The following is a 918766-nucleotide window of genomic DNA, read 5'->3' as shown; positions in this document are numbered from 1 at the left end:
ACGCCGAAGATCCGCTGCCCAGGGCCCCACGGCGCCCGTGAGCCATTCACTGAGCCATAGGAAGCAAGGAGAAATGCGATGACCCGATCCAGCGAAGGCTGTATTCGCCACCTTGAAGGAAGCAGCGCATGAGGCCCATTCATTGGCTCAGCCTGGCAGCGATCGCCCTGCTGAGCGGTTGCGCCAGCCCCTCTGCGCCTGCCGAACGCTTCATGCTGCCAGGCACCACCGCTACGGGCGTCGCCGCTGGCAATGTAGAGCAGGTGCTGGTCGTACAGCCGCCAAGGCTGGCGCACTACCTCGACGTCGACGGCATCGTGCTGCAGCTCGATGACATCACGCTGCATGCCGCCCGCCAGCACCTGTGGGCCGAGCCGCTGGGGCGTCAGCTCGAGCGCGGCCTGCGCGCACGCCTGGCCGAGCGTCTGCCCGAGACGCGCATCCTGCGCGACGACGGCGGCGCGGGGCAGCGCGGCGCCCTGCGCTTGCGCCTCGACGTGGATACCTTCCAGGGCCGCTACGACGGTGTAGCGGAGGCCGGCGGCCAATGGCAGATGCTCGATGACCAGGGCCAGGTGCTGGCAATGCAGCGCTTCCAGGTGCTGACCGAGCTAAGCGATGACGGCTACCCCGCGCTGGTGCGCGCGTTGGGCCGCAGCTGGGACGGCGTCGCCGACGACATCGCCACGGCGCTGCGGCGCCTGCCCCGCTGAGGCGGGCGCCGCGGCAAAAAGCTGCAGCGCGAACAATAAGCTGGCATAATATCCAGACGCGGCGACTCGTGGTCCCTCCTGCCGCGCCCCTGAACCGATTTTTTCACGCCTTGGCCCGGGACTGGTCATGGACTTTCCATGACAGGGCGAGGGCGTATCTGCGGAGACCGCATGACCTTTTCCGACCTCGGCCTGCGTGCCGAACTGCTCCGTGCCGTTGAGGCACAGGGCTATACCGTTCCGACCCCCATCCAGCGCCAGGCCATTCCCGCCGTTCTCAAGGGCGGCGACCTTCTGGCCAGCGCCCAGACCGGCACCGGCAAGACCGCCGGCTTCACCCTGCCGATGCTGCAGCGCCTAGCCGATGGCCCCCGCCCCGGCCCGCGCCAGGTACGCGCCCTGGTGCTCACGCCCACTCGTGAACTTGCCGCCCAGGTCGGCGAGAGCGTCGCCGACTACGGTCGCCACCTGACCCTGCGCAGCCACGTCATCTTCGGCGGCGTTGGCCAGCAGCCCCAGGTCGACGCCATCCGTCCCGGCCTGGATGTCCTCATCGCCACGCCGGGGCGCCTGCTCGACCTGCATCAGCAGCGCCATGTCGACCTTTCCAAGGTCGAGATTCTGGTGCTCGACGAAGCCGATCGCATGCTCGACATGGGCTTCATCCACGACATCCGCAAGGTGCTACGGGTGCTGCCCGAGAAGCGCCAGAACCTGCTGTTCTCGGCGACCTTCTCCGACGAGATCCAGGCCCTGGCCGACCGCCTGCTGGATGCCCCGGAAAAGATCGAGGTGGCCCGCCGCAACACCACGGCCGAGACCGTCGACCAGTCGGTCTACCGGGTCGACCGGGAAAAGAAGCGCGAGCTGCTGGCCCATCTGATCAGCGAACACCGCTGGCACCAGGTGCTGGTCTTCACCCGCACCAAGCACGGCGCCAACCGCCTGGCCGAACAGCTCTCGAAGCAAGACATCCCGTCCATGGCCATCCATGGCAACAAGAGCCAGTCGGCCCGTACCCGAGCCCTGGGCGCCTTCAAGTCGGGCGAGCTTCAGGTGCTGGTGGCGACCGACATCGCGGCTCGCGGCCTGGATATCAGCGAACTGCCCTACGTGGTGAACTTCGAGCTACCCAACGTGGCCGAGGACTACGTGCACCGCATCGGCCGCACCGGCCGCGCCGGCAGCGAAGGTCAGGCGATCTCGCTGGTCTGCATCGACGAGCACGGGCTGCTGAAAGGCATCGAGCGGCTGATCAAGCGCGACCTGGACAAGCGCATCGAACCGGGCTTCGAGCCCGACCCGAACGCCAAGCCCGAACCGATCGAGAACGGACGCAACTCCCGCGGGCGCCGCAACGGCAACGGCGCCACTGCCGGCCAGGGCGCACGCCAGGGCCGCAGCGAGCGCAGTACCAACGACGGGGATGCCCGTGCCCCTCGCCGTCGGCGCAGTCGCGGACGCAGCCAGCGCGCTTGACCATGGCGCTTGGTTGCGGCACGCCGATATGGGAAGGTAGGCGGCTTATCGGTAAACGCTGAAGAAGGTGTCCGCCATGCAGGTGCTCGGATATGTCTCAGCCAAGGAGGGCGATTCATGTTGAGGTGGCTAACCGGAAAGCACCCCATTCCGGTCTGGGTGATCAAGCAGATTGATCGCGATCTGCTTCACCTGTGCGGCCAGGGCAGCGTGCTTCCCGAGACCAGACGCAGCGACGTAGTGGCCAGCCTTCACGAAGACCGCTACCAGGGTGCCGTGACGCTGGGCGGCAGCGGCCCGGTGCTCAATGCCCGGCTGTTCGCCGCCCTGGTGCCGGTGGAGTCCCTAGCCCTGGAAACCCACGGCGAGGCCATGTGGCGCGGCAGCCGCTGGCTGGTATCCCAGGTACCCCAGCGCTGCTGGGCCTATGAGGGACGGCTGGTGGCCAAGCCGCCGCCCCCAGGATCTCCGCACCGCTGGTCAGCGTGGAGGATGTCTCCGAGATCCGCCGCCAGGCCCAGGTTGCGGATGCCCGTGGCAACATCGCCTTTGCTCTACATGACGACGGGGAGCCCTCCTGCTGGCGCCACGCGAGCCCACCGCGTCCCCAACCCGCCCATTCCCAGCCAAGCATGGAGATTGGCGCAATCATGACTGACGTGCGGCCCGACTCGCGGCGTATCCTGCTGTTCTTTTTCCTGATGGTGCTGGTCGGCCTCAATCTGCGCCCCGCGCTCTCCTCCATGGCGCCCCTGCTGCTGCGCATCCAGCAGGACACGGGGCTTACGCCGCTGGCGATCGGTGCACTGACGACCCTACCGGTGCTGTGCCTGGGCATCTTCGCTCCCCTCGCGCCTTGGCTGGCCAAGCGGCTCGGGGCGGAGAACACCCTGTCGCTGGCCCTCATCGCGCTTATTCTCGGCCTGCTGCTGCGCGGCGCCCTTCCGTGCTCGCCCTGTTCGGCGGCATGGTGCTGGTGGGCGGCGCCATCGGCGTGGCCGGCACCCTGCTTCCCGCCCTGGTGAAGCGCGAACTGCCGGCCGGCGCCGACCTCATGACCGGCGTCTACACCATGGCACTGTGCCTCGGCGGCGCGCTGGGTGCCGGCCTGAGCATCCCCTTGGCCAACCTGCTGGGGTCCTGGCACCTCAGCCTGATGAGCTGGGCGCTGCTGGCGGCCATGGCGCTGCTGGCCTGGCGGCTCTTGATGCCGCGCACGCCGCAAGCCACCACGGCCGCCAGCAGCGCCGGTTCCATACGCGGCCTGCTGTCGCAGCCGCTGGCCTGGCAGGTCACACTGCTGATGGGCACGCAATCCTCGCTGGCCTACATCGTTTTCGGCTGGCTGCCTGCGCTGCTTCAGAAGCGCGGCTTCGGGGAGTCGGAAGCGGGCTGGTTGATGGGCGCCTCGGTCATGGTGCAGCTGATCTCAGCGCTGGGCGCTCCCTGGCTCGCCCGGCTGAGCCGCGACCAGCGACCGGCTCTGCTGCTGGTACTGGGCTGCATCGCCGCCGGCCTGTGGCTGCTACTGCAGGGGCCGCTGGGCTGGCGCTGGGTCGGCGTTGTGTTGCTCGGGCTCGGCCAGGGGGCAGCTTCAGCCTGGCCCTCAGCCTGATCGTGCTGCGCACGGCCAATTCGCGACTCGCCGGCAAGCTGTCGGGCCTGGCCCAGGGCGGCGGCTATACGCTTGCCGCCATGGGCCCGCTGGCCGTGGGTGTGCTGCTGCAACTCAACGCCGACCTCGGCGTGATCACCGCCGTACTGCTCGCGGTGGTTGCCGCCGCGGCGCTGCTGGCACTGTTTGCCGGCCGCAACCGCAGGCTCGACATCGACGACCAGGGGCGGCTGGTGACGCGCTAGGGGACCGACACCACGGACGCTTGGAGCGCTTGGAGCGCTTGGAGCGCTTGGAGCGCTTGGAGCGCCACAGCCTGGCATGAGCTTCAGCCTGTCATCCACGCAGCGTTGATATAGGTCAACACCGACGGCCCGGCGCACCGTGCTAGGCTCAACACAAGCCTGGCTAGCGCGAAAATGGTCAGGCTCGAGCCTGGCCATCGGCAGATTTCGCCACGCCGCCACCGCCTTTCGGCACGACAACGCAGGGTCACCATGAGCGACACGCCAGTGCGGGTGTTCCAGGCCCGAGGCCTCAAGCGCTTTTATCGAATGGGCGACGTCACCATCCAGGCGCTGCGCGGCATCGACCTGGACCTGCATGCCGGAGAGCTGGTCGTGATGCTCGGTGCCTCGGGCTCGGGCAAGTCGACGCTGCTCAATATCCTGGGGGACTCGACGTAGCCAGCGAAGGCAGCCTGCATTACCGGGAGCAGGCATTGACCCACGCCAGCCAGCGCCAGCTGACCGAATTTCGCCGCCACCATGTTGGCTTCGTCTTCCAGTTCTACAACCTCATCTCCAGCCTCACGGCACGCGAGAACGTCGCCATCGTCACCGATATCAGCCGCGATCCGCTGCCGCCCGAGGAAGCCCTTGCCATGGTGGGCCTCGAGCAGCGCCTCGACCACTTCCCCTCGCAGCTCTCCGGCGGGGAGCAGCAGCGGGTGGCTATAGCCCGTGCCATCGCCAAACGCCCGGCGGTCCTGCTCTGCGACGAACCCACCGGCGCCCTCGATTCGCGCACCGGCATCCGCGTGCTCGAAGTGCTCGAAGCGATCAACCGCACCACCGGCACCACCTTGGCGATCATCACCCACAACGAGGTGATCGGCGACATGGCCGACCGGGTCATTCGCTTGCGCGATGGCAAGATCGACGCCATGCATGCCAATGCCTTGCGCCGCCCGCCGGCCACGCTGCGCTGGTGAGCCAATGGCGACCCTGCACCGCAAGCTGCTGCGCGACCTGCTGCGCCTGAAGGGCCAGGCCCTCGCCATCGCTGCGGTGATCGCCAGCGGGGTGATGACCCTGGTGCTCTCGGCGACGACCCTGGAGTCGCTGACCCGCGCCCAGGAACGCTTCTACGCCGAGTACCACTATGCCGACCTGTTCGTCGACGTGAAGCGGGCGCCGCTGCGGCTGGTGGAGGAGCTGGCAACCCTGGAGGAGTCAGCCGCGTGCTGCCCCGTGTGCGTGCACCGCTGCGCCTGAACGTGCCCGGCTTCGACGAGCCGATACGCGGCCTGGCCCTGTCGATCCCGGATGGGCGTCAGCCGCTGCTCAACCGGCTGCACCTGCTGGCCGGCAGCCTGCCGGAAGCCGGGCGTGCCGACCAGGCGGTGGTAAGCGACGCTTTTGCCCGCGCTCACCGCCTGCAGCCGGACGATACGGTCGTCGCGATCATCAATGGGCGCTACGCGCGCCTGCAGATCAGCGGCATCGCGCGCAGCCCGGAAGTGATCTACCAGGCAGCACCTACCGATCTGCTGCCCGACTACCTGCGCTACGCCACGCTGTGGCTGAACGAACGCGCCTTGGCCCAGGCCTTCGGCATGGACGGCGCCTTCAACCAACTGCTGGTCAGCGTTCAGCCCGGGGCCGATGTGGCCAGCGTCAGCGACCGGCTCGACGGGCTGCTGGACCGCTACGGCACGACCGGCACCCAGACCCGCCATGATCAACAGTCGCATCGCTTCCTCGAGGAAGAGCTCAGCCAGCAGCGTGCCCAGGCCACCATCCTGCCCGCGATCTTCCTGACCGTGTCGGCATTTCTGCTGCATGTGGTGATGGGACGCATCATTCTCACCCAGCGCGAACCGCTGGCCATGCTCAAGGCTTTCGGCTATCGCAACCGCGAACTGGCGCTCCACTACGGGCTGCTGGCGGGCCTGATCACAGCGTTGGGGTGGGCGCTGGGCGTGGTCCTCGGTGCCTGGGCGGCCAGCGGGCTCGCCGGGCTCTACGCCGACTATTTCCGCTTCCCCGCCATGCCTTTTCGCGTGCCCCCTGGGCGCTGGCGCTCTCCTTTCTCGTCGCCGGCCTGGCCGCCCTGGCAGGCACCTGGCAAGCGGTGTGGCGCGCCGTACGAGAGCCGCCGGCCGAGGCAATGCGCCCACCTACCCCCAGCACTTCCAGCGCACCTGGCTCGAGCGCTCGCGGGCCGGCGCGCTGCTCAGCAACGAGGCGCGCATCGTGCTGCGCCACCTGCTGCGCCACCCGGGCAAAGCTCTGCTCTCGACCCTCGGCATCGCCCTGTCCGCCGGCCTGCTGCTGATGGGGGCCTACCAGCTAAGCGCGGTGGAACGCATGCTCGACCTGCAGTATGGCAAGGTGCTGCGCATGGACATGGAGCTCACCTTCAGCGACCCCACCGCCAGCCGTGCCGTAGGGGAACTGCATCACCTGCCGGGCGTCCTCGCCGTGGAGCCGTGGCGACGGGTCGCCGTGACCCTGCGCCACGAGCACCGTCACTACCGTACAGCGCTGCTCGGGCTACCGGCCGAGCCTGCGCTACGCCAGGTACTTGACCGCCAGGGCCGCCCCCAGCCGCTGCCGCACGACGGCCTGATGCTGACGCGCTTTCTCGCCGAACAGCTCGGCCTTGAGCTCGGCGATACCATCGAGGTAGAGGTGATGGAGGGGCGCCGCCAGCGTCTCAGCCTTCCGCTTGCGGCCATGGTGGATGAACCCATCGGGGTCGGCGCCTACCTGCCGCTGCCACGTCTCAATGCGCTGCTGGGCGAAGGGCCGACGCTCAGCGGGGCCTGGCTGCTGGTCGACAGCCGCGAGCGTGACGCTCTCAACGACGCCCTGCAGGCGATGCCGCGAGTGGCCGCCATCGGCGTACTGGCCGATGCCGAGCGCGGCATTCGCGAGTACATGGACGAGACCGTGCTCACCTTTGCCATGATCTTCGTTGCGCTGGCCGGCTCCATCGCCTTCGGCGTGGTATACAACAATGCGCGAATCGCCTTTGCCGAACGCGCGCGCGAACTGGCCACGCTGCGAGTGCTGGGCTACACCCGCGGGGAGGTGTCGCGCATCCTGCTCGGTGAAATCGCCTTGCTCACCCTGGCCGCCATTCCGCTTGGCTGGCTTATCGGTGCAGGCTTTGCCCTGCTGCTCAACCAGGCCTTCAGCAACGACCTGTTTCGCATTCCCCTGGTCCTGACCCCTACGCGTTCGGCTTTGCCGCCCTCGGCGTCATCGCCGCCTCGGGCATCGTAGCGCTACTGGTGGTACGGCGCCTGGGGCGGCTCGACATGCTTGGCGCCTTGAAAGCCGTCGAATAACGAGGAGTGCACCCCATGAATCGCTGGATTCCCCGCCTCGGTCTCACCCTCGTGACGATAAGCCTGGTCGCGCTGCTTGCCTGGGCACTATGGCCTACGGCCGTGCCCGTCACCACGGCTACCGTCGCCGCGGGGCGCTTTACCGAATCGGTAAGAGAAGAGGGCCGCACCCGGCTGCGCGACACCTGGAATGTCTCGGCACCGATCGCCGGCTTCCTGCAGCGCGTCACGCTCGAGGTCGGTGACCCCGTGGAAGCCGACGAGACCCTGTTTCGACTGGAACCAAGTCCGGTTCCGGCGCTGGATGCGCGCACCCGCCAACAGGCAGAGGACAGCCTTCAGGCGGCCCAGGCACGGTTGCGCACCGCCGAGGCCAACCTGGACACCGTGCGGGCCGACCGCCGCTTTGCCGAAGCGGAGTTCCGCCGCTACCAACAGCTGCATTCGCGCAACCTGGTCTCGACGGCCGAACTCGAGCAGCGGCGTAACCAGCGCGACCGCCTGGTGGCGCTTGAAAACGCTGCCTCGTCGGGCGTCGAAGTGGCGCGCTTCGAAGCGGAGAGCGCACGCGCCCTGCTCGACGTCGCCAGCGGCCAGCGGATCGCCCCCGGCGATATTCCGGAGCTCGAGGTCCGGGCCCTGTCTCGGGCATCGTACTGTCCCGCTATCGCTGCTGCGAAGGCAGCGTCGCCGCCGGCGAACCCATCCTCGAGCTTGGCCGCCCCAGCGACCTCGAAATCCAGGTGGACCTGCTCTCCATGGACGCCGTACGCCTGCGGCCCGGCATGCCGGTGCGGCTCACCGGCTGGGGCGGCGACGCCCTGGACGGCCAGGTGCGCCGAGTCGAACCGGCCGGATTCACGCGTATTTCGGCGCTCGGGGTCGACGAGCAAAGAGTTCCGGTCATCGTCGACTTCGAAGCGGACTTCACCCCGCAGGCGCATGGGCTTGGCAGCGGCTTTCGCATCGAGGCAGAGTTCGTGCTGTGGGAAGCCGACGGTATTCTCCAGGTACCCACCAGCGCCTTGTTCCGCCACCAAGGAGAATGGCATGTCTTCGCCATCGATCAAGGGCGCGCCTGGCGCCGCGCCGTGGTAATCGGTCGCCGCCAGGGACTGGTCACCCAGGTGTTATCAGGCCTCGAGCCCGGCGAGCTGATCGTCAACCACCCTGGCGAGCGGGTCGACGACGGGGTGCGCGTCGCCCGTCAGGATTGAACGCAAGCGGGATGAGCCGAGGCGCCAGCACGGGTATCATGGCCGCCTCCCACTCCTTCAGGCACGAGGAAAGCCCCATGGCACCGCCCAGCACTCCCGGTCGCACTCTTCTGGTTCTCTACGCCGGCGGTACGCTGGGCATGCTTCCAAGCGCCCAGGGGCTTGTCCCCGGCAGCGACATCGAGGCCAGGCTGCGGCGAGCGCTGGCGACCCTGCCACCTTCACGCCAGGCGGCGCTGCCCGACTTCACCGTGCACGAGATGCCGCACCCCATCGACTCCAGCGCCGCCACGCCGTTGGACTGGCGCCGCCTCGGCGACGTCGTCGCTAAGGCGGTGGGAGACTATGCCGGCGTGGTGGTTTTGCACGGCACCGATACCCTGGCATGGACGGCGGCGAGCCTGGCCTACCAGTTACAGGGGCTCGACCGCCCCGTCGTAGTCACCGGCGCCATGCAGCCGCTTGAAGCCGAGGGCAGCGACGCCCGCGACAACGTGGAACTGGCGCTGCGGTTCGCCGGGCAGCCCCGGTTGCAGGAGGTGGCCGTGGCCTTTGCCGGTCGGCTGATGCGCGGCGTGCGCACCCGCAAGCTGCACAGCCAGGCCCCCGACGCCTTTGCGAGTCCCAACTACCCGCTGCTGGGCGAACGCGTCGGCGAAGATGCGGTGCTCTACCCCGGCCGCGGCCTGGAAGCGCAGCAGCGCGGTGCACCCCGCTTCGAACAGCCGGACTACGCCCCGCTTGCCCAGGGCGGCGTAGTGCGCATTGCCCTATGGCCAGGCATCCAAGCGTGGCAGCTGGCCGCCTGGCTGGGAGAAGCGCGGGTACAGGGCGCCCTACTGGAAGTGTGGGGAGGGGGCAATATAGCGCCCGACGAAGCGCTGCTCGGCGTGCTGGCGCAGGCCACGGGCGAAGGCAAGCTGCTTGCCGCCGTCAGCCAGTGCCCGGTCGGCGGTATTGCGCCAGGCCATTATGCCGCCGGCCAAGGCCTGCGACAGGCCGGGGTAATGTCGGCCGACGACATGACGCCCGAGGCGGCCATGACCAAGCTGATCCATCTGCTTGCCCAGCCCCTGCCCACGGAAGAGCGGCGCCGACGCTTCCTCACGCCCCTGGTGGGCGAGCGTTGAAACTAACGTTTGACGCCTCGCCCCCGAGCGTGGCGCAATGCCCTTCGTCAAGGTCTACGTTAATGGCATGCCGACTTGCAAGGAGCGATCACATGGAACAACCCGTGCATCGATTCAGCGAACTCTTCGAGCAGCTGGGCCTCCCCTCCGACGCAGCATCCATCCAGGCCTTTATTGAGCAACATGCCCCCTGCCGGATACGCTGGCGATCTACCAGGCCTCGTTTTGGAACCGGGCCCAGGCCGACTTCCTGCATGCCGCTCTCGAGGAAGACGCCGACTGGGCAGAGGTCGTCGATCACCTCGACGCCTCCTTGAGAAAACGCTAGCCAATCAGTCACTCGCGCGGTTTCGTTCTGATAGGATAGGGCGCGGGGATAGGATAGCGTGCGGGGGTAGCTCGTAAACCACATGGACAGAAACCATCATGTCGTTCGATAGGACGTCGTCCGCTCCAGCGGCCCAACAGGGAAATGTGCCCACCGACCTGCCCCCTGCCGGAAGGCCTGCGCGAGCGGCTGTTGCACTGCCGCAGCCTGCCCAGCCTGCCCGCCGCCGCGCTCAGGGTGATCATGATCGCCCGCTCTCCAGAACCCTGCCTGACCGACTTCGCCAAGGCGATCGAACAGGACCCTGCGCTGACGCTGCGTCTGATCGGCCTGGCCAACAGCGCGCTCTATGCCAGGGGTGGAAGCCCGGTGGCCACCAGCCGCGATGCCGTGTCGCGAATCGGGCTCGATGCCACCCTAGCTACTGCCATGAGCTTCGGTCTGCCCCGCACCCATTCGGGGCCGCTGGAGTACGACTACTTCTGCCAGCGCGCCATCATTGCCGCCACGGCCGCCCAGCAGCTGGCCCAATCGCTCTGCCCCGGCGACGCCGGTTCGCTGTTCACCGCCGCGCTGCTGCAGGATATCGGCATCCTCGCCTTCGAAGCGATTGATGGCGACAGCTATGCCGAACACATCCCCGGGCTGCGCGACCACGCAGCTCTGCGCGACGCCGAACAGCTGCGCTATGGCTGCGACCACAGCGTGGTGGGCGCCTGGCTTGCGGCCAGTTGGGGTGTGCCTCTTTCCCTGGCCGTTGCCATCCACGAAAGCCACGGCCCACTGCGAGACGGCGACCCCAGGCGCCTGTGCCTACGCCTTTCAGGACTGATCGCCGACTTCTGGCTCTCTCACGAAGCTGCCGGCCGGCTGAGCAAGCTCATGCGTCGCCTGGCCGCCCTGGAAACACTCGATATCGCCATGCTGGTCTCGGTGGTGCAGGCGCTGGAGCAGCGCCTGCCCACCATGGCTCGGCTGTTTGAGATCACCGCGCCCCCGAGCGCGACAGCACGCTGCTGCTGGCGGAAGCCAAGGAGCTGCTGTTCCAGCAGAACCTTAACCTCAGCACGCGCCTTGCCGAACAGCAGCAGGAGCTGGAGACGCTGCAGGCCCGCCATGCCGAAATGGACGAGCAGCAGCGCCTCGATCACCTGACCCGGCTGGCCAACCGCGCCTGGCTCGAGCAGGAGCTGACGCGTCAGTTCGACTGCGCCAGGCGGTGCGCGCACCCGCTGTCGCTGATGTTCATCGACCTCGACCACTTCAAGCGCATCAATGATCGCTACGGCCACCGCTTCGGCGATGAAGTCCTGGTACGCTTCGCCACGGCCCTGGCGTCCATGGTGCGGGAGCATGACCTCGCCGGTCGCTATGGCGGAGAAGAGTTCCTCATCATCATGCCCAACACCCGGCACGGCCAGGCGACCGCACTGGCCAATCGCATTCGCCACTACCTGGCCACCCAGCCGCTGGCCAAACCGGAAGGCGAGCCGCTGTGCGTGACCGCCTCCATCGGCATCGCCTCGCTGGACGAAGGGCGTGGCTTCCTCGACGCCAAGGCCATGATCGACGCTGCCGACCAGGCCATGTATGGCATCAAGCACAGCGGGCGCAACGGCGTGGGTCACCATGCGGGTTCCGCCCCGCCACTGTCGGACACGCCGGCCCCCGGCACGTCTCCCTAGTGCTACTTAGATACGACGGGACAGACACGACGGGCGGCCACTGGCCGCCCGCATTTCATAAGCATATGGTCATCGAAACGTTTCGCTAGCCCCGCAGGTCTCGCATCAGCAGGGCAAACTCGATGCGCTCAGGCGCAATGGCCTCGCCGGGCACCGGAATGCGCACTACGTGGCCCGAGCCGGGCGCGACCTGCACGGCCTCGCCCTGCTTGTTCTCGATATGTTCGAGGGTGAAGCGCCGGTTGCCACCGGGCAGCATCAACTCCACGCCGTCACCTACCTCGAAGCGATTCTTGACCTCGACTTCCAGCACACCTCGTCCCGAATCGTAGCCGATCACCTCGCCGACGAACTGCTGGTGCACGCCCACTGAATTGCCACGCTCGTAGTTCTGATACTCGTCGTGGACGTGGCGACGGTAGAAGCCCTCGGTGTAGCCACGGTTCGCCAGGTTGTCGAGCTCGTCCATCAAGCGCATGTCGAAGGGGCGCCCGGCCACGGCGTCGTCGATGGCGCGGCGGTAGACCTGTGCGGTGCGTGCCACGTAGTAGTGCGACTTGGTGCGACCCTCTATCTTCAGCGAGGTCACGCCCATCTCGGTGAGCCGGGGCACATGCTGCACGGCGCGCAGGTCCTTCGAGTTCATGATGTAGGTGCCATGCTCGTCTTCAAACACCGGCATCAGCTCGCCGGGGCGAGTGGCATCCTCGATCAGCGCAGAGAGCTCGTCCTGCCCTTCCACGCCGCCGGCCGTCGCGGTGCTGTAGTTCGCGCTGCCGCTGCCCGATGCAATCAGGCCGCCCTGGCCCGGCGTCCACACGCCGCTTCCCGCATGAGCCGCCGCGGAGTTGGCCGGCACCAGGTCGCCGGTCTCGTCCTGGGCTGCGGCCACGGTGTTGTACTGCCAGCGGCAGGCGTTGGTGCAGGTGCCCTGGTTAGGGTCGCGGTGGTTGAAGTAGCCGGAAAGCAGGCAGCGGCCCGAGTAGGCGATGCACAGCGCACCGTGCACGAAGGTTTCGATCTCGAGATCGGGGCATTCGGCGCGAATCTCGGCAATCTCCTCAAGCGACAGCTCCCGCGACAGGATGATGCGGCTGATCCCCTGCGCCTGCCAGAATCTGGCCGCCGCCCAGTTGACCACGTTGGACTGCACCGACAGGTGGATCACCTGCTCGGGCCAGCGCTCGCGCACCATCATGATCAGCCCCGGGTCGGACATGATCAGCGCATCCGGCCCGGCCTCGATCACCGGGTCCATGTCGCGCAGGTAGGTCTTGAGCTTGCTGTTGTGCGGCGCGATGTTTGACGCCACGTAGAACTGCTTGCCCTGCTCGTGGGCATAGGCGATGCCGCGATGCAAATTGTCGATCTTGAAGTCGTTGTTGCGCACACGCAGGAGTAGCGCGGCTGGCCGGCATAGACGGCGTCGGCACCATAGGCAAAGGCATAGCGCATGTTCTTGAACGTCCCCGCCGGGGAGAGCAATTCGGGAGCTTTCATGGGTCACCGTTGTCAGGACGATGGCACGCTCGGCACTTCTGGGGTGGCGTATGCGCTCGGCAACGTCAGGAAGCGCCCTGGTGCAGGCAAGAGGGGCGAAAAGTCTAGCAACTACGGCAGAGCCTGGCCAGCCTTCGCCCCAGCCGGTAGACTGGCCGCGCCGGACCGGATCCCGGTGCCTCGCCCAGGCGAGACCTGACAAATTCTCCGCGACAGAGCCCCAGCATGAGCCAACCGCACTCCCCCGCCACCGTGGTGATCTACTCCGGCGGCATGGACTCCTATACCGTGCTTCACCGCGCCCTGCGCGAAGGACTCGCGGTGTCCGCCCTTTCCTTCGATTATGGCCAGCGCCACGCCCGCGAACTGGAGGTAGCCAAACGCGTTTGTCGCAGGCTCGGCGTCGCCCATCAGGTTATCGACATCCGCGCCATTCACGGCCTGGTCGACGGCTCAGCGCTGACCGACCCCAGCCGCGAGCTGCCCGACGGCGAATACGGCGAGGAGAACCTCACCGCCACCGTGGTGCCCAACCGCAACATGATCCTGCTCTCGCTGGCCATCGCCAAGGCGGTGAACATCGGGGCGTGCCGCGTCGACTACGGCGCCCACGGCGGCGATCACGTGCTCTACCCCGACTGCCGGCCCGCCTTCGTCGAGGCGATGAATGCCGTGGCGGCCATCGCCAATTTCGAACGCGTCGAGATCCACGCTCCCTACCTGCGTTCGACCAAGGCCGAGATCCTGGCCGACGGCCTGGCCATGGGCCTCGACTACGCCGACACCTGGACCTGCTACCGCGGCGACCCCTTGGCCTGCGGGCGCTGCGGCAGCTGCCGCGAGCGCCTGGCCGCCTTCGCCGCCAACGGGGTGGTCGACCCGCTGGCGTATGCCAGCGATGCTCCGCGCCCCGATCTCGCCGAGGACGACGCCTGATGTACCACGTCAAAGAAGCCTTCTACACGCTGCAGGGGGAAGGGGCGCAAACCGGGCGCGCCAGCGTGTTCTGCCGCTTCACCGGCTGCAATCTCTGGTCGGGGCGCGAGGCGGACCGGGAACGCGCCGCCTGTCGTTTCTGCGACACCGACTTCATCGGCACCGACGGTCAGAACGGCGGCCGCTTTGCCAGCGCCACGGCACTGGCCGAGCACCTCACGGCGCTGTGGCCCAGCGCCTGCGGCGTCGCCACGCCCTACGTGGTCTTCACCGGAGGCGAGCCGCTGCTGCAGCTCGACGCCCCGCTCATTGCCGCCATGCATGCCCGAGGCTTCGACGTGGCGGTAGAAACCAACGGCACCCTGCCCGCACCAGCGGGCATCGACTGGCTCTGCGTCAGCCCCAAGGGCGATGCACCGCTGGCCCTGAGTTCGGGCGATGAGCTCAAGCTGGTCTACCCCCAGCGGCAGGCACCGCCCGAGCGCTTCGCGGAGCTGGAGTTCAAGCACTTCTTCCTGCAGCCCATGGACAACCCCGCCGCACCGGGCTCCCGCGAACACCTGGAAGCCACCCTGGCCTACTGCCTGGCGCATCCGCAGTGGCGCCTTTCGCTGCAGACCCACAAGATCACGGGGATCGACTGATGACGCTATTCGTCAACCGGCTGAGCCAGCTCGACGCGTCGCTGTGGTGCCCGCAACGCGGGCTGATCGGTGTCAGTTGGCTGGTCGATGTCGAGCTGGATGGTGAGCTCGGTGAGGACGGCATGCTGTTCGACTTCGGCCTGGTCAAGCCGTGGATCAAGTCGCGCCTCGATGCCGGTGCCGATCACACCCTGCTGGTGCCGAGCCATGCGCCCGGGGTCACCATCAGCGAATGTAGCGAAGGGCTCAGCGTTCGCACGCTGCTGCCCTACCCCATGGAGGTGCGCGCGCCGCGGCAGGCTTTTACCCTACTGCCCTGGGCGGAGATCACCCCGCTGCGGCTCGCCAGCTTCCTGAGCCGCGAACTGATGAAGCGCCCTCCTTCCCGGGTCAGCGACCTGCGCCTGCGGCTGCGCGAGGAGACCATCGAGGGCGCCGTCTACACCTATAGCCACGGCCTCAAGCGACACGCCGGCAACTGTCAGCGCATCGCCCATGGCCATCGCTCGCGGCTGCATATCTGGCAGCGCGGCGAACGCTGCCCTGCCCTTGAGGCTCGCTGGGCAACTTGGCTAAATGATCGCTACTTGATCGACCAGGCGGACTTGGCGCCCCAGGCCGAGCAGGAGTGCCGCCACAGCCTGACCAGCCGCTATCGTGCCGAACAGGGTCGCTTCCATCTGCGCCTGCCCATGGAACGCTGCATCGTGATGGACGTTCCCACCACGGTCGAACACATCGCCGCCTGGCTGGCCCGCCGGATCGCCGAGGAGACCGGCAGCGCGACGCGGGTCCAGGCCTTCGAAGGTATCGACAAGGGCGCCATTGCCGAGCACAAGCCATGACCTTCGTTAGCACCGCCCAGGTCGAGCCTGGCGAGTCGTACGCCACTGTACCAGGCTGCCGCCCCGGCTGCGGCGCCTGCTGCATCGCGCCCTCGATCAGCTCGCCCATCCCTGGCATGCCGTCTGGCAAACCCGCCGGCATGCGCTGCCTGCAGCTCGATGCCGATAACCTGTGCCGACTGTTCGGTGCCCCAGAGCGGCCCGAGGTGTGCCGCCGTTTCGACTATGACGCCGAACTGTGTGGCACCAGCCAGGGCGATGCCATGCAGCGCATTGCCCTGCTGGAAGCCGACACCCGGTAAGCCACGGCGGCGCCGATTGACCTTCGCCAGGATAGGCATTCGGCGAGGCGTATCCGTCGACTAGGAGCCGTCCACCGTCAGCCGCCCTTCTGCACCCACCGCCAAGACCTCGCGCCGATCCAGCAGCATGCGCCAGCGCACCAGCACAGGCGCATCGCTGTGGCTGACGCCGTTCAGCAGGCGCCGGAGCTGCTCGCGGGCCTGTTCGTCATGCTCGTCCACCAGGGTCAGCCAGGCCTCCAGCGCGCACAGCTCCTGGTGCAGGTTGTCGTGCTGGCGGGAGCACTCCAGAGCCTGCTCCACCAGCCGGCGCACCTCGTCACGCGAGCGCCCAAGGCGGTGCCGCACCTGGGCCAGCTGCACCGCCAGCTCCGGCACGAATAGCGTGCTGCGCTCGCGGGCGATCAGCAGCGATTGATCCAGGTAGTCCTCGGCGCGCACCAGCTCGCCCAGGGCGACGCAGGCGTCGCTGAACCACAGGATCGGCCGGTGGTAGCGATCCCTGCCGGTGATCTCGCCCAACTCCTCGACCGCCAGCTCGACCAGCGCCAGGCCGTCACGGTCACCCGACAGGGCCCGGCGCCAGCCGAGGATGCCCTGAGCCGACACTTGCCACAAATGCAGGTCCGGCGTTTCAGTCAGCGTCACGGCCTGCTCGGCGCGCCGTGCCGCCAGGTGGACGTGACCGAGCTGGCGATAGAGCGCCGCCGCGAACAGCAGGGCCATGGCCAGCGAGCTGGGGTGGCCGATCCGTTCGGCCAGGCGAATGGCCGCCTCGACCTGCTGCTCGGCGCGCCGATAGTCGCCGCGCAGGCAGACGGCCCAGCCCTGGAAGCAGGCAGCTGCGACCTGGGGATGCTCCGAGAACGGCAGCCATTCGATCATCATCGGCTGCTCCAGCGGCGCGATCTCGTCGAGGTGATCAAACGCCTGGCCGATGCGCCCGGCCCAGTATTCACAGTTGGCCCGCGCATAGTCCGCCAGCCGGCGATAGCGAGGGTCTTCCAGACGGCTGGCGATGGCGGCCAGGCTGGCAGCCAGCGAGAACGCATCGGCATGGGCATGGCGCTGGCTGCAGCCGACCCATAGCCCCCACTTGACCAGAAAGGCCTGTTCCAGATCCTCGGCCTCCTCGGCCTGGCAGCCTTCGTGCTGCACCAGCAGCTCGCGGGCACGCACGAAGCTTTCGTGGGCCGTGGGCGAGCCATGGCCTTCCAGGGCGAAGGCGGCCTGGCCGCGCACCGTCAGCAGGCTGATCTCGCGTTCGGCCTGGTCCTCCACGTGGCGCAGGCTGGCCAGGCCGAAGTCGGCCATCTTCAGCGCCGTGCGGTTGGCGCTCACCTTCAGCGCTTCGCGTGCCGCCAGTTCGAAGTAGCGCGCGCCGCGCGCGTAGTGTCCGCTGCGCCGCAGATGCGTGGCAAAGTCGCCCGGATGGCGGCTGATCCAGGCCGGGAAGCGCTCCTCGATCAGGCTCACCACCTGGCGGTGGATACGCACCCGAACGTCGCGCGGGCAGGAGAGATAGGCCGCTTCCTGCAGCAAGAGGTGGCTGAACTGGAACTCGCGGCTGTTACCCTCACCGCCGGCGGGCTCGATGATTTCGAGCCGGCGCATCTGCTCCAGGGCACGGTTGAGCGAGGCCATTTCCCAGCCGCTGCACTCGGCGAGGAAATCGAGCCGGAAACGCCGGCCCAGAACGGCGGCAACATGGGCGACCTCGCGATCACCGTCGAGCTGGTCGATGCGCCCCGCCAGCAGTCCCAGCAGCCCCCGAGGCAGTTCATCGAGGTGCACGCTGCGCCCCTCGCGACGATCCATCTCCAGGCGGCGGCAGATCTCCTGCATGTAGAGCGGCACGCCGTCGCAGCGCTCGATGATCTGGCCGCGCAGCCGTGGGCTCAGGTGCAGCCGATAGCGCCTGGCCAGCTGCGACAACAGCCGCGACGACTGCATGGCGTCGAGATGTCCCAGCGAGAGCTGCTGATCCCAGTGCAGCCGCGTCGGCAGCGCCTCGCGCCCATGATGGCTGGCCACCAGCAGGAAGGCACAGTTGATCGGCAGCCGCGCCTGCAGCCCGGCCAGTACCCGGAACGAGGGCTCGTCGAGCCACTGCAGGTCGTCGATCATCAGCACCAGGGTGCGCTCCATCGCCTGGCGCTCGATCACCCGGCACAGCAGCGCCACGACCAGTTCGGCGGCCTCGCCGCTCTTGGCCAGCCGCGACACCTCAGGCGTCTCGCGCACGCCGAGCGCCTCTTCCAGCAGTGCAAACTGCTCCTCGCTCAGGGAAAGCTCGGCCGACTCCTGCAGCAGCCCACGCAGGCGCTTGCTGTTCAGCTCACCGCCCAGCCGCCAGCGCAGCAGCGTGCGCGCCACGCCATAGGGCTCCAGCACCGAGAGCCGCGTGGTGGGCTGCCAGCAGATGGCGGCATCACGGCTCAGCTCCAACTGGCGGAAGCCGACCATCAGGGCCGACTTGCCCATGCCCGAGGCGCCGCGCACCAGTACACTCTGGCGCAGGCCGATGCCCGCCCTCGCCAGGGCGTCGCGCAGCGTGCGCAGCGGCCCTTCGCGTCCCACCAGGCTCGGCGGCATGGCGTCGCGGCCACCTTCGTTGTGACCCAGCACCAGGGCACGCAGGCGCACCCGGCCATCGCTCGCCACCAGCCGCGATGAAAGGCGCGGCTGCAGGTCCAGCGCTGGCGGCATGTGCTGGCTGGCCTCCTGGGAGATCACCAGCTCGCTGCCCTCGGCGGCGCTCATCAATTCCAGCGAGCCCTGGGTTACCTGGCCCAGCGGGTCGACCAATTGCCGCTCAGGCAGGTACACCACCCGTCCGCTGTTGAGACCGGCCGCCAGTTCAATGCGCGGTGGCTCCTCGGCACCGGACCAATGGCGGGCCACCTCGTCGGGCAGCACACGACGGCAGTGCTCGTAGAGGGCCACCAGCTCGGCCAACTGGTGCGCCGGCCCATGGGTACCGAAGCAGGCCAGGCCCAACCCCCGGTGGCACCCGGCAGCCAGAAGCCGCCCAGGTGATGACACTGCTGCTCGAGCCAGCGCATCAGCTCGATCTGCAGCGCCAAACAGGCGCGGGTCTCGTCGCGCGCGGAGAAATCCCCCTTCACCCGCAGACGGATGGCCATCACCGAAAGCTGGCGCTGCTCGATCTCATCTTCGCGCAGCGGCGAGCTGCCCGCTGCCAGGGTGCGCGAGAAGGCCCCTGGGGCGAGAGGCGCTGCAGGTCTGGGCTGCCGTCGGACCAGTGGCGCGCCAGTTGGAGGAACACCGGTTCCGGCTGCTGACCGGAGAGCGCCAGCAGCTGCAGGTAGGCGTTGTACTGCTCGTGGGCGGCCGCCAGTTGGCCCTGCTCGGCCAACTGGCGAACCAGGCGCTCGTGGAACGGGCCGTAACCGGAAAAGCGGCTGACCAGCGCCTGCAGCAGGTCGACGGGCACGTCGTCGTGCTGGTCCAGCACCTCTTCGGCGAAGCGGATCACCCGCTGCCGCCATTCGTTGCGCAACTGCACCAGCCAGCGCTGGAACTCCGTGCACGCGGGCAGCTGCAGTTCCTCGACCAGATCGCCGCGATAGCGCTTGAGCAGCTTCTCCAGGGTCGTAACATCGCTCGGCGCGTCGAGCAGCTGCTGCAGCTCGTGGAGGTCGAAGCGCCAATTGTCGGGCTTGCGAAAGGCGATGGTCTGGCGCGACACCACCAGTACCCGCTCCGCCTCTTCGCCCAGCGATTGCCGCAGGCAGTGCAGGGCGTGGCGCAGGTTGGTGCGTCCGGAGGACAGGCCCTGGTCGGGCCACAGCAGTTCCGCCAGGCTCGCCCGATTGACGGGCTGGGTGTGCAGCAGCAGATAGACCAGCAAGGCCTTGACCTTGTCGTAGCTGAACTGCGTCAGTAGGTCATCGCCGAGCATGAGGGAAAACTGGCCGAACAGCGCCAGGTGGTCCCAGTCGCTGTCAGGTTTCTCTACGGTAGCGTCCTGCATCATGTAACCCTGCGTGGCGAGGGTGGCACCCTCAGACGGGTACACCACTATGGAAACGAAACGCCTCATCCGGCGCGACGATCAGTTCAGCTTCCCGCTCAGCGAAAAAGGCTACCCGGTCGTCGATAGGCTCAGCTGCGACGTGTCGCGCCAACATTATGTAATCTTCGTAATGACGCCCTTCCGACTTAACCAGAGAGCGATAGAACTTGGCAAGCTCGTCGTCCAGGTGCGGTATCAGGCGGGCGAAGCGCTCGCAGCTGCGGGCTTCGATGAAGGCGCCGATAATCAGAATATCGACGAGCCGCTCGGGTTCTTGAGGCCGAAGATGCCTGCGCAGTCCTTCGGCATAGCGCGAGGCGCTCAGGTGGCGGTAGGCAATGCCGCGCGCCTCCATCAGTTTGACCACCTGCTCAAAATGCAGCAGCTCCTCGCGGGCCAGCTGGGACATCTTGGTCAGCAGCAGCGGCTGGTCGACGTAGCGATAAAGCAGGCTCATGGCCGTCGAGGCGGCTTTCTTCTCGCACTGGGCGTGGTCGATCAGCAACAGCTCCGGATTGTCCAGCGCCCAGGCCACCCAGGCATCCGGCGTGGGGCAGGCAAGAAAGGCAAGCAGATCCGCCGGTAGCAGGGAATCGCGACTCATCATATCCGGGGTGTCGTGCATAGGGTCTCACTCGGTTCAGGCAACGAGGCAGAGAGGGCGCAGCCGGACCTGTCAGCGGAGCGGGCCAGGCGAGCCTTGACGCAAGGCTTCCTGCAACAAGGCCTCGCTCAGGCGCTCGTGCAGCTCGACGATGCTCCAGCTCGCGGCGTCTCCCCGGGCCTGCAGGCCATAGCGGGACAGCGTCTGCATCCGACCGCGCCCGACCCGCAGCAGTTCGATGGCTCGGGAAAGCGGCGGCTGTTCGGGCCGAAAGCGCACTCGGTGTTGCGTCATCTGCGCCGTGAGGCGCTCGGCATCGACGATACGCAGGTACCTCGCCGCCACCTGCTCGCGCAGCCCATCCAGCTCGAGCATGCGGGCACTGCGCTGCTCGCTGGTCATGGCAAACCAGCCGACGATGTCGGCATCGCTACGCTGGCACCCGCGACAGATCGGATCGCCCAGGGTCGTCGAGCAGAGCCCGACGCAGGGTGAGGAAACACGCTCGCTCATGGCATCACCGCGCCCTTCTGCTTCGTACTTTTTCATGGGCAACCTATGTTAACGCGGGGCGCGGGCGGAGGCACGCTGTAGCCGAGCAACATCGCGACGACCAAAGTTCAAGGCAGCGGAACCGGGCCCAACTTAACATTGTCGACAGTTTGCCGTAGAATCGCGCCACCCAGTGACTACGGTTGTTTCCCCAACCAAAGCGGTAATTTCGCGGATGTTCATCGCCGTATCGCGCCGCTTTGGGCAACACACCAGATGAGGGCCCCAACGTGCTTGAAGCCTATCGCCAACATGTCGAAGAACGCGCCGCCGAGGGCGTCCCGCCGAAGCCCCTGAATGCCGAACAAGCCGCCGCGCTGGTCGAGCTGCTGAAGGCCCTGCCCGCTGGCGAAGAGGAATTCATCCTTGACCTGCTGACCAATCGCATTCCCCGGGCGTCGACGAAGCCGCCTATGTGAAGGCCGGTTTCCTCACCGCCATCGCCAAGGGCGAGGCAGCGTCTCCGCTGGTCGACAAGGTGCACGCTGTCAAGCTGCTGGGCACCATGCAGGGCGGCTACAACATCGCCACCCTGGTCGAGCTGCTCGACAACGAGGCGCTGGCCAAGGAAGCCGGTGAGCAGCTCAAGCACACCCTGCTGATGTTCGACGCCTTCCACGACGTGGAAGAGCGCGCCAAGAACGGCAACGCCGTGGCCAAGGACGTCATGCAGTCCTGGGCCGAGGCCGAGTGGTTCCTGTCCAAGCCGGCACTGGCCGAGAAGATCACCCTCACCGTGTTCAAGGTGCCGGGCGAAACCAACACCGACGATCTTTCCCCCGCGCCCGACGCCTGGTCGCGCCCCGACATCCCGCTGCACGCCAACGCCATGCTCAAGAACGAGCGCGAAGGCATCGTGCCCGAAGTGCCCGGCACCACCGGCCCGCTCAAGCAGATCGAAGAGGTGAAGGCCAAGGGCTTCCCGGTCGCCTACGTGGGCGACGTGGTCGGCACCGGCTCCTCGCGCAAGTCGGCCACCAACTCCGTGCTGTGGTTCTTCGGCGACGACATCCCCAACGTGCCCAACAAGCGCGCCGGCGGCTTCTGCTTCGGCGGCAAGATCGCGCCGATCTTCTTCAACACCATGGAAGATGCCGGTGCCCTGCCCGTCGAGATGGATGTCTCCAAGCTCGAGATGGGTGATGTCATCGACGTCTACCCCTACGAGGGCAAGGTGTGCAAGCACGGCACCGATGAGGTGCTGACCACCTTCGAACTCAAGACCCAGGTGATCCTCGACGAGGTGCGCGCCGGCGGACGCATCCCGCTGATCATCGGTCGCGGCCTGACCGGCAAGGCACGCGAGTCGCTGGGCCTGCCCCAGTCGGACGTGTTCCGCCTGCCCGAACAGCCCAAGGACACCGGCAAGGGCTTCACCCTGGCCCAGAAGATGGTCGGCAAGGCCTGCGGCATGGAGGGCGTGCGCCCGGGCATGTACTGCGAGCCGAAGATGACCACCGTGGGCTCCCAGGACACCACCGGCCCGATGACCCGCGACGAGCTGAAGGACCTGGCGTGCCTGGGCTTCCAGGCCGAGCTGGTGATGCAGTCGTTCTGCCACACCGCCGCTTACCCGAAGCCGGTCGACGTGGAAACTCACCACACTCTGCCCGACTTCATCATGAATCGCGGCGGCGTTTCGCTGCGTCCGGGCGACGGCATCATCCACAGCTGGCTCAACCGTATGCTGCTGCCCGACACCGTGGGCACCGGTGGCGACTCGCACACCCGCTTCCCGCTGGGCATCTCCTTCCCGGCCGGCTCGGGCCTCGTCGCCTTCGCCGCCGCCACCGGCGTGATGCCGCTGGACATGCCGGAGTCGGTGCTGGTGCGCTTCAAGGGCAAGCGCCAGCCGGGCGTCACCCTGCGTGACCTGGTCCACGCCATCCCCTACTACGCCATCAAGCAGGGGCTGCTGACCGTGGCCAAGGCGGGCAAGAAGAATGCCTTCTCCGGCCGCGTGCTGGAGATCGAAGGGCTCGAGGATCTCACCGTCGAGCAGGCCTTCGAGCTCTCCGACGCCTCCGCCGAGCGCAGCGCCGCGGGCTGCACCATCACGCTGTCCGAGGAGAGCGTGGCCGAGTACCTGAAGTCCAACATCACCCTGCTCAAGTGGATGATTGCCAACGGCTACGGCGACAAGCGCACCATCTCGCGCCGCATCCAGGGCATGGAGGAGTGGCTGGCCAACCCGAGCCTGATGCGTGCCGACGCCGACGCCGAGTACGCCGAGGTGATCGAGATCGACCTCGAGGAGCTCAAGGAGCCGGTACTCTGCGCGCCGAACGACCCGGACGACGCCCGCCTGCTGTCCGAAGTGGCCGGCGAGAAGATCGACGAAGTCTTCATCGGCTCGTGCATGACCAACATCGGCCACTTCCGCGCCGCGGGCAAACTGCTCGAGAAGCAGCCGGCCGGCAGCCTGAAGACCCGCCTGTGGCTGGCACCGCCGACCAAGATGGACCAGCACCAGCTGACCGAGGAAGGCTACTACGGCATCTACGGCCGCGCCGGCGCACGCATGGAAATGCCGGGCTGCTCGCTGTGCATGGGTAACCAGGCCCGCGTTGCCGCCAAGAGCACCGTGGTCTCGACCTCCACCCGCAACTTCCCCAACCGCCTGGGCGACGGCGCCAACGTCTACCTGGCCTCGGCGGAGCTGGCGGCGGTGGCCGCGGTTGAAGGCCGCTTGCCCAGCGTCGAGGAGTACCAGCGCTACATGGGCGAATTCGACGCCATGGCCGGCGAGATCTATCGTTACATGAACTTCCATGAGATCGAGGAGTATCAGAACGCCGCTTCCAACGTGATCCCGGTCGCTCAGGAAGCCTGAAACCCGATCTTGATAGAATCAAGTTCGACTCCGATGCTCGCAACATCGTAGGCGCCTGGCCTCCAGGCGCCGGAGCCGATGAACGAAGCGCCCTCTCGCAGGGCGCTTTTTTTGGTTCTATACAGGGCACGTTATTGTTTTCCTTCCGGACCCGACGTGGGCGGTTTCGCCCGCTGTCGCTCGGCCCACTACCTTTGGTTACGCGCCCCGGCTTGAGCGGCCAGCGCCGCCCGGCTAACTTTAAATAACCAGCATGAGCATGAATAACAGTGACATGAATGACAGCGTCATAAATGACAGAATCATAAATGACAGCGACATGGGCTCATGCAAAAAACGAAAAGGGACATTTCGTCAGCAAAGGGATTCAAGGAGCATGCTCATGACCATTCGCCTCTTGCTCACCGCTTCATTTACCTGCGCTGCCCTGGTGGCGGCCGGCAGCGCCATGGCCGGCTCACCCCACGAGCGCTACGCCTACCTGGGCCTGGGCACCGGCTTCAGCTCACTGGAGAACGACCGCGCTGAGGTAGACAACTTCATCGAGAGCGGGGCGCGTCATTTCAGCATCGATGACAACGACAACGCCTGGAAAGGGTTTGCCGGGTATCAATTCAACCGCTATGTGGCGGCAGAGATCTTCTATGCCGACCTTGGCCGCGTGCAGCTGCGCGGACGCGATGGCGGCAGCGCCGATCTCGACTCCACGGCGTACGGCGCCAGCCTGGTGGGCCAGCTTCCGGTCACCTCCTGGTTTACCCCTTCGCCAAGGTCGGGGCGGCCAGTTGGGACACGACGGTCACCGGCAACTTAGGCGATGAAAGCCTGGAGCTGCGCGATCAGGATGGCTTCGACCCCGTCTACGGGCTCGGCGCCCAATTCAATTTTCACCCGGTGATGCTGCGCGCCGAGTACGAGCGCTACGATTTCGACAGCGACTACACCATCGATTCCTTTACCGCGTCCGTAGGATTGCGCTTCTAACCCATCACCCCACGCCACCGACGCCGTCACCACGGCGTCGTCCTGCGACGAATCGACGAGCGCCGGGCCCGCCGAGCGTGTGGCATCATGCCAGCACCCTTCAACGGCAAGGAGCCCGGCAATGAGCGCCATCATCACGCCCGATATCTGCGATGCCCACCCCGAGGTCAAGGTCCTCGATCCAATCTTCGTCAACTACGGTGGCCGCGAGGCCTTCTGCGGCCCGGTGCGCACCGTCAAGTGCTTCGAGGATAACTCGCTGGTCAAGGAGGCGGTCGCCGAGCCCGGCGAAGGCGCCGTGCTGGTCGTGGATGCCGGGGGCTCACAGCGCTGCGCCATGCTGGGCGACATGCTCGCCGAGCAGGCCGCCGACAACGGCTGGGCCGGCGTGGTGATGTACGGCTGCGTGCGCGACGTGGACGTACTGGCCGACACGGATCTCGGCGTGCAGGCCTTGGGCTCGCATCCGCGCAAGAGCGACAAGCGCGGCGAGGGCCAGCGCGACGTGGCAGTCACCTTTGCCGGCGTGACCCTGCGTCCGGGCCAGTGGCTGTATGCCGACAACAACGGCATCGTGGTAGCCGAGGAGCGCCTCGCCCTGGAAGGCTAAGTCCAAGCTGTGAGCGAGGGGTGGCACCCGCCCCTTGCCTGCGAGAGGCGCTCGGTGCCACCCTAAAGGCATGACATTTCATCCGCTTTCGCCATCGACCCTGGGCCTGGAGCTGTTGCGCAGCCTGCGCGAACACGTCCGACCGCTGCTGGCCTACCACCTGTTCTTCACCCTGCTCGCCTCCAGCCTGCTGCTGCCAGCCATCGCCTGGACGCTGACCGGTCTGCTTGCTCGCTTCGACCGCCCCGTGGTCACCAATGCCGAGCTGCTCTCGCTGCTGCTCAGCCCGGCGGGCCTGCTCTGGTCCCTGGCGGCCATCGCCCTGGTGTTTCTCGTCCTGTACCTGCAGCAGGCCGGGATGATCCTGGTGGCGGTGAAGCGTCGCGACAACCACTACCGGCTGGCCTTCGTCGCGCTGTGGCAAAGCCTGCGACGCCTGCCCGCGCTTGCCGGACTGATCGTGCTGCAGGTGGGCAGCCATCTGCTCCTGCTCGTGCCGGTAGTGGTGCTGCTCGGCTGGCTCTACGAACTGATCGTTGGCGGGCTCGACCCCTACTATGTCATGCGCATGCGCCCGGCCGCGCTGTGGTACTACCTCGGCGTGGCGGTACCGCTCGGCCTCGGCTGGGCGGCGCTGGCCGGCGGGCTCTACGTGCGCTGGATCCTCGCGCTGCCGGTAGCAGTGCTGGAAGCCCTCCCGCCACTGGCCGCCCTGCGCCGCAGCGGCGAACTCACTCGCGGCCAGCGCGGCAAGGTCGCGCTGGTAGTGCTCTCGCTGCTGTTGCTGATCCTTGCCCTGCCCTTCGGCGCCGGCCTGCTGTTCGACCGCATCGTGACACCTATGCTGTGGTGGCTGCCGGAACGCAACGCGGTGCTGATTCCTGCCATGCTGGCCTACGTGACCGGCTACGTGCTGGTCACCCTGGCCATCACCTTCGTCGGCATCGCCGCCAATGCCCTGCTCTCGGCGTGCCTGTACCTGCACCTGGCCCACCGCGAGCCGCGCCCTGCTCCGCCGCCGCCCGATGCTCACCCGGGCCGACTCGCCTGGGGCATCGAACTGGCCGTGTTAGTGTTCGCACTCAGCCAGGCGTGGTTGATCGTCAACAGCTTCGAGCTGCGCGACGAGGTGACCAACATAGCCCACCGCGGCAGCTCCATGGCCGCGCCCGAGAACACCCTGCCCGCCATCGAACAGGCCATTCGCGATGGCGCCGACTACGTCGAGATCGATGCACGGCTGACCGCCGACGGGGCGGTGGTGCTGTATCACGACCGCAGCCTGCAGCGGCTGACCGGCGACCCGCGCAACGTGCGCGACGTGCCGCTGGCCGAGCTTCGTGAGTTCGACGTAGGTAGCTGGTTTGGCGACGCCTTCGTGGGCGAGCGGATCGCTACGCTCGATGAAGCACTGGCCGCGGTACGCGGGCGAAGCGCGCTGATGATCGACCTCAAGCCCGACCACGGCGCCGAGGCCGCGCTGGTCGAGGGCGTGCTCGCCGCGCTGCACCGCGAAAGCGAGGCGCGACAAGCCTGCCTGACACGCGGCGAGGCAGCGCAGCTTGCCTCTCGCTGCGGTGACCCCGACGTGGTCGGCGAAACCCGCCTCGCCATCATGTCACCGGCCGTGGTGGACATGATCAAGGCGCAGGAGCCGGAGCTGCGCGTGACGCTGCTGGCCCAGCTAGTGATGCCGGGCACGCTGGATCGTCGCCGCTTCGATGCCCTGGGGCTGCGCCACAATCGCATCAGCGAAAACGAGATCCGCCTGGCCCGCCAGCTCGGCTACGAAGTGCACGCCTGGACGGTGAACGACCGGGCGCGCATGTCGCAGCTGATCGACCTCGGCGTCGACGCCATCATCACCGACTACCCGGACCACCTCGCCGAGCTGCTCGATGAACGACGCGAGCTCAGCGATGGCGCCCTACTGCTGGTCAAGCTGCGCAACTGGCTTCGGCGGTGAGGCGCAAAGGCGTCAATCGCCCATCACCACGCCTTCACGGCGCGGATCGGCCCCGCCGAAGAAGCCCTCTTCGGTACGCTGGATGGCCTGCAGCCCGCTGGTCAGCTCACGCTCGCTGACCTCATGACCGCGTGCATTGAGCGCGTCGATGAGGTCAGCCGGGAAGCGACCCTCTTCCACATAGGCCGGACCGCCCAGGGTGATGGCATGGGGCAGGTTCAGGGCTTCCTGGGCATTGAGCCCCCAGTCGAGCATCGCCACCAGGGTCTTGGCGGTGTAGTGGATGATGGCAGCTCCGCCCGGAGAGCCCAGGCTCGCGACCAGTTCATCACTCTCGCGGTCGAACACCAGCGTCGGGCTCATGCTCGAGCGCGGCCGCTTGCCGGGCTCCACGCGGTTGGCGATGGGCGTGCCGTCGGCATCCAGCGGGCGGAACGAGAAGTCGGTCAGCTCGTTGTTGAGCAGATAGCCTCCCGCCAGGCCGGTACCGCCGTCGGCCAGCATGCGCGATCCAAAGGCCGCCTCGATGGTCGTGGTCATGGCCACGGCGTTGCCCTCCTCGTCGATCACGCTGATGTGGCTGGTACCGTATTCCGGCTGGGCCGGCTGAATGGCCCAGGCCGCATCCTGCCCGCTGGGCCGGCCAGGCTTGGCAGCGTCGGGGCCCATGCTCTCCTCGCCGATCAGCTCGGCGCGGCTGGCCAGGTAGGAGGGATTGAGCAGGCTTTCCCAACTGCCACCGGGGGATCGACGAAGTCCGGATCGGCGATGTACATGCCACGATCGGCAAAGGCCAGCCGCGAGGCCTCGAGGAACTGGTGCAGCCACTCTTCGCTGGGGTGGTCGTCGACCAACACTTCGTCCACCCCGGGCAAGTGCTCGAGCATGCCGAGGATCTGCATGATGGTGAGATGGCCCGACGAAGGCGGCGGAAAACCGCAGACCCGGTAGGCCTGCCAGTCGGTACACAGCGGGGCGCGCTCCTTGGCCACGTAGGTGGCCATGTCCTCCAGGCTGATGGCGCCGGGCCGACGCGGGTGGTTCTGCACGCGCTGCACGAGATCCTCGGCAATCGCTCCGGTGTGCATCGCCTTGCTGCCATGCTCGGCGATTTCACGCAGCACGGCGCCGAGCGCCGGATTGCGAAGCTGTGCCCCAGCCGCCAGCGGCTCACCCTGGTCATCGTAGTAGAAGGCACCGCCCAGCGGATCGTCGCGCAGCCGTTCTTCGGCCGCCAGGCTGGTATGGAGCCGCGGACTAACCTCGAAGCCCTCCTCGGCCAGGGTGATCGCCGGGATGAACAGCTCCCGCCAGGGCAGCTTGCCGTGACGCTCGTGGGCCATCTCCAGCATACGCACCGTGCCAGGCACACCAACCGAGAGGCCACTGGCGGCGGCTTCGAGGAACGCCAGGGCTCGCCGTCGCCATCGAGGAACAGCGATTCACGTACGGCCCTTGGCGCCGTTTCGCGGCCATCGTAGGCTGCCACGTCACTGCCGTCGTAATGCATCAGGAAGGCACCGCCGCCGATGCCACTCGACTGCGGCTCGACCAGGGTCAGCACCATCTGCACGGCGATGGCGGCATCCACCGCCGAGCCGCCTGCCTTGAGAATCTGGTAGCCCGCGTCGGTGGCAAGAGGATTGGCGGCGGCCACGGCAAAGCGCTCGGTGGCCCAGCCCGGTTTGTCGGTGAAGCCCGAGGCGGTTTCGGGGGCGATGGCGGGAGCTTCGTACTGAAAGGTGACGTCGGCTTGCGCCAACCAGGGCAAACCCACTATGACGAGAGACGTAGCGCTGGCTAGCCAGCGACGGCGAAATGAAACTGAACGGTGGTCCATCAGAAGTCCCTCGGTAACTCCATGTAAGAGGCTATAGCATAGGCGAAAAAAGCCCGGTTGACGACCGCCAACCGGGCGACTATGTAAAACTGCGTAACCGAATTAGCCGAGGGTTTCGCCGGCGAGCATGAACCAGGTCTCCAGCACCGCATCAGGGTTCAGCGAGACGGAATCAATTCCCTGTTCCATCAACCACTTGGCGAGATCCGGATGGTCGGACGGCCCCTGGCCGCAGATGCCGATGTACTTACCCTGGGCACGGCAGGCTTGGATCGCCATGGCCAACAGTTTTTTAACGGCCGGGTTTCGCTCGTCGAACAGGTGCGCCACGATGCCCGAGTCGCGATCCAGTCCCAGGGTAAGCTGGGTCAGGTCGTTGGAGCCGATGGAGAAGCCGTCGAAGTACTCGAGGAACTCGTCGGCCAGCAGCGCGTTGGCCGGCAGCTCGCACATCATGATCACCTTGAGCCCCTTGACGCCGCGCTCGAGGCCATTGGCGGCCAGCAGCTCCACCACTTCCCGCGCTTCTTCGGTGGTGCGCACGAACGGCACCATGATCTCAACGTTATCGAGGCCCATTTCGTCGCGCACCCGCTTGAGCGCCTGGCACTCCAGCTCGAAGCAGGGGCGGAAGGCATCGGAGATATAGCGTGACGCCCCGCGGAAGCCGAGCATCGGGTTCTCTTCGCCCGGCTCGTAGAGCTTGCCGCCGATCAGGTTCTCGTACTCGTTGGACTTGAAGTCCGACAAGCGCACGATCACCCGCTCGGGATGGAAGGCGGCCGCCAGCGTGGCGATGCCCTCGACCAGCTTGTCGACGTAGAAGCTCACCGGGTCGGCGTAGCCGGCCGTGCGCAGGTCGATGGTCTGCTGCAGCTCCAGCGGCAGGGTGTCGTATTCCAGCAGCGCCTTGGGGTGCACGCCGATCATGCGGTTGATGATGAACTCCAGGCGCGCCAGGCCAACACCGGCATGGGGCAGCCCGGCGAAGCTGAAGGCGCGGTCGGGGTTGCCGACGTTCATCATGATCTTGAAGGGGATTTCCGGCATGGCATCGACGCTGGTCACGCGGCGGTCGAACTCCAGCAGGCCCTCGTAGACATGCCCGGTGTCACCTTCAGCACAGGAGACAGTGACATCGCGGCCATCCTCGAGCAGCTCGGTGGCATCGCCGCAGCCGACCACGGCCGGAATGCCTAGCTCACGCGCGATGATCGCCGCATGGCAGGTACGCCCGCCGCGATTGGTGACGATGGCCGAAGCACGCTTCATGATCGGCTCCCAGTCAGGGTCGGTCATGTCGGTCACCAGCACGTCGCCCGGCTTGACCTTATCCATCTCCTCGGGCGAGAACACCAGCTTCACCGCACCACGGCCGATACGCTGGCCGATGGCCCGGCCAGCCACCAAGGTGCGCCCCTTCTCCTTGAGGTGGAAGCGCTCCAGCTTGCCGCCCTCCAACTGGGAAACCACGGTTTCCGGCCGCGCCTGGACGATGTAGAGCTCGCCGTCGTCGCCATCCAGCGCCCACTCGATATCCATCGGGCGAGCGTAGTGCTGCTCGATGGTCATGGCCTGGCGCGCCAGCGCCATGACCTGATCGTCGTTGATACAGAAGCGGCCGCGATCCTTCAACGGCACGTTGACGGTGGACACCGACTTGCCCGCGCTGGCGTCTTCGCCATAGACCATCTTGATCAGCTTGGAGCCGAGGTTGCGGCGCAGTACTGCCGGGCGCCCGGCCGCCAGGGTAGGCTTGTGGACGTAGAATTCGTCGGGGTTGACCGAACCCTGCACCACCGTCTCGCCCAGGCCCCAGGAGGCGGTGACAAACACCGCATCGGGATAGCCCGACTCGGTATCAAGGGTGAACATGACGCCGGAAGCGCCGGTTTCCGAGCGCACCATCTTCTGGATGCCGGCCGATAGCGCCACGTTCTCATGGGCGTAGCCGCGGTGGACGCGGTAGGAGATGGCGCGGTCGTTGAACAGCGAGGCGAACACCTCGTGAACGGCACGCTTGACGTTGTCGAAGCCTTCGATGTTGAGGAAGGTTTCCTGCTGACCGGCGAAGGAGGCATCGGGCAGGTCTTCCGCGGTCGCCGAGCTGCGCACCGCCACCTTGAGATTGGGATGCTGGCTGGCCAGCGCCTCGTAGGCCGAGCGCAGGTGCTCTTCGAACGCAGGGGGCAGCGGTGTATCGATGACCCACTGGCGGATCTCGGCGCCGACGCGTGCAAGTTCCGTCACGTCATCAACATCTAGCCTGGAAAGGGCCTGGTTGATGCGCTCGTTCAGCCCTTCGTGAGCGAGGAATTCACGGTAGGCATGGGCAGTCGTGGCAAAGCCGCCGGGTACGGTGACGCCGGCTCCCGACAGGTTGGAGATCATCTCGCCCAGCGAGGCATTCTTGCCACCCACGCGCTCCACGTCATCCATGCCGAGTTGGTCGAACCACAGGATGTAATCTTCTACATTACCTTCCACAAATCCCCCTTGACCTTGCCATGGCCTTGATCGTCGATGCCTGAGTGACAGGCAAGAAATACAATGCTCGTCACCTTACCCGCCTGCGTCCATATTCGCCATTGGTCTAACATCGAAGTCAGTGGAGGATTTTTACAACAGTCGCCCGTTTTGCTGCGTTTCTGTAGTTTGCCGGGGCATTCGCCGCCTCCCTTCCTTGCCCCGGCCCCGGCAGGCTGGAAAATATGCCCCACGACGCCAAAGGAAATCGCCCATCATGCCCCGCACCGCCTTCTTCATCTCCGACGGCACCGGCATCACCGCCGAGAGCCTCGGCCGCAGCCTGCTGGCCCAGTTCGAGAACATTGAACTGCGCATGCTGACCAAGCCATACATCGATACGCTCGAGAAGGCGCGTGCGCTGGTCGACATCATCGAATCCACCGCCCAGCGGGACGGCGAGCAGCCGATCATCATCGATACCATCGTCGACGAGTCGATCCGCGAAGTGATTCGCAGCGCCACCGGCTTCAAGGTCGACATCTTCTCGACCTTCCTCAAGCCGCTAGAGCAGGAGCTGGGCAGCCATTCCAGCTACAGCGTGGGGCGCACCCACTCGATCGGCCAGGACGAAGTCTACATGGACCGCATCCACTCCGTGCACTTCGCCCTGGACAATGACGACGGCGCAAGAACACACCAGTACAGTCAGGCCGACGTGATCCTGATCGGCGTGTCACGCTGCGGCAAGACGCCCACCTCGCTCTACCTGGCGCTGCAGTTCGGCATCCGTGCGGCCAACTATCCGCTGACCGAAGACGACCTCGACGAAGACGGCGTGCTCAAGCTGCCCAAGGCCCTGGCCCAGTACCGCCACAAGCTGTTCGGCTTGACCATCGACCCGAGGCGCCTGGCCGCCATTCGCCACGAACGGCGGCCCAACAGCCGCTACAGTTCACTCGACCAGTGCACTCAGGAAGTGGAACAGGCGGAGGGGCTCTATCGGCAGATGCACATCCCCTTTATCGATACCACGCGCTTCTCCATCGAGGAGATCTCCACCCGGATGATCGCCGAAACCGGCCTGAGCCGCCGCTTCTCGCCCCGCTGAGCTCAGGCAGGCGGCACGCCGGGCTGCGCTGCGGCCCGGCATAGCCCTTCGTAGCGGCGCAATACCGCCCAGCACACCACGCACAGTCCCAGGTAGCCGCTGAGCCCACGCGCGTCGCGCAGCATCGACTGGGTGAGGCCGAAATCAATGAAGGCCACTACCACCATGACCCCGGCCGCCCCGAGCACCCGCACGCCGGGGTCGACGTGCGCAGCGTTCAGGCGCCGCCAGAAAAGCACGAAGGGCGCGCCGTAGAGCAGCAGCAGCGTAGCCAGCCCCAGGCTGCCACGCCGGGCCGCCGTATCGATAATGTCGCTGTGCAGCTGGTCGTAGCGCGCAATGCCCGGATGGAAGCTGCCCGCTTCCACCCACTGGTCCCGCTGACGCTGCAGCCGCTCCTCGCCCCAGCCCACCAGCGGCCGTTCTGCGAACAGCGCCACCCCCGCCCGCCACATTTCCAGACGCGCGCCGATGGAACCACGGCGTGAATCCTCCTGCCAATACTGCTGCGCGTTGACGACTGCCTTCTGCAAGCGATCGACCACGCCACTCTGAGGCAGCAGTGCTACGGCGAGCAGCAGGCCCACCAGCGTGGCCGCGATGGCGTTGAGGGTACGCGGAGGCACCAGCGGACGTGCGGCGCGATATACCAGCAGCAACATCAGCGGTGCCGCCATCCAGCCGCCGCGGGTGCCGGACAGCAGCGAACCGAGCATTCCCGCCACGCCCGCCAGCATGGCCCCGGCCAACAGCAGTGGACGACGGTAATCGCGGTGGCGTATCAGCCAGAGCGCCCCGAGCAGCGCCAGACCACCCAGCAATAGTGACAGGTTGCCGAAGGGAATGGCGTTCATGCCATTGCTGGCACGAGCCTTGCCTAGCACGAGACGCTCATGCATGGCGATACTGCCGGCCCCCAGCGCACCACAGCTCACGGCCAGCCATAGCAGCCGCGGGCCCGGCGTGAACGTCCTGAGCGCCACCAGCAGCAGGCAGGCCAGCAAGGGCCAAAGCGGCAGCAGCACGCCTTCGCTCCCGCGGCCCACCGGCCAATGGCCCGAGCGCCAGACGTCCAGCCACCAGAGCCCCCGTAGGCAGCGAGTGCCATCAGCAGCAGGCCATCCTCGCGGTCGAGTTCTAGCGGGATGTCGCCATGAGCCCATGCCCACACCGCCAATGGCAGCAGCGTGGCCGCCGCCAGCAGTGGAAAAGTCGCATAGGCGGAAGGCAACACAAGAAGAAAGGTCAGGAAAGCAAAAACCCAGCCCCCGCCAGCAAGCGTGACCACTGCCATTGACCCGCATGTGCCAAAACTTCAGGAGAAGCGTGGGGAAATTCAACCAGCCATAGGTGACGGTCCATTAGGGCAGCCACAACCTCGCATCAAAGTTAGAATTCAAAGGAAGGAAGAGTTTGTCGACTCTGTTGCCAAAAGTACCATGCGCGAGATAAGCCGTGCTGCTCATCTCTGCACACCTGCCCATCAACTGCACAGGAGGCTCCATGCCAGCACCTCACGGTTCGGACGTCCCCAAGACCACCCGCAACGTGCATGATACGCACTACGCGACATGGCTCGGACGGTTATCTCACTTTCGAGAAGCCTGTTACTCAGCTTACGAGCGCAGCCTGGCCGATACGCCATTCACCTTTATAGGTGCCAACGCCTATCTCCAGGACCACGATGCCATCTTGCAACACACCCAGCGGGCATTAAGCGACTTCCGTGACGCTGACGCCATGTATGTTGCCGCAGCCCTGGTCCTGCTGAACGACATGCGTCCTCTTCCGACACGCTTGATTATGGATGCGTTCGACACCGATCTGGCCTCTTTTGCTATCCAGTGCCTGCCGCCCGAAGAAACCGGGACCAATGCGCTTCAACACTATGAGGCTATGCTGCATTTCCTTGCCAACGCGTCCAACAAGGTGCAAAACGTTCACCTCGCGCTGCGGCTGGGTCAAGTTCAATACAGCCCAGAGGCTGTCGGCCTCCTTCCCTATTGGAGAGTTGAGGCAGAGACCATGGACCAAGGAGAACCACTTCTGCGTCAACGCGTCCTGGAAGCCATAGATACCGCATCAGCGACGAAGACATGACGATACAATAACGGTACGCCTCAAGGCGACGTCCACTTCATGAAATCGTGCAGCGCCGGAACCTGCAGTGCCATGTCGTCGGAAAAGGCGTACTCCCCTTCCCACTCCCTGCTGCTGGCATAGGCACGCAGCCAAAACTTACGGTCGTCCGCCGTCAGCTTGTAACCGCTCATTTCCTCTGCACCCCTCAAGCGGGAAGGCAAGGCCCAGCCTCGTTTGGACAACTTGACAATGGTTACGACAAGGTGGGTCAACAATTCTTGTTCAGGCGCCACACGCTCGTGAAACTCTGGCCAAAACTCTTTATCTTCCGTCGAGCCCTGCCAGCCTTTATTTACCCTCACATCATCCAAATCATCATAAGGGTGCGAGTGGAAAGTGCCGACAAGTTCGATATTCTGCCAATGCCTCTCGAAGAACTTCTTCTTGGCGATGATGGAATTGAAATTTGGCTGCACCCAGTCTTCATGTCGTGTGGCTGAGGTTTCCACGGTGGCCATGGTCGCCACCACTCGGGCCGGCAAATCGCCCTTGGCAGGAATGGAATACCCCCAAAGCAGGCCGAAGGTTTCCAGCTTTCCATATTCCTTCGACGGCTTTTTCTTGCTGTGCTCAAATTCGTAAGACTCGAATGCCGTGGTGAACAGCTGCGGCACTACATACTCTTCAATATAGGTAACTTTGGTCATTTATTATTCCCTACGCAAAAAAATCCGAACCAATACTGCTCGCAAGGCAGCACGACACTTAGCATTCATGGACTCACCTTGCGCCGAAACCTCGCCACAGGGTCCAAAGAGTCTTCAGCGAAATCAGCACATCCAGCCAGAGGGAAAAGTGCTTAATGTAATAGAAATCGTATTGGAGCTTTTTTGACATCCCTTCAATTTCCGCGGCATACCCTTGCTCCACCTGGGCCCAGCCTGTAATCCCCGGGCGCACCACATGGCGATAGCTGAAAAACGGCACATCTTTTTCATACCAAAGGGAAAGCGAGGCGGACTCAGGCCGTGGACCAATAAAACTCATCTCACCTTTCAGAATATTGAAAATTTGCGGCAGCTCATCCACACGGTATTTTCGAATCCATCTTCCCAAAGGAGTGATGCGGGGGTCGTCCTCGGCGAGAGTAAAATCTTCCCCGCTCATATCCACATGCATACTGCGAAATTTGTACATCAGAAAGGGGTTTTGCCGATAACCCATACGTGGCTGGAGAAACAGAGCAGGCCCGGGGCTATCAAGCTTGACAAGCAGGGCGACAATGGCCATGACGGGAAGCAGGATGGGCAGCAGCAGCAGCGCCCCAAGCAAATCTGCAATACGCTTGAATCCAAGATAAGCCAAGGAAGGAAGAAGACTGCCAAATTCGTTCTCAGAAAGATGGTCAACCTTGACCCTCCCGGACATCGATTCCGCCACCTGGCGAATGTGATACACAGGTATATGGCAAAGGGTGCAGCGCGCAAGGAATTTCTCCCACTCTGGCGGAAGGTCGGTGGCCCGCAAGTCTGCCACCACCCCGTCAAAGCGAACCCCTCCAAGATCCGGCGATTCCAAAAGGCGAAGATCCGCCTGGCCAAGGCTTCGAAGCTGCTTCGTTTCTCCAAAGGGGACCAAGGCCAGTTTCAAGGTGCGAAAACGACGGCCCACGGCAAAACCAATGTAGAACCAGGCTAGAGAAACCACAAAGCTGCCCAGCAGGAACTGACGCGAGTAATCCTGGCGAGACAGAAGCAATATTGCCATGGCGAATAAAAAAGCCGCCGTGACGGTCGGAAAGATGAGTGCAACCGATTGCGAACCAGGATAGCGCTGCATTCGCCTTAACGTGAGCATGGATGCAACAAACGCGCCCCCTACTGCTATATGCGTTGCCAGGTGAAGCTCCGGCAATTCGTGCCAGAACCCCCATCCCCAGACCTCCAGCACGGGCAACCCCAGAACTAGCGGCAAGCCGATCAGCAAATGGCAGCCCAGGCCAAAAAGAAGCACTTCATACCAGCGGGAATGCCGGCGCTCGAATTGCAGGATCATGGAACACCCAGAATCTACACCACGCCTCCGTCCTGCCGCCCCGTGGACGGCAAGACGAAAACTAAAGGGTTACGGTAGGGTCAGGCAAACTACAGAAAGGACAACCCAAACAAATCAGAGAAAAACAGTGCAAGAGACAGCGCCGCCCTGGCGAGCAGACGCTGTCATGCATAAACGCAGCAGGAATAACCACAGCAGCAGGGAAACAGCCAGGTACGTCAATCGGGCTCGCGTCGCGATTCCGGGTTCAGCGCACCACGCCCTCACGACGCAGCCGAGCGATATCAGCGGCACTAAGCCCCATCTCGGCGAGTATCGTATCGCTGTCCTGGCCCAGCCGGGGCGGCGCGACGTCACTGACGGCAGCCTGGCGGTCGAAGCGCAGCGGGCAGGCGACCTGCGGCACGTCGAGGTCGCCGCGCCTAAGGGTGCGACGCATTTCACGATGCTTCACCTGCGGGTCGTCGAAGACCTCGCTGAGGGTATTGATCGGCCCGGCGGGGATGCCACGGGCCTCGAGCTCGGCCAGCCAGTCGTCACGCCGGCGCGTGAGCAGCTCGGCCTGTACCAGCGGTACCAGCACATCACGGTTACCAACGCGCGCCGCGTTGGTGGCATAGGCCGGGTCGATGGCCCACTCAGGATGCCCGAGCAGCTCGGCCAACCGCGCAAACTGGCCGTCGTTACCGACGGTGAGCACAAGGTGGCCATCGGCGCAGGCAAATGCCTGGTAAGGCACGATATTGGGATGGGCATTGCCATGGCGCTGGGGCGAGACACCGCTGACCAGCGTATTGAGCGCCTGGTTGGCCAGCGCCGCCACCTGCACGTCGAGCAGCGCCACGTCCACATGCCGCCCTTCCCCGGTGCGCTCGCGTTCATGCAGCGCGGAAAGCACGCCGATGGTGGCGTAGAGCCCGGTCATCACATCGGTAATCGCCACCCCGGTCTTCATCGGCATGCCGTCGGGCTCGCCGCCGATGCTCATCAGTCCACCCATGGCCTGGATCATGAAGTCGTAGCCGGCGCGGTGGGCATAGGGCCATCCTGGCCGAAGCCGGTGATGGAGCAGCCGATCAGCCTGGGGTTCAAGGCCTTGAGGCTGGCGTAGTCGAGCCCATACTTGGCCAGGCCGCCCACCTTGAAGTTCTCGAGCACGATATCGGCCCCTTCGGCGAGCCGGCGTACCAGCGCCTGGCCTGGCTCGGTGGCGATATCGAGGGCCAGCGACTGCTTGCCGCGATTGGCGCACAGGTAGTAGGCCGCCACCCGTTCGGCGTCATCGTCGCCGGCCAGCCACGGCGGGCCCCAGCCACGAGTGTCGTCGCCGCGCTCGGGGTGCTCGATCTTGATCACCCGCGCCCCCAGGTCGGCGAGCAGCTGGCCGGCCCAGGGCCGGCCAGCACGCGCGACATGTCGAGCACCACGATACCGTCGAGCGGTCCGCTCATGGTTGCACTCCTTGTCGCCCGGTTCAGTTGACGAATGACTGGATGCCGGTCTGGGCACGGCCGAGGATCAAGGCGTGCACGTCGTGCGTACCCTCGTAGGTGTTCACCGCCTCGAGGTTCATCACATGGCGAATCACGTGGTACTCGTCGGCAATACCGTTGCCGCCGTGCATGTCACGCGCCACACGAGCGATATCCAGGGCCTTGCCGCAGTTGTTGCGCTTGATCAGCGAGATGGCTTCCGGCACCAGCTGGCCCGCGTCGATCATGCGGCCGACCCGCAGCGCGGCCTGGAGGCCCAGGGCGATCTCGGTCTGCATGTCGGCCAGCTTCTTCTGGATCAACTGGTTGGCGGCCAGCGGGCGGCCGAACTGCTTGCGGTCCAGGGTGTACTGGCGCGCGGCGTGCCAGCATGCCTCGGCGGCGCCCATGCTGCCCCAGGCGATGCCGAAGCGGGCCCGGTTGAGGCACGAGAACGGGCCCTTGAGGCCGGTCACGCCCGGCAGGCGCTGCTCGTCGGAAACTTCTACATCCTGCATGGCGATCTGGCCGGTGATGGAGGCGCGCAGGCTGAACTTGCCCTCGATCTTGGGTGCCGAAAGCCCCTGCATGCCCTTCTCGAGAATGAAGCCGTTGATCACGCCCGCGTCGTCCTTGGCCCACACCACGAAGACGTCGGCGATCGGCGAGTTGGTGATCCAGCTCTTGGTGCCATTGAGCCGCCAGCCATTCTCGGTGCGGGTGGCGCGGGTGGTCATGCCGCCGGGATCAGAGCCGTGGTCCGGCTCGGTGAGGCCGAAGCAGCCAACCCACTCGCCCGTTGCCAGCTTGGGCAGGTACTTTTCGCGCTGGGCTTCGCTGCCGAAGGCGTGGATCGGGTACATCACCAGGCTCGACTGCACGCTCATGGCGCTGCGGTAGCCAGAGTCGACTCGCTCCACCTCGCGGGCGATCAGACCGTAGCTGACGTAATTCATACCGGCGCAGCCGTAGCCGTCGATGGTGGCACCGAGCAGACCCAGCTCGCCCATCTCGTTCATGATCTCACGGTCGAAATGCTCGTGGCGGTTGGCCTCGAGCACGCGCGGCAGCAGCTTCTCCTGGCAGTAGTCGTGAGCGGTCTGGTGGACCATGCGCTCGTCTTCGTCGAGCTGGTCGATCAGGCGGAACGGGTCTTCCCAAGTAACGGGGGTGATCTGAGTCATCGCGGCTCTCCTGGTGGAATTTCTACATTTTGAACGAATGTAGACCAACGCCACTTCAATGCCAACCCCTCGCACACCTTTTTCTGCCCTTCTTTACGCTTCCAACCCGCCAGGCTGCCTCCAACCTGCGCCTTCAACCAAGGCGCACGCCATCGAGGCGCCGGTGAAGGAGGCGCCACGCCACCAGGCCCACCAGCACGTTGGCCACGAACAAGCCGATGAATACGCCTTGCGGCCCGCCCAGCGTGCCGCCCAGCCAGGCCAGCGGAACCGTGAGCAGGAACAAGCGAATCACCGAGAGGCGCATCGCCCGGCCAGGTTCATGCAGGGCATTGAGCGACGAAACTGCCAGTATCACCACGCCCTGCGCACCCAGCCCCAGCGGTACCCACCACAGGAAGCTGCGCAGCACCTCGCCCATGGCCGCACCGTCCGCGTAGCTTGCCACCAGCCACGGGGCAAGGGCCTGCAGCAGCAGCCAGATCAGCAGCTGCCAGGCCAGCACGAAGGCGAAGCAGCCGACGATGGCGCGGCGCACCCGCTCATGCTGTCCCGCACCGTGGTTCTGACTGACCAGGGGTGGCAGGGTCATGGAAAGCGCCAGCACGCCAATCTGAGCAATGGCATCGATACGCGTGCCCACGCCATAGCCCGCCACCGCATGATGACCATGTTCCGCCACGATGCGCGTCACCAGCGCCACGGCCAGCGGCGTGAATACGCTGGTGATGGCGGCCGGTATGGCAATGCGCGACAGCTCGCGCCACGAGGCCAGCAGCCCGCCCAGGGTGAGGTGGCGCAGGTCGAGGCAGTCACGCAGCTCACGCTGAAAGAACAGCGCCGCCGTCATGGCGCCCCAGCTCAATACCGTGGCCAACGCGGCACCCTGCACACCCAGTGCAGGAAACGGGCCCACACCGAAGATCAGCAGCCAGTCGAGCAGGCCATTGAGCAATGCCGCCACCGCCATCATCAGCCCGGGGATCAGCGTATTGCCCTGTGCGCGCAGCACGCTATTGAGCACCCGCGGCACGATCACCGCCGCCGCGCCCAGGTACCAGATGCCCATGTAGTCGCGCACATGAGGCATCAGCGCGGCATCGGCCCCCAGCAGGCGAAACAATGGCTCAAGCGTGGCCAACCCCAGCACGCTCAGCATTACGCCGACCGCCAGCGCCAGCAGGGCGGCATCGGTCGCGCGCCGCCGCACGGTTTCGATATCCCCCTGGCCCAGGCGCCGCGCCACGACCGCTGAGGTGCCGATCCCCAGGCCAATCGCCAGGCTGATGACGGCAAATACCACCGGGAAGGTAAACGACACCGCCGCCAGCGGTGCCGTGCCCAGCCGAGCAATGAACCAGGCATCCACCAGGTTGAAGCTCAGCATCGCCACCATGCCGCCGGCCACCGGCAGACTCTTGCGCCAAAGGGTCAGGGCAATGGGGCCTTCGAGAAGCTCGCGGCGCAGAGGGCGCTGAAGGCCGCGCCCGGCATTGAGGGGTTGGTCATGAAGCCTCGGCGAGCAGAAACGGGCACTGGATTGTGCCGACAGGCAGTTTACGGCAAGTGTGAAGGATAAGACCGTCAAGCGGAGATATCGCGCACGGTTGCCTTGTGCCTTGCCGGCATCGGCGGGACGGGATCTGCGCAGAGCAACGGCTCCCTGACCAACCCCAGGGCGCTGAAAATACGCGCATTCGTCTGGCGCACGTCATACAGGTTCTGCGCCATCAAGCGGCCGTTACGCCCATGCTGCACAATCAGCTCAGGGGCATGCACATAGCTCAGCATGGCCTCAGCCAGTGCCGGCACATCACGCGGCGGCACCAGCAGGCCGTTGTGACCGTGCACCACCGTATCGCGGCAGCCCACCCAGTCGGTGGTAATGACCGGGCGGGCCATGGCCATGGCCTCCTGGTTGCCGCGGGGCACGCCTTCGCCATACCAGGACGGCAGCACGTACACGCTGGCATCGGCCAGCCAGTCCCGGACATCGTGCACTCGATCGACCCACTCCACCACGCCTTCCTCATGCCACGCCTCGAGCTGGCGGCGCGGCACCGAGCGAGAAGTGGCATCGGCCCCGCCCACCAGCCGGAACCGCGCCTCGGGCACACGCGCCTTGACCAGGCGCGCCGCCTCGACAAACTCGTACACGCCCTTGGCCTTCAACATGCGTGACACCATGACAAAGCGAAGCGGTGTCAGCTGCGGGGCTGCCGGCGCGAAGTGGTCCAGGTCGAGCCCTATGCCATGAATGCGCGCCACTCGGTCGTTGGTCACCATGCGGCTGAGCTGAAAAAACAGCATGTCGTCACGGTTGAGAAAGATGGTGCGCTCGGTCAGTGCCAGCGCGCGGCGGTAAAGCGCCGCCACCCCATGGCGGATCAGCTTGCGCCGCCAGCCCAGCGTCTTGGCCCGGCCCTCGAAGGCATAGCCGCGACCCTCGACCATGGAAAAATGGCGTGGCACGCCTGCCAGGTGTGACGCAAACGCCCCGTAGATCACCGGCTTGATGAAGTAACCGAAGGTGGCATCGGGCCGCAGCCTTTTCAGGCAGCGGGCCAGCGCCCAGGTGTCGTAGAGATCACGCAGCGGATTCATGCCGGTGTTGGAGAGCGAGATGTCCACCGGCTCGGCCCCAAGCGCCTGAACGGCAGCTCGCACCTTGTCACAGTAATCCGGTGCCAAGGCATAGACGCGAATGCCATGCGCCGCCAGGTCGCGTATCAGCGGCCCCCGGAAGTTGGCCAGCGAGAATGCCTGGCTGGTGATGATAGCAAGGGTCTTGATCTGCATCGGAAAATACGCAGCCGAAAGAGCGCGCTCCGCAAGGAGCGCGAAATGAGAAAGAAGAAAGAAAAGAAAAAGCGAGAGAGTGCGAGAAGAGAGCTCGGCGTGTGCCGGTTATTTCAACCCAAACAGGAAGCGAAAGCAGAGCCGAGCGCCCTTCTGCCACCACAGCGGCTCGACGTTGCCGGACGCACGCCACTCGGCCAGCTCATCGAGCACCCGCTCCGGCGTAGTGAAGTGCCCAGTGGTACGGCTCACATAAGTGGGGTAGAGAATCAGCACCCCGGCGACAAGCGCATCCAGGCTCAGTTGCCGGGTACGGCGCGTACAGGGCACCTTGTCCTCGGTGAGCCCCCAGCCGGAATAGAAAGGCTGGCCGTAGCAGACCACGGGCTTGCCGCGCAGCAACGCCTCGAAGCCGGTCAACGACGTCAGGAGGTGTACCTCGTCGACCTGGTCGAGCAGCTGTTGCATGGGGGCGTCGGTCACGACTGCATTGCAGTAGCGTTCCGCCCCCTCCTCGCCTACCCCCTTTGCCCGGGCGCCCGCCACCACATCGGGGTGCGGTTTGTAGAGCAGGTAGGCATCCGGGCACGCTTCCCGCACCGCACGCAACACCTCCATGTTGCGGCGCAGCCCCGGCGCGCCATAGGCCAGCGAAGCATCGCTTTCCACCTGGCCCGGCACCAGAATCACGCGGGCGGCGCCTGGCGGCCGCTGCCAACTGCCCTGCCCCACGTTGTACTTGGTGATACCCGCCGCCACCAGGCGGCGACGCAGCAAGGCGGCACGTTCGAGAAGCTCGGGGTCGTCAATGCCCTGCTGCAGCAACACTTCCAGATCAGATGGCCGGGTGGCGTCGTAGTAAAGCCCCTGGCGGTCGAACGCCCAGGAGAGCGGCGTGGTGAAATTGGCCCCAAGCCCCACCGAACGAATGAAACCGTCTTCGATGCGCACCAACGGCGTGCCGGCGGGCAGGCGCTTGGCCATCGGCTTGTACCCCCATACCAACGCCGTCTGCCCTGGCGCCACCCTTTCCGGCCGCCGGGTGAAGCGCAATCGGCTACCCGCCACGAAGCGCCGCACCCCGGCATGGCGCCAGGGCGCGAAACCCAGCGCCACCATCTCCGGCGGGAAGCGCTCGCGCATGCGTCGCTGCAGCCCCAGCCACTCGATCACCCGCTCCGCCTCGCAGCGCTCGCCGGTTTCCGGGTCGACATAGCGCGGGTATTTCACCAACGCGGCAAAGAGCAGCTGCTCCAGGGGAATCGGCACACGCCGCTTCGGGGCCGCAAGCGCATCGTGGGTGAGCCCCCAGCCGGCATAGAACGGCATGCCGAAGGTATACACCGGTTTTTCCCACAGCAGCGCTTCAAAACCCACCTGGGAGGTAACGGTATACACCGCCTCGGCCTGCTCGATCAGCCGCACGGGGTGAACCGAATCGGCAAGCACGCTCACCCTGGGCTCATGCTGCAGCGCCTCGAGATCGAAGTGGCCCTTCTTGCGGCCCGCCACTACGTCCGGGTGCACCTTGAGCAGCACCTGCCGTTCCGGGTCGTCATCCAGCGCGGCCTGCAGCATGGCATCGAAGGCTCGATCATTGGCCAGGCCGTAATGGATCGACGCGTCCCCCTGGGTTTGATCGATCACCAGCGCATAGCGCGCCGGCAGCTCGGAAACGATTTCACGGGCATGGTTGTATTTCGACACGCGTGCCCGTTGCCACAGCAACCGCAAGCGCTGGGCCCTGTTGCGCTCCGCCTCGCTGAGCGGCGCACTGGCCAGGCGTTCCAGCGCCGAGGCACCGGTAGCGTCGTAATAGATTCCGCTATCGTCGACCGCCAGTGACAGCGGTGGCGAGTCGGCCCCCAGCCCCAGCGAGCGTACGAAGCCATCTTCGATGCGCAGCAGCGGCAAGCCGCGGCCCCGCGCCAGCCGCTCGGCGCGGGCGGCCGAGGGTTTGCGCCCCCAGGCCAGAACCGCCTGGGGCGTGGCCGGCAGCGGCATGAAGCGGTCGCGCAGGTCGCCACGTACCAGATGCAGGCGGGCCTGCAGAAGCTTGTCTAGATATGGGGTGCGCAGCGAGCCGCGGCCCGCTACCAGATAGAGAGCAGAAGAGAGTTCAGACACAAGGTTTCAAGCGCTCCAAGGCCGAAGCACGGCGGATTCCACCGACGTAAGAAGTTCACGCAATGACTGTCATGTTCACTGGGGAAGAGAGAGTCGCGCTAGCTAAGCTCGGTTAGCCAATTCGGCGCCAGCGTATCAATCAGCTCATGGGCCAACTGAGGCCCCATCTGTAGCGATACAGTCGCATGCTCGAAGGCTGCCTGCTTTTCAGACACCAGATGCTGAAGTGCCCGCTTCAGTCCCTGCAAAATGACGCGCTCGCCATATTCATCGCAAGCGGCCCTCCATGCATTCGAAGGAATGTCACCCCATTCACGACGCATCATGCAAAGATCGAAAATATCCTTGCGGTGACCTTGGTATCGATCCGCATTAGCGGTCAGTTTGGTGGCAAAGCACCCTTCCCGCCCGACACAAGGAATGGGAAACAGAGACTGATCAGGATCAGGTTGAATCAAATCGTTATTGAAATGAATGATTTCCAACTTGATAGGGTGGCCAGGCCCTTCCAAGAGGGCGCGGATCGCATCGCGATCGGCGCGAATTTCTCGCCCATTGCAAAGTGACAAGGAGTGCCCCGGAAGCAAAAGCGGACCAAAGCTTTGCGAGGTGATGGCCGAGCGGGCAGCGCGATATGCGGCCTTGCCCACGCAAAATAGATCGATATCAATAGATTCGCGAAACTCATCCAGCTCAAGGGCGATACGAGTACCGCCACCAAAGAGAATGTTGTTGGCACGCAAAAACTGGGGATTGAAATGCGTCAGAATGCGGCCGATAGCTTGATGGTGCACCCGGCGATAGTTCATGCCACTAGCATGTGCCCACGGCCATAGGCAACCGTTAGCCTACGTATCAGCTCTCGTTCGCCTTCATCCAGCCGATCATGGGCCACAAAACGCCACCTTTCCTCGTAGAGGCGAAATGCCACATCAGGCGCAACCCAACGCTCTGCCCGATCCCAAAGGATCAGGTCAAGCTCCGGGTAGTCGTGACGATCGATCAGTTTCGTGTCCATGGTCAGCCTTTTTCGCAACTGGATGCTGCCCCATTAAAATAGCCAGCTGCCCATGGCTAGTCAAAACCAACTGCTGGCAGGCCCCACGCCTCGCGCCTGCGGCACGCTCTCCAGTATGCGGGTTTGCCCATGTCGTTGCCCAAATAATTGCAACCGCCCACCACCAGGCTCACTTTCCCAGCGCTCGTGCGCAGCTCTGCTGGGCTGCGCTTAGCATGCGCTGCCGCTGATCAGGCGTTGCGGCCAGCTCCATGATGGCGTTCGACCAGGCCGTCTTGTCCATGGGCAGCAACCTCCCGTTCACGCCGTGCTGCACCAGCTTTTCGAAAACAGAGCCGCGGGGTAGAGCCCCACCGCACCGGCGGCGGTAATGTCGAAGAACTTGGTATAGGAGCGGGCGCGATTGAAGCGGTTCTCCACCATGGGGGCCAGGCCGATATGCCGCCCGGGTTGCGCCAGGAAGTGCTGGTAGGCATCCCAGGGCATGGGATGCACCACCGTGACGCGGGGCAGGCCCGCATAGCGCCGGCGTACCGCATCGCCGCCGATGATCTCGAAGCTGAGCCGTTCCTCGGCCGCCAGCACCTCCGCGACGACATCGCGCAGCCAGTGGATCTCGTCACCGTGGGAAGCGCTGCCATGGTAGAAGAGCCGTACGGGCTGCTGCGGCATCGGCAGTGGCGCGGGCTCCGCCAGGCGCGGGTGCCAATCGGCATACTTGTGCTGCAGGTAGGGGTCGAGACCCACAGCTGCGCTCGCCGGCTGCGCAGCCGGCCTGCATGCCTGGCACCCAGCCGGGCCAGCTTGCGGCGATAGCGCCACGGCATGCCGCGCGAGGCCTCGGTATCCAGAATGTCGTCGTCCATGAAGTAGACCAGCCCCGCCAGCAAGCCGTGGCACGCTTCAAGCTGCCGGCGCCAAGCCGGAGGAACATAGCGCACCAGAATCACCAGTGCACCCTCGAGCTCCCCTGCCGACATGGCCTGGTCAAAGCCGCGCATCAGCACCTCCGCCCGGGTGTTCTGCAGCAGCGGGCGCAGAAAGAAATCGGTCGAGGGGTTGGGGCGCTCCTGAACGACGACGACACGCCGAGCCACGGCCAGTTGCTGCGCTGGCGTCATTTCCGCCATGGTGTCTCCACGCGTGGCGCATGGCCGAGGCTGAAGTCGGGGCGCCGATAGTTGAGGTTGGGATTGTAGAACAGGTCGTGCTCCAGCACCTGCGCCCAGCGCTTGCGCATATACGCCGCTTCCGCCGCGGCACGGGCCTGTTTCTCGGGGTTGTCGTCCTTGCCTCGGCTGACCGACTCCAGGTGGTACAGCTCGGCGTAGGGGGTGAAGTGCACCTGCCAGCCCGCCTCGCGCACCCTCAGGCAGTAGTCGACGTCGTTGAAGGCCACGGCCAGGTCGGCTTCGTTCAGGCCGCCCAACCGTTCGTAGAGGTCGCGCCGGGTGACCAGGCATGCCGCCGTCACCGCGGAGAGCGCCTGGGCCAGCACGGCACGGTCGCAGTAACCCGGCGCATCGCCCGGCAGGCGGGAATGCAGGTGATCGGCCAGCCCGCCCGGCCCCACGGCATCGCCGGCGTGCTGCACCCGGCCATCGGCGTAGTAGAGCTTCGCCCCCACCACGCCCACCCGGGGCTGCAGCAGGCGACTGACCATCTCCTCCAGCCAGCCCGGGCTGATCACCTGGGTATCGTTGTTGAGCAGGCACAGCACCTCGCCCTGCGCCTGGCGCGCCGCCGCGTTGTTGATCGCGGAAAAGTTGAACGGTGCATCGAAGCGAATCACCTTCACTCGCGAATCGGCGCTAATGGCGTCGAACCAGGCCAAGGTCTCCGCCTCGGCGCTTTGGTTGTCGACGATCAGCACCTCGTAATCGGCGTACGTGCTTTTTCCAGCACGCTCTCGATGCAGGGCCGCAGCAAGTCGAGGCCATCCCGCGTGGGCACGATGATCGAGACCTTGGGCACCGGGCTCGGCAGCGCATAGTGCACACGGCAGTGGCCGCGGGCGGTTGGGGTCACACGCGCATCAACGCCCTTCGCCGCCAGGGCAGCTTCCACTGCTTGCACTTCGCCGCTGCTGACCTGCGGCCACGGCTGCGCCAGCGGCTCATCGACTTGCCGATACCACAGCACGGCCGGCACATGCACCAGCTGCGCCTCTCCAAGGCCATGCGCCAGCATCAGCTGCAGGCGGTGTTCGCTGCTGCCGAGCAACTGCGCCGCCGTAATAAGCCCCAGCCGCTCGCTTCTCACCAGCCAGGCCGCCCCTAGGTAAGCGGTAGCACGCAACAGCTCCTGGTTGGCATCGGGCTTGAACACCGGCACGTGTCGCTCATCGTTCTCTGCGAGGTGATCGTGGTCGCTGTAGATCAGCTCGGCCTGGGCGTGGCCGGCTGCCGCATGCAGCCAGCTGAACAGGCCGTGCTCTGCCAGCACGCAGCCGGGCGGCAGCCACAGGCTCCAGCCGGCACCCTGCCCCGGGCGAGGCAGCGCCAGGCCGACATGGCCGGGGCAGCCGGAATCGCGCAGCGCCTGGGTGGCCAGGTGAAAGCCCGCCTGATTCCTTCCGCCACCAGCAGCACGACACGCAGCTCGGTGATCAGCTGGCGGCCAAGCGAAGCCAAGGTAGCGGCCAGTGCCGCCGGCCCAGTGGCGGGAACCACCGGCACTACCACCTGCACCCGCTCGCCGCCTGGCCCCGGCGGCAGCGCTTCGGCCTGGCTCAGCCGCGGCCAGCGCTTGCGCAGTTGGCGCCGGTCGCGCTCGTCCAAGGTATCGAATTCGCGCACCCAATCCGCGTATGGCATCTGCACCGCCGAGGCACGAAAGCGCCCCGCCAGCGCATAGGCACGCGGCAAATCCAGGAAGGGCGTAAGCCAGCCCATGCCCGCCTGACGCAGCCGATGGCGCGGCTGGCGGTAGTAGACATGCAGCACGCGGCGCCCCATGCGGTACCAGCGCCGCAGGCGAGTCACGGGGGTTACCGACAAGGTTTCGATACGCGCCTCGCCTCCGGCACCCAAGGGTTCCAGCACCAACCGCCGGGTGCCGGCCGGCAGCTTGACCAGCTCCAGCAGGGTGCCTTTCAGGGTAATCGGCAGCGGTATTGCCGCCAGCAGGGCATCGTGCTGATTGAACGCCAGCAGGCGAGCGGAGAGATTCCAGCCATCGCGCCAGAAGCGGCCATCCAGCATGATCCAGCCGCCCCCGACCCCTGCCATTGCCGGGGAAATATCGAGAGCCGGGCGTGATGACAGCACAGGCTGGGTCATACCGCCTCCCCACGTAGCGACTCCGGTATGACCTGTGCCCAAGCCGTTAGCCCCAGGTGCGCTAGCCTCTCTTCGCTTGCCACTACACGGCGCTTTTCAAGCTGCTGCCACTGCTCCGCTGTCAGATGGGTGCACTTTTCGCCAATGGCGGCGACGAGGCTGTAATCGGTGCGTGGCACTTCGACCACGAAGCGGGCGTTAGTCTGGCAAACGAGAAAACCGGGCTGGATACGCTTCACCACGTCAGTATCTATGTTTCCAGCACTGTGAACGAAGACGATGCGCGCAAAGAAGCGGCATAAGTAATTGAACATCGAATAACTGGAAGACGACCCAAAAATCAGGCAGGTCTCTTTACACAACGCATTAGCATATTCAATTACCAGCAGCCGCCCAAAATTCGGCAGACCATTATCATAGGTCTTATATCGGGCATAATTGAATGAGCTGAGCACTTCGACAGTACAGGTTTGTCGTGGGGCCAGCTTATTGCCGAGATCGCCACCCACCTCACGCGCCTTGTAGCGGTCACGCGAAAGCACTGACTGGCATGCCTTAGCATCCAAACCCAGCCGTTCCGCCAAGGCCATTGCGGCGGTCATGGCCCCCGGTGAGTCCAATGCGTGTCGGTGCGAATAAATGCCTTGTCCCCCAGATGCTTCAAAGCGGCAATGGGATGGACCACATTCCGCCCATTAGCCAGGGCTTGGATCTGATCCATCGCCCCCTCTGCGCCTTCTTGCATGGGATGGTAACGCCGCCCAAGCACGCTCTCCTTGGAAGGAGCTACGAGCAAGGCCCAAGGAATATCGTGCTGCTTCGATAGCGTGTTACAGCGCGTAAGGTAATCCTGCCAGCCGGCCATTCCTTCCGCGGTGAGCTTCATGCGCCCGGTAAACTGATCCACGCTGCCATTGGTATCGTTATCGAGAAACAGCCAACCCTGCCGCCCCACCAGCACCTTGACACTGCTTTCCTGCTCAGGCTCAGGCGGGAGATGCACGTCACGCAGCAGCCAGCGCTGCCGGTCCAACTCAAGCCATAAACGAAAATGCGCCAAACGGGGGGTACGTGAAAGCGAAAACCACATTGGCTCTGCGGATGTTCCTCAGGCGCCTGCTGCAACACCTTTTCGATAACGTCCGGCCGCGCCAACGCCAAAGGATGGTGGAGCTCGAACGTGGGCCGCCATTCAGCCACGATACGAACCCGCTGAAGATCGCCAGCCATATCGGGTTTCAGCAAAACCCAGCCCTGTACGATACGCCCCGAATTACCGACCCATGCCTCTCGCTGTGGTGAGGGGTAATCCAGCTCCCAACGAAACACAGGGCACAGGTTCGATGCGCCAGGCGTTTGCCAGAGCCGCCTCAGGCGCTTCACCCAATGGCGAACCGCGCCTTTGCCTTTTTCCGCGAGACCACCCTGTGCTTGCCAATTATTAACCACTACACCAACCCCATCTTGCGGTAAGCACTTTTCAAACATGCGGTCATGACATGCGGACTGAAACACGCCAAAGCACGCTGCCGAGCCTTGGCGCCCATAGCCTGCCTCAGTGCCTGGTCGGCGGCCAGTTTCATCACCGCTTCGGCAGCGGACTGGGCATTGCCGAAAGGCACCAACAAGCCGGTTTCACCATGGGCAATCAGTTCTGGCAATGCCCCCCACTCATACGCCACCACAGGCCGCCCCGCGGCCATGGCTTCCAGCACGGTGCGCCCGAAGGATTCCTGGAAGCGAGACAGATTCACCACAACCCCTATTTCGGCTAGCGCTTCTGCCGGCTCGGTAACATAACCGCGGTATTCGAGATTAGCAGGCGCTTCGCCACGTGCCTGGCGGCGTAACAGTGCCTCTACGGCCGGTGTGCGCGGGCCGAAAATGGCCACCCGGGCCAGGGGCGTCAGCCGAGCCAGCTCTTCGGCCATCGCTTCGAGGTCTGCCAATCCCTTCTTCGGCAGGTTGCTGCTGAGCATGCCCACCACAAGCTTGCCTTGCCCAGCGCATGGCACGGGTATTTCCAGCAAAGGGCCATCTCGATGGTATTGGGCACCACCTGGACCTTTTCGCCGACGCCGCCCAGCCACTCGGCCACACAGTGGGAATTGGCGATCAATCCATCGGCCATTTCGAGGGCTCGTTCACGCAGCTGCGCGGGCTCGGCATTCAGCGTCTCGCACAGCGTTGGGTCGTGCTCCGGCAGCTCACGCACATGCATCAGCGCAGGTAGGCCCTCGGCCCGTGCCGCAGCGAGCGGTTCATCCAGCACAAGGGTATTGGCGTGCACGAGATCAACGCAGAATCGCTGCATCAGCGCCCGAAAACGTTCCACCGTAGCGGGCTCCGGCACCTTGCCTTGCTGCCACCAGCCGTAGGGCAGCACCGCCACGCCCAGCGAGAGCGCCTGCAGCGCCTGTCGATACCCGGCGCTGCCCGCCGCCGGCAGCGCGACCACCAGGTTCATCTCCAACGCGGCCAACGCCCTGGCCGTATCGAGCAGGCTGCGCTCGGCTCCATAAAGGGTGGTGCCCGCGGCATGGCCCACCAGCAACACGGTAGGCCGACCTGAACGGTGCTCCCGCTCACCGGTAAACAGCGGGCAAGGCGCATAGCCCAGCTCACGCCCCTCGCGGACATAGTGAAGCAGCGGGTTGATCCCCAGCGTGGCCACCTGTGGGTAGCGGGCCAGATAACCCGAAACACTGAAGCCTGGGCCTGGGTCGCGCCCCTCGGAAGCACCAATTTCCCAGAAGTGCTCCAGCGGCTCGATCCTGCTCGACTGCAGGTCGATATGGGTGCGCAAATACCAGCCGGCATCGAACAGCCCCGAGGCCTGCAGCTCATCCAGCGGGTGAACGGTACGCACGGACAGTGCCACACGGCAGATGGCAGCAGGGGCCGGAAAAGGGCGGTATTCAGGGTGCGCCGGCAAATACAGCTCCTCTGAGTTCGCACACGCCGCATGCCAGCGCCGCGCGCTCTGCATGTAATCGCGGCGAACGCCGACGAATTGACTAGCCAGGTGAGTGGCGCCGTGCTGGCTTAGCGAACCTTCATCCGCACGCCCGATACTGAGCGGCACGCCGGGGGCCACCTCGATGATTGCCTGTTTCCCCAATGCTGCCACCAGCCGCTCACGATACTCGCTGTCGGCGTTTACCCTCACCTCGTCCCACACTCCCACCCGCTCAAGCACCGCACGCCGCACCATCAGCGACGAGAGGTTGGGATATACCCAGCCAAACTCATCCAGCCGCCACCGATGAAATAACAGCGCCGGGGTTGCACGCACCCACCAGGAGAGGCACGCCATGGCGTGTGGCGCCGGCTGCAAGGCCTGAACCTGTCGGGCGATCTTCTCGGGATGCGACCAGTCATCACTGTCATGGGTGGTCAACAGTTCGCCACGTGCCTCGTCCATGCCGCGATTGCGCGCCGCATAGGCGCCTCGATTTTCCGGTTGGCTTACCAGTCTCAAGCTAACGCCTTCAGGGCACTCCCCATCAGTCGCTCCACCACTTCGGCACCGGCATCGCTGCTAGCATCGTCCACCACGATGATCTCAAGCGGCCGCCACGTCTGTTCAAACAGGCTGCGCAGCGCCGTAGCGATACTGCCTTGAGCGTTGTAGAGCGGCACGATGACGGAAACCAGGGGCAAGCGTGCGCTGCGGGTTCGGTGTGAAGCGCCAGGGTGCTGTGCGCTGGCGAGGTGTGGTGGGGCAGTCGTCAGGTTATCCAGGCCCAGCGGCTTGCAGGCATCACGCAGTGCCACTTCCCGCAGCCTAAGCTGGGCAAAAAGGGTGTTGAATGCTTTAAGGCGGCCTGAAGCGTCGCCATGCACAGCTTGCGCATTGGCCTGGGCCAGGTAGGTATCCGCCTGGCCCGGAAAGCGCTGCTGCAGCTCGGCCAGCACTTGGCGCAGGGCTGCTTCATCCCCTTGCCGGTGTTGCGCCAGGCGACACAGCGCCTCCAGCGCCAGCAACAGCGGCCCTGCCCCCACCTCGCTGGGTGCTGTATACAACAGACGGCTGATATCAGGCGTTATCAGAAGCTCGACCACAGCCGGCCACTGCCCCTGCCAGGCAAACCAACGCGCCAGTGCCCAGCGGGCAAAAACCTGTTCTTCCGGCATGGCATCGGCGCCTTCCACCAGCCCTTGCAAGCGCGGCACCATCACCGATTCAGCCCCGCGCCACAGGCAATGGTCCCAGGCCAGGGCGCGGTTACGCCGGGGCAAGCGCCCCTCCGCCCTGCCGTACCGGTAATAGTGCTGCCAAGGGTCCATTCCTGCTGCGGCTACATCGGGGTACTCAGCTAAGTACCAGATAGCGTCGAAAGCAGGATCGGTCGCTTCCGAAGAATCTGTTTTACCCCGCTTTCTATCTCGCCTTTGCTTGAAGGCTTGCCAAAGTGCGTGCATCGGTTTCTCTTAACGAGCCGCAGTCATGCAGCGGGCTTGGCCAAAGCAGCGGCAATCTGCTGCGCGCAACGGTTGGCTAGCTCAGCGACATCCGCTTCCACCATCACACGAACCAACGGTTCTGTGCCGGATTTCCGCAGCAGCACTCGGCCACGGCTGCCTAACTGGGCTTCAACTTCCCTCACAGAAGCCTTGACTGCCTCGCTTTCCAGCGGCTCCCTGCCGCCACTGGCCTGGTAGCACACATTGATCAGCGTTTGTGGCAGCTTACGCATGCCCTGCTTGGCAACATGCAGAGATAGCCCCTGACGTACCATCGCCGAGAGCACGCGTACGGAAGCAATGATGGCATCTCCGGTAGAGGCATGGTCGAGGCTCAGCAAGTGACCGGAACTCTCACCCCCAAGCCGCCATCCGGTAGCGTTGAGCTGCTCCATCACGTAGCGGTCGCCTACCTTGGCACGGCGGAAGGGAATGTCCAGCTCGGCCAGCGCCCGCTCAAGCCCCATGTTACTCATCTGCGTACCCACCACGCCGCCTGTATAGCCTTCATGCCACGCTTCCCGGGCCAGCAGGAACAGCAGCTCATCGCCGTCGACCACCGCGCCGGTATGATCAACCATCATCAAGCGGTCGGCATCGCCATCCAGCGCCACCCCCAGGTCGGCACGCTGCTCTATCACCGCCGCCCGCAGGCTGGTCAGATCTGTCGCGCCGCAGTGGTGGTTGATGTTCACCCCATTGGGCTCGGCATGCATCGCTACAACCTCGGCGCCCAGCTCACGATACACAGCAGGCCCCACCTTGTAGGCAGCGCCGTTGGCACAGTCGAGCACGATCTTCATGCCGTTGAGGCTCTGCCGGCCCAGGAAGTGTGACTTGCAGTATTCGATATAACGCCCCGCCGCATCCTCGATGCGCCGCGCCTTGCCAAGCCTCTCCGAGCTCACACACGCCATGCCTTCATTAAATGCCCGCTCCAGCCAGCGCTCGATCTCATGCTCTTGCGCATCGGTCAGTTTCTGGCCCGACTGCGTAAACAGCTTGATGCCGTTATCGTAAAAGGGGTTGTGCGATGCACTGATCACCATCCCCGCATCAGCCCTAAACGTAGTGGCCAAATAGGCGACGGCGGGCGTGGGCAACGGGCCTACCAAGGCAATATCCACGCCCGCGGCAGAAAGGCCCGCTTCCAGCGCCGACTCCAGCATATAGCCGCTGGCCCGGGTGTCCTTGCCGATCAGCACCTCGCTGACACCCTCAGCGCCCAATACCTTGCCGGCTGCCCAACCCAGCTTCATCGCGAAATCAGGCGTCATGGGAAATTCCCCTACTCGCCCGCGAACGCCATCTGTTCCGAAAAACTTGCGCATAGTCGGTGCTTCCTGCCCTATTGATTCATGATCATCATTAGCCGCTTATTCCACCGTCACGCTCTTGGCCAGATTCCTGGGCTTGTCCACATCAGTGCCCTTCACTAGCGCCACGTGATAAGCCAATAGCTACAGCGCCACTACGTGCAGCACGCGACTGAGCAGCCCATAGTGTTCGGGCATGATGAGCACGTTCATGCCAGGGCTTGACACCGCTCGGCTGCCGCCGTCGGCGAAGATATAGAGCTCGCCGCCCCGGGGCTCCCTCCTGCATGTTGGCCTTGAGCTTCTCCAGGCCAGAGGGAAGAAGGGGGTACATTCCGTTGCGGCCAAGGCACCGACAATTCCGCCAATAGAGAACCCGTTAATCTAATTCAAGTGAACACGATTGATCGTGCGATAGGAGATGAGAAAACTCAGGAGGTGGAACACCCAAGAGCCGGGGCCATATGGTTTTCAGCCAGGGCAAAGTAAAATCGGGTGAGCACCTTCAGCCCGCGGCGCTCCTGAACGTCACCCGTAGCACCTGGCTGGGTTCCACCTGATTGGCCTTGTAGGAGATACAGCTGAAGACCCGGTCTTCCTTGCGCCCCTTGGCCACCGAGAGGTTATCCGGTATCTCGCCCTCGAACTCGATGGTCAGCCGGTTCCCCGTGGGGCTGGTGACCACTACCTGGCTGTTCTCGATGGTCAGCGTCTTGTCCTTGGGGAAGTGCCATTGCAAGGTGACGTTGCGCTGCTGGCCGTCATCGGCAGAGAGCGTATCCTCCACCTCCACCACCTTGGCCGCGGCATCGAAGGCCACCTTACGCTCGTGAACCACCGGGGGCAGCACGTCCAGCTGCATGGTGAGCTGTGGAGCAGGCTCGGCTTCCGAGTGATCGGTTACCTGCCAGGCGCTGAGCCGGTGCTCGAACTCCTTGGCATAGCTGGCGTGAGAGATGATCGGCACGTTGTGGCCGGGGCGGCCCCGCATATACTTCCGCACCGGGTCCTTGTTGATGTAGTTGTAAAGGCCCGAATCAATCAGCCAGTCCTCACCTCCGGCATAGAGGCTGATATGCCCCTCATCCTGCTGGTGGTGGTAGCGGCTGGAACAGCCCACCTTGGCGATCAGATGAAAGGCCTTCTGGTAGTGTTCCTTGGCGGGCCACTGGTCGCGGAAAATCGCGTAGCCGGACCTAGGGTAGACGCGATTGAGCACTGGGGGCCTCACACCCTGCTTGCCCTGGGTCAGGGCATAGAGGAAGTGCTGGTACTCCAGGCGGTGGCCGAACATGTCTCGGTAGGCATCCGAGGTGGGCAGCTGCTCGGTATCGCCAATGGGCGGCAGCTTGCCGTCCGGACGCAAGATATGGGTGATGAAGGAAAGCGCCTTGGCCGAAAACTGGTTGAACTGCTCGGCCAGGTCCCCAAGCACCTCCTCCGGGTAGTCCTTGATGATACCCAGGAACACCTTGAATACGAAAATGTGATAGGCAGGGCTGTTCTCGACGTGGACGCCCTCATCGGTGAAGGCAAAGGTCAGCTCGCTGCTGATGCGCCGAATAGCGATCTGCTGCCACTCCCGGGCCTGCTCACCCTCGAACACGGTGCCGAGCAGCAGCAACACCCGAGCCTGTTCCAGGCCGTGGTTGGTGTGCTCGGAGTAAAAGCTATCCTTGGCCAGCCACTGGCCATGCACCTCCAAGGCATAGATTATATAAGAAAAAACTTCCTTGTTATCGCAAGCCCAAGCTGGAGCATACTCATGACAGTAGAAATACAGGAGCAGCAACTGCTCCGCCCTTAACGCAGTACCGTGATCATGCCAAACAAACTCGAATGGATAGAGCTTATTTGTATTGATGTATTGATTAACCCAAGACTCCACCCCTCTAAGTGCAAATTCAAGCACCTCAATTTTCCCAGAGACTGCATGATACGACAACAGGCCAGGCAAGAATGCGAACCAGTGTAGACGCCATTGCCAGCTACGGTTTTTGATATACTCCTTTTCCCAATCCTCCCATTTGCTGAATTTCACAGGAGCGAATGGCGCCAGCTCCATAGATTGCTTTTCGAATAAATTTTCACCTGAAACCTGATTCCTTTTCGACTCTATTAAATTCCTAATTTTTTTTGACAACAGCTCACGACAATCAAGAAGAGAAGGGGGAAGTCTATCTTTAAATGTATCACTCTCATAACTCCTCTTCACTTCAAGCGCCGGAGCCTTAGAACACCCAAGAAACATATCACACCCTTTGTCTACATAATCGACAAACAAAGGTATGTCTAACCTATAATCAGTAAACCTTTTTTCCAGCTGATCACTCGAGTACTTTCTTGCAACCTTCTTATCAACCTTTATATTAACCTCTACGTCCTCTATGATTCCAAGAGGTGTTATCAAAGTCCTTCTGCGACATACATTTGCCGGCTGAATTAAACTTTTCCTATTAGAGTGGACAACACCAGGAACCTTGCATATATTAGAAACCCAGTTAGCACAGGTTCCCGACATTGTTATATAAAAATCGGAAACCCGAGCATAAGCAACTTTCTTTAAAACCTGAGAACCGATTAACGAACAATACTCATTATTTTTTAATTTAGCATCAGATATAATCAACTTCAAACATCGCTCTTGATGAGCAATCATCTTTAAGTCGTGCTTATCAAGAGCTTCTCGACCAGTATATCCGTCAAAAACAAAAAATGGAGCCGCGAACCTTCCCCTCGCCCACTTTATAATTTCACATATACCCTCTATCTCATTAAGCCAGCTACGCCTCTCCCCACTTGTTATGCCGACCCACACCACATCTCTATCACACAAAAATTTAGGAACTGAATTAATGTAAAATTCCTCAGACTTACCGATAAGCCACGCCCGGAATTTGTCTCCCACAGAGTTTTCATCGAGCCTTTTTTGTCTTCTAAAATACAGATAATTTTTACCAACGGCGGCTTCACCCACAGACCTTACCGCTTCTCGCTCGAAATAACTGGATTGATCGGAAAGCCTTAAATAATAACCACCAACATTAGCACGCAACTCATAGTCGGCAAATAAAAAATCAAAGAAAACATGCGCCGGGCGCTTTTCCTGTATAAAATTTACAACCACTCCGTCGCCATCAACCGAAAAGTCTAACAACCTAGGATTAGAAATAATCTCCCGATGAAATGGAGAGATAGAGAAAACTTCCGAATCACCGTCTATCAAAAATACGCCAGACCGAAAAAAATAGACACCATCAACAACATTTTTCCTACTTACAAGTACTGCCCCTCCTCCACCATAATCTATTCCAGTGAAGGAAATCATACTCAATGCGAACGAGAACTTACATTTAAAACGAGAGTCACTTCCGGCCGCCAAAGACTTTAGAAAGTCTACCGCACGGACTTCATCCCTGCCGCAAACTGCCAAAATATCTGCCAAACTCTGCTGGTCGATATTGTTATTTTTTTCGATCTCTGAAAGATCTTTTCTCTTCAGGTCTTCTAATACCAGAGTCTTTGGCGACAAATCTAAAATCTTAATCAACAAAGTCTCAATAACTTTTTTCGATCAGGGTCAGCCTGATCAAAAATTCCATCTAGGTTTTTTGAGGAATAAAACCCGTCATCAGAAAAAAATCAGAAAACTTGGATAAAGCTGCCATCAAATCATCATAAAATCCACTATCAACCAACTCTTCCGCAGACAGGCTCTTTTGCGCCATAATGTGGCCAAGCAATGAACCAAGTGCCTCAGCATCCTTGCGCTCATAAAAACCATGCCACTTACTCTCAATTTCCGAAGCAAACCCCATAAAAACGCCTCACCAACTCAATGTAAAACTATCACGGTATACTCAAAAAAACCCAAGAAAAACCATATAAATTATAGCTCTATTTTAGAGCCATTATAACCTCAACTGCTGCACCAGCGGACCAATCAACCCAGAACATCTTTAATTACAGGATTATTTTTTGAAACACCCTTTACAACTTTAAGCCCTATCACACAAGATGCATATTTAGGAGCCAACCCATACCCCGGCCTCACACTCCTTACCGCCTCCTCGGTAATCACATCCCCGGCCTTAAGATCCTTGACGAAGTACAGCGAGCGGCGGAACTGTGCATTGCCCTGCTCGCTGGACTTTCTTCCGTAGTCGACCTGGCCGAGGGCCTGCCAGGCGGTCTTGGCATCGCGGCACAGGGCGGCGAGTTCGGCCGGCTCCAGGGAGAAGCTGTCGTCGGGGCCGCCGCCGTTACGGTCGAGGGTGAAATGTTTCTCGATCAGGCTGGCGCCCAGCGCAACGCTGGTAATGGCGGTGGTGTTGTCGATAGTGTGGTCGGAAAGTCCAGTGACCAGGCCGAAGCGCTCGACCATGTCGGGGATGGTGCGCAGATTGTAGTCCTCCGGCGGGGCGGGATAGCCGCTGACGCAGTGGAGGATGGCCAGCTGCTCACAGCCGGCGCCACGGGCGGCATCGATGGCTTCCTGGATCTCCTCGGCGTCTGCCATGCCGGTGGAGATGATCATCGGCTTGCCGGTCCTGGCCACGTACTCGATCAGCGGCAGGTCCACCGCTTCGAAGGAGGCGATCTTGTAGGCCGGGGCGCCCAGTTCTTCGAGCAGGTCCACCGCGGTGGTATCGAAGGGGAGCTGAAGATGGTGATACCGAGCTTACGGGCATGCTCGAAGAGCGGCTGGTGCCACTCCCAAGGCATGTGGGCCTCTTCGTAGAGCTCGTAGAGGGTGCGTCCGTCCCACAGCCCCCCTTGATCTTGAAGTCGTCGCTGTCGCAATCCAGGGTGATGGTATCGGGGCGGTAGGTCTGCAGCTTGACGGCATCGGCGCCGGCCCTGGCGGCCTCTTCGATGATGCGCAGGGCCGTTTCCAGCTTGCCGTTATGGTTGGCCGACAGCTCGGCAATGATATAGGGAGAGTGGCCGTCGCCGATGCGGCGGCCGTCAATCTCGATCCAGGGCGATGTCATGGGGTATCGGCTCCTTGTGAGTCGCGCCATTCCTCGGCCAGCAGGCCGAAGCCAATGACGTCGTGATAGGTGTTGCCGTCATGGAAGTGGTCGCGGTGAGTCGCTTCGCGGCGAAAGCCGAGGCGCTCGTGGAAGCGCTGCGAGCGCGTGTTGTCGGCGAGGACCTCGCCACACAGCTTGTGCAGCTTCAGGGTCGTGAAGGCATAGGTCAGGGTGCATTGCCCCAATCCCTGGCCACTGCCCCGGGGGCCTCCGGGGCGAGGTAGAACCCCAGTCGGCGCGCCCGGCTGCAGCGTCCACCACGTTGAGGTTGACGAAGCCCAGCGGCTCGCCCTCCTGCTCGTAGATCAGCAGGTGGCGCTGGGGCGCCTGGCTCGCGCGCGCGAACCAGCCGCGGTGCTCCTCCAGGGTAATCAGCCGTTGGGTATACATGTGCCGGCGCACCTCGGGATGGTTGCGCCAGGCCAGCACGCGCTCAAGGTCCTGCGCCTGCATGGGCCGCAGCCGGCAGCTGCCTGTCCGCTCAAGCGCTGCCAACACGAGGGCCGTGCCCTGCCCGTCTACCAAGTTCGCTGCCTGCTGGCTCATGGCCGTGAGTGCGCCGGGGGCGTCAAGGACAGCCAACTGGCCGGCCAGCGATGCCTCGAGATCCGCCGGCTCCAGCGGCAGCGCCGCGCCGTTTGCGGCAAGGGCGTCAGCGATCTCGCGCTGGTTATCGGCCAGCACCACCATCAGGGTGGGCAGGCCCAGGCAGCAGCGCTCCCAGGAAGTGCTGCCGGCGGCTCCGATGGCGAGGTCCGCCTCGGCCATGCGTCGGGCCATGTCGCTGACGTTGACCACCACTTCGGTGGGCCAGGGCATTTTCTTGGCCTGAGCCGTGACGGACTCGCGCCAGGGGCAGCCGCACCCATCACCACGCTGATCTGCAGGTCAGCCGGCAGGTCGCAGCCGCTCAGGGCGTCCAGCACCTGGCCGGTGACGTTATCCTTGTCCACGCCGCCGAGGTTGATCAGCAGGCGGTGCAACTGAGGGACGCGAGCGCGTCGACTGAGACTGGCCTGGCGCCACTCGCGGAACTCGGGGCGCAATAGTGCATAGCGGGGGCCGGCAAGCACCTGGCACCGTTCAGGTATCAGGCCACGATAGTCCTCCACCCGCCGGCCCAGGTTCTGATCCAGCAGCAGATCGGCGAGATGGCGCCGATCCGCCAGGTCATCGATCACCAAGAGGCGCGGCCTCGAGCCGGCAAGCCCGTCGAGCACCGCTGTTTCCCAGCGGTGGTCCAGGGCGTAATGGTCCACCACCAGCCAGGCGGGAGCCAGCTCGGCCAGGAGCGGCAGACAGGCTGCGGCGTCTTCGTCCCAGCTCGCGCCCAGCCGGTGGGCATGGTCTGGCTCAGGCTCGGTGCCAGGCGTCACGGCTGTGTCGGTGTCGCACGCTTCCTGCGCTAGTCGATGGACCGGGTAGTCACGGGCCTCGATCAGTTCACACAGGTGCCCCGGGTGCTCCCGGCAGAGGAAGTGGCATTGGCCGCCCTGGGCCTGCAGGGCATCGGCGAGGGTCAGGCAGCGCATGACGTGGCCGCTGCCGATCTCCAGCGAGGCGTCGGCACGGAACGCAACCACCTGCCCCTTGAGGCGCGAGGGTATCGGCGCCTCGCTCATGCCCAGTCACCCTGCTGCTGGGCCTGCCAGGCCTTGAACAGCCATTCGGCGCGCTGCCAGTCTTCCGGCGTGTCGATATCCTGGACGCGGTGGCGCGGCAGCGTCACCGGCACGGCACGCTCGCTGAAGATCGGCGTACCGTTGCGCCAGGCGGCGGCACGGCCCCAGTAGAACTGGCCGGCATCGTGCCAGGCTTCCTCGAGATCCTGGGAGCGGGTGTGGAAGTGCTCGGGTTGGAACATGGCCACGCGCCCTTCCGGGGTCAGGCGCAGCGCACGCTGAATCGGGAAGGCGTAGCTGGTCACCGAGAAGGCGTAGTCGACGTCATCGCTTCCCTGCAGGGCACGAAGCCCGTCCTGTAGGTCCTCGGCCTGCACGAACGGCGCCGTGGCGTAGAGGCAGCAGACCGCATCGGGCGCCCCGCCCTGCTCGCCAAGCCAGTCGATAGCGTGAGCAATGACCGGGAGGGTGCCGGTGTGGTCATCGGAGAGTACGGCCGGGCGGCGAAACGGCACCTCGGCGCCATGCGCCTCGGCCACGGCGGCGATCTCGTCATCGTCGGTGGAGACGATCACCCGGGCAAAGCAGCCGCTGGCCAGCGCCGCTTCGATCGACCAGGCGATCATCGGCTTGCCGGCAAACTCGCGGATGTTCTTGCGCGGAATGCGCTTGCTGCCGCCGCGGGCGGGGATGACCGCGATGGCCTGCCCTTCTGCCGCCGGTGTCATGCAACCTCCAGGGCGTTAGCCAGCGCCCTCACCACCTCATCCTGCTGGGCGTGCGTCATGGTGGGATACATCGGCAGGCTGATCGCATCGGCGTAGTAGGCCTCCGCTGCAGGGAAGTCACCGGGCTTGAAGCCAAGCTCCCGATAGTAGGGCTGGGTATGCACCGGAATGTAGTGCAGATTCACGCCGATGCCCTGCTCGCGCAGACGTTCGAACGCCTGGCGGTGGGTCGGGGTGATTCGGTCGCGCTTCAGGCGGATGACATAGAGGTGACGGCCGGAAACACTGTCCGGGTGCTGCCAGGGCGTGGTCACGGGCACCTCGGCCAGGGCGGCATCGTAACGCGCGGCCAGGGCATTGCGCCGTGCCACGTAGTCGTCCAGGCGCTCCAACTGGGTGAGCCCCAGGGCCGCCTGCAGCTCGGTCATGCGGTAGTTGTAGCCGAGATCGATCTGCTGGTAATACCAGGGGCCATCGGCCTCATGGGTCATCAGCGACGGATCCGGGTCACGCCGTGGCTGCGCAGTAGGTCCATTCGCTGGGCAAGACCCTCGTCGTTGGTCAACGCCATGCCGCCTTCGGCGGTGGTGATAATCTTCACCGGGTGGAAGCTGAACACGGTGATATCGCTGTAGCGGCCGCTGCCGACGTACTCGCCCTGGTACTTGCCGCCGATGGCGTGGGAGGCGTCCTCGATGATCCGGAAGCCGTAGCGCTGGCCTAGGGCGTGGATCGCCTGCATCTCGCAGGGCTGGCCGCAGAGGTGCACCGCTACCACCACCTTGGGTAGGCGCCCTTCCGCCTCGGCGCGCTCGAGCTTGGCCGCCAGTGCTTCCGGACAGAGGTTATAGGTGCGCGGATCGATATCGACGAAATCGACCTGGGCGCCGCAGTAGCGGCCGCAGTTGGCGGAGGCGACGAAGGTGATCGGCGTGGTCCACAGCCAGTCCCCCTCCCCAAGCCCAGCGCCAGGCAGGCGATATGCAGCGCTGAGGTGGCGCTGTTGACCGCCAGCGCATGGCGCGCCCCCACCTTGGCCGCCACCGACTGCTCGAAGCGCGGCACCATCGGGCCCTGGGTCAGGAAGTCCGACTGCAGCACCTCAAGCACCGCGTCGATGTCGGCCTGCTGAATATCCTGGCGTCCGTAGGGAATCATCAGATGGCTCCGATCTTTTCCCAGTTGGCGTCGATCCAGGCCTTGAGCTCAGAATCAGACATCCACTCACCGTTGTTGTCGCTGGCGTAGACGAAGCCTTCCGGCACCTTCTTGCCATCCTTGATGCGGTTGGCGTCCTTGTCCCAGCTGTTGATGGCCGGCAGGATCTTGTAGTGCTCGGGGTATTCGTAGGTGTAGTAGGCATCTTCAGCGCCGATCATCTGCTCATGCAGCTTCTCGCCGGGGCGGATACCTACCACCTCCTGCCGGGCTTCCGGGGCGATGACCCGAGCCAGGTCGGTGACCTTCATGGAGGGGATCTTCTTGACGTAGATCTCGCCACCCTCCATGTCCTCGAAGGCGTGCCAGACCAATTCGACGCCCTCCTCCAGGCTGATCATGAAGCGGGTCATGCGATCGTCGGTGATCGGCAGCACACCCTTGTCACGAATCGACATAAAGAACGGAATCACCGAGCCCCGCGAGCCCATCACGTTACCGTAGCGCACCACCGCGAAGCGCGTGTCGTGGCCACCCGCGTAGGAGTTGCCGGCGACGAACAGCTTGTCGGAGGTGAGCTTGGTGGCGCCATACAGGTTGATGGGGCTGCTAGCCTTGTCGGTGGAGAGCGCCACCACCTTCTTCACTCCCTTGTCGATGCAGGCGTCGATCAGATTCATGGCGCCCATCACGTTCGTCTTGACGCACTCGAAGGGGTTGTACTCGGCGGTTGGCACGATCTTGGTAGCCGCCGCATGCACCACATAGTCGACGCCATCCAGCGCCCGGTAGATCCGCTCCCGGTCGCGCACATCGCCAATGAAGAAGCGCACACGGGAGTCACCCTCGAACTTCTTGGCCATCTCCCACTGTTTCATCTCGTCGCGAGAGAAGATGATCACGCGCTTGGGGTTGTAACGCGCAAGCAGCATGGGGATGAAGGTGTGGCCGAAAGAGCCGGTGCCGCCGGTAACCAAAACAGATGCATTGCTAAACATTATACACTCCAGAGCAAATCAAAAATCATCTTCCAAACTTTTTAAAAAGATTTATCACCTCAGAAACACCATGATTTTTTTATGAGCAGACTGCGGCCTTACCTCAACATACATTGGCTGCTTCATCGAATGCATATGAGAAATAAAGCCTAGGCCTTGCTCTGAGAAATAATCAGATCCCTCAAGCTGATTAAAACACAGAAAATATTTGCACGACGTTCTTTTTCTCAACACTTTCTTAAGATCGTTATATTTATTATCGGGACTGCTGATTATATAAGAAAAATACTTCTCCATTCCATTTTCTGAATATTTCGAGCCCAACAAAACAGTCTGAGGGACATTAGCATAAATTGCCCTAGCACCTAACAAATGGCCATAGAGAATACTTGCATACCCCCCATGCTAGAACCCCACATATAGAGGCGACTTTTTCCGGATCTTTCCCTCACATAACTCAATATCTCGGGCATTGCGTCCAGCCAGAAAAAGTCTTCATCTTCGCCTAAATACCACGAACCCAGGCCGTCATAGCCATAATTATCCATTGGGCATACTACATTCCAGTTCGGGCTTTTAAAGGCGGATGGGGTTTCATTATAGCCGTGCCCGTGGAATACAAATAAGATTGGCTTGTTTAGATCTTTTGCAGGCGTAAAGTAGAAAGCAAAACCTCTGCCACTTATTTTAATTTCTATTCTTTCAGTTTCCATTTTCTATCTCACACCCTGAAGCGTCCCTATGAGAGTATTTCTGACATCGCCCATATCAAACTTTTCTTTTGCAAAAGCCTTCAAGCTGGCCTGATTTCTTGGGCCAGCCTTTATGCCCTCAGCCGCTGCCTTGGCATCCGGATACACCCACTCTGTGGGATAAATCTCATCCGCTCCTTCCCACGGCAGAATGATGGGCGTACAGCCTGATGCAGCCCCATCAGCAATGGTGAAGTGGAAGCTTTCAAAGTCACTGGTGGAAAGCGCAAAATCGATGCCGGCGTACCACTCGGGCATATCGTTGCCGTGGGGGTCGAAGATCACCGCCCCTTTCAGCAGCGGGTCCTCTTCCAGGCGGCGGTACTGGGTCTCATACCAGGCCATTTCCTCCGGGCGGTTGGCCATCCAGGGGTACTCTTCGGGCCGCTTGCCCTTGATCCTCAGGATGTAGCCGTCGTCTTCCTTGCGTAGCTCACGCAGGATATCCAGGACCAGATCGAAACGCTTACGCTGGGGCACGATGCCCACAAAGCCCAGCACCTTGCCGTTGGTAGGCTTGCGCGGTACCGACTGCAGGCCTGCCACATCCACGCCGTTATAGACCACCACGCCGTTTTTCTTGAGCACCGGGTTCTTGGCGATCCCCTGACGCAGGATATGGGGGCCGACGAACATCACCGTATCGAAGGCCTCGAAGGGGATCTTCGGGAATAAAGCGTGATCGATCTCCTGCAGGTGCAGCCTGCCTACCAGTTTCTGCCCTTCCCGCTTGTGCTTGCCGTACCAGATGGCGTTGCCCAGGGTCCATTCGCAGAACACCGTATCGGCCTGGCGTACCAGGCGCTTGCTGGCGATCTCGTTGTGCTGGTTATGGCCGGTCCAGAAATCCAGCAGCAGGCGAATGCCCGCCTGGGTGAAGTAGGGGTAGAACGGCTTGATAAACTTGAGGTCGTGGCCGGCGATCACCACGGTCTTCTTGGGCGCGACGTTGGGCGCCTGCTCGTGCAGTTGCGGCGGCTTGCGCAGGGCCAAGGCGGGCTGCTGTGCGGCCCAGCCGGTAAGGTCGCTGGCCGGCATGCCGGTAGTGGGGCGCACCAGCTGCAGCCCGGCATCGATGGGGTGATTCGCCAGCGCCACGCCGGGCCACTCGCCTTCGGCCAGTTCCGGGCGGCGGCTAAAGCCGATGCGCGCCTGCGGGGCGTAGACCGTCGGCCAGGCGAGGTCTTCCAGGTCTTCCGGCTCCAGGCCCGCCAGGGCGCGAGGGTCCGCCAGCAGCCAGAGGCTGCCCGCCTCGGCGCTCTGTGCCTGGGGGCTGTCGCAGGCAATGCCGGCGGCTTCCAGCTTGGCCTGGGTATCTTCCTGCCACTGGTTGGCCAGAATGCGCTGGGGGCGCAGGGTCTGGGCCAGGAGCCGCCCTGCCGCCGCATTGGTGAGCTCTTCGGTCAGCAGCGTGATGGCGGGCGGCTCGGGGGCCAGCATCACCACACCGGCGGTGCGCAGCATCTGCACCAGGCGGTGCTGGGTGGTGTGGGCCCGCATGATGGCCCGTGCGCCTTTCAGGGCGACCCGCCAGCGGTAGGCCGGGTGGTGAAGCAGGTTCTCCAGGGCCTGGGCCGCGTCGCTCTCGGTACGCACAATATGCCCGGCGCCTTCCATATAGCGGTTCATGCCCATGGCCGGGCCGGAGATCAGCGGCGAGCCGCAGGCGGCGGTTTCCACCACGCGGCGCGAGAACATGGTGGGGGAGTCCAGCACCGAGTTGACGTTGATCTGCACCGGATGGGCCTTGTAGGCCTGAATCATCTCCTCGTAGCTGAGGCTGCCCGCCACATAGCTCCCCAGCGGCCCCGGGTACTTGTAGGGGGACTCCGGGTCATCGTGCTGGCGGTCGTAGATCGTGAGGCCCAGCGGTGCGGCGGCGCTCATGATCTTGTCCATGTACTCGGTGCGCTCGGGGTAGCGCTTGCCGTAGTAGGTGCCCTCGTAGGCCGCGGTGGCCTGCCACTCGCGGGTTGAAGGCAGCAAATTGTGAATCCTCGGCGAGGCATAGAAGGGGCCGCTGCTGGCGGTCTGGCTAAGGGCACCCGGGGTGGCCAGGTAGGGAATGATCCGCCGGCTGTCGGTGGTGAAGACGTGATCGCACAGGGCGGCGGCCTTGCGGAAGCGGTCGAAGTGGACCGGGTCTTCCTTGTTCCAGAACAGCGAGGGGATGCCCTGCACCCGGCAATGGGCCAGCAACTCGCTTAACGGCGCAAACTCCTCATCGTTATAGTAGCCCACCTTCTTGTGCCACTGCCAGTCGTTGCCCTTCCAGGCGGACTCCACGAACATGGCATCGATGGGCTGTTTGGCCAGCTCTTCTCGCCAGTTCTCCGGCGAGAGCGGCACCACCTTGACAGCGCTGGCCAGGGTGTCGGTGGTGAACTGATCGGCGATCAGCCCCAAGGTGATCTGCTCCAGCCGCTTGGCGTTGTTCTTGCCAGAGGCGGCCTTGGCCACTTCCGCGGCCCTGTTCCGGCGCACGCGCTTCAGGGCATCGGCGTAGCGGCGCGTGACGTGGTTCCAGGTGCGCTCCTGCTCGATCCAGGCGCGGGCGGCCTGGCCCAAGCGCGCACGCTCTTGGGGGCTGTCGATCAGCGCCTGCAGGGCATCAGACAGAGCCTTGGCGCTGTCCTTGGTAAACAAGCGGGCGCGTTCGCCGTTCGGCCCGGCCATGGTGGTGTGCGGGGAAACGTCAGAAAGCACCAAGGCCTTGCCCATGGCCATGGCTTCCAGCGGCTTGAGGGCGGAGACCATTTCGGTGACCGCCGATGAGAGGCGCGGGATGGGCAGAATATCCATGCAGGAGAGATAGCGCGGTACCTGCTCGAACGGCACCCGGCCGGTAAAGCGGCACTCCCCTTCGATACCCAGTTCCTTGGCCTTGGCCTTGACGGTGTCGATCACCTTGCCATCGCCCACCAGCACAAAGGTAAAGGCCTGGCCGTTCTTCTTGAGGGTGGCCATGGCTTCCATCAGCAGCTCCAGGCCTTCGTAGGCCACGGCGCTGCCCGCATAGCCGATCACCGGCACGCCGGGCTTGAGCTTTAGCTCCTGGGCGATGGCGGCATCCGCAGCCATGGGCTGGAAGCGCTCGGCGTTGACCGCGTTGGGCACCACCTCGATGCGCTCGCGGGGCACACCCCAGCTGGCCAGTTCGTCGGCCAGCTCTTCGGTGAGGGTAATCACCAGGTCCGCTTCCAGCGCCGCCTGCTGCTCCAGTTCGCGCATCAGCTGGTAGCGTTCGGAACCGGCCCACTCCGGCTGGGTGGAGGCCTGGGTGACTTCCCAAAGGCCACGCACTTCATAGACGAACGGCAGGCCCAGGTGGCGGGCCGCCATCAGCGCCGGCAGCGCGGTGATGTGGTTGGAGGCGGCGGCGATGATCTCCGCCCCGCTGGTCTGGGCTTCGCGCAGGTAGTGGTCGGCGGCTTCGGCCAGGTAATAGTCCAGCGGGGTCTTGTTGAGATTCCAGCCCGCACAGGCGGCGTAGGTAACGCCTTCCACCTCGGCTTCGTGATAGCCCTTGTTGATGCCCTTGGCGCCGGCATCCCAGGGAAGCCGGGGCGCGTGGTGGCACGCACCTTGAAACCCGCCTGCTGCAGGCCGACCGCCACCCCGTGGGAGCGGGTAGAGTAGCCGTTGGTGGCGTGAGGCACCGATTGGTGCAGGCAGTAGAGCACGTGTTGGCGGCGGCTCATCAGCCCGGCATTGGGCTGGCGAGGCGGCAGCGGCCAGCCGCCCTTGAGCCTGGCCATACCGGCCACGAAGGTTTGGAAGTCACGCTTGGGCTTGTCGAACTTCATGCCGCGGGCCTGCAGGCTCTCCAAGGCACGCAGGGTATCGGTGAGATTGCCCTGGCGGTAGAACCACTGGCTGGCGGTGGCGTAGTCCACCTGGCTGACATCGCGCAGCTTGACTTGCTTAGTTGGCGCCACCGGTGCCGCTTGCGGCTTTGCCGGCTCGGTCGGCTTGGCTTGCGCCTCACCCGCCGCCTTCTGGACCGGAGCATTCCCCTCCCCTTCAGCGCCCGCACCATCGGCTCGGTATGCGCGGAGAACAGCAGCTCGGTACTCGGCTTCGGCACCGACAGCTTCAGTGCCTTCTGAAGGGCTGTGGTCAGACTTGCGGCGCTGCCCGCCTCGAAGCTCACCACGCCATCAAAATTGGCGGCGTACTCGGCCAGGGGCGCCACATCAGACACCACCAGCCGCTTGCCGTAGGCCAGGGCCTCGGCGGCCTTCATGGGCGGCACCAGCTGGCACACCGCCAGGGGCTTGCGGGGATCACCACGGCATCCAGCAGGGCGTAGTAGTCTGCGACGTGCTCATGCGGTACTCGCCCGACCTGAATCAGCCAGGGTGGGGTTTCCTTCAAGCCGGTATCGGCTAGGTGGGCAGCTGAAGCCCCGCTCTTGTTTTTCAGACTCTCGTTTATGAGAGTAAGGGGCTGGCTACCCCCACCAGCAGCAGTTTGAGCTTTTCGCCCTTTTGCACCAGTTCGGTGCAGGCTTCGAGCAACACATCCAGACCTTCATAGGGGCTGAAGCTGCCGATATAGCCGATGACCTTCTCGCCTTCCTGAATGCCCAGCTTTCGCTTCAGTTCCGGGTTGGCGGGCCTGGGTTCGGGAAGCTGGCTTATGCCGTTGGGCACCAACTCGATTCTTGCCGGGTCGATATCGCGTTTCGCCAGCGCGTCTTTCATCGCCTGGCTGAGGGTGAATACCTGGCTGGCTTGCCTGGCCACGAAAGCATCGCGTTCCGCTTCGTGCTTGCCGGCTTGGCTACTGGCATAACCGGGCTCTTGGGCCTCGCGGGAGAGCTCCCAGAAGCCGCGTACTTCGTTGTAGAACGGCAGGCCCAGGCGCTTGGCGGCGATCCACGCCGGCAGGCCGACGATCCAGTTGGATGCCGCCAGCACCGCCTGCGGCCGGTATATGCGGAAGAGTTCGATGAAACGCTCCGCACTGGCGTGCAGCTGCTCGCGCTCGCTGCTCGGCGTGCGGCCTTGGGGCCACGGGCTATGGAGGTAGCGCACCCCTTCGACGGTTACCTCAGGGGCAATGCTGCCCTGCGCCGCGCCCAGCTCCCACGGTCGCCCCGGGCGCACGAAGCACAGGGTTTCAAGGCCGTGCTGGTTCAGCGCCTGTGCAATGCCCTGGGTGCGAATGGCGTAGCCGTTGCTGGCGTAGCTTTGGCCGTGGCTTACCACATAGGCAATACGCCCCTGAACGGGGGCGTAAAGGGGGTGGTGGGTTGTGCTGCGAGCTGGGCCGCGAAGTGAAGCAGGTCGTCCATCAATGTTGCGCCGTGAGGTGTGGGAAGGGGCTGTGGTGTACGCCTTCGAGGCATTGAAATGTGGGCTTGTATCAATGGGCGCGGCGGTCGTGGCCGGAGCGACGCTCGAAGCCAAGCAGGCCGGCGGCATCGATCACGCTAGGCTTGCTGCGTACCGCGCTGGTTTGCTGGATGAAGGGCTTGTGCTTGACCAGCACGCAGACCACGTCGGCCTGGGCCAGGGCGTCTTCAAGACTTGCCAGTTCCACGTTCGGCAGGGCCAGGGCCTGGGGCAGCGCTTCGATATTGGGTTCCACCACCTGCACCCGGCAGCCCAGTTCGGCCACCTGCCGGGCAATGCCCAGGGCGGGGCTTTCGCGCAGGTCGTCAATGTCCGGCTTGAAGGCAATGCCCAGGCAGGCCACGGTGATATCGCGGCGGGTCTTGCCGGGTTCGCGGGTATGCACGGCGTGTAGTGCATCCTGCACACGGGCGAGCACCCAGCCGGGTTTGGCATCGTTCACTTCGCGGGCGGTGCGAATCAACCGGGCCTGTTCGGGGCAGGCATCGACGATGAACCAGGGGTCCACGGCGATGCAGTGGCCGCCTACCCCGGCGCCGGGGCTGAGGATGTTCACCCGTGGGTGGCGGTTGGCCAGGGAGATCAGCTCCCACACGTTGATATCGAGTTCGTGGCAAACGATGGAAAGCTCGTTGGCGAAGGCGATGTTCACATCGCGAAAGCTGTTCTCGGTGAGCTTGGCCATCTCTGCGGTGCGGGCGGTGGTGGGCACGCACTCGCCTTCCACCACGATCTGGTAGAGCGCGCAGGCCGCTTCGGCGCACTTGGGTGTCATACCGCCGATCACGCGGTCGTTTTCCACCAGCTCGCGAATCACGTGGCCGGGCAGCACCCGCTCGGGGCAGTGGGCGATGCGAATGTCCGAGGCTTCGCCGTGGGTTTGCGGGAAGGTGAGGTCGGGCCGTGCTTCGGCCAGCCAGGCCGCCATCTGGTCGGTGGCCCCTACCGGGCTGGTGGATTCCAGCACCACCAGGTTGCCGGGCTGAAGTAACGGGGCGATGGAGCGTACGGCAGCTTCGATATAGCTGAGGTCGGCCTTGTGGTTCTGGCCGTTTTCGTCGGTGTGGAACGGCGTTGGCACGGCCACCAGGAAGGCGTCGGCCGGCTCCGGCGTGGTGGTGGCGCGCAGGTAGCCTTCGGTGACGGCGGCGTGCACTACCATGTCGAGTTCGGGCTCGATGATGTGGATCTCGCCCTTGTTGATGGTTTCTACCGTTCTCGGGTCGATATCGACCCCCACCACGTTGACACGACGAGAGGCGAAAACGGCGGCGGTGGGCAGGCCGATATAGCCCAGCCCGATCATGGAGATGGTGTTGAAGCTCATGAATTCATCCGTGAGGGTGTTAAGAGAGAGGTAAAGAGTTGGGAGTGAGGAGTGAGCGTTGCGAATCAGCCGTCGTGTAGAGGGGGAGCGTTCTTCTAGCCCCTGACGTTCACTGCCTCACGCCTTGCTGCGGTTTCACGGGCGACCAGGGCGTCCATGATGCGCTGGCAGGCCTTGCCGTCGCCGTAGGGGTTGTGTGCCACGCTCATGGCCTGGTAGGCGTTTTCATCTAGCAGCAGCCGACTGATTGCCGAGGTGATCACATCCACGTTGGTGCCCACCAGCTTGACGGTGCCGGCTTCCACGGCCTCGGGGCGCTCGGTAGTGTTGCGCATGACCAGCACCGGCTTGCCTAGGGTGGGGGCTTCTTCCTGAATGCCGCCGGAGTCGGTCAGGATCAGATGGGCGCGGTTCATGAGGTAGACGAAGGGCAGGTAATCCTGCGGTTCGATCAGGAAGATGTTGTCGACGCCGGCCAGCAGGCGGTTGACGGGCTCGCGCACGTTGGGGTTCAGGTGCACGGGATAGACCACCTGCACGTCGGGGTGGGCATTGGCGATATGCGCCAGCGCCTGGCAGATGCGCTCGAAGCCACCGCCGAAACTCTCGCGGCGGTGGCCGGTGACCAATACCAGCCGCTTGGCGGGGTCGAGAAAGGCGAAGCGCTGTGCCAGGCCGTTGGCCAGGGCGGTATCGTTTTCCAGCTTGTGCACCACATTGAGCAGCGCATCCGTCACGGTATTGCCGGTCACGAATACCGCGCTGGGGTCGACCCCTTCCTTGAGCAGGTTCTGCTTCGAGGTGGGCGTGGGGGCAAAGTGCTTGGCGGCCAGGGCGCCGGTGAGCTTGCGGTTGGCCTCTTCCGGCCAGGGCGAATAGAGGTTGCCGGTGCGCAAGCCCGCTTCCACATGGCCGACCGGGATCTGGTGGTAATAGGCGGCGAGCGAAGCGGCAAAGGTGGTGGCGGTATCGCCATGCACCAGCACCATATCGGGCGTGAACTCTCTGAAGACGCTTTTCATGCCGTGCAGGATGCCGGTGGTAACATCGGCGAGGTCCTGGCCCGGCTTCATCAGGTTGAGGTCGAAGTCGGGCGTAAGCTCGAACAGGGAGAGGACCTGGTCGAGCATTTCACGATGCTGCGCCGTGACACACACCTTGGCTTCAAAGCGGTCGTCGTTGGCCAGCTGCAAGGCCAGCGGTGCCATCTTGATGGCTTCGGGGCGAGTTCCGAATACGGTAAGAATTTTCATGATCCACCCTGCGTACTTGGGTTTCAGAGGGGCCTGGTCGTGTCTTTTTTCGTCAGGTTTTTGGCGTTGTTCGGCGGGATAACCAGGCTTAGTTCATTCGCAGCTCAAGTTCCTGGCAGCGAATGAAGTAGTGTTCGAGCAAGCGTTGTGTCTGCTCCAGCTGGAGCGATAGTCGCTCGTTTTCGTTGTCGGGTATGGCGGCGTGGGCGTGTTCGTACACGCTTGGCATTAGGGCCGGCAGTGCGGCGTGCGGTGCGGCTGTGCTGGGCGGCAAGGCGGTGCGGGGCCGTAGTGCCTCTGCGCCGGTGCTTCTTCCTTCGTGCCGGCCGAATTTCAGGTAGTGCACCAGCGGGTTGGCACCCGAGCGGGCGACATCGGGGTATTGTTCGAGATAGAAGCGGGTATGGAAACGGGACGACGGGTTGCGCCCCACCCGCCAGCCGTAGCGCACGTAGTGCGCCACCGAGCACATGCCGATACGCGCCACATCGGGGTATTCGGCCAGGTACCAGGCCTCTTCAAACAGGGGTGATTGCTTGATCAGCTCGATCTGTTCGTTGATATCCATGCGTTCAGTTGCCATGCCATGCGTTGATCCGGCGTTCTTCCGCCTTGCCGAACTTCAGGTAGTGCACCAGCGGGTTGAGGTCGCTGGCTGCCACATCGTGGTAGGTTTCCAGGTACCACTGGGTGTCGAAGGAAGGCCCCGGCGCACGCCCTTCGCGCCCGCCGAAGCGCAGGAAGTGCTCCAGCGCGGGCATGCCGCTCTGCTGCACATCGGGGTACTGCTGCAGGTACCAGGCGTCATCGAAGAGGCCGGAAGCCCGAACCAGGCGGCTTTCTTCCTTCAGCTGGCGGGCTGCCTTGCCCTTCAAGCCGCGTGCCTTGCCCAGCTGTGCCAGGCGCAGGGTGAACGCATTGCCGGAAGGGGCTGTTGCAAGGTGGCCAACTGCTGGTCTTTTTCTGCCAGCATCTTGGTCAGCTCGGCCAGTTCCTCGAAGCGAGCCTGCTGTTCTTGTTCCAAGGCACGCTGCTGAGCCGTTAGCTGATGACGTTCCTGTTCGTGGTGCCGCTTGGCCTGCTCGAGCTCGGCGGTGGCCTGGGCAAGGCGCTGCTGTAGCCCAGCCATTTCCTGCTGCAGGTCGTTTTTTTGTTGTGCCAGCCGTTCGTGATCGCGCTGCAGCTGGGCATGGCGTTCTTGGAAGGTTTGCCGCTCACGGGCCGCTTCGTTGCTCGCTTGCTGCAGTTGGGCCAGCTGCTGTTCGGCAGCCTTCAGCCGGCGGGCCGTATCGGCTGCTTGCTCCCTGTGCGTGTCGCGTTCGCGCTCGGCCGTTTGCAGCCGTTGGTTCAGCTCTTCTTCGGCAGCCTTCAGCCGGCGGGCCGTATCGGCTGCTTGCTCCCTGTGCGTGTCGCGTTCGCGCTCGGCCGTTTGCAGCCGTTGGGCCAGGGCTGCCATGTCATCGAGGTGGCGGGTCAGCTCGTCTTCCAGTCGAAGGTGGCTTTGGGCCAGCGCCTCTTTTGCAGTTGCCAGCGCTTTTTTCCGCTACCAGCTGTTCTTTTTCCTCCTCCAACCGTTCTTTTTCCGCCACCAGCAGCTGTTCTTTTTCCACTTCTGCCGCTGCCAGCTGCTGCTGCAGTTGCCGCTCCGCCTCGCTTTCACCCTGAGCCGACGACGTGCACGCCAGGCCCAGGCGGGCAAACACTTGCTGTATCAAGCGGTATGCCTGGTGGCTTTCGTCGAAGGCCAGCAGCCGCTGAACCGTTTCGCTTTGCTGCTTGCCTACCGCCACGACAGCAAGCCCTTCGCCCTGTCGAAACAGGAAGTGCGGGTGTGTGTTACGCAACTGCCGGTAGAGCGACTCGCCAGGCTGGCCGACACCCGCCTGACTGATCACCACCACGGCCCGAGAGGAGAGCCTGGCCTGCCACTGCGGCCAATGTGGCTCGATATGCTGGGCAACCCCCGGCGCCACATGCAGCAGATCGACACTGCCGGCGGCCAAGCGCTCTAGCGCCTGTGCCTGGGTCGCCCGCGCCAGCTGGGCAAATTCCTGGTACTGGGCTTCTGTGTATTGCATCAACGCCACCGGGGGCTCGGATACCGTGAACCCGGTGCACTCCGGAAAGGCAATATGGCGCTCCATGGCCTGGCAGAAACCGCACCAGGAAGCGCCGTCACTTACGCCCAGCTCTACCAGGCGGTGTGGCTGGCTGGCTTCCACCAGCCAGAACGCAACGGGCACATGCACCAGCCAGCTCGACGCTTCCTGATACTTCGGCCGCCAGAACATGGATTGCAGCGAAAGCTGAGGCAGCAGGACATGCGCCGGCGTTTGGTTTTGCGATGCAGCTGGTTCGGCCAGGAGATTGTGTGACATGGCGGCTTCGTCTTGAAATTGATGAAGGGTGTTGGGGGATTGGCGATGGATGACAGCGAGGCCGTGAGCGAGAGGAGCGTAGGCGTCTCGCTTGGTAGGGTCGTCAAGCGTTGAAAAGGGGGCCTGGGCATCCCTTTCCGATAGCGTGGGCGGCCCTACCCAGGGCCACCGCTCGCATTGCCAGTCGATGGCAAGCGTGGGGTCGTCCCAGCGAATGGCGCGTTCGTGATCGGGGGCGTAGTAGTCGGTGGTCTTGTAGAGCACATCGGCACTTTGGCTGAGCACCACAAAGCCGTGTGCGAAACCTGGCGGCAGCCACAGCTGCTGGTGGCGCTCGGCGCACAGCCTGGCACTTGCCCACTGGCCGAAGGTGGCCGAGCCGGGGCGGATATCCACCGCCACGTCGAGGATCTCGCCGGCCAGCACGCGGATCAGCTTGCCCTGGGGCTGCTGGGCCTGGTAATGCAGGCCCCGCAGCACCCCTTGGCGCGAGCGGGAGTGGTTGTCCTGCACGAAGGTAATATCCAGGCCGGTCGCCTCGGTGAAGTCGCGCTGGTTGAAGCTTTCCATGAAGAAGCCGCGTTCATCGCCGTACACCTTTGGGGTGATCAGCAGTACGTCGGGGATAGTGAGCGGTTGTACTTGCATTGGGATCAGCTCAGTTGAAGCAGGCTGGTGAGGTATTCGCCGTAGCCTGTCTTGGCGAGTGCTGCTGCACGCTTGGCAAGCTCGGCATCGTCGAGCCAGCCGTTGCGCCAGGCGATCTCTTCCAGGCAGGCGATCTTGAGGCCTTGGCGATGCTCGATGGTCTGCACGTAGTGGGCGGCATCCAGCAGGCTGTCGTGGGTGCCGGTATCCAGCCAGGCGAAGCCGCGGCCGAGTTGCTGCACGGTGAGTTCGCCGCGCTGCAAGTAGGCGTTGTTCACGCAGGTGATTTCCAGTTCGCCGCGCTCGCTGGGCCTGACCTGCTTGGCGATTTCCACCACGCGGTTGTCGTAGAAGTAGAGCCCGGTCACGGCGAAGTGCGACTTGGGCCGGACGGGCTTTTCCTCGACGGAAACCGCCCTGCCCGCTGCATCGAACTCCACCACGCCGAAGCGCTGCGGGTCTTTCACGTAGTAGCCGAACACCGTGGCGCCCTGCCCTTGCGCGGCGGCCTGGCGCAGCTGGCCGGTGAAGTGCTGGCCGTGGAAGACGTTGTCGCCCAGCACCAGGCAGACAGGCGCCTTGCCGATGAAGGCTTCTCCGATGATGAAGGCCTGGGCGAGGCCTTCAGGGCTGGGCTGTTCGGCGTATTCGAAGCGCACGCCGAAGGCCTCGCCACTGCCCAGCAGGCGGCGGAAAAGCGGCAGGTCCTGCGGGGTGGAGATGATCAGGATTTCGCGAATGCCGGCCAGCATCAGCACCGAGATCGGGTAGTAGATCATCGGCTTGTCGTAGATCGGCAGCAGCTGCTTGGAAAGGCCGTGGGTGATGGGATAGAGCCGGCTGCCGCTGCCACCCGCGAGAACGATGCCCTTGCGGTTCATGGCTTGAGCTCCGCCAGCACGCTTGACAACCCCTGTTGCCAGCCGGGCATCTGCAGGCCCAGGGCGCGCTCTAGCTTGCTGAGGTCCAGCCTGGAGTTGAGCGGCCGTTCGGCTGGCGTGGGGTAGTCGCTGGTGGGGATGGGCTGCACGTTTGCGGGGGTGATGGCCAGCCGTTCGCCGCGTTCGATGGCCTGGCGGAAGATCTCGCAGGCAAAGCCGTGCCAGCTTGTCTCGCCCCGGGGGCGAGATGGTAGATACCACGGGCCATGGGCGCGATGCGGGGTGATACCAGCGAAGTCAGGGCCAGCGCCGTGGTGTCGGCGATCAGCCTGGCACTGGTGGGCGCTCCGACCTGGTCGTTCACTACCTTGAGTTCGCTGCGTTCACGCCCCAGGCGCAGCATGGTGTTGAGGAAGTTGTGGCCCCGGGCGCTGTAGACCCAACTGGTACGGAAGATGAGATGCTGCGCACCGCTCTCGATGATGGCCTGGTCGCCGGCCAGCTTGCTCTTGCCGTATACCGAAAGCGGCTGGCAGGGGTCGTCTTCCTGGTGCGGGCGCTCTCCTGCGCCTGCGTACACATAGTCGCTGGAATAGTGCACCAGCCACTTGCCGTGCTGGTGGGCGTAGTAGGCCAGCTGTTCGGGTAGCTCGGCGTTGAGCTGGTAAGCCTCTTCCTGGTGCTCTTCCGCTGCGTCCACCGCCGTCCAGGCGGCGGCGTTGACGATCAGGTCAGGCGCGAAGTGGCGCAGGAAGCCGGCCACGCAATTCAGGTCGGCGAGGTCCAGCGCGGCCCGGGTGGGCGCCATCACGTTGCCCAGCGGCGCCGGGCTGCGCTGCAGTTCGAATCCGACCTGGCCGGAGGCACCCAGCAGTAGAATCTTCATGATATGACCCCCAAACGCTCCCCTTGGTAGCTGCCGTCTTTCACCCGTTGCCACCAGCTTTCGTTGTTGAGATACCACTCGACGGTCTTGGCAAGGCCGGTTTCGAAGGTTTCCGCGGCACCCAGCCCAGCTCGCGCTCGATCTTGCCGGCGTCGATGGCGTAGCGCCGGTCGTGCCCCGGGCGGTCGGCCACGAAGGTGATGAGATCGAGATGCGAGGCAAGGCCTGGTAGGTGCGCGATACCCGCCCGCTCGTCCAACAGGCGGCAAAGCGTCTGCACCACGTCCAGGTTGGTCTTTTCGTTGTGGCCGCCGATGTTGTAGGTCTCCCCTACCTTGCCTTGGGTGGCGGCCTGGATCAGCGCGCGGGCGTGGTCTTCCACGTAGAGCCAGTCGCGGATTTGCCGGCCATCGCCGTAGACCGGCAGGGCTTGCCCGCCAGGCCATTCAGGATCATCAGCGGGATCAACTTTTCAGGAAACTGACGCGGCCCGTAGTTGTTGCTGCAGTTGGTGATGAGCGTGGGCAGGCCGTAGGTGCGCTGCCAGGCGCGAACCAGGTGGTCGGAGCCCGCCTTGCTGGCGGAATAGGGGAGCTGGGCGCGTAGGGGTGGTTTCGGTGAAGCGCCCTTCCGGCCCTTCCAGGTCGCCGTACACTTCGTCGGTGGAAATGTGGTGGAAGCGAAACCCGTTGGCCTTGGCGGGGCTGGCCACCTGCAGCGCCTTCCAATAGGCGCGTGCGACTTCCAGCAGCGTTGCCGTGCCGACCAGGTTGGTCTGGATGAACTCGGCGGGGCCGTCGATGGAGCGGTCGACGTGGCTCTCGGCGGCAAGATGCATCACCACGTCGGGCTGGTGCTGCTCGAAGACTGCCTGCAGTAAGCCAGCATGGCAGACATCGGCCTGCACGAAGGTGTAGCGGGGGTTGGCGGCGACGCTGGCCAGCGAATCGAGGTTGCCGGCATAGGTGAGCTTGTCGAGATTGACGACGCGGTGGGGGGATGGGCGAGCAACTCGCGCACCACGGCGGAGCCGATAAAGCCGGCCCCGCCGGTGACCAGGAAGGTCTTCGGCTGGATAGACATGATTTTCGCGTTCCCTACGTGAATCGTTTTTCTATTCAGGCCATGCGTAAGTGGCCAACGGCCTGCGCTGAACGCAGGCTCAATCCTTATGATCGCGAACGATGGCTGCCATTAGGTGCGCGATGACCGCGGCCAGCAGTGCCAGGAGGGCATAGAGGGTGATGTTGTAGAGCCGGCGCGGCTGCTGGGAGTATTCCGGCAGGGTTGGCATCTGCAGCACCGATACCTGCTTCATCTTGCGGGCGGCTTCCACGCGGGTGCTTTCCAGCGCGGCGATGGCGGTGGCGTAAAGCTCGGTGGCGAACTCGGCGCGCATGCGCAGGGTTTCGAATTCGGCGGATAGCCGGTTCAGCGCCAGGGCGCCGTTGTTGTTGGCCAGCCGGGCGCGCTCACGCTCGACCTGCTGTTCCAGCGCCCGGATTTCATGGCCGACACGCAGCATTTCGGCGGAGCGCTCGCTCTGGTAGTTGCTCATGGCCGATTGCCTGGCGCTGAGCACTGCCAGTTCGCCTTCCAGCCGGGCAATCACTTCGCTGCGGCTCTGCACGGTGCCGGTGGGCGAGACCATGCCGTGCTCGTTCTGGAACGCCAGCAGGTTGTCGCGGTGTTCGAAAAGGCGCGCTTCCAGGGCGGCCACCTGCCCTTCGATGAAGCGCACCTGCTCTTCGGCCAGGCGCTGGCCCATGTCGTTCATATGGCGCTCGCCTTCCTGCAGCAGCAGGTTGGCGATGGCCTGGGCGGTTTCGGGGTCGTAGGCCTGGGCGCGAATGCGCAGCACGCTGGCGTACTCGTCGAAGATGACCTCCACACGCTTCAGGTAGTAGCGGTGGAATTTTTCCATGGGCACATCGGCGCGGCTCAGGCGCGAGAGCGGGTCGATGTGCGCCTGCGCATAGTGGTTGCGCAGGTCGAGCGCGGCGTCGAGCTTGCGCAGCATGTCCACCGAGCGCAGGTGATCGCGCAGCAGCAGCAGGTCCTTGGCACCGGCGGCGCCGGACATCAGCGAGGCGATATTGAAGCTGTCCAGCCGAACTTCGGGGCTGTCGAGCACGATGTGGCTTTCCGAGACGTAGCGGTCGCTGGCAATGGCTGCCCAGTACAGGGTGGAGCCCAGAATGAACAGCAGGGCCACGACCCAGTAGGGGTGACGGCGAAGCAGGGTTTTCGCAGAACGCATTAGTCGTTGCTCTTGGCTTGCGGCGTTGGCTGAGTTTGTTCGGGCGGGGTTTTCGCAGGCTTGGCGGCTGCCTTGGCCTTTTGGGCTCGGGGGCTTGTCGATGCTGGCGTGGTAGGCGTCGATCGCTTCCTCGATGTCGTCGTACCAGGTGGCCTTGCCTTTATCGAGCCATACGCCGGCCTGGCACAGGTCGCGCAGGATGCCCACGCTGTGCGACACCATCACGATGCTGGCCTTGCCCACCCGATCCTTGAACGCTTGGGTGGCCTTGGCCTTGAAGGCGGCATCGCCCACCGAGGTGGCTTCGTCGGAGAGGTAAACGTCGAAGTCGAACGCCAGCGAGAGCCCGAACGCCAGGCGTGAGCGCATGCCGCTGGAGTAGGTGCGCACGGGGCGGTCGAAGGCGGGGCCGATTTCGGCGAATTCCTCAACGAACCGGGTGACCCGCGGGATCTCGTGCTCACCGCCGTGTACCCGCGCCACGAACTTGACGTTCTGGCGCCCGGTCATCGAGCCTTGAAAGCCCCCACCCAGGCCGATGGGCCAGGAAACGCGGCAATGGTGGCGTATCTCTCCCCTGTCGGGGGTGTCCATGCCGCCGATCAAGCGCAGCAGGGTCGATTTTCCGGCGCCGTTGCGCCCCAGCATACCCACGCTGATGCCCTGGGGAATGCTGAAGTTGATATCTTCCAGTACCCAGCCCTGGCTGCCATGGTGGCCGTGGTAGCGCTTGTAGACATTGCGCACGTCGATCATTTGGCCAGTACCTTCTGGGCGAAGCGCTTGTGCATGGCCAGGCCCAGGGCTATGGCCGCCAGTGCCCACAGCTGCAGATAGAGCAGGTCGATCCCGTTGATGGTGTGGTAGCCCTCGAAGAAGGCTAGGCGCATGCGTTCGATGCCGTGCAGGATGGGGTTGTAGAGCAGGTACTGCTGCACCGCGTAGGGCAGGAAATTGGGTGGAATCATCACGCCTGAAAGAAAATAGAGCGGGAACATGATCATGCGCACCACCTTGGCCACTTCCGGCACCAGGGCGGCGCATACCGAGAGCACCAGCCCCAGGCCCAGGCCCAGCAGCCACATCCACAGCCATACCCATAGCGCCATCAGTGGGTCGAACGGCAGGATCTCCATGCCCAGGAAGGTAGCGCCGATGATCAGCAGCACGAAGATCAGCGACTTGAGCATGCCTTCCAGGAAAGCACGCACCAGCACCGGGTCGACCGGCTTGACCTGGCGGTAGGCGAACAGCGCACGGTTGGCCTCGATGGCGTTCATGCCGCGGGTCACGCCTTCTCGAAACAGAAAGAAGGTCATCAGGCCGACGATCAGCCAGGGGATGAAGTCGGCATTGGTGATGAAGCGCATGCGGCCGAGCAGTTCGCGCACCGCCACCATGAGCAGCACGTGAGCGATCGGTTCGAGGAACATCCAGAACCAGCCGAAACGGTCGCCGGTGATACGCCCCAGCGCCTCGCGCAGGAACATGGCGCGCCAGACGCTCCAGGTGACACGCCAGGGTGCGCGGCTGGTATCCGCTCTGCCCTGCCGGCATTACAGGTCCAGCGCCACGCGGGTGGTGACGGCGATCTGGAACAGGATCTGGCTAAGCGTGGAGGCCAGCTGCAGGTTCTTGGTGGGCGCCTTGGGCAGCACCAGGATCTCGTCGCCGGCGCGCAAGGTGATGTCGCCGGCGTCGCGCACTTCGCCATTGGCCCGCGCCACCAGGATGGTGCGCTTGTCGGCATTGGCGGTGAAGCCCCTGCCCGCTCGATGTAGTCGCGTACCCGCTCGCCCGGCCTGAACACCACCGACTGCGGCACGACAACCTCGCCGCTGATCAGCACAGCATCGGAGCGCATCGGTATGGTAATGACATCGCCATCCTGCAGGCGCACGTTGGCGATGGTGTCGTCGTGGGCGACCACCAGCCGGCCGTTGGGCTCGACTTCCCTTGCACGAGCGACGAACTGGCTGATCAGCTCGGCTTCGCGCACGCGAATGCCGGCTTCTTCTGCGGTGGCGGAAGAGGCGCTGAGATAGGTGGTTTCCAGCCGGCGCAGGCTCTCTTCCAGCGATTCCTGCTGACGCTGGCGCACGCTTTCCCGCCGCAGCGAGATGCTCTGGGTATCGGCCAGGTTGGCATCCACGGGGATGTTGTCCAGCAGCTCCAGCAACGTGACATCCTTGGGCAGCACGAAGCGCGACGGGCCGCGATAGGAGCCTTCCAATTCCACGACGATGTTGGTGGTGCGCTCGTCGGCGCTGAACTGCACGTGGTCGCCGTCGCGCAGCGGTAGCCGGCTGAATTCGGCAAGCTCAAGGTAGTCAGCCGCGGGGCCGCCTTGGCGGCTGCCGCGTACCAGCGCATGGGAAACGCCTGCCTGCAGGGGTGCCAGGTCCAGCACGGTTTGGCCGGAAAGGGTGCCGCCCTTCAGCTCGAAGTGGTAGGGGCGGCGCACATCGCCGCTTACGGTGACCGAGTCGCCGCGCCGCTCCACCACGATGGTGTCGCCGTCCTGAAACTGCACGCGGGGCAGCTCGCCGGTCAGCAGGAAGTCGTAGAGATCGGCACGCAGCAGCTCTCGTTCACCGCGCAGCACCCGCACGCTGCGGTAGCTGCCGAGCTGTTCATCGATGCCGCCGGCCTGGTCGAGGAAATAAAGCAGTGCGTCGCTCGGAACCCCGGCATAGCGCCCCGGGTTATTCACGAAACCGGTTACGAACACACCGATGGGCTGCACACCTTGCAACTGGGTATACACCTCAACATTTTCAGGATAGAGGCGCCGCACTGCCTGGTTGACCCGATTTTCAAGTTCAACATGGCTTACCCCTTCTACCGCCACAGGGCCTATCGTAGGTATGAACAGGTTGCCCTGAGCATCGACCGGAATGACCTGATCGAACTCGAGGGCCCCCACAGCCTCAGCACCACCTGATCACCCGGCATGACGCGATATTGGGGGTTGAGGCCATCACCGCGCATGCCGCGGAACCCCCGGTGAACAGGTCTGCACCGAACGGCTTGATGGCTTGGCTATCGGCTTGGCTTGAACCCAGCGGCCCAAAAATCCCGGCTTGCCGCTGCACGGAGCGGTTGGCCACCGCGGCGTTGGCTTCCGTTTGGCCACGCTGCCGCTCGGCGGCCTGCGTCTGTTCACGCGCTTCGCTGAAGTCGCCGAAGTTGGCCCGCCCCAGGCTCTGGGCGTGCACCGGGACGACAGCACTCATCATTAGGCCCACCACGGCGGCCTTCGCCCAGCCGGCGCGAAGAAAAATCAGGGGGTGATTCATTGAGTTGATGCTCCGGCGTATCAGTTCAGGGCGCGCACTTCAGCCCAGCGTGTTTCCGAGGCACGGCAGGTCAACACTTGGCGCACACCTTCGCCCAAAGTGACCGTCAGCCTTCTGCAGGGCCGACCGCTGGCAGCAACATAACTCTCCTCGACGGAAAGCAGGGCGCCAGCGCCCCGGGGCTGGCTGCCGGCTGGTACACGCTGCCCGCTGTGGCGCCTTGGAGATAGCTTGAAATTCGCTCGTCCAGCAGGCGCTGCTGAGGGGCGTGCTGCGCAGCACTCCAGGCAGGAGGAAACGTTGAATTTTTGTTAACCGACATGGGGGCGCAACCAGTAAGCAAAAGTAATGCGGCCACTCCAATCAAGGCTGAAGAGATTTTTTTCACTCTCAATACGTCGCACTGAAGTAGTACCTGCTTCGTCACATGAACTGAACCACTTGAAGCGAGGCAAACAGCACTCGCTCGCGCGCACCTTTAAATTCGCAAACACTAAATATCGCCGACTTCGAGCACGCTACCGCCCCGGGGCTTCACAGCAACTCCCCGAGGCCAACCTGGTTTTATATCTTAACTGCATGAAAAATAAGATTTTTACTTACAATATTTCGCCAATTCTAAGGCTTTGCCCTTCAAGGCGAGGACGGATGCTACCGCAGGAGAATGAGATCAACAAGACGGAATGGATGACATATATCATTCCGATAAGGAAAATTTTACGACTTCTTCCTTGTAAGAAAATGCTTACAAAAAACTCAGAAATAACCACCATAAGTGCCAGAAAATAGCTAAGCAATGGGTTAATTTCGTGCTACCTCTAATAGATTACAATCGGTAAAATGCGTCACTCTTCCTGAGTTACAGGAAGAAACACCTTCTATTTCCGTAGGGAGTATCACAATGAAGAAATCGATGGCCCTGTTGGCCGTGACTGCCATGCTGGCCTCGCCGCTGGCCATGGCACAGACCGCAACCGAAACGACTACCGGCACCCAGGCAGCCGGCACCAGCGGCACTGCCACCACAACTGGAACAACGACCACCACGGGTACTTCTGGTGCTGCAGGTGCTGGTGCAAGCGCAGCCGCTGGGGCAGCCACTGGACCGCTGGCGGGTATCGCTACCGCTACTGGACTTTCCACGGCAGCCATTGCGGCAATCGGGGTTGCTGCTGCGGTAGCGGTGGGCGCGGCAGTGGCTTCGTCCTCTAGTGGTGGCAGCACCGGCACCACCGGCACTCGTTAATCATCGCCGTGCTGATGCATAGCTTTGGGGGCCGCCTGCGGGCGGCCTTTTCATACGGGGTGGCCTTGTGCGGTATGGCCGTAGCGCTGGCTGGCTGCGCCAGCGATGGCCTGACACCTTTGGGCGCCTCCGTGCAGGCGTTGGTGCAACAAGGAGAAAGCCCTGACGTGCAGGCAGAAGCGATACCGTACGCCAGCCTTGTGATACGCGCCGGCCAGGTGCGCGGCTTGATGGTGATGGGAGCCAGCATAGGGTCCTACAGTTTCTGGCCCTCGCGCGACGGCTTGCTACTCGAGTTCCAGGAAGATGGCTTGACGGCACTCAGTGGCATGGAACAGGAACTGATCTCATCGCGTTATCACACAGGTAGCGCCACGCCTGCCGAAGAGGTTGTCGCCACCCCTTGAGGCTGGCTTCACCGTCCGCCTTCGAAGTGACGAAGCGATGGTTGACTGAACACGGCCAGGTATACAGCGACAGCGCCTATGGTGAGCTGATTTGTACAGAAACGAGCCTGCGCAAGCTGCCGCTTGGCGCTCGCCTCTTGCAGCACTGCACGGAACGCTTGATCTGGTCCGATGGCACGACCACCACGGCTTCGCTGTGGCGTGACCCGGCGACCTTCTGGCTATGGGAATACGACGGTCAGATGTGGCCTGGTGCACCACGCCTCCATTGGCAAGTCGCACGCCACTGGTGGTAACCATGATGAGAGATCGATGAACAGAGCACCTGCCCTGCTTGGTCACGTAGTGGCCTGCCTTCTGCTGGCCCTTGCCCTGCTGGCATATGGCCAGCCGATACGCGCCACTACGTTGGCCGAAGCGTGGTTCGACCGGCTAGCCGAGGCACCATCACCGCCCGACTGGGCTTACAGCGTAGCCCTTCGCAAGACGGATATAGCAGTGTTTGATAAACACCGAGATGCAACACTGCTGGCACTGGATAACCTCAGCGAGCGTGAGCCAGCACCTTGGCAGCAGCAGTGGCGCACCGCCCTCGCGACACAAGCGACAGCCGAAGCAATACGTAGCCCAGGACGCTTCGACTTGCCTTATATGCTCGCCGATCTTCGCAGAAACGTGGCATTGGGCGCCCTTCAGCATTTTGGCGTATGCGAAGCCCCACCATGGGTAGAGATTTGGTCATCTGCCGGAGTGGTTCGTGTTCCTTGGCATTCTGGTGCCACTAGTCATTCCTTACTGAAAGCCCAACCCCGAAAGGCGCTGTCGGATGTGGATCGCGTGGTGGTGATTGACCCCATGGGCAAGGTGACGAATGCCGGCCAGGCAGCCTGGAATTGGCAGCCTATCGCCGTTTCACCTGGCAGCCGCCTAGTCGTAGTAGCTCGCGGTAGCCGCACGATGCGTGCCGACCTGGAGTACCTAGCCGATTCGACTTCGCGCTTCCTGGCCATGCAGATGCCAGGCGACGACTGCAGACTGGAGAGGCAATGACACTGCTACACCATCAACTAGTCCAGGCTGTGGCATTAGGCAATCTGCTGCTCCTCGCCATACCTGCCACCGCCAATGGCCTGGGCCAAGGCCACAATGATTTTGGCAGCATCGGTCTGATGCAGACCCCAACGGCTCGCATGGCCCCACTGGGGCATTTCGCGGCATCATTCAACCGCAGCGCACCTTATCGGCGCTACGGGATTTTCTTTCAGCCTACTGAATGGCTGGAGGCGGGCTTTCGCTATGTGGAGATCGAGGACCGGCTCTACGGTGAAGAGATTGCCGGCGACCGCAAATACCTGGACAAGGGCTTCGACGGCAAACTGAGGCTATGGCAGGAGAGCCGCTATTTACCGCAGGTGGCCGTCGGCCTGCTCGATGCCGGAGGCACCACCCTGTTTGGCGCCGAGTACCTGGTGGCGAGCAAGCGCTGGTACGACTGGGATGTTCATCTGGGCCTGGGCTGGGGCTACCTGGGGCGCGCCGGGGACATGGGTAATCCGCTGGGCTGGGTGGACAAGCGCTTCGATGAGCGCCCTCGCTTTGCCGGCAGCGCCGACGGCGGCGAACTTTCTCTGTCTCAGATGTTTCGCGGGCCTACCGCCTGGTTCGGCGGCATCGAGTACCAGACGCCTTGGCAGCCCTTGCTGCTGCAGCTTGAAGTGGAAGGCAACGACTATTCTGCCGATCGCGCCGAATCGGACCTTACGCAGGATTCGCGGATCAACTACGGCGCCCGCTTCCGGCTGAGCGACAGCGTTGCGTTGCGCGCCGGGTGGCAGCGCGGCGATACGGCCATGCTGGGCCTTAGCCTTTCTACCAACCTGGCGGGGCTTTCCCAGATCAAGCGTGACCCTGCACCGGTTGCGCTGGAACCTGCCCAACCCTGGCATACCATGGACTGGCAGGCGGTAAGCGCTGAGCTTGAGGAAAATGCCGGCGTTAGTGTAAGGCGGATCCCGGCCACTGACACTATCCTGCTAGTGGAAGCCGAGCCGACTCGCTTCCGCTCATTGATCCAGAGCGGGGTGCGCGCCGGCCGTATCTTGCATAACCGCACCTCTAGCGAAATCGACACCTTCGAGCTGAGCTGGTACGAACGCGGCCTTGCCATACGCGAGGATCACTATTCCCGCCAGGCGCTGGTGGAAGTCGTTCAGTCACGTGACGCTGAACCACGTTTCTTCGATGAGCTGGCGCTCACGGCAAACGCCGCCTCCCACCGCAACGACTTGTACTATGCGAAAACCCTGTATGAAGCCTCACCGCAACGTTTCAGCTACAGCCTAGGCCCAGGACTAGCCCAGAATTTTGGCGGTCCCGACGGCTACCTTTACCGTTTATTCGTGGATCTTGACGGCGAATACCGCACCGACTGGAACGGTTGGTTCTCCGGTAGCCTGAGCGCAACGCTTGCCGACAATCTCGACAAGTACGAGTACATTGCCGAGTCGAAGTTGCCTCGGGTGCGAACCTACATCGGCGACTATCTTGCCGATACCGACATTGGCATCGGCAACCTGCAATACACGCACACGGCGCAGTTCGGCCGCGACTGGTTCGCCATGGGCTATGGCGGCTATCTGGAAATGATGTATGCCGGCGTTGGCAGTGAATTGCTCTACCGCCCCTTTGGGCAGCGCTGGGCATTAGGTGTTGACCTCAATGCAGTGAGGCAACGGGATTTCGACCAGCGCCTGAGGCCTGCGCGACTACGATGTGCTGACGGGGCACCTTTCGGGATACTGGGAAACCGGCTTCGAGGACATCCTGGCGAAGGTAAGCGTGGGACGCTACCTGGCCGGTGATATCGGTACGACACTGGATCTCTCGCGGGAGTTTGCCTCTGGCGTGCGTATCGGCGGGTGGGCCACCTTCACCGATGCCGGAAGCGACTTCGGCGAAGGCAGTTTCGACAAGGCACTGTATCTGTCGATTCCGTTGGATGCATTCTTCATTCGTTCAAGTCGCGGCCATGCTCAGGTGGCCTGGCAACCGCTGACACGAGACGGCGGTGCCAAGCTGGGACGCCGCTATTCGCTCTATGGACTGACGGACGAGCGGCGCTTGAACCGGCCGTTCGAAAACGTCGAGACCTTTTGGCGCTGAGCCGTCGTTTTTGAGTGGTGCAAGTCTTCGCGGGGTGCCTGACCGGCACCCCGCGTCGTTTCAGCCTTTCTCACCTGCTCGATAAAGCTTCTGGATGCTGGAGAAATCCAGCCCGCCGTTGCCTTGGGCGGCATGCAGGGCGAATAGGTTGCGCGCCTGGGAGCCCATCGGCACCGCGGCCTTGCTGCCCAGCGCCAGCTCCCAGGCCAGGCCCAGGTCCTTGGCCATCAGGTCGGTGAAGAACCCGCCCTGGTAGTCGCGTGAGGCGGCGGAGCCTTCCATCACCCCGGGCCAGGGGTTGTAGACGTTGAGCGCCCAGTTGCCCCCGCTACTCTGCTTCATGATCTCGGAGAGCACCCCCGGTTCAAGCCCGTTCTTGACCCCCAGCGCCAGCGCTTCCGCCGTGCCGCTCATGAGGATGCCGAGCAGCATGTTGTTGCAGATCTTGGCCACCTGCCCCGCGCCGATCTCGCCGGCGTGGAAGATGTTCTTGCCCATGGCTTCCAGCACCGGGCGCGCCTGCTCGAAGCCGGCCTGGCTGCCGCCGACGATGAAGGTCAGGGTGCCGGCCTGGGCGCCGCCCACCCCGCCCGAGACCGGCGCATCGAGGTAGGTCAGCCCGCGCTCGGCGGCTGCAGCACCTACGCTGCGCGCATCGTCCGGCGAGATGGTGGAGGCATCGATGATCAGCGGCTTGCCTTCGAGGGCGTCGAACAGCCCCGGCGAGTCGTCACGGCCCAGGTAGAGCCGCCGGACATGCTGGCCGGCAGGCAGCATGGAGATGATGACCTCGGCGCCGCTGACGGCGCTCTGGGCGCTGGCGCAGGCGTAGGCGCCCGCCTCTTCCAGGCGCTTCATGGCGGTTTCGACCAGGTCGAAGACACTGACGTCGTGGCCGGCCTTGACCAGGTTGAGGGCCATGGGGGCACCCATGTTACCCAGGCCGATAAAGGCGATTTTCATGCATGCTGCTCCTGTTTGTCGTTGTCGAAGTTCCATTGGCATGGACGCTAGGCGGATGCGCCGACCTATCCAAGGTCGCGCAGCGGGTGCTCGTCATCGCGCCAAAGCGGCACCATCATCGCCTGCAGGTCGGCCTCGGGCACGCTGGCCACGTCGGCATGCCGCCAGCGCGGGTTCTTGTCCTTGTCGATGAGCAGGGCACGCACCCCTTCCGCGATGTCGCCCTCGCGGCAGCACTGAACGGAGAGGTTCAGCTCGTCACGGAAAGCCTCGGCCAGGCTGGTGTGACGATGGCGCTCCAGCATGCGCCAGACCAGGTGGGCACTCAGCGGGCTACCGACGGCCAGGCGCTCGCGGTTGGCACGCAGCCAGGCGTCGTCGCGGTCATCGGCAAGAATCGCCTCCACCGCCTGGGTCACATCGGCCGTGCCCACCAGACGCTGCAGGTGGTCGAGGTGCGACCACACCTGGCCGGAGGGCGCGTGCGAGCGATCCTCGAACGCTGCAAGCGCGCTGCTCACCCCGGCGCGCAGTTCTTGCGCGCTGCGCTTGCCGTAATCCGCGCCGGCCAGGGCATCGAGCAGCGCGGTTCGCCGTTCGCGTGGTACGAAATGGTCGGCCATGCCCAGGTCCAGCGCATCGCGGGCATTGAGCTGGGCGCCGGTCAGCCCCAGGTAGGCGCCCACGCCGCGCGGCATGCGGTTAAGAAACCAACTGGCGCCGATGTCCGGGTACAGGCCGATGGAGATCTCGGGCATGGCGATGCGGCTGGTCTCGGTCACTATGCGGTGGGAAGCCCCGGCCATCAGGCCCAGGCCACCGCCCATGACGATACCGTCGCCCCAGACGAGGATCGGCTTGGGGTAGGTATGGATGCGGTAGTCGAGCCGATATTCCGTGGTGAAATAGGTTTCAGCGAACAGGCTGTCGCGCCCGCTGCCGCGATTGTCGCCCTCCTCGGTCATGGAGCGATAGAGAGCCACGATATCGCCGCCGGCGCAGAAGGCTTTCTCGCCCGCGCCTTCCAGCCATACCGCAACAATACTGCGGTCGACCGCCCAGGCGTCGAGCTTGGCCGCCAGCTGCCGGGCCATGTCCAGCGACAGCGCATTGAGCGACTTCGGGGCGTTGAGGGTCGCCACACCCACCCGACCACCGTCGGAGGTGGAAAGCTCATCGAAGATGACCGCCAGATCCGTCATGCGTTTGTTCTCTCCCGATTGGTTTGCCCGCATCATTGCAGCGCTTCGATCACACCATCGGCCAGCAGGCGACGCGCCACGATGACGCGCATGATTTCGTTGGTGCCTTCAAGTATCTGGTGCACGCGAGTATCGCGCACCAGGCGCTCCAGCGGGTACTCCTTGATATAGCCATAACCACCGTGGAGTTGCAGCGCCTCGTTGCACACCTGGAAGCCTATGTCGGTGGCATGTCGCTTGGCCATGGCACAGTAGGCGGTGGCCTCGGGGTCGCCCTGGTCGAGCCGCCAGGCGGCATGACGTACCATCAGGCGCGCTGCGGTAAGCTCCGTGGCCATGTCGGCCATCTTGAACTGCAGCGCCTGAAAGTGCGACAGCTCGCGGCCAAACTGCTTACGGTCGGCCAGGTAGTTGCGCGCCAGGGTCAGGGCCTGCTGGGCCGCCCCCAGCGAGCAGCTGGCAATATTGAGCCGACCGCCGTCTAGCCCCTTCATGGCGAAGCGGAACCCCTCGCCTTCGTTGCCCAGGCGGTTGCTCACCGGCACCCGGACATTGTCAAAACTGATCAGCCGCGTCGGCTGGCTCTTCCAGCCCATCTTTTCTTCGTTCTTGCCGTAGCTGATGCCCTCGGCATCGGCCGGCACCACAAACGCGGAAACTCCCGCAGCGCCGCTGTTCGGCTCACCGGTACGCGCCATCACCACCAGTACCTGGGTAGCGCCGGCGCCAGAAATGAACATCTTGGAGCCGCTGATCAGGTAGTCGTCGCCCTCGCGCACGGCGCGGGTGCGCAGGCTGGCGGCATCGGAGCCGGCACCGGGCTCGGTCAGGCAGTAGGAGCCCAGCAACTCGCCCGTCACCATGGCCGGCACGTACTGCTCGCGCAGCGCCTCGTCGCCCCATGAGGCAATCATCCAGGTGACCATGTTGTGAATGGTCAGGTAGGCCGTGGTGGCGATGCAGCCCTGCGACAGCTGTTCGAAGATGAGCGAAGCGTCGAGCCGGGTGAGGCCCAGCCCGCCGTACTCCTCGGGGGTATAGATGCCGAGAAAGCCAGTCTCGCCGGCGCGCCGAATCACGTCCACGGGGAAATGGGACTGCGCGTCCCAGTCGGCGGCATGCTCGGCAAGCTCGGCCTTGGCAAAGTCCGCTGCCGCCTGGACCAGCGCCCGCTGGTCGTCGTTCAGGGAAAAATCCATCGTGGTGTCCTCTTGTAGTTGGTGATGGGCGCAATCGACGAACCCAAAGACAAGGCGGCTCGCGTCGCGGGAGAGCCCCGCAATGTCGACCAACCTAGCACTTGCTAGGTTTTAGCGCATACCTCCCTTGGTCGACAACCACTTTACGTTAACGTCAACGTCGTCTAGTGTTGCAGGCAGTTGGAGGAGCCCGCGTCGCGGCCCGACTAGACAGGAAGACAATGATGACAACAACAGAGCCGGAAACCAGGCCAACAGTCAATGGCAGCCATCCTCTCCCTCGCCAGCGCCGGAACTACTCCATCGGTGAGCTGGCCAAGATGTTCGAGGTTACCCCGCGCACCATTCGCTTCTATGAGCAGGAAGGCCTGCTGGCGCCCGAGCGGCGCGGCCAGACACGTATCTATCACGAGAAGGACCGAGTCCGCCTGAAGCTGACGCTGCGCGGCAAGCGACTGGGCTTCTCGCTCGCCGAGATTCGCGAAGTCATCGAGATGTACGATGCCATGCCCGACGGCAACTGGCGGCAGCTGCAGCGGCTGTTGGAAATTCTGGCCGACAAGCGCGCCAACATGGAGCGCCAGCTCGAGGATATTCGCCTGATGCAACGTGAGCTCGACGACGTGGAAGCACGCGCTCGGGACGTCCTCGAGCGACTTCGCCGCTAGCCATACGTTTGCCATTTTCCGCGCCACTGTCTCAACAGCTATCGCAACAACTATTCGCAACAACAACTTGCTACAACACGATGGGTATCACGATGACACGCCAACACGTCCTCAACAGCTATGTCAGCGGCATCAGCGACACGCCGCTGAAAGGAGAAACCATCGGTGATTGCTTCGACGCCACCGTCGCCCGCTTTCCCGACGGCGATGCCCTGCTGAGCCTGCACCAGGGCCTGCGCTACACTTGGAAGGAGCTGCAGCAGACCGTCAACCAGGCGGCGCGCGCCCTGCTGGCCCTGGGTGTAAGGAAAGGCGACCGGGTCGGCATCTGGTCGCCCAACTGCGCCGAGTGGACCATTACCCAGTTTGCCACGGCGAAGATCGGCGCCATCCTGGTCAACATCAACCCCAGCTATCGCACCCACGAGCTGGAGTACGCGCTGAAGCAGTCGGGCACCTCAACGCTGATCCTGCAGGGCAAGTTCAAGACCTCCGACTACGTGGCCACGTTGGCAGAGCTGGCGCCGGAGCTGCGCGACGGCGCCCGTCCACCTTCTCGGCGGCCAAGCTGCCCGAACTCAAGCGCGTGGTATGCCTCGACGCCGAGCGTGCGTTGACCGGCATGTTCAGCTGGCAGAGCCTGCTGGCGCATGCCGACGAGGTTTCCGAAGAGCACCTGGCCGAGATCCAGGCCACGCTGCAGTTCGACGAGCCGATCAACATCCAGTACACCTCGGGCACCACCGGCGCGCCCAAGGGCGCCACCCTGTCGCACCACAACATCCTCAACAACGGCTTCTTCGTCGCCCGCACCATGGGCTTCACCGAGAAGGACCGCCTGGTAATCCCGGTGCCGCTGTATCACTGCTTCGGTATGGTGATGGGCAACCTGGGCTGCGTGACCCACGGCGCCACCATGATCTACCCGGGCGACGGCTTCGACCCGGAAGCAACGCTCAAGGCGGTATCGGACGAAAAGGCCACCGCGCTCTACGGCGTACCGACCATGTTCATCGCCGAGCTGGAGCACCCCAATTTCGCCCAGTACGACCTCTCCACCCTGCGCACCGGCATCATGGCCGGTTCGATCTGCCCCATCGAAGTGATGCGCAAGGTGATCGACAAGATGAACATGCAGGACGTTACCATCTGCTACGGCATGACCGAGACCAGCCCGGTCAGCACCCAGACCCAGACCGATGCTCCGCTCGACAAGCGCGTGACCACGGTGGGCACCATTCACCCCCACCTGGAGGTGAAGCTGGTCAGCCCCGAAACCGGCGCGGTGGTGCCGCGCGGCGAGACCGGCGAACTGTGCACCCGCGGCTACAGCGTGATGCTGGGCTACTGGAACAACGAGGAAGCCACCGCCAAGTCGATCGACAGCGCCGGCTGGATGCACACCGGCGACCTGGCCACGATGGACGAAGAGGGCTACATCGCCATCGTCGGGCGCATCAAGGACATGATCATCCGCGGCGGCGAGAACATTTACCCGCGCGAGATCGAGGACTTCCTCTACACCCACCCGGCCGTATCCGACGTGCAGGTCATCGGCGTGCCCGATGAAAAGTACGGAGAGGAAGTGATGGCGTGGGTGAAGCTGGCCGAAGGCCAGAAGCTCAACGCCGACGAGCTAAAGGAATTCTGCAAGGGCAAGATCGCCCACTACAAGATCCCCCGCTACGTGAAGTTCGTCCATGAGTTCCCGATGACTGTCACCGGCAAGATCCAGAAGTTCAAGATGCGCGAGGAAGCGACCCACGAGCTGGGCCTGTAATCCCGCGTCATCCCGTCGGCTTGACCCAGCGCGCCCCTGCCCAGGCAGGGGCGCGCTGGTTTCGTTTGGCGCCCACTCGATATAGGCTGTAGCAAGATATTCAACACTCGTTGCCAATGGAAGGTATGCCATGTCACAACCACAACAGCCCAAGACAGCCGCCGGATTGAGCCAAGCACAGCTGGACGCCTACTGGATGCCCTATACCGGCAATCGCCAGTTCAAGCGCGATCCACGCATCATCGTGAGTGCCGAAGGCAGCTATTTCACCGATGCCGCGGGTCGGCGCATTTTCGACGGGCTCTCCGGCCTGTGGACCTGTGGTGCCGGCCACTGTCGGCCGGAGATCACCGAGGCCGTGACGCGTCAGCTCCAGCAGCTGGACTATTCACCTGCCTTCCAGTTCGGCCACCCCAAGGCCTTTGAGCTGGCCCACCGGATTCGCGGCCTGATGCCCCAGGGGCTCGACCATGTGTTCTACACCGGCTCCGGTTCGGAGAGCGCCGATACCGCACTGAAGATCGCCCGCGCCTACTGGCGCAAGAAGGCAAGCCAAGCAAGACCAAGCTGATCGGCCGCGCCAAGGGCTATCACGGAGTCAACTTCGGCGGTATCAGCCTGGGCGGCATCGGCGCCAACCGCGCACTGTTCGGCCAGGGCATCGACGCCGACCATCTGCCCCATACCCTGCTCAAGGAGAACGCCTTCACCAGAGGCATGCCCGAGCGCGGCGCCGAGCGAGCCGAGGAGCTGCAAGAGCTGATCGCGCTGCACGACGCCTCGAACATCGCCGCGGTGATCGTCGAGCCGTTGGCCGGCTCGGCCGGGGTGATTCCTCCGCCCCAGGGCTACCTGCAGCGACTGCGCGAGATCTGCGATCAGCACGATATCCTGCTGATCTTCGACGAGGTGATCACCGGCTTCGGCCGCATGGGCGCCATGACCGGCGCCGAGGCGTTCGGCGTGGTGCCGGACATCCTCAACGTGGCCAAGCAGCTGACCAACGGCGCGGTACCCATGGGCGCGGTGATCGTGCGGGGTGAGATCTACCAGACCTTCATGGAACAGGGCGGCCCCGACTACATGCTCGAACTGCCCCACGGCTACACCTACTCCGGGCATCCGGTGGCCTGTGCCGCGGCGCTGGCCGCACTCGACGTGCTCGAGAACGACCGCCTGATCGAGCGCGTGCGCGAGATGAGCCCGGTCTTCGAGGAGACCCTGCATGGGCTCAAGGGCACCCGCCATATCAGCGATATTCGCAACTACGGACTGGCCGGGGCGCTGCAGATCGAGCCCTACCCCGGCGAGCCGGCCCGCCGTCCCTTCGAGATCGCCATGAAATGCTGGGAGAAAGGCTTCTACGTGCGCTACGGCGGCGACACCATCCAGCTCGGGCTGCCCTTCATCGTCGAGCGCGACGAGATCGACCGCCTGGTCAATGCGCTGGGCGACGCCATCGGCGAGCTGGACTGAGCGCCCACGCCGCTAAAACGCCACAAGCCAGGCGATAGACGCCTGGCTCGTGCAGTCTGGCTGGACGCCGCGCTACAAACCCTTGGGGGCAAAGATCCCCGGCGCGTTGCGCCGGTAGCCCTTGTAGTCCATACCGAAGCCGAAAACGTAGCGATCCACCACTTCGAGGCTGCAGTAGTCGGCCTTGAGGCCCGGCACCGCCTTGCGGTCGTGCCGCTTGTCCACCAGCACAGCGGTGGAGATGCTCGCTGCACCCGCCTCGCGGCGGTAGGCAAGAATAGCGGCAAGCGTTGCCCCTCGTCGAGGATATCGTCGACGATCACCACATGGCGACCCGCCATGGGAATTTCCGGCGACACGCGCCAGAACAGCTCGCCGCCACGCAGGCCGCCGCGATAGCGGGTTGCGTGAAGGTAGTCCACCTCCAGCGGGAAGCCGAGCCGGGTCAGCAGGTGCCCGGTGGTGATTAGCCCACCGTTCATCACGCAGTAGAAGACGGGCAGCTTGTCACCCAGGTCGGCGGTAATCTCGGCGGCCATGCGATCCAGCGCTCGCTCGACCTCTTGCTGGGAGATCAGGCAGTCGGCGGTCTCCATGACATCGCGCATGGTCGCCAGGGATTGATGAAAATCGGCTTCGAGTTTCGGCATGTGGGGTGTCAACACCAATGGCAAAGGGATAACGGAAATTGCGAGGCTCAGCTACCGGCCAGGGCTTCGAGGCGGGCATGCACGCGGCGCCAGCGCCCCAGCGCCTCCAGGGCATCGAGCTCCGGGCGGGCACGCCCATAGCGCAAGCGCGCCGCGGGGCGGGTGGTTCGCCCGTGGCAGGCCTCAAGCGCCTCCAGCGCCGCCGCGCGGTCGTTGCAGACCAGCACCATGTCGCAGCCGGCCTCGAGCGCCGCCAGAGCGCGCTCGCCGGGCCGGCCGGCGTATTCGGCACCGGCCATGCCCAGGTCGTCAGAAAAGAGCGTGCCCTTGAAACCGAGATTGTCACGCAGCATGTTTAGCCAGCTCGGCGAGAAGCCGGCCGGCCGGGGATCGAAAGCGGGATAGACCACGTGCGCTGGCATGACGCCGTCGAGGCGAATGGCCAGTTGGGCGAAAGGCACCAGGTCGTGCTGGCGCAGCGCCTCCAGCGGCCGCTCGTCGACGGGCAGTTCCAGGTGGGAGTCGGCGGCCACGCCACCATGACCGGGATAGTGCTTGCCCACCGCGGCCATGCCCGCTTCGTGCAGGCCGGCAATGAAGGCGCCCGCCATGGCGGCCACCGCCTGCGGGTCGGATGAAAAGCTGCGATCACCGATCACGCCGGAGATGCCGGTGTCCACGTCGAGCACGGGGGCAAAGCTGAAATCGAGGCCGCAGGCGGCCATCTCCATGCCGAGCAGCCAGCCGGCATCCAGGCACAGCCGTAGGGTATCCTCGGGTGCCGCGGCGTAGTCACGGCCAAGCTTGCCCATGGGCGGCAGGCGCGTCACGCCTTCGCGCAGTCGCTGCACCCGCCCACCCTCCTGGTCGATGGTCAGCAGCAGCTCGGGGCGCAGGGCGCGGATCGTTGCGCACAGTTCACGCACCTGGCGGGCGTCGACGACATTGCGGGAAAACAGGATCACCCCGCCGACTTCGGGGCGCAGCAGCAGCTCACGCTCCTCTCCCGTCAGTTCGGTGCCTTGCAGGTCCAGGATCACCGGACCGAGAGTCTGCGTCATGATCGGATTCCTTGGGCCAGAAGGAGGGTGATTCTAGACGAAAGTCGGCGATGACGACAGCCGCCGACCCGGCGGCAGGCGCAAAGACTGCGCCAGGTCAACCGAGCTTCAGGCCTTGGACGGCAACGCGTGCAGCCATACCGGGGTTCCCGGTGGCGCCAGGGCGAACACGCGCAGCAGCGCTTCATCGCGCAGTCGCACGCAGCCATGCGAGCGAGGCACGCCCATGGGCTGGTCGGGCGGAGTACCGTGGAGATAGATGTAGCGCCGCTGGGAGTCGACCGCCCCGCCGCGGTTGCTGCCGCTTTCCAGCCCGCACAGCCAGAGGATGCGGGTCAGGATCCAGTCGCGCCCGGGATGCGCCGCAGCCAGCTCGGCGGAATAGGTCTCGCCGGTGGGCCTGCGACCGCGAAACACCGCACCCACCGGCTGGTCGCCACCGATCGCCGCGCGCACATAGTGCCACCCCAGCGGGGTCTGGCCGCTGCCCTCTTGCTGCCCCGTTCCTGCCAGGGCCGTCGAGACGGGCCAAGCTTCCAGGCGCTGCTCGCCACGCCAGCAAATGAGCTGCTGACGCGTCACGTCGATTTCGAGCCACACCCCCTCGGCGGGGGAAGTTCGGCAAGCCGTGGCGTACGCACTTCAGCTCGCCTTGGCCGGCTGCAAGGCGGGCGGAGGCGGCAGCGGTGCATTCATGGCGGCCACCACCACAGGGCGCAGGCGGCGAATCAGGTCGCGCACGGTAACGTGCTCGTCGTAGTCCTTCTCGGCGATATCGCGCAGGGCATCGAGCCCCGACAGGGTGAAGATCACCGTGCCCAGCATGAAATGCAGCCGCCAGAAGCGCTCACCGTCGGGCAGCTCGGGCGTGGCCCGCCGCACCAGGTCGGTGAACCGCGTGAAGACGCTACCGTACTCATCCTGGATATAGCGCCGCAGGTGCCCTTGCGCCTGGCTGTAGGCAAGCCCCAGCAGCTTCATGAAGACCTTGAGGCTGTGCTTCTCGGCCGGCACCTCCAGCACGGTACGCGCCATGGTTTCCAGCAGCTCCTCAAGCGGAATCACGCCGCCTGAATGGCGCTGCTCGAGCTCATCCAGGGCATGGTGGAAACGCACCGTAAACGGGTCCAGGTAGCGCGCGAAGACCGCCTGGATCAGCGCCTTCTTGGAGCCGAAGTGATAGTTGACCGCCGCCAGGTTGACGCGCGCCTTGCTGGTAATAGTGCGCAGCGAGGTTTCGGCGAACCCGCGCTCGGCAAACAGCACTTCGGCGGTATCGAGGATGCGTGTGACGGTATCGGTTTGAGCCATGGGCGCGACCTGCCAGAAACAGTTGTTTTAAACATTACAAAAGTCTACGGCAATGCCTTCAATCTCTCAATGTCTATCCTTCCCATCTCGTTTAAAACGCTGCATGAGAACGCTGCTGGCTAGGAAACCGTTTTTTACTGGATAGACTTCCATGCTGTATACTTGAACAATACGTCATGCTCGGACCGCCTCGCCGGTCGGGCCAACGCCAGACCTCTACCGCCAGACCTCTACCGGGAGCGCTCATGACCCGCCCGCTTACGCCGCGCCAGCAGAATGTCTATGACTTCATCGTCAAGACGATGAACGAGTTTGGCTACCCGCCGACCCGCGCCGAGATCGCCAAGGCGCTGGGGTTTCGCTCGCCCAACGCCGCCGAAGAGCACCTGCGCGCACTCGAACGCAAGGGCGTGATCCGGGTGATCCGCGGCACCTCGCGGGGCATTCGCCTGCCGCTTCAGGAAAGCGAGCCCAGCGTCGGCGCCTCCCCGCCAACGAGGGCCTGCCCATTATCGGTGAAGTCGCGGCCGGCAGCCCCATCCTGGCGGCAGAGCACATCGACCGCTACTGCCCGCTTCCCCCGGACTATTTCACCCCTCGCGCCGACTATCTGCTGCGGGTGCGCGGGCTTTCGATGAAGGAGATCGGCATCCTCGAAGGCGACCTGCTCGCCGTGCATCGCACGGAGCGGGTACGCGACGGGCAGATCGTGGTGGCCCGGCTGGACGACGAAGTCACGGTGAAGCGCTTCCATCGCAGCGGCTACCGGGTCGTGCTGGCCGCCGAGAACGCCGACTTCGCGCCCATCGAGATCGACCTGCGTCACCAGGCGCTGGAGATCGAAGGCATCGGCGTCGGTGTCATTCGCGGCGGCAGCGGCCAGGCGCTCGGCTAAGCGCTGGCTGCGCCCGGCAGCGAGTTTCGTCACTTCGGATGAACCGCAAGATTCTGCATGCCGACTGCGACTGCTTCTATGCTGCGGTGGAAATGCGCGACAACCCCGCGCTTCGCGAAGTGCCGCTGGCGATCGGCGGTAGCGTCGAAGGACGCGGGGTGATCGCCACCTGCAACTACCCAGCGCGCGCCTTTGGCATCCATTCCGCCATGCCCACCGCCAGGGCTCTGCGCCTGTGCCCCCAGTTGACCCTGCTGCGCGGCGATTTCGAGCGCTATCGCGAGGCGTCGCGCCAGATCCAGGCCATCTTCCACGAGCTGACGCCCTGGGTGGAGCCGCTGTCGCTCGACGAAGCCTTTCTCGACGTCACCGAGGTGGCACGTTTTTCAGGCAGCGCTACCTGGATGGCGCGCTGGCTGAAGGAGGAGTGCCTCAGGCGCGTGGGGATCACCGTTTCGGTGGGCGCGGCACCGTCGAAGTTCCTGGCCAAGATCGCCAGCGACTGGGAGAAGCCCGACGGCCTGACGGTCATCGCTCCCAGCCAGGTCGACGAGTTCGTGCAAGCGCTCCCGGTGACCAAGCTTCCCGGCGTTGGCCCAGCCACGGCCAAGCGCCTGCAGGCGATGGCGATCGCCACCTGCGACGAGCTGCAGCGAGTGCCGCTGGAGCACCTGCTGCAGGAGTTCGGCAAGTACGGCAAGCGTCTGTACGAGCTGGCCCGGGGTATCGACGACCGGCCGGTTTGCATTGAACGCGAGCGCAAGTCCGTCAGCGTGGAAACCACTTTTGCCACTGACCTACCCGACCTGGACCACTGCCACCGCGAGCTGGCGCCGCTGTGCGAGCGTCTCGAGGCCAGGCTGGCGCGCCACGGCAACCCGCCCATCGCGGGCACCTTCGTCAAGGTGCGCTTCGATGACTTCTCGCTGACCACGCTCGACGCCCGCGGCGGCTGGCCGTGCCTGGCCACCTATGCTGCGCTGATGGCGCAGGCCTGGGCCAGGCGTGAACGACCCGTGCGCCTGCTGGGCGTAGGCGTAAGGCTGGTGCCGGACGATGCGCGGCGCCAGCTCACCCTGCCGTTGGCGGAAGCCTGAGCCCCACCCGGCATCGACTGAGCCCTACTGGGTCGAGTCAGCCTTACGGGGGTCGAGCAAGCTTACTTGGTATCGATGTAGCGGTGTCGGTCGAAGGTCGCCACCCAGCTGGGGTGATAGACCATCAGGCAGCTGAGCAGCATGCCGGTAAGGAAGGCTTCCGACGGCATCAGCAGCGGCAGGAACAGCATGTATTCGCGAGCCAGATGGATCGCCTCGAGGTCCGTCGCCCCCAGCATGATGAGCGCCACACCCGCCAGCCCGGTGCCCAGCGTGGCCAGGGCGGCGCCGAAGAAGCCGCAGAGAAACAGGAACACCATCAAGTTGTCCGGAAGGTAGCGATCCACCAGGCGCCACACGGATACCACGATCGTCACCGGGATCACGCCGGTCAGCAGCACATTCACGCCCAGGAGCTGCCACTCCGCCTTGCCGAGTGCCACCAGCGCCAGGTTGGCGGCCAGGTTGGTCAGAAGCGCCAGAGGCGCCTTGAAGAGCAGCGTCAGCAAGGCCGTGAGCATGAGGTGCAAGGTCAACCACTCGACCGACTGGGCCCGCAGCTGCCACAGCAGCACCACGATCAGCGTGGCGGCCAGCCAGCGGTGCTGCAGGCCGCGATCGTCGAGCAGCGCCCGCCATGGCCGCTGCGCCAGGGCCAGCAGCAAGGTGGCGAGGGACACGGCCCCGCACGCCAACAGCAGCCAGGGCGCCAGGATCAGTGCGGAGAACGACATCGGCAGCGCTTCCTTGCGAAGGGTCAGGCAAAGACGACGGTCTTGTTGCCATGGATGATGACCCGGTCCTCGAGATGCCAGCGTAGCCCGCGCGCCAGCACCGCCTTCTCCACGTCGCGTCCGAAGCGCACCAGGTCCTGAGGCGTGTGGCAGTGGCTGACGCGATGGATATCCTGTTCGATGATCGGTCCGGCATCGAGTTCCTCGGTCACGTAGTGGCAGGTCGCACCGATCAGCTTCACGCCACGCGCATAGGCCTGGTGATAGGGACGCGCTCCGACGAAGGAGGGCAGGAAGCTATGGTGGATGTTGATCACCCGGCCGGCATAGCGCTGGCACAGGCGGGGCGGCAGGATCTGCATGTAGCGCGCCAGCACGATAACGTCGGCCTGCAGCGCTTCGACCTGCCGCTCGACCTCGGCAAAGGCGGAGGACTTGTCGTCCGGCACAACCGGAACGCAGTGATAGGGCAAGCCATGCCACTCCACCAGGCCGCGCATGTCGTCGTGATTGGAGATCACCCCCACCACATCGCCATCGAGCTCGCCCGCCGTCCAGCGGTAGAGCAGGTCCACCAGGCAGTGCGACTCACGCGACACCATGATCACCACGCGCGGCCGCCGCCGGGTATCGCGCAGCGCCCAGGTCATGTCGAACTCGCGGGCGACCGGTGCGAAGGCGCTCTCCAGCTCCTCGGCGGTCATGCCGATGGAGTCGGCCAGGATCTCGTAGCGCATGAAGAAACGCCCTGCTTCCAGGTCGGAATGCTGGCTGGCTTCGGTGATGGAACCACCGTGGCCGGCGATGAAGCCGGAAACACGCGCCACGATGCCGCGGCGGTCGGGGCAGGAGACGACAAGACGATAGAAATGGGACATGGGAACCGTAGGCGACATAGCGATAAGTGGGTGCGCATTGTAGCGAACTGGACCGCACGGAACACGCCCGTATCGCCGAACGTGCATTGTGATGGGTCGGGCCGTTCCCGTATAGTGAAGGCAACTTTGTCCGGTCCTGATTTGCCGATGCTCTCTTCTCGCGCCACCATTCGTCCTCGACAACACCTACCGCTGTATTTTCTGCCGCTGGGCGGCTGCGGCGAAATAGGCATGAACCTGAGCCTATATGGCCATGGCGGTGAGTGGATCGCGATCGACTGCGGCATGATGATCCGCCAGGACCTGCCCGACAGCCCGCTGCAGGTGCCCAGCCTCGACACGCCTGCCGCGCTCGGCATCACGCCTTTGGCGCTGTTCATCACCCACGGCCATGAAGATCATATCGGCGCGGCGGCCTGGCTGTGGCCCAAGTGGCAGTGCCCGATCTACGCCACGCCGCTGGCCGCCGGGCTGCTGCGCAACAAGTTCACCGAGCGCGCCCTGGCCACCGAGGCCATTCGGGTGATCGAACCCGGAGAAGCCATGGAGAGCGGCCCCTTCACGCTGCGCTACCTGCCGCTGACCCATTCGATTCCGGAAAGCTGTGCGCTGCTGATTGCCGCGGGCAACCGTCGCGTGCTGCACACCGGTGACTGGAAGCTCGACCCCGAGCCCTTGATCGGCCACTCCGTCAAGGGCTCGCTGTTTCGCGCCCTGGCGCCGGTCGACCTGGTCGTGGGCGACTCCACCAACGCCCCCTCCCCGGCCATTCGCGCAGTGAAGGCGAGGTGGCCAGGGCGCTGGAGCAGCGCCTGGCCCAGTGCGCCGGGCGGGTGGTGGTGACCTGCTTTGCCAGCAACCTGGCCCGGGTGCTGGCCATTGCCCTGGCAGCCGAGCGCTGCGGGCGTCGCGTCAGCCTGATGGGGCGCGCCATGGAACGCATGGTGGCCACCGCCCGCGGCCTTGGCTACCTCGACGACATGCCGCCTCTGGTGCCGGTCAGCGACCTGGGCTACCTGCCGCCCGAAGAAGTGCTGGTAATTGCCACCGGCAGCCAGGGCGAGCCGCGCGCCGCGCTCAGCCGCATGGCCAACGGCCGCCACCACAGCCTGGAGCTGGGGGTCGGCGACACCGTGATCTTCTCGGCCAAGGCGATCCCCGGCAACGAGCCGCAGATCGAGCGGCTCAAGCACGGCCTTGCGCGTCTAAGCGTGACGATCTGGGATGAATTCAACCATCCGGAGCTGCATGCCTCGGGCCATCCGTCGCAGGAGGAGCTGCGCACCTTCTACGGCTGGCTGCAGCCTCGCCTGCTACTGCCCGTGCATGGCGAACACACCCATCAGGAGGCACACCGCCAGCTGGCGGCGTCGCTGGGTATCGAGGCTCCCCTGTCGCCGGTCAACGGCGACCTGATTCGCTTCGACGCCGACGGGCTGACCCTGGAGTCGCGCCACCCGCAGCGCCCCTGCATCGTCAATCAAAACGCCATCACTCCGCTGCCCGGCCTGTCGGAGCGCGGCTCCTCACGCCACGGCACCCTCTACCTGGCGATACCCGTGGCCGCCTCGAGCCCCGGCTGGACCCGCATCGGCCGGCTGATGCTGGATCGCCACGGGGTTGGCGCGCTGGATGAGGAGAGTTTCGTCGATTGGCTGGACGAGCAGCTGGAGACGATCGAGGCCGACAGCCTGGCCAGGCTGCGCCTCGCGCTGCAGCCGCTGATCACCGCCTGGCTGGCGGAGCACTTGCGCCACCTGCCGGACGTCCATCTCCAGCTGATGGCGGTAGAACCACCGGGCCTGCGCTGACCGGGTGGTGGGTAACCGGCCAAGGTCTGCTCGGTCATGGCGCTTACGGGCAACAGGCAACGCAGGGGAGAGACGGAAAGGCAGCGCTAGTCGTCGGCCAGGCGCGCTCTTAAGCGGCTGACCGCCTGGCTGTGCAGTTGGCACACCCGCGACTCGGTGACCCCCATCACCACGCCGATCTCCTTCAGGTTCATCTCTTCCTGATAGTAGAGCGCCATCAGCAGCTTCTCCCGCTCCGGCAGCGCCTCGATGCCCTTGACCAGCTGGGCACGCTTCTGCTCGTCGACCAGCTGGTGGTAGGGCGTGTCCCGCGAGGTATCCTCCATGCCGGGCTCTACCCCTCGGCCAGCAGCACCTCGAAGGGCAGCAGGTGGCCGCTGTTGGTGTCGCTGAGCAGCTGGCGATAGGTCTCAAGCTCCATATCCAGCTCGTGGGCGATCTCGTGCTCTTCCGCCGCCCTGCCCAGCCGCTGCTCGAGGCGGCGCACCGCCTCGTCCAGCGTGCGCGCATTGCGCCGCACGCTGCGCGGCAGCCAGTCACGGCCGCGCAGCTCATCCAGCATGGCGCCACGAATGCGCTGGTTGGCGAACGTGGCGAAGGTGGCGCCCTGCGAGGCGTCATAGCGCCCCATGGCCTCCAACAGGCCGACGGTGCCGGCCTGAATCAGGTCATCCAGTTCCACGTTGGCCGGCAGGCGTACCTGCAGGGCCAGCGCCTGGCGCCTGACCAGCGGCAGGTACTCTTCCAGCATGTCCGTCTGTGCGATCTTGCCTCGTGCTGTGTACATGTCCTTGCTCCCGCGGCCGTCAGCCCTCTTCCACGGTAGGATTGCTGAGAATCCGATGGCACCCGTCAGCGCCGCTCATGATCGACGATGACCTGTAAGCCCTGCAGGGTGGCGATGCGTTGCCGCGCATCCTGCAGGGAAAAGCGAAAATGCAGCGCGGCGTCGGCGGGCAGTCCGGCCAGGGCCTCGCTGTGCCCGCGCGCCCCAGGCAGGCGCATGCAGGTATCCTGGTGACACAGCCAGGCATCGACCGCCGCTCCCGGCGGGGCCTGGTACTGCCAGCCGATCCGGCGAATCACTTGGCCCTGCGCCAGGGCAGGGCTCGGCGGCTGCAGCGCGGCCGAAGCGATCTGGCGATCGGCCATGGCCACCTGCACCGCTGGTGCCGTGGCCACCCAGCTTCCCGCCGCCTGGACGCTCGACGCCTGGGCGGCAACCAGCCCCACAAGTGCAGCAAGGACGAGGCGGCGACTCATCGCGCCAGCACCAGCAGGTCGACATCGAGATAGCTTGCCGCCACATGGCGAAGGTTCATCAACAGTCCCTTGCGACCCACATGAGGGGGTGCACGGCCAGCAGGCGCTGCGGCCCGCCCTGCTCCACCACCTGGCGCAGCTGACGAAACGCGCGGCGAAAGGCGTCAAGATCGTCCTCGACCCACAGCGCCCAGTGCGGCTGCTCCATGGCCAGCACCGGCAGGTGCGGGCTGGTAACGGGCAGCGCTACGATGCGCCAGCTGGCCGGATCTCCCACCCAGCGTCGCCCCTCCTTCGCCCAGGCTTCGAGCAGCTGGGTGACCCGCTCGGTCTGGCCCACCGAGGCGCCGGGCAGCCCGAGCACCATCAGGGTACGCACCGCACCGGCCGATGGCGGCGCGACGCGCATGGGCGCAGTGGCTGGCGTGGACGGCGCAGGACGCGCCTTGGCCGGCGCCCCCGCCTTCGGTCGCCAGCTGCAGCAATGCCTCGGCGATGTGCATCGGGCACTCCCCGCTGGCGCCGAGGACGAGACCCATTCGCGCAGGCCCGCGGCCTGATCGGTTCCCATCTAGCCTGTCTCCCTCTCGCCAAACCCCAGTTGTCGAATCGCATCGCGGATCAGGAACAGCTGTACCAGGGCGCCAAGCAGGGCGCTATCGCGGCGTCGCTGACGCCCACCGGCCAGCCCCAGCAGTTCGGCACGCAGGTCGCGTGCCGAGTCATCTTCGACCAGGTCCAGCTGAAGGGCCACGGTGGCCAAGCCGCCCGCCAGCAGCAGCCGCAGATCGGCACGCACCTCGCCGAGTTCGGCCGGCGTCAGCTGCTGCCAGGCACGCCGGGCCAGCTGGGGCAGCGCATCGCTCTGCAGCTGGGTCACCAGCAGCGGCTCCAGGTCGTTGCCCAGGCGGGCCGGCGCCAGCCAAAGCGCCGGGCCAGCAGCTGGTCGTTCTCGCCATCGCGCAGCTCACCCAGCCAGGCCTGGGCCGTTAGCTCGTCGCCGCGGCGCCCGCTGCCCTTCAGCGCCAGCGTCACCGGTAGCCGAGCCAAGTGCAGGCGGCAAGGCGCCCCGCGATAGCGGCTGTCTCTTTGCGCCATCGGCTCCCCCAACCCGGCAAGTGCCGCAAGCGGCTGCTTTTCGCCCGCGTAGACGACGCGCTGCCCCCACGCACCAGGCTGCACCAGGCCAGGCCTTCGCGTTCCAGCCAGGCACCGGCTTCGGCATCCGGCAGGCCACGCAGCAGGTGCAGTGAAGCTCCTGGGCGCGGGCAGCGGCCAGCCGAGCCTGCAGGCCCGGCGGCTGGCGGTGCTGCAGCCAAGGCAGGGCCGACCAGGCACCATCGTGGTCGAGGGCCACATCCGGCATCGCCCAGGCCTCACCCGCCACCTTGGCCCGCTCGCTCCACATCACGCCCAACGGGTGCAGGGGCGAGGGCTTGGCACACAGCGCATCGAGGCGCTGCTGCTGCACCGAGGGCGGCAGGCCGAGCAGATCCCACCCCGCTTCCAGATGTTCGAAGCCGACCAGGCGACGACGCAGTTCACGCAGGATCACCGCAACCCGCCGGCCCTGGCTCAACAGGCCGTACTGGCGCGTGGCGGCGGGCGCCGCTGCCTGGCGGCTGCCCGCCCCCGCACCGGGCGGCGCTGGCTCAGGGCCAGGTGCACCAGCGAGTCGGGGGCGGCCAGCGACATGTCTTCCGGCACACGCTGGCCGTGGGAGACGAACAGCAGCCGCAGCCCGTGGCGCAGGATGATGTCCAGCACCGGCCCCAGCCGGCCCGCCTCATCCTGCTTGGTGATGATGCAGTCGGTGAGCTCCGCGCCGGCCGCCTGGGTAGCCTGACGGTAGCGCACGACCACTTCCTCAAGGGTTTCGGGCTGGCTGGCGGCGTTGAGCATCAGCACCAGGCGCACCGGCGTGCTGGCGCCGCGCAGGTGCGAGACCTGCTCGATCACGCGCTGGTCGCGCTGGCTCATGCCGACGGTGTCGATGATGACCCAGGACTTTCCGCGCATGCGTTCGAGCAAGTCGGACACCGGCTGGTCGGCGTTCAACGCATACATGGGCACATCGAGAAGGCGGGAGTAGATGCGCAGCTGCTCGTGCGCACCGATACGGAAACTGTCGGTGGTCACCAGCGCCACCGGGCGAGTACCGTGACGCTTGACGTAGCGTGCCGCCAGCTTGGCCGTGGTGGTGGTCTTGCCCACCCCGGTCGGCCCGATCAGCGCCACGATGCCGGCATGGTCGAGAAACTCTCCTCGTTGCCCAGGGCATGCAGCCTTTGGACCAGCTGGCGCTGCAGCCAGGCCTGAACCTGGTCGTTCGCGGCACCATCCAGGGCCAGCTCCTCAGGCAGCGTGGAAACGAGCTCGGCCGCCAGCGCGGCGGCGAAGCCCGCCTCCTCTAGCTGGCGCGCAAGCGCGTCTCGGCACGTCTCTTGTTCCCCCGCCGGGCCCTGGCCGCGGGTCAGCAGCGCGCGCATGTCGCGCATTTCCTCGAGCAGCCGCGCGCTCATCGCCTCGAAGGCCTGGGCTGGGTCCTGGCCGGGCGATGTCGCTCCAGGCGACATCGCGCCGGGCTGAACCGTCCCCACCTGGGTCGAAGCACCCTGCGCCTGGCGCGGCGTCGCGGCGGCAGCCGACGTGGCGGGCCGCGCCGGGGCCTCCGGCTGAGGCGTACCCGATTCCGCCATGGCCAGGATCTCGACCCCCTGCTCGACGCGGCGATTGGCCAGGATCAGGGCTTCATCGCCCAGGGCCTCGCGCACCTGCCGCATCGCTTCCCGGCTGTTGGCTCCAACGAAACGCATCACACTCATGGTTTACCGCCCTCCTACCCAGGTCGAGACACGCAGCGTCCGGTCATCGGGAATTTCCGCTTGCGACATGACTACCAGGTGACGCAGGCGACGGCGCAGGAAGCGCGCCAGCAGAGGGCGCAAGCTGTGCTGTACCACCATGACCGGCGGTTCGCCGCTCGCCTCGTGGCGCTCCAGCGCCTGCTCGGCCTGGCTCATCAGGGTCTCGGCCAGACCGGGCTCCAAGGCACCGTTGCCGTTCATGGCCTGCATCAGCACCTGCTCGAGCTGCGCCTCGAGGCCGATCACATTGAGCGTGTCCTGGCCGGAGAACCACTGCTGGGTGATCGAGCGGCCCAGCGCCATTCTCACCAGCGCCGTGAGTTCGCTGGCATCCTTCTGCACCGGCGCGTACTCGGCCAGGCAGTCGAGGATGGTGCGCAGGTCGCGGATCGAGACCTCCTCTTCGAGCAGGTTCTGCAGGATACGCTGCAGCACGGTGAGGCTGAGCGACTTGGGCACCACGTCATCGACCAGCGACTTCTGCTCTTCGCCAAGCTTGTCAAGCAGCTTCTGCACCTCCTGGCGGCCGAGCATCTCACCGGCATGGCGGTGCAGCAGGTGGTTGAGATGGGTGGCAATGACGGTGCCGGCATCGACCACGGTGTAACCGTAGACCTGGGCATGCTCCCGCTGGCCGGCATCGATCCACACCGCCGGCAGGCCGAAGGCGGGGTCCGCGGTGGGCGTCCCCTGCAGCTGGCCGGTAACCTGCCCCGGGTCAATGGCAAGCCACTGGCCGGGATAGGCTTCGGCACGCCCGATCTCCGCCCCCTTGAGCGAGATCACATAGGTATTGGCGCCCAGCTCGAGGTTGTCGCGGATATGCACCACCGCCGGCAGGAAACCGACCTCCTGGGCAAACTTCTTGCGCACGCTCTTGATGCGCCCCAGCAGCTCGCCCTCCTGGCGCTGGTCGACCAGCGGAATCAGCCGGTGGCCCACTTCCAGGCCCAGCGTATCGACCAGCTGCACGTCGTCCCAACTGGCCTCGGGGGCCACCGGCTGTGGCGGCGGCTCGGCGCCGATCTCCTGCTCCACCAGCCGCTGCTCCTTCTGCCGCGTCAGCATCCAGGCCAGCCCGGCCAGCAGCCCGGTGAAGATCAGGAACACCAGGTTGGGCATCCCGGGCACCAGGCCCAGCAGCCCCATGACCATCGCCGCCAGGATCATCACCTGCGGATTGACGAACAGCTGGCTGATCATCTGCTGGCCCACGTCCTGCTCGGTGTTGACCCGCGATACGGTCACACCTGCCGCGGTCGAGATCACCAACGCGGGAATCTGCGCCACCAGGCCGTCGCCGATGGTCATCAGGGTATAGGTCTTGGCGGCATCGCCGAAGCCCATGCCGTGCTGCAGCATGCCGATCAGCAGACCGCCGATCACGTTGACTACCATGATCACCAGGCCGGCCATGGCGTCGCCGCGCACGAACTTGCTGGCACCATCCATGGAGCCGTAGAAATCGGCCTCCTGGGCCACCTCGGCGCGGCGCTTGCGCGCGTCCTCCTCGCCGATAAGCCCGGCATTGAGGTCGGCATCGATGGCCATCTGCTTGCCCGGCATAGCGTCGAGCATGAAGCGTGCGCCCACCTCGGCGATACGCCCGGCCCCCTTGGTGATGACCATGAAGTTGATGATGACCAGGATCAGGAACACCACGAGGCCGACGGCGAAGTTGCCGCCCACCAGGAAGGTACCGAACGCCTCGATCACCTTGCCGGCGCTGTCGCCGCCCTGGTGGCCCTCCATCAGGATCACTCGCGTGGAGGCCACGTTGAGCGACAGGCGCAGCAGCGTGGTGAACAGCAACACGGCCGGGAAGGCAGCGAAGTCCAGCGGCTTCTCGGTGAACATGCTGACCAGCAGCACCATGATCGCCAGCGCGATGTTGAAGGTGAACAGCAGGTCGAGCGCGAACGGCGGCAGCGGCAGGATCATCATGGCCAGGATCATGAGGATCAGGATCGGCCCGGCCAGCAGCTTCATGCGTACATCGCCCATCCAGTCACGGCGACCGATGAGATGGCTCAACGACTTCATTCTCGCGCCCCGCCAGTTGCCGCCGGCCCTTGGGGAGCATCCCCAGGCGGCGTGCCGCCCGCCGGCACATCCATGCTCGGCGGTATGGGCAAGTCTTCCGGCATCGGTGGCACTTCGCCTCCCTCCTTGGCCACATGCTTGAGGCGGAAGGCCCAGGCCAGCACCTCCGCCACGGCGGTATACAGGTCGAACGGGATCTCCTGGTCGAGATCCACGTGGTGGTACAGCGCACGCGCCAGCGGCGGGGCCTGCAGCAGCGGCACCCCCGCCTCCTGGCCGAGTTCGCGGATGCGTGCCGCCACCAGCTCAGTGCCCTTCGCCACCACGCGCGGAGCGCCCATGCGCTGCTCGTCATAGCGCAGGGCCACGGCATAATGGGTCGGGTTGGTAATGATCACGTCGGCCTCGGGTACCTTGCTCATCATGCGGTTGCGGGCCATCGCCTGCTGCTGGGAACGGATTCGCGCCTTGACGTGCGGATCGCCCTCCGACTCCTTGTGCTCACGCTTCACTTCCTCCTTGGACATGCGCAGCTTCTTGCTGTGGCTCCACAGTTGGTAGGGCACATCGATGAGGATCACCACCAGCAGAGTGAGCACCATCAGGCCGCAGGCCTGGGCTGCCATCATCAGCGCCCGGGCCAAAGCCTGGGTGGTGGGCTGATCCATCAGCGACAGGTACTCGCCGCGATGAACATAGAGGTAGGCCATGCCGACACCGCCGATCAGCATCGACTTGGCCACAGCCTTGAACAGCTCCACCAGCGCCTGGGTGCCGAACATGCGCTTCAGCCCCTTGAGGGGTTGAGCTTCGACAGCTGGGGCTTGAGCGACTTGGCCGACATCAGCCAGCCGCCGAGCATCACCGGCGCCACCAGCGCCACCAGCGTCAGCAGCAGGAACAGCGGCAGCATGGTGATCAGGGTGCGCTGCCCCAGGTCGAGCACCTTCACCAGCATGGGGCCAGTTTCAAACGCCTGGCGGCGCTCGAACAGGAAGGCCTGCTCCATCACCAGCCCCAACTGGTCGTAGAGCATCGCGCCCATGGACCACATGCCCACCACCCCGCCAAGCAGCAGCATGAAGGTGGTCAATTCACGGGAGCGCGCCACCTGCCCTTCTTCCCGGGCCTTCTCCAGCCGGCGTGGCGTCGCCTCTTCCGTCTTTTCCTGATCGCTGCTTTCGTCGGCCATGGTTCCCGGACATTCCTCTGCACGGTGGCCATTGTGGCGTCTCGGGGCCGAGCGCCATACGCCAAAAAGCGCCGATGATCGTGGCTTTATCACCACGACCATCGGCGCCGAAGGCATATCCTGGCGCTGTGTTAACCGGCGTCAGCCCACGGTCGCGTGCCAGGCCGAATGGCCAGGCACGCGGCGGGCGGCCTAGAAGCCGAGCTGGTCCAGCAGGTCGTCTACCTGGTCCTGGCTGCTGACCACATCGGCCCCTTCGGGCTTGATCTGCGGGCCGTTGAGCAGATCCTCGCGCTTGCGTGCCTGGGACTCGCGCTGGTCGTTGGCCTGGCGCTGCATCTTCTCGCGCTCTTCGCCATCAGGCACGTTGTCGATCAGCACCTGCACCAGCTGGTTCTCGATCTCACGAATCACGTCCATCATCTTCTTGATGACCTGGCCCGTCAGATCCTGGAAATCCTGGGCCATCATGATCTCGAGCAGCTCCCGCTGGGTGGCCTGGGCCTTGTCCGGCACTTCGGTCAGGAAGGAGCGGGTCTCCTTGACCAGCTCCCGTGCCTCATCGAGCTCCTTGGGCGCGGCGAACCACTCGGCCCAGCGCTTGTCGAGCGCCTCGGCCTCGCTGCTGAGCTCGTCTTGCAGCGGCTGCGCCCGGTCGATGGCGTTCAGCGCCCGGTGCGCCGCCTGCTCGGTCATGCTGGCCACATAGTTGAGCCGGTCGCGAGCATCGGGAATCGCCTCGGCGGCCTTCTCGATCTCCTTGTCCAGCCCCAGCTCGCGCATGCTGTCTCGTAGCATGCGCGTCAACTGCCCAATGCGTTGGACCAGATCTTCGCCAGCGGCGCCGTGTAACTTACCCCCGGTGGGCTGCTCGTTTACGCTCATCTTGTTCACTCCTCTGCAAGCGGGCGCCCCGCCGGCTTCACTTGCCCAGTTTTTCGAAGATCTTGTTGAGTTTTTCTTCCAGCGTGGCGGCAGTGAACGGCTTGACGACGTAACCGCTGGCACCGGCCTGGGCGGCGGCGATGATGTTTTCCTTCTTGGCCTCGGCGGTCACCATCAGCACCGGCAGGTCCTTCAGGGCGGCATCGGCGCGAATCTGCTTGAGCATCTCGAGGCCATCCAGGTTCGGCATGTTCCAGTCCGACACGACGAACTCGAAGGAGCCGGAACGCAGCTTGTTCAGCGCCTCCTGTCCATCCTCCGCCTCTTCCACGTTGGTGTATCCCAGTTCCTTGAGCAGGCTCCGAACGATCCGGCGCATGGTCGGAAAATCGTCGACCACCAGAAAGCTCATGTTCTTGTCAGCCATCAGGTTTCCTCTTCTTTCGTCTTACAGGGTTGGACTGGCGGCAGCGCTGTTGCCGTCCTGCTTCAGAACGCTTCCCACTTCCCTTCCGCCGTGGCGGCGTCGCGCCTGCTGCGCGGCTTGGGGTCGATCTCGCGCGGTGCCGGTGGGCGTGCACCTTGGGTTGTCGGGCCTGCCAGGGCCGGCGCATCGTGACGCCCGGCCGCATGCGATTCAACGGCCAGGCGGAACACCGCCACGGCCTGCTCCAGCCGGCTGGCCTGCTCCTCGAGCGAGGCCGCCGCCGCGGAAGCCTGCTGAACCAGCGCGGCGTTCTGCTGGGTGACCTGGTCCATCTGGCCCACGGCCTGGCTGACCTGCTCGATGCCGTCGCTCTGTTCCTGGGAGGCCGCGGAAATTTCATCCATGATGTCGGTGACACGGCGCACCGAGACCACCACCTCTTCCATGGTCTGCCCCGCCTGCTGGGCCAGCACCGACCCCTCCTTGACCTGGGCCACGGAGCCCTCGATCAGCGTCTTGATCTCTTTGGCCGCCGTGGCGCTGCGGCTGGCCAGGTTGCGCACTTCACCCGCCACTACGGCGAAGCCACGTCCCTGCTCGCCGGCCCGCGCCGCCTCCACCGAGGCGTTCAGCGCCAGGATGTTGGTCTGGAAGGCGATGGAGTCGATCACGCTGGTGATATCGCTGATCTTCTGCGAGCTGGACGAAATGGCGCTCATGGTCGCCACCACGCGGCCCACCACCTCGCCGCCGCGCTCGGCGGTGGTGGAAGCCTCCAGCGCCAGGCCGCTGGCCTGGCGGGAATTGTCCGCGTTCTGGCGAACCGTGGCGGTGATCTGCTCCATGCTCGCGGCAGTTTCCTCGAGCGAGGCGGCCTGTTGCTCGGTGCGCGAGGAGAGGTCGTTGTTACCGCTGGCGATCTCCCGCGTACCAACATGGATAGAGGCGCTGCTGTCGCGCACCTGGCCGACGATGCGCACCAGGCTCTGCTGCATGTTGCGCATGGCATTGAACAGCTTGCCGAGCTCGTTGCGGCTGCCCTCAGGGATACGCCCGGTCAGGTCGGCCTTGGCGATGGTCTGCAGGTGCGTCACGGCGGAGTTGAGCGGGCCGATGACGGTAACCCGCAGCCCGGCATAGACCAGGCCCAGCACGACGATGGCCAACGCCAGCGCCGCTAGCTTGATCCACTCGAAGCGAGTGGCCTGGGCCTGGAAGGCGTCGGTCATCGCCTGACCAGCACTGAATCCATAAAGGACAAAGGCGGTCATGCTCTCGTCCAGCGCCTGGCTCGGCACCATGAGGCTGTCGCGCAGGCTGCCGAAGCGCGGCGTGTTGAGCTGGTCGAGCGCCTCGTGCTGCTCGCGCGACAGCGCCAGGACGGCGCGGAAGCTGTCGATGAGGGGCACGGCCAGGGCCTCGGCCGACTTGGTTTTCGGTGCCGCGATGAAATGGTTCAGTCGTTCTTCCGCCTGCTGCAAGCGGTCGAGCGCCACGTCGAGCTGACGATTGGCCTCGGCCATGCGGCCCAGCATGATCTGGTTGGAGGCGATCTCGAGGCTGACCCGGGCCACATTGAGCAGCGCATCGCCACGATTGATCTCGTTGAGCTGCTGCATGCTGATGCGGTTCAGGTCGGCCATCACACGGTCGGCGTTGCGATCCGACAGCATGGACAGCGCCGCCACCAGGCTGATCAAGGCGGCAAAGCTGAGCAGTGCCGCGATCACGGTGACATGGATACTGAGATTGCGAACCAGGCGGTTCATGTCAGGAGCTCCCATTTTATCGAGACGTGAATTCGTCTTCTGCTCTTCCGTCAGACTCGCTGCGCCCGACCGGACGCCGCCACCAGCGCCATTAGGCGCTCGGGGATGTCGTGCAGGCTGACAACCTCACCGGCGCCACCCACGGCGATGGCCTCCCGCGGCATGCCGAACACCACGCAGCTCGCCTCGTCCTGGGCCAGGGTGGCCGAGCCGGCCTGGCGCATCTCGAGCAGGCCCGCTGCGCCATCCTTGCCCATGCCGGTTAGGATCACCCCGATGGCATTGCGGCCGGCCTGGGTGGCGGCCGAATGAAACAGCACGTCGACCGAGGGGCGGTGGCGATTCACCGGCGGCCCGTCGTCCAGGCGCGCCACGTAGTTGGCACCGCTGCGCGCCAGCTTCAGGTGCGCATCGCCCGGGGCGATGTAGGCGTGCCCCGGCAGCACGCGCTCACCGTCGCTCGCCTCCTTCACCGTCAGGCTGCACAGCCGGTTCAGGCGCTCGGCGAACGACCGCGTGAACCCACCCGGCATGTGCTGGGTGATGAGAATGGCGGGGCTGTTGGCCGGCAGCGGCTCCAGCACGGCACGAATCGCCTCGGTGCCCCCGGTGGAGGCACCGATGATGATCAGCTTTTCGCTCGACATCAGCGGCGCCTTGAGCTGCGGCCGGGGCGAAGCTTCGCTGTGGCGCACCTGGCGCGGCCGCGACTTGGCCGCGGCGCGGATCTTCTCGGCAATGTCGTTGGCATACTCCAGCATGCCGCTGCGAATCCCCAGCGACGGCTTGGCCACGAAGTCCAGCGCGCCCAGTTCCAGCGCCCGCAGCGTCACCTCCGAGCCGGCCTGGGTCAGCGAGGAGACCATCAACACCGGCATGGGGCGCAGGCGCATCAGCCGTTCCAGGAAGTCGAGGCCGTCCATGCGCGGCATCTCGACGTCCAGGGTCAGTACGTCGGGGTTGTGCTGCTTGATGAGGTCGCGTGCCACCAGGGGTCGGGAGCGACGGCCACCACCTCCATGTCCGGCTGCGAATTGATGATCTCGGTCAGCAGATCACGTATCAGCGCCGAATCATCAACGCACAGCACCTTGATCTTGTTCGATCCCAAGGCAAGGCCTCCTTGTTTGAGAATCGCTTGTCGCGGCCCAGGCCGACAATCCATAGGCACACCATCGGCCTGGGCGTAAAAAACTTTAATGTCCACGGGAGTTTTTGCTGGCTGCCCGAGCGCGCCCGTTCCATGCAGGCGAACGGCCAACCCTCGCTCAGCGAGGTTCGGGCGTCGCCTACGCCAGGGTGTAAACGGTCTGGCCGCGCAGGCGAACCACCTTGCTGATGTAGGAGAAGTTCTCCGAATGGCCGGCGAACAGCAGGCCGTCGGGCTTCAACAGCGGCGCGAAGCGCTCAAGGATTCGCGCCTGGGTCTGCTTGTCGAAATAGATCATCACGTTGCGGCAGAAAATGGCATCGAAGGGCCCTTCACGGGCCACGTCGACGCCAGCAGGTTCATCGGCAGGAACTCGACCAGCGAGGCCACCTCGGGGCGCACCCGCGCCAGCCCCTCATGCGGACCGCGGCCCTTCTGGAAGAACTTCCTGATGCGCTCCTCCTCGAGCTTGCGCACCTGCTCGAGCGGATAGATCCCCGCCCGTGCCCGCGCCAGCGCCTCGGTGTCGATGTCGGTTGCCACCACCCGAGCGTCCGCGACCCGGGAGCCGAGCGCCTCGTGTAGCGTCATGGCGATCGAGTAGGGCTCTTCCCCGGTGGAGGCCGCCGCGCTCCACACCCGCACCGGCCCAGTGACCTTGCGTACGTGCTCGGCCAGCAGCGGGAAGTGGTGGGCCTCGCGGAAAAACGCGGTCAGGTTGGTGGTCAAGGCATTGGTGAAGGCTTCCCACTCACGGGCATCGGGCTGCTTGGCAAGCCGCGCCAGGTAGTCGCTGAAGCGCGTCATGCCGTGATGGCGCAAGCGCTTGGCCAGGCGGCTGTAGACCATTTCGCGCTTGTGCTCGGCCAGCACGATCCCGGCCCGCTGGTAGATCAGCTGGCGGATCTTGCCGAAATCCTCATCCGTCAGGATCAGGTCGCGCTCCAGCTGACCCAATCCCGACCATTGCCCGGCATCAGTGCCGGGCTCGTCTCGTGGCGTCAAAATGTTTCCCACTCCTCATCATTCACCCTGGCGGCCCTGGCCGGTGCTCGCCTGGCAGGAAGCGGATCCTCATGGCGGGACATGGCATGCTCCGCACCGGCACGGCTATCGCGCGCCGCCTCGGCGGGCGAAGCCAGTGCCTCGACCCGCTCCTGGCCCGCATCACGCAGGCGGAACGCACGAATGGCCTGCTCCAGCAGTTCGGCCTGGCGCCGCAGGTCGCTGGCCGCACGAGCGCTGTGCTGCACGCGCTCGGCGTTCTGCTGCGTGACCTGATCCATCTCGGTGATCGCCTGATTGATCTGGCCGATGCCGCTGCTCTGCTCTTCCGACGCCGCCGTGATCTCGCCCATGATGTCGTTGACTCGCGCCGACGCCGCGACCACCTCGGCCATGGCGCGCTCGGCACGCTCGACCTGGCTCGCCCCCTGCAGGATCTCGTCGGCCGAACCATCGATCAGGCGCCGAATCTCCTTGGCAGCCTCCGCGCTGCGTCCGGCCAGGTTGCGCACCTCGCCCGCCACCACGGCGAAGCCGCGCCCTGCTCGCCGGCCCGCGCCGCCTCCACCGAGGCGTTGAGCGCCAGGATGTTGGTCTGGAACGCGATGGAGTCGATGACGTTGATGATCTGCTTCATCTTTTCGGCACCCGCCGTGATGCGCTGCATGGTCTCGACCACACCGTGCATCAGCTCTCCGGTCTCCTGCACGCGCCCGGCGTTGTCGAGCGCAAGCCCGCTGGCCTGCCGGGCGTTGTCGGTGTTCTGGCGCACCGTGGCGGTCATCTCTTCCATGCTCGAGGCCGTCTGCTGCAGCGAGGCGGCCTGCTGCTCGGTGCGCGAGGAGAGGTCCTCGTTGCTCTGGGCGATGGCGCGGGTGGCGGGAGTGACCACGTCGATGCCCTTGCGAATGGTATCGGTGGTGCTGTAAAGGCTCTTGCGCATCGTATCCAGGGAACGCAACAGGGCGCCGATCTCGTCGTGGCGGCGCTGCGGCGAACTCACCGCCAGGTTGCCCGTCGCGATCTGCAGCGTGAAGGCTTCGGCCTCCTCACCGGTCGTATGACGGCACGCAGCGTCCAGAAGCCCAGCAGGAACAGGAACAGGATGCTCCCCGCAACGGCGATGGCCTGGCCCATGAGCATGGCCAGCTGGCCGCGCTCGGCCTGCACGGCCAGCTGGTTGGCAAAGACCAGCTTGCCTTCGATCAGCACGTTGATACTTTGGCTGATGGCGTTGGCCTCGGGCCGCAGCACCTCGTTGTACGCTTCGTAGGCGACGAAACCGCTGCCGTTGAGCAGCGCATCCATGGCCGGCTGGATGCCTTGTGCGATGGCTCTATCGAGCTGCCCCGACAGCTCGGCTACCGAGCCATGCTGCGCTTCTTCGCCGGCAAGGAAGCGCTGCCAGGCGTCCTGCATCGTTTCGACGACCTCGTCGACCTCCTGCGCCAGGGCATCCATCTGCTCGGGGCGCAGCGAGCGCGGATTGCGCACCGGACGCTCAAGATCGATCATCAGCTGGCTCAGCAGCTGGTCGATACGCTGCAGGTTGGCGATGTCCTGCACCCCGTTGACGTTGAGTTGCTGGACCCGGTCGCCGGACACCTTGAGCCCGTAGAATCCGACGCCGCCGCTGAGCAGCAGCAGCAGCACCGGCACCACGGTCATGGTGATCAGCTTGGCGCGCAGGGTTCGCACATTGAGGCGTGCCAGCCAGCCCAGCGGGCCACGACGCACCAGGCGCCCCTGGCGAAGGGCCGTGCTGCCGCGACCGTCGCGCAGCTGGCGGTAGGCCCGCTCCGCGGCGGCCACTTCCTCCGCAGTCGCGACCGTGCGCACCGAGGTGTAGCCATGGCACACCTTGCCCTCGAGGATCGGCGTCACCGTGGCATGCACCCAATAATGATCGCCGTTCTTGCGCCGGTTCTTGACCACGCCCTGCCAGGTGCCGCCGCGCTTGATGGTCTGCCACAGATCCGCGAAGGCCTGCGCCGGCATGTCGGGATGGCGGATCAGGCGATGCGGCGCGCCGATCAGCTCATCGAGGTCGTAGCCGCTGACCTCGACAAAGGCCTTGTTGGCATAGGTGATGCGCCCTTCCAGATCCGAACGAGTGATGAGCAGATGCTGCTCGTCCAGCGAATATTCGCGCTGTGTTACCGCCTGATGGTCACTCATTGTCTTGCCCCCTGGCCAATGCCCCATGCGATGCCTGCGCGGCCGTGCAGCCGCAAGCAGGTCGCCTGCCGTTCTTGTTGTATCGTCTTGTCGTGCTGCCTTGTCGTTTCACCTTGGATGCAGTCGCCCGCTTCCAGAACGAAGCCCAATCCTCTTCCTGGGCCTGGCGCCGGACGCCGCCGGACGCACCGGCTGCCGGCTCGCTGCACCGGGATGCCGGCAGCGGGTCCTGTTCACGTGAGGGCAGCGCCGCCTTCGCCTCAGGACCGGCCGGCGTCGGCGAGGCCTGGCCCGCCAGGCGGAAGCGCAGCACCGCTTCGCGCAGGCGCGACGCCTCCGCCTCGAGCTGGGTCGCCGCCGTGGCCGCCTGCTCCACCAGCGCCGCATTCTGCTGCGTCACCTGATCCATCTGGGTCACCGCCTGGTTCACCTGACCGATGCCGTTGCTCTGCTCCTGCGAAGCCGAGGCGATCTCGTCCATGATGTCGCTGACGCGCTGCACGGCCGCGACGATCTCCCGCATGGTCTGGCCCGCCTTGTCGACCCGTGCGGTACCGACATCGACCTTTTCCAGCGACGCCTGGATCAGCGTGCGGATCTCCCCGGCCGCCCCCGCACTGCGCCCCGCCAGGTTGCGCACCTCCTGGGCCACCACCGCGAAGCCGCGGCCGTGCTCACCGGCCCGCGCTGCTTCTACCGAAGCGTTCAGGGCCAGGATGTTGGTCTGGAAGGCGATGCTGTCGATCACGCTGATGATGTCCGACATGCGGTGGGCACTGGCGTTGATGTCGTGCATGGTCGCCACCACCTCGCCGACGACCTCCCCCTGGGCGGCGGTACGCGACGCCTCGGCGGCAAGCTGGCTGGCCTGGCGCGCATTGTCGGCGTTGTGCTCCACGGTCGAGGCCAGCTGCTCCATGCTGGAGGCGGTCTCGGCCAGGGAGGCGGCCTGCTGCTCGGTGCGCGAGGAGAGTTCGCCATTGCCCTCGGCGATGTCCTGGGCGCCCAGGAAGATGCCTTCGCTGCTGCGGCGCACCGTACCGACCGTGCTGGAAAGCCCTTCCTGCATGTGCTTGAGGGCGGTGAACAGGCGGCCGATCTCGTTGTTGCCGCGGTTCTCCACCGGCTGCGAGAGGTCGCCCCTGGCCAACCCTTCGAAATAGCCCACCAGCCGCGCCAGCGGCTGCAGTACGTTGGCGTTGATGCCCCACACCACGACCAGCATCACGCCGACCGACCCCGCCAGCACGGCCACGATGCCCAGGCGCATCCTGTCGGCCATGAGCGTAAACGACGCCAGATACGACGCGCCCGAGTCGCCGGCATGAGGCGCCATGGCGGTAACCGCCTCGCCGCCCAGCCTCAGCGCATAAAGCCCCAGCAAGCTGAGCGCCACGATCATGCCGCCGAAGAACAGCAGCACCAGAAACCAGCTGGCCCGTACGGTCAGGTTGTCAAGAAGCTTCATCATTTACCCATATTCCCCATATCGGCCTGCAACGCACTGAACACGCTGGGTTGCTTCGCCGCGCGTCAGTCGGCGACCTGTTCGACGAGTTCCATTTCATCGCTGGTCAGCAGCTTGTCGATGTCGACGATCACCAGCATGCGGTCGTCGAGGCTGCCAAGCCCGCTGAGGAAATCCGACGACAGGGTGACGCCGAATTCGGGCGCCGGCTTGATCTGGTCCGGCGACAGCGTCATCACGTCGGAAACCCCGTCGACGACGATGCCGACCACGCGATCCTCGACGTTGACCACGATCACCACGGTCTGACCGCCGTACTCGACCTTTTCGAGGTGGAACTTGATGCGCAGGTCGACGATCGGCACGATCACGCCGCGCAGGTTGGTCACGCCCTTGATGAAGTCCGGCGCGTTGGCGATCCGCGTGACGTTCTCGTAGCCGCGAATCTCCTGCACCTTGAGGATATCCACGGCGTACTCTTCATCGCCCAGCGAGAACACCAGGAATTCACGATTGTGGGCTTCGGCCGCCACCAGGGCCGCGTCTGACGACTGTTTCATGGCGTTGTCTCCAGCGTTGTGTCGGATAGGGCTTCTATAGGGGTGAGGCTGCGCTCGGGCCGACGCTTCTCCTTCTTGGCCCGGCTCAGCCGGTGCAGGCCGGTAATGTCGAGGATCAGCGCCACGCTGCCATCGCCCAGGATGGTAGCGGCCGATACGCCCGGCACCTTGCGATAGTTGGTCTCGAGGTTCTTCACCACCACCTGCTGCTGGCCCACCAGGTCATCTACCAGCAGGGCGTAGCGCCGCCCTTCGCCCTGCACGATCACGGCGATGGTGTCGGTCAGCTCGGTCTTGGCCTGGGGCACGTCGAGCGCCTCGTGCACCGCCACGACCGGCAGGTACTCGTCGCGCACCTTGAGCACCACGTCGTCACCGGCCATGGCGTAGAGGTCGCTTCGGGCCGGCTGCAGCGATTCGAGCACCGCCGACAGCGGCAGGATGAACATCTCGTTGCCGACCTTGATCGACATGCCGTCGAGGATGGCCAGGGTCAGCGGCAGCACGATACGGATGGTGGTGCCCTCTCCGGCACGCGACATGATCTGCACATGACCGCCCATGCCCTGGATGTTGCGCTTGACCACATCCATGCCGACGCCGCGGCCGGACACGTCCGTCACCTCCTTGGCGGTGGAGAAGCCAGGGCGAAGATCAGCTGCCACACCTCGTCGTCGCTCATGGCATCCGAGACGGGCAGACCGCTTTCGCGCGCCTTGGCCAGCAGCTTGCCGCGATTGAGGCCGGCGCCATCGTCGATCACTTCGATGATGATATTGCCGCCCTGATGCTTGGCCGATAGCACCAGCTTGCCGGTGCGCGGCTTGCCCGACGCCTCACGCACCTCGGGCGGCTCGATGCCGTGGTCGAGGCTGTTGCGAACCAGGTGGGTCAAGGGGTCGATAATGCGCTCGGTGAGGCTCTTGTCGAGCTCGGTGGACTCGCCCTCGGTAACCAGCTCGATCTCCTTGCCCAGCTTGGCGGCGGTTTCACGCACCACGCGGGGGAAGCGGCTGAAGACGAAGTCCATTGGGATCATGCGGATCGACATGACCGCTTCCTGGAGGTCCCGCGCATTGCGCTGGAGCAGGCTCATGCCGTTCAGCAGGGCGCCGTCGGCGACGCCCTCCAGCTCACTGACCGTCTGATCGAGCATCGACTGGGTGATGATCAACTCACCCACCAGGTTGATGATCTGGTCGACCTTGTCGACGGAAACGCGAATCGAGGTGGACTCCCCGGCCCCCTTGGCCTTCGCCTTGGCTGGCGGCTTGGCCTTGGGCTCGGCCGCTGGCACCACCGCGGGCGCGGCCGGCGCAGGCTCGACGGCAGCGGCAGCCGGTGCGGATGCCGCCTTGGCAGGCGCCTGCGCCGGGCCAGCGTCCGGGGCCGATACGATCTGCAGCTGGTCGGCATCAACGATGAAGCACATCACCGCCTCGATGTCGTCGTTGCTCACCGTGGAGACCAGCGTCACCTCGTAGCGCGCCTCATCGCCCCCTGTGCCACCACGTCGCCGAGCTGGGCGAGCTCCTCGACCAGCAGCTGGCGATCCTTCTCGCGCACGTTGAGCAGCGCCACCACCCGCTGGCCCTGGACGACGGGCTCGGCTTGCGCCACCGGTGCAGCTACCGGCGGCGGTGCGACCGGCGCCGCAGCGCCCCTCCAGGTTCTGGCCGATCTCCTCCAGGGCGATGCGTTGCAGCGTCTGGCAGATACGCTCGAAGGCCTCCTGGTCGGGCTCGTCACCGTTGCGGTAGGCGTCTAACTGGTCGCTGAGCATATCCTTGGTTTCCAGAAAGGTGTCGACGATGTCCCGACGAAGCACGAGCTCGCCCTTGCGGGTGTGATCCAGCAGGTTCTCGAACAGGTGGGTGGTGCGCTGCAGCACCTCGAAGCCGAAGGTGCCCGCCCCTCCCTTGATGGAGTGCGCGGCACGAAAGATGGCGTTGAGCTGCTCGGTATCCGGCGCGTCGACGTCCAGCTCCAGCAGGTAGCGCTCCATGTCGGCCAGCAGCTCGTCGGCTTCCTCGAAGAAAGTGTCATAGAAATCCGTGATATCCATGCGCAGTCACCACCAAGTCAGTTTGTGTTCCACACGCCGCTCACTCGGCGCCGAGTGAGCGTCGCAGGCTTTCCGTGAATTGTTCCACCGGGGCCACGTTCACCTCGCCCTCGAGCCGGCTGCTCATCGGGCTGGGTACCCCCGGGCCTTCGAGGACGCTGGGGCGGCGAATGTATTCGGCAACCTCCGGCAGCAGCACCAGCAGCTCGATGCGGCGGTTGTCGGCATCGGCAGGGTCGGTGTCGGGCAGCGGTACGCGGTCGGCAAAACCCGAGACGCGCAGCAGCTTGCTCGAATCCAGCCCGCCCTGCACCAGCTCGCGGCGCGATGCATTGGCCCGGTCGCTGGAGAGCTCCCAGTTGCTGTAGCCGCGATAGCCGCCGACGAAGGGCACGCTATCGGTATGGCCGCTGATGCTGAGGTAGTTCGGCAAGTCGTTGAGCAACGGCGCGATGGTGCGCAGCAGGCTGCGCATGTACGGCGCCAGGCGATCGCTGCCCAGGTCGAACATGGGCCGATGTTCGGCATCGAGCAGCTGGATGCGCAGCCCTTCCGGGGTGAGATCGAAGCGCATCTGCTGGCGCAGCTCACGCAGCTCCGGGTCGGCGTTGATCGCCGCCTCGATGCGTCGCTGCAGGTCCATGAAGAAGCGCCGCTGCTGTTCGCTCGGCCGCGTGAACTCACGCGTATCGATACGCGCCCGCTCTCCGTCGCTGTGAACCGGATCGGGGCCGCCCCCGGGAATCACGCGGGTGCTGCCGGAGCGATCGCCACCGGTAATGGCGGTGGTCAGCGGCGTACTGAAATAGTCGGCCACCCCCTGGCGCTGCTCCTCGCTTGCCACCGACAGGATCCACATGACCAGGAACAGCGCCATCAACGCCGTCATGAAGTCGGCCAGGGCGATCTTCCAGCTGCCGCCGTGGTGCGCGTGGACGATCTTCTTGCGCCGAATGACGATCGGACGCTTATCGCCGCCCGCACTCATTCGACTGCAGCACCCGACTTGGCATTACGCACGTACTCTTCCAGCTCGGTGAACCCCGGCCGCTCGGCGGTATGCAGCGCCTTGCGCCCGAATTCCACCGCCAGCTGCGGCGCGTAGCCGTGCAGGCTGGCCAGCAGCGTGATGCGTATGCACTGCAGCATCTTTTCCGCTTCCTTGATCTGACGTTCGATGCTGCTGGCCACGGGATTGATGAAGCCGTAGCCCAACAGGATGCCGAGGAAGGTGCCAACCAGGGCGTGAGCAATCATCTCGCCCATCTGTTCCGGCCCGGCATCGGCGTAAGTCAGCGCCTTCACCACCCCCATGACCGCCGCCACGATGCCGAATGCCGGCATGGCGTCGCCCACCTTGGCAATGGCATCGGCAGGAATGTGCGCCTCCTGCTCGAAGGTCTCGATCTCGTGCAGCATCAGCTCGTCGATTTCCATCGGGTCCATGCCGCCGGCAACCATCAGGCGCAGGTAGTCGGTCAGGAAATTCATGATCATAGGGTCTTCCAGCACCTTGGGGTGCTCCTGGAAGAGCGCGCTGTCCTGGGGGCTGTCGATGTCGCGCTCGATGCCCAGCATGCCTTCACGGCGGATCTTGCTGAGCAGCTTGAACTGCACCGCCAGCAGCTCCATGTACATGTCCTTCTTGTACTTCTTGGTCCGCCTCAGCTTGGGAATGATCTTGAACGTGGCCACGATGGCCTTGCCGTTGTTGGCGGCGATGAAGGCCCCTACCCCGGCGCCGCCGATCATCAGCAGCTCGGTCGGCTGGTACAGGGGGCCAAGGAAGCCGCCCGCCAGCACGAAGCCGCCGAACACGCACAGAATGACGACGAGATACCCCAGAAGAATCAGCACAACCGATACCCTTTCATGGATGTGTGGCGACGATATGCTGGAGATATCGGCACGCCGGCTGTCGACTTGAGACTTTCACGAAAAAAGCCGCTCCGGACGAACCGGAACGGCGTGCTGCTTTTTCAAGGGCTGTTTTTCAAGGAGTGTGGTCATTACCATGACCGCCTTGGATCAACCTACCCGGCGAACCAAGGGCACCACCAGGTCGAGCCCTTCGCCCAGCTCCTGCTCGCGCCGCTTGCGCGTCTTGCCCGCTCGCGACGGCGGCATGCAGATTCCGCAGGCGTAGTCGTGTTCCGGCGAGTGTGCATGGGCGACGAAACGCCCCCGCAGCAGGTACAGCTAGACAGCTGCAGCAGGTCGCTCTCGAAGAAGCGCACCAGCGTCCAGGCACGGGTGAGCCCCAGCACCGGCTCCACGCCGTCGAGGCTGACCTGCTCGTGGTAGAGGCGGTAGGCAGTGACGAAGGCCTGCATGCGTTCGCAGCCCTGGTTATCAAGCAGGCTGCGATAGATGTTATAGAACAGCGAAGCGTGCACGTTGGGCAGCCAGGTGATGAACCAGTCCGTCGAAAACGGCAGCATGCCCTTGGGCGGCGACATACCACGCACTTCCTTGAACAGCCGTATGAGGCGTGCACGGCTCAGGTCGGTTTCCGACTCCAGCACCTGCAGGCGCGCGCCAAGCTCGATCAGCTCGATAGCCAGCTGGACCTGCTGCATTTCCTCGACAAGACTCTTCTGCGCCATCGCTCAGCGCTCCCGAGCCGGTGACGAAGCGCCCTGCACCGCCATCAGCAGCGAAGCATGGAACTGGGCCAGACCGTTTTCCCGGGGATTGTCGACGACCTGACGCAGCCTGTCGGCGCCTTCGAAGCCAAAATGACACAGCAGCTGATTGGTGCGGGCGAGGCGGGTCAGCTGGCTTGCGCTGAGCGACACCAGCAGGTCGGCGGTCTCTTCGTCGACCTTGAGGCGAAACATGGCCGCCGCGCGATCGTCATTCAGCAGCCGCTGAGCCAACAGAAGGTAAGCAAGGTTGAGCTCCTGGATCTCGTCCAGATAGTTCATGGCTTTCATTGACTGTTCCCTGCACGCGGCCTGGCGCGTGTCCTATCGTTTTGTCGTTACGTTCCGATGTTCACCGGCGGTAGAGCCCGTGAGCCAAGGGCTCATACCAGGGCATCATGCGGCGCCAACGGAATCGAAACGGATTGTGACGTTAAGAAACAGGAATTGCCAACCAGCCAAAAGCATCAGAACGCCCAGTCAACGTTCGACGTAGATCAATACTTTTTTATTAAGCCTGTAACCCGTTGGGTTTACGAGAGAAAAAAGCAACGCTGCACAATTGACAATCCGCGCGTCTCATGACCCAGGCGATTTTTTGGATACATTTTTTTACAAATTTTTACCTTTCTCACCCTGCTCCAGCTCGTAGACCCAAACCAGCAGCTCGGCAATGACCTGATACAGCAGCGGCGGTATTCGCTCATCCAGGTCGAGCCCCATCAGCAGCGACACCAGCTCCGGGGCGTCATGTACGTAGATTCCCTGGCGCTTCGCCTCCGCGAGGATCCGCTCCGCCATGTCGCCATAGCCCTTGGCCAGCACCCGCGGGGCATCGTCGCCCTCGCGATACGCCAGGGCAACGGCCTGACGCCGCCGCTCGGGTTTCGAATCAGCCATTTCCCCATTCCTCGCCGCGGCCTTCGCCCGACCTCTCGCTGCGCCGCACGTCGATCAGCACCCGAGTAAGGCCGACATCCTGGAGGCGCTGCTCCAGCAGGCCCGCTTCGCGTTCGAGTCTATCCCGCAAGGCAGTATCGAAAGCGCTCAGCTCTAGCCGCAGCTGCGTGCCCTGCAGCCACATCGCCACGCCGATATCGCCCAGGCTGGGCACGCGCAGCGTCATTTCGGAATGCCAGGCCTCGCCTCCCGGCTCGTCGCCGTCGTCCTGGTCTTTCTCCTCCTCGCGCCTGGCGCCCGGCGGCACGTTCACCACCAGCGCGAGAAAGATGCCGGCCCACACGTCCCCCTCCCAGCGCAGCACCGGCGTGACCAGCATTTCGAGCTGGTGGCGCACCAGCCCCTGCAGGCTTTCATGCACCGGCTCTGCGCCTCCTCGAACCCGGTGGGAAGCCTCAAGCGCTTCACGCCCCGCGGGCGGCTGAGCCTCCGTCGAGGCTAATCCTGGCTTGGCCCCGGGCTCGCCCCCGGCATGCCCATCCGCGACGGAACCTCCAGCGGCCGGGCGGAAGACCGGCCGGAATCCAGCATGGCTCCCCCTCACCCAGCCGTGACGCCTGTCGTGACGCCTCCAGCGTCGCCGTCGCCACCACAGCGGAAGGCGTCAGCGGAGCGCCCCCGCCGGCGCTGTCACCTGCCCAAACGCGGCAGCGGTCTGGACGGTGGTGGCCTGCGCGGCGGCGGCCTGGGCGGCGGTCGCCACCGGAGTGAAGCGCAAGGTGCGCCACATCTGCGGCTCCTGCTCGAGCTGCTGGCGGCTCACCTCGCCGCGATACCAGCGCGACAGATGGGCCTCGTAGAACAGCCCGCTGTCCCGCACGCTGCCCTGCAGGCGCGCCGCCAGCGTAGCGGCCTGCGGGGGCTCACCCTCCCGCATCAGCGCCGCGGGGCTGGTCAACACGGAGGGCGGGGCGGGAAAGCGAATCAGCAAATCGGCGATGGTGCGCCCGGAAGGACTGAAGTGCGTCTGGGCGGAAGCCGGCGCATGGCCCCCGTCTGCTGCCGGGCGAGCGGCTATCTCGCGCTGGGGCGCAGCGGCGGCTCCCTGGGCGGGCAGTGGCGCAGGCCGCCGCCCTTCCAGCCGCGAGTCACTGTGCAGGGCGCGCGGCCCCTCGCCGGCCGCCACCGGCCGCACCGGCTCGTTGAGATCGCGAGGCGTGGGAATGTCGACGCGCTTGCCCAGCACCTGGTGCAGCAACGTATCCAATAGCGGCGTGATGCCGCTCACGGGGTTCCCGTACCGAACTTGTCGCTAGCGTCGACCACCACCGCCGCCTGCTTGCCGTAACTGCGATGCAGGTCGCGCTGGCGGCGGCCACTGTCCATCAGCCGACCCAGTTCGCTGCGACGCGCCATCAGCTGCTCGCGAATGGCAAGGTCGTCGGTCAGGATGGCTTCCAGCAGTTCGGCCTTGCGTACCATGTCATCGTCGCCAAGCGTCACCTCAACGTCGAGCTGCCGCAGCCGGTCGACAAGCTGCAGATAATCAGCCTGCTGCTCGATCAGCGCGTCCCAGTCGCCGGTCTCGGCCAGCACCAGCATGGCCGCCACCTGCTCCCTGAGGCGCCTATAACCATCGAGCACCACCCCGGCAGTGGACATGGCCATCTCAGCTCTGCGCTCCCGTGCCGCCAATCTCGCGCCAGGCCGAGGCGACATCTTCCAGCAGCCTTTCCGCCTGATCGAGGCTTTCCACGTCGTTGTGCAGGTTGGCCGCCAGCAGCAGGCGCGCCACATAATCGTAGAGCGAGCCGAGCCGCTCAGCGATCTCGCCGCCCTTCTCGGTATCAAGCGCCGCCGCCAGGCCGTTGTTGACGATATCGAGCGCCTTGGAGATGGCCTTGCCCTTCTCGGCGACATTGCCCGCCTGCAGGTGAATGCGCGCCGCCCGAATCGCGCCCTGGGCGCCATCGAACAGCATCACGATCAGCTGATGCGGGCTTGCGGACATCACGGCACTTTCCACACCAACGCGCGCATAGGCGCCGGCGCCACGGCCATAGTTGGCGGCTCCTCGCATGGCTGTCATGGCGAAACTCTCCTGTGGTTCTGGCTTCTTTTGCAGCGGCTCATACCGTCAGCAGCCGCTATTTCTTGCGCCCCAACTGGGCGTTCATGATGTCGAACTGCTGGAAAAGGTAGTCACTGACCTGATTCATGTTGGCGATCATGGCATCGAGCTGGCCAAACTGAACCCGATAGCGCTGGATCGTTTGCTCGATGCTGCGCTCCATGCGCTCGTAGCGATCCTTGAGCCCCGAAATACGCGATTCCAGGCCGCGCTTGGCGTTGTCCAGCAGGCCGCGGTCGCGCAGCACCTGATCCAGGGTATCGCCCAGCCTGCCGGCAAGCCCGCCCGACTTGTCTTCCCCGGCGAAGAACACGGAAAGGGCCTGGGGGTCGCTGGCCACGATGCCGCTCATCTTCTGTTCGTCGAGTTTCAGCGTACCGTCGCGCTGCAGCGAAATGCCGATGTCCGACAGCATGCGAAACTGACCTTCCCCCACCCCGCCGCTGAGCACGCCGCGCAGACGCGACTCCACGGTACGCAGTGCGCCGTCGCCGAGCAGCTCGCCGGCCGCCCCGGTGTCGGCATTGAACATGGTCAACTCGCCGACCGTCTTGCGCAGGTCGTTGTAGGCCTTGACGAAACCACCCACCGCTTCGCGGATGGCCAGGGTGTTACGCTCCACTACCACCGTGGTCTTGCTGCCATCCCCCGTCACCTCTTCAAGGTCCAGCGTCACCCCTGGATGGCGCCTTCCACGCGATTGGTCTGGCTGACGATGGCGATACCGTTCACCAGCAGGTTGGCATTGGCGGCGGCAACGGTCTGGCGCAGGCCAACATATTCCGCCGGGTATTCGTCGCCCTCTTCGCCGGGCGTAGGCGGCGCGAAGTCGAAGCGTGCATCGGTACCACCGCCCGCCAGCTCGAAGCGCATGCCGGTCACGGCGGCTTCGGTACCGGTCTTGGTGCTGGTCAGCACCAACCGGAAGGATGCTCCGCGCTGCCATCGTTGACGATGGAGGCGCTGACGCCCCCTTGGCCGCGTTGATCTGGTCACGAATATCCTTGAGCGAACTGTTCGCGGCAATCTTGATATCCAGCGGCGTATCCCGCCCGCCCAACTCGATCTTCAGGCTGCCGGCATCGAACCTGGCGGCCTCGGCGAACCCACCGGTCGCCAGGCTCTGCGCCCGCGCCAACGATTGCACCTTTACGTCGAAGCGCCCCGGCTGGGCTTCGCCGCTTGCCGCCGCCTTGACCCCGCTGCCGGTCACGTTGCTCGATACGCTCTGGAAGAACTTCGGGTCGTTGAGCTTGGCCGCCGACTCCTGCAGCTTGTTCAAGGCGCTCTGCAGCTTGCCGTAGGCCGAGATCTTGGCCTGGTGGCTCTGCTGCTGCCGTTTGATGGGCGCCAGCTTGCCACGCTCGGCGGCGTTGAGCTGATCGAGCAGGCCGTTGAGATCGAGCCCTGAACCAATGCCTAGCGAGCTTATCGTAGCCATGACGCTTCCTTCTTGATGCCACTATTCTGGCAGGCTTCGCGCCATGAGTTCCGGTGAAAAGCCCGCATTCCAAGGGTTATTTCGCTATATCGGCAGCAGGCGCACCCACTTTAGACGACGCCTTCCGCCCAGCACTCAGGTCGACACCGCCAGCTCTTCCACCATGTCACCCAGGCGAGCGGTGACATCGCCGCGCAGCACCTCGCCCAGGGCTTCGCCGGGCGGCACCATTGCATCGGTCAGCTGTACCTGGAACGGCTTGCCCTGCTGATCGAGCCGCTGCACCCAGGCCAGCGCACCGCCAGAGAAACGCACCAGCGAACCCACCGGGCGCAGCCCGAAGCGCTGCACGTAGCGCTTGACCCAGCGCGGATCGAACAGGTGCGGAGAGTGCAGCAGGTGACGATAGACCGCATCGATGCGCCAGGCCGGGCGGTCGGCCCGGCTGCGGCGCATGGCGTCCACCACGTCGACCACGGCGCTCATGCGCGCCAGTTCGGAAAGCCCTTTGGCAGAAGCGCCGGTCGGATAGCCGCTGCCGTCGAGACGCTCGTTGGAGCCGACCACTACCGCCTTGACGACCGCGGGCGAAAGCCACTGGCAGCGACCCAGCCGCTGCTGCAGCAGTTCCACGTGGGTCTTGAGCCGGGCGAACTCAGCGGGCTCTAGCGACGGCGCCGCCAGCAGTTCACCCGGCAGCAGCCCTTTGCCGAGGTCATGGATCATGGCGCTGGCCGCCAGCGCCTTGCGCACGTCGCGCGGCACGGCGTTGCTGCCGGCCAGCGCCAGCATGTGCACGGCCACGGCCAGGCCGTGGCGCACCAGCAGCGGCTCCTGCACCAAGCAGCGCGTGGCGAACTGCAGCGCTTCGATGTCCTCCTCGGCCAGCTGCAGCAGCATGTCGGCATGCCGCGAGAGCTGCACCGAGTCCACCTCATCGCCCTGCTGCAGCTCCAGCAGTTGCGCATCGAGGTAGCCCGCCACCCGTGCCAGGCGCCGCGCCATCGGCGTGGGGTAGTTCAACAGGTTGCGCCGGCTTACCGGCGGCGCGACTGCGGCCGACTGGCTCTGGAACAGCATCGACGGCAGGCGGCCGACGTCGGCCTCCTCGCCGTAGCGCTTCGCCTCGCGCTCGATCTCGCGCACGAAAAACCACAGTTTGCGCTCCTGGTCGGCGGTGCAGGCATCGAACTTGAAGCCCACCTTGAGCGTCTGCCGGTCGGCGTCTGCCTGCTTGTGGCGCGGCACCGCCTTGACCGTGAAGCGGGTGCCGTTGGGGAAGCAGAACTCGATCTCGAACAGCAGGCCGTCGGTCAGCAGGGCGGCGGAAGAAGCCGGCAGTTCGAGCAGGCAGCCCTCCTGCGACAGATCCTTGAGATCGCCCTGCGCCGAGGCTTCGCTGTCCGTCACTGCGCTACGCAGGATGGCGCCGACCTCCATGCCCAGGCGCAGGCGTGCGCGGTAGGCTTCACGGCGCTGCAGCTCTTCCAGGTAAAGGGGTACTCGCAGTAGCCGATCGTACGGCCCTGCTCGGCATCGAGGCTCATTGCCTTGAGGGAAGGCGTGCGAATCATCTTGCCCTGGAACTGCCCCAGCAGGCGAAACCCCAGCCCACGCTTGAGCTCACCCACCACTTCGCGGATGGCGGAAAGATCGACGGTGAGCGATTCGCCAGGCTGCTGCTCCATGACCACCACGGGCAGCGGCGCGCTCTCGGGGGCATCGAGCAGCAGCGAAGCGCCACCCGGCTGGATCAGCTGATCCAGCAGCGCCTCGATCTCGCCCGGGCTGGTCACCCGTATGAAGTCATCCTGGTGCGGCTCCATGCTTATCGCTCACCCCTTGGTTGCATCTCTCTTCCCTCCTGCGCGCCGCCCGAGAGAACCGGGCGAAAGGCACTCATCTATCGGCTGGCTGGAAGGCAACTTTAGCCTCTGCCGGGCGATAGCCCTGTCGTTCCAGGTAGGCGCGCAGCTGATCCAGTGGCATCGGCTTGGCGAAGTAGAAGCCCTGCAGCACGTCGCAGCCATGCGCCGCGAGGAAATCGCGCTGCTCGGCCTCCTCGATGCCTTCCGCCACCACCTCGAGCCCCAGGTGATGCGCCATGGAGATGATGCCCTGCACGATGGCGCTGTCGTGGGGATTGGTGGTTACCTCTCTGATGAAGCTGCGATCGATCTTGATCTTGCCGATCGGCAGCTGCTTCAGGTAGCTGAGGCTGGAGTAGCCGGTACCGAAATCGTCGATGGAGACTTCCACGCCCATGTCGCGCAGCTGGTGCAGGGTGGCCACCGCCGCCGCGGTGTCGTTCATCAGAATGCCTTCGGTCAGCTCCAGCTCGAGATAGTCCGGCTCAAGCCCCGTTTCCAGCAGCGCTCGCTTGAGCTTGTCGAGGAAGTTGGGCCGATGGAATTGCAGCGGCGACAGATTGACCGCGACGCGAAACCGGCCGTAGCCCTCATTGCCCAGGCGGCGCATGTCACGGCAGGCCTGGCGCAGCACCCACTCGCTGATCGGGGCGATCTGCCCGGTCTCCTCGGCCAGCGGGATGAACAGCCCCGGCGAGAGATAGCCCTTTACCGGATGCTTCCAGCGCACCAGCGCCTCGAACCCGGCCACCGACGCATCCTCTGCCCACAGCAGCGGCTGGTAGTGCAGCTCGAAGTCGCCCGCCTCGATCGCCTCCTGCAGGTCGTTGCGCAACGCCATGCGCGAACTCACCTCGGCATTGATTTCGCGGGTATAGCACTCCCAGGCGTTGCGGCCCTTCTGCTTGGCACGATACATCGCCATGTCGGCCTGCTGGATCAATTCGACGGGGTTCGCCAGCTCCTCCTTGAGGAAGGCGACGCCCACGCTGGCGCCGATATACAACTCATGCTCCTCCACGCGGAAGGGCCGTCCGATGCAGGCCAGCAACCGCTCCGCCAGCCTCAGGGCGGCGTCTTCGCTGCGCAGCTCCGGCAGCAGGATCACGAACTCGTCGCCACCGAAGCGGGCCAGCGTATCGCCGGGGTCCAGCTCCTTCGCCACGCGCCGGGCCACGTCGATCAGCACCTTGTCGCCCACCTCGTGGCCCAGGCTGTCGTTGATCGGCTTGAAGTCATCCAGGTCGACATACAGCACGGCCAGCTGGCGGCCGTGGCGCCGGGCCAACTGGACATCGTGCAGCAGGCGGTCCTCGAACAGGGCGCGGTTGGCCAGCCCGGTCAGGGCGTCGTGGCTGGCGTGGTAGGAGAGCTTCGCCTCGTAGGCCTTACGCTCGGAAATATCGTGCAGCACGCCGACGAAGTGGGTGACCTCGCCGGAGAAGTCGCGCACCGGCGCCAGGTAGAGGTTGTTCCAGAACGGCGTACCGTCCTTGCGGTAGTTGCACAGGGTGACGCTGAGCTCACGCTGCTCGGCCAAGGCGCGGCGCATCTGATCGATGGCCTGCGGGTCGGTTTCCTGCCCTGCAGCACGCTGCAGCCCTGCCCGATGATCTCGCTGCGCCGGTAGCCGGTGATGCGCTCGAACGCCTCGTTGGCATAGATCATCGGCAGGCCGGGCGCGCGCGCATCGGCGATGACGATGCCGTTGATGCTGGCTTCCACGCTGCGCTGCAGAATGCGCAGCTCGGTGTCTCGGCGGTGGCGCTCGGTCATGTCCTTGGCGATGCCGTAGTAGCCGATCACCTTGCCTTCGACCACCATCGGCAGATTGGTCAGGTCGAGATAGACGCTGTGTCCCTCGGCGTGCGACACCGTGAGCGAATAGCGAAACGCCTCCCCTCCCCGCAGCACGCAGTTGACCGCGCAGGCGCTCGCGGTCGGCCGGCTCGATCAAGGCATCGAAGTGCTGGCCGATCAGCGACTCCAGCCGGTAGCCCGTCACCTCGGAGCAGGCCGCATTGGCGCTGACGAAGCGACCTGCCAGGTCCAGCGAGAACACCGCATCCGGATGGTAGGTGAACAGCGAACGGTAGCGCTGCTCGTTTTCCCGCAGCGCACGGCGGTTCTGTTCGCGCTCCACCGCCAGCGACACCAGCTCCGCCGCCTCGACGATGCGCCGCCGGTCGCTGCGCTGAGGTTCGCCTGGCTGCGCGGAATAGATGGCGAAGGTGCCCAGCAGGCGGCCGTCGCTGGCCATCACCGGATAAGACCAGCAGGCGCGCAGGCCATGCGCCTCCGCCACGGCATGGTAGCCACGCCACTTCGCGTCCTCGGCGATGTTGGCGCAGACCACGAATTGGCGCAGGTAGGCGGCGCGCCCGCAGGCGCCGTTGCCCGGGCCGATGCGCACATCGCGCAGTGACTGGCACCAGCTTTCGGGCAGTGACACCGTGTACACCTTGCTCAGCAGCGTGCCGGTTTCGTCGCACAGCATGATCGAGGCGATGGCCCCTGGCGCCTGGGCTTCCACCAGGCGACACACGGCCTTGAGCGTGTCGGCCAGCGGCTGGTCACGGGCGATCATGGCCTGCACGCGCTGCTGCGCGCGCAGGTAGCGCTGCGCTTGCGCCAAGGCCAGCGAACGCCGCCTGCCCAGGCTGGCCATGCCAAGGCTGAACGCCAGCAGGTAGCTCAGCAGCAGCCCGCCCAGGGCCACGCTGAGCGGCATCAGTGCGGCCAGCGATACCAGGGCCGGCTGGGCGTCGTGCGCCTGAACCAGCAGCCTCACGCCGCCGGGCAGCACGATGGACGTGCTATGCAATAGACGCCCCGCGCCCGCCTGGGCCTGGCGGTTGTCGACCAAGGTTACATCGTTGCGCCACACCGTAAGCGCCAGCGGGGTGACCAGCGAGCTATGGTGATTTCTGGTGTATGGGAGGAGGTAGGAAGGGTGGCGTATCCTGTTGATTGATCACGACCAAGATCTCAATCAACATGAGTGGATACGCCATGACGGATTCTACCCTCCGGGCTCTTTCACAACCAGAACCCCCGGTCACTGACCCGCTGCACGAGCTGCTTCGTCAAGGTGCCCGTGACCTGATCGCCAAGGCCGTCGAGGCTGAACTGGCCACCTTCCTGGCACAGTACGCCGACCAGCGGCTCGATGATGGGCGCCAAGCGGTGGTCCGCAACGGCTACCTGCCCGAGCGCACCGTCCAGACCGGGGTCGGGGATGTCAGCGTGCAGGTGCCCAAGGTGCGCGACCGTAGCGGTGGTGGCGCTCGCTTCAACAGCAGTCTGCTGCCGCCCTACCTGAAGCGGGCCCGCAGCATCGAGGAGCTGATCCCCTGGCTCTACCTGAAGGGATCTCTACCGGCGACTACCAGGAGGCTTTGGCGGCGCTGCTCGGCGACCAGGCCAAGGGTCTGTCGGCCAACACCGTGTCACGGCTCAAGAAGCAGTGGGAAGACGAGCATACCGAGTGGAGGAAGCGGGACCTCGCCGACCGACACTACGTCTACTGGTGGGCCGACGGTGTGTATAGCAACGTCCGCATGGGTGACCGCCTGTGCCTGCTGGTGATCATTGGCGTCACCGAGCAGGGCCGCAAGGAGCTGGTGGCCGTCGAGGACGGCTTTCGCGAGTCGGCGGCCAGTTGGGAGACCTTGCTGACAGGGCTACGAGAGCGTGGCCTGGCCCAGGCTCCCAAGCTGGCAGTGGGTGACGGTGCCATGGGGTTCTGGGCGGCGCTGAGCAAGATTTACCCGGAAACCGACCATCAGCGCTGCTGGGTCCACAAGACGGCCAACGTGCTGAACAAACTGCCAAAATCGGTGCAGCCCAAAGTCAAGGCGGACCTCCATGACATCTGGATGGCCGAGACCCGCGACGAGGCACACAGGGCCTTCGATCGCACGGTGAAGCGTTTCGAGGCCAAGTACCCCAAGGCGATGGGGTGCCTGGCCAAGGACCGGGACGAGCTGCTGGCGTTTTACGACTACCCGGCAGAGCACTGGGTGCATATCCGCACCACCAACCCGATCGAGTCGACCTTCGCCACGGTCCGCCTGAGGACCAAACGGAGCCGGAACTGCGGCTCCCGGGCGACGACCCTGGCGATGGTCTTCAAGCTGCTCCAGAGCGCTCAAAAGCGATGGAGGAGGATCAAGCACTTCCAGAAGCTGGAACTGGTCGTCAGCAACGTCAAGTTCCAGGACGGGGAGCAAGTAGTTGATCAATCAGACAGGAATGCGGCCTGATCGCCATCCACCAGATTTGACGATAACTCGTGACCAGCACAGACAGCTCTCTCTCGACGAGACGGCGCAGATCAACCAGGGCCACTACCCGGCCGGCAGCAGGCTCGGGCAGTGGCACCACCACCAGGGTCAATTCGGGCCGGTCCCTGTCGGGCAGCACCCAGCGGGGTAAGGACCGCCTACCGCCAGCCAGTCGAGCAGCCAGGCGTCGCCAAGCTGTACCCACTCCGGCAGGCGCAGCTCGGCGTCACGGTCGCGTCCCGGGCCGAAGGTCTCGTCTTGGGCCTGCCAGTAGAGCGAGAGCAGTTCCGGCATGTCGCGAAAATAGGTCGTCGATTCCGTAGCACGGTAGGACGCCGGGGAAGCCCGCCAAGGTTGGCCCAGCGTTCGGCCAGGCGCTGCAGGCTGCGCTGCTGGCCGTCCACCGCGCGCTCGCTCGCTCCCTTGAAGTGGATGAGCAGCTCGGCGGCATGGCGGCGCTGGGCGTCGGCCTGCTGCCAGGTGAGCGCATACCAGGCCAGGCTGCTGGCCAGCACGCCGCCCACCAGCGCCAGTACCGCGGCGCGATTCAGCGCCAATGGCGCGGCGGAACGTCGGCTCAGCAGCAGCATGGCAGTGCCGCACAGCAACGCGGGAAGTGCGGTGAAGGGGGTGGTAAAGGCCTGGCCCCAGGGGCTGGGTATCACCAGATGCGGCCATACAACACTCAAGACGCTCAGCGCACCGATCAGGCAAATCGCGATACCGACCCAGAACCAGCCGAGGCGCGCCCGCGGGGTGGCGGTTCCGCCCATCAGGCAGGCCGATGCCATCAGCAAGGCGATGCTGGCAGCCGGTGAAAACGGCGCCGCCCCCAGCATCAGGAAATCCGCCAGCGAGGGCAGCAGAGCCGCCAGGGGGAAGAAAGACCAAGACCCAGCAGCAGCACGCCGCAGCCCTGCGCCAGACGCACGCGCTGCAGGGTGGCAGCCAGCAGGCCGCCTCCTACCAGCGTCATCACCGGCAGGCTGGCAGCGGAAGGCTGCCACTCGCCGGGCAGGTACCAGCCGGCCAGGCCGTTGATAAGCCCCATGGCCAGCAGCAGCACCGGCACCAGAACCAGCCACGTGTGTCGCGCCACCTGCTGCGTATTATTGGGCATACCGCCTAGACTCCCCGAGAAACATGAGAGTCATATCGGCAGGTGCGGCGAAAACTTGACCTGCTCAAGCGCAGGGCGCGTCGATCAATTCGACACGGTTACGGCCGGCATGCTTGGCCCGGTACAAGGCTTCGTCGGCGCGCTTCAGCGCCTCTTGGGGCGGTTCATCCTCACACAGGCGGGTCACGCCGATGCTGCTGGTCACAGGTATGCGCTGGCTGTCGCGGCTATAGAAGGCATGGTTTTCCACCGCCACCCGGATACGCTCCGCCACCTCGACCGCCCGCGCCGTGCCGCTGCCTACCAGCAGTACTACGAACTCCTCGCCGCCGTAGCGTGCGGTGCAGTCGTGCTTGCGGGTCTGACCAATGAGCACCTCGGCAAAGCGGCACAGTACCGTATCGCCCACCGAATGGCCGTGGGTGTCGTTGATGAGCTTGAAGTTGTCCAGGTCGAACATCAGCAGCGAACAGGGCACGGCGCCGGCTTCCGCCTGACCCTGGGTTTCCCGCTGCCAGGCCTGGATCTTGGTCAGGTGCACTTCCAACGCGCCGCGGTTGAACAGGCCCGTCAGCGGGTCGTGAGTGGCCTGGCGATAGAGCCGCAGCAGCAGGCTGAGCTGGAAGTGATTGGCCGCCAACGACACCATCAGCAGGCTGGAGAGCAACCACAGGCTCTCGACGCCGCGACCGGTCAGCCAGGTGGCATCCATCTGCTGCGAAAAGGCCAGCAGCCCCAGCATGGCCAAGCCCGCCGCAAGCGACTCCAGCAGCGTGAAGGGAAGACGCTCAGCGCCGCCACCAGCAGGAACGGGATGAAACCGTAGCCGACCAGGTTCTGCGCCTGGTCGGGCGGCAGCATGAGCAACACCAGCAGGTAGAACCCCGCCGGCAGCGCCAGCAGCATGCCGGCGCTGAAGCGAATGCGGCGGATGCGCTCGCCGCTGGTGTATGCCAGCAGCAGCACCGCCACCAGCCCCAGCATCAGCACGATTCGGCCGACCAGGGTGTAGCGCAGCAGCTCTGAAGGCAGCACCAGGGAGTCGACCACGATCCACAGCGGCGACAGCAGCGCAAAATCAGCCCCAGCGCCAGCACTCGGCTGCGCAGGTAGCGGGCGTGGGCAAAGGCGAAGTCGCGGGAATGGTGGCGGCTACTCAACGTGTCGCGCAGGGCGCTGAGCCCGACGAACAGCTCGTGGCCGACTTCCGGCGGCTCGGCCAGCACATCCAGGCGGCGGTTCTGATAGTGGCTCGGGTCTTGCGGTTGGCTATAGCGCATGAAGTGGCCTGCAGGAAGGAGTGCGGCACATGGCCGCGTGGCGAAAGCCGATAAATCGCTTCTTGTTGTATATCAGACGAATCGAAACATCACGAGGGTGCGAGAGTCGACGCGCGACAAGGATAGGGCTATTGCCAATTCAAGTCAGCCGCTCTATAGCCTGAAAACGGCCTTCTGCGGTGAAGACCAGGCGAAAGGTGCCGTGCACCCCTCCCGGGTGACCACCCGGCGCAGCGCCTCGGCGGGAAAGCGCACCCGCCGGCCATCCAGGCTGCGTGCCAGCACCAGCCCCGCCCGCCCCTCGTAGTGGGCCAGGCAGGCCTCGGCAGAGAGTTCCAGCACCACATCGATACTCGGCAAGGTAAGGCTCCCGGCGCTATATGCGCCCTTCTCAATCAAGGGCATTTGCCCGTATTCTACCTCGAGCCATCAGGCGGGGCGGAAGAACCCTGCCGATCCTTCCAGGCGCCCGGCGCCTTCACGCAGGAACTCCACAGTGAACCGCAACCTACCCTCTTTCTCAGCCCGCACGGGCATCATGGCGCTGGGCCTCGGCACCGCGCTGGCATTCGGCAGCGCCACCGCCCAGGAGCCCGACTGGTCGGCCTCGCCCAGCTACGGGAGCCATCACCTTGCGGCCGGCTTCACCCCTGACCCTGGGAACTGAACCTGCAGGCGGGAGGCTCCACGGAGGTGAACGGCAAGCTCGGGCCGGGCTGCACCGGCTTCATCATGGGCAGCGCCCCCGATGTCGACCTGCACTATACCCCAGGCAGCCTGCCGCTCTATATCACCGTCGAGGCCAGCAGCGACACCACCCTGGTGATCAACGCACCGGACGGCCGCTGGTACTGCAACGACGACTTCATCGGCCTGAACCCGCTGGTAATGTTCCAGAACCCGCAGAACGGCATGTACAACATCTGGGTCGGCGTGCACGGCAGCAACCAAATGCAGCCCGCCACGCTGAAGATCACCGAGCTCAACCCCGCCCGCTGATCGCCCCGCGCAGCAACACAGGCGGCAACTCCCCTGCCGCCTTCTAACTTGCCTGCAGTGACTCCACCTCGAACGCCACGATCTGGCGCCGCTCGCGGGAAAACTCCACCCCGACCAGGTGAATCGGCTTGCCCTGGCCGCGGTACTTGTCGGCGTAGCCCCTCGCCTTGATCTGCGCCAGGGCGCTGCCTTCGGGCAGCTGTTCCACCACCTTGAACTCGAACAGGTAGATATGCCCGGCGAAGTCCACCGTCATGTCGACCTTGCCGTGGTGGCTGGCATCCTCCACCGTCACGTTCACGCCCAGCGCGGCGAAGTGACTGTAGAACACGCTGGCATAGTGGCCTTCGTAGCGGGCGATGGGGTTGTTGCGGTACCAGTCGTGCGGAAGACCGGCATAGAGTGCCTTGAGGTGGGCTTCCAGTCCTGCGAGGTCATGGGCACACAGATGAGTGAACAACGTCTTGCGATTACGCGTTGCGCTCTCCATCCCCAATACTGGTAGCAATGCCAGGTTGAGGCTGGTTTCCACCTCCTGGTTAGGAAAACCCAAGGTGTAGAGCCGATAGCCCAGCATCGGCTCCTCGACCTTCTTCACCGTGAGATAGCCAGTCTGGAACAGCAAGCCTTCGGTAGTGATATCGTCGACGTCGAAGCGGCCTAGCAGATCAGGCTCGGTCTCCCACTGGTCCAGCGCGGGGGTGAATATGCCACGCTGCCTGAGCACCTCCACCAGAAAGGTAGGCGTGGCGCTCTCGAACCAGTAGGCGCCGAACTGGCGCTTCTGGAACAGCAGCAGCACGTCAAAGGGGTTGTAGACCGCAGTGACCTCTTGCCCGCCCCAGCGGTAGCCGTTGTACCAGCGGCGGATCTCGTCACGCTCAAGCCCCGGCAGCTCGGGGGCGAACACCGTGTCGATATCTTGGTCGCTATAACCGCAGATCGACGCATAAGGCGCATCGAGGGTGATGTCGTTGAGGTTATTCAGCCCCGAGAACAGGCTCACCTTACTGAACTTCGACACCCCAGTAAGCAGCACGAAGGCCAGGTGCGGGTCGGCGTCCTTGAGCACGCTGTAGAGGTTCTTCAGCCCCTCGCGCAGCTCGCGGGCGCGCTCGGGCTCCAATAAGTTGTCGAGAATTGGCTTGTCGTACTCATCGACTAACACCACCACGCGCCGGCCATACATTTCGTGGGCGCCGGAAATCAGGTCGGCAAACTCCCCCGGGATGTCTTCCGCCTGAGTTGCGTCGATCTGCAGCCGCTCTCGATTTTGACGTAGCAAGTAACGAATTCGCTTGTCGATATCTTCGCGGCTCTGCATCACCCCATCGGCAAAGCTTAGCCGAATCACTGGGTACTGAACCTGCCAGTCCCACTTGTCGTGGATATGGAGCCCTTCAAATAGCGCCTCGCGCCCTCAAACAGGCAGCGCAAAGTATCCAGCAGCAGGCTCTTGCCGAAGCGCCGCGGGCGCGAGAGGAAGTAGTAGCCCCCTCCTCCACCAGACGATGAAGCAGGGGCGTCTTGTCGACATAGTAATAGCCCCCTTCGCGAAGCTTATCGAAGGCTTGAATACCGATGGGCAGTTTCTTGCGAGCGGCAGCGGACATGGCGCCTCCAGGCATGACGGTGCGGCAGGCCGCCAGTGTAGCACCGCAGGCGTTCACGCAAGCCGTCCCTGATAACGCCTCACTTCCGCGAATGCTACACTGACGCCAGCTTGCTAGCCGATTAAAGGCAGGACCCATGCAGGATTCTACCAACCTTCAGGATGCCCTGGCCGAACTGGCGGCCCGCAGCGACGAAATCGCCGTACTTTGGCTCTATGGCTCGCGGGCCAAGGGCACCGCGACACCCCGCAGCGACTACGACCTGGCCGTCGGGTTCCGCAATTTTGAGACAGACCCGCTGGAGCGACGCTTGCGCCCGGAGCTGCTGGCGCAGGCCTGGCAAGATGCCCTGGGGCTACCAGAGGGCCAGCTTTCCATCGTCGACATCAACCTGGCGCCGCTGCCCCTGGCGCATGTGATCATCCGCACCGGGCGCGTGCTGCAGGCCAACGATCGCCTGCGGGTGATCCGAGAGGAGCAGCGCATCGGCTCCATGTGGGAAATCGACCACCTCTACCATCAGCGCCATTTCGCCTGATCGAACGAGCCTACCTCCTATGGAACACGAATATATCGACGCGATGCGGGAGCACCTGGCGACCCTCGCAGAGGAGCTGGAGCAGCTATCGCAGGCCGCCGCGCAACCCGGTGGACTGAGCCCACTACTCTACCGGGCCGCCGAACGCAACCTGCAGCTGCTGACCGAGGCCTGTATCGGCATCACCAAGCAACGCCTGAAAGCGCTGGGGCAGGCGGTGCCCAGCGACGCAAGGCAGGCCTTCGCCAAGCTGCACCGCCTTGGTCACGATGACAGCGGCACACCCTGGAACAAGGTCATCGGCCTGCGCAATGCCTTGGTTCATGACTACCTGAATCTGGATGCCGGCATCGTGGAGAGCATCATCCGCCAGCGCGACTACCAGCGGCTGCTGGCGTTTGCCCAGGCACAGCTCCAGGGGTAAGGTCACGGCTAGGCAATGATGTCGACGTGATCGACCTGCGCCAGGCTTCCACCATACTCCAGCATCAGGTCGTGACCCGCGGACAGCGGTTGTGGCACCGTGGCCTCGACAGTGACGAGTTCGAATTGACAGTACTGAGTGAATATTGGGACTGGGCCCTTAAACGGCGCGACCTGCTCGCGGATATCAAGCAGCGGGGTAGCGTCTATGGCCGACGATGCCGGCCAACGGAGCGGCACTAAAGCGACTCCACCTCAAACGCCACGATCTGGCGCCGCTCGCGGGAAAACTCCACCCCGACCAGATGAATTGGCTTGCCCTGGCCGCGGTACTTGTCGGCGTAGCCCTTGGCCTTGATCTGCGCAAGCGCGCTGCCTTCGGGCAGCTGTTCCACCACCTTGAACTCGAACAGGTAGATATGCCCGGCGAAGTCCACCGTCATGTCGACCTTGCCGTGGTGGCTGGCATCCTCCACCGTCACGTTCACGCCCAGCGCGGCGAAGTGACTGTAGAACACGCTGGCATAGTGGCCTTCGTAACGGGCGATGGGGTTGTTGTGGTACCAGTCGTGCGGCAGACCGGCATAGAGTGCCTTGAGGTGGGCTTCCAGTCCTGCGAGGTCATGGGCACACAGATGAGTGAACAACGTCTTGCGCTCACGCGTTGCGCTCTCCATCCCCAATACTGGCAGCAATGCCAGGTTGAGGCTGGTTTCCACCTCCTGATTAGGAAAACCCAAGGTGTAGAGCCGATAGCCCAGCATCGGCTCCTCGACCTTCTTCACCGTGAGATAGCCGGTCTGGAACAGCAGCGCCTCGGTGGCGATATCGTCCACGTCGAAGCGGCCTAGCAGATCAGGCTCGGTCTCCCACTGGTCCAGCGCGGGGGTGAAAATGCCACGCTGCTTGAGTACCTCCACCAGAAAGGTAGGCGTGGCGCTCTCGAACCAGTAGGCGCCGAACTGGCGCTTCTGGAACAGCAGCAGCACGTCAAAGGGGTTGTAGACCGCAGTGACCTCTTGCCCGCCCCAGCGGTAGCCGTTGTACCAGCGGCGGATCTCGTCGCGCTCAAGCCCCGGCAGCTCGGGGGCGAACACCGTGTCGATGTCCGCATCGGTATACCCGCAGATCGACGCGTAAGGCGCATCAAGGGTGATGTCGTTGAGGTTATTCAGCCCCGAGAACAGGCTTACCTTGCTGAACTTCGACACTCCGGTAAGCAGCACAAAGGCCAGGTGTGGGTCGGCGTCCTTGAGCACGCTGTAGAGGTTCTTCAGCCCCTCGCGCAGCTCGCGGGCGCGCCCGGCTCCAATAAGTTGTCGAGAATCGGCTTGTCATATTCATCTATCAGCACCACCACGCGCTGGCCGTACTTCTCATGGGCCTGCTGGATGAGCTCTCGGTACTGACCGGCGATGGAGGTGTTCTGCAGCGAGAGCTGCAGTCGTTCCTTTTCAGCGCGCAGCAATTCTTCAATATGTCGATCCAGCGCTTCACGGCTGGTCAATACCCCATCGGCGAAGCTCAGCCGAATCACCGGGTGCTGAACCTGCCAGTCCCACTTGTCATGGATATCGAGCCCCTCGAACAGCGCCTCGCGCCCCTCGAACAGGCAGCGCAGGGTATCCAGCAGCAGGCTCTTGCCGAAGCGCCGCGGGCGCGAGAGGAAATAGTACTTCCCCTCTTCCACCAGTCGATGAATCACCGAGGTCTTGTCGACGTAGTAGTAGCCGCCTTCACGAATGTCGGAAAACGTCTGGATACCGATGGGCAGTTTCTTGCGAGCGGCGGTGGACATGGCGCCTCCAGGCATGACAATGCAGCAGGCGCCAGTGTAGCACCGCAGGCGTTCAGGCGAGCTGTCCACGATAACGCTCATCAGGGTGCCAGGCGGAACCGCGACCGCAGCGACCCTTGCGAGGGGCTGCTGAAGCTACAGGTTGAGAGGCCGGTCTCGGGTAGCGCTGCGTTTCGGCAGTGAACTCATCCACATGCACCGCCTGCACCACGGCAAGCGGTGAATTGGCTTACGCGGCGCGGATTACTCTTCCGCCGACTGCCCAAGCGTACCCAGCCGGGTCTGCTTGACGAAATAGCGGCCTTCCTGGTCATCGATCTGCGTCAGGGCGTTGCGAGCCATGACCACCCCCATGCGCGCTTCCTGGCGCAGGAAGACGACCTCGCCCGGCGCCACGTCGATATCGACCGACGCCCAGTTCTCGGCCTTCGAATAGACGGTGTGGCGGCCGGGGCTCACGGGGAAATAGATATGCTGCTTGCCACGGGTATGGCCCACTTCCGATGACGGCTGCTGGTCGTTGAGGAACACATTGAAGCGCACCAGGGTGCCCTTCAGTTCCGGGCGAACCACGTACACCATGCCTTCGTTTTCCTGCGGCTCCTGCGGCAGCACGAAGCCCGCCAGCTCAGCCTGCATAGTGGCGGATGAAGGCGCCTTGGCGGCACAGCCGGTTATCAGCAGCAGCAGCACCAGCGCTGCGAAAATCTTCCCCTGCCGACTCAAATGCATCATCTTTCCTTTCATGCCTTGCTCCTTGGTTGCGAATTGAAAACGCCAGGCTCAACCTGGCCATTTTCCTATCGGCATTAGGCATGAAAACTTTAGGTAAAACGAATAAAGGGTAAAACTGGGCAGGTAGACATGCCTTCGATCTGGCTAGGAGACCGCTCAAGCACCCTACAGGCCGCTCGAGTTCAGCATCGCCAGGGTATGCGCCCGCTGCTGTTTCACGGCATCATCAAGAATGGCCAGCAGCTTCTCGTAGTCTTCTGCCAACTTCTCCTCCATGCCGGTGGCTTCGAAGCGGTCGATGGTCTGCTGGGTGTCATCAATAAGGCCTTGAAGCTCATCGATGACCTGCTGGTGCTCGTCCGGCGTCATGGCCACCTCGACTGGAATGTCAACGGGAAGAAAAAGTGAACCGAGATTGAGGGGCAAATCGATAGGAGAGCTGTCTCCGGTGGCCGGCGATAACTCAATGATCGCTGAACAGCTCTTCCAGCGTACCCGCAGTCAGGATCTTGCCGACCCACGCATCCAACTGGTCATCGCTGGCCTGCGTCAGGCGTTCTTCCGCCCAGTCAGACACGCCACCAAACTTCAGCTCGATCAACTTACGCAGGGTACCCTCGATGCCTTCGTGACGGCCCTGTTGGCGACCTTCCTGACGACCTTCCTGACGACCTTCCTGCCGTTCCTTTTTCACCAAGTTCTCTAAATTCTCTGCCAGCATGTCCTTGTCCTCTACCAGGCTGTTTAGCTGTGCCAGATCGAGCTCGGCACCAAGCCACTGCAGGTGGCGCTTGAGCCAACGCGTGATGATTCGGTCGATGCGCTGCTTGTTGGGATCGGCCCGGATGATAACAACGACACGGTCCACGGCGCGCTGCAGGGCTTCCCAGCTCTGGCCGGCGTTTTCCACGCTGAACACGCCGCTTAGCGGGTCTGGCGCAGCCCCAAGTCTTCGTCAGTGTAGCGCCCTTCGTCGATCAGATAGTAGCGCATGTGTGGCTGATAGACCCGCAGGAACGCGGGCGGTTCCGGCTGCACCATCTCGAAGATATCCCGCGGGGCCGTCCAGGGTTTCGAGCCGTTGTAGAGCACGATGGGCAAGATCGGCGGCAAGCCTTGACCCGGGGTGACAACCTTCTGTTTGAGTAGCTCGCTATAAAAGCAGGCGACATAGTGCATTAGCCGGATCGGCATGGTGCGATCCACCGTGGACTGAAACTCCAACAGGATATAGAGGAAGACACGCTGGGGCATTCCCTCCCAGGTGATCTCCACTGACCACACCACGTCTTCGAACTTCTCCTCGAACAACGGCGTGATGTAGTGGCCGCTGTGGTTCTGGAGCGTGGCGAAGTCCATCAGCGCGGCGATCTCGGGCGGGGCGAAGCCTTCGATCAGTTGCTGAACGAACTCCGGGTAGCTGAACAGCTCCTTGTAGCCGGTGTCGTGGTGGTTGGCGGCCATGCACCCTCCTTTCAGTTGCGGCCAGTCTACCATGACCGGCCGCGACTCCAGCGCCACCCCTACGACTGAAGAAGTGTCACGCCGCCCGCCGCTCGAACATCTCTCGCGCCGCTCGCATGCCTCGCAGATGGCGTGCCTGGCGGGCGGCGCAGCAGGCGCTAAGGCTGGCGGGCGTGCCTACGGCGCTGCCGAAGCGCTTGAGCAACGTGGTGGAAGCGGAAATGAAGGCCTCGGGGTCAATGTTCAGCCGCTCGAGAAGCCGCGGCATCCGCTCCTCGATCAGCCCCCGCTTGTTCGCTCGCTGGCAGCGGCCGGTGGTCTCGACCAGCTCGAGATACTCCTCCAGGCCGAACGGGATGGCATTGGGCAGCTGCGCCGTGGCATCGAAGGGCATCAGCGGCGAAAGCGGCAAGGTATCGCACCAGGCCGGTACGTTGGGCGCCGCGGCTTGCGCCGTTTCACCCTCTCCCGCCGGCACGGGTTCGCTCTCGGGCTTCAGCCCGGCAATGCGCTCGGCCACCGAGGTATGCGCGGAGCCCTCCGGCGTCTCGGCGATGCCGGCGCGGATGGGATTCAAATCGACATACGCCATGGCGCTGAGGACCGCCGCCTCGTCGAGCAGCGCCTGACTCTTGAAGCGCCCTTCCCAGAAGCGCCCCTTCGCGCCGTCCTCGACGTTGGCCTGGCGGGCGATGGACTCGTTGAGCACCCGCATGAACCAGGAGATATCGGCCAGCCGCTCGCGGTAGGTGGCTGCCAGATTCGCCACCGCCGCCCTCTCGGCCGGCAGCTGTTCCGCTCCGGCACGATAGCGCTGCACCAGCAGCGGCCCGGTAAACAGCGCTGTCCAGCGCCGCAGCACCTCGTCATTCGACCACTGTGTCGCCCGCGGCGCATCTACCCGCACCACCCGCACCACCCGCACCACCCGCACCACCCGCACCACCCGATGTTAATGATTGCTCATCACCGCGTAGGCGGCCACGTCGATGGCGAACACCCCGGCCAGCTGATGCAATCTGTCGGCGATCCAACCGCGCCGATGCTCATAGCACTGGCCGCTGACGGAATCGGTGCCACACAGAAAGGCCCTGCGCACGCAGCGGTTAACGAGGTGATACCAGGGCGTGGCATCCAGCGAGACGAGCGCGGCACGGGGCTGGGTCATGGCTGTGTCCGATGGGTGGAGATTATTTCAACGTAGCCAATCAGGAAAGGCTGTCAACTAAGTGGGTGTCCTTTATTTAACTAATAGAGACGCCAACGACATTATTAGGCTCTGTATTTTCAGCACCACCGGGAACAAAAAGGTAAGTAGCAGTAGCATTGAACCTTGACTTAAAAGAATAGCCGTACTTCTCCAAAAAGGCAGATATTCGTTTAAAGCTATCCAGGGTGGCCGCCTCTACGTAGATAATAGGATGAAAGCGATTTATAGAAGCAGCGGCTCCTCCAGAACCTCCATTTCCATACCTTCTACGTCTATCTTAATCAAATCAACACCACTATTTTTAGTGTTTAAGAAGTCATCAACAGTTATGACATTGATAGTGCCTTCTGGGGACACATCAATTGTAGTCATACCAATATTGTCTTCGTTATAGTAAGAAATCCTAGCTTTTCCCGCTTTATTCCCCACACCACAATTATTACAGATAATTTTTTCGCTTAAATTATTAGCATCCACATTAGACTTTAACACTTGAAAAGTTTCGTGATGAGGCTCGAAAGAAAAACCTTTGAAGCATCACTAAAAAGTCCGAAATAAATGGAATGATTCCCAATATTTGCTCCTATATCAAGGACCACTCCATTTGCTGGAACTCTACTACGTGCATCTTCCAGCATACCCACTTCATAGAAAGTTTTATTATATTTTATTATATTTTGAATATGATCGTTTTTATTTGGCAGAATTAAACTTACTTTCCTATGCGAATATTCGAAATGACATGCCTCTTTCTGCAAAGACGTCATATTAGACCATTCTTTTCCAAAATGCTTCAGCATCTCTGAAAACTGCTGGTCGTTAGCCCCACCATTTATATTCGTATACCAAAGTGGCAATGAATTATTACTAGGCCACTCAGTTAAAATAAAGTCATATGTAGATCGCTTAGCTTTTGCACCATTTAGTAAAGCCATCCAATACAGCCAAATATCATCAGCGCTTGAGCATAGCTGCATAAACTGACTTTCGTCAACCACGTCTTTATGAAAAACCCCAGGGGATATAGTACACCAGCACATCCTGTTGGAACAATCAGCCCATCAGCAGGCTCCTCTGGCCCCACTTGCCATTTCCATTGCTTATAAGGCAGCGGATGACCTTTTTCATCCAAGCGTATCTTGTGGGCTCTATGCGCCATGACTGACTTATACTCACTATCCCAGCTCTCTATTAACCCTTTGAGCCAGTTAGGCTCATAGTAGATATCATCGTCGGCGGTAACAATAAAGCTGTCCGGATGCTCGCGCAGCGTCGGTACAATCTTCTTGTATGAACGAATATCTTCACAAAAACGAATACTCAGGCCGTATTTTTTCAGCTCCAAGACAGATGGCGGCAATGCGCCTTTTTCTTCTTCGGCTATCCAAAGAATAATATGATCCGGCCACATTTCTTGCAGCAGCAGGCTACGCAATGTGAGGTGCAAATTATCAAAGCGCGCCTTATAGGATGTTAACGAAACAACCAACTCGCCAGGAAGCGTATGATTCGCTAATTTTTTCTTAAGAGGCACATTCTCCAAATAAGCCATCACATCCTGAATACTGGAAAACTTGGTGCGCGGATGCTTCTGGTCAAGGGTTTTTCTCACCCTGTTTTCTGAATCAAAATGCAGGCGTGTCTCCAATTTCGGCCAAATATCAGTAACTTCGACTTTTGTTACCCAACTATACGCCTCCTTTCCTTCAAAGAAACAATTAGAATAAAAACCATCTTTTTCCAAAACACCTTCAAGGTTAACTCCACTTTTATGCTTAGCTGAATAAATCGGTGGAAAAATTTCATAACGAGAAAAATACTTTTTAGCTCTTGCATCTTTCTCCACATTAAACAAATACTCAAAACTGGTATGTGTATATTTATAAGGCACATTATCATCATAAATGATATGTTTAAACCCTTTTTCTATTGCTTGCTTTAGGCGAGGAAGTTTATTTTGATGATCATCAAAGAAAACAACAGCCCTATCCCTCTTTCCTTCAGGAATATGAATATCAATATTAGAAAAGTCTTGCCAAGTATACTCTGCCTCTCTTGTCCTATACTCAGGGGTAAATACTGATTGATTTAAAAACTGCCTACTTGCAAGTATAGGGTCACTACAGACAATTTTGGCATTTGGCACTGCCTTTTGAATAACCCACGTAGAAAAACCACGCCAAGTACCGCATTCAACAACCAGTTCTGGTGCTGGATTCATTTCTTTCAAAAAATAATATAACGCAAAGGCCCCTTGACACGCAAGCCCGTTAGAATTATCAAACGGCCTAGCCTCCCATATTGCTTCCCATTCTCTTGCCAACTCAATTAACTTATGCTTGTCAATTTTCGCTTTCATGTTAAAGAAACTCAATTTTTTCAAATAAATTGTTTATACCAGATGCTCAATTAAAAAAATACAGCTTACAAATTATTTTCAATTTATAAGAAAATCCCTAGGCCCAGAAATATCTACGGTAATGTAAGATTTCGTATACTCATGTACATTCGGCGCTTTTATAAGCGTCGCCACATCTTTTATTAGCCCAACGCCGGGTGCCTCAACATATCCCTCCGCAACTAAGTATCCTTTTGATATATTTTCAGCCACCTCCGTCAATATTTTATATGCCATATCCTTAATCCCATACACAATATGCAGCAAAAACGCCATCTTAATCTTCTGCTCGTCACTCAATACTGCTACTCGCTCAAAAGTACGGATAAATACGGCGTCAGCATAAACTAGCTCAGTGCCCAGCTGATTCTCTTCAGGGATACTTTCGGACAGATGGCTACGATATTGTTCATTATTCAGGCGGTAGAAACGGAACCCATTCCTACTTGCCCAGTGCTGCAACTCCGCCAGGTTCGGCTGCCGCTCATGCGTCGACTGAAACGCGACCTTCGCCTGTATCAATAGCGTGTTCTTCAGCGTTTCATGACCGTGCTCCAGCACTTTCATTGCATCGTGCAGGTCATCCAGCACCAGCATATCCACGCTGGGCAGCCCTTCGATATCGTCTAGCCGCACGGTGTTGATGGGCAATTCTGCCAGCACCTTGAGCTTGTCACGCATATACTCGGGCTGCTGCTCTTCGGGCAGCGGCTTGAGCGTGCTGCCTTTTTCGGCATCCAGCGTGGCGTAGAGGGTCGCCGGTTGGCCGTCACCGAGCAAGGCATGCGGGTAGTGGTGTAGTTCGCCAAACTGCTGAAGTTCTTCTACTCGCTTGTTGGTCAGGCTTGCTGGATCGAAGCAGATGACGGCCAGGCTCCCGCTGGCCATCCACTTCGAATAGTCCGGGTCTCTGGGCAGTACGGCAGCGTTATCAATGATGGTGATGGGTCCATCAAACTGCCATTCGAAGGCCTCGCTCTCGGCTTCATCCGTGCTTCGAGCTTCAGGAAGCTTGATTATTTGTTTGTCATCTTCAAACCAAAACTCACCTTCCTTATTGAAGGTAAGCGCTTCCGGTGCCTTGCCTTCGCAGTAGCGCACCCAGATGGCGCGGAGGGCGTTGTTGAAGTGGTTCGCGAAGCGTGGGGCGTCACACACCGGGGAGTAGTACAGGATGGTGCGAAGCCCGGCACGGATTACCGCCAGGTTGGGCAGATCGTTTGCGAGCTCGAGAACACGCTGGCGGTATTCGTCCCAGCTGCTGGTTACTAGCTCTGGCAGCCCGACATTAATTAAGTGTGTGGCACTGTGGCGGCCGGCAAATGTTGGCCCAGGAAGCGTAACGACAGGAACGCCCATCAGCATGGCCTCACAGGTGGTCAAGCCACCGGAGTATGGCCAGCTGTCCAGAGCAATATCGATGCGTTGGTATGTTTCCAAAAACTCAGCGTGCTTGGTGGGGCCTTCTAGGATGACTCTATACTCTTCAATACCCTGCTGGGCCAAGATGTCGTGAATCCACTGGCAAAAGTCACCACTTTCATACTGTGCACCGCGCAGTAGCAAACGGCTTTCCGGCAGCTCATGCATCAGTTTGGCCCACTCGGCCAATAGTTTTTCACCGATTTTTGCCGGATTGTTCAAGCAGCCCAGAGTGATATATCCATTCTTGACTGCTGGAAGTGCGGTAGTACTTGGCGCGTAAGGGCATGGCATGTAGCAAATATAGTCGTCAGGTAGGCGGATCAATTTTTCTGTGTACTGATCATCCACCCCCTCAGGTGTTTCTATTGAGTCCGAAAATAGGTAGTCAATGCTGTCAACACCCATGGTGTTGACCAGGCCGCCTACCCACTTGATGCAGATGGGTGCCGGTCGCATTGAGATTGCCTGTAAGCAACTGCCGTCCCCATGGCCTGATAGGTCGATCAATATATCTATGTTGTCATCACGAATCTGGTGCGCTAGAGCTTCCTGGCTCAGGTGACGCACAGGACGCCACACTCTGGTGGCCTCACGAATCTTGCGAGTGACATAATCGTCATGATCATTGGTGGAATAGACGTAATAGTGAATATCGTGCCGGCTATGCTCTAGAGCCGTGGCGATCATCTGGCCCACAGGGTGAATGCGAAACCCGGAAGAAATCAAGCCAACACGCAACGGCTTGGCCGGGTCGCGGCGGTTAACTGGCGCTGGCAGGGCAGGCTTAGCAAAGCGCTTATCCCAGCCCTTGGCAAAGTCAATAATCTCTTGCTGAGTCACTTCGGGGTTGTAGTGCTTGGCGAAGAATATGTTGGAGTAGGCCATGACATAGTCAGGCTCTTCATTCAGAGCTTTTTGATAGTAAAATTCTGACAGCTCATACCGGCCTATGTCTTTGTAGAGATTTCCTAAATTGTTATGAACAGGTGCACTTTCTGGATATTCCTGCTCCAAATTAAGGTAGATCTCCAGCGCTTCGCTAAAGTACTTTGTTTGATATAGCAATGCTCCTAACAGTACGCGAGAGCGAAAGTCATCGTACCCAAGATCCAGCGCCTTTTTGGCATGCTCCAGCGCTTGACAATGCTGACCGGCAGATTGAAGCATTTCGGCCAACCTATACTGAGCCGGCGCATAGTCAGGCTGAAGCTCCACAGCGCGGGTTTGATAACGCACCGCCTGGTCGTTGTCGCCCTGCTGATAGTAGACCGCTGCCAGGCTGGTGAGAGAGAGGGATCTGTACCGTTGAGCTCAACCGAACGATGCAAATGTTCCAGTGCCTCGTCGACCCGACTATCTTCGAGAAGGGTGGTGCCGAGCGCTTTCCAGGCAAAGGCACTCTGCGGATAACGCTGGGTCAGCTCCTGTGCGGCTTCTTTGGCCTCTCTCAAGCGCCTGGCATCATAAAGACCCATAAAACGCTTGACCTCGTCACGTGGCACTCCCAGGTCCGCATGGCACTGTGTCCGCTGGGATGACGGGCCGCTGTGCTTCATTGATTTCTTGTGCGCCGGCTTCTTCTGGCGCGCTTTCTTCGTGGCCATGGGACCCTCATAGATACAGTTGAGCAGGGATGCGCGATTGGGACCAATCTAGCAACTCTTGGAAAGAGCAAAGACGAAAAAACCCGGGCATAAGCCCGGGTTATCTAGTCTTTGGAACCTAGGCGGCGCTTAGCCCAGCAGTGAAAGCACGCTCTGCGGGCTCTGGTTTGCCTGGGCTAGAATGGAAGTTCCCGCCTGTTCGAGAATCTGGGCTCGTGTCATATTGGAAACTTCTACTGCGTAATCAGCATCTTGTATACGCGAGCGGGCCGCCTGCAGGTTGGTCGAGGTAGTCTCAATGTTATCCAGCGCGGTCTCGAAGCGGTTCTGCATTGCACCCAGGTTGCTGCGGGCTTGGTCGACAGCAGCCAATCGGTCATCCAACGCGGCTAGTGCGCTGGTTTGCAGTACATCAAAGCCAAGGGCATCCTTTTGACGAGCAACGCCACCAACATTGCCAAGCTGACCTGTCCCCGTACCCGCAGCCACAAAGCCATTCGTACCAGCTCCGGTAGCATGCATATTCCAGCCGCCACCCGTTGATAAACTTCCATTAGCTGCAGCAGCACTAATTTTTATATCAATAGTCTGATTATCTTTTGAGCCGACCTGAATGCTAAAGTTAGTAGCAGTAGTTGCTGCAAAGAGATTGCGTCCATTGAACTGAGTTTGGCTTGTTACCCGATCAATTTCTGCCAGCCGCTCGTTAACTTCCTCTTGAATGGAGTCGATATCCTGAGCGGTATTGGTATCGTTCTGGGCCTGAACGGTCAGCTCACGGATACGCTGCAGGTTGTCGTTGATCTGGTCCAGGGCGCCTTCCGCGGTCTGAGCCAGGGAAATACCATCGTTGGCATTGCGTGCCGCCTGATTCAGGCCGGTGACAGTGCTGGTCATGCGATTGGCGATGGCCTGGCCGGCAGCGTCGTCCTTGGCACCGTTGATGCGCAGGCCGGAGGAGAGGCGTTCCTGCGCTTGCTGCAGGGCTGACTGAGCGCCTTTAAGGTTATTCTGCCCGATCAGGGCTGTAATGTTGGTGTTAATGACTGACATATTCAACCTCCAAAATTCTGGGTACCCAGTTGCTTACTTTATTAACGGAAGGCCGCCGCGATACTTTAGGACTATAGCTCGAAAAATGCGGCGCTTGCGTTAATCATGGCGGTCCATTGACTTAATAGACCGCCTCATCCGTTTAACCCAGCAGCGAGAGCACACTCTGCGGGCTCTGGTTGGCTTGGGCCAGGATGGAAGTTCCCGCCTGTTCGAGAATCTGGGCCCGAGTCATATTAGAGACCTCGACTGCGTAGTCGGCATCTTGGATGCGCGAGCGAGCCGCTTGCAGATTAGTTGAGGTGGTCTCGATATTGTCTAGGGCAGTTTCAAAACGGTTCTGCATGGCGCCCAAGTTGCTACGCGCTTGGTCAACGGCGGCCAAGCGTGTATCAAGTATAGCCAACGCTGTGCTAGTACCTCCACTGCGCTGAAGCACATCGAATCCAAAGGTAGACACACCACGTGTATCGCCTGCTGCCAGATTTCCTTGAGTTCCTGCAGTACCACCACTGGTATACATATTCCAACCAGCAGCTGAGGTAGCGGCACCCGCCCCTGTAGACTGCTTGATGTTAATACTAATTGTTTCGCCATCCTTGGAACCTACCTGGATGTTAAAGGTAGAGGATGCTGTAGCAGAGAATAGATTGCGTCCGTTGAATTGGGTTTGGGAAGTGACTCGATCAATTTCTTCCAGACGCTGGTTGACTTCCTCTTGGATGGAGTCGATGTCTTGAGCAGTGTTGGTATCGTTCTGGGCCTGAACGGTCAGCTCACGGATGCGCTGCAGGTTGTCATTGATCTGGTCCAGGGCGCCTTCCGCGGTCTGGGCCAGGGAAATCCCGTCATTGGCGTTGCGTGCCGCCTGGTTCAGACCGGTGACGGTGCTGGTCATACGGTTGGCGATGGCCTGGCCGGCAGCGTCGTCCTTGGCGCCGTTGATGCGCAGGCCAGAGGAGAGGCGTTCCTGCGCCTGTTGCAGGGCTGATTGGGCGCCTTTGAGGTTATTCTGCCCGATCAGGGCGGTAATATTGGTATTGATCACTGACATGAGATCATTCCTTCTTCGTTGAGGGCTCCATTGGCTTCCCCAAGCCATGCACCGGCGGGGCAAGCCGCAACGGCGCCGTTGGCCGTTACTCTCTATAACGGCCGTCCTGCAAAAGACTTTAGGTTCCCAGCTACAAAAATTTCCTTCGCTGCCCCATGCGAAACACCCCCGGTATCGCTACCGGGGGTGTTTGCTTTTTTGTTCGCAGGCACAGCCATTATTTTCGGCGGCTCATTTGAGCGTTGAGCATGTCCAGTTGTTGGGTCAGGTAGGAGCCCACGGAGCTCATCTGTGCAATCATACTATCGAGCTGCCCAAACTGTTTGCGATAACGCTCCATGGTGCGTTCGATGCTGGTCTCCATACGCTTAAAGCGCGTTTCCAGGCTCTCCATCCGGGCCTCAGATCCTTTTACTGCGCTTTGGATCATGCCGTCATTGCTATTGAGTGCCCGGTCCAGAGTGGCTCCTAGCCGGCCTGCCATGCCTGCCTGCTCATCGGCTCCGGCAAAGAAATCTGCCAGCGCCTGTGGGTTCTCAGCTATAACGTCGTTCAACTTAGTTGTATCCAGCTCCAACCGTCCGTCTGCCTTCAACGAGATTCCCACCTGCGACATCAGCGACAGTTTGCCGCCCAAGACCCTGTCGCTCAAGTTGCGACTGAGGCTTGTTTCGATGGTGCGCACAGTACGATCCCCCACCAACTCCCCGGCAGCTTCCCCCACCCCTGGGTCATGCGCCCAAGCGTAGATTTGAGCTTGTTAAAGGTATCGACAAAACCCTTGACGGCCTCGCGAATAGACTCTTCATCTTTCTCTACAATAAGGCTACGGGTCTCATTCTGCAGCCCCGGCCCCAAGTTCAGCGTAACGCCCTGAATTGCATCTTTTACTGTATTGGTGGAACTGGTGATACCAATGCCATTGATGGTGAGGCTGGCATCCAGACCTTTCTGCAGGGTGCCCTGATCCTCATCTAGCGTCACATCAGCAGCCAGACCCGAGAACTCCATCTTGGTAATGCCGGCATCTACGCCGGTTTCACGCGAAGAGAGCACCAGACGATGTTCCGAGCCATCAAAGATGATCGAGGCGTTTACACCCGCTTCGGCATCGGCATTGACGGCATCACGAATCCCTTCAAGAGTCGCACCTTGCGCCAGTGCAATCTCCTTGGTGCCGCCACCGAAGGTCAGCGTAAGCTTTGCATCGGTGGCATCGGCAGCGATTACCGTCTTGTCACGACCGGTGACTCCGGTACTGGCCAAGCTGCCGGTCTGCGCCGTATTGTTGATGACGACCTTATAGTTGCCAGGGCTGGCTTGCGCGCTGGCGGTTGCGGTCATGCCTTCTCCACCCTGCACGCTGGCCTTCAGGCCCTCGTACAGCGAGCTGCCATTGAGCTTTTTCACGGCATCTTGCAGCTCACTGAGCCCAGAGCGCAGTCGCCCATAGGCCGATATCTTCGCCTGCTCCTGGGTTTTTTGCTGGGCAATCGGCTGGAGCTTCTGGCGTTCGGCGGAACGAAGCTGATCCAGCAGCCCGCTGAGATCCAGGCCTGAGCCAACGCCGAGTGAGGAGATGGATGCCATATTGTTCGCTTCCCTGGGTGGCAAAGACTAAAGATTATTACGTCTATCGGCTGCGGCGCAGAGAACTTTAGGGCTTTAGACAATTTTCTCTCAGCAGGCCACCTCCTGCGGTTAGCCACGCTACGAGACTCACTCAGAGTGGAAACTCAGCGCGCATGAATGATCACCTCGACCCGGCGGTTCTGCGCACGCCCTTCCGCGCTGTCGTTGCCGGCCAGCGGGCGGGTATCGGCCAGGCCCACGGCACGCAGGCGCTGCGGCTCCACCCCGGCCCGCTCCAGCGCGTGCACGATGGCGATGGCGCGGGCGCTGGAGAGCACCCAGTTGGAGGGGAACTCGGCGGTCTGGATGGGGCGGCTGTCGGTGTGGCCTTCCACCGCCACTTCGCCGTCGTGGCGCTGGATCACCGCCACCAGCCGCTGGATCAGCGTTTCGCCGGCGTCGGTCAGTTCGGCCGCGGCAGTGGGGAACAGCAGCCGGTCTTCCACCCGCAGCTTGATGCCTTCGGCCACCCGCGATACCTCCACCCCTTCCAGGTCCGGCAGGTAGGGCGCTTCGGCCAGGCGTTCGCCCAGCGCGTGGTGCAGCGCTTCGGCGGCCTGAATGGCGCCGGGCTCTAGCTCGCGTACCCGCGCCGGGGGTGGTCGGTGAGGATCAGCATGAACGGCGCCTGGGGTTCGGGCAGCGCGGCGTCGCGGTCGATCAGCGGCTGGGGCAGCGGTTGAGGCTGTGATTCGAGCTGGGGCGGCAAGGCGGCCTGGATCGGCATGGAAGCCGGCAGCGCCTGTGCCAGCAGCGGCGGCGGCGTGCGCTGCGCCAGCAGCTGCAAAGGGCCGGGAGGCGTGAAGGCAGTGGGCGGCGTGCCCAGCGGCAAGGCCGTGCGGCGCGGCAGCCCAGCCACCCCCAGCGCGGCGGATATGGCCCTGGGGCTAAGCCCGGCCGGGGCGGGTGGCGGCACGGCAGGCCGGGCCAGCAGCAGCGCGCTGGGTGCCGGCACGCCCAGCAGCGGCCCGAGCGGCGCGGGCACGGGCGCCTCGGCGGCGCGCCCAAGCTGGGAGAGCGTGAAGATGAGCACCAGCAGGGCCACCATTAGCGTCATGATGTCGAGGTAGCCGATCATCCAGCCCTCGTGTTCATCGCCGTGGTGGGGGCGTCCAGGCTTTCATGGCGCATGGGGCCGCGGTGGTAGCCGCCGCCCCGGGAGCCGTTGGTGGTCATTCAGGCGCCGCCGTAATGGAAAGGTGGGCCAAGCCTCAACCGCCCCTGCCGGGCGCCGAAACGGGGAAAAGCGCCCGGTTGTGGCGGCTTCACGCCGGGTGCGGGGCCTGCTGGTCGCGCTGCGCCAGGTAGGCGCCGGCGAACTGCTCCGCCGCGACGGGCCGGCCGGTCAGGAAGCCCTGCACCAGGTCGATGCCGTGGCGCTCCAGGGCGCGGTGCTGCACCTCGGTTTCCACGCTGATGGCCACTACTTTCAGCTCCAGTTCATGGGCCAGGCCGGCCACCGCCGCCACCACCGCTGCGGCGCCGCGCTGGCCGCCTTCGAGCCGCTGCACGAAGCGCCGGTCGATCTTGAGCGCGGTGACGGGCAGCTCCTGCAGGTAGCTCAGCGCGGCGTGGGCGCTGCCGAAGTCGTCGATGGTGATGGGCCCGCCCAGCTGGCGCAGCCGCTTGAGGGTTTCGGTGGCCTGTCGCGGCTTCTCCATCAGCGCCTTTTCCGAAAGTTCGAAGCCGAGCAGCCCGGGCGGCAGCCCGTGGGCCTTCAGGGCGTCTTCGATGCGCTGGGGAAGCGCGCTGTTGTAGAGCTGACGGGCCGTCAGGTTGATGCTGACCGGCACCGGGTCGACGCCGGCGACACGCCAGCGGCTGAGCTGCTCGCACACTAGGGTGAGGATTCGCTCTTCCAGCCGCGGCATGAGCCCGGCGCGTTCGGCCAGGGCGATGGCGCTGTCGGGGGCGACTTCGCCCAGCAGCGGGTGCTGCCAGCGCAGCAGGGCCTCTGCCCCATACAAGGTGCCGCTTTCGCGCTCGAACAGCGGTTGGTAGACGATATGCAGGCCTTCGCCGGTGTCGATGGCGTGGCGCAGCGCAGTTTCCATAGCGCGCTGGCGGTCGTCCTGCAGGTTCATGTCGTTGCGGTAGAGCCGGTAGCCGTTACGGCCATCCTGCTTGGCCCGGTACATGGCCATGTCGGCGTTGCGCACCAGGACTTCGGCAGCCACGGCATCGTCGGGGTAGAGGCTGATGCCCACGCTGCAGCCGATATGGTATTCGCGCCCTTCCAGCACGCAGGGCTCGGCCACGGCGTCGACCAGCCGGCGGGCAATGCGGGTCACCTCCTCGACCTCTTCGAGATCGGGCAGCAGCACCAGGAATTCGTCGCCGCCCAGGCGCGCCAGGGTGTCGTCTTCGCGCAGCCGGGACTGCAGCCGCTCCGCGATCAGCACCAACAGCTCGTCGCCGGTGGCATGGCCGAGGCTGTCGTTGATCTGCTTGAAATGGTCGAGGTCGAGGAACAGCACCGCCAGGCGCGACTGGTTGCGATGGGCGTGGCGAATGGCCAGCTCCAGGCGATCTTCCAGCAGGCGGCGGTTGGGCAGACCGGTGAGCGGATCGTAGTAGGCCAGCTTGCGAATGCGCTCTTCGTTCTCGCGGATATGGGTGATGTCGCTGAACAGCGCCGCGTAGTGCGAAACCTGCCCGGTCTCGTCGGTAATGGCCGAGATGGTCAGCAGCTCCAGGTAGAGCTCGCCGCTCTTGCGCCGGTTCCATATCTCGCCGCGCCAGTAGCCGCAGCTCTTCAGCGCCTGCCACATCTCGCGGTAGAAGGCGCCGTCGTGGCGGCCGGACGAGAGGATTTCCGGCGTCTTGCCGATGACCTCTTCCGCGGTGTACCCGGTCATGTGGGTGAAGGCAGGGTTGACGAATTCGATGCGGTTGCGCGGGTCGGTGATGATGATGCCTTCCAGCGAGGTGTCGATGACGCGCTCGGCCAGGCGCAGGTTCTCGCGCGATTGCGCCAAGGCCTGGTCGCGCTGCTGCAGGGCCTCGCGCAGGTCCTGCATGTAGAGGTGCTCGGCCCCGGCCAGCAGGTCGCGGAAACCGAGCAGCCCTACCACTTCGCCGGCCTCGTTGACCACCGCCAGGTGGCGTACCCGATGCTGTACCAGCAGGTCACGAGCCGCGATCAGGCTGTCGTTGTCGCGCACCGTCAGCAGCGGGCGGCTGGCCAGCTCGCCGATGGGCATGTCGCCGGGGTGGCGCGCCACGAAGCGCACCAGGTCGCGCTCGGTAAGGATGCCGAGCGTGCCGTCGGCGCAGCGCACCACCGCGGCGTCGCTGTCGGCTAGGTGCATGGTCTGGGCCGCCTCGGAGAGACGCTTGTCGCCGGGCAGCACCAGCGCCCTGGGGCGCATCGCGGCCTGCACCTCGCGCAGCCGCAGGTAGGGTTCTAGCCCCTGGTTCAGCGCCACGTCGGTTTGCGTGAGAATGCCGACCGGGGCGCCGTGAGAATCGACCACCAGGAAGTGGCGCCGCCCTTCGGCGCTGAAGCGAATCGCCGCTTCGTTGAGGGAGGTGCCCATTGGCAGAGTGGCGACGGGGCGGCTCATCACCCGCTCGATGGCCGTGGTCGAGGCGGCGGGATCGGAGAAATCGATCGCCAGGGCATCGCGCTCGGTCCAGATGCCCTGGGCCATGCCGGCTTTCATCACCAGGATGGAGCTGCAGCGGCGCTGCGCCATGCGCCGGGCCGCCTCGCACAGCGGGGTGTCGGGCTCGCAGGTCAGCAGCCCGGCCTGCATGATGCGCTCGATGGGTAGTTCCTGGTTCATGGGACCTCTCTGCCGCCAATGGGCATCACGCCCTGCCATCGCCGACACCCTGCGTCGGCGCTCTTGCCCGGACAGACCCATGCGACCCTGCGCCCGATTAGATCGCCAATCTCTTATTTTCCGTCCGCCGCCATCATAGCCGATCATGCTGCGCTGCCGTCAACGCGGCTTATGGTTGCCGCCACGGTGCTAAAGTCACGCTTTGCGCTGCCGATAGGAACTTTGGGACAGGCCCGCTCGGCCTGCGATCCCGTTGCGCCGCCATGGGCCTCAACAAGGAAAACACCCTATGACTTCGCCACTTACCGATGCCACCAGCACGCTGCCCAGCTCCGCCCTGCACGACCTCACGCCTCGCCAGCGCAAGGAGAGCGTGCTGGCCTCGCTGCCCACCGCCGGCAGCATGCTGTCGCAGGCGGAAAGCCATGCCCAGGCGCCCAGCCAGGCCGACCTGGTCGAGCCGATCCAGCGCGTCAACGAGGTACTGCGCCAGTACGGCGTGGAGTTCGAACTGAACGACGACCCTTCGCGCGTCGTCACGCGGATCATCGACCGCGAGACCGGCGACGTGCTGCGCCAGATTCCCGCCGAGGAAGTGCTGGCCATTGCCGAGCGGCTGGAAGAGCTGAACGGGCGGCTGGTCGACCTGAAGGTCTAGCCTGCCCTGGCCCCGCGGCTCAAACCTGCATGTTCATCACGTCGCGGTAGGCCGTGACCAGGCGGTTGCGCACCTGCAGCCCCATCTGGAAGGCGACGCTGGCCTTTTGCATGTCGACCATGACGTCGTTGAGTTCGACGTTGGGGTCGCCGGCTTGAAAGGCCATGGCCTTGGCGCTGGACGCCTGCTGCAGGCGGTTGATGCGCTGGATCGAGGCGTGCAGTTCACCGGCGAAGCCGCCCTGCCCCACCTGGGTGGCAACCAGCGGGCCCTTGGCAGCCTGGCCGCCGGCCTGGGCGGCCATGACCTGCATTTGCGCAAGCGCGGATTGGATGGCGGGTGAACTCATGCAAGACGCTCCCTGGGAGTCTGGGCGATAAGCGCAAGGCTACCAGCTTCCCTTCCTTCGCCAAGCCCTCAATTGGCCTCTAAAAAACAGGCTTTTCCTGCCTTTGCCCTCGACACGGGCTCGCATAATAGCGTCGATCAAAGTCACGCCCCGCAGAGGGCGGTCGCAACGCAGTGTACGGAAGCTGTCAATGCCCTCTTCTCGCAACAGGTTATACGCTGCCGGCAGTGCTCACCCCAGGGGGTGCGCATGAGCGCCGGCGCCACCCAGGAGCCCGCCGCAGCCCAGCCGGCCCCATCGCCCGTGGCGCGCCTTCAGGCACAGCTGCGCGGCAATCCGCTGATCGGCGTTCTGATCGGCACCGCCGCCCTGGTCGCCCTCGTGGCCGCCGTGCTGATGTGGGGCCGTGCGCCGGAATATCGTGTGCTCTACAGCAACCTGACCGAGGCCGACGGCGGACGCATCATCAGCGAGCTCGACAGCCGCGGCGTGCCCTACCGCTTCAGCGGCGGCGGCACCACGCTGATGGTGCCGGGCGACGCGGTGCACAGCCTGCGCCTGCAGCTGGCCGAACAGGGCCTGCCGCGAGGCGGCAACGTGGGCTTCGAGCTGATGGACAGCCAGGCCTTCGGGGTCAGCCAGTTCGCCGAACAGGTCAACTTCCAGCGCGGACTGGAGGGCGAACTGTCGCGCTCCATCGAGTCGCTCGGGCCGGTATCGCGGGCCCGCGTGCACCTGGCCATGGCGCGCTCTTCCGTTTTCGTGCGCGACCGCGAGCCGGCCAAGGCGTCGATCATCGTCACGCTGGAGCCCGGCAGGGTAATGGGCGACGGCCAGGTCAATGCGATCGTGCACATGGTTTCCAGCAGCGTGCCTGACCTGGCGGCGGAAAACGTCACGGTGGTGGACCAGAACGGGCGCCTGCTGTCGATGCCGCAAGCCAACGGGCGCGACCTGGACGGCACCCAGCTCGACTACATCGCCGAGGTGGAGCGCTCGTTCCAGCGCCGCATCGAAAACATCCTGGCCCCGCTGCTGGGTCACGAGAACGTGCGCGCCCAGGTGGCCGCGCAGATCGACTTCTCCCGCCGCGAAGAGACCTCCGAGCGCTTCGGCCCCAACCAGCCGCCCAACCAGGCGGCGGTGCGCAGCCTGCAGTCCAGCGTTTCCTATAGCGGTGGCGATGACCTCGCGCTGGGCATTCCCGGCGCGCTGAGCAACACCCCGCCGGGCGTGGCGCCCTCTCCCATCAACAACCCCAACCCCGAGGACGGCGAAGCAGAGGGCGAGGAAGGCGAGACGACCGAGCAGGTGCCGGCGTCGCTGAGCAGCCTGCGCCAGGACGGCATCACCAACTTCGAGGTCGACCGCAACATCGAGCACATCCAGCACCGCCAGGGCCAGGTGGTACGCCTCTCCGCCGCGGTGGTGGTCGACTACCGCGAGGAGCGCGACGCAGAGGGCGTGGTACGCCGCGTACCCTGAACGCCGCGGAAGTCGCCCAGATCGAGCGCCTGGTGCGCCAGGCCATCGGCTTCTCGGTTGCGCGCGGCGACGAGATCGCCGTGGTCAACAGCCCCTTCAGCCGCACCATCGAAGAGGTCGAAGTGCTGGAGTGGTGGCAAGAGCCGGAAATGCACGAACTGGCGACCACCGTGGTGCGTTACTTCTTGATCGCGCTGGGCGTGCTGCTCGGCTACCTGCTGGTGCTGCGTCCGTTGATCAAGCGCCACACTCGAGGCGCCGCTGCCGGCTACGCTGCAGAGCCCCGCCCTGCGCGTGCAGATCGGCGACGACAGCGAGGAAGGCCGCAGCGGCGAGCCGACCCTGGCCGATGACGACGCCAGCCGCACCTATCCCAAGCCGAAGCGGCAGCGCAAGTCGTCTGCCTATGAAGATCATCTTGCCGAACTGCGCGAGATGGCCCAGGAAGATCCGCGCATGATCGCCATGATCGTCCGCAGCTGGATGAACAAACCATGAGTACTGCCAACGCCATGAACGGCACGCGCCGCAGCGCCATCCTGATGCTGGCGCTCGACGAGGACAGCGCGGCAGAGGTGTTCAAGTATCTGCCGCCCAAGGAGATCCAGCAGCTCAGCATGGAGATGGCCGAGCTGGACCAGGTCTCCCACGAGGAGATGCGCCAGGTGCTGCAGGAGTTCCACCGCGAGACCGAGGAGTTCATCGCGCTGAACCTCAACTCCAGCGACCACATCCGCTCGGTGCTGACCAAGGCGCTGGGCAGCGAGCGCGCCACCAGCCTGATCGAGGACATCCTCGAGAGCCAGAGCAGCAGCAGCGGCATCGATTCGCTGAACCTGATGGAAGCCTCGATGGTGGCTGACCTGATCCGCGACGAGCATCCGCAGATCATCGCCACCATCCTTGTGCACCTGGAGCGCCACCAGGCCGCCGACATCCTCGAGCTGTTCGACGACAAGCTGCGCAACGACGTGGTGCTGCGCATCGCCACCTTCAGCGGCGTGCAGCCCGCCGCCCTGCAGGAGCTGACCGAGGTGCTCTCGGGCATGCTCGATGGCCAGAACCTCAAGCGCAGCAAGATGGGCGGCGTGAGAACCGCCGCCGAGATCCTCAACCTGATGAACTCCTCGCTGGAAGAAACCGCCATCGAGACGGTGCGCGCCCACAGCGAGGACCTGGCCCAGAAGATCATCGACGAGATGTTCCTGTTCGAGAACCTCATGGACCTGGACGACCGCAGCATCCAGATGGTGCTCAAGGAGATCGACACCAACTCGCTGGTGGTGGCGCTCAAGGGCGCGCCGGAGGCGCTCATGGAGAAATTCCTGCGCAACATGTCGCGGCGCGCCGCCGACCTCATGCGCGAGGACATGGAGGCCCGCGGGCCAATCCGCGTTTCCCAGGTGGAAGCCGAGCAAAAGGCCGTGCTCCAGGTGGTACGCCGCCTCGCCGACTCCGGCGAGATTGTGCTGAGCGGTGGAGACGACACCTATGTCTGAGAACGGCCCTTGGTCTGAGCACGGCCCTTCCCCCACCGGTCGCCAGGACGCCTGGCAGCGCTGGAGCATGGCCGAGCTGCGCCAGGAGCTGCCGGGTGCCGCGACAGCGCCCCGCGACCGGGCCGAGGAGCTTCGCCGCAAGGAAGCCTTCCGCCGCCAGGCCGAGCTGAAAGCGCTGCGCGAACAGGTGCTGCGCGAGGCCCGCGAAGAGGGCTACCAGGCGGGCTTTGCCGAAGGCAAGCAGGCGGGCCATGTCGAGGGGCTGGCGGAAGGACGCCAGCAGGCGCAGCGGGAGCTGCAGCAGCGCATCGCCACGGAGCTGGCACCGCTGGCACCGCTGGCCGGCGCCTTTTCCGAGGCGCTGGCCTCGCTGGACGAAGCGCTGGGCAACGACTTGGTGGAGCTGGCCTTGGCCACCGGCCAGCAGCTGGCCGGGGAGGCGCTGAAGGCGCGCCCGCGCCAGGTGCTGGTGCTGATTCGCGCCCTGCTGCACACCGAGCCGCCGCTGACCGGCCAGCAGCGCCTGTGGCTGCATCCGCTCGACCTCAAGCTGGTGGAGGAACACCTGGGTCACGAGCTGCAAGCGGCCGGCTGGAAACTGCAGCCCGACGACCAGATCAGCCGTGGCGGCTGCCGCGTGACCAGCGCCAGCGGCGAGCTCGACGCCACCTGGGAGAGCCGCTGGGAGGCGGTAACGGCGCAGGTACGCCGTCGCCGCGCCAGCGCTTCCCAGGACGATGGCTAAAAAAACGACCTTAGAAAAAACGCTGGCTTCTAAAAAAGCTGGCTTCTGAAAAACGCAGGCTCAAGAAGGAAACAGGCTTCATGACCGAGACGGTAGCCCAGGCCGCCAACCCGCACCAGGCTCGCTGGCAGCAGACGCTGCGGCGCGTGCGTGGGCGCGTGGCGAGCGTGCCCGGCTATCGCGCCAGCGGGCGCGTACTGCGTGCCACCGGCATGGTGATCGAGGCGGTGGGGCTGCGGGTGGCGCTGGGCAATGCCTGCCGCATCGAGCTGCCGACCGCCGGCGCCCACGAGCCGCCGCGCTTTGCCGAGGCCGAGGTGGTGGGCTTCTCCGGCGAACGCCTGTTCCTGATGCCGCTCACCGAAATCTCTGGCTTGATGCCGGGCGCCCGGGTTTACCCGCTGGGCGACGGTCCCGATCACGCCGCGCGCCGCTTCCCGCTCGGCGATTCGCTGCTGGGGCGCGTGGTGGACGGCAACGGCGAGCCGCTCGACGGGCTCGGTCCGCTCGATACCGCGCCGCGCGCACCGCTTGCCACCCCGCCGCTCAACCCGCTTTCGCGCGCCCCCATCAACGAGCAGATCGACGTCGGCATCCGTGCCATCAACGCCCTGCTCAGCGTCGGCCGCGGCCAGCGCATGGGGCTGTTCGCCGGCTCCGGCGTGGGCAAGTCGGTGCTGCTGGGCATGATGGCGCGCTACACCCTGGCCGACGTGATCGTGGTGGGCCTGATCGGCGAGCGCGGCCGCGAGGTGCAGGACTTCATCGACAACATCCTTGGCCCCGAGGGGCGGCGGCGCGCCGTGGTAGTGGCGGCCCCCGCCGACACCTCGCCGCTGCAGCGGCTGCAGGGCGCTGCCTATGCCACGCGGCTGGCGGAAGGCTTTCGCGACGACGGCAAGAACGTACTGCTGATCATGGATTCGCTGACCCGCTACGCCATGGCCCAGCGCGAAATCGCCCTGGCCATCGGCGAGCCGCCGGCCACCAAGGGCTATCCACCTTCGGTGTTCGCCAAGCTGCCTAGCCTGGTCGAACGGGCCGGCAACGCCGAGCGCGGCCGCGGCTCGATCACCGCCTTCTATACCGTACTCACCGAAGGCGACGATCAGCAGGACCCGATTGCCGACTCGGCCCGCGCCATCCTCGACGGCCATATCGTGCTGTCGCGCAGCCTGGCGGAGGCGGGCCACTACCCCGCCATCGACATCGAGGCCTCGATCAGCCGCGTGATGACCCACATCATCGACGACGCGCAGCTGAGCATGAGCCAGATGTTCAAGCGACTCTTTTCACGCTATCAGCGCAACCGCGACCTGATCAGCGTCGGCGCCTACAGCCCGGGGCACGACCCGCTGCTCGACGAGGCCGTGCAGCGCTACCCGCTGCTGGAGCAGTTCCTGCAGCAGGGCATACAGGAAAGCGCCTCGGTGGAGGCGTCACGACAGGTTCTCATCCAGACCCTAGGAGTCAGGCCATGAGTGCAACGTCACAACTCGCCATGCTGTGTGAACTCGCCCGCGACGCCCGCGACCAGGCCGGCCAGGCCCTTGCCGGCGCCCGCCAGAGCGAGAGCCAGGTGGCGGCGCAGCTGGAATCGCTCAACCGCTATCGCCTGGAATACGCCGAGCGGCTGCAGCACGCCATGCGCGACGGCATCGACCCGGCCAGCATGCACAACTACCACCAGTTCCTCGCCTCGCTGGACGCGGCGCTGGCACGCGCGCGCGAGGCCCTGAACGCTCAGCAGCAGCGCGTGCAGCAAAGCCGCCAGCAGTGGCAGGAAGAACAGAAGCGCCTGTCTGCCTTCGATACCCTGTCGACGCGCCGCAGCGCCGAGCTGCTGCGCCAGGAAGGGCGACGCGAACAGCGCATCAGCGACGAGATGGCCGCCGGGCGCCTGCTGCGCCAGCGCAGCGGGCAGACGCCGTGAACCGGCTCAGGAGACCTTCATGAACATCGAGCTGTTGTTGAGCCACCTGCCGACGCCGAACCGAAGCGGGCCGATGGCGGAGCGTGGCGCCCCCAGGCGCCCTTCGCCCAGGCCATGGCCCACGCCGGGCAACGCCCGGCTATGGCCGATGCGCCCCTGGCTGCCGGCTTCGCCCCGGGCGAGGGCCTGCCTCCCGCTCTGGCGCAGCAAATGGTGCCCACGGCGCCCTGGCTACCAGCGCTCACTGCCGGCTCGAACCAGCTCGCAGCTGGACTGGACGCGCCGGTGGCCGTGCCCGATGCCGAGCTAGAGGGCATCATGGCGCGCCTCGCCTTGATCGAAGGCACACACGAATGGACGCCGCCGGACGCCGTCCAGGCGGCGCACAGCGCAACGCCGGAAACCACCCTGGCGACAGCGATGGCGCAGCCCGGGATGGCGGCCGCGGTGCCGCTTACCCCAACGGCGCCAGCCACAGCAGCCGAGCCTGCCGTGGCCGCCAGGCTGGCGGCCACGCCGGCCGTCGGCGAAGCGCACCCGCATGGCAGTGCCACGCCGCTTCATACGACTCTGGGCGGCCAGCCCCAGCCGCCGGCAAGCCTTGCCGGCCAGGTGCAAGCGCCAGCCGCCCCGGCGGCTGACAGCGCCGGGCGCGCCAGCTTGGCGGCTTCTGCCGCCGCCGCTTCCCGCGGCGGCGCCGCCAACCGTACAGCAGAAGCCTTCACCCCGGCTGCCGCCCCGCCGGCCAGGAGCTACCCACGCCCTTAGCCGCACAAGAGGCAGGCCGCCCCTGGCGGGCGCCGAGCCGCTGGTGCCGGGCCTGGGTGCCCAGGCGCCGGGGCCGACCTCGGCGGCACCCGCCCAGGCCAGCCTGCCGGCACCGATCCAAAGCCCGGCCTGGCCGGGCCAGCTGAACCAGCAGCTGGTGCAGTTCGCGCGCATGGGCGGCGAGCAGCGGGTAGAAATGCAGCTGAACCCGGCCGAGCTCGGGCCGCTCTCGGTCACGCTCAAGATGACCGAACAGGGTGCCCAGGCCCAGTTCCTCTCGGCGCATGCCCAGGTTCGCCAGGTGCTGGAACAAGCCATTCCGCAGCTGCGCGAGGCGCTTGCCGAACAGGGTATCACCCTGGCCGAGTCTTCCGTTGGCGAGCAGCGCCAGCCGCAGGGGCAGGCCTTTGCCGAGCATCAAGCCGGCAGGCCGGGTGCCACGGTAGGCGATGCCGTTGAAGATGGCGCCAACGGGAGTGAGCAGGCGGTCACCGAGGGCGCACCGGTCGGTATTTCGCTGGACGGTCGGGTGAACCTCTACGCCTGATGCTCACCCTCTACGCCTGACACACACTCTCTACGCCTGGGACAAACAGCCAAGATAGGCCCTTTCGCGCGGCCTGTTCCCCCTTCGGGAGACGTGCGAATTGCGATACTGACGCTCCCATGGCGGGACCCAACTTCACGAAGGCAAGGCAATGGCGAAATCGACCGGCGGCTCCTCCAAGCTCTTGTGGCTGATGATCATCCTGGTGCTGCTCTCAACCGCAGCGGCGGGCGCAGCCATCTACCTGGTCATGAATGATCGCGACGGCTCGGCACAGGGCAACCTGCAGGGGCAGCAGCTGCAGCGCCAGGCGCCCATCTTCGTCAAGATCGACCCGTTCACGGTCAACCTGGCCGACGACAACTTCGGTTCGCGGCTGCTCTACCTGGGCCTGTCGCTGAAGGTCGGCGACAAGGAGACGCAGGACATCCTGCAGGAACACATGCCCCAGGTTCGCAGCCGGCTGCTGATGCTGCTTTCCGGCAAGCAGGCCGCGGAGCTCACTTCCCCGACGGCAAGCGCCGCCTGGGCGAGGAAATCACTGCCGTCATCTCCGATCCCCTGACTCAGCCCCAGCCGCCCCTGGATATCCGGGACGTGCTGTTCACTGAGTTCATCGTGCAATAACCGGGCGCTCTGGCCACATGTCTCAAGACGATCTGCTGTCACAGGATGAGATCGACGCCCTGCTCAAGGGCGTCAGCGGCGACGACGAACCCGCTGCGCGCAGCGACGACGAGGTCCGCATCCGTCCCTACGACCCGGCGACGCAGCACCGCGTGGTACGCGAACGCCTGCAGGCGCTGGATATCATCAACGAGCGCTTTGCGCGCCATTTCCGCACCGGGCTGTTCAACCTGCTGCGGCGCAGCGCGGACATCACCGTCGACTCGGTGCGCTACCAGAGCTACAGCGACTTCTCGCGCAACGTGCCGGTGCCGACCAACATCAACATCATCGCCATGAAGCCGCTGCGCGGCTCGGCGCTGATCGTGTTTCCGCCCAACCTGGTGTTCATGGTGGTGGATAACCTGTTCGGCGGCGACGGCCGCTTCCTGACCAAGTCGGAAGGGCGCGAGTTCACCAACACCGAACAGCGCATCATCCAGCGTCTGCTGAACCTGGCGATCGACGCCTACGAGGAGTCGTGGAAGTCGGTCTACCCGCTGGAGATGCACTACCTGCGTTCGGAGATGCAGTCGAAGTTCGCCAACATCACCAACTCGCCCAACGAGATCGTGGTGAACACAAACTTCAACATCGAGGTCGGGAATCTTTCCAGCAGCTTCCAGATCTGCATTCCCTACTCGATGATCGAGCCGCTGCGCGACCTGCTGGCCAACCCGCTCAACGAAGGACGCCAGGAGCAGGACGGCGCCTGGTCGAAGCGAATGGCCGGGGAACTGCGTCATTCCGAGGTGGAGCTGATCGCCAAGTTCGCCGACATCCCCAGCCGCATTGCCCATGTGATGGCGCTGAAGGTCGGCGACGTGCTGCCGCTGGAGCTTCCCGACACCGTGGTCGCCAGCGTCGACGGCGTGCCGGTGATGGAGTGCGACTACGGCAGCCAGCATGACCTACGCGCCCTGCGCGTCATCCGCATCATCGACCACGGGGCCCAGACCCCGGCTCCCCAGGATGCCTTCATCAAGGGCGCTGCACCTCAAGCCAAGGATTCCAAGCATGACTGATCCCAAGAAACCCGATCAGAACGTTTCCGACGACGACTGGGCCGCCGCCATGTCGGAACAGGGCAACAGCGAGCCGCCTGCCGAGGACGATCCCTGGGCCGAGGCCATGGCCGAACAGCAGGCCGCCACGGGTGCCACGGGCGACGACGATCCTTGGGCCGAAGCGCTGGCCGAGCAGGAGGCCATGGAAGCCGCATCGCAGGAGGCGCTGCGCCCCAGCGCGCCCGCTCCTGCCGCCCAGTCGGCCGGCGAGCGCATCTTCCGCCCCTCGACAAGGGCGCGGGCAGCGCCGCACCGCGTGATCTCGACATGATCATGGACATCCCGGTCAAGCTGACCGTGGAGCTCGGCCGCACCCGGCTCACCATCAAGCAGCTGCTCGAGCTGACCCAGGGCTCGGTGATCGAACTCGACGGCCTGGCCGGCGAGCCGATGGATATCCTGATCAACGGCTACCTGATTGCCCAGGGTGAGGTGGTGGTGGTCGAGGACAAATACGGCATTCGCATCACCGAGATCATCACCCCTCCGAGCGGGTGCAGAAACTCAACCGATGAGCGAGACGACCTCCCCCGGCGCCAGCGCCAGCGGGCTCGAAAGCCTGGCGGTGGGCAGCGACGCCCTGGTGGGCCTGGCCACGCTGGGCAAGACGGCGGCCGCGCTGGCCCTGGTGCTGGCAATCATCTTCGCCTGCAGCGCGCTGCTCCGGCGCTGGGGGCCGCAGCGTCGCGCCGCCGGTGGCCAGCTGCAGGTCGTCGCCAGCACGGCCATCGGCAGCCGCGAGCGCGTGGTGGTGGTGGAGATCGCTAACACCTGGCTGGTACTCGGCGTGGGCGGCGGCCAGGTCAGCAAGCTGCATGAACTGCCGGCCCCGGCGCAACCGGAAGCCACCGCACCCGGCGCCACGGGGAAGGCGAGCGCTTCGCCGCCCGCTTCGCCCGTGCGCTCAAGCACAATGCCGGTCTCGGCGGCCCCGACCGGGGCACGCCATGATTCGCAGCTCACTTGTCCGGCACCGCTGGCGCTGCCTGTCCTATTGGCAATGCTAGGCCTTGCCCTGCTGCCGCTGGAGGCCTTCGCCCAGCAGATCCCCGGTATTGTCAGCCAGCCGCTGGACAACGGCGGCCAGCAGTGGTCGATCCAGCTGCAGACCCTGCTGCTGCTCAGCGCCATGGCGTTCCTGCCGGCGGCGCTGCTGATGATGACCGGCTTCACCCGCATCATCATCGTGCTCAGCCTGCTGCGCACGGCCATCGGCACCCAGTCCACGCCGCCCAACCAGGTGATGCTGGGGCTGGCGCTGTTTCTCACCTTCTTCGTCATGTCGCCGGTGTTCGCCATGGTCTACGAAACGGCCTGGGTGCCGCTGTCCGCGGAGGAGATCGGCTTCGAGGAGTTTCTGCAGATCGCCCAGGGGCCGTTCCGCGAGTTCATGCTGGCCCAGACCCGCGAGCCCGACCTGGCGCTGTTCGCCAGGCTGGGCGACGTGGGCCCCATGCAGGGACCGGAAGACGTGCCGCTGCGCATCCTGGTCCCGGCATTCGTTACCAGCGAGCTGAAGACCGCGTTCCAGATCGGCTTCACCATCTTCATTCCGTTCCTGATCATCGACCTGGTGGTGGCCAGCACGCTGATGTCGCTCGGCATGATGATGGTGCCCCCGGCCACCATCTCCCTGCCCTTCAAGCTGATGCTGTTCGTGCTGGTCGACGGCTGGCAGCTGGTCATCGGCTCGCTGGCGGAAAGCTTCTTCATTTAACGTTTGGCCGTCGCCCCGTTGCGCCGGCAAGGAGTCACGATGACACCGGAAATGGTCATGGGCATCGCCTACCAGGGCATGCGCGTCACCCTGTTCCTGGCCGGCCCGCTGCTGATCACGGCCCTGCTGACGGGCCTCACCGTCAGCCTGTTCCAGGCCGCCACTCAGATCAACGAGATGACGCTCTCCTTCATTCCCAAGATCCTGGGGGTCTTCACAGTGCTGGTGCTGGCCGGCCCTGGCTGTTGAAGCTGATCGTCGACTTCACGCGCAATCTCTTCACCAGCATTCCCAGCATGTTGATGTGAGCCGGCCATGGTCGAGGTGACCTTCGCCCAACTGCAAGGCTGGCTGGTCGTGTTGCTGTGGCCCTTCGTGCGCATCACCTCCTTCTTTGTCGCCTCGCCGCTGTGGGGACACTCCAGCGTGCCGAATCAGGTCAAGATCGGCCTGGCCTTCCTTATGACGCTGGTGCTGGTCCCCGTGCTGCCCGCCATGCCCGAGGTGCCGATCATGTCCTGGGCGAGCCTGGGGCTGATGGTGGAGCAGATGCTGATCGGCATCGCCATCGGCCTGGTCATGCACGTGGTTTTCGCGGTGGTACAGGCCGCAGGGGAATTCATCGGCCTGCAGATGGGTCTGGCCTTCGCCACCTTCTTCGACCCGGGAAGCGGCACCAACACCATGATTCTGTCGCGGGTGTTCTTCATGATCACCCTGCTGATGTTCGTGGCCCTGGGCGGCCACCTGATGGTACTCGAGGCGCTCGCCAGCAGCTTCTTCAGCCTGCCGGTGGGCATCGGCGCCTTCAATCCCACCGCCTTCGAGATGCTGGTGCGCTACGGCGGCACCATCTTCGTGGCCGGCATGTCGCTGGCGCTGCCGCTGGTGGGTTCGCTGCTGATCATCAACCTGGCCATGGGTATTCTCAACCGCTCGGCGCCGCAGCTCACGGTTTTCAACATCGGTTTCCCGACGTCGCTCACCGTCGGCCTGGTGCTGCTGATGGTGCTGATGACCGACATGTCGCGCTTCCTGCAGCGCCTGTTCAGCAACGGCATCCAGTTCATGTATTCGCTGATCGATGCCTTGGCACCGCTGCCCCCTTAAATTAAAAAAACCGCTCCGGCGAACCGGAGCGGTAAAAGACCGTGCCTCGACTGCTTTGCACGGCCTGCAGGGACCAAGACAGACTCAAATAAAACGACGGTTTTACGTGCGATCACGACTTACATGAAGTTGAACAGCGACAGACCCTTCACGTCGACGAAGGCCTTCTGCGCCGCCTGCAGCCCAACCTGGCGCAGGCTGTATTCGGCGATGGCCTTGCTGTAGTCGAGATCGACCAGGTCGGAGAGCGTCTGTTCGTAGTTCATCATGCGATTGCTGGAAACGGCATCGACCACGTCGAGTTCGTTGAGGCGTGCGCCCATGGAGGCACGCACGGTCAGGACGTTATCGAGGCTGTTGTCGAGCTCGCGCATCACCGTGTTGATAGTGTTGCGAAAGTGGGCGCGATTCTCGGCCGTGCCCTCCTGATCGAGTTCCAGCAAGTCGATGGCGTCCTTCAAGGACTTGAACAGGTCCTGGTTGGCATTGCTGTCGTTGGCCGGGCGCAGCTGGAGCTGGTCGCCATCGGCGGGCGTCCCTTCCAGGGTGATGCTCACGCCACCGAAGCTGACGGTCTTGCCTGAAACATAGGGTTCGTCATAGATCTGGCTCGTTGGATCGTCGGGGTTGGCCACCCGGACCCGCATGGTGATCTCGCCATCCTCTTCGACTTCCACGAAAGTCACGGTAAACGGCTTGCCGAAATGCTCGGCATTGGGGTCGACGCGGTTCGGGCCACCGGTAAAGGAGACAGAGCCCGCATTGGCGAAGAAGCCGTCTTGCACACCGAGGCTACCAGCGGCTGGAGCTGGGTCAGCCAACACGGAACGCTCCGCCCGCGCCACGTAGCCTGCGCCGGACGGCACGCTTTGGAAGATGACCTTGCCGTTGTCGGCCACCGGCATCAGCCGCGAGGCGTCGATCCGCTGTTCGCGGGTGTTGGCATCGCCGATGTAGTCGACACCCGAGACACCGGTGCCCGAGGTGCGAGCAAAGGGCGGGGAGTTGTCCTGGAAGCCGCCGAACAGGTAGCGACCGTTGCCGTCGGTGGCGTTGGCCTGGCCGATCAGCGTCTCGTAGATGCCGCGCAGCTCGGAGGCCACCGACTGGCGATCCACGTCGCTCAGGGTATCGCTCGCCGCCTGTACCAGCAGCGTCTTGGCGCTGGTGATGCCGTCGGCCACACTGTTGAGCACGCTTTCGGCCTGGGCTAGGGAGTTGCGGGCGGAGATACGCGCGTCGCTGAACTGCTGGGTGACCGCCTTGGCCTGGGAGACGCCCACCGCACGCGACGCCGCCTGGGGGTCATCGGAGGGGTTCACCACGCGCCGGCCGCTGGCGATCTGCTGGCCGACCTTGAGGAAATCGCCCTGCTGGCGGTTCATGGCGGCCACGCTCTGGTCGAACATGGTTACGGTGCTGATACGCATCGTCTAACTCTCCCAGAAATCAGTTGCGCAGGCCGAGGATGGTGTCGAATACCGAGGAGGCGGTATCGATCACCCGGGCGTTGGCCATGTAGAACTGCTGATAGCGAATCAGGTTGGCCGCTTCCTCGTCCAGGTTCACGCCAGACTCGGACTGCTGTACGGCCTTGAGCTGGTCGGTCAGCCCCTGGCGGGCATCGAGGTTGACCTTGACGATATTGGCACGGTTACCGACATCGCTGACCATGCCACCATAGGCCTGGCTGAACGAGGCACGGCCACCCACCAGGGCCTGGCTCTGCAGGTTCTGCAGTGCCAAGGCGTTGCGGTTGTTACCCGTCCCGGTATCGCCAAGCGAGATCGCAAGTGAGGCTGACTGTCCAGCCTGCGGCAGCTTGCCCAGGGTAAAGCTGACGCCACCTATGGTCAGCCTATCGCCTTCTTTCAGCTCATCGGCAGCGGTCAGGGCAGTACCGTCTCGCATCAGGCTCATGCCATCTGGCAGGCCGTCTGACAAGGTAAAGGTGCCGTCTGACTTAACTTCCAGCCTGATTCCCCTGGGGAATATCTTCACGCGGCGAAGTGTCGGTTCGTACATTCGTGATGGCCAGCGTTCCGCTAGTCTCGACGAGGGAAGCCGCTGCAATCTTGTCCAGGTCACGAACCTGGGTTTCGAAATTGGCCGCCACCCGGCGCAGCGGCTGCACCTCGTAGCGATTGCCGTCTGCGGGCAACTTGTCGAAGCTCAGCGTCATGCCGCCAAAGCTCAAGGTGAACGCATCCTCATCCCACTTGACCTCACTTGCCGGCAGCGCCTGGTTGCTATCCTTGCGCGTGATCTGCGGCTGGCCATCCTGGAAACGGATGGTGTAGTCGGTGGCGCGCAGCTGATCGATATTGGCCGAATCGAAGCTTGCCGCCACGATCTCCGCGTCATTGGTATTGCGCGGGTAGGAGTAGGCTTGCGGTTGACCGATCTTGAAGAAATCGCCGCCCTGGTTGCCATCCAGGTCCTGGCCCAGGCGGTGCTGCTCGTTGAAGCCGACCGCCAGCGATACGGCGAGCTGACCGATCTGGTTCTGGGTCTTGTCCAGCGTCTCGGTACGGAAGGTCATCAGGCCGCCAAGGGTGCCGCCCTTGATGGTACTTTCCGACAGCGCCACGATATTGCCGCCGGAATCGCGATAGCCCAAGACGACTCGCTGGGGATCATGCGGCGCCTCGATGGCCTCGAGCTTGTAGGCGTTGGTTCCCGACACCAGCGGCTGTCCATTGGGCAGGCTGATGTTGTAGCTCTTGCCGTCCTGGATATCCAGGCGAATATCCATGCGCTGGCTCAGCTCGGCGACCAGCTGGTCACGCTGGTTAAGCAGGCTGTTGGGCGCCTCGCCGCTGCGCGCGCGCGCCAGCGCGATCTCGCGGTTGAGGGTCGCGAGCTGTTCGGTGAGGTTGTTGACCTGGACGACCTCATCGCGGATCTGGCCGTTGATGCCCACCTGCATGTCCTGCAGGTAGCCGTCGAAGGCGCGAAACTGTGCCGTCAGGGTATCGGCAGTGCCGAGCAGGCCCTGGCGCGCGGCCGGATCGGACGGCGCACCGGCAAGGTCCTGCAGCGACGAGAAGAAGTTCTGCATCAGCGGCGACAGGCCGGCGCTCCGGTCGGCCAGCAGGTTGTCGATCTGACTGATCTGGTTCTCGTAGGCCCGCAGGGCGCTGGACGCGCTGGTGGCGGCGTTGAGCTGCGAGGCCACGAACTGGTTGAACTGGCGCTGCACCGCATTGACCTGCACCCCGGCATCGGCACGACTCTGGCCGAGAAGCGTCAGCTCGCGATTGTAGCCGGGCGTATAGACGTTGCTGATGTTGTTGCTGGTGGTATTCAGCGCGTTCTGGGCGGCATTCAGGCCGCTCAGGCCGACGGAGAAAATGGTGCTCATGATGTCGTTTCCTTTCGCCTATGCCCGCTATATCGGCCTGAAATTCGAAAGCTTTAGCTGCCTTGGAGAAACTGCCTCGGAGAGTTCAGTAGCTGAAGAACACTAGCGAGTCGCGTGCCCGCATCGGCCCCATGCTATTCATCACGGCGATCAATTTGTCCGCATAGGCCGGGTCGGTGGCGTAGCCTCCCGCCTGCAGCGCCCTGGCGGCCTGCGCGGCATCCCCGGCGGTGGTCACCGCGGCATAGCGCGGGTTGTTGCCGATCAGCCGGGCGTAGTCGGTGAAGGCCTCCTCGAAGGAGCCGTAGACGCGGAAGGTATCGACCATCCGCGTGCGCCGCCCGTTGATGTATTCATGGGTCGTGACATCGGTGGTACGCCCCTGCCAGCTGCTGCCCGCCTTGATGCCGAACAGGTTGTAGCTGTTGCTGCCGTCCGCGGTGGGAATCTCGTGGCGCCCCCAGCCGGTTTCCAGCGCTGCCTGGGCCAGGATCAGCTCGGCCGGCACGCCCGTGCGCCGGCTGGCGGCCTGGGCGGGCGCCGAAAGTCGCTCCATAAAGCGCTGCACGTGCTCGCCCGCAGGCACACCGGCGCGAGTTTCCCGCACCGGAGGCGTCGGGCGATTCTCGCTGCTGGGCGGTGGGCTTGCCGCCGCCGGCAGCTTGGCGTCCAGCGCCGCCATGAAGCCGCCTCGTACGGCTTCCAGCTCATCGAGGAAGCTCGCCGGCAGCGCCACGGGCTCGGCGGCGCCTTGTTGGCTGGCGACGCCGTCTTCGGTCATCGGCTTGTCGCCGTCGGGCTCGGGCTGCAGTGCATCCCTCAACACGCGAGGCGTGCCGCGGGGAATGCCTGCGATGAGTTCGGAAAGCTCAGCATCGGCGACGGCCGATCGCGCCGGCGCAACACCGAGCTGTTTCTCCAGCTGCGCGACGAGGTGGTCGGCCAGGCCGATGCCGCGCCCGGCCATGGTCTGCGCCCACTGCTGGTCGAGCATGGACTGGTAGAAGTCGCCCTGCTGGCTGTCGAGCAGCCCGCCGGAGGGGATGGTGTCGCGCATGCTCTTGAGCATCATCTGCAGGAATAGCGCTTCGAACTGCTGCGCGGCTCCGCGCAGGCCGGCCGCCTCATCCTGCCTGGCGGTATGCTTGAGCCGCTCGAGCCCCTGCACGTCCATGGCCAGTTGGCTGCTCATATTCTGAATGGCCATCAGATGATCTCCAGGTCGGCGCGCAGCGACCCGGCCGCCTTCAGTGCTTCAAGGATCGCCATCAGATCGCTGGGCGTGGCGCCAAGCGCGTTGAGGGCATTGACGACGTCCACCAGGTTGGCGCCTTCGACGATCTGCAGGTAGGCATCCTGCTCCTGCAGGGTGATACCTGTTTCCGGCACCACCACGGTGGTGCCCTCGCCGAAGGGCGACGGCTGGCTGACCAGGAAACGCGTATCGATGATGATCGAGAGGTTGCCATGAGCCACCGCGGCACGCCGCAGGGTGACCGCGCTGTTCATGACCACCGAGCCGGTGCGGGCGTTGAACACCACCTTCGCCGGCGCCTCGGTCGGCGTGACGCGAATGTTCTCCACCTGGGCCATGAAGTTGACCCGAGAGTTGGCATTCGTGGGGCCATCCAGCGCAATCACGCGGCCATCGCGGGCCGCTGCCACCGGACGCCCGAACTCGGCGTTGATCGCACTGACCACGCGCTGCGCGGTCCCGAAGTCGGCCTGCTTGAGTTCTAGCTCCAACAGCCCTCCGTGCAGGCCGAGATCCAGCTGGACCTCGCGCTCGACCATGGCGCCACCGGGAATGCGTCCCCCTGCCAGCTGGTTCACCTGCACCTGGGCGCCGCCCGCCGCCGCCCCGGCACCGCCTACCAGCAGGTTGCCCTGGGCAATGGCATAGGTTTCGCCATCCGCCCCTTTCAAGGGGGTCATCAGCAGCGTGCCGCCGCGCAGGCTGCGGGCATTGCCGATGGAGGAAACGTTGATGTCCAGGCGCTGGCCAGGCCGCGAGAACGGCGGCAGGTCGGCCGTGACCATCACCGCCGCCACGTTACGCAGCTGCATGTTGGTGCCTGGCGGGACGGTGATGCCGAGCTGCGACAGCATGTTGGTGAGGCTCTGCCCGGTAAAGGGCGCCTGCATGGTCTGGTCGCCGGTGCCATCGAGGCCCACCACCAGGCCATAGCCGACCAGCACGTTGTCGCGCACGCCGGCGAAGGTGGCGATTTCCCGGATGCGTTCGGCCTGCGCCGGCAGCGCGACCAGGCAGAGCAAGGCAAGCGTGAGCCATCTTGCCGCCGTAGCGTGAAAACGCTTGGCGCTGGATAAGGAATGAGTCGTCATGACCGCCTCGCTAACTCGTCGCATCAGAAAGGCGAAACGTTGAGGAAGAAACGCTGCAACCAGCCCATGTGTTGCGCCTCGCTGATATAGCCGTTGCCTACGTATTCGATCCGGGCGTCTGCCACTGCCGTGGAAGGAACGGTGTTCTGGCCGGTGATGGTGCGCGGGTTGACCACGCCGGAAAAGCGGATGAACTCTACGCCCTGATTGATGGCGATCTGTTTTTCGCCGCGCACCCGCAGGTTGCCGTTGTACATCACCTCGAGCACCGACACGGTGATGGTACCGGTGAAGCTGTTACTGGCCTGGGAGCCTCCGCCGCCGGCAAAGTCGCTGTTGCCGGAGAGATTGCCGGACAGGTCGATGCCCCGTTCGGCCAGGCGATCGAGCACATCGGGCAGCGCTGAAATATCGAGCCCCGCCGAACCGCTGCGGTTCATGTTCGACTGTGCGTTCTTGCTGGCGCTGACCTGCTCGTCGAGCACGATAGTCAGGATATCGCCCACCATGCGCGGGCGACGATCTTCGAACAGCGGCTGTACGCCACGATGGGCCTGGTAGATGGAGCCGTTGGCCAGCCGCGGCGGCGGCTCGGCGATGGTGATCTGCTCCTGCTCGCCGACCACGGAAGCGCGCGGCACCTGGGCGCAGCCACCCAATACCAGCGCCAGAACGGCAAGTAGCACCATGGCCAAACGCGTCGTCATGCTCGTACCTTTCATTCTCACTCGCTTTCGGCCTTGCTCCGCCCCGAACGGGCGGAAAGGCGTCTCATCAGAGCTGGCTCAAACGCGCCAGCATTTCGTCGCTGGTCTGCACCGCCCGGCTGTTGATCTCGTAGGCGCGCTGGGTCTGGATCATGCTGACCATCTCCTCCACCACGTTGACGTTGGAGGTCTCGACATACCCCTGGAACAGTCGCCCGGCACCGTTCATGCCTGGCATGGTCTCGTTGCGCGGTCCGGACGCCGTGGTTTCCAGATAGAGGTTGCCACCGATGCTCTCGAGCCCGGTCGAGTTGACGAAGGTGGAGAGAGATCTGCCCTACTTCCAGCGCCTGGGTCACGCCGGGCTGGGTGACCGACACAGTGCCGTCCTCGCCGATGGAGATCGACAGGGCGTTGTCGGGAATGATGATGGCCGGCTCCAGGGGATAGCCATTGGCGGTCACCATTTGGCCGTTCTCATTGAGCTGGAAGCTGCCGTCGCGGGTATACGCCGTGGAGCCGTCGGGCATCAGCACCTGAAAGAAGCCGTTGCCGTTGATGGCCAGGTCTCGGGAATTCTGGGTATGTTCCAGACCGCCCTGGGTGTGCAGGCGCTCGGTGGCCACCGGGCGCACGCCGGTACCCACCTGCAGGCCGGAAGGCAGGCGATTCTGCACATCGTTCTGCGCACCGGGTTGGCGCAGGTTCTGGTACAGCAGGTCTTCGAATACCGCCCGCGAGCGCTTGAAGCCGTTGGTGCTGACGTTGGCCAGGTTGTTGGAGATGACGTCCAGCTTCACCTGCTGGGATTCGAGCCCCGTCTTGGCGGTCCAAAGCGATTTGATCATGGTGGTTCCTCAGCTTACGGGCGTCAGCCTCGTCAGCCCTGTAGAGAGAGCAAGTTGTTGGCCCGCTGGGCGTTCTCGTCAGCCGTGCTGATCACTTTCATCTGCATTTCGTAGCGCCTGGCCACGTCGATCATGGCGACCATGGCCTCGACCGCGCTGACGTTGCTGCCTTCCAGGGCGCCGCTCACCACGCCGGCGTCGTCATCGGCCGCCAGCGCCTGAGCTTCGCCCTCGTCGTTCAAGGGCATGCGGAACAGGCCGTCGTCACCGCGCTGCAGGGCCTGGGGCGGCGTGACCAGCTTGAGCCTTCCCACGTCGACCAGCGCCTCGGGGCCTTCCCCTCCCCGATGGCGCTGAGCGTGCCGTCGGCACCGATGGTAACGCTCGACCCCAGCGGCACTATGAGCGGGCCACCCTCACCAATCACCGGCCGACCCAGCACCGTGACCAGGCCATCGGGTCCGACTTCGAGATCGCCGCGTCGGGTGTAGGCTTCGCTGCCGTCGGCGGCCTGAATGGCAAGCCAGGCGTCGCCCATCAGGGCGACGTCCAGCTCACGGCCGGTACGATTGATGGGCCCCGGGCTGAAGTCGCTGCCCGGCGTGGTAGCCGCCACGGAGACGCGAGTCGCCAGCGCGCCGTCGCCCTGTACCGGCACGGCGCGCATGGCATGCAGTTGGGCGCGAAAGCCGCTGGTGGAGACGTTGGCCAGGTTGTGGCTTACCACCGCCTGCTGGTCCATCGTCTGCTTGGCGCCGCTCATGGCGGTATAGAGAATGCGGTCCATGACTCGACTCCCCTGACGCTAGTCAGTAGCGCTTAGCGCAGGTTGATGGCGGTTTGCAGGAGTTCGTCCTGGGTCTTGATGGTCTGCGAGTTGGCCTGGTAGGCCCGCTGCGCCACGATCATGTCGACCAGCTCACGGGCCATGTCCACGTTGGAGGTTTCCACCGCGCCGGAGACGATACCGCCCAGCAGGCCGGTGCCCGGCGCGCCAACCAGCTCCTGGCCGGATTCGGCAGACGCACGCCAGACGTTGTCGCCAGCCGGGGCCAGGCCTTCGGGGTTACGGAAGCTGGCCAGGGCAATCTGGCCGGCGGGGCGCGACTGCTCGTTGGAGTAGTTGCGCATGATGGTGCCATCATCAGTGATGACGATGCCGACCAAGGTGCCGGAGGTATAGCCGTTTTGGGTCAGCTGGCTGACCGTGGAGGTGTTACCAAACTGAGTGGTACCCGCAAGGTCGAGGTTGAACTCAAGATTATTCGCCCCCCGCCAAGATAATCCGCCGCAACGAAGGTAATATTTTCAAAGACATTGTTAGCAGGTTCTATCAGCTGGCCGTTGGGATTAAACCGAAGCGTAAATCCCTGCGGAACTTGCTTGTCATCAACTATTACGGGATCGCCATCAGCATCCCTTTCGACAAGAGCCTTTCCATCAAGCGTCATCTTAGCCGTCCACTGATTGGCATCAGTCTTCTCGTAGTAGACGGTTATATTGCGAGGGTTACCCAGTGAGTCGTAAACGGTGAAGTTGTTTGAATAGTGATAGTCAATGGTTAGCGGGCCACCATTCGCATCACGGGCTTCGACAGAGCTCATATCTTCAGAGCCCGGCAACTTGCGCGCATCCAAGTTGATCGTCGTCCCGACCCGGGTGGTCGCGCTGGCTGCCAGCTCTTCGGCAGAGACATTCAACGGCACCGGCTGACCGCCCACCTGCACCTGACCGGCAGCGTTCAGGCCGTAGCCCATGATCTGGAAGCCCTGGGAGTTTACCAGGTCGCCGTTGGCCTTCATGGTGAGCTGACCGTTACGGGAATAGACCACCTCACCGCTGTTATCCATGAAGCGGAAGAAACCGCTGCCGGCAACGGCCAGATCCAGGTTGCGGTTGGTGGATTCGATGTTCCCTTCACTGAAGTTCTGCAGCACGGAGGCTACCCGCGTACCCAGCCCCACCTTGGAGTTGGCGAAAACGTCGGAAAACTGGACGCTGGAGCCCTTGAAGCCGACCGTCTGGGAGTTGGCGATGTTGTTGCCGATCGCGCCCAGTTTCTGAGCCTGGGAATTCAGGCCGCTCAATGCTTGCGAAAAACTCATGTTCGTTCCTCTGCCTGCCGGCTAATTTGCCGCTATGCGCGGTTCTCTTATGCTGTGTCGGCGCCTTGTCGGCGCCACCGTTCAAAGAATCTGCTTCACCTGGTCGAGCCCGACCTGGCCGTAGATCGCGCCCAGGTCCAGCTTCACGCCGCCATTCTTGTCCGGCGGGGTCACGCCGCCCACCAGGGCATAGTTGAGTGTGGAACCGGCCAGGGTGCGCTCGCCGCTGGTGGCCTCCACACGCACGCGGTAGCTGCCGGCCACCGCAGCTTCGCCTTCACTGGTGCGGCCGTCCCACACGAAGGACTCCACGCCGGCCTTGACCGGGCCGATATCGTAGCGATTGATGACCTGGCCGCTGGCGTTGGTGATCACCACGCGCACGTTGTCGGCCGACTGCCCCAGCTCGATCCCGAACGGCGTGGTGTGCAGCGCACCATCCTCGCCGTGCTCGAGCAGAACGCGATCACCCGGCACCAGCACGCCCTTGCCGATCAGGCCGGTTGCCTGCAGCGCCTGGCCGGCGTGCATCTGGGCAGTGATATCCTGCAGCGTGCGGTTGAGCTGCTCGATCCCGCTGACGGTGTTGATCTGCGCCAGCTGGGAGGTCATCTCATGGTTTTCCATGGGATTGAGCGGGTCCTGGTGCTTCATCTGCGTGATCAGCAGGGTCATGAAGTTGTCGCGCAGCTCGGCGGACTGGCTGGCGTCACGCGGCGAGGGGCCGCCGGCGTTCATGCGCGAGATGACGTTGGCATCGATAGCGGTGGGCATGGCGTCAACCCTCGCCCAAGGTGAGCGTCTTGAGCATCATCTGCTTGCTGGTGTTCATCACCTCGACGTTGGCCTGGTAGGAGCGCGACGCCGAGATCATGTTGACCATTTCATGCACCGGTTCGACATTGGGCATGGCCACGTAGCCTTCGTCGTTGGCCAGCGGATGTTCAGGGCGGTACTCCAGGCGCAGGGGCGAGGGTCTTCCACCACTTGGCGCACGCCCACCCCACCGATGCCATGGCGCCCCTGCAGGCGCGCCTCGAACAGCACCTGCTTGGCGCGATAGGCTTCGCCGTCCGGGCCTGCCACGCTGTCGGCGTTGGCCAGGTTGCTGGCGGTGACGTTCATGCGCTGGGACTGGGCACTCATGGCCGAGCCGGCGATATCGAAAACAGAAAACATGGACATTGGGAAAGCTCCTGAGTGTCCCGGCGGCTTACTCGGACTGCATGGCGTTCTTCAGCCCCTGGATGCGGCTGTTGATGATGGTCAGCGCGGCCTGGTAGCGCACGGCATTGTCGGCGAAGGCGGTGCGCTCGCGATCCATGTCGACGGTATTGCCATCGAGGCTGGGCTGGGCGGGAACCCGATAGAGCAGGTCACGCCCCGGCGCCGAAAAGGCCTGCCCGGCAAGGTGACGATCGGCAGTGCGCGCCAGGGCCAGGCCGCCCCCGGAGGAGCGCCCCCGTGCTCCACCGCCTTCTTGAGCTCGCTGGCAAAGTCGAAGTCGCGCGCCTTGTAGTTCGGCGTATCGGCGTTGGCGATGTTGCTGGCCAGCACCTTGTGCCGCTCTTGGCGCAGGCCAAGCGCCTGCTGATGGTAATTAAAGGCGGCTTCGAGCTGGTCGATCATGCCGGCACTCCCGTTGCGTACCTGGTTTAGAACATGCGGAACTTGTTGAGGTTGGAGAATAGCCAGGGCGGTGTCACCTCAATGGCAAGAACAGCCCGCGTTTCCTCATCCATTTCACCTATTTCACCCTTGGCGCCAGGGCTAGAATGCCTCTACATCCCTACACGAGCCGGTCGATATGCTGCGCCGCCGCCCACGCCCTGTTGCTGCCCGCCGCCCGGCTGCCGCCCTGCTGGCCCTGGCCCTTTTCGCCTGCCTGCCCCCGGCCGGCGCGCTGGCAGACGACGCCGCCCTGCTCGACGTCGTGCAGCGCTTCCTTCATCAGCAGGCGAAACCGCTGGGGGAGGAAATCATCATCGAGGTGCGCCCCACCTCGGCGGTCATGCCCGCCTGCGAATTTCCCCAGCCGTTCCTGACCCGCGAAGGCGAACCTGCGCTTGGGCGCGTGTCAGTCGGCGTGCGCTGCGGCAGCGACGGGCGCCAGGTGCGCTACCTGCAAGCGGAAGTGGGCGTGATCGGCGACTACCCGGTGCTGGCGACATCGCTCGCTGCCGGCGATAGCGTGCAGCCCCACCATCTCGAAAGCCGCCGGGGCAATCTCGCCGCGCTGCCCAGCCGCACGCTGCTGGACTCCGCAGAGATCGTCGGCCAGGTGCTGACACGCCCGCTAGGTGCCGGCCAAACCCTGCAGGCACATCACCTGCGTGCCCTGCCCCTGGTGGAGCGCAACCAAAGGGTGGTGGTGGAGGCCCACGGCAGCGGTTTTCGGATCGCCCGTGAGGGGCAGGCGCTTGAACCGGGCGGGATGGGCGATCGCGTACGCGTGCGCTTCGATTCGCGCGAAATGGTCACGGCGCGGGTGATCGGCCAAGGTCTGCTCGCCGTGGACTTCTGAACCGGCCTGAGGCACCCTGGCGACACGCCGAGAGCCCTGACCGGCAGGGTGCCCGACGCTTTGGCACCGCACTGCCTAAAGTTCCGTCTGGCACTGCCGATAGTAGGAGAAAGCCCGCTCATGAGGCCCCTATTGTGAAGATCAATAACCAGAACCCCTTAACGCGCCCGCTGCCGTCGACCCAGCGCGACGACGCCCAGCCAGTCAAGGGAGCAACACCCGCCTCGCAGCAGGATGCCGGCCCTGCGGCCAAGACGCACCTGCGCCAGACGGCGGCCGATGCCTCCCGCGACATCGACATGAACCGGGTGGAAGAGATCCGCGAAGCCATTCGGGAAGGCCGCCTCGACATTCGCGCCGAGCGGATTGCCGACGGCCTGATCCAGTCGCTGCTGGACGAGCAAGGTAAGCCATGAGCCTGGCGCGGCTGCTGCAGGATCAACGCCGGCGTCTCACGCGGATCATCGAGCTGCTGGAGCGCGAGCGTGAACAGCTGGTGCAGGCCGAACTCAACGGCCAGGTGCTGGGCGAGCTTGCCGAACGCAAGCAGCACTACTTGAGCGAGCTGGAATCTTGCGAAGCCCTGCGCCTTAGCGTGCAGCGCCGCCTGGGCTACGCCGAGGATGCCCAGGGTGCGCGCCAGGCCGCCGCGGATGCCGGCTGTCAGGACGCCTGGGAGGCCACGCTGGAACTGACCCGGAAAGCACAGCGATTGAACGAGCGCAACGGCGCCTTGGTCGGGCTGCGCATGGAGCAGAACACCCGGCTGCTGGGCTTCATCCATCAGGCCGCCGAGAAGACCCTCTACGGCGCCAGCGGCCGCGTCGCGGCGCAGCCGGGACGCCTCAACGCGCAGGTCTGATTCTTTCTCCCTTTTCCATTTCCCTTTCCCCCGCCCCTTTTCTTTTCTGCCTCATGCCCGGTGGCCACCTGCAGTGGCCACGGAGACCCGCACGCTGGCTTGCCGCAGCGTATATCACGGCACCCGCCGCGCCCTTTCACCTTGCTTCCTGACTAACCTACTGGTCGCAACGGCTGGACTCGGGCTCCGCCAGGCATACCGCATTGCGCCCACTGGCCTTGGCCAGGTAGCACGCTTCATCGGCTCGTGCCAGCACCGTTTCGATGGCCTGATCACCCTCCTGCATGGCCGTGACGCCCATGCTAAGCGAGATGTGATAGGTCTCGCCTTCATGCGACACCGTCACCTCCGATACCGCACGACGCAGGGATTCGGCGATCTCCCTTGCCTGCTGAAGGGTGCAGCTCGGCAGCAGCACGGCAAATTCGTCGCCGCCCTGGCGAGCCACATGGTCGCTGCGCCGCACCTCCCAGGCCACCACCTGCGCCACGCGACGCAGCATCTCGTCGCCCAGCGCATGCCCGCCCTTGTCGTTGATGGGTTTGAAGTGGTCAAGATCGAACAGAATGAGCACCGAGGGGGTACCGGTCTTGGCATATTCCGCCAGCGCCTCTTCCAGGCGACGCTCGAAGCCACGCCGGTTGAGCAACCCGGTAAGCGGGTCGTGCTCCGCCTCCCAGCGCTGCAGCGCCTCCTGCTGCCGACGTTCGGTAATATCCTTGACCATACCCACGAAGCCCAGCGGCTGGTCGTTGCCACGCACCTGGCTGGCATGCACTTCGAGCCACAGGGTGTCGCCGCCGGGATGCTGGTAGCGCAGCTGGCGAATGAAGTCGCTGCCGGTATTCAGGGAATGGCTCCACAGGTCGCGGGTGCCTTCCTGATCCAGCGGATGAATGCGCCCCCACCAGTCGTTGGTGCTGCGGAGCGCATCGAGCCCCAGCAGCTCCAGCAGCGCCGGGTTCAGGTAATTCAACCGCCCCTGCAGGTCCGCCACGAACATGCCCAGCGGGGTCGACCCCAGCACGGCATCCAGGAAGGCCTGGCGGTCGCGAAGATGCTCCAGGGCTGCCAAACGCTCGTGCTCCAGCCGGTTGAAGCTGCTGGCGACCTGGCGCAGCTCATGCATGTTGGTGAAGAGTTCCAGATAGTGGCGCTCGCCTGCGCCCACCTGCGCGATCTGACGTTCCAGCCTCCGCAACGGCCGCAGCAGCCGAGTGACCAGCCAACGCATAGTCACCAGCAGCAAGAGGGCCAGCGCCAGCCAAGCCCACCACAGCTTGCGCAGGTAGTCCGCCAGCGGGGCATGGACCTGGCTCTGGGGCAGCGATACCTTCACCACCCAGTTGGCCGGCCAGATCTGGCGATAGGCCACCAGCGCCGGCTCCCCATCGGGAAGCAACGAGAAGGCTTCACCCTGCCAGCCGTCCAGGGCCAACGCCAGCGAATCCGACTGACCCGGCGGCACGCCTGACTGACGCAGACGGCGCGGTTGAAAGAGCTGACGGCCGGAGGCCGTCCATACCGTGACATGGCCGTTCTCGCCCAGACGAATCTCCTCCAGCCGACGAAACAGCCCACCCTGGCTGAGGTTGAGCATGCCGCCCACCACGCCGGCAAACCGGCCTTCGTCGGTCCAGCGCGGCACCAGCATCAGCACCAGGGAATCGCCAGAGGCCCGGCCAACGAAGGGCTCACTGACATAGGGCCACGGCGAGCGGCTGACCAGGCGGAAGTACTCCGTCTCCGCGACATCCAAGCCGACCCGTTCTGGCACGACCGGCCAGTCGGCCACTATGCTGCCCTGTGCGTCCGTCACCATCAGCCCATCGAACCACTCGAGCAGCAAGTGCCCGTCCTCTAGCGCTCCGGCCGCTTGGCCCGCATCAGCATTGCGCAGGTGCCTTTCCAGGCGCTGCAGGGTACTAAAACGCCGGTTGAGCTGTGCCGTCAGGTCATCGGCGATCAAGCTCGACTCATAGCGCAGGTGAGCGAGGTTCACCTCATCGACCAGCCCCTTTCCGAAGCTCCACGACAGCATCAAGAGCATGCTGACAATGACCAGCCAGGTCATGGCCAGGCCAGCCAGAAGCCGCCCTTGCAGCGAAAACAGTGCGCGCGAGAACAGTGCCATGCGAGCCGAAAGATGCAACGAATTCCCCTCAATCATCCAGGCCAGAGCAAATCTTGCCGGGGCGACCCGGCTAGCTTCTTGCCACTGCAGCGCCGCTGCCAGACAAGAGAGGCGTGTTCTCGCAATATCGGCCATGGTGTAAAGAACTTGAGCTGCCACGAAACGTCTCAAGGAGGAGCGCGCGAGCCGGCTGCCAACACGCAAGAAAAGCCGCTGGCATTAGCGAAATGGCGCTAAAGTCCATGCATTGCAGGTCGATATTCACCTCAACCACGTCCGCGGCAGTGAGACGCGGCCTCCTCGGCCATAGGAAAGATTACCCAGCCCATGACGCACCAAGGCAGACGCCCCCGGGCAACGAGCTCCGCGACCTGGCCCTGCATCCGGCACGGCTGGTGCTGAATGCCTTCGAGCACAGCCAGATCGGCATGGCCATCACCGACGCAAGCGGAACCATCGTGCTGGCCAACGAGGCCTTCGACCGCCTGGCGGGCTGTTCTCGCGGTGAAACCACCGGCTGGGCCGTGTCGCGTTTCTTCGCCTTGCTGCGTTCATCGGCTCAACCCGGCGAGGAGACCGCCCCGACCGGTTCATGGCAGCAGGAAATGCTGTGCCGGCGTGAAAGTGGCGAATCGCTGCCCGTCCTGATGACCGTCGACAGCCTGCCCGTCAGCGGGTCGACGGGGCTCTTCCTGCGCACCTTCGTGACCCTGGCATCGGACAGCGGCCCCTGTTCCGTGAGCGCCACTGGGTTCACATCGACCCGACCACCGGCCTACCCAACTGGCTGCTGCTGCGCGACCGGCTCAACCATGGTCTGGCTCAGGCGGAACGCTCAGACTGCGCGTTGGCGCTGCTGTTCATCGACATTGACGACTTCAAGGCAATCAACCAGACCCATGGCTATGCAGCTGGCGACAAGGCGCTGGGCGAGCTGGCCCAGCGCATGCAAAAACGCTGCGCAGCAAGGACACCCTGGCCCGGCTGGCCAGCGACCAGTTTGTCGTTCTGCTGGAGAAAGAGGGCACGGCCGAAACCGCTCAGATCGTGGCCGAACGCCTGCAAGAGGCCTTGGAGCCTCCCTTTGTCAGTGAAGATCGCTACCTGCTGTTGACCGTATCGATCGGTATCGCCCTCTACCCCTATGATGCGCAGGAGGGGAAGCGCTCATCGATGCGGCCCGCAGCGCCATGTACAGCGCCCGTCACCAGGGGCCGGGACGCCTGGCCTTCGTCGATCATCACCTCACGTCCCAGCTCGAGGCGAACTATCGCCTGGAAAACCAGCTGCGCGAAGCGCTGCTGCTGCCGGAGCAGCATGTCACACTGCGCTTCCAGCCCGAGCTGGACATGGCCAGCGGCAAGTGCACCGGGCTCGAGGCGGTGCTGGCCTGGCGTGACCCCCAGCGCTGGCCCGGCCCGCCCATGGAGCAGATGGACACCATCACCCGCCTCGGGCTTGGCACTCGCCTCAAGCGCTGGGCAATCCAGGCCACACTCGATCGCCGCAGCGCATGGCGCCAGGCCGGTTCTGCCCTGGCGGACCTGCCGGTAACCATTCCCCTGTGCGGCTCGCACCTGACCAATGAGCCGTTCGATCACCGGCCGCTGGACCAGTTCCTGCGCGACCTGACGGCAGAACCCTTCGACTGGCTGATGCTGAAGCTGCCTGCCCGCTCTTTGGGTGAGAACCTTCACGCCTCGCTGCATTTGTTCAAGCGGCTGGAACGGCTCGGCATCGGCATCGTCGTGGACGAGATGGGTCAAGGTCCTTGGAACTGGCCTGGCTGGCGCGCCTGCCGGTGCGCAAGGCCATGATCCCGAGTGCACTGAGGGCGAATGGCGAAACCGACCGCAGCCTGCTGGAAGGCCTATGCCGGCTTCTCGAGTCACTGCACATCGAACCGGTACTGACGGGCATAGACGATGAACCAGCCCTCGCTCTGATAAGTCAACTCGGTATCCGCAAGGCGCTGGGGCTCCACCTTTGCCCGCCGCTGCCTGCCGAGGCGCTGGCAACGTGGCTTGAAGGGCACCCTGCCACCTCGCCATAAGGCCCCAGCCCATTCCGGCCAGGCGGCGAGCTGGGCCGGTACCCGAGGAGTTTCAGGAAAGCGCGGCGGATAAGCACCCAGGTAGGCATGTGCCGCCCTGAGTACACGCACGTCGTCATGCTTGCCACCGGCCAGCTGAAAGCCGATCGGCAGCCCGGCTCGGGTGAAACCACAGGGCACCGAGGCAGCCGGCTGCTGGCTGAGATTGAACGGATAGGAGAACGGCGACCACTCCTCCCAGTCACGCATGCCGCTGCCTGGCGGCACATCGTGATGGAGCGGGAACGGAGGCACCGCCACCGAAGGCGTCATGACCAGATGGTAACGCTGGTTGAAGTGCTCAAGCCGCTCGGTCAGCCTGGCACGCGCCTCGATGGCATAGAACATGTCGAGCGCGCTCATCCGCTCGGCGCGCATGGCATCCGCCACCATTCCCGGGTCCAGGCGCTGCCGGTCGCGTTCGTCATGCTCACGATAGACGGCCAGCGATGCGGTGAACCAGATAGTGTTGAAGACCTCGATGGGCGAGCCGAGATCGAGCTCGACCTCTTCGACCACCGCGCCAAGCGACGCTAGGTGCCGAGCGGCCTGTTCGACGCCATGGGCGATCTCGGGGTCGACCACGCCTCGCCCAAGCGTCGGGGCGAAGGCAATCGTCAGGCCGTCAAGGCCGCGCTCCAGGTCCTGCCCCCAGTCGTCGGGCTGGCCGCGCAGCGCGTAGGGATCGCGGTAATCGTAGCGGCCCATTACGTTGAGCATGCGCGCCGCATCCGGCACCGTGCGCGTCAAGGGCCCCAGGTGGGAGAGCGTAGCTGCCTTTGAACGCGGCCACTCGGGCACCCAGCCGAAGGTCGGCTTGAAGCCGAAGGTGCCCGTGAATGCCGCTGGAATGCGGATCGATCCGCCTGAATCGCCGCCTTGGTGCAACACCCCCATGTTCAGCGCAGCGGCCACCGCCGCCCCGCCGGAAGAACCTCCCGGCGTGAGACGGGTATCCCACGGGTTGGCGGTGGCGCCGAAGACCTGATTGTCGGTAATGGCCTTCCAGCCAAACTCCGGCGTGTTGGTCTTGCCAAGGAAGACCGCACCCGCCTCACGCAGCATGCGTGCCGGAGGGGCGTCATGGCGGCACGGCTCGCTAGAGCGGGTCAGTGACCCCTTGCTGGCGGGCATGCCCGCCGCTTCGGTCAAGTCCTTCAGCGAGACCGGTATCCCGTCGATCTCGCTCAGCGGCCTGCCTTGTTGCCAGCGCCGCTCGGACGCCGCTGCCGCCGCCTCGGCCCCCTCATGATCGACAAACACGTAGGCATTGACCGCCCCGTTGAAGCGCTCGATGCGCTCCAGCGCCGCCCTTGTCGCTTCACGCGGCGAGGCACGCCCCGCTTCATACAATGCCTTGAGCTGGCCCGCATCCATGTTGCCCAGATCCGTGTCGCTCACAAGAGTCTCCTTTCTCGCGTCAAGGCTACCAAGAAACCAACGCCATCGTTGAATTAACGCTACCGATGAAATAACGCTACCGATGGATAACGCTTCTGATAAAAAAGATAGGCGCAGGCACGAGCCTCGCCAAGGCCTGCACCCGAAAGGCGCCCGGCACCGGACCTAGCGCCTGGAGCTGCGTCCCCTGCCGGACAACCATAGCCCCGCCAGCACGCCACCCGCCAGGGCACCTACCATGGCGGCCCGACGCCGCGCGCGGCGGTTGCGATACCCCCTTCGATACGCCGCTCGCCGCTGGGAGGAGAAAAGAGATTGCCGGAGGAGGTCGGCATGGGGCCAGCACGCTCCAGCGCCCGGCTGACCAGCCAGCCGTTCAGGGTGCTGTAGCCCGGCACCAGCGGCGACAGACAGGCCAGCAAGGCGGGCAAGCCGACGAAGGCACTGGCCCGCGGACGTTGCGCCAGCCCGACGATTGCCTTTGCCGCACGCCGCGGGTCGTAGACCGGCGGCACCGGCGTAATGGCCTTGCCGGTATAGTTGCCGCCATCGCGAAACCCCGGGGTATCCATCACCGAGGGGTAGGCATTGCAGACATGGATATGCGGCCAGGCGTGCAGCTCACCACGGAGGCTCTCGGCCAGGGCACGCAGACCGAACTTGGCGGCGCTGTAAGCAGCGGCATAGGGCTGCGGAGCGAAGGCGCCGAGAGAGATATTGTTGATCAGGATGCCGCGGCCCTGCCGCTTGAAGTGCGGCAGCACAGCATGGGCTCCGCGCAGGCAGCCCAGCAGGTCGGTCTGAATGACCTGCTCGTGCACCTCGAGCGGCATTTCGTCGAACACGCCCAGCGCACCAATGCCGGCATTGTTGACCCACACATCGATTCGCCCCGCCGTCTCGACTGCACCATCGGCCAGACGCGACATCGCCTCGGGGTCCGTCACGTCGGCCACCGCAATGCGCGCCTGCCCGCCTAGGCGATGGCAGCGTTCAGCCACCTCATGCAAGGCCTGACGGTCTCGTCCCGAGAGAAATAGCGCGGCGCCATGGCGGGCGAATTCATAGGCGCTGGCGCGACCGATCCGCTCGAGGCACCGGTGATCACGACTACCGCATTATGCAGATTCGGCATTTCCTTGCCTCCTGATTGGCGAACTGGCTGCTTCAGGGTAGACGACACCTTCGCCAGGTCACACCGAGACCGGCCGGCTGGCAATCGGCAACGGGGAGGAGGCAAACACGAAAAAGCCGCCTGACTGGGCCAGGCGGCTTTTTCATGAGATTCATTGGTGGAGCCTAGCGGGATCGAACCGCTGACCTCAACACTGCCAGTGTTGCGCTCTCCCAGCTGAGCTAAGGCCCCACAGCGTTCCCGCACCCGGCGAGAACGACGCAGATCATACTCACGCACCGGGGCGTCGTCAAGTTAAATTGTGCCGAAACGATAGAACTGGCGAATAGACGCTAGGTTAATTTCCCTTACGAGAAGAGTATGGCAATCTTGCCGACGTGTGCAGCGGCCAACGTCCCAGCAGCCTGGCGCCCACGCTTGTGCCGGCATGCCGCCTGCGTTACGACGTCTTCTGTCCCCAGTTTTTTTACCTGACGAGGAGCGTCAGCTTGATCAAGGTTCTCGTTGTCGATGATCATCATCTGGTGCGCACCAGCCTGGCCCACCTGCTGGCCAGCGAAGAAGACATTGCGGTAGTCGGCGAAGCCGCCAGCGGCGAAGAAGCCATCACCCTATGCCGCAAGCTCGAGCCAGACGTCGTCGTCATGGATCTGCGCATGCCGGGGATCGGCGGGCTAGAAGCCACACGCAAAATCATGCGCAACCATCCCGATGTTCGCGTCCTCGCCCTGACGGGCTTCATGGAAGACAACTTTGCCCAGCGCCTGCTGGAAGCCGGCGCCTGCGGCTTCATCAGCAAGGATACCCAGGTCCCTGCCATGGTCGAGGCCATCCGCAGCGTGTTCGCCGGCCATCGCTACATCAGCCCGGACATCGCCCAGCGCCTGGTGCTGGCGCGCTTCGAGTCGGATGAGAATCCCTTCGACCAGCTCTCCCAGCGTGAGCTTCAGGTGGCCATGATGATCGTCAACTGCCAGCGCGTTGCCGAGATCTCCGACCGGCTGTTCCTGAGCCCCAAGACCGTCAATACCTATCGCTATCGCATTTTCGAGAAGCTCGGCGTGCAGACCGATGTCGAACTCACTCACCTAGGGCTGAAGCACGGCCTGGTCGAAGGCTTCCAGGCACCGCAATGAGCGCCGCCTTCTGGTAAGCTGGGGCGACACGCACCACCATCAGCTTGCGATGACCTTCGATTCACAGCCGTTCCTGGCCCACCTCACCCAGTCACCGGGCGTCTACCGTATGGTCGATGCCCAGGGCAACACGCTCTACGTAGGCAAGGCACGGCGGCTAAAGGCCCGCCTGGCTAGCTATTTCCGCGGCCATCTGAATACCAAGACACAGGCCATGGTGGGCCGCATTGCCGACATCCAGGTCACGGTGACACGCAGCGAGATCGAAGCGCTGCTGCTCGAGCAAACGCTGATCAAGGAACTGCGCCCGCCGTACAACATCCTGCTGCGCGACGACAAGTCCTACCCTTTCATTTTCGTCAGCGATCGCCACCCCTACCCAGCGCTGGAGTACAAGCGAGCCCGCCGGCGCCACGACGACGGCCGCTACCTGGGCCCCTATCCCAGCAGCAGCGCCGTGCGCGAAAGCTTGTCGCTGATGCAGAAGATCTTTCGCATCCGCAACTGCGAGGACAGCGTGTTCGCGCACCGCTCACGCCCCTGCCTCCAGCATCAGATCGACCGCTGCAGCGCTCCTTGCGTTGGGCTCATCGACGAAGGCGACTACCGCCGCGACCTGGACCATGCAGTGATGTGCCTGGAAGGCCGCAGTGAACAGGTCACCGCGGAGCTAACCGAGGCCATGGAAAGCGCCAGCCGCAGCCTGGCCTTCGAAGAGGCGGCGCGGCTGCGCGACCAGATCCAGCACCTGCGCCAGCTACAGCAGCGCCAATTCGTCGATACCGAGCACGGCGATGCCGACGCCTTCGCCCTGGCCGACCGTGAGGGCGCACTATGTATCTCGGTACTCTCGATCCGCCAGGGACGGCTGCTTGGGGCGCGTCATCACACGCCGGAAAATGGCCTGGATCTTGCCGCTGACGAAGTGCTCGGCGAATTCGTCAGCCAGTTCTACCTCGGCCAGGGGCGTGAGATCCCCCGCGAAGTGATCACCAACCTGCCCCTTCCCGACGCCGGCATTGTAGAGAGCGCGCTGGCTGAACGCGCCCAGCGGCGTGTACGGCTGGCGCACAAGGTGCGCGGTCATCGCAGCCAATGGCTGGAACTGGCCATTACCAATGCGCAGCAGCAGCTGGCCAGCCGGCTTGCCAGCCAGTCCGAGCTCGACCGCCGCTTCGACGCCCTTCGCGACGCCCTGGGCCTGCAGCAGCCGCCCCAGCGGCTGGAGTGCTTCGACATCAGCCATAGCCACGGCGAGGCCACCGTGGCGTCCTGCGTCGTCTTCGACCGCCAGGGGCCGCGCAAGTCGGATTACCGCCGCTTCAATATCGAAGGGGTAGCGGCCGGGGATGACTACGGTGCCATGCAGCAGGCCCTGATGCGCCGCTTTCGCCGGCTTACCGAAGGCGAAGGGGTTGCCCCCGACCTGCTGCTGGTGGATGGCGGCAAAGGCCAGCTCAACCTCGCCCGGGAGGTGCTTGGCGAGCTTGGCCTTCGCCACGTCACGCTGCTAGGCGTGGCCAAGGGCACCACGCGCAAGGCCGGCCTGGAAACGCTGTTCCTGGAAACCGTGGACCAGAACCTGAACCTGACGCCGAGCTCACCGGCGCTGCACCTGATCCAGCATGTGCGTGACGAAGCGCACCGCTTCGCCATCACCGGCCATCGCCAGCGGCGCGACAAGACGCGCCGCAGCTCGGCACTGGAAGGCATTGCCGGTATTGGCCCCAAGCGGCGCCGGGAACTGCTGCGTTTCTTCGGCGGGTTGCAGGGCGTCAAGCAGGCCAGCCAGGAAGAGCTGGCCCGGGTGCCCGGCATCAGCGCCACCCTGGCCGAGACGATTCATCAAGCCCTGCATGGATGATGGCAGCGGCTACGGATAGAATGATGGACTCCCGGCAACCCAGACCTCAGGCAAGGAACATCTTTTTCATGAACATCCCCAACATCCTGACGCTGGCAAGAATCGCCTTTATCCCGCTGCTGGTGATGTTCTTCTACCTGCCCTATGCCTGGAGCATGCCGCTTGCCGCCGGCCTTTTCGCCCTTGCCTCCATCACCGACTGGCTGGACGGCTATCTTGCCCGCCGCTGGAACCAGGCCACCCCTTCGGTGCCTTTCTCGATCCGGTTGCCGACAAGCTGATGGTGGCAGTTGCCCTGGCGCTGCTGATCGAGCGTTACGACAGCATGTGGCTGACGCTTCCCGCCCTGGTGATCATCGGCCGCGAGATCGTGATTTCCGCTCTGCGCGAATGGATGGCTGAAATGGGCAAGCGGGGCAGCGTGGCAGTATCCTGGCTGGGCAAGGTCAAGACCACCCTGCAGATGCTTGCCCTGCTGCTGCTGCTTGCCTTCTTCCCGGGCACGCCGCTCGCCCAGGTCGGCGTTGTCACGCTCCACGTGGCGGCAATTCTGACGCTTTGGTCGATGGCCCTCTACCTGCGGGCCGCCTGGCCGCACCTCAGCCGTGCCATGTAGTTGCGCTCATCAAGTGATTGACACACACCCATTTATCCGTATACTTCGCTCTCGAGTCGAGCGGGAATAGCTCAGTGGTAGAGCATCGCCTTGCCAAGGCGAGGGTCGGGAGTTCGAATCTCCTTTCCCGCTCCATTTCATGATGAAGAGCGTGTTTTGCTCAACCATCATCGAAAACAGAACGAGACAGGCATCAGCCGAGCATCGGCGAAATGACTCTCGATTCTGATCAAGACTCCATGAGGCTGGATGGCAGAGTGGTTATGCAGCGGACTGCAACTCCGTGTACGCCGGTTCGATTCCGACTCCAGCCTCCATTCATTTTTTCCTTCAGCTGCCTGCTCGAAACCTTGCCGCCCGGATGGCGAAATTGGTAGACGCAAGAGACTTAAAATCTCTCGGTGGCAACACCGTGCCGGTTCGAGCCCGGCTCCGGGCACCAGACGCTCCGCTATCCTGCCCTGGCATTCTTTCCTGCAAATTCGCGGTTGAATAACGTGCTGCAGCGAGAACGCGCATGTCCCGTAGCGAACACGACGTACTGGTTATCGGCAGTGGTGTCGCGGGGCTGACGCTTGCCCTGCATGCAGCCACTACCCGCAGAGTCACCCTTGTCTTCCCCGCCGATGACAGCCAGGCAGCCAGCCGCTGGGCGCAGGGCGGCATAGCGGCCGTGCTCTCTCCCAAGGATCATTTCGACGCCCACGTGCAGGATACCCTCGTGGCGGGCGACGGCCTGTGCGATGAGCGCGCCGTGCGCTTCACCGTGGAGCAGGGGCCCGCCGCCATCGAATGGTTGCTCTCGCTTGGCGTGCCCTTTACCCGCGACAGCGACGCCGGCTCCGACTACCCCTATCACCTGACCCGTGAAGGGGGCCATGGCGCCAGGCGCATCATACATGCCGCCGATGCCACCGGGCGCGCCGTGATCGACACATTGATGCAGCATGTAGCGGCGCATCCGGCAATACAACAGCTCACGGATCTGACCGCCGTCTCGCTGATCGCCGACAGCGCAGGACATTGCCGCGGCGCACGCTGCGTCAACTCGTCGGGCCATCCGGTAGAACTGCTGGCTGCGGACACGGTACTGGCCACAGGCGGCGCCAGCGGCCTCTATCGCCACACCACCAGCCCGAACCCGGCCGGCGGCGAGGGCATGATGATGGCCGCCGAGCTCGGCGCCGAACTGATGAACCTGGAATTCCAGCAGTTTCATCCCACGTGCCTCTACGACCCGGACGACTCGCCGTTTCTGATCAGCGAGGCGGTACGTGGGGAAGGCGGCCAGCTGTTCAGCACCGATGGGGTGCGCTTCATGCTCGAACGCGACCCTCGCGGCGAACTTGCTCCCCGAGACATCGTCGCCCGCGCCATCGACGCGGAAATGCAGCGCACCGGAGCGCCCCATGTATGGCTGGACGTACGTCATCTAGGCGAAGCGGCCATTCGCCATCACTTTCCGACCATTCATGCGCACTGCCTCAGCAGAGGCCTGGACATTACCCGCCAGCCGATTCCGGTAGTGCCCGCGGCCCACTACAGCTGCGGCGGCGTGGCCGTCGATCTCGATGGCGCCTCAAGTGTGCCGCACCTGTTTGCCATCGGCGAGACCGCCTGCACCGGACTGCATGGCGCTAATCGCATGGCCAGCAATTCACTGCTGGAGTGCCTGGTGTTTGCGCGCAGCTGCGCAGCCCGGCTGGCCGAGCGCCAGGCCCCGAGCACGCTCCCGATTGGCCCCTGGCAGCCGGGCGGCCAGCGGGTCGATGAAGCGCAAGTCCAGGCCTGGCGGCTGGCGATGCGCGACATCATGAGCCGCCGCGTGGCCATCGTGCGCAGCGACAGCGGCCTGAATGCCGCGGCCGCTGAACTCGCACAACTGAGCGATGAAGTCAGCCAAGCCGTGGAGCCAGGCAGCCTGCAGGCTTCCGCCGCGGGGCTGTGGCATTCGCTGCGGCTGGCTCGACTCACCGTGCTGGCAGCACAGTCGCGCAGGGAGTCGCGTGGGCTGCACTACAACCCCGGCTGCCCCCACCACGCCGAGACCCCGGGAAACGATCCGGCACTGCCTAGCCGGCTCCACGCCAGCGCCCTGACCGAACACGGCTAAGCCTGGGCCCATCAGCGCTGCGCCAACAGGTACCTACGCAGGCGGCGCAGCGCATCGGGCGGAGCACTGTCGGGCCACAGCCACAGGGTGCGCCCGTCGATCTGCAGCGCCAGCAGATAGGCGCCGAGGTAGCGACAGCGAAGCGTGACATCGCGCCACGCTGGATCATCCCCAGGAGGCTCGAGCTCACGCCCAGGCCTTCTGCCCGCCCCACCCTCTCGCCAACGCCAGACCAAGGAATCGTTGTCGCCCGGTAGCGCTGCGAGCTCCCCTGCCCTTGCATTACGGTTAAGGTGCCAGCCCAACCACAGCAGCCACACCCCACCCAGCGCCACCAGCCAGGGGCTGGCGAAGCGCAGCAGGGCTGCCACCACGCTCAGCGCCAGCAGCACCTGACAGCCCCAGGCCAGCCTAGACGGGACGACGGCTATCGTTAGCGGCATTCTCGGCATGCGCCTGGATCAGCTGCACGATACGGTGGAAGTCCGGGTTCGGCGGCGTCTCGCGCCGCATCAGCCAGGCAAACAGATCCTGGTCTTCGCCTTCGATCAGGGCGCGATAGGCCGCCTGGTCCTGTTCATCCAGCTGATCGTAGCAGTGCTCGAGAAAGGGGATCAGCAGCAGGTCCAGCTCCCACATGCCGCGGCGAGAGTGCCAGTAGAGCCGCTTGCGCTGGGCTGCGGCATCGGTGTTAGTCGCTTCGCTCAACGTCGACCTCGATTCGATAGGAAATGAAGCCAGCAGTATACCGAAGCCACCCAGCCTGGGGCAGCGCCACGCGGCCCTTTGCATCCGTTTCCATGACCATGGTCGTAGTGCGTTGTTTTATCTCGATTTGCGCAGTATGCTGAAACAAGAACAAGAATGCCGCCCAGGTCCTTCCGGACCAGGAATCGTCTGGAGAAAGCCGATGACCAAATCTGAATTGATCGAACAGATCGCCATGCGACAGCCGGAGCTTTCGATCAAGGAAGTCGAATCTGCCGTGCGCCTGATCCTTGATGATATCACCGACACGCTTGCCGAGGGCGGACGCGTCGAGATCCGCGGCTTTGGCAGCTTCTCGCTGCACTATCGCGAGCCGCGGGTCGGCCGTAACCCCAAGACCGGCGAACCGGTCGCTCTGGAGGGCAAGTTCGTGCCACACTTCAAGCCCGGCAAGGAACTCCGCGAGCAGGTCAATGCCAGCCGCGCCCTCGGCTACTAACCTTTCCAATCACAAGGGATATCCACATGCGTTGGCTCAAAGGCCTGATCCTGGCCATCATCCTGCTGGCGGTGCTGCTGGTCGGCATTCTCTTCGCCGTCAACAACCAGCAGACGGTACCGCTCAACCTCATCTGGCTGGAACTCCCTGCGGTCTCGCTATCGGTGTGGCTGCTTGCCGCCCTGGTGTGCGGTGTGCTGCTAGGCATGCTGGCGATGACAGGCGTATGGCTGAGGTTGCGTACCCTGCTTTCCCGCGAACAGCGCCTGAACCGACAGCAGCGCAAGGAGCTCGATCGCCTGCGTGTCCAGGAGCTGAAGGAACTGCCTTAAATGCCCGATGCCCTGCTGCTGGCCCTATTGGTGGCTGCCGTCGCCATCGGCTGGTGGCTAGGCCGTCGCGAGCGACGGCGGCATGAGGATCCCGCGCCATCGGCCTCGCTGTCGCGGGATTACTTCGTCGGCTTGAACTATCTCCTCAACGAGCAGCCGGACCGGGCCATCGAAACCTTTGTCGGCGCGCTTGAAGTCAACAGCGAAACCATCGATACGCATATCACCCTGGGCAACCTGTTCCGCGCCCGGGGTGAGGCGGATCGGGCCGTGAAGATCCACCAGAACCTGCTCGCCCGCCCCACGCTGACCGCGGCGCAAAGCGACCAGGTCCAGCTCGAACTCTCCCGCGACTTCCTTCACCTCGGTCTGTTCGACCGGGCCGAACGGCTGCTGCAGCAGGTGGTGCGCGAAACCGGCAGCGACGATACCCGCCTGGCGGCCAAGCGCCTGTTGGCTGACCTTTACGACCGTGAAGGGGAGTGGCAGCACGCCTTCGAGGTGGCCAACCCCGCCCTGATCCGACAGCACGAGGACATTCGCCGCTCGGCGGCACACTGGCTTTGCGAGCTGGCCGACCAGGAGCGGCATTCGGCAAGCCCCGGCCTGGCGCGCAAGCACTTGCGCCAAGCGCTGTCGATCGACCCGCGCTGCGTGCGTGCCAATCTGCTGTTGGCCGCCCTGGCCCAGGACACCGGCCAGTATCGCGAAGCCATCCGCCTGCTGATGCGCATTCCCGACCAGGACCTCGACTTCATGCCGCTCGTGCTCGAGCCGCTGCAGCACGCCTTTCTGATGCTCGACGACGAAGCGGGGCTGGTGGATGCGCTGGAAGCGCTGCTGGAGCGCGCCCATATCACCAGCCTGATCATCAGGCTGGCAGAAATCCGCCGTAAGCGAGAAAGCGTGCAGGCAGCCATGACGCTGGTCAGCGCCCAGCTCAATCGGGCGCCGAGCCTCGGCGCCCTGGACTATCTACTCGACCTTTACCAACACCAGCAGCAGGAGCACGGCACTACGGATGACCGCCTGCAGCTGCTCAAGCAGCACACCCATACACTGCTGGAGGCGCGCCCCCGCCACCGCTGCCAGCGCTGCGGCCATTCGGGGCAGCCGTTGCATTGGCAGTGCCCGCGCTGTCGCAGCTGGGGCACGACCCGTCCGATCACCGGCATCGAGGGCGAATAGCCTCAGCCCTGCTGAAGCTCCTGCTCGATCGCAGTTAACGCCGCCATTGGATCTTGCGCCTGGGTCACCGGGCGCCCCACGACGAGATGGGTGCTGCCGGCGGCCATGGCGGCGCTCGGCGTCATGACCCGGCGCTGGTCGCCCTGCTCGGCATCGCGGGGCCGAATTCCCGGCGTCACCTTGAGAAAGCTTTCGCCGCACAGCTCGGCCAGCCGGGACGCCTCCTGCGCCGAGCAGACGACTCCGTGCATACCGCTGTCGCGCGCCAGCAGCGCAAGCCGCTCGACGTGGCTCGCCGGGGAAGCCGCAATACCGACCTCGGCCAGGTCCTCAGCTTCCATGCTGGTGAGCACCGTTACCGCGATCAGCTGTGTGGCTAGCCCATGGCGTTCAAGCCGTTCGCGAGCCGCTTCCATCATCCGCCTACCACCGCCGGCATGCACATTGACCATCCACACGCCCTGCTCCGCCGCCGCCTGCACGGCACCGGCCACCGTATTAGGGATGTCGTGGAATTTCAGGTCGAGAAAGATCTCGAACCCACGGCCATGCAGCGCTTCGATGACGTCAGGCCCGCTACGGGTGAACAGCTCCTTGCCCACCTTCACGCGGCATCGACTGGGATCCAGCCTGTCGGCGAGACACAGGGCGGCATCGAGCGAGGGATGATCCAGGGCGATGATCAGCGGCGAATCAGTGGACACGTTGAGCTCCGAAGGCATTGGATTGGGGTGGTGGGAGTATATCAGCCGAACGCACCCCGCCGATGCTGGCCAGCGGCACAACGCGCTTGGCAAACGGCGACCGATCTGCTGGCATGGAGGCAATACCGGCGACAACACACGCCTTGAACCCGACGCCGGCGGGTGTCTTATCCCGTGAGGAAGTTCGTCATGACCCGACTGTCACGCCAGCCCTGCGAGGCCTGCCGCCGCGGCTCACCCACCGTCACGCCAGCCGAAATTCGGTTGTTCAAACCGGAAGTTCCCGAGTGGCAGATCGTGGAGCGCGATGGCATCATGCAGCTTGAGCGAGTGTTTGCCTTTCCCGACTTCAAGCAGGCCTTGGCGTTCACCAATCGCGTTGGCGAGGTGGCCGAGGCCGCCGGGCATCACCCCGCACTGCTGACGGAATGGGGAAAGGTCACCGTCAGGTGGTGGACGCACAAGATCAATGGCTTGCACCGAAACGATTTCATTCTTGCCGCTAGAACCGACGACGAGGTAGCGAAATAAATGTTCGAACATATTGAGCGGGTGCCCGGGGATGCCATCCTCGGCCTGATCGAGGCCTTCAAGAAGGACACCAACCCCCAGAAGGTCGATCTCGGCGTCGGTGTCTACAAGGATGCCCAGGGCAACACGCCGGTGATGCGCGCCGTGAAGGAAGCCGAGGCCCTGCTGCTCAAGAATGAAACCACCAAGACCTACATCGGCTCACATGGCGACCCGCGCTATGCCGAGGTCGTGCTGCCAATGGTGCTGGGCCAGGGTTCTGCCGTGCTCGAGGCGAAGCGTGCCAGCGCCACTCAGGCGCCGGGCGGCACCGGTGCCCTGCGCCTGGCCGCAGACTTCATCAGCGCGCAGCTGCCCGGCAAGGAATCTGGGTCAGCGACCCCACCTGGCCGAACCACCACGGCATCTTCACCGCGGCCGGTATCAAGCTGAACAAGTACCCCTATGTCGACGCCGAGAACCGCCTCGACTTCAGCGGCATGCTGGCCGCAGTGCAGCAGATCCCGGCCGGCGACGTGATCGTGCTGCACGCCTGCTGCCACAATCCCACCGGCTTCGATCTGGATCGCGATCAGTGGCAGCAGATCCTCGAGGTGGTGCGCGAGCGCAACCTGCTCCCGCTAATCGACTTCGCCTACCAGGGCTTTGGCGAAGGCCTCGAAGAGGACGCCTACGGCGTGCGCCTGATGGCCAAGAATCTCGATGAAGTCATCATCACCAGCTCCTGCTCCAAGAACTTCGGCATCTACTGCGAGCGCACCGGCTGCCTCATTATGGTGGCGAAGAACCAGGAGCAGATGGAAAATGTACGCTCCCAGGTGGCCATCGTGGCACGTGAGAACTACTCCAACCCGCCGGCCCACGGTGGCGCCATCGTCAGCGAGATCCTGCACTCGGCCGAGCTTGCCGCAATCTGGCGCGAGGAGCTCACCGAGATGCGCGACCGCATCAATACCCTGCGCCGGGACTTCGTCGCCGCACTGAAGCCCTACGGGCTGGATGCGAAGTACGCCTGCGTGGCCGAGCAGCGTGGCATGTTCTCTTACACCGGGCTCGAGCCGCAGCAGGTCGATCGGCTGCGTGACGAATTCGGCATCTACATGGTTCGCTCGGGGCGTGCCAACGTAGCCGGTTTCTCGCATGAGAATCTGCCCTACCTGGCCAAGGCCATCGCCGCGGTCAACTGAGTCTTTTCGCGTACCCTCAACGACACCCGGGGCAGCCCGGGTGTCGTTTTATTCTTTCAGCGCACTTGCTACCTCAGCGCGATTCATCCAGCAGCCGTGCGCTTTCGCACTGGCCATTCTGGTGGCGCGGGTCATAGCCCTGAAGCAGGGGTCGCATGCTGCCGATCAGGTAACGATCATCGAAGTCCGCTTCCTCCTTGAGCGCCTTGGCGTCGGGAATCGTGACCTGATGACGGTCACGGTAGAGCAGGCCCTCCTCGCTCAGGGCGGAAAAGGTACGGCTCACATGCACCGGACTCAGCCCGAGCAGGTCGGCAAGCAGTTCCTGGGACAGCGGAAGGTGAAAGCACTGCTCTCCCGTGGCCTCCGTCTGCTGTAGCCGCTGGCAGACCTCGAGCAGGAAATGCGCCAGCTTCTGGCGCGCACTGCGCCGCGCCAGGTTCACCAGGCGCTCGGTGAGCAGCACCTGCTGGCGGCTGGCGATGGCGAACAGGATCGAGGTTAAAGTGAAGGAGTTTTCGAAGATCGACAGTAGGTTCTGATGGGGAAAGAAGCAGGCGACCCCATCCTCAGCCATCCGGACCCCGCCAGGCGCTGTGAGAAGGCAAATTCCCTCAGCCCGATGATATCACCGGGGAGGTAGACCTCGATGACCTGGCGCGCTCCGTTCTCAAGATGACGGAAGGCGTAGGCCCAGCCCCGCTGGAGGGTACAGAAATCGCTGGCTTCGTCGCGATCCTCCCACAGCACGGTGCCTGCCTTCACCGATACCGGCTGGCTCTCCAGCTCTCTCAGCAGCGCCTTTTCCCTGTCCGCCAGGGTCGCATAATAGCCGAAATGGCGGACGATGCAGCTTTCATCGTGTTCCATGGGTGGCACTCCTTTGCGTGGCTCTCATGCATAGCATGCGCCAAGACGGGTTCGAGTCCCAGCCCAAATGGAACAGCGTAGATGGCCTAGCTAAACGGAATAGCCCAAGCGGAATGGCAGCGGTCGCCGCCTAGCGGAACGAATCTGTGGTAGCCTCGCCAGGCGAAGACGCGACAGCTGAGCGTTCCAGCAGCGTGACCAAAAATGATACTGTCTTGTATACAACCCAACAATACACGAGGCTAACCATGGCGGCTTCCCCTGTGCACTATCCTTGGTACAAGAAGGAGGACACTGACGCCTTTTTTGCGCTGTTCCAGAACAACATTGCCAACTTCGTCATCATTGCCATCACCATGCTCGGCATGGGCTTCTCCCCCGCCATCGTCTTTGGCCAGGTGCTCCCCGGCGCGGCGATCGCCGTCATGGTCGGTAACTTTTATTACGCCTGGAGCGCGGCCCGCCTCGCGCGCAAGGAGAACCGAGCTGATGTCACGGCACTGTCGTACGGCATTTCCACGCCGGTCATGTTCGTCTTCCTGTTTGGCGTGCTGCTGCCGGCCAAGCAGCTGACCGGTGACGCCGAGCTGGCCTGGAAGATCGCTGTTGCCGCCTGCTTCATCAGCGGCGCGATCGAAGCCGCCATCAGCCTGATCGGGCGCTGGGTGCAGTATCACCTGCCGCGGGCCGCCATGCTGGGCGCCGTCGCCGGCGTGGCACTGACCTTCATCGCCGGCGAGATGCTGTTCAAGACGCTCGAGATGCCGGTGATCGGCCTGCTGGTCCTGGCCATCATCATCGTCGGTCTCGTCGCCCGCGTAGCGATGCCGTTCCGCCTGCCCACTTCACTGTTTGCCATCGTCATCGGCACCGCCATGGCCTACCTGATCGGCGACGCAGGGAGCGAGCGCTTCAGCGACGCCTTCCGCCACCTGGGCTTCTACCCACTGCTGCCCAATATGGCCTGGTTCGAGGGACTGGGACTGCTGTTCACCGGCATGCTCGCCATCCTGACCGTGGTGCTGCCGATCACGCTCTACAACGCCATCGAGACCATGAACAACGTGGAGGCCATGGAAGCCGCCGGCGACAAGTACGACGTGCGAGAATGCCAGGCCGTAGATGGCGCAGGTACCATGATCGGCGCCCTGTTCGGCGGCGTCTTCCCCACCACGGTATACATCGCCACGGTCGGCGCCAAGTGGATGGGCGCCGGGCGCGGCTACAGCCTGCTCAATGGTGCGGTATATGCCCTGGCCACCATGTTCGGCCTGATCGCTGCGCTGGCGGCCATCATCCCCGTCTCGGTCGTGGCGCCGATCCTGGTATTCGTAGGCATGTCGATGGTAGCGACCGCCTTCCAGAGCAACGACACCCGCTACTATCCCGCCGTAGCGCTGGCCATGCTGCCCTACTTCGCCAATTACGTGATGACGCGTTTCAACAACGCGGCAGGCGAGACGGTGCAGGGCATCTCGGCCGGTATCGTTCCGCTCGGCCAAGGCGCCATGTTCATGGCGATTCTGCTTGGCGCCATGACGGTCTCGGTGATCGACCACCAGTTCCGCCGGGCCGCCGCCTTCGCCGGCATAGCCGCCCTGTTTTCCTTCATCGGCCTGATGCACGCGCCCAGACTGTCGTTCAATGCCGCCTGGGACTTCACCCTTGGCTACCTGGTGATGGGTGCGCTGTTCCTCTACTTTGCCTGGCAGCAGCAGAAGCTGGGCGCGCCGCAGAAAGCGTACAGCCCACCCCCGGGCGACTGAACGCAGCCGTCGGAAAACAAGTGGCCCTGCCAATAGGCAGGGCCACTTGTTTTTGGCCTTGGCCCTGGGGCACCAAAACCATCGGCCAGCGCATCGACTGGCCAGCGGGGGAGCTTACTGGATCGGCTGGCCGCCGCCCTGCTGCTGCTGCATCTGGTCTTGCATCTGCTGCATCTGGCGCTGCTGCTCGGCGATCTGCGCGTCGAGCTGCTGGCGCTGCTCTTCAGTGAAGACCGCTTCCACCTTGGCCTGCAGCAGCACCGTTTCGGCCGTGATCTCGCCGGTCAAGGCACCCAGGCGAGAGGCATCATCGCGAATGGCCGCCTCGTCATAGTTGGGCTCCACATGGCTGCCGAGCCGGACCTGCAGAGCCTGTGCCTCCTGCTCGAGCGGTGCGATGCGAGCCTCGGCATCCCCCATGAGCTCGCGGATCTCCTGCTGCTGATTCTCATCCAGGTCGAGCAGCTCGGCCAGTTGCCCGACCTGATCACCCTGAGGTGGAGCCTGCATCTGCTGAGCTACGGCACCCGTGACGATGCCCAGGAAGCCAGTGCCGCTATCAAGAACTTCATTACCGTCATTACGTTCTCCATTCGTTTCGACGTACATGTATGGCGCCAATAGGCGCCATCACGTTCCTACCCTGACAGCAGAATACGCCAGGGGTTCGCAATCGCTGCCGGGTTCAGCCTGCCCGCGTGCGCTGGGCCGGCGCCACACCGCCCTGCCGGGCGTCATACTCCCTCTTTATCCTGCCCCGCAGCATGCGCCAGGCCACCACACCGGCCAGCCCATTGCCCAGTGCGGCACCCAGCGCCAACCCGAGGAGTCCGCCCCACTGGGTGCCGAGCCAGAGTGCAGGCAGATAGAAGACGAACAGCCTGGCGGCGGAAAGCAGCATGGAGCGCAGCGGCCAGCCCAGCGCGTTGCCAGCGGACACTGTGAGCATGCAGACCCCGAGCAAGGCATAGCTGGGCAGCATGAAGCGGATCAGCGTGGCCAGCTCATGGCGCACTTCTGGATTGCCCGAGAGCAGCAGCGCCACCCAAGGTGCCAGCGCCGCCAGGACCAGGCCAAGCCCCAGCTGCCAGACCAGTACTACCCTCAGTGCCAGGCGCAGCAGCCTGTCGATCTGCTGCCAGTCGCCGGCGCCGTAGCAGCGGCCGAGCCACGGCGGCAGGGACATCGTCATCGCCAGTACCACCATTAGCGATAGCGTTTCCAGCCGGCTTGCCAGGCCCCAGGCCGCCACTGAACTCTCACCCAGGCCGGCGACGATCGATACCGCCAGCATGGCCGCCAGCGGCGGCATGAGCTGGCCCATCATGGCTGGGGCGGCAATGGCCAGGAAGGGGCGCGCCGACTGACGCACCTCTGAGGCAAGCCCCTGGCGGGCCAGCCAGCGCGTGCCCGCCAGACGCCGCCCCACCAGCAGCAGTCCGCCGAAGAAGGCGATAGCCGTGGCCCAGGCAGCGCCTGGCAACCCCAGCCCCGGCAAGGGGCCGAAGCCAAAGATCAGCAGCGGATCGAGCAGCAGGTTCAGCAGGCTGGTGATGACCATCATCTTGCCTGGCAGGCGCGTATCGCCATGCGCACGAAACAGGCTGTAGATGAAATAAAGCACCGCGCCCAGCCATGCCGACAGCAGCTGGGGCGCCCAGTAACCACGGATCAGCTCACGGGCCGAGTCATCCGCGCCAAGTCGCTGGAAAATCGGCATCTGCCAGAACCAGAGCCCCAGCGCCAGCAGCGCGATTCCCAGCGTTCCCGCCATCAGCACCAGCGTGCCGAGCCGGCGGGCACGCTCGGTCTCGCCGGCGCCCAGGGCCCGCGAGATAAGCGCAGCAATGGCGATACCGAGCCCGACCTGAACGCCAATGATCAGAAAGGTCAGCGGAAAGGTGAAAGTCAGTGCTGCCAGCGGCGCCGTACCCAGACGGGCGATGAACGCGCTGTCGACCAGCTGGAAGCCCAGCAGCGCCAATACGCCGATGGCCATCGGCCAGGTCTGGCGCCACAGCGTTACGCCGAGGGAGGGTGAAGAGCCTGTCGATGTCACTCGCAAGACCTGAAAGGAAAAGGAACGATAATGGTATTCGTATAACGCACAACGCCACCGCCGGCAGAACCGGCGGTGGCGCAGGCAGCGTCAGCGATTATTACTGACGAACGCCTTCGAAAGTCACATAGAGCTCCAGCTCATGCATCACTTCAGGGAAATCGCTCATGTCGATGCCGAAATCGGCCAGTGTCAGCATGGTCGAGCCCTCGAAGCCGGCACGGTAGTTGCCCCAGGATCTTCGCCCTCGCCCATCAGGCGCACGGGCATCTCGATTTCACGGGTCTCGCCCTTCAGGGTCAGGTCGCCGGTGAGCACGCCTTCGTTGTCGCCGGTCGGCTCGAAGCCAGTGGAGACGAAGGTGGCAGTCGGGTACTGGCCGGCGCTGAGGAAATCGTCGCTCAGGAAGTGGCGGTCACGCTCGGCATGGTTGGAGTTGAGGCTGTTGACCTGCACCTCCATCTCGACGCTGGCTGACTCAAGATCATCGGCGTCATAGTGGAAACGACCCTGGAACTCCTCGAAGTTGCCGAGAATGTAGGAATACCCCAAGTGATTGATCTTGAATTGGATGAAGGCATGCTGCCCTTCGGTATCCACAATGTACTCTTCGGCGAGGGCCTGGCCGGCCGTGGCCAGCGCAGCAGCGCTCAGCGCGGTGACGAGTGCGGCTTTCTTGAACATGAGGTCTCTCCTTGGTTACCACCCGCCGGGCGGGCGTTCAATGTCGACGTGCACGTGCCGGAGTCAGCATGCGCGCCAGGGTATCATCACGATTGACGAAATGGTGCTTCAAGGCAGCCAGAACATGACCGGCGGCCAGCAGCATCAGGGCAAGGGCGCTGTACCAGTGAATCTCACCGGCAATGGCGGCCTGGTTAGGCAGATGGCTGATCAAGGCCGGCACCTCGAACCAGTCGAAGACGCTGATGCCACGCCCCCGCGCGGTAGAGATCAGGTAACCGCTCAGCATGACCACCAGCAGCAGGACGTAGAGCAGCACATGGCCCAGGTGGGCCGCCAGCCGCTCAAACCGGTTCCCCCGCGCCTGCGGCGTGGGCTGCCACAGGCGCCAGGCGAGGCGCAGCAGGGTGGCAAACAGCAGCAGAATCCCGATGGAGCGATGCCACCAAGGTGCGCGGTTGTACCAGGGGTCGAAATAGCCGAGCCCGGTCATCCACCAGCCCAATAGGAAAAGACCGACGATGACGAGCGCGCTGAGCCAATGCAGGCTCATGCTGATCAAACCCCACCCCGTTCGGGTATTGCGCCACATTGCCTGGCTCCAGCGATCCGATTGATAGGCAAAGCGTACCGCAGCGCATCATTTGCTTCTGCTGAAAAAGCCGAACACAGCGTTCGTAAAAATCGCTCGTCGCTGTGACAGCGTAGGCGGTCTGGCGCACGACAGACAGCGGGCGACACCTGTAGGTGTCGCCCCGCAATTAAGAAAGGCTGCTGGCAAGCGCGAAGATGCCTCAGCCGAGCCGATCGAGCCCGCGTGCAAGGTCGGCGCGAATGTCGTCGAACGCCTCGAGCCCCACCGCGATCCGCACCAGCCCCTCGCGGATACCCGCCGCCTCCTTCTGCGGTTCGGAGAGGCGCCCGTGCGTCGTGGTAGCCGGATGGGTGATGGTGGACTTCACGTCGCCCAGGTTGCCGGTGATGGAGAGCAGACGCGTGGCATCGATCACCGACCAGGCCGCCTCGCGCCCCCCTTGACCTCAAAGCCTAGCACCGCACCGAACGCCCCCTGCTGACGCTTGGCCAAGGCATGCTGCGGATGGTCGACCAGGCCACTGTAGTGCACCTTGGCCACCGCCGGATGCGCCTGAAGCCATTCGGCCAGCGCCAGGGCGCTGGCACAGTGGGCGCGCATGCGCAAGCTGAGCGTCTCCAGGCCCTTGGTGAAGATCCAGGCGTTGAAGGGGCTCAGGCAGGGACCGCAGGTGCGCACCACGCCAAAGACCTCCTCGAGTTCCTTGTGACGGCCCACCACCGCCCCCCCACAGCGCGACCCTGCCCGTCCAGGTACTTGGTGGCCGAATGGATGACCAGGTCGGCCCCGAGCGCCAGCGGAGTCTGCAGCGCGGGCGTAAGGAAGCAGTTGTCGATGGCCAGCAGCGCGCCGTGGCGCTGGGCGATCTCAGCCAGCGCGGCGATATCGACCAGCTCGGAGAGCGGATTGGAGGGCGTCTCGGCGAACAGCAGCCGCGTCTGCGGCGTGATCGCCGACTCCCAGGCGGCCAGGTCGGCCAGCTCGACATAGCGGGTGGTAATGCCAAGCTTGCCGAAGTACTTGTCGAACAGGCTGATCGTGGAGCCGAACAGCGAGCGTGACGCCACGATCTCGTCGCCGCTCTTCAGCAGGGCGAGCACCGTGGAGAGGATCGCCGCCATGCCGGAGCTGGTCGCCACGCAGCGCTCGCCGCCCTCCAGCGCTGCCAGGCGTCGCTCGAAGGTGTGCACCGTTGGATTGGTGAAGCGAGAGTAGATGTTGCCCGGCTCTTCGCCACCAAACTTGCGCGCCGCTTCCGCGGCGCTGCCATAGACGAAGCTCGAGGTCGGAAAGATCGGCTCGCCGTGCTCCTGCTCATGGGTGCGCTGGTGGCCGGCGCGAATGGCCAGGGTTTCCAGCGCCCACTGCGTGTCATCGGGGGTTTCGTCGTACATCCTGACCACCTCAATCGTCGATGTCGTCATCCTGATTGTGCATGCCCACGAGCGCATGCGCACCGACGCTCTGCTCTTGCTTGGCGGAGTCGTTGCGGGAGGCTTCCAGGGCCGAGAGGTAGCCGGCGTCGATGTCGCCGGTAATGTAGCGGCCATCAAACACGGAGCAGTCGAAGATCTCTAGGTGCGGGTTCACTTCTCGACAGGCTGCCTTGAGGTCCTCCAGGTCCTGGTAGAAGATGCGGTCGGCGCCGATCAGCTCACCCACCTCGGCCTCGCTGCGACCATGGGCAATCAGCTCCGAGGCTGCCGGCATGTCGATGCCGTAGACATTGGGGTAGCGCACCGGGGGAGCCGCCGAGGCGAAGTAGACCTTGTTGGCACCGGCATCGCGCGCCATCTGGATGATCTGCTTGCAGGTGGTGCCGCGCACGATGGAGTCATCCACCAGCAGAACGTTCTTGCCCTTGAACTCGACGCCGATGGCGTTGAGCTTCTGGCGTACCGATTTCTTGCGCTGGGTCTGCCCCGGCATGATGAAGGTACGACCGATGTAGCGGTTCTTCATGAAGCCTTCGCGGTAGGTCACGCCCAGGTGCTGGGCCAGCTCCAGCGCCGAGGTCCGCGAGGTGTCCGGAATGGGGATCACCACGTCGATGTCGTGTTCCGGCCACTCGCTGCGAATGCGGTCGCCCAGCTTGCGCCCCATCTGCATACGGGTACCGTAGACGTAGGCGCCATCGAGAATCGTGTCGGGGCGCGCCAGGTAGACGTGCTCGAAAATACAGGGAGCCAGCAGCGGAGCATCGGCACACTGCTGGGTGTGGAACTCACCCTGCATGTCGACGAAGATCGCTTCACCCGGCGCCAGGTCGCGATGCAGCTCGAAGCCGCCGACGTCCAGGGCCACCGACTCGGAGGCGATCATCACCTCCTGGCCATTGCCTTCGTCGCGGGTGCCGAACACCACCGGGCGGATGCCGTTGGGGTCGCGGAACGCAACCAGGCCGACGCCATTAATGATCGCTACGGCAGCATAGCCACCGCGGCAGCGTCGATGCACGCGGCGTACCGCATCGAAGATGTCGCCGGGCGACAGGTGAAAGCCCTGCTTGCCAAGCTCATGAGCGAAGACGTTGAGCAGCACCTCGGAGTCGGAGCTGGTGTTGATATGGCGCAGGTCCGAGGAGAACAGCTCCTGCTTGAGCTGTTCGGAGTTGGTCAAGTTGCCGTTGTGCGCCAGCGCAATGCCGTAGGGCGAGTTGACGTAGAACGGCTGGGATTCCGCCTCGCTGGACGAACCGGCGGTGGGGTAGCGCACATGGCCAATCCCCAGGTTGCCCTGCAGGCGCGCCATATGGCGGGTGTGGAACACGTCGCGTACCAGACCGTTGCTTTTGCGCAGCAAGAAGCGGCCATCGCTCCAGGTCATCATGCCGGCGGCATCCTGGCCGCGGTGCTGCAGCACCGTCAGCGCATCATAGATCGCCTGATTCACGGTCTGCTTGGCCAGAAGGCCTACGATACCGCACATTCCACCTTACCTCGCTTGCAGGATGCCGGCCGCGGCCGGCGTAAGAAATGCATGGGTCAATTCTGGGGTTCGCCAGGCGCGGCGCCGTTGCCGCGCTCCGGCCAGGACAGGTTGCGCCAGTCCTGTGGGCTGTTGGGCACACGCCCCTCCCAGGCCTCGAGCTGGCTGACCGACCAGTCGCGCAGCTGTTCGAAGGTCGGTCGCAGCTGCGCCTGCTGCCAGGCCTGCAGCTGTCCAAGCGGCGTCAGGCTGATGAGGATGGTGGCCAGCACCAGCACCGCGCCGCCGCGAGCCATCCCGAAGCAGGCCCCGGCCACCCGGTTGAGCAGGCCCATGCCCACCCACTCCACCGCTGCGTGCACCATACGGATCACGATACCGCACAGCAGCACGACGCCAAGAATCACCAGCACGAAGGCCAGCACCAGCCGTCCATCGGGGCTTTCGATCAGCCCGGACAGCATGTCCGCCACCGGCTCGGCGAGCAGGCGGGCAGCCAGCAGCGCGATGATCCAGGCCGCCAGCCCCAGCCCTTCGCGAACGAGTCCACGCATGAACCCCGCCAGGGTCGACACCGCCAGCACGGCGAGGAAGAGCCAGTCGAGCCAGGTCAACATCATCTCGTTCACTCTCTCACCCGCACCAGCAGCCCCTGGAGATTGGCACGCTCCTTGAGCTCGGTCATGGCCCGCTCACCGGCCTCCGACGAAGCATAGGGACCCACATAGACCGTGGTCATGTTGTTATCCCGTCTGCGGCTGTAGGCCGAGAACCCCTCTTCGCGCAGGCGCGCCTGCAGCCGCTCGGCATTTCCCGCCTCGCCAAAGCTGCCGACCTGCACCGCCCACTCGCCCGACGCTGCCGTGGGCGAAGGCGCGGTGCTAGGCGCCTGGGCGGTTTCGACGCGCTGCGATGCCTGCCGCGCCAGGTCGGCAATGGGGTCGGCCTGGGCCGGCGGCGTCGAGGGCTGGGGCGCCGGCGGTGTGACCACGGCCGGCGCTTGCGCGGCTTGGGCCGGTGCCGACGCGGGTGGTTCCACCACGGGGGGACCTGCACTTGAGGCTCAGGCTCTGCTACGGGCTCACCAGGCTCGACCGGCGCTTCGACCAAGGTGCTGCCCGGCGTGCGAATCTGACCGAGGCTGGCAGGCGGCTGTGGATCGGGCACGTCGCGACGCTCGACCGGCACCGGCTGCTCGATAGTGAAAACGGGCTGAGGACGTTCGTCGCGCGGCGCCGGTTCGTCAAACAGCATCGGTACAAAGATGATGGCCAGCGCGACCAGTATGACGGCCCCGCTGATCCTCTCGCGCATTCCGTACTTCATCATGCCCTCCTGCCCCTGGCTATGCTGTCTGCTGTTGCCGCCATGTCAGAACGGCCGCAACGGTAAAGAAGGAGCCGCAGACCAGTACACGATCCTCTGCCGCCAGGCGCTCCGACAGCCACGCGGCGCCCGCCTCGGGCGAATCCGCCTGCCAGGCCACCTGCTCGCCCCTGGCCTGCAGGCGATGCGCCAGGTCTTCGGCGCTGCGGCCGCGCTCGCCGGCCAGGCCTACCGCTACCCAAGCGTCGACAGCCGGCGCCAGCGCCGCTATCACGCCATCGGCATCCTTGTCGGCCAGCATGCCCAGCAGCACCCAGGTACGCCCCGCGCTGGGCAGTGCTGCCAGCCGCTGGGCCAGGTAGGTCGCCGCATGAGGATTGTGGCCCACGTCCAGACACCACTGGCCCAGCCACTGCATGCGGCCCGGCAGCGTGACGCCGCGCAAGGCTCGGCGGCAGCACGCTGGGTCCAGAGCCACGTCGGCGGCGGCCAGCGCCTGCAGCGCGGTGGCGGCATTGTCCAGCGGCAGCCCCGGATCGGGCAAGTCGTCCAGGCTCAGACCACCGCCCGACGCGCTAGTGCCCTGCCAGCGCCAGGTTTCGCTGTCGCCTTGCCAGGTAAAGGCTTCGCCGAGCGCCGAGACGGGTGCCCCCAGCCCTTCGGCCACGCCACGAACGCTTTCAGGCAAGGCTCGGCTGCCAAGAATTGCAGGACGCGAGGAACGCAATATACCGGCCTTTTCGCGGCCGATACCCTCGAGATCGCTACCAAGGAAGTCGGCGTGATCGAGCGCAATGGTGGTGATGACGGCCACATCGGCATCGATCACGTTGACCGCGTCGAGCCGCCCACCGAGGCCGACCTCGAGCACGGCAAGATCGGGCGACCGTTGCGCAATGGCCCAGAACGCCGCCAGCGTGCCTGCCTCGAAGTAGGTCAGACTGACCACGGGCGCCTGTTGCCTTGCCGTTTCCACGGCCTCGAAGCCGGCCACCAGCGTGGCATCGTCGGCGTCATCGCCGTCCAAGCGCAGGCGTTCGTTGTAGCGCAACAGATGCGGGGAGGTGTAGGCAGCCGTCGAGAGCCCATGCGCCCTGCCCAAGGCCTCGAGCATGGCGACGGTAGAACCCTTACCGTTGGTACCGGCCACGGTGATGATGCGGGACGCCAGGCGCTTTTGCAGCAGGCCCATGCGGCGAGCGACCTCGGCTACTCTGTCGAGGCCGAGGTCGATGCCCACCGGATGGACCTGTTCCAGATAGCCGTGCCAGGCGTCCAGCGTGCGCGATGACGGGGAAGGCATCACGTAGGATCAGCGCGCCGTGTCGTTGCGATCGGGAGCGTTGGACGGCTGGTGCGCCTCATCGGCATCCGGTGCATCGGGCTCGGCGGCAAGATAGTCGCCCTCCTCGATCCGCTCGGCGCTGGCCTCCTCCATCCGCTCCGCCTCCGGCATTTCCGCTTCCTCCAGCCCCAGAGGCGGCTGGTGGGTCAGCTTGCGCAGCACCGCCCCCAGGCGGTCACGCATCTCGCCGCGCGGTACGATCATGTCCACCGTGCCGTGCTCAAGCAGGAATTCACTGCGCTGGAAGCCCTCTGGCAGCTTCTCGCGCACGGTCTGCTCGATGACGCGCGGACCGGCGAATCCGATCAGTGCATTGGGTTCGGCCACGTTGAGGTCGCCGAGCATCGCCAGCGACGCCGAGACGCCGCCGAATACCGGGTCGGTGAGCACCGAGATATAGGGCACGCCGGCCTGGCGCAGGCGCTCCAGCGCCGCCGAGGTCTTGGCCATCTGCATCAGCGAGAACAGCGCCTCCTGCATGCGCGCGCCGCCCGAGGCCGAGAAACAGATGAACGGAATCCGCTCCTCAAGCGCCAGGGTAGCGGCACGAACGAATTTCTCGCCCACCACGGCCCCCATGGAACCGCCCATGAACGAGAACTCGAAGGCCACCACCACCACCGGCAGGCCGTTCAGGCTCCCGCGCATGGCCACCAGGGCATCCTTCTCGCCGGTTTCTTTCTGGGCCGCATTGAGGCGGTCCTTGTATTTCTTGGAATCGCGGAACTTGAGGCGGTCCACCGGCTCGAGGTCGGCCGAGATCTCCTCGCGCCCTTCCTTGTCCAGGAACCAGTCGAGCCGCTTGCGCGCCGTCAGGCGCAGGTGGTGGTCGCACTTGGGGCAGACGTTGTGGTGCTTCTCCAGTTCGGGCAGGTAGAGCACTGCCTCGCATTTGGGGCACTTGCGCCACAGGCCGTCGGGCACGCTCGCCCGCCGGTCCTTGCGCTGAATCCGTCCCATTGAGGGTACGATCTTGTCGAGCCAGCTCATGTCAGAAAGACTTCCGTATGCTGTAGCGCCCGGCTGTACCGGGCGTTTGAGTCAGAACCGTGGGCGAAGCTTATCGTGGTGGCAGCGCGTCCAGCGCCTGGCGCATCTCGCCCAGCACCGCCTTGAGCTCGTCGGCAATCGCTTCCGGACGCTCGGCGTTTTCGGCGATACGGCTGACCAGGGCACTGCCGACGATGACGCCGTCGGCCACCTTGCCGACCTCGGCCGCCGAGGCGCCGTCGCGAATGCCGAACCCGACGCACAGCGGCAGGGTGGTCAGCTCACGCAGCGGCGCAAGGTGCTCGGCCACGTCTTCGGCATTGAGCGTAGCGGCGCCGGTCACGCCCTTGAGCGCCACGTAGTAGAGATAGCCCTCGCCGTGGGCGCATATTGTAGCGGCCCGCTCCTGCGAAGTGGTAGGGGCGACGAGAAAGATCGAGGCCAGGCCATGGCGCTTGAGCAGCGGGCCGAATTCATCGGCTTCCTCCGGCGGCATGTCCACGGTCAGCACGCCGTCGACGCCCGCCGCCGCCGCCTGCTCGGCGAAGGCCTCGAAGCCGATGCGCTCGACGGGGTTGAGATAGCCCATCAGCACGATGGGCGTCTCGCTGTCTTGACGGCGGAACTCACGCACCATCTCGAACAGATGGGTCAGGCGTACGTCATGCTTGAGCGCACGCTCGCAGGCCTTCTGGATCACCGGGCCATCGGCCATGGGATCGGAGAACGGCACCCCCAGCTCGAGCACGTCGGCGCCCGCTTCCACCAGCGCATGCAGGAAGCCGACGGTGTACTGCGGGGCCGGATCGCCGGCGGTGAGATAGGGGATCAGCGCGCGTCGGCCCTGGGCCTTGAGCTCGGCGAAACGTTGGTCGATACGGTTCATCTTGTCCCCTTAGATCTCGATGCCGTCGAGCTTGGCGACGGTGAGAATATCCTTGTCGCCGCGGCCGGAAAGGTTGACCACGATGTTCTGGTCGGGCCGCAGTGTCGGCGCCAGCTGCTTGGCATAGGCCAGGGCATGGGCGGACTCGAGCGCCGGCATGATGCCCTCGACCCGGGTCAGCTCACGAAACGCCTCGAGCACGGCATCGTCGTTGGCGGCCACGTACTGCACGCGTCCGACATCCTTCCACAGCGCGTGCTCCGGACCCACGCCCGGATAGTCCAGGCCCGCCGAGATGGAGTGGGTATGCGAGACCTGGCCGCCCTCGTCCGACATCAAGTAGGTACGGTTGCCGTGCAGCACGCCACGCGGCGCGTTGGAGGTCAGCGGTGCTGCGTGACGGCCGGTATCGACGCCGTCGCCACCGGCCTCGACGCCGTACATGACGACATCGTCGTCTTCGACGAAGGGGTAGAACAGGCCCATGGCATTGGAGCCGCCGCCCACGCAGGCGATCAGCGCATCGGGCAGCTTGCCGAACTCCTCCAGCGACTGGCGGCGCGCCTCGCGGCCAACCACTGCGTTGAAGTCGCGCACCAGCATCGGGTACGGATGCGGGCCGGCCACGGTGCCAATGATATAGAAGGTATCGTCGACGTTGGTGACCCAGTCGCGCAGCGCCTCATTCATGGCGTCCTTGAGCGTGCGGGTGCCCGACTCCACCGGGATCACGTTGGCTCCGAGCAAGCGCATGCGATAGACGTTGAGCTTCTGGCGCTGCACGTCCTCGGCACCCATGTAGACATCGCACTTGAGCCCCAGCCGGGCCGCCACGGTGGCCGTGGCCACACCGTGCTGGCCCGCGCCAGTCTCGGCGATGACGCGCGGCTTGCCGCTCATCTTGGCCAGCAGCGCCTGGCCGATGGTGTTGTTCACCTTGTGCGCGCCAGTGTGGTTGAGGTCCTCGCGCTTGAGCCAGATCCGCGCCCCGCCGAGCTGCTTCGACCATCGCTCCGCATGATAGAGCGGAGAGGGACGGCCTACGTAATGGGCCAGGTCGTAGTCGAATTCGGCCTGAAAGTCCGGATCGTCGCGAAGACGCAGGTAGGTCTTCTCCAGATCGTCCAGGGCGAAGCTCAGGGTCTCCGAGACGAACCGGCCGCCGTAGGGGCCGAAATGGCCGCGGGCATCCGGCAGTCGGGTCAGGTCGCTGAACTTGCTCACTAAAGACACCTCACAGGGTCGCCATAAGGGACAGGGGTTGGGTCGGGCTTGAGCAACGTGGCATTCAGCCCAGGCGCTTGCGATCGGCCTGGGTCACTGCCGCAGCGAAGGCCGCCAGGTGGCGGGGTCCTTGCGGCCCTGTTCGGCTTCGACGCCGCCGGAAACATCCACCGCGAAGGGTGACACGCGCTCGACGGCATCGGCCACGTTGTCCGGGGTCAGCCCACCGGCGAGAATAACAGGTTTTTTCAGGCTTGCGGGGATTCGCGACCAGTCGAAGGTTTCCCCGGTTCCACCCGGCACGCCGGGCCGGTAAGCGTCCAGCAACAGCGCCTGAGCACCCGCGTAGGCTTCGGCGGCAGCGGCCAGGTCGAGGTCGTCGCGCATGCGCAGCGCCTTGATCCAGGGGCGGTCGAAACCGGCACAGAAGTCCGGGGACTCGTCACCGTGGAACTGCAGCAGGTCGAGATGGTGGCAGGCGCTGCGGATTTGCTCGGCAGGCTGATCGACGAACAGGCCCACCCGGGTGACGAAGGCGGGCACGTTAGCGACCAGGTCCGCCAGACGCGACACATCGACGTGGCGGCGACTGCCGGGCCAGAGCACGAAGCCCAGCGCGTCGGCACCGACGGATACCGCTTCGATTACATCCTGGGTGTTGGTCAGTCCGCAGAACTTGATGCGCGTACGCGCCTGAGCATGGGGCGTTACATGGCGATCAAACAGGCTCATCGACTACCTCAAAGCGCTCTCCCGCGCCGGGCACGCACGGAAACGTCGTCCTGATTACGCCGTCTGTCGGTCGCTGGCCTCGATTGCGGCCAGATCGGCCGCAATGGCCCGGTGCACGGCAGGCAGATATTCGTAGCCGCTAGGGTACCATAAGCGCCTGACCGCCACAGAACGCGTGATGCGTGCCACGAGATGAAAACGGCTGGCCTTGAGGTCGTTCTCGACACCCTTCGGCGTCGGCCCAAGCAGGGCACAGTCGGCGTGGGAGCCGAGCGTATTGGCCAGAAAGGCATGACGGATCAGCTGGATCATGGCTTCGCCTGCCGGCACCGGTTCGATTCTCACTCGTGCACCCTCCCCCGCCTCCGAGCCTGGTAGATAGCGCTGCAACAGGTAGATGCAGGCGACCGGCAGGGAGGTCGAGACAACCCGGCCCACCCTATCGGCCGGCACGCTGAGCTTGGCAAAGGAAGGGTGCACCAGCGGAAAGTTTTCAGCTTCGGCCTTGGCCACGAAACGCGCGATCTGTTCGGGGGTCAGCTTCATCTGAGGAAATCCATGGCGACACATAACCTTGCCGTCCTGCCAGGCCAAGGCTGAGATATCGTCGGCCAGCAGCGGAAACCCCGCCTTCACCAGCGACGTCACCATGGTGCTCTTGCCTCCGGTGCGATCCGCGGCGAACAGCACCGCCTTGTCGCCCTGCCTTACCGCCCCGGCATGCAGCGCCGCCATGCCACAAAGCTCGAGGTAATAAGCCATCACATGCCCAAGCAGGCAGATCTCGACCATGAATTCCAGCTCGGGGTCGTGCAGCTCGCAGCGGATTACGCCGGTGCTCAGCCAGAAATCCGCGATACGCGGGAAGCGCATGACCACACCCGTCGCGGTGGCATACCCTTGCACGCTGCTCTCTCCATGGTGGTTCACCGCCGCGCTCTGGAACAGGCACGCAGCGGCATCGAATTCCTGCACCTGCGGCGACGCAACCAGTTGAAAGCGCAAATCGACATCGCTGCCGAGCGGGGCCACCGTCATGGGGGTACGGAAGCGGTATGTCGTTTCCAGGCAGAAACCGAAAAGAACATAGCGATAGGGAGGCATGGACGCCACGCTCCTTGCTGAGCAACAGAAGTGGGGTAGTTTAACGGTATGACAACAGGCCGCCCTTCTCGAGCTCTGCCACGAAGGCGGCAAGGTCATGGCGCAAGGTAGACGCATCGACATCATAGCGGGCCAGCAGCGCTGACTGGGCACTCTCCAGCGTGCCGTGCGCCAGCACGCAGCGCCACATCTCGGCCGCCGAGCCCTCCAACCGCAGGCAGGCAGCGGAGGCATCCGGCTCGACGGGGAAGCGAGCCAGCGCAATGGCGTCGTCGACCTCGCGCCACAGCACCCGCGGCGCTTCCCGAATCGGCCCCAGCCCCTGCTCCATGAGGGTTGTAAGCCCAACCGCCCCACCCTTCGGCTGCTCGCTCAGCCGCTCGGCTTCCTGCCTGCGATTCAAGGAGAGCGATGGCGGTAGCAGATTCCAGCTGGCCCGATAGCAGCCCGCCTCCTTGTCCCAGAACTATGACTGCGGCTCGCACCAGGCGAAGGCGACATACTCCGTGATGCCCAGCCATGCGCCTGCCTCGCCGATGCGCGCCCTGCGCCGCTCGAGCCACTGCGGATAGGACTGGCCAAAGCGCTCCGGCGCCACATCGCGCAGATCCACCGCATTGAGGCAGGCCTCCACCCCGGGTTCGGCACGGGCAATCGCCTCGCACAGCCCGGGCGGGGCAAACAGGGGACAGAAGATCACGGAGTCAAGCCCACGGCTTCTCAGGAACTGGCGAAAACGCACGCCGGACAACGCGCAATCATCGACCACCACCCAGGTTCGCCTTTCGCCGTCATCGAAAAGATCGCCGGGCAGGCCGATCTGCTCGTGTCGCAGTCCAAGGCAATAGGAGAGCATGCCCAGCACGATCCAGCCGCCGCGCGGAATGGCCGTGAAGCGAAACTCGGCAAGCGCATCACGTCCGTAACGCGCCAACAGCTTGGCGGCGAGCCTCTCGGCCGCCTTTTCTGCTTCGGCGTAGTTTACGTAACGGTGATTCTGGATGACATCGGTGAGTTCTGCGGAGAGGTTGCCCAGCAGCATTCTTTGGCGCGGGCTGAAGCGGCCGAATGCCGCCAGCATAGGTGCCGGGTCGGCACGCGCCACAAGGCGCACTTCATCGAATTCGCTCCACAGCGAATTGGCCTCGAGTCCGTGGCAAAGGGTCTCGAGCGCAGCTTTGGCATCAGGTTGACGCGTAAAGGACAATAACGACTCGGTACCCTTGCGGGAACAGACCTGCTTCTCGGCGCCATTGTCGGCATCGAGAAGCAGGAAGGCATCAACCTGAAGTTGCCAGGTCATGACCTTGCTTCAGCGGCTTAGCGATTCAGGTCCTCGACGCTGCCACCGCAGATCACATCGCCACGGAAGCCGTAGAACATGCTGCTCACCCCATCTTTCAACGCCGCCGACAGCGACATCTCCATGAAGGGCTGGAACATAGAGAAGAAGGGGTCGTCTTCATGCGGCCTGTTGAGCGCATCGTCCACCAGGGGTAGGTCTGCTCCGCCGGAATCTCCGAGACCGGGATACGGTAGTGGTCGGCCACCTTATAGATGGTCTCGCTCTCGTCGCATTCCGCCAGCGCTTCGGGAAACACCCAGCTGTAGGCACGCATGGAGGGCAGCGACTCGTCTTGCTGGCGTAGCCAGCCCGCCACTGAAGCTACGCTGGTGGAGTCGACGCCACCGCTCAGGCTGACGCCGACGGGATCGCGTGCCCGAAGGCGTGCCCTGACCGAGGTCTTCAGCAGCTCCTGCAGATGGGCGGCGTAGTCTCGCTCGTCACGGTAGCGTAGGCGATGGTGCGGATCGGGCTGCCAGAACAGGCGGCGGCTTACGGCAGCCGAGGCCTCGATCACAACCTCCTCGCCGGGGCGAACCTCCTCGAGGCCGTCGTAGAAGACCTCTCCCTGCGGGGTCTGCATGCAGCACAGGTGCCAGGCTACGGCCCGCTCGTTGAGGCGGCGCGGCACGCCGGAGACGGCGAGGATCTGCTGAATTTCGCTGGCGAAGAGGATGCGCCGCGCTTCCACACGATAATAGAGCGGACGCAATCCCATGGCGTCTCTGGCAAGGCGCAGCTGCCGATGCTTGGCATCCCAAAGGGCATAGGCGAAGTCGCCCAGCAGGCGACCCGGGCCTTGCTCCCGAGCGCCGACCAGCGCCGACAGCATCAGTTCGGAATCGGTGGAACCCTCGGACCGGCCAGAGAGGGCCTCGCATTCGGCCCGATTGTCGAGGCGAGCATCCGCCATGAACAACAGGCCATGCCGCTCGTCGCGAACCAGGTGGCAGGCACCGCTGCCGTCAGGCGTGACATCGAGGGAAAGGCAGGCCAACCCAAGCGGGCCGTCGAGGTATCTTTCGATACCATCCGGGCCTCGGTACGCCGCTCGCTCCACCATCCGGTCGAGCTCTTCGCGCTCGACCGGCTTACCATCCAACTGAATGATGCCGCAAATTCCGCTCATGGTAGGCCATCCCTCCTGCCTGACACTGTGCACACGAGAGCGATGGCATCGCCAAGCAGGTTCCCTCCCCGCTTCTTTACGGCGCGATGCCATCTCGTTATCCATGACAAATAAACCACGTCACCGAGACGCACACAAACTAGCAGAAAGAATCGCAATGCCACGTAGGGCTACATAGTGTGGCTTTCAGCGGTTAACGGTAGGTGCAGCCGATTCGGCAGTCGGCCTGCCGCGGCGGAACTCCACCATCGGGCAGTCGGGAAGGGGGCGCTCGCCTGTCCATTCGCCGCGAAAAGCCAGCAGGTTCGGTCCCAAGGGCTCCTGCGGAAGCCCCCAGGCCTCGTCGTAGAGCGAGTCGACGAAATGCAGCCCGCAAGCAGGCGCCGTGACATCGGAAAGTGTCCGGTCCTTCAAGGCCAGCAGGTCGGCCAGGTAGCCATCACCCTGCTCGCCTCGCCCCACCGTGACCAGGGCGCCGACGATATTGCGCACCATGTGATGCAGGAAGGCGTTGCCCTGCACGTCAACCACCACCAGTGGCCCGTGCCGCTGCACCTCGATGAAGTGCAGATGCCGCCAAGGGGTTTTCGACTGGCAGCCGGCCGCACGGAAACTGGAAAAATCGTGCTCGCCAACCAGCGCCTGGGCGGCGCGATGCATGGCATCCGCATCCAACGGATCGCGACACCAGGTCACGTTGGCTCGCTCCAGCACCGGCCGGCTCGGCTGATTGAGGATGAGGTAGCGGTAGCGGCGCGCCAGCGCCTTGAACCGTGCATGGAAATCGTCGGGCACCTCGCGTACCCAGCGTACTGCCACGTCACGCGCCAGATTGGCGTTGACGCCGAATACCCAGGCCTTCTGAGAGCGTGGCACAGGCGCATCGAAGTGGACCACCTGGCGAGTGGCATGGACGCCGGAGTCGGTTCGACCGCTGGCGTGTACCGTGATCGGCTGGCTGGCCACCTTGGCAAGGGCGCGCTCCAGTTCTGCCTGGACCGAGGCGGTGTGCTTAAGACGCTGCCAGCCGCAGTAGGCGCTGCCGTCGTATTCCACCCCCATGGCCAGGCGGCCAAGCAAGGGGCGGCGATCATCAAGAAGTCGAAACAGGGTCATGCCATCATCAAAGCCGATAGAGTGTGATCAGCGCCTGAGCTTCGTCACGCAGGCGTGCGTCCTTGGCCCCGGCAAGCAAGCGCTGCAACAGCGTTCGAGCGCGCGCCATTTCGCCACTCTCCAGCAGGCGCCGTGCGTCGGCGAGGTCGGCCCAGGGAGAGGGCTCGGCAGGGGCCGCGCCATTATCCCGGTCAAGCGGCGGGAAGGCCACCTCCTCGACTTCCCACACTGCCTCCTCGGCTGGCGCCCGGAACGCGTTGTTTCGGGGGCTCTCATCACGGGGAAATTCGATGCTCGGCTGCATCGGGGTTTCCACCCGTGGCGCTGGCTCAGGCCCCAAGGTGGGAGGCCTGTAGTCGATCACATCCCAGGCGATCGGCTCGCTCTGCGAGGGCGGTTCGACGACGTTCTCGCCATCGGCCAGCGTCTCGCGCTGCTCGACACCAGCTTCCTTTGGCGCTTCCGCGGGAGCAGTCGCGTCGTCCATGGGCTTCTCCGCGACGGCCGGGCAGGTCGCAGCCCCTCCTTCGTTGCCCCCACTGGGGCTGTCGCGTCGTCTATGGGCTTCTCCGCGACGGCTGGGCAGGTCGCCCCCCTCCTTCGGCGCTTCCACGGGGGCTGTCGGGTCGTCCAAGGACCGCGCCGAGGCAGCACCCGCGCTAGCACCGGCCTCTTTGGCACCGGCCTCCTTGGCAGCGCCGCGCTTGGCCAGCAAGCGCGCTGCCTCGGCCATAAGGGCGGGGTCACCCGTCTCGCCGAGCCGCTGCATTTGCTGCTCGGCCGTTTGCCAATCTCCTGCTCCAGCACGAGGGTCAGTAGCTTCAGCCGAAGGTCGTGGCGACCGGGCTCGGTCGCCAGGTTGGCTTCCAGCAGCGCCTTGGCTTCATCATGGCGCCCATAGGCCATGAAGATGTCGACTTCGCTGATCGCCTCTGCCTGCGGCACGGCGGCCTGGGCTGGCACCTCGCTGTCAGCCGCTGTCACACTCATGCCCGGGGGCGTGTAGGGAGGGCGGTTCGTCACGGCGACCGTACCGCCCGGCATGGCTGTCGCCAGCGAATCGCCCATCACCGGGGGCAAGGTGGTATAGGCGGCCAGGGGACCTGCCTGGGCCGTGCGGCGCCGGCGCACCCAGAGCCAAAGACCGAGCAGCGCGGCAAGGCCCGCTCCGCCCAGCACCAGGCTTCGCTCCTCGGCCGCCTGATAGGCACTGCCCCACCAGGGGTATCCGCCGGTGGGGTCGGCGACAAGCCACCCGGCCCGGCGGCATCCGCGCCTGCTCCCCGGCCAACAGCAGGGCAAGCTGCTCGCGCATCGCCTCCATCTGCTCACGCAAACCACCCAGCTCCTGCTGCAGCGCATCGCGCTCGACACGCACCTCTGCCAGAGCATCCTGGCTGGCCTGCCAGCGGCGCTCCAGCTCGGCGAGGCGCTGCTCTTCCGCCGACAGCGCCTGCTCTTCCACCGGCAGGGTTGGCTCTTGCTCCACAGCGGCTTGCTCAGCCAGGTCGGTGGCGGGTGCCGGCGCGGCTTCGCCCTCGGCGGCCAGCTCGGCATCGCTGAGCAGGGTCAGGCGCGGTTCCGGCTCAGGCTGCACAAGCTGAGGGGCATCTCCAGGCGCTGCTTGCGAGGCTGCCGTTCCAGTATCCGGCGCGGGCGGCACCGCCTCCACGGTTCCTGGCGCCGCGCTGGCCATCGCCACGGCCGACGTGGCCCCGCCAAGGGGAACGCTCACAGGCGCCCCTCGGCCACGCTGTGCCCAAGCCTGGTTCATGGCCAGCACGATCTCGCGGGACTCCTGGGCAGTGCGCGCCGCGATGGCTTCACGAGAGGGAACGTTCAGCGCAAAGCCCGCCCGCATGGCGTTGATGTTGCCCGAGGGAAAGACCTCAGGATTAGCCTCGACCAAGGCGATCATCATCTGGTCCATGCTGATGCCGCTATCGGGGCGCAGTCGTGTGGCCACGTTCCAGAGCGTATCGCCGCTTGCCACCCAGGCAGTCCCCGTTGGTGTCCTTGCAGCGGCGCCCACCGGTCGAGACGACGGGCTGGAGGCCACCGTCGTAGGACTTGGCGGGACCGAGACCGAGACAGGTGCCTGTACCAGCACCGGAAGTTGATCGTAGCCTGGCGGGTCGAGCAGCAGCGTCACTTCACGAAGCTGCTGTCCGCCAGGCCAGTCGAAGCGCAGCAGCAGATCCAGCCAGGGCTCGGTGATGGCGCCTTCACTGGCCAGTTCTACTCGCCACTGCCCCTGGGCCTGGTTGACCGCAGTGCGAATACCTGTCACCAGCGGGGTGCGCACCAGGCCTGCCGCCTCGAAGTCCCGTGCGCTGGCCATGGAAACACGCAGCAGGCCCGGTTCCAGGCCCACGGTATCGGTAAGAGGGATGACGGCGTGCAGCGGCATCTGCAGCGTTGAACGCACCTCGACCTCCCCACCCCAAGCGCCTGCGCCGCAGGGCTTAGCGACGCCGTGGCATACAGCATGGCGATCGTCAGCTTGCGTCTCATTGGGTTCCCTTGCTCCGCCACCCGAGGGGTAGCCGTTCAGTGATTCTTGTCATCCATGCCGGGCCTGGACAACCCAGCCATATGTCTTAGCGGTATACCATACCTCGCCTGAGTTCAAGCATAAGAAAACGGGGCATCCTAAAAGGATGCCCCGGACTTCACGCATTTTCTTGCTAGCCGCGATTACTGTTCGCGCAGGATCTTCAGCATACGCTTGAGGGGTTCCGCTGCACCCCACAGCAGCTGGTCGCCTGAGGTGAACGCGGAGAGATATTCATTACCCATGTTCAGCTTGCGCAGGCGGCCCACCGGAATGCTCAGGGTGCCCGTGACGACCGAAGGCGTCAGGCCGGCAATGGTGGCTTCCTTGTCATTGGGAATCACCTTGACCCACTCGTTGTGCTTGGCGATGCGCTCTTCGATCTCATCCAGCGGAACGTCTTTCTTGAGCTTGATGGTGAAGGCCTGGCTGTGCGAACGCATGGCGCCGATACGCACGCAGAGGCCGTCGATCGGAACCGGATTGCCCTGGATGCCGAGGATCTTGTTGGTCTCGACGCTGCCCTTCCACTCCTCGCGGCTCTGGCCGTTGTCGAGCTTGGTATCGATCCAGGGCAGCAGGCTGCCGGCGAGCGGCGCAGTGAAGTTGTCGACCGGGAAGTCGCCGCTGCGCATGGCCTGGGTGACCCTGCGGTCGATATCCAGAATGGCGCTGGCCGGGTCGTTCAGCTCATCGGCCACGCTGTCACGCAGCGCGCCCATCTGCAGCAGCAGCTCGCGCATGTGCTTGGCGCCAGAGCCGGAGGCGGCCTGATAGGTCATGGAGGTCATCCATTCGATCAGGTCGGCTTCGAACAGGCCGCCGAGCCCCATCAGCATCAGGCTGACGGTGCAGTTTCCGCCGACGAAGGTCTTGGCACCACGCGCCAGCTGCTCGTCGATGACGCGACGGTTGACCGGGTCGAGAATGATGGTCGCCTCGTCCTCCATGCGCAGGGTGCTGGCGGCATCGATCCAGTAGCCCTTCCAGCCGCTCTGGCGCAGGTCACTATATACCTGCTTGGTGTAGTCACCGCCCTGGCAGGTGATCACGACATCCAAGGCCTTGAGCGCGTCAAGGTCAGTGGCATCCTTGAGTGGAGGCACGTCCACGCCGATGTCGGGGCCGGCCTGGCCGACCTGGGAGGTGGTGAAGAAGATCGGCTCGATGCCGTCGAAATCTCCGTCCTCCTGCATGCGCTGCATGAGTACCGAGCCCACCATGCCGCGCCAACCGACGAAACCGACTTTCAACATGTGAAGTCCTCCTGAAAAGAATGAGGCCAATAGTATACATGACCCGGGCCCACCTCGCAGGCGGGCCCGGGCCGGGGTTGTGACAACGGGTCAAGGAGCAGGCATCAACGCGACTCGAAGGCCGCCAGCACGGCATCGCCCATTTCCCGCGTGGACACGGTACGCGTGCCTTCGGAGGCAATATCCGCGGTGCGCAGGCCCTCGTCCAGCACTTTCCCCACGGCGTCTTCGATACGCTGGGCAAGCTCGGGCTCGGAGAGCGAATAGCGCAGCATCATCGCCACCGAGAGGATGGTCGCCAGCGGGTTGGCGATACCCTTCCCGGCGATGTCCGGCGCGCTGCCGTGGCACGGCTCGTACATGCCCTGACCGCTCTCGTTGAGCGAGGCCGAAGGCAGCATGCCGATGGAGCCGGTGAGCATGGCCGCGGCGTCGGAGAGGATGTCGCCGAACATGTTGCCGGTGACCATCACGTCGAACTGCTTGGGCGCGCGCACCAGCTGCATGGCGGCGTTGTCGACGTACATGTGCGAGAGCTCGACGTCGGGGTACTCCGGCGCCAGCCGCTCCATCACCTCGCGCCACAGGATGGTGACCTCGAGCACGTTGGCCTTGTCGACGCTGCACAGGCGCTTGCCGCGCTTCTGCGCCAGCTCGAAGGCGACCCGGCCGATGCGCTCGATCTCGCTCTCGGAATAGATATAGGTGTTGAAGCCGACCCGCTGGCCGTCGCGCACCTCGATGCCGCGGGGCTGACCGAAGTAGATGCCGCCGGTGAGCTCGCGCACGATCATGATGTCGAGGCCGGCCACCAGCTCGGGCTTGAGGCTGGAGGCGCTGGCCAGCTGTGGGTAGGTAATGGCCGGGCGCAGGTTGGCGAACAGGCCGAGGTTCTTGCGCAAGCCGAGCAGGCCCTTCTCGGGACGCTTGGAGAGGTCCTCGAGCTTGTCCCACTTGGGTCCGCCCACGGCGCCGAGCAGGATGGCATCGGCGGCCTTGGCCTTGTCCAGGGTCACGGCGGGCAGCGGCTCGCCGTGTTCGTCATAGGCGGCGCCACCGACCAGGCCTTCCTCGATCTCAACGTCGAGGCCGCGGGCCTGGCAGGCGGCGAGGATGCGGCTGGCCTCGGCGGTGATCTCGGGGCCGATGCCGTCACCCGGCAGTACCAGAATCTTGCGTGTCATCGTTGCTTCCTTGTTCAAGCGGTATCGCGAAACAGCCACGGCCGGGCCTGGCGATGCTTCACCTCGAAGGCGCGGATGGCGTCCTCGTCCTGCAGCGTGATGCCGATGTCATCGAGCCCCTCGAGCAGACAGTGCTTGCGGAAGGCGTCGACCTCGAACTCGAGGATCTCGCCCGCGGGGGTGATCACCCGCTGGTTCTCCAGGTCCACGTCGAGGCGGTAGCCTTCGCTGGCTTCCACCTCGCGGAACAGCCGGTCGATGACATCCTCGGGCAGGGTGATCAGCAGCAGGCCGTTCTTGAAGGCGTTGTTGTAGAAGATGTCGGCAAAGCTCGGTGCGATTACCACGCGGAAGCCGAAGTCCTCCAATGCCCAGGGCGCGTGCTCGCGGGAGCTGCCGCAGCCGAAGTTGCGCTGTGCGAGCAGCACGCTGGCGCCCTGGTAACGCGTCTGGTTGAGCACGAAATCCGGGTTGAGCGGACGCTGTGAGCAGTCCTGCCCGGGCTGCCCCTCGTCGAGGTAGCGCAGCTCATCGAACAGATTGACGCCGAAGCCGGTGCGCTTGATCGACTTCAGAAACTGCTTGGGAATGATCAGGTCGGTGTCGACGTTGGCCCGGTCGAGCGGCGCGACGAGCCCTTCGGTGCGTTCGAACTTTCTCATGGCTCAGGCCTCCTCTGCGACGGGCTGGGCGTCAAAGCTGCGTACATCGACGAAATGACCGGCGATGGCGGCGGCGGCGGCCATGGCCGGGCTGACCAGGTGGGTGCGCCCACCGTAGCCTTGGCGCCCCTCGAAGTTGCGGTTCGAGGTGGAGGCGCAGTGCTCGCCGGCACCGAGCTTGTCGGCGTTCATCGCCAGGCACATGGAGCAGCCCGGCTCGCGCCACTCGAAGCCCGCTTCGATGAAGATCTTGTCGAGCCCCTCGGCCTCGGCCTGGCGCTTCACCAGGCCGGAACCCGGCACCACCATGGCCAGCTTGATGGAGTCGGCCACCTTCTTGCCACGGGCGACCTTGGCCGCTTCGCGCAGGTCCTCGATGCGCGAATTGGTACAGGAGCCGATGAAGACCTTGTCGAGCTTGATATCGCTGATCTTCTGCTTGGGCGCGAGGCCCATGTACTCCAGCGCACGGGTGTAGCCGCGCTTGACGGTCTCGTCGTCCTGCTCGGCCGGGTCGGGTACTTCGCCGGAAATGCCGGTGACCATCTCGGGGCTGGTGCCCCAGCTCACCTGGGGTTCGATCGCCGCGGCGTCGAGCGTCACCACCTTGTCGAACTCGGCGTCGGGGTCGGATACCAGGTTGCGCCAATCGGCCACGGCGGCCTGCCACTGCTCGCCCTTCGGCGCGAAGGGGCGCTCGGCGAGGTATTCGATGGTGGTGTCGTCCACCGCGATTAGGCCGACCCGGGCGCCGGCCTCGATGGCCATGTTGCACACCGTCATGCGGCCTTCCATGGAGAGGTCGCGAATGGCGCTGCCGGCGAACTCGATGGCGTAGCCGGTGCCGCCGGCGGTGCCGATCCTGCCGATGATGGCCAGCACCACGTCCTTGGCGGTGACGCCGGCACCTAGCTTGCCCTCGACGCGCACCTGCATGTTCTTCATCTTCTGCGCCAGCAGGCACTGGGTGGCGAGCACGTGCTCCACCTCGGAGGTGCCGATGCCGTGGGCCAGCGCGCCGAAGGCACCATGGGTAGCGGTGTGGGAGTCGCCGCAGACCACGGTCATGCCCGGCAGGGTGGCGCCCTGCTCCGGCCCTACCACGTGGACGATGCCCTGGCGCGGGTCGTTGATCTTGAACTCTTCGATGCCGAACTCGACGCAGTTGTCGTCCAGCGTCTGCACCTGGATCAGCGATACCGGGTCCTTGATGCCGGCGTTGCCCTCGGCACGCTCCTTCACCGTGGTCGGCACGTTGTGGTCCGGCGTGGCCAGGTTGGCGTCGAGACGCCACGGCTTGCGCCCGGCCAGACGCAGCCCCTCGAAGGCCTGCGGCGAGGTCACTTCGTGCAGCAACTGGCGGTCGATGTAGATCAGTGCGGTGCCGTCGTCGCGCTCCTTCACCAGGTGCTGCGACCACAGCTTGTCGTAAAGCGTCTGGCCTGCCATATCGTTCTCCCGGGCTCTGTGGCCCTTTTGCCTGTCCGGTCTAGGGAAAGATTCCCCAAGGTTCGCCGATCTCGTACGTTTTGCCTCAAATGGCCATTGCAGCAGGACTCGCCGAAGGGCGCCGGGGACAGGTCGGAGAGGAGGTCATTTGCCATGGATGGCAAATGTAGCGTCCAGGGATGGATTCACAGCGCCTCCTCGAAGACCTTGTCGCCGGCAAAGCCCCGACATGCCAAGGCTACTTCTTTCCTGCATCGCCATGGCCGAGTGATTGCAGTCTTGCGCGGCTCGCCCATAAAAGCAATTCATGTTATTTATTCATTGGATTCCATAAAGGAATACAAACGAGAGATGGATACCCAAAGCCTGCAAGCCTTCCTCGCCGTGGCCGACAGCGGCAGCTTCTCCCGCGCCGCGGAGCAGCTGCACCTGACCCAGCCGGCGGTTTCCAAGCGCATCGCCACCCTGGAAGACCAGATCGGCGCGCGGCTGTTCGACCGCATCGGCCGCCGCGTCACCCTTACCGAAGCCGGTCGGGTGCTGCTGCCCCGCGCCCGGCAAATCCTCGTCATGGTGGACGACAGCCGGCGTGCGCTGACCAATCTCGAAGGCCAGGTGGCCGGCAGCCTGACGCTTGCCACCAGTCACCATATCGGCCTGCACCGCCTGCCGCCGCTGCTCAAGGCCTACACCCAGGCCCACCCCGAGGTACGCCTGGACCTGCACTTCCTCGACTCGGAGCTGGCCTATCAAGGGGTGCTGGACGGTGAGCTGGAGCTGGCCGTGGTGACCCTGGCGCCACATCCCGACCCGCAGCTCGACGTGGTGCCGGTGTGGCAGGATCGCATGTGTTTCGTCTGCGCCCACGACCATCCGCTGGCCGGGCATGGGCGGCTTACGCTGCATGAGCTGTGCGCCTTCGATGCCGTGCTCCCCGGCCCGCTGACCTTCACCCGTACGCTGATCGAGTCGCGCTTCGCCGCTGCCGGTCTCACCCTGCCCGTGGCGCTGGCCACCAACTATCTCGAAACGCTCAAGATGATGACCGCCATCGGCCTGGGCTGGAGCCTGCTGCCGGAGCGAATGGTGGCGGGAGAGCTGCACGAGCTGGACGTGGAGCACCCGCCCATCCATCGCTCGCTGGGCTACCTGGTGCACCGCAGCCGCACGCTCTCCAACGCCGCACGAGCGATGCTCTCCCTGCTGGAGGAGGCGCGTGACGCGGCGAGTCGCGGGGGATAGGAAGATATTGTTAGACTGCTCACAAATCAGACACACCGTCCCGACTCGCCGGAGCCCTGAGCCATCGTGTCCCCACCCGACTCGTCACCGATGCCCTTGCGCCATGCCCTGGCAGGCGTGCTGATCCTGCTCGGGCTGGTGCAGCAGATACTTGCCTTCAGCGGGATCGTGCTGCTGCCGCATGGGGTCGGCTATGCCCTGTGGCTGGCCACGCTGCTGCTGTGGCGCGACATTCCCCGACGTACCCGCTGGCAGGCCGGGGCGCTGGCCGTCATCGGGCTGGGTTTGCTGATCGTCTCACGCTGGCGCTACGGCGCGCCGGTCGCCTGGCCGACGGTCACCAGCGGCAATACCTATGTGGTGGCAATGTTGGTCGGCGTCAGCTTCATCGGCCTGATCGGCAACCGCAGCGGCTCGTCGCGCCCCTGGGCCGGCCGGTCACCGGCCGCCGAGGCACTGCCGGCACCTGGCTCGGCGTTCACCTGCTCGGCACCATCCTCAATCTGTCGACGGTGTTCATGATCGGTGACCGCCTGGCCCGCCGCGCCCCGCTGAGCACGCCCCAACTGCTGGCGCTCAATCGCGGCCTCTCCAGCGCCGCGCTGTGGTCGCCCTTCTTCGCCTCCATGGGCGTGGTGATGACGCTGGCGCCGGGCATGGAGTATTCGCGCGTCCTGGCCATCGGCCTGCCCCTGGCGCTTGTCAGCGGGGCACTCACCACGTTCGAGCTGTCGCGCCGCTTCGACCTGGCCGAGGTGGCGGGCTTCTCGCTCTCCCCACGCAGCCTGCTGATGCCGGTGGCCATGGCCGGCCTGGTGATGCTGTTCCATTTCCAGCTGACGCCTGAGCTCGGCATCGTCAGCATCATCACCTTCCTGCTGCCGGCGGTGGCGCTGGCCAGCAACCTGCCCGCCGGGCCGCACTGGACCTGGCACCGGGTGCACCAGCACAGCCTGACACGGCTGCCGGCGATGCGCGGCGAGATCGCCCTGTTTCTCTCGGCGGGTTTGCTGACGCTGGGCCTCTCCACCCTGGTGGCCGCCGCTACCGGCAGCGAGTGGCGGCTGTTCGCCCATTTTGGCGCGCTCCAGGCCGTGATCAGCTTTCTGGCCATCGTGCTCAGCGCCGTGGCCGGCCTGCACCCGATCATCGGCGTCTCGGTGCTGGCCTCGATGCTGGATCTGCGCGGCAGCGAACCGACCCTGTTCGCCTTTACGGCGCTGGCCTCCTGGGCCGTGGGCACCTCGGTGGGACCGCTGTCGGGCATCAACCTGTCGCTGCAGGGGCGTTACGGCATCAGCGGCTATCGCATGATGCGCCTCAACCTGGGCTATGCCCTGGTGCTCAGCGGCCTGGTAATCGTGGCAATTCTTGCCCTGGACGCCTGGCTTTGACGGTTGTGCATGAGGAAAGAGGCACGGGCTGGCTCGTTAGCGGCCCCGTGCCATGAGCCACCTACTGAGATACGCGATAGAAGTAGCGGTGGCCGCACTGGTGACAGGGCTCGATACGCGTCACCCCTTCCAGCTCCACCGCGGCATCGCAGTGCACGCAGGCCATGCGCCCGGGGGCAGCGATCTCGCCCTCGCAGTAGTCGGCCCGCGCCGCTTCCAGGTCTTCCTTGAGCCGCTCGTTGTCGACGATGCTGCGATCGGCAATGGAGAACAGCGAGTCCACCACCTTGCGCGAGAGCTGGTCGAGGTCGATGCCCAGCCAGGCGGCCACACCGCGACCCCTTCGCGCAGGTAACGCCGCATGTCGATCAGATCGCGCTCGACCCAGGCGCGCAGCAGGGCCAGTTCGTCCTTGGTGAACTCCTCCAGCTCGGCCTCGAACTCTACCGCTTCGTCGAGCTCATGCTGCAGGTTCTCCCAGGTCAGGTCGTCGGCGCCCTCGCGCAGCCGTGCCAGCATGCGTTCATAACCTTCACGCAGCCGATTTTCATGATGAGAGTCGGGGCGTTCGCTCATGGTCATCTCCTCGAAGCGGATTCGGCATGTCCCGGGCATGGCCGGGCATGTCCTACTGGGGTATCCTTGGTTACCATTTAGACGCCATCTTGCCGCCAGTTCAACGTTTTATCGCCTAGTTGAAGGTCAAAGTTGACGTCGGACACATTCCTGCGCAAGCGCATGTCGCCCCATATCCGAACACTCTAAGGTCATTGCGAAAGCCGATGGACGCACAGTACAAGCCCTTTGAAATCGAACGCGACGCCCAGCAGTTCTGGGACCAGAACCAGTGCTTCAAGGCGGTGGAAGACGCCAACCGCGAGAAGTTCTACTGCCTGTCGATGTTCCCCTACCCCAGCGGCAAGCTGCACATGGGGCACGTGCGCAACTACACCATCGGCGACGTGGTCTCGCGCTTCCAGCGCATGCAGGGCAAGAACGTGATGCAGCCCATGGGCTGGGACGCCTTCGGCATGCCGGCCGAGAACGCCGCCATCCAGAACCGGGTACCGCCGGCCAAGTGGACCTACGAAAACATCGACTACATGCGCAACCAGCTCAAGGCGCTGGGTTTCGCCTACGACTGGAGCCGCGAGTTCGCCACCTGCGACACCAGCTACTACCGCTGGGAGCAGTGGTTCTTCGCCAAGCTGGTGGAGAAGGGGCTGGTCTACAAGAAGATGTCCACCGTCAACTGGGACCCGGTAGACCAGACCGTGCTGGCCAACGAGCAGGTCATCGAGGGGCGCGGCTGGCGCTCGGGTGCGCTGGTGGAGCGCAAGGAGATCCCGCTGTGGTTCCTGCGCATCACCGACTACGCCGATGAGCTGCTCGCGGATCTCGACAAGATCGAGTGGCCGGAGCAGGTCAAGACCATGCAGCGCAACTGGATCGGCAAGTCGCGCGGCGTGGAGCTCACGTTCGACATCAAGACGGTGGACGGTGGCGCGGCCGAGCCGCTGTCGGTCTACACCACCCGCCCCGACACGCTGCTGGGGGTGACCTACGTGGCGGTGGCGGCCGGTCATCCGCTGGCCAAGGCCGCGGCCGAGAGCAACCCCGAGCTGGCCGCCTTCTGCGAGGAGTGCGCCCAGGGCGGCACCTCGGAGGCGGAGATGGCCACCAAGGAGAAGCGCGGCATGGCCACCGGCCATGTGGCCGTGCACCCGCTGACCGGCCGCGAGGTGCCCGTCTACGTGGCCAACTTCGTGCTGATGGAGTTCGGTACCGGCGCGGTGATGGCCGTTCCCGGCCATGACCAGCGCGACTGGGAGTTCGCCACCAAGTACGGCCTGCCCATCGAGGCGGTCATTGCCGACGAGAGCGGCCAGGCGCCGGATCTCTCGCAAGGTGCCTACGTGGAGTATGGCCGGCTGATCAACTCCGGCGAGTTCGACGGCCTCGACTTCGATGCCGCCTTCGAGACCATCGCCGGCAGGCTCGCCGAACTGGGTCGCGGCGAGGTGAAGACCAACTACCGCCTGCGCGACTGGGGCGTTGCCCGTCAGCGCTACTGGGGCGCGCCAATTCCGGTCAAGTACGGCCCCGAAGGCCAGACCGTGCCGCTCTCCGACGAGGAGCTGCCCGTCGCCCTGCCCATGGAGGTCACCGTCGACGCTTCCGGCTCGCCGCTCAAGCGCATGCCCGAGTTCTACGAGCTGGGCGACGGCTGGGTGCGCGAGACCGACACCTTCGATACCTTCATGGAGTCGTCCTGGTACTTCGCCCGCTTCTGCTGTGCCGACAACCAGGAAGCGATGCTCGACGAGCGTGCCGACTACTGGCTGCCGGTGGATCTCTACATCGGCGGTATCGAGCACGCCATCCTGCACCTGCTCTACGCGCGCTTCTTCACCAAGCTGATGCGCGACCTGGGCCTGGTCAAGGTCGACGAGCCGTTCCAGCGCCTGCTCACCCAGGGCATGGTGATCGCCGAGACCTTCTACCGCACGACACCGAACGGCGGCAAGGCGTGGTTCAACCCCGCCGACGTGGAGGTCAAGCGCGACGACAAGGGCCGCCCGATCAGCGCGGTGCTGATCAAGGACGGTGAGCCGGTGGAGATGGGCGGCATCGAGAAGATGTCGAAGTCGAAGAACAACGGCGTCGACCCACAGTCGATGATCGACCGCTTCGGCGCCGACACCGTGCGCCTGTTCATGATGTTCGCCGCCCCGCCCGAGCAGTCGCTGGAGTGGTCCGACTCCGGGGTCGAGGGCGCCAGCCGCTTCCTCAAGCGCCTGTGGCGCCTGGTGGCCGAGCACATCGAGGCCGGCGAGCCGGGCACGCCGGACGTCGCGGCGCTCGACGACGCCCAGCGTGAACTGCGCCGCAAGACCCACGAGACGATCAAGAAGGCCAGCGACGACATCGGCCGGCGCACCACCTTCAACACCGCCATCGCGGCGGTGATGGAGCTTTCCAACGCACTCGGCAAGTTCGACGATACCTCACCCTGGGGCTGGCCGTGGCCCGCGAGGCCGTGGAAGCCTGCGTGCTGCTGCTCGCCCCGATCACGCCCCACGCCTGCCATGCGCTGTGGCGCGAGCTGGGCCATGCCGAGCCCGCCATCGACGCGACCTGGCCCAAGGTTGACGAATCGGCGCTGGCCCGCGACACCCTCGAGCTCGTCGTGCAGGTCAACGGTAAGCTGCGCGCCCGTATCGAAGTGGCCGCCGACGCGCCCAAGGAGGCCATCGAGGCCGACGCCTTCGCCGCCGAGAACGTGCAGCGCCATATCGAGGGCAAGACGGTGCGCAAGGTGATCGTGGTGCCAGGCAAGCTGGTCAATATCGTCGTCGGGTAAGCAAGGAGCGGCACATGCAGCGACGCACTTTCCTCGGCCTGTTCCTGGCCACCGCAGGCAGCCTCAGCCTTGCCGGCTGCGGCTTTCGCCTGCGCGGCTGGGAGACGCAGGAGGCCATCATCGATGAGCTTGGCGTGGCCGGGAGCGACAGCGAACTGGCACGCCAACTGGTCGCAAGGCTGGCCTCGGCCGGCACCCGGGTACATGACCAGGCCCCCTGGTGGTCAACCTGGGGCCCGAGGAGTACCAGGAGCGTCAACTGGGCGTTCTCGATCGCGGCCCCGGGAAATGGAAGCTGTGCTGCGTGTCCCTTCTCGGTTCAGCGCCGCCGCGATGGCGCTTATGCCCTAGCGCAGCAGCAAGCGCAGGCCGAAGTGCGCTTCGTGCTCAACGATGACAACCTGCTCGGCCACGACGAGCTGCGCGAGGAGGTGCGTCAGGAACTACGACGCGACCTGGTGCGCCAGTTGGTCGAGCGCTTGCGAGCCCTGGACAATGGCTGAGCCAGTCGAATCGCGGCGGTCACCGCGGTGAAGGTGTTTGCCGACAAGCTCCCCGAGGCGCTGGCCAAGAAGCTGCCGCCGGTGGTGATCGTGGCCGGCGAGGAACCGCTGCAGCATATGGAGGCGTGCGACAGCGTGCGCGCCGCCGCACGCGAGCGTGGCATCGAGGAGCGCGAGATCCTGCATGTGGAAGGCAACTTCGCCTGGGGCCGGCTGCATGAGTCGGCGGCCAGCCTGTCGCTGTTCGCCTCGAGCAAGCTGATCGAACTGCGGCTAGGCAGCCAAAGCCTTGGCCAGGAGGGCGCCAAGGCGTTGAAAGAGTACGCCGACACGCCTGGCAACCGCGACAACGTACTGCTGGTGAGCATGGGCAAGCTCGATTATCGCCAGCAGAAGAGCGCCTGGTTCCAGGCGCTCGACAAGCTGGGGCTGTTCGTGCCGGTGTGGCCGGTGGATGCCTCCCGGCTCGGCTTCTGGCTGCGCGACCGTGCCGAACGACACGGGCTGACTCTCGACCTCGACGCCGCCCGCCTGCTCGGCGAGCGCACCGAGGGCAACCTGCTGGCGGCCGACCAGGAGCTGCAGAAACTTGCCCTGCTGCTGCCTCAGGGAGCCCGCGTCGGCCCCGCACAGATTACCGGGGGTCGAAGACAGCGCCCGCTATGACGTCTTCACGCTGGCGGACGCGTGCCTGAAGGGCGAACGCAGCCGCGTGTCGCGCATCCTGCAGGGGCTGCGCGGCGAAGGCGTCGAGGTACCCATCATCCTGTGGGCACTGACCCGGGAGCTGCGCACCTTGCTCTCGCTGCACCAGCACCTCGAACAGGGACAGAGCTTCGAGCACGCCTGCAAGGCGCAGAAGCCGGCCATCTTCGACAAGCGGCGCCCCGCCTACCAGCAGGCCGTGGCGCGTCTGCCCACCCGGCGGCTGCACAAGCTGCTGCTGTTTGCCCAGCGCCTGGACCTGGCCATCAAGGGGGCCGGCAGCGTCCCCCTGGGAAGGCGTACACGATTTGGCGCTGACTCTCGCCGGGGGACGCGGCCTTCTCGCCGAAATGTCGCTCTCCTACCGCGTGGGCTGAGCGGTCCACGCAACGAAGCGAATTTCAGCAATCCGCGGAGTGGAATGCAACGGCATGAAACCTCGCACCAAATTTGCTTATACTAATAAGGCATCGCTGAGCAAGGTCACTGCCGTCTCACTCATCACGAGCGGGCATGCGTCACCGCCGGAAGCTCGAGTCCCAAAAAGAAGGAATTTAGCCATGACTTCACTGCGCCGCATTCTTACGCCTTTTCTTATCCTTGCCTTGGTGCTGGGCAGCCTCACGGCAGTAGCCGCCCCCTCCCCAGGCACTTCGCTGATCAGCACCCAGGCGGCGCTTAGCGCCGAGCGCCAGAACGCCGACCGTGAGCGCATCCAGGAGATCCTGTCACGCACCGAGGTGCAGGAACAGCTTATCGCCCAAGGCGTCGACCTGGCCGAAGTGGACGCACGCGTAGCGGCCCTGACCGACGAAGAAGCTCGCCTGATGGCGGAACAGCTCGAACAGCTTCCCGCTGGGGCCAGCGTCGTCGGCGCTCTGTTGGTCGTCTTCATCGTGCTGCTGGTGACCGACATCCTCGGGCTGACCAACGTATTCCCCTTCACGCGCTGACCATGTTCCCATGACGCAACAACCCACCTGGCTACACACCAACGCCCGCCTTGCGGGCGTTGTTCTGTTGACGCTGCTGATGCTGGCGGGATGCGCCATGTCGCCGCGCCTGGCCGAAACGACAACGCAGGCGATCCCCCGCAGCGACTGATTCAGGACGTACCGTTTCATGCGCAACGTGACTTTCAGTGCGGCCCCGCCTCCCTGGCAATGGTGCTGAATTATGCGGACATCGACGTCGCCGTTGAAACCTTGATCCCTCAGGTGTTCATACCGGGTCGCGAGGGCAGCGTTCAGCCCGAGATGCTAGCCGCCACCCGGCGCCATGGGCGCATACCCTTTGTGCTGGACAATACCTTCGATGCCCTGCTGACCGAACTTGCCACCGGGCACCCGGTGGTGGTGATGCAGAATCTCTCGCTGCCGGCCTGGCCGATGTGGCACTACGCCGTTGCCATCGGCTATGACCTGCCGACCAGTACGATGACGCTGCACAGCGGCGAGGAAGCCCAGCGCCAAGAGTCATTCCGACGCTTCGATGCCACCTGGGCGCGCAGCGATCGTTGGGCCTTCGTCGCACTGCCTCCTGGCACGCTGCCTCAAGGCATCCGTGAATACCGCGCCATGGAAGCGATTGCCGCCTACGAACAGGTTCAGGGCCCGCAGGCCACTCTGCCGGCCTGGCAGGCGCTGGTGAAGCGCTTCCCGGCCTCGGCCATGGGTCACTTTGCGCTTGGCAACGCCTTGCACCAGGCCGGTAACAGCGAGCGCGCCATCGTTGCCTTTCGCGATGCCACGCGCCAGCGCGACGACCTCGCAGTGGCCTGGCTAAACCTTGGGCTGCTGTTGAAGGAACAAGGCGAACGCGGTGAGGCACGCCAGGCGCTGGCCAAGGCCGCCGCCTTGCCAGGGGCGTGGCAGACGCAGGCGCAGCACGCCCTGGACGAGCTGCTGGTCCCTGGCCTCCCACCTGCGTCCCCTTGACCTGACGTTATCCGTTCAAGCCAACCCGGAACGCCCCGGCGCAGGGGCGTCTGAAACAGCTGGCGGGCGGGGCTCCACGCCCTGCCCGCCCTGCCAAAAGGCATCTTCGTCCAAGGGCATTTTTGTCCAAGAGCATCTTCCACGCGCTTCCCGCAGCGCTTGTCTTGCCCTAGCCCAGCACGCTGCGGTTGTCCTGCGACGCCCGATGCTGCAAGAAGGCGCCGGTGTCCAGTACCGTCATCTCGGGACGTCTTCCGCTCGCACAGAAACGATAGTGGCCAAGCTGCAGCAGGTTGAGCTTGGCACCCAGCGACAGGCTGACGCTCTCCTTGTGCAAGGCATTGGCAGCCACGGCATGGCCAAGCACCTCCGGGAGCCGACAGCCCTTGAGCCTCGCTATCTCCGCCTCCCATGCGCTTGATGCCAGCAAGGCTTCCCAGTCGCTCCAGGGGCCCTGGTGGCGATTCTGGCGACCGATTCTTCGCGCTACCTGGCGATTGAACCAGGTGACAAACTGGATCGGTGAATTCACCCACCAAGGAAAATAGGGAAACCGCCCATCGGCATGAGCGACGAAGCGGGTACGCCGCAAGGCGGGCTGGAAGGCCGCGTGGAAAAGGCGACGGTTCAGCTTCCAGTAAATCGGCGCGCTTGCCGCCACCTTGACCGACTCCTTGGCCATGAAGATCTCATGGCTCGCGAACAGCCGACGGTTGCTGTAGAGATTCGACATGCCGCGCCGCATCGTCGCCGGCCAGAGTTCGAACCACTCGTTGGCACTGTGAGGCCTCAAGCTCTCGACACGGGCTAGATGCTCACCTCTTCGCCGCGTGACCTCCTGCAGCACGGAAGCACTGAACAGAGGATGCGATACCGGCGCCGACCGGACATCCTGGGCCAGGGCAAACTGCGGCATGAAGGGAAAGCGTTTCAGCCACTTGGGCTTCGCCGCATATTGCCCTTTCAACAGCGAATCACACAGATAGCCACCAAAGACGGCAGAGTAATCGGCAAAGTGGTGCCTTTTGTCGAACCCTAGTGTGTGCGCATGGAGGAATTGGTGACCGGAACCCACGAGCGCACTGGCCTCGGGAAGCATGTCCAGGTAGTGCGTCTCACGGCGGTAATCGGGCGTGAACTGGGCGCCATAGGCGGAGGCAACCCGTGCGGCCAGCCGCCCTTCTCGATTCATGCTGTCTAGAAAAACGAAGGCGTCGCGCTCGAGCCGCTCGGGCAACATGCCGGCCAGCACGCGGGAGTCCTCTCCTGCGCTGATAAAATGGGCCACCCTATGCAGAGGTTGGGTCACCCGATCAACATAGCCCTGCAACCCTTCGCGCAGAGCCCGAGCGGCCTGGCCCAGCGAGATGTAGGGGTTCACCTCATGCGGCTCCCAGAAGCACTCCGGCTCAGCAAGCGGATCACCGCCAACCACTGGGCGTCCCAACCAGCGATGACGGGCCGCCGGCTGACACTGCCGTATGGCTGCATAGGAGGTGTAGGGATAGGTCACCGCATCGTGCAGCACGAAATCTGCCAGCGAGGCGTCATCGACCTGCTCCTGCTGCCCACAGGCCTCGGCCAGCGCATCAATGTGTGTGCACCAGCATAGCGTGTTGCCGCTTCGGTACTGGTAGACGGGAATGAACATCATCAGGTCGGTGACACAGTCCACATTCGCGCTCTGCTTATCCACCACCAGCAGCACGAAGGGGCCGCTGAGATCTTCACTCCAGTCCGCGCGGCCTGAACACCAATGGGCAAGCACCGCACGGGTGCCTGCCTGGGGATCTTCGCCCGCAAGAAATGCGTTGTCAGTGAAATAAAGCACAGGGCCGCCCAGCACCACGCACAGATGACGATCGGTTTCGAGCGGCTGAAATCCGTGGTAGCGCGAGGTCGTCACCGCCAGGGAACCCCAGTCACCGTGGAACTCCGTACCGGCCACTTCGCCCTTGGGATAGATACTCCTCAGCGAACGCAGCAAAGTACCGGGTGTGCTCGGCTGGGTACTGAACAGAAAATCGCTCATCGGGCATTTTCCTTCTTGTACTCGGCGGCCGCCAGCAACGTGGCAAGGATCAAGGAAAGATTTAGCGCCACGCTCACCAGGCTGAACAAGGCGACAGCAGCCAGGGCGCTATTGAAGACGAAAAACCCTATCGCCAGCGAAGCCGCTCGCAAGCCGATGCTGATAATCTCATAGATCAGGAAGAATCCCTGCAGCTCCAGCACGGGTATCGCCCCGACGCTCGGGCGGTTCATGAAGCCGAAGTAAGACCACAGCGCCAGCCACTGGGCATAGACGCCTGCCGTATGCCACTGGGCGCCGAATACCAGGCTGAACAGCCAGGGCCGAGGGCCACCACCAGCCCGAAGGGAATCAGGCCGACCACGGCCAGGGAGCCGGTGGCCTTGATCAGCAACCGGTGGGGATCCTCCCGGTTGTGAATCGCCTCATTGATGCGGGGGTAGAACACGGAGGCGACGGACTGGCCAATCAGCGTGGTGGGAATGCCGAGCACCAGCTTGCCCAGGAATAGAAGCCGGCAGCAGCAGGGCCGAAGAAGCCTGCCAGCATCAGCACCGGCATGCTCTGCGATGCGGCATTGAGCATGATCTGCGGGGTGCGATAGTAGGCGAAATCACGATGCCGCCAGGCCAGGGTTCGGCTGCTTGCAGCGGGCTCGTCTGCTACCGGCCGCGCCAGCGCCATCCTCCCCTCCGGATGCTGCCGAATGCCGGACCACAGCATGAAGGCATGCAGCATGCTGCCCAGGGTGGCCAGCACGATCAGCACGGCGGCAACCGGTGCGAAGATGCCGATGCCCGCCTTGGCGGTGTTGAGCCAAAGCGCCTGCAGGACCGCCACCTTGGCCTTGATCTTGAAGAGCTTCTTGCGAATGACCCATTGGCTCATCACCGCCTTGCAGGCCATGAAGAACATCGCCAGGGGCAGCAACAGGATGAAGGGCTCGATGGCCTGCAGGTTGAACGCTGCGACAAACGCCTCGTTGAACAGCAGCAGGGCCAGAGCCGTCAGCAAGGAGGTTGCCAGCGCGATGCCCAGCGACAGCCGGGCCAGGCCGATGGCATCGGCATCTTGCTTGGGCAGGACGATGGCGATGGGGTAGCTGAATGCCGCCAGGGGCGTCAGCACGGCCAGGATGGCGGTGAACGTGCCCAGCACGCCGAAGGCTTCCGGTCCGTAAAGGCGAGTGATGATCGGGGAGAAGGCCATGGTAATGGCCTGTGCGCCCGCGGTGCCCGTCGCAACGATGGCGACATTGCGCACGAACTTGCTTTGGGTAAGGCGTCGGGTATGAGCTATCACGAATCTGTCATCCGAATGAAATGAAGACATGGCGCACAGGCGCCCTGCTGATCCGCCTGGAAATTGACATGCCGAGCCGGGCCAGGCCCGCAGCGGCATGCCGCTCGCTTTCTGGTAAGCGCTAGCAAATAAAGGGGACGCCCCTAGGCTTCCACCTCGCGATAGTGGTACGCCTGCTGGCTGAAAAGGTCGTTGTACATCCCCTGTTGCCGAATCAACTCGTCGTGGGTGCCCTGCTCGCGGATTACCCCCTGGTCGAGCACATAGATGTAGTCGGCCATGCGCACCGTCGACAGGCGGTGACTGATGATCAATGCCGCCCGGTGATCGATTCGCTCGCGGAAATCCTGGAACAGTTCAAACTCCGCACCGGGGTCGAGCGCGCTGGTCGGCTCATCAAGGATGATGACCTGGGACTGATGCATGAAAGCGCGGGCCAAGGCTACCTTTTGCCACTGACCGATGCTCAGCTCGCAGCCACCGTCGAACATGCGTGTCAGCGGTGTGTCATAGCCCTTGTCGAGCTTTTGGATAAAGGGGTCGGCGCCGGATTTCACCCCCGCCTTCTGGATCAGCGGCGTATCTTCGGGCTGCGTGATATCGCCATAGCGAATGTTGTCGCGAACGCTGTCGGCGTAGCGGCCGTAGTCCTGGAAGATCACACTGTAAACACGCCGATACTCCTCGAGGCTGTACTCCTTGGCATCGATGCCATCGAGCGTGATGCGACCTGAGGTAGGATCGTACAAGCGGCACAGCAGCTTGATGAGGGAGGTCTTGCCGGACCCATTGGCGCCGACAAGCGCCACGATCTGACCGGGCCGGATCGAGATATTGATGTTCTTCAGCACATCCCGCTCGGTGCCGGGGTAGCGGAAGCTGACGTTTTCCATGCATACGCCCTTGGCCATGCTCACGGGCGTGTCGGCCGGTTGCTCGGGGCTTTCGATGACCGGACGGACATCAAGGAATTCGAACAACAGGCCTACGTAGAGATGATCTTCATACAGCTTCGAGAGCTGCTGAACCAGTTCCTGGCCCATCGCCTGCGCACGCTGGAAGATCAGCAGGAAAAGCACGAGATCACCGACGCTATTCCTTCCCACGGAAGTCTGCCAGGCCAAAAAGGCCAAGGCCGAAAAGAAAGCGGCCGTGGCAGCCGCCGCGACAAGAATCTCGACGCTGGTGCGACGCTTGGTGATATGCATGCGCTCGCGGCGGATGGTCGCACGCAGATCGGTATACCTGTCACGCAGGTAATTCCCCAACTGGTTAAGCCGCAGCTCCTTGGCATTGATATCGGAAGTGAGCAACCAGTCGATGTAGCCGGAACGGCGCTCCATCTGCGTGCGACGGCGCTGCCAGTCGTAGAGATGCCGGGTGAAGTGGATACGCACCAGCAGCGCCGGCACGATGGCAAGGAACAGCAAGGGCAACAGCATCCAGTTGATCGTGGTGATCAGCACGACGATACCCGCCAGCATCAGGCTGTTCTTGATAAGCATCATCAAGTTGCTGACGACCTGGACCGGCCGCTGGTTGCCTGATTGCCGTGCGCGTTGCAGCGTATCGAAGTAGCGTGGGCTCTCGTAGAAGGCGAGGTCGGCCTGAATCGCCCGCAGATGGATCTCACGATCGATGGTATCGGCCACCATCAGCCCTTGGGCCTCCCGGGCCAGGGCGGAAAGGCCCCGGGCAACCAGGTAGCCCAGCGAACAGAACCCCGTCAGCGCAACCGTCAACAGCACCGGGCCGATCCCATCGACAGGCGCCTCGGCGCCCAGCATCACGGTGACGACATCGACGAGTCGCTTCAGCAGGAACAGCACGGCCAGCCCGAAGAAGATCTCGACCGCCATCAACAGCGAACTTAACAGTGTCCATTTAGGGCTGCTTTGCCAAAGCAGCGGAAAAATCCTGCGCAGCGTGCGCAGCGGGGCAAAAATACGTTCCAGACGAATCATGGCAGCGCCCTGGGGTCGTGGTGACTAGGAGTTGCGAAACAGTGTGTTACGCCGGAAAAATTCGCGCATGGGCCGAATGGGGCGATACAGCCACTGCCAGTGGGAAGGCAATGGCCAGTCGTGGTAATCCACGTAGCTGGGGCGGAAGACGCGCAACCAGCCGAGCAGCTTCCAGCGCAGCAGATGGGCAGGGGTGGTCTGCCAGGCAAAGGCGAAATCCGGTGTGGCCATCTTCTTCTGCATCGCGTGCTCGACCTCGAGCCCCCGGCCATGGCCGCAAGGCTGGACGTCAGAAGCTCACGCCCTTGAGCGGAAATCGGCTCGTATTCCCAGGGACAAGGTTGCGACATGGCCCGGTAGAGCTCGAGCGACGCTTCCACAGTCGCCACCAGGTCGTGCCGCTCGGCACAGCGTCTGACAGACTCGAGGCAGAAATCAGGATGGCGCTGGATAGCATCCAGATCCACCAGCCAGTGCAAGTGCGACCAGAAATGCTTGGTATGGTGAAGACAAATGTAGACAAACAGCTCATCCGTAGGCATCACCGGATAGCTCAAGGGGTCTAGCTGCAGCGCATCGCGCCTGGTGAGCAGGTCTTCCGTGTCGTAGACCGAAGCATAGCGAACGATGCGCTGGTGAAACTCGATCCCTACCCCAAGCGGAGAGATCAAGGTAATCACCTTCTGGGTACGGGCGAGGAAAGCCAGGCTCGAGGGGTCGGCCTGCAATGGCTGAGGATCATATGGGACATACCCAAGCTGAAGCGCGGTTTCCAGCAACCTGACCATGGCGTTATGGGGCACCAGGACGTCAATATCGCGTGAGATCCGGATGGCAGGCTCATCGTAGTAACGCATCGCCAACGATGGACCCTTGAAAAACATTGCCGGAATGCCGAGCGGCTCGATCAGATCCTTGAGCACGGCTTGCTGGGCAGACATGACCAGCATGCTGCGCTGCTGTATCGTCATGACCGCAATCCGCATCTGCTCAAGTTCGCGTGCCTCTAGACCGGCTGGCTGTAGCTGGCGCAGATGACGATAGACAAGGGGCAGGATCAGATTCTGCCGGGCCCGCAAGGCAACACCAGCCCAATCCGTAACATCCCGACACAGGGAGAGAGCCTGCTCCTTTTGCTCATCCGAGAGTTCAATCCTTGAAAGCATGATCAAGAGCTGCAGGACTCTATCATTCGCTATGGGCGAGGCATTGGTAGTCATAGAAACGTCCTTGCTTCTCAGCTGACTGAGAACTGTATAAATGAGTCATGTACAGCGCAACCAATCTTCACGAAAGGTAACACAAGGCTAGTACGACAACACCAAAGCTTGCACTGCCTTTTCGTTTCAAACAAGTCTTACGGAAATAACGTCATACTACTTTCTCTAGTTTGGACGGCTCTTACTCCCAGCCCCCGCACTCACCACAAAAAAAATCTTTTTAAATTCATAAACATGCCGGGGTGCGGCAAAAACCTCATCCAAAATCTATATACCCACCGCCCTGCCAACGAGAAATTTGGAACCAGAAATATGAAAAAAACCTTCCTGCAGCAGATCGACATCGTAAGAAGAAACAGCCAAATAACCAATCCAGAAAAACTGAAGAGGTGCAAATTCTTAGCCGTGCCAGGATTAGTTTCTTAATACTTTTTAAAACCTAAGCGAACCGTCTATACGGCAAGGCACGATAACACTGAAATGGATACCAACCAAGTAGTTACTGGAGAAGAAACCGCTTCGACCTAAGCAGTGATGACTAAACCTCCTTCTTTAATATTAACAAAATCACACTTAAAAAAATTGTAACTGTTATTGAACCAGATGCAGGGCATGCTAAATTGTCCATGCGGTACGCAAGCAAGCAACTTCATAAATTTGTTAGGAGAGGTGAACATCATGGATAGAGCGAACCTGCCCGCCAAGAAACTGCCCTTTGCTCAGCCTGAAATTATGCGCATGGGGTCTGTGGGCGACATTACTCTTGCCACTTCAGCCAGTGCGCAGACCGACGTGCCGATCGGCACGCCGACTCCTCCTGGCACCACGCTGGATGATGTCACATCATCTTGATGAGCGCTAAAGAAAGTCTTGCTAAATAGAATTTCAAACAAATAGCCGCAACTTGTTAATGCTAATTGAGCCAAGCTCAATTAGCATTTTTATTAAACCTAATAAACAAAAAAGACGAAAAAAACATTATCAATATTTTCGCAAATAGGTAGATAACGCCTTGTACCGCCCCCCATGGCCACCAATGACGATAAGCTCACCGGCCCTCAGCCAAGCATGCGCCTTCATGACCATTGCACCGCTAGGATCTTTTTCCATCAAGGTTCCCAGCACCAGCGTGCTCGATATTTTGCGGCGATTCAACATCCACTGCACGGTCATGGCCAGCATCAGGCAGGTATAGTTTCCACGGAACAAACGGTTCACTTTGCGGACGGCCCAACCAAACTCCTTCAGTGCTTGCGTATCCAGTGTCTCGTCTGCCAATATCTCTTCACCAGGCTTTACCTCACCTAAATGATGCGACCACCACTTGAAGGGCAAGACCCTCACCACGAACCATGCAGCAGGCAACAATACAAACGCTTCAGACAAGAGAAGTTTCTTTTTCAACGGCATTTGCAAAACACGAACATACTTGTTCACAGCACACCTCTTGAATAAGAATAAAGAGGAAAATACAATAATAAAAGAAAGCCTTCAATCCTTGTTAATATCTTATTTCTGGTACTCTAGAGACTAGCGAAGTCATGCCAAGCGCTTACTGGTTACCTTCTTGACTGAATGATACGCTATGCTACGATTGACGTGCGGTAAAACCCAAATCAACACAATGGAGATATTTGACATGGAAAAGAAAGCTGAGTTCACCCAACCGAGTGTAACGCGTCTTGGTAGCGTGGGTGAAATCACCTTGGCAAGTGCTTCTACCCGCGCGACCGATGTCCCGCAGGGTTCACCCGTCAGCGGCGTGGATTCCGTGACCGGTTCTTAATGTCCCGGCAGTAAGAAAGCGACTTGCTTTCAAAGCACTGGCGTTTCGCCAGTGCTTTTTCATTAGCAAATATAGGTTTCCTTGAGAATCAGCCAGCGCCTGAAGCACCAGATTGACCAGATTTTCGCCTGGATTTCTGGGCAAGTAGTGGGTCATTCTCCAAGGCATCATGACGCTCGATCATACTAACGACGCTGGCGGGCTTGAAGTATTGCCAGATCTCCTCGTCTGCATCCAGAGCCGCACTCTTGAGATCAGCAAAGCACTGCCCTGTCACTGCATTGCCGATGCTGGCAGCAAGATTCGACTTGCCGCGGCGCGTACGTATCTTTTCCGGATAGATACCCTTCATGGAGGCGCGAAGAATCAATCGTGTCCACCCATTATCCAGCTTGTGGTTGGCAGGCAACCCCAGACAAAAATCCATCAATTCGACATCCATGAATGGATACCGGGTTTCCACACCATATTTTTCCGAAATGGAGTGGGTATATTCAAAATATGCTTCGAGCACCCCATTTCCCAAGGCAAACATTTGTGCCTCGCGCTCAGTACGAATGCTTTTAATAGAATTATAATGTGCCTTTGAGAAATTGACGTGGTCCGACTCAGCAATAAAGCTTTGCGTTAGCTCATCCTCGCTATATCGCCCCTGCCAGGCAGGGGCTTGCGTGGTTTTTTTGTTGGGCGTTTTCAATAGTCCCCATCGTCTCAGCGTTGGCTTGACAAGGTATTGCTTGACCATCGACTTTCGGTTCAGCCCGAAATGCTTGGAAAGCAGAAACACCGCTTTTATGGATTCGATTGAGAGCGCCCTGTCAGTCTTTTCTTTTAATATAGCCTTTCCAAACTTGTTATAAAGTCCAACTTCAGGCTCATCATCAAACGCCTCGTAAATATCGGCCACGGCCTTAACTTCCCTGATGAAGGTTTCCCAATCACCCTGGGTGGCTAGCTCGGCCAGACGATACAGACCGTGCGAGGCAACATTGTCACCATCGACACCATTAAGAATTACCGAACAGCTATCGGCAGAGGCCAGCTCTTGAATTCGCATGACGATACGAATATTGGCGGCATGATGGCAGTCACCGTGAGCGAGGATACTTTGGTCATAAAAATCGGTCACGCTGAGTGTATCCGTATTGACCGAAACGTTATGAACCCCCGCCTCTTCAACCACGCTATCGATAAACTCAGATTCATCGCACTCAGCATTACTCGGGAAGACCGCCGAATAAGTTTTCAGACGGGTCTTATCGAAGCGCACCGCTGACGCACAGATTGCCGACGAATCATGACCTCCACTCAGCTCAATGGCAACCGGACCGGAAGATGGCAGGCGTTTCCTTACGCTACCGATGAAAAGTTCTCGGAAACGCTCGACATTCTCATCGAGATTATCGCCGACAGCCGGTATATCCTGGCCAAGGTGCCAATAGCGCTTAACCGCAGGCTCTCCAGAAGTGGAATACCGCAGGCTATGCGAAGCCGGCAACCGGAAAACACCCTCAAAAAAAGTAAGAGAGCTTTCTGATTCAATGCCTTGCAGGAACTGCATCGCTCTCTTCTTGTTGACTTCCGGTAGGTAACCCACCGAGGAGAGCAGCACGCGAAGATTGTTGGAAAACCACAAGCCTTCGCTATTCCTATGGTAATATAAGGGGCGAATCCCTAGCCGGTCTCTGGCACAGAATAGCTCACCCTTGCTGTCGTCCCATAGGCCGAACGCATAGTCACCCTGCAGGTGATCGACGCACATATCGTTCCAGCGTTGATAGGCGGATTGGATAACGGAATCCAACGAGGTGAGCGCGTTGGCATCATCTTCCATTTGAGCCTTCAACTCATCCGCATTATCTAACCTAACACTCCCAACAGTGTACAGCGGACCATTGGCGCCCTCTTGGCCAAGGGCGCTCCCATGAACATCGGAAGTATGTAACAACAAGAATCGGTCGCCAGCCTGGCGAATCAAAGACGCATCAGTAAAGATCGAAAAAGCATGCTTCATTCTTTCTTCAGTAGCGTCGCCCGCCCCCCGGGGCTCCCACCCAACCTGAAAAAAGACTCATTTATTCACACCGAATAGTAATCAGCTGATATTCCTTCAGCGACAGCAGCAGCTGCTCGACAGAAGCCTGGCAAGTTTCGTCATCCACCTCATACTCAGACTTGACGTGCTCGAGAATCTGGCTCATGGTTTTCGGTGTATCGAGATATTTCCAAATATAGCTACCTACCGAGTTCAAGGAATAATAGATACCCGCCTGTGTATCCAGCACGGCCTCTTCATCATCGATGGAAGAAGAAATCTGAGCCTTGCTTTTCTCGATCAAGGCATTATGAGAAATCGTATTATTCATTTCACGTCCCTTTTAATATAGTCAAGTAAAGTTTCAACACTTGAATCCATGTCTTCCAGTGACCATGGTCGGCGATAACGATACACCTCGATTCTGTCGGTCAGTTGGGCAATACGCGCCATCAGAGCCGCGGGGCTGTTGAACTCCTGACCAACGTCGGGGCGATAAAGCGCCCCCATCACCGTGCGAAAGGCCTCCACGCCTTTCAAAGGCTCAAGCGAAGCGGTTTCACCCTCTTCCGCACGCTCCAGGATGACCAGCGCCTTCAAGGGTTCGGGTCGCTTATGGAAGGCTTCATCCACCATCAGGTGGTATTTGTCATGCCGAGTCAGATCGCGAATCAACCCCTTGGTGTCGATGCCCAGGGCCTGAAGCGCATCCTTCCATAGCTTGACGCGAGGGGGCCGGGATATAGATAGGCCTGGCTATCTTCAGGCTTGATCACCGCCACGTCATCGCTGATCATCGGCCAGCCTTGCGTATAGTGAAGCCAAGCACCAAGCGTCGACTTGCCCGCGCCAGAATGGCCGGTGAACGCCCACACGCCAGTCGGGGTATGCAGCGCACTGACATGCATGGGAAGCCAGTCGCGCTGGTAGAGCAGCACACCTAACGACATGCCTAAAAGGTACTGACGCACATCCCTGGCGGGGACGCCATCCCGCTCATCCTCAAGCACACGACGATCGACCAGGATGCGCCGTCCCTCCTCGATGCGGTAGCGCGCAATACCCTGCACATTCAGCTGACACTGACTCGGTGACAATTGGACCCACTTCCCGCTGAAAGTGGCATCAGCAAGTGATTCGGTAATACCCGCCGTAATAATGGAAATGTCCGCACTGGCAGACGCTGGCACCGGCATCAGTTCGGGAAGTTCAATATCGGATTCAACCGTCATGCCATAGGTGTAATAGAAGAAGCGCTGGGTCTGCGGCCCTGCCCGGTTGCGCCGCTCATTAAGCCCCTCCGGTTTTTCAGCCAAGACCTCTTGCTGCTCCTGCATCTCATTCTCCCTTTGCTTTGACCTTTCCATCGTCTTTTGGCCGAAACCATTTTTTATTCTTCAGCATTACAGGCGAATATCGACTTCCTGCTTGGGGAAGGCATATTTGAGATCATAAAGAACGTGGCTTGTCTTTCCCCAGCGCCTCACGGCTGCAGACCCCAAGTCACGGAATTCCTGATGAGCCACCGCCAGAATGATGGCATCGTAGGTGTCACACTCAGGCTCACTGATCAACTGGAGGCCATACTCTGCCTCGGCTTCGGCAGCGTCCACTCTGGGATCGTAGACATCGACCTCAACGTTATAATCCTTGAGCTCCTGCAAAATATCCACGACACGCGTATTACGTAAATCGGGGCAGTTTTCCTTGAACGTCAGTCCCATAACCAGCACGCGCGCGCCTTCAACCTGCAGGCGGCGCTTGATCATCTGCTTGATGAGCTGGCTTGCCACGTAGGCCCCCATGCCATCATTGATACGGCGCCCCGACAAAATCACTTCCGGATGATAGCCCACGCGCTGCGCCTTGTGGGTAAGGTAATAAGGGTCTACACCAATACAGTGCCCCCCACCAGTCCTGGCCGGAAAGGCAGAAAGTTCCACTTGGTTCCGGCGGCTTCCAGCACCTCTTCGGTATCGATACCGAGGCGATTGAAAATGACAGCAAGCTCATTGATCAGCGCGATATTGACATCACGCTGCGTGTTTTCAATGACCTTGGCGGCTTCTGCCACGGCAATTGAACTTGCCTTGTGAGTACCCGCGGTGATGATGCGCTGATACAGGGCGTCGACAAAATCTGCCACTTCAGGCGTAGAGCCGGAGGTCACTTTCTTGATGGTGGTTACCCTATGCTCCTTATCGCCCGGATTGATACGTTCTGGGCTATAGCCGGCGTAAAAATCTTGGTTATAGGTGAGTCCGGAGACGCGCTCGACGACAGGAATGCAGTCTTCTTCCGTTGCGCCCGGGTAGACAGTGGATTCGTAGATGACAATGTCGCCGCGCTTGATAACCTTGCCAAGCGTTTCACTTGCCTTGACGAGAGGCGTCAGGTCGGGGCAGCGACTGGAATCGATAGGCGTCGGAACCGTGACGATATAGACATTACAAGCCTCTAGCGCACTAAGTTCACTGGTGAACGTAAGATGGTGCGCTGAGGCTAGCAGTTCGGGCTCGACCTCTAGCGTATGATCGACCCCGTCGCGTAGCTCGCTGATGCGACGGACATTGATATCAAACCCTACGGTAGGCAAGACCTTCCCAAACTCGACTGCCAAGGGAAGGCCCACGTAGCCCAGACCGATGATGCCGAGGCGTACCGTATCCATATTCATGACCATTGATCTCCATTCATTCGGCAATCGGCTAGATTAGCCGCGATATCCTTTGGGGTTCTTGGACTGCCATTTCCACGTATCGGCCATCATTTCATCAAGCCCTCGGCTAGCCGACCAGCCCAGGTCCTTTTTTGCCTTCGAGGCATCGGCCCAGAAGGCAGGCAAATCACCCTCACGCCTTTCGGCAAACCGATAGGCAATCTTCCGTCCCGTTACACGCTCAAATGCCTGGACGATATCGAGCACTGAATAACCCTGGCCCGTACCAAGATTGAAGTAGGCGATGCCTGCCACCGACAGGCGGCGCAACGCAGCGACATGACCCTCGGCAAGGTCCATGACATGCAGGTAATCGCGTATGCAGGTGCCGTCATTGGTGGGGTAGTCCTGGCCAAAGATGGCGAGCTCGGGAAGTTTTCCTACCGCAACCTGTGCAATGAAAGGCATCAGGTTATTAGGGATACCCAGCGGGTCCTCACCGATCAGCCCGGAAGGGTGGGCACCGATAGGATTGAAGTAACGAAGCGAAGCGACGGACCAAGAAGCATCGGCCGTACAGATGTCCTCGAGCACCTGTTCGACCATGGCCTTGGAGCGTCCATAGGGGTTAGAGCTGTTACCGCGAGGGTACGTTTCGCGATAGGGTACGGGAGCATTGGCCCCGTAGACGGTGGCGGACGAACTGAATACCAGCTTCTTGACGCCGGCCTTCTGCATGGCCTGGCAAAGACTCAAGGTGCCCTCTACGTTATTCTGGTAGTAGGCGAGCGGTGAGCGGACACTCTCACCTACCGCTTTCAGGCCTGCAAAGTGGATCACCGCGGCAATTTCAAAACGTGTAAATATCCGCTCAAGCGCAGCACTGTCCCTGACATCTCCGCAAACGAAATCTGTGGCACCATCCGTCAAGGCTTCAACACGACGCAACGCTTCTTCCGACGAATTGCAAAGGTTATCCAGAACGACGACCTTGTAACCACCTTCGAGCAGCGCCAGCACGGTGTGTGAGCCGATATAGCCCGCACCACCCGTCACCAGAATGGTGGGAAAAGTGTCACCTGATTGCATATTAATACCCAGCCTCTCTATTCACCGGCGTAACAGGCTCTCGCCCCGACAACAGCGCCTGTGCATTGGCATGGAAGACCTCGAGTGCACGCTCAAGGTAAAACGGCGTAGTACCCGATACATGCGGGGTGACCAGCACATTTTCGTGTTTCCAAAGTGGCGAGCCTTCAGGTAACGGCTGCCATTCGAAAACGTCCAGAGCGGCTCCCTTCAGGATGCCGCTGTCGAGGGCGTTCAACACGGCGTCGCCGTTCACAACACCACCACGTGAGATGTCGACCAGTACCGCGCCAGGCTTCAGGCGGGAAAGAAAAGCGGCGTCTACCAGACCACGTGTTTCCGGCGTCAAAGGCAAACACACAACCAGATAATCGGAGCGTGAGAGCTCCTGGCCAATATCTTCCATTGCGACAACACGGTCGACATTAGGTACTTCCCGAATATGGCGAAGAGTCCCCACTACCTCCATATCAAACGCCTTCGCTCGCTGGGCCAGCGCCGTACCAACATGTCCCAAACCCAGAATGGTCACACGGCGTCCGGTCAGCTCATTCAGCCAGGTACGCTTCCATTCGGCCCGCTTGGACTGCTCATGAAACCGATTGAACTGCTTAGCGAAGTACAACATGGCACCAATGGCGTATTCACTCATGGGAGCGCCATGAACACCGCTGCTTTTGGTCAGAAAGGCATTGGCCTTATCGAAATCCATTTCCCATATTTTTTCCACACCGGCCGAGAGAAAATGAATCCAGCAAAACCTCTCCAGTTTGTTCAGTGCCGCCGCTAGCCAAGGAAGCGTCGGCGTGATCACGGCATCATAAGAACGAGAGGCGTACACCTCCTGGGCACTCCCGGCAAAATCGATCGTGGCAGCAGGATACCATTCACCCAGTCGCTGAAGGACCAACTCGCGCTGATCCTGCAGCACCTCTTCCTTCTGTAAAAAAAGGATACGTTCAAGGGAATCTAACGCCATTTATCTACTCACCTGCTTTCGGCCAAGACGAAACGCCCGCTCGGCCAGGATTTGATGGTTTTCCAGCAGGGCTTCCTGATCGCGAGCACGCCACTGCTGCTCAGCATCAGTCAGTGCAGCAATCTCGCGTGGGAAATCAATCGACTGCAGCAGTTCTGCAGCGGTTGCGGCGCCAGAATGAAATGCACGCGAGAGGATGACCCAGCGAGAATCCAACCGCACATGCTCGCCAATGACGTTTTCCGCCGGCAGCTCGCCCTGACCGATCCTGGCGATGCCACCAATACCCCAGGTAATACCCGCTTGCTCAAGTTGCTCAGATGCGGCGTCGAACAGCCGTCCAGCCATGGGTTCGAACAGAAAGTCCAAGCCCAGGCTCAATGAAAGATCATTCAGCCCGAAATGGACTTCATCTCGCCCCGGGACAAGCAGCGGCAGCCAGTCCGCCAGCCTTACCAGTGCTGGCGCTGTCTCTGCTAGGAAGGTAACCGGCACGCGCTGCCCTACCAGTTCCAGGAATTCAGCGACGTCATGCCGCGACGTGAACATGGGCAACATGAGACGCTGCGCACCATGGTTAAGCGCAGCCTCGATCTCAGCTGTAGTGCCATCATGCAGTGGATTTATCCGTACCATCAGCTCAGCTTTTCGCAACACCTTGGCAATAGCCTCAATATCCGCCAGGGTATGCGCCGCTTTGTGAGTATCCAGGTGGCCTTGTCGCTGGGCCTTGCCGTTGACCTCCTGGTCCAGGAAGATCCTATCGACGCCATGCTGCTCGATATATTCCGCGACATCAGGGCTGGCGGTGATCATCATACGCTTGATCATTGTTGCTTCATCGCCTCCTCGACATCCTGGTCACTGGGTGCCCTACCCCCGAGACTCTCCCGGTAAGCTCTCCAGTTCAATCCCTCTCCGCCATAGAGGCCGCTGCCCTTGAGTACAACTACCACGGTCCTGAAGATCAGCCGCAGGTCATAGAAAAAATTCTGCTTGCGAACATATTCAGCATCGAAGGCCAACTGCTGCAGCCATCCCAAGCTGCGCCGCCCTTTACCTGAGCCAGACCGGTCAAGCCAGGCCGAACGTCAAAGCGGATAAGGCAGCCAGGCGGTATCACCTCGATCTGCTCCATCAGTATTGGACGCGGGCCCACAACGCTCATGTCGCCCTTCAGGATATTGAACAGCTGCGGCAACTCATCAATGCTGGTCGCCCGAAGGAAACGTCCGGCCCGGGTGATCCTATTGTCCTCACCGGAGCTCACGACCTGTTCACTGTTTTGGTCAATGCTGTCAGCAGGCCGGTCGATCATGGTACGAAACTTGAAGATCATGAAAGGCTGGCCGTTGAGCCCCGCACGCCGCTGCTTGAACATGACAGGGCCCTGGCTATCGAGCTTCACCCATAGCGCTACGAGCAGCAGGAGAGGAGCAAGCACCAGCAACGCACAGCCACTGGCAACGATGTCAAAGAGACGCTTGGCGGCCAAATTCATGTGCACTCCTGCTCCACGGCATGGCGTTCAACCGGCCCGGTCAGCAACATGGCTTCCAAGATGACGCGGTTGACCTTGCGCACGTCGTAGTATTTCTCTACCAGTTCAACGCTGGCCTCGCCCATCGTGGCCGCCATCTCGGGCTCATGAATGAAGCGCTCCATCGCATCAGCCAAGGGCGCACTGGTTCTTGGAGCCACCAGGAACCCATTGATACCCGGCTCCACCGTTTCTCGGCAGCCAGGTGCATCGCTGGTGATGATAGCGCGCCCCATGCTCATCGCCTCGAGCACAGAACGCGGCGTACCTTCACGATACGAAGGCAGTACAAATACAGAGCATTCGCTGATCCAGGGCCTTACATCCTCCACGCCTCCGACAAACTCGACGGCGCCCTCCCTTTTCCAGCGTTCCAGGTCCTGAATGTCACAGGCATGAGGAAGGCTGGGATCGTGCGGGCCCACGGCCACGAACCTGACCTGAGGATACCGCTGCTTCAAAAGGTTGGCGGCTTCGCAGAATTCCGCTATTCCCTTCTCGCCAAGCAGCCTGCCGATAAACAGGAACGTCAGGGGGCCTTGAGGCAACGGCTGGCGAGCGAAGCGCGCCATATCGACGCCGGAACCGTAGGTACGAACGGCTTTTGTCGCCTTAGAAAGAATCCGCTTGTCGATGAATTCCTTGAGGTCATCGGGATTTTGGAAGAAAACCCTGTCATTACAGGAAAGTCCGGCACGGTAAAGCATGCTGAGAACTCGGCGCAGCCGGCGTGTCCTTGGTGTGTCGGTGGTAAAAAGATGACCAAGGCCTGTAATCATTGAATAAATGCGTGGCACCCCAGCCATCTTCGCCGCTAGGCTGCCGTAGATGACGGGCTTGCTGGTATAGCTGAACACTACACTAGGCCTGATTTTTCTGATCAGCTTGTAGAGCTCATGAAGAGTCCTGAGATCATGCATAGGATTTACGCCAGTACGCCCCATGTCGATCGGATAAATGGCAATGCCTAATGCTTCGACATCAGGTAAATAATCCGCAGTAGGGACAGCCGCCCCTACTTCGAGGCCCTGCGCAAGCATTTCACGGATCAGATCACCACGATTAGCCATTAGCGAGCGGGCATTGCCTGCAATAATCAGAACATCCACAATTAAGCTCTCCTTAGCTTGATTTTGAATGTGTGGAATGTCGACGCTGCGAGAATCAAGAATAAAGCCAGCAGCTTAGTCTTGTGGCGGATGGCCGTACCCACGTTGGTTACACCAATCGCGAAGATGAAGGTCAGTGCGCCAAACATGAATAACATTGCAACACATTCTTCCCTATTTTTCAACGTATCCCAACCTTTGTAGACACGCCAAGCCATGAACAAGTAAAGCATGGAGGACACTACCCCGAGCAGATGCCTCGGGCTGCGCAAGTCCCAGGGAAAGGGAGAAAAATGAAAGTAGACAATACGTGCGGGAATCAACCATGGCTGCGTATAAGGGTTACCTTGTGCAATGAAGCTAGGATAAGCGGAGCCACCGGTCGCCTCGCGCGAGAAACGCGATTCAATTGCGGAACCAACGCCTCCTTCCCCTTCTCCGCCGACTTCAATACCTTTACCGAGCGAAATACCACCACCAAAAGCCACCATTCCAAGCGAAAGTACAAGCATGGTGGATGATAGCAACACCTTCAGCGCATCATGATAGCTAGCCCGTGTCGTATCCGTCTTGAAAACGGTACGGTAAAGAAAAAATGTGAGGTACGCTGCTACGCCGACAAAGGCACCGATCCAGCCGGGGTGAAACGCCACGGCACCGCCGAAACAGAGGCAAGCCCAGATAATACCTAGGTATGACCTACCAGAGACCCATTTGACGAAAAAGTACAAACCAAGGATAAAAAACATGATTGCCACTTCCTCGCGCATCGCGAGAATGGAATTAAAAGCGGCAAAGGGATACAGAGCTAGCACAAGCGCCACCATGATTCCCGCGCGTTTACCCCACAGCTGATAAGCGATAATGGCAGAAACGGCGACGACCACGTGACCGAAAAGAAAGCTGAATGCCGGCAATATAGAATAAGATACGCCAACCAGTTTTTGAACTACCGCACCAAGCCAAGCATAAAAATGCGAATGAGTCACATCCACTATGTCCATGAGATGAGACCATTCGAACTGAGACCAATAACGTGCCGTATTATTGAAGCGCGACGCATCATCTGTCGCACCTGGTGGACGAAAGATACGAAAGTAATCCAAGAGGAAGAGTACTAGTCGTGTAACATAGGCCAGAACAAGTGGCCAGAGCAGCCAACGATGCAAAACGGCAACCCACAAGCAGTATACAGCCGTAAATGTGAACAAAATATAGACAAATAGCAGTCCGGTCGTCATGGATGCACCATTGGTTCAGAGGCTATGGTAGAGGTCCAGATGCTTGTCTACCGATTTTGAAATCGTATAGATTTCCGAGTTATTTATCGCATTACGATGATAACGCAGCCTGGCAGAATAATCGTTTAACATTTTTTTCAATGCATCCGCATAGGCTTCTACCTCAACGCCAACAACCAGACCATTATCCACTTTCTCGACGATTTCGGAACACCCGCCTACATCGGTGACTAAAACAGGCAAGCCTGTCAAGGTGGCCTCGATCTGTGCAATGGGCAAACCTTCCCACGCTGAGGACATTACAAAGACATCGGCTTCTTTAAGCAGACTCGAGACATTGTCGACATTACCCAAAAAGTCGAGGCGTTCCGCGATACCAAGCTCGGACGCAAGTTGACGCAATTGAGCGTCTTCTGGGCCGCTACCAGCAAGCAGCAGCCTGTAATTAGCCGAGTCGATTCTGCTCAAGGCATTGAGCAATAATGCCAAATTCTTCTGCTCCGACAAACGTCCGACATAAAGAAGAGTGACCAATGGTCTGTCAGGATAATTCTCTATCGGCACGAGGCGAGCTGCATCCACAGCATTGTCTATATGGTGAACATCACGCGTGGCCACCTGTTTCAACAATGAGGTGCATGCGTTACAAATTCCTACATAAGCATGGGTCCTGCGATCCAAAAAACGGTATAGAATCGGATTAGCCCTAAGCTTGATGTTATGATGGGTATAGACTCGCTTTACGCGAGGCAAAAAAGCGGAAAAAATTGCCGCGTAATATAAGTGGGAATGAATCAGATCAGGCTTGAAGGCACGCTGAAACTTACGCAGCGCGGCCACGCCCTTTAATGGATTCCGTCTTGCGCGTGCGCCGACGAAACCGAATTCGATACCATTATCGCGCAATTCTGCTAGGAACTTGTCCTCATAAGACTGCTCGCGGCCTGCCTCTTCTGCGCGATCTAGGAAAGCTATGAAAACCCTATGTCCCCGCTTTCTCATCTCGATCGAAATATCTTTTACATAAACTTCTGCTCCACCAGCCGCAGCTGAGGAAATTACGTGCATGATATTCATTTTATAGAGCCTACAGAGAGCACTTACCGTAAAGATAGGCGAGCCATTCCTTGAATCGTGATGGCGGCGAATGATGAAAGGCGCGGGTCAGGTGATAAGCCACCTTCTTGCGCTCTTGCCCATCGGCGCGCATGCTCTTAGCCAATCTGAGCTCACAACTTTTCCGCCTTTTTTTCAATTCATGAGGTGAAAAATATTGGTTCTCTTCGGCCTTATCCAAAAAACGCAACAAATTATTATAAGTTGCCTGATAATTATTGTTACGTGTCAGAGAATTATCTCGGTAATTTCTTATAAAGCCTGGGCCGACATTTCCTTTACAGAGCCAGCCCGCCTTGGCGAGCCTGATGATGACATCAAAGTCTTCATTATGAACTAGCGCTTCGTCGAATCCTCCGATTGCTCGCAGTGCCTCTGTTCTGAACACATAGGTATGAACCCCGCCGGGTATACCACCCTCCTTGCCCACTTGATCCGTGTTGATGAGTCCATCTGCATCCTGATAGGAATGCAGCTTATTCATGGGCATCTTGAGATAGGTGCCATACACGCCAAAGTAGTTAACGGGCAAGGCCTGAAGGACTTCTTCCTTATTGTTTAGATTTTCCGGAAGCAGCTCATCATCAGAGTCAAGAAAGGTGACAAACTCGCTGGTGGTATTTTCTAGGCCAAAGTTTCTGGCAGAGGAAGGCCCACCATTGCGCTTTTTCAGGCAACGCAATGTCACTTCACTCTCGGCCAAAAATTTATCAACGACTTGCTGAGCCACAGAGTTATTAGACCCATCATCCACCACGAGAACGGCAGCGGGCAACAGGCTCTGCTCTAGAGCAGAAGCCACTGCCTTTTCAAGAGTCGCAAGCTCGTCATTGTAGGTCGTAATAATTACTGTGGTTCTTCCATGGGGCCTGATGCTATTCATATATCTTCCATAATATTTTGCATCATTTTTTCAATTCGAATGAAGATGGATGCGGCAGCAGATCGTTAAAATACTCCAACATCAATTTCTTGCTTTCGGCAAAGTCTTCTTCGTTGAGAAAATGACTGTCATTGAAGCAGACAAAATTAGCCCTTTTGGCCTTCATCTGCACAAGCTTCCCCTTGAGCTCTTCGAACGAAGAATAATTAATCAAATGACAGCCCTGAGGCACTTGGGGATAAAACTCACCTTTAGCCAAGGCATGGAATCGGAATATATATTGTGAAAGCGTGTCCTTTGTTCTAAACTTGTTAGCAATAGTATATTGAACTTTGTCGTGATAGGTTTCCTTGGCATCTATCAGATTACTTTTCAGATAAGGCTGGGGGTGGTGGTGAATTTCAAATAATGGATAGTGCTTCAATTTTAAAAATAATGCATTAAGAACAAGGCTTTTTAAGCCATAGCGAAAGTTAAAAATTTTACTGAGTCTTTCCCTAAATCCCCAGTCAGAAAATGTATCCTTAGACACCACATGCATCATCTGTTCGTGCAAGCGATGGGAAAAATCTTGCGCATGCATAAGAGGAACCATCTTTAGGAAATCGCAAGGCACATTGCTCTTGAAGAAATAATCCTTGGATACCGGACTCACCACAAACATGTCGTCATTAAAATATATAAACTTTTCCGCCAATTCAGGAATATTGTCGAAATTCATCTCAATTGTGCCACTATTGAAAACAGGCAGCAATTTTTGATTTTCGAAAATATCCTCATGCTTTACCAGACGCACCTTACCGGATCCGACATCAAGCCATGCAGGATAGTGGCCAAAGGTCACAAGATGGATATAACGCACCCAAGGCATGAAAGTCTCTATGCCACGAAAAATGTACATCAAGTTGTCCAGGCTTTTAAACCGCTGCAGCGACGTTTCTTTTTCTTTGCCATGGAGGGCGCATATTTCCGATAGAGTTCAAACCACTCAGGGTCATCTCCATCCACCCAGGTAATCACGACATCGACAGGGTCATTATCCTTCATTTTTCAATCAAGCCTTATGCTTGGCTGGCAAGCCTTATGGTTGGCTGGCTCAGCCTTGGTAGAAAAAATCGTACGAGCATCCAACCCCACATTGTTCATATACCAGCGTTTGTACGCCTGGTGGTCGAGAAGCACTTGAGTCAGGAATTTACCGAATACAGCCTTGAGCTCCGGATCCTTCTGATAGCGAAATGACTGCAAGTACACCCGCATCAATACGACCCGCAATTGCAAAGCAATATCAAAGTCCTTTACTAATACTCCGCGCCGATGGAGCTCGCATAAGTAGTGCTTAAGCATTTCTACATCAAACTCGAACCGGTTCTTCTCTATCACGCTAAGGTTCAAGATGTCGACAAAGACCCACTTCCTTTCCAGCGTGACACTTTCAAAATCAAGAAACCAAGGCGATCCGTCATGATCGGACAGCACGTTATTATTGACATTCAAGTCATTATGCATCAAAAGCGCGCGCGGGTTCCGCCTTTGGCTGGTTTCAGCAGATAGAATCAACGCAACAATCTTGAAGAAGTACCTGGGGCTATAACGGTTCAAGCTAAACGACCACCTCAGCACTTTTGCCGTCGAACTTCTAACGAAGCGTGTGACAGTTTTTTCAACCCTGTATGAGTAATGGAAATTTCGGCAAGATTGAACTCCAACAGTGCCGACATTAACTTTTCCTTGGATACCAGATCCTTGTCCCAGCCCTGCTGGGCCTTGATATAGTGGAGGATGAGAAAATTCTCATGATCCGTTTTAATGAGACGTGGGTAGCGAAAATCCGAAAATCGATTTTCAGGCAACTGCTCATACACCATCATTTCATTATCGAAGGATGTATCTCCTCCCAGAACCTTCCTAGCAAGTTTCTGATACCAGTTATTGGCCTCCGAGCGAACCTTGAGTATGGTCTTGTGACCTTCCAAGCTTCTTAAGAAGGCACACTTACCCACTCGTTTGAAACCAATATCAGAAAGAAAGTTGACTATTTGCATGACGATTACCGTGAAGAGTCAGCACCTTCGCTCAGGCGCTGTACCGCTGTTTTTCAAGCCTGACGCCCGGATCTGACAACAACCGGGTGTACAGAGAAACGAGAGCATCGTTCAACTTATCGAGGTGGAACTCGTTCTCGACTTTTTCCTGCCTTCACGCCCAAAGGCAAGACGTATTTTCGGATGCTGAAGGAGATCAAGCAGCTTGGCAGCCAAGCCCTGGCTGTCTCGTTCCGGCACCAAGTAGCCGGAAACACCCTCTTCCACGAGTTCGGGAATCCCACTGTGGGAGGTCGAGAGCACCGGCATTCCGCTGGCCATGGCTTCCATTAGCGCCACAGGAATACCTTCCTGATCCCCATTGCTGGCTGTCACACTTGGCAACAGGAAGATATCGGCGTCCTTCAAGAGCCGCTGCACCTCGTCGTGGGGAAGTGCACCATGCAAATTGATTCGGCTCTCCATCCCCAGCACTCGCACCTGCTCAGCGACTTGCTCCCACAAGGGTCCATCGCCAATCAGTTCATAGGTGAAATTCAGGTCTGGCCTCTGGCTGGCAACGTCTGCCACGGCCTGCACGGCATATTCCAGGCCTTTTTCTCCATGAAGCGTGCCGTGGTGATCAGCCTCAGGGGCGCTTCGGGAGAGGCATTGCGCTCAAGGTAGGGAAACGCCTCGACGTTGATGCCCATATGGTGAACGGAAGTACGCTCGGCGGGCGCCCCCAATTCGAGAAGACGCTTGTGCCAGCGCTCACTGACAGGGAGAATGGCGTCAGCTTCCTCAAACACTACCTTATAGGGGTGCTTAGGTCCGTTCGCTACCATTGAAAGATCGTAGCCATGGAAGGTCACGACGAGCTTGTTCACCAGTCCCAGCTTCTTCAGATAGGCTCCCAGAATACCGTTGGGACCAAAATGGCAGTGCAGTACGTCGATCGGCGCGATCTTTGAGGCCAGCGAATAGTAATACGGCAGGTTTAGATTCAAGGCTTTCTGGCCGAATCGAAACACATTGAAGCTCTTGAAATAGCCAGACCGATTAACATGGCCATGATCCTGTAGACGTATGATGCCTTGCAGTCGCGCAAGGAACTGGATCGGAATCTCGGGATGCCAGACGCGTTCTCTCAGCTGCGGCTCATAGGCGCCCAGGCTCTGCCAAGCGGCCTCGTCACCTTTATGGCCAATGATCTGCACGTCAAGATCACGGTCGAGCATACCCGTGACATGATGCATGACAAACGTTTGCGAGCGGACTGGAAATTCACTCGCCATGACACATAGACGCATCTATCTCCCTCTTGTTTTGCCGTTATCCGTAACAGAGCGTTTATGTTGCTTTTTGTGTCACTCCGCTTGCTTTGCCACCTTGACATCGATGATATGGCTGCCTGCATCCTCGCTAGGAGAGCCTTGTGAATACGCGACGGTAGGTGTCGATCTTGCTACGCGGGACCAGCGCCTTGCCCAGCGCCGCCTGGGTGTAACGTGACGCCGGCGCCATAAAAAAGGCCTTCAGCGCCAGGCGCCTTGCCCCTGCGGCATCGTGCCACTCCGACGACACATGCCGTCGGGCACTCTGCGCGAGGAACAGGTGGGCAACACCATGAGCCTGCATCTCGCGCTTATGCTTCTCGTAGAAGAGTTCCCTGGCTCTCAAGTTGGCTTCGATGTTGCGCGACCGGCGCGCCGAGGCCTCCTGCGTCGTGCTGATATCGCGCAGATCATGGTATCTGACCAAGGGCCGGCCAATGCAGTCCACCTTGTAGTAGCGGCTAATGCGTAGCCAGTAGTCATAGTCCTCGATGGCCGGCAGGGTTTCATCGAAAAAACCCACTCGCGTAATCACGTTGCGCCGGACCATGGCACTTGACCCGCCATGAAGCAGGTTCTTCACCAGCAGCTCACGGTAGAGATCGCCGCGCGCCGCCGCCACCTGTTCGGTCACTTCACCGTTGTCCGTCACCGTCTCGACACCGGTGTAGACCAGACCCAGCTCCTTTGGAGCTTTTTCAAAAAGCTGGATCTGAGCTTCGAGCTTTTCCGGGAACCACTCATCGTCATCGTCAAGGAAGGCGACCAGCGGGGCTCTTGCCTCTCGCAGACCGCGGTTGCGCGCTGCCGCCACCCCCTGGTTATAAGGCTGGCGAACATAGCGAATGCGTTCGTCGCCAAACTGGCGGATCACTGCAGCCGGATCGTCGCGTGAGCAGTCATCGATGACCAGGACTTCAAAATCCTGACAGGTCTGGTTCACCACACTTGCCAAGCTGCGGCTCAGCAGGTGCGCTCGGTTATAGACAGGAATCACCACACTGACAGCCGGCCGTACGATAGCCGCTACCGGTATCAGCGCCTCGGTTTCTCCCGCGGTCGTTATATCGGGACGTACGCCTTCTGCGTGGCCAAGTCCAGATACGACGACCTCGGGCGCCTGCTGCCCTGCCGCCTCGCGGCCATCTGCCTGAGTGGACTTATGCCGCGCGAGGGAGCGCTGCAGCCGTATCACGCCCCTACGGAGCGCTGAAGGCGTATAGAGGCGCTGCCGCTCCGTGGCCTCCTGCTGGAGCCCGGCATAGGTGCCCCGGGCATCGGCGGCGATCAGCGCAAATGCGCTGGCAAGCGCAGAGCAGTAATGCTCGATGCGACCTTGCTCTTCAAGAATGCGTGCGATCTTGTCGAGGATGCCGATACGGGCCACCAGCCCCTCGTAGGTCATGCGCTTACCGCTTAGCGAAACCTGCCCGGTGGGCAGGCGGCGATAGTAGGCGACGCCGGCAGCTGTCTCGACGAGCGGGATGCCGCACGCCAGCGCACGCATCATCAGATCGCCGTCCTGATTGACCACCGCCTCTTCGTCCCACCCCCTATGTGGTCAAACGCCTGCTTCGACCACAGGAGGGCACAGGGAGGGTAATACCAGCCGGTCAGCCAGCCGGCCAGGGCATCCTGGTCTGCCCGCCGCTTCGGCCCCGTGGCGGGGCGGCTGACCCACGCCTCTCCTTCCTGCTCCAGGCGCTTCCACGGACATGCCGCCACTGCCGCAGGAGACGTAGCCAAGGCCTCGGCCAGCGCCTCAAGGGCATTGGGCCCAAGCACGTCATCGGCATCCAGGAACATGTAGGCGTCGCCTTCGGCCAGCAGGGCACCGAGGTTGCGCGTGCGCGGCGCGTTGCCCGAATGCTCGGCGTAGACCTTAACTCTGCCCTGAGACGTCGCCGCAACACGCCGTGCCTCCGCAAGGCTGTCGTCGGAAGAGCCATCGTCTATCACGATGATTTCCTTCGGCAGGCGAGTCTGCTCCAGCACAGAGCCGATCGTCTGAGCAATGTAGGCTTCGGCATTGTGGCAAGGGATGATGATCGAGATTTCCATATCCGCAGAATCACGCATCGTCGCGAAGCTCATTAGGCCGCAAGGACAGGCGCGGCAGGATCTGGCTTACAGCATCCGTATCGACCTTGAGGTCCTTTTCAAGGGGATGCACATCACCCACGGAGTCGGCCTGGATCAGCCAGTAATTGTGCCCCATGGCCGCTGCAAGGGCGTAGAAATTGGGATTGGGAAAGCCAAGGTCGGCGATCTCGACAATATGCGTGCCCTTCTGGCAGAACATCATGTTGGTCAATCCGGCACCATGCGGTGCCACCAGCACCGCCGTACTCTTCATCAGCTCGACCTGTTCCTCGAAGCTGAGTTCTTCCATGAAGACGCGTTCGAACCCCTCGGCTTCCAGCAGCGGCCAGAGCTGATCCTCATTGATCAGCCGGCGTCGCTCTGCCTTTGCCCGGCTGATGAAAATCTTGCGCTGCGCCGGGGCGGCGTCATCGACACCGTACGCATCGGGTACTTGACGTATCAGCTCGGGCCGGAAGCGGTCGGTTCCCACCACGGTGAGCTGCTCGACCTTGAGCGGGCGCGAGAGATCGAAGGTCTTGAAGCCCTCTGGATCCAAGCCAAGCAGCCGCAACGAACCATCCATTGCCGGCGTACGTTCCATGGGAAGCAGGACGTTGTCCAACATATTGCGCTCGCGCAACAACAGCAGCTTCGGCAAATGGGCGGTCAGCCAATGGGAGTGGTTGTCGTAGACCCGCTCGGTGACCCAGATCGCCTGCTGCATTCGCACCGGCTCAGGCGACTTGCGAAGCACCGCAGCGTGACCGCTCCGAAACTTAATCTCGCGCATTTTCAGGGCGCGCTGGTCGCCATTGAGAATGGCCGGCCATAGGCTGTTCTGCTTGTCCGGACGTTTGTACCAGGTGACAAGGCAGTCGGGGAGAGTGGCGATGAACGTTTCTTGGTTGCGTCGCTGCGGTATGTCGCGAAAGGAGTGTCCCCACCATCCTCTATCGGCCGGCAGGACGTCGTCATTCTTGATGTTGCAAGGCAGGGCGTGACGCGAAACGCTTTCGGGGTGCACGGTTTCATATCGTCCGCCGCCGACCTGGTTGCCATGGCGTGCAAAATAGTCCTGCACGGTTTCATGCACGACACGCTGGTAGCCAAACCAGCGGGGTGGCAGCCCTCTGGCGACGCCGGCTTGAACCATGTCACCAAGTGCGGCCTTGATTGTGGACGCTTGCAGCATGCTCGTCTCCTCTCTGTTCCTTGATAGGCGACAGCGATTGACTATCCCCGACGTTCCCTTTCGAGCTCACCTGTTCTTTACACGACACAACATGCCGTAAACCTGAAGCACATAACCATAGCCAACTACGTTTGGCTTTTCAAAACCACTGAGCTCAGCACTTTTCTGCAGCCCCACACCCACTCCCAGCGAAACACGCATGAGTTTTGCCATTCCCCGTCCTAAATGCTGCGGCCCGCTTGGAGCCAAACCCTGCGCTAGCCCTTAGAAAGCAAGCTGGGCGTTACGGGAGGGATGGCTGGAATTCAGGCCGGCCCTGCTCTCTCACCTGTTCAGGGTCAGGCGTGTTCAGCCATGCGCCTGAAGGTAATGTTGCGTGCTGCCAGCTCATCGTAGGTGCCCTTGTCCACGACGGAGCCATTGGCCATGAGGTAGATACAGTCGCACTGCTTTACGGTGGCCAGCCGGTGCGCAATCATGATGATGGTTTTCTTACCGGAGAAGTCGTGGATGGCATCCATTACCAGTTTCTCGGTAATTCCATCGAGCGCACTGGTCGCTTCGTCCAGCACCAGAACCTCGGCATCGTTGTAGAGGGCACGGGCAATCCCGATTCGCTGGCGCTGGCCACCGGAGAGCTGTACCCCTCGCTCTCCCACTCGGGTGTTCAAGCCATCGGGCAGTTCGGCGACCAGCTCGTCCAGGTGAGCCATGGTGACCGCCTGCTTGACCTTGTCGTCGTCGATGCTCGCCAGCGGGAGACCGAAGGCAACGTTTTCTCGAATGCTGCTGTCGGCCAGAAAGATGGATTGCGGCACGAAGCCCAGCGTATTCTGCCAAGCCCGGCGGTTGTCATCGGTGATAGGTTGCCCATCAACAAGCAGCCGTCCGGTCGAGGGTTCGATCAAACCCAGCAGCAGGTCGATCGCCGTCGACTTGCCGGAACCTGATGCACCGACCAGCCCGATCACCTGATTGGCCGGAATCGTCACGTCGAGGTGGTTCAACGCCGATTCCGCCTTGCCAGGATAGCGGAAGCTCACGTCTTCCAGTCGAATCGCCTCTTTGGGCGTTATGCTAGGTTCGGCCAACGCAGCCCCCGGGGCAGCGCCTGCCTTTACTTCACGGCTGGCGTAGAGGTCATCCCGAATGGCTTCGAAGGCGGCGAGGTTGCCGCGGATAGTGGAAATACTGGTATAGATCTGCTGGAACGCGGGGAGCATCTTGAAACCCGCCAGGGCGTATACCGACAGAATAGGCAGAATGGTGCCAAGGTTCCCCTGGTGCGTCACCAGCAGGTACAGCACAAGGAAAATAATGGCACCGAACGCCACCAGCTCCATGGCATAGCGCGGCACCTGGCTAAGCGCCTGGGTGGTCCCCTGCGCTCTGGCTGCTCGATGACTTGCCTTTTCAAAACGCTCGGTAAAGCTTGCCTGCCTGCCCAGCAGCAGGGCGTCCTTGACGCCCCCGAAGCCTTCCGACATCAGCTGGAACCGCTGGCGTTGCATGGCGGAAATGGTCTTGCCGTTGGCCACCAGCTTGTGCCGAACCGTGCGGTAGAGCAGGAGGTAGGCGGCCAGGAACACCACGATGCCAGCCAGGGCCACCGCAGGGTTATAGATGAAAATGGAGACCGCCATCAGCGTGGCCATCACCAGCTTGGCATTCATTTGCATGAACGGCTTGATGATACTGCCCGTAACCCGGTTGCATTCGCCGGTGATCTGCTTGGTCAGCTGACTGCTGCTGCCACTCGCATGAAATAGCCACGGCTGGTAAAGATAGAAGGTATATAGCCGACTGCTCAGCTCCGCGCCTACCCTGGCGCCGTACATGGAGAGGCGCCACACCGTATACATGGAGATCATGGCGCCCAGGGAGAGCATGACCAGCACCCCGATGCCCATCCAGAATAAAAACTGCTCATGGCTTTCCGCACCAGAACGCTGGTAGAGCTGGGCCAGAATGCCGGTGCCTTCCAGCTGCTGCATGTCACCGACAACCGCCATGAACGGACCGATGGAAAGTACGCCCGCTATTTCGGCGAAAGCCATCAACACCGTCAGGATCTGCAATCGGAGGAGTTTCTTACGCTGCTCCAGGGTTAGGAGCCGGTAGAGTTCTTTCAGATTGTGAAGCATAGTGGTTTCGACTTTTTGGGCTTTCCATGACTGAGAACGGAGCATGCTCTGGCGGCTTGCCGCCTTTCCTTGATGGCCGAGGCTCGGCTCATGCTCCGATACTGTTGCTGTGCGTCCCTTCTGACGGAGGAAGGTGGCCGGCAACCCCGGCCACCCCCACCCTATCCAGCCCTCAGCAGTACATCATGCCTTAAAGTATTCGCGATACCAGGCGACGAAGTTGGCCACACCCTCTTTGACCGGTGTGGCCGGCTTGTAGCCCACCGCCTTTTCCAGCGCCTGAGAGTTCGAGAACGTGTTCGGCACGTCGCCCGGCTGCAGCGGCAGCAGCTCCTGAATGGCCTGCTTGTCGAGCGCTTCCTCGATGGCTTCAATGTAGCCGCCGAGCTCGATCGGATTGTCGTTGCCGATGTTGAACAGCCGGAATGGCGCATTGCTGGTGGCCGGGTTGGGCACATCGCTCGACCAGTCCGGGTCCGCCGTCGCCACCTGGTCGCTGGCGCGGATCACCCCTTCCACGATGTCGTCGACATAGGTGAAGTCGCGCGTGTGCTTGCCATGGTTGAAGACCTGGATCGGCTCGCCTTTCAAGATGTTCTGGGTGAACTTGAACAGCGCCATGTCAGGCCGGCCCCAAGGCCCATACACCGTGAAGAAGCGTAAGCCCGTGGTCGGCAACCCGAACAGATGGCTGTAGCTGTGCGCCATCATTTCATTGGCCTTCTTGGTGGCAGCATAAAACTGCAGCGGATGGTTGGCTCCCTCATGCTCCACGAAGGGCATGTGGGTATTGGCACCGTACACGCTGCTGGTGCTGGCATAGGTCAGGTGCGGAGTCTCGGCGTACCGGCAGGCCTCGAGAATGTTCGTGAAGGCAATGATATTGCTCTCCACGTAGCTGTGCGGATTTTCCAGTGAATAGCGCACCCCCGCCTGGGCCGCGAGGTGAATCACGCGGTCGAAACGATGCTGGGCAAACACCCGGTTAACCGCTTCCTGGTCGGCCAGGTTGGCGCGTTCAAAGACGTATTCGCTGCCGCTCTCCTGCGCCGTGCGCTCGAGGATCGCCAGGCGCGCTTCCTTGATGGCCGGGTCGTAGTAGTCGTTGACGCTGTCGAACCCCACCACGCTGTCGCCACGCTCCAGCAGGCGCTTGGCGGTGTGGAAGCCGATAAACCCGGCATTGCCTGTAACCAATATCTTCATGAGATCGTCTTCTTCATCCAACGCGAGGCAAAACGTATCGCCTAGCGATAATTGTAGAAATAGTAGCCGTAGTGACCTGCTGCCGTGGAAGCCCGCTTCTCCATGGCATTGAGGATGGCGCCTTGCACCACCAGGCCGTTGCTTTCGAGGCGCCGTTTGGCCGCCATGATTTCACGTACCGGGTTGGTTTCGAAGCGTGCCACCAGCAGGGTGGTATCGCACTGCTTGCCCACCACGCTGGCATCGGTAACGGCAAGCACCGGCGGCGTATCTACGATGATCAGGTCAAACATCCGGCTGAGCTCTTCCATGGCCTCGGTGAAGCGCGGCTGCATCAGCAGCTCCGAGGGGTTGGGCGGCGCCGTCCCGCGCGTGATCACCCAGTAGTTTTCCATCCCCGTGGGCTGGATGATTTCATCCAGGTCGGCCTGATGGGAGAGGTAGTCAGCCAAGCCGTTTTCGCTACCCTTGCCAAAGGCATGATGGATATGGCCGCGACGAAGGTCAGCATCCACCAGCAGCACGCGCTTGCCGGCCTGGGCCGATACGGCACCAAGGTTGATGCTGACAAAGCTCTTACCAACCCCGGGACTTGGTCCGGTGATCATCAGGCGGTTGTTGCGTCCTTCCAGCATGGCGAAGTGCAGGCTAGTGCGCAGGCCACGCAGCGCTTCCAAGGCGAGATCCGAGGGCTCACGGTCGGCCAGCACCCCCACGACGATATCCTGCGAGGCCCGCTTCTTCTTGCGCTTCACCTTGCGTGCCAGCTTGTTCTGGCCGGTCGACAGCGGAATGGTGGCATAGACCGGCAGGCCCGCGGCCTCGATCTGCTCCGGCGAGTCGACGCCACGCCGCAGCAGCTCGCGCAACAGCACACCGCCAACGGCCAGGATAGCGCCAAGCAGAGTCGCAAGCAGCGTGGTTCGGGCACGATTGGGGGCCACCAGACCACTGATGGCGGCGCGGTCGATGATCCTCACGTTGCCGATGGTGCCGGCACGGGCAACCTGCAGCTCCTGGATCTTGTTGAGCACGTTGACGTAGATGGCCTGGGTCACCTCGACATCGCGCGTGCGGCGAACCACTTCCTGCTGTGCCGCCGGCAGCTCGTTGACCCGCGCATTCAGCTCGGCGCGATCCTCCTCGATCTGGCGCTTCTGGCGCAGCAGCGCCTGGTAGGAGGGGTGGCTCGGAGTAAACCGCTGGGCCAGCTCCGCCTCCTGGAACTCCAACTCATTCAAGCGGCTTTCGAGCTCGATGTAACGCTGGATGGCCGCCTGGGCTTCGCTGGAGAGGTCCACGCTATCGAGGTTGGCGCGGTACTCGTTGAGCCGCTGCTCGGCGCCTACCAGCTGCTCGCGCAGCTCTGGCGCCTGGTCCTCCAGGAACTGCAGGCTCTGCTCAGCCTGGGCCGACTGGCGCTCCACGTTCTGGGTGAGGAAGGTCTCTGCTACCGCATCCAGCGTGCGTAGGATCTCTTCGCGATCCGCCCCGACCATGGTCATGCGCAGCATGCCGGTTGGCGTACCGCGCCCCCCGATTCGATCACCTGCAGGCGGCCGCCGATCGAGCGAATCGCCGAGGTGCGTGACTGCTTCATCAACTGAAAGCGGCTGCCGATCGCGGCGTCGAAACTGTCGATGCTCAGCTCGAGGTCACCGTCGAGAAACGCTTCGACCCGACCGATTTCACCGCTTCCTACCGGCTCCTCGTTGACGAAGACGCGGTAGCGGTTGTCGATGCTGCGCTCCACCAGAATGCTCTGTCCTCGGCGCGAATCCGCAAGCTCGAAACGGCCGACGTCGAGACTTTCATCACCCCAGACATGGGGGTAACCCACCATGAAGCCGGGGCGGGGAATGCCGCGCCGGAGCACGAAATCACCGATCACCGGGATCTCCACCGGGCGAATGATGACGTCGCGACCCAGGCGGTCCACCACCTGGCCAAGCACCAGCCGCGACTGCAGAATCTGCACCTCGGCCGGCGTGTTGAGGGCCTCGACCCCGAGGACGTTGCCGACGTCGCCGAACGGGCTGACGCTTGAGCGACGCTCGATCTGCACCAGGGCGTCGGCCTGATAGATGGGCGTTGCCAGCATGCCATGCACGATACCCATCAGCATGAAGAGGCCAGTGACGAAAATAATCAGCCACTTGTGATCAAAAAGAACGCCAAAGAGGCGACCTAGATTGATCGTCTCTTCAGCCTGAGGTTGAGTGGTCGGTTTATTGGACATAGGGCTCTACTTCATCAAGGAATTAGACCGCGCAAGTCGCGGCAGGTCGTGCCACCCGTGGGTTCCACTGAGATGTCATTTACATTCTCGACGCCCACGTTTCCGACGCCTGAGCGAGAAGACGGTGTACATGCTCGAAAACCTCCGTGCTCTTGCGATAGGGGTCGGGGATGTCTCGCCCTCTCCCCCTTCGAGCCATTGGCCGAGGCGCAGCGTCTTGCCGAGCATTTCAGGCCATTGCTTGCCGATCTCGCGGCGCTGGCCATCGCTCATGACCAGGATGAGGTCCGCCTGGCTGAGCAGGTCGGTATCGAGCTGTCGCGCCTTGTGTGCGCCCACCTCGATTCCGTCCGCCTCGGCCAGTGCACGGGCACGGGGTTCCACGTCGCTGCCGACCAGCGCACCCAGGCCGGCGGAGCTGATGTCCCGCCCGGGCAAGCGCTGGCGCAGCATTGCCGCAGCCACCGGGCTGCGACAGATGTTGCCCGTACATACCACCAGGATGTGTTGAAACATACTTAGAGCAGGTCCTCGAGGTTCCGCGACGTGCCCCTGACATCACCCGGCAGCGAGAGTGACGGCAGCAGCAGGCTGATCACGCGGTTCCAGCGGGCCAGCGGAGCGGTGGTCACATAGACGATGTCCTGCGGCTCAAGCTGGAAACGGCTGGCGACGGTGAAGGCGGTCGCATCGGAGACATCCAACTGGTAAACGGTGGCCAGCTTGTCGCTTTCTTCAGGCTGACGGCGCAGCACGAAGATACCCGACGGGCTCGCCGTGGCTTCGCTGATGCCGCCGGCACGGGACAGTGCATCGGTGAGCGAGAGCCGGTCGCGGCCCATCTGCAGGTTGCCAGGCGAGCGCACCTGACCCAGCATGGCGATCCCTTTGTTGGCCGCAGTGGGCACATGCAGCACGTCGCCATCCTGCAACAGGCGGTTCTGGGTCTGGTCACCCTCGCTGAGCAGCGCATAGAGCGAAAGCCGCTCTTCCCGACCGTCACGAATCAGCGTCATGTCATGCCAGAAGGCATCGCCCGAAGGGCCGCCCACCTGGCTGATAGCATCCATGATGGTCATCGGCACGCTGTTGATGGGCAAGGTGCCCGGCGAGCCAACCGCGCCGGTGATGTAGACCTTCTTGGAGTTGAACGCGGCAATCAGCACATCCACTTGGGGGTTGGTCAGGAATTGTGACAGCCCCCGCCAGCTGGGCGCGAATCTCGTCGATGGTCTTCCCGGCAACATTGATGCGGCCCAGGAACGGGTAGAAGATCGTGCCGTCCGGACGAACCAGATGGCCAGCTTCGGCCGCGCTTCGTTCCGCCCCGGCAGGTATGGTCAGCTCCGGGTGCTCATAGACGATGATACTCAGGATGTCGCCAGGCCCGACGCGGTACTCGTAACGCTCGATCTGTTCGCGCAAGGCGGACGGCATGGCGCTGACCCGGGGCGGCGCCTGCTCTTGCCGTGCGATCAGATCAGGCGTGATGGCTTCGATATCAACCAGGTGCGTAATTGAAGGCGTCTCGGTGTCATAATCCATGTGACCACCGGGTGCGAGCGCACAGCCACCCAGCAGTACGGTGGTAAATGCAATCGCCAAGAGACGAGAAGAGTTTTTTGTGTGCATGTGATAATGCCCCTGAACGATGGTTGTCGTTTCGGTCGCCCTTTTCGTGCCCAGTTTCCCAACCTCGTCTGAGCACGCTACCGCCCCGAGGTTTACGGCACATCCCCGAGGCCAGTATGACTGCTTGAATTGGCGTTCTGTGTGGTACTGCCAAGGCTCAGGCGTTACTGGCCTTTCGTTGAATAAATGACCAAATTTTCGTGCAAGGCGTGATGCTCTTCCGGCGCCTCTGCATCGACAGGCTGGTCGCGCCAGGTGAGTCTTGTCGGCGCTTTCGCAAGGCTGCACGCTCCCTTTTCTACACTCCTGGCCACCCCCGTCTCCGCGCCCTTTTCCACCACGCTGAGCGGAACTTCGCCGGCAGGTGCGTAGGCCCTGGCCTGCTGCAGCCATTGGTGATCAACAATGTCGGAATCGGGCTGGTACGCCGTCGGCGCCTCAATCAGGATCTCTCGGATCCCAGGCGCGTCCTGTCGCTGGCAGGCCTTCTCCAGCGCGGTCAGGAAAGGCAAGAGCTCGTCCCAGCTCAGCGAGGCTTCGTTGGCGGTCATGATTCGCGGGTGGCGCGTCTGGCCCACCTTTTCCGTTACCAGCAGCTCTTCGTAGAGCTTCTCGCCCGGACGCAGGCCGGTGAAAATGATAGGAATATCGCCCTTGCTAGCCTTTTGGGAGCCCGTGGCACCCGGAACAGGCACCTTTTCATCGCCTTCGGCCCACTGCGATTGGGGAAAATGCGGCTCCAGCCCGGTCAGACGCACCATGCGAGTCGCCAGCTCGACGATCTTGACCGGTTTACCCATGTCGAGCACGAATACATCCCCGCCGTTGGCCATGGCGCCAGCCTGGATGACAAGCTGCGCTGCCTCGGGAATCGTCATGAAATAGCGCGTAATATCGGGGTGGGTAACCGTCAGCGGGCCACCGTTTTCAATCTGCTTGCGGAACAGCGGCACCACGGAACCCGAAGAGCCCAACACATTGCCGAACCGCACCATGGCAAAGCGCGTGCCCTTCTGGCACTGAGCCAAGGCCTGGCAGACCAGCTCGGCCATCCGCTTGCTGGCCCCCATGACATTGGTCGGACGTACCGCCTTGTCGGTGGACACCAGCACAACATCAGCAACGCCCGTCGCAATGGCCGCCTGGGCCACGGCCAACGTGCCGAAGACGTTGTTGCGAATGCCTTCCGCCAGATTGTGCTCCACCATGGGCACGTGCTTGTAAGCCGCAGCGTGATAGATGGTATCGACCTGGAAGGTGCGCAGAATCGTTTCCAGGCGCTCGCGGTTCTGTACCGAGACGAGCAGTGTCCTGAAGGCAACATTGAGCGAATCAAGCTTGGCGATACGCAGCAGATCCTGCTCAATGCGATAAAGCGAAAACTCCGAACTATCCAGCAAGAGAAGCTGTTTGGGTTTCTGTAGGATGATCTGGCGGCACAGCTCGCTGCCGATGGACCCGCCCGCCCCCGTCACCATCACGACCTTGCCCGTCAGGTTGGCCCCCATCAGTGAAGGGTCGGGCGGAATGGGGTCACGCCCCAGCAGATCCTCGACGGCGACATCACGAAGCTCATTGAACTTGGCCTTGCCCGAAACCACATCCGCCATGTCGGGAATGGTTTGCACTGGAATCGAGAGCAGCTCGATGGATTCGATGATTTCCTGACGCCGGGCGCGCGTCGCGTCCGGCACCGCCAGCAACAGCTTCTCGATCCCGTAGGACTTGATCAAGCGGGCCGTATCTGATGGCGAATAAACCTTGAGGCCCTGAACATGGGTTCCAAGCAGCTTGGGAGCAAAGTCGACGAAGCCAACGGGCTCATAGTCACGTCCATGGCGCAGCGACATCACCAGCTGGCGTCCGGCGGCACCCGCTCCGTAGACCAGCACGCGGGTCTTGCGCCTTTGCTGGCCATGCTGATACAGCAGGCGCAGCCCCAGCCTGACCTCCCGATCGTCATCAAGGCCAGCATGGCATAGATGAAAGGCACGGAGCGCGGCACTGGCAAGGAAAGCAGCGAGCTGACAAGGCCCAGGGTAAGGGCAGAAGCCGCTACCCCCGCGAGAATGGCTTGGAAGGCTTTCAGGCCGAGATAACGAATGATGGCTCGGTAGAACCCCAGCCGAATGAAGAGATAGAGGCTAACCGGCACCATGATCGGCAGCGCCAGCCATACCGACGGATCACCGATAAACGCTAGACTGTCCAACCGCAACAGCATGGCGGTAAGAAAACTCAGGACAATCAAGAAGGTATCGGCAATGATCTGGATTACGCGCTTACGCGAGCGCGGCAGATCAAATAGTGTCTTAAGCAGTGGCGTCATCACAGCTCCCTTGTCTGACTCACCAAACAGTTCCAAGCATTTCCAGACTGGTTAACCAGTGGCAAATCATGGACTACCTGCAAGCTGCCCTAGCAACTGTCCGAAAAGCATCTGACAGCGGCACTGCCATCATCAGAGTGACATTCGCACTGATGCGTCACAGGCCTCACTTTTCGACGATTCCCTTGCCGTCCCTGACAGTACGCTACTCGTTATACAGACTAACGGCATACAGATACACAAGGTTACAACACATCCCCCTTTTTGCAACCTCGTTTTCTTCACTGCGTAGAAACACTATTTTTTGAGGAGGTGGCCATTGTCCCGCATTCCACCGCGGCGTCAACCGCTGTCATTGATAGGTCGCAATCAATAGCCTAGCCGGCACCATTCTGCAGACAGATCCACGCAACGGATCAGCGAGACAGATCTATCTATTTGTTTTTACATCGCTTTTTCCTGTTTTATTTCTAACGGCAAAAGACCATGATAGGAAAATATAGCCCGCAGAACAAACTTTCAATATTATTACCAACGCAATCACGAAGCATTAAACCAATGCAACAACAAGGATGAGAAATCTAAAAAATCGTGGTGAATCATGCCGATATGATACGGATAAAAACACTCGATCCCCTCGTCTCCGCTGCTCGCAGGCGCACACATTGGTAAAATTGAGTAACATGGCATTATATTTGCCACACCAAGATTCCAATCACCTCCTACCTTCTTTATTACTTACTGGATTGCACTATCGTCCTCCTTGGCTTATATAAAACGTGCCACAGACGGAATCTTGCCATGAAGGCAATAAGAAATAGCTGTCTTTGGGCTGGCTATGTGACAAAGTGTTATCCAGCTGTCGCTTGCCAGCGACTTATGCGTAACACCGATGCAGGGCAATCAGGTCAGAACCCAAATGCAGAAACCAGACCATCAGCATACGGGAGCCTGTTCAGGCTGAGCGTCACGTGACGAAACGTATCCAACATGGTTGAATCCCGAGTAAGGTGCCGACCCGCCTGCTCGATGCGAAAGCCACGAAGCGCCGTCAAGCCCGGCCCACGCTGCAGCCGCCGGCAGCTTTCGACCAACGCCAAGGAGGGAGACCCATGAGTTACGACATCGCGCTCAAGCGCATCTACAGCCCCAGTGAGCCCGATGACGGCGCCCGCGTCCTGGTCGATCGGCTGTGGCCGCGAGGCAAGCAGCGCGAAGCCCTGGCGCTTACCGACTGGTATCGTGACGCCTCTCCTCCCCCTTGTTGAGACGACAGCTGCATCAGCAGGAGATCAGCAGCGCGGTGTTTACCGTTCGCTACCGCGGAGAACTGCGTGACCACCCCGAGGCTTTATTGCCTCTGATGCGCCACGCACGTCGCGGCAGGCTCACGCTGCTTTCTGCCGAACGCAATCTCGACGACTCCTATCTACCCACCCTGCAGCAAGCGCTGCTCGAAGCGCTCCAAGCCGAAGATACGGCAGACTGCGAGCCTTCGTCGCCTCCTTGCCTGGCTCACCTGCTGGCAAGCCAGGGCATGCCTTCCCGATAATTTCATCACGCTCTAGCATGACGCAAACCATGCCGAAACGTGGCGCAAAATCACGCTCCAGGCGGATTGTGGGCGAACCATGACGGGCCTATGTTGAGGGTGCACTCATAAGAGTGCACGTGAATTTACGAGGGCTTCACAATGGAACACAAGACGCTGAAAGGCCAGTGGGTCACCCCCGAACTGACTCGGATGAGCGTGGAAGAGACGCTGGGCGGTACTCAGCCCAACTCCTCCGAAGTACGTTCAGGCAACGAGAACGCTGCCGGAGATCCTAATTTCGGCATGAGCTAAGGCACTTACGCCAAGGCAGCCATACCGGAACGGATCGCCTGACGGTAGCGACCCATCCTCTCGACGGGCGAATGACCGCGCTCGTCGAGAGCTTCATTTCGGCGCTTCGTTTCATTGCATTATTTACATGCTTGGCCAGAGAGGCTTCTTCTATGTTTCGACGTCTGCCCTCATCTCGTAGGCGCTTGGCCATCGAAGCTGCTGCCCTGCTACCCCTTGCCTGGCTCATGGTCAGGGCCGTCCCTTTTCGCTTCTGGCATACCCTGCTCGGCGAGGCCACGTGTGGCGAGAGTGAAGATGCCACACACCGCAGCGCAGCCCGACACCAAGATGACATCACGGCGAAGGAGATAAGCTGGGCGATCAATGCCGTAAACAGGCGCCTGGGCGATGTCTACACCTGTCTCATGAAAGCCATGGCGGCCCAGTGGATGCTCAACCGACGACATATCTCCAGTACCCTGGTACTCGGCACCTGCACCGAACGTGGCGTCGATGGCAAGCTGGTGATCAAGGCGCATGCCTGGCTGCGGGTTGAAGGGAGCACGGTGCTTGGCCAGCACGCCGGCAACTTCACCGCCGTCTCGAGCTATGTGAAGCTGCTCCCGCTGGCCCGGGGCAAACCCTGATGGCGGCGATCTTCGCCAGGCTGCATCTTGATGAAACACCCCTGCCCCCCGGGCACTAGACCATGGGCTCGCAGTGCTGTCCGAGTATGGCCCGGAGGGCGAAGGTCGCTGGTCTTCGCGTCATGCTGGCCTGGGCTATCGCCATCTCGAGGTCTCTCCCGAGTCCTGCCATGAAGCCCAGCCCGTGCATCACGGCCCGCTGGTGCTGGTGGCCGATGCTCTACTCGATAATCGAGACGAGCTATGCGACCGCCTCGACATTTCAACCGGCCAGCGCACCACCCTGCCAGACAGCCGACTGCTGCTCCAGGCCTACCTGCGCTGGGGCAGCGCCTGCGTGGACCGGCTCCACGGCGATTACGCTTTCGTGCTGTGGGATGACAGGGCCGGACATGTATTTGCCGCACGAGATCCGCCGGTGCCCGCCCGCTGTTCTATACCTGTCGTCACCAGCGGCTCGTGGTGGCCACGGATATTCGCGCCCTGCTGGCCCAGCCTGACCTCGCCTTTACACCGAACGAGTCGCGCATCGCCGCTTACCTACAGTGGCCGCTGAACCCCACCGAGGACTGTTTCTTCACTGACATAGCGCCGGTGCCGCCCGGTCATACGCTGCTCGCCGATCGAAATGGCGTTAGGCTCAAGCGCTGGTGGGACCCGCGCGACATCAGCGAAGTACGCTTTGCCCGACGCGAGGACTACGCCGACCGCTGCCGCGAACTGCTCGAAGCCGCCGTGGCGGATCGCATTCGTACCTCACACCCGGTCGGCAGCCACCTGAGCGGCGGGCTGGATTCCACCGGAGTGACGCTGCTGGCCAGCCGCCGGCTCAAGCAGCGGGGCCGCAGCCTGGACGGCTGCTACACTTGGGCTCCCGCGGTATCTAGCCGTTATCCTCTGCACACCGACCACAGGGATGAACGCCGCCTGATCGCAGCCGTCTGCACGCAGGAAGGCATACCCTGCTTTTATGGCAGCGCGGCAGGTGAGGACTACGTCGACTTCCTGGGCCGCGACATGGCCGTAGAAGGCCACTGCGATCTTTTCGAAGAATTACCCATGATGGCGGCCGCCGCGCAGCGCGGTACCCGCGTCATGCTGTCCGGCTGGGGAGGCGACGAAGCACTGACTTACACCACCCGCGGAGTGGCCGCCTATCTGTTGCGCACGGGCAAATGGCGAACGCTGCTGGGCATGGCACGGCGCCATGCCGGCGGATTGCGCCGCTGGCATCGTTGGTCCCGCTTCCTGTGGCAGGAAGCCTGCCTACCGCTGATGCCCGATGCCCTGTACAGCCGGTTCAGCCCCTACATGAACACCCAGCGGCTCGACTCGGTGGCAGCAAACCACTGGCTGACGCGTTTCTCACACAGCCAGGCCGGACGCGGGCCGGCCTGGCGAGTGCTTGGCGATCCCCGGCGGGTACAGCACGCGCTGCTCGATAACGGCCATCTTGCGGCGCGCATGGCGACTTGGGCGAACTGGGCTGCCCCGCATCGCCTCATCTATCGCTACCCGCTCACGGATCGGCGCGTATTGGAATTTGCCCTGGGACTGCCCCGCGAACTGCTATGGCAAGAGGGCACTCACCGCTGGGTTTATCGGCGAGCCCTGCATGACCTACTGCCTGCCGGACTTGGCAAGTACGACACCGTGAACGAGCGCAAGCGCTACGATCAGTTGGTGGAGTGCCGCCAGCGCCTGGCCGACCAGACTCGTCAAGGCAGGTACCTGGCGCCCTGTCCATGGCTCGACGTTGCACGGCTGAACGAACGACTCGGCGAAGTTCCGCATGCCGACCCAGGCAAAGCGATCGCAGAGTTCATTCCCGTGGAGGCTGCCCTGCGCATTTGGCACCTATGGCAGCACTATGGCGCGACCCGCGGTAGCGTACTACAGCCAGGCTCGTCTCAGGCAAACCACACCATCATCACTACGCAAGGAGTCACCGAATGAAATCTCATAGCTGGATCGTTCGCAGTACAGAACCCCTCGCCTCTCGCGTCGATGACGACTTGGTGCTGTTCAGCGCCAAAAAAGGCATGTATTACGGTACCCAGAGCATTGGCCAGCAGATTTGGGAACATCTCGAGACCGAGATCCAGCTGGCCGATCTATGCGATCGCCTGCAGGCGTCCTTTAACGTGGAGCGAGACACCTGCGAGCGAGAAGTGGTGGCGTTTCTCACCCAGCTTCAGCAGGAGGGGCTGATTACCGTTCGCTGATCCTTGTCTCTGGCCCAGGTGAGGTGTCACCGTTCGCAATCGCGTCCAGCAGGGGGCCAGCCCCGCCTCGATCTTCTCCAGGTTCCAGGGACGGTAAAAACGGTAGACCGTAATGGCCGATGCCAATGCCGACACCGTACCGAGCAGAGTTGCAGGCGGGTTGAACAGCCGTCCCAGCTCCGCTCGGTAAAGCGCTCCCGAAACGACCTTGAACGCAGCGACGCCCGTCAACCGCTCCAGGCGCGCCGCCTCGCCCGGCTCGGCGCGCTTAAGCTCCACCAGGACCTTCAGCGGCTCCACCACTTCGTCCTGGAAACCGCCATGGGCGTTGAGGTGGTATTTCTCGGCTCGCGTCAGGTCGCGGGTCAACCCGCTCTTGTCGATAGACATTGCGGCGAGTGCATCCTGCCACAGCTTCAGCCTCGGCGGCCCAGGATAGAGAAACGGCTGCGGATCATCGGGCTGGACCACTGCCACGTCGTCGCTGACCAGCGGCCAATCGAAACGGTGATGGAGCCAGGCAGCCATGGTCGACTTGCCCGCTCCCGACTCACCGGTAAATGCCCAGACGCCTGCCGGCGTGCTGACCGCACTGACATGCAGCGGAAGGCACTTACGCTGGTGTAACAGGATGCCCAGCGCGGCGCCCAGCAGATAGAGTCGCACATCACCGGCCGTCACCTGCATGGCGGGGTCTCGCTCGACGCGTCGATCGACAAGGATGCGCCGCCCCCGTTCGATGCGATAGCGGGCCACGCCTTGCACGTGTATCTGGCAGCGCCCTTCGGCAAGCTCAAGATAGGGCCATCGTTCGGTGGCATCCTCAAGCGGCCCAAGTTCGCCCGATGCCAGGATCTCGATATCGGGATCGCTACATGGCGCTGCAGCGGCGAGTTCAGGCAGTTCGAGCTGTGAAGCGATGCACAGACCGTAGCTCTGGTAATAGAAGCGATCGGGGCTGCCGAGGCATTCACCGCGGCGCTCTTCACGCTGGATAGGAGAGGATGGGGTCGGTGTCTCGCTCATGGCCTTCGGGTCCACTCAAGCTGGAGGCGCGGATTGCACCTCCAGTAGTGTAGCCGTTTCAGCCAGTTTCGAGACGCTCGGTGAGCGTTTGAAGCCGAGGACCCGCGAGCTGTATCAGAATACGCGATTCAGGCCGTTCTGAGCCGCCACGCGATACGCTTCCGCCATGGTGGGATAGTTGAAGGTAGTGCTGACGAAATACTTGAGGGTATTGGCGGCGCCCTTCTGCTGCATGACCGCCTGGCCGATATGCACGATCTCCGAGGCCTGGTCGCCAAAGCAATGAATGCCGTAGATCTCGAGCGTATCCTGGTGGAAGAGAATCTTGAGCATGCCAACCGTGTCGCCGGTGATCTGGGCCCGCGCGGTATCCTTGAAGAAGGCCTGGGCCACTTCGTAGGGCACCTTCGCCTCGGTCAGCTCACGTTCGGTACGCCCGAAGGAGCTGATCTCGGGAATGGTATAGATCCCTGTCGGCACCTCATTGACGAAGCGATAGTCCCGGTCGAGCAGCTCGTCGCAGGCATTCAGCCCCTGGTCATAGGCGGCGCTGGCCAGACTCGGCCAGCCGATCACGTCACCGGCGGCATAAATGTGCGGAATGGCCGTGCGGTAATGGTCGTCGACCTGTAGCTGACCGCGCCCGTTGGCCTCAAGGCCGATATTCTCAAGCCCCAGCTCATCGGTATTGCCGGTACGCCCGTTGGCCCACAGGAAAGCATCGGCGCGCAGCTTCTTGCCCGACTTCAGATAGACCACGACGCCGGCTTCATCGCCCTCGACCCGGTCATACTCTTCGTTATGGCGGATCAGTACGCCGTGTTTGCGCAGGTGGTAGGAGAGCGCGTCGGAAATCTCATCATCAAGGAACGAGAGCAGCCGGTCGCGGTTGTTGATCAGGTCGACCTTCACGCCAAGACCAGAGAAGATCGACGCATACTCGCAGCCGATGACTCCGGCCCCGAAGATGACCAAGGTGCGCGGCGTATGCGACAGACTCAGGATGGTGTCGGAATCATAGATACGCGGGTGGCGGAAGTTGATATCGGCCGGCCGATAGGGGCGCGAGCCGGTGGCAATGATCACCTTCTGCGCCACCAGCTCCTCCAGCGCCTCTTGCCGATCCCGCACCAGCAAGGTGTGCTCGTCCTTGAAGCGTGCCACCCCGCTATAGAGATCGATGCGATTGCGGGCATAGAACCGGGTACGCATCTCGACCTGCTGGTCGATGGTGATGCGTGAACGCTCCATCACCTTCGGGAAGGAGAACCAACGCGGTTCGCCGATGTCGCGGAACATGCGGTTGGTATTGAACTGCATGATCTGCTTGACCTGATGGCGCAGCGCCTTGGAGGGTATCGTGCCCCAATGGGTACAATTGCCGCCCAGCACAGGCTGCTTCTCCACGACCGCCACCCGCTTGCCATGCTTGGCAGCATTGATGGCGGCACTTTCCCCGGCAGGGCCGGTGCCGATGACTACCACGTCATAGTTGTGGACTGCCATTGTGTCTCCTTTTCCCGGTAGAGGCCAGGCCCCTGATGATGTACCAGGCCAGCGCCGGCCAAGCGTGCGCCTCGCTGGCGAGGCGCGCCGGGCACGCCTCCTCCAGCCTCACTCAGCGGCGCGTGGCGTCGTAGCCAAGATCGGCCCCCGGCTTTCGTCGCTGCTGCGGCGCGCGCTCGCCCGCTTGCGATTCTCTTCCTCGCAGACCTCATCCTTGCCGCCGCAGATGTCGCAGCCTTCCTTGAGCCCGAGTTGGTTGAGCCCGCCGCAGGAGCCGGCAATCGGCTTGCGTCCCAGAATGACGCCGATCGCCATCGCGCCCATGATCAGCAGCATAAAGCCGAGAACAACAAAAAAGTCGTCATGACATTGCTCCTTGCGGCTAGCGCTCCAGCCAGGGGCGAGAGCCGCAGTCTGATGAATGGTGATGCCTTGTGAACTCTTGACAACGATGCTGGCGGCAATATCCCTGTCCTCCGCCCACTGCAATGCCTGGAACGGCCCGACCTCGATCAGCGTATCGGCCTGCATCCGACCCTCCATGGCGCTCGAAGCGATGACTGCGACCCCCAGAATGAACGGCTGAGAGAAGGTCGGCGTACGGTCCAGCCTTCCCAACCGGTGCAGCATAGCCGCGTCGTCTAGGCGCACATGCATGGGATCTTCCATGCTGGGCAGCGCGGCGTGCGCAAGCGATACTCGCCAGACCCTACCGGGCGGCGCCCCCTGCGAGCGCATCACACCACCCACCTCCACCATCAGATGATGCACGTCCAGCTGCGCCAATTGCTGTGCCAGGCGATCGACGGCAAGCGCGTGGAAGACCTGGTCCCACACCTCAGCCAGCCCTTCCGGCTCGCTTATCTTCCACAGCGGAGCGAAGGCCGACCGACGCACGCCAGCCGCGCTTCTGCGCTCATCTTCCAGCGTTTCCAGTTCACCTTGAATAACGGCCAGCAATGCCAAGGGAGACATGGCATCGAGGTCGGCATACAGGGTGATGTGGTAACCCGTGCCCAGCGCTACTCCCTGCACCTGCTGCTCCTGCAGCGGATTGCGGCAGGCCGTCAGTAGCATCAACGGCAACAGCAGGCTGAACATGAACAGGGCTGGCCCACGTTGGGCCAGCCCCGTCATTCGCCCTGGGGCGACTGAGATCATCCGCCAAAGTCATCCAGCAGGATGTTCTCCGGTTCAACGCCCAGATCAAGCAGCATCTTGATCACGGATGCGTTCATCATGGGCGGCCCACACATGTAGTACTCGCAGTCCTCGGGAGCCGGGTGGTCCTTGAGGTAGTTCTCGTACAGCACGTTGTGGATGAAGCCCGTCGGCCCGGTCCAGTTGTCTTCCGGCAGCGGGTCGGACAGCGCCAGGTGCCAAGAGAAGTTGGGGAACTCCTCGGCCAGCTGGTCGTACTCCTCGTTGTAGAAGGTCTCGCGCCAGGAGCGCGCACCGTACCAGAAGGACATCTTGCGCGAGGACTTGAGACGCTTCAGCTGGTCGAAGATGTGGCTGCGCATCGGGGCCATGCCGGCACCACCGCCGACAAAGACCATTTCCGCATCGGTGTCCTTGGCGAAGAACTCGCCGAAGGGGCCCATCACGGTGACCTTGTCGCCCGGCTTCAGGTTGAAGACGAACGTCGACATCAGGCCCGGCGGATGGTTGGTGCCCGGAGGCGGCGTGGCGATACGGATGTTGAACTTGAGGATGCCCTTCTCTTCCGGGTAGTTCGCCATGGAATAGGCGCGGATGACTTCCTCGTTGTTCTTGTGGGAGATCTTGTACAGATCGAACTTCTCCCAGTCGCCACGATACTCCTCCTGGATATCGAAGTCGGAGAACTTGATATCGTAGGGAGGCGCTACCAGCTGGACGTAGCCGCCGGCACGGAAGTCGACGTTCTCGCCCTCGGGAAGCTTGAGGTTGAGTTCCTTGATGAAGGTCGCGACGTTCGGGTTGGCGATGACCTCGCATTCCCACATCTTGACCCCGAAGACCTCTTCCGGCACTTCGATTTTCATGTCCTGCTTCACCGGGACCTGGCACGACAGGCGCCAGCCGTCCTTCTTCTCGCGCATGGTGAAGTGGGACTCTTCCGTCGGCAGGATGGCCCCGCCGCCCTCTTCCACCCGGCACTTGCACTGCGCGCAGGAGCCGCCGCCACCGCAGGCGGAGGAGAGGAAGATGCCGTTGGCCGCCAGCGTGTTGAGCAGCTTGCCGCCGGCCTGGGTGGTAATGGTGTGGTCCGGATCGCCGTTGACCTCGATCGTCACGTCGCCGGTACTCACAAGCTTGCTGCGGGCGGCCAGGATCACCAGTACGAGGCCGATGACGACCACGGTGAACATGAACACACCGAGCAAGATGACAGCTGTTCCAGTCATGTCGGTTTCCTATTTGCTGTGTGACCTAGTGCCCGGCGGTGCAAGCATCCGCCGGGCATGCGCCTGGCTCAGAGCTGAATGCCCGAGAAGGACATGAAGCCCAGCGACATCAGACCCACGGTGATGAAGGTGATGCCCAGCCCCTGGAGGCCAGCCGGTACGTCGCTGTACTTGAGACGCTCGCGGATCCCCGCCAGGGCGGTGATCGCCAGTGCCCAGCCCACGCCGGAACCCAAGCCGTAGACCACGGACTCGCCGAAGCCGTAATTACGCTCGACCATGAACAGCACGCCACCGAGGATGGCGCAGTTCACGGTGATCAGCGGCAGGAAGACACCCAGCGCGTTGTAGAGAACCGGCACGTACTTGTCGAGGAACATCTCGAGGATCTGCACCAGCGCGGCAATAACGCCGATGTAGCTGAGCAGGCCCAGGAACGACAGGTCGATGTTCTCGGCACCGGCGATGCCGGTCCAGGTCAGCGCCCCTTCGGCCAACAGCGCATTGAAGATGACATTGTTGACGGGCACGGAGATGGTCAGTACCACGATGACCGCGATGCCAAGGCCAAACGCCGCCGACACCTTCTTGGAAACCGCCAGGAAGGTACACATGCCGAGGAAGAACGCCAGGGCAAGGTTTTCGACGAAGACCGAAGCAACGAAAAGGCTAATATAGTGCTCCATGTTACACAGCCTCCTTCGGCTCGGTATTGTGCTTCATCTTGAACTCGTTCTCCTCAACCTGCTCCGGGTGCGCTGCGCGCAGTGCCCAGATGATCAGGCCGATGATGAAGAACGCCGAGGGCGGCAGCAGCATCAGACCGTTGGGCACGTACCAGCCGCCGTCCTGTACCGGGCTCAGGATGGTGAAGCCGAACACACTGCCGGCACCGAACAGCTCGCGGAAGAAGCCAACCACCATCAGGATGAAGCCGTAGCCCAGACCGTTGCCAATGCCGTCGAGGAACGACAGTCCGGGGCTGTTCTGCATGGCGAAGCCTTCGGCACGACCCATGACGATACAGTTGGTAATGATCAGGCCCACGAACACCGACAGCTGCTTGGACATTTCATAGGCGAACGCCTTCAGCACCTGGTCCACCACGATGACCAGTGATGCGATGATGGTCATCTGCACGATGATGCGGATCGAGGAAGGAATGTGGTGCCGGATCAGCGACACGAAGAGGTTGGAGAAGGCCGTCACGAAGATAACGGCCAGCGTCATGACCAGCGATACGCTCATGCTGGTCGTTACCGCCAGCGCGGAACAGATGCCTAGCACCTGTAGCGCGATGGGGTTGTTGTTGAAGATCGGGGTCGTGAGGACGCCCTTGGGAGACACGGCTGACATGGTCAGGCTCCTTACGCTTCAGCTTCGAGTTCGACGTCGGCTTCCTGAGCTTCCTCCGGCTCGATTCCTGCACGGAATCTTGCCAGATACTCACCGAAGCCTTCCGGGCTCAGCCAGAACTGCAGCATGTTGGTCACACCATTGGAGGTCAGGGTAGCACCCGAAAGACCATCCACCTGGTGATCGCCTGTGCCGCTGCCGCGCGCCACACGAATGGCCGGCGCCACGCTCTGCTCGTCGGCAAAGATCTGCTTGCCTTCCCACTGAGCCTGCCAGCGCGGGTTGTTCACCTCGGCGCCAAGCCCCGGGGTTTCGCTGTGCTCGTAGTAGGTGATACCGACGATGGTGTTGCCGTCGCCTTCGATCGACATGTAGCCACGCATCAGCCCCCACAGGCCCTGGCCGCGAATCGGCAGGATGATCTGGTCAGGGCTGTCGGGATTGCCTACCAGGTAGACGGTGGCGAAGTTCTCGACGCGAGTCAGGCCGGCGATATCGCGGTCGCCGGACAGCGTGCGTCCGGTTGCCGGGTCGCGTGCCGCCTGGAAGTGGTCGAAGGTTTCCGGGTTGAACTGGTCGGTATACTCACCGGTGCGCAGATCCACCACGCGCGGCGTGATCTCGGCGAAGGCCTCTTCCACGTTGATGCCACGCTCATAGAGGTTGGCGACGCGAAGAATGTTGGTCTTGCGGTCGAGTTCCACGTTGAGCTGCTGCATCGGGCGCAGCGCCACCGCGGCAGTCGAGACAATGACGGAACACACGATACAGAGTGCGAACGCCACCGTCAGGATCTTCTTGATGGAGTTGTTGCTCTGGGCCATCAGGCAGTCTCCTCGGCCGGCACACCGGTGCGCTGAACGCGGCGCTTGATGTTGGCCTGTATAAAGAAGTGGTCGATCAGCGGAGCAAACAGGTTAGCGAACAGGATCGCCAGCATGATGCCTTCGGGGAACGCCGGGTTCACCACGCGGATCAGCACGGTCATGACGCCGATCAGGGCACCGAAGATCAGCCGCCCCTGGTTGGTCATGGACGCGGACACCGGATCGGTGGCCATGAAGACCATGCCGAAGGCGAAGCCGCCTACCACCAGATGCCAATACCAAGGCATGGCGAACATCGGGTTGGTGTCGGAACCGATCAAGTTGAACAGCGCACTGGTCGCGACCATGCCGAGGAATACCCCGAGCATGATTCGCCAGGAGGCGATCCGGGTCCACAGCAGCACGGCAGCGCCGATGAAGATCGCCAGCGTGGAGACCTCACCCACCGAGCCCGGTACGAAGCCGATGAAGGCATCCCACCAGCTGTACTGGCTGCTCAGGTCGGCCATGCCTTCCTGGAAGGCGATGGAGAGCGGCGTAGCACCGGAATAGCCGTCTGCGGCTACCCACACCTCGTCACCCGAAATTTGTGCCGGGTAGGCGAAGTAGAGGAAGGCACGTCCGGTCAGCGCCGGGTTGAGGAAGTTCTTGCCGGTACCACCGAAGATCTCCTTGCCGATCACCACGCCGAAGGTGATGCCCAGCGCCACCTGCCACAGCGGGATGGTAGCCGGAAGGATCAGCGCGAACAGCACGGAGGTAACGAAGAAACCTTCGTTGACCTCGTGGCCACGCTTGATGGCGAACAGCACTTCCCAGAAGCCCCCGACCACGAACACCACCAGGTAGATCGGCAGGAAGTACGTCGCACCAAGTACCAGGTTGGACCACAGGCTGCCCGGCTCATAGCCGGCCGTCAGGGTCATCACGATGGCTTCGCGCCAGCCGCCCAGGGACGCATAGCCTTCGGCAATGGCCATGTTGGTCTGCCAGCCGGCGTTCCACATGCCGAAGAACATCGCCGGGAAGGTACACAGCCACACGGTGATCATGATGCGCTTGAGATCGACGCCGTCACGCACGTGGGCGGTGGTCTTGGTGACGCTGGGCGGCGAGTAGAAGATCGTATCCACGGCTTCGTACAGCGGATAGAGCTTTTCGTACTTGCCACCCTTGTGGAAATGCGGCTCGAGACTGTCGAGTGTCTGTCGGATACCCATCATCAGGCCTCTTTCTCGATCATGGTGAGATTGTCACGCAGGATGGGACCGTACTCGTACTTGCCCGGGCACACGTAGGTGCACAGCGCCAGGTCCTCTTCATCCAGCTCCAGGCACCCAAGCTGCATGCCCGTCTCGATATCGCCCACGATCAGCGAACGCAGCAGCTGGGTCGGCAGGATATCCAGCGGCATCACCTGCTCGTAGGCCCCCACCGGCACCATCGCGCGCTCCGACCCGTTGGTCGAAGTGTTCGGTGCGTAGTTGCTGAGTCCCTTGAATTTGGACAGGTAGATACCCAGGATTGAGTGACGATTGCTGCCCGGCGAGAGCCAGCCCATGAACTCGCGCTTGTTGCCTTCTTCGAGCAGCGAGACCTGGTTGTGGAACCGGCCCAGGTAGCGCAGGCCGCCCTCGCAGGTGGTGCCGGAGAACACCGAGCCGGAGATCACGCGCGTGTCTTCGGGCTGCAGGATCTCACCGGCGAGCAGCTCTTCGGTGCTGGCACCGATGCGGGTACGCAGCAGGCGCGGCTTCTCGGCCCGCGGACCACCCACGGCGACGATCCGGGACACGTCGATACGGCCCTCGGCGAACAGCTTGCCGAAGGCAATCACGTCCTGGTAGCCGATGTGCCATACCCGCTTGTGCAGGGCGACTGGCGAGAGGTAGTGGATATGGGTACCGACCAGGCCGGCGGGGTGCGGGCCGCCGAAGGTCTCGACCTGAACGCCCTTGACGTTGGCGCCCGGAATCGAAGCATTGGCCGCCGTGCACAGGAAGACCTTGCCCTTGGTCAGCCGCGCCAGCACCTTCAGCCCGTCTTCGAAGGCGCTCGCCTCCTCGCTGATGATCAGTGCCGGATCTGCGCTGAGCGGATGCGTGTCGATGGCGGTGACGAAGATATCGGCAGGGATGCTGTCGATGGCGGGAGTGCGGGAGAAAGGACGGGTGCGCAGCGCCGTCCACAGACCAGAGTCGACGAGCTGATCGACGACGGCCTGACGCTCGAGGCTCTCGAGCTTGTCGCGGCCATGGGCGGTGAAGGCCACCGCCTCTTCGCTCTCGTCTACCTTGATCACCACGGAAAGCAGCTTGCGCTTCTCGCCGCGGTTGATGGCGACGACTTCACCGGCAGCCGGGGCCGTGAAGCGTACGCCTTCGTTCTTCTTGTCGGTGAAAAGGAGTTGGCCCAGTTTCACCTTGTCCCCTTCCCGAACTTCCATAGTCGGCTTCATGCCGATGTAGTCGGTGCCCAGGATGGCCACGTGACGCACGGGACGCGCAGTGTCGATGCGCGGCTCGGGCGCCCCCATGATGGGGAGATCCAGGCCTTTCTTGACTTCGATCATAGTCTCGCCCAGTTGATGGATCGGATAAACGAAGAAAAGGGGTTCGATTGGATTCGAATTCTTGTTAGGTCAGTACGTTACCAGTCAGGCTCGAGCCAGCTCGAACCACCCCGAAAAATCCACCGCATTATAAAGATAAGTGCGTCCAATGACCACACGGCCAAAGGTGGCCAAACGTCAAAGGACTCCGCTTGGCGCCAGGCGCGACAAGGGTTCAATGGGCGTTGAAACGCGCTCGCCATGGGCCATGGCAAGGAATCGGCGAGACCGGCCCGCAGCGCGGCTGTGGAAGAAAAACAACGGGAGAAATGACGTGCATCATGGCAATCCCGACCTTATGGGTCGGGATTGCCTGCACAAGAGAGCGCGCTTACGCCTGAGCGCGCGGCAGCTTGAGGAAATGCACGTTGGAGATGTGCTGCAGGATGCGCACCACCTGGCAGCTGTAACCGAACTCGTTGTCGTACCACACGTACAGCACGACATGCTTGCCATTGGCAATGGTCGCCTTGGCATCGACGATCCCGGCATGGCGGTTGCCGACGAAGTCCGTCGAGACCACCTCGGGCGAGTCGACGTAGTCGATCTGCTTCTGGTAGGCCGAATCGATCGACATACGGCGCAGGTAGTCGTTCAGGGTCGCTGCATCGGCGTCGCGCCCCAGGGTGAGGTTGAGAATCGCCATGGAAACGTTCGGCGTCGGCACGCGGATGGCGTTGCCGGTCAGCTTGCCGGCCAGCTCCGGCAGCGCCTTGGCCACGGCCTTGGCCGCACCAGTCTCGGTCAGCACCATGTTGAGCGGCGCGCTGCGACCGCGGCGATCGCCCTTGTGGTAGTTGTCGATCAGGTTCTGGTCGTTGGTGTAGGCATGCACCGTCTCCACGTGGCCGACCTCGATGCCGTACTCATCGTTGAGCACCTTGAGCACCGGCACAATGGCGTTGGTGGTACAGGAAGCGGCCGACAGAATGGTGTCGCTCGCTTCGATATCGCCGTGGTTGATGCCGAACACGATGTTCTTGATGTCGCCCTTGCCCGGCGCGGTGAGCAGCGCCTTGGAAACGCCCTTGCACTGCAGGTGCTGGCCTAGCCCAGCCTCGTCGCGCCAGATCCCGGTGTTGTCAACCACCACGGCGTTGTCGATGCCGTAGGCGGTATAGTCGATCTCGCTCGGCGAATCGGCGTAGATCACCTGGATCACGTTACCGTTGGCGGTGATGGTGCGCGCCTCGTAGTCGACGCTGATGGTGCCGTCGAAGGGCCCATGCACGGAGTCGCGACGCAGCAGGCTGGCGCGCTTCTCCAGATCCTTGGCGATATCGCCGCGGCCACGCACGACGATGGCGCGCAGGCGCAGCAGGTTACCGCCGCCCGCCTTCTCGACCAGCACCCGAGCCAGCAGTCGGCCGATGCGGCCGAAGCCGTAGAGCACCACGTCCTTGGACTGGCCGTTGCTGCCGCTTGGGTCGTGCGCATCGACGATCTCGGCGAGCTCTTCGAGCAGGAAGGCCTTGACGTCACCACCGCCGCGCTTCTTGAAGGCCACCCCGAGCTTGCCCACGTCGACATGCGCCGGCCCCAGGTTGAGTTCGGCCATAGCCTTCACCAGCGGGAAGGTATCGCTGACGGAAAGCTCTGTCCCCTCGACCTTTCTGACGAAACGGTGGTCCTTCAGGATGCGAATCACCGAACGGTTGAACAGCGAGCGCCCGTAGAGAGTGGTCACCACGTTGTTGTGGCGATAGAGACTGCCGATCAGCGGAATCATCTGCTCGGCGAGCGCCTGATTGTCGTGCCATTCCTGAAAGACGGTATCGAGGGGTTGTTGACTCACGTGAAGCCTCTCTCATGATCTGAATTCAACGGTCATTATCCCGGTCGGTTCCGGCAGGGGCAATCGCAGTATGGTCGCAGGCGATGTAAGGGGATTACAGAAATTGGGGGTTGACTACAAGCGCACAGCCAGGCTGTTATGTTCCCCTTTCTTGAAAAAACCCACTGCGACACACGCTCGGGCAGGAGTTCCCGCGCGCCTGGACCCCGTGCGCCTAGACGAAGTCATGACGACGCCATGCCCAATTTTTCGCTGCTCGACCCTCCCCGCCCTTCCGGCGTTCGCGACACGCTCTACTGGCAGCGCCCGGCCGGCGCCGGCATCGCGCTGGCCCTGGCGCGCCTGGCCGACGACGCCCCACTGCTGATCATCACCGCCGACACGGCTGGCGCCCAGCGCCTGGAGAACGACCTCAACGCCTTCGCCCGGGTACCGGTACTGGCCTTCCCCGATTGGGAAACGCTGCCCTACGACAGTTTCTCGCCGCATCAGGAGATCATCTCGGCTCGGCTGCGTACGCTGCGCCGGCTGCAGGACGGCGAGCACGGCATCGTGCTTGTGCCGATCAATACGCTGATGCAGCGCCTGCCGCCGGTGGACTACATTGCCGGGCGCGTTCTGACGCTGGAGGTCGGCATGCGTCTCGATCGCGAGAATTTCCGCGATCGCCTGTCGCGGGCCGGCTATCGGGCCGTGGAAACGGTCTACGAGCCAGGCGAGTACGCCCTGCGCGGCGCACTGATCGACCTGTTCCCCATGGGCAGCGAAGGGCCGCTGCGCATCGACCTGTTCGACGACGAGATCGATACCCTGCGCCGCTTCGACCCTGACACCCAGCGCAGCCAGGACAAGGTCGAGCGGGTCGAACTGCTGCCGGCACATGAGTACTCCCTGGCACGCAGCGCCATCGCCTGCTTCCGCGAAGGGTTCGAGACGCTGTTCGACGTCGACCCGCGGCAGTGCCCGCTCTATGTCGACGCGCTCAAGGGCATCCCCGCCCCCGGGCTCGAGCAGTACCTGCCGCTATTCTTCGAGGAGACAGCGTCGCTGTTCGATCACCTGGCCGAAGGCACCCGGGTGGCCCTGCTACCCGGCCTGTTCGAGGCCGCCGAACACCACTGGGCCGCCATCGAAAGCCGTTACGACAACCTGCGCGTCGATCCCACGCGCCCCCTGCTTCCGCCCCAGCGCGCCTTCTTCCCGGTAGCGGACGTGTTCGCCTCGATCAAGCACTACCCGCGCATCGCCTTGATCGACGAGGAGACCCATCGCCACGCTCTGCGCCCGGCACAGCGTACGCTGCCCAGCGTGGCGATCAATGCGCGCGCCCGGCAGCCCCTGGCCGCCCTTCAGCAATTCCTCGACGCCCAGCCCAGCACCCGGGTGCTGTTCGTGGCGGAATCGCGCGGACGCCGCGAAGCCCTAGAGGAAACCCTGGCCCTGCTCAACCTCGAACTGGCCTATGTGCCCAGTTTCGAAGCCTTCCTTGAGCACGCCGCCCGCATGGCCATCACCGAGGGCGACCTTACCTCCGGGCTGTGGCTGGAGCAGCCCGATCTCGCCGTGATCAGCGAGACAGAGCTGTTCGGCGACGTGGTGCGCCAGAGCCGCCGCCGTGAAAAGGCCACCGACATGGGCGAGCTGGCCATTCGCCACCTCGCCGAGCTGCGCCCCGGCGCGCCGGTGGTCCACCAGACCCATGGCGTGGGGCGCTACCGTGGCTTGGAGCGGCTCGAGGCCGGTGGCCAGGCGGCCGAGTTCGTGGCGCTGGAGTACGCCGACGGCGCCAAGCTCTACGTACCGGTCGACAACCTGCAGCTGATCTCCCGCTACGCCGGCGCCGACGATGAGCTGGCACCGCTGCATCGACTGGGATCCGACCAGTGGGACAAGGCACGCCGCAAGGCCGCCGAAAAGATCCGCGACACCGCCGCCGAGCTGCTCGACGTCTACGCCCGCCGCGAAGCCAAGCCGGGCTTTGCCTGCGCGCCGCCGGACCAGGACTATGCTCGCTTCGCCGCCAGCTTCCCCTTCGAGGAGACCGCCGACCAGCGCGCCGCCATCGCTGCGGTCATCGACGACATGACCGCGCCGCGCCCCATGGATCGCGTGGTATGCGGCGATGTCGGCTTCGGCAAGACAGAGGTCGCCATGCGCGCCGCCTTCCTCGCCGTGCACTCGGGGCGTCAGGTGGTAGTGCTGGTGCCCACCACCCTGCTCGCCCGCCAGCACTACGAGAACTTCCGCGACCGCTTCGCCGATACCGCGGTACAGATCGAGCTGGTCTCGCGCTTCACCGCCGGAAAGGGCCAGGCGGCCTCGCTCAAGCGCATCGAGAGCGGCCAGGCCGATATCGTGATCGGTACCCACAAGCTGCTGTCGAAGTCGATGAAGCTGCCCAGCATGGGCCTTCTGATCATCGACGAGGAACACCGCTTCGGCGTCGCCCAGAAGGAGCGGCTCAAGGAGCTGCGCGCCGAGATCGACATCCTGACCCTCACCGCAACGCCGATCCCGCGTACCCTCAACATGGCCATGAGCGGCATCCGCGACCTCTCGATCATCGCCACGCCGCCGGCACGCCGGCTGTCGGTAAAGACCTTCGTGCAGCAGCGCGACGAATCGATCATCAAGGAAGCCATCCTGCGCGAGATTCTGCGCGGCGGCCAGGTCTACTACCTGCATAACGAGGTCAAGACCATCGAGACCGCGGCCGAGACGATCCGCACCCTGGTGCCGGAGGCGCGCGTGGCGGTGGCCCACGGCCAGCTGCCGGAACGAGCACTGGAACGGGTGATGTCCGACTTCTATCACAAGCGTTACAACGTGCTGGTGTGCTCCACCATCATCGAGACCGGCATCGACGTGCCCAGCGCCAACACCATCATCATCGAGCGGGCCGACAAGTTTGGCCTGGCCCAGCTACACCAGCTGCGCGGCCGCGTGGGGCGCAGCCACCATCAGGCCTACGCCTACCTGCTCGCCCCACCACCGCGAGTGATGAGCAAGGATGCCGTCAAGCGCCTGGAGGCCATCGCAGCCGCAGACGACCTCGGCGCCGGCTTCACCCTGGCCAGCCACGACATGGAGATCCGCGGCGCCGGCGAACTGCTCGGCGAGGAGCAGAGCGGCCAGATGGAGGCCATCGGCTATACCCTCTACATGGAAATGCTCGACCGCGCCGTGGCCGCCATTCGTGCCGGCAAGACCCCCAACATCGAAACCCCGCTGAACGAAGGGGTCGAGGTCAGCCTCAACCTGCCGGCCCTGATCCCAGACGACTACCTGCCCGATGTGCAGCAGCGCCTGGTGATGTACAAGCGCATTGCCAGCGCCGCCGACGAAGCCGAGCTCAAGGAGCTGCAGGTGGAGATGATCGACCGCTTCGGCCTGCTGCCGGGGCCGGTCAAGACCCTGATACGCCAGACGCGACTGCGCCAGCGCGCCGAGCGGCTGGGCATCGCCCGTCTGGAGGCCGGCCCGGCCAAGGGCCGTGTCATCTTCGCCCCGCAGACCAGCGTCGACCCTCTCACGCTGGTCTCACTGATCCAGCGCCAATCGCAGCGCTATCGCCTCGACGGCAGCGACACCCTGCGCTTCGAGGCCGACATGGAACACCCCGAGTCGCGCTTCGAGGCGGTGGAAGGCCTCCTCGACGAACTCAACCGCAAGCAGCACGCCGCCTAGGCGACATCATCACCGGGCGACGGTAAAGACTCCCCCGCCGCCCGGAACGCTATAATATCGGCAGGTGTCTCAACCGCAGCCTGGACACTTAACGCGCCTCTCCCAAGGAGCGGCGCATGACCGTCTTCGACGCCACATCGCCGTCGAGGACTCTCACGATGGGTACAAGACGTAGATGAACATCCCTACACTGGCCAAGCGATATGGTTTTGGTGCCGCCCTGCTCGGTCTCGCCGCTCTGCTGGCGACTTCCGCGATCGCCGAGGAGAGGCAGCTGCCCCGCGGCCATTTCTTCCTTCCCGAAGAAGGCAACGTCATCGGTGAGATCTATACCACCACCGTGGAAGAAGGCGACACCCTGATCGACATCGGGCGCCGTCATAACGCCGGCTATGAAGAGATGCGCATGGCCAACCCCGATGTGAGCATCTGGGCGCCCTGCCCCGGTACCGAGGTGGTGATCCCGGCCAAGCACATCCTGCCGGATGCGCCGCGCGAAGGCATCGTGGTCAACCTCTCCGAACTGCGCCTCTACTACTACTCCCGGCCCGGCATCGTCGAGACCTACCCGATCAGCATCGGTCGCGACGGCTTCGCCACCCCGGTAGGCGTGACCCGCACCACCATCAAGGTGAAGGATCCGCACTGGTCGCCGCCCCGCTCCATGCGCGAGGAAGCCGCCGCCCGCGGCGAGCCGCCGCCCGCGGTGGTACCGCCTGGCCCCGACAACCCGCTGGGCCGTCATGCGATCCTGCTCGGCCTGCCAAGCTACCTGATCCACGGCACCAACAGGCCCGAAGGCGTCGGCATGCGCGCCAGTCGCGGCTGCATCCGCATGTACCCCGAGGATATCGAGTCGCTCTACGAGCGCGTGCCGAGCGGCACCCAGGTCAACATCATTGACCAGCCGTTCAAGGCCGCCTGGTCGGCCGACGGCATCCTCTATGCCCAATCTTTCCCTCAGCTGGAGGAGAACCAGGGCAACTTCGAACCGATCATCAACGCCATGGAAGTGGTGGCCAGCACCTTCGGAGAGACGCATCCGCCGATCGACTACGCCCAGCTACGTCGCGTGGTCGAGCAGCCCAACGGCATGCTGGTGTCGCTGCTGCAGGTTGCCGAGGAAGAGACCGCACCGGCGGCCGAGCCCCAGCTAGAAGGCCTGTTCAATGAACTGGAGATCAGCCAGCACCATGGGCTGTTCTCCGAGCTGGAAGTCAGCCAGCTGTAGAAACGGCACCGCCCGAAACGAGAAAACCCCGCCAAGGCGGGGTTTTCTCTTTCTGCAGTACCGCCACTGCCTGGGGCAGCGCCGGCGCCACAAGCAGAATTACTTCTGCATGGAGCGCTGGAACATGCGGTTCATTTCGTCACGGTTCTGCTCGGACATCTGCAGAGCCGCCTGGGCGTCACGCTGCGCCTGGTTGGCAGTGTTCTGAGCCTGAGTGGCGATGCTGCGAGCTTCTGCAGCGTCGGCCTGGGCAGATTCAGCAGTCTGACGGACTTCGTCCAGAGCAGCGTTGCTGGCACAACCGGCCAGGATGGCCAGAGAAGCAGCGGCGGCGGTCAGCTTCAGGGTGGTCTTCAGAGTCATGGTGTTCTCCTTGAGTCTTCCTTGGTACTGCACATGGTTAAGTACAGCGGCGTTAATGAAGCCTGAGCTTACAGGCTATCCTGCAGAGTGCAGGATTCTTGCAGCGTATGCTGCCAAGCACAGGAATCAAACGCTGTTTTATAATACCCAACGGCGCTTGTCCATAGCTCGAAATGTCCCTTGCGTATCTTGAGCCTAGCGGATGACGACGCGAGTGCCAATGTCGATCAGCTCGGTGAGCCTCTCGATCTGCGTGTCGGTCACCGCTACACACCCTTGGGTCCAGTGGTAGCTGGCATGCACCGCGGGGTCCCCTTACCGACCCCATGGATCCCGATGAAGCCCCCAGCACGGTCTGCTGCGGCGGGTACCCATGGCGCCGATAATAGGCGAAATAATCTGCGTAATCTCGCTCGGTGTAAAGCCCTGATTCCAGGGCCATGCGCGCGTGCGACGGCGTAGGATAATCCAGGCCGATGAAGATGTGCCAGTCGCTCGCCATATTGAAGCGATTGACGCGAAACTCCCCTTTTGGCGTCACGTTTCCGCCTTGAACCCGTTCAAGGCTGGCCCCCGAGCGACCCAGCGAAATGGGGAAGAAGCGCTCGACAAGCAGGTTGCCTCGGTAGACGCTCAGGGAAGCGTCGCGGTCCTCCACCAGCACCCAGAGTTCGTCATCGTGACGAGGCAGGTGGGCCCTGGAGAGCACGGTCTCGATCAGATTCGCCTGCGCCTTGCCACCCGCCAGCAGCAGCAGGGGCGCAGCCAGGGCGAGTTGACCAAAGCGGCGTCGTGAAACGGGTTTCATCGGCACCTCGCTCGGTGAGAGACGAACAGCTGACATCAGGGCGCTTTATATCCTATCCACCCGTGGCTGTCAGTCGAAATACTAGCGCAGCTGAACACAACGTGGCACTCCCGGACCTGCCATGACCAGCATCAATGGCCTTCGCCACTGAAAACGCTAATCTTAAAGCTGGTTTCGCCACCCGGTTTGCGTTGGATCAAGGAGCACGCCTCATGGCTTTACCCCGCGGTAATGACATTCCTCACCGTTCAGCGCAGCACCCTGCCGGAGAGCGGGATCCCGATTTCACCTCCTGGGCCAAGGGCTATGGCCAAGTCGTGCACAGTCCCGTGACCCAGGCCGCCATCGCCGGCCTGCTCGAGCGGCATGCCTCGTCCGCGGCCGCCCGGAAGCGCTGGCTGGCCAAGCTGCATGCCGCCGATCGGCTGACCAACATGGGCATGTGGCTGGTGGCGCACATGACCTATGCGCAGCGGGTCCGCCTGGATGGCGCCGCACTGGCCCAGGCTGACTTCAAGCCCACGCCGGAAGGCCACACTGGCGGTGCGCTCAACATGGTACCTGCCTACGTCGGCTACCTGCTGGCCAACAGCCTGACCGAGATGACGCGCAGCTGGCTAATGGGGCAAGGGCACTGCGTGGCCGCCATCGACGCCACCAACGTGCTGGTAGACAACATGACGCCTGCCCATGCCGAGCGCTACGGCCTCGACGAGGCGGGCCTGACCCGCCTGGTGAACGATTTCTATCATTGCGGCGTGGGCCCTAGCGGCCAGCCGCTCTCGCCGCTGGGCAGCCATGTCAATGCCCATACCGCCGGCGGCCTTAGCGAGGGCGGCTACCTCGGCTTCGCCGGACTGCAATACGGGCACATGCCGCTGCCCGGCCAGCGGCTGGTGGCGTTCCTGAGCGACGGCGCCTTCGAAGAGCAGCGCGGCAGCGACTGGATGCCGCGCTGGTGGCGCGCCGAGGACAGCGGCCCCGTGGTGCCCATCATGATCGCCAACGGGCGAAGGATCGATCAGCGCACCACCATGAGCCAGGCCGGGGGCACCCACTGGTTCGAAGAGCACCTCATCCTCAACGGCTTCGCCCCTTGACCATCGACGGCCGTGATCCGGCAGCCTTTGCCTGGGCCATCATCAGCGCAGAGGAAGAGCTGGCGGCGCAAGCCGAGGCGCTGCGCGAGGGCCATGGGCACTACCCGCTGCGCCTGCCCTACGTGATTGCCGAGACCGTGAAGGGCTACGGCTTTCCCGGCGCCGGCACCAATGCCGCCCACAACCTGCCACTGGGACAGAACCCGGCCGATGACGCCGCTGCCCGCAAGCGCTTCAACGCCGGAGCCGCCGCGCTGTTCGTGCCCACCGATGAGCTTCGCGCGGCGCTGGCCGAGCTGAACGACCATGCCCTGAGCGGCCGGCCCAAGGAGCGAGAGCATCCCTGGCCGTCGCCTCGGTGGCCCTGCCCGTCCTGCCGACGCCCGGCGACTACGCCATCGGGGAGACGCTCTCCCCCATGGCCGCCATCGATTCGCTGTTCTGCCAGCTGGTGGAGGCCAACCCGCAGCTGCGCGTGCGCGTGGGCAACCCCGACGAGATGCGCAGCAACCGACTGAATCGCACCCTCGATCGGCTCAAGCACCGCGTCACCGACCCGGAGCCCGAGGTAGCGGAAGCCCTCGACGGGGCGGTGATCACTGCCTTGAACGAAGAAGCCGTGGTCAGCGCCGCCCTGGCCAACAAGCAGGGCCTGAACCTGGTGGCTTCCTACGAGGCCTTCGCGGTCAAAATGCTGGGCGCCATGCGCCAGGAGATCCTCTTCGCCCGCCACCAGCGCGAGGCCGGCAGCGAACCTGGCTGGCTCTCGGTGCCGGTACTGGCAAGTTCCCATACCTGGGAAAACGGCAAGAACGAGCAGTCCCACCAGGACCCCACCCTGTGCGAAGCCTGGCTAGGCGAGATGGACGATGTGGCGCCCACCCTGTTCCCGGTGGATGCGCCCAGCGCCTGCCAGGCGCTGCTGTCGCTCTACCGTAGCCGCGGCAGAGTCGGTGTCATGGTGGTGCCCAAGAACGCCCTGCCCGTGGTTCTCGACGCGGCGCAGGCTCAGGCACTGGCCGATGACGGTATCCTCTGTCTCACTGCGTCCGGCCAGGCCGCGGTACAGCTGTTTGCCGTAGGCGCCTACCAGCTAGTGGAAATGCAAAAAGCCTTGCAACGCCTGCAGCGCGCCAATGTCGCCGCCAGCCTGTTCGTCATTCAGGAGCCCGGCAAGCTGCGCCTGGCCCGTGATGAGCGCGAAGCCGAGGTCACCCTCAGCCAGTGCCGCCTAAGCGCCTTGGTACCGTCGGTAGGCCCGCGGGTCTTTCTCAGCCACTGCCGTCCGGAGGCGCTGATCGGCGTACTGCGAGCGCTCGATAGCGGCGAACAGTCGCGCTTCCTCGGCTACCGCAACCGCGGCGGCACCCTGGACACCTTCGGCATGCTGTTCGCTAATCGTGCGACCTGGGCCCACGTGCTGGAAGCCGTAAGCGAAGTGGCCGGGGTCGACCTCGATAGCCTGCTCGACGAGGCGGAGCAGCAGGCGCTGTGCGGGGAGGGCGACCCGAACCTCCTGCGCCGGCACGCTTGACGTCCTCCTCCAACTTACGCCAGGCGCCGTGAAACGACGGCGCCCCGCAGGACAGACCTGCGGGGCGCCGTTGGCCAGGCGGGAGAATAAGGCTACGCCTGTCGCTCCACGGTGAAGATGCTCTGCAGCTTGTGCTTCTTGCCGTAGATGTGCACCGTCGTCTCATCGAACGGGAAGTGGTCGCGGTACTCGCTGGCGTTGTTGAAACGTGGCTTATGGGCATTGATCATCGCCGCCGCGAGGCGCTCGCGGTTGGCATGCCCGGAGAGACCCACGGCATACCAGAGCTCCTCGCCGGGCTGCAAGAAGGCCTGCCACCTGTCGTGATCCTGATGATGTTCAAGCCCGTAGCGGGCGCTGCGATGCTCACCGACATAGAGCAGCTCTTGGACATCCATGTCGTCGGTTTCCGGATCCTTGGCTGCACGAAAGACACAATAGATGCCCGATTCATCCGGTGCATCGTGCAACTGCTCGCGGGTCCAGTAGCCCAGCATCTTGGGTGAGAGAAGTTGTTCCGACATGGTGCCTCCTTAATAATCTTCGAGACGCTGCATATCGCGGGCGATGCGTCGCACCTCGGCCTCGTGGCCGGCCGACAGCGACTCGAAGAAGGCCCTTTCGTCGTTGCCGCCAGCGGTCTCGGCCCGGTGCGCGTACATGTCCTGCAAGGTGCGATGAGCCGTCAGCGCCATGGCCAGCACGCTCTGCACACTCTCACCATCGACATCTTTCGGCAAACGTTCAAGTACCGGCGCATGAGGGAAGTCGTTAGGGTCGTCGAACCAGGTCGTCAGTACCGCGGTGTGGTCGCTGCCGTCGTCGAGGTAGCCCAGCAGGTCTCCCTGGAGCTTGCGCTCACGCTCGGCCAGGTAGTCGAGGGCCATCCTCACCCTGTCGTTGACGCCGCTCTGCGCCATGCGAGCATACTCCTCGGCCAGGCGCGCATGGTAGTCCGCCGCCCAGTCAACCAGTTCCTTCACTTGATGAAAGCGCATCGCCTCTTCCCCCATGGTCATGCCCGGTTTGTGTCACCGGTTGCTTCTTTCATCCTAGCCAAAGCCCTTGCCAGGTACTTGATGCATATCAACTCTAGGCGATCTATACAGTCACCGTGTGCCCAGGCTGCGCCTGGCTGAACGGAACCCGCATCAACAGCGAATAGAGCACCGGCACCACGCACAGCGTGATCAGCGAGGCGGCCAGCAGGCCGAAGATGATAGCGATGGCCATGGGCGCCCACAGCAGCCCACCGCCCAGCCACAGCGGCAGCAGCCCTCCGCTGGTGGTCAGCGTCGACATCACCACCGGGCGCAGGCGGCGCTGGCCGGCTTCGAGAATCGCCTGCTGAGGCGTGCGGCCCTCGCGGATCTCCAGGTCGATACGATCGACGAGCACGATGGCGTTGTTGATCACGATGCCCGCCAGCGAGACCACCCCAAGGAAGGTCATGATGCCGAAGTGCGAGCCGGTGACGAGCAGGCCAAAGATCACCCCGATCAGCGACAGCGGGATGGTGGCGAGGATGATCAGCGGACGGCGCAGCGAGTTGAACTGCATCACCAGCAGCAGCAGGATCACCAGGCCGCCGATGGGCATGTTGTCGACGATCGAGCGCGTAGCGATCAGCGACGACTCCACTTCGCCGCCGAAGGCGTAACGATAGCCTTCGGGCCAGTGCGCCTGGCGCGCCTCGAGCCAGGGCTGCAGCGCGCTAGCGGCGGCCGCGGCGGTTACCCCCTCGACCAGCTCCGCTTCCACGCTGATGGTGCGATAGCGATCCCTTCGCAGGATCCGCGCCGGGCCCCACTCGAGCACGACTTCAGCCACCTGCGCCAGGGCACGCCCTCGCCGCCGCCGGCCGGCATTACCGTCAGGCCCTCCAGTGCCTCCAGGCTGCGCTGCTCGCCGCCCTGCTGGCGCAGCTGGATCGGCACCAGCGCATCGCCATCGCGGAATACGCCGACGGAGTAGCCCGACAGCGCCGCCTGAAGGCTCAGCGCCACGTCGCGTTCAGTGATGCCCGCACGCAGGGCTCGCGCCGGGTCGACCTCGATGCGTAGCCGCTTGATCCACTCGCCCCAGTCGTCGCGCACGTTGCGCGTGCCCGCCAGCGCGGCGGTCTGCTCACGCACCTCCGCGGCGATTTCGCGCAGCACGTGCTCGTCATGGCCGGAGAGGCGTATCGCCAACGGCACGGTGACCGGCGGTCCGAAGCTGGTCGCCTCCACGCTGGCATTCAGGTCGGGAAAGGTATCACCGAGCCAGGCGTCTAGCTTGGCAATCACGCCGTTGACCGCCTGCCAGCGGTTGGCCTGCAGCAGCAGGAAGGCATATTCCGGGCTAGGTGGCTCCGGCGCGTGGTTGATGATATAGCGCTCGCCGCCGAAGCCGATGAAGCTGCCCCAGTGGGTGATGCCGTCACGAACCCAGGCACCGCTGGTATCCTGCTCGGCCATCAACTGTGCCTGCAGGTAGGCCTCGATCGCCTCGACCGTCTCCCGGGTGCGTTCGATGGGCGCGGAATAGGGCAGCCTCAACTCGACCGTGACGATGGTGCGCTCCGCCTGGGGAAAGAAGATCTTCGGCAGCTGCCCGAAGCCGACGAAGGCCAGGCCGAGCAGGCCCAGGGCCACCAGCAGGGTCAGCGCCCGCTGCCGCAGCAGCAGGAGCAGCAGCCGCCGATAACGGGCGTAGACCGCGGCGCCCAGCCGCTCGCTGCGCGACGTCGCGGGCTTCGCCTCTTCGGATGACGCCTGCGGCGCAGCGGGAGAATCGGGGCAGGCCTTGGCGGCCGGGTGCGCCTTGATGAAGGCCACGCACAGCAGCGGAATCATGGTCAGCGACAGCAGCCACGAAGAGAGCAGCGTGATGGTGACCACCTGGAACAGCGAGCGGGTGTACTCCCCCACGTCCGACACGGCGAGAAACTGCGGCAGGAAGGCCGCCGCGGTGGTCAGCGAGGCGGTCAGCAGGGGAAGCGCAGCTGCCGGGCGCTTTCCAGCGCCGCCTCGCGCACGCTCTTGCCCTCGCGCACCGAGACTTGGATCGACTCGACCATCACGATGGCGTTGTCGACCAGCATGCCCAGCGCGATGATCAGCGCGCCGAGCGACACCTGGTGCAGGCCGATGTCGAATAACCCCATGAAGGCCAGACAGGCCAGGATCGAGGCCGGTACCAGGCTGGCCACGATCAGCCCGGTACGCAGGCCGAGGAACAGCAGCATCACCACGCAGACCAGCACCACCGCCTGCAGCAGATTGACCAGAAATTCGTTGATGCGGGCGTTGACGCGCTCCGGCTGGTTGGCCAGTACCTCGACCTCCAGCCCGATCGGCAAGCGCTGCTCGAGCCGCGCGAGGGTCGACTGCACCTGCTCGCCCAGGTCGAGGATATTGCCCCCTTCGCGCATGGCGACGCCCAGCGCCAGGCCCTGCACGCCGCTGGCGTGATAGCGGGTCATGGGCGGGTCGGCGTAGCCGTGGCGCACGTCGAGCAGCGAACCCAGCGGCACCAGCGCCCCGTCGGGCAGGGGCACCAGCGCCGTGCGGATGTCCTCGATGCGCTCGAAGTTGCCGGTCGGCTCCAGCACCATGCGCTCATGCTCGGTGCGCACCGCACCTCCCGGCAGCACGATGTTGCGGGCCGCCAGCAGCTCCGCCAGGCCATGGGGGAGACCCCCAGCTCCGCCAGGCGCGCCTCGCTGTAGTCGAGGAAGATGCGCTCCTCGGCATAGCCATGAATGGATACCTTGGCCACGTCCGCCAGGCGCAGCAGGCGATCGCGCACGTCGTCGGCCACCTCCTTGAGCTCGGCCTGGGAGTAGCCCTCGCCGGTCAGCGACAGCAGGATCCCAAACACGTCGCCAAACTCGTCGTTGATGATCGGCGCCAGCGCCTCGCTCGGCAGCGCCTGCCGCTTGTCGTTGATCTTGCGCCGCAGCTTCTCCCAGCCGGCCTGCACGTCGCGCACGTCCGGCCTCAGCTCCACGCGGATGATCGACACCCCGGCCCGCGACGTGCTCTCCACATAGTCGAGCTCGGGCATCTCCATGATCGCGGTTTCGAGCGGGTCGGTGATCAGCTGTTCGACCCGCTCCGGCGTGGCGCCCGGCATGTAGGTGACCACCTGCGCCACGCGCACGGTGACGGCCGGGTCCTCGGCGCGGGAAATGCTGAAATAGCTGAGGAACGCACCCAGCATCACCACCATCAGCCCGGCGATGGTGACCCGGTTGTAGCGCAGCGCGGCTTCGGTCAGGGTCACGGCGAATTCTCCTCGGAACGTCTTGCAACCGCACCCGCTGGCCTTCCTGGATACGGCTCATTCCGGCAATCACCAGCGCCATGCCGGCCACCAGGCCCTGGCTGACCTGGAGCGTATCACCGTGACGTTCGCCGAGCGTGACATCGACGCGGCGAATGACGGCCTCGCGGCCGTTGCCGTTGGGCACCTCCGCCGTGGGCTCGGCAACGAAGACGAAGGTGCCGCGCGCGTCACGCTGCACCGCCAGCATGGGCACCCAGATCGCCGCCTCGGCCGCGCGCTGCCTGGGCAGACTCAGTTCCGCCGCCATGCCAGGGCGCAGCGAGGCAAGCTCCGCCTCCCCAGCCCCTCCAGCGACACACGCAGCGGCCAGGTCGCCTGGCGGGAGTCCACCGGTACGCCGATTTCACGGACGCGCCCGGTCAGTTCCAACGCATGCAGCGGTAGGCGTACCGTCACCTCATCGCCCGGCGCCAGGCGATCGAGCATGTCTTCCGATAAAGATGCCCGTACCTCCAGGCCCTCACCGCAGGCGAGTACCAGCAGTGGCTGTCCTGCCGCCAGGTTCTCGCCGCTCTCTGCCAGGCGCTGGGCCACGCGGCACGCTCCCGGCGACTCCAGCTGCGCGAAGTCGAGCTGGCGCTGTGCCAACGCCAACGCATCGCCAGCACTGCGGCGCTGCGAACGGGCGGCCTCGACCTGGGCACGGGCGGCATCGAGCTCGCGTGCCGCCACGCTGCCGGCCTCGTAGAGCCGCCGGGCGCGTTGCCACTCCGACTCGGCGTTGGCGGCACCCGCTTCGGCCGCAGCCAGCGCCGCCGCCGCGCGGTCGCGCTGCAAGAACAGATCGGCAGCATCCAGGCTGGCCAAGCGCTGCCCCGGTGACACCAGGTCGCCGGTGACCACGTGCAGCGCATCCAGGCGCCCAGCCACGCGGAAGCTGACGCGGCGGTTGGCCATCGCCTCAAGCCGCCCGGGGATCTCACGCTGCACCTGCATCACGCTCTCCTCCACCAACAGCGTGCGCACCGGGCGCAGCGGCTCCTCCTCGACCGGCGGTGCCTCGCAGCCGGAGAGCCACGGCAGCCACGCCAGCAGGAACACCCAGCGCCAGCGGCGATGCCGAGGAAGAGGCAGCGACGGTTGTCTCGATATGCAGCTCATGGCGCCGACTCCTGTGTCCCGGTAAGAGGCAGGACGCCGACATGGCCGACCAGTCGCTCGCGGTCCTGCGCATCGAGCGGCCCGGGCACCACGCCCAGCCCGCGCTGCAGGTGGACCAAGGCCTGCAGGTACTGCCAGCGCGCCTCGACCGCGGCCAGCCCCGCCTGGCGCGCCAGGGTACGGGCGTCGAGCAGCGCGACCTGCTCCAGGCTGCCTTGGCGCCAGGCGGTCTCGGCCAATGCCAACGCTTCGTCGGCGTGGGCCTGCGCCTCGGCGCGCAGACCAATGCGCCGCCAGGCCGCTGCAAGCTCCACCGTGGCGGCACGCAGGCGAGTTTCCAGCCCCTGGCGCGCCCCGGCATCCTCAAGCCGCAGCTGCTCCAGCTGTGCCGCACTGCGATCGCGGGCAATGCTGCGCCGCCCACCCGCATAGAGCGGCAGGCGGGCCGACAGCCCCAGGCTCCATTCGTCGCGCCCCGTCTCGGGAAGCGCACCCCTGTTGCTCCAGCATGGCAACCCCCTGCTGCAACTGCGGCCCGCCGCCCGCTTCCCAAGGAGCCTTGTCACCCTCGCCGCCGCGGCCAATCTCGGTGGTGTAGCGCGCCTCAAGCCCGAGCTCGGGCAGCCAGAGGGCGCGCCTGCGCGACTCGAGCTCGCGCGAGGCCGCCTCGCGCAGGTGGCCTAGGGCAGCAAGCTCATGGGATTGCGCCAGCGCCGTCGCCAGCAGCGCCTCCTGCCAGGCGACCAGGCTAGCCTGGCTCTCCACTACGCGCAGAAAGCGGGTATCGCTGCCCAGCCATTCGGGCCGGTCGAGCTGAGGCGGGTGCGGCACCAAGGGCGCCATGGCATCGCGACCCAGGCCGCGATTGAGCGCCAGGCGCAGCTGCGCCTGGTCGGCGGCGACCTGCTCCAACCGCTCGCGAGCCTGGGCCAGCTCGGCCTCGAAGCGCACCAGCTCACCGCGCCCGACCGCTCCGATCGCCTGGCGGCGTGCCGCGTGGTCGCGCTGAGCGCGGGCCAGCTCGAGGTCGGCGTCGAGCACCTGCCGCTGGGCGTCGAGCCGCAGCAGCAGCAGGAAGTCACTGGCCACCGCGAGCGCTAGGTCGAGGGTCTCAGCTTCCAATTCCTGGCGGCGGGCAAGGTGAAGGCTGGCGTTGATGGCCACGGCGGCCATGGCCGGCTCGGAGAAGATCAGCTGCTCCAGCACGGCGCCGGCCGTGGCCCGCCGCTGCGGCGACTGACCAAGCGCGGCACGCGCCCGCTCCTCGTCGATCAGGCGCCCCGTCGCTTCCAGGTAAAGATTGGGGCGCCAGCGTGACGCCGCCTGGTCCCGCTCGAAAGCATTCACTTCGACCGCCTGGCGCGACACGGCCAGGCCGAGGTTGTCGGCCAACGCCAGCGCCACGGCCTGGTCGAGGGCCATATCGCCCGCCGTTGCCGCCCGCGCCTCGTCGACCAGCCGGGCATGGCTGAGCAGATCGAAGGGAGGGTTCCAGCCGAGCACTGCCGCAGTAGACAGGTTGAGCCAGGCGCGCCCCAGCGTGGGCCGCGCCTCCATCGGCTCGGGGCTCGCCCTGCCAGCACGTCGTCCAGGCGCAGTGCCAGCTGGCGGTGAAAGGTGTCGACATCCAGCGCGTTCGGTAGCGACAGCAAGGCACCACGCTCCACCTGTCCGGCATCGGTTAGCGCCAGGGCGGCGATGCGCGCCTCGCTGAGCATCCGAAACAGACGGCGCTGGGCCTCGTCGTCGTGCAACGGCAGCGCCAGGACCAGCACCGCCTCGAGCCCGGCCAGGCGTGACGGCAAAGGCATCTCGCCAGCATCGAGCGTGACCGTGGTCAGCCGCAGTCCCTGGCGGGTGGCCGCCTCCTGCAGCACCTCGCTCAGCGTTTCGGCGGCGGGGCTGGGGCCCAGCACCGCCACCTGGCGGGCCTCGGCCAGGGCAGCGTGGCGCAGCGGATCGTCGGCAAGAATCAGGCGCGGTTCGTCCAGACGCACCCAGCCGGGCAGATTAACGCCTTGGCCGCGCGGGGCTGCCAGCAGGCGCGGCGCCTCGCGGCCAGGGCCAGGCGCTGCAGCTCGCGCCCCAGCGGGACAAAGTCGGCCTGGCCGCCAGGCAGCAGCGTGGGGTCAAGCGACAGACTGGCCGACCAGGCGGCGGGAACCAGCGCGACTGTCACCGCCACGGCGATGAGCGATCGCCGCCATGCGTTGTGATTCATGGGTTTGCCGTATCAGCGAAGCGGGGGATGTTGCGCGAGTGTAAACAACTGTTTAAAAAAACCAGCGACAAAGCGCCACTGCAGCCGTCAGCCAGGTCGTCGATGAGCGGCATAGCGGCGTGATAGCAAGAGTGAGAAGCGGTAACAGGAGCCTGACTCAGGAGGCTTTAACACGGGTGCTGTCACACGAGAACGGTACAGCAACGAAGCGCATCGGCCGTTGAGGCAGCCGGCTCATGAGGGGGTAGGCCAGCCTGGAGAGGGAAAGCCAAGGGAATGAAGGTAAAAGACCGGCGCCAGCCTGGGCCGCGCCGGTCAGCAGGCTACCACTCGGCGCTGGTTTCCCGCAGCGCCTGGATTTCCCGCTTGGCTTCCAGCACGCAGGTGCGCAGCTCGTCGCCAAAAGCCGCGGCGCTGCCGACGGCGATCAGCCCTGGCGTCGCGCTGCTGGTACGGCGCGCCACGCCCTGGGGCTCGTGCAGCGCCTGGATACGCCCTACCAGCCAGCCGAGCCAGCTCTCCGGCCGGGCCGCCAGCTCGCGCAGCCGCTGCAGCTCGGCCACCGGCGCCCCTGGGCGGCGAGGAGTTCGCGCCAGTCGTGGCGCTCCAGCCGCGCATGCTCGGTGACTTCGCGCAGCAGCGACTCCAGCGCCAGCTCGATCAGGGCGAGCGCCCCTTCTTCGGCGGCCATGCGCCGCGCCTGGGCGTGCTCGTCGCTGCCAGGCGCCACGTCCAGCAGCAGCTCGGCCTGGTAGAGCAGCTGATTGGTGCGGGATCTCGGGTTCACTTGCGCTTATCCTCCACCTGCCACCTGCCATTGTCGTAGACCGCTTTCCAGCCGGTGGCCTTGCCCTCTTCCTCGGTCATCACGAACTGCTCTTTCGCCTTGCGCGAGAAGCGGATCTGCGCCGGTCGGCCATCCGGATCGCGCTCCGGGGCGGTGAGCAGGAAGTGATACTTCTCCGGCAGCGCCTCGGCGTGGGGCTTGAGCTCCGCCACCAGCGGCGGGCGCGTCTCGCGGTTGCGCGGAAACTTGCTCGCCGCCAGGAACAGGCCGCTGGCACCGTCGCGCAGCACATAGTGATCGTCGACCTTCTGGCAGGCCAGCTCGGGCATCGGGATGGGGTCCATCTTCGGCGGGGCCACCTCACCGCTGCGCAGCAGCTTGCGGGTGTTCTTGCACGCCTCGTTGGTGCAGCCGAAGTACTTGCCAAAGCGCCCAGACTTGAGCTGCATCTCGCTGCCGCACTTGTCGCACTCGATGGTCGGCCCCTCGTAGCCCTTGAGGCGAAACTTGCCGTGCTCGATCTCGTAGCCGTCGCAGTCGGGGCTGTTGCCACAGATGTGCAGCTTACGCTTGTCGTCGATCAGGTAGCTGTCCATCGCCGTGCCGCACTTGCCGCAGCGCAGCTTGGCCCGCAGCGCCTGGGTCTCGGCCTCTTCGCCGGCATCGGCGGGTACCGCCTCATCGCCGGGCAGCAGGTCGATGGTGGTCTTGCAGCGCTCCTTGGGCGGCAGGTTATAGCCGGAACAGCCCAGGAACACCCCGGTGGAGGCCGTGCGGATCTGCATCTTGCGCCCGCAGCTGGGGCAGTCGATGTCGGTGGGCACCGGCTGGTTGGGACGCATGCCCGACTCGCTCTCCGCCGATTCCAGCTCCTGGCGGAACTCGGCGTAGAAGGCGTCGAGCAGTTCGCGCCAGTTGCGCTCGCCCTCGGCCACTTCATCGAGGCTGTCTTCCATGCGCGCCGTGAAGGAGTAGTCCATCAGGTCGGGGAAGGACTCCTTGAGCCGCTCGGTGACGATGTCGCCCAGTTTCTCGGCATAGAAGCGCCGGCTCTCCAGCTTGACGTAGCCGCGGTCCTGGATGGTCGAGATGATCGAGGCGTAGGTCGAGGGGCGACCGATGCCGCGCTTCTCCAGCTCCTTGACCAGGCTCGCCTCGGTGTAGCGCGGCGCCGGCTTAGTGAAATGCTGCTGGGGATCGAGCGAGGCCAACTTCATGGGAGTGCCTTCAGGAATGTCCGGCAGCGCCTGGTCCTCGTTCTTGCCGGCCGGCTTCATGACGCGGGTGTAGCCGTCGAACTTGAGCACCCGCCCCTTGGCCTTCAGCTCGTAGCCATCGGCTTCGACCGTGAGATTACTGGAGAGGTATTCGGCCGGGGTCATCTGGCAGGCCACGAACTGGCGCCAGATCAGCTCGTAGAGCCGTTCGGCGTCGCGCTCCATGCCCGCTAGGTCGGCGGCGCGGCGATTCACGTCGGACGGACGGATCGCCTCATGGGCCTCCTGGGCACCCTCCTTGCTCGAATAGCGGTTCGGCGATTCGGGCAGGTAGCGCTGGCCGTACTCCTGCTCGATATGTTCGCGCGCCATGGCCACCGCATCCTGCGAGAGGTTGGTGGAGTCGGTACGCATATAGGTGATGTAGCCCGCCTCGTAGAGTCGCTGGGCCAGGGTCATGGTCTTCTTCACCGAAAAGCCCAGGCGCCCGCTGGCAGCCTGCTGCAGGGTCGAGGTGATGAAGGGCGCACCGGGCTTGGAGCGGGTGGGCTTGTCCTCGCGACCGGTGATGGCCAGCGACGCCTGGCGCAGGCGTTCGATGCGCTCGAGGGTCTCGGCCTCGGAGGTCGGCCGAAACGCCTTGCCGTCCTGGCGCACCAGCTCGAAGCGAATAGCGTCGCCGGTCGAAGCGGTGAGCTCGGCGTGGACGTCCCAGAACTCCTCGGGAACGAAGGCACGGATCTCGCGCTCGCGCTCGACGATCAGGCGTACCGCCACCGACTGCACGCGGCCGGCGGACAGCCCGCGGGCGATCTTGGCCCACAGCAGCGGCGAGAGCATGAAACCGACGACGCGGTCGAGGAAGCGGCGCGCCTGCTGCGCCTCGACGCGGGGAATGTTAAGCGAGCCGGGCTCCTTGAAGGCTTCCTTGATCGCGTTCTTGGTGATCTCGTTGAACACTACGCGCCGGTAGCGCGAATCATCACCGCCGATGGTCTCCTTGAGGTGCCAGGCGATGGCCTCCCCTTCGCGGTCAAGGTCGGTGGCGAGATAGACGGTGTCGGCCTTCTCGGCGAGCTTCTGCAGCTCGGCCACCACCTTCTCCTTGCCGGGCAGGATCTCGTAGTGCGCCTTCCAGCCCTGCTCGGGATCGATGCCCATGCGCCGGATGAGCTGCTCCTTGGCCTTGTGCTTGCGATATTCGGCCTTGGCCTCGGGCGAAAGCTTGCGCGTCGCAGCAGCCTGGCGCGCGCGCTCCTTGGGGTCGGAGGCCGTCTTGCCCGAGCCGCTGGTCGGCAGGTCACGAATATGACCCACGCTCGACTTCACGATAAATTCGCTGCCGAGATACTTGTTGATCGTCTTGGCCTTGGCCGGCGACTCGACGATGACCAATGACTTGCCCATAGTGCTCCACTTTCTGCACGGCGCAGGCTTGCAACCTGCCCCTGACGGTTCCGGCCCGCCCCTGGTTGGCTCAGGCGGACGATCCTTGCGGGGTGAAAAATCCGCCTACCCTACCCCAGCGTTCTGCTTCGCGCCAGTCGCGACCGCTCAGGCTGCAGTAAAGCAGCAGTCGAAACGTGGCATCAAGCAAGCCGTACCGCCCCCTTGTCAAGCGAGGCGGCAACGCACTGCGCCCCTGCCGGCAGGCAGGGCGCAGTGGGATAAGACCAGCTTGGCTCAGCGCTTGCGGGGAGTGCGCTTGGACGCGCCTTTGGTCTTGGCCTGACGGGGCGCCTTGGCTTCGGCAGACTCCGCCTGGTTAGCCTGAGCCCTGGGCGTCTGCTTGGCCTCGGCCGGGGCCTTGGCCTGGCCTGCAGCCTCAGCCGGGGTCGGCTCAGGCTGCTTGGCCTGGGTCTGCGCCTTGCCGGCGCCGGCAGGCTTGGCCGGCGGTGCCGCCAGCAGCTTCTCCATTTCGTCGTGCGCTACCTGCTGTGCCTTGGCCCCCGAGGCGACCCGCTCGTGCATGTCGGCGACATCCTGGCGGCGATCGGCCGGGTCGGCCCGCTCGATGGCCTGCTCGAACAGCGCCTGGATATCGCTGTAGCGCTTGCGGGCATGCTCGGAAAGCTCGCCGCTGGCCGCCAGCACATGGTCGATATGCTTGAGGTGACCACGAATGGCGTCGGCACTGTTGCCTTTCAGCAGCTCGGGGATCGCGGCCAAGGCCTCTTCACGGTGCAGCTTGAGCATGAAGAACTGTTCGCGAACCAGTTGCTTGAACTCGGCCAGGCTGCTGCCGGGCTCCAGTTCGGCGCGAGACGCGCGCAGCCGCTTGAAGTTGCGCTCGTCCGTGGTTGGCGCCCCTCCCAGCACATGGATTACCGAGCGCATCACCGCTTCGTGACTGCCACCCTCGGCCACATGCTGCTGCAGCTCGGTGCGACGGCGATCCAGGAAGCGCAGATGCTCCGGCTCGCTGCTGGGACGGCGACGCAGCACATGGGCATCACCGCCCAGCCCCACCATGGTCTGCAGCAGCGGCTGACCGTAGAAGGCCAGGAACAGCTGCTCGGTGGAGTGGTCGCGAAGTTCACGCCAGGCATCCAGGCTGCGCGTGACCTGCGCCGAGAACGATAATTCCAGCGCCCGGAAGGCGTTGTTGCCATCGACCGGGTGACGATCCTGGCGCACCCAGTCGGCCAGCACCGGCAGCGGCACGGAGAGCGGGTTGCGGTCGGACAGCAGCTTGTAGCCCAGGCGAATCGGATGCAGACGGCGCATGATGCGCGATGCCTCGGGCGTCATGATTGCGCGCACCCAGGGCTGCACGAACAGGCGATACAGTCCAAGATTGATCTCCGAGACCCTCGCTACGGTGGCAAAGCGAGTATCGTCGTCTTCGCGGTGATGCAGGATGTCGCGCTTGACGCCCTCGATCGAGCGCGGCTTGAACTCCAGCAGGTAGTCGCGCTCGAGCAGCTCCGCATCATCGCGCTCCGCGGCGCTGGTCACCGTGGTCTCGTAGAGGCCCGGCGGCAGCACGTCGATGTAGTCGATGTTGGCGGTGAACTCGGCGTGCTCCTTGCGCGAGACGCTGCCCGACACGAAGATCCCCAGGTGGCCAGTGCTGTCGTGCACGCAGTAGACAATGGTCTGGTCGCTGGCGATGATATCGTCTTCGTCTTCATACAGATCGCGCACCCACCCCAGCGCCTGTGGCGGCGGGGTGATGTCGTCACCCCAGGAGCAGAACACCACTACCGGCGAGCGTACGTTGCGCAGGTCGATGCGGCGCCCGTCGGAGGTGGCAAGTTGGGCCGTCGACAGGCGGTTGCCAATGAAGAGGTTATCCACGATGTACTGGATTTCCTCGCCGCCCAGCACCACATGGCCGCCCCACCAGCGTTCGAAGTTGAGGTAGCGCTCGGCTTCGGTGTCGACGTTGGCATAGAGCCGATACTGCTTGTCCCACCAGGTGTTGGCCGGGTTGAGCCGCTCGAAGTTCTGCACCAGCAGCGCCCCGTCGAATAGGCCGCTACCCAGGTCGCTGGCCAGCGCGGTCGTCCAGCTGCCGCCCGACATTCCGCCGGTGTAGCGCATCGGCGCGTAGCCACGCTTGCCAGCCCAGTAGGAGAGCGGCGCACCGGCGATCAGGATCGGGCCGAACACATCGGGCTCGAGGGAAGCAGCCATCATGATCTGCCAGCCGGCCTGGCAGTTGCCGACCACCATGGGCTTCTCGGTGTCGGGGTGCAGCTCATTGACGCGACGCAGGAAGGCGATCTCGGCCTCGACCACGTCCTCGACCGTCTGGCCCGGCTCCGGATAGGGCAGGAAGCCGATGAAATAGCAGGGATGACCGGCACGCAGAGCCACGCCGATCTCGCTGTCGGGCTTGAAGCCGCCGATGCCGGGCCCGTGCCCGGCGCGCGGGTCGACCACCACGAAAGGCCGCGCCTGAATGTCGAGTTCGACACCGGCGGGCGGCAGGATGCGCATCAGCTCATAGTTGACGGGGCGTGGCAGGGCGCGGCCATCCATGACCACTTCGGCATCGAAACCCAGCACGTTGGGCTTGGTCTTCTCGATATGCTCCAGATACTGGTTGCCGCGCTCGCGCATCACGTCCATGTACAGCACGCTGCGCTCGACGGCATCACGCCAGTAATCGAAAGCGGCACGGCCGAAACCAAATGGATCCAGATAGCTCAGTGCCTCAGCAGGCGGCGTCGGCATCAGTAGATTCATGTTCGACTCCAGGGTTCTCCAGCGCGTCATCAGCGTGGATGGGAGAAAATTTGCTGCACTGCAACAAGTATAGTACGCCCTGTTCAGGCCGAACGCAGCCATTTTGTCGATTTTTTGTTGCCCTGCCGCCTTTTTCCCACTCGCGCTTCATACCGTCTCACCCGCACCGAGCAGTTCACTGAGCGCCCGCCGCTCGCGCCGCCTGGCTTCGGCCGCGTCCCGCCCCCACACGACCAGCCGCGCCGCCTCACTACCCGCAGCGCGGTCGAGACGAACCCCAGGCCCTCCGCCCAGCATGCCCAGCGCCCCGGCCAGGCACCGAAGCCGCGCCTGACCGGGGCGGCCCGGACCGTGCCCCATGAGCCCCACCCGAGGCCGCTTCAAACGCTGGCCGGCGGCCAGGCGCAGCTGCTCCACGGCCAAATCGAGCCCGGTCAATGCCTCCACCAGCCCTTCGCTGCCCGACAGTCCCGGGCGCATGCTCACGAAGCCCAGCTGGTGGTCGTGCAGCGAAAAGCGCAGCGTCGCCAGCCCCACCAGTTCGACAGCGAGGGCGCCCTTGACCGCGAGCTGCCCAAGGTAGGCGCGTTGCTCCGGGGTCAACTTTTCGCTGGGGGCCAGGGCATAGCCAGCACTGGCCGCCTCATACTCCACCAGCGCCAGCGCCTGGCCATGCCGATCCACCAGCACCGGCAGGTTCACGCAGGACGAATCCTGCCCCGCCGCCAGGGGCAGGCCGGCCTCGCGCATCAGTAGCCGACACGCCTGCGGGTCCTGCATGGCTGCCAGCAGCGATTCACGCGGGCCGATGAAGCCAAGCCCGGCCTCCCGGCAGCGCCAGGCCAGGGCGAGCTGCTCGGCCAGGTCCATCTCGCCGGGGTGAATGGCATCGCAACCAAGCGCCTCGGCGCCGGCAGCCAGGGCATCGGGGGTGCTCGCCAGCGGGTCGTGGCACCACGCCAGCCCGAGTTCGGTACAGGCCTGCCCGGCCCGCAGCGACGCCAGGCCGCTGCCGGCCACCAGCACGCGCTGCCATCCTGGGGGCGCCCCCCGCCTCGCCTTGCTTAATCATGTTTCCTTCTCGTCCTCGGCGGCGGGCATGACCGCAGCCCGGCACGGTGATAGCATTTCGGTGGATGTACCAGGGGTGCCCTACCAAGCGGATCGCTCATGACCATGCCAAGGCTGCTGAACCGCCTGACCTTTCGCCAATTGCAGGTATTCCAGGCTGTCCACCGACAGCACTCCTACTCACGAGCGGCGGAAGAGCTCGGGCTGACCCAGCCAGGCGTCAGCGCCCAGATCCGCCAGCTGGAACAGGCCCTGGGACAGCCGCTGTTCAAGTATTCCGGCAAGACCCTGCACGTACTGCCGGCAGCCGACGCCTTGGCCGCCTCAATCCAGGCCATCTTCGGCCAGGTCTCGCGCCTGCAGATGGCGCTGTCGGACATGGCCGGCACCATTTCCGGCGAACTCAACCTGGCGGCGGTCTCTACCGCACAGTACGTCGTGCCTCATTTGATTGCCCGCTTTCGCGCCCACCATCCCAACGTTCAGGTTCGGCTGAAGGTGTGCAACCGCAGCCAGGCCCTCGAACGGCTGGCGGCGCGCCGCGACGACCTGGTGATCATGGCCATGGTACCGGAAGACGACGACAACCTGGTCTACATGCCAATCCTGGAGAACGAACTGATCCCTGTGGTCTGGCCTGGACACCCTCTGCTGGCCGCAGCCGCCCCCACCCTCGAAGACCTGGCCCAGCACTATCTGCTGATGCGCGAGCCCGGCTCCGGCGTGCGTACTGCCTTCGAGCAGCTGGCCGCCGAGCAGGACGTGCCGCTTGCCCACACCATGGAGCTTGGCACCAACGAAGCGATCAAGCAGGGCATCATGGCCCACCTGGGCGTGGCAGTGCTGCCGCGCCTGGCGGTAAAGCTGGAGCTTGGGGCCGGGCTGCTGGCCGAGCTACCGCTGCCCGGCTTTCCCATGCGCCGCTCCTGGTGCACGGTCTATCCTCGCGACCGCTTCCCGACGCCGGTGACCGAGCTGTTCCTGCGCTTCGTGCGCGAGCGGATCGGCGAGTTCGAGGCCCATTTCAGGGCCCCTGCGCACCCCATTCCCGACCATGGCGTGGTGTGCCTGCCTCTGCAATCGCTGTAGCCGTCTACCGCGGTCGCGGCTGTCCCGAGGCAACCGGAATATGCTAGATTAGCCGGCTGCAACCAACCTACCCATGCACACCATAGCGCAGCCGCCGAGCGGAGGGCTGACACCCCATGAGCGATGACATCACTAAGCGCGTGCCCAGCGGTGAGAAATTCCGCAACGAACGCGGAATGGCCGTGATCAAGGACGGCATCAAGCAGCGCAAGACGGTAGAAGAGCGTCCGGAAACCACCCGCAAGCCGCAGTGGCTACGCGCCCAGATTCCGGGCGGCGGCCGTTTCGAAGCGGTGAAGAAGAACGTCAACGAGCATCGTCTGAGCACCGTCTGCGCGGAATCCCACTGCCCCAACATGGGCGAATGCTGGAGTAACGGCACCGCCACCATCATGCTGATGGGCTCGGTGTGCACCCGCGCCTGCCGCTTCTGCGCCGTGGACACCGGCAATCCCCGCGGCTGGCTCGATGCCGAGGAGCCCGCCAACACGGCCAAGTCGGTCGAACTGATGGGGCTGCGCTACGTGGTGCTGACCTCGGTGGATCGCGACGACCTGCCCGACGGCGGCGCCGCCCACTATGCCGCCTGCATCCAGGCCATCAAGACCAACACGCCCCAGGTAGTGGTGGAAGCCCTGACCCCCGACTTCGACGGCGACCCAGCGGCCATCGAACGCGTGGTCGATTCCGGCCTTGAGGTGTTCGCCCAGAACGTCGAGACGGTCGAGCGGCTCACTCACTACGTGCGCGACCCGCGTGCCGGCTATCGCAAGACGCTCGACGTGCTGGCCCATGCCAAGCGCTACCGCCCCGACGTGCTGACCAAGACCAGCCTGATGCTGGGTCTCGGTGAGAGCGATGAGGAGATCCTCGCCACCTTCGACGACCTGCGCGCCATCGACGTGGACATCGTCACCCTCGGCCAATACCTGCGCCCCACCCGCAACCACCTGCCGGTGGAGCGCTGGGTCACGCCGGAAGAGTTCGAACGCTACCGTCGACTGGGTCTGGAAAAGGGCTTCATGGAGGTGGCCTCGGGGCCGCTGGTGCGCTCGAGCTATCGCGCCGACCGCGTATTCGAGAAGAACAACCTGGGTCTTGCCGCACCAGCCGCCGTACCTGGCCAGGCAACCGACCCCAACCGCATCGACGCAATCAACGTCGGCTGATAGGCAGGCAGGCGCGCAACTCTAGGCAGGCGCCTGCTCGGCATCGACCAGGCGCAGCGGGCGGCCCAGCCGCTGCGCAAGGCGCTCGGCGAGACGCATGCCGACCTGCGCGACCGTGGGGCAAGGCGTCGCCAGGTCGGCGACGCGGGTCATCGCCATGCCGGCATAACCACAGGGATTGATGCGTGAAAACGGCGCAAGGTCGCCATCCACGTTGAGTGCCACACCGTGAAAGCTGGCACCGCGCCGAATGCGCAGCCCCAGCGAGGCAATCTTGGCCTCGCCGACATAAACCCCGGGCGCATCGGCACGTGCCTGCGCCGTGATAGCGTAATCCGCCAGCACGCTAATCACCGCTTGCTCCAGCGCCGTGACCAGCTCGCGTACACCAAGCCCGCCCCGGCGTACATCCAGCAATGGGTAGAGCACCACCTGCCCCGGGCCGTGATAGGTCACCTGCCCGCCGCGATCGGTCAGCACGACCGGAATATCGCCCGGCATCAGCAAATGCTCTGGCTTACCGGCCTGCCCCTGGGTGAACACGGGCGGATGCTCCACCAGCCAGAACTGGTCGGGCGTGGCGCCGTCGCGCTGGTCGGTGAAGTCGCGCATGGCCTGCCAGACCGGCTCGTAAGGGCGCAGGCCCAGCCGGTGGAGCAGAATCGCGCCGTCGAGCTCAGGCATCACACCACCATGTGCACTCGGCCGGTGGCCTTGAGGTCCATGAAAAGCGCCTTGAGCTGCTCTTCGCCGGTAGCATAGAGCGTCAGCCGCACCGACTGGAAGCGGCCGTTGCGGCTATCGATCACCTCGATGGCGCTGGCGTCCAGGCCGGCATCGTAGCGGCTGACGATCTGGCACACGTGGGCGGCAAAGTCGTCGGCAGCGTTGCCGACCACCTTGATCGAATAGTGGCAGGGAAAGGTAATGGTCGGCGCCTGGCCTGGCGAAGGCGACGCGGACACCTGGCGCAGGTCGCGCAGCGTCTTGTCGGTCATGGCAGTATCGCCCCTGGAAAATATCCTAGTATTTTACTCAACCTTCCCCTGCCACCAAGGCGGCAGGGGAAAGTGATTCTGGCTGTCAGTTGAACCACCGGCCCAGCAGGCCGGAGAAGAACCGCCTTACCTGGTCGAATAGGCGCTTGACGAAGCCGCCCTCCTCGATCGTCTCCAGGGCGACCAGGGGCTGTTCACCCACCACCTCGTCGCCCAGGCGCACCTCGAGGGTGCCGACGCGCTGGCCCAGGCTGACCGGGGCGCGCAGGTCCTGGCGAATGTCGAGGCGTGCGCTCAGCTCGGCGTTGCGCGTACGCGGTACTGTCATGTGCACGTCATGGTCAACGCCGAGACGCAGCTCGTTCTTGTTGCCGCCCCACACGCGCGGGGTGTTGAGCACCGCACCCTGATCATAGAGCTTCAGGGTCTCGTAGTAGCGGAAGCCGTAGCTCAGCAGCTTCTGGGTCTCCTGCGCCCGCGCCTCTTCCGAGTTGGTACCCATGACTACCGAGATCAGGCGCATGCCATCGCGCTTGGCCGAGGCCACCAGGCCATAGCCCGCCTCGGTGGTCCAGCCGGTCTTAAGGCCATCTACGGTCGGGTCGCGCCACAGCAGGCGGTTGCGGTTGGGCTGGCGGATGTCGTTGTAGGTGAAGTAACGCTCCGAGTAGACCGCGTAGTGCTCGGGATAGTCGTTGATGATGTACTGCGACAGTAGGGCCATGTCGCGCGCCGAGGAGTACTGGTCGGGGTGCGGCAGGCCGGTGGCATTAGTAAAATTGGTGTTATGCAGCCCCAGCCTGGCGGCATGCTGGTTCATCAGGTCGGCGAAGGGGCCTTCGCCACCGGCCAGATGCTCGGCCACCGCGACGCTGGCGTCATTCCCCGAGGAGATGATGATGCCGTACAGCAGGTCGCGGATCGACACCTCGGTATTGACCTCGATGAACATCTTGGAGCCGCCGGTACGCCAGGCCTTCTCGCTGACGCGCACCATGTCGGTCAGGTTGATGTTGCCGCGGTCGAGCTCGCGCTCCACCAGGTAGGCGGTCATCAGCTTGGTCAGGCTGGCCGGCGGCAGACGCTCGTCGGAGTTGTGCTCGACCAGCACCCTGCCGCTGTCGGCGTCCATGAGAATCCACGACTTGGCGGCGATCTGCGGCGGCGCCGGAATCATGGGCTGCGGGGTGGGTATGGCCTGGGCAAGGGCCTGGCCGCCGACCAGCCACAGGCCGAGCAGCATGAGCGGGAAACACCGCAGGCGAACGAAACGGAACAGCACTCTCATGGGCATGAGTCTCATTGAAAGCTTCGAGATGGTCAGAGGAAAGGCGCCGATCAGTCGGCGCCATTGACGATAAAGGCCTGGTCGAATCCGGCGCGGCGCAGCTCATCGCGCGCCGCTCCAACCAGGCCGGCATGAGCCAGCGGCCCCACCTGCACCCGATACATGCCGGTAGCGCTTGCCACGCGCACGGGATGCGACAGTTCGCCCTGCAGCCGCGCCTGAAGCGCCCGGGCGTTGTCGGCCGAGCCCAGCGCCGCGATCTGCAGGAATACCGGGGCCGAAGCGTCCGTGCTGGCGGTGCCGGCAGGACTCGCCGACGCGGCACTTGCCACCGCCGGCTGTGCTTGAGCAGGCGCCGATTGGACCCGCGGAGCGGGCTTGGGTTCGCGCCACCGCGCCCATTTTCCGCCAGCCAGATTTCCGGATTGATCGCCTCCACCTTCACCGGCCCGGTGCCGCGCCCGAGGATATCCAGGCGCGCCGCCGCGGCGTAGGAGAGGTCGATCTCGCGGTCGTTGTGGAAGGGGCCACGGTCGTTGATGCGCACAATCACCGAGCGCCCGTTCTCCAGGCTGGTGACGCGCGCATAGGTTGGCAACGGCAGCGAACGGTGCGCTGCCGTCATTTTGTACATGTCGTAGATCTCGCCGTTGGACGTGGCGTAGCCGTGGAATTTCTCGCCATACCAGGAAGCCGTGCCCCGGCGCGCGTAGCCATTGGCGTCGGGCAGCACGTGGTAGGTCTTGCCCCAGACCTCGTAGGTCGAGCGGTTGCCCCCGCGGGAAGCGGCTCGATGCGGGGCACCGCATCGGGATTTGGCTGACGTCCGGCGGGTTCTGCGGGTAGGCATCGCCGCTCATGGCATAGCGACCACCTCCTGAACTCGCGGCTGAGGCCGCAGGTGCAGGCGCCGACGCATCGCGCGAACCGGAGCTCGACTGCGAGCCGCCGCCGGCACAGCCGGCCAACAGCGTCGCCATGGCAAAGGTCGCCCACAGCCGCTTCATGAGCTGGCCTCCTCGGCGTCGGCCGGCCCTTGCGCGGCAAGCGCCTCGATCTCCTCGGCCAGCTCGGTCACCGCCATGGCGTAGAGGTGGCTATGGTTGTAGCGCGTGATCACGTAGAAGTTCTGGTGGCCCACGCGATAGCGCCAGCTCGCCTCCGCCGTCTCCAGAGCCAGCGGGATCACCTGCTCGGTCTTGTCGAGGTTGGCGTCGACCTCGATCTGCGCGGTCGAAAGTTCGGCCAGGTCGACATAGGGCGGACGAGTGCGATTGAACTCGATCGCCTCCGGCGGCGCTTCGGGACCGCGGGCTTCGTGATAAATCGGCGCGCCCGGCTGCCAGCCGTGCACGGCGAAATAGTTGCCGACGCTGCCGATCGCATCCACCGGGTTGTTCCACAGGTCGCGGTAGCCGTCGTCATCGAAGTCGACCGCATAGGCGCGATAGCTGGTGGGAATGAACTGCGGATAGCCCATGGCGCCGGCATAGGAGCCCGTCAGGCTGCCCGGGTCGACTTCCTGCTCGTGGGTGATCTCGAGGAAGGCGGCGAGTTCGCCGCGAAAGAAGTTGCCGCGCACCGGGTGGTGAAACGCCAGGGTGGCAAGCGAGTCGATCACCCGATGGCGCCCGGTGAAGCGCCCGTAGCTGGTCTCGACGCCGATGATCGCCGCGATCATGGCGGCCGGCACGCCGAATTCCGCCTCGGCCCGCTCGAAGGCGTCGCGGTGCGCTTCGATGAAGGCAACGCCACGCTCGACGCGCTCGGGCTGGAGGAAGATCTCGCGATACTCGTCCCAGCGCAGCCGACGTTCCGCGGCTCCCTCCATGGCATCCAGCACCCCCTGCTGGAAGTGCGCGTCGCCCAGCGCCGCCTCCAGCCAGTCGCGTTCGATGCCGCGCTCCATCAGCTCGTCGAGCAGTTGCCCGGCGCCGGCGTGGCGCTCCGGATGGAAGTCCTCGGCCAGCGCAGCCGGCGCTCCCAGCAAGGCGACCGCCGACAGCATGGCAATAACGCCTCTTTTTCCTTTCACCGCGGCTGGCATCATGCGCTGCGCACTCCCTGACAGGCTCTCTCGGAAACCGGGACCACCGAAGGCTAGCGAGGCAGCAGCCGGCGGTGCCCGTGAATGGACATGAGAATACCGAAACCGGCCAGCAAGGTCACGCTGGAGGTCCCGCCGTAGCTGACCAGCGGCAGCGGCACGCCTACCACCGGCAGGATTCCGCTGACCATGCCGACGTTGACGAAGACATAGATGAAGAAAGTCAGGATGATGCTGCCCCCAGCAGCCTGCCGAAGGTGTCGTGTGCGGCGCCCGAGAGCCACAGCCCGCGGGCCACGATCATGAGGTAGAACACCAGCACCACCAGCATGCCGACCAGCCCGAACTCCTCGCCGAGTACCGCAACGATGAAGTCGGTATGGCGCTCGGGCAGGAACTCTAGCTGCGACTGTGTGCCCTGCAGCCAGCCCTTGCCCCACACGCCGCCGCTACCGATGGCGGTGGTCGACTGGATGATGTTCCAGCCCGCTCCCAGCGGGTCGTTTTCGGGATTCAGGAACGTGAGCACCCGCTGGCGCTGGTACTGGTGAAGATTCATCCACAACAGCGGCAGGGCCGACGCCGCTGCCACTGCCAGCACGGCGATGAAGCGCCAGGAAAGGCCCGCCAGCAGCACTACGAAGATCGCCGTGCTGGAGACCAGCAGCGAAGTGCCGAGGTCGGGCTGGCGCGCGATCAGCAGTACCGGCACACCGATCAGCACCGCACACACCAGCAGGTCGAGCAGCCGGGGCGGCAGCTGGCGGCGACTCAGCCACGCCGCGACCATCAGCGGCATCGCCAGCTTCATCAGCTCCGAGGGCTGGAAGCGCACCACCCCGGGAATGGTCAGCCAGCGCTTGGCCCCCATGCCCACGTCGCCCACCAGCTCCACCGCAATCAGCAGCAGCAGGCTGCCGCCATAGACGACCGGCGCCCAGCGCAGCAGCGTCGTCGGGGTGATCTGGGCCAGCGCCAGCATCACCGCAACCGCCACCAGGAAGCGCGTGCCTTGGGCGTACACGGCCTCGATGCGTTGGCCGCTGGCGCTATAGAGCACGCCCAGCCCGGCCACCAGCAATACCAGCAGCATGATCAGCAGCCAGGGTCCAGGTGCGTACGCTCCCAGAAACTCTTGCGACGCGAGATGCCGCCGTCCGGCGCCCGCACCGGCCGTCTGCGCAACCCTCTTGCCATCGGCGTCAATGCCATGATCAGTTCCCCGCCACGGAGCCGGTATCGTTTTCCATCGCCTCGAGCAGCTCCTCCACGTCGGGCGCACCTTCATCCAGCAGCCAGGCGTCGGTCATGGCGCGGGCCAGGTGGGCGGCATGGGTACTGCCGCCTCCGGCATTCTCTACGATCACCGAAACGGCGATCTGCGGGTCCTCCAGCGGGGCAAAGCCATGAACAGGGCGTGGTCTCGCAGCCGTTCGGCGAGCTGGTCGGCGTTGTAGCGCTGATCCTGTCCCAGCGAGAAGACCTGGGCGGTCCCCGACTTGCCGGCCATGCGGTATTCGAGCCCGACCCCGGTGCGCCGTGCAGTGCCCTCGTGGCCGGTCAGCACCTTCTCCATGCCGGAGAAGACCCTGTCCCACCACAGCGGGTTGCTTACGGTGATGTCGCGCTTGGTGCCCGGCAGCCGCTGCGGCACCTCGCGATCGCCGACGTGGCTGGCGAGCCGCGGCATCACCCATTCGCCGCGATTGGCCAGCACGGCGGTGGCCGTGGCGAGCTGCAGCGGGGTGACCTGCCAGTAGCCCTGGCCGATCCCGACCGACAGCGTCTCCCCGGGGAACCAGGACTGGCCGAAGCGGCCACGCTTCCACTCCCGCGACGGCATCAGCGCCTGGCTTTCGCCGAACACATCGTAGGCGACGCGTTGGCCGAAGCCAAAGGCGCTCATCTGCTCGTGCAGCCGATCGATGCCCATTTCGTGGGCCAGCGCATAGTAATAGGTGTTGTTGGACACCGCGATCGAGCGCTCCATGTCGACACGGCCATGCCCCCAGCGCAGCCAGTTGCGATAGCGGCGGCTGTCGTTGGGCAGTTGGTAAAACCCCGGGTCGTTGATGACACGATCCGGCGTGATTACCCCTTCCACCAGTCCCGCCAACGCCAGGAAGGGCTTGATGGTCGAACCAGGCGGGTAGTGGCCGCGAATCGCACGGTTGAACAACGGCAGGTCGAGGTCCTCCTGCAGCGCACGGTAGGAGGCGACATCGATGCCGGTGACGAACTGGTTGCTGTCGAAGCCCGGCGCCGAGACCATGGCAAGTATCTCGCCGGTCTTGGGCACGATGGCGACGATTGAACCGCGACGGCCATCGAGCAGCTCGTAGGCCAGGCTCTGCAGCCCCTTGTCCAGGGTCAGCCTCAGGTTCTGCCCGGGCACCGGGTCGGTGCGGCCCAGCTCGCGCAGCACCCGGCCGCGCGCGTTGGTTTCCACCTTACGCAACCCGGCCTGGCCATGCAGGACGTCCTCATAGAAGCGCTCCACGCCGGTCTTGCCGATGAAGTGCGTGCCGGCATAGCGACCGGGGTCGAGCGTCTTGAGCTCTTCGGCGTTGATGCGCCCGACATAGCCGAGCGCATGGGCCATGATGTGCGCGTCGGGATAGTAGCGCAGCAGCTGCGCTTCCACTTCGACACCCGGCAGCAGATGGCGATTCACGGCCAGGCGGGCGATCTGCGCTTCGTTGAGATCGCTCATCAGCAGCGACGGCTGGAACGGGCGCTGGCGCTGGCGCGAGCGCACACGAAAGGCCTCGGCCTCCTCGGGCGAGAGCTCCATCAGCCGCTCCAGCAGCGCCAGGGTGGCGTCGAGATCCTCGACCCGCTCACGGATCAGGGTCAGGTTGTAGGTAGGCCGGTTCTCGGCCAGCAGCACCCCGTTGCGATCGTGGATCAGCCCGCGGGTAGGCGGCAACGGCTCCACGCGCACGCGATTCTTCTCGGAACGGGTGCTGTATACCTCATGCTGAACGACCTGCAGGTAGACCAGCCGCCCCATGAGCAAGCCCGTCAACGTGACGATCAGAAAAGCGGCGAGGAACGCCCGAATGCGAAAGATCCGCAGCTCGTGCTCGGGGTTCTTGAGAGTCTCACGGCGTTGGCGCATGCCGGCAATGGTCTCGTTGTTGCATTACAGCGGAAGCCGCGGTCAGCGATGATAGGGGTGCCCCACCAGCAGGGTCCAGGCACGATAAAGCTGTTCGGCCAGCATGACCCGCACCAGCGGATGCGGCAGCGTGAGGGGCGACAGCGACCAGCGCCGCTCGGCGGCGCGGGACAGCTCGGGAGCCAGGCCATCCGGCCCGCCCACCAGCAGCGCCACGTCGCGCCCCGACAGTCGCCAGGCTTCGGCTTCCTGGCAAGCTGCTCGGTGCTCCAGGGCTTGCCCTGCACTTCCAGCGCCACGGTCAGCTCATCGCCCCGCAGGCGCTCGCGGATGCGCTGGGCCTCCAGCGCAATGGCCCGCGCCACATCGGCATTCTTGCCGCGCTGGCCGGGCGCGATCTCCTCGATCTCGAGGGTGAAATCGCGAGGAAGGCGCTTGCGATACTCCTCCACGCCCTCGTTGACCCAGGCAGGCATTCGCGTCCCCACCGCCAGCAGGCGGATCTTCATTGCCCGCCGTGCTCCTGCCGGAGTTCGCCGTCGCTGGGCAAGTCCGCCCACAGCCGCTCCAGGTCGTAGAGCTGGCGGGTTTCCGGAAGCATCACATGCACGACCACATCGCCCAGGTCGACCAGCACCCAGTCGGAGCCGGCCTGCCCTTCCACGCCCAGCGGCTGCAAGCCCGAAGCCTTGGCCTTCTCGACCACGTTGTTGGCCAGTGCCGCCACGTGTCGGGTGGAAGTACCGCTGGCGATGATCATCAGGTCGGTGACACTGGTCAGACGCGATACGTCGAGCAGCGACACGTCCTTGGCCTTGAGGTCATCCAGCGCCTCCATGACCAGAGTCTTGAGCGATTCGTTGTGCATAGCCCCTCTTGAGTGGGAAGTCGTGAACGGCGCCATTGTAGCGCCTCACGGCGTAGGAGGCAGCGCTCAGCGGGAAAGATATAGGCGTCGGTGGCGAATTCGTTGCTCGACCGCCTCCGGCAGCAGGTATCTCACGCTGCGACCCTCGGCCAGACGACGGCGCACTTCGGTCGCCGAGATGGCCATGCGCGTGGGCAAGGCGAGACGCAACACCGCCCCTGCCGGGCGCTCCATCATTTCTTCGGCAGTATCGACCTCACGTTCGGCGATCAGTTCGGCCAGGGCCGGCGAAAGCGGTGCGTCGAAGTCGGGGCGGTGGATCACCGCGAGGTGGGCCAGGGCGAACAGACGCTCGGGCCGGTGCCATTCAGCAAGCTTCAGGAAGGCATCGTGGCCAAGCGCCATGATCAGCCGCGCCGCGCCGCCCAGCTCCTCGCGCAGCGAGGCCAGGGTATCGACCGTGTAGGAGGGCCCGTCCCGGTCGAGCTCGCGCGGGTCAGCGACCAAGCCCGAGTGTCGCCGATGCCGAGCGCCAGCAGGGCCAGGCGCTCGGCGGGCGCCACGCTCGGCATACCCCGCAGCGGCGGCGAGGCGGCGGGAATCATGTGCACGCGATCCAGCGCCAACGCTTCTTGCAGCTCCACGGCACTGCGCAGGTGGCCCAGGTGAACCGGGTCGAAGGTACCACCGAGCACGCCGACCCGCAGCGGAGGCACCGCCTGGCTCACTGGCGCACCTGGCCGTCGCCGTACACCACGTACTTGCAGGTGGTCAGCCCCTCGAGCCCCACCGGGCCGCGCGCGTGCAGCTTGTCGGTGGAGATGCCGATCTCCGCACCCAGGCCATACTCGAAGCCGTCGGCGAAGCGGGTCGAGGCGTTGACCATCACCGAGCTGGAATCCACCTCGGCCATGAACCGGCGCGCCAGACCGTAGTGCTCGGTGACGATGGCGTCGGTGTGGTGCGAACCGTAGCGCTCGATGTGCTCGATGGCGGCATCGATGCCATCCACCACCCGCAGCGCCAGCACCGGCGCCAGGTACTCGGCGCACCAGTCCTCCTCGGTCGCGGCAACGATGCCGGGCAGGATATCGCACGACCGCGCGCAACCTCGCAGCTCCACCTGATGCTCCGCACAGGCGGCTGCCAGGCGGGGCAGCAGCGCCTCGGCCACCGGGGCGTCGATCAGTAACGTTTCCATGGTGTTGCAGGTGCCGTAGCGCTGCGTCTTGGCGTTGACGGCAATGGCCAGCGCCTTGTCGGGGTCGGCGGTGGCATCGATATAGACATGACAGACGCCGTCCAGATGCTTGATCACCGGCACGCGCGCTTCGCGCGAGATGCGTTCGATCAGCGACTTGCCACCGCGCGGGATAATCACGTCGACATACTGGGGCAGGGTGATAAGCCGCCCCACCGCCGCACGGTCGGTGGTCGCCACGACCTGCACCGCCGCTTCGGGCAGGCCGGCCTGGAGCAGCCCCTGGCGAATGCACTCGGCGATGGCGGCATTCGAGTCGCGCGCCTCGGACCCGCCGCGCAGGATGCAGGCATTGCCCGACTTGAGGCACAGGCTGGCCGCCTCCATCGTCACGTTGGGACGCGATTCGTAGATGATGCCGATCACCCCGAGCGGCACCCTCATCTTGCCGACCTGAATTCCGCTCGGCCGCGAGCGCAGCCCGTCGACCTCACCCACGGGGTCGGGCAGTGCCGCCACCTGATGCAGCCCTTCGATCATGGCGTCGAGGCGCTTGTCGTCGAGCGCCAGGCGGTCCAGCAGGGCGGCATCCAGGCCGCTGTCGCGGCCGCGCGCCAGGTCGCGTGCGTTGGCCTCCAGCACGCCCTGGCGGCCCTGGGCAAGCTGCTCGGCCATTGCCAGCAAGGCGGCATTCTTGTCGCCCGTGGTGGCTTTGCGCATTGCCGATGCAGCACCGCGCGCAGCCTGTCCCAGCCGGGTCATGTACGCATCGACGTCGGCAACGGCGGAGGAGGGTTCGGTTCGGGAAGCGTGGGCAGACATGATAATGAGACTCCTGAGCCGCCGCGCCTTAGCGCGCTTCGGACGTTATACTGGGGCAACTACGAAACGGAGCACGGCATACCTTGCATGCAGGAAGGCAGCTACCCTTGCCGAGGCCTAACGCCTCAGCGACAGGGCTGCAGCCCAATGCCGCAACGAGTACGCTCGCGCTCGTCGCCAAGGCCGTGTTCCAGGTCGAAACCCCTAGATAGTAAGGCACCATGCAGAGCATGTACAAAGTCAGGCTGATGCGCCTGAACCTGCTGGCCGCTGCCGTGTTGCTCATGCTGCTCGCGCTGCGCACCGAACCGCTGAGCCACGCGCTGCTGCTGTGGCTGGCGGCGGCCTGGCTTGCCGTGACGGCCGGGCTCATCGAATTCAGCCACCGGCGCCCCGCCACCCTGCCCTGGCAGCTGCTGCCGAGCCTGCTGCTGACCGGCATGCTGGTTTCCGCCCCGGAGCAGCATGCGCTGTGGCTGTGGGTATGGCCGGCACTGCTGATGCTGCCCCAGCCGGGCTGGCTGCTGCTCTTCAGCATGGCGCTGGCGGGGCTGTCGTGGTGGTCGCTGGCGGCGCTGCTGGGCTTCGAGCAGACGCTCTTCTCCGGCCTGGTACTGCTCACGCTGATGCTGGTCGGCCTGGCTCGCAACCGCCAGCTTCAGCCCTGGGAGGCCACCCGCCGGGCCAGGGTGCGCCTTGCTCCGGGCCTGCCGCTGTGGAGCGCGCAGCAGCTGGCCGAAGACCTCAATCGCGAAGGGTGCGCTGCCGGCGCGAGGAAGTGCACGGCGAGCTGATGCTGCTGCAGGTGCCGCGCCATCAGCTGTGGCCCATGGCCCGCTTGCTGTGCCGACTCATCCATGGCTTCGAGAGCTGCTACCGTCTGGATCATCGCACCCTGGCGGCACTGCTGCTCAGTCGTGACGAGGAGCAGGCAACCCAGCGTCGCCACTCGCTGCTGAAGGCGCTCAATCAGCCGGTGAAGCTCCGCTTCGCCACGCTCGAGGAAGCCGGCTCCATCGAGGCGCTGAGGCGACGCTTCGAACGCCAGCAGGAGCGCCTGGCGATCGAGCCGGAGCCTGCCCATGGATAGCAAGTGGCTGGCCAAGCGTTTCTCCCTTGCCCTGGCCGCCTGCGCAGCCCTGCTCGCCGGCGCCGCCGTGTGGCACTACCTGATGGGCAACTACGATCGCATCCTGCTGCCCTCGGCCCTCGCCCTGTTGCTGCTGATCGCCAGCCTGCTGCGCGCCGCCAGCAGCCAGGTGCGGCTTTCGGGCTACCTTGCCCTGATCGCCGGCTACCTGATGCTGGCGCTGGAGCTGCCGCAACTGGAAGAGGGCGCGCCCACCTGGGTCGGCCTGGCTCCGCTGCTGACGGTACTGCTGCTGCCGCCCGCCCCGGCGATCCTGCTCAATCTTGCCCTGGCACCGATCTGGCTGATGCTGGTGGGCGACGACTCCTGACGTCCTCGCTGGCACTCGGCTACCTGGCCATGGTAGTGGTAACGGCACTGATTCCTGGGAGCAGCAGCGCCAGCAGGCGCTGCTGAAAGCCACCGACCCGCGCGACCCGCAGTGCGACGCAGTGAACCGCACCACTCTTCACGAGCGGCTGGCCAGCGAGTTCCAGCGCACCCAACTGCTGCACCAGCCGCTCAGCGTGATCGTGATTCATTTGCCACAATTGGAGATGGCCACGGAACAATTTGGCCCTCGCGCCCATCAAGGACTGCTGGATGCCCTGTGCCGCACGACTCGCCATCGCACTCGCCATCATGACTTTCTCGGGCGCCAGGGGCCGGCCACCTTCTGGCTGGTGCTGCCTAGCACCGGCCAGAGCGGCGCACAGATGGTGCAGGGACGCCTCGAAGAGGCCTTTCATCGCACGGTGCTGGTCGATACCGGCCGACTGCAAGCCGTCACTGGCCTGTGCCAGCGGCTAGCAGGCGAAAGCTGGTCACGCTTCGAACAGCGGCTGCTGGCCACCACGCGCAGGCTCACGGAGTCGTGACCCGCACTGAGCGCCCGACACCATCCATCAAGGAGTCGCTGCTTGAACCTGGCCGACACCCTCTATCAGCTTTCACCCTCGCCGGAAATGCTGCTCTTGATCATCGCGGCCATCGCGCTGATCGAGTCGCTGGCGCTGGTCGGGCTGCTGCTGCCCGGCGTGATTTTGATCACCGCCACCGCCTCGCTGGCCGGCCATCAGGACGTGGCCATCACTGCCCTGCTGCTGGCCGCCTTCATCGGCGCCGTGCTGGGCGACGGCCTGAGCTTCCTACTCGGCTATACCCAGCGCGAACGGGTCACCCGCCTATGGCCCTTCTCGCGCCATCCCGAGTGGCTGGCCCGTGGCGCCCGGTTCTTCCACCGCTACGGCACCCTGTCGGTCTTCTTCGGCCGCTTCGTCGGCCCGGTACGCCCCATTGTTCCCTTGATTGCCGGCATGCTGAGGATGTCGCCACGCGCCTTCCTGTGGGCCAACCTGGCCTCGGCGGCGCTGTGGGCTCCCGCCTATATCCTGCCAGGCTACCTGCTGGGCCAGACCTGGCAGCAACTCGTCACCCTGCCGCCCGGCGTGGATGAAGCGCTGATCGCCCTGGCAGTGGCGCTGGTGGTACTCGCAGTGGTCTTTTCGTGGCTGCGACAGCAGGCCGGGCGCTCCGGGCGGCTCTATCGGCTGCTGGCGAAGGGAGCGCGCCTTCATCCGGTCATGCGGCGGTTCTGGCTGGCGGAGAGCAGCAAGGGCCAGCGCGAGGTACCGCTGGCCACCTGGCTACTGCTGATCTTCTCGCTGGGGGCACTCTCGGCGCTGACCATCGGCGTGATCCGGCAGGCCGGCCCTTCGCACTGGACCTGCAGGTCCACGCCATGTTCGATCAGCTGCTGATTCCCTCCTGACCCAGGTCGGCCAAGTGATGGCGCGCATCGGCGACACCTACGGCGTGGTGGCGCTGGTACTGCCCTGGGGAGCTTGGCTGCTGCTACGGCGCCATTACGCCGCCTTCCTGCATATTGGCGCCGGGCTTGGCGCCATCGCGCTGCTCAATACGCTCGGCAAGGCACTGATAGGACGGCCGCGCCCGGACACGCCGGACTACCTCACCGGCTCGCTCGCCTTCCCCAGCGCCCATGCCTCCACCGCCGTGGTGCTCTACGGCCTGGCGGCCGCGTTCGTTGCGCCGGAACTACCCAGCCGCTACCGCTTCTGGGCCTACTGGGTGGCCATCGCGCTGGCCTTTCCCATGGCGATCTCGCGCCTGGTGATCGGCGTGCATTGGCTAAGCGACCTGGTCGGCGGGGCACTGATGGGGCTGGTGGTCTGTGCCCTGGTGCGCCTGGCCTGGCAGCGGCGGCACCGACCCGCGCTGACGCCGTGCCCGTGGCTGCTGCTGAGCGCCGCCTCGCTGGTGCTGGTGTCGGCACGCGTCGCCTGGCTACCCCCGGTCTGACGGCCAGGCGCTCGGCCGGGTCAGCCGAGCGCCAGCCACACCCCGACACCGAGCATCAGCGTCCCGGCGATGCGGTTGAGCAGCCGCACGTTGCCGCTTTCGCCCAGCGCGCGACGCAGCCCCGGCCTCCGGCGGCGTAGAGCAGCAGGCTGAGGAACTCGATGGCCAGGATCACGCCGATCAGCACGCTCAGCTGGCCCGTGAGCGGGCGCGAGGCGTCCAGGAACGGCGGCAGCAGCGCCACGAAGAAGGCCCACCCCTTGGGGTTGGCCACGGCAGTGACGAACCCCTGCAGGACAAGCTGCCCGCGCGAGGCCGGCGCCAGCTCGACGTTCTCCAGCGGAATCGCCATGCGCCCGCGCGAGCGCCACATCATCACCCCGAGATAGCCGAGATAGGCGCCCCCTACCCACTTGAACAGAGCAAACAGCTCAGGCTGGCGCAGCATCAGGGTAGCCACGCCGGCCCCGGCAGCAACGGCCACCAATCCCACGCCGACAAGCTCGCCGGCCATCATCCACAGGGTGCGCCGCACCCCTAGGTCATGCCCAGCACCATCGCCAGGGTCATGCACATGCCCGGCGTCAGCGAGACGAACAGGAAGGTCGGTACGAAGACCGACAGCAGCGACAGCTTGATCATGCGATGGATTCTCGTCTTATGCTCACAGCCAGCCTGGGGAACAGTCACACAGCCGGAGATCGCCGCTTAGCCTGCGGGCATGGGGTGACCGGAAGATGACGACCCGCTCATTCGCCCCAGCGCGGCATCAGTCGATGCTCGATGCCGAGCTGGTTGAGGATGCGGGCAACGATGAAGTCGACGAGGTCATCGACGCTGGCAGGACGATGGTAGAAGCCCGGCGCCGCCGGCAGGATCACCGCGCCCAGCCGGCTGAGTGTGAGCATGTGCTCGAGATGGATGGCCGAGAGCGGCGTCTCGCGCGGCACCAGGATGAGCTGGCGGCGCTCCTTGAGTGCCACGTCGGCGGCGCGCTCGATCAGGTTGTTGCTGGCGCCAGTGGCTACCGCCGACAGCGTGCCGGTGCTGCAGGGACAGATCACCATGGCCGAGGAGGCGCCCGACCCCGATGCCACCGGCGCCATCCAATCCTCTCGCCCGAAGCAGCGGATCTGGCCCGCCGCCGCACCGCAGCGCTCACCGAGGGCCGCCGCAAGGCGCTCGGGCCGAGCCGGCAGGGCCGCATCGGTCTCGGTATCGATGACCAGGTGGGCGGCCTTGGAGATCATCACCCACACCTCATGGCCGGCGGCCACCAGCGCCTCGATCAGGCGCAAACCGTACTGGGCGCCGGAAGCGCCGGTGAGCGCCACCGTGACAGGCGCGCCGAACGTAGACTCAGCCATGCGCCACCTCGAGCGCCGCCAGCAACTTCTCGTGGATACCGCCGAAGCCGCCGTTCGACATCACCACGATGCGGTCCAGCGGTCGCGCCTCGGCGGCCAGTGCCGCCACCAGTGCGTCGATGTCACGTTCCAGGCGTGCCGGCACCGGGCTGGCCTCCGTCACCGCTTCGAGCGACCAGTCGAGGCCCGGCGGCTGGTACCAGTACGCCAGGTCGGCGGCGGCCGTGCTCGCCGACAGACGCTCGCGCAGAGTGCCCAGGCGCATGGTATTGGAGCGCGGCTCGATCACCGCCAGCAGCCGACCACGCGGCGTGGCGGCGCGCAGCCCCTCCAGGGTGGCGGCAAAGGCCGTGGGATGGTGGGCGAAGTCGTCGATGACCTGGATTCCAGCCACTTCGCCGCGCACCTCCTGGCGTCGGCGCGGCGTCTCGAAGCGCGCCAGGGCCGCACAGCCACGCGCCAGGTCGACTCCGCAGGCATGCGCCGCGGCCAGCGCCGCCAGGGCGTTGCGGGCGTTGTGTACTCCGGTCAGCGACCAGTCGACCACGGCATCCTCGTCGGCGTCTCCCTGCTGGTGGATGACCCGGAAGCGCGAGGCATCCTCGCGCTCCAGCTCGACTCGCCAGGGCGACTGCACAGCGCTGCCGAAGCGCACGACGGGGCTCCAGCAGCCCTGCTCCAGCACCCGCTCGAGCGCGGGCTCGCCATCGGCAACCAACAGTCTGCCGCGGCCCGGCACGGTGCGTACGAGATGATGAAACTGACGCTCGATCGCGGCCAAGTCAGGAAAGATATCCGCATGATCGTATTCGAGATTGTTCAGAACGGCGATTTCCGGCCGGTAGTGAACGAACTTCGAGCGCTTGTCGAAGAAGGCCGTGTCGTACTCGTCGGCCTCGACCACGAAGGGCGCCCCGGGGTCGCCGAGCCGGGCCGACACACCGAAGTTGCGCGGCACGCCGCCGATGAGAAAGCCCGGCGCCAGCCCGGCCGATTCGAGCAGCCAGGCGGCCAGGCTCGCGGTGGTGGTCTTGCCGTGGGTGCCGGCCACGGCGATCACCCGCCTGCCCGGCAGCACCTGCTCGGCCAGCCACTGCGGCCCGGAGGTGTAGGGAAGCCCGAGGTCGAGCACCGCCTCCACCTCTGCATTGCCCCGCGACAGTGCGTTGCCGATCACCACCAGGTCCGGGCGCGGCGTCAGGTTGTCCGCTGCGTAGCCCTCCAGCAGGCGGATGCCGGCCTCCTCGAGCTGCGTGCTCATGGGCGGGTAGACCTGCGTGTCCGAGCCCGTCACCTCGTGCCCCAGCTCACGTGCCAGCAGCGCCAGGCTGCCCATGAAAGTGCCGCAGATACCGAGTATATGAAGGTGCATGACGCCTCAGACCTATCGCTGGTGAATCCGTGGAATCGCCCGTGGCGAGCGAATTCGGCAGCCTAGCACGGCCCCATGCCGCTCTCCAGCGGCGTGCAGGTTCGTACGGTTTCGTCTAGAATAATTCGCCTTTTGGAAAAGCTGAAACGGACCTTTCCCCGCACGATACCAGGAGCACGCAAGCCCAATGGCCCAGCATAACGCCTTCTATGCCCAGTCCGGTGGCGTCACCGCCGTGATCAACGCCAGCGCCTGCGGCGTGATCGAAGCCTGCCGTCAACACGCCGATCACATCGGCAAGGTGTATGCCGGACACAACGGCATCATTGGCGCCCTGACCGAGGACCTGATCGACGTGAGCCAGGAGTCGGACGAAGCGATCGCCGCCCTGCGCCACACGCCCGGCGGCGCCTTCGGCTCCTGCCGCTACAAGCTCAAGGACATCGAGAGCCATCGTGCCCAGTACGAACGCCTGATCGAGGTGTTCAAGGCCCACGACATCCGCTATTTCTTCTACAACGGCGGCGGCGACGGTGCCGACACCTGCCTCAAGGTGTCGCAGCTGTCCGAGAAGATGGGCTATCCGCTGACGGCGATCCACGTACCCAAGACCGTCGACAACGACCTGCCGATCACCGACAACTCACCGGGCTTCGGCAGCGTGGCGAAGTACATCGCCACCTCCACCCTGGAAGCCTCGCTGGACATCGCCTCCATGTGCGCCACTTCCACCAAGGTGTTCGTGCTCGAGGTCATGGGCCGCCATGCCGGCTGGATCGCCGCCGCGGGCGCCCTGGCGGGCGAGGGCGAAGGCGAGCCGCCGCATCTGGTGATCTTCCCCGAAGTACCGTTCGAGCGCAGCAAGGTAATGGCACGGGTCGAGGAGTGCGTGCAGAAGTATGGCTACTGCGTGATCGTGGTCTCCGAAGGCGCTCGCTACGAGGACGGCACCTTCCTCGCCGATTCGGGCAACACCGACGCCTTCGGCCACCGCCAGCTGGGCGGCGTGGCACCCACGCTGGCCGGCATGGTCAAGCAGGACCTTGGCTACAAGTACCACTGGGCCGTGGCCGACTACCTGCAGCGCGCCGCGCGCCACCTGGCATCGCGCACCGACGTCGAGCAGGCCTACGCCGTGGGCCAGTACGCGGTGGAGCTGGCCGTGGCCGGCAAGAACGCCATGATGCCGGCCATCAAGCGCGTCAGCGACACGCCCTATGCGTGGCGCATCGAGGCGGCTCCGCTCTCCGAGGTGGCCAACCGCGAGAAGTTCATGCCGAGCGAATACATCCGCGACGATGGCTTCGGCATCACCGAGGCCTGCCGCCAGTACCTGTCCCCGCTGATCCAGGGCGAGGACTTCCTCCCTTCGTCAACGGCCTGCCCAAGGTGGCCCAGCTCAAGCTGGCCAAGGTGGAGCGCCGCCTGCCGGAGTTCAAGCTCTAGGCTTCGCACGGCCGGCCACGCGCTGTCAGCCCTGCAAAAACGTGAAGTCCCGGCCCAGGCCGGGACTTCGCATTTTGACCGGACCGTCTCGGCCAAGAGTCCAGGCTAGCTCAGCGCAGCAGCCATGAGAGCACTAGCAACAGCAGCAGGATGCCGGCAATACCCTGCCAGAAATTGGCCGGTTCGCGCAGCCAGCGGCGCTTCGTCGCCCTGCCCTGCGCCTCCCTTCCATCGTGGTGACGCAGCGCATACAGAAACTCGGACATGCGGCGGTAGCGCAGCGAGCGCTGCGGGTCCAGCGCCCGGCGCAGCGCGTCGTCCAGCAGCGGTGTTACCTCCGGGTTGACCTGCCGGGCGCTGCGATAGCTGAGCCGCTCGATATCGGTATGGCTGCGCAGCTGATCCGGCGTCAGCGCGTAGGGCAGTTCGCCGGTGAACAGCCAATAGATGGTCGACGCCAGCGAGTACTGGTCGCTGCGCCGCCCCACGCTGTCGTTCAGCGCGTACTCAGGGGCGCTGTGCTCGCTCAGGCCCACTTGCCGCGCGAGCTCGCGGGAGCGTCGATGGCCGTCCAGGTCGCGCATATGGCAGGCGCTGAAATCGGTCAGCACCACCTGACCATGCGCATCAATCAAGATGTTCTCAGGATGGATGCGCTGGTGCAGCAGGTCACGATGATGCAGGGCCTGGACTGCCTTGCCGAGCTGCACGGCGATATCGAGCCGCTGGGCCAGGTTGGCCTGGGGATGGCGCCGTGCCCACTCCGCCAGGGTGATGCCTTCCACGTAGACCATCAGGTAATAAAGGAAGCGACGCGGGCGCGAAGGCTCCATCACCCTCACCACGAAGGGCGACTTGACCCGCTCCACTACCCACTGCTGGAGCAGGAAGTGCTCGAGATAGGCGTTGCGGTTGGAGAGCTCGGGGCTTGGCGCCTTCATCACCATCTCGCGCTCGGTGTGGGTATCGCGGACCCGATAGACCCGTGACTGGGCAGTACGTGAGAGCACCTCCTGCACCTCTAGGCCATCGATCCGCTCGCCCGGCGACAGCTCGGGGGAATCGGCAGGTCGCCGTAGATGCGCCCCGGGTGGTCGCTCTCTTCGCCGGGCAACTGGTCGATCCGGACCAGCTGAAAGCAGAACTGCTCGCCGCCGTAGCCGCGCTCCTGGGCCCGCTCCCTGGCGGCCGAGGCCAGCCGCTCACAGGCCGCGTCGAGGTCGCTGGCATCCTGGCGGATCAGCTGCACGTAGTCCGATGGCATCAGGGTACCGCGCACCGCCTGGGTGGTGAACAGGAAGATGTCGCCCTGCTTAAGCGGCGTGCGCACGTAATCGATATCGATGCTGCCATCGAGTCCCAGCGCCCGCGAGGGTAGCGATAGCCGCCCAGGTCAGTGATGTGGTCGCGGGTGAGCTGTTCGAACTCGGCGCCACGCAGGCGGAAGACCAGGGTATCGCCCATGTGGAACAGGTGCGCTTCGCGACCTCGGTAAACCATGGCGGAGAGCGACGCCACGTAACTGCCATCCTCGACGAAGGTACTCTGGCTATAGCACCAGCCGTTGAGTGCTCGCAATACCCGGGTGGCGGAGGTCTTAACGTCCCAGTGGTCGGGTGTGGAAAAATAGTCTGCCAGAAACCCGCGCACGCTGAGGTCGCCTGCCTGCTTGGCGATGGCGTTGCGCGAACTGGTGTCACTGATCAGCGCGCACGCGCCGCTTGGCGACGAGCTGCCCGGGCTGCTCGGGAATGCGCAACGACATCGAACTGCGGTGGCGTCGGCGATCCGGCGCCACGAAAGCCTGGCCGACGCTCAGTGACAACGGGATGGATGACAAGTCGCGCTCCTTGGAAACGGGATCCGGGGCCCTTTTGGCGGCCGGGTGGCTGTCCTGGCCGCTTGCGCTCGCCATGATACACATTTGCCCCCGCCGCGACCTGTCAACGAAAGCCCTAGGCAACCGCCACGCGCTTCCTCTCGCCCCTCACCTATGTCGCATTGGTAATCCCCAGGCCGTGTCCGTATAATTCGGCGCATTTGAAGCCAACGCCCCGTGCCGAACGCCTTTTCCGCCAAACGAAGGAAGCGATAATGAACTTCGATCACATCCCCGCCGGCAAGGAACTGCCCAACGACGTGTACGTCGCGATCGAGATCCCCGCGAACCACACGCCGATCAAGTACGAGATCGACAAGGACATGGGTGCCCTCCTGGTCGACCGCTTCATGGCCACGCCAATGTTCTACCCGGCCAACTATGGCTTCATCCCGCACACCCTGGCCGACGACGGCGACCCCTCGACGCCCTCGTGGTCACGCCATTCCCGGTTCAGGCCGGCAGCGTCATTCGTGCACGCCCGGTCGGCATTCTCAACATGACCGACGAGGCTGGTGAAGACGCCAAGCTGGTGTGCGTGCCCCACGCCAAGCTGACCACCCTGTATGACAACATTCAGGATGTCACCGACCTGCCGGAACTGCTGCGCCAGCAGATCGCCCACTTCTTCGAGAACTACAAGGATCTCGAGAAGGGCAAGTGGGTGAAGGTCGAGTCGTGGGAAGGCGCCGAAGCCGCCCGCAAGGCGATCGAAAAGGCCGTGGCCGCTTACGACAAGGCGTAACCACGCCGCGCCAAGGTATTGTGAACGGGTCGCCCAGGGCGGCCCGTTCTGCGTTTTACTCCAAGGTTCTTGCCCTGGATCATGGGTGGGGCAAGGCAACGCCGCCGACCGCTGCCCTCACGGTTTTACCGCCACGCGCACTGAGGTATGTTAAGGGAACATCGCCCCAGCCAGGGCGAGTGGAACCGAGCCCCTCGAAGCGAGTCACAATGACGCCTGTCTACGTTGCGAGAAAGACGACTGCGATGCCTATCCGCCACCCCCTCTGCCGCCTGCTCCTGCTGCTCTGCCTGCTGGCGCCTGCCCTGGCCCATGCCCAGTGGTTCTCGTCCTCTTCCGGCAGCCAGAGCGACTTCCTGCCGGTGATGGAAGCCTTCCAGCCCAGCGCCTGGCACGACGGCGAGACCCTGTATATCGGCTTCGAGAATGCCGAGGGCTACTACTTGTATCGTCACCAGCTCGGCGTCGAGAGCCGCGACGATGCCTTCGAGGTCGGCGAGCCGGAGATCCCCGCGGGCGAGTTCAAGAGCGACGAGTTCCTCGGCGACGTCTACGTCTTCTACGACCGCGTGGTCTTCGAAGCACCGCTGCAAGGCAGTGCCGAAGGCCCGCTGGACATCACGGTACGTTTCCAGGGCTGCGCCGATGCGGGGCTGTGCTACCCGCCGGAGCGGGTCGAACTCCAGGCGCCCGCCAGCGCCATGCCGGCTACCTTCGTCGGCTGGCGTGACGGCAACGGCTCGGGCGGAAGTGCCGTCACCACGGCTGCCGCCGCCCCGCCCGCCCTGCAAAGCCAGGACGGCCGCTTCAGCAGCCTGATCGGCGAGGCCAGCCTGCCCATGATCCTCGGCCTGTTCCTCCTCGCCGGGCTGGGCCTGACCTTCACCCCTGCGTGCTGCCGATGGTGCCGATCCTGTCGTCGATCATCGTCGGCCAGAATCCGACACGACCGCGCGCCTTCGCCCTTTCCGCCAGCTATGTGGCTGGCATGTCGCTGACCTACGCCCTGGTCGGCGTGCTGATGGGCCTGTTCGGCGCCGGCCTCAACCTGCAGGCGCATCTGCAGTCGGCCCCGGTGCTGATCGTCTTCGCCCTGCTCTTCACGCTCTTCGCGCTGGCCATGTTCGGTACCTTCGACCTGCGCCTGTCGCCACGCCTGGCGGGGCGCGTCGACGCCTGGCAGGCGCGCGCCCAGCGCAGCGGCCCCTGGGTCTAGCCGGTGCCGGTTCGCTGTCGGTGCTGGTGGTCTCTCCCTGCGTCTCGGCACCGCTGGCCGGCGCTCTGGTGTTCATCTCCTCTACCGGCGATGCCATGATGGGCGGCGCCGCCCTGCTGGCACTGGGCCTCGGCATGGGCGTGCCGCTGCTGCTGGTCGGCACCTTCGGCGCCACGGCCCTGCCGCGCAGCGGCGCCTGGATGAACGGGGTCAAGATCGCCTTCGGCATTCTGCTGCTGGGCGTCGCCGTGTGGCTGATCGAACGGCTGCTTCCCGCCTCCGTCAGCCTGCTGCTATGGGCCGCCCTGGCCATCGGCAGCGCCCTGGCGCTAGGCGCCCTCTCGCTCAATCAGGCTCAGGGCTGGCCGCGGGTACGCCAGGCCGGCGGCCTGCTGTTGCTGGCCTGGGGCATCGCCCTGGTGTTCGGCGCCGCCATGGGCGGCAGCGACCCGCTGCGTCCGCTGGCCTCTCTGTCCAGCGGCTCGGGTACCGTCGAGGCGCGCCCCGTCACCACCGTGGCCGATCTCGAAGGGCTGCGCAGCGAGCTGCGCGCGCGCTCGTCCCAGGGCCAACCGGCCTTCGTTCACTTCACCGCCGACTGGTGCATCTCCTGCAAGCAGATGGAGCGTCAGGTCTATCCCGACCCCCGGGTCGCCGAGCCCCTGGCGCAGTTCGCCCAGATCTACGTCGACGTCACCCGTACGGACAGTGCGACCCGCGAGATTCTCGACCACTTCGGCCTGTTCGGCCCGCCGAGCCTGCTATTCTTCAGCGGGGAAGAAGAGGTTCGCGAGGCGCGCATCCAAGGTGAGGTGCGGGCGGGCGAACTCGCCAGCCACCTGCAGGACCTGCTCGACTGGCTCGAAGGCCAGGCTTCCGCCCCTGAGGCTTCCTGATCCCGCATGACGTAGCCGAACGCCGTTCGACCAGCTGGACATCCCCGGCGATTTTAGGCACACTCCGCCAACAACGCTCTTTGAGGCCGATAGCGTCGGCAATGTTCACCATCTTGCCGCGATCTATCGAAAGTTGGCTTGGGTTAACAGCGCCCTTGCCAGCGCCATTTACCCACCGGTCGAGACTCAACATGGATATCCGTAAGGTCAAGAAGCTGATCGAGCTGCTCGAAGAATCCAACATCAGCGAAATCGAGATTCAGGAAGGCGAAGAGTCGGTGCGTATCAGCCGCCACCCCAATGGGGTGAGCTGGCCACAGCCCGCCATGCAGATGCCGTACGCCCAGCCTGCGGCACCCATGCCGGCCGCTGTCGCTCCCGGCGCCGAGCCCGCCCAGGAAGCCGCCGCGGCGCATCAGGGCCACGCCCTGACCTCGCCGATGGTCGGCACCTTCTACCGCAGCCCGGCCCCGGGTCCAAGGCGTTCGTCGAAGTGGGCCAGAGCGTCAGAAAGGGCGAGACGGTGTGCATCGTCGAAGCCATGAAGATGATGAACCAGATCGAGGCCGATCGTGACGGCGTGATCGCGGCGATCCTGGTCGAGGACGGCGAGCCGGTCGAGTACGACCAGCCAATGCTCATCATTTCCTGATCTTTCACTCGACACTGGCGGACTCCCTATGCTGGACAAGGTTCTCATCGCCAACCGCGGCGAGATTGCCCTGCGTATCCTGCGCGCCTGCAAGGAACTGGGTATCAAGACCGTTGCGGTTCACTCCAAGGCCGATCGCGAGCTGATGCACGTGCGCCTGGCCGACGAGGCCGTGTGCATCGGGCCGGCCCCTCGGCCCAGTCCTATCTCAACATCCCGGCGCTAATCAGCGCGGCAGAAGTCACCGATTCGAGCGCCATCCACCCCGGCTACGGTTTTCTCTCCGAGAACGCCAACTTCGCCGAGCAGGTGGAACGCTCCGGCTTCGTTTTCATCGGCCCGCGGGCCGACACCATCCGCCTGATGGGCGACAAGGTCAGCGCCATCGAGGCCATGAAGAAGGCCGGGGTACCGACCGTGCCCGGCTCCGATGGCCCGCTAGGCGACGACGAGGCCGAGAACATGGCCATTGCCCGGCGCATCGGCTATCCGGTGATCATCAAGGCCGCCGCCGGCGGCGGCGGGCGCGGCATGCGCGTGGTGCACACCGAGGGCCACCTGCTGTCTGCCATCACCGTGACCCGCACCGAGGCCCATGCCGCCTTCGGCGACGGCACGGTGTACATGGAGAAGTTTCTCGAGCGTCCACGCCACGTCGAGGTACAGGTGCTGGCCGACGGCCAGGGCAACGCCATTCATCTCTACGACCGCGACTGCTCGCTGCAGCGCCGGCACCAGAAGGTGCTCGAAGAGGCGCCTGCCCCCGGTATCGACCCTGAGGCCCGCGCCAACGTGCTGGAAGCCTGTCGCCAGGCCTGCATCGAGATCGACTACCGTGGCGCCGGTACCTTCGAGTTTCTCTACGAAGATGGCAACTTCTTCTTCATCGAGATGAATACCCGTGTCCAGGTGGAGCATCCGGTCACCGAGATGGTCACCGGCGTAGACATCGTGCGCGAACAGCTGCGCATCGCCTCGGGCCTGCCGCTGTCCATTCGCCAGGAGGACGTCAAACTTAACGGCCATGCGTTCGAATGCCGCATCAACGCCGAGGATGCCCGCACCTTCCTGCCGTCGCCGGGCAAGGTGACCCTTTACCACCCGCCGGGCGGCCTAGGCGTGCGCATGGACTCCCACCTCTACACCGGCTATACCGTGCCGCCCCACTATGACTCGCTGATCGGCAAGCTCATCACCTGGGGCGACAGCCGCGAGATCGCCCTGACGCGCATGCGCAACGGGCTCGACGAGCTGCTGGTGGAAGGCATCAAAACCAACATCGACCTGCACAAGGACCTGGTCCGCGACGGCCATTTCCAGCAGGGCGGCATCAACATTCACTATCTGGAGAAGAAGCTCGCCTCCTGAGCGGGTTCTCTCACCACGGGGTGGCTACGGCCACCCCGTTGCGTTACGCATGGAGACAAGCCGACATGCCCTGGCTGCAACTCAAGGCGCGCATCGCTCCGGAGCAGGCTGAACTGCTCGAGGAGCTGCTGCTGGCCGAAGGCGCCACCGCCATTACCCTGCAGGATGCCCACGACGACCCGGTATTCGAACCGGAGCGCGGTACCACGCCACTGTGGAACGAGACGGTGCTCACCGGCCTCTATGACGATCTGGAAGGGCTGCAGGATATGCTCGAGCGGCTAGCCGCCGCCTGGGCCGAGCATGCCCGGTGAACCCTGCCCCGAGATCGAGCATGAACTGGTGGCCGACCGCGACTGGGAGCGCGAATGGATGGAGGATTTCCAGCCGCTGCGCATGGGCCAGCGGCTGTGGATCGTGCCGAGCTGGCACGTGCCTCCTGAAGCCGACGCGGTCAACCTGCATCTCGATCCGGGACTCGCCTTCGGCACCGGCACCCACCCCACCACCGCGATGTGCCTGGAGTGGCTCGACGGCCTGGCGCTGGAAGGTGGCTTGGACGGCAAGGCAGTGCTCGACGTGGGCTGTGGTTCGGGCATCCTTGCCATCGCCGCGCTCAAGCTTGGCGCCGCCACGGCCACCGGCACGGACATCGACCCGCAGGCGCTGCAGGCCAGCCGCGACAATGCCGAGCGCAACGACATTGCCGAGGAGGCGTTCACGCTGTGCTATCCCGAACAGTTGGCGGCCAGCCGGCGCTTTCCGGTGGTGGTGGCCAATATCCTGGCCGGCCCGCTGGTCACGCTGGCGCCCACCATCGCCGGCCATGTGGCCCACGGCGGGCGCCTGGCGCTCTCCGGCATCCTGGCGCACCAGGCCGACGAGGTGCTCGACGCCTACCAGGCGCAGGGGCTCAGGATGGAAAACCCCGAGCTGCGCGACGGCTGGGCAAGGCTGAGCGGCTACCGGCCATAGCCTTGACGCACCGATCGACCGAGCGCCGGGCATAGGCTTCACTGCCCGCACCCTCGTCGGCCAGCCCTTCACCCCCATGCGTTAGAGGCGTATGATATGCCCCCCGAATCCTCAGGCCATATCATGACCCAAAGCCGCCCCCTGCCGCAGATCGGCTGCCACCGCCTGCCCAACCGGGTCATTCTTGCCCCGATGGCCGGCGTGACCGATAGGCCGTTCCGCCAGCTCTGCCGCCGCCTCGGCGCCGGGCTGGTCGTGGGCGAGATGGTGACCAGCGACCCTTCGCTCTGGCATACCCGCAAGTCGCGACAGCGGATGGACCATCGCGGCGAACCTGGGCCCAGAGCGATTCAGATCGCCGGCGGCGATGCGGCGATGCTGGCCGAAGCCGCCCGCCTCAACGCTACCCAGGGCGCCGAGATCATCGATCTCAACATGGGCTGCCCCGCGAAGAAGGTTTGCAACAAGGCGGCCGGCTCAGCGCTGCTGCGCGATGAAGCCCTGGTCGGCGAGATCCTCGATGCCGTGGTAGCCGCCGTGGCCGTGCCTGTCACCCTGAAGATCCGCACCGGCTGGTGCGCCGACAGCAACAATGGCGTACGTATTGCCCATATCGCTCAGGAGGCCGGCATCCAGGCGCTGGCCGTCCACGGCCGCCATCGCCAGCAGCGCTTCAGCGGCGAGGCCGAGTACGACACCATCGCCGCCATCAAGCAGGCGGTGCGCATCCCGGTGTTTGCCAACGGCGATATCGATTCGCCTGAAAAGGCCGCATGGGTTCTGGACTATACTGGGGCGGATGCGGTGATGATCGGCCGCGCCGCCCAGGGTAACCCTTGGCTGTTCCGAGAAATCGACCACTTCCTGCGCCACGGCGAGCGGCGAGCCCGCCCACCACGGATGAGCGCGCCGAGGTGCTGCGCCAGCACGTGAAAGCCCTGCACGACTTCTATGGGGAGCGCATGGGCGTGCGCATCGCGCGCAAGCATCTGGGCTGGTATCTCGCCGCCGACCGGCGCCTCGATGCCGAACAGCAGCATCTGCTCAGAGCGGCATTCAATGGCCTGGAAACGCCCGACGACCAGTATCACTTCATCGATGACCTATTTCGTCCCCGGAGCGAGCGTGAGGCTTCGTGGGCAGCGAACGGAATCCATGCCGCATGAATCGTGACGCTATCAATCCGAACCCGGACCTGACGAATCTCGACGGCGGCGCCTGCGCCGACCTGCCCCCGGAAGCCGCAGCGGTCGCCGCTGCCGCAGCGGGTGGAAGCCTGGCCGAACAGCCCCTGCGCGAAGCCGTGGATGTGGCGATGCGCCGCTACTTCGACCATCTCGATGGCGGTACCGTCACCGATCTCTACGCCATGGTCATGGCCGAAGTGGAGGCCCCACTGATGGCCGCGGTCATGGACTATACCCAAGGCAACCAGACGCGCGCGGCCGAGATCCTGGGACTCAACCGGGGCACGTTGCGCAAGAAGCTCAAGCAGCACGACCTGATCTGACACGGCAGCCGCCCGCCGCCCTTCCTTCACTCCGACTAAGAGTTGCAACGCACCATGGCCGATACTCCCACTCCTTCACCGGTTCGCCGCGCCCTGCTCAGCGTCTCCGACAAGACCGGCATCGTCGACTTCGCCCGGGGCCTCAGTGAACGCGGTGTCGCGCTGCTTTCCACCGGCGGCACCTTCCGCCTGCTGCAGGAAAACGGAATTGCGGTACGCGAAGTATCGGAGCACACCGGCTTCCCCGAGATCATGGACGGTCGGGTCAAGACTCTGCATCCGAAGATCCACGGCGGCATCCTCGGTCGCCGCGGTCAGGACGACGCGGTGATGGCCGAGCACGACATTGCGCCCATCGACATGGTGGTGGTCAACCTCTACCCCTTCGCCCAGACCGTCGCCAAGCCGGACTGCACGCTCGAGGACGCCATCGAAAACATCGACATCGGCGGCCCGACCATGGTGCGCGCGTGCGCCAAGAACCACGCCCACACCACCATCGTGGTGGATGCCGGCGACTATGATCGCGTGCTGGCCGAGATCGACTCGCAGAACGGTGCAGTGAGCCATGCCACCCGTTTCGACCTGGCGGTGAAGGCCTTCGAGCACACCGCCGGCTACGATGCCGCCATCGCCGACTACCTGGGACAGCGCGTGCCCGGCGGCGAGGATGGCTTCCCGCGCACCTACAACGTGCAGTTCATCAAGAAGCAGGCCATGCGCTATGGCGAGAATCCGCATCAGAGCGCGGCCTTCTACGTCGAGGCCGACGCCCGCGAGGCAAGCGTCGCCACCGCCCGCCAGCTGCAGGGCAAGGAGCTCTCGTTCAACAACGTGGCCGACACCGACGCCGCCTTCGAGTGCGTCAAGAGCTTCACCGACATCGCCTGCGTGATCGTCAAGCACGCCAACCCCTGTGGCGTGGCGGTTGGCGCCTCGCCCCGTGAAGCCTACGACAAGGCCTTCGCCACCGACCCCACCAGCGCCTTCGGCGGCATCATCGCCTTCAACCGCCCGCTGGACGCCGAAACCGCCCGCGCCATTATCGACCGCCAGTTCGTCGAGGTGATCATCGCCCCCGGCGTCGAGGAAGCTGCCCTGGCCATCGTCGCCGAGAAGCAGAACGTGCGCCTGCTCGACGTCGGCGACAACTGGCCCGGCGAGCGTGAGCACGCCCACGACTTCAAGCGCGTCACCGGCGGGCTGCTGGTGCAGGACCGCGACCTCGGCATGGTCGGCCGCGACGAGCTGACCGTGGTCAGCGAGCGCGTGCCCAGCGAGCAGGAGATGCGCGACCTGGCCTTTGCCTGGAAGGTGGCCAAGTACGTCAAGTCCAACGCCATCGTCTACGCCAAGGACGGGCAGACCATCGGCGTCGGCGCCGGCCAGATGAGCCGCGTCTACTCGGCCAAGATCGCCGGTATCAAGGCCGCCGACGAGGGCCTCTCGGTGCCCGGCTCGGTGATGGCCTCGGACGCCTTCTTCCCGTTCCGCGACGGCATCGATGCCGCGGCAGCGGCCGGCATCACCGCGGTGATCCAGCCCGGCGGCTCCATGCGCGACCAGGAAGTGATCGACGCCGCCAACGAGGCAGGCATCGCCATGGTGTTCACCGGGATGCGCCACTTCAAGCATTGAAGTTGTCGGCCGCCGCGCCGCCGTTTTCACTCGCTTGACCACGACACCCCCAGCGGCTCGCGCCGCTGGGGGTGTTCTGTTTTACACGAAGCGCGGTACCCGCCTCGGCGAGACTCTCAGCCCAGATCGAAGCAGAGGTACTTGGTTTCGAGGAATTCTTCGATTCCCTGGTGGCCACCCTCGCGGCCGAGCCCGGAAGCCTTGACGCCTCCGAACGGCGCTGCAGTATTGGAGATCAACCCGGTATTGATGCCCACCATGCCGTACTCCAGCGCATCCGCCACACGCCAGACGCGGCCGAGGTCACGCGAATAGAGATAGGAGGCGAGGCCGTACTCGGTGTCGTTGGCCATCTGCACGGCATCTTCCTCGTCATCGAACGGAAAGACGGCCGCCAGCGGACCGAAGGTTTCCTCCTGGGCCACCTTCATGTCGCCACTGGCGAAGCTGATCAGCGTGGGCGTAAAGAAATTGCCGCCCAGCGGGTGGGGGTGGCCGCCCAGCAGCAGCTCGGCGCCCTTGTCGAGGGCATCGTGCACATGCTCGCTGACCTTGGCCACCGCCTTGTCGTCGATGAGCGGGCCGATGTTGACCTGGGGCTGCGTGCCGTCGCCAACCTTCAGCTCGCTGTTCATGGCCACGGCGAGCTTCTCGCAGAAGGCGTTGATTACGCTGGAATGCACCAGGAAGCGATTGGTGCAGATGCAGGTCTGCCCGGCATTGCGGAACTTGGCTGCCATGGCGCCCTCCACCGCGGCATCCAGGTCGGCGTCCTCGAACACCAGAAACGGCGCATTGCCGCCCAGCTCCAGCGAGATCTTCTGAATGTGCCGCGACGCCTGCGACATCAGCTGGCGCCCCACCTCAGTGGAACCGGTGAAAGTGATCTTGCGCACCAGCGGCGATTCGGTCATCGCCGTGGCGATTTCGCCGGCGCGCCCCGGCACCACGTTGAACACGCCGCGGGGAATGCCGGCCCGCTCGGCCAGCAGCGCCAGGGCCGTCGCCGAGAAGGGGTCTGGCTGGCCGGCTTGACCACGATGGTACAGCCTGCTGCCAAGGCTGCCCCGGCCTTGCGGGTGATCATGGCAGCGGGAAAGTTCCACGGCGTGATGGCACCGACGACGCCCACCGGCTGCTTGGTGACCACGATGCGCTGGTTGGGCTTGGCGGCAGGAATGGTCTCGCCGTAGATACGCCGCGCCTCCTCGGCATACCAGCGCAGGAAGCTTGCGGCGTAGGCGATCTCTCCGGCCGCCTCCTTGAGCGGCTTGCCCTGCTCGTAGGTCATTAGCAGGGCCAGGTCGTCCTGGTGCTCCATCATCAGGTCGTACCACTTCATCAGGATGTCGGCACGCTCCTGTGCGGTGAGCGCACGCCAGCCGACCAAGGCCGCATCCGCCGCCTCGATGGCGCGCTCGGTCTCGGCACGTCCGAGGCGCGGCACGGTACCGAAGACCTCGCCGGTAGCCGGGTTGGTTACCTCGATCTGCTCGCCGCTGTCTGCGGCGACCCAGCTACCGTCGATATACGCGAAAGGGCAGTAGAGCTGCGTTTCCTTCAGAGCTTCCATGTGTCTCTCCCGGCCATTGGCTGGCCTGTTGTCAATGTGCCTGGGCGCAGGCAGTCCGTTTTGTCTCGCAGCAGCGCATCGCGCCCTCCCCTGCCGCTCTCATGGTACGGCGGGCTCTAGCATGGCGGTCAGGATGGCGAGAATCAGTGCCAGGGCAATGGCGATCCAGCAGAAGGCCCGACCGGTGTAGCGGTCGGGCTCGCGCCTGATCTGGCGCAGCCCCAGCAGGGCGAACAGGGCCGCCGCAATCGTCAGCGGAGGCAGGCTACCCTCGAACAGCAGGGCCAGCAGCGCCGTAACGATGGCGGTCATGGCCCAGGGGAGTAGCGCTGGCGCTTGGAAGGAGTGAGGGGATCGCTTGGCAACGGCTTGACTCTCGGCAACTGGCGTTACCCCATGCTAAGCGCAAAGTCGGCGAGACACCAAATTGAGGCCCAGATGAACGCCCGGGCGCCGAGTTCAACCAGTGCGACGCGGCTCCCGGCTCGACGAGAGCGTTACCGAGACGGAATCGGCGAAGCGCAGCGCATGGGGCTTGTCGATCTCCACCTGGGCGGTCAGCACCTGCTGGTGCGACATGATCAGGTCGAGCACCTCACGGGTCATGCGCTCGAGCAGCAGGAAGCGGTTCTCCTCGACCAGGGCAATCAGTGCCTTGGTGATGGTGCGGTAGTTGAGCGCCTGCTCGATCCGGTTGAAGGCCACGGCCTGGTCGGCGCGATAGCGAATCACGGCGTTGATGATCACATCCTGCCGGTTGGCGATCTCGTCTTCCTTGATGCCGATAAAGGTACGCAGCCGCAGGTTCTTGATGCGGATGGTCGCCAGGTCATGGTCGAAGTGCTGGTCGTTCAGCGCATGCAGCGTCATGCTCGTGACTCCGTGGCGGCATTCAATGTAGGGCGACACATCGCTCGATCTGTCGCGGCATCTGGCTCAGCGTCCACCCACAAGGGTCAGGAACTCCTGTCGCGTGCTCTGCTTCTCACGGAAGGCGCCGAGCATCACCGATGAGGTCATGCTGGAGTTCTGCTTCTCCACGCCGCGCATCATCATGCACAGGTGGCGCGCCTCCACCACTACCGCCACGCCGTGCGCCTGGGTGACCTGCTGCACGGCCTCGGCGATCTGCCGGGTCAGGTTTTCCTGGATTTGCATGCGCCGGGCGTACATGTCCACGATACGGGCAAACTTCGACAGGCCGAGCACCTTGCCGCTGGGCAGGTAGGCGATATGGCACTTGCCGATGAAGGGCAGCAGGTGGTGCTCGCACATGGAGTAGAGCTCGATGTCTTTGACCAGCACCATCTCGTCGGTTTCGGAAGCGAAGACGGCCCCGTTGACGATCTCCTCCAGGGTCTGAGCATAGCCGCGGGTGAGGAACTGCATGGCCTTGGCGGCCCGCTTGGGCGTATCGCGCAACCCTTCTCGTTCGGGGTCTTCGCCCAGGTCGAGGATGATCTGGCGGTAGTAGCTGGCAAGTTCTTCGGTCATGGTCAGGCGATCCTGGTGAAAGCAGAACAGGGGAGTGCGATGGCCTGGCCATCATTGTTATACAAAACATATACAGTTTTATTCGAACGCACAACATGCGTGCCAATAAGCTTGCCATTCTAACGCAAGGGAAGTGGCCATCGCAGTCCCGAAGCGCCACGCAGCGCCCACCGCTGCGGCATTGCAGACGCTGTCGGCAATACGCGGCTATGTTAGACTGCCAATATTGAGGCTGCGCGGTAAGCAGCCGTGTCTATCGAGAGTTTGCTCATGATCAAAATTTCCGACTTGATGACTATGGCTGGCGGTCTGGCGCTGATGACCCTTCCCCTGGTCGCTTCCGCCGCCACCCTCTCGCTGCCAGCCGACGCGCGTCTCGCCATGTCCGTCATCGATGTGGTGTCACTGGACGCCGAGCAGCCCCGCCGCGATGACATCCTGCTGCGCCCGGCCGTTAGCGGCAGTTCACAGGCCAGCCATGAGCTACCGGAATATTGCATTGTGGTGGGTGATGCCAGAGTGGAAGGCGAGCGCATGCGGATCACCACCAAGGCGCTGACTTGCATCCAGACCAACGGCAGCGAGAGCGAGATCTACAGCGGCGAACTCTCGGCGGCAGCCTACGAACAGGATGGTAGCTTCGGCCTGGCGGTCTGTGAGGAAGACCGCTGCAGCGTGACGCCCGACCAGGCCTTCTACCTGCAGCTGGCGAGCCCACTGACCGTCGAGCAGCAGGACAATCCCGGCGCGAGGATCAACGAACAGCGCCGCCAAGCCGATGGCCGAGGCGTGGCCAACCCGATCCCCGCCGAGCGCCCGAACCCCGACGCCAACTGATCCTGCAGGGCGGGTGCATCCAGGATGTGCCCGCTCACGCCAGCCAGCGCGGGCCATGCTCCAGCGCCTGGCGCTGCTGCTCCAGCATCCGGATATGGTCATCCCAGTAGCTAGCCTCGGCCAACCAAGGAAACGCCGGCGGGAAGGCGGGGTCCTCCCAGCGCGCCACCAGCCAGGCGCTGTGGCGCATCAAGCGCAGGGTGCGCAGCGGCTCGATCAGAGCGAGTTCCCTGCGATCGAACTCGCGAAACTGCTCGTAGCCCTCCAGCACCTCGGAAAGCTGCATTCGCCACTCGTCTTCATGCTGCGCGGTCAACAGCATCCATAGATCCTGAATCGCCGGCGCCATCATGCAGTCATCGAAGTCGACCAGGGTGAAGACTTCGTCACGCCCCAGCACGTTGCCGATATGGCAGTCGCCGTGTACGCGTATCGCCCCCCGGCTCACCTCGGCACAAGGCGCCAACGCTTTGCGCAGGGCATCGCTGATGCGCTCGTAGGCCTGGCGCTGGCGCCGGTCGAGCCAGGGGCTTGCCAGCACCTCTCGCTGCGCTTCACCGGCCATGCCCTCGAAATCGAGGCGCTGGCGATGGACGAAGGCCTTTCGCTCGCTTACGGCATGCAGCTCACCGATCAGCTCGCCCATGGCAAAGAGCTGCGCCGGGTCCTCCAGCTCAGGCGCCTGCCCCGGCACCTGGGCAAAGAGCGCAAAGCGGAACCCTTCCGCCCTATGTAGGGTCCGCCCCTGCTCGTCCTGCCAGGGGGCCGACACGCGCACCCCAGCCGCCTGCAGCTCACGCAGGAAATCGTGCTCTTCCTGGATCTGGCTATCGCTCCAGCGCGCCGGCCGGTAGAACTTGGCGACCCAGCGCCGACCGTCGTCATCGTGCATGAGGAAGACGCGATTCTCGTAGCTGTTCAGCGCATACGGCTCGCCTGGTAGCCAGAAGCCCAGGGATTCCACCACGGAGACGACGCGGGCGGGAGAAAGATCGGCAAATGGGTGAGTGGCGCGCGGCATGAAACTCCTCGGCAAAGCATGAACCACAGGAAACAGGAAGCGACCGGCATGGTAGCAGTATACGGGTCATGCCGTTACCCGCCGGTGGTGGCGACACCGGGTGCAGGCGTACGTGCGAATGCCCACACCTCCACCTCGGTGGCCCCGCCGCGCGGCAGGCCTCAGCCAGGGCGTCCAGCGTCGCTCCTGTGGTCATGACATCGTCGATGAGCGTAAGCCGCAAGGGCAGAGGCTCTTCGACGTGAAACGCCTGGCGCAGGTTTCGCATGCGCTCGTCACGGCCAAGGCCGCGCTGAGAGGGCGTGGCCTGGCGGCGCTGTGCCTGGCACAGTGGTAGCCCTAGGCGGTGCGCCAGCCGCCGGGTCAGCCACTCGGCCTGGTCGAATCCGCGCTCGCGGGCGCGCTGGCTGTGCAGCGGCACCGGCATCAATGCCTGCGGATGGCGCACCGCTGGTTCCGGCAGGCCACTCAAGAACAGCTCCAACAGCACCGCTCCAGCCCGCGGCGATGCATGAAACTTGAACCGCTGCATGAGCCGCGCCACGTCACCCTCGTAGCGCAACGGCACCCAGGCCCGCCGATAGGCGGGGCACTGCACCAGGCAGCGTCCGCGGCGACGCCCCTCCAGCGAGCCCGGCGGCTTAGGTTCGGCGCACCCCGGGCAGGCCGGCGTATTCCAGCTCAAGGATTCGAAACAGGGCGCACACCAGGAGTGACCCGGCTCGGCCGGCGCCAGGCAGAAATTGCAGCGGCCCGGCATCGCCAGGCGCAACCCACCCTCCAGCCGTTGCCGGAAGCGATGCCAGGCGAGGCTCCGCCAGCCTGCCGTTTGCCAACCCATTCGGCGCTTCATTGCCCCTCCGTCAACATTCACCATTCTCCATGGTTGACAGAAACTCCCGTTGGCGTAATCTCACCGTCAACATTTCGATTTACAAAAGATGACTGCACGACAAGAGGGTGCCATGCCAGCAGAATTCGTCACCTCGCCCGCTCCGACGACATCCACGGTTCGCCATGACTGGACGTTGGAAGAGATTGAAGCGCTGTTTGCCCTGCCCTTCAATGACCTGCTGTTCCAGGCCCAGCAGGTGCATCGCCAGCACTTCGACCCCAACGCGGTGCAGGTGTCTACCCTGCTGTCGATCAAGACAGGCGCCTGTCCGGAGGACTGCAAGTACTGCCCGCAATCCGCCCACTATACGACCGGCCTGGACAAGGAAAAGCTGCTCGCCATCGAAAAGGTCATCGAGCAGGCCAAGGCCGCCCAGGAGGCTGGCGCCAGCCGTTTCTGCATGGGCGCGGCCTGGCGCAGCCCGCGCCAGAAGGACCTGGAGGTGGTGCTGGAGATGGTGCGCCGCGTCAAGGCGCTGGGGCTCGAGACTTGCATGACGCTCGGCATGGTGGACCCCGAGCAGGCGCAACGGCTGGCGCAGGCCGGGCTGGATTACTACAACCACAACCTCGACACCTCGCCCGACTACTATGGCGAGATCATTACCACGCGCCGCTATACCGACCGGCTCGAGACCCTGGCCAACGTGCGCGATGCCGGCATGAAGGTCTGTGCGGGTGGCATCCTGGGCCTGGGCGAAGCGCCTCGCGACCGCGCCGCGCTGCTGCAGCAGCTGGCCCGACTGCAGCCGCACCCGGAATCCGTGCCGATCAACATGCTGGTCAAGGTAGCCGGCACCCCGCTGGAAGATGTCGAAGACCTGGATCCCCTGGATTTCATCCGTGCCATCGCCGTGGCGCGCATTTTGATGCCAGCCAGCCATGTGCGACTCTCGGCCGGTCGCGAGCAGATGAGCGAATCGACGCAGGCCCTCGCCTTCCTCGCCGGTGCCAATTCGATCTTCTACGGCGAGCGCCTGCTGACCACCGCGAACCCCCAGGCTAGCCGCGATCGCGAGCTGTTCCGCAAGCTTGGCCTACACCCCGAGCGTCGCGACACCTGCCGCGACGACGAGCGGCAGCAGGCCGAGCTGGCTTCGGCCGTGGCGCGCCAGGCCGAGCAAGCGCACGTCGCCGCACTGGCCTACGATGCCACCCAGGGCGTCTGACTCATGAACCTCGCCAGCGACGGCTGGGCGTCGCGCCTGGCCGACAGGGCGGCCAGGCGACAGGCAGAAGGCCTCTGGCGGCAGCGTCATTGCTTTGAACAGTCGCCTGCACTATGCGACTTTGCCGGCAACGATTATCTCGGCCTGGCCCGCGACCCCCGGCTTGCCGAAGCCCAGGCCGAGGGCGCCAGGCGCTTCGGCAGCGGTGCCGGCGCCTCGCACCTGGTCAGCGGCCACCTGGCGGTACATGAGGCGCTGGAACAGCGGCTCGCCGCCCTGGTAGGCCGTCCGCGCGCGCTGCTCTTCTCTACCGGCTACATGGCCAATCTCGGCACCCTGCAGGCGCTGTGCGACGACCAGACCCTGGTCTTCCAAGACCGCCTCAACCATGCCTCACTGCTCGACGGCGCGAAGCTGGCCGGGGCTCGCTCCCGGCGCTTCCACCATGGCTCGCTGGAGGACCTGTCGCAACTGCTGAGCCGGGCCCCGGCCGACACCGCCAAGCTCGTGGTCAGCGACGGCGTATTCAGCATGGACGGCGATGTGGCCGACATCGCCGGCCTGAGCACCCTCAGCGCCAGACACGGCGCCTGGCTGATGATCGACGATGCCCATGGATTGGGCGTTCTCGGCCATCAGGGAGACGGCTGCGTAGGACAGCGCCACGGCACGGACCGCGTGCCGGTGCTGGTCGGCACCTTGGGCAAGGCGCTGGGCAGCGGCGGCGCCTTTGTCGCCGGTGACCAGGCCTTGATCGAACACCTGATCCAGTTCGCCCGGCCCTATGTGTACACCACCGCCCAGCCACCAGGCGTGGCTACCGCCACGCTCAAGGCGCTGGACATCCTGGCCGCTGAGCCCGAACGGCGCGAGCGGCTGCATGGCCTGATCGACCATTTCCGCTGCGAGGCGACTCGCCTTGGCCTGCCGTTGATGGCCTCCCCTACTCCCATCCAGCCGCTGCTGCTGCACGACGCCGAGCGCACCCTGCGCTGGGCGCAACGCCTGCGGGAAGCCGGGTTCCTGGTCGGCGCCATCCGTACGCCCACAGTGCCCCTGGGGCAGGCTCGGCTGCGCATCACCCTGAGCGCCTGCCATACGCCGTCGCAGCTCGACAGACTGCTGGAAGCCCTTGCCACCTTGCAAGCGGAGGAGCATCGATGACACGCATCGTCTTGCTCTCGGGCTGGGGTATCGACGCCCATATCTGGCAGCCGCTGGCTCCCTACTGGGAGCCCACCGTACAGGTGACGGCACCCGACTGGCCCGGCTACGGCACGCGGCCACCAGTGGCCCGCCCCAACGATATCGCCGAACTGGCCCATGCCATGGCGGCCGAGCTGCCGGCCGAGGCGCTGTGGGTCGGCTGGTCGCTTGGCGGCCTGCTGGCCGGTACGCTGCTGGCGCATTTACCACCGCCCCGGGGGCTGGTTCTGCTGGGGATGGGCAGCCGCTTCTGCCACCCCGATGGCGTCACCCCAGATGCGCTGGCCCGCTTCCGCCGGGCGTTTTCCCACGATCCCCTGGCCACTTGGCGTCATTTTCTGCGCTGGCAGCTGCGCGGCGAACCCGAGCCACGCGACGCGCTGCGCCGGCTCAGCGGCCTCATCGGCCCCAGCCCCAGGGCGGCGGTTGCAGTGCTCGAAGCCGGCCTCACCCAATTGGCGGAGCTCGACCTCGGCGGCAGGTGGGAAAAGGCGCCTTGCCCCGTGTGGCAGGTGGCCGGCGCCCAGGACCCGCTGCTTGCCACCGCGAACCGGTTGCCTGACAGCATCACCCTGGAAGGGAGCGGCCACTGTCCGATGCTGTCGGCGCCCACCCGGCTGACTCGAACGCTGGAAACCCTCGCCCTGGCGGCCTGCGAAGCGCCTGATGCACCGACCCACAAGAACCCGGAGCCTATCGATGAGCCATGCAGCTCGCCTTTCTGACTTGACGACAGGCCATGACAGCACCTGGCGCCGGCAGGTTGCCGATGCCTTCAGCCATGCCTCGGGCCGGTACGAGCAGCTGGCCGGCGCCCAGCAGGCGCTGGGACAGGCGCTGTGGCAACGACTGCCGTCGCAGGCGGGCGCCATCCTCGACCTGGGCTGTGGGCCAGGCCACTGGAGCCAACGGCTGCAAACCCGCTTCGGCCCGAACTGCCGCATCATCGGGTTAGACATTGCCCCCGGCATGCTCGCCACGGCGCAAGCACGGCATGGCGAGGCGGTACAGTGGCTGCAGGCCGATGCCGCCGCCTTGCCGATCGCACCGGCCTCGCTCGACCTCGTGTTCTCCAATCTGGCCCTCCAGTGGTGCCTTGACCTGGAGGCCGTCTTCACAGAGCTGCACCGGGTGCTGCGGCCCGGCGGCAAGGCGCTGATCAACACCCTGGGGCCCGGCACGCTGCAGGAGATCGGCCATGCCTGGGGGTGCACCGCATCACAGCTCGACTTCCGCAGCGCCGATGCCCACCGGAAAGCCGCCATCCGGGCGCGCTTCGCTGGCATGCAGGTGATCGAACATCAGGCTCGCTTCCACTATGCCGACCTAGGCGGTGTGATGGCCTCACTCAAGGGGTGGGGGCGCATACGCGCCGTCCTGGTGCTCCGCCTGGGCGCGCCGCCCTGCAACAGGCACGCGCCCGCTACGAAGCCCTGCGTGAGCCGGCGGGCCTGCCGGTGACCTACGCTTGTCTGACCCTAGTGCTCGACAAGGACACAATGCCATGACGCGCTATTTTGTGACCGGCACCGACACCGACGCCGGCAAGACGCTGGTCAGCGCCGGGCTGCTGGCCCTGGCCCGTTCACGCGGCTTAACCACGCTCGGACTCAAACCAATTGCCTCCGGCTCGCTGCCAACCCCTGATGGACTGCGCAACGACGATGCGCTGGCCCTGCAGGCGCGCAGCGTGCCGCCCGTCGCCTATGACCTGGTCAACCCCTTCGCCTTCGAACCGGCTATCGCGCCGCACCTGGCCGCCCGTCAGGCCGGCGCCGAACTCGACCTTGCCGGCCTGTGTGCCCATCTCAGCCCCTGCTCCGTGAGCAGCGCGACCTGATCCTCGTGGAAGGCGCGGGCGGCTGGCGCGTTCCGCTCAATGAGCGGGAAGAGCTGGCCGGGCTCGCCTTGGCGCTCGAATTGCCAGTGATCCTGGTCGTCGGCCTCAAGCTGGGCTGCCTCAATCACGCACGGTTGACCGCCGAAGCAATACGCGCCGACGGCGCTCGGCTGGCAGGCTGGGCTGGCAGCGTCGTCGATGCGGCCTTTGCCCGGGACGCTGCGCTGTTTGCCGATAACCTGGCCACCTTGGAGCGCACCCTTGGCGCCCCTTGCCTCGGCGTGGTGCCACGCCTGAACCGGGTGAAGGCCGCCAGGCGCCCAGAGGCCGCCATCGCCTACCTCGAGCTGCCGCATGGCAATTGACTTGCGAGCACGTGTCCGTACAATGTGGACGCCTGCACAACCCTGCGGATGTGGTGGAATTGGTAGACACGCCAGATTTAGGTTCTGGTGCCTTCGGGCGTGGGAGTTCAAGTCTCCCCATCCGCACCATTCATGTTATTCCTTCTCTGTACCCTGCGGCGGCCGTTCTCCTCGCCCCGCTTCATTACCGCCCGTTTCATTGATACTCGTTCGTCATGCTCCTGCCGCGCCCCTGGTTGACGGCCACGTGTCGCGCGCCTCGTTCGCCCATCCGCTCGTTCCGGCTCTTTCGGAGGCTCGATGATATCTCCCGTCTGGCACCCCTATGCCCACCTGTCGACCCAGCCCCGCCCGCCCAAGGTCGTCGGTGGCCAGGGCCCGCGCTTCATGCTGGAGGGCGGCGAAATGCTGCTCGATGCCACCTGCTCCTGGTGGTGCATGATCCATGGCTATGGCCACCCCCGGCTGGTGGCCGCGCTGAAGGAGCAGGCCGACATCCTTTGCCATGTGATGCTTGGCGGCCTGACCCATGAGCCCGCCGACCGGCTCGCGAGAGAGCTAGTGCGAATCACGCCCACGGGGCTTAACCATGTGTTCTTCTCCGATAGCGGGTCGGTGGGCATGGAAGTGGCGATGAAGATGGCCGTGCAGTATCACCACCTGCGTGGCAAGCCTGAAAAGCACCGCATGTTGTCGCTGATGAAGGCTTACCATGGCGACACCAGCGGCTGCATGGCGGTCTGCGATCCCGAAGAAGGCATGCATTCACTGTTTGCAGGGTACCTCCCGCAGCACCACTTCGCCCCGGCGCCCACCGCACCGTTCAGCGCTTCCCCGACGAAGTCGAGGCGGACCTAGCCCGCCTGCGCACGGTGCTGGAACGTCATCACCACGAAACCGCCGCCCTGCTGATGGAGCCACTGCTGCAGGCGGCCGGCGGCCTCAATATGACCTCACCGCACTATCTGCGCGGCGCCCGCACCCTGTGCGACGAGTTCGACGTGCTGCTGGTATTCGACGAGGTCGCCACCGGGTTCGGGCGCACCGGCAAGCGGTTCGCGGCTGACCACGCGCAGGTGACGCCGGACATCATGGTGCTCTCCAAGGGACTCACCGGTGGCTACCTGGGCCATGCCGCCACGTTGGCCACCGACCGAGTGCATAACGCCTTCATCGGTGACTCGCCGCAGCATGCCTTCATGCACGGGCCCACCTTCATGGGTAACCCGCTGGCCTGCCGTGTGGCGCTGGAAAGCCTGGCCGTCTTCGAGGATGAGGACTATCTGGGCAAAATCGCCCGGCTCAATGCGCTGCTGGACCAGGAGCTGGAGCAGGACCGCGCCCTGCGCTCGCACCCCGCGGTAGAGGACGTGCGCGTGTTGGGGGCCACGGCGGTGATCGAGGTAAAGGACGCCGCCGCACTCGCTGGGGTGGCCGACCATGCCAGGACCCATGGGGTCTGGCTTCGCCCGTTCGGCCGATGGCTGTATACCATGCCCGCCTATATCACCTCCGAGGCGGAAATGCGTCAGATCACTGACGTGATGAAGAGCTGGTTTCGCTGACAGCAAGACGCCGCTCTCAACGAGAGAGCGGCGCCGCGGTTTGATAACTGTCTGCCAGGGGTATTAGGCCATCGCAGGCTGAGCGTAGGAGATCGGCGACGCTTCGCGTTCGGTTTCGAAGGTCACGACCTCGTAGGCGTCCGGCTGGGCCAGCAAGGCGCGGCACAGCTGGTTGTTCAGCGCATGCCCCGACTTCACACCGCGGAACTCGCCGATCAGGCTATGGCCCAGCAGGTAGAGATCGCCAATCGCATCGAGCACCTTGTGCTTGACGAACTCGTCCTCGTAACGCAGCCCGCCTTCGTTGACGATGCGATAGTCATCGACCACGATGGCATTGTCCAGACTGCCACCCAGCGCCAGATTGTTGGCGCGAAGGTACTCGAGGTCGCGCATGAAGCCGAAGGTACGGGCCCGTGACACTTCCTTGACGAAGGAAGTTGTGGAGAAATCGACCACGGCGGTCTGCTTCTGGTCTTCGAACACCGGGTGATCGAACTCGATGGCAAACGAAACCTTGAAGCCGCGATGCGGCAGGAAGCGCGCTTCCTTGCCGTTCTCCTGCACCACCACCTCACGCTTGATGCGGATGAACTTCTTGGCCGCTTCCTGCTCGGCAATACCGGCCGACTGGATCAGGAAGACGAAAGGGCCCGCGCTACCGTCCATGATCGGCACTTCAGGAGCGCTGAGATCCACATAGACGTTGTCGATACCGAGACCCGCCAGCGCCGACATCAGGTGTTCGACCGTCGCCACCTTGACGCCATCCTTGGAAAGGGCGGTGCACAGGGTGGTATCGGTGACCAGCGAGGCGTTGGCGGGAATCAGCACCTCCGGCTCGAGGTCGGTACGCACGAACACGATGCCGGTATTTACCGGCGCCGGGCGCAGGGTCAGATAGACCTTCTTGCCCGAGTGGAGACCCACGCCGGTGGCGCGGATGGTATTTTGCAGGGTTCGTTGTCTGATCATGGGCAGTAGCCAGGCAGTTATTAGTTATCAAACACCGTTCACTATAACACCGAACGCACGTTTCAACAAAAAGAACCTTCCTGGCCATGCCTAATCATCCGATAGCAATCTTCAATCAGCCTGTCGGCGCAGGAAAGCCGGAATGTCCAGGTAGTCGTCAAGCTCGTGCGGTGCACGACGCTTCTCGGGCTGGGGCTTCACCGCCTCCTGGGGCTCGGCCTTGGCCACCGCGCTCTGCTGGCGCAGCGACGGCTGCGCACGCTGACGGTACTCTCCCGCCTCGGGGCGCTTGGCCGGCTCGCGCCCTGCCGCCTTCTGCTGGCGACCCTCCAGCCCCGCCGCCACCACGGTGACACGCAGCTCGTCCGACATTTCCATATCGATGGAAGTACCGACCACGATAGTGGCGTCCTGGGAGGCGAACTCCTGGACGGTGGCACCCACATCGTTGAATTCGCCGATGGAGAGGTCCGGGCCAGCGGTGATGTTGACCAGGATACCGCGCGCGCCGTGCAGGTCGATGTCCTCCAGCAGCGGGCTGCGGATGGCCTTCTCGGCGGCTTCGCGAGCGCGATTCTCGCCGGTGGCGCCGCCGGTGCCCATCATCGCCATGCCCATCTCGGACATCACGGTACGCACATCGGCAAAGTCCACGTTGATGATGCCGGGGCTGGTAATCAGTTCGGCGATCCCCTGCACGGCGCCCAGCAGCACGTCGTTGGCCGCGCTGAACGCGGTCAGCAGGCTGGCATTCTTGCCCAGCACCGACAGCAGCTTTTCGTTGGGAATGGTGATCAGCGAGTCGACGTGCTCGGAGAGCTCCTTCATGCCCTCTTCGGCAACGCGCATGCGCTTGGGGCCCTCGAAGGGGAACGGCCGGGTGACGACAGCCACGGTGAGTATGCCGAGCTCCTTCGCCACCTGCGCTACGACAGGCGCACCGCCGGTACCGGTACCGCCGCCCATGCCCGCCGTGATGAAGACCATGTCGGCACCACTGAGCAGCTCGGCGATGCGGTCTCGATCTTCCATGGCGGCCTGGCGCCCGACCTCGGGGTTGGCACCTGCACCCAGCCCCTTGGTGATCTCGTTGCCGAGCTGGAGCACAGTCTTGGCCGAGACCCGCTTCAGCGCCTGGGCATCCGTGTTGGCACAGATGAATTCGACACCTTCGATGTTGCTCTCGACCATGTGGTTGACGGCATTGCCGCCACCACCACCCACGCCGACGACCTTGATGACCGCACTGCTCGAGGGTGCGCTATCTACCAGTTCGAACATAAGCCCCGTCTCCTGGACCGCGGTGCGGTCCCTGTCAGAAATTTCCTTTCAACCAGCCCTTGAGTTTTGCCAGCGCTGGAATCCCTTCCCATCCACCACGCTGGGAGACGTCATCACGCCTGGGTTGCGCTGTTATCACTCGGCCCTCTCGGCCGCGCCCGTGCCGGGCCTCCTGGAGGGCGTAATGTAGCAAACCTACCCCGGTAGAATAAATCGGATTGCGAACGACATCGGACAGGCCGCTGACCCTGTGCGGGCAGGCGATTCTCACCGGCATATGGAAAATTTCTTCCGCCAGCTCGACGACCCCCTCCATGCGCGAGGTGCCTCCGGTCAGCACCACGCCCGCGGCTACCAGATCCTCATAGCCGCTGCGCCTCAGTTCATCACGAATCAGAGTGAAGAGCTCCTCGTAGCGAGGCTCCACCACTTCCGCCAGCGCCTGGCGCGATAGGTCGCGCGACGGGCGGTCGCCCACGCTCGGCACCTTGATCATCTCGTCGCTGGAAGCTAGCTGGGTCAAGGCGCAGGCATACTTGACCTTGATCTCTTCGGCGTACTGGGTCGGCGTACGCAGGGCCATGGCGATATCGTTGGTCACCTGGTCGCCCGCGATGGGAATCACGGCCGTGTGCCGGATGGCGCCTTCGGTGAAAACGGCGATATCGGTGGTCCCGCCACCGATATCCACCATGCAGACGCCAAGCTCGCGCTCGTCCTCGGTCAGTACCGCCATGCTGGAGGCCAACTGCTCGAGAATGATGGCATCGACCTCCAGGCCGCAGCGGCGTACGCACTTGTCGATGTTCTGCACCGCATTGAGCGCGGCCGTGACCAGATGAACGCGGGCCTCGAGGCGAACTCCGGACATGCCGAGCGGCTCGCGAATGCCTCCCTGGGTGTCGATGGCGAACTCTTGCGGCAGCACATGCAGTACCCGCTGCCCTTCCGAAATGGCCCTGGCCCTTGCGGAGTCGATCACGCGGTCGATATCGGAGGGGGTGACTTCGCGCTCCTTGATGGCGACCACCCCATCGGAATTCATCGAGCTGATATGACTGCCGGCAACCCCGACATACACGGAATGGATATCGCAGCCGGCCATCAGCTCGGCTTCTTCCACCGCGCGCTGGATGGACTGCACGGTAGATTCGATATTGATGACAACGCCTTTTTCATCCCCCGCGAGGGATGCGAACCGATACCCGCAATTTCGATACCGCCGTCATCGGTTGGCTGCCCAACAATCGCCACCACCTTGGACGTTCCGATATCCAGCCCGACTACCATGTTTGAGGAATTGGAAGTGACTGCCATGTGTCGGAAAATCTCCTGAAACTTGGTCCGCTGGGCATCCATTTATTCTGATGAAAGTCATTGCGCCCATTATAGGAACAACCGGCCTTAGACCACCAGCCCAATACAGAAAACAAAGGTCACGATACGGCTTATTTCAGATAAATGAAACCACGCAGGCTTAACTCACTCACACTACCGGAACGAACTTCAACGCACCGTTCAACCCGCGTCCTGATCCTCTTCCTCTTCGATTTCCGTCTCGCCGTGCCAGGCTACCGCCACGCCGTTGGGGTAGCGCAGGTCGATGTAGCGTATATGCATGGCCTGGGCCCCCAACTGCCGCTGCCAGGCGGCCCCCAGCCTGGCCAGGCGGGCATCCCGGTCGCTGCGTCCCAGCATCACCCAGACTCCGTCGTCCAGCTGGATGCGCCAGGCGCCCCGTGGCTCCAGGCGCAGCTGAGAGATACGCACGCCCAGCGCATCGAAGCGCGGCGTAAGCCTGGCATAATAGGCCAGCACTTCGGCTCCGCTGCCGTCCGGCCCGGCCAGGTCCGGCAGGCCTTCCGGCGGCGTTACCGGGGCAAAGGCAAAGGGCTCGCCCTCGGGATTGAGCAGGAAGTCGTCGTTCCAGCGTGCCATTGGCACCTGCTCGATCAGCTCGAACTCCAGGCCGTAGGGCCACTCACGAGCGATGCTGACCTCGGCCAGCCAGTCGATCTCACGCGCCATGCGACGCAGTTCCGGCAGGTTGGCCGACAGCCAGGTCTCGCCCTGCACCAGCGGTGCAATTTGGGAACGCAGGTAGTCGGCGCTGACATGGCTGAGCTCACCGCGGATCGAGACCCGCTCGATAGGCCGGTCCAGCCATAGCCAGAGTGCGCGACCGCCTGCTCCCAGCACCAGCAGCAACAGCAGCAGACCCATCATCGAGCCGCGGTTGCTCATGCCGGTCTCGGCTCCAGCGTAGTTGCCAATATCTGTTTCACCAAATCGACGAAGTCGATCCCGATATGGGCGGCGGCCTGCGGCACCAGGCTGTGATCGGTCATCCCAGGCGAAGTGTTGACCTCGATCAGCCAGAACTTGCCCTCGGCGTCGCGCAGCACGTCGACCCGCCCCCAACCCTCACCACCGACGGCCTGAAACGCCTGCTGACACAGCTCGCCGAGCTCCGCTTCGTCCGCAGGCGCAAGCCCGCAGGGCAGGTGGTACAAAGTATCGTTGGACACGTACTTGGCGTCGTAGTCGTAGAAGCCGCCCGGCACCTCGACGCGGATGGCCGGCAACACCCGCTCACCCAACAGCGACACCGTGTATTCGTCCCCAGCGACATAGCGCTCGGCCATCACCCGTGCATCGAAGCGAGCGGCCTCGCGGTAAGCGGCCTCGAGCTCCTCGGCGCTCCGGACGATGCTGATCCCAAGGGTCGAGCCTTCATGGACCGGCTTGACCACCAGCGGCAGGCCAAGTTCAGCAACCACCTGATGCCAGTCGCTATCGAGCCCCAGCATGAGCGAAGGCGGCGTGGGCAGTCCCAGGGCCCGCCACACCAGCTTGGTGCGCTGCTTGTCCATTCCTAGTGCCGATGCCAGCACGCCGCTGCCGGTATAAGGGATACCGAGCAGCTCCAGGGCTCCCTGCAGGGTGCCATCCTCGCCCCCGCGCCCATGCAGGGCGATGAAGACGCGATCAGGGCACAGCGCCTCGAGCCCGACCAGCCCCTTCGGCAGGGTCGTAGCCAATCGCATCGATACCGGCCCCCTGCAGTGCAGCCAGCACGGCAGCACCACTCTTGAGCGAGACCTCGCGCTCGGCCGAATTGCCGCCGTAGAGCACGACGACGCGCCCGAACCGCTGCTCCTGACTCATGACGCCAGCTCCCGCAGGTCGAGGCGGCTTTCGGCCAGGCGCAGGGCGATGCCCCCACGTCGCCCGCTCCCTGAGCGATGAGAATATCGTCGGCTCGCAGCACCTTCGAAAGCAGGGCCGGCAGCTCTGCCTTGTCCTGCACGAAGATCGGGTCGATGCCGCCGCGCTGGCGGATCGAACCGGCCAGGGCGCGGCCATCGGCGCCGGGGATCGGCGTCTCGCCGGCACTGTAGACATCCAGCAGCAGCAGCACGTCGACCTCGCCCAGCACTCGCACGAAATCCTCGTACAGGTCGCGCGTACGGGTATAGCGATGGGGCTGGTAGATCATTACCAGGCGGCGCTGGGGCCAGCCGGCGCGCACGGCCCTGATGACCATGTCCACCTCACGCGGGTGGTGCCCATAATCGTCGACCAGCATCACTTCGCCCACACCGCCGGGGGCGGAAAGTGGCCATGCACCTGGAAACGACGCCCCACCCCGGCAAAGGCCGCCAGGCCACGCACGATGGCGGCGTCGTCCACGCCGGCATCGGTCGCCACTACGATAGCGGCCAGGGCGTTGAGCGCATTGTGCCGTCCGGGCATGGCAAGGCGTACCTGGAGCGGCGCCAGGCCGTCCGGACGCAGCGCGGTGAAGCGCACTTCGCCGGCCTCCTGCACGAAGTCGGTCACCCGGTAGTCGGCATCTTCGCTGAACCCATAGGTGACAAAATGCCGGTGAACCTGGCTGAGCAGCCCGCGCACATGCTCATCATCGACGCACAGGATTGCCATGCCGTAGAACGGCAGGTTGTGCAGAAACTCGATGAAGGTGCGCCGGAGGCGATCGAAATCACCACCGTAGGTGCTCATGTGGTCGGCGTCGATGTTGGTGACGATCGACACCATCGGCTGCAGGTGCAGGAAAGAAGCGTCGGACTCGTCCGCCTCGGCAACCAGGTAGTCGCCCTCGCCCAGCCGCGCATTGGCGCCGGCGCTGGTCAGCTTACCGCCGATAACGAAGGTCGGGTCGAGTCCGCCTTCGGCCAGCAGGGTCGCGGTCAGGCTGGTGGTGGTCGTCTTGCCGTGGGTACCGGCCACGGCGATGCCGTGGCGAAAACGCATCAGTTCCGCCAGCATCTCCGCCCGTCTCACCACCGGCACACGATGCTCCTGGGCCCAGCGAATTTCAGGATTTGTCTCGTCCACCGCCGACGAGACCACTACCACGTCGGCGTCCCGGGCATGCTCGGCGGCATGGCCGATGGCCACCTGGATGCCGTGTTCGCGCAGCCGGGCCGTTACCGTGGACTCCTTCAGGTCACTGCCGCTGACCCGGTAGCCCTGGTTGGCCAGGACTTCGGCTATGCCGCACATACCGGCACCGCCGACGCCGACGAAATGGATGCTCCGTATGCGGCGCATCCCCAAGCCCCGCCCGTGGCGAGACGGCGTTGCCTGACCGGGAACCGGTCCTAGAGTGCTATCGCTCAATCGCTATCTCCATACAGCCGGCCACCATCTGCTCGACGGCGTCGAGGTGCGCGCATGCTCTCGCACGTAGCGCCATGGCAGCGAGAATATCGGGATGCAGCAGCGCCTGCAGACGTTCGGCAAGCGCCGCTGCGGTCATGGTATCCTGCGGCATCAGCTCGGCCGCGCCGGCCTCCACCAATGCCGCTGCATTAGCCGTCTGGTGGTCGTCAACGGCATGGGGGAAAGGCACGAACAGCGCCGGCTTGGCCGCAGCAGCCAGTTCGGCAACGGTCAAGGCACCAGCCCGGCAGACCACCAGGTCGGCCCAGTCGTAGGCGGTTGCCATATCGTCGATGAAGTCACTCACCTCTGCGCTGACCCCGTTGGCGAGGTAACCGTCGCGAGTGGCGCTATCCTTGTCGCGTCCGGCCTGGTGCCGCACTTCGGGGCGCACGTCCTCGGGCAGCCTGGCTAGCGCCTCGGGCAGGCGTTCGTTGAGCGCCAGGGCACCGAGCGAGCCACCTATAACCAACAGCCGCAGCGGACGGTCGTGCATCGCCTGGGCGTCTCGCGGCGCTTCGCCCAGCGCGGCGATCTCCCCACGCACCGGATTGCCGACCACCACGCCGCGCCCGGGAAAGGCCTGGGCGAAGGCGGCATAGACGCGCCGCGCGAGCCGCGATAGGGCCCGATTGGTCATGCCGGCCACGGCATTCTGTTCATGGATCACCAGCGGACGTCGTAACAGCCAGGCCGCCAACCCGCCCGGGCCGCTGGCAAACCCCCCAGTCCCACCACCAGCACCGGGTCGAGGCGGCGGATGATCCTTGCCGCCTGCCATACGGCGCGGGTCAGGTGAAAGGGCGCCGACAGCCAGCCGGCAACACCCTTACCGCGAAGGCCGGCCACCGAAATGCGATGCAACGGAAGGCCCGCCTGGGGCACCAGCCGGTTCTCGATCCCGCGTGGGCTGCCGAGCCAGTGTACCTCGACCCCTTCGGCTGCCAGTCCGCGCGCCAGCGACAACGCCGGCACCACGTGGCCGCCGGTCCCCCCGCCATGATCAACACAGGGCGTGTCTCAGCTCGACTCACTTGTACGCTCCATGTCCGTTGATACGCGGTTCGCGTCGCTCTCCCGCGACCTCGCGTGGCGCCGTGGGACTTGCCCGGCGCAGCGCTTGGCGTGTCTCGATATCGGCCCGCAGCAGCAGCGCCACCATCATGGCACTGATCAACAGGCTGGAACCACCGTAGCTCAGCAGCGGCAGGGTCAGGCCCTTGGTGGGCAGCATTCCGGTGCTGACGGCGATGTTGATGAAGGCCTGCGCCCCGATCACCAGGGCAATGCCGTAGCTGGCGTAGGCCGCGAAGGCAAGTCCGGCAAGCTCGGCGCGCCGCCCCACCGCCATCGCGCGATAGATCAGCAGCGCGAACAACCCGACCACCGCGATGGCGCCGAACAGCCCCAGCTCTTCGGCCAGTACCGCGAAGACGAAGTCGGTGTGGGCCTCAGGCAGATAGAACAGCTTCTGAACGCTATTGCCGAGGCCCATGCCGAACCAGTGGCCGCGACCAAAGGCGATCAGCGCCTGGGTCAGCTGGTAGCCGCTGGCAAACTGATCCGCCCAGGGATCGGAGAAGCTGGTCAGGCGCGCCAGGCGATAGGGTTCGGCGATGGCGACGTAAAAGCCCAGTAGGCCAACTGCCGCCAGGATGATGACGAAGCGGCCCCAGGGTGCACCGGCCATGAGCAGCATGCCCATCACGCAGCCGGTCATCACCACCACCGCACCGTAGTCGGGCTCCAGGATCAGCAGCACGGCGATCACACCCATCACCATCAGCGGCCGCAGGAACGCCCCCAGTAGCGACGCACATCCGGCAGGAAGCGCTCCAGGTAGCCGGCCATGTAGACGATCAGGCACAGCTTTGCCACTTCCGACACCTGCAGGTTGAAAGGGATCCCAGGGATCGAAAGCCAGCGCCGACTGCCGTTGACCTCACGACCGACCAGCAGCACCAGCACCAGCAGCGCCATGCTCACCAGCAGCAGGAGGGGACCGTTTGCCCGCCACCAGGCCAGGGGCGCGCGCAGGGTCAGCACGCCGGCCGTCATGGCCATAATCACGAAGATTGCGTGGCGCTGGCTGAAATACCAGGGGTTGCCGGTCAACCCGGCCGCCACTTCGGTGGACGCCGAGCTCACCATTACCCAGCCGATCAACATCAGTGAGACCGACGCCAGCAGCAGCCAGCCGTCGAACGGCTTGTCGGCCATCGACAGCCGTGCCCTCCATTTCGCCAAGCGTAACAGGCGCAAGCGCTTCATTGGCCTTCTCTCCCTTGATGTGGCGACTCACCCATCGGCAGAAGGCATCGCCGCGTGCCTGGTAGTTGGCGAACTGGTCGAGGCTGGCACAGGCGGGCGAGAGCAGCACGCAGTCGCCAGGCTGGGCGATCTGGCTGGCGCGTGCCAGCGCAGCCTCCAGGTCGGCCACCACCGTGGTGGCTACCTGGCCTTCAAGCGCCTGCGCTAGGCGCTGTGCATCGCAGCCGAACAGTACCGCCTCGCGGCCGTAGCGGGCCAGCGGCGCCGCCAGCGGGCGGAAGTCCGCTCCCTTGCCCACGCCTCCTGCCAGCAGCACCAGCCGGCCGGCAAGCGTCGGCCCAATCCCGGCCAAGGCGGCCAGGGTCGCCCCGACATTGGTGCCTTTCGAATCGTTGATCCAGCGCACGCCGGCGACATCGGCCACCACCTCGCCACGATGGGGCAGGCCTTCGAAGCGGCGCAGCACGCGGCACATGGCCGCCATCGGCAAGCCCAGGCGATGGCCCATGGCCAGAGCCGCCAGGGCATTAGCCTGGTTGTGCCGGCCGGCCAGGCGAACCTCGTCGGCGGGCATCAACCTCTCTTCACCGTGCATCAACCAGTCGCGCCCTGCGTGGTGGGCAATGCCCCAGGCGTCACCTTGCGGAATCGCGGTGGTGAAGTAGTCCAGGTGCGGCAGCGGTGCCGCCGGCCAAGTCTGGGGATCTTCGGCATTCACCACGCCATGGTGGGCGCCACGGAAGATGGCCAGCTTGGCCGCCCGGTACTCGGCCATGCCGCCGTGACGGTCCAGATGGTCTTCCGAGAGGTTGAGGAAGGCGGCGCTATGCGCGCCTAACCAGGGCGTGGTATCGAGCTGGAAGCTGGACAGCTCGAGCACATAGAGCTCGGCATCCAGCTCGCTCGCCAGCAGGTCAAGTGCCGGGGTGCCCAGGTTGCCCCCCACGGCTACACGGCGCCCCGCTTCACGTGCCATCTCGCCGAGCAGGGTGGTCACCGTCGACTTGGCATTCGAACCGGTAATGGCAGCGATCGGCGCCCGGCAGGCACGCACAAACAGCGCGATCTCGCCCACCACCAGCGGTTCATCGTTCGCCGTTCGACGCCTATGGCGCAGTTCGGCCAGTCCCGGCGTACGCAGGTCGATGCCCGGACTGACGACGATTTCCTCCGCCTCGCTCATGTCGAGCGCCTCCAGGAGCCCGCAGTAAAGCGCCACCTGCGGATGCGCGGATTGGAACTCCTCAACCCCGGGCGGCGCGCTGCGTGTGTCCGCCACCATAAAGGGCACGCCAAGGCGCGCTAGATGTCGACAGATCGCACGACCCGACACACCCAGCCCTACCACCAGCGTCACGCCCTTAGGCACCTTGTGCATGCTCGCCTCCTTGTCCCGCACTGCGCCGGCGCCGGGATTCAGCGGATCTTGAGAGTGGCCAGGCCGACCAGCACCAGAATCACGGTAATGATCCAGAAGCGCACGATGACCCGCGGCTCGGGCCAGCCCTTGAGCTCATAGTGATGATGCAGCGGCGCCATGCGGAAGATGCGCCGGCCGGTCAGCTTGTAGGACGCGACCTGTAGGATCACCGAGACCGTTTCCATCACGAAGATGCCGCCCATGATGAACAGCACGATCTCCTGGCGCACAATGACCGCCACCACGCCCAGCGCGGCGCCAGGGCCAGGGCCCCCACATCGCCCATGAAGACCTGAGCCGGATAGGTGTTGAACCACAGGAAACCGAGACCGGCACCGGCAATGGTGGCACAGAACACCGCCAGCTCCCCCGCCCCAGTGATATTGGGTATCTGCAGATAGTTGGCGAAGACCGCGTTGCCGCTGGCATAGGCGAATACCGCCAGCCCCATGGCCACCATGACCGTGGGCATGATCGCCAGGCCGTCCAGCCCATCCGTGAGATTGACGGCATTGGAGCTGCCGACGATCACGAGGTACGTCAGCACGATGTAGAACACTCCGAGGGGGATCACGATGTCCTTGAACAACGGCACGATCAGGCTGGTCTCGACCGCGCTGGTGGCGGTGACATAAAGCACCGCCGCCGTCAGCAGGCCGAACACGGATTGCCAGAAATACTTCCAGCGCGCGGGCAGGCCGCGCGGATTCTTTTCCACCACCTTGCGGTAGTCATCCACCCAGCCGATGGCGCCGAAACCCAGCGTCACCATCAGCACGATCCACACGAAGCGATTGCTCAGGTCCGCCCACAGCAGCGTGCTCGCAGCAATCGCCATCAGGATCATCGCCCCACCCATGGTGGGCGTCCCCGCCTTGGAAAGATGCGACTGCGGGCCGTCGTCGCGAACGGCCTGGCCGATCTGCCGTTCGACCAGGCGGCGAATCATCAGGGGGCCGAACCACAGGCACAGTAGCAGCGCCGTCACGGTTCCCAGAATCATGCGCAGGGTGAGATAGTTGAAGACATTGAAGGCGCTCTGGTACTGCGCCAGGAAATTCGCCAGATAGAGCAGCATGTGTTGCGTTCACCTTGATGCGTCGGCGCGCAGGGCTGCCACGACCTGTTCCATTCCTGCGCTGCGCGACCCCTTGATCAGTACGCAGGCCCCTTCGGGCAAATGGTCCAGGGCGTGGCGCAGCAGCGCCTCGCGGTCATTGAAATGGTACCCACCCACCCCGAAGGCATCGCTGGCCGGCTTCGCCAGCGCCCCGCAGGTACCGAGCACGTCGATCCCCAGTTCCCGTGCGTAGCACCCGACCTCGGCATGCAGCCGGTCGGACGCCTTTCCCAATTCCCCCATGCCGCCAAGCAGGCACCAGCGCGGCCCGGGCAGTTCGGCCAGCAATGATAGGGCTGCCTTGACGGCACCAGGGTTGGCATTATACGTGTCGTTCAGCAGGCGACAGCCGCGCAAGCCCGGTTCCGGGCTCAGGCGCCCAGGCATGGGCGCAGCCGCTGCCAGCCCGGCCAGCACCTGGTCGGACGGCAGCCCAAGCGCCAGCCCGCCCGCGGCGGCAGCCAGGGCGTTGGCGACGCTGTGGCGGCCCAGCAGGCCGAGCCGCACTCGGCCCAGCGGCTGGCCGTCCAGAACAAGCGTGAAAGCATAACGCCCAAGATCATCGCAAGCTAGCTCGGTCGCCTGCACCCGCCCACCCGGCGACAGGCCGAAGTCCAGCACCGCGCGCGGCGCGGCCAGGCGTGACCAGAGCGGAAAATAGGCGTCATCGCGATTCAGCACGGCTACGCCATCCGCAGGCAGCCCGACGAGGATTTCGGCCTTGGCCTGGGCGATGCAGCCCATGCCGCCGAACTCGCCAACGTGGGCACCGGTGACATTAGTGATGACCGCCACCTGCGGCTCGGCCAGCGTGGCCGTCCAGGCGATCTCGCCCAGGTGGTTTGCGCCCAGCTCTACCACCGCCCGCTCATGGCGCGGCTGCAGCGACAGCAGGGTAAGCGGCGCGCCGATGTCGTTGTTGAGATTGCCGCGGGTGGCCAGCGTGGACCCGCTGCGTCCCAGGATAAGTGCCAGCAGTTCCTTGACGCTGGTCTTGCCGCTGTTGCCGGTCACGGCGATCAGCGGCCCGGCCCAGGCGCGCCGACGCTCACGCCCCAGCAGGCCCAGCGCCAGGCGGGTATCGGCCACGACCAATTGGGGCAACGGGTCGTCCACCGGGCGTTCGACCAGCGCGGCGCACGCGCCGGCCTCCCGGGCCTGGGTCAAAAGGCATGAGCATCGAAGCGCTCGCCGCGCAGAGCGATAAACAGCGCCCCGGGCGTCAGCTGTCGGGTATCGGTGGTGATGCCGGTGAGTGCCAGGTCGCGCTCGGGCGGCGCCAGGTTAAGCGCCTCGGCCACCTGACTCAGGGAAGCGAGGCCACAGCTATCCATTGCTGCCTCCCCGGCGACGCTCGAGCGCCTCGTTCGCCCGGCTGACATCGCAGTACGGCTGCCGCGTGCCCCCGATCTCCTGATAGTTCTCGTGCCCCTTGCCGGCAATCAGCACCACGTCCCCCGCGGCGGCTTCGGCCACGACGCGGGCGATGGCCTCGCCACGTTCGCCGATCTCCCAGGCCTCAGCGCGCACCTCGGCGGGCAGCCCTGCCAGGATCTGCTGGCGGATCGCGTCGGGTGGCTCGCTGCGAGGATTGTCATCGGTCACGACGATTCGGTCGGCGTGACGCGCCGCCACGGCCGCCATCAATGGCCGCTTGCCGGCATCGCGATCCCCGCCGCAGCCGAACAGGCACCACAGCCGACCGCCGCCCGGCAGGTGCGCACGTAGCGCCGTCAGGGCATTCTCGAGAGCGTCCGGGGTGTGGGCATAGTCGACGACCACGCCGGGCCCCGCTGAAGCGGGCAACCGCTGCATGCGGCCCGGCACCGGGGTCAGCCGGGCAGCCGCCTCGAACAGTGACGTCAGCGGCGAACCCAGCCCGTACAGTGTCGCGATGGCGATCAGCACGTTGTCGAGATTGAAACGCCCCATCAGCGACAGCGCAAGGGTCATGTCGCCTTCGGGCGTCGCCACGCGGGCGACCTGCCCCGACTCGCGTGGGGTCCACTCCGCTACCCGCAGCGTGGCCGCCGGGTCGTTGCCTACCGCCAGCACGCGCACGCCCGGCGCAACGCCAGCCAGCATCAGGCGCGCCAATGGATCGTCGGCATTGACCACCGCCAGCGAAAGCTCGGGGCGGCGGAACAGGCGCGCCTTGGCGGCGGCATAGGCAGCCATGCTGCCGTGGTAGTCCAAGTGGTCGCGGCTCAGGTTGGTAAACACGCCAGCGGTGATCCGGCACCCATCGAGACGCCCCTGATCGAGCGCATGGGACGAGACCTCCATGGCGATACGGCTCATGCCGTCACGCGCCATGGTGCCCAAGGCGGCCTGCAACGCCAGCGGTCCCGGTGTGGTCAGCGCGCCCGCGGTCAGCGCGCCGGGTCGGCCATGCCCCAGTGTGCCGAGCACGCCGCTGTCTCGGCCCAGCGCCAGGCTCAGCTCGGCCAGGTAGTGGGTCACCGAGCTCTTGCCATTGGTACCGGTCACGCCGATCACTTCCAGCGTTTCCGGCACCTCGAACAGGTACTGCCCCAGCTCCCCGAGCCGCTGGCGCAGGAAGGGCAGCCCGATCACCTGCGGGTGCCGCGCCATGCCCTCCGCGACATCGCTGGCCTCGAGGTGGTAGAGCACCCAGCGGGCGCCGGCGGCCAGCGCCTGGTCGAGAAATCGTCGTCCATCCACGGCGACTCCGGGCACGGCGACGAAGACATCACCCGGCGCCACGCGCCGGCTGTCCAGCTCGAGTCGCAACGGCGTCTCGGCGGCAAGGCCGGGCATCTCCAGCCCGGGCCAACAGCGCCGCAGCGCGGCTTGAAGACGGGAGGCACTTACCTGCATCAAGAGGTCTCCGCATGGAATGGCACGGGCATCATCGGGCACGCTGGTCTGGAGGGACATCCAGCAGGCGCAGCGCACTGCCGGTCACCCGCGAGAACACCGGTGCCGCCACGGCACCGCCGAAGTAATCACCGCCTCGCGGATGGTCGATCATCACGATGGTCACGATGCGCGGGTCCGACACCGGGGCAACGCCGGCAAACAGGCTGCGGTAGGCATTCTGCTCATAGCCAGTGGCCGAGGTCTTGCGCACGGTGCCGGTCTTGCCGGCCACGCGATAACCCGGCACCGCCGCCCGCCGTCCGCCCGTACCCGGCTGCACCGATTCTTCCATGATCCGCAGCAGATCGTAGGCCACCGACGGTTCGATGGCCGGCAGGCCCGGTGGCGTGTCAGGCAGTTTCAGCAGCGAAGGCTGCATGCGCACGCCCTCATTGGCCAGAGCGGTATAGGCGCTGGCCAGCTGCAGGGCCGAAACGGAGAGACCATAGCCGTAGGAGAGTGCCGCCCACTGGCTGCGCGACCAGCGCACCGGCGCCGGCATGTGGCCGACCGCTTCGCCCGGGAAACCGGTCTCGGTACTCTGGCCGAAGCCCAGCCGACGGTAAAGGTCGGGCACCAGCGGGTCGTCGAGCGCCAGCACCAGCCGTGACATGCCGATGTTGGACGATTTCTCGAGGATCCCGGCCAGGTCCAGGCGGCCGTAGTTGCGAATATCGCGGATGGTGAAGCGGTCGATACGCATCCAGCCCGGCGATGTGTCCACCACCACGTCGCGGCTGAACTGGCCGCTCTCCATGATCGCGGCCATGGCCAGCGGCTTCATGACTGAGCCGGGCTCGAAGACGTCCACGATGGCCTGGTTACGCAGCCCGCGGGGATCCAAGCCCGCGCGGTTGTTGGGATTGTAAGAAGGCTGGTTGGCCATGGCCAACACTTCGCCGGTGCGCGCATCCATCATGACTACGACCCCGCCATCGGCCTGATGCTCGGCCACCGCGGCCTTCAACTCGCGATAGGCCATGTACTGCAGGCGCTGGTCGATGGAGAGGACCAGATCGCCTCCCGGCTGCGCCTCACGCAGCAGCGCGAGGTCGCGCACCAGGCGCCCCCGGCGATCCTTGATCACCCGACGCTGGCCCGGCGTGCCGGCCAGGTAGGGCTGATAGGCAAGCTCGACCCCTCCTGACCCATGTCGTCGACGTTGGTCACCCCCAGCAGCTGCGCGGCCACTTCACCGGCCGGGTAGTAGCGCTTGTACTCGTGCTGGGCATAGACGCCCGTCATGCGCAGGTCAAGCACGCGCTGGGCCGCCTCCGGAGTGAGCTGGCGGCGCAAGAACATGAACTCGCGGTGGGCAAAACGCTCGAGCCTGGCATCGAGGTCGTTGAGATCCATGCCCAGCGCCTGGGCCAACATCAAGCGCTGGATACGATCCTCCGGTAACTCCTGAGGGTTGGCCCAGAGCGTGACCACGGGCGTCGAGATCGCCAGCGGCTCGCCGTGGCGGTCGGTAATCATGCCGCGGTGGGCGGTCAGTGACTCGGTGCGCAGGATCCGGGCATCGCCCTGCCCTTGCAGGAAGGTACGGTCGACCACATGCAGCGTCACGATACGCCCGGCCAGCATCAACAGGCCGATGATGACCAGCCCCAGCACCAGGGCATAGCGCGCTCCGCCCATGGGCTTAATCGGCAGGCGCCGCCGCGAGGGGCTACTGCGAACGTCGGCGCTCATGGCCGTATGACCTCGACTTCATTGACATCGGGCAGGCGCATCTCAAGCCGCTCGGTGGCCAGACGCTCGATGCGTGCGGGAGATGACCAGGCGCTCTCTTCCAGCAGCAGCTGCCCCCATTCGGTCTGCAGCTGGTCGCGCTCGCGCTCCAGCTGCTGCAGCCGGGCATATTGCTCGCGGGTGAGATGACTGGTGTTGATCACGGCCATGGCGCTGGCCAGGCACGCCAGGACCAGCGTGACCACCAGCAGCAGGCGAAAGCTCAGCAGGCGCCCAAACGGCCAGTTGGCGAGTTCCGTGCGGGTAGGCAGTCGTCCTTGCAGCATGGCGGGCCTCAGCGCAGCTTGCGCGCGGCGCGCATCACGGCGCTGCGTGCCCGGGGATTACCCGCCACTTCCTCTGCGGAAGGACGCTGCGCCTTGCCCAGCGCCTCCAGCCGCCTGGCCAGTTGGTCATCACGCAGCGGCACGCCCTTGGGTACATCGACGTCGCCTCGCACGTGCTCCCGGATGAAGCGCTTGACCCGCCGGTCTTCCAGCGAATGGAAGCTGATCACGACCAGGTGCCCGCCGGGTGCCAGGGCTTCAAGCGCGGCCTGCAGCGCGGCGTCAAGCTGGTCGAGCTCACCGTTGATGTGAATACGCAGCGCCTGGAAGGCACGGGTGGCCGGGTGCTTGCCTTTTTCCCAGGCCGGATGGGCAGTCTTGAGCACTTCCGCCAGATCGGCCGTGCGCGTGAACGGGCGCTCGGTGCGCCGGCTCACCACGGCCTTGGCCAGGCGCCTGGCGAAGCGCTCCTCGCCGTAGACCTTGAACACCCGGGCGATGTCCGCCTCGCTTGCCCGCGCCAGCCGCTCGGCCACGCTCTCGCCACGGGTGGGATCCATGCGCATGTCCAGCGGCCCGTCGCGCAGGAAGCTGAAGCCCTGCTCCGGGTCGTCCAGCTGCGGCGACGAGACGCCGACATCGAGCAGCACCCCGTCCAGGCGACCATAAAGGTCATGGCGGCGTGCCAGCTCGCCTAGGCGGGCGAACTCGCCCTGCTCGATGGCAAAGCGGGGGTCGTCGATGGCGCGGGCGGCGGCAATGGCCTGGGGATCGCGATCGATGGCCAGCAGGCGCCCTTCCGGCGCCAGGCGCTCAAGAATCGCACGGGAGTGGCCTCCGCGACCAAAGGTGCCATCCAGGTAGGCACCGCGCGGATCGTTGACGAGCGCCTCGACGGCGCCATCCAACAGGACGCTGGCATGACGGAAGCCGCGGTGGGCCGGTTCAGATGCGGTCGACGACATGCGCTTCCCTGAGGTATCGGTAACGAAATTTATGCCCCGGCCTGATGACCGATATCGGGAGGTATGGAAAACAAGGGAGTCGGCCGATAAGCCGGGTTCTGTCGAGGACAGTCATTCATCTAGGAGCCGCGTCACCACGGCCCTCAAGCAACCTACCCGAACCCAGCGCGGGCCACGCCATCGGGTTCCTATTTGGTCTTGCTCCGGGTGGGGTTTACCATGCCACGCGCTGTTGCCAGCCGTGCGGTGCGCTCTTACCGCACCCTTTCACCCTTGCCGGCCTCCCGCAGGAGACGTAGGCGGTCTGCTCTCTGCTGCACTTTCCGTCGGCTCGCGCCGCCCAGGCGTTACCTGGCACCCTGCCCTATGGAGCCCGGACTTTCCTCCCTCGCCAGCCACCACGAGGATGGCAGGCAACGGCGACTGTCTGGCCGACTCCGAGCGCAAGAATACCAGTGCACCCATGGCCTCTCAATGCCTTTCCACCCTGATTCAGCGCGACGGCTTCAGCGCCTGAGCCCGCTCGTACCAGGACTTCTTGCCGCCGCCCAGCAGGCGAGCCGCGACGGCCGCGGTCTGCTTGACACCCACCCCTCGGCAAGCAGCGCCTCGAGCAACGCTTCGGCCTCCACGCTGCCTGGCACGTCGACGCCGTTCGACTCGGCGCCGCTCACCATCACCACAAACTCGCCACGCGCCTGGTCCGGGTCGTCTTCCATGCGCGCCAGCAGCGCCAAGGCCGTGCCTTCGAGAAAGGTCTCGAAGGTCTTGGTCAGTTCGCGCGCCAGCACCAGGCGCCGCTCGCCAAGCACCACCTGGAGATCCTCGAGCGTAGCGCGAATGCGATGGGGGATTCGTAGAATACCAGCGTCTCCGCGTGGCGCTTGAGCGCCTCGAGTCGCTGCCTGCGCGACGAGGGCTTGGCTGGTAGAAAGCCGTGGAACAGGAAGCGGTCGGTTGGCAGCCCTGCAGCGCTCAGGGCCGCCACCAGCGCGCAAGGACCAGGCACCGGAACAACACGCCTCCCGCGGGCCCGCAGCTCACGCACCAGCACGAAACCCGGGTCGCTGATCAGCGGCGTACCGGCATCGCTGACCAGCGCGATGTCATCGCCATCGACGAGACGCACATCTAGCTGCTCTACCCTGGCTGCTTCGTTGTGGTCATGCAGCGACAACATGGGTGTCGCCAAGCCCAGGTGGCGCAGCAGCTGGCGGGTGTGGCGCGTATCCTCGGCCGCGATCAACGCCACCTCGCCCAGTACGCGCGCCGCACGCGCCCCCAGATCCTCCAGATTCCCAATCGGCGTGGCGACCACGTACAATGTACCCATACTGATGCGAGACATATCGGCTCCTCGGGAGTCTGTCGGGCTGGCTACGATCATAACGAGACAACCGGGATTGAGCGCGCTTCGCGCACACCTAGAAGCTCACCGGACAAGGAAGAATTCATGCTGAAAACGTCCCGCGGCCTGCTGGCCCTTGTACTCCTGGCGCTCCTGGTGGCCGGCTGCGCCCCGCCTGGCATCGTGGAACGGATTCCCGATGACGACCCCGGCCACCTGCTGGAGCAGGCCCGTGAGCAGGGCCCGGAGCAGGCGGCGATCAGCCGTCTCGAAGCGGCCGACATCCTAGCACAGCAGGGCCAGACGACGCAGGCGTACGAAGTTGCCGTGGCGATCGATGACGCCCGACTGCCGGGCGAGCACCGCCTACACTGGGCCATGCTGCTGTCCGAGCTTGGCGAGCAGGTCGACGAACCCTGGGCCGTCATCCAGGCCACCGAACTGCTCGACGAGATTCAACTGCCGCGCGACGCCCGCGTGATCCTCAGCGAGCGGCGCGGCCTGGCCCTCGCGCGTCTCGACGAGCATCAAGCGGCCGCCGCCCTGCTGCTGTGGGTGCAATCCCAGACCGACCGCGACACCCTCAACAACCCGATCTGGTCTTCGATCTCCCGCCTTGAGGGCAACGAACTGTCCGTCCTCGCCGACGATGCCGACGCCATCACGCTAGGCTGGATCGACCTGGCTCAGCTGATGCGCGACAGCAGCGGCGACATCGAACGTCTGTTCGTCCGCCTGGAGGAGTGGCGCGAGCGCAATGCCCGCCACCCCGCCGCCAGGCGCGTGCCGGAGGAGCTGTTGGCCCTGCGCGAACTGCGCGGCCAGACGGTGAACCATATTGCCGTCTTCCTGCCCCAGTCCGGGCCGCTAGCGAGCGTGGCCGAGGCGATTCGCGACGGCATCCGAGCACATCATGGCAGCGCGGCGGAAAGTAACGGCAACGTCCGGCTTTCCTTCATCGACGCCAGCTACGGCGATCTCGAGGCGCTCTATGCAGAAGCCCGTAACCTGGGCGCGCAGGTCGTGATCGGCCCGCTGGACAAGGACCAGGTCACCGAGCTTGAAAACCGCGACAGCGTGCCGCTGCCTACCCTGGCGCTGAACTACGGCCATGGCGACACCAACCGCGCCCAGGGCCTGTTCCAGTTCGGGCTTTCCGCCGAAGACGAGGCGCGCCAGGTGGCGCGCCGTGCACGCGAGGATGGCCACCACCGCAGCGCCATGCTGGTACCCGATAACGAATGGGGCGCACGCGTCGGCCGCGCCTTCGAGCAGGAGTGGCGTCTGCGCGACGGCATCATCACTGCGCTGGTGACCTACGACCCCCGCGGCTCAGCCACCGAAAGCACCCGCCGCGCGCTGTCCGGCGGACGCCCCGACATGCTGTTCCTGCTAGCGCTGCCCAGCTACGCGCGCCAGGTGCCACCCAACCTGGACTTCGCCGGCGCCGCCGATCTGCCGATCTATGCCACCTCCCATCTGTTCGAGGGCGCCCCCAGCCGCTGCTGGATCACGATCTCGACGACGTCTATTTCCTCGACATCCCCTGGCAGATCCCCGACGCAGCGGTCGGAGGCGTGGAAGCCCTGCCCTACCTGGCCAGCTATCGCACCTTGCGCCAGGATAGCGACGCCTCGATCTTCCGCTTGATGGCCATGGGTGTGGATGCCTATGAGCTGGCGCGCCGCCTGCCGCAGCTGCAGCTCCTGCCGGAAAGCCAGGTCCACGGCGCAACGGGCCTGCTGGTCCCCGGCCATGATGGGCGCATCCAGCGCCGCCTGCCCTGGGCACGCTTCGAAAGTGGCGTACCCAGGCCTATCCTCTCCTTCGAAGTGCTCGGCAATGGTCAGCTCCGCTGATGCCCGCGCCAGGGGCTCGCAGATCGAGCGCCTGGCCGCCGACTGGCTCGTCGCCCGCGGCCTGGTGCTGCTGGCGGCGAACCAGCAGTGCAAGGGCGGCGAGCTCGATCTGGTCATGCGTGACGGCGAAACGCTGGTCTTCGTCGAGGTGCGCCACCGTGCCGACAGCCGCCATGGCCATCCCCTTGAAACCATCACCGCGACAAAACAGCGTCGGCTAATCCATGCCGCGCGTTTTTATCTCGCGCGCAACCGGCTATCATGTCCCTGCCGTTTTGACGCCTTGGCCGTGACAGGCACCCCACCCGCTCTCGATTTCGACTGGGTGCAGAGCGCCTTCGACGCGTTCTGACCGGTTCACAGTCCCCTGCACCAGGACTCGGTAGAATGGATTTTCAGCAACGTATACTTGGCCACTTCAACGCCAGCATCGATACCAAGACCTACGCCAGCGAGGTACTGCCGCCTTTCATCGAGGTGGCCAGTCAGATGATGGTCCAGTGCCTGGTCAACGAGGGTAAGATACTGGCCTGCGGCAACGGCGGCAGCGCCGGCGACAGCCAGCACTTCTCATCGGAACTGCTCAATCGCTTCGAGCGAGAGCGCCCGAGCTTGCCCGCCCTGGCATTGACCACCGATACCTCGACGCTGACCTCGATCGCCAACGACTACAGCTACAACGAGGTCTTCTCCAAGCAGATCCGCGCCCTGGGTCAGCCCGGCGACGTCCTGCTGGCAATCTCCACCAGCGGCAACTCCGCCAATGTCATCCAGGCGATTCAGGCCGCCCACGACCGCGACATGACCGTGGTGGCATTGACCGGCCGCGACGGAGGCAACATGGCCTCCCTGCTCGGCCAGGATGACTGCGAGATTCGCGTGCCCGCCACCTCGACGGCGCGTATTCAGGAAGTGCATCTGCTAGTCATCCACTGCCTGTGCGACCTCATCGACGAACAACTCTTCGGTAGCAGCGAGTAATCCCCATGACGTTCACGAGACTGTTGAGCCTGCTGATCATCTCTATGGCACTGACCCTCGGCGGCTGCACCACCGTCACCGGTGTCGCCAATCCTGGCACCATCGACGAGAACTACGGCAAGCGCACCCTAGGCGCCCAGGTCGAGGACGAGAGCATCGAAACCAAGATCTCTCACAACCTACGGCGGTCCGACGCGCGCCTGGGCGACGCACGGATCAATGTCGACAGCTACAACGGCATCGTGCTGCTCACCGGCCAGGTACCGAGCGAAGAGCTCAAGCGGCGAGCTACCGAAGTCGCCCTTGAGGTGCGCAACGTGCGCGACGTACATAACGAACTCTCGGTCGCCGCCAACCTGCCGGCCAGCCAGCGCATGTCAGACACCTGGATCAACACGCGTATTCGCACCAGCCTGGCTGCTGACCAGAGCATCGACACTACCCGCCTGCGCTTCGTGACCGAGAACGCCAGTGTCTATGTCATGGGCATCGTGACACGCTCGGAAGCGGACCGCATCGTCAACGCGATTGCTAACATCGGCGGCGTGCAGCGCATCGTCAAGGTCTTCGACTACCTGGATTGACCGCACTGCGCCTTGACCTGTGGCCAGCCAGGCATGACTTGAGCAAGAACACAAAGGGCCGGGGAATCTCCCCGGCCCTTTGTGTTTGGCATCGCGATAAACTTTCCTGCGTCCATCAGGCGCGCCGTGTCGCGCAGACGGTTACTTGATCACACGCAACGAAGGCTTGCCCTTGCGAGGCGTATCGGCGCCACGCTCATCACCTTGCGGTCGCGCAACGTCGCGCTCGACGCCGGTCAATTCCGCGCGCTCGGCACCATCGGTTTCGTCCTGCCCCGGACCAGGCAACACCGGCTCATGGCCGAAGACCATGCCCATGCCGTTCTCACGTGCATAGATGGCCACCAGCGCCTCACTCGGCACCTCGACCCGCATCGGCTGGCCGCTGAAACGGGCGTGGAAGCGGACGGCATCGTTGCCGATGAAAAGATCGCGCACCGCCGTTGGGCCCACGTTGAGCACGATCTGGCCGTTCTGCACAAACTGCCGCGGCACGATGACGCCAGGCTGTTCAGCATCCACCACGATATACGGGGTGAGGTCGTTGTCCAGCAGCCACTGGTAGAGGCCTCTGGCAAGATAGGGACGGCTCGACAGCATTTGGCTCTGCCCTCCTCGTTGACGTTGGCGATGCCAGGCCGCGGCCCGGCACCACGCTCAGGTACGCATTTCGCGCTCGTTCTCACTCAGCGAGGAGAGGAACGCATCGCGCTCGAAGAGGCGCTCCATGTAGGTCACCAGCGGCTTGACCTGCTTCTCGGGTAGCTCGATGCCCAGCACCGGCAAGCGCCACAGAATGGGGGCAATGCAGCAGTCGACCAGCGAGAACTCTTCGCTCATGAAAAAGGGCACGTCCTCGAAGATCGGAGAGATGCCCACCAGGCTCTCGCGCAGCTCCTTGCGCGCCCGGTCCGCCTCCTTCTTGCCGCCTTGCTCGATCTGCTCGACCATCGGGCACCACTCGCGCTCTATGCGATGCATCCAAAGCCGGCTCTGGGCCCGGGCGACAGGATAGACCGGCAGCAGCGGCGGGTGAGGAAAACGCTCGTCGAGGTATTCCATCATCACCTTGGATTCGTAGAGCACCAGATCCCGATCCAGCAGCGTCGGCACGCTGTTGTACGGATTGAGGTCGGCGAGCTCTTCGGGTCGCTGGTCACCGCTGACCTCGACGATATCTACCGCCACGCCCTTCTCAGCGAGCACGATGCGCACACGATGACTGAAGTGATCATCACTCCCTGAATAGAAGATCATCGATGATCGCTTGGCCACTACACCCATGAAACTATCCTCGCTTCAATTCGAACCCGCATGATAGCACGCCGTCATCGTCGGGTGGACGCCTGCCCTGCAGGCAATGCGGGTTCCTGGCAGAAGGAAAGGGGCGTATGGCTATCGCCATACGCCCCTCAGGTCACGACAGACCGATTCGCAGCGAATCAGTGGATATCGCGCCAGTACTCACGCTTGAGCAGGTAGGCCAGCACGCCGAAGATAAAGATGAAGATCAGCACCTTCGGGCCAAGCACCTGGGCCTGCAGCTTGGAAGGCTCACCCACGTAGGAGAGGAAGTTGGTCAGGTCGTACACCGCCTCCTCGAACTCGGCCGGCTCCATAGCACCCGGGCGGGTAACCTGCAGCACGTCGCACGACTGGTACTTGCCAGTGAGCGGGTCGAGCTCGGCACCCGGCACGGGGCGATCCGTCTGAGAGCAGACGCGCTCCTGTACCCCCTGCAGCGGCTCGAGCACGTTGGGCATGGCCACCATCTCAAACACCGCGTTGTTGACGCCGTTCGGACGGCTGGGGTCGCGGTAGAACGTCATGAGATAGGAGTAAATCCAATCGGTGCCGCGCAGACGTCCGTGCAGCGTCAGGTCCGGCGCCGGAGCGCCGAACCAATTGGCGCCGTCCTGACGGGTCATGGCCGTGTGCATTTGATCGTTGAATGCCAGCGACGACGAGAAGATCAGGTTCTGTTCTACCAGATCCTGGGGCATGCCGAAATCCTCGGCAGCCCGCGCGAAGCGCTGGAACTCCAGCGAATGGCAGCCCATGCAGTAGTTGACATAGAGCTGCATGCCGCGCTGCAACGACTCCTTGTTGTTCAGGTCGGGCGTCATCGAGTACGGCACATCAACAGCCGGTGCAGCCATCGCCGTGAAGGGCACCAGCGCGAAGAGCAGTGCGAGCAGTTGCTTTTTCATTAGCCAGTCACCCTTTCCGGCAGGGGTTTGGTCTTCTCCATCCTGGTGTACAGCGGCATCAGCAGGAAGAAGGCGAAGTAGATCACGGTGCACAGCTGTGCCACGGCCGTACGCATCGGCGTGGCGGGCAGTGCGCCGAGAATACCCAGGACCACGAAGCTGACCGCAAACAGCGCGAGCATGACCTTGGACATCCAGCCCTTGTAGCGCATGGAGTTCACCGGGCTACGGTCGAGCCACGGCAGTACGAACAGCACAGCGATCGCACCGCCCATGAACACGACACCCAGGAACTTGGCATCGAGGCCGAAGAGGTCGAAGGTGATCGCACGCAGGATCGCGTAGAAGGGCGTGAAGTACCACACCGGCGCGATATGGTCCGGCGTCACCATCGGGTTGGCCGGCTCGAAGTTGGGCCGCTCGAGGAAGTAGCCGCCACCCTCTGGGAAGTAGAAGACCACAGCGGCGAACACGAACAGGAACACCGCGACGCCAAAGACATCCTTGACGGTGTAATAGGGGTGGAAGGGGATGCCATCCAACGGCTTGCCGGTCTCGTCCTTCTTCGCCTTGATGTCGATGCCGTCGGGGTTGTTGGAACCCACTTCGTGCAACGCGATCAGGTGCAACACCACCAGCGCCAGGATCACGATGGGCAGCGCCACCACGTGTAGGGCAAAGAAGCGGTTCAGGGTGATGCCGGAGATCAGGAAGTCACCCCGCACCCACTGGGCCAGATCGGGGCCGATGACGGGAATGGCGGAGAACAGCGAGATGATGACCTGGGCACCCCAGTAGGACATCTGGCCCCAGGGCAGCAGGTAGCCCATGAAGGCTTCTGCCATCAGCAGCAGGTAGATGGCCATGCCGAAGATCCACACCAGCTCGCGCGGCGCCTTGTACGATCCGTACAGCAGCGCGCGGAACATGTGCAGGTAGATCACCACGAAGAAGGCCGACGCGCCGGTGGAGTGCAGGTAGCGAATGAGCCAGCCATACTCCACGTCGCGCATGATGTATTCGACGGAGGCGAAGGCGCCTTCGGCGGAGGGGTTGTAGCTCATGGTGAGCCATACCCCGGTCAGGATCTGGTTGACCAGCACCAGCAGCGCCAGCGATCCGAAGAAGTACCAAACATTGAAGTTCTTGGGCGCATAGTACTGGGACAGGTGCTCCTGCCACATCTGCGTGGCGGGGAAGCGGTCGTCGACCCAGCGCATGAAACCGCTTTCCGCCTTGACACGATTCGGGTTACCCATCACGCGGTCTCCTCATCTTCGCCGACGATGATATCGTCGCCTTCAAAGCGGTAAGGCGGAACTTCGAGGTTGGTCGGCGCCGGCACGTTGCGGAACACGCGGCCCGACAGGTCGAAGTAGGAACCGTGACAAGGGCAGAAGTAGCCGCCCGGCCAGGCCGTCATGTCCACGTCTTCCGGCTCGGGGCGGAACAGCGGGGAACAGCCCAGGTGAGTGCAGATGCCGATCAGTACGGAGATTTCCGGGCGGATGGAGCGCAACGGGCCGGAGATGTAGGCGGGCTGCTGTGGCACCTGGGAGTCCGGATCGGCCAGGCGCGTCGGGTCGAACTGCTCAGTACGCTCGATCATTTCGGGCGTGCGTCTCACGACCCATACCGGCCGGCCACGCCATTCGACGGTCATGCGCTGCCCGTCCTCGAGCTTGGAGATATCCGCCCGAACGGGCGCCCCCGCCGCTCTCGCCCTGGCACTCGGCTGCCAGGAAGCCACAAAGGGAACCGCCACTCCTACAGCCCCCACCGCACCCACGACGGTGGTGGCTCCCAGGAGCAGTCGGCGCCGCCCTTTGTTCACGCCGTTGTCTGCCATTTTCTGGTTTCTCCCATCAGCTTACCCGTTGATCCAGCACGGGGAGGACTCCCGCGACCACGGATACCAAATCCGCCATATAGTAAGGAATCGCTCCGCTTCGCACAAGACGAAGGAGGCCTGACCAAGGTGGAATTCCGTTTGTAATTACCTGAAATAAAAATAAAAAAACCCGGGCATTGGCCCGGGTTTTTTCGTTCGACGAAGCGATTAACGCTTGGAGAACTGAGGACGACGGCGCGCCTTGCGCAGGCCGACCTTCTTACGCTCGACCTGGCGAGCGTCACGCGTGACGTAGCCTGCCGCACGCAGCGTCGGACGGAAGTCTTCATTGTACTCCATCAGGGCACGAGTGATGCCGTGACGAATGGCGCCCGCCTGAGCGGAACCGCCGCCACCCTTGACGGTGACAAACACGTCGAATTGGCCGGTGGTTTCGGTCAGCTCGAGCGGCTGACGCACTACCATGCGACCGGTGACACGACCGAAATACTGGTCGAGTTCACGATCGTTCACGGTGATCTTGCCGGTGCCCGGCTTGAGGAAAACGCGAGCCGTGGAAGTCTTGCGGCGCCCGGTACCGTAGTATTGCTGAGTCATGGCAATGGTCCCTTCAGATGTTCAGTTCTTGCGGCTGCTGGGCGGCGTGCGGATGTTCGGCACCAGCGTAGACCTTGAGCTTGGAATACATGGCGCGGCCCAGCGGACCCTTCGGCAGCATTCCCTTCACGGCAGACTCGATGATCCGCTCGGGAGCGTGGTCGATCATCTTTTCGAAGGTCATGGAGCGCAGGCCACCCGGGTAGCCGGTGTGGCGATAGTAGGTCTTGGCCTTGGCCTTGTTGCCGGTGACGTGAACCTTCTCGGCATTGACAACGACGATGTAGTCACCGGTATCAACGTGCGGCGTGAACTCGGGCTTGTGCTTGCCGCGCAGACGACGCGCAATTTCGGTAGCCAGGCGACCCAGCGTCTTGCCAGTGGCATCGACGACATACCAGTCGCGCTGGACGGACTGCGGTTTGGCAGTAAACGTCTTCATGGACATCACCACAAAATATTCAAGTGTATTGGATTCCACGTCGCGGACGGCGCTGGAATCATCCCTATTCTTCTTGGTTGTATCCGCCCTGGGGAGGAGACAACGTTCGAGCGAGGCAGCATTCTACATGAATCCCTCGCCCAGGTTAAGCCATTTCACGGCTTGTGCGGTAAGGCCAGGTACTCGTGGGACTGCATCTCCTGCAGCCGGGACAGGGTCCGCTGGAACTCGAACTCGAGGCGGCCGTCGGCGTATAGCGCAGCCGCCTCGACCTCGGCCGACATCAGCAGCTTGACCCCGCGGTCGTAGAACTCGTCGACCATGTTGATGAAGCGCCGCGCCTGGTCATCGGTGGCCGCCCCCATGCGCGTCACGTTGGACACCAGCACGGTATGGTATTCGCGCGCCAGCTCGATGTAGTCGTTCTGGCTGCGCGGGCCGTCGCACAGTTCACGAAACTCGAACCATACTACGTCGTCATGCAGGCGCCGGGCATGCAGCACGCGATGATTGATCTCGATGGGCACGTCCCGCTCACCCTCGTGGCCGGCGATTTCACGGAAGCTGCGGGCCAGCTCGCGCTCGGCCGCCTCGTCCAGCGGCGCGTGGAAGATTTCGGCTCGTTCCAGCGCGCGCAGCCGAGTAGTCGATGCCGGAATCGACGTTGACCACGCGACAGTGGCGCTTGAGCAGGGCGATGGCCGGCAGGAAGCGCGCCCGCTGCAGACCATCCTTGTAGAGTTCGTCGGGTACGATGTTGGATGTCGCCACCAGCACGACGCCGCGCTCAAACAGTGCCTCGAGCAGGTTGGCCAGGATCATGGCATCGGTGATGTCCTTGACGAAGAACTCATCGAAGCATATCACCCGCGCCTCGGCGGCAAACTTGCCAGCGATCAGCGTCAGCGGGTTCTTTTCGCCCTTGTAATGCTGCAGCTCGTTGTGCACCCGCTGCATGAAGCGGTGGAAATGGGTGCGCATCTTGTCGGGAAACGGCAGCGACTCATAGAAGGTGTCGACCAGATAGGTCTTGCCGCGCCCCACCCCACCCCAGAAATAGAGCCCCTGAACCGCTGGCGGCTCAGGCGCTTCGGGAGGCTTCTCGCGCTTGCCGAACAGCCCTGCCATCTTCGACTTGAGACCGCGCCCGGCGGTCACCGCTCGCGGCTCGGTGCGCGGCGCCGCCAGCAAGGCGTCGTAGAGGCGCTGAAGCTCGGCTACCGCCTGCTCCTGGGCAGGGTCGTACTGAAAATCGTCTCGCTCGAGGTCGGCACGGTAGCGCGCCAGCGGCGTGGTACCTTGGGCCGAGCGAGCAGCTGCGGGGACGCAGTCGCACACATGGCAGTTCCTTGCTGATCGGACTCTTGAGGTGCAGGCCACGTATTATACGCACCCGACGCGGCATGCGTAGAAAAATGGCCCCCGGCCCGTCGGGCCATACGTTGACCCACTCTCGCCCAGCGCCCCTATAATGGGCCGCCGGCAGGCCGCATGGCTCCCATGCGTCAAGCATGCACCTTCATCAGGAGAATTTCGTGGAATATGGCAACGTGAACTGGCTTCTGGCCATCATTAGCCTGCTCGTCGGCCTTGGGCTCGGCGCGCTGGGCTACCACCTGCTTGGCTCATCGGCCGGCACCCTGCAGCAGCTTCGCCGCCAGTCTGCCGAGAAAGAGCGCGAGCTGGCCGAGCTTCGCGAAGGGCTGGGCGAGCACTTCAGCCAGGTGGGCATGATGGTGGGCAATCTGCAGCGCGAGATGCGCACGCTCGAGCATCGACTGAAGGAAGATGCCAGCACGCTGCGCTGCGAAACCGATAAGGTGCGTCAACTGGACGCGGCGGACCAGCCGGCCCTGACGGGCCAGGCCAACGAGCCGCCAATGCCGCGCGACTACGCCGATGGCACCGGCGGCACGCTGTCTGAAAATTTCGGCCTCAAGCCGAGCGAGGAGCCGAGCCAGACGCCCCAGCCGCCGCGCTATTGAGCCAAGGCGGCACGATTCGCCTGGGGATAGCCGGGGCGACGCCCGGCTCAGGCCGGGTTGTCGATGTCGACGAAGCGATGGCATACGCCATGCTCGCGGGCCAGCCACTCCCCGAGGGCTTGCACACCATAGCGCTCGGTGGCGTGATGGCCCGCCGCCAGATAATGAATGCCAAGCTCGCGCGCCAGATGGGTGGTCCGCTCGGAGATCTCGCCGGAAATATAGGCGTCGGCTCCCGCCTCCCAGGCCTTGACGATCATGTCTTGCGCCCCGCCGGTACACCAGGCGACGCGCTTGACCGCATGCCTACCGGGCGCCTCGATCAGCAGCGGCTCACGCCCCAGCGCCTCGGCCACCTGCCCGGCGAAGGCCGCACAGGAACGCGCCTCCGCCAGCCGACCCAGCCAGAGCAGGCCCTCGCCCAGCTCGCCATCGGCACAGCCTTCCACCTCCAGCGACAGGCGGTTAGCCAGCTGAGCGTTGTTGCCGAGGCTCGGATGGGCGTCGAGCGGCAGGTGATAGGCTACCAGACTGATGTCATTGAGCAGCAGCGTGCGGATCCGCCGCTGCTTAATTCCGGTGATGGCCACCGGTTCGTTCTTCCAGAAATAGCCGTGATGGACCAGCAGCAGGTCCGCCTGCCAGGCCACCGCCTCGTCCAGCAGGGCCTGGCAGGCCGTCACACCGCTCATCACGCGCGCCACGCTGTCACGCCCGGCCACTTGAAGGCCATTGATGGTGTAGTCGTTGAAGCGTGACGTTCCGAGCATGGCATCGCATGCTTGTACCAGGGTATCGCGGGGAATCATGTCGCCTCCGGACAGCGCTTTGCCGCCAATGTTACAATGCCCCCATTGTAACGATTGCGCGGGACAGCATCGACCGCGCGCCCATCAGGAAACGCCGTATGCGTCGTTCTCTTCTCGCCTATGCACTGCCGATCGTCATCGGCGTGCTGCTGGCTATCGTACTGCTCAACGCCTTCCCACAGTTGCTGGAGCGTTCCACTCCCCCAGCGCAGGAACCGATGCGGTTCGCCAGCCGCCGGGGGCCGACATCCGGCAAACCCCGGCGCGCCCGCTGCCCGAGGTACAGCGCGCCGCGCCATTGTCGCGTCAGCAAGGGCCCGTCAGCTACTCCGAGGCGGTGGAGAAGGCTGCGCCCGCGGTCGTCAACATCTATTCTTCCCGCGTCGTGTCGCGGGAGCAGCATCCGATGATGTCGGATCCCTTTTTCCGCCAGTTCTTCGGCGACGAGCTGCCGACCCAGCAGCGCCTGCTGTCGAGCCTCGGCTCAGGCGTAATTGTGAGCGACGATGGCTACGTGCTGACCAACCACCACGTGATAGACGGCGCCGACGAGATCCAGGTCGCCCTGCGCGATGGCCGCGAGACGCTGGCCCACGTGATCGGCACCGACCCGGAGAGCGACCTCGCGGTGCTGCGTATCGACCTCGACAGCCTGCCGGTAATCGCCATCGCCAGCGATGACGATGTGGCGGTAGGCGACATCGCCATGGCCATCGGCAACCCCTTGGCGTCGGCCAGACCGTCACCATGGGTATCATCAGCGCCACGGGGCGCAGCCACCTGGGCCTGAGTGCCTACGAGGACTTCATCCAGACCGATGCCGCCATCAACCCCGGCAACTCCGGCGGTGCGCTGATCAATGCGGAAGGCGCCCTGGTGGGCATCAATACCGCCATCTTCTCGCGCTCGGGCGGCTCACAGGGGTCGGCTTCGCCATTCCTACCCGGCTTGCGCGCAGCACGCTTGACGCCCTCGTCACCCAGGGTCGCGTCATCCGCGGCTGGCTCGGCATCGAAGCCCAGGAGATGACCCCCGAACTTGCGGCCTCGTTCGGACTTCAGGTGGCCAGGGGAGTAGTGATTTCCGGCGTGGTACCGGACGGCCCTGCGGACCGCGCCGGCCTGCGCCCGGGCGACGTGCTGCTCGAAGTCGATGAGCGCCCCATTCTCGATGCGCGGGCCGCCATGAGCGATATCGCCGCCATTCAGCCGGGCGCCACCCTGCCGCTCACGGTGGTTCGCAGCGGTGATCCCATCACCGTCAAGCTGGAGGTCGGCGAACGGCCGCTGCCCCAGCCAAGGCGCCAGGAGCGCTAAAGGCGTTTTACAGCGCCCTCACATAGGGCGCCCTTCAGAAAAGAGCCACAAAAAACCCCGCCTTGGCGGGGTTCATGAGACAGCCTCCACTCAGGTGGAGGTGTCGATGATGCGGTATTCCGCCGAACGCGCATGGGCCGTCAGCGACTCTCCCCTGGCCAATACCGAGGCCACCCTGCCGAGGTTCGAGGCGCCCTGCGGCGAGCAGTGAATCAGCGAAGAACGCTTCTGGAAGTCATACACTCCCAGCGGCGAGGAGAAACGAGCGGTCCCGGACGTCGGCAGCACGTGGTTGGGCCCCGCGCAGTAATCGCCCAGCGCCTCGGCCGTATGGCGTCCCATGAAGATGGCACCGGCATGACGCACCGCCGGCAGCAGCGCCTGCGGGTCTGCCAGGGAGAGTTCGAGGTGCTCCGGGGCGATACGGTTGATCAGCGCTACCGCTTCATCCCGGTCGCGGCAATGGATGAGTGCACCACGCCGCGCCAGCGATTCGCGCACGATCGCCTCGCGCTCAAGGGTCGGCAGCAGCCGCGCCATGGCCTGTTCGACCGCCTCCAGGTGCGCGGCATCCCAGCTCAGCAGGATGGCCTGGGCATCCTCGTCATGCTCGGCCTGGGAAAAGAGATCCATGGCCAGCCACTCCGGGTCGGTGCCCCCGTCGGACACCACCAGGATCTCCGAGGGGCCGGCAATCATGTCGATGCCGACCTGGCCAAATACCGCACGCTTGGCGGTGGCGACATAAATGTTGCCCGGCCCGACGATCTTGTCGACCTGGGGCACCGTCTCGGTGCCATAGGCGAGCGCCGCGACCGCCTGGGCCCCGCCAACGGTGAACACATGGTCCACGCCGGCCAGGTGAGCAGCGGCCAGTACCAGCTCATTGACCACGCCGTCCGGCGTTGGCACCACCATGACGATTTCCCCACCCCCGCCACGTGGGCCGGGATGGCGTTCATCAATACCGACGAGGGGTAGGCGGCCTTTCCTCCCGGCACGTAGATGCCGGCGCGGTCCAGCGGGGTGACCTGCTGACCAAGCACCGTGCCGTCCTCTTCGACATACTGCCAAGAGCCTGACTTCTGGCGTTCATGGTAGCGGCGCACGCGCTCCGCCGCCTGAGTCAGGGCATCCTGCTGGGCTGGCGGCAGTGCAACGAAGGCTTGTTCGAGCCGCTCGGCACCCAGGGTCAGCTCTACCATGCTCGACACCGAGACACGATCGAAACGGTTGGTGTATTCGACGAGCGCTGCGTCACCACGCGCACGCACCTCGGCGATGATATCGTCGACGCGCCGCTGCACCTCGGCGTCGGAGACCCCTCCCATGCCAGCAGGGCGTCGAGTCGGGACTGGAAATCGACCTCGCCGGTGGCAAGACGCGCGATATCGAGACTGAGGACTGGAGTTTCGCTCATCACTGCATGGCTCTCCCGCAAAAGGTGTTTCGGTGACCGCGAGCGCCCAGCGGCGCCATCACGTCGCCGTGCCGGCCGCCTTGCGCCGTGCCGCCACGGCCTCGGCCAGGCGGGCGATCAGGGGCGAAGGCGCTCATGCTTCATGGTCATGGCCGCCTTGTTGACCACCAGGCGCGTACTGATCGGCGCGATCAGCTCACGCGGGGCCATGCCGTTGGCGCGCAGGGTGTTGCCGGTATCGACGATATCGACGATTTCGTCGGCCAGATTCATCAGCGGCGCCAGCTCCATCGCCCCATACAGCTTGATGACTTCGGCCTGGATGCCCTGCTCGGCGTAGTAGCGCCGCGCCACTTTCACAAACTTGGTGGCCACCCGCCGCCGCGCCCGGGCGGGGCTGGCACCCTCAATGCCGGCGGTCATCAGCTTGCACTTGGCGATCTCGAGATCCAGCGGCTCGTAGAGGCCTTCGGCGCCATGTTCAAGCAGCACATCCTTGCCCGCCACGCCCAGATCGGCGGCGCCGAGCTGCACGTAGGTCGGCACGTCGGTGGCCCGGATCACGACCAGCTTGACGTCGTCGAAGTTGGTATCGAAGAGCAGCTTGCGGCTCTTGCCCAGGTCTTCCGCCGGCACGATGCCGGCATCGGCCAGCAGCGGCAGGGTCTCGTCGAGAATACGGCCCTTGGAAAGCGCCAGAATCAGTTGTTTGCTCATGGTCTCGTCTATGGTCGGGAAGCGCCTGGAAACACCTCAGCCGGGGATGCGTCGGATGCGGGCACCCAGCAGCTGCAGCTTCTCCTCGATGCATTCGTAGCCCCGGTCGATGTGGTAGATACGATCCACCAGGGTCTCGCCATCGGCCATCATCGCGGCCACCACCAGGGAAGCCGAGGCGCGCAAGTCGGTGGCCATCACCGGCGCGCCGGAAAGTCTCTCCACGCCGGTGATCAGGGCGGTATTGCCCTCGAGCGCGATGTTGGCCCCCATGCGGTTCAGTTCCTGCACGTGCATGAAGCGGTTCTCGAAGATGGTCTCGACCACGCGAGAGGTACCGTCGGCCACGGCGTTGAGCGCCACGAACTGCGCCTGCATGTCAGTGGGAAAGCCTGGATAGGGGCCGTGCGGATGTTGACCGGCGAGGGCGCCGGCCTTCCATGTCGAGCTCGATCCAGTTCTCGCCGACGCTGATGCGCGCGCCCGCCTCTTCCAGCTTGGCCAGCACCGCTTCGAGGATATCGGCACGAGTGTTACGCACTCGCACGCGGCCGCGACTGAGAGCACCGGCCACCAGGAAGGTGCCGGTCTCGATGCGGTCCGGCATCACGTCATGGTAGGCAGCGTGCAGCCGCTCGACCCCTTCGATGATGATGTTGTTGCTGCCATGGCCGCGAATCTTGGCGCCCATCTTGATCAGGCACTCGGCCAGGTCGACCACCTCGGGCTCGCGCGCGGCGTTCTCCAGTATGGTGGTGCCTTCCGCCAGGGTAGCGGCCATCAGCAGGTTCTCGGTGCCGGTCACCGTCACCGTGTCGAAGAAGATGGTCGCCCCTTTCAGGCGCCCGTCGACGCGCGCGCGGATATAGCCGCCCTCGACGCGAATGTCCGCCCCCATGGCCTCAAGGCCGCGGATGTGCAGGTCCACCGGTCGCGAGCCGATGGCGCAGCCACCCGGCAGCGAGACATCGGCATGGCCGAAGTGGGCCAGCAGCGGACCCAGCACCAGGATCGAGGCCCGCATCTTCTTCACCAGCTCGTAGGGCGCATGGCAGTCCTTGACCTGCGCACCGTTGAGCTGAATGCTCATCTTTTCGCCCATGACCGTCTCGACACCCATGCGCCCGAGCAGCTCCAGCGTCGTCGTGATGTCCTGAAGATGCGGCAGGTTGCCGATGGTCACCGGCTCGTCCGCCAGCAGGGTCGCGCAGAGAATGGGCAGGGCGGCGTTCTTGGCACCGCTGGCCCAGACCTCGCCGTCGATGGGGCCGTTGCCGGTAATGATCAGCTTGTCCATGGATGCTTGACCGTCAGGCCCCTGACCGGGTGACGCCGTGTTCTCCGGCGCCTCAACCCACTGCGCCGGGGTATAGGTCTTGATGCTGACGGCGTGCACGGCCCCGGAGGCGATCTCCTCGGACAGGGCACCATAGATCAGCTGCTGGCGCTTGACCGGTGACAGGCCATTGAACACCTCACCCACGGCAATAACCTGGAAATTGCAGCCTTCACCCTGGATATGGAACTCGCAGCCCTCGATACGGGCATCGAGCAGTGCCTTGATGTCACTGGGTTGCATGAAAAGCGGAACTCCTTGAGCGAAGAGGAAGGGCATGTCGTGCCGCAAGCAGCGGCCGGCAAGTCAGGGAATCCCTACATGGTAATGAAAAGCAGCGCGCTTGGCGATGCCGGGGTTGGGCCGATGTGCCTGGAGGCGGCACGGCGAGTGGCGTCAGGCGGCCTGCGCATCGACGATCGGCAGCAGGGCGTCGAGCCCGGCCAAACGGGTCAGCCGCAGCAGCGGCGGCGAGAGCCGGACCCCGCCGATCTCGATGCCGGCCGAGCGCGCCTGGCGGGTCCACTCCAACAGCATGCTGAGCGCGGCGCTGCTGATGCGCCCCACCCCGCCGAGATCGAGGGTCACCCGAGTACCGGCAGGCTGCTGGCCCAGCCAGGCGCTGCCGGCCTGGACCAGGGGCGAGGCAATCGCGAAATCGACGTCGCCGTTGACGACCAACCCCTCGGGGCCCGCCTCCAGGGAGACCCCGTCGAGGTCGAGCAGGCGCGTCAAGCGCCCTCCTCCAGCGCCTCGGCGGCAAGTTCGGGCGACCAGTTGGAGATGACGGCGTCGTAGTCACGGTTGTGATCGCGCATCGCCTGGTCGAACTGGTTGCGGAAGGTCAGGCCGAGGTTAATCCCGTTGACGATCACATTGACCACCTTCCACTGCCCATCGGTGAGACGCAGGGTGTAGCTGACCGGAAATACCGCGCCATCCATCGCCACCACCTCCATCGACACCGAGGCCTGATCCTCGTGGCGAGGCGGCCGCTGGCTGTCGAGGACGCGCAGCTCACGATAGTCGAAGGTCACCAGCCCCTTGGTGTAGGTGTCGATCAGGGTCTGGCGGAAGGTATCGACGAAACGCGAGCGCTGCTGCGGCGTGGCGTTCTGGAAGTAGCGCCCCATCACGCTGGCGCCGATGTAGCGAAAGTCGGCGATGTCGTCGAGGCTCTCGTCCACCAGTGCCTTGAGCTCATCGACATTGGCGGCGAAGTAGTCCTTGCGTCCGTCAATCTGGCTCATCAGTTCGTCGATGCTGTGGCGGATGACCTGCTCGGGGCTGCGCTCGGCCGCCGCCTGTACGGGCAGGGCGACCAGCAGCAGGCAGAGCGCCAGCGCCCACAGGCGAACGGTAGAAACGGTTATGAGAAAACGCATGGCTGGACCTCGAAAAGACGGTGGAAGAGTGAGGATCAATGATCAATCACTGACCATGTTGGACACGAATTGCTGGATGAGTTCTTCAAGCACCAGCGCTGACTGGGTATCGCGGATGGTGTCGCCGTCATGCAGCACCTCCGGGTCGCCACCGACCGTGAGACCGATGTACTGCTCGCCCAGCAGCCCGGCCGTGAGGATGGCGGCCGTGGTATCTCGCGACAGCCGCCCTTCGAGGTCGGCATCCAGCTCCAGCACAACGCGCGCATCATACCAGTCGGTGTCCAGCTCGATGGAAGCCACGCGGCCCACCGTCACGCCAGCCATGGTGACCCGGGCGCGGGGCTTGAGACCGCCGATGTTGGCAAAGTTGGCCTCGAGCCGGAAGGTGTCGCCAGGCATGGCGAAGGTCAGGCCGCTGACGCGCAGCCCCAGGAAGAGCAGCCCCAGGATGCCAGCCAGCATGAACAGGCCGACGCCCAGCTCCATCGTTCTGCTGCGTCTCATTGCATTTCTCCGAACATCGACACATAGCGTCTCATTATCAGGAAAGTCCTCCGAACATCACGGCGGTCAATACGAAATCCAGGCCCAGCACGGCCAGCGACGAATAGACTACGGTGCGGGTGGTGGCGCGGGAGATTCCCTCGGAAGTGGGCACCAGGTCATAGCCCTGGAACACGGCGATCCAGGTCACCACCACGGCGAACACCAGACTCTTGACCATGCCGTTGCCCACATCGCCGATGAAGTCGACGCTGGCCTGCATGTTGCCCCAGTAGGAGCCCTCGAAGACCCCCAGCCACTCCACGCCGACCAGGTAACCACCATAGACCCCAACGACGCTGAAGCCGACGGTCAGCAGCGGCAGGGCCACGAAGCCGGCCCACAGCCGCGGTGCAACGACGCGGCGCAGCGGGTCCACGCCGATCATCTCCATACTGGTAAGCTGCTCGGTGGCCTTCATCAGGCCGATTTCCGCCGTCAAGGCCGAGCCGGCACGCCCCGCGAACAGCAGAGCCGCTACCACAGGCGACAGCTCGCGCAGCAGCGACAGCGCCACCATCTGACCCAGCGCCTGCTCGGCGCCGAAGTCGACCAGGATGGTGTAGCCCTGCAGGGCCAGCACCATACCGATGAACAGGCCCGAAACCAGCACGATGGCCAGCGACAGCACGCCGACGAAGTGCATCTGCCGCAGCCACAGCCCCCAACCCTCGCGGGAGGGCACGCCGATTGCCGACTGCGCAAGGAACAGCGCCGAACGCCCCAAGGCCTCGAGCATGTCGCAGCCGCGGCGCCCTAGGTGGAGGAGACGGCCGATCATCGGCGCTCCTCCCCGTTGAGGATATCGCCGAAAAAGTCACGTGCCGGATAATGAAACGGCACCGGCCCATCGGGTTCGCCGTGCACGAACTGGCTCACACGAGGGTCATCGTCCACGTCCAGCAGCTCTGGAGTGCCGTGGGCCATGACCCGGCCATCGGCGATCACGTAGACGTAATCGGCAATCGACAGGGTTTCCTGAATATCGTGGGACACCACCACCGAGGTGAGGCCCAGCGCCTCGTTGAGCCGCTTGATCAACTGCACCAGCACTCCCTTGGAAATCGGATCCTGCCCCACGAACGGCTCGTCATAGAGGATCAGCTCAGGGTCGAGCGCCACCGCACGCGCCAGCGCCACACGCCGGGCCATGCCCCCGAAAGCTCGGCAGGCATCAGTTCCCGTGCGCCACGCAGGCCGACCGCCTCGAGTTTCATCAGCACAATGTCGCGAATCATGGGCTCTGGCAGCGTGGTATGCACCCGCAGCGGAAAAGCCACGTTCTCGAACACGCTGAGATCGGAGAACAGCGCTCCGCTCTGGAACAGCATGCCCATGCGCCGCCGCAGCGAGAATAGCGCCTTGCGCGATAGAGCATGCACATCGGCACCGTCGATCATGACCCGCCCGGCGTCAGGCGCCAGCTGGCCGCCGATCAGCTTGAGCAAGGTGGTCTTGCCGGTGCCGCTGGGCCCCATGATGGCCGTCACTTTGCCGCGCGGGATCGCCAGGTCTACGCCGCAGAAGATTTCCTTGTCGCCACGCGAGAAATGCAGACCCTCCACTACCACGAAAGCGGAATCGGTCATTGCGTCTTATCCATCGAAAAAATTATCGAACATCGTATCCTAACCATCCCGTCCTGCGCCAGCGCCCTACCCGTCGAGGCTTGCATAGCGCGCACCGGCCACGTCTAATATGCCCCTCCCGACGCCTCGGCCCACCTCCCATGCTGCTTGCGCTTGCCGTCATCGCCCTGTCACTCGCTGCCCTGCTATGGAGCGCCGACCGCTTCGTCGCCTCGGCGGCGGCCCTTGCCCAGCGTACCGGCATGAGCACGCTACTGATCGGCATGACCATCGTCGCCCTGGGCACGTCGGCGCCGGAGATGGTCGTAGCCGTGTTCGCCGCCCTGGACGACATCCCCGACCTGGCCACCGGCAATGCGCTGGGCTCCAATATCGCCAACATCGGCCTGGTGCTGGGCGTCACCGCCGTGATCCGGCCGATTCCTGTCAGCCTGTCGCTGGTGCGGCGCGAACTGCCCCTGCTTGTTGGAGCGACGGGGCTGGCCGGCTACGCCCTGGCCAACGGCATCCTCGGTCGCTTCGATGCCCTGTTTCTCGGCCTGCTGCTGATCTTTAGCCTGTGGTGGCTGGTGCGCGCCGACACGCCCGACACGCTGCCCGAAAGCCACGGGCCCACCGGCTCCCTGGCCCACACCCTGGGCTGGCTGCTCATCACGCTACTGGTCCTCACCCTCAGCTCCCGGGCGCTGGTGTGGGGTGCCGGCGAGATAGCGCGAGGCGCCGGCGTCAGCGAGTTGACCATCGGTCTGACCATCGTCGCCATTGGCACCAGCCTGCCGGAGCTTGCCGCCTGTATCGCCAGCGCTATCCGGCGTCACCACGGCCTGGCACTCGGCAACATCATCGGCTCCAACCTGTTCAACCTGCTGGCGGTGCTGCCGATTCCCGCGCTGCTGGCGCCAGGCGTCATCGACCCTTCGGCGGCCAGCCGCGACTACCCGCTCATGCTGTTGATGACGCTGGGCCTCGGCATGCTGCTGCTGTGGTATCGCGACAGGGCGCTGGGTCGCGTTCCAGGCGCCCTGTTCGCCACGGCGTACCTGGCTTACCTGGCCTGGCTGGCCACCTCGGCCGGCCCCGCCACTTGAGGAAATCGCGCAAAGGGCAACAATCAACGCCATGACTGACGACACGACACCCACGCCCCAGGACGATACGCACACGGACGCGCCAACGCCTCTGCGCGCCAGCGCACGGCGCACCCTGCGCATCGAGGAACAGGCCATCGCCGCGCTGGCCGACCGCCTCGACGCCCATTTCGATCGCGCCTGCGAGCTGATGCTCGGCTGTCGCGGCCGCGTGGTGGTCACCGGCATGGGCAAGTCGGGGCACATTGCCGGCAAGATCGCCGCCACCCTGGCCAGCACCGGCACCCCGGCCTTCTTCGTGCATCCCGGCGAAGCGAGCCATGGCGACCTTGGCATGATCACCCCGGGCGACGTCGTGCTGGCCCTCTCCAACTCGGGCGAAACAGCAGAAGTCACTGCCCTGCTGCCGCTGCTCAAGCGCCTCGGCACCCCGCTGATCAGCATGACCGGGCGCCCCGGCTCCACGCTGGCGAGGCATGCCGACGCCCATCTCGATGCCGGCGTGGCCCGCGAGGCCTGCCCGCTCGACCTTGCGCCCACCGCCTCAACCACTGCCGCCCTGGCGCTGGGCGACGCCCTGGCCGTGGCGCTACTGGAAGCGCGGGGCTTCACCGCCGAGGACTTCGCCCTGTCGCACCCCGGCGGTAGCCTCGGCAAGCGACTCTTGCTGCGCGTGAGCGACCTGATGCACCGGGGTGATCGCCTGCCCTGCGTGCCCCAGGGCAGCCCCTGCGCGACGCCCTGCTTGAGATCACCCGCCAGGGCCTCGGCTTCACCTGCGTGGTGGACGAGCAGAATCGCCTGCTTGGTGTCTATACCGACGGCGACTTGCGACGCACGCTCGACCAGCACCAGGATCTCAGCCGGCTCACGGTCGACGAGGTGATGACTCGTCCGGGCAAGCGCATCGGCCCCGATCTACTGGCCGCAGAAGCAGTGCGCGTTATGGAGGACAACCTGATCACCGCGCTCGCCGTCGTGGACGACGAAGGGCACCCCATCGGCGCCCTGCACATGCACGACCTGCTGCGCAGCGGCGTCATCTGACCATCACTGAAGGAGAGCCCATGGCTCTGGCAGCCCCCGTCATCGACCCCCGACTCATCGACCGCCTGCGCAAGATTCGCCTATTGGCCATTGACGTGGATGGCGTCCTCACCGACGGCCGTCTCTATTTCCAGGCCGACGGCGTGGAGATCAAGGCCTTTCACACCCAGGACGGACTCGGCATCAAGCTGGTGCGCCGCGCTGGCCTGCAGGTCGCCCTGCTGACCGGCCGCGAGTCGCCCATGGTCAGCCACCGCGCCGCCTCGCTCGGCATCGACCATGTCTTCCAGAGCTGCGAAGACAAGCTGGCCACCCTGCGCAGCCTGTGTTCCCGCTTGGGCCTCTCGCTCGAACAGGTCGCCTACTGCGGCGACGACCTGCCGGACCTGGCAGCCATCCAGCGCGCCGGCATTGGCATCAGCGTGCCGGGTGCACCGCCCTACATTCAGGCGCTGGCCGATTGGGTCACCGAGCGCCCCGGCGGGCATGGCGCCGTTCGCGAGATCTGCGACACGCTGCTGGAAGCGCAAGGCCATCGCGACGCCCTGGTCGATACCTACCTGCTCAGCCGCCATTGAGCGCCATCATGGCCGCGCTGAGTCGACTGCTGCGCTCGTCCTACCGCTTTTGGCTGCTGCTGCTGTTGCTGCTGCTGGGTGGGCTGCTGACCTGGCTCGACCCTGGCGGCCAGCGCCGCCCGGGCCGGTACCCACCGACGAGGCCGGCGAGCCCGACTACTTCCTCGAGAACGTGCGCCTCACGCGTTACGACGCCCAGGGCGTGGCGCATCAGCGCCTGACCAGCCCCAGGCTGGTGCATACGCCCCACGACGACGTCACGCGCGCGCTCACGCCGCTGGCGCACCTGATTGACCGCGAAGGCCGCCTGTGGGTGGCCGGCGGCGCCACGGGACGCCTCGGCCCGGGCGGCAACCCGCTGACCTTGAGCGGCGAGGCCCGCCTGTTCGCCCCGGAAGAGCTGTGGCAGCTCGACACCGACATCCTGCACTTCGATGCCGACACCGGGCACGCCTGGAGCGACACGCCCGCCCTTCTCCAACAGCCGCCCCAGCGCATGAGCGGCGAGCGGTTCGATGCCTGGATCCATGACAACCAGGCACGTTTGACTGACAATGTGCGCGGCCATCATCCGCCCGCACGCCGCACCGCCACCAACGAGGAGTCCGATCCATGATGCGTATCGTCCCGCTGCTGACCCTCGCCCTGAGCGCGCTGTTTTCGGTCGCGCCTGCCCTGGCCCTGGAGAGCGATGCCAGCGCGCCCATCGAGGTCGAGGCCGACCGCCTCGACCTGGACAACGTGGCAGGCACGGCGATCTACACCGGCGACGTGGACATTCGCCAGGGCAGCATGCGACTCACCGGCGACCGGGTCGAGATCCGCCGCAATGCCCAGGGCGAGCTGACCCGCGCCATCGCCACCGGCGAACGCGCCTACATCCAGCAGCAGCCCGCTCCGGACGAGCCGCTGGCCCGCGGCTGGGGCCGTACCATCATCTATCACGTGGCCGAACGCCGCGTGGAGCTGATCGACCGCGCCGAACTGCACCAGGGCGGCGATACCTTCGATGGCGGCTACCTGGAGTACTTCCTCGACCGCCGCGTGGTCCAGGCCCGCGCCGAGGGAGAAGGCGTCGAAGGGCGTCAGCGCATTCGCATGACCCTGCAGCCGGAGCGCTGAGATGACGACGAAGACGCTGTACGCCAGGCACCTGGCCAAGAGCTACAAGCGCCGCCGCGTGGTGCACGACATCAGCCTGTCCATCGCCCAGGGCAGCATCGTCGGGCTGCTCGGGCCCAACGGCGCCGGCAAGACCACCTCGTTCTACATGATCGTCGGGCTGGTCAAGGCCGATGCCGGCAACGTCTGCATCGACGAGCTGGATCTCTCCAGCAGCGCCATGCATGAGCGCGCACGAGCCGGCATCGGCTACCTGCCGCAGGAGGCCTCGATCTTTCGCAAGCTGTCGGTGGCGGACAATATCCTGGCGATCCTCGAGACGCGCCGTGACCTCGACAAGCGTGGCCGCCACGCACGGCTGGAGCAGTTGCTGGAAGATTTCCATATCACCCACATTCGCGACAACCTGGGCATGAGCCTGTCTGGCGGCGAACGGCGGCGGGTCGAGATCGCCCGCGCCCTGGCGACCGAGCCCGCCTTCATCCTGCTTGACGAACCCTTCGCCGGCGTCGACCCCATTTCCGTCGGCGAGATCAAGGGCATCATTCGCCAGCTCAAGGCACGCAACATCGGTGTGCTGATCACCGACCACAACGTGCGCGAGACGCTGGATATCTGCGATACCGCCTATATCGTCGGCGACGGCCAGATCATCGCCGAAGGCGATGCCGACACCATCCTGGCCAATCGACGCGTGCGGGAAGTTTACCTCGGCGAAGATTTCCGCCTCTGACGCCCCCTTGTTCCTCACAACACACTGATGCTGCAGACTGTCAAGTGTTGGGGCATGAAATTTGCGCATGGCATGCATATTGCAGCAACACATCTTGCAACCAACGCTCAAGCGGAATAGGGTGGTTTTTTCGGCAGATGAGCACTTTCTCTCATGGCCATGAAAGCCTCTTTGCAACTGCGAGTCGGCACCCAGCTGACCATGACGCCACAGCTGCAGCAGGCCATCGCCCTGCTCCAGCTCTCCACGCTTGATTTGCGCCAGGAAATCCAGCAGGCCCTCGAGGCCAACCCGATGCTCGAACTGGACGAGCAGTACGGCGAGACGCGGGTCGACGACGCCCCCCGGACGACTGGAACGACGACATTCCCTCAGAGCTGACCACCGACAGCGAGTGGACGGACACCTATCCCGATCACGGCAGCGCTGGCAGCGGCGAAGGCCCTGACTTCGAGCGCCAGGCCAGCGCTCAGAGCCTGGCCGGCCACCTGACCTGGCAGCTGGCCATGACCGACCTCAGCGAACGCCAGCGGCTGATCGCCGAAAGCCTGATCGATGCCGTCGACGGTACCGGCTACCTCACCCAGTCGCTTGATGATGTGCGCGACGGGCTTCGCCAGCAGGGACTCGACGGACTGACCACCCGAGAAGTGGAGCAGGTCCTGCTGCGTCTGCAGCAATTCGAGCCGACCGGCGTTTTCGCCCGCGACCTGCGCGAATGCCTGCTGCTGCAGCTGGCCACGCTGCCCGACACCACTCCGCTGCTGCCCCAGGCGCGCCGGCTGGTGCGCCAGTTCCTCGAAGCCCTGGCCGCCGACGACCGCCGCTTGCTCAAGCGCCGCCTGGGGCTCGACGACGAAGCGCTGGAGGCTGTCATCGCGCTGATTCGCTCGCTCGACCCGCGCCCTGCCAGTGCCTACGTCGAGGTCAGCGGCAACTACGTCACGCCCGACCTGCTGGCCATCCATGACGTCCACGGCTGGCGCGTCGAGCTCAATGCCGAAGCGCTCCCTCGGCTGCGCATCCAGCCCGACTACATGTCGCTGGTGAAGCGCGCCGACAAGAGCGCCGATAATCAGTTTCTCAAGGATCACCTGCAAGAGGCGCGCTGGCTGATGAAGAGTCTTGCCAGCCGCAACGACACCCTGCTGCGGGTCGGCAGCGAGATCATGGCGCGCCAGATCGACTTTCTCGAGCAGGGCGAGGAAGCCATGCGCCCGCTTATCCTGGCCGACATCGCCCAGGCCGTTGAGATGCACGAATCGACCATTTCACGCGTGACCACACAGAAGTACATCCATACGCCGCGCGGGGTGTTCGAACTGAAGTACTTCTTCTCGAGCCACGTGGGCGGCGGCGAGGGCGATGCGCACTCCAGCACCGCGATACGTGCACGGATCCGCAAGATGGTGCAGGATGAACCTCCACGCAAGCCGCTTTCCGACAGCCGCCTGGTCGAGCTGCTCGAAGAAGAAGGCATCCGGGTCGCCAGACGTACCGTCGCCAAATATCGTGAGGCCATGGGTATCCCCTCGTCGAGCGAACGCAAGCGTTTCCGCTAGGCTTGAGAGGCGGGTTTGATCCCGGACAAATGCGGGTAGCGAGGGGGTTTGCTAGGCCCTAAAAAGGGTTACAATCGAGCCACCACTCGACGGACGAAGGAGCCTGTCATGCAAGTCAATATCACCGGCCACCATGTAGAGCTGACCGATGCCCTGCGTGACTACGTAAGCGAGAAGCTGAACCGCGTTCAGCGTCATTACGACAACATCACCAACGTCCACGTCACCCTGTCGGTAGAGAAGGAACGTATGCTGGCCGCCTGCACCCTGCACGCAGCCGGCGCCGATCTGCATGCGGAAGCCTCCGATCCCGACATGTACGCCGCCATCGACGCCCTCACCGACAAGCTCGACCGCCAGATGGTCAAGCACAAGGAAAAGGCCCAAGCCCGCGCCCAAGGCGCCGGCATTCGCTGAGACGCCATGTCACTAGAAACCATTCTGCCCCCGGAGCGCGCCCTGTTCGGCGTGCCCGGGGCAGCAAGAAACGTGTGCTGGAGTTCTTCAGCACGTTCATCGCGCAGAATACCCCGAGCCTCGACAGCCAGGAAGTGTTTGCCCGGCTGGTGGGGCGTGAACGCCTTGGCAGCACCGGCATCGGCAACGGGGTTGCCATTCCTCACGCAAGAAGCCCGCACTGCCACAGCCCGGTAGCGGCCTTTCTGAAGCTGGCCGAGCCGATCGACTTCGACGCCATCGACGGCGAACCGGTGGATCTGGTCTTCGTGCTGCTGGTGCCCGAGGAGGCCGATGACACCCACCTGGCGCTGCTCAGCCAGGTAGCCGGCACCATGAACGACGCCGAGACCCGTGCGAGACTGCGCAAGTGCGAAAGCCAGCGCGAACTCCACGAACGACTCATCGAGGCCATACGACGACAAGCGTCACCCTGACGCCGCCCGCACGGCCCGCCATTCGCTCAGGAGATCCGCCATGCAGCTCGTGATCATCAGTGGCCGTTCCGGTTCCGGCAAATCGATCGCACTGCAGGCGCTCGAGGATATCGGCTACTACGCCATCGACAACCTCCCCGCCATGCTGCTGGGCTCTCTGGTCGACGAACTACGCGACAGCCCCGCCGGCCACTCTGCCATTGCCGTCAGCGTCGATGCGCGCAATCTCCCCCATGCACTGGAACGCTTCCCGCGTCTGCTTGAGGAGCTGCGCGAGCGCGGCGTGGACTGCCAGGTGATCTATCTCACCACCGACGCACGCATCCTGATCGAACGTTACTCGGCCACGCGGCGTCGCCACCCCTGACCCGCGGCAGCAACATGACGCTGAAGGAAGCGATCGAGACGGAGCACGCCACGCTCAGCGGCATTCGCAACCTCGCCGACCTGGTCATCGACACCTCACGGCTTTCCGTACATGACCTGCGCGGCCGCATTGCCGACCAGGTAGCCAGCCACCGCGCCGACCAGCTGACCCTGACGGTGGAATCGTTTGGCTTCAAGGGCGGCGTGCCGCTTGACGCAGATATCGTGTTCGATGCGCGCTGCCTGCCCAACCCCTACTGGGACCCGCGGCTGCGCTCGGCGACCGGGCGCGACGCCAGCATTATTGAATTTCTCGAGCAGTACCCGCTGGTCGAGGCGATGCACAGCGACATCTTGAACTGGGTGGAACGCTGGCTGCCGGCCTACCGCGACTCCCACCGCAGCTACCTGACCGTCGCCATCGGCTGTACCGGTGGCCAGCATCGCTCCGTCTACCTGGCGGAACGCCTGGCCCATCATCTCGCCCAGCAGCAGCCCGACGTGCGGCTGCGCCACCGCGAGCTGGGCATCCATACCCCCATCGGTCACGAAGCGGAGTCGCCCCAGGCGCCACCTACCAGTAAGGAATCATGAGCGTGTCCAGCCGCAAGCTCACCCTGACCAACAAGCGCGGCCTGCATGCCCGCGCCGCAACCAAGCTAGTGCAGTGCTGCCAGCGCTTCGACGCGAGGATCATCGTCAGCCGCAACGCCCAGCAGGCCGATGCGCGCAACATCATGGCGCTGCTGATGTTGGGCGCCCCTGCGGCACCGAGCTTGAGGTCAGCGCCGAAGGGCCGGATGAAGCGGCGGCCCTGGCGGCCATCGAAGCGCTGTTCGACGCACGCTTCGAGGAAGAGGGCTAGCTGCCGGCCACGGTCAGCTCGTCGATCAGCCAACTGCCGGTATGCACGCTGCCACGGGTATCCGTATCGCTGCCCACCGCCTCCAGCCCCTTGAACATCGCCTCCAGGTTGCCGGCGATGGTGAACTCCTCCACCGGGTATTGGATCTCGCCGTTTTCCACCCAGAACCCGGCCGCGCCGCGGGAGTAGTCGCCGGTCACGCCATTGACGCCCTGCCCCATCAGCTCGGTGACCAGCAGGCCGCGCCCCATGCGTGACAGCAGCGCTTCGCGCGGCGTCAGCGGCGCGCTGATGCGCAGGTTGCGGGCGCCCCCGGCATTGCCGGTGGTCTGCATGTTCAGCCGCCTGGCGCTATAGGCCGACAGCATGTAGCCAGCCAGCCGGCCGTTCTCGATGAAGACATTATCGCGGGTCTGCACGCCATCGTTGTCGAACGGGGAGCTGGCCATGGCACCGATCTCCAGCGGCCGCTCCCCAAGGGTGAACCACTCGGGAAACAGGGCATCGCCCAGCCGGTCGCACAGGAACGAGGACTGCCGAAACAGCGCGCCGCCGGCAATGGCATTCATCAGGTGACCGATCAGGCCGTCGGCCACGGTGGCGTCGAACAGCACCGGGAAGCGCCCCGTTGCAGGTCGGCGTGCGCCCAGGCGCTTGAGCGTGCGTTCGGCCGCCCGCCGGCCGATCACTTCGGGATCCAGCAGCGCCTGGGGCTGCGCGCACTGCTGTACTCATAGTCGCGCTGCATGCCCTGGGCGTCTTCCGCGATCAGCATGCACGACAGCGAATGCCGACTGCCGGCCTGGGTGCCGAGAAAGCCATGACTGTTGGCATAGATGCGCACGCCTTCACCGCTTGAGAGCGAGGCCCCTCGGACTGGCGGATGCCAGGCTCTCCGCGCCCTGCCGCCTCGCAGGCCAGCGCCAGCTCGATCGCTTCCTCGGTGGACAGCGGCCAGGGGTGATGTACGTCGAGATCGGGCAGGTGGCTCGCCATCAGTTCGCGGTCGGCAAGCCCGGCCGCCGGGTCCTTTCCGGTGTAGCGAGCGATGGCCAGCGCCTTTTCCACCACTTCCTGGATCGAACGCTCGCTGGCGTCAGTCGAGGAGGCGCTGCCCTTGTGGCCGCCCAGGTAGACCGTCACCGCGATGCCTTGGTCGCGCGATAGCTCGACGCTTTCGACCTCGCCCTCGCGTACGCTGACACCGACCCCCTGGTCGACGCTGCCACCGAACTCACAGGCATCGGCCCCCAGCCGGCGCGCCAGCGCCAGCGCCTGTTCGGCCCGGGCCTCCAGCAACGCCTGCTGCGCCTTAGCATCGAAAGCCTTTGTCATGTCATTCTCCCTTGTGTTCCGGTGCGAACCGAAGAACCGGTGTCATGTGCCGCACGGAAGCGATGTGTATACTGTGGCGGAAATTCACCTGAGCCTCGCCACCTGCGGCTGCGCTCATTGACGGACAACCGCATGACCCAGGATCTCCCTTCCTCCGCCGACGAACGGCCCAGCAAGTCCCAGCTCAAGCGCGAGATGCATGCGCTGCAGGCGCTGGGCGAGCAGATCATTGCCATGACGCCCGCCGAACGCGCGCGCTTCCCCTCTCGGAGGACATGCTCGCCGCCGTGGAGGAGACTTCCCGCATCCGCTCCCACGAAGGGCGTCGGCGCCACATGCAGTACGTCGGCAAGCTGATGCGCCGCGAGGACCTCAACGCCATCCAGGCCGTGTTCGATGAAATCGAGCAAGAGGCCCGGCACCGCGACCTGGCCTTCCACCGCCTCGAAAAATGGCGCGACCGGCTGCTCGACGAAGGCGACGAGGCCGTCGAGGCCTTCATCGCAGACTTCCCCGACGTGGACCGCCAGGCCCTGCGCCAGCTGATCCGCAACGCCAAGAGCGAGCGCGAGCGAGCAAGCCGCCAGCCAATGCGCGCAAGCTGTTCCGGCTGATCCGCGATACCGCGGGGCTGTGAGCGCGCGCAGGCCGACCGGTCTGCGTGCCTGACCACGCCTCCAGGGGGCGAACGCGCGCCACCGAGGGCGTCTCAGGATTGGGTTCCACCGATGGTGAGCTCGTCAAGTTTCAAGGTTGGCTGGCCTACGCCAACAGGCACGCCCTGCCCCTCCTTGCCACACACGCCGATGCCGGTGTCGAGCTCGAGGTCGTGGCCGATCATCGACACCCGACCCATCGCCTCGGGGCCATTGCCGATCAGCGTGGCACCCTTGACCGGCGCGGTGATCCGCCCGTCCTCGATCAGGTACGCCTCGCTGGCGGAGAACACGAACTTGCCCGACGTAATGTCCACCTGCCCCCCACCGAAACTGACCGCATAGAGTCCGCGGCGCACGCTCTTGATGATGTCGACCGGATCGTCCTGGCCGGCCAGCATGTAGGTGTTGCTCATGCGCGGCATCGGCATGTGAGCGAAGGACTCACGGCGCGCGTTGCCGGTCGCGGCCATGCCCATCAGCCGGGCGTTGAGCTTGTCCTGCATGTAGCCCGTCAGGATCCCGTCTTCGATCAGCGGGGTGTACTGCCCGGGGGTGCCTTCATCATCCACGCTCATGGAGCCGCGCCGATCCGCCAGGGTGGCATCGTCCACCACGGTGACACCGGGCGCCGCCACGCGCTGGCCCATGCGCCCGGCGAAGGCGGAGCTGCCCTTGCGGTTGAAGTCGCCTTCCAGGCCGTGGCCAACGGCCTCGTGCAGCAGGATGCCGGGCCAGCCCGGCCCCAGCACCACGGGCAGCTGGCCGGCCGGAGCATCAACCGCGTCGAGGTTGACCAGCGCCTGGCGCACGGCCTCCTTGGCGAAGCGCTCGGCGACGTTGTCGTCCCGCAGGCGGGACATGGCATAGCGGCCGCCGCCACCGGCGCTGCCGCGCTCGCGACGGCCGTTCCTGGCGGCGATCACGCTGACGTTGAAACGCACCAGCGGGCGGACGTCGGCGGCCAGGGTGCCGTCGCTGGCCACCACCAACATGATCTCGTGCACGCCGGTGAGCGATGCGCTGACCTGGGTGACCGACGGGTCGGCGGCACGCGCCACGCGATCAGCCTGCTTGAGCAGCGCGATCTTCTCCTCGGCCGAGAGGCTGGCCAGGGATCAATATCGGCATAACGGATATCGGCATGCGCCAGGACGCTCGGCGCCGCCTTGAGCGAGGCGCCGCTGCGCACGATGCCGGAGGCGGTGCGCCCTGTCTCGGCCAGAGCATTCGGGGTGATCTGGTTGGAGTAGGCAAAGCCGGTCTTCTCGCCGGCCATGGCGCGCACGCCGACGCCGCCATCGATGTTGTAGCCGGCCTCCTTGACCTCGCCATCCTCGAGCACCCAGCTTTCATGCCAGCTGCGCTGGAAATAGAGATCGGCATAATCGATGCCCGGGCCGAGCGCATGGCCAAGGCCCATCTCCAGGAGCCCAGGTCGAGCCCTCCCGGTCGCAACAGGATATCGATGGCGGTATCCAGCATCGCGGGCGATTGATGTGTCATTCGGCGGTTTCCAGTTTGACGTCCGGATCGGTCCAGGGCCGCGGACGCGATAATGAATTCGGGTGACTCGGTCGATGGCACTGCCGAACAGCCGATCGGCAATGAACAAGGCACCGCCCACCACGGGGGCGCCGGCCAGCACGGCAGCCAACGGCAGGCTGCTGCTCACTGGCACTGTGACGCCGAGGCGCTGGTCAAGTTCCTGGCGAGCCAGGTCGACCGTGCCGTCCAGCGTGAACGAGGTGGCCGGTCCGGCGATTCTGACCGGCCCACTGGTTTCCAGAATGCCACCATACAGCGTGGCGGCGCCAATCACATGGTCGAAGGCGGTGCCCTGGCCGGTGACATCGGAGAAGTCCAGGCGCAGGCGACGCAGCAGGTTATCCACGTTGAGCAGCCCCACCACCCGAGCGGTGGGCGACTCGAGCTGCACGAAACGGCCGTCGCGCAGCTCAAGCTCTATGCTGCCGCGCGAACGCGCCAGGGCGAACTGCCAGGGTGCGCCGGGCCAGGCGAGCTGGGTACGCACCCGCGTCTCGCCGCTGCGAATGACCACCGGCTGGCCGAGGCGCTCCAGGGCGGTGCCTAGGTCGCGTCCATCCAGGTCGAGCCGCGAACGGGTCAGGGTATCCTGGTGGCCTGCCGCCTCCCAGACCACCTCGCCTCGCGCTGTGACCTGCCCTAGCGAAAGTCCCAGCGGAGCCACCGCAAGCCGGTTGGGCCCGGCCTGCCAGTAGGCCGTGAAGGGTCCGATCAGCCGCCCCTGATAGGCGATATCGGCAATGCGCAGGCGGCCGTCGGGCAGGTCGGCCACCCACGTCGGCAACGGCGCTGATTCGGGCGGCACGTCGATCTCATCGAGCAGCCGCCCCGTTCCTCGCTGCCTGTCGGCAGCAGGCCATCCAGGCGCAGGCGGGTCAGGGCGATATCGAGAGGGTCGGACAGCGCGGGGCGGTAGTCGAAATAGCCCGAGAGCAGGTCGCCCTGCAGCCCCACGCGCCATCCTCCACCGCGGTGCGGTGATGCCTCGGCGGTCATCACTCCCAGGCAGTCGTCGGGGCCCACCAGGCAAGCCGCCTCTACGCGCAGCCGGCGCAGGGGCATCTCGCCGTCGCCGCCCATGGCGCCGCCGCCATCAGCCAGCGGTGCCAGGGCCGCCCCCATTGGGCAAGATCGAGGCGCGACTGATAGAGCTCCACCTGCCAGCCCGGCCCGTCGTGCCACACCGGGGAGTCCGGTAGGCGCCCCAGCCATGCCTGGCCCTGTCCCAGCGAGGACTCCGTCAGGCCACGCCAGCGCAGGCGCATGTCGCCCCCCATCTCGGCCTCGACCCAGCGCCGGTCGAGATCGACGTCGACCCACAGCGGGCGGGACTCCTGCGCTTGCTTGCCCAGCGGCGCGGGCAGGTCGATGGCCAATCCGCTCAGCGTGCTGTCCAGACGCAGCGTATTGCTGTGCTCACCGAGCTGGAGCCGCGCCCGCCACGGCAGGCGCCCCGACGCCAGCTCGCCGAGAGCGCCGGCATCGAACAGCTGCAGCGCCTGGTTCACCTGCACGGCGCCTTCGCCTGTCACACGCCCGGCCAGGGTGTCGATGTCGAGTCGCAGGGGGCCGCCGAGCACGCTGGCACTGATCTCGCCCGCCAGCCCGCCTTCGTCGCCGCGCTGCAGCCAGGCAAGCGGGCCGCGGACTTCACGAAACTGAAGGCCGAGCGGCAGGTAGGTTAGCCGCTCCAGCGCCACCTCGGTCTTGAGCGCCAGGGCGAGGTCGTCCGCATCGCCCAGCGTCATGGCAACGTCCAGCTTGCCCGTGGCGCTGCCTTCCCCACGCCACTCTTCTACATGGGCCATGGCATCGAGCGGTACATTGGCCAGGTAGCGACGCACGTCGGCGGCCTCCCCGGCGAGATCTCCACTGATACGCAGCAGGCCATCGCCCAGCACGACGCGACCTTCGGTTGCTTGCACTCCCAGGCTCTCGGCGTAGTGGACATCCGCCTCCAGACTGTCGATGCCGGCCCGCAGGCGCCCCTCAAGGCCCTCGATCACCGGCCACTGCGGAGCAAAGGGCAGCCTGCCCTGCTCGATATCCAGGTCGAGCTGCAGCCGCGGTGCCACGCTCGAACCCTCGCTCAACAGCGGCAGATGCAGCCGCAGCTCCCCTTGGGCCACCCGTCCGGCAATGCCGGCAGCCAGCCAGGCATCGAGCTGGTCACCCAGCACGTCGGCAGGCAGCCAGTCCATCAGCGGGCGCTCGACGGCATCCACATCGCGAAAGCGCAGGTCGAGTCCCAGGCCGCCGTGCATGCCACCGCCGATGGCCAGGCCGAAGCCACCCTCCACCTCGGCGCCCTGCCAGCCCGCCTGGAGTCCGCGCCCGCTGACAAAGGTGCGCGGGCCGTCATAGCTCCAGCGCACCTCGCCGCTGGCATGCGACAACGCCATGGGCTCCGGATAGAGCTGGGGCAGCTTGAACGCCGGCTCACCGACCCCGGCAAACTGCACGCGACCGGTGAAGTCTCGCGCTTCGACCCAGGCATCGAGCGGGCCGCCTCCGGGCACGGCATCCCAAGGCTCCACCTCGACCTGATGCACTGCGGCCTGCGCCACCCAGTGGCCGTTGCGCCGGCCGAAGCCGAGCCCCGAGACCAGGCCGCGCGGTTCGAGGGCATCCAAAGTTCGGATCAATCCTTCGGGAAGCAGCACGCGGTCTCGCCAGGCGGCCAGCGACGCCAGTTCGAAACGACTGGTCGTCAGCCACCAACCCTCGTCGCCGTAGCGCAGGTGCCAGTAGTGCGGCAGCGCGGGCTCGTCCTCCTCGCGCAGTGCAATGGGCTCGGCGCGCTCGGCGGCAGACGCATCGCCCTGCAGCCAGGCCTCCCAGCCCGACTCACTGCGCAGCCATTGGCCGCGGGCACGCAGAGGCTCGAGCAGGATGATCTCGTCGTCACGGCGCAGCGCCAGCCGTGGCACATCGACATCCAGGCGCGCATCGGCAAGCGCCCCACGATGCCAGCGCCCCCATAGCCGCACGTCGCCGCTGGCATCTTCCAGCCGCAGCGGGTCGTCATGGGTGAATATCTCGACCAGGTCGATCAGGGTATCGAGCTTCATGTCGGCCTGCAGCGCCGCGCTGAAGTCGCGAAACCCGGCGGGGCCGGGCAGGATTTCCAGCACCGCCTGCAGCGATGCCTCCTCCTGGCCTTCCAGGTGCACCTCCCCTCCAGGTGGGCCCGGCGCTCATCGCCGGTGAGCAACACGCGGGGGGCATGCAGCTCCAGGCGTCGGTCGCGGCCATGCAGTACCAAGCGCAGGTCCTCAACCCAGGCACGCTGGCGCAGCAGCGTGCCGACCCAGGCATCGAGCTCCTCCAGGTCGAAGTCGCCGTCCATCAGCATGGGCGGGATGTCGGCAGGATCGGGCCAGTGCCAGCCGCCCTGCGCGTCCTGGTAGAGATGCAGGGTCAGCCCCGATAGACGTGCCTCCTCGACCACCGGCATGCCATGGCGCAGGCTGGCCATGGTAGCCAGCCGCAGCCGCGCATGTTCGACCTCCAGCAGCGGCAGCGCATCGGGCCCGGCGTGGGTGCGTACCATGAGCCCGCCGCCCTCCACCAGCGGGTCCAGTCCCGCCAGGCGAACGCTCAGTCGCTGCAGCTCGGCATGCGCGCCGGAGCGCGCCTCGAGCAGCGCTTCCACGCGTGGCTCCAGCGCATCCACCTGGGTCAGCGCCACCCGCACCGTCAACAGCAGCAGCGCCACCAGCGCCAGCAGCACGGCAATAAGCGTCAGCAGCCAACGGACGATCCAGCGGGCGGCAGGCATCCCGGCGCTCACATCAGCACGATGTCGTACTGCTCCTGGGAGTAGTGGCTCTCCACCTGGAAGCGTATGGTCTTGCCGATGAAGGCTTCCAGGTCAGCCACCGCGGCAGACTCCTCGTCGAGCAGGCGATCCACCACCGGCTGGGAGGCCAGCACCATGTAGGTCTCGGCGCTGTAGGCGCGCTCCTCGCGCAGGATCTCGCGAAAGATCTCGTAGCAGACCGTTTCGGCGGTCTTGAGCATGCCGCGTCCGCCGCAGGTGGGGCACGACTCGCAAAGGGTCTGTTCCAGGCTCTCGCGGGTTCGCTTGCGGGTCAGCTGCACCAGGCCGAGCTCGGTCACGCCGGTGCACTTGGTCTTGGCGTGGTCGCGCTCCAGCGCCTTCTCGAGCACGCGCAGCACCTGGCGCTGATGCTCGGGGTCTTCCATGTCGATGAAGTCGATGATGATGATGCCGCCCAGGTTGCGCAGGCGCAGCTGGCGGGCAATGGCGTTAGCCGCCTCGAGGTTGGTCTTGAAGATCGTCTCTTCGAGATTGCGATGGCCGACGTAGCCGCCAGTGTTGACGTCGATGGTGGTCATCGCCTCGGTGGGGTCGATCACCAGGTAGCCGCCCGACTTCAGCTGCACCTTGCGGCCCAGTGCCTTCTGGATCTCGTCCTCGACGCTGTAAAGATCGAAGATCGGCCGCTCCCCGGGGTAGTACTCGATGCGCGCGCTGGAGTCGGGCATGAACTCCTTCGCGAACTCGATCAGCTTGACGTAATTTTCCCGCGAGTCGATGCGCACCTTCTCGATCTCGTCGCGCATCAGGTCGCGCAGGGTGCGGATGAACAGCGGCAGGTCGTCATAAATCACGCTGGGAGCGCTGGCGGTCACCTTGCGCTCGCTGACCTTTCGCCACAGCCGCAGCAAAAATGCATGTCGGCATAGAGCTCTTCCTTGCCCACGTTCTCGGCCGCGGTGCGCACGATGAATCCGCCGGTGACCTCGAGCTCCTGCTCCGCCTGGCACGCTTCCAGCAGCGAGCGCAGCCGCTCGCGCTCGCGCTCGTCCTCGATCCGCTGGGAGACGCCGTGATGGGGGAGTCGGGCATGTAGACCAGGTAGCGCGACGGCACCGACAGGTGCGTGGTCAGGCGGGCACCCTTGGAGCCGATGGGGTCCTTGGTGACCTGAACCACCAGCGCCTGCCCCTCATGCAGCAGATGGCCGATGGAGACCTGCTCGTCCGGCGGGGTGCCGGGCGGCATGATCTCATGGGCATGGATGAAGGCCGCCCGGTCCAGCCCGATGTCGACGAATGCCGCCTGCATGCCGGGCAGGACGCGCACCACGCGCCCCTTGTAGATGTTGCCGACGATGCCGCGCCGCCGCGTGCGCTCGATGAGCGCCTCCTGCAAGACCCCGTTTTCCACCACGGCGACCCGGGTTTCCATCGGCGTCAGGTTGATCAATACTTCGCCGCTCATGCGGGAATCCTTGTCCAATCGAGTCTGCGCGCATTATGACATAGCGTCGCCGCTAGACTGCATCCTTCCATGGCGTCACGCCCTGCTGCGCCAGCAGCGCGGCGGTTTCGAACAGCGGCAGCCCCACCACGGCCGAATGGCTGCCTTCGATGCGTTCGACGAAGATCGCTGCCAGCCCCTGAATCGCATAGCCGCCCGCCTTGTCGGCGGGCTCGCCGGTGGCCCAGTAAGCGGCGATCTCGTGCGGGGCGATCGCGCGCAGCGTCACCCGGGTGGCCACGCAGGCCTCCCGTAGCCCGGCCGGCCCGCTCACCGCCACCGCCGTGAGCACTTCGTGGCTGCGTCCGGCAAGTGCACCCAGCATGGCGGCGGCATGCGCCTCGTCGCGCGGCTTACCGAGGATGTGCCCGTCGAGGATCACCGCCGTGTCGGCGCCCAGCACCGGCAGCGCAGCATCCTGCGCGCCGGCCAGCGCCTTCTCCCGCGCCAGGCGGCTCACGTAGGCCTCGGCAGGCTCACCGGCGCGGGGCGTCTCGTCGATGTCGACCGGGCGCACCTCGACCTCCACGCCAATCGACGCAAGCAGCTGGCGGCGGCGCGGCGAGGCGGAAGCGAGGCACAGCCGCGCGGCACGCAGCGTCATGGCGTGACGCCCCGATTGGCCAGGTGACGTTCGAAGGCCTGGAACATGGTGGCAAGCCAGGGCCACAGCGCCGCACCGATCAGCGAAGGGATAAGAAAGGCCAGGTGCATCGTGAAAGGGCCGAACAGGGTGCGCAGCCACTGCTCGGCCAGTTGCACCAACCCCAGCAGCACCAGCACCAGCAGCGCCTGCTGCACCAGCGAATAGGTACGAAAACGCGGATAGACCAGCGCCGCGAGGAAGGCCAGCAGCGACAGCACCAGCGCATTCTGGCCGAGGGTGGCGCCCTCAATGAGATCAAGCAGCAGCCCGAAGACGAAGCCGTGGAAGACCCCGATTCGATCCGGCGACGCCATGCACCAGTAAATCAGCATCAGCCCGAGCCAGTCGGGGCGCCACAGCTGCCAGCCTTCGGCCAGCGGCATGACCTGCAGGCACAGCGCCAGCAGCAGCGTCAGCCAGACCCAGGGAAGCGCCGTACGATGGGAATGCGCCACTACTCCTCCTCCTCTGTATCGGCCGGCATGGGCAGCGGCATGAAGCCCAGCTCCGCAGGCAGGCCACGCTCCCAGCTATCCTCGTCGGGAATCGGCACGGGGTCGGGCGGGAAGATCAGCAGAAAATGGCGCGAGCGCTGCAACCGCGCCACGGGGGCGGCATTGACGCGGGCAAAGGGCTGGCCGGGATCGTGCACCACCTGCGTCACCCGTGCCACGGGATAGCCGGCGGGAAAACGCCCCGCCAGGCCCGAGGTCACCAGCAGGTCGCCCACGCGAATGTCCGCCGTGTCCGGCACGTGCAGCACGCGCAGGCTATCGTACTGGCCGCTGCCCTGGAGCACGAAGCGCAGGCCGTTGCGATTGACCTGTATCGGCAGCGCGTGGCTGGCATCGGAGACCATCAGCACGCGGCTGGAATAGGCCGACACCGCCGTGACCTGGCCCACCAGCCCCGACGCATCGAGCACCGGCTGTCCCACGAAGACCCCGTTGCGGCGCCCCCGGTCGACCACCATCTGGTGGGCGAAGGGATCGGCATCGAGCGACAGCAGCTCGGCGGTGACGTAGGCGCCGTCCATCTGGGCGGCCGCCCCCAGCAGCTCGCGCAGGCGCACGTTCTCCGCCGTCAGGCTCGACATGTGCTGGACGCGGTGAGACAGGTGCAGCATCTGCTCGCGCAGCCGGCGGTTCTCTTCCACCAGGGCACGCTGGTCGGAAAGCGCCAGCGTTCCCCAGGCCAGCACGTCGCTGGGCACCGCCACCAGGCGCTGGATCGGCGCGACCACCGTGGACAGGTGGGCGCGTACGTCTTCCATGCGCGTGAAGCGGTGGTCGGCAAACATCAACGCAGACGCGGCCATCGCACACAACAGCATGCGATAGCCCGGCACCGACCCGTGCGAGAACAGCGGTTTGATAGACGTCCCCTCCCGCGAGAAATGCCGACGTCAGTCGCTGGAGAGCAGCTCGAAGGTATGGCGGTCGATCATCTCCAGCGCCTTACCGCCGCCGCGCGCCACGCAGGTCAGCGGATCTTCCGCCACAATGACCGGCAGGCCGGTTTCCTCGGCGATCAGCTTGTCCAGGTCGCGCAGCAGCGCGCCGCCACCGGTCAGCACCAGGCCGCGCTCGGCGATGTCCGAGGCGAGTTCGGGCGGCGACTGCTCCAGCGCGCTCTTGACCGCGGCGACGATCTGGGAAAGTGTCTCCTGCAGGGCGTCGAGAATCTCGTGGGAATTGAGGGTGAAGCTGCGCGGAATGCCTTCCGCCAGGTTGCGACCGCGCACATCGATCTCGCGCAGCTCGCCGCCGGGATAGGCGCAGCCGATCTCTTCCTTGATGCGCTCGGCGGTGGCTTCACCGATCAGGCTGCCGTAGTGGCGGCGCACGTAGGCGGTGATCGCCTCGTCGAAGCGGTCGCCGCCGACGCGGATCGATTCGGAATAGACCACACCGTTGAGCGAGATAATGGCGATCTCGGTGGTCCCGCCACCGATGTCCACCACCATGGAGCCTTGGGCGTCATCGACCGGCAGGCCGGCACCGATGGCAGCGGCCATGGGTTCCTCGATCAGGAACACCTCGCGGGCGCCGGCGCCCTCGGCCGACTCCTTGATCGCCCGCCGCTCCACCTGGGTGGACATGCAGGGCACACAGACCAGCACGCGCGGGCTCGGGGTAAGGAAAGTGCTCTGGTGCACCTTGCGGATGAAGTGCTGGAGCATCTGCTCGGTGACGGTGAAGTCGGCGATGACGCCGTCCTTCATGGGCCGGATGGCCGTGATGTTGCCCGGGGTACGCCCCAGCATGCGCTTGGCATCGGCGCCCACCGCAGCCACGCTGCGCATGTTGCCGGACTGGCGAATGGCCACCACCGAAGGCTCGTCGAGCACGATACCGCGACCGCGCACGTAAATCAGTGTATTGGCTGTACCCAGATCGATGGAGAGATCGCTGGAGAACAGCCCCCTCAAGCGTTTGAACATGGACGTCGTTACCTAGTGCAGAGCGGGGGACCAGTGCGGAGGCAAACGGTATCATCGCGGCCCCTGCGCAGCAAGCGACAGCCCACCTCACGGCCCGGAAGAGTGCCCGAAATGCCCGGGATATGGTAACTTTCCCCGCTGTTCGTCACCCTCTCTTATTTTTCCTGCGAGGACATTTCGCCCATGGCGCTAGAAAAAGCAGACGTGCAGCGGGCCGCCCACCTGGCCCGGCTAGGCCTGAGCGACGAAGACGCCGCTCGCTACGTCGATGACCTCGGCCGCATTCTCGAGATGGTCGACCTGCTTCAGTCGCTCGATACCGAGGGCGTCGCCCCGCTGGCCCACCCGCTGGACGTCACCCAGCGCCTGCGTGCCGACGAAGTGACCGAAGGCAATCAGCGCGAAGCGTTCCAGCGCTGCGCCCCGGCGGTGGAAAACGGACTCTACCTGGTGCCCCGGGTCGTCGAATGAAGCCGGGCGCCCTGCCCTGACGCCTTCGACCACGCCCAAGCACCCAAGCCCTGCCCAACGGCACCTTTCATGGAGCCATGCCGCATGCATGACAACACTCTTGTCGAACTCGCCCGCTCGCTCGAAGCGCGTGAGTTCTCCAGCCGTGAGCTGACCCAGCACCTGCTGGGCCGCATCGAACGCCTCGACGGCAAGCTGAACAGCTTCATCACCTCGACGCCCGAGCAGGCCCTGGCCGCCGCGGATGCCGCCGATGCGGCGCGGGCCGCCGGCAACGCTGGCCCGCTCACCGGCCTGCCGCTGGCCCTCAAGGACATCTTCTGCACCCGTGGAATCAAGACCAGCTGCGGCTCGAAGATGCTCGACAGCTTCATCTCCCCCTATGACGCCACGGTGGTGGAGAAGCTCGCCGAGGCCGGCACCGTCAGCCTGGGCAAGACCAACATGGACGAGTTCGCCATGGGCTCGTCCAACGAGAACAGCCACTACGGCCCGGTGAAGAACCCCTGGGACCTCACCGCGGTGCCGGGCGGCTCCTCCGGCGGCAGCGCGGCGGCGGTGGCGGCAGGACTGGTGCCGGCCGCCATGGGTACCGACACCGGCGGTTCTATCCGCCAGCCCGCCGCCTTCTGCGGCATCACCGGCCTCAAGCCGACCTATGGACGGGTGTCGCGCTACGGCATCGTCGCCTACGCCTCCAGCCTCGACCAGGCCGGCCCCATGGCGCGCAGCGCCGAGGACTGCGCCCTGCTGCTCAACGCCATCGCCGGCCACGACCTGCGCGACTCCACCTGCGTGGCCCGCGGCGTGCCCGACTACACCGAGGAGCTCGGCACCGCGCTTTCCGGCCTCAAGATCGGCCTGCCCAGCGAGTACTTCGGCGACGGCCTGGACCCGCAGGTGGAAGCCGCCGTACGCGAGGCGATCAAGGTCTTCGAAGCGCTCGGCGCCAGCGTGCGCGAGGTGAGCCTGCCGCATACCCACTATGCGATTCCGGCCTACTACGTCATCGCTCCGGCGGAAGCCTCATCGAACCTGTCGCGCTACGACGGCGTGCGCTTCGGCCACCGCTGCGACAACCCGACCGATCTGATCGACCTCTACAAGCGCAGCCGCGCCGAGGGCTTCGGCGACGAAGTCAAGCGCCGCATCCTGATCGGCACTCACACCCTCTCCGAGGGCTTCTTCGACGCCTATTACAAGAAGGCCCAGCAGGTGCGCCGCCTGATCCGCCAGGACTTCCTCGACGCCTTCGAGGAGGTCGATGTGCTGATGGGCCCCGCCGCCCCCACCCCGGCCTTCGATCTCGGCGCCAAGAAAGACCCGGTCTCCATGTACCTGCAAGATATCTACACCATTGCGGTGAACCTGGCCGGCATCCCCGGCATGAGCGTGCCGGCCGGCTTTGCCGGCAAGCGCCCCATCGGCCTGCAGATCCTCGGCAGCCATTTCACCGAGGCACGCCTGCTCAACGTTGCCCACCAGTTCCAGCTGGCGACCGACTGGCATCGTCAACGCCCCGACTTCGCCGAGGAGACGCTCTGATGCAGTGGGAAACCGTGATTGGCCTGGAAGTCCATGTCCAGCTCGCCACCCGATCCAAGATCTTTTCCGGCGCCTCTACCGCCTTCGGCGCCGAGCCCAACACCCAGGCCTGCGCCGTCGACCTCGGCCTGCCCGGCGTGCTGCCGGTGCTCAACGAGGCCGCGGTGGCCATGGCAGTGAAGTTCGGTTTGGCGGTGCATGCCGAGATCGCCGAGGTCTCGGTGTTCGACCGCAAGAACTACTTCTACCCCGACCTGCCCAAGGGCTACCAGACCAGCCAGATGTACCAGCCCATCGTCGGGCCGGGCGTGGTCGAGATCACGCTGGAGGACGGCACCACTAAGCCGATCCGCGTGCACCATGCGCACCTCGAGGAGGATGCCGGCAAGTCGCTGCACGAGGATTTCCACGGCATGACCGGCGTGGACCTCAACCGCGCCGGCACGCCGCTGCTCGAGATCGTCTCCGAGCCCGACATGCGCTCGGCGAAGGAGGCCGCCGCCTATCTCAAGGCGATCCACTCCATTGTCACCTACCTGGGCATTTCGGACGGCAACATGGCCGAGGGCTCGATGCGCTGCGACGTCAACGTCTCGGTGCGCCCCAAGGGCCAGGAAGCCTTCGGTACCCGTGCCGAGATCAAGAACGTCAACTCGTTCCGCTTCGTCGAGCGCGCCATCGCCTACGAGGTGGAGCGCCAGGTCGAGCTGCTCGAGGATGGCGGCCAGGTGGTGCAGGAGACTCGCCTTTACGACCCCGAGCGCGACGAGACCCGCAGCATGCGCACCAAGGAGGAGGCCAACGACTACCGCTACTTCCCCTGCCCCGACCTGCTGCCGGTGGTGCTCGACCAGGCCTACATCGATCACCTGCGGGATAACCTGCCGGAGCTGCCCGCCGACAAGCGCGCGCGCTTCGAGCACGAACTGGGCCTTTCTGCCTACGATGCCAGCGTGCTCTCCGCCACCCGCGAGATGGCAGACTACTTTGAAGAAGTGAAGGAGGTCTGCGGCGATGCCAAGCAGGCCGCCAACTGGGTGCAGGGCGAACTGGCGGGCGCGCTCAACCGCGAGGGCCTGGCGATGGCCGACAGCCCGGTCTCGGCGCGCCAGCTCGGCGAACTGCTGGTGCGCGTGCTCGACGACACCATCAACGGCAAGGCTGCCAAGCAGGTGTTCCATGCGCTGTGGAACGGCCAGGGCGCCAATGCCGACGACGTCATCGAGGCACAGGGACTCAAGCAGGTCACCGACACCGGCGCCATCGAGGCGATGATCGACCAGGTGATCGCCGACAGCCCGGCCCAGGTGGCACAGTATCGCGACGCCGAGCCGGACAAGCGCGGCAAGATGATCGGCTACTTCGTCGGCCAGGTGATGAAAGCATCACGCGGCACGGCAAACCCCCAGCAGGTCAACCAGCTGCTCAAGCAGAAGCTCGACGCGCTCTGCTGAAGGCCCACGGGCGGGACGGGACGCCGGTTCCCGCCCATCGGCTCAGGAGAAGATATGTCAGATGATGTCGGCACCCGCCTGCGTGCGCTGCGCACCCTGCGCGGCATTTCTCAGCGCGAGCTGGCCAAACGCTGCGGCGTGACCCACTCCAGCCTGTCGCTGATCGAACAGGGTAAGGTGAGCCCTTCGGTCAGCTCACTGAAGAAGATCCTCGACGCCATTCCCATCAGCGTCGGCGACTTCTTCACTCTCGAGCTGGAGAGCCGCGACCAGGTGTTCTACGGTGCCGACGAGCTGGCCGACATGGGCAGCGGCGAGGTGATCTACAAGCTGGTTGGCGCCAACCGTGCCAGCCGGGCGCTGGCTTTCATGATCGAAACCTACCCGCCCGGCGCCGACACTGGGCGCGAGATGATCGCCCACCAGGGCGAGGAAGCCGGCGTGGTGCTGGAGGGCACGATCGAGATCACCATCGGCCCCCAGACCCGCCTGCTCGGCCCAGGTGAAGCCTACTACTTCGACACCAACGTGCCCCACCGCTTCCGCAACCTCGGCAGCGAGCCCTGCCGGCTGGTGAGCTGCTGCACGCCGGCCCGCGCCTTCTAACCTTTTTGTACAAGCTCTATCCAGGCCTGCCCGAGCGGCAGGTTTTTTATGTCAGTCAGATACATGCCGTCCCCGCCCCTGGGAATGGCTATCGGCTGTATAGGATAAAAGCATTTTGCATAAATTATGTACAATAATTAGAGTACGCCTTGTACAACAATGGACCTCCCTGTGAGGCCTACCACTACACGTACAAGGGAACCAAGCACATGAAGGCTTCCTCAGCCCGCCTCGCCCGCCTGGGCATTCGCTCTCGCCTGCTCATCGGATTTTCCACCGTGCTCGCCTTGATCGTACTGCTTACCGCCATCGGTATCGTGCAGGTGAACCGCATTGACCACAGCCTCACCACCATCAACGACATCAATGGCACCAAGCAGCGCCACGCCATCGACTGGCGCGGCAGCGTGCATGACCGCGCGATTCTGCTGCGCGACATGACTCTGGTCGAATCACCTGCCGCCCTCGCCGCCTTGGAGCGCGACTACCAGGCGCTGGCAAACGATTATCAGCGCGCCGCCAGCGGGATGACGGACGCCATTCAGCTCAGCGCTTCCTCACGTGAACGCGAGCTGCTGGCAGCCATCGAGCGTCAAGCCGACGCGACACAACGACTGGCCGCCCAGGTCATGACGCATCGCGCACAGGGCAACATCGTCGGGGCACGCGACATCCTGTTGAGCGAGGCCGGCCCGGCTTTCTTTGCCTGGCTCGATCGTATCAATGACTTCATCGACCACCAGGAAGCCGAGAGCGCAGCCGATACCGCGCTGGCCCGCGACACCGCGTCCGGCTTTCAGATGCTGATGCTGGCCCTGTGCCTGGCGGCGCTGGTGGTGGGCAGCCTGATCGCCTTTCTGCTGGCGCGCCAGCTGCTGCGCGAGCTCGGCGCCGAGCCCCATGAGGTGAAAGCCTTCGCCGAGGCGATCGGCCGCGGTGAACTGGCTACCGGCGTGCGTTTGCGCGAAGGCGACCGGCGCAGCATCATGGCGTCGCAGGTGGAAATGGCACGCCAGCTCCAGGCCATCGTGGCCCAGGTTCGCGGGGCCGCCGAAGCCGTGGCCAGCAACAGTGAGCAAATCGCCGAGGGCAACACCGACCTCGCCTCACGCACCCAGCAGCAGGCCAGCGCTCTGACCCAGACCGCCTCGGCCATGGAAGAGCTGAACAGCACCGTGGTACTGAACACCGACAATGCAGCTCAAGCCAGCCGAGAAGCGGAGAGTGCCTCGCACAAGGCTCGCCAGGGGGCATGGCGGTGGAACAGATGGCGGCTACCATGAACGAACTCGATAGCAGTGCAAGCGAGATCGCCAGCATCATCTCGACCATCGACGACATCGCCTTCCAGACCAATATCCTGGCGCTCAACGCCTCGGTGGAAGCGGCACGCGCTGGCGAGCACGGCCGCGGCTTCGCTGTGGTGGCCGCCGAGGTGCGCAAGCTGGCGCAGAAGAGCGCCGACGCCGCCAGCCATATCAATGCACTTATCACCAGCAACGTGGAGCGGGTGAAGAGCGGTAACGCCCGGGCCGCGGAGGCTCGTCAAGCCACCGAGGAGATCGTCGAGACCATCGCGCGGGTCAGCCAGTTGATGCGGGAAATCAGTCAGGCCAGCGTCGAGCAGAGCGCCGGTGTACAGGAAGCCGGAACGGCCGTGGCCGAGATGGACAGGGTCACCCAGCAGAACGCCACCCTGGTGGAGGAGAGCGCCACGGCAGCCGACAATCTGCGTCAGCATGCCCGTCAGCTGTTGAACGCCATGGCCGCCTTTCAGCTTCCACCCCTGCTCGCAGCCACGACCGAAGCACGATCAACGCCGAGACGCTTCCCGCCCCGAAACCCATCATGCAACAGCTGCAGCTTGCCACCAGAGAGCGCCAGCCGGAGTGGGCCAACTTCTGAGCCACCTCCCTGGCTGGGCAACTCCTAGCCTCGCCCGCCCCCGTCCGGCAGCGCCTGGCGGGGGCGGGCGGCCTCCAGCTCCAGCCCCGCCCGCTCGACCAGCTCGGCGGGCAGCTCCTTCTTCACCGCCACTCCCAGCTCCTGGAATTCGGCGGCCTGCTTGATCAGGTTGCCGCGCCCGTTGACCAACTGCCCCATGGCACGGTCGTAGCTGTCGCGGGCGCCGTCGAGCTTGGCCTGCACCTCCTGCATGCTCTCCAGGAACAGGCGCAGCTTGTTGTAGAACTTCTCGGCGCGATTGGCCAGCTCGGCGCTGTGGCGGCTCTGGTCCTCGAAGCGCCACAGCTGACGCACCACGTTGAGGCTGGTGAGCAGCGTGGTGGGCGTGGCCACCAGCACGTTGTGCTCGATGGCGCGCTGGTAAAGGGTCTCGTCGTGCTTGAGCGCCTCGACGTAGGCCGACTCCACCGGGATGAACATGATCACCACATCCGGCGAATTGAGGCCCGGCAGGTCGTAATAGTGCTTGTCGGCCAGCTCGGCGATACGCTCGCCCACCGCCGTGGCATGGGCGGCCAGGGCCTGCCCTCTCTCCCCTCGTCCTCGGCGTTGACGTAGCGCACATAGGCGGCAAGCGAGGTCTTGGCGTCGATCACCAGGTGGCGCCCCTGAGGCAGGTAGACCACCGCATCGGGGCGACGGCGACCCTCCGCCGTGGCGAAGCTCACCTCGCGCTGGTAATCCTTGCCGGGGCGCAGGCCGGAACCCTCCAGCACGTTCTCCAGCATCAGCTCGCCCCAGTTGCCCTGCACCTTCTTCTGCCCCTGCAGGGCCTGGGTCAGGCGCTCGGCCTGATCGGTGATCTCGCGGTTGAGCGCCTGCAGGTGGCGCAACTCGGCGCGCAGCCCGGCACGCTGCTCGGTATCGTGGCGATGAATCGACTCCACCTTCTCGCGAAAGCCCTTCATTTCCGCCTGGATCGGCTGCAGCAGGCCGCTGATGCGCTGCTGGGAGAGCTCGGAGAAAGCGCGTCCCTTGCGCTCGAGAATCTCGTTGGCGAGGTTTTCGAACTCCTGGCGCAACTGGTCGCGGCTGTCGCGCAGCAGGGCCAGCTGGGCCTCGAAGTGCTGCTGCTTCTGCTCCAGCATGGTGGCCAGTCGGGCCTCGCTCACCTGCACCTCGCCGAGCCTTTGCTTTGCGTCATCGAGCTGCTTCTCACGCTCGGCCAGCCGCACACGCAAGTCAACCAAGGCGGCTTCGTGCCGCGCCGCCTCGGCACGCTGCCGTCGCGCGGCGAGCCAGCCGGCCAGGCCGAAGGCGAGCAGGAACGCCACTAGCGCCGTGAGCGCCATGGCGTAGCCTAGGGGAAGCGTGGCCAGCAGCGTGGCGAGGTCGGTCAAGGGAATTCTCCTGCAGGCGGTCGTGGCGCCAGTATACCTGCCACGACCACCGGCTCATCCCCTGCCGGTTTTTGACAGGATCAGCTTGGTTGCAGTGACATCCACACGCTCTTGAGCTCGGAGTACTCCTCCAGGCTGTGATGCGACTTGTCGCGCCCGTTGCCCGACTGCTTGACCCCGCCGAAGGGCATGGTCTGGTCGCCACCCGCCCAGTTGTTGACGAACACCTGGCCCGACTGCAGCCGCCGCGTCACGCGCAGGATGCGGTCGATGTCCTGGCTCCACAGCCCTGCCGCCAGTCCGTAGGGCGTGTCGTTGGCCATGGCCACCGCCTCTTCTTCGCTGTCGAAGCCGAACACCGCCAGCACCGGACCGAAGATCTCCTCGCGGCCGATGGTCATCTGCGGCGTGACGCCGTCGAACACCGTGGGCGGGATGAACAGCCCCGGCCCCTCCAGCGCCTTGCCGCCGCTGCGCAGCCGTGCACCCTCTTCTACGCCCTGGCGGATGTAGTCGAGGATACGCCGATGCTGGGTCTCGTCGACGATGGCACCCATGAAGCTCTGCGGGTCCAGCGGATCGCCCGGCTGCATGGTCTCGGCGGCCTTGAGCACTCGCTCGACGAAGTCGTCGCGGATCGAGTTCTCCACCAGCAGCCGCGAGCCGGCGATGCACACTTCGCCCTGGTTGTGGAAGATCGCCGCGGCGGCGTGGCTGGCCACCTGGTCGAGGTCCTTGCAGTCGGCGAAGACGATGTTGGGGGATTTGCCGCCGCACTCGAGATAAACCCGCTTGAGGTTGGACTGCCCGGCGTACTGCATCAGCTGCTTGCCCACCGCGGTGGAGCCGGTGAAGGCCAGGCAGTCGACTTCCATGGAGAGCGCCAGCGCCTTGCCCACGGTGTGGCCGAAGCCCGGCAGCACCTGGAACACGCCCTGGGCAGCCCGGCTTCCTTGGCCAGCTGGGCCAGGCGCAGCGCAGAGAGCGGCGACTTCTCCGAGGGCTTGAGGATCACGCTGTTGCCCGCGGCCAGCGCCGGGGCGATCTTCCAGGCGGTCATCATCAGCGGGAAGTTCCACGGCACGATGGCCGCCACCACGCCGATGGGCTCGCGCAGCACCAGCGCCAGGGTCTCCTCGCCGGTGGGTGCCACCTCGCCGTAGAGCTTGTCGATGCACTCGGCCTGGTAGCGAATGCAGGCGATGGCGCCGGCCATGTCGCCCAATGAGCTCGAAATGGGCTTACCCATGTCGAGGGTGTCGAGCAGCGCCAGTTCGTGCTTGTGGGCTTCCATCAGGTCGGCCAGGCGCAGCAGGGTCTTCTTGCGCTTGCCCGGCGCCAGCCGCGACCAGGCGCCGCCAGCGAAGGCCCGGCGCGCCGCCGCCACGGCGCGCGCCGCGTCGGGCTCGTCGCAGCTAGCCACCTGGGCCAGCATCTCGCCGGTGGCCGGATTGCGCGACTCGAAGGTGGCGCCGCTTTCGGCAGCGACGAAGCTGTCGTCGATGAAGGCGCGCGACTCGAACGAAAGCTCGGCGGCGCGGGCCTGCCAGTCGGCCAGGGTGCGGGGCGATGGGGAATGGCTCACGAGCGGGTCTCCTCCAGGTAGGGGCGGTCATCCACGGCGCTGCCTGCGGCCAGGCGGCGAGCGGTCTCGTCCAGCGCCTGACGGGCCAGGCGAACCAGCTCGTCGACCTCGGCACGGCGGATCACCAGCGGCGGTGAAATGATCATCGTATCACCCACCGAGCGCATCACCAGGCCGGTTTCGAAACAGATGTCGCGGCACAGGGTGCCGACGCCGAGGATTTGGGAAACGCGCGCCGGTGGCCTTGTCACCGACCAGCTCCAGCGCACCGATCAACCCCAGGGAGCGCGCCTCGCCCACCAGCGGATGCTCGGCCAGGGTGGCCCAGCGCTCGGCGAGATAGGGTCCCACGTCGTCACGCACCCGCTCGACGATGCCCTCGGCCTGCATCAGCTCGAGGTTCTTCAGCGCCACCGCGGCGCACACCGGATGGCCCGAGTAGGTGAAGCCGTGGAAGAACTCACCGCCTTCCTCGATCAAGGTCTCGGCCACCCGATCGCCTACCAGCACCCCGCCGATCGGCAGGTAGCCGGACGAGAGACCCTTGGCGATGGGCATCAGGTCGGGCTTCAAATCGTAGTGGACGCTGCCGAACCACTCCCCCAGGCGGCCGAAACCGCAGATCACTTCGTCCACCACCAGCAGGATGTCGTACCTGGCCAACACCTCCTTGACGGCCGGCCAGTAGCTCGCCGGCGGAATGATGGCGCCACCCGCGCCCTGCACCGGCTCGGCGATGAAGGCGGCAACGTTCTCCTCGCCGAGCGCCAGAATCTTCGCCTCCAGGGCCGCTGCGCACTCGCGGCCGAAGCTGTCGGGGTCACTGCCGCCCCCTTGCATGCCTCGCCCTTCCCCAAACCAATAGGGCTGTCGCACATGGGCAATCTTGGGCACCGTGGGACCGCCCTGGCCGTGCATCGGCGCCATGCCGCCAAGGCTCAGGCCGGCTACGGTGGAGCCGTGGTAGGCATTCTCACGGGCGATGATCCATTGCTTGTCGGGCTTGCCTTCGAGTGCCCAGTAGCGGCGCACCATGCGTAGCACGGTGTCGTTGGCCTCGGAGCCCGAGCCGGTGAAGAACACCCGGTTCATATGTGCCGGCGCCAGCTGCACCAGCTTCTCGGCGAGCTTGATCGCCGGCGGATGGGTGGTCTTGAAGAAGTTGTTGTAATAGGGCAGCTCACGCAGCTGCGCGGTGGCCGCCTCGACCAGCTCCTCGCGGCCATAGCCCAGGTTGACGCACCACAGCCCGGCCATGGCGTCGAGGATGCGGTTGCCTTCGCTGTCGTGGATATAGATTCCCTCGGCATGGGTGACGATGCGGCTACCCTCCTCGCCCAGTGCCTTGAAGTCGGTAAAGGGGTGCAGGTGGTGGGCACGGTCCAGGTCCTGATAGTCACGGGTATTCATTAGCGATTTCTCCGCTCAAGGCCCTCAGGCCGGCTGGGTGGTGGAAGGGTGGGAAACGCCCTGATGGGCAATGCAGGCTGCAGCGAAGCTGCGAAATAGCGCATCGTGTAAAGGATGCTCGCGCGGCTGCCATTCCGGATGCCACTGCACGGCCAGGGCATAGGTGGCGGCCTGCGCCACCGAGACCGCCTCAATGAGCCCATCCGGAGCCCAGGCCTCGGCCACCAGGCCCTCGCCCAGACGGTCGATGCCCTGCTGATGCAGGGAGTTGACCCGCGCTTGAGACGTGCCGAGCAGACGTGCCAGGATGCCCTCGCCGCGCAGCACGAGATCATGCGCCGGGGCATACTGGGCCGCCTGGTCGGCAGCGCAGGGCTCTCGATGGTCGAGCATGCCGGGCACGCGCTGCACCGCTTGGTGCAGGCTGCCGCCGAAGGCCACGTTGAGCTCCTGGAAACCGCGACAGATCCCGAAAAGCGGCAGTTTCAGCGCCAGCGCTTCGTGAATCCAGGTCAGGGCGGCGGCATCGCGATCGCGGTCGTCACGCCGGTTCTCCGGCGCACGCTCGGCCCCGTAGCGAGCGGGTTCCACGTTGGAGTAGCTGCCGGTGAGCAGCAGCCCGTCGAGCCGGGAAAGCAGTCCCCTGGCTGCCTCAGGGTCCTGTTCCTGGTCGCTCCACACCGGCAGGATCACCGGGTTCAGCCCATACTCGCGCAAGGCGCTCAGGTACTTGTCGGTCACCATCTGGGCGGCGTGCCCTTCCACCTCGCGGCGGCAGGCGATAACCCCCACCAGGGGTCGTGTCGGCATGACGGTCTCCTTGCACAACGACGTTGTTATGTTTTATTCAACATACTCACGTTGATTTATCTTTCCAAGCCCCATCGCAACCAAAACACGCCGAATCCCTATAAATAACTGAATTAAATAGATAAAATGATATATTGAGAAAACCGCCATGCGCATAACACGTAAAGAATTTGACAACACGAGCGCATCGAGAAAGGATGAATGTCATCAACAACGATCCTAAGACCCTCAGGTGAGCACCATGCCTTCCCACTCCCCCGATGATGTTCAGGCTTTCCTCGACCGCCATCCGCAGATCGACAGTTTCGATCTGCTGATCAACGACCTCAACGGGGTCATCCGAGGCAAACGCATCCCTCGCGGCAACCTGGCCAAGGCCTACCATAGCGGTATCGCGCTGCCCGCCTCGGTGTTTGCGCTGGACATCAATGGCAACACCATCGAGGAGACAGGCCTGGGGCTGACCAGCGGCGACAGCGATCGCCTGTGTCGTCCGATTCCCGGCAGCCTGATGCCGGTGCCTTGGCTGCGCAACGGCCGCCAGGGCCAGCTGCTGATGTCCATGGTGGAAGCGGATGAGTCGCCTTTCTTCGCCGATCCCCGCCAGGTGCTCGCCCGGGTGCTGGGCCGACTGACCGCCATGGAGCTGACCCCGGTGGTAGCGCTTGAGCTGGAGTTCTACCTGGTCGACCGCCAGCGCACCGAGGCGAGGCTGATCCAGCCGCCGCGCTCGCCGGGCAGCGGCGAGCGCGCCACCCAGAGCCAGCTTTATTCGATGCTGGAACTGGATGAGTACGCCGACTTTTTGGAAGATATTCAAAGCGCCGCCGCGGCCAGGGCCTGCCCTGGACACCGCGCTGAAGGAGTGCGCCCCGGGGCAGTTCGAGCTCAACCTGATCCACTGTGACGATGTGATGAGGGCCTGCGACAGCGCCGTGCTGCTTAAGCGCCTGATCAAGGGCGTGGCGCTCAAGCACGGCTTCGAGGCTAGCTTCATGGCCAAGCCTTACGGCGAGGAGGCCGGCAGCGGCACCCATGTCCACATCAGCCTGCTCGACGCCGAGGGTCACAACGTTTTCAGTGAACCCGGCGATGACGCCCTCGGTAGCCCGCACCTCAACCAGGCGGTGGCCGGCCTGCTCGAGCGCATGCCCAGCTCCATGGCGCTGTTCGCTCCCAACCTGAACTCTTTTCGCCGCTTCCAGCCGGGGCTCTATGTGCCGATGGCACCCACCTGGGGGTTCGACAACCGCTCCGTGGCGCTGCGCGTTCCTCCGGCCCGCGCTGCGCCCGGCGCATCGAACACCGGGTCGCCGGTGCCGACGTCAATCCCTACCTGCTGCTGGCTACCCTGCTGGCGTCGCTGCACCACGGCCTCAGTCGCAAACTGACGCCGCCCCCGCCCATCGTCGGCAATGCCTACGCCCAGGTAGCGCATAGCCTGACCAATAGCTGGCAGCAGGCCCTGGACCTGCTGGAGGCGGACGAGGTGCTGGGCGAGGCACTGGGGCGCGACTTCATTCAGGTGTTCGTGGCCAACCGCCGTGCCGAGCGGGCCCAGGCCATGAAGGCGGTAAGCCAGCTGGAGTACGACTGGTACCTGCGCCACGTCTGATCGCAAGGCTCGGCGCGCCCGGGCCTGGTGAGGTGCGCACGGCAGCCAACCCTAGCCCTTCGACCGATCCTCCCAACCTCTAGAGAAGAAGCACGGCATCTCCGGCTCGTCTTGCGAGCCGGCAGGCCGGGATTTGCCCATCCCAACAACCTCCAACAACGACGAGGCAATCTCCAATGCACACCCCGCAACGCCTGTTCTGGCAGATGAGCCTGCTGTTACTACTGCTGTTCACCGGCTCCTTGCTGGCCGATGAGCGCCTTTCGCCCCCAGGCCTGATTCTTCAAGGCGTCGGCTTCGAGATCGGCGTCGACGATGGCACCGGCCTGCGCTTGACGCTGGATGGTCAGGCCCTGGCACTGTTCGAAGACGAGACGGGCCAGCGGCTCGCCGAGGCGACACTCGCCGGCAGCCGCGGGGTGCTGGAGCTGTTCGACGCCGAGGGCCAGATGCTGGAGCGCCAGGTGCTCACCGCCATTCCCGCCTGGCTCTCGCTGGTGCCGGCACTCACCGCCATAGGCATCGCCCTGGTGTTTCGCCAGGTGATCGCCGCCCTTTTCCTGGGCATCCTGCTGGGCGGCTGGATCTACCACGGCATGAGCGCCGCCGCCCTCTTCACTGCCTTCAATGAAACGGTGAGCGTACATCTGCTGGAAGCCGCCAGCGACAGCGAACACATGGCGGTAGTGCTGTTCTGCCTGCTGATCGGTGGCATGGTGGGGATCATCTCGCGCAACGGCGGCACCCAGGGATCGCGGCGCGCATCACCCGCTATATCCGCAACCGCCGCCAGGCCCAGGCCACCACCGGCCTGCTGGGGCTGGCCATCTTCTTCGACGACTACGCCAATGCGCTGATCGTGGGCAACACCATGCGCAACATCTTCGACAGGCTGCACATTTCACGCGCCAAGCTGGCCTATATCGTCGACTGCACCGCGGCACCGGTCTCGGCGGTGCTGCTGGTGACTACCTGGATCGGCTTTCAGGTAGGCTTGATTCAGCAGGCCATGAGCGAGATCGATGGCTGGAACGAGTCCGCCTACAGCGTCTTCATCCAGGCATTGCCCTACAACTTCTATCCCTTTATGGCGGTGGCCTTCGTCTTCCTGCTGGTAGGGAGCCGACGCGACTTCGGCCCCATGCTGGTTGCCGAACGCCGGGCCCTGGCCGGTCATGCCGGCCGTTCGCCGGTCACGCCCCGGGAGGCGGTGGTGGAAGAGGCCGAGATCGAGACCAAGCCGGGGATCGCGCTGCGCGCCTCAATGCCGTGGTGCCGATGCTCGTGCTGGTGGCCTTCACCATTGGCGGGATCTACACCACCGGTGCCGCGGAGCTGGGCCAGGGGAACACGATATCTGGGATATCTTCGGCGAGGGCGACGCTTTCGCGGCCATGATGTGGGGATCGCTAGCGGCCTGTATCACGGCCGTGGTGATGACCCTGGCCCAGCGCCTGATGACCATGAGCGAGACCACCCACTACTGGTTCGAAGGGGTCAAGTCGATGCTGCTGCCCTTGACCATCCTGATGATGGCCTGGGCCCTGGCCAATGTGAACGCCACCCTGGGCACCAGCGACTTCTTGATCGCTGCCTTGGGCGAGGCACTCTCGCCCCAGTGGCTGCCAGCGGCCATCTTCACCCTGGCAGCCTTCACCGCCTTCGCCACCGGCTCCTCCTGGGGCGTGATGGGGATCATGATGCCGCTGACCATTCCCTGGCCTGGGCAATCCTCGACCTGCATGGCCTGGCGGGCACCGCCGAGGGCATGCCGCTGCTCTACGCCTCGGTAGCCGGCGTACTGGCCGGCGCTGGTGTGGGGTGACCACTGCTCGCCGCTCGCCGAATCGACCCTGCTGGCGGCCATGGCCAGCGGCTGCGACCTGATCGAGCATGTGCGCACCCAACTGCCCTATGCCTTGCTGGTCGGCGTGATAGCGCTGGTATTCGGCAGCGTGGCGGTAGGGCACGGCCTGCCTTGGTGGCTCGGCCTCGGGCTCGGGCTGCTCGTTCTGGCGCTCTGTCTGCGCCTGCTCGGCAAGCGCGCCGAGGACGGCAGCGGCGTCTCCCGGCCGGTCGCCGCCTGAGGGTAGCGGCAGGTCAACGCAATAGCGGTGGGTGTGGTGACGGCATTCCACCGATGTGACGAAGCCGCCGTCGCCCAAGGGCGGCGGCGGCTTCGTGCAATAAGGATCCCGCATGGGAACGAGGGAGAGCTCAACCTTCGTTGGCGGCACTGGCCAGCGGCAGGTCCCAGCGCGGCTGCCCCTCGTCGAGCAGCACGCGGTTGCCCTGGGGCCGGTGATCCAGCCGCGAGACCTCGGTCAGCTCACCGTGACGCCAGGTCACGTCGTAACCCACGGTCTCCTCGGAGCTGTCCATGACGGTATGGCACTGTCGCTGCGTGGTGGTGTAGGTCTGGGTCTGGTTGGCCTCGATACGCCCCTGGATCTCGCGCCCGGCGTAGCCGCCGCCGACCGCCCCTGCCACGGTGGCCAGGGTCTTGCCGCTGCCACCGCCGACCTGATTGCCCAGCAGGCCGCCCACCACGGCCCCCGCCGCGGTGCCGGCGATGCGATGCGGATCGCGGCTGGGTGCCTGCGCCTGTTGGTGCACGACCACGTCCTCACACACTTCGCGCGGCGTTTCGACGCTGCGCGTCACCGGCTGTACCGCCACGACCTCGGCAAACTGGGGGCCGCGCTCCTGCGGCTCCTGGTCCTGCTGCACCTGCCACGCGCCCAGGGCCAGACCACCCAGGCCGAGCACACTTAGCGTAGTTCCGATCACGATCGATTTATTCATGATACTCCTCCTGCAGGACGCAGTGCGCCCGGGCTGACAAGGCTCGGCTCGATGCGATGTGGAGGAGAGACGCAGGGCGGCGGCTCCATGCCACCCGTGGGATACCGTCAGTATACGGCGTCGACGCACGGCCATGAGCGCAACGCAGCGGCTTTCACGTTTTTGTCCCGGTGTCAGCCCTTGGCGACACTCACCAGCCGAGCCGGTCCGCGTAGCGCAGTACCAGGCGCCCAGCGCCGAGAGCGGCACCCGCAGCAGCCGCCCGCCGGGAAACGGCAGGTGCGGCAAGCCGGCGAAGGCATCGAAGCGCTGGCTGTCGCCGCGTATCACCTCGGCGATCAACTTGCCCGCCAGGTGTGAGCAGGTCACCCCATGGCCCGAATAGCCCTGGGCGTAGTAGACGTTGTCGTTGAGCCGACCGAACTGAGGCAGGCGATTCAACGTCATCAGGAAATTGCCGCTCCAGGCGAAGTCGATGCGCACCTCGGCAAGCTGGGGAAAGGTCTTGAGCATCTTGGGCCTAATCACCGCGGCGATGTCTGTCGGATCCTGGCCGCCGTAGTTGACCCCGCCGCCGTAGAGCAGACGCCCATCGGCGGTGAAACGGTAGTAGTCGAGCAGATAGTTGCAGTCTTCCACCGCCATGTCGTTGGGGATCAGCTCGCGGCGCAGCGCCTCCGGCAACGGCTCGGTGGTAATGATCTGAGTGCCGCAGGGCATCGACTTGCTCTCCAGCTCCGGCAGCACCCCTTGCAGGTAGGCGTTGCCGGCCATCACCACGCGTTCGGCGCGCACGCTGCCCTGCGGAGTACGCAGGGTGACCCGCTCGCCGTGCTCTACCGCGATGACCGGCGTCTGTTCATGGATGACGCCACCCAGCGACGCGAAGGCGGCGGCCTGGCCGAGCACCAGGTTGAGCGGATGCAGGTGCCCACCGGAGTGATCCACCAGCGCGCCGACGTAGCGCGCGCTGCCCACCTCTCGCCGGTAAGCCTCGCCCTCCAGCAGCTCGAGTTCGTGGTTGCCGAACCGTTCCCACAGCGCCTTGTGCTCGCGCAGCCCTCGAACTGCTTGCGATTGCAGGCGGCGAATAGATTGCCGTTCTTGAGATCACAGGCGATGGCATAGTGGCGAATGCGCTCGCGGATGATGCGATTGCCCTCGAAGGCCATATCGCCCAGGGCGCGAGCGGTCCCGGTGCCGTACTTGGCCTCGATCACGTCCATGTCGCGGCTGTAGCTGTTGACGATCTGGCCGCCGTTGCGCCCCGAGGCGCCGAAGCCTACGCGGGCGGCTTCCAGCACGACCACACGCCGACCCTGTTCCACCAGGTGCAGCGCCGACGAGATGCCGGTGAAGCCGGCGCCCACCACGCACACCTCGCACTCGATATCGCCCACCAGGGCAGCCCGCTCGGGCGACGGGTTGGACGTAGCGGCATAGTAGGAGGCCACATGCTCGGCGTTGGCATTGTTCGACATCACTTCCTCACACTTACAAGGGTTATCGACCGGCGGTCATGTCCTGCAGCATCGCCTGGCGCCGTCGCGCCTCGCTGCGCCGCATCAGGTACCAGGCAAGGAAGGTGGCCAGTGACACCGCCAGGATGATCAGCGTGGCCAGGGCGTTGATCTTCGGCGAGACACCGAGGCGCACTGAAGAGAACACCACCATCGGCAGCGTGGTCGCCCCGGGGCCGGAGACGAAGCTGGCGATCACCAGGTCGTCCAGCGACAGGGTGAAGGCCAGCAGCCACCCCGCCGCCACCGCGGGCGCGATCATCGGCAGGGTGATCTGGAAGAAGGTGCGCACCGGCCGCGCACCGAGGTCCATGGCAGCCTCCTCGATGGAGAGATCCACCTCACGCAGACGAGATGCCACCACCACGGCCACGTAGGCGCTGCAGAAGGTGGTGTGGGCAATCCAGATGGTGACCATGCCGCGATCCGCCGGCCAGCCGATGGTCTGCGCCATGTGCACGAACAGCAGCAGCAGCGACAGCCCGGTGATCACCTCAGGCATCACCAGCGGCGCGGTGACCATGCTGGAGAGCGCCGTCTTGCCGCGAAAGCGGGTGAAGCGCACCATCACGAAGGCCGCCAGCGTGCCAAGGCACACCGCCATGCTGGCCGAGAAGAAGGCGATGCGCAGGCTGGTCCAAACCGCCGACAGAATCTGCTGGTCGCGGAACAGCTCCAGGTACCAGCGTGGCGAAAAGCCCGCCCATACCGTCACCAGGCGTGACGAATTGAACGAGTAGACCACCAGCACCACCATCGGCAGGTAGAGAAACAGCAGCCCCGCCCACAGCATCAGCGTGGTGAAGGATGGCTTGCGCATGGTCACTCCTCCAGCTCGCGGGACTGGTAGCGGTGAAACAGGGCGATGGGTACGATCAGGATCGCCAGCATCACCATCGCCAGCGCCGAGGCTACCGGCCAATCGCGGTTGTGGAAAAACTCTTCCCACAACACCTTGCCGATCATCACCGTGTTGGGCCCGCCGAGCAGCTCCGGGATGACGTACTCGCCCACTGCAGGAATGAATACCAGCATCGAGCCAGCGATGATGCCCCCTTCGAGAGCGGCAGGGTCACGCGTAAGAAGGTATTGAACTTGCGAGAGCCGAGGTCCGAGGCCGCCTCCAGCAGCGAGCCGTCGAGCCGGGTCAGGTTGGCGTAGAGTGGCAGCACCATGAACGGCAGGTAGGCATAGACGATACCCAGGATCACCGCGAAGTTGGTATTCATCATGCGCAGCGGCGACTCGATCAGCCCCAGCCACATCAGCGTGTTGTTGATCAGCCCGTTGTTACTGAGGATACCCATCCAGGCATAGACGCGGATCAGGAAGGACGTCCAAGAGGGCAGCATGACCAGCAGCAGCAGCACCAGCTGCAGGTGGGCGGGCGCCCGTGCCATGGCGTAGGCCATCGGATAGCCGATTAGCAGGCAGATCAGCGTGGCCAGGAAAGCGATCTTCACCGAGCCCCAGTAGGCCGAGATATAGAGGGAGTCGCTCAGCAGGAACAGGTAGTTGCCGAAGGTGACCGCGATATTGAGCGTCTCGTTGGCGTAGTCGAAGATCGCGCCATAGGGGGCACGGCGATGGCCGCCTCCGACAGGCTGATCTTGAGCACGATGCCAAACGGCAGCAGGAAGAACAGCGCAAGCCACAGCAACGGCACGGCAATCACCCAGCCACGCCCGGGCGAGGCCCAGCGCGGCAGGCGCACGAACGGCTTTTTCATCGACTTCCTCCTGTCACGCTGGCCGGCTGCAGGCGGCGCGGCGCCACGGGCCTCGATCACGCATGCAGCACCACGGCCGCGTGTTCGTCCCAGTACACGTAGACCGGCTCGTCCCAACCCGGACGGTCGCCGCGCCGCTCCGTGTTGGCCATGCTGGCCTTGACCAGCTCGCCCCGCTCGGTGCGCACGAAATAGAGCGAGAAGCCCCCAGGTAGGCAATATCCTCGATCACGCCCGCCTCCCAGTTGTGGCGCTGCGTCGGTCGTTCGCGACTTAGCCAAGTCTTCTCGGGACGCAGGGCGACCCACACCCGCCGTTCGTCAGCCTGGGTGCTGATACCGTGGCCGATGCGCACCGGCCGCGTCAGAGCCGCCCCTGGATGATGCAGTGATCGACCTCGTCGACAACAATCTCGCCTTCGAACAGGTTCACCGTGCCGACGAACTCGGCCACCATACGGCTGGCCGGACTCTCGTAGACATCCATCGGCGTGCCGACCTGGGCAATCCAGCCATCCGCCATGATCGCCACCCGGTCGGCCATGGTCATGGCCTCCTCCTGGTCATGAGTGACCATGATGCAGGTCACCCCGACCCGCTCCAGGATCTGTACCACCTCGAGCTGCATCTCGGTGCGCAGCTTCTTGTCGAGCGCCCCCATCGGTTCATCGAGAAGCAACAGCTTGGGCCGCTTGGCCAGCGAACGCGCCAGCGCCACGCGCTGGCGCTGGCCGCCGGAGAGCTGGTGCGGCTTGCGCCGGGCAAAGGCTTCCATGTGTACCAGCTTGAGCATCTCGGCCACGCGCTCATCGATCTCGCGCCGCGGCAGCCGGTCCTGCTTGAGGCCAAAGGCGATGTTCTGCGCCACCGTCATGTGCGGGAACAGCGCGTAGGACTGGAACATCATGTTGATCGGCCGCTCATAGGGCGGCATGGCGGTGATGTCCTCGCCGTCGAGCACGATCTGCCCGCTGCTGGGCTTCTCGAAGCCCGCCAGCATGCGCAGCAGGGTCGACTTGCCTGAGCCGGAGCCGCCCAGCAATGCAAAGATCTCGCCGCGCTGGATCGACAGGCTGACGTCGTCCACCGCCAGCGCTTGGTCGAAGCGCTTGCTGACGCGGCGAATCTCCATCAGCGCCTCATCGCGTACGGGTCTCGGTTTGCCCACCGGCGGCGACGGCGTCGCCTCGGTGGCATAGCCCGCCGGCTGGCGGGCCTGGGTCGGGGGTGTGGCATGGCCGCCTCCTTGTTGCCCCGGTAAAGCACGCCGGCCCTGAGGGCCGGCAGCCCCTCAGGTTCCGGATTTCACCCGGTTCCATACGCGGGTGCGAATCCGCTGCACGGCCAGCGGCTTCTCTTCGGCCACATAGAGATTGTCCATCACTTCTTGGTCGGGATAGATGGAACTGTTATTGAGGATATCCGGATCAAGGTATTCGTTCGCCGCCACGTTGGGGTTGGCGTAGACAACATACTCGGTGATCGCCGCGGCGATCTCGGGCTCCAGGATGAAGTTGATGAAAGCGTGGGCATTGTCGGGGTTGGGCGCATCGGCCGGTATCGCCATCATGTCGAACCACAGCGCCGCGCCCTCCTTGGGAATGCTGTAGGCGATGGTGATGCCGCGCCCGGCTTCCTCGGCGCGGTCGGCGGCCTGGAAGATGTCGCCGGAGTAGCCCGCCGCCACGCAGATGTCACCGTTGGCAAGATCGGAAATGTAGCGCGACGAGTGGAAGTAGGTGATGTTGTCGCGCACGGCAGCGATCAAGTCACCGGCAGCCTCCAGGTCCGCCCGCTCTTCCGAAAGCGGCGAAAGCCCCAGGTAGGCCATGGCCGGCGAGAGCATCTCATCACCTGAGTCGAGCATCGAGATACCGCAGCCGCCTTCGCGCAGCGCGGTGGTGATCTCGGGATCGAAAAGCAGCGCCCAGGAGTCCACCGGCGCCTCCTCGCCCAGGATGGCGTGAACCCGATCGACGTTGTAGCCGATGCCGTTGGTGCCCCACATGTAGGGAATGGAGTAGCGACTGCCCGGATCAACGCTTTCCAGGTCGTCCATCAGCTCCGGGTTGAGGTTGGCCATGTTGGGGAGCTTGTCGTGGTCGAGCTCCTGATACACCCCGGCGCTGATCTGGCGGGTTAGATAGTGATTGGAGGGCACCACCACGTCATAGCCGGAGCGACCGGCCAGCATCGCCGCGTCGAGCACCTCGTTGCTGTCGTAGACGTCGTAGATAACGCGAATCCCGGTCGCCTCGGTGAACCTCTGCAGGGTGTCCGGAGCAATGTAGTCCGACCAGTTGTAAATCCGCACTTCGTTGGCCTGGGCCGCCGACGTGGCCAGGGTCAGCGAACCCAGTGTCGCCGCCAGCAAACGCTTGTGTAGATGGGTCATCATGACACCTCTCTGTATCGTTGTTGTTGATGGGACCGGCGCTCTCTACCGGACACTTTCCTTGTTACCTTTCCTAAACGCCTTTCCTCGCCGCCTCGCCTGACGGGCCGATCGGAACTGCCCCGGCGCAAGCCTTACACGCTCAACAGCAGGAACTCCCGCTCCCAGGAGCTGATCACTTTTTGAAGTTCTCATTCTCGACCCGCTTGACCGCCACGTAGCCGGTCACGAAGCGCTGCCCCATGTAGCGCTCCAGCTCGGCGCAGCTTTCCATGCGCTCCAGCGCCTGCTCCAGGGTGAACGGCAGGCGTAGGTTGCGTCTTTCGAACGCCCTGCCCTGCACCGGCGCCGAGGGTTGAGCTGCTGCACCATGCCCAGGTAGCCGCACAGCAGGCTCGCCGCTATCGCCAGGTAGGCGTTGGCATCGGCTCCGGGTAGGCGGTTCTCCACGCGCCGGTTCTGCGGCGACGAGTCCGGCACGCGCAGCCCGCAGGTGCGGTTCTCGACGCCCCATTCGACGTTGACCGGCGCCGAGGTGTCAGGCAGGAAACGGCGAAAGGAGTTGACGTTGGGCGCCATCAGCGGCAGCGCCTCGGGAATGAAGCGCTGCAGGCCGCCAATATGGTGCAGGAACAGCTGGCTCATGGTGCCGTCGTCATTGGCAAACACGCTCCTGCCCGTGGCGGCATCCAGCACGCTTTGATGAATATGCATGGCGCTGCCGGGCTCGTTGGTAATCGGCTTGGCCATGAAGGTGGCGGCCACGTCATGCTTGAGCGCCGCCTCGCGCAGGGTACGCTTGAACAGGAACACCTGGTCCGCCAGGGTGAGGGGTCGCCGTGACGGAAGTTGATCTCCATCTGAGCGGTACCCTCCTCGTGGATCAGGGTATCGATGTCGAGCCCCTGGATCTCGCACCAGTCGTACATGTCCTCGAACAGCGGGTCGAACTCGTTGGCGGCATCGATGGAGAACGACTGCCGTCCGGTCTCCTGGCGCCCGCTGCGACCGATGGGCGGCTGCAGCGGAAGGTCAGGATCCTCACAGCGCTTAGTCAGGTAGAACTCCATCTCTGGCGCCACCACCGGCTTCCATCCCTGCTCGGCGTACAGCGCCAGTACGCGCTTGAGCTGGTTGCGACAGGAGAGCTCGATGGGGTTGCCCATTTTGTCGTAGCAGTCGTGGATAACCTGGGCTGTGGGCTCCGCCGCCCAGGGCACCGGGTAGACCGCCGAGCCGTCGGGCCGGCACAGCATGTCGATGTCGGCAGGGTCGAGCAGCGAATAGTAGAGGTCGTCCTCCACATAGTCGCCGGTGACGGTCTGCAGCAGCACGCTCTCCGGCAGCCGCATCCCCTTTTCGGCAACGAACTTGGAAACCGGGGTGATCTTGCCACGGGCAATACCGGTGATATCACTGACCAGACACTCCACCTCGGTGATGCGTCGCTCCTTCAGCCAGCTTTCCAGGTCTTTCATGGGAACCTCGTAGCGGCCCTTTCCCGGGCATGTCGTTATAGTCGGTCGCGCAGCTTGTAGAACATGGTGGCCAGCACCAGCAGCGGGGTGCGCAGGCGCCGCCCGCCCGGAAACGGCCGATGCGGCATCGCGGCAAACACATCGAAGCGCTCGCTCTGGCCGGCGACGGCATCGGCCATCAGCTTGCCGGCCAGGCCGCCAGCGCCATGCCGTGCCCCGAATATCCCTGTGCATAATAGAGATTATTGTCGAGACGGCCGAAGTCGGGTGCGCGATTGAGCGTAATCGCCACCTCCCCGCCCCAGCGATAGTCGATGCGCACGCCCTTGAGCGCCGGAAACAGCCACGCGATCTTGGCGTCCATGCGCTGCTGCAGGCCGCGCGGCTCGCGCCCGTCGTAGCTCACCTCGCCACCGTAGATCAGCCGTCGATCCGCCGAGAGGCGGTAGTAGTCGAGCACGAAGTTGGCGTCGGACAGCGCATCGTTGCGCGGCAGCACCCGGGCCGCTCGCTCTGCGCCCAACGGCTCCGTCGCGACGATGTAGTTGGCAGCGCGCATGATGCGGCCTTCGAGTTCCGGCACCAGTCCACCCAGGTAGGCGTTGGTGCCCAGCACCACGAAATCTGCCGTCACGCAGCCGTCGCGGGTCCTGACCCTGGCCGGCTGGCCCTGCTCGATGGCTACCGCCGCGCTCTGCTCATGAAACGTCACCCCGGCCTGGCAAGCGGCCTGCGCCAGGCCTAAGGTGTAGTTCAGCGGGTGCAGGTGGCCGCCCTCACGCTCGAACAGCGCCCCCGGGTAGGCATCGGTCGCCACATGCTCGCGCAGGGCCTCCCCTCGAGCCAGTCGAGCGCCTCATAGCCGTAGTCGCGGGCCATGCGCGCCTGAAACTCGCGCAGTTCACGCACATGGCGCGGCTTGACCGCCGCATGCAGGTAGCCCCAGCTCAGGTCGCAGGGTATGGCGTGGCGTTCAACCAGCTCGGCGGTAAGGCGCACCGCCTCGCGGCTCATTTCCCATACCTCGCGAGCGCGGTCTCGGCCCAGCGCCCGCTCCACGGTGGCGATATCGGTCCCCAGGCCGGGCAGGATCTGGCCACCGCTGCGCCCAGACGCACCAAAGCCGAGCTCGCGCGCCTCCAGGACCACCACCCGATAGCCGCGCAAGGCCAGATGCAGCGCAGCAGAGCAACCGGTGATGCCACCACCGATCACGCACACGTCCGCCCGCTGCTCGCCCTGCAGCGGTAGGCAAGGCGGCTCCATGCGCACCAGGACCGAATCGCGGTAGTAGGAAGCGGGATTGTCGAAGCGGGCGACAGTGGCCATGCAGCAGTATCCTGAACAAGGGCGGCTCGGTATCGGTAGGCAGAGCCGAGGGCGATGAGTGACGACAAGCCGTCACTACGCTTTCGCTTAGTCTGGCACCAAACCGCAGGAACCTGTCAAGTATTTCACAACGACGCTATTCAAACCGCCATCATGACACGGCACCAAAATGGGGCATGAACGCTGCAGAACAGCCTTGAACGTGCACGAAAGCAGGATCGGCAGCGCCTTCCCGGGGGCTTCCCGGCAAAAGGAATGTTGAATAATCACCGACACCAGAATGGACTTGGCTAGCCCCACGGCCCTCCAGGCTAGGTGACAGTGCGCCCAGCACGAGGCAAAGGCGCAGGTACCGACAGGCGCGAGACAGCGCGCCTCACGGGGCCACCGCGTCGCTCAGGAGGTGCCACAGACGCGACACGCCGGATCGCGTGGCACCTGGTAGTGGCGCCACTGACCGCTCATGCCGTCGAAGGTGGACAGGCCGCGATGGGGCGTACCAGCACCGCTGAGCAGCTTGATCGCTTCCAGCGCCTGAAAGCAGCCGACCAGCCCGACCAACGGTGCCACCACGCCATTCTCCGCGCAGCGCATTTCCTCGTCGCCAGCGTCACCCGGTGGATAGAGACAGGCGTAGCAGGGCGCCTCGGCATCGCGAGGATCGAACACCGCCAGCTGCCCGGAAAAGCGGATCGCCGCGCCGGACACCAGCGGAATGCCGGCGCGCCGGCTGGCGGCGTTGATTGCATAGCGGCTGGAGAAGCGATCGGTGCAGTCCAGCACGAGGTCGACCCCGGCCATCACCCGGTCCAGCGCCGGGCCATCGAGGTGGTCGGCCAGCACCTCGATGGTGCAGTGTGGGTTGAGGGCAAGAGCCGCTTCGCGCGCCGACTCCGCCTTGTTGCGGCCAAGATCGGCCATGCCGTGGGCGATCTGGCGCTGCAGGTTGGAAAGCTCCACCTCGTCGGCATCGGCCAGCACCAGTCGTCCCACCCCTGCCGCCGCCAGATAAAGCGCAACCGGTGAGCCCAAGCCACCCGCCCCTACCACCAGTACGCCGGAAGCGAGCAGGCGCTCCTGCCCGGCGATGTCGATGGCATCGAGCATGATCTGCCGGCTATAGCGCAGCAGCGCCTCGTCATTCATGGGCTTCACTTGCCTTCCAGCTCCTCAATATCCGGCACATACAGCGAAAACTCCTCCTTGACCTCTTCCATGACCACATAGCTCTTGGACTCCTTGACCCCGGGCAGGGTCAGCACCACGTCGCCGAGCAGCTGACGGTAGGCGGACATCTCGGGGATGCGGCACTTGAGGATGTAGTCGAACTGGCCCGAGACCAGGTGGCACTCCTGGATCTGCGGCAGTCGGGCCACGGCGCGGCGGAATTCGTCGAATACCGCCGGCGACTGCGTCTCCAGGCTGATCTCGACGAATACCAGCAGGTTGGCCTTGAGCGCACGCGGGTCGAGCACCGCCTTGTAGCCGCGGATCACCCCGGCTTTTTCCAGGCGCTTGACGCGCTCCAGGCACGGCGTGGTCGATAGGCCGACCTGCGCGGCCAGGTCGACATAGGAGATACGGGCATTTTCCTGCAGGCAGCGCAGGATGTTCAGATCGATACGGTCGAGTGAGCGGGTCTTGGATTTCATTGTCGTATTTGGCGAACCGGATCAGGAGGGTAGGCGCGCCGTGTCAGCAAATTGACCTGAAAACCGTCAGGCATCGAGCCCTTCGCAGACGTTCGGTCTCGCGAACACGGCAGCTACGGGAAAAATTACCTGAACAGGTGTACCACAGCGCGCCACGGCCTCCAACACGCAATCTCAACGCTATTCTGACCAGCGCGCCCAGGTAACCCGCTCCAGGCCGCCAAGGTCGCATCGGCTGGCAATTTCCTCGTAACCGGCCGCCTGAAAAAGCGCCCTCACTGCCGCCGCCTGGTCGTGGCCATGCTCCACGGCCAGCCAGCCGCGTCCGGCCAGATAGCCACGGCTGGCATCGACCAGGTAGCGCAGGTCATCCAGCCCGTCGGCTCCGGCGACCAGGGCGCTGCGTGGCTCGAAGCGCACGTCGCCTTGCAGCAGGTGCGGGTCATCCGCGGCAATATAGGGGGATTGGCCACGATCAGGTCGAAGCGCTCGCCGGCCAGAGCGCTGAACCAGTCGCTGGCCAGGAAGCGGGCGTTGGAGATACCCAAGCGCTTGGCATTTTCGGCCGCCAATGCGGCTGCCTCCGGCACCCGGTCGACGCCGAGCACGGACCAGTCGCCCCGCTCGCTGGCGAATGCCAGCGCAATGGCGCCGGTTCCCGTACCCAGGTCAAGCAACCGTCCGCGGCCCGCCGCCAGCGACAAGGCCACCTCCACCAGGGTTTCGGTATCCGGACGCGGAATCAGCGTATGCGGCGAGGTCGCAAGCGACAGCCCCCAGAATTCGCGCGCCTCGACCAAATAGGCCACCGGCCGGCCTTCGGCCCGCGCGGCGATCAATGCTTCATAGCGAGCCTGGTCCGACGCCGCCGCAATGCGATCGCCCCAGGTGTAAAGCCAGGTGCGCTCGACCCCCAGCACATGGCACAGCAGCACCTCGGCATCCAGGTGTGCGGTGGGCGAACCTGCCTGCGCCAGGCGCCCAGCAGCGTCGCGCAGCAGCGCATCGAGGCGCATCAGGCCTCCTGCTGCAAGGCCGCCAGCTGCTCGGCCTGGTGCTCGTGAATCAGGGGCTCGAGCACTTCGTCGAGCTCACCGCCCATGACCTCGCCAAGCTTGTAGAGCGTGAGGTTGATGCGATGGTCGGTCAGCCGTCCCTGGGGGAAGTTGTAGGTCCGAATGCGCTCGCTGCGATCGCCCGAGCCCACCAGGCTGCGCCGCGTATCGGCCTGTTCGCGCTGGCGACTCTCCACCGCGCTCTGCTTGAGCCGGGCGGCCAGCAGCGACATGGCCTTGGCCCGATTCTTGTGCTGGCTGCGCTCCTCCTGGCACTCCACCACCACCCCCGAGGGCAGGTGGGTAATGCGAATCGCAGAGTCGGTGGTGTTGACGTGCTGACCGCCGGCGCCGCTGGAGCGAAAGGTATCGACCCGCAGGTCGGCCGGGTTGATGTCGACATCGCCCACCTCGTCGGCCTCGGGCATCACCGCCACGGTGCAGGCCGAGGTGTGGATACGCCCCTGTGACTCGGTGGCGGGAACCCGCTGCACCCGGTGCGCCCCTGACTCGAACTTGAGCCGGGCATAGACGCCCTCGCCTTTCACCCGGCTGATGATCTCCTTGTAGCCGCCCTGCTCGCCATGGCTGGCGCTGACCACCTCGACCTTCCAGCCCTGCTTCTCGGCATAGCGGGAGTACATGCGGAAAAGGTCGCCGGCAAACAGCGCCGCCTCGTCGCCACCGGTACCGGCGCGAACCTCGAGGAAGACGCTGCGACCGTCGTCGGGATCGCGCGGCACCAGCAGCTGCTTGAGCCGAACCTCCAGACCCTCCAGCCGCTCGCGGCCTTCGGCCAGCTCCATCTCGGCCAGCTCGCGCATCTCGGCGTCGCTGTCGCCGGCCAGCAGCTCGGCGTCCTCCAGGTCCGCCTCGGTGGCGCGATAGTCGCGCCAGGCATCTACCAGCGGCTCGAGTTCGGCGTATTCTCGGGAGTAATCGCGGAACCGGGGCTGGTCGGTGATGACCTCGGGCTCCGCCAGCAGGGCGGCGAGCTCCTCGAAGCGCTCGATGAAGGCATCGAGGCGCTGGCGCAGGGTCGCTTTCATGGCGTGTCCTGTCAGGGTTTCGTGGAAAGGGGTCGAGCAGCAGCGACTCGGCGGCCATCAGCAGGTCGAGACGCTCGCTGCCAGAGGCATCGCGCAGGGCCACGGTGGGCCGGTGCAGCAGGCGGTTGGTGAGCTGGTGCGCCAGGCGACGAATCACTTCTTCCGGGTCTTCGCCGCGGGCAAGCCGCGCCAGGGCCTGCTCCTCGGAAAGCTGGCGCAGCTCCACGGCCTGGTCACGGAAGCGGCGGATCAGTTCGCCGCCGTCGCGGATGCGCCGCTCGTGCAGCCATACGCTGACGCCGTGCTCGATCAGAGATTCCGCCTGGTCCGCGGCCGCCTGACGATGGCGGCGGTTCTCCTGGATGACCTCGTTGAGGTCGTCCACGGTGTAGAGAAAGACGTCGTCGAGGTCGCCGACTTCCGGCTCGATGTCGCGCGGCACAGCGATATCGACCATGAAGATGGGGCGGTGGCGGCGCTTCTTGAGCGCCCGTTCGGCCATGCCCTTGCCGAGAATGGGAAGCGGTGCCGCGGTGGAGGAGATGACGATATCGGAGCGCACCAGGGCCTCGGGGATCTCGTTCAGCGAGATCGCCTCGGCATTGAACTCCTGCGCCAGCACCTCGGCCCGCTCGCGGGTGCGGTTGGCCACGATCATGTCGCGCACCCCGGCCTCGCGCAAATGGCGCGCCACCAGCTCAATGGTCTCGCCGGCGCCGATCAGCAGCGCCCGCGAGCGTCCGAAGTCGTCGAAGATGCGGCTGGCCAGGCTCACCGCGGCATAGGCCACCGATACCGGGTTCTGGCCGATACCGGTGCGGGTGCGCACCTGCTTGGCTACCGAGAAGGTGTGCTGAAACAGCAGCTCCAGCTCGCCGCCGAGCCCGCTGGCCTGTCGCGCCGACTGGTAGGCGCCCTTGAGCTGACCGAGAATCTGCGGCTCGCCCAGCACCATCGAATCGAGCCCCACCGCGACGCGCATCAGGTGGCGGGCTGCTTCCCTATCGCGATAGTGATAGGCGCAGGGGTCAGCTCCTGGACGGGCAGGCCATGGAACTGGCCCAGCCAGTCGAGAATGACGCGCTCACCGCTCTCCTCGGTGACGCAATAGAGCTCCGTGCGGTTGCAGGTCGACAGCACCGCTGCCTCGTGCACCTGAGGCATGCGACGCAGCTCGACCAGCGCCTGCTCCAGTTGCACGGGCGAGAAGGCGACCCGCTCGCGCACCGCGACGGTAGCCGTCTTATGATTGATTCCGAGGGCAAGAAGCGTCATGCGTTAGGCGTCTTCGCGTGATGTCGGCCGGCGGTGCCGAATGAAAAAACTGCTCTGCGGCGTCGCATTCTACCACAGGCTTTTATTCTCAGCGCATGCCCACCCCAGCCGCAATTGATGCATGACAAGAGTGGTGCTGATCGCTTTGCCCACCGCCGTCGAGCCGGTATGCTGACGGCTCGGGTAACCAGACGAGACACGCATGCCCACTCAGCTGATACGCTTTTCTCGCCACGGACTGGCGCTCCTTGGCCTGACGGTTCTCCTCGGCGGCTGCCAGGGTCTGCCCCCGTCACCCTTCGCGCTCTTCCCCGACGAAGACCCTCTCGTCGGCGCCCCCCATCGAGCGCGGACTCGACGCCGAAGGGCTCGCCGGCCTGCTGACCGCCGAACTGGCCGGCCAGCGCGGCCAGTATCGCCCGGCCACACTCGGCTACCTGGCCATGGCCGAACGCTACCGCGAACCTGCCCTGGCCGAGCGCGCCACCCTGGCCGCCCGCTTCAGTAACGACCCCCTGTTGCTCGAGGAAGCCGTGCGGCGCTGGCACCAGCTTGATCCCCAGGCCGAAGCTCCGCTGCGGCTGCTGGCCGGCATCGCGCTGCAGCGCGGCAATTGGGTCCTGGCGCTGGAGAAGCGCCTCCAGCTCGTCGAACAGGGCGGCCACGGCGAGCTGGCCCTGTTTACCGAGCTCGCCCTGGACGCGCAGGTCGACCCCATCCCGCTGTATGAACGCCTGAGCCGCCACCTAGCCGGCCCGGAAGCGGTGCGCCACCCGCACTATCACGACACCGCCCTGGCCATGGCGATTCTCGAGGCGGCGCTTGGCATGCGCGAGCGGGCCGAGGCGCGCCTTGAAGCGCTGTCGCGCGACCACGCCGAGCTGCCCGCGCTATGGATGACGCGTGCCCGCCTGGCGCTCGAGGCCAACGACCCCGCCCGCGCCCGAGACGCCGCCCGCCGCGGCCTGGCGATCTCGCCGGGCGACCCGCGCTTCCTGCTGCTGCTGGCGCAGTCCGAACTGGAGCTCGGCAACGTGGCCGCCGCCGAGCGACACACCGATGCGCTGCTCGACGAGCACCTCGGCAACGACGAGCTGCGTATCTCGCTGGCCAGGCTCTACCTCGAGGAAGGCCAGCTCGATGCCGCCCGACGCCTGCTACTGCCGCTGATCAGCGGCGACCAGACCCCGTCCAGCGCTTTCTTCCTGCTCGGCGCCATCGCCGAGCAGGAGGAAGAGGTCGACAACGCCCTGCTTTATTACCGCCAGGTTTCCCAGGAGGCGACTTCCTGCGCGCCCGCCTGCGGGCGGCGCGCATGCTGATCGAGGACGACCGCCTGCTGGACGCCCGCGCCTTCCTGCGGATCGAACGCCTGCGCCATGACGCGCACTTCAGCGAACTGCTCGCCCTAGAAGTGGAGCTGCTCGACGAAGCGGGCCTCACCGCCGAGGCCGAGGCCCTGCTCAACCGCGAGCTGGCGCGCACGCCCAACGATGAACAGCTGCTTTACCTGCGCGCCATGCGCGCCTGGGAGGTAGGCAACCTCGACGCCATGGAGCGCGACCTCGGGCGCATCATCGAAGCCAACCCGGACAATGCCGCCGCCCTCAATGCCTTGGGCTATACCCTGGCGGATCTCAATATCGAGGAGCGGCTCGAGGAAGCGCGCGAACTGATCGAGCGCGCCCATGAGCTCGAGCCCGGCAGCGCGGCCATCATGGACAGCCTGGGCTGGGTCTACTACCGCCTGGGCGACCCGGAGCGCGCCCTGCCCTGGCTGGAGCGTGCCTATGCCGCCATGCCCGACCAGGAGATCGCCGCGCACCTCGCGGAGGTGCTGTGGGTGCTGGAGCGCCACGAACAGGCCCGCCTGCTCATCGAGGAGGCCCTGCGCCGCTTCGACGACCATCCGCTCATCGACGCGCTGCTGGAGCGAATCCCCGAGCTCTCCCCAGATCGCCCACGCTCATCGGCCCCAGACGAGACGACACCATGACACGATGGAACCTGCCCCGCGCCGGGCTCTTCGGCGCCCTGCTGGCCACCGCCCTGCTGGCGGGCTGCGCCGCGCCGACCACCACGCCGCAGGGCGAGCGCAGCGCCGCCCAGTGGGAGCGCCAGCAGGCGCAGCTGGCCGCCCTGGACACCTGGATACTGGTGGGCAAGGCCGGCCTGCGCACCCCCAGGAGACCACCAGCGCCAACCTGGACTGGAGCCAGCATCCCCACTACTACCGCATGCTCATCAGCGGCCCCTTCGGCAGCGGACGCAATCTGCTGGAAGGACGCGAGGGCCGCTTCTCGCTGACCACCGCCGAAGGCCGCTTCGTCGCCGAAACGCCCGAAGCGCTGATGCAGCAGCAGCTCGGCTGGTCGCTACCGGTCAGCGCACTGTCCGACTGGATCCGCGGCCTGCCTGCCGATCACAGCCGCCACCAGCTGAGCCACGACGCAACCGGCTTCCCCGAGCGCCTCGAACAGGATGGCTGGGTGATCGAATACCGTGACTGGATCCTGGTCGAGTCGCTGTGGCTGCCGCGCCGCCTGGTCATGGAGTACGACGACCTGCGCGTGACGCTGGTGGTAACCGAGTGGCGGCCCGCCATCGATGAATGAGACCCTGGCGCTGCCCGCCCGGCCAAGCTCAACCGCATGCTGCATATCACCGGGCGCCGCGCGGATGGCTACCACGAGCTGCAGACGCTGTTCCAGTTCCTCGATCACGGCGACACTCTGCATCTGCAGCTTCGCGTCGACGGCGAGATCCGCCTGACTCCCGCCCTGCCCGGGCTGGCCGACGAGGACAACCTGATCGTGCGCGCAGCACGCCTGCTGCAGGCCGAGACCGGCTGCCGCCTGGGCGCCGAAATCACTCTCACCAAGCGGCTGCCCATGGGCGGCGGTCTGGGCGGCGGCAGCTCCGACGCCGCCACCGCCCTGCTCGGCCTCGACCGCCTGTGGCGGCTAAACCTTTCGCTCGACCGCCTGGCCGAACTAGGCCTTACCCTGGGCGCCGACGTACCGGTCTTCGTCCGCGGCCACGCCGCCTGGGCCGAGGGAGTGGGAGAAAGGCTCACGCCCGTGACCCTCGACACCCCCTGGTTCATAGTCGTCAATCCCGGCGTCGAAATCGCCACCGCGGCGGTGTTCGGGGCCGCGCAATTGACACGTGACACCCCCGATTACCATGGCGCGCGCACTGCAGGGGGAGCGCCAAGCTGGCACAACGACTGCGAACAGACCGTGCGACGGCTCTATCCGCAGGTAGCCGAGGTGCTTGACTGGCTCGGCGCTCGCGCACCGGCCATGCTGACGGGCACAGGGGCCTGTGTCTTCGCTCGGGTCGAGACCGACGCCGAGGCAAAGCGCATGCTAGCCGACCTGCCCCGCCACTGTTCGGCCTTCATCGCTCGCGGCTTGAACCTCTCTCCGCTACATGTCGCTCTGGGCCGATGAGCGGCACCCTGCGACAGTCCTTCGCGGGCCATGGCAGACAGGGCGACCCACCGGTCGTGCCCTGATCGCCCCTCAACACTGCATAGGTGGATGCGCGTGTCAAAATTGATGGTTTTTGCCGGGAATGCCAATCCCGAACTTGCCCAGAAGATCGCCGACAGCCTGGATAGCCGCATGGGCAACGCCACGGTCGGGCAGTTCAGCGACGGCGAGATCGCGGTCGAGATCAACGAGAACGTTCGCGGCAAGGACGTGTTCATCCTGCAGTCCACCTGCGCGCCGACCAACGACAACCTGATGGAGCTGATCCTAATGGCAGACGCGCTGCGCCGCGCCTCCGCCTCGCGGATCACCGCCGTGGTGCCTTACTTCGGCTATGCCCGACAGGATCGCCGCGTGCGCTCCGCACGGGTACCGATCTCGGCCAAGGTTGTGGCCGACATGATGGTCAAGGCCGGCGTCGACCGGGTGATGACCATGGACCTGCACGCCGACCAGATCCAGGGCTTCTTCGACGTCCCTGTGGATAACGTCTACGGCTCGCCGATCCTGCTCGACGACATCGAACGCCAGAACTACGATGACCTGGTGGTGGTCTCGCCCGACGTGGGCGGCGTGGTGCGTGCCCGCGCCATTGCCAAGCAGCTCAACGCCGACCTCGCCATCATCGACAAGCGCCGCCCCCAGGCCAACCAGGCCCAGGTGATGCACATCATCGGCGACATCGAGAATCGCACCTGTGTGGTGGTCGACGACATGATCGATACCGCCGGCACCCTGTGCAAGGCCGGCGACGCACTCAAGGCCCATGGCGCCCGCCGCGTGGTGGCCTACGCCACCCACCCGATCCTGTCAGGCCCTGCGGTCGAGAACATCACCGGCTCGGTGCTCGACGAAGTCGTGGTCACCGACACCATTCCGCTGTCCGACATTGCGCGCCGCAGCGGCAAAATTCGCCAGCTCAGCGTGGCGGGGCTGATCGCCGAGGCGATTCGCCGCGTCAGCAACGAAGAATCCGTCAGCGCCATGTTCCACTGAACCCCTTCGGGCGACATGCCCGGAGCGAGAACAGGCGCCGGAGTAGCGCCCTTCGGGGCTTTCGGGAACGCCGTCGTCAGGTCGCGGTCGGCGGTGTATCCCTTACCTTAAGCAAGAGGCAACATCATGTCCGAATTCACTCTCAATGCCAGCGTTCGTAGCGACCTGGGGAAAGGTGCGAGCCGCCGCCTGCGTCGTGCGAACCTCCAGGTGCCGGCCATCGTCTACGGCGGTGAGCAGGCGCCGCAGCCGATCTCCATCGAAAAGGCCGCCTTCTACAAGGCCATCGAGGACGAGTCGTTCTTCTCCTCGGTGCTGAACCTGGTCATCGACGGCAAGAGCGAGCAGGTGGTCGTGCGCGACCTGCAGCGTCACCCGTACAAGCCGGTGGTCACTCACGCCGACTTCATGCGCGTCGATGCCTCTCACGCCATCACCATCAACGTGCCGCTGCACGTGGTCGGCGAGGCGAAGTCCAAGGCCATTAAGGACCAGGGCGGCGAGCTGCACGTGCTTTCCAATGAAGTCCAGATCAGCTGTCTGCCGAAGGACCTGCCGGACTTCCTGGAAGTCGACATCACCGACGTCGAAATCGGCACCACGCTGCACCTTTCCGACCTCAAGCTGCCGGCCGGCGTCAGCCTGGTCGAGCTGACCCACGGCGCCGATCACGACAACGCCGTGCTGAGCATCTCCAAGCCCAAGGGCCGCAGCGATGCCGGCGAAGGCGAGGAAGGCGAAGGTTCCGCCGAGTAACCTGTGCCGTTGGGGCCGCTGCGGCGGCCCCTTTCCGACACGACCAAGCGCTGCGGCGCTTGTTTTGTTTGGAGACACCGCATGTCTCAGGTGAAAGCGATCATCGGGCTGGGCAATCCCGGCGAAGAGTATGCCGAAACCCGCCACAATGCCGGCGCCTGGCTGGTGGAACTGCTGGCACGTGCGGCTGGCACCGAGCTGCGTCCGGAGAAGAAGTTTCTCGGGCTCTACGCCAAGGTGCGACTCGATGGCCAGGAACTGCACCTACTCGAGCCCACCACCTACATGAATCGCAGCGGCGCCTCGGTGGCGGCACTGTGCCAGTTCTTCAAGCTGACGCCCGGCGAACTGCTGGTGGCCCACGACGAGCTGGACATTCCCGCCGGCTGCGCCCGCTACAAGACCGGCGGAGGCCACGGCGGACACAATGGGTTGCGCGATATCATCAGCGCCCTGGGCAACGACAAGGGCTTTCATCGGCTGCGGATCGGCATCGGCCATCCTGGCGACTCCCGCCAGGTCACGCATTACGTGCTGGCACGCCCCGGCAAGGCCGAGCTGGGCGCCATTGGCGCCGCCATCCATGAGAGCCTCCATACCCTGCCCCAGGCCATCACCGGCGACTGGGCGCGTGCCATGAGCCGCTTGCACGCCTTCAAGCCCTGAGCCGGCGGCAGGCCGTCTCGCCGGACTTACGACGACCTCGCGCTTTCCCGTAGAATAGCGATCAATCGCCACTCTCGAACATGCTTTCCAGGAAGATCCCATGGGTTTCAACTGCGGTATCGTCGGCCTGCCCAACGTCGGCAAGTCCACGCTTTTTAACGCTCTGACCAAGTCCGGCATTGATGCTGAGAACTTTCCCTTCTGCACTATCGAGCCCAACGTCGGCATCGTGCCCATGCCCGACCCGCGGCTCGACAAGTTGGCCGAGATCGTGAAGCCGCAGAAGGTAATTCCCACCACCATGGAGTTCGTCGACATCGCCGGCTTGGTGGCGGGCGCCTCCAAGGGAGAGGGCCTGGGCAACAAGTTCCTGGCCAACATCCGCGAGACCCAGGCCATCGCCCATGTGGTGCGCTGCTTCGACAACGACAACGTCATCCACGTGGCCAACCAGGTCGACCCGCGCGCCGATATCGAAATCATCAATATGGAGCTGGCCCTCTCCGATCTCGATACCGTCGAGCGCGCCATCCAGCGCCTGGTGCGCGTGGCCAAGGGGGCGACAAGGACGCGATCGCCACCAAGGCGATACTCGAGCGCATTCAGCCACACCTGGCCGAGGGCCAGCCGCTGAGAAGCTTCGGTCTCGACGAGGACGACAAGAAGCAGCTCAAGAGTTTCGGCTTCCTCACGCTCAAGCCGACCATGTACATCGCCAACGTCAACGAGGACGGTTTCGAGAACAACCCCTATCTCGACGTGGTCAACGAGATCGCCGCCGAGGAAGGCGCCGTGGTGGTGCCGGTGTGCAACCAGCTCGAATCTGAAATCGCCGAGTTGGATGACGAAGAGCGTGCCATGTTCCTTGGCGAAATGGGCATGGAAGAGCCGGGACTCGACCGCGTGATCCGCGCCGGCTACAAGCTGCTCGGGCTGCAGACCTACTTCACCGCGGGGGTGAAGGAAGTGCGCGCCTGGACGGTGAAGATCGGCGCCACCGCCCCCGAGGCCGCCGGCGTCATCCATACGGACTTCCAGAAAGGCTTCATCCGCGCCGAAGTGATCGCCTACGATGACTTTGTCGCACTCGGCGGCGAGCAGGGTGCCAAGGATGCCGGCAAGTGGCGCCTGGAAGGCAAGGAGTACGTAGTCAAGGACGGCGACGTGGTCCACTTCCGCTTCAACGTCTGAGCCTGGTGGCAACAAGGCTTGACCTGACGGGGGCGAGTCCGTAAACTTCGCTCCCGTTGAATGGCTACGTAGCTCAGTTGGTTAGAGCACATCACTCATAATGATGGGGTCCCCTGTTCGAGTCAGGGCGTAGCCACCAGAATCAAAAAACCCGGCGCCTTGGCGCCGGGTTTTTCGTGGTCGCCCCGATCAGGCCAGCTCGGGGCGGTTGGCAAAGGCGATCAGCGCCTGAGTCAGGTGCTCCACGTCGTGACTGCCGGCCGTCTCGCGGATCGAGTGCATACCCCACTGGGGCACGCCGACATCCAGGGTCGGCACGCCGAGTTCAGTGGCGGTGATCGGCCCGATGGTGCTGCCGCAGCCCATGTCGGCGCGCGAGACGAAGGTCTGCACCGGCACGCCGGCTTCGCGGCAGAGGTCGCGGAACAGCGCGGCGGTGGCACTGTTGGTGGCATAGCGCTGGTTGGCGTTCACCTTGATCACCGGTCCGCCGTTGAGCCTGGGACCATGCGCGGCATCGTGCTTGTCGGTGAAGTTGGGGTGCAGGCCGTGGGCGTTGTCGCAGGAGATCATCCGCGAGGCCTGGATCAGGCGGATGAAGCCTTCGTCGCCGGGTTCGCCGAGCCGGGCATTGACCCGCCGCAGCACGTCGCCGAGGAACGGCCCTGGGCACCGCAGGCGCTGGCCGAGCCGACCTCCTCATGGTCGTTGGCGACCAGCACCACGCCCTGGCTGCCGTCGCACTCAAGCAGCGCCTCCAGGCCGATGAAGCACGAGAGCAGGTTGTCGAGGCGCGCACTGGCGATCAGCTCGCCCTGCACGCCGACGCGCGACGGCGGCTGGACGTCGAACAGCGCCAGCTCGAAGTCGAGCAGTTCGACGTCACGCAGGCCATGCTGTGCCGTCAGCCACTCCTGCAGCAGGCGCTGCAGGTCGGGCTTTTCGCCTCCCTGGAGGAAAACAGGCGCCATCTGGGTCTGGGCGTTGATCGCCCGGCCGTTGTTGACATCGCGGTCCAGGTGAATGGCCAGGCTCGGAATGATCGCCACCGGCTGATCGACCTTCAGCAGCAGGCCTTCGAGCCGGCCGTCAAGGTGACGCACGTGAACCCGCCCCGCCAGGCCGAGGTCGCGGTCGAACCAGGGCGCCAGCAATACTCCGCCGTAGAGTTCGACGCCCAGCTGCAGCCAGCCGGCGCTGGATTGCGCCGGGCTGGGCTTGAGCCGAAGGCCCGGGCTGTCGGTATGCGCCCCGATCATGCGCAGCGCATCAAGGCGCTCGCGCGGGAGCTGCAGTGCCACGATCGACGAATCATTGCGGGTCACGTAGCACCGCTCGCCGGGGGCAAGCTCCCAGGGCCGGGATTCGTCCAGACAGCGGAAGCCAGCCGCCTCCAGCCGCTGCGCCATGGCCGACACGGCGTGCCAAGGAGTAGGCGAACAGTGAAGAAACTGGAGCAGACGATCAAGTCGGGCTTCCCGAGACATGGGGTTCCTCATAGAGAGTCGTGAGTGGTGCGTTAGCTGCTACAATGGGCTTTCCGCCTTAGCAACTCATGAGCCATACGCTTGTCTAGGGAAGGAAGTGTACACGAAACCAGGAGTGCTTCATTGATGAGCCTGTTAGTCGCACCTCGGCACTCAGCCATCCTGTTCACAGCGGTAATGCTGATGCTGAGCAGCCCTGCCGCGCTAGCCAAGATCGCACCGAGTGACGTGCATCGCCAGGCTGCCGTCGAGGTCGCCGAGTCGCTGCGCTACGGCCATTATGCCGATATCGCGCTGGACGACGAGTGGTCGCGCCTGGCCTTCCAGCGCTACCTGGACGTCCTCGATGGCCAGCGCTCCTTCCTGCTGGAAGGTGACGTGGAGGACTTTCGCCACCTCGAGACGCGCATCGACGACATGATCTTCGATGGCGACCTGGTGCCCGCCTACGAACTCTACCAGCGTTACCACGACCGAGCCGAATCGCGCTTCGAGTGGCTGCTCGAGCGTATCGATCACGGGCTCGACTACAGCTATGACAGCGATCTGCGCCTTGAGCTGGATCGTCGCGAAGCCTCCTGGGCCGGCAGCGAGGAGGAGCTCGACGAGCTGTGGCAGAAACGACTCAAGAACGCCGCCCTCACGCTCGACATCAGCGGGCAGGACAGCGAGCAGGTCGAGAACAACCTGCGCCAGCGCTATGAAGGGCAGCTGTCGCGGCTGCGCCAGACCAATGGCGAAGACGTCTTCGGCCTGTTCATGGCCGCCGTGACCAGCAGCATCGACCCGCACACCGAATACCTGTCGCCGCGCCAGGGCGAATCCTTCGATATCCAGATGCGTCTTTCCCTCGAAGGGATCGGCGCCATGCTGCAGTCCGACGGCGAATACGTGAAGGTCACCAGCCTGGTGCCGGGCGGCCCGGCCGATCGTGCCGGCGTGCTGGAACCCGCCGACCGCATCATTGGAGTCGGCCAGGAGGATCAGGACGGCATGGTAAATGTCGTCGGCATGCGCCTCGACGAAGTCGTCGACCTCATCCGCGGCCCCAAGGGCACCGTGGTTCGCCTCGAAGTAGTGCCCGCTGAAGTGGTCGACATGACCCGCAGCCACGAGGTCGAGATCACCCGCGACACCGTGGACCTGGAAGAGCAGGCCGCCAAGGGCGAGATCATCGAGATCAACCAGGAAGACGGCACCAAGCGCATCGGCGTGATTCGCATTCCCACTTTCTACGTGGATTTCGACGCCTGGCAGTCGGGACAGGAGGAGTTCCGCAGTACCACTCGCGATGTGGCGCGTGAAGTCGAGCGCCTCAAGGCGGAAGGCATCGACGGCATCATGCTCGACCTGCGCAACAACGGCGGCGGCGCGCTCCAGGAAGCCAACTCACTGATCGGCCTGTTCATCGACCGGGGCCCCACGGTGCAGGTTCGCGATGCTCGCGGCCGCATCAGTCTCTACGGTGACACCGAAACCGGCACGCTCTATGACGGGCCGCTGGCCGTGCTGGTTAACCGGCTCTCGGCCTCGGCCTCGGAGATCTTCGCCGGCGCCATCCAGGACTATGGACGCGGCCTGGTGCTGGGCAACGCCACCTTCGGCAAGGGCACAGTGCAGACGCTGCTCGACCTCAGCCATGGCCAGATCAAGCTGACCCGGGCCAAGTTCTATCGCATCTCCGGCAAGAGCACGCAGCATCGCGGCGTGGAGCCCGACATTCTCTTCCCCGATCTGGTCGACCCCGAGCGAATCGGCGAGAGCAGCCTGGACAATGCGCTGGAGTGGGACACCGTTCAGGCCGTGCAGTATCGCCACTATGGCGAGCCGTGGGAGTATCTCGAAACCTTGCGCTCACGCCATCAGGATCGCGCCGAGTCGCATCCGAACTTCGTCTACCTGCGCGAGCGCGTCGAACTGACACGCCGCCTGCGAGAGGAGCAGACAAGCGTCAGCCTCGATCGCGAGCAGCGTCAGCGTGAAGTGGAGCAGCGCGATGCCGAGCAGCTGGCGCTGGAAAATCGCCGCCGCACCGCCCTGGGCATGGAGCCGCTGGAAGAGCTTTTGGAAGCTCGGCTGGACGATGACGTCGAGGACGACGAGCCGGTGGAGCGAATCCAGGTCCTGGAGGCTGCGGCCATCCTGGCAGACTATGCGGAGCTGAGCCAGCGGCGGTTGGCCGCCCGCTGAGTCGCCAGACCGGGCGCTCTAACCAGCGCCCTCCTCCCGCCACCCCTTCAACCTAGCCATGCATACGACAACAGGCCCGGGAAACTCTCCCGGGCCTATTTGTTTCGCCGCTGTGGCGGCTGCGCGCCGCTGCACCGAGCCGACAAACCACGGCCGCCCGCCGCGGCGTTACTGCTGCACAAGCTCTTCGTTCAGGCGTTTCATATAGCGGCGATTGTTCCGCCAGGTCATGCACCCTGCGCACCAAAAGTTCGTCGAATAACGTTAAGGCATTGCACGCGCCTTTGGTCATGGTGTCGCATACAATGGCCTCTCCTACCAGGAAGGCAGGCCCGGCGCTTCTAGGCCCGTGAGCACGGCAGGACACGCCCCTTGAAGCAGAGGTCTGCATGATCCACCGCCGCCTGAAGCACCGAATCGAGGCTGACAGCCAGCCTTTGCCCGGCGCAGTCCACCGAGCGACATCTTCGCGCGTCCCGACCGCGGAAGCCGTACTGCTCTGGCTGCTGTGCTGCGGCGCAGCCGCCGCCACCTTTTCTATCCGCAACCCGGCGGGCCAGGCGCTGGCCACCTACAGCTTCCTGCTCACCCCGCTGCTGGTGATCGTTGCCATTCGGCTACCGCTTGCGACCAGCCTGTTCGTGGTGCTGTGCACCAGCCTCGTGGCCGTCATGGCGGATGCCCTAAGCGCAGGCGATACCCATGACAGCCTGCTCGTACTCTCGCTGTTTATGTTGATCAATCTGATGATCGTGTGGCTCCTAGGCGCGCTGATCGGCGAACGCCGCCGGGCGCTGGGCCAGGCGCAGAAAATGCGCGACATGTACGAGATGCTTAGCCACATCAACCAGACGCTGGTCAATCTCAAGCTCACCCCAGCCCAGCTGTTCGAACGCACCTGCACCACCATCACGCAGGAAACCTCCTTCTTCCAGGCGTGCATCACAGCCGATCCGCGCGCGGAAGCCTGGCCGCAGCTGGCAGGCGCCGGGCTGTTGCCCGGCACTGTCTGCGTACGCAAGGGCGCCGGCATCCTGCCGCCGACCACCGACCGAAAGCTTGAGTGCCAATTGGAGCAGCGCGTCATGCGCGAGGGCCGGTACCATATTCAGGACAGCTGCCGGGCATGCCCTGCCCTCGCACACTGCCCGCTCAATGCTTTTGCTTCCGAGCAAGGCGCCCTGGCAGCTTTCCCCATCCGCACCGAAGGTAAGCCGACCCAGGCCGTGCTTACCATCTTCAACCAGCAGGGGCGTGTGTTCGATGCCGACATGGTGCGCCTGTTCAACGAAATGGCAGGCAACATCGCCTTTGCCATGAGCATGCTTGAGGACCGCCAGCGCCTGAAGCTTACCTCCGAGGTGTTCGAGCACAGTCACGAGTCCATCATCATTGCCGACGCCGGAGGGCACATACTCGACGTCAACCCCTCCTTCACCCGCATCACCGGCCATAGCCGCGACGCGGTGATTGGCCAGAACCCGCGCGTGCTGCAGTCTGGCCGCCAGGACAAGGCTTTCTACCAGCAGCTATGGCGAAGCCTGCTGGAAGAGGGCTACTGGGCCGGCGAGTTCTGGAATCGGCGCCGCAACGGCGAACTCTACCCCCAGCGTGGCACCATCACGGCCGTGCGCGGCGATGACGCTGCCATCGAGCATTTCATCGCGGTGATGGAAGACGTCTCCGAGAGGGTCAAGGCCGAGGAACAGCTTCACCACTTGGCCAACTACGATACACTCACGGGTCTCCCGAACCGCCTGCTCCTGGAAAGCCGCTTCAGCCAGATCCTCGATGCCAGGAGCGCCGGCTTGCCGAAGCTGGCGGTGCTGTTCATCGACCTTGACGAATTCAAGCACGTCAACGATGCCATGGGACATCCACAGGGCGACCGGCTGCTGCGGCAGGTGGCGGACCGGCTGCGCGGTGAGCTGCGCGAAGGCGATACGCTGGCACGCTTCGGCGGCGATGAGTTCGTGGTATTGATGGAAGGCGGCCGGGAGGAGGCCCGCGCCTTGGCCAAGCGGCTGATCCGCAGCGTGCGCCGACCCTATCAGCTCGGCGCTCAGCCGGTGCATGTGGGCTGCAGCATCGGGGTAGCCCAAGCGCCTGGCGACGGTTCGCAGCTCGACGAGCTGATCCAGGCCGCGGACACGGCCATGTACCAGGCCAAGGCACGCGGACGCGGCGCCTACGTCTTCTACGCGGCGAGCATGCAGCACCTGGCCCAGAGTCGCCTGACCCTGCGCGGCGAGCTCAACGACGCTCTGCGCGACAACCAGCTGCAGGCCTGGTTTCAGCCCAAGGTATGCATTGCCGATGGGCGCGTGGTCGGTTTCGAGGCATTGGTACGCTGGCAGCACCCACAGCGAGGCATGATTTCTCCCTGCGAGTTCATTCCACTGGCCGAAAGCAGCGGCCAGATCGTGGCCATTGACCGCTGGATGCTGAAGACGGTAATCGCCCAGCTGGCAAGCTGGCGGCAGCAGGGCCACCCGCCGCTCCCCGTGGCCGTGAACGTGTCGGCCTCGCTCTTTTCCCGAGCGAACTTCGTGGCCGAACTGGCGCAGTGGTTGGAGAAGAGCACGGTTCCTCCGCAGCAGCTGGAACTCGAGGTCACCGAACACGTGGCCATGCTCGACCTGACGCATACCCTGTCGACGCTGCGCGAACTGAAGCAACTGGGCGTGACGCTTTCGATCGATGATTTCGGCACGGGGTATTCAGGTCTCTCCTACCTGCGCGACTTCCCCATCGACACTGTAAAGATCGACATGAGTTTCGTGCAGGGCGTGCAGCACGACAGGAAGAAACAGGCGATCGTGCGCGCCATCATTGCGCTGGCCAGTACGCTCGAATTGCGCACCGTTGCCGAGGGAGTGGAAACCGAGGAGGAGCGGGCGTTTCTCGCCGAACAGGGCTGCTGGGGGTATCAGGGGTATCTTTGCAGCCCCGCAGTGGCAGCCGAGAGCATCGAGCGCCGCTACCTGACAGCCGGCTCGCCGCATTAAGGCCAACACGACTCACGGAAGACAGGGTTCACAGCCGCTGACTGGATGCAAAGAAATATGCAGGGCGCAACAACAAGGAAGCGAGCTGACAAGGAAACAGAGAATTGGCTCCCGGAGCAGGACTCGAACCTGCGACCCAGTGATTAACAGTCACTTGCTCTACCGACTGAGCTATCCGGGAACGATACGAACAGGAAGGGGCTCCTTCCTTGAACTGGCGAGCCGATGGCTCCTCGAGCAGGACTCGAACCTGCGACCCAGTGATTAACAGTCACTTGCTCTACCAACTGAGCTATCGAGGAATGACGAACGTCAAGACCGGCGCTGTGTTTATGGCTCCCGGAGCAGGACTCGAACCTGCGACCCAGTGATTAACAGTCACTTGCTCTACCGACTGAGCTATCCGGGAATGGCCTGAACACGGTGCGTAGTATACGGATCGCTCTTGTCAGGTCAAGGGCAGATTCTCACACCTGCCAGGCACATAGCAGAACGCCCGCACGAGAAATCGTGCGGGCGTTCAGGATCTGGTGGCTACGCCCTGATTTGAACAGGGGACCCCATCATTATGAGTGATGTGCTCTAACCAGCTGAGCTACGTAGCCAAGCGACAGCAGGCATTGCCTGTTTGACGCGGCAAGATTATGCACGAAGCGGAACCAACAGGCAAGGCGTTCACCCTCGTCTTTGCACGCCGCCTAGGCGGCTATCGACGTCGCCACCCTGGCCGACGCTCCGCTGTCGAAGATCACTCCACCATGTGGGCGTCTCAGCCCTGCCGCAGGGCTGGCCACTCAGGGTGAGATGGGCTAGTCTGATTCGTTCAAACAACTGTTCTAAACGCGAACCAAGGGAGCGCCCCATGCTCACCCTCATCCTTCTGCTTCTCACCGTCGTCGGCCTGCTGGCCGTGATGCGCCGCGAGGCCGGCGCCATGCCGACCCTGATCCTGCTTGGCGTGCTCGGCCTGGCGGGCCTGCTGCTGGGCTCCCCGTGCTCGGCGTGCTGCTGCTGCTCGGCGCAGTGACGGTGGCCGTGGCCGGTCTGCCTGCCCTGCGCATCCAGTGGCTTACCCCGAGGCTGTTCGCCATGTTCAAGCGCGTCTCGCCCAAGGTGTCGGCAACCGAGCGCACCGCGCTGGAAGCCGGCACCGTGGCGTGGGACGGTGAGCTGTTCTCGGGCCGCCCACAGTGGAACAAGCTGATGGCCTACCGCGACGATGGCCTGACCGAGGAGGAGCGCGCCTTCATCGATCACCAGTGCTCGGTGGCGGCAGGCATGTGTAACGCCTGGGAGATCGCCAAGGAGCGCGCCGACCTACCCGAGGCGTTATGGCAATACCTGAAGAAGGAGCGCTTCTTCGGCATGATCATTCCGAAGGAGTACGGTGGCCTCGGGTTTTCGGCCAAGGCCCAGTCGCTGGTGCTGCAGAAGCTCTCCATCAGCGAGACACTGATGGTCACGGTGGGCGTGCCCAACTCCTCGGCCCTGGTGAGCTGCTGCTCGAGTACGGCACCCAGGCGCAGAAGGATCACTTCCTGCCGCGCCTGGCCGACGGCCGCGAGATCCCCTGTTTCGGCCTCACCGGGCCGCGTGCGGGTTCGGACGCCACCTCGCTGCCCGACACCGGCATCGTGTGCAAGCAGGTGATCGACGGTGAAGAGGTGCTGGGTCTGCGCCTCAACTTCGAGAAGCGCTGGATCACCCTGTCGCCCATCGCCACCGTGGTCGGCCTGGCCTTCCGCCTGTTCGACCCCGACCACCTGCTGGGCGAGGAAGAGGACCGCGGCATCACCCTCGCCCTAGTACCGCGCAACACCGCCGGCATGGAGATCGGCCGCCGCCACCACCCCATCGGCAGCCCGTTCCTCAACGGCCCGATCAAGGGCAAGGACGTCTTCGTCCCGCTGGATACCATCATCGGCGGCACCGAGATGATCGGCCAGGGTTGGCGCATGCTGGTGGAGTGCCTCTCCATCGGCCGCTGCATCACCCTGCCCTCCGGCGCCAGCGGCACCATGCGCTACGCCCTGGGCTGGACCGGCGGTTTCGGCCGCATTCGCCGCCAGTTCAACGTGCCGGTGGTGGAAATGGAAGGGGTGCAGGAGCCCCTGGCGCGCCTGGCCTCGCTGGGCTATATCGCCCAGGCCGCCGTCTACCAGACTGCCAACACCATCGACCGCGGCGAGAAGCCTGCCGTGCCCTCGGCGATCCTCAAGAGCCAGCTCACCGAGTTCCAGCGCCTCGGACTCTCCGATGCCATGGACATTCACGGCGGCAAGGCGGTGACCCTGGGCCCACGCAACTACCTGGGCATCGGCTACAGCGCCAACCCGGTCTCGATCACGGTGGAAGGGGCCAACATCATGACCCGCAACCTGATGATCTTCGGCCAGGGCGCCATTCGCTGCCATCCGTTCGTGCTCAAGGAGCTGGCTGCCTCCGACAGCAACGACCTCAAGGCCTTCGACCACGCCTTCTTCGGCCATGCCGCGCTGGTCTTCGGCAACGCCGCCCGCGCCTTCACCATGGGGCTCGGCATCGGCAAGCCAAGCGTGCCCTTCGATGCGATCGCCGCACCCTATGCCAGTGACATGGCGCGCCTCTCCGCCGCCTTCAGCCTGTGCGCCGATGCCGCCATGGCCAGCCTCGGCTCGGCCCTGAAGCAGCGCGAGATGATCTCGGCGCGCCTCGGCGACGTGCTCTCCAACCTCTACCTGGCCTCGATGGTGCTCAAGCACTGGCAGGAGGGCGACAAGGTGGAGGGCGAAGCCGCCCTGCTCCACTACAGCTGTACCCACCTGCTGCAGCGCGCCGAGCAGGCCTTCGACGAGCTGTTCGACAACCTGCCCAACCGGGCGCTGGGCGGCGTGCTGCGCGCCGTGACGATGCCGACGGGGAGGCGCTGGAAACGCCCTGCCGACGCCCTGACGCGAGGATTGCCCAGGCGGTATCGCGCGACACTGCGCTGCGGGCCAAGTTGCTGCGCGAAACCTGGCAGGACAACGACGGCGCCAAGGACAATCCGCTGGCCCACTACAACGCCCTGCTGGCCGAGTATGACCGCGCCGAGGCGCTCTACCGCACGGTCAACAAGGCCTATGCCAAGGGCGACCTGCCGCGTGAGGCGCTGCACCCCGAGGTACGCCTGGAGGCGGCCCGCGAGAAGGGCCTGGTCAGCGAGGAGGACGCCGAGTTCATGCGCCGCTTCGAAGCCGAGGTGCTCGAGCTGCTCAGCGTGGACGACTTCGAGTACGACGAGTTCGCCACCGACAAGGCCAACATCCTGCGCCACAACGCCGCGTAGGCTCGGTCAGCCCCTACCCAACCCCGGCCCAGCGGCCGGGGTTTTTCGTTTTCTCTCCTACAAAGGCCAGACCAGCAGGATCATAGGCAGCGCCACGACCATCACCATCAGCGACAGCGGCAGGCCCATTTTCCAGTAGTCACCGAAACGATAGCCTCCGGGGCCCATGACCAGCGTGTTCGACTGATGGCCGATGGGGGTCAGGAAGGCGCAGGAGGCGCTGACCGCGATGATCATCAGGAACGGGTCGATCGACACGCCGAAGCCTTCGGCGAGGCTGGCGGCGATGGGCGCCATCAGTAGCGCCGCCGCCGCATTGTTGATCACGTTGGAAAGCAGCATCGACACCGCAAACAGGCCGATCAGCAGCACCAGCACGGGCCACTGCTCGCCTGCCAGGAGAAGCGAGTCGGCGATCAGCTTGGCCCCGCCGCTGGTCTCGAGCGCCTGGCCGACCGGTATCATGGCGCCAAGCAGGACGATCACCGGCCCGTCGATGGCCTGGTAGCCGTCGCGCAAGGACAGCACGCCCACCAGCAGCGCCGCCAAGGCGGCAGCGGATAGCGCCACGGCGGCCGGCAACAGGTCCGCCAGCATGGCGACCAGGGCCAGGGCAAAGATTCCGAGGGAGATCAGCAGCATGCGAGGCTGTCCCAGCGGCAGATTGCGCCTTGCCAGGGGCAGGCAACCCAGGGTGGCCAGGCTTTCGGTGAGGTTGCTCTCGCCGCCTTGCAGCAGCAGCACGTCGCCGGGGCGAAAGCGAATATCGCGCAGCCGCTGCTTGAGGCGCCCGCCATCGCGGGCCACCGCCACCAGGTGGAGGCCATACTGGTTCTGCAGGCGCAGCTGCGTGACGGTGCGATTGACCATCATGGAGTCATTGCGCACCACGGCTTCGAGCAGCTCCAGCCCCTCGGTGTCGGTGGCTTTTCGCTCCTCCTTGCGCTCCTTCCGCTGTGCCTTTTTTCCGCTTTCCTGCTCGCCTGGGGCTTGTCCTCGTCAGCCTTCGACGCTGCGGTTGCTTGCGGATCGCGCTGTTCATCGGCGCTCACACCCAGGCTGAGCCCGGCCTTGTCCTCGAGCAGCTTCATCTCCTCTGGCCCCGCCTCGACCAGCAGGATATCCCCCTCCTTCAGCACTCCGAGAAAGGCATGACCGGCGCGGCGCTGGTCCCCACGCAACACCGCCAGCACGGGGATGGTCTCTTCCAGCTCGCGCTGGAGCTCGCGCAGGGTCCATCCGGCCGCTTTCGAGTCCTCGGTCACCTTCATCTCGGTAAGGTAGTTGGCGGTATCGAACATCTCCTCGGTGGATGCCTTTCCCGCCCGGTCGGGCACCAGCCGCCAGCCCAGCAGCACGATGAAGGCGAGCCCCGCCAGGGCCACGACGGCGCCTACCGGAAAAAACGAGAACATGCCGAAGGTGTCGCCCGATACCGAACCGCGATAGCTGGCGATGATGATGTTGGGCGGCGTGCCGATCAGGGTCATCAGCCCACCGAGCAGGGAGCCGAAGGCCAGCGGCATCAGCAGCAGCGAAGGAGAGGTATCGTGCTCGCGGGCGAGCCGCATGGCGACCGGCAGCAGCAGCGCCAGCGCGCCCACGTTGTTCATGAAGGCCGAGAGCACCACCACCGTGGTGGTCAGCGCCACGAGCTGCAGGAACAGCCGGTCACCGACCTTGAGCACCTGCTCGGCGATCATGTCGACCACGCCGGAGCGCTCGAAGCCACGGCTGAGCACCAGCACGGCGGCCACCGTGATCACCGCCGGGTGGCCAAATCCCATGAAGGCCTGGTCGGCGGGAACCAACCCCAGCATCACCGAGACGAGCAGTGCGGAAAGCGCCACCAGGTCGTAGCGAAAGCGACCCCAGACGAACGCGGCCAGGGTGAGGCCCAGCACGATGAACACCAGCGTATGATTGGCCATATCCCTGCGGCTCTCCAGTCGACTCGAGACTCCAGCACACCAGCACACCAGCCAATCAAGAAAAATCCAGCCTTTTCTTGAGCTTCCAACACAAGTTGAAGAGCCGGACCGGGCAAGGCGAAGCGATGGAGGGCGGTGCGCAAGGCACCCGGCCGCAGCCGGGTGACCTTGGCGCTCATGCGCCTGGACTGGCGCCGGCCTTACGGCTCGGGGAACGGCAGGGGGGCATCGGTGTCGCGCCGGACCGCAAAGACATTCAGAGTCATGGCCACCAGGGCGTAGTAGCCGAACACGCCCACCAGCTCGACCACGGCGGGTTCACCGAAGGCCTCGACGGCCTCGGCATAGAGCGCCGCGTCGACGCGCCGGGTGGCGTAAAGCGTGGTGCCCAGGCGATAGATCAGGCGCTCGTCGTCGCGCTCGAAGAGCGGCTCCCGCCCCGCGCGCAGCGCCTCGATCACGGCATCGTCGATTCCCGCCTCGCGGGCGATAGGTGCGTGGATCTGCCACTCGGCCTGGGACTGCCACCAGGCGGCGGTGACCAGGATGGCCAGTTCAGTCAGGCGCAGCTCCAGCCGCGTGCCGTAGCGGCAGAAGGCGCCCAGCCGCTGGGCGTGATCGGCCAGGCCCGGGCTGTGGATCCAGGCCAGGAAGGGGCCGTCCAGGTTGCCGCGCGGGCCGCTGAGGATCTCCTCCAGCACGCGGCGCTGGTCGGCATCCATGCGCGTCTCGTCGAGCGGGGTCAGGCGGGATTCGATGGCCATGCGCGTCTCCTTATCGGCCAGCCAGCGCACTGCGCAGAGCGGTATCAAGCTTGTCGACGATCTCGTCCAGATGGCTCTCATCAAGAATGAAGGGCGGCGCCAGCAGGATGTGATCACCCTGGCGGCCGTCGAGCGTGCCGCCCATGGGATAGCACATCAGCCCCGCCTGCATGGCGGCCTGCTTGACGCGGGCATGCACCTTGCGCTCGGGTTCGAACGCCGCCTGGGTGGCACGGTCGGCTACCAGCTCCAACCCCAGGAAGAGCCCCCGGCCGCGAATGTCGCCGACATGCGGGTGGTCGCCGAAGCGCTCGGCCAGGCGCCGCTGCAGCCCCTCGCCCAGCTCGCGCACCCGGGGCAGCAGGTCGCGCTGCTGGAGGCTCTTCTGCACCGCCAGGGCCGCGGCACAGGCGGTAGCATGGCCGATATAGGTATGGCCGTGCTGGAAGAAGCCCGAACCATTGGCAATGGCCTCGCGGATACGTCCGCTGACCAGAGTGGCGCCGATCGGCTGGTAGCCGGCCCCGAGCCCCTTGGCGATGGTGATCAGGTCGGCGGTGATGCCCTCCTGCTCGGCGGCGAACAGGCTGCCGGTGCGCCCCATGCCGCACATCACCTCGTCAAGGATCAGCAGCACGCCATGGCGGTCACACACTTCGCGGACCCGCTTGAAGTACCCCGGCACCGCTGGCACCGCGCCCATGGTGGCGCCCACCACCGGCTCGGCCACGAAGGCCATCACGTTCTCCGCGCCCAGGCGCAGGATCTCGCTTTCCAGCTCATGGGCCAGGCGTACGCCCATTTCCTCCGGGGACTCGCCCGGCTGTAGGCCGCGATAGGCGTAGCAGGGGCTGACATGGCTGACATCGATCAGCAGCGGCTCGAACTGCTGGCGCCGCCAGGCGTTGCCGCCGGTGGCGAGCGCCCCCAAGGTGTTGCCATGATAGCTCTGGCGGCGCGCAATCAGGTGCCTGCGCTGCGGCTGGCCGATTTCGATGAAGTACTGGCGCGCCAGTTTCAGGGCCGCTTCCATCGCCTCGGAGCCGCCCGAGACGAAGTAGACCGACTCGAGCCCTGCAGGAGCGCGCTCGACCAGGAAATCAGCCAGCGCTTCCATCGGCTCGGTGGTGAAGAAGGAGGTATGAGCGTAGGCCACCTTGCCTACCTGCTCGCGGATGGCCTCGATGACGGCGGCATCGCTGTGCCCCAGGCAGGAGACCGCGGCGCCACCGCAGGCATCCAGGTAGCGCCGCCCCTGGGCGTCGATCAGGTAAGGGCCGTCGCCTTTCACGGCCGTGGGGTACTCCTGCGTCAAGCTGCGATGGAAGACGTGGCTCATGTAATCCTCCGGGTGGATAATATGCAAAATATAGATGCTCTATATTAATTTGCAATTTATATTTGCACAAATAAAGCACAAGATGCCTTACCCAACGACGCCATCCCCGACAACTGTGAAGCGACGCCATGACAGACACCACCACGCCACCCCCGGAAACGCTGAGCGGCCTAAGGCAACGGCTCAAGGCCATCGAGGCCGGCGAAGCGGATATCCGGCTGGGCAAGCGCTCCCGGCACGTACTTGCGCTGCTGATCGAGGCACCGCAACAGGCCGCGGTCTCGTCCATCAGCGAGCTGGCGGATCAGCTGGGCGTGAATGCCTCGACGCTTTCGCGCCTGGCCCAGCGCCTGGGCTATGGCGGTTTCGGCCAGCTGCAGGATGTGTTTCGCCGTGAAGTTACCGAAGGCCAGAGCTTCTACAGCGACCAGGCCTCGCGCCTGCTCGAAGCCGGCGGCGATACCCAGGGGCTGACCCGACTGAGCCGCCTGGGTCGGCAAGAGAGCGCCAACATGGCGAGCCTGCTGGAGCGAATCGATCCAGCGGCCTTCGAGCAGACGGTGACGCTGCTGGCGAGGGCCCATCGGGTGCGCGTGCACGGCATGCGCCAGTTCCACTCCCTCGCGCTGTTCATGGCCTATGGACTGGGAATGCTGCGCCCCGATGTCGCCCCCTCGACGCGGGCCGGCAAGGCGTCGCCGATGCCCTGGCCCAGCTCGATCCCGGCGACGTACTGGTGGTGGCAAGCTGCTTTCCCTACACGCCGAGCGTGCTGGCCACCGCCGAGGTGGCGGCCCGCCACGGGATCGTGGTCATCGCCCTGACCGATTCGGAAAGCTCTCCCCTGGCTCGGGTTGCGCGGCACAGCTTCACGGTGCCCAACCACAGTCTGTTCTACAGCAACAGCATGTGTGCCTTCCTGCTGCTCGCGCAGGGCCTGCTGAGTGAAGTGGCCAGCGTACTGGGGACGACTGGATTGGCGGCGCTGAAGCACCGCGAGACGATGATCGCCGAACTCGGCGCCTCGCTGTGATCGAGCCGGTCGCCCACGGGGGCGACCGGCAGAGGGGGCAATGTGGTGATGCTGCAACGTCAGCGGATGGAAAAGAAAATCAGTGAAGGGGGAGCCAGTAAAGCCGCCTCAGGGCACCAGGATGGTAGAGCCGGTGGTCTGGCGCCCGGCCAGGGCGTCCTGGGCCTTGCCCGCCTCGGCCAGCGGGTAGCGCTGGCCGATCTCGACCTTGACCTTGCCGCTGCCGAGCATCTCGAACAGGTCGCGGCACATCGCCTCCAGCCGTTCACGGGTGTCGGCATAGCCGTTGAGGCTGGGGCGGGTGACGAACAGCGAGCCCTTCTGATTGAGGATGCCGAGATTCACTCCTCGACGGCGCCCGAGGCGTTGCCGAAGCTGACCATCAGCGAGCGCGGCTTGAGGCAGTCCAGCGACGTGAGCCAGGTGTCCTTGCCCACCGAGTCGTAGACCACATCGCACATCGCGCCGCCCGTCAGCTCGCGCACCCGCTCGACGACGTCTTCTCGGGTATAGTCGATGGTTTCCCAGGCGCCATTGGCCTTGGCCAGTGCCGCCTTCTCCGCGGAGCTCACGGTACCGATCACCTTGACGCCCAGCGCCTTGGCCCACTGGCAGGCGATAGAACCCACGCCACCCGCGGCAGCGTGCCACAGGATCGTCTCGCCGCCTTCGAGCGGGCAGGTCTGGCGCAGCAGGTACTGCACAGTCAGGCCCTTAAGCATGCTGGCCGCAGCCGTTTCCGCGTCGATGCCCTCGGGCAATGCGACCACCTTGTCAGCAGGCAGCACGTGGTACTCGGCGTAAGCGCCCAGCGGACCCTGGGCATAGGCCACCCGGTCGCCCTCCTGCAGGTGGCTGACGCCTTCGCCCACGGCGTCGACCACGCCGGCACCCTCGGTGCCGAGCCCCGAAGGCAGCCCGGGCGCCGGATAGAGGCCGGTGCGGAAGTAGATGTCGATGAAGTTGAGCCCAATAGCTTCGTTGCGGACCCGAACCTCACCGGCGGCCGGATCGGCCGGGGTCACGTCGACGAGTTCAAGCACCTCGGAACCACCGGTGCGAGCAAACTGGATGCGCTTGGCCATGTCACCTTCCTTTTGTTCACTATCGTGTCAGGGGCTTCATCCAAGCGCCCTTGGCGCGGTGGGTCAAGCCCCACCGCGGCGTTCAGCCGGGGAAGGCGGCCAGGCGCTCGACGAAACAGGCCTTCTCCTGCTCGAAGAAATGCGGATCATGCTTGAAGCGCCGCACGATCGCCTCGTCGTCGAAGGCCATGGGGGCCGCCAAGTCATCCACCCGCTGGGCGGGATGGCGCCGCGCCAGCCCGATGCGCCTGCCACCGGGGGCGGCGAACCAGCGGTTGACGCCGCAGCGCTGGAAGAAGGCTTCCTCGTCCTGGTCCGCTGCATCGACCCGCAGCGGCGCCTTCTGCGCCAGCTCGCGGATCAGCCGCCGCTCGCTCTCGCGGTCGCCACCGGGCGAGGCATGCAGCCGCAGCGACATGCCGGTACCCGTAGCATCGAGGATCAGCAGCGCCAGCGCGCCGGGCCGGCCCTGGTCGTCTACCAGCGCCCAGAGCCGTGCGGCTTCCTGGGCGAACAGAATCTGTCGCGTACCGGTGAAGGTCACCAGGGGCGCCAGCCCCGCCTCCCTACCGTAGACGTCGGCGCACAGCCGCGCGAGCCAGGCATCGCGCTGCTCGTCGCGCTCGGGCGTGATCACCTTCATGCATTGCCTCGTTGCCTCGTGAAAGCCGGCAAGACCAGCATAGTCTCCCCCATTGCCGCCCATGCCTTGTATCGCCACATGGTCATCCGTGTCGCCACGTTGTCATCGCGTTGCGCTACCCTGTCGAGAAACCGCCTCCGGAGCCTTCCATGCCAGCCGCTCACCCCGACGTTGCCCTGCCCCGCCTGATCGCCCACCGCGGCCTCTCCGCCCAGGCGCCCGAAAACACCCTGGCCGCCGTGCGCGCCGCCCATACGGCCGGCTGCCAGTGGGTGGAACTCGACGTCCAACTGCTCGGCGACGGCACGCCGGTGATCTGGCACGACAGCACGCTAAAGCGCTGTTCGGACGGCCACGGCAGGCTGGCCACGCTCGACCTGGCCAAGGCCCGCAGGCTCGACGTGGGCGCCTGGTTCGGCGACACCTTTCGCGGCGAGCGCATGGCCACGCTCGACGAGATGCTGGCGCTGCTGGTGGAGCTGGACATGGGCGTGAACATGGAGCTCAAGGTGACCAGCCGCCGCAGCGGCAGCGAGCTCGCCGAGGCCGTGATTCCGCGCCTGCTCGATGCGCTGCCGCCGCAGCGCCTGATCGTGTCCTCGTTCGATGCCGTGGCGCTGCGCCAGGCGCGCTCGCTGGCCGATGCATCGCTGCTGCCCATCGGCGTGCTGACCGAGAGCGTGCCGCAGAAGTGGCAGCCGCTGTGCGAGGGCCTCGATGCCTACAGCATCCATACCGACTGGACGCGGCTGACCGCCAAGCGCGCCGACGAAATCAAGGCCGCGGGCTATCGCCTGCTGTGCTACACCGCCAACGATCCCGCCGCCTTCGCCGACCGCTGGCGCTGGGGGTCGACGGTGCGATCAGCGACGACCCCACCCGCTTCGCCGATATCGCCCCGCCGCCGGACCGGGCCTGAGGCGCAGCCGGTTCAGGCGAACCTACCCAACTGCCAGCGCTGCGAGAGCTGCTTCAACATTCTCAGGCCAGCTATGCTGTTGCCATGCTCGTTGAGCGCGGGGCCGATCACGCCGAAGCCCCAGCGCCCGGGCGCCACCGCCAGAATCGCCCCGGACACGCCGCTCTTTGACGGCATGCCCACTTCGAGGGCGTAGCGGCCCGACTGATCGTACATGCCGGTGGTGAACATCAGGGTCAGCACGATACGCACCGTCTCCTCGCCGATAAGGCGCTCGCCGCTCTCCGGGTCGCGCCCACCGTTGGCCAGCACCGCGGCGATGCGTGCCAGGTCCACGCAGGTGAGCTCGATGGAAGTCTGCTTGAGATAGGGCACCAGCAGGTCTTCCTCGCTGCCTTTGAACACATCGTGGCTACGCATGTAGTAAAAGAGCGACCGGTTGAGATCCTGGTCCTCGGCCTCGAACATGACCGGGTCGTAGTCAAGCGTAGGGTTGTTCGAGAGGCGCCGAAAGAATTCGCGCAGCCGCACAAAGCGCTCCTCCCCGTCGGCGCCGCGGATCATGGCCGTCGTGACAATGGCGCCGGCGTTGATCATGGGATTGGAGGGGATGCCCATTTCACCCTCCTCAAGCGTGGCGATGGAGTGATAAGGATCGCCCGAGGGCTCCATGCCGACCCGTTCGAACAGCGCCTCGGCGCCGACATCCTCCAGCGCCAGAGCCAGCGTCAGCGCCTTGGATACGCTCTCCATCGGAAAGCGCTCCTCGGCGCTACCGGCTCGGGCAGTGCTTCCATCGGCCCCTGTCATGGCGATCCCGACCCGCTCCCAGTCAGCGTCGCCCTGCTCCGTGAATGACGTCATCTCACTCTCGTGGCGATACTCGCGCTCTCGCGTCACGATCTCATTCAGCGTCCGGACTCGTTCTTGGTCGATGCATTCCATTGGCAGCGCCCACCTCCCTGGCTATCCCGATTTCCCGACTCGCCCCCCAGCGGCCTTATGACCTAGGGTTAGAGGACCTGCCTACCAGGCTAGACGCCGCTCAGGAGATGGAGCAATGGAACTGCTGAATCGCATTACGGACTATCTGATCGACAACGAACTGAAGCTGGCCACGGCCGAATCCTGCACCGCCGGGCTGATCGTCTCGGAGCTGGCCCGCGTGCCCGGCAGCGGCCAGGGCATCGACTGCGGCCTGGCCGTCTACTCGCCGCCCTCCAAGAATCGCTACCTGGGCGTCAGCTTCGCCACCATCGAACGCCATGGCCTGACCAGCGAAGCGGTGGCCAGCGAGATGGCGGCAGGCGCGCTGAACAACAACGATGCCGATGTGGCGGTTGCCAACACCGGCGTCGCCGGCCCCAGCCCCGGCGACGACGACACCCCGGTCGGCACCGTCTGCTTCGCCTGGGCCTTTCGAGTGGATAGTCACCATTACCACTTCTGCGAAACGCGCCGCTTCGACGGCGAACGCAACGAGGTGCGCCTGGCCGCCGCCCACTACGCTCTGGAACGCCTGCCGCACTACCACCAGCTTTGCCGAGAGCAGGCACGGCAGGGGCCGAGCGGGGACTCGACGTCGCGGCGCGCGGTGCAGCGCGCCATCGGCGTGGCGCTGGGCGCACGCGGCGAGATCGATCCCCAAGAGGAGATCGAGCGACGCCGCGACTTCCTGGTCGAGACCATGCAGCAAAGCGGCCAGCGGGCACTGGTACTGGGCATCAGCGGCGGCGTCGACTCCACCGTGGCGGGCCGCCTGGCGCAGCTTGCCGTGGAAAAGCTGCGCGACCAGGGTAAGTCCGCCACCTTCATCGCCATGCGCCTGCCCTATGGCGTGCAGCAGGATGCCGATGATGCCGAAAAGGCGCTGACGTTCATCCAGCCGGACGAAGTATTGGACGTGAACATTCGCGACGGCAGCGACACCCTGCTGGCCTCGCTGGAACAGGGTGGGCTCGCGTTTCAGGATGCCCACCAGCGCGACTTCGTGCTGGGCAATATCAAGGCGCGCCAGCGCATGGTGGCGCAGTACGCCGTGGCCGGCGCCCGGGGCGGGCTTGTCATCGGCACCGACCAGGCCGCCGAGGCGCTGATGGGCTTCTTCACCAAGTACGGTGACGGCGCCTGCGACGTTGCCCCCTCACCGGCCTGAGCAAACGCCAGGTACGCCTGCTCGGCGAGCATCTGGGGGCGCCGGAGGCGCTGGTGCACAAGCCGCCCACCGCCGACCTCGAGTCGCTCGCCCCGCAAAAACTCGACGAGGTGGCCATGGGGGTCAGCTACGAGGAGATCGATGCATTCTTGGAAAACGAGGAGGTCTCCGAACAGGCCTATGAGACGATCCTGACCACCTACCGGGGCACCGCGCACAAGCGCCAGCTGCCCATCGCACCGGACTGAAACGCGCCGCACGCTCAAGCCACCCTTGAACGCAAGCGGGCCGGGGAATCCCCGGCCCGCTTGCGTACTGCCCGGCGCGTGGCAAATCAGCGCGTCGCCGGCTGCGGTTCGTTCTCGTCCCGCTCTACCACCATGTCGTCTTCCACCGAAATCGGCTCCTGCTCTTCCAGCTCACGGGCACTGCGTGACCGGTGCTCGATCAGGAAGTAGAGGATCAGGCCGATGCCCAGGCCCCAGGCAGCGCCGTGGGTGGCCAGGACCACGCCCATGATCCCGGCCACGCCCATGGCAGTGGCGTTCTTGATCTGCTCCACGGCCACCGCGATGCACAGGTAGCCGGTGATCAGCAGCGTGATGGAGAGCGCGATGGGCAGCACTGGGCGGAAGAAGGTCACCAGCGGCAGCAGGAACAGCGCGAAGAAACCAACGATCCAGAACACCCCGGTACCGGAGTAGATGGTATCCATGGCCTTGCGCCCATAGCGGTAGCGCTCGGTCACGGTGGCCATGCCGCCGGTGAACAGCGGGCCGGCCAGGCCCGGGTAGGGGGCCAGCAGCGAGTGCATCAGGTTGCGGATGCCGGTGATCAGGTGCACCCGATCAACGTTGACTTCAATCTTCTCGTCGGGGCGCAGGTGGTCGACGCGCTTAAGCAGGGTCTGGCCGACCACGATGTCACCGAAGGCGATGATGTAGGCGATGATTGCAGTAGGAATCGCTGCCACCATCAGCTCGATCGGCGGCGCGCCGATGGAGAACGGCAGGTAGGCCCAGATGCTGGCGAAGTCGGGCACGGCGATGCCCCACTCCACCGTCGGCATGCCGTACTCGCCAACGCCCCAGCCGATCGCCATGGTGATCAGCATGCCCGGCACCATGCCGAAGGCGACGATGTTACGCGCCCAGCGGTACTTCTCGGCCAGGTCGCGGAAGGAGAGCGAGAACAGTACATAGAGAGTGATCAGGCCGCCGATGCCGAGCGAAATCGGTGTGTTGTAGAGGCGCCCTCCTTCGACGATCTCGCCGCTGATGGCGGCGATGCCCGCGCCCAACAGGATACCCGCCTTGATCGACGACGGCACATTGTTGACCAGCTTGCTGCCCAGCCGCGTCACGGCCATGAACAGGAAGATGGCGGTGACCATCAGCTGCAGCGCCACCATCGCACGCATGGCGTCGGGACCCGGCTCGTATTGGCCGATGAACAGCAGTACCACGGGAATCGCCGGGGTGATCCAGCCTGCGATGAACGGCACCCCCAGCAGCGGCGGCAAAATGAAGCCGATGCCGCACACCACCACGAAGGCCAGGCCCACTTCGTAGGGCACGCCCAGATACTGCTCGAGCAACGGGATCATGCCCAAGGAGATGACGAACATCACCATGGCCTGGATGGTTTCGGGAATGGCCCACTTGAAGTGGATAAAGGGCAGGCGGACCTTGAAAGGCCCCATCGGCCAATAGGGATGCTCCTGGCCGTATTCGCGTTTGAGCAGCACGTCGATTACCTCAGCGGTTCTGTTTTGTTGATGACGATCCTCTGGTGGATTGTTGTTTTTATTGGTTGACGCTGGTTTTACGCGCCTGCACGGAAAGCGAACATTCGACCTTGTGACGAGTGAAATGCAGCTTGGCGAGCCCTCCCTGTCGACAACTTACACGCTGCGACGCGCAGGAAGGCGCGGAACAGCGCAAAGGGGTCGTTCGAGAGACCATGAAATCGGAGAAGTTGTCGACAAGATAGCCACCACTCCTGGCAAGTTGACGTTAACGTCAACTTTCCGGCGCCGGGGCGAGAGCAGCGTCGTCGACAGGGCGTTACCCACAGCAACACAAGCCGCCTGCCGCCTGGGCTAACACTAAAGAATAAGGCAGCTGAGCGGCCTAGAAGGCCAGCAGCCTGCCCAGAGCCGCCATGTCCAGATGGGCTTCGAGGCACTCCGCCAGCCGGTCCAACTCGCGCTGGCGATGCACCGCGTAGTCCACCGCCTGCCCGTTACTGACCAGGCCGCAGCGCGCCAGCAGCGCCGCACACGCCTCGGGCCGCTCGAACAGGCCGTGCAGGTAGGTGCCCATCACCTGGCCATCGCGACTGATGGCACCGTCGGGGCGCCCTTGCAGCTCGCACAGCGGCCGCCCCAGCGCCGCCCCTTGCTGACGCCATTGTGGATCTCGTAGCCGTCGACCGGCACCCCTTCGGGTAGCAAGCGCCCACTCACGCTGCGCAGCTGCTTGCCCGCCACCATTCGAGTCTCCAGATCGAGCAGCCCGAGCCCTTCACTGGAGCCCGCTGCCCCCTCCAGGCCGTCAGGATCGTGCACCACCCGGCCCAGCATCTGCAAGCCGCCGCAGATGCCGAGCACCCGGCCGCCGTAGCGCAGGTGCCGTTGTAATGCTTCCTCCCAGCCCTGGGCGCGCAGCCAGGCGAGATCGCTGCGGGTACTCTTGCTGCCGGGCAGGATGATCAGGTCCGCCGGCGGGATCGCTCGGCCGGGCCCGACGAAGGTCAGATCGACCTGCGGGTGCAGGCGCAGCGGGTCGAAGTCGTTGTGGTTGCTGATACGCGGCAGCGCCGGTACCACGACCTTGAGCGTGCTCCCCGCCCCCACCCGCCCGCTGCGGCCGATGCTGTCCTCGGCGTCGAGCAGCAGGCCCTGCAGATAGGGCAGCGTGCCGAATACCGGCTTGCCGGTGCGCTCGGTGAGCCAGTCGAGCCCCGGCTCGAGCAGGGCGATGTCGCCGCGAAAGCGGTTGACGATGAAGCCACGAGTACGTGAGCGCTCGCTCTCGCTGAGCAGCGCCAGGGTGCCGACCAGCTGGGCGAAGACGCCGCCGCGGTCGATGTCGCCGACCAGCACCACCGGGCAGTCGACCATCTCGGCGAAGCCCATGTTGGCGATGTCGTTGGCGCGCAGATTGATCTCGGCCGGGCTGCCCGCCCCTCGGCGACGATCACGTCGAAGCGCGACGACAGCGCCTGCCACGCCGCCAGCACGCTCTCCCGCGCGGTGCGCTTGTAGGCGTGGTAGTCCAGCGCGTCCATGTGACCGTGGACCCGCCCGCGCAGGATCACCTGGGCGCCGCGGTCGCTCTCGGGCTTGAGCAGCACCGGGTTCATGTCGCTGTGGGGCTCGACGCCTGCCGCCAGTGCCTGCAGCGCGGTGGAGCGGCCGATCTCGCCGCCGTCCACCGTCACCGCGCTGTTGAGCGCCATGTTCTGCGGCTTGAACGGCGCCACCGACACCCCTCGCCGCGCCAGCACCCGGCACAGCCCGGCCACCACCGTGCTCTTGCCAGCGTCCGAGGTGGTGCCCTGAATCATCAATGTCGCCATGAGATTAGAGCTCTATTCCTGGCTGCGCTTTCACTCCTGATCCTTGAAGGCGTGCTTGACCGCCTTCATCTCGGTGACGGTATCGGCCAGCTCGATCAGTTGCTCGGGAGCGTAGCGGCCGGTGACCACGACGTGCTGCATGGGCGGACGCGCCTGCAGGTCGTCAAGCACGCGATCGAGGTCGAGGTAGTCGTAGCGCAGAGCGATGTTGAGTTCATCGAGCAGTACCAGGTCGAAGCTGGCATCGCTGAGCATGCCGCGGGCCACCTCCCAGGCGGCCTCGGCGGCGCGGGTGTCGCGCTCGCGGTCCTGGGTATCCCAGGTGAAGCCCTCGCCCATCACGTGATACTCGACGCCAGGCACCTGACGAAAGAAGGCCTCCTCGCCGGTTTCCCGCGTGCCCTTGATGAACTGCACCACGCCTACCTTCATGCCGTGGCCCAAGGCACGCGCCAGCATGCCGAAGCCGGAGCTGCTCTTGCCCTTGCCCGGGCCGGTGAGCACCAGCAGCAGGCCCTGCTCCTTCTGGGCTCCGGCGATACGCGCCTGCATGATCTTCTGCTTGGCCGCCATGCGCTGGGCATGGCGCTGAGGGTCCTTGGCGTTATCGCGCATGGCCGTCTCCTAGTTCTTGTCCTGAGTGAAACGCAGCGGTTGACCGCGGAAGATGGCGGCGGCCAGCGCCGGCGCCGAGGGGAAGTAGCCGTGGAAGTAGCTGGCCACCAGCCTGCCCTCTACGAAGACCGGCTCCGCGGGGCTGCCGGCCAGGCGGCGGGCATGGGCGACCGGTGCCAGCGGCGTCTCCAGCAGCGAGTGGTGGTAAGTGTGGCCGCGCAGCTCGCCGGCATCGGTCGAGAGGCTTTGCAGGCCCAGGGCGCTGAGCTTGCCGGCCATGCGCGCGGTGCCTGGCATCAGTCCCAGCATGGCGTGCTCGCGCCTTTCACCGTCGACCAGCGACTCCATGCACGCCATCAGCCCGCCGCACTCGGCCAGGATCGGCCGACCAGCGTCGTGGTGGCCGCGGATCGCAGCGAGCATTGGCGAGTTGGCGGCGAACTTTCCACCGTGCAGCTCCGGGTAACCGCCGGGCAGCCACAGGGCGTCGCACCCGGGCAACTCGTTGTCGGCCAGCGGCGAGAAGAAGCGCAGTTCGGCGCCCATCAGCGTGAGCAGGTCAAGGTTGGCGCGATAAAGGAAGGCGAAGGCGTCGTCGCGGGCCACACCGATGCGCACGCCTTCGAGCAGCCGCGGCGGCGGCTCGGGCGCCTCGGCCTCGAGCGTTACCTTGGCCGGCAGGCGGTCGAGGCCCGCCTCCTTGAGCACTTCGGCGGCGGCGTCGAGCTGGGCATCGAGCCCCGCCAGCTCGCCGGCCTGCACCAGCCCCAGGTGACGGTCGGGAATTTTCATCGCCTCGTGGCGTGGAATCGCCCCGAGCAGCGAGAGCCCCTCCGGCATGCTCTCCGCCAGCAGCCTGCCATGGCCGGGGCTGCCGATGCGGTTGGCAATCACCTCATGGATGGCGAGGTCAGGATGGTAGTTGGCCAGCCCCTGAGCCACGGCGCCGAAAGTCTGGGCCATGCCCCAGGCGTCGATCACCGGCAGCGCCGGCAGCCCGGCCAGGATCGCCAGGTCGGCGCTGGACGGGTCGCCGTCGAACAGCCCCATGGAGCCCTCCACCAGGATCAGGTCGGCGTCACGGGCCGCTTCGGCCAGGCGCCAACGACACTCGTGTTCGCCGGTCATCCAGGGGTGGAGCTGGTAGACCGGCTGGCCCGAGGCCACCTCCTGGACCATGGGGTCGAGGTAATCGGGGCCGTGCTTGAACACTCTCACCTTGCGCCCGGCATTGCGGTGCAGCCGCGCCAGCGCCGCGGTGACCATGGACTTGCCCTGGCCGGAGCCGGGAGCGGTAATCAGGGCGGCATGAGCCTCGCCGCGAATCGTCGATGTCGTCATATCACCTCACGGGTACGAAAACGGGGGCGCCGTCGATCTCGGCGGTGGCCAGGCGCTGGCCGTAGAGCCGCTCCAGGGCGGCGGGCACCAGCATGTTGCTGGCCGGCCCCCAGCACGCCTCGCCGTCGGGATAGAGCAGCAGCAGGTGGTCGCACCAGCGCGCCGCCAGGTTGAGGTCGTGCAGGCACATCATCACCGCACGGCCCTCGGCGGCCTGCTCGGCGAGCAGCGCCATCACCGCGCTCTGGTGATGCAGATCGAGATGGTTGGTGGGCTCGTCGGCGAGCCAGATCTGCGGCGCCTGGGTCAGCACCGTGGCAATCGCCAGGCGCTGGCGTTCGCCCCCGAGAGCGTGCTGACCAGGCGCTCGGCCAGGTGATCGACGTCGAGCCGTTCGAGCGCCGCCTCGGCCAGGCGCAGGTCCTTGCCACTCTCCATCTGCCACGCCGAGAGCCATGGATGCCGACCGATCAGCGCCGTCTCGCGCACCGTGGCGGGAAAGCCGTCGTGGCGATCCTGGAACACCAGGCCCAGGGTACGTGCCACCTGCCGCCGGCCCAGCGCCGCCAGCGGACGGCCATCGATCAGCACCTGCCCTGCCCGTGGCACGCGCAGCCCGGCCAGGGTGTGCAGCAGCGTGGTCTTGCCGGCGCCGTTGGGGCCTAGCACGCCCCACACCTGCCCCGGCTCGACGCTGAACGCAAGCGCCCGCCCGTCGCGCCGCCCCGGCACGTCGATCACCAGCTCGCGAGTCTCGAGGCGGTTCATCAGCGGCTCCGGTACAGCAGGAAGAGGAAGGTGGGCACGCCGAGCAGCGCGGTGATCACCCCCACCGGCAGTTGCTCCGGGGCGATCATGGTACGCGCCAGGGTGTCGGCCAGCACCAGCAGGGTGCCGCCGGCCAGGGCGCAGGCCGGCAGGATCAGGCGCTGATCGTTGCCCAGCACCAGGCGCAGCATGTGCGGCACCACCAGACCGACGAAGCCGATGCTGCCGGCGGTGGTCACCGCGGTGGCGGTCAGCACGCTGGCAACGACATAGATCGTCCACTCCAGCGGGCGCACGTTGACCCCCAGCGCCGCTGCCTGCAGCGGGCCGCGCGCCATGACGTTGAGGCTGCGCCCCAGCGGCATCAGCAGCAGGCAGATCAGCAGCAGCAGGATCAGCGGCGGCCAGGGCGTGCGTGCATAGGAGAGGTCGCCCATCAGCCAGTAGAGCATGCCGGGCAGGCGCTCGGCGGGGCTTATCGCCAGCATCAGGGTAATCACCGCCCCCAGCCGGCGGCCACCACCACACCGGTGAGCAGTAGCCGCGAGGGGTCCAGCTACCGGTACCGTGGGCCAGGCCGAACACCAGCAGCGTGGAGAGAAACGCCCCGGCGAAGGCCGAGCCGGTGATCACCGCCCCGCCCAGCCCCGCCAGCATCGCCGCCAGCGCCCCCACCGAGGCGCCGCCGGAGAGGCCCAGCACGTAGGGGTCGGCCAGGGGTTGCGCAACAGTACCTGCATCAGGGCACCGGCCACGGCAAGCAGGCCGCCCACGGCAAATGCCGACAACGAACGCGGAATGCGCAGGTCGAGGATCAGCGTGCGTGCCAGAGGGCTGCCTTCGCCGCGGGCCACCGCCCAGACGTCGCCCAGCGACAGCGCAGCGCTGCCTAGCGTGACGGAGAACAGCAGCGCCGCCAGCCCCACCAGGGCCAGCGCGGCAAGCGGCGGCCATAGCGAGCGCCGGGGCATGCGATCGATCACCTCAGCGCTTGGCGCGGGCACGGTCGAGCTTCTCGCAGAACAGCCGGCTGCCCTCCAGCAGCCGCGGCGTGGGGCGCTGGATCAGCGAGGGCGGAATGAAGTAGAGGTTGTCGCGCTCGACGGCGGTCAGGCTCGGGTACTGCTGCCAATGGGTCAGCCAGTCGCGGTTCTCTTCGCCCATGCCGCCGGCGAGTATTGCCTCGGGGTCGGCGGCCAGCACCGACTCGTCGTCGATGCGCGGCACCAGCCGCGACAGCTCGCCGAACACATTAGCCCCGCCGCACAGGGTCAGCACCTTGCCGATCAGGTGCTCATCGTTGATGGTCATCAGCGGCTCGTCCCACACCTGATAGAAGACAGGCACCGGCGCAGCGTCGGCGTAGCGCTCGGCCAGCGCCGCCATGCCGTCGCGGAACTCGGCCGCCACGCGCTCCCCAGCCTCTCGGGTATCGGCCAGCAGCGCCAGGCGCTCGATGGCACTGGAAACGCCCTCGAAGTCCCGCGGCTCGATGTAGAACACCGGCATGCCCAGCGCCTCGAGGGTCTCGAGCTGCTCGGGCGGGTTGCCGGTCATCCAGCCGATCACCAGGTCGGGGGACAGTGTCACCAGGGCCTCAAGATCCATGCGGGTATGGCTGCCCACCGACTGGACCTCTTGCGCCTCGGGCGGATAGTCGCTGTAGGCCACCACCGCAACCACCTTCTCCCCGCCCCGGCGGCATAGACCAGCTCGGTGGCGCCCGGCGAGAGCGCGGCGATGCGCTGGGCAGGCTGCCCGAGGCACACCTCCCGCTCGCGGTCGTCGATGGCGCACAGCGTGCCGGCATGCGCCTCGCCGGCCACTGGCCCCGACAGGGCCAGCGTCAGCAAGGCACAGGAAAATGCAGCGGGGCCAAGGGCCCCGCCGACTAGACCCTTACTGGCCGAAGTGGACACTGACGAAGGCCGCACGGCCGGCATTGAGGTAGTCACGAGCGGTCTCGTATTCCTTGTCGAGCGCGTTATCGACCGTCAGGCGAGCCGACCATAGCGGCGCGAACTGCCAGCCGGCACGCAGATTGACCAGCCCAAAGCCGCCGATGCGATCCGTGTTGGCGGCATTTTCATAACGATAGCCCTGCAGAATCCAGGAGCCTCCCAGTGACCACTCGCCTAGTTCGCGATCCACGTCGAAGCGCGCCGTTTGAGAGGAGCGCCGGCGCAACCTGTTGCCCATTTCTCGGTCTTCCGGGTCAGTCCAGGTCAGCGCCGCAGCCAAGGTCCAGTCGTCGACCTCGGCGCCAGCCGCCAGCTCGATGCCCCGAATGCGCGCACGGTCGACATTCCCCGTGGTGTTTACTAGGTCGTCACCCGTAGTGTCGACATTCACAATCAGGTTGTCGATATCGGACTGATAGAGGGCTGCATCCCAGAACCAGTTTCGATATTGGCCACGCGCTCCTATTTCCCACGTCTTCGAGGTTGCTGGCTTCAAGTCGGGGTTGCCTTCAAATGTGAAGCCGTAACCATAATCAGTGAAAGGGAAAAAGAGTTCGTTAAAGGTAGGAGCCCTGAAGGCGGTGCCATAGCTGGCCCTGAGCGTATGGTGGGCATCCAGGTCGTAGCCTAGCGCCATGCTGCCGGTAATTTCTTCACCAAAGGCCTCATTGTCATCGTGGCGTAGCGCTGCCTGAACGGAAAATGGTGCAAAATCGAAGAGGCCTTGGGCAAAGGCCGCACTGTTGTCGCGGCTTGTCTCGTCAAAGTAGGTCGTGCCGCTGACCTTGTCCTCGCTGTATTCGAACCCACCGATCAGCTCATGAAAGCCGACATTAAGAGTGTTCTCCCAGCGCAAGGTATGGGTGCGAGTATCGAAAATAGAGGTGAGTATCCTGTTGTCGCCGAAGTTGTCTTGTTCATCCCGCGCTTCGCTCAGGGTCAGGCGGCTGCGCAGACTGTCAGTGACAGGCAGCTCGCCATACACTCCCGCGACCTGCTGGACGAAGTCAGTTTCACCACCGTCAAACTCGGTATTGCCGCGGGCGCGCAGCGCCAACATGCCTACCTCAGCACCACCTTCAAATGTATGGGCAAGACGCACCAAGCCAGTCGTATTGTCATACCCTTTATCTTCACCATCGCGGCGAATCGGGGCGCCATCGGTGGAGAAATGACTGCCGGCGAAGCTATAGCGGGTGCCGCCGTTCTCACCAGAGAGCCCGGCGCTGTAGCGCTGCGTATTGAAGGAGCCGCCGCCCACGGAGACGCTCGGATGCGGGCCGCCCTCCTGTGCCTCATGAGTGAACAGCTGCACTACGCCGCCCACCGCATCGGCGCCGTAGAGGCTGCCGCGGGGGCCACGCACGATCTCGGCACGCTGGAACATGCGCGGGTCGAGATAGTGCCAGGCTGCGCCCCCGACGTTGCCGAACGCAGGCGAATGCCGTCGATCATCAGCACGGCAGACTCATTGCCGGTACCGCGCAGATATACGCTGCTGTTCTTGCCGAAGCTGCCGTTGGTGGTGACATCCACCCCCGGCTGGCCACGCAGCAGGTCGGTCACGCTGGTGGGGTCCTGGCGACGCAGGGTGGCCTCATCGAGTACGGTCACCGAGGAGAGCGTCTCGTCGGCGGTGCGTGGTGCCAGGGTGGCGGTGACCACCATGGGATTGAGGGCGACGGTGTCGACAGCCGTGGCCTGGGCCTGAACGGCCAGGGGAAGCGCGGCCAGACCGAAGGCGGCCAGGCCCTGCGCAGCCAGATTTTGCTTGGTTTTCATTCCGATTCCCTTGCTCGCCGTGCCTACCCGCACGGTCTTCTATGCGAAGCCGGGGCGGCGTGAAGGGGTCGAGAAGGGAAGAGAGGAGAACGGCGGCTTCTACCCTGCCTCGAAGTTGCCCACCGCAACCCGGCATGTCCTCTCCGGCCGGTCTCCGGGCTGACGAGCGAAGCGAAACGCTTCAGGCCCATCGCCTTCCCATGCAGAGCACAGTGGCATGATGATGGACCCATACTCGATCACCGTTGCGGGGGCAGCGTCGGAATGCTCTTTCTCCAATTCGAAGAAAGGTCACCGACTTCCCGTTTAACCTCAAAACTGCGATGAGGCACCTGAGAGTGCGCGTACGCTATCAGCGCGGCGGGGATACGTCAATCGAGCGGCCCCACGAGACTGAGCCAGATCAACGAGTTAGCGATTTCACCAAGCCGTGCCGCACACACCAGGCCTGCTCACAGCGGGCCGCGGCATCCTGGACCAGCCAGCCGTTGAGGTCGCGCAGGCGCCGGTTCTCGCGGCCGAGGGCACGATGCCGCGGCCCATCTCGAGCAGGATCAGCACCGCCTGGCCGCCGCGTTCGGCCTCCCAGGCCCGCAGCGCATCGAGCTCCCGCACCATGGCCTGGCGCAGCCGGTCGTCGTCGGGCTCGGCGGCGAGCCGCTCGCCGATCCAGCGCTCCCAGCCCTCCAGCACCAGGCATGAGCTGTCGGCCACCGAAGGCCACGCCTCGAGCCGGTCTCGCGCATGAGCGGAGTGCCAATGCGGGGCGTCGAAGCGCTGCCTTACGGCGTCGCGCTTGCCGGCGCAGGTACCGCCGATGAAAAGCTGCATTGCCAGCGCCCTCCGTCATGAGCGAAGGTGAATCGGCGCCCCTCGGCCTGGACGACGCCCCCTCCCAGAAGCCGATGCCCTCGAAGCGGCGGCGCAGCTCGCGAATCACGCCGCCATGGCAGACCACCAGCACGCGATGATGGCCGTGTGGCGAGCAGCCGTTCACGAGGTCGGCGAACCAGGCGTCGAGCCGCTGGCGCAGCTCGGCGGTGGATTCGCCGCCGGGCGGCGCCTGCTCGCCCGCGGTGTCGATCCAGGCGCGATAGGCGGGCAGCGTTTCCAGTTCTTCGTAGGTGCGCCCCTCGTAGTCGCCGAAGTCGAGTTCGCGCAAGCGCGCATCCAAGTGCGTCGGCCAGCTCTCCTCTCGCCCTTCGACCACGTGCGCCAGGGTCTGCCGGCAGCGGGTCAAATCGCTGCAGTGCACGGCATCGAAGGTTTGCTCCTCCAGCGCCTCGCGCAGCCGGTCGAGACCAGGCAAGGCCTCGGGTAGCAGCAGCGGGATGTCGCGCTGCCCCTGGTAGCGACGCTCGCGATTCCACTGCGTCACCCCGTGACGAACGACCACCAGCTCCAGGCGACCAGCAGCAGCCATAGCTCTCCTCCCTCGATTGCGGTTCCGACGATATCGCCGTTGATGCCCTTGAAGGCGCGCAGCATGCCCCAGGCATAGAGCATCAGGAACGGCGCCAGTGCAAGGCACAGCCACACGCCTCCCGGCGCCAGCGCGGCCAGCGGCAGCAGCGGCAGCGCCGCAAGCCAGAGATCGCGCGGTGAAAGATCGCGCTTCCAACTGGCAGCCATGCCCTCGGGCCGCGCCGCCGGAGCCAGCACCAGCAGCGCCACGGCAGAAAAGCGCCCCAGCCCCAGGATCATCACCAGCAGCAGCAGGCTGGCGCCGGCGTCGAGCAGCACGAACAGCAGCGCGGCCTTCCACAGTAGCAGGAACACCAGCGCCAGGATGCCGAAGCTGCCCACATGGGGATCCTTCATGATCTCCCACTTGCGCTCCAGCGGCGCGTTGCTGCCCAGGGCGTCGGCCACGTCCATCAGGCCGTCCAGGTGCAGCCCGCCGGAGAGCGCCACCCACAGCGTGAGCAGCGCCAGCGCCAGCAGCGGTGCGGGTAGCAGGTTCTCGAGCAGCGCGGCCGCCGCCACCAGCAGGCCGCCGAGCAGCACGCCAACCAGCGGATAGCAGCGCACCGCCCAGCGCCGGGTGGCCGGCGTCCAGGGGCAGGCGAAGGGCAGCGGCAGCCGGGTGAGGAACTGCAGCGCCAGCACCAGGCCAAAGGCGACGTCTTTCATGAGCGCTCCTCGCCACGGCGTTTCCACACCTGCGGCAGCCCGGCCATCACCTGGATCACCTCGTCCGCCTCCTGCGCCACCAGGCGGTGAGCCCGCTGCAGAAAAGCCAGGTAGCGCCACACCTCGGCGTCCTCGGGGGCATGCCCTCGTTGACGTCGTTGGAGACGATCACTAGCGCCACGTCGCGTCGCCGGGCCTCGGCCAGCAGGCGCTCGAGCATGGCAATGCCCCGCGCCTCGTCGAGCTCGCCGGCATACTCGCTTGCATAGAGCAGCTGGCTGGCCCACAGGGTCAGGCAGTCGAGCAGCAGCGTGCTGCCGGGCGCCACCCGCTCGAGGGCGGCGATGAGATCCACCGGCTCCTCCAGGGTGATCCAGCCCTCGCCCCGGACTTGCCGATGACGGCCGATGCGGGCCTGCCACTCGCCGTCGCCGCCGCTCCTGGCGGTCGCCAGGTAGTAGCGCGCCCCGCCCCGCTCGGCCTGCCAGCGTCGTGCCAAGGCTTCGGCATGGGTGCTCTTGCCGGAGCGTGCCCCGCCGCTGATGAAAGCGATCATGGATGTCTCCAACGCGCAATGGCCTCGACCAGCGCCCGGTTCTCCGGTCGCGAGCGCACCGCCACCCGCAGCCAGGCGCCCTCGAGGCCGATGAAATGGTGGGTATGACGGACGAGAATGCCGCCGCGCGCCAGGTGTTCCAGCAGCGCCGGCATCGACCCGCCGCGAGCATCCTGAAGCCGAGCATCCCTGAACAACAGGAAGTTGGCGTGGGACGGCACGACGTCGAGGCCCAGCGCCGCGAGCTCGCCCTGCAGCCAGGGGCGCTCGGCGTCGAGCCAGGCGCGGGTTCGCGCCAGATAGTCCCGGTCCGCCAGCAGCGGCGCGACCAGCCCCGCCGCCAGGGCGTTGACGCTCCACGGCGGCTGCAACTCGGCAATAGCGTTTACCGCAGCGGCTGAGCCCAGCAGGTAGCCCAGCCGCAGGCCGGGAATGGCATACAGCTTGGTCATCGAGCGCAGCAGCAGCAGGTTGTCGAAGCGAGCCAGCAGCGGCGTGAGCCGCTCGTCCGGCGTGACGAAATCGATGAACGCCTCGTCCACCACCAGCATGGCGCCGTGGCGCTGGCCCGCTACCAGCAGGCGCTCGACGATCCCGCGCTCGATCAGCGTGCCGGTGGGGTTGTTGGGGCGGCACAGGAACAACGCGCCGGCATCGCGCATGGCCTCAGCGGCACTCGCCTCATCCAGCGCAAAACTGCCCGGCGCCAGCTCGACGTGCTCCACGGCGATGCCGTAGTGGCGGCAGGCCCGCTCATACTCGCCGAAGGTGGGCTGCACGATCGCGGCCCGACGCACCCCTGCCTGGCCAGCAGCGCCGCGGCGAGGAAGATCGCCTCGGCGCCGCCGTTGGTGAGCCTTACCTTCTCGGGCCCGAGCCCTTCGCTCATGGCGATAGCGTCTCGCGCCTCGCCATAGTCAGGGTCGGGATAGACGGCGAGTTTCGCCACGCTGGCGGCGAGCCGTTGCGCCAACCAGGGCGGCGGCCCCAGCGGGTTGAGGTTGGCACTGAAGTCGATGACCTCACTGTCGCCAGCGAGGCCGAAGCGCGGCAGCAGCTGCTCGGGGCGCCCGCCATGGCTCGGCCAGTCGCTCATGCGTCTCTCCTCGCTCATGCCCAGGCGCTCCGCACCCCGGCCACGGCGGCCATCAGCAGGAAGAACACGGCCCAGGCGCCATGCATGTGGCGCACGGCACGTTCGATATGGACGACCCGCAGCGGCTCGTGCGGCTCGCCCAGCCTTACCCGCTCTGAGACCCGCCCGCCGTAGGTATTGGTGCCGCCGAGCTGCACGCCGAGCAGGTACGCCATCATCGCTTCGGGCCAGCCGGCGTTGGGGCTGGGGTGGCCCGGCGCCTCGCGCCAGGTGCCGGCCAGTGCCCTCTGTCTACGCACCCCTGCCAGCGCGCCCCCGGCAGCGCCAGGGCGGCCAGCCACATGCTCAGGGCGGTGAGCCGGGCCGGCACCCAGTTGGCCAGGTCGTCGAGCCTGGCCGAAGCGTAGCCGAAATCGGCGTAGCGCTCGCTGCGATGGCCGACCATGGAGTCCAGGGTGTTCACCGCCTTGTAGGCCAGCGCCAGCGGCGCCCCGCCGAGCAGCGCCCAGAACAGCGGCGCGGTGATGCCGTCGACCGTGTTCTCGGCCACGGTTTCCACCGTGGCCCGGGTCACGCCGGCCTCGTCGAGGACTCGGTGTCGCGCCCCACGATCATCGCAACGGCCCGGCGCGCACCTGCGAGGTCGCCCTTGACCAGCGGGTCGGCCACCGCGAAGGCGGCATCGCGCAGGCCCTTGATGGCAAGCGCGCTGGCCAGCAACAGCAGTTCGCCGATGCGCCCCAGCCAGGGGTGCAGCCAGGCGAGCAGCGTCAGCCCACTCCAGGCCAGCGCATAGACGAGCGCCACCACGCAACCGGTGAGCAGAAAGCCCTTGCAGCGACGGGCTCGCGGGCTGCCGTGGTTCCAGCGACGCTCCAGCACCTCGATCAACCGCCCCATGGCGACCACCGGATGGGGAAGCCAGGGCGGGTCGCCGATCAGCAGATCCAGCGCGATGGCCCCCAGCAGCAGTGCCAGCAGGGCCAGGCTCAGCGGCTCGACGCTCATGCCTCGGCGCTCATGACTCAGGGGCAGCGCCAGCCACCCCGGCCGAATCGAAAGTGGCCATCTCGCTCAGCATGCGGCAGGCGGCTTCGAGCAGCGGGAAGGCGAGTGCCGCTCCGGTGCCCTCACCCAGGCGCAGCTGCATGTCGAGCAGCGGCTCGGCCTCGAGCAGCTCCAGCGCCACGTCGTGGCCCGGCTCGCAGGAACGGTGGCCGAAGATCAGGTAGCCGTGCAGCGCAGGCACGAGCCGGCAGGCCACCAGCGCCGCCACCGTGGCGATGAAGCCGTCGACCAGGATCGGCATGCGCCGGGCGGCCGCACCCAGGTAGGCGCCGGCCATGGCGGCGATCTCCAGCCCGCCGAGCTTGACCAGTACTTCCATGGGCCGGGTGGGGTCGGCATCGCGAGCCGCCAGGGCGCTTTCGATCACCCCGGCCTTGTGGGCCAGGCGCGAGATATCGATGCCCGTCCCCTGCCCCACCAGGCGGGTCACCGGCCGCCCGCTCAGGGCGGCCAGCAGGGCGCTGCTGGCGGTGGTGTTGGCAATGCCCATCTCACCGACGATCAGGCAGCAGCAGCCGGCGGCGCTGGCTGCGCGCGGCGGCACGTATGCCGACCTCGATGGCGCGCTGGGCCTCGGCCAGGCTCATGGCATCCTCGCGGGCGAAATTGGCGGTGCCGGGGCGCACCTTGTCGTGGACCACGCCCTCACCTTCGACGGTACCCTTCACCCCCACGTCGACGACCTCGAGCCGCGCACCGATTTGCCGAGCGAAGACGTTGATGGCGGCGCCGCCAGCGGCGAAGTTGGCCACCATCTGCGCCGTGACCTCCTGGGGAAAGGCCGACACGCCCTCTTCGACCACGCCATGGTCGGCGGCGAAGACGATCACCCCGGGCGGGCTCACCGCAGGCGCAGCGCTGCCGCTCAGACAGGCAAGCTGGATGACCAGCGATTCGAGACGACCCAGCGCTGCCGGGGGCTTGGTGAGGTTGTCGAGGCGTGTCTGCACGGCGGGGGCGAGAGCGTCATCGACCGGTACGATGGCGGCCAGGGTATCGGCAAGCATGAGCGTATCCTGATAGGGCGTGGGGCAGCCGCCATCTTAACAGGCTGGCTCGGCCTGTCACGGCGCCGTGCCCAGCGCTCCCACCTGCTGGCTCTGCTGTCGTACCTGGGGCTCCTGCTCGCCGGCCAGGGCCAGGCGTGCCGAATTCGCCACTACGCTGAGCGAGCTGGCCACCATGGCCAGCACCGCTATCAGAGGCGGAATCGGCATGGCCACCGCCAGCCCCAGTGCCAGCAGGTTGTAGATGCCGGAGAGCACCAGATTCTGGCGCATCACCCGGCGCGTGCGGTGCGCCAGGCGCCAGGCCACCTCGACCCCGGCCACCCCGGGCTTCAGCAGCGCCACGCTGGCGCCCTCCTGCACCGTGCTATTGGCACCCAGCGGCGCCACGCCGACGCTGGCGGTGGCCAGCCCCACCACGTCGTTGAGCCCGTCGCCAACGTAGAGCGACGGCTGCGGCATGGCCGCCAGCAGCTTGGCCTTGGCCTCGGGGCTGCGCCCGGCATAGCACTCCTCCGCTTTCATGCCCACCGCATCCGCCAGCCGCCTTACCGCCGGCGCCCTGTCGCCGCTGATCAGCGCCAGCGCGAGGCCGTGACGGCGCAACTCGGCCAGCGTTTCTGCGGTGCCGGGCAGGGCCGTCTCGCCCAGGGTGAAGCGCGCCAGCAGGGCAACGTCGCAGGCCAGCAGCACTTCGCTCTCTCCCGAGTCGGCGGCCTGCTCAGTGGCAACGCCCTGCTCGGCGAGCCAGGCACGGCTGCCCAGCAGCAGCTCTCGCCCATCGCCAAGTGAGACCCGGCGCCCGCGTCCGCCGACCTCCTCGGTCTGCACGATCTCGAGCTCCCCGCCCGCCCCGGCATCCTGGGCATCTTGAACATAGCGACGCACGGCCCGCGCCAACGGGTGCTCGCTGCCACGCGCCGCCACCGAGGCCAGCGCCAGCAGCTCCGGTTCAGACAGGTTGGCCGCCGAGTACATGGCCTGCACCTGCGGCTCCCCGGCGGTGAGGGTGCCGGTCTTGTCGAAGGCGGCGCTGCGGATTCGCGCCAGCGTCTCGAAGGCCCCCGGGTCGCGAATCACCACGCCGCGCTCCAGGGCCTGGCCGCTGCCCGCCAGACCGGCCAGGGGAATCGCCAGGCCCACGGCGCAGGGGCAGGCCACTACCAGCACCGACAGCGCCCTCACCCAGGCCTCCTCGGTCGGCACGCCGGCCAGCCAGGTCGCCACCAGGGTGAGCAACGCCAGCACCACCGCCAGGGGCTGAGCCAGCCGGCGAAGCGATCCGCCAGCCGCTGCAGCTCGCCCTTGCGCGCCTGCTGCCACCACATCTGCTCGCGCAGCCGGTCCAGACGACACTCGCCGGCGGGCGCGGTGACCTCGAATACCAGCGCCGCACCGAGGTTACGGCAGCCGGCCGCCACGGCATCGCCCGGCAGGCAGCGCCGCGGCGCGCTTTCGCCGGTCAGCGGTGAGAGGTCGAGCAGCGCTTCGCCATCGCGGAGGACGCCATCCAGCGGCAGGGTCTCGCCGGGCTCGACGCGCAGCCGATCCCCCACCGCCACCGCTTCCAGCGCACAGGAGTGCCAGGCATCCGCCACCCAGCGCTGTACCTGCGCCGGCGGCCGATGCAACGCCTGGAGCGCACGCAGCCCGCGGTGGCGGCACAGGGTTTCCACCAGCCGACCGACCAGCAGCAGGGTGACCAACATCACCGCGGTATCGAAATAGACCTCCGGCGAGCCCAGCATCAGCAGCCACAGCGATACGCCCACCGCCGTCAGCGCGCCCAGCGCCACCAGCGCATCCATGCCGGGTCGCCATGCTCGGGTCGTGCGCCAGCCGGCACGGTAGAACGGCAGTGCCACGTAAGTGACGACCGGCAGGGCGAATGCGCCCGAAACCCAGGCCATGATCACGTCCAGCTCGGCACTGGGCATGGCACCGGCATAGATCAGCAGCGAGGCGAGCATGGTCCACATGCCGAAGGCCACGGCCATGAGCAGCCGCAGGGTGAGATAGCGGCTCTCGGCATCGAGCCGCGCTTCGGCATCGCCTATCGCTTCGGGGGACCGAGGCGGTAGCCGAGCCGGCTCACGGCGGCGGCCAGCCGCGCCTCCTCGAGCGCCGGCGGCTGCCCCTGCACCAGCAGGGTGGCACTGGGGTAGTGCACGCTGGCGGCGCTGACGCCGGGCATGCGGGCCAGCTGAGCCTCGACGGCCAGGGCGCAACTGGTGCACCACAGCCCCTGAACCGAGTAGAGCGCCTCGCCCTGGCGCTCGGATTGACTATCGGAGATGGCATCCATACGGCAAAGCGTAAAGGAAACCCCGGGCAAATGCCCGCCAGGTGAAGCCGTTGACGATTGGCACCTGGCTAATGCCCCACTATACTGTATATGAATACAGTTAAATGAAGGCTCGCCATGCCCCACTTCGACATCAAGCAAACGCGCAAGGGTCGCGGCGCCACCTACAATCCCAGCAACCGATTCGCCCCCACCCACAGCGAAACGGAGGACGACGGCTGGTGGCAGGAGGAGATGCCGACGCGCCTGGCCACGGTGGTCAGCGAGGAGCGGGCGCGCAGCGCGCTGGCGTGGAACGACTCCCGGATCTGGCCTTCGACCGCTCCCTCAACCCCTACCGCGGCTGCGAACACGGCTGCATCTACTGCTATGCGCGACCGAGCCACGCCTACTGGGACATGTCGCCGGGCATCGACTTCGAGACCCGGCTGATTGCCCGCAGCGGCCTGGTGGATCGCCTGCGCGAGGAGTTCTGCAAGCGCAGCTACGTGTGTCGCCCCATCGCCTTCTCCGGCAACACCGACTGCTATCAGCCGCTGGAGGCGGAGCGCGGCACCAGCCGCGAGATACTGGGCTTCCTGCTCGAGTGTCGCCACCCGGTGTCGATCATCACCAAGAGCGCACTGATCCTGCGCGATCTGGACCTGCTGGGGGAGCTGGCCCGCCGGCGGCTGGTGCGGGTGTCGATCAGCCTGATCAGCCTCGACACCGAGCTCAAGCGCAGCCTGGAGCCCCGGGCCGCCTCCCCGCCGCGCGCCTGCGCACCGTGCAGCGGCTGCACGAGGCCGGCATCCCGGTGGGGGTGATGGTGGCGCCGGTGATACCGGGCCTGACCGACCATGAGCTGGACCGCCTGCTGGCAGCGGCACGGGACGCCGGCGCGCAGTGGGCCGGCTGGACGCTGTTGCGCCTGCCACGGGAGGTGGCGCCGCTGTTCGAGGATTGGCTGGAGGCCCACTACCCCGAGCGGGCACGCAAGGTGATGAGTCTGGTGCGGCAGAGTCGCGGCGGTGCCGACTACGACAGCCGCTTCGGCAAGCGCATGCGCGGCGAGGAGTGTTCGCCGAGCTGATCGCCCAGCGCTTCGACAAGATCTGCCGACGGCTGGGCCTCAACGACCCGGCCACCAGCGAATCGCGACAGCTCGACGTCACCGCGTTCCGCCCGCCCCGAGCGCAGGGCGACCTGTTCGAGTGACGGCTCAAGGCACGATGACGGCAGCTCCCGTCAGCCGGCCCTCGCGCAGGTCGCTCAGCGCCTGGTTGGCCCGGTCCAGCGGGTAGGCGTGCGTCTCGGTGCGAATCGGCACCGTGGGGGCCAGGGCCAGGAACTCCTCGCCGTCCTGCCGGGTGAGGTTGGCCACCGACTTGACGCTGCGCTCCTGCCACAGCAGGCGATAGGGGAAGGCAGGAATGTCGGACATGTGGATACCGCCGGAAACCACCGTACCGCCCGGACGCACCTGCGCCAGGGCCAGGGGCACCAGCTCCCCCACCGGGGCGAACAGCAGTGCGGCATCGAGGGGCTCCGGCGGCGTCTGGTCGGCGTCGCCGGCCCACACGGCGCCGAGCCGCCGGGCGAAGGCCCGGGCCGCGTCGTCGCCCGGCCGGGTGAAGGCATAGACTCGCTGCCCACGCGCCACGGCGAGCTGCACGAGGATATGCGCCGCGGCGCCGAAGCCGTAGATGCCGAGGCGCCGGTTCTGCTCGCCTCCGGCCAGGCGCCAGGTGCGATAGCCGATCAACCCCGCGCATAGCAGCGGTGCTGCGGCCTGGGCGTCCTCGGCGATCAAGGGGAAACAGTAGCGGGCATCGGCCACGCCGTACTCGGCGTAGCCGCCATCGAGGGTATAGCCGGTGAAGCGCGCGTGGGAGCAGAGATTCTCGCGACCGGCCAGGCAGGCCTCGCACTCGCCGCAGGTCCACCCCAGCCAGGGCACGCCGATGCGCATGCCCACCCCCAGGTGCTGCACGTCCGCACCCACCGCGGTAACCTCACCGACGATCTCGTGACCGGGAACCAAGGGCAGGACGGGCGAAGGCAGCTCGCCGTCCACCACATGCAGGTCGGTGCGGCACACGCCACAGGCCAGCACGCGATACTGCACCTGCCCTGCAGCGGGCGTCGGCCTGGGCACGCTTTCGAGCCGCAGCGGCTGACCGGGGGCATGCAGGCGCATGGCGCGCATCGTGCTCATGACGGCTCCCTCGCAACGACGTCTCTTCGGGGAGCATAGCGCAGCCTCTCGGCTGCGCTCAGTTCCGTGCCCAGGTCAGCTCACCGCCACCTCGTAGCCGGTGAACTTGCGCAGGTTGATCACGCCGCTGTCGAGGATCAGATACTGCCCCTTGAGCCCCACCAGGGTGCCGGCCACCTCGGGCTGCTTGTCGAAGTTGTGCGAGACGATCTTGCGCGGATGCTCCAGCACCGGGTAGTCGAAAGTGACCGGCGGCTCGTCGAGCAGGCGAATGGCATCGGCACCGAAGCGCTGGCGTAGCTGGCCAAGCCCGCTCTCCAGACGCGCCAGCAGGCGGTCGCGCTCGGTCACGAGATCCAGCGGCTCGACCTCGCCCTTGAGCATGGCGCGCCAGTTGGTGCGGTCGGCCACCTCCTCCTTGAACAACACCTCGACCAGACCCGACTGCTGACGCGTCTCGACCGTCAGGATCGGCAGCGCCTGGATCGCGCCCTGATCGAGCCAGCGCGTGGGCACCTGGGTACCGCGGGTGATGCCTACCTTGAGGCCGGACGAATTCGCCAGGTAGATGACGTGGGGCTGGAAACAGTGGCGTTCGGCCCACTCCGGCTCACGGCAGGTGCCGGCGTCGAAGTGGCAGGTCTCGGGCTTGACGATGCAGGTATCGCACTGGGCCAGCTTCTTGAAGCAGGGGTAACAATAGCCTTGGGCGAAGCTCTTCCTGGTCGCCCGGCCGCAGTGGGTACAGGCGATCGCGCCGGTCCACTGCAGCCGCAGCGGCTGGCCGAGCCGCGCATTCAGGTCGAGGCGATGCTCGCCGGCACGCAGCGTGTAGCGCACCGCGCCGCCCTGCTCGCCCGGCGCGACGGCCATCTTGCTCAGGCAGCCCTGCACAACGGAGGCGGCCTCGATCAGCCCCTCAGTCACGCGAGGCGTCCCGAGCCAGGCCGGCGAGCTCCGGCGGCACGTCGGTGCCGCTGCTGGCGCTGCCGCAGGTGCGCTGCTGAAGATAGCCCACGCGCAGCTCCTCGGGCACGTGGTTCTCGTGCTCGTAGCGAATCACCGCCTCGAGGCACAGCTCGGTCTGCTCCGCGGTCAGCAGCCGCCCGTCGGGCCATTTGCGCAGCGCCACCGCCTGCTTGAGGCTCTCGTAGATGGCAGGCGTCATCTGGCGGATCATGCGCTCGAAGGTCATATCGCTCATTGGGAACTCTCTCGGGAAACTCTCTCGATCAAAGGCGGCGTGCACGACCCGAATAATACCACCCCATCGCCAGGCCCACGACCAGCCCCCCAGGTGCGCCTCGTTGGCCACGTTGCCGAAGCCCACCGCCGCAGCCATGTCGGTCATGGTGAACACCATCCAGCCGAGCATGAACACCACCAGCATCTGCGGCACGAAGAAGCCGCTGTGCGGCGCGCGGCGCGACATCAGCCAGACATAGCCGAGCAGCGCGAAATCGACTCCCGACATGCCGCCGAACAGCACGGTGCCGGTGGCGTACTGGGCCAGGTTGGCGCCGATGCCGGAGATGAGCACCAGCGCCAGCATGCGCCCGCTGCCCTGCAGGGCTTCCACCTGGCGGCCGAAGTACCACAGCCACAGCATGTTGAAAATCAGGTGCATCCAGCCGAAATGCAGGAAGGCCGGCGACAGCAGCCGCCACACCTGCCCCGAGGCCAGCGCGTCGGCCAGGCTGCCGAAGGCCAGGCTGCCGTTGACCACGCCAATGGGAACGATGGTGAGCATGGCGACCACGATGTCGCCCAGCACGGCCATCAGGGCAAAGACCAGCAGGCTCAGTGCCAGCACTGTGGCGGTGACGGGGGCCTGGCGAAAGGGAACCGCCAGCGAGGCCCCGCCCTGGCCCTGGCGCCGCTGGCGCGGCATGACCGGCTCGCCGCGCTCCCAGCGCGACAGCAGCTGCATCAGGGCGTCATGCTGCTCCAGGTTGGCCAGCCACAGTACTTGCCCCTCCTCATCTTCGGTGAAGCGATGGCCGATTCGGTGGGCCCACAGGGCACGTCGCAGCTCGCGCGTGTCGGTGTCATGGGGAAACAGCATCACACGGTACATGGCATCGTTCCGGTTCGGTTCTTTCGAATATGATGCTTGGCTGACGTCCGCATCTCAACGTTGGCGTGGCGAAGGACCGAGTGGCGCAGCCCCGGCGGGAATTCAGGCAGCGGTCCGAAATGGAGCTGGCACGGCGCCGCAAGAGGGCGTTGCCCGTCGTAAAAGAAAAATCCGGCGGAAGGGGGCCGCCGGATAAGAGCAAGGGATCATTCAAGGGAACACCTACTCAGATAAGCAATGCGCAGCGAAGTTCAGGACGCTTGAAAAATAATTTGTAATGTTTTGTATAAACAGCAGACGCGCCATCTCTTCAGTCAAAGTCGATCTCCCAGGGCCTGGGGCGCGCCTCTTCTTCCTGAGGCACGCGCACCCACACGAAATGGTTGGCGTCGAGGCGCCGCTCGCCGCTCCAGCGGTAGGCGACCAGGCGGCCGAACTTCACCGCGCTGTAGTCCAGGCAGGCGATGTTGGCGGTGGGCAGCGCCGGTATGCCCTCGCACCAGTAGTGGCCGATGAAGAGCGGCCGTTGGCCGAGGTCGTAATGACTCAGTCGCGCTCGCTCCGCATCGGTGAGCATGCGATCTTCCAGGCGGCCCGGCAGGTTGTCGGGCTGGAAGATCACGTCGCCCCAGGTGCGCGGCTCCCTGGCCCAGAAGTGGGTGCGGAAGCTGCGCCGGGTGAAGCCGTCGCCGGAGTGGATCTCGATGCCTTCCGGCAGCGTCAGGTGAGAGCCGCGAGTCAGCCGATCCATGATCTGGAACGGCTGCGTGCCCGGCACCATCGAGGCCTCGAGGAAGGCTTCGTCGATGCGCCCGTCGGGATATTGCCGGCGTAGCGCCTCGATCAGCGCCTGGTCCCAGCAGGCGTGCACCACCCGCAGTTCGGGCAGTTCCAGGAACAGCGGAATCTCGAAGAACCATGCCAACGTCTCCTCCCATTCGGCGGGATGGTCGCGGTACTGGTCGAGGGTTTCCTTGATGATACGGTTGTGGCGCGGCGTATGGTCGCGCAGCCATTCCCGCCCCAGGTGAGCCGGCGCCCGGTGGCAATAGGCCAGGGCGTTGTACTCGTGGTTGCCCATCACAATATGGGCTTCGCCCTCCTCCACCATGCGCCGCACGATGGAGACGGCCAGCCGGATGCGCGGCCCGCGGTCGATCAGGTCGCCGAGGAAGATGGCGCGTCTTCTGGGGTGGCGGTAGACCCCGCCACGCTGGTGATAGCCGAGTTTTTCCAGTAGTGCGGCCAACGTGGCGCCGCAGCCGTGCACATCGCCGATGAGGTCATAGCCTTCGATAGGTGCCTCTCCTCTCACATCAATCCCCCAGGCGGTTGCTCCAGCCCAGCTTGCTGCGCAGGACTTCGTAAAAATTGTGGCCCAGCGGATGCACCAGCTGGACACGCTGTGGCTTGCGCTTCACGACCAGCACGTCATCGGGCTTGGCCACGGCACGCGTCTGACCATCGCAGCTGATATGAGGGTAGGTCTGGTTGGTCTCGCCGATATGCACATGGATCTCGCTAGCGGCATCGATGACGATGGGCCGGCTCGACAGGGTGTGGGGAACATGGGCACCAGCTCGATCACGTCGAGCTTGGGGTGCATGATGGAGCCGCCGCCGGAGAGCGAATAGGCGGTGGAGCCGGTGGGCGTGGCCATGATCAGGCCGTCGCTGCGCTGGCTGTAGACGAACTGCCCGTCGATGAAGAGTTCGAATTCGATCATGCGCACTGCCTTGCCCGGGTGCAGCACCACTTCGTTGAGGGCATCACCACTGCCCACCAGGGTGCCGTCACGGTACAGCTCGGCATCGAGCAGGAAGCGCTCCTCGACCTCGTAGCGCCCCGCCAGCACCTCGCCCACGCGCTCCTCGAGCTCGTCAGGCGAGATGTCCGTGAGAAAGCCCAGGCGGCCGCGGTTGACCCCGAGCACCAGGGTGCCGCTGTGGCACAGCGTGCGTGCCGCCCCCAGCAGGCTGCCGTCGCCGCCCACCACGATCACCAGGTCGCAGAGCTCGCCGAGCGTGCGCCGGCTCGCCTCGGGGTGCCCGTGGTCGAGCAGCACGGTGGCGGTGCGATCCTCGATGATGACGTGATAGCCCTGGGCCTCGAGAAAACGCATCAGGCGCTTGAGCGTGTCGACCACCTTGGCACTGCCCAGGCGGCCGATCAGTCCGATGTTCTTGAACGCAGCGTTGTTCGGGGAATGCATGCCCTGGCCTCACGGATCGTGGCCGATCATTATGGGGGCTGCATGCAGGGTGGGCAAACTTGGCTCAGGCCGTGGCAGCCACCCGGCGGCGCAGCCACCACTCGTCGAGCAGCAGCGAAGCAACGATGATCGCCCCGCCCAGCGCCAGCCGGGGCAGGTCGGCGTCGCGGTTCCAGATCACCAGGTTGACCACCAGCCCCGCCGGAATCAGGGCGTTGTTCATGATGGCCAGCGCACCGGCATCAACGCGGGTCGCGCCGAGGTTCCACAGGTAGTAGCCCAGGCCCGAAGCCACCAGACCGAGCCAGGCGAGCACGCCCCACTGCACACCGGTAGTGGGCAGGGCCGCGGCATTGCCGAGCAGCGCGAAGGCCGGCAGCGCCACGGCCATGGCACCCAGGTAGAACCAAGCGAAGACGCTGTAGCGCGGCAGCGAGTCAGGCAGCGTGACGGACAGCCGCCGATAGCCCACCTGGCCCAGGGCGAAGCAGAGGTTGGCGCCCTGCACCACCAGGAAGCCGAGCCAGAACTCGCCGGCGATGCCCTCGTAGCGGATCACCGCCGCGCCCAGCACCGCCAGGGCAGCCGTGACCAGGTAGATCGGGGTGAAGCGCTTGAACAGGGCATCGTCCAGCAGCGCCACGTAGAACGGCGTGAAGATGGTGAACAGCAGTACCTCCGGCACTGTCAGCAGCAGGAACGACTGGTAGAAGAAGATGTACATGATGCCAAGCTGCACCGCCCCCAGCGCCATCAGCGCCAGGCGCTGGCGACCGCGCAGCAGCGCCGGGCGCAGGAACGGCAGGAAGACCAGCGTGGCCAGCGCCACCCGCACCAGCACGGCGAAGTAGCTGTCGACCTGCCCCGCCAGGTAGACGCCGATCAGCGAGAACGAGAAGGCCCACAGCGCCGTGACCCCGATCAAATACCCCATGGTCAACACCTGAAATCTGAAAAGTTGACGGCATTATACTGCCCCCCTGCTGCGGCAATCGTTCTCGAGCGCAGGCTCAGACCTGGCGCGCACCCAACGACACTGGCCCCGCCGTGCCGGCCTCGCGATGAGACTCGCCGCTGGCTGCGAAATACTCCTCCAGGCGCAGGTCCGCCTGGTCACCGAAGAGGATATCGCAGGCCTCGCGCAGCCCCGGTGACTGCCGAATGCTTTTTCAGGTACCACCAGGGCGATCTTGGAGCGTCGCCGCAGGAAATCCTCGAGGCGGGTGACCATTTCACGATGCCGCGCCTGCTCCAGCTCGACGCGCAGGTATTCGGTGCCTTCAATAAGCACCTCGGCCTGGCGCACGTCTTGGCGTATCACCTCCAGCATCTCCAGCGCCTGGGTGCCGTAGCGCCGCCACAGACGCTGGCTGAGCGGCTCGGCGGCCTGGGCCGAGGTCAGCGCATCGAGGTTCATCAGCCGCGCCTGCTGCATGAACGCCTCGCGCACGGCGGCAGCGGGCTCGCCGTACCAGCGCTGCGTCGGGAAAGGAATGGCAATGCCCAGCCCCTTCACGACCTCCACCACCTCCTCGCCGACATTGAGGCAGTCAGTGAGCTTGCCACCGAAGATGCTCAGATGACGGCGGTCGGCATCCAGGTCGATGGCATGCTTGCGCGACAGGTTGAGGAAGTCGCGTTCCTCGCCCTGGGCGGCCTTCACCGCCAGCGGCCTGACACCGCAGCGCGTGCTGATGATGTCGGATTCACCGAGCGGCTTGGCCAGGGCCAGGCGCTTGTTGATGTTGTCGAGCACGAAGCGGATATCGTCGGCGGTGGTTTCCACGTCCGGCTGCTCCACCCGCGTGTCGGTCGTGCCGATGCAGGTTCGCTGGCCCATTGGAATGACGAAGAAGGGCCGCCCGTCGTCGGCGAAGAAGGCCAGCACGCGCTTGCTGTCGGTCAGGCGCGGCACGATGAGATGGATACCCTTGGAGAATACATGCTGGTGCTGGGTGTGCTGCCCGGCACGCTGATTCAGGGCATCGACCCAGGGGCCGGCGGCATTGATCAGCACCCGCGAGCGAATCTCGAAGGTGGCATCGGTCATGCGGTCGCGCACCTGGGTGACCCACAGGTCGCCCTCGCGCCGTGCATCAAGGTATTCCACGTAGTTGGCGGCAACGCCGCCGTAATCCAGCGCACCGCGCACGAAGTTGAAGACGAAGCGGGCATCGTTGTCGTACAGGTAGGCATCGGAGTACTCGAAGCCGCCCAGGGCCGATGCGACGTCGATGACCGGCTCGCGCGCCTTGATGGCAGAAGGCTTGAGGAAATGCGGCCGCCGGGTGAAGGCGTTGCCCATCAGCCAGTAGAGCCAGGCCCCGCCCAGGGCACCAGGGGATGGTGGCGAAAGCCGCGATTGATCGTGGTCAGGAAGCGGATCTCCCGGACCGTGGAGGGGTAGCTGCGAATCAGGTGGTTGCGGCTTTGGCATAGCTTGCGCACCAGCGCGAAATCGCCGCTCTCCATGTACTTGATACCGCCCCACACCAGGTTCGATGAGTGCATGCTGGTACTGCCGGCAAAGTCGCCGCGGTCGATCAGGGCCACGCTCACGCCCTTGCCGCTGAGCGCCGCGGCCGACGACGCGCCGTTGATGCCCCCGCCCACCACCAGCACATCGAAGCTCTGGCCTTGCAGCTTGCGCAGGTTAGCGTCTCGTAATTGCATATCTTGCCCTTCCTAAAATGCAAAGCGCCCCGCTCGGTGCGACCGAGCGGGGCCAGGGTCCCGTTCGGGCAACCGGTCACACTTGCCTTGTTCCCGGCCAGGCCGGGCGTGCGGCGGCGACTGGGTCGCCGCCGACGCGGTTCAGCGTGTGCCGGCCGCCATCCAGGCCTCCATCAGCTCGTCGTAGGGCACGGTGGTTCCCTGCGGCATCTCGTCGTCGAGCTTGGCCTTGGGAGAGCCCGGCTGCGACAGCCAGTATTCAGGGTCACGCTCTTCGTTGAGCACCGGCGGGTAGGACTCGAACACGTTGGCCCGCGCCAGGCGCGCCATGATGTTGTCGAGCGCACCGGCCAGGCTATCGAGGGCCTGCTGGGGGCTAACCTCACCGCTGACGGCCGGCGCCAGGTTCTGCCACCACAGCGGCGCCATACGCGGATAGTCGGGCACGTTGGTGCCGGTCGGGGTCCACATGGACTCGTTGGGGCTGCGATAGAACTCCACCAGGCCGCCGAGCCTGGGCGCCATCTCGGTCATCTGGTCGGAGAAGATGTCGGATTCCCGAATCGGCGTGAGGCCGGCCATCAGCTTCTCCAGCGACACGGTCTTGGCGGTAGTGAACTGGGCGAACAGCCAGGCAGCAGTGCGACGCTCTTCGGGGGTGGAGTTGAAGAAGGTCCACGAACCCACGTCCTGGTAGCCGACCTTCATGCCCTCTTCCCAGTACGGGCCGGTGGGCGACGGCGCCATCCGCCACTTGGGGTTGCCCTGGTCGTCGGTGACCGCCACGCTGGGGTCGACCATGTCGGCGGTGAAGGCGGTGTACCAGAAGATCTGCTGGGCGATGTTGCCCTGTGCCGGCACCGGCCCGGCCTCGCCGAAGGTCATGCCCTGGGCCTCGGGCGGCGCGTACTTGTCCAGCCATTCGACCATCTTGGTCACGGCGAACACCGAAGCCGGCGAGTTGGTGGCGCCGCCGCGGCTGACGCTGGCACCGACCGGGCGGCTCTCTTCGTCGACGCGGATGCCCCAGTCGTCCACCGGGTTGCCGAACGGGATGCCGGGGCTGCCCATGCCGGCCATGGAGAGCCAGGAGTCGTGGAAGCGCCAGCCCAGCGACGGGTCGCGGCGGCCATAGTCCATGTGGCCATAGACGCGAACGCCGTCGATTTCACCCACATGCTCGGTGAAGAACTCGGCGATGTCCTCGTAGGCAGTCCAGTTGGTCGGCACGCCCAGGTCGTAGCCGTAGATCTCGCGGAACTGCTCCTGCAGGTCCTCGCGCTGGAACCAGTCGTAGCGGAACCAGTAGAGATTGGCGAACTGCTGGGTCGGCAGCTGGTAGATGCTGCCATCCGGCCCGGTGGTGTACTGCAGGCCGATGAAGTCATCGAGATCCAGCGTCGGCAGCGTGTAGTCCGCCCACTCGTTCTCCATCGCCTGCGACAGGTTGATGGTGGCACCATAGCGGATGTGGGTGCCGATGGCGTCCGAGTCGTTGACGTAGCCATCGTAGATGTTGCGCCCGGTCTGCATCTGGGTCTGCATGTTGTCCACCACATCACCCTCGCCGATGATGTTGTGGGTGACCCGGATGCCGGTGAGCTCCTCGAAGGCGGGCGCCAGCACGTCGCGTTCCCATACGTGGGTGGTCAGCCCCTCGGCCACGGTGTTGATCTGCATGCCGCGAAACGGTTCGGCGGCCTGCGCAAACCACAGCAGCTCCTCAATCTGCTCCTCGCGGGAGAGGGTGGAGTTCTGGAAGTGCGTGTCGACCAGGCGTTCGGCGATGGCCCGGGCATTCTCGTTGGCGTGCAGCCCGGCAGATGCCAGCAGCAAGCTGCCCGCCAATGCCGTCAGTTGGAGCGTCTTGTTATTCATATTGACCTCGTTTTGATTGTCGGCGTCTTCCCTGACGCGGTTGTTTCCCTTACCACTACTTGGTTCAGCCCCAGCCCGGTTCAGCCCCAGCGCATCAGCACCAGCAACCAGAGGACGGAAGCCCCCAGGGCAAACCAAATCGAGATTTCGGTGAAGCCGACCACGGCCAGGTGGATATAGGCCGCGGAAAGCAGACCGATGAAGAGCCGGTCGCCGCGGGTGGTGGCGATCGGCAGGAAGCCGCGCCGTTCCACCGTGGGTGACGCCAGTTCCCAGGCCGTCATGCCGAGCAGGATCGCGGCGATGACGGAGAAGAAGATTGCCGTGGGCAGAGTCCAGACCATCCATTCCATCGCGGTATCCTCCCCTTCAGGTCCGGCCCAGGGCGAAGCCCTTGGCGATGTGATTGCGAACGAAGTAAACCACCACGATGCCCGGAATGATGGTCAGCACGCCGGCCGCGGCCAGGGTGCCCCAGTCGATGCCCGAGGCCGTCGAGGTCCGCGTCATGATCGAGGCGATGGGCTGGGCGTTGGTGGCGGTCAGGGTGCGGGAGAGCAGCAGCTCGACCCACGAGAACATGAACAGGAAGAACAGCGTCACGCCGATGCCCGAGCGGATCATGGGCAGGAAGATGGTCACGAAGAAACGCGGGAAGCTGTAGCCGTCGATATAGGCGGTCTCGTCGACTTCCTTGGGCACGCTGCTCATGAAGCCTTCCAGGATCCACACTGCCAGCGGGATATTGAACAGGCAGTGCGCCAGCGCCACGGCGATGTGGGTATCGAACAGGCCCACCGAGTAGTAGAGCTGGAAATAGGGCAGCAGGAACACCGCCGGCGGCGCCATCAGGTTGGTCAGCAGCCAGAAGAACAGGTGCTTGTCGCCGATGAAGCGGAAGCGGCTGAAGGCATAGGCGGCGGGCAGCGCCACGGAGATGCTGATCAGCATGTTCATCAGCACATAGGCCAGCGAGTTGACGTAGCCCATGTACCAGTTGGCGTCGCTGAAGATGCCGATGTAGTTGCCCAGGGTAAAGTTTTGGGGCCAGAACGAGAAGCTGCCGAGAATCTCCGCGTTGGTCTGGAACGACAGGTTGAGCAGCCAGTAGATCGGCAGCATCACGAACACAAGGTAGAGGCCGAGCAGCGTGCGGCGACGCCAGCGAATGGTGGTCGATCGGGCCTTCTTGCGGCGCTTGGCGGCCATTTCGGCGGCCTGCTGGCGCACGCTGTCCGGTGTCGTCGGTACGGAGCGAGTCATGTCAGGCGCCTCCCTGGTTGGCGTTGTCTTTCTGGCTGTTCATGATCGCGGTGTAGAAGACCCAGCAGACCAGCAGAATGATGAGGAAGTAGATCAGCGAGAACGCCGCCGAGGGGCCCAGGTCCTGCTGGCCGATGGCCATGGTGGTCAGCGACTGGCTGAGGAAGGTAGTGGAACTGCCGGGGCCACCGCCGGTGAGCACGAACGGCTCGGCGTAGATCATGAAGGAGTGCATGAAGCGCAGCAGTACGCCGATCACCAGCACGTTGGTCAGCTTGGGCAGTTGGATATAGCGAAACACCGCCCACTTCGAGGCACGGTCGATGCGTGCCGCCTGATAATAGGCATCGGGGATCGAACGCAGGCCGCTGTAGCACAGCAGGGCGATCAGCGGGGTCCAGTGCCACACGTCCATCAGGATGATGGTGGCCCAGGCATCGGTGGGGTTGCGGGTGATGTTGTAGGCATAGCCCAGCTCACGGATACCCACGCCCATCAGGCCGATGTCGCCACGGGTGAAGAGCTGCCAGATGCTGCCCACCACGTTCCAAGGGATCAGCAGCGGCAGCGTGATCAGGATCAGCACCGCGGAGGCCTGCCAGCCGCGTTTGGGCATCAGCAGTGCGATACCGATGCCCAGTGGCACCTCGATCGCCAGGATGGTGAACGAGAAGGCGAACTGACGCAGCAGCGCCGCCTGCAGGGCAGGATCGTTGAGCATCACCTGGAACCACTCGGTGCCGGTGAAGAAGCGCGTGTTGGCATCGAACACGTCCTGCACCGAGTAGTTGACCACTGTCATCAGCGGAATGATGGCCGAGAACGCCACCAGCAGCAGCATGGGCAGGATCAAAAACCACGCCCGGTTGTTGTAGACCTTGTTCATTGCCCCACCTCCACGCGGAACTCGTCGATGTAAAGGTTCAGCCACGCCTCGGGAAAGCGGATGAACGCCTGACGCTCCGGCACCGCGATGTCCTCCTCCAGGCGCGCCCGAAACGGCACGCCGGCGAAGGCGAAGGAGACGATGCGGTAGGTACCGAGATCCTGCACGCTGTCGATCTGCACCGGATAGGTGCCTTCGGCGGGCGCCGGCAGCACCTCGACGAATTCCGGGCGGATGCCGAGCTTGATGTTGCGCGAGCGAGAGCGGTGGATGGCATTGCGCAGAGCGGGCGGCAGCGTCAGATCCATGGTGCCGGCACGCACGCCGCGCTCGGTGCGCGCCACCTCGATCAGGTTCATGCCGGGGCTGCCGATGAAGTAGCCGACGAAGGTGTGGGCGGGCCGCTCGAACAGCTCACGCGGGGTGCCGAACTGCACCACCTGGCCCTCGTACATCACCGCGATCTTGTCGGCGAAGGTCGACGCCTCGAGCTGGTCGTGGGTCACGTAAATCATGGTGATGTTGAAGCGCTCGTGGATCTCCTTGAGCTTGCGCCTGAGCTTCCACTTGAGCTGGGGATCGATCACCGTGAGCGGTTCGTCGAACAGGATCGCCGAGACATCGTCGCGCACCAGGCCGCGTCCCATGGAGACCTTCTGCTTTTCGTCGGCGGTGAGGTTGCGCGCCTTGCGCTTGAGCAGTGAACTGAGGTCGAGGATCTCGGCCACCTCTGCTACGCGCTCACGCACCTTGGTCTCGGGCGTGCCCACGTTGCGCAGGGGAAGGCCAGGTTGTCGAACACCGTCATGGTGTCGTACACCACCGGGAACTGGAACACCTGGGCAATGTTGCGCTCTTCTGGCGGCAGCTCATTGACGAGCCGATCATCGAACAATACCTGGCCGTTGGAGGGCACCAGCAGCCCGGAGATGATATTGAGCAGCGTCGACTTGCCGCAGCCGGACGGCCCGAGCAGCGCATAGGCACCGCCCTGCTGCCAGACATGCTCCATTTCGCGGATGGCGTAGTCCTCGGGGCCGGCGGGATTGGGCGAATAGCTGTGCGCCAACGCCTTGAGGGTGATCTGGGCCATCAGTGCGCTCCTGGCCGTGCGGGAATGTGCACGACGTCGCCATGCCGGTCGAAGGCATAGATCTTGTGGGTCGGGAAATAGACTTTGATGCGCTGGTCGACGCCGAACTCATGCACCCCCGTCAGGTGCAGCACCAGCTGGAACAGGTCGTTGTGAACGTGCAGGAAGGTTTCGGAACCGCTGATCTCGGCGATGTCGACCTTCACCTCGAGCTCGAGGTCGTCCTCCGCCTGGCGCTCGAGGCCGATGTGCGATGCCCGCACGCCGAACTGGTACTGGCCGGGCGACAGGCCTGCCAGGTCACGATTCAGCGGAAAGTGCACGTTGCGATCGAAGGTTACCTCGGTGCCCGAGACGATCGCGGGCACCACATTGATCGGCGGCTCCGAGAACATTTCAGCGGTCAGCACATCGCGCGGGCGGTGATAGACATCCTCGGTGGGGCCATATTGCAGCAGGCGCCCCTGGTGCAATACCGCGGTATAGCCGCCCAGCGCCAGCGCCTCGTTGGGCTCGGTGGTGGCATACACGGCGATGCAGTTGCGTGTCTTGAACAGCTCGCGCAGCTCCTCGCGGAACTCCTCGCGCAGCTTGTAGTCGAGGTTGACCAGCGGCTCGTCGAACAGGATCAGGTCGGCGTCCTTCACCAGCGCCCGGCCCATGGCGGTGCGCTGCTGCTGGCCGCCGGAGAGCTCCGACGGATAGCGCCCGAGCAGGTGTTCGATGTGCAGCATGCGGGCCGTGTCGTGGACCCGCTCGCGGATCTCATCGCGCGGCACCCGGGCCAGCTTGAGCGGCGAGGCGATGTTGTCGAAGACCGTCAGGCTTGGGTAGTTGATAAACTGCTGGTAGACCATCGAGACGTTGCGCTTGCGCACCGACTTGCGCGTCACGTCCTCACCGTGCATCAGCACCCTGCCGCGGGTGGGCGTCTCCAGGCCGGCCATGATCCGCATCAGCGTCGTCTTGCCGGCCAGGGTACGCCCCAGCAGCACGTTGAAGGAGCCGGGCGCCAGCTCGAGGTTGACCCCCTCGATGTGCGTCGCTCCATTGACCATATGGTCGATGTTTTCAAGTATCAGAGACATGCTGAACTCGTTGTCATCGTTGTTATGTCATACGAGGACCACCCCCTGACGGGATGGTAGCGAGGTCTGCCGCAATGGCAGTGGTCAGGCCGGCGCGGCGGCGGAAACGGCCGCCAGGTCGCTTCTCACCCGCCTGACGGCACTCTGCCAGCCGTCGTAGAGCGACTCGCGCTCCACCGCCTGCATGGCCGGCACGAAGGTGCGCTCGCAGCGCCAGAGTTTGGCCAGCTCATCCAGCGAGCAATGCCAGCCAACCCCCAGTGCGGCCAGATAGGCGGCACCCAGGGCGGTAGTTTCGAGAATCTCGGGGCGATCGACCTCCTGCCCGAGCATGTCGGCCAGGAACTGCATCAACCAGCCGTTGGCAACCATGCCGCCGTCCACCCTCAGGCGGCCGTGGCGATAGCCCACGTCCTGTTCCATGCAGCGATGCAGGTCGCGCGACTGGAAGCACACCGACTGCAGGCCGGCGGCGACGATCTCGGCAATGCCGGTGTCGCGAGTCAGGCCGAAGATGGCGCCGCGCGCCCGCGGGTCCCAGTGGGGCGCCCCCAGCCCGGTGAAGGCCGGCACCAGGTAGACGCTGTGGCCCGCCCGGGTCTGGTCGGCAAGCTGCTCGGTTTCGGCGGCGTCTGCGAACAGCTTCAGGCCGTCGCGCAGCCACTGCACCGCAGCCCCGGCAATGAAGATGCTACCTTCCATCGCATAGGTGGGCTTGCCATTCAGGCGATAGGCCAGCGTCGTCAACAGACGGTTCTGGGAGGCCACGGCCTGATCGCCGGTATTGAGCATCATGAAGCAGCCGGTCCCATAGGTGCTTTTGGCCATGCCCGGTTCGAAGCATGCCTGCCCCACCAGGGCAGCATGCTGGTCGCCCGCGACGCCGGTGATGGGCACCGCATGGCCGAACAGGGCGGGGTCGGTTGCGCCGAAATCGTCGCTGGAGTCGAGCACCTCGGGCAGCAGCGAGGCGGGAATGTCGAACAGCGAGAGCAAATTGGCATCCCACTGCTGCGTGTGGATGTTGAACAGCAGAGTACGGGAGGCGTTGGTGGCATCGGTCAGGTGACGTTGGCCGCCGGTGAGGCGCCACACCAGGAAGCTGTCGATGGTGCCGAAGGCCAGCTCGCCGCGTGCCGCCCGCGAGCGGGCGCCGCGCACGTTGTCGAGGATCCACCCAAGCTTGGTGGCGGAGAAATAGGGGTCGGTCAGCAGGCCGGTGCGCGCCTGCACGTCCTGGTCGTGGCCCGCCTGGCGCAACGCTTCACACAGGCCGGTGGTGCGGCGGTCCTGCCAAACGATGGCGGGATGCACCGGTTCGCCGGTGAGGCGATCCCATACCACGGTGGTTTCGCGCTGGTTGGTGATGCCGATGCCCGCCAGCTGGTCCGCCGTGATGCCACTGCGGCGCAGCGCTTCCTGGCTGGTGGTCAGGACGGAGTGCCAGATCGCCTCCGGGTCATGCTCCACCCAGCCATCGGCCGGATAGGACTGGGCCAACTCCTGCTGTGCAATGGCTACCGGCGTGAAGGTGCGATCGAAGACAATGGCGCGTGTGCTGGTCGTGCCCTGGTCGATGGCGAGAAGGTAGGAAGACATACGCCTTATCCTGTTGTTGTTATCACGATTCTCATCAAGAGCGAAATGTTCGCTTTCAATCATCCTTAACGTCTTATGTTCGTTTCCGATAGTGAGACTAGCCCAACGCCCTGGCAGCAGCAACGGTGCACCAACACTTCAACACCTAGACTTTCGTCTATATCCTCGTGGGAAAAAGCAGCAATCGATTGTTTTTAAAATAAAAAGCCTTGTTGAAAACAAACTCTGAACGTAAAGAAAACTCACATCCGGCGCAAAACCTGTTCGCAAGCGAACATAAACAGAATCGAAAGCGCCTTGACGGCGAGAGATCACCCCCGACCACCTGCTCTACGCCCAGGCTCGGCAGCGAGAATCTCGAGTGAAAAGCAGCGGATGTAGCGGCATGCACGCACAGGAAGAAAAATGGATAAGTAAGGAAAGGCAGGCAACAGAACGAAAGAGAGCCGGCGCGGAGCAGGAGTCTGAGGCTAAAGCAAAGAGAGAGCGAAGAGGTAAAAGGAGGGAAAGGGCGCGTTCAAGTCGCGCCGCGTGACCTGAGCCAGGCCCAGGCATGCAGGATACCGGGCACCCAGCCCAGCAGGGTCAATAGGCAGCTGACCGTGACCCGCCGCCGCCCGCCCTCGGTCAGCCCCACGGCCAAGGGGGCATCAGGACCGCCAGCGCCTTGAGCGCCAGCACCATGGCCGGCGACTCCTGCCGCTTCTTAGGGGGCGTCATAGCCTCGCACGCTGGTTGTCGCTGGCGAGCCGGCGCCACCTGTGCGGCATCCATTACCGTGACGGTGCGGTGCTCGTCTCGCGCAGCGCGGCGATGTGCTTCAGCAACGATCTTCTGCTGGATCGCGTCCGCCCCTTCCGTCAGCTCCTCGTGATAGCGCGTCCACTCCTCCCAGTCGTAAGGAGTTCCGGCACGCGGCTGGTGGGCGCCCGCTTCTCTGGCCCGCTCCCACGCCTTCTCTTCCAAGGTATTGGGTTTTTCTTCATCGCGCCGGCCGTCCAGCCCCTTTCTGGCCAGGTACTCTCGCGCATCCATATCGTTCTCCTTGCAGGAATGGTGGTCTGCACCCCACAGAGCGGAGCCACCTTCTTTGAGCGTCGCCCCCGGCGCATGTTCCCTGAACATGCCCCAGCCGCATGGCATGCCTGAGCCGGCGCATTGCGAAGCGTTAATTAAGTGTCGTCTGGCCAGCATGAGCGCCTTCCTGCCTCGACTATGCTGTGAGCAAGAATGACAAGTGCCACCCGACCTGGAGATGCGCCATGATCGACAAGGCCCCTACCGTCGTCCGCGAAATCATGTCTCGGGACTGCTATCGCGTCACCGCAGAAACCTCGGTCTGCACACTTGCCGAAGGCCTGGCGCTGCACCGCCTGCCCGGCGTTCCTGTGGTTGACCAGCGCGACCGCCTGATCGGCTTCATCTCCGAACAGGACGTGATCGGCAAGATCCTGCAAAGCGCCTATCTCAATGACGAGCCCCCGCTGGTCAAGGACTTAATGCGCCACGAGGTGCTGTCCGTGTCACCGAACAAGAGCATCACCGACCTGGCCCAGGAAATGCTGGGGCAAAAGCCCAAGGTGTTTCCAGTGGTCGAGCAGGAGAAACTGATCGGCATCGTCACCCGCCGCGATGTGCTTATCGCCCTGCTGCGCATGCGCAATCGCTGAAGCATTGCCGGCTCCCATTGAAGACACCCGGCCTGCGCCGGGTGTCTTGCCGTTCTGACCCTGCCAATGTCATGACAACACAGGCCACACGCAAGCGAGCACAAAGAAAGCCGCCACATGCAAGGGCATGGGCGGCAAGATCGAAACTGCGAGCCAGAGCAACAGTGTTAGCGACTGCCATCGCTTGTTGCCTGTACCTGATCAGACAGCGGCAAGCAGGAAAGTTCTCCGGGAACGACAGTTTTTTTGCCCTGTCAACGCCGCTTCATGCAACGATGAGCCGAGCGGCACCTGTCAGGAGACGGGCGCAGCTGCCCAGAGCCACTCCACGCTCATGGGCTTTCCCCAGGACCATCCCACCGTCAGCACTTACTCTTTCCAAATCAGCTGCTTGAAAAAGCCCAAACAGCGCGGTACGCGCTTGAAAGGCCCGACCAGGAGAATTACCATGGGCATGCGCTGCGGGTGTAGCTCAATGGTAGAGCAGAAGCTTCCCAAGCTTAAGACGAGGGTTCGATTCCCTTCACCCGCTCCATGCCGCGTAAAACCTCCTCCGCTCCAGCTCCTTGGTCTGTCAACCCCACGTTAGCTTGCTGCCACGCGACTTGCCGAGGCCGCTCGACGCTGGGTAGACTGCCTGACCGCACGCCAGTCTGGCCCACGCCGGCGACCCGGCCTCTATCCGGATCTTACATGGCTCTGTTTCTTCTCATCTTCGCCGTCTGTCTGCTGGTGATCGGCAGCATGGTGCTGATCCTGCTGTTCTCGCGCACTCCTCGCTACCGCACCGAACCGGAGCAGCTGCTGGCTCTGTTCGACAAGGCACTGGCCGGCCAGGTCAGCGAAAACGAGTGGAACGCCATCATCCATTATCCCATTCGCCATGACGACTACCTCGACGGGGTTCGGCGGCGCGCCCAGCAGCTTATGCATGATCATGGCCGGCCCTGGCAGGTTCCCTACGGCAAGCCGCTGCTCGACCGCACCGGGCGGGAGGAGCTGGCCGCCCTGCGCACCCATCTGCTGGCCCACCATCGGCTCAGGGAGCAGCAGCGCAACCGCGAATAACCGTGGCCCATACCCAGCTATGGTATGCTGTAACAAGGTAGATACCCGGCGGGAGACTCCCATGCCCAGCGTGATTCGCCAGATTCCCCTCGACACAGCCACCCAGCACCACGCCCACGATTTCCACCAGATCGTGATTGGCCTGCAGGGGCGGGCAGAGTTCGAGATCGAGGGGCTTGGCGGGGCTATTTCGGCCTTTTCCGGCTGTATCGTGCCTTCCAATCATGTGCACTATTACGTGGGCCAGGGCGAGAACCGTCAGCTAATCCTCGACCTGCCAGCCGATGCACCCTCCCTGACAGGCCACCACCACGAACTTTCCCGACTGTTCGATGCGCCCCGCTTCTTCTCTCTGGACCTGCCACTCAAGCGCTACCTGGACTTCCTGCTGCTCGAGCAGGCTGCGTCACTGCAAGGCTTGAGCGCCGCGCACAGTGACCGACTGGCCGCCACCTTCCTGGGCTGCCTGCACGCCCGCCTGGGCGGCACGGAAGCGCTGGCCCCGCGCCGGCTCGACCTGGGCAAGCTCGATCGCTACATCGACCAGCATCTTGCCAGCCCGCTCAGTGTGGCCGACCTGGCCCAGCAGGCCTGCCTCAGCGAAGCCCATTTCCGCTCCCGCTTTCGCGACCAGACCGGACTCTCGCCCTGGCAATACGTTCGCCGCCGCCGCCTCGAAGCCGCGCGCCGCCTGCTAGAGGAGAGCCGCCTGCCGCTGTCGCAGATCGCCGTGAGCACCGGCTTTGCCCATCAGAGCGCGCTCTCCCATGCGTTTCGCAACCTGTTCGGCTGCCCGCCCAGCCAGCTGCGGCAGGCCACGCTGGAACGCAGCCGATCCACGGCGACAAACCGTCTACGTCATACGACTTAAGTCGCAATTGCAAGCCTGGGGCGGCGCATAGCCGCGAAATCGACAAATCTATCCGGGTTTTTGGCAAGCAGCCCGAGCGGCCTCCCCTAAAGTCAAGCTATACACCGAAATCGAGCCGCGGCTCGAGAGGTGGCTTTGCCATTCGTGCCGGCCGACACCAGGGGACAACTTATGCTCAATGCCCACACCATGCTGGACGCTGCCAGCTGGCAACAGGATCTCGACACGCTGTTCGCTCGCCTCAGCGAGCATTATGTCGTCGACGAAAACACCTTCGTTCAAGAACTGATTGATGTGCTCGGCACCAGCACCGGCGATTTCCGCCGCATCGCCGGCAAGACCGCCGAGCTGGTGCGTGAAGTGCGCGAGATGGACGCCGCGGTCGACACCATCGACGAGCTGCTGCAGCAGTACAGCCTGGACACCCATGAAGGGCTGATGCTGATGTGCTTGGCCGAGGCCATGCTGCGCATTCCCGATACCGCCACCGCCGATGCACTGATCGAGGACAAGCTTGGCCCGGCCGACTGGAAGGCGCATGTCGGCCAGAGCGACTCCTGGCTGGTCAACGCCTCGACCTGGGGCCTGCTGATGACCGGCCGCGTGGTCACGCTGGACAAGCCTCGCGACGGCAAGCCTTCCGGCTTCATCAACCGCCTGGTCAATCGGATGGGCGAACCGGTCATTCGTCGCGCCATGTACGAAGCGATGAAGATCATGGGCAAGCAGTTCGTGCTCGGTCGCGATGTGGACGAAGCGCTGAAGCGCTCTCGCCCGCTGTTCGACAAGGGTTACACCTACTCCTACGACATGCTGGGCGAGGCGGCCCGCACCCGCGCCGACGCCAAGCGCTACTTCGATGACTATGCGCGTGCCATCGAGCGGGTCGGCCTGACCAGCACCAAGCTTGCCGCGCACACGCCGGCACCTTCCGTGTCGATCAAGCTGTCGGCGCTGCACCCGCGCTATGAGTTCGGCCGCCGCGAGCAGATCTTGCGCGAGCTGGTGGGCAGCGTCTCGGAGCTGGCCAGCATGGCGCGCAAGCGTGATGTGGCCTTGACCATCGACGCCGAGGAGGTCGACCGCCTGGAGCTGTCGCTGGAGGTGTTCCGTGCCGTCTACGAAAGCGAGGCCTGCCGGGGCTGGGGACACTTCGGCTTAGTGGTTCAAGCCTACTCCAAGCGCGCCCTGCCGGTGCTGCACTACCTCAACCGCCTGGCCGAGCGCCAGGGCGACGAGATTCCCGTGCGCTTGGTCAAGGGCGCCTACTGGGACAGCGAGATCAAGGAGTCGCAGCAGCTGGGGGTGGAGGGCTATCCGGTCTATACCCGCAAGGCCTGCACCGACGTGGCCTACCTGGTCTGCGCCCGCTTCCTGCTTTCCGACCAGACCCAGGGGCGGATCTTCCCGCAGTTCGCAACGCACAATGCCCACACGATCAGCTCCATTCTCGAGATGGGCAACGAGGCCGTGCGCCCGTTCGAATTCCAGCGCCTGCACGGCATGGGCGAGGCGCTCTACGAAGCGGCGCTGAAGCGCGCCCCCAAGGGTACCTACTGCCGTATCTACGCGCCGGTGGGCGCGCACAAGGATCTGCTGCCTTACCTGGTGCGTCGCCTGCTCGAAAACGGCGCCAACTCCTCGTTCGTGCATCAGCTGGTCGACCCCAAGGTCCCGGTGGAGACCCTGTGCATACACCCGGTCCAGACGCTTGGCCAGTACAAGAGCTTTGCCAACCCGAAGATCCCCCTGCCTCACGCCATCTACGGCGAAAAGCGGCGCAACTCGAAAGGCGTCAACCTCAACGTGCGCAGCCACTACGACCCGCTGATGCAGGCCATGGCGCGTTTCATGGATACCCAATACGAAGCCGCCCCGCTGCTGGCGTTCGACGTGCCCAAGGACCCGGCCAGCACCCATGACGTAGCCAGCCCCTATGACCGTCGCCAGCGCGTCGGCAGCGTGCAGTGGACCAGCCGCGACCAGGCCGCCCGCGCCCTGGACGCCGCCTGGGCCGCCTTCCCCCGTTGGGAAGCCACCCCGGTCGCCGAGCGCGCCGCCATCCTTCGCCGCCTGGGCGACCTGATGGAGGAGAACCTGGCCGAACTGATGGCGCTGTGCTCCCGCGAGGGCGGCAAGCTGCTCACCGACGGCGTCGACGAGATTCGCGAGGCGGTGGACTTCTGCCGCTACTACGCCATGCGCGCCGAGGAGCAGTTCGGCGACGCCATCACCCTGCCCGGGCCCACCGGGGAATCCAACCGCCTGATGCTCAACGGTCGCGGCGTGTTTGCCGCCATCAGTCCGTGGAACTTCCCGGTGGCCATCTTCTGCGGCCAGGTAGTGGCCGCCGCCGTGGCCGGCAACACCGTGCTGGCCAAGCCCGCCGAGCAGACCTCTATCGTGGCTCACCGCGTGATCGAATTACTGTACGAGGCCGGCATGCCGCGTGACGTGGTGCAGCTGCTGCCGGGCGATGGTCCCACCGTGGGCAGCGTGCTCACCTCCGACCCGCGTATCACCGGAGTGGTCTTCACCGGCGGCACCGACACCGCGCAGATCATCAATCGCGCCCTGGCCGCTCGGGAGAATGCTCCGCTGCCTACCCTAATCGCCGAAACAGGCGGCATGAACGCCCTGATCGTCGACTCCACCGCCCTGCCGGAGCAGGTCGTCGCCGATGTGGTGCAGTCGGCCTACCAGAGCGCCGGCCAGCGCTGTAGCGCCCTGCGCGTGCTCTACCTGCAGGAGGAGGTGGCCGATCGCGTGATCGAGATCCTGCGTGGCGCCATGGACGAACTGCACGTGGGCGACCCGCGCGACCTGGGCACAGACGTGGGCCCGGTGATCGACGAAGACGCCCGCGCCGGCCTGCTGGCGCATATTGAACGCCTCAAGGGCGAGGGGCGCCTGTTGGCCGAGACGCGCCTGGACCCCGCCCACACCGCCCACGGCAGCTTCGTGCCGCCGGTGGCCTTCCGCATTGATGCCATCGACGCCCTGGAGCGTGAGCAGTTCGGCCCCGTGCTGCACGTGGTGCGCTACAAGGCCAGCGAGATCGAGAGCGTGCTGGAGTCGATCAACGCCAAGGGGTACGGGCTGACCTTTGGCGTACACAGCCGCAATGAGTCCTTTGCCCAGCTGGTTGCGCAGAGGATTCGCGTTGGCAATGTGTACATCAACCGGAATATCATCGGCGCCGTTGTAGGCGTGCAGCCCTTCGGCGGGCTGGGCCTGTCCGGTACCGGACCCAAGGCTGGCGGGCCGCACTACCTGCTGCGTTTCGCTACCGAAAAGACCGTCACGGTCAATACCGCCGCGCTGGGCGGCAATGCATCACTGCTTGCGCTGGGAGACGAGTGATCCTTTCTCGTTCATTACCAAAACAACACTGAAGGAACCCTTTTATGGTTCAGAACAACATGGCAATCGGCTTCACCTTCGTGGTGTACCTACTGCTGATGCTCGGCATCGGTATCGTCGCCTACAAGCGCACGACCAACCTGTCCGACTACATTCTCGGGGGCGCTCCCTCGGCCCCTGGACCTCGGCAATCTCTGCCGGTGCCTCCGACATGTCGGGCTGGCTGCTGCTGGGCCTGCCGGGCGCGGCCTATGTCAGCGGCATCTCGGCCAGCTGGATCGCAGTGGGCCTGCTGATCGGCACCTGGCTCAACTGGCTGATCGTGGCACGCCGCCTGCGGCTCTACAGCTTCAAGCTCAGCGACGCCCTGACCCTGCCCGAGTACTTCGCCAACCGCTTCCGCGACAAGTCGCAGCTGCTGCGGGTGATCTCGGCGATCTTCATCCTGCTGTTCTTCCTCTTCTATACCAGCTCCGGCCTGGTTGCCGGGGGCCGGCTGTTCGAGACGGTGTTTGGCTATGACTACACGGTGGCCGTCACCATCGGCACCATCGCGGTGATCTCCTACACTTTCTTTGGCGGCTTCCTGGCGGTCTCCTGGACCGACCTGATCCAGGGGCTGATGATGGCGGCGGCCCTGGCCATCGTGCCGATCATCGCCTTCGGTGACCTGGGCGGTACGGCGGGGGCCGGCGCTGCACTGGCCGCCGAGAGCGAGTACATGCTGGCCTGGTTCCGCGATGCCTCGACCGGCGAGGCGCTGTCCTTTATCGGTATCGTCAGCTCGCTGGCATGGGGCCTGGGCTACTTCGGCCAGCCCCACATCCTGGCGCGCTTCGCCGCCATCCGCAGCGAACGCTACATTCCCGCCGCCCGTCGTATCGCGGTAAGCTGGACCGCCATCGCGCTGATCAGCTCGGTGGCCGTGGGCCTGCTCGGCGTGGGCTTCGTGCAGCGCGACCTGGCCGACGGCGAAACCGTGTTCATGGTCATGGTCAACCTGATCTTCCACCCGGTGATCGCCGGCATTCTGCTCGCCGCCATTTTGGCCGCGATCATGTCCACCGCCGACTCGCAGCTGCTGGTCTCCTCCTCGGCGCTGACTGATGACTTCTACAAGGCGATCTTCCGCAGGGATGCCAGTCAGACCGAGCTGGTGTGGGTGGGACGCTTCGCCGTCATTGCCATCGCCATCGTCGCCTACCTGCTGGCGCTCAACCCGGACGCGACCGTACTGGACCTGGTCGCCTATGCCTGGGCCGGCTTCGGCGCCGCCTTTGGCCCGGCCCTGATCATGTCGCTCTACTGGCGCCGCATGAACAAGTGGGGCGCACTGGCCGGCATCGTGGTGGGCGGCGTCACCGTGGTGGTGTGGGCCGAGCTGTCCGGCGGCATCTTCGATCTCTACGAGATCGTGCCTGGCGTCATCCTGGCCTATATCGCCATCGTGGTGGCGAGCCTGGCCACGGAAGAGCCCGACCTGCGTGTTACCGCTGACTTCGATACCTTCGAGGAAGCCTAAACCGCAAGGCGCCGCCCAGCGGCGCCAACGCTAGCGAGAAAGCCGCCCTTGCCGGGCGGCTTTCTTGTTGCGGCTCAGGATAGCCAGATCGCGCGCAACACCACGATCACGGCAAAGGCGAACAGGGCCGCCAGGCTCGCCGGTGGACGCGTGGCGCGCCGCAGCCAGTGGCGGCGAAACTCGAGCCCCAGCGGCTGCATGAAGGCAGCCCCGAGCGCCCACACGCCCAGTCCGATGACAGGCAACCGCAGAGGCATCGGCAGACCGCCGATCAGCTCGGGGCGAAGCAGCAACCACAGCGCCAAGGCCGCTGCCACCAGCATGGCCGCAAGCGAGATCCACATCGGTCGGTCCTGAGCCTGTATCCGCATCTTTTCCCTCTTGACGGTAAGCGCCTGTCCATTAGCTTCTCTTTACCCACGTTGGACACTCTTAAATACTTAGCCGTTCGCCCCTGGACGCGCCATGCTGCTTCGCAACAAAAGCTGTACAGAAACGTGCACGATTCTTGTCATATTGGCTTCGATGAAATTAGACCTTTCTGCCATTGAGGCGATCAATAGTGCCAATGACGGCGATAACAAAATTAAACAGGACTTTTAGAAACAGTGTTCGTATATTATGTGAGACCAAAGCGGCTGGAATCTCCAGTCCAAGCCGAAACCAGGAGGACACTGACATGAAACCGACTCGCCTGATTCCTATGGTTGCCCTCGCTGCCGGCTTCACCGTTGCCAGCCAGGCGGCCCTGGCCTACAGCGCCGGCGATGTGTTCGTGCGCGGCGGCGTCGCCCAAACCGAGACCCGCTCCGATGCCGGCCAGGTCCTCGGCCAGGAACCCAGCATCGGCAATGCCCGCGGCTTTACCTACGGCGCCGGCTTCCTGTTCACCGATCAGGTGGGCATCGAGCTCAACGGCTCGGAGAAGTTCGAGCACGACGTGACACTCGGCGCAGACGACCTTTCCATCGAGCGCATGCCGGTCAACCTGATGGTCAACTACTACCCGCTGGGTGGGTTTGACTCGCGCGTGCAGCCCTATGTCGGCGCAGGCCTCAACTACACCCGCTTCTCTGGCGAGCCCGAAGGAATCAACACGCGTCGCTCCTTCGGCGCCGTGGGTCAGGTGGGCATCGACCTGGCCGTGACCGATAACTTCATGCTCAACGGCTTCGCCAACTATGCCGATGTCGATGCACGCCTTTCTCAGGATGGCGATGCCATTGGCACCGCCAAGATCGATCCGATGACCATCGGCGGCGGCGTCACCTTCCGCTTCTGACCGCTTCAATCGCATTCATCGTTCGCGTTTAACAACGACGCCGGGCCCTGGGCCCGGCGTTTTCATTAGTCGGCACTTCCATAAGTCACATTTCATATGCCTCTTTTAGTTTCAAAAGAAACTATTGCCCTGGATCAATTAATCACCACCATCCTACCGATAAACTATCGCTTACACCCGCAGCGCCATGCTGTCTTGATAAGCGACAGGAGTCGACCCCATGCAAAAACCCACTCTTACCACGCTGCTTGCCACCGGCCTGGCAGCAACGGCTCTCCTTGCCAGCAGCCAGGTACTGGCCTACAGCGCTGGTGACTTCATCACCCGTGTGGGTGTGGCGCATGTGGACCCCAAGAGCAACAATGGCAATCTGAACGACGGCACCGAGGTCGATGTCCGTAGCGATACCAACCTGGGTTTCACCCTGAGCTATCTGGTCCACGACAATATCGGCATCGAGCTGCTGGCGGCCCTGCCCTTCAAGCATGACATTCGCCTCGGCGGCGATGAAATCGCTTCTACCAAGCATCTCCCCCGACTCTGACCGTGCAGTACTACCCGCTGGGTGGCACCGGCTCGCAGGTCCAGCCCTACGCCGGCATCGGCCTCAACTACACGCACTTCTTCAGCGAAAGCATCGATGTTGCCAACGCGGACCTGGATCTTGACAGCTCGTGGGGCCTGGCCGGCCAGCTGGGCGTGGACGTGCGCCTGGATGACCATTGGGGCCTCAACGCCGCGGCCTGGTATATCGACATCGATACCGACGCCAGCCTGAACGGTACCGACATCGGCACGGTGAACGTCGACCCCTGGGTCTTCATGGCCGGCATCAGCTATCGTTTCTGATATGTCGCCAGTCTAGCGATAGCAGCAATGAGCCCCACCGAGTGGGGCTCATTGCATTAGGAAAAGGAAGAAGAAGGTATCGCGGCGGCAGGCCGGCTGGTTTTCAGTAACGAGCCGGTCGATCTCCTCCACCGCCTTGAGCACCAGCAGTCGGTCGGTCGCCTTGACGCCCTGCTGGGCCAGGAAGGTATCTACCACCGGCGCCACCTCGCACTTCGCCGGCAGCGCCCCACGGGCCTCCACCAGGGCGTCCAGTCGGGCCACGAACACGAAGCGCAGCCATTGCGGCAGGCTCATGGTATCGACGCAGAACGGCTGCTGGCTGGCGAAGGCGGCTTCGCTTGGCCGCTCCATGCGCCACAGGTTGGCAGCCATCATGGTGGCTTCGAGGCGACGCAGGGCAACGTCGAGTTCCTGGTATATCGTCATCGCATTTTCTCTCGTCATGCCGTCATTATCCCGATCCCCAGCGGTGATGGCTACCTACGACATGCCATTCACGGCTCGGCTGCCCCGTCAGTACAGCTGTACACAGATATCTTGCACCAGGCTGTGGATAAGCTATGGAAAGGCGTATCGGCCCTGCTCGGCTCGGGCACTTCACGGCATTGGTCGTATTTTGACCAGCCAACAAGCGGTCCACCACAGCCGAGCGCACCAAGAATGCTGACAATTCCCCGGCACGCAGGGTAGAGTGCACGCTTCGAAAGGGAGGCAGCATGCAGCCGATTCATACGCTCCACGATTTTTTCGAGCGCAGCGGAGCCGAGGTACAGGCGTTTCACCTGGGGCGCCGGGTCGAGCCCTGCCCCATGGAAACGCTGGCTAGCTTTGAAAGCGGCGACGCCCCTGGCCTAGCCCTTGGCAGGGCCAGGCACGGCTGGGCCTGGTGTTTCGCCTCGGCAACCTGTCCGACCCCTGGTCTGGTTTCTCGCTCTGCCCCTCGACGAGCAGGGCCTCTTGGTACCGGCCCCTCGCGATGCGTTCCTGCAGCGCCTGCTGGAAACGCTGGGCCGCAGTGCGGCCGCCGTCGACACGACACAAGCCCCCGGCGCTATCGACAATCTGATGCAGGACAATCCGCTGGCCTTCACGCCGACGCTGCCGTTCCAGGCGGTAATGCACGCCAAGGCGAGCCTGGCCATGGGCCTGCCGGCCAGCCCGCACCTGGAGCCCGTAGAGGCCTATCTCAGTGGCCAGCAAGAGCTGGACTGGCAGGCGCTGGGGCTGCAAGGACTTGCCGACTTTGCCGTGCGCCTGGATGACGCCACCGCCGCGGACCTGGAACGCCGCCTTGCCAAGCTGCCCGACGAAGTCCTGATCTCGCTGTGCTACTGTCTAGAGCATGTGCCGCTGGCAAGCGACAGCCTCGCTCACGCGCTGCGCGCGAGGGAGAAGCGGCCGCTCAGGCAGGGAATGTCGAACTCTTCTGCGCCTGCGTACGTGCCGTGTGCGGTGCACCGACGCAATTCGTTGGCGCTTGGTTCGATGAACTGCTCGCGGACCGGGGGCCTGTGGCCCCGATCTGCTGGCCGCCATGGCGGGCCGCGGCTGGCGGCATCTCGAAGATGCCCGGCGCCTGCCGCACTTCCTGACCCGGCTGGCTGAGTCCGACGTCATCGATTTTGCCAGTGCCGCCAGGGATCTCGCCTTGATCCCTCGCCTGCGGCTGCCGGTGCTGATGATTTTGCGAGAAGCCCAGCCGGATTCGGCGATCGGCAAGCGCCTTGCCCTTCTCGGCCATTGAGCAAGACAGTTGGAAACCAAGCAATGAAGGAACTTCCTTACACGCCCAAGGCCGTCATCGGTCGCCTGGAGATGGTCACGCTGCCGACCATCGGCATGTCCCTTTGCGCCAAGATCGATACCGGCGCTCGCACCTCGGCGCTGCATGCCGAGGATATCGAGGTGTACGAGGAAGAGGGCCACCTGTGGGTCAGCTTCACCACTCGCTGCGGGGGCCCGAAACTCCGCCGCATAGCTACCGGACCCACCTGCACGACCGGCGTCGCGTCACCAGCTCCAACGGTCAGCGCGAATGGCGCTACGTCATCCGCACCCCCATGCAGTTGGGCAGGCTGGAGATGATGGTAGAACTGACCCTGGCCGATCGCCGTGATCTGCGTCACCCCATGTTACTCGGCCGCCGTGCCCTGAGCCGCCTACTGGTAGCCCCAGGAGTGTCGTTTCTGCACGGTGAACCCTGAGCCGATCCGGCACCGACCTCGGAGTCCACGATGCATATCGCGTTGCTGTCCCGCAATCGTAATCTCTACTCCTCCCGGCGCCTGGTGGAGGCCGCCGAGCAGCGCGGCCATACCCTTCGCGTGATCGACACCCTGCGCTGCTACATGAGTATTGCGGCCCACCACCCCTCGATCCATCTCAAGGGGAAGAGCTCGAGCCCTTCGATGCGGTCATTCCCCGCATCGGCGCCTCGGTCACCTTCTACGGCTGCGCGGTGCTGCGCCAGTTCGAGATGATGGGTACCTACGTGCTCAACGACTCGGTCTCCATCACCCGCTCGCGCGACAAGCTGCGCTCACTGCAGCTGCTGTCGCGCAAGGGCCTGGGCTTGCCGATCACCGGTTTCGCCCACTCGCCGGACGACATTCCCGACCTGATCACCATGGTCAAGGGTGCCCCGCTGGTCATCAAGCTGCTAGAAGGCACCCAGGGCATCGGCGTGGTGCTGGCCGAGACCAATCAGGCCGCCGAGTCCGTCATCCAGGCCTTCATGGGCATGAAGGCCAACATCATGGTGCAGGAGTACATCAAGGAGGCCCGCGGCGCCGATATCCGCTGCTTCGTGATCGGTGACAAGGTGGTCGCCTCAATGAAGCGCCAGGCGGCCGAAGGCGAGTTTCGCTCCAACCTGCACCGCGGCGGCACCGCCAGCCTGATCCGCATCACCCCGGAAGAGCGCTCGACCGCCATTCGAGCCGCCAAGGCCATGGGCCTGCGCGTCGCCGGGGTCGACCTGTTGCGCGCCAATCATGGGCCGGTGATCATGGAGGTCAACTCCTCGCCGGGGCTGCGCGGCATCGAGACGGCCACCGGCAAGGACATCGCTGGAATGATCATCGAACACATCGAGAAGAACGCCAACCTGCCCCGCAAGACACCCCTAAACCCAAGGGGTAATTGCGAGAAAAGCGGGCAAACTTGTAGAAAGAAGGCATTCTTCTACTCAAGGGGTAGTAAAACAGTGTTTCCCCAGCCACAATCAGCGTCACCGGAGGAGGTGACCGCGCATGTTTCTCGACAATCGCCAAGTGGCGATGGACAGCGTATTGGAAGCGCTGGCCGACAGCATCGACTACTTTCAGGACAATCTGGAGCGCCTGCGCCCTTCGCTGCGTGAAGCGCTGAAGCCGCACTACGAGGCGCGGGTCAAGGCCATGCGCCAGTTGCGCGAGCTCGCTCGCCGCCACCTCAACCTGCTGCCTCGGGACGCGGATGTCGAGCGCGACGACTACATGTGGCTATGGAGCCGCCTGAAGAGCTTCGTGGGCAACGAAAGCCAGGTGGTGATCGGTGAGCTGCTGGAGCAGGAGCGCGTCCTGATGCAGGCGCTCTCGACGCTCTACACCCACCCGCTGCCCGATCCTCTCGAGCCTATTGTCGAGCAGTGCTGGAAAGGGTGCCGCGAGCTGATCCGCGAGCTCTATCGCCTGCAGAAGCAGCGCCAGCGCTGACGCTGGGCGTCAGTCGACGTCCCTGGCGGGCATCTCGAAAGGCAAATCGTACGGAAGCCGCCACGCCTGCGGGGCGATCTGCAGCGGCTCCAGAGGACCGAGGAAATAGGGCTCACGCCCCCACAGGTAGAGGTCGCCCACCGTGGCCGCCCGCGCCACCCATTCCCGTGCCTGCAAACGCCACAGCCCTGCCACCGGCCGTTCCGGCGCAGCACAGCCGGTAACCTCGAGCCCCAGCGCATCGGCAATGTAAATGGCCCTTGGCAGGTGCCAGGCCTGGGTGACCAGCAGCGCCCGCTCCACGCCGAAAACGTCCCGCGCCCTGATCAGGGTATCGAAGGTGCTGAAGCCGGCGTAGTCGAGGGTCATGTCCTCGTCGCGCACGTGCTGGCGCCGCAGGTCGCGCCACATGGTGATGGGTTCATTATACTGCCGAGTGCGGTTGTCACCGGACAGCAGCAGGTGCTCGACGCGCCCCAGCCGGATCAGCCGTGAGGCCGCATTGATGCGCGCATCGAAGTGGGGGTTGCGCACGCCGCTGCGCGTCCAGCGGGACGTGCCGAAGACGATGCCCACCTGCTCGGGGCCGCATAGCGGCAGCTCATAGCCGATGCGCCCTTGCGTCTTGCCGACGACCCAGAGGTTGGTGCCCACGAACAAGAGCGCCAGCAGCAGCAGCAGCGCTCCCAGCGTCATGAGCACACCTTTGAAGATCTTCCACAGCAGTGCCTGCATCACTTGACCCGGCCTAGCTCGCTTTCCCGCATTCACCACCGACAGACCGGCGTCCTTGAGCGGGCTAGAACATCCCCAACTCCAGCTTGGCCTCGTCACTCATCATCTCACGACTCCAGGGCGGATCGAAGACGATCTCGGTATGCACCCGGCTGATCTGGGGCGCGCCGAGGATCTTGTTGCGCGCGTCGGCGGCGATCACATCGCCCATGCCGCAGCCTGGCGCGGTCAGGGTCATGCGGATGGTGACGATGCGTTCGCCACTGATCAGCCGTTCGATGCGACAGCCATAGACCAGGCCCAGGTCGACGATATTGACCGGGATCTCCGGATCGAAGCAGGTGCGCAGCTGATCCCACACGAATTGTTCGATCTGCTCCTCGGTGGCGTCTTCGGGCAGGGTGGGGCGCGGCAGCGGCTCCAGCCCCAGGGCATCGAGGTTGCTGCCCTCGATCAGGTAGAGACGCCCTTCGTAGCCGACGCTCACCGAACTGCCCTTGGCCTGCATCACGCTGACCACACTGTCCTCGGGCAGCGTGATGGTCTTGCCAAAGGGAATGGAGATCACGTCCACGTCACGCTGCAGGGGCAGCGTCTGGCCCTTGTGCAGGGTTGCTATCTGTTCGATGGCCGCCATGGTCAGCGCACCATCCCGATCACGCGCTCAAGTGCATCGACAAAGGCGTCGACCTCTTCCAGCGTGTTGTAAGCGGCAAACGAGGCGCGACAGGTCGCCGTTACGCCGAAGTGCGCGAGCAGCGGCTGGGCGCAGTGGTTGCCGGTACGAACCGCCACGCCAAGCTGGTCGATCAGCAGCGCGATGTCCTGGGAGTGCGCCCCGTCGACGACGAAGGAGAGCACGCCGGCCTTGTCCGGTGCGGTGCCGAGAATGCGCAGCCCATCGATACGCGACACTGCGGCGGTGGCCCGCTCCAGCAGCCTGGCCTCCCAGGCACCGATGGCGTCCAGGCCCACGCCGCGCACCCAGTCGAGTGCCACGCCCAAGGCGATCACCTCGGCAATCGCCGGGGTGCCCGCCTCGAATTTGTGCGGGATGTCGGCGAAGGTGGTCGGCACGTCGAAGGAGACGCTTTTGATCATTTCGCCCCCGCCCTGCCACGGAGGCATGGCTTCAAGCAGCTCGGCCTTGCCGTAAAGCACGCCGGCGCCAGTGGGCCCATACACCTTGTGCCCCGAGAAGGCATAGAAATCGGCGTCGATTCCGCGCACGTCCACCGCCTGGTGCGGCGCGGCCTGGGCGCCGTCGACCAGAATCAATGCGCCCAGCCGGTGGGCGATCGAGGCCATCTCCTGCACCGGGTTGATGGTGCCGAAGGCGTTGGAGACATGATTGACCGCCACCAGTCGGGTGCGCTCCGTGAACAGTGCACGATAGGCGTCGAGATCGAGCACCCCGCGCTCATCCACCGGAATCACCTTGACCACAATGCCGAGCTGGCTGGACAGCAGCTGCCACGGCACGATGTTGGAGTGGTGCTCCAGCAGCGACACCAGCACTTCGTCGCCCGCCTTCAAGTTGGCCCGACCCCAACTGTTGGCCACCAGGTTGATCGCCTCGGTGGTGCCGCGGGTGAAGATGATCTCGCGCCGGTCGGCGGCATTCAGAAAGCCGCGCACCGTCTCGCGCGTGGCTTCGTAGGCCGCCGTGGCTTCGTCGGCCAGAGTGTGCAGGCCACGATGGATGTTGGCGTTGTAGCGGCTGTAATAGTCGCGGAAGCTGTCAATCACCGCCAGCGGGGTCTGGCTGGTGGCGGCATTGTCGAGGTAGATCAGCGGCCGGCCGTGGACCTGCCGCTCGAGAATCGGGAACTGAGCGCGAATCCCGGCCACGTCAAAGGCCGGCGCGCTGAGCGGTTGCTCGGAGGCCAGATGGTGCATTCGCGCTCTCCTCGCTTAGGCGTCGTGCAGGGCCAGGGCGGCTTCCACCAGCCCGGCCAGGTTGAAGCGTTCCGGCAGCTTACCCGCCACCGCCAGCTCCACGCGCTCGGCTACGGCATCCAGCGCCACGCGGTCGAGCACTTCGCCGGCGAAGGCCAGGGTCAGCAAGCCACGCGCAGTCTGCTCGTCGATGCCGCGGGTGCGCAGGGCGTAGACCGCCTCCTCGTCGAGCTGCCCGGTGGTGGTGCCGTGGGAGCACTTGACGTCGTCGGCGTAGATCTCGAGCTCCGGCTTGGCGTCAATCTCGGCGCGGTCGGAAAGCAGCAGGTTGGCGTTGCTCTGGAAGCCCTCGATTTTCTGACTGTCGCGCTTGACCACCACCTTGCCGTTGAACACGCCGCGGGCGCGGTCGTCGAGAATACCCTTGTAGTTCTCGTTGGAATAGGTACGCGGGGCGTTGTGGTTGGCAACCGTATGGTTGTCGATGTGCTGGCGACCCTGGCCGTAGAACAGTCCGTAAAAGTTGGCCTCGGCCCCTCACCGTTGAGCTCGCTGATCAGGTCGTTGCGCACCAGCCCGCCGCCCAGGTTCAGGTTGAACGAGGTGTAGCGGCTGTCGCGCCCCTGCTCCACATGGATGCTGGCCACGTGCAGGTCGCTCAGCGGCGCCTCCTGCAGCTTGTAGTGGGTCAGCATCGCCCCACGGTCGAGCATCAGCTCGGCCACCAGATTGGTGAAGTTGGCCGCTTCGCTCTCGCCGACATGATGCTCGATCAGCGTGGCTTGGCTGCGCGCACCGGCTTCGACCAGGATGCGCGGATGACTCATCACCGGTGCGGCGTTGGCCCGGGACAGGAACTGCAGCAGGATCGGTTTCTCCACTACGCTGCCCGGCGCCAAGCGCACCACGGCGCCCTCCTCCATGAAGGCGGTATTGAGCGCCGAAAATGGCGAGAAGTCGACGCCGGTGAGCCGACCCAGAGGGCCGCCCACGGCTTCATGGTTTTCGGCCAGCGCCTGCGACAGCGGCAGCACTGCCACCCCGCCGGGCAGCTCGCCCAGGTCGGAGAGCGCGGCCGAGAACACGCCGTCGATAAAGGTCAGCCGGTGCGCCTCGATGGGCAGCGTCAGCGCCGCCGCCGAGGCCTGCGAGAACTCGGCGCTGTCGCTCAGCGCGAAATCGCCCCGGGCGATAGCGCGCACATCGGTGTACTTCCACGCCTCGTCGCGGCGGGTGGGAAAACCGAGCGCCTCGAAGCGGGCCGCGCCGGCCTGGCGCCGCGCGGCGATCCAGGTTGGCTCAGCCCCTGGGTTTCGCGGCGCTGGGCGCTGCGCGCCTCGAGGCACGCCAGGAAGGAGGTCACTTCACTCTGGACATCGCTCATGCAGCAGACTCCTCCACGACCCAGTCATAGCCGCGGGACTCCAGCTCCTTGGCCAGCTCGGCATCACCGCTCTTGGCAATGCGGCCATCGACCAGCACATGCACGTAGTCGGGCACGATGTAGTCGAGCAGGCGCTGGTAGTGGGTCACCAACAGGATGGCGCGGCTGGTATCACGCAGGCTGTTGACCCCGTCGGCCACCACCTTGAGGGCGTCGATGTCGAGTCCGGAGTCGATCTCGTCGAGCATGGCCAGCCGGGGCTGCAGCACCAGCATCTGCAGGATCTCGTTGCGCTTCTTCTCGCCGCCGGAGAAGCCCTCGTTGACGGCGCGCTGCAGAAAGCTGGCATCCATCTTCATCTGCGCCAGCTTCTCCTTGACCAGCTTGAGGAACTCCGGCGCGGGAATTTCGCCTTCCCCGCGAGCTTCACGCTGGGCGTTGAGCGCCGCCTTGAGCAGGTAGATGTTCTTTACGCCGGGGATCTCCACCGGGTACTGGAAGCCCAGCAGCAGACCCGCCTGGGCGCGCTCCTCGATCTCCATCTCCAGCACATCGCGCCCCTCGAAGGTGACCGAGCCAGAGGTGACCTCATAGCCCTCCTTGCCTGCGATCACCGCCGACAGAGTCGACTTGCCGGCCCCATTGGGGCCCATGATGGCGTGCACTTCCCCGGCGTTGATGGTCAGGCTGAGACCCTTGAGGATTTCCTTGCCTTCCACCTTGACGTGCAGATCCTTGACTTCGAGCATCGTTGAGTACCTTTTCGATTCTGGCGAGCCGCCGCGGCGACTTGCACAAATGGATTCGTTATTAAGCCGCATGGACATGCCACGCGCTTAATCTGGATGAGCGACTCCGGCGCCAAGGCTCGCAAGGGCGCGGTGGCCAAAAGCCCCTCGCTTCGCCTTGTCCCCGGCGCTCATCTCACCGGCCACTTGAAAACAGCGTTAACCGACGGCGCCTTCCAGGGTCACGTTGAGGAGCGCCTCGGCTTCGACGGCAAACTCCATCGGCAGCTCCTGGAACACGTCCTTGCAGAAGCCGTTGACGATCATGCTCACCGCGTCTTCCTCGGAAATGCCGCGGCTCTGGCAGTAGAACAGCTGATCCTCGCCGATCTTCGAGGTGGTCGCCTCGTGCTCGATGGTGGCGGTGCTGTTGCCGATCTCCTGGTAAGGGAAGGTATGCGCGCCGCACTGGTCACCGATCAGCAGCGAGTCGCACTGGGTGAAGTTGCGCGCCCCTTGGCTCGCGGGCCGATCTTGACCAGCCCACGGTAGGACTGGTTGCTGCGCCCGGCGGAGATGCCCTTGGAGACGATGTAGGAGCGCGACCCCTCGCCAATGTGAATCATCTTGGTGCCGGTATCGGCCTGCTGGCGGCCATTGGTCACCGCTACGGAGTAGAACTCGCCGATGCTATCGCGGCCGCGCAGCACGCAAGAGGGATATTTCCAGGTGATGGCGGAGCCGGTCTCGACCTGGGTCCAGCTGATGCGCGAACGGTCGCCGCGGCAGTCGCCGCGCTTGGTGACGAAGTTGTAGATGCCGCCCTTGCCGTCCTCGTCACCGGGGTACCAGTTCTGCACCGTGGAGTACTTGATGTAGGCGTCATCCAGCGCCACCAGCTCGACCACTGCAGCGTGAAGCTGGTTCTCGTCGCGCATTGGCGCGGTGCAGCCTTCCAGGTACGAGACCTGGGCGCCCTCCTCGCAGATGATCAGGGTGCGCTCGAACTGGCCGGTGTTGGCGGCGTTGATACGGAAATAGGTGGAGAGCTCCATCGGGCAGGTCACGCCCTTGGGCACGAAAACGAAGGAGCCGTCGGTGAACACCGCAGAGTTGAGCGCAGCAAAGTAGTTGTCGGCCACCGGCACCACGGTACCCAGGTACTGCTTGATCAGCTCCGGGTAGTCGCGGATCGCCTCGGAGATCGAGCAGAAGATCACCCCCGCCTCGTAGAGCTTTTCCTTGAAGGTGGTGGTCACCGACACGGAGTCGAACACCGCATCCACCGCCACCCCGGCCAGGGCCGCCCGCTCGTGCAGCGGAATACCCAGCTTTTCATAGGTTTCCAGCAGCTTGGGGTCGACCTCGTCGAGGCTCTGCGGGCGGTCTTCCGGGCGCTTCGGCGCGCTGAAATAGGAGATCGCCTGGTAGTCGATGGGCGGATAGTCCAGATGCGCCCAGGAGGGCGGCGTCATCTTCAGCCACTGATGGTAGGCCTTGAGGCGCCACTCGAGCATCCACTCAGGCTCGCCCTTCTTCTTCGAGATGAAGGCGATAGTGTCCTCGTCGAGGCCGGGCGGCAGCGTGTCGCTCTCGATATCCGTCACGAATCCTTCTTTGTATTCGCGGCGAACCAGCTGTTCCATTTCCTCACTTGCCATGGTCTCTCCCTCCCGGGCGGTTGGGTCGGCGAGCGCACTCGCCTCGGGTAATAAATGCGGTGTTATGGCTAGGCCGTATCGGCGGCCAGGCTCACGCTCTGTATGGGCAGCTGCACCGGCAGCTTGATCGGCGTGGCATCGGCCAGGTGGGCCAGGGTCACGCTGTCGAGCAGGGTGCGTACGGCTAGCGACACACGCTGCCAGTTGTCGGAGACGCCGCAGGTGGCGAGCAGGTCGCAGTCACCTTCGGCATGGCTGCATTCGGTCATCGCTACCGGCCCCTCAATGGCGGTGATAATGTCGATAGCTGTGATCCTCGACGCGGGGCGCGCCAGGGAGTAGCCACCCTGGGCGCCTCGTCGTGATTCCAGCAGCCCGGCCTTGACCAACATCTTGAGCGTCTTGCTGACCGTAGGGTGCGGTAGCTGTACGGTCTCGGCCAGCTCCGCCGCCGCATGGGGCTGGTCGGGATGCCGGGCGATCTGCGCCAGAATCACGGCGGCATAGTCGGTCAGCCTGGAAAGCTTGAGCATGCCTGACTCCTGATGGTCACGGTGCAAGGGCAAACGCCCGCGCTCCATTTGGGACCATTTTAGTCCTGTATGGTTTCGATGTGAAGCCCACCGTAGGAGTCGACAAGAGAAGGACCCAGATGGCGACACGTTCGCTGCCGTTATCATCAATAAAAGCAATCATTCTCATTTTTATCAGTTACCATTCCCCCGTTGTTGACAGGCCACGGTTGCAGGCCAGCGGCCCACGCATCATGCGCAAGTACGCAAGGGAGAAAGCGCAAGAGACGAAGCGCACGATAGAAGGAGTGTGTTTCAAGAGAGGTCAGCGAGGCGGCAGCAGGCTGTCGATACAGGGATCTGCCCACCAGGCGTCACGGCTTGCCTCAAGCTGGGCATGGTGGCGATGCCAGGCGAGCAGCTCCACCGCCGGCAGCGCCCGAGTATAAAGGTAGCCCTGCGCCTGGTCGCATTGCAGCCCGCGCAGGATGCCATGCTGGCGGTCGGTCTCGACCCCTTCTGCCGTCACTTCCAGGCCCAGGGCATGCCCTACGTCGATCAGGCAGGCAACGAGTTTCTGCGCTCTGGGATCTTGCTCCATGCCGCGAATGAAGGCGCGATCCACCTTGAGCCCGGTAATGGGCAGGTGGCGTAGGTATTCGAAGGAGGCGAAGCCAGTGCCAAAATCATCGATGCTAACCTGCACACCCAACCCGCGCAGCCGCTCAAGCGCCTTGCTGGCGGAGACAAGATCATGCATGAAGGCACTCTCGGTGATCTCGATTTCCAGCAGCGAGGGCGCAATACCGGCTTGTTCGATCAAACGCCCCACCTCGACTAGGAGCCGCTCGTCCATCAGGTTGCGTACGGAAAAGTTCACGCTGACACGCTTTTCGAAACGCGTGATGAACCGGCAGGCTTCGCTCACCACGAAGCGTGTTACCGGGGCAATCAGGGTTGTGGTCTCGACCTTGGGCATGAACATGCCCGGGGCAAGCAGCGAACCATGCCGGTCACGCCAGCGAATGAGCCCCTCACAACCGCATACCGAGCCGTCGCTGAGGCGCAGCTTGGGCTGGTAGTGCAGTTCGAATTCCCCATGCTGCAGGCCCTCGCGCACCCTTGCGATCAGCTTGATGTTCTGCACGTTACGTCTGGCCAAGGCCGGCTGGTAGTGGCAATAAGGGCGATGCTTTTCCGACGCAGCCAGCAGCGCGGTGCGCGCCTCGCGGATCAGGCTTTCGGGTGTGTCGCCATCGCCCTGCTGCAGGCTGCTGCCGGCGATGAGCTGCACGCGCAGGGCACGCCCAGCACTTCCAGGTTCTCTTCGCCAAGCTCGATCACCTGGCTTGCCCGCCGCTCGAGGTCGGCGACATCCTCGCACCGAAAGAGCAGCATCAGCTCTGCCCTGCTCACCCGATAGCAGCCGACTAGCGCCGGCGCCAGGCCGGCGAAGCGCGCATGCAGGGCCAAGATGAGCGCCCTCGAGGCATCGGCGCCCAGGGCCTCGAGGATGTCGTTCATGTCATCCACTCGCACCAGAATCAGGCCGATGTCACCCGACGACGGGATGGGGGGTTCGTTCAGGTGGCGGCTCAGGTCGTCTTCCAGCGCCACTTCGTTGGGAAGGCGGGTACTGAGGTCGGTGCGTGCGGCATGCTCACTGGCGAGGTGAATCTTGCGCAGCTGGGAGAAGAGCGCTCCGGCAAAACCGCCGATAAGCAGATACAGCCCCAGGCGTACCAGCCAGTTGAGAGTAGTTTGTGCCTCGCCGGTTGCCACCGTGAGGGGCATGGCGGCCATTAGCAGACCGGCGACCAGGGCCGTCGCCAAGGCACCAAAGAGAAGATACCAGACCCCGGCCAGCAGCACGGGAATCAGCATCAGGTAGGGATAGGCGAAACGCGTGCCGCCCGTGGCATACACGATCAGCATGCCAAGGCCCAGCAACAGCGCCAGCACCAGCACACGACCGCCATGCCGCACAATGCCAGGAAAGGCCTGCCACTGCGACCGCAGCTCCTGCCAGGAAAGAATATCCTTCGCGACGCCTCCCATGAAGCGCTCCGATGTCAAGTGCTCGGGGTATCTCTTAGGTTAAAAGTGTATGCAGCATTGCAATCTTTTGCGCACTCCCGTTTCAACGCAGCCTGCCAACCTCGGTGTTCCATGGCTGCCAGCTGGCATGGATGCATCGAGGCGTGGCAGCCACTGGCAGGTACGGCAGGGATTCGCCAAACTTGGCTTGATGGTTAGCGTCATCCGTCAGGAAGTCACCGATTGCCACATTGACGAGGCACCCATGCGCAACCTCAAGCTCGATCGTATCGATCACCTGCTGCTGGAAGCCCTGCAACAGGATGCCCGCCTTACCACGGCAGAACTGGCCGAGCGGGTGAATCTCTCCCCGTCCCCCTGCGCCCGCCGCATACGCCGGCTTGAGCAGGCGAGCCTGATCACCCGCTATCGCGCCGAGCTGGACCGGGAACGACTGGGGCTTGCGATCACTGCCTACGTGCGGGTTCGGCTCGACCATTGCCAGCATGACGGAACGGAAGCCTTTGAAGCGGCCATGCAGGCCATGGCAGAAGTGATCGACTGCCATGCCATGTCAGGGGAGTGCGATTATCAGTTGCATGTCCTGGCCACCGACCTGCACGGCTACGAGCACTGGCTGCGCCAGCTCAAGAAGCTGGGCATGGTGAGCAGTGTGGAAAGCAGCTTCGCGATTCGCGCAGTGAAAGAGAACGGCACCCTGCCACTGCCTCATGACACCTCCACCCGACCCTGATACCGTGCTTATCGAACAGCGGAGGGAAAGGGAACCATGGCCTCTGGCCCTGTCACAGTTTTTGGCGGCACCGGGTTTCTCGGGAGCCAGATCGTGCTCGAGCTCGTGGAGGCTGGCTGTGCGGTGCGCATTGTGGCACGCCGCCCCACCTGGCCGAACTGGGCCGAGCCAGACGATCCGCTGAGCCTGGTCGAAGCCGACATTTGCAGTGAATCGGACACCCGCCAGGCCCTGCATGGGGCAGCGGGAGTAGTTAACGCGGTGAGCCTCTATACCGAGAGCCGCCAACTGCGCTTCGAGCACCTGCACGTGGAAGCGGCAGCCCAGCTGGCACGCCTGGCGCATCGCCAAGGTATCACCACCCTGATCCAGCTCTCGGGCATCGGCGCCGACCCGGCCTCCCGCTCGCCCTATATTCGTGCGCGCGGGCGCGGCGAAGTCGCCGTCATCGAGGCCTTCCCCAAAGCCGTGATCCTGCGGCCGAGCGTGATGTTCGGCCCTCACGACCGCTTTCTCTTCACCCTGGAAAGACTGACCCGGCACCGGGTGCTGCCGTTGTTTGGCAAGGGGGAAACGCTGCTGCAGCCGGTACATGTGCGGGACGTGGCACGCGCCTGCCATCGGCTGCTCAACGCCACCACGACCCAGCGTCGCCTGTTCGAACTCGGCGGCGCCGACGTGCTGCGCTACCGCGACATTCTCGGTCTGATCGCCGCCCACCTGGAGCGTGACCCGCGCATGGTGCCGATCCCGTTTCACTTGTGGCAGCTGGCCGCCTTGCTCGGCAGCTGGTTGCCCAGCCCGCCCCTGACCCGCGACCAGCTGGCGCTGATGCGCCAGCACAATGTCGTCGACCCAAGCCTGGGCACCCTGGCTGATCTCGGCATCACTCCCCGCTCGCTGCGCGAGAGCCTGCCCGACTGCCTGCCTTGCCGCTGAACGCGCCTGCCAACGACCTGGCGCAGCTGCGCCGAGCTTTGCCGGGTGTAAATAGTAAGGATTTGCTGGAAGCTGCTGCTACCTGGGAGAGCTCTGGCTTCGCTTCCCGCAGCGCAAGGAGCCGCTCGCCAGAGCGGCGAGCGGCAGGAGGGTCAGAGTTCTTCGTCGTCGGAATAGAAGTCGAGGTCTTCCAACTTGCCCAGCACCGCGGTAGCGATGTTGGCCAGGTGGGCGGCCACACGCTTGTAGTGGCGTGCCAGCAACGAGTAAGCCACGGCCTCGTGAAACTCGATCTTGGCCTCGTCACGGAAGAGCTCCTGGATGAGCCTGTCGCAGTGGGCACGGATCTCTACCGCCTTGGTCAACGCCTGGCGCGCCTGGCGCTCGTCAGAGTCGCTCGTGGCCTTGATCACCATGCCGAACATGCCGGTCATCTGCGCCGCCATGGCGTTCAGCGGATCCTGGTACTTGGGCACATGGAAGCCTTCGCTGTAGAAGTGCCCGACCTCGAACACGTTCTTGCAGTAATCACCGATGCGCTCGGCGTCTTTAGCCACGCTCATGAGAGCCAGGCAAATGGCCACGTCGTGCCCCGGATTCACCGTCAGGTGGCGCAGCACCTTGCGTCGTATGGAGCGTTCCAGTTCGTTGATCGCCCGGTCCCGCTCATAGAGCGGCTGGCGCACCTCGTCGGCTGCCACCGTGCTGTGCAGCACTTCGTTGGCGCGGTCGAACATCCAGGCGCCGTGCCCGAGCATCTGGGTCAGATCCTCGAAAGCCATGTTGATGGTATTTTCCGAAGTCAGGGCGCTGTAAAGCTGACGAAACATGGAGAAAGCTCCTGAAAGCCGCGCTCAGCGCAGGCTGGTAAACAGTTCGACGGTACCGATCCCGAGCAGCGGTATCACCAGGAACACGCCGATCAGGAAGATGAAGGCATAGCGCGTCTGGCGGGCGGCGAGCTTGCCGTACCAGGTTGCCACCTTGAGCGGCACATAGCGCAGCGGATACCAGACCAGCGTGCCGGTCACGTTGAAGATGACATGAAACAGCGCCACCGTCATCGCCGCTGCCACCGGGTTGGCGGTAGCCGCCAGCACGCTGGTCACGGTGGTGCCCAAGTTGGCCCCCATCATGAACGGCAGCACCCGCCGCAGACGCACCACGCCGGCCCCGGCCAGCGGCACCATCAGGCTGCTGGTGATGGTGCTGGACTGCACCAGCACGGTGGAAACCAACCCCACCCCGTAGGCGCGCAGGTCGCTGCGGAAGAAATAGGTGCGGAACAGGCCATCCATGTGGCGCAGCAGGGCACCCCGCAGGTTCTGCACCATGAAGCCCAGGGCAATGAACATCAGCAGCAGTCCCAGGGCGGCCACCAGCAGCCCCTGGGAGGCCGCCGTGGGTGTCAGGGCGCTGCCGATCGCATTGGCCGCGTCCACCACCGGCGCCGTGATCACCTTGACGGGGCTATTCGGACGCGCCACCTCCTCCAGGCCGATCAGCTCGGCCAGCCAGCCCGCCAGGCGGGTGAACATGCCCCGCCCGGCCTCGTGAAACAGGCCGCTGATGAATTCCAGCGGGAACACGATCAGTACGGTGAGGATATTGAAGAAGTCGTGCATCAGCGCCGCGGTAAACGAGCGCCGGAAGTTGCGCCGGATCCGCATGTTCGCCAATGCCACGATCACTCCCGTGACCGCGGTGCCGATGTTGGCTCCCATGATGGCGAACACGGCGGTGCCCAGGGTCATCTCGCCGCTGGCGACCAATGTCACGATCAGCGCCGAGGTGAAGGACGAGCTCTGCACGATCATGGTGACCAGCACGCCGGCCAGCAGGGCGATGAAGGGGTTCTCGCCATAGGCGAAGAGCTGGGCCAAAAAATCGCTGGCACGGCCAAATGTGCCAAGGCCGGCACCCAGCACGTTCAGGGCCGCCAGGAACAGGTAGAGGCAGAGCCCGGCATAGATGCTACGTAGCCAGGCAGGCACCTCGCGTACCGGTTCTCGGGATAAGGCGGCACGGCTCGATTGGCCGTCGGATCTCTCGGTCTTGGACATGGGCGGCCCGTTTTCAGGTTACACGTACTGGATGACGGAAGCGTGACGTTCTGGTGGCACTGCGCGCACGGTAACGGGCCAAGATGACAGTTTCATGACAACCGCTGCCGACACGCGTACGCCCAGGCTAGTGGCCGATATCTTCGTTCCACAGCTCTGGCGAGGCCTCGATGAAGCGTGTCATAAGTTCGACACAGTCAGGCAGCTGTAGCACCTCCACGGCCACGCCCCGCGAGGCGAGCAGCGCTTCTTCTCCGAGGAAGGTCTGGTTTTCCCCACCACCACGCGCGGTATGCCGTAGAGCAGGATGGCGCCGCTGCACATGGCGCAGGGCGAAAGGGTGGTGTAGAGCGTGCATTCACGGTAGATCGCCGCCGGCAGGCGCCCTGCATTTTCCAGGGCGTCCATCTCGCCATGCAGGACGGTGCTGCCCGCCTGGACCCGACGGTTGTGTCCACGCCCCAGGATGCGGCCCTGGTGTACCAGCACCGAGCCGATGGGCACGCCGCCTTCCGCGAGGCCCTGGCGTGCTTCGTCCAGGGCTGCTTGCATGAATGAGTCCATCTTTGCGCTCCGCTTCCTTTCGACTGTCGAATCCTGCAGAGACCTTAGCAAAAGTGCCCGCTTCTGCGCAGCCAGGCCAGGACCGGCTCCTCACTGCCAGCGCCAGCCGTGACGCTCCCACCAGGCCAGCGCAATCTGGCGATTCTGCGCATTGGCCTGGGGGTCAAGCACGCTTGCCAGGCGCACGTAGTCGCCCGCCGTCTGGGCCATCAACGCAGGATCCTGGGTGGCGAGCTGCAGCGCGTAGAGCACCAGCATCAGCTCGTAGTCATCGCGGCTGTCGATCAATCCATACAGCAAGGGTACGGCAGGCTCACCGATCTGTCCGAGGCGCTCGGCGGCGATGTACCAGACCCGCGGGTGCTCGTCGCCCCCATAGACGTCGACGAAATCTCGGTCGGCCAGGCGGCTAACGTGGTAATGAGCTTCATCCTGCACGGAATGGAAGTGACGGGGGACCCAGAAGCGGTCTTCGGCGCGGCTCTCGCCCTGACGGGGCGCAAGGGCCGGCTCACCGGCTTGAGCCACGGGCTGTTGCGCTGGGGACGAAGGTTCGGGCGTGCGGCCACCGCAGCCCACCAGCAGCCCCATGGTCAGCCCGAAGATAGCGATAGTACGTCGCGTCATGGCGGTACGGTTCCTGTATCGACCGAAGGGGTATCTCGCTGGCTTTTTACGCTTTTGCGTGGCCGCTGGCTAGCCCGACCGCTTCGATGCCTTGTCGACCGGCTGCCAAGCACTTTCGCGAGCCCATGCCGTAGCCACATACCCATTGATGAATGGGAATCGACAAAGGCTCATCGACGCAGCACACCCACAGTATGATGAGCCTGTCCCAATAGCCAAAGTGAGCGCCATGGAACCCTTTCTCGTCGATGTGTACGCCATTCATCCCCGTGGACATGACATTCATCTCGGCGGAGGCCTGTTCCTCGCCCCCAGCGCCGAGGCAGCCGAAACCATGGCCACGGAAGAGTACTGGAAGCCACAGCTTGCCAAGCAAGGCTTCGATATCGGCTTCCACACCGACCTGCCCGGCACGGCCCTCGCTGAGATCGCTGGCAGCGCTAAACCAACCATGGAACCACCTGCCTGTCGCAGGCTGGCAACGCCGCGGCCAGCCTAGAGGCGGCGTGCCATGACAGCACCCTGGGCTCGAGTAGCTACCCTGGGCTCGGTCAGCCCGCCGCCAGCACTTGATCCAGCGCCCCGGCCAGCAGCGGCGCCAGGAAGACGACATTGCTCTGGTGAGCGATGGCGTCCGTGCTCCAGACCTCCTTGATGCCAGCCCGGCGAAGCGCGTCGAAGGCATCGCCGGCAAAGAGCGCATGCGTCACGGCAACATCCACGCGCTCCACCCCGGCGGCCAGCAGCGCTTTTGCCGCCTGGATCAGGGTGTGGCCGGTGCTGGCGACATCGTCCAGCAGCACGACACGACGCCCAGCAAAGGGCAGTGCCGGCAGGCGGATCTCGACCTCATGATCACCATGACGCTGCTTGCTGCACACGCCATATTCCAGCCCCGCCACGCGCGCGGCACTCTTCACCCACTGCGCCGATTCTGCATCAGGCCCCAGCAGCAGCGTCTTGCCACCGCGGCGCGCCACCATCTCGCCCAGTTGCGGAGCGCCGGAGAGCGCTACGGCCTGGCGCAGCGGCACCGCCTGATCCAGCCGTTCGACGCGATGCAGGTGAGGGTCGACGGTGATCAGCGCTTCGAACAGCTCGGCCAGGAAGCCGCCGACCAGACGCTGACTCACCAGCTCGCCGGGGTGAAACGCCTTGTCCTGACGCATGTAGGCAAGATAGGGCGCCACCAGCACCAGCCGTTCGACGCCCTGCTCGCGCGCATGGCGTGCCAGCAGCATCAGCTCGACCAACTTGTCGTTGGGGCGGTCCAGACTTCGATAGATCACCACAGTCCGAGGCCAGTCCCCCGCCTTGGCAAACGGCAAAGTCAGGCACAGCTCCTCGTCGGGAAAGCGATGGCGAACGACACCATGCGCGGCAAGGCCCGCCGCCTCAGCCAATCGGCAGGCCGGTGCGGCCTCCTCGGGAAAATAGAGCAGTCCGGCTGTCATCAAAACTCCAGGTTCATTCGCGTAAGCTGGTGTTGCGATCCGATGCGGTAACCGCTGTCGCGCTCGCTGCTTTGCAGCGCAAAACCGCACTCACTGCGGAAGGCGGCATAAACGCGATACAACGGCTGTCCCTTCACTACCGTGTCGCCGAGCTGGGCAAACAGCTCCACCCCGGCATTTCTGGCTTTGGGGGCTCCTGCCAGCCGTGCGATACGCGCCATGCGCAGGTTGTCGATGGCAGTCACCACGCCATCCTCAGGGGCCAGCACATCGAAACGATGGGGGGCCAGGTCGAGGTTATCGAGGTCGAAGGGTTTTTCACCCTGGGCACGGATGATGGCCTGCATCTTCTCCAGCGCACGCCCCGAGTCGAGAATCTCGCGGGCGATGCCGAAACCATCGCCGCCGCGAATGTCGGGGTCGAACTCCAGCATGCGCCCCGCCAGGCGCAGCGACTTCTGGCGCAGGTCCATCGGTGCCTCGGGATGCAGGCTCAGTACGCGCATCACGTCGCGGGCCTCGAGCATCGGGCCGATCCCCGCCCGACCGGCTGGCTGCCGTCGGTGATCACCACGTCGAGGGTCAGGCCCAGGCGCCCTGCCACAAACTCGAACAGCTTGCGCAAGCGCCGGGCCTCGGGCATCGAGCGCACCTTGGCATGCGGCCCCACGGGTATATCGAGCAGCAGGTGCGTGGAGCCTGCCGCCAGCTTCTTGGAAAGGATCGAGGCTACCATCTGGCCGGGCGAATCGATGGAGAGCGGCCGCTCCACCGCGATCAGCACATCGTCGGCCGGCGAGAGTTCGCTGGTGCCGCCCCAGGCGAGGCAGCCGCGATGCCGCCGCACCAGCTCCTCGAGATCGTCGAAAGGGATCTCCACCTTGGCCAGCACCTCCATGGTGTCGGCCGTACCCGAAGGCGAGGTGATCGCCCGCGATGAGGTCTTGGGGCACAGCAGGCCGTGCGCCGCAACGATAGGCACCACCAGCATGGAGGTTCGATTTCCGGGGATGCCGCCGATGCAGTGCTTATCCACCACCGGATGCTCGCGCCAGTCGAGCCGTCGCCCGACACGACACATGGCATCGCTGAGATAGAAGATCTCCTCGCGGTCGAGCTCGCCGAGCTCGCAGGTTACCACGAAGGCAGTCAGCTCGATCTTCGAGTAGCGCAGCTCGGCGATGTCCTGCACGATGGCGCGATAGTCCTCACGACTTAGCCGCTCGCCGGCGATCTTGCGATGCAACGCGGGAATGGAGGGCGGCGGCTCCGCCTGCGAGACGCTGACCGGCGTGCCCTCCTCGACCCCCAGCGAGGCGAACGCATCCTCAGAGAGACCCAGTTGGGCATGACCGACAATGGCGGCATCGTCCACCACGTTGAGGCTGGCAAGAATGCGCTTGCCGTTGGCGCGCACCTCGACCTTGGAGAGCGCCTGGAAGCCCTCGGCGCGGTAGAGGTCGCACTCGCGGTGCAGGTAGGCCACGTTCTCGCGGTAGGTATCAATGGCTACGCGGCGCAGGGCCAAGGGCAGCGCCCTTCCTGAACCGGCTCGGCGCCGGAAGTGTGACGAGGGAGGAAGCGGTCATGGGTCAGGTCGCATCGGCAAGGGTCATCGACAGTCTGCCTCACTTTTCTCAGGTGTGGCAGTTGCAGGAAACCCCTTCATGACCTGGCTCAAGTCAGACAAAGGTGCGCCCAGCGCGGAGGGGATGCACCACGCCGGCAAGCCACTATCCTCAAAGACAGCAGCGACCAGAGACAAGATCACCCAGCGACATGGGCCAAGCCATAAGGGGGCAGCATGAAATTCGCCATCATGGGCAGCGGCGGGGTCGGCGGCTACTTCGGCGCCCGCCTGGCCGCCGCCGGAGAAGAGGTCACCTTCATCGCCCGCGGTGCTCATCTCGAGGCGATGCGCCGCAATGGGCTCAGGCTGACCAGCATCAAGGGCGACCTGCATCTAGAGCGCGTGCAGACAACCGATGACCCGGCGACAGTCGGCACGGTCGACTGCGTGATCATGGCGGTCAAGACCTGGCAGCTGCGTGAAGCCGCCGAAGCGATCCGCCCCTAGTCGGTGACACCACTCTGGTGCTGCCGCTGGAGAACGGCGTGGAAGCTGCCGATACCCTGGCAGAGGTGCTGGGCGAAGCCGTGGTACTGGATGGCCTGTGCGGCATCCTGGCCTGGAAGGAAGCCCCCGGGCATATCGTCCATGCCGGCGTCGATCCTTTCGTGCGTTTCAGCGAACGGGACAACCGCAACAGCGAGCGAACCGCCCGCCTCAAGGCGGCCTTCGACCGAGCGGATGGTGTTAGTGCCGAGATCCCCGACGACATTCGCGTGGCGCAGTGGAGCAAGTTCCTGTTCATCTGCGCCCTGAGCGGAATCGGCGCAATCACCCGCGCCCCGATCGGGGTCACCCGGCAACTGCCCGAGACCCGCCAACTGATCGAGGCGATCCTGGTGGAGATAGAGGCCGTCGCCCGGGCCCAGGGGTGGCCTTCCCCGACGATGCCGCCGAGCGCGCCATGCGCTTCATCGATGCAATGCCGGCCGAAAGCACCTCCTCGATGCAGCGCAACCTCATGGCCGGCGAGCCATCGGAGCTGGAATCCCAGAACGGTGCCGTGGTTCGGCTAGGCCGGGCTGTGGGCGTCGCCACGCCGGTCAACGAACTAATCTATGCCGCACTGCTGCCACAGGAGCTGGCGGCACGCGACACACTCTGATCGAGTCTTGCCGTGGCCACGCGGGCCACGGCATGCGACACATGGGCTGAACGAAACGCCAAGACTTACGAAACCGGCTTGAGCGGGCTCCAGTCCTTGCGGTTGGCGAGAAAGTCCGGGCGTGGGCGATTGCCACAGAACGGGTTGACCAAGCCATTCTCGACGCTATTGTAGACGAAGAACAGGTTGCTGCGCGGCCAGCACGACATGTTCATGTTGGAGCCGTGCATGGTGTTGCACTCGAACATCACCAAGGTGCCGGCCGGCCCCTTGGGCGCCTCGATGTCGCCCTTGAGCATCAGCTCGCGCAGGCTGGTATTGTCGGGCACACCAACTTCCTGGCTCTTAAGCGACTCCTTGTAGTTGTCGGTCGGGGTGCGGCCGACGCAGGGCACGAAGTATTTGTGCGATCCGGAATCAGCATCAGCGGGCCATTGAACTCGCCGTTGTCGGTGAGGATGATCGAACAGCTGAGGGAGCGCATGCGCGGCATGCCATCCTCGCTGTGCCAGGTCTCGAAGTCGGAGTGCCAGTCGAAGCCCTTGCCCTTGAAGCCCGGCTTGTAGTTGATGCGCGACTGGTGGATATACACGCCCTTGCCCAGCAGCTGTTCCACCATCGCCAGCAGCCGCGGGTCGCGAGTCAAGCGACTGAAGCGCTCGGATATCTCATGGATACCGAAGATGGAGCGGATCTCCTGTCGCCCCGGCTCCAGCACGGTGCCTTCAGAAAGCTTGAGATCCTCATCCTCTTCATAGTCGCGCAGCTCCTGGATGAAGGCCTCCATTTCTTCGCGGGGAAAAAGCCCTCGAAGGAAAGAAACCCTTTCTCTTCGTACTCCCGAACCTGCTCCTCGCTCAGCGGGCCATCGCTGCGCTCCGCCCCTTCGGTAAACACGACCGGGTCGATGCGCTCGAACATGCCGAGCTTGCGTTCCAGCCGCGTGGGAAACAGGTCCTGTACATCCTTTTTCATCGCATGCTCCTCCTTGATCTAAGCGAAACGCCCGTCTTCGGCGGGTCGCTATCCACCCTAGCCGTACGCCAAGTCGCATGCAAAGTCGCTTTGTATCGCTGCTTTATAGGATGAAACCGCCTGTAAATTTTCCTGACGCAAGGAGAAACAGACATCCTCTCGCCGCAAGGGCGGGATGTCTTCGACAGGGGGTACTGAGGGATTCGCCACCAGCGCGGCCGGCACAAGACCAGCCGCTTGGCTCCGGCACCGGGGGGTTCAGCCCCGGCGGTAGGTGCCGATCAGGCGATTCATGCCCAGCAGGTGGGGTTCGAGCTGCTTGAGCAGTTCCGCCAGCCCCAGCCCTTCCGGCAGATCGGTCGGCTTGCTCAGCGCCAGCACCCAGAAGTAGTAATGGTGTGGCCCGTGCTCTTCCGGTGGCATGGGGCCGCGGTACCCTACGCTGCCGAAGTCGTTCTTGCCGCAGGTTCCGTCGCAGGTCGCCTCGTCAAGGGAGGTGGTCGAGCCCGGCAGGTTATAGAGCAGCCAGTGAACGAAACCGTAGCTGCCGTGCTGCACCAGCGGCGCGTCGGGATCGTGGCATATCACCGCATAGCCCTTGGTGCCTTCCGGGGCATCGTGCCAGTTCAGGGGCGGCGAGACGTCCTCTCCTTCCCCCGTATGGCGAGCAGGAATGGCGCCATGCGCCTGAAAGGCGGGGCTCGTCAACTGCATATCCGACAGTGCAAAGGCCATGTGCGAAATTCCTCCTGTAGACAAAATGCGGAAGGTGTCGCAACAGCGTCGGAAAAAGCCATTAGACTGTCAAACATGAAACGCTTGCTGATCGTGGCTCATACGCCCTCGCCCAATACCCAGCGCCTGCGGGACGCCGCCGAACGCGGCGCCACTCACCGCGACATCGAGGCCATCGAGGTGGTGGTGAAAGCCCTGCTCGAGGCAGGCCCGGATGACGTGCTCAACTGCGATGCCATCCTGCTTGGCACCACCGAGAATCTCGGCTATATGAGCGGCGCGCTGAAGGACTTCTTCGACCGCAGCTACTACCCGGTGCTGGCAAAACGGCAAGGCTTACCCTGCGCGCTCTATGTGCGCGCCGGGCATGATGGCACCGGCACGCGGCGTGCGGTGGAGGGTATCGTCACCGGGCTGCGCTGGAGATGGGTACAGGAACCGCTGATCCTGCGCGGCGAGTGGAAGCAGGGCTTCGAGGCTCAGGTAGAAGAACTGGGTCTCTATCTGGCAGCAGGTCTCGACGCCGGGGTGCTCTAGCGCCCCCTTTCCGCTTAGTGTTGCCAACAACAAGACGGGCATGCCACATGGCATGCCCGTCTTGGATTCGGCGAGGGCTGGCGTACCCGGCTCGCTCGCCAGCGGCTGGTTACGGCGTCAGCCGCTGCACGAGCCGCAGCAGACGCCGGGCTCCCCATGCTTGCCTTTCTTCTCCACATCGGCGCCGGTCGCTTCGTCTGCGCTGGCATCCGCACTCGCTGCGGTTGTCGGCGCCGGCTCATATGCCTGAACGACGGGCTTGTCGTCTGCCTTGTCTTTCTTGAAGAGGGTCTTGAGCAGGCCCATGGGGATCACCTCGCAGCGGACTCATAAGAAGCATCAAACATGCATCTTATTGTTCGACGCTCAGTGCGTCAACGCTCGAAATGCAAACGGCCCTGCGACGCGAGATCGCAGGGCCGTTGCACATGCCAGAACCCGCTTGGGCAAGAACTGACTTGAGCGGGAACTTACTTGAGGCGTTCGAACACCGTCGCCACGCCCTGGCCCATGCCGATACACATGGTGGCCAGGCCAAGCGTGGTATCGCGCTGCTGCATCACGTTGAGCAGCGTGGTGCAGATTCTCGACCCCGAGCAGCCCAGCGGGTGCCCCAGAGCGATGGCACCGCCGTTGAGGTTGACCTTGTCATCCATGGCGTCGAGGAAACCGAGATCCTTGAGCACCGGGATCGCCTGGGCGGCGAAGGCCTCGTTGAGCTCCACGGTTTCGATGTCGGCTGCCGAGAGACCGGCGGCCTTGAGCGCCTTCTTCGACGCCGGCACCGGACCATAGCCCATGATCGAGGCGTCGCAGCCTGCCACGCCGGTGGAGAGCACCCGGGCGATGGGTTCGAGGCCCAGCGCCTGGGCACGCTCGTAGCTCATGATCGCCATGGCGGAAGCGCCGACCGACAGCGCCGACGAGGTACCGGCCGAGACGGTGCCGCTGCGCGGATCGAACACCGGCTTGAGCTTGGCCATCTCTTCCAGACTGGCGTCGATGCGCACCACTTCGTCATGCTTGAACAGGCGCTTGAAGCCATTGGCGTCATGCCCTTCGACGCCGACGATCTCGTTGTCGAAGTAACCTTTCTGGTTGGCCGCATAGGCGCGCTGGTGCGAACGCACGCCAAACTTGTCCTGATCCTCACGGGTGACGCCGTGCATCTTGCCCAGCAGCTCGGCGGTCAGGCCCATCATCATGGCGGCCTTGGCGGCATACTTGCTGGCCGCCGGGTTGACGTCGACACCGTGGGCCATGGGCACATGCTCCATGTGCTCGACGCCACCAATGACGTAGAAGTCGCCCATGCCTGCCTTGATGTTGGCCGCCGCGATGTGCAGCGCGGTCATCGAGGAGCCGCACAGGCGGTTGACCGTCTGGGCCGGCACGGTACGCGGTATGCCGGTCATGATCGCGGCGTTGCGGGCGATGTTCATCGACTGCTCGAGGGTCTGGTTGACGCAGCCCCAGATCACATCGTCGACTTCGCTCGGGTCGAGGCCGGCATTGCGATCGAACAGCGCCTGCATCACCGCGGCAGACAGATTCTCGGCGCGCACGTTGCGGAAGGCGCCGTTCTTGGCTTTGGCCATGGCGGTGCGCACCCCGTCGACCACCACGATGTCTCTCGGATTCAAACTCATTTCAACTTACCTCCTGCTCGTGGTGGGTTCAGCCCTGGGCCTGGCCGGGATAGAAACGCTCGCCGGACTCGGCCATCTTGCGCAGCTTGTCGGTAGGGGCGTAGAGCGGCCCCAGCTCCTCGGCAAGGCCATCGGCCAGCTTGACAAACTCGCCCACACCCATGGCATCGATGTAGCGCAGCGCGCCACCGCGGAACGGCGGGAAACCGATGCCGTAGATCAGCGCCATGTCGGCTTCGGCCGGCGTCTCGACGATACCGTCCTCGAGGCAGCGCACCGTCTCCAGGCACAGCGGCACCATCATGCGCGCGATGATCTGCTCGTCGGAGAACTCCTTCGTCTCCTTGGTCACCTGCCTGACCAGCGCATAGGCCTGGTCATCGCTGACCTTCTTCGGCTTGCCCTTCTTGTCTTCCTCGTAGGCGTAGAAGCCCTTGTCGTTCTTCTGCCCCAGGCGCTCGTTCTCGTACATCACCTGGATCGCCGACTTGCCGTCACGCGCCATGCGGTCGGGGAAGCCTTCGGCCATCACTTCATTGGCGTGCACCGCGGTATCCATGCCGACCACGTCGAGCAGGTAAGCGGGGCCCATGGGCCAGCCGAACTTCTCCATCACCTTGTCGACGCGCTGGAAGTCGGCGCCCTGCTCCACCAGCAGGCTGAAGCCACCGAAGTAGGGGAACAGCACGCGGTTGACGAGGAAGCCGGGGCAGTCGTTGACCACGATTGGCGTCTTGCCCATGGCGCGGGCATAGGCCACGGTCGCCGCCACGGCGGCGTCGCTGGTCTTCTCGCCGCGGATGACCTCAACCAGCGGCATGCGGTGCACCGGGTTGAAGAAATGCATGCCGCAGAAATTCTCGGGACGCTTGAGGTTCTGCGCCAGGCGGGTGATCGAGATGGTGGAGGTGTTCGAGGTGAGGATAGTGTCCTCGCTCACCAGGCCTTCCACTTCGGTCAGCACCGCGTCCTTGACCTTGGGGTTTTCCACCACCGCCTCGACGACCAGGTCGACGTGACCGAAGTCGCCATAGGAGAGCGTCGGGCGAATCAGGGTCAGTTTCTCGGCCATCTGCTCGGTAGAGAGCTTCTTGCGCTCCACCTGCTTGGCGAACAGCTTGCGAGACTCCTTGAGACCCAGCTCGATGGCCTCTTCCTTGATATCCTTCATCAGGATCGGCGTGCCCTTGGAAGCGCTCTGGTAGGCGATACCGCCACCCATGATGCCGGCGCCCAGCACGGCCGTCTGTTTGACGGCCTGAGCCTGCTTCTCGAACTTGCCCGCCTTCTTCTTGACCACCTGGTCGTTCATGAACAGGCCGACCAGATTGTAGGCCACGTCAGTCATGGCCAGCTTGACGAAGGCCTTGGCCTCGATGGCCTGGGCGCGGGCACGCTCTTCGCCGGCTCCTTCTGGATCACCTTGATCGCCTCGACCGGGGCCGGATAGTGCGGACCGGCCTTCCCGGCCACGAAGCCCTTGGCGGTTTCGAAGGCCATCATCTGCTCGATGGCATTGAGCTTGAGCGGGCCGCACTTCTCGGCACGGCGCGCCTGGTAGTCGAGCTCGCCGGCATTGGCCTGGGCAATGATATCGAGCGCGGCGGCCTCGAGCTTGTCGTTGGTCACCACGGCATCTACGGCACCCACCTTGAGCGCGGCATCGGCACGATTCTCCGTGCCGCCGGCGATCCACTCGACGGCATTGTCCGAACCGATCATGCGCGGCAGACGCACGCAGCCGCCCCAGCCGGGCAGGATGCCCAGTTTGGTTTCCGGCAGGCCGATCTTGGCCTTTTCGCCCATGACACGGAAGTCGGTGGTCAGCGTAACCTCACAGCCGCCGCCCAGTGCCAAGCCGTTGATTGCACTCACCGTGGGGAACGGCAGATCCTCGATGGCATTGAAGATATCGTGCACCTTCATCAGCATCGACTCGAGGAACTCGGCGCCCTTGCCGAACATGCCCTGGAATTCGGTGATGTCAGCACCGACGATGAACGACTCCTTGGCGCTGCCGATCACCAGCCCCTTGAGGCCGCTCTCGGCGCGAATCGCCTGGACGGCTTCGTCGAGCTCGGCGACCACGGCGCTGGACAGCTTGTTGATGGACTCACCTTTCAGGTCGAAGGTAAGCATGGCGACATCGTCGCCGCCGTTCTGGATACCGCGTGCCACCGTGATGGCATTGCCTTGATAGATCATCCGCGAATCTCCACACAGAGGTTGGCGTTGGAGGAGTGCCAAGTTTCATACGGCCGTTTGATTCCATCAAGCTTGGTGCACTCCAGCCGACACGTCAAGCCCCCGCCTTCCCTAATTGGCCTGATCTGGCTCTTCTCCACGCCTGGAACAGAACCCCGGCTGATGCTGCATTCAGGTGTGCTCGCACTGGTATTGGCCTCCATCAACGGGCCGAACCGTCACCCTGTCCAGTGAGACAAAGTTGCATTACACGCAAGGGGTCCGGACAATTCGGCTAATTCAACGATGAAAAGCGGAGTCCCATGCACCAGAACATCGGCTTCCGACTGTCCCGTTTGCCTCGCCTGTGGCGTGCCATCATCGATCGACGGCTGGCCCCGCTGGGTCTGACCCAGACGCGGTGGATCACGCTCTATCATCTATGGCGGCTAGGCGACGGGCAGCCGCAGTGCGACCTGGCACGTGCCATCGGCGTCGAGGCGCCTTCTCTGGTTCGCACCCTCGACCAGCTCTCGGAGCAGGGCTTGATCGAACGCTGCCCCTGCGAGCAGGACCGGCGCACCAAGCGGGTGTTCCTTACGCCGGCCGCCACGCCGCTGCTCGAACAGATCGATGAGGTAGTGACCCAGGCTAGGCGCGAGATGCTGGCAGGCTTGAGCGATACCGACATCCGCAAGCTCGATACCCTGCTGGAACATATCGAGAACAACGGCCTGGAGATCCAGACTCGGGAGAGTGAAGGCTGAACGACAGCCAGAAGACGCAAGCGCTGCCGCCCGGCCCGCGACCCGGTCGAGCTCGCCCTTCCGGCAGAGGGGCTAGCCGCGAGACTCGACGTCGCCGAAGGCACGCTTGGCCCCGGGCCGGTCGGCATGCCCTGCCAGCGCGTCACGCAGTCGCTTGAAGTCCTCGACGTAGCTGAGGAAGCGTTCGGCTGTCTGCGACTCCCACCACCACAGGGTGATGGCGAACTCGGAAGACTCGACGACCAGCGCATCCTGCGGCAGGCGCATCAATAGCGCCTCGAGAGGTTGGCGAGCCGCCTCCGGCAGGGGCCGCAGCGGTTCGATGCGCCAGCGCCAGTCAGCCACGCAGGGTGTGAGCACGTCGCTGGCCTCGCTTGCCCTCACCAGCACGAAGCGCGGGCCCGGGGCATCGCTCGGGTAGCGCCAGCGGTAGCCCGGCATGGGCGTGCCGATACCGTGCAGCGGCGGCTTCTCCATGACGACCTTGACCCCGGCTTTCATCGCCGCGTTGCGCAGCGGCGCCAGCCGGCGCTGCCGTGCACTGGGCTTGAGCCACATCACCGGCGAGATCATAAGCAAAAGCGCCGCCACGATTACTACCCAGACCATCGCTATCTCCGTTTCTTGACGCAAGTCGTTGTCTTGACTCGTCAGGCGTCCTAGAGTTAAGGCATATCAACTACATCGTGCCGCTTCGCAGGAGTCTGACATGAGCAATGAGTACCGCCACATCCTGGTCGCCGTGGACTTGACCAAGGATTCTCACAAGGTGCTCGAACGCGCCTTGCAGATCGCCGAGCGCAACCAGGCCAAGCTGTCGATCATGCATACCCTCGAACCGCTCGGCTTTGCCTACGGCGGCGACATCCCAATGGACCTGACCAGCATCCAGGATCAGCTCGACGAGCATGCCAAGCAGCGCCTGGCCGAGATTGCCGATCCGCACGTGGCCAAGGAGAACCAGCACGTCCTGGTGGGCATGCCGGATACCGAGATCCACCGCTTCGCCGAGGAGCACGGCGTCGACCTGATCGTGGTCGGCTCTCACGGGCGGCACGGCTTCGCCCTGCTGCTCGGCTCCACCTCTACCGGGGTACTGCACGGCGCCCAGTGCGACGTGCTCGCCGTCAGGGTAGGGAAGAAAGGCGAAAAAAGCGCTGAGTAAACTGCTGCGCGACCTCCGCCACTGAACCTTTACCTTCTTGATGAAGCGCTGAAATCGTGTCACCAGCGCAGATGGGTTGGCCGCCACCGGCGGCCAACCCATGCTTGACTGCTCACGCGCAGTAGCGAATCGCCCTTACTCACCCGCGGCGAGGGCTTCAAGCTCCATCCACCGCTCCATGGCGGCGTCGAGTTCGGCCTGCTTGTCGCTCATGGCCTGCAGCACCTCGGACACCACCCCCGCCTCCTGCTGATAGAACGCCGGGTCGCCCACCCTGGCTTCGTACTCCGCCACCTCGGCCTCGAGCCGCTCGATCTCGGCCGGCAGCGCATCGAGCTCGCGCTGCAGCTTGTAGGAGAGCTTGGCGGGCTTCTTGGCCGGCGGCGCTGAGGGGCCGGGCTGGCGGGCGCCTTCTCCACCGCCTTGGCCGTGGGCTCCACCTGCTGACGTGCCGCCCCTCCCACGGCGCCGGCGGCAGTTTTCCGCCCTGGCGCACCCAGTCGCTGTAGCCGCCCACGTACTCGCGCACCACGCCGTCGCCCTCGAAGGCCAGCACGCCGGTCACCACGTTGTCCATGAAGGCGCGATCGTGGGAGACCAGCAGCAGCGTGCCGTCGAAGTCGAGCAGCAGCTCCTCGAGCAGCTCCAGGGTCTCGACGTCGAGATCGTTGGTCGGCTCGTCGAGCACCAGCACGTTGGCCGGCTGGGTGAACAGCTTGGCCAGCAGCAGCCGGTTGGACTCGCCGCCGGAGAGCGCCTTGACCGGCTGGCGCGCCCGCTCCGGGGTGAACAGGAAGTCCTGCAGGTAGCTGATGACGTGCTTGTCCTTGCCACCCACGGCGATCCTGTCGCTGCCCTGGGCGACGTTGTCGTAGACGCTCTTCTCCGGCTCGAGGCCGGCGCGCAGCTGGTCGAAGTAGGCCACCTTGATGTTGGTACCCAGCCTTACCGTACCCTCGCTGGGCTCGAGCTCGCCGAGCAGGATCTTGAGCAGGGTGGTCTTGCCGGCACCGTTGCGCCCGATCAGGCCGATGCGGTCGCCGCGCTGGATCTCGAACGAAAGGTCGCGAACGATCGTCTCGTCGCCGAATCGGTGGGTCACGCCGACGAGTTCGACCACCCGCTTGCCGCTGCGCTCGCCGCTGTCGATGCCGAAACTGGCGCGGCCCTGCACCTCGCGGCGCTGGCTGCGCTCGCGGCGCAGCTGCTCCAGTGCCCTCACGCGGCCCTCGTTGCGGGTGCGTCGCGCCTTGATGCCCTGGCGGATCCAGGCTTCCTCCTGGGCCAGCTTCTTGTCGAACTCGGCGTTCTCCCGCGCCTCGACCTCGAGCTCGTGGGCCTTCTGCTGCTGGTACTTGGCGTAATCGCCCGGGTAGCGCCCCAGCCGCCCGCGATCGAGCTCGAGGATGGTCGTGGCCAGCTTCGACAGGAAGGCCCGGTCGTGGGTGATGAACAGCACCGCACCGTTGAAATCGAGCAGTTGCTCCTCGAGCCAGGCGATGGTGTCGAGGTCCAGGTGGTTGGTGGGCTCGTCGAGCAGCAGCAGGTCGGGCTCGGCCACTAGCGCCCGGGCCAGCGCCACGCGCCGCCGCCAGCCACCGGAGAGCGAGCTCATGAGGTCGTCGGCGGGCAGCCCGAGCCGGGTCAGCACCACGTCGATGCGCTGGTGAAAGGACCAGCCGTCGATGGCCTCGAGACGGCTCTGCAGGGTCGCCATGCGCTTCATGTCGGGCTCGGCCGCCTGCACCAGGTGGTGGTACTCGGCCAGCAGCTCGCCGGCCTGGGGCAGGCCCTGAGCCACCACGTCGAAGATGGTTTCCCCGAAGCGGACGGCAGGTCCTGCTCCAGCACGCCGATCTTCAGCCCCGGCGCGCGCCAGATGCTGCCGTCGTCGGGCAGGATCTCCCTGCCACCAGCTTGAGCAGAGTCGATTTGCCGGTACCGTTGCGCCCGACCAGTGCCAGACGTTCACCCTTCTCCAGCACCAGGTCGGCGCCGTCGAGCAGCACATGGGTACCATAGGCCAGTTGCAGGCCTTCCAGACGTAGCAGGGTCACACGCTCACCTCATCGTTCATCAAGGCGACTAGTGTAACGCATAGCTGGCTCGCCGTGGCTTTGGTTACAATGCGCGAAAGCCGCAAAGGAGCGCTTCCCATTGGCTGATACCGACGCCGCCTTCGACGACTTCCTGCCTGAGGCACTGCGCTTTCGTTCGCCCGCCCCGCTGGTGGACATCGGCGCCAACCTGACCCATGACAGCTTCGCCCGCGATCTCGAAGCGGTCGTGCAGCGTTCGCGAGCCGCCAACGTCACGACGCTGATCGTGACCGGCACCGATCTCGCGCACGCCGAGCAGGCCGTGGCGCTGGCCCAGCGCTTCCCGGGCGTGTATGCCACCGCCGGCGTGCACCCCCACGATGCCAGCCGCTGGAATACCGACCTGGCGGCAGGCATGGCCGAGCTGCACCGACGCCCCGAGGTGGTGGCCGTGGGCGAGTGCGGCCTCGACTTCAACCGCAATTTCTCCACGCCGGCGGAGCAGGAGCGCGCCTTCGAGGCCCAGTTGGGGCTGGCCGCGGAGAGCGGCAAGCCGCTGTTCATCCACGAGCGCGACGCCGGCCGGCGCATGTGCGAGATGCTCAAGGCCTGGCGCGACGACATCGCCGATGCCGTGGTGCACTGCTTCACCGCCGACCGCGACACCCTGCACGGCTATCTCGATCTGGATCTGCATATCGGCCTGACCGGCTGGATCTGCGACGAGCGTCGCGGCCATCATCTGCGCGAGCTGGTGAAGGAGATCCCCCTCGAGCGCCTGATGGTGGAAACCGACTGCCCCTACCTGCTGCCGCGCGATTTACCTGCCAAACTCAAGGGCAGGCGCAACGAGCCTGCCCTGCTGCCGTGGATCGTGCGCGAGATCGCCCACTCGCGCGGCAACGACGAAGCCGAGCTGGGCCTTGCGACCAGCGCGACGGCAAGACGCTTCTTTCGCCTTCCCTTGACCGGCGAACCCCAGGACAATGGCCGCCCCCACAGGAGTCGTAGCATGGCCGACATACCCGGATTCATCGCCGTGGAAACCGGCGCCGACAGCGATCTGCCCCTGGCCATTGCCTGGGTACTGAGCGACGGCAGGATCAAGCACACGCTGATCCAGCCCGACGACGACTGGCTCGACGACGAGTTCAACGAGCTCAACGGCTACAGCCTCGATGAGCTGCACAGCTTCGGCGCCAGCCCGCTCGACGTGATCCGGGAGCTGGAGAACGACCACTTCAACGCCACCCTGTTCACCGCCGGTGTCAGCGGCGACGAAGCCGCCCTGGCACGGCTGTTCGACACCTACGGCATCGACCCCTTCGTCGAGCTGGCCCCGGCCGACAGCCTCTACCCCGACCTCTCGGCCGGCGAGTGGAGCCGCGCCCGCAACGAGCTGTTCGGCGAGATGGGGCTCGAGCCGATGCGGCCCGAGCACGAAGTGGAAGTGATGCTGCGGCTGCACGAGCGCCTAGGCGGGGAGTGACGTCCGTCGAGACAGCAGCCACTCGCGCTGCTCCGCCAGGCCCATGCACAGCAGTTTCGGCTCCTCGGCCTGGCCGCGCTGGAAAGCGGCCTTGTCCGCCCAACCCTGCCAGCCGAGCTGGATCAGCGCCTGGGCCGTGGCCCCGCCCAGGGTCGCGCCCGGGCCGGGGATCACGATGCGATCCGGCGCGAATTCCCGCACGCCGACCCGGATCGCCGCCGTGAAGTCGTAGGACGCGACTAGCTGCTCGCCCAGGGTGTAATCCCAGAGCTCCTGCGGGTCGGTGCTCCAGGGCGTCCAGACGTGGCCGCGGCCATCGATCATCGGCACCTCGGGTGAGCGCAGCGGCAGGTTCGCCAGCGCGCGGCGCGCCTCGCGCTTCACCCCTCCTGCAGCGGCGTATGGAAGGCGGCGTGCTGGTGCAGCCGCAGCGGGAAGCGCTCGCGCGGTGGCAGGCTCTCGGTCAGCCACGCCAGCCCCGCCTCGTTGCCACCGAAGACCAGCATACCGCCCAGGTCGATGGAGAGATGGAGCTCCACCCCTCTCGACCGTGGATGCGCTCGAGCAGCGCCAGCAGCTCACGCCGCAGCGACCAGTCCGGGCGCCAGTTCTCGTCGACCCAGGGGTAGATGACCTGCCCACCGGCCAGGGTCTCCTGCATGCGCAGCCCCATGCTGCCGATCAGGTGCAGCGCCTCGTCGGGTCCCAGCGCACCTGCCGCCGCCAGGGCGATGTACCAGCCCATGGAGTTGCCGGTCACCGCCACCACCTCGTAGCGCTCGCGGTCGATGGCCAGCAGATCGGCCCAGGCGCAGGCATAGATCAGCGGGGCAGCGTGTTCGCCGCGCCCATGCAGGCTCTGGCGAAAGGGCATCTCACCGTCCAGCGCCGTGAGCGTCGGCATGCCGGCCTCGCGGCGCCTGGCATCGAAGCGTGCCAGCCACTCGCTGCCGCCCGCCAGTCGGTTCAGGGTGCCCCACTCGGCGGCGTTGTAGGTGCCGCGACCGGGGCAGACGATCAGCAGCCGCTCGCGGCTGCCGCTTTGGGGCTCGTTAGCGTGCCGTTGGCTCATGGGTTGTCACTCCCTGCCGTCGCCTGGCGCGGCGTCTCGGTCGTTGCTTCATCCTTCGCGCTGGGTGCAGCCAGGCGCAGCCCTTGCTCGACGATCGCCGCCACCGAAGGCAGCGTGACCGTGGCCGCCCGCCCCAGCGGGATGAAGCTGTCTTCGGCGGTCAGCCGGTGCAGTCGGCCGCTCGGCATGCCGCGCTCCACCAGCGCGGTGATCAGCTCCTCGCTGAGCGAGCCGCTGCGCCGGCATTCGTCCACCACCAGCACCTGGTCGCACTCGGCGACGCGACGGTGCACGGCATCGTGGTCGATGGCGGTCAGCCAGCGCAGGTCGACGATGCGCAGGTGCACGCCCTGGGCTTCCAGCCTTGCCGCCGCCTGACGCGAGAGGTAGACCCCGTTGCCGTAGGTGACGATGGCAAGCTCGCGCCCCTCGCCCCACTGGCCGAGCGCCCCCTGCGCCAGGCGATGCTCGGGCCCCGGGTCGGCGAAGCACCACAGCTGATCGCCCTCTTCATGCAAGTCGCGGGTGTGGTAGAGCGCGATGGGTTCGATCACCACCACCACCCGCTGCTCCTCGTCGGCCAGGCGCACCGCCTCCTGCAACAGACCCACGGCATCGGCGGCGTTCGACGGACAGGCCACCAGCAGGCCGGGGATGTCGCGCAGCACGGCAATGGCATTGTCGTTGTGGAAGTGGCCGCCGAAGCCCTTCTGGTAACCGAGCCCGGCGATGCGCACCACCATGGGGTTGGTGTACTGGCCATTGGAGAAGAAACTGAGCGTGGCCGCCTCGCCGCGCAGCTGATCCTCGGCGTTGTGCAGGTAGGCCAGGAACTGGATCTCGAGAATCGGCACCAGGCCGTTCTGCCCCAGCCCGATGCCGAGCCCGAGGATACTCTGCTCGTCGAGCAGGGTATCGATCACCCGGTGCGGCCCGAACTGGGCCTGCAGGCGCTGGGTGACGCCGTAGACGCCGCCCTTGCGACCGATGTCCTCGCCCGCCATCACCAGGTGCGAATAGCGCTCCATCAGACGGGCGAGCGATTGATTCAGCAGCTTGGCCATGGGCGCCGGCGTAGGGTCCACTTCGTCCTGCCAGGGGCGTGCACGGCCCGGTCTTGTTGGCGGCACGATGCTGGCCATGACCTGAGCGGCCGTCTCCAGCTTGGGCCGACGTATCGCCTCCTCGGCGACATGCGCGACCCGCTCGGCCACCGAGCGGTAGAGTGCGGCGATGGCGTCGCGCCCGAGGACGCCGTGACGCTCGAGCAGTCCGGCCGTGACCAGCAGCGGGTCGCGGGTCTCGTCGGCCTTGATCCGCGCGGGAGAGAGATAGGCCTGCTGCGCATCGGAGCCGGCGTGGCCGTAGAGCCGCACACAGCGCATGTGCAAAAACACCGGCTGCCTGCGCCGCCGGGCAATGCGTTCGGCCTCCTGGCCGCCCGCCAGGTGTCGAGCAGGTCGAGGCCGTCGCAGGCCAGGTAGTGAAAGCCGGGGCGCGAACGCATGCTGGCTTCGATCCAGCCGTTCGGCGTGGGCGTGGAGATGCCGATGCCGTTGTCCTCGCACACCATCACCAGCGGCAGCGGCGCCCCTTGATAGGCCGCCCAGCCGGCGGCGTTGAGCGCGCCTTGGGCAGTGGAGTGGTTGAACGAGGCATCGCCGAAGCTGCAGATCGCCACGCCGTCGGCGGGCCACTCGCCGCCGCCGCCCAGCCGCCGCCACAGGCCGAAGCTGTAGGCGGCTCCCACGGCCTTGGGCAGGTGCGAGGCGATGGTGCTGGTCTGCGGTGGCACGTGCAGCGACTTCGAGCCCAGCACCTTGTGCCGCCCGCCCGAAACCGGGTCCTCCGCCGAGGCGGCGAAGCTCAGCAGCAGATCCCACAGCGGGGTCTGCCCCGGCACACCGCGACTGCGCTGGATCAGAAAGGCCGCATCGCGATAGTGCAGAAAGGCAGGATCGGTGGCACGAAAGGCGCGGGCGATGGCGGCATTGCCCTCATGACCGGCGCTGCCGATGGTGTAGAAGGCCTCGCCGCGAGCCTGCAGGCGCCGGGCGTGCAGGTCCAGGTGACGGCTCATCAGTTGGGTTTCGAACAGCTCAGCGAGACCCGCGGCAGAGAGCCCGACCTCATCGAGCGACCAGTCGCGCTCGGGGGTTGGCCAGTCGCCGCTGCGCAGGGCGGTGTAGAAACGCTGCTCTTGAGGTAGGGGTTCGAACGCCATGCTGACTCCGCAGGCAGAAGTAGATGCCTCTAGCCTAGCGCGCCCGGGAGGCAAAGCGATAATATCGATCTTCTGCCCCAGATATAGGTCATGCCTATGGATATTCGCAGCCTGCGCTACTTCATCGCCGCCTATGAGGGCGGCTCGATCAGTGCCGCCGCCCGACGCTGCCACGTGGCGCAGCCCTCGATCTCGACGGCGCTGGCTCAGCTGGAGGAGCACCTGGGTACGCCGCTGTTCGAACGCCATCGGCGCGGCATCACGCCGACCGAAGAGGGCCACCGGCTCTACCCCTGGCACGTCAGGTCAGTGAAGACCTCAATGCCATCGGCCGGTTGTTTCGCACGCCGGCGCCATCGACGCCGGTGCGCCTGGGCCTGATGCGCTCGCTCGGCGCCAGCCGCATGACGGCACTGCTCAAGGAGTACATCGGTCAGGGCGACAATCTGGCCCTGACCCTGGTCAACCCCGAGGAGCGCTGCGACGCCCGCATCATCGGCGAACAGGACCTGGCAGCCGGCGAGGCGTTTCAGCCCATCTGGCACGACAGCTACCTGTTGGCGCTACCCGGCGGCCACCCATTGGGACTGAAAGCGACGGTGACCTTGAGCGAACTCGACGGCCTGCCATTCATCTGGCGCCATCCCTGCGCCGCCATGGAGCAGCTGGCATCGGCGTTGAGCGATGCCGGCGTACGCTGTCAGGTCCGCGCTCGCCTGCGCACCATCGAATACACCCTGGGGCTGGTGGCGGCCGGCGTCGGTGCTTCACTGGTGCCGGCCTGGCCGGAGATCCTCGATCATCCGGACGTGCAGTGCCGGCCGCTCAGTGGCCTTGCCATTCGCCAGACCGTCGGCGTGGCCTACCCGTCGCGCCAGGCCATGCCCGCCCTCGAGCCGCTGTTTCAGCTCGGCAGGCAGGCGTGGGAGTCGGCCGGTGCTGCCTGAGCCAGGACATCGAGGCCGCTGGCCACGGCACGCTCGAGAGAGAACCCCTGCCGGTAGAAGCCCTGCAGCGCGGCATGAAAGGCCGCCGCCCGGGCGGGGAGCCCTTCTCGCTCGTAGCGCGCCGCACGGGCCGTGACACGGGCCGCGAAGGCTTCGCGGTCGACCTCCACGTCTCCGCCCAGGTTGTCGACGCTGACGTGAAAGCGCAGCCCGCAGGCGTGTGAAAACAGCATCTCCAGCGCCTGAGGCGCCACTTCCGCTGCCTCGAAGCGGCGCTGCTGCTCGGCATCGCGCCCATCGGGCAGATACCAGTAGCCGTAGTCCTCGAGCTGGCGACGCCGCTCGCCGGCGATGCACCAATGGCTGATCTCGTGCAGAGCGCTGGCGTAGAAGCCACGGGCGAAGATGACACGGTGGTGGGGACAGGCCGTATCGGCAGGCAGATAGAGCGGCTCGTTGCCGCCGCGCACCAGCCGGGTGTTGAAGCGCGGCACGAAGAGCCCGTCGAACAGGGCGATCACGTCCTCGAGGCGATGCGTCACGCTGGCGTCCTGTGTGGCTGAACGGCGGGACAGTATAGGCGAGTCGAGCACGCAGCGAAATTCACCGGATATTGCTAACATATTCGGTTCTCCTGACGCATTGGTCAGGCTTTCGACACGCATGGAGCCTTCTGCCTTGGCAACGTTCTTCTCCGACCTGCTGAGCGTCAGCCGCACGGAAACGCGGCCGCTGATGCGTCTCGCCCTGCCCATTTGCGGCGCCCAACTGGCCCAGGCCGGCATGAGTGTGGCCGACGTGATGATGACGGGGCGACTCAGCGCCACCGACCTGGCCGCGGTCTCGGTGGGCTCCAGCCTGTGGCTGCCGCTGATGCTGTTCATGACCGGTACCTTGATGGGGCTCACGCCTATCGTCGCTCATCTGCTCGGCGCCGGCACCACCGAGCGCATCCGCCCCAGCGTGCACCAGGCACTGTGGGTGGCCCTCGCCCTGGGCGTGGTGGCGGCACTGTTGCTGTGGTTCACGGTAATGCCGATCTTCCGTGTGATGGACGTTCCCCCCGAGGTGGCACGCCGCTCGGCGGCCTATCTCTCGGCCGTGGCCTTCGGCATGCCGGGCGTCGCACTGTTCCAGGCGCTGCGCGCCTTCTCCGACGGCATGAACCACACCCGTCCCTCGCTGTGGATCAGCCTGGTTGGGCTCGGGGTGAACATTCCCAGCAACTACGTGCTGATCTATGGCGGTGACGGGCTCACGGCGCTGTTCGGCGGCTGGCTACCCGGCTGGATACAAGGCCTGCCGGCGCTGGGCGCACTGGGCTGCGGTATTGCCACCGCCCTCTCCATGTGGGTCATGTGTCTGACCATGATCGCCTACACGCGGCGCTCGCGGGCCTACGGCAACGTCTCGCTGTGGCACTCACCCACCCCGCCGCGCTGGCGACTTATCGGCGAGCTGCTTTACGTGGGCGTGCCCATCGGTGTGGCGATCTTCGTCGAGGTGACACTGTTCACGCTGATCTCGCTGTTCATCGCCAGTCTGGGTGAAGTGACGGTGGCAGCGCACCAGGTCGCATTGAACTACACCTCGATTCTGTTCATGCTGCCGCTGGCACTGAGCATGGCGCTGACCGTCAGGGTCGGCAACACCCTGGGCCAGGGCAAGGCCGAACAGGCACGCATGGTGGCCTGGAACGGCATACTGGTCTCGGTACTGATCGCATTGCTCAACAGCACCTTGCTGTGGTTCACGGCAGAGCCGGTCATGGCCCTCTACACTCACGATACGGCCGTGCAACGCCTGGCCCTGACGCTGGTCCTGCTGGCCATGCTGTATCAGGTGTCCGACTCACTGCAGGTCAATCTGGCCGGTGCGCTCAGGGGCTACAAGGATACCCGGATCATCATGGTCATCACCCTGTTCGCCTACTGGGCGGTAGGGCTGGCCGGCGGCCACTGGCTGGGTACCCGCGGCCTGCCCGGCTGGAGCGAACCGCTGGGAGTGCATGGCTACTGGATCGGCCTGATCGCTGGGCTCACCGTGGCGGCGCTGCTGCTCGGCGAGCGGCTGCGGCGCAGGGCCAAGGAGTCGCGCATGGCAAGCAGGAGATACCGCTGGAGTGAAGCGAAACGCCTGCTGACGGCAGGCATGATGGCATTGCTGGTGACAGGCTGCGGCAACGGCGAACAGGGCGATGCCAAGCTCATCGAGTACCAAAGGGCGCTCGCCGAAGCCCTGGGACAACCGGCGCCGGAGAGGACGGCGCCACCCAACATCGGCGCCTTTCCCGAACGCGATGAGCGCCTCTTCGAGGTTGCCGACACCCGCGAGGGCATACTCAACGTCTACGCCTTGCGCGATTGCCACATCACCCAGCTGGTCGCCGCCCGCAACAACCAGCTCGGGCGCGTGGCGCCACCCAGTCAGCAATGGATATACGAACTGGAACTGTGGCGCCGCCTGCACGCCTGCTGGCACAGCGACGTGCCCGACAGCTTGTCGGACGCCAACCGCGAACGCCTCGAACGGCTCACGCTGATCAAGACCGAGCAACTGCCGAAAGTGAGCTGGAACAGCCTGTTCGACTCCGACGAGTGGGTGCGCAGCTTCTCACGCGCCAGTTCCCCCTGTCACCGAACGACACGCGCGGCATCGAGGCACAGTTCGAGGCCCTCGCGTGGCTGCACCAAGCCACCGTCAACCAGTTCAATCCAGAGTGGCAGCACGACTCGGCCATCCTAGAAAATCACTTCAAGTCGTTGCGCAGTCGCCCCTGACCGCCGAGCTGCTGCGCGCCCTGGTGCTTGCCGGTCAGCGGTTGGCGGAAGCCAACACCCTGCTTGAGCAGAGCCTGGCCGCCCACAATACCTGCCGGGCCCTATCCGTCTCATCTAGCGAACTCAAGCGCCGGCTGGACGATACCCCGGCATCTGCCTGGCTGGATGACCTCGACCAGTTGGCCAGTCGCTGGCTTGTAGCCATCGACGCTTTGCTTGAGAGCCACCTCGAGGCACCAGCGGCGGTCGCCGAGTATCGCCGGCGCTGGCTCTCACTGGAGCAGCCGGATGCACCGCTGCCCGCACTGCGCCGAGCCCGCAGCGAACACCAGCAACACTGGCAGGCACTGAGCGCGCGCTGCCCATGAAAAAGACGCCGCCGGGCTTAACTTGTACGGCGAGTCTGTGATATTGGTTGAAGCAGTAGCTAGCAGTCGATCCCGTCAGCCTTGCCGCAGCCGTGACCTATCCGCTCGGCCCATGCAGAATCTGGAGGGAGAAACATGGGTATGTCACTGTCACCCCGCCCTGCCCGGGTCATCGACCTGGCAACGATGCGCCACAAGCTCCAGGCCAGACGCCGCCTGGTTCGCCTCTCACCCGAGCTCGACGGTCTCGAGATGGTCTACAGTCTGGCCTCGGAGCCGGATGCCCTGTTCAGCATGCCACTGCTCGCCTGGGGGCTGCGCGAAGATGGTGAAGTGGTCGGCCTGGTGCCCTGGATGGAAACCCTGACGCCTTGCCACCAGCTCGACGATCCCGAGCACGGGCGCTTCGTTGGCTACCGCGACCCCGAGACCGAAGAGCTGCTCATCTCCCCACCTCCGCACAAGGCCTGTGAGCTCGAGCACGCCGCCGCCTACTTCGACTACGAGGAAACCGCCGAAGTCACCCTCATTCAGCAGCTTCCAGACAGCCAGGGCACCCACGCCCTATGCGTCGACGAGCCTGACCAGCCCTGGCAGCTTAAGCAGGTATTCGGCTGGCGCCTCTACAGCGACGGCAATGTGGAAGCCCTGCTGGCGGATGAGTCGCGCATCGAATCGACCCCGATTCTTCCTGGCGATGCCTGCCTCTACCCCGGGCGCAGCCGGCACCACATGGTTTACTTCTTCCAACGCAGCGTTGCCAATCGCATCCGTGAGCAAGACCCCGGCACACTTGAGGCATTAGCGCTGATGGTGGCACCCGACACCTCCAGCGACGGCCGCGGATGATACCAAGGGCGGGCTGTCAGTCCATCAGCCCAAACGGATAAAGTAGAGAAAGTATCCGTCCGACTCCTCCTGAGCTATCAGGTCATGACCCAAAAAGCTGCAGAACTTAGGTACGTCACGAGTCGTGGCAGGGTCGGTGGCGATGACCTTGAGTATCTCACCAGGGCGCATGTCACGCACCTTGTTGTGCATGAGCATAATGGGCTCCGGGCAATAGAGGCCCGTCGTATCTAGTTCGACCTGATAAGCTGGCTGCGAATCGGCGGTTTGCATCATTGATCGACCTCGGCGTGGGGAAACTGCTAGATGATCAAGATCATAATCGAACGTCGTATCATGCCTGGCCTGGAACAGGAATACGAGGAAGCTGCCCGCGAAGCCATGCGCTGGTCACTGGGTGCACGGGGCTTCATCGGTGGCGAGACCCTCGTGGAGCTGGGCCACAGCGACAAACGTCTCATGATCACCAAGTGGCGCGACTTGCGCGCCTGGAAAGAGTGGTACGGAAGCGAGGAGCGGGCGCGCGTGATGCAGCGCATCTGGCCTCTGCTGACCGAAGACGAAAGCATTCGAATCTACGAGCCCTGCTACTAAGGCCCGACGCTGACTGGCCCGGCAGGGTCAGTCGAGCAGCCTGACATGCACCGTCACCTCTTCACGGTCATGGTAAAGATGGCGGCAACGCAGCTCCACAGTTACGCCGGCCTGGTCGAGCCCTTCCTGCAGCATGAGCAGACACCGCGTTACCTCCTGCCAGCGCCGCTTCATCGGCAATTTCAAGTTGAACACCGCCTCGCGGCACCAGCGCCGCTCCAGCCAGCGCAGCATCATTGCCGTCACCCTCGCGGGCTTGTCGACGATATCACATACCAGCCAGTCAAGGCGCTGCGGAGGCTCCCACACGAAACCGTCTTCACGCAGATGCTCCACCATGCCCGTAGCCAGCAGCATCTTGTCGATCGGGCCATTGTCAATAGCAAACACATGCATGCCGCGCTCCACCAGCTGCCAGGTCCAGCCGCCGGGCGCCGCCCCAAGATCGGCGGCCTGCATGCCTTCTGCCAACCGTATCTCCCATTCATCGCGCGGGATAAACTCATGCCAGGCTTCTTCAAGCTTCAGCGTCGAGCGGCTCGGCGCTCCCTTCGGGAAGCGCAAACGGCGAATGCCGCCCGGCAGCTCGCTGCGGTTGCCAGGGAAGCTCATGCCCAATTGCACGCAATCGCCATCCGTCCAGAACAGATGAAGGCGGCGCCCACCCGCCTTTCGCCGCAGCCCTCCCCGCTTACGCAAGGCTGACTCCAACGGCCGCGTCAGCGCCTTGATCAGCCCGGCCAGCGCCTTGCCTTCATTGGTGTCTGGCGTTTCGTGCCACACCGCCTCGAACGACCAGCCGGCTGCCACCACCTGTTCTACGATCGGCGCTAGCCGGTCATCACGCGACATGGTCAATGGCGGCAGCGCTACCAGGCTCTGGCGCGCAAAGATCAACCGAGCAAGCAATAGATCTCGGTGAAACTCATTGATAGGCCTGTCTTCCAACGCCACGAACTGGACAAAGCCTGACTGCGCCTGGCCTTCTGCTCGCCCTATCCAGCCCAAGGCTTCTGCCTGGGCGGTAATTTCCGATGCCATGTCCGCTTCGAAACCTGGGCGGCAATAGAACAGCAAGCGGTCGGGCAGAACCCTGTCTGCTTGTGGGGGCATGCATTTCCCTCTTCAAACCGGAGCTTACGATAAACGAACGGCAAGGCGCTGTCGCGCCATGATACCAGCACCGCCCAGGCTTGTCGGTGAGAGGTGAAATCGTTTTAATATCGTTTAATAGGTAAAGTTAATGTAGTGACTTGGTGCACACCTTTTTGCCTTTTAAAAGCTATTTTGCTTCATATCAATGTCTAATCCAAACATAGCCTATGCATTTGCTGCATAATGGTGCATTGAATTATAGTGGGCGCACCAACGATTACTCAGGACACGCCACAAATGACTTACGTCCATGACACCCTTGAAAGTCTGAGAAAGAGCAGCCCGGCTCAAAGTGAGTTCTACCAGGCAGCGGAAGAGGTACTGGAGTGCCTGCGCCCCGTGCTGGAAGATGTGCCCCGCTATCACAAGCACAGCATCGTCGAGCGTATTGTCGAGCCTGAGCGGCAGATCATGTTCCGCGTGAGCTGGGTCGATGACACTGGCAAGGTTCAGGTCAACAAGGGCTATCGCATCCAGTTCAACTCGGCACTCGGCCCCTACAAGGGAGGCCTGCGCTTCCACCCCAGCGTGAACGCCAGCATCATCAAGTTCCTAGGCTTCGAGCAGATTTTTAAGAACGCACTGACCGGACTGCCGATCGGCGGGGGCAAGGGTGGCTCCAACTTCGACCCCAAGGGCAAGTCGGATGGCGAGATCATGCGCTTCTGCCAGTCATTCATGAACGAGCTCTATCGCCACATTGGCCCGACTATAGACGTACCGGCTGGCGATATCGGCGTCGGGGCGCGTGAAATCGGCTATATGTATGGTCAATACAAGCGCCTGACCGGCTGCTACGAAGGGGTATTCACCGGCAAGGGACTGAACTGGGGTGGCTCCCTGGGGCGGAAGGAAGCGACCGGCTACGGTGCCGTCTATTTCGCCCAGAATATGCTGGCAGCTCGCGGCGACGGAATCGAAGGCAAGACCTGCCTGGTCTCCGGCGGAGGCAACGTGGCGATCTACACCATTGAAAAGCTGTATCAGCTTGGCGCCTTGCCCGTGACCTGCTCCGACTCTCGCGGCACGGTTCATCATCCGGCAGGGATCAACCTCGATACCCTAAAGCTGCTCAAGGAAGTAAAGCGCACTACGCTCAGGGAGTATGTCGAGCACCACCCGGATGCGACCTATATCGATGCCCAGGACTATCCGAGCGACGGTCATGCCGTGTGGCGCATCAAGGCCGATGTCGCTTTCCCCAGCGCCACACAGAACGAAGTGACCGAGGCTGATGCTCTGGCCCTGCTGAATAATGGCGTGCACTGCATCAGTGAAGGCTCGAATATGTCCTCGACAGCGACAGCCGTAGATCACTTCCTGGAAGCCAAGGTCGCCTACGGCCCCGGCAAGGCTGCCAATGCCGGCGGCGTGGCCACCAGCCAGCTCGAAATGGCACAGAACAGCAGCATGCAGCAGTGGTCAATGGACAAGGTCGACAACAAGCTGAAGGCTATCATGGCGAATATTCACCACCAGTGCGCCACCACGGCTGAAGAGTTTGGCGATCCCACCAACCTAGTCCTCGGCGCCAACATCGCCGGATTCCGCAAGGTAGCTGATGCCATGATCGACCAAGGCGTCGTATAAGCCGCTCCATTCGGCCGTCGGGCTTCCGACGGCCAAACGCGACAAAGCCCCGGCCTTCTCGGCCGGGGCTTTGCTTCATACGGGAGCTTTCTCACGCTTTCTAAGCAGCCAGCTTCAAGCCCACCAGGCCAGCAAGAATCAGCACCAAGCTGAGCAGCCGCAGAGGCGAAGCGCTATCGCCATAGATCAGAATGCCCAGCAAGACCGTACCTATTGCGCCAATGCCTACCCAGATGGCATAGGCGGTACCTACGGGCAGTACTTTCATTGCTTGTGCCAGCAGATAGAAACTGGCCACCATGGCCAGAATCGTGAGCAGACTAGGAAGCGGCCGGGTGAAGCCGTGTGACGCCTTTAGGCCCAACGCCCACGCCACTTCGAGAAGACCGGCAACGACCAAAAATATCCAGGCCATTGAGATTTCCTTCTGAGGTCCGAGGCCGTCCCCGGGTTGGCAGCACACCATCGGGTCGTCCCGCTGGCGATTAAGGGTGTTTTCCCCAAACGACGAAACCCCGACCAGTTGGCCGGGGTTTCTGAAAAGATGCCTGACGATGACCTACTCTCACATGGGGAGACCCCACACTACCATCGGCGCTGAGCGGTTTCACTGCTGAGTTCGGCATGGGATCAGGTGGTTCCCACTCGCTATGGTCGTCAGGCGAAAACGGTTGGAATCATGCTGACGCGATCGTCTCGTCGTATCCGTCAATGTGCGCGATGCGCAGACCCCTTGGGGTTATATGGTCAAGCCTCACGGGCCATTAGTATCGGTTAGCTCAACGCCTTGCAGCGCTTCCACACCCGACCTATCAACCAGCTGGTCTCGCTGGGCCCTTCAGGAGGCTCAAGGCCTCGGGGAGATCTCATCTTGAAGGGGGCTTCCCGCTTAGATGCTTTCAGCGGTTATCCCGTCCGCACGTAGCTACCCGGCAATGCCACTGGCGTGACAACCGGAACACCAGAGGTGCGTCCACTCCGGTCCTCTCGTACTAGGAGCAGCTCTTCTCAAATCTCCAACGCCCACGGCAGATAGGGACCGAACTGTCTCACGACGTTCTAAACCCAGCTCGCGTACCACTTTAAATGGCGAACAGCCATACCCTTGGGACCGACTTCAGCCCCAGGATGTGATGAGCCGACATCGAGGTGCCAAACACCGCCGTCGATGTGAACTCTTGGGCGGTATCAGCCTGTTATCCCCGGAGTACCTTTTATCCGTTGAGCGATGGCCCTTCCATACAGAACCACCGGATCACTAGAACCTACTTTCGTATCTGCTCGACGTGTCTGTCTCGCAGTTAAGCACCCTTATGCTCTTGCACTCAACGCACGATTTCCGACCGTGCTGAGGGTACCTTCGTGCTCCTCCGTTACGCTTTGGGAGGAGACCGCCCCAGTCAAACTACCCACCACACACTGTCCTCGATCCGGATCACGGACCTGAGTTAGAACGCCAATGATGCCAGGCTGGTATTTCAAGGTTAGCTCCACCCGAACTGGCGTCCGGGTTTCCTAGCCTCCCAGCTATCCTACACAAGCAACATCAGCGTCCAGTGTGAAGCTATAGTAAAGGTTCACGGGGTCTTTCCGTCTAGCCGCGGGTACACAGCATCTTCACTGCGATTTCAATTTCACTGAGTCTCGGGTGGAGACAGCGTGGCCATCATTACGCCATTCGTGCAGGTCGGAACTTACCCGACAAGGAATTTCGCTACCTTAGGACCGTTATAGTTACGGCCGCCGTTTACCGGGGCTTCGATCAAGAGCTTCGCCCGAGGGCTAACACCATCACTTAACCTTCCGGCACCGGGCAGGCGTCACACCCTATACGTCCGCTTGCGCGTTTGCAGAGTGCTGTGTTTTTAATAAACAGTTGCAGCCACCTGGTATCTTCGACCGCTTCGTGCTCCGGCCGCGAGGGCCTTCACACTAGTGCGGCGTGCCTTCTCCCGAAGTTACGGCACCATTTTGCCTAGTTCCTTCACCCGAGTTCTCTCAAGCGCCTTGGTATTCTCTACCTGACCACCTGTGTCGGTTTGGGGTACGGTCCCATAGAGTCTGAAGCTTAGAGGCTTTTCCTGGAAGCGTGGCATCGATGACTTCGGCACCGTAGTGCCTTCGTCTCACCTCTCGGCCTTGGGATCCCGGATTTGCCTAAGATCCCAGCCTACTGGCTTTCACCAGGACAACCAACGCCTGGCCCACCTAGCCTTCTTCGTCCCCCCATCGCAACTCTATGAGGTACGGGAATATTAACCCGTTTCCCATCGACTACGCCTTTCGGCCTCGCCTTAGGGGCCGACTCACTCTGCTCCGATTAGCGTCGAACAGAAACCCTTGGTCTTCCGGCGGGGGAGTTTTTCACTCCCCTTGTCGTTACTCATGTCAGCATTCGCACTCGTGATACCTCCAGCAGACTTCTCAATCCACCTTCATCGGCTTACACGACGCTCCTCTACCGCTCATCCAGAGGATGAACCCGTAGCTTCGGTACCTGGTTTAGCCCCGTTACATCTTCCGCGCAGGCCGACTCGACTAGTGAGCTATTACGCTTTCTTTAAAGGATGGCTGCTTCTAAGCCAACCTCCTAGCTGTCTGAGCCTTCCCACATCGTTTCCCACTTAACCAGGATTTCGGGACCTTAGCTGACGGTCTGGGTTGTTTCCCTTTTCACGACGGACGTTAGCACCCGCCGTGTGTCTCCCACGCTGCACTCACCGGTATTCGGAGTTTGCCTCGGGTTGGTAAGTCGGGATGACCCCCTAGCCGAAACAGTGCTCTACCCCCGGCGGTGATACGTGAGGCGCTACCTAAATAGCTTTCGAGGAGAACCAGCTATCTCCGAGCTTGATTAGCCTTTCACTCCGATCCACAAGTCATCCAAATCTTTTTCAACAGATCCTGGTTCGGTCCTCCAGTTGATGTTACTCAACCTTCAACCTGCTCATGGATAGATCGCCCGGTTTCGGGTCTATTTCCAGCGACTGGTCGCCCAGTTAAGACTCGGTTTCCCTACGCCTCCCCTATACGGTTAAGCTCGCCACTGAAAATAAGTCGCTGACCCATTATACAAAAGGTACGCGGTCACATGACTAGCATGCTCCCACTGCTTGTACGCATACGGTTTCAGGATCTATTTCACTCCCCTCTCCGGGGTTCTTTTCGCCTTTCCCTCACGGTACTGGTTCACTATCGGTCAGCCAGGAGTATTTAGCCTTGGAGGATGGTCCCCCCATATTCAGTCAAGGTTTCACGTGCCCCGACCTACTCGATTTCACGACACTCAGATTTCGGCTACGGGACTATCACCCGCTATGGTCAGGCTTCCCAACCTGTTCGCCTATCAGTTGTGCCGCTTAAGGGCTAGTCCCCGTTCGCTCGCCGCTACTAGGGGAATCTCGGTTGATTTCTTTTCCTCGGGGTACTTAGATGTTTCAGTTCCCCCGGTTCGCCTCCCAACACCTATGGATTCAGTGTGGGATACCCAGCTTGTGCTGGGTGGGTTTCCCCATTCGGAAATGCCCGGGTCACAGGTTGTTTGCCACCTCACCGAGCCTTATCGCAGGCTACCGCGTCCTTCATCGCCTCTGGCTGCCAAGGCATCCACCGTATGCGCTTAATCGCTTGACCATATAACCCGAAGGGGTCTGGTCTGCGATCACGTACGACATTGCCGGATACGCTTGAGACGTATCTTCGTTTCCTTTCCTGTCGGAAAGGAACTGTCAGCATGATTCACATTGTTAAAGAGCAGACTGTCAATCGACAGTCATAAACCGCTCATCGCGTGCTGCGAGGATGGCTTATGACTGCGGATCCGATCAGGTAAGACTGTGGATACGATGGAGCGTAATGGTGGAGCCAAGCGGGATCGAACCGCTGACCTCCTGCGTGCAAGGCAGGCGCTCTCCCAGCTGAGCTATGGCCCCGAAAGCAATTTGTGTGAGACAAGGCGCTTCGATGCGACGCATAGCCTGCTATGCGAGGTTCAAAGCAACGCCGTATCACGCAAATTTGGTGGGTCTGGGCAGATTTGAAACAAACCCGGCGACCTCACCCTTCTCTTTACAGAACTTCCGGGGGTGCGCTCTCACCAACTGAGCGACAGACCCGGCCGAAGCTCGAGAATGGTGGGTCTGGGCAGATTTGAACTGCCGACCTCACCCTTATCAGGGGTGCGCTCTAACCAACTGAGCTACAGACCCATTGGTCACGCTGGGCCTATACCCAAACAGTCTTTGCTCTGGCCGATCAGGTAATTCATTGTGAGCACTTGCCGCGAGGCGTGATACGTCGTTTAAGGAGGTGATCCAGCCGCAGGTTCCCCTACGGCTACCTTGTTACGACTTCACCCCAGTCATGAACCACACCGTGGTGATCGCCCTCCCGAAGGTTAGGCTAACCACTTCTGGTGCAGTCCACTCCCATGGTGTGACGGGCGGTGTGTACAAGGCCCGGGAACGTATTCACCGTGACATTCTGATTCACGATTACTAGCGATTCCGACTTCACGGAGTCGAGTTGCAGACTCCGATCCGGACTGAGATCAGCTTTCTGGGATTGGCTTGCTCTCGCGAGTTCGCAACCCTTTGTACTGACCATTGTAGCACGTGTGTAGCCCTACCCGTAAGGGCCATGATGACTTGACGTCGTCCCCACCTTCCTCCGGTTTGTCACCGGCAGTCTCCTTAGAGTTCCCGACTTTACTCGCTGGCAAATAAGGACAAGGGTTGCGCTCGTTACGGGACTTAACCCAACATTTCACAACACGAGCTGACGACAGCCATGCAGCACCTGTCTCTGCGTTCCCGAAGGCACCCCTTCGTCTCCGAAGGGTTCGCAGGATGTCAAGGGTAGGTAAGGTTCTTCGCGTTGCATCGAATTAAACCACATGCTCCACCGCTTGTGCGGGCCCCCGTCAATTCATTTGAGTTTTAACCTTGCGGCCGTACTCCCCAGGCGGTCGACTTATCGCGTTAACTGCGCCACAAAGTCCGCGAAGGACCCAACGGCTAGTCGACATCGTTTACGGCGTGGACTACCAGGGTATCTAATCCTGTTTGCTACCCACGCTTTCGCACCTCAGTGTCAGTGTCAGTCCAGAAGGCCGCCTTCGCCACTGGTATTCCTCCCGATCTCTACGCATTTCACCGCTACACCGGGAATTCTACCTTCCTCTCCTGCACTCTAGCCTGACAGTTCCGGATGCCGTTCCCAGGTTGAGCCCGGGGCTTTCACAACCGGCTTATCAAGCCACCTACGCGCGCTTTACGCCCAGTAATTCCGATTAACGCTCGCACCCTCCGTATTACCGCGGCTGCTGGCACGGAGTTAGCCGGTGCTTCTTCTGTGGGTGATGTCCTTCCTCGCGGATATTAGCCGCGAGGCTTTCTTCCCCACTGAAAGTGCTTTACAACCCGAGGGCCTTCTTCACACACGCGGCATGGCTGGATCAGGCTTGCGCCCATTGTCCAATATTCCCCACTGCTGCCTCCCGTAGGAGTTCGGGCCGTGTCTCAGTCCCGATGTGGCTGATCATCCTCTCAGACCAGCTACGGATCGTCGCCTTGGTGAGCCTTTACCTCACCAACTAGCTAATCCGACATAGGCTCATCCGATAGCGCAAGGTCCGAAGAGCCCCTGCTTTCTCCCGTAGGACGTATGCGGTATTAGCCTGGGTTTCCCCAGGTTATCCCCCACTACCGGGCAGATTCCTATGCATTACTCACCCGTCCGCCGCTCGCCACCAGGAAGCAAGCTTCCCGTGCTGCCGCTCGACTTGCATGTGTTAGGCCTGCCGCCAGCGTTCAATCTGAGCCATGATCAAACTCTTCAGTTTAAGATCAGTAGTCCGTTAAGCGGACCAAACTTGGCTCAAGGTTAAAGCTTCTCAAAAGACCCGAAGGTCTCGACGAGTCGCTTGCCTTGATAATGGTGTGACTTCTCACCACCTCATCGACAAGCGCCCACATGAATTACCTGATCGATTGTTAAAGAGCGGCTCCGGGCTCTATAGAGAGTGGAGCGTCTCGCTTGCTGTCGCGGCCGTCGATCCTGTGATCGAGGGGCCTCACCAGCGCCCTGCGAGGAAGGCGTATTCTACTCAAGTGCCGGAGTTTGTCAACTCTCTTCGTGGCCGTCACCGAGGAGACCCTGACCGCGAAGACCCGCCGGAGCGGGCGACCGCAAGCCCGCTGCCGGACTTGCTTTCGAGTGGGGCGCATTCTACCGAATTTGCCGTGGGCGTCAAGGGAGATTTTTGCGAAACGAATCGAAAAAACCAAAACAAGACAGCCACTTACCACTCTTCCCACCGCTGATGACGTTGCCCGTCACCGGCAGCGGATGCGTACTTTACGGCTAACCTGCCGAGCATGCAACCCCTGCGTCAGGAAAATATAGTCCAGCCTCTTCCGGGCGGCCATGACGGGAATCAATTTTTATCGCATCAAGACTAATCCCGTGCCGGCAGGCCAATAGCGAGACGCCCTGTGCTGCCGCACAGGGCGTCTGCCAGCTTGAGCCACCGCAACTCAGAAGCTGTCGCCGGGTACGCGTACCTGCCCTTCCATCAGCACTCGCGCACTGCGGCTCATTACCGCCTTGGTTGCCGTCCACTGCCCTGCCATCTGCGAGGCTTCCGCGCCGACTCGCAGCGTGCCCGAGGGTGTCCGAAGTGCACCGAGTTACGCTCGCCACCGCCAGCCGCCAGGTTGACCAGGGTGCCGGGTACCGCCGCTGCCGTGGCAATGGCCACTGCCGCTGTGCCCATCATGGCATGGTGCAGCTTGCCCATGGAGAGCGCGCGCACGACGAGGTCGATATCGCCTGCCTTGATCGCCTTGCCACTGGAGGCGACATAGTCGGCCGGCGGCGCGACAAAGGCGACCTTGGGCGTGTGCTGACGTTCGGCCGCCTCGCTGACCTCCTTGATCAGCCCCATGCGCACCGCGGCGTGGGCACGAATGGATTCGAACATCGCCAGCGCCTTGGTATCGCCATTGATCGCCTCCTGCAGCTCGGTACCGCTATAGCCGATCGCCCCGGCGTTGACGAAGACCGTCGGAATACCGGCATTGATCATGGTGGCTTCGAGGGTTCCCACTCCTGGCACCTCGAGCTCGTCGACCAGATTGCCGGTGGGGAACATGGCACCTTCGCCGTCAGCCGGATCCATGAACTCCACCGCCACCTCGGCGGCCGGAAAGGTCACGCCGTCGAGCTCGAAGTCACCGGTTTCCTGTACTTGCCCGTTAGTGATGGGTACCCGAGAGATGATGGTCTTGCCGATATTGGCCTGCCAGATACGCACCGTGGCCATGCCGTTCTCGGGGATGCGTTCCCTGTCTACCAGGCCGTTGCTGATGGCGAAGGGGCCGACAGCGGCGGAAAGATTGCCGCAGTTGCCGCTCCAGTCGACGAAGGGCTTGTCGATGGAGACCTGGCCGAACAGATAGTCGACGTCATGATCGGCGCTTTCGCTTTTCGACAGGATCACCGTCTTGCTGGTACTGGAAGTGGCCCCGCCCATGCCGTCGATCTGCTTCTGGTAGGGATCGGGGCTGCCGATCACCCGCAGCAGCAGGGCGTCGCGCGCCGGCCCAGGCTGACGAGCGGCTTCGGGAAGATCGTCCAGGCGGAAGAAGACGCCCTTGCTGGTGCCCCCGCGCATGTAGGTCGCGGGAATCTTGATCTGGGGAACATGTGCCATGAGGTTCGCTTCCTGAAATAAAGGAGCGCCCCGGGGTTTAAACCGAGGCGCTGCCGCTACGAGTAGGTCAAGCGGTTGTTTCTGCTTCGGACTCGAGGAAGTCCTGGGCGAAGCGCTGCAGCACACCGCCGGCGGAGTAGATCGTGACTTCCTCGGCGGTATCCAGGCGGCAGATCACCGGCACCCGCTCAACCTCGCCGCTGGTGCGACGAATAACCAGCTCGAGAGTCGCCCGGGGAGCCGGCTTGCCTTCCACGTCGTAGGTTTCGGTGCCATCGAGCTTGAGCGTGTGTCGCGTGGTGCCTTCCTGGAATTGCAGCGGCATTACGCCCATACCCACCAGGTTAGTGCGGTGGATGCGCTCGAAGCCCTCGGCAACGATTGCCTCGACCCCGGCCAGCGCCACGCCCTTGGCTGCCCAGTCGCGCGAGCTGCCCTGCCCGTAGTCGGCCCCGGCGATGATGATCAGCGGCTGACCGCGCTCCATGTAGGTCTCGATGGCCTCCCACATGCGCGTCACCTTGCCCTCCGGCTCGATGCGTGCCAGCGACCCCTGGATGACCTCGCCTTTCTCGTCCCGCACCATCTCGTTGAACAGCTTGGGATTGGCGAGCGTGGCGCGCTGGGCGGTGAGGTGGTCGCCGCGGTGGGTGGCGTAGGAGTTGAAGTCCTCCTCCGGCAGGCCCATCTTGTGCAGGTATTCGCCCGCCGCGCTGTCCAGCATGATGGCGTTGGAGGGCGACAGGTGGTCGGTGGTGATGTTGTCCGGCAGGATCGCCAGCGGCCGCATGCCCTTCAGCCCGCGCTCACGCGCCATGTTGCCTTCCCAGTAGGGCGGACGGCGGATATAGGTACTCTGCGGGCGCCAGTCGTAGAGCGGGCTCTTGGCCTGCTCGACCTCGTCGAGGTTGAACATCGGGATGTAGACCTGCTTGAACTGCTCCGGCTTCACGAACTCGCCGACAATGGCGTCGATCTCCTCGTCGCTGGGCCACAGGTCCTTGAGCGTGACGGGGTTGCCGTTCTTGTCGTAGCCAAGCGCATCCTTCTCGATGTCGAAGCGCACGGTGCCGGCGATGGCATAGGCCACTACCAGCGGCGGCGAGGCGAGGAAGGCCTGCTTGGCGTAGGGGTGGATGCGCCCGTCGAAGTTACGGTTGCCGGAGAGCACCGCGGTGGCATAGAGGTCGCGGTCGATGATCTCCTGCTGAATCTCCGGGCGCAGCGCACCGGACATGCCGTTGCAGGTGGTGCAGGCGTAGGCGACGATGCCGAAGCCGAGCTTCTCGAGTTCCGGCAGCAGGCCGGCCTCTTCCAGGTAGAGTCGAGCCACCTTGGAACCAGGCGCGAAGGAGGACTTCACCCATGGCTTGCGCACCAGGCCCAGCTCGTTGGCCTTCTTGGCCAGCAGCCCGGCGGCCACCACGTTGCGCGGGTTGGAGGTGTTGGTACAGCTGGTAATGGCGGCGATGATCACCGCGCCGTCGGGCATCCGGCCGGCCTTCTCTTCGGCCAGGGCCTGCTCCAGGTTCACGGCGATGCCACGCTCGTGCAGAGCCGACGTGGGCAGGCGCCGGTGCGGGTTGGAAGGCCCGGCCAGGTTGCGCTCGACGCTGGAGAGATCGAAGGTGAGCACGCGTTCGTACTCGACCTCTTTCAGGCTGTCGGCCCACAGGCCGACTGTCTTGGCATAGTTCTCGACCAGTGCCACCTGCTCTGGCTCACGGCCAGTCAGTGTCAGGTAATCGGTGGTCTGCTTGTCGATGTAGAACATCGCCGCGGTGGCACCGTATTCCGGCGTCATGTTGGAGATGGTCGCGCGGTCGCCGATGGTCAGGCTGTCGGCGCCTTCGCCGAAGAACTCCAGGTAGGCACCCACCACCCGTTCCTGGCGCAGGAACTCGGTGATCGCCAGCACGATGTCGGTGGCGGTGATGCCGGGCTGGCGCTTGCCGGTGAGCTTGACGCCGATGATGTCGGGCAGGCGCATCATCGAGGGGCGACCGAGCATCACGGTTTCGGCTTCGAGGCCGCCAACGCCGATGGCGATCACGCCCAGGCAGTCGATATGCGGGGTGTGGCTGTCGGTACCGACGCAGGTGTCGGGGAAGGCAACACCGTCACGAGCCTGGATCACCGGCGACATCTTTTCCAGGTTGATCTGGTGCATGATGCCGTTGCCGGCCGGGATCACGTCGACGTTCTTGAACGCGGTGCGCGTCCAGTCGATGAAGTGGAAGCGATCCTCGTTGCGGCGATCCTCGATGGCGCGGTTCTTGTCGAACGCCTGGGGATCGTCGCCGCCGCACTCCACGGCCAGGGAGTGGTCGACGATCAACTGGGTCGGCACCACCGGGTTGACCTTGGCCGGGTCGCCGCCCTTCTCGGCGATGGCGTCGCGCAGGCCGGCCAAGTCGACCAGCGCCGTCTGGCCGAGGATGTCATGGCACACCACGCGCGCAGGGTACCAGGGGAAGTCGAGATCGCGCTTGCGCTCGATCAGCTGCTTGAGCGCATCGGTGAGCAATTCGGGCTCGCAGCGACGCACCAGCTGCTCGGCCAGCACGCGGGAGGTATAAGGAAGTGAATCGTAGGCACCGGGCTGGATCTCCTCGACGGCCGCACGCACATCGAAGTAGTCCAGCTCGGTGCCGGGAAGCGGTTTGCGATATTGAGTATTCATGAGTCGACGGTCTTCGCGTGGTGAGTTAGGCAGCGGAAAAGACGGCCCGAAGGCCGCCTTGCTCGGTAGGAAGGCTCAGTCGCGCTCCTCGATCGGCACCCATTCGCTCTTCTCCGGGCCGATGTAGTCGGCACTGGGGCGAATGATGCGGTTGTTGGCCCGCTGCTCGAAGACATGCGCCGCCCAGCCGGTCAGGCGCGAACAGACGAAGATCGGCGTGAACAGCTTGGTGGGAATGTCCATGAAGTGATAGGCGCTGGCATGGAAGAAGTCGGCGTTGCAGAACAGCTTCTTCTCGCGCCACATGACATCCTCGACACGCACGGAAACCGGGTAGAGCACGGTGTCGCCGACGTCCTGCGCGAGCTTTTCCGACCACTCCTTGATGATGGCGTTGCGCGGGTCGGACTCGCGGTAGATCGCGTGGCCGAAGCCCATGATCTTCTCTTTGCGCTCGAGCATGCCCATGATCTCGCGCTCGGCTTCTTCCGGAGACTTCCAGTTCTCGATCATCTCCATCGCCGCCTCGTTGGCGCCGCCATGCAGCGGGCCACGCAGCGAGCCGATGGCACCGGTCACGCAGGAGTGCATGTCGGAGAGCGTCGAGGCACACACGCGGGCAGTGAAGGTCGAGGCATTGAACTCGTGCTCGGCGTACAGGATCAGCGAGACGTTCATGACCCGGGCATGCAGCTCCGAGGGCGCCTCGCCGCGCAGCAGGTGCAGGAAGTGGGCACCCACCGACTCATCGTCGGTTTCGGTCTCGATGCGCACGCCGTCATGACTGAAGCGGTACCAGTAGCAGATGATCGACGGCAGCACGGCCAGCAGGCGATCGGCCACGTCCTGCTGCTCGTCGAAGCTCTCCTCGGTCTCGAGGTTGCCGAGCATGGAGGCGCCGGTGCGCATCACGTCCATGGGGTGGGCATTGGCCGGAATCTGCTCGAGCACGGTCTTGAGCGCCTGGGGCAGGCCGCGCAGCCCCTTGAGCTTGCTCACGTAGGCGTCGAGCTCGGCCTGGTTGGGCAGCTTACCCTTGAGCAGCAGGTAGGCCACCTCCTCGAAGCGCGCCTTCTCGGCCAGCTCCTTGATGTCATAGCCGCGGTAGGTCAGGCCCGAGCCGGTCTTGCCGACGGTGCACAGGGCGGTGGTACCGGCACTCTGACCACGCAGACCTGCGCCGCCAAGCGGTTTATCAACCATGTCGTGTCTCCTTGCTGTGACGTGTTCTTGTCGTCGTATCGGGCCGCGCTCAGGCGCCGGCGCCCTTCTCGGCCAACTGGTTCTCTGCAAACAGCGCATCGAGCTTCTGCTCGAAGGCGTGGTAGTTGAGGAAGTCGTAGAGTTCGTCGCGAGTCTGCATCAGCTCGACCACATCACGCTGATGCCCCTGCTCGAGGATGCTCCGATAGACCTTGAGCGCCGCCGCGTTCATGGCGCGGAAGGCCGACAGCGGATAGAGCACCATCTGGCAGCCCACCTCGGCCAGTTCCTGCTGCGAGAACAGCGGGGTGGCGCCGAACTCGGTGATATTGGCCAGGATCGGCGCATCGACGCGCTCGCAGAACGCCTTGTAGTCGTCCAGGGTGTGCACCGCCTCGGCGAAGATGGCGTCGGCGCCGGCTTCGATGCAGGCATTGGCACGATCGATGGCAGAATCAAGCCCTTCCTTCTGGAAGGCGTCGGTACGCGCGATCAGGTAGAACTCCGGATCGATGCGCGCATCGGCCGCCGCCTTGATGCGATCGACCATCTCCTGCCGGGAGACGATCTCCTTGTTCGGGCGATGGCCGCAACGCTTCTGCGCCACCTGGTCCTCGAGATGCACGGCGGCCACGCCGGCACGCTGCATCTCCTTGACGGTGCGCGAGATGTTGAAGGCGCCACCCCAGCCGGTATCGATATCCACCAGCAGCGGCAGGTCGGTGGCGCCGCAGATGCGATGCGCATCCTCGACTACGTCGTTCATGCTGGTCATGCCCAGGTCGGGCAGGCCGAAGGAGGCATTGGCCACACCGCCACCGGACAGATAGATCGCCTGGTGGCCGACGCGCTGGGCCATCATGGCCGTGTAGGCATTGATGGTGCCGACGATGGGCAGCGGACGATGGGTGTTGAGGGCGGCGCGGAACCGGGCGCCAGGGGTGGTTTGCGTCATGTATCGGTGCTCCTAGGTTGACCTGGCAGCCCTCAGGGGTCGCTTCGGCTTGCTGCTTGAGAATGGCCGCGTAGCGGTCCACCACGTTCGCTCGCGAGGCGCTGACATGGCGGCGCATCAAGAGCTCGGCCAGCTCGGCATCGCCGGCCTCGATGGCATCCACGATCCGGTGGTGCTCGACGAAGGCACGCTGGGGGCGCGAACCGCTGGCACTGAACTGGGTGCGGTAGAGACGCACCAGGTAATAGAGGTCGTCGCACAGCATCGTCATCAGCATGCGGTTATGGCTGCCCTGGACGATGCGGTAGTGAAAGTCGAGATCGCCTTCGCGCTGGTAATAGGCTTCGCCGCTCTTGAGATCGGCCTGTCGCTCGTGAAGCGCCAGCACTTCACGCAGGCCGGCGATCTCCTCGTGCGTCATGTGCTCGGCGGCCAGGCGGGCGGCCATGCTTTCCAGCGCCTCACGAACGTCGAATAGCTCAAGCAGCTCCTTCATGGTCAGCTTGACCACGCGAGCCCCCACATGGGGCACGCGCTCGATCAGCCGGTGCGCCTCGAGCCGGCGCATGGCCTCTCGCAATGGGCCGCGCGAGATACCGTAGGCCTTCGACAGGCCCGGTTCGGTGATCTTGCTGCCCGGCATGAGCTCGCCTCTCACGATGGCATCCTGGAGCTCATGGAAGACCCGCTCCGCCAGCGTTCGAACCTCGGGATTTGCCTGTTCGGTTGCAACTGAGTTCATGATGATTGTCGACAATTAAGGATTGGAAAGACTTTAGACACTGTGCCTTTGTGGGTCAACCGCCCAGTCTGCCTCATTTCCTACGTCTTTGGTTGTAAACAAAACCCTCGGGGGCGCAACGGCATGTCGACAATCACCCGCCGATTCCGGCATCAAGCCACCACCGGTTAAGCGTCACCGGGACAAACCGCCTCGCGGCCCCTAGAATGGGCTGCCTGTCCGGCAAGGCCCCTCCTATGACTGTACGACTCGAGCTTCATCCGCTCCCCTACCGAACCGATCCCCTGCGCTATTTCGAGGCCTTGCGACACAGGCCGGGAGCCGTGCTGCTCGACAGCGGGCGGCCCGCCGCCCCCGGCGGTCGCTACGACATCATGAGCAGCGATCCTCGGTGCACGATCTGCGTCGATAACCGGGGTCGCGTGTGGGCAGATGGCGTTCAGGTGGCGGCCGCCAATCCCTTTGCCGCCCAGCAGGCGCTGCTGGACCGGCTCGACCTGGAAGTACCGCACAGCAACCTGCCCTTTCTAGGCGGTCTGATCGGCTACTGGAGCTATGACCTTGGGCGAGCGCTGGAGCCGGTAGGCGAGGCAGCCCGCCAGGTCGTTGCCCTGCCGAGCAGCCGCGCAGGGTTATATGACTGGGCGCTGATCCAAGACCACGAGCGCAGTGAAAGCTGGCTGTTGGCAAGCGCAGCGCGCCGGCCGGAGGTGCTTTGCTGGCTGGAGGGGCTGCCGAGCCGCCTCAGGCCTTCCACCTTACGGCTCCCTTTGCGGGCGAGCTGGATTACTCGGGGTATGCCCGCCGCTTCGCCAGCGTGCAGGCCTACATTCGCGCGGGCGACTGCTACCAGATCAACCTGGCCCAGCGCTTCAGTGCGCCTTACTCCGGTGACCTGTGGGCCGCCTACCGGCGCTTGCGCCAGGCTACCCCGACCCCCATGCCGGCTACATGGCATGGCACAGCGGCGATCGTCAGCAGGGCATCCTGTCGCTCTCGCCGGAGCGCTTCTTGCGCTGCGATGCCGATGGGCGAGTGGAAACCCGACCGATCAAGGGCACCCGCCCGCGCGGCACCAACCCCGCGGAAGACCGACGGTTGGCCGACGAGTTGAGCGCCAGCCTCAAGGATCGCGCCGAGAACGTCATGATCGTGGACCTGCTGCGCAACGACCTGGGTCGCGTGTGCCGCCCCGGCAGCGTACGCGTGCCACAGCTGTGCGGGCTTGAGAGTTATGCCAACGTGCACCACTTGGTCAGCGTCGTCTGCGGCCAGCTGGCCGAAGGGCGCCGCGCGCTGGACCTGCTCGCTGCCGCTTTTCCCGGCGGTTCGATCACCGGCGCCCCCAAGGTCCGCGCCATGCAGATCATCGACGAGCTGGAGCCGAGCCGACGCAGCATCTACTGCGGCAGCCTCGGCTATGTGGACGTGCGGGGGCAAATGGACACCTCGATTGCCATTCGCACGGCCGTGGCCGATGGAGGACAACTGCATCTGTGGGGCGGGGGCGGGCTGGTAGCCGATTCCGATGTTGAAGCGGAGTATGCCGAGACGTTGGCCAAGATTCGCCATCTCATGCAAGCACTGGAATAAAAGAGAGATCCTTTAGCTCTTAAAAGTATATATGTTGCTAACAAAACGGTATTGGGGACCGCTGCGCCGCCTTTGCTAGGGTAGCGGCATCTTCAGCTACGGAGGTCGGCATGTCGCCCTTCTCTCCCACCCAGTTCATCCTCGAACACGACCAGGCCTCTCCCAAGGAGATCCTGCGCGCGGCCTATGGCGCCTTCGGTGAACTGACTCTGTCCTTCTCCGGCGCCGAGGATGTTGTCCTCATCGACCTGGCGCTGAAAATCGCACCGAAGGAGCAGGTCAAGGTGTTCTCGCTCGATACCGGACGCCTGCATGCGGAAACCTACGCCTTCATCGAGCGGGTGCGCGAGCACTACGCCATCTCGATCGACGTCCGCTTTCCCGACACCGAGGCGGTCCAGGCGCTGGTTAGGGAAAAAGGCCTATTCAGCTTCTATCGCGATGGCCACCAGGAGTGCTGCGGTATCCGCAAGGTCGCACCACTGCGCGAACGTCTTGCCGGCTTGCCCATGTGGATCACCGGGCAGCGACGCGACCAGAGCCCCGGCACCCGCTCCAGCCTGCAGATCGCCGAGCGCGACACGGCCTTTGGCAGCGAGTCGCAGCCGCTCTACAAGATCAACCCGCTCACCCATTGGCGCAGCGACGACGGTGTGGAACTACATCCGCATGTTCGACGTGCCCTACAACCCGCTGCATGCGCGGGGCTTCGTCAGCATCGGCTGCGAACCCTGCACCCGGCCCACTCTGCCGCATCAGCACGAGCGTGAAGGGCGCTGGTGGTGGGAGGACCAGGCCGGCAAGGAGTGCGGGCTGCATGCGCTCAACCTCCCCGGCGACCGTCCGCAAACCGCCTAGGGAATCACGGCCAGGCGCAAGGCGGCGAGCGCCCTGCGCCGCGGTAACCACGCCCTGGCGTGCCGGAGTCGGCAAGGGCGGGCGTGGCGCTCAGCGCACCGGCAAGGGGATGTTCTTGAACAGCTCGTGCTCGTGGCGCGGGCCGGCGGCCAAGGCGGCATCGACCAGGTCGCGCTCGAGGTGGCTGGCAAAACCCTTGACGAAGTCGTACATGTAGCCACGCATGAAGGTGCCGCGACGAATGCCGATCTTGGTGACCGAGCTCTCGAACAGATGGTCGGCCTCCAGCACCTCTAGATCGCTGTCCAGCACCGGATCGTAGGCCATGTGTGCCACGATACCGACCCCTAGCCCCAGCCGCACGTAGGTCTTGATCACATCGGCATCGGCGGCTGTCAGCACCACGTTGGGCGTGAGCCCCTTGGCACGGAAGGCGTCATCGAGCTGCGAGCGGCCGGTGAAGCCGAATACGTAGGTCACCAGTGGCTGCTCGGCGAGGCGCTCCAGCGTCAGCGCGCCATCCGCCCTCAGCGGGTGGCCCTTGGGCACCAGCACGCAGCGGTTCCAGCGATAGCACGGCAGCAGCACGAGGTCGTTGAACAGTTCGAGCGATTCCGTGCAGATGGCGAAGTCGGCCTGGCCATCGCTGACCATCTGGGCGATCTGCTTGGGCGTGCCCTGCTGCATGTGCAGCGCAACGTCCGGATACTTGCGCGTAAATGCGCCGATCACCGGCGGCAGGGCATAGCGGGCCTGAGTATGGGTGGTGGCGATCGACAGGCTGCCGCGGCGCTCGTCACTGTGCTCCTGGGCCACTTGCTTGATGTTGTCGGTCAACCGCAATACCTGCCCGGCCAGCTCGACGATAGCTTCGCCGGCCGGGGTGACGCGGGTCAGGTGCTTACCGCTACGAGCGAAGATCTCCACGCCCAGCTCGTCCTCCAGCAGGCGGATCTGCTTGGAGATGCCGGGCTGCGAGGTGAATAGGCTCTGCGCCGTGGCCGAAACGTTGAGGTTGTGCCGGGTCACTTCCCAGACATAACGAAGTTGTTGCAGTTTCATGGCGCGCTCGGCTCCCTACCACCCAGTTTGCAATGCTGATGCTTCGATGCTTATTGGAGATTAGACTGCCCTCATCTAATCACCAAATGGCATAAAAATAAACCATCCGCAGCGCACCTCACGCTAGCCGGCTATATCGCTCCATGGCACCGCTGATCCCACTTCGGGAGGAGCCCTCCGCCCGCGCCTGCCTCGCCTCAGGGCCCGCTGGTCGGCTTGTCGAAGAAATCGCTCACCGGCTTGTCGACCGGCCTGTCGAGCCCCTCGGCAAAGGCCTTGAGCCCTTCGACCAACGGCACGATGCCACGCCACAGCGCCTCGTCGTTGAGCATGCGATAGGCCCCGCCTACCCCGGGGGCCTCCTTCTCTTGCGTGTGGGGCTGGTGCTGTCCGACACAATCCAACGCATCCTTTAGGGCGAAGGTGACGCGGTAGAAGCGCTCCGGCGGCACCTGCGACAGCATCATGGCCAGGATCGACAGGTTCTGCAGGGCATTGAGCGTACCTTCCTTGCTCAGGCCATCGACCACCACGCCGGCAATCTTGGTATTGGCAGCCACCAAATCGTTGGCCAGACGCAGCACCCCATGCTCATGCAGCGTCTGCAGCAGCCGCTCGAGCTCTTCATGGGCACCGGGGCCAATCTTGGGTGGCGTCACGTCGTGCGAGATTCGTTCAGCCATTACATCTTCCTCGGGTTGGATTGCTGGGCGGGCGGCAGCGTGTAATCACCCCGTGCCCATTTCACTTCGACCTCGACGCCTTGGGTCGGGGTACGGCGGCCATAGCGGTAGTTGTGAGCCGGCAGCGGCGGCTCTCCGCGCCGGTCCAGCACTTCCAGCTTGACCGCCGTCTCCTTGTAGGCCGGCGTCTGCACGTCCGGGTCGTTGTGCTCACCGGTCAGCTGGTTCACCCCCGGCTTGCCGAAGTGAATAGGCAGGAACAGCGTCTTGCCTGCCACTCGGTCGGTGATCACCGCCGGCAGCTCCAGGCTGTCGCGCCGGGAGGTGATGCGCACCCAGGTGCCCTCCTCGATGCCGCGCTCGGCAGCAAGTTCTGGGCTCACCTCGACGAAGCCACCCGGCACCTGGTCCCACAGGCCCGCGCTGCGGCCTGTCTGGTTGGTGCCCTGGAAGTGCTCGCGCATGCGCCCGTTGTCCAGCATCAGGTCGTATTCCTCGTCGGCGGCCTCGTCCGGCTCCTGCCACTCGAGGGGATGTAGGTTGGCCTTGCCGTCCTCATTGGGGAAACCGTCGGTATAGAGCAGCGGCGAGTCGGTACCGTCGGCCGCCACCGGCCACAGCAGCGACCGCCAGCCTTCCAGGCGCTCGTAGGTGACCCCGGCGAACATCGGCGAGATCCCGGCGCACTCGGCCATGATCTGAGAAGGGTGGGTGTAGCCCCAGTCGTGCCCCATGCGGGCGGCGAGCTCGGTAAGGATGCGCCAGTCGGGCCGGCTATCGCCGAGCGGCTCGAGGGCCTGGTAGAAACGCTGGATGCGCCGCTCGGTGTTGACGAAGGTGCCCTCCTTTTCGACGCTGGGGCAGGCGGGCAGTACCACATCGGCGAATTCGGCCGTGCGGCTGAGGAACATGTCCTGCACCACCATGAACTCGAGCTTCTCGAAGGCGGTGTGCACATTGTGGGTATTGGAGTCGGAGAACGCCGTCTCCTCGCCGATGATGTACATGGCCTTGATACGGCCCTCGTCGGCCGACTGCACCATCAGGAAGTTGCCTTCGCCGACCTCGGGCGAAAGCTGCTCGGGGTCGACGCCCCAGCCCCTGGCCCAGCGGTCGCGCGCCTCCGGATCCGTCACCTTGTCGTAACCGGGGTACATGTTGCGCAGGCACCCGAAGTCGCTGGCGCCCTGCACGTTGTTGTGGCCGCGCATCGGGTAGCCGCCGGTACCGGGCCTGCCATAGTTGCCGGTGACCAGCAGCAGGTTGGAGAGCGCCGTGCTGGTGTCCGAGCCGTGGCTGTGCTGGGTGATGCCCATGGCCCACAGCAGGCAGACACGCTCGCCCCGGCCGATCATCTCCGCCGCCTCGCCCAATAGTTGGCGGGAGATACCCGTCTTCTGCTCGGCGAAGTCCAGGGTGAAGGGTTCCAGCGATTCGCGGTACTCGTCCACGTGACTGACCCAGCGGTCGAGGAACGCCGTGTCGGCCAGACCATGATCGAACATGTAGCGCGACAGCGCCGACGCCCAGATCAGGTCGGTGCTGGCCTTGGGCCGCAGGAAGAGATCGGCGCGCTCGGCCAGCTCATGCTTGCGCGGGTCGACCACGATCAGCTTCTGGCCATGCTGCTTTTGGGCGGCCTTGATGCGCGCCGCGATCACCGGATGGTTCTCGGCGGTATTGCTGCCCACGATCACGACCACGTCGGCCTTGGCGATGTCCGCGATGGTGCCGGCGTCGCCACCGTAGCCGACGGTGCGAAACAGCCCCTTGGTGGCGGGGTTCTGGCAGTAGCGTGAGGAGTTGTCGACATTGTTGGTGCCGATGATGCGCCGGGCAATCTTCTGGGTCAGGTAGGCCTCCTCGTTGCTCGCCTTGCTCGACCCGATGAAGCCCAGGCTATCGGCGCCGTGGCGGTCGCGCACCTCGAGCAGGCGACGCGCCACCAGCGCCAGCGCCTCGTCCCAGCTCGCCTCGCGAAAGCGCCCGTTGTCGCGAATCAGCGGCATGGTCAGGCGCTGCTTGCTGTTGACGAAGTCCCAGCCAAACTTGCCCTTGATGCAGGTTGAGATGCCGTTGGCCGGCGCTTCGGGCACCGGCTGCACCTTGAGGATATGGCGGTCGCGGGTCCAGAGCTCGAAGGCGCACCCGACCCCGCAGTAGGTGCATACGGTCTTGGTGCGCTTGATCTCGGGCTGGCGCAGGTTCATGTCGATTTCCGACAGCCCCGAGACCGGCACCGCCCCCGTGGTGGTCTCGAGCTTCTTGACGATCTCGATCATCGGTCGCTTGAGCGACCAAGGCATGGCGGTAAACGGCCCCGCCTTGCCTTCCATGCTGTTCTCGAGCAGGGCGTTGCAGGGGCACACCGTGACGCAGTGGCCGCAGTGCACGCAGCTGGAATCGTTGATCGGCTTGCCGCCGTCCCACAGCACGCGCGGATTGTCGCTAGAGAAATCGATGGAGAGCGTCTCGTTGACCTCGACATTCTGACACGCCTCGACGCAGCGGCCGCACAGGATGCACTGGTCGGGATCGTAGGTATAGAACGGGCTGGAAGTGTCCTTTTCGTAAGGCTTGCGCTGGAATTCATAACGCTGGATGGGAATCTGCATGTCCACCATGGTGTTGTGGAGGGTGCAGTCGCCGTTGTTGTTCTCGCAAACCGTGCAGTAGAGCTCGTGCTTGGCCAGCAGGCGATCCATTCCCTCTTCCCGGGCGGCCCGGGCATGCGCCTGGTCGGCGCTGATCGTGAGCCCTTCGCGGGAGCTCAAGGTACAGCCACGCTTGAGCTCGCCGTCAACCTCGACCCAGCAGGCGTCGCAGGTTTCGAGCGCCCCGAGAGAAGGGTGGTAGCAGACGTGGGGCAGCGTGATGCCGTGCGCCGCGAGAAACTCGATGAGCGGCTGATCAACCGGCCCGGTGAGCCGCTTGCCATCGTAAGTGAGGGTGCACTGTGTCGTCATGGCCAGACTTCTCCTTGCAAGGCCCAGCGACACTGGCAAAACCATAAGGTTGCGACACAGGCGATGCACCTGCTCGCGCAACCGATGTGACCTACGGCAATGCAGTCCGGAGCTGAGCCATGTCCATATACCTTCCGCTCCGTCTTGTCCTTGCCAAGCTAGTCGAGATGGCGGGTGGTGTCTAAACTCCCCTTAACAGCGGCAGGCACCGGGCAAGACACCATAGCCAGGCCCAAGCTCCCTTTCATTTCATTGTGCTACAGAAGACTACCGAGTTCGCCACCACCCTCACAGGCATCGTGCGGGCAGGTCGATACCCTGAAACGGCGACTTGCAGGACCGCTGGGGCAACAGGCAGGCCGCCTTGCATTGCCAGCATCCCTGGCGGCCGCTAACATCTGCCGGCCCAGCATGCCATTGGCGTGCCATCCGATTCGCTCGATGCAGCGCAACGTAACTGGAGAATCACATGACCAATAACGTCGATGTCACCAACGCCAACTTCGAGCAGGAAGTACTGAAAGCGGATCAGCCGGTGCTGCTGAAGTTCTGGGCCCCCTGGTGTGGACCCTGCAAGGTCATGGCCCCGGTCATCGACGAGGTGGCCGAGGAGCGTACCGGCAACCTCAAGGTGGTCAGCATCAATGTGGACGACGCCCCGGAAATTGCCGCCGAACAGGGCGTACGTGGCGTACCCACGGTCATGCTGTTCAAGTCGGGTTCCAAGGTCGCTTCACTGGTGGGCGCTCAGTCCAAGTCGCAGCTGAGCCAGTTCATCGACCAGAACGTCTAAGCGCAGGCCCCGGCGCACCAGAGCCTTTGTTGCCACCCGCCGGCCAGCCGTCACAGGCTCGTTGTTACCGTTCAGTCGTCACGCTCCGGCTCCGTCCGGGGCGTCGCGTTTTCTACCGCCCTGCCCTGCGCCTTCGGCATCGGCCGGCCGGCGTCCGGCGCCACGCTATCGGAGATCGGACGCTGCCCCGGCCCTAGCAGATGGGCGATCCAGCGCGTTTGCGGATGGCTGTCGAGGGCGATCTTGAGTGTCATGGTCAGCACCACCGAGAGCAGCATTCCCACCACCCCCAGCATCCAGCCCCACACCACCAGCGACAGGAAGGCCACGAAGGTGGAGAGCCCCAGCGCCCGCCCCATCAGCCGCGGCTCCACCAGGTTGCCAAGCACGAAGTTGATCGCCAGGTAGGCCATGGCCAGGCCGAAAGCCGGCACCAGCCCGCCGCCCTGGGCAACCAGCAGCAGCAGGACCGGCGGCAAGGCTGCGATGGCCGAACCGATGTTGGGAATGTAGTTGAGGGCGAAGGCCAGCACGCCCCACAGCAGGGGAAATCCACGCCCGCCAGCACGCAGGCAAGCCAAGCCAGGATACCGGTGAGCAGGCTGACGAAGGTCTTGACCGCCAGGTAGCGCTTAAGGGTCAGGCTGAACTCCTGGAAGCGGCGCAGGCTGGCCTCCGGATCGTCGAGCGCCTGGGCAACCTTGCGGCGAAAATTGAGCGTCTCGAACAGCATGAAGATGACCAGCAGCGCGACCACCATGCTCTGCATCAGCAGGTTGCCGATCCCGCCCAGCAAGGCCGAGAGCCAGCCGCTCTCCTCTCCACCCTCGACCAGGCCCGCCAGGGTATCGGGATTGATGGCAAGCCCCATGGCCGCCAGACTGTCGAGCAGGTTGAGGTATTGGTAGTAGAGCTGGTCTTCGATGCCTGGCAGGGCCTCGATGAAGGTACCGAAGGCATTGACCGCCAGCAGCCCCACCAGCAGGAGAAACCCTCCAATTACCAGCAGGGTGATAAGGACGGCAATGGGCGGCGTGATTCCCAGCCGGCGCAGCCAGTTCACTGGCGACGTGCAGATCACCGCAATGAACAATCCCAGCAGCAGCGGAATGAGCAGATCGGCACCGGCGCGAATGCCGGCGATGATCACCACCAGCGCGGCCAGTGAAAGCGTCAAGGTAAGCGGACGTCCGTAGCGCACGTTGTCATCACGGTAAAGCATGCCATCTATCCTTGTCTGGCGTGTCCTGCTTATCATGACCCCAAGCGGGCGGAGGCACAAACTCGCCCGACCGGCAGCTCCACAGCCTCCCGGCCGCTGCGCCTGCCGCTCCCCCTATCTGCCCCTTGTCGCCAGGAGGCCTTTCGATGATTCCGACTCCCCTTCGCTCTCTGCTGCTGGGCGGCCTGCTGGCTGCAGTGACGCTGCCCGCCATGCTGGCCCAGGCCGACCAGCCGCGCGCCCGCCTGGACGTGCAGGCCGAAGCCCAGCTCGATGTCGTGCCCGACCGCGCCACGCTCAGCGCACGCCTGTGGGAGCGCACGCCTGCCCTGGCCTACAGCGACGAGCAGACGGACCCCGACGCCCTGCGCCAAGCCCGCGACCAACTGGAGCAGCGCGCCACGGCATTGATCCAGGCCCTAGAGGAAGCCGGGGTGGCACGCGACGACCTGAGCGCCGGCTCGCTCAACGTGCAGCCGGAATATGTGCCTGCGCCGCGTCGCGGCGATGAGGAGAGCGAGCTGCTGATGCGCACTCGGGTGGAGCGGCCCTTCCAGGTGCGCGTCGACGACCTCGAGCGCCTGCCGCGCCTGCTCGACACCTTGACCGCCGCCGGGGTCAACGCCCTCGACGCCATCAGCTACGACCTGGCGGATCGCACTGCCGCCACCGACGAGGCGCTGGTGATGGCGCTGGAGAAGGCGCGCCACAAGGCCGAGCTGATGGCACGCACCCTGAACGTCTCGCTGGGCCCGGTGGCCACGATCAGCGAGACGCGCTCACCCGTCTATATGCCGCGCATGATGGCGATGAGCGCCGATGCCCGCGAGAGCACCGGCCAGGTCGAGTACCGCCCAGGGACGATCGTCATCGAGGCGGGGTCAGCGTCAGCTGGGAGATCGAGAATTGAGGGTGGCGATGCCGCCGAGGTAAGGGCGCAGCGCCTCAGGCACGGTAATGGAGCCATCGGCGTTCTGATGGTTCTCCATCACCGCGATGAGGCAGCGCCCCACCGCCAGGCCCGAGCCGTTGAGGGTATGCAGCAGCTGCGGCTTCTTGTGTTCGGGGTGGCGGAAGCGCGCCTGCATGCGCCGCGCCTGGAAGTCCTCGCAGTTCGACACCGAGGAGATCTCGCGGTAGGTCTGCTGGCTCGGCAGCCACACCTCCAGGTCGTAAGTCTTGGCCGCGCCGAAGCCCATGTCGCCGGTACACAGCGTCATCACCCGGTAGGGCAGCTCCAGCGCCTGCAGGATCGCCTCGGCGTGGCCGCGCATCTCCTCCAGCGCCGCGTAGCTCTGCTCCGGCTCCACCAATTGCACCATCTCGACCTTGTCGAACTGGTGCTGGCGAATCATGCCGCGGGTGTCGCGGCCGTGGAGCCCGCTTCACTGCGGAAACAGGGCGTATGGGCGGTGAGCTTGAGCGGCAGCGCCTTGGCGTCGAGAATCTCGTCGCGAGCGAAATTGGTCAGCGGCACCTCGGCGGTGGGGATCAGGTGGAAGCCGCGCTCGTCGTCGAGCCGGAACAGGTCCTCGCCGAACTCAGGCAGCTGCCCGGTGCCGTAGAGCGAGGCCTCGTTGACCATGTAGGGGACGTAGCACTCCTCGTAACCGTGCTCGAGGGTCTGCTTGTCGAGCATGAACTGGGTCAGCGCGCGGTGCAGGCGAGCGATCTGCCCACGCAGCACGGCGAAGCGTGAGCCGGTCAGCTTGGCCGCCAGCTCGAAGTCCAGCTCGCCCTTCAGCCCGCCCAGGTCGACGTGGTCGCGCACCTCGAAGTCGAACTCGCGCGGCGTGCCCCAGCGATGCAGCTCGACGTTGTCCTCTTCGCTCTCCCCTGCCGGCACGCTGTCGTGGGGCAGGTTGGGAATGCCGCTGACCAGCGCGTCCCACTCCTCCTGCACTTCGGCCAGCTGGCGCTTGGCGGCATCGAGGCGGTCGCCGAGATCGCTCACCTCGTCGAGCAGCGGCTGGATGTCTTCGCCAGCGGCCTTGGCCTTGCCGATCGCCTTGGAGCGGGTATTGCGCTCGTTCTGCAGGGACTCGGTCTCGGTCTGCAGCTCACGACGCCGGGACTCCAGCGCCTCGAGCCGTGCGGTATCGAGGGTAAAGCCACGTTTGGCCAGTCGTTGGGCGACCGAAGCAAGGTCGCTGCGCAGCAGTTTGGGATCGAGCATGGCGTCCAGCCCCTGAAAGCGAAACGGTAAAAGACGGAAAAACGGCGGAACATTGTAGGCAAAAGGCCGCCAAGGTGCCACGTCGGCAGGCCTGCGGGGTGCGCGGCACCCCTCTCGCGATAAAGTAGACGCCTATTCCCTGCCTGCCCGCCCGGCAGCGTCACCGAACGAATCGACACCATGATTGCACGACTGGACATCAAGGACTCGCGCCACAGCGCCGAGCTGGCGCCCCACTACCTGCGCTTCCTCGAGGCGCTCAAGGCGGCAGGCTTCGAGGGCGAGATCGCCCCCGACTACGCCAGCCGCACGGTGCTGGCCACCGACAACTCGATCTACCAGCGCCTGCCCCAGGCGGCGCTGTTCCCGCGCCATGCCGAAGACCTCGCGTTGATTGCCCGCCTCGCCGCCGAGCCTGAGCATCGCCAGGTGGCGCTCACGCCCCGGGGCGGCGGCACCGGCACCAACGGCCAGTCGCTCACCGACGGCCTGGTGGTGGACGTGTCGCGTCACATGAACCGGATTGTCGAGATCGACGTCGAGAACCGCCGGGTAAGGGTACAGGCCGGCGTGGTCAAGGATCAGCTCAACGCGGCGCTGAAGCCCCACGGCCTGTTCTTCGCCCCGGACCTCTCCACCTCCAATCGCGCCACCATCGGCGGCATGATCTCCACCGACGCCAGCGGCCAGGGCAGCTGCGAGTACGGCAAGACCCGCGACCACGTGCTCGAGCTCGACAGCGTGCTGCTCGGCGGCGAGCGGCTTGTCAGCCGTCCGGTGAACGACACTGAACTGGAGACGCTTTGCCGCCACAGCGGTGCGATCGGCAATGCCTACCGCACCGCGCGGGAAATCATCGACACTCAGCGCGAGCTGATCGCGGCCAAGTTCCCGCCGCTCAACCGCTGCCTGACCGGCTACGACCTGGCGCATCTCAGGGACGCGCAGGGCCGCCTCGACATGAACAGCCTGCTGTGCGGCTCGGAGGGCTCGCTGGGATTCCTCAACGAGGCGGTACTCAACGTGCTGCCGATTCCCAAGCACTCGACCCTGGTCAACGTGCGCTATGCGGGCTTCATGGATGCCCTGCGCGACGCCAAGGCCTTGATGGCTTCTGCGGCGAAACCCACTTCCATCGAGACGGTGGATGACAAGGTGCTGCTGCTGGCCATGGAGGACTTCGTCTGGGACAGCGTGGCGGAGTTCTTTCCCAGCGAGGCGCCCCAGGGATCTGCCGAGGGCGATACCGTCACGGCCGAGCGCCAGGCGGTGGCCATCCGCGGCATCAACCTGATCGAATTCAATGACGACGACCCAGAACGGCTTGCCGAGCGGGTGGCCGCCTTCTGTCGTCACCTGGAAGCGGATGAGAGCGTACCGCGCCTCGGCTACACCCTGGCCCAGGGGGCGCCCAGATCCAGCAGGTCTACGGCATGCGCAAGCGCGCCGTGGGTCTGCTGGGCAATGCCAGGGTCGACGAGAAGGGCGAGAAGCGGCCGATCCCCTTCGTCGAGGACACCGCGGTGCCGCCGGAGCATCTGGCCGACTTCATCAGTGAGTTTCGCGCCGCGCTGGACGCTCGCGGGCTCAGCTACGGCATGTTCGGCCACGTCGATGCCGGCGTGCTGCACGTGCGCCCCGCCATCGACATGAAGGACCCGCACAGGAGCGGCTGATCCGTGAAGTCTCCGACGAGGTGGCCGAGCTGACCCACAAGTACGGCGGCCTGCTGTGGGGCGAGCACGGCAAGGGCGTGCGCTCCGAATATGCGCCCAAGTTCTTCGGCGAGCTCTACCCCAGCCTGCAGCGGGTCAAGGCCGCCTTTGACCCGCACAATCAGCTGAACCCGGGCAAGATCGCGACTCCCTCCATACCACCCGACGCCGCGAAGCCCTCCATCCCGCCCGAAGCCGCGGGCACAGCGTCGACAACTAGCGTCAGCGAGGATACGGTGAAGTGGGTCGACCCGGGTCTGCTGACCATCGACGGCGTGCCCACCCGCGGCCAGCTCGACCGCCAAATCGACGAGCGCGCCTGGCAGGCCCACGCCGCCACGGTGTACTGCAACGGCAACGGCGCCTGCTACAACTACGATCCCGACGACGCCATGTGCCCCTCGTGGAAGGCGACCCGCGACCGCATCCACTCGCCCAAGGGACGCGCCAGCCTCGTCCGCGAGTGGCTGCGCCTGCAGGGCAAGGCCGGGATCGACCTGGTCGAGGAGTCGCGCAAGAAGAAGCGCGAGGGGTGTGGGGCTTCATCACCTCGTTCCCGGCGCGGGCGCGCAACACCTGGCGCCGCCGCGGCGAGGCCGACTTTTCCCATGAGGTCTACGACGCCATGGCGGGCTGCCTGGCCTGCAAGTCCTGCGCCGGCCAGTGCCCGATCAAGGTCAACGTGCCGGACTCGCGCTCGCAGTTCCTCGAGGTCTACCACGGCCGCTACCTGCGCCCGCTGCGGGACTACCTGATCGGCGGAATGGAGTTCTTCGTACCCTATCTCGCCCATGCCGCGCCGCTGTACAACGCCGCTCTGAATCAGCGCCTGGTGGACCGCCTGCTGTCCCAGCACGTCGGCCTGGTCGACAGCCCGCGCCTCTCTCGCGCACGGCTGACCAAGCAGCTGCGTGCCTGGGGTGTCGCCGAGGCGACGCCGATCTCGCTGGGCCTGCTCAGCGAGGCGCAGAAGGCCAGAAGCGTAGTGCTCGTGCAGGACGCCTTCACCAGCCACTTCGAGGCAGAATTGGTGATGGACATCGTCGAGCTGCTCTCGCGCCTGGACATCAAGGTGTTCGTCGCCCCCTACACGGCCAACGGCAAGCCGCTGCACGTGCAGGGCTTCGCTCGGCGCCTTCGAGCGCACCGCGGAGAAGCAGGCGCGGCGGCTGCGCGCCCTGGCCGAGTTCGGCGTGCCGCTGGTGGGCATCGACCCGGCCATGACCCTCACCTACCGCCAGGAGTACGTGAAGGCGCTGGGCCCCGCTGCCGTGCCCGAGGTGCTGATGCTGCAGGAGTGGCTGCTGGCTCAGGGCAAGCGCCTGGTGCCGCCGGCCCTGGCCCGGGAGCTCGAGAAACTCGACGACCCGAGCTTCCGGCTGCTCTCCCACTGCACCGAGAAGACCAACGCCCCGGGCAGCCCCAAGGCGTGGCAGCAGGTGTTCGCCGCCTTCGGCTTCGAGCTCGAACTCGTCGCCAGCGGCTGCTGCGGCATGTCCGGCACCTACGGCCACGAAGCGCGCAACCGGGAAACCTCGAAGACCATCTACGCCCAGTCGTGGCAGCCGGTGGTCGAGGACGCGGCCAACCGGGGCCGCCTGCTGGCCACCGGTTACTCCTGCCGCAGCCAGGCCAGCCGCCTCTCCGGCCAGGCCCTGCCGCACCCGCTGCAGGGCCTGCTGGCCCGCCTGCGCCAGCTGAGCTGGTAGATCGCGTGCAGACGAGAAAGGCCGGCGGAATCACCGCCGGCCTTTCGAATCGCACTCACTTCGAAATCACCAGAGCAGGAGCAGGATGTCTCGCACCCTGATCGTCATCGGCCTGTGTATCGTCGCCATCGGCCTGCTGTGGCCCTGGCTCTCCAGGCTACCTTTCGGCCAGCTGCCCGGCGATATCGCCATCCGCCGTGAGAATTTCTCGTTCTACTTTCCCATCACGACGATGATCCTGATCAGCCTGGCGCTGTCGGCGCTGCTGTGGCTGTTCAACCGCTGATACCTCCCTGGCTCGCGACGCTCAGTAGAATAGCCGGCGCAGCGCCTGGCCCGGCTCGGGCTCACGCATGAAGGCCTCGCCCACCAGAAAGCCGTGCACGTCGTGTTCACGCATGCGCAGCACATCGGCCTGGGTGTGGATGCCCGATTCGGTGACCACGGTGACGCCTGCCGGAATGCGCGGCAGCAGCTCCAGGGTGGTTTCCAGGCGGGTCTCGAAGGTGTGCAGGTTGCGGTTGTTGATGCCCACCAGGCCAATGCCGAGCTTGAGCGCACGCTCGAGTTCGAGGGCGTCGTGCACCTCGACCAGCACGTCCATGCCCAGCGCAACCGCCTGCTGGTAGAGGTCGGCCATGCGGGCATCCTCCAGCGCGGCGACGATCAGCAGGATGCAGTCGGCGCCGATGGCACGCGCCTCGCTGACCTGGTAGCCGTGGGTGATGAAGTCCTTGCGGATCACCGGCAACTCGCAGGCGTCGCGGGCGGCGACGAGGAAGTCCTCGTGGCCCTGGAAGAAGTCGGCGTCGGTCAACACAGAGAGGCAGGCGGCACCGCCGGCAGCGTAGCTGGCGGCAATCTCGGCGGGATGAAAGTTCTCGCGGATTACGCCCCTGGAAGGAGAGGCCTTCTTGATTTCGGCGATTACCGCCGGGTCGCCCTCGGCAATGCGCCGGTCGAGGGCCGCAATGAAGCCACGGGGCGCGCTCTGGCGCTGGGCCAGCTCCAGCAGCTCGGCTTCGGACACGGCGCGGCTACGCTCGGCCACCTCCTCGTCCTTGCGGGCCAGGATACGGGTGAGAATGGTCGGGGCATCCTTGGTCATGATGTTGTCTCATTGAGGCGGCAGCCGGCTGCCGCTTGGGGGCTCAGGAAACCAGCACGCGGGTGAAGTCCGCCAGTTCCTTCATTTTTTCCAGTGGCAGCCTTGAGGCCTGGGCATCCTGTGCCATCAGCACGCCTTCCTTCAAGGTATCGGCAATACCCGCACAGTAGAGCGCCGCCCCGGCGTTGAGGGCCACGATGTCGGCCGCCGGCCCGTCGCCCACTAGCGCCTCGCGTACCAGCCGCAGGCTGTCCTCGGCGCTGACCACCTTGAGCGGCGACAGCGCCTGGCGCTCGATGCCGAAATCTTCCGGGGCGATGGTATAGCGGCGAATCTCGCCGTCCTTGAGCTCGGCGACGTGGGTCGGCGCGGCCAGGGAGATCTCGTCCAGGCCATCCTCGGCATGAACGACCATGACGTGGCGGCTGCCCAGCTGGCGCAGCACCTCGGCCATCAGCGGCACCAGGTCGGCGGAGTAGACCCCCAGCACCTGGTTGGGGGCGCCGGCCGGGTTGGTCAGCGGTCCAAGGATGTTGAACAGAGTGCGCACGCCCATCTCGCGACGCGGGCCGATGGCGAAGCGCATGGCCGGGTGATGGTTGGGCGCGAACATGAAGCCGACTCCCACCTGCTCGATGCAACGCGCCACCTGCTCCGGCTTGAGGTCGAGATGGATGCCGGCCATGTCGAACAGGTCGGCACTGCCGGAGGAGGAGGAGACGCTGCGGTTGCCGTGCTTGGCCACATGGGCGCCGGCCGCGGCCGCCACGAAGCTGGAGGCGGTCGAGACATTGAACAGGTTGGCACCATCGCCGCCAGTACCGACAATGTCGACCACGTTCTCGGCGTGCAGGCGCACCCGCTTCATCAGCTCGCGCATGACCTGGGCGGCGGCGCCAATCTCCTCGGCGGTCTCGCCCTTCATGGCCAGGCCCACCAGCAGGCCGCCGATCTGCGCATCGGTCGCCTCACCGGTCATGATCTGCTGCATCACCGCGTGGGTGTCGTCGAAGCTCAGGTTGTCACGGCGCATCACCGCGGCGATGGCATCACGCATCTGCATGGTCAGGGTCTCCTCTTTCAGGCGGGTCAGCGGCGCTTCAGGAAATTGGCCAGCAGTTCATGGCCCTGGCGGGTCAGGATCGACTCCGGATGGAACTGCACGCCCTCGATATCCAACTCGCGATGGCGCAGGCCCATGACCAGGCCCGGCGTCACGTCATCCTCGGTAGTCCAGGCGGTGACCTCGAGACACTCCGGCAGCGTTTCTGCCTTGACCACCAGCGAGTGATAGCGCGTGACTTCGAGCGGGTCCTCAAGGCCGGCAAACACGCCCTGCCCGCCGTGGCGAATGCGCGAGGTCTTGCCGTGCATCACCTGGGGCGCACGTACCACCTCGCCGCCATAGACCTGGCCGATGGCCTGGTGCCCGAGACAGACCCCCAGGATCGGCAGCCGACCGGCGAAGTGACGTATCGCTGCCAGGGAAATACCCGCCTCGTTGGGGGTGCACGGGCCAGGCGAGATCACCAGGTGGCTGGGCGCCAGCGCCTCGATCTCTTCCAGCGTGATGGCATCGTTGCGGTAGGTCACCACCTCGGCGCCCAGTTCGCCCAGGTACTGCACCACATTGAAGGTAAAGCTGTCGTAGTTGTCGATCATCAGCACGGACATGGCGATGAGGTCCTGTTCAAGCGAGAAAGCATCTAGGAAGTGTCAACTCGGCCAGCCGTGCGGGTCTGCTTCGGACACAAAAAGCCGCCCCGACGGCGGCATTTTTTTCATTCGTCAGCGTGCCGCCCCTGGTCAGGAGCGCCACCACTGGGCAAAGCATGAGAGTCGATTCAAAGCGTTCATGGCTACATAGTGCCGCCGCCGAGTCCTGACTGTCAACGCGCCAGGCGGCCTGGCTAGCATCTGGCACGATACCGGTCGCCAAGAGGCGCGGCTGGCCAGCTTGGAGCCTAGCCTCTATCATCGGCCCATGCGCTTTCGCAAAAAGGAGGTTGACGATGCGCTTTACACGCCCTGCCCTTGCTTGGCTGGCCGTTCCTTTTGTTGCCATGGCAGGCAACATTCCAGCCGCAGCGGCCTCCCCCAAGGTGATTGCCTCCTTCTCAGTACTGGGCGACCTGGTGCATCAAGTCGGCGGACACCACATCGATCTGGTAGTGCTGACGCCGCCCGACGCCGAAGTTCACCAGTGGGAGCTGACGCCCCAGAACTTCATCGCGATGGAAGACGCCGACCTGGTGTTCTACAACGGCTATCAGCTCGAACAGTGGATCCGCCAGATCTATGCCACGGTAGGCAACCGTGCCCGCATCGTTCCCCTGGCCGAGGCCAGCGGTTACCCCACCCAGCCAATCATCACCGGCGAGCTGACCGGGGAACCCGATCCACACCTGTGGATGGACCCGCGGGCAGTGTCAGCCTATATCGACGTTATCGCCGAGCAGCTGAGCGAGCTCCACCCCGCCGCCGCCGAAAGCTTCCAGGCTCGCGCCGAAGCCGCCCGCAACGCCCTGGCCTCGCTGCACGAGGAGCTGCTCGAGACGCTGGCCGACATTCCCGAGTCGCAGCGCCTGCTGATCACCTCCGAAGCCGCCTTCGTCTACTTTGCCGACGCCTATGACTTCCGCCACGACAGCATCTGGGGGTCCAACGCCGAGAGCGCCAGCGCACCGCACCAGGTCATGCGGATCATGCAGCGCATCGAGCAGACCGAGCCGCCCGCGCTGTTCTGGGAAAGCACCGTATCGGATCGCTACATGCGCAGCATCGCCAGGGACACCGGCATCGAAATGGCCGGCCCGCTGTACGTGGACTCCCTCAGCGAAGCGGGCGGCCCGGCGCAGAACTATATCGCCATGATGCGCCACAATGCGCGCCTGATCCGCGATGCTCTCGGCGAGTCCGAACAGCAGCCCGAGGGGCCAACGCGTGAAGCGCAGGGGGCCAACGAAAAGAAGCCCAAGGCGACACCAGAAGCGGGCTGATCGCCTCGCTCCGAGCCGCCCTGCCAAGGGGCTTGCCAGAGGCGAGGCGTTAGCGACACACCGCTTGAGACACGTCGTGAGCGAGGGGCTGAGCTGCGGCCCCGCACCGGCTAGAGGTTGTCCAGCCCCTTCTCGGCCATCGCCACGGCGCGGAAGATGGCGCGGCCCTTGTTCAGGGTCTCCTGCCACTCGAGCTCGGGCACCGAGTCGGCCACCACGCCGGCGCCCGCCTGCACGTGCAGCACGCCGTCCTTGATCACCGCGGTACGGATCGCAATCGCCGTATCCATGTTGCCGTGCCACGAGAGGTAGCCTACCGCCCCCGAGTAGATGCCGCGCTTGACCGGCTCCAGCTCGTCGATGATCTCCAGCGCCCGGATCTTGGGCGCCCCCGAGAGGGTGCCGGCGGGGAAGGTGGCGCGCAGCACGTCCATGGCGGAGAGCCCCTCCTTCAGCCGCCCGGTAACGTTCGAGACGATATGCATGACGTGGGAGTAGCGCTCCACGCTCATCTGGTCGGTGACGCGGACCGTGCCGGTCTCGCTGATGCGCCCGACATCGTTGCGACCCAGGTCGATCAGCATCAAGTGCTCGGCCACCTCCTTGGGGTCGCCCAGCAGGTCGGCCTCAAGCGCCCGGTCTTCCTCCTCCGTGCGGCCGCGGATGCGGGTGCCGGCGATCGGACGCACGGTGACCTCGCCATCCTCGAGCCGGGTGAGGATCTCCGGCGAGGAGCCCACCACGTGGTGATCGTCGAGGTTGAAGAAGAACATGTAGGGCGACGGATTGAGGCTGCGCAGGGCGCGGTAGAGGTCGAGCGGCGAGGCCTGGTAGGGAATCGACATGCGCTGCGACGGCACGCACTGCATCACGTCGCCCGCCAGCACGTACTCCTTGATCTTGTCGACCGCCGCCTTGAACCCCGCTTCGGTGAATCCGGAGGTGAAGTGCCCCTCCTCCACCGCGCTGCGCCCGGTACCGGGGCTGGCGGCCTGCGGGCTGGCGGTACGCAGGCGTCGCTCCAGCCCCTCCAGGCGGGCTACCGCCTGGGCGTAGGCCTCCTCGGCGGCCGGGTCGGCGTGGGTCCACAGCGTCAGGCGACCAGAGAGGTTGTCGAACACCACCAGCTCGTCGCAGACCATCAGCAGGATGTCGGGCACCCCCAGCGGGTCGGGCTTCTCCACGCCGCGCAGGCGTGGCTCGATGTAGCGGATGGTGTCATAGCCAAAGTAGCCGACCAGCCCCCGTCGAAGCGCGGCTGGTCGTCGAGGCGCGGCACCCGGAAGCGCCCCTGGAACGCCTCGATCCAGGCCAGGGGTCGGCCTCCTCGTGATCCTGCGGCGGCTCGCCCGCTTTCACATGGGTAATTCGGAAGCCGCGCACCTCGATCCGTTCCTGGCACGGCAACCCGATAATGGAATAGCGCCCCCACTTCTCGCCGCCCTGCACGGACTCCAGCAGGAAGGTCCACGGCTCGTCGGCCAGCTTCAGGTAGGTCGACAGCGGCGTGTCGAGATCGGCCAGCACCTCCCGGGTGACCGGTATGCGGTTGTAGCCAGCCTCGGCCAATTCACGGAAACGTTGAGCGGACATCATGCCCGGGTCCTCGCAGATGGATGGGGAAATGGCGTGACGAGTGCATCGAGGGTCTCAACCATGGCGTCGGGCCGGCTGTCGCGTACCGGCTCGCCGTGGTTGTAGCCGTAGGGTACCGCCAGGGTGCGAAAGCCGGCGGCGCGCCCGGCGTCGATGTCGTGGCGCGAATCGCCCACCATCAGGCAGGCATCGGGACGGATGGCAAAATGCGCCGCCGAGTGCAGCAATGGCGCCGGGTCCGGCTTCTTCTGTGGCAGGCTGTCGCCCCCCAGGCACAGCGTAAAGTGCGACTCCAGTGCGAAATGCGCCAGGATCGGCTGGATGAAGGCGAACGGCTTGTTGGTCACCAGCGTCAGGATCAGCCCCCGTTCACGCAGGGCATCGAGCGCTTCGCGCGCGCCGGGGTAGAGCCGCGTGCGCTGCACCGGCGCCAGGCCATAGTGGTGAAGGAAGCGCTCGTGCGCCTGCGCCAGGCGCTCCGCTGTCGCGGGCGGCCCATCGGCGGCGGCCAGGGCTCGCTCCACCAGCTTGCGCGAACCATTGCCGACCCAGTTGCGTACGCCGGCCTCCCCGGCCGGAGGCAGGCCGCACTCGGCCAGCACCGCGTCCACGGCCGCCGCCAGGTCGGGTACCGAATCGACGAGGGTGCCGTCCAGGTCGAAACTGACCAGCTCGATGTCCTTCAGGATGGGGTGCATGCTGTCTCCTCGCTGGGCGGCCGCCGCTGCAGCCAGGCCCGTTTCTGCGCCGCCGACAGGCGCTTGATCGCAGCTTCCAGGCGCAGCGCCTCGCCCTGGCTGCCCACGGCCTCGAAATGGCGCAGCGCCAGGGCCGCAGCCGCGCAGCGCCTTGGCCCCCGCCCCGCCTCATGCTGGGCGATGCGGCGATGCACGTCGGTGGTAATACCGGTATAGAGCTTTCCCTTGGCCGTCTCGACCATATAGAGGTACCACGGCGCAGGCGCTGCACTCACGTGGTAGGAGCCTCCAGGGTGGCAAGCTGTTCGCGGAAGCGGCGCATCACGCTGTCGTAGCGGTGCGGGTCGGCGTCGCTTGCCGCTCCGAACACCGCCGAGCCCGCCACAAAGGTATCGGCTCCGGCACGAGCGACCTCGGCGATGTTCTCCACCTTAACGCCGCCATCGATCTCTAGGCGAATGGCGCGGCCGGAAGCATCGATACGCTGGCGCACCTCGCGCAGCTTGTTCAGCGTACCGGGAATGAAGGCCTGCCCACCGAAGCCCGGGTTGACGCTCATCAACAGGATCATGTCGAGCTTGTCCATCACATAGTCGAGGCAGGCAAGCGGCGTGGCCGGGTTGAGCACCAGCCCGGCCTGGCAGCCGCCGTCGCGGATCAGCTGCAGCGAACGGTCGATGTGCTCGGACGCTTCAGGGTGGAAGGTGATATAGCTGGCACCGGCTTCGATGAAATCGCCGATCAGGCGGTCGACCGGTTTGACCATCAAGTGCACGTCGATCGGCGCCGTGACGCCATGCTTGCGCAGCGCCTGGCAGACCATGGGGCCAATGGTCAGGTTGGGCACGTAGTGGTTGTCCATGACGTCGAAATGGACGATGTCGGCACCGGCGGCCAGCACGTTGTCGACCTCCTCGCCGAGGCGAGCGAAGTCTGCAGAGAGAATCGAGGGGGCAATGAGGAAGTCGCGGGTGGCGTCGGTCATGGTCGTCCAGGCGGTCGCTCGGGAAAGAGCCCCTATGCTACCAAAAACCGCCAAGGCCGTTGACGCACTGGCGACAACAATTCGAGACACCGGCCGGGGCAGGCAAAGCGCAACAGTCATATTTCAAAATAGAATAAAAACGATAATTGTAATTCCTGCTTTGCAGCCTTACCCTTGCACCCATCACCCGAATTCCGCTGGAGATCGCCGCATGGTCCTGCTCAACACACTTCGCCGCACTGTGCTTGCCGTCGCCCTGGGCGTCGGCCTGGCCACCCCGGCACTCGCCGCCGATCGCGAACTGCTCAACTCCTCCTACGACATTGCCCGCGAACTCTTCGCCGCCATCAACCCGGCGTTCAGCAATCAGTGGCAGGACGAGCATGGCGAGGCGGTACGCATCCAGCAGTCCCACGGCGGCTCGTCGGCCCAGGCCCGCGCCATCCTGCAGGGGCTGCGCGCCGACGTGGTCACCTACAACCAGGTGACCGACGTCCAGGTGCTCGCCGACGCCGGCCTGGTCGCCGAGGACTGGCAGCAACAGCTGCCCAACAACGCCTCGCCCTACTACTCCACCACCGCCTTCCTGGTGCGCAAGGACAACCCCAAGGGGATCGAGAGCTGGGACGACCTGGTGCGTGAAGACGTCAAGATGGTCTTCCCCAACCCCAAGACCTCGGGCAACGGCCGCTACACCTACCTGGCCGCCTGGGGCTTCGCTCAGCAGCAGTTCGACGGCGACGAGGCGCAGGTTCACGACTACATGCGCACCTTCCTGCGCAACGTGGCGGTGTTCGACACCGGCGGTCGCGGCGCCACCACCAGCTTCATCGAGCGCGGCCTCGGTGACGTGCTGATCAGCTTCGAATCCGAGGTCAACAACATCCGCCAGGAGTACGGCAGCGACGACTACGAGGTCATCGTGCCGCCGGTCAGCATCCTGGCCGAATTCCCGGTCGCCGTCGTGGCCCCCAACGCCGAGCGCAACGGCAACCTGGAGCTGGCCCAGGCCTACGTGGAGTATCTCTACAGCGAAGAGGCCCAGCGCCAGCTGGCCGGCTTCAACTACCGCGTGCACCACGAAACGGTCGTCGAAGAGTTCGCCGACCAATTCCCCGAAACCGAGCTGCTGCTGGTCGAGGAGATCGCGGGCAGCTGGGAAGAAGCGATGGAAACCCATTTCGGCAATGGCGGCCTGCTCGACCAGCTCCAGCGCCGCCGCTGATCCAGCAAAAGTGACCGGCTGATGACGCAACGCACCTTTTCACTCGGATTCGGCAGCACCCCCAAGCGGGTGCTGCCCGGCTTTGGCATCTCGCTGGGCATCAGCCTGACCTTCGTCTCGCTGATGCTTCTGCTGCCGATGACCGGACTGTTCGGCCAGCTGGCCGGCCTGAGCCTGGCCGAGTACTGGGCGATCATCACCGACGAGCGCGTGGTGGCGAGCTATGTCGTCACCATCGGTGCCGCCGCCTTCGCTGCCATCGTCAACGCCGCCTTCGGCCTGCTGCTGGCCTGGGTGCTGGTGCGCTACGAGTTCCCCGGCAAGCGGCTGCTCGACGCCCTGATGGACCTGCCCTTCGCCCTGCCCACCGCCGTGGCGGGCATTACGCTGGCCACGCTCTATTCCAGCAACGGCTGGATGGGCCAGCTGCTGGAACCGCTCGGGATCCAGGTGGCCTACACCTGGGTCGGCATTGCCCTGGCCATGGCCTTCACCAGCATTCCCTTCGTGGTACGCACGGTGCAGCCGGTGCTGGAGGACATGCCGGGCGAGGTGGACGAAGCCGCCCTGACTCTGGGTGCCTCGGACCTCACCGCCTTTCGCCGCGTGATCCTGCCCCACCTGTGGCCAGCCCTGGTCACCGGTACCGGGCTCGCCTTCGTACGCTCGCTGGGCGAGTTCGGCGCCATCATCTTCATCGCCGGCAACATGCCCTACGAGACCGAGATCACCGCGTTGATGATCTTCGTGCGGCTGCATGAATACGACTATGCCGGCGCTTCCGCCATCGCCTCGGTAGTGCTGTTCGTCTCGCTGGCACTGCTGCTCGCCATCAACGTGTGGCAGGGCCGCTTCATCAAGCGTCTGCATGGAGGACACGGCTGATGCAACGGATCGGTGACGCCCCTTGGGCCCGACGCACTCTGGTCGGCGCCGCACTGGTGCTGGCCGCCCTGTTCCTGCTGCTGCCGCTGGTGGCGATCTTCGCCCAGGCCTTCGCGCAGGGCGTCGGGGTGTTCTGGGCCAATATCAGCAACGAGTACACCCTCGCGGCGATCGGCCTCACGCTGTTCATCGCGCTGCTGACCATTCCGGTGTGCCTGGTGTTCGGCGTAGCGCTGGCCTGGCTGGTAACACGCTTCCGCTTTCCGGGGCGGCGCATCCTGCAGACTCTGATCGACATCCCCTTTGCCGTGTCGCCGGTGGTGGCGGGGCTGGTCTACCTGCTGCTCTACGGCCGCACCGGCTGGCTCGGCGCCTGGCTCGACGGCCATGACATCCAACTGATGTTCGCCTGGCCCGGCATCCTGCTGGTGACCATCTTCGTCACCTGCCCCTTCGTCGCCCGCGAGCTGATCCCGCTGATGCAGGCGCAGGGCTCCCGCGAGGAGGAGGCGGCCGTCACGCTGGGCGCCCCGGGCTGGACCATTTTTCGCCGGGTGACCCTGCCCAACATCCGCTGGGCGCTGCTCTACGGCGTGATCCTGACCAATGCCAGGGCGGTCGGCGAGTTCGGTGCGGTTTCGGTGGTTTCCGGCGCCATTCGCGGCCAGACCAACACGCTGCCGCTACACCTCGAACAGCTCTATCAGGACTACAATACCGTGGGCGCCTTCGCCAGCGCGTCGCTGCTGGCCCTCATCGCCCTGCTCACGCTGGCCGCCAAGGCCGGCCTGGAATGGCGCGCCGCGCGCCGGGAGGTTGAGCCATGAGCATCCACCTGCACAACGTAGGCAAGCACTTCGGTCGCAGTCGCGCCCTCGAGCCGGTCAACCTCGAGATCCACGAGGGCGAGCTGGTCGGGCTGCTTGGCCCCTCCGGCTCCGGCAAGACCACGCTGTTGCGCATCATCGCCGGCCTGGAAACGGCCGACCGCGCACCCGGCGGACGCATCCTGTTCGGCGATCGCGACGTCACCCACCTGCACGTGCGCGACCGCCGCATCGGCTTCGTCTTCCAGCACTACGCCCTGTTCCGGCACATGACGGTGTTCGACAATGTGGCCTTCGGCCTAACCGTGATGCCGCGCAAGAGCCGCCCCTCCACCGGCGAGATTCGCCGCCAGGTCCACCGCCTGCTGGAGATGGTCAAGCTCGAGCAGCTCGCCGACCGCTATCCCGCCCAGCTCTCGGGCGGTCAGCAGCAGCGGGTCTCCCTGGCGCGTGCGCTGGCGCTGAAGCCCGACGTGCTGCTGCTCGACGAGCCGTTCGGCGCGCTGGACGCCAAGGTGCGCCAGGAGCTGCGCCGCTGGCTGCGCCACCTGCACGACGAGCTGAACTTCACCAGCCTGTTCGTCACTCACGACCAGGAAGAGGCACTGGAGCTGTCCGACCGCGTGGTCGTGATGAGCAACGGCCGCATTGAGCAGATCGACACCCCCGATACGCTTTATCGCCATCCGGCCAACCGCTTCGTGTTCGAGTTCCTGGGAGACGTCAATCATCTGGAGGGCACGGTTCGCAACGCCGTGCTGACCTGCGGCGAGGCCAGGCTCGCGGTGGAAATCCCCGATGGTACGGAGGAGCTGCTGCTGCGTCCCCACGAGATCGAACTGGCCAAGGCGCCCACTGCGGCTGCCCACCTGCCGGCCACGGTGACCGCGATCTCCCCGGTGGGGGCGGAGGTCCGGGTGGAGCTGGAAGCGAGCTGGATGGCCGAGCCCTGGCTTGCCACCATCAGCCATGCTGACTACGAGCGCCTGGCGCTGTCGCGCGGCGCACGCCTGTTCATCGTGCCGCGCCGGTGGCACCGATTTCCCGCCGAGACGCAGGTAGCCGCACCGCGGCGCCACGCCCTCGCCTCCTAGCACGCCATGGTGGCGTCAGCCCTGGGCCGGCTGACGCGACCAGGCCATCAGGGTCTCGTTTTCGCCGCTGAGCGGCTCGGGGCGCTCTTCGAGGGCCTGGAAGCCCAGCCGGCGGTAAAAGAGACGGCGCGCACATTGCGTGAATAGACGCACAGCGTAATTCTCTCTCGCCGTGCCATGGCATGGGCCATCAGGTGAGTGCCGTGGCCAAAGCTCTGTACCTCGGGGTCGATGAACAGCGCCTCGAGGTGGTCGCCCTGGAGCGCGGCGAAGCCGATGGCGCGCCCTCCCACCTCCAGCACGTAGGTTTCGGCACCCGGCAGGTAGTGCTGCGCCATCGCCTCGGCGCGCTGGGCCCAGAACTCGGCCGGGATGAAGCCGTGCGCCTGGCGGGAAGCACGCAGCCAGATATCGACGAGACTGGGTATATCCGACGCAACGGCACAACGAATCATGGCGACTTCCCCGGTGAAGGCTCCATTGTAGCCACGACTCGACGCTGCAAGGCAACGCTGTTGCGGCGCTGCGGCTGCCGATATACTCGCCCCTGCGTCAACGGTGGCAGCGCCATGCCCGTCTGACCTGTTCAACCTGACACCCGGGAGGCTCGGAATGAATCGACGTCATCTTCTGCGTGCCGGCGCCACGCTGCTGGCAGGCGCCCTGCTGGCCGGCTGCGCCAGCCGCATTATCTGCAGCTCGATCCACAGCGCAGCACGCCGGTCCCGCAGGCCGGAGGCGGCCAGGCGATTACCGTCATGGCGGTCGACGACCGGCATGGTGAAGTGATCGGCACCCGCACCGGCAGCGCCATGTCCACGGCCGTGATCAGCGTCAGCGCCCACGAGCTGGTCCCGCGTCTGCAGCGCGAAGCCGAGCGCGCCGTGCGCGACATGGGCTTCTCGCCCACTACCGAGCCCGCCGACGGCCGCCCCAGCCTGACGCTGACGCTGCTGCACCTGGGCTACGAGCAGGGCGACAGCCGCCCGGTGATCGACGAGGCACGCCTGGAAGCCGTGCTGGAAGCGAAGGCGGTCAATCGCGGCAACACCTACACCGGCACCTACACCTCACGCCGCACCCAGAGCTACGCCGTACGCCCCGACCGCGAGACCAACGCGCGCATGCTCAACGACCTGATCGGCGACGCCCTGGACCGCGCCTTCAGCGACCCCGAGCTGGCCCAGCTGCTGGCACGCTAGCGCAAGGGCCGAGGGGGTTCAGTGATTCGGCCCCGCCGCACCAGCGCCCAGGCGCTTTCACGAAAGCCGCTGCCGGGCTCCGGGTCGCCGTCGTCCAGGTGGGTGATCTCGAAATTGGGCTCGAACAGCTCAACGACCTCGTCGGCGGCCACGCTGTAAGGCGGGCCGCCGGCATCGGGGCGCGTCAGAGTGATCAGCAGCCCCTTCGCCCCGGGTGGGATCAGCTGCGCCAGATGAAAGGCATAGCGCTGGCGCGTGGCTGGCGGCAGCGCAATCAGTGCGGCACGATCGTAGAAGGCACCGATTTCCGCCGCCTGCTCGATATGGAAGTGGAAGAAGTCGCCGCACCAGAGTTCGACGCTGCCCTGGCGACAGATCGCGAATGGTTCCTGCTGGTAGCGCGACACGGCCCCCGCCCTTCGGCGACGAACTGCTCGATCGCCTGCTCGGCCAGCTCGATGCCCAGCACCGGGTGGTCATGGCGCGCCAGCCAGCGCATGTCGAGGCTCTTGCCACACAGCGGCACCAGCACCTTGGCGCCAGGCTTGACCCCGAGCTGCGGCCAGAAGCGCACCAGCGTCGGGTGCGTGTCCTCGCGGTGAAAGCCGATACGGCCTTCCCGCCAGCGGTCCCGCCAATCCTGTGTCATGTCGTGTTTCCTCGGCCGCTCAGAACCAGCGGTCGCGCTTGCGCCGCCTGCGCGGCAGGTGCGGCACGATCAGGCCAACCAGCAGCCCTGCACCGGCCACGCCGCCGCCATACATGAAGTAGCGCATCAGCAGGTCCTCCTCCTGGGTATCGAGGCGCGCCTGCAGCTGGCGGATAGTCTGGCGGGAGCGGTCGGCTTCGCTGTCGAGCTGGCGATTGCGTGCCTCCAGTTCGGCGATGCGCTGCTCCCGGCCCTGGAGGGTTTCGGTCATCACCGACACCCGGCTCTCCCAGTTTTCGTTGATGCCCTCGAGCTCGGCCTCGAGCTCGGCGACCTGGCTGGCCAGCACCGGGAGCTGCTCGCGGGCGCTCGGGGAGTCCTGCAGCTCATCGCTGAGCACCCATACGGTGTTGCCCTGTCCATCCTCGACCCGACTGTAGCTGCCGCTCGTCTCGAGCAGCCTCACCGGCTCGCCCGCGGTCAGGGTGCCGATGATCCGATAGCCGTCCGTCGGACCGCTGCGTACGTAGGTGGTCAGCTCGTCGGAGACCCAGTGGGTATTGCCGTTCTGCTGGGCCTGCAGGGGCAGGGCGACCAGGCCCAGACACACCCCCATGCAGAGTTTCTTCAATTTCGTCATGCTGTTGTCCTGGCTGTCGAGCCGGGCGCAGCAGATGCCGCACCGCTACCGTGATGCTTTGTCGTCTATCCACAGTTCCTGTGGATAAGCTCCGGGAAAACCGCTGGAAAGGCACTGCGAGGGGCCATAGGTTCTGGCCTACGCCGTGCTGGTCGAATGATGACCAGCGGCGCGCTCAGCGCTCGCCCCTGGGCGGCGGCATTGGGCCGCGGGGAACTCGGCCACCCGCCCCTCGCTCTTCACCGCCCGCGCCGGGCCCTCGCGCTCCACCTCATCGATGCGGATGATGGCGTTCAACGGCAGGTAGCTGCGCTTCACTCCCTCGAAGGTCAGCCGCAGCTTGTCCGCCGAGGGGTCGACCACGAGCTTCGAGCCGTCCTGGAAGACAAACTCCTCGACCTCGATGAACCCCCAAAGTTCGCTCTGGAAGATCTCGCGAGCATAGAGCTCCCACACTTCACCCTGCTGGTGAAACACCACCCGATAGACCGGTTTGGCCGCCATAAGGCCGGAATTCCTCGCTGTTGGAACTGCGTTGCTCTCGTGATGCCTCGGCCCGGTGGAGCCGGCATCGCTGCGCAAGCCTATCACACCTGGCAGGGTCGGCACGCGTCGGCGCACACGCTGGCCCGAGCCCCTCGGCTTACGTATAATAGCGCCTCCTTCGAGAAGGGCTTCACGCCCGGGCACCGGCCAAACCGGCCGACTCCGCTGAAGCCGCATTCCCGCGACACTCCACTCACCGGTGACGCACGTCGGACGACCGACCCGACCTATTCTTATGGCGAAGAAACTCTTCATCAAGACACACGGCTGCCAGATGAACGAGTATGACTCCGCCCGCATGGCGGACCTGCTCGGCGAATCCCATCAGCTCGAACTGACCGATGACGAAGGCGAGGCCGACGTCATCCTGCTCAACACCTGCTCGATTCGCGAAAAGGCCCAGGAGAAAGTCTTCCATCAGCTCGGCCGCTGGAAGAAGCTCAAGGAGGCCAACCCCGACCTGGTGATCGGCGTGGGTGGCTGCGTAGCCAGCCAGGAGGGCGAGGCACTGCGCAAGCGGGCACCCCATGTCGACATGGTGTTCGGCCCCCAGACTCTGCACCGGGTGCCAGCGATGCTCGACGCGCGCCGCCACAACCAGATCGCGATGGTGGACGTCACTTTCCCCGAGATCGAGAAATTCGACCACCTGCCCAAGCCCAGCTCGGACAGCGCCACTGCCTTCGTCTCGGTGATGGAGGGCTGCTCCAAGTACTGCACCTTCTGCGTGGTGCCCTACACCCGCGGCGAAGAGGTGTCACGCCCCTTCGAGGCGGTGATGGACGAGGTGATCCACCTGGCCGACCAGGGAGTGCGCGAGATCAACCTGCTGGGCCAGAACGTCAACGCCTACCGCGGTGAGAACCAGCTGGGCGACGAGATCGACCTGGCCGAGCTGATCGCCTGCGTGGCGGCGGTGGAGGGCATCGACCGCATCCGCTTCACCACCTCGCACCCCGTCGAATTCAGCGACAGCCTGATCGAAGCCTACGGCGAGATCCCCGAGCTCGTCAGCCACCTGCACCTGCCGGTGCAGTCGGGCTCCGACCGCATCCTCACGGCCATGAAGCGCGGCCACACCGCCGAGGAGTACGTGGCCAAGATGGAACGCATCCGCGCGCTGCGCCCCGACATCAGCTTCTCGTCGGACTTCATCATCGGCTTCCCCGGCGAAACCGAGGAGGATTTCGAAGCGACCATGAACCTGATCCATCGCATCGGCTTCGACCACTCGTTCAGCTTCGTCTACTCGGCGCGCCCCGGCACGCCGGCCGCCTCGCTGGCAGATGACACGCCGGAAAGCGTGAAAAAGCAGCGCCTGGCGATCCTGCAGGAGCGCATCAACCAGCAGGCGATGCAGATCAGCCGGCGCATGGTAGGCAGCACCCAGCGCATTCTGGTCACCGGCTTCGCGCCCAAGGACCCCGGCCAGCTCTCCGGGCGCACCGAGAACAACCGCGTCGTCAACTTCCGCGCTGCCAATCCCACCGAGCTGATCGGCCACTTCGTCGACGTGACCATCACCGAGGCCCTGCCCAACTCACTGCGCGGCGAGCTGGCCGCGCCACACCTGCATTGAGCCTGCCACCAACGTTGCCCCGGCCACCGCCGGGGCATTATGCTGGGAGCAACACTCGCCACGCATGGATCCCATTGTCTTGAGCCAGCACGCCTCTCAGGCCAACCGTATCATCACCTTGAGCCTCGAACCCAACGATCCGCAGCGCCTGGCCAACCTCTGCGGGCAGCGCGATGAACACCTCAAGCTGGTCGAGGATCGCCTCGGGGTCACGCTGCGCAACCGCGGCAACGTCTTTCAGCTGGCTGGCCCCGGGCACCGCGTCAAGGCGGCAGCCAACGTGCTCGAGCACCTCTACCGCGAAGCGGAAGCCAGCGATCTCGCCCCCGATACCGTGCACCTGTTCCTGCAGGAGTCAGGCCTCGAGGCGCTGGACGAGGAGGAAGGCCCCAGTGACGACGAGATGCTGCTGCGCACCCCCAAGCTGCTGATCAAGCCGAGGGGCCAGAACCAGCAGAACTACGTCGCAAGCATTCGCCAGCACGACATTAACTTTGGCATCGGCCCGGCCGGCACCGGCAAGACCTACCTGGCGGTGGCGGCGGCGGTGGAAGCGCTCAACCAGCAGCAGGTACGGCGCATCCTGCTGGTACGCCCGGCGGTGGAAGCTGGTGAAAAGCTCGGCTTTCTGCCCGGCGACCTGGCGCAGAAGATCGACCCCTACCTCCGCCCCCTCTACGATGCCCTCTACGAGATGCTGGGGTTCGAGCAGGTGGGCAAGCTGATCGAACGCCAGGTGATCGAAATCGCCCCGCTGGCCTACATGCGCGGCCGCACCCTCAACAACGCCTTCATCATTCTCGACGAGAGCCAGAACACCACTCGAGAGCAGATGAAGATGTTCCTGACCCGCATCGGCTTCGGCTCCACCGCCGTCATCACTGGTGACGTGACCCAGGTCGACCTGCCGCGCGGGCAGAGCTCGGGGCTGATCCAGGTGCTCGAGGTGCTCAGGGGCACCGCCGGTATCGGCGTGACCCACTTCGCCGCCAAGGACGTGGTGCGTCACCCGCTGGTGCAGCGCATCATCGAAGCCTACGAGAGCTTCGAGGCCGACCAGGAAGTGCAGGAACGGGCTCGACGCGAAGCGCGCGAGCGCGAGCGCGAAGCCCTGCGCCAGGAGCGCGAGCGCCACAGGAGCGACGGCAGCGCATGAGTCACGGTCCGCTGATCGACCGACAGGTCGCCTGCACCGCCAACGAGCTGCCCGACCTCGCCTCCCTCAACGCCTGGGTGGCGGCGGTACTGGCGCGGTTCCCCGACGAGACGCGCCATGAGCTGACCGTGCGCTTCGTCGACGCTGAGGAAAGCCAGACGCTGAACCGCGACTACCGCGGCAAAGACCGCCCCACCAACGTGCTGTCGTTTCCGTTCGAAAACCCGCCCGGGCTGGTGCTCCCGCTGCTTGGAGACCTAGTGATCTGTCACCCCGTCGTTGCCGAGGAGGCTCAGGCTCAAGGCAAGCGGCTTTCCCATCACTATGCGCATCTGGTGGTACACGGCACCCTGCACCTGCTCGGCCATGACCACCAGGAAGAGAGCGAGGCCGAGGCCATGGAACAGCTCGAACGCGAGATTCTGACCGGCTTCGCCATCGACGATCCCTATGCCCCGGCGCAGCTCGAGGCGCCTGGGCACGACCCATCCGGCGGCGATGACGAGAACAAGAGGCGCGACCGATGAGTGACGACCGAACGACCGGCCCGGGCGGCAGGTCCTGGCTGGACAGACTGCTCGGTGCCCTGTCAGGCGACAGCGAAGGGCCCAGCTCCCGCGACGAGCTCATGGGCTTTCTGCGCGAGGCCGCCACGCGACTGAAGCTCGAGCAGGATGCGCTGACGATCATCGAGGGTGCGCTGCAGATCAGCGACCAGCAGGTTCGTGAGGTGCTGATCCCGCGCTCCCAGGTGGTGGCGATCGCCGCCGACCAGCCTGCCGAGGAGTACCTCGCGCTGATCCACGAGACGGGCCACTCGCGCTACCCGGTGGTTGGCGAGAACCTCGACGAGGTCAAGGGCCTGCTGCTGGTCAAGGACCTGCTGCGCCTGCTCAACTGCCCCGAAGAGGAGCGCGAGCGCTTTCGCCTCGAGGACGTGGTGCGACCGGTCATGTTCGTGCCCGAATCGAAGCGACTCAACAGCCTGCTCAAGGAGTTCCGCGATACCCACAACCACATGGCGGTGGTGGTGGACGAGTATGGCGGCACCGCCGGCATCGTTACCATCGAGGATATCCTGGAACAGATCGTCGGTGACATCGAGGACGAGCACGACACCGAAGAGGACGACGACATCCGCGAGCTGGGCGAAGGGCGCTACGCGATTCGCGCCCTGACGCCCATCGAGGACTTCAACGAGCGCTTCGGCACCGAGTTTTCCGACGACGAATTCGATACCGTGGGCGGCCTGGTGATGCAGCGCTTCGGCCATCTGCCGGGGCGCGGCGAGCATACCGAGCTGGGCGGCTGGCGCTTCACCGTGCTCAATGCCGATAATCGCCGGATTCGCCTGCTGGAAGCCGTGCCGGATGACGGCCACGGTACTCAGGAAGAGTGATCCCACGACACAAGGAACCACGATCTCCCATGACCGAAACGCGATTCCCCCGGCTCTCGGTTATCTCCTGGCGCTGGTCGCTGGGGTGCTGGTCACCCTGACCGCTTCGCCCTTCGAACTCTGGTGGCTCGGCCCGGTAGCGGTCGGCCTGATGTACCTGGGCTTTCACCAACTGACCCCGGGGCAGGCGGCGCTAAAGGGCTGGCTGTTCGGCATCGGCCTGTTCGGCTCCGGCGCCTCCTGGGTGTATGTTTCCATTCACGACTATGGCTACACCGGGATGCCCCTGGCGGTGTTCCTCACCTCACTGTTCGTGGTCGCCATGGCGCTGTTCGTGGCCGTGGCGCTGTGGCTGTATCGCCTGCTGTGCGGGCCGCGCCTGGCCTTTCTCTCCTTTGCCGGCGCCTGGGTGCTGGGTGAATGGCTGCGTACCTGGCTGTTCACCGGCTTCCCTGGCTGCTGCTGGGCAACGCCCATGTGGATTCACCCCTGGCCGCCTGGGCGCCCATCGGCGGGGTCTACGCACTGTCGTTGATCACCGCGCTATCGGGCACTCTTGGCGTCGAATTCCTGCGCCGCCGCTGGTGGGCCGCCGCCCCCGTAGCGGCACTGTGGATCGCCCCGCTGCTGCTGCCGACCGCATGGACCGAACCGGCCCGCGAACCGCTGCGCATCGCGCTGCTGCAGGGCAACCTGCCGCAAGAGATCAAGTGGACCGAGCAAGGCCGGCGCGTCGCGGCCAACACCTACCTGGAGCTGACCCGCGAGCTGCCCGACGACATCGACCTGGTGGTCTGGCCGGAGGCGGCCCTACCGATGTTCGAAGATGAGGCGGAACCGCTGCTGGCCAGAGCTCAGGCCCAGTTGGCCCCCGGCAGCGCGCTGCTCACCGGCATCCTGCAACGCGACGATGAGGGCCGCTATTTCAACAGCGTCGTCGGCGTGGGCAACGCCGAGGGCCAGTATCGCAAGGAGCACCTGGTGCCCTTCGGCGAATACCTGCCCCTGGAGCGCTGGCTGCGTGGCACCATCGCCTTCTTCGACCTGCCGATGCCGGCCATGACGCCGGGGCCAAGCGGGCAGCTGCCGATACGCGCCGCCGGCACGGTGATCGGCAACGCCATCTGCTACGAGATCATCTACGCCGACCTGGTGGCGAGGCGCGCCATCAACGCCGAGCTGCTGCTGACGGTCTCCAACGACACCTGGTTCGGCGAGTCGATCGGCCCCCTGCAGCACATGCAAATGGCACGCCTGCGCGCACTGGAGAATGGCCGCTACGTGGTGCGCGCCACCAGCAACGGCGTAACCGCCATCATCGACCCAACAGGGCGCGTCACCGCGCGGCTTCCCCAGTTCGAGACCGCCGCGCTGGTCGGTGAAGCCGTGCCCATGCAAGGCCTCACTCCGTTCACGCGCACCGGCAGCGTGCCGGTCTGGCTGCTCTCCGCCCTACTGATGCTGCTGGGCCTGCACAACAGGAAGCAGCCCCAGCCGCAGGTTCAGTGATTGCAGGCGCCCTTATAGCAGCAAGCGCCCACCGCTTGGTGGGCCTTGTTTATTATGCGCTGCCGCTGCGGCTGTCGCCGCGAACGGCGCTGGCTCAGGGCTCAGGCGCCGTCCGACGCAGCCACCTCGCCGAGCACCTCGGGGATGGTCATGCGCACATAGCGCCCCGGCGCCTCTTCCAGCAGCGGCAGCTCACCGTCACCCGGCTGGCGGGCCGGCACCCGCTTGGCCGCATCGGCATAGCCGTTGTCGGTCATCCACTGCTGCCAGTGCGGCCACCAAGAGCCCTCGTTGGCTTTCGCCCCTCGAGCCAGGCCTCGTGGGTCTCGGGCAGTGAATCGTTGGTCCAGTAGCCATACTTGTTCTTGTGCGGCGGGTTGACGACACCGGCGATGTGACCGGAGCCGCCCAGCACGAAGGTGACCGGCCCCTTGGGCAGCAGCGCACCGTAATAGGTACTGTTCCACTTTGCGATGTGGTCTTCACGGGTCGAGACGAAGTAGCTCGGCGTGGAGATCTTGCGCAGGTCGATGCGCACGCCGTCGAGCTCGATCCCGCCGGGCTCCACCAGCCGATTCTCCAGGTACATGTGGCGCAGGTACCAGCCATGGGTGCCGGCCGGCAGGTTGGTGCCGTCGGAGTTCCAGTACAGCAGGTCGAACGGTGCCGGGTTCTCGCCCTTCAGGTAGTTGCTGACGTAGAACGACCAGAACAGGTCATTCTCGCGCAGCAGGTTGAAGGTGTAGGCCATGGAGCGGCCGTCCAGGTAGCCGGCCTCGGCCATGCGCGCCTCGAGCCCGTTGAGGATCGGTTCACCGAGCAGCACGCCGAGTTCGCCGGGGTCGCGGAAGTCCTGCAGCGTGGCCATGTAGGTCACGGACTTCACCTTGCGCGCCCGCCGGGTGCTGGTGAGATAGGCCACCGTAGAGGCGGTCAGAGTGCCGCCGATGCAGTAGCTGACCACATTGACCGACTTCTCGCCGCAGGCCTGCTCGATGGCATCCATGGCGCTGATCGGCCCCATCTGCATATAGTCGGCCCAAGTCAGGTCGCGCTGCTCGGGGCCGGGGTTGCGCCACGAGATCAGGAAGACCGTGTGGCCCTGGTCCACCAGCCACTTGACGAAGGAGTTGTCCTGGCGCAGGTCGAGGATGTAGTACTTGTTGATCCAGGGCGGCACGATCAGCAGCGGGGTCTTGAACACCGTCTCAGTGCTAGGCGTGTACTGGATCAACTGGATCAGTTCGTTCTCATAGACCACGTGGCCCGGAGTCACCGCGATGTTGCGACCGATCTCGAAGGCGCTGCGGTCGGTCATCACGACGTTGAGGCCGTCGGAGGAGTTGGCCAGGTCCTGGCGCAGCTGATTGAGGCCGCTGACCAAGTTTTGGCCCTTGGTCTCCAGCGTGCGTCGCATCACCTCCGGGTTGGTGGTGATGAAGTTGGTCGGCGCCATGGCATTGACGACCTGGCGGGCATAGAACGCCAGATTGCGCTTCTGCTTCTCGGACAGGCCTTCGAGCTGTTCGACAAGCTCCTCCACCGTGCGCGAGAACAGCAGGTACTGCTGCATGATGGCGCGGTAGTAAGGGTCCTGGTTCCAGGCGTCGTCCTTGAAGCGTCGATCCCCCTTGGGCGGGGCCACCAGCGGCTCGATCGCTTCGCCCGACAGCAAGCGCAGCCCCTGCTGCCATAGCTGGTACTGGTCCTGCAGCAGGCGTGTCTGGGTCTGCCACAGCAGCTGGGGGCTGCGGGTCAGCGACTCGGCGCCGGCCTTGAATGCCTCGCACATCTCACCCTTGATGGAGTCGGCCGCCGAATCAGGGGTCATGCGTTCGAGCATCTCCTGCATCAGCGCCTGGTACTGCTGGCCGATCTCCTTGAGCTGCGTGTTCCATTCGTCCAGCTCGGCCTGGGATGTCACTTCCAACCCTGACTGCATTCTGCCCCCTCCTGTTTCTCGATAACGCCCAGATCTTTAGCGCCGTAATCAAATAACGCCCTGATCGATAGCGCCCTGACGGGCGGCGCCACGCTACCGATGGTGCGCAGTGCCTCACGAATGCGAGCCGCCCCCATGCTCATTGTCATCGTTGGTCATGGAGGCAGCGCTGCCGCCGGCGCCTGGCCGAACGGCGGTTTCTTCGATCTCAGCTCTTGCGGGAAGCCTGGCTGTTGGCCTTGGCGGGCGCGTCAGGCTTGCTCGCCTCGTCTTCCTTGGCGGTGCCGCCGCTGGCCGGTGCCTGCTCGCTGAGCTGCTGGCTGACTTCGCCGAACAGCTTTTCCAGCTCGGAGCGGAACTGCTGGCTCATTTCGCCCATGGCCTGCGCGTCTTCCATCATCTGCTGCGAGAGCTCGCGCATCATCTCTACCTGCTGCGCGCCGAACTCCTGCAGGTCGCGCACGTCCTTGATCTCAGACGCGCTGCGCATGCGCTCGGTGCCCAACTGGCTATAGCGCTTCATGGCCTCGAGCTGATACTCGGTCATCTTTTCCATGTTGCCGAGCATGACGGAGTTCAGCTTGCGCATGGGTTCGAAGAACCGGCGAGTCTGCTGATTGAAGTTGTCGAGCATCTTGTCCTGCATGGTGGGTAACCTCCTGTGGGCCGTTGCATGCGGGCGCAGCTATCGCAGTCAAGTCGAGCGTCTCATGCTGCACCGCACAAAGCGTAGCCTGACGCCGCCTTGGCCGCAACCTCATTTCCCTACCGCGGCTGCCGCATGCAAAACCTATTCGGAGCGTCGCGACCGCGAGCGGGCACTGGCCGCCTTGGCTCGGCCTGACGCCGGCTGGTTGGCCGCGGCAGCCGACGCCTCCCCTTCCGCCGACTTCGACGCCGCCTGGCCGGAAGCGCTGCCCGCCTGGCGCAGCATGTCGAGCATCATCTGCTGGTAGGTACCGAAGCTCGCCAGGCCCTGCGAAAGCCCCTGCGACAGCCCTTGGGTCATGTTCTGCGACAGCCCCTGCTGCAGGAACGGCTGCATCAGGCTCATCGGGTCGTACCCCTCCGCCCCCGACTCCATCTGCTTGTAGATACGCTCGAGCAGATCCTTCTGGAAGGCCTCGACATCGGGCAGCCCCAGCGAGCGACGAAACTCTTCCGGGGTCAGGTCAAATTCGACGTTGATCTTCATGCCAGCTCCTGCGCAGGTGTTTCCCAACAGTGTAGCAACATACAGCCTCGCTCAACGCAAAACCGGCGTGGCGACCCGCACCTCGGCGTTTTGCGCGCGGTGGCGCAGCAGGTGATCCATCAGGGTCAGCGCCATCATCGCCTCGGCAATCGGCGTGGCGCGGATGCCGACGCACGGGTCGTGGCGTCCCTTGGTCACCACCTCGACCGGATTGCCGTGCACGTCGATGCTGCGCCCGGGCAGCGTGATGCTAGAGGTGGGCTTGAGCGCCAGGTGCGCCACGATCGCCTGGCCACTGGAGATGCCACCGAGTACGCCACCGGCGTGGTTGGAGAGAAAGCCCTGCGGCGTCAGCTCGTCGCGATGCGCGCTGCCACGCTGCGCCACCGCGGCGAAGCCGTCACCGATCTCCACCCCTTCACCGCATTGATGCTCATCAGGCCGTGGGCCAGCTCGGCATCGAGGCGGTCGAACACCGGCTCGCCCAGCCCCGGCGGCACGCCTTCGGCCACCACGGTGATCTTCGCACCTACCGAGTCCTGGTCGCGGCGCAGCTGATCCATAAAGGCTTCGAGTTCGGGCACGCGTGCCGGGTCGGGGCAGAAGAAAGGATTGTCGTTGACCGTCTCCCACTGCTTGAAGGCGATCTCGATGGGGCCGAGCTGGCTCATGTAGCCGCGCACGCTGATGCCCTGGCCGGCCAGGTACTTCTTGGCAATGGCGCCGGCGGCAACGCGCATGGCGGTTTCCCGGGCGCTGGAGCGTCCGCCGCCGCGATAGTCGCGGATGCCGTACTTGTGGTGATAGGTGTAGTCGGCGTGGGCGGGACGGAACTGCTCCTTGATATTGCCGTAGTCCTTGGAGCGCTGGTCGGTGTTCTCGATCAGCAGGCCGATCGAGGTGCCGGTGGTCACGCCCTCGAACACGCCGGAGAGGATGCGCACCTGGTCGGGCTCGCGGCGCTGGGTGGTGTGTCGCGAGGTGCCGGGGCGGCGACGATCGAGATCGTGCTGCAGATCAGCCTCGCTGAGCGGCAGCCCGGGCGGGCAGCCGTCGACGATGGCGCCCAGCGCCGGGCCGTGGCTCTCGCCGAAAGTGGTGACGGTGAACAGCTTGCCGAAGGTGTTGCCGGACATGGACGTGCCTCCCGATATCGTGAAGGGGGATCAGGCGAAGGACGCCGCGTGGGCGTCGAGTTCTGCGGCAGTGAGGGCGAACACGCCCTGACCGCCGCGCTCGAAGTCGAGCCACACGAAGGGCACCTCGGGGAAGGCCGCCTCCAGGTGGCGATCGGAGTTACCCACCTCGACGACCAGCACGCCGTCATCGGTGAGATACTGCCGCGCCTCACGCAGGATGCGGCGTACCACGTCGAGTCCGTCGGCACCGGCGCCCAGCGCCAGCGCCGGCTCGTGGCGATACTCAGCGGGCATGGTGGCCAGGTCGTGGGCATCCACATAGGGCGGGTTGGAGAGGATCAGGTCGTAGCGCTGGCCGGCCAGCCCCTCGAACAGGTCGGAGAGCACCGCGCGCACCCGCAGACCCAGGTCGTGGCGCTGGATGTTCTGCCGCGCCACCGCCAGCGCCTCGGCGCTAACGTCGGAGAGATCCACCTCGCAGGTGGGCAGATGCAGCGCAGTGGCGATACCGATGCAGCCGGAGCCCGTGCAGAGATCGAGCACCCGCGCCGGCGGCTCCTCGGGGAACCAGGCCTCGAAACCGCTCTCGATCAGCTCGGCGATGGGCGAACGAGGAATCAGCACGCGCTCGTCGACATCGAACGGGAAACCGGCGAAAAACGCCTCGCCGAGCAGATAGGGCAGCGGCTTGCGACTGGCGATACGCTCGCGCACCAGGCCGACAATTCGCGCTCGCTCCAGGGGCAGCAGGCGCGCCTCGAGCACACCCGGGTCAATGTTCCACGGCAGGTGAAGGGCGCCCAGCGTCAGCGCCACGGCTTCGTCCCAGGGGAATCGGTGCCGTGGCCGTGGAACAGCCCGGCCAGGTGGAACTCGCTGGCCGCCCAGCGCAGGAAGTCGCGCAGGGTGACGAGATCGCGACACAGCACGTCGTCATCCAGGGTGAGGGTCGAGCGGGAGTCGAAGGGGGAGTTGGCCACGAAAGGTCCTGCGCAGGTCGTTTAGGGTCGATGCCTCGATTGTACCCGCGGCGGCTGGCGGTTCACAGCCAGGCTCAGGCCGTTATACTGGGCCGCTCGACGACAGCAGACGAGCTACCATGACCCAGCGCCAGCCGCCCGACGATGATGACGACGCCAACGCCTTCCGCCAGGCGCTGCGCGAAGCCGGCGTACGCCGCATTGCCGTCAACCGTGCCGACCCGGGGCGGCCGCGGCGCCATGACCCGGCGGCCGCCGAGCGTCGCGCGGCGGCGGTGGCGGCGGACACCTCCGAGAGCGCCAGCCGCACCAGCGACGGCCGCGTGGAGCCGGTGCGGCCATCGGAATTCCTCGACTTCGCCCTGCCCGACCTGCCCTACCGCACCCGCAGCCAGCTCAAGCGCGGCCAGATCGCCTGGGAGGCGGGCCTCGATCTGCACGGCTACAGCCTCGACGAGGCGCGCCTGGAGCTGGAAGGCTTTCTCAAGGAAGCGGTGGGCAGCCGCATGCGCTGCGTGCTGGTGGTGCACGGCAAGGCGTGGGGCAGCACGGCGGATTACCCGGTGATCAAGAGCCACGTCAACGCCTGGCTGCGCGAATGGCCCGCGGTGCTGGCGTTCTGCTCGGCACGGGAGATCGAAGGGGTACCGGCGCCGTCTATGTGCTGCTGCGCCGCCGCGGGCAGAACGCTTAGCCACGTAAACCTAGCCGGTACCTCCACCCGACTGGTGGTCGGCAGGCATCTGCGGCGGCTCGACGATCATCCCGCCGCTGCCCCCATCGCCGCTGTGCGTGCGCCCCTCGTAGCGGTCCAGCGCCTCAAGGGCCAGGTGGCGTCCCAGACGAATCAACGCATCGGCGCGGTGGAACTCGAAGGCGCCGCAGACCGTCTTGGGCACCTCGATCAACACGTCCGGCGGATAGCCGGCAACCTTGTACTTGGCCAATGAGGCCTGGGTGATGTCGAACGAGGCCAGGATCATGTCGAGCCGGCCCCAGGCCCGCCCGGCGCTGGCTGCCCGGCCACGCCGACCGCCGTCAGGCTCCCCTTCGGCATCTCCTCCCAGCCCCTCGAACAGCCAGCGGGTCGCGCCGCGCACGTCCATCCAACCCTTGGCCGCGGCTTCGGCTTCCATCGCGGGCTCCTCCTCGGCCGGCAGCAAATCCTCCAGCGACACCGGCCGCGCGCTGTGGGCGGTCACGTTGACGGCCAGCAGCATGTCCGCGTGGGCCGAGACCGTCGGGGTGATCGGCAAGGGGTTGAGCAGGCCGCCATCGACCAGGGTGCTGTCGCCGACATGCACCGGCGTGATGACGCCCGGTATGGCGATGGAGGCACGAATGGCCCGCAGCAGCGACCCCGACTGGAACCACACTTCGCGCTGGCGCGCCAGGTCGGTGGCCACGGTGGTGAGGGGAATCGGCAGGTCCTCGATCTGGATGTCGCCGACCAGCTCCTCGAGCTTGCTCATCACCTTGTTGCCGCGCATGGCCCCCATCGGGCTGAAGGTGACATCAACCAGCTTCAGCACGTCGAAATAGTCGAGCTGGCAGACCCAGTCGCGGTAGGCTTCGAGCTGCCCAGCGGCATAGACCCCAGCGATGACCGAGCCCATCGAACAGCCCGAGAGCGCGACGATCTCGTAGCCCCGCTGCTCCAGTACCTCGATCACGCCGATGTGCGCGTAGCCGCGCGCCCCGCCGCTGCCCAGGGTTAGCGCCACGCGCTTGCCCAACTCTACCGCCTGCCTGCTGCTCATTGCGCCGCTCCTTGTCGTCATGCGCTTGGCTATCGCGCCAGCCAGGCCGCCACGGCCTCGGCCACGGCCGGCGCATGGGCGGGCTCCAGGTGCAGGTGATGCCCGCCGGCCAGCACCTTCCGTGTCAGCCGCGGCACCGCCGCTCGGGCGGCCCTGGCCGGCTCCCGCTCGCCGAGGATGCCCGTTTCTCCTTCGATCAGCAAAACCGGCGCCGGGATCGCGCCGAGCAGGGCCAGGGTCTGCTCGGGGCAAAGCCGTACCGGCGAGGGCCACAGCAGCCGGCCATCGGTACGCAGGCGCACATGCCCCTCGCCATCCCGCGCCAGGTTGCGCTCGACCAGCGGCGTCGCGGTTTCGGCATCGATCGGCGTCACGCCTCCGGCCACTCGCGCTGCGACAGCCGTTCTTGCATCAGGATAGCGCGGCGCCGCCGAGCGCGGGCGCCTGGCCGCTTCCAGCCCCTTGCGCAGCTGGCTGGCACAGCCCTCGGCCGGTGTGGTGACGGACCCCAGGCCGTCGATCAGCATCAGCCGCTCGACCCGCTCGGGCAGCGCCGCGGCGGTCAGGCAAGCCACCCCGGCACCCATCGAATGGGCCAGCAGCGAGAGCCGCTCAAGCCCCAGGGAGTCGGCGGCATCGAGCAGATCGTGGCAATAGTCCCACAGGGCATAGTCGCCTTCACGATGCTCGGAATGGCCATGGCCGGCGAAGTCCAGCGCGACGATGCGAACACCAAGGCGCTCGACCAGCAGCGGCGCCAGGCGCGTGAAGCTCGCCGCGTTGTCGAGCCAGCCGTGCAGCGCCAGCCAGGTCGGCGCCTCCCGGTCGCCCCAGGCCAGGCCGGCTAGCCGCCCTGGGCCAGGCGTAGCGCTTGCGGTGCCGTCATCGTGAGGCTCCTAGCAGGTCGTCGAGGATGGTCAGCAGGGCGCTGCGGGTCTCGTCCGGGTGCTCCATGGGAAACATATGGGTACCCGGCACCAAGCGCACGGCAATGCCGTGGCGCTCGAGCCGCCGCCGTCGCTTGGGCGTGATCAGGTCCGACTCGCTGCCCGCCAGCAGGCCGAAGGGTACCTGCAGCCGCCGCGGCAGCCGGGTGAGATGATCGGGCAGGTGGCGGAAGATTTCGGTCTCGATCGCCGCGTCATAGACCAGCTCGGCGGCGCCGTCGTCGCGCAGCCGCGTGCCGCCCTCCACGTAGTCCTGCAGCGCCTCGGGCGTGAAGCGCCGGAACAGGCTGCGGCGGCGCAGGTGGTTGGCCATGGCGTCGCGGGTGGGCCAGGCGGTGCGGCGCCCCTTCGACTTGCCCGCGGGCGTCACGCGGTCGACGAAGCCGAAGCGCTTGGCCAGCTTCATGCTCCAGGCATCCAGCCCCAGCATCAGCGGCGGATCGAGCATCACCACACAGCGGAACCGCTCGGGGGCCTGCTCGGCGGCCATCGCCATCAGCACACCGCCCATGGAGTGGCCGACGCCGATGACCGGGCCGCTTTCATCCATCACATGCTCAAGCAGTTCATCGCGCAGGGCCAGCCAGTTGGGCCCCACCGGGTAGCTCGGATGGTGCCCCAGCCGGTCCACCGGATGGATGTCGAAGCGCGCCCGCAGCGGGGTCAGCAGGCTACGATAGCTCATGCCGGGAAAGCCGTTGGCGTGAGCGAAGACCAGGCGTGGCCGCCCGGAACAGGCGTGTTCGTTCATGTTCAGGATTCCAGAATGAGACGAGGCTATCGCCGGTGGCGATAGCAGGCTAACGGGTTTACTCTATCGCGCCAAGTCGACCTCCGACCCAATGTTCACCGCCCTGCCCTGGAGCTCTTGCATGTCACGTCCCCCCAAACCCCGGCGCGATACCCGCGTGCGCAATCGTGTGTTCTTCATTACCGTGATCGCCGCCCTTATCGTCGGCCTGTGGCTGGCTCGCTGACATGAGTCTCTCCGCGCTCTTTCTTGCCACGCTGGAAGTCACCCTGCCGGTATTCGCCATGGTCTTCATCGGCCTGGGCCTCAAGCGACTGGGCTGGATCGACCAGGCCTTCATTGCCACCGCCTCGAGCCTGGTGTTCAAGGCCACCATGCCGACGCTGATCTTCCTCAGCATTATCAAGGCCGACCTTGACGCGACGCTCAACCCCGCCCTGCTCGGCTTCTTCGCACTGGCCACCTTGGGCAGCTTCCTGCTGGCCTGGGGCTGGGCCATCCTGCGTGTGCCCTACGTCGACCGCGGCGTCTATGTGCAGGGCGCCTTTCGCGGCAACTGCGGCATCGTCGGCCTGGCCCTGGCTGCCGGCATGTACGGTGACTACGGGCTCTCCGCCGGGGGCTGCTGCTGGGTGTGGTGATCCTCACCTATAACGCCTTTTCGGTGATCGCCCTAGCCACCTACCAGGAGGGCAAGAGCGCCGACTGGCGCAGCATCATCCACCATATCGTGCGCAACCCGCTGATCCTATCGGTGGTCGCCGCGGTGCCGGTAGCCGCCTTGGAGCTGCGCCTGCCGGGTTGGCTGATGACCTCGGGCGAGTACTTCGCCTCGCTGACCCTGCCGCTGGCGCTGATCTGCATCGGCGCCACCCTGTCGCTGGGTTCAATCCTGGAGTCCGGGCGGCTGGCCACAGGCGCCAGCCTGATGAAGATGGTTACGCTGCCGCTGGCGGCCACTCTGGCGGCCTGGCTGGTCGGCTTCCAGGGGCGCGAGCTGGGCGTGCTGTTCCTGTTCTTCGCCAGCCCCACGGCGGCCGCCAGCTTCGTGATGGTGAAGGCGATGGGCGGCAACGCCGCGCTGTCTGCCAACATCATCGCGCTGACCACCCTGATGGCCAGCCTGACCATCACCCTCGGGGTATTCACCCTGAAGGTGGCCGGCTGGATCTAGGAAACGGCTTAGTGGTCGGTGCGGATAATTACCTCGAACTGCTCCAGGCCGCCGCCCTCGCCAACCGCCTCCTTGGGCATGGGGTTGGCGTGGGCACGCTTGAAGTCATCGCTGCCGACCCAGGCGCGAAAGGCCTCCTGGCTCTCCCACTCGGTTTCCACGACATAAGGCGCCTGGTTGCCCAGCGGGCGCAGCACGCGCATGGCGACGAAGCCCGGCTGCTTGTCGATTTCCCCGGCACGGGCGCGAAAGCGCGCCTCGAAGTCCTCCTCGTAGCCCGGCAGGACCGCGACGCGATTATTGACGATGAAGCGCATGGTGACGTCCCTTTCAGCGAATGTCGGTAGGTGTCATGAAGCGTAGCAGGCGCGCGCAGCCTGCGGCCCACACCTCGCCTTCCAGCTCGGCCACACCGGCGGTGGGAAAGCCCAGACCACGTTCGGCGCGCCCTTCGCTCAACAGCCCGGTCAACGCCCCGACCAGCGGCATATGGCTGACCAGGATCCGCGGCAGCACCGCCTGGCCTTCCAGCAGCCAGCCGCAGACCGCCTGGGGCGGGTCGTCGGGCGTGATGATCGGCAGCAACTCGGGCTCGACGCCCAGCTCGGCGGCCAGGTGCGCCGCGGTCTGCCGCGCACGCAGGTAGGGGCTGGTGTACAGTCGCGCCCCGCCCGGCAGCTCCCGTGCCAGCCAGGCGGCCATGCGCTGCGCCTCGGCATGGCCGCGCTCGCTCAGCTCGCGGGCACGGTCGGGATAACCCGGCCCGGCATCGCCGTGGCGCATCACGAACAGCCGCATCATGGCTTGGCCTCGCCCGCCTCGACGCGCCGGTGCGCCTGCTGCACGGCTTCCCGCGGCAGCACGAACTCCACGTCGCTGCTCTGCTCGCCGCGCATCAGCATGCGCGCCATTTCACGCGCCGGTACCTCTTCGAACAGCACCTGATAGAGCCCTTCGGCCAGCGGCATGTAGACGCCGTCCGCCCGCGCCTTGTCGCGCACCAGGCGCACGGTGTTGACCCCTCGGCGACCTGGCCCAGGGCCGCTACTGCCTCGTCAAGGTTCTTGCCCTGGCCCAGGGCATAGCCCACGCGATAGTTGCGCGAGAGCTGCGAGGAGCAGGTCACGATCAGGTCGCCCACCCCGGCAAGACCAAGGAAGGTCATGGGGTTGGCGCCCAGGCTCACGGCGAAGCGACCCATTTCGGCCAGCGCCCGGGTCATGAGCATGCTGCGGGTGTTCTCACCCATGCCCAGCGCCGCCGCCATGCCGGCGGCGATGGCATAGATGTTCTTCAGCGCACCGCCGAGCTCGACGCCGTAGCGGTCGTTGCTGGCATAGACCCGGAAGTAGTCGCAGCTCAGCGCCTGCTGCACGCGGGTGCGGGTCAGCGCATCGTCGCTGGCCACCACGGTGGCGGTGAGCTGCTTCTGCGCGATCTCGGTGGCCAGGTTCGGGCCGGAAATCACGCCGATGTGGGCAAAGCCGGTCTCCTCCTCGAGGATCTGGCTCATTAGCTTGAAGCCTTCCTCCTGGATGCCCTTGGTGGTACTGACCAGGATCTGGTCGGCATTGAGCCATGGCCGCGCCTGGCGCACCACGTCACGAAAGGCCTGGGAGGGAATCGCCACCAGCACCAGCTCGGCGCCCTCGAGCACTTCACCCATGTCGCTGGAGGCGCGCACCGCCGGGTTGATGGCGTAGTCCGGCAGGTAGCGCGAATTGCGATGCTCGCAGTTGATCTGGGCAGCCAGCTCGGGGTCGCGCAACCACTGGCATACCCTGTTGCCATTGTCGGCGGCGATGCTCGCCAGCGCGGTACCGAAGCTGCCGCCCCCTAGAACTGCTACCCGCATGGGTTCGTCTGCCATGTCTGCCCCGCGAAATCGGTCATGAAACGGAAGAAATTGCCCTGAGTGTAACGAAGAATGCCCCTTGCGGGGGCATTCACACCAACGCTCGGCGCGAGGTCAGGGTCTCGCGAGCGCCTCAGTCGATCAGCGACAGCAGGGAGTCGATGCTCTCTCGGGCGTCACCGTAGAACATCCGCGTGTTCTCCTTGTAGAACAGCGGGTTCTCGATGCCGGAGTAGCCGGTACCCTGGCCCCGCTTGCACACGAACACCACGCTGGACTTCCACACCTCGAGCACCGGCATGCCGGCGATGGGGCTGTTGGGGTCGTCCTGGGCCGCCGGGTTGACGATGTCGTTGGAGCCGATGACGATCACCACGTCGGTCTTAGGGAAGTCATCGTTGATCTCGTCCATCTCCAGCACGATGTCGTAGGGCACCCGCGCCTCGGCCAGCAGCACGTTCATGTGTCCCGGCAAACGCCCGGCCACCGGGTGGATGGCGAAGCGTACTTCCTTGCCGGCCGAGCGCAGCTTGCGCACCAGCTCGCTGACGGCGTTCTGGGCTTGGGCTACCGCCATGCCGTAGCCCGGCACGATGATCACGCTGTCGGCGTTGTTCAGCGTGCTCGCCACGCCGGCGGCATCGATCGCCACCTGCTCGCCCTCGATCTCGGCGGCCGGCCCTGGGTGCCGCCGAAACCGCCCAGGATGACGCTGACGAAGTTGCGGTTCATCGCCCGACACATGATGTAGGAGAGAATCGCCCCCGAGGAGCCGACCAGCGCGCCGGTGACGATCAGCAGGTCATTGGAGAGGGTGAAGCCGATCGCCGCCGCCGCCCAGCCGGAGTAGCTGTTGAGCATCGACACCACCACCGGCATGTCGGCGCCACCGATGCCCATGATCAGGTGCCAGCCGATGAAGAACGACAGCACCGCCAGCAGCAGCAGCGTCCAGAAGCCCGCCCCGTTGAGATAGAGAATGGCCAGCAGCAGCGACAGCGCCGCGGCACCGGCGTTGAGCATGTGCCCACCGGGCAGCTGCTGCGGCTTGCCGTCGACCTTGCCCGCCAGCTTGCCGAAGGCGATCACCGAGCCGGTGAAGGTCACCGCGCCGATGAAGATGGCGAACACCACCTCGATCTGCAGGAACATCAGCTCGTCGGGGGCCTTGGTCGCCACCAGGGCGGCAAAGGCGGAAAACTCCTGGTACCCCGCACCAAGCGCCTGGGCGGCCATCACGCGGCGACGCTCGAGATCGGCGTTCCAGGCCACGAACACCGCGGCCAGGCCGACGAAGCTGTGCAGCGCCGCCACCAGCTGCGGCATCTCGGTCATGGCCACCCGCTTGGCTACGTACCAGCCGATCACCGAACCGATTGCGATCATCGGGATCATCAGCCAGTAGTGGCCGATCCCCGGGCCCAGGGCGGTGAACAGCACCGCCACGCCCATACCGACGATGCCATACCACACCGCCCGCTTGGCCTTCTCCTGATTGCTCAGCCCGCCTAGGGAGAGCACGAAGAGGACACTTGCCGCGATAGCCGCGGCCGATACAAAACCTTGTGCCAACATGACTTGTCTCCGGCGCTCAGGATTTCTGGAACATGGCCAACATGCGGCGGGTGACCAGGAAGCCCCCCACGATGTTGATGGTGGCGATCAGCACCGACACTGCCGCCAACAGCACGACGAGCCAGTTACCTGAACCGATCTGCAGCACGGCCCCCAGGATGATGATGCCGGAGATGGCATTGGTCACCGCCATCAACGGTGTATGCAGCGAGTGGCTGACGTTCCAGATCACCTGGAAGCCGACGAAGCAGGCCAGCACGAAGACAATGAAGTGCTGCATGAACGAGGCCGGGGCGATCTGGCCCAGCAGCAGCATCAGCGCACCGCCGACCCCGAGCAGGGTCACCTGGCGCTTGGTCTGGGCCTTGAAGGCGGCATGCTCGGCGGCACGCTTCTCCTCAGGCGTCGGCTCCTTGACCTTCTCCTTGGGCTTGGCCGCGGCAATGGCCTTCACCTTGGGCGGCGGCGGCGGGAAGGTGATCTCGCCCTGGTGCGTCACGGTGGCCCCGCGAATCACGTCGTCTTCCATGTCGTGCACGATCGCGCCGTCCTTCGCCGGCGTCAGATCGGTGAGCATGTGGCGAATGTTGGTGGCGTAGAGCAGCGACGACTGGGTCGCCATGCGCGACGGGAAGTCGGTGTAACCGACAACGGTCACGCCGTTGTCGGTGACCACCTTCTCGTTCGGCACGGTGAGATCGCAGTTGCCGCCCTTCTCGGCGGCCAGGTCGACGATCACCGACCCCGGCTTCATCGCCTTGACCATCTCCTCGAGCCACAGCTTGGGCGCCGGGCGGCCCGGGATCAGCGCGGTGGTGATGACGATGTCGACCTCGGGGCCTGCTCGCGGAACAGCGCCAGCTGCTTCTCGCGGAACTCGGGGCTCGAGGGTGCGGCGTAGCCACCGGTACCGGAGCCGTCCTGGGCCTCCTCGAAGTCGAGGAACAGGAACTCGGCGCCCATCGACTCGATCTGCTCGGCTACCTCGGGACGCACGTCGAAGGCGCGTACCACGGCACCGAGACTGGTCGCCGTGCCGATGGCGGCAAGGCCGGCCACGCCCGCGCCGATCACCAGCACCTTGGCCGGCGGCACCTTGCCCGCCGCAGTGACCTGGCCGGTGAAGAAGCGTCCGAAGTGGTTGCCCGCCTCGATCACCGCCCGGTAGCCGGCGATATTGGCCATCGACGATAGCGCGTCCATCTTCTGCGCCCGCGAGATCCGCGGCACCATGTCCATGGCCACCACGGTCGCGCCCTTGGCCCGGCAGCGCTCCAGCAGCGCGTCGTTCTGAGCCGGCCAGAAGAAGCTGATCAGGGTCTGGCCCTCGCGCAGCCGATCGGCTTCCGCCTCGTTCGGCTCGCGCACCTTGATCACGATTTCGGCGGCCTGCCACAGCGCATCCGCGCCGTCGACCACCGTCACCCCGGCATTGCGATAGGCGTCGTCATCGAACCCGGCCGCCGCGCCGGCGCCGGATTCGACAAGACATTCGTGTCCAAGCTTCTGGATGAACTGCGCACTATCAGGCGTCAGCGCAACACGCGCTTCCCCTGGGCGAGCTCCTTGGGTGCACCAATCTTCACGTTGGATCTCCCTAATATGGTTATTGATATTTTCTATAGGCAATCCGGCTATTCTTACCTGAGCGTGCCGCATTGCACAACTGCAAAACGCGTTGTGCAAGCCATCAAAAAGCCCGGCTTATCTCATTGAAAAAAGGAAAAAATCATTAGGTGACGTTGACGTCAAGGTGAAGCACGGCGGTACAGGAGCAGACACGCCGAAGGCCGCCCGCGGGCGGCCTCCAGGGGACAGCGGCGCGCGGTGGCGCCGCATCGATTCAGGCCGTCAGCAGCGAATTGAGGCGCCGCACGTAGGCCGCCGGGTCGTCGAGATGGCCGCCCTCGGCGATGATCGCCTGGTCGAGCAGCACCAGCGCCAGCGCCTCGAAGCGCTCGCCTTCGGCGTCTTCCAGGCGCGCCACTAGCGCGTGCTCGGGGTTGAGCTCGAGGATCGGCTTGACCTCCGGAACCTTCTGTCCCGCCGCCTCCATGATGCGGCGCATCTGGAAACCCATCTCGTGCTCGGGCAGCACCACGCAGGCCGGGGAGTCGGTCAGCCGGTGGGTCACCTTGACCTCCTGCACAGCGTCGCCCAGCGCCTCTTTGACGCGCTTGACCAGTCCCTCCTTGGCCTTGGCGGTCTCTTCCTGGGCCTTCTTCTCTTCTTCGCCCTCGATGGTTCCCAGATCGAGCTCACCCTTGGCCACGTCGACGAAGCCTTTGCCATCGAAATCGTGCAGGTGGCTCATCAGCCACTCGTCGATGCGGTCATGCAGCAGCAGGACCTCGATGCCCTTCTTGCGGAAGATCTCCAGGTGCGGGCTCGACTTGGCCGCATTGAAGCCGTCGGCGACAATGTAGTAGATCTTCTCCTGCCCTTCCTTCATGCGCGACACATAGTCGGCCAGCGACTGGTCCTGGGTCGTGCTGTCGGTATGGGTGGTGGAGAAGCGCAGCAGGCCGGCAATCTTCTCGCGGTTGGCGAAGTCCTCCGCCGGGCCCTCCTTCAGCACGCTGCCGAAGGTGTTCCAGAAGGTCTGGTAAGCCTCCTTGTCCCTGGCCAGCTTGGTCAGCATGTCCAGCGCCCGCTTGGTCAGCGCGCTCTTGATCTTCTCGACCTTCGGATCCTGCTGCAGCAGTTCGCGGGAGACGTTGAGCGATAGCTCGCGGGTGTCGAGCACGCCCTTGATGAAGCGCAGGTAGAGCGGCAGGAACTGCTCGGCGTCGTCCATGATGAAGACGCGCTGCACGTAGAGCTTCACGCCGCGCGCCCCGTCGCGCTCGTAGAGATCGAACGGCGCACGCCCCGGCACGTAGAGCAGGCTGGTGTACTCCAGCTTGCCCTCGACCTTGTTGTGGCTCCAGGTCAGCGGGTCGGAGAAATCGTGGGCGACGTGCTTGTAGAACGCCTGGTACTCGTCGTCGGAGATCTCACCCTTGGGGCGCGACCACAGCGCCGTGGCCTCGTTGACGTTCTCCCAGGTGGTGACCTCGCTGCCTTCGATCGCCTTGCCTTCCTCATCCTTGGCCGCTTCCCTGCGCGGCATGCGCACCGGCACTTCGATATGGTCGGAGTACTTGCGCACCAAGCTCTTCAGGCGGTACTCATCGGCGAACTCCGTGGCGTCCTGCTTCAGGTGCAGGACGATCTCTGTGCCGTGCACCTCGCGCTCGAGGTCGGCCACGCTGAACTCGCCCTCGCCCCTGGAGCGCCACTCGACGCCCTCGGCCTTGTCGCTGCCCGCCTTGCGGGTACGCACGGTCACCTCGTCGGCAACGATGAAGCCGGAGTAGAAACCGACCCCGAACTGGCCAATCAGCCGCGCATCCTTCTGCTGCTCGCCGGAGAGCTGCTTGAGGAACTCGGCGGTGCCGCTGCGGGCGATGGTGCCGAGGTTCTGGATCACCTCGTCACGGTTCATGCCGATGCCATTGTCGCGCACGGTGACCGTGCCGGCCTTGGCGTCATGCTCGATCTCGATGCGCAGCTCGCTGTCGCCCTCGTAAAGCGCATCGTTGTCCAGCGCCGCGTAGCGCAGCTTGTCGCAGGCGTCGGCGGCATTGGAAATCAACTCGCGCAGGAAAATCTCCCGATTGGAATACAGGGAGTGAATCATCAGGTGCAGCAGCTGCTTGACCTCGGTCTGAAAGCCGAGAGTTTCCGCTTGGGTGGCAGTGGACATGGACCTTTTACCTCATGGCTGAACCAGTGGCGGCGCACTCGGCACCGCCCAACGCAGAACTGTTCAGCGATATGGGGCTGCCTGCGCCATTTTCAAGCGCTCTGCCCTTCCGGCTCTCCCAGCGCAAAGTGCAGGCGCGCCGTCGCCACCGGTTCGGTTTCGGCGCCCTGCCAGGCCTCCACCTGCACGTTGGCCATGCGCCGGCCCTCGCGCAGAAGCCGGCAGCGGGCATAGGTATCGACCACTCTCGCCGTGCGCAGGTAGTCGATGGAGAAGTCGATGATGCGCGGCAGCCGCGGTTCGCGCGTTGCCAGCATCAGGTCCAGCGAACCGGCGGTTTCCATGAAGGCAGCGACGACTCCCCATGCAGCGCCGGAAGCAGCACGTTGCCGATGTTGTGCGGCGCCGGCGCCAGGCGATACAGCACGCCCTCACCGTCCGGGTCGGGGATGGCGTCGATGCCGATATGGCGGGCATAGGGAAGCCGCGCCAACCAGGCGTTGACGTCGCCTTCGGCTCGCGTCTTGGCCAGCCAGGCCACGTCGTGGAAATCTTCAAGCATGATCGGCCTCACTGAACAGTGCCTCGGCAAAGCCCGGCGGCGTGCTGTGGGCGTCCAGGCGCACGAAGTTGCCGATGCCGCGCGCTATGGGGCGCTCGGGCTCCTGCCACACCGTGCCTTCGGTGAAGACGACGCTTTCGGTCACGCGCAGCACCCGCGCGCCGGCCAGCAGCGGCCGCCCCGCCAGCGCCGGCCGATAGTGGTCAATGCGCAGGTCCAGCGTGGGGCACACCTCGGGTGCCGGAAGGCCGCACAGGACCGCCGACCCGCACACCGTGTCCAGCAGCATGGTCAGCACCCCGCCATGCACTAGCCCCCGCGTGGTATCGCCCAGCAGCTCGTCACGCCACGGCAGCCGCATACGTACCTCCGGCGGCGCCACCGAAAGCACTTCCAGCCCAAGCTCGCGGGTGTGGGGAATGATCGTGACAAAGCGCGATAGCGCCTGGCGCCAGGCCTCGGGGAATGCCCCTCACCGGCGTTGGGGCCAGTGCTTTTCTGGTGTGTCACAGGGAGCCTCCGCGGCATTCTAACAAGTGTTTGAATTGTGCGCTCAGACTAGCCTGCCGCCGTCGGCAAGACAAGGCGCCAAACTTTCTTATCTCCCCACGAAAGGCAGCGGAACCCCCTGCCCGCGACCCACTCAAATATGCTCCAATGAAATCCCATCCCTGAGAAACACCATCGCCTTCCGGAGGCCGTCATCATGCGTTACCGCCACCCGGTTCGCCGCACCGCCACCTGGCTCGCCGCCGCAGCACTCAGCCTGCCCGTCCTCGCCCAGGCTCAGCCCAGCGACAGCGCGCTGCGCGACGCGCTCGCAGCCGCCCGCAACCAGCAATGGGAGCGGGTTGACGAGCGCGCCATCGAGGGCCATGTGCTGGCCGGCTACGTGGAATATCACCGCCTGCGCAACCGCCTGCCCCAGGCCGAACCGGCCCAGGTGCTCGACTTCATCGAGCGCCACCGGGACGCGCCGCTGGCGGAGTGGATACGCGGCCAGGCGATCAGCCGCTACGGCGAGGCCGGTCGCTACGCCAGCGTGCTGGCCGTGGCCGACGGCGAGCCCAGCGGCGCCGAGCGCCAGTGCCACTACTATACGGCGCTGCTGGGCAGTGCCCCCAGGCGGCCGCCGAAGCCGGGCGCAAGCTGTGGCGCGTGGGACAGTCGCAGCCTTCGGCCTGCAATACGCTCTTCGAGCGACTCAGGGCCAGCGGCGAGATCAGCGAATTCGACGTCTGGGAGCGCAAGATGCTGGCCTGGCAGCAGGGGGAAAGCAGCCTGTCGAGCTTCCTCGGCCGCCAACTGGGCAGCCGCTGGCAGGAAGCGCGTGACGCCAAGGCGCGCCTGCAGAGCAGCTATGCCGCGGTCACCCAGGTACCTACCTGCCTCGGCCCCGAGTGCCGTGGCAGCGGCCCGCTGTTCGCCGCCGCCATGCACGGCTTTACCCGCGCCGACACCGAGGCGGCCTTCGAGGCCTGGCGCAAGATCGCCCCGCACCTGCCGATCGAGGAGGCGTACCGTCACGCCATCGAGGAGGACCTGATCTTCTATTCGCTGGTACGCAATGTGGCCAACAACCGCGGCTGGGTCGATGACGCCCTGCCGCGCATCGCCACGCCGCGCGTGCTGGAGCTACGCGTCCGCCACGCCCTGGCGGGACGCGACTGGGCCGACGCGCTGCGCTGGCTGGAAATGATGCCCGAGGAGAGCCTGAGCGAAAGCCGCTGGCAGTACTGGAAGGCCCGCGCCCACGAGCAGCTGGGCGACCAGCAGCGTGCCGATGTTGCCTACGCCCTGGCCGCTCAGGGCCGCAACTTCTTCGGCTTCGCCGCCGCCGACCGCATTGGTCGCTCCTACTCGCTGAACCTGGAGCGCAGCGGCTTCGACGAACACTACCGCGAAGAAGTCGCCCGCTGGCCGGCGGTGCTGCGCACCGAAGCCCTGATGCGCATCGGCGAGGAGGGGCTGGCCAACAGCGAATGGCTGAACGCCGTGGCCACCGCCACCCCGCGCGAAGCTAGGGCACTGGCCGATTACGCCCAGCGCCGCGGCTGGCATGCACGTCTGGTGCAGACCACCATTACCGCAGGCATGTGGGACGCACTCGACTGGCGCTTCCCCGAAGCCTATCGCGAGCACTTCCTGTATTGGGGCAACCATACCGGCGTCGACCCCTTCCTGCTGATGGGCATCGCCCGCCGCGAAAGCGCCTACAACCCGGTGGCACTGTCGCCGGCCGGCGCCCGCGGGCTGATGCAGATCATGCCCGGCACCGCTACCCAGCTCAGCCGCCAGCTGGGCGTCAGCGACCCGGGACCCTACGGCATCCTCGACCCCGAGCTCAATATCCGCTTCGGCAGCGTCTACATTCGCGACATGATCGCCCGCTACCGTGGCAATCGCCTGGCCGCGGCGGCCGCCTACAACGCCGGCCCCGGACGGGTCGACCGCCGGCTGCGCGAGGCCCCTGAGGAGTTCGATCTGTTCGTCGAAACCATCCCCTTCCGCGAAACGCGTGACTACGTGCAGGCCGTGCTCTCCTACCGCGTCATCTTCGAGAGCCTCGCCAACGGCGGCAGCTCCGAAGGCGTGTCGATGCTGAGCCCGGCCGAAACCACGGTGCGCTACGATGGCCTGCTGCTGGCGCGCAACTGAGGCGAGACAGGCCGGCCAACCGGTGCGGCTAAGGCTGGCGCTCGAAGGCCAGCTTGAGCCCAAAGGCGACCAGCACGGCGCCGGTCGCGCCGTTGAGGGTAGTCGTGAAGCGTCGGCTGCCGAGCAGGCGGCCGGCGCTGCCCACGGTCATGACGATGGCGATCTGCCACAGGTTGGCGATTATGAAGTGCACCCCCGCCAGCCACAGCGACTTGAGTAGCGCCGGGTCGGTGGGCGCGATGAACTGCGGCAGGAAGGCCATGTAGAACACCACCGTCTTGGGGTTGAGCACGTTGGAGAGCAGCCCTTCGCGGATCGGGCGCCAGACGGGCAGCGCCTCGCGCCTGGCCGCCATGGCCGCCACCGGCAGCCCTTGGCCTCGTCGGGCCGCCAGCAGGCTGGTCATGCCCAGCCACACCAGGTAGCCGGCCCCGATCAGCTTCAGCAGTTGGAAGGCCCAGGCCGACTGCATCAGGATCAGCGAGATACCCAGCGCCGAGACAGTGGCATGCACGAACAGCCCGCAGCAGATCGCCACGCTGGTGAGCACCCCGTCGCGCACCCCGCCTCTCGCCGTGTTGCGGATCACCAGCAGCGTATCCACACCCGGGCTCATCGAAAGCAGCGTGATGGCGATCACGAAGGGCCAGAACTGAGCATCGAAAAACATCGGAAACTCCCGGCTGCGGGGCTAGTGAGGCGAGCGGCAATTCTATGCGAGAGGGCGCCTGCAGAACATTGCATCGCCCCTTGGGCCAGCCCAAGATTGCTGGACGCTCCGATTTTTTCTATCTACAGTGGAACAGCGGGCGACATGGCAGGCAAGGTCGATCAAACAACACCGGGCCAACCTGTCGCAACGACCGCTGCGTAGGACAGCAAGGTGAAAGTCGCCTGTTGGATTTCGAGCCATCGATACACCCGAAGCGCATTTACCTTGACTCGCCCACGCACTTCGGGCCCGGCACGGCCGAGTGCCCAGCATGATCAATCAGTAAGCAAGGAAATTCGACAATGGCAACCGGCACTGTCAAGTGGTTCAACGATACCAAGGGTTACGGCTTCATCTCCCCGGACGACGGCGGAGACGATCTGTTCGCGCACTTCTCCGAGATTCAGGCTGACGGCTTCAAGACCCTGCAGGACGGCCAGAAAGTCACTTTCGAGGTCACCCAGGGCAAGAAAGGCCTTCAGGCCTCCAACATCCGGGTTGCCAACTAAGGCCTCGGCCTGGCGCACTCCTCGGCGGGCCTGCCAGCAGGCCCGCCGAACGAAAGGCCCACCGTCAGGTGGGCCTTATTGTTTGGCAAGTCCTTAAATCAGCCTCTTGTACCGGCCCCATGTAACCGAGAACGAAGAGGCCGCGAACCAAGCAACCGAGAGCCAAGCACGATGAGCAACGGCGCTAGCTGAGCCGAGCCGAGCGCAAGCGCCCCGCGCTCACTGCGTCTCGAACGATGGCGGCGCGCTGCGGGGCTCACGGCGTTCGGCTTCCTCGAACTGCTCGTCAAGCTGCCGTTGCGCCTCTTCGAAGCGCCGCTCCGTCTCCTCTAGCAGGGCATCGATATCGGACTGGGTCACCTCACCGCGACGCTCAGCCTCTTCGTCGATGGCAGAAGTCGTGCCCGGGTCGCCGATCTGCATGGGCTCGAGCGTGGAACGAAAATCGGTCGATTCCTCCATCGGTTCCAGCGCCGTTCCCTCCTGCTCGACCTCCTCGTACTGCTCGTCGATCTCGCGCTGCGCCTGTTCGAAGCGCCGCTCCGTCTCCTCGAGGACTGCGTCGATATCCGAGCGGGTAGGTTCGCCGGGCAAGGCCCCGCCGTTGTCCAGCGTGGCCTCGGGCGAGCCGCCCAGCGTACCCGCGTCGTCCCCCGCGCCAACCTCGTCCGGCTGCGCCGGGTCACCGCCGGCCTGCGTTCCCTCCGCCGGCGGCATGGCGTCCTCATCCGCCGGCGGCGGCGTTTCAGGCTCGCTGGGCTCGGTCTCGACCTGAGGCGCGTCCGCGGGCGCCTCGTTCTGCTCCGCAGGGGCGGTCTCGGCCGGCTCCTCGGCGTCGCCACAGCCGGCCAGGCCCAGTGATAGGGTCAGCGCGACCGCTGCCGGAATCCAGGGGTTTTCGCCATGCCTTTCTCCCTATTCATCGGTGGTGTCTCAAGGGGTGGCTGCAAAACGTGGCCGCAAAACATTGCCCCAGTAGGCACTTATTGCAGCAAACCCGCGCCTGCGCTGCAAGGGGCGCTGCCTAGCCCTTCTTGTTACCTCGCTGCAGCCCACCCTGCAGCAGGCCTCAGCCCGGCAGCGGTCAGCGGCAGCGGGCAACCCAGCGACCAGGCCACCGCGCGCAGCAGCTCCGCCTCTGCCGCGGTCACACGTCCGTCGTGGGTGACGCAGCGCCCCATGGCCTCGATCAATAGGGCCCGCTGTTCCACGGCCAGCCGCTGACAGCCCGCCAGGGCGCGGTCAAGTTCTGCCGGCGTGGCAGGCTGCTCCAGCATTGCCGGCGCCGTGGGCAACACGGCCACCGCCTCACCATAGGCGGCCAGGGCCTGCTCGCGAGAGGTGTCGCCCGCGCCGGCCAGGCTCGACAGCAGGCAGGCCACGGCAGCCTCCTGATCGGCCAGCCGGTCGCCGCGCACACGGGCGCCACGCTGCCCTTCGATACCCGCCATGACCAGGCGATGCAACGACCACGGCAGCGCCCCGGGTTGGCGCTCCTGCGCCATCAGCGAAGCGAGGCAGGCACGGAAGCGGGCGTACTGGGTGGTGCTGAGCTGGCGCAGCACCGGCAGCGCCAGCTCGATCAGCGGCAGCCGCTGCCCCGCATCGAGCGTCTCCAGCGCCGCGCCCAGACGATCCAGCTCGGCTAACACCTCGGGCAGCGCCTGGTCGAGCAGGGCCTGACGCTGACGCTCGCGGCTGGCCGGGTCGACGCCCATGAGGATGCCGTAGACCAGCGCCCGGGCGGCATAAGGGTCGTGGGCCGCTGCCAGCAGTCGGGCATCGAGCGCCGCCAGCACCTGCCGCGCCTGGCCGATGTCCTCCTCGCCGAGCCGGCCTATTTGTTCGCGCAGCCGTTCGGGCAGCGGCTCAGCGTTGGTAGCAGCGGGAACGGTGGCGCCACGGGGCGGTGCCAGCCCTGCGGCCCTGCTGTCCCGGGTGGCAGGCCCCGCAGGCGCCTCGTCACCCGGGGTGCGCTGGGGCGGCGGCAGCGTGCCGTCCCACTCTGGCTCGATGCGCCGAATGCGCATCGCCAGCGGCGGATGCGTAGCCGTCAAACCGCGCAGCCCCCTCACGCCGCGGCCGAAGTAGAAGTGGCTGAACTCCGAGGCCCGGGCGGCACGCAGCTCCGAGCCGCCCGCGTGCGCTGCCAGCTGCTTCAGCGCCCCGGCAATACCGGCCGGATTACGGGTGTACTGGACGGCGCTGGCATCGGCCAGGAACTCGCGCTGGCGACTCACGGCGGCCTTGATCCAGTTGCCGCACAGCGTACCGATGAACCCTATGGCCATGAGCGCAAGGCCAGCCCCCAGCAGGACAACATGGCCGTTGCCCTGACGGTTGCCGGCACGCACGCGCCGGCTGCCCGAGGCCCCGTGCAGCAGCAATCGGCCGGCTAGCCCGATCAGCAGGATGCCATGCAGCAGCGCCACGAGCCGCATATTGAGACGCATGTCGCCATGCAGGATGTGGCTGAACTCATGGGCAATGACGCCCTGCAGCTGGTCTCGGTCGAGCTGCTGCAGCGCCCCGCGGGTAACCCCGATGGCGGCGTCGTGGGCGGCGTGGCCGGCAGCGAAGGCGTTAATGGCCGGTTCATCCAGCACGTACACGGCCGGCACGGGCATACCGGAGGCGAGCGCCATCTCCTCGACCACGTTGAGCAGCCGCTGCTCGTCGGCATTCTGGCTGGTCGCATTGACCAGGCGACCGCCCAGCGCTTCGGCCACGGCACCGCCGCCGGCGCGCAGCTGGCGGTGGCGCACCAGGCTGCCAAGCCCCACCACCATGACAACGGCGACCGTCACGCTTGCCAGCAGCAGCGGGTCGAAGAGCGGGCTCGCTACGGTGCCGGGCGGTGCACTTTCATTGAACAGCGCCAACGCCAAGGTGATGACAAGCGTTGCCGCCGCCACCATGCCCACGATCGCAATGACGAGCAGGACGATGAGGCGGAGCGTCAGGCGGCGCGCCTGCGCCTGAGCACCAAAGAAATCCATGGCGTCTCCTTGCAAGCGTTCGCGCCGGCGACTCAGAACCTGACGCTCGGCGCCGCCTGGATGGCGGCACTATCCTGGAACTCCAGCAGCGCCGCGTCTTCGCGGTGGCCCAGCGGCCCGGCCAGCAGCACCGGCGGGAAGCTCTGCCGGTAGGAGTTGTAGTGCATCACAGCATCGTTGTAGGCCTGGCGGGAGAAGGCCACGCGATTCTCGGTGCTGGTCAGCGTTTCGCTGAGCTGGCGCATGTTCTCCGACGCCTTGAGATCGGGGTAGGCTTCCATGGTCACGTTGAGCCGCCCCAGGGCCGCCCCCAGCACCCCTTCCGCCCCGGCCAGCTCGGCCATCACGCCAGGCTCGCCCGGGTGTGCGGCTGCAGCCTTGAGGCCGGCCAGGGCGGCGTTGCGCGCCTCGGTGACCGCCTGCAGCGTCTCGCGCTCGTGGGCCATGTAGGCCTTGGCTGTTTCCACCAGATTGGGAATCAGATCGTAGCGCCGCTTGAGCTGCACCTCGATCTGGGCAAAGGCGTTCTGGTAGCGGTTCTTCAACGCCACCAGGCGGTTGTAAACGCTGACCCCGTAAAGCACGATCAGGCCTATAGCCACCAGCACGATGATGAGGGTGACATTCATCTCTCTGTTCTCCTTACCGGTGCACGACGAAGCTTGATTTCTATCAAACCGCACGTATTAGCGTCTGCTCAAGGTTAAAGGCCGGTGATATAGTGAGCGCGCCGTTGCCGCCCGCGCGGCAGTGACGAGTACGGCAACCACAAACCGCCGAAAGTTGACAGGCTAGCCTGTTCGCGCCCCCGCGACAGTCCGGTACTGGCCATCGTCTCAACGCAACAGGGCTCCAGGGAGTCGGTATTGGCACAGCAATTCAAGGATTTCTATCACGCACTAATCCATGCGCTGCGCAACCTGCTGCCTATCATCGTGGTCGTGGCAGCGTTCCAGGCTTTGTTGCTGCGGGAGTGGCCCGAAGGGGCCTGAGCATGGCGGCAGGGCTGCTGATCGTGGCGGTGGGCGTGGCGATGTTCCTGCAGGGGCTCGAACTGAGCATCTTTCCAGTCGGCAAGCGGCTGGCCAACCAGTTCGCCCGGCGCGGCTCCATGCCGCTGCTGATGCTGTTCGGGTTCGCCATCGGCTTTTCCGCCGTGGTCGCCGAACCCGCCCTGATCGCCGTGGCCGAGCAGGCGGCGCTAATCAGCGAAGGACGCATCGACGCTCTCATCCTGCGCCTGATCGTGGCGACCTCAGTGGGGCTGGTGATGGCACTCGGAGTGTTTCGCATCATCCTTGGCCACCCGTTGCACTGGTACATGATCGTGGGGTACGTGCTGGTGGTGGTGGTGACCTTCTTCGCGCCCGAGGAGATCGTCGGGCTGGCCTACGACTCCGGCGGCGTGACCACCAACATCGTTACCGTGCCGCTGATAGCGGCGCTGGGCATCGGGCTGGCCGCCTCCATCCGCGGGCGCAACCCGCTGATCGACGGCTTCGGCCTGGTGGCGCTGGCGGTCATGGTGCCAATGATTAGCGTGCAGCTCTACGGCATCCTGGTCTACGCCGACCCTGACGTGGCCAACGCCGCCGCCCTGGCTCTGGTCGAGGACGACGCTCAGGCGCCCTCGGGGCTGCTGGTGCTGATCCTCGACCTGTTCGGCATGCTGCGCGATGTGCTGCCGATCATTCTGGTGATCCTGTTCTTCCAGCTGGTGGTGCTGCGGCGCCCGCTGGCCAGCCCGGTCAAGGTCGGCGCCGGCTTCGTGCTGGTGATCGTCGGGCTGTATGCCTTCGTGGTGGGCCTCAAGCTAGGCCTGTTTCCCATCGGCCAGAGCATGGCGGAACAGCTGGTCACCTTCGACAGCTGGCTATGGGTCTATCTCTTCGCCTTCTGCATCGGCTTCGCCACCACCATGGCCGAGCCCGCCCTGATCGCCGTGGGCCAGCAGGCCGAGGAAGCGGCAGCGGGCAAGATCCAGGGCAACGTGATCCGCATCCTGGTCGCGCTCGGGGTGGCCATCGGCATCACCATCGGCGTGCACCGGATCATCACCGGCGACTCCATTCACTACTACATCATTGGCGGCTACGTGCTGGTGATCCTGCTGACCGCCCTGGCACCGCGCTATATCGTGGCCCTGGCCTTCGACCTGGGCGGCGTGACCACCTCAGAGGTCACGGTGCCGCTGGTGACCGCCCTGGGCATCGGCCTGGCCAGCCAGATCGAAGGACGCAGCGTGCTGATCGACGGCTTCGGGCTGATCGCCTTCGCCTCGATCTTCCCTATCGTGACCGTAATGGTCTATGCCATTCTCATGGAAAGAGTGGCGCAGCGTGGAGGCAAGACGACATGAAGTTTTCGCTGTTGGTTGCCATCGTGCCCGAAGAGCTGGAGCAGGAGTGCATCGACGCCTCGACCGAAGCAGGCGCCGTCGGCATGACGCTGATGTCCGGCCGCGGCATCGGCGGCGAGCGCAAGAAGACCTTTTTCGGCCTGACCTTCGAGGGCAGCCAGAGCATCATGCTCATCACCCTGGAGAAGGGGCTCTCGCTCAAGGTGCTCAAGGCCATCCGTCATGTGCTCAATCCGACCGGAGAGGGCTCCAAGGGGCTGGTCATGACGCTGCCGATCGAGCACCTGGGGGCATCGACATGGCCCAGGTGAAACGCTTCGAGGAACGCCTCAGGCATGAGGCCTGACCGATAGACGGAGAGAACCGCAATGCTGGTCAAAGACATCATGGTGCGTGACGTGGTCACGGTCTCACCCTTCGCCACCCTGCGCGATGCCCTGGGGCTGATGAAGCGCCATAACCTCAAGAACCTGGTGGTGGAACAGCAGGACCCCCACGACGCCTGGGGCCTGATCACCTACACCAACATTCTCAAAACCATCGTGGCTGAAAACGGCGATATCGACCTGATCAACGTCTACGACGTCTGTGCCAAGCCTGCCATCGGCGTCGGCGAGTCGCTGGATGTGCGCCACGTGGCCAGGCTGATGACCGACAGCATCGTCAAGCGCGTGCTGGTGCTCGAGGACAACCGGCTGCTGGGGCTGGTCACCATGGATGACATCGTCGGCACCGTGCTCGACCTGATCGAGTAGGCCACCGTTTACCATGCAGGAATTCTTCGGCTGGCTGGGCGAGACCCTGGGCGACCTCATCCGCTTCGTGGTGGATCTGCTGATCCTGTTCTTCCACAATCTGGGCGGCGCTTCGCGGGTTTCCTGCAGGGGCTTTCCACGTCGCTGGGCATCCCCCGACGCTGATGAGCCTGGCCACCCTGTTGGTCGGCCTGTGGCTACTCTACCTGGCGCTGCGCGCCCTGATGAGACGGCGGCTGGTAGCCACGCTGATCTGGGCGATTCTTGGCGTCACCGTACTGAGCTGGCTTATCCAGTGACGCCTTCGCAGCACAACGCGCACGTGGCGGCCTGAACCCCCAGCCTGGGGCCAAGCCCCTGGCTGCCCCCTCTTGCCTTCCTCCGCCGCCCTGAAAAACGACAGGGTATCACCTAGCAAGGCGATACCCTGCCACAGGCTCAGGCCAGCGCCTTCTCAATCACCTCGTAGAGGTTGGGCGATAGCTTCTCGCCACGAATGCGCTCGAGCTCGCCTTTCATCAGCGCCTGACGCGCCTCATCGAAACGCTGCCAGCGCGTCAGAGGCGTGACCAGGCGGGCGGCGATCTCGGGGTTGAGGCGGTTCAGCTCGATCACCACATCGGCCAGCAGCCGGTAACCCTCGCCATCGGCACGGTGGAAGTTGATGCGATTCTGGTTGGCGAACGTTCCCACCAGGGCACGCACCTTGTTGGGGTTCTTCAGCGAGAAGGCGGGGTGGGTCATCAGGTACTTCACCCGCTCCAGCGCATCCGGCTGCGGCCGGGTCACCTGCACGGCGAACCACTGGTCCATCACCAGCGGGTCGTGGGCCCACTTCTCGCCAAAGGTGCGCAGCGCCGGGTCCGCCAGGTCGCTGCGGCTGCTGTGGGTCAGCAGCGTCAGCGCCTGTCGCACGTCGGTCATGTTGTGATCGGCCTCGAACTGGCGACGGGCAAGCTCGATGCCCTCCTCGTCCTCGATCGCCATCAGGTAGCCAAGCGCGACGTTCTTGAGGCTGCGCTCACCGATCTGCTCGGGCTCCGGCGCGTAGGGGGTGTCGCGGTGATTGTCCTGGTAGAGATGCAGGAAGTCGTCGCGCAGGGCAGCGGCCAGCGACTGCTCAACAAACCGGCGCGCAGCATGTATGGCTTCGACGTCTACCCGCGGCTGCTGTTCGGCAACATAGGCTTCGCTTGGCAGCGTCAGCATCTCGGCCAGCACGGCCTTGTCGTCGCCACCATGCGCCATCAGAGCGCGGAAGGCCTCGACCACGCGCGGGTCCATGACCTTCTCCACGCCATTACGATGCGCGGCGATCAGGTCGTCCAACGCCAGCATCGCCAGCCGCTGGCCCGCATCCCAGCGGTTGAAACCGTCGGAATCGTTGGCCAGCAGGAAGGCCAGTTCCTCACGACTGTAGGGGAAGCGCAGCTGAACCGGCGCCGAGAAACCGCGCAGCAGGGAGGGCACTGGCGATTCGGCAACCTCGGTGAAGACGAAGGTCTGCTCCTCTTCGCGCAGGTGGATGACGCCGTCGCTGCCGAGGGACTCCCCATCGAGCGTCAGCGGCAGGTCACGCCCGGTCTTGGAGCCCACCAGGCCCATGCGCACCGGGATATGCAGCGGCGCCTTCTCCGGTTGGCCGGGCGTAGCCGGTGTGCGCTGGCGCAGCGTTAGGCGATATTCGGCGTTGGCGTAGTCGTACTCGCCGTGGGCGTCGATCTCTGGCGTACCAGCCTGAGCGTACCAGCGCATGAACTGCGAGAGGTCCTGTCCCGACGCCTCGGCCATGCAGTCGACGAAGTCCTCGATGGTCACGGCCTGGCCGTCGAAGCGTTCGAAATAGAGGTCGCTGCCGCGCCGGAAGGCCTCCCAGCCCACCAGGTTGCTGAGCATGCGCACCACCTCGGCCCCTTCTCGTAGATGGTCAGGGTATAGAAGTTGCCGATCTCGATGTAGTGGTCGGGGCGCACCGGGTGGGCAGTCGGTCCGGCATCCTCGGCGAACTGGGCGGTGCGGAAGAAAGAGACGTCCTCGATACGCTTGACCGGTGCCGAGTTGACGTCAGCGGAGAAGCACTGATCGCGAAAGACCGTGAAACCTTCCTTCAGCGAGAGCTGGAACCAGTCGCGGCAGGTCACGCGATTGCCCGACCAGTTGTGGAAATACTCGTGGGCGACGATCCCCTCGACTCTCTGGAAGGCGGCATCGGTAGCGGTATGGGGGTGGGTCAGCACCGCTGCAGAATTGAAGATATTGAGCCCCTTGTTCTCCATGGCGCCCATGTTGAAATCGTTGACCGCCACGATCATGAACAGGTCGAGGTCGTACTCGCGGCCGTAGGCCTCCTCATCCCAGGTCATGGCGCGCTTGAGCGAGGCCATGGCATGGTCGGTCTTGCCCAGGTTCTCCTCCTCGACCCAGATCTGCAGCGTGACCTCGCGCCCGCTGCGCGTGGTAAAGCGATCCTCCACCTTCTGCAGGTCGCCGGCCACCAGGGCAAACAGGTAGCTGGGTTTGGGGAAGGGATCGTGCCAGGTAACGAAGTGGCGCCCCCGGGCAGCTCGCCCCGCTCTACCGGATTGCCGTTGGAGAGCAGGACCGGCAGGCTCGCCCGATCGCCGATCAGCGTGGTCGAGAAGGTGGCCATGACGTCGGGGCGATCGGGGTAGAAGGTGATGCGCCGGAACCCTTCTGCCTCGCACTGGGTGCAGTACATGCCGTTGGAGAGATAAAGCCCTTCGAGCGCCGTGTTCTCCTTGGGCGCGATCTCGACTTCGGTGTCCAGCCGAAAGCTGGCCGGGGACGATGCACGGTGAGCCCGGTTTCGGTCAGCGCGTAGTCGCCTCCGCCCAGCGGCTGGCCGTCAAGGGCGATGTGCTTGAGGGTCAGCTGTTCGCCGTCGAGCACCAGTGCCTCCTGCGCCATACACTCGGGATGGCGCTCGATCTGCAGGCTTGCCTTGACTCGGGTCGCCGCTGGGTCCAGCTCGAAGCTCAGTTCGACGTGGGTGACACGGTAGGCGGGGGGCGATAGTCGTGGAGATACGTGGGCTTAGGGTCAGACATCGTGAACGGCTCCTGTCCATGGTTGGGCACCATTGTAAGGCGCCCCGCTCCCCAAGCTCAAAGTGATGGCACAAGCGCTGGCCAACGCACCGCGTTCAGCGCCGCACGAGCCGGGCGGAGGCGGCCTCGATCCCGGCGGGTTCAGGCCGCGTGGCAATCCAGGCGCCAAGCAGGACCAGGCCGGTGATCAACAACAGCTTCAACCACACCAGGCTCAGGGTGATGCCAAGCACCAGCACCGAGAAGCCCAGCATGGCCACGGCGAGATACTTGGCGTGACGCGGGATCGCCCGCTCTCCCTCCCAGGCGACCACGGTGGGGCCGAAGCGCGGGTGCTCACGGATCCATAGGGCGAAGCGAGGCGAGCCCCGCGACGCGGCCCATACCGCCAGCAGCATGAAGCAGGTGGTCGGCATCAGTGGCACGAAGACCCCGATGACGCCCAGAGCGAAGCTGACCCAGGCCAAGACAATCAAGGCGGCGCGGCGAAGCGAAGACATGCGCTATCTCCAGCGGCAGCAAGGGAATGCCTTCATTTAAGGTCATGCTGGCAATACCAGCCAATCGGCTGTGGCTATGACGCCGTTTAGCAGGACAAACGAGCCCGCTCGGCGGGCTCGTCAACATCTACAGGGAGCGAAACTCAGCGGATGGGAATTTCGCGGCGGGTCGGTTTGGCATCGGCGCTGCGCGGCACGCGCACCGTCAGCACCCCCTGATTGAAAGACGCCAGGATCTCTTCCACCTGCGCATCCGCAGGAAGGTCCAGCACGCGCCGGAAGCTGCCGTAGGAACGTTCGATACGCTGGAAGCGATCCTCCTGGGAACTGGACTCCTGGCGCTTTTCGCCTTCGATGACCAGGCGGTGGTCATCGAGGGTCAGCTTGATATCCTTTTCGTCGACTCCCGGCACCTCGATGCTGATCACATACGCATCGTCGCGCTCGGCAATATCGAGCCTTGGCTTGAGCAGTGCCGGCATCTCGCCAAAACGGCTCTCAAGCGACGGCATGCCGAACTGACGCATGACGTTGTCCATCCAACGATCGAGTTCCTGGTGCATGCCCAGCAGCGGCGAAAGCTCGCCGTGCCGAGGCTCTACCGGCGCCGGAGCCGCTGAATCGTGGCTTTCGCTCTTGAACCAGTTCCAGGGGGAAAATTTCTGCAGATTCATACGCCACCTCCTGTTCGTTGCTCATTCGTGACGCATCGGGGCGTGCCTGAACGGCACTCGATTGCAAGAGCAGAATTGGCGGTGGCGGTAAAAATTTCAAGGCTTCCACTACGTTGATTTGAGATAGATCAAGAAATGGCCGCACGTGCTGCCGGCCATCGCCTCGCCTCAGTCGCGGAAGTTGTCGAACTGCAGGGCCAGCTCAGGGCCATCTTCCCCACGCAGCAACGCCATGACCTGCTGCAGGTCGTCACGCTTCTTGCCGGTCACCCGCACTTTCTCGCCCTGGATCTGTGCCTGGACCTTGAGCTTGCTGTCCTTGATGCGCTTGACGATATCCTTGGCTTCCTTCTGCTCAAGCCCCTGCTTGAGCACCACCTTCTGGCGGGCGCGCACGCCCGAGAGCTCAGGTTCTTGAACATCCATGCAGCGTGCGTCGATGCCGCGCGCGATAAGGCGGTTGCGCAGCACGTCGACCATCTGCTTGAGCTGGAAATCGACTTCGGCTTCGAGCTGCACCGTCTCCCCGTCGAGTTCGAAGCTGGCCGTCACGCCCTTGAAATCGAAGCGCGACTGAACCTCGCGGTTGGCCTGGTCGACGGCATTGCTGGCTTCATGTTTATCGAATTCGGAGACGATATCGAAAGAGGGCATGTGCTTGTCCTGGTGGCGATAGGGTGAGCAAAGTCTACCAGCACCGGCGCCACCCTGCGCAGCGCGATCAGTCGGTTGCCGGAAGCAGCGACTTGCTCATCTGCCAGCCGGCGCAGCCATCTTCGTAATAGGCGTCGAGCCAGCGTTCGAGCCGAAATCCCATGCGCCGATAGAGGCCAAGCGCGATGCGGTTATCCGCCCGCACCTCAAGCCCAAGCACCAGGATGCCCCGCTCGAACGCCGCTTGTTCAAGCGCCTCCAGCAACCGGCGCCCTACCCCACCGCCACGGGCCTCCGGATGCACGCAAAAGGAGTAGAGACGTGCTCGCAGGCTGCCCTGGCGAAACAGCAGGGTGCCGTAGCCCAGCAGCTTTTCTCCCGCCTCGTCCTGTGCCACCAGCGTAAGGGCGTTCGCTCGGTTGAGCAGATGCCAGAGCTGGCGGCGGTTGAAACGGTCGCCGCTGAATGCCACCTGTTCCAGCCGAAAGAGCGCCTCCAGGTCATCGGGCGATGCCTGACGCAACGTTGTGAGCATGCTGTCCATCCACAAGGCTATTTTGTAAACGAGAGGAAGAAATGGCGCCAACGCCCCGCGCAGCCGCCGCCAACATGAAATCATTTCACCCGCCGTCACGCTTGTCGATAACCTGACGCGCGGGCATGCTGGCCGCAGTTTCGAGGCTACCCCCAACCGTTCAGGGAATCCGCCCATGTGTCCCTTGCGCATCATCGTCGACCGCCTCGAAGACTGGCGGCCCTACTATCCTTCGGAGGACCTGATCACGGCCGATCAGTTTCTTTCCCTGGATCGACGCCACCGATCGGGAGACGACCAGGACCGCTCGACCCACATCATCAACCTGAGCAGTGAGCTCGACTACCTCGGCACGGGGTACTACGTCTCGCTGCTGGCCCAGGCTCGCGGCCAGCGCGTGCTGCCAACGGTGGAAACGCTGAACGAGCTGTCGCGCAAGGCGCTGATCGACCTGCAGCTCGACTCGTTGGGCCCGCTGCTGGGCGAGTTGGCACGCCAAGGCCGCCTGACCGGCGACAGCCTGACGCTGCGCGTGCTGTTCGGCGAGTGCCTGGAACCGGCCCTGGCCCGCCTGGCCCGCAAGCTCTTCGAACGCCTACCCTGCCCGCTGCTCGAAGCTCGCCTGGTCCGGCGGCACGACCTGTGGCGTCTGTCACGCCTGAAGCCGATTCGCCTGCGCGACCTCAACGCTGAGGAACAGGACCTGTTCGCCACGGCGCTCAACCGCCATTCACGTAAGGTCTGGCGAACCCCCAAGGCGCGGCGGCGCTACCGCTTCGACCTGGCAATTCTGGTCGACCCCAAGGAGGCCCTGCCGCCGAGCAACCGCAGCGCGCTCAAGGCGTTCATTCGCGCCGGGCGCAAGCTGGGCATCGATGTCTCGCTGATCACTCGACGCGATGCCGGGCGGCTGGCCGAGTTCGACGCGCTGTTCATCCGCGAGACCACGGCACTGGACCACCATACCTATCGCATGGCCCGATTGGCCGAGCATGCCGGCCTGGTGGTGATCGACGCACCGCAGGATATCCTGCGCTGCACCAACAAGGTGTACCTGCATGCTCTGCTGCGGGCCCGTGGCGTTCCCGCCCCCGACGGCGTGCTGCTCAAGCGCCGCGACCGCCGCCCCTGGCCGAGCAGATTGCCGGGCTGGGCTTTCCCTCGTGCTCAAGATTCCCGACGGCTCCTTTTCGCGGGGAGTGGTCAAAGTCGAGTCCCTCTCCCAGCTCGAGCGGGAGTCGACTCGGCTGTTCGACGACTCGGCCCTGCTGCTGCTGCAGGAGTGGATGCCCACCGAATACGACTGGCGCATCGGCGTGCTCGATGGCCAGGTGCTGTTTGCCAGCCGCTACTACATGGCCCGTGGCCACTGGCAGATCTATGACCACTCCGGAGCGCAGGTGAAGAGCGGCGGCTTCACCACCCATGACCCGGAGGATGTGCCACCCACCGTGATCAAGGCAGCGCTGAAGGCCACCCGCCTGATCGGTAACGGCTTCTACGGGGTTGATCTCAAGCAGAGCGGCGAGCGTGTGGTAGTCATCGAGGTCAACGACAACCCCAACGTCGACGCCGGCATCGAGGATGCCGTGCTGGGGCGGGAGCTGTACGAGCGGATCATGGCGGTGTTCCTGGCCCGCATGCAGGCCTGCGTACAGCAGGCGCGCTGAAGGCGGTACAACGCAAAGCCGGCACTGGGTGCCGGCCTTTGCAGTGCGGTAGCAACAGCGGAGCGGCCACAGCTCCGCCGCGCGCTACTTACGCGTCGAACGGGTTGCGCAGCACGATGGTCTCGTTGCGATCCGGTCCGGTGGAGACGATGTCAATGGAGGTACCGACCTTCTCCTCGAGGAAGCTGATGTAGGAGCGGGCGTTGGCCGGCAGGTCCTCGATGCGCTTGGCGCCAAGGGTCGATTCGCTCCAGCCCGGCAGGTCCTCGTAAACCGGTTCGACCGCCTCGTAGCCCTCGGAGTCGACCGGGTTCTCCATCACTTCGCCGTCCTTGCTGCGATAGCCGACGCAGACGCGAATGTTCTCCAGGCCATCGAGCACATCAAGCTTGGTCAGGCAGATGCCCGAGACCGAGTTGATCTGCACCGCATGACGCAGCGCCACGGCATCGAACCAGCCACAGCGGCGCGGACGGCCGGTGGTGGCACCGAACTCATGGCCGCGCTCGGCCAGGTGGCGGCCATGCTCGTCGAACAGCTCGGTGGGGAACGGGCCGGAGCCCACGCGCGTGGTGTAGGCCTTGGTGATACCCAGCACGTAGTCCAGGTAAAGCGGACCCACGCCGGAACCGGTGGCGGTGCCACCCGCCGTGGTATTGGAGCTGGTCACGAACGGATAAGTGCCGTGGTCGATATCCAGCAGCGACCCCTGGGCACCTTCGAACAGGATGTTCTCGCCGGCGCGGCGCAGCTCATGCACCATGCTAACGGTGTCGCAGACCATCGGCCGCAGCTCCTCGGCCATGGCCATGGCGCTGTCGAGCACTTCCTGGAAGTCGACCGCCGCCTCGCCATGGTAATTGACCAGCACGAAGTTGTGGTAGTCGAGCACTTCGCCGAGCTTGGAGGCAAAGCGCTCGCGGTGCAGCATGTCGCCCAGGCGCAGACCACGGCGCGCCACCTTGTCCTCGTAGGCCGGGCCGATGCCGCGACCGGTAGTGCCGATCTTGGCCACGCCGCGGGCCTTCTCGCGGGCCAGATCGAGGCGCACATGATAGGGCAGGATCAGCGGGCACGCCGGCGACAGGCGCAGACGCTCGCGCACCGGCACGCCCTTGGCCTCGAGCTCGCGGATTTCCTTGATCAGCGCCTCCGGCGAGAGCACCACGCCGTTGCCGATAACGCAGGTCTTATCCTTGCGCAGGATGCCCGAGGGGATGAGGTGCAGAACAGTCTTCTCGCCGTCGATCACCAGGGTATGGCCGGCATTGTGCCCGCCCTGGAAGCGGACCACCGCCGCTGCAGACTCGGTGAGCAGGTCGACGACCTTGCCTTTGCCTTCATCACCCCACTGAGTGCCCAGTACGACTACGTTCTTACCCATGGTGTTCTCTTCTCTTGTGTCAGCGCCTGGTGGGCGCGTCGATCATCCGGCCCGTGGGCCGCGTTCGATAACCGGCCGCCTGCCGGTGGTGTCCCGTGTCGGCGCTAGAGCGCCTCTATCTGCCATTGCCCATCGCGATGGACCAGCCTGTGGCTGCAGCGGTGCGCCTGGGGAGCGGTACCCTGCCCCGGCAAGGCCTGCACCACACGACGCCCGGCGGCACGCAGCGCCGCGATGGCCTCGCCAACGCCCTGGCCCTCGGCCGGCGCCCAGACCCCGTCGCAGGCCGGCTCGCTGTGCACCAGGGTCGCCAGCAGCTTGAGGTCCATGGAAAAGCCCGTGGCCGGACGCGCCCGCCCGAAGGCCTTACCGGTATCGTCGTAGCGGCCGCCCTTGGCCAGGGCCTGCCCGTAGCCCGGCACGAAGGCAGCGAACATCATGCCGGTGTGGTACTGGTAGCCACGCAGCTCGGCAAGATCGAAGTAGAGCGCCACCTCCGGGTGCTGCTGGGCCACGCCGCGATAGAGCGCCTGCAGCTGCGCCAGCGCCTCGCCGACCGCCGGCGGGGCGCCGGCAAATTGGTCGCGCGCCCGCTCAAGCACCTCGGGTCCACCGTGCAGATCGCCCAGGGCCAGGAACATCTCGCCCAGCGCCGGGTCGCGCACCGCCTGCGACACCTGCTCGGCCAGGGCACCCGGCGACTTCAGCTCCAGCGCTTCGAACAGCGCCCGCTCCTGCTCGGCATCGAGATCGGCCGCCTGCACCAGGCTACGGTAGATGCCGATATGCCCCAGCGCCAGGTGGACCTCTTCGGCCCCCGCCACCTTCCAGGCTGGCCAGCGCCAGGTTGAGAATCTCGAGGTCGGCTTCACGTCCGCCGTGCCCGAACAGCTCCACGCCCACCTGGACCGGGCTACGTCCGCCCTGGTGCTGGTCGGCCTTGGCCCGCAGCACATTGGTGCAGTAGCACAGCCGCGCCGGCCCCTGGTGACGCATGGAGTGGGCGTCCATGCGCGCCACCTGCGGGGTGACATCGGCACTCACGCCCATCATGCGGCCGGTCAACTGGTCGGTGAGCTTGAACGTCTGCAGGTCGAGGTCGGTTCCGGTGCCGGTCAGCAGCGAATCGAGGAACTCCACCGGCGGCGGCATCACCTGGTCGTAGCCCCAGCAATGGTAAAGGTCGAGCAGCGCGCGGCGCAGCTCTTCCATGCGGCTCGCCTGCGGTGGCAGCACCTCGTCCATGCCGTCGGGCAAGAGCCAGCGGTCAGCAATGGTCATGTTGTCAGTCCTGCTAGAGGGTAGCGGTGGGCGAAAAGACACGATAAGCGGAAAGCGCCCACAAAAACCGGGCCACGCCCGGTTCAAGGATTCTATCACGTTTGCCGCCGGGTTGAACCCCAGACGTGGCGGTGACGGCAGGAGGCTCGCGCCACCCTGCCGCTGCCGACTTCAGTTTTGCTGCGGCATCGCCGGTGTGCGCAGGTAGCGGAAGAAGTCGCTGGTCGGGTCGAGCACCAGCAGGTCCCGCTCGCCATCGAAGCTCGCACGATAGGCGTTGAGGCTACGCCAGAAGGAGAAGAACTCCGGGTCCTGGCTGTACGCCTCGGAGAAGATGCCGGCAGCCTCGGCGTCCCCTTCACCGCGCAGGGTCTCGGCACGCTCGGTGGCCTGAGCGAGCAGAACCTGGCGGCGACGGTCGGCGTTGGCGCGAATGCGTTCGGCCTCCTCCTGCCCCTGAGCGCGCCACTCGCGCGCTTCCCGCTCACGTTCGGAGCGCATCCGCTCGAAGACCGCCGTGGAGACATCTTCCGGCAGGTCGATACGCTTCACCCGTACGTCGCGGATCGCGACCCCAAGCTCTTCGCGCATCAGCGAGTCGAGCTCCTGGGTGGGGCGCGTCATCAGGTCGTCGCGGCGCTCGGCGATGATTTGCTGCAGGTCGAGGCGGCCGAACTCGTTACGCAGGCTCTCGTCGACCCGCGGCTGAATCAGGCGCACCGCCATCATCTCGTCACCGGCCGTGGCCTCGTAGTAGCGCGTCGGGTTGACCACCTGCCACTTGACGTAGGAGTCGACGATTACCGCCTTCTGCTCCAGGGTCAGGTAGCGGCTGGTGTCGGTATCCAGCGTCAGCACCCGGGTATCGAACTTGCGCACCGTCTGGGTGATCGGCACCTTGAAGTGCAGGCCCGGTTGGATGTTCTCCTCGATGACTTCACCGAAGCGCAGCTTCACTGCGCGCTGGGTCTCGTCGACCACATAGAGGCTGTTGCTGGCAAGCCAGGCGATGGCCGCCAGACCGCCCACGATGATCAGTGAACGATTGTTGACCATTTAGCGACCCTCCCTGCGGATACCGCTGCTGTTACTGGGCTGCGTGCTGGAAGTGGTGCGCAGCCGCTCGAGCACGCGCGGGTCCAGCTCGCCGCTCTCGCCGCGTGCAGCGTCGCCGTTGCCACCGCCCTGGGTCGCACCGCCGGGACGCTGGTCCAACGGCAGGTACATCAGCGGCGCGTCGTCTGCGACATCGATCAGCACCTTCGGCGTCTGGCCGAAGACCTCGGCCATGGCGTCGAGATAGAGACGCTCGCGCATGATCTCCGGCGCATTGCGGTACTGGCTCAGCAGTGCATTGAAGCGGTTGGCCTGACCCTGGGCCTCGGCCACCACCGACTCACGATACCCCTGGCCCTGCTCGACCAGGCGCTGGGCCTGACCCTGGGCGGCGGGAATGATGGCATTGGCGTAGGCCATGCCTTCGTTGATGGTGCGCTGACGATCCTCGCGCGCCCGGATCACGTCGTCGAAGGCATCGATGACGGCGGCGGGTGCCGAGGTGGATTCGATGTTGATGGTCTGCAGCCGGATACCGGTGCCGTAGCTGTCCAGGTAGGTCTGCAGGCGACTGGCCACGGAGCTGCCGAGAATCTCACGGCCCGAGGTCAGGATCTCGATCATGTCGGTACCACCCACCACGTGACGCAACGCCGAATCCAGCGCGTTCTCGATGGAGAGCTGCGGATTGCGCACGTTGAGCACGAAGTCGCGCGGGTTGTTGACCTGGTACTGCGCTGAGATCTCGACCTCAACGATGTTCTCGTCGCGGGTCAGCATCGACTGGGTCTGGGTCAGGGAGCGAACGCGGGTCACGTTGACCATGCGCACGTCGTCGATCAACGGCGGGTTCCAGTGCAGGCCCGGGCCCACCACTTCCTGGAACTTGCCAAAGCGCAGCACTACGCCCCGCTCGGCCTGGTCGACCAGGTAGAAGCCCATGGCGCCCCAGATACCCAGCGCGATGATCAGCAGCAGGCCCGGCAAGGCGAAGGTATTGCGCGGCCGACCGCCGCCACCCTTACCACCTTGCCCGCCGCCGCCCTTCCCACCACGACCACCCAGCATCGAGTTGAGCTTGTCCTGGAATTTCTTCAGGGCTTCGTCAAGATCGGGTGGTCCCTGGTTGCCCCCGCGGTTGCCACCGCCCCCGCCATTGCTGCCACCATTCCCTCCATTGCGGCGGCCTCCACCGCTCCAGGGGTCATGCTGGTTGCCACCACCACCAGGCTCATTCCAAGCCATACGTCGTCTCCACTCTGCGTTGCCTCACCGCCGACATGCCTCAGGCAGCGAGACGTCGGTTGCCATCCTGTTATCTGCGACACCATGCCAGGTGCCGGGAGTTCTAGTCTCTCGGGGACCATCCACATGCTGGGACAGCAAAAAAGCTTACTCCTCCCATACCGGACGCGAACGAAGCTCCGGTGGAAGATAATCGTCTGCGCGCTCTCCCAGCCGTGACATCAGCTGCAGGAAGTCACGGCGCGGCAGGCGTACGTCGAGGCTGACGCTGCCCTCGTCCTCGAAACGCTCCTCGCGCACGGCGTCCAGCTCATGCAGCGCCGCACGCAGGCGGCCCTGCTCGGGCGACAGGGTCAAGCTGAATCCGATGACATCATCGGCCAGGCATTCCGACAGGGCCTGCGCCAACAGCTCCAGCCCTCGCCCGTCGCGCGCCGACAGCCACACCACCTCGGGGCGACCGTGGCCGTCACGCTCGATGCGTGGGGCGCTGTCGAGCAGATCGATCTTGTTCATCACCTTGAGCATCGGCACGTCCAGCGCGCCGATCTCGTTGAGCACGCCCTCGACCTGCGTCACGTTGAGCTCCCGGTCCGGGTCGGCAGCGTCGATCACATGCACCAGCAGGGTCGCCTCGGCCGCTTCCTGCAGCGTGGCCTGGAAGGCCTCGACCAACTTGTGCGGCAGGTGGCGGATGAAACCGACGGTATCCGCCAGTACCACCGGGCCCACGTCGCCGATCTCCAGCCGACGCAGCGTAGGATCGAGCGTCGCGAAGAGCTGGTCGGCGGCGTACACCTTCGCGGCGGTCAGCGCATTGAACAATGTCGACTTGCCGGCGTTGGTATAGCCAACCAGCGACACGCTGGGTATCTCGGCCCTGGCACGCGCACGGCGGTTCTGGCTGCGCTGACTGCGCACCTTATCGAGGCGCTTGTGGATGGCCTTGATGCGGGCGCGCAGCAGGCGTCGGTCGGTCTCGAGCTGCGTCTCGCCGGGGCCGCGCAGGCCGATGCCGCCCTTCTGACGCTCCAGGTGGGTCCAGCCGCGCACCAGCCGGGTCGACATGTATTCCAACTGGGCCAGCTCGACCTGCAGCTTGCCCTCGTGGGTACGCGCCCGCTGGGCGAAGATATCGAGGATCAGGCCGGTGCGATCGAGCACCCGACACTTTAGCTCGCGCTCCAGGTTACGCTGCTGGGACGGGCTCAAGCCATGGTTGAAGATCACCAGCTCCGCACCGTGAAGGCTCAGGGCTTCGCGAAGTTCTTCCAGCTTGCCGGTGCCGATGAAGGTGCGCGAGTCCGGCCGATGCCGGCTGCCGCTGAGCAACATGGCCGGCTCGGCCCCCGCGGAACGTACCAGTTCCAGGAATTCACCCGGGTCTTCACGTTCGCGCTCGTCATGAAAATCTACATGAACCAGTACCGCCGTTTCGCCGGCGTCGGGACGTTCAAAGAACAATCAATTTCCTCACGCGTTGCTGTCCGACTGAGCGGCAGGATCCTGCGGCGGCAGGCGCACGTTGCGCGACGGCACCACGGTGGAGATGGCATGCTTGTAGACCATCTGGCTGACGGTATTGCGCAGCAGGATGACGAATTGGTCGAAGGATTCGATCTGACCCTGCAGCTTGATGCCGTTGACCAGGAAAATCGACACCGGAATGCGCTCCTTGCGCAGAATATTCAGGTACGGGTCTTGAAGGGACTGCCCTTTGGACATGTTACCTCTCCCTAAAACTTTCTCATGAGGGGTGGAAGTTGTGTTCTTGAGTTGTCTGCCAGCAGGCAAGACACCCTGCCGGCTCGGCCTGGTCACCCGGCCACTCGAAGCCATCATCTTACGCTAAGAGCTGAATTGGCGCACGAATTTCAAGACCTCACCAAGGGTATCGCCGCCCTCGGTATCGAACCAGTGTAGCTCCGGCCAGCTGCGCAGCCAGGTCAATTGGCGTTTTGCCAACTGCCGCGTGGCCACCACGGTTCGCTGCCTGAGCGACGCGATATCAGCGTCGCCATCGAGGTATTCCCACACCTGACGGTAGCCCACGCTCTTCATCGAAGGCAGGCCGAGATGCAGGTCGCCTCGGGCCTTGAGTCGAGCCACCTCCTCGATCAACCCGGCCCTCAGCATCACGTCGAAACGAGCAGCGATCCGCTCGTGGAGCACGCGTCTTTCGGCCGGCGCGACTCCTATCGACAACACCCTCCAGGGAAAGGTTTCCGGTTGCTGCTGTCGCCATAGCGCCGACAGCGTCTGGCCGCTGGCCCGATAGACTTCAAGCGCACGCATCAGGCGCTGGGGGTCGTTGGGATGGATGCGCCGGGCCGACTCGGGATCGACCCTGGCCAGCGCCGCATGCAGGGCCGCCAGCCCCTGCTCGCGGGCCTGCCGTTCGAGTTCGGCACGTATCGCCGGGTCTGCCGACGGCAGGTTGGCCACTCCCTCGAGCAGGCGCTTGGCATACATCATGGTGCCACCGACGATCAGCGGTACGCGTCCCGCCGCGGTGATCTGGCGCATCTCGCGACGAGCATCTTCGCGGAACTCCGCTGCCGAATAGGGCTCGGCCGGGTCGCGGATATCGATCAGGCGGTGCGGCGCTCGGGCCAGCTCCTCAGCCGAGGGCTTGGCACTGCCGATATCCATGCCGCGGTAGACCATGGCCGAATCCATGCTGATCAGCTCGCAGTCGAGCCGGTCGTGCAGCGCGATGGCCAGGTCGGTCTTGCCGGCGGCGGTCGGGCCCATCAGCAGCAGGGCAAGCGGACGACGGTCGCGCATGGGGCTAGCTCCTTACTGGCCGCGCAGGAACAGGCGGTCCAGCGCCTTCAGCGACAGCTCGGTCCAGGTGGGACGGCCGTGGTTGCACTGGCCGCTGCGCTCGGTGCGCTCCATATCGCGCAGCAGGGCGTTCATTTCCGCTGTCGTCAGACGCCGGTTGGCGCGCACGCTGCCATGGCAGGCCATCGTCGCCAACAGCTCATTGATACTGGCCTCGAGACGGTCGGAGCGCCCGTAACGCTCCAGGTCTTCCAGCATGTCGCGAATCAGGGGCTCGACGTCGGCATCGGCCAGCAGTGCCGGCACCTGGCGTACCAGCAGCGTCTCCGGACCGGCCACGTCCAGTTCGACGCCCAGGCGAGCAAACGCCTCGCGCTCGGCCTCGGCGGTGGCCACCTCAGCATGGCTCGCTGCCAGCGAGACCGGTACCAGCAGCGGCTGCGTCTGCAGCGCGCCACCGTGAACCTGAGCCTTCATGCGCTCGTAGACGATACGCTCGTGGGCCGCATGCATGTCGACGATGATCATGCCCTGGGCGGTCTGGGAGAGGATGTAGATGCCGTGCAGCTGGGCGATGGCGAAGCCCAGGGGTGGGATGCCACTGCCCTCTTCCGAGGCGGGCAGCGCCGCTGCCTGGCCCACGCCAACGGCACCCTCCACCGGCGGCGATGCCACGGCGGCATCCGCCCCGGCCTCGGCCGGCTGCGGCGTCAGCAGGCGCTCCTCGTGCTCGGGGTGCAGCGCACGATAGCCGTTCATGAAGGCACGCACGCGATCGGCGGTGACCCGCTCCGGTGACTCGCCCGTGGCGTGCAGCGCCATGGGCTGCTGCTGCCAGCGCGGTGCAGGCTCGCGCACCTCTGCGGTATCGTCATGCTCGGCTACAGCGCCATCGGCGTGGGCCTCGCGTTCCGCCGGGCGCGCCTCGGCCAGCGCCCGGTGCAGGCTGGAGAAGAGGAAATCGTGCACCAGGCGGCCATCGCGGAAGCGCACCTCATGCTTGGTGGGGTGCACGTTGACATCCACCACCGTGGGGTCGACCTCCAGGTAGAGCACGAACACCGGGTGCCGGCCATGGAACAGCACGTCGCGATAGGCCTGGCGAATGGCGTGTGCCACCAGCCGATCGCGCACCACGCGGCCGTTGACGAAGAAGTACTGCTGGTCGGCCTGGGCGCGGGAATGGGTGGGTAGGCCGACCCAGCCCCATAGGCGCAGCGAGCCCGCCGCCAGGTCCAGGTGCAAGGCGTGATCGACGAAGCCCTTGCCCAGCAGCGCCGCAATGCGCCGCTCGCGGCGGGTCGGGTCGTCGCCCGCGGGTAGCTGGTGTACAGTCTTTTGGTTGTGGCGCAGCACCCAGGCGATATCGAAGCGCGACAGCGCCAGGCGGCGAAACGCCTCCTCCACGTGGCCGTACTCGGTCTTCTCGGTACGCAGGAACTTGCGCCGCGCCGGGGTATTGAAAAACAGGTCGCGAACCGTCACCGAGGTGCCACGAGGATGCGGGGCCGGGCTGACGCGCGGCTCCATGTGGCGCCCTTCGGCCACCACACGCCAGCCGCCGCGCGGGTCGTCATCGACATTGGCCACCAGCTCCAGCCGCGAGACCGAGCTGATGGAGGCGAGCGCCTCGCCGCGAAAGCCAAGGCTGGCCACGCCTTCCAGCTCCTCGAGCGACACGATCTTGCTGGTGGCATGGCGCGCCAACGCCAGCGGCAGGTCGGCCTCGCCGATGCCGCTGCCGTCGTCACGAACGCGGATCAACCGACAGCCGCCGGCCTCCAGCTCCACCTCGATGCGGCGACTGCCGGCGTCGATGGCATTCTCGACCAGCTCCTTGACCACCGAGGCGGGTCGTTCGACCACTTCGCCCGCGGCAATCTGGTTGGCCAGCCGCGGGTCGAGCACCTGGATGCGCCGCCCCTGCCCTGCCACTGCCGTCATGAGCGCGGAATCCGCAGCACCTGACCGACCCGAATGACGTCGCCATTGAGCTCATTGGCCTGCTTGAGCTGCGCCACCGGCACCCCATGCCGGGCGGCGATGGTCGACAGCGTATCCCCAGGCTGGATACGGTACTCGTTGGCCGAGGGCGTGCGCCGGTTGTCGCGCTGCCAGGCCAGCAGGCTGGCCGGCGGCGGGTTGCGCCGGAAGTGTTCGCTGATACCGGCAAAGATCGACTCGGCCAGCCGCTGCTGGTGCCCCGAGTCGCGCAGGCGGCGCTCCTCGTCCGGGTTCGAGATGAATCCCGTCTCGATCAGCAGCGACGGGATGTCCGGCGACTTCAGCACCATGAAGCCGGCCTGCTCGACGCGGCTGCGATGCAGCCGGTTGACGCGCCCGAGCTGGTCGAGTACCTGACCGCCGATGGAGAGCGAGTCGTTGAGGGTGGCGGTCATGGTCAGATCGAGCAGCACGCCGCGCAGCACCTCGTCCTTGTCGTTGAGCGACAGGTTGCCGTCGACGCCGCCGATCAGGTCGGCCCGGTTCTCGCTGGCGGCCAGCCACTGGGCGGTTTCCGAGGTGGCACCGCTTTGAGAGAGCGCATAGACCGAGCTGCCGCTGGGCCGCGGGCTGTTGAAGGCATCGGCGTGGATCGAGACGAAGAAATCGGCCTTCTGCTCACGAGCGATGCGCGTACGCTGGCGCAGGCCAACGTAGTAGTCGCCATCACGGATCATCACCGCACGGAAACCCTCGGCGTTGTCTACCAGCCGCTGCAGGCGGCGACTGATCTCCATGACCACGTCCTTCTCGCGGGTCCCGCCAGGGCCGATGGCCCCGGGTCCTCGCCGCCGTGGCCGGGATCGATGGCGATGATGATGTCGCGCCGCGGGTGGGGAGCGGCCGGCTGCTGCGTTGCCGCAATCGCCGCCTCCTGCCGCGGGCCGGCCGAGGTCTCGGCACGGCGCCGTTCGGCAGCCAGCTCCTGCTCGCGAATCATTGCCTCGATGGGGTCGATGGGGTTCTGCACGGCGCTTTCGCCGGGGTACTCCATATCCACTACCAGGCGATGGCCGTACTGGTCGTTGGGGGGCAGCGTGAAATGGCGCGGCTCCACCTCGCGGGACAGCTCCAGCACCACGCGCAGGCCGTTGCCGTCGAGCTTGCCGCTGCGCACGGCAGTGATCGCGCTGCCATCCAGGTTGAGACTCGCCAGATCGGTATTGAGCCCGCTATGTTCGAGATCGATGACCAATCGCCTGGGGCCGTCAAGGGTAAAGACACTGGCTTCGGTATGACCGGACAGATCGAACACCAGCCGCGCATGGTCGGGGGCGGCCCATAGGCGGATATTGTCCACCTGCGCCGCCTGCGCCATGCCGGCCAGCCACAGCGGCAACAGCAGCACACCGGTCAAATACCTGCGCCAGCGTGTCATCCATGTACTCGGCCCGTAGGCCCCATATCGCATCGTTATCACGGTGTTTGGCTTTCCCGCTCGGCAATAGCGTCTTTCCAGGCGGCGTCCTCGGCCAGTCTCGCCAGCACCGCCCGGCCATGTTCGGTATGGGACGTCAGAGTTACGGCACGACCCGGTTCAGCCAGCGCCAGCTCGACGGTGAGGTCCGGCAGCGGTAGCCAACCCTGCCCGCGGCTTGGCCATTCAACAATGCAGAGGGCGTCTTCGGCGAACAGATCCCGGCCACCGATGAACTCGAGCTCCTCCGGGTCACCCAGGCGGTAGAGGTCGAAATGGTAAAGCCTCCCGTTATCGAGCTCATAGGGCTCGACCAGGGTATAGGTTGGGCTCTTGACGGCGCCCTGGTGACCGTAGGCCCGCAAGATGCCGCGTGTCAGGGTGGTCTTTCCCGCGCCCAGGTCGCCTTCCAGGTAGAGGCGCCCACAGCCTTGCATGGCGGCACCGAGCGCCCGGCCAAAGGCCACCTGCCGGTCTTCGTTTTCGAGTCGCATGCGCATCGTCGTTACCTTATGAGCGGACCGCTTCCGGCGTTGATCAGGCGTCGCGCATAGGATGCCAGATCAGCCGCCAGCAGACCACGCTCGCCACCGTCGTGGGCGGCCTGGTCGGCCGCCAGGGCATGCACCATCACGCCCAGGCGGGCGGCGGTTTCAAGCTCCAGCCCTTGGGCGATCAGCGCACCGAGCATGCCGGCCAGTACATCGCCCATGCCCCCCGAGGCCATGCCAGGGTTGCCGTAGGGGCATACCGCCATGCCGGCCGGGCCGACCACCAGGCTACCGGCGCCCTTGAGCACGACCACGCCGCCGAAACGCCGCTGCAGCTCGCGCGCCGCCGCAGGGCGGTCGGCCTCCACCTCTGCCGCGCTGCAGCCCAGCAGCCGGCCAGCCTCGCCCGGGTGCGGCGTGAGGATCCAGTCATCACGCCGCTGGCCGGTGAAACGAGAGGCCAGCAGGTTGAGCCCATCGGCATCCACCACCAGCGGTCGTGAAGCGGCCAGCGCCGCCTGCAGCATGGCCTGGCCCCAGGCGGCCTGGCCCAGCCCCGGCCCCACCACCAGCACGCTGGCCTGCTGCGGCAACTCGCCCAGCTCGGCGACACCGCGCATGCCGTGCACCATCACTTCGGGCCGATAGGTCAGGCTCGCGCTCACATGTTCCGGAGCCGTGGCCAGGCTCACCTTGCCGGCGCCCAGCCGCGCCGCCGCCTCGCTGGCCAGCAGCGCCGCGCCACCGAAGCCCGGGGCGCCGCCCAGCACCAGCACATGGCCCATCGCCCCTTGTGGGCATCACGTTCGCGCGGAGGTAGCCACACAGGCAGCAGCGTCTGGTCAAGCAGCTCCGCCACCGGTCGCAAGTCGTCATGGCGGCGCGCATCGACGCCCAGCGGGCGAAAGTGCACCTCGCCGGTCAGCGCCGGCGCACGCCCGGTGTGCAGGCCGATCTTGTCGCCGATGAAGGTCACGGTACGGGTGGCACGTACCGCCACGCCAAGCTCCGCCCCGGTGTCCGCGGCGAGCCCGCTGGGGATGTCAATGGCCAGCACCGGCAGCCCGCTGGCGTTGATCGCTTCGATGGCGGCACGGAAATCACCTCGCACTTCACCGCCGAGCCCGGTGCCAAGCAGCGCATCGACGATCACCTCGCCGGTGAGCAGCATCCCCTGGCGCCAGGGTTCGAGCGCGACGCCCACTGAGCTGGCCATGTCGGCCGCACGCGCGGCATCGCCCTCCAGCGCCTCACGCTGCCTGAGCGCGATACGCTGCACCGCCACCCCGGCGCCAGCCGCCAGTGCCGCCAGCACATGGCCATCGCCACCGTTATTGCCCCCGCCGCACAGCACCGTAATGCGCTTGATCCCCGGCCAGTGCGTCCTAAGCCTCTGCCAAGCTGCCGTGGCGGCGCGCTGCATCAGCGCGAAGCCATCGACCCCTCCCTCAATGGTGCGCCGGTCGAGCTCGCGAACCTGCTCGGCTCGGTAGAGGGGGCGCAGTTCAAACGGCGCCTGGTCGGTACGATTCCCGGACATCCGGTGTCTCCCCTGCCCGCGTTGCTTTATGATGCGAGTGTAAGCAGCGCAGCGCGCAAGCCAATCCCCCGCCACGTTTTTACCCGGTTTTTTCTCGATCATGAGCTCCCGCACGCCCCTAGATGTCGACACCCTGGCCGAGCTGGCCGCGACCCTGAAGACCTGGGGGCGCGAGCTCGGTTTCCAGCAGGTGGGCATCACCGATGTCGACCTGGCCGAGGACGAGCGCCACCTGCTGCGCTGGCTCGATGCCGGCTACCACGGCGAAATGGGCTTCATGGCCAAGCACGGCACCAAGCGCACCCGGCCCGAGGAACTCGTGCCCGGCACGCTGCGGGTGATCAGCGTGCGGTTGGACTACCTGCCGGCCGAGGTGGAGAACGCCAAGGTGCTGGGGCAGCCGCAGACGGCCTATGTATCACGCTATGCGGTGGGCCGCGACTACCACAAGCTGATGCGCAAGCGCCTGGCCACGCTGGCCGGGTGGATCGAGCAGAAGGTCGGCCCTTCGGCTATCGCGCCTTCGTCGACTCGGCGCCAGTAATGGAGCGCGCCCTGGCGAGCAAGGCCGGGCTGGGCTGGGTGGGCAAGAATGCCATGCTGCTCAACCCGCGGGCCGGCTCGCTGTTCTTTCTTGGCGAACTCTACGTCGACCTGCCGCTGCCCGTCGATCCGCCCTTCGACCGCGAGCACTGCGGCAGCTGCAGCGCCTGTCGCACGGCCTGCCCCACCGGCGCCATCGTCGAGGACAAGGTGGTCGACGCCCGCGCCTGCATCTCCTATCTCACCATCGAGCTGTTCGGCGCCATCCCCGAACGCTATCGCGAGGCCATGGGCAACCGCGTGTTCGGCTGCGACGACTGCCAGCTGGTCTGCCCCTTCACCCGCTTCGCCCGCGCCACGCAAGAGGAGGACTTCGCCCCGCGCCACGACCTCGATCGCGCCAGCCTGGTGTCGCTGTTCGCCTGGGGCGAGGAGGAGTTCCTCGACAAGACCGCCGGCAGCCCGATCCGCCGCATCGGCTACGAGCGCTGGCTGCGCAACCTGGCGGTGGGGCTGGGCAACGCCCCCTGGAGCGAGAGCGTGGAGGCGGCCCTGCGCGCCCGCCTCGCCTACCCCTCCGATCTGGTACGCGAGCACGTCCGCTGGGCGTTGGAGCGACAGCGTGAGAAGCGTGACCGACTGATAGCAAGCGTCTGACCTTGGTGGGACGCGGCTTTACCGGCGACAGTCCTTCGATACGGCCGCGGCTTTACCGGCGACAGCCCTGCGAGGAGGCGCTGTAAACCCATCCCTGGGCGCTACCTTTTCCATCCCTGGAAAAGGACCTCCTCTTCGAGCTGTCCCCGGTGCCGCTCACCCTTGGTGGTGCCAGCCAGGGGCGCTCCTACTCCTCTTCGTCGCGCTCGCTGCCGGCCAGGCGCAGAAACGTAGTGCGGTAGTGCGCCAGCTCCGCCAGCGACTCGCGGATGTCGTCCAGCGCCTGGTGGGTGTTGCGCTTGCTGAAGCCGGCCAGCGCCCCCGGGTTCCAGCGCTTGGCCAGCTCCTTGACGGTGGAGACGTCCAGGTTGCGGTAGTGAAAGAAAACCAGCAGCTCGGGCATCTCGCGCTCAAGGAAGCGCCGGTCCTGATGCACGCTGTTGCCGCACATGGGCGAGGAACCGGGCACCACGTAGCGCTTCAGAAACTCGAGAGTCTGCCGCTCGGCCTCGGCGGTATCGACTCGGCTCTGCTTCACCCGCTCGACGAGTCCCGACTCGCCGTGGGTCTTCTGGTTCCACTCATCCATCGCCGCCAGCAGGCCGTCGGGCTGGTGCACCGCGAGCACGGGCCCCTCGGCCACCAGGTTCAGATCGTTGTCGGTGACCAGGGTGGCCACCTCGATGATGCGCTCGCGCTCGGGGTCGAGTCCGGTCATCTCGAGGTCGATCCACACCAGCAGGTCCTTGCGCGGCGCGGCAGTGTCGGGCATCGGTCAGGCTCCAGAGTTGAAGGGCGCGGCAGGACAGCTCGGGCCACGCTGAGTACAATGCCCTCATTGTAACGATCTTCGGGCGCCCATGAGCAAACGCAAGTTGAGCCGCCAGCAGCGCTGGCGCATCGAGAAGATACAGGCCGAACGGGCCAAGCGCGCCGAGCAGCTCGACGCCAAGGACTCGCAGAAGCTCGCCGCCGGTGAGTACGGCCCCGAGCGGTCCGGCCGAGTCATCGCCCATTTCGGTCGTACCCTCGACGTGCAGGGGACGGCCATGGGCCGACGGTGCGCTGCCACCTGCGCGCCAACCTCGAAGGGCTGGTGACCGGCGACCGGGTCGTGTGGCGTGCCGCCGAGGACGCCGAGGGCAACGTCAGCGAGGGCGTGGTGGTGGCGCGCAGCGAGCGCCAGAACGTGCTGGAGCGCCCCGACGCCCGCGGCCAGCTGAAGCCGGTGGCGGCCAACATCGACCAGATCCTGATCGTCTTCGCCGCTGAGCCGGCGCCGCACCCCAACCTGATCGACCGCTACCTGGTAGCGGCGGAGGCCACCGGCATCGCACCGGTGCTGGTGCTCAACAAGATCGACCTGCTGCCCGACAGCGGCGGCGAGCTGCGCGCCCTGCTGGCACGCTACGAGGCGCTCGGCTACCCGGTGGTAACCTCGACGACGGCAGGCGAAGCGGGGCTCGACGCCCTGCTGGACCGCCTGTCCGGACGCACCTCGGTGTTCGTCGGCCAGAGCGGCGTGGGCAAGTCATCGCTAATCGACCGGCTGCTGCCGGATGAGTCGCTGCGTATCGGTGCGCTGTCGAAGGACTCGCGCAAGGGCACCCACACCACTACCACGGCGCGCCTCTACCGGCTGCCGACGGCCGACGACGCCGAGCTGATCGACTCGCCCGGCATCCGCGAATTCGGCCTCGTGCATCTGGACGAACGCCAGGTCGCCGAAGGCTTCATCGAGTTTCGCGACTTCCTCGGCCGCTGCCGCTTTCGCGACTGCAGCCACCGCCACGAGCCCGGCTGCGCCCTGCTCGAGGCCGTGGAACGCGGCGACATTCATCCCCAGCGTTTTGCCAGCTATCGCCATATCGTCGATAGTCTCAACGAGACCTGATTCGGCCGCATCGCGACCATGAGATAAGGAGAGCGCCATGAGTTCCGAAGAGAATCTGCTGCCGCTGATCGTCGAACCGGAGCAGCTCGCCGAGCATCTGGACGATCCCCAGCTGTTGCTCGTCGACGTGCCGCTGAGGTCGGAGAGCTACGACGAGGGCCACGTGCCCGGCGCCGTATTCCTCGATTTTCGCCGCCTGATGCGCGGCGAGGGCGAGGTGCCCAACGAGGTGCCGAGCCCCGAGGCGCTGTCGCGGCTGTTCTCGTCGCTGGGCCTGACCCGCGATACCCACGTGGTGGCCTATGACGACGAGGGCGGCGGCTGGGCCGGACGCCTGCTGTGGACCCTGGAGCTGATCGGGCATACCCGTTATTCCTACCTCAACGGCGGCATCCACGCCTGGCGTCAGGCCGGCCAGCCCGTCTCCCATGAGCCGAGCGCAGCGACGCCCAGCGAGTACGAGGCCGATTTCCTGCACCCTGAGGTCGCCATCGACCGGCTGGAGCTGCAGGAGCGGCTGGGCGAAAAGGGCTTTGCGGTATGGGATGCCCGCTCGCCGGCGGAGTATCGCGGCGAGAAGGGCGAGAACCGACAGCTCGGGCACATTCCCGGCGCGGTCAACATGGAGTGGACCGAGGCCATGGACAAGGAGCGTGCGCTGCGCATTCGCGACTACGCCGAGCTGATCACCGAACTCGAGGCGCTGGGGCTCACCCCGGACATGGAAGTGGTCACTCACTGCCAGAGTCACCACCGCAGCGGCTTCACCTGGCTGGTGGGCAAGGCGCTGGGCTTCGAGAAGATACGCGGCTACGCCGGCTCCTGGAAGGAGTGGGGCAACCGCGACGATACGCCGGTCGAGAAGTAAATACCGCTTTCATTGCCAGGAATTCCAAACCTTGTCTCTCGCCAAGTTCTTCGCCCTGATCCAGTATCCGATTCCCCATCACCTGCTCTCGCGGCTGGTGGGCTGCCTAGCCGAAACCCGCGTGGCCTGGCTCAAGAATGCGCTGATCCGCGCCTTCATCAAGGTGTTCAAGGTCGACATGGGCGAGGCCGCCGAGCCGGATCCCACCGCCTATGCCACCTTCAACGACTTCTTCACCCGTGAGCTGAAGCCGGACGCCCGCCCCTGGGCGAGGGCCTGCTGTGCCCCGCCGACGGCAACCTGTCCCAGTTCGGCCCCGTCGAGGCCGACAAGCTGCTGCAGGCCAAGGGGCACCGCTTCTCGATGATCGACCTGCTGGGCGGCGACGCCGAGGCAGCCAAGCGCTACAGCGGCGGCAGCTATGCCAACGTCTACCTCTCGCCCAAGGATTACCATCGCGTGCACATGCCGCTGGCCGGCACCCTGACCGAGATGGTCTACGTGCCGGGGCGGCTGTTCTCGGTCAACGCCGCCACCACCGACCACGTGCCCAACCTGTTCGCCCGCAACGAGCGCCTGGTGTGCCACTTCGATACCGAGCACGGCCCCATGGCCGTGGTGCTGGTCGGCGCCATGATCGTGGCCGCCATCGAGACGGTGTGGGCCGGCCAGGTCACGCCGCTCTCGGGCCAGGTGCAGCGCATCCGCTTCGACCAGCCGGTCCACCTGGAGCGCGGCGCGGAGATGGGCCGCTTCAAGCTCGGCTCCACGGTGGTGCTGGCCTTCGGTGGCAAGGTCGATTTCGACGCCGCGCTGGCCCCCAAGACCAAGGTCAGCATGGGTCAGTCGCTGGGTGGCTTCCCGCAGCGCAATACGCCCGACTTCGTATAGTCACCTTCAGCAGCGTGGGGTGGCGAAGGCCATCACCTCCGCCACGCTCGTTTTCCCTAGCGCCAGCTGAATCAACCGGTCGATGCCCAGCGCCACGCCGCTGCCGGCCGGCATGCCGTGCGCCAGGGCGGCCAGCAGGCGCCGGTCGACGTCCACTTCGGGCAGGCCCAGCTGTCGCCGGGCGGCGTTGTCCTCGGAAAAACGCTCACGCTGCTCGTCGGCATCGGTGAGCTCGTCGTAGCCGTTGGCGAGCTCCAGCCCGGCAAGATAGACCTCGAAGCGCGAGGCGACCCACTCGCCGTCCTCCGGGTCGCGGTGGCGCCGCGCCAGGGCCGCCTGGCTCGCCGGGTAGTCCACCACCACGTCGATTCCCTCGCGCCCCAGGGTGGGTTCGATGACCAGGCTCATCAGCAGGTCGAGGCAGTCGTCGCGGGCGGCATCGCCCATGTCGAGCCCACCGCGCTGGCCGGCCAATTGCCGCAGCTCACCGAGCTCGACGCCGAAGGGGTCGAGCTCCAGCGCCTCGCGGAACAACTCGCGGTAACGCCGGCGGCGCAGCGACCCTGCCTCCCTTCCCAGTGCTGTACCGAGCACCTGGCGTATCAGCGCCACGGTCTCCTCGATCAGCTCGTCGAGAGAGAAGCCCGGGCGATACCACTCCAGCATGGTGAACTCGATGTTGTGGCGCCCGCCCACCTCACCGTCGCGAAAGCTGCGCGCCAGCTGGAAGATCGGCCCGCTACCTGCGGCCAACAGCCGCTTCATGTGGAACTCAGGCGACGTCTGCAGCCACAGCCGCTCGCGCCCTGCCGGCGTGGTCGCCGCCAGCGACAGCGAGGCCAGGTGCACGTCGGTGCTGCCGCCGTGCCCTAGCACCGGCGTCTCCACCTCCAGCACACCGCGCGCAGCGAAGAACCCCCGCACCTCGGCCAGCAGCCGCGCCTGCTCACGCAGCGTCTCGATACTCGCCGTGGGGCGCCAGTCGGTTGCCATGACACGGTCTCCACAATGATGAAGGCCACGCCGGAATAGCGTGGCCTACGTTGAACCGCGGCTTGGCCGGCGACAGGTCTATGAGAGGGCGCTGTAAATACATCCCTGTACGCTATTTTTGCCATCCATGGCAAAAACCCTCTCTACGACCTGTCCCCTACGCCGCTCGTGCTCCAGTAAAATCAGGCGCGGGAGACGTATTCACCAGAGCGTGTATCGACTTTCAGCACTTCGCCCTGGTTGATGAACAGCGGCACCCGCACCACGGCGCCGGAAGAGAGCGTGGCCGGCTTGGAGCCGCCCTGGGCGGTATCGCCCTTCAGGCCCGGGTCGGTCTCGACCACTTCCAGCTCGATGAAGTTGGGCGGCGTAACGCTGATGGCGTTGTCGTTCCACAGCGTCACGGTGTAGACCACCTGCTCCTTGAGCCACTTGATGGTGTCGCCCAGCGCCTTCTTCTCCACTGCGTACTGTTCGAAGGAGCCGTCGGTCTTCATGAAGTGCCACATATCGCCGTCGGTGTAGAGATACTCCATTTCCAGGTCTACCACGTCGGCGCCTTCCAGGCTCTCGCCCGACTTGAAGGTACGCTCCCACACGCGGCCGGTGATCAGGTTGCGCAGCTTCACGCGGTTGAACGCCTGCCCCTTGCCCGGCTTGACGAATTCGTTCTCGACGATCGCGCAGGGATCGCCGTCCAGCATCACCTTCAGACCGCCCTTGAATTCGTTGGTAGAATAGCTAGCCATGTTGCCTCTCGAATGATCGGGCGCGCCGCGGTAGGCTCCGGACGCGCAACGTACCGTACGACGAGGAATCGAACCCTCGCCCCATTGTGACTGGTGTGCCGCATGATAACCCGAAGCTCCGCCCTTTTGCAGAGACCGGAAACGCCGGGCGCTGACGTGACGCCCTTGACGCTGCAGAGCGCCTGGCAGAACCAGCTGTCGCAGGCGATTCGCGACCCGCGCGAGCTATGCCGGCGCCTGGGGCTGGACGACACCTGGCTGCCCGGCGCCGAGGGCGGTCACGCGCTGTTCGAGGTGCGCGTGCCCGAGGCGTTCCTGGCGCGCATGCGCCCCGGCGATCCCCACGACCCTCTGGTGCGCCAGGTGCTGCCGCTAAGCGCCGAGGGCGAGAGCGTCCCCGGCTACGTGGCCGATCCGCTGCAAGAGGCCGCGCACACGCCGGGGCCGGGGCTGATTCATAAGTACGCCGGCCGCGTGCTGCTGATTGCGAGCCCCGCCTGCGCGGTGAACTGCCGCTACTGCTTCCGCCGTCACTTCCCCTACGACGCCAACAGCCCCTCTCGCGCGCAGTGGGAGGGCTCGCTGGACACGCTGCGCAGCGACCCGAGCATCCGGGAGGCGATCCTCTCCGGCGGTGACCCGCTGGCCGCCAGCGACCGCCAGTTGGCCTGGCTCGTCGAGCGCCTCGAGGCGATTCCCCATCTCGAGCGCCTGCGCCTTCACACCCGCCTGCCGGTGGTGATCCCGGACCGCGTCGACGACGCCCTGCTCGACTGGCTCGGCAACACCCGGCTGCAGAAGGTGATGGTGCTGCACATCAATCATGCCCAGGAGATCGACCAGGCGGTGGTCGAGGCCTGCGCACGGCTGAAGGCGGCCGGGGTCACCCTGCTCAACCAGAGCGTGCTGCTGCGCGGCGTCAACGACTCGGTCGCGGCGCTGGCCGGGCTCTCGGAGCGGCTGTTCGAGGCCGGCGTACTGCCTTACTACCTGCACGTGCTCGACCCGGTGGCGGGCGCGGCGCACTTCGACGTGCCCGACGAAGAGGCCCGCGAACTGGTCGCGGGCCTGCGGACGGTACTGCCCGGCTTCCTGCTGCCGCGCCTGGTCAGGGAGATCCCCGGCGAGGCAAGCAAGACGCCGCTGTAGCCGACAACCACGGCACAAGCAGGGTCGGGGACAGGCCGGAGAGGAGGTCTTTTTCCAGGGAAGGAAAAAGTAGCGTCCAGGGATGGGTTTACAGCGCCTCCTCGTAGACCTGTCGCCGATCAAGCTGCGAGGCCAGGGCGGTTACTTTACGTCTGCCAAGCTCTCCGCCGTTACGTTGGCCGCCGCCGGCTGGGTGGAGACGTGGCGGTTGATGGCGCTCATCACCGCCTTCATCGAGGCGCTGGTGATGCTCTCATCGGTGCCCACGCCGAACACCGCCTTGCCGTCGATGCGCACTTCCACGTAGGCGATCGCCTCGGCGTCGGAGCCCTGGCCGCGGGAGTGCTCGTGGTAATCGATGATCTCCACGTCATGGCCGGCCGCGCCCAGCGCCTTGATGTAGGCTGCCAGCGGGCCGTTGCCCTCGCCGCTGATGGTGCGCCGCTCGCCGTGCTCGTCGATGCTGGCCTCGAGCTTGACCTTGGGGCTATCGGCCTCGGAAGCGAGGCGGTGATTGACCAGCGCATAGGGTGAGGTGCGCGCCAGGTATTCGTCGGCAAAGGCCTGGTAGATCATCTGCGAGGTGATCTCGCGCCCGGTACGGTCGGCCACTTCCTGCACCACCTGGCTGAACTCGATGGAGAGGCGGCGCGGCAGCTCGATGCCGTGCTCCTGCTCCAGCAGGTAGGAGACCCCGCCCTTGCCCGACTGGCTGTTGACGCGAATCACCGCCTCGTAGCTGCGCCCCACGTCGAGCGGGTCGATGGGCAGGTAGGGCACCTCCCACACGGCCTCCGGATTGGCGCGACGCTCGGCCATGCCCTTCTTGATGGCATCCTGGTGGGAGCCGGAGAAGGCGGTGAACACCAGGTCGCCCACGTAGGGGTGGCGCGGATGCACGGGCAACTGGTTGCAGTACTCCACCTCACGCATGATCGGGGTGATGTTGGAGAAATCGAGCCCCGGGTGCACGCCCTGGGTGTAGAGGTTCATGGCCAGGGTGACGATATCGACGTTGCCGGTACGCTCGCCGTTGCCGAACAGCGTGCCCTCGACGCGGTCGGCGCCGGCCATCACGGTGAGCTCCGCCGCCGCCACGCCGGTGCCGCGGTCGTTGTGCGGATGCACGCTGACGATCAGGTGATCGCGGTTCTTCACATGGCGACAGAACCACTCGACCTGATCGGCGTAGTTGTTGGGCGTGGCCGCCTCCACCGTGGCCGGCAGGTTGACGATCATCGGCTTCTCGGCCGTGGCGCCATAGGCCTCCATCACCGCCTCGACCACCTCCTTGGCGAAGTCCATCTCGGTAGTGGTGAACAGCTCCGGCGAGTACTGGAAGGTCCAGTTGGTTTCCGGTGCCGCCTGCATCAGCTCGCGGATCTGGGTGGTGGCGTCCACCGCGATGCCGATGCACTCCTCCTTGCTGACGTTGAACACCACGCGGCGGAATACCGGATCGGTGGCGTTGTAGACGTGCACGATGGCATTCTTGGCGCCCTTGAGCGACTCGAAGGTACGCTCGATCAGGTGCGGACGCGCCTGGGTCAGCACCTGGATGGTGACGTCATCCGGCACCCGGCCGTTCTCGATCAACGAGCGTACGAAGTCGAAGTCGGTCTGCGAGGCCGAGGGAAAGCCCACCTCGATCTCCTTGAAGCCGATCCTCACCAGCAGATCGAAGAAGCGCTGCTTGCGCTCCTGATCCATGGGATCGATCAACGCCTGGTTGCCATCGCGCAGGTCAACGCTGCACCACAGCGGCGGCGTTTCGATGCGACGGTTCGGCCACTGTCGGTCGGGCAGATCGACGGCGACGAAGGGGCGGTACTTGGCGGCGGGGTTGTCGAGCATCATGGCGGTGGTCTCCCTAGCTGGCGGCTCTGATAGGCGGCATTCAGAAACGACGACGCCCCGGCTGCATGGAGCATACCGGGGCGTCGTGGCGATAGACGGAACGGCGCACGCAATCTTTTACCGTCACGGCAAATACGTTCACGGCAAAACGGCGTACGTAGCGGAAAGCGATTGGGTTGGTGGACATCTCGGTACCTCGACTGACCTGGACAAAAACGCGATGCGCAGCGCATCGCCCGACGCTCAAAGGCCGGCTAGTAGTCGTAGGTTCAGGCTGAGGTAGCAAAATGTCGTGTTCATGCTCTCTAGAAAATCAGCCTGCGTGATGCTTGTCAAGGGTCGCCCTCGTTTTTGGCTTCGTCATCGGCCCGCCGCCACCACTCGATCAAAGCCGGCGGTACCGCCTCCTCGGCCACGGTGAGCCCCCAAAGAGTGGTACCGCTGGCATCCTCCACGCTCAGGCAGAAGCGGCGCCGGTCGGCACCGGGCCCCTCTTCCAGCCCCGCTCCGGCCTCTGCACAGGACAGCAGGCGCCAGAGCTCGTCGCGCTGCGCCTCACTGACGCGGGCACAGCGGATGCAGCGTGGGCGCGCCAGCCCGGGGAAATGCGCCACGCCCCCTCGCGATGCAGCCGAACCACACTGGCCGGCGTCAGGGGCGGCGGCTGGCTCACGGCGACACCCCTACGCGCCGCCAGCCTTCGCGCACGGCGGTCGCCTCCCGGCTTGCGGCACCATAGCGACGCTCGGCGTTGTCATGGGTCAGCGCGGCGAAGGTGACGAAGTCGCTGTCCTGATTCAGGCGGCGATCGACGAGGGTGTCGTACCAGATCCGCCCGGCCCGCTCCCAGGCGTGCCCGCCCAGTGCCATGGCCACGAGATGAAAGGCGTGATTGGGAATGCCCGAGTTGATGTGCACCCCGCCATGATCCGCTTCGGTGACCACGAAAGCCTCCATGTGATCGGGCTGCGGATCGCGCCCCAGCAGGGGTCGTCATAGGCGGTGCCTGGCCTGGCCATGGAGCGCAGGGCGCGGCCGGCGACCCGCTCGGTGAACAGCCCCTTGCCAATCAGCCAGTCCGCCTGGTCGACGCTCTGCCCCAATTCACGCTGCCTGACCAGGCTGCCGAACACGTCGCACAGCGACTCGTTGAGCGCCCCGGACTGCCCCGCATAGGCCAGTGCGGCTTCGTGCTGGATGACGCCATGGGTCAGCTCGTGGGCAATGATGTCCGTAGCGATGGTGAAGCGGTTGAACAGTTCGCCATCACCGTCGCCGAACACCATCTGACGGCCGTCCCAGAAGGCGTTCTCGTAGTCACGACCGTAGTGGACCGTGGCCAGCAGCGCCATGCCGTCATCGTCGATGGAGTGTCGCTCGTAGACTTCCCAGAATAGCCGGTAGGTCGCTCCCAGCCCCTGATACGCCTCGTCGACGGCGGGGTCGCCGCTCTCTTCCTGCCCTTCACGCCTCACCAGCCGGCCGGGCAGCACCTGATGCTGCTCGGCGGAGTGGACATAGCAAGCCGGCTCGCCGCGCCGGGCGCTGCCCTGCGGCAGGGCAACACTGCCGGCCCGGGCGCGAAAGCGGCCGTCGGCCAGCAGGGTCTGCCGGGCGCACTGCCGCTGATGGATTGAGCCGCTGGTGGCAACGCGCTCAAGCAGATAAGGTGGCAGAAAGCTACGCACCCCCGCGGCTGAATGATCGGTCATCCCTTACTCTCCTTTTGCCACCTGGCTCGGCCATCGAGCCCCTCATTCGAGCATAGCGGAAGCGCTATTTTCCGTGCCGTTCGAGCATCGCCTCCATCCGCGTGAGCTGATCGCGTAACTCCCGCACGTCGTTGCGCAGTCCGTGCAGCTCGGCGGCCTCGCCCTCTCCGCTCTCAAGCTCGATCTGGATGCTCTCCTTCTGCATCACGTCGAGCACGATGCCGATCATCATGTTGAGGAAGATGAAGGCGTTGAGAAAGATAAAGGTGAGGAAGAAGATCCAGGCATAGGGGTAGTACTCCATGGTGGGATAGAGCACCGCCGTGGCCCAGCTCTCGAAGGTGGCGACCTGGAACAGCGTCAGCATGGCCAGCGAGATGTTGCCCCACAGCCGCTCGTCGACGTCGCTGAACAGGAAGCTGCCCACCGCAGCGTAGATGTAGAAGATGATGAACATCAGCAGCGCCACATAGCCCATGCGCGGGATCGACTTGAACAGCGCCGCCATCAGCATGCGCAGCTCGGGGATCATCGACACCAGACGCAGCACGCGGAAGATGCGCAGCAGCCGCGCCAGCAGCACCATCTCCGAGTCGTCCATAGGGATCAGGCTGGCGGTGACGATCAGAAAATCGAAGACGTTCCAGCCCTTCTTGAAGAAGTCCAGCAGGCGCCGCTCCGCCGCCATGCGGATCAGGATCTCCACCAGAAAAAACACCGTGACGGCCACGTCGAGCACCAGCAGCCATTGCTGGAATCGCGAGATCTCCTCGTAGGTTCTCGCTCCGATCAGCAGGGCTGACAGCACGATGATGGCTATCACCGTGAGTTCGAACAATTTGTTGGCACGCAGCCGCTCGAAGCGATTGCGCCAGGTATCGAAGGAAGCGCTCATTAGATTGTCTCGAAGCACTCAATAACAGGAAACGGAAAGGCCGCCTTGCACGGCTTGCCCAGGCGCCTTGGCCAGTGGCGGGCGGCGTGATGGTAGCACGAGCAAACCTCCAGGGGCGCACCCGCAGCAGGCGGCACTAGGTCACCGCTCATTACGACAGCGATACCTTTATTCACGCTCCCTGCCTTGTCCTGCTTCCCCCTCCTGCCTACTTTCTAGTCATCACGTGCAAAGGAAAAGGAGTCCGGCACATGAGCGATGAGAAGCAACCCCCACAGGAGCAGACCCACCAGCCCGGCGCCGAGTACAAGATGGATCCGCAGCCGGAGTACATTCGCGACAGCTACCGCGGCGCCGACAAGCTCAAGGACAAGGTGGCGATCATCACCGGCGGCGACAGCGGCATCGGTCGTGCCGTGGCGGTGCACTACGCCCGGGAGGGCGCCGACTGCGTCATCGTGCATCTGGAAGAGGACACCGACGCCCGTGACACCCAACAACTCGTCGAGGCCGAGGGCGTCGCTGCCTGGTGCTCAAGGGCGACGTGGGCGAGCCGTCGTTCTGCGACCATATCGTCGACAGGACGCTCGCCGAGTTCGGCAAGCTCAATATCGTGGTACACAACGCCGCCGAGCAGTACGACTGGGACGACATCACCGAGATTCCCCCGGATCAGCTGCAGCGCACTTTCCAGACCAACGTGTTCAGCCACTTCTACCTGACCAAGGCGGCTCTTCCCCACATGCACGAGGGCGACAGCTTCATCTGCACCTCGTCGATCAACGCCTTCAAGGGCAACCCGACGCTGATCGACTACACCGCCACCAAGGGGGCGATCCAGGGGCTGGTGCGCTCGCTGGCGGTACCGCTGGCCGAGAAAGGGATTCGCATCAATTCCGTGGCGCCGGGACCGGTATGGACGCCGCTGATCCCGGCCAGCTTCGACGCCGAGAAGGTTGCCTCCTTCGGCGGCCAGGTGCCGATGAACCGCGCCGGCCAGCCCTCCGAGATGGGGCCGGCCTACGTCTACCTGGCCTGCGAGGAGTCCTCCTACATGAGCGGGCAGACCTTGCACCTCAACGGCGGCGTGGTGCTTAACACTTGAGCCCGAGCGCCCGACGCACGAAGGCCGCCCATTCGGGCGGCCTTCGTCGTTCTGGGCGGATCGGAGTGAGCTCAGGTGGTCAGCTCGGCAGGATCCAGCAGTCCGGTGAGTTCCTGGGCGTGGTGGGCAGCCTCGCGCCCGCGCGGGGTCAGGTAGCCACCGTCGGCCTGGGTCACCAAGCCCTTCTCATACAGCCGCTCGGCGGCAGCCACGGCGCCGGGAGATGCGCTACCGGCATGCACCTTGAGGCCTGCCTGGGTGGTATCGAGGTTGTACAGGCAGAGCAGGTTCAGCTCGTCCAGCAGCTCGGCGGAGAAATGCGCTTGGGCCATGGCGACCTCCGATTCAATGGGGTTCTTCGAAAGTACGCCACTTCCCACCGCGACACCAGTGCCCTCTCCTTACCCCTTTCGTCGCCTAACCCGCGCGACTGTCGTCCTCCAGATCCCCTTCGCGATAGCCCATCAGGTAGAGCACGGCGTCGATGCCCAGGGTCGAGATCGACTGGCGCGCCTGGCTGCGCACCAGGGGCTTGGCGCGGAAAGCGATGCCGAGGCCGGCGGCTGCCAGCATCTTGAGATCGTTGGCACCGTCGCCCACGGCGATGGTCTGCTCCATGGCGAGCCCCTCGCGGGCGGCGATTTCGCGCAGCAGCTCGGCCTTGCGGCTGGCATCCAAAATCGGCTCGCGCACCTCGCCGGTGACCTTGCCATTCTCGATCAGCAGTTCGTTGGCGTGGATCTCGTCGAAGCCGAGCTTTTCTTGCAGATGCCGGGCGAAGTAGGTGAAGCCGCCGGAGAGGATCGCAGTGCGATAGCCCAGGCGCTTCAAGTGCTTCATCAGCCGCTCGACGCCATCCATCAGCGGCAATTCTTCGGCGATCTCGGCCAGCACCGCTTCGTCCAACCCCTTGAGCTTGGCCATGCGCTCGCGGAAGCTCTGCTGGAAATCGAGTTCGCCGCGCATGGCACGCTCGGTGACCGCCGCGACTTCCTCGTAGACACCGTGGCGACGGGCCAGCTCGTCGATCACCTCGGCCTGGATCAGGGTCGAGTCCATGTCGAAGCAGACCAGGCGACGGTGGCGGCGCCAGATCGAATCCTCCTGCAGGGCAATGTCGACGCCGTGCATGGCCCCCAGCGCCAGGGCCTTCTCGCGCAGGCTGTCGAGGTCGACCTCGTCGCCGCGCAGCCAGCACTCGACGCAGGAGCCGAAGCGCGGCACGCCGCCGTCCAGCGGTTCACGGCCCGAGAGACGATGGATCAGCTCCACGGTAAGGCCGTGCTCGGCGGTCAGCGCCCCCACCTCGGCCAGGATGCCGGCCGGCAGGTGCGGTGCCAGTAGCGTCAGGATCAGCCGCGGTTCACTGGCGTGGGCGCTCCAGCGCTGGTAGTCCTCGGCGCTGACCTGGATCGCCTGCACGTCGAGACCCAGGCTGTCGCCCACCTCGGCCAGGGCTCCTCGAGGTCGCTGTCGTGGTCGAGGCCGACCAGCGCCTCCAGCGAGACCATGCCGAAGGTCACGCTCTGGTTGATGTCGAGCAGCCGCGCGCCGCTGCGCGCCATGGCCTGGCCCAGGCCGGCCAGCTGGCCGGGGCGTGCCGCGCCAGTGGCGCGAATCAGCAGTCGTCTTGTCATTCACCACTCTCCAAACGATCGACCTTCTGCAGGCCGCGGGGCAGCTTGCTGCCGCGCCGGCCGCGCTCGCCGCGATAATAATCCAGATCGGCGTCCTTGAGGGTGAGATGACGCTTGCCGGCATGCACCACCAGCGCGGCACCCGCCGGCAGCAGCACCACATCGCGCATCAGCTCCTCGCGCCGCGCGGCGCGCGCCCCGGGAATGTCGATCATCTTATTGCCCTTGCCCTTGGCCATCTCGGGCAGCTGCGCCAGCGGGAACAGCAGCAGCCGGCCCTCGTTGGAGACCGCCGCCACCCAGATCTCCTCGCCTTCCGGTACGCGCACCGGCGCCATCACGCGACAGCCCGTGGGCACCGAGAGCACCGCCTTGCCCGACTTGTTCTTGCCGATCAGCTCCTCGAGCCTGGCCACGAAACCGTAGCCGCCGTCGCTGGCCAGCAGGTAGCGGCTCTCCGGCGGGGCCAGCATCAGTCCGGCCATGTGCGCACCGGCCACCACGTTGACCCGGCCGGTGACCGGCTCGCCCTGGCTGCGCGCACTGGGCAGGTTGTGGGCGGCCAGGGTATAGGCACGGCCGGTGTCGTCGAGCAGCACCAGCGGCTGGTTGGTCTTGCCGCGGCCGGCGAGTGCGAAGCGGTCGCCAGACTTGTAGGAGAGCCCTTCCGGATCGATGTCGTGGCCCTTGGCGGCACGAATCCAGCCCTTCTCGGAGAGCACCACGGTGATGGGGTCGGCGCCCATCAGCTCGACTTCGGAGAGCGCCTTGGCCTCCTCGCGCTCGACGATGGGCGAACGGCGCTCGTCGCCGTGCTCGCGGGCCGCTTCGCGCAGCTCCTCCTCGATCAGGTCGGTGAGCTTGGCCTCACTGCCGAGCAGCGCCTTGAGGCGCTTGCGCTCGGCTTCCAGCGCGTCCTGCTCGCCACGGATCTTCATCTCCTCGAGCTTGGCCAGGTGGCGCAGACGCAGCTCGAGGATGGCCTCGGCCTGGCGATCGGAGAGGCCGAAGGCGGCCATCAGCGCGCTCTTGGGCTCGTCCTCCTCGCGGATGATGCGGATCACCTCGTCGATGTTGAGATAGGCGGTCAGCAGGCCTTCGAGGATGTGCAGGCGGTCCTCGACCTTGCCCAGACGATGCTCCAGGCGCCGACGCACGGTCTTGCGCCGGAAGGTGAGCCATTCGCCGAGCATGTCGGGCAGCGGCATCACCCGCGGCCGGCCGTCGAGGCCGATCACGTTGAGGTTGACGCGAATGTTCTTCTCGAGGTCGGTGGTGGCGAACAGGTGCGCCATCATCGCCTCGATGTCGACGCGGTTGGAGCGCGGTTCGATCACCAGCCGGGTCGGCTCCTCGTGGGTCGACTCGTCGCGCAGGTCGTCGACCATGGGCAGCTTCTTGGCCTGCATCTGGGCGGCGATCTGCTCGAGCACCTTGGAGCCACTGACCTGGTAGGGCAGCGCGGTGACCACCACCTTGCCCTCTTCCATCACGTAGCGTGCGCGCAGCTTCACCGAGCCGCGGCCGCTCTCGTAGAGCTTGTGCAGGTCGTCGCGGGACGTGATGATCTCCGCGGCGGTGGGAAAGTCCGGCGCCGGAAGGTGCTGCATCAGCTCGGCGGTGGTGGCCTCGGGATGGCGCAGCAGGTGGCAGGTGGCCTCGACCACTTCGTTCACGTTGTGCGGCGGGATGTCGGTGGCCATGCCCACGGCAATGCCGGTACCGCCGTTGAGCAGCACGTGGGGCAGGCGCGCCGGCAGTACCACCGGCTCGTTCATGGTGCCGTCGAAGTTGGGGTCCAGTCGACGGTGCCCTGGCCCAGCTCGGCGAGCAGCACCTCGGCGAACTTCGACAGTCGCGATTCGGTGTAGCGCATCGCCGCGAACGACTTGGGATCGTCGGGGCTGCCCCAGTTGCCCTGGCCGTCCACCAGCGGGTAGCGATAGCTGAACGGCTGCGCCATCAGCACCATCGCCTCGTAGCAGGCGCTGTCGCCGTGGGGGTGGAACTTGCCCAGCACGTCGCCGACGGTACGCGCCGACTTCTTGTACTTGGCGCTGGCGTTCAGCGCCAGCTCGCGCATGGCGTAGACGATGCGCCGCTGCACCGGCTTCATGCCGTCGCCGATGTGGGGCAGCGCCCGGTCGAGGATGACGTACATCGAGTAGTCGAGGTACGCCTTCTCGGTGTATTCGCGCAGCGAGAGGCGCTCGACGTCGCCCTCCGCCACCTGGATATCCATGGTCATACGATATGCCCTTGGTCAGGGTTCAATGTCTCTCGTTCCCGCCGCGGCTATCCCGGCGACAGGCCTTCGCGGAGGCGCTGTAAACCCATCCCTGGGCGCTACATTTGCCATCCATGGCAAATGACCTCCGCTCCGCCCTGTTCCCGGCGCCGCTCGCATCGGTCACCCCAGCACCTTTTGCTGCGAGCCGCTTCGAGCGCAGAAAGGCTCATTCATTCAGACTTCGATGTCCGCCAAGTTGCCATAATCTTCCAGCCAGCTCTTGCGGTCGGCGGCGCGCTTCTTGGCCAGCAGCATGTCCATCATCTCCATGGTGCCGTCGCCGACCTCGCGGGTGAGCTGTACCAGGCGGCGGGTCTCCACCGCCATGGTGGTCTCGCGCAGCTGCAGCGGGCTCATCTCACCGAGGCCCTTGAAGCGCTGCACGTTGGGGGTGCCGCGCTTGCCCTCGAGGCGGCGCAGGATGGCCGCCTTCTCGCTCTCGTCCAGGGCGTAGTGCACCTCCTTGCCCAGGTCGATGCGGTAGAGCGGCGGCATGGCGACGTAGACGTGGCCGGCATCCACCAGCGCCGGGAAGTGGCGCACGAACAGCGCGCACAGCAGCGTGGCGATGTGCAGGCCGTCGGAGTCGGCGTCGGCGAGGATGCAGATCTTGTGGTAGCGCAGCTGACTGAGGTCGTCGCTGCCCGGGTCCATGCCCACTGCCACGGCGATGTCGTGGACCTCCTGGGAGCCGTAGATGTCGTGGCTGTCGACCTCCCAGGTGTTGAGGATCTTGCCGCGCAGCGGCAGGATCGCCTGGGTCTCGCGGTTGCGCGCCTGCTTGGCGCTGCCGCCGGCCGAGTCACCCTCGACCAGGAACAGCTCGCCCTGGGCCGGGTCCTGACCGGAACAGTCGGCCAGCTTGCCGGGCAGCGCGGGGCCAGCGGTGACCCTCTTGCGCGCCACCTTCTTGGCGCTCTTCTGGCGCCGCTGGGCGGCGCTGATCACCAGTTCGGCCAGGGCCTCGGCCTGGTCGACGTGGTGATTCAGCCACAGCGAGAAGGCGTCCTTCACCACGCTGGAGACGAACGCCGCCACCGTGCGCGAGGAGAGACGCTCCTTGGTCTGGCCGGCGAACTGCGGGTCGAGCATCTTCACCGAGAGCACGTAGGCGACGCGCTCCCACAGGTCCTCGGCAGTGAGCTTGACCCCCGCGGCAGCAGGTTGCGGTATTCGCAGAACTCGCGCAGCGCCTCGAGCAGGCCCGAGCGCAGCCCGTTGACGTGAGTGCCCCCTGGGGGTGGGAATCAGGTTGACATAGCTCTCCATCAGCGTCTCGCCGCCTTCGGGGAGCCACTGCACCGCCCAGTCGACCGCCTGCTCGTCGTCGGCAAAATGACCGATCAGCGGCGAAGCCGGCAGCACCTCGAAGCCGTCAGTGGCCTGGGCCAGGTAGTCGCGCAGGCCGTCCTCGTACTGCCACACGCTCTCGGCGCCGTCGACCTCCACCAGGGTGACCTTGAGCCCCGGGCACAACACCGCCTTGGCCCGCAGCAGGTGCTTGAGTCGGCCCATGGCCAGTTTCGGGCTGTCGAAGTAGGACTCGTCGGGCCAGAAGCGCACCAGGGTACCGGTGGTGCGCTTGGCCACGCTGCCGATCTCGGCCAGCTCCGAGACCTTGTCGCCGTGCTCGAAGGCCATGGCATGGCGGGCGCCGTCGCGCATCACCTCGACCTCCAGGCGCCGCGACAGGGCGTTCACCACCGACACGCCGACGCCGTGCAGGCCGCCGGAGAAGCGATAGCTGGACTGGGAGAACTTGCCGCCGGCATGCAGCCGGGTGAGGATCAGTTCGATCCCGGAGACGCCGTGCTCGGGGTGGATGTCGATCGGCATGCCGCGGCCGTCGTCGGCCACTTCGATACCGCCATCCTCCAGCAGACGCACGCTGACTTCCCGGGCGTGGCCGGCCAGTGCCTCGTCGACGCTGTTGTCGATGACTTCCTGAGCCAGGTGGTTGGGGCGGGTGGTGTCGGTGTACATGCCGGGGCGCTTGCGCACCGGATCGAGACCGGAGAGAACTTCGATTGAGCTGGCACTGTACTGTGTCATGCGTGTTCCGTCGCCGTTGCAGAGTTCGGTCGTGCTGCTAGTACGCTGCCCGGTCTTGCCGGGAGCCGGGCCGGGAGCGAACCCAGCAGCTCACGGCAGCGCGGCAGGCCGCCGGGGCAGACTGTGCCCGCCATGGGCCAGGATGGCCGGCAGGTAGTCGGCCAGCACCGTGAAGACATGATCGCCACCGGGGTGAATGACGGTACGTGCGCCCTGGTAGAGCGCAAAGGCATCGGCAGGGTCGAGCGTCGCGTCGGCGCTGCCCAGCAGCAGCAGGTAGCGCGACGGCGACACGCTGCGCGGCGTCAGCGCCTCGAGCTCCTCGCGATGCGCCGCTTCGATGACGAAGTGCTCGCCGGTGTGCTCGTTCAGGAACGCCTTGCCCATCCATTCCGCGACCAGCGCCGCCGGCGTCACCGCCGGGTTGATCAAGGCCGCCATGAGCCCGTGGCGCTCTGCCAGGCAAGTGGCCAGGAAACCGCCCATGGAGCTGCCCACCACCAGCGGCTGCGCTCCCAGCCCGGCCAGGCGGTCCTCGGCCAGGGCCAGTGCCGCCTTCGGCCGATGCGGCAGCTGCGGTGTCTCGCAGGGCAGCGCCAACTCGGCGCAGGCGGCCCGCATCAGCGCCGACTTGGGCGAACCATAGCCGCTGTTGAAGCCGTGCAGGTAGAGCACCCCGGTGGCACGCGGCGTGGACCAGGCGGCGCCTAGCATACCGAAAGCACTGTATGCATTACCAGCCCAGATCCCGCATCAGGCATGGCCTTCCTCTTCGGCCCGCCACACGGCCTCGATCAGACCACGGGTGGAGGCGTCCATGGCGTCGTGGCCGCCACGCTCGGCCAGCATGCGCTCGGTTTCCCCGGCGATCTGCTTGCCAAGTTCCACGCCCCACTGGTCGAAGGGGTTGATGCCCCAGATAGTGGCCTGCACGAACACCTTGTGCTCGTAAAGGGCGATCAAGGCACCCAGAGAGGCCGGAGTGAGACGATCGAGCAGCAGCGTGGTGGAGGGCTGGTTGCCGCGGTAGCGCTTGTGCCCCGGTCGTTCGCCCGGCTCGTCGATGGCGTCGTCGCCGAGCATCAGCAGGCGCGACTGGGCGAAGCAGTTGGCCAGCGTGAGGCGGTGCTGCCCCTTGAGATGATCGCGGGTTGCCGTGTCTTCGACGTCATCATAGCGGCGCAGCGGCGCGATGAAATCGCATACCACCGGCTGAGTGCCCTGGTGCAGCAGCTGGTAGAAGGCGTGCTGGGCATTGGGGCCGAGCTGGCCCCACAGCACCGGGCAAGTGGAGTAGTCGACCAGGCGACCCTCGTGGGTGGCCGACTTGCCGTTGGACTCCATCTCCAACTGCTCGAGATAGGCGGCGAAGTGCTCCAGGCGGCCGTCGTAGGGCAGGATCGAATGGGCGCGGATGTCGAGGAAATTGACGTTCCAGATCCCTGCCAGCGCCAGCAGCACGGGCAGGTTGTCGCCGAGGGGCGCCTCGGCGAAGTGGCGGTCCATGGCGTGGGCACCCGCCAGCAGCTCGCGGAAGTGCGCCATGCCGATCACCAGCGCAATGGGCAGGCCGATGCCCCCCACAGCGAGTAGCGCCCCCTACCCACTCCCAGAACAGCAGCTGGTTGGCCTCGGCGATACCCCACTCGCACATCTTGTCGGGCTTGGCCGAAACGCCGATGAAATGCTGGCGCATCACCATGGCTTCATCGACTCCTGGATTCCGTCGTAGACCAGCCGCGCCAGCAGCCAGTCACGAGCGGTGCGGGCGTTCGACAGCGTATCGATGGTGGTGAACGACTTCGACGAGATCACGAACAGGGTGGTTTCGGGATTGAAGCGGTTGAGGTAGTCGGCAAGCTGGGAACCATCCATGGTCGAGGCGAAATGGACATCCACGTGGTGGGCATCACGCGGGCGGCAGTCGGCCAGCGCGTGGGTCACCATCAGCGGGCCGAGGTCGGAGCCGCCCACGCCAAGATTGACCACATCCTGGATCGGACGCCCAGTGGCGCCTCGCCACTGGCGGCTGTGGAAGCGCTCCACCATGCTGGCCATGCGATCCAAGGTGGCATGCACGCCGGGCACCACGTCCTCACCGTCTACCGTCAGCGACGCTTCCCGCGGCAGGCGCAGCGCCGTGTGCAGCGCGGGCCGGTCTTCGCTGACATTGACATGAGCACCGCTCAGCAGCGCCTGCACGCCCTCCTTTACCCCGGCTTGCTGCGCCAGCTCGAGCAGCAGCGCAAGCGTGGCGTCGCTCCAGCGCTGCTTGGACAGGTCGAGGGTCAGCCCTGCCGCCTGGCGCGTGAAGCCACGCCCGCGGGTCTGGTCGAGGAACAGCGTGCGCAGGTGGGTTCCCTGCATTTCACGCGCATGCTCGGCCAGCCGCTTCCAGGTGGCAGTCTGGTCGATAGGGGTGTGCTTCATGTCAATCCTCCTTGACGTCATTGCTCGGAGCGGCCGCCGGGGGTCGGGCGGCGTGTCCATCGCCTCACAGGCTAGACCTGTTTCTGCTTGTAAATCTACAGGCGTATGCCGCCGCAACGCTTACGCTGCGAGGTGCAGGCGGTCTCATCCGTGCAGCCGACCGGCGGCACGCGTAGAATGCGTGCCTGTTCCAGGTGACCGGTTTGCCCATGAGTAACGCATCTTATCGCGACGCGATCTTTTCCACACCCCTCGACCGGGTGGCGCGCTTCTCCTTCGACGAGCAGGTGGTGGCCTGCTTTCCCGACATGATCCGCCGCTCGGTGCCGGGCTACGGCCAGATACTCGGCATGCTGGGGCTGATCGCCGACCGCCACCTGCGCCACGGCGCTCATGTCTACGACCTGGGCTGCTCGCTGGGGGCCGCCAGCCTGGCCCTGGCTGGCCAGCTGCCGCCGGACGCCTTCCGGCTGACCGCGGTGGACCTCTCCCCGGCCATGGTGGAGCGTGCCCGCGAGACCCTCGCCGCGGAGTGTCCTGAACACGCCATCGAGGTGATCGAGGGCGATATTCGCTCCCTCGACTACCGTCCCTCCGGCATGGTGATCCTCAACTTCACCCTGCAGTTCCTGCCCCCGACGATCGCGAAGCCCTGCTCGCTCGACTCTATGCCGCGCTGGAACCGGGCGGCGTACTGCTGCTCTCGGAAAAGGTGGTCGACCCCGACGAACGCGACAACGCCTGGCGGGTGGAGCGCTACCACGACTTCAAGCGCGCCAACGGCTACAGCGAGCTGGAGATCAGCCAGAAGCGCACGGCGCTGGAGAACGTGCTGGTGCCGGACACCCTGGAAGCCCACCATGCACGCCTGGCGCGGGCCGGCTTCCCGCGCTCGCTGACCTGGTTCCAGTACCTCAACTTCGCCTCGCTGATCGCGTTCAAGGAGGCCTGAGGTGGCGATCCCTGCCGAACACCGCCCGCTCTATCGCGCCCTCATCGATCAGGGGCTGGACTCCTGGCTCGCCCGCCTGCCGGAACAGCTGGCCCGCGGCCTCGACCGCAAGCGTCATGGCGATCTGCCGGCCTGGGAGAAGGCGGTGGCCAAGCTGCCCGACCTGCCCGAGGCTCGTGACGTCCAGCTAAACGCCGATACCGTGACGGTGGATTGCCCCCTCGACGACAGCCGGCAGCGCCAGTGCGAAAACCTGCTGCGCAAGCTCGCACCGTGGCGCAAGGGTCCCTACCGGCTCGCCGACATTCACATCGACACCGAGTGGCGCTCCGACTGGAAGTGGCGGCGGGTGGCACCGCACCTCACCGACCTGCGCGGCAGGCGGGTGCTCGACGTGGGCGGCGGCAGCGGCTACCACGCCTGGCGCATGGCCGGCGCCGGTGCCACCTTCGTGCTGGTGATCGACCCCTCGCCGCGCTTCTATTACCAGTTCCAGGCGCTGCGCCACTTCGTCGGCGATGCCGACGGCGGCCGCACCCACTTCCTGCCGGTGGGCATCGAGGACGTGCCCGAACGGCTCGAGTTCTTCGACACGGTGTTCTCCATGGGCGTGCTCTACCACCGCCCTTCCCCGCTGGAGCATCTGCTGCAGCTCAGGGACGCCCTGCACCCCGGCGGTGAGCTGGTGCTGGAGACGCTGGTGGTGGAAGGCGACGCCACCACGGTGCTGCTGCCCGGCGAGCGCTACGCCGCCATGCCCAACGTCTACTTCCTGCCGTCGTCCCTGGCGCTGTGCCAGTGGCTCGAGCGCTGCGGCTTCATCAACGTGCGGGTGGTGGACGAAGCGTTCACCACCCTGGAGGAGCAGCGCTCTACCGAGTGGATGACCTTCCAGTCGCTGGCCGACTTCCTCGACCCGCAGGACCCGACGCGAACCCGGGAGGGCTATCCGGCACCGCGCCGCGCCGTGGTTCTGGCCAACAAGCCAGGCTAGCCCAGGCGTTGCCTGCCGCTAGGGCGTTCGACCGCAGGCCGCCTGGCTCAGCCGTGCCTGCCGGCAGGAAATCAGCGGCGCAGAATCACTAGCCAGCGCCCCAGATTGAGGATGCTGGCCAGCGAGGCGGCAACATAAGTGAAGGCGCAGGCGGTGAGCACGTGGCGGGCGCCGGGCATGTCGTAAGGGGGACATATTCGCGCAGCAGCGGCAGGGCGCGATTGAAGCTGGCGTCGAACTCCACCGGCAGGGTCACCAGGTGGACCAGCGCCGCGGTGCCGAAGCTGATCACCGCCATGGCGATCACCACGGCCATGCCGCCCGGCAGGCGGGTCAGGATGAACAGGAAGGGGGCGGCCATCATCAGCAGCGCTCCCAACTTCTCGGCGCGCTGGGCCACACCGACCATGCGCGCCCGGGCGGTCAGCGGCGCGTAGCCCTCGTGGTGCTGGATGGCGTGGCCGACCTCGTGGGCAGCCACGGTCACTGCAGTGAGCGAGCGGCCTTCGTAGTGCTCGCGAGAGAGGCGCACCCGCCGCGCCTCCGGGTCGTAGTGGTCGCCCTGCTCGGTCATCTCCACCTTGACCCCTCGATGCCCAACCGACGCAGCAGATGGTCGGCCAGCTCGGCACCGGTGCCGGGGTAGTCGTCGCGCCCCTTCGAATGGCGTGCGAGCACCCACTTCGCCCACAGGTTGGGCAGGATGAAGATGGCCAGCAGGAAGGCGATCAGCAGCACGATCATGAAGCGGCACTCCGGCAGTCGGCGAAACGGCACGTTACCCGCTTTGGACCCGGCCTGCCAGGCCGGGTTCATGCTGCCGAGCCCTGCTCAGAGCGCGGCCGGCGCCGCTTCTACCTCACGCAGCAGGGTCTTGAACGGCACGGCCGCCGACTGAACCAAGGGCACCACCGACTGCACCTCCCCACCGGTATCGTGGTCGCGGGTGGCGGCGTATTCGACCGCCTCGACGGCGCTCCTGCCGTGGTCGATGGCGGCCAGCGCCCACTTCCAGCCGGTGCCGTAGGCCACGGGGCCCTTCACCGGGATGCGCACCAGCTTGTTGAACATCTCAAAGACGCCGTCGGGCCCGGCGATGATCATCTCGACCCGCGACACATGGGGCTTGTCGTTGCGCGGCGCACCGGCATTGAGCCACTCCAGGACTTCCCACCACTCCTGCTGTTCGCCGGCAAAGGCGACCCACTCGCCGTTGTCGAGCCGAAACAGCTTCTGGGCATGGTTGTAGGTCGAGCCGTTGACACTGATCAGCGAGTCCGTCGCGAGCGTCGTTCCATCCCATACGATAGTGGTCATTGCCGGTCACCTCTTGCAGCACAGGCTAGCTCCGACGCCCGCCGCGTCGGCCATATCGAGCGCAGGGTATTGTGCAAAAGCGCAAGAAATGGTCACCGACCAACAACTTTCGCTAACACCGCAACAGCGAGTCGCGGCGGGACGTCAGGCTTCCGATTCGCGCCGCACGGCTTCCAGTCCGCTCTCGGCGATAAGCCCCTGGCGCAAGGCGTGCTCCGCCATGGCCGCACTGTCGGCAGCCAGCACCAGCTCGCAGCCGGTGTGGCGAAGCTCTTCACGCAGGGCATTGATGGCGCGCTCGCGCTCGGGCTTGCGTTCGACGCGACGAATGTAGACCGCGCGAATCCGCTCAGGGAATTCATGCACGATGCGCGCATAGACCTCGGGGTCGTGCTGCCCGCTGTCGCCGATCAGCACGCACGGCAGGTCGTCGCGCATCGACAGCATCTGCTGGATCAGGTCGTACTTGTGGTCTTCGGCCCGGCGCGGCCAGGGTTTGCGCCAGGAGATGCCCCATTCGCGCAGGAACAGGATCGGGCCGACGGGGATACGATTGAGCTGAAAGAACTCCTCAAGCATCTCGTAAATGCTCCAGGGGCCGCGAGAGACATAGAGGATCGGCCGCTTGGCCTGGCCGCTTTCACCCGCATGCAGCGCCTGGTAGAACGCCGCCACGCCGGGAAAGGCCATGCGCTGGTGTGCCTGCTTGACGAACAGCCGATGCAGCATGCGCAGCTTGTTGGCCACGCCGGTGTACATCACCGTGTCGTCGATGTCGCTGATCACCAGCAGGTCGGCCTCGGGCGGCGACACATAGACCTCGACGAAGGAGGAGATGGGCGGCGCATTGGGGATGACGGCGTGCAGCTCGGCATGATGCCAGGCGGTATCCTGCGGCAGGGGGTGCACTAGCGGCAGGTGCGCATCGAAGTAGCCGTCGCGGTCGGTGGTAACGGTGGTGACGTTGTCGCCCAGGGTGATCTCGACGGTGACCTCGGGCATGCCGCGGCGCGCGATGCGCCGCGCCACGTCCGACAGGTCGCGCAGCACGCCGTAGCGTGGCACCCAACCGCCGAGCGACGACTGGCGAAACACCCGTCCCATCAGCAGGGCCTCGCCGTGGGCCCCGTACCCGCGGTAGGGGTGTACCACATAGCCACCGCGCCCGCGATCCCGCTTCATCGGCCGGGCAACGGCACGCAGCAGGCGTCTGAACATTTCCGCCAGGCCTTGTCCTAGCATCTCACTGTGTCCTCCCTGGCACTGATGACCCGGCGCGACGGCCGGGTCATGCTCCTAGTGTGGAAGAACGAAGCGTGAGATCAACCCCAAACTGGCGTGAGGCTCCACTCAGCGTGCCAGCAGGTCGCGTAGATCGCGTGCCTCCCAGTGGGGGAAGTGCTTACGCACCAAGGCGTTCAGGTCGAGCTCGAAGGCCGCCCAGTCGACCTCGCCACGCCCCGCCGCGCCCGCCTCGGCGAGGTGGCGCACCATGCCGGCGCCGACGGTGATGTTGGAGAGGCGGTCGATGACGATGAAGCTGCCGGTACCCGGGCTCTGGTCGTAGGTATCGAGCGGCACCTCGGCGGTCAGCTCGACCCGGCAGCGAGCGATGGCATTGAGCTCGAGCCGGTCGGCCGGATGTCGCTCCAGGGTGTTGACGTCCACCTGGTGACGAATGGCCTCCACACGCCCTGCCACCGAGCGACCGGCCAGACGAATGTCGTACTGCCGGCCCGGCGTCAGCGGCTGCTCGTGCATCCAGACGATGTCCGCATCGAAGGCGTTGGTCAGGGCGACCTCGGCGTCCTCGGCGACGATCCAGTCGCCGCGGGAGATGTCGATCTCGTCCTCCAGGGTAACGGTGACTGCCTGCCCCGGCCAGGCCGCCTGCAGGTCGCCGTCATAGGTCACCACGCGCTCGACCCGGCTGGTCTTGCCCGAGGGCAGCGCCTTGATCGCCTGACCCGGGCGCAGCACACCCGCTTCCAGGGTGCCGGCATAGCCGCGGAAGTCGAGGTTGGGGCGGTTGACGTACTGCACCGGGAAGCGCAGGTCGGTGAGGTTGCGGTCGCGGCTCACCTCGACGCTTTCCAGCAGCTCCAGCAGCGCCGGGCCCTGTTCGCCTGCGACCTGGTACCAGGGCGTACGGTCGCTGCGGTTGACCACGTTGTCGCCCTCCAGCGCCGACATCGGCACGAAGCGCAGATCCGTGACCGAGAGCTGCTCGGCGAAACGCCGGTAGTCGGCGACGATCTCGTCGAAGCGCGCCTCGTCGAAGCCCACCAGATCCATCTTGTTCACCGCGATGACCAGGTGCTTGATGCCCAGCAGGTCGGCGATGAAGCTGTGGCGCCGGGTCTGGGTCTGCACGCCGTAGCGGGCGTCGATCAGGATGATCGCCAGGTTGGCGGTGGAGGCGCCGGTGGCCATGTTGCGGGTGTACTGCTCGTGCCCCGGGGTATCGGCGATGATGAACTTGCGCTTGTCGGTGGAGAAGAAGCGGTAGGCCACGTCGATGGTGATGCCCTGCTCACGCTCCGACTGCAGGCCGTCGACCAGCAGCGCCAGGTCCACGGCATCGCCGGTGGTGCCGCTCTTCTTGGAGTCCCGCGTAAGCGCCGCCAGGTGATCGTCGAAGATCATCTTGGAGTCGTGCAGCAGCCGGCCGATCAGGGTCGACTTGCCGTCGTCGACGCTGCCGCAGGTGATGAAGCGCAGCAGGTCCTTGTTCTCGTGCTCGTGCAGGTACTGCTCGATGTTGTCGGCGATCAGTGTCGATTGGTGTGCCATCAGAAGTACCCCTCGCGCTTCTTCTTCTCCATCGAGCCCGCCTGGTCATGGTCGATGGCCCGGCCGCTGCGCTCGCTGGTGCGGGTCAGCAGCATCTCCTGAATGATCTCGGGCAGGGTGTCGGCCTTCGACTCCACCGCGCCGGTCAGCGGGTAGCAGCCCAGGGTGCGGAAGCGTACCCACTTCTCTTCCGGCACCTCGCCGGGGGCCAGCGGCATGCGCTCGTCGTCGACCATGACCAGCATGCCGTCGCGCTCCACCACCGGCCGCGGCGCGGCGTAGTAGAGCGGCACGATGGGAATCTGCTCGAGGTAGATGTACTGCCAGATGTCCAGCTCGGTCCAGTTCGAGAGCGGGAAGGCGCGGATCGACTCGCCCTTGTTGACCCGGGCGTTGTAGAGGTTCCACAGCTCCGGGCGCTGGCTCTTGGGGTCCCAGCGGTGGAACCTGTCGCGGAACGAGAACACCCGCTCCTTGGCGCGGCTGGCCTCCTCGTCGCGGCGGGCGCCACCGAAGGCGGCATCAAAGCCGTACTTGTCCAGCGCCTGCTTCAGCGCCTGGGTCTTCATCACATCGGTGTAGCCGCTCGAGCCGTGGTCGAAGGGGTTGATGCCGGCGGCACGCCCCTCCTCGTTGATGTGCTCGATCAGCTCCATGCCCACTTCGCCGGCCATCTGGTCGCGGAAGGCGATCATCTCGCGGAACTTCCAGGTGGTGTTGATGTGCATCAGCGGAAACGGCGGCGGCCCGGGGTAGAAGGCCTTGCGCGCCAGGTGCAGCATGACCGAGGAGTCCTTGCCGATCGAGTAGAGCATCACCGGATTGCGGAACTCGGCCGCCACCTCGCGGATGATATGGATCGACTCGGCTTCCAACTGCTGGAGATGGGTCAGCCGCTGGGGCGTCAGGGTCGCCTCGGCGGCCGGCGGCGCCTGATCTCGGGCGGGTGCTTGAAGACTGGTCATCGGCCCGGATACCTCGCATGACGGTGGGCGGAGGGAATCATGCGAGACAGGGTAACGCTGGGCGAATAATAACGTAAAAGAATGATTGCCTATCTTTTTAGAACAATTTGAAATTAAAACTAGAGATCGACGCGCTCCACCCAGGTCGTCCAGCGAGCACCGTGGAAGTCGAGGATGCGGTAGCCGGGCCGCGACGCCTCGTCCACGGCAAAGTCCGTCGACCCCGCCAGGAACTGGTCGGTGGTCGACGGGCAGCCGTAGACGCAGATCTCGCCGTGCTCGCTCGCCCGCCTGTGCGCAAACGCCTGGTGCGCGTGGCCGAACAGGACGATCTTGAGCTGGGGAAAGGCGGCAAGTATCTGCCACAGCCGCTCCTGGTCCTGCAGCCCGATCTGGTCGAGCCAGGCCGAGCCGAGGGCCAGGGGGATGGTGCATGGCCAGCAGGGTGGGCCGCTCGTCCTCGGCCAGGCGCTCGGCCAGGGCGGCGAGCCGCTCCTCGCCGGCTTCGCCGTAGGCTTGCCCGCTGACCACCGTATCCAGCGTCAGGAGCCGCCACCCGCCCAGGTCGATCGCCTCGTGAAGCTCGCGCAGGTCGCGCATCTGCGCCGGGTCGTCGTGGTTGCCGGCCAGCCAGAACCAGGGGCAGCCCAGCGACGACAGCGCCTGCTGTGCCAGCGCGTAGGAGGCAGCGGTGCCGTCCTGGCTGACATCGCCGGTCACCAGCACCAGGTCGGGACGCTCCGCCTGTACCGCCCTGACCACCGCCTCGAGCTGGCGCAGCGGGAAGCCGGCGCGAGAGCGGGCCGTGGGGTCGGCCTGCAGGTGGCAGTCGCTGATCTGGATGAGTCGCAGCATCAAGGCAGTTCCGGCAGGTCGATGGCATGGCCATGGGCCAGGCCGTGGGCCAGCCATTCGCCGAGGAAGCGATTGAGCTGGAGCTTCTCGTCGGGCTGGAACATGCGCACGTTGGGATAACGGTAGCGGCCGCTGAAATGGCGCTCGCGCTGGAAGTCGGTCACTTCCGCCATGCGCACATCATGATAGAGATGCACCCGCATGCGCGGCGGCTCGATGAGGTCGTCCATCAGCCCGGACTGGCTGACCCGCACGATGGTGGTATACGGCGCCTGTTCGATCACCTCCAGGCGCAGCATGCCGAAGCGCCCATGGCGGCCGACCAGCTCCAGCTCGCGCACGTCGCCCGCGCTCATCTCGCCCAGCAGCCGGGTCAGGCGCAAGTAGTTGGCACTGCATTCGCCCTGCAGGCCCTTGAGATCGGTCACATAGGCAGGTCTCGCCATGCTAGCTCCTTGCTCGTAGTGATGCGCGTTGGCCTGCCAGCCAGTAGATGGCGATCAGGCACATGGCATTGTCGAGTCTACCTTCCTGAAGGAGTTCCCAGACACGGCTAAACGGTAGCACGTGAACACGGATATCCTCATGCTCCGCATCCAGCCCGTACACGCCGCCCAGCTCGCTGCAGTCCACCAGCGCACAGAACAGCGTGACCTGCTCGCTGCACGCGCCAGGGCTCGGATAGTAGGTGTGCAGCTCGATCAGCGCGTCGATTTCGCAGCCGGCTTCCTCCACGGCCTCGCGGCGCGCCACCTCGGCGGGGCTTTCCCTTCCTCGACCAGGCCGGCGACGATCTCGAGTTTCCACGGCGAGACGCGATCGTTCAGCGCGCCGGCCCGAATCTGCTCGACCAGCGCCACGCTGTCGCGCTCCACATCGTACAGCAGCACGCCGACCGCAGCGTGGCGCTCATGCACTTCACGCACCACTCGGCCGCTCCAGCCGCCTTCGAAACGCCGGTGTCGCAGATGCACTTCGTCCAGGCGGAAGAAACCCTGGTGCAGGCAGCGCCGCTCGATCAGCTCGACGTCGCCGCCATCAAAGGAGGGAAGTTGGGCATCCCGGCCCGGCTGGGTATCCGTCATGAGAATCTCCCGTCGATGAATGGGACCATTATCATGACCGAAGCCGGCGGTGCCAACCGCCCGGGCCGCCGTTGGGCAGCCTGGGCGGTACGCGGTGCGCGCTACAGCTGGGCCAGCAGCGCCCTGGCCTGTTCGCGCAGCGCCTCGTCGGAGATCTGGCGATCCTCGCGCGCCGTGCCCTCGACGGCGCGCTGCGCATGCTGGCGCGCCTCGTCGCGGCGCCCTTCGTCCTGGAGGAAGGCAGCGTAATAGTAATTCACGTCGATACCCTCGGGGCGGATCTGCAGCGCACGCTTGAACATGCGCTCGGCGGTGGCGCTGTTGCCGAAGCCAACGGGGCGACCCGGCGCCCGGTCGTAGAGTGCCCCCAGCGTGACGAAGGCCGAGCCGTTGCCGCCATGACGATCGAGCTCCACGGCTCGCTCCAGGGCATCGCGTGCGCTACGGGCGCTGCCCAGCGCCCCAAGGCCGCTGCGCTCGCGGGCATGCGAGGCCTCGATGATGCCGTACCAGATCAGCGGCTGCGCCTGGTTGGGATTGGCCTGGACCAGCCGCTCCGCCTCGTCGGCGAGGGACTTCAGCGAGTCGCGGCGCTGCCCTTCGGCCCGCTGGGTGGTGATCTGCTCCCAGCGCTGCTTGAGCGACTCGACCTCGCCTTCCCAGGCCAACGCCGCACCAAGCGGGGCGAGCAGCAGGCCGGCGCCCAGGGCGGCGGCAAGTAGCTGACGTCGTAGCATGTTCATTCTCCTTCCTTCGGGAGGTTGTTGTTGTGCGCGGCAAGCCGCCGCCCCTGCACTGTAACGAACGTTTGAATTAACAGCCAGCCACACGACCGCCCTGTGGCCCGGCTCGGCGCTTTGGCGTATGTTGCCAGTCTCGATCGAAGGAGGACGCAACCGCATGAAAGGCCGCAACATGACGCGCTGGCGCGATCCGGCCAAGGATCCGCGCCAGGAGCCAAGAAGCCACCTGATCACCGCCGAGGGGGCGGCCCGCCTGCGCGGCATTCTCGATCATCTCTCGCGGGTCAAGCGGCCGGAACTCTCGGCCAAGGTGGGCGAAGCCGCAGCGCTGGGCGACCGCAGCGAGAACGCCGATTACACCTACAACAAGAAGGAGCTCAACCGGGTCATCGCGCGCATTCGCTACCTGACCAAGCGCCTTGATGAGCTGCAGGTGGTGGACCGCCTGCCGGCGGATACCGGCAAGGTGTACTTCGGCGCCTTCGTCACCCTCGAGGACGATGAGGGCGAGGAGATGCAGATCCGCATCGTCGGCCACGACGAGACCGACACGGCCAAGCGCTGGATCAGCGTCGACGCCCCGCTAGCCAAGGCACTGCTGGGCAAGGCGCTGGACGACGAGGTCACGGTAAAGGCCCCGGCGGGCGATAGCGTCTACCTCATCACCGATATTGCCTACCGGGCTCCAGTCACGGCGCGATAGACCCGAAACCGCTGGTCGTCGGCAACGATCTGGAAACCACCGAAGGCGCTCTCGAGCAGGTCGGGATAGGGCAGGAAGGCGTTGGCCACCAGCCACAATTCGCCGTCCGGCTGCAGGTGCACCGGCGCCTCGCGAATCAGCCGCCCGGCGGGGCCGTAGTCGATGCTGCGCTCCTGGTGAAACGGCGGATTGCTGATGATGGCGGCGAAGCGCCGCCCCGCCAGCGCCGAATAGACATCGCCGACCAACACCTGCCCGGCCAGGCCATTGGCCGCCAGGGTACGCCGGGTTGCTTCCACCGCAAAACCGTTGACGTCCACCGCCGTCACCGCATGGCCGCGGCGCGCCAGCCAGGCGGCGAGGATGCCGTCGCCGCAGCCCATGTCGAGTACCTCCCGCACTCGCTCCGGCCCCGGCAGGTGGCGTTCGAGCTCACCGAGCAGCAGCCGGGTTCCCTCATCGAGCTTGCCGTGGCCGAACACCCCGGGGTGACTGGCCAGGGTCAGCCCCTCGGCCTCGAAGGTGGTCCAGGCCGCATCCGGGTCGATGCCGACACGATCGAGGCGAGTCTCGAACAGCATACAGCGCCGCGCGCTGTCGAGCTTGCGACAGCCCAGCCCCAGCGCCGCCAGCACCTTGAGCACTCGCTTGATGCCGCCCTGGTTCTCCCCCACCAGTTGCAGCCGCGTGCCCGCCGGCAGATTGGCGCATAGCCACAGCAGCCACCACTCGCCCAGGGCATGGGCCTTGGGCCAGAACAGCACCGCCCCGGGCGGTTCGAGGGCCGCGTCGTCGAAGGGAGAAACGGCCACGCGGCCGCACTCCCGCCAGGCCTGGAGCACGCCATGATCGGCACTGACGACGCTGCCCTGCCCCTGCTCGAGCCAGGCATCCCGCGGCGGCGCCACCCACAGCCAGCCGCGATAGTCGGCGTCCTGACGCTGCAGCAGCTGGCAGGCCGGGGTCTCAGCATTCATGAGCGACTCCTCGCGTGGGCTGGCCTTCCCGTACCAGCGTATAGAGCAGGTAGCGCCCCAGGCGCCAGTGCGGCTCGGCCTGGCAGTAGCGATGTTCCAGTGCCACCAGGCGCTGCCAGTCGGCTTCGCTGGCCGGCGGATGGCGCAGGTAGTCATGGAAGACACGAATGCCCGCCACCGAGCGTATCGCCAGGCCTTGCTCCCGGCTCCAAGTGGCGACCTGCTCATGGCAAAGCGGCGAGATGGGGGTCAGGCGCTGACGCTTGCCGGTGCCCTCCAGGCGATCGTCCAGCGCCTTCTGCAGGTTGCCCTTGACCACGTTGGAGAAGCGCAGCGCATCGCGATTGAACACCATCAGTGACATCTGGCCGCCCGGCGCCAGGCGCTCGGCAAGCATGGCGAAGGCGGCGCGCGGGTCGCTGAGCCACTCCAGCACGGCGTGGCAGGCGATCAGCGGCCAGGGCCGGGGCCCGCTGCGCCATCGCCTGCAGCGGCGCCTGCACGAAGCTCACCTGCTGACCATGCAGTAACCGCCGGGCCTGGTCGAGCATGTCGCCGGAAGGCTCCAGCAGGGTGACCGCGTGGCCGCGCCGGGCAAACCAGGCCGAGAGCTGGCCCAGGCCGCCGCCCACGTCCAGCAGCGGCTGGCCATCGAGTTCGAGCATCTGCGGCAGCAGCGCATCGAGCATGGCCAGGCGCAGCTCGCCGCGCGGGCCACCGTAGAGGCTGCCGGCGAACTTGTCGGCCAGGCCGTCGAAGTGGCGGTCGCCGGCGGAGGAAAGCGGAGCGGAATCGATCATGGCTGGCTGCCGTGGCGTTGTCTGGCGCGCATTCTACCTGGCTTTCCCGACCCTGGGCAGGTGACGCCCCCAGCGCACCTCCGCTTCGACCTGGGCCGCCAATGCCAGCAGGCGACGCTCGTCGCCCATGGGGCCAACCACCTGGACGCCGACCGGCAGCCCCTGCGGCGAGACATGCAGCGGCAGCGACATGGCCGGCTGGCCGGTGAGGTTGGCGAGCTGGGTATAGGGCGTGCGGGCCAGGGCATCGCGCGCCAGGCGCGATAACATGCCGGCCTTGAGGGCCAGCCGCGGCAGGCCGGGAACCGCCAGAACCTTCATCAGCCACTCCCGGGCGGGCGGCGGGTAGAGCTCACCGAGCCGCGGCGCCGGTGCGGCGGCAACCGGCAGCAGCAGCGCGTCGTAGCGGCGATGAAACTCGCCCATCGCCCGCGCCGCCAGGTTCCACTCACGCCGGGAAAGCTCGTAGTCCCGCACCGGCAAGGCATGGCCCAGGCGGGCAATGGCCCGGGTCGCGGGCTCGATAGCGAGGCGCGAGACAGGCACGCCGGTCGCACCCGATATCCAGGCCAGGTCGGCCCCCACCTGCCCCAGGTAGAGCGTCAGGTAGGCGTTGGCCAGCGCCTCGCCATCAACCGGTGGCTCGGCCCACTCGACGTGGTGGCCCAGCCCTTCCAGCGTGCGCGCCGCCGCTTCCACGGCCAGTCGCACCTCGGGATCGAGCCGGGTGCCGAGCGACCTGCCCAGCGGCTCGCCCAGCGAGACCGCCACCCGCAGCGGAGCGGGCGGGCGTTCCAGCGCCGCCAGGAAGCCCTGCTCGTGCCGGAGCGGGTAGGGTGCGCCCGCCTCCATGCCGTTGATGGCATCGAGCAGCGCGGCGCTGTCGCGCACCGAGCGGGTCAGCGCATGCTCGACCACCGCACCCAGCCACACCTCGCCATGCTGGGGCCCCTGCGGCACCCGCCCGCGCGAGGGCTTGAGCCCGAACAGGCCGCAATAGCTGGCGGGTATGCGGATCGAGCCGCCGCCGTCGCCGGCCAGGGCCAACGGCACCAGCCCCCGCTACCGCCGCGGCCGCTCCGCCGCTGGATCCGCCCGGCGAGTGGCCGGCCAGCCATGGATTGACGGGATGCGGAAAGGCCCGCGGCTCGGTGATGCCCATCAACCCAAGCTCAGGCGTGGCCGTCTGCCCGAGCAGGGCGAAGCCGGCCTGGCGCAGGCGGGCGACCAGGGTCGAGTCCTGCTCGGGACGCCACGCCGCCAGGGCCGCGCTGCCGAAGGCCAGCGGCTCCCCGGCAATGGCCATCAGCAGGTCCTTGGTCAGGGTCGGCACGCCGGTAAAGGGCGCCGTGGCGTCAGCCAATTGAAGCTCGTACCGGGCGCGCTCGAAGCGGGTGCGCACCACCGCCCCCAGGTACGGGTTGCCCCGCTCGATGGCGGTGCAGGCGGCGGCGAACACCTCCTCGCGGCTCACCTCGCCGGCGCGAATCAGCGCAGCCAGGCCCAGGGCATCGTGGCGCTGGTAGTCGGCGACGTCCATGTGGCTCTCCTCTCAGGTTGCAGCTGTTTCAGCTGGCGCTCGCCGGCTCTCCTCGCCCCGCCCAGCGCACCAGCCCATGCTCAAGCCAGGAGAGCAGCGCGGGGATCACCAGCAGCACCAGCAGCGTGGAGACCCCAAGCCCGAAGGCGATGGAGACCGCCATGGGGATCAGGAACTGGGCCTGCAGCGAGGTCTCGAACAGCAGCGGCAGCAGGCCGCCGATGGTGGTCAGCGAGGTGAGCAGCACCGCTCGCACGCGCTGCACCACCGCTTCGTTGAGCGCCTCGTCGATGCCCAGGCCGCGGTCGCGCTGCAGCCGGTAGAAGCTGACCAGGATGATGGCGTTGTTGACCACGATACCGGAAAGGCCGAACAGGCCGAAGAGCGACAGGATCGTCAGGTCGATGCCCAGCAGCCAGTGCCCGAGCAGCGCACCGATCAGCGAGAAGGGAATGATCGCCATGACGATCAGCGGCAGGCTCCAGGAAGCGAAGACCCAGGTCAGCACGGCGTACATCAGGCCCAGCCCCACCAGCAGGCCGGTACGCATGTCGGCCAGCGTCTCGCGCTGGTCGGCGGCACGCCCCTCGAAGCTGTACTCGAGGTGATGGTCGCGGGCCAGGTTCGGCAGCACCCCGGCCAGGAGCGCTTCGCGCACCCGGTCGGCCGAGCTGACCGTGGTATCGAGCTCGGCGGTGACCTCCACCGCCAGCCGGCCGTCGGCGTGACGCAGCGCCTCGAAGCCCTGCCGATAGCTCAGTTCCATGACCTGCTCCAGCCCCACCTGGCGCCCATCGGGCAGCTGCACGGCGAGGCTCGTCAGGGTGGCGATGCGCTCGCGCTGCTCACGGGGCAGCTGAACGCGTACCTCGATCTCGTCGGCCCCGGCCTGGTGTACCTGCACCACCTGGCCGTCGAAGGCGGTGCGCAGCTGGCGGCCAAGCTCAGCGGTGGTCAGCCCCAGCGCCTCGCCCCAGGGGTTGACCCGGTAGATCAGCTGCTCACGTCCCCAGGGCATGTCGTCCTGGGTATCGAGGATGCCCGGCAGGCTGGCCAGCGACTGGCGCAGCGAATCGGCCGCCTGGCGCAGCGCCATGGCATCGTCCCCGCTCAGGCGGATATTGATGTCCTGGCCCGGCGGGCCGGCGGCGCGCTCGCTGATGGTGAAGCTGTCAAGCCCGGCCGGCAGCGCGATGCGCTCGCGCCAGGCGGCGATGAAAGCGGTGTTACGCACGTCGCGATGGTCCGACGACACCAGCTCGACCATCACCGATCCCGCCTCGTCGGCGCTGCGGCTCGGTGCTCCCCCGCGATGGTGGCGCCGTGGCGCACCACCGCCATCTTGACCAGCTCGCCGCCGAGCGCACGATCGGTCTCTTCAAGCGTGGCCTGCAGGTGGTCGAGGAAACGATCCACCCGCGCCCGGTCGGTGCCGGCCACGAAGTTGACGTTGGCGTAGAGTACGCTGGGCTCGGGCGCGGGGAAGAAATTGAAGCCGATGCGCCCGCCGGCCAGCAGGCCCGCCGTCACCAGGGCCACTGCGAACGCCATGGCCAGCGTAGCGCCCCGATGGCGCAGGGAGAGCGCCGAGAAGCGCCGGAAGGGCCCTCACGAAAGCGCTGGAAGGCGTTCTCGAACCCCTGGCGCAGGGCGGACAGCCCGTGGCGCGGGCGCTCAGGCCGCGACGCCAAACGGCCGGGAACAAAGGCATTGCGCAGGTGGGCCGGCAGCACCACGAAGCACTCCAGCAGCGACGCAATCAGCACGCAGATCATGATGATCGGGATGTCGCCGAGGATATTACCGATCACCCCACCCACCATCAGCAGCGGCATGAAGGCCGCGACGGTGGTCAGCGACGAGGCCAGCACCGGCCACAGCATGCGCCGCGCAGCCCCCGCCGAGGCGTGCCGCGGCGCCTCTCCGGCGCGGTGGTGGGCGTCGGCGTCCTCGCCCACCACAATGGCATCGTCGACGATCACACCCAGCGCCATGATCAACGCGAACAGCGACATCATGTTGATCGAACCGCCGATGCCCCAGAACACCCCGAGGGCAGCCATGAACGCGGTGGGAATGCCGATGGCCACCCACAGCGCCACCCGCGCCGGCAGGAAGAAGTAGAGCAGGATCACCACCAGCAGCAGGCCGCCCGCACCGTTGCTGATCAACAGCGAGATGCGCTCGTCGATCAGCTGCCAGGACTCGTCGTGTACCTCCAGCACCACGCTGGGCGGCAGCTGCGGGCGAGTCTCGGCCAGCCATTCGTCGAGCACCCTGGCGGCCGCCAGGGAGTCGCCGCTTTCGGCGCGCTGCAACAGCAGCTCCACCGCCGGCTCGCCCCGACGGCTAACGCGCAGCTGCCCTTCCCGCGGTTCCTGGCGGATCGTGGCGATGTCCCCCAGGCGCAGCTGGACCCGGTCGCTGCTGAGGATCGGCAGGCTCTCGAAGCCCAGCGCATCGCGCCGCTGCTCCAGCGAGCGCAGCTCGCGGGCGCTGTCCTGCTGCCCCAGCACGCCGGCGGGCAGGTCCCGGGACATGCCCTGTATGCGCTCGGCAACCTGCTCCAGCGACAGCGACAGGCTTTGGAGTCGCTCCGCCGGCACCTCGATGCTGATCTGCTGCTGCGCCAGCCCACCCACCTCCACCCGGTCGATGCCGCGCAGCAGCAGCTCGCTCTCGAAACGGTGCACCAGCTGGCGCAGCTCGCGCGCGTCGAGCTCGCCGCGCACCAGCAGCCGTGCCACCGGCTCGTAGCGCGCCATCCGGCTCACCTCCGGCGCTTCGGCATCGGCCGGCAGGCTGGTGAAGCCGTCGACCTGCTGGCGCACGTCGTCCAGGGCCAGCACCGGGTCGCTGCCCTCGACGAACTCCAGGGTGATGCTGGCGACGCCCTGGGCGGAGGTGGACGTCATGCGCTTGAGCCCGTCGAGGCTGCGCAGCCGTTGTTCCAGCGGGTTGGTGATGCCCTGCTCGATGTCCTCGGCCGAGGCCCTGCTCCACACCACCCGCACGCTGACCACGTCGAGGGCGAAGCTGGGGAAGAACTGCACGTTCATCCGTGCGATACCCAGCACGCCGCCCAGCAGCATCGCCAGCATCACCAGGTTGGCGGCGACACGATGGTGCACGAAGAAGCCGATCACCCCGCGCCGGCGGCTCATGGCTGCGGCTCGCTCGCATCCAACGACGCCTCGGATTCGGCCACCTCCACCCGCAGCCCCTGCGTGGCGTTGGGCAAATGAGTGACGATGATGCGCTCGCCGGCGGCAAGCCCTTCCGGCCGCACCAGCGCCCAGCGCTCGCCGTCGGCAGCCAGGGTCTCGCCCAGGCGGGTCACACGGTGGCGCCGCAGGCGGCTTTCATCATCGATGCGATAGAGCACATCGCTGCCGTGCAGGGCGCTGAAGGGCACCGCCATGGCCTCGGCCACCGCGGGGCGCTGCAGCAGCAGCGGAACCAGCGCACCCGGGCGCAGCCCCGCCGCCTCGCCTTCCAGCGCCAGGATCGCCTCGGTGCCGCCCGGGTCGCTCTCGCCGGCCAGGCGCTGCAGCCGGAATCGCTGACCGCCGTCCGCCGCCATCGCCGTCAGCGGCTCGCCGCGCTCCAGCCATTCGCCAAGCTCGGCCAGGAAGCCTTGAGGCACCCTGGCGCGAACTTCAAATTGATCAGGGGATAGAGCGACAGCAGCGCCGCCCTTGCGCCAACCTGGTCGCCCGGCGCGACCCGCACCCCGGTGACGATGCCCTCGAACGGCGCTTCGACGCGGCTGCGCAGGACGTCGCGCTGCGCCGCCTCGCGCACGGCCTCGGCCCGCGCCAGCCGCGCTTCCAGGCTCTGCAGCCTGGCGGGATGCTCGGCGATGGCGCCTTCACGGGTGGCCACCGTCAGGCGCGCCCGGGCCAAGGTATCGCTGGCGTTGTCCAGGTCGGCGCTGGAGGCCAGGTTGCGCTCGACCAGCGAGCGGGTGCGCTCCAGCTGGCGCTGGGCATTGGTGACGATATCGCGCTCCCGCGCCAGGGCGTCACGATCATTGGCGTGGCGTATCCGCTCGTTGGCGATCTGCGCCGCGATATCCGCCACCTCGGCCTCGGCCTGGCGCAGGGCGGCAGCACGTCGGCCTCCTCCAGCGCCACCAGCAAGGTACCGGCGGCGACGCGCTGGCCTTCGCGAACCGGCCGCTCGGCGATGCGCCCCACCATGGGCGCCACCAGGCTGACCCGGTCGGGCGCCACGACCTCGCCGAACAGCGGCAGCACCGGCACCTGCTCCGCATAGGCCACCGTCATCGCCTCGACCCGCCAGCTGCGCTCCTGCGGCACCGCCTCGTCAGGCTCCGGCCGCGTCAGGCGCAGCGCCACGAAGCCGGCCACGCCGATGGCCAGGATCAGCACGGGAAGGAGGCGCTTGAGCATTGAGAACCCCTGGAAGTGTCATATGACGAGCAGGAAGGAAAGCGCCCTACTATACCGCCCCAGCGGCTGGCTTGGGCACTGACGAAGCGGGGTGCGACAGCGTTACGCAGCCTGCCGCCACGGCGGCAGCGGTTTATCTCGGCGCCGCAAGCGCCTATAATGCGCAGCCGAGCGGCCCCCATAGCTCAGCTGGATAGAGCGTCCCCCTCCTAAGGGGAAGGTCTCAGGTTCGAATCCTGATGGGGGCGCCATCCCGTCCGGAATCCCTTCGCCACACTTCACGCCTGCCATCTCCGCGCAGCAACCCAGCCGAAACGACGGCAATACGGCATAGACGAAAGAGGCCCCAAACCCCCTTCCGTTTCCTGCAAGGCGTGATAGGATCAAATTTCCCCGTGAAAACATATGGCAGGAGGCCAACATGTTTAAACGCACAAGGAAAGTGCCGTGTAACGAATGCCACGGCGTGAACTACTGGAACGCCAACCCAAAGCCCACCGATGTTTTGCATTGCCGCTATTGTGATGCGGCAATCACGAACTACGAAGAGTACGTGCGAATGGCGGCGCAACAGGAAGCCGAACGCCTGCTTGCGGAGTTCGTTGAAACCGATGTTTCGCGCGACCTGGCGCACCTGAAGAGCATCCTCGCAAGCCCCGGCCAGCGCATCAGCGCCTAGCAGCTAACGCTGAAACGCCTTACCGTTCACGCCAGCGCAACGCGGCTCGGTGATCGTGTGAGTGATCGAGTAAGTGAGTGCGAGTGACCTTGTAACGAAAACGGCCGCCCAGTGGGCGGCTGTTTTCGTTACCGTGGCGAGACTTTATACGTAGGCCTGCCGCCCTACCCCATCTTCGGCGAGTGCCACCAGCGCCTCGAAGTCGTGCACAGTCAGCTCGCGGCCGGTGACCGTGAGCATGCCCTGCTCCTGGAAGCGCGCCAGCACGCGGCTGACGGTTTCCAGCGCCAGGCCCAGGTAGCTGCCGATATCCGATCGCGACATGGAAAGGTGAAAACAGTACGGCGAGTAGCCGCGGGTGCGGAAGCGCTCGGAAAGCCCAAGCAGGAAGCTCGCCAGGCGCTGGTCGGCGGTTCGCCCCGAGAGCAGGCACATCATGCGCTGGTCGTTGCGCAGCTCACGGCTCATGCAGCGGTAGAGCTGGCCGCGCAGTTCGGGCACCCGCTCGGCGAGATCCTCCAGCCGGGTGAACGGCAGCTCGCAGACAAAGGCGCTTTCCAGCGCGACCACGCTGCCATAGCAGTGCGCCTCGCCGATGGCATCCAGCCCCACCAGCTCGCCGGGCAGGTAGAAATGGGTAACCTGGTCGCGCTGCCCTTCCAAGGCCACGGTCTGCTTCAGGCTGCCGGAGCGCACCACGTAGAGGCTGGTGAACGCATCGCCCTGGCGCACCAGCGCCGCGCCGCGCTTGAGCGGGCGCGGGTGCTGGATGATGGCGTCGAAGGAAGAGAGTGCATCGAGCGCCAGCCCCAGGGGCAGGCAGCGGGCGTGCAAGGTGCAGCGCGCGCAGCGGGTCGCGCTTCCCGGCTGGCACGGAACGGACTCGAGCGGCATGACCTCTCCTTGTGCACGGCGTGGCGGGCTGTCTGGCTCGATTGTGTCTCGCCCGGCCCCGCCTGTCTCGGGCCTGGCGTGACATAGGCGATATAACGCCACCTTTCATTGATATGTATCAAGCCCTTTGGCCCGATACAAAAAAACCGGCCCCGAAGGGCCGGTTCTGTCGTCGCCGTAGCGACGTATGTAGCAATCTGCTAGGTTACGACTTAGAAGTCGTAGCGCAGACCGACGGTGTAACGAATCTCGTCGTTCAGATCAGACAGAGTAGTCTCTTCCGCGTCGAAATCGAAATCAGCGTCGTGGATTTCAGCCCAGACGTACATCGGCTTGCTGAAACGGTAGTTGGCACCCAAGGTCCAGGCGTTGCGGCTGTCTACACCCTCAAACGCGGAGCGAATGCGGTTGTAGTCTGCATAGATTTCGCCCATGCCATAGTCGAAGGTAGCACCGACAGTCCACAGGTTACGGGCAGCACCATAGATGTTGCTAGCAGCTCCGTTATTACCACGCGCCTCATAATATGCTGCACGTCTATCAAGCTCATCATTATCAAACCTGTCGCTAACTTCCTCGTACTTCACGCGCGCAGAGAAAGCCGGGGTGAACTGGTAAGCGGCCATCACAGTCCAGATGTCCTCGCCAGCGGGGTAGGCACCGCCACCCTTATAGCTGGCATTGCGGTCTTCGAGGCTGGAAGCATCCAGATCCTTGGACTGGTTGTAGCCAGCCGCCAGGTACAGGTCCTGCCACTGGTAGTTGACAGCTGTCTGCCAGCTTACGGTGGAAGAGTTGTCACCATCACCCACTACATTGCCGTTACCTGACGCGTGCTTCACCTGCAGGTGAGCCTGGAAGCCTTCCAGGTTCGGGGTGGAGTACTGGATGGAGTCGCCGCGAGCACCAGTCGGACCACCGCTGATAGCAGTGAAGCCCTCGTACTCATGGACTTCAAACTTGCTGGTCACAGCCTGGTAGACCACACCGTCGAAGTTACCGATGCGGACCATACCCCACTGGTCGCCACGCAGGCCCAGGAAGGAGTTGCGGATGGTCATTGCATTAGTGTTCTGGTGAGTCAGGTTGGGACGGAACTCCATGTTGGCGAAGGCCTGGAGATCCGGCGCCACGTTATGACGAGCGCGGAAACCGAAGCGGGAGAACACGTCCACGAACTCAGAACCCGAGGCCTTGATCTCACGAGCTTCAGTATCAGCGAGGTCAATTTGACCTGTAACAGGATTCAAACGATGTGGACGGAATTGGGTGGTATCTGTTCCGCCGGTAGTCACGCCCATGTTGATACGGCCATAGACGTCAACCTGAGTGCCGTCCTGGTCATAAACGGTAGCCGCCTGAGCGGCAGCGGAGACGCCCAGGGCGCCGGCAATGGCAGTCGCTAACAGTGTCTTTTTCATCGCGATAGTTCCTTTCACTAGCTTACTGTTTCGATCGTTACTGCACGAATCGGCGATCGGTGCAGGTAGCTTGCCGGGCATGGGTCCCGCCGTGCTTGGCTCGGTTCCTTCCCAGGAAGGGCCGGAGGCCGGACATGACCGCAGCGAAGCCTTGTTATAGTCCAATGCTCGCAGGTAGAACTCTATACCGGGAAAAATAGGAACGCAATAAGAAAAAACACTGTTTTCCTACCGTGCTCACTTTCCCGATGGAACTTCCGCCTGCCCATGCGGTCGTGCGCTTCCCGCCCTTCCGACCGCAGCCGCAGGCCTGTCGAAACAGTCACCTGGCAGCGATGAGCCACGACATGATGCCCGCCCGCCCCCTTGCTGGCAAGGCCGGCGGGTTAACGCAGCGAAGCGTGGGCGCTCAGTCGCCCGGCGAGCGGTTGCCGTGCTTGGCGAGCAGCGCCGAGAGCTTCGCCTCCATGCGCGCGGCGGGGTCGGCAGGTTCGACGGAAGCGGATGCCGGAACGGGGGCTGGCACCACCGGCCTGTCGCCACCCACCGCCCTTTCGGCATCGGAGCGCCCTGGCTGGGTGTCCTGGGCGGTGGCCTGCCGTGGCGGCTTGCCGCCGTGCGCCCGGCCGGCCCTGGCGCACGGCTTGCGCCCGCTCGCCCCATTGCCGCGGCGGCTCTCGCCCTGCAGCTGTTCCAGCTTGCGCCGGGCGTGCTCGCCGGCCTGGGCGTCGACCTCGCCGGCCGGCTGGCCTTCGAGGTCGATGCGCACCGCACCTTCGCGCACGGCTTTCAGATAACGCGGCAGGTTGACGTAGCCGGCCAGCGCCCGGCGCACCAGCTTTTCGGGCCAGGGCTCGCGGGCGGCAAGGGCGTGGTGAATGCCCACCTGCAGGGGGCGGGTGTGCCCCTTGAAGAAGGCCTTGGGGTAGCGCTGGTACCACTGGGCCAGCAGCGCTTCGGCGCTAGGCGCCTGTTCGATGGCGAGGCTGGCCTGGCGCTCGTCGTGCTGCGTTACCGCTGCCTTGTCGGCTGCCGCGGCGGGCTCGGGCTGGGAGGCCGGCGCCGGCGCATCGTCCTGAGCGGCCGGCTCCTCGCGCGGGCGATGGCCCATCAGCGCCGAAAGGCCTTGGGCGCGGCGGGCGGGGCCGGGGAACACCGGCGCCGGCTCGCCCTTGCGCAGCCGCTCGCGCAGGCGTGCGTTGTCCTCTTCCAGCTCGCGGTTCTGCTCGTCGAGCTCGCGGTTCTCTTCCATCAGCTCAAGGCGTGCCGCTTCGGCGTCGGCCAGCCGCGCCTCCAGCTGCCGCAGCTGCTCGCGGCAGGTGCGCAGCGCTTCCAGCGCATGGGCGGCACGAGCCTCCAGGGTGCTGAACAGGTGGCATGAACGCTCTTCGATCAAACCGGCATCCTCCAGGCAGGCTCACGTTGACGGCACGACAAGATGGTTGGCTTCTTGCTTCGCCAGGTGTCACATCGCACAGGGTGTGTCACAAGCGACAGTGTGTGTCACAAGCGAGGCGCTGACAAATCGTCGGCCTGGCGGCGCTGGTACTGCACGAAGCTGTAGCCGGGCTGCCCTGCCGCCGGCGTACCCGGCACGCGCTGCACTTCCTGCCACTCGCGCTCGTCCAGCTCGGGAAAGCGGGTGTCGCCCTCGACCTCGATCTCCACCTCTGTGAGATAGATGCGGCTGGCATGGGGCAGCGCCTGGGCGTAGATCTCGCCGCCGCCCATCACCATGATCTCGTCCACGGCGTCGATGGTGGCCTGCTGGTCGGCCAGGGCCAGCGCCGCAGCCAGGTCGTGACAGACGCGAATGCCAGCATGCTGGAAGGTGCTGTCGCGGGTGACGACGATGTTGAGCCGGCCCGGCAGCGGTCGACCGATGGACTGGAACGTCTTGCGTCCCATGACCAGCGGCTTGGCCTGGGTCATGCGCTTGAAGAACTTGAGATCTTCCGGCAGGTACCAAGGCAGCTTGTTGTCAACGCCTATCACGCGGTTGCGGGCGACGGCGGCGATCATGGCCACAGGCACCAGGGTCTCGTCTGTCATACGGCGACCTCGGCCTTGATATGGGGGTGAGGCTCATAGCCCTCGATGGCGATATGTTCGAAGCGGAAGTCGAACAGCGACGTGACGCTCGGTTCCAGCATCAGCCGGGGAGCCGGGCGCGGCGTGCGCGAAAGCTGCAGCTCGGCCTGCTCCAGATGGTTCAGATAGAGGTGGGCATCGCCCAGGGTGTGCACGAAGTCGCCGGGCTCGAGGCCTGCCACCTGGGCGATCATGCACGTCAGCAGCGCATAGCTGGCAATGTTGAACGGTACGCCGAGGAAGATGTCGGCGCTGCGCTGGTAGAGCTGGCAGGAGAGCCGCCCCTCGGCCACGTAGAACTGGAACAGGCAGTGGCACGGCGGCAGCGCCATCTCGTCGACCAGCGCCGGGTTCCAGGCCGAGACGATCAGCCGTCGCGACTGGGGGTTGCGGCGCAGCTGTTCGAGCAGCGCGGCAATCTGGTCGACGTGGCCGCCGCGCGGGTCGGGCCAGCTGCGCCACTGGGCGCCGTAGACGGGGCCAAGGTCGCCGTTTTCATCGGCCCACTCGTCCCAGATGCTGACCCCGTTGTCCTTGAGGTAGGCGATGTTGGTGTCGCCGCGCAGGAACCACAGCAGCTCGTAGATGATCGAGCGCAGGTGCAGCTTCTTCGTCGTCACCAGCGGGAAGCCGCGGGAAAGGTCGAAGCGCATCTGGTGGCCGAACAGCGAACGCGTGCCGACCCCGGTACGGTCGTCGCGTTCCACCCCGTGCTCGAGCACCTGGCGCATCAGGTCGAGGTAGGGCTGTTCAAGGGCAGGCTGCCCCAGCGGGGCAGTGTCGCGTTCGTCAGGCATCGTCAGGCTGGCTCTGGAAGAAGACATGTCGAGCGAGAGTCTACCGCCACTCGCCCCCCATCACTACCCAACCCGAACATCCACCGGCTGGCGGCGCGACCACACGATCAAGGCGCTGCCGAAGGCGATCATCGGCAGCGTCAGCAGCATGCCCATGGTCACCCAGCCAAAGGCGATGAAGCCGATGTGCGGGTCGGGCAGGCGCACGAATTCGACGCCGAAGCGGAAGATGCCGTAGAGCAGCAGAAACAGCCCCGAAACCAGCCCGCGAGCCTGCGGCCTGGCTGAGACCCACCACAGCACGGCGAACAGCACCAGCCCTTCCAGAAAGGCTTCGTACAGCGCGGTGGGGTGACGCGGTGCCGGCCCCATGCCGGGGAACGGCATGCCCCACGGCAGCTCGGTGACCCGCCCCGGCAGCTCGCGGTTGATGAAGTTGCCGATGCGCCCGGCGCCCAGGCCGATCGGGACCAGCGGGGCGATGAAGTCGGTGAGGGTGAAGAAGGCCATGCGCTTCTTGCGCGCGAACCACAGCGCCGCCAGCAGCACGCCGATCAGCCCGCCATGGAAGCTCATGCCACCGTCCCACACGCGGAATATCCACAGCGGGTCGGCCAGCCACTGGCCCAGGCCGTAGAAGAGCGCATAGCCCAGGCGCCCCCTGCCACCACGCCGATGGCGGCATAGAAAAGCAGATCGCCAACGTCGTCATGGGTGAGGCCGAAGCGCTCGGCGCGCTGGCGGCCGAGCCACCAGGCGCCAACAAAGCCGACCACGTACATCAGGCCGTACCAGTGGACCTGGAACGGGCCCAGGGCGATGGCGACCGGATCGATTGCGGGATAGTTCATCGACACCTCAGAGCAGGAAGCGCAGACCGACGATCGCCAGCAGCGCGGCGAACGCCAGGCGCAGGACCTTAGCCGGCAGCGCATGGGCCAGCCGCGCCCCGACGCGCGCAAACGGCACGCTGGTGATCACGATGCCGAAGAAGGCGGGCCACATGACGAAGCCTGTGGCTCCGGGCGGCAGCAGCGCATGGCCCCAGCCCATGACGATGAAGGTGGCCGCGCCAAACAGCGCAATGGGCAGGCCGCAGGCCGCCGAGGTGCCGACCGCCTGAGTCATGGTGGCACCGCAGCGCGACAGCCACGGCACGCACAGCGTACCGCCACCGATGCCAAACAGCGCCGAGATGCTGCCGATTACCGCGCCGGCGATGCCCATGCCCAGTCGGCCCGGCGCCACGCTGCCCGGCTTGGGGCCAAGACCCAGCGCCATCTTGATCGCCACCGCGATCACGAACAGGCCGAACAGGGTGCCGAGCAGCCCGGCCGACAAGGCACCGGCGACGAACACCCCCAGGATGGCGCCCAATACCAGCCCCGGCAACAGGGCCAGGAACCAGTCGCGCCGGATGCTGTTCTTCTGATAGTGCGCCCAGGCCGACGAGGAGCCAGTCACCACGATGGTGGCCAGCGAGGTACCGATGGCCAGGTGCATGGCGATGCTGGCATCCACGCCCTGCAGGCCGAAGGCAAAGACCAGCGCAGGCACGATGATCAGGCCGCCGCCCACGCCGAACAGGCCGGCCATGGTGCCGGCTGCAGCACCGAGCGCCAGGTATCCCGCCAGGGTAAGAAAGAGTGTCATTGTGGCGTTTTTCCTCATGGTTGCCGGGGTGCCACTGACGCAGCAGCTGAACCAGCGCCTTGGGCCCATAGGGTTTGGCCAGATAGTCGTCCATGCCGCTATCGAGAAAAGATTCCTGGTCGACTTCACTGGCATTGGCCGTCAGCGCAACCAGCACGGCGCGCTCGGCCTGTTGGCGGGCTTCCTGGTCGCGCCAGCGGCGCGCCACCTCGAGGCCGCTCATGTCGGGCATGTAGATATCCAGCAGCACCAGGTCGAAGGGCTGGCGCTGCTGCTGCTCCAGCGCCTCGTGGCCGCTGGCCACGCTGGTGACGATACAGCCCTGTTCTTCCAGCACCTGACCCGCCAGCATGCGATTGACCGGCCCGTCGTCGACGACCAGCACGCGCAGCGTCACGACCGGGTTGGCCAGATGCTCTTCGTGAGAGGTGGGCCGCTCGCCGTCGTCGACCAAGCTGCTGACCAGCAGGCTGATATCGGCCATGCGATCGTGCAGGATGGCCAGGCGTTTGTCGTTGAAGCCGCTCCGGGCAACTTCCAGGTTGCCGGCCAGCTCATCCAGCAGCGGTTCCAGCTCGCGCTGCAGCAGGGCCAGGTAGCGCGACTTCAGGCGCGAGTCCTCGCGGGCCCGCTCGCGGGACGCCACCAGATTGCCCAGCTGCGGCAGGCGCTCCGAGGTAGGCATGAAGCGCAGCAGCTGGTAGGGCGGCGCCTCCAGCCGCTCCACGCTCAGGCGGTGCCAGCTCCCTTCGACATCGCGCAGGCTCATCTCCTGCAGGCTGCCGTCCGGCCCGTGATGGGCCTGGCAGTAGTGCAGCGCATCGCACCCGCGCAGGGCCTCGATGCTCTTGCCCAGCAGCTTCTCCATGGCCAGGTTGGCGTTGACGATCTGCTCATGATGAAGCAGCAGCGACGGACGCGACGCCGAGGCCATTAGCCCCACCACGCTGGGCATCTCGTGCAGGCAGGCCTGCAGCTGAGCGGCGCTGTCCTGCAAGTGGTCGAGGCGCTCACCTGGCGAGACGTCACCGGCGACAGGCTGGGCCGGTAGCCCAAGCCAGGGCGGCAGCACCCGACCGGCAGCGAGCAGGTGGCGCTCGACGCGGCGCAGGCCATCGTTCGCCTGCCCTTCATATTCCCGCATGCGATGGCGAAGCTGCAGCAGGAAGGCCGTGGTGGTGAGGGTGGTGCCGATCAGCAGTGCCACCAGCAGCCAACCGGATGCCGCCCACGAGACGGGATCGGGCATGGCAAGCCACAGGAATAGCCCCAGCACGAGGCACAGCAGCACCAGCACGGCCTGGGCCAGCAGAAACGGCCACAGCAGTGGCCAGACGAGATACGACCAGAAGCGGTCGGTGCGCGTTGAGGTGGGCATGCGGTTCCCTATGCCTTCGTCATCCATCCTTTATATCCGCTGAGTTTACGTCGCTGCACGGCGAGAGTCACCGCAGCGCCCAGCATTGGGGGCTGGCACCACCCCGACACGCTGCAGGCTTTCGCCCAGCGCCGCCCCGCCGGGACCGAAGCGGCGCTCGCCCAGCGCCATGATGCCTGCCTCGGCGTCCCACTCCAGCCAGGTCGTGGCGCGAGTGCCGTAGCGCTCGCCGACGATGAAGGCCGGCGAAAGGCTTCGCTCCAGCGCCAGGCCGACGCCGGTATCGGGCAGGTGGGCGTCATCGGCCGGGGCCTGGTCGGCCATGGCCGCCAGGGCCTGCTGCGGCCAGCGCCGTCGACCCAGCGCTGCAAGCAGCCCCTGGCGCGCCGCGATCAGCTTGGGCCAGGGCGTGTTCAGGGTGGCGTTGGAGAGCCCATGCACGCCGGGAGCAACGGCGTTGAGCTCCAGCCGTTCGCCGCCGCGGTGCAGGTGCCACAGCCGCGCCTGGTCGCCCACCAGCAGGTTGAAGCCGGCATAGCGCCAGCCGCTGCCGCCTGCCAGGGCCTCCAGCCACGCCGTCAGGTCCGCCGCTTCCAGCGCGTCACGCACCAGTTGGCCGCGGCTTGGGGCATCGACAGCCACCTTGAGCGCCGGGTCACGCACGTTGGTCACCGCTGCGAAGCGGCCCCGCTCATGCACTGCCAGCCAGCTGCCGCCCGCCTCCAGGTCGCGCCCACCGACGATCGCCGGGGCATCCTGCCACCGGGCCAGCGGCGCCGCGGGTCGTTGGTGAAATTCGTCACGGTTGGCGACCAGCCGCAGCGGGTAGCGACTGCCCGGCGCGTAGGCGAAAACGATCAGGCACATGGCGCCTCAGTCCCGCGGCGGCAGCAGGTGCGACAGCTGCCACTCTTCCAGCCGGCCAAACAGATGGTCGCGCACCGCGCGAGGCGTGTTCAGTCCTAAGGTTTCCTGGACCAGGCCGCGGGCGGCATCCAGCGAGACCCGGCGAATGGCGGCACGCACCCGAGGCAGGCTGGGAGCGTTCATGGAGAGCGAATCGAAGCCCATCCCCAGCAGCAGCAGCGCGCCCGCCGGGTCGCCGGCCAGCTCGCCGCAGACCGAGATGGGCTTGCCGAGCCGCGCGGCCTCCTCGGCCAGACGCGACATGGCGCACAGCACGGCCGGGTGAAACGGATCGTAGAGCCCCGCCACCCTGGGGTTGTTGCGATCCACCGCCAGCAGGTACTGGGTGAGGTCGTTGCTGCCCACCGAGAAGAAGTCGACCCGCTCGGCCAGCGCATCGAGCTGGTAGAGCGTCGCCGGCACCTCGAGCATCACCCCCACCCGCGGGCGGCGCACCTCGACCTGCTCCTCGCCCAGCTCGAGGATCGCACGGTCGAGCAGGCGCAGGGCATCGTCGACCTCGTCGACGTTGGTGACCATCGGCAGCAGCACCTGCAGGTTGTCGAGCCCCTGGGAAGCGCGCAGCATGGCGCGCAGCTGCACCATCAGTACTTCGGGATGATCGAGGGTAACGCGGATGCCGCGCCAGCCGAGGAAGGGGTTGGCCTCCTCGATGGGGAAGTACGGTAGGTCCTTGTCGCCGCCGATATCTAGCGTGCGCATCACCACGGGCAGCGGCGAAAGCTTTCCAGCTGGTCGCGGTAGAGGCGGGTCTGCTCCTGCTCGCCGGGGAAGCGCTCGGCCACCATGAACGGCACTTCGGTGCGATAGAGCCCGACCCCGCTGATGCGGCGTCGCAACGAGATGGAGGTGTCGATTGCCAGGCCAGTGTTGACCATCAGCGGCATCACATGGCCGTCGCGGGTCTCGCTGGGTAGGTCCTGCTCGTGTTCGAGCACGTCGCTGAGCGCCTGCTCCTCGGCGATCAGGCTGCGATAGTGGCTTTCGAGCTCGGCCGAGGGGCGCACGAACAGCCGCCCGCGGTGGCCGTCGAGGATCACCCGCGCACCGGACAGGCGCGGCAGCGGCAGGTCGACCATGCCAAGCACGGTGGGAATACCCATGGCGCGGGCCAGGATTGCCACGTGCGAGGTGCTGGAGCCACGCACCGAGACCAGCCCCGCCAGGCGCTCGCGCGGCACTTCGCCGAGGGTGGCCACGCTGATCTCGTCGCCCACCAGCACGGCGTTGTCGGGGAAGTGGTCAAGCACCTGCGGGGACTCCTCCTGCAGGTGCGCCAGCACGCGCCGCCCCAGGTCGCGCACGTCGGCGGCGCGCTCGCGCAGGTAGTCGTCGTCGACCCGTTCGAGGTACTGCACGTGGCGGCGCACCACGTCGGCCAGCGCACCCGGCGCCCACTGCCCCTCGCGGATGCGTTTCTCGACCTCCTGCGAGAGTGCGGCCTCGCTGAGCATCTGCTGGTAGACCTCGAACAGCGCCAGCTCCTGAGCCGAGATGCGATTGGCCAGGCGCTCGCCTGCGGCGCGGATCTCCTCGCGCACCCGCTCAATGGCCTCCTTCAGGCGCACGATCTCGTACTCGACGTCGGTGGGCACGAGGTCGGGCACGCTGTTGAGATCCGCCAGGGGAGCAACCACCACCACGTTGCCGATGGCCATGCCGGGCGACGCCGCCACCCCGGTGAACTGCGCCTGCCCGCCGGGCAGCGTGGGCCGGCTGAGGCTGCCGGTGGCCAGGGCGTGGGCCAGCACGCCGGCCAACTGCGCGCCCATGGTGATCAGGAAGGCTTCGTCTTCCTCGTCGTAGCGGCGCTTCTCGCTCTGCTGTACCACCAGCACGCCGAGCATGCGCCGCTGATGGATGATCGGCACGCCGAGAAAACTCGAGAAGCGCTCCTCGCCGGTCTCCTCGAAGTAGCGGAAGCGTGGATGTGCCGGCGCGTCTTCCAGGTTGAGCGGCTCCTCGCGCTCGGCCACCAGGCCGACCAGGCCCTCGCCCACCCGCATGCTGACCTGACCGACGGCCTGGCTGTTGAGGCCGATGGTTTCCATCAGCACCAGCGCCTCGATCTCGGGATCGTAGAGATAGAAGGAGCATACGTCGGTGCGCATGGCCTTGCGGATGCGCCGCACCATGGTGGCCAGCGCCGCATCGAGGTTACGCGCTCCATTGACCTCTTGTATGACCCGGCGCAGCACCTCCAGCATGGGCGTCTTGCTTTCCATTTATTGTCGTCTCCCGCCTGGCCGAGGCATCAGTGCCGCGCCTTGTCATCAGGTTGAACGGGCCGAACCCTCGGCAGCCGCCCGGCTTCGCCGCCCTTGGCGTCGCTTGCGTGCACGGCCACGCTCAGCGGCCCTCCAGCGCCAGGCGCTGCGCGCGCAGCGACAGCTCGCTCAAGGCGCGGCGGTAGACCTCGCGCTTGAAGGGCACGACCTGGCCCAGCGGATACCAGTAGCTGACCCAGCGCCAGCTATCGAACTCCGGCTTGGCCGAGCCATCCATGCAGATGCGGCTCTCGGCACAGCGTATCCGCAGCAGGAACCACTTCTGTTTCTGGCCGATGCAGACCGGCCGTGCATTGGTGCGAATCATGCGTCGCGGCAAGCGATAGCGCAGCCATCCCCGGGTACAGGCAAGCAGATCGACATCGTCGGCCGTCAGGCCGATTTCCTCTTCCAGCTCACGATAGAGCGCCTGCTGCGGTGTCTCGGTCGCCTTGATGCCTCCCTGGGGAAACTGCCACGCATTCTGTCCTACCCGACGCGCCCAAAGTAGCTGCCCCTGCGAGTTGGCAATGATAATGCCAACGTTGGGGCGAAAGCCGTCAGCGTCGATCACGGACTTCACCTTATGAATTCGTATGAGAGTCATTCTTCCACATTGCCACAAAGCGCTTCAATACAACGAAAAGCCGTGAGTGCATTAGCCGCCATCGACACCTGACGATTGGAACGGGCTTAGCAGTGGCTCCGGTTGTCTGCCATAATCGCGACCTTTCGCGTTCTGTAGCGTTTCGTCACTCATCTACTGCAAGGGGTAAGCCGTGAGTCTGGCCATTTTCGACCTGGACAACACCCTGTTGTCCATCGACAGCGATCATGCCTGGGGCGAATTCCTGCTGGAGCAGGGCGCTGTCGATTCCGCCGCCTACCGGGAAGCCAACGATCGCTTCCTGGCCGACTACGAAGCCGGCACGCTGGACATCCACGCCTTCCTCGCCGTGGCGCTCCAGCCGCTGGCCGACATCTCGCCCGAGCAGCTGGCCGCATGGCACCAGCAGTTCATGGCCAGCAAGATCGAACCCAGCATCCTGGCCAAGGGTGAGGAGCTGCTGGCACGCCACCGCACCCGCGGCGATACCCTGCTGATCATCACCGCCACCAACCGCTTCATCACCGGCCCCATCGCCGAGCGGCTGGGGGTGGATCACCTGATCGCGGTGGAGCCGGAAGTGGTGGATGGCCGCTACACCGGCAAGGTGAGCGGCACGCCCAGCTACAGGGAAGGCAAGGTGCACCGCCTGGAGGCGTGGCTGGCCGACAAGGACCTGACCCTGGACGACGCCTGGTTCTACAGCGACTCGCACAACGACCTGCCGCTGCTGGAGCGGGTGGACCACCCGGTCGCGGTGGACCCGGATCCCACCCTGCGCGAAGTGGCCGAACAGCGCGGCTGGCGGATCATGAGCCTGCGCGACTGAGCCCAGGCCCGCCCCGCCAAAGGCAACACCCCGAAAGCTTGGCTTTCGGGGTTTTTCATCTCTGCTCAACGCTGAGTGAATAGCCGAGCGAGATGACGCGCAAGGTACGGCCGGCTTGCAACGCTCGACCCAAAACGACAGCGCCCCCGGCGATCGCTCGCCGGGGGCGCTATGCTGCTGGCCTGAACGATCAGCCCAGCAGGTGCTCGACGGCGGCGCGCTCTTCGCGCAGCTCGTCTTCGGTGGCCTTCATCTTGCCACGGCTGAACTCGTTGATCTCGAGGCCCTGCACGATCTCGTAGTCGCCGTTCTGGCAGCGCACCGGGTAGGAGTAGATGATGCCTTCCTCGATGCCATAGCTGCCGTCGGAGGGAATCGCCATGCTCACCACCTTGTCGCTACCCAGCGCCCAGTCGCGCATGTGGTCGATGGCGGAAGAGGCGGCGGACGCGGCGGAAGAGGCTCCGCGCGCCTTGATGATGGCGGCGCCGCGCTGCTGCACGGTGGGGATGAAGTCGTTCTCGTACCAGTCGCGCTCGACCAGGTCGAAGGCCGCAGTGCCGGCCACCTGGGTGTGGGCCAGGTCCGGGTACTGGGTGGCGCTGTGGTTGCCCCAGATGATCATGTTCTCGATGTCGGTGACGCGCTTGCCGGTCTTCTGGGCAAGCTGGGTCAGGGCGCGGTTGTGATCCAGGCGCGTCATCGCAGTGAACTGGCGCGGGCTCAGGTCCGGCGCGTTGCACGAGGCGATCAGGGCGTTGGTGTTGGCCGGGTTGCCCACCACCAGCACGCGCACGTTGCGGCTGGCGTTGTCGTTGAGCGCCTTGCCCTGCACGGAGAAGATCGCCGCGTTGGCTTCCAGCAGGTCCTTGCGCTCCATGCCCGGGCCGCGCGGACGCGCACCCACCAGCAGGGCGAAGTCGGCATCCTTGAAGGCGACGTTGGGGTCGTCGGTGGCAACGATGTCCTGCACCAGCGGGAAGGCACAGTCGTTCACTTCCATGACCACGCCGTTCAGCGCATCCATGGCCTGCGGGATCTCAAGCAGCTGGAGAATGACAGGCTGATCCGGCCCCAGCATGTCGCCAGCCGCGATACGGAAGATAAGGGAGTAGCTGATCTGGCCAGCACCGCCGGTAATGGCAATACGAACGGGATCTTTCATCATTGCTCCTTGGTTTTTCAACGCGCGGGGTGACGCCGTGAGGCTGAGCCTGGCGGGAAACGATTACCCGCCCTGCCGAAATTCGAACCGCCAGAATGGTATGCCTGCAGCGCACAAAACTCAATCCGACCTCCGGCTAGGCCGACCCTGCGCCGCCTACTGACGATGCGCTATGCTGTGCCGGCTCCACCCGTCACCCTTGCCGACGCCAGGATAGGCCCCATGCCAAGACGCCCCCCGCTCTCCTACCTGCTGGCCGCCGCCGTACTGCTCGCCCTGCTGCTGTGGCTGCTGCTCGGCGACATGCAGCGCTTCCAGGCCACAGCCCCGGCGCCGCAGGCGCCCCCACCGAGGCGCTGCCGCGGGTGGAGTATCGCCTCAGCGAGGCGCAGCCCTACACGCCTCGGCTGGTGACCCAGGGCCACCTGCGGGCGCTGCGCGAGGTTGAATTGCGCACCCGCAGCGACGGGCGAGTGACGGGGCTGCCGGTCCGCCAGGGTACGCGGGTGGCCGGCGGCGAGACGCTGCTGGTGCTCTCGCCCGACGCCCTGGAAGCCCAGCTCTCGCGGGCCGAGGACCAGCTCACCCTGGCACGGGCGGAGCTGGCCGGCGCCGACGACCTGCGCCGGCGCAACCTGCTTTCGCAGCCGGAGTTGCTGCGCCTGCAGGCAAGCGCCAGTCAGGCCGCAGCCGAGGTGGCTCAACTGCGCCATGCGCTGGCCGAGACACGCCCGAGCGCGCCCTTCGACGGCGTGCTCGACCGCCTGGATGTGGAACTGGGCGACGTGCTGCAGAGCGGCGAGACCTTCGGCCGCCTGCTCGACGACCGCCGGCTGACCGCCAGCGCCTGGGTCGCCCAGCGCGATGCGCTGGCGCTGGCGCCCGGGCAAGCGGTCGAGGTGCGGCTGCTCAACGGCGAGCCGCTCAGCGGCGAGCTGGTGCACGTGGCCAGCCGCGCCGACGACGCCACCCGTTCGTTCCATGTCGAGGCCGAGCTGGACAACCCCGAGCGGCTGCGCCTGGCCGGTGCCAGCGCCACCCTCGCCATCGCATTGCCGCAGCGCCGCGTGCATGCGCTCTCCCCGCCCTGCTGGAGCTGAATGACGAGGGCCAACTGCAGGTCAAGCATCTCGACGCAGAGGACCGCGTGGTCCGTTCGCCGGTGAGCCTGGTCGATGCCGATGCCCGCACGGCCCGGGTGGCCGGGCTGCCCGAGACGATCCGCCTAATCACCCTTGGCGGCGGCTTCGTGACCGCCGGGGATGCGGTGATTGCGGTCGCGGCCGAGGCGACCGAGGCCACCTCACCCAGCGAGGCATCGCCCTGACATGCGCACGCTGATCGAGGCCGCCCTCAACCGCTCGCGCACCACCCTGCTGCTGCTGGTGTCGCTGCTGCTGGCGGGGCTTGCCGCTTGGCAGGCGGTGCCCAAGGAGGCCAACCCCGATATCGCCATTCCGATCATCTACGTCTCGCTGTCGCTGGAGGGGTCAGCCCAGAGGATGGCGAACGGCTGCTGGTGCGCCCCATGGAGCAGGAGCTGCGCACCATCGAGGGCGTGAGGAAGATGACCGCCCAGTCCAGCGAGGGCCATGCCGCCATCACCCTCGAGTTCGACGCCGGCTTCGACCCTCGCCGGGCGCTGGCCGACGTGCGCGAGCGGGTCGACATCGCCAACGCCTCGCTGCCCGAGGAAGCCGACGAGCCGCGGGTCATGGAGGTCAACGTCGGGCGCTTCCCGGTGCTCACCCTTGGCCTTTCCGGGCCGCTGGAGGAGACGCAGCGGCTGGCCATTGCGCGTCGGCTACAGGAGGCGATGGAAGGCATCCCCGAGGTACTCGAGGTCGACATCGGCGGCGAGCGCGAGGAGCTGATGGAGATCGTCATCGACCCGCTGGTGCTGGATAGCTACGGCGTCGACTTCGATGAACTGTTCAACCTGATCACGCGCAACAACCGCCTGGTGGCCGCCGGCAGCCTGGACACCGGCGCCGGGCGCTCGCCGGTGAAGGTGCCCGGTGTGATCGCGAGCCTGGACGATGTGCTCTCCATGCCGGTGAAGGTGGATGGCGACCGGGTGGTGACCTTTGCCGACGTCGCCTGGATTCACCCCACCTTCAAGGACCCCGAGGGCTTCGCTCGCATCGACGGCGAGCCGGCCATGGTGCTGGAGATCTCCAAGCGTGCCGGCGCCAACCTCATGGCCACCGTGGCGGGAGTGCGCGAGGTGCTCGACGAGGCGGCCCCGCTGCTGCCTGAAGCGCTCGCCATCACCACCATCATGGACCAGTCCGACACCGTGGAGCAGATGCTCTCTGAGCTGCTCAACAACGTGCTGACCGCCGTGGCGCTGGTGCTGATCGTGATCCTGGCAGTGATGGGCCTGCGCTCGGCGCTGATGGTGGGACTGACCATTCCCGGCGCCTTTCTCACCGGCATCCTGCTGATCTGGGCCATCGGCTATACCCTCAACATCGTGGTGCTGTTCGCGCTCATTCTCGTTGCCGGCATGCTGGTGGATGGCGCCATCGTGGTCAGCGAGCTGGCCGACCGCCACCTGCGCGAGGGCCAGCCGCCACGGCAAGCCTGGATCAACGCCGCGGCGCGCATGAGCTGGCCGGTGATCGCCGCCACCGCCACCACCCTGGCGGTGTTCGTGCCGCTGCTGTTCTGGCCCGGCGTGGTGGGCGAGTTCATGAAGTACCTGCCGGCCACGGTGATTCTATGCCTGCTCGCCTCGCTGGCCATGGCGCTGATCTTTCTGCCCACTCTGGGCGGCGTGTTCAGCGCCCGCCAGGCCAGGCCGCCACGCGATGAGACGCCGCAGATCAGCCTCGGCGGGCATCTGTATCGCGCCGCTCTCGCCCGGCTGCTGGCCTGGCCCGGCATGACGCTGCTGATCGCCCTGCTGCTGATCGCGCTGATCTTCGTCGGCTACGGCCGCTTCCATCACGGCGTGGAGTTCTTTCCCGACGTGGAGCCCGACAGTGCGCAGGTGGTGATTCGCAGCCGCGGCGACTTCTCGGCCATGGAGAAGGATGCGGTGGTGCAACGGGTCGAGGCGCGGCTGGCCGGCATGAGCGAGGTCCAGGCGCTCTATGCCCGCTCCTACGGCGTGCCCAACGAGCAGATCGGCAACGACGTGATCGGGGTGGTGCAGTTCCAGCTGATCGACTGGCAGCGCCGCCGCCCGGCGCGGGCGATCATGAGCGAGATGGCCGAGCGTACCGCCGACTTGCCCGGCGTGGTGCTCGAGTTCCGCGAACAGGAGCAGGGCCCCGGCGGCGGCAAGCCCATCGTGCTGGAGGTGAGCGCCCAGCAGGCGGCCGACGGCGAGGCCGCGGTGGCGACGATTCGCCGGCACATGGAGCAACTGGGCGGCTTCCGCGATATCGAGGACAACCGCAGCCTGCCCGGCATCGAGTGGCGGCTCAACGTCGACCGCGCCGCCGCCGCCCGCCTGGGCGCCGATGTCGCCGCGGTGGGCAGCGCCGTGCAGTTGGTCACCACCGGCCTGCAGGTGGCCACCTACCGCCCCGCCCATGCGCCCGATGAGGTGGACATCCGCGTACGCCTGCCCGAAGCCTGGCGCAGCCTCGACCAGCTCGAGCGGCTTACGCTCAACACCGCGCGCGGCCAGGTGCCGGTCTCGCACTTCGCCAGCCTGGCGCCGGCGCCCAAGGTCGGCACCCTGCACCGCATCGACGGCCGGCGCGCCATCACCCTGGAAGCCGACGTAGCCGAGGGCCATCAGCCCGACGAACGCCTGCGCGCCCTGCTGCAGGCCGTGGGCTCATTGCCCGAGGGGTGGTGGTCAACGTCGCCGGGGAGCAGGAGGAGCAGGCGGAGGCCAGCCGCTTCCTGGTCATCGCCTTCCTGGTGGCGATCGGCCTGATGGCGATCATCCTGGTGACTCAGTTCAACAGCCTCTACCAGGCGGCGCTGGTGCTCTCGGCGATCGTCTTCTCCACCGCCGGGGTGCTGATGGGCCTGCTGGTCAACGGCCAGCCGTTCGGCATCGTCATGGTGGGCATGGGCATCATCGCCCTGGCGGGCATCGTGGTGAACAACAACATCGTGCTGATCGACACCTACAACGAGCTGCGCCGCGAGGGACTGGCGCCCGTCGAGGCGGCGCTGGAAGCGGGCGGCCTGCGCCTGCGCCCGGTGCTGCTCACGGCGATCACCACGGTGCTGGGGCTGATGCCCATGGTGCTTGGAATCAACGTCAACCTGTTCGCCCCGAGCCTGGGCTTCGGCGCCCCTTCCACGCAATGGTGGACGCAGCTTTCCAGCGCCATTGCCGGCGGGCTGGTGTTCGCCACCGGCCTGACGCTGCTGCTGACCCCTTGCATGCTGGTGCTCGGGCGCCGCGGCGATGCCGAGAACCATGCCAACAGCCATGACCCAGGCCATGCCGGGGAGCATGGCGAGGCGCCCCGCCACCCCAGCGGATAGCAGGACGGCCGCCCGCCGGCAACACGCCGGTGGGTGCCGTCAGCGGGAGTTTATTGGGTGGCCGCCGCGACGCGCGGCGCGTGAGCGGCGTGCAGGCGGTCGATCAGCTGGTCTTCCAGGGCGAAGCGTTCGGTCAGCCCCGTGGCCAGGCGATCGAGCCAGGCCGGCAGGCGCGGCAGGTAGTGCTGGCAGCGCACCGGCGTGGCGAAGTCGGCGTCGAAGGCCAGTACCATCTCGGTGGAAAGGTCCAGCCGCTCCAGCAGCTTGCTGGCGATGGCCAGCGCCTGATGGTCCTCGAAGGCAAGCGCCTCCTCGCGCAGCTGGGGATAGATCTCGAAGTGGCCGGCGCTGATGTAATCCATCAGCAGCTCGCTGAAGCGATCGATCTGCGGCTTGCTCACGGCTTCCAGCTCGCTGTCACATGCTTCCTTGAGCTCGATGAACGCCACCAGCAGCTCGCGCCGCTCGTCCAGCCAGCGGTCGATGATCTGATGGACGCCTCCCCAGCGCTCCCGAGCGGTCTTGCACTCTTCCAGCATGTTAGCCTCCTTCCCTTGTGAAGCCGTGTATGGTCTACGGTCGGAACAGGGCCGAGCATCCCTTTCTCGACGCCTCCAGACTCACCCCTGGCAGCACGACTGTCAATCCTGCGCCGCGGCAAAAGCACGGCGCCTTTTCGCCCCGAAGTGCCGTTGGCGGTACTTCAACGCACGCAATGACGCTATCATCGTCTGCCCCGACCCAGGCCTTGCCAGGGCGGGCGCAGAAAGGTCGCCCGTGACGTCACAGGGCGGCAGGAGCGGGCTGGACACCACGCTCACGAACACAACAAGCGAGAACAAAGAGGGTAATCGAATGAAGCGACTCGCCACTCTCGGCATGAGCCTGCTGTTGACCACGGCCATGGCCGCCAGCCACGCCGACGAGGTGAAGATCGGCATGATCACCACCCTGTCCGGCGGCGGCTCCCACCTGGGCGTCGACGTGCGCGACGGCTTCCTGCTGGCCATGGAGCGTGCCGGTCGCGACGACGTCCGCGTGCTGGTGCAGGACGACGCCAACCGGCCCGACCTGGCGCGCAGCCTGGCCAACGAATTCATGCAGCGCGACCGGGTCGACATCCTCACCGGGATCATCTTCTCCAACCTGGCCATGGCAGTGGTGCCGGCCGCCGTGCGCCAGGGCACCTTCTATCTCTCGCCGAATGCCGGCCCGTCGGATCTCGCCGGGCGCATGTGTCACGAGAACTACTTCAACGTGGCCTACCAGAACGACAACCTGCACGGCGCCATGGGCGCCTACATGCGCGAACAGGGCTTCGAGCGGCCGATCCTGCTCGCCCCCAATTACCCCGCCGGCACCGATGCCCTGGCCGGGTTCAAGCACCTCTATGAGGGCGAGGTGGCCGGCGAGATCTACACCCAGATGGGCCAGACCGACTACGCCGCCGAGATCGCCCAGATCCGCGCCAGCAACGCCGACAGTCTGTTCTTCTTCCTGCCCGGCGGCATGGGCATCTCCTTCATGAAGCAGTGGGAGAACTCCGGCGTCGAGCTGCCGGTGTTCGGTGCCGCCTTCTCGTTCGACGAGATCATCATCAAGGCGGTGGGCAGCGCCGCCATCGGCGCCATGAACACCTCACAGTGGGCCTACGACCTCGACAACGAGGCCAACCACGCCTTCGTCGCGGCCTTCCGCGACACCTACGGCCGCACCCCGACGCTGTATGCGGCCCAGGGCTACGACACCGCCAACCTGATCCTCAGCGCGCTGGAGAAGGCCCACCCCAGCGAGCAGGACGCCTTCCGCGAAGCGCTGCGCGAGGCCGACTTCGACTCGGTGCGCGGCGAGTTCCGCTTCGGCCCCAACCACCATCCGATCCAGAACATCTACGTGCGCGAGGTGGTGGCGGGCGACGACGGCCAGCCGACCAATCGCCTGGTCGGTATCGCAATCGAGGACATCCAGGACGTCTACCACACCGAGTGCCGGATGTAGGCATGACCGCCGGGCCCTGGCCGCCCGGCGTTTCTATCTTTTGCTGCAAGGATGTCCGCCGTGTCCGTGACCCTGCTTATCGAGCAACTCATCAACGGCCTTCAGCTCGGCACCATGCTGTTTCTGATGGCCAGCGGGCTGACCCTGGTGTTCGGCGTGATGGGCCTGATCAACCTGGCCCATGGCTCTTTCTACATGGTGGGCGCCTACGCCACCGCGGTGGTGACCGCCGCCACCGGCTCGTTCCTGGTCGGCCTCGCCGCCGGGATGATCGCCGCCGCCGCGGTCGGCGCGCTGGTGGAGCTGATCGTGATCCGGCGGCTTTACCATCGCCCGCATCTCGACCAGGTGCTGGCCACCTTCGCCCTGATCCTGGTGTTCTCCGAAGGCACCCGCTGGCTGTTCGGCTCCTCGCCGCTGTGGCTCAACCCGCCGCCGCTGCTCTCCGGCTCGGTCACCCTGCCCGGCGGGCTGCGCTATCCGCTCTACCGGCTGATGATCATCGCCGTGGGGATCGCCGTGGCGGTGGGCCTGTATCTGGTGATCACGCGCAGCCGGCTCGGCATGCGCATCCGCGCGGGCGAAAGCGACCGCGAGATGATCGGCGCCCTGGGGGTCAACATCGCCCGGCTCTATACCCTGGTGTTCGCCATGGGCGCCGCGCTGGCCGGACTGGCCGGCGCGCTGGTCGAGGCACTGCAGTCGGTGCAGGTGGGCATGGGCGAGCCGGTGCTGATCCTTGCCTTCGTGGTGATCGTGATCGGCGGCATCGGCTCGATCAAGGGCGCGCTGTACGGTGCCATTCTGGTCGGCGTGGTGGATACCCTGGGCCGGGTACTGCTGCCACTGTTCTTCCGCCAGTTCCTGCCTCCTTCCGAGGCCGCCGGGGTCGGTGCCGCCCTGGCCGCCATGCTGATCTACATCCTGATGGCCGTGATTCTCGCGTTCAAACCCAAGGGGCTGTTTGCCGCCAATGACTAACGCCACCAAGACCCCAAGGCTGGCCGCGGCCTGGCACGACCGCCAGGCCACGGTGCAGTTGACCCTGCTGACTCTGCTGCTGGTGCTGCCGCTAGCTGCCTATCAGCTTGACCACATCTACTACGTCAACCTGGCCTCGCGCCTGACCCTGGTCGCCATGGCGGCGGTGGGCCTCAACCTGGCCATCGGCTACGGCGGCATGGTCAGCTTCGGCCACGCTGCCTACTTCGGGCTGGGCGGCTACGTGGCCGGCATCAGTGCCTACCACGCCTTCGACTTCACCCCGGCAATTGCCTGGCCGGTGACCATTCCCGGCAGCGACAGCATGCTGGCGATCTGGCTCGCGGCAGTCGTGCTGTGCGGCCTGCTGGCGCTGGCCATCGGCGCCATTTCGCTGCGCACCACCGGGGTCTACTTCATCATGATCACCCTGGCCTTCGCCCAGATGCTCTATTACTTCGCCAACTCCTGGCCCACCTACGGCGGCGAGGACGGCCTGCCGATCTACTTGCGCAACTCGCTGCCATGGGTCGACACCAACGATGCCCGCACCTTCTTCCTGATCTGCTTCGGCGGCCTGGTATTGTCGCTCGCGCTGACCTCACGCCTGATGAAGTCGCGCTTCGGCGCCGCCCTGACCATGGCCCGGCTCAACGAGACCCGGCTGGCCACCGCCGGCATCGCGCCCTACCCCATTCGCCTGGCGGCCTTCGTCATCTCGGCGATGATCACCGGACTGGCCGGGGCGCTCTACGCCGACCTCAACGGTTTCGTCAGCCCCACCCTGCTGAGCTGGCACATGTCGGGCGAGCTGATGGTGATCGTGATTCTCGGCGGCGTGGGGCGGCTGTACGGGCCGCTGGCCGGCGCCGCACTGTTCGTGATGATGGAAACCCTGCTGGGCGGGCTGACCGAATACTGGAAGCTGTTCCTCGGCCTGGTGCTGCTGTTCGTGGTGCTGTTCGCCAGGCACGGCGTGATGGGCTGGCTGGCCGGGAGGGAGCGCCATGAGTGACGCCGTGCTCCGGCTTTCTCACCTCAACAAGCGCTTCGGCGCCCTGCAGGCCACCCGCGATGTCTGCCTCGACCTGCGCCCGGGCGAGATCCACGCCCTGATCGGCCCCAACGGTGCCGGCAAGTCGACCCTGATCGGCCAGATCGCCGGCAGCCTCAGGCCCGATTCCGGCAGCATCCACCTGGCCGGCCGCGAGGTCACCTCGCTCAGCGTGGCCCAGCGCGCGCGGCTGGGGCTCGGGCGCAGCTTCCAGGTCTCGTCACTGGCCGAGCCGCTGTCGGTGAGGCGCAACGTGATGATCGCCGTGCAGGCGCTGCAAGGGCACAGCTTCCGTTTCTGGAAGCCGGTGAACCGCGACGAGAGCCTGCTCGCCCCGGCCCAGGAGGCCCTGGCACGCATGGGGCTGACCCGGCGCGCCGACACCCCGGTGGCCGAACTCTCCCACGGCGAGCGACGCCAAGTGGAAATGGCCTGCGCGCTGGCACTGAAGCCGCGGGTGCTGCTGCTCGACGAGCCCATGGCGGGGCTCGGTCCCGAGGGCACGGCACATCTCACCGAGCTGCTCGAGGCACTCAAGCACGAGGTGCCGATCCTGCTGATCGAGCACGACATGGACGCCGTGTTCCGCCTGGCCGACCGCATCTCGGTGCTGGTGGCCGGCGCCGTGATCGCCCACGGCGACGCCGCCGCGATCCGCGCCAACCCGCACGTCCGCGAAGCCTACCTGGGGGAGTGAGATGCTCAACGTCACCGCGATCGAGGCCTTCTATGGCCCGTCACAGGCGCTGTTCGGCGTCGACCTTCGCATCGAGGCCGGCGAGATGGTGGCGCTGATGGGGCGCAACGGCATGGGCAAGAGCACCACCATCCGCGCCATCTTCGGGCTGACGCCGCCGCGTCGCGGCAGCATCACCTTCGAAGGCCGGGAGTTGAGCCGCCTGCCGGCGTTCCGCATCGCCCAGCTCGGCCTAGGCCTGGTCCCCGAGGGGCGGCGCTGCTTTCCCAATCTCTCGGTGCGCGAGAACCTGCTGGTCACGGCTCGCCCGGGCGAATGGCACCTGGCCCGCGTGGAAGCGCTGTTCCCGCGGCTGGCCGAGCGCCGCAGCCAGATGGCCAGCACCCTCTCCGGCGGCGAGCAGCAGATGCTGGCCATCGGCCGCGCGCTGCTGACCAACCCCCGCCTGCTGGTGCTGGACGAAGCCACCGAAGGGCTCGCCCCGGTCATCCGCCAGGAGATCTGGGCCGCCATTCGGCTGTTCAAGGCCCAGGGGCAGTCGACGCTGATCGTCGACAAGTCGCTGGCCGAGCTGCTGCCCATTGCCGACCGCTGCACGATCCTGGAAAAGGGGCGCAGCGTGTGGACGGGCATCCCCGCCGACTTGGACGAGCCCCTGCGCGACCGCTATCTCGGCGTGTAGCGACTCGACCCACAAGCCGCAGTAGGACCGGCGACCGGCCGCTTGCGGTTCAAGCAGCGAACCGCAAGCGGCGCTGTCAATGAGCCGCCAGCGGGCGGGCCCGGGTGCGCAGGAAGGCGCTGGCGAACATGCCCAGCGGCGCCAGGGCCAGCACCAGGAAGCCGATCAGCGTCCAGCCCGGCAGCGAGATGCCAAGCAGCAGGAAGTCGATCTCGGCGCACTCGCCGGAGCCGGAGAGCACCATGGCGACCACGTCGCGCATGGGCAGGATGTCCATCATGTAGTCGAGCCCCGGGCCGCAGCTCGGCACCTGGTCAGGTGGCAGCGACTGCAGCCACAGGTGGCGCCAGGCCACGCCGATGCCGCCGATCACCGCAGCCAGCGACAGCCCGCCGTAGATCGCTGCACCAACCCGCCCGCGGGGGTTGTGGATGGCGGCGATCGTGAAGACCGCCGCCGCCGCCAGTACTGCCACACGCTGGAAGATGCATAGCGGACAGGGCTCCAGCCCGCCGATATGCTCGAGCCCCAGGGCCACCAGCATCATCAGCGTGCAGAAGGCGAGCCCAGCCAGGCTCCAGCGGCGCACGTCCCACTGCATTGGCCGCATCACTGCGCGGCTCCCGAATCAACCGTGGCGGCCCGCGACTCTCGGGCGCTGGCGAAGTAGCGGGCGAGGAAAGTATCGAAATCGACCAGATCGGCGGCCTCGATCTCGCGCTGCTGCTGGTGGGAGGTGCCCACAAGCTCGTCGAACAGCGCCGCGCGGGCCGGGTCCATCGGCGCTTCGCGCATCTGCTCGGCCTGCTCGCGGGCGATCGCCAGGATCGCCTCGAGGAACTCCTCGCCGCTCGACTCCAGGCGCGCCAGCAGGCGACCGGAGGGCGTCAGCGCGGGGTCGGTCAGCCAGGGCACCAGCGCCGCGACGGCGTCGGCATGGGGGTACCCGTTTCAAGCGCATCGAGCAGCGCGGCGGCCTGGGCGATCTCACCCATGATCTCGCCGCCCCAGTCGGCGATGGAGCGTTCGCGCCCCTGCTGCAGCAGGCGCAGCGCCGGGTCGCGCCCGCGCTCGACCACCAGCCGACGGTTGTCGTCCAGCCGGTTGCACTCGTCGTCGGGAATCCAAGGGCTCTCGGAGAGCAGGCACCACATCAGGAAGGCATCGATGAAGCGCAGCCGCGCCTCGTCGATGCCCAGCGGCAGGAACGGGTCGAGGTCGAGGCAGCGCACCTCGATGTACTCCACGCCGCGCGCCTCCAGCGCCTGGCTCGGCGTCTCGTTGTGCCGGGTGACCCGCTTGGGCCGTATGTCGCTGTAATACTCGTTCTCGATCTGCAGGATGTTGGCATTGAGCTGCCGCCAGTCGCCGCGCTCGTTCACGCCCAGCGCCTGGTAGGCGGGCCAGGGTGTAGAAATGGCATGGCGCAGGGTACCCACGTAGTTCGACAGCGTGTTGAAGCAGATCTTGAGCTGCGCCTGCACCTTGTTCTGGTAGCCCAGGTCGGACATGCGCAGGCTGGTAGCATAGGGCGAGATCAGGGTGTCGCGGCCGTGGGCCTGCAGCTTGTCGGGCCGTTCTCCCGCCGGCAGGAAGCTGCGGTCCAGCGCCGGCGAGGCACCGAACAGGTAGAGCAGCAGCCAGCTGTGGCGGCGGAAGTTGCGGATCAGGCCGAAGTAGCGCTCGGAACGGAAGTCGTCCACCGACATGACCTGGCGTCCGTCGCGGGCCTGCAGCAGCGTCCAGAGTTCGTCGGGCAGCGAGACATTGTAGTGGATACCGGCGATCGACTGCATGATGCGGCCGTAGCGCACGTCCAGCCCCTTGCGGTAGACGTGCTTCATGGTGCCGACGTTGGAGCGGCCGTAGTCGGCGATGGTCACGCTGTCGTTGCCATCGAGCCGGGCCGGCATGCTGGCCGGCCAGATCAGCTCGTCGCCCAGGTGGCGATAGCTGAAGCGGTGCAGGTCGGCCAGAAAGTCGATGGCGTCACCCGGCCGGCAGTAGACCGGCGTGATGTATTCGAGCAGCGCTTCGGAGTAGTCGGTGGTGATATGCGGGTGGGTCAGCTTCGACCCCAGCGCCTGGGGATGCGGCGTGCTGGCGATATGCCCGCGGCGGTCGACCCGCAGGCCTTCCTTTTCCAGGCCGCGGCGCAGGCGCCCAAGGCGCCCTGGCGGGCCGCCTGCTGCAAGGACGCGATGAGGGTGGCGAAGGTTTCAGACAAGATGGTCACCCCATGTCTAGGAAAGCGGGCGCTGCCGGCGCCCGTGAACCCGGATTATGACGCCCGAGGGCGACGATTCAAAGGTTAGCCGGCATTGCTTCCCAGCCGTAACGGCTCAATGTTTCTGCCTGGCCTTGAGCAGCGCCGCACCCAGCGCGCCCAGCTGACCACCTTCTGCCGGTGCCGCTTTCTGGCCGCCACGGCGCGGCGGCTTGCCGCCCTGCCGGGGAGCCTTCTCGCCACGCGTGCGCGCTCCTCGTCCTGCCCTGGCGTGTCGTCCAGGCGCATCGAAAGGGCAATGCGCGAGCGGGCCAGGTCCACGCTCATCACCTTGACCTTGACGATGTCGCCGGCCTTCACGACGCTGCGCGGGTCCTCGATGAATTTATCGGAGAGCGCCGAGATATGCACCAGCCCGTCCTGGTGCACGCCGATGTCGACGAAAGCGCCGAAGTGGGTGACGTTGGTCACGCTGCCCTCGAGGATCATGCCCGGCTCCAGGTCCTTGAGCGTCTCCACGCCCTCGCGGAACTCGGCGGCCTTGAACTCGGGGCGCGGGTCGCGGCCCGGCTTGTCGAGCTCCTTGAGGATGTCGCTGATGGTCGGCACGCCGAAGCGCTCGTCGGCGAACTCGGCGGGCTTGACCGCCTTCAGCGTGGCGCTATCGCCGATCAGGCTGGCTACCGGGCGGCCGCTGCGGCTGGCGATGCGCTCCACCACCGGGTAGGCCTCGGGGTGCACGGCGCTGGCATCGAGCGGGTTGTCGCCGTTCATGATGCGCAGGAAGCCGGCGCACTGCTCGAAGGTCTTGGGCCCCAGGCGGCTGACGTCGAGCAGCTCGCGGCGACTCCTGAAGGCGCCCTCGGCGTTGCGTCGCGCAACGATGTTCTCGGCCAGCGCCGGGTTGAGCCCGGCCACCCTCGAGAGCAGCGCACTCGACGCCGTGTTGAGATCGACACCCACAGCGTTGACGCAGTCCTCGATCACCGCTTCCAGGCTCTTCGACAGCTGCAGCTGCGAGACATCGTGCTGGTACTGACCCACGCCGATGGACTTGGGTTCGATCTTGACCAGCTCAGCCAGCGGGTCCTGCAGGCGCCGGGCGATGGAGACCGCCCCGCGAATGGTGACGTCGAGGTCGGGCAGTTCCTGGAGGCATACTCCGAGGCGGAGTAGACCGAGGCGCCGGCCTCGCTGACCATCACCTTGGCGAGCGGTTTTTTACCGGCGAACAATTTGAGCAGGTCGCCGGCCAGCCTGTCGGTCTCGCGGCTGGCGGTGCCGTTGCCCACGGCGATCAGCGCCACGTCGTGCTTGTCCACCAGTTTGGCCAGCTCGGCCAGCGACGCGTCCCAGGCGTTGCGCGGCGCGTGCGGGAAGATGGTGGCGTGCTCGAGGAACTGGCCGGTGGCGTCCACCACCGCCACCTTGCAGCCGGTGCGCAGGCCCGGGTCGATGGCCAGCGTCGCCTTCTGCCCGGCCGGTGCGGCCAGCAGCAGATCCTTCAGATTGGCGGCGAAGACCTCGATGGCCTCGAGCTCGGCGCGCTCGCGCAGCCGCCCCATCAGCTCGGTTTCCAGATGGGTGTAGAGCTTGACCCGCCAGGTCCAGCGCACCACGTCGGCCAGCCACTTGTCGGCGGCGCGCCCCTCGTCGCGGATGCCGAAGTGCCTGGCGATGGCCACCTGGGCCGGATGAATCGGCGCCTCGTCTTCGCCGGGCAGGCGAATGGCCAGCATCAGCGCGCCTTCGTTGCGGCCGCGGAACATCGCCAGCGCGCGGTGTGAGGGCACCTTGGCCAGCGGCTCGTCGTGCTCGAAATAGTCGGAGAACTTGGCCCCCTCGTGCTCCTTGCCCGTCACCAGGCGGGAACTGAGCTCGCCCTCCTGCCACAGCCGCTCGCGCAGCGCGCCGACCAGCTCCGGGTCCTCGGCGAAGCGCTCCATGAGAATCTGGCGGGCACCGTCCAGCGCCGCCTTGGCATCCTCGATGGCGGGGATATCGCCCTCGGCGGGGCGAAGATAGTTGGCGGCCACGGCCTCGGGGTCGAGGGTGGGATCGGCCAGCAGCGCATCGGCCAGCGGCTCGAGGCCGGCCTCGCGGGCGATCTGCGCCTTGGTGCGGCGCTTCTTCTTGTAGGGCAGGTAAAGATCTTCCAGGCGCTGCTTGGTATCCGCGGCCTGGATCTGCCCGGCGAGCACCGCCGTCAGCTTGCCCTGCTCGTCGATGGCGGCGAGCACGGCGGCACGCCGCTCCTCGAGCTCGCGCAGGTAGCGCAGGCGCTCGTCGAGGTTGCGCAGCTGGGTGTCGTCGAGCCCGCCGGTGACTTCCTTGCGATAGCGAGCGATGAAGGGCACGGTGGCGCCGCCGTCGAGCAGTTCCACGGTGGCGGAAACCTGCTGCGGGCGAACGGCGAGCTCCTCGGCGAGGCGCGAGATGATCCGGGTCGTGGCGTCCATGACTTCCTTGGTATTGCGACTACGAAAGATCGCGCCAAGGTACCATAAAGGAAGGGGCGCGGCAGACAGTACCCGCCGCGCCCCCTCGGCGCCTGAGCGTTTTGGTCAGGCAGCGCCCCGCCTTCGACCGCGCCGAGCAGGCGCAGGCAAGCCAAGCCACCTGAGTTGCCAACCGAACAACGACACCCCTGCCATGCAAAACGGGGAAGAGACCCAGGTCTCTTCCCCGTTCAGCTTGCCGCCGGCCTGGCCTCAGGTCAGGCTGGGCCCGGCCTTGACGATGGCCTCATTGACGCCGTCGAACTTCTTGAAGTTGTCGACGAACTTGGCCGCCAGGTCGCGCAGCTTGCGATCGTAGGCGTCTTTGTCTTCCCAAGTCTCGCGCGGGTCGAGCAGGCGCGACTCCACGCCCGGCACCATGGTCGGCACGTCGAGGTTGAGGCCGTCGATGCGCTTGGTCTCGACCTCGCGCAGTACGCCGGTCTGGATGGCGCTGATGATGGCGCGGGTGGTCGGGATCGAGAAGCGCGAACCGCCTTCGCCGTAGGCGCCGCCGGTCCAGCCGGTATTGACCAGGTAGACCTGGGCGTCCTTTTCCTTCACGCGGCGGATCAGCAGGTCGGCGTACTCGCGCGCCGGGCGCGGGAAGAACGGCGCCCCGAAGCAGGTGGAGAAGGTCGCTTCCAGGCCGGAGGAGGAGCCCATTTCGGTGGAGCCCACCTTGGCGGTGTAGCCGGACAGGAAGTGGTAGGCCGCCGCTTCCTTGGACAGCACGGAGACCGGCGGCAGCACGCCCGACATGTCGCAGGTCAGGAACACGATGGCGTTCGGCTCACCGGCGCGGTTCTCGGGCACGCGCTTGTCGACGTGCTCCAGCGGGTAGGCGGCACGGGAGTTCTGGGTCAGGCTGTCGTCGGTGTAGTCGGGCTCACGGCGGTCGTCGAGGACGACGTTCTCGAGCACGGTGCCGAACTTGATGGCATTCCAGATCACCGGCTCGTTCTTCTCGGAGAGGTCTATGCACTTGGCATAACAGCCGCCCTCGATGTTGAACACGGTGCCCGGGCCCCAGCCGTGCTCGTCGTCACCGATCAGGTAGCGTGCCGGGTCGGCCGAGAGGGTGGTCTTGCCGGTGCCGGAGAGACCAAAGAACAGGCAGGTTTCGCCGTCCTCGCCCACGTTGGCCGAGCAGTGCATGGGCAGCACGTCGGACTCGGGCAGCAGGAAGTTCTGCACCGAGAACATGGCCTTCTTCATCTCGCCCGCGTAGCGCATGCCGGCGATCAGCACCTTCTTCTGGGCGAAGTTGATCACCACGGTGCCGTCGGAGTTGGTCCCATCGCGGCTCGGGTCGCACTCGAAGAAGGGGGCGTTGAGGATGGTCCACTCATCCTTGGCGGAGGGGTTGTAGCCCTCCGGACGCACGAACATGGTGCGGCCGAACAGGTTGTGCCAGGCGGTTTCGGTGGTCACGCGCACCGGCAGGTAATGGGTCGGGTCGCTGCCCACATGGAGTTCGGAAACGAACCGCTCGCCGCTGGCCAGGTAGTCATCGACGCGGGCCCAGAGCGCATCAAACTTCTCGGCGGGGAAGGGGCGGTTGACGCTGCCCCAGTCGATCTGGCCACTGGTCGAGGGCTCATCAACGATGAAGCGGTCCTTGGGAGAACGGCCGGTACGCTGGCCAGTATTCACCACCAGGGCGCCGTTGGCGGCCAGGCGGCCTTCACCGCGGGCCACGGCACGCTCGATGAGCTCTGCACTGCTGAGATTGACGTGTTCTTTGGGAGCGGCTTGAGGTGTGGTCATGTCGTTTCCTGGGCCTTGCGGCCGGTTCTCTCTCGTGTGCCAGGCGCTGTCACGCCCTGTTCGGTGAGGTGTCCGATCGTCCGTGCGGATGGATGCCGTCTTGTCATGCGGCGATCGACCTAAGGCGGGCGTCATTATGGCAAAAAGGTAGCCACCAGGAAACGATAACGTTGGCCGAAGTTCTTGTAGTTTTACTACTACATCGGGGCATATTGCTGCAGATTGACGGTCGTCATTCTTGTGCGATGCAGCATCTCGTCACCCGCGGCGACACGGCATGAGACCGCATCCCCGCGGGCGTGCCGGGCCGCTCAGTGCAAGGTGGGAGGTGGGCCATCCTCGGCGCCCAGCAGGGCGTCGATCTCGGCCGCACCGAAGCGGTAGCAGGTGTGGCAGAAGTGGCACTGGGTCTCGATCTCGCCCTGCTCGGCCAGCACCTCGCGCAGCTCGGCGGCGCCCAGGGTGAGCAGCGCCTCACCGATCCGCTCCCGCGTGCAGGTGCAGCCGAAGCGCAGCGGCTTGGGCTCGAACACCCGTACGGTCTCTTCGTGATAGAGCCGGTACAGCAGATCTTGCGGCGCCAGCCCCAGCAGCTCCTCGGCCTTCACGGTACGCGCCAGGTGAACGGTACGCTCCCAGGCGTCGTCGTCCTGATTCTGCGACTCGTCGGGCAGGCGCTGCAGCAGCAGGCCGCCGGCACGCGCGCCATCGGCCTCAAGCCACAGCTGCGTGGGCAGCTGTTCGGACTGCGAGAAGTAGGCTTCGAGGCAGCCGGCCAAGGTGTCGTGGTCGAGCGCCACGATGCCCTGGTAGCGGTTGCCCTCGCGCGGGTCGAGGGTGATCACGATGTGCCCCTCGCCCACCAGCTCGCGGAAGCCGGCGCCGCCATCGGGCAGCGTGGCATCCTCGTTCAGGCGGGCGATGGCGCGCAGTTCGCCGCCGGGGTTGGATTCCGCCATCAGCAGCGAAAGCGGCCCCTGGCCGCGCACCTCGATGCTGAGGATGCCGTCGAGCTTGACGGTATCGGTGAGCAGCGCGGCCGCGGCCAGCAGTTCGCCCAGCAGTCGATTGACCGACGGCGGGTAGCCATGGCGGTCGAGCACGTCGACGTAGGCGCGCTCCAGCGTGACGATCTCGCCCCGCACGTTGCTACGCTCGAAAAGAAAGCGCTGTATCTGATCGGTCATGTCGTTTCCGGTTGAAGTCGTTCACTGCGGCGCCGGACGTCAGTCGTCCTGCTGGCGCTGGAAGCGCTGGATGTCGCGGCGCTGCTTCTTGTCGGGCCGCTTCAGCGGGTGCTGCATGGCCTGGTTGACCAGCCGCCGCTCGTCGCTCTCCCGCGCCCGCCGCGCCGCGCTGTCGGGCGTTTCGCGGTACAGCTCGCGGGCCTCCGCCGCGCCGCGCCGCTGGTCGGACAGAGCCATCACCTCCACCTCCCAGGTGTCCCAGCCCTGGGGCACCCGGATCAGCGCACCGACCTCGACGTTCTTGCTGGTCTTGGCGCGCCCGCCGTTGTAGTGCACCTTGCCGCCTTCGATGGCCTTCTTGGCCAGGGCGCGGGTCTTGAAGAAGCGCGCCGCCCACAGCCACTTGTCGAGCCGTACGTTATCCACCCTGCCCTCCTGGTCCGGCGGGCCTTCCCGGCACCCGTATCTCCGAGGGTAGCGCGTCGGGCAGGATCGTGGCGAAGCGGTCCAGGGCGATGAACTCCTCGAGCTCTTTTTCCGGGCGGGTGCTGTCGGGCTGCTTGATGCCGAGCAGGTGGCGAATGCCGAACCTGCGGGCGCTCTCCAGCACCTCGGGGTTGTCGTCGATGAACAGCGTGCGGGCGGGGTCGAACGGCTCGATCGCCTGCAGCGCAGGCCAGAATGACTGTTCCTCCTTGGGCACGCCAAGGTCGGCCGAGGAGACAATGGCGTCCAGGTACGCCTCCAGACCGGTCAACGGCAGCTTGAGCTCCAGGCTCTCGCGATCGGCGTTGGTGGCCAGCACCACCCTGGGGTGGGCCGTCTTGAGCCACTTGAGGAAGTCCAGCGCATCGCCGCGCAGGCCGACCAGGTGCTGCACCTCGCGCTTGAGGGCGACGATGTCCACCCCCAGCTCGCGGCTCCAGTAGGCCAGGCTGTACCAGTTGAGGGTGCCCTGCTCATGCAGGATGCGCGAACGCACCACTTCCTGGGTGGCTTCGTCGAGACGATGCAGCTCCACGTAGCGCCTGGGCAGGTGCTCCAGCCAGAAATGGCTGTCGAAGTGCAGGTCAAGCAGGGTGCCGTCCATGTCGAGCAGGACGGTGTCGATGGCGCGCCAATCGATCATTGCGACTCCGGTGGGCCTGTGCATGACGAGGCGTGGTATTGTACCCAATGGTTCGCCGCGACGCATGCCCGCCGGCGCGGCGCCACGCCCGCATGCAAACGGAGCCTTCATGACCCAGCCCCCGCCCACTCATAAGCCCCAGGTGCTGTCGCGCCACTCCGTGGCGAAGAGCCGCCTGTTCCATATCGAATCGCTGGAGCTGCGCTTCTCCAACGGCGCCGAGCGCACCTTCGAACGGCTCAGCGGCAGCGACCAGGGTGCCGTCATGATCATCGCCATGCCCGACCCCGACCATGTGCTGCTGATCCGCGAGTACGCTGCCGGCTTCGAGGACTACGTGCTCACCCTACCCAAGGGCTTGGTCGACCCCGGCGAGGACATCATCACCGCCGCCAACCGTGAGCTGATGGAAGAGTGCGGCTTCGGCGCGCGCCTGATCGAGCCGCTGGTGGAGCTGTCGCTGGCCCCCAACTACATGCGCCACCGCATGCAGGTGCTGCTGGCCACCGACCTCTACCCCAAGCGGCTGCCCGGCGACGAGCCAGAGCCGCTGGAGGTCGAGACCCACGCCCTGGAGGAGCTGCCCGCCCTGCTGCTGCGCGACGATTTCCACGAGGCGCGAGCCATCGCCGCGCTCTACATCGCCCGCGACACCCTGCGCGCCAGGCGCCGCGGCGAGCCCTCGCTGGCCTGGTAGCCGTCCGCCACACGCTTCCAAGGTGTACGAAGCCGCCCCAGAACGCACGAAACCGGCCAGCGGCCGGTTTCGTGCGCATAACGGAAGACCTCAGTCGAGCTTCGACAGGTCGCGCACTGCGCCCTTGTCGGCGGAGGTGGCCAGCAGCGCATAGGCCTTGAGCGCCGCCGAGACCTTGCGCACGCGCTCGATGCGCGGCTTCCAGGCCTCGCTGCCGCGCGCCTCTTCCTCGGCACGCCGCGCCGCCAGCTCCTCGTCGGAGAGCGCCACGTCGATGCTGCGCTTGGGGATGTCGATACGGATGATGTCGCCCGAGCGCACCAGGCCGATGGCACCGCCCGCCGCCGCCTCCGGCGAGACATGCCCGATGGAGAGCCCCGAGGTGCCGCCGGAGAAGCGACCGTCGGTGAGCAGCGCACACGCCTTGCCCAGCCCCTTCGACTTCAGGTACGAAGTGGGATAGAGCATCTCCTGCATGCCCGGCCCGCCCTTCGGCCCCTCGTAGCGGATGACGACGACCTCGCCCTCCTTCACCTGCCCGGCCAGGATGTGCTCCACCGCCTGGTCCTGGGACTCGACCACGTGGGCCGGGCCCTCGAACACCAGGATGGAGTCGTCGACGCCCGCGGTCTTGACCACGCAGCCGTCCACGGCGATGTTGCCGTAGAGCACCGCGAGACCGCCCTCCTTCGAGAAGGCATGGTCGAGGTCGCGGATACAGCCGTTGGCCCGGTCGCCGTCGAGGGTCGGCCAGCGCGCGCTCTGGGAGAAGGCCACCTGGGTCGGCACGCCGCCGGGGCCGGCACGGTAGAACTCCACCACCTCGGGGGACGGGTTGCGCATGATGTCCCACTCGTCCAGCGCCTGCTTGAGGCTGTCACCGTAGACGGTGGGCACACGGGTATCGAGCACCCCGGCACGGTCCAGCTCGCCGAGGATCGCCATGATGCCGCCGGCACGGTGCACGTCCTCGATGTGGTACTTCTGGGTATTGGGCGCCACCTTGCACAGCTGCGGCACCTCACGCGACAGCCGGTCGATGTCGGCCATGGTGAAGTCGACCTCGGCCTCCTGGGCGGCGGCCAGCAGGTGCAGGATGGTGTTGGTGGAGCCACCCATGGCGATATCCAGGGTCATGGCGTTCTTGAACGCCGCCTTGGAGCCGATGGCACGCGGCAGCAGGTGCGCCTCGTCGCCCTCGTAGTAGCGCTTGGCCAGCTCGACGATGCGGTGACCGGCGGTCTCGAACAGGCGGCGACGGTCGGCGTGAGTGGCCAGCACCGTGCCGTTGCCCGGCAGCGCCAGGCCCAGCGCTTCCATCAGGCAGTTCATCGAGTTGGCGGTGAACATGCCGGAGCAGCTGCCGCAGGTGGGGCAGGCGCTGCGCTCGACCTCGGCCAGGGTCTCGTCGTCCACCGAGTCGTCGGTGGCCATGACGATGGCGTCGACCAGGTCGAGGCCATGATCGAGCAGCTTGGTCTTGCCGGCCTCCATGGGGCCGCCGGAGACGAAGATCACCGGAATGTTGAGGCGCATGGCGGCGTTGAGCATCCCCGGGGTGATCTTGTCGCAGTTGGAGATGCATACCAGGGCATCGGCGCAGTGGGCGTTGACCATGTACTCGACGCTGTCGGCGATGAGGTCGCGGCTCGGCAGCGAATAGAGCATGCCGTCGTGGCCCATGGCGATGCCGTCGTCCACGGCGATGGTATTGAACTCCTTGGCCACCCCGCCGGCCTTCTCGATCTCCCGCGCCACCAGCTGGCCCATGTCCTTGAGGTGCACGTGCCCGGGCACGAACTGAGTGAAGGAGTTGGCCACGGCGATAATCGGTTTGTGGAAGTCTTCGTCCTTCATGCCGGTGGCGCGCCACAGGGCGCGGGCGCCGGCCATGTTGCGACCGGCGGTAGTGGTACGGGAGCGATATTGGGGCATGGTGTCCTCTTCGTGCGCATTGCGCTATATGGTTCACGCCGTCTTTGCCACCCATGGGCGACGGTCTAGGTATCGAGTCTGCCCCGATTCTGTCATGCACGCGCCGAAGCGGCTAGACCACGAGGGGATGAGCGTCCGAAAGCGGCTCGGTGCCGTAGAGCACCCAGACATCCAGCGCCGGCCCCAGCTCCTCGACCAGGCGCAGCTGGTCCGGGTGGGCTTCCAGGGTCTGGCGGGCACAGATGCCCGCCTCGAAGCGCCCTTCCAGCAACCCCTCGGCCACCGCCACGGTGGTGGGCGCGTCGATCTCCTCGGCGAAGCCCGAGAGATCGGTGTAGTAGCGGGTGGCCGGCTGACGCGCCACCTGGCGCGGCGTGGCGAGGTCGCGTTGCGCCAGCAGCACCAGCGGGTGGCTGCCGGCGACGAAGACATCCACCGGAAAGACGCGGTGCATGTATCGCCCTACACAGTCGGCGTGGCTGAAGTGGGCCGTGCACTGCAGTACCCGGTCCACCTCGCCCGCCACCAGCGCCGCGAAGGCCGTCGGGAAATCGTCGTAGAACTTCATCTCGGCGCCGGCCAGGCCGCGAGCTTCGAGGTAGCGGCCCAGCACCAGCACATGGTTGTTCCCCTCGGGCCCCAGCGTGGCAACGATCATCTTGTTTTCCTCCAGGAAACCATCTCAAAAGGCGAAGATCACCAGCGCCCCGACAATCATCAGCACCACCCTCAGCCAGGCCGCGCGCCGTGCGATCACGCCGTAGGAAATCGCCATCAGGCCCAGGGCGATTTTCACCGCATCGAAGATGGCGCCGAACGGGTCGAAGGCCAGGCGAATCACGTCGGGATTGGCGACCATGGCCAATGGGATGATGTAGAGCCCGATGCCCAGCGCCATGGCCTTCAGCGCCACCTTGAGCCAGTTCTCCCCGACCATGCCGGCGGCGATGAACACCCCGCCGCACACCGGCGGCGTGATGGTCGAGAGCAGCGCGAACCAGAACACGAACAGGTGGGCCAGCAGCGGCTCGAGGCCCAGCGCGGTGAGCGCGGGCCCCGCCACCGAGACGCAGATCACGTAGGCCGCCGTGGTCGGCACCTCCATGCCCAGCACCAGGCAGGCCAGGGCCGTGAGCAGCAGCGCCGGCCACAGCATCTCGTTGGAGAGCGACAGGATGCCGGAGGTGATCTTGACCCCTAGCCCCGTCAGCGAGAGCACCCCGATCACCAGCGAAGCGCAGATGATGATGGCGCCGATCACCGCTACCTGACGCCCGGCGGTGACCATGGCCTCGGCCATCCGCGAGGCGAAGCCGCGCAGGGAGAAGGTGAGCGTCACGTCGAAGAACAGCAGCAGCATGCCGGCAAAGATGGCGATGCTGGCGGCGTACTGGGGCGTGTAGCCGCCGAGGAAGATGCGCTCGAGCAGCAGCACGAAGGGCACGGCGAAGAACAGCGAAGTGATCGCCACCTCCTTGCCGCTGGCGCGGTCCTCCGCCGCCATGGGGCGCAGGTCGTGGCGAGTGGCGTAGGCGTTGATGCCCATCCACACGGTAGCGAAGTAGAGGATCGCCGGCAGCAGCGCCGCCGCCATGATCTGGGTGTAGGGCGTGCCGGTGAGCTCCACCATGACGAAGGCGCCCGCCCCCATCAATGGCGGCATGATCTGTCCGCCCGAAGAGGCCACCGCCTCGACGCCGCCGGCCAGGGTGCGCGGATAGCCCAGGCGCACCATGGAGGGAATGGTGATGGCGCCGGTGGAAGCCACGTTGGCCGAGGCGGAGCCGGAGATGGAGCCCATCAGCGCCGAGGAGATCACCGAGACCTTGGCCGCGCCGCCGGTCAGGCGTCCGGCGCAGGCGCTGGCCATGTTCATGAAGCCGCGCCCCGCCTCGCCGGCGTTGAGCACCGCACCGAAGATGACGAAGATCGCCACCACGCCGACGCTGACCCCGGTGAGCGAGCCCCACAGGCCGCTCTCGGCGATGGTCAGGGTGCCGACGAAACTCTGCATCGGCAGCCCCGGATGCCCGAACTGGCCGGGGATGTGCTCACCGAATATCGCGTAGGCCAACGCCGCCACCGCCACCAGCGGCAGCGGCCAGCCGATGGCACGCCGCGCGGTCTCCAGGGTCAGCACGATCAGGAATACGCCCAGCGCCATCTGAAAATTGTTGTCGATGAAGCCGTACTGGTTGGCCAGCGCCTCCTCGTTGAAGGCGATGTAACCGCAGGCGGCGATGCCGAGCACCGTCAGCAGCCAGCCGCTCCAGCGCTCGAAGGGGTGCGGGCGGCCAGGATGAGTATCCACGGCAGCGCCAGCGCCAGGTGAATGGGCCGGCTGACCAGCGCCGGGGTCAGGCCGTAGAAGATCAGCCCGAGATGAAAGCAGACCGTGACGGCGCCGAGCACCACCCAGGCGGGGTGCAGGCGAGGTACGCCCTCGGCGCCGCCGGCCGTCGTTGAAGAAGCGAGTGTCGATAGCATGAAAATGGGGATGCCTTGCGACCGCGGCGGGGCCTTCCTGGCCCCGCACTACGGACGTGGGTTAACGCAGCTCGTCGGGAATCTCGATGCCGGCTTCGTCGTAGTAGCGCACGGCACCGGGATGCAGGGTGCCGGCGATCTGGCCGATCATGTCGTGGGTGATGCCGCCCCACCAGGCGGTCTCATCCGCCATGGCGTCGCGCCGCTCCCAGAAGGTCTTGGTCAGGGTGTAGGCGGTCTCCTCGTCCATGCCGGTCGTGGTGTAGGCGATAACCGGCAGCGAGGTGGTCTCGACATCCTGCTCAACGCCGGGATAGGTGCCGGCCGGAATGGTCTGTCGCGCCGCGCCGGTCTGCTCGATCTGCTCGTCGGTGAGGCTGACCAGGCTGATCGCCATGCTGGCGGCGGTTTCGATCACGTTGGGCGTGGGAAAGGAGCTGGCCGTGACAAAGGCATCGATCTGGCCGTTCTTCAACGCATCGGGGCCGCTGCCGATCTCGGCGTTGGCCACGCGGACCCTGTCCAGCAGCTCGAACAGTTCCAGGTAGCGCTCCGCCTCACGGGCGCCGAAGGTCCCCCGCCCGATCAGGATGTGCTTGCCTTCGAGATCCTCGAGGCCGATGACGCCATCGCCACCGGCCACCACGAAGTGCATGGTGATGGAGGGAATCGGGAACAAGCCGCGAATCTCCTGGAAGCGCGGATTCTGCCGCTCGGCGAAGGGCCCCTCGCCGGCCATGGCCTGTTCGACCAGCCCCGGCGGCGTGGTGAACACATAGTTGCCCTGGCGCGCCATCACTTCCATGACGTTCTGCACCGAGCCTTGGCTCTCCTCCAGGGTGATGACAATCTCGCCCTGGGTGCCCCTGCGCATGGCCTCGGAGAGTTCGACCCCCATCTGGTAGTAGGCGGTGCCTGCCGAAGCCGACTTGTAGGTGACCCGAGTCTCGGCCTGGGCGGAAAGCGCGGCGGCGCCCAGCAGTACGGCGGTGGCCGAAGCCAGCAGCGTGCGGGTGAAGGTGGGCTTGCGAATCGTCATGTGAAGACTCCCTTGAGTGTCCAGAATCGCGTTGCGATCTCGTTGTTGTGGTCGGAATGACGTTGTTATGAGGAAACGTCGATATAATGCAGGTTTTTGGGCTGAAGGGAAAATCGGACACCTCATGCGTACCACGGCCGTGCTCGGCGGTGCCGGAGGCATCGGCAGCGCCATCGCCACTACCCTGCTGCAGTCGGGAGATCACGTCTATCTGCTGGACCGGGAAGCTCAGCGGGAAACGGCAAGCTCGCTGGTGGCCGCCTGGCCCCGGCGCTGCACCTTCCTGCCCTGCGACCTCGCCAACCCCGACAGTATCGCCCACGCCTTCGCCACCATCGAGGCGGCAGGTACGGGGCTTGCCGTCTGCATCAACGCAGCTGGAGTGATTCAACGGGGCGCTTCGTCGACGTCAGCGTCGCAAGCCTTGGGGAAATGCTGGCGGTGAACATCAGCGGCGCCTACATCGCGCTGCAGGCCGCCGCCCGCCAGATGATCGCCGACGGCGGTGGACGCATCGTGATCGTCGCCTCGGCCCATGGCCTGCGCACCACCGCCGAGCGCTCGGCCTACGCCATGTGCAAGGGCGCCATGCTGTCGCTTGCCCGGGCGCTGGCGGTGGAACTCGGCCCCCACGGCATCCTGGTCAACGCCGTGGCGCCGGGGCCGGTCAGCGCCGGGATGCAGGACGCCGAGTCCGAGTCACGCAGGCGCTGGCAGGCGGCTACCCCGCTCGGCCGGGTGGCCAGCGCCGACGAAGTGGCGCGCACGGTCGCCTTCCTGGCCTCGGCCGACAACACCTTCATCAGCGGCGAAACGCTGGTGGTCGACGGCGGCGCCAACGTTGTCCCTGTAGCGCCGCCGCCGCCATCGTCAGATGGCGAATGCCACCCTGGCTACGTCCTTGTAACGCTTGGCGAAGTGCACGGTGACGCCCTCCTTGAGGAAGTCGGGCAGCTCGTCGTAGTCGCGGCGGTTGGCCTCGGGCAGGATCACTTCGAAGATCTTGCTGCGCCGGGCGGCGATGATCTTCTCGCGAATGCCGCCCACCGGCAGCACCTGCCCGGTGAGGGTCAGCTCGCCGGTCATCGCCAGCGGCCGGTCGATGGCCTGGTGGCGGGCCAGCGACAGCAGCGCCGTGGTCATGGTCACCCCGGCCGAGGGGCCGTCCTTGGGCGTGGCGCCTTCCGGCACGTGCAGGTGCACGAAGGCCGAATCGAAGAAGTCGGCATCGGCACCGTACTCGGCCAGATGCCCCAGCGTGTAGCTGTAGGCGATGTTGGCCGACTCCTGCATCACCTCGCCGAGCTTGCCGGTGAGCTTGAAGCCGCGAGTCAACGAGTGCACCTTACCGGCCTCCACCGGCAGCGTGGCGCCACCCATCGAGGTCCAGGCCAGTCCGGTGACCACCCCTCTCCCTTGAGCACCTGCTCCTGGCGGAACAGCGGTGCCCCGAGGTACTCCTCCAGATTCTTGACCGAGATGCGCACCGACTCCTGGCCACCTTCCAGCAGCTTCACCGCCGCCTTGCGCACAATGCTGTGGAGCTGCTTCTCGAGCTGGCGCACCCCGGCCTCGCGGGCGTAGCCCTCGATCACCTGACGCAGCGCCGCCTCGGTGAGGTTGATGCGCCGCCGCGGGATCCTGTCGCGCTCGAGCAGCTTGGGCCAGAGATGATTCTTGGCGATCGCCACCTTCTCCTCGGCGATATACCCCGACAGGCGAATCTGCTCCATGCGGTCGAGCAGCGGCCCCGGGATCGAGTCGAGGGTATTAGCGGTGCACACGAACAGCACCTTGGAGAGATCCAGGCGCACGTCGAGGTAGTGATCGAGGAAGTCGACGTTCTGCTCAGGGTCGAGCACCTCGAGCAGGGCCGAGGCGGGGTCGCCCTGGAACGACTTGCCCAGCTTGTCGATCTCGTCGAGCATGATCACCGGGTTCTCGACTTCGACCTCCTTGAGCGCCTGCACCAGCTTGCCGGGCATGGCGCCGACGTAGGTGCGCCGGTGGCCCTTGATCTCGGCCTCGTCGCGCATGCCACCCACCGAGAAGCGATAGAACTCCCGCCCCAGCGCCTCGGCAATGGAGCGCCCGACGGAGGTCTTGCCCACCCCGGGCGGGCCGACCAGCAGCAGGATCGAGCCGCCCACATCGCCCTTGAAGGTGCCTTCGGCGAGGAACTCGATGATGCGCTCCTTGACGTCCTTGAGGCCGTCGTGGTCGCGGTCGAGCACCGTGCGCGCATGCGCCAGGTCGAGCTGGTCCTGGCTGCGTACGCCCCACGGCATCGAGGTGAGCCAGTCAAGGTAGTTGCGCGTGGTGCCGTATTCCGGCGAGCCGGTCTCCAGCACCGAGAGCTTGTCGAGCTCCTCTTCGATGCGGGTCAGCACCTTGGGCGGCACGACGAGGCCCTCGAGGCGGTCGCGGAAGGTGTCGACGTCGTTCTCGCGGTCGTCCTTGGAGATGCCCAGCTCGCGCTGGATCACCTTGAGCTGCTCGCGCAGGAAGAACTCGCGCTGGCGCTCCTGCATCTGGGCGTTGACCTGCTCGCTGATCTCGCTCTGCAGCTGGGCGACGTCGATCTCCTTGCGCAGCAGCGGCAGCACCTTCTCCATGCGCGTCTGCACCGGCAGGGTCTCGAGCACGGTCTGCAGCTCGCGGCCCTTGGCCGAGGTGATGGCGGCGGCGAAGTCGGTCAGCGGCCCCGGCTCGTGGGGGCTGAAGCGGTTGAGGTAGTGCTTGAGCTCCTCGCCGTAAAGCGGGTTGATCGGCAGCAGCTCCTTGATACCGTTGATGATCGCCATGGCGTAGGCACGGGTCTCGTCCTCATCGGCCTTGACCGGCTCGCGGGGGTAGCTGACCTCGACCAGGTAGGGCGGCTTCTTCGACAGCCAGCGCTGGATGCGGAAGCGGCGCAGGCCCTGGGCGATGAACTGCAGCTGCCCCTCCTCGCCGTGCAGCTTGTGCACCTTCACCGCCGTGCCGATCTCGGGAAAGTGGTCGTGGCCCAGCTCGTCCACCGCGGTATCACCGACGAACGCCACCCCCAGCGTGTGGTGCGGCGTGTTGCCGACGCGGCGCATGGTCTCCTCCCAGCGCTCGCGGTTGATCACCAGCGGCTGGACCTGGGCCGGGAAGAACGGGCGATTGTGGATGGGCAACAGATAGATACGCTCGGGCAGATACTCGCTGGCCGGCACCACGGCATGGGCCAGCTCCTCGATCTCACCGTCGGAGCGCAGGCTGTCATCCGCGTCTCCTCTCGCCTGGGGTGCGTTGCGCTCGTCCTGCTCGTGATCGCTCATGAAGTCCTCGTGCTGACGCAATGGAAGCCGATGCTCATGGCACAGGGAATGCGGGCGAAGGGCCCGACTTCAAGTCATCGAGGCCGGCCGAAAGGCCGCAAGAGAAGGCCACCTGCCCGAGCGCCCCACGCCCGCGTGGGCCAGCAGCCTGTCGTGAGGCCTGCCATGTAGCCCTGCACGAAGTCCCACGCGGTGACAGCCGGGCGATAGGCGGGGTCGCTCAATGGCGCCAGAGCGGCGGCAGCGGGCGGCTGTTGACGCGCACCTGGCCGCGGCCGATGTCGATCTCCAGGGTACGAGTATCCAGCGGCAGGCCGAGCCACAGCGCCGCCACGGTGGGCAGCTCGTGCCAGGTAAAGTCGCCGTCGAGGCGGCGCCGCCAGCGCTGCTGCATGTCCGGGTCATCCAGCGCCAGCAGGCTCAGCTCGTCGAGCCGGCGCGCGTCGAGGAACAGCGCGCCGTCGAGGCGGGCCGCTAGCCCCATCATCGGGCTCTCCAGCTCCAGCCGTGACAGGTCGAGGCGCGGCGAGTCCTGCAGCACTTGCAGCAGCTGCGGTTCGAGGTCCGCCAGCAGGTCATCTCGCCCGACCTCATGGTGGCCGCTCGCCGCCAGCTCACGCAGCCGCTTCATGGTGGCGCGGAGCGCGTCGGCGTTGAGGCGCGACAGCTCGGCGCTCAGCTGGCCGGTCAATAGCACCTGCTCAGCGGTATGCACCTCGCCGAGATCGAGGTCTAGGCGCATCCGCAGCTCGCGGTCGTCGAGCACGATGCGGTTGGCCAGCTGCAGGTTGCTGGCATCGAGCCGCAGTTGGGGCTGCTGCCAGGTCAGCGAGGCGAGCTGGAGGAAGTCCTCCTGGGTGAACGAGTAGGCACCTTCGGTGTAGGCGTAGTGGCTGTTGAGCGTGGCAGGGCCGATCTCGAGCTGGGCCACGCCATCGGAGAGCCGCCAACCGTCGAGCTGGGCGCGCAGCCGCCAGTTGCCCTGCTCACCGCTGAAGCGCAGCCGTCCGCCGGCGAACACGAGCTCGCGCTCCTGCTGGGTGATGCGCAGCGGCGCGAGTTGCAGGCCACCCTCCAGGGTGCCGCTCAGGGTGCGGTAGCTGGCTTCCCACAGCGGCGGCGTGGTGGGCAGCGAGTCGCCGAACAGGCGCACGCCGTCGGGGCCATGGCGCACCACCGCCTCGCCGTCCAGGTGGGTGCTGAGCACGCCGTGGCTGGCCCGGTAGCTCAGCTCGAGGTGCCAGAGCTCGCCCAGCAGCGGCGCCAGGTGGATCAACCCGCTGGAGGTCCACCACCCCTGCTCCACCTCCGAGCGCAGCACGCCAAACTCCCCGCGTGCATCGAGGTCGCTGAGCAGGCGCCGCATCTCACGTTCGAAAACCCAGCTAGAGATGGCCTGGCCGATCAGCCAGAGCAAGAGCACGACCGCCAGCAGCGGGACGATGAGACGTTCCTTGCGCATTGCTCGGCCTCCTAGAAGTTAACCGCCGGCCACCCCTTATACCCTAATGCAGCCAGAGCCACAGGTGCATGGTGCTCCAGGCATAGATGCCCGCCAGCACATCGTCGATCATGATGCCGAAGCCGCCCGCCACGCGCCGATCCGCCCAGCGAATCGGCCAGGGCTTGACGACATCGAAGATGCGAAAGAGCACGAATCCCCACAGCGCCGCTTCCCACGAGAACGGCACCGCCGCCATGGTGATCCAGTAGCCGACGAATTCGTCCCACACGATGCCGGAATGGTCGTGCACGCCCAGGTCGCGGGAAGTCTTGTCGCACAGCCAGACGCCAACCACGAAGGAGACCGCCACCAGGCCGAGGTACCAGGTGAGCGGCAGTTCGGAGATCAGCCAGAAGAAGGGAATGGCCGCCAGGGTCCCGAAGGTACCCGGCGCCCAGGGCACGGCACCGCTGCCGAGCCCGAAGGCGAAGAAGTGAACCGGGCGTCGCCAGACGCTCTGCGGGGCACGATTCATGGGGCCTCTCCGAAGTGCTGCCAGCCGCCCAGACCAGGCGCCGCGACCCCGCGCAGCCCCGGTTCGGCGGTGACCCGGCCGATCGGCGTCAGGCTCAGCCCCAGCGCCGCCAGGGCCTGAGTGGCGCTGGCGAGGTACGCCTGCGGCAGGCTCACCAGCAGCTCATAGTCGTCGCCGCCGGCCAGTACCGCACGTCGCGCTGCCGCCTCACCCAGCGCCTCGCCGAGCCCCTCGGCTGCGGGCAACGCCGCCTCGTCCAGCGTGGCGCCCACGCCGGAGGCCACCAGTACGTGGCCAAGGTCGGCCAGCAGGCCGTCGGAAACGTCGATGGCCGCCGAGGCCAAGCCCACCAGCGCCTGGCCAGCCGCCAGCCGCGGCTGGGGCAGCAGGTAGCGGCGCAGCAGCGGATGGGCAAGATCACGCTCGCCGCGCTGCCACAGGGCCAGGCCGCCGGCGCCGCCCCCAGCGCGCCGGTCACCGCCAGCACCTCGCCGGGACGTGCGCCACCACGGGTCAGCGCACCCACGGCCGGCACTTCGCCCAGCACGGTCACACCCACGGCCAGCTCGCCGCGGGTCACATCGCCCCCCACCAGCGCGGTACCGGTGGCGTCGCACAGGGCGTGAAAACCTTCGGAGAACGCCGCCACCCAGGCTTCGTCGGGTGCCTCGAGGGTCAGCGCCATCAGGCACCAGCGGGCTGTGGCGCCCATCGCCGCCAGGTCGCTCAGGCTGACCGCCAGGGCACGATGCCCGATGGCCGCGGGCGGCGCTTCGGCAGGAAAATGCACGCCGGCCACCGAGGTATCGACGCTGGTCGCCAGCTGCTGCCCCGGCTGCGGGGCCAGCAGCGCACAGTCGTCGCCCACGCCTAGCGCCACGCCCGCCGCCGCGGACGGTGGGGCAGGCGTGAGGTAGCGTGCGATCAGGTCGAACTCCCCGGCGGCCACTGGGCGGCTTCCTCAGCGACGCCGGGCGCTCACCTCGGCGCTGCGCAGCCGGGTGGCCAGCTTGTCGAGGATGCCATTGACGTACTTGTGGCCATCGGTGGCGCCGAAGGACTTGGCCAGCTCGACCCCTTCATTGATCACCACGCGATAGGGCACCTCCATGCGGCGCGACAGCTCGTAGGTGCCCAGGCGCAGGATGGCCAGTTCGATGGGATCGAGATCCTGGAGGCGACGGTCGAGCAGCGGCGAGATGGCCGCATCGAGGTCGCTGCGCAGGCGCACCACGTTGTGCAGCAGCTCGTGGAACAGGGCCAGGTCGGCGATCTGCATCACCTTGGCCCAGTTCTCGTGATCCTCCAGGTCGTCGTCGGGCACCTGGCTGCGGAATTCAGCCTCGATGGCGGTGACCGACTTACCGGTCAGCTGCCATTGATAGAGCCCCTGCACGGCCAGCTCGCGCGCGGCGCGGCGCGCCTGCTGGCCGGCGGAAGGGCGCGCTGCGGGCGCGATGTGCTCATGCCTCTTCCCCGCTGTCATCGGCGAAGCCGCGCAGCAAGGACACCATCTCCATGGCGGCCATGGCGGCTTCGGCGCCCTTGTTGCCGGCCTTGGTGCCGGAGCGCTCGATAGCCTGCTCGATAGAGTTGACCGTCAGCACGCCGTTGGCGATGGGGGTGTCGAACTCGAGCTGCAGGTTGCCCAGCGCCGCGTTGCAGCCGCCGGCCACGTATTCGAAATGCGGCGTGCCGCCGCGAATCACCGCACCCAGGGCGATCACCGCGTCCGGGCGCGCCACCTGCAGCGCGCGCTTCACCGCCAGCGGTAGCTCCCAGGCGCCCGGCACGTGAACGATGTCGATATTCGCCGCGTCCACGCCGTGACGCACCAGACTGTCCACGGCGCCTTCCACCAGGCTATCGACCACATGGTGATTGAAGCGGCCCACCACGATCACGTAGCGTCCATCGACGTCGACGAAGTTGCCTTCCAGTTGAGACAGGGTATGCATGAGATTCTTCCTGCTGAAACGGTTGAGACCTGCGCTGGCGTGCCGGAGCCGCCTAGCCGTCTTCGCTGGCCGACGCGGCGTCAGGCGAGATGAGTTCCACCACCTCGAGATCGAAGCCGGAAAGGGCCGAGAACTTCCACGGCGAGCTGAGCAGCCGCATGCGACCGACGCCAAGGTGACGCAGGATCTGCGAACCGGTGCCGATCGTCAGGTAGTTGCCGGCGCCGTCGGAGTCGCTGGTGCGCGGCAGGCGGCGGCGTTCGAGAAAGACTTCGAGCTGGTCGCGGAAATCCTGGTGCGGGCGGCCATCGTCGAGCAGCACGAACACGCCGTGCTCGGCACGGGCCACCTCTTCCAGGGCGCTGTGGGTGGTCCAGTTGCGGCTGGCACCCTTCTGCAGCCCCAGCAGGTCGCGCATGGTGTCGGCCAGGTGCACCCGCACCGTGGTGAGGGCTTCCGGCGAGGGCTGACCCTTGACCAGCGCCACGTGGTGGGCGCCCTGTATCCTGTCGCGGAACACATGCAGCGTGAGCTCGCCCACCGCCGTGTGTACCGGGGTCGACTCCACCGGCTCGATGGTCTGCTCGTTGTGGATGCGGTAGTGGATCAGGTCAGCGATGGTGCCCATCTTCAGGCCATGCTCGGCGGCGAAGCGCTCGAGCTCGGGCCGGCGGGCCATGCTGCCGTCGTCGTTCATGATCTCGCAGATCACGCCGCTGGGGTCGCAGCCGGCCAGGGCGGCGAGGTCGCAGGCCGCCTCGGTGTGGCCCGCCCGGCGCAGCACGCCGCCCGGCTCGGCCATCAGCGGGAAGATGTGGCCCGGCTGCACGATGTCCTCGGCGCGGGCGTTGCGCGCGGCGGCCACCTGGACGGTGCGAGCACGATCGGCGGCGGAAATGCCGGTGGTCACCCCTTCGGCCGCCTCGATGGAGAGCGTGAACTTGGTGCCGAAGCCGGAGCCGTTGTCACTGACCATAAGCGGCAGCTTGAGCCGCTCGCAGCGCTCGCGGGTCATGGGCATGCAAATCAGGCCACGCGCATGGCGTGCCATGAAGTTGATGTGCTCCGCCGTGACCTTCTCGGCGGCCATGATGATGTCTCCTCGTTCTCACGATCCTCATCGTCCATGAGGATCACCATCTTGCCCTGACGAATATCCTCGACCAGGTCCTCGATGGGCGCCAGGCCCCGCGGGAAGAATGCATGGAAACTCCGAATGATCAGCTTGGGAATGGGCGATGCTGGCTCGCCGTGAGGCGCGCTGACGTCGACACCCCGCCTCGAATGGGCGTCAGGGTACCTTGGCGCGGCTTCGGGCGCCAGTAGGGAGCACCTTGGCGCGGCTTCGGGCGCCAGTAGGGAGCACCTTGGCGCGGCTTCGGGCGCAGTTGAGAAGCCTCCTAACGCCTCGGCGATTCAGCCTGACCTGCAGGCCGCGCCGTGATCCGCCAGTCGCGTCCGACGGCGCGAATGTCGACTATCTCCAGCGGGCGCTGCTGGGCCATGCGCGTCAGCCCCGGCAGGGCGAACAGCGGGCGCGCCTCGCCGCCAAGCAGGGTCGGCGCCACGAACAGCTGCATCTCGTCGACCAGACCGGCGTCCAGCATGGCCCCGGCCAGGGTCGCGCCCGTCTCCAGCAGCACCTCGTTGGCCTGCTCGTGCTCCGCCAGGTGCTCTAGCAAGGCATGCAGGTCCACGCGCCCGCCCTGATCGCTGGGCATGACCACCACCTCGGCCCCGGCAGCCTCCAGCCGCCTACGCCGCTGCGGGTCATGGCCGGAGACGGTGGCCACCAGGGTGCGCCCCGGTTCGCGCAGGCAGGCGGCAGCCTGGGGCAGGCGCAGGTGCGTATCGACCACCACCCGCAGCGGCTGGCGGCTGGCAATGGCCTCCGCGTCGGCCAGGTCCAGCTGGTCGGGCCGCACGGTCAGGCGTGAATTGTCGAAGATCACCGAATCGACCCCGGTAAGGATTGCGCTTGCGCGCGCCCGCAGGCGCTGCACCGCACTGCGCGCCTGGGGGCCGGTGATCCACTGCGACTCGCCCGACTCCATGGCGGTACGGCCATCTAGGCTCATGGCCATCTTCAGCCGCACGAAGGGGCGCCCCAGGGTCATGCGCGAGATGAAGCCGGAGTTCAGCGCTCGCGCCTCTTCTTCCAGCAGCCCCACCTCAACCTCGATTCCCGCTTCGCGCAGCATGGCGATGCCACGACCGGCGACCTGTGGATTGGGGTCCTGCATGGCCACCACTACCTTGCTCACGCCGGCATCGATCAGCGCCACCGCGCAGGGCCGGTGCGGCCATGGTGGGAGCAAGGTTCCAGGGTGACGTAGGCAGTGGCCAGCCGGGCCGCCTCGCCGGCCATGCGCAGGGCGTGCACCTCGGCATGAGGCTCGCCGGCGCGCTCATGCCACCCTTCGCCCACCAGGCGGCGCTGCTTGACCAGCACACAGCCGACCCGCGGGTTGGGATGGGTGGTATAGAGGCCGCGGCGGGCCAGGGCTATCGCCCGGGCCATCCAGGCGGCGGGAGTCGGCGTCGACATGGCGTATCCTGCGAGTCAGGCGGGTTCAGGGCAAGGGGCGGCTCAGCGCTCCGGCTCGTCGACATGGCCCGACGAGAACCCGGGCTCCTGGGAGAGCCGGTCGATCTCGGCGCGAAACTCGTCGACATCCTGGAAGCGGCGGTACACCGAGGCAAAGCGGATGAAGGCCACCTGGTCGAGGCGCTTGAGCGCCTCCATGACGGCCTCGCCGATGTCGCGCGCCTGGATCTCGCGCTCGCCGCTGGCGCGCAGCCGCTGGCGAATACGCTCGACGGCGGCCTCGATCGCCTCTGCGCTGACGGGACGCTTCTCCAGCGCCCTTAGCATGCCGGCACGCAGCTTCTGCTCGTTGAAGGATTCGCGCGAGCCGTCGGCCTTGACCACCCGCGGCATCACCAGCTCGGCGGTTTCATAGGTGGTGAAGCGCTCGCCGCAGGCGGTGCACTGGCGGCGACGGCGAACCTGGTCGCCTTCGGCCACCAGGCGGGAGTCGGTCACGCGTGTGTCATGGGCGCCACAGAAGGGGCAGTGCATGGTTTCGATCCGAACGCTGAGCAGGGCGACGTATGCGTCGCGCAGGGCTACGGCTATCAAGTGTTCCGCATTGTACCTGCTCGCCCGCTATGCGCCCAGTTCTGACCCGGCCATCCCTTCTCGCGCCCTACCCTGCCGGCTATGAGGTGGCGATTAATGGGCGTGGCCGTGGTGAGCGTGGGCCGCGTCGTCCACGGCCTGCACGGAAACACGGGCCACCGGGGCGTCCAACGCCTGGCGCCGGCCATCCTCGAACACCAGCTCGATAGCCACCGGCTCCCTTCCACCAGGGGCTGCGTCAGGCCGATCAGCATCAGGTGCAGCCCGCCCGGAGCCAGCGTGGCCGAACCGCCGGGGGGATCGTGATGTCGGCGATGCGGCGCATCTGCATGACGCCGTCCACGTCGACATGGTGGTGCAACTCCAGCGCCGCGGCGGCGGGCGACGCTGCCTCCACCAGCCGGACCTCGGCGTCGCCTGGGTTGTGCAGCACCATGAAGGCCGCCGAGGCTTCGGCCCCGGCGGAACGGCGCGTACCTGGGCCTGCTCGATAGCCAGCGGCTCGGCCAGCACGGGCAGCGAGAGCAGGGAAAGGCCGAGCGCGGCCAGCAGCGAACGAGGCTTCATCATGCAGGGTTCCTGTGTGGTAACGTGGCGCCAGTCGGCCAGGCGATAGCATCGAGAAGTCGTGCCCAGCCCGGCCTGTAGAAGCTTACCCATGACGGCCGCCAGGCGCACCAGGGTGCGGCATGTCGCCACAGCGTGCAACGCCAGGATTCCGGCTAGCGTGATGCCCCTGCCGCACAGCGTATCGTCGCTTCCGCTTCGCTCACGCTGATTAAAGCCATCGTTTATGCTCTTGTTCCGCCCTACGCCTACGATCGAGGACACCCACATGGCCCAACGCTCACCGCTGCTTGCTGCCACGCTGGCGGCACTCGCCCTGCCGATCACGCTTCCCATGGCCATTTCCGCGCATGCCGAGAGCTGGCCCGCGCCGATCCAGGCCCTGGTCGACGAGGGCCTGCAGATCCATGGCGAATTCGACGCGCCGGAGGGGCTGCAAGGCTACGCGGCCAGCCACCAGGGGCGCGAGATGACGCTCTTCCTCACCGCCGACGGCGAGCATGCCATCGTCGGCACCCTGGTCGACGCCGAAGGCAACGACCTTTCGGAAGCCCCCTCGAGACGCTGGTGCGCGCGCCCCTTGATGCACAGCTATGGCAGGACCTGGAGCAGAGCCACTGGATCCAGGACGGCGATCCGGCGGCGCCCCGGGTGCTTTATACCTTCACCGACCCCAACTGCCCCTACTGCGTGCGGTTCTGGGAGATGGCCCGCCCCTGGGTCGAGGCAGGCGAGGTGCAGCTGCGCCATGTCATGGTCGGCATCCTGCAGCCAAACAGCCCGGCCAAGGCGGCGGCGCTGCTTGGCGCCGACGACCCGGCCGCTGCGCTGCACAACCACAGCGAGGGCGAGAGCATCGCCCCTCGGCGCAGCCCCGCGAGATCGAGGACCAGGTCTACCGCAACAACCAGCTGTTCGACGCCCTGGCCCTGCTCGCCACCCCGACCACCTTCTATCGCGACGGCACGCGGGTGGAGGTGCTGCAGGGCATTCCCGACTCCCAGCGCCTGCACGAGGCCATGGGCGGCGAGCAGCCCTGACGAGAAGCGCCCCGCCCGGGCGCGATGGCTCGGGCGGGGCGGCTATCAGCCAGTCGAAGCGGCTGGTGGGGTTAAGGGCAAGGCGTCATGGATGGGACGGGATCAACGAGCGGGAATTGCCCGGGCCAGGAACCAGCCGGCCACCATGGTGACCAGCATGGCCAGCAGCGGCGCGGTAAGCCCCGCCACCGAGGCGATGGCAGGCCCCGGGCAGTAGCCGGAAAGCCCCCAGCCGATGCCGAACAGCGCGGCGCCGCCGATCAGCCGGCCGTCCAGGTCCTGGCGGGTGGGCAGCTGGAAGGTTTCGCCGAACATTGGCCGCTCCTGGCGGAACACCAGCCGATAGCCGATGAAGGTGGTCACCACGGCACCGCCGAGCACGAACATCAGGGTTGGATCCCAGGCACCGAAGAGATCGAGGAAACCGAGCACCCGGGCGGGATCGGTCATGCCGGCGAGCGCCAGCCCCAGGCCGAACAGCAGCCCGGCGATATACCCCATGACGGTTTTCATGCGCCACCTCCCAGCACGTGCCGTACGACATAGACGGTGACGATGGCGCACACCAGGAACGTCAGCGTGGCCACCATCGAGCGCGGCGAGAGCCTGGCCAGGCCGCATACGCCGTGGCCGCTGGTGCAGCCGCTGCCCAGGCCGGTGCCCACGCCGACCAGCAGCCCGGCCAGCAGCATCAGGGGCACGCCGCCCGCCGGCTGGCCCACCACCGCGCCGGGCTCGCCGGCCACGTTGCCAAGCTGGCCGCCCAGCAGCATCAACAGCAGCGGGCCGCTGACCAGGCCCAGCACGAAGGCCAGGCGCCAGGCGCTGTCGCCCTTGGGCAGGGCCGTTACCAGGCCGCCAACGATGCCGCTGATACCGGCAATGCGGCCAAGGGTGGCCATCAGCCATACGGCCGACAGCCCGATCATCACGCCGCCTAGCAAACCTTGCAGGCTTGAACTCCAGTCCATGCTCACTCCTTCTGTTTCGGTCAAAGTCAGGATTAGGTGGGGATTTCCGCCGTGCCCCGTGCGACCTGGCCGCAGCGGCTCCCCAGTGCCGTGTTGTCGCGCAGCGCGCGCCAGGCGTCGTAGGTGCTCAGGAAGACCTGCCCGGTCAGGGCTTGGCAGAAGGCGGTGTGCTGCAGGCGGTCCATCACCGGCCCCTTCACCTCGGCCAGGTGCAGGCGCACGCTGGCGTCCTTCAGGCGCGCATTGATCGCCTCCAGGCTCTCCAGCGCCGAGTCGTCGATCACGTTCACCGCCTGGCAGGCCAGCACGATGTGCTCGAGGCCCGGCTGGCGCGCGGCAAGCTCCATCACGGTGTCCTCCAGGTAGCGCGCATTGGCGAAATAGAGGCTTTCGTCGACCCGCAGGATCGCCAGGCGCGGGTCGGTCTCGACCCGGTGCCGCTGCACGTTGCGAAAGTGCTCGGTGCCCGGCACGCGGCCCACGATCGCGCTGTGCGGGCGACTGGTGTAGTAGAGGTGCAGCGCCAGCGAGAGCCCCACCCCGGCCAGGATGCCGCTTTCCACCCCGTGCGCCAGGGTAACGCCGAGGGTGGCCAGCATGGCGGCCGCATCGCAGCGCGAGTAGGCCCAGGTCCGCTTGATGGCCGGCAGGTCCACCAGCGAGAGCACCGCCACGATGATGGTCGCGGCCAGGGTGGCGATGGGCAGGTACGCGATCAGCGGCGTCAGCAGCAGCGCCGCCAGGGCGATGCCCACCGCGGTGAAGGCCCCAGCCGCCGGCGTTTCGGCACCGGCGTCGAAGTTGACCACCGACCGGGCGAAGCCCCCGTCACCGGCATTCCCCCGGTGAAGGACGCGGCGATATTGGAGGTGCCCAGCCCCACCAGCTCCTGGTCCGGGTCGATACGCTGGCGCCGCTTGGCGGCCAGGGTCTGGCCCACCGAGACCGACTCGACGAAACCGACGAGGCTGATCAGCAGTGCCGCCATGAACAGCTCGCGCCACAGCCCGATGTCGCCACCGGGGAGGGTGAGCGGCGGCAGGCCCGCCGGCACCGTCCCCACCACGGCCACCCCGAGGGCATCGAGCCCCAGCCCCCAGGTCGCCAGGGTGGTCACGAGCACGGCGAGGATCGGCGCGGCCTTGGTCAGCATGTCCGCCGGGCGTGGCGCCACCCCCAGGCGCAGCAAGGCCGGCTTCAGCCAGCGGCGTGCCGCATACAAGAACGCCAGCACGCCAAGCCCGATCGCCAGCGTCGGGCCGTTGAACCCAGGGACGCTGCCGGCCAGGCTTGTCGCCAGTTCCAGCAGGTTGTGGCCGGAGGCCTCCACGCCCAGCACGTGCTTGAGCTGGCTGGCCGCGATGATCAGCCCCGAGGCGGTGATGAACCCCGAGATCACCGGATGGCTCAGGAAGTTGGCCAGAAAACCCAGCCGCGCCAGCCCCATCAGCGTGAGGATCAGCCCCGACAGCAGCGCCAGCACCAGGGCGGCACCCAGGTACTCGGGCGAACCCTGGGGGCGACCTGGCCCACCGCGGCTGCGGTCATCAGCGACACCACCGCTACCGGCCCCACCGCCAGGGTTCGGCTGGTGCCGAACACGGCGTAGGCCAGCAGCGGGGCAATGCTGGCGTAGAGGCCGACTTCCGGCGGCAGCCCGGCCAGCATGGCGTAGGCCAGCGACTGCGGAATCAGCATGATCGTGACGATCACCGCCGCCAGCAGGTCGCGGGACAGGGCGAGCCGGCCGTAGCCGGGCAGCCACTGCAGGATCGGGAAGTAGCGCTTCGGGTTCATGCCGCGTCCTCAGAACCGGTTGATCGGCACCTTGAGGTAGACCTGGCCGTTCTCCTCGGGCGGCGGCAGGTGCCCGGCGCGCATGTTCACCTGCACCGACGGCAGGATCAGCTTCGGCATGTCGAGGGTTTCATCGCGCTCGGTGCGCATCTTGACGAACTCATCCTCGCTGATGCCTTCGTGGACATGCACGTTGTGCGCACGCTGCTCGGCCACGCTGGTGACGTGGCGATACTCCTCCCGGCCAGGCGCCTTGTAGTCATGGCACAGGAAAAGGCGCGTCTCGTCCGGCAGCGCCAGCACCTTCTGGATGGAGCGGTAGAGCGTGCGGGCATCGCCGCCAGGGAAATCGCAGCGGGCGGTGCCGTAGTCGGGCATGAACAGGGTGTCGCCGACGAAGGCGGCATCGCCGATCACATAGGTCAGGCACGCCGGGGTATGCCCCGGGGTATGCAGCACGCGCCCTTCCAGGCTACCGATGGCGAAGGTATCGCCCTCTTCGAACAGGCGGTCGAACTGGCTGCCGTCGCGGGCGAACTCGCTGCCGGCGTTGAAGGCCTTGCCGAAGATCTCCTGCACCTCGACGATCCTGGCGCCGATGCCGGTCTTGCCGCCCAGCGCCTCGTGAAGGTAGGGCGCGGCGGAAAGGTGGTCGGCATGTACGTGGGTTTCGAGAATCCACTCGACGGTGAGCCCCTCGTGCCGGATGAAGGCGATGATCTCATCGGCCGAACGCACGTCGGTGCGACCGGCGGCGTAGTCGAAGTCCAGCACCGAGTCGAGGATGGCGCAGGCCTTGCTATCCGGGTCTTGCACCACATAGCTGAAGGTGTTGGTGGGCTCGTCGAAGAAGGCGGTGACGATGGGGCTTGCAGACATGGGTTGGGTCATGGGTCGCTCCTCCATAAAAAATGGGCCACTCATGGAGACAGCTTATCATGGAATTGGTTCTAACGTTATTCTATATAGAAATATTACGAATGCAGATATGGACGAAATGAGCATGCCTAGTACGACGAAGCCCGCTGCAGGAGCGGGCTTCGTTGTAAAGGCACGTGTGCCTCAGCGCTTCAGCTTGCAGGTATTGATACCCAGCAGCTGGTACGCGGGGCAGAAGTTGAACAAGCCGGTGGCCAGCGGCAGCACACCGATCCAGCCCCAGGCGCCGATGACGCCCGTGATGGCCAGGCCGATCAATACGGCACCAACCACGATCCGCAGGATCTTGTCGATACCGCCTACGTTGGTCTTCATGCGATGCACCTCACAAGGTTGGCGTTCAGAAGCTGAACAAGGCTCTTCGGATCGCGCATCATTTCGGCGATCGTCCCAGCGGCCAGAATCAGGGTCGTCTTGATTTTAGAATACTGCACGAACCCCTTGCCGACCTGCGGCAAGGTCGCAGCTTGATTTGCATCAAGCCATAGGAAGGGCGTTAGAGTATCACCTGGTCACCGAAGGCAGGCACTTCGGCGTCGATGCCGCTTTCGGCCAGGGCGGCCTTGAGCACCGCCTGGGCCATTGGCTCACCGTGCACCAGGTAGAAGCGCGGCTGGTTGCGGAAGGCACCGGCCCAGCCGATCAGCTGGCTCTGCCCGGCATGGGCTGAGAAGCCGCCGATAGTATGCAGCCTGGCCTTCACCTGCAGCTCCTTGCCCAGCACCCGCACCTTCTCGGCCCCATCGACCAGCTGGCGGCCCAGCGTGCCGGCGGCCTGGAACCCGACAATCACCAGGCGGGTATTGGGCTTCTCCAGGTTATAGCGGAAGTGATGCACGATACGCCCGCCGCTGCACATGCCGGCCCCAGCGATGATGATCGCTCCACCATGGATGCGGTTGATCGCCATCGACTCCTCCACCGTGCGGGTCATTCGCAGGATCGGCAGGTAGCGGCTGATGTCGCCGCTAGCAGCGATGTTGAGCACCTTGAGGTCGTCGGGGTCCAGCCACTTGCGCGCCCGCTGGTAGAGCTCGGTGACCTTGATCGCCATGGGGCTGTCGAGAAAGACCATCTGTTGGCGGAGCCGGCCCTCGTGGTAGAGCACGCTGAGGTGATAGAGAATCTCCTGGGTACGCCCCACGGCGAAGGCGGGAATCAATACGTTGCCACCCGCCTCATGGGCCTCCTCCAGCACCTTGGCGAACTCCGCGAGGGTCTCCTCAAGGGGGCGATGGTCTCGGTCGCCGTAGGTGCTCTCCATCAGTACCAGGTCGGCTTCGTAGAGCTTTTCCGGCTCTTTCATCAGCACCGAGCTGGGGTTGCCCAGATCGCCGGAAAACACTAGCCGCTTCGTCTGCCCCCCGGAAGGAATCGCCAGTTCGACAATCGCCGAACCCAGGATATGGCCCGCATCGCGGAATACCAGCGTCACGCCCCCGGGTAGTTGAACGGGCTGGCCATAGCCCTGCGACTTGCACCGTCTCAGGGTGTGCTCCACGTCCTCCATCTCGTAAAGAGGTTCGATCAGCGGTTTGTCGTTGCGCTTGCGCCACTTGTTCTCCCATTCGACGTCCTTGGCCTGGATGAAGGCGGCATCCGCCAGCATGATGTCGAGCAGGTCGCGCGTTCCTCGAGTGCAGTAGATGGGGCCGTCGTAGCCCTCGCGGACCAGCTTGGGCAGCAGCCCGGCATGGTCGAGATGGCCATGGGAGATGACCACCGCATCGAGCTGTTTCGCCAGGCCGGCGAAAGACGCCTCGTTGGCTTCGTCCGCCTCCTTGCCCCCTGGTGGAGGCCGCATTCCAGCAGTATTCGGTAGGTTCGCTCCGCCCCTCGACCTCGATCAGGTAACGAGAGCCGGTGACCTCCCCCACGGCACCTTGAAACGTCAACGTCGACATCATCCCTTCCTTATCAGAGCCCTGCGGGTTCTGGTGAGGATACCCCAATGCCATCATCTTGCTACCGGCAAAAACATGGCCTCGGTCAACCCTTGGGACGGTTAGCGTGACACACCTCACACACAGCCTATGAGCGCTCTACTGCCAGGCCGACCCCTTTTCACCAACAGCTTACAAGCGAAAGCGTAACTCTCACCCCACTTCGATGTTGCAAAACTTTACAAACGGGCAAATGATTGTGCCAGGGCCAACCTGCAGCAGCAGCCAGGCCCTTCGCAATGCTGCGCCAACAGTACCGCCAAACCTGCAGTGATGCAGGGACGGAAAGCCACGGGTCTCACCGAGACAGCCAGGCTGCCTGAAAAGGGCGCCTTGAAAAATGAAGAAAAATACAAGGCGGCGGACGGGCATCGAGTCGACTCATGCCTGTTTCACCTGTACGCATCAGGCATATGAGGATCTAACGAAATGACTTCCTTTTCAGCGTTTCTCGGCGACACCTCGCTGGCTAGCCAAAACGTCTTCTCCAAGGAATACACGGCGTGGCTCAGCGGCGTCGTACTCGACGACCCAGGCGTCATCGCCTGGCTGCAGACCCAGCTCGACGACGGCCAGCTCGAGGCCTTCCAGCAAGGCGAGTTTAAGGTAGAGCTCAATCAAAACAGCACCGACGGTGCCCCTATCTCACTTTCGGTGAGCTTGGCAGCTACGCCCTGACAGACCTGTTCAGCGGCGACAAGAGCTCCATGGAATGGACGAAGGGAAAGGCCACCCAAGAGCGCTGGTTCTTCGAAAGCTATTCCGTGCCCGGCGGCGAGGCTGAGAATCAGGCGCCGACCGATATTCGGTTGACCCTGGACCTGGATTTTGCTCAAGCCTTGTCGGGCTCGAACCCGAACGACAAGACACCGACAGGCACCATCATCGGTAGCCTCTCCGCTGTCGATCCCGATGCGGGAGATACCCACAGCTTCCAGATCGTCGGCGGGGACGATCGCTTCGAGATCGTCCAGGGCGACCAGTTGAAGCTGAAGGACGGCGCCGCCATCAGCGAAAACGATGGCACGCTGGAAGTCACCATCGAAGTGACGGACAGCGAGTTCAATACCTACTACGAAACCTTCACCTTCACCGCGGGTTCAGCGGGCCAAGGCGGACCGTCGCGCGATAACGAGATTTCAGGCACCGAAGCCTCGGGAGACGGCCAGGAAGCAAGCCCGGTACTTGGCGACGATGTCATCTTCGGGTTCCGTGGAGAAGACACCCTCCAGGGCGGCAGCGGCGACGATATCCTGATCGGCGGCCATGGGAACGACATCCTGATCGGCGGAGCAGGCAACGACCAGCTGTTTGGCGGCAACGGCAGCGATACGCTCATCGGCGGCGCCGGCGACGACATCCTCTGGGGCGGCGCGGGCGCCGATACTTTCAAATGGATGCTGAACGACCAGGGCAGCGTTGACGCTCCCGCCGTCGATACGGTCATGGACTTCAGCAAGGTGGAAGGCGACAAGATCGACCTCAAGGACCTGCTAGGTGGCGATGCCGAGCTGCTCTTCACCGAAGTGGACGGCAAGGCCGAACTGCATATCGCAACCCAGGGCAGCGGCGTCGATCAGAAGATCGTTTTCGACAACGCCTCGCTTGCCGACCTGCAGCAAGCCTTCGGTGCCGCGGATGCAGCCAGCCTGGTGAACCACATGATCGAAAGCGGCAATCTTATCGTCGACTAAGCCAGCGGCTTGGCTTTCACTTTCGCGCATCAACAAAACGCCCCGCACCGTCTTCACGGTGCGGGGCGTGTCTTTCCAGAAGCTGGATGATCAGCGATAGACCGGGAAGCGCGCGCAGACGGCCTCGACCTTGCCCTTCACCTCGCCTTCAATACCAGCGGTATCCTCGCCCTTGGCCATGGTATCGAGAATGTCGCAGATCCAGCCGGCCAGGTCGCGGCACTCGGCTTCGCCAAAGCCACGCGTGGTCACGGCCGGGGTGCCGATGCGCAGGCCGGAGGTGACGAAAGGACTCTGCGGGTCGCCGGGCACGGCGTTCTTGTTGACGGTAATGTGGGCGCGACCCAGGGCGGCGTCCGCGTCCTTGCCGGTCAGGCCCTGCTTGATCAGCGAAAGCAGGAACAGGTGGTCCTCGGTACCGCCGGACACCACGTCGTAGCCGCGCTCGATGAACACGCCGGCCATGGTCTGGGCGTTCTTCACCACCTGCTGCTGGTAGCGCTTGAAGCCAGGCTCCATGGCTTCCTTGAAGCACACCGCCTTGGCGGCGATGACGTGCTCCAGCGGGCCGCCCTGGCCACCGGGGAACACGGCGGACTGCAGCTTCTTCTCGATCTCGGCGTCGCCCTCGGCGGAGAGGATCAGGCCGCCACGCGGGCCACGCAGGGTCTTGTGGGTAGTGGTGGTGACCACGTGGGCGTGGGGCAGCGGGCTCGGGTAGATGCCGGCGGCCACCAGGCCGGCGATGTGGGCCATGTCGACCAGCAGATAGGCGCCCACCTCGTCGGCGATCTCGCGGAACTTGCTCCAGTCGATGATCTGGGAGTAGGCCGAGAAGCCGGCGATGATCATTTTGGGCTGGTGCTCGCGGGCCAGGCGTGCGACTTCCGCGTAATCGATGCGCCCGCTCTCGTCGATGCCGTACTGCACGGCATTGTAGTGCTTGCCGGAGAAGTTGGGCTTGGCGCCGTGAGTCAGGTGACCGCCGGCGTCGAGGCTCATGCCCAGCACGGTATCGCCCGGCTTGACCAGCGCCTGGAACACGGCGCTGTTGGCCTGTGAGCCGGAGTGTGGCTGCACGTTGGCGTAGCTGGAGCCGAACAGCTGGTTGGCGTAGTCGATGGCCAGCTGCTCGACGATGTCGACGTACTCGCAGCCGCCATAGTAACGCTTGCCGGGGTAGCCTTCCGCGTACTTGTTGGTCAGCTGGCTGCCCTGGGCCTCGAGCACGCGGGGGCTGGCGTAGTTTTCGGAGGCGATCAGCTCGATGTGAGCCTCCTGGCGCGCGACTTCCTTCTGCATCGCATCGAACAGGGCATCATCGAAACCGGCAATCGTCATGTCACGGCTGAACATCGGCGGAAAACCTCGTATCACGGGGAGAGTCAGATGCGCCATGATACCCCAGCCCATGACGCCTTTCACATGAAAGGCCATCATGGTGGGTTGCAGAAATACTCAAGCGAGGTTTAGCCGCTTCAGCGGGTCTCGACGCTCACCTGGAGCCGGGCGGGCAGGCCGAGCGGGTCGTCAAGCCAGCTGGCCAGCTGGCTCTCGGGCGGCAGCGTCAGGCGCAGCTCCAGCTCCTCGGCGCTGCCCTCCAGCAGGCTCACCAACCCCAGCAGCAGCTCCCGCACTTCGGGGCCGAACATCATGCCGAAGCCCTGGGCCTGGGTGCGTGCCTGCTCGATGTACTGGGCTTCGGTGACGCCTTCGAATGCCGCACCCAGGGTCGCCAGGCGCGTGAACAGGCCGCCATCGGCGAGATTCAGGCGCAGGTCGCCGCCCAGCAGCGTGGCCGCTTCCAGCCACTCCAGGTCGGCAAACAGGTCGGCGGGCGCGACCCCGTCGGGCAGGACCAGCGGCAGACGAACGTCGAAGGCCAGCCGCAGGGCGTCCCGCACGCTGAGCTGGCTGTCGCTGACCAGCACGCCATGCTCGCCCTGGGCCTGCCAGTTGGCCAGGAAGGCGGCGTCCAGCCGCAGCTCGCCGCTACCGTCGGTGAGCACGTTGCTGATCATGCGCAGCTGGGTGCGCTCCTCTTCCGGCGCCAGCGCGATCATTCGGGCCAGGTCGAGAAACAGCGATTCGACCTGCACGCCCCCTTGCCGTCGCTGAAGTCGCCGTCCATGTCCAGGCGTGCCAGAGAGGCGGCCAGCGAATCGGTCAGCAGATCGAGGCCACGCAGCTCGAGCCTGGCCAGCTGTTCGTCACCGTCGCTGTCCAGGCCGGTCAATCCCTCGATGCGCAGCGACTCGAGGGTGAAGGAGGCGCTGCCGAGCTCGTCGACCTCGCTCAGCGTGCCCGCCACCCCGGCCACCTCGAACAGTTCGATAGCGGTGCCGGACAGGGATTTGCCGCGCACGCTGTCGACGGTGAGGCGCCCTGGCCGCCGTACAGCGGAGTGGCATAGAACAGATCGTCGGCCAGCTCGGAGCCGAGATCGAGCGCGATGCCGTCGATGGCGAGGCTGCCGATGCGCACCGCTTCGGCGGCCAGCGCGTCGTCCAGGGCGAAGACGGCGCGCGAGGGCTCGCCCAACACGATGCGCTCGGCGCTCATTAGCGTGAAGTCGGTCAACGCATCCTCGAGGCGCAGGCCTTCCAGCGTGACCTCGTCGGGTCGGTCGTAGTCGCCGCTGACCACGTAGCGGTCGATGAGCAGCCGCTCGCCTTCCGGCGTCTCGAAGCGAATGTCGTGGGCGCTGAGGCGCGAGCGCAGCAGCGCGCTGGAGACGTCGCCGATGGCCAGCGTTCCGTGGGCCCCGAACATGGCGCGCAGGTCGGCTTCCAGCCGCTTGGCATCGGCCGCCGCCAGGTTGGGCGCCACCAGCATGACCGCAGCGAGAGCGAGGCCGAACCTCGCCCTCTGATAGGGTGCCTTCATTGACGCCACCTCCCGTTCGACGTCGGTTGAGCGATACGGGAGGCGCAGCCGCACTCCCTTACCGACTGTAACAGATCGCTCGTGAGCGCGGCGACGCCGAAGGCCTATGTCTCACCCAGCAGCCCCAGGCTTGCCGCCGGGGCCTGGCGGCGCAGGCTGCGCGACAGCAGGTGGCCGATGGTGCCGATCAGCAGCGCTCCACCTAACGGCAGCACCACCCACAGCCACAGGTGCAGGCGCGGCGGCAGATCGAGCCAGAGCGCATAGATGCCGGCGCTGGCCAATTCGGCCAGCAGCGCCCCCATCAGCCCGCTGGCCAGCCCGAGAATGGCGAATTCGGCCCCTGCACCCGCGAGATCAAGCGGCTCCCGGCACCGAACACCCGCAGCAGGCCGCTCTCGTGGGCGCGGGCCGGGCGGCTGGCGGTCAGGGCGGCATACAGCACGCTGACTCCGGCCAGTAGTACCAGCAGCAGCACCAGTTCCACGGCGCGGGTCACCTGGGTGATCACCTCGCGAACCTGTGCCAGGATGGCATCCACGTTGAGCAGCGAGACCCCCGGGAATTCCTGCACCAGTCGGCGCAGGGTGTCGCCGCGGTCGCCGTCGAGATGGAAGGCGGTGATGTAGCTGTGGCCGAAGCGTTCCAGCACCTCGGGTGGGAAGATGACGAAGAAGTTGGGCCGGAAGCTGTCCCAGTCCAGGTCACGCAGGCTGGTGATCTCGCCGACCACCTCCTCGCTGCCGATGGTGAAGGTGAGCCGGTCGCCCAGCGACAGGCCGAGGCGTTCGGCCAGCCCCTGCTCGACCGAGATCGGTGCCAGAGCCGCCTCCGCCGCCACCTCACCCACCCAGCCTGGCTGCGCTTGAGCATCGACAGGCCCCTGGTCAGGCGCTGCGAACCATTGCCCCGCCACCACCCGGTTGCCTTCCGGCAGCTCGGCCTGCCAGGTCAGGTTGAGCTCGCGGCGCAGCGAGTTGTCGCCCCGTGACTCGGGCGGCACCACCTCGCGCGGGGGCTGGTCGTTGATCGCCGTCAGGCGGCCGCGCACCATCGGATAGAGCGCGGTGCGGTCATCCGCCGCGGCGTCGAGCACCGCCATGAAGTCGGTCCGCTCAGCGGGCTGGATGTTGATGGCAAAGTAGTTCGGCGTGTCGTCGGGGAGCTGGTCCTGCCAGGTGGCCAGCAGGTCGCCGCGCACCAGGGCGATCATCGCCATGGCAAAGAAGGTCACCGCGAAGGCCAGCAGCTGCCCGAGACTGGCGCTGCGGCGGCGGGCCAGCTGGCGCCCCCCAGGCGCAGCGCCTGGTACAGCTCGCCTTGCCGGCCGCCACGCTGCGGCAGGCGGGCCGCCAGGCGCAGCACCAGGCCGAGCAGTAGCGCACCGAGCCCCCACAGCACCAGCAGCATGACCAGCCCTCCCACCAGCAGCGCCGCGGCCAGCCCCGGGTCGCCGGAATAGAGCCACAGCAGGGCGCCGAACACCAGGCTGGCCACCAGTACCACCAGCCAGGCCGACGCCGGCAGCGGGTCGAGCTCGCGGCGCAGCACCTTCAGCGCACTCACCCGCTTGAGGCGCAGCAGGGTCGGCCCGGCAAACCCCACCAGCACGGCCAGCGCGGTCAGCACGCCAAGCCACAGCGGCAGCATGCCGGGCGACGGCAGGTCGAGCGGCAGGAAGGTGGCCAGCAGCGCCAGCAGCGCCGCCTGCCCCACCAGCCCCAGCAGCGCACCCAGCGCCGAGGCGGCCAGCGCCAGCCACAGCAGCTGCAGCGCGAACAGCCGCGTGAGGTCGCGCTGGGTGGCACCGAAGCAGCGCAGCAGCGCGGCGGTATCGAGGTGTCGCTCCACGTAGCGGCGGGTGGCCATGGCCACCGCCACCCCGGCCAGCAGCACCGCCGCCAGTCCGGCCAGGCTCAGGTAGCGCTCGGCACGCTCCAGCGCATTGCCGAGCTGCGGCCGGTCGAGCCGCACGTCGCGCACCTCGACGCCGTCGCGGGACAGCTCGCGCAGGCGCGGCGCCAGCGCGTCGAGTATCGCCAGGTCGCCCGCACCCAGCAGCGTGTGGCTGACCCTGGCCCCCGGCTGCACGAGATTGCTGGCCGCCAGGTCGTCGACGTGGATCATCAGCCGCGGGTTGAAGTTGCTGAAGCCGCCCTGCTGGTCGGGCTCGCGTTCAATGAAGCCAGCAACGACCAGCTCGGTCTCGCCGACCTGGATACGGTCGCCAAGTTCGGCCTCCAGCAGCAGCCCCAGGCGCGGCGCCAGCCATGCCTCACCCGGGGCCGGGCCGCGCGCCACCACGTCGACGCCTTGGCCCAGGTCGACATGCACCCCGCCGTAGAGCGGGTAGCGGTCGTCCACCGCCTTCAAGCTCGCCGGCTGGAAGGCGCTGCCGTGGCTGACCATGGTCACCATGCCGACCTGGTCGCTCAGGATCAGCCCGGCCTCCTCCAGGGTGCGACGCAGCTCGGCATCGAAGGGGCGGCCCTGCTCGAGCACCAGGTCGCCGCCGAGCAGCTGCCCCGCCTGGCGAGTCAGGCCGCGGTCGAGCCGGTCGAGGAAGAAGCCGATCATGGTGGAGGCCGCCACGGCCAGGGCCAGGGCCACGAACAGGGCGCGCACGTCGCCGGCACGCAGGTCGCGCAGCAGGCCGCGGGTCGACAGCCGCAGCAGCTGGTGCGGCGCGGCGCCATTGGCGGAAACAGCGGTGTGGCCTGCGGTCATGCTTCCACCTCGCTGCGATCGAGCTCTACCAGCCGCCCCTCCTCGAGGCGCAGGCAGCGGTCGCAGCGGCGCGCCAGGGCATGGTCATGAGTCACCAGGATCAGCGTGGTGCCGGCTTCATGGTTGAGCTGGAACAGCAGCTCGATGATCCTGGCCCCGGTGGTACGGTCGAGATTGCCGGTGGGCTCGTCGGCGAACACCAGCTCGGCGCCGGTCACAAAGGCCCGCGCCAGCGCCACGCGCTGTTGCTCGCCGCCGGAAAGCTGCTTGGGCAGGTGGTCGAAGCGTTCGCCCAGGCCCACCCTGGCCAGCCACTCCTTGGCCCGCAGCGTGGCGTCCGGCAGCGGCGAGAGCTCGAGCGGCAGCAGCACGTTTTCCAGCGCCGTGAGGGTGGGCAGCAGCTGGAAGTTCTGAAACACGAAGCCCACCCGGCCGGCGCGCAGCCGGGCGCGGCCATCCTCGTCGAGACTACCTAGCGATTCGCCGAACAGCGCCAGCTCACCCTGGCTCGGTTCGTCGAGGCCGGCCAACAGCCCGAGCAGGGTCGACTTGCCCGCGCCGCTCTGCCCGAGAATCGCCACGCTCTCGCCGGGGAACACGGAAAGGCTCAAGCCACTCAGAATGGTGAGCTGCCGTTCACCGCTGACCACCTGCTTGGCCAGGCCGGCGGCATGTAGAATCGGTGTGATCTTTCCAGCGACCGACGCGGTGCGCGTCGTGTTGTCATCTCGTGTAGAGGAGTGGGACATGGTGAAAGGCTTCCCTGTTCGTTGGCTGCAAAGCGCTTGGCTAATCGCCCTGCTATGGCTGTTGGCCGCGTCTCCGGCGCTGGCCGCGAATGCGCCGCGCATGCTGGTCATGGGCGACAGCCTGAGCGCCGCCTACGGGATCGACGCGCAGGCGGGCTGGGTCAGTCTGCTGCAAGCGCGGCTCGACGAAAAGGCAGAGGTGATCAATGCCAGCATCAGCGGCGAGACCAGCGGCGGCGGCGCCAGCCGCCTGCCCGCGCTTCTCCGACAGCACCAGCCCGACATCGTTCTGATCGAGCTGGGCGGCAACGATGGCCTGCGCGGCCTGCCGCCGCAGCAGATGGAGCGCAACCTGGCCAGCATGATCGAGGCCAGCCAGGCCAGCGGCGCCGAAGTGCTGCTGCTCGGTATCGACATCCCGCCCAACTACGGGCAAGCCTACCGCAGCGCCTTCACCGGGGTGTACACCCAGCTGGCCGAACGCTACGACGTTCCCCTGGTGCCCTTCCTGCTGGAAGGGGTGGCGCTGGAAGCAGGCATGATGCAGGCCGACGGCATCCACCCCACGGCGCAGGCACAGGCGGTGATCCTCGACAATGTCTGGCCGGCGCTCGAGCCGCTGCTGGAAGAGCACCGGGCCCAGCGGGGCGGCGCCGCTCAGGGCTGAGCGTCCGACGGGCTCCGCTGCCACTGCTGCAGGCCCAGCCCGGCGAGGATCAGCGCCAGGCCGGCCAGGGTGGAGGCGAGGATTGGCTCGCCTACCACCAGGTAGAGCAGCAGCAGCGACACCGGCGGTGAAAGGAAGATCAGGTTGGAGACCTTGGCCGTACGCGACACCCGGTGCATGGCGAGTTGCCACAGCACAAAGGCCACGCCCATCTCGAACAGGCCGACGTAGACCCCGGCGCCCAGGGCCGTCCAGCCGTGCCAGGTGAAGCCGGGGCCGACCAGCATCAGCAGCGTGAGCACCGGCAGCGCCACGGCAAAGTTCTGCCACTGGGCGACCAGCGGCGGGCGGGCGTCGCGCACGTTGAGCAGCCAGTAGAGCGCCCACAGCAGGGTCGAGGCCAGCGCCATTGCCACCCCCAGCGGGTCGGCGAAGGCCACGTCGAAGACCCGCCCGCGCGTGGCGATCACCCACACCCCGGCATAGGCCACCAGCCCCGCCGCCACGTCGGTGCGGGTCAGCCGCTGGCCGAGCAGCGGCACGGCGAGAAAGGCCATGGCCAGCGCCCAGGTGTAGTTGAGCGCCATGGCCTCCTGGCCGGGCAGCCGGTCGTAGGCGCCGAACAGCACCAGGTAGTAGGCCACCGGCTTCATCAGCCCGGCCCAGGCGGCGGTGCGCCAGCCATGGCGCAGGGCGTCGCCCAGCTGGCCCTGGCGCACCACCAGCGCCCCCATCAGCAGCCAGGACACTAGCGCCGCCAGCCACATCAGCTCCAGCGGCGACATGTAGCCCAGCGCCACCTTGAAGGCGGTGGCGACGGTCGACCACAGCGCCACCGCCCCCAGGCCGAAGAGCATCGCCTGACGGTCCTGACGCACTATCTCCACACTCGTCAGCGCCGTCCTCATCGATCGATATGGCCCAGATCGCGCTCGGGGTCGAGCCGGTCGCGCACCCGCTGCTTGAGCTGCTTCACGTCGGGGAAGCCGCCGTCGCGCTTGCGCTCCCATAGCGATTCGTCGTCGTAGAAGATCTCGAAGTAGCCGCCGTGGGAGGGTGCCAGGGCCACCTCCTCCAGCGCCTCGCCGAAAGTCGACAGCAGCTCCTGGGCGTACCAGGCGCTGCGCAGCAGCCAGTTGCACTGGGTGCAGTAATGAATACGGATACGTGACATGCCGAGCCCCTGTCGCAACAATGAAAAGCCGATGATAGCAGCCACGGAGCCGCCATGAGCGAACGCCAGATCAGCCAGTCCCGGCTGTACGAGTGGTTGACCGGCGACGACGACAGCCGCCTGTGCCAGGACATTCCCGAGGCCGCCTGCGACGAGCAGCCGCGCAACGCCCTGCTGCATGTGCTGGCGTCGCTCGGCAACAAGCTGGCCGATGAGCTTTCCAGCGCTCGCCTGGTACTGCCGTGGTTACTGGGAGTGATCGGCGCGCCGCTGTGGATGGTCGGCCTGCTGGTGCCGATCCGGGAAGCCGGCGCGCTGCTGCCGCAGCTGTTCGTGGCTGGCTTCATCCGCCTCAGACCGCAGCGCAAGTGGGCCTGGGTGGCCGGCGGGCTGCTGCAGGCCCTGGCGGCGGCGGGCCTGGCGCTGCTGGCGCTGTTCGGGCATGGCAGCGTCGGTGGCGCGCTGGTGCTGGCCACGCTGATGTCGCTCTCGCTGGCTCGCGGCATCTCCTCCATCGCCACCAAGGACGTGCTGGGCAAGACCATCGCCAAGCGCCGCCGCGGCCGCCTGATGGGCTGGAGCGGCAGCGTGGCGGGCGGCGTGACGCTGCTGGCCGGGGCGGTGCTGATGCTGTTCGACGACCGCCCCGGCGAGCTGGCCCTGGCCGCCCTGCTCGGCATCGCCGCGCTGGGCTGGTCGCTCAACGCCCTGTGCGCAGCACGCATTCGCGAGACGCCCGGCGCCGTGGAAGGCGGCGCCAGCCTCGCCGGCAGCCTGGCGCTGGGGCTGCGCCTGCTGCGCGACGACCGAGATTTTCTGCACTTCAACCTATCGCGCGCCCTGCTCATGGCCAGCGCTCTCGCCCTGCCCTACGTGGCCCTGCTCGGCCAGCAGCAGAGCGGCGCCGAACTGGGCGGGCTGGGGGTGCTGATCGTGGTCTCCGGCCTGGCCGGCATGGTGGCAAGTCCCGTCTGGGGCAAGCGCGCCGATGCCTCTAGCCGCCGGGTACTGCGCGACACGGGCCTTGGCACTGCAGCCTGCTGCCTGCTCGGCGTCGGCTTCGCCTGGCTGCCCGGCGCCTGGACTGCCACCGTATGGCCCTATGCCCTCGTCTATGCGCTGCTGGTAATCGTGCACGCCGGGGTGCGCCTGGGGCGCAAGACCTACCTGGTGGACATGGCCGGCCAGGACCGGCGGGCGCTGTACGTGGCGCTCTCCAACACCCTGACCGGGCTGCTCATGCTGGTCGTGGGCGGCGCGACCGGCCTGCTGGCACAGTTCCTCGGCACCCCCTGGCTGCTGGCCACGCTCGCGCTCATGGCGCTGGCCGCCGCCGCTAGCGCCGCCAGGCTGCGGGAAGTGCAGCAGTAGGCCTGCCAATGGCGTTGTCAAGCTGACGTGGGCTGGCCATGATATGGCATAGTGAAAAATCGTTAACGCGCCCAAGCAGGCAAACGCGCCAGCACCCGACAGGAAGGCCGTGCATGAAACGCAAACCTCTGATCAGCCCAGAACTGCTGGAGCGAATCGTCGATGCCTCCGAAGACGGCATCGTGGTCGCCGAGCAGGAGGGGGATGAAAACATCCTGATCTACGTGAACAAGGGCTTCGAAAGGCTTACCGGCTACAGCGCCGATGAGATTCTCTACCAGGACTGCCGCTTCCTGCAGAACGACGACCGCGACCAGCCCGGGCTGAACAACATCCGCCAGGCGCTGGCCGAGGGTCGCCCTTGCCGCGAGGTGCTGCGCAACTACCGCAAGGACGGCACCCTGTTCTGGAACGAGCTTTCGATCACCCCGGTCTACGACGCCGACGACAACCTGACCTACTACATCGGCGTACAGAAGGATGTCACCGAGCGCGTCGAGCTGCAGCTGAAGCTCGAGCGCCTCAGGCAGGAGCAGGGCTTCGAGTAGTGACGGCACACGCGGTGCGTCATGCTGTCGCACCCGCCGCGCCGCCGCGGACGTCCAGGCGCGGCGGGGCTGCCTGCCGCCTTGGCAACTTGAAGGTGCCGGCGCCGCAGGAGAAAGCCGCAGGAGAAAAAATCGCCCCGAGGGGTTGCACCGGCCTGACATGGACGATATATAGCCGTCAGGTGCCTTTCGGGCATCGATGGCGCTTCCCGTCCGTCGCTTCGGACAAGAAGCGGATGTGCGACATGTCGATCGCCACACGGTCGACGCCGGGCCATGGGAGGATTTCGCATGAGCCATGAACCCCTTGTCAGCGACGCTCACGAAGACGAGCAAGACTTTCTCGAAGCGGTCAACGACGACGATTATGTCCGCCCCCGGGCAACCAGCCGCGCCGACACGCTGCGTGCACGCCGCCGGGTCGAAGCCCTGCTGGAAGAGCGCCGCCTGAAGCGCGCCATCGAAGACGACTGGATGTCGCTTGGCGAGGAAGAGGAAGAGTAAGGCCTCGCACTCCCCCTGCCACGCCGTTTCAGGGTGCCGGCCGGCACCCTGGGCCGCACTCGCCAGACCCGCCGCGGCACTGGCCTTTGTCTCCTTCGGCCACTATCATCGGGGCCACTGAAACCCTCAACTCTGTGGAATCCCATGGCGCAATACGTCTTCACCATGAATCGGGTGGGCAAGGTCGTTCCGCCCAAGAAACAGATTCTCAAGGACATCTCGCTGTCCTTTTTCCCCGGCGCCAAGATCGGCGTGCTGGGCCTCAACGGCGCCGGCAAGTCGACCCTGCTGCGGATCATGGCCGGTGTCGACAAGGAGTACGAGGGCGAAGCGCGCCCCATGCCCGGGATCAACGTCGGCTACCTGCCACAGGAGCCGCAGCTCGACGACGACAAGAACGTGCGCGAGACCGTCGAGGAGGCGCTGGGCGAGATCAAGGACGCCCAGGCCAAGCTCGATGCCGTCTATGCCGCCTATGCCGAACCGGACGCCGACTTCGACGCCCTGGCCGCCGAGCAGGCGCGCCTGGAGAACATCATCGAGGCCGCCGACGCCCACAATCTCGAGCGCAAGCTGGAAGTGGCCGCCGAGGCGCTGCGCCTGCCGCCCTGGGATGCCCGCGTGGGCAACCTTTCCGGGGGCGAGCGCCGCCGTGTGGCGCTGTGCCGCCTGCTGCTCTCCAGCCCCGACATGCTGCTGCTCGACGAGCCGACCAACCACCTGGACGCCGAATCGGTGGCCTGGCTCGAGCGCTTCCTGCACGACTACAGCGGCACCGTGGTGGCCATCACCCACGACCGCTACTTCCTCGACAACGTGGCCGGCTGGATTCTCGAGCTCGACCGCGGCCACGGTATTCCCTTCGAGGGCAACTACTCGCAGTGGCTCGAATCGAAGGAGAAGCGCCTGGAGCAGGAGGCCAAGCAGGAAGCCTCACGCCAGAAGGCGATCAAGCACGAGCTGGAGTGGGTGCGCAGCAACGCCAAGGGCCGCCAGGCCAAGAGCAAGGCGCGCCTCAACCGCTTCGAGGAGATGCAGTCCGGCGACTTCCAGAAGCGCAACGAGACCAACGAGATCTACATTCCGCCCGGCCCGCGCCTGGGCGACAAGGTCATCGAGTTCCATGGCGTGTCCAAGCGCTTCGAGGACAAGCTGCTTTATGAGGATCTCTCCTTCACCGTGCCCAAGGGCGCCATCGTCGGCATCATTGGCGGCAACGGCGCCGGCAAGTCGACGCTGTTCAAGCTGATCACCGGCAAGGAGCAGCCCGACAGCGGCGAGGTGGTGATCGGCGACACCGTCGACATCGCCTACGTCGAGCAGCTGCGCGATGCGCTGGAAGACAAGCACACGGTGTGGCAAGCGGTCTCCGACGGCCAGGATATTCTCAACATCAATGGCTACGAGGTCTCCTCACGCGCCTACGTCGGTCGCTTCAACTTCAAGGGCAACGACCAGCAGAAGTTCCTCAAGGACCTCTCCGGCGGCGAGCGCGGCCGCCTGCAGCTGGCCCAGACCCTGAAGCAGGGCGCCAACGTGCTGCTGCTCGACGAACCGTCCAACGATCTCGACATCGAGACCCTGCGCGCACTGGAAGAGGCGCTGCTCGCCTTCCCCGGCTGCGCCCTGGTGATCTCCCACGACCGCTGGTTCCTCGACCGTATCGCCACCCATATCCTGGCGTTCGAGGGCGACTCCCACGTGGAGTTCTTCGAGGGCAACTACACCGAGTACGAGGCGGACCACCGCAAGCGGGTCGGCAACGACACGCCGCACCGCATGAAGTACAAGCGCATCGACGCGTAGGAGGTCACTCGACTCGCCTGACCACAAGCCCCGCCTTTTCACCGGCGGGGCTTTTGGTTCTATCGAACCATGCCTCATCGCTGAAAAGGATTTCCGATGATTACCGCACTCTTCTACCCCATCAAGCTGGCCAAGTCGTACCGGCAAAGCATCGCTTACATTCCCAGCCTGCTGGCACTGGGATACTTCCTGGTGGGACTGGCAGCCGTGGTGCCGGAGGATGGTCTGTTTCCCCTGCCGGTCGAACTCGAATTTGCTCACTTCACCGACACCGAGACGCGACGCACGCTGTTGTCCACCTTGATTACCGGCATGGTCTCGTTGATGGTCTTCAGCTTCTCGATGGTGATGTCGGTGCTCTCCCAGGCCGGCGGCAACTTTTCCCACAAGCTCGTCTTCGGATTGGTGACCAAGCGGCACCATCAATGGGTGCTTGGGCACTATCTCGGCACCATCCTGTATGTACTGATGCTGCTGATGATGCCCGGCAGCGAGGATTCGCCAGGCCTGTGGCGCTCCTTGCATGCCTACCTGGCGGCAGTGATGGTCATGCACTGCCTTGCGCTGTTCGTCTATTTCATCCACAAGGCGTCGCAGTCCGTGCAGGTCAACTCGGTGGCCGCCAGCCTGCACCAGGCCACCAGCCATGCGCTGCACCATTTGCAAGCCCGCCAGCAAGCCGCACGGTATACGCATTTACCCCAGCCTCCGTCCCTTTCCGTCAGGCACCAGGTCATCGCATCGAACCAGACGGGCACGATCCAGCGAGCCGACGTCGAAAAGCTAGCGGAACTGGCCTGCCACAAGGATGCCGTCATCCATTTCAACGTCGCCATTGGCGACTTCGTGCTGGAGGGCTACCCCTTGCTGCATGTCGAAGCCCCCACCAGCTGGACGACACCTGGACCCAGGAAGTGCTCGCGCAGATCGTCCACGGCCAAGCCGAGTCGATCAGCGACTCGCATGTGCACGGGTTGACCCAGCTGATGGAAATTGCGGTGAAGGCGCTCTCACCGGGGGTAAACGATCCCGGCACGGCGCAGCTGTGCATCAACCAGCTGACGGACCTGTTGCGCCAGCGGCTTGGCGTCACGCCTTGCAATGCCCTGCTCGACGAGCAGAACAGCGTGAGAGTCATCTGGCCGACGGAGGAGTTTTCCGCCCTGCTCTACCGCCTTTTCACGCCCATGATCCACTACGGCAAGCGCGACCTGTCGATCGGGCTGAGCCTGCTCGAAGCGCTCAAGAAGCTTTCGCTCTTTGCCGGCATCACACAGCGGGAAAGCATTCAGCAACAGGCCGAACGAGTGATCGAGATGCTGAACCAGGCGGCCCAGCATCATCTCGATAGGGAATACATCAATGGAAAGCTCAATGGCGGCGAGCACAGGCTGCGACTGCCAGCCTCGCTACCCACCGCCCCCTGTCATGGCGCCTGACTCAGGCGCTATGGTTTTCCCCGCCCCGTGATCAGCGAAACGATGAAGAGCACGATGAACAGGAAGAACAGGATCTGAGCAATGGTGGTTGCCGCACCCGCGATGCCGGTGAACCCCAGCACGCCAGCGATGATGGCGATGATCAGAAACAGCATGGCATTACCGAGCATAACAGACCTCCTTGACTGTCATGACGCGAAGCGTCGGAACTCCTTCTCTGGTAATGACAAGCGTTGCGTGAACCCAACGAACCGTCAAGTTACCGCCCGTGAGCGCTTGTATCCACAGCACCGCCAGGCGCCCTTCCGTAGGGGTCGGGCTCGCCTTCCGGGCGAGTCTTGAAGCGGCGGTGTAGCCACATGTACTGCTCCGGGTGCTTGCGGATGGCGCGCTCGATGAAGGCGTTTACCTGGGTCGCATCGCTCACCTCGTCCTTGCTGGGGAAATTCTCCAGCGCCGGGTGGCACTCGATGGTGTAGGTGCGATCGTCAGGGTTGCGATGGAACATCAAGGGCACCACCGGCGCCCCGGTCATGCGAGTGATTTTGGCGGTGAGGCGGATGGTCGCTGCCTCGACGCCAAACAGCGGCGCAAACACGCTCACGTCACGGCCAAAGTCCTGGTCGGGCGAATACCAGACGATATGCCCCGCCTTGATCCGGCGCACCACGCCGCGCAGGTCGTGGCGGTCGATGGCTTCGCCGAAGATGCGGCTGCGCGAGCGGGTCATGAAGCGGTCGAACAGCGGGTTGTTGTGGGGACGATAGACCACGTCGGAGGGGAAGTAGAGCGAGTGCAGCGCCCCGCCCAGGTCCAGCGTGGAGAAGTGGATGCCCACCACCAGCACGCCCTTGCCCTGCGCGTAGGCATGCTCGAGATGATGGCGCCCCTTGTAGGTGACGCGATGGCGCAGGTGACGCGGGTCGCGGCACCAGCCGGTGGCGGTTTCCAGGATGCCGATGCCGTTGGCCTTGAAGGTCTCGCGCACCAGCCGCTCGCGCTCGCGCTCGCCAAGCTCCGGGAAGCACAGCTGCAGGTTGGTGTCGACAATGTGCCGCCGGCGCGGCACAACGCGCCAGGCCAGCAGCCCCAGGCCGCGGCCTAGCGCCAGCTTGAGCCGCCACGGCAGCCAGGCCCCGACCCGCATGGCCCCGATGGCAAGCCAGGCGGGCCAGAATCGGGGATGGGCGAAGGAAGCGGGCCAGTTGCGCTTGGACATGCGATTTCCTGTTCGATTCAAGTACGTGGCGGAGGTGTCAGGCCTGGCGGTAGCGTCTCGGCACCCGCGGCAGTACGCCCGTCAGCAGGGTGTAGCTGATGGTGTCGCAGCAGCGCGCCACCTCGTCCACCGACAACACCGCCCCGCCCGTCGCACGGCCCCACAGCACCACCTCGGTCCCGATGCGGGCCTCGGGCAGGTCGGTGAGATCGACCATCAGCATGTCCATCGAGACCTTGCCGGTGATCACGCTGCGCTGCCCGCCCACCAGCACCGGCGTGCCGTCCACGGCATGGCGGTCGTAGCCGTCACCGTAGCCGCAGGCCACCACGCCGATGCGCGAGGGGCGCGGGGCTCGCCAGCGCCCGCCATACCCCACCGGCTCGCCTTCGGCCAGCTCGCGGGTGGCGATGATCTCGGAGCGCAGCGTCATCACCGGCGCCAGGCGCCGACTGGCCTCGTTCGGCACCTCCAGCGGGTCGCTGCCGTAGAGCATCACGCCGGGACGCACCCAGGCGCCATGGGCGCCCGGCCGTGCCAGCGTGGCCGGGGAGTTGGCCAGGCACAGCGGCGCGCCGAGCCGCTGCGAAAGCGAAATCATGCTCTCGAACTGATGCTGGAAGTAGGCCGTATCGGCCGCATCGGCGGTGGCGAAGTGGCTCATCAGGTGCAGATCGGAGGCGTGCTGCGGTGCCGCCTGCAGCCGCTCCCAGACATCGGCGGCCTCGTGCAGCGGGAAGCCCAACCGGTGCATGCCCGAATCGACCTTGAGCCAGACCGGGATCGGCTTGGCCGGGCGATAGCTGAGCAGCGCCTGGACCTGCCATTCGCTGTGCACCGCCAGCCACAGCCCCAGCGCCTCGACGCGAGCCAGCTCCGTGGCCTCGAAGATCCCTTCGAGCAACACGATGGGCGTCTGGATCCCGCCTTCGCGAAGCGCCTCGGCCTCCTCGATGCTGGCTACCGCGAAGGCCGGCGGACGCTCATGCTCGGGCAGCCCTTCCAGCGCCCGGGCGCACGCCACGGCGCCGTGGCCGTAAGCATCGGCCTTGAGCACCGCCAGCGCCTGACTGTTCGGGGCAAGCGAGCGGGCCAGGCAGTAGTTGTGACGCAGCGCGTCGAGATCGATCACAGCGACCAGGGCCTGGCCATGGAGCTCCTCCGCATTGGCGAACGGCGGCGGCAGCCTGCCGCCGCATGACGTTATGAAATGACAACCGCAGCGCCGCACGAGCCGGTAGCACCTGTGGGTTGTCCACACGCAGAAAACCACCGGGTTGCGGTGGTTTTCTTGGGCCCGGTGACGCTGGCCGGCACCACCGTCAGGAGGGCGCCCGGGGCCGCAGGCCGATGTTCATCACGGCGTCGCTCGGCGCATCCGGCAGCTCCAGGGAGACCGCCTCACGCTCCGAGAGCCAGGCATTGACCGCCTGAATCGAGTCCGGCCCCAGCAGCCCCGCCTGCAGCTGCAACTCAAGCAGGCTGAGAACATAGTCGTAGCGCGCCTCGGCGTGATTGGCGATGGCGTTGAACAGGTTCTGCTCGGCGTTGAGCACATCGACGATGTTGCGCGTGCCGACCTCGTAGCCAGAGCGAGTAGCTTCCAGCGCGCTCTGGTTGGAGACGATGGCCTGCCGACGCGCCTCGACGGTCTCGACGTTGTTGTTGACCAAGGTGAACAAGGAGCGAACCTGCTGCACGGTATTGCGCCGCTGGGCCTCGAAGTCGTACTGGCTGACCTCCAGCGCGAAGCCGCTCTGGCGAATCTGCGCCTGGGTCGTGCCGCCAGTGTAGAGCGGCACGCTGGCACGCAGCCCGACCTGGCTCTCCGACTGGTAGTCGGCACCGGTACGGTCGCTGTCGGCCCAGCCGTAGCTGGCGAAGGCGGCCACCACCGGGCGCTGCCCTGCCCGCGCCACGTCGACGGTGCTGCGCGCCACCTCGATGCCGGCTTCTGCCATTTGCACCATGGGGCTGTTGGTCATGGCCAGCGCCACCCACTGCTCGCGGTCGGCGGGCTCAGGGCCGGTGATGGGCACATCCTCCTGCAGCGCGTCGATGCTGTCGTAGCGATGCCCGGTGAGGCGCTCCAGGGTCTCGAAGCTGACCTGCATGGCCCCTTCCGCGGCGATGCGCTGGGCGCGCGCCAGGTCGAACGAGGCCTGGGCCTCGTGCACGTCGGTGATGGCGATCAGGCCGACCTCGAAGCGCTCGCGGGCCTGCTCCAGCTGGCGGCTGATGGCGGTTTCCTGGGCGCGGCGGGCGCTGAGGATGTCGTGTGCGCGCAGGATCTCGAAGTAGGCATTGGCCACTTGGTACAGCAGGTTCTGGGTGGCGGCGTCCAGCGCCAGGGCGTCGCGGACGATCTCACGCTCGGCCTGCTCCAGCTGGGCGCGACGCGCAGGGTTGTAGAGCGCCTGCTCGGCGTCCAGGCTCAGGCCGATGGTATTGACCGTATCGTCGCGAGCGGCAGTACCCGCAGGCGGCTGGCCGCCGCCCTGCTGGGCCTGGGCATCCAGCGCACCACCGGTGGCGCTGTTGTAGACGCGTGCGTGTGCGGCATTGCCGCTCAGCGAAATCTGCGGCAACAGCGTACCGCGCTGGATGTCGCGCCCGGCCTCGGTGACCTGGAAGCCGGCACGCGCGGCAGCGAGGTCGGCGTCGTTCGCCAGGGCGTCTTGGGTGATGGTCCAGAGATCGGCGGCCTGGGCGTTGCCGGCCATGGCCAGGCCGACGACGACCGCCAGAGCGCGGCGCGCAAGGCGCCGAGTTGTTGGTGAGCGATGCATCGATCGTTTCCCTTTTCATCCCTTCATTATGAGGACGCTAATGATAACGCATCAGCATGCAGAAAACGTGCAGCCGCACCAGCGAGGTGGGCTGCATATTTGACTACGGGGCTCACTCGTTGAAGATGTTTTCCATCGACAGCCCCTGCTTTTCCAGTACCCGGCGCAGTTTCTTGAGCGCCTCGACCTGGATCTGGCGCACCCGCTCGCGGGTCAAGCCGATCTCGTCGCCCACCTCTTCCAGCGTAGCCGCCTCATGGCCGCGCAGGCCGAAGCGACGCACCACGACCTCCATCTGCTTGTCGGTCAGCTCCGCCAGCCATTCGTCGACATGCTGTTTGACGTCGATATCGACCAGCGACGACTCCGGGCCCTGCTCGTTGTCGTCGGCCAGGGTCTCGATCAGCGGCTTGTCGCTCTCGCCACCCATCGGGTAGTCCACCGAGGAGACACGCTCGTTGAGCCCCATCATCTTCTTCACCGACTCGACCGGCTTGTCGAGATAGTCGGCGATCTCCTCCGCGGTCGCCTCGTGGTCGAGCTTCTGGGTCAGCTCGCGCGCGGCGCGCAGGTAGATGTTGAGCTCCTTGACCACATGGATCGGCAGGCGGATCGTGCGGGTCTGGTTCATCAGCGCCCGCTCGATGGTCTGGCGAATCCACCAGGTGGCGTAGGTGGAGAAACGGAAGCCGCGCTCGGGGTCGAACTTCTCGACCGCCCGGATCAGGCCGAGGTTGCCCTCCTCGATCAGGTCAAGCAGCGTCAATCCGCGGTTGAGGTAGCGCCGGGCGATCTTCACCACCAGGCGCAGGTTGGACTCGATCATGCGCGCACGCCCCGCCGGATCGCCCTTCTGGGCGAGGCGGCCGTAGTAGACCTCCTCTTCCGGTGTCAACAGCGGCGAGAAACCTATCTCGTTGAGATAGATCTGCGTGGCATCCAGACTGTGGTGGTAGTGCTTGTCCTCGCGGCTCAGCGCCTTTTCGAACGCATCGTCGTCGTCGCTATCCGACGTCTCCGGGTCATCACCGAGCTCCTGGTCAACCCCTGCGACTTCCTCGATATCCACATCCTGAAGGTCCTGTTCAAGCATGCTCATCGGTTGCTACCCCGTTTTCGTCCTTAGGTGTCGGTCAACACCTGGCATCGTCATTCAGCACGCACTGTGATTATTGTTATGGCTCTGCTGGCGCCCCGACGGGACGCCAACGACCACCATGACGCCCCGGGGGAGCCGCCTGCGCTCAGCGCTGCGGCAGGTATTTAAGGGGGTCTTGAGGCTGGCCATCCTTGCGCACCTCGAAATGCAGCCTGGGGCTTTCGGCATCGCTGTCGCCCATGGTGGCGATCACTTCACCGGCCTCGACCACATCGTTCTCGGTTACCCGAAGCGTATCGTTGTGGGCATAGGCGCTCAGGTACTGATCGTTATGCTTGAGCAGGATGAGGTTGCCATACCCTCTCACCCCGCTGCCGGCATAGACCACGATACCAGGTCCGGCTGCTCTGACAGGTTGCCCCTTTTGCCCGGCGATATCAATGCCGGCGGTGATACTACCGCCTTCGCCGAAGCGGCCGATCAGCTGCCCCTCGGTCGGCCACTGCCAGGGCACCTCGGCCACCGGCGTATAGGTGCGCCCTGAACGCTCGGGCTGACGCGGCGGCTCGCCCGCCACCTGGGTGCCGGCATCGGGCGCGGAGGCCGCCGCCGGCCGCGGCGCGGGCTCGGGTTCCGGCTCGGGGGCGGCGGCCACCGCCAGCGCGGGCTCCTCCCTGACCTCGGCGGGACGCTCGGGCTCGGGTTGGCGCATCGGCTCGGGCTCAGGCTGGCGAACCGGCTCCAGGTCGCGCTCGGGCGGCCGCTCGGCGGCGGCCACCTGCTCGGCGCTGGCCAGCGCCGCCTGGGAGGGCGCAGCCGCCCCCGCGTCCAGGGGCTCGGCGGTGAGGCGGCGATTGCGCTCGATGGCGCTCTCGTCCGGCATCAGCCAGTCGCTGCCGCCGGTAGCCTGAGGCTGCGCCGAGGGGCCGCCCAGGGCGATCGCCGTGGCTACCTGGCTGTCGCCCAGCGGCTGCTGGGCAACCTGGCGCGGCGGCTCGCCCGCGCCTTCGCCCAGGCGCAGCTGCTGCCCAGGCTGGATACGGTACGGCGGGCCGATCTGGTTGAGCCGCGCCAGGTCGCGGAAGTCCATGTCATGGCGCCAGGCGATCCCGTAGAGGGTATCGCCGGCGGCAACCGTATAGTGGCTGGCCGGTGTGCGTTCACGACTGGCGGAAAGGTCACGCACCTGCGGCGCGTGGTACTCCTGAGGAGCGACACACCCGGCCATGGCCAAGGCAATGGCAGAAACCAGTAACACCTTACGCATTGGAGCCATCCTCCTTGTCAGGAGCCGATTGAGAGGGGTTGTTCACGCTGCCGCTCGTGCTGCGCTGTTGAAAGCGACCCAGCCCCAGCACCAGGGCGGCACCCAGCAGCATGGTGAGCGCCACCGGCACCATCAGCCCGGGTTCGCCGGTCAGGTTGGCGTAGTCGTCGGGGGTCAGGTAGCGATAGTTGAGCGGAATCATCTGGCCTTCGGGGCCAAGCTGGTAGCGCACCAGCTCGCGCCACGGCCACAGCACCGGCAGCGAACCGACGATGAAACCGATCAGCAGCTGCAGCGTGGCCGTATGGTAGTGGCGCAGCAGCCACGACAGCAGGCGCGAGAAGCCGAACAGGCCGATCAGGCAGCCCACCGCGAAGGTGCTGAGCAGCGCCACGTCGAAGCTGCGGATGCCCTGCATGACGGTGCCGTAGAGGCCCATCGACAGCAGCAGGAAGCTACCCGACACCCCCGGCAGCAGCAGTGCGCTGATGGCGATGGCGCCGGCTACGATCAGCGTCAGCGAAGGGTTGCCGAGCAGCGTGATCATCGGCATCAGCGAAGGCAGGCCGTGGGCCAGCAGCAGGCCGAGCAGCAGCGGTACCACGTGCCACAGCTTCCAGTCGGACGGGTGGCGACTCACCACCAGCGCCGAGGCCGCCACCAGGCCGAAGAAGAAGCCGTTGAGCAGCAGCGGGTGGTCGTCCATCAGCCACACCACCAGGTGCGCCACGCTGATCAGGCTGGCGGCAATACCCAACAGCAGCGGAATGGCGAAGGCCAGGTTGAGGTGCGTGATCAGCAGCGGGATGCCGCCGCGCCGCCAGGCGACGAAGGCGCTGGGGCCGAACTGCTTGATGGTATGAATCAGCTCTTCATAGATCCCTGTGATGAAGGCAATGGTGCCACCGGAAACTCCCGGTACGGCGTCTGCCGCCCCCATCCCGGCTCCCTTCAGGAAAACACTGAGTTGGCGCTTCAACGAATCACTCCTTGCAGCAGCGGCACGAAGCGTACGCGCTCCAGCCGCTGCACCTTGTATTGGTTACCCACACGACGCACCCGGGTCAGCCACTGCTCCCTTCGGCATCGGCCAGCGGAAGAATCATCACCCCACCCTCGCCAAGCTGCGACACCAGCGCTGCGGGCAGCTCATGGGCACAGGCGGTAAGCAGGACAACATCGAACGGCGCCGCCTCGGGCCAGCCATGCCCACCGTCGGCCAGTCGCAGGCGCACGTTGTGGATCTGCAGCAGGCGCAGCCGCGCCTGGGCGCGGTGATGCAGGGCATTGATCCGCTCCAGCGACCAGAGTTCCGGCACCAGCCGCGCCAGGATCAGCGTCTGGTAGCCGGAACCGGTGCCGATCTCCAGCACGCGCTCGGGCGCTTCGCTGAGCACCAGCTCGGTCATGCGTGCCACCATCCACGGCTGCGACAGGGTCTGGCCATGGCCGATGGGCAGCGCGGTGTCCTCGTAGGCACGGTGCGCCAAGGCTTCGTCGAGGAACAGGTGGCGCGGCTCGCTGGCCATCACGCGCAGCACCCGTTCGTCGGCGATGCCCTGGTCGGCAAGCCGTGCCGCCATGCGATCGCGGGTGCGCTGGGAGGTCATGCCCACCCCGCGCAGCAGCTCGGGAAGTCGTTCAGGTAAATGCATCCAGCCAGCCTTGCACATCCGCGATGGCCGCATGCCGAGTCAGGTCGGTCTGCAGCGGCGTGATCGATACATAGCCCGCCTCGACGGCGGCAAAGTCGGTGTCGGGCCCATCATCGGCGTTCTGCCCGGCAGCTGCAATCCAGTAGCGCAGGCGGCCGCGCGGGTCGCGCACCTCCATCGGCCGCTCGGCCGGACCGCGGTAGCCCATGCGCGTGACGCGAAAGCCCTGGATCTCCTGCCAGGGCAGGTCCGGCACGTTGACGTTGAGCAGGCTGCGCGGCGGCAGCGACAGCTGGTCGGCCGCCCCCACCAGGGTCGCCGCCACGCGCCCGGCGGTATCGAAGTGGCGCGAGCCCACCAGCGACATGGCGATGGCGGGCATGCCCAGGTTGCGCCCCTCCATGGCGGCCGCCACGGTGCCGGAATAGAGCACGTCGTCGCCCAGGTTGCCGCCGTGGTTGATGCCCGAGATCACCAGGTCGGGGCGCTCGTCCCACACCCCGTTGACGCCCAGGTAGACGCAGTCGGCGGGCGTGCCGTCCACGCAATGGAAGCCGTTCTCCAGCGCCGTCAGCGACAGCGGCCGGTTGAGCGTCAGCGAATTGCTCGCCCCGCTGCGGTCGCGGTCGGGGCCACCACGCGCAGCCGGGCGTGGGCCACCAGCGCATCGTGCAGGGCGCGAAGCCCGGGGCATGCACTCCGTCGTCGTTCGAAAGCAAGAGTCTGCGCATCGCGTATTGCCTCCTGACCGGCAGGTGAATCGTCGCCGGGTGGCTCAGGCCCCCGGCGTCAGGGTATTCAGCGTGGGGTGCGTCATCAGCTCGCGCAGCACCGCCGTGGCGAAGCTGCCGCGCGGCAGCTGGAAATCGAGCCGCAGCCGCCCGGCAGCGCGCGTCAGCTCGGGCTGCTCCAGCCGCAGCCGCAGCGGCCGATGGGCCAGCCGCACCTCGGCGCGCTCGAGCCCTGGCACAGCGCCGGGTGGCGTTCGCGCAGCCGCGCCTCGAACTCGGCCGCCTCGCCGCCGGCGCGGGACTCGCCCGCCCCCACAGCACGCCGCTGGGGTGCAGGTCGAGGCAGGCGGCACGCGCGTCGAGGGCGTCGTCCACCGCATCGACGACGAACTGGCTCGCATTGCCGTCGAGGAAGGCCAGTTCGCCGGGCAGCAGGCGGTTCCAGCTGCCCGCGGCCATGCGCTGCGCCAGCAGGTCGTTGAACAGGAAGCTGCGGGCGGCGGACAGCAGCATACCCTCGCGGTCGTCGCGCTTGCGCCAGCCGCGGGCCAGCAGGGCGCGGGCCCGGGCCAGGTTGCGCCCCTCGGGGCCGAAGCGCTGCGGGCCGAAGGCGTTGGGCACGCCATGCTCGCACAGCCAGCGCCAGCGCGCCTCGACGTCCGGCGCGTCGACCACCGGCCCGGACAGCACCAGCGTGAAGCGGTTGGCACGGTGCACGCCGCGCTTGAGCTTGCGCGGATGGCGGCGCCGTTCGAGCACCCGCAGCCCCCTTCGGCCAGCCGTTCCTCGAGATCCTCCGGCGCCTCGCGACCCGGCAGGTGCACCGAGAGCCACTGGCGCGTCACCGCGATGCGGTCCTTCATGCCGGCGTAGCCCACCGCGCGCGGCGCCACGCCGCAGCAGCGGGCCAGCTCGCGCACCGCTTCCAGGGTCGTGGCGCCGCGCTTCTCGACCCACAGCCAGAGGTGCTCGCCGCCGCCCTCCGGGGCGAAGCCGAGCACCTCCTCGACCACGAAATCCTCGGGCGCGGCGCGGTAGTCGCCGGGCGCGACGGGGCCGAACAGCGCCTCCGTCACCCGCAGCCGGCAGCCGGCGCTCGCCGTCGCCGCCTCACTCATCCGTGCCACCCCGCCGGGCCAGCAGCACCACGGCCTCGGCGGCGATGCCTTCGCCGCGACCGGTAAAGCCGAGCCGCTCGGTGGTGGTCGCCTTGACGTTGACCGCATCGGCCTCCAGGGCCAGGTCGGCGGCGATGTTGGCCACCATGGCGGCGATGTGCGGCGCCATCTTGGGCGCCTGCGCGATCAGCGTGGCATCCACGTTGACCACCCGGTAGCCGGCCGCCGCCACCAGCGCCATGACCCGGCGCAGCAGGTCGCGGCTGTCGGCACCAGCCCAGGCGGCGTCGGTATCGGGGAAGTGGCGCCCGATATCGCCCAGCGCGCAGGCGCCGAGCAGGGCGTCGCTGAGGGCATGCAGCAGCACGTCGCCATCGGAGTGGGCGACGAAGCCATGGGCAAAGGGAATGGCGACCCCGCCGATCATCAGGTGATCGCCGTCACCGAAGCGATGCACGTCGAAGCCGTGGCCTATCCTGAACATCTCACTGCGCCTCCCTGAGAGCCGTGTCGCGGCCGGACTCGCCTTCCGCCTGCTGGGCGGCCAGGATCTGGGCGGCCAGGGCGAGGTCTTCCGGATGGGTGATCTTGAGGTTGTCGCGCCGCCCCGGCACCAGCCGCGGCGCCTCGCCCAGCGCCTCGACGGCCGAGGCTTCGTCGGTGACCGCGACCCCGCCCCGTTGCGCCGCTGCCAGGGCCCGGCGCAGCAGGCCGTAGCGAAACCCCTGGGGCGTCAGCGCGTGCCACAGCCCTTCGCGGGGCTCGGTGCGCGCCACCCGGCCCTGGCCGTCGCCACGCTTCATGGTGTCGGCCACCGGCGCGGCCAGCAGCCCGCCTACCGCATCGCCGCGCAGGGCGGCATGCAGCCGCTCGAGGTCGCCCACGGTGACGCAGGGGCGTGCCACGTCATGCACCAGGACGAGGTCATCCTCGCCGGCCTGCCCCGCCAGCGCCGCCAGCGCATGGCGCACGGAGTCGGCCCGCTCGGCGCCGCCGGCAACGCGCTGCCAGCTCGCAAAGGGCACCCAGGCGGGATCGAAATAGGCGTCGTGCGGGTCGAGGCACAGGCACAGGCGTGCGGCGGGGAAGGCCAGGTGCAGCCGCGCAAGCGTCTGCGCCATCACCGTGCGCCCGGCCAGCGGCAGGTACTGCTTGGGGCAGTGCGCCCCCATGCGCCGCCCCTGCCCCGCCGCAGGCACCACCAGCCACAGCGCCTCACTCACGGCCGGTCACCGTGGCGCCGGGCGCCGCCTTACCCACCAGGCTGGCGTTGGCCTCGATCATGCTGGCTTCGATCACCACGCCGGGCACCCAGTAGAACTGTTCGTCGGTGCGCACCATGCCGATGTCGCTGCGCGAGCGCTCCTCGATCGCATCCAGGCCGGTCTTGAGGTCGACCACCTCGGCGGCCAGGCGTGCGTTGCGGTCGCGCAGGGGCTTGTTGGCCGAATCGAGCATCACCACGCGTTCGCGGATCTCACCCAGTTCCTGGATGCCGCCATCGCCGAACCAGAGGCGATACTGCAGCAGCGCCAGCAGCAGCAGCAGCGCGACGGCGAGCCCCTTGAGCATGTCTTTCCCCTGTTCGGATCGAGCAGCCGGCATTATGCCACTTTCCCCCGCCGGCTCACGCCTTGAACGGCAGGGCGCGCTGGGCCGCCTGGCAGTAGGCGTCGAGGTGGCGGCGCTCCTCGGCGCAGAAGCGCGCCACCCCCGCGCGCAGGCCGGGGTCGGCCAGGTAGTGCAGCGAGCGCAGCCGGCGCGGCGCGAAGCCGCGGGCCAGCTTGTGCTCGCCCTGGGTGCCCGGGTCGAAGTGGGTCAGCCCGCGCGCCAGGCAGTGCTCGATGCCCTGGTAGTAGCAGGCTTCGAAATGCAGGCTGTCGGCCAGCACCTCGCTGCCCCAGTAGCGGCCATACAGGGTGCGCCGGCCCTGCAGGCACAGCGCGGCGGCCACCGGCCGGCCTTCGAGCCGCGCCTGGACCAGCAGCAGCGAATCGGCAAGCGTGCGGCGCAGGCGCTGGAAGAAGTCGAGGTTCAGGTAGCCGTGGCGGCCGCGCTCGAGGTAGGTGATCTCGTAGCAGCGAAAGAAATGGGCCAGCGCGGCCTCGTCGATGGCGTCGCCCTCCAGGCGATGCAGGCTCAGCCCCTGCTCGGCCACCAGCCGCCGCTCGCGGCGGATCGCCTTGCGCCGCTTCGAGGTCAGCGCGGCCAGGAAGCCCTCGAAGTCGCCGTAGCCCGCATCGTTCCACTGGAACTGCACGCCGTGGCGCGCCACCAGCGCAGGGCAGGCCGCCTGCCAGGCCTCCACCTCGCCCTCCTCGGCGAACAGCAGGTGCCAGCTCGACAGCTCCGCCTGCTCCCAGGCGGTGGCCAGCGAGCGCCGCGCGGCCAGCGCGTCCTCGCCGTCGGCCAACGCCAGGCGCGGCCCGGGCGCGGGCGTGAAGGGAATCGCCGTCAGCCCCTTGGGGTAGTAGCGCCCGCCGGCGCGCTCCCAGGCATCGGCCCAGGCCCAGTCGAATACATACTCCCCGGCGGAGTGATGCTTGTGGTAGTGCGGCATGACGCCGACGAGCCGCGCACCGCGCCACAGGGTCAGGTGGCGCGGCGCCCAGCCCGTGGCAGGGCTGGCGGCGCCGCTCGCCTCCAGGGCGTGCAGGAACTCATGGCGCAGGAAGGGGTGGTCGTCGCCCACTAGGGCGTTCCACTGCCGGGCCTCGACCGCCTCGATGGTGGAAAGCTCGGTCACGCGCAGCTCGGCCATGGGCTCCTCGCTTGCAGTTGGCACGGGGGCAGCTGACAAGCCGCCGGGAAACGGCCTACATTGTGCCCAGAGCCCGCCGCCCCTTTCCATCTCCCGTACAGGATGACGCGAATGGCCGATGCCAGCCCGCTCGCAGCACGCTTCGATCTCCAGCGTCGCGCCTTCGCCGCCGACCCGCACCCGAGCCGCACCGTACGGCACGACAGGCTGAAGCGCCTCGCGCTGATGACGCGCCAGCATCGCCGCGAGATCGTCGCGGCCATCCAGCAGGACTTCGGCCACCGCGCCGAGGCGGAAACCCGCCTGGCGGAAGTCGCCACCGTGCTGCAGGCCGTGCACCATGCGCGCCGCCACCTGCGCCGCTGGATGCGCCCGAGCCGGGTGCCGGTCCCTGGCGCCTATGGCCCGCCAAGGCGCGGATTTATCGCCAGCCGCTGGGCGTGGTCGGCATCATCTCTCCGAGCAACTACCCGTGGAACCTGGCGCTGCTGCCCACGGTGGATGCGCTGGCCGCCGGCAACCGGGTCATGCTCAAGCCAAGCGAGAAGACGCCCGCCACCAGCGCCCTGCTGGCACGCCTGGCCGCGCGCTACTTCGTGCCCGAGGAGCTGGATGTGGTGGTCGGCGATGCCGACACCGGAAGGGCCTTCGCCGACCTGCCCTTCGACCACCTGCTGTTCACCGGCCATGCCGAAGTCGGCCGCCAAGTGGCCCTGGCCGCCGCCCGCCACCTCACGCCCGTGACGCTGGAGCTGGGTGGCAAGACCCCTGCCCTGGTGTGTGCCGATGCCGACCTGAACCGGGCCGCCGAACGCATCGCTTTCGGCAAGTGGCTCAACGCCGGGCAGACCTGCATCGCCCCGGACTATGTGCTGGTGCACGAGCCTCACCTGAACCGCTTCATCGCCGCCCTGCAGGCCACCCTGCAGCGCTTCCACCCCAAGGGCGCGGCAAGCCACGACTACACCGCAGTGCTCGGCGAGGCCCCGCGAGCCCGCCTGCGGGCCATGCTGGACGAAGCCCGGGACCACGGCTGCCGAGTGATCCCACTGGGCGAGCCGGACCCGCAGGACGCCACCAAGCTGCCCCCCACGCTGATCGTCGATCCTCACACGGAGCTTACGCTGATGCGCGACGAGATCTTCGGTCCCTGGCTGCCGGTCATCGGCGTTCGCGACCTCGACGCCGCGCTGCGTGTCATTCGCTCGCGGCCGCGGGCCTTGGCGCTGTATGCCTTCACCCAAGATGCAGCACAGCAGCGGCGCATCCTCGAGGAGACCCACACCGGCGGCGTGGTCTTCAACGACACCCTGTGGCACAACGCCGTGCCGGCGCTGCCTTTCGGCGGTGTAGGGGATAGCGGCATGGGCAGCTACCAGGGCGAGGCGGGCTTCCTGCGTTTCAGCCACCAGCGCAGCGTGTTCGAGCAGTCCCGCCACGCCCAGGTCAAGCGTCTCAACCCGCCCTACCGGCGCTGGCTGCTGCGCCTGCTGCGGCTTTGGTGAGCCTCGATGCTGCGTGAAAAAACGTTTTTCAACAACAATTACGCCAATAAAAAGGGAATTTTGCCCATCAAGAAAGTAAACTTTATAAAATTAATTTGACGCGAGGTGCTTCCATGGCTCGCCCCACCGCACTGAATTCCACCGTCGAGCAGGTGACCGCCCGCATTCGCGAGCGCTCGCGGGGCCGCCGCAAGCTCTATGAAGCGCACATGGCCGCCCAGCACCAGCAGGGCGTGCATCGCGGCGAGCTCTCCTGCGGCAACCTGGCTCACGGCTTTGCCGGCTGCGACCATGCCGGCGACAAGGATCGCCTCAAGCTGACCAACAGCGCCAACCTGGCCATCGTTTCGTCCTACAACGACATGCTCTCGGCCCATCGGCCCTTCGAGAGCTACCCCGAGGTCATCAAGCAGGCCGCCCGCGGCATGGGCAGCACCGCCCAGTTCGCCGGCGGCGTACCGGCCATGTGCGACGGGGTCACTCAGGGCATGCCGGGCATGGAGCTATCGTTGTTCTCCCGCGACGTGATCGCCATGGCCACCGCCGTGGCACTGTCCCACAACATGTTCGATGCCGCCCTCTACCTGGGCATCTGCGACAAGATCGTGCCGGGGCTGTTCATCGGGGCGGCGCGCTTCGGCCATCTGCCGGCGATCTTCGTGCCCGGCGGGCCCATGCCCAGCGGCCTGCCCAACGACGAGAAGGCCCGCATCCGCCAGCTCTACGCCGAGGGCAAGGTGGGCCGCGAGGAGCTGCTCGAGGCGGAGTCGCGCTCCTACCACAGCCCCGGCACCTGCACCTTCTACGGCACCGCCAACTCCAACCAGCTGATGATGGAGATGATGGGCCTGCACCTGCCGGGCGCTTCCTTCGTCAATCCGGGCACCCCACTGCGCGAGGCGCTGACCCGCTACGCCGCCGAGCAGGCCATCCGCAACACCGAGCAGAGCGGCAGCTACCGGCCCTTCTACCGCCAGATCGACGAGCGCGCCATCATCAATGCCATGGTCGGCCTGCTGGCCTCGGGCGGCTCGACCAACCATACCTTGCACCTGGTGGCGATGGCCGCCGCCGCCGGCATCACCATCGACTGGAACGACTTCAACGACCTCTCAGCGGCGGTGCCGAGCCTGACCCGGATCTACCCCAACGGCAGCGCCGACGTGAACCACTTCCAGGCCGCCGGGGGCATGAGCCTGCTGATCCGCGAGCTGCTCGACGCCGGCCTGATCCATGGCGACATTCCCACCGTGTTCGGCACCGACCTGACCGCCTACACCCAGGAGCCGTTCCTCGAGGACGGCAAGCTCACCTGGCGCGAGGGGCCGACGGAGAGTCTCGACCCCGACGTGCTGCGCCCGGTCTCCAACCCCTTCGCCGCCACCGGCGGCCTGGTGGTCATGGAGGGCAACCTCGGCCGCGGCGTGATCAAGATCTCGGCGGTCAAGCAGGCCAATCGCGTGGTGGAAGCGCCGGTGCGCATCTTCGACGACCAGAACCAGGTCAAGGCCGCCTTCGAGTCGGGTGAGCTCGACCGCGACGTGGTGGTGGTGGTGCGCTTCCAGGGGCCCAAGGCCAACGGCATGCCCGAGCTGCACAAGCTCACCCCTTCCTCGGCGTGCTGCAGGACCGCGGCTACAAGGTGGCGCTGGTCACCGACGGGCGCATGTCCGGCGCCTCGGGCAAGGTGCCCGCCGCCATCCACGTCACCCCGGAAGCGGTGGACCGCGGCCCGCTGGCGCGCCTGCGCGACGGCGACGTGGTGCGCCTCGACGCCGAACGCGGCGAGCTGACCGCACTGGTCGACGCCGCCGAGTTCGCCGGGCGCGGCATCGTCGAGCCCAGCCTGGAGCGCTACCACTTCGGCATGGGCCGCGAGCTGTTCGGCGGCTTTCGCCACCTGGCCGCCGGCGCCGAACAGGGCGCCGGGGTGTTCGGCGGCTTCGAGGAGGAGGTGCTCTCCCGCGAGCTCGAGAAGATCGCCCAGGAGGACCAATGACGCGACCGGCCCTGATCGGCGACATCGGCGGCACCAACGCCCGCTTCGCCCTGGTCACGCCGGGCGAGCACGCCCCCGCGACAGCATCGCCCTGCCCTGCGCCGACTATCCCGGCCTGGTGGAGGCGGTGCGCGACTACCTGGCCCGGGTCGGCCTGGATGCCGACACCGCGCCACGGGAAGCCTGCCTGGCTTTCGCCTGCCCCACCCACACCGACCGCATTCAGCTGTCGAACAACCCCTGGCACTTCTCGCGCCGCGAGGTGCAGGCAGCGCTCGGCCTTACCCGGCTCAAGGTGATCAACGACTTTATCGCCCAGGCGCTCAGCGTGAGCCACCTGGGCGCCGACGAGCTGGTGGAGATACATCCCGGCATGCCGCAGCCCGCAGGGCCCCGCCTGGCCATCGGCCCCGGCACCGGGCTCGGCATGGCCGGCCTGATCCCCACCCGCCACGCCTGGCGGCCGCTCGGCAGCGAAGGCGGCCACGCCACCTTCGCCCCCACCGACGAGCGCGAGCAGAACCTGCTGCGGCATTTCCGCCATCGCTATGGCCGGGTCTCCGTGGAACGCATCCTGTGCGGCCAGGGGCTGCTCGATCTCTATCTGGCCCACTGCTCGCTGAAAGGCGCCAATCCCAGCTGCCGGACCCCGCCCGAGGTGACGGCCGCCGCCGCGGGCGGTGACGCCATCGCCCGTGATACCCTGCTGCGGTTTCTCAAGATCCTCGGCGACGTCTGCGGCGACGCTGCCCTGACCCTTGGCGCCCGCGGCGGCATCTACTTGTGCGGCGGCATCCTGCCGCGGCTGCTGGAGTGGCTGCCCCAGAGCCGCTTCGTCGAAGCCTTTACCGCCAAGGGCCGCATGAGCGACTACAACCGCGCCATCCCGGTGCGGGTGGTCACCGCGCCCTGGCCGGGACTGCTGGGCGCCGCCGAGGCCCTGCACAACGAAGAAGTGGAATGACGTGAAGGAGCGCGAATGATCCCGCAAAGCCTGCGAGCCCTGCTCGACGAGACCGACGGCCGCCGCGAGTGCGAGTGGGCCGACCGCCGCGTGTGGCTGGCCCGCGAAGCCTGGGGCGAACTGGCGGTGTGTTTGCAGGGCGCCCAGGTGCTTCACTTTTACCGGCGTCCGACGCCGCGCGTACTGATCTTCCCGCATCCGACGCCACGCACGACAGCAGTGGCGGCGCTTCCAGCACCGACGGAGAAGAGGCGCTGGTGCCCGGCGGCTGGCTGTGGGTCACGCCCACGCCCCAGGCGCTGCCCGGCGCCGTTCGCGGCGGCATTCCGCTGTGCTGGCCGTGGTTCGCCGACGAGCGCGGCGCGGATGAATCGCCGGATCGCTCCGGCCCCTTCACGGCCCGGCGCGCAAGGCCAGCTGGCAACTGGAAGCAGTCGACGAGCACGAGGGCGGCGTGGAGCTGCACCTAGCGCCTGCCGAACGCCTGCACAGCCAGCTGATCCCACGGGTGGTGGTCCAGGCCAACGCCCGGCGCCTGCACGTGGAGCTGATCACCGAGCATGTCGGCGAGACCCCGGTCAAGCTCAGCGGCGCCCTGCACAGCTACCTGGCCGTGGCCGACAGCTTCGCCTGCCGCCTCACGGGGCTGTCCGGCGCCCGCTACCTGGACAAGCCGGCCGGCTTCGCCGAGCGCCAGCAGCAGGGCGAGCTCGCCGTACGCGGGGGCTCGACCGCATCTACCACAGCAACGCCGAGCTGCTGCTCGACGACGGCAGCCGGCGCCTGCGCATCGCCCGCCAGGGCAGCGACTCGGCGGTGGTGTGGCACCCCGGCGCCGAACTGCCCGAGGACACCTCGCCGGCCGCCGCGCGGCGCTTCCTCTGCGTGGAGTCGGCCAACACCCGACTCGACCCGGTGTGGCTGGTGCCCGGCGCTCAGCACCTGCTCGGCACCACCCTGTCGCTGGCCGACTGAGCCGGGTTCTCGCCGCTCCTGCCGCCGCCTCGGGCGCTTGCCCAAGGAGACGACGCCCCGGCGTCAGGAAAGGCCGTCCCCTGCCGCCGTCACCGGCATCAGGAAAGGCCGTCCCCTGCCGCCGTCACCGGCAGACCGGCGGCCTTCCACTCCGGGAAACCCTCCTCGAAGCGCCGAATGCGGTAGCCCAGGCGACGCAGGCGCTGCACGGCCTCATGCGACAGCACGCAGTAGGGGCCACGGCAGTAGGCGACGATCTGCCTGTCGTGGGGCAGGCGGTCGAGCATCGCCTCCAGCTGCTCCAGGGGAATGTTGATCGCCTCCGGCAGGTGCCCGGCGCGGTACTCCTCCTCGGGGCGCACATCGAGCAGCGCCACCTCGCCACGCGCAAGCCCCGCCATCAGCTCGCTGCGCGTCACCGCTTCCAGCGCCTGCGAGGCATCGTCCTCGCTGAACAGCTGACCGACCAGGCGCTCCATCTCGGCCAGGTTGGTTTCAGCCACCTGGCGCAGCAGGCCCAGCAGGCTGACGATCCGCTCGTCGGTCAGGCGGTAGATCATCTGCTTTCCCGAGCGGCTGGCGGTGACCAGCCCGGCGCGGCGCAATTGCTGCAGGTGCTGGGAGGCGTTGCCGACGGAAAGTTCGGTGGCGCTCGCCAACGCCTCGACGGCGGCGCTGGACTGCGCCAGCCGCTCGAGCAGCGCCAGGCGGTGGCCGTTGCCCAGCGCACGCGCCACCTGCGCCAGCGTATCGAAAAGATCCTGCTGTGAGGTCATGGCAATCCTCCGGTAGGGCACGCCAGGGTAACCAACCGCTTGACGGGAGGCCAACTTATTCCCAATATTCTATTGTTTAATAGAATGAATGAAAGAGACCTCCATGCAGACCCTGATCCTCATCAACGACCCGCCTTACGGCACCGAGCGCCTCTATAACGGCCTGCGGCTGGCCCATGCCTTGCTCCAGCGCGAGGCAGACGTCACCGTGTTCCTCATGGGCGATGCGGTTTCCGCCGCCAAGAGCGGCCAGCGAACGCCGGATGGCTTCTACAATACCGAGCGCATGCTTCGGCGTGTCACCCGCCGCGGCAAGGTGCTGCTCTGCGGCACCTGCATGGACGCCCGCGGCCTAGCCGACGACGAGGTGGTTGAGGGTGCCCAGCGCAGCACCATGGAGGCGCTGGCCGAAGCGACCGAGCAGGCCGACAAGGTACTGATCTTCTGATATTGCATTGACCCCACGGCCTGCAAAGGAGCCCCTGCCGATGGCAACCTTGCCGCACGAAAGAGCCAACGTGGCCATCCTGGTCACCAGCCAGACCCTATTCATGATCGCCATGGTCACGGTCATGACGCTGAGTGGCATGGTCGGGCAGCAGCTCAGCCCCGACCCGGCCCTGGCCACCCTGCCGATTGCCATGACGATGCTGGGCACGGTAGCCTCGACGCTGCCCGCCTCCCTGTTCATGAAGCGGGTCGGCCGGCGCCTCGGCTTCATCACCGGGGCCATCCTGGGCGGCGTGGGCGGCGGCCTGGTCAGCTTCGTCGGCATTGCCCTGGGCAGCTTCTGGCTATTCTGCGCGGGCAACCTGCTGCTCGGTCTCTACCAGGGCTTCGCCATGTATTGCCGCTTCGCGGCGGTGGATGTGGCCAGCCCGGCGTTCCGCAGCCGGGCCATCTCCTTCGTGATGGCCGGCGGGGTAGTGGCCGCCTTCCTCGGCCCGTGGAACGCCAGCGCCGCTCAGCACTGGATCGCTGCCGCGCCGGCGGGCGGCCCATACCTGGTAATCGCCCTGCTGGCCCTGGTGGCGGTGGGCCTGCTGAGCTGGCTGCGCGTGCCGGCCAGCCCCACGGCGCAGGCCGTCGACGTCGCGCGCTCCTTGGCGGAAATCGCCGGCCAGCCCAGCTTCCGCGTGGCCTTGCTGGCGGGCGCCATCGGCTACGCCGTGATGATCCTGGTGATGACCGCCACCCCGCTGGCCATGCGTGCGCATGGCTTCTCGATGGGCCAGGTAGTGTTCATCATGCAGTCCCACGTGCTGGGCATGTTCGCGCCGTCGTTCTTCACCGGCGGCCTGATCGCGCGCTTCGGCGTGGATCGCGTCGTGCTGGCCGGCACCGCGCTGCTGGCGGCCGCGGCGCTGGTCGCGGCCAGCGGGGTCGGCCTCGTCAACTTCTGGCTGGCCCTGGTGCTGCTGGGCGTCGGCTGGAACTTCCTTTTCATCGGCGGCAGCGCCCTGCTCTCGACCGTGCACTCCGCAGCCGAGCGCGGCAAGGTACAGGGGTCAACGACCTGGTCATCTTCGCCCTGGTGGCGATCGGTTCGCTGCTGGCCGGGCAGCTGCTGCATCGCCTGGACTGGGAGGCACTCAACCTGGCGATGCTGCCCCCGGTGCTGCTGGTGGCGCTGGCCACCCTGTGGTGGCGCCAGCGGCGGGTAGCGACCGCCTCCCGCCAGGCCTAGGCCAAGCCGCCCCTCCCACTTGGAAAAGAGCAAAAAAACCCGGCCTGGCGGCCGGGGAAAGGGACAGCGCCTGGCTGTCGAGAGAGCAGGTGAAAAACCGTTGGCACCGCTCAGCGGTGGAAGCGCTGGGCCGCCTCCCGCGCCAGCTGGCGGATGCCGTTCCAGTCTTCGGCGTCGATCAGCGACTTCGGCGTCAGCCAGGAGCCCCCGATGCACATCACGTTCTTCAGCGCCAGGTACTCCTCGGCGTTGTCGAGGTTGATGCCGCCGGTGGGACAGAAGCGGGCATCGGGCAGCGGGCCGGCGAAGGCCTTGAGCGCCTGCACGCCGCCACTGGCCTCGGCGGGAAAGAACTTGAAGCGGCGGTAGCCGTACTGCCAGCCGGTCATCAGCTCGGATACCGTGGCCACCCCCGGCAGCATGGGCACCGGGCTGGTGACCCCATAGCGGTAGAGCGCCTCGGTGGTGCCCGGAGTGACCACGAAGTCGACGCCCGCCTGTTCACTCAGGCGATACTGCGCCGGGGTCAGCACGGTGCCGACGCCGATGCTGGCCTGGGGCAGCGCCTGCTTGAGCCGCCGCGCCGCTTCCAGCGCGCAGTCGGTGCGCAGGGTCACCTCCAGCACCGAGAGCCCGCCTTCGACCAGGGCGCGCCCCAGGGAACGGCGTCCTCGATGCGTTCGATCGACAGCACCGGGATCACCTCGGTCTTGAAGCAGATGCTGTCGAGCTCGGTGGTGCGGGTGGACGGCAGCTGTTTGTCGATGGTCATGGGCAAGACTCCGGCAAGGGTTTCTGGGGGCCCGCCAACCAGGGAGGTCGGTGGGCCCGGCAAAAGGCTCAGGGGGCCCAGTAGACGGCCAGCGGGCAGGAAAGAAAGGCACGGATCGGCAGTTCGCGCGAATCGTCGCCGGACATGGCCTGGGCCAGTACGCTGCGCTTGTCGTCGCCGGTGATATGCAGTGCGTGGCGGCGCGCCTGGTGCAGTCGGTCGGCGCTGAGCGTGATGCGCGGCTGGGGCTGGCTGGGGGTGCGTGCGGCCAGCACCGGCGCATCGGTGGTCAGGCCCAGCTCCAGCTCGCGGCTGTCGGGGAACAGCGAGGCGGTGTGGCCGTCGCCACCCATGCCCAGCACCACCAAGCTGGCGGGCCAGGTCAGCGCCTCGATGCGCCGGGTGACGGCCTCGACGCCCTGCTCGGGCGTCTCGTCGTCGGTGGTCAGCGCAACGAAGCTGGCTGCGGCAGCCTTGCCCTGCAGCAGATGGCGGCGCACCAGGCGCGCATTGCTCGCCTCGTCGCTCTCGGGCACCCAGCGCTCGTCGGCCAGGGTCACCTCGACTCGCGCCCAGGGCAGCGGACGTTCGGCTAGCGCCTGGAAGAACGGCACCGGGGTGGCGCCGCCGGACACCACCAGCAGCGCCCGCTCCTGTGTCTCGAGATCGTGGCGCAGCGCCTCGGCCGCCGCTTCGGCCAGCTGTCGCGCCAGGTGGTCACGCGGCGATAACGTCCTGTCGGTCATGTCAGTAGTCCTCGTACCAGCTGCGTCCATCCTGGGTGATCATGGCGATGGAGGCCACCGGCCCCCAGGAGCCGGCCGGGTAGCGTCGCGGCGGCTCGCCCTGCTCCTTCCACGAGGCAATCAGCCGATCGCACCAGTGCCAGGCATGTTCCACTTCGTCGCGGCGCACGAACAGGTACTGGCGCCCCTTCATCACTTCCAGCAGCAGGCGCTCGTAGGCATCGGGGATGCGCGTCTGGGGAAAGGCGCTGCCGAAGTCCAGGTGCAGCGGGCCGCGGCGCAGGCGCATGCCGCGATCCAGGCCGCTGTCCTTGGTCAACACTTCCAGCGCGATGCCCTCATCGGGCTGCAGGCGGATGACCAGCTTGTTGGCCGCCAGATTGCGCTGGTCCGGGTCGAAGATGTAGTGGGCCTGCTGGCGAAAGTGGATGATGATCTGCGAAAGCTTGTCCGGCATACGCTTGCCGGTGCGCAGGTAGAACGGCACGCCGGCCCAGCGCCAGTTGGCCACGCCGGTCTTCATGGCGACGAAGGTTTCGGTCTCGCTGTGGGGGTTGGCCCCTTCCTCTTCCAGGTAGCCCGGCACCGCCTTGCCGCGAATGGTGCCGGCAATGTACTGGCCGCGCACCACATCGCGGTTGAGCCGGTCCACGCTGAACGGCTGCAGCGCCTTGAGCACCTTGACCTTCTCGTCGCGGATGGCGTCGGCATCGAGGTTGGCCGGCGGATCCATGGCGATCAGGCAGACCAGCTGCAGCAGGTGGTTCTGCACCATGTCGCGCAGCTGGCCGGCGCGGTCGAAATAGCCCCAGCGGCCCTCGATGCCGACCTGCTCGGCCACGGTGATCTCGACGTGGGAGATATGGTTCTGATTCCACTGGGTGCCGAACAGCGGGTTGGCGAAGCGCAGCGCGATAAGGTTCTGCACAGTCTCCTTGCCCAGATAGTGATCGATACGGTAGATCCGCGACTCCGGGAACACCTCGCCGATGGCGTCGTTGATGTCGCAGGAAGTGTCGAAGTCGTAGCCGATGGGCTTTTCCACCACCACCCGAGAGAGCTCGTCGAGACACGCCGCGCCCTGCAGGTGGCGGCAGATCTCGCCATATAGGCTGGCCGGCACGGCCAGGTAGACCACCAGGGGGAGATCACGGTGTCGTGGCGCACGGCGCTGCGCCAGCGTGCGATGCCTTCGTAGCCTGCGGCATCGGCGAAGTCGAGCTGCAGGTATTCCAGGCGGCCCGCGAAGCGCTTTCGCGTCGCATCGTCGAGTTCGTCGCGCTTGACGTGCTGTTCCAGCGCCTGGTTGACGCGCTGACGGTAGCTGTCAGTGGTCAGCTCCTGGCGCGCCAGCCCCAGGATGCGCGTGTCCTCGTGCAGCAGGCCTTCGCGATCCAGGTGGAACAGCGCTGCGTAAAGCTTGCGCAGCGACAGGTCGCCCAGGGCGCCGAACAGCGCCAGGTCGATGACCGGTCGAGACTCTTCGTCGGGCCGCTTGTATGCGCTCATACTCGCCCACCTTGTTGATTTACCAAAAAAGGTATCCAAGATTAGCATGGATGGCAATTATTTTAGTAATATTACCTTCTATTCACCCTTGCCTAATCCACCATTCGCACCTGTCCCAACGGGCACGGTAATATGTTCCGCTAATGTTGTTAAATCACGACATCAACGATTTGGAGACCTTCCCCCTCATGGCCACTCACGACCTGCTACAGCGCATTCGCCAACGCCTGGATGAGCTCAACCGCTCCGAGCGCAAGGTAGCAGACGTCATCCTGGCCGACCCAGCGCGCGCCACCGGGCTGAGCATCGCCAGCCTGGCCCAGGCGGCCTCGGTCAGCGAGCCCACGGTGAACCGCTTCTGCCGCAGCTTCGAGGCCAAGGGATACCCCGATTTCAAGATCAAGCTAGCCCAGAGCCTGGCCGGGGCACGCCCTACGTGAGTCAGTCCGTGGAGCCCGGCGACCAGGCGGTGGACTACACCCAGAAGATCTTCGGCGCCACCATCGCCGCCCTCGACGAGGCCAGCCGCGAGATCGATCCGGCGCGCATCGAGCGGGTCGTCGACTACCTGATCCAGGCCAAGCAGATCCACTTCTTCGGCCTCGGCGCCTCCGGGGCGGTGGCCCAGGATGCCCACCACAAGTTTTTCCGCTTCAACCTGCCGGTCACCTCCTACGTTGACGTGCTGATGCAGCGCATGGTGGCCTCGGCCTGCCATACCGGCGACGTGGTGGTGGTGATCTCCTGGACCGGCCGCACCCGCGAGCTGGTCGACATCGCACGCCTGGCCCGCGACAACGGCGCGGTGGTGCTGGGGCTTACGGCACCCGGCTCGCCGCTGGCCCGCGAGTGCACCGAAACCCTGGAAGTGGCTACCCCCGAGGACACCGACGTCTACATGCCGATGACCTCGCGCATGATCCAGCTCACCCTGATCGACGTGCTGGCCACCGGCGTGACCCTGCGCCGCGGCGAGGACTTCCTACCCCACCTGAAGAAGATCAAGGACAGCCTGCTGGAGACCCGCTACCCGGCGGGGCGCCAGGACTAGCCGCGCCGGGGTTGCCAGCCCGACGCTGCAGCACAACAATAGCGCCTCACTTTTCCCAGAGATGAGCGACATGCGCCGTATCGCCCTGACCGCCCTCGCCTTCGCCCTGTTCGCGCAGGGTGCCGCCGCCGAGACCTTCCGCTTCACCGCCATTCCCGACGAGGACCAGGCGCGTCTGGTCGAGCGCTTCGGCAAGGTGGCCGACTACCTCGAGCAGCGCCTCGGGGTCGAGGTGGAGTACGTGCCGGTGAAGTCCTACAGCGCCGCGGTCACCGCATTCCGTAACGACCAGGTCCAGCTGGCCTGGTTCGGCGGCCTTTCCGGCGTGCAGGCCAGGCGTCTGGTCCCGGGCTCCCAGGCACTGGCTCAGGGCAGCGAGGACGATGCCTTCATGAGCTACTTCATCGCTCACGCATCCACCGGTCTCGCGCGTGCCGACGAGCTGCCCGACGCGCTGGAAGGCATGCGTCTGACCTTCGGCTCGCGCACCTCGACCTCCGGGCGCCTGATGCCGGAGCACTTCTTCCGCGAGCGTTTCGACGACGTCGCCCCGGAGCGCTTCTTCTCCCGCGTCGGCTACTCCGGCGATCACTCGCGCACCATCGCGCTGGTCGAAGCCGGCACCTACGACATCGGTGCGGTCAACTACACCGTGTGGGAAGCCGCCGTCGAGGATGGCCGGGTCGATACCGATCGGGTCCGGGTGATCTGGGCCACACCGCCCTACCCCGACTACAACTGGACCCTGCGCGGCGACGCCGACGAGCGCTTCGGCGAAGGCTTCACCGAGAAGGTACGGGCCGCCTTCCTCGAGATGGACGACCCGGAGCTGCTCGCCTCCTTCCCCGTGAGGCGTTCATTGCCGCCGACAACAAGCTCTATGCGCCCATCGAGGAGGTGGCCGAAGCGCTCGGCCTGCTGCGCTGATGGTGGGCGAGCAACGTCGTCTGCTGATCCGCTTCGAGGGCGAGGACCTCGGTCACGGCGCGCATGTCGTGCTGCCGCGCCTGACCCTTGCCCTGCACGAAGGCGAGCGGGTCGCCCTGCTCGGCCAGAGCGGCGCCGGCAAGTCGACGCTGCTCGCCGAGCTGCGCCGCCGCCTGGGCGGTCAGGCGGCCTGGTGCCCCCAGCATCACGGCCTGGTGCCGCAGCTCGCCGTCTATCACAACGTCTTCATGGGACGCCTGCCGGAACACTCGGCGCTGGCCAACCTGTGGAACCTGGTGCGCCCGCTGCGCGGACCGTGGCGAGAGGTGGCCGCGCTGTGCGACGAACTGGGCCTGGCCGGCCTGATGCGCCGTCCGGTGGGCGAGCTTTCCGGCGGCCAGCGCCAGCGGGTGGCCATCGCCCGCGCCCTGTATCAGGCCCGCCCGCTGTTCCTGGGTGACGAGCCGGTGGCCAGCGTCGACCCCCACCAGGCGCTGCGGCTGCTGGACCTGATCGACTCCCGCCACACCACCTCGGTGGTGGCGCTGCACCAGCGCGAGCTGGCACTCTCCCACTTCGACCGGGTGTGGGGGCTGCGCGACGGCCGCCTGGCGATCGACGCCCGTGCCGATGCGCTGACCCTGGCCGAGCTCGATGCGCTCTATCCCGATGCCGCGGAGCCGAACCGTCGCCCGCCGCCCGATGGCAGCGACGCCGCAATGCCGAGCCCCGAGGCGCTGCCCTGCGCCCGAGGGCGGCCATGAGCGACGCCCTGGTCGACAGCCGTCCCCCTCGGCACGCAGCTGGTGGCGCGGCGGCTCCCCGGCCTGCGCCTGGCCCGCCATAGCCTGGGCCTGGTGGCGCTTGCCGTGCTGCTGGTGCCCTTCGCCGACCTGGCCATCCACACCCGCGACCCCTGGGGCGAACTCGGACGCATGGCCGCCGGGCTGGCCTGGCCCGCCTGGGGCGCGCTGGAATCGCCCTTCGCGGCCCTGGGCCTGACCGTGGCGGTGGCCTTGTGGGGCACCCTGGCCGGCGTGGTGCTGGGCTTTCCCTGGCGCTGCTGTTCGCCCGCTCACGCCTGGTGCGCGCCGCCTGCGCCTTCGTGCGTGCCATTCACGAGCTGTTCTGGGCGCTGCTGTTCCTGCAGGTGTTCGGCCTCTCGGCGCTCACCGCCCTGGCGGCGCTGGCGATCCCCTATGCCGGCATCTTCGCCAAGGTCTACGCCGAGATCCTCGAGCAGACGCCGCGCGCACCGCGCGACGCCCTGCCACCCGGCAGCGGACGGCTGGCACGCTTCGTCTACGCCGAGCTGCCGCTGGCCTGGTCTCAGCTCGCCGCCTATACCCGCTATCGCTTCGAGTGCGGCCTGCGCGCCAGCGTGCTGCTCGGCTTCGTCGGCCTGCCGACCCTGGGCTTCCATCTCGAGACGGCGTTTCGCGAGGGGCGCTACCATGAGGCGGGGCACTGCTGTGGCTGTTCTATCTGCTGATCGCCAGCCTGCCGTGGTGGGGCCATAAGCGGCTGATCCCGCTGCTGCTGGTGGGCGGCGTCTGGCTGCTGGGCCCCTGGCCGAGCGTTGACGGCGCGCTGCTGTGGCGCTTCGTCTCCGAGGATATCTGGCCGGCGGCGCTGCTGGTCGGCGACTGGGCGGGGCTGTTCGAGTGGCTGGCGCGGGTACCGGCGCTGGGCCCGGCCATCGGCAACACCCTGCTGCTGGGGCTGCTCGGCAGCGTGGGGGCGCTACTGGTAGCGCTCATGCTGTGGCCGCTGGCCAGCCGCCATTTCGGCAACCGTGCCACCCGTCTGGCCGGGCACGGCGTGCTGATCTTCCTGCGCTCGACGCCGGAGCTGATGCTGGCGTTCGTCTTCCTGCTGCTGCTCGGCCCCTCGCTGCTGCCCGCCTGGCTGGCCCTGGCGCTGCACAACGGCGCCCTGATCGCCTTCCTGGTGGCACGCCAAGCCGATGCCATCACCCCCGGCATGCCGGGCCTGCCGGCCAGCGGGCGGCTGGCCTACGAGCTGCTGCCGCGGGTCTATCCGGGGCTGCTGGCGCTGCTCTACTACCGCGCCGAGGTGATACTGCGCGAAACGGCGATCCTCGGCATGCTGGGGGTGGCCACGCTGGGGTTCTATATCGAAGAGGGCTTCGACTACCTGATGTTCGACGTGGCCTTCTTCCTGCTGCTGATCACCGCCGCGCTCAACATCGCCGTGGACGCCCTCTCGCGACGGCTGCGGCCGCGAGAGGCACCGTTGGATGACCCGTGCGTGAGATAGGCGGGGCTTCAGTAGCTGTATTCGCCGCCGACGACTGCCGCCGTGACGGTGATCTCCACCTTTAGTTCGTCGGCGGGCATGGGGGCGCAGACGCAGGTGCGCGCCGGGGCGTGGCCGGTGGGTACCCAGGCGTCCCACACCGCGTTCATGGCGGCGAAGTCGCTGCCATCCTTGAGGTAGATCGTCGCCGTGAGCAGGTGCTCGCGGTCGGAACCGATCTCGGCGAGCAGCGCATCCACCCGCGCCAGCATGCTTTCGGTCTGCTCGGTGATGTCGCCGTGGCGCGCCTCGGGGCCGGCCACCTGGCCGCACAGGTAGGCGATACCGCCGTGGATCACGGCGCGGCTCATGCGCGCCTTGGTGTCATGGCGAACGATGGTCATGGCTTGCTCCTCAGGTCGTTGGTGAAAAAGTGTCGTGCCAGGCGCCGCACGGCTAGCGTAGCAGCAGCACCGGTACGCTGGCCCGGCGTAGCATGGCGGTGGTGGTGCTGCCTACCAGCAGGTGACGAATGCGCGAGTGGCCATAGGCACCCATCACCAGCAGGTCGATGCCGTGCGCTTCCTTATAGGCGCGCAGGGTCTCCTCCACCTCGCCGGCGCAGATCGCGCCTTCGGCCTCGTGGCCGGCGTCACGCAGCATGGCCAGCGCCCAGTCGAGCAGCGAGCGATTGTCGCCGGTCTCGGCACCAACAATCACCACATGTACGGGAATGCCGTTGAACAACGGGCTTCGGGCCAGCATCTCCACGCCCTTGCGGGTGGTCTTGCTACCGTCGAAGGCCAGCATCACCCGCTGCGGGCGGGTGAAGGCTTCCGGCACCATCAGGATCGGACGGTGCAGGGTGCGCACCACCCGCTCCAGGTTGGAGCCCAGGTGCTCGCTGGCCTGGTGGGCGGTTTCGCCGCGCTTGCCGATCACCAGCAGGCGTATCTCGCCCTGCAGCTCGTCAAGGGTTTCCACCAGGGTGCCGTTACGCTGGCGCATGGCAGGCATCGCCAGGCCACCGTCGGCGGCACGCTCGCAGGCGGCCTTGAGCAGCAGCCGACCCTGCTCCTGGGCCACCTTGGCGCGCCTTTCTTCAAGCTGAGAGAGTTCTTCAAGCAGGTGCTCACGGGAGCCCAGGCCAATATGGCCGGAGAGATCCGCCTCGGCGGTCTGGGGGTGGTTGTCCACCACGTGCAGGAAGGTCAGCGGCGCACCGAGCGCCAGGCTGGCCCAGGCGGCGTAGTCGCACACCCCGGTGGAGAACTGCGAGCCGTCGATGGCGGCCATTACCTGTTCGGTCATGTCTAGCTCCTCGATCTTAGTGTCCGCCCATGAGCTTCTCGACAGCGGCTGGATCATCATGGATGGCATGGCGGTCGACGATGGTGGCGCTGGCCTCGTTGAGGCCGATCAGCGCCACCTCGGTACCCTCGCGGCGGAACTTGATCACCACGCGGTCCAGGGCCTGCACGGCGGTGATGTCCCAGAAGTGGGCGCGGGAGAGGTCGATGGTGACCCTCGCCACGGTCTCCTTGAAGTCGAAGGCGCTGCCGAAGCGCTCGGAGGAGGCGAAGAACACCTGGCCCACCACGCGGTAGATGCGACGGCTGCCGTCGTCGGCCTCTTCGGAACCGATATAGAGAATATTGCCCACCTTGTTGGCGAAGAACATCGCCGCCAGCAGCACACCGACGAACACGCCGATCGCCAGGTTGTGGGTGCCCACGGTCACCGCCACGGTAGCCAGCATGACGATGTTGGTGCTCAGCGGATGCTTTTTCAGGTCGCGGATCGAGGCCCAGCTGAAGGTGCCGATGGAGACCATGATCATCACCGCCACCAGCGCGGCCATGGGAATCTGCGACACCCAGTCGGAAAGGAACACCACCATCACCAGCAGCACCACGCCGGCCACCAGCGTGGAGAGCCGCCCGCGCCCGCCCGACTTCACGTTGATCACCGACTGGCCGATCATCGCGCAGCCGGCCATGCCGCCCAGCAGGCCGGAGCCGATGTTGGCGATGCCCTGCCCCTTGCACTCGCGGTTCTTGTCGCTCGGCGTGTCGGTCAGGTCGTCGACGATGGTGGCGGTCATCATCGACTCCAGCAGGCCCACCACGGCGAGCATCACCGCGTAGGGCAGGATGATCCACAGCGTCTCCAGGTTGAGCGGCACGTCGGGCCACAGGAACACCGGCAGGGTATCGGGCAGTTCGCCCATGTCGCCCACGCTGCGGATCTCCATGCCGCTGAGGAGATAGACCGCGGTGAGCACCACGATGCACACCAGCGGCGAGGGAATCGTCTTGCCGACCCTGGGCACGTAGGGAAAGAGATAGATGATCGCCAGGCCGGCCACGGTCATGGCGTAGACGTGCCAGGTCACCCCGGTGAGCTCGGGCAGCTGGGCCATGAAGATCAGGATCGCCAGGGCATTGACGAAGCCGGTGACCACCGAGCGCGAGACGAAGCGCATCAGCTCCGCCAGCCTGAGGTAGCCGGCGACGATCTGCAGTACCCCGGTGAGCAGGGTGGCGGCCAGCAGGTACTCGAGGCCGTGCTCGCGCACCAGGGTGACCATCAGCAGCGCCATGGCGCCGGTGGCGGCCGAGATCATGCCCGGGCGACCACCGGTGAAGGCGATGATCACGGCGATGCAGAAGGAGGCGTAGAGGCCGACCTTGGGGTCGACGCCGGCGATGATGGAGAAGGCGATTGCCTCGGGAATCAGGGCCAGCGCGACCACGATGCCGGCGAGGGTGTCGCCCTTGAGATTGGAGAACCACTCTTGCTTGATGGATCGGAACATTCTCGGGTCCAGTGGGTGGGGGTTCTGCCTGCAGGCCATGGCCCGAGGCGCGTCATGGAGTAAGCCGCACGCGTACCGGCGTCGGGGAGACGCGGCTGTGGCGAACGAGATGGTGAAGTTGGCGACAGACGGACAAGCAGCCCGCTACATCATCGAGATGGCGAGCACTGGCGTGCCGGCAACGGCATCACCGAGGAGGGGGTAGCGCTAGGGCGGCGTGGCCAGCCCGGCAAGAGGAATCAGCACGTGACGTTGGGTCCAAGGTCAGGTCAGTCGGGTCGCCTGGCGCGATGGCGGCGTTCCGCAATGAGCGGCGGATTCTATCAGTTTCACTGCTGCCCTGCACGCCGGGCCCGCAGGCGCAGCTCGAGGCGACGCTCGTAGAGCCCCTTGGCCAGCAGCGTGCCGAGCACCAGGGCACCGCCCAGCAGGGCAACCGGCGCCGGGCGTTCGGCCAGGATCCACCACACCCACAGCGTGCCCACCACCACTTCCAGCAGCATCAGCAGCCCCACCTCGGCGGCAGGCAGGTAGAGCGGCCCGCGCTGGATCAGGGAGAAGCCCAGCGGCAGCAGCACCAGGCACAGCAGGACCAGCAGCAGCAGGCTGTCGGCGGGTGGCAGGGCAATGCCGCCGCCGGCCAGGCCGAACAGCCCCACCGTGGCCGCCACGATCAGCCCGGACAGCGTGAGCATGGGGCTCATGTCCACCCCGGGCCGGGTACGGCAGAGGGTGAAGTTGGCCGCCAGGGCCGTCGCCGCCAGCAGGGCGAAGCCGTTGCCGACCCACGAGCCCGCGCCGGCATCGTCGAGCACGATCAGCGAGGTGCCCGCCAGGCACAGCCAGATCGCAAGCCAGGTGTGGCGCGCCAGCCGCTCGCCGAGAAACAGCCGCGACAGCAAGGCAGCGATCAGCGGCGCCCCGGCCAGGATCATCAGCACGTTGCCGCCCTTGGTGTACTGATTGCCGAGCACGAAGCCGAAGGTGGAAAGGCTGAACAGCAGCGCCACGCCGATGCCGGTCCAGCCGCAGCGGCGGTAGGCCGCAAGGGTACCGGCACCGTGGCGGGCCAGCATGATGGCAATGAAGCCCAGCGCCGTCAGCAGGCCCCGCCACAGCAGGATCTCGCCGTCGGGCAGGCCGATCAGCTTGATCAGCAGGGCGTCGGGGGAAATGATCAGCGCACCGCCGCCGGTAAGCAGCAGCCCCTGCTGGCGGTGCGAAAGAGAGTGGATCAAGGCGACCTCGCTGTGCGTCAGGTCGCCTCAGCATGCCACGGCGGCGGCGCCGCGGCATCCGTTCAGGCGTCTGGCGTCGGCGGCTCTTTCGCGGCATTGCCGTCGCTTCTGGCCTGGGCGGCAGGCGAGGCCTTCAGGTGGCGGAACGCCTCCATGATGTCCATCGGCAGCGGGAAGATGATGGTCGAGGCGTTCTTGTTGCTCATGTCGCTCATGGTCTGCAGGTAGCGCAGCTGCAGCGCCGCGGAGTTCTCGGCCATGACGTTGGCCGCCTCGACCAGCTTCTGCGACGCCTGCAGCTCGCCCTCGGCGTGGATCACCTTGGCCCGGCGCTCGCGCTCGGCCTCGGCCTGGCGGGCGATGGCGCGAATCATGGTCTCGTTGAGGTCCACATGCTTGATCTCGACGTTGGCCACCTTGATGCCCCAGTCTTCGGTCTGGGCGTCGATGATCTCCTGGATGTCGTCGTTGAGCTTGTCGCGCTCGGAGAGCATCTCGTCGAGGTCGTGCTTGCCCAGCACCGAACGCAGCGTGGTCTGGGCCAGCTGGCTGGTGGCCACGGTGAAGTTTTCCACCTGGATGATCGCCTTCTCGGGGTCGACCACGCGGAAGTAGAGCACCGCGTTGACCTTCACGGTGACGTTGTCCTGGGAGATGACGTCCTGCTCCGGCACGTCCATGGTGATGACGCGCAGGTCGACCACGCTCATCTGCTGGATGCCGGGGATCACCAGGATCAGCCCGGGCCCCTTCACCGCCTGGAAGCGGCCGAGGAAGAAGATCACGCCGCGTTTGTATTCCGGCAGGATGCGGATCGAGGCGGCGACCAGCATGAACAGCAGGATGAGCGGTACCAGGTAGGGAAGTATCATGAGCGGACTCCTTGAGTGACGTCGATGTGTTGCGCTTCGTTGGGCGCCTTCAGGGCGCCGGCCGTTCGGGTTCGACCACCAGGGTGAGGCCCTCTACCGCGGCCACCCGCACCGTTTGCCCACGGCGCAGGGCGACCGGGCTGCGGGCATTCCAGCGCTCGCCGCCCAGGCGCACGTGCCCGCGCTGGGGGAAGTCCTCGAGCACCACGGCCTGGCTGCCGATGAGGTGTTCCATGCCGCTTCGCGCCGGCCGCCGGCGCAGGCGCACCAGGCGGGTGATGACCCACAGCATCAGCCCGGCCGAGAGCAACGCGATGCCGCCGATCATCGGCAGCGACACCGTGAGGTTGTCGGCATCCATCAGCATCACCGAGCCGATCACGAAGGCGACGATGCCGCCCATGCCCAATATCCCGAAGCTCGGCATCAGCGCCTCGCCCACGATCAGCCCCAGGCCGACCAGGATCAGCGCCAGCCCGGCGTAGTTGATCGGCAGCAGCTGGAAGGCGAAAAGCGCCAGCAGCAGGGAAATGACCCCGATGGTGCCCGGCACCAGGCTGCCGGGGCTGGAAAGCTCGAAGATCAGCCCGTAGAAGCCGATGATCATCAGGAAATAGGCCACGTTGGGGTTGGTGATCACCTGCAGCAGCCGGGTACGCCAGTCGGGGTCGAAGCGCTCGATGACAAGCTCGGCGGTGACCAGGGTACGCGTGCCACGCTCCATGACCACCTCGCGGCCATCGAGCTGCGCCAGCAGGTCCTCGATGTCGCTGGCCACCACGTCGATCACGTTGAGCTCGAGCGCCTCGCGCGCGGTCAGGTTGACCGCCTCGCGCACCGCCTCCTCGGCCCAGTCGGCGTTGCGCCCGTGGCGCTCGGCCAGGCCGCGAATGTAGTAGACGGCATCTTCCAGCACCTTGCGCTCCATGGCGGTTTCGCCGCGGCGGCGCGTATCGGCGGGGGCGGCGCCTTCGGTATCCGCCGCCTCGTCGTTGGTCCCATCGCCGTCGGCCTCCTGCCCGGCCTCGTCATCCTCGCCGGCGCCGCCCTCCTCGGCCCGGGCATCGCCTTCGCCGTCGCGGTCCTCCATGCCGGGAAAGCCGCCGCCGCCCATCTGTACGGGCGTGGCGGAACCCAGGTGGGTCGAGGGCGCCATGGCGGCGACGTGGCTGCCGTAGAGCAGGTAGGTGCCGGCGCTGGCGGCCCGCGCCCCGCTGGGCGAGACGTAGATGGCTACCGGCACCGTGGAAGAGAGCATGGCGCGGATCATGCTGCGCATGGAGGCATCGAGCCCGCCCGGCGTGTCCATCTGCACTACCACGATCTCGGCGTCGCGTGCCTCGGCCTGGCGCAGCCCGCGCTCGAAATAGTCACCGGTGGCAGGGCCGATGGCGCCGTCCACCGTCATCACCAGGGCGATGCGCTCGTTCTGCTGGGCCTGGGTCTGCCAGGCCAGCAGACCCCGCCAATCACCAGGCACAGGAAGGCGAACCACAGCACAAGACGGTGAAGCCAGGCGACACGGCGCACGCTCATGACAGACTTACCTCACGTCGTGATAGGGATATGCTGTTGGGACCCTGTTTGTGGTGATTCAGTTTCTCCTTAAATCAGGTTAGCAGGCCTGGCCCGCCGATGCCGGTCAGGACAGGCCGGCTGTCGCCCCAGGCCGGCTAACAGCCTGCGACGACAGTGACGCCGGCGAGCCCTCGGTCAGGCGTCGCGCAGCTCCACCGCGTAGCGCTCGCCATGCTGCGCCATGAAATCCCACAGCCGCTGCAGCGGCAGCGGCCCCGGCAGCGGGTAACGCGCCTTGATCTTTTGCTTGGTCTCGATGTAATAGCGCCCGAGCGAGCCGAAGTCGCGCGGGTGGAGCTCCTCGCTGACGCCGATGAACTGGCCCTGGCGGCTTGCCCGTGCCAGCACCTGCTTCCAGCGTTCGATCTGCGGGAAGCCCACCGCCTCGACGCCGTTGTTGAACAGCATCAGGTTGATCTCGTCGTAGGCCTCGTGGGAGTCGAGGTAGCGCTCGATGGTGTCCACCGAGGGGTCCATGTTGAACTTCATCCAGAACGGCACCGAGCCGGTGCGCAGCGCCCAGTAGGGCTCGAGCATGATGAAGGACTCGACCAGCAGGCGGTTGCCCTTCATGCCGCGCCGGCGATACCAGTCGCGGTAGAAGTCGGCCACCAGCGGGCTTAGGTCGTCGGGCTCGGTAAAAAGCAGCCGCTTGACCTTGTAGCCGCGCCGGGCGGCGAAGCGCAGGATGTCCTCGCGCAGCGCTTCCTCGAAGCCCCACTCCGCCTCGGGGCTCTCGCCGTCGGGCTCGGGCGAAGGCCAGCGCCGCACCGACGAATCGTAGCGTTCCAGGTACTCCTCGACCCGCTCGCTGCCATGCAGGAACTCCTCCTCGGTGGCGCCGCCCAGCGCGCCGTGCTGGAACACGTGGCGCTCGCCGATGCGGGTCGTCGGCCACTTGCGCTGGCACTCGGTCACGATGATGGTGCCGCCGGGCTCGAGCGTCTCCTCGAGGAAGCGCTCGTAGGCCTTGCCCAGCGTCCGCCGCTTGACCCGGAAGTAGTCCATGTACTCCACCATCAGGCGGTCCTGGTTGCCGTCATGCATGTGGTGCAGCTGCAGCTCCGGGTTGGCCTCGAGCAGCAGCGGGCCGTAGCGGCGCCCGAACTCCATGGCATCCACCGGGTCGTCGTTGTCGCCCGAGAGGTGGCGCACCGGCACGAAGAAAGTCTGCGGCAGCCACGGGATGTCGAAGGCCGCCGAGAGATGGGTCAGGGCGCCGCTGGCCGAGCCGACCATGACGGCCTGGTAGCGGCGCTGGGGATAGCGCGCGGTGATCCACTCCGCCACCTTCTCGGCATCGACCTGGTGCAGCTTGTTCGGCGCGTGCCCTTCCGTCACGCCGCCGATGGCATAGACCTGCTCGCGGGCCGACTGCGGCAACCAGTTGGCCGCCTGCACCACCCAGCCCATGGCGTGCCCCTTGCCCAGCGCGGGGTAGTCCTTGCCATGCAGGTAATTGGAGGTGGCGCGCAGCATGCCAGTGGCGGAATCGAAATCGGCGATATAAGAGGGGGAACTCGGTCGCATGAGAGGCTCCTTCGTCTCCAGTCCATTGATCGGCAGGAAGCGTGCCGCGCTAGGCACCACGCTGCTTGTGATACGCATAGCAGGCCAGGGAAGCGCCACCGCCAGCCCAGCCAGCAGCCCCCGAGGGGCAGTGCCGAAGTGTGGTCGTGGTCGTGGCCGTGCTCGCGCTCGATCCAGCCGCCGCGCACGCTGCCCCGGCCTTGCGATTCGAACAGGTTGCCCGGGTTCGGCTCGACGGGCAGGCCCTGGGCGAAATGGTCGCTGTTGACCTTGCGCTCCATCAGCTTCTCGCCCAGCGGCGGCGCCAGAGTGCGCAGGGCGGCCATCATGCGCCCGGCGTTGCCGACGAAGCATTCGCGCGCGGGGTGCCGGGCGGCCTGCACGATCGCCGCCGCCACCTGCTCGGGCGGGTAGACGGGCGTCATCGCCTTGGCCGGATGTCCCACGTAGTTGGCGCCGTTCTGGAACAGCGGCGTATCGATGGAGGCTGGCAGCAGGGTAGAGACATGAATGTGCGGCGCGTCGGCCAGCTCCATGCGCAGGCACTCCGAGAGGCCACGGATGGCCCACTTCGAGGCCACGTAGGCGCTGGTGAAGGGCTGGCCGGCATGCGCCACCATGGAGGCGACCTGGATCAGCCGCCCCTGCCCCTGCTCGCGGAACTGGCGTATGGCCGCCCTGGCCCCGTTGACGTAGCCGATCAGGTTGGTCTGGATGACCTTCTCGAAGGCTTCGCGCGGCGTCTCTTCCAGGCGACCGAACAGCGTGACCGCGGCGTTGTTCACCCAGACGTCGACCCGCCCGAACTGTGCCACGGCACGCTCGCAAAGACGTTCGACCTGGTCGGCGTCGCAGACGTCGGTGGGCACCACGATGCCCCGGCCGCCCAGGCGTTCGCACTCGGCCAGCGCCTCCTGCAGCGCGCCCTCTCGCCGTGCCGCCAGCACCAGCGAAGCGCCGGCACGGGCAAAGGCATGCGCGGCGGCCCTGCCAATGCCGCTGGAAGCCCCGGTGATTACCACGACCTTGTCCTTCAGGTTTCGGCTCATGTCACTCCTCCTTGTTCCATGGATGGCTGGTTCATGCTTATCCTTCGCTTCGTATCGAATTGCCTCTTTATGTCACTTTCTTTATCAAAACTTCAGCGTCTTAAATTCCACTTTCAGCCGCTCATTCCCTCCATGCTCAATACAGGCTTTCCTCTTTTTTCATTCACAATGTAACGGATACGCTGTTTTTTATTTCCAATTATTGAAACCTAAATTAAAATCAATCCCCTGCAAAAAAAGACTTCACGCCAATCATTCACTGACCAAAGATGTAGCAAACACAAGGCATATCGACAAATTTTAGCCGCCTATTAAATTCATTTTAAACAGCTCTTCCTCGGCAATATTCGACAGCATTTCGTAAAAAATGGCTGGAAAATAATATTTTCCATATTCCCTCTTTTCATAACACAGGTTATGCATGTTCATCGGTTCGCTTTCATATGATCCATCGTCTATAACTGCAAAAGTACTTTCCAGAAGCAGAGCTGCGGGCAGGGTTGCCGAAGGCTTAGGAAAGCACGGCGTCGGGCAGGTGTTGTCCAGGCACTTCGCTTGACACCGTTGACCATGACATCCAGGGAGGTCAGGCATGGGCAATGTAGCTTTGCGTGGTATCGACACGAGCACCCGTGTGAGATGGGACACATCAGGCGGTGCGGAGCCTGATGTCATTGAACCATTCAGTCGTATCCGGCCGCGTGACGTCTCCCGCCGCGCGGACAGTGGCAAGACACGCCCCGGCGCACCGCCTTCCGGCCGTCGCGTCCTCTTCGTCACCCCGGAAATGGCCGATTTCGTCAAGGCCGGCGGGCTGGGCGACGTCTCCTCCGCCCTGCCGCGTGCGCTGGCGGCCCACCACGACGTGCGCGTGCTGATCCCCGGCTATCCGCAGATCCTCGACGCGGGCCATGCCCTGCGCCGGGTCGGCCACCTGCCCACGCATGCCGCCATTCCGGCCTGCGATATCGGCGAGCTGACCTGCGAAGACGGCCTCGTCATCTACGTGCTGCTGTGCCCCGAGCTCTACGAACGGGAAGGCACGCCCTATGGCAACGGCCACGCTGCCTACTCCACCGGCGGCGGCGACGGCTGGGAGGACAACGACATCCGCTTCGCCCGGCTGTCGCTGGCCGCGGCCGAGATCGCCACCGGCCGCGCCGGCCTGGCGTGGCAGCCCGACCTGATGCATCTCAACGACTGGACCTGCGGCCTGGCCCCGGCCTATCTGCATTGGCGCGGCGAGGACGTCCCCACCATCTTCACCATCCACAACCTCGCCTACCAGGGGCTGTTCGACCACGACTGCCTGGAGCGCCTCGGCATTCCCGCCGACGCCTTCCACATCGAGGACGTCGAGTACTACGGCAAGCTCTCCTTCATGAAGGCCGGCATCGTACATGCCACCCATGTCACCACCGTCAGCGCCACCTATGCCCGCGAGATCACCACCCCTGAATACGGCTGCGGCCTCGAAGGACTGCTCGCCTGCAAGGCCGAGCAGGGCAAGCTCAGCGGTATTCCCAACGGCATCGACGACTCCTGGGACCCGCGCACCGACGCCCATCTGGTGCAGGCCTTCTCCGCCAACGACTGGCGCGGCAAGCGCGCCAACGCCGACCACGTGCGCAAGCGCTTCGGCCTGGCGCCCGGCCAGGGGCCGCTGTTCGCCATCGTGTCGCGGCTGGTGCACCAGAAGGGCATCGACCTGACCCTAGAGGCGGCGGCGTCGATCGTCTGGGCCGGGGGCAGTTGGTGTGCATCGGCAGCGGCGACCCCCAGGTCGAAGCCGCGCTCACCGAGCTGGCGGAGCGCTTCCCCGGCGCGGTCGGCGTCTTCATCGGCTATGACGAGTACGAGGCGCGCTGCATCTTTGCCGGCAGCGACTTCCTCTTGATGCCGTCACGCTTCGAGCCCTGCGGTCTGAGCCAGATGTACGCCCAGCGCTTTGGCTCGCTGCCGATCGCCCACCGCACCGGCGGGCTGGCCGACACCATCGAGGATGGCGTCACCGGCTTCCTGTTCGACGAGATGACCCAGGCCAGCTACATGCGTGCCATCCAGCAGGCCTTCGCCGTATACCAGTCGAAGGCGCTGTTCCATGCCATGCGGCGGGCGGCCATGGTGGGGCGCTATCACTGGCGGCAGTCGATCGCCCCCTATAGCCAGCTCTACAGCCAGGTGTGCGAGGCCGTCGACCGCGCCGTCCAGGGGGGCCATGAGCGCAGCGGCAAATGCTCACGGCCTGGGTGCGCATGTCATTGCCCCTGACCGCACGCGCTTCGCGCTCTGGGCGCCGAGCGCCGAGCGCGTGACGCTGGAGGTTGAAGGCCTGCCCCCAGACGATGGCGGACCAGGGCGAAGGCCGCTTCGTCGCCGAGGCACCCTGTGGGCACGGCGCCTGCTACCGCTACCGCGTGTTCACCGCCGGCGAGCCCGACGGCCTCGCCGTGCCCGACCCCGCCGCCCGCAGCCAGGCGGGAGGCATCGAGGGGCCAAGCCGGGTCATCGACGCCGAGCGCTACGCCTGGCGCCACCCCGACTGGACGGGTCGCCCGTGGCACGAGACGGTGCTCTACGAGCTGCACCTGGGGGCACTGGGCGGCCTGGAGGAACTGCGCCGCCAGCTGCCGCGGCTGGCCGCGCTCGGCATCACCGCCATCGAACTGATGCCGGTGGCGGAGTTTCCGGCTCGCGCAACTGGGGCTATGACGGCGTGCTGCCCTATGCCGTGGCCAATGCCTACGGCGAGCCCGAGGCGCTCAAGGCGCTGGTCGACGAGGCCCACGGCCACGGGCTGATGGTCTTTCTCGACGTGGTCTACAACCACTTCGGCCCGGACGGCAACTACCTCGGCCTCTACGCCGAGCCCTTCTTCCGCGCCGACCAGGCCACCCCTGGGGGCCGGCCATCGACTTCCGCCAGCCCATGGTGCGCCGCTACTTCATCGACAACGCGCTGATGTGGCTCGAGGAGTACCGCTTCGACGGCCTGCGCCTCGACGCCGTGCACGCCATCGGCGAGCGCGACTTCCTCGTCGCCCTGGCCCAGACGGTGCGCTCGCGCCTCGGCTCCCGCCGCCACGTGCACCTGATCCTCGAGAACGAGCACAACGATGCCGGCCTGCTGGAAAACGGCCTCTACACCGCCCAGTGGAACGACGACTGGCACAACGTCATGCATGTGCTGCTCACCGGCGAACGCGAGGGCTACTACGCCGACTTCGCCGAGGCCCCCATGGACAAGCTGGTGCGCTGCCTCGGCGAGGGCTTCATCTACCAGGGCGAGGCCACCCGCCGCGGCGAGCCGCGCGGCATGCCCAGCGCGCACCTGCCGCCCACCGCCTTCGTCAACTTCCTGCAGAACCACGACCAGACCGGCAACCGCGCCCTCGGCGAGCGGCTGACCCGACTATGCCCGGCCGAGACCCTGCAGGCCGCCACCCTGCTGTTGCTGCTCTCGCCCATGGTGCCGCTGCTGTTCATGGGCGAGGAGTGGGCCAGCCAGCGGCCGTTCCTATTCTTCACCGACCACCGCGACGCGCTGGCCGAGGCGGTGCGCGAAGGCCGGCGCGCCGAGTTCGCCGACTTCAGCGACTTTCAGGACCCGCTCGGCGCGAGGCCATACCCGACCCCAACGCCGCGGCCACCTTCGAGGCCTCGCGCCTCGACCCGGCCGAAGCCGACGCCCAGGCCCACCGCGACTGGCTGGCGTTCGTGCAGCGGCTGCTGGCGATCCGCCACGGCGAGATCGTGCCGCGCCTCGACGGCGCCCGGGCGCTGGGCGCCGAGGCCCTGGCGGAGCGCACCGTGATCGCCCGCTGGTGCATGGGCGACGACACCCAGCTGGTGATCGCCGTCAACCTCGGCGATGACGCTGCCGCCACGCCCGCCCTGGGCGTGGGGCGCTGTCTACACGAGACCCGCGTCGGCGTGGCGGTGGCCGCCGAGAGTGGGCGCCTGGCGGCGCGCAGCGCCGCCGCCTGGCTTCACACCAACCCGGGGGCGGAAACGCTGAGCGGATAATCGACACAGGGAGCTGAGCGAAACATGCCAACGAGCGATACCCCCTGCAGCAGCTGGCGGCCGCCGCCGGACTACTGCTGGAGTGGCTGGACAGCGAAGGCGAACGCTGCCGGCTGGAACCCCAGGTGCAGCGCCACCTGCTCGGCTGCCTGGGGTTTGCCACCGACAGCGATGCCGCCGTCGCCGCCGAGCTCGAGCGCCTGCGCACGCCGCCAACGCTCGACGACTGGCCGCCGCTGATCACCGCCGAGCGTGGGGCGGCCACCGCGCTACCGTCGGCGCTGCCGGGCGGCACCCCTTTCAGCTGCGGCTGGAACAGGGCGACCTGCTGCACGACCGCCTCGACGACCAGGGCCGGCTGCCACCGGTCGGCGTGGTTGGCTACCACCGGCTGACCCTCGCCGAGCGCGACCTTACCCTGGCGGTGGCCCCGCCGCGCTGCTTCACCCTGGCCGACGCCTGCCAGGAGGCCGCCCCCCGCCGCTGGGGAATGGCCGTGCAGCTCTATGCGCTGCGCCGTCCCGGCGACGGTGGCATCGGCGACACCCTGGCGCTGGAAGCCTTCGCCCGCCACGCCGCCCAGGCCGGCGCCGCGGCCCTGGCCGTGAGCCCCACCCATGCCATGTTCAGCGCCGACCCCGAGCGCTACAGCCCCTATTCGCCCTCCAGCCGGCTCAACTACCACGCCCTGCACGCCGCCCCCGAGGCGCAGCTCGGCGCCGAGGCGGTGCAGGCGGCGATCGCCCGCGGCGGGCTGAGCGAGACCCTGGCGCAGCTGGAGCGCGACGAGCTGCTCGACTGGCCGCGTGCGGCCCGCGCCAAGCTGAGCTGGCTGCGCATCCTGCACGACGACCTGCGCCAGCGCGACGACGCCCCGGCGCGCCAGGCCCGCGAGGCGCTGGCGGCGTTTCGCCGCCAAGGCGGCGACGCCCTGGCCACCCACTGCCGCTTCGAGGCCCTGCAGCAGCAGCTCGACGAGCCCGACTGGCGCCGCTGGCCGGAGGCGCTGCGCGACCCGGCCAACCCGGAAGTGGCCCGCTTCGTCGAGGCCCACCAGGACGAGATCGAGTTCCACGCCTTCCTGCAGTGGCTGGCCGCCGACGGGCTCGCCCGCGCCCAGCGCACCGCCCGCGAGGCCGGCATGCCGGTCGGCCTGATCGCCGACCTGGCGGTGGGCGCCGATGCCGCCGGCAGCCAGGCCTGGAGCCGGCAGGAGGAGATGCTCGAGGGTGTCTCGATCGGCGCGCCCCCGACACCTTCAACGTGCACGGCCAGGACTGGGGCCTGGTGCCCTTCTCTCCGCGGGGGCTGGTACGCTCCGGCTTTCGCAGCTTCATCGACATGCTGCGCGCCGGCTTCGCCCACGCCGGCGGGCTGCGCATCGACCATATCCTCGGCCTGCTGCGCCTGTGGCTGGTGCCCCACGGCGCCTCGCCGGCCGAAGGCGGCTACCTGCGCTATCCCTTCGACGACCTGCTGCGGCTGGTGGCGCTGGAGTCCTGGCGCCATCGCGCCATCGTCATCGGCGAGGATCTCGGCACCGTGCCGCCGGGGCTGCGTGACCGCCTGGCCGATGTCGGCATCCTCGGCATGCGGGTGCTATGGTTCGAGCGCGACGAGCAAGGCACCTTCCTGCCGCCCGGCGAGTGGGCCAGCAGCGCCATCGCCACCACCTCGACCCACGACCTGCCGACGGTGGCCGGCTGGTGGGCGGGGCGCGACATCGAGTGGCGCAGCCGCCTCGGCCTGCTGGCCGACGACCAGGATGCCGACCAGGAGCAGGCCCAGCGCCGCCGCGATCGCGCACAGCTGGCCAAGGCGCTCAAGCTGATCGACGGCCACGCCCTCGCCGCGGCGCTCAACGCCGCCGACCTGCCCGCCTCCGAGGTGCTCGATGCCTGCGCGCGGCGGCTCGGCCTCACCCCGGCCCGCTGGCGCTGCTGCCGGTGGAGGATGCGCTGGGGCTTGAGGAGCAGGCCAACCTGCCGGGCACGCTGGACGAGCACCCCAACTGGCGGCGGCGCTGGAGCGACGACGCCGAGCGGCTGCTGGACTCACCCGAGGTGCGCCAGCGCCTGGCCAGGCTCGACGAGGCACGCCGCCTGCCCACGCCCCAAGGAGGGAGCGCGCATGAGTGAGATCCGCGCCACGGTACGCCTGCAGTTCCACCGCGGCTTCACCCTGGACGACGCCGCCGAGTGGGTCGACTACTACGCCCGGCTCGGCATCAGCCATGTCTACGCCTCGCCGCTGCAGGCCTCGCGCGGCGGCTCGCCGCACGGCTACGATGGCGTCGACCCGACTCGCATCGACCCGGAGCTGGGCGGCGAGCCGGCGCTGGAGCGGCTGGTCGCCCGGCTGCGCGAGCACGGCATGGGGCTGATCCTCGACATCGTGCCCAATCACGTGGCGGTGGGCGGCTCGGAGAACCGCTGGTGGCAGGACGTGCTCGCCTGGGGCCAGGACAGCCCCTTCGCCGACTATTTCGACATCGACTGGCACAGCCCCGACCCGCTGCTGACCGGCAAGCTGCTGCTGCCCTTCCTCGGCGCCCCCTATGCCGACACGCTGGCCTCAGGCGAACTGGCACTGTGCCACCGGCCCGAGTCGATGAGCTTCCACGTCGCCTACCACGAGCACCATTTCCCCATCGACCCGCGCTGCTACGGCGAGATCCTGCGCCTGGCCGAGCACGAGGCGCTGTGGGACCTGGCGCCGCACTTCGATGCCCTGCAGCAGGGCAACGACGCCTACACCGCGGTGGCCGATCTGCGCCGGCGCCTGCACGAGGCGCTGGAACACCGCGACGCCCGCGATGCGCTGGCCCAGGCGCTGGCGCTGTTCGATGGCGCCGACGCCACCGGGGCCATTCGCCTGCACGACCTCCTGGAGCACCAGCACTATCGCCTGGCCTGGTGGCGCACCGCCGCCGACGAGATCAACTGGCGGCGCTTCTTCGACGTGACCGAGCTGGGCGGGCTGCGCATCGAGCAGCCCGAAGTATTCGACGCAGTGCACGCCCTGCCGCTGCGGCTGGTCGAGCAGGGCTGGATCGACGGCCTGCGCATCGACCACATCGACGGCCTGGCCGACCCGCGCGGCTACTGCCACCGCCTGCGCGCCGAGGTCGGCAAGCGCCAGCAGCGCCGCCCGCCGGGCGTGGTACGCCATGTGGCGATCTTCGTCGAGAAGATCCTTGCCGCCGAGGAGACCCTGCACCGCGACTGGGGCGTGGACGGCACCACCGGCTACGAGCTGATGAACGCGGTGTCCGGGCTGCAGCACGACCCCGCCGGGGCAGCCCCGCTGCGTGAGCTGTGGCATGTGGTCAGCGGCCGTAGCGCCGACTTCCTCGACGAGGTGCACCAGGCCCGCCGCGAGGTGCTCAACGGCATCCTCGCCAGCGAGTTCGACGCCTGCGCGCGCGCCCTGCATGCCGTTGCCCGCCACCGCCTGGCCAGCCGCGACATCAGCCTGGCCGCGATTCGCCGCGCCCTGGAAGCGCTGGTGGTGCACTTCCCGGTCTATCGCACCTATGCCGACGACGGCGGCCGCCCCGAGCTCGATGCCCCCTTCTTCGACCAGGCCATGGCCGGCGCCCGCGCCGAACTCGCGCCCCCGACGCTGGCGTGCTGGAACGGCTGGAACAGTGGCTGGGCGGCCAGGCGCCGGCCGACCTCGGCGACGATCAGGAGCGCTGGCTGCGCCAGCGGGCGCTGGTGCGCTTCCAGCAGCTCACCTCGCCGGTGGCAGCCAAGGCGGTGGAGGACACCGCCGGCTACCGCAGCGCAGCGCTGATCTCGCGCAACGATGTCGGCTTCGACGGCGAACACTTCAGCCACTCGCCGCGGCGCTTCCACGCCTTCAACGCCTGGCGTGCCCGCCATTTCCCCACGGCCTGGTCGCCACCGCCACCCACGACCACAAGCGCGGCGAAGACGTGCGCGCGCGGCTGGCCGCTCTCAGCGAGTTCGCCCCGGCCTTCGCCGAGCGCGTGCAGCGCTGGCAGCAGCGCACGCCCCCGTTGTGCCGCGCCCTGCCGGGCGGCCCCGCCCCGCCCCAGGCGACGCCCTGGTGCTCTACCAGCTGCTGCTCGGCGCCTGGCCGCCCGGGCTCGAGCACGACGACGCCGAGGCCATGCGCTGGTTCACCGAACGGCTGGCCCAGTGGCAGCAGAAGGCGCTGCGCGAAGCTAAGCTGCGCAGCCATTGGCTGTGGCCCGACGAGGCCTACGAAACCGCCTGTCGCGAGTTCCTCGAGGGGCTGCTGGCCTGGCCCGAGCTGTGCGCGGAGCTCGCCGCCGCGGCCCGCGAGCTCGACCTGCCGGGGGCGCTCAACGGCCTGGTGCAGGCCACGCTGCGGCTGACCGTGCCCGGCGTGCCGGACCTCTACCAGGGCACCGAGTTCTGGGACTACAGCCTGGTCGACCCCGACAACCGCCGCCCGGTGGACCACGCCGCCCGCCGCGCCGCCCTGGAGGCAGGCCACGCGCCGCATGAGCTGCTGCCCGGCTGGCGCGACGGCCAGGTCAAGCAGGCCGTGATCCAGCGCCTGCTGGCGCTGCGCCAGGCCCGCCGCGAGCTGTTCGTGCACGGCGACTATGCCGAGATCGCGGTCGACGGCGAGCACCGCGAGCGCCTGGTGGCCTTCCAGCGCCAGCACGGCGACCAGCGCCTGATGGTGGTGGTGCCGCGCCTGGCCGCCGCCCTGCTGGCGGGCGCCGACACCCCCAGGTGCCCGCCAAACGCTGGGGCGACACCCGCCTGGTGCTGCCGGAAGGGGGAACGGGACTTGGCAAAACGCGCTGACGGGTACCACGCTGAAGTGGGAGCAGGACACCGCCACGGCGACCGCCCTGCTGAGGAGCTTCCGGTCGGCGTCTATGTACGAGACAGCTAAAGCACAGGGAGAGTCAGGATGGCTGATGAAGATCGTGTACGTGAACTGGCCTACAGCATCTGGGAATCCGAAGGGCGGCCCGAAGGGCAGCAGCAGCGTCACTGGGACATGGCACTGAAGATCGTCGCGGCGGAACAGGCGGCGGGCCACGAGGCCGAGCTCGACGAGCTGGGCGAGCCGATCGACGAGGCGCCCATCCTCGAGGACGACCTGCCGCTGGAGGACGACGAGATCGGCATCCAGGAGAACCGCCTGCCCCTCGACCCGCCCGACGGCGAGCCGGATTTCGATGAGCTGCCCTACCGCGACGACCGCCTGGCCGGCAGCGATACCCCGGTGCACGACCGCGCAGCGCCCGGCACCGCCGGCTCCGACGAGGTGCCGACGGCGGCTTCCACCCGCGCGCTGCCGGTGGAAGAGGCCACCGGCAGCGGCGCCCAGGCGGAGCTCGATGCCAATCGCGGCGGCGCCGACGCCCCCGCCGGCTCGCCCGGGCCGGGAGCGGGGCCGATGGAGCCGCTGCCCGCGCAGTCCGCCACCGCCAGGCGCGCGCGCCAGCCGCGCCGAGAGGAGGACGGCCTGACCCAGCCGGACCCTACCGACACCGCCCAGGTGCCGGGCAAGACGGCCAAGCGCAGCACCAAGCGCAGCGCCAAGAGCGAAACGAGTACCGCCAAGCCCGACGCCGGCACCAAGAGCACCAAGACCCCCAAGAGCACGGGGCGCAGCAGCCGCACCAAGCCCAAAGGCTAACCCGACGGCGCCAGGCGCCGGCCGCAGCCAAGGATGGAGACGATGGACACCAAGGAAGGACCGCAACAGAGCGCCCGGGCGGTGGCCATCGACGAATCGCCCGGAGTGATTCGTCGCTCGCGCATTCGCGAAGGCCTACCGTTCCCGCTAGGCGCGACCTGGGACGGGCTGGGCGTCAACTTCGCCCTGTTCTCAGCCCATGCCACCAAGGTGGAGCTGTGCCTGTTCGACGACACCGGTCGCCAGGAGCTCGAACGCATCGAGCTGCCGGAATACACCGACGAGGTGTGGCACGGCTACCTGCCCGATGCCCGGCCAGGCCAGCTCTACGGCTACCGGGTCCACGGGCCCTACGAGCCCGAGGCGGGGCACCGCTTCAACCCCAACAAGCTGCTGCTCGACCCTTATGCCAAGCAGATCGTCGGCGAGCTGGCCTGGGACGAGGCGCTGTTCGGCTACACCATCGGCCACCCCGACGGCGACCTGAGCTTCGACGAACGCGACAGCGCACCGTACATGCCGCGCTGCCGGGTGATCGACCCCGCCTTCACCTGGGGGCGCTCGCGTGACGTGCAGCTGCCGTGGGATCGCACCATCCTCTACGAGACCCACGTGCGCGGCTACACCATGCGCCATCCCTCGGTGCCGGACTCGCTGCGCGGCACCTTCTCGGGGCTGATGGTCAACGAGGTGGTGGACTACATCCAGTCGCTGGGGGTCTCCTCGGTGGAGCTGCTGCCGGTCCACGCCTTCGTCGACGACCAGCACCTGCTCGAACGCGGACTGCGCAACTACTGGGGCTACAACACCCTGGGCTTCTTCGCGCCCCATTCGCGCTACCTCTCGGGCGACAGCATCAACGAGTTCAAGCAGATGGTGGCGCGCTACCATGCCGCCGGGCTCGAGGTGGTGCTCGACGTGGTCTACAACCATACCGCCGAAGGCAACGAGCTGGGCCCCACCCTGTCGCTCAAGGGCATCGACAACGCCTCCTACTACCGCCTGCTGCCCGACCAGCCGCGCTACTACATCGACGACACCGGCACCGGCAACACCCTCAACCTGAGCCACCCGAGGGTGCTGCAGATGGTCACCGACTCGCTGCGCTACTGGGCCACCGAGATGCGCGTCGACGGCTTCCGCTTCGACCTGGCCACCATCCTCGGCCGCGAGCCCCACGGCTTCGACGAGGGCGGCGGCTTTCTCGACTCCTGCCGTCAGGACCCGGTACTGAGCCAGGTCAAGCTGATCGCCGAGCCGTGGGACTGCGGGCCGGGCGGCTACCAGGTCGGCGGCTTCCCGCCGGGCTGGGCGGAGTGGAACGACCGCTTCCGCGACACCACCCGCGCCTTCTGGCGCGGCGACGAAGGCCAGCTGGCCGACTTCGCCTCGCGGCTGATGGGCTCCGCCGACCTGTTCGACCGCCGCGGCCGGCGCCCCTTCGCCTCGGTCAACTTCGTCACCGCTCACGACGGCTACACCCTGCATGACCTGGTGGCCTATCAGGACAAGCACAACGCCGCCAACGGCGAGGACAACCAGGACGGCCACGACCACAACCTGTCCTTCAACCACGGCGTGGAAGGCCCTACCGACGACCCCGAAGTCCAGGCGCTGCGCCTGCGCCAGATCCGCAACTTCCTGGCCACGGTGCTGTTCGCCCAGGGCACCCCGATGCTGCTGGCCGGCGACGAGCTGCTGCGCACCCAGCAGGGCAACAACAACGCCTACTGCCAGGACAACGAGATCAGCTGGCTCGACTGGAACCTGAACGGCGAGGCCCACGCCCTGATCGAGTACGTGCGCACCCTGATCCGGCTGCGCCTGCGCTATCCCATCCTGCGTCGCGGGCGCTTCCTGTCCGGCGAATACAACGAGGAGATGGGGCTCAAGGAGGTGACCTGGCTGGCCGCCGACGGCAGCGAGATGGACGTGGAGCGCTGGGAGGACCCCGCCACGCGCAGCCTGGGGCTGCTGCTCGACGGCCGGGCACGCCCCTCGGGCATTCGCCGCGCCGGCGACGACCGTTCGCTGCTGCTGCTGTTCAATGCGCAGCCCGAGCCGCTGGTCTTCCTCCTGCCCGACGTGCCGCGCGGCAGCGGCTGGATATGCCGGCTCGACACCTGCCTCAGCAAGACGCAGGTGCCCGAGCCGTGGCCGTTCGGCGAGCGCTATCAGATGGAGGGCCGCTCGCTGACCCTATTCGAGCTGGTGCAGGAACCCGACCGGCACCCCGATGCGGGGTCCGAAGCTTGAGCCTTACGCCCTGAGCCCCTGGGCCTCGGCCAGTGGCCGCGACGCCAAGAGGAACATGCGATGACAACACCCCTACTCCCGCCAATGCGTCGACCGCCCACGAGGCGGTGATGGCGGCCATTCATGCACCGCGTATCGCCATCGAGGCCGTACAGCCGTCGCTCGACCACGGGCGCTTTGCGGCCAAGGCCAGCGTCGACGAACCGGTGACGGTGAGCGCCGTCATTTTCGCCGACGGCCATGACGTGCTGGCTGCCGCGGTGTGCTGGCACGACGACCTCGGCCAGCAGCAGCGCGTGCCGATGCAGCTGGTCAAGCCGCTGGGCCGCGACCTGTGGGAAGCCCGCTTCACGCCGCGGCGCATCGGCAGGCACGGCTTCATCATCGAGGCCTGGTGGGATCTCTACGGCACCTACCGTCACGAGCTGGCCAAGAAGCACCAGGCCGGCGTGCCGGTGGAGCTCGAGCTGGAGGAAGGCCGGCGCCTGGTGGTGGCCGCCGCCGAACGCAGCGAAGGCGAACTGAAGGCGGCGCTGGAGGCGCGGCTAGACCGCTTCGCGTCGCTCGATGGCGACGACACCCGGGTGGCACTGCTGCTCGACGAGGAGACGCTGCAGCTGATGCAGGCGGCCGATGAGCGCCCCCACCTGACCCGCAGCGACGCCCACTACCCGCTCGACGTGGAGCGCCTGGCGGCCCGCTTCGCCAGCTGGTACGAGCTGTTCCCGCGCTCGGAAACCGACCACCCGAGTCGCCACGGCACCTTCGACGACGTGCGCAAGCGCCTTCCGGCGATCCGCGACATGGGCTTCGACGTGCTCTATTTTCCGCCGATCCACCCCATCGGTCGGACCCACCGCAAAGGCCCCAACAACACGCTGACGGCCGGGCCGGACGACCCCGGCAGCCCCTACGCCATCGGCAGCCACGAAGGGGGCACGAGGCGATTCACCCCGAGCTCGGCAGCCGCGAGTCGTTTCGTGAGCTGGTCGCCGACGCCGCCGACCACGGCCTGGAGATCGCGCTGGACTTCGCCATCCAATGCTCGCCGGACCACCCCTGGCTCGCCGAGCACCCCGGCTGGTTCTCCTGGCGTCCCGACGGCTCGATCCGCTACGCCGAGAACCCGCCCAAGAAGTACCAGGACATCGTCAACGTCGACTTCTATGCCGAGGACGCGCTGCCGGCACTGTGGCTGGCGCTGCGCGACGTGGTGCAGGGCTGGGTCGACGAAGGCGTGAAGATCTTTCGCGTCGACAACCCCCACACCAAGCCGCTGCCGTTCTGGGAGTGGCTGATCGCCGACATCCGCGCCCGCGACCCGGCGGTGATCTTCCTCTCCGAGGCCTTCACCCGCCCGGCGATGATGCTGCGCCTCGGCAAGCTGGGCTTCACCCAGGGCTACACCTACTTCACCTGGCGCCACACCAAGGCCGAGCTGACGGAGTACTTCACCCAGTTGAACGCGCCGCCGCTGCGCGACGGCTTTCGCCCCAACTTCTTCGTCAATACCCCCGACATCAACCCCTATTTCCTGCAGTCCTCCGGCCGGCCGGGGTTCCTGATCCGGGCCGCGCTGGCCACCCTGGGCTCGGGGCTATGGGGCATGTACTCCGGCTTCGAGCTGTGCGAGGGCGCGCCGCTGCCGGGCAAGGAGGAGTACCTCGATTCCGAGAAGTACGAGATTCGCCCGCGCGACTACAGCGCCCCGGGCAACATCCGCTACGAGATCACCCAGCTCAACCGCATCCGCCGCGAGAACCCGGCCCTGCAGACCCACCTGGGACTGGCCTTCCACCCCGTGCACAACGACAAGCTGCTGTTCTTCAGCAAGCGCACCCCCGACCAGACCAACGTGATCCTGGCGCTGGTATCGCTGGACCCGTTCGAGGCTCAGGAGGGCACGCTGGAGCTGCCGCTATGGGAGTTCGAGCTGGGCGACGACGCACCGCTGCAGGTGGAGGATCTGATGCGCGGATACCGCTGGACCTGGCACGGCAAGTGGCAAACGGTGCGCCTCACCCCCGAGCAGCCGTTTGCCGTGTGGCGCATTCATCCGCTGCGCTAAGCCTATCGACGACAGCAGGGAGACACAGCCGATGATGGATACCCGCAGCGAGAGTCAGCCCGTGGCGGCCGCCGACTTTCTCACCGACCCGCTCTGGTACAAGGACGCGGTGATCTACCAGGTGCACGTCAAGTCCTTCTTCGATGCCAACAACGACGGCATCGGCGACTTCGAGGGCCTGATCCAGAAGCTCGACTACATCGAGAGCCTGGGCGTGAACACGATCTGGATCCTGCCCTTCTACCCTCGCCGCGCCGCGACGACGGCTACGACATCGCCGAGTACACCGGCGTGAGCCCCGACTACGGCACCCTGGCGGACGCCCGGCGCTTCATCGACGAGGCGCACCGCCGCGGCCTGCGCGTGGTGACCGAGCTGGTCATCAACCACACCTCCGACCAGCACGAGTGGTTCCAGCGTGCGCGCCAGGCGCCGCCGGGCTCGCCCGAGCGCGACTTCTACGTGTGGTCCGACACCGACCTGAAGTACCCCGGCACGCGCATCATCTTCCTCGACACCGAGACCTCCAACTGGACCTGGGACCCGGTGGCGGGCGCCTACTACTGGCACCGCTTCTACTCCCACCAGCCGGACCTGAACTTCGACAACCCCCAGGTGCTCGACGAAGTGCTCAAGGTGATGGCGTACTGGCTCGACCTGGGGGTCGACGGCCTGCGCCTGGACGCCATTCCCTACCTGGTCGAGCGCGAGGGCACCAACAACGAGAACCTGCCCGAGACCCACGTGGTGCTGAAGCAGATCCGCGCGGTGATCGACGAGCGCTACCCCGACCGCATGCTGCTGGCCGAGGCCAACCAGTGGCCGGAGGACACCCGGCCCTACTTCGGCGAGGGCGACGAGTGCCACATGGCGTTCCATTTCCCGCTGATGCCGCGCATGTACATGGCGCTGGCCCAGGAGGACCGCTTCCCGATCACCGACATCCTGCGTCAGACGCCGGAGATTCCCCCCAACTGCCAGTGGGCGATCTTCCTGCGCAACCACGACGAGCTGACGCTGGAGATGGTCACCGACCGCGAGCGCGACTACCTGTGGAACCACTACGCCGCCGACCGCCGCGCGCGCATCAACCTCGGCATTCGCCGCCGCCTGGCACCGCTGCTGGAGCGCGACCGGCGGCGCATCGAGCTGCTCAACAGCCTGCTGCTGTCGATGCCGGGCACGCCGGTGCTCTACTACGGCGACGAGATCGGCATGGGCGACAACATCTACCTCGGCGACCGCGACGGCGTGCGCACGCCGATGCAGTGGTCGGTGGACCGCAACGGCGGCTTCTCCCAGGCCGATCCGGCGCGCCTGGTGCTGCCGCCGATCATGGACCCGCTGTACGGCTACCAGGCGGTCAACGTCGAGACCCAGCAGCGCGACCCCCATTCGCTGCTCAACAGCATGCAGCGGCTGCTCGCGGTGCGCCGCCAGCATCGCGCCTTCAGCCGCGGCGCCATGCGCCTGCTCTACCCGGCCAACCGCCACATCCTGGCCTACCTGCGGGTGATGACCGATGCGAGCGGCGAGCCGGAAACGCTGCTGTGCGTGGCCAACATGGGGCGCAGCGCCCAGGCGGTAGAGCTCGATCTCTCGGCCCATGCCGGCCAGGTGCCGGTCGAGATGGTCGGCGGCAGCGCCTTCCCGCCGATCGGCCAACTGCCCTACCTGCTCACGCTGCCGCCCTACGGCTTCTACTGGTTCCAGCTCGCCCCGCCCTCGGCCATGCCCGAGTGGCACCAGCCCACCCCGGAGCCGATGCCGGAGTACGCCACCCTGGTGATCAAGCGCCACCTCGAGGAGCTGCTCCAGCCCGCCTCGCGCCGGCTGCTGGAGACCGAGACCCTGCCCAGCTACCTGCCCAAGCGCCGCTGGTTCGCCGCCAAGCAGTTTGCCATCGAGGGCGTTCGCCTGCTCTACGTCACGCGTCTGGAGCCGAGCCAGCACATGATGCTGCTGTGCGAACTGGAGGTCGACCACGCCCAGGGCAGCGAGCGCTACCAGCTGCCGCTGGCGTTCCTCGGCGAGGAGGCGCTGAACGGCGCCCTGCCCCAGCAGCTCGCCCTGGCCCGCGTGCGCCGCTTCCATGAGGTGGGCCTGCTGACCGACGCCCTGACCCTGGACGAGTTCCCGCTCGCCGTGCTTGCCGCCCTGCGCGAGGCCGCCAGCCTGCCCTGCGGCGACGGCGAGCTGCGCTTCGTGCCCACCCCTCGCTGGCCGGGATCGAGCTGCCCGAGCAGCCCGAGGTGCTGCGCCAGGCGGCGGAGCAGTCCAACACCTCGGTGATCATTCACCAGCAGCTGGTACTGAAACTGTTTCGCCGCCTCGAACCGGGGCTGCACCCCGAGGCCGAGATCGGCCGCTTCCTGAGCGAGCGGGGCTATCGCAATACCGCACCGCTGCACGGCGAGGTGACCCGCTTCGACGCCGACGGCAACCCCCAGACGCTGATGATCCTGCAGGGCTTTATCGACAACCAGGGCGACGCCTGGGCCTGGACCCGTGCCACCCTCGAGCGCGCCATCCGCGAGGCCGGCGGCTATCGCGCCCTGGAGCCGGAGCCGAGCGGCGAGGCCCTTGGCTATGGCGCCATCGACGAGCTCAAGACCTTCGCCGCCACCCTCGGCCGCCGCCTGGGCGAGCTGCACAGCGTGCTGGCCGGGCCCAGCGACGACCCCGCCTTCACCCCCGAAGTGGCAGGCCCGGAACGCGTGTCGCTGTGGACCCAGCGCGTGACGGCACGGCTGTCGGAAGCGCTGGCGCTGCTCGAAGGCCACCGCGACGAGGTCGACGAGGCCGACCAGCCGCTGGTCGACCTGGTGCTGCACGAGCGCGACACCCTCGAGCAGGCCATCACGCAGATGGCCGCCATGGCCGAAGGCAGCCTGGTCACCCGCATTCACGGCGATCTCCACCTGGGCCAGGTGCTGGTGGCCCACGACGACGCCTACATCATCGACTTCGAAGGCGAGCCGGCGCGTCCGCTGGAAGAGCGGCGCGCCAAGGACAGCCCGCTGCGCGACGTGGCCGGCATGCTGCGCTCCTTCGCCTACGCCTACGCCAAGATCGAAGCGTCGCGCCCCGGCCAGGAGGCCGGCGAGGCCCAGGCGGAAGCCAGCCACGAGGTCACCGAGCGCTTCCTGATCCTGAGCCGCCAGGAGTTTCTCAACGCCTACTGGCAGGCCACCCTGGAGCTGCCCCACGAATGGCTGCGCCCGAGCGGGGCGGCGGCCGCCGTCGATCTCTTCGTGCTGGAGAAGACAGCCTACGAGATCGCCTATGAAGCAGCCAACCGCCCGGCCTGGCTGAGCGTGCCCTGCGCGGCCTGGCCGCCATTGTCGAGCAACTGCAGACGGGAGACTCCCATGACTGACCTGACCGCCTCCCCGTGCGCGACCGGGCGCTATGGCTGTCGCCGGACGACGCCGAGGCGCTGGTCCGCGGTACCCACGGCAACCCCTTCGCGGTGCTCGGTATCCATGCGCCCGACGACGGCGCCCCGCTGCTGCGCGTGTTCCTGCCCGGGGCGCTGGGCGTCGATGTGCTCGATCGCCACAGCGGCGCGGTGCGCTGCCACCTCACCGCGCTGCAGGTGCCGGGACTGTTCGCCGCCCGCCTGCCGCATGCCGCCCCCTACGCGCTGCGCATTCGCTGGCCGCAGGGCGAGCAGCTCACCGAGGACCCCTACAGCTTCGGCCTGCTGCTGGGCGAGATGGACCTCTACCTGATCGGCGAGGGCAACCATCGCCGCCTCGGACACTGCCTGGGCGCCCAGGCCATGGAGGTGGAGGGCGTGCCCGGCGTGCGCTTCGCCGTGTGGGCACCGAACGCCCGGCGCGTCTCGGTGGTGGGCCAGTTCAACAGCTGGGACGGGCGCCGCCATGTCATGCGCCTGCGCCATCCCGCCGGGGTGTGGGAGCTGTTCGTGCCGCGCCTGGCGCCCGGTGAGCCGTACAAGTACGAGATCTGTGACGTCAACGGCGAGCTCGGGCTGCGCGCCGACCCGGTGGCGCAGGCGACCGAAGCGCCACCGCGCACCGCCTCGGTGGTGGCCGACCCCACGCCCTTCGCCTGGCACGACGAGGCCTGGATGGCGCAGCGCGGCGAGCGCCAGGGCAAGGACCGGCCGATCAGCGTCTATGAGGTACACGCCGCCTCGTGGCGCAAGCACGGCGGCGACAACGGCGAGTTCTACCACTGGCGCGAGCTGGCCGAGCACCTGATCCCTTACGTCAAGGCGCTGGGCTTCACCCACCTCGAGCTGCTGCCGATCATGGAGCACCCCTTCGGCGGCTCCTGGGGCTACCAGCCGCTGGGGCAGTTCGCTCCCAGCGCCCGCTTCGGCAGCCCGGCCGACTTCGCCGCCTTCGTCGACGCCTGCCACCAGGCCGAGCTCGGGGTGATCCTCGACTGGGTGCCGGCCCACTTCCCCACCGACCCCCACGGCCTGGCGCGCTTCGACGGCACCGCGCTGTACGAGTACGCCCACCCCTTCGAGGGCTTCCACCAGGACTGGGATACCTACATCTACAACCTGGGCCGGCGCGAGGTGCACGGCTTCATGCTCGCCTCGGCGCTGCACTGGCTGAGGCACTTCCACGTCGACGCGCTGCGCGTGGATGCGGTGGCCTCGATGCTCTACCGCGACTACTCGCGCCAGGACGGCGAATGGATACCCAACCGCCACGGCGGCCGCGAGAACCTCGAAGCCATCGACTTCCTGCGCCACCTGAACGAGGTGGTGGCCGAGGAAGCGCCGGGCGCAGTAGTGATCGCCGAGGAGTCCACCGCCTGGCCCGGCGTCACCCAGCCAACCGAGGAGGGCGGCCTGGGGTTCGCCTACAAGTGGAACATGGGCTGGATGCACGACACCCTGGAGTACATCGCCAGGGACCCGGTGTATCGTGCCTACGCCCACCACGAGATGACCTTCCCCATGGTCTACGCCTTCTCGGAGCGCTACGTGCTGCCGATCTCCCACGACGAGGTGGTGCACGGCAAGGGCTCGCTGCTCGGCAAGATGCCCGGCGACGACTGGCAGAAGTTCGCCAACCTGCGCGCCTACCTCGGGGTGATGTGGACCCAGCCCGGCAAGAAGCTGCTGTTCATGGGCTGCGAGTTCGGCCAGTGGCGCGAGTGGAGCCACGACCGCGAGCTCGACTGGTGGCTGCTCGACGAGCCTCGTCATGCCGGCATTCACCGTCTGGTGGGAGACCTCAACCGGCTCTATGCCACGCAGCCCGCACTGCACTCCCTCGACTGCGAGCCGACCGGCTTCACCTGGGTGATCGGCAACGACGAGACCAACAGCGTGTTCGCCTGGCTGCGTACCGACAGCGCGGGCGAGCCGCTGCTGGTGGTAGCCAACATGACCCCGGTGCCGCGCCAGGGCTACAGCATCGGGGTGCCGCGCGGCGGCGACTGGGAGGAGCTGTTCAACAGCGACGCCGAGTGCTACGGCGGCAGCAATCTCGGCAACCTGGGGCGGCTGACGGCCGGCGAGGCGCCGCTGCACGGCCAGGCCGCCCATCTCACCATGATCCTGCCGCCGCTGGCTGTGCTGATCCTGCGCCCGTGCTGAGCGCTGCGGCAAACCTACGACTCGGGGTGGCGCCATGCCACCCCGACGCCATTTCTGCTGGACAAGGAGAGTGATGCAAATGTGGACGCTTCTGCATCCGATTCGCTCACTGCTATGGAGTGTTGCCCTGCTGCTGCTCGGCAACGGGCTGATCAATACCCTGCTGACCCTGCGCGGCACCGACGAGGGTTTCTCATCGACGGTGGTGGGCCTGATCATGTCGGCCTACTTCATCGGCTTCACCTGCGGCACCTGGGTCAGCGGCCGGCTGATCCGGCGTGTCGGGCATATCCGCGCCTTCGCCTTCTGCGCCGCGCTGTGCGCCTCGGGCGCGCTGCTGCACATCATCTTCGTCGACCCCTGGGTGTGGGTCGTGCTGCGCTTCTTCTACGGCCTGGCCTTCGTCACCCTGATGACGGTGGTCGAGAGCTGGCTCAACGGCCAGGCGGCCAGCCACCAGCGCGGACGCATCTTCGCCGTCTACATGCTGGTCAACCTGGGGGCAATCGCCGCGGCCCAGCAGATCCTGCGCCTGGATACGCCTGGCGGCTTCCTGCTGTTCGCCGTCACCGCGATCCTGATCAGCTGGGCGCTGCTGCCGATCACCCTAACCCGCCGCCAGCAGCCGGCGGTGCCCGAAACCGCCACCAGCAGCCTCAAGGCGCTGATCGGCTTCGCACCGCTGGCGGTGGCGGCCTCGGTGCTCTCGGGGCTGGCCATGGGCGCCTTCTGGGGCATGGCGCCGCTCTATGCACGCCAGCTGGGCTGGAGCGCCGGTGACGTGGGCATGCTGATGAGCGTGACCATCCTCGGCGGGGCGCTGCTGCAGCTGCCCATCGGGCGCTTCTCCGACAAGCACGACCGCGCGCAGGTAATGACCTGGGTGGTGGTCGCCGCCGCGGCGCTGGCCGCACTGATGCCCTTCGCCCCCAACCAGACGGCGCTGCTGGGGCTGTTCTTCCTGTGGGGCGGGGCCTCGTTCGCCATCTACCCGCTGGCGGTGGCGCAGCTGATCGACCAGCTGCGCCCCGAGGAGGTGGTCTCGGCCTCGACGGACATGCTGGTGACCCAGGGGCGGGCAGCGCGCTGGCGCCGATCCTTGCCGGCGCGCTGATGGGCGCACTCGGCCCCCAGGCGCTGCCGCTCTACATCGCCGCGGTGCTGGCGCTGCTCGGTGTCTATGCGCTTTTCCGCCGGCGGCACGTCTCCGCGCTGGTCTACGGCCACCCCGCCCACTTCGAGCCAATGACCCAGACCAGCCCGCTGGCGCTGGAGATGATGTATGACGACGCCCAGCCCGACCTGTTCGATGAGCCGTTCAATGACGTAGACGATCACCGATCTGGTGCAGGCGGTCGAGGCGCCGACAGCGATGACGATGACAGCGACGACCTCGGCAGCGCCGCCTTCGCCAAGCCCGGCGTCGACGAGGTGCCGCCGCGGCCCTCTCCCAGCGCCCGCCGGCACGAGTGACCGCGCCGGTTCAGCCCAGCCGGTTCGCCAGCGCTACCAGGTCGGGAACGGTCAGGTCCGGCTCGATGCCCCAGGGGTCGAAGGGGGCATCGAGGCTGCGCCGCACCCAGGCGGCGTGCAGCCCGGCGTGGCGGGCACCGATCACGTCGAAGGGGTTGCTGGAGATCAGCCAGGTGTCGCCGGGGGCGACGTCAAGGCGGTTGCGCAGATACGCATAGACGGCGGGGTCGGGCTTGAAGCGCTTGACCTCGTCGACGCTGATCACGTCCTCGAAGCGCTCGCGCAGCCCGGCCTGTTCGAGCAGGCCGTCCACCGCCTCGAAGGTGCCGTTGGAAAAGGCCACGCAGCGCATGCCGGCCGCCGACAGCCGCGCCAGCGCCTCGGTAGCCTCGGGGAAGGCCGGCAGCCGTGCGTAGACCGCCATCAGGTGCTCCTTGTCGACGTCTGCGAGCTGGGCCTGCAGTGCCCGGTCGGTGAAGTCCAGCGCCTCGCGGGTGCACTGCCCGAAGGGCACATAGGCGCCCATCAGGCCGCGGCGAAAGCTGTACTCCAGCTGCTTGTCGCGCCAGCGTCGCGAGAACTCGGCGGCCATGCCTTCCTTGCCGCTGCGCCCGAGCCGGGCTTCCAGTTCGGTGACCACGCCGTGGGTGTCGATCAGGGTGCCGTAGACGTCGAAGGCCAGAACCGTCGTCGCTGCCATCTGCTTTGCTCCTGGTGCAAGGACTCAGCGCACAGCATGGGCGCTACCGCGCCGGGGCTCAAGCCGGCGCGTGCGCTCAGGCCCGGTGACCCGCCAGCTGCGCCAGGGCGAAGCTGGCGATGGCGGTGTCCTGCACGCCGGTGCCGGTGAGGTCGCACAGGGTAATGGCCGCCTCGGCGTTTCGCAGCCGCTCACCCCGTTCGATCACCCGGCCCAGCTCATGCACCGCAAACGGCGGCTCGCGTCCCGCGTTGGCAAAGACCTTGAGCTCACCGTTGTGCTCACTCTGGGCGCGCGTATCGCAGACGACGGCGTCGGCGCGGGTCAGCACCGATTCATCGAGCTCGCGCTTGTCGGGGCTGTCCGAGCCCATGGCGGTAACGTGCACGCCCTCGGGCAGGTCGCGGGCGAACAGCAGCGGCTGCCGCGAGGGCGTGGTGGTGACGATGATGTCGGCCCGGGCACAGGCGGCGTGCACGCTGTCGTGCACGGTGACCTCGAAGCCCTGGCCGCGCATCGCCTCGGCATAGGCCTCGGCCGCTTCGCGGCGACGCGCCCAGACGTCCAGGGTGTCGACGTTGCGCACCAGGCGCAGCGCCTCGACCTGATGCCTGGCCTGCTCGCCGGCGCCGAGCACCGCCACGCGGCGGCTCTCCTGGCGGGACAGATGCTTGGCGGCGATCGCGCCGGCCAGGGCGGTGCGCACCAGGGTCAGGTAGCCCTCGTCGAACAGCACCGCCTCGACCCGGCCGGTCTCGGCGGAGAACAGCATCATCAGCCCGCTCAGGCTCGGCAGGCCGCGCTTTGGATTGTCGAAGGCGCCGCTGCTGACCTTGATCGCGTAGTGCGGCCAGCCGCGGATATGCGCGGTCTTGACGTCGACCTCGCTGTTGAACTCCTCCATGGCCATCGACAGGATCGGCGGCTGTACCGCCTCGCCGCGCCCCAGAGCGGCGAAGCCCGCCTCGACCTGGCGCAGCGCCTCGTGGTCGATGCCCACCGCAGCCTCGATCTCATCGCGTCGATAGAGCTTCATCCCTTCCTCCTGGTTGGTCTGTGCTGTTCGCCTCAGCGCCCGCACAGGGCGCGCGCCCTGTCCAGCGTCTCCAGCGCCACGCCGTTGCCTGAGAGCACCAGCACCACCCGCTGGCCGCGCACGTCGATGCCCCCTTCGCACAGGGCGGCCAGCCCCACCGCCGCGGCCCCTTCCACCAGCAGCTTCTCATGCTCGAGGAGGTCGACCATGGCCTGGGCGATGGCCGCCTCCGAGACCTGGTGGTGGTCGTCCATTACCTCGCGCACCAGCGCGAAGGTGCAGCGATTGTCGAGGCCGATGCCGCCGCCCAGCGAATCGGCCAGGCTCTCGACCTCCTCCACCGCCACGGGGCGCCCCGCCTGCAGGCTCTGCCACATGGCCGCGCCGCGGGAGAGGCTGACGCCGGTGAGGCGGGTCTCGGGGCGGATGGCCTTCACCGCCGCACCGATGCCGCCCAGCAGCCCGCCGCCGGAAAGCGCCACCACCACCCGGTCGAGCTCCGGCGCGTCCTCCATCAGCTCCAGGCCGATGGTGCCCTGCCCGGCCGCGATCAGCGGATCGTCGAAGGGCGGAATCAGCGTCATGCCACGCTCGCGGATCAGCCGCTCGACCTCGCCGAAGGCCTCGTCCTGGCTCTCGCCCACGCGCCTGACCTCGGCGCCCAGCGCCTCGATGGCGGCGACCTTGTTGGCCGGTACCAGGCGCGACAGACAGACCGTCGCCGGCACGCCGAGCCGCGCCGCCGCGTACGCCACCGCGCGGCCGTGGTTGCCGGTGGACGCGGTGACCACGCCGGCGGCCAGAGCCTCGCGACCGTGGCGCTCGACCAGCGCGGCGATCATGTTGGCGGCACCGCGCAGCTTGAAGGCGCCGGTGGGCTGTAGGGTTTCCAGCTTGAGCAGAATCTCGGCATCGAAGCGACGCGACAGGGCCTGGGAGCGGACCAGCGGGGTACGAACCGCCTGGCCGGCGATACGGCGGCGGGCCTGGTAGATCGAGGCGAGGAAACCGCGTGCTCGGAATGGGTCATGGGAAGTCTCGCAGGTCGCCGTGGTGCCCTCATGGCCGATGCCCTTCAGCCTAGACAATCGGCCGGGCCAAAGAAAACAAGGCCACGGGGTTGCCCCCGTGGCCTTGGCGGGATTGCTCCGGCGCGCTCAGCTCAGCGACATGGCGGCCTTGACCACGCCCTCGCGCACCAGCTCGTCGGTGACCCGGTTCACCGCCCGCTCGGCGCGGGCGACGATCTCGTCGACCTCGGCGCGGGTCGTCACCAGCGGCGGGGCAAAGCCGAGGATGTCGCCCTGGGGCATGGCGCGGGCGATCAGGTTCTCGTCCAGCGCCGCCGCGGCGATGCGCGCACCGACCTTGTGCGCGGCGTCGAAATGCGCGCGCTTGGCCGGGTCGACGGAGAACTCCAGTGCCGCCAGCATGCCTACGCCGCGCACGTTGCCGACGATGGGGTGCTCGCCGAAGGCGGCCTGCATCTGCTGCTGCAGGTAGGCGCCGGTTTCGGCGGCGTTGGCGGTCAGGCCTTCACGCTCGATGATCGCCAGATTGGCCAGCGCCGCGGCGCAGCCGAGTGCGTGGCCGGAGTAGGTCCAGCCGTGGCCGATGGGGCCGTACTGGCCGGTGCCCTGCTCCAGCACCTTCCATACGCGGTCGCCGACGATCACGCCGGAGAGCGGCTGGTAGGCGCTGGTCAGGCCCTTGGCCACGGTGATCAGGTCGGGCTTGATACCGTAGTAGTGGCTGCCGAAGTCGGCGCCGATACGGCCGAAGCCGCATACCACTTCGTCGGCGATCAGCAGCACGTCGTACTTGGCCAGCACCGCCTGGATCGCCTCCCAGTAGCCTTCCGGCGGCGGCACGATGCCGCCGGTGCCGAGCACCGGCTCGCCGATGAAGGCGGCCACGGTATCGGGACCTTCGGCCAGGATCATCGCTTCCAGCTGCTGCGCGCAGAACTGCGAGAACTCGCGCTCGCTCAGGCCCTGCTGCTCGGCGGCGCGCTGGTAGTAGTGCGGCGCCTCGGTGTGCAGGATACCGGCCAGCGGCAGGTCGAACTGGTCGTGGAACGCCTTGAGGCCGGTCAGCGAGCCGGTGGCCAGGCCCGAGCCGTGGTAGCCGCGCTGGCGCGAGATGACCTTCTTCTTCTGCGGGCGACCGAGCACGTTGTTGTAGTAGCGCACGATCTTGAGCTGGGTCTCGTTGGCGTCACTGCCGCCCAGGCCGTAGTAAACCTTGGACATGCCGGGGCCGGCGAGCGCGAGGATCTTCTCGGACAGCGCGATCTGCGGCTCGTTGGAGTGGCCCACGTAGGTGTGGTAGTAGGAGAGCTCCAGCGCCTGCTGGTAGATCGCCTCGGCCACCTCGGTGCGGCCGTAGCCGATGTTGACGCAGTACAGCCCGGCGAAGCCGTCGATGAACTCGCGGCCGTCCTTGTCGACGATGTGGATGCCCTTGCCGCCGGTAATCACCCGGCCCGGCGCGTCGCCGTGGGCGAAGTCGCGCAGATGGGTGGAGGCGTGGAAGGTGACCTTGCGGTCGCGCTCGATCAGATCGCGGTGCTGCTGGTTCATTAGGCTCTCTCTTCTCCAATGCCCCGCCGCAGCGGGGAGATGTTCAATTCGTTTCTATTGCTCAAGGTTGGGCTGCCGAGCCGGGAGCTCTGCGAGCAAAGGCCTGGCTAGGCGAAGCGCTGCCGGGAACGCGGAGTGGTCTTTAGTCCATGAGCAGTTCACGGTAGCGGTTCAACAACGCCAGGCCGAAGCGCAGCTAGCTCCCAGAAACAGACCCCAAAGCCCCCAGGCAGTAATACTTGGTCTCGAGATACTCATCGATCCCCGTGATGCCGCCCTCGCGGCCCAGCCCCGACTGCTTGACGCCGCCGAAGGGCACCGGCGGGCCGGTCATCTTCACCGAATTGACGCTGACCATGCCGTACTCCAGCGCCCGCAGCAGCTTCCAGATGCGACGAATGTCGTGGGTGTAGACATAGGCCGCCAGACCGTACTCGGTGTCGTTGGCCATGGCGATGACCTCGTCGTCGTCGCGGTAGGCGGTCACGCCGGCCACCGGGGCGAAGTTCTCCTCGCGCCAGACTTTCATCTCGGGCGTTACGCCGGTGAGCAGCACGGGCATGAAGAAGTTCTCGCCCGGGGCCTCGGCCTGGTCGCCGGCCACCAGCGTCGCGCCGCGGGAGATGGCGTCGTCGACGATGGCCGCCGCCTTCTCCACCGCCTGGCGATGGATCAGCGGGCCCAGGTCGATCTCGCTCTCCAGGCCGTTGCCGACGGTGAGCGCCGCCATGCGCTCGGCAAAGTGTTCGACGAACTCATCGTGGATCGATTCGTGCACCAGGATGCGGTTGGCCGCCAGGCAGTCCTGACCGGCGGTCTGGAACTTGGCCGCCACCGCGGCCAGGGCCGCCTCCTTGGGGTCCATGTCGGGGCCGACGATGAACGGCGCGTTGCCGCCCAGTTCCAGCGAGACGCGCTTCACCGTCTGGGCGCTTTGCTCCAGCAGCAGCCGGCCGACCCGGGTGGAACCGGTGAAGGATAGCGCCTTGACGCGCTCCTCGGCACACAGAATTCGGGAAACTTCCGCAGGCTCGCCCAGCACCACGTTGAAGACGCCTGCCGGGATGCCGGCACGCTCGGCCAGCTCGGCCAGCGCCAGCGCCGAGAACGGCGTCTCGCCGGCCGGCTTGACGATCACCGTGCAGCCGGCGGCCAGGGCGGCGGCGGCCTTGCGGGTGATCATCGCCAGCGGGAAGTTCCACGGCGTGATCAGCGCGGCGATGCCCACCGGCTCCTTGAGCGTGCCCAGGGCGGCATTGGGGATGTGGCTGGGAATGGTCTCGCCGAAGGTGCGCTTGCCCTCCTCGGCGAACCAGCGCACGAAGCTGGCGCCGTACTCCACCTCGCCGCGGGCATCGGGCAGCGGCTTGCCCTGCTCCAGGGTCATGATGCGTGCGAGATCCTCGCGGTTGGCCTGCAGCAGGTCGTGCCAGGCCATGAGCCGTTCGGCACGCTCGTCGGCGCGCAGCGCCCGCCAGTGCTTGAAGGCGACATCGGCGGCATCCACCGCCTCGCGGACCTGGTGCGCTTCGAGCCAGGGAATGTGGCCAATGGCATCGCCGGTAGCGGGATCGAACACGGCTTCCTCGCGGCCGCCTTCGCCGTGGGTCCACCTGCCGTTCACGTAGGCGTGCTGCCGGAACAGGCGTGGATCGTCAAGCATGGTGGACAGCGTCCGGAACAGCTTCATGTTCATGCAGCACCTCCCCTAGACTCGGCGCATCCTCTGCGTCGCCGAGCGTGGCAAAACGAGCGAGCAGCCGGCGGCTGCTCGATGGGTACAGGGTAAGGGGAAGCGGCGGGGAGGACTTTTCGATCGCCGCCGTGGGCGATGCGGTTTTTTGTCCTTTCGGACAAAGTGAGCGTTTTTTCTGGCGCCCGCTCAGGCCAGGCTTTCGGGGCTGAGGAAGGGGTCTTCTGCTTGACCGCTTTGGTCACGATATAGGTGAAGTAGCGCTCGATGCCGACATCGGAGGTCAGCCACTCGTCGATCAGCCGCTGGTAGGCGTCGACGGAGTCGGCCTCGACCTTCAGCAGGTAGTCGACCCCGCCACCCACCGCCACGCACTCGGTGACCTCGGGGGTGTCGCGCACCAGCGCCTCGAAGCGGGCAAAGCTCTCGGCATTGTGCTGCTTGAGTTCGATCTGCACCCATACCGGGGTACGCTTGACCAGCGCATCGGGGTTGAGGCGCGCGCTGTAGCCCTGGATGACGCCGGCCTGCTCCAGCCGCCGCACCCGCTCCCAGCAGGGGCTGACCGAGAGGTTGATCGCCTCGGCCAGCTTCGATTTGGTGATGCGCCCGTCGCGGGACAGGATCTCGAGAATCTTCAGGTCGTATCTGTCGAGCTTCATCGGTCTCTCTTTCTCATCGGGCCTGGCTTTCCGCCAGGCCCGTGGCCTGCACGCCGCCGCGGCCTAGCCCAGCGAATCGACGACGTCGGCGATCACGGCGATGGTGTCGCCCATGTTGACCAGCGCCGGGAAGCGCCGCGCCGCCAGGATGCCGTCGCGCCCGGCGCGGTACTCCACCGGTGCGGCGCCGCTGCGGGTGAGGTCGTAGACCCGCGCGATCACCTGGCCTTTTGCCACCCGGTCGCCCAGCGCCAGGGTCAGCTCCAGCAGGCCGGTATGCTCGCTCTGCACGTAGCAGCTGGCATCCGGCATGTCGAGATAGACCTGCGGCTCGGCGGGCATCTCCACCTCGCCCTCGATGAGGCCGAAGTGGATCAGGAAGTTGCGCACGCCGCGCTCGGTGAGGGCCAGGCTCTCGGGGGTCGAGGTGCCGCCGCCGCCCAGCTCGGTGGCCACGAACACCTTGCCCTGGCTCTCCACCGCGGTGTCGAACAGCGCCGCGGCATCGAGTTCGAACATCATCATGGCGTAGGGGGCGCCGAACGCCTTGGCCCCTTCCAGGGCCTGGCGCTGCTGCTCGGGGTCATCGAGCACGTGAGAGGCACCGAACGGGATGATGTCCAGGGTGCGACCGCCGGAGTGCAGGTCGAGCACCACGTCGGCCAGCGGCACCAGCTCGCGAGTGAAGTAGTCGGCGATCTTCTCGGTCACCGTGCCGTCGGGGTCGCCGGGGAAGCTGCGATTGAGGTTGCCGCCGTCCATCGGCGAGGTGCGCCGGCCGGCCATGGCCGCCGGCATGTTCATCATCGGCACGATGATCACGCGCCCGCTCACCTCTTCGGCGCGCAGGGTGTTGGCCAGCTTCAGCAGCGAGGTGATGCCCTCGTACTCGTCGCCGTGGTTGCCGCCGGTCAGCAGCGCCGTGGGGCCCGCGCCGTTCTTGACCACGGTGACCGGGATCATTACCGCCCCCAGGCCGACTCGTCGGTGGAGATCGGCAGCTTGAGGAAGCCGTGCTGAACGCCGTCGGCCTCGAAGTCGACGGTGGCGCTGATCGGACTGGGTCGCTTGGTCATTTTCCTGGAACTCCTTGTGCTATGGGCAACTGCTCGGGGCGGTTCCGGCAACAGGCCTAACGCCTCTTCGGCTCGTCCCCGGCGCCTTTCGCGCTGGCAGTTGTCGCTTGCTTCTCAGCGCACGAACAGCTGGCGGGGAAAGTTGGCCAGCGCTTCGCAGCCGGTCTCGGTGATCAGGATACTCTCGGTGATCTCGAGCCCCCAGTCGTCCTGCCACAGGCCCGGCATGAAGTGGAAGGTCATGCCGGGTTCGAGGATGGTCTCGTCCGAGGGGCGCAGGCTCATGGTGCGCTCGCCCCAATCCGGTGGATAGCTGATCCCGATCGGGTAGCCGCAGCGTGCGCCGCCGCGGTCGAAGCCGTACTTGTCCATGGCCGCGCCCAGCGCCATGGCGATGTCGGCGGTGCGGTTGCCGGGCTTGGCCACGGCCAGGCCGTTCTCGATGCCTTCGAGCAGCGCCGATTCGGCGCGCACGAAGTCCTTCGGCGGCCGCCCCAGAAACACCGTGCGCGACAGCGGCGCGTGGTAGCGCTTGAACACGCCGGCGATCTCGAAGAAGGTGCCCTCACCCTCGCGGAAGGGGTGTCGTCCCAGGTCAGGTGGGGGCGGCGGCATCCTTGCCGGTGGGCAGCATGGGCACGATGGCCGGGTAGTCGCCGCCATAGACCTTACCGTTCTCGTCGACCCAACCTTCGATGCCGACCCGATAGATCTCCGACACCAGCTTGCTCTTGGGCAGGCCCGGCTCGATCACTTCGAGGATGCGCGAGTGCATGCCCTCGACGATCTTGCCGGCGATGCGCATGTAGGCGATCTCCTGGGGCGACTTGATCTTGCGGCACCAGTTGACCAGCGAGTTGGCATCCAGGAAGCGCGCATGGGGCAGCTCGCGCACCAGGCTCTGGTAGGCCTTGGCCGAGAAGTAGTAGTTGTCCATTTCCAGCCCCACCACGCCCTGATGCCAGCCGCGATCGGGCATGATCGACTGGGCCAGGTAGTCCATGGGGTGCATGTCCGGGTTCTGGACATAGTAGTCGGGGTAGTAGGTGATGTTGGCGGGGTCGAGCCAGCAGGTGCGCAGCGCCCCGTTGGCGTCCATCCTCCGCCCGTACCAGACCGGCTCGCCTTCCAGGCCCACCAGCACGCATTGATGCACATAGAAGGACCAGCCGTCGTAGCCGGTCAGCCAGGCCATGTTGGAAGGGTCGCTGATCACCAGCACGTCGATTCCGCGGCTGGCCATTTCGGCCCGCACCTTCCAGAGTCGGCTTGCGTATTCCTCACGAGTGAAGGGCAGGGATACCTGAGTCATTTGGCCACTCGCCATCGCATCACCAATAACCGGCCGTCTCCAGGGGAGAGGGCCGGGCCAAGGGCGGTCGCCGGGTGGTGCGAAGCCAGGCTGCCGCACCAGATTGTCCTGACCTTAAATCGCCAAAACCATGACAATCTGCGAACAAAACCGCTAAGCTGATAGTAGCACCGGCTATTGGCAGGCCGTCAAAGGCTTTATTGAATCATGACAATTGACCTGACCCCGTACCTGACGGATACGGGCCCCAAGTACCTGGCCATCGCTCGCGCCCTGTCGGAGGCGGTGCGTCAGGGCGAGCTCGTCCCCGGCACCCGGCTGCCGACCCACCGTCAGCTCGCCGAGGCGCTCGGCGTAAGCGTGCAGACGGTGTCGCGGGCCTACGCCCAGGCCGAGAAGATGGGCCTGGTCCAGGCGCGGGTCGGCAGCGGCACCTGGATCAACGCGCTGGACGACGCCCGCGAATCGGCCTATCTGCGCGCCCACGAGGCTCGCCACGAGGCGCCGCTGATCGATCTCTCCATCGCCCATGCGGTCTGCCCGCCCGGCCACCACCTGCGCTTTCGCCAGGCGCTGGCGGAGCTGGCCGAGTCGGCCAGCTCTGAGGTGATCAGCGCCTGTCGGCCCATCGCCGGCCTGCCCCACCAGCGCGAACGCGCCAGCGCCTGGCTACAGTCGCGCCTGCACGTGCCCGGCGAGATGGACGACCGCATCCTCTGCAACGGCGCCGCCCACGGCTTGATGCTGGCGATCTCCAGCGTGGTGCAGCACGGCGACCTGGTGCTGACCGAGGCGCTGACCGACCACGGCCTGATCGCGCTGTCGCGCACGCTCGGTTTTCAGCTGCGCGGCATCGCCATCGACGCCGAGGGCATTGTGCCGGAAGCGCTGGAACTGGCCTGCCAGCGCTTCAAGCCGCGCGCGCTCTACCTGACGCCGACCCAGCTCAACCCCACCGGGGCGACCATGGGCGAGGCCCGGCGCGACGCCGTGGCCGAGGTGCTGGCGCGCCATCGGGTGTGGCTGATCGAGGATGACGTCCACGCCCTGCTGGAGTCGCCGGGGCTGACCCCCATCGCAGCGCGAATCCCGCAGCTGAGCTTTCATGTCACCAGCCTGACCAAGGTCACCGTACCGGGCCTGCGCGCCGGCTACCTCACCGTGCCCCGCGGCCAGCTGCACCACGTGCTGCCGCGCATGCGTGCCACCACCTGGATGGCCACACCGCTGATCTTCGAGCTGGCCGACCGCTGGCTGGCCGACGGCAGCGTCGAGGCCATGGCCGCCGAACAGCGCGAGCTGCTCGGCCAGCGCCAGCGCCTGGCCGCGCGCCTGCTGCGCCAGCATGCGCTGGAATCGCGGCCCACCAGCCTGCATGTGTGGATCACCCTGCCCGACGCCTGGCGCGCCGAGGAGCTGCAGCAACTGGCCGAACAGGAGGGGCTGGCGATCACCACGGCGGTACCGTTCATGGTCGAGCAGACCCCGCCGCCCCGGCGGATCCGCGCAAGCCTGGGGGCGGAGCAGGACATCGTCCGCCTCGAGGAGGGGCTGCGGCGCCTGGCGGGCCTGCTCGACGAAGCGCCGCCGCCCATGATGCAGATCGTCTATTGACGGGCCTGCCCACCGAACACACCAGCGAACGAGGAGCCGCCATGCGAGTCCTGCTGCACATTGACGACATCGAAGCCTGGCGCGACGCCCTGGCCGAACGCTTGCCCGAGGCCAAGATTGTCACCGCCGACGATCCCGCCGACCAGCGCCGCGACGCCGACTACCTGGCGGTGTGGAAGCCGCCGCAGGCGCTGCTGGCCGAGCAGACCCGCGCTCGCGGCATCGTCAACCTTGGGGCCGGCGTGGATGCCCTGCTGAACAACCCGGCCCTTCCCGAGGGCGTGCCCATCGTCAAGCTGCGCGACGCCGGCATGGCCGAGCTGATCGGCGACTACGTGCGCTACGGGGTGCTGCACTTCCAGCGCGACTTCGACCGCTACCGGCGCCAGCAGGCCAGCCGCGAATGGCGCGAGCATGCCGTCACCGCCAAGCGCGACTGGCCGGTGGGCGTGCTCGGCCTTGGCGCCATCGGCAGCAAGGTGGCCGCCATGGTCGCCGCCGACGGCTTCCCGGTGCACGGCTGGAGCCGCTCGCCCAAGACGCTCGAGGGCATTAGCTGCCACCACGGCGACGCGGGCCTGGCCGAGCTGCTCGGCCAGGTGCGCACCCTGGTGCTGCTGCTGCCGGGCACAGCATCGACCCGCCATATCATCGACACCCGGGCGCTGGCCGCCCTGCCCGAGGGCGCCAGCCTGGTCAACCCCGGTCGCGGCAGCCTGATCGACGAGGCGGCGCTGCTTGCGGCGCTGGGTGAAGGCGAGCGGGAGGGCCGGCTGCGCGGCGCCATCCTCGACGCCTTCCCCGAGGAGCCGCTGCCCGAGGCGAGCCCGCTATGGTCACACCCACGCCTCTGGGTGACGCCGCACATGGCCGGCCCCACCCCGCTGCATGAAGCGGTCGACCAGGTGGCCGAGGCGATCCGCGCCTTCGAGGCCGGCGACACGCTGGAAACCGTCGACCCCGAGGCGGGTTACTGACGCCCCAACGCCAGCGGCGGGCCTGAGCCCGCCGCTATGTCCCGTCGTCTGCCTGAGCTCAGGCAAGCTGTGCCAGTCGCGGGGCAGGATCGCGGCTCAATGCCACCACCGGGCCTGACACGATCGACGCTCTCGCACCGCTGACCCGGAAGCGCGAGGTCAGCTCGGCCATGACGCCGGCCTGCTCATCCAGCGAGCGGCTGGCTGCCGCCACCTGCTCCACCAGCGCGGCGTTCTGCTGGGTGGTCTCCTCAAGCTGGGCCACCGCCTGGTTGATCTGCTCGATACCCGCCGACTGCTCGGTGGTGGCCGCCGACATGTCGGACACCAGGTTGGCCACATGGCGCACGCTGCGGGTGATTTCCGCCAGCGCCTCGTGGGTCTGTCCCACCAGGCCGTTGCCCACCTCGACGCGCTTGGCATTGTTGCTCACCAGCTGGCGAATGCGCTCGGCCTCCTCGGCGCTGCGGCTGGCCAGCTTGCGCACCTCGCCCGCTACCACCGCGAAGCCGCGGCCATGCTCGCCGGCCCGCGCCGCCTCCACCGAAGCGTTGAGCGCCAGCAGATTGGTCTGGAAGGCGATGCTGTCGATCGCCTCGACGATGGCGGTGATCTGCCGGTTGGCCTCGAAGATCCCCTGCATCGCCTGGCGCGCCTGGTCCGCCACCTGGCTGCCCTGCTCGGCGCGGGCCGCGGCCTCCTCGGTCATGCTCTGCGCCTGGCGCGCGCTGTCGGCCGACTGGCGCACCGTCGAGGTGATCTGCTCCATGCTGGTGGCGGTTTCCACCAGCGAGGAGGACTGCTCCTCGGTGCGGCTGGCTAGGTCCTCGTTGCCCTGGGCGATCTCGCTGCTGGCGCTGCCGACCCCCAGCGCACCCCGCTGGATATTGGCCACCAAAGCTTCCATGTGGGCGGTGGATTCGTTGAAGCCGGCGTAGAGCTGCGAAAGCTCGTCGCTGCCGGGCACCGCCAGCCGCTGTGTCAGGTCGCCGTCGCGGGTCTGGATCGAGGTCAGCGCGGCGCGCAGCGGCAGTACGATGCTGCGCACGATAGCCACCGAAAACGCCACCGCCGCCAGCACGCTGAGCAGGGTCGCGACCACGTAGAGGATCAGCGCATTGCGGGCCGCCGCGCTCAGCTCGGCCGCCTGTTCGCGCACGCTGGCGATCTGCGTCACTGCTACGTCGTTCAGCCGGTTGATCTTGCGCGTCTGGGTCTCGAACCAGCGCTGCGGGTCCAGCGAATAGCCGCCGTTGATGCCGCGGGTGAGCGCTATGCGACGCATCATCTCGAGCAGCGCCGCCTCTTCATGCGTCATGGCCGCAGCCAACAGCTCGACCAGGGCATCGTTGGCCAGCGCCTGGAAGCTCTTCATGAAGGCTTCCTCTTCTCCCAGCAGCAGCACGAACTGCTGGTAGGCTTCGTTGGACATGGCGTTGCTGGAGAAGGCCTGGGTCAGCACCGCCCGCTCCACGCCGGCCGTCTCCTTGAGCGACTGCAGGGCATGGTAGGCCGCCAGGCGGCTCGACACCCGGCCCTCGTTGGTAAACGAGGAAATCCTTCCCACCAGGCCCAGCAGCCCTTCCACCAGGCCGGTATAGGTCTCGATGACCTCGGCCTGGTTTACTTCCAGGCGGTCGATGCCGGGCCGCAGGCGAACGATGTCGGCCAGCCGCTGCTCGATCGCCCGGACATAGTCGGCCACCCGGGGGTCGGCGCTCATGGCCTCGGTTTCAGCTGCAAAGGAGCGAAAGCTCGCCAGCCGGCCATCGACCTGGGAGCGCTGCTCTGGCAGCTGTGTCGCAAAGCGCTCGCCGCGGCTGGAGAGGAAGCCGACCGACATGCCGCGCTCGACCTGCAGCTCATGGACCAGCGCTGCCGCTGGCATAGGCCAGGTCCGTGAGTCGCTGCATGTCGGCCATGTTGCTGGCGAACTGCTGGCGCTCGAGAATGCCGCTGCCGGCCAGCCACAGCAGCACCAGCAGCGGCAGGGCCAGGGCCAGCATGAACTTGCGCGACATGGGAATACGGTGGAGTAGGTTTTTCATGATCGTTGTCCTGCCGAACTCACTGATATCTGGTAGGGGAATCAACGGGACGAGGCATGTCGGCATGCCGTTGTTGTTGTGATATCCGTCGGCCGTAGCAACAGGCGCACGGCACCCGAAAGGAAGTGCCTGCCGCCTTCCCCACTACTTTCGGCGCAAAGATCCAGGGCTTGAGGTCGCCAGCCGGCGTTTAGGCACCCTTTCGTCAGCATTTGGCGATTTTTTGACCAGCGTCACGCTTCGCGCCTGTCGGCCGCAGGTGTCGCCTAAAAGCGTTGACGAGCCGTGAATTCGCCGTTCAACCCGTTCGATCGTTTTACCTTCGCCAGGCCAGCCTGCGGCACGAGCCAAGCGAGGAACTGCACAGCAAGGGGGAACCCTGGCCCGCCGGCGGGTTCCCAGCAGTGCCACTCCTCTTCATTTCAGGTAGCCCGACATGATGCGATTTCGACGCCGCCTTGCCCTGCTGGCCCTGGCCGTGCTGGCGCCGGCCCTTGGCCTCGGCGCCGCCCAGGCCGACGACGCGACGCTCACGCCATTCAGCGCCAGCTACCGGCTGGAGGTGAAGGGCTGGCCCAATGCCTCCATCGACCATCGCCTGAGCCGTGAAAGCGGGCACTGGCAGAGCCGCATGGAAGCCGCCATCGCCGTGGCACGAGGCAACGAGCAAAGCCGCTTCATCGAGACGCCGAAAGGCGTGCGTTCGGTGAACTATGCCAGCGGCTATTCGCTACTCGGCGTGCGGGGCAGCTATCGGCTGGGCAGCGACGAGCTGGGCGAACGCCTCGACCGCCAGGCGGCGCTGGTGGAGCTGTCGCGACGCGCGGCCAATGGCGGCTGCCAGGCCACGTGTCGCTTCGTCTACCAGGACCATCGCGGCCGTGAGGAGAGCGTCGACTATCGGATCGTCGAACGTGCCCCGCTCACGCTGCCGGCCGGGCGCTTCGACGCCGTCAAGGTGGAGGTGGTGGACCCCGAGACCCCGGATCGACAGCTGCTGTTCCACTTCCACCCCGAGATGCCGGGGCTGCTGCTGGCGGCGGAGTACCACCGCGAAGGCGAGCGGCGAAGCCGGTTGACGCTGCGCGCACTGGAAACGGAAGCGCCCTGATCCTTTCAGCCGCCGCTAGCGCTTAGGCAGCCATACCAGGGGGTGACGGAACGTGCGCAGCCGGCACTTGGGCAGCCAGAACGTGGGCAGCCGGAACGTGGACCAACGCGAGCACTCGGGCTGGCGCTAGAACTCGGTCCACTCGTCCGCGTTCCTGCGCCCCGGCGCGCCGAGAGCCAGCGGTGCGGCGGCGGGAAGCCGCCGCTGCGAGGCCTCGCCCGAGGCCGGCAGCACCACGCCCAACCGTCCGGCGTCGCGGCTTTCCTGGCCGAGGATGAAGGTGCCGACCAGCTCATGCAGCTGCGTGGCCTGGCGGTTCATCTCCGCCGCCGCCGAGCGGTTCTGCTCCACCAGGGTGGCATTGTGCTGGGTCATGGCGTCCATTTCCGCCACGGCCCGATTGACCTCCTCGATACCGTTCGTCTGTTCGTGGATGCCCGAGTCGATCTCGTTCATCACCGTGGCGACCTGGGTCACATCACGCAGGATCTCCCGCATCGCCTGTCCCGCCTGCTTGACAATCTCGCTGCCGTCCTCGACCTGGCTCACCGACTGCTTGATCAGGCTGCCGATTTTCTGCGAGGCTTCGGCCGACTTGTTGGCCAGGGTGCGCACCTCCTGCGCCACGACGGCAAAGCCGCGCCCGTGCTCGCCGGCCCGGGCCGCTTCAACCGAGGCGTTCAGCGCCAGGAGGTTGGTCTGGAAGGCGATCGAATCGATCAGCGAGATGATGGCTTCGATCTCCTGCGCCGAGCGGCTGATCTCCTCCATCGTGACCTCGACCTTGTCCATCGCCTGGGTACCGCGCTGCACGGTGTCCTGAGTGGCCACGGAGAGCCGCCTGGCCTGCGCCGTCAGCTCCTGGCTATGCTTGGCGGTGGCGGCGATCTCCTCCATGGCCGAGGCGGTTTGCTGAAGGCTGGCCGCCGCCTGTTCGGTGCGCGAGGCCAGGTCCTCACCGCCCCTCGCCACCTCGCCGGAGGCCAGGTTCACCGAACCCGCGCTCGCCCGCACCTCGCGCAGGGTCGTCTGCATGCGCTGGGCGAATTCGTTGAAGCGCTCCGCCACGTTGCCGATCTCATCCTGCGACTTCACCGGGATCCGCTTGGTCAGGTCGCCCTCGCCCTGGGCGATATCGCGCATGGCGTCGGCCGTGTCACGCAGCGGCAGCACGATACGCCGCGAAATGAAGGTGGCCAGGCTTCCCGTCGTCAGCACGGCGACCAGCATCACCACCAGATAGCCCAGCAGCGAGCGACGTGCGCTGTGGCTCAGCTGCTCGGCCCGCAGGGTGATGCCCACCCCGACCGCATCGCCCACCTCCTTCATGCGATCGATCTTGACCGTCTGCCAGTCGAACCACTGGGTGGGGTCCACGCCGTAGTTACCGCCGGTCCCTGCCTGCATGAAGCGCTGGCGCAGGGTTTCCACTCGGTCGATTTCCGGGCCGCTCAGGCGCTCGTCAAGCAGCCCGCGTATCTCGGCGTTGAAGAACGCCCGGGCATTGCTGATGGCGCCGTCGATTTCACCGGCCAGCTGGCGATACTGGCTGTAGCCCTGCTGGTCGATGGTGTCGTTGCCGAAGACGCCTGACAGCATGGCCCGCTCGATGCCGGAGAGTTCCTGGGCACGCATCAGGGCGTAGTAGCCGTTGAGGTCGCGTGCCACGCCCGCCTGGTTGACGAGGTGAGCGAGCCGGCCGATGGTGTCCAGCAGGGTCGCATTCAGCTGCGTGTAGTAACGGGTGCTTTCGCTGGTCGCGATGCGCAGCCCGTCGACGCTGCCGCGCAGGGCCTCCAGCCCTTGGATACGCTCCTGGCCTCCGCGGCCAGGCGCGAAAAGACGGCATCGTCGACCGTATCGTTTACCACAGCCAGCTGGCTCAGCATCAGCGCCAGCGCCTGGTCCGTACTGCCGCGCTGCTGGATGAGCTCCTGTGCATAGGAGGTGCCGCCCGTGGAGAGGAACACCGCCGTTCGGCCCGCTCGCGCTGCGTCTCCGCCAGCACCTGGCCCGACAGCTCGGCCATGTTGGCCATCATCTCGAGCTGCCTGGCCTCCTGGCCGACCTGAAAGCGGTTCAGCGACTCGTTGACCATGACCAGCAGCAAGATCAACAACGGTAGGGCGACGATGACGGCGACCTTACGTCCAACGGAAAGGTGGATCATTTTCGAGCGGAGCATGCACCCTCCTGGGTGGCGGTATGCCGAGGCAACTTCAGCGTGATCTTCTGCGTTAATTCCGTTTCCAATTGTAATATTTGATATGCATCAAATCACTCATCCACCTCCCGCAGCGGGGGATTGATTGACTCAGGTCAACCAATAGCAAGCTATTGATACAAGGATAAACCGGGCTACCGAAGCACGCCGCAGCTCGCGCAACGCGGCCTGACGGCCGCGTCGGCAGCGGCTCTCAGAGCGGCCAGCTCTTCCCGCCAGGGTGTTACCGCAAGCCGCGGAAATCAGGGAAAAATCCTGCTAAGGTAAGCGGCTTTCGCCGCGCAACGCGGCCACGGGACAAGGGCGTCGAGAATGTTATCCGGCTTGCTGATCGTGCTGCTGCCACTGCTGCTGGGCTACCTGGTGCCGGTTCGCCATGCCGGGCTGATGCACCTGATCAACCGCGGGGTCAATGCTTCGGTCTACCTGATCCTGCTGCTGATGGGCATCAGCCTGGCCGGCCTCGACGACCTGCTGGCCGAGCTGTCCCGCATGGGCAGCCAGGCGCTGCAGCTTTTCCTGGTCATCACCTGTGCCAACCTGCTGGCGCTGTGGTGGCTGTCGCGGCGCCTGGCGCTGCGCTTCGAGCACTCGCCGATCGTGGCCGGCGCACCCACCACCAAGCTGGCGGCCATGCTCGGCTCGCTGGCGCTGGTCGGCGTGGTGCTGGGTGGGGTGCTGCTGGGCCTGGGGCTGGGCTGGCTGGGCGGCGATGCCGTCTACGGCCATGCCGAGACGCTGGCCGAGTGGACCCTGTATGCGCTGCTCGCGCTGATTGGCTGCCAGCTGCGCAACTCCGGCATGCCGCTGCGCCAGATCCTGCTCAACCGCCACGGCCTGGCGATCGCGGTCACCGTGGCCCTCAGTTCGCTGCTCGGCGGGCTGGCGGCGGCACCGCTGCTCGACCTGCGCTGGAACGAAGGGCTGGCCATGGCCTCGGGGTTCGGCTGGTACTCGCTGTCGGGGATCCTGGTGGGCGACCAGCTCGGCCCAGTGCTCGGGGGCGTCGCCTTCTTCAACGATCTCGCCCGCGAACTGCTGGCCTTCGTGCTGATCCCGCTGCTGATTCGCTACCATGCGCCGCTTGCCATCGGCTACGGCGGGGCCACCTCCATGGACTTCACGCTGCCGGTGATACAGCAGCACGGCGGCGTGGCCTGCGTGCCGCTGGCCGTGGTCAGCGGCTTCCTGCTGTCGCTGCTGTCGCCGCCGCTGATCCTGTTCTTCCTGACCCTGTGACCCCGCCTCGCTTGCACACTGCTTGCACGCTTCATGCCCATTGACTGCATGCCGGCGGGTGATACTGGCAAGGCCGCCTGCCGTGACGAGTCCCTCATGCCGCCATCCGTCGTTGCCCTACCCCGCTCCCGCTCATTCATCCGCGCCCGCCAGGCCGGGCGCGTCTCCGTGGGGGCGCTGCTCGCCCTGGTGGTGCTGGCCGCCGGCCTGGCCACCGCCTGGTGGCTGATCAATCAGCCGCCGCGGGTGGAGCGCCGCGCCCCGCCGCCCGCGCCGCCGCCGCTGGTGGAAGTGGTCAGCGCACAACCGCGCAGCGTGGCCCCGCGCCTGCACGGCTTCGGCCGCGTGGTGGCCGAGCGCGAGGCACGCCTGGCCAGCCGGGTAGCGGGGCGGCTGCTGGAGTTTTCCCCGAGGCCCTGCCCGGGCAGGTGATGGAGGCCGGGGCCACCGTGGCCCGCCTGGACGACGCCGACCTGCGACTGGCGCTGCGCGACACCGAAGCCACGCTGGCGCAGGCCGAAGCCGCGCTGGCCATGGAGCGCGGCGAACAGCAACGCGCTCAGGCCGAGTATCAGAGCTTCGGCCGCGAACTGACCGCAGAGCGCCGCGCCCTGGTGCTGCGCGAGCCGCAGCTGCGGCAGGCCGAGGCGGAAGTGGAGCGGGCGCGCACCGCGCGGGACCGCGCCCGGCTCGACCTCGAACGCACCACGCTGACCGCCCCTGGCGCGGCATGGTGCAGGCGCGCCTGCTGGGTGCCGGCAGCGAGGTCGCCAGCGGCACCGAGCTGCTGCATCTGGTCGATGTATCGCGCTTCTGGGTACGCGTCTCGCTGCCCGTCGATGCCCTGGCGTGGCTGGAGCCGGCCGGCGACGAACGCCCAGGCAGCGCGGTGACGCTGACCAGCCGCAGCTGGCCCGCGGATCAGGCGCGCCGGGGCGAGCTGATCGCCGTGCTGCCGGCGCTGGAAGAGAACGGGCTGATGGCACAGCTGCTGGTGGCCGTGGACGACCCGCTCGGCCTCGAGGCGCCCGACCCCGCTGCAAACACGGCGGCTATCCCGGCCCTGCGGCTGGGCGACCTGGTGCAGCTCGAGTTCGCCGCCCGCCCCCGCGACGGCTTGATCGAGCTGCCCACCGCCGCGCTGCGCCCCGGCGATGAAGTGTGGCTGCTCGACGACGACGACCGCCTGCGCCGCCGCCGCGTCGAGGTGGTCCACCGCGGCGACGCCCACGTGCTGGTCGGCGCCGGCCTGGCCGAAGACGAGCGCGTGGTGGTCTCCCAGCTCGGCCAGCCCCGCGAAGGCATGGCGCTGCGCCCGCGGGGCGGCGTCGCCGAACGCCCGCAGGCCAGCGGCGGAGCGCAGTCATGATGCGCCGCGGGCCGATCGCCTGGATGGTCCATCACGGCGTGGCGCCACACCTGCTGATGGTACTGCTGATCGTCGGCGGCCTGATGGCCTCCACCGCGATCAAGAAGGAGGTCTTTCCCGACTTCGAGCTGGAGATCATCCACGTCGCCATCGGCTACCCCGGCGCCACGCCCGAGGAGGTCGAGCGCAGCCTGCTGCTGCCGATGGAGGCGGCGCTGGCCAACGTCGACGGCATCGACGAACTGACCGCCACGGCCCACGAGGGCGCCGGGCGGGTCGCCGTTACCCTGATCGACGGCGTCGAGGTGATGCGGGTCTACCAGGAGATCCAGCAGGCCATCAACGCCATCACCAACCTGCCGGCGGCCGCCGATCCGGCGCGCTTCAGCCTCGCCGGGCGCTCGCGCAGCGTCATGAGCCTGCAGCTGCACGGCTGGGTCGACGAACATCTGCTGCATGAAGTGGCGGAACACGTGCGCGCCGAGCTGCAGGGTGCGCCCGGCATCTCGCGGGTCGAGCTGGCCGGCAACCGGGCGCGGGAATTCCAGGTGCTGCTCGACGAGGAGGCGATGCGCCGCTACGGACTGGATCACCGCCAGCTGGCCAGCCGCATCAGCGACGAGGCCCTGGACCTGGCCAGCGGGCGTCTGACCACCCAGGAGGGCGAGTGGCTGATTCGCTACCAGGGCCGCCGCGACGAGGCGCGCGAGTTCGCCGACCTGCCGATCCTGGGCACCCCCGACGGCGCCCAGCTGCGCCTGGGCGACATCGCCCGGGTGGTGGACGGCTTCGCCGAGAGTGACCGCGAGGTGCTGTTCAATGGCGCCCCCGCGCTCAGCCTGGAGATCTACCAGGTCGGCAACCAGACGCCGATCGGCATCTCCGACGCCGTGCACGCCCAGCTCGAGCGGCTGCGCACGGAGCTGCCCGAGGGGCTCAGCCTGAGCGTGTCGCAGGACAGCTCGGAGCTCTACCGCGACCGCCTCGACCTGCTGCTGAAGAACGCCTGGATGGGCCTGGCGCTGGTGCTGGTGCTGATGGCGCTGTTCCTGGAGGCGCGCCTGGCGTTCTGGGTCACGCTGGGCATTCCCACCGCCTTCCTCGGCGCCATGCTGTTCCTGCCGTGGATGGGGGTGTCGATCAACATGATGTCGATGTTCGCCTTCATCATTGCGCTGGGCATCGTGGTCGACGATGCCATCATGGTCGGCGAGAACATCCACAGCTACCGCGAGCAGGGCCATTCGCTGCGCGATGCCGCCGTACGCGGCGCACGCGAGATGGCGGTGCCGATCAGCTTCGCCATCCTCTCCAACATCGTTGCCTTCCTGCCGCTGCTGTTCCTGCCGGGCTTCCTCGGCATGATCTTCGCGGTGATCCCGGTGGTGGTGATCACGGTGTTCCTGGTCTCGTGGGTGGAAGCGCTGTTCATTCTGCCCGCTCACCTTGCCCACCGTGCCGGCGGCCGCGAGGGCAGCCCCTGGCTGCGCCCGCTGGACCGCCTGCGCCGCCGCCTGCAAGGAGGGCTGGCCCACTTCACCCAGCACGGCTTCGAGCCGTTCCTGCAGCGCACCCTGGACCAGCGCCTGCTGACCGTCAGCCTGGCCGTGGCCGTGCTGGCCGTGGCCATCGCCTGGAGCATGAGCGGACGCATGGGCTTCTCGCTGATGCCGCGGGTCGAGTCCGACCGGGTGCAGGCCAGCGTCACCCTGCCCATCGGCAGCCCCCTCGCCGAGGACCGCCGCCTGCGCGACCGCCTGCTCGACGCCGCCCTGGTCCTTGAAGAGCGGGAAGAGCGGCTGGCCTTCAGCGCCACCCGGGCGCAGATCGACGGCGACCGCCTTACTGTGCGCCTCACCCTGGAGCGCGACAGCCTCGATGCCTGGCCGCCGTCGCGGGTGGCACGCGCCTGGCGCGAGGAGGTCGGCGAGCTGGTCGGCGCTCAGGCGGTGCGCTTCGAGTCCGACGTAGGCGGCCCCGGGGCCGGCGCCGCGCTCACCCTGCGCCTGTCGCACGCCGACAGCCGCGCGCTGGAGGCCGCCGCCACCCGGCTGGCCGACGAGCTGGCCGAGTTCGACGGCATCACCGACATCGACAGCGGCCTGGCCGACGGCAAGCCGCAGCTGGAGATTCGCCTGTCGCCGGAAGGGCGTGCCCTGGGGCTGAGCGGCGCCGACCTCGCCGCCCAGCTGCGCGGGCCGCTGCAGGGGGTAACGGCGCTGGAGCAGTTCGTCGGGCGCCACGAGATCAGCGTCGAGGTGCGCCTGCCGCCAGAGGCCCGCGACAGCCTGGGCGACCTCTACCGGCTGCCGATCCGTACCGCCGATGGACGCGAGGTGCCGCTGGAGCGCGTGGCGCTGATCAGCCTGGGCCGTGCCGCCACGGCGCTGGAGCGCATCGACGGCCGGCGCATCATCCACGTGACCGCCGACGCCACCGGCGAACAGACCCTCAACCAGGTGGTGGGTACCCTGCAGGCCGACACCTTCCCCGCCCTGCAGGCCGGCTGGCCGGGGCTCGAGATCAGCCTGGGCGGCCGCCAGCAGGAGACGGCCGAGAACGTCTCGGCGCTGACCCAGGCCAGCTGGCTGACGTTGATCGCCCTCTATGCGCTGCTGGCGATTCCGTTTCGCAGCTACCTGCAGCCGCTGCTGGTGCTCGCCGCCATTCCCTTCGGCATCATCGGCGCCATGGCCGGACACCTCATCATGGGCTACGGCCTGTCGGTGATCAGCCTGATGGGCATGCTGGCGCTGTCGGGGGTGGTGATCAACGACGCCCTGGTGCTGATCGACTACGCCAACCGCCGCCGCCGCGAGGGCTTCGGTGCGCGTGAGGCCATCGTCGCGGCGGCCACCCGCCGCCTGCGGCCGATCATGATGACCACCCTGACCACCTTCCTGGGGCTGGCGCCGATGATCTTCGAGACCTCGCGGCAGGCCCGCTTCATCATTCCCATGGCCATCTCGCTGGGCTTCGGCATGCTGTTCGCCACGGTGATCCTGCTGGTGCTGGTACCCTGTCTGTATCTGATGCTGGAGAACCTGCGCGAGCGCCTTGCCGGCCACACTCCCCGTACCGCCACCGAGCCACGCACCGCCACCGAGGAGCCGAGCCGATGACGTTCCGCCTACCCCGCCTGCCCTTCTCGCACCTCGGCATCAAGCTGTTCGTGATCATCCTCTCGGTCAACGTGGTGATCGCCGGGCTGGTATTTCTCGGCGTCTCGCGCAGCCTTGACCGCGGCTTTCTCGAATACCTGGAGACGACTCAGGCCAGCCGGGCCGAAACCCTGGCCGAGGGGCTCGGCCAGGAGTGGGCGCGTCGCGGCGACTGGCAGTGGCTGCGCGATTCGCCGCCGGCCTGGCACCGCCTGGTGCGCCAGCAGCTGTGGCCCGGCGAGGGCATGCCGCCCCACGGCATCGAACGCCGCCTGGGTGATGCGCGTGACTTCGTGCTGCACGATGCCGGCGGGCTGCCGGTGATCGGCCTGCCGCCCGACGACGAGGCCATGGCGGCCGAGCTGCACTGGCTGCCCATCGAGCACAACGGCGAGCGCGTCGGCACCCTGGGCTATCGCCCACCGCAGCACCTGATGGCACGCATGGACCGCATCTTCCTTTCGCGCCAGCAGCGCAACCTCGGCATCATCGTCGCCGCCCTGGGCGTGGCCTCGCTGCTGCTGGCCGGGGGCTGGCCTGGTGGCTGGGGCGGCGCACCCGCAGCATGGCGCTGGCCACGCGGCGGCTGACCGAGGGCGACTACAGCGCCCGCCTGCCCGAGCGCGGCCGCGACGAGCTGGCCCGCCTGGCCCGGGACTTCAACACCCTGGCCGCCACCCTGGAGGCGAGCCGCGAGGCGCGCGAGCGCTGGGTCACCGACATCGCCCACGAACTGCGCACGCCGCTGGCGGTGCTGCGCGGCGAGATCGAGGCCATGCAGGACCGCATTCGCCCCCTCAACGAGGACAGCCTGCATTCGCTCGCCCAGGAGGTAAGCCAGCTCGAGCGCCTGGTGGCCGACCTGCGCCTGCTCTCCCAGAGCGACGCCGGCGCCCTGGAGGTGCAGCTGGCGCCGCTCGACCTGGCCTCGCACCTCGCCTCGCGCCTGGACGAGGCCGGCGGCTGGCTGGAGGACTGCGGCATGGAGGTGGTTCGCCATATCGAGCACCCGGCATGGATCCGCGGCGACGCGCAGCGGCTGCGCCAGCTGTGGACCAACCTGCTGGATAACAGCTGCGCCTACACCACCCCGCCGGGCTGCCTGGACGTGCGCCTGAGCGTCGAGCCTGAGCGCGTGCGCGTGGTCTGGCAGGACAGCCCCCGGGCGTGCCGGACGATGCGCTCGACCGGCTGACCGAACGGCTGTACCGGGTAGAGGGTTCGCGCAGCCGCGCCGGCGGCGGCAGCGGCCTGGGGCTCTCGATCGCCAGCGCCCTGGTCAAGAGCCACGGCGGCACCATGCAGGCCTCGGCCTCGCCGCTGGGTGGGTTATGCTGGACCATCGAATTCCCCGCCCTGGAAGATGACCATCGCAGCCAATGAGGAAACGGCATCCATGCATGAATCCAATGCGCCACGCGACTCCCTGCTGATCGTCGAGGACGAGCCCAAGATCGCTCGCCTGGTGGCCGACTACCTGGAGGGCAGCGGCTTCGCCACGCACGCCATCGCCCATGGCGACGAGGTGCTGCCCTGGCTCCAGGAACACATGGAGCACGAGGAGCGCCCGCGCTGGTGCTGCTCGACCTGATGCTGCCGGGCACCGACGGCCTGACCCTGTGCCGCGAGATTCGCCAGCGCTGGCCGGGCCTGGCGGTGATCATGCTCACCGCCCGGGTCGAGGAGGTCGACCGCCTGCTCGGGCTGGAGCTCGGCGCCGACGACTACATCTGCAAGCCGTTCAGCCCGCGGGAGGTGGTGGCGCGGGTCAAGGCGGTGCTGCGCCGCAGCCAGGCCGCCCCCGCCCCCGGCGATACTGCGCTCAGCGCCCTGGTGCTGGACGACGAAGGCTGGCGGGCGCTGGCCGACGGCAACGACCTGGGGCTCACCGCCGTGGAGTACCAGCTGCTCAAGGTGATGATGCAGTCGCCGGGGCGCATCTTCTCCCGCGACCAGCTGATGGATCGCATGTACCGCGACCACCGCATCGTCTCCGAGCGCACCGTCGACAGCCACGTGAAGAAGCTGCGGCGCAAGATCGCCGACGTCTGGCCCGAGCGCGAGATCATTCGTTCGGTCTACGGCGTGGGCTACAAGTACCAGCCCGAGGCGTGAGCGGCCACGCTCGGCACGGCGAGGGCCGCCGCCAATGTCTATAGTGGGGTCAGCGCCCTGACGGAACGCACGAAGCCACACAGTTGTTTCACGTTTCCTGCATGGTGGATGCACAAGGGTGAACGACACTGACACCATCAACCCACACCCCGAAGTCTCGGAAGGAGAGAGTCAATGCGTCGCTTACCGACCCGCAAGATGTTCATGCCCGCCCTGCTGGCCCTGGCCATCGCCCCGCTGTCGCTGACGGCCACCGCCCAGCCCGCCCAGGGCGAGAACGGCTGGAACGAACAGCGCCAGGAGCGCTTCCAGGAGCGTCGCCAGGCGCTGTTCGATCGCGCCGGGCTCGACGAGGAGACCCGCAGCGCCCTGGAAGAGGCCCACGGCGAGCACATGCAGGCCCTGCGCGAGCTGCACGAGCAGCACCGCGAACGGATGGACGAGATCCTCGACGAAGAGCAGCGCACCGCCCTGCGCGAGGCCAAGCGCGAGATGCGCCAGGAGCACATGCAGGCCAAGCGCGGCGGCCAGGGGCCGGCGGCATGCAGGCGCGGCTCACCGCGCTGGTCGACAGCTGGGACCTGTCGGACGAGGAGCGCGAACAGCTGACCGAGCTGCGTGAATCGCTCTATGCCGACATGCAGGAACTGCGCGGCCAGTCGTTCGATTCCCGCGAGGAGCGCCGCGAAGCCTGGCAGGCGCTGCGCGACGAGCACCATGAGGCCTTGAGCGAGCTGCTGACCGACGAACAGATCGCCGAGATGCGGGAGGTGATGCAGGGCAACCACCCGAAAGGCTACGGCGCGCCCCGCGGCGAACGTCGCAGCAACTGATCTCGGCGACGGCTAGTCGCCGGGCAGCTGTCAAGATATAGCGCGCAAGAGCGGGCCCGACCACCAGGTCGGGCCCGCTTGCGTGGAAAGGCTGCGTGGGAAGGGTTCGCCCACTGGGGTGGGCTCAGTTGTAGAGCACGCCCGGCAGCCAGAAGACGATGCTCGGCACCAGGTAAAGTATCGCCATGGCCACGAACACCATCAGCAGGAACGGCGCGATGCCGATGAAGATATCGCCCAGCTCGATCCCCTTGGGGGCAATGCCCTTGAGATAGAAGGCCGACATCGCCATGGGCGGCGTCAAGAACGAGGTCTGGATGTTGAGCGCCACCAGCACGCCGAAGAACAGCGGGTCGATGCCGAACAGGTGCAGCAGCGGCAGGAAGATCGGCACGAAGATGATGATGATCTCGGTCCATTCCAGCGGCCAGCCGAGGATGAAGATCATCAGCTGGGCCAGCAGCAGGAACTGCAGCGGCGTCAGCGACAGCCCGCTGATCCAGTGTTCGATCAGCGAGTGCCCATCGAGCAGCGAGAACACCGACGAGAAGATCCACGAGCCGACGAACAGCCAGCACACCATGGCACTGGTGCGCGCGGTGAGGAACACCGCCTCGCGCAGCCGCGCCAGGGTCAGCTGACGGTAGGCCGCCGCCAGCAAAATGGCACCCAGCGCGCCGATGCCGGCGGCTTCGTGAGGCGTGGCCAGGCCGAACAGGATCGCTCCCAGCACCGACATGATCAGTACGAACAACGGCACGAACGACGTCAGCAACCCCCAGTAGACCTCGCCCAGCGGCACGTTGAGCTTCTCCGCCGGCAGCTTGGGCGCCACCTTCGGGTTGATCATCGCCCGGCCCATCACGTAGACGATGTAGAGCCCCGCCAGCAGCAGACCCGGGATCAGCGCCGCGGCATACAGGCGTACCACCGAGACCCCGGCCATCGCCCCGTAGAGGATCAGCATGATGCTCGGCGGAATCAAAATGCCGAGGCAGCCCCCGGCGCAGATCACCCCGCTCGACATGCGCTTGTCGTAGCCCGCGTTGAGCATGGCGGGCAGCGCCAGCAGCCCCATCAGGGTCACCACCGCGCCGACGATGCCGGTGGCGGTGGCAAACAGCGCGCAGGTGATCAGGCTGGCAACCGCCAGCGAGGCCGGCATGCCGCGCGCCGCAAGCTGCAGGCTGGCGAACAGCCGGTCGAGAATATTGGCCCGTTCCACCATGTAGCCCATGAACAGGAACAGCGGCACCGCGATCAGCACGTCGTTGGACATCACGCCATAGGCGCGCTGCACCAGCAGCGAGAAGATGATGTCGCCGATGGCGAAGTAGCCGAAGGCGATGCCCATGGCGATCAGCGTGAAGGCGATGGGAAAGCCGAGCATGATCAGCACGATCAGCATGCCCAGCATCATGATGCCGATTTCCGGTTCGCTCATGGGCGGGGCTCCTCTGACTGTTCCTGGGCGGCCTTGATCTCCGCCTGCTTGTTGATGGGGATCGCAATCTCCTCCACGTCACCCAGCCGGCGCGGCCACTTGCCGTGCCTGAGACACAGCACGCAGCGGCTCACTTCCGCCACGCCCTGCAGGGCGAGCAGGGCCGCACAGGCGGGAATCACGAACTTGTAGGGCCAGATGGGCGGGCCGCCCGGCGTGTAGGAGCTGTGTTCGTTCTGGCGGTAGGAGACGGCGAAGAAGTCCCAGCCATAGAACAGCAGCGCGAAAATGCCCGGATAGAAGAACAGCAGGTAGAGCGCAAGCTCCAGCCCCGCCTGAACGCGAGTCGGGAAGAAGCGTGATACCACGTCGGCCCGCACATGAGCGTTATGGGCCAGGGCGTAGGCCCCGCTCATCATGAACAGCGTGCCATAGAGCATGTAGCTGGTGTCGTAGGCCCAGGTGGTCGGCGACCCCAGGGCATAGCGCATGAAGACCTCATAGCTCACCACGAAGGTGAGAATGAGGATCGCCCACGCAAAGGCCTTGCCCACCCAGGTACTGACATGGTCGATGAAAAAGATGAAACGCATGGCCACCCCTCACCATCCTGCACCGCCCACCGGGGCGGCGCAGCGTGAAACACGAACCCGGCGGCGTCCTGCTCCGGGGCACGGGCACACCGGGCCCGTGATGGGCCCGGCGGATTCACAGAAGGGTGGAGGTGTCGGTGGGCTCCCTGCCGAAGAAGTGCACAAAGGCCGGCGTCTTGGGCGTGGTGTGCTCCAGGTGGAAGCCGACCACCCGCTCGCAGTACTCGCGCTGATGGTCGACGACCTTCTTGAAGAAGGCGTCGCGGGACTCGTTTTCGATCACCGTGTCCCAGGCATCGAGCTGAGCCTGCAGTACCGAATCCGGCGTGATGAAGGTCTGCACGCCCTGCTCCTGGCGCATGGCGTTGAGGTCGCGCGGGTAGCGCTCCATGGCTTTCCAATACATCTCCGACGAGGCCGCCTTGGCAGCGTACTGCAGGATCGCCTGGAACTCCTCGGGCAGGCTATCGTGCCTGCGCTTGTTGAAGATGATCTCGAACGCTTCGCAGTCCTGGTGGTAGCTGCGCAGCATCCAGGTTTTGCTGACGTCGGGGAAGCCGAGCAGGCGATCCGATGAAGGGTTGTTGAATTCGGCGCCGTCGAGCAGGCCGCGGTCCATGGCCGGCACGATGTCACCGCCGCCCATGATGGTGACCGCCGCGCCGAACTCGCGCATCACGTCCGCCGCCAGGCCTACGGTGCGGTACTTGAGCCCGCGCAGGTCGTCGGCGCTGGCGATCGGCTGCTTGAACCAGCCCAGCGCCTGGGTCGGCATCGGGCCGGTCTGGTAGCCCACCAGGGGCAGTTCGAGATTGGCCAGCAGCTCGTTGTAGAGCTCCTTGCCGCCGCCGGTCCAGAACCAGGCGAGGAACTGGTGCGCATCCCAGCCGAAGGGCGGCGGCGTGCCGAACAGCGAGAAGGCCTTGTGCTTGCCTTACCAGTAGGCCGTCACGCCATGGCCACCGTCGAGCGCGCCCGAGATCACCGCATCCTGCAGCTGCAGCGCGCCGACGACGGCGCCGGCCGGCAGCAGATTCAGGCGCAGCCGTCCGCCCGACATCTCGTTGACGATGCGCACGTAGTCGGCGGCAAACTCGTGAAAGATGTCCTGGTTGGGCCAGGTGCTCTGGAAACGCAGCGTGGTGGTCTGTGCCACGGCAATGCTGGGGAAGCCGACCGCCGCCACGGCACCGGCTCCCACCGCGGCCGCCGTGCCGGTGAGGAAGCGACGGCGTGACGAACTGGGAAGCAGGGCCTCGGTGCCGCCCTGGTCGTCGGGGCTGCCTTGGTCTTCGAGACTGCGCTGGGCTGCGTGCTGGTCAGCAGGTGTCTTGTGGTGGGCCATCGGTGTCTCCGCAATTGTTATCGTTGTATCGCGTGCGCCCTGAGCTGACTGGTCGGGCGAAACTCCCGAAATCTTCCTGTCGGCGCTTTCACGCGGCCTTCCCTGCCACCGCCGTCGGTAACATCAGGTATAGCTTGCGTTAGCAAGGGTGCAACCTCACCGCTCGCTTTCCGTTAACGCTAGCTGTCGATTCTGTTAACGCAGGGGATGGGGCGTGGGGCGCGCCTGGTGTGGCTGGCGGCGGTCGACGGGTCATCACGGCACGGCGTGCAGGCGATACCCTGGCAACGGCCGCTTGCGGCGCGGCCTATTCGCCCTGCAGCGTGGCGAGCAGCCGCCGCGCGCCGCCATGCTCGCGGTGTTCGCCGAGCCACAGACCCTGCCAGGTGCCCCGCGCCAGGCGCCCGTCGCGAACCGCCAGGGTCAGCTGGGTGCCGAGCAGGCTAGCGCAGATGTGGGCGGGCATGTCGTCCGGCCCTTCCAGGGTGTGGCGGAAATAAGGTAGGTCGCCCGGGATGCGCTCGCGCAGGAAGGCGTCGAGGTCGTGGCGCACATCGGGGTCGGCGTTCTCGTTGAGGGTCAGCGAGGCCGAGGTGTGCAAGAGCTGCAGGTGCAGCAGCCCCGCGCGCACCCGGGCCAGCTCGGCCAGCGCCGCGGTGACCTCGTCGGTGATCAGGTGAAAACCCCGCGCACGGGGCGCGAGGCGCAGTTCCTGCTGGTACCACATGGCTTGGCCCTCGTTCAGCGGCGTTGCTGCAGTCGGTTGTGTATGGCGGTGGCGGCGATCGATGCCTGGCCGACGGCGACCGCGATCTGGCTCAGCTGGTTGGTCATGTCGCCGGCGGCATACAGCCCTTCGATGCCGGTCTGCATATGGGCATTCACCACCAGGTGGTTGCCGGGATTGCGCAGCGCACCCAGTTCGAGGCCGAGTTCGCTGCGCACCTGTGTGCCGAGAGCACAGTACAGCACATCGAACACCTGCTCACTGCCATCGGCCAGGTACAGGTGAACACGATCGGCCTCGTCGCAGTACAGGTGGCTGACCGGCGCCTGCACCAGCGCCATGCCCTCCTGCGCCAGGCGCTGCCGGGCCGCGAGGTCGAGCCAGGCGCCCTGGGCCAGGTCGATCACGGTCAGGTCCGCGCTGAATCGCTTGATGAAGGCGGCCTCGATGACGCCGTGGGCATCCCTGGCGAGGATGCCGATGCGCTCGGCGGTATATTCGTAGCCGTCGCAGATCGGGCAGTAGCGGATCAGGCCGCGCCCCTTCGCCTCGGCAAAGCCTTCGAGCTCGGGTTCGATGTCCACCACACCGGTGGCCAGCAGCACCGTCCGCGCGTGCACGATCTCGCCCGCCGTCACCACGCCAAACAGACCGTCGTCGCTGCGTTCGAGCCGCTCGACTCGCCCGGGCGTGACCGCGCCTCCATTGGCCTCGAGCTGGATCCGCAGCCGTTCGAGCAGGGCCGTGCCGCTGATCCCTTCATTGAATCCGGGGTAGTTGTGGGTGCGGGGAATGAGGGCCGCACGGCTGAGGCCCTCGTCGATGATCCGCACGCGGCGCAGGAACCGCTGCAGGTTGATGCCTGCCGCCAGTCCGGCCGGGCCTGCCCCGACGATCACGCAGTCGTAAGCGTCCGCTTCTTCCATGTCGGTCTCCTTGGAACGACGAATCCATCGTCGCTCCAAGGAGACTAGAAGGTTTTGCGCCGGAAAGGGAAAGGCGCGGCCATGGCCGCGCCTGGTACAGGAAGTGCCTTACAGCGCCGCACGATAGATGGCGGCCACCTCGTCGTCGGTGAGCCGGCGCGGGTTGGTCAGCCCGCAGACGTCCTTCTGGGCGTTGCCGACCATCACCGGGATGTCCTCTTCCTTCACGCCGAGTGCGGCCAGGCTCTTGGGAATGCCCACGTCGGTCGAGAGGCTGCGGATGGCCTCGATCGCCAGCAGCGCCGCCTGGCGCAGTGGCAGCCCCTCGGTGACCTCGCCCAGCGCCTCGGCGATATCGACGAAGCGCTCCTGGCGCGCCATCAGATTGGCTTCGCACACATGCGGCAGCAGCAGCGCGTTGCAGACCCCGTGGGGCAGGTTGTAGAAGCCGCCCAGCTGGTGGGACATGGCGTGCACGTGGCCCAGGCTGGCGTTGTTGAAGGCCATGCCCGCTAGGTACTGGGCGTACGCCATGCGTTCGCGGGCCTCCATGTCCTCGCCGCGCGCCACGGCGCGACGCAGGTACTGGCCGATCAGGGTAATGGCCTGCAGCGCGCAGGCGTCGGTGATCGGCGTGGCGGCGGTAGAAACATAGGCTTCCACCGCGTGGGTCAGGGCGTCCATGCCGGTCGCCGCGGTTAGCGCGGGCGGCATGTCGACCATCAATTCGGGGTCGTTGACCGCCACATCCGGCGTGACGCGCCAATCGACGATGGCCATCTTCACATGGTTGGAGGTGTTGGTGATGATGGTGAAGCGCGTCATCTCGCTGGCGGTACCCGCCGTGGTGTTGATGGCGATGTAGGGCGGCAGCGGCTGCTTGGCCTGGTCCAGGCCCTCGTAGTCGTGGATGGTGCCGCCGCTGGTGGCCACCAGGCCGATGCCCTTGCAGCAGTCGTGGGCGCTGCCGCCGCCCAGCGACACCAGCATGTCGCAGCCTTCGCGTACGTAGACCGCCAGGCCATCGGCCACGTTGGTATCCGTGGGGTTGGGCACGGTGTCATCGAAGACCACCGAGGCGATGCCGGCCTGGCCCAGCAGCTCGGTGAGTTTGGCCGTATAACCCAAGGCGGTCATCCCCTTGTCGGTTACCACCAGGGGCTTCTTGCCACCCAACATCTGGATTCGCTCCGGCAGCGTCTTGAGGGCGCCGGCTCCCATCAGCGAGACAGTGGGCACAAAGAAAGCTTGGACAGTTTGGCTCATTGCATTTTTCCTGCTCTGACAGTTGGTAGGTTGGCGTCGCCGACCACTGGGATGGCTTCTTCTCGTGGCAACGTGGTTGGCAAGCCGGGCGGCCATGGCCGCCCGGTACCTTCGTCAAGGGGTAGGAAAGCCGGGCATCAGAAGAAGCCGAGCGGGTTGATGTCGTAGCTGACCAGCAGGTTCTTGGTTTGCTGGTAGTGCTCGAGCGCCACCTTGTGGGTCTCGCGGCCGACGCCGGACTTCTTGTAGCCACCGAAGGCGGCATGCGCCGGGTACTGGTGGTAGCAGTTGGTCCACACGCGGCCGGCCTGGATGCCGCGGCCCATGCGGAAGGCAACGTTGATGTCGCGGCTCCACACGCCGGCGCCAAGCCCAAACTCGGTGTCGTTGGCGATAGCCAGCGCCTCGGCCTCGTCCTTGAAGGTGGTCACCGCTACCACCGGGCCGAAGATCTCCTCCTGGAACACGCGCATCTTGTTGTGGCCCTTGAGCAGCGTCGGCTGGATGTAGTAGCCCTTATCGTAGGCCGGATCGAAGCTCTCCTTGTCGCCGCCGGTGAGGAACTCGGCGCCCTCTTCACGGGCGATGTCCATGTAGGACATGATCTTGTCGAACTGCTCCTGGGAGGCCTGAGCGCCGACCTGCACGTCGGTGTCGAGCGGATTGCCGCGCTTGATCTTGCCCACCCGCTCCATGACCTTGGCCATGAAGGCGTCGTAGATGTCTTCCTGGATCAGCGCCCGCGACGGGCAGGTACACACCTCGCCCTGGTTGAAGAATGCCAGCACCATGCCCTCGGCGGCCTTCTCGATGAACGCCGGCTCGGCGTCCATGATGTCGGCGAAGTAGATGTTGGGCGACTTGCCACCCAGCTCCACGGTGGAGGGAATGATGTTGTCGGCGGCACACTTGAGGATGTGGGCACCCACCGGGGTGGAGCCGGTGAAGGCGATCTTGGCGATGCGCTTGCTGGTGGCCAGCGCCTGGCCCGCTTCGGCACCGTAGCCGTTGACCACGTTGACCACGCCCGGCGGCAGCAGGTCGCCGACGATCTTCATCAGTTCGAGCACCGAAGCCGGGGTCTGTTCGGCGGGCTTGAGCACCACGCAGTTGCCGGCGGCCAGGGCCGGGGCCAGCTTCCACACCGCCATCAGCAGCGGGAAGTTCCACGGAATGATCTGCCCCACCACGCCCAGCGGCTCATGGAAGTGATAGGAGACGGTATTGGCGTCGATGTCGGCGGCGGTGCCTTCCTGAGCGCGGATACAGCCGGCGAAGTAGCGGAAGTGGTCGACAGCCAGCGGAATGTCGGCGTTCAGCGTCTCGCGTACCGCCTTGCCGTTGTCCCAGGTCTCGGCCACGGCCAGCTTTTCCAGGTTCTGCTCGATGCGATCGGCCATCTTGAGCAGGATGTTGCTGCGTTCGGCGGCGGAGGTCCGGCCCCAGGCGGGAGCGGCGGCATGGGCGGCGTCCAGCGCCTTCTCGATATCCTCGGCGGTGGAGCGCGGGATCTGGCAGAACACTTCGCCGTTGACGGGGCTGACGTTGTCGAAGTACTGCCCTTGCACCGGGGGCACGAACTCGCCGCCGATGTAGTTGCCGTAGCGCTGTTCGAAGGTGATGACGGAGCCGGACTGGCCGGGGTTCGCGTAGATCATGACATGACTCCTGACGGCTGTTGTTGTAGGAGGGTTCGGTCTGGCGGTGTGCCATGCGCCACGAACCTGACTCCAAGAGTAGAGAAGTTATTCAGCGGCACTATGCTGCGATGGACTCGGCCACCAGGGCCTTTGGTAGTAGAACTCAGGGCAAGGCCGCCACCGAGTCGACGACGCTGGCATACAGGTCGCGCGTCGCGGCCAGCGCGGCCAGGTGCACGTCCTGGGCGGGCATGTGCTGCCCGGTGCCCGTGTCGAGGGCGCGCGACGCCGTGGCGCTGGCCACCACGGTGGGGGCGTAGCCAAGGTTGAAGGCACCGTGGGCGGTCGAATTGACGCACATGTGGGTCATGAAACCTGCCAGCACCAGCTGCGTGGCGCCCAGCGACTTGAGGGTGGCGTCGAGTTCGGTACCCACGAAGGAGTTGGGGTAGTGCTTGGTGATGACCGTTTCCCCGGCGATCGGCGCCACGCAGTCGGCGATGGCGCCGATCTCGGCCTCGACGTCGTAGGGCGACCCCGGCCCGGCGTCATGGCGAATGTGGATCACGGGCACCTTCAGCTCCCGCGCGCGCTCGAGCAGGCGCTGCGCCTCGCCCAGCGCCTCCTCGACGCCTTCCAGGCGCATGACGCCGGTGCGGTAGGTGTTCTGGCAGTCGATCAGGATCAGCGCTGAATCCTGCAGCCGGGCGGGCGCGTGGCCAAGCCCCATCAGGTCTCGCAGCGTGGTGGTGTCTTGCGACATGTGGCCTCCTCTTTCCTTGCGATAGCGTTCCTGCGCTCGTGCCCGGCAGCCGCCGGGCACGAGCGCCGTGACTCACTGCCCAGCGTATTCCTGCGGCAGCTTGAAGGTCCACAGCATGCCGCCCTGGTTGAAGTCCTTGATCACCTCGGCGACCTCACCACCCCACAGCGGCACCGCGCCGCCCCAGCCCGACACCACCGAGACGTACTGCTCGCCGTCCATCTCCCAGGTAATCGGCGTGGCCACCACGCCGGAGCCGGTGTTGAAGCGCCACAGCTCCTCGCCGGTGGTGGCATCGAACGCCTTGAGGAAGCCCTCGGGCGTGCCGGTGAACACCAGGTTGCCGGCGGTGGTCATCACGCCACCCCACAGCGGTGCGCGGTTCTCGTGGCGCCAGACCTCTTCACCGGTGCGCGGGTCGACCGCCCGCAGCACGCCGATGTAGTCGTCGTTGGCGGGGCGTATGGTGAAGCCGGCGCCCAAATAGGCCGCCCCTTGCGGTAGGAGACCGGCTCGTTCCAGATATCCATCATCCACTCGTTGGAGGGGATGTAGAACAGCCCGGTATCCTGGCTGTAGGCCATGGGGTTCCAGTTCTTGGCGCCCAGGAAGGCGGGATAGGCCGCGACCGCCTCGCCGCGATCGCCCTCGACGTCGGCCGGATTGCCCGGACGTCCCTCGGGGTTGAAGAGCGGCCGGCCGTTCTCGTCCAGGCCTTCCGCCCAGGTGATCTTGTCGGCAAACGGGAAGCCGCGGATGAACTCGCCGTTCTCGCGGTTGAGCACATAGAAGAAGCCGTTGCGGTCCGCCGTGGCGGCGGCCTTGATGACGCTGCCGTTGTCCTCGTAGTCGAACGAGATCACCTCGTTGACGCCATCGTAGTCCCAGCCGTCGTTGGGTGTGGCCTGAAAGTGCCACTTGATGGTCCCATCGTCGGGATTGATGGCCAGCCGAGACGAGGTGTAGAGGTTGTCGCCGGGGCGCAGGTGGGAATTCCACGGCGCCGGGTTGCCGGTGCCGATCAACAGTGTGTGCGTATCCGCATCGTAGAAGCCGCCCAGCCAAGGCGCGCCGCCACCCTGCTCCCACATGTCGCCGGGCCAGGTCAGCCCGGCCTCGCCACCGGTGATGCCGTGCTCCACCGCTTCGCCGTTCTGGTAGACATAGCCCATGTGGCCCTCGACGACGGGGCGGGTCCACAGCTCGTCGCCGGTTTCGGCATCGAAGGCGAACACGGTGCCGACCACGCCGAACTCACCCCCGGCCACCCCGGTGATCAGCTTGCCGTCGATGATGATCGGCGCAGCAGTGATGGCATGTCCGCCCTGGTAGTCGGCCACGCGCTTGATCCACTGCACGCGGCCGGTCTCGCGGTCGAGCGCCACCAGGCGGGCGTCCAGCGTGCCGAAATAGACCTTGTCGCCATAGATGGCCGCACCGCGGTTGACCACGTCGCAGCACGGCATGATGCCGTCGGGCAGACGCGCCTCGTACTGCCAGATCTGCTCGCCGGTATAGGCATCCACCGCCCAGATGCGGGAATAGGAGCCGGTGACGTACATCACGCCGTCCTTGACCAGCGGCTGGGACTCCTGGCCGCGCTGCTTCTCTCCGCCGAAGGAAAAGGCCCAGACCGGACGCAGCTGATGGACGTTATCGGTGTTGAGCGTGGTCAGCGGGCTGTAGCGCTGGCCGTGGAGGCCCATGCCGTTGGTCACCACCTGGTCCGTGGTCAGGTGGTCGTTGAGCATGTCGTCGAAGGTGACGGCCTGGGCGTGGGCAGCAATGCCCAGCGCGATGGCGCTTAGCGCCAGGGGCCTGGCCAGCTTGCCAAAGGGGGTGGACTGGGTCATGACGGTCTCCAGAGGGGGCAAGGATCCAACAGCGTTGTTGTTCGGGTGTCAGCGCCGACTCGCGCTCCTCCCAATCTGGTGGATCAGCGTGTGCTCAACCATGGCCAACAGGGACGACATTCCCTCCTCTCTTGGTCGTACGACCCACCCGCGCCGGGGGCGTAGCGCACGGCCGAACCCCGGCCGCCGTGGCGTCAGCGGCATTCCCTCCCCCGCATTCACGACCACGGCACACAAAAAAGCCACCCGTTCACAGCACGTGAGCCGGGTGGCAAAGGCCATGCCTGACGATGACAGGGCATGACGATGACGGGACATGACAATGACAGGGCCTCACCCCCTTCGGCGAGCAGCGCCAGCGCGTCGCGCTCATAGCCCCCGTAGAGGTGGGTCACGCTGCGGATCAGCTCATGGCGCGCCACCGCCACCTCGTCGAATCGCGCGGGAATGGGAAGCGCCATGACCTCACTGGCTGTCAGCCCCTGGCGAGCCGCGTCGCGCAGGGTATCGTCCAGCCAGGCGAGGTAGTCGTGCATCTGGTCGAAGGGCGCCGTGCCCTCCGCCACCGGGCCATGGCCGGGCACCAGGTAGTGAAAATCCAGGGCTTCCAGCTCGCGCAGCTCCTCTCGCCACACCTCAAGGCCGGGGGTGTGCGGGGTGGTGGGGGCGCGCCGATAGAAGACCATGTCGGCGGCAAGCAGCACGCCGGACGCATGGTCGAGCAGCACCAGATCGGCACCCGAATGCCCGCTCATGGCGATCAGCTCGATCTCGCGCCCACCCAGGGTGATGCGCCCGGGGCTGACGCGCTGCGTGGGCAGCACGACCTCGGTTCCCCGCATCCAGTCGCCCAGCGTGCGGTAGAGGTTTTCTGTGAAATCGTCGCCCTGGGCGCGCAGCAGCGCGATGGTGCCCTCCAGGGCGTACAAGGTGTCGGGCGCGAAGGCCTGGTTGCCAAACACATGGTCGGGGTGATGATGCGACAGGAACACGTGGGTGACGGGCAGGTCGGTGATCGAGGCGATGACCTCGCGCATCTGCTCGCCGTAGCGGCGCGAAGGGCCGGTGTCGAACACCACCACCCCTCCTCGGTGAGGATGAACGCGGTATTGACGATGTTGCCGCCGTTGTCGCGCGCAAAGTCTTCCCGAACCCCTTCGAGGACCCACACATCCGGCACAATTTCCACCGGTTCGAGCGAGTATCGGTAGCTGTCGGCGGAAGCGGCACCGGCGCCCAGCAGCAGGCTGGCTAGGATCAGCGTTGCATTGCGCATGTCAGCCCCCAGGCGGCTCTCGAAGACATTGCCCCCATTGTCACGCATCCACAGCACGATCCCGCCATGCTGCGCCGCCCGCTTCAGGTCGAAGACGAACAGAGGGTTTTCCGAGGCGGATTCGGAGAGCGTCATGCTGGCCAGGCGCACCTGATCGGCGCTGCCCCTCAGTTCGACGACCTCGATATTGAAACGCGGGATATTGCCTACCATGCCGGAATCCATGGGATGCATGACCTGCACCTTCAGGCGGGTCGCGGCCGGTGCATCGACCGGCGAGAACAGAGCGCCGTGCATCCGCCCAAGGCTCGCGGCCCAGTCGGGATTGCTGGCGGTAACGCTGGGCGCGGTGCAGCCCCGCCGGCGGCATCCACCTGAGCGCTGCCGATGTGCCACACCCCTGCGCATCACGCACCGCGGCGCGCACCGTGGAGGCCTGCTGAATGCGAAAGTTCAGCGCAATGGCCCGCACCTCGGCGGCTTCCGGCTGGAAGGTAAAGAGGTGCGGCACGGGGTTGAGGTCCACCCAGGTGATCACCTCCTTCACCTCGGCGGCGAAGCCCGACAGATCCACCGTCAAGGGCACCTGGGTGGCATCCTCGGCAAAGTGCGGCACCTTGAGCACTACCGCGTCGCTGTGCCGAACCGTCGCCGCCTCGCCCAGGTAGCGGTTGAGGTTGTAGTGCCACATGGGCGAACGAAAGGGATCGTCCGGCGCCACCGCCGCTGCCATGCCGGCAGCACTGGCGGTGGCGGCCACCGTCAGCAGCCAGCATGCCGCCAGGCCAAGCCACCAGCGATGCCCTTCGCGGATTGCGGGCGACGCATGCGTAAATGGGGTCGTCAATGGCTGTCTCATGGCGTCACTCCGCGTTGCCGAGGATCTCGGCATAGAAATCGGGCATGCGGTAGTCCAGCGCATGGGCCTCGAACAGGGCCGCCAGGCTGCCGTCGCGTACGCGTCGATCGACGATCGCCTCCACCGCATAGCCCAACTGGCGATGGCTGTCGCGAACCGCCATCCCGATGTCCCACTGCTGCCGGGAAATTCCCGGGAAGCTGGCCTCGGCAATGCGGAACGCCTGCTCCGGGTAGCGCGCCATAAAGTACTCGATCTCGCCCCGCATGGCCATTACGCCGGCCACTTCGCCACGGGCCATGGCGGCAAAGGCATCGTCTACATTGCGAAAGTGGCGCACATTGTCGCGCAGCTGCCCGCCCAGCACGGCGGTCAGGTAGGTCGCCGGCAGAGTGTTGTACTCCGCCCCGATGCGCCGCTGGCGAAAGCTGCCCAGCGTCGCCTCGTCGTCAAGCTGGGCGGCATCGTAGGCCAGGCCCCACTCTTCGCGCTGGTAGGTGCCGAACATCACCACGCTCTTGTTGATGTATTCGCCGGTGGAATCGCGCATGTACGAGAACTGCCGATCGTAGGGCACCCGCAGCATCACATCGGCCACCTGAGTGGGGCGCAGGTAGTGCCCGCGCGAGACATTGTTGCCCAGGTCGCGCCCTAGGCTGCTGCCGGGCTTGATCCAGAAGGGCCGAAACTCCAGGCCCAGCCCCTCGGCAATGGTGCGGCCGATCTCGACATCGATCCCCTGCGCCTCGCCCGTCTCGTCTCGGTAGGAGTAGGGCGGGAAGTCCTCGTAGAGCCCGATGTTGATATAGCCCGAGGCCGTGACCTCATCGAGGTCGCGCAGCGCCGGGCGGCGGAACAGCTCAGCGCTGGGGTTGCCTCCTGCCACCTCGGCCACGGCGGCGCGCAGCGCGTCCGTCGCCAGCCCTTCGCCCCAGGCCGGCGCCTGAAACAGTAGGAGCCCCCACAAGATCAAGCTTCGTGCCCACATAATGCCTACCCTCCCGGTGGTGTGGCGACAGCGGAATCGTCATGCCAGGCTCATGGCGATACCGATTCGATATAGCTCTTGATCGCCCACATCGCGGTCTGATCAAGGTTCTCGCGAAACGCCGGCATGCCCTGCTCGGTGCCGCTGGTCACCCGCTGCAGGTAGAACTCGTCGTCCCACTCCTCGAGCTTGCGCAGGTCCGGGGTCAGCCCACCGGACATCGCCTGGATGCCGTGGCAAACGGCACAGTTGCCGGCGTAGCCGCGCTCGCCAATCTGCACCGCAAGCTCGTGGTACTCGTCGTGCTGGTTGCCGGGGCGGAAGGGGTTTTCCATCAGCGGCGCTTCGCCGAGATCGGGCAGACCCTGGGTATCGACTCCTGGGGGTGACATCGCCATGGCCCAGGGCCGCACCGGAAGCGCCCAGCAGCAGGCAGGCCAGCGAGGCGGCAACGGCACGCCGCGACGAGATCAGGGAGGAGGCAAGGAACGGAGTGGATCGCATGGGAACACCTTTCTTGGGATTGTTGTGAACTGTCGCTGGGTAGACCGTCGCTGCCTGCCGCTGCGTGAATCTCATTGAGCGTGTGTCACGCTGACGCCGCATGGTCAGGCAGATGCCGCGTTCCTGCGGCGAGATGACTGGAGTCTGGAAGCGCGGCCGCGGTTGTGCATCGCCACTTTCCGCCTCTTCAACGTCCTCCCTTGGTACTAGTTCGCTCTCCCCCAATGCTCCCGTCGTACGTCTTTGGAACGAGAACAAGGGCCCGATGGTGGCATGGGAGGCCCGCAAGCGAAGTGCTGAACTGGTGCCAGGGCCTTCTCGCCAGAGGCTTTCATCATAAGGAGAACAACAACATGCCCCTTGCTCCCTCGCAGCGCACCGCTGCCGCGCCCACCACCCGCTGCACCCCGCACCGCCCTGCCGCCAAGGCGCTACTGGCGCTCGGTCTGAGCCTGGCAACCACCGCGGCACTTGCCGCCGGCGACCTGGCCAACCGTCCCGAACGTCTGGAGCGGCTGGTGATCGGCACCGGTGAAAGCATGCTCGGCGTCTCGGTGCGCGACTTCCAGCTTGAAACCGGCCAGGCCTACCGGCTGGTGATCGAAGCCACCGGCATGCAGGCCTGCGCCTGGGTCGCGCCCGGCTTCTTCAAGAACGCCTGGCTGCGCAAGATCGAAGTGGGCAACGTCGAGATCAAGGCGCCCACCCTCACCGAGCTGGAGTTCGAGCGCGAGGGCGAGGCCGAGCTGTTCTTCGTGCCCATCCGCCCGGGCACCTACGAGTGGGCCTGCGCCGGCCTTGAGGAGCAGGGCGTGAGCGGCACCTTCGTGGTGCAGTGACGCGGCCAGGAGCGCCGCTACGACCCATCACGGCCCGGCGCCGCGATCCGGCGCCTTGAGGAGTTGCCATGACCCTATCCCTGTCCCTTCGACCCCTTCTCTGCGGGCTGGCGCTGGGCGCCTGCCGTGCCACCTTGCCGGCCCATGCCGATGAGCTCGGCGTGCGCTACGGCTACCTGCAGTGGCAGCCCGACCGCGGCCCGGCCCTGGCCCTGCTGACCCCCGAGCCAGAGGATTCGGGCCTGCAGGGCGCCCGCCTGGGCATCAGCGACAACATGAGCAGCGGGCGTTTCCTTGGCCAGCGCCATGAGCTCGAGAGCACGATCGCCGCCAGCGAAGAGGCCTTGCTGGAGGCGCTCGCCGCCATGCTCGAGGACGACATTCGCCTCATCGTGCTCAATGTCCCGGCACAGACCCTGCGCCGGGCTCTGGAAATCAGCGGCGACCAGGCGCTGCTGTTCAACGCCGGCGCCCGCGATGTCGCCCTGCGCCTGGACGACTGCTCCCCCTACCTGCTGCACACCGCCCCCAGCCACGCCATGCTGACCGATGCCCTGGCCCAGTGGCTCAACCTGCGACGCTGGCGCTCGGTGTTCCTGATCAGCGGCCAGCATGAAGACGACCAGGCCTGGGCCGAGGCCTTCCGCCGCTCGGCGCAGAAGTTCGCCGTGAACGTGGTCGCCGACAAGGCCTGGACCTTCGAGGCCGACATGCGCCGCAACGCCTCGGCCGAGCTGCCGCTGTTCACCCAGGGCCCGAGTACGACGTGGTGGTGGTGGCCGACGAGCGCAACGACTTCGGCGACTTCGTGCCCTTCAACACCTGGCTGCCGCGCCCGGTGGTCGGCACCCAGGGCATGGCCGCCGACGCCTGGCACCCGGCCGTGGAGGCATGGGGCGCGGCCCAGCTGCAGAACCGCTTCCAGCGCCAGGCCGAGCGCCCCATGACCGGCACCGACTACGCCGCCTGGGCGGCGGTACGTGCGGTGGGCGAGGCGGTGACGCGCACCGAGAGCGCCGACATGCCGGTGCTGCGCGACTACCTGCTGGGCGACGACTTCGAGCTGGCCGCGTTCAAGGGCCGCCCGCTCAGCTTTCGCGACTGGAACGGACAGCTGCGCCAGCCGATCCCGCTGGCCCATCCCAACAGCCTGGTGGCGATGGCCCCCTTCGAAGGCTTCCTGCACCAGCACACCGAACTCGACACCCTGGGCTACGACCGCCCCGAAAGCCGCTGCCGCATCAGCGACTGACCGACATCCCCTGCCGATTCCAAGGAGCCAAACATGACATTCACCGCACGCCTCGCCGCCCTCGGCCTGACGCTCTGCCTTTCCACGCCGCTCTGGGCCCAAAGCCTGGCCTACGTCTCCAACGAGCGCGACAACACCATCTCGGTGATCGACATGGCCTCGCTGGAAGTGATCGACACCATCCCGGTAGGCCAGCGCCCGCGCGGCATCCTGCTGTCGCCCGACGAGAGCCTGCTCTACGTCTGTGCCAGCGACGACGACGCCGTGCAGATCCTCGACCTGGCGACCCGCCAGGTGATCGACACGCTGCCCTCCGGCGAAGACCCGGAACAGTTCGCCCTGCACCCCAACGGCCGCCATCTCTATATCGCCAACGAGGACGACGCCCTGGTCACCGTGCTGGACGTGGAGACCAAGCGCGTGCTGGCGCAGATCGAGGTAGGCATCGAGCCCGAAGGCATGGGGGTGAGCTACAACGGCCGCTGGGCGGTGAACACCAGCGAGACCTCCAACATGCTGCACTGGATCAACACCGAGACCTTCGAGATCGAGAAGAACATCGTCATCGGTGCCCGCCCGCGCCACGTAGAGTTCACCCACGACGACGCCCTGCTGTGGGCCTCGGCGGAGATCGGCGGCACCGTGCACATCATCGACGTGGAGCGCCTCGAAGAGATCCACACCATCGACTTCCGCATTCCCGGGGTGAACCAGGACCGCGTGCAGCCGGTCGGCATCCAGCTCACCTCCGACGGCCGCTATGCCTTCGTCGCCCTGGGGCCGGCCAACCACGTCGCCGTGGTCGACGCCCAGACCTTCGAAGTACTCGACTACCTGCTGGTCGGCGCCCGGGTCTGGCAGGTGGCGCTGAGCCCCGACGAGAAGACGCTGCTCACCACCAACGGCGTGAGCGGTGACGTGTCGGTGATCGACGTCGACAGGCTGGAAGTGGTCAAGAGCATCGACGTGGGCCGCTTCCCTGGGGCGTGCGCATCACCTCGGGCGGCGAGTCATGATCATGGAGGCCCAGGGCGTCGGGTATCGCTACCGGCGCCAACCGGTGCTGCAGGAGGTCAGCTTCACGCTGGCCTCCGGCCGTTTCCATGCCCTGCTGGGCCCCAACGGGGCGGGCAAGTCGACGCTGTTCGGCCTGATGACCCGCCTGCTGGCGCTGCAGCAGGGCGACCTGCGCCTGGGCGGACGCTCGCTCAAGCACCAGCCCGCCGCCGTGATGCGCCACCTGGGGGTGGTGTTCCAGCAGAACGCCCTGGACCTGGACCTCAGCGTGACGCAGAACCTGCAGTACCACGCCGCCCTGCATGGCATGTCGCCGCGTGACGCACGAAGGCGCTGCGCCGAGGAGCTCGAGCGCCAGCAGCTCCTCGAGCACGCCCGGGTGCCGGTGCGCAGGCTCAACGGCGGCCACCGGCGGCGGGTGGAGATCGCCAGGGCGCTGCTGCATCGCCCCTCACTGCTGCTGCTCGACGAGCCCACCGCCGGGCTCGACCTCGACAGCCGGGCGGCGCTCAACCACCACGTGCGCCAGCTTTGCCGCGAGCGTGAGCTGACCGTGCTGTGGGCCACCCACCTGATCGAGGAAGTCACCCCCGAGGACCAGGTGCTGGTGCTGCATCGCGGGCGCCTGCTGGCCGACGAGCCGGGCGAGGCACTGTGTCGCCGCCACGGCGGCGGGAGCCTTACCGAAACCTTCAACGCCCTGACCCGGGAGGCCCTGGCATGACGCCACGCGACTACTGGTACTGCTTCATCGGCGTACAAAAGCGCGAGTGGCTGCGCTTCTGGCAGCAGCGCACGCGGTTCGCCAGCGCCCTGGTGCGCCCGCTGCTGTGGCTGGTGGTGTTCGCCGCCGGCTTCCGCATGGTGCTGGGCGTGTCGATCATCCCGCCCTACGTCACCTACATCACCTACGAAACCTACATCGTGCCCGGCCTGTGCGGCATGATCATCCTGTTCAACTCCATGCAGGGCGCACTCTCGATGGTCTACGACCGCGAGCTGGGCTCCATGCGCGTGCTGCTCACCAGCCCTCTGCCGCGCCCCTACCTGCTGCTGACCAAGCTGTTGGCCATGGGCAGCGTGTCGGTACTGCAGGTCTATGTGTTCCTGCTGATCGCGCGCTGGGGCGTGGGCGTGCGCCCGCCGCTGGAGGGCTACCTGGCGGTGCTCCCCGCCCTGCTGCTGGCCTCGCTGATGCTGGGCGCGCTGGGGCTGCTGATCGCCACCTGGGTCAAGCAGCTGGAGAACTTCGCCGGGGTGATGAACTTCGTCATCTTTCCAATGTTCTTCCTCTCCTCGGCGCTCTACCCGCTGTGGCGCATGCAGGAGGCCAGCCCCTGGATCTACCAGCTGTGCCTGCTCAACCCTTTCACCCATGCGGTGGAAATGCTGCGCTTTGCGCTGTACCTGAAATGGAACGGCGAGGCGATCGCCATCACCCTGGGCGTGACGCTGGTGCTGTCCACGCTGGCCATCGGCGGCTTTCGCCCCCAGCGCACGCGCCTGCTGGGCGCACACACCCCTAGCCGGCCAGCGCCAGGCCGAGGCTCAGTCGGGCAGCCCGGCCTCGGCGGTGGCGGCACGCCCCAGTACTTCCAGGCGGTTACCAAGGGCGGCAAGCCCGTCGCGGGCCTTATCCAGCGTTTCGTCATAGCGTAGCCGGGCGGGGCGTCCCGCCAGGTACCAGACGCGGTTGGCCAGCGCCGCGGCGTCTCGCACCTCGTGGGTCACGCAGATCATCGCCATGCCCGGCGTGTCGTCGAGCAGCGCGCGGATCAGCGCCTGAAGCTCGGTCGCTCGCTGCGGGTCGAGGGAAGCGAAGGGCTCGTCCAGCAGCAGCAGCTCGGGGCGCACCGCCAGGCAGCGAGCCAGGGCGGCGCGGCGCGCCATGCCCAGCGAGAGCTGGTCGGGAAAGTGATCGGCATGGCCGGAGAGCCCGACCCGGGCCAGCAGTGCCGGTACCTCGCTGCCGGCCACGCCGACCAGGCGCAGGTTGTCGCGCAGCGTGCGCCACGGCAGCAGCCGGTGCTCCTGGAACAGGTAGCCGATACGCAGCGCCGGGCGAGCCTGGCCCGGCTCCAGCCCGGCCAGACGGTTGAGCAGCGTGGTCTTGCCGGTGCCGGAGGGCCCCAGCAGGCAGATCCGGTCGCCGCAGCCAATGCGCAGCGTGGCGGGCGCCAGCACCGGGTGCCCGTCGGGTACCTGACACTCAAGCATGAGCGACGCCCGAACGCCGCCAGCGCGAGGCACGGCGCTCCAGCGGCTGCAGCACCACAAGTTCGATCAGCTGCACCACGCCGATGAAGGCGAAGCTGTAGGCCAGCAGCGCGGCCACGTCGAAGACTTGGAAGGCCAGGTGCAGCTGGAAGCCGACCCCGTCGGAGCGGCCCAGCAGCTCGACCACCAGCACGATCTTCCAGATCAAGGCCAGGCCGCCGCGCGTGGCCGCCATCAGGTAAGGAAACAGCTGCGGCACCACACATGCCACAGCCGCCGAAGCGTGGAGAAGTCGTAGATGCGTGCCATCTGCTCCAGCCGCGGGTCGAGGCTGCGTGCGCCTTCGCGCAGCGTGACGGCCACGTTGGGGATCTTGTTGATCACCACCGCCATGATCGCCGCCGCCTCCACCAGCCCGAACCACACGTATAGCAGGATGATCAGCACCAGCGCCGGCAGGTTGAGCAGCAGCACCAGCAGCGGGTCGAGCAGTGCATTGACCAGCGCCAGCCGCCCCATGGCGATGCCGACCAGGCAGCCCAGCGCCATGGCCAGCGCGAAGCTGAGCGCCACCCGCCGCAGGGTCACGGCCAGGTGACGCTGCAGTTCGCCGCTGGCGGCCTCCTGCTGCAGCGTGGCGAGCACCGCCGACGGCGTGGGCAGCAGCGAGGTGTCCAACTGCCAGGCCAGCAGCCACCACAGCGCGAGCAGCAGCGGCAGGGCCGCCCAGGAGGCGAGCGGCGTGGCCTTCACTGCGCCGTCTCGGGAGTCAGGACGAACAGCCCGGCCGGCATCACCGCGTCCGACGGCGCACCGGCCAGCACCAGCAGCCGCTGCAGCGCCTCGATGCGGGCATCGTCCAGCGGCTCGGGAATGCCCTGCACGTAGCCCCGCCGCAGCGCCTCGAAGTGGGCGTCGTCCTCGGCTCGCATCAGCGGGCGCAGCGCCGCCCAGTGCGCTGGCTCGTCGCGCAGCGCCCGCTTGGTCTGCGCCACGGCGGCGGCGAAGCGGGTCACCAGCGCGGCGTTGTCCTCGGCCCAGCGCGCCGGGAAGGCGTAGCCAAGGATCGGCAGCCCGGTGGGGATCTGCAGGCTGGCCAGCAGGTCGGGCATGGCCAGCGCCACTTCGGCCTCCCCGCCGCCGTCAGCTCGGCGGCAAAATGCCAGAAGGTCACCAGCACATCGAGCTGGCCGCGCTTGAGCGCCTGGCTAAGCAGCGGCGGCGCCCCGAACTGGACGGTGGCGACCTCGGTCAGTTCGATGCCCTGCCGGCGTGCCGCCTGAGTCAGCAGGATCCAGCCCTTGCTGTCGGGACCACCGGCCACGCCGATGCGCTTGCCGCGCAGCGCCTCGATGCCGTCGATGGCAAGCCCGGGAGCCGCCAGCACGTCGCCCATCTGCGAGGAGTAAGGCAGGTAGCGGAAGTCCTGGCCCGCCGCATGACGCGCCTGGGCCCAGGTCAGGTCGACCACGGCGGCGTCGGCATCGCCACTGGAGAGCGCGATGCGCGAAGCCGGCAGGTTGGCCACCAGGCGCACCTCCAGCTCGAAGCCCGCCTCGCGGTCGAGCCCGTGGCGCTTGAGATGGTCGAGCTCCCAATGGGCGGTGCCGAACTGCAGCACGCTGAGCCGCAGCACGGCAGGTTCGGCGTGGAGAGCTTGGGCACCTGCCAGCAGCAGCACGACGATCAGGCTGCGCAGCAGTGCCAGGGACCTGGGCAGGGTTCGCATGGTCAGGACTCCTGTGGCCAGGACTTGGCCAGACATGGCTCGTGTGGCCTGGGCTTGGGAGGTGTGGACTTGGCGCGTGTGGTCATGGCTCCAGCCTAGGGAGGCCCAGGACCCGGCAGAATAGTACTTTCGTGCCTGTCAGCTCACGACAAAGGTGCAATTCCGGACCAGGCCGAAAGACGGTCCCATGGGGGACGACTTCCCAAGGGGCCTGCATGTCGCTCGCGTACCGGTGTCTATTCACGCTGTTGACGGTGGTGCCATGGCTGGCAGTGGCGCTGTGGCCGGTACCGGCCACGGCCGTGCCGCCCGGCCACGACCCCCTGCTGTTCTCCGAGCAGGGCTATCGCATCGACCGCTACCGCAGCCCGACCCCGGAAACCGTCCCCGGCGCCACCACGGTAGACACGCAGCACGTGGCCGGCCTGCTGGACGCAACGCCGCCGGCGCTGGTGGTCGACGTGATCAACCTCACCTTCCTCCACGGTCGCTTCCTGCAGACCGAGCCGCACTTCACGCTGCCCGGGGCGCTGTGGCTGCCCAACACCGGCCTTGGCCACCTCAGCGACGACTGGTACTACAGCCGCCATGACTGGGTGGGCTACCTGGTGGCCGAGGTCGCCGCCGCCAGCGGCGGCGACCCCACCTTGCCGATCGTGGTGATCTGCCGGTCCGACTGCTGGCTCTCCTGGAACGCCGTGAAACGCCTGGCCGAGGCGGGTTTCGAACGGCTTTACTGGTATCGTGACGGCATCGACAGCTGGGAAGCGGCCGGCCATCCGCTGGAGATCGCCACGCCACGCACGCCGCCGTTCGCCTCGGCCGCTGCCGAACCCCATTGATGAGTGTCACGAGGATAACAACAAGATGGACCAGCACCCCGCCTTCCGAATACTGATCGCCGACGACCATCCGCTGTTTCGCGATGCCATCACCCGGGTGGTCGGCGACGGCTTTCCCGGCAGCGAGCTGCTGGAAACGGAGAATCTCGACGACACCCTGGCCCTGACCGCCCAGGTGGAGGACCTCGACCTGATCCTGCTCGATCTCAACATGCCCGGCATGAGCGGGCTGACCGGCCTGATCCAGCTGCGCAACGAGGCCCCTACCGTGCCGGTGGCAATCATCTCCGCCGAAGAGGACAAGAACGTCATGCTGCAGGCGGTCTCCTGCGGCGCGGTGGGCTTTTTGACCAAGTCATCGCCCAAGGAGCAGCTGGTCAAGGCCATCGCCCAGATCCTCGAGGGCAACATCTACCTGCCCTCGGACATCATGCGCACCACCAGCAGCCGGCCCCAGGAGTCGACCGAGCGCACCATCACCGCTGAGCAGCTCGAGACCCTGACCCGCAAGCAGCTTCAGGTGCTCGAACATATGACCCGCGGCGAGTCGAACAAGATGATCGCCTACCATCTCAACATCGCCGAGACCACGGTCAAGGCCCACGTCTCGGCGATCCTGCGCAAGCTCGGCGTCAGCAACCGGGTCCAGGCGATCCTCTCGGCCAGCGACATCGACTTCAGCCGCTACCTGCGCAAGCCCTAGCTCAGCTGCGCCGGCGCCTCCGCCACCAGCTGCTGCAGGGTGGTACGCAACCGCAGCGGCTTGACCGGCTTGTTGAGCAGCAGGAAGCCGAGCTCGCGCACCTGTTGGCGCAGCTCGCGGCTGTGGTCGGCGGTGATCACCAGCACCGGCAGCGGCTGCCGGCGCTGCGCGTTGAGGCGCTCGGCCAGCGCCACGCCGCTGCGCTCGTGGTCCAGGTGATAGTCGACGATCAGGGCATCGACCGTCGCCTCGGCCAGGCAGACCTGCTGCGCCAGGCGCTCCTCGTCCTCGGCCACCACCACCTCGCAGCCCCAGCGCTGCAGCAGGTGGCGCATGGCGAGGCAGATGGCGGGGTCGTTGTCCACCACCCACAGCCGGGTGCCGACCAGTTCGCGCCCTGCCCCGGTGAGCGCCGGCAGCCGCGGCTCGTCGGCCGGCAGCTGTCGCGCATAGGGCAGCAGCACGCTGAACAGCGTGCCGTGCCCGACCCGCGAACGCACCCGCACCGGCTGGTTGAGCATGCGTGAAATCTTGTCGACGATGGAGAGCCCGAGCCCCAGGCCGCGATCGCGGGCCGCGGCCGTGTGCAGGCGGCGAAACTCTTGGAAGATCAGCTCGCGCTCGTGGTCGGCGATGCCGCAGCCGGTGTCCAGCACCTGGATCTCCAGGCCATCGCGGCGGCGGCGGCAGCCCAGCAGCAGTCGACCGCCGGGGGTGTAGCGCACCGCATTGCTGAGCAGGTTGCGGATCACCCGCGCCAGCAGCGAGATATCGCTGCTGACCAGCGCCGAGGAAGCCACGTAGCGAAAGCCCAGCCCCTCGCTGGCGGCGACCTGACGGTATTCGCGCGCCAGGCCATCGAGCAGCTCGCGGATAGCGAACGGGGCGATCTCGGGCACCACCACGCCGGCATCCAGCTTGGAGATGTCGACCAGGGTGCCGAGCAGCGTCTCGACGTCCTTCAGCGAGTGGCCCACCTGCTGGATCAGCTCCAGGTTGGCCGCCGACATCTCCTGCTCGACCAGCGCACCGACGAACAGCCGCGCCGCATTGAGCGGCTGCAGCAGGTCGTGGCTCACCGCCGCCAGGAACTTGGTCTTGGAGAGGTTGGCCGCTTCGGCCTCGGTCTTGGCATCGCGCAGCTGGCATTCGGCCGCCAGGCGCTCCTCGATCTCCTCGCGCAGCTGCCCGTTGACGCGGGTCAGCTCCACCGTGCGCTCGCGCACGCGCTGCTCGAGGTTCTGGTAGGCATGGTGCAGCGCCTCGGCGGTTCGGCGCTGCTCGGTGATGTCGCGGATCAGCACGAAGAAGCCGATCACGCTGCCGTCGTTGTCGCGGTGCGGCACGTAGGAGCGCAGCAGCACCCGGTGCTCGCCGCCAGCGTTCTGCTCCGGCAGCTCGAAGCTGATGCGTTCGCCCGCCAGCACCCGCTTGAGGTAGGGCATCAGCCGGGCCACGTGATCGGGCGCATGCAGCGCGCTCAGCGACGAGCCCAGCAGCAGGTCATGCGGCCAGCCGTACCACGCCTCGTAGACCCGATTGGTGAAGACGTAATGCAGCTCGCGGTCGAGGTAGGCGATCATCGCCGGCACCTGGTCGGTGATGGTGCGAATCCAGCGCTCGCGCTCGGCCAGCGTCTCGGCCTGGCGAATACGCTCGGTGATGTCGGTGTAGGTCAGCACCTGGCCGCCGCCCGGCATGGGGTGGCCGCGCACCTCCACCACGCGGCCGTCGCTTAGGCGGCGCTCGCAAGCCGGCAGCACTCCGTCGGCATCGGCCGGCTGCACCAGCTCGCTGTTGCCGCCCAGCGCCGACAGCGCCACCGGCAGGCCCAGGTCGGCCAGGCCGGTCAGCTCCGAAAAGCGCTGATTGTGCATCTCCAGCAAGCCGCTGCGGGTGATCACCGCCACGCCCTGGGAGAGGCTGTCCAGGGTCGCCTGCAGCAGCCGCGACTTCTGTGCCAGGGCATGCTCGCGCTGGGCGTGCTCCTGGCGCTTGAGCTCGGTGATGTCGACGTAAAGGAACACCCGCCCGCCGCCGCGGATCGGCCGCTGGTGGATCTGCACCCAGCGCCCGTCGTGCAGCTGGTAGACGGTGCGCCCCTGGCGCTGGCGGAGCTGTTCGCTGACCACCAGGCCGGAGGTGAGCGCCAGGCGCTTGAGTTCGTCCAGCGACATGCCGGCGCGGATCTCGATCCCCGCCGGTCGCCAGAAGTCGGCGAAGCGGCTGTTGAAGCGCTGGATGCGCTGCTCGCCGTCGAACAGCACGAAGGCGTCGGTGATGCTCTCGATGGCATCGACCAGATACTGATTGGCCTGCTCGGCACGCTCCTGGCCTCGCCCAGCAGACGGTTGCTGGCACGCAGCTCGTGCATGGTCTGGTTGAGCGCGCGAGTTCTCTCGCGCACCTGCTCCGCCAGCAGCGCGGCATGCTCGAAGGCGGCATAGGGCGCGGTGCGCGGCAGGTTGCTCGCCTCCACCCGCTCGATCAGCGCGGCATTGATGCGCTTGAGCTTGGCGACCTGGCGTTCCAGCTCGCGCTCACGCTCAGTGGTCACGGCGATACTGCCCGATGTAGACCCCGCTGAACGTCTGGTTGAGGTGCAGGCCGCTGCAGTGCTCACCGTAAGTGTTGAAGCCGATCACCCGCTGCTCGCGGTAGAAGTCGCGCGCGCGGGTCGCAAGGCCGGCCTGCTCCAACTCCAGCCGGCGCAGAAAGCAGTCGCAGCCGAGGACGCATTCGGCGGGCCCCAGCCGGTCGGCAATGGCGGCGATCTCGCCGCCGAGGTCCTCGAGCAGGTCGGACTCCTGCATGGCGGTCAGCACGATGCCGGTCTCCACCGCGCAGTAGAAGCTCAGGCTGAGGTCGGGGTTGACGCTCTGGATGGCACGCACGTAGGTCTTGTCGTGCAGCTTCACCGCCAGCGGGTGGCGGGCAAACACCTCGGGGCCCAGCGCCTCGGGCGCGCAGCCGACCAGCCGGGCGTACTCCAGCGCCGCCGGCTCGGCGTTCAGCTCCAGCACCCGGCGGCGCTCGCAGTCGGCCGCGGTCACCACCAGCTTCTCGCCGCTGGGGCGCAGGTGGTGGGTCGAGAAGACCTCGAAGTCGAGCGCAGTGTTCACCATCAGCACCACCGCGGCGCGGTCGTGGAAGGCGCCCTCGCCGTAGACGTAGGTGCCGGTCAGGCGATTGTCGTCGCCGGCGCTGCCGCCGAAGTGGGGTATGCCGGCCAGCACCGAGGTCAGCGTAAGCAGCACCTGCTCCTCGCAGGCCGAGAGGCCGTCGAGCAGGGTCATGGCGAAGGTATGGCCCTTGATCGGCGCCACCCCCGAGTGCGTGCAGTGCTCCATCAGCTGGTCGGTGATGCGCTGGGCATCGAGCAGCGAGAAGGTATCGAGCTCGCGGATCAGCCGGTAGTCGAAGGAGAAGGCGCGGCGGTCGAATCCCAACGCCAGGACCGAGCCGCGCGCGTAGCCGTCGACCCCCAGCTCGCCGGCGGTGGTGCAGCCGCACAGCTTGACCCCGCCCAGGTGCGCCTCCAGGGCCGCGGCCAGGGCGGGCAGGTCGTACTCCGCCGAGCAGAAAAACAGCACGCCTTCCAGATAGGGCTCAGCAGCCGGCTGGCCAGCTGCTGGGCGGCCTGCTCCGGATCGCGCTGGGATGACTGGGCGACTCGCAGCGGGGCATCCAGCGAAAGGGTCTCTTCCATCCTTGATACCGCTAATGGCACTGACATGGCAGCCTCGCGCGCAGGTCGGGTAACTGCTGTCAGTCTAGGCCTTGATGCAAAGCAGCAACATAGCACTTGAGTGTTGATGGCCGTACGCCGAACCAGAACGAAGGTCGTAGATCGCGCGCCGGGCCGGCTGAGCTGGCGCCTTGCGGCTGCGGCGTCACTGGCGCAGCAGCTGGCTCAGCACGGCGCGCAGCCGCCCTGGCCGGAGCGGCTTGTGCAGCAGCGGAATGTTGCCGTCGGCCAGGCGCCGACGCCAGGCATCGGAGCGATCCGCGGTGATCACCACCGCCGGCAGGCGAGGCAGCTGCCAGTGGCGGCGCAGCTTGGCGACCAGCTGGTCGCCGGTCTCGCCCGCATCCAGGTGCAGGTCGACCAGCAGCGCATCGGGCGGGGGCAGGTCCAGCATCAGCACCTCTTCCAGATCATGGGCCACGTCGCACTGCATCCCCCACTGCTCCAGCAGCGCCTGCATGCCCACCAGGATACTGCTGTCATTGTCCACCACCAGCAGGCGCCGTCCCTGCAGCGGTCCGCTCGGCAGCACCGCCTCGGCGTGTCGATCGAACTCGGCCTGCGGCTCGCACACCGGCACCTGCACGGCGAAGCAGGAGCCGCGCCCGGGGTCGACGTCACGCTGACCGCCAGCCCCAGCCGCTGGCAGATCCGCTCGACGATCGCCAGGCCCAGCCCCACCCCTGGCGATTGCGGGCGCGCTCGGCGTTGAGCTGGTGATATTCGAGGAAGATCGCCTGCAGCTGGTTGGCGGGAATGCCGGCCCCCGTGTCGTGCACCTCGATGGAGGCCATGTCACCGATGCGACGCACCCCCAGCAGCACGCCGCCCGACTCGGTGTAGCGGCAGGCGTTGGAGAGCAAGTTGCGCAGCACCCGCCCGAGCAGACGGAAGTCGCTGTTGAGGCACACCGAGCTCTCGACGCAGCGAAAGCGCAGCGCCTTGCGCTGGGCCCGCGGGGCATACTCTGCCACCAGCCCGCACAGCATGCGCGAGATCGGGAAGCACTCGTACTGCGGCTGGATGCGCTCCTGGTCGAGCCGGGCGATGTCGAGCAGGTCGGTCAGCAGCTCCTCGGCGCCCTCCAGCGACAGATGGATGCTGTTGACCAGGCGCAGCGAATCGGCGTCGAGCGGCCGCTCGCGCAGCGTCGACACCAGCAGCCGCGCGGCATCGAGCGGCTGCAGCAGGTCATGGCTGGCCGCCGCCAGGTAGCGATCCTTGCTGCGGTTGGCCTCCTGGGCCAGGTCGCGGGCGGCGCGCAGCTGCTGCTCCATCAGCCGCCGCTCGGCCACCTCGCCGGCCAGGTCGGTATTGAGCTGTTCCAGGCGCTGGGTACGCTCGCGTACCCGCGCCTCAAGCCGTGCGTTGAGCGCCAGCAATTCCTGGCGCGCCCGCTCGCGCTCGGTGATATCGGCAACGAAGCCTTCGACCAGAATCTCCTCGCCCTGGTCGGGGCGACCACGATGCCGATGCCCTTGGCGCAGTCCATGGGGCTGCCGCCGCCAGTGGCCACGATGGCCTGGGCGCCCATCTCGCGGTACGCCTCGGCGCCGGCCATCACCTCCTCGCTGCGCGGGTTGGGCGACACCGAGGTGAAGCGCCGGCAGGCGATACCCTGGGCCGCCAGGTCCGCCTCCACTTCGGCTACCCAGCCGGCCAGGACCACGCCGGGGTCCGACACCAGCAGCACCTGCTCGGCGCCGAAGGTACTGACATAGTTGGCGACGGCGCGGCGTGCGCCCTCGCCGAAGATGATCTCGGGGGCCACGAACTTGCGCAGCCGGGTGATGCTGGATGCCATTCAGGGTACTCCCGCTGGACGCCGCCCGCCTGAAGGCAGGCCGAGGGCAGAGGCCTCTTGTTATCGTGTCGTCTCGGGATGACGTGCCTCCCATGGTATGGGGCGACCCGGCCGGGTGCCCTACGCCCTTGGTCGGGTATGGAGACCACGCACCCGAACGGGGCCAGCCGGGCCCCGTTCGATCGGCTCGATCAGCGGTTGGCGATATAAAGTGTGACCTCGAAGCCGAGGCGCAGGTCACGATAGCGGGGCTTGCTCCACATGGCAGTCTCCTTAGGCTGGGGAACGGCAGACCGGCCCCGGGCAGGCCGGCCAGATCAGTAAAGCACCTCCCGACGCCAGCAGGGCGATACTTTGGAAGGAGGCAGCCCCTTCCATGGGACCAAACGGCACCCCGGCGCTGGCGGCCGCCCTGCGCCCCGGCTAGCCTCGAAGGGTTTGCCCACAGCGAGACTTCCCCATGCCACGCCACTTTCTGCTGCTGGCGGCCGTACTGCTGGTGCCGTCGGCCCAGGCCGAGACGGCGCCGCTGACGACAGCGCCGTTCCAGACAGCACCGACCCAGGCAACACCGACCCAGGCAACACCGACCCAGGCAACACCGACCTCGCTGCGCTCGCCCCAGGCCCGCATGGTCGACGGCTACCTGGCCTATGGCCAGTTCAAGATGGGCCGCTATGCGCAGGCCTTCGAAATCTGGCAGCGCCTGGCCGCGGAAGGCGATGCCGACGCCGCCTTCCAGCTCGGCGTGATGCTGGAGGATGGCCGCGGCCAGCCCGCCGACCTGGTGCAAGCGCTGGGGTACTACCAACAGGCCAGCAACGCCGGCAGCCGCCGCGCCGCGCACCGCCTGGCGGCGCTCTACGCCACCGGCGCACCGGGTCTGCCCGCCGATCCCACGCTGAGCCGGCACTACCGGGCACTGGCCGAGGCCGGCGACTGAGTGCATTCGCACACGCCTTGTCACCCCCGGAAGGGTTTCCTACGCTGGAAGGGTTGGCGCTTTACCGCGCCCTCCCCGACTCGCCTGCAAGGAGCCACGCGATATGCAACGACAAGGAATCTCAACGCAGCGCCGTTTTCTCCTCACCCCACTTGCCGCCGCCCTCGGGCTGGGGGCGTTCGGCATGGCCCACGCCGCCCCTGAGGTCGTCCAGCAGGAGGTCCAGGACGCCATCGAAAGCGAAGAGGGCAGCCTGCGCCTGGTCCAGGTGGTCAGCGGGTTGGAGCACCCTGGGCGGTGGCCTGGCTGCCCGATGGCCGCATGCTGATTACCGAGCGCCCGGGAAATCTCTACTTAGTCGATGACGACGAGATCACCGAGGTCGGCAACCTCCCGCGGATCGACGCCGAGGAGGATCAGCAAACCGCGCCCGAGGGTGGCAACCAGGAGGTCTGCTGGATGTCGCCGTGCACCCGGACTACGACAACAACGGCTGGATCTACTTCACCTACTCCAGCCCCGGCGATGACGACTCGGTGATGGGCGATGATGAATACGGCACCGGCACCGCACTGGCCCGCGCCCGCCTGAGCGACGACGGCAGCGAGCTGACCGACCTCGAGACGATCTATGCCCAGGTGCCGCGCACCGCGCCCGGACGTCACTACGGCTCGCGCATCGTCTTCCCCGGCGACGGCAGCGTGATGTTTTCGATCGGCGATCGCGGCATCCGCTATCCCTCCCAGGACCTGACCGACCCCGGCGGCTCGATCATCCGACTCAACGAGGACGGCGGCGCCTTCGAGGGCAACCCCTTTATCGGCGTCGAGCCGGGCAACCTGCGTCCCGAGATCTTCTCCTACGGCCATCGCAACAACCAGGGGCTGGCCCTGCACCCCGAGACCGGAGCACTGTGGGCCATCGACCACGGCCCCAACCAAGGCGGCGAGCAGCTCTACGTCGCCGAGGCCGGCAGCAATCACGGCTGGCCGCAGGTCTCCTTCGGTACCGAGTACGATACCGACGAATTCATCGGCATCGGCCGCGAGGCGCCCGGCGTCAAGCCGCCGGTCCATGTGTGGGACGAGACCCTGGCGCCCTCGGGCCTGGCGTTCTACACCGGCGAGGAGTTCCCCGGCTGGCAAGGCAACCTCTTCGTCGGGGCGCTCTACGCCGAGCGGCTGCACCGGCTGGTGCTGGACGGCGAGACCATCGCCCACGAGGAGATCCTGCTGGAGAACGAGGTGGGCCGTATCCGCGATGTGCGTCAGGGCCCCGATGGACTGCTCTACATGCTGACCGACGAGAGCGACGGCGGCCTGTATCGCCTCGAGCCTGTGTCCGAGTCCGAGCCGTGATGCCAGGCACTTGGCCAGGGTTCTAAGCACCAGGCTTGCACGAACCAGGCGTACGGCATGACTAGACGCCGGGCGCGGGTAGCAGGCCAAAAACGTCGCGGGGCCGATCGCTTGGCGATCGGCCCCGCTGGCATCTGGCATCCGCCGCTCAGTACCTAGCGGAAACGAAACCGCCGCGACAAGGCGCCGCACCCCCGACCGGCCCTGTCCTTGACGATGATCAAATCACAAGGAACTAATTCTATCGGCCTTTGTGCCGACTCAACCCTGACGCGCCGAGGCCTGAGTATGGTCGGCCAACCAGCGATCGAGCGCCTGCAGGGTCGGTGCCATACACGCCTCGAGAGCCTCAAACTGGCCATGGACCGCGTCCCGTTGCCCTTCGCGGGCCAGCGTCTCAAGGTGGCTTGCCTCGCTGGCCAGCGCCACACCGCCAAGGCTAGCCGACTCGCCCTTGGCACGGTGGGCGACCGCCGCCAGGACGTCCAGGTCGTGCTGCGCCAGGGCCTGGGCCATCGTCTGGCGATAGTCCGCCAGCTGTTCACGGTGCAATGCGACCAGCCTCGCCAGGGGCCAGGCCCGAGGGTTTCCAGCAGTTCGGCCAGCACCCTCGCATCGAGCAGGCCGGCAGCGCTCGAACGGGGCTCGTCGGCGCCGGCCTGGCTGGCGGAAAGCGGGTCGACCGCCAGGGCCACACGCTGCAGACAGCGGACCAGCGCCACGCGGTCGAGCGGCTTGGTCAGGTAGTCGTTCATGCCCGCCTTGAGGCAGCGTTCACGATCCGCGCCGGGGCCGGCCGCGGTCATCGCCACGATCGGTACCCGCGCCTGCCAGCCACCCAGCGAGCGCAGTAGGCGCGTGGCCTGCAGGCCGTCCATGCCAGGCATCTGCACATCCATGAAGATCAGGTCGAAGCTCGCCTGCTCGACGCGCTCCAGCGCCTGCGGCCCGCTGTCGGCCACCTGCACGCGGCAGCCTAGCCGCTCCAGCATGGCCACAGCGACCTGCTGGTTGACGGCATTGTCCTCGACCAACAGGACCTGCACACCGGCGACCTGCGGCAAGAGGCTCGACTTGCCCTGTTCCAATTCGGGCTCGGGCTCCCTTCCGCCGCCTCCAGCGGCAGCTCGAACCAGAAACGGCTGCCCACGCCCGGTCGACTGTCGACCCCGATGCTGCCGCCCATGGCGTAGGTTAGGCGGCGGCAGATCGCCAGCCCCAGCCCGGTGCCGCCATAGTGGCGCGAAATGGAGGCGTCGGCCTGCAGGAAGGGCTCGAACAGGCGGTCGTGCAGCGCCTCGGGAATACCGGGGCCGGTATCGTAGACGCTCAGCTTCAGCCGGCCCTCATCGGTCAAGGCGGCCTCGACGCGCACTTCGCCCAGCTCGGTGAACTTGATGGCATTCGCCAGCAGATTGAGCAGCACCTGGCGCAGGCGCGAGGGGTCACCCATCAACAGCGGCGGCAGCTGCGGTGAGAGGTGGTAAGTCAGCGCCAGCCCCTTGGCCTCGGCGCGAGGGGCGAACAGGCGGCAGGCATCCTCCACCATGGAAGCCAGCGGCACCGGGCGGCGCTCAAGCTCGAGCCGCCCCGACTCGATCTTGGAGAAGTCGAGAATGTCGTTGATGAGTTCCAGCAAGCGTTCGGCGCTGAGATGAAGCGTGCGGGCATAGTCGCGCGAGCGCGAGTCGAGCGGCTGGTCGAGCAGCAGGTCGCTCATGCCGATGACCCCGTTGAGCGGGGTGCGGATCTCATGGCTGACCGTGGCGAGGAACTCCGACTTCGACTGGCTGGCCGCCTCGGCACGATGGGCCGTGGCCTGCAGCTCGCGGCTTAGGGTCTCGAGCGAACTGCGCGCCGCCGCGTTCTCCCTCACTTCGCGAAAGAGGAAGATCGCGACCAGCAGGCCGGCCAGTGACATGGCCATGATCAGTGCCAGCAGCAGAGCGTAGAGGCTCTGCAGCGCCTGGCGCTCGTGCGTAGCCGCCTCGGCGATATGGCCGTTGATCGCCACCACCAGCTGCTCGCTGTAGCTGCCGATGCGCTGCAGCCGGTCGTTCACCACCCAGCGTACGCCTTGGTCGAGCCCGGTCAGCTCGTCAAGCAGCCGGTCCAGGTCATCCATTTTTTCGAACAGTTCCGGCATCAGGCGCGCGGCGTTCGGGATCTGCTCGAGCACCCTGGCGACATCGCCGCGCTGGAACAGGCTGAGGCGGCTGGCGATCAGGTCGAAGCGCAGCCGCAGCGCTTCCAGCGACTGGCCGCTTCCGCTGCCCAGCGCCAGGTCGCTGCGTAGCTGCACAATGTCCCGATCGAGCTTGTAGGCATGCCAGGTCGCATCGGCCACCACGCCTTGAGTCAAGCCTTCCTGGCGCCAGGCCGCCAGCCCCACCACCACCAGGGCGGCGGCGAAGAAAAGCAGCGTGGCGGCAGCTCCCAGCTTCAGCCGGAAGGGGAACGCAGCATTAGCGGGCTCCGAACTCAGCGGCCTTCAAGGCACATGGATTTCACTGGCATGCCACACCGAGCGGAAGCGCACGGCCTGTGTCAACAGCTCCGGGTGGTCGTCGAAGGGGTAGAGCACGAACACCGGACCGAGATCGCGCACCGTGAGCGGCTCGCCGTCACGCAGCACGGCGAGAATGACCGAATAGTCGTGCAGCTCGGCGACCGGCACGGTGGCTCCGAAGCCGTCGAGCGAGGAGACGCGGACTTCGTCGGCCTGAACGCCGGCGGCCTCGAGCACGGCGCGAAACAGCGGGCCTTCGAAGTGCCCGGCGCCTTCGGTCCAGGGCGTGTGAGTGACTACTTCCGTGGGAGCGAGCATCATCATCAGCGCCCGGTCGAGGTGCAGCTCCGCCCCCACGTTGGGGTACGCCACTGCCCCGGTGACGCGCAGGATCACCTCGCCCGAGGGTGGCGGCAGCGTCGCGGCAAGCGCCGGCAGAAGGGACAGCATCAAGCCACCGAAAAGAAGCGGGCGGCACACGCAGGCAGGTCGAATCGTCATGGCTGTCCGCTTTGGCTGGTAAATGCCGACAGCGTACGCGAAATGCCGAGAAAGGTCAGGCGGATTCGGTCGCCGCAGGGGGCTCCCTGCGGCATGGGCGGGCCTCAGGTAGCGAGCTTGTCCAGCGGTTCGCAGCGCACCAGGTCCTCGTAGGCGTGCCAGCTGGCATGCCCCAGCACGGGCAGGATGAGGGCCAGGCCGATGTAGAAGGTAAGCACCCCGACCAGCACGCAGCCGGTGAGGATGGCCGCCCACAGCAGCATGGGCCGGAAGTTGCGCGCCACGGCACGTACGCTGGCCTCGATGCCTTCCATGAAGGTCAGGTCCTGGTCCATCAGGGTGGGAATGGCAACCACGCTGATGCTGAAGGCGCCGAAGGCGAGTACCGCCCCGACCGCCGTGCCGACGGCGATCAGTCCCAGCCCCTGCGGGGTGGTCAGCAGCGAGGCATAGAGCGCCGCGGCGCTGGGCGCCTCGAAGCCGTAGAACAGGGCGAAGAGCAGCGTGGCGAGGCGAATCCAGGCCAGGAAAAGATCATCATCATCACGCCCATCATCGCCAGCTGGCCGGCGTGCGGCTTCCAGGCGCTGAAGGCGTCGCCGAGGTGCGGAGCGCGGTTGGCTTCCAGGGCACGACTGATGCCGTAGGAGCCCACGGCGACCAGCGGGCCGATGAACATGAAGCCGGCAATCAGCGGCAGCAGCCAGTGCCACAGGTCGAGCATCAGTGCACCCACGGTCACGGCAATGCTGATGCCGACCCAGAACATGCCGTAGGCCAGGCTGACCGCGGTGGCGCGGCGGAAGTCCTCGATGCCGGCCGCCAGCCAGGCCTTGGGCCTGTCCATGCCGACCGGGTTGATGATGATCTTGACGGAAGGCGCGGCTGAATGCGGATTGGATCTTGTCGTTGCGTTCATTGTCTTACCCCGTGTCGCCGAGAGAGGGTGAGGCGTCCTGATCGGCCCGCTGGCCGCGGAGCGTCTTGTTGTTGTCCTGCCTCGTCAATGTAGTTGACCTGGCGCAAGCTTGCCGCGGCAGAAGATCAACGCAGGCACCCACGACGGCCCGAGTGGGGAGAGCGCCCAGACTTACCTTTGGGCATAAAAAGCTTACTTTATAAAACAACCGGAATATAAGAATGCAAAAGCGTTCCTTCTGACCCCGCGCTCCCGCGCAGTACCATGAAGGCTGTACGAGTCACGAACCACGGAGCCCACAATGATCCGGTTATCAGGCATGGCAGCCCTGCCGCTGGTCGGCTTGCTGCTGTCGGCCGGCCTGCCCCAGGCGGCAATGGCAGAGGCCACCTTTTCGCAAGCCCAGCTCGAGGTGATGGCGGGCAGCTGCGCCAACTGCCATGGCACCGATGGTCGCCTTGCCGGCATCGTGCCGGCCATCGCCGGGCGCCCAGCCGCAGCGCTGGAGTCTCGCCTGCTGGCGTTCAAGCACGGCCAGGCCACCGACACCACCATCATGGACCGCATCGCCAAGGGCTTCACCGACGAAGAGCTTGGTGCCTTGGCACGCCATTTTGCCGCCATCGACCTGCGGGACGATGACGCGACCGACGCCGAAGATCAGCCGACACAAGAGTGAGGAAGCGCCACATGAGCCACGACGTTATTCGCAGCGGCCTGTCGCGCCGCCAGCTGATCAAGGGCCTGGGCGCCGCTTCGCTGCTGCCGCTGGCCGCCGGTGCTGCCCTGTTCGCCATCGGCGGCCAGAGCGCCGGCCAGGTCATCGTGGTCGGGGGCGGGTTCGGTGGCGCCACGGCGGCCAAGTACCTGAAGCGCGCCAACCCGGCCATTGAGGTGATCCTGGTCGAGCCCGCCGAAACCTTCTACACCTGCCCATTCAGCAACCTCTTCCTGGGCGGCCTGCGCGACATGCGCAGCATCGCCCACGGCTACGATGAGCTCACCGACCGCTACGGCGTACGCGTGATCCACGCCACCGCCGAGGACATCGATTCGGCGGCGCGCAAGGTAACGCTGTCTACCGGACGCGTGCTGGAGTACGACCGCCTGGTGCTTTCGCCCGGCATCGACATCCGCTGGAACGCCCTGGAGGGCTACGACGAGGCAGCCGCTGAAAAGGCGCCTCACGCCTGGAAGGCCGGCGCTCAGACGGAGCTGCTGCGTCGACAGCTCGAAGAGATGGAAGATGGCGGCACCTTCGTCATGGTGGCTCCGGCCAACCCCTTCCGCTGCCCGCCCGGGCCCTACGAGCGGGCCAGCCTGATCGCGCACTATTTCTCGGAGTACAAGCCGAAGTCCAAGGTGCTGATCCTCGACGCCAAGGACAACTTCTCCAAGCAAGGGTTGTTCATGGAGGGCTGGGAGCGGCTTTACGGCGATCGCATCGAGTGGGTCGGTCTGTCCGACGACGGCCGCGTCACCCGGGTGGATGCCGACACCCTGGAAGTCGAGACCGAGTTCGGCACCGTGCACCGCGCCGACGTGCTCAACGTGATTCCGCCGCAGAAGGCGGGCTGGATCGCCGAGCGGGCGGGGTCGTCGACGCCTCCGGCTGGGTACCGGTGAAGGCGGAGACCTTCGAGTCCCAGCAGGTCGAGCACATCTACGTGGTGGGCGATGCTACCGTGGCGGCGCCGATGCCCAAGTCCGGCTTCTGCGCCAATGCGCAGGCCAAGGTGGTGGCGGCCGCCATTGCCGCCTCGTTGGAGTCACGCTCCGCGCCGCAAGCCTACTGGACCAACACCTGCTACAGCCTGGTGGGCCCGGACTACGGCATCTCGGTGGCCGGTGTCTACCGCGTGCAGGAGGGCGTCATCGCCGAGGTGGAGGGGCCGGCGGCGTCAGCCCGGCGGATGCCCCCAGTGCCACCCGCGCGCTGGAAGCCGAATATGCCGTGGGCTGGTACAACGCCATCTGCCAGGACACCTGGGGAACGCAGCTCTGACACCCGGCCTCGTTCACCCGGTATACTCTTGGGCCGCCCACTGGGGCGGCCCAACGACTTTGACGGCACGAGGAATCACGACACCATGAGCCATACCGAGCTGGTTGCCTGGTCGGGCTTGCTCATCGGCCTGGTTTTCGGCGCCACCGGCCAGACCACGGGCTTCTGCCTGCTGCGGGGTTCGTCCACCGCTGGCGCCACGGCGATGGACGCCGCCTCAGGGCATTTGCCATTGCCATGGCCGTGGCCCTGCTCGGCAGCCAGGCGCTGGCGAGCGCCGGCCTGGTCAATCTGAATGCCTCGCTCTACCCCACGCCGAACCTGGCCTGGCTCGCCGTTCCCTGGGCGGGGTGCTGTTCGGCTACGGCATGGCCCTGGCCAACGGCTGCGGCGCCCGCGCCCTGGTCCTGCTCGGCAGCGGCAACCTGCGCAGCTTCGTGGTGCTGGTCTGCCTGGGGCTTGCCGCCTACATGACGCTTTCTGGGGTGCTGGCGTCGCTGCGCCTGTGGCTGGAAGGCTTCACCCTCGCCCTGCCGGCCCGGACCTGCCGCACCTGCTGGGCCTGCCCCCGCTGTTGCCGGCGCTGTTGCTGGGGGCGCGCTGCTGGCCTGGGCCTTTGCCAGCGCGCCCTTGCGCGGCTCACCGCGCGACTGGCTGGGCGGCGTCATCATCGGCAGCCTGATACCGGCGAGCTGGTACGCCACCGGCGTGCTCGGCTTCGACGACTTCGAGCCGGTGCGCCTGGCCAGCCTCACCTTCGTCGCTCCCATCGGCGAGGCGCTGCAGTACCTGATGCTCTCCACCGGCTCGCGCCTCGGCTTCGGGGTCAGCGTGGTGGCCAGCGTGGTGCTCGGCGCGCTGCTGATGGCACTGGCGCGCCGCGACTTCGTGCTGTGCGCCTTCGACGGCCCTACGCACATGCTGCGCGGCATGGCTGGCGGGGCGCTGATGGGCGTCGGCGGTGTCATGTCGCTGGGCTGCTCCATCGGCCAGGGGCTGTCGGGCTTCTCGACGTTGTCGCTGGCCACCTTTGCCGCACTGGCGGGCATTGCCCTGGGTGCCCGCCTGGGAATCACCGGCCCCTTGGCGCTGTCCAAGGGCTGACCGACTTTCTGGAGGAGTCATGCGCCCATCCCGCCCCACCCCCACTTTCGCGGCCCGCCGCCTGCCGCTCAAGCTGGCAATCGCCGCACTCGGCTTCGGTCTGATCGGGCCGGCGCTGGCCGGCCCCTGGCAGCAGCTCGATGCCGCCCAGCAGCTGCTGGCAGGCGAGGAGCCCCACACCAAGGGGCTGGTGCTCGAGCTGCCCCACGTCTCCGAGGATGGCTCCGCGGTGCCACTCACGGTCAGCTTCGACGGCCAGCTGGCCGAAGGCGACCGCATCGAGCGTATCGACCTGTTCGCCACCGCCAACCCCTACCCGGAGATTGCCACCTTCCTGCTGACCCCGCTGAGCGGCAAGCCGGAGGTCTCGACCCGGGTACGCCTCAACGAGACCCAGCAGGTTATTGCGATCGCCACCAGCCAGGCGGGCGAGCGCTTCGCCACGGCCCGCGAGGTGCGCGTCACGGTCAGCGGCTGCCTGCTGCGCAGCGGCGACGATGCCCTCGAGCCACTGGCCAATCCGCGCGTCAGCGTCGGCAGCGGGCAGCCGGCCGAGGTGCGCACCCTGATCAGCCACCCCATGGAAACGGGGTTGCGCGAGGCGGAGAACGGCGAGACGCTGCCGCGGCATATCATCGAACGCTTCACCGTCTCGCTGGATGGCGACATCGCCTTCGAGGCCGAGCTGCACCAGGCCGTTTCGGCCAACCCCTACCTGCGCTTCTACCTGACCCCCGAAAGCGACGCCGAGGCGCTGTTCGAATGGCATGACGACAGCGGCAACAGCGCGCGCCACAGCACCGACCTCGGCGCATCCTGAGACTGCGCCAAGTTCGCAACGCCCCTGAAACGATGTCGCCCCGCCCCGGCAAGCCGGGGCGGGGCGATTGCATGGCTGGGAAGGCTCAGCGCACGATCATCACCGACACCTTGGCATGGTGCACCACGTGCTCGGCGTTGGGGCCGAGCACGTAGTCGGCGAACTTGCGCTTGTTGTGCGAGGCCATCACGATCAGGTCAACCTCGAGCTTCTTGGCTACCTTGATGATCGCCTCCCAGGGCGAGCCATCGGCGATCACCGACTGCACCTTGATGTCTTCCGGTACGTGCTCCTCGATGAAGCGGTGCTGCGCCTGCGACACCGCCTCGTGCGCCTTCTTCGAGAAATCCCGCGGAAAGTAGGAGCCGACCAGCGGCATGTGGTAGTCCGGCAGCACCGTCACTAGGTGCAGCGACGCCCCGAAGGTGCGACACAGGGTGACGGCCGTGGGCAGTGCCTTGGACCAGGAGCTCTGCTCGTTGAGATCTACCGATAGCAGTATCTTGTGGTACATGCCTCATCCTCCTCAGGTGGCACCTGCCGCGGCAGGCTCGCGCCCGCGGCGGCGTTGCTGCAGCAGCAGCACCAGGCCAAACAACAGGAAGCCAGGAATCCACATCCACTCCTTGGCCCAGCGATCCACCGGCGCTAGCACCTCGATGATCTCCTGGTCGAAGTCGAAGCCGAGGTCCGCCGCCAGGCTGCCGAACTGGACGAAGTCGACCGTGGCCTGGTCGCCGTCGATCCACAGCTCCATACCCAGCCGCTCCATGCGCTCCTCGGCGCTGTCGCCACGCGGCACCGGCACCAGCACATAGGTGGTCATGGGGTCGCCGAAGGCATCTTCGCCGGCAATCTGGACACGCAGCTGGCTACCGTCGTCCACCTCGCCGAGCGCTTCGGCGAACTGGGCCGGCGGAATCGACTCGTACGGGTCGTGGATGCGATCCATCCAGTAGCCGGGGCGGAACAGGGTGAAGGCCACCAGCAGCAGCAGCAGGGACTCATACCAGCGGCTGCGCACCAGCAGGTAGCCCTGGGTTCCCGCGGCGAAGATCAGCATGGCGATGGTCGCGATGATGAATATCACGATGCCCTGCAGCCAGCCGACGTCGATCAACAGCAGGTCGGTATTGAAGATGAACAGGAACGGCAGCGCCGCGGTGCGCAGGCTGTAGTAGAAGGCCTGGAAGCCGGTGCGCAGCGGGTCGCCGCCGGAGACCGCCGCCGCGGCGAACGAGGCCAGCCCCACCGGCGGCGTCACGTCAGCCATGATGCCGAAATAGAACACGAACAGGTGCACCGCGATCAGCGGCACGATCAGGCCGTTCTGCTGGCCCAGCAGCACGATCACCGGCGCCATCAGCGCCGATACCACGATGTAGTTCGCCGTGGTGGGCAGACCCATGCCGAGGATCAGGCTGAGTACCGCGGTGAGCAGCAGGATCAGCATCAGGTTGCCCATGGCCAGTATCTCGACCACGTCGGCCAGCACCAGGCCGACACCGGTCTGCGAGACGGCACCCACCACCACGCCCGCGGTGGCGGTGGCGATGCCGATGCCGATCATGTTGCGAGCGCCGGCTACCAGGCCGTCCCACAGGTCGAGGAGGCCCTCCTTGATGTCGGCCACAATGCGGCTGCGGCCGCGGAAGAAGGCCATGATCGGACGCTGCGTTACCATGATGAAGATCATGAACATGGTGGCCCAGAACGCCGACAGCCCCGGCGACAGGCGCTCGACCATCAGGCACCACACCAGCACCACGACCGGCAGGATGTAGTGCAGCCCCACCATCACCGTGGGCCGGGTCTGAGGCAGCACCACCACCTTGGAGGTGGGGTCGTCGAGCTCGAGTTCGGGATAGTAGGAACCGAGCTTGAGCAAGCCCACGTAGACCACGGCCAGGCCCACACCGACGACCCAGGGCGTGGCATCGCCCAGTACGGGCTTGAGCCAGCCCAGGCCGTAATAGACGGCAAACGATAGCGCCATCAGCAGGATCAGGCCGGTAAGGAAGCCGATCACCTTGTTGAGCAGGGGCCGCGCCGGATTGCTCGACGGCAGCCCGGTCATGTTGGCCTTCAGCGCCTCGAGGTGGACGATGTAAATCAGCGCGATATAGGAGATCACCGCGGGGAGGAAGGCGTGCTTGATCACCTCCACGTAGGGAATGCCGACATATTCGACCATCAGGAAGGCCGCGGCACCCATCACCGGCGGCATGATCTGCCCGTTCACCGACGACGACACTTCCACCGCCCCCGCCTTCTCGGAGGAGAAGCCGACCCGCTTCATCATCGGGATGGTAAAGGTACCGGTGGTCACGGTATTGGCGATGGAGGAGCCGGAGATCAGCCCGGTCATGCCGGAAGCCACCACGGCCGCCTTGGCCGGCCCGCCCTTGTAGTGGCCGAGCAGCGAGAAGGCGACCTTGATGAAATAGTTGCCGGCGCCGGCCTTGTCGAGCAGCGCGCCGAACAGCACGAAGAGGAACACGAAGCTGGTGGACACGCCCAGCGCGATGCCGAACACGCCCTGGGTGGTCAGCCACTGGTGGTTGACCAGCCCGTTCAGGCTCACCCCGCGGTGTGCCAGGATGCCCGGCATGTAAGGGCCAAACAGCGAGTAGGCGATGAAGACGGCGGCAACGATCATCAGCGGCGGGCCGAGCGCACGGCGCGTCGCTTCCAGCAGCACCAGTATGCCCACGATGCCCACGATCACGTCCTGCAGGATCGGCGACCCCGGGCGATTCGAGAGCTCGGCGTAGAAAAGGAAGATGTAGGCGGCACAGAAGGCCCCGACCAGCGCCAGCACCCAGTCCTGGATGGGGATGCGATCGCGCGGCGAGCGCTTGAGCGCGGGATAGGCCATAAAGGCCAGGAACATCGCGAAGGCCAGGTGGATGGAGCGCGCCTCGGTGGCATTGAACACCCCGACGCGGAAGATGAAGGGCAGCGGCGACGCAATCCAGAGCTGGAACAGCGACCAGACGGCAGCCACGCCGACCAGCAGCTTGCCCGGTGCGCCAAGCGGCTTGCGTGCCCCGGTATCGCTCGAGGCGACCATATCCTCCAGGTCGACATCACTCGAACGAGGCGTCGTCTTGTTATCCGTCATGAGAGACCTGCCCAAGGTTGGTTGACATGAAGCACCCTGTTTGCAGCGGTTGATGAACCGTAAACAGATGCGCGGACCCCTTGTGGGCGTCCGCGCATCATCAGTGGAGGGGAAGCCCCTCGCGTTAACCGACCTTACTCGAGCCAGCCGCGCTCGCGGTAGTAGCGAGCGGCGCCATCATGCAGCGGAGCGGTCAGGCCGTCGGAGATCATGTCCTCTTCGTTGAGGTTCTCGAAGGCCGGATGCAGGCGCTTGAAGCGGTCGAAGTTCTCGAACACCGCCTTGACGGTCTCGTAGACGACTTCTTCGTCGACTGCGGTGGAGGTCACGAAGGTGGCCGCCACGCCGAAGGTCTCGACGTCCTCATCGTTGCCGCGGTAGAGGCCGCCGGGGATCACCGAACGGGTGTAATAGGGATACTCCTCGACCAGGGCGTCGATTTCGTCGCCGGTCACCGGAATGATGCGGGCGTCGATGGTGGTGGTGGCTTCCTGAATGGAGCCGTTGGGATGCCCGACCACATAGACCATGGCGTCGATATTGTTATCGGACAGCGCCGCGGCCTGCTCGGCGGCGTCCAGCTGCGAGGCCAGCGAGAAGGTGCTGGTATCCCAGCCCATGGCGTCCATCACCACGTTCATGGTATTGCGCTGGCCGGAGCCCGGGTTGCCGATGTTGACCCGCTTGCCGGGGAAGTCGGTGAAGTGCTGGATGCCGGAGTCGGCGCGGGCGACCACGGTCAGCGGCTCGCCGTGCATGGTGAACACCGCACGCATGTCTTCCCAGGCGCCGTCGGATTCGAAGTTGGCTTCGCCGTTGTAGGCACGGTACTGGACGTCGGACTGCACCACGCCCATGTCCAGCTCGCCGCTGCGCATGCCGTTGACGTTAGCCACGGAGCCCCCGGTGGACGGCGCGTTGCAGCGAATGTTGTGCTCGTCACTGCCGCGATTCACCATGCGACAGACGGACTGGCCTACCACGTAGTAGACGCCGGTCTGGCCGCCGGTACCGATGGTGATGAAGCGATCCTGGGCCACGGCAGGCGCAGAGAACATCGCAGCACCCAGAAGAGCCCCGGAAAAAGCGGCTGCGGAGAATGCATGGCGTTTCATGAACACACCTCTTGACGTTATTGGCAAGCTGATGTTGCAAAAGCAGAATACCGGACGACTCACGGCCGGCCGCCGGCGGTTTAACCGCCTCTCTCTACTTTAGCGAAAAAACGTCACCTTGAAGGTGACTTTCTCAACATCGTGAATTCTAGCCGTTTTGTAACGTTAAGGGGGCGTTAATTTTTCTTTGTAGCGCCGAAAAAAGTGGTTTACGCCAGTCTTCCCGCCCACAAATACCGCGTTGCACAAAAAACCTCGGCCTGCAGGCCACTCCACAGGTTTTTGGGCAAGGCGCCATCAGGGCTTTGCCGGCGCACTGCGCTGAGTCTTTCCGGCTTTTCCAGGCAGCTCGCCCCGCTACCCCTTCTTCACTAGACGACCGACCAGGCGCTGCAGGCGCGGGGCGCCCGCCAGGATCAGCACAAAGGCAATCGGCCAGGCAATGTAGAAGGCCCTCCACCAGCGTGCCATGAAGCCTTCGTCGAGGCCGGTATTGACCCAGGTGATCACGAAGGTCATCAGCGTGACCATATAAATCGACATCAGCAGGGAAAAGGCCAGCGGGGCATAGCGGGGGACAGCATGGGTCATCTCCAGCAAACAGAAACGAATAAATTTATAACCTATAGCGCATGGAGGCGATGGGAGCGGGTGCGACCCTTGCGCGCAGCGCTCCTTGTCACCCGCCGCGATGGACGACCAGAATGAAGGGAATCAACGCCAGCGCGGCGCGAATTCAGCCTGGCGCCGCAGTTCCCACGACCGCCAATAGCCGCGCGAGCGCCAACAGCGACCGTGACCGCCAATAGCCAGGAGCCTTGCCATGCCTGCCCAGAGCACGCCCGCCCAGATCGAGTGCCGCCAGGGGATATTGCCCGACAGCCGGATATCGACGCCGTGGTCAATGCCGCCAATGCCCAGCTGCGCCCCGGTGGCGGCGTGGCCGGCGCCCTGCACCGCGCCGCCGGGCCGGAGCTCGACCGTGCCTGCCGCCCGCTGGCGCCGATCGCGCCCGGCCAGGCCGTCATCACCGAAGCCTTCGGCCTGCCCAACCGCCATGTCATTCACTGCCTGGGGCCGGTCTACGGCCGCGACACGCCGGAAGAGATACTGCTGGCCGACTGCTATCGCCACGCGCTGGAGCTGGCCGAGCGGCACGGGCTTACCAGCATTGCCTTTCCCGCCCTGTCGGCGGGCGCCTTCGGCTATCCACTGGAGGCGGCCGCCCGGGTCGCACTCAGCACGGTGAAGGCCACCCTGCCCCGCTGCCCCGGCATCGAACGGGTGCGCTTCGTGCTGTTCGATGCCGACAGCGCCGCCTGCTTCGAGCGCACCCTGGCCGACCTGGACTAGACGTTGTAACCGAGAGTGCGCGGCAGCCACAGCGCGATCCCGGGAAGATCGCCACCAGCGCCAGGGCGCTGGCCATGGCCAGCACGAACAGCAGCGCCCAGCCCACGGTCTGTTCCAGGCGAATCCTGGCGATGTTGGTGGTCACCATCAGGTTGACCGCCACCGGCGGGGTGAACTGGCCGATGGCGATGTTCATTGCCAGCAGGATGCCGAACCACACCGGGTTCCAGCCGAAGTGCTGCATCACCGGAATCAGGATCGGCATCATGATCAGGTAGATCGAGATGGCGTCGAGCAGCATGCCGGCCAGCAGCACCGCCAGCATGATCAGGATCAGCAGCATCACGCCGTTGTCGGAGAGCCCGATGATCCACTCCGCCAGGTGGCGGAAGGTGCCGAGCATGGTGCCGGCCCAGGCGAAGATGCCGGCCAGGGCGATGATCAGCATCACCACGCCGGAGATCACCGCCGCCTCGCCGAGCAGGCTCCACAGGTCGCGCAGGCTCAGCTCACGGGTCAGGAACAGCCCCACCAGGGCGCCGTAGGCCACCGCTACCACCGCCGCCTCGGTGGGGGTGAACAGCCCCGAGCGCAGCCCGCCGAGGATCAGCACCGGGGCGAACAGCGCCGGCAGCGCCTGCTTGAAGGTTTCGCCCACCTTGAGCCGCTCAGCGCCCTCCACCGGCGTGCCGCCCTCCCAACCATAGCGCTTCGACACCAGCAGCGCCGGCACCAGCAGCGCCAGACCGGCGAGGATGCCGGGAAACAGCCCGGCCGCGAACAGCGCGCGCAGGTCGACCCCGGGCACCACGATGGAGTAGAGAATCAGCGCCACCGAGGGCGGAATCAGGATCGCCGTCGAGGCCGACGCGGCGATCAGCGTGGCCGAGAAGGGTTTGGGATAGCCGGCCTTGGTCATGCTCGGCAGCATCACCATGGCCACTGCCGCAGCGTCTGCCGGCCCGGAGCCGCTCATACCGCCCATGATCATGCACACCAGCACCGCCACCAGCGCCAGGCCGCCATGACGCGGGCCGATCAGCGCCTGGGCGAAGCGCACCAGACGCAGCGCCACCCCGGCACGCTCGAAGATCAGCCCGGTCATGATGAACAGCGGGATAGCGATCAGCGGGTACTTGGCGATGCTGTTGTAGGTATTGGTGCCAAGCGTGGCCAGCATGTCCGGCGAGAGCCCCGCCACGATGCCCACCGCCCCGGCCAGCGCCAGCGAGAACGCCACCGGCACCCCGGCGATCAGCAGGCCGGCGAAGGCCAGGATCATCCACAGGTCAGGGCTCATCGTCGAGCCTCCCGCGCAGGCGGTCGAGGGTCTGCTGCGCCAGCCGCACCAGCATGGCGGCGGACAGCAGCGGCAGCCACAGCAGGTACCACCACTGCGGCAGCCCCAGCCCCGGTGACAGCGACTCCCACTGATACTCCTCCCAGGTCAGCTTGGCGCCGTACCAGGCGATCAGCCCCAGCACGATGGCGCCGCACAGGCTCTGGAAGAGAATCAGCAGCGGCGCGGCCCGGGCGGAAGGGCGCGCTCGAGCAGGCCGACGCGAATATGGCCGTTGCGCCGCAGCGCCACCGCGGCGCCAGCAAAGGTGAGCACCACCAGCAGGAATACCGAGAACTCCTCGGTGAAGGCCAGCGAACCGCCGGTCACGTAGCGGGTGATGACGTTGCCCAGGCTGATCAGTGAAATGATCGCCAGCGCCAGCGAACCCAGCCAGCGCTCCAGCCTGGCATCGGGAGAGAACTTCATGGACGCCTCGCAGGGAAAGACCCGGCGCCGCGCAGGACGCCGGGGTTAGGCGGGAAGAGGCTCAGCGCGCGTCGATGGCCTGGCGTGCCGTGCTCACCAGCTCCTGGCCGATGCGCGGGATCCACTTGTCGTGCACGCTGCGGGTAGCGGCGACGAAGGCCTCATGCTGCGCCTCGCTCAGTTCGGTCACCTGTACGCCGCGCGACTGGATATCGGCCAGCCGCTCGCTCTCCTGCTCGCGGGTCATGGCGATCTCCCACTGGCCGGCCTCGATGGCGGTGTCGCGCAGGATCTCGCGCTCCTCTGCAGAGAGCGAATCCCACACGCGCTGGTTGACGGCAAAGATCAGCGGGTCGTTCATGTAGTTCCACAGGGTCAGATGCGCTTGACCCACCTGGTCGATGCGCGCCACGTCGAACACCGAGAGCGGGTTTTCCTGGCCATCCACAGCGCCGGTGGTCAGCGCCGGCTGGGCGTCGGTCCAGCTCATCTGGGTGGGGTCGGCGCCCAGTGCGGTAAAGGTGTCTTGGAACAGCGGCGAGCCCACCACGCGAATCTTCAGCCCTCGCAGGTCGCCCGGCTCGCTGATCGGCCCACGCGAGTTGGAGAGCTGGCGAAAGCCGTTCTCGCCCCAGGCCAGCGGCACCACGCCGCGGGCCTGGATGGCCTCGAAGATCATCTCGCCGGCCTCGCCGCCGGTCACCGCATCCACGGCCGCCTCGTCGGGCATGAAGAACGGCAGCGAGAAGAGGTTAAGCTCGGGCACCTGGGGCGACCAGTTGATGGTCGAGCCCACCGCCATGTCGATCAGGCCGGAGCGCATGGCGGAGAATTCGCGGGTCTGGTCGCCAGACACCAGCTGCGAGTTGGGATAGACGCGCAGGGTCAGCTCTCCTCCGGTGCGCTCCTCCACCAGCTCGGCCCATTTCTCGGCCGCCTGGCCCCAGGGGAAGGCGTTGGACAGTACCGTGGAGACGGAGAGTTCGCGGGCTTGCACGGTAGAAGAGAGCGAGGCGGTGAGCACGGCGGCACCGGCCAGCGCCGCGGCAAAACGTGTGAGGCGACGTGCGGAAGTCATGAGGTGTCCTTGCAGCTGAGGCCGGCGCGGGCAGCGCGGCCATGATTATCGTTTTGAAGTGGCGAGATAATTAACGCGCTACGATATTCTACGACCTTGTGCGTTGAATGGTAGCCCGGCCGAGCGCCATTTCGACGACGCCCGCACCACCTGCCGCCGTCTTCCCACAAGGAACTCCCGTGCCACCTCGTGACTTGCTGCTGGGCCTAGTGATCGTGGCCATCTGGGCCCTGAACATCATCGTCATCAAGCTCGGCGTCGAGGAGCTGCCGCCGCTGCTGCTGACCACCCTGCGCTTCCTGCTGGTCGCGGCTCTGCTGGTGCCCTTTCATCCCGTCGCCCGGCAGCATTTCGCCTTCCTGCTGCTGCTTTCCGTCACCTTCGGCAGCCTGCACTTCGCCCTGCTGTTTATCGGCCTGGGCCAGGCGGAAGCCGGCACCGGGGCACTGCTGGTACAGATGGGCACCCCGTTCGCCACCCTGCTGGCGATGGTGTTTCTCGGCGAGCGCCTGAGCGCCAAGCGCCTGGCGGGGCTCTTGCTCTCCTTCGCTGGCGTCATCATCCTCGCCGGCGGCCCCAGCCTGCCCTCGCCGCTGCCCATGGCCCTGCTGTTGCTTAGCGCCTTCGGCTGGGCGGTTTCGCAGCTGCTAATCAAGCGGGGGCCGAACCTGGCGCCCATGGCCCTGGCCGGCTGGACGGCGCTGTTCGCCGTGCCGCAGGTGGCCCTCGGCTCCTGGTGGTTCGAGCGCGACCAGCTCGGCGCCATGGCGACGGCCGGCGTGTTCGGCTGGGGAGCGGTGTTCTATACCGCGGTGATGTCGTCGATCGTCGCCTACGGCCTGTGGTACGGCCTGCTGCGACGCCATCCGGTCAGCCGGCTGGCGCCGTTGAGCCTGCTGGTGCCGGTGGGGGCGGTGGTGCTGGGCATCGTGCTGCTGGGCGAGTCGCTCAACGCCCACGTGCTGGGCGGCGGGGCCATGGTCATCGCCGGGGTGGCGCTGATCGTGATTCGCTTTCGCAGCTTAATCGACAGCCGCTGAGTCGGTCTGGCAAGCGACCTCCCGGCCCGGCCAGCTCACGCAGGCCCCTACCTCGATGCCGTGCGCCTCGAAGTAGCCGGCGTTCACTTCCAGCGCGGCATGATAGGTTACCCCGGCCAGGGTGGTCGGGCAGTCGCGGGGGTTGGCGAAGGGCAAGGCTGCATGGTGGCCTTGGCCGCGATGCGCCCCTCGGCGTCGAGGAAGGCGATATCGAGCGGGATGCGGGTGCGGTACATCCAGAAGCCCCTTCGGGCGGCTGGGCCTCGTCGTAGAGAAACAGCATGCCGGCATCGGGGGCGAGATGATCGCGATCCATCAGCCCCTTCTGACGCTCGGCCGAGGTACGCGCCAGCTCCACCTCGAGCCAATGGCGCTCGCCGTCGGCGTCGATCTCGAGGGGCACCGACGCCAGCGCGGCAGGCTCCGCGGCACCGGCGGACCACTGCCAGGCCAACAGCAGCAAGGACAAGGCAGCCAGCACGACACCCTGGCGCCAGCGTGATGGATGATAGGCCATGCTCATGTCGTCATCTCCTTGGGAGCTTCCGGCAGCAGATGAATGCCCTCCGCCAGCAGGGCCAGCCTCACCTGCACACCACGTGCCAGGGCGCCGCGCCTGGCGGCATGGGTAGAGACATCGAAACGCAGCGTCTCGCCGACCTGATCGACGCTCACCGCCAGCGAGGTGGTGCCGCCCATCACGATGACCTCACTCACCCGCCCCGCCACCACGTTGCCTCGCGAGTGGCTGTCGCAACGCAGCAGCACCACATCGGAATCGGGCAGGTACCAGGTTACCGCCTGGCCCAGCGACAGGCGCTCGAGCCCCCGGCCACTTCCAGCATCAGCGAGCCCCACTGCAGCCGTCGCCCACGGGGAGTGTCCACCACCTGCCCGCGGAACAGGTTGTGCCGGTCGAGCAGCCGGGCCACCTCGGCGCTGGCGGGGCGCCGGAACAGCGTCTCGGCGTCGCCTATCTGCAGGCTCTTGCCACCATGCAGCACGCACAGCCGGTCAGCAAGAGCCATCGCCTCGTCCAGGTCGTGGGTAACCAGCACGATGGGAATGCGGATCTGCTCGCGCAGGCGCGTCAGCTCGCGCTGCAACCGCCTACGAGTGACCTGATCCACCGCCGAGAAGGGTTCGTCGAGCAGCAGCACACGGGGCTCGCGTGCCAGCGCTCGGGCCAGCGCCACCCGCTGGCGCTGGCCGCCGGAGAGCTGGGCCGGATAGCGCTCGCCCAGCCCGTCCAGGTGCACTCGGGCAAGCCAGCGCGCCGCCTGTTCGCTACGCTGCGCCGGCTCGAGGTGGCGCAGGGCGATGCGGATGTTGTCGCGAGCGGTGAGGTGCGGGAACAGCGCGTAGTCCTGGAAGACGAGGCCGATGCGGCGGCGCTGCGGCTCGAGGTCGACCCCGGTCGCGGTGTCGAGCCAGGCGTTCTCGCCGCAGGCGATGCGCCCCGAGCGCGGCGTCATCAGCCCGGCGATGGCGCGCAGCAGCGAGGTCTTGCCGCTGCCGGAAGGCCCTACCAGTGCCAGCAGCTCGCCGGCCTCGCAGTGGAAGCGTGCATCGAGAGGTATGGGGCCGGCCTGTTGCACGGCCACCTCCAGCCGGCCGGACGCGGGCAGCAGCGGGCCACCCTCTTGCACGGTGCGGTGAAGGTCAGACACGGCGCCACCGCCTGCGGCCCGCCAGGCCGTAGACCACTCCGATGGTGACGAAGGAGACCAGCAGCAGCATGGCCGACATGATGCCGGCGCCGCGCTCATCGAAGGCTTGCACCCGGTCGTAGATGGCAATGGCGAGGGTGCGGGTCTCACCGTCGATGGCCCCCCACCATCAGGATCACCCCGAACTCTCCCAAGGTATGGGCAAAGGTCAGCGCCAGCGCCGAGATCACGCCGGGCCACACCAGCGGCAGCTCGATGCGCAGGAAGGTCTGCCAGGGGAGAGGCCGCTGCACCAGGCCGCTTCGCGCAGGTTGGCGGGCATCGCCTCGAAGGCACGCTGAATCGGCTGCACGGCGAACGGCAGGTTGGCCACCAGCGAGGCCAGCAGAATGCCGGTGAAGGTAAAGTTGAGCCCCTCGCCGGTGAGACGATGCCACAACGCACCGAACGGCGCGTCGCGGCCGAAGCTCATCATCAGGTAGAAGCCCAGCACCGTGGGTGGCATCACCAGCGGCAAGGCAACCAGCGCCTCGCACAGCGGCTTGCCGCGAAAGTGCGTCTGCGCCAGGGCGCGGCCCAGCCACAGCCCGACGGGCAGCAGGAACAGGCAGGTCAGCGCCGCCAGCTGCAGCGAGACTGACAGCGCCGTCCAATCCATCAATGCGTCTCGCTTACTGCACCAGGCGCCCCGGCATCCTCTTCGCCGCCCAGGGGCGCGTGCGCCTCGCCGGGCAGGCGGAACCCGTAGCGGGACAGGATCTCGCGCGCTTCCTCCTGCTGCAGCCAAGCATAGAAGGCCCGGGCGGTTTCCCCGGCCCCCTTGACCAGCACCATTCGCTGCACCAGCGGCGCATGCCAGGCTTCGGGAACCAGCACGTAGTCGCTGCGTTCGGCCAGCTGCGGGGCCAGCGCCAGGGACCAGGCGACGAACCCGCCACGGGCATCATCGGAGAGCGCAAACTGGGCCGCCTGGGACACGTTCTCGCCAAGGACACGCAGCGCGGCCGACGCCTCCCACAGCCCAGCCCGCTCGAGCGCCTGCTGCGCCGCCACGCCGTAAGGGGCATGCTCAGGATTGGCCAGGGCGATGCGCGGCCGACCCTCGCCCTGGGCGTGCGCCGCCAGCGCTGCGCGCACCCCGGCCAGCGGGTCGTCCTCTGCGGGCAGGTCGTCACGTCCGGCCCGCTGCAGCCAGGCCAGCCGGCCGATGGCATAGACCACCCCTTCATCCTCGGTCAGCCCCTCTGCATGCAGCGCCAGCACGTAGGCTTCGTCGGCCGACAGGTAGAGCTCGAAGGGGGCGCCCTGGGCAATCTGGCGGCGGAAGTTGCCCGACGAGCCGAAGTTGAGTCGCAGCGCCTGGCCGCTCTCGGCCTCGAAGCGCTTCGCGGCCTCGGCCAGGGCGAACTGAAGATCGGAGGCTGCCGCCACGGTGGGCGTGGCGGCAAAGGACGCCGGCGCCACGGCCAGCAGCCATGCCGCTAGCGTCCAGCGAAGGGAAGATGTCAGTGCCATGCGTGCTCTCGACCCGAGTGAGATGACGGCATTGTCATGCAGCAGGCAGGGCCGGTAAAGCCGCCAGGGGAGGTACCCCTTCGCTGGCCGCCCAGGCCGCTCAGGGGAGGCGGTCTCGCGCTGGCCGAGAATCGCCATCAGGTCGATGCGGGTTTCGCGGGTGCTGAGGTCGAGCAGCCCTTCCAGCGCCTGGAGATGATCGTGGATGCACGTGCGTGCCGCCTCGCCGTCGCCGCTACGCAGGTGGGCGAGCAAAGCGGGATGATCCTCAGCCAGGTAGCAGCTGGGCAGGCCCGCACGCTTGTAGAGGGCGATGACGATGGAGGTGCGCAGGATCAGGTCGGTGAGCATCGCCCCAAGCACCCGGTTGGGCGAATGCTCGGCCAGCAGATGGTGAATGGCCAGCGAGTTTTCGATGCGCGCCGCCTCGTCGCCGCGGGCATGGGCCGCAGCCTCCTGCTCGACCCGCAAAGCGATGGTGGCAAGCCTGGCCTCATCGAGCCGGCCGGCCAGCAACGCCGCGACTTCGCCCTCAACCAGGCGCCGGGCCGAGAAGGTCTCGCGGGTCTCTTCGATGCTCGGCGCGCGTACCCGGGCGACCTGGTTGGGCTGCTGGCTGACCACGTGGTCGGCGGCCAGCCGGGTCAGCGCCTTGCGCACCACCGAACGGCTGACCCCGAAGATGTCGCCGAGCGCCACCTCGGGCAGGCGCGTGCCGGGCGGCAGGCGCTGGGTCAGCACCGCCTCGCGCACCTTGTCGACGATGAAGCGATCGCTGATCCGCCCTCCCCCGCGGGTCTCGGCGGCAATTTCGTCCTGCCAGGTCGTGCTCATGGGTCGCCCTCACTCCCGTTGTTGGGCTTACCTTCGCATGTTTCGCGCAACCTGGCCACACGAACCCCGGCCTTCTGTATACAAAACCTCGTGAAAACCGACGCTAGCCGCCAGGTTTCGGTCAGGCGCTGCGGTGAGACTCGGACACGTCGAGGATCTTCAGGGTATTGGTGCCGCCGTGGGCGTTCATGTGATCGCCCCGGGTCAGGATGACATGATCCCCCGGTTCGGCAATCCCCTTCTCCACCAGCAGCGCCAGCGCCCGGTCGTTGAGCTCCGTGGCCGCCATGTCGCTGGTGTCGAACGGCAGCGAGACCACCCCGCGATACAGCGCCATGCGCCGCTGGGCCACCGGGCTGTGGGCCAGCCCGACGATGGGCAGCCCCGAGCGGATGCGCGAGGCGATCAGCGGCGTGTAGCCGGTCGAGGTCATGCAGGCGATGGCGGCCACCCCGCTGAGATGGTTGGCGGCGTACATGGCGGAGAGCGCGATGGTCTCGTCGATGCGTGAGAAGCCTTCGTGGATGCGGTGCCCCGACGCCTGAGCCACACGCTCGCGCTCGGCGCCCAGGCACACCCGGCGGATCGCCTCCAGGGTCTCCACCGGGTAGTCGCCGGCGGCGGTCTCGGCCGAGAGCATCACCGCGTCGGTGCCGTCGAGCACCGCATTGGCGACGTCGAACACCTCGGCCCGGGTGGGCAGCGGCGAGGTGATCATCGACTCCATCATCTGGGTGGCGGTGATCACCGCGCGGTTGAGCGTGCGGGCGCGCTTGATGATGCGCTTCTGCATGCCGATCAGCTTCTCGTCGCCGATCTCCACGCCGAGATCGCCGCGGGCCACCATCACCGCCTCGCTGGCCTCGATGATGCCGTCGAGGGTGGCCTCGTCGGCCACCGCCTCGGCGCGCTCGAGCTTGGCGACCAGACCGATCTCCTGGCCCGCTTCGCCAAGCAGGCGGCGTGCTTCGCGCATGTCCTCGGCCGAGCGTGGGAAGGAGACGGCGAGGTAGTCGACGCCGATCTCGATGGCGGTCTTGAGGTCGGCCTTGTCCTTGTCGGTCAGCGCCGGGGCCGAGAGCCCGCCGCCCTGCTTGTTGATGCCCTTGTTGTTGGAGAGCTTGCCGCCGGTGACCACCACGGTGTGCACCTGCTGCTCCTCGATGCGCTCGACGTCGAGCACCAGGCGGCCGTCGTCGAGCAGCAGGCGGTCGCCGGGGGCGACGTCGTCGATCAGCTGCTTGTAGTCGCAGCCGACGCGGCTGGCGTCGCCGGCGTTGCCGTCGAGCGCCATGTCGAGCACGAAGGGCTGGCCCGGGGCGAGCACCACAGGGCCGTCCTTGAAGCGGGCGATGCGGATCTTGGGCCCCTGCAAGTCGCCGAGGGCGGCCACGCTCTTGCCCAGGCGCTCGGCGATCTCGCGCACGGCGCTCAGGCGGCGGCGGTGGTCGTCGGCCGAGCCGTGGGAGAAGTTGAGGCGCACCACGTCGACGCCGGTGCGAAGCATCGCCTCCAGCACGCCCTCGCGGTCGCTGGCCGGACCCAGGGTGGCGACGATCTTGGTGCGGCGGATGGGGTCGTGGATGGGGGCATGGGGCGGAAGCGTCATGGTGTCCTCGGCAAGACCAGGATGGCACGGAAGTCGTTGACATTGGTGCGGGTCGGCCCGGTGACGATGAGCCGGTCCAATGCCTGGAAGAAAGTATACGCATCGTTGCGTGACAGGTAATCGGCAGGCGTCAGGCCCTGCTCGCGGGCTCGCTGCCAGTCGTCGGGCGAGAAGTGTGCACCGGCGTTGTCCTCGGAGCCGTCGATGCCGTCGGTGTCGATGGCCAGGGCATGAATCCCTTCGGCACCGGCCAGCGCCTCGAACAGCCCCAGCAAGTACTCCACATTGCGCCCGCCGCGCCCGTCACCGCGCACGGTGACGCTGGTCTCACCGCCGGAAAGAATCAGCAGCGGTGCGTCTATCTCGTCGCGCGCCTCCAGTGCCAGGCGCGCCTGGGCCCGCCCCAGCTCGCGGGCCTCGCCCTCCAGGTCATCGCCCAGCACCCGTACGTTCACGCCGGCCGCCTCTGCCGCTGCCCGGGCGGCCTGCAGCGCATCGCAGGCCCGCGCCAGGGTCACGCTGTCATCGCGGGCGAAGGCCGCGTCGTCGGGGGATGGCGCCCTTGGCTCTGCTCCAGGTGGCGACGCACGTGGTCGGGCACGTCGATGGCGTAGCGCTCCAGCACCGCCAGCGCATCGGCCGGGGTCGAGCGATCCGGCAGGGTCGGCCCCGAGGCGATCTGGGTGGCCACGTCGCCGGGGATGTCGGAGATCAGCCAGGTCACCACCTGGGCGGGATGCGCGGCAGCGGCCAGGCGCCCGCCCTTGATCGCGGAAAGGTGGCGGCGCACGGTGTTCATCTGGCCGATCGGTGCGCCGCAGCGCAACAGCTCGCGATTGATCGCCTGCTTGTCGGCAAGCGAGATGCCATCGGCGGGCAGCGTCATCAGCGCCGAGCCGCCGCCGGAGATCAAGGCGATCACGCGGTCGTCCTGGCCCAGTTCCGCGACGGCCTCGAGCATGCGGCGGGCGGCCTTCTCGCCCAGGTCGTCGGGCATCGGATGGGAGGCTTCGAGCACCTCGATCACCTGGCACGCTTCAGCGTGGCCATAGCGGGTGACCACCAGGCCGCTGAGCGGCGCGTCGGGGCAGCGCGCCTGCCAGGCACGCTCCAGCGCGGCGGCCATGGAGGCCGCCGCCTTGCCGGCACCGACCACCACGGTGCACCCGGGCGGTGGATCGGGCAGCAGATCGGCCACCAGCGTCTGGGGATGCACGGCCGTCACGGCGACATCGGCAAGCCGGCACAGCCAGCCCGCCACGTCCCCCGCAGGCTCGAAGGAAGGAAGGTCGGGAATCATGAGCACACCTCGCAGCGGAAGACAGCTTCGACGGTAACAGCCGGGTACGAAAGAAAAAGCCCGGCGGCGGGCTGGGTCCCCACTGCACCCGCCGCCGAGACAAGGACCACCGCAGTGGTCGCTCGGCAGACGACGACCCGACGCCTGCCGAAAAAGCAGCCTAGAACGTGCCGGCAGTGGCCGAACGCCGCTCAACGCTGCCCCAGGAGCCTGGTTCAGCTGCCCACTTCGTGGGCCGCCAGCGCTTCCAGCGCGCGCAGGATGCCGGCGTGGTCCCACTCCTCCCCGCCTTGGGCGGCACAGGCCTGGTACAGCTGCTGGGCATTGGCGGTGCCGGGCAGCGCCAGGTTGAGGCTGCGCGCACCTTCCAACGCCAGGTTGAGGTCCTTCTGGTGCAGCTTGATCTTGAAGCCAGGATCGAAGGTGCGCTTGATCATGCGCTCGCCGTGCACGTCGAGGATCTTCGACTGGGCCAGGCCGCCGAGCAGCGACTCGCGCACCTTGGCCACGTCGGCGCCCGCCTTCGAGGCGAACAGCAGGCCTTCGGCTACCGCTTCGATGGTGAGTGCCACCACGATCTGGTTGGCCACCTTGCAGGTCTGGCCGGCGCCGTGGCCGCCGATATGGGTGATGGTCTTGCCCATCACTTCAAGGATCGGCCGGGCGCGCTCGAAGCCCTCCTGGGTACCGCCCACCATGATGGTCAGCGCCGCGTTGATGGCACCGCCCTCGCCGCCGGAGACCGGCGCATCGACGTACTCGCCGCCGGCGTCATGGATGCGTTTGGCGAAGCCCTGGGTGGCGATGGGCGCGATGGAGCTCATGTCGATCACCAGGGTGCCCGGCTTGAGCCCTGCGGCAACCCCTTCCTCGCCAAACAGCACCTCTTCCACGTCGGGAGTATCGGGGACCATGGTGATGATCACCTCGGCCTGCTCGGCCACGGCGCGGGGGCTGTCGACCTCGCGCATGCCCTTGTCGGCCAGGGTGGCGTCCAGCGTGCCGCGCTTGACGGTGACGAGTTCGTGGCCGGCATCCAGCAGATGCCCCGCCATGGGGCGGCCCATGATGCCAAGGCCAATGAAACCGATCTTGCTCATGATGATTCTCCTTTCAGCTTGTCTTTGTCGTTGCAGCCTTGCCCGGCGGTTGTCGCATATGACGTTGCCACTCGGGGCTGACCCGTCGACAGGCCCCGGGGCGCCGGACCGACGAGGAGGCGCTGTGAACCCATCCCTGGGCGCTACTTTTGCCCTGCTTCGCTCTCGCATCCTGCTTCGCTTGCAGGACCGGTGCTGGCCATCCATGGCCAGCCCGTTCGGAGCAGTGCTCCTCACCCCTGGCAAAAGACCTCCTCTTCGGCCTGCCCCCGGCGCCCCTCGTCAAAAGGTCTGCGGCATTTTTCAGCCGCGGGCCTGATCCAGCCAGCCCAGCCCTTCACGGGTTGTCGTCTTCGGCTTGTACTCGCAGCCGATCCAGCCGTCGTAGCCCAGCCGGTCGAGATGGGCGAACAGGAACGGGTAGTGGATCTCGCCGGTGCCCGGCTCGTGGCGGCCTGGGGTGTCGGCGATCTGCACATGAGCGATGCGATCCAGGTGCTTCTCGAGGGTCGGCGCCAGATCGCCCTCCATGATCTGCATGTGGTAGATGTCGTACTGCAGCTTGAGGTTGGGGCTGCCCACCTCGTCGAAGATCGCCAGGGCCTGCTCGGTGCGGTTGAGGAAGAAGCCCGGGATGTCGCGGGTGTTGATCGGCTCGGCCAGCAGCAGGATGCCGGCGGCTTCGAGCTTCTCCGCCGCGTAGCGCAGGTTCTCCACCAGGGTGCGCCGCGCCTGCTCCAGGCTCACGCCCTGGGGCTGGATGCCGGCCAGGCAGTTGACCTGCTTGCAGCCGAGCACGGTGGCGTAGTCGATGGCCTTCTCCACGCCGGCACGAAACTCCTCGACCCGCTCCGGGTGGCAGGCGATGCCGCGCTCACCGGCAGCCCAGTCGCCGGCCGGCAGGTTGTGCAGCACCTGGGTCAGGCCGTGCTCGTCGAGCCGCGCCTTGAGCTCGACGGCGGAATAGTCATAGGGAAAGAGGTACTCGACGCCCTTGAAGCCGGCCTCGGCGGCGGCCTTGAAGCGGTTGAGGAAATCCTCCTCGGTGAACAGCATGCTGAGGTTAGCGGCAAACTTGGGCATAGTTGTCTCCTTGGTTCGTGGCCAGGGCTCCTGTGTCTGTCATACGGGGCTGATCCGGCCTGCCAATCAATCGAAACGATGAGTTCTCGCAGTTAAGTGAGTTGGGCGATAGAAGTCGGCGCATCCGCGCCCTCGTCGGCCAGGGCCTCGAACTCATTGATGGCATCGAGGTCGGTGCCCATGGCGATGTTGGTCACCCGCTCGAGGATCACCTCCACCACCACCGGCACACGATATTGCTTCATCAGCTCACGCGCTTCCTTCAGCGCCGGCGCGATCTCTTCGGGCCGGGTGACGCGCAGCGCCTTGCAGCCCAGCCCCTCCACCACCGAGACGTGATCGACGCCGTACTCGTTGATCTCCGGGCAGTTGATGTTCTCGAACGAGAGCTGCACGCAGTAATCCATGTCGAAGCCGCGCTGGGCCTGGCGAATCAGCCCCAGGTAGGAGTTATTCACCAGCACGTGGATGTAGGGCAGGTTGAACTGCGCGCCCACGGCCAGCTCCTCGATCATGAACTGGAAGTCGTAGTCGCCGGAGAGCGCCACCACTTCCGCGCTGGGGTCGGCCTTGCACACGCCAAGCGCAGCGGGAATGGTCCAGCCCAGCGGACCGGCCTGGCCGCAGTTGATCCAGTGGCGCGGCTTGTACACATGCAGGAACTGGGCGCCGGCGATCTGCGACAGGCCGATGGTACTGATATAGCGGGTATTCTTGCCGAATACCTTATTCATCTCCTCGTAGACCCGCTGCGGCTTCACCGGCACCTCATCGAAGTGGGTCTTGCGCAGCAGGGTGCGCTTGCGCTCCTGGCACGACTCGGCCCAGGCGCTGCGATCCTTGAGCGTACCCGCCGCCTTTCTCTCGCGGGCCAGTTCGACGAACAGTTCCAGCGCCGCCTTGGCATCGGAGACGATGCCGTAGTCGAGGCCGAAGATCCGCCCGATCTGGGTCGGCTCGATGTCGACATGAACGAATTTACGCCCCTTAGTGTAGGTCTCGAGGTTGCCGGTGTGACGGTTGGCCCAGCGGTTGCCGATGCCCATCACGAAGTCGGATTCGAGCAGCGTGGCGTTGCCATAACGGTGTGAGGTCTGCAGCCCGACCATGCCGGCCATCAGCGGGTGGTCATCGGGCAGAGTGCCCCAGCCCATCAGGGTGGGAATGACCGGCACGCCGGTGAGCTCGGCGAACTCCTGCAGCAGCGCGCTGGCGTCGGCGTTGATGATGCCGCCGCCGGCGACGATCAGCGGCCGCTCGGCCTCGTCGAGCATGGCCATGGCCTTCTCCGCCTGGGCGCGGGAGGCGCGCGGCTTGTAGGCCGGCAGCGGCTCGTAGGTGTCCGGGTCGAACTCGATCTCGCTCATCTGCACGTCGATGGGCAGGTCGATCAGCACCGGGCCCGGCCGTGACGAACGCATCAACTGGAAGGCCTGCTGGAAGGCGCGCGGCACCTGGGCCGGCTCCAGCACGGTGATCGCCCACTTGGTCACCGGCCCAGCGATGGCCTGGATGTCGACGGCCTGGAAGTCCTCCTTGTGCAGCCGGGAACGCGGCGCCTGGCCGGTGATGCAAAGGATCGGGATGGAGTCCGCGCTGGCCGAATAGAGCCCGGTGATCATGTCGGTGCCGGCGGGGCCGGAGGTACCGATGCACACGCCGATGTTGCCGGCCTGGGTGCGGGTGTAGCCCTCGGCCATGTGCGAGGCGCCCTCGACGTGGCGCGCCAGCACATGATCGATGCCGCCGATCTTGCGCAGGGCGGAGTAGAACGGATTGATGGCAGCGCCGGGCACACCGAAGGCAACATCGATGCCCTCTTTCCTGAGCACATGAACGGCGGCTTCTGCTGCGGTCATACGAGCCATGACGGACCCTCCGAGAGTGGCTAGTTTTGTTTTTGGAAATATTTTCTATATGCCGAGATTAGAAGCAGCCGCCCGCAGCGTCAAGCGCTTGTGGAAAATATTTTCATATATTTTATTCAGAGAAAAAACCCAAGCGCAATCAGACGCTTGGGTATGGATTAAAGCACTATTCTCAGCGCCAGCGGATGCTCGTCGCAGTTGTTGCCTTCACCGCCTCGGTCCACCACCAGGAACTCCCCTTCACGATCGAGCACCGACTGGATGGCGTGCCAGGTGCCGGCGCGATAGTTCACCCCTGGCGCCCGTCGGTGACGAAGGCGCGCACCTCGGTCGGATCGATGCTGTCGCCCGGCGGCGCCACCACGATCACGAAGCGCTCCTCGTGCAGCGGCATGAAGGCCTGGCTGCCCTGGGGGTGGCGTTCGAGGAAGTCGAGTTCCAGCGGGATCGACACCGGCTGGCTGACGAAGATACTGATCAGCGCCCTCGCCTGCTCGCCCAGGGTCTCGACCTTGGCCAGGTCGTGGTAGCGCCGGGTGCGTCCGGCGTTGATGTGAAAATAGTCCGCCGTGCGGGTGTCGATGACGTCACCGAAGGGCGCGAAGGCCTCAGGCGTCAGCGGCTCGGCTTTGAGTTCCAGCATGTTAGCCCCTCGAAATCAATCAGCAGTTAGCCCGTATCGCCGGGGCTGTTCCGGCGGCAGGCCCCGGAGCGCCGGACCGACGATGAGGCGCTGTGAACCCATCCCTGGGCGCTACTTTTGCCCTGCTTCGCTCTCGCATCCTGCTTCGCTTGCAGGACCAGTGCTGGCCATGGCCAGCCCGTTCGGAGCAGTGCTCCTCACCCCTGGCAAAAGACCTCCTCTCCGGCCTGCCCCCGGCGCCCCTAACGTCGCTGAGATCGGAAAACTCGGCAACGTTACTGCAAGCCCCCTGTGTCTCAGCGAGTCCCCAGCCGCAGCGCCGCGTGACGGTTCACGTCCTTGTACAGCAGGTAGCGGAACGGCCCCGGCCCCCGGCGTAGCACGCCTGCGGGCAGAAGGCGCGCAGCCACATGAAATCGCCCGCCTCGACCTCGACCCAGTCCTGGTTGAGATGGTAGACCGCCTTGCCCTCGAGCACGTAGAGGCCGTGCTCCATGACGTGGGTCTCGTCGAAGGGGATCACCGCCCCGGGCTGGAAGGTGACGATGTTGACGTGCATGTCGTGACGCACATCGGCCGGATCGACGAAGCGCGTAGTAGCCCAGCGACCGTCGGTTTCGGGCATCTCGTTGGGCGCGATGTCGTTCTCGTTGACCACGAAGGCCGGCGGCACCTCAATGCCCTCGACGAATTCGTAGGCCTTGCGCACCCAGTGGAAGCGCACCGGCGCCTTGGATTCATTGCGCAGCTGCCAGTGGCAGCCCGGCGGCAGGAAGGCGTAGCCGCCCGGCACCATCTCGTGGCGCTCGCCGGCGATGGTCAGGGTCATCTCGCCTTCCACCACGAACAGCACGCCCTCGGCACCGGGGTCGAGCTCGGGCTTCTCGCTGCCGCCGCCCGGCCCCACCTCCATGATGTACTGGGAGAAGGTCTCGGCGAAGCCTGAAAGCGGGCGCGCCAGGACCCACAGCCGAGTCTGCTCCCAGAACGGCAGGTTGCTGGTGACGATATCGCGCATCACGCCCTTGGGAATGAAGGCGTAAGCCTCGGTGAACACCGCCCGGTCGGAGAGCAGCTGAGTCTGGGGTGGATGCCCGCCATGGGGGGCGTAATAGGTGCGTTGGCTCATTAGGGGTCCTGCTGGTCAGTAAACGGTTCAGGAACTTCCGCGTAGCATACGATCCGGATCTGGCGACCCGGCAGCGTCGGGGTGGAACGGCCCGATAACGCAGCGAGAGGCGCCGGGAACAGGCCGAAGAGGGGATCCGATGCCATGGATGGCATCGGTAGCGCCCAGGAAGGGGTCACAGCGCCCCCTCGCAGGCCTGTTGACGGATCAGCCTCGAGCGGTGCCCGGCTGCGACATTGATCATGTCAGCGCCCCGGTGCCGGATGATGTTCCATCCAGTGCCTGGCGATATCCACACGGCGCGTCACCCACACCCGATCATGGGCTTCGATATGGTCGAGGAAGCGCTGCAGGGCGCGGAAGCGGCCGGGGCGGCCGAGCAGCCGGCAGTGCATGCCCACCGAGAGCATCTTGGGCGACTCCTCGCCTTCCGCGTAGAGCACGTCGAAGGCGTCGCGCAGGTAGGTGAAGAAGTGGTCGGCGGTGTTGAAGCCCTGGGGCGCGGCGAAGCGCATGTCGTTGCTGTCCAGGGTATA

The 918766-nt window shown here is 65.6% G+C and carries 719 protein-coding genes, 15 tRNA genes, 3 rRNA genes, 1 other RNA gene, 236 pseudogenes and 2 riboswitches (2 of these 976 only partly in view); of the genes and pseudogenes, 324 read left to right on the top strand and 650 right to left on the bottom strand.

The window, feature by feature from the left end; all coding sequences use genetic code 11:
• The 15 genes and pseudogenes from pqiB to ACUDAL_RS06635 all read left to right on the top strand — a co-directional run.
• Window positions 1-41, top strand: the 3' end of a protein-coding gene (pqiB, locus tag ACUDAL_RS06705) for an intermembrane transport protein PqiB (RefSeq protein WP_444677589.1). It extends 1636 nt beyond the left edge of the window; 41 of the gene's 1677 nt are visible here — the last part of the coding sequence; the start codon falls outside the window, past its left edge; the stop codon is at window positions 39-41.
• 87 nt (window positions 42-128) lie between these two features.
• On the top strand, window positions 129-713 hold the full coding sequence (locus ACUDAL_RS06700) for a PqiC family protein (RefSeq protein ID WP_444677588.1): 585 nt from the start codon (window positions 129-131) through the stop codon (window positions 711-713).
• 171 nt (window positions 714-884) lie between these two features.
• Window positions 885-2192 (top strand): DEAD/DEAH box helicase, encoded by a 1308-nt coding sequence (locus ACUDAL_RS06695; RefSeq protein WP_444677587.1) that lies wholly within the window; start codon window positions 885-887, stop codon window positions 2190-2192.
• 117 nt (window positions 2193-2309) lie between these two features.
• Entirely contained in the window at window positions 2310-2846 is a 537-nt protein-coding gene (locus ACUDAL_RS06690) for a hypothetical protein (protein WP_444677586.1), read from the top strand.
• A gap of 47 nt (window positions 2847-2893) precedes the next feature.
• Window positions 2894-4052, top strand: a pseudogene (locus ACUDAL_RS06685) (MFS transporter).
• A gap of 252 nt (window positions 4053-4304) precedes the next feature.
• Complete coding sequence (locus ACUDAL_RS06680; protein ID WP_444677585.1) at window positions 4305-4493, top strand: ATP-binding cassette domain-containing protein; 189 nt, start codon at window positions 4305-4307, stop codon at window positions 4491-4493.
• A 35-nt stretch (window positions 4494-4528) separates the two neighbouring features.
• Window positions 4529-5020 (top strand): ABC transporter ATP-binding protein, encoded by a 492-nt coding sequence (locus tag ACUDAL_RS06675; protein ID WP_444677584.1) that lies wholly within the window; start codon window positions 4529-4531, stop codon window positions 5018-5020.
• Window positions 5021-5024: 4 nt separating this feature from the next.
• Window positions 5025-5303, top strand: coding sequence for a hypothetical protein (locus ACUDAL_RS06670; protein ID WP_444677583.1), 279 nt, complete (start codon window positions 5025-5027; stop codon window positions 5301-5303).
• The gene (locus ACUDAL_RS06665) at window positions 5270-6619 is read left to right on the top strand and encodes an ABC transporter permease (protein WP_444677582.1); all 1350 of its coding nucleotides are present in this window, start codon (window positions 5270-5272) and stop codon (window positions 6617-6619) included. Before ACUDAL_RS06670 ends, ACUDAL_RS06665 begins: the two co-directional genes overlap by 34 nt.
• Window positions 6537-7319: an ABC transporter permease gene (locus ACUDAL_RS06660; protein ID WP_444677581.1), complete on the top strand. Its 783-nt coding sequence runs from the start codon at window positions 6537-6539 to the stop codon at window positions 7317-7319. The genes ACUDAL_RS06665 and ACUDAL_RS06660 overlap by 83 nt, the downstream gene beginning before the upstream one ends.
• Window positions 7320-8034: 715 nt before the next feature.
• Window positions 8035-8601, top strand: a complete 567-nt coding sequence (locus ACUDAL_RS06655; protein WP_444679328.1) for an efflux RND transporter periplasmic adaptor subunit — start codon at window positions 8035-8037, stop codon at window positions 8599-8601.
• 77 nt (window positions 8602-8678) lie between these two features.
• Complete coding sequence (locus ACUDAL_RS06650; protein ID WP_444677580.1) at window positions 8679-9731, top strand: asparaginase; 1053 nt, start codon at window positions 8679-8681, stop codon at window positions 9729-9731.
• A gap of 92 nt (window positions 9732-9823) precedes the next feature.
• A pseudogene (locus ACUDAL_RS06645) lies at window positions 9824-10059 on the top strand (DUF2789 domain-containing protein).
• 144 nt (window positions 10060-10203) lie between these two features.
• Window positions 10204-11214: an HDOD domain-containing protein gene (locus ACUDAL_RS06640; RefSeq protein WP_444677579.1), complete on the top strand. Its 1011-nt coding sequence runs from the start codon at window positions 10204-10206 to the stop codon at window positions 11212-11214.
• Window positions 11184-11744: a GGDEF domain-containing protein gene (locus ACUDAL_RS06635; RefSeq protein WP_444677578.1), complete on the top strand. Its 561-nt coding sequence runs from the start codon at window positions 11184-11186 to the stop codon at window positions 11742-11744. Before ACUDAL_RS06640 ends, ACUDAL_RS06635 begins: the two co-directional genes overlap by 31 nt.
• An 85-nt stretch (window positions 11745-11829) precedes the next feature.
• Here ACUDAL_RS06635 and trhP read toward each other — a convergent pair.
• A pseudogene (gene trhP / locus ACUDAL_RS06630) lies at window positions 11830-13244 on the bottom strand (prephenate-dependent tRNA uridine(34) hydroxylase TrhP).
• Window positions 13245-13469: 225 nt separating this feature from the next.
• Here trhP and queC point away from each other — a divergent pair.
• The 4 genes from queC to ACUDAL_RS06610 are packed head-to-tail and all read left to right on the top strand — an operon-like array spanning window position 13470 to window position 15971.
• Window positions 13470-14180 (top strand): 7-cyano-7-deazaguanine synthase QueC, encoded by a 711-nt coding sequence (gene queC, locus ACUDAL_RS06625; protein WP_444677577.1) that lies wholly within the window; start codon window positions 13470-13472, stop codon window positions 14178-14180.
• The gene (queE, locus tag ACUDAL_RS06620) at window positions 14180-14824 is read left to right on the top strand and encodes a 7-carboxy-7-deazaguanine synthase (protein ID WP_444677576.1); all 645 of its coding nucleotides are present in this window, start codon (window positions 14180-14182) and stop codon (window positions 14822-14824) included. The genes queC and queE overlap by 1 nt, the downstream gene beginning before the upstream one ends.
• The gene (locus ACUDAL_RS06615) at window positions 14824-15669 is read left to right on the top strand and encodes a 6-carboxytetrahydropterin synthase (protein ID WP_444677575.1); all 846 of its coding nucleotides are present in this window, start codon (window positions 14824-14826) and stop codon (window positions 15667-15669) included. The genes queE and ACUDAL_RS06615 overlap by 1 nt, the downstream gene beginning before the upstream one ends.
• Complete coding sequence (locus ACUDAL_RS06610; RefSeq protein WP_444677574.1) at window positions 15666-15971, top strand: YkgJ family cysteine cluster protein; 306 nt, start codon at window positions 15666-15668, stop codon at window positions 15969-15971. The genes ACUDAL_RS06615 and ACUDAL_RS06610 overlap by 4 nt, the downstream gene beginning before the upstream one ends.
• A gap of 60 nt (window positions 15972-16031) precedes the next feature.
• Here ACUDAL_RS06610 and ACUDAL_RS06605 read toward each other — a convergent pair whose 3' ends face one another.
• From ACUDAL_RS06605 to ACUDAL_RS06590, 4 genes are all read right to left on the bottom strand, one after another.
• Window positions 16032-18971, bottom strand: coding sequence for an ATP-binding protein (locus tag ACUDAL_RS06605; protein WP_444677573.1), 2940 nt, complete (start codon window positions 18969-18971; stop codon window positions 16032-16034).
• 145 nt (window positions 18972-19116) lie between these two features.
• Window positions 19117-19971 carry an AfsR/SARP family transcriptional regulator gene (locus ACUDAL_RS06600; protein ID WP_444677572.1) on the bottom strand — a complete coding sequence of 285 codons (855 nt, stop codon included), beginning with the start codon at window positions 19969-19971 and terminating at the stop codon, window positions 19117-19119.
• 28 nt (window positions 19972-19999) lie between these two features.
• Window positions 20000-20614 carry a tRNA-(ms[2]io[6]A)-hydroxylase gene (locus ACUDAL_RS06595; protein WP_444677571.1) on the bottom strand — a complete coding sequence of 205 codons (615 nt, stop codon included), beginning with the start codon at window positions 20612-20614 and terminating at the stop codon, window positions 20000-20002.
• A gap of 72 nt (window positions 20615-20686) precedes the next feature.
• The gene (locus tag ACUDAL_RS06590) at window positions 20687-21163 is read right to left on the bottom strand and encodes a DUF1289 domain-containing protein (RefSeq protein WP_444677570.1); all 477 of its coding nucleotides are present in this window, start codon (window positions 21161-21163) and stop codon (window positions 20687-20689) included.
• A 233-nt stretch (window positions 21164-21396) separates the two neighbouring features.
• On the opposite strand from ACUDAL_RS06590, the pseudogene acnB reads away from it, so the two are divergent.
• The 4 genes and pseudogenes from acnB (at window position 21397) to ACUDAL_RS06570 (ending at window position 27559) form a co-directional block, all read left to right on the top strand.
• A pseudogene (gene acnB / locus ACUDAL_RS06585) lies at window positions 21397-23999 on the top strand (bifunctional aconitate hydratase 2/2-methylisocitrate dehydratase).
• Between the two features lie 253 nt (window positions 24000-24252).
• Window positions 24253-24983 (top strand): annotated as a pseudogene (locus ACUDAL_RS06580) (porin family protein).
• A 121-nt stretch (window positions 24984-25104) separates the two neighbouring features.
• Window positions 25105-25593 carry a ribonuclease E activity regulator RraA gene (gene rraA / locus ACUDAL_RS06575; protein ID WP_444677569.1) on the top strand — a complete coding sequence of 163 codons (489 nt, stop codon included), beginning with the start codon at window positions 25105-25107 and terminating at the stop codon, window positions 25591-25593.
• A 70-nt stretch (window positions 25594-25663) separates the two neighbouring features.
• Window positions 25664-27559: a glycerophosphodiester phosphodiesterase family protein gene (locus ACUDAL_RS06570; RefSeq protein ID WP_444677568.1), complete on the top strand. Its 1896-nt coding sequence runs from the start codon at window positions 25664-25666 to the stop codon at window positions 27557-27559.
• Between the two features lie 12 nt (window positions 27560-27571).
• Here the strand turns inward: ACUDAL_RS06570 and ACUDAL_RS06565 are convergent, their stop codons facing one another.
• From ACUDAL_RS06565 to ppsA, 4 genes and pseudogenes are all read right to left on the bottom strand, one after another.
• The gene (locus ACUDAL_RS06565; protein WP_444679327.1) at window positions 27572-28243 is read right to left on the bottom strand and encodes a gamma-glutamyltransferase; all 672 of its coding nucleotides are present in this window, start codon (window positions 28241-28243) and stop codon (window positions 27572-27574) included.
• Window positions 28243-28911: a gamma-glutamyltransferase gene (locus ACUDAL_RS06560; protein WP_444677567.1), complete on the bottom strand. Its 669-nt coding sequence runs from the start codon at window positions 28909-28911 to the stop codon at window positions 28243-28245. The genes ACUDAL_RS06565 and ACUDAL_RS06560 overlap by 1 nt, the downstream gene beginning before the upstream one ends.
• A gap of 128 nt (window positions 28912-29039) precedes the next feature.
• A pseudogene (locus tag ACUDAL_RS06555) lies at window positions 29040-29126 on the bottom strand (hypothetical protein); the annotation flags it as partial.
• Window positions 29127-29501: 375 nt separating this feature from the next.
• Window positions 29502-31886, bottom strand: a complete 2385-nt coding sequence (gene ppsA / locus ACUDAL_RS06550) for a phosphoenolpyruvate synthase (protein WP_444677566.1) — start codon at window positions 31884-31886, stop codon at window positions 29502-29504.
• 256 nt (window positions 31887-32142) lie between these two features.
• Here ppsA and ppsR point away from each other — a divergent pair, with 256 nt between their 5' ends.
• Complete coding sequence (ppsR, locus tag ACUDAL_RS06545) at window positions 32143-32976, top strand: posphoenolpyruvate synthetase regulatory kinase/phosphorylase PpsR (RefSeq protein WP_444677565.1); 834 nt, start codon at window positions 32143-32145, stop codon at window positions 32974-32976.
• A gap of 2 nt (window positions 32977-32978) precedes the next feature.
• Here ppsR and ACUDAL_RS06540 read toward each other — a convergent pair whose 3' ends face one another.
• Complete coding sequence (locus ACUDAL_RS06540; RefSeq protein ID WP_444677564.1) at window positions 32979-34001, bottom strand: O-antigen ligase family protein; 1023 nt, start codon at window positions 33999-34001, stop codon at window positions 32979-32981.
• Window positions 34002-34431: 430 nt separating this feature from the next.
• Here ACUDAL_RS06540 and ACUDAL_RS06535 point away from each other — a divergent pair, with 430 nt between their 5' ends.
• On the top strand, window positions 34432-35076 hold the full coding sequence (locus ACUDAL_RS06535; RefSeq protein WP_444677563.1) for a hypothetical protein: 645 nt from the start codon (window positions 34432-34434) through the stop codon (window positions 35074-35076).
• A gap of 20 nt (window positions 35077-35096) precedes the next feature.
• Here ACUDAL_RS06535 and ACUDAL_RS06530 read toward each other — a convergent pair whose 3' ends face one another.
• From ACUDAL_RS06530 to ACUDAL_RS06285, 50 genes and pseudogenes are all read right to left on the bottom strand, one after another.
• Window positions 35097-35765: a hypothetical protein gene (locus tag ACUDAL_RS06530; RefSeq protein WP_444677562.1), complete on the bottom strand. Its 669-nt coding sequence runs from the start codon at window positions 35763-35765 to the stop codon at window positions 35097-35099.
• A 73-nt stretch (window positions 35766-35838) separates the two neighbouring features.
• The gene (locus tag ACUDAL_RS06525) at window positions 35839-37113 is read right to left on the bottom strand and encodes a sugar transferase (RefSeq protein WP_444677561.1); all 1275 of its coding nucleotides are present in this window, start codon (window positions 37111-37113) and stop codon (window positions 35839-35841) included.
• Window positions 37114-37360: 247 nt separating this feature from the next.
• Window positions 37361-38564: pseudogene (locus ACUDAL_RS06520) on the bottom strand (CaiB/BaiF CoA transferase family protein).
• A 23-nt stretch (window positions 38565-38587) separates the two neighbouring features.
• Window positions 38588-39769 carry an acyl-CoA dehydrogenase gene (locus tag ACUDAL_RS06515; protein WP_444677560.1) on the bottom strand — a complete coding sequence of 394 codons (1182 nt, stop codon included), beginning with the start codon at window positions 39767-39769 and terminating at the stop codon, window positions 38588-38590.
• Between the two features lie 133 nt (window positions 39770-39902).
• Window positions 39903-41177 carry an MATE family efflux transporter gene (locus ACUDAL_RS06510; protein ID WP_444677559.1) on the bottom strand — a complete coding sequence of 425 codons (1275 nt, stop codon included), beginning with the start codon at window positions 41175-41177 and terminating at the stop codon, window positions 39903-39905.
• Window positions 41178-41353: 176 nt separating this feature from the next.
• Entirely contained in the window at window positions 41354-42568 is a 1215-nt protein-coding gene (locus ACUDAL_RS06505) for a glycosyltransferase family 4 protein (RefSeq protein ID WP_444677558.1), read from the bottom strand.
• 108 nt (window positions 42569-42676) lie between these two features.
• Complete coding sequence (locus ACUDAL_RS06500) at window positions 42677-44695, bottom strand: capsular polysaccharide biosynthesis protein (RefSeq protein WP_444677557.1); 2019 nt, start codon at window positions 44693-44695, stop codon at window positions 42677-42679.
• A 98-nt stretch (window positions 44696-44793) separates the two neighbouring features.
• A complete protein-coding gene (locus ACUDAL_RS06495) occupies window positions 44794-45504 on the bottom strand; it encodes a nucleotidyl transferase AbiEii/AbiGii toxin family protein (protein ID WP_444677556.1) in 711 nt (236 codons plus the stop codon).
• Window positions 45501-45713: a hypothetical protein gene (locus tag ACUDAL_RS06490; protein WP_444677555.1), complete on the bottom strand. Its 213-nt coding sequence runs from the start codon at window positions 45711-45713 to the stop codon at window positions 45501-45503. The genes ACUDAL_RS06495 and ACUDAL_RS06490 overlap by 4 nt, the downstream gene beginning before the upstream one ends.
• A gap of 300 nt (window positions 45714-46013) precedes the next feature.
• The gene (locus ACUDAL_RS06485) at window positions 46014-46460 is read right to left on the bottom strand and encodes a hypothetical protein (protein ID WP_444677554.1); all 447 of its coding nucleotides are present in this window, start codon (window positions 46458-46460) and stop codon (window positions 46014-46016) included.
• Between the two features lie 370 nt (window positions 46461-46830).
• Window positions 46831-47631: a glycosyltransferase family 2 protein gene (locus ACUDAL_RS06480; RefSeq protein ID WP_444679326.1), complete on the bottom strand. Its 801-nt coding sequence runs from the start codon at window positions 47629-47631 to the stop codon at window positions 46831-46833.
• The gene (locus ACUDAL_RS06475; RefSeq protein WP_444677553.1) at window positions 47580-48158 is read right to left on the bottom strand and encodes a glycosyltransferase family 2 protein; all 579 of its coding nucleotides are present in this window, start codon (window positions 48156-48158) and stop codon (window positions 47580-47582) included. The genes ACUDAL_RS06480 and ACUDAL_RS06475 overlap by 52 nt, the downstream gene beginning before the upstream one ends.
• The gene (locus tag ACUDAL_RS06470) at window positions 48092-48994 is read right to left on the bottom strand and encodes a hypothetical protein (RefSeq protein ID WP_444677552.1); all 903 of its coding nucleotides are present in this window, start codon (window positions 48992-48994) and stop codon (window positions 48092-48094) included. The genes ACUDAL_RS06475 and ACUDAL_RS06470 overlap by 67 nt, the downstream gene beginning before the upstream one ends.
• Entirely contained in the window at window positions 48991-49596 is a 606-nt protein-coding gene (locus ACUDAL_RS06465; protein WP_444677551.1) for a hypothetical protein, read from the bottom strand. Before ACUDAL_RS06465 ends, ACUDAL_RS06470 begins: the two co-directional genes overlap by 4 nt.
• Window positions 49593-50084 (bottom strand): alginate O-acetyltransferase AlgX-related protein, encoded by a 492-nt coding sequence (locus tag ACUDAL_RS06460; RefSeq protein WP_444677550.1) that lies wholly within the window; start codon window positions 50082-50084, stop codon window positions 49593-49595. The genes ACUDAL_RS06465 and ACUDAL_RS06460 overlap by 4 nt, the downstream gene beginning before the upstream one ends.
• A gap of 358 nt (window positions 50085-50442) precedes the next feature.
• A complete protein-coding gene (locus ACUDAL_RS06455) occupies window positions 50443-50973 on the bottom strand; it encodes a glycosyltransferase family 4 protein (protein WP_444677549.1) in 531 nt (176 codons plus the stop codon).
• Complete coding sequence (locus ACUDAL_RS06450) at window positions 50901-52475, bottom strand: glycosyltransferase (RefSeq protein WP_444677548.1); 1575 nt, start codon at window positions 52473-52475, stop codon at window positions 50901-50903. The genes ACUDAL_RS06455 and ACUDAL_RS06450 overlap by 73 nt, the downstream gene beginning before the upstream one ends.
• A complete protein-coding gene (locus ACUDAL_RS06445; protein WP_444677547.1) occupies window positions 52472-53419 on the bottom strand; it encodes a glycosyltransferase family 2 protein in 948 nt (315 codons plus the stop codon). Before ACUDAL_RS06445 ends, ACUDAL_RS06450 begins: the two co-directional genes overlap by 4 nt.
• A 23-nt stretch (window positions 53420-53442) precedes the next feature.
• Complete coding sequence (gene glmM / locus ACUDAL_RS06440; RefSeq protein ID WP_444677546.1) at window positions 53443-54792, bottom strand: phosphoglucosamine mutase; 1350 nt, start codon at window positions 54790-54792, stop codon at window positions 53443-53445.
• Window positions 54793-54921: 129 nt separating this feature from the next.
• Window positions 54922-55125: a hypothetical protein gene (locus tag ACUDAL_RS06435; RefSeq protein ID WP_444679444.1), complete on the bottom strand. Its 204-nt coding sequence runs from the start codon at window positions 55123-55125 to the stop codon at window positions 54922-54924.
• A gap of 157 nt (window positions 55126-55282) precedes the next feature.
• Window positions 55283-58327 (bottom strand): heparinase II/III domain-containing protein, encoded by a 3045-nt coding sequence (locus tag ACUDAL_RS06430; RefSeq protein WP_444677545.1) that lies wholly within the window; start codon window positions 58325-58327, stop codon window positions 55283-55285.
• Window positions 58328-58379: 52 nt separating this feature from the next.
• Window positions 58380-58595 carry a hypothetical protein gene (locus ACUDAL_RS06425; protein ID WP_444677544.1) on the bottom strand — a complete coding sequence of 72 codons (216 nt, stop codon included), beginning with the start codon at window positions 58593-58595 and terminating at the stop codon, window positions 58380-58382.
• A gap of 125 nt (window positions 58596-58720) precedes the next feature.
• Window positions 58721-58858: a hypothetical protein gene (locus tag ACUDAL_RS06420; RefSeq protein WP_444679325.1), complete on the bottom strand. Its 138-nt coding sequence runs from the start codon at window positions 58856-58858 to the stop codon at window positions 58721-58723.
• Window positions 58859-59002: 144 nt separating this feature from the next.
• A pseudogene (gene pseI / locus ACUDAL_RS06415) lies at window positions 59003-59771 on the bottom strand (pseudaminic acid synthase); the annotation flags it as partial.
• The gene (locus ACUDAL_RS06410; protein WP_444677543.1) at window positions 59768-59998 is read right to left on the bottom strand and encodes a GNAT family N-acetyltransferase; all 231 of its coding nucleotides are present in this window, start codon (window positions 59996-59998) and stop codon (window positions 59768-59770) included. The pseudogene pseI and the gene ACUDAL_RS06410, both read right to left, overlap by 4 nt.
• 52 nt (window positions 59999-60050) lie before the next feature.
• Window positions 60051-60581, bottom strand: a pseudogene (locus tag ACUDAL_RS06405) (GNAT family N-acetyltransferase); the annotation flags it as partial.
• Window positions 60503-61435 (bottom strand): UDP-2,4-diacetamido-2,4,6-trideoxy-beta-L-altropyranose hydrolase, encoded by a 933-nt coding sequence (gene pseG / locus ACUDAL_RS06400; protein WP_444677542.1) that lies wholly within the window; start codon window positions 61433-61435, stop codon window positions 60503-60505. The pseudogene ACUDAL_RS06405 and the gene pseG, both read right to left, overlap by 79 nt.
• Complete coding sequence (pseF, locus tag ACUDAL_RS06395) at window positions 61432-62163, bottom strand: pseudaminic acid cytidylyltransferase (protein ID WP_444677541.1); 732 nt, start codon at window positions 62161-62163, stop codon at window positions 61432-61434. Before pseF ends, pseG begins: the two co-directional genes overlap by 4 nt.
• Complete coding sequence (locus tag ACUDAL_RS06390) at window positions 62160-62654, bottom strand: DegT/DnrJ/EryC1/StrS family aminotransferase (protein WP_444677540.1); 495 nt, start codon at window positions 62652-62654, stop codon at window positions 62160-62162. The genes pseF and ACUDAL_RS06390 overlap by 4 nt, the downstream gene beginning before the upstream one ends.
• A pseudogene (locus ACUDAL_RS06385) lies at window positions 62654-63321 on the bottom strand (DegT/DnrJ/EryC1/StrS family aminotransferase). Before ACUDAL_RS06385 ends, ACUDAL_RS06390 begins: the two are co-directional and overlap by 1 nt.
• Window positions 63321-64319 carry a UDP-N-acetylglucosamine 4,6-dehydratase (inverting) gene (gene pseB / locus ACUDAL_RS06380; protein WP_444677539.1) on the bottom strand — a complete coding sequence of 333 codons (999 nt, stop codon included), beginning with the start codon at window positions 64317-64319 and terminating at the stop codon, window positions 63321-63323. The pseudogene ACUDAL_RS06385 and the gene pseB overlap by 1 nt, the downstream one beginning before the upstream one ends.
• Before the next feature lie 365 nt (window positions 64320-64684).
• Complete coding sequence (locus ACUDAL_RS06375; RefSeq protein WP_444677538.1) at window positions 64685-65032, bottom strand: alpha/beta hydrolase family protein; 348 nt, start codon at window positions 65030-65032, stop codon at window positions 64685-64687.
• Between the two features lie 3 nt (window positions 65033-65035).
• Window positions 65036-68488, bottom strand: a complete 3453-nt coding sequence (locus ACUDAL_RS06370) for a glycosyltransferase (protein WP_444679324.1) — start codon at window positions 68486-68488, stop codon at window positions 65036-65038.
• Window positions 68413-69009, bottom strand: coding sequence for a hypothetical protein (locus tag ACUDAL_RS06365; RefSeq protein ID WP_444677537.1), 597 nt, complete (start codon window positions 69007-69009; stop codon window positions 68413-68415). The genes ACUDAL_RS06370 and ACUDAL_RS06365 overlap by 76 nt, the downstream gene beginning before the upstream one ends.
• A gap of 304 nt (window positions 69010-69313) precedes the next feature.
• Window positions 69314-69448, bottom strand: a complete 135-nt coding sequence (locus tag ACUDAL_RS06360; RefSeq protein WP_444677536.1) for a hypothetical protein — start codon at window positions 69446-69448, stop codon at window positions 69314-69316.
• 56 nt (window positions 69449-69504) lie between these two features.
• Window positions 69505-70485: a glycosyltransferase gene (locus ACUDAL_RS06355; RefSeq protein WP_444677535.1), complete on the bottom strand. Its 981-nt coding sequence runs from the start codon at window positions 70483-70485 to the stop codon at window positions 69505-69507.
• Entirely contained in the window at window positions 70442-71758 is a 1317-nt protein-coding gene (gene wecC, locus ACUDAL_RS06350) for a UDP-N-acetyl-D-mannosamine dehydrogenase (RefSeq protein ID WP_444677534.1), read from the bottom strand. The genes ACUDAL_RS06355 and wecC overlap by 44 nt, the downstream gene beginning before the upstream one ends.
• 95 nt (window positions 71759-71853) lie before the next feature.
• Window positions 71854-73011 carry a non-hydrolyzing UDP-N-acetylglucosamine 2-epimerase gene (gene wecB, locus ACUDAL_RS06345; RefSeq protein ID WP_444677533.1) on the bottom strand — a complete coding sequence of 386 codons (1158 nt, stop codon included), beginning with the start codon at window positions 73009-73011 and terminating at the stop codon, window positions 71854-71856.
• An 88-nt stretch (window positions 73012-73099) separates the two neighbouring features.
• Window positions 73100-73594 (bottom strand): hypothetical protein, encoded by a 495-nt coding sequence (locus ACUDAL_RS06340; protein WP_444677532.1) that lies wholly within the window; start codon window positions 73592-73594, stop codon window positions 73100-73102.
• Window positions 73584-73886, bottom strand: a complete 303-nt coding sequence (locus tag ACUDAL_RS06335) for a hypothetical protein (protein ID WP_444677531.1) — start codon at window positions 73884-73886, stop codon at window positions 73584-73586. The genes ACUDAL_RS06340 and ACUDAL_RS06335 overlap by 11 nt, the downstream gene beginning before the upstream one ends.
• Complete coding sequence (locus ACUDAL_RS06330) at window positions 73883-74467, bottom strand: hypothetical protein (RefSeq protein ID WP_444677530.1); 585 nt, start codon at window positions 74465-74467, stop codon at window positions 73883-73885. The genes ACUDAL_RS06335 and ACUDAL_RS06330 overlap by 4 nt, the downstream gene beginning before the upstream one ends.
• Window position 74468: 1 nt before the next feature.
• The gene (gene rfbC / locus ACUDAL_RS06325) at window positions 74469-76037 is read right to left on the bottom strand and encodes a dTDP-4-dehydrorhamnose 3,5-epimerase (RefSeq protein WP_444677529.1); all 1569 of its coding nucleotides are present in this window, start codon (window positions 76035-76037) and stop codon (window positions 74469-74471) included.
• Between the two features lie 5 nt (window positions 76038-76042).
• Window positions 76043-76918, bottom strand: a complete 876-nt coding sequence (gene rfbA / locus ACUDAL_RS06320) for a glucose-1-phosphate thymidylyltransferase RfbA (protein ID WP_444677528.1) — start codon at window positions 76916-76918, stop codon at window positions 76043-76045.
• A pseudogene (rfbD, locus tag ACUDAL_RS06315) lies at window positions 76915-77804 on the bottom strand (dTDP-4-dehydrorhamnose reductase). Before rfbD ends, rfbA begins: the two are co-directional and overlap by 4 nt.
• Window positions 77805-77844: 40 nt before the next feature.
• Window positions 77845-78747 (bottom strand): annotated as a pseudogene (gene rfbB / locus ACUDAL_RS06310) (dTDP-glucose 4,6-dehydratase).
• Window positions 78642-78887, bottom strand: coding sequence for an NAD-dependent epimerase/dehydratase family protein (locus ACUDAL_RS06305; protein WP_444677527.1), 246 nt, complete (start codon window positions 78885-78887; stop codon window positions 78642-78644). Before ACUDAL_RS06305 ends, rfbB begins: the two are co-directional and overlap by 106 nt.
• 79 nt (window positions 78888-78966) lie before the next feature.
• Window positions 78967-80820 (bottom strand): ATP-binding cassette domain-containing protein, encoded by a 1854-nt coding sequence (locus ACUDAL_RS06300; protein WP_444677526.1) that lies wholly within the window; start codon window positions 80818-80820, stop codon window positions 78967-78969.
• On the bottom strand, window positions 80817-81554 hold the full coding sequence (locus ACUDAL_RS06295) for an ABC transporter permease (RefSeq protein ID WP_444677525.1): 738 nt from the start codon (window positions 81552-81554) through the stop codon (window positions 80817-80819). Before ACUDAL_RS06295 ends, ACUDAL_RS06300 begins: the two co-directional genes overlap by 4 nt.
• A 1440-nt stretch (window positions 81555-82994) precedes the next feature.
• Complete coding sequence (locus ACUDAL_RS06290; protein ID WP_444677524.1) at window positions 82995-83300, bottom strand: hypothetical protein; 306 nt, start codon at window positions 83298-83300, stop codon at window positions 82995-82997.
• Window positions 83301-83383: 83 nt separating this feature from the next.
• Window positions 83384-83650: a DVU3141 family protein gene (locus tag ACUDAL_RS06285; protein WP_444679323.1), complete on the bottom strand. Its 267-nt coding sequence runs from the start codon at window positions 83648-83650 to the stop codon at window positions 83384-83386.
• 614 nt (window positions 83651-84264) lie between these two features.
• Between ACUDAL_RS06285 and ACUDAL_RS06280 the strand changes: the two genes are divergently transcribed.
• The 5 genes from ACUDAL_RS06280 to ACUDAL_RS06260 all read left to right on the top strand — a co-directional run bounded on the left by ACUDAL_RS06280 (window position 84265) and on the right by ACUDAL_RS06260 (window position 88178).
• Window positions 84265-84609, top strand: a complete 345-nt coding sequence (locus ACUDAL_RS06280; protein ID WP_444677523.1) for a hypothetical protein — start codon at window positions 84265-84267, stop codon at window positions 84607-84609.
• A gap of 74 nt (window positions 84610-84683) precedes the next feature.
• Window positions 84684-85016 (top strand): hypothetical protein, encoded by a 333-nt coding sequence (locus ACUDAL_RS06275; RefSeq protein ID WP_444677522.1) that lies wholly within the window; start codon window positions 84684-84686, stop codon window positions 85014-85016.
• Window positions 85017-85328: 312 nt separating this feature from the next.
• Complete coding sequence (locus tag ACUDAL_RS06270; RefSeq protein WP_444677521.1) at window positions 85329-86066, top strand: capsule biosynthesis GfcC family protein; 738 nt, start codon at window positions 85329-85331, stop codon at window positions 86064-86066.
• Window positions 86063-87877: a YjbH domain-containing protein gene (locus ACUDAL_RS06265; RefSeq protein ID WP_444677520.1), complete on the top strand. Its 1815-nt coding sequence runs from the start codon at window positions 86063-86065 to the stop codon at window positions 87875-87877. Before ACUDAL_RS06270 ends, ACUDAL_RS06265 begins: the two co-directional genes overlap by 4 nt.
• Entirely contained in the window at window positions 87789-88178 is a 390-nt protein-coding gene (locus tag ACUDAL_RS06260; protein ID WP_444677519.1) for a YjbH domain-containing protein, read from the top strand. Before ACUDAL_RS06265 ends, ACUDAL_RS06260 begins: the two co-directional genes overlap by 89 nt.
• Before the next feature lie 60 nt (window positions 88179-88238).
• Here the strand turns inward: ACUDAL_RS06260 and mmsB are convergent, their stop codons facing one another.
• The 3 genes from mmsB to ACUDAL_RS06245 form a co-directional block, all read right to left on the bottom strand.
• On the bottom strand, window positions 88239-89141 hold the full coding sequence (mmsB, locus tag ACUDAL_RS06255) for a 3-hydroxyisobutyrate dehydrogenase (RefSeq protein WP_444677518.1): 903 nt from the start codon (window positions 89139-89141) through the stop codon (window positions 88239-88241).
• Between the two features lie 65 nt (window positions 89142-89206).
• A complete protein-coding gene (locus ACUDAL_RS06250) occupies window positions 89207-90343 on the bottom strand; it encodes an enoyl-CoA hydratase/isomerase family protein (protein WP_444677517.1) in 1137 nt (378 codons plus the stop codon).
• A gap of 32 nt (window positions 90344-90375) precedes the next feature.
• Entirely contained in the window at window positions 90376-91542 is a 1167-nt protein-coding gene (locus ACUDAL_RS06245) for an acyl-CoA dehydrogenase family protein (protein ID WP_444677516.1), read from the bottom strand.
• 224 nt (window positions 91543-91766) lie between these two features.
• Between ACUDAL_RS06245 and ACUDAL_RS06240 the strand changes: the two genes are divergently transcribed.
• The 3 genes and pseudogenes from ACUDAL_RS06240 (at window position 91767) to ACUDAL_RS06230 (ending at window position 95466) form a co-directional block, all read left to right on the top strand.
• Entirely contained in the window at window positions 91767-92210 is a 444-nt protein-coding gene (locus tag ACUDAL_RS06240) for a MerR family transcriptional regulator (RefSeq protein WP_444677515.1), read from the top strand.
• Window positions 92211-92302: 92 nt separating this feature from the next.
• A pseudogene (locus ACUDAL_RS06235) lies at window positions 92303-93990 on the top strand (AMP-binding protein).
• A gap of 130 nt (window positions 93991-94120) precedes the next feature.
• A pseudogene (locus ACUDAL_RS06230) lies at window positions 94121-95466 on the top strand (aspartate aminotransferase family protein).
• A 72-nt stretch (window positions 95467-95538) separates the two neighbouring features.
• Here ACUDAL_RS06230 and ACUDAL_RS06225 read toward each other — a convergent pair.
• From ACUDAL_RS06225 to ACUDAL_RS06210, 4 genes and pseudogenes are all read right to left on the bottom strand, one after another.
• Window positions 95539-96116 (bottom strand): annotated as a pseudogene (locus ACUDAL_RS06225) (hypoxanthine-guanine phosphoribosyltransferase).
• Window positions 96117-96163: 47 nt separating this feature from the next.
• Window positions 96164-97177, bottom strand: coding sequence for a beta-N-acetylhexosaminidase (gene nagZ, locus ACUDAL_RS06220; protein WP_444677514.1), 1014 nt, complete (start codon window positions 97175-97177; stop codon window positions 96164-96166).
• Between the two features lie 108 nt (window positions 97178-97285).
• On the bottom strand, window positions 97286-97777 hold the full coding sequence (locus tag ACUDAL_RS06215) for a L,D-transpeptidase family protein (RefSeq protein ID WP_444677513.1): 492 nt from the start codon (window positions 97775-97777) through the stop codon (window positions 97286-97288).
• Between the two features lie 42 nt (window positions 97778-97819).
• Window positions 97820-98488 carry a TetR/AcrR family transcriptional regulator gene (locus tag ACUDAL_RS06210; protein ID WP_444677512.1) on the bottom strand — a complete coding sequence of 223 codons (669 nt, stop codon included), beginning with the start codon at window positions 98486-98488 and terminating at the stop codon, window positions 97820-97822.
• Between the two features lie 245 nt (window positions 98489-98733).
• Here ACUDAL_RS06210 and lexA point away from each other — a divergent pair.
• Window positions 98734-99383 (top strand): annotated as a pseudogene (gene lexA / locus ACUDAL_RS06205) (transcriptional repressor LexA).
• Between the two features lie 38 nt (window positions 99384-99421).
• Window positions 99422-100480 (top strand): DNA polymerase IV, encoded by a 1059-nt coding sequence (gene dinB, locus ACUDAL_RS06200; protein ID WP_444677511.1) that lies wholly within the window; start codon window positions 99422-99424, stop codon window positions 100478-100480.
• 62 nt (window positions 100481-100542) lie between these two features.
• Here dinB and ACUDAL_RS06195 read toward each other — a convergent pair whose 3' ends face one another.
• The gene (locus ACUDAL_RS06195; RefSeq protein ID WP_444677510.1) at window positions 100543-101214 is read right to left on the bottom strand and encodes an energy-coupling factor ABC transporter permease; all 672 of its coding nucleotides are present in this window, start codon (window positions 101212-101214) and stop codon (window positions 100543-100545) included.
• 23 nt (window positions 101215-101237) lie between these two features.
• Window positions 101238-102092, bottom strand: a complete 855-nt coding sequence (gene purU, locus ACUDAL_RS06190) for a formyltetrahydrofolate deformylase (RefSeq protein WP_444677509.1) — start codon at window positions 102090-102092, stop codon at window positions 101238-101240.
• Between the two features lie 231 nt (window positions 102093-102323).
• Here purU and ACUDAL_RS06185 point away from each other — a divergent pair.
• Window positions 102324-103903: pseudogene (locus ACUDAL_RS06185) on the top strand (ribonuclease J).
• Between the two features lie 86 nt (window positions 103904-103989).
• Here the strand turns inward: ACUDAL_RS06185 and ACUDAL_RS06180 are convergent.
• The 35 genes and pseudogenes from ACUDAL_RS06180 to ACUDAL_RS06010 all read right to left on the bottom strand — a co-directional run.
• Window positions 103990-104690 (bottom strand): annotated as a pseudogene (locus ACUDAL_RS06180) (RNA polymerase sigma factor FliA).
• Between the two features lie 65 nt (window positions 104691-104755).
• Entirely contained in the window at window positions 104756-105166 is a 411-nt protein-coding gene (locus ACUDAL_RS06175; RefSeq protein ID WP_444677508.1) for a flagellar protein FlhE, read from the bottom strand.
• Between the two features lie 58 nt (window positions 105167-105224).
• A complete protein-coding gene (locus ACUDAL_RS06170) occupies window positions 105225-105575 on the bottom strand; it encodes a hypothetical protein (protein WP_444677507.1) in 351 nt (116 codons plus the stop codon).
• Window positions 105576-105737: 162 nt separating this feature from the next.
• Window positions 105738-106046, bottom strand: a complete 309-nt coding sequence (locus tag ACUDAL_RS06165) for a hypothetical protein (protein WP_444677506.1) — start codon at window positions 106044-106046, stop codon at window positions 105738-105740.
• Window positions 106043-106264, bottom strand: a complete 222-nt coding sequence (locus tag ACUDAL_RS06160; protein ID WP_444677505.1) for a hypothetical protein — start codon at window positions 106262-106264, stop codon at window positions 106043-106045. The genes ACUDAL_RS06165 and ACUDAL_RS06160 overlap by 4 nt, the downstream gene beginning before the upstream one ends.
• 477 nt (window positions 106265-106741) lie before the next feature.
• Window positions 106742-107404 (bottom strand): hypothetical protein, encoded by a 663-nt coding sequence (locus ACUDAL_RS06155; RefSeq protein ID WP_444677504.1) that lies wholly within the window; start codon window positions 107402-107404, stop codon window positions 106742-106744.
• Window positions 107395-107991: a hypothetical protein gene (locus ACUDAL_RS06150; RefSeq protein WP_444677503.1), complete on the bottom strand. Its 597-nt coding sequence runs from the start codon at window positions 107989-107991 to the stop codon at window positions 107395-107397. The genes ACUDAL_RS06155 and ACUDAL_RS06150 overlap by 10 nt, the downstream gene beginning before the upstream one ends.
• A gap of 3 nt (window positions 107992-107994) precedes the next feature.
• Entirely contained in the window at window positions 107995-110076 is a 2082-nt protein-coding gene (flhA, locus tag ACUDAL_RS06145) for a flagellar biosynthesis protein FlhA (RefSeq protein ID WP_444677502.1), read from the bottom strand.
• Window positions 110073-111268: pseudogene (gene flhB / locus ACUDAL_RS06140) on the bottom strand (flagellar biosynthesis protein FlhB). The gene flhA and the pseudogene flhB overlap by 4 nt, the downstream one beginning before the upstream one ends.
• Before the next feature lie 192 nt (window positions 111269-111460).
• Entirely contained in the window at window positions 111461-112153 is a 693-nt protein-coding gene (cheZ, locus tag ACUDAL_RS06135; protein WP_444677501.1) for a protein phosphatase CheZ, read from the bottom strand.
• Window positions 112154-112190: 37 nt separating this feature from the next.
• On the bottom strand, window positions 112191-112580 hold the full coding sequence (gene cheY, locus ACUDAL_RS06130; RefSeq protein WP_444677500.1) for a chemotaxis response regulator CheY: 390 nt from the start codon (window positions 112578-112580) through the stop codon (window positions 112191-112193).
• A 62-nt stretch (window positions 112581-112642) separates the two neighbouring features.
• A complete protein-coding gene (locus ACUDAL_RS06125; protein ID WP_444677499.1) occupies window positions 112643-114349 on the bottom strand; it encodes a methyl-accepting chemotaxis protein in 1707 nt (568 codons plus the stop codon).
• Between the two features lie 50 nt (window positions 114350-114399).
• Window positions 114400-115460, bottom strand: a pseudogene (locus ACUDAL_RS06120) (protein-glutamate methylesterase/protein-glutamine glutaminase).
• Between the two features lie 178 nt (window positions 115461-115638).
• A pseudogene (locus ACUDAL_RS06115) lies at window positions 115639-116447 on the bottom strand (CheR family methyltransferase).
• Between the two features lie 53 nt (window positions 116448-116500).
• A pseudogene (locus tag ACUDAL_RS06110) lies at window positions 116501-118682 on the bottom strand (methyl-accepting chemotaxis protein).
• On the bottom strand, window positions 118675-120153 hold the full coding sequence (locus ACUDAL_RS06105) for a methyl-accepting chemotaxis protein (RefSeq protein ID WP_444677498.1): 1479 nt from the start codon (window positions 120151-120153) through the stop codon (window positions 118675-118677). The pseudogene ACUDAL_RS06110 and the gene ACUDAL_RS06105 overlap by 8 nt, the downstream one beginning before the upstream one ends.
• Window positions 120154-120215: 62 nt before the next feature.
• The gene (locus ACUDAL_RS06100; protein WP_444677497.1) at window positions 120216-120710 is read right to left on the bottom strand and encodes a chemotaxis protein CheW; all 495 of its coding nucleotides are present in this window, start codon (window positions 120708-120710) and stop codon (window positions 120216-120218) included.
• Window positions 120707-122775 (bottom strand): annotated as a pseudogene (cheA, locus tag ACUDAL_RS06095) (chemotaxis protein CheA). Before cheA ends, ACUDAL_RS06100 begins: the two are co-directional and overlap by 4 nt.
• 40 nt (window positions 122776-122815) lie before the next feature.
• Complete coding sequence (gene motB, locus ACUDAL_RS06090) at window positions 122816-123763, bottom strand: flagellar motor protein MotB (RefSeq protein WP_444677496.1); 948 nt, start codon at window positions 123761-123763, stop codon at window positions 122816-122818.
• Window positions 123760-124632 (bottom strand): flagellar motor stator protein MotA, encoded by an 873-nt coding sequence (gene motA / locus ACUDAL_RS06085; RefSeq protein ID WP_444677495.1) that lies wholly within the window; start codon window positions 124630-124632, stop codon window positions 123760-123762. Before motA ends, motB begins: the two co-directional genes overlap by 4 nt.
• A 171-nt stretch (window positions 124633-124803) precedes the next feature.
• Window positions 124804-125381 (bottom strand): annotated as a pseudogene (gene flhC / locus ACUDAL_RS06080) (flagellar transcriptional regulator FlhC).
• Between the two features lie 3 nt (window positions 125382-125384).
• Complete coding sequence (gene flhD / locus ACUDAL_RS06075; RefSeq protein WP_444677494.1) at window positions 125385-125711, bottom strand: flagellar transcriptional regulator FlhD; 327 nt, start codon at window positions 125709-125711, stop codon at window positions 125385-125387.
• Window positions 125712-126032: 321 nt separating this feature from the next.
• On the bottom strand, window positions 126033-126320 hold the full coding sequence (locus ACUDAL_RS06070; RefSeq protein ID WP_444677493.1) for an EscU/YscU/HrcU family type III secretion system export apparatus switch protein: 288 nt from the start codon (window positions 126318-126320) through the stop codon (window positions 126033-126035).
• Window positions 126313-126741, bottom strand: coding sequence for a flagellar hook-length control protein FliK (fliK, locus tag ACUDAL_RS06065; protein ID WP_444677492.1), 429 nt, complete (start codon window positions 126739-126741; stop codon window positions 126313-126315). The genes ACUDAL_RS06070 and fliK overlap by 8 nt, the downstream gene beginning before the upstream one ends.
• 243 nt (window positions 126742-126984) lie before the next feature.
• Window positions 126985-127608: a hypothetical protein gene (locus ACUDAL_RS06060; protein WP_444677491.1), complete on the bottom strand. Its 624-nt coding sequence runs from the start codon at window positions 127606-127608 to the stop codon at window positions 126985-126987.
• The gene (locus ACUDAL_RS06055; protein ID WP_444677490.1) at window positions 127605-127988 is read right to left on the bottom strand and encodes a flagellar protein FliT; all 384 of its coding nucleotides are present in this window, start codon (window positions 127986-127988) and stop codon (window positions 127605-127607) included. The genes ACUDAL_RS06060 and ACUDAL_RS06055 overlap by 4 nt, the downstream gene beginning before the upstream one ends.
• Window position 127989: 1 nt before the next feature.
• Complete coding sequence (gene fliS / locus ACUDAL_RS06050; protein WP_444677489.1) at window positions 127990-128409, bottom strand: flagellar export chaperone FliS; 420 nt, start codon at window positions 128407-128409, stop codon at window positions 127990-127992.
• A gap of 58 nt (window positions 128410-128467) precedes the next feature.
• Window positions 128468-129127, bottom strand: coding sequence for a flagellar filament capping protein FliD (gene fliD / locus ACUDAL_RS06045; RefSeq protein ID WP_444679322.1), 660 nt, complete (start codon window positions 129125-129127; stop codon window positions 128468-128470).
• A complete protein-coding gene (locus ACUDAL_RS06040) occupies window positions 129124-129369 on the bottom strand; it encodes a hypothetical protein (RefSeq protein ID WP_444679443.1) in 246 nt (81 codons plus the stop codon). Before ACUDAL_RS06040 ends, fliD (ACUDAL_RS06045) begins: the two co-directional genes overlap by 4 nt.
• A gap of 103 nt (window positions 129370-129472) precedes the next feature.
• Window positions 129473-129805, bottom strand: a pseudogene (locus ACUDAL_RS06035) (flagellar cap protein FliD N-terminal domain-containing protein); the annotation flags it as partial.
• A gap of 222 nt (window positions 129806-130027) precedes the next feature.
• On the bottom strand, window positions 130028-131332 hold the full coding sequence (locus ACUDAL_RS06030) for an HD domain-containing phosphohydrolase (RefSeq protein WP_444677488.1): 1305 nt from the start codon (window positions 131330-131332) through the stop codon (window positions 130028-130030).
• On the bottom strand, window positions 131299-131718 hold the full coding sequence (locus ACUDAL_RS06025; protein WP_444677487.1) for a hypothetical protein: 420 nt from the start codon (window positions 131716-131718) through the stop codon (window positions 131299-131301). Before ACUDAL_RS06025 ends, ACUDAL_RS06030 begins: the two co-directional genes overlap by 34 nt.
• Before the next feature lie 73 nt (window positions 131719-131791).
• Window positions 131792-133327 (bottom strand): annotated as a pseudogene (locus ACUDAL_RS06020) (putative bifunctional diguanylate cyclase/phosphodiesterase); the annotation flags it as partial.
• 56 nt (window positions 133328-133383) lie between these two features.
• A pseudogene (locus tag ACUDAL_RS06015) lies at window positions 133384-133536 on the bottom strand (hypothetical protein); the annotation flags it as partial.
• A gap of 97 nt (window positions 133537-133633) precedes the next feature.
• A pseudogene (locus tag ACUDAL_RS06010) lies at window positions 133634-134347 on the bottom strand (GAF domain-containing protein); the annotation flags it as partial.
• Window positions 134348-134757: 410 nt separating this feature from the next.
• Here ACUDAL_RS06010 and ACUDAL_RS06005 point away from each other — a divergent pair.
• A pseudogene (locus tag ACUDAL_RS06005) lies at window positions 134758-136025 on the top strand (IS256 family transposase).
• 179 nt (window positions 136026-136204) lie between these two features.
• Here ACUDAL_RS06005 and ACUDAL_RS06000 read toward each other — a convergent pair.
• From ACUDAL_RS06000 to ACUDAL_RS05975, 6 genes are all read right to left on the bottom strand, one after another.
• A complete protein-coding gene (locus ACUDAL_RS06000; RefSeq protein WP_444677486.1) occupies window positions 136205-136885 on the bottom strand; it encodes a hypothetical protein in 681 nt (226 codons plus the stop codon).
• Window positions 136885-137166 carry a hypothetical protein gene (locus ACUDAL_RS05995; RefSeq protein WP_444677485.1) on the bottom strand — a complete coding sequence of 94 codons (282 nt, stop codon included), beginning with the start codon at window positions 137164-137166 and terminating at the stop codon, window positions 136885-136887. The genes ACUDAL_RS06000 and ACUDAL_RS05995 overlap by 1 nt, the downstream gene beginning before the upstream one ends.
• 64 nt (window positions 137167-137230) lie before the next feature.
• The gene (locus ACUDAL_RS05990) at window positions 137231-137908 is read right to left on the bottom strand and encodes a GGDEF domain-containing protein (protein ID WP_444677484.1); all 678 of its coding nucleotides are present in this window, start codon (window positions 137906-137908) and stop codon (window positions 137231-137233) included.
• On the bottom strand, window positions 137860-138201 hold the full coding sequence (locus ACUDAL_RS05985; RefSeq protein WP_444677483.1) for a hypothetical protein: 342 nt from the start codon (window positions 138199-138201) through the stop codon (window positions 137860-137862). Before ACUDAL_RS05985 ends, ACUDAL_RS05990 begins: the two co-directional genes overlap by 49 nt.
• Complete coding sequence (locus ACUDAL_RS05980; protein WP_444677482.1) at window positions 138150-138446, bottom strand: hypothetical protein; 297 nt, start codon at window positions 138444-138446, stop codon at window positions 138150-138152. Before ACUDAL_RS05980 ends, ACUDAL_RS05985 begins: the two co-directional genes overlap by 52 nt.
• 153 nt (window positions 138447-138599) lie before the next feature.
• On the bottom strand, window positions 138600-138806 hold the full coding sequence (locus ACUDAL_RS05975) for a DUF2835 family protein (RefSeq protein ID WP_444677481.1): 207 nt from the start codon (window positions 138804-138806) through the stop codon (window positions 138600-138602).
• 136 nt (window positions 138807-138942) lie between these two features.
• Between ACUDAL_RS05975 and ACUDAL_RS05970 the strand changes: the two genes are divergently transcribed.
• Window positions 138943-139113 carry a hypothetical protein gene (locus tag ACUDAL_RS05970; RefSeq protein ID WP_444677480.1) on the top strand — a complete coding sequence of 57 codons (171 nt, stop codon included), beginning with the start codon at window positions 138943-138945 and terminating at the stop codon, window positions 139111-139113.
• A gap of 26 nt (window positions 139114-139139) precedes the next feature.
• Window positions 139140-139445 carry a hypothetical protein gene (locus ACUDAL_RS05965; protein ID WP_444677479.1) on the top strand — a complete coding sequence of 102 codons (306 nt, stop codon included), beginning with the start codon at window positions 139140-139142 and terminating at the stop codon, window positions 139443-139445.
• A gap of 43 nt (window positions 139446-139488) precedes the next feature.
• Here the strand turns inward: ACUDAL_RS05965 and ACUDAL_RS05960 are convergent, their stop codons facing one another.
• Entirely contained in the window at window positions 139489-139935 is a 447-nt protein-coding gene (locus ACUDAL_RS05960) for a PD-(D/E)XK nuclease domain-containing protein (RefSeq protein WP_444679321.1), read from the bottom strand.
• Window positions 139936-140499: 564 nt separating this feature from the next.
• A pseudogene (locus ACUDAL_RS05955) lies at window positions 140500-141058 on the bottom strand (AAA family ATPase); the annotation flags it as partial.
• Between the two features lie 136 nt (window positions 141059-141194).
• On the opposite strand from ACUDAL_RS05955, the gene mntA reads away from it, so the two are divergent.
• Both mntA and hepT read left to right on the top strand, forming a co-directional pair.
• Window positions 141195-141596 (top strand): type VII toxin-antitoxin system MntA family adenylyltransferase antitoxin, encoded by a 402-nt coding sequence (gene mntA, locus ACUDAL_RS05950; RefSeq protein WP_444677478.1) that lies wholly within the window; start codon window positions 141195-141197, stop codon window positions 141594-141596.
• Window positions 141597-141615: 19 nt separating this feature from the next.
• Window positions 141616-142020 carry a type VII toxin-antitoxin system HepT family RNase toxin gene (gene hepT / locus ACUDAL_RS05945; RefSeq protein ID WP_444677477.1) on the top strand — a complete coding sequence of 135 codons (405 nt, stop codon included), beginning with the start codon at window positions 141616-141618 and terminating at the stop codon, window positions 142018-142020.
• A 238-nt stretch (window positions 142021-142258) separates the two neighbouring features.
• Here the strand turns inward: hepT and ACUDAL_RS05940 are convergent, their stop codons facing one another.
• The 19 genes from ACUDAL_RS05940 to ACUDAL_RS05850 all read right to left on the bottom strand — a co-directional run bounded on the left by ACUDAL_RS05940 (window position 142259) and on the right by ACUDAL_RS05850 (window position 160180).
• Window positions 142259-143278, bottom strand: coding sequence for a PD-(D/E)XK nuclease domain-containing protein (locus ACUDAL_RS05940; protein WP_444677476.1), 1020 nt, complete (start codon window positions 143276-143278; stop codon window positions 142259-142261).
• Between the two features lie 14 nt (window positions 143279-143292).
• Window positions 143293-143817, bottom strand: a complete 525-nt coding sequence (locus ACUDAL_RS05935) for an AAA family ATPase (protein ID WP_444677475.1) — start codon at window positions 143815-143817, stop codon at window positions 143293-143295.
• A 243-nt stretch (window positions 143818-144060) separates the two neighbouring features.
• On the bottom strand, window positions 144061-144564 hold the full coding sequence (locus tag ACUDAL_RS05930; RefSeq protein ID WP_444677474.1) for a DUF2846 domain-containing protein: 504 nt from the start codon (window positions 144562-144564) through the stop codon (window positions 144061-144063).
• A 153-nt stretch (window positions 144565-144717) separates the two neighbouring features.
• A complete protein-coding gene (locus ACUDAL_RS05925) occupies window positions 144718-144921 on the bottom strand; it encodes a hypothetical protein (protein WP_444677473.1) in 204 nt (67 codons plus the stop codon).
• Window positions 144922-145015: 94 nt separating this feature from the next.
• Window positions 145016-145471, bottom strand: coding sequence for a hypothetical protein (locus ACUDAL_RS05920; protein ID WP_444677472.1), 456 nt, complete (start codon window positions 145469-145471; stop codon window positions 145016-145018).
• A 5-nt stretch (window positions 145472-145476) separates the two neighbouring features.
• Window positions 145477-146016, bottom strand: a complete 540-nt coding sequence (locus tag ACUDAL_RS05915) for an Rpn family recombination-promoting nuclease/putative transposase (protein WP_444677471.1) — start codon at window positions 146014-146016, stop codon at window positions 145477-145479.
• A 76-nt stretch (window positions 146017-146092) separates the two neighbouring features.
• Window positions 146093-146953, bottom strand: coding sequence for a hypothetical protein (locus tag ACUDAL_RS05910; protein ID WP_444677470.1), 861 nt, complete (start codon window positions 146951-146953; stop codon window positions 146093-146095).
• A 15-nt stretch (window positions 146954-146968) separates the two neighbouring features.
• The gene (locus ACUDAL_RS05905; protein ID WP_444677469.1) at window positions 146969-147184 is read right to left on the bottom strand and encodes a hypothetical protein; all 216 of its coding nucleotides are present in this window, start codon (window positions 147182-147184) and stop codon (window positions 146969-146971) included.
• Window positions 147185-147448: 264 nt separating this feature from the next.
• Complete coding sequence (locus ACUDAL_RS05900; RefSeq protein WP_444677468.1) at window positions 147449-147718, bottom strand: FkbM family methyltransferase; 270 nt, start codon at window positions 147716-147718, stop codon at window positions 147449-147451.
• Window positions 147712-148161 (bottom strand): hypothetical protein, encoded by a 450-nt coding sequence (locus tag ACUDAL_RS05895; RefSeq protein WP_444677467.1) that lies wholly within the window; start codon window positions 148159-148161, stop codon window positions 147712-147714. The genes ACUDAL_RS05900 and ACUDAL_RS05895 overlap by 7 nt, the downstream gene beginning before the upstream one ends.
• A complete protein-coding gene (locus ACUDAL_RS05890; protein ID WP_444677466.1) occupies window positions 148149-149585 on the bottom strand; it encodes a hypothetical protein in 1437 nt (478 codons plus the stop codon). Before ACUDAL_RS05890 ends, ACUDAL_RS05895 begins: the two co-directional genes overlap by 13 nt.
• 78 nt (window positions 149586-149663) lie before the next feature.
• Window positions 149664-152216, bottom strand: coding sequence for an O-linked N-acetylglucosamine transferase, SPINDLY family protein (locus ACUDAL_RS05885; RefSeq protein ID WP_444677465.1), 2553 nt, complete (start codon window positions 152214-152216; stop codon window positions 149664-149666).
• Window positions 152217-152782: 566 nt separating this feature from the next.
• Complete coding sequence (locus ACUDAL_RS05880) at window positions 152783-153706, bottom strand: flagellin N-terminal helical domain-containing protein (protein ID WP_444677464.1); 924 nt, start codon at window positions 153704-153706, stop codon at window positions 152783-152785.
• A gap of 142 nt (window positions 153707-153848) precedes the next feature.
• The gene (locus tag ACUDAL_RS05875) at window positions 153849-154760 is read right to left on the bottom strand and encodes a flagellin N-terminal helical domain-containing protein (protein ID WP_444677463.1); all 912 of its coding nucleotides are present in this window, start codon (window positions 154758-154760) and stop codon (window positions 153849-153851) included.
• Between the two features lie 217 nt (window positions 154761-154977).
• Complete coding sequence (fliD, locus tag ACUDAL_RS05870) at window positions 154978-155445, bottom strand: flagellar filament capping protein FliD (protein WP_444677462.1); 468 nt, start codon at window positions 155443-155445, stop codon at window positions 154978-154980.
• Window positions 155409-156350, bottom strand: a complete 942-nt coding sequence (gene fliD / locus ACUDAL_RS05865; RefSeq protein ID WP_444677461.1) for a flagellar filament capping protein FliD — start codon at window positions 156348-156350, stop codon at window positions 155409-155411. The genes fliD (ACUDAL_RS05870) and fliD (ACUDAL_RS05865) overlap by 37 nt, the downstream gene beginning before the upstream one ends.
• 146 nt (window positions 156351-156496) lie before the next feature.
• A complete protein-coding gene (locus ACUDAL_RS05860) occupies window positions 156497-156862 on the bottom strand; it encodes an OmpA/MotB family protein (protein ID WP_444677460.1) in 366 nt (121 codons plus the stop codon).
• A gap of 104 nt (window positions 156863-156966) precedes the next feature.
• Window positions 156967-157470, bottom strand: coding sequence for a hypothetical protein (locus tag ACUDAL_RS05855; RefSeq protein WP_444677459.1), 504 nt, complete (start codon window positions 157468-157470; stop codon window positions 156967-156969).
• A 187-nt stretch (window positions 157471-157657) separates the two neighbouring features.
• Window positions 157658-160180: an EAL domain-containing protein gene (locus ACUDAL_RS05850; protein ID WP_444677458.1), complete on the bottom strand. Its 2523-nt coding sequence runs from the start codon at window positions 160178-160180 to the stop codon at window positions 157658-157660.
• Window positions 160181-160469: 289 nt separating this feature from the next.
• On the opposite strand from ACUDAL_RS05850, the gene ACUDAL_RS05845 reads away from it, so the two are divergent.
• On the top strand, window positions 160470-160838 hold the full coding sequence (locus tag ACUDAL_RS05845; RefSeq protein WP_444677457.1) for a flagellar protein FlaG: 369 nt from the start codon (window positions 160470-160472) through the stop codon (window positions 160836-160838).
• 19 nt (window positions 160839-160857) lie between these two features.
• On the opposite strand, the gene fliE is transcribed toward ACUDAL_RS05845, so the two are convergent.
• On the bottom strand, window positions 160858-161187 hold the full coding sequence (fliE, locus tag ACUDAL_RS05840; protein ID WP_444677456.1) for a flagellar hook-basal body complex protein FliE: 330 nt from the start codon (window positions 161185-161187) through the stop codon (window positions 160858-160860).
• Window positions 161188-161436: 249 nt separating this feature from the next.
• Here fliE and fliF point away from each other — a divergent pair, with 249 nt between their 5' ends.
• The 16 genes and pseudogenes from fliF (at window position 161437) to fliR (ending at window position 172724) form a co-directional block, all read left to right on the top strand.
• Window positions 161437-162672 carry a flagellar basal-body MS-ring/collar protein FliF gene (gene fliF, locus ACUDAL_RS05835; RefSeq protein ID WP_444677455.1) on the top strand — a complete coding sequence of 412 codons (1236 nt, stop codon included), beginning with the start codon at window positions 161437-161439 and terminating at the stop codon, window positions 162670-162672.
• Between the two features lie 32 nt (window positions 162673-162704).
• Entirely contained in the window at window positions 162705-163025 is a 321-nt protein-coding gene (locus tag ACUDAL_RS05830) for a hypothetical protein (RefSeq protein ID WP_444677454.1), read from the top strand.
• The gene (locus tag ACUDAL_RS05825) at window positions 162967-163170 is read left to right on the top strand and encodes a hypothetical protein (RefSeq protein WP_444677453.1); all 204 of its coding nucleotides are present in this window, start codon (window positions 162967-162969) and stop codon (window positions 163168-163170) included. The genes ACUDAL_RS05830 and ACUDAL_RS05825 overlap by 59 nt, the downstream gene beginning before the upstream one ends.
• Window positions 163167-164171, top strand: coding sequence for a flagellar motor switch protein FliG (gene fliG, locus ACUDAL_RS05820; protein ID WP_444677452.1), 1005 nt, complete (start codon window positions 163167-163169; stop codon window positions 164169-164171). The genes ACUDAL_RS05825 and fliG overlap by 4 nt, the downstream gene beginning before the upstream one ends.
• Window positions 164164-164916, top strand: coding sequence for a flagellar assembly protein FliH (locus ACUDAL_RS05815; protein WP_444677451.1), 753 nt, complete (start codon window positions 164164-164166; stop codon window positions 164914-164916). Before fliG ends, ACUDAL_RS05815 begins: the two co-directional genes overlap by 8 nt.
• An 80-nt stretch (window positions 164917-164996) precedes the next feature.
• Window positions 164997-166397, top strand: coding sequence for a flagellar protein export ATPase FliI (gene fliI / locus ACUDAL_RS05810; RefSeq protein WP_444677450.1), 1401 nt, complete (start codon window positions 164997-164999; stop codon window positions 166395-166397).
• Window positions 166394-166849, top strand: coding sequence for a flagellar export protein FliJ (gene fliJ, locus ACUDAL_RS05805; RefSeq protein WP_444677449.1), 456 nt, complete (start codon window positions 166394-166396; stop codon window positions 166847-166849). The genes fliI and fliJ overlap by 4 nt, the downstream gene beginning before the upstream one ends.
• Window positions 166850-166990: 141 nt before the next feature.
• Window positions 166991-167617 (top strand): hypothetical protein, encoded by a 627-nt coding sequence (locus tag ACUDAL_RS05800; RefSeq protein WP_444677448.1) that lies wholly within the window; start codon window positions 166991-166993, stop codon window positions 167615-167617.
• A gap of 43 nt (window positions 167618-167660) precedes the next feature.
• Window positions 167661-168164, top strand: a complete 504-nt coding sequence (locus ACUDAL_RS05795) for a flagellar hook-length control protein FliK (RefSeq protein ID WP_444677447.1) — start codon at window positions 167661-167663, stop codon at window positions 168162-168164.
• A 151-nt stretch (window positions 168165-168315) separates the two neighbouring features.
• Window positions 168316-168729: a flagellar basal body-associated FliL family protein gene (locus tag ACUDAL_RS05790; RefSeq protein WP_444677446.1), complete on the top strand. Its 414-nt coding sequence runs from the start codon at window positions 168316-168318 to the stop codon at window positions 168727-168729.
• A gap of 79 nt (window positions 168730-168808) precedes the next feature.
• Window positions 168809-169855 carry a flagellar motor switch protein FliM gene (fliM, locus tag ACUDAL_RS05785; protein WP_444677445.1) on the top strand — a complete coding sequence of 349 codons (1047 nt, stop codon included), beginning with the start codon at window positions 168809-168811 and terminating at the stop codon, window positions 169853-169855.
• Window positions 169848-170412: pseudogene (gene fliN / locus ACUDAL_RS05780) on the top strand (flagellar motor switch protein FliN). The gene fliM and the pseudogene fliN overlap by 8 nt, the downstream one beginning before the upstream one ends.
• Window positions 170409-170696 (top strand): annotated as a pseudogene (fliO, locus tag ACUDAL_RS05775) (flagellar biosynthetic protein FliO); the annotation flags it as partial. The pseudogenes fliN and fliO, both read left to right, overlap by 4 nt.
• A gap of 201 nt (window positions 170697-170897) precedes the next feature.
• Entirely contained in the window at window positions 170898-171614 is a 717-nt protein-coding gene (gene fliP, locus ACUDAL_RS05770; protein ID WP_444679320.1) for a flagellar type III secretion system pore protein FliP, read from the top strand.
• Window positions 171615-171653: 39 nt separating this feature from the next.
• Window positions 171654-171922: pseudogene (fliQ, locus tag ACUDAL_RS05765) on the top strand (flagellar biosynthesis protein FliQ).
• Window positions 171923-171929: 7 nt separating this feature from the next.
• Window positions 171930-172724: a flagellar biosynthetic protein FliR gene (gene fliR / locus ACUDAL_RS05760; protein WP_444677444.1), complete on the top strand. Its 795-nt coding sequence runs from the start codon at window positions 171930-171932 to the stop codon at window positions 172722-172724.
• Window positions 172725-172843: 119 nt separating this feature from the next.
• Here the strand turns inward: fliR and flgL are convergent, their stop codons facing one another.
• From flgL to flgB, 11 genes and pseudogenes are all read right to left on the bottom strand, one after another.
• Window positions 172844-174154 (bottom strand): flagellar hook-associated protein FlgL, encoded by a 1311-nt coding sequence (flgL, locus tag ACUDAL_RS05755; RefSeq protein WP_444677443.1) that lies wholly within the window; start codon window positions 174152-174154, stop codon window positions 172844-172846.
• Between the two features lie 19 nt (window positions 174155-174173).
• A pseudogene (flgK, locus tag ACUDAL_RS05750) lies at window positions 174174-176088 on the bottom strand (flagellar hook-associated protein FlgK).
• Between the two features lie 85 nt (window positions 176089-176173).
• On the bottom strand, window positions 176174-177295 hold the full coding sequence (gene flgJ, locus ACUDAL_RS05745) for a flagellar assembly peptidoglycan hydrolase FlgJ (RefSeq protein ID WP_444677442.1): 1122 nt from the start codon (window positions 177293-177295) through the stop codon (window positions 176174-176176).
• Window positions 177295-178434 (bottom strand): flagellar basal body P-ring protein FlgI, encoded by a 1140-nt coding sequence (locus tag ACUDAL_RS05740; RefSeq protein WP_444677441.1) that lies wholly within the window; start codon window positions 178432-178434, stop codon window positions 177295-177297. Before ACUDAL_RS05740 ends, flgJ begins: the two co-directional genes overlap by 1 nt.
• Window positions 178435-178457: 23 nt before the next feature.
• Window positions 178458-179141 (bottom strand): flagellar basal body L-ring protein FlgH, encoded by a 684-nt coding sequence (locus ACUDAL_RS05735; protein ID WP_444677440.1) that lies wholly within the window; start codon window positions 179139-179141, stop codon window positions 178458-178460.
• A gap of 67 nt (window positions 179142-179208) precedes the next feature.
• Window positions 179209-179989, bottom strand: a pseudogene (gene flgG, locus ACUDAL_RS05730) (flagellar basal-body rod protein FlgG).
• A 32-nt stretch (window positions 179990-180021) separates the two neighbouring features.
• Window positions 180022-180776: pseudogene (locus ACUDAL_RS05725) on the bottom strand (flagellar basal body rod protein FlgF).
• Window positions 180777-180808: 32 nt separating this feature from the next.
• Window positions 180809-182094, bottom strand: a pseudogene (flgE, locus tag ACUDAL_RS05720) (flagellar hook protein FlgE).
• Between the two features lie 81 nt (window positions 182095-182175).
• Entirely contained in the window at window positions 182176-182868 is a 693-nt protein-coding gene (locus tag ACUDAL_RS05715) for a flagellar hook assembly protein FlgD (RefSeq protein ID WP_444677439.1), read from the bottom strand.
• A gap of 4 nt (window positions 182869-182872) precedes the next feature.
• Window positions 182873-183279 (bottom strand): annotated as a pseudogene (flgC, locus tag ACUDAL_RS05710) (flagellar basal body rod protein FlgC).
• 28 nt (window positions 183280-183307) lie between these two features.
• Window positions 183308-183723, bottom strand: a pseudogene (gene flgB, locus ACUDAL_RS05705) (flagellar basal body rod protein FlgB).
• A 178-nt stretch (window positions 183724-183901) separates the two neighbouring features.
• Between flgB and flgA the strand changes: the two are divergent.
• From flgA to ACUDAL_RS05690, 3 genes are all read left to right on the top strand, one after another.
• Window positions 183902-184618, top strand: coding sequence for a flagellar basal body P-ring formation chaperone FlgA (flgA, locus tag ACUDAL_RS05700; RefSeq protein WP_444677438.1), 717 nt, complete (start codon window positions 183902-183904; stop codon window positions 184616-184618).
• Between the two features lie 134 nt (window positions 184619-184752).
• A complete protein-coding gene (gene flgM / locus ACUDAL_RS05695; RefSeq protein ID WP_444677437.1) occupies window positions 184753-185034 on the top strand; it encodes a flagellar biosynthesis anti-sigma factor FlgM in 282 nt (93 codons plus the stop codon).
• A complete protein-coding gene (locus tag ACUDAL_RS05690; RefSeq protein ID WP_444677436.1) occupies window positions 185031-185480 on the top strand; it encodes a flagella synthesis protein FlgN in 450 nt (149 codons plus the stop codon). The genes flgM and ACUDAL_RS05690 overlap by 4 nt, the downstream gene beginning before the upstream one ends.
• A 157-nt stretch (window positions 185481-185637) precedes the next feature.
• Here ACUDAL_RS05690 and ACUDAL_RS05685 read toward each other — a convergent pair whose 3' ends face one another.
• Complete coding sequence (locus tag ACUDAL_RS05685) at window positions 185638-187614, bottom strand: sensor domain-containing diguanylate cyclase (protein ID WP_444677435.1); 1977 nt, start codon at window positions 187612-187614, stop codon at window positions 185638-185640.
• 227 nt (window positions 187615-187841) lie between these two features.
• Between ACUDAL_RS05685 and ACUDAL_RS05680 the strand changes: the two are divergent.
• From ACUDAL_RS05680 to ACUDAL_RS05670, 3 genes and pseudogenes are all read left to right on the top strand, one after another.
• Window positions 187842-188270: pseudogene (locus tag ACUDAL_RS05680) on the top strand (PAS domain-containing protein); the annotation flags it as partial.
• Window positions 188246-188760: pseudogene (locus ACUDAL_RS05675) on the top strand (GGDEF domain-containing protein); the annotation flags it as partial. The pseudogenes ACUDAL_RS05680 and ACUDAL_RS05675, both read left to right, overlap by 25 nt.
• Before the next feature lie 44 nt (window positions 188761-188804).
• The gene (locus tag ACUDAL_RS05670) at window positions 188805-189431 is read left to right on the top strand and encodes an EAL domain-containing protein (protein ID WP_444677434.1); all 627 of its coding nucleotides are present in this window, start codon (window positions 188805-188807) and stop codon (window positions 189429-189431) included.
• A gap of 71 nt (window positions 189432-189502) precedes the next feature.
• Here the strand turns inward: ACUDAL_RS05670 and ACUDAL_RS05665 are convergent, their stop codons facing one another.
• The 3 genes from ACUDAL_RS05665 to ACUDAL_RS05655 form a co-directional block, all read right to left on the bottom strand.
• Window positions 189503-191107, bottom strand: a complete 1605-nt coding sequence (locus ACUDAL_RS05665; RefSeq protein ID WP_444677433.1) for an amidase — start codon at window positions 191105-191107, stop codon at window positions 189503-189505.
• Window positions 191108-191340: 233 nt separating this feature from the next.
• Window positions 191341-192192, bottom strand: coding sequence for an SDR family oxidoreductase (locus tag ACUDAL_RS05660; RefSeq protein WP_444679319.1), 852 nt, complete (start codon window positions 192190-192192; stop codon window positions 191341-191343).
• Window positions 192193-192397: 205 nt separating this feature from the next.
• A tRNA-Ala gene (locus ACUDAL_RS05655) sits at window positions 192398-192473 on the bottom strand.
• Window positions 192474-192730: 257 nt separating this feature from the next.
• Here ACUDAL_RS05655 and ACUDAL_RS05650 point away from each other — a divergent pair.
• The 7 genes and pseudogenes from ACUDAL_RS05650 (at window position 192731) to nadB (ending at window position 197971) form a co-directional block, all read left to right on the top strand.
• Window positions 192731-193378, top strand: a complete 648-nt coding sequence (locus ACUDAL_RS05650; RefSeq protein ID WP_444677432.1) for a response regulator — start codon at window positions 192731-192733, stop codon at window positions 193376-193378.
• Between the two features lie 49 nt (window positions 193379-193427).
• Entirely contained in the window at window positions 193428-195242 is a 1815-nt protein-coding gene (gene uvrC / locus ACUDAL_RS05645; protein ID WP_444677431.1) for an excinuclease ABC subunit UvrC, read from the top strand.
• A 68-nt stretch (window positions 195243-195310) separates the two neighbouring features.
• Window positions 195311-195858, top strand: a pseudogene (gene pgsA / locus ACUDAL_RS05640) (CDP-diacylglycerol--glycerol-3-phosphate 3-phosphatidyltransferase).
• A gap of 60 nt (window positions 195859-195918) precedes the next feature.
• Window positions 195919-195993: transfer RNA gene (locus ACUDAL_RS05635), tRNA-Gly, on the top strand.
• Between the two features lie 108 nt (window positions 195994-196101).
• A tRNA-Cys gene (locus tag ACUDAL_RS05630) sits at window positions 196102-196175 on the top strand.
• A gap of 38 nt (window positions 196176-196213) precedes the next feature.
• Window positions 196214-196300 (top strand) — tRNA-Leu (locus ACUDAL_RS05625).
• 75 nt (window positions 196301-196375) lie between these two features.
• A complete protein-coding gene (nadB, locus tag ACUDAL_RS05620; RefSeq protein ID WP_444677430.1) occupies window positions 196376-197971 on the top strand; it encodes an L-aspartate oxidase in 1596 nt (531 codons plus the stop codon).
• Window positions 197972-197982: 11 nt separating this feature from the next.
• On the opposite strand, the gene ACUDAL_RS05615 is transcribed toward nadB, so the two are convergent.
• On the bottom strand, window positions 197983-198363 hold the full coding sequence (locus ACUDAL_RS05615; RefSeq protein ID WP_444677429.1) for a hypothetical protein: 381 nt from the start codon (window positions 198361-198363) through the stop codon (window positions 197983-197985).
• 19 nt (window positions 198364-198382) lie between these two features.
• Complete coding sequence (locus ACUDAL_RS05610) at window positions 198383-198679, bottom strand: FAD assembly factor SdhE (RefSeq protein WP_444677428.1); 297 nt, start codon at window positions 198677-198679, stop codon at window positions 198383-198385.
• 136 nt (window positions 198680-198815) lie between these two features.
• On the opposite strand from ACUDAL_RS05610, the gene ACUDAL_RS05605 reads away from it, so the two are divergent.
• From ACUDAL_RS05605 to lapB, 3 genes are read left to right on the top strand one after another with little or no spacing between them, the layout of a single operon-like run.
• Window positions 198816-199178: an integration host factor subunit beta gene (locus ACUDAL_RS05605; protein WP_444677427.1), complete on the top strand. Its 363-nt coding sequence runs from the start codon at window positions 198816-198818 to the stop codon at window positions 199176-199178.
• Window positions 199179-199204: 26 nt separating this feature from the next.
• Entirely contained in the window at window positions 199205-199510 is a 306-nt protein-coding gene (locus ACUDAL_RS05600) for a LapA family protein (RefSeq protein ID WP_444677426.1), read from the top strand.
• Window positions 199511-200698 (top strand): lipopolysaccharide assembly protein LapB, encoded by a 1188-nt coding sequence (gene lapB, locus ACUDAL_RS05595; RefSeq protein WP_444677425.1) that lies wholly within the window; start codon window positions 199511-199513, stop codon window positions 200696-200698.
• A gap of 2 nt (window positions 200699-200700) precedes the next feature.
• Here the strand turns inward: lapB and pyrF are convergent, their stop codons facing one another.
• On the bottom strand, window positions 200701-201402 hold the full coding sequence (pyrF, locus tag ACUDAL_RS05590) for an orotidine-5'-phosphate decarboxylase (RefSeq protein WP_444677424.1): 702 nt from the start codon (window positions 201400-201402) through the stop codon (window positions 200701-200703).
• Window positions 201403-201591: 189 nt separating this feature from the next.
• Here pyrF and ACUDAL_RS05585 point away from each other — a divergent pair, with 189 nt between their 5' ends.
• The gene (locus tag ACUDAL_RS05585) at window positions 201592-201933 is read left to right on the top strand and encodes a 4a-hydroxytetrahydrobiopterin dehydratase (RefSeq protein WP_444677423.1); all 342 of its coding nucleotides are present in this window, start codon (window positions 201592-201594) and stop codon (window positions 201931-201933) included.
• Window positions 201934-203120 (top strand): annotated as a pseudogene (locus ACUDAL_RS05580) (amino acid aminotransferase). It begins immediately after the preceding gene.
• Window positions 203121-203193: 73 nt separating this feature from the next.
• On the opposite strand, the gene ACUDAL_RS05575 reads toward ACUDAL_RS05580, so the two are convergent.
• Both ACUDAL_RS05575 and ACUDAL_RS05570 read right to left on the bottom strand, forming a co-directional pair.
• Window positions 203194-203697, bottom strand: coding sequence for a Crp/Fnr family transcriptional regulator (locus ACUDAL_RS05575; RefSeq protein WP_444677422.1), 504 nt, complete (start codon window positions 203695-203697; stop codon window positions 203194-203196).
• On the bottom strand, window positions 203622-203990 hold the full coding sequence (locus ACUDAL_RS05570; RefSeq protein ID WP_444677421.1) for a cyclic nucleotide-binding domain-containing protein: 369 nt from the start codon (window positions 203988-203990) through the stop codon (window positions 203622-203624). Before ACUDAL_RS05570 ends, ACUDAL_RS05575 begins: the two co-directional genes overlap by 76 nt.
• A 248-nt stretch (window positions 203991-204238) precedes the next feature.
• Here ACUDAL_RS05570 and ACUDAL_RS05565 point away from each other — a divergent pair, with 248 nt between their 5' ends.
• Window positions 204239-205756: an NCS2 family permease gene (locus ACUDAL_RS05565; RefSeq protein ID WP_444677420.1), complete on the top strand. Its 1518-nt coding sequence runs from the start codon at window positions 204239-204241 to the stop codon at window positions 205754-205756.
• Window positions 205757-205870: 114 nt separating this feature from the next.
• Here the strand turns inward: ACUDAL_RS05565 and ACUDAL_RS05560 are convergent, their stop codons facing one another.
• Window positions 205871-206188 carry a hypothetical protein gene (locus tag ACUDAL_RS05560; RefSeq protein WP_444679318.1) on the bottom strand — a complete coding sequence of 106 codons (318 nt, stop codon included), beginning with the start codon at window positions 206186-206188 and terminating at the stop codon, window positions 205871-205873.
• Between ACUDAL_RS05560 and ACUDAL_RS05555 the strand changes: the two genes are divergently transcribed.
• Window positions 206102-206380, top strand: a complete 279-nt coding sequence (locus tag ACUDAL_RS05555; RefSeq protein ID WP_444679442.1) for a hypothetical protein — start codon at window positions 206102-206104, stop codon at window positions 206378-206380. The two genes, ACUDAL_RS05560 and ACUDAL_RS05555, sit on opposite strands and share 87 nt — an antisense overlap.
• Window positions 206381-206441: 61 nt before the next feature.
• Here ACUDAL_RS05555 and ACUDAL_RS05550 read toward each other — a convergent pair whose 3' ends face one another.
• The 23 genes and pseudogenes from ACUDAL_RS05550 to leuC form a co-directional block, all read right to left on the bottom strand.
• Window positions 206442-207815, bottom strand: coding sequence for an MATE family efflux transporter (locus tag ACUDAL_RS05550; RefSeq protein ID WP_444677419.1), 1374 nt, complete (start codon window positions 207813-207815; stop codon window positions 206442-206444).
• Window positions 207816-207915: 100 nt separating this feature from the next.
• Window positions 207916-208499 (bottom strand): annotated as a pseudogene (locus ACUDAL_RS05545) (YceI family protein).
• Window positions 208500-208536: 37 nt separating this feature from the next.
• Window positions 208537-209091, bottom strand: a complete 555-nt coding sequence (locus ACUDAL_RS05540) for a cytochrome b (protein WP_444677418.1) — start codon at window positions 209089-209091, stop codon at window positions 208537-208539.
• Between the two features lie 202 nt (window positions 209092-209293).
• A pseudogene (locus ACUDAL_RS05535) lies at window positions 209294-210488 on the bottom strand (O-succinylhomoserine sulfhydrylase).
• Window positions 210489-210498: 10 nt separating this feature from the next.
• Complete coding sequence (gene purF / locus ACUDAL_RS05530; RefSeq protein WP_444677417.1) at window positions 210499-212022, bottom strand: amidophosphoribosyltransferase; 1524 nt, start codon at window positions 212020-212022, stop codon at window positions 210499-210501.
• Between the two features lie 56 nt (window positions 212023-212078).
• Window positions 212079-212642: a CvpA family protein gene (locus ACUDAL_RS05525; protein WP_444679317.1), complete on the bottom strand. Its 564-nt coding sequence runs from the start codon at window positions 212640-212642 to the stop codon at window positions 212079-212081.
• A 5-nt stretch (window positions 212643-212647) separates the two neighbouring features.
• Window positions 212648-213064, bottom strand: a complete 417-nt coding sequence (locus tag ACUDAL_RS05520) for an SPOR domain-containing protein (protein WP_444677416.1) — start codon at window positions 213062-213064, stop codon at window positions 212648-212650.
• A 303-nt stretch (window positions 213065-213367) separates the two neighbouring features.
• On the bottom strand, window positions 213368-214651 hold the full coding sequence (folC, locus tag ACUDAL_RS05515) for a bifunctional tetrahydrofolate synthase/dihydrofolate synthase (RefSeq protein WP_444677415.1): 1284 nt from the start codon (window positions 214649-214651) through the stop codon (window positions 213368-213370).
• 9 nt (window positions 214652-214660) lie between these two features.
• Complete coding sequence (gene accD, locus ACUDAL_RS05510; RefSeq protein WP_444677414.1) at window positions 214661-215683, bottom strand: acetyl-CoA carboxylase, carboxyltransferase subunit beta; 1023 nt, start codon at window positions 215681-215683, stop codon at window positions 214661-214663.
• A 70-nt stretch (window positions 215684-215753) separates the two neighbouring features.
• On the bottom strand, window positions 215754-216569 hold the full coding sequence (gene trpA / locus ACUDAL_RS05505) for a tryptophan synthase subunit alpha (RefSeq protein ID WP_444677413.1): 816 nt from the start codon (window positions 216567-216569) through the stop codon (window positions 215754-215756).
• A gap of 9 nt (window positions 216570-216578) precedes the next feature.
• The gene (gene trpB / locus ACUDAL_RS05500) at window positions 216579-217793 is read right to left on the bottom strand and encodes a tryptophan synthase subunit beta (protein ID WP_444677412.1); all 1215 of its coding nucleotides are present in this window, start codon (window positions 217791-217793) and stop codon (window positions 216579-216581) included.
• A 93-nt stretch (window positions 217794-217886) separates the two neighbouring features.
• Window positions 217887-218525 carry a phosphoribosylanthranilate isomerase gene (locus ACUDAL_RS05495; RefSeq protein ID WP_444677411.1) on the bottom strand — a complete coding sequence of 213 codons (639 nt, stop codon included), beginning with the start codon at window positions 218523-218525 and terminating at the stop codon, window positions 217887-217889.
• 54 nt (window positions 218526-218579) lie between these two features.
• The gene (locus ACUDAL_RS05490; RefSeq protein ID WP_444677410.1) at window positions 218580-219557 is read right to left on the bottom strand and encodes a hypothetical protein; all 978 of its coding nucleotides are present in this window, start codon (window positions 219555-219557) and stop codon (window positions 218580-218582) included.
• A 112-nt stretch (window positions 219558-219669) separates the two neighbouring features.
• A complete protein-coding gene (locus tag ACUDAL_RS05485; protein ID WP_444677409.1) occupies window positions 219670-220032 on the bottom strand; it encodes a PqqD family protein in 363 nt (120 codons plus the stop codon).
• Window positions 220033-220095: 63 nt separating this feature from the next.
• Complete coding sequence (locus ACUDAL_RS05480) at window positions 220096-220932, bottom strand: phosphoribosyltransferase (protein ID WP_444677408.1); 837 nt, start codon at window positions 220930-220932, stop codon at window positions 220096-220098.
• 97 nt (window positions 220933-221029) lie between these two features.
• A complete protein-coding gene (locus tag ACUDAL_RS05475) occupies window positions 221030-222103 on the bottom strand; it encodes an asparagine synthetase B family protein (protein ID WP_444677407.1) in 1074 nt (357 codons plus the stop codon).
• 186 nt (window positions 222104-222289) lie between these two features.
• Window positions 222290-223219 (bottom strand): tRNA pseudouridine(38-40) synthase TruA, encoded by a 930-nt coding sequence (truA, locus tag ACUDAL_RS05470; protein WP_444677406.1) that lies wholly within the window; start codon window positions 223217-223219, stop codon window positions 222290-222292.
• Window positions 223220-223226: 7 nt separating this feature from the next.
• Window positions 223227-223706 (bottom strand): hypothetical protein, encoded by a 480-nt coding sequence (locus ACUDAL_RS05465; protein WP_444677405.1) that lies wholly within the window; start codon window positions 223704-223706, stop codon window positions 223227-223229.
• 483 nt (window positions 223707-224189) lie between these two features.
• Window positions 224190-225647, bottom strand: coding sequence for a FimV/HubP family polar landmark protein (locus ACUDAL_RS05460; RefSeq protein ID WP_444677404.1), 1458 nt, complete (start codon window positions 225645-225647; stop codon window positions 224190-224192).
• A 269-nt stretch (window positions 225648-225916) separates the two neighbouring features.
• Window positions 225917-227029 carry an aspartate-semialdehyde dehydrogenase gene (gene asd / locus ACUDAL_RS05455; RefSeq protein ID WP_444677403.1) on the bottom strand — a complete coding sequence of 371 codons (1113 nt, stop codon included), beginning with the start codon at window positions 227027-227029 and terminating at the stop codon, window positions 225917-225919.
• Window positions 227030-227133: 104 nt separating this feature from the next.
• Window positions 227134-228213: a 3-isopropylmalate dehydrogenase gene (leuB, locus tag ACUDAL_RS05450; protein ID WP_444677402.1), complete on the bottom strand. Its 1080-nt coding sequence runs from the start codon at window positions 228211-228213 to the stop codon at window positions 227134-227136.
• A gap of 14 nt (window positions 228214-228227) precedes the next feature.
• Window positions 228228-228875 carry a 3-isopropylmalate dehydratase small subunit gene (gene leuD, locus ACUDAL_RS05445; RefSeq protein WP_444677401.1) on the bottom strand — a complete coding sequence of 216 codons (648 nt, stop codon included), beginning with the start codon at window positions 228873-228875 and terminating at the stop codon, window positions 228228-228230.
• A 3-nt stretch (window positions 228876-228878) separates the two neighbouring features.
• Window positions 228879-230324: a 3-isopropylmalate dehydratase large subunit gene (gene leuC, locus ACUDAL_RS05440; RefSeq protein ID WP_444677400.1), complete on the bottom strand. Its 1446-nt coding sequence runs from the start codon at window positions 230322-230324 to the stop codon at window positions 228879-228881.
• A 351-nt stretch (window positions 230325-230675) separates the two neighbouring features.
• Between leuC and ACUDAL_RS05435 the strand changes: the two genes are divergently transcribed.
• Together ACUDAL_RS05435 and ACUDAL_RS05430 are read left to right on the top strand one after the other, a co-directional pair.
• On the top strand, window positions 230676-231566 hold the full coding sequence (locus tag ACUDAL_RS05435) for a LysR family transcriptional regulator (RefSeq protein ID WP_444677399.1): 891 nt from the start codon (window positions 230676-230678) through the stop codon (window positions 231564-231566).
• 90 nt (window positions 231567-231656) lie between these two features.
• A pseudogene (locus ACUDAL_RS05430) lies at window positions 231657-232960 on the top strand (hypothetical protein).
• Between the two features lie 61 nt (window positions 232961-233021).
• On the opposite strand, the pseudogene ACUDAL_RS05425 reads toward ACUDAL_RS05430, so the two are convergent.
• A pseudogene (locus ACUDAL_RS05425) lies at window positions 233022-233536 on the bottom strand (zinc ribbon-containing protein).
• Window positions 233537-233742: 206 nt separating this feature from the next.
• Between ACUDAL_RS05425 and leuS the strand changes: the two are divergent.
• The 6 genes and pseudogenes from leuS (at window position 233743) to ACUDAL_RS05395 (ending at window position 239469) form a co-directional block, all read left to right on the top strand.
• Window positions 233743-236324 (top strand): annotated as a pseudogene (gene leuS / locus ACUDAL_RS05420) (leucine--tRNA ligase).
• Window positions 236325-236338: 14 nt separating this feature from the next.
• On the top strand, window positions 236339-236827 hold the full coding sequence (locus ACUDAL_RS05415; RefSeq protein ID WP_444677398.1) for an LPS-assembly lipoprotein LptE: 489 nt from the start codon (window positions 236339-236341) through the stop codon (window positions 236825-236827).
• A gap of 27 nt (window positions 236828-236854) precedes the next feature.
• Window positions 236855-237909: pseudogene (holA, locus tag ACUDAL_RS05410) on the top strand (DNA polymerase III subunit delta).
• A 183-nt stretch (window positions 237910-238092) separates the two neighbouring features.
• Window positions 238093-238485: a PA2779 family protein gene (locus ACUDAL_RS05405; protein WP_444677397.1), complete on the top strand. Its 393-nt coding sequence runs from the start codon at window positions 238093-238095 to the stop codon at window positions 238483-238485.
• Between the two features lie 10 nt (window positions 238486-238495).
• Window positions 238496-238636 (top strand): hypothetical protein, encoded by a 141-nt coding sequence (locus ACUDAL_RS05400; protein ID WP_444677396.1) that lies wholly within the window; start codon window positions 238496-238498, stop codon window positions 238634-238636.
• Window positions 238637-238695: 59 nt separating this feature from the next.
• Entirely contained in the window at window positions 238696-239469 is a 774-nt protein-coding gene (locus tag ACUDAL_RS05395; RefSeq protein WP_444677395.1) for a PA2778 family cysteine peptidase, read from the top strand.
• A gap of 169 nt (window positions 239470-239638) precedes the next feature.
• Here the strand turns inward: ACUDAL_RS05395 and ACUDAL_RS05390 are convergent, their stop codons facing one another.
• The 6 genes from ACUDAL_RS05390 to ACUDAL_RS05365 form a co-directional block, all read right to left on the bottom strand.
• The gene (locus ACUDAL_RS05390; protein WP_444677394.1) at window positions 239639-241501 is read right to left on the bottom strand and encodes a hypothetical protein; all 1863 of its coding nucleotides are present in this window, start codon (window positions 241499-241501) and stop codon (window positions 239639-239641) included.
• Window positions 241498-241704: a hypothetical protein gene (locus tag ACUDAL_RS05385; RefSeq protein ID WP_444677393.1), complete on the bottom strand. Its 207-nt coding sequence runs from the start codon at window positions 241702-241704 to the stop codon at window positions 241498-241500. Before ACUDAL_RS05385 ends, ACUDAL_RS05390 begins: the two co-directional genes overlap by 4 nt.
• 26 nt (window positions 241705-241730) lie before the next feature.
• A complete protein-coding gene (locus ACUDAL_RS05380; protein WP_444677392.1) occupies window positions 241731-241994 on the bottom strand; it encodes a hypothetical protein in 264 nt (87 codons plus the stop codon).
• A complete protein-coding gene (locus ACUDAL_RS05375; RefSeq protein WP_444677391.1) occupies window positions 241970-242803 on the bottom strand; it encodes a lipopolysaccharide biosynthesis protein in 834 nt (277 codons plus the stop codon). The genes ACUDAL_RS05380 and ACUDAL_RS05375 overlap by 25 nt, the downstream gene beginning before the upstream one ends.
• 143 nt (window positions 242804-242946) lie before the next feature.
• Entirely contained in the window at window positions 242947-244767 is a 1821-nt protein-coding gene (locus tag ACUDAL_RS05370; protein WP_444677390.1) for an ABC transporter ATP-binding protein, read from the bottom strand.
• The gene (locus ACUDAL_RS05365) at window positions 244764-245987 is read right to left on the bottom strand and encodes a nucleotidyltransferase family protein (protein WP_444677389.1); all 1224 of its coding nucleotides are present in this window, start codon (window positions 245985-245987) and stop codon (window positions 244764-244766) included. Before ACUDAL_RS05365 ends, ACUDAL_RS05370 begins: the two co-directional genes overlap by 4 nt.
• 678 nt (window positions 245988-246665) lie before the next feature.
• On the opposite strand from ACUDAL_RS05365, the gene ACUDAL_RS05360 reads away from it, so the two are divergent.
• Window positions 246666-246839: a hypothetical protein gene (locus ACUDAL_RS05360; RefSeq protein WP_444677388.1), complete on the top strand. Its 174-nt coding sequence runs from the start codon at window positions 246666-246668 to the stop codon at window positions 246837-246839.
• A gap of 129 nt (window positions 246840-246968) precedes the next feature.
• On the opposite strand, the gene ACUDAL_RS05355 is transcribed toward ACUDAL_RS05360, so the two are convergent.
• From ACUDAL_RS05355 to ACUDAL_RS05200, 32 genes and pseudogenes are all read right to left on the bottom strand, one after another.
• Window positions 246969-247424: a lasso peptide biosynthesis B2 protein gene (locus tag ACUDAL_RS05355; RefSeq protein WP_444677387.1), complete on the bottom strand. Its 456-nt coding sequence runs from the start codon at window positions 247422-247424 to the stop codon at window positions 246969-246971.
• Between the two features lie 437 nt (window positions 247425-247861).
• Window positions 247862-249787, bottom strand: a complete 1926-nt coding sequence (locus ACUDAL_RS05350; protein WP_444677386.1) for an asparagine synthase-related protein — start codon at window positions 249785-249787, stop codon at window positions 247862-247864.
• A gap of 61 nt (window positions 249788-249848) precedes the next feature.
• Complete coding sequence (locus ACUDAL_RS05345) at window positions 249849-250139, bottom strand: PqqD family protein (protein ID WP_444677385.1); 291 nt, start codon at window positions 250137-250139, stop codon at window positions 249849-249851.
• The gene (locus ACUDAL_RS05340) at window positions 250136-250483 is read right to left on the bottom strand and encodes a hypothetical protein (RefSeq protein ID WP_444677384.1); all 348 of its coding nucleotides are present in this window, start codon (window positions 250481-250483) and stop codon (window positions 250136-250138) included. Before ACUDAL_RS05340 ends, ACUDAL_RS05345 begins: the two co-directional genes overlap by 4 nt.
• Window positions 250480-251145 (bottom strand): hypothetical protein, encoded by a 666-nt coding sequence (locus ACUDAL_RS05335; protein WP_444677383.1) that lies wholly within the window; start codon window positions 251143-251145, stop codon window positions 250480-250482. The genes ACUDAL_RS05340 and ACUDAL_RS05335 overlap by 4 nt, the downstream gene beginning before the upstream one ends.
• A 66-nt stretch (window positions 251146-251211) precedes the next feature.
• Window positions 251212-252485, bottom strand: a pseudogene (gene tviB / locus ACUDAL_RS05330) (Vi polysaccharide biosynthesis UDP-N-acetylglucosamine C-6 dehydrogenase TviB).
• Window positions 252486-252521: 36 nt separating this feature from the next.
• Window positions 252522-253556, bottom strand: coding sequence for a UDP-glucose 4-epimerase GalE (gene galE, locus ACUDAL_RS05325; RefSeq protein ID WP_444677382.1), 1035 nt, complete (start codon window positions 253554-253556; stop codon window positions 252522-252524).
• Between the two features lies 1 nt (window position 253557).
• Window positions 253558-254535, bottom strand: coding sequence for a D-2-hydroxyacid dehydrogenase (locus ACUDAL_RS05320; RefSeq protein ID WP_444677381.1), 978 nt, complete (start codon window positions 254533-254535; stop codon window positions 253558-253560).
• Entirely contained in the window at window positions 254536-255366 is an 831-nt protein-coding gene (locus ACUDAL_RS05315) for an aldolase/citrate lyase family protein (protein ID WP_444677380.1), read from the bottom strand.
• Between the two features lie 136 nt (window positions 255367-255502).
• Complete coding sequence (locus tag ACUDAL_RS05310) at window positions 255503-256036, bottom strand: sugar transferase (protein WP_444677379.1); 534 nt, start codon at window positions 256034-256036, stop codon at window positions 255503-255505.
• Window positions 256033-257184 (bottom strand): glycosyltransferase family 4 protein, encoded by a 1152-nt coding sequence (locus tag ACUDAL_RS05305; protein WP_444677378.1) that lies wholly within the window; start codon window positions 257182-257184, stop codon window positions 256033-256035. Before ACUDAL_RS05305 ends, ACUDAL_RS05310 begins: the two co-directional genes overlap by 4 nt.
• Window positions 257185-257186: 2 nt before the next feature.
• Window positions 257187-258425 (bottom strand): ArnT family glycosyltransferase, encoded by a 1239-nt coding sequence (locus ACUDAL_RS05300; protein ID WP_444677377.1) that lies wholly within the window; start codon window positions 258423-258425, stop codon window positions 257187-257189.
• A gap of 15 nt (window positions 258426-258440) precedes the next feature.
• Window positions 258441-259502 (bottom strand): glycosyltransferase, encoded by a 1062-nt coding sequence (locus ACUDAL_RS05295; protein ID WP_444677376.1) that lies wholly within the window; start codon window positions 259500-259502, stop codon window positions 258441-258443.
• Window positions 259503-259512: 10 nt separating this feature from the next.
• On the bottom strand, window positions 259513-260424 hold the full coding sequence (locus tag ACUDAL_RS05290) for a glycosyltransferase family 2 protein (RefSeq protein ID WP_444677375.1): 912 nt from the start codon (window positions 260422-260424) through the stop codon (window positions 259513-259515).
• Window positions 260425-260446: 22 nt separating this feature from the next.
• Complete coding sequence (locus ACUDAL_RS05285) at window positions 260447-261325, bottom strand: hypothetical protein (protein WP_444677374.1); 879 nt, start codon at window positions 261323-261325, stop codon at window positions 260447-260449.
• Window positions 261325-261471, bottom strand: a complete 147-nt coding sequence (locus ACUDAL_RS05280; RefSeq protein WP_444677373.1) for a Stealth CR1 domain-containing protein — start codon at window positions 261469-261471, stop codon at window positions 261325-261327. Before ACUDAL_RS05280 ends, ACUDAL_RS05285 begins: the two co-directional genes overlap by 1 nt.
• A gap of 3 nt (window positions 261472-261474) precedes the next feature.
• Entirely contained in the window at window positions 261475-262026 is a 552-nt protein-coding gene (locus tag ACUDAL_RS05275; protein WP_444677372.1) for a hypothetical protein, read from the bottom strand.
• Between the two features lie 14 nt (window positions 262027-262040).
• Window positions 262041-262469, bottom strand: a complete 429-nt coding sequence (locus tag ACUDAL_RS05270; RefSeq protein ID WP_444677371.1) for a hypothetical protein — start codon at window positions 262467-262469, stop codon at window positions 262041-262043.
• A 111-nt stretch (window positions 262470-262580) separates the two neighbouring features.
• The gene (locus tag ACUDAL_RS05265) at window positions 262581-263048 is read right to left on the bottom strand and encodes a glycosyltransferase (RefSeq protein WP_444677370.1); all 468 of its coding nucleotides are present in this window, start codon (window positions 263046-263048) and stop codon (window positions 262581-262583) included.
• Window positions 263006-263707: a glycosyltransferase gene (locus ACUDAL_RS05260; RefSeq protein WP_444677369.1), complete on the bottom strand. Its 702-nt coding sequence runs from the start codon at window positions 263705-263707 to the stop codon at window positions 263006-263008. The genes ACUDAL_RS05265 and ACUDAL_RS05260 overlap by 43 nt, the downstream gene beginning before the upstream one ends.
• Before the next feature lie 166 nt (window positions 263708-263873).
• Complete coding sequence (locus tag ACUDAL_RS05255) at window positions 263874-265319, bottom strand: glycosyltransferase family 2 protein (protein WP_444677368.1); 1446 nt, start codon at window positions 265317-265319, stop codon at window positions 263874-263876.
• A complete protein-coding gene (locus ACUDAL_RS05250) occupies window positions 265295-265864 on the bottom strand; it encodes a glycosyltransferase family A protein (RefSeq protein WP_444677367.1) in 570 nt (189 codons plus the stop codon). Before ACUDAL_RS05250 ends, ACUDAL_RS05255 begins: the two co-directional genes overlap by 25 nt.
• The gene (locus ACUDAL_RS05245) at window positions 265857-267062 is read right to left on the bottom strand and encodes a glycosyltransferase family 61 protein (RefSeq protein WP_444677366.1); all 1206 of its coding nucleotides are present in this window, start codon (window positions 267060-267062) and stop codon (window positions 265857-265859) included. Before ACUDAL_RS05245 ends, ACUDAL_RS05250 begins: the two co-directional genes overlap by 8 nt.
• 338 nt (window positions 267063-267400) lie before the next feature.
• Window positions 267401-269206, bottom strand: coding sequence for an ABC transporter ATP-binding protein (locus ACUDAL_RS05240; RefSeq protein ID WP_444677365.1), 1806 nt, complete (start codon window positions 269204-269206; stop codon window positions 267401-267403).
• A gap of 183 nt (window positions 269207-269389) precedes the next feature.
• Window positions 269390-270412, bottom strand: coding sequence for an NAD-dependent epimerase (locus ACUDAL_RS05235; RefSeq protein WP_444677364.1), 1023 nt, complete (start codon window positions 270410-270412; stop codon window positions 269390-269392).
• A gap of 41 nt (window positions 270413-270453) precedes the next feature.
• On the bottom strand, window positions 270454-271926 hold the full coding sequence (locus ACUDAL_RS05230; RefSeq protein ID WP_444677363.1) for a polysaccharide biosynthesis tyrosine autokinase: 1473 nt from the start codon (window positions 271924-271926) through the stop codon (window positions 270454-270456).
• Complete coding sequence (locus tag ACUDAL_RS05225) at window positions 271914-272651, bottom strand: Wzz/FepE/Etk N-terminal domain-containing protein (RefSeq protein ID WP_444677362.1); 738 nt, start codon at window positions 272649-272651, stop codon at window positions 271914-271916. The genes ACUDAL_RS05230 and ACUDAL_RS05225 overlap by 13 nt, the downstream gene beginning before the upstream one ends.
• Window positions 272652-272726: 75 nt before the next feature.
• Complete coding sequence (locus tag ACUDAL_RS05220; protein WP_444677361.1) at window positions 272727-273167, bottom strand: low molecular weight protein-tyrosine-phosphatase; 441 nt, start codon at window positions 273165-273167, stop codon at window positions 272727-272729.
• Window positions 273168-273169: 2 nt separating this feature from the next.
• Window positions 273170-273736 carry an SLBB domain-containing protein gene (locus tag ACUDAL_RS05215; protein WP_444679316.1) on the bottom strand — a complete coding sequence of 189 codons (567 nt, stop codon included), beginning with the start codon at window positions 273734-273736 and terminating at the stop codon, window positions 273170-273172.
• The gene (locus ACUDAL_RS05210; protein WP_444677360.1) at window positions 273669-274283 is read right to left on the bottom strand and encodes a polysaccharide biosynthesis/export family protein; all 615 of its coding nucleotides are present in this window, start codon (window positions 274281-274283) and stop codon (window positions 273669-273671) included. Before ACUDAL_RS05210 ends, ACUDAL_RS05215 begins: the two co-directional genes overlap by 68 nt.
• Window positions 274284-274447: 164 nt before the next feature.
• The gene (locus tag ACUDAL_RS05205; RefSeq protein ID WP_444677359.1) at window positions 274448-276175 is read right to left on the bottom strand and encodes a polysaccharide biosynthesis protein; all 1728 of its coding nucleotides are present in this window, start codon (window positions 276173-276175) and stop codon (window positions 274448-274450) included.
• Window positions 276133-276612 (bottom strand): hypothetical protein, encoded by a 480-nt coding sequence (locus tag ACUDAL_RS05200; protein ID WP_444677358.1) that lies wholly within the window; start codon window positions 276610-276612, stop codon window positions 276133-276135. The genes ACUDAL_RS05205 and ACUDAL_RS05200 overlap by 43 nt, the downstream gene beginning before the upstream one ends.
• A 1112-nt stretch (window positions 276613-277724) precedes the next feature.
• Here ACUDAL_RS05200 and ACUDAL_RS05195 point away from each other — a divergent pair.
• The 6 genes and pseudogenes from ACUDAL_RS05195 to ACUDAL_RS05170 all read left to right on the top strand — a co-directional run bounded on the left by ACUDAL_RS05195 (window position 277725) and on the right by ACUDAL_RS05170 (window position 281312).
• Window positions 277725-278164: pseudogene (locus ACUDAL_RS05195) on the top strand (DUF488 domain-containing protein).
• 141 nt (window positions 278165-278305) lie between these two features.
• Window positions 278306-278458, top strand: coding sequence for a hypothetical protein (locus tag ACUDAL_RS05190; protein ID WP_444677357.1), 153 nt, complete (start codon window positions 278306-278308; stop codon window positions 278456-278458).
• 71 nt (window positions 278459-278529) lie between these two features.
• Window positions 278530-279087 (top strand): lasso peptide biosynthesis B2 protein, encoded by a 558-nt coding sequence (locus ACUDAL_RS05185; RefSeq protein WP_444677356.1) that lies wholly within the window; start codon window positions 278530-278532, stop codon window positions 279085-279087.
• A 73-nt stretch (window positions 279088-279160) separates the two neighbouring features.
• The gene (locus ACUDAL_RS05180) at window positions 279161-279643 is read left to right on the top strand and encodes a hypothetical protein (RefSeq protein WP_444677355.1); all 483 of its coding nucleotides are present in this window, start codon (window positions 279161-279163) and stop codon (window positions 279641-279643) included.
• Window positions 279550-281043 carry an asparagine synthase-related protein gene (locus ACUDAL_RS05175; RefSeq protein ID WP_444677354.1) on the top strand — a complete coding sequence of 498 codons (1494 nt, stop codon included), beginning with the start codon at window positions 279550-279552 and terminating at the stop codon, window positions 281041-281043. The genes ACUDAL_RS05180 and ACUDAL_RS05175 overlap by 94 nt, the downstream gene beginning before the upstream one ends.
• Complete coding sequence (locus tag ACUDAL_RS05170; protein WP_444677353.1) at window positions 281040-281312, top strand: PqqD family peptide modification chaperone; 273 nt, start codon at window positions 281040-281042, stop codon at window positions 281310-281312. Before ACUDAL_RS05175 ends, ACUDAL_RS05170 begins: the two co-directional genes overlap by 4 nt.
• On the opposite strand, the gene ACUDAL_RS05165 is transcribed toward ACUDAL_RS05170, so the two are convergent.
• The 10 genes and pseudogenes from ACUDAL_RS05165 to ACUDAL_RS05120 all read right to left on the bottom strand — a co-directional run bounded on the left by ACUDAL_RS05165 (window position 281202) and on the right by ACUDAL_RS05120 (window position 292823).
• Window positions 281202-282338, bottom strand: a complete 1137-nt coding sequence (locus ACUDAL_RS05165) for a hypothetical protein (RefSeq protein WP_444677352.1) — start codon at window positions 282336-282338, stop codon at window positions 281202-281204. The two genes, ACUDAL_RS05170 and ACUDAL_RS05165, sit on opposite strands and share 111 nt — an antisense overlap.
• 114 nt (window positions 282339-282452) lie before the next feature.
• Window positions 282453-283844, bottom strand: a complete 1392-nt coding sequence (sthA, locus tag ACUDAL_RS05160; RefSeq protein WP_444677351.1) for a Si-specific NAD(P)(+) transhydrogenase — start codon at window positions 283842-283844, stop codon at window positions 282453-282455.
• A 112-nt stretch (window positions 283845-283956) separates the two neighbouring features.
• Window positions 283957-284180: pseudogene (gene nqrM / locus ACUDAL_RS05155) on the bottom strand ((Na+)-NQR maturation NqrM).
• A gap of 821 nt (window positions 284181-285001) precedes the next feature.
• Window positions 285002-286234, bottom strand: coding sequence for an NADH:ubiquinone reductase (Na(+)-transporting) subunit F (gene nqrF, locus ACUDAL_RS05150; protein WP_444677350.1), 1233 nt, complete (start codon window positions 286232-286234; stop codon window positions 285002-285004).
• A gap of 68 nt (window positions 286235-286302) precedes the next feature.
• Entirely contained in the window at window positions 286303-286920 is a 618-nt protein-coding gene (nqrE, locus tag ACUDAL_RS05145; protein ID WP_444677349.1) for an NADH:ubiquinone reductase (Na(+)-transporting) subunit E, read from the bottom strand.
• Between the two features lies 1 nt (window position 286921).
• Window positions 286922-287590: an NADH:ubiquinone reductase (Na(+)-transporting) subunit D gene (locus ACUDAL_RS05140; RefSeq protein WP_444677348.1), complete on the bottom strand. Its 669-nt coding sequence runs from the start codon at window positions 287588-287590 to the stop codon at window positions 286922-286924.
• An 11-nt stretch (window positions 287591-287601) separates the two neighbouring features.
• Window positions 287602-288414, bottom strand: coding sequence for a Na(+)-translocating NADH-quinone reductase subunit C (locus ACUDAL_RS05135; protein ID WP_444677347.1), 813 nt, complete (start codon window positions 288412-288414; stop codon window positions 287602-287604).
• The gene (locus tag ACUDAL_RS05130) at window positions 288414-289640 is read right to left on the bottom strand and encodes an NADH:ubiquinone reductase (Na(+)-transporting) subunit B (RefSeq protein WP_444677346.1); all 1227 of its coding nucleotides are present in this window, start codon (window positions 289638-289640) and stop codon (window positions 288414-288416) included. The genes ACUDAL_RS05135 and ACUDAL_RS05130 overlap by 1 nt, the downstream gene beginning before the upstream one ends.
• Window positions 289640-290989, bottom strand: coding sequence for a Na(+)-translocating NADH-quinone reductase subunit A (locus tag ACUDAL_RS05125; RefSeq protein ID WP_444677345.1), 1350 nt, complete (start codon window positions 290987-290989; stop codon window positions 289640-289642). The genes ACUDAL_RS05130 and ACUDAL_RS05125 overlap by 1 nt, the downstream gene beginning before the upstream one ends.
• Before the next feature lie 370 nt (window positions 290990-291359).
• Window positions 291360-292823 (bottom strand): glyceraldehyde-3-phosphate dehydrogenase, encoded by a 1464-nt coding sequence (locus ACUDAL_RS05120; RefSeq protein WP_444677344.1) that lies wholly within the window; start codon window positions 292821-292823, stop codon window positions 291360-291362.
• A gap of 237 nt (window positions 292824-293060) precedes the next feature.
• On the opposite strand from ACUDAL_RS05120, the gene mfd reads away from it, so the two are divergent.
• Both mfd and ACUDAL_RS05110 read left to right on the top strand, forming a co-directional pair.
• Window positions 293061-296510, top strand: coding sequence for a transcription-repair coupling factor (gene mfd, locus ACUDAL_RS05115; protein WP_444677343.1), 3450 nt, complete (start codon window positions 293061-293063; stop codon window positions 296508-296510).
• Between the two features lie 175 nt (window positions 296511-296685).
• The gene (locus ACUDAL_RS05110; protein WP_444677342.1) at window positions 296686-297741 is read left to right on the top strand and encodes a L,D-transpeptidase family protein; all 1056 of its coding nucleotides are present in this window, start codon (window positions 296686-296688) and stop codon (window positions 297739-297741) included.
• A 99-nt stretch (window positions 297742-297840) separates the two neighbouring features.
• Here the strand turns inward: ACUDAL_RS05110 and ACUDAL_RS05105 are convergent, their stop codons facing one another.
• Together ACUDAL_RS05105 and ACUDAL_RS05100 are read right to left on the bottom strand one after the other, a co-directional pair.
• A complete protein-coding gene (locus tag ACUDAL_RS05105; protein WP_444677341.1) occupies window positions 297841-298104 on the bottom strand; it encodes an Lpp/OprI family alanine-zipper lipoprotein in 264 nt (87 codons plus the stop codon).
• Between the two features lie 195 nt (window positions 298105-298299).
• Window positions 298300-298912: pseudogene (locus tag ACUDAL_RS05100) on the bottom strand (L,D-transpeptidase family protein).
• A 212-nt stretch (window positions 298913-299124) separates the two neighbouring features.
• Between ACUDAL_RS05100 and ACUDAL_RS05095 the strand changes: the two are divergent.
• The 3 genes from ACUDAL_RS05095 to ACUDAL_RS05085 are packed head-to-tail and all read left to right on the top strand — an operon-like array spanning window position 299125 to window position 301546.
• Window positions 299125-300012 carry a hypothetical protein gene (locus ACUDAL_RS05095; protein ID WP_444677340.1) on the top strand — a complete coding sequence of 296 codons (888 nt, stop codon included), beginning with the start codon at window positions 299125-299127 and terminating at the stop codon, window positions 300010-300012.
• Window positions 300009-300530: a hypothetical protein gene (locus ACUDAL_RS05090; protein WP_444677339.1), complete on the top strand. Its 522-nt coding sequence runs from the start codon at window positions 300009-300011 to the stop codon at window positions 300528-300530. The genes ACUDAL_RS05095 and ACUDAL_RS05090 overlap by 4 nt, the downstream gene beginning before the upstream one ends.
• On the top strand, window positions 300431-301546 hold the full coding sequence (locus ACUDAL_RS05085) for a hypothetical protein (protein ID WP_444679315.1): 1116 nt from the start codon (window positions 300431-300433) through the stop codon (window positions 301544-301546). The genes ACUDAL_RS05090 and ACUDAL_RS05085 overlap by 100 nt, the downstream gene beginning before the upstream one ends.
• A 92-nt stretch (window positions 301547-301638) precedes the next feature.
• Here the strand turns inward: ACUDAL_RS05085 and ACUDAL_RS05080 are convergent, their stop codons facing one another.
• From ACUDAL_RS05080 to ACUDAL_RS05010, 15 genes and pseudogenes are all read right to left on the bottom strand, one after another.
• Window positions 301639-302070: a hypothetical protein gene (locus ACUDAL_RS05080; RefSeq protein ID WP_444677338.1), complete on the bottom strand. Its 432-nt coding sequence runs from the start codon at window positions 302068-302070 to the stop codon at window positions 301639-301641.
• Between the two features lie 9 nt (window positions 302071-302079).
• The gene (locus tag ACUDAL_RS05075) at window positions 302080-302565 is read right to left on the bottom strand and encodes a 2-hydroxyacyl-CoA dehydratase (protein ID WP_444677337.1); all 486 of its coding nucleotides are present in this window, start codon (window positions 302563-302565) and stop codon (window positions 302080-302082) included.
• 82 nt (window positions 302566-302647) lie between these two features.
• Complete coding sequence (locus ACUDAL_RS05070; RefSeq protein WP_444677336.1) at window positions 302648-303364, bottom strand: efflux RND transporter permease subunit; 717 nt, start codon at window positions 303362-303364, stop codon at window positions 302648-302650.
• Window positions 303280-305165 (bottom strand): annotated as a pseudogene (locus tag ACUDAL_RS05065) (efflux RND transporter permease subunit). The gene ACUDAL_RS05070 and the pseudogene ACUDAL_RS05065 overlap by 85 nt, the downstream one beginning before the upstream one ends.
• 65 nt (window positions 305166-305230) lie before the next feature.
• Window positions 305231-305815, bottom strand: a pseudogene (locus ACUDAL_RS05060) (efflux RND transporter permease subunit); the annotation flags it as partial.
• Between the two features lie 294 nt (window positions 305816-306109).
• On the bottom strand, window positions 306110-306979 hold the full coding sequence (locus ACUDAL_RS05055) for an efflux RND transporter periplasmic adaptor subunit (protein WP_444677335.1): 870 nt from the start codon (window positions 306977-306979) through the stop codon (window positions 306110-306112).
• Window positions 306976-307419: a TolC family protein gene (locus tag ACUDAL_RS05050; RefSeq protein WP_444679314.1), complete on the bottom strand. Its 444-nt coding sequence runs from the start codon at window positions 307417-307419 to the stop codon at window positions 306976-306978. Before ACUDAL_RS05050 ends, ACUDAL_RS05055 begins: the two co-directional genes overlap by 4 nt.
• Complete coding sequence (locus ACUDAL_RS05045; protein ID WP_444677334.1) at window positions 307343-308401, bottom strand: TolC family protein; 1059 nt, start codon at window positions 308399-308401, stop codon at window positions 307343-307345. Before ACUDAL_RS05045 ends, ACUDAL_RS05050 begins: the two co-directional genes overlap by 77 nt.
• Window positions 308323-308976 carry a hypothetical protein gene (locus ACUDAL_RS05040; RefSeq protein WP_444677333.1) on the bottom strand — a complete coding sequence of 218 codons (654 nt, stop codon included), beginning with the start codon at window positions 308974-308976 and terminating at the stop codon, window positions 308323-308325. Before ACUDAL_RS05040 ends, ACUDAL_RS05045 begins: the two co-directional genes overlap by 79 nt.
• Window positions 308952-309200, bottom strand: a complete 249-nt coding sequence (locus tag ACUDAL_RS05035) for a hypothetical protein (RefSeq protein ID WP_444677332.1) — start codon at window positions 309198-309200, stop codon at window positions 308952-308954. The genes ACUDAL_RS05040 and ACUDAL_RS05035 overlap by 25 nt, the downstream gene beginning before the upstream one ends.
• Window positions 309201-309523: 323 nt before the next feature.
• Window positions 309524-309930, bottom strand: a pseudogene (locus ACUDAL_RS05030) (DUF6586 family protein).
• A gap of 53 nt (window positions 309931-309983) precedes the next feature.
• Window positions 309984-312611, bottom strand: coding sequence for a type I DNA topoisomerase (gene topA, locus ACUDAL_RS05025; protein WP_444677331.1), 2628 nt, complete (start codon window positions 312609-312611; stop codon window positions 309984-309986).
• A 276-nt stretch (window positions 312612-312887) separates the two neighbouring features.
• Window positions 312888-313175 carry a hypothetical protein gene (locus tag ACUDAL_RS05020; RefSeq protein ID WP_444677330.1) on the bottom strand — a complete coding sequence of 96 codons (288 nt, stop codon included), beginning with the start codon at window positions 313173-313175 and terminating at the stop codon, window positions 312888-312890.
• 456 nt (window positions 313176-313631) lie between these two features.
• Window positions 313632-315272: pseudogene (locus ACUDAL_RS05015) on the bottom strand (DUF3141 domain-containing protein); the annotation flags it as partial.
• Between the two features lie 273 nt (window positions 315273-315545).
• Window positions 315546-316424 (bottom strand): ATP-binding protein, encoded by an 879-nt coding sequence (locus ACUDAL_RS05010; RefSeq protein ID WP_444677329.1) that lies wholly within the window; start codon window positions 316422-316424, stop codon window positions 315546-315548.
• Window positions 316425-316568: 144 nt separating this feature from the next.
• On the opposite strand from ACUDAL_RS05010, the gene ACUDAL_RS05005 reads away from it, so the two are divergent.
• Together ACUDAL_RS05005 and lipA are read left to right on the top strand one after the other, a co-directional pair.
• Window positions 316569-317558 carry a LysR family transcriptional regulator gene (locus tag ACUDAL_RS05005; RefSeq protein ID WP_444677328.1) on the top strand — a complete coding sequence of 330 codons (990 nt, stop codon included), beginning with the start codon at window positions 316569-316571 and terminating at the stop codon, window positions 317556-317558.
• 116 nt (window positions 317559-317674) lie between these two features.
• Window positions 317675-318727: a lipoyl synthase gene (gene lipA / locus ACUDAL_RS05000; protein WP_444677327.1), complete on the top strand. Its 1053-nt coding sequence runs from the start codon at window positions 317675-317677 to the stop codon at window positions 318725-318727.
• A 21-nt stretch (window positions 318728-318748) separates the two neighbouring features.
• On the opposite strand, the gene lipB is transcribed toward lipA, so the two are convergent.
• The 12 genes and pseudogenes from lipB to ACUDAL_RS04940 all read right to left on the bottom strand — a co-directional run bounded on the left by lipB (window position 318749) and on the right by ACUDAL_RS04940 (window position 329072).
• Window positions 318749-319411: a lipoyl(octanoyl) transferase LipB gene (gene lipB / locus ACUDAL_RS04995; protein ID WP_444677326.1), complete on the bottom strand. Its 663-nt coding sequence runs from the start codon at window positions 319409-319411 to the stop codon at window positions 318749-318751.
• Complete coding sequence (locus ACUDAL_RS04990) at window positions 319411-319725, bottom strand: HP0495 family protein (protein WP_444677325.1); 315 nt, start codon at window positions 319723-319725, stop codon at window positions 319411-319413. Before ACUDAL_RS04990 ends, lipB begins: the two co-directional genes overlap by 1 nt.
• Before the next feature lie 85 nt (window positions 319726-319810).
• Window positions 319811-320968, bottom strand: a complete 1158-nt coding sequence (locus tag ACUDAL_RS04985) for a D-alanyl-D-alanine carboxypeptidase family protein (RefSeq protein ID WP_444679313.1) — start codon at window positions 320966-320968, stop codon at window positions 319811-319813.
• A gap of 95 nt (window positions 320969-321063) precedes the next feature.
• Complete coding sequence (locus tag ACUDAL_RS04980) at window positions 321064-321345, bottom strand: SPOR domain-containing protein (protein WP_444677324.1); 282 nt, start codon at window positions 321343-321345, stop codon at window positions 321064-321066.
• A gap of 152 nt (window positions 321346-321497) precedes the next feature.
• A pseudogene (locus tag ACUDAL_RS04975) lies at window positions 321498-321863 on the bottom strand (septal ring lytic transglycosylase RlpA family protein); the annotation flags it as partial.
• A 153-nt stretch (window positions 321864-322016) separates the two neighbouring features.
• On the bottom strand, window positions 322017-323021 hold the full coding sequence (gene mltB / locus ACUDAL_RS04970) for a lytic murein transglycosylase B (RefSeq protein WP_444677323.1): 1005 nt from the start codon (window positions 323019-323021) through the stop codon (window positions 322017-322019).
• Between the two features lie 92 nt (window positions 323022-323113).
• Window positions 323114-324257, bottom strand: a pseudogene (gene rodA / locus ACUDAL_RS04965) (rod shape-determining protein RodA).
• Between the two features lie 17 nt (window positions 324258-324274).
• A pseudogene (gene mrdA / locus ACUDAL_RS04960) lies at window positions 324275-326181 on the bottom strand (penicillin-binding protein 2).
• Window positions 326182-326223: 42 nt separating this feature from the next.
• Window positions 326224-326657, bottom strand: a pseudogene (rlmH, locus tag ACUDAL_RS04955) (23S rRNA (pseudouridine(1915)-N(3))-methyltransferase RlmH).
• 29 nt (window positions 326658-326686) lie between these two features.
• On the bottom strand, window positions 326687-327049 hold the full coding sequence (gene rsfS / locus ACUDAL_RS04950) for a ribosome silencing factor (RefSeq protein ID WP_444677322.1): 363 nt from the start codon (window positions 327047-327049) through the stop codon (window positions 326687-326689).
• Between the two features lie 66 nt (window positions 327050-327115).
• Window positions 327116-327777, bottom strand: a pseudogene (gene nadD, locus ACUDAL_RS04945) (nicotinate-nucleotide adenylyltransferase).
• Window positions 327774-329072, bottom strand: coding sequence for a glutamate-5-semialdehyde dehydrogenase (locus ACUDAL_RS04940; protein WP_444677321.1), 1299 nt, complete (start codon window positions 329070-329072; stop codon window positions 327774-327776). The pseudogene nadD and the gene ACUDAL_RS04940 overlap by 4 nt, the downstream one beginning before the upstream one ends.
• A gap of 230 nt (window positions 329073-329302) precedes the next feature.
• On the opposite strand from ACUDAL_RS04940, the gene ACUDAL_RS04935 reads away from it, so the two are divergent.
• The 6 genes from ACUDAL_RS04935 to ACUDAL_RS04910 all read left to right on the top strand — a co-directional run bounded on the left by ACUDAL_RS04935 (window position 329303) and on the right by ACUDAL_RS04910 (window position 332523).
• Entirely contained in the window at window positions 329303-329866 is a 564-nt protein-coding gene (locus tag ACUDAL_RS04935; protein ID WP_444677320.1) for a hypothetical protein, read from the top strand.
• Window positions 329851-330162 carry a hypothetical protein gene (locus ACUDAL_RS04930; RefSeq protein ID WP_444677319.1) on the top strand — a complete coding sequence of 104 codons (312 nt, stop codon included), beginning with the start codon at window positions 329851-329853 and terminating at the stop codon, window positions 330160-330162. Before ACUDAL_RS04935 ends, ACUDAL_RS04930 begins: the two co-directional genes overlap by 16 nt.
• Window positions 330155-330532 carry a hypothetical protein gene (locus ACUDAL_RS04925; RefSeq protein WP_444677318.1) on the top strand — a complete coding sequence of 126 codons (378 nt, stop codon included), beginning with the start codon at window positions 330155-330157 and terminating at the stop codon, window positions 330530-330532. The genes ACUDAL_RS04930 and ACUDAL_RS04925 overlap by 8 nt, the downstream gene beginning before the upstream one ends.
• Before the next feature lie 79 nt (window positions 330533-330611).
• Window positions 330612-331079: a diguanylate cyclase domain-containing protein gene (locus ACUDAL_RS04920; RefSeq protein WP_444679312.1), complete on the top strand. Its 468-nt coding sequence runs from the start codon at window positions 330612-330614 to the stop codon at window positions 331077-331079.
• 42 nt (window positions 331080-331121) lie between these two features.
• A complete protein-coding gene (locus ACUDAL_RS04915; RefSeq protein WP_444677317.1) occupies window positions 331122-331961 on the top strand; it encodes a DedA family protein in 840 nt (279 codons plus the stop codon).
• 28 nt (window positions 331962-331989) lie between these two features.
• Window positions 331990-332523, top strand: a complete 534-nt coding sequence (locus tag ACUDAL_RS04910) for a phosphatase PAP2 family protein (protein ID WP_444677316.1) — start codon at window positions 331990-331992, stop codon at window positions 332521-332523.
• A gap of 20 nt (window positions 332524-332543) precedes the next feature.
• Here ACUDAL_RS04910 and ACUDAL_RS04905 read toward each other — a convergent pair.
• From ACUDAL_RS04905 to mpl, 3 genes and pseudogenes are all read right to left on the bottom strand, one after another.
• A pseudogene (locus tag ACUDAL_RS04905) lies at window positions 332544-333165 on the bottom strand (LysE family translocator).
• Between the two features lie 107 nt (window positions 333166-333272).
• Window positions 333273-333890 (bottom strand): flavin prenyltransferase UbiX, encoded by a 618-nt coding sequence (locus ACUDAL_RS04900; RefSeq protein ID WP_444677315.1) that lies wholly within the window; start codon window positions 333888-333890, stop codon window positions 333273-333275.
• Window positions 333883-335262, bottom strand: a complete 1380-nt coding sequence (gene mpl, locus ACUDAL_RS04895) for a UDP-N-acetylmuramate:L-alanyl-gamma-D-glutamyl-meso-diaminopimelate ligase (protein ID WP_444677314.1) — start codon at window positions 335260-335262, stop codon at window positions 333883-333885. The genes ACUDAL_RS04900 and mpl overlap by 8 nt, the downstream gene beginning before the upstream one ends.
• A gap of 187 nt (window positions 335263-335449) precedes the next feature.
• Here mpl and ACUDAL_RS04890 point away from each other — a divergent pair.
• Window positions 335450-336708: pseudogene (locus ACUDAL_RS04890) on the top strand (6-phosphofructokinase).
• 110 nt (window positions 336709-336818) lie between these two features.
• Here the strand turns inward: ACUDAL_RS04890 and ACUDAL_RS04885 are convergent.
• Window positions 336819-338473: pseudogene (locus ACUDAL_RS04885) on the bottom strand (protein kinase domain-containing protein).
• Window positions 338474-338802: 329 nt separating this feature from the next.
• Here ACUDAL_RS04885 and ppa point away from each other — a divergent pair.
• From ppa to purH, 8 genes and pseudogenes are all read left to right on the top strand, one after another.
• Window positions 338803-339332: pseudogene (gene ppa / locus ACUDAL_RS04880) on the top strand (inorganic diphosphatase).
• A 245-nt stretch (window positions 339333-339577) separates the two neighbouring features.
• Window positions 339578-341444: pseudogene (gene dsbD / locus ACUDAL_RS04875) on the top strand (protein-disulfide reductase DsbD).
• 191 nt (window positions 341445-341635) lie between these two features.
• A pseudogene (accB, locus tag ACUDAL_RS04870) lies at window positions 341636-342096 on the top strand (acetyl-CoA carboxylase biotin carboxyl carrier protein).
• 28 nt (window positions 342097-342124) lie between these two features.
• A pseudogene (accC, locus tag ACUDAL_RS04865) lies at window positions 342125-343464 on the top strand (acetyl-CoA carboxylase biotin carboxylase subunit).
• A gap of 65 nt (window positions 343465-343529) precedes the next feature.
• Window positions 343530-344439, top strand: a pseudogene (gene prmA, locus ACUDAL_RS04860) (50S ribosomal protein L11 methyltransferase).
• 96 nt (window positions 344440-344535) lie between these two features.
• A pseudogene (gene dusB, locus ACUDAL_RS04855) lies at window positions 344536-345605 on the top strand (tRNA dihydrouridine synthase DusB).
• Window positions 345602-345949 carry a DNA-binding transcriptional regulator Fis gene (gene fis / locus ACUDAL_RS04850; protein ID WP_444677313.1) on the top strand — a complete coding sequence of 116 codons (348 nt, stop codon included), beginning with the start codon at window positions 345602-345604 and terminating at the stop codon, window positions 345947-345949. Before dusB ends, fis begins: the two are co-directional and overlap by 4 nt.
• 54 nt (window positions 345950-346003) lie before the next feature.
• Entirely contained in the window at window positions 346004-347587 is a 1584-nt protein-coding gene (gene purH, locus ACUDAL_RS04845; protein ID WP_444679311.1) for a bifunctional phosphoribosylaminoimidazolecarboxamide formyltransferase/IMP cyclohydrolase, read from the top strand.
• Window positions 347588-347703: 116 nt separating this feature from the next.
• Here the strand turns inward: purH and ACUDAL_RS04840 are convergent.
• The 4 genes and pseudogenes from ACUDAL_RS04840 to folE all read right to left on the bottom strand — a co-directional run bounded on the left by ACUDAL_RS04840 (window position 347704) and on the right by folE (window position 350654).
• A pseudogene (locus ACUDAL_RS04840) lies at window positions 347704-349160 on the bottom strand (NAD-dependent succinate-semialdehyde dehydrogenase).
• A 99-nt stretch (window positions 349161-349259) separates the two neighbouring features.
• On the bottom strand, window positions 349260-349472 hold the full coding sequence (locus ACUDAL_RS04835; RefSeq protein ID WP_444677312.1) for a hypothetical protein: 213 nt from the start codon (window positions 349470-349472) through the stop codon (window positions 349260-349262).
• Window positions 349473-349619: 147 nt separating this feature from the next.
• Entirely contained in the window at window positions 349620-350030 is a 411-nt protein-coding gene (gene folX / locus ACUDAL_RS04830; protein ID WP_444677311.1) for a dihydroneopterin triphosphate 2'-epimerase, read from the bottom strand.
• Window positions 350031-350096: 66 nt separating this feature from the next.
• Window positions 350097-350654 (bottom strand): GTP cyclohydrolase I FolE, encoded by a 558-nt coding sequence (gene folE, locus ACUDAL_RS04825; protein ID WP_444677310.1) that lies wholly within the window; start codon window positions 350652-350654, stop codon window positions 350097-350099.
• A 291-nt stretch (window positions 350655-350945) separates the two neighbouring features.
• Between folE and ACUDAL_RS04820 the strand changes: the two genes are divergently transcribed.
• Entirely contained in the window at window positions 350946-351491 is a 546-nt protein-coding gene (locus ACUDAL_RS04820; protein ID WP_444677309.1) for a hypothetical protein, read from the top strand.
• 34 nt (window positions 351492-351525) lie between these two features.
• Here the strand turns inward: ACUDAL_RS04820 and ACUDAL_RS04815 are convergent, their stop codons facing one another.
• On the bottom strand, window positions 351526-352512 hold the full coding sequence (locus tag ACUDAL_RS04815) for a serine/threonine protein kinase (RefSeq protein WP_444677308.1): 987 nt from the start codon (window positions 352510-352512) through the stop codon (window positions 351526-351528).
• Window positions 352513-353477: 965 nt separating this feature from the next.
• Between ACUDAL_RS04815 and bioB the strand changes: the two genes are divergently transcribed.
• The 7 genes and pseudogenes from bioB to bioA all read left to right on the top strand — a co-directional run bounded on the left by bioB (window position 353478) and on the right by bioA (window position 359551).
• Window positions 353478-354575, top strand: a complete 1098-nt coding sequence (gene bioB, locus ACUDAL_RS04810; RefSeq protein ID WP_444679310.1) for a biotin synthase BioB — start codon at window positions 353478-353480, stop codon at window positions 354573-354575.
• Between the two features lie 3 nt (window positions 354576-354578).
• Entirely contained in the window at window positions 354579-355739 is a 1161-nt protein-coding gene (gene bioF / locus ACUDAL_RS04805) for an 8-amino-7-oxononanoate synthase (protein ID WP_444677307.1), read from the top strand.
• Window positions 355736-356506, top strand: a complete 771-nt coding sequence (locus ACUDAL_RS04800) for an alpha/beta fold hydrolase (RefSeq protein ID WP_444677306.1) — start codon at window positions 355736-355738, stop codon at window positions 356504-356506. Before bioF ends, ACUDAL_RS04800 begins: the two co-directional genes overlap by 4 nt.
• Window positions 356481-357242: a methyltransferase domain-containing protein gene (locus ACUDAL_RS04795; protein ID WP_444677305.1), complete on the top strand. Its 762-nt coding sequence runs from the start codon at window positions 356481-356483 to the stop codon at window positions 357240-357242. Before ACUDAL_RS04800 ends, ACUDAL_RS04795 begins: the two co-directional genes overlap by 26 nt.
• A gap of 43 nt (window positions 357243-357285) precedes the next feature.
• Window positions 357286-357986: pseudogene (bioD, locus tag ACUDAL_RS04790) on the top strand (dethiobiotin synthase).
• A gap of 44 nt (window positions 357987-358030) precedes the next feature.
• Window positions 358031-358115 (top strand) — tRNA-Leu (locus tag ACUDAL_RS04785).
• A gap of 171 nt (window positions 358116-358286) precedes the next feature.
• Window positions 358287-359551, top strand: a pseudogene (bioA, locus tag ACUDAL_RS04780) (adenosylmethionine--8-amino-7-oxononanoate transaminase).
• Window positions 359552-359614: 63 nt separating this feature from the next.
• Here bioA and lpxC read toward each other — a convergent pair.
• The 17 genes and pseudogenes from lpxC to rsmI all read right to left on the bottom strand — a co-directional run bounded on the left by lpxC (window position 359615) and on the right by rsmI (window position 378521).
• Window positions 359615-360526 carry a UDP-3-O-acyl-N-acetylglucosamine deacetylase gene (gene lpxC / locus ACUDAL_RS04775; protein WP_444677304.1) on the bottom strand — a complete coding sequence of 304 codons (912 nt, stop codon included), beginning with the start codon at window positions 360524-360526 and terminating at the stop codon, window positions 359615-359617.
• 111 nt (window positions 360527-360637) lie between these two features.
• A complete protein-coding gene (gene ftsZ, locus ACUDAL_RS04770) occupies window positions 360638-361807 on the bottom strand; it encodes a cell division protein FtsZ (protein WP_444677303.1) in 1170 nt (389 codons plus the stop codon).
• Window positions 361808-361841: 34 nt separating this feature from the next.
• A pseudogene (ftsA, locus tag ACUDAL_RS04765) lies at window positions 361842-363124 on the bottom strand (cell division protein FtsA).
• A gap of 201 nt (window positions 363125-363325) precedes the next feature.
• Entirely contained in the window at window positions 363326-364051 is a 726-nt protein-coding gene (locus tag ACUDAL_RS04760) for a cell division protein FtsQ/DivIB (protein WP_444677302.1), read from the bottom strand.
• Window positions 364048-364975: pseudogene (locus ACUDAL_RS04755) on the bottom strand (D-alanine--D-alanine ligase). Before ACUDAL_RS04755 ends, ACUDAL_RS04760 begins: the two are co-directional and overlap by 4 nt.
• Window positions 364972-366382, bottom strand: a pseudogene (murC, locus tag ACUDAL_RS04750) (UDP-N-acetylmuramate--L-alanine ligase). Before murC ends, ACUDAL_RS04755 begins: the two co-directional pseudogenes overlap by 4 nt.
• A 58-nt stretch (window positions 366383-366440) precedes the next feature.
• A pseudogene (murG, locus tag ACUDAL_RS04745) lies at window positions 366441-367494 on the bottom strand (undecaprenyldiphospho-muramoylpentapeptide beta-N-acetylglucosaminyltransferase).
• Between the two features lie 29 nt (window positions 367495-367523).
• A pseudogene (gene ftsW / locus ACUDAL_RS04740) lies at window positions 367524-368749 on the bottom strand (putative lipid II flippase FtsW).
• A gap of 37 nt (window positions 368750-368786) precedes the next feature.
• Window positions 368787-370142, bottom strand: a pseudogene (gene murD / locus ACUDAL_RS04735) (UDP-N-acetylmuramoyl-L-alanine--D-glutamate ligase); the annotation flags it as partial.
• A 38-nt stretch (window positions 370143-370180) separates the two neighbouring features.
• Window positions 370181-371262: pseudogene (gene mraY / locus ACUDAL_RS04730) on the bottom strand (phospho-N-acetylmuramoyl-pentapeptide-transferase).
• A 9-nt stretch (window positions 371263-371271) separates the two neighbouring features.
• Window positions 371272-372638 (bottom strand): annotated as a pseudogene (locus tag ACUDAL_RS04725) (UDP-N-acetylmuramoyl-tripeptide--D-alanyl-D-alanine ligase).
• Window positions 372631-374145 carry a UDP-N-acetylmuramoyl-L-alanyl-D-glutamate--2,6-diaminopimelate ligase gene (locus ACUDAL_RS04720; RefSeq protein WP_444677301.1) on the bottom strand — a complete coding sequence of 505 codons (1515 nt, stop codon included), beginning with the start codon at window positions 374143-374145 and terminating at the stop codon, window positions 372631-372633. Before ACUDAL_RS04720 ends, ACUDAL_RS04725 begins: the two are co-directional and overlap by 8 nt.
• Before the next feature lie 31 nt (window positions 374146-374176).
• Window positions 374177-375828, bottom strand: a pseudogene (locus ACUDAL_RS04715) (peptidoglycan D,D-transpeptidase FtsI family protein).
• A 50-nt stretch (window positions 375829-375878) separates the two neighbouring features.
• Complete coding sequence (gene ftsL / locus ACUDAL_RS04710) at window positions 375879-376208, bottom strand: cell division protein FtsL (RefSeq protein ID WP_444677300.1); 330 nt, start codon at window positions 376206-376208, stop codon at window positions 375879-375881.
• Between the two features lie 8 nt (window positions 376209-376216).
• A complete protein-coding gene (gene rsmH / locus ACUDAL_RS04705; RefSeq protein WP_444677299.1) occupies window positions 376217-377173 on the bottom strand; it encodes a 16S rRNA (cytosine(1402)-N(4))-methyltransferase RsmH in 957 nt (318 codons plus the stop codon).
• A 71-nt stretch (window positions 377174-377244) separates the two neighbouring features.
• Window positions 377245-377612: RNase P RNA component class A (gene rnpB, locus ACUDAL_RS04700), an RNA gene on the bottom strand.
• Between the two features lie 53 nt (window positions 377613-377665).
• Window positions 377666-378521 (bottom strand): annotated as a pseudogene (gene rsmI, locus ACUDAL_RS04695) (16S rRNA (cytidine(1402)-2'-O)-methyltransferase).
• 105 nt (window positions 378522-378626) lie between these two features.
• On the opposite strand from rsmI, the gene ACUDAL_RS04690 reads away from it, so the two are divergent.
• The 5 genes from ACUDAL_RS04690 to ACUDAL_RS04670 are packed head-to-tail and all read left to right on the top strand — an operon-like array spanning window position 378627 to window position 381945.
• Complete coding sequence (locus tag ACUDAL_RS04690; RefSeq protein ID WP_444677298.1) at window positions 378627-380171, top strand: penicillin-binding protein activator; 1545 nt, start codon at window positions 378627-378629, stop codon at window positions 380169-380171.
• Window positions 380063-380380 (top strand): penicillin-binding protein activator, encoded by a 318-nt coding sequence (locus ACUDAL_RS04685; protein ID WP_444679309.1) that lies wholly within the window; start codon window positions 380063-380065, stop codon window positions 380378-380380. Before ACUDAL_RS04690 ends, ACUDAL_RS04685 begins: the two co-directional genes overlap by 109 nt.
• Entirely contained in the window at window positions 380364-380732 is a 369-nt protein-coding gene (locus tag ACUDAL_RS04680) for a YraN family protein (protein ID WP_444677297.1), read from the top strand. The genes ACUDAL_RS04685 and ACUDAL_RS04680 overlap by 17 nt, the downstream gene beginning before the upstream one ends.
• Before the next feature lie 35 nt (window positions 380733-380767).
• On the top strand, window positions 380768-381361 hold the full coding sequence (locus ACUDAL_RS04675) for a phosphoheptose isomerase (protein WP_444677296.1): 594 nt from the start codon (window positions 380768-380770) through the stop codon (window positions 381359-381361).
• 5 nt (window positions 381362-381366) lie between these two features.
• Window positions 381367-381945, top strand: coding sequence for a BON domain-containing protein (locus ACUDAL_RS04670; protein ID WP_444677295.1), 579 nt, complete (start codon window positions 381367-381369; stop codon window positions 381943-381945).
• Window positions 381946-382086: 141 nt separating this feature from the next.
• On the opposite strand, the gene ACUDAL_RS04665 is transcribed toward ACUDAL_RS04670, so the two are convergent.
• From ACUDAL_RS04665 to zapE, 8 genes and pseudogenes are all read right to left on the bottom strand, one after another.
• Window positions 382087-382545, bottom strand: coding sequence for a ClpXP protease specificity-enhancing factor (locus ACUDAL_RS04665; RefSeq protein ID WP_444677294.1), 459 nt, complete (start codon window positions 382543-382545; stop codon window positions 382087-382089).
• Between the two features lie 57 nt (window positions 382546-382602).
• On the bottom strand, window positions 382603-383229 hold the full coding sequence (gene sspA, locus ACUDAL_RS04660) for a stringent starvation protein SspA (protein ID WP_444677293.1): 627 nt from the start codon (window positions 383227-383229) through the stop codon (window positions 382603-382605).
• A 158-nt stretch (window positions 383230-383387) separates the two neighbouring features.
• A complete protein-coding gene (locus ACUDAL_RS04655) occupies window positions 383388-384155 on the bottom strand; it encodes a cytochrome c1 (protein WP_444677292.1) in 768 nt (255 codons plus the stop codon).
• Window positions 384155-385414: a cytochrome b gene (locus tag ACUDAL_RS04650; protein WP_444677291.1), complete on the bottom strand. Its 1260-nt coding sequence runs from the start codon at window positions 385412-385414 to the stop codon at window positions 384155-384157. Before ACUDAL_RS04650 ends, ACUDAL_RS04655 begins: the two co-directional genes overlap by 1 nt.
• A complete protein-coding gene (petA, locus tag ACUDAL_RS04645) occupies window positions 385414-386004 on the bottom strand; it encodes a ubiquinol-cytochrome c reductase iron-sulfur subunit (protein ID WP_444677290.1) in 591 nt (196 codons plus the stop codon). Before petA ends, ACUDAL_RS04650 begins: the two co-directional genes overlap by 1 nt.
• 210 nt (window positions 386005-386214) lie before the next feature.
• Complete coding sequence (rpsI, locus tag ACUDAL_RS04640) at window positions 386215-386604, bottom strand: 30S ribosomal protein S9 (protein WP_444677289.1); 390 nt, start codon at window positions 386602-386604, stop codon at window positions 386215-386217.
• A gap of 13 nt (window positions 386605-386617) precedes the next feature.
• Window positions 386618-387046, bottom strand: coding sequence for a 50S ribosomal protein L13 (gene rplM, locus ACUDAL_RS04635; RefSeq protein ID WP_444679308.1), 429 nt, complete (start codon window positions 387044-387046; stop codon window positions 386618-386620).
• A 155-nt stretch (window positions 387047-387201) separates the two neighbouring features.
• Window positions 387202-388384 (bottom strand): annotated as a pseudogene (gene zapE, locus ACUDAL_RS04630) (cell division protein ZapE).
• A 197-nt stretch (window positions 388385-388581) separates the two neighbouring features.
• Here zapE and ACUDAL_RS04625 point away from each other — a divergent pair.
• Entirely contained in the window at window positions 388582-389031 is a 450-nt protein-coding gene (locus ACUDAL_RS04625; protein WP_444677288.1) for a ZapG family protein, read from the top strand.
• A gap of 47 nt (window positions 389032-389078) precedes the next feature.
• Here the strand turns inward: ACUDAL_RS04625 and ACUDAL_RS04620 are convergent, their stop codons facing one another.
• On the bottom strand, window positions 389079-389840 hold the full coding sequence (locus ACUDAL_RS04620) for a Nif3-like dinuclear metal center hexameric protein (RefSeq protein WP_444677287.1): 762 nt from the start codon (window positions 389838-389840) through the stop codon (window positions 389079-389081).
• Between ACUDAL_RS04620 and ACUDAL_RS04615 the strand changes: the two are divergent.
• Window positions 389800-390869 (top strand): annotated as a pseudogene (locus tag ACUDAL_RS04615) (trypsin-like peptidase domain-containing protein). The gene ACUDAL_RS04620 and the pseudogene ACUDAL_RS04615 overlap by 41 nt on opposite strands.
• Window positions 390866-391156, top strand: coding sequence for a S1C family serine protease (locus ACUDAL_RS04610; RefSeq protein ID WP_444677286.1), 291 nt, complete (start codon window positions 390866-390868; stop codon window positions 391154-391156). Before ACUDAL_RS04615 ends, ACUDAL_RS04610 begins: the two are co-directional and overlap by 4 nt.
• A gap of 90 nt (window positions 391157-391246) precedes the next feature.
• Here ACUDAL_RS04610 and hisD read toward each other — a convergent pair.
• From hisD to ACUDAL_RS04565, 9 genes and pseudogenes are all read right to left on the bottom strand, one after another.
• Window positions 391247-392576, bottom strand: a pseudogene (hisD, locus tag ACUDAL_RS04605) (histidinol dehydrogenase).
• 58 nt (window positions 392577-392634) lie between these two features.
• Window positions 392635-393293, bottom strand: a pseudogene (hisG, locus tag ACUDAL_RS04600) (ATP phosphoribosyltransferase).
• A 36-nt stretch (window positions 393294-393329) separates the two neighbouring features.
• A pseudogene (murA, locus tag ACUDAL_RS04595) lies at window positions 393330-394590 on the bottom strand (UDP-N-acetylglucosamine 1-carboxyvinyltransferase).
• A gap of 39 nt (window positions 394591-394629) precedes the next feature.
• A pseudogene (locus tag ACUDAL_RS04590) lies at window positions 394630-394872 on the bottom strand (BolA family protein); the annotation flags it as partial.
• Window positions 394873-395025: 153 nt separating this feature from the next.
• The gene (locus ACUDAL_RS04585; RefSeq protein ID WP_444677285.1) at window positions 395026-395364 is read right to left on the bottom strand and encodes an STAS domain-containing protein; all 339 of its coding nucleotides are present in this window, start codon (window positions 395362-395364) and stop codon (window positions 395026-395028) included.
• The gene (locus ACUDAL_RS04580) at window positions 395361-396014 is read right to left on the bottom strand and encodes an MlaC/ttg2D family ABC transporter substrate-binding protein (protein WP_444677284.1); all 654 of its coding nucleotides are present in this window, start codon (window positions 396012-396014) and stop codon (window positions 395361-395363) included. Before ACUDAL_RS04580 ends, ACUDAL_RS04585 begins: the two co-directional genes overlap by 4 nt.
• Window positions 396015-396056: 42 nt before the next feature.
• Window positions 396057-396521, bottom strand: coding sequence for an outer membrane lipid asymmetry maintenance protein MlaD (gene mlaD / locus ACUDAL_RS04575; protein ID WP_444677283.1), 465 nt, complete (start codon window positions 396519-396521; stop codon window positions 396057-396059).
• A gap of 37 nt (window positions 396522-396558) precedes the next feature.
• Window positions 396559-397341 carry a lipid asymmetry maintenance ABC transporter permease subunit MlaE gene (gene mlaE, locus ACUDAL_RS04570; RefSeq protein ID WP_444677282.1) on the bottom strand — a complete coding sequence of 261 codons (783 nt, stop codon included), beginning with the start codon at window positions 397339-397341 and terminating at the stop codon, window positions 396559-396561.
• Window positions 397338-398149: pseudogene (locus tag ACUDAL_RS04565) on the bottom strand (ABC transporter ATP-binding protein). The gene mlaE and the pseudogene ACUDAL_RS04565 overlap by 4 nt, the downstream one beginning before the upstream one ends.
• A gap of 140 nt (window positions 398150-398289) precedes the next feature.
• Between ACUDAL_RS04565 and ACUDAL_RS04560 the strand changes: the two are divergent.
• From ACUDAL_RS04560 to ACUDAL_RS04510, 11 genes and pseudogenes are all read left to right on the top strand, one after another.
• Entirely contained in the window at window positions 398290-399237 is a 948-nt protein-coding gene (locus ACUDAL_RS04560; RefSeq protein ID WP_444677281.1) for a calcium/sodium antiporter, read from the top strand.
• Window positions 399238-399268: 31 nt separating this feature from the next.
• Window positions 399269-400284: pseudogene (locus ACUDAL_RS04555) on the top strand (KpsF/GutQ family sugar-phosphate isomerase).
• A gap of 20 nt (window positions 400285-400304) precedes the next feature.
• Window positions 400305-400862: a KdsC family phosphatase gene (locus tag ACUDAL_RS04550; protein WP_444677280.1), complete on the top strand. Its 558-nt coding sequence runs from the start codon at window positions 400305-400307 to the stop codon at window positions 400860-400862.
• Window positions 400771-401478: an LPS export ABC transporter periplasmic protein LptC gene (gene lptC, locus ACUDAL_RS04545; protein ID WP_444677279.1), complete on the top strand. Its 708-nt coding sequence runs from the start codon at window positions 400771-400773 to the stop codon at window positions 401476-401478. Before ACUDAL_RS04550 ends, lptC begins: the two co-directional genes overlap by 92 nt.
• The gene (gene lptA / locus ACUDAL_RS04540) at window positions 401475-401984 is read left to right on the top strand and encodes a lipopolysaccharide transport periplasmic protein LptA (protein WP_444677278.1); all 510 of its coding nucleotides are present in this window, start codon (window positions 401475-401477) and stop codon (window positions 401982-401984) included. The genes lptC and lptA overlap by 4 nt, the downstream gene beginning before the upstream one ends.
• 1 nt (window position 401985) lies before the next feature.
• Complete coding sequence (lptB, locus tag ACUDAL_RS04535) at window positions 401986-402717, top strand: LPS export ABC transporter ATP-binding protein (protein ID WP_444677277.1); 732 nt, start codon at window positions 401986-401988, stop codon at window positions 402715-402717.
• Window positions 402718-402870: 153 nt separating this feature from the next.
• Window positions 402871-404279: pseudogene (locus tag ACUDAL_RS04530) on the top strand (RNA polymerase factor sigma-54).
• A gap of 108 nt (window positions 404280-404387) precedes the next feature.
• Complete coding sequence (gene hpf / locus ACUDAL_RS04525; protein ID WP_444677276.1) at window positions 404388-404696, top strand: ribosome hibernation-promoting factor, HPF/YfiA family; 309 nt, start codon at window positions 404388-404390, stop codon at window positions 404694-404696.
• A gap of 6 nt (window positions 404697-404702) precedes the next feature.
• Window positions 404703-405172 (top strand): annotated as a pseudogene (ptsN, locus tag ACUDAL_RS04520) (PTS IIA-like nitrogen regulatory protein PtsN).
• 40 nt (window positions 405173-405212) lie between these two features.
• Window positions 405213-406132 (top strand): annotated as a pseudogene (gene rapZ / locus ACUDAL_RS04515) (RNase adapter RapZ).
• Between the two features lie 2 nt (window positions 406133-406134).
• Window positions 406135-406403: pseudogene (locus ACUDAL_RS04510) on the top strand (HPr family phosphocarrier protein).
• On the opposite strand, the pseudogene pmbA reads toward ACUDAL_RS04510, so the two are convergent.
• Window positions 406400-407738: pseudogene (gene pmbA / locus ACUDAL_RS04505) on the bottom strand (metalloprotease PmbA). The pseudogenes ACUDAL_RS04510 and pmbA overlap by 4 nt on opposite strands.
• Before the next feature lie 132 nt (window positions 407739-407870).
• Between pmbA and yjgA the strand changes: the two are divergent.
• Window positions 407871-408375 (top strand): annotated as a pseudogene (yjgA, locus tag ACUDAL_RS04500) (ribosome biogenesis factor YjgA).
• Window positions 408376-408447: 72 nt separating this feature from the next.
• On the opposite strand, the pseudogene tldD reads toward yjgA, so the two are convergent.
• From tldD to ACUDAL_RS04450, 10 genes and pseudogenes are all read right to left on the bottom strand, one after another.
• Window positions 408448-409900, bottom strand: a pseudogene (gene tldD, locus ACUDAL_RS04495) (metalloprotease TldD).
• 94 nt (window positions 409901-409994) lie between these two features.
• Window positions 409995-410714, bottom strand: a pseudogene (locus ACUDAL_RS04490) (YhdP family protein); the annotation flags it as partial.
• Window positions 410654-411004: a hypothetical protein gene (locus tag ACUDAL_RS04485; protein WP_444677275.1), complete on the bottom strand. Its 351-nt coding sequence runs from the start codon at window positions 411002-411004 to the stop codon at window positions 410654-410656. The gene ACUDAL_RS04485 and the pseudogene ACUDAL_RS04490, both read right to left, overlap by 61 nt.
• Window positions 410980-413115 carry a YhdP family phospholipid transporter gene (locus ACUDAL_RS04480; RefSeq protein WP_444677274.1) on the bottom strand — a complete coding sequence of 712 codons (2136 nt, stop codon included), beginning with the start codon at window positions 413113-413115 and terminating at the stop codon, window positions 410980-410982. The genes ACUDAL_RS04485 and ACUDAL_RS04480 overlap by 25 nt, the downstream gene beginning before the upstream one ends.
• Window positions 413010-413735 (bottom strand): YhdP family protein, encoded by a 726-nt coding sequence (locus ACUDAL_RS04475; RefSeq protein WP_444677273.1) that lies wholly within the window; start codon window positions 413733-413735, stop codon window positions 413010-413012. Before ACUDAL_RS04475 ends, ACUDAL_RS04480 begins: the two co-directional genes overlap by 106 nt.
• Window positions 413732-415193 (bottom strand): annotated as a pseudogene (gene rng / locus ACUDAL_RS04470) (ribonuclease G). The gene ACUDAL_RS04475 and the pseudogene rng overlap by 4 nt, the downstream one beginning before the upstream one ends.
• A 52-nt stretch (window positions 415194-415245) precedes the next feature.
• The gene (locus ACUDAL_RS04465) at window positions 415246-415836 is read right to left on the bottom strand and encodes a Maf family protein (protein ID WP_444677272.1); all 591 of its coding nucleotides are present in this window, start codon (window positions 415834-415836) and stop codon (window positions 415246-415248) included.
• Window positions 415833-416333, bottom strand: a complete 501-nt coding sequence (gene mreD / locus ACUDAL_RS04460; RefSeq protein ID WP_444677271.1) for a rod shape-determining protein MreD — start codon at window positions 416331-416333, stop codon at window positions 415833-415835. Before mreD ends, ACUDAL_RS04465 begins: the two co-directional genes overlap by 4 nt.
• Window positions 416333-417211: a rod shape-determining protein MreC gene (mreC, locus tag ACUDAL_RS04455; RefSeq protein ID WP_444677270.1), complete on the bottom strand. Its 879-nt coding sequence runs from the start codon at window positions 417209-417211 to the stop codon at window positions 416333-416335. The genes mreD and mreC overlap by 1 nt, the downstream gene beginning before the upstream one ends.
• Before the next feature lie 72 nt (window positions 417212-417283).
• Window positions 417284-418321, bottom strand: coding sequence for a rod shape-determining protein (locus ACUDAL_RS04450; RefSeq protein ID WP_444677269.1), 1038 nt, complete (start codon window positions 418319-418321; stop codon window positions 417284-417286).
• A gap of 183 nt (window positions 418322-418504) precedes the next feature.
• On the opposite strand from ACUDAL_RS04450, the gene gatC reads away from it, so the two are divergent.
• The 6 genes from gatC (at window position 418505) to ACUDAL_RS04420 (ending at window position 424330) form a co-directional block, all read left to right on the top strand.
• Window positions 418505-418792 carry an Asp-tRNA(Asn)/Glu-tRNA(Gln) amidotransferase subunit GatC gene (gatC, locus tag ACUDAL_RS04445; protein WP_444677268.1) on the top strand — a complete coding sequence of 96 codons (288 nt, stop codon included), beginning with the start codon at window positions 418505-418507 and terminating at the stop codon, window positions 418790-418792.
• An 84-nt stretch (window positions 418793-418876) separates the two neighbouring features.
• The gene (gene gatA / locus ACUDAL_RS04440) at window positions 418877-420337 is read left to right on the top strand and encodes an Asp-tRNA(Asn)/Glu-tRNA(Gln) amidotransferase subunit GatA (protein WP_444677267.1); all 1461 of its coding nucleotides are present in this window, start codon (window positions 418877-418879) and stop codon (window positions 420335-420337) included.
• Window positions 420337-421791: an Asp-tRNA(Asn)/Glu-tRNA(Gln) amidotransferase subunit GatB gene (gatB, locus tag ACUDAL_RS04435; RefSeq protein ID WP_444677266.1), complete on the top strand. Its 1455-nt coding sequence runs from the start codon at window positions 420337-420339 to the stop codon at window positions 421789-421791. Before gatA ends, gatB begins: the two co-directional genes overlap by 1 nt.
• Before the next feature lie 54 nt (window positions 421792-421845).
• Window positions 421846-422397, top strand: a complete 552-nt coding sequence (locus tag ACUDAL_RS04430; RefSeq protein WP_444677265.1) for a cupin domain-containing protein — start codon at window positions 421846-421848, stop codon at window positions 422395-422397.
• 209 nt (window positions 422398-422606) lie between these two features.
• Window positions 422607-423680, top strand: coding sequence for a methyl-accepting chemotaxis protein (locus ACUDAL_RS04425; protein WP_444677264.1), 1074 nt, complete (start codon window positions 422607-422609; stop codon window positions 423678-423680).
• On the top strand, window positions 423677-424330 hold the full coding sequence (locus ACUDAL_RS04420) for a methyl-accepting chemotaxis protein (RefSeq protein WP_444677263.1): 654 nt from the start codon (window positions 423677-423679) through the stop codon (window positions 424328-424330). Before ACUDAL_RS04425 ends, ACUDAL_RS04420 begins: the two co-directional genes overlap by 4 nt.
• On the opposite strand, the pseudogene ACUDAL_RS04415 reads toward ACUDAL_RS04420, so the two are convergent.
• The 4 genes and pseudogenes from ACUDAL_RS04415 to ACUDAL_RS04400 all read right to left on the bottom strand — a co-directional run bounded on the left by ACUDAL_RS04415 (window position 424327) and on the right by ACUDAL_RS04400 (window position 429507).
• Window positions 424327-425270 (bottom strand): annotated as a pseudogene (locus ACUDAL_RS04415) (DNA recombination protein RmuC). The gene ACUDAL_RS04420 and the pseudogene ACUDAL_RS04415 overlap by 4 nt on opposite strands.
• 512 nt (window positions 425271-425782) lie before the next feature.
• Window positions 425783-427287, bottom strand: a pseudogene (locus tag ACUDAL_RS04410) (aldehyde dehydrogenase).
• A pseudogene (locus tag ACUDAL_RS04405) lies at window positions 427284-428697 on the bottom strand (aspartate aminotransferase family protein). The pseudogenes ACUDAL_RS04410 and ACUDAL_RS04405 overlap by 4 nt, the downstream one beginning before the upstream one ends.
• A gap of 24 nt (window positions 428698-428721) precedes the next feature.
• Window positions 428722-429507, bottom strand: a complete 786-nt coding sequence (locus ACUDAL_RS04400) for a gamma-glutamyl-gamma-aminobutyrate hydrolase family protein (protein ID WP_444677262.1) — start codon at window positions 429505-429507, stop codon at window positions 428722-428724.
• A gap of 241 nt (window positions 429508-429748) precedes the next feature.
• Here ACUDAL_RS04400 and ACUDAL_RS04395 point away from each other — a divergent pair.
• From ACUDAL_RS04395 to ACUDAL_RS04380, 4 genes and pseudogenes are all read left to right on the top strand, one after another.
• Window positions 429749-431122 (top strand): annotated as a pseudogene (locus tag ACUDAL_RS04395) (glutamine synthetase family protein).
• A gap of 176 nt (window positions 431123-431298) precedes the next feature.
• On the top strand, window positions 431299-431979 hold the full coding sequence (locus tag ACUDAL_RS04390) for a hypothetical protein (RefSeq protein ID WP_444677261.1): 681 nt from the start codon (window positions 431299-431301) through the stop codon (window positions 431977-431979).
• Window positions 431980-431993: 14 nt separating this feature from the next.
• A pseudogene (locus ACUDAL_RS04385) lies at window positions 431994-432296 on the top strand (Na+/H+ antiporter NhaC family protein); the annotation flags it as partial.
• A 1-nt stretch (window position 432297) separates the two neighbouring features.
• Window positions 432298-433209 (top strand): annotated as a pseudogene (locus ACUDAL_RS04380) (Na+/H+ antiporter NhaC family protein).
• A 130-nt stretch (window positions 433210-433339) separates the two neighbouring features.
• Here ACUDAL_RS04380 and ACUDAL_RS04375 read toward each other — a convergent pair.
• From ACUDAL_RS04375 to hemA, 13 genes and pseudogenes are all read right to left on the bottom strand, one after another.
• Entirely contained in the window at window positions 433340-433927 is a 588-nt protein-coding gene (locus tag ACUDAL_RS04375; RefSeq protein ID WP_444679307.1) for a glycine zipper 2TM domain-containing protein, read from the bottom strand.
• Window positions 433928-434134: 207 nt separating this feature from the next.
• Window positions 434135-435408 (bottom strand): annotated as a pseudogene (locus ACUDAL_RS04370) (NAD(P)/FAD-dependent oxidoreductase); the annotation flags it as partial.
• 22 nt (window positions 435409-435430) lie between these two features.
• Window positions 435431-436267 (bottom strand): ABC transporter permease subunit, encoded by an 837-nt coding sequence (locus tag ACUDAL_RS04365; RefSeq protein ID WP_444677260.1) that lies wholly within the window; start codon window positions 436265-436267, stop codon window positions 435431-435433.
• A gap of 2 nt (window positions 436268-436269) precedes the next feature.
• A pseudogene (locus ACUDAL_RS04360) lies at window positions 436270-437176 on the bottom strand (ABC transporter permease subunit).
• 56 nt (window positions 437177-437232) lie between these two features.
• A pseudogene (locus ACUDAL_RS04355) lies at window positions 437233-438307 on the bottom strand (ABC transporter ATP-binding protein).
• A 159-nt stretch (window positions 438308-438466) separates the two neighbouring features.
• The gene (locus ACUDAL_RS04350; protein ID WP_444677259.1) at window positions 438467-439570 is read right to left on the bottom strand and encodes a polyamine ABC transporter substrate-binding protein; all 1104 of its coding nucleotides are present in this window, start codon (window positions 439568-439570) and stop codon (window positions 438467-438469) included.
• Window positions 439571-439704: 134 nt separating this feature from the next.
• A pseudogene (locus ACUDAL_RS04345) lies at window positions 439705-441048 on the bottom strand (glutamine synthetase family protein).
• A 35-nt stretch (window positions 441049-441083) separates the two neighbouring features.
• A pseudogene (locus tag ACUDAL_RS04340) lies at window positions 441084-442377 on the bottom strand (NAD(P)/FAD-dependent oxidoreductase).
• Between the two features lie 396 nt (window positions 442378-442773).
• Complete coding sequence (locus ACUDAL_RS04335; RefSeq protein ID WP_444679306.1) at window positions 442774-443523, bottom strand: HesA/MoeB/ThiF family protein; 750 nt, start codon at window positions 443521-443523, stop codon at window positions 442774-442776.
• Between the two features lie 5 nt (window positions 443524-443528).
• On the bottom strand, window positions 443529-444029 hold the full coding sequence (locus tag ACUDAL_RS04330; protein ID WP_444677258.1) for an Lrp/AsnC ligand binding domain-containing protein: 501 nt from the start codon (window positions 444027-444029) through the stop codon (window positions 443529-443531).
• A 180-nt stretch (window positions 444030-444209) separates the two neighbouring features.
• Window positions 444210-445045: pseudogene (gene prmC, locus ACUDAL_RS04325) on the bottom strand (peptide chain release factor N(5)-glutamine methyltransferase).
• Window positions 445045-446133: a peptide chain release factor 1 gene (gene prfA / locus ACUDAL_RS04320; RefSeq protein WP_444677257.1), complete on the bottom strand. Its 1089-nt coding sequence runs from the start codon at window positions 446131-446133 to the stop codon at window positions 445045-445047. The pseudogene prmC and the gene prfA overlap by 1 nt, the downstream one beginning before the upstream one ends.
• A 10-nt stretch (window positions 446134-446143) precedes the next feature.
• Window positions 446144-447408, bottom strand: a pseudogene (hemA, locus tag ACUDAL_RS04315) (glutamyl-tRNA reductase); the annotation flags it as partial.
• 443 nt (window positions 447409-447851) lie between these two features.
• Between hemA and ACUDAL_RS04310 the strand changes: the two are divergent.
• The 9 genes and pseudogenes from ACUDAL_RS04310 to ACUDAL_RS04270 all read left to right on the top strand — a co-directional run bounded on the left by ACUDAL_RS04310 (window position 447852) and on the right by ACUDAL_RS04270 (window position 454653).
• The gene (locus ACUDAL_RS04310; protein WP_444677256.1) at window positions 447852-448730 is read left to right on the top strand and encodes a tetratricopeptide repeat protein; all 879 of its coding nucleotides are present in this window, start codon (window positions 447852-447854) and stop codon (window positions 448728-448730) included.
• Entirely contained in the window at window positions 448724-449404 is a 681-nt protein-coding gene (locus ACUDAL_RS04305) for a tetratricopeptide repeat protein (RefSeq protein ID WP_444677255.1), read from the top strand. The genes ACUDAL_RS04310 and ACUDAL_RS04305 overlap by 7 nt, the downstream gene beginning before the upstream one ends.
• Window positions 449401-450023 (top strand): annotated as a pseudogene (lolB, locus tag ACUDAL_RS04300) (lipoprotein insertase outer membrane protein LolB). The gene ACUDAL_RS04305 and the pseudogene lolB overlap by 4 nt, the downstream one beginning before the upstream one ends.
• 36 nt (window positions 450024-450059) lie before the next feature.
• On the top strand, window positions 450060-450863 hold the full coding sequence (gene ispE / locus ACUDAL_RS04295) for a 4-(cytidine 5'-diphospho)-2-C-methyl-D-erythritol kinase (protein WP_444677254.1): 804 nt from the start codon (window positions 450060-450062) through the stop codon (window positions 450861-450863).
• 96 nt (window positions 450864-450959) lie between these two features.
• On the top strand, window positions 450960-451901 hold the full coding sequence (locus tag ACUDAL_RS04290) for a ribose-phosphate pyrophosphokinase (protein WP_444677253.1): 942 nt from the start codon (window positions 450960-450962) through the stop codon (window positions 451899-451901).
• Between the two features lie 126 nt (window positions 451902-452027).
• Window positions 452028-452657: a 50S ribosomal protein L25/general stress protein Ctc gene (locus ACUDAL_RS04285; protein WP_444677252.1), complete on the top strand. Its 630-nt coding sequence runs from the start codon at window positions 452028-452030 to the stop codon at window positions 452655-452657.
• An 81-nt stretch (window positions 452658-452738) separates the two neighbouring features.
• Window positions 452739-453323 carry an aminoacyl-tRNA hydrolase gene (pth, locus tag ACUDAL_RS04280; protein WP_444677251.1) on the top strand — a complete coding sequence of 195 codons (585 nt, stop codon included), beginning with the start codon at window positions 452739-452741 and terminating at the stop codon, window positions 453321-453323.
• A gap of 100 nt (window positions 453324-453423) precedes the next feature.
• Window positions 453424-454514, top strand: a pseudogene (gene ychF, locus ACUDAL_RS04275) (redox-regulated ATPase YchF).
• A 62-nt stretch (window positions 454515-454576) separates the two neighbouring features.
• Window positions 454577-454653, top strand: a tRNA-Met gene (locus ACUDAL_RS04270).
• A 50-nt stretch (window positions 454654-454703) separates the two neighbouring features.
• Here ACUDAL_RS04270 and ACUDAL_RS04265 read toward each other — a convergent pair.
• Window positions 454704-456001: pseudogene (locus ACUDAL_RS04265) on the bottom strand (M18 family aminopeptidase).
• 126 nt (window positions 456002-456127) lie between these two features.
• On the opposite strand from ACUDAL_RS04265, the gene ACUDAL_RS04260 reads away from it, so the two are divergent.
• Window positions 456128-458191 carry a carboxy terminal-processing peptidase gene (locus ACUDAL_RS04260; RefSeq protein WP_444677250.1) on the top strand — a complete coding sequence of 688 codons (2064 nt, stop codon included), beginning with the start codon at window positions 456128-456130 and terminating at the stop codon, window positions 458189-458191.
• A 389-nt stretch (window positions 458192-458580) separates the two neighbouring features.
• Complete coding sequence (locus tag ACUDAL_RS04255; RefSeq protein ID WP_444677249.1) at window positions 458581-461199, top strand: EAL domain-containing protein; 2619 nt, start codon at window positions 458581-458583, stop codon at window positions 461197-461199.
• A 105-nt stretch (window positions 461200-461304) separates the two neighbouring features.
• Here ACUDAL_RS04255 and ACUDAL_RS04250 read toward each other — a convergent pair.
• The 4 genes from ACUDAL_RS04250 to ACUDAL_RS04235 form a co-directional block, all read right to left on the bottom strand.
• Window positions 461305-461380, bottom strand: a tRNA-Asn gene (locus ACUDAL_RS04250).
• Window positions 461381-461425: 45 nt separating this feature from the next.
• Window positions 461426-461501: transfer RNA gene (locus ACUDAL_RS04245), tRNA-Asn, on the bottom strand.
• A gap of 31 nt (window positions 461502-461532) precedes the next feature.
• A tRNA-Asn gene (locus ACUDAL_RS04240) sits at window positions 461533-461608 on the bottom strand.
• A gap of 119 nt (window positions 461609-461727) precedes the next feature.
• Window positions 461728-461804, bottom strand: a tRNA-Met gene (locus tag ACUDAL_RS04235).
• Window positions 461805-462061: 257 nt separating this feature from the next.
• Here ACUDAL_RS04235 and ACUDAL_RS04230 point away from each other — a divergent pair.
• Window positions 462062-464506 (top strand): annotated as a pseudogene (locus ACUDAL_RS04230) (acyl-CoA dehydrogenase).
• A 57-nt stretch (window positions 464507-464563) separates the two neighbouring features.
• Here the strand turns inward: ACUDAL_RS04230 and ACUDAL_RS04225 are convergent.
• The 3 genes and pseudogenes from ACUDAL_RS04225 to ACUDAL_RS04215 all read right to left on the bottom strand — a co-directional run bounded on the left by ACUDAL_RS04225 (window position 464564) and on the right by ACUDAL_RS04215 (window position 468540).
• Window positions 464564-466437, bottom strand: a pseudogene (locus tag ACUDAL_RS04225) (SLC13 family permease).
• A gap of 200 nt (window positions 466438-466637) precedes the next feature.
• Window positions 466638-467201, bottom strand: a complete 564-nt coding sequence (locus ACUDAL_RS04220; RefSeq protein ID WP_444677248.1) for a carboxymuconolactone decarboxylase family protein — start codon at window positions 467199-467201, stop codon at window positions 466638-466640.
• Between the two features lie 10 nt (window positions 467202-467211).
• A complete protein-coding gene (locus tag ACUDAL_RS04215; RefSeq protein ID WP_444677247.1) occupies window positions 467212-468540 on the bottom strand; it encodes an aspartate aminotransferase family protein in 1329 nt (442 codons plus the stop codon).
• Between the two features lie 128 nt (window positions 468541-468668).
• Between ACUDAL_RS04215 and ACUDAL_RS04210 the strand changes: the two genes are divergently transcribed.
• Window positions 468669-469364, top strand: coding sequence for a MurR/RpiR family transcriptional regulator (locus ACUDAL_RS04210; protein ID WP_444677246.1), 696 nt, complete (start codon window positions 468669-468671; stop codon window positions 469362-469364).
• The gene (locus ACUDAL_RS04205) at window positions 469277-469573 is read left to right on the top strand and encodes a MurR/RpiR family transcriptional regulator (RefSeq protein ID WP_444677245.1); all 297 of its coding nucleotides are present in this window, start codon (window positions 469277-469279) and stop codon (window positions 469571-469573) included. The genes ACUDAL_RS04210 and ACUDAL_RS04205 overlap by 88 nt, the downstream gene beginning before the upstream one ends.
• A gap of 108 nt (window positions 469574-469681) precedes the next feature.
• On the opposite strand, the pseudogene ACUDAL_RS04200 reads toward ACUDAL_RS04205, so the two are convergent.
• Window positions 469682-470658 (bottom strand): annotated as a pseudogene (locus tag ACUDAL_RS04200) (NADPH:quinone reductase).
• Window positions 470659-470740: 82 nt separating this feature from the next.
• Entirely contained in the window at window positions 470741-471301 is a 561-nt protein-coding gene (locus tag ACUDAL_RS04195) for a hypothetical protein (protein ID WP_444677244.1), read from the bottom strand.
• Window positions 471302-471450: 149 nt separating this feature from the next.
• Here ACUDAL_RS04195 and ACUDAL_RS04190 point away from each other — a divergent pair.
• Window positions 471451-472089 (top strand): annotated as a pseudogene (locus ACUDAL_RS04190) (glycerophosphodiester phosphodiesterase family protein); the annotation flags it as partial.
• Between the two features lie 143 nt (window positions 472090-472232).
• On the opposite strand, the gene glsA reads toward ACUDAL_RS04190, so the two are convergent.
• Window positions 472233-473084, bottom strand: coding sequence for a glutaminase A (gene glsA, locus ACUDAL_RS04185; protein WP_444677243.1), 852 nt, complete (start codon window positions 473082-473084; stop codon window positions 472233-472235).
• Window positions 473085-473280: 196 nt separating this feature from the next.
• Between glsA and nadE the strand changes: the two are divergent.
• Window positions 473281-474623, top strand: a pseudogene (gene nadE, locus ACUDAL_RS04180) (ammonia-dependent NAD(+) synthetase).
• An 86-nt stretch (window positions 474624-474709) separates the two neighbouring features.
• On the opposite strand, the gene ACUDAL_RS04175 reads toward nadE, so the two are convergent.
• The 19 genes and pseudogenes from ACUDAL_RS04175 to ACUDAL_RS04085 form a co-directional block, all read right to left on the bottom strand.
• Window positions 474710-476122 (bottom strand): xanthine/uracil/vitamin C permease, encoded by a 1413-nt coding sequence (locus ACUDAL_RS04175; RefSeq protein WP_444677242.1) that lies wholly within the window; start codon window positions 476120-476122, stop codon window positions 474710-474712.
• Window positions 476123-476507: 385 nt separating this feature from the next.
• Window positions 476508-477957 (bottom strand): annotated as a pseudogene (locus ACUDAL_RS04170) (cobyric acid synthase).
• Between the two features lie 4 nt (window positions 477958-477961).
• Window positions 477962-478572: pseudogene (gene cobO, locus ACUDAL_RS04165) on the bottom strand (cob(I)yrinic acid a,c-diamide adenosyltransferase).
• A 9-nt stretch (window positions 478573-478581) separates the two neighbouring features.
• Complete coding sequence (locus tag ACUDAL_RS04160) at window positions 478582-479913, bottom strand: cobyrinate a,c-diamide synthase (protein WP_444677241.1); 1332 nt, start codon at window positions 479911-479913, stop codon at window positions 478582-478584.
• A 1-nt stretch (window position 479914) separates the two neighbouring features.
• Window positions 479915-480681, bottom strand: a pseudogene (locus ACUDAL_RS04155) (ABC transporter ATP-binding protein).
• Window positions 480681-481652, bottom strand: a pseudogene (locus ACUDAL_RS04150) (FecCD family ABC transporter permease). Before ACUDAL_RS04150 ends, ACUDAL_RS04155 begins: the two co-directional pseudogenes overlap by 1 nt.
• Window positions 481653-481665: 13 nt before the next feature.
• Window positions 481666-482534: pseudogene (locus ACUDAL_RS04145) on the bottom strand (cobalamin-binding protein).
• A gap of 46 nt (window positions 482535-482580) precedes the next feature.
• Window positions 482581-484424: pseudogene (locus ACUDAL_RS04140) on the bottom strand (TonB-dependent receptor domain-containing protein).
• 128 nt (window positions 484425-484552) lie between these two features.
• Window positions 484553-484775, bottom strand: a riboswitch (cobalamin riboswitch).
• 69 nt (window positions 484776-484844) lie between these two features.
• Window positions 484845-485255, bottom strand: a complete 411-nt coding sequence (locus ACUDAL_RS04135) for a bifunctional adenosylcobinamide kinase/adenosylcobinamide-phosphate guanylyltransferase (RefSeq protein ID WP_444679441.1) — start codon at window positions 485253-485255, stop codon at window positions 484845-484847.
• A gap of 121 nt (window positions 485256-485376) precedes the next feature.
• Window positions 485377-485847: pseudogene (locus ACUDAL_RS04130) on the bottom strand (histidine phosphatase family protein); the annotation flags it as partial.
• Complete coding sequence (gene cobS / locus ACUDAL_RS04125; protein ID WP_444677240.1) at window positions 485799-486557, bottom strand: adenosylcobinamide-GDP ribazoletransferase; 759 nt, start codon at window positions 486555-486557, stop codon at window positions 485799-485801. The pseudogene ACUDAL_RS04130 and the gene cobS, both read right to left, overlap by 49 nt.
• Before the next feature lie 55 nt (window positions 486558-486612).
• Window positions 486613-487113: a bifunctional adenosylcobinamide kinase/adenosylcobinamide-phosphate guanylyltransferase gene (locus tag ACUDAL_RS04120; RefSeq protein WP_444677239.1), complete on the bottom strand. Its 501-nt coding sequence runs from the start codon at window positions 487111-487113 to the stop codon at window positions 486613-486615.
• Window positions 487110-487892 (bottom strand): pyridoxal phosphate-dependent aminotransferase, encoded by a 783-nt coding sequence (locus ACUDAL_RS04115; RefSeq protein WP_444677238.1) that lies wholly within the window; start codon window positions 487890-487892, stop codon window positions 487110-487112. The genes ACUDAL_RS04120 and ACUDAL_RS04115 overlap by 4 nt, the downstream gene beginning before the upstream one ends.
• Window positions 487893-488223: 331 nt before the next feature.
• Window positions 488224-488508, bottom strand: a complete 285-nt coding sequence (locus tag ACUDAL_RS04110; RefSeq protein WP_444677237.1) for a cobalamin biosynthesis protein — start codon at window positions 488506-488508, stop codon at window positions 488224-488226.
• Window positions 488424-489217, bottom strand: a pseudogene (gene cbiB, locus ACUDAL_RS04105) (adenosylcobinamide-phosphate synthase CbiB). Before cbiB ends, ACUDAL_RS04110 begins: the two are co-directional and overlap by 85 nt.
• A 10-nt stretch (window positions 489218-489227) precedes the next feature.
• Window positions 489228-490284, bottom strand: a pseudogene (gene cobT, locus ACUDAL_RS04100) (nicotinate-nucleotide--dimethylbenzimidazole phosphoribosyltransferase).
• Between the two features lie 57 nt (window positions 490285-490341).
• Entirely contained in the window at window positions 490342-491262 is a 921-nt protein-coding gene (locus ACUDAL_RS04095; RefSeq protein ID WP_444679305.1) for an HAD family hydrolase, read from the bottom strand.
• Between the two features lie 174 nt (window positions 491263-491436).
• Window positions 491437-491993 (bottom strand): annotated as a pseudogene (locus ACUDAL_RS04090) (P-type ATPase); the annotation flags it as partial.
• 344 nt (window positions 491994-492337) lie between these two features.
• The gene (locus ACUDAL_RS04085; RefSeq protein ID WP_444677236.1) at window positions 492338-492589 is read right to left on the bottom strand and encodes a cation transporter; all 252 of its coding nucleotides are present in this window, start codon (window positions 492587-492589) and stop codon (window positions 492338-492340) included.
• A gap of 117 nt (window positions 492590-492706) precedes the next feature.
• Here ACUDAL_RS04085 and ACUDAL_RS04080 point away from each other — a divergent pair.
• Window positions 492707-493786: pseudogene (locus ACUDAL_RS04080) on the top strand (PA0069 family radical SAM protein).
• 4 nt (window positions 493787-493790) lie between these two features.
• On the opposite strand, the gene ACUDAL_RS04075 reads toward ACUDAL_RS04080, so the two are convergent.
• From ACUDAL_RS04075 to ACUDAL_RS03995, 17 genes and pseudogenes are all read right to left on the bottom strand, one after another.
• The gene (locus ACUDAL_RS04075; protein ID WP_444677235.1) at window positions 493791-494786 is read right to left on the bottom strand and encodes a zinc-dependent alcohol dehydrogenase family protein; all 996 of its coding nucleotides are present in this window, start codon (window positions 494784-494786) and stop codon (window positions 493791-493793) included.
• 75 nt (window positions 494787-494861) lie between these two features.
• Window positions 494862-495659, bottom strand: a complete 798-nt coding sequence (locus tag ACUDAL_RS04070) for a DUF2797 domain-containing protein (protein ID WP_444679304.1) — start codon at window positions 495657-495659, stop codon at window positions 494862-494864.
• Between the two features lie 46 nt (window positions 495660-495705).
• The gene (locus ACUDAL_RS04065; protein WP_444677234.1) at window positions 495706-495990 is read right to left on the bottom strand and encodes a YeaC family protein; all 285 of its coding nucleotides are present in this window, start codon (window positions 495988-495990) and stop codon (window positions 495706-495708) included.
• A gap of 28 nt (window positions 495991-496018) precedes the next feature.
• A pseudogene (locus ACUDAL_RS04060) lies at window positions 496019-496863 on the bottom strand (rhomboid family intramembrane serine protease).
• Between the two features lie 310 nt (window positions 496864-497173).
• Window positions 497174-498160 (bottom strand): metallophosphoesterase, encoded by a 987-nt coding sequence (locus ACUDAL_RS04055; RefSeq protein WP_444679303.1) that lies wholly within the window; start codon window positions 498158-498160, stop codon window positions 497174-497176.
• A gap of 19 nt (window positions 498161-498179) precedes the next feature.
• Window positions 498180-499075: pseudogene (locus ACUDAL_RS04050) on the bottom strand (NAD(+) kinase).
• 64 nt (window positions 499076-499139) lie between these two features.
• Window positions 499140-500009 carry an EamA family transporter gene (locus ACUDAL_RS04045; RefSeq protein WP_444677233.1) on the bottom strand — a complete coding sequence of 290 codons (870 nt, stop codon included), beginning with the start codon at window positions 500007-500009 and terminating at the stop codon, window positions 499140-499142.
• Window positions 500010-500085: 76 nt separating this feature from the next.
• A pseudogene (locus tag ACUDAL_RS04040) lies at window positions 500086-501748 on the bottom strand (FAD-dependent oxidoreductase).
• Window positions 501749-501889: 141 nt separating this feature from the next.
• Entirely contained in the window at window positions 501890-503626 is a 1737-nt protein-coding gene (locus ACUDAL_RS04035) for an ABC transporter substrate-binding protein (RefSeq protein ID WP_444677232.1), read from the bottom strand.
• Window positions 503627-503706: 80 nt separating this feature from the next.
• On the bottom strand, window positions 503707-503979 hold the full coding sequence (locus ACUDAL_RS04030; RefSeq protein WP_444677231.1) for a DUF2160 domain-containing protein: 273 nt from the start codon (window positions 503977-503979) through the stop codon (window positions 503707-503709).
• A gap of 16 nt (window positions 503980-503995) precedes the next feature.
• Window positions 503996-504889 (bottom strand): carbohydrate ABC transporter permease, encoded by an 894-nt coding sequence (locus ACUDAL_RS04025; protein ID WP_444677230.1) that lies wholly within the window; start codon window positions 504887-504889, stop codon window positions 503996-503998.
• A gap of 1 nt (window position 504890) precedes the next feature.
• The gene (locus ACUDAL_RS04020) at window positions 504891-505775 is read right to left on the bottom strand and encodes a carbohydrate ABC transporter permease (RefSeq protein ID WP_444677229.1); all 885 of its coding nucleotides are present in this window, start codon (window positions 505773-505775) and stop codon (window positions 504891-504893) included.
• Window positions 505772-506868 (bottom strand): annotated as a pseudogene (locus ACUDAL_RS04015) (ABC transporter ATP-binding protein). The gene ACUDAL_RS04020 and the pseudogene ACUDAL_RS04015 overlap by 4 nt, the downstream one beginning before the upstream one ends.
• Window positions 506868-507956 carry an ABC transporter ATP-binding protein gene (locus ACUDAL_RS04010; RefSeq protein ID WP_444677228.1) on the bottom strand — a complete coding sequence of 363 codons (1089 nt, stop codon included), beginning with the start codon at window positions 507954-507956 and terminating at the stop codon, window positions 506868-506870. Before ACUDAL_RS04010 ends, ACUDAL_RS04015 begins: the two are co-directional and overlap by 1 nt.
• A gap of 84 nt (window positions 507957-508040) precedes the next feature.
• On the bottom strand, window positions 508041-509555 hold the full coding sequence (glpK, locus tag ACUDAL_RS04005; RefSeq protein WP_444677227.1) for a glycerol kinase GlpK: 1515 nt from the start codon (window positions 509553-509555) through the stop codon (window positions 508041-508043).
• Window positions 509556-510072: 517 nt separating this feature from the next.
• Window positions 510073-510192: a YqaE/Pmp3 family membrane protein gene (locus ACUDAL_RS04000; protein WP_444677226.1), complete on the bottom strand. Its 120-nt coding sequence runs from the start codon at window positions 510190-510192 to the stop codon at window positions 510073-510075.
• Window positions 510183-510590 (bottom strand): YqaE/Pmp3 family membrane protein, encoded by a 408-nt coding sequence (locus ACUDAL_RS03995; RefSeq protein WP_444677225.1) that lies wholly within the window; start codon window positions 510588-510590, stop codon window positions 510183-510185. Before ACUDAL_RS03995 ends, ACUDAL_RS04000 begins: the two co-directional genes overlap by 10 nt.
• 227 nt (window positions 510591-510817) lie before the next feature.
• Between ACUDAL_RS03995 and ACUDAL_RS03990 the strand changes: the two genes are divergently transcribed.
• The 6 genes and pseudogenes from ACUDAL_RS03990 to putP all read left to right on the top strand — a co-directional run bounded on the left by ACUDAL_RS03990 (window position 510818) and on the right by putP (window position 518049).
• Window positions 510818-511225: a CBS domain-containing protein gene (locus ACUDAL_RS03990; RefSeq protein WP_444677224.1), complete on the top strand. Its 408-nt coding sequence runs from the start codon at window positions 510818-510820 to the stop codon at window positions 511223-511225.
• A gap of 461 nt (window positions 511226-511686) precedes the next feature.
• A tRNA-Gly gene (locus tag ACUDAL_RS03985) sits at window positions 511687-511760 on the top strand.
• A gap of 158 nt (window positions 511761-511918) precedes the next feature.
• Window positions 511919-512293, top strand: a complete 375-nt coding sequence (locus ACUDAL_RS03980; RefSeq protein WP_444677223.1) for a hypothetical protein — start codon at window positions 511919-511921, stop codon at window positions 512291-512293.
• Window positions 512294-512354: 61 nt separating this feature from the next.
• A complete protein-coding gene (locus ACUDAL_RS03975; RefSeq protein WP_444677222.1) occupies window positions 512355-513164 on the top strand; it encodes a helix-turn-helix domain-containing protein in 810 nt (269 codons plus the stop codon).
• Window positions 513165-513335: 171 nt separating this feature from the next.
• Entirely contained in the window at window positions 513336-516527 is a 3192-nt protein-coding gene (putA, locus tag ACUDAL_RS03970) for a bifunctional proline dehydrogenase/L-glutamate gamma-semialdehyde dehydrogenase PutA (protein ID WP_444677221.1), read from the top strand.
• 44 nt (window positions 516528-516571) lie between these two features.
• Window positions 516572-518049: pseudogene (gene putP / locus ACUDAL_RS03965) on the top strand (sodium/proline symporter PutP).
• A gap of 74 nt (window positions 518050-518123) precedes the next feature.
• Here putP and ACUDAL_RS03960 read toward each other — a convergent pair.
• Window positions 518124-518393 (bottom strand): hypothetical protein, encoded by a 270-nt coding sequence (locus ACUDAL_RS03960; protein ID WP_444677220.1) that lies wholly within the window; start codon window positions 518391-518393, stop codon window positions 518124-518126.
• Window positions 518394-518728: 335 nt separating this feature from the next.
• On the opposite strand from ACUDAL_RS03960, the gene ACUDAL_RS03955 reads away from it, so the two are divergent.
• Together ACUDAL_RS03955 and ACUDAL_RS03950 are read left to right on the top strand one after the other, a co-directional pair.
• Window positions 518729-519331 (top strand): OmpW/AlkL family protein, encoded by a 603-nt coding sequence (locus tag ACUDAL_RS03955; RefSeq protein WP_444677219.1) that lies wholly within the window; start codon window positions 518729-518731, stop codon window positions 519329-519331.
• A 220-nt stretch (window positions 519332-519551) separates the two neighbouring features.
• Window positions 519552-520180, top strand: a pseudogene (locus ACUDAL_RS03950) (OmpW/AlkL family protein).
• Between the two features lie 48 nt (window positions 520181-520228).
• Here the strand turns inward: ACUDAL_RS03950 and ACUDAL_RS03945 are convergent.
• On the bottom strand, window positions 520229-520609 hold the full coding sequence (locus ACUDAL_RS03945) for a YqcC family protein (protein ID WP_444677218.1): 381 nt from the start codon (window positions 520607-520609) through the stop codon (window positions 520229-520231).
• Window positions 520610-520899: 290 nt separating this feature from the next.
• Between ACUDAL_RS03945 and ACUDAL_RS03940 the strand changes: the two are divergent.
• The 4 genes and pseudogenes from ACUDAL_RS03940 (at window position 520900) to ACUDAL_RS03925 (ending at window position 523878) form a co-directional block, all read left to right on the top strand.
• Window positions 520900-521927, top strand: a pseudogene (locus ACUDAL_RS03940) (DUF3549 family protein).
• 23 nt (window positions 521928-521950) lie between these two features.
• A pseudogene (locus ACUDAL_RS03935) lies at window positions 521951-522387 on the top strand (ATP-dependent zinc protease family protein).
• Between the two features lie 30 nt (window positions 522388-522417).
• Window positions 522418-523322, top strand: a pseudogene (rimK, locus tag ACUDAL_RS03930) (30S ribosomal protein S6--L-glutamate ligase); the annotation flags it as partial.
• Between the two features lie 112 nt (window positions 523323-523434).
• Entirely contained in the window at window positions 523435-523878 is a 444-nt protein-coding gene (locus ACUDAL_RS03925) for a hypothetical protein (protein WP_444677217.1), read from the top strand.
• Window positions 523879-523887: 9 nt separating this feature from the next.
• On the opposite strand, the gene ACUDAL_RS03920 is transcribed toward ACUDAL_RS03925, so the two are convergent.
• From ACUDAL_RS03920 to ACUDAL_RS03880, 9 genes and pseudogenes are all read right to left on the bottom strand, one after another.
• A complete protein-coding gene (locus ACUDAL_RS03920) occupies window positions 523888-524613 on the bottom strand; it encodes a SanA/YdcF family protein (RefSeq protein WP_444677216.1) in 726 nt (241 codons plus the stop codon).
• A gap of 64 nt (window positions 524614-524677) precedes the next feature.
• A complete protein-coding gene (gene sufT, locus ACUDAL_RS03915) occupies window positions 524678-525250 on the bottom strand; it encodes a putative Fe-S cluster assembly protein SufT (RefSeq protein ID WP_444677215.1) in 573 nt (190 codons plus the stop codon).
• A 2-nt stretch (window positions 525251-525252) separates the two neighbouring features.
• Complete coding sequence (locus ACUDAL_RS03910; protein WP_444677214.1) at window positions 525253-526512, bottom strand: aminotransferase class V-fold PLP-dependent enzyme; 1260 nt, start codon at window positions 526510-526512, stop codon at window positions 525253-525255.
• A gap of 15 nt (window positions 526513-526527) precedes the next feature.
• Window positions 526528-527896: pseudogene (gene sufD / locus ACUDAL_RS03905) on the bottom strand (Fe-S cluster assembly protein SufD).
• A complete protein-coding gene (gene sufC, locus ACUDAL_RS03900) occupies window positions 527893-528645 on the bottom strand; it encodes a Fe-S cluster assembly ATPase SufC (protein ID WP_444677213.1) in 753 nt (250 codons plus the stop codon). The pseudogene sufD and the gene sufC overlap by 4 nt, the downstream one beginning before the upstream one ends.
• A gap of 198 nt (window positions 528646-528843) precedes the next feature.
• Window positions 528844-530285, bottom strand: a pseudogene (gene sufB / locus ACUDAL_RS03895) (Fe-S cluster assembly protein SufB).
• A 68-nt stretch (window positions 530286-530353) separates the two neighbouring features.
• Window positions 530354-530818 (bottom strand): SUF system Fe-S cluster assembly regulator, encoded by a 465-nt coding sequence (locus ACUDAL_RS03890; RefSeq protein WP_444677212.1) that lies wholly within the window; start codon window positions 530816-530818, stop codon window positions 530354-530356.
• Window positions 530819-531122: 304 nt separating this feature from the next.
• Window positions 531123-532091 (bottom strand): putative bifunctional diguanylate cyclase/phosphodiesterase, encoded by a 969-nt coding sequence (locus ACUDAL_RS03885; protein WP_444677211.1) that lies wholly within the window; start codon window positions 532089-532091, stop codon window positions 531123-531125.
• Complete coding sequence (locus ACUDAL_RS03880) at window positions 532031-532855, bottom strand: hypothetical protein (RefSeq protein WP_444677210.1); 825 nt, start codon at window positions 532853-532855, stop codon at window positions 532031-532033. Before ACUDAL_RS03880 ends, ACUDAL_RS03885 begins: the two co-directional genes overlap by 61 nt.
• A 190-nt stretch (window positions 532856-533045) precedes the next feature.
• On the opposite strand from ACUDAL_RS03880, the gene ACUDAL_RS03875 reads away from it, so the two are divergent.
• Window positions 533046-533588 (top strand): Lrp/AsnC family transcriptional regulator, encoded by a 543-nt coding sequence (locus tag ACUDAL_RS03875; protein WP_444677209.1) that lies wholly within the window; start codon window positions 533046-533048, stop codon window positions 533586-533588.
• Between the two features lie 36 nt (window positions 533589-533624).
• The gene (locus tag ACUDAL_RS03870; RefSeq protein WP_444677208.1) at window positions 533625-534527 is read left to right on the top strand and encodes a complex I NDUFA9 subunit family protein; all 903 of its coding nucleotides are present in this window, start codon (window positions 533625-533627) and stop codon (window positions 534525-534527) included.
• A gap of 152 nt (window positions 534528-534679) precedes the next feature.
• On the opposite strand, the gene ACUDAL_RS03865 is transcribed toward ACUDAL_RS03870, so the two are convergent.
• From ACUDAL_RS03865 to ACUDAL_RS03830, 8 genes are all read right to left on the bottom strand, one after another.
• Complete coding sequence (locus ACUDAL_RS03865) at window positions 534680-535357, bottom strand: phosphate signaling complex PhoU family protein (protein ID WP_444677207.1); 678 nt, start codon at window positions 535355-535357, stop codon at window positions 534680-534682.
• 24 nt (window positions 535358-535381) lie between these two features.
• Window positions 535382-536590: a Na/Pi symporter gene (locus ACUDAL_RS03860; RefSeq protein ID WP_444677206.1), complete on the bottom strand. Its 1209-nt coding sequence runs from the start codon at window positions 536588-536590 to the stop codon at window positions 535382-535384.
• Window positions 536591-536770: 180 nt separating this feature from the next.
• Window positions 536771-537142: a nucleoside deaminase gene (locus ACUDAL_RS03855; protein ID WP_444677205.1), complete on the bottom strand. Its 372-nt coding sequence runs from the start codon at window positions 537140-537142 to the stop codon at window positions 536771-536773.
• 102 nt (window positions 537143-537244) lie between these two features.
• Window positions 537245-537781: a hypothetical protein gene (locus ACUDAL_RS03850; RefSeq protein WP_444677204.1), complete on the bottom strand. Its 537-nt coding sequence runs from the start codon at window positions 537779-537781 to the stop codon at window positions 537245-537247.
• A 46-nt stretch (window positions 537782-537827) separates the two neighbouring features.
• On the bottom strand, window positions 537828-538178 hold the full coding sequence (locus ACUDAL_RS03845) for a hypothetical protein (protein ID WP_444677203.1): 351 nt from the start codon (window positions 538176-538178) through the stop codon (window positions 537828-537830).
• A 154-nt stretch (window positions 538179-538332) separates the two neighbouring features.
• Window positions 538333-539235, bottom strand: coding sequence for a ribose-phosphate diphosphokinase (locus ACUDAL_RS03840; protein WP_444677202.1), 903 nt, complete (start codon window positions 539233-539235; stop codon window positions 538333-538335).
• On the bottom strand, window positions 539235-539762 hold the full coding sequence (locus ACUDAL_RS03835; RefSeq protein WP_444677201.1) for a hypothetical protein: 528 nt from the start codon (window positions 539760-539762) through the stop codon (window positions 539235-539237). The genes ACUDAL_RS03840 and ACUDAL_RS03835 overlap by 1 nt, the downstream gene beginning before the upstream one ends.
• Window positions 539741-540763: a thymidine phosphorylase gene (locus ACUDAL_RS03830; RefSeq protein WP_444677200.1), complete on the bottom strand. Its 1023-nt coding sequence runs from the start codon at window positions 540761-540763 to the stop codon at window positions 539741-539743. The genes ACUDAL_RS03835 and ACUDAL_RS03830 overlap by 22 nt, the downstream gene beginning before the upstream one ends.
• A 276-nt stretch (window positions 540764-541039) precedes the next feature.
• Here ACUDAL_RS03830 and ACUDAL_RS03825 point away from each other — a divergent pair.
• A pseudogene (locus ACUDAL_RS03825) lies at window positions 541040-541970 on the top strand (2-dehydropantoate 2-reductase).
• 65 nt (window positions 541971-542035) lie between these two features.
• Here ACUDAL_RS03825 and ACUDAL_RS03820 read toward each other — a convergent pair.
• The 3 genes from ACUDAL_RS03820 to ACUDAL_RS03810 form a co-directional block, all read right to left on the bottom strand.
• Window positions 542036-542299 (bottom strand): hypothetical protein, encoded by a 264-nt coding sequence (locus ACUDAL_RS03820; protein ID WP_444677199.1) that lies wholly within the window; start codon window positions 542297-542299, stop codon window positions 542036-542038.
• Entirely contained in the window at window positions 542269-542757 is a 489-nt protein-coding gene (locus ACUDAL_RS03815; protein WP_444677198.1) for a phytanoyl-CoA dioxygenase family protein, read from the bottom strand. Before ACUDAL_RS03815 ends, ACUDAL_RS03820 begins: the two co-directional genes overlap by 31 nt.
• A 446-nt stretch (window positions 542758-543203) precedes the next feature.
• Window positions 543204-543680 (bottom strand): YbhB/YbcL family Raf kinase inhibitor-like protein, encoded by a 477-nt coding sequence (locus ACUDAL_RS03810; RefSeq protein ID WP_444677197.1) that lies wholly within the window; start codon window positions 543678-543680, stop codon window positions 543204-543206.
• 75 nt (window positions 543681-543755) lie between these two features.
• Between ACUDAL_RS03810 and ACUDAL_RS03805 the strand changes: the two genes are divergently transcribed.
• Window positions 543756-544217, top strand: a complete 462-nt coding sequence (locus tag ACUDAL_RS03805; RefSeq protein WP_444677196.1) for a flavodoxin family protein — start codon at window positions 543756-543758, stop codon at window positions 544215-544217.
• 117 nt (window positions 544218-544334) lie between these two features.
• Here ACUDAL_RS03805 and ACUDAL_RS03800 read toward each other — a convergent pair whose 3' ends face one another.
• The 3 genes and pseudogenes from ACUDAL_RS03800 to fadB all read right to left on the bottom strand — a co-directional run bounded on the left by ACUDAL_RS03800 (window position 544335) and on the right by fadB (window position 548071).
• Window positions 544335-544523 (bottom strand): CCGSCS motif protein, encoded by a 189-nt coding sequence (locus ACUDAL_RS03800; RefSeq protein WP_444677195.1) that lies wholly within the window; start codon window positions 544521-544523, stop codon window positions 544335-544337.
• Window positions 544524-544687: 164 nt separating this feature from the next.
• Complete coding sequence (gene fadA, locus ACUDAL_RS03795) at window positions 544688-545866, bottom strand: acetyl-CoA C-acyltransferase FadA (RefSeq protein WP_444677194.1); 1179 nt, start codon at window positions 545864-545866, stop codon at window positions 544688-544690.
• 28 nt (window positions 545867-545894) lie between these two features.
• Window positions 545895-548071 (bottom strand): annotated as a pseudogene (gene fadB, locus ACUDAL_RS03790) (fatty acid oxidation complex subunit alpha FadB).
• 302 nt (window positions 548072-548373) lie between these two features.
• On the opposite strand from fadB, the gene slyA reads away from it, so the two are divergent.
• Window positions 548374-548817, top strand: coding sequence for a transcriptional regulator SlyA (gene slyA, locus ACUDAL_RS03785; RefSeq protein ID WP_444677193.1), 444 nt, complete (start codon window positions 548374-548376; stop codon window positions 548815-548817).
• Window positions 548818-548889: 72 nt separating this feature from the next.
• On the opposite strand, the gene ACUDAL_RS03780 is transcribed toward slyA, so the two are convergent.
• Window positions 548890-549426 (bottom strand): preprotein translocase subunit YajC, encoded by a 537-nt coding sequence (locus ACUDAL_RS03780; protein ID WP_444677192.1) that lies wholly within the window; start codon window positions 549424-549426, stop codon window positions 548890-548892.
• Between the two features lie 100 nt (window positions 549427-549526).
• Between ACUDAL_RS03780 and ACUDAL_RS03775 the strand changes: the two genes are divergently transcribed.
• On the top strand, window positions 549527-549982 hold the full coding sequence (locus tag ACUDAL_RS03775) for a universal stress protein (RefSeq protein ID WP_444677191.1): 456 nt from the start codon (window positions 549527-549529) through the stop codon (window positions 549980-549982).
• Window positions 549983-550117: 135 nt separating this feature from the next.
• Here ACUDAL_RS03775 and ACUDAL_RS03770 read toward each other — a convergent pair.
• A pseudogene (locus ACUDAL_RS03770) lies at window positions 550118-552039 on the bottom strand (ATP-binding cassette domain-containing protein).
• Window positions 552040-552139: 100 nt separating this feature from the next.
• Here ACUDAL_RS03770 and ACUDAL_RS03765 point away from each other — a divergent pair.
• Both ACUDAL_RS03765 and ACUDAL_RS03760 read left to right on the top strand, forming a co-directional pair.
• A pseudogene (locus ACUDAL_RS03765) lies at window positions 552140-552985 on the top strand (TatD family hydrolase); the annotation flags it as partial.
• Between the two features lie 48 nt (window positions 552986-553033).
• The gene (locus ACUDAL_RS03760) at window positions 553034-553510 is read left to right on the top strand and encodes a hypothetical protein (RefSeq protein ID WP_444679302.1); all 477 of its coding nucleotides are present in this window, start codon (window positions 553034-553036) and stop codon (window positions 553508-553510) included.
• On the opposite strand, the gene ACUDAL_RS03755 is transcribed toward ACUDAL_RS03760, so the two are convergent.
• The 5 genes and pseudogenes from ACUDAL_RS03755 to ACUDAL_RS03735 form a co-directional block, all read right to left on the bottom strand.
• Window positions 553496-553894 (bottom strand): hypothetical protein, encoded by a 399-nt coding sequence (locus ACUDAL_RS03755; RefSeq protein ID WP_444677190.1) that lies wholly within the window; start codon window positions 553892-553894, stop codon window positions 553496-553498. The two genes, ACUDAL_RS03760 and ACUDAL_RS03755, sit on opposite strands and share 15 nt — an antisense overlap.
• Window positions 553891-554016, bottom strand: a complete 126-nt coding sequence (locus ACUDAL_RS03750) for a hypothetical protein (RefSeq protein ID WP_444677189.1) — start codon at window positions 554014-554016, stop codon at window positions 553891-553893. The genes ACUDAL_RS03755 and ACUDAL_RS03750 overlap by 4 nt, the downstream gene beginning before the upstream one ends.
• The gene (locus tag ACUDAL_RS03745; RefSeq protein ID WP_444677188.1) at window positions 553974-554582 is read right to left on the bottom strand and encodes a hypothetical protein; all 609 of its coding nucleotides are present in this window, start codon (window positions 554580-554582) and stop codon (window positions 553974-553976) included. Before ACUDAL_RS03745 ends, ACUDAL_RS03750 begins: the two co-directional genes overlap by 43 nt.
• Window positions 554579-555967 carry a transketolase C-terminal domain-containing protein gene (locus tag ACUDAL_RS03740; RefSeq protein WP_444677187.1) on the bottom strand — a complete coding sequence of 463 codons (1389 nt, stop codon included), beginning with the start codon at window positions 555965-555967 and terminating at the stop codon, window positions 554579-554581. The genes ACUDAL_RS03745 and ACUDAL_RS03740 overlap by 4 nt, the downstream gene beginning before the upstream one ends.
• Before the next feature lie 197 nt (window positions 555968-556164).
• Window positions 556165-556662 (bottom strand): annotated as a pseudogene (locus ACUDAL_RS03735) (MFS transporter); the annotation flags it as partial.
• A gap of 234 nt (window positions 556663-556896) precedes the next feature.
• On the opposite strand from ACUDAL_RS03735, the gene ACUDAL_RS03730 reads away from it, so the two are divergent.
• Window positions 556897-557187, top strand: coding sequence for a LysR family transcriptional regulator (locus ACUDAL_RS03730; protein WP_444677186.1), 291 nt, complete (start codon window positions 556897-556899; stop codon window positions 557185-557187).
• On the top strand, window positions 557142-557753 hold the full coding sequence (locus ACUDAL_RS03725) for a LysR family substrate-binding domain-containing protein (protein WP_444677185.1): 612 nt from the start codon (window positions 557142-557144) through the stop codon (window positions 557751-557753). The genes ACUDAL_RS03730 and ACUDAL_RS03725 overlap by 46 nt, the downstream gene beginning before the upstream one ends.
• On the opposite strand, the gene ACUDAL_RS03720 is transcribed toward ACUDAL_RS03725, so the two are convergent.
• Complete coding sequence (locus ACUDAL_RS03720) at window positions 557711-558295, bottom strand: elongation factor P hydroxylase (RefSeq protein WP_444677184.1); 585 nt, start codon at window positions 558293-558295, stop codon at window positions 557711-557713. The genes ACUDAL_RS03725 and ACUDAL_RS03720 overlap by 43 nt on opposite strands.
• Window positions 558296-558416: 121 nt before the next feature.
• Here ACUDAL_RS03720 and ACUDAL_RS03715 point away from each other — a divergent pair.
• The 4 genes and pseudogenes from ACUDAL_RS03715 to ACUDAL_RS03700 all read left to right on the top strand — a co-directional run.
• Window positions 558417-559832 (top strand): annotated as a pseudogene (locus ACUDAL_RS03715) (MATE family efflux transporter); the annotation flags it as partial.
• An 18-nt stretch (window positions 559833-559850) separates the two neighbouring features.
• On the top strand, window positions 559851-560498 hold the full coding sequence (locus ACUDAL_RS03710; protein WP_444679301.1) for a DUF3080 family protein: 648 nt from the start codon (window positions 559851-559853) through the stop codon (window positions 560496-560498).
• Window positions 560473-560901: a hypothetical protein gene (locus ACUDAL_RS03705; protein WP_444677183.1), complete on the top strand. Its 429-nt coding sequence runs from the start codon at window positions 560473-560475 to the stop codon at window positions 560899-560901. Before ACUDAL_RS03710 ends, ACUDAL_RS03705 begins: the two co-directional genes overlap by 26 nt.
• A 135-nt stretch (window positions 560902-561036) precedes the next feature.
• Window positions 561037-561750 carry a hypothetical protein gene (locus ACUDAL_RS03700; protein ID WP_444677182.1) on the top strand — a complete coding sequence of 238 codons (714 nt, stop codon included), beginning with the start codon at window positions 561037-561039 and terminating at the stop codon, window positions 561748-561750.
• A 24-nt stretch (window positions 561751-561774) separates the two neighbouring features.
• Here ACUDAL_RS03700 and tusA read toward each other — a convergent pair whose 3' ends face one another.
• Window positions 561775-562026, bottom strand: a complete 252-nt coding sequence (tusA, locus tag ACUDAL_RS03695; protein ID WP_444677181.1) for a sulfurtransferase TusA — start codon at window positions 562024-562026, stop codon at window positions 561775-561777.
• 30 nt (window positions 562027-562056) lie between these two features.
• Between tusA and ACUDAL_RS03690 the strand changes: the two genes are divergently transcribed.
• Window positions 562057-562344 (top strand): antibiotic biosynthesis monooxygenase family protein, encoded by a 288-nt coding sequence (locus ACUDAL_RS03690; RefSeq protein WP_444677180.1) that lies wholly within the window; start codon window positions 562057-562059, stop codon window positions 562342-562344.
• Between the two features lie 27 nt (window positions 562345-562371).
• Here the strand turns inward: ACUDAL_RS03690 and rlmM are convergent, their stop codons facing one another.
• On the bottom strand, window positions 562372-563457 hold the full coding sequence (gene rlmM / locus ACUDAL_RS03685; protein WP_444677179.1) for a 23S rRNA (cytidine(2498)-2'-O)-methyltransferase RlmM: 1086 nt from the start codon (window positions 563455-563457) through the stop codon (window positions 562372-562374).
• Window positions 563458-563736: 279 nt separating this feature from the next.
• Here rlmM and gdhA point away from each other — a divergent pair, with 279 nt between their 5' ends.
• A complete protein-coding gene (gdhA, locus tag ACUDAL_RS03680) occupies window positions 563737-565089 on the top strand; it encodes an NADP-specific glutamate dehydrogenase (protein WP_444677178.1) in 1353 nt (450 codons plus the stop codon).
• Window positions 565090-565189: 100 nt separating this feature from the next.
• Here the strand turns inward: gdhA and sugE are convergent, their stop codons facing one another.
• The 12 genes and pseudogenes from sugE to ACUDAL_RS03620 all read right to left on the bottom strand — a co-directional run.
• Window positions 565190-565504: a quaternary ammonium compound efflux SMR transporter SugE gene (sugE, locus tag ACUDAL_RS03675; RefSeq protein WP_444677177.1), complete on the bottom strand. Its 315-nt coding sequence runs from the start codon at window positions 565502-565504 to the stop codon at window positions 565190-565192.
• A gap of 131 nt (window positions 565505-565635) precedes the next feature.
• A 5S ribosomal RNA gene (gene rrf, locus ACUDAL_RS03670) occupies window positions 565636-565751 on the bottom strand.
• A gap of 81 nt (window positions 565752-565832) precedes the next feature.
• Window positions 565833-568722, bottom strand: a 23S ribosomal RNA gene (locus ACUDAL_RS03665).
• Between the two features lie 223 nt (window positions 568723-568945).
• Window positions 568946-569021 (bottom strand) — tRNA-Ala (locus tag ACUDAL_RS03660).
• Between the two features lie 86 nt (window positions 569022-569107).
• Window positions 569108-569204: transfer RNA gene (locus ACUDAL_RS03655), tRNA-OTHER, on the bottom strand.
• A 16-nt stretch (window positions 569205-569220) separates the two neighbouring features.
• A tRNA-Ile gene (locus ACUDAL_RS03650) sits at window positions 569221-569297 on the bottom strand.
• 93 nt (window positions 569298-569390) lie between these two features.
• Window positions 569391-570931: ribosomal RNA gene (locus tag ACUDAL_RS03645) — 16S ribosomal RNA — on the bottom strand.
• Together the 16S, 23S and 5S rRNA genes with 3 tRNA genes alongside form the textbook arrangement of a ribosomal RNA operon.
• Before the next feature lie 694 nt (window positions 570932-571625).
• A pseudogene (gene prpF, locus ACUDAL_RS03640) lies at window positions 571626-572803 on the bottom strand (2-methylaconitate cis-trans isomerase PrpF).
• Window positions 572804-572870: 67 nt separating this feature from the next.
• Window positions 572871-575486: a Fe/S-dependent 2-methylisocitrate dehydratase AcnD gene (gene acnD / locus ACUDAL_RS03635; RefSeq protein WP_444677176.1), complete on the bottom strand. Its 2616-nt coding sequence runs from the start codon at window positions 575484-575486 to the stop codon at window positions 572871-572873.
• Between the two features lie 75 nt (window positions 575487-575561).
• Window positions 575562-576689, bottom strand: a complete 1128-nt coding sequence (gene prpC / locus ACUDAL_RS03630) for a bifunctional 2-methylcitrate synthase/citrate synthase (RefSeq protein WP_444677175.1) — start codon at window positions 576687-576689, stop codon at window positions 575562-575564.
• 49 nt (window positions 576690-576738) lie between these two features.
• Window positions 576739-577644: a methylisocitrate lyase gene (gene prpB / locus ACUDAL_RS03625; protein ID WP_444677174.1), complete on the bottom strand. Its 906-nt coding sequence runs from the start codon at window positions 577642-577644 to the stop codon at window positions 576739-576741.
• 37 nt (window positions 577645-577681) lie between these two features.
• A pseudogene (locus ACUDAL_RS03620) lies at window positions 577682-578386 on the bottom strand (GntR family transcriptional regulator); the annotation flags it as partial.
• A gap of 236 nt (window positions 578387-578622) precedes the next feature.
• On the opposite strand from ACUDAL_RS03620, the pseudogene pabB reads away from it, so the two are divergent.
• The 3 genes and pseudogenes from pabB (at window position 578623) to ACUDAL_RS03605 (ending at window position 580837) form a co-directional block, all read left to right on the top strand.
• Window positions 578623-579979 (top strand): annotated as a pseudogene (pabB, locus tag ACUDAL_RS03615) (aminodeoxychorismate synthase component I).
• A gap of 110 nt (window positions 579980-580089) precedes the next feature.
• Window positions 580090-580749 (top strand): phosphoadenosine phosphosulfate reductase domain-containing protein, encoded by a 660-nt coding sequence (locus tag ACUDAL_RS03610; RefSeq protein WP_444677173.1) that lies wholly within the window; start codon window positions 580090-580092, stop codon window positions 580747-580749.
• Window positions 580673-580837: a hypothetical protein gene (locus tag ACUDAL_RS03605; RefSeq protein WP_444679300.1), complete on the top strand. Its 165-nt coding sequence runs from the start codon at window positions 580673-580675 to the stop codon at window positions 580835-580837. The genes ACUDAL_RS03610 and ACUDAL_RS03605 overlap by 77 nt, the downstream gene beginning before the upstream one ends.
• A 90-nt stretch (window positions 580838-580927) precedes the next feature.
• Here ACUDAL_RS03605 and cysB read toward each other — a convergent pair whose 3' ends face one another.
• From cysB to fdhF, 3 genes are all read right to left on the bottom strand, one after another.
• Window positions 580928-581899 carry an HTH-type transcriptional regulator CysB gene (gene cysB, locus ACUDAL_RS03600; protein WP_444677172.1) on the bottom strand — a complete coding sequence of 324 codons (972 nt, stop codon included), beginning with the start codon at window positions 581897-581899 and terminating at the stop codon, window positions 580928-580930.
• Between the two features lie 197 nt (window positions 581900-582096).
• Entirely contained in the window at window positions 582097-582582 is a 486-nt protein-coding gene (locus ACUDAL_RS03595; protein ID WP_444677171.1) for a DUF1641 domain-containing protein, read from the bottom strand.
• The gene (gene fdhF / locus ACUDAL_RS03590) at window positions 582582-585548 is read right to left on the bottom strand and encodes a formate dehydrogenase subunit alpha (RefSeq protein ID WP_444677170.1); all 2967 of its coding nucleotides are present in this window, start codon (window positions 585546-585548) and stop codon (window positions 582582-582584) included. Before fdhF ends, ACUDAL_RS03595 begins: the two co-directional genes overlap by 1 nt.
• 469 nt (window positions 585549-586017) lie before the next feature.
• Here fdhF and trxA point away from each other — a divergent pair, with 469 nt between their 5' ends.
• Complete coding sequence (gene trxA, locus ACUDAL_RS03585) at window positions 586018-586341, top strand: thioredoxin (RefSeq protein WP_444677169.1); 324 nt, start codon at window positions 586018-586020, stop codon at window positions 586339-586341.
• A 71-nt stretch (window positions 586342-586412) separates the two neighbouring features.
• Here the strand turns inward: trxA and ACUDAL_RS03580 are convergent.
• Window positions 586413-587563 (bottom strand): annotated as a pseudogene (locus tag ACUDAL_RS03580) (AI-2E family transporter).
• A 146-nt stretch (window positions 587564-587709) separates the two neighbouring features.
• On the opposite strand from ACUDAL_RS03580, the pseudogene ACUDAL_RS03575 reads away from it, so the two are divergent.
• Window positions 587710-588381 (top strand): annotated as a pseudogene (locus ACUDAL_RS03575) (SIMPL domain-containing protein); the annotation flags it as partial.
• Between the two features lie 69 nt (window positions 588382-588450).
• Here the strand turns inward: ACUDAL_RS03575 and serS are convergent.
• Window positions 588451-589739 (bottom strand): annotated as a pseudogene (gene serS / locus ACUDAL_RS03570) (serine--tRNA ligase).
• Window positions 589740-589919: 180 nt separating this feature from the next.
• Between serS and ACUDAL_RS03565 the strand changes: the two are divergent.
• Together ACUDAL_RS03565 and ACUDAL_RS03560 are read left to right on the top strand one after the other, a co-directional pair.
• Window positions 589920-593163, top strand: a pseudogene (locus ACUDAL_RS03565) (FAD-binding and (Fe-S)-binding domain-containing protein).
• A gap of 85 nt (window positions 593164-593248) precedes the next feature.
• Window positions 593249-593449: a DUF2905 domain-containing protein gene (locus ACUDAL_RS03560; RefSeq protein WP_444677168.1), complete on the top strand. Its 201-nt coding sequence runs from the start codon at window positions 593249-593251 to the stop codon at window positions 593447-593449.
• Window positions 593450-593470: 21 nt separating this feature from the next.
• Here ACUDAL_RS03560 and trpC read toward each other — a convergent pair whose 3' ends face one another.
• Genes trpC through ACUDAL_RS03545 form a run of 3 tightly spaced genes read right to left on the bottom strand, consistent with a single transcriptional unit; the run spans window position 593471 to window position 595945 of the window.
• Complete coding sequence (trpC, locus tag ACUDAL_RS03555; protein WP_444677167.1) at window positions 593471-594271, bottom strand: indole-3-glycerol phosphate synthase TrpC; 801 nt, start codon at window positions 594269-594271, stop codon at window positions 593471-593473.
• A 43-nt stretch (window positions 594272-594314) separates the two neighbouring features.
• Window positions 594315-595334, bottom strand: a complete 1020-nt coding sequence (gene trpD / locus ACUDAL_RS03550; RefSeq protein WP_444677166.1) for an anthranilate phosphoribosyltransferase — start codon at window positions 595332-595334, stop codon at window positions 594315-594317.
• Window positions 595335-595360: 26 nt separating this feature from the next.
• A complete protein-coding gene (locus ACUDAL_RS03545; protein WP_444677165.1) occupies window positions 595361-595945 on the bottom strand; it encodes an anthranilate synthase component II in 585 nt (194 codons plus the stop codon).
• A 338-nt stretch (window positions 595946-596283) separates the two neighbouring features.
• On the opposite strand from ACUDAL_RS03545, the gene ACUDAL_RS03540 reads away from it, so the two are divergent.
• Window positions 596284-597270 (top strand): metal ABC transporter solute-binding protein, Zn/Mn family, encoded by a 987-nt coding sequence (locus tag ACUDAL_RS03540; protein WP_444677164.1) that lies wholly within the window; start codon window positions 596284-596286, stop codon window positions 597268-597270.
• Between the two features lie 110 nt (window positions 597271-597380).
• Here ACUDAL_RS03540 and trpE read toward each other — a convergent pair.
• The 4 genes and pseudogenes from trpE to rpe all read right to left on the bottom strand — a co-directional run bounded on the left by trpE (window position 597381) and on the right by rpe (window position 600549).
• Window positions 597381-598866, bottom strand: a pseudogene (trpE, locus tag ACUDAL_RS03535) (anthranilate synthase component I).
• Window positions 598863-599564, bottom strand: coding sequence for a phosphoglycolate phosphatase (locus ACUDAL_RS03530; protein ID WP_444677163.1), 702 nt, complete (start codon window positions 599562-599564; stop codon window positions 598863-598865). The pseudogene trpE and the gene ACUDAL_RS03530 overlap by 4 nt, the downstream one beginning before the upstream one ends.
• Window positions 599549-599839, bottom strand: coding sequence for a GIY-YIG nuclease family protein (locus ACUDAL_RS03525; RefSeq protein WP_444677162.1), 291 nt, complete (start codon window positions 599837-599839; stop codon window positions 599549-599551). Before ACUDAL_RS03525 ends, ACUDAL_RS03530 begins: the two co-directional genes overlap by 16 nt.
• On the bottom strand, window positions 599836-600549 hold the full coding sequence (gene rpe / locus ACUDAL_RS03520; RefSeq protein WP_444677161.1) for a ribulose-phosphate 3-epimerase: 714 nt from the start codon (window positions 600547-600549) through the stop codon (window positions 599836-599838). Before rpe ends, ACUDAL_RS03525 begins: the two co-directional genes overlap by 4 nt.
• Before the next feature lie 211 nt (window positions 600550-600760).
• Here rpe and cysP point away from each other — a divergent pair, with 211 nt between their 5' ends.
• Genes cysP through ACUDAL_RS03500 form a run of 4 tightly spaced genes read left to right on the top strand, consistent with a single transcriptional unit; the run spans window position 600761 to window position 604580 of the window.
• Entirely contained in the window at window positions 600761-601774 is a 1014-nt protein-coding gene (gene cysP / locus ACUDAL_RS03515) for a thiosulfate ABC transporter substrate-binding protein CysP (RefSeq protein ID WP_444677160.1), read from the top strand.
• Between the two features lie 21 nt (window positions 601775-601795).
• The gene (gene cysT / locus ACUDAL_RS03510) at window positions 601796-602659 is read left to right on the top strand and encodes a sulfate ABC transporter permease subunit CysT (protein WP_444677159.1); all 864 of its coding nucleotides are present in this window, start codon (window positions 601796-601798) and stop codon (window positions 602657-602659) included.
• The gene (gene cysW / locus ACUDAL_RS03505) at window positions 602659-603486 is read left to right on the top strand and encodes a sulfate ABC transporter permease subunit CysW (RefSeq protein ID WP_444677158.1); all 828 of its coding nucleotides are present in this window, start codon (window positions 602659-602661) and stop codon (window positions 603484-603486) included. The genes cysT and cysW overlap by 1 nt, the downstream gene beginning before the upstream one ends.
• Window positions 603483-604580 carry a sulfate/molybdate ABC transporter ATP-binding protein gene (locus ACUDAL_RS03500; protein ID WP_444677157.1) on the top strand — a complete coding sequence of 366 codons (1098 nt, stop codon included), beginning with the start codon at window positions 603483-603485 and terminating at the stop codon, window positions 604578-604580. Before cysW ends, ACUDAL_RS03500 begins: the two co-directional genes overlap by 4 nt.
• A 47-nt stretch (window positions 604581-604627) precedes the next feature.
• Here ACUDAL_RS03500 and ACUDAL_RS03495 read toward each other — a convergent pair whose 3' ends face one another.
• Window positions 604628-605035 carry a GNAT family N-acetyltransferase gene (locus tag ACUDAL_RS03495; protein WP_444677156.1) on the bottom strand — a complete coding sequence of 136 codons (408 nt, stop codon included), beginning with the start codon at window positions 605033-605035 and terminating at the stop codon, window positions 604628-604630.
• 157 nt (window positions 605036-605192) lie between these two features.
• Here ACUDAL_RS03495 and ACUDAL_RS03490 point away from each other — a divergent pair.
• Window positions 605193-605782, top strand: a pseudogene (locus ACUDAL_RS03490) (YajG family lipoprotein).
• Here ACUDAL_RS03490 and ACUDAL_RS03485 read toward each other — a convergent pair.
• The 3 genes and pseudogenes from ACUDAL_RS03485 to ACUDAL_RS03475 form a co-directional block, all read right to left on the bottom strand.
• Window positions 605779-606431, bottom strand: a pseudogene (locus ACUDAL_RS03485) (thiopurine S-methyltransferase). The pseudogenes ACUDAL_RS03490 and ACUDAL_RS03485 sit on opposite strands and share 4 nt — an antisense overlap.
• A gap of 19 nt (window positions 606432-606450) precedes the next feature.
• Window positions 606451-607047, bottom strand: a complete 597-nt coding sequence (locus tag ACUDAL_RS03480; protein ID WP_444679299.1) for a TIGR04211 family SH3 domain-containing protein — start codon at window positions 607045-607047, stop codon at window positions 606451-606453.
• Between the two features lie 199 nt (window positions 607048-607246).
• Window positions 607247-607575 (bottom strand): annotated as a pseudogene (locus tag ACUDAL_RS03475) (DUF1820 family protein).
• Window positions 607576-607852: 277 nt separating this feature from the next.
• Between ACUDAL_RS03475 and miaB the strand changes: the two are divergent.
• From miaB to lnt, 5 genes and pseudogenes are all read left to right on the top strand, one after another.
• The gene (miaB, locus tag ACUDAL_RS03470; RefSeq protein WP_444677155.1) at window positions 607853-609196 is read left to right on the top strand and encodes a tRNA (N6-isopentenyl adenosine(37)-C2)-methylthiotransferase MiaB; all 1344 of its coding nucleotides are present in this window, start codon (window positions 607853-607855) and stop codon (window positions 609194-609196) included.
• Between the two features lie 64 nt (window positions 609197-609260).
• Entirely contained in the window at window positions 609261-610352 is a 1092-nt protein-coding gene (locus ACUDAL_RS03465; protein ID WP_444677154.1) for a PhoH family protein, read from the top strand.
• The gene (gene ybeY / locus ACUDAL_RS03460; RefSeq protein ID WP_444677153.1) at window positions 610349-610879 is read left to right on the top strand and encodes an rRNA maturation RNase YbeY; all 531 of its coding nucleotides are present in this window, start codon (window positions 610349-610351) and stop codon (window positions 610877-610879) included. Before ACUDAL_RS03465 ends, ybeY begins: the two co-directional genes overlap by 4 nt.
• Complete coding sequence (locus ACUDAL_RS03455) at window positions 610876-611751, top strand: HlyC/CorC family transporter (RefSeq protein ID WP_444677152.1); 876 nt, start codon at window positions 610876-610878, stop codon at window positions 611749-611751. The genes ybeY and ACUDAL_RS03455 overlap by 4 nt, the downstream gene beginning before the upstream one ends.
• A 22-nt stretch (window positions 611752-611773) precedes the next feature.
• Window positions 611774-613260, top strand: a pseudogene (lnt, locus tag ACUDAL_RS03450) (apolipoprotein N-acyltransferase).
• A gap of 101 nt (window positions 613261-613361) precedes the next feature.
• Here lnt and phaC read toward each other — a convergent pair.
• The 5 genes and pseudogenes from phaC to prmB form a co-directional block, all read right to left on the bottom strand.
• Window positions 613362-615202, bottom strand: a pseudogene (phaC, locus tag ACUDAL_RS03445) (class I poly(R)-hydroxyalkanoic acid synthase).
• Window positions 615203-615410: 208 nt separating this feature from the next.
• Entirely contained in the window at window positions 615411-615848 is a 438-nt protein-coding gene (locus ACUDAL_RS03440) for a phasin family protein (RefSeq protein ID WP_444677151.1), read from the bottom strand.
• A gap of 144 nt (window positions 615849-615992) precedes the next feature.
• Complete coding sequence (locus ACUDAL_RS03435; protein WP_444677150.1) at window positions 615993-616397, bottom strand: DUF6489 family protein; 405 nt, start codon at window positions 616395-616397, stop codon at window positions 615993-615995.
• A gap of 51 nt (window positions 616398-616448) precedes the next feature.
• Window positions 616449-617533, bottom strand: a pseudogene (aroC, locus tag ACUDAL_RS03430) (chorismate synthase).
• 30 nt (window positions 617534-617563) lie between these two features.
• Window positions 617564-618516, bottom strand: a pseudogene (gene prmB / locus ACUDAL_RS03425) (50S ribosomal protein L3 N(5)-glutamine methyltransferase).
• 119 nt (window positions 618517-618635) lie between these two features.
• On the opposite strand from prmB, the pseudogene ACUDAL_RS03420 reads away from it, so the two are divergent.
• Window positions 618636-619210 (top strand): annotated as a pseudogene (locus tag ACUDAL_RS03420) (Smr/MutS family protein).
• Between the two features lie 10 nt (window positions 619211-619220).
• Here ACUDAL_RS03420 and ACUDAL_RS03415 read toward each other — a convergent pair.
• The 3 genes from ACUDAL_RS03415 to ACUDAL_RS03405 form a co-directional block, all read right to left on the bottom strand.
• Complete coding sequence (locus ACUDAL_RS03415; RefSeq protein ID WP_444677149.1) at window positions 619221-620276, bottom strand: patatin-like phospholipase family protein; 1056 nt, start codon at window positions 620274-620276, stop codon at window positions 619221-619223.
• Window positions 620277-620305: 29 nt separating this feature from the next.
• Window positions 620306-621025: an alpha/beta hydrolase gene (locus ACUDAL_RS03410; protein ID WP_444679298.1), complete on the bottom strand. Its 720-nt coding sequence runs from the start codon at window positions 621023-621025 to the stop codon at window positions 620306-620308.
• Between the two features lie 133 nt (window positions 621026-621158).
• Entirely contained in the window at window positions 621159-621974 is an 816-nt protein-coding gene (locus ACUDAL_RS03405) for an alpha/beta fold hydrolase (protein WP_444677148.1), read from the bottom strand.
• Window positions 621975-622201: 227 nt separating this feature from the next.
• Here ACUDAL_RS03405 and ACUDAL_RS03400 point away from each other — a divergent pair.
• Window positions 622202-623148, top strand: a pseudogene (locus ACUDAL_RS03400) (AEC family transporter).
• 8 nt (window positions 623149-623156) lie between these two features.
• Here ACUDAL_RS03400 and ACUDAL_RS03395 read toward each other — a convergent pair.
• The 10 genes and pseudogenes from ACUDAL_RS03395 to ACUDAL_RS03350 all read right to left on the bottom strand — a co-directional run bounded on the left by ACUDAL_RS03395 (window position 623157) and on the right by ACUDAL_RS03350 (window position 631981).
• A complete protein-coding gene (locus ACUDAL_RS03395) occupies window positions 623157-623465 on the bottom strand; it encodes an antibiotic biosynthesis monooxygenase family protein (protein WP_444677147.1) in 309 nt (102 codons plus the stop codon).
• Between the two features lie 13 nt (window positions 623466-623478).
• Window positions 623479-623949, bottom strand: a complete 471-nt coding sequence (gene sixA, locus ACUDAL_RS03390) for a phosphohistidine phosphatase SixA (protein ID WP_444677146.1) — start codon at window positions 623947-623949, stop codon at window positions 623479-623481.
• Window positions 623946-625018 (bottom strand): annotated as a pseudogene (locus ACUDAL_RS03385) (NAD(P)H-dependent glycerol-3-phosphate dehydrogenase). Before ACUDAL_RS03385 ends, sixA begins: the two are co-directional and overlap by 4 nt.
• 118 nt (window positions 625019-625136) lie before the next feature.
• Window positions 625137-626578 (bottom strand): annotated as a pseudogene (locus ACUDAL_RS03380) (NAD(P)(+) transhydrogenase (Re/Si-specific) subunit beta).
• A 16-nt stretch (window positions 626579-626594) separates the two neighbouring features.
• Window positions 626595-628164: pseudogene (locus ACUDAL_RS03375) on the bottom strand (Re/Si-specific NAD(P)(+) transhydrogenase subunit alpha).
• A 257-nt stretch (window positions 628165-628421) separates the two neighbouring features.
• Window positions 628422-630326 carry a molecular chaperone HtpG gene (gene htpG / locus ACUDAL_RS03370; protein ID WP_444677145.1) on the bottom strand — a complete coding sequence of 635 codons (1905 nt, stop codon included), beginning with the start codon at window positions 630324-630326 and terminating at the stop codon, window positions 628422-628424.
• Window positions 630327-630418: 92 nt separating this feature from the next.
• Window positions 630419-630670: a PaaI family thioesterase gene (locus tag ACUDAL_RS03365; protein ID WP_444677144.1), complete on the bottom strand. Its 252-nt coding sequence runs from the start codon at window positions 630668-630670 to the stop codon at window positions 630419-630421.
• Window positions 630643-630888: a hypothetical protein gene (locus ACUDAL_RS03360; protein ID WP_444677143.1), complete on the bottom strand. Its 246-nt coding sequence runs from the start codon at window positions 630886-630888 to the stop codon at window positions 630643-630645. Before ACUDAL_RS03360 ends, ACUDAL_RS03365 begins: the two co-directional genes overlap by 28 nt.
• Window positions 630881-631285: a PaaI family thioesterase gene (locus tag ACUDAL_RS03355; RefSeq protein ID WP_444679297.1), complete on the bottom strand. Its 405-nt coding sequence runs from the start codon at window positions 631283-631285 to the stop codon at window positions 630881-630883. Before ACUDAL_RS03355 ends, ACUDAL_RS03360 begins: the two co-directional genes overlap by 8 nt.
• 246 nt (window positions 631286-631531) lie before the next feature.
• Window positions 631532-631981, bottom strand: a complete 450-nt coding sequence (locus ACUDAL_RS03350; RefSeq protein ID WP_444679440.1) for a hypothetical protein — start codon at window positions 631979-631981, stop codon at window positions 631532-631534.
• Between ACUDAL_RS03350 and ACUDAL_RS03345 the strand changes: the two are divergent.
• Window positions 631868-633546 (top strand): annotated as a pseudogene (locus ACUDAL_RS03345) (transglycosylase SLT domain-containing protein). The gene ACUDAL_RS03350 and the pseudogene ACUDAL_RS03345 sit on opposite strands and share 114 nt — an antisense overlap.
• A 28-nt stretch (window positions 633547-633574) precedes the next feature.
• Here ACUDAL_RS03345 and ACUDAL_RS03340 read toward each other — a convergent pair.
• Window positions 633575-634216, bottom strand: coding sequence for a LysE family translocator (locus ACUDAL_RS03340; protein WP_444677142.1), 642 nt, complete (start codon window positions 634214-634216; stop codon window positions 633575-633577).
• A 344-nt stretch (window positions 634217-634560) separates the two neighbouring features.
• On the opposite strand from ACUDAL_RS03340, the gene ACUDAL_RS03335 reads away from it, so the two are divergent.
• On the top strand, window positions 634561-634767 hold the full coding sequence (locus tag ACUDAL_RS03335) for a cold-shock protein (protein ID WP_238977855.1): 207 nt from the start codon (window positions 634561-634563) through the stop codon (window positions 634765-634767).
• A gap of 219 nt (window positions 634768-634986) precedes the next feature.
• Here ACUDAL_RS03335 and ACUDAL_RS03330 read toward each other — a convergent pair whose 3' ends face one another.
• The 3 genes from ACUDAL_RS03330 to ACUDAL_RS03320 form a co-directional block, all read right to left on the bottom strand.
• On the bottom strand, window positions 634987-635484 hold the full coding sequence (locus tag ACUDAL_RS03330; RefSeq protein WP_444677141.1) for a hypothetical protein: 498 nt from the start codon (window positions 635482-635484) through the stop codon (window positions 634987-634989).
• Window positions 635485-635804: 320 nt separating this feature from the next.
• Window positions 635805-637766, bottom strand: a complete 1962-nt coding sequence (locus ACUDAL_RS03325) for a M48 family metalloprotease (protein WP_444677140.1) — start codon at window positions 637764-637766, stop codon at window positions 635805-635807.
• Between the two features lie 32 nt (window positions 637767-637798).
• Complete coding sequence (locus tag ACUDAL_RS03320; protein ID WP_444677139.1) at window positions 637799-638395, bottom strand: LemA family protein; 597 nt, start codon at window positions 638393-638395, stop codon at window positions 637799-637801.
• A gap of 237 nt (window positions 638396-638632) precedes the next feature.
• On the opposite strand from ACUDAL_RS03320, the gene ACUDAL_RS03315 reads away from it, so the two are divergent.
• The 5 genes from ACUDAL_RS03315 to ACUDAL_RS03295 all read left to right on the top strand — a co-directional run bounded on the left by ACUDAL_RS03315 (window position 638633) and on the right by ACUDAL_RS03295 (window position 641179).
• Window positions 638633-638758: a hypothetical protein gene (locus ACUDAL_RS03315; RefSeq protein WP_444677138.1), complete on the top strand. Its 126-nt coding sequence runs from the start codon at window positions 638633-638635 to the stop codon at window positions 638756-638758.
• Window positions 638759-638760: 2 nt separating this feature from the next.
• A complete protein-coding gene (locus ACUDAL_RS03310; protein ID WP_444677137.1) occupies window positions 638761-640125 on the top strand; it encodes a DUF1538 domain-containing protein in 1365 nt (454 codons plus the stop codon).
• Window positions 640122-640436 carry a P-II family nitrogen regulator gene (locus ACUDAL_RS03305; protein ID WP_444677136.1) on the top strand — a complete coding sequence of 105 codons (315 nt, stop codon included), beginning with the start codon at window positions 640122-640124 and terminating at the stop codon, window positions 640434-640436. The genes ACUDAL_RS03310 and ACUDAL_RS03305 overlap by 4 nt, the downstream gene beginning before the upstream one ends.
• A gap of 57 nt (window positions 640437-640493) precedes the next feature.
• Window positions 640494-640880 (top strand): CBS domain-containing protein, encoded by a 387-nt coding sequence (locus tag ACUDAL_RS03300; RefSeq protein WP_444677135.1) that lies wholly within the window; start codon window positions 640494-640496, stop codon window positions 640878-640880.
• Between the two features lie 164 nt (window positions 640881-641044).
• Complete coding sequence (locus tag ACUDAL_RS03295) at window positions 641045-641179, top strand: hypothetical protein (RefSeq protein ID WP_444677134.1); 135 nt, start codon at window positions 641045-641047, stop codon at window positions 641177-641179.
• Between the two features lie 139 nt (window positions 641180-641318).
• On the opposite strand, the pseudogene pepN reads toward ACUDAL_RS03295, so the two are convergent.
• The 5 genes and pseudogenes from pepN to ACUDAL_RS03270 form a co-directional block, all read right to left on the bottom strand.
• Window positions 641319-643948, bottom strand: a pseudogene (pepN, locus tag ACUDAL_RS03290) (aminopeptidase N).
• Between the two features lie 95 nt (window positions 643949-644043).
• The gene (locus tag ACUDAL_RS03285) at window positions 644044-644448 is read right to left on the bottom strand and encodes a YbaN family protein (protein ID WP_444677133.1); all 405 of its coding nucleotides are present in this window, start codon (window positions 644446-644448) and stop codon (window positions 644044-644046) included.
• Window positions 644449-644591: 143 nt separating this feature from the next.
• Window positions 644592-645122, bottom strand: a complete 531-nt coding sequence (locus ACUDAL_RS03280; protein WP_444677132.1) for an Hsp20/alpha crystallin family protein — start codon at window positions 645120-645122, stop codon at window positions 644592-644594.
• A gap of 168 nt (window positions 645123-645290) precedes the next feature.
• Window positions 645291-645776, bottom strand: a complete 486-nt coding sequence (locus ACUDAL_RS03275; protein ID WP_444677131.1) for a YajQ family cyclic di-GMP-binding protein — start codon at window positions 645774-645776, stop codon at window positions 645291-645293.
• Window positions 645777-645843: 67 nt separating this feature from the next.
• Window positions 645844-646311 carry a GNAT family N-acetyltransferase gene (locus ACUDAL_RS03270; RefSeq protein ID WP_444677130.1) on the bottom strand — a complete coding sequence of 156 codons (468 nt, stop codon included), beginning with the start codon at window positions 646309-646311 and terminating at the stop codon, window positions 645844-645846.
• Window positions 646312-646486: 175 nt separating this feature from the next.
• On the opposite strand from ACUDAL_RS03270, the pseudogene ACUDAL_RS03265 reads away from it, so the two are divergent.
• Both ACUDAL_RS03265 and ACUDAL_RS03260 read left to right on the top strand, forming a co-directional pair.
• Window positions 646487-646966, top strand: a pseudogene (locus ACUDAL_RS03265) (RimK-like ATPgrasp N-terminal domain-containing protein); the annotation flags it as partial.
• 403 nt (window positions 646967-647369) lie between these two features.
• Window positions 647370-647981, top strand: coding sequence for an ATP-grasp domain-containing protein (locus ACUDAL_RS03260; protein ID WP_444677129.1), 612 nt, complete (start codon window positions 647370-647372; stop codon window positions 647979-647981).
• A gap of 88 nt (window positions 647982-648069) precedes the next feature.
• Here ACUDAL_RS03260 and ACUDAL_RS03255 read toward each other — a convergent pair whose 3' ends face one another.
• The 11 genes and pseudogenes from ACUDAL_RS03255 to ACUDAL_RS03205 form a co-directional block, all read right to left on the bottom strand.
• Window positions 648070-649365 carry an adenylosuccinate synthase gene (locus tag ACUDAL_RS03255; protein WP_444677128.1) on the bottom strand — a complete coding sequence of 432 codons (1296 nt, stop codon included), beginning with the start codon at window positions 649363-649365 and terminating at the stop codon, window positions 648070-648072.
• A gap of 104 nt (window positions 649366-649469) precedes the next feature.
• Window positions 649470-650646, bottom strand: a pseudogene (locus ACUDAL_RS03250) (ATP phosphoribosyltransferase regulatory subunit).
• A 171-nt stretch (window positions 650647-650817) separates the two neighbouring features.
• Window positions 650818-651702, bottom strand: a complete 885-nt coding sequence (gene hflC / locus ACUDAL_RS03245) for a protease modulator HflC (protein ID WP_444677127.1) — start codon at window positions 651700-651702, stop codon at window positions 650818-650820.
• Window positions 651703-652947: an FtsH protease activity modulator HflK gene (hflK, locus tag ACUDAL_RS03240; RefSeq protein ID WP_444677126.1), complete on the bottom strand. Its 1245-nt coding sequence runs from the start codon at window positions 652945-652947 to the stop codon at window positions 651703-651705.
• Between the two features lie 147 nt (window positions 652948-653094).
• Entirely contained in the window at window positions 653095-654411 is a 1317-nt protein-coding gene (gene hflX / locus ACUDAL_RS03235; RefSeq protein WP_444677125.1) for a ribosome rescue GTPase HflX, read from the bottom strand.
• A 9-nt stretch (window positions 654412-654420) separates the two neighbouring features.
• Window positions 654421-654672, bottom strand: coding sequence for an RNA chaperone Hfq (gene hfq, locus ACUDAL_RS03230; protein ID WP_444677124.1), 252 nt, complete (start codon window positions 654670-654672; stop codon window positions 654421-654423).
• 123 nt (window positions 654673-654795) lie between these two features.
• On the bottom strand, window positions 654796-655734 hold the full coding sequence (miaA, locus tag ACUDAL_RS03225) for a tRNA (adenosine(37)-N6)-dimethylallyltransferase MiaA (protein WP_444677123.1): 939 nt from the start codon (window positions 655732-655734) through the stop codon (window positions 654796-654798).
• 12 nt (window positions 655735-655746) lie between these two features.
• A complete protein-coding gene (gene mutL / locus ACUDAL_RS03220; protein WP_444677122.1) occupies window positions 655747-657678 on the bottom strand; it encodes a DNA mismatch repair endonuclease MutL in 1932 nt (643 codons plus the stop codon).
• A pseudogene (locus ACUDAL_RS03215) lies at window positions 657675-659056 on the bottom strand (N-acetylmuramoyl-L-alanine amidase). The gene mutL and the pseudogene ACUDAL_RS03215 overlap by 4 nt, the downstream one beginning before the upstream one ends.
• A gap of 98 nt (window positions 659057-659154) precedes the next feature.
• Complete coding sequence (gene tsaE / locus ACUDAL_RS03210) at window positions 659155-659655, bottom strand: tRNA (adenosine(37)-N6)-threonylcarbamoyltransferase complex ATPase subunit type 1 TsaE (protein ID WP_444677121.1); 501 nt, start codon at window positions 659653-659655, stop codon at window positions 659155-659157.
• A 5-nt stretch (window positions 659656-659660) separates the two neighbouring features.
• Window positions 659661-661186: pseudogene (locus ACUDAL_RS03205) on the bottom strand (NAD(P)H-hydrate dehydratase).
• A gap of 100 nt (window positions 661187-661286) precedes the next feature.
• On the opposite strand from ACUDAL_RS03205, the pseudogene queG reads away from it, so the two are divergent.
• Window positions 661287-662386: pseudogene (gene queG, locus ACUDAL_RS03200) on the top strand (tRNA epoxyqueuosine(34) reductase QueG).
• A gap of 187 nt (window positions 662387-662573) precedes the next feature.
• Here queG and orn read toward each other — a convergent pair.
• Window positions 662574-663158 (bottom strand): oligoribonuclease, encoded by a 585-nt coding sequence (orn, locus tag ACUDAL_RS03195; protein WP_444677120.1) that lies wholly within the window; start codon window positions 663156-663158, stop codon window positions 662574-662576.
• Between the two features lie 88 nt (window positions 663159-663246).
• Here orn and rsgA point away from each other — a divergent pair.
• The 3 genes and pseudogenes from rsgA (at window position 663247) to asd (ACUDAL_RS03180) (ending at window position 666039) form a co-directional block, all read left to right on the top strand.
• Window positions 663247-664280, top strand: a pseudogene (rsgA, locus tag ACUDAL_RS03190) (small ribosomal subunit biogenesis GTPase RsgA).
• A 37-nt stretch (window positions 664281-664317) separates the two neighbouring features.
• Entirely contained in the window at window positions 664318-665148 is an 831-nt protein-coding gene (locus ACUDAL_RS03185) for a sulfurtransferase (protein ID WP_444677119.1), read from the top strand.
• A 31-nt stretch (window positions 665149-665179) separates the two neighbouring features.
• A pseudogene (gene asd / locus ACUDAL_RS03180) lies at window positions 665180-666039 on the top strand (archaetidylserine decarboxylase).
• Window positions 666040-666045: 6 nt separating this feature from the next.
• On the opposite strand, the gene epmA reads toward asd (ACUDAL_RS03180), so the two are convergent.
• A complete protein-coding gene (gene epmA / locus ACUDAL_RS03175) occupies window positions 666046-667032 on the bottom strand; it encodes an EF-P lysine aminoacylase EpmA (protein WP_444677118.1) in 987 nt (328 codons plus the stop codon).
• A gap of 182 nt (window positions 667033-667214) precedes the next feature.
• The gene (efp, locus tag ACUDAL_RS03170; RefSeq protein WP_149327530.1) at window positions 667215-667781 is read right to left on the bottom strand and encodes an elongation factor P; all 567 of its coding nucleotides are present in this window, start codon (window positions 667779-667781) and stop codon (window positions 667215-667217) included.
• A 102-nt stretch (window positions 667782-667883) separates the two neighbouring features.
• On the opposite strand from efp, the gene epmB reads away from it, so the two are divergent.
• Entirely contained in the window at window positions 667884-668930 is a 1047-nt protein-coding gene (gene epmB / locus ACUDAL_RS03165; RefSeq protein WP_444677117.1) for an EF-P beta-lysylation protein EpmB, read from the top strand.
• Between the two features lie 141 nt (window positions 668931-669071).
• Here the strand turns inward: epmB and leuA are convergent, their stop codons facing one another.
• From leuA to ACUDAL_RS03135, 6 genes and pseudogenes are all read right to left on the bottom strand, one after another.
• Window positions 669072-670787 carry a 2-isopropylmalate synthase gene (gene leuA, locus ACUDAL_RS03160; RefSeq protein WP_444677116.1) on the bottom strand — a complete coding sequence of 572 codons (1716 nt, stop codon included), beginning with the start codon at window positions 670785-670787 and terminating at the stop codon, window positions 669072-669074.
• Window positions 670788-670827: 40 nt separating this feature from the next.
• Window positions 670828-670974, bottom strand: a complete 147-nt coding sequence (locus ACUDAL_RS03155) for a hypothetical protein (RefSeq protein WP_444677115.1) — start codon at window positions 670972-670974, stop codon at window positions 670828-670830.
• 145 nt (window positions 670975-671119) lie between these two features.
• Window positions 671120-671401, bottom strand: coding sequence for a protealysin inhibitor emfourin (locus ACUDAL_RS03150; protein ID WP_444677114.1), 282 nt, complete (start codon window positions 671399-671401; stop codon window positions 671120-671122).
• A gap of 55 nt (window positions 671402-671456) precedes the next feature.
• Window positions 671457-671744 carry a M4 family metallopeptidase gene (locus ACUDAL_RS03145; RefSeq protein ID WP_444677113.1) on the bottom strand — a complete coding sequence of 96 codons (288 nt, stop codon included), beginning with the start codon at window positions 671742-671744 and terminating at the stop codon, window positions 671457-671459.
• A 101-nt stretch (window positions 671745-671845) separates the two neighbouring features.
• Window positions 671846-672499 (bottom strand): annotated as a pseudogene (locus ACUDAL_RS03140) (M4 family metallopeptidase); the annotation flags it as partial.
• Window positions 672500-672563: 64 nt separating this feature from the next.
• A complete protein-coding gene (locus ACUDAL_RS03135; RefSeq protein ID WP_444677112.1) occupies window positions 672564-673394 on the bottom strand; it encodes an ion transporter in 831 nt (276 codons plus the stop codon).
• Window positions 673395-673645: 251 nt separating this feature from the next.
• Here ACUDAL_RS03135 and ACUDAL_RS03130 point away from each other — a divergent pair.
• A pseudogene (locus ACUDAL_RS03130) lies at window positions 673646-674499 on the top strand (SDR family oxidoreductase).
• A gap of 71 nt (window positions 674500-674570) precedes the next feature.
• Here the strand turns inward: ACUDAL_RS03130 and ACUDAL_RS03125 are convergent.
• The 6 genes and pseudogenes from ACUDAL_RS03125 to pgi form a co-directional block, all read right to left on the bottom strand.
• Entirely contained in the window at window positions 674571-674831 is a 261-nt protein-coding gene (locus tag ACUDAL_RS03125) for a TIGR02647 family protein (RefSeq protein WP_086511902.1), read from the bottom strand.
• An 85-nt stretch (window positions 674832-674916) separates the two neighbouring features.
• Window positions 674917-676136: pseudogene (serB, locus tag ACUDAL_RS03120) on the bottom strand (phosphoserine phosphatase SerB).
• Window positions 676133-678384: pseudogene (parC, locus tag ACUDAL_RS03115) on the bottom strand (DNA topoisomerase IV subunit A). The pseudogenes serB and parC overlap by 4 nt, the downstream one beginning before the upstream one ends.
• Window positions 678385-678600: 216 nt before the next feature.
• Window positions 678601-680478 (bottom strand): DNA topoisomerase IV subunit B, encoded by a 1878-nt coding sequence (gene parE / locus ACUDAL_RS03110; RefSeq protein ID WP_444677111.1) that lies wholly within the window; start codon window positions 680476-680478, stop codon window positions 678601-678603.
• Window positions 680479-680568: 90 nt separating this feature from the next.
• A complete protein-coding gene (locus ACUDAL_RS03105; protein WP_444677110.1) occupies window positions 680569-681192 on the bottom strand; it encodes a YqiA/YcfP family alpha/beta fold hydrolase in 624 nt (207 codons plus the stop codon).
• 39 nt (window positions 681193-681231) lie between these two features.
• Window positions 681232-682845: pseudogene (gene pgi / locus ACUDAL_RS03100) on the bottom strand (glucose-6-phosphate isomerase).
• Window positions 682846-683117: 272 nt separating this feature from the next.
• Between pgi and cmoA the strand changes: the two are divergent.
• Window positions 683118-683860 (top strand): annotated as a pseudogene (gene cmoA / locus ACUDAL_RS03095) (carboxy-S-adenosyl-L-methionine synthase CmoA).
• A 1-nt stretch (window position 683861) separates the two neighbouring features.
• Window positions 683862-684854, top strand: coding sequence for a tRNA 5-methoxyuridine(34)/uridine 5-oxyacetic acid(34) synthase CmoB (gene cmoB, locus ACUDAL_RS03090; protein WP_444677109.1), 993 nt, complete (start codon window positions 683862-683864; stop codon window positions 684852-684854).
• A 71-nt stretch (window positions 684855-684925) separates the two neighbouring features.
• Here the strand turns inward: cmoB and ACUDAL_RS03085 are convergent.
• The 9 genes and pseudogenes from ACUDAL_RS03085 to ACUDAL_RS03045 all read right to left on the bottom strand — a co-directional run bounded on the left by ACUDAL_RS03085 (window position 684926) and on the right by ACUDAL_RS03045 (window position 692606).
• Window positions 684926-685598, bottom strand: a pseudogene (locus tag ACUDAL_RS03085) (zinc metallopeptidase).
• 87 nt (window positions 685599-685685) lie between these two features.
• Window positions 685686-686171 (bottom strand): 20S proteasome subunit A/B, encoded by a 486-nt coding sequence (locus tag ACUDAL_RS03080; protein WP_444677108.1) that lies wholly within the window; start codon window positions 686169-686171, stop codon window positions 685686-685688.
• Window positions 686172-686315: 144 nt separating this feature from the next.
• Window positions 686316-687413 (bottom strand): App1 family protein, encoded by a 1098-nt coding sequence (locus tag ACUDAL_RS03075; protein WP_444677107.1) that lies wholly within the window; start codon window positions 687411-687413, stop codon window positions 686316-686318.
• Between the two features lie 108 nt (window positions 687414-687521).
• Window positions 687522-688964, bottom strand: a complete 1443-nt coding sequence (cysN, locus tag ACUDAL_RS03070; protein ID WP_444677106.1) for a sulfate adenylyltransferase subunit CysN — start codon at window positions 688962-688964, stop codon at window positions 687522-687524.
• Window positions 688964-689929 (bottom strand): sulfate adenylyltransferase subunit CysD, encoded by a 966-nt coding sequence (gene cysD, locus ACUDAL_RS03065; RefSeq protein WP_444679296.1) that lies wholly within the window; start codon window positions 689927-689929, stop codon window positions 688964-688966. Before cysD ends, cysN begins: the two co-directional genes overlap by 1 nt.
• Before the next feature lie 474 nt (window positions 689930-690403).
• Window positions 690404-690784, bottom strand: a pseudogene (locus tag ACUDAL_RS03060) (metallophosphoesterase family protein); the annotation flags it as partial.
• Window positions 690784-691230 (bottom strand): DUF1249 domain-containing protein, encoded by a 447-nt coding sequence (locus ACUDAL_RS03055; protein ID WP_444677105.1) that lies wholly within the window; start codon window positions 691228-691230, stop codon window positions 690784-690786. The gene ACUDAL_RS03055 and the pseudogene ACUDAL_RS03060, both read right to left, overlap by 1 nt.
• A 1-nt stretch (window position 691231) precedes the next feature.
• A pseudogene (locus tag ACUDAL_RS03050) lies at window positions 691232-691869 on the bottom strand (NUDIX domain-containing protein).
• 101 nt (window positions 691870-691970) lie between these two features.
• Window positions 691971-692606, bottom strand: coding sequence for a hypothetical protein (locus ACUDAL_RS03045; protein WP_444677104.1), 636 nt, complete (start codon window positions 692604-692606; stop codon window positions 691971-691973).
• 163 nt (window positions 692607-692769) lie between these two features.
• On the opposite strand from ACUDAL_RS03045, the gene greB reads away from it, so the two are divergent.
• Window positions 692770-693315: a transcription elongation factor GreB gene (gene greB / locus ACUDAL_RS03040; RefSeq protein ID WP_444677103.1), complete on the top strand. Its 546-nt coding sequence runs from the start codon at window positions 692770-692772 to the stop codon at window positions 693313-693315.
• Here the strand turns inward: greB and ACUDAL_RS03035 are convergent.
• From ACUDAL_RS03035 to ACUDAL_RS02995, 9 genes and pseudogenes are all read right to left on the bottom strand, one after another.
• Window positions 693288-694292, bottom strand: a complete 1005-nt coding sequence (locus ACUDAL_RS03035) for a methyltransferase (protein ID WP_444677102.1) — start codon at window positions 694290-694292, stop codon at window positions 693288-693290. The two genes, greB and ACUDAL_RS03035, sit on opposite strands and share 28 nt — an antisense overlap.
• Window positions 694282-695092: pseudogene (locus ACUDAL_RS03030) on the bottom strand (methyltransferase domain-containing protein). Before ACUDAL_RS03030 ends, ACUDAL_RS03035 begins: the two are co-directional and overlap by 11 nt.
• Before the next feature lie 33 nt (window positions 695093-695125).
• Window positions 695126-696632, bottom strand: a pseudogene (locus tag ACUDAL_RS03025) (amidase).
• 28 nt (window positions 696633-696660) lie between these two features.
• On the bottom strand, window positions 696661-697899 hold the full coding sequence (locus ACUDAL_RS03020; protein ID WP_444677101.1) for an efflux RND transporter permease subunit: 1239 nt from the start codon (window positions 697897-697899) through the stop codon (window positions 696661-696663).
• Window positions 697899-698183, bottom strand: coding sequence for a hypothetical protein (locus ACUDAL_RS03015; RefSeq protein ID WP_444677100.1), 285 nt, complete (start codon window positions 698181-698183; stop codon window positions 697899-697901). The genes ACUDAL_RS03020 and ACUDAL_RS03015 overlap by 1 nt, the downstream gene beginning before the upstream one ends.
• On the bottom strand, window positions 698159-699796 hold the full coding sequence (locus ACUDAL_RS03010) for an efflux RND transporter permease subunit (protein WP_444677099.1): 1638 nt from the start codon (window positions 699794-699796) through the stop codon (window positions 698159-698161). Before ACUDAL_RS03010 ends, ACUDAL_RS03015 begins: the two co-directional genes overlap by 25 nt.
• Window positions 699793-700278 (bottom strand): hypothetical protein, encoded by a 486-nt coding sequence (locus ACUDAL_RS03005; protein WP_444677098.1) that lies wholly within the window; start codon window positions 700276-700278, stop codon window positions 699793-699795. The genes ACUDAL_RS03010 and ACUDAL_RS03005 overlap by 4 nt, the downstream gene beginning before the upstream one ends.
• Window positions 700221-700538, bottom strand: a complete 318-nt coding sequence (locus ACUDAL_RS03000; RefSeq protein WP_444677097.1) for a hypothetical protein — start codon at window positions 700536-700538, stop codon at window positions 700221-700223. Before ACUDAL_RS03000 ends, ACUDAL_RS03005 begins: the two co-directional genes overlap by 58 nt.
• Window positions 700520-701047 (bottom strand): hypothetical protein, encoded by a 528-nt coding sequence (locus ACUDAL_RS02995; RefSeq protein ID WP_444677096.1) that lies wholly within the window; start codon window positions 701045-701047, stop codon window positions 700520-700522. The genes ACUDAL_RS03000 and ACUDAL_RS02995 overlap by 19 nt, the downstream gene beginning before the upstream one ends.
• 174 nt (window positions 701048-701221) lie before the next feature.
• On the opposite strand from ACUDAL_RS02995, the gene ACUDAL_RS02990 reads away from it, so the two are divergent.
• A tRNA-Arg gene (locus ACUDAL_RS02990) sits at window positions 701222-701298 on the top strand.
• A gap of 170 nt (window positions 701299-701468) precedes the next feature.
• On the top strand, window positions 701469-701726 hold the full coding sequence (locus tag ACUDAL_RS02985; RefSeq protein ID WP_444677095.1) for a hypothetical protein: 258 nt from the start codon (window positions 701469-701471) through the stop codon (window positions 701724-701726).
• 144 nt (window positions 701727-701870) lie between these two features.
• Here the strand turns inward: ACUDAL_RS02985 and fnr are convergent, their stop codons facing one another.
• The 8 genes and pseudogenes from fnr to ACUDAL_RS02945 form a co-directional block, all read right to left on the bottom strand.
• Window positions 701871-702620 (bottom strand): fumarate/nitrate reduction transcriptional regulator Fnr, encoded by a 750-nt coding sequence (gene fnr / locus ACUDAL_RS02980; RefSeq protein WP_444677094.1) that lies wholly within the window; start codon window positions 702618-702620, stop codon window positions 701871-701873.
• A gap of 212 nt (window positions 702621-702832) precedes the next feature.
• Window positions 702833-704041, bottom strand: a complete 1209-nt coding sequence (locus ACUDAL_RS02975) for a porin (RefSeq protein ID WP_444677093.1) — start codon at window positions 704039-704041, stop codon at window positions 702833-702835.
• A gap of 409 nt (window positions 704042-704450) precedes the next feature.
• Window positions 704451-705437 carry a ProQ/FINO family protein gene (locus ACUDAL_RS02970; protein ID WP_444677092.1) on the bottom strand — a complete coding sequence of 329 codons (987 nt, stop codon included), beginning with the start codon at window positions 705435-705437 and terminating at the stop codon, window positions 704451-704453.
• A gap of 107 nt (window positions 705438-705544) precedes the next feature.
• Entirely contained in the window at window positions 705545-706093 is a 549-nt protein-coding gene (locus tag ACUDAL_RS02965; RefSeq protein WP_444677091.1) for a dihydrofolate reductase, read from the bottom strand.
• Entirely contained in the window at window positions 706090-706929 is an 840-nt protein-coding gene (locus ACUDAL_RS02960) for a thymidylate synthase (protein WP_444677090.1), read from the bottom strand. Before ACUDAL_RS02960 ends, ACUDAL_RS02965 begins: the two co-directional genes overlap by 4 nt.
• A gap of 63 nt (window positions 706930-706992) precedes the next feature.
• Window positions 706993-707780, bottom strand: a pseudogene (lgt, locus tag ACUDAL_RS02955) (prolipoprotein diacylglyceryl transferase).
• 7 nt (window positions 707781-707787) lie between these two features.
• Window positions 707788-708582 (bottom strand): sulfite exporter TauE/SafE family protein, encoded by a 795-nt coding sequence (locus ACUDAL_RS02950; RefSeq protein WP_444677089.1) that lies wholly within the window; start codon window positions 708580-708582, stop codon window positions 707788-707790.
• Window positions 708583-708682: 100 nt separating this feature from the next.
• Window positions 708683-708934 (bottom strand): annotated as a pseudogene (locus tag ACUDAL_RS02945) (response regulator); the annotation flags it as partial.
• A gap of 738 nt (window positions 708935-709672) precedes the next feature.
• Here ACUDAL_RS02945 and ACUDAL_RS02940 point away from each other — a divergent pair.
• Window positions 709673-709849, top strand: a complete 177-nt coding sequence (locus ACUDAL_RS02940; RefSeq protein WP_444677088.1) for a hypothetical protein — start codon at window positions 709673-709675, stop codon at window positions 709847-709849.
• A 156-nt stretch (window positions 709850-710005) separates the two neighbouring features.
• On the opposite strand, the gene ACUDAL_RS02935 is transcribed toward ACUDAL_RS02940, so the two are convergent.
• The 3 genes and pseudogenes from ACUDAL_RS02935 to ACUDAL_RS02925 all read right to left on the bottom strand — a co-directional run bounded on the left by ACUDAL_RS02935 (window position 710006) and on the right by ACUDAL_RS02925 (window position 713728).
• Window positions 710006-710827 carry an NRDE family protein gene (locus tag ACUDAL_RS02935; RefSeq protein ID WP_444677087.1) on the bottom strand — a complete coding sequence of 274 codons (822 nt, stop codon included), beginning with the start codon at window positions 710825-710827 and terminating at the stop codon, window positions 710006-710008.
• 6 nt (window positions 710828-710833) lie between these two features.
• Window positions 710834-713094: pseudogene (gene ptsP, locus ACUDAL_RS02930) on the bottom strand (phosphoenolpyruvate--protein phosphotransferase).
• A gap of 142 nt (window positions 713095-713236) precedes the next feature.
• Complete coding sequence (locus tag ACUDAL_RS02925; RefSeq protein WP_444677086.1) at window positions 713237-713728, bottom strand: RNA pyrophosphohydrolase; 492 nt, start codon at window positions 713726-713728, stop codon at window positions 713237-713239.
• 205 nt (window positions 713729-713933) lie between these two features.
• On the opposite strand from ACUDAL_RS02925, the gene ACUDAL_RS02920 reads away from it, so the two are divergent.
• Window positions 713934-714590 (top strand): HAD family hydrolase, encoded by a 657-nt coding sequence (locus ACUDAL_RS02920; protein ID WP_444677085.1) that lies wholly within the window; start codon window positions 713934-713936, stop codon window positions 714588-714590.
• 190 nt (window positions 714591-714780) lie between these two features.
• Here ACUDAL_RS02920 and ACUDAL_RS02915 read toward each other — a convergent pair whose 3' ends face one another.
• The gene (locus ACUDAL_RS02915) at window positions 714781-715755 is read right to left on the bottom strand and encodes a malate dehydrogenase (RefSeq protein ID WP_444677084.1); all 975 of its coding nucleotides are present in this window, start codon (window positions 715753-715755) and stop codon (window positions 714781-714783) included.
• A 222-nt stretch (window positions 715756-715977) separates the two neighbouring features.
• Between ACUDAL_RS02915 and ACUDAL_RS02910 the strand changes: the two genes are divergently transcribed.
• The 5 genes and pseudogenes from ACUDAL_RS02910 (at window position 715978) to ACUDAL_RS02890 (ending at window position 720213) form a co-directional block, all read left to right on the top strand.
• A complete protein-coding gene (locus ACUDAL_RS02910) occupies window positions 715978-716169 on the top strand; it encodes a hypothetical protein (RefSeq protein WP_444677083.1) in 192 nt (63 codons plus the stop codon).
• Window positions 716121-716855, top strand: a complete 735-nt coding sequence (locus ACUDAL_RS02905; RefSeq protein ID WP_444677082.1) for an efflux RND transporter periplasmic adaptor subunit — start codon at window positions 716121-716123, stop codon at window positions 716853-716855. The genes ACUDAL_RS02910 and ACUDAL_RS02905 overlap by 49 nt, the downstream gene beginning before the upstream one ends.
• 47 nt (window positions 716856-716902) lie before the next feature.
• Complete coding sequence (locus ACUDAL_RS02900) at window positions 716903-717082, top strand: hypothetical protein (protein WP_444677081.1); 180 nt, start codon at window positions 716903-716905, stop codon at window positions 717080-717082.
• Window position 717083: 1 nt separating this feature from the next.
• Entirely contained in the window at window positions 717084-717317 is a 234-nt protein-coding gene (locus tag ACUDAL_RS02895) for a hypothetical protein (RefSeq protein WP_444677080.1), read from the top strand.
• Window positions 717284-720213: pseudogene (locus ACUDAL_RS02890) on the top strand (efflux RND transporter permease subunit). The gene ACUDAL_RS02895 and the pseudogene ACUDAL_RS02890 overlap by 34 nt, the downstream one beginning before the upstream one ends.
• A 50-nt stretch (window positions 720214-720263) precedes the next feature.
• Here the strand turns inward: ACUDAL_RS02890 and rsd are convergent.
• Window positions 720264-720752: a sigma D regulator gene (gene rsd / locus ACUDAL_RS02885; protein WP_444677079.1), complete on the bottom strand. Its 489-nt coding sequence runs from the start codon at window positions 720750-720752 to the stop codon at window positions 720264-720266.
• Window positions 720753-721068: 316 nt separating this feature from the next.
• Here rsd and ACUDAL_RS02880 point away from each other — a divergent pair, with 316 nt between their 5' ends.
• Genes ACUDAL_RS02880 through ACUDAL_RS02860 form a run of 5 tightly spaced genes read left to right on the top strand, consistent with a single transcriptional unit; the run spans window position 721069 to window position 725625 of the window.
• The gene (locus ACUDAL_RS02880) at window positions 721069-722211 is read left to right on the top strand and encodes an ABC transporter substrate-binding protein (RefSeq protein ID WP_444677078.1); all 1143 of its coding nucleotides are present in this window, start codon (window positions 721069-721071) and stop codon (window positions 722209-722211) included.
• A 60-nt stretch (window positions 722212-722271) separates the two neighbouring features.
• A complete protein-coding gene (locus tag ACUDAL_RS02875; protein WP_444677077.1) occupies window positions 722272-723192 on the top strand; it encodes a branched-chain amino acid ABC transporter permease in 921 nt (306 codons plus the stop codon).
• The gene (locus ACUDAL_RS02870; protein WP_444677076.1) at window positions 723185-724207 is read left to right on the top strand and encodes a branched-chain amino acid ABC transporter permease; all 1023 of its coding nucleotides are present in this window, start codon (window positions 723185-723187) and stop codon (window positions 724205-724207) included. The genes ACUDAL_RS02875 and ACUDAL_RS02870 overlap by 8 nt, the downstream gene beginning before the upstream one ends.
• Window positions 724200-724943: an ABC transporter ATP-binding protein gene (locus tag ACUDAL_RS02865; RefSeq protein ID WP_444677075.1), complete on the top strand. Its 744-nt coding sequence runs from the start codon at window positions 724200-724202 to the stop codon at window positions 724941-724943. The genes ACUDAL_RS02870 and ACUDAL_RS02865 overlap by 8 nt, the downstream gene beginning before the upstream one ends.
• 1 nt (window position 724944) lies before the next feature.
• A complete protein-coding gene (locus tag ACUDAL_RS02860; protein ID WP_444677074.1) occupies window positions 724945-725625 on the top strand; it encodes an ABC transporter ATP-binding protein in 681 nt (226 codons plus the stop codon).
• Between the two features lie 76 nt (window positions 725626-725701).
• On the opposite strand, the gene ACUDAL_RS02855 is transcribed toward ACUDAL_RS02860, so the two are convergent.
• The 7 genes and pseudogenes from ACUDAL_RS02855 to yrfG all read right to left on the bottom strand — a co-directional run bounded on the left by ACUDAL_RS02855 (window position 725702) and on the right by yrfG (window position 734436).
• On the bottom strand, window positions 725702-726235 hold the full coding sequence (locus ACUDAL_RS02855; RefSeq protein WP_444679295.1) for a disulfide bond formation protein B: 534 nt from the start codon (window positions 726233-726235) through the stop codon (window positions 725702-725704).
• Window positions 726235-727852, bottom strand: a pseudogene (gshA, locus tag ACUDAL_RS02850) (glutamate--cysteine ligase). The gene ACUDAL_RS02855 and the pseudogene gshA overlap by 1 nt, the downstream one beginning before the upstream one ends.
• A gap of 115 nt (window positions 727853-727967) precedes the next feature.
• A pseudogene (locus tag ACUDAL_RS02845) lies at window positions 727968-730311 on the bottom strand (Tex family protein).
• Window positions 730312-730563: 252 nt separating this feature from the next.
• On the bottom strand, window positions 730564-732120 hold the full coding sequence (locus tag ACUDAL_RS02840) for a phosphoenolpyruvate carboxykinase (RefSeq protein ID WP_444677073.1): 1557 nt from the start codon (window positions 732118-732120) through the stop codon (window positions 730564-730566).
• A 311-nt stretch (window positions 732121-732431) separates the two neighbouring features.
• On the bottom strand, window positions 732432-733307 hold the full coding sequence (gene hslO / locus ACUDAL_RS02835) for an Hsp33 family molecular chaperone HslO (protein ID WP_444677072.1): 876 nt from the start codon (window positions 733305-733307) through the stop codon (window positions 732432-732434).
• Between the two features lie 39 nt (window positions 733308-733346).
• On the bottom strand, window positions 733347-733733 hold the full coding sequence (locus ACUDAL_RS02830) for an RNA-binding S4 domain-containing protein (protein WP_444677071.1): 387 nt from the start codon (window positions 733731-733733) through the stop codon (window positions 733347-733349).
• The gene (gene yrfG / locus ACUDAL_RS02825) at window positions 733726-734436 is read right to left on the bottom strand and encodes a GMP/IMP nucleotidase (protein ID WP_444677070.1); all 711 of its coding nucleotides are present in this window, start codon (window positions 734434-734436) and stop codon (window positions 733726-733728) included. Before yrfG ends, ACUDAL_RS02830 begins: the two co-directional genes overlap by 8 nt.
• A 109-nt stretch (window positions 734437-734545) precedes the next feature.
• Here yrfG and nudE point away from each other — a divergent pair, with 109 nt between their 5' ends.
• Window positions 734546-735133 carry an ADP compounds hydrolase NudE gene (gene nudE / locus ACUDAL_RS02820; protein ID WP_444677069.1) on the top strand — a complete coding sequence of 196 codons (588 nt, stop codon included), beginning with the start codon at window positions 734546-734548 and terminating at the stop codon, window positions 735131-735133.
• Window positions 735134-735223: 90 nt separating this feature from the next.
• Here nudE and ilvD read toward each other — a convergent pair whose 3' ends face one another.
• From ilvD to ACUDAL_RS02800, 4 genes and pseudogenes are all read right to left on the bottom strand, one after another.
• The gene (gene ilvD, locus ACUDAL_RS02815) at window positions 735224-737068 is read right to left on the bottom strand and encodes a dihydroxy-acid dehydratase (protein ID WP_444677068.1); all 1845 of its coding nucleotides are present in this window, start codon (window positions 737066-737068) and stop codon (window positions 735224-735226) included.
• A gap of 112 nt (window positions 737069-737180) precedes the next feature.
• Window positions 737181-737726 (bottom strand): hypothetical protein, encoded by a 546-nt coding sequence (locus ACUDAL_RS02810; RefSeq protein WP_444677067.1) that lies wholly within the window; start codon window positions 737724-737726, stop codon window positions 737181-737183.
• A gap of 24 nt (window positions 737727-737750) precedes the next feature.
• Window positions 737751-739555: pseudogene (locus ACUDAL_RS02805) on the bottom strand (TRAP transporter permease).
• 61 nt (window positions 739556-739616) lie between these two features.
• Window positions 739617-740594: a TAXI family TRAP transporter solute-binding subunit gene (locus ACUDAL_RS02800; protein ID WP_444677066.1), complete on the bottom strand. Its 978-nt coding sequence runs from the start codon at window positions 740592-740594 to the stop codon at window positions 739617-739619.
• A gap of 67 nt (window positions 740595-740661) precedes the next feature.
• Here ACUDAL_RS02800 and ACUDAL_RS02795 point away from each other — a divergent pair.
• Window positions 740662-741233: pseudogene (locus ACUDAL_RS02795) on the top strand (SDR family NAD(P)-dependent oxidoreductase); the annotation flags it as partial.
• On the opposite strand, the gene ACUDAL_RS02790 reads toward ACUDAL_RS02795, so the two are convergent.
• The 12 genes and pseudogenes from ACUDAL_RS02790 to ACUDAL_RS02735 all read right to left on the bottom strand — a co-directional run bounded on the left by ACUDAL_RS02790 (window position 741161) and on the right by ACUDAL_RS02735 (window position 752047).
• Window positions 741161-741397: a hypothetical protein gene (locus tag ACUDAL_RS02790; RefSeq protein WP_444677065.1), complete on the bottom strand. Its 237-nt coding sequence runs from the start codon at window positions 741395-741397 to the stop codon at window positions 741161-741163. The pseudogene ACUDAL_RS02795 and the gene ACUDAL_RS02790 overlap by 73 nt on opposite strands.
• Window positions 741398-741464: 67 nt before the next feature.
• Window positions 741465-743899: pseudogene (lon, locus tag ACUDAL_RS02785) on the bottom strand (endopeptidase La).
• Window positions 743900-744119: 220 nt separating this feature from the next.
• On the bottom strand, window positions 744120-745361 hold the full coding sequence (locus tag ACUDAL_RS02780; RefSeq protein WP_444677064.1) for a DUF945 family protein: 1242 nt from the start codon (window positions 745359-745361) through the stop codon (window positions 744120-744122).
• A gap of 43 nt (window positions 745362-745404) precedes the next feature.
• Complete coding sequence (locus ACUDAL_RS02775) at window positions 745405-745878, bottom strand: phosphatidylglycerophosphatase A family protein (RefSeq protein WP_444677063.1); 474 nt, start codon at window positions 745876-745878, stop codon at window positions 745405-745407.
• A pseudogene (gene thiL, locus ACUDAL_RS02770) lies at window positions 745875-746827 on the bottom strand (thiamine-phosphate kinase). Before thiL ends, ACUDAL_RS02775 begins: the two are co-directional and overlap by 4 nt.
• 12 nt (window positions 746828-746839) lie before the next feature.
• Window positions 746840-747364 carry a transcription antitermination factor NusB gene (nusB, locus tag ACUDAL_RS02765; protein WP_444677062.1) on the bottom strand — a complete coding sequence of 175 codons (525 nt, stop codon included), beginning with the start codon at window positions 747362-747364 and terminating at the stop codon, window positions 746840-746842.
• On the bottom strand, window positions 747342-747836 hold the full coding sequence (gene ribH, locus ACUDAL_RS02760; protein ID WP_444677061.1) for a 6,7-dimethyl-8-ribityllumazine synthase: 495 nt from the start codon (window positions 747834-747836) through the stop codon (window positions 747342-747344). The genes nusB and ribH overlap by 23 nt, the downstream gene beginning before the upstream one ends.
• Window positions 747837-747888: 52 nt before the next feature.
• Window positions 747889-749054: pseudogene (ribBA, locus tag ACUDAL_RS02755) on the bottom strand (bifunctional 3,4-dihydroxy-2-butanone-4-phosphate synthase/GTP cyclohydrolase II).
• A gap of 182 nt (window positions 749055-749236) precedes the next feature.
• Window positions 749237-750384 (bottom strand): annotated as a pseudogene (ribD, locus tag ACUDAL_RS02750) (bifunctional diaminohydroxyphosphoribosylaminopyrimidine deaminase/5-amino-6-(5-phosphoribosylamino)uracil reductase RibD).
• Between the two features lie 42 nt (window positions 750385-750426).
• The gene (gene nrdR / locus ACUDAL_RS02745; protein WP_444679294.1) at window positions 750427-750918 is read right to left on the bottom strand and encodes a transcriptional regulator NrdR; all 492 of its coding nucleotides are present in this window, start codon (window positions 750916-750918) and stop codon (window positions 750427-750429) included.
• Window positions 750919-751231: 313 nt separating this feature from the next.
• The gene (locus tag ACUDAL_RS02740) at window positions 751232-751597 is read right to left on the bottom strand and encodes a copper chaperone PCu(A)C (protein WP_444677060.1); all 366 of its coding nucleotides are present in this window, start codon (window positions 751595-751597) and stop codon (window positions 751232-751234) included.
• A 228-nt stretch (window positions 751598-751825) separates the two neighbouring features.
• On the bottom strand, window positions 751826-752047 hold the full coding sequence (locus tag ACUDAL_RS02735; protein ID WP_444677059.1) for a hypothetical protein: 222 nt from the start codon (window positions 752045-752047) through the stop codon (window positions 751826-751828).
• A gap of 65 nt (window positions 752048-752112) precedes the next feature.
• Here ACUDAL_RS02735 and dsbG point away from each other — a divergent pair, with 65 nt between their 5' ends.
• On the top strand, window positions 752113-752802 hold the full coding sequence (gene dsbG / locus ACUDAL_RS02730) for a thiol:disulfide interchange protein DsbG (protein WP_444677058.1): 690 nt from the start codon (window positions 752113-752115) through the stop codon (window positions 752800-752802).
• Here dsbG and ACUDAL_RS02725 read toward each other — a convergent pair.
• From ACUDAL_RS02725 to ACUDAL_RS02695, 7 genes and pseudogenes are all read right to left on the bottom strand, one after another.
• Window positions 752688-753098: a DUF6691 family protein gene (locus ACUDAL_RS02725; protein ID WP_444677057.1), complete on the bottom strand. Its 411-nt coding sequence runs from the start codon at window positions 753096-753098 to the stop codon at window positions 752688-752690. The genes dsbG and ACUDAL_RS02725 overlap by 115 nt on opposite strands.
• Window positions 753095-753556 (bottom strand): YeeE/YedE family protein, encoded by a 462-nt coding sequence (locus ACUDAL_RS02720; RefSeq protein WP_444677056.1) that lies wholly within the window; start codon window positions 753554-753556, stop codon window positions 753095-753097. The genes ACUDAL_RS02725 and ACUDAL_RS02720 overlap by 4 nt, the downstream gene beginning before the upstream one ends.
• A gap of 32 nt (window positions 753557-753588) precedes the next feature.
• Window positions 753589-755353: pseudogene (locus ACUDAL_RS02715) on the bottom strand (SulP family inorganic anion transporter).
• A 9-nt stretch (window positions 755354-755362) separates the two neighbouring features.
• Window positions 755363-756232, bottom strand: a complete 870-nt coding sequence (locus ACUDAL_RS02710) for an MBL fold metallo-hydrolase (protein ID WP_444679293.1) — start codon at window positions 756230-756232, stop codon at window positions 755363-755365.
• A gap of 183 nt (window positions 756233-756415) precedes the next feature.
• A complete protein-coding gene (locus ACUDAL_RS02705) occupies window positions 756416-756607 on the bottom strand; it encodes a YgaP family membrane protein (protein ID WP_444677055.1) in 192 nt (63 codons plus the stop codon).
• The gene (locus tag ACUDAL_RS02700) at window positions 756604-756750 is read right to left on the bottom strand and encodes a hypothetical protein (protein ID WP_444677054.1); all 147 of its coding nucleotides are present in this window, start codon (window positions 756748-756750) and stop codon (window positions 756604-756606) included. Before ACUDAL_RS02700 ends, ACUDAL_RS02705 begins: the two co-directional genes overlap by 4 nt.
• 38 nt (window positions 756751-756788) lie before the next feature.
• Entirely contained in the window at window positions 756789-758096 is a 1308-nt protein-coding gene (locus tag ACUDAL_RS02695; protein ID WP_444677053.1) for an MBL fold metallo-hydrolase RNA specificity domain-containing protein, read from the bottom strand.
• A 387-nt stretch (window positions 758097-758483) separates the two neighbouring features.
• A riboswitch (cyclic di-GMP riboswitch) is annotated at window positions 758484-758558 on the top strand.
• Between the two features lie 106 nt (window positions 758559-758664).
• Between ACUDAL_RS02695 and ACUDAL_RS02690 the strand changes: the two genes are divergently transcribed.
• Together ACUDAL_RS02690 and ACUDAL_RS02685 are read left to right on the top strand one after the other, a co-directional pair.
• Window positions 758665-758913 carry a hypothetical protein gene (locus tag ACUDAL_RS02690; protein ID WP_444677052.1) on the top strand — a complete coding sequence of 83 codons (249 nt, stop codon included), beginning with the start codon at window positions 758665-758667 and terminating at the stop codon, window positions 758911-758913.
• Between the two features lie 29 nt (window positions 758914-758942).
• A complete protein-coding gene (locus tag ACUDAL_RS02685; protein ID WP_444677051.1) occupies window positions 758943-759929 on the top strand; it encodes a calcium-binding protein in 987 nt (328 codons plus the stop codon).
• A 90-nt stretch (window positions 759930-760019) separates the two neighbouring features.
• Here the strand turns inward: ACUDAL_RS02685 and glyA are convergent, their stop codons facing one another.
• The 6 genes and pseudogenes from glyA to ACUDAL_RS02655 all read right to left on the bottom strand — a co-directional run bounded on the left by glyA (window position 760020) and on the right by ACUDAL_RS02655 (window position 766291).
• Entirely contained in the window at window positions 760020-761285 is a 1266-nt protein-coding gene (gene glyA / locus ACUDAL_RS02680; protein WP_444677050.1) for a serine hydroxymethyltransferase, read from the bottom strand.
• 122 nt (window positions 761286-761407) lie between these two features.
• Window positions 761408-762028 (bottom strand): hypothetical protein, encoded by a 621-nt coding sequence (locus ACUDAL_RS02675; RefSeq protein ID WP_444677049.1) that lies wholly within the window; start codon window positions 762026-762028, stop codon window positions 761408-761410.
• On the bottom strand, window positions 761989-762240 hold the full coding sequence (locus ACUDAL_RS02670; RefSeq protein ID WP_444677048.1) for a hypothetical protein: 252 nt from the start codon (window positions 762238-762240) through the stop codon (window positions 761989-761991). Before ACUDAL_RS02670 ends, ACUDAL_RS02675 begins: the two co-directional genes overlap by 40 nt.
• Complete coding sequence (locus ACUDAL_RS02665) at window positions 762225-762815, bottom strand: hypothetical protein (RefSeq protein ID WP_444677047.1); 591 nt, start codon at window positions 762813-762815, stop codon at window positions 762225-762227. The genes ACUDAL_RS02670 and ACUDAL_RS02665 overlap by 16 nt, the downstream gene beginning before the upstream one ends.
• A 104-nt stretch (window positions 762816-762919) precedes the next feature.
• Window positions 762920-765542: pseudogene (locus ACUDAL_RS02660) on the bottom strand (ABC transporter permease).
• A complete protein-coding gene (locus tag ACUDAL_RS02655) occupies window positions 765539-766291 on the bottom strand; it encodes an ABC transporter ATP-binding protein (protein WP_444677046.1) in 753 nt (250 codons plus the stop codon). Before ACUDAL_RS02655 ends, ACUDAL_RS02660 begins: the two are co-directional and overlap by 4 nt.
• Between ACUDAL_RS02655 and ACUDAL_RS02650 the strand changes: the two genes are divergently transcribed.
• Window positions 766290-766958: an arylesterase gene (locus ACUDAL_RS02650; protein WP_444677045.1), complete on the top strand. Its 669-nt coding sequence runs from the start codon at window positions 766290-766292 to the stop codon at window positions 766956-766958. The two genes, ACUDAL_RS02655 and ACUDAL_RS02650, sit on opposite strands and share 2 nt — an antisense overlap.
• Here ACUDAL_RS02650 and ACUDAL_RS02645 read toward each other — a convergent pair.
• The gene (locus ACUDAL_RS02645) at window positions 766949-767836 is read right to left on the bottom strand and encodes a DMT family transporter (RefSeq protein ID WP_444677044.1); all 888 of its coding nucleotides are present in this window, start codon (window positions 767834-767836) and stop codon (window positions 766949-766951) included. The two genes, ACUDAL_RS02650 and ACUDAL_RS02645, sit on opposite strands and share 10 nt — an antisense overlap.
• Before the next feature lie 26 nt (window positions 767837-767862).
• Complete coding sequence (locus ACUDAL_RS02640) at window positions 767863-768132, bottom strand: SelT/SelW/SelH family protein (protein ID WP_444677043.1); 270 nt, start codon at window positions 768130-768132, stop codon at window positions 767863-767865.
• A 54-nt stretch (window positions 768133-768186) separates the two neighbouring features.
• Between ACUDAL_RS02640 and ACUDAL_RS02635 the strand changes: the two genes are divergently transcribed.
• The 5 genes and pseudogenes from ACUDAL_RS02635 to ACUDAL_RS02615 all read left to right on the top strand — a co-directional run bounded on the left by ACUDAL_RS02635 (window position 768187) and on the right by ACUDAL_RS02615 (window position 773800).
• The gene (locus ACUDAL_RS02635; RefSeq protein WP_444677042.1) at window positions 768187-769503 is read left to right on the top strand and encodes an MFS transporter; all 1317 of its coding nucleotides are present in this window, start codon (window positions 768187-768189) and stop codon (window positions 769501-769503) included.
• Window positions 769504-769616: 113 nt separating this feature from the next.
• A complete protein-coding gene (locus ACUDAL_RS02630; RefSeq protein WP_444677041.1) occupies window positions 769617-770051 on the top strand; it encodes a PAS domain-containing protein in 435 nt (144 codons plus the stop codon).
• Window positions 770052-770342: 291 nt separating this feature from the next.
• On the top strand, window positions 770343-770555 hold the full coding sequence (locus tag ACUDAL_RS02625; RefSeq protein ID WP_444677040.1) for a PA3496 family putative envelope integrity protein: 213 nt from the start codon (window positions 770343-770345) through the stop codon (window positions 770553-770555).
• 144 nt (window positions 770556-770699) lie between these two features.
• Window positions 770700-772361, top strand: coding sequence for an energy-dependent translational throttle protein EttA (ettA, locus tag ACUDAL_RS02620; protein WP_444677039.1), 1662 nt, complete (start codon window positions 770700-770702; stop codon window positions 772359-772361).
• A gap of 96 nt (window positions 772362-772457) precedes the next feature.
• A pseudogene (locus ACUDAL_RS02615) lies at window positions 772458-773800 on the top strand (DUF2254 domain-containing protein).
• An 8-nt stretch (window positions 773801-773808) separates the two neighbouring features.
• Here the strand turns inward: ACUDAL_RS02615 and ACUDAL_RS02610 are convergent.
• From ACUDAL_RS02610 to ACUDAL_RS02545, 14 genes and pseudogenes are all read right to left on the bottom strand, one after another.
• Window positions 773809-773970 (bottom strand): DUF1328 domain-containing protein, encoded by a 162-nt coding sequence (locus ACUDAL_RS02610; RefSeq protein ID WP_444677038.1) that lies wholly within the window; start codon window positions 773968-773970, stop codon window positions 773809-773811.
• An 89-nt stretch (window positions 773971-774059) separates the two neighbouring features.
• A complete protein-coding gene (gene lpxL, locus ACUDAL_RS02605; RefSeq protein WP_444677037.1) occupies window positions 774060-775019 on the bottom strand; it encodes an LpxL/LpxP family Kdo(2)-lipid IV(A) lauroyl/palmitoleoyl acyltransferase in 960 nt (319 codons plus the stop codon).
• Between the two features lie 37 nt (window positions 775020-775056).
• Window positions 775057-776160 (bottom strand): alanine racemase, encoded by a 1104-nt coding sequence (gene alr / locus ACUDAL_RS02600; protein WP_444679292.1) that lies wholly within the window; start codon window positions 776158-776160, stop codon window positions 775057-775059.
• Between the two features lie 181 nt (window positions 776161-776341).
• On the bottom strand, window positions 776342-777808 hold the full coding sequence (locus tag ACUDAL_RS02595; RefSeq protein ID WP_444677036.1) for a TolC family outer membrane protein: 1467 nt from the start codon (window positions 777806-777808) through the stop codon (window positions 776342-776344).
• A 112-nt stretch (window positions 777809-777920) separates the two neighbouring features.
• Entirely contained in the window at window positions 777921-778901 is a 981-nt protein-coding gene (rpoS, locus tag ACUDAL_RS02590; RefSeq protein ID WP_444679291.1) for an RNA polymerase sigma factor RpoS, read from the bottom strand.
• 151 nt (window positions 778902-779052) lie between these two features.
• Window positions 779053-780174, bottom strand: coding sequence for a peptidoglycan DD-metalloendopeptidase family protein (locus ACUDAL_RS02585; protein WP_444677035.1), 1122 nt, complete (start codon window positions 780172-780174; stop codon window positions 779053-779055).
• Entirely contained in the window at window positions 780167-781153 is a 987-nt protein-coding gene (locus ACUDAL_RS02580; protein ID WP_444677034.1) for a DUF368 domain-containing protein, read from the bottom strand. Before ACUDAL_RS02580 ends, ACUDAL_RS02585 begins: the two co-directional genes overlap by 8 nt.
• Window positions 781150-781829, bottom strand: a pseudogene (locus tag ACUDAL_RS02575) (protein-L-isoaspartate(D-aspartate) O-methyltransferase). The gene ACUDAL_RS02580 and the pseudogene ACUDAL_RS02575 overlap by 4 nt, the downstream one beginning before the upstream one ends.
• Window positions 781816-782560, bottom strand: a pseudogene (gene surE / locus ACUDAL_RS02570) (5'/3'-nucleotidase SurE). The pseudogenes ACUDAL_RS02575 and surE overlap by 14 nt, the downstream one beginning before the upstream one ends.
• A gap of 44 nt (window positions 782561-782604) precedes the next feature.
• Window positions 782605-783678: pseudogene (truD, locus tag ACUDAL_RS02565) on the bottom strand (tRNA pseudouridine(13) synthase TruD).
• Complete coding sequence (gene ispF, locus ACUDAL_RS02560; RefSeq protein WP_444677033.1) at window positions 783671-784162, bottom strand: 2-C-methyl-D-erythritol 2,4-cyclodiphosphate synthase; 492 nt, start codon at window positions 784160-784162, stop codon at window positions 783671-783673. Before ispF ends, truD begins: the two are co-directional and overlap by 8 nt.
• Before the next feature lies 1 nt (window position 784163).
• Window positions 784164-784901, bottom strand: a complete 738-nt coding sequence (gene ispD, locus ACUDAL_RS02555) for a 2-C-methyl-D-erythritol 4-phosphate cytidylyltransferase (protein ID WP_444677032.1) — start codon at window positions 784899-784901, stop codon at window positions 784164-784166.
• Entirely contained in the window at window positions 784894-785250 is a 357-nt protein-coding gene (locus ACUDAL_RS02550) for a septum formation initiator family protein (protein WP_444677031.1), read from the bottom strand. The genes ispD and ACUDAL_RS02550 overlap by 8 nt, the downstream gene beginning before the upstream one ends.
• A gap of 55 nt (window positions 785251-785305) precedes the next feature.
• Window positions 785306-786439: a GNAT family N-acetyltransferase gene (locus ACUDAL_RS02545; RefSeq protein WP_444679290.1), complete on the bottom strand. Its 1134-nt coding sequence runs from the start codon at window positions 786437-786439 to the stop codon at window positions 785306-785308.
• 440 nt (window positions 786440-786879) lie between these two features.
• Between ACUDAL_RS02545 and ACUDAL_RS02540 the strand changes: the two genes are divergently transcribed.
• The 4 genes and pseudogenes from ACUDAL_RS02540 to ACUDAL_RS02525 all read left to right on the top strand — a co-directional run bounded on the left by ACUDAL_RS02540 (window position 786880) and on the right by ACUDAL_RS02525 (window position 791882).
• Complete coding sequence (locus ACUDAL_RS02540) at window positions 786880-787944, top strand: aldehyde dehydrogenase family protein (RefSeq protein ID WP_444677030.1); 1065 nt, start codon at window positions 786880-786882, stop codon at window positions 787942-787944.
• Window positions 787945-788057: 113 nt separating this feature from the next.
• A pseudogene (gene edd, locus ACUDAL_RS02535) lies at window positions 788058-789943 on the top strand (phosphogluconate dehydratase).
• Window positions 789940-790907: pseudogene (gene glk / locus ACUDAL_RS02530) on the top strand (glucokinase). Before edd ends, glk begins: the two co-directional pseudogenes overlap by 4 nt.
• A 15-nt stretch (window positions 790908-790922) precedes the next feature.
• A pseudogene (locus tag ACUDAL_RS02525) lies at window positions 790923-791882 on the top strand (aldose epimerase family protein).
• 98 nt (window positions 791883-791980) lie between these two features.
• Here the strand turns inward: ACUDAL_RS02525 and ACUDAL_RS02520 are convergent.
• On the bottom strand, window positions 791981-792658 hold the full coding sequence (locus ACUDAL_RS02520) for an ArsR/SmtB family transcription factor (protein WP_444677029.1): 678 nt from the start codon (window positions 792656-792658) through the stop codon (window positions 791981-791983).
• A gap of 88 nt (window positions 792659-792746) precedes the next feature.
• Here ACUDAL_RS02520 and ACUDAL_RS02515 point away from each other — a divergent pair, with 88 nt between their 5' ends.
• Both ACUDAL_RS02515 and ACUDAL_RS02510 read left to right on the top strand, forming a co-directional pair.
• Window positions 792747-793106: a DsrE/DsrF/TusD sulfur relay family protein gene (locus ACUDAL_RS02515; RefSeq protein WP_444677028.1), complete on the top strand. Its 360-nt coding sequence runs from the start codon at window positions 792747-792749 to the stop codon at window positions 793104-793106.
• A 40-nt stretch (window positions 793107-793146) separates the two neighbouring features.
• Window positions 793147-794322, top strand: coding sequence for an MFS transporter (locus ACUDAL_RS02510; RefSeq protein ID WP_444677027.1), 1176 nt, complete (start codon window positions 793147-793149; stop codon window positions 794320-794322).
• A gap of 133 nt (window positions 794323-794455) precedes the next feature.
• On the opposite strand, the pseudogene ACUDAL_RS02505 reads toward ACUDAL_RS02510, so the two are convergent.
• The 3 genes and pseudogenes from ACUDAL_RS02505 to zwf form a co-directional block, all read right to left on the bottom strand.
• A pseudogene (locus ACUDAL_RS02505) lies at window positions 794456-795117 on the bottom strand (bifunctional 4-hydroxy-2-oxoglutarate aldolase/2-dehydro-3-deoxy-phosphogluconate aldolase).
• Window positions 795118-795185: 68 nt separating this feature from the next.
• Window positions 795186-795863: a 6-phosphogluconolactonase gene (pgl, locus tag ACUDAL_RS02500; RefSeq protein WP_444677026.1), complete on the bottom strand. Its 678-nt coding sequence runs from the start codon at window positions 795861-795863 to the stop codon at window positions 795186-795188.
• 1 nt (window position 795864) lies between these two features.
• Window positions 795865-797372, bottom strand: a pseudogene (gene zwf, locus ACUDAL_RS02495) (glucose-6-phosphate dehydrogenase).
• 188 nt (window positions 797373-797560) lie between these two features.
• On the opposite strand from zwf, the pseudogene ACUDAL_RS02490 reads away from it, so the two are divergent.
• The 5 genes and pseudogenes from ACUDAL_RS02490 to ACUDAL_RS02470 all read left to right on the top strand — a co-directional run bounded on the left by ACUDAL_RS02490 (window position 797561) and on the right by ACUDAL_RS02470 (window position 801630).
• A pseudogene (locus tag ACUDAL_RS02490) lies at window positions 797561-798423 on the top strand (MurR/RpiR family transcriptional regulator).
• Between the two features lie 70 nt (window positions 798424-798493).
• Window positions 798494-799350: pseudogene (locus ACUDAL_RS02485) on the top strand (putative selenate ABC transporter substrate-binding protein).
• Window positions 799350-800114 carry an ATP-binding cassette domain-containing protein gene (locus ACUDAL_RS02480; RefSeq protein WP_234244332.1) on the top strand — a complete coding sequence of 255 codons (765 nt, stop codon included), beginning with the start codon at window positions 799350-799352 and terminating at the stop codon, window positions 800112-800114. Before ACUDAL_RS02485 ends, ACUDAL_RS02480 begins: the two are co-directional and overlap by 1 nt.
• A 254-nt stretch (window positions 800115-800368) precedes the next feature.
• Window positions 800369-800842, top strand: a complete 474-nt coding sequence (locus ACUDAL_RS02475) for a PhnE/PtxC family ABC transporter permease (RefSeq protein WP_444677025.1) — start codon at window positions 800369-800371, stop codon at window positions 800840-800842.
• Window positions 800843-800892: 50 nt separating this feature from the next.
• Window positions 800893-801630 carry a PhnE/PtxC family ABC transporter permease gene (locus ACUDAL_RS02470; protein WP_444677024.1) on the top strand — a complete coding sequence of 246 codons (738 nt, stop codon included), beginning with the start codon at window positions 800893-800895 and terminating at the stop codon, window positions 801628-801630.
• A gap of 8 nt (window positions 801631-801638) precedes the next feature.
• Here ACUDAL_RS02470 and ACUDAL_RS02465 read toward each other — a convergent pair whose 3' ends face one another.
• The 9 genes from ACUDAL_RS02465 to ACUDAL_RS02425 form a co-directional block, all read right to left on the bottom strand.
• Complete coding sequence (locus ACUDAL_RS02465; RefSeq protein WP_444677023.1) at window positions 801639-802013, bottom strand: RidA family protein; 375 nt, start codon at window positions 802011-802013, stop codon at window positions 801639-801641.
• A 52-nt stretch (window positions 802014-802065) separates the two neighbouring features.
• A complete protein-coding gene (locus ACUDAL_RS02460) occupies window positions 802066-802920 on the bottom strand; it encodes a universal stress protein (RefSeq protein WP_444677022.1) in 855 nt (284 codons plus the stop codon).
• Window positions 802921-802936: 16 nt separating this feature from the next.
• On the bottom strand, window positions 802937-804427 hold the full coding sequence (locus ACUDAL_RS02455) for a SulP family inorganic anion transporter (protein ID WP_444677021.1): 1491 nt from the start codon (window positions 804425-804427) through the stop codon (window positions 802937-802939).
• Between the two features lie 329 nt (window positions 804428-804756).
• Window positions 804757-805665 carry a DMT family transporter gene (locus ACUDAL_RS02450; protein ID WP_444677020.1) on the bottom strand — a complete coding sequence of 303 codons (909 nt, stop codon included), beginning with the start codon at window positions 805663-805665 and terminating at the stop codon, window positions 804757-804759.
• Window positions 805666-805727: 62 nt separating this feature from the next.
• Entirely contained in the window at window positions 805728-806537 is an 810-nt protein-coding gene (locus ACUDAL_RS02445; protein ID WP_444677019.1) for a slipin family protein, read from the bottom strand.
• A gap of 49 nt (window positions 806538-806586) precedes the next feature.
• Window positions 806587-808017: an NfeD family protein gene (locus ACUDAL_RS02440; protein ID WP_444677018.1), complete on the bottom strand. Its 1431-nt coding sequence runs from the start codon at window positions 808015-808017 to the stop codon at window positions 806587-806589.
• Window positions 808018-808250: 233 nt separating this feature from the next.
• Window positions 808251-809546, bottom strand: coding sequence for a hypothetical protein (locus ACUDAL_RS02435; protein ID WP_444679289.1), 1296 nt, complete (start codon window positions 809544-809546; stop codon window positions 808251-808253).
• Complete coding sequence (locus ACUDAL_RS02430) at window positions 809453-810694, bottom strand: SDR family oxidoreductase (RefSeq protein ID WP_444677017.1); 1242 nt, start codon at window positions 810692-810694, stop codon at window positions 809453-809455. The genes ACUDAL_RS02435 and ACUDAL_RS02430 overlap by 94 nt, the downstream gene beginning before the upstream one ends.
• A 300-nt stretch (window positions 810695-810994) precedes the next feature.
• Window positions 810995-811288 carry a hypothetical protein gene (locus tag ACUDAL_RS02425; protein WP_444677016.1) on the bottom strand — a complete coding sequence of 98 codons (294 nt, stop codon included), beginning with the start codon at window positions 811286-811288 and terminating at the stop codon, window positions 810995-810997.
• A 193-nt stretch (window positions 811289-811481) separates the two neighbouring features.
• On the opposite strand from ACUDAL_RS02425, the gene ACUDAL_RS02420 reads away from it, so the two are divergent.
• The 20 genes and pseudogenes from ACUDAL_RS02420 (at window position 811482) to ACUDAL_RS02325 (ending at window position 831755) form a co-directional block, all read left to right on the top strand.
• On the top strand, window positions 811482-812591 hold the full coding sequence (locus tag ACUDAL_RS02420; protein WP_444677015.1) for a glycogen/starch synthase: 1110 nt from the start codon (window positions 811482-811484) through the stop codon (window positions 812589-812591).
• A complete protein-coding gene (locus ACUDAL_RS02415; RefSeq protein WP_444679288.1) occupies window positions 812498-812965 on the top strand; it encodes a glycosyltransferase in 468 nt (155 codons plus the stop codon). The genes ACUDAL_RS02420 and ACUDAL_RS02415 overlap by 94 nt, the downstream gene beginning before the upstream one ends.
• Window positions 812966-813039: 74 nt before the next feature.
• Window positions 813040-813495 (top strand): hypothetical protein, encoded by a 456-nt coding sequence (locus ACUDAL_RS02410; protein ID WP_444677014.1) that lies wholly within the window; start codon window positions 813040-813042, stop codon window positions 813493-813495.
• On the top strand, window positions 813426-813656 hold the full coding sequence (locus ACUDAL_RS02405; RefSeq protein ID WP_444677013.1) for an alpha-amylase family glycosyl hydrolase: 231 nt from the start codon (window positions 813426-813428) through the stop codon (window positions 813654-813656). The genes ACUDAL_RS02410 and ACUDAL_RS02405 overlap by 70 nt, the downstream gene beginning before the upstream one ends.
• On the top strand, window positions 813623-814507 hold the full coding sequence (locus ACUDAL_RS02400; protein ID WP_444677012.1) for a hypothetical protein: 885 nt from the start codon (window positions 813623-813625) through the stop codon (window positions 814505-814507). Before ACUDAL_RS02405 ends, ACUDAL_RS02400 begins: the two co-directional genes overlap by 34 nt.
• Window positions 814447-814719, top strand: a complete 273-nt coding sequence (locus tag ACUDAL_RS02395) for a DUF3459 domain-containing protein (RefSeq protein WP_444677011.1) — start codon at window positions 814447-814449, stop codon at window positions 814717-814719. The genes ACUDAL_RS02400 and ACUDAL_RS02395 overlap by 61 nt, the downstream gene beginning before the upstream one ends.
• A gap of 125 nt (window positions 814720-814844) precedes the next feature.
• Window positions 814845-815114, top strand: a complete 270-nt coding sequence (locus ACUDAL_RS02390; protein ID WP_444677010.1) for a hypothetical protein — start codon at window positions 814845-814847, stop codon at window positions 815112-815114.
• Between the two features lie 95 nt (window positions 815115-815209).
• Window positions 815210-816453: pseudogene (gene malQ / locus ACUDAL_RS02385) on the top strand (4-alpha-glucanotransferase); the annotation flags it as partial.
• 219 nt (window positions 816454-816672) lie between these two features.
• On the top strand, window positions 816673-818517 hold the full coding sequence (gene treY, locus ACUDAL_RS02380) for a malto-oligosyltrehalose synthase (RefSeq protein WP_444679287.1): 1845 nt from the start codon (window positions 816673-816675) through the stop codon (window positions 818515-818517).
• A gap of 228 nt (window positions 818518-818745) precedes the next feature.
• Complete coding sequence (locus tag ACUDAL_RS02375; RefSeq protein WP_444677009.1) at window positions 818746-819618, top strand: hypothetical protein; 873 nt, start codon at window positions 818746-818748, stop codon at window positions 819616-819618.
• An 18-nt stretch (window positions 819619-819636) separates the two neighbouring features.
• Window positions 819637-820371: a DUF2934 domain-containing protein gene (locus tag ACUDAL_RS02370; RefSeq protein WP_444677008.1), complete on the top strand. Its 735-nt coding sequence runs from the start codon at window positions 819637-819639 to the stop codon at window positions 820369-820371.
• 42 nt (window positions 820372-820413) lie between these two features.
• Window positions 820414-822627: a glycogen debranching protein GlgX gene (gene glgX, locus ACUDAL_RS02365; protein WP_444677007.1), complete on the top strand. Its 2214-nt coding sequence runs from the start codon at window positions 820414-820416 to the stop codon at window positions 822625-822627.
• 110 nt (window positions 822628-822737) lie between these two features.
• Entirely contained in the window at window positions 822738-823868 is a 1131-nt protein-coding gene (locus ACUDAL_RS02360; protein WP_444677006.1) for a maltotransferase domain-containing protein, read from the top strand.
• Window positions 823841-824695 carry a hypothetical protein gene (locus tag ACUDAL_RS02355; RefSeq protein ID WP_444677005.1) on the top strand — a complete coding sequence of 285 codons (855 nt, stop codon included), beginning with the start codon at window positions 823841-823843 and terminating at the stop codon, window positions 824693-824695. Before ACUDAL_RS02360 ends, ACUDAL_RS02355 begins: the two co-directional genes overlap by 28 nt.
• A gap of 31 nt (window positions 824696-824726) precedes the next feature.
• A pseudogene (gene treS / locus ACUDAL_RS02350) lies at window positions 824727-826351 on the top strand (maltose alpha-D-glucosyltransferase); the annotation flags it as partial.
• The gene (locus ACUDAL_RS02345) at window positions 826325-826987 is read left to right on the top strand and encodes a maltokinase N-terminal cap-like domain-containing protein (RefSeq protein ID WP_444679286.1); all 663 of its coding nucleotides are present in this window, start codon (window positions 826325-826327) and stop codon (window positions 826985-826987) included. The pseudogene treS and the gene ACUDAL_RS02345, both read left to right, overlap by 27 nt.
• Window positions 826948-827961 (top strand): annotated as a pseudogene (locus ACUDAL_RS02340) (putative maltokinase); the annotation flags it as partial. The gene ACUDAL_RS02345 and the pseudogene ACUDAL_RS02340, both read left to right, overlap by 40 nt.
• Before the next feature lie 128 nt (window positions 827962-828089).
• Complete coding sequence (gene glgB, locus ACUDAL_RS02335) at window positions 828090-830282, top strand: 1,4-alpha-glucan branching protein GlgB (RefSeq protein ID WP_444677004.1); 2193 nt, start codon at window positions 828090-828092, stop codon at window positions 830280-830282.
• Between the two features lie 79 nt (window positions 830283-830361).
• Window positions 830362-831396 carry an MFS transporter gene (locus tag ACUDAL_RS02330; protein WP_444677003.1) on the top strand — a complete coding sequence of 345 codons (1035 nt, stop codon included), beginning with the start codon at window positions 830362-830364 and terminating at the stop codon, window positions 831394-831396.
• On the top strand, window positions 831396-831755 hold the full coding sequence (locus ACUDAL_RS02325; RefSeq protein ID WP_444677002.1) for a hypothetical protein: 360 nt from the start codon (window positions 831396-831398) through the stop codon (window positions 831753-831755). Before ACUDAL_RS02330 ends, ACUDAL_RS02325 begins: the two co-directional genes overlap by 1 nt.
• A 10-nt stretch (window positions 831756-831765) precedes the next feature.
• Here ACUDAL_RS02325 and ACUDAL_RS02320 read toward each other — a convergent pair whose 3' ends face one another.
• From ACUDAL_RS02320 to doeA, 8 genes and pseudogenes are all read right to left on the bottom strand, one after another.
• A complete protein-coding gene (locus tag ACUDAL_RS02320) occupies window positions 831766-832455 on the bottom strand; it encodes a haloacid dehalogenase type II (RefSeq protein WP_444677001.1) in 690 nt (229 codons plus the stop codon).
• Between the two features lie 76 nt (window positions 832456-832531).
• On the bottom strand, window positions 832532-833491 hold the full coding sequence (locus ACUDAL_RS02315) for a cyclodeaminase (protein WP_444677000.1): 960 nt from the start codon (window positions 833489-833491) through the stop codon (window positions 832532-832534).
• A gap of 32 nt (window positions 833492-833523) precedes the next feature.
• Window positions 833524-834579, bottom strand: a complete 1056-nt coding sequence (gene eutB, locus ACUDAL_RS02310; RefSeq protein WP_444676999.1) for a hydroxyectoine utilization dehydratase EutB — start codon at window positions 834577-834579, stop codon at window positions 833524-833526.
• A gap of 69 nt (window positions 834580-834648) precedes the next feature.
• On the bottom strand, window positions 834649-836073 hold the full coding sequence (locus ACUDAL_RS02305) for an aminotransferase (protein WP_444676998.1): 1425 nt from the start codon (window positions 836071-836073) through the stop codon (window positions 834649-834651).
• A 196-nt stretch (window positions 836074-836269) separates the two neighbouring features.
• Window positions 836270-837769: an NAD-dependent succinate-semialdehyde dehydrogenase gene (locus ACUDAL_RS02300; protein WP_444676997.1), complete on the bottom strand. Its 1500-nt coding sequence runs from the start codon at window positions 837767-837769 to the stop codon at window positions 836270-836272.
• A 212-nt stretch (window positions 837770-837981) separates the two neighbouring features.
• Window positions 837982-838428, bottom strand: a pseudogene (locus ACUDAL_RS02295) (Lrp/AsnC family transcriptional regulator); the annotation flags it as partial.
• A gap of 63 nt (window positions 838429-838491) precedes the next feature.
• A pseudogene (gene doeB / locus ACUDAL_RS02290) lies at window positions 838492-839504 on the bottom strand (N(2)-acetyl-L-2,4-diaminobutanoate deacetylase DoeB).
• A 114-nt stretch (window positions 839505-839618) separates the two neighbouring features.
• A pseudogene (gene doeA / locus ACUDAL_RS02285) lies at window positions 839619-840816 on the bottom strand (ectoine hydrolase DoeA).
• 207 nt (window positions 840817-841023) lie between these two features.
• Between doeA and ehuR the strand changes: the two are divergent.
• Window positions 841024-842430 (top strand): MocR-like ectoine utilization transcription factor EhuR, encoded by a 1407-nt coding sequence (gene ehuR, locus ACUDAL_RS02280; RefSeq protein WP_444676996.1) that lies wholly within the window; start codon window positions 841024-841026, stop codon window positions 842428-842430.
• Window positions 842431-842471: 41 nt separating this feature from the next.
• Window positions 842472-843407: a 2-hydroxyacid dehydrogenase gene (locus ACUDAL_RS02275; protein WP_444676995.1), complete on the top strand. Its 936-nt coding sequence runs from the start codon at window positions 842472-842474 to the stop codon at window positions 843405-843407.
• A 58-nt stretch (window positions 843408-843465) separates the two neighbouring features.
• Here ACUDAL_RS02275 and ACUDAL_RS02270 read toward each other — a convergent pair whose 3' ends face one another.
• Both ACUDAL_RS02270 and ACUDAL_RS02265 read right to left on the bottom strand, forming a co-directional pair.
• Window positions 843466-845295: a methyl-accepting chemotaxis protein gene (locus ACUDAL_RS02270; RefSeq protein ID WP_444676994.1), complete on the bottom strand. Its 1830-nt coding sequence runs from the start codon at window positions 845293-845295 to the stop codon at window positions 843466-843468.
• Window positions 845270-845455, bottom strand: a complete 186-nt coding sequence (locus ACUDAL_RS02265; protein ID WP_444676993.1) for a hypothetical protein — start codon at window positions 845453-845455, stop codon at window positions 845270-845272. Before ACUDAL_RS02265 ends, ACUDAL_RS02270 begins: the two co-directional genes overlap by 26 nt.
• A 436-nt stretch (window positions 845456-845891) precedes the next feature.
• Here ACUDAL_RS02265 and ACUDAL_RS02260 point away from each other — a divergent pair, with 436 nt between their 5' ends.
• Window positions 845892-846566: a hypothetical protein gene (locus ACUDAL_RS02260; protein WP_444676992.1), complete on the top strand. Its 675-nt coding sequence runs from the start codon at window positions 845892-845894 to the stop codon at window positions 846564-846566.
• A 126-nt stretch (window positions 846567-846692) separates the two neighbouring features.
• On the opposite strand, the gene ACUDAL_RS02255 is transcribed toward ACUDAL_RS02260, so the two are convergent.
• The 3 genes and pseudogenes from ACUDAL_RS02255 to ACUDAL_RS02245 all read right to left on the bottom strand — a co-directional run bounded on the left by ACUDAL_RS02255 (window position 846693) and on the right by ACUDAL_RS02245 (window position 848751).
• A complete protein-coding gene (locus ACUDAL_RS02255) occupies window positions 846693-847601 on the bottom strand; it encodes a methyl-accepting chemotaxis protein (RefSeq protein ID WP_444679285.1) in 909 nt (302 codons plus the stop codon).
• A 6-nt stretch (window positions 847602-847607) separates the two neighbouring features.
• Window positions 847608-848375 (bottom strand): annotated as a pseudogene (locus tag ACUDAL_RS02250) (nitrate- and nitrite sensing domain-containing protein); the annotation flags it as partial.
• 79 nt (window positions 848376-848454) lie between these two features.
• A complete protein-coding gene (locus ACUDAL_RS02245) occupies window positions 848455-848751 on the bottom strand; it encodes a hypothetical protein (RefSeq protein WP_444676991.1) in 297 nt (98 codons plus the stop codon).
• Window positions 848752-849102: 351 nt separating this feature from the next.
• Here ACUDAL_RS02245 and ACUDAL_RS02240 point away from each other — a divergent pair, with 351 nt between their 5' ends.
• From ACUDAL_RS02240 to ACUDAL_RS02205, 8 genes and pseudogenes are all read left to right on the top strand, one after another.
• A complete protein-coding gene (locus tag ACUDAL_RS02240) occupies window positions 849103-850029 on the top strand; it encodes a lysine exporter LysO family protein (RefSeq protein WP_444676990.1) in 927 nt (308 codons plus the stop codon).
• A gap of 96 nt (window positions 850030-850125) precedes the next feature.
• A complete protein-coding gene (locus ACUDAL_RS02235; protein ID WP_444676989.1) occupies window positions 850126-850461 on the top strand; it encodes a hypothetical protein in 336 nt (111 codons plus the stop codon).
• Window positions 850462-850759: 298 nt separating this feature from the next.
• The gene (locus tag ACUDAL_RS02230) at window positions 850760-851398 is read left to right on the top strand and encodes an efflux RND transporter periplasmic adaptor subunit (protein ID WP_444676988.1); all 639 of its coding nucleotides are present in this window, start codon (window positions 850760-850762) and stop codon (window positions 851396-851398) included.
• The gene (locus ACUDAL_RS02225; RefSeq protein WP_444676987.1) at window positions 851395-854520 is read left to right on the top strand and encodes an efflux RND transporter permease subunit; all 3126 of its coding nucleotides are present in this window, start codon (window positions 851395-851397) and stop codon (window positions 854518-854520) included. The genes ACUDAL_RS02230 and ACUDAL_RS02225 overlap by 4 nt, the downstream gene beginning before the upstream one ends.
• Window positions 854517-855942, top strand: a pseudogene (locus tag ACUDAL_RS02220) (ATP-binding protein). Before ACUDAL_RS02225 ends, ACUDAL_RS02220 begins: the two are co-directional and overlap by 4 nt.
• Before the next feature lie 13 nt (window positions 855943-855955).
• Window positions 855956-856674: pseudogene (locus ACUDAL_RS02215) on the top strand (response regulator).
• Window positions 856675-856848: 174 nt separating this feature from the next.
• Entirely contained in the window at window positions 856849-857283 is a 435-nt protein-coding gene (locus tag ACUDAL_RS02210; protein ID WP_444676986.1) for a hypothetical protein, read from the top strand.
• Window positions 857217-857507 (top strand): hypothetical protein, encoded by a 291-nt coding sequence (locus ACUDAL_RS02205; protein ID WP_444676985.1) that lies wholly within the window; start codon window positions 857217-857219, stop codon window positions 857505-857507. The genes ACUDAL_RS02210 and ACUDAL_RS02205 overlap by 67 nt, the downstream gene beginning before the upstream one ends.
• A 124-nt stretch (window positions 857508-857631) precedes the next feature.
• Here ACUDAL_RS02205 and ACUDAL_RS02200 read toward each other — a convergent pair whose 3' ends face one another.
• The 15 genes and pseudogenes from ACUDAL_RS02200 to ACUDAL_RS02130 all read right to left on the bottom strand — a co-directional run bounded on the left by ACUDAL_RS02200 (window position 857632) and on the right by ACUDAL_RS02130 (window position 871585).
• Entirely contained in the window at window positions 857632-858951 is a 1320-nt protein-coding gene (locus ACUDAL_RS02200) for a TRAP transporter large permease (RefSeq protein ID WP_444676984.1), read from the bottom strand.
• Window positions 858948-859544: a TRAP transporter small permease subunit gene (locus ACUDAL_RS02195; protein WP_444676983.1), complete on the bottom strand. Its 597-nt coding sequence runs from the start codon at window positions 859542-859544 to the stop codon at window positions 858948-858950. The genes ACUDAL_RS02200 and ACUDAL_RS02195 overlap by 4 nt, the downstream gene beginning before the upstream one ends.
• 115 nt (window positions 859545-859659) lie before the next feature.
• A pseudogene (locus ACUDAL_RS02190) lies at window positions 859660-860889 on the bottom strand (TRAP transporter substrate-binding protein).
• A 307-nt stretch (window positions 860890-861196) separates the two neighbouring features.
• Window positions 861197-861616: a secondary thiamine-phosphate synthase enzyme YjbQ gene (locus ACUDAL_RS02185; RefSeq protein WP_444676982.1), complete on the bottom strand. Its 420-nt coding sequence runs from the start codon at window positions 861614-861616 to the stop codon at window positions 861197-861199.
• A 14-nt stretch (window positions 861617-861630) separates the two neighbouring features.
• The gene (locus ACUDAL_RS02180) at window positions 861631-862542 is read right to left on the bottom strand and encodes an NAD(P)/FAD-dependent oxidoreductase (RefSeq protein WP_444676981.1); all 912 of its coding nucleotides are present in this window, start codon (window positions 862540-862542) and stop codon (window positions 861631-861633) included.
• A gap of 108 nt (window positions 862543-862650) precedes the next feature.
• Window positions 862651-863808 carry an iron-containing alcohol dehydrogenase gene (locus tag ACUDAL_RS02175; protein WP_444676980.1) on the bottom strand — a complete coding sequence of 386 codons (1158 nt, stop codon included), beginning with the start codon at window positions 863806-863808 and terminating at the stop codon, window positions 862651-862653.
• Window positions 863809-863945: 137 nt separating this feature from the next.
• Entirely contained in the window at window positions 863946-865466 is a 1521-nt protein-coding gene (gene exaC / locus ACUDAL_RS02170; RefSeq protein WP_444676979.1) for an acetaldehyde dehydrogenase ExaC, read from the bottom strand.
• Between the two features lie 145 nt (window positions 865467-865611).
• Window positions 865612-866211 (bottom strand): cysteine hydrolase family protein, encoded by a 600-nt coding sequence (locus tag ACUDAL_RS02165; protein ID WP_444676978.1) that lies wholly within the window; start codon window positions 866209-866211, stop codon window positions 865612-865614.
• 72 nt (window positions 866212-866283) lie between these two features.
• Window positions 866284-866646 carry an outer membrane protein assembly factor BamB family protein gene (locus ACUDAL_RS02160; RefSeq protein WP_444676977.1) on the bottom strand — a complete coding sequence of 121 codons (363 nt, stop codon included), beginning with the start codon at window positions 866644-866646 and terminating at the stop codon, window positions 866284-866286.
• A complete protein-coding gene (locus ACUDAL_RS02155) occupies window positions 866568-868064 on the bottom strand; it encodes a PQQ-dependent dehydrogenase, methanol/ethanol family (protein ID WP_444676976.1) in 1497 nt (498 codons plus the stop codon). Before ACUDAL_RS02155 ends, ACUDAL_RS02160 begins: the two co-directional genes overlap by 79 nt.
• 218 nt (window positions 868065-868282) lie before the next feature.
• Window positions 868283-869140, bottom strand: a complete 858-nt coding sequence (locus tag ACUDAL_RS02150; RefSeq protein WP_444676975.1) for a quinoprotein relay system zinc metallohydrolase 1 — start codon at window positions 869138-869140, stop codon at window positions 868283-868285.
• A gap of 275 nt (window positions 869141-869415) precedes the next feature.
• A pseudogene (locus tag ACUDAL_RS02145) lies at window positions 869416-869553 on the bottom strand (quinoprotein dehydrogenase-associated SoxYZ-like carrier); the annotation flags it as partial.
• Window positions 869554-869749: 196 nt separating this feature from the next.
• A pseudogene (locus ACUDAL_RS02140) lies at window positions 869750-870031 on the bottom strand (thiosulfate oxidation carrier protein SoxY); the annotation flags it as partial.
• A 172-nt stretch (window positions 870032-870203) separates the two neighbouring features.
• Window positions 870204-871166, bottom strand: coding sequence for a substrate-binding periplasmic protein (locus ACUDAL_RS02135; RefSeq protein ID WP_444676974.1), 963 nt, complete (start codon window positions 871164-871166; stop codon window positions 870204-870206).
• 71 nt (window positions 871167-871237) lie between these two features.
• Entirely contained in the window at window positions 871238-871585 is a 348-nt protein-coding gene (locus ACUDAL_RS02130; RefSeq protein ID WP_444676973.1) for a c-type cytochrome, read from the bottom strand.
• Between the two features lie 459 nt (window positions 871586-872044).
• Here ACUDAL_RS02130 and ACUDAL_RS02125 point away from each other — a divergent pair, with 459 nt between their 5' ends.
• The 6 genes and pseudogenes from ACUDAL_RS02125 to ACUDAL_RS02100 all read left to right on the top strand — a co-directional run bounded on the left by ACUDAL_RS02125 (window position 872045) and on the right by ACUDAL_RS02100 (window position 876458).
• Window positions 872045-872530 carry a copper-binding protein gene (locus ACUDAL_RS02125; protein ID WP_444676972.1) on the top strand — a complete coding sequence of 162 codons (486 nt, stop codon included), beginning with the start codon at window positions 872045-872047 and terminating at the stop codon, window positions 872528-872530.
• 68 nt (window positions 872531-872598) lie between these two features.
• On the top strand, window positions 872599-873477 hold the full coding sequence (locus tag ACUDAL_RS02120) for a hypothetical protein (protein WP_444676971.1): 879 nt from the start codon (window positions 872599-872601) through the stop codon (window positions 873475-873477).
• Window positions 873414-873782: a hypothetical protein gene (locus ACUDAL_RS02115; RefSeq protein ID WP_444676970.1), complete on the top strand. Its 369-nt coding sequence runs from the start codon at window positions 873414-873416 to the stop codon at window positions 873780-873782. Before ACUDAL_RS02120 ends, ACUDAL_RS02115 begins: the two co-directional genes overlap by 64 nt.
• A gap of 33 nt (window positions 873783-873815) precedes the next feature.
• Window positions 873816-874712 (top strand): annotated as a pseudogene (locus ACUDAL_RS02110) (PQQ-dependent catabolism-associated beta-propeller protein); the annotation flags it as partial.
• A gap of 82 nt (window positions 874713-874794) precedes the next feature.
• Complete coding sequence (locus ACUDAL_RS02105) at window positions 874795-875523, top strand: ATP-binding cassette domain-containing protein (RefSeq protein WP_444676969.1); 729 nt, start codon at window positions 874795-874797, stop codon at window positions 875521-875523.
• Window positions 875520-876458: an ABC transporter permease gene (locus ACUDAL_RS02100; RefSeq protein ID WP_444676968.1), complete on the top strand. Its 939-nt coding sequence runs from the start codon at window positions 875520-875522 to the stop codon at window positions 876456-876458. Before ACUDAL_RS02105 ends, ACUDAL_RS02100 begins: the two co-directional genes overlap by 4 nt.
• On the opposite strand, the gene ACUDAL_RS02095 is transcribed toward ACUDAL_RS02100, so the two are convergent.
• Genes ACUDAL_RS02095 through ACUDAL_RS02075 form a run of 5 tightly spaced genes read right to left on the bottom strand, consistent with a single transcriptional unit; the run spans window position 876348 to window position 878745 of the window.
• Window positions 876348-877016, bottom strand: a complete 669-nt coding sequence (locus ACUDAL_RS02095) for an ABC transporter ATP-binding protein (RefSeq protein ID WP_444676967.1) — start codon at window positions 877014-877016, stop codon at window positions 876348-876350. The two genes, ACUDAL_RS02100 and ACUDAL_RS02095, sit on opposite strands and share 111 nt — an antisense overlap.
• Window positions 877009-877275, bottom strand: a complete 267-nt coding sequence (locus ACUDAL_RS02090) for a hypothetical protein (RefSeq protein ID WP_444676966.1) — start codon at window positions 877273-877275, stop codon at window positions 877009-877011. The genes ACUDAL_RS02095 and ACUDAL_RS02090 overlap by 8 nt, the downstream gene beginning before the upstream one ends.
• Window positions 877251-877769: an ABC transporter permease gene (locus ACUDAL_RS02085; RefSeq protein ID WP_444676965.1), complete on the bottom strand. Its 519-nt coding sequence runs from the start codon at window positions 877767-877769 to the stop codon at window positions 877251-877253. The genes ACUDAL_RS02090 and ACUDAL_RS02085 overlap by 25 nt, the downstream gene beginning before the upstream one ends.
• Complete coding sequence (locus tag ACUDAL_RS02080; RefSeq protein ID WP_444676964.1) at window positions 877766-878128, bottom strand: hypothetical protein; 363 nt, start codon at window positions 878126-878128, stop codon at window positions 877766-877768. Before ACUDAL_RS02080 ends, ACUDAL_RS02085 begins: the two co-directional genes overlap by 4 nt.
• Entirely contained in the window at window positions 878029-878745 is a 717-nt protein-coding gene (locus ACUDAL_RS02075) for an ABC transporter substrate-binding protein (protein ID WP_444676963.1), read from the bottom strand. The genes ACUDAL_RS02080 and ACUDAL_RS02075 overlap by 100 nt, the downstream gene beginning before the upstream one ends.
• A 215-nt stretch (window positions 878746-878960) precedes the next feature.
• Between ACUDAL_RS02075 and ACUDAL_RS02070 the strand changes: the two genes are divergently transcribed.
• Window positions 878961-879587 (top strand): rhodanese-like domain-containing protein, encoded by a 627-nt coding sequence (locus tag ACUDAL_RS02070; protein ID WP_444676962.1) that lies wholly within the window; start codon window positions 878961-878963, stop codon window positions 879585-879587.
• A 25-nt stretch (window positions 879588-879612) separates the two neighbouring features.
• Entirely contained in the window at window positions 879613-880290 is a 678-nt protein-coding gene (locus ACUDAL_RS02065) for a response regulator (RefSeq protein WP_444676961.1), read from the top strand.
• Here the strand turns inward: ACUDAL_RS02065 and ACUDAL_RS02060 are convergent.
• From ACUDAL_RS02060 to pqqA, 6 genes are all read right to left on the bottom strand, one after another.
• On the bottom strand, window positions 880287-882557 hold the full coding sequence (locus tag ACUDAL_RS02060) for a NahK/ErcS family hybrid sensor histidine kinase/response regulator (RefSeq protein ID WP_444676960.1): 2271 nt from the start codon (window positions 882555-882557) through the stop codon (window positions 880287-880289). The two genes, ACUDAL_RS02065 and ACUDAL_RS02060, sit on opposite strands and share 4 nt — an antisense overlap.
• 279 nt (window positions 882558-882836) lie before the next feature.
• Window positions 882837-883883, bottom strand: a complete 1047-nt coding sequence (gene nosP / locus ACUDAL_RS02055; RefSeq protein WP_444676959.1) for a nitric oxide-sensing protein NosP — start codon at window positions 883881-883883, stop codon at window positions 882837-882839.
• A 300-nt stretch (window positions 883884-884183) separates the two neighbouring features.
• Window positions 884184-884624, bottom strand: coding sequence for a response regulator (locus ACUDAL_RS02050; protein ID WP_444676958.1), 441 nt, complete (start codon window positions 884622-884624; stop codon window positions 884184-884186).
• Window positions 884625-884655: 31 nt separating this feature from the next.
• Complete coding sequence (locus tag ACUDAL_RS02045) at window positions 884656-885420, bottom strand: sensor histidine kinase (RefSeq protein ID WP_444676957.1); 765 nt, start codon at window positions 885418-885420, stop codon at window positions 884656-884658.
• Window positions 885315-885842 carry an iron-containing alcohol dehydrogenase gene (locus ACUDAL_RS02040; protein ID WP_444676956.1) on the bottom strand — a complete coding sequence of 176 codons (528 nt, stop codon included), beginning with the start codon at window positions 885840-885842 and terminating at the stop codon, window positions 885315-885317. Before ACUDAL_RS02040 ends, ACUDAL_RS02045 begins: the two co-directional genes overlap by 106 nt.
• Before the next feature lie 191 nt (window positions 885843-886033).
• Complete coding sequence (pqqA, locus tag ACUDAL_RS02035) at window positions 886034-886105, bottom strand: pyrroloquinoline quinone precursor peptide PqqA (protein WP_444679284.1); 72 nt, start codon at window positions 886103-886105, stop codon at window positions 886034-886036.
• Between the two features lie 197 nt (window positions 886106-886302).
• Between pqqA and ACUDAL_RS02030 the strand changes: the two genes are divergently transcribed.
• The 4 genes from ACUDAL_RS02030 (at window position 886303) to ACUDAL_RS02015 (ending at window position 888143) form a co-directional block, all read left to right on the top strand.
• The gene (locus ACUDAL_RS02030) at window positions 886303-886785 is read left to right on the top strand and encodes a tetratricopeptide repeat protein (RefSeq protein WP_444676955.1); all 483 of its coding nucleotides are present in this window, start codon (window positions 886303-886305) and stop codon (window positions 886783-886785) included.
• A gap of 103 nt (window positions 886786-886888) precedes the next feature.
• Complete coding sequence (locus ACUDAL_RS02025; protein ID WP_444676954.1) at window positions 886889-887113, top strand: hypothetical protein; 225 nt, start codon at window positions 886889-886891, stop codon at window positions 887111-887113.
• Window positions 887107-887325 (top strand): hypothetical protein, encoded by a 219-nt coding sequence (locus ACUDAL_RS02020; protein WP_444676953.1) that lies wholly within the window; start codon window positions 887107-887109, stop codon window positions 887323-887325. The genes ACUDAL_RS02025 and ACUDAL_RS02020 overlap by 7 nt, the downstream gene beginning before the upstream one ends.
• Window positions 887253-888143 carry a PQQ-dependent sugar dehydrogenase gene (locus ACUDAL_RS02015; RefSeq protein WP_444676952.1) on the top strand — a complete coding sequence of 297 codons (891 nt, stop codon included), beginning with the start codon at window positions 887253-887255 and terminating at the stop codon, window positions 888141-888143. The genes ACUDAL_RS02020 and ACUDAL_RS02015 overlap by 73 nt, the downstream gene beginning before the upstream one ends.
• A 261-nt stretch (window positions 888144-888404) precedes the next feature.
• Here the strand turns inward: ACUDAL_RS02015 and ACUDAL_RS02010 are convergent, their stop codons facing one another.
• The 5 genes and pseudogenes from ACUDAL_RS02010 to ACUDAL_RS01990 all read right to left on the bottom strand — a co-directional run bounded on the left by ACUDAL_RS02010 (window position 888405) and on the right by ACUDAL_RS01990 (window position 892072).
• On the bottom strand, window positions 888405-888659 hold the full coding sequence (locus tag ACUDAL_RS02010; RefSeq protein WP_444679283.1) for an Hpt domain-containing protein: 255 nt from the start codon (window positions 888657-888659) through the stop codon (window positions 888405-888407).
• 251 nt (window positions 888660-888910) lie between these two features.
• Window positions 888911-889135: pseudogene (locus tag ACUDAL_RS02005) on the bottom strand (response regulator); the annotation flags it as partial.
• Complete coding sequence (locus tag ACUDAL_RS02000) at window positions 889120-890541, bottom strand: sensor histidine kinase (RefSeq protein WP_444676951.1); 1422 nt, start codon at window positions 890539-890541, stop codon at window positions 889120-889122. The gene ACUDAL_RS02000 and the pseudogene ACUDAL_RS02005, both read right to left, overlap by 16 nt.
• 93 nt (window positions 890542-890634) lie before the next feature.
• On the bottom strand, window positions 890635-891102 hold the full coding sequence (locus ACUDAL_RS01995) for a molybdopterin-dependent oxidoreductase (protein ID WP_444676950.1): 468 nt from the start codon (window positions 891100-891102) through the stop codon (window positions 890635-890637).
• Window positions 891103-891257: 155 nt separating this feature from the next.
• A pseudogene (locus ACUDAL_RS01990) lies at window positions 891258-892072 on the bottom strand (DUF2189 domain-containing protein).
• Between the two features lie 301 nt (window positions 892073-892373).
• Here ACUDAL_RS01990 and ACUDAL_RS01985 point away from each other — a divergent pair.
• The 7 genes and pseudogenes from ACUDAL_RS01985 to soxZ all read left to right on the top strand — a co-directional run bounded on the left by ACUDAL_RS01985 (window position 892374) and on the right by soxZ (window position 896001).
• On the top strand, window positions 892374-892751 hold the full coding sequence (locus ACUDAL_RS01985) for a c-type cytochrome (protein WP_444676949.1): 378 nt from the start codon (window positions 892374-892376) through the stop codon (window positions 892749-892751).
• Window positions 892752-892762: 11 nt separating this feature from the next.
• The gene (locus ACUDAL_RS01980; RefSeq protein WP_444676948.1) at window positions 892763-893698 is read left to right on the top strand and encodes an NAD(P)/FAD-dependent oxidoreductase; all 936 of its coding nucleotides are present in this window, start codon (window positions 892763-892765) and stop codon (window positions 893696-893698) included.
• Window positions 893699-893769: 71 nt separating this feature from the next.
• Window positions 893770-893919: pseudogene (locus ACUDAL_RS01975) on the top strand (FCSD flavin-binding domain-containing protein); the annotation flags it as partial.
• Window positions 893865-894077, top strand: a complete 213-nt coding sequence (locus ACUDAL_RS01970) for an FCSD flavin-binding domain-containing protein (RefSeq protein WP_444679282.1) — start codon at window positions 893865-893867, stop codon at window positions 894075-894077. The pseudogene ACUDAL_RS01975 and the gene ACUDAL_RS01970, both read left to right, overlap by 55 nt.
• A 368-nt stretch (window positions 894078-894445) precedes the next feature.
• A pseudogene (locus ACUDAL_RS01965) lies at window positions 894446-894538 on the top strand (hypothetical protein); the annotation flags it as partial.
• Between the two features lie 169 nt (window positions 894539-894707).
• Entirely contained in the window at window positions 894708-895181 is a 474-nt protein-coding gene (locus tag ACUDAL_RS01960; RefSeq protein ID WP_444676947.1) for a YeeE/YedE thiosulfate transporter family protein, read from the top strand.
• A 19-nt stretch (window positions 895182-895200) separates the two neighbouring features.
• The gene (gene soxZ, locus ACUDAL_RS01955; protein ID WP_444676946.1) at window positions 895201-896001 is read left to right on the top strand and encodes a thiosulfate oxidation carrier complex protein SoxZ; all 801 of its coding nucleotides are present in this window, start codon (window positions 895201-895203) and stop codon (window positions 895999-896001) included.
• Between the two features lie 85 nt (window positions 896002-896086).
• Here soxZ and ACUDAL_RS01950 read toward each other — a convergent pair whose 3' ends face one another.
• From ACUDAL_RS01950 to ACUDAL_RS01935, 4 genes are all read right to left on the bottom strand, one after another.
• Window positions 896087-896515: a universal stress protein gene (locus ACUDAL_RS01950; RefSeq protein ID WP_444676945.1), complete on the bottom strand. Its 429-nt coding sequence runs from the start codon at window positions 896513-896515 to the stop codon at window positions 896087-896089.
• A 12-nt stretch (window positions 896516-896527) separates the two neighbouring features.
• A complete protein-coding gene (locus ACUDAL_RS01945; RefSeq protein WP_444676944.1) occupies window positions 896528-899125 on the bottom strand; it encodes a TRAP transporter permease in 2598 nt (865 codons plus the stop codon).
• 134 nt (window positions 899126-899259) lie between these two features.
• Complete coding sequence (locus tag ACUDAL_RS01940; protein WP_444676943.1) at window positions 899260-900240, bottom strand: TAXI family TRAP transporter solute-binding subunit; 981 nt, start codon at window positions 900238-900240, stop codon at window positions 899260-899262.
• A 357-nt stretch (window positions 900241-900597) separates the two neighbouring features.
• Window positions 900598-900831 (bottom strand): DUF2798 domain-containing protein, encoded by a 234-nt coding sequence (locus tag ACUDAL_RS01935; RefSeq protein WP_444676942.1) that lies wholly within the window; start codon window positions 900829-900831, stop codon window positions 900598-900600.
• Between the two features lie 204 nt (window positions 900832-901035).
• On the opposite strand from ACUDAL_RS01935, the gene ACUDAL_RS01930 reads away from it, so the two are divergent.
• A complete protein-coding gene (locus ACUDAL_RS01930; RefSeq protein ID WP_444676941.1) occupies window positions 901036-901593 on the top strand; it encodes a macro domain-containing protein in 558 nt (185 codons plus the stop codon).
• Here ACUDAL_RS01930 and ACUDAL_RS01925 read toward each other — a convergent pair.
• The 3 genes and pseudogenes from ACUDAL_RS01925 to ACUDAL_RS01915 form a co-directional block, all read right to left on the bottom strand.
• A pseudogene (locus ACUDAL_RS01925) lies at window positions 901590-902893 on the bottom strand (TRAP transporter large permease). The gene ACUDAL_RS01930 and the pseudogene ACUDAL_RS01925 overlap by 4 nt on opposite strands.
• Window positions 902883-903361, bottom strand: a pseudogene (locus tag ACUDAL_RS01920) (TRAP transporter small permease). Before ACUDAL_RS01920 ends, ACUDAL_RS01925 begins: the two co-directional pseudogenes overlap by 11 nt.
• A 61-nt stretch (window positions 903362-903422) precedes the next feature.
• Window positions 903423-904439: a DctP family TRAP transporter solute-binding subunit gene (locus ACUDAL_RS01915; protein WP_444676940.1), complete on the bottom strand. Its 1017-nt coding sequence runs from the start codon at window positions 904437-904439 to the stop codon at window positions 903423-903425.
• Between the two features lie 179 nt (window positions 904440-904618).
• On the opposite strand from ACUDAL_RS01915, the gene ACUDAL_RS01910 reads away from it, so the two are divergent.
• Entirely contained in the window at window positions 904619-905479 is an 861-nt protein-coding gene (locus ACUDAL_RS01910; RefSeq protein WP_444676939.1) for a DMT family transporter, read from the top strand.
• Between the two features lie 107 nt (window positions 905480-905586).
• Here the strand turns inward: ACUDAL_RS01910 and ACUDAL_RS01905 are convergent, their stop codons facing one another.
• From ACUDAL_RS01905 to puuE, 14 genes and pseudogenes are all read right to left on the bottom strand, one after another.
• The gene (locus ACUDAL_RS01905) at window positions 905587-905715 is read right to left on the bottom strand and encodes a hypothetical protein (protein ID WP_444676938.1); all 129 of its coding nucleotides are present in this window, start codon (window positions 905713-905715) and stop codon (window positions 905587-905589) included.
• Between the two features lie 283 nt (window positions 905716-905998).
• A complete protein-coding gene (locus ACUDAL_RS01900; RefSeq protein WP_444676937.1) occupies window positions 905999-906250 on the bottom strand; it encodes a TOBE domain-containing protein in 252 nt (83 codons plus the stop codon).
• A 23-nt stretch (window positions 906251-906273) separates the two neighbouring features.
• Window positions 906274-907149, bottom strand: coding sequence for an ABC transporter ATP-binding protein (locus tag ACUDAL_RS01895; RefSeq protein WP_444676936.1), 876 nt, complete (start codon window positions 907147-907149; stop codon window positions 906274-906276).
• Between the two features lie 226 nt (window positions 907150-907375).
• Window positions 907376-907807, bottom strand: a complete 432-nt coding sequence (locus ACUDAL_RS01890; protein ID WP_444676935.1) for a molybdate ABC transporter permease subunit — start codon at window positions 907805-907807, stop codon at window positions 907376-907378.
• The gene (gene modA, locus ACUDAL_RS01885; protein ID WP_444676934.1) at window positions 907807-909498 is read right to left on the bottom strand and encodes a molybdate ABC transporter substrate-binding protein; all 1692 of its coding nucleotides are present in this window, start codon (window positions 909496-909498) and stop codon (window positions 907807-907809) included. Before modA ends, ACUDAL_RS01890 begins: the two co-directional genes overlap by 1 nt.
• Before the next feature lie 121 nt (window positions 909499-909619).
• Complete coding sequence (gene pyk / locus ACUDAL_RS01880; protein ID WP_444676933.1) at window positions 909620-911107, bottom strand: pyruvate kinase; 1488 nt, start codon at window positions 911105-911107, stop codon at window positions 909620-909622.
• Window positions 911104-911625, bottom strand: coding sequence for an MOFRL family protein (locus ACUDAL_RS01875; protein WP_444676932.1), 522 nt, complete (start codon window positions 911623-911625; stop codon window positions 911104-911106). Before ACUDAL_RS01875 ends, pyk begins: the two co-directional genes overlap by 4 nt.
• Window positions 911622-912407 carry a glycerate kinase type-2 family protein gene (locus tag ACUDAL_RS01870; RefSeq protein WP_444676931.1) on the bottom strand — a complete coding sequence of 262 codons (786 nt, stop codon included), beginning with the start codon at window positions 912405-912407 and terminating at the stop codon, window positions 911622-911624. Before ACUDAL_RS01870 ends, ACUDAL_RS01875 begins: the two co-directional genes overlap by 4 nt.
• A 215-nt stretch (window positions 912408-912622) precedes the next feature.
• Window positions 912623-913507 (bottom strand): 2-hydroxy-3-oxopropionate reductase, encoded by an 885-nt coding sequence (locus ACUDAL_RS01865; RefSeq protein WP_444676930.1) that lies wholly within the window; start codon window positions 913505-913507, stop codon window positions 912623-912625.
• A 303-nt stretch (window positions 913508-913810) separates the two neighbouring features.
• Window positions 913811-914590, bottom strand: coding sequence for a hydroxypyruvate isomerase (gene hyi / locus ACUDAL_RS01860; protein WP_444676929.1), 780 nt, complete (start codon window positions 914588-914590; stop codon window positions 913811-913813).
• A gap of 92 nt (window positions 914591-914682) precedes the next feature.
• Window positions 914683-916458 (bottom strand): glyoxylate carboligase, encoded by a 1776-nt coding sequence (gene gcl / locus ACUDAL_RS01855; RefSeq protein WP_444676928.1) that lies wholly within the window; start codon window positions 916456-916458, stop codon window positions 914683-914685.
• Window positions 916459-916616: 158 nt separating this feature from the next.
• A pseudogene (locus tag ACUDAL_RS01850) lies at window positions 916617-917101 on the bottom strand (ureidoglycolate lyase).
• 296 nt (window positions 917102-917397) lie between these two features.
• A pseudogene (locus ACUDAL_RS01845) lies at window positions 917398-918230 on the bottom strand (bifunctional allantoicase/(S)-ureidoglycine aminohydrolase).
• Between the two features lie 245 nt (window positions 918231-918475).
• Window positions 918476-918766, bottom strand: the end of a protein-coding gene (gene puuE, locus ACUDAL_RS01840) for an allantoinase PuuE (protein ID WP_444676927.1). It continues 642 nt past the right edge of the window; the window shows 291 of its 933 coding nt (coding positions 643-933); its start codon lies beyond the right edge, outside the window; the stop codon is at window positions 918476-918478.

Source organism: Halomonas sp. E19, assembly GCF_052439355.1.
In the GTDB taxonomy this organism is placed as follows: Bacteria; Pseudomonadota; Gammaproteobacteria; order Pseudomonadales; family Halomonadaceae; genus Halomonas.
Note: the sequence above shows the minus strand (reverse complement) of the source record. Positions and strands in the feature narration are given on the sequence as shown.

What these genes read in the sequence shown, in the direction of transcription:
- ACUDAL_RS06700 (WP_444677588.1), top strand. Translation starts at nt 129, where the DNA reads ATGAGGCCCATTCATTGGCTCAGCCTGGCAGCGATCGCCCTGCTGAGC.
- ACUDAL_RS06695 (WP_444677587.1), top strand. Translation starts at nt 885, where the DNA reads ATGACCTTTTCCGACCTCGGCCTGCGTGCCGAACTGCTCCGTGCCGTT.
- ACUDAL_RS06690 (WP_444677586.1), top strand. Translation starts at nt 2,310, where the DNA reads ATGTTGAGGTGGCTAACCGGAAAGCACCCCATTCCGGTCTGGGTGATC.
- ACUDAL_RS06680 (WP_444677585.1), top strand. Translation starts at nt 4,305, where the DNA reads ATGAGCGACACGCCAGTGCGGGTGTTCCAGGCCCGAGGCCTCAAGCGC.
- ACUDAL_RS06670 (WP_444677583.1), top strand. Translation starts at nt 5,025, where the DNA reads ATGGCGACCCTGCACCGCAAGCTGCTGCGCGACCTGCTGCGCCTGAAG.
- ACUDAL_RS06650 (WP_444677580.1), top strand. Translation starts at nt 8,679, where the DNA reads ATGGCACCGCCCAGCACTCCCGGTCGCACTCTTCTGGTTCTCTACGCC.
- ACUDAL_RS06640 (WP_444677579.1), top strand. Translation starts at nt 10,204, where the DNA reads ATGTGCCCACCGACCTGCCCCCTGCCGGAAGGCCTGCGCGAGCGGCTG.
- ACUDAL_RS06635 (WP_444677578.1), top strand. Translation starts at nt 11,184, where the DNA reads ATGGACGAGCAGCAGCGCCTCGATCACCTGACCCGGCTGGCCAACCGC.
- queC (WP_444677577.1), top strand. Translation starts at nt 13,470, where the DNA reads ATGAGCCAACCGCACTCCCCCGCCACCGTGGTGATCTACTCCGGCGGC.
- queE (WP_444677576.1), top strand. Translation starts at nt 14,180, where the DNA reads ATGTACCACGTCAAAGAAGCCTTCTACACGCTGCAGGGGGAAGGGGCG.
- ACUDAL_RS06615 (WP_444677575.1), top strand. Translation starts at nt 14,824, where the DNA reads ATGACGCTATTCGTCAACCGGCTGAGCCAGCTCGACGCGTCGCTGTGG.
- ACUDAL_RS06610 (WP_444677574.1), top strand. Translation starts at nt 15,666, where the DNA reads ATGACCTTCGTTAGCACCGCCCAGGTCGAGCCTGGCGAGTCGTACGCC.
- ACUDAL_RS06600 (WP_444677572.1), bottom strand. Translation starts at nt 19,971, where the DNA reads ATGATGCAGGACGCTACCGTAGAGAAACCTGACAGCGACTGGGACCAC.
- ACUDAL_RS06595 (WP_444677571.1), bottom strand. Translation starts at nt 20,614, where the DNA reads ATGAGTCGCGATTCCCTGCTACCGGCGGATCTGCTTGCCTTTCTTGCC.
- ACUDAL_RS06590 (WP_444677570.1), bottom strand. Translation starts at nt 21,163, where the DNA reads ATGAAAAAGTACGAAGCAGAAGGGCGCGGTGATGCCATGAGCGAGCGT.
- rraA (WP_444677569.1), top strand. Translation starts at nt 25,105, where the DNA reads ATGAGCGCCATCATCACGCCCGATATCTGCGATGCCCACCCCGAGGTC.
- ACUDAL_RS06570 (WP_444677568.1), top strand. Translation starts at nt 25,664, where the DNA reads ATGACATTTCATCCGCTTTCGCCATCGACCCTGGGCCTGGAGCTGTTG.
- ACUDAL_RS06560 (WP_444677567.1), bottom strand. Translation starts at nt 28,911, where the DNA reads ATGCTGGAGATGGCCCACGAGCGTCACGGCAAGCTGCCCTGGCGGGAG.
- ppsR (WP_444677565.1), top strand. Translation starts at nt 32,143, where the DNA reads ATGCCCCGCACCGCCTTCTTCATCTCCGACGGCACCGGCATCACCGCC.
- ACUDAL_RS06530 (WP_444677562.1), bottom strand. Translation starts at nt 35,765, where the DNA reads ATGACCAAAGTTACCTATATTGAAGAGTATGTAGTGCCGCAGCTGTTC.
- ACUDAL_RS06525 (WP_444677561.1), bottom strand. Translation starts at nt 37,113, where the DNA reads ATGATCCTGCAATTCGAGCGCCGGCATTCCCGCTGGTATGAAGTGCTT.
- ACUDAL_RS06515 (WP_444677560.1), bottom strand. Translation starts at nt 39,769, where the DNA reads ATGACTCAGATCACCCCCGTTACTTGGGAAGACCCGTTCCGCCTGATC.
- ACUDAL_RS06505 (WP_444677558.1), bottom strand. Translation starts at nt 42,568, where the DNA reads ATGCAGATCAAGACCCTTGCTATCATCACCAGCCAGGCATTCTCGCTG.
- ACUDAL_RS06495 (WP_444677556.1), bottom strand. Translation starts at nt 45,504, where the DNA reads ATGAACTATCGCCGGGTGCACCATCAAGCTATCGGCCGCATTCTGACG.
- ACUDAL_RS06490 (WP_444677555.1), bottom strand. Translation starts at nt 45,713, where the DNA reads ATGGACACGAAACTGATCGATCGTCACGACTACCCGGAGCTTGACCTG.
- ACUDAL_RS06470 (WP_444677552.1), bottom strand. Translation starts at nt 48,994, where the DNA reads ATGACCCAGCCTGTGCTGTCATCACGCCCGGCTCTCGATATTTCCCCG.
- ACUDAL_RS06465 (WP_444677551.1), bottom strand. Translation starts at nt 49,596, where the DNA reads ATGACCGCCGCAATGGCCTTGGCGGAACGGCTGGGTTTGGATGCTAAG.
- ACUDAL_RS06460 (WP_444677550.1), bottom strand. Translation starts at nt 50,084, where the DNA reads ATGTGGTTTTCGCTTTCACGTACCCCCCGTTTGGCGCATTTTCGTTTA.
- ACUDAL_RS06455 (WP_444677549.1), bottom strand. Translation starts at nt 50,973, where the DNA reads ATGCTCAGCAGCAACCTGCCGAAGAAGGGATTGGCAGACCTCGAAGCG.
- ACUDAL_RS06445 (WP_444677547.1), bottom strand. Translation starts at nt 53,419, where the DNA reads ATGCACGCACTTTGGCAAGCCTTCAAGCAAAGGCGAGATAGAAAGCGG.
- glmM (WP_444677546.1), bottom strand. Translation starts at nt 54,792, where the DNA reads ATGCGCAAGTTTTTCGGAACAGATGGCGTTCGCGGGCGAGTAGGGGAA.
- ACUDAL_RS06425 (WP_444677544.1), bottom strand. Translation starts at nt 58,595, where the DNA reads ATGGGGTTTGCTTCGGAAATTGAGAGTAAGTGGCATGGTTTTTATGAG.
- pseG (WP_444677542.1), bottom strand. Translation starts at nt 61,435, where the DNA reads ATGAGCGAGGCGCCGATACCCTCGCGCCTCAAGGGGCAGGTGGTTGCG.
- pseF (WP_444677541.1), bottom strand. Translation starts at nt 62,163, where the DNA reads ATGACACCGGCGGCAGAAGGGCAGGCCATCGCGGTCATCCCCGCCCGC.
- ACUDAL_RS06390 (WP_444677540.1), bottom strand. Translation starts at nt 62,654, where the DNA reads ATGACCCATGAGGCCGATGGCCCCTGGTATTACCAGCAGATCGATCTC.
- pseB (WP_444677539.1), bottom strand. Translation starts at nt 64,319, where the DNA reads ATGTTTAGCAATGCATCTGTTTTGGTTACCGGCGGCACCGGCTCTTTC.
- ACUDAL_RS06375 (WP_444677538.1), bottom strand. Translation starts at nt 65,032, where the DNA reads ATGGAAACTGAAAGAATAGAAATTAAAATAAGTGGCAGAGGTTTTGCT.
- wecC (WP_444677534.1), bottom strand. Translation starts at nt 71,758, where the DNA reads ATGAGCTTCAACACCATCTCCATGATCGGGCTGGGCTATATCGGCCTG.
- wecB (WP_444677533.1), bottom strand. Translation starts at nt 73,011, where the DNA reads ATGAAAATTCTTACCGTATTCGGAACTCGCCCCGAAGCCATCAAGATG.
- ACUDAL_RS06340 (WP_444677532.1), bottom strand. Translation starts at nt 73,594, where the DNA reads ATGGCAACTGAACGCATGGATATCAACGAACAGATCGAGCTGATCAAG.
- ACUDAL_RS06330 (WP_444677530.1), bottom strand. Translation starts at nt 74,467, where the DNA reads ATGGCAGCCCTGGCCCAACGGCTGCAAACGGCCGAGCGCGAACGCGAC.
- rfbC (WP_444677529.1), bottom strand. Translation starts at nt 76,037, where the DNA reads ATGCAAGTACAACCGCTCACTATCCCCGACGTACTGCTGATCACCCCA.
- rfbA (WP_444677528.1), bottom strand. Translation starts at nt 76,918, where the DNA reads ATGAACCGCAAGGGCATCGTTCTCGCGGGTGGCAGCGGCAGCCGGCTC.
- ACUDAL_RS06305 (WP_444677527.1), bottom strand. Translation starts at nt 78,887, where the DNA reads ATGTCTATCCAGCCGAAGACCTTCCTGGTCACCGGCGGGGCCGGCTTT.
- ACUDAL_RS06300 (WP_444677526.1), bottom strand. Translation starts at nt 80,820, where the DNA reads ATGATCGACGTGCGCAATGTCTACAAGCGCTACCACGGCCACCATGGC.
- ACUDAL_RS06295 (WP_444677525.1), bottom strand. Translation starts at nt 81,554, where the DNA reads ATGTTCCTGCGCGAGGCGCTGGGGCGTATCACCGGCGACCGTTTCGGC.
- ACUDAL_RS06290 (WP_444677524.1), bottom strand. Translation starts at nt 83,300, where the DNA reads ATGAGTGCTGTCGTCCCGGTGCACGCCCAGAGCCTGGGGCGGGCCAAC.
- ACUDAL_RS06280 (WP_444677523.1), top strand. Translation starts at nt 84,265, where the DNA reads ATGAAGAAATCGATGGCCCTGTTGGCCGTGACTGCCATGCTGGCCTCG.
- ACUDAL_RS06275 (WP_444677522.1), top strand. Translation starts at nt 84,684, where the DNA reads ATGGCCGTAGCGCTGGCTGGCTGCGCCAGCGATGGCCTGACACCTTTG.
- ACUDAL_RS06270 (WP_444677521.1), top strand. Translation starts at nt 85,329, where the DNA reads ATGAACAGAGCACCTGCCCTGCTTGGTCACGTAGTGGCCTGCCTTCTG.
- ACUDAL_RS06265 (WP_444677520.1), top strand. Translation starts at nt 86,063, where the DNA reads ATGACACTGCTACACCATCAACTAGTCCAGGCTGTGGCATTAGGCAAT.
- mmsB (WP_444677518.1), bottom strand. Translation starts at nt 89,141, where the DNA reads ATGAAAATCGCCTTTATCGGCCTGGGTAACATGGGTGCCCCCATGGCC.
- ACUDAL_RS06250 (WP_444677517.1), bottom strand. Translation starts at nt 90,343, where the DNA reads ATGACGGATCTGGCGGTCATCTTCGATGAGCTTTCCACCTCCGACGGT.
- ACUDAL_RS06245 (WP_444677516.1), bottom strand. Translation starts at nt 91,542, where the DNA reads ATGGATTTTTCCCTGAACGACGACCAGCGGGCGCTGGTCCAGGCGGCA.
- ACUDAL_RS06240 (WP_444677515.1), top strand. Translation starts at nt 91,767, where the DNA reads ATGACAACAACAGAGCCGGAAACCAGGCCAACAGTCAATGGCAGCCAT.
- nagZ (WP_444677514.1), bottom strand. Translation starts at nt 97,177, where the DNA reads ATGACGCAGACTCTCGGTCCGGTGATCCTGGACCTGCAAGGCACCGAA.
- ACUDAL_RS06210 (WP_444677512.1), bottom strand. Translation starts at nt 98,488, where the DNA reads ATGGCTCAAACCGATACCGTCACACGCATCCTCGATACCGCCGAAGTG.
- dinB (WP_444677511.1), top strand. Translation starts at nt 99,422, where the DNA reads ATGAACCGCAAGATTCTGCATGCCGACTGCGACTGCTTCTATGCTGCG.
- ACUDAL_RS06195 (WP_444677510.1), bottom strand. Translation starts at nt 101,214, where the DNA reads ATGTCGTTCTCCGCACTGATCCTGGCGCCCTGGCTGCTGTTGGCGTGC.
- purU (WP_444677509.1), bottom strand. Translation starts at nt 102,092, where the DNA reads ATGTCCCATTTCTATCGTCTTGTCGTCTCCTGCCCCGACCGCCGCGGC.
- ACUDAL_RS06175 (WP_444677508.1), bottom strand. Translation starts at nt 105,166, where the DNA reads ATGAGTCGCCGCCTCGTCCTTGCTGCACTTGTGGGGCTGGTTGCCGCC.
- ACUDAL_RS06170 (WP_444677507.1), bottom strand. Translation starts at nt 105,575, where the DNA reads ATGCGCGTCGCGCCGCCATCGGCCGGTGCGGTGCGTACCCTGATGGTG.
- ACUDAL_RS06160 (WP_444677505.1), bottom strand. Translation starts at nt 106,264, where the DNA reads ATGGCGCAAAGAGACAGCCGCTATCGCGGGGCGCCTTGCCGCCTGCAC.
- ACUDAL_RS06150 (WP_444677503.1), bottom strand. Translation starts at nt 107,991, where the DNA reads ATGAGTGTGATGCGTTTCGTTGGAGCCAACAGCCGGGAAGCGATGCGG.
- flhA (WP_444677502.1), bottom strand. Translation starts at nt 110,076, where the DNA reads ATGAAGTCGTTGAGCCATCTCATCGGTCGCCGTGACTGGATGGGCGAT.
- cheZ (WP_444677501.1), bottom strand. Translation starts at nt 112,153, where the DNA reads ATGAGCGTAAACGAGCAGCCCACCGGGGGTAAGTTACACGGCGCCGCT.
- cheY (WP_444677500.1), bottom strand. Translation starts at nt 112,580, where the DNA reads ATGGCTGACAAGAACATGAGCTTTCTGGTGGTCGACGATTTTCCGACC.
- ACUDAL_RS06125 (WP_444677499.1), bottom strand. Translation starts at nt 114,349, where the DNA reads ATGAACCGCCTGGTTCGCAATCTCAGTATCCATGTCACCGTGATCGCG.
- ACUDAL_RS06105 (WP_444677498.1), bottom strand. Translation starts at nt 120,153, where the DNA reads ATGATGAAGCTTCTTGACAACCTGACCGTACGGGCCAGCTGGTTTCTG.
- ACUDAL_RS06100 (WP_444677497.1), bottom strand. Translation starts at nt 120,710, where the DNA reads ATGAAACAGTCGTCAGACGCGGCCCTGGTGGCGGCCGAAGCCCACAAT.
- motB (WP_444677496.1), bottom strand. Translation starts at nt 123,763, where the DNA reads ATGAGTGCGGGCGGCGATAAGCGTCCGATCGTCATTCGGCGCAAGAAG.
- flhD (WP_444677494.1), bottom strand. Translation starts at nt 125,711, where the DNA reads ATGAAAGCCATGAACTATCTGGACGAGATCCAGGAGCTCAACCTTGCT.
- ACUDAL_RS06070 (WP_444677493.1), bottom strand. Translation starts at nt 126,320, where the DNA reads ATGGCTGATTCGAAACCCGAGCGGCGGCGTCAGGCCGTTGCCCTGGCG.
- ACUDAL_RS06055 (WP_444677490.1), bottom strand. Translation starts at nt 127,988, where the DNA reads ATGGCCATGTCCACTGCCGGGGTGGTGCTCGATGGTTATAGGCGCCTC.
- fliS (WP_444677489.1), bottom strand. Translation starts at nt 128,409, where the DNA reads ATGACAGCCATGCGAGGAGCCGCCAACTATGGCCGTGGCGCCGGCGCC.
- ACUDAL_RS06030 (WP_444677488.1), bottom strand. Translation starts at nt 131,332, where the DNA reads ATGGAGGTCGGCGCCATCCTGCGTAGCGCAGTGACGGACAGCGAAGCC.
- ACUDAL_RS06025 (WP_444677487.1), bottom strand. Translation starts at nt 131,718, where the DNA reads ATGGAGCCGCACCAGGATGACTTCATACGGGTGACCAGCCCGGGCGAG.
- ACUDAL_RS06000 (WP_444677486.1), bottom strand. Translation starts at nt 136,885, where the DNA reads ATGCTGGGGGCGGCGCCGTTTTCACCGGCTGCCAGCATCGCCTTGCTG.
- ACUDAL_RS05995 (WP_444677485.1), bottom strand. Translation starts at nt 137,166, where the DNA reads ATGCCCAATAATACGCAGCAGGTGGCGCGACACACGTGGCTGGTTCTG.
- ACUDAL_RS05990 (WP_444677484.1), bottom strand. Translation starts at nt 137,908, where the DNA reads ATGCTGGGGCTGCTGGCCTTTTCGCAGCAGATGGATGCCACCTGGCTG.
- ACUDAL_RS05980 (WP_444677482.1), bottom strand. Translation starts at nt 138,446, where the DNA reads ATGCGCTATAGCCAACCGCAAGACCCGAGCCACTATCAGAACCGCCGC.
- ACUDAL_RS05960 (WP_444679321.1), bottom strand. Translation starts at nt 139,935, where the DNA reads ATGGAGAGCGCAACGCGTAATCGCAAGACGTTGTTCACTCATCTGTGT.
- mntA (WP_444677478.1), top strand. Translation starts at nt 141,195, where the DNA reads ATGCAGGATTCTACCAACCTTCAGGATGCCCTGGCCGAACTGGCGGCC.
- hepT (WP_444677477.1), top strand. Translation starts at nt 141,616, where the DNA reads ATGGAACACGAATATATCGACGCGATGCGGGAGCACCTGGCGACCCTC.
- ACUDAL_RS05935 (WP_444677475.1), bottom strand. Translation starts at nt 143,817, where the DNA reads ATGTCCACCGCCGCTCGCAAGAAACTGCCCATCGGTATCCAGACGTTT.
- ACUDAL_RS05930 (WP_444677474.1), bottom strand. Translation starts at nt 144,564, where the DNA reads ATGAAAGGAAAGATGATGCATTTGAGTCGGCAGGGGAAGATTTTCGCA.
- ACUDAL_RS05925 (WP_444677473.1), bottom strand. Translation starts at nt 144,921, where the DNA reads ATGACGCCGGACGAGCACCAGCAGGTCATCGATGAGCTTCAAGGCCTT.
- ACUDAL_RS05915 (WP_444677471.1), bottom strand. Translation starts at nt 146,016, where the DNA reads ATGGCCGCCAACCACCACGACACCGGCTACAAGGAGCTGTTCAGCTAC.
- ACUDAL_RS05905 (WP_444677469.1), bottom strand. Translation starts at nt 147,184, where the DNA reads ATGACCCAGCCCCGTGCCGCGCTCGTCTCGCTGGATGCCACGCCCTGG.
- ACUDAL_RS05895 (WP_444677467.1), bottom strand. Translation starts at nt 148,161, where the DNA reads ATGGCTTTACTAAATGGTGCAAAAGCTAAGCGATCTACATATGACTTT.
- ACUDAL_RS05890 (WP_444677466.1), bottom strand. Translation starts at nt 149,585, where the DNA reads ATGAAAGCGAAAATTGACAAGCATAAGTTAATTGAGTTGGCAAGAGAA.
- ACUDAL_RS05885 (WP_444677465.1), bottom strand. Translation starts at nt 152,216, where the DNA reads ATGCTTCAATCTGCCGGTCAGCATTGTCAAGCGCTGGAGCATGCCAAA.
- ACUDAL_RS05880 (WP_444677464.1), bottom strand. Translation starts at nt 153,706, where the DNA reads ATGTCAGTCATTAACACCAACATTACAGCCCTGATCGGGCAGAATAAC.
- ACUDAL_RS05875 (WP_444677463.1), bottom strand. Translation starts at nt 154,760, where the DNA reads ATGTCAGTGATCAATACCAATATTACCGCCCTGATCGGGCAGAATAAC.
- fliD (WP_444677461.1), bottom strand. Translation starts at nt 156,350, where the DNA reads ATGGCATCCATCTCCTCACTCGGCGTTGGCTCAGGCCTGGATCTCAGC.
- ACUDAL_RS05855 (WP_444677459.1), bottom strand. Translation starts at nt 157,470, where the DNA reads ATGATCGGCTACCTCGACATCATGACGCTAATGGTGGCCCTGCTGGTG.
- ACUDAL_RS05850 (WP_444677458.1), bottom strand. Translation starts at nt 160,180, where the DNA reads ATGAACCAGGAACTACCCATCGAGCGCATCATGCAGGCCGGGCTGCTG.
- ACUDAL_RS05845 (WP_444677457.1), top strand. Translation starts at nt 160,470, where the DNA reads ATGACTTCGCCACTTACCGATGCCACCAGCACGCTGCCCAGCTCCGCC.
- fliE (WP_444677456.1), bottom strand. Translation starts at nt 161,187, where the DNA reads ATGAGTTCACCCGCCATCCAATCCGCGCTTGCGCAAATGCAGGTCATG.
- fliF (WP_444677455.1), top strand. Translation starts at nt 161,437, where the DNA reads ATGAGCGCCGGCGCCACCCAGGAGCCCGCCGCAGCCCAGCCGGCCCCA.
- fliG (WP_444677452.1), top strand. Translation starts at nt 163,167, where the DNA reads ATGAGTACTGCCAACGCCATGAACGGCACGCGCCGCAGCGCCATCCTG.
- ACUDAL_RS05815 (WP_444677451.1), top strand. Translation starts at nt 164,164, where the DNA reads ATGTCTGAGAACGGCCCTTGGTCTGAGCACGGCCCTTCCCCCACCGGT.
- fliI (WP_444677450.1), top strand. Translation starts at nt 164,997, where the DNA reads ATGACCGAGACGGTAGCCCAGGCCGCCAACCCGCACCAGGCTCGCTGG.
- fliJ (WP_444677449.1), top strand. Translation starts at nt 166,394, where the DNA reads ATGAGTGCAACGTCACAACTCGCCATGCTGTGTGAACTCGCCCGCGAC.
- ACUDAL_RS05800 (WP_444677448.1), top strand. Translation starts at nt 166,991, where the DNA reads ATGGCCGATGCGCCCCTGGCTGCCGGCTTCGCCCCGGGCGAGGGCCTG.
- ACUDAL_RS05790 (WP_444677446.1), top strand. Translation starts at nt 168,316, where the DNA reads ATGGCGAAATCGACCGGCGGCTCCTCCAAGCTCTTGTGGCTGATGATC.
- fliM (WP_444677445.1), top strand. Translation starts at nt 168,809, where the DNA reads ATGTCTCAAGACGATCTGCTGTCACAGGATGAGATCGACGCCCTGCTC.
- fliP (WP_444679320.1), top strand. Translation starts at nt 170,898, where the DNA reads ATGCTAGGCCTTGCCCTGCTGCCGCTGGAGGCCTTCGCCCAGCAGATC.
- fliR (WP_444677444.1), top strand. Translation starts at nt 171,930, where the DNA reads ATGGTCGAGGTGACCTTCGCCCAACTGCAAGGCTGGCTGGTCGTGTTG.
- flgL (WP_444677443.1), bottom strand. Translation starts at nt 174,154, where the DNA reads ATGCGTATCAGCACCGTAACCATGTTCGACCAGAGCGTGGCCGCCATG.
- flgJ (WP_444677442.1), bottom strand. Translation starts at nt 177,295, where the DNA reads ATGGCCATTCAGAATATGAGCAGCCAACTGGCCATGGACGTGCAGGGG.
- ACUDAL_RS05740 (WP_444677441.1), bottom strand. Translation starts at nt 178,434, where the DNA reads ATGACGACTCATTCCTTATCCAGCGCCAAGCGTTTTCACGCTACGGCG.
- ACUDAL_RS05735 (WP_444677440.1), bottom strand. Translation starts at nt 179,141, where the DNA reads ATGACGACGCGTTTGGCCATGGTGCTACTTGCCGTTCTGGCGCTGGTA.
- ACUDAL_RS05715 (WP_444677439.1), bottom strand. Translation starts at nt 182,868, where the DNA reads ATGCCCACCGCTATCGATGCCAACGTCATCTCGCGCATGAACGCCGGC.
- flgA (WP_444677438.1), top strand. Translation starts at nt 183,902, where the DNA reads ATGCTGCGCCGCCGCCCACGCCCTGTTGCTGCCCGCCGCCCGGCTGCC.
- ACUDAL_RS05690 (WP_444677436.1), top strand. Translation starts at nt 185,031, where the DNA reads ATGAGCCTGGCGCGGCTGCTGCAGGATCAACGCCGGCGTCTCACGCGG.
- ACUDAL_RS05685 (WP_444677435.1), bottom strand. Translation starts at nt 187,614, where the DNA reads ATGGCACTGTTCTCGCGCGCACTGTTTTCGCTGCAAGGGCGGCTTCTG.
- ACUDAL_RS05670 (WP_444677434.1), top strand. Translation starts at nt 188,805, where the DNA reads ATGTACAGCGCCCGTCACCAGGGGCCGGGACGCCTGGCCTTCGTCGAT.
- uvrC (WP_444677431.1), top strand. Translation starts at nt 193,428, where the DNA reads ATGACCTTCGATTCACAGCCGTTCCTGGCCCACCTCACCCAGTCACCG.
- nadB (WP_444677430.1), top strand. Translation starts at nt 196,376, where the DNA reads ATGTCCCGTAGCGAACACGACGTACTGGTTATCGGCAGTGGTGTCGCG.
- ACUDAL_RS05605 (WP_444677427.1), top strand. Translation starts at nt 198,816, where the DNA reads ATGCTGAAACAAGAACAAGAATGCCGCCCAGGTCCTTCCGGACCAGGA.
- ACUDAL_RS05600 (WP_444677426.1), top strand. Translation starts at nt 199,205, where the DNA reads ATGCGTTGGCTCAAAGGCCTGATCCTGGCCATCATCCTGCTGGCGGTG.
- lapB (WP_444677425.1), top strand. Translation starts at nt 199,511, where the DNA reads ATGCCCGATGCCCTGCTGCTGGCCCTATTGGTGGCTGCCGTCGCCATC.
- ACUDAL_RS05585 (WP_444677423.1), top strand. Translation starts at nt 201,592, where the DNA reads ATGACCCGACTGTCACGCCAGCCCTGCGAGGCCTGCCGCCGCGGCTCA.
- ACUDAL_RS05575 (WP_444677422.1), bottom strand. Translation starts at nt 203,697, where the DNA reads ATGGCTGAGGATGGGGTCGCCTGCTTCTTTCCCCATCAGAACCTACTG.
- ACUDAL_RS05570 (WP_444677421.1), bottom strand. Translation starts at nt 203,990, where the DNA reads ATGGAACACGATGAAAGCTGCATCGTCCGCCATTTCGGCTATTATGCG.
- ACUDAL_RS05565 (WP_444677420.1), top strand. Translation starts at nt 204,239, where the DNA reads ATGGCGGCTTCCCCTGTGCACTATCCTTGGTACAAGAAGGAGGACACT.
- ACUDAL_RS05555 (WP_444679442.1), top strand. Translation starts at nt 206,102, where the DNA reads ATGGCTGCCGAGCCGGACCTGCAGAGCCTGTGCCTCCTGCTCGAGCGG.
- ACUDAL_RS05540 (WP_444677418.1), bottom strand. Translation starts at nt 209,091, where the DNA reads ATGTGGCGCAATACCCGAACGGGGTGGGGTTTGATCAGCATGAGCCTG.
- purF (WP_444677417.1), bottom strand. Translation starts at nt 212,022, where the DNA reads ATGTGCGGTATCGTAGGCCTTCTGGCCAAGCAGACCGTGAATCAGGCG.
- ACUDAL_RS05525 (WP_444679317.1), bottom strand. Translation starts at nt 212,642, where the DNA reads ATGATGTTGACCTGGCTCGACTGGCTCTTCCTCGCCGTGCTGGCGGTG.
- folC (WP_444677415.1), bottom strand. Translation starts at nt 214,651, where the DNA reads ATGCCTTCCCCGTCATCGCGCACGCTGGACGCCTGGCACGGCTATCTG.
- accD (WP_444677414.1), bottom strand. Translation starts at nt 215,683, where the DNA reads ATGAGCTGGCTCGACAAGATCGTACCCTCAATGGGACGGATTCAGCGC.
- trpA (WP_444677413.1), bottom strand. Translation starts at nt 216,569, where the DNA reads ATGAACCGTATCGACCAACGTTTCGCCGAGCTCAAGGCCCAGGGCCGA.
- ACUDAL_RS05495 (WP_444677411.1), bottom strand. Translation starts at nt 218,525, where the DNA reads ATGAGCCTGTTTGATCGCCATGTAACGCCCCATGCTCAGGCGCGTACG.
- ACUDAL_RS05480 (WP_444677408.1), bottom strand. Translation starts at nt 220,932, where the DNA reads ATGACCTGGCAACTTCAGGTTGATGCCTTCCTGCTTCTCGATGCCGAC.
- ACUDAL_RS05475 (WP_444677407.1), bottom strand. Translation starts at nt 222,103, where the DNA reads ATGAGCGGAATTTGCGGCATCATTCAGTTGGATGGTAAGCCGGTCGAG.
- truA (WP_444677406.1), bottom strand. Translation starts at nt 223,219, where the DNA reads ATGACCCTGTTTCGACTTCTTGATGATCGCCGCCCCTTGCTTGGCCGC.
- ACUDAL_RS05465 (WP_444677405.1), bottom strand. Translation starts at nt 223,706, where the DNA reads ATGGACGACGCGACTGCTCCCGCGGAAGCGCCAAAGGAAGCTGGTGTC.
- asd (WP_444677403.1), bottom strand. Translation starts at nt 227,029, where the DNA reads ATGTTGAAAGTCGGTTTCGTCGGTTGGCGCGGCATGGTGGGCTCGGTA.
- leuB (WP_444677402.1), bottom strand. Translation starts at nt 228,213, where the DNA reads ATGACACGCAAGATTCTGGTACTGCCGGGTGACGGCATCGGCCCCGAG.
- leuD (WP_444677401.1), bottom strand. Translation starts at nt 228,875, where the DNA reads ATGAGAAAGTTCGAACGCACCGAAGGGCTCGTCGCGCCGCTCGACCGG.
- leuC (WP_444677400.1), bottom strand. Translation starts at nt 230,324, where the DNA reads ATGGCAGGCCAGACGCTTTACGACAAGCTGTGGTCGCAGCACCTGGTG.
- ACUDAL_RS05435 (WP_444677399.1), top strand. Translation starts at nt 230,676, where the DNA reads ATGGATACCCAAAGCCTGCAAGCCTTCCTCGCCGTGGCCGACAGCGGC.
- ACUDAL_RS05415 (WP_444677398.1), top strand. Translation starts at nt 236,339, where the DNA reads ATGCAGCGACGCACTTTCCTCGGCCTGTTCCTGGCCACCGCAGGCAGC.
- ACUDAL_RS05405 (WP_444677397.1), top strand. Translation starts at nt 238,093, where the DNA reads ATGACTTCACTGCGCCGCATTCTTACGCCTTTTCTTATCCTTGCCTTG.
- ACUDAL_RS05400 (WP_444677396.1), top strand. Translation starts at nt 238,496, where the DNA reads ATGACGCAACAACCCACCTGGCTACACACCAACGCCCGCCTTGCGGGC.
- ACUDAL_RS05395 (WP_444677395.1), top strand. Translation starts at nt 238,696, where the DNA reads ATGGTGCTGAATTATGCGGACATCGACGTCGCCGTTGAAACCTTGATC.
- ACUDAL_RS05390 (WP_444677394.1), bottom strand. Translation starts at nt 241,501, where the DNA reads ATGAGCGATTTTCTGTTCAGTACCCAGCCGAGCACACCCGGTACTTTG.
- ACUDAL_RS05370 (WP_444677390.1), bottom strand. Translation starts at nt 244,767, where the DNA reads ATGATTCGTCTGGAACGTATTTTTGCCCCGCTGCGCACGCTGCGCAGG.
- ACUDAL_RS05365 (WP_444677389.1), bottom strand. Translation starts at nt 245,987, where the DNA reads ATGACTACCAATGCCTCGCCCATAGCGAATGATAGAGTCCTGCAGCTC.
- ACUDAL_RS05360 (WP_444677388.1), top strand. Translation starts at nt 246,666, where the DNA reads ATGGATAGAGCGAACCTGCCCGCCAAGAAACTGCCCTTTGCTCAGCCT.
- ACUDAL_RS05350 (WP_444677386.1), bottom strand. Translation starts at nt 249,787, where the DNA reads ATGAAGCATGCTTTTTCGATCTTTACTGATGCGTCTTTGATTCGCCAG.
- ACUDAL_RS05345 (WP_444677385.1), bottom strand. Translation starts at nt 250,139, where the DNA reads ATGAATAATACGATTTCTCATAATGCCTTGATCGAGAAAAGCAAGGCT.
- ACUDAL_RS05335 (WP_444677383.1), bottom strand. Translation starts at nt 251,145, where the DNA reads ATGCAGGAGCAGCAAGAGGTCTTGGCTGAAAAACCGGAGGGGCTTAAT.
- galE (WP_444677382.1), bottom strand. Translation starts at nt 253,556, where the DNA reads ATGCAATCAGGTGACACTTTTCCCACCATTCTGGTGACGGGTGGTGCG.
- ACUDAL_RS05320 (WP_444677381.1), bottom strand. Translation starts at nt 254,535, where the DNA reads ATGGCGTTAGATTCCCTTGAACGTATCCTTTTTTTACAGAAGGAAGAG.
- ACUDAL_RS05315 (WP_444677380.1), bottom strand. Translation starts at nt 255,366, where the DNA reads ATGATCAAGCGTATGATGATCACCGCCAGCCCTGATGTCGCGGAATAT.
- ACUDAL_RS05310 (WP_444677379.1), bottom strand. Translation starts at nt 256,036, where the DNA reads ATGAATTTGGCCGCCAAGCGTCTCTTTGACATCGTTGCCAGTGGCTGT.
- ACUDAL_RS05300 (WP_444677377.1), bottom strand. Translation starts at nt 258,425, where the DNA reads ATGACGACCGGACTGCTATTTGTCTATATTTTGTTCACATTTACGGCT.
- ACUDAL_RS05295 (WP_444677376.1), bottom strand. Translation starts at nt 259,502, where the DNA reads ATGAATATCATGCACGTAATTTCCTCAGCTGCGGCTGGTGGAGCAGAA.
- ACUDAL_RS05290 (WP_444677375.1), bottom strand. Translation starts at nt 260,424, where the DNA reads ATGAATAGCATCAGGCCCCATGGAAGAACCACAGTAATTATTACGACC.
- ACUDAL_RS05285 (WP_444677374.1), bottom strand. Translation starts at nt 261,325, where the DNA reads ATGTACATTTTTCGTGGCATAGAGACTTTCATGCCTTGGGTGCGTTAT.
- ACUDAL_RS05280 (WP_444677373.1), bottom strand. Translation starts at nt 261,471, where the DNA reads ATGAAGGATAATGACCCTGTCGATGTCGTGATTACCTGGGTGGATGGA.
- ACUDAL_RS05270 (WP_444677371.1), bottom strand. Translation starts at nt 262,469, where the DNA reads ATGCAAATAGTCAACTTTCTTTCTGATATTGGTTTCAAACGAGTGGGT.
- ACUDAL_RS05260 (WP_444677369.1), bottom strand. Translation starts at nt 263,707, where the DNA reads ATGCATCATGTCACGGGTATGCTCGACCGTGATCTTGACGTGCAGATC.
- ACUDAL_RS05250 (WP_444677367.1), bottom strand. Translation starts at nt 265,864, where the DNA reads ATGCGTGATTCTGCGGATATGGAAATCTCGATCATCATCCCTTGCCAC.
- ACUDAL_RS05245 (WP_444677366.1), bottom strand. Translation starts at nt 267,062, where the DNA reads ATGCTGCAAGCGTCCACAATCAAGGCCGCACTTGGTGACATGGTTCAA.
- ACUDAL_RS05240 (WP_444677365.1), bottom strand. Translation starts at nt 269,206, where the DNA reads ATGCTTCACAATCTGAAAGAACTCTACCGGCTCCTAACCCTGGAGCAG.
- ACUDAL_RS05235 (WP_444677364.1), bottom strand. Translation starts at nt 270,412, where the DNA reads ATGAAGATATTGGTTACAGGCAATGCCGGGTTTATCGGCTTCCACACC.
- ACUDAL_RS05230 (WP_444677363.1), bottom strand. Translation starts at nt 271,926, where the DNA reads ATGCTGCGCATGACCATGGTCGGGGCGGATCGCGAAGAGATCCTACGC.
- ACUDAL_RS05225 (WP_444677362.1), bottom strand. Translation starts at nt 272,651, where the DNA reads ATGTCCAATAAACCGACCACTCAACCTCAGGCTGAAGAGACGATCAAT.
- ACUDAL_RS05220 (WP_444677361.1), bottom strand. Translation starts at nt 273,167, where the DNA reads ATGTTTCAACACATCCTGGTGGTATGTACGGGCAACATCTGTCGCAGC.
- ACUDAL_RS05210 (WP_444677360.1), bottom strand. Translation starts at nt 274,283, where the DNA reads ATGCACACAAAAAACTCTTCTCGTCTCTTGGCGATTGCATTTACCACC.
- ACUDAL_RS05200 (WP_444677358.1), bottom strand. Translation starts at nt 276,612, where the DNA reads ATGACGCCACTGCTTAAGACACTATTTGATCTGCCGCGCTCGCGTAAG.
- ACUDAL_RS05190 (WP_444677357.1), top strand. Translation starts at nt 278,306, where the DNA reads ATGGAACACAAGACGCTGAAAGGCCAGTGGGTCACCCCCGAACTGACT.
- ACUDAL_RS05185 (WP_444677356.1), top strand. Translation starts at nt 278,530, where the DNA reads ATGACCGCGCTCGTCGAGAGCTTCATTTCGGCGCTTCGTTTCATTGCA.
- ACUDAL_RS05170 (WP_444677353.1), top strand. Translation starts at nt 281,040, where the DNA reads ATGAAATCTCATAGCTGGATCGTTCGCAGTACAGAACCCCTCGCCTCT.
- ACUDAL_RS05165 (WP_444677352.1), bottom strand. Translation starts at nt 282,338, where the DNA reads ATGAGCGAGACACCGACCCCATCCTCTCCTATCCAGCGTGAAGAGCGC.
- sthA (WP_444677351.1), bottom strand. Translation starts at nt 283,844, where the DNA reads ATGGCAGTCCACAACTATGACGTGGTAGTCATCGGCACCGGCCCTGCC.
- nqrF (WP_444677350.1), bottom strand. Translation starts at nt 286,234, where the DNA reads ATGACTGGAACAGCTGTCATCTTGCTCGGTGTGTTCATGTTCACCGTG.
- nqrE (WP_444677349.1), bottom strand. Translation starts at nt 286,920, where the DNA reads ATGGAGCACTATATTAGCCTTTTCGTTGCTTCGGTCTTCGTCGAAAAC.
- ACUDAL_RS05140 (WP_444677348.1), bottom strand. Translation starts at nt 287,590, where the DNA reads ATGTCAGCCGTGTCTCCCAAGGGCGTCCTCACGACCCCGATCTTCAAC.
- ACUDAL_RS05135 (WP_444677347.1), bottom strand. Translation starts at nt 288,414, where the DNA reads ATGGCCCAGAGCAACAACTCCATCAAGAAGATCCTGACGGTGGCGTTC.
- ACUDAL_RS05130 (WP_444677346.1), bottom strand. Translation starts at nt 289,640, where the DNA reads ATGATGGGTATCCGACAGACACTCGACAGTCTCGAGCCGCATTTCCAC.
- ACUDAL_RS05125 (WP_444677345.1), bottom strand. Translation starts at nt 290,989, where the DNA reads ATGATCGAAGTCAAGAAAGGCCTGGATCTCCCCATCATGGGGGCGCCC.
- mfd (WP_444677343.1), top strand. Translation starts at nt 293,061, where the DNA reads ATGCCCAATTTTTCGCTGCTCGACCCTCCCCGCCCTTCCGGCGTTCGC.
- ACUDAL_RS05110 (WP_444677342.1), top strand. Translation starts at nt 296,686, where the DNA reads ATGAACATCCCTACACTGGCCAAGCGATATGGTTTTGGTGCCGCCCTG.
- ACUDAL_RS05105 (WP_444677341.1), bottom strand. Translation starts at nt 298,104, where the DNA reads ATGACTCTGAAGACCACCCTGAAGCTGACCGCCGCCGCTGCTTCTCTG.
- ACUDAL_RS05095 (WP_444677340.1), top strand. Translation starts at nt 299,125, where the DNA reads ATGGCTTTACCCCGCGGTAATGACATTCCTCACCGTTCAGCGCAGCAC.
- ACUDAL_RS05085 (WP_444679315.1), top strand. Translation starts at nt 300,431, where the DNA reads ATGGCCGCCATCGATTCGCTGTTCTGCCAGCTGGTGGAGGCCAACCCG.
- ACUDAL_RS05080 (WP_444677338.1), bottom strand. Translation starts at nt 302,070, where the DNA reads ATGTCGGAACAACTTCTCTCACCCAAGATGCTGGGCTACTGGACCCGC.
- ACUDAL_RS05075 (WP_444677337.1), bottom strand. Translation starts at nt 302,565, where the DNA reads ATGACCATGGGGGAAGAGGCGATGCGCTTTCATCAAGTGAAGGAACTG.
- ACUDAL_RS05055 (WP_444677335.1), bottom strand. Translation starts at nt 306,979, where the DNA reads ATGAGCTGCATATCGAGACAACCGTCGCTGCCTCTTCCTCGGCATCGC.
- ACUDAL_RS05045 (WP_444677334.1), bottom strand. Translation starts at nt 308,401, where the DNA reads ATGGCCCTCGACCAGGCCGTGGCGCTGGCGTTGGCCGACAACCTCGGC.
- ACUDAL_RS05035 (WP_444677332.1), bottom strand. Translation starts at nt 309,200, where the DNA reads ATGAATCACAACGCATGGCGGCGATCGCTCATCGCCGTGGCGGTGACA.
- topA (WP_444677331.1), bottom strand. Translation starts at nt 312,611, where the DNA reads ATGGGCAAGTCATTGGTCATCGTCGAGTCGCCGGCCAAGGCCAAGACG.
- ACUDAL_RS05020 (WP_444677330.1), bottom strand. Translation starts at nt 313,175, where the DNA reads ATGCACGAGCGGGTCGCCTCGGGGGCCAAGGCACAGCAGGTAGCGCAC.
- ACUDAL_RS05005 (WP_444677328.1), top strand. Translation starts at nt 316,569, where the DNA reads ATGACCATGCCAAGGCTGCTGAACCGCCTGACCTTTCGCCAATTGCAG.
- lipA (WP_444677327.1), top strand. Translation starts at nt 317,675, where the DNA reads ATGAGCGATGACATCACTAAGCGCGTGCCCAGCGGTGAGAAATTCCGC.
- lipB (WP_444677326.1), bottom strand. Translation starts at nt 319,411, where the DNA reads ATGCCTGAGCTCGACGGCGCGATTCTGCTCCACCGGCTGGGCCTGCGC.
- ACUDAL_RS04990 (WP_444677325.1), bottom strand. Translation starts at nt 319,725, where the DNA reads ATGACCGACAAGACGCTGCGCGACCTGCGCCAGGTGTCCGCGTCGCCT.
- ACUDAL_RS04985 (WP_444679313.1), bottom strand. Translation starts at nt 320,968, where the DNA reads ATGCTGCTCGGCCTGTGGCTGGTCGGCGGCCAGGCCCTTGCCCAGGCC.
- mltB (WP_444677323.1), bottom strand. Translation starts at nt 323,021, where the DNA reads ATGCTGTCGGCGGTCGCCTTGCTGGGAGCGCCGGCTGCGCTGGCCGAG.
- rsfS (WP_444677322.1), bottom strand. Translation starts at nt 327,049, where the DNA reads ATGCACAACGAATCGCTCAAGACTCTGGTCATGGAGGCGCTGGATGAC.
- ACUDAL_RS04940 (WP_444677321.1), bottom strand. Translation starts at nt 329,072, where the DNA reads ATGTCTGCCCACGCTTCCCGAACCGAACCCTCCTCCGCCGTTGCCGAC.
- ACUDAL_RS04935 (WP_444677320.1), top strand. Translation starts at nt 329,303, where the DNA reads ATGTACAAAGTCAGGCTGATGCGCCTGAACCTGCTGGCCGCTGCCGTG.
- ACUDAL_RS04925 (WP_444677318.1), top strand. Translation starts at nt 330,155, where the DNA reads ATGGATAGCAAGTGGCTGGCCAAGCGTTTCTCCCTTGCCCTGGCCGCC.
- ACUDAL_RS04910 (WP_444677316.1), top strand. Translation starts at nt 331,990, where the DNA reads ATGGCGCGCATCGGCGACACCTACGGCGTGGTGGCGCTGGTACTGCCC.
- ACUDAL_RS04900 (WP_444677315.1), bottom strand. Translation starts at nt 333,890, where the DNA reads ATGGCTGAGTCTACGTTCGGCGCGCCTGTCACGGTGGCGCTCACCGGC.
- mpl (WP_444677314.1), bottom strand. Translation starts at nt 335,262, where the DNA reads ATGCACCTTCATATACTCGGTATCTGCGGCACTTTCATGGGCAGCCTG.
- fis (WP_444677313.1), top strand. Translation starts at nt 345,602, where the DNA reads ATGAATCGTGACGCTATCAATCCGAACCCGGACCTGACGAATCTCGAC.
- purH (WP_444679311.1), top strand. Translation starts at nt 346,004, where the DNA reads ATGGCCGATACTCCCACTCCTTCACCGGTTCGCCGCGCCCTGCTCAGC.
- ACUDAL_RS04835 (WP_444677312.1), bottom strand. Translation starts at nt 349,472, where the DNA reads ATGACCGCCATCGTTACGGCGCTGCTGGCCCTGCTGTTCGAGGGTAGC.
- folX (WP_444677311.1), bottom strand. Translation starts at nt 350,030, where the DNA reads ATGACGCTGCATGCGCTGAACGACCAGCACTTCGACCATGACCTGGCG.
- folE (WP_444677310.1), bottom strand. Translation starts at nt 350,654, where the DNA reads ATGACCGAAGAACTTGCCAGCTACTACCGCCAGATCATCCTCGACCTG.
- ACUDAL_RS04820 (WP_444677309.1), top strand. Translation starts at nt 350,946, where the DNA reads ATGACTATGGCTGGCGGTCTGGCGCTGATGACCCTTCCCCTGGTCGCT.
- ACUDAL_RS04815 (WP_444677308.1), bottom strand. Translation starts at nt 352,512, where the DNA reads ATGCCGCGCGCCACTCACCCATTTGCCGATCTTTCTCCCGCCCGCGTC.
- bioB (WP_444679310.1), top strand. Translation starts at nt 353,478, where the DNA reads ATGCCAGCAGAATTCGTCACCTCGCCCGCTCCGACGACATCCACGGTT.
- bioF (WP_444677307.1), top strand. Translation starts at nt 354,579, where the DNA reads ATGAACCTCGCCAGCGACGGCTGGGCGTCGCGCCTGGCCGACAGGGCG.
- ACUDAL_RS04800 (WP_444677306.1), top strand. Translation starts at nt 355,736, where the DNA reads ATGACACGCATCGTCTTGCTCTCGGGCTGGGGTATCGACGCCCATATC.
- ACUDAL_RS04795 (WP_444677305.1), top strand. Translation starts at nt 356,481, where the DNA reads ATGAGCCATGCAGCTCGCCTTTCTGACTTGACGACAGGCCATGACAGC.
- lpxC (WP_444677304.1), bottom strand. Translation starts at nt 360,526, where the DNA reads ATGATCAGACAACGAACCCTGCAAAATACCATCCGCGCCACCGGCGTG.
- ftsZ (WP_444677303.1), bottom strand. Translation starts at nt 361,807, where the DNA reads ATGTTCGAACTGGTAGATAGCGCACCCTCGAGCAGTGCGGTCATCAAG.
- ACUDAL_RS04760 (WP_444677302.1), bottom strand. Translation starts at nt 364,051, where the DNA reads ATGAGCAACCGCGGCTCGATGATGGGTCTGCTGCTGTTGCTGCTGGTG.
- ACUDAL_RS04720 (WP_444677301.1), bottom strand. Translation starts at nt 374,145, where the DNA reads ATGCAGGTAAGTGCCTCCCGTCTTCAAGCCGCGCTGCGGCGCTGTTGG.
- ftsL (WP_444677300.1), bottom strand. Translation starts at nt 376,208, where the DNA reads ATGCTGCAAGGACGACTGCCTACCCGCACGGAACTCGCCAACTGGCCG.
- rsmH (WP_444677299.1), bottom strand. Translation starts at nt 377,173, where the DNA reads ATGTCGTCGACCGCATCTGAACCGGCCCACCGCGGCTTCCGTCATGCC.
- ACUDAL_RS04690 (WP_444677298.1), top strand. Translation starts at nt 378,627, where the DNA reads ATGCTGAAAACGTCCCGCGGCCTGCTGGCCCTTGTACTCCTGGCGCTC.
- ACUDAL_RS04680 (WP_444677297.1), top strand. Translation starts at nt 380,364, where the DNA reads ATGGTCAGCTCCGCTGATGCCCGCGCCAGGGGCTCGCAGATCGAGCGC.
- ACUDAL_RS04675 (WP_444677296.1), top strand. Translation starts at nt 380,768, where the DNA reads ATGGATTTTCAGCAACGTATACTTGGCCACTTCAACGCCAGCATCGAT.
- ACUDAL_RS04670 (WP_444677295.1), top strand. Translation starts at nt 381,367, where the DNA reads ATGACGTTCACGAGACTGTTGAGCCTGCTGATCATCTCTATGGCACTG.
- ACUDAL_RS04665 (WP_444677294.1), bottom strand. Translation starts at nt 382,545, where the DNA reads ATGCTGTCGAGCCGTCCCTATCTTGCCAGAGGCCTCTACCAGTGGCTG.
- sspA (WP_444677293.1), bottom strand. Translation starts at nt 383,229, where the DNA reads ATGGGTGTAGTGGCCAAGCGATCATCGATGATCTTCTATTCAGGGAGT.
- ACUDAL_RS04655 (WP_444677292.1), bottom strand. Translation starts at nt 384,155, where the DNA reads ATGAAAAAGCAACTGCTCGCACTGCTCTTCGCGCTGGTGCCCTTCACG.
- ACUDAL_RS04650 (WP_444677291.1), bottom strand. Translation starts at nt 385,414, where the DNA reads ATGGGTAACCCGAATCGTGTCAAGGCGGAAAGCGGTTTCATGCGCTGG.
- petA (WP_444677290.1), bottom strand. Translation starts at nt 386,004, where the DNA reads ATGGCAGACAACGGCGTGAACAAAGGGCGGCGCCGACTGCTCCTGGGA.
- rpsI (WP_444677289.1), bottom strand. Translation starts at nt 386,604, where the DNA reads ATGACTCAGCAATACTACGGTACCGGGCGCCGCAAGACTTCCACGGCT.
- rplM (WP_444679308.1), bottom strand. Translation starts at nt 387,046, where the DNA reads ATGAAGACGTTTACTGCCAAACCGCAGTCCGTCCAGCGCGACTGGTAT.
- ACUDAL_RS04620 (WP_444677287.1), bottom strand. Translation starts at nt 389,840, where the DNA reads ATGATTCCCCGCGATACCCTGGTACAAGCATGCGATGCCATGCTCGGA.
- ACUDAL_RS04610 (WP_444677286.1), top strand. Translation starts at nt 390,866, where the DNA reads ATGACCCCCGAACTTGCGGCCTCGTTCGGACTTCAGGTGGCCAGGGGA.
- ACUDAL_RS04580 (WP_444677284.1), bottom strand. Translation starts at nt 396,014, where the DNA reads ATGCGTTTTCTCATAACCGTTTCTACCGTTCGCCTGTGGGCGCTGGCG.
- mlaD (WP_444677283.1), bottom strand. Translation starts at nt 396,521, where the DNA reads ATGAGACGCAGCAGAACGATGGAGCTGGGCGTCGGCCTGTTCATGCTG.
- mlaE (WP_444677282.1), bottom strand. Translation starts at nt 397,341, where the DNA reads ATGATCGGCCGTCTCCTCCACCTAGGGCGCCGCGGCTGCGACATGCTC.
- ACUDAL_RS04560 (WP_444677281.1), top strand. Translation starts at nt 398,290, where the DNA reads ATGCTGCTTGCGCTTGCCGTCATCGCCCTGTCACTCGCTGCCCTGCTA.
- ACUDAL_RS04550 (WP_444677280.1), top strand. Translation starts at nt 400,305, where the DNA reads ATGGCTCTGGCAGCCCCCGTCATCGACCCCCGACTCATCGACCGCCTG.
- lptC (WP_444677279.1), top strand. Translation starts at nt 400,771, where the DNA reads ATGGCGCCGTTCGCGAGATCTGCGACACGCTGCTGGAAGCGCAAGGCC.
- lptA (WP_444677278.1), top strand. Translation starts at nt 401,475, where the DNA reads ATGATGCGTATCGTCCCGCTGCTGACCCTCGCCCTGAGCGCGCTGTTT.
- lptB (WP_444677277.1), top strand. Translation starts at nt 401,986, where the DNA reads ATGACGACGAAGACGCTGTACGCCAGGCACCTGGCCAAGAGCTACAAG.
- hpf (WP_444677276.1), top strand. Translation starts at nt 404,388, where the DNA reads ATGCAAGTCAATATCACCGGCCACCATGTAGAGCTGACCGATGCCCTG.
- ACUDAL_RS04485 (WP_444677275.1), bottom strand. Translation starts at nt 411,004, where the DNA reads ATGCCCCTGCGCCGGCTGCGCGTAGAGGCGGCTTGCCTGGTGGGCCCC.
- ACUDAL_RS04465 (WP_444677272.1), bottom strand. Translation starts at nt 415,836, where the DNA reads ATGACGCTGCGTGCCGCGCGGCTGTGCCTCGCTTCCGCCTCGCCGCGC.
- mreC (WP_444677270.1), bottom strand. Translation starts at nt 417,211, where the DNA reads ATGCTGTTGTGTGCGATGGCCGCGTCTGCGTTGATGTTTGCCGACCAC.
- ACUDAL_RS04450 (WP_444677269.1), bottom strand. Translation starts at nt 418,321, where the DNA reads ATGTTCAAACGCTTGAGGGGGCTGTTCTCCAGCGATCTCTCCATCGAT.
- gatC (WP_444677268.1), top strand. Translation starts at nt 418,505, where the DNA reads ATGGCGCTAGAAAAAGCAGACGTGCAGCGGGCCGCCCACCTGGCCCGG.
- gatA (WP_444677267.1), top strand. Translation starts at nt 418,877, where the DNA reads ATGCATGACAACACTCTTGTCGAACTCGCCCGCTCGCTCGAAGCGCGT.
- gatB (WP_444677266.1), top strand. Translation starts at nt 420,337, where the DNA reads ATGCAGTGGGAAACCGTGATTGGCCTGGAAGTCCATGTCCAGCTCGCC.
- ACUDAL_RS04430 (WP_444677265.1), top strand. Translation starts at nt 421,846, where the DNA reads ATGTCAGATGATGTCGGCACCCGCCTGCGTGCGCTGCGCACCCTGCGC.
- ACUDAL_RS04425 (WP_444677264.1), top strand. Translation starts at nt 422,607, where the DNA reads ATGAAGGCTTCCTCAGCCCGCCTCGCCCGCCTGGGCATTCGCTCTCGC.
- ACUDAL_RS04420 (WP_444677263.1), top strand. Translation starts at nt 423,677, where the DNA reads ATGAACGAACTCGATAGCAGTGCAAGCGAGATCGCCAGCATCATCTCG.
- ACUDAL_RS04400 (WP_444677262.1), bottom strand. Translation starts at nt 429,507, where the DNA reads ATGCCGACACGACCCCTGGTGGGGGTTATCGCCTGCCGCCGCGAGGTG.
- ACUDAL_RS04390 (WP_444677261.1), top strand. Translation starts at nt 431,299, where the DNA reads ATGCACACCCCGCAACGCCTGTTCTGGCAGATGAGCCTGCTGTTACTA.
- ACUDAL_RS04375 (WP_444679307.1), bottom strand. Translation starts at nt 433,927, where the DNA reads ATGAATAAATCGATCGTGATCGGAACTACGCTAAGTGTGCTCGGCCTG.
- ACUDAL_RS04365 (WP_444677260.1), bottom strand. Translation starts at nt 436,267, where the DNA reads ATGCGCAAGCCATCCTTCACCACGCTGATGCTGTGGGCGGGGCTGCTG.
- ACUDAL_RS04350 (WP_444677259.1), bottom strand. Translation starts at nt 439,570, where the DNA reads ATGACCCATCTACACAAGCGTTTGCTGGCGGCGACACTGGGTTCGCTG.
- ACUDAL_RS04335 (WP_444679306.1), bottom strand. Translation starts at nt 443,523, where the DNA reads ATGAATGACGAGGCGCTGCTGCGCTATAGCCGGCAGATCATGCTCGAT.
- ACUDAL_RS04330 (WP_444677258.1), bottom strand. Translation starts at nt 444,029, where the DNA reads ATGAAATCCAAGACCCGCTCACTCGACCGTATCGATCTGAACATCCTG.
- prfA (WP_444677257.1), bottom strand. Translation starts at nt 446,133, where the DNA reads ATGAAAGCGACCCTGCGCCAGCGCCTCGATGCCTTCATCGAGCGCTTC.
- ACUDAL_RS04310 (WP_444677256.1), top strand. Translation starts at nt 447,852, where the DNA reads ATGGCCGAACGCTACCGCGAACCTGCCCTGGCCGAGCGCGCCACCCTG.
- ACUDAL_RS04305 (WP_444677255.1), top strand. Translation starts at nt 448,724, where the DNA reads ATGCTGATCGAGGACGACCGCCTGCTGGACGCCCGCGCCTTCCTGCGG.
- ispE (WP_444677254.1), top strand. Translation starts at nt 450,060, where the DNA reads ATGCTGCATATCACCGGGCGCCGCGCGGATGGCTACCACGAGCTGCAG.
- ACUDAL_RS04285 (WP_444677252.1), top strand. Translation starts at nt 452,028, where the DNA reads ATGTCCGAATTCACTCTCAATGCCAGCGTTCGTAGCGACCTGGGGAAA.
- pth (WP_444677251.1), top strand. Translation starts at nt 452,739, where the DNA reads ATGTCTCAGGTGAAAGCGATCATCGGGCTGGGCAATCCCGGCGAAGAG.
- ACUDAL_RS04260 (WP_444677250.1), top strand. Translation starts at nt 456,128, where the DNA reads ATGAGCCTGTTAGTCGCACCTCGGCACTCAGCCATCCTGTTCACAGCG.
- ACUDAL_RS04255 (WP_444677249.1), top strand. Translation starts at nt 458,581, where the DNA reads ATGATCCACCGCCGCCTGAAGCACCGAATCGAGGCTGACAGCCAGCCT.
- ACUDAL_RS04220 (WP_444677248.1), bottom strand. Translation starts at nt 467,201, where the DNA reads ATGGCCATCGAATCCCGCCTGACCCCGCTCGACGAGACGCGCATGGAT.
- ACUDAL_RS04215 (WP_444677247.1), bottom strand. Translation starts at nt 468,540, where the DNA reads ATGAGCCACGTCTTCCATCGCAGCTTGACGCAGGAGTACCCCACGGCC.
- ACUDAL_RS04210 (WP_444677246.1), top strand. Translation starts at nt 468,669, where the DNA reads ATGACAGACACCACCACGCCACCCCCGGAAACGCTGAGCGGCCTAAGG.
- ACUDAL_RS04195 (WP_444677244.1), bottom strand. Translation starts at nt 471,301, where the DNA reads ATGAAGGTGATCACGCCCGAGCGCGACGAGCAGCGCGATGCCTGGCTC.
- glsA (WP_444677243.1), bottom strand. Translation starts at nt 473,084, where the DNA reads ATGACGTCATTCACGGAGCAGGGCGACGCTGACTGGGAGCGGGTCGGG.
- ACUDAL_RS04160 (WP_444677241.1), bottom strand. Translation starts at nt 479,913, where the DNA reads ATGACGACATCGACGATTCGCGGCGAGGCTCATGCCGCCCTGATTACC.
- ACUDAL_RS04135 (WP_444679441.1), bottom strand. Translation starts at nt 485,255, where the DNA reads ATGCAGCTTTTCATCGGCGGTACCTGCGCCGGCAAGCGCGACGCCGTA.
- cobS (WP_444677240.1), bottom strand. Translation starts at nt 486,557, where the DNA reads ATGAAAGACGTCGCCTTTGGCCTGGTGCTGGCGCTGCAGTTCCTCACC.
- ACUDAL_RS04120 (WP_444677239.1), bottom strand. Translation starts at nt 487,113, where the DNA reads ATGATCGCTTTCATCAGCGGCGGGGCACGCTCCGGCAAGAGCACCCAT.
- ACUDAL_RS04095 (WP_444679305.1), bottom strand. Translation starts at nt 491,262, where the DNA reads ATGTACTCGGCGGCCAACCTGTCTGAACCGGAGCTGCTGGCGCTGGCC.
- ACUDAL_RS04085 (WP_444677236.1), bottom strand. Translation starts at nt 492,589, where the DNA reads ATGGATGCCATCTCCGATAGTCAATCCGAGCGCCAGGGCGAGGCGCTC.
- ACUDAL_RS04075 (WP_444677235.1), bottom strand. Translation starts at nt 494,786, where the DNA reads ATGAGCACGATGCGCGCCATGCGCCTGCATGCCCCCGGTCAGCCGCTG.
- ACUDAL_RS04070 (WP_444679304.1), bottom strand. Translation starts at nt 495,659, where the DNA reads ATGGCCGTCGCGCCGGGCGAGCAGGGCGGCGCGGTGCGCTACACGCTG.
- ACUDAL_RS04065 (WP_444677234.1), bottom strand. Translation starts at nt 495,990, where the DNA reads ATGAGCGATATGACCTTCGAGCGCATGATCCGCCAGATGACGCCTGCC.
- ACUDAL_RS04045 (WP_444677233.1), bottom strand. Translation starts at nt 500,009, where the DNA reads ATGGGGTATTTGATCGGGGTCACGGCGCTGTGGGCCTTCTCGTTCTCG.
- ACUDAL_RS04035 (WP_444677232.1), bottom strand. Translation starts at nt 503,626, where the DNA reads ATGAATAACAAGACGCTCCAACTGACGGCATTGGCGGGCAGCTTGCTG.
- ACUDAL_RS04030 (WP_444677231.1), bottom strand. Translation starts at nt 503,979, where the DNA reads ATGGAATGGATGGTCTGGACTCTGCCCACGGCAATCTTCTTCTCCGTC.
- ACUDAL_RS04025 (WP_444677230.1), bottom strand. Translation starts at nt 504,889, where the DNA reads ATGACTCGCTCCGTACCGACGACACCGGACAGCGTGCGCCAGCAGGCC.
- ACUDAL_RS04020 (WP_444677229.1), bottom strand. Translation starts at nt 505,775, where the DNA reads ATGAACAAGGTCTACAACAACCGGGCGTGGTTTTTGATCCTGCCCATG.
- ACUDAL_RS04010 (WP_444677228.1), bottom strand. Translation starts at nt 507,956, where the DNA reads ATGTCTCTGATACTTGAAAACATCGACCATATGGTCAATGGAGCGACG.
- glpK (WP_444677227.1), bottom strand. Translation starts at nt 509,555, where the DNA reads ATGTCTTCCTACCTTCTCGCCATCGACCAGGGCACGACCAGCACACGC.
- ACUDAL_RS03995 (WP_444677225.1), bottom strand. Translation starts at nt 510,590, where the DNA reads ATGGATGCGCGAGAGTACCTGGCCAGAAAGGGGCTGGACGGCCGGCGC.
- ACUDAL_RS03990 (WP_444677224.1), top strand. Translation starts at nt 510,818, where the DNA reads ATGATCGACAAGGCCCCTACCGTCGTCCGCGAAATCATGTCTCGGGAC.
- ACUDAL_RS03980 (WP_444677223.1), top strand. Translation starts at nt 511,919, where the DNA reads ATGGCTCTGTTTCTTCTCATCTTCGCCGTCTGTCTGCTGGTGATCGGC.
- ACUDAL_RS03975 (WP_444677222.1), top strand. Translation starts at nt 512,355, where the DNA reads ATGCCCAGCGTGATTCGCCAGATTCCCCTCGACACAGCCACCCAGCAC.
- putA (WP_444677221.1), top strand. Translation starts at nt 513,336, where the DNA reads ATGCTCAATGCCCACACCATGCTGGACGCTGCCAGCTGGCAACAGGAT.
- ACUDAL_RS03960 (WP_444677220.1), bottom strand. Translation starts at nt 518,393, where the DNA reads ATGTGGATCTCGCTTGCGGCCATGCTGGTGGCAGCGGCCTTGGCGCTG.
- ACUDAL_RS03955 (WP_444677219.1), top strand. Translation starts at nt 518,729, where the DNA reads ATGAAACCGACTCGCCTGATTCCTATGGTTGCCCTCGCTGCCGGCTTC.
- ACUDAL_RS03945 (WP_444677218.1), bottom strand. Translation starts at nt 520,609, where the DNA reads ATGACGATATACCAGGAACTCGACGTTGCCCTGCGTCGCCTCGAAGCC.
- ACUDAL_RS03925 (WP_444677217.1), top strand. Translation starts at nt 523,435, where the DNA reads ATGTTTCTCGACAATCGCCAAGTGGCGATGGACAGCGTATTGGAAGCG.
- ACUDAL_RS03920 (WP_444677216.1), bottom strand. Translation starts at nt 524,613, where the DNA reads ATGCAGGCACTGCTGTGGAAGATCTTCAAAGGTGTGCTCATGACGCTG.
- sufT (WP_444677215.1), bottom strand. Translation starts at nt 525,250, where the DNA reads ATGGCGGCCATCGAACAGATAGCAACCCTGCACAAGGGCCAGACGCTG.
- ACUDAL_RS03910 (WP_444677214.1), bottom strand. Translation starts at nt 526,512, where the DNA reads ATGCACCATCTGGCCTCCGAGCAACCGCTCAGCGCGCCGGCCTTTGAC.
- sufC (WP_444677213.1), bottom strand. Translation starts at nt 528,645, where the DNA reads ATGCTCGAAGTCAAGGATCTGCACGTCAAGGTGGAAGGCAAGGAAATC.
- ACUDAL_RS03890 (WP_444677212.1), bottom strand. Translation starts at nt 530,818, where the DNA reads ATGCTCAAGCTTTCCAGGCTGACCGACTATGCCGCCGTGATTCTGGCG.
- ACUDAL_RS03880 (WP_444677210.1), bottom strand. Translation starts at nt 532,855, where the DNA reads ATGGGAGGCGTCGCGAAGGATATTCTTTCCTGGCAGGAGCTGCGGTCG.
- ACUDAL_RS03875 (WP_444677209.1), top strand. Translation starts at nt 533,046, where the DNA reads ATGGTTAGCGTCATCCGTCAGGAAGTCACCGATTGCCACATTGACGAG.
- ACUDAL_RS03870 (WP_444677208.1), top strand. Translation starts at nt 533,625, where the DNA reads ATGGCCTCTGGCCCTGTCACAGTTTTTGGCGGCACCGGGTTTCTCGGG.
- ACUDAL_RS03865 (WP_444677207.1), bottom strand. Translation starts at nt 535,357, where the DNA reads ATGTTTCGTCAGCTTTACAGCGCCCTGACTTCGGAAAATACCATCAAC.
- ACUDAL_RS03860 (WP_444677206.1), bottom strand. Translation starts at nt 536,590, where the DNA reads ATGTCCAAGACCGAGAGATCCGACGGCCAATCGAGCCGTGCCGCCTTA.
- ACUDAL_RS03855 (WP_444677205.1), bottom strand. Translation starts at nt 537,142, where the DNA reads ATGCAAGCAGCCCTGGACGAAGCACGCCAGGGCCTCGCGGAAGGCGGC.
- ACUDAL_RS03850 (WP_444677204.1), bottom strand. Translation starts at nt 537,781, where the DNA reads ATGACGCGACGTACTATCGCTATCTTCGGGCTGACCATGGGGCTGCTG.
- ACUDAL_RS03840 (WP_444677202.1), bottom strand. Translation starts at nt 539,235, where the DNA reads ATGACAGCCGGACTGCTCTATTTTCCCGAGGAGGCCGCACCGGCCTGC.
- ACUDAL_RS03835 (WP_444677201.1), bottom strand. Translation starts at nt 539,762, where the DNA reads ATGCTCGAGGCCCGCGACGTGATGCGCGTACTGAGCCTGCATCCCGAG.
- ACUDAL_RS03815 (WP_444677198.1), bottom strand. Translation starts at nt 542,757, where the DNA reads ATGGAGGCCTTCATCCAGGAGCTGCGCGACTATGAAGAGGATGAGGAT.
- ACUDAL_RS03810 (WP_444677197.1), bottom strand. Translation starts at nt 543,680, where the DNA reads ATGGCCTTTGCACTGTCGGATATGCAGTTGACGAGCCCCGCCTTTCAG.
- ACUDAL_RS03805 (WP_444677196.1), top strand. Translation starts at nt 543,756, where the DNA reads ATGAAACGCTTGCTGATCGTGGCTCATACGCCCTCGCCCAATACCCAG.
- ACUDAL_RS03800 (WP_444677195.1), bottom strand. Translation starts at nt 544,523, where the DNA reads ATGGGCCTGCTCAAGACCCTCTTCAAGAAAGACAAGGCAGACGACAAG.
- fadA (WP_444677194.1), bottom strand. Translation starts at nt 545,866, where the DNA reads ATGAGTTTGAATCCGAGAGACATCGTGGTGGTCGACGGGGTGCGCACC.
- slyA (WP_444677193.1), top strand. Translation starts at nt 548,374, where the DNA reads ATGCACCAGAACATCGGCTTCCGACTGTCCCGTTTGCCTCGCCTGTGG.
- ACUDAL_RS03780 (WP_444677192.1), bottom strand. Translation starts at nt 549,426, where the DNA reads ATGGTCTGGGTAGTAATCGTGGCGGCGCTTTTGCTTATGATCTCGCCG.
- ACUDAL_RS03775 (WP_444677191.1), top strand. Translation starts at nt 549,527, where the DNA reads ATGAGCAATGAGTACCGCCACATCCTGGTCGCCGTGGACTTGACCAAG.
- ACUDAL_RS03760 (WP_444679302.1), top strand. Translation starts at nt 553,034, where the DNA reads ATGGCCGACATACCCGGATTCATCGCCGTGGAAACCGGCGCCGACAGC.
- ACUDAL_RS03750 (WP_444677189.1), bottom strand. Translation starts at nt 554,016, where the DNA reads ATGCTGGTCTTCGGTGGCAACGAGGCGGGGCTGGCGTGGCTGACCGAG.
- ACUDAL_RS03745 (WP_444677188.1), bottom strand. Translation starts at nt 554,582, where the DNA reads ATGAGCCAACGGCACGCTAACGAGCCCCAAAGCGGCAGCCGCGAGCGG.
- ACUDAL_RS03740 (WP_444677187.1), bottom strand. Translation starts at nt 555,967, where the DNA reads ATGCGCTGTGTGCGGCTCTACGGCCACGCCGGCTCCGATGCGCAGCAG.
- ACUDAL_RS03730 (WP_444677186.1), top strand. Translation starts at nt 556,897, where the DNA reads ATGCCTATGGATATTCGCAGCCTGCGCTACTTCATCGCCGCCTATGAG.
- ACUDAL_RS03710 (WP_444679301.1), top strand. Translation starts at nt 559,851, where the DNA reads ATGGCAAGCAGGAGATACCGCTGGAGTGAAGCGAAACGCCTGCTGACG.
- ACUDAL_RS03700 (WP_444677182.1), top strand. Translation starts at nt 561,037, where the DNA reads ATGGGTATGTCACTGTCACCCCGCCCTGCCCGGGTCATCGACCTGGCA.
- tusA (WP_444677181.1), bottom strand. Translation starts at nt 562,026, where the DNA reads ATGATGCAAACCGCCGATTCGCAGCCAGCTTATCAGGTCGAACTAGAT.
- ACUDAL_RS03690 (WP_444677180.1), top strand. Translation starts at nt 562,057, where the DNA reads ATGATCAAGATCATAATCGAACGTCGTATCATGCCTGGCCTGGAACAG.
- rlmM (WP_444677179.1), bottom strand. Translation starts at nt 563,457, where the DNA reads ATGCCCCCACAAGCAGACAGGGTTCTGCCCGACCGCTTGCTGTTCTAT.
- gdhA (WP_444677178.1), top strand. Translation starts at nt 563,737, where the DNA reads ATGACTTACGTCCATGACACCCTTGAAAGTCTGAGAAAGAGCAGCCCG.
- sugE (WP_444677177.1), bottom strand. Translation starts at nt 565,504, where the DNA reads ATGGCCTGGATATTTTTGGTCGTTGCCGGTCTTCTCGAAGTGGCGTGG.
- acnD (WP_444677176.1), bottom strand. Translation starts at nt 575,486, where the DNA reads ATGAATACTCAATATCGCAAACCGCTTCCCGGCACCGAGCTGGACTAC.
- prpC (WP_444677175.1), bottom strand. Translation starts at nt 576,689, where the DNA reads ATGGTTGATAAACCGCTTGGCGGCGCAGGTCTGCGTGGTCAGAGTGCC.
- prpB (WP_444677174.1), bottom strand. Translation starts at nt 577,644, where the DNA reads ATGACGCAAACCACCCCTGGCGCCCGGTTCCGCGCCGCCCTCAACACC.
- ACUDAL_RS03610 (WP_444677173.1), top strand. Translation starts at nt 580,090, where the DNA reads ATGTCGCCCTTCTCTCCCACCCAGTTCATCCTCGAACACGACCAGGCC.
- cysB (WP_444677172.1), bottom strand. Translation starts at nt 581,899, where the DNA reads ATGAAACTGCAACAACTTCGTTATGTCTGGGAAGTGACCCGGCACAAC.
- ACUDAL_RS03595 (WP_444677171.1), bottom strand. Translation starts at nt 582,582, where the DNA reads ATGGCTGAACGAATCTCGCACGACGTGACGCCACCCAAGATTGGCCCC.
- fdhF (WP_444677170.1), bottom strand. Translation starts at nt 585,548, where the DNA reads ATGACGACACAGTGCACCCTCACTTACGATGGCAAGCGGCTCACCGGG.
- trxA (WP_444677169.1), top strand. Translation starts at nt 586,018, where the DNA reads ATGACCAATAACGTCGATGTCACCAACGCCAACTTCGAGCAGGAAGTA.
- ACUDAL_RS03560 (WP_444677168.1), top strand. Translation starts at nt 593,249, where the DNA reads ATGTCTCGCACCCTGATCGTCATCGGCCTGTGTATCGTCGCCATCGGC.
- trpC (WP_444677167.1), bottom strand. Translation starts at nt 594,271, where the DNA reads ATGACCAAGGATGCCCCGACCATTCTCACCCGTATCCTGGCCCGCAAG.
- trpD (WP_444677166.1), bottom strand. Translation starts at nt 595,334, where the DNA reads ATGCAGATGCGTGATGCCATCGCCGCGGTGATGCGCCGTGACAACCTG.
- ACUDAL_RS03545 (WP_444677165.1), bottom strand. Translation starts at nt 595,945, where the DNA reads ATGTCCGTGCTGATGATCGACAACTACGACAGCTTTACCTTCAATGTG.
- ACUDAL_RS03540 (WP_444677164.1), top strand. Translation starts at nt 596,284, where the DNA reads ATGCGCTTTACACGCCCTGCCCTTGCTTGGCTGGCCGTTCCTTTTGTT.
- ACUDAL_RS03530 (WP_444677163.1), bottom strand. Translation starts at nt 599,564, where the DNA reads ATGCACCCCATCCTGAAGGACATCGAGCTGGTCAGTTTCGACCTGGAC.
- rpe (WP_444677161.1), bottom strand. Translation starts at nt 600,549, where the DNA reads ATGACCGACGCCACCCGCGACTTCCTCATTGCCCCCTCGATTCTCTCT.
- cysP (WP_444677160.1), top strand. Translation starts at nt 600,761, where the DNA reads ATGGTCCTGCTCAACACACTTCGCCGCACTGTGCTTGCCGTCGCCCTG.
- cysT (WP_444677159.1), top strand. Translation starts at nt 601,796, where the DNA reads ATGACGCAACGCACCTTTTCACTCGGATTCGGCAGCACCCCCAAGCGG.
- cysW (WP_444677158.1), top strand. Translation starts at nt 602,659, where the DNA reads ATGCAACGGATCGGTGACGCCCCTTGGGCCCGACGCACTCTGGTCGGC.
- ACUDAL_RS03500 (WP_444677157.1), top strand. Translation starts at nt 603,483, where the DNA reads ATGAGCATCCACCTGCACAACGTAGGCAAGCACTTCGGTCGCAGTCGC.
- ACUDAL_RS03495 (WP_444677156.1), bottom strand. Translation starts at nt 605,035, where the DNA reads ATGATTCGTTGTGCCGTTGCGTCGGATATACCCAGTCTCGTCGATATC.
- ACUDAL_RS03480 (WP_444679299.1), bottom strand. Translation starts at nt 607,047, where the DNA reads ATGGGGGTGTGTCTGGGCCTGGTCGCCCTGCCCCTGCAGGCCCAGCAG.
- miaB (WP_444677155.1), top strand. Translation starts at nt 607,853, where the DNA reads ATGGCGAAGAAACTCTTCATCAAGACACACGGCTGCCAGATGAACGAG.
- ACUDAL_RS03465 (WP_444677154.1), top strand. Translation starts at nt 609,261, where the DNA reads ATGGATCCCATTGTCTTGAGCCAGCACGCCTCTCAGGCCAACCGTATC.
- ybeY (WP_444677153.1), top strand. Translation starts at nt 610,349, where the DNA reads ATGAGTCACGGTCCGCTGATCGACCGACAGGTCGCCTGCACCGCCAAC.
- ACUDAL_RS03455 (WP_444677152.1), top strand. Translation starts at nt 610,876, where the DNA reads ATGAGTGACGACCGAACGACCGGCCCGGGCGGCAGGTCCTGGCTGGAC.
- ACUDAL_RS03440 (WP_444677151.1), bottom strand. Translation starts at nt 615,848, where the DNA reads ATGCAGGACAAGATGCTCGACAACTTCAATCAGCAGACTCGCCGGTTC.
- ACUDAL_RS03435 (WP_444677150.1), bottom strand. Translation starts at nt 616,397, where the DNA reads ATGAAGATCAACGTCGAATTTGACCTGACCCCGGAAGAGTTTCGTCGC.
- ACUDAL_RS03415 (WP_444677149.1), bottom strand. Translation starts at nt 620,276, where the DNA reads ATGAGCAGCAGGCAGGCGGTAGAGTTGGGCAAGCGCGTGGCGCTAACC.
- ACUDAL_RS03405 (WP_444677148.1), bottom strand. Translation starts at nt 621,974, where the DNA reads ATGAACGAACACGCCTGTTCCGGGCGGCCACGCCTGGTCTTCGCTCAC.
- ACUDAL_RS03395 (WP_444677147.1), bottom strand. Translation starts at nt 623,465, where the DNA reads ATGCGCTTCATCGTCAATAATCGCGTCGCGGTCCTGCCGGGCTACGAG.
- sixA (WP_444677146.1), bottom strand. Translation starts at nt 623,949, where the DNA reads ATGATGCGGCTGTTCGTGATGCGCCACGGCGATGCCGGGCCGGGTTAT.
- htpG (WP_444677145.1), bottom strand. Translation starts at nt 630,326, where the DNA reads ATGTCCACTGCCACCCAAGCGGAAACTCTCGGCTTTCAGACCGAGGTC.
- ACUDAL_RS03365 (WP_444677144.1), bottom strand. Translation starts at nt 630,670, where the DNA reads ATGGAAACCGCCGGTTCGCTGGACCTGATGCTGGCAACGCGCGAACCG.
- ACUDAL_RS03360 (WP_444677143.1), bottom strand. Translation starts at nt 630,888, where the DNA reads ATGCTTGAAGATTTCCACGACGTGGCCTGGCTGGCCAAGACGCGAGCC.
- ACUDAL_RS03340 (WP_444677142.1), bottom strand. Translation starts at nt 634,216, where the DNA reads ATGTTTTTCGATGCTCAGTTCTGGCCCTTCGTGATCGCCATCACGCTG.
- ACUDAL_RS03335 (WP_238977855.1), top strand. Translation starts at nt 634,561, where the DNA reads ATGGCAACCGGCACTGTCAAGTGGTTCAACGATACCAAGGGTTACGGC.
- ACUDAL_RS03330 (WP_444677141.1), bottom strand. Translation starts at nt 635,484, where the DNA reads ATGCCGCCGGCGGAGGGAACGCAGGCCGGCGGTGACCCGGCGCAGCCG.
- ACUDAL_RS03325 (WP_444677140.1), bottom strand. Translation starts at nt 637,766, where the DNA reads ATGGATTTCTTTGGTGCTCAGGCGCAGGCGCGCCGCCTGACGCTCCGC.
- ACUDAL_RS03320 (WP_444677139.1), bottom strand. Translation starts at nt 638,395, where the DNA reads ATGAATGTCACCCTCATCATCGTGCTGGTGGCTATAGGCCTGATCGTG.
- ACUDAL_RS03310 (WP_444677137.1), top strand. Translation starts at nt 638,761, where the DNA reads ATGGCGGCAGGGCTGCTGATCGTGGCGGTGGGCGTGGCGATGTTCCTG.
- ACUDAL_RS03305 (WP_444677136.1), top strand. Translation starts at nt 640,122, where the DNA reads ATGAAGTTTTCGCTGTTGGTTGCCATCGTGCCCGAAGAGCTGGAGCAG.
- ACUDAL_RS03300 (WP_444677135.1), top strand. Translation starts at nt 640,494, where the DNA reads ATGCTGGTCAAAGACATCATGGTGCGTGACGTGGTCACGGTCTCACCC.
- ACUDAL_RS03295 (WP_444677134.1), top strand. Translation starts at nt 641,045, where the DNA reads ATGAGCCTGGCCACCCTGTTGGTCGGCCTGTGGCTACTCTACCTGGCG.
- ACUDAL_RS03285 (WP_444677133.1), bottom strand. Translation starts at nt 644,448, where the DNA reads ATGTCTTCGCTTCGCCGCGCCGCCTTGATTGTCTTGGCCTGGGTCAGC.
- ACUDAL_RS03280 (WP_444677132.1), bottom strand. Translation starts at nt 645,122, where the DNA reads ATGAATCTGCAGAAATTTTCCCCCTGGAACTGGTTCAAGAGCGAAAGC.
- ACUDAL_RS03275 (WP_444677131.1), bottom strand. Translation starts at nt 645,776, where the DNA reads ATGCCCTCTTTCGATATCGTCTCCGAATTCGATAAACATGAAGCCAGC.
- ACUDAL_RS03270 (WP_444677130.1), bottom strand. Translation starts at nt 646,311, where the DNA reads ATGCTCACAACGTTGCGTCAGGCATCGCCCGATGACCTGGAGGCGCTC.
- ACUDAL_RS03260 (WP_444677129.1), top strand. Translation starts at nt 647,370, where the DNA reads ATGCTCTGCTGCGGGCCCGTGGCGTTCCCGCCCCCGACGGCGTGCTGC.
- ACUDAL_RS03255 (WP_444677128.1), bottom strand. Translation starts at nt 649,365, where the DNA reads ATGGGTAAGAACGTAGTCGTACTGGGCACTCAGTGGGGTGATGAAGGC.
- hflC (WP_444677127.1), bottom strand. Translation starts at nt 651,702, where the DNA reads ATGGTCAACAATCGTTCACTGATCATCGTGGGCGGTCTGGCGGCCATC.
- hflK (WP_444677126.1), bottom strand. Translation starts at nt 652,947, where the DNA reads ATGGCTTGGAATGAGCCTGGTGGTGGTGGCAACCAGCATGACCCCTGG.
- hfq (WP_444677124.1), bottom strand. Translation starts at nt 654,672, where the DNA reads ATGTCCAAAGGGCAGTCCCTTCAAGACCCGTACCTGAATATTCTGCGC.
- miaA (WP_444677123.1), bottom strand. Translation starts at nt 655,734, where the DNA reads ATGCGCGACCGTCGTCCGCTTGCCCTGCTGCTGATGGGCCCGACCGCC.
- mutL (WP_444677122.1), bottom strand. Translation starts at nt 657,678, where the DNA reads ATGACGGCAGTGGCAGGGCAGGGGCGGCGCATCCAGGTGCTCGACCCG.
- tsaE (WP_444677121.1), bottom strand. Translation starts at nt 659,655, where the DNA reads ATGCGCATGCGACTCGAAAACGAAGACCGGCAGGTGGCCTTTGGCCGG.
- orn (WP_444677120.1), bottom strand. Translation starts at nt 663,158, where the DNA reads ATGCCCGACACTGCCGCGCCGCGCAAGGACCTGCTGGTGTGGATCGAC.
- ACUDAL_RS03185 (WP_444677119.1), top strand. Translation starts at nt 664,318, where the DNA reads ATGAGTTCCGAAGAGAATCTGCTGCCGCTGATCGTCGAACCGGAGCAG.
- epmA (WP_444677118.1), bottom strand. Translation starts at nt 667,032, where the DNA reads ATGGCAACCGACTGGCGCCCCACGGCGAGTATCGAGACGCTGCGTGAG.
- efp (WP_149327530.1), bottom strand. Translation starts at nt 667,781, where the DNA reads ATGGCTAGCTATTCTACCAACGAATTCAAGGGCGGTCTGAAGGTGATG.
- epmB (WP_444677117.1), top strand. Translation starts at nt 667,884, where the DNA reads ATGATAACCCGAAGCTCCGCCCTTTTGCAGAGACCGGAAACGCCGGGC.
- leuA (WP_444677116.1), bottom strand. Translation starts at nt 670,787, where the DNA reads ATGATGCTCGACAACCCCGCCGCCAAGTACCGCCCCTTCGTCGCCGTC.
- ACUDAL_RS03155 (WP_444677115.1), bottom strand. Translation starts at nt 670,974, where the DNA reads ATGTCCACCAACCCAATCGCTTTCCGCTACGTACGCCGTTTTGCCGTG.
- ACUDAL_RS03145 (WP_444677113.1), bottom strand. Translation starts at nt 671,744, where the DNA reads ATGGAGGCTTTCGTGGTCACCGAAGCGGATCATGGCGGGGTGCACATC.
- ACUDAL_RS03135 (WP_444677112.1), bottom strand. Translation starts at nt 673,394, where the DNA reads ATGAGCGCTTCCTTCGATACCTGGCGCAATCGCTTCGAGCGGCTGCGT.
- ACUDAL_RS03125 (WP_086511902.1), bottom strand. Translation starts at nt 674,831, where the DNA reads ATGGCCCAAGCGCATTTCTCCGCCGAGCTGCTGGACGAGCTGAACCTG.
- parE (WP_444677111.1), bottom strand. Translation starts at nt 680,478, where the DNA reads ATGACACAGTACAGTGCCAGCTCAATCGAAGTTCTCTCCGGTCTCGAT.
- ACUDAL_RS03105 (WP_444677110.1), bottom strand. Translation starts at nt 681,192, where the DNA reads ATGCTAGGCGCCGCCTGGTCCACGCCGCGTGCCACCGGGGTGCTCTAC.
- ACUDAL_RS03080 (WP_444677108.1), bottom strand. Translation starts at nt 686,171, where the DNA reads ATGACCACTATCGTATGGGATGGAACGACGCTCGCGACGGACTCGCTG.
- ACUDAL_RS03075 (WP_444677107.1), bottom strand. Translation starts at nt 687,413, where the DNA reads ATGCTAGGACAAGGCCTGGCGGAAATGTTCAGACGCCTGCTGCGTGCC.
- cysN (WP_444677106.1), bottom strand. Translation starts at nt 688,964, where the DNA reads ATGGCACACCAATCGACACTGATCGCCGACAACATCGAGCAGTACCTG.
- cysD (WP_444679296.1), bottom strand. Translation starts at nt 689,929, where the DNA reads ATGACCAGTCTTCAAGCACCCGCCCGAGATCAGGCGCCGCCGGCCGCC.
- ACUDAL_RS03055 (WP_444677105.1), bottom strand. Translation starts at nt 691,230, where the DNA reads ATGGCGAGACCTGCCTATGTGACCGATCTCAAGGGCCTGCAGGGCGAA.
- ACUDAL_RS03045 (WP_444677104.1), bottom strand. Translation starts at nt 692,606, where the DNA reads ATGCTACGACGTCAGCTACTTGCCGCCGCCCTGGGCGCCGGCCTGCTG.
- greB (WP_444677103.1), top strand. Translation starts at nt 692,770, where the DNA reads ATGAAAGGCCGCAACATGACGCGCTGGCGCGATCCGGCCAAGGATCCG.
- ACUDAL_RS03035 (WP_444677102.1), bottom strand. Translation starts at nt 694,292, where the DNA reads ATGAATGCTGAGACCCCGGCCTGCCAGCTGCTGCAGCGTCAGGACGCC.
- ACUDAL_RS03020 (WP_444677101.1), bottom strand. Translation starts at nt 697,899, where the DNA reads ATGGTCGAGCTGGTGTCGTCGGACCATCGCGACGTGCGTAACACCGCT.
- ACUDAL_RS03015 (WP_444677100.1), bottom strand. Translation starts at nt 698,183, where the DNA reads ATGGCGTTCGCAGTGGCCCTGGTGACGGCGGGCCTGCTGGCCGGCGGG.
- ACUDAL_RS03010 (WP_444677099.1), bottom strand. Translation starts at nt 699,796, where the DNA reads ATGAGCCGCCGGCGCGGGGTGATCGGCTTCTTCGTGCACCATCGTGTC.
- ACUDAL_RS02995 (WP_444677096.1), bottom strand. Translation starts at nt 701,047, where the DNA reads ATGCTCAAGCGCCTCCTTCCCGTGCTGATCCTGGCCATCGGCGTGGCC.
- ACUDAL_RS02985 (WP_444677095.1), top strand. Translation starts at nt 701,469, where the DNA reads ATGTTTAAACGCACAAGGAAAGTGCCGTGTAACGAATGCCACGGCGTG.
- fnr (WP_444677094.1), bottom strand. Translation starts at nt 702,620, where the DNA reads ATGCCGCTCGAGTCCGTTCCGTGCCAGCCGGGAAGCGCGACCCGCTGC.
- ACUDAL_RS02975 (WP_444677093.1), bottom strand. Translation starts at nt 704,041, where the DNA reads ATGAAAAAGACACTGTTAGCGACTGCCATTGCCGGCGCCCTGGGCGTC.
- ACUDAL_RS02965 (WP_444677091.1), bottom strand. Translation starts at nt 706,093, where the DNA reads ATGACAGACGAGACCCTGGTGCCTGTGGCCATGATCGCCGCCGTCGCC.
- ACUDAL_RS02960 (WP_444677090.1), bottom strand. Translation starts at nt 706,929, where the DNA reads ATGCCTGACGAACGCGACACTGCCCCGCTGGGGCAGCCTGCCCTTGAA.
- ACUDAL_RS02950 (WP_444677089.1), bottom strand. Translation starts at nt 708,582, where the DNA reads ATGACACTCTTTCTTACCCTGGCGGGATACCTGGCGCTCGGTGCTGCA.
- ACUDAL_RS02935 (WP_444677087.1), bottom strand. Translation starts at nt 710,827, where the DNA reads ATGTGCCTGATCGTTTTCGCCTACGCGCCGGGCAGTCGCTACCCGCTG.
- ACUDAL_RS02915 (WP_444677084.1), bottom strand. Translation starts at nt 715,755, where the DNA reads ATGAAAGATCCCGTTCGTATTGCCATTACCGGCGGTGCTGGCCAGATC.
- ACUDAL_RS02910 (WP_444677083.1), top strand. Translation starts at nt 715,978, where the DNA reads ATGCCAAGACGCCCCCCGCTCTCCTACCTGCTGGCCGCCGCCGTACTG.
- ACUDAL_RS02895 (WP_444677080.1), top strand. Translation starts at nt 717,084, where the DNA reads ATGCGCACGCTGATCGAGGCCGCCCTCAACCGCTCGCGCACCACCCTG.
- rsd (WP_444677079.1), bottom strand. Translation starts at nt 720,752, where the DNA reads ATGCTGGAAGAGTGCAAGACCGCTCGGGAGCGCTGGGGAGGCGTCCAT.
- ACUDAL_RS02880 (WP_444677078.1), top strand. Translation starts at nt 721,069, where the DNA reads ATGAAGCGACTCGCCACTCTCGGCATGAGCCTGCTGTTGACCACGGCC.
- ACUDAL_RS02870 (WP_444677076.1), top strand. Translation starts at nt 723,185, where the DNA reads ATGACTAACGCCACCAAGACCCCAAGGCTGGCCGCGGCCTGGCACGAC.
- ACUDAL_RS02865 (WP_444677075.1), top strand. Translation starts at nt 724,200, where the DNA reads ATGAGTGACGCCGTGCTCCGGCTTTCTCACCTCAACAAGCGCTTCGGC.
- ACUDAL_RS02860 (WP_444677074.1), top strand. Translation starts at nt 724,945, where the DNA reads ATGCTCAACGTCACCGCGATCGAGGCCTTCTATGGCCCGTCACAGGCG.
- ACUDAL_RS02855 (WP_444679295.1), bottom strand. Translation starts at nt 726,235, where the DNA reads ATGCGGCCAATGCAGTGGGACGTGCGCCGCTGGAGCCTGGCTGGGCTC.
- ACUDAL_RS02840 (WP_444677073.1), bottom strand. Translation starts at nt 732,120, where the DNA reads ATGACCACACCTCAAGCCGCTCCCAAAGAACACGTCAATCTCAGCAGT.
- hslO (WP_444677072.1), bottom strand. Translation starts at nt 733,307, where the DNA reads ATGACCGATCAGATACAGCGCTTTCTTTTCGAGCGTAGCAACGTGCGG.
- yrfG (WP_444677070.1), bottom strand. Translation starts at nt 734,436, where the DNA reads ATGATCGATTGGCGCGCCATCGACACCGTCCTGCTCGACATGGACGGC.
- nudE (WP_444677069.1), top strand. Translation starts at nt 734,546, where the DNA reads ATGACCCAGCCCCCGCCCACTCATAAGCCCCAGGTGCTGTCGCGCCAC.
- ilvD (WP_444677068.1), bottom strand. Translation starts at nt 737,068, where the DNA reads ATGCCCCAATATCGCTCCCGTACCACTACCGCCGGTCGCAACATGGCC.
- ACUDAL_RS02810 (WP_444677067.1), bottom strand. Translation starts at nt 737,726, where the DNA reads ATGATCGTTGCCACGCTGGGGCCCGAGGGGAACAACCATGTGCTGGTG.
- ACUDAL_RS02800 (WP_444677066.1), bottom strand. Translation starts at nt 740,594, where the DNA reads ATGACGATTCGCAAGCCCACCTTCACCCGCACGCTGCTGGCTTCGGCC.
- ACUDAL_RS02790 (WP_444677065.1), bottom strand. Translation starts at nt 741,397, where the DNA reads ATGAAGGTGTTGTCGGCCGAGGCCAGGAAGGCGACCGTGCGCGCCACT.
- ACUDAL_RS02780 (WP_444677064.1), bottom strand. Translation starts at nt 745,361, where the DNA reads ATGCGCAAGGAACGTCTCATCGTCCCGCTGCTGGCGGTCGTGCTCTTG.
- ACUDAL_RS02775 (WP_444677063.1), bottom strand. Translation starts at nt 745,878, where the DNA reads ATGAATCGTGCCCCGCAGAGCGTCTGGCGACGCCCGGTTCACTTCTTC.
- nusB (WP_444677062.1), bottom strand. Translation starts at nt 747,364, where the DNA reads ATGACAGCGGGGAAGAGGCATGAGCACATCGCGCCCGCAGCGCGCCCT.
- ribH (WP_444677061.1), bottom strand. Translation starts at nt 747,836, where the DNA reads ATGCATACCCTGTCTCAACTGGAAGGCAACTTCGTCGACGTCGATGGA.
- nrdR (WP_444679294.1), bottom strand. Translation starts at nt 750,918, where the DNA reads ATGCACTGCCCCTTCTGTGGCGCCCATGACACACGCGTGACCGACTCC.
- ACUDAL_RS02740 (WP_444677060.1), bottom strand. Translation starts at nt 751,597, where the DNA reads ATGCTATCGCCTGGCCGACTGGCGCCACGTTACCACACAGGAACCCTG.
- ACUDAL_RS02735 (WP_444677059.1), bottom strand. Translation starts at nt 752,047, where the DNA reads ATGCTCGCCGTCGGCGGTGAGGAAGAGCGTCATCTCGCGCCCCTGGTG.
- ACUDAL_RS02725 (WP_444677057.1), bottom strand. Translation starts at nt 753,098, where the DNA reads ATGAAAACCGTCATGGGGTATATCGCCGGGCTGCTGTTCGGCCTGGGG.
- ACUDAL_RS02720 (WP_444677056.1), bottom strand. Translation starts at nt 753,556, where the DNA reads ATGGACTGGAGTTCAAGCCTGCAAGGTTTGCTAGGCGGCGTGATGATC.
- ACUDAL_RS02710 (WP_444679293.1), bottom strand. Translation starts at nt 756,232, where the DNA reads ATGTCTGCAAGCCCCATCGTCACCGCCTTCTTCGACGAGCCCACCAAC.
- ACUDAL_RS02705 (WP_444677055.1), bottom strand. Translation starts at nt 756,607, where the DNA reads ATGAAGACCAACGTAGGCGGTATCGACAAGATCCTGCGGATCGTGGTT.
- ACUDAL_RS02695 (WP_444677053.1), bottom strand. Translation starts at nt 758,096, where the DNA reads ATGCGGCCTCCACCAGGGGGCAAGGAGGCGGACGAAGCCAACGAGGCG.
- ACUDAL_RS02690 (WP_444677052.1), top strand. Translation starts at nt 758,665, where the DNA reads ATGACTTCCTTTTCAGCGTTTCTCGGCGACACCTCGCTGGCTAGCCAA.
- ACUDAL_RS02685 (WP_444677051.1), top strand. Translation starts at nt 758,943, where the DNA reads ATGGAATGGACGAAGGGAAAGGCCACCCAAGAGCGCTGGTTCTTCGAA.
- glyA (WP_444677050.1), bottom strand. Translation starts at nt 761,285, where the DNA reads ATGTTCAGCCGTGACATGACGATTGCCGGTTTCGATGATGCCCTGTTC.
- ACUDAL_RS02665 (WP_444677047.1), bottom strand. Translation starts at nt 762,815, where the DNA reads ATGAAGGCACCCTATCAGAGGGCGAGGTTCGGCCTCGCTCTCGCTGCG.
- ACUDAL_RS02650 (WP_444677045.1), top strand. Translation starts at nt 766,290, where the DNA reads ATGGTGAAAGGCTTCCCTGTTCGTTGGCTGCAAAGCGCTTGGCTAATC.
- ACUDAL_RS02655 (WP_444677046.1), bottom strand. Translation starts at nt 766,291, where the DNA reads ATGTCCCACTCCTCTACACGAGATGACAACACGACGCGCACCGCGTCG.
- ACUDAL_RS02640 (WP_444677043.1), bottom strand. Translation starts at nt 768,132, where the DNA reads ATGTCACGTATCCGTATTCATTACTGCACCCAGTGCAACTGGCTGCTG.
- ACUDAL_RS02635 (WP_444677042.1), top strand. Translation starts at nt 768,187, where the DNA reads ATGAGCGAACGCCAGATCAGCCAGTCCCGGCTGTACGAGTGGTTGACC.
- ACUDAL_RS02630 (WP_444677041.1), top strand. Translation starts at nt 769,617, where the DNA reads ATGAAACGCAAACCTCTGATCAGCCCAGAACTGCTGGAGCGAATCGTC.
- ACUDAL_RS02625 (WP_444677040.1), top strand. Translation starts at nt 770,343, where the DNA reads ATGAGCCATGAACCCCTTGTCAGCGACGCTCACGAAGACGAGCAAGAC.
- ettA (WP_444677039.1), top strand. Translation starts at nt 770,700, where the DNA reads ATGGCGCAATACGTCTTCACCATGAATCGGGTGGGCAAGGTCGTTCCG.
- ACUDAL_RS02610 (WP_444677038.1), bottom strand. Translation starts at nt 773,970, where the DNA reads ATGCTCGGTAATGCCATGCTGTTTCTGATCATCGCCATCATCGCTGGC.
- lpxL (WP_444677037.1), bottom strand. Translation starts at nt 775,019, where the DNA reads ATGTCCAAGCGCAACTGGCCCGCTTCCTTCGCCCATCCCCGATTCTGG.
- ACUDAL_RS02595 (WP_444677036.1), bottom strand. Translation starts at nt 777,808, where the DNA reads ATGCATCGCTCACCAACAACTCGGCGCCTTGCGCGCCGCGCTCTGGCG.
- rpoS (WP_444679291.1), bottom strand. Translation starts at nt 778,901, where the DNA reads ATGCTTGAACAGGACCTTCAGGATGTGGATATCGAGGAAGTCGCAGGG.
- ACUDAL_RS02585 (WP_444677035.1), bottom strand. Translation starts at nt 780,174, where the DNA reads ATGCGTAAGGTGTTACTGGTTTCTGCCATTGCCTTGGCCATGGCCGGG.
- ispF (WP_444677033.1), bottom strand. Translation starts at nt 784,162, where the DNA reads ATGTTCAGGATAGGCCACGGCTTCGACGTGCATCGCTTCGGTGACGGC.
- ACUDAL_RS02550 (WP_444677031.1), bottom strand. Translation starts at nt 785,250, where the DNA reads ATGCTCAAGGGGCTCGCCGTCGCGCTGCTGCTGCTGCTGGCGCTGCTG.
- ACUDAL_RS02545 (WP_444679290.1), bottom strand. Translation starts at nt 786,439, where the DNA reads ATGGCCGAGCTGCGCGTGACCGAGCTTTCCACCATCGAGGCGGTCGAG.
- ACUDAL_RS02520 (WP_444677029.1), bottom strand. Translation starts at nt 792,658, where the DNA reads ATGACCTCACAGCAGGATCTTTTCGATACGCTGGCGCAGGTGGCGCGT.
- ACUDAL_RS02515 (WP_444677028.1), top strand. Translation starts at nt 792,747, where the DNA reads ATGAAAGAGACCTCCATGCAGACCCTGATCCTCATCAACGACCCGCCT.
- ACUDAL_RS02510 (WP_444677027.1), top strand. Translation starts at nt 793,147, where the DNA reads ATGGCAACCTTGCCGCACGAAAGAGCCAACGTGGCCATCCTGGTCACC.
- pgl (WP_444677026.1), bottom strand. Translation starts at nt 795,863, where the DNA reads ATGACCGACAGGACGTTATCGCCGCGTGACCACCTGGCGCGACAGCTG.
- ACUDAL_RS02480 (WP_234244332.1), top strand. Translation starts at nt 799,350, where the DNA reads ATGGTGGGCGAGCAACGTCGTCTGCTGATCCGCTTCGAGGGCGAGGAC.
- ACUDAL_RS02465 (WP_444677023.1), bottom strand. Translation starts at nt 802,013, where the DNA reads ATGACCATCGTTCGCCATGACACCAAGGCGCGCATGAGCCGCGCCGTG.
- ACUDAL_RS02460 (WP_444677022.1), bottom strand. Translation starts at nt 802,920, where the DNA reads ATGACCGAACAGGTAATGGCCGCCATCGACGGCTCGCAGTTCTCCACC.
- ACUDAL_RS02455 (WP_444677021.1), bottom strand. Translation starts at nt 804,427, where the DNA reads ATGTTCCGATCCATCAAGCAAGAGTGGTTCTCCAATCTCAAGGGCGAC.
- ACUDAL_RS02445 (WP_444677019.1), bottom strand. Translation starts at nt 806,537, where the DNA reads ATGATACTTCCCTACCTGGTACCGCTCATCCTGCTGTTCATGCTGGTC.
- ACUDAL_RS02430 (WP_444677017.1), bottom strand. Translation starts at nt 810,694, where the DNA reads ATGAGCCGAAACCTGAAGGACAAGGTCGTGGTAATCACCGGGGCTTCC.
- ACUDAL_RS02425 (WP_444677016.1), bottom strand. Translation starts at nt 811,288, where the DNA reads ATGCCTGACCTCCCTGGATGTCATGGTCAACGGTGTCAAGCGAAGTGC.
- ACUDAL_RS02420 (WP_444677015.1), top strand. Translation starts at nt 811,482, where the DNA reads ATGGCCGATTTCGTCAAGGCCGGCGGGCTGGGCGACGTCTCCTCCGCC.
- ACUDAL_RS02410 (WP_444677014.1), top strand. Translation starts at nt 813,040, where the DNA reads ATGGCGGACCAGGGCGAAGGCCGCTTCGTCGCCGAGGCACCCTGTGGG.
- ACUDAL_RS02400 (WP_444677012.1), top strand. Translation starts at nt 813,623, where the DNA reads ATGGTGCGCCGCTACTTCATCGACAACGCGCTGATGTGGCTCGAGGAG.
- treY (WP_444679287.1), top strand. Translation starts at nt 816,673, where the DNA reads ATGCGCTGGGGCTTGAGGAGCAGGCCAACCTGCCGGGCACGCTGGACG.
- ACUDAL_RS02370 (WP_444677008.1), top strand. Translation starts at nt 819,637, where the DNA reads ATGGCTGATGAAGATCGTGTACGTGAACTGGCCTACAGCATCTGGGAA.
- glgX (WP_444677007.1), top strand. Translation starts at nt 820,414, where the DNA reads ATGGACACCAAGGAAGGACCGCAACAGAGCGCCCGGGCGGTGGCCATC.
- ACUDAL_RS02360 (WP_444677006.1), top strand. Translation starts at nt 822,738, where the DNA reads ATGGCGGCCATTCATGCACCGCGTATCGCCATCGAGGCCGTACAGCCG.
- ACUDAL_RS02345 (WP_444679286.1), top strand. Translation starts at nt 826,325, where the DNA reads ATGGTCGGCGGCAGCGCCTTCCCGCCGATCGGCCAACTGCCCTACCTG.
- ACUDAL_RS02330 (WP_444677003.1), top strand. Translation starts at nt 830,362, where the DNA reads ATGTGGACGCTTCTGCATCCGATTCGCTCACTGCTATGGAGTGTTGCC.
- ACUDAL_RS02325 (WP_444677002.1), top strand. Translation starts at nt 831,396, where the DNA reads ATGGGCGCACTCGGCCCCCAGGCGCTGCCGCTCTACATCGCCGCGGTG.
- ACUDAL_RS02320 (WP_444677001.1), bottom strand. Translation starts at nt 832,455, where the DNA reads ATGGCAGCGACGACGGTTCTGGCCTTCGACGTCTACGGCACCCTGATC.
- ACUDAL_RS02315 (WP_444677000.1), bottom strand. Translation starts at nt 833,491, where the DNA reads ATGAAGCTCTATCGACGCGATGAGATCGAGGCTGCGGTGGGCATCGAC.
- ACUDAL_RS02305 (WP_444676998.1), bottom strand. Translation starts at nt 836,073, where the DNA reads ATGAACCAGCAGCACCGCGATCTGATCGAGCGCGACCGCAAGGTCACC.
- ACUDAL_RS02300 (WP_444676997.1), bottom strand. Translation starts at nt 837,769, where the DNA reads ATGAACATGAAGCTGTTCCGGACGCTGTCCACCATGCTTGACGATCCA.
- ehuR (WP_444676996.1), top strand. Translation starts at nt 841,024, where the DNA reads ATGACAATTGACCTGACCCCGTACCTGACGGATACGGGCCCCAAGTAC.
- ACUDAL_RS02275 (WP_444676995.1), top strand. Translation starts at nt 842,472, where the DNA reads ATGCGAGTCCTGCTGCACATTGACGACATCGAAGCCTGGCGCGACGCC.
- ACUDAL_RS02270 (WP_444676994.1), bottom strand. Translation starts at nt 845,295, where the DNA reads ATGCCAGCGGCAGCGCTGGTCCATGAGCTGCAGGTCGAGCGCGGCATG.
- ACUDAL_RS02265 (WP_444676993.1), bottom strand. Translation starts at nt 845,455, where the DNA reads ATGAAAAACCTACTCCACCGTATTCCCATGTCGCGCAAGTTCATGCTG.
- ACUDAL_RS02260 (WP_444676992.1), top strand. Translation starts at nt 845,892, where the DNA reads ATGATGCGATTTCGACGCCGCCTTGCCCTGCTGGCCCTGGCCGTGCTG.
- ACUDAL_RS02255 (WP_444679285.1), bottom strand. Translation starts at nt 847,601, where the DNA reads ATGCAGACGACCCTGCGCGAGGTGCGGGCGAGCGCGGGTTCGGTGAAC.
- ACUDAL_RS02245 (WP_444676991.1), bottom strand. Translation starts at nt 848,751, where the DNA reads ATGCTCCGCTCGAAAATGATCCACCTTTCCGTTGGACGTAAGGTCGCC.
- ACUDAL_RS02240 (WP_444676990.1), top strand. Translation starts at nt 849,103, where the DNA reads ATGTTATCCGGCTTGCTGATCGTGCTGCTGCCACTGCTGCTGGGCTAC.
- ACUDAL_RS02235 (WP_444676989.1), top strand. Translation starts at nt 850,126, where the DNA reads ATGCCGCCATCCGTCGTTGCCCTACCCCGCTCCCGCTCATTCATCCGC.
- ACUDAL_RS02230 (WP_444676988.1), top strand. Translation starts at nt 850,760, where the DNA reads ATGGTGCAGGCGCGCCTGCTGGGTGCCGGCAGCGAGGTCGCCAGCGGC.
- ACUDAL_RS02225 (WP_444676987.1), top strand. Translation starts at nt 851,395, where the DNA reads ATGATGCGCCGCGGGCCGATCGCCTGGATGGTCCATCACGGCGTGGCG.
- ACUDAL_RS02210 (WP_444676986.1), top strand. Translation starts at nt 856,849, where the DNA reads ATGCGTCGCTTACCGACCCGCAAGATGTTCATGCCCGCCCTGCTGGCC.
- ACUDAL_RS02205 (WP_444676985.1), top strand. Translation starts at nt 857,217, where the DNA reads ATGCAGGCGCGGCTCACCGCGCTGGTCGACAGCTGGGACCTGTCGGAC.
- ACUDAL_RS02200 (WP_444676984.1), bottom strand. Translation starts at nt 858,951, where the DNA reads ATGAGCGAACCGGAAATCGGCATCATGATGCTGGGCATGCTGATCGTG.
- ACUDAL_RS02195 (WP_444676983.1), bottom strand. Translation starts at nt 859,544, where the DNA reads ATGCGTTTCATCTTTTTCATCGACCATGTCAGTACCTGGGTGGGCAAG.
- ACUDAL_RS02185 (WP_444676982.1), bottom strand. Translation starts at nt 861,616, where the DNA reads ATGTGGTACCAGCAGGAACTGCGCCTCGCGCCCCGTGCGCGGGGTTTT.
- ACUDAL_RS02180 (WP_444676981.1), bottom strand. Translation starts at nt 862,542, where the DNA reads ATGGAAGAAGCGGACGCTTACGACTGCGTGATCGTCGGGGCAGGCCCG.
- ACUDAL_RS02175 (WP_444676980.1), bottom strand. Translation starts at nt 863,808, where the DNA reads ATGAGCCAAACTGTCCAAGCTTTCTTTGTGCCCACTGTCTCGCTGATG.
- exaC (WP_444676979.1), bottom strand. Translation starts at nt 865,466, where the DNA reads ATGATCTACGCGAACCCCGGCCAGTCCGGCTCCGTCATCACCTTCGAA.
- ACUDAL_RS02165 (WP_444676978.1), bottom strand. Translation starts at nt 866,211, where the DNA reads ATGTCGCAAGACACCACCACGCTGCGAGACCTGATGGGGCTTGGCCAC.
- ACUDAL_RS02155 (WP_444676976.1), bottom strand. Translation starts at nt 868,064, where the DNA reads ATGACCCAGTCCACCCCCTTTGGCAAGCTGGCCAGGCCCCTGGCGCTA.
- ACUDAL_RS02130 (WP_444676973.1), bottom strand. Translation starts at nt 871,585, where the DNA reads ATGGCGATGTCACCCCCAGGAGTCGATACCCAGGGTCTGCCCGATCTC.
- ACUDAL_RS02125 (WP_444676972.1), top strand. Translation starts at nt 872,045, where the DNA reads ATGCCCCTTGCTCCCTCGCAGCGCACCGCTGCCGCGCCCACCACCCGC.
- ACUDAL_RS02120 (WP_444676971.1), top strand. Translation starts at nt 872,599, where the DNA reads ATGACCCTATCCCTGTCCCTTCGACCCCTTCTCTGCGGGCTGGCGCTG.
- ACUDAL_RS02105 (WP_444676969.1), top strand. Translation starts at nt 874,795, where the DNA reads ATGATCATGGAGGCCCAGGGCGTCGGGTATCGCTACCGGCGCCAACCG.
- ACUDAL_RS02100 (WP_444676968.1), top strand. Translation starts at nt 875,520, where the DNA reads ATGACGCCACGCGACTACTGGTACTGCTTCATCGGCGTACAAAAGCGC.
- ACUDAL_RS02095 (WP_444676967.1), bottom strand. Translation starts at nt 877,016, where the DNA reads ATGCTTGAGTGTCAGGTACCCGACGGGCACCCGGTGCTGGCGCCCGCC.
- ACUDAL_RS02080 (WP_444676964.1), bottom strand. Translation starts at nt 878,128, where the DNA reads ATGCCCGACCTGCTGGCCAGCCTGCAGATCCCCACCGGGCTGCCGATC.
- ACUDAL_RS02075 (WP_444676963.1), bottom strand. Translation starts at nt 878,745, where the DNA reads ATGCGAACCCTGCCCAGGTCCCTGGCACTGCTGCGCAGCCTGATCGTC.
- ACUDAL_RS02070 (WP_444676962.1), top strand. Translation starts at nt 878,961, where the DNA reads ATGTCGCTCGCGTACCGGTGTCTATTCACGCTGTTGACGGTGGTGCCA.
- ACUDAL_RS02065 (WP_444676961.1), top strand. Translation starts at nt 879,613, where the DNA reads ATGGACCAGCACCCCGCCTTCCGAATACTGATCGCCGACGACCATCCG.
- ACUDAL_RS02040 (WP_444676956.1), bottom strand. Translation starts at nt 885,842, where the DNA reads ATGGCATCCAGCATCACCCGGCTGCGCAAGTTCGTGGCCCCCGAGATC.
- ACUDAL_RS02030 (WP_444676955.1), top strand. Translation starts at nt 886,303, where the DNA reads ATGCCACGCCACTTTCTGCTGCTGGCGGCCGTACTGCTGGTGCCGTCG.
- ACUDAL_RS02025 (WP_444676954.1), top strand. Translation starts at nt 886,889, where the DNA reads ATGCAACGACAAGGAATCTCAACGCAGCGCCGTTTTCTCCTCACCCCA.
- ACUDAL_RS02020 (WP_444676953.1), top strand. Translation starts at nt 887,107, where the DNA reads ATGCTGATTACCGAGCGCCCGGGAAATCTCTACTTAGTCGATGACGAC.
- ACUDAL_RS02010 (WP_444679283.1), bottom strand. Translation starts at nt 888,659, where the DNA reads ATGGCCCAGGCCCTGGCGCAGCACGACCTGGACGTCCTGGCGGCGGTC.
- ACUDAL_RS01995 (WP_444676950.1), bottom strand. Translation starts at nt 891,102, where the DNA reads ATGCTGTCCCTTCTGCCGGCGCTTGCCGCGACGCTGCCGCCACCCTCG.
- ACUDAL_RS01985 (WP_444676949.1), top strand. Translation starts at nt 892,374, where the DNA reads ATGATCCGGTTATCAGGCATGGCAGCCCTGCCGCTGGTCGGCTTGCTG.
- ACUDAL_RS01980 (WP_444676948.1), top strand. Translation starts at nt 892,763, where the DNA reads ATGAGCCACGACGTTATTCGCAGCGGCCTGTCGCGCCGCCAGCTGATC.
- soxZ (WP_444676946.1), top strand. Translation starts at nt 895,201, where the DNA reads ATGCGCCCATCCCGCCCCACCCCCACTTTCGCGGCCCGCCGCCTGCCG.
- ACUDAL_RS01950 (WP_444676945.1), bottom strand. Translation starts at nt 896,515, where the DNA reads ATGTACCACAAGATACTGCTATCGGTAGATCTCAACGAGCAGAGCTCC.
- ACUDAL_RS01945 (WP_444676944.1), bottom strand. Translation starts at nt 899,125, where the DNA reads ATGACGGATAACAAGACGACGCCTCGTTCGAGTGATGTCGACCTGGAG.
- ACUDAL_RS01940 (WP_444676943.1), bottom strand. Translation starts at nt 900,240, where the DNA reads ATGAAACGCCATGCATTCTCCGCAGCCGCTTTTTCCGGGGCTCTTCTG.
- ACUDAL_RS01935 (WP_444676942.1), bottom strand. Translation starts at nt 900,831, where the DNA reads ATGACCCATGCTGTCCCCCGCTATGCCCCGCTGGCCTTTTCCCTGCTG.
- ACUDAL_RS01915 (WP_444676940.1), bottom strand. Translation starts at nt 904,439, where the DNA reads ATGACTTCCGCACGTCGCCTCACACGTTTTGCCGCGGCGCTGGCCGGT.
- ACUDAL_RS01905 (WP_444676938.1), bottom strand. Translation starts at nt 905,715, where the DNA reads ATGTACCGCACCCGCATCCCGCTCGATATCGCCTTCCTCGACGCCGAG.
- ACUDAL_RS01890 (WP_444676935.1), bottom strand. Translation starts at nt 907,807, where the DNA reads ATGGATTGGACGGCGCTGTCAGTCTCGCTGCAGCTGGCGGCGCTGACC.
- modA (WP_444676934.1), bottom strand. Translation starts at nt 909,498, where the DNA reads ATGAGCACGACCTGGCAGGACGAAATTGCCGCCGAGACCCGCGGGGGA.
- pyk (WP_444676933.1), bottom strand. Translation starts at nt 911,107, where the DNA reads ATGACGCTTCCGCCCCATGCCCCCATCCACGACCCCATCCGCCGCACC.
- ACUDAL_RS01870 (WP_444676931.1), bottom strand. Translation starts at nt 912,407, where the DNA reads ATGATTCCCGACCTTCCTTCCTTCGAGCCTGCGGGGGACGTGGCGGGC.
- ACUDAL_RS01865 (WP_444676930.1), bottom strand. Translation starts at nt 913,507, where the DNA reads ATGAGCAAGATCGGTTTCATTGGCCTTGGCATCATGGGCCGCCCCATG.
- hyi (WP_444676929.1), bottom strand. Translation starts at nt 914,590, where the DNA reads ATGCCCAAGTTTGCCGCTAACCTCAGCATGCTGTTCACCGAGGAGGAT.
- gcl (WP_444676928.1), bottom strand. Translation starts at nt 916,458, where the DNA reads ATGGCTCGTATGACCGCAGCAGAAGCCGCCGTTCATGTGCTCAGGAAA.